This window comes from Rathayibacter caricis DSM 15933 (genome assembly GCF_003044275.1).
Lineage (GTDB): Bacteria > Actinomycetota > Actinomycetes > Actinomycetales > Microbacteriaceae > Rathayibacter > Rathayibacter caricis.
The window spans coordinates 846,644-1,756,148 of the sequence record NZ_PZPL01000001.1 but is presented as its reverse complement, the minus strand read 5'-3'; the positions used below and the strand labels follow the sequence as shown (position 1 = coordinate 1,756,148).

Here is a 909,505-nt window from a genome sequence, read left to right as displayed (position 1 = left end):
ACGCCGATCGGCAGGCGGAAGAGCGAGTGGATCGTCTGGCCGCCCACGTTCAGCGCCGCGACTCCGGTGGGGGCGCAGATGACGATCTGCTTGTCGGTGTTCCAGCTCAGGTGGTTCAGCAGGGTCGACTTGCCGGTGCCGGCCCGCCCGGTGACGAACAGGTGCTCGCGGGTGTTCTCGATGAGGTCGAACACCCGCTGCTGCTCGTCGGAGAGGGTCGGCTGGGTCACCGGTCCACTGTACCCGCGGCCGTGCGGCGTCGATCCGGAACGGGCGGGATGGGGGCCGACGGCCGCCTGGGGAGGAGGGTCAGCGTCGCTTGCCGAGGGCGGCCAGGCGCTCGTTGTACTCGTGGAGCTCCGCCTCGCCCGTGCGGTCGGCCTGCCGATCGCGCCGCTTCGTCTCGCGGGCGTCGGACCTGCTCCACATCATCGCGACGACGATCGCGAGGGCGAGGGTCGGGATCTCGCCGATGCTCCAGGCGATGCCTCCGGCCGCGCGCTGATCGGCGAGCGCATCGCTGCCCCAGCCCATCGCTCCGTACCAGTCGGCGAGCAGGAGGCCCTCCCCCGTCATCAGCGCGAGGCCGAAGAAGGCGTGGAAGGCCATGGTGCCCAGCAGCAGCAGCAGACGCATCGGGTACGGCACCTGGTGCGAGCTGGGGTCGACTCCGATCAGCACGCTCACGAAGAGGTAGCCGGTGATCAGGAAGTGCACGATCATCCACTCGTGGCCGATGTGGTCGGTCGTGGCCCAGCGGAACAGGGGCGAGTAGTAGAACGCCCAGAGCGAGCCGACGAAGAGCACGGCCGCGACGATCGGATGCGACACGATCGTGCCGAAGCGCGAGTGCACGGCCAGCAGCACCCATTCGCGCGGCCCGCGGGATCCGTCGGTGCGTCGGACGACCGCCCGCGCGATCAGCGTGACCGGGGCGGCGGGCACGAGCAGCAGCGGCACCGCCATCGTCAGCACCATGTGCGAGAGCATGTGCGCGCTGAACAGGTACTTCTCGTAGACGTTCACGCCGCCGTTGGTGATGTAGGCCAGCAGGAGCATGCCCGCGATCCAGAGCACCGTGCGGTGCAGGGGCCAGGAGTCGCCCCGACGGCGCAGGCGCAGCACGCCCGCCACGTAGAACGCGATGCCGAAGCCGGTGACGAGCAGCCAGATCAGGTCGACGTTCCAGAGGGTCACGAAGTTCACGGCGCTCGCCACGGGCGGCAGGGGCTCGCCGGTGAGGAGCTGGGCGGGCGTCGGGTCGGTCAGCTGGCTCGCGGCGACCTGGTCGACCGGGGTCGCGGTGCGCGCGAGGGCGGCGGCGACTCCGGAGGCGATGCCCATGAAGGCGACCTCGGCACCGACCAGCCACCAGAAGCTGCGGCCGCCCGCACCGCCGGCGGAGCGCATCCGCTCGATCAGGAACCGGCGCTGCACCAGGCCGAAGAGGCCGAGGGCGATCAGCGCCGCGACCTTCACGATCACGAGGATCCCGTAGCCGGTGAGGAGGTTGCCGAAGCTGGCCAGACGCAGCTCGGCGCTGAGGTAGCCGGACGCCGCGACGACCACGAAGCTGACGAGGGCGAGGCTGGAGTAGCGCTGGATCACGGGCCGCAGGCGCGGACCGTCGAGGAGCGGTCGGAGCACGACGACCGTGACGAGGCCGCCGAGCCAGATCGCGGCGAAGACGAGGTGCAGGCCCAGCGCGGTGACCGCGGCGTCGTGCCCGGCGGAGCCGGCGGCATGGCCCTGCTGCGCCATCGGGAGGAGGGTGAGCAGCGCGATCGCGGTGACGAAGACGAGCGCGGTCTGGTTGCGCACGGCGAAGCAGAGCACGGTGACGACGGCGGCGAGCAGGGTGGTGGTCAGCCAGGCCTGGCCGACCGGGATGCTGCCGATGAAGTAGCTGAGCTTCGTGCCGAAGTCGCGATCGAGGCTCAGCGGAGTCTGCGTGACGTTGAGGAAGGTGAAGAAGCCGGTGACGGCCGCGGCGGCGGCGAAGAACGCGGCGCCGGCGGCGGCGACGTCGAGGGCGACGGAGTACTCGGTGCGCTGCTCGGGCGTCTCGGGCTCCGCCGTCTTCGAGGCCTTCGCGGGCTTCGGGGTCTTCGCCGCTTTCGCCGTCGAGCGCGGGCTCAGCGCGAAGAGGGCGAGCACGAGCGCGCCGATCATGGCGGCCGCGCCGAGGTTGACCGCGAGCTTCGCGATCGGGAGGCCGTAGCGGACGACGGGCCCCGGATCGTTCAGCAGCGGCGCGGCGGCTCCGCGGCCGAAGGCGAGGGCCGCGAGGAGGGCGACGAGCGCGGCTGCGACGAGCAGCAGCGCGGGCCCCGCGATCCGGACGGTTCGATTCACCCGTCAAGCCTACGTTCCCCGGCTGATCGGCAGCCGCGGGGACGACGAAGGCCCCGGCGCGGACGCCGGGGCCTTCGTCGGAGGACCGGTGCTACTTCGCAGCGGCCTTGAGCTTGGTGCCGGCCGAGACCTTGACCGAGTGGCCGGCCGCGATCTGGATGGTCTCACCGGTCTGCGGGTTGCGGCCGGTGCGTGCGGCGCGGGAGGTGCGCTCGACGGCGATCCAGCCGGGGATGGTGACCTTCACGTCGTTGGAGACGGAGTCGGCGAGGGTCGAGAAGAGCGAGTCGAGGACGCCGTTGACGGCGGCCTGGCTCTGGCCGGAGTCCGCGGCGATCTTCGCGACGAGCTCGGTGCGGTTGAGCGACTTGTCAGCCATTGGAGTGTCCTCCCAGGACGTTCGCGCTGTTGAGAACAGCTGGTGGTTGTGGATCGTCCTCGGCCGGGGACGGACTCCCTCTAACCGGTCGGACCGTCGGTAACCTACCAGCACGACCCGCCAAAGCACGTGATTCCGGGGCGCAGAAGCCCGGAATGACGCTGATCCGGGCCGTCCGGAGGCCCCTGGTGCCCCTCCAGCCCTCCCCAGGCGCGGATCGGGGCGCTCCTCCACCGATGCGCGGACGGGCGGTCCACCCGGCCGTCCGGGTGGTCAGGATCGGCGCATGTCGATCACCCTCCTCCCCCTCGTTCCCTCCTCCGCGACCTCCTCGCCGCCCGCCCGGCCGTCCTTCCTCCGCTCCGCGGTGCTCGCCCGGCGCCTCCGGTCACCGCGCGAGCCCGGCCTGACCGCGGTCGCGCTCGGCCTGCTCGCTCTGACCTCGGCCGTCCACCCGGTGTGGGCGCTCCCGTCGGTGGGAGTGGCCGCGGCGGCGCTCGTCGTCGCGGTCGCCGCCCTCCTCCGGCCCGGGGAGCGCCGGCTCGGAGCGGCGGGCGCGGCGGCGGCCGTGCTCGCGCTCGCGGTGGCGACGGTCACCGTGCCCGCGACCCTCCGCGGTGCGGGCGATCTGCTCGGCTGGATCGCGGGGCTGCGCCCCTGACCGCAGTGACGGTCGGCCGCAAGCCCTCGGGCACGACCGGTCCGTCTCACTACACTCGGCCCGACGCGTGCCCGAGCGCGCAGGGAAGGCGGCCGGGATGGCGCACACGACGGACGGCTGGATCACGACGGCGATCTGGTGGCAGGTGTACCCGCTGGGGTTCACCGGCGCCGAGACCTCGGCGGCCGACGCGCCCGGGGAGGTGCAGCACCGGCTGCCCGCGCTCCTCCCCTGGCTGGACGACCTGCTCGCGCTGGGCTGCAACGGCCTCCTGCTGGGCCCGGTGTTCGCCTCGAGCACGCACGGCTACGACACGGTCGACCACTTCCGGGTCGACCCCCGCCTGGGCGACGAGGGCGACCTCGACGCCCTCATCGCCGCCTGCCGCGAGCGCGGGATCCGGGTGCTGTTCGACGGGGTGTTCAACCACGTCGGGCGCGACCACCCGTGGTGGCGCGAGGCGGTGGCGGCGGGCCCCGGATCGGCAGCGGCCGCGCGGTTCTCGTGCAGCGACTCCGCTCGCGAGGTCGACGGGCTGCTCGTCGACGTCTTCGAGGGGCACGAGGCGCTCGTCGAGCTCGACCTCGCGAATCCCGAGGTGTCCGCCTACGTCTCCTCCGTCCTCGCCCACTGGCTCGAGCGCGGGATCGACGGGTGGCGGCTCGACGCCGCCTATGCGGTCGCGCCCGCCTCCTGGCGCGCGGCGATCGATCCGGTGCGCGAGCGGTTCCCCGAGGCGTGGTTCGTCGGCGAGGTCATCCACGGCGACTACGCCGGCTACGTGCGCGACTCGGGCCTCGACTCCGTCACCCAGTACGAGCTGTGGAAGGCGGTGCGCAACTCGCTCGAGGAGCGCAACCTGTTCGAGCTCGCCTGGTCTCTGACGCGGCACGGCGAGTTCCTCGACTCCTTCCTCCCGCTCACCTTCATCGGCAACCACGACGTGACCCGGCTCGCCAGCGCGGTGTCGGACGAGCGGCACCACGGCCACGCCGTGGCGGTCCTCGGCTTCGTGGGCGGCGTGCCCAGCATCTACTCCGGCGACGAGCGGGGCCTGCGAGGAGTGAAGGAGGAGCGCGTCGGCGGCGACGACGCGATCCGTCCGGCGTTCCCGGCGGATCCCTCCGACCTGCCGGGCGGAGAGGCGTACCGCGCGCACCAGGAGGTGATCGCGTTCCGGCGCAGGCACCCGTGGCTCGCGCAGGCGCGGACGAGCGCGGTCGACCTGGCCAACACCTCGGTGCTGCTGATCGCCGAGGGACCGGCCGGCGAATCGGCCCGGCTCGCCCTCAACATCGGCGACGAGCCGGCGACCGTGGGCGGCGTGCGGGTCGAGGGCCACACCTGGCTGCTCCTCGACTGATCGGCGCACCGCGTCCTATCCTCATCGCAGGACGGAGCGCGCCCGGTGATCGGAGCGCCCGAGGCAGGAGCGATCGGTGCAGGACACGACATCGGGGCCCGGTTCATCCGGGCCCGACGCACCGGAGGGCAGGACCACGGGGCTCGACGAAGCTCTCGACGCACCGATCGACCCCCGGGGCGACCCGGGCCCGGGCGAGCGCAGCGGGTTGTCGAGCCGGATCGCCGAGGAGCTGCTCGACGGGATCCCCGAGGATCTCGCGGGCGCCGGAGCCGGACCGGCTGCGGCCGCCCCGGACCTCGCGCGCGCGGTCGAGATCGACGATCCGTCGCGCGCGGTCGGCGACGACCCCGACCGGCCGATCCACGGCTCCTTCGCCGAGGAGTTCGAGCGGAGCTGACCCTCCCCGGGGTCGCGGACCCGTCCGGGCTCAGCTCGCGACGGTCGCGAGCGGTTCTCCCGTCGGCGCCAGCGAGGAGTGCAGGAAGCGCAGGAGCGACAGCAGCAGCAGCTCCTTCGAGTCGGCGCGGCGGTACTCGTGCCCCTCGCCGTCGAGCTGGAGGAACGACACCGGACGGTCCAGCGCCTCCAGGGCGGCGACGATCTGCGTCGCCTCGCCCAGCGGCACGTTCGTGTCGAGCTCGCCGTGCACGACGAGCAGCGGCACGTCGATCGCGAAGGCGCGGCCCAGCGGCGACAGCTCCTCGAGCAGCTCCGCGTCGTGCTCCGGGTGCCCGTACTTCGTCACCGCGGCCGAGGCGATCCACGGCTCGGTGTCGCGGTAGAAGGTGAGCAGGTGCGACATGCCGCAGATGTCGACTCCGGCCGCGAAGACGCCCGGGGAGAACGCGAGCGAGGCCAGCGTCAGGTAGCCGCCGTAGGAGCGGCCGGTGACGGCGATGCGCGAGCGGTCGGCGACTCCGGACTCGACCAGGAACTCGGCGGCGGCGAGCACGTCGTCGAACGCGCCGTACCGGCGCTCGACGTCGTCGGCGTGCACGAAGTCGCGGCCGAAGCCGGAGGAGCCGCGGACGTTCGGCGCGAAGACCGAGACCCCGGAGGCGGCCACGGCCTGGTGCTGCGCCGAGAACGTCGGCCGCTCCTGCGACTCCGGCCCGCCGTGCAGGCTGAGCATCGCCGGCCCGGGGCCCTCCACGCCCGGAGCCCGGTACAGCCAGCCCGAGAGCGCCAGACCGTCGCGGCCCGTGAAGCGCTCGAGCGTGGGCACCACGAGCGGGGCGGCCGGCAGGACAGGCACCTGCGTGATGCGCGACCACTCGTGGGTCGCGGTGTCCATCCGCCACAGCTCGCGCGGCCGCTCCGGGCCCTCGACGCCGAGCACCACCGAGCTGCCGTCTCGGGAGAGGACGGGGGTCGTGGCGACGAGGCCGGGCAGCCCGGTCACGGGGACGCGCTCGCCGGTGAGGGTGTCGAAGAGCTCGATCTCGCTCGAGCCGGCCACGTTCCAGACCAGCATCAGCAGGTGCCCCGCGTCGTCCGCGTCCAGGCCCTCGAGCTCGGCGTCGTCGCGGGCGGCGAGACGGCGGATGCGCCCGCGCCAGCCGTCGGGGCCCAGCGGCATCGCGACCAGCTGGCGCCGGGGCAGGTCGACGTCGGTCGCGAGGTAGGCGACGATCGGGCTCTCGTTGTCGTTCAGCGGTGCAGGGCGCAGGAACGCGACGTCCGTCGATCCGGTGCCCGAATCGGGCAGGAGGGCGTGGTTCTCGTCGGTCAGGCGGTCGACCACCGAGCAGTACTGGTGGCCGCGCTGGCCGTCGCGGACCACGACGAGGCGCTCCTCCGTCGACAGGTCGAGCACCGAGATGAGGTCGCCGTCGACGAGCGGACGCCGCTCGGCGGTGACCGGATCGACGAGGAACGACCGGGTGGGCTGCTCCGGCTCGGCCGACGGCACGGTGACGACGACGTGGTGGCCGCTGCGGGTCCACGGCCCGAGCTCGGCGTGCGCGTCGCGCGAGCCGGCGATGCGCTTGGCGTCGGAGCCGTCGGGCCGGACCACCCAGACCTGCGTGCGCACGCCGCCGTCGGTCGCGACCAGGCAGGCGAGCCACGCGGAGTCGGCCGACCACGAGACCGAGAGCACCGGATCCTCCGTGAAGCGGATGCAGTGCGCCTCGGGCAGCTCGCCGTCGACGACGACGTCCTGCACCCAGACCTCGGGAGCGCCTCCGCGATCGCTGATGAAGGCGGCTCGGGCGGCGTCGGGAGTCATCGACGGGCCCCAGCTGCCCCAGGCGTGCACGAGGTCGAGACCGAGCTGCTCGGCGGCGAGGAGCCCGGAGGTCGCGGTGGAGGTCATGCTCTCCATCCTCCGGCACCGGTCGGGGCCGGTGTTCCGCGGGACGCGAACGCAGGACGAACGTCAGCCGACGCCGTGCTCCTGCAGCCACATCTCGAGCAGCGCGAGCTGCCAGAGCTCGTTCGAGCCCAGGCGCGTGCGGGTCTCGTTGGGCGAGGCGAGCAGGGAGTCGACCAGGGCGGGATCGAAGATCCCGCGCTCCCGGGCCGACGGGTCCGTCAGAGCCGCACGGACGCGCTCGAGGTACGGGCCCTCGAGCTGGCGGATCGCGGGCACCGGGAAGTAGCCCTTCGTGCGGTCGATCACCTCGTCGGGCACGATGCCGCGGACGGCGCGCTTGAGCACTCCCTTGCCGCCGTCGGCGAGCTTGAGCTCGGGAGGGATCCGGCCGACCAGCTCGACGAACTCGTGGTCGAGGAACGGCACGCGGGCCTCGAGCCCCCACGCCATCGTCATGTTGTCGACGCGCTTCACCGGGTCGTCCACGAGCATCACCGTGGTGTCGTTGCGCAGCGCCGCATCCACGGAGGTGTCGGCACCGGGGCGCGCGAACCGCTCGGCGATGAAGGCGGTCGCCGCGTCCTCGCCGCGCCACTCCGGTCGCAGCAGCGCCTGCAGCTCGGCGAAGCCCCGGTCGAAGAACACGGACGCGTACGCCTGGGGCGCCCGCTCGCGCGGCACCCCGGCCAGCGGCGGGTACCAGTCGTAGCCGCCGAGCACCTCGTCGGCGCCCTGGCCGGACTGCACGACCTTCACGTGCTGCGAGACGTCCTGGCTCAGCAGGTAGAACGCGACCGCATCGTGCGAGACCATCGGCTCGCTCATCGCTCCGATCGCGCCGTCGATGCCGGGGAGCAGCCGCGAGGAGTCGATCCGGATGCGGTGGTGGTCGGTGCCGAAGCGCTCGGCGACCAGGGTCGAGTACTCGAACTCGTCGCCCGACTCTCCGCCCGCGGAGTCGAAGCCGATCGAGAAGGTCTGCAGTCCGGTCTGACCGGCCTCGGCCAGGAGCGCCACCACGAGGCTCGAGTCGATGCCGCCGGACAGCAGCACGCCGACCGGCACGTCGGCGACCATCCGTCGCTCGACCGCGGTGCGGAACGAGGCGATGAGCGCCTCCTGCCAGTCCTTCTCGGACCAGTCGGCGCGCGCGGGGTCGCGGGTGAAGACGGGCTCCCAGTAGACGCGCTCGCGGCTCGTGCCGTCGGGCTCGATCACGCGGACGGTCGCCGGGGGCAGCTTCGTCACGCCGGCCAGGATCGTCCGCGGCGCGGGGACGACGGAGTGGAAGCTCAGGTAGAACATCAGGGCGGTGCGGTCGATCGAGGTGTCGGCGACGCCGCCGGCCAGCAGCGCCTGCACGGTCGAGGCGAAGCGGATCCGCTCGCGCGTCTCGTCGAGGTACAGCGGCTTGATGCCGAGCCGGTCGCGGGCCATCACCACGCGCCCCGACTCGTGCTCGACGATCACGAAGGCGAACATGCCGAGGAAGCGGTCGACGCAGTCCTCGCCCCACTGGGCGTACGCCTTGCCGATCACCTCGGTGTCGGAGTGGGAGAAGAAGCGGTGGCCCTTGCCCTCCAGCTCCGTCCGCAGCTGCTCGTAGTTGTAGATGCAGCCGTTGAAGACGATCGAGAGGCCGAGCGCGGAGTCGATCATGGGCTGCGAGCCTGCGACGGACAGGTCGATGATCGAGAGCCGGCGGTGGGCCAGCGCGACCGGGCCGCGCGCCCACAGACCGTCGCCGTCCGGGCCGCGGTGCGTCTGGCAGCCGCTCATCCGATCGACCGCCTCCACGTCGGCCCGGCGGCCGTCGAGCCGGATCTCCCCCGCCACTCCGCACATGTCAGGCCCTCACGATCCAGGTGTCCTTCGCGCCGCCGCCGCGCGACGAGTTGACGATCATGCTGCCCTCGGCGGCGACGCGGGTCAGCGCGAGAGGCGCGAGGCGCACGTCGGCGGCTCCGGTGCCGGTGACGAAGACGAAGGCGCGCAGGTCGACATGCCGCGGCTGCAGTTCGGTGCCCGAGAACGACGGGAGCGACGACAGGCGGACGACCTCCTGAGCGACCCAGCCCTCCGGCTCGGCGGCGATCGCCGCGCGGCGCTCGGCGACGCGGGCGGCGGGAGCGGACGGGCCGATCATGACGCCGCGGCCGCCGTAGCCGTCCACCGGCTTGGTCACCAGCTCGCCGACCCGCTCGAGGACGATGCGGCGCTCGGCCTCGTCCTCGGGCCGGTAGGTGGGGACGGACTCGAGCAGCGGGCGCTCGTCGAGGTAGTAGCCGATCAGCTCGGGGACGGCGCAGTAGAGCGCCTTGTCGTCGGCGATGCCGTTGCCCGGCGCGTTGGCGAGGAACACCCCTCCGGAGGCGGCGACCTCGACGATCTCGCGGCCCAGCGGCCGGTCGCCGACGCCGAGCTCGGCCAGCTCGTCGTCCAGGCGCAGGTAGAGCACGTCGACCTGGGTTCCGGAGGCGAGCACGCGTCCGCCGTCGACCTCGAGATCGGCGAGCTCGAGGAGCAGCAGGCCCGCGCCCTCGGCCAGGCGGCGGTGCTCGAACCAGGCCGAGCTGTCCGCTCCGCTCGAGAGCAGTGCGAGCACGGGCTCGCGGCCGTCGGTGCGCCGGGCGCCCGCCGCGAGGGTGCGGCGCAGCGCGTCGAGGGTGTCGGAGGGATCCAGCAGCCCGGTCGGCCGGGGCAGGTCGGGCAGGACGTCGTCGAGCAGGGAGCGGATGCCCATGGCGTACGCCATGCCGCTGGGGTTCCGGAGGTTGTCCTCCAGCACGCGCCAGCCGCCGAACTCGTTGCGCACGAGGTCGAAGCCCATGACCGGTCCGCGCACGACGCCGCGCGGCAGGCTGGTCGCCTCCTCGCGCCAGCCCGCGGTGCCCGCCGGACGACGGACGACTCCATCGCGGACGGCGCGGCCCTCGCCGTAGACGTCCTGCAGGAAGCACTCGAGGGCGCGGGCGCGCTGCTCGAGCCCGGCGGCGAGTTCGCTCCACTCGTGCGCCTGCAGCACCCGCGGCACGAGGTCGACCGGGAACGGACGGTCCTCTCCGTCGAGTCGGAAGGAGATGCCCGCGTCGAGCACCGTCGCATCGCGCGCGGCGTGCAGCTCGCCCAGCCGCTCGGGGCCGAGGCCGCGGAAGTGCTCGAGGATCGGCTGGTAGGCGGTGCGCGGGCGTCCGCCGGTCGCCACCGCCTCGTCGCCCGCGCGCACGCGGTAGGTGCGCAGGCTCGGCACCGGCAGGATCGGCCCGCTCGCCGGCCCGTGGGTCTCGGCGACGACCGCGTCGACCACGGCGTCGAGGGTGCCGTGCTCGGCGAACACCGCGCGCTGGCGGTCGGCCGAGTTGCCCCGGGCGATCAGCGCCTCGGCCAGCTCGCGCACCTGCTCGAGGTCGCCGAGCTCCTCGAGCGCCGGCTGGAGGCGCGCGATCATGCTGCGCAGCGCCTCGGCCGCCGGGACGGGCCGGGGGTGCTCGGTGTGGTCCAGGAGCGACCCGGCGAGCCCGCCGCGCGCGGCCTGCCAGGTGGCCGCGCGCTGGATCGGCGGCGGGGTCGAGCGGAAGGGACGCCCCGCCTCGATGTCGAGCTCGGCCGAGCGCACGAGCCCGCGGAACAGGCCCGCCACCAGGACGGCGTCGTCGACGATCGGCATCGCGTCGCAGACGCGCAGCTCGAGCGTGGGCGCGTGGGAGGAGGGACGGACGTCGAAGTAGGCCATCTTGGAGTCGGCGATGACCCCGGTGGCGATCAGATCGTCGAGGAGGCGGTCGTACTCGGCCGCGGAGGCGAGCGGACCGGTGGCCCCGGCGCTCGGCCAGCGCTGCCAGATGATCGTGCGGATGCTCGCGTAGCCCGTGTCCTGGCCGTTCCAGTAGGGACTGCTCGCGCTCGCCGAGAGCAGGACGGGGAGGTCGCGCGCGATCCGCTGGGCGATCTGGACCGCGAGCTCGCGATCGGAGACACCGACATGGATCTGCGTGCCGCAGATCAGCTGCTCGTCCACGAGCATCCGGTACTGCTCCTGCATGCGGCCGTAGCGGCCGGTGCTGGTGAGCTCGAAGTCCTTGTGCTCGGATCGCGGGGCCGTGCCGACCGCGGCGATGCCGATGCCGTCGGGCGCCGCGGCGTCGATGACGGCCTTGCGGAGGGTGATGAGCTGCTCCCGCAGACCGTCGAGCGAGTCGACGACCGGCGTGTTCGTCTCGACCGTGGTCCGCTGCAGCTCGGCCGAGAAGTTGTCCTTCGGCAACCGCGCCAGCACCTGGGGTGCGTGCGCGGAGAGCTGCTTCGTCTCGAGATCGATCAGGTGGAGCTCTTCCTCCGCGCCGAGTGTGAGTTCTGCGCGCATGCGCCCACCGTACGGCGCTCATGTTTCGGGGAGGTACGGGTTGCCCGGGCGGATCGTGAGTGCAGGGGCACGGCCACCTCGCCTCAGAGGGACGTCGGCAGCCCGAGACCCTCGACGATCTCGACGCCCGCGAGGCGCTCGAGCGCGGAGCCGGGCAGCACGATCTTGGAGCGGCGCACTCCGCTGCCGATCACGACGAGCGGGCGCAGGAGCACGCGGGCGTCGACGAGCAGGCGCCACTCGGAGGGCAGTCCGATCGGGGTGATGCCGCCGTACTCCATCCCCGACTCGGCGACCGCGCGGTCCATCGGCAGGAACGAGGCCTTCCGCACGTCGAGGAGGCGGCGGACGGCGCCGTTGACGTCGGCGCGGGAGTCGGCGAGCACGACGCACGCGGCGATCCGCTCCTCCCCTCCGCGCGAGCCGGCGACGACGACGCAGTTGGCGAGGTCGGCGTCGTCGAGGCCGTAGTGCTCCTTCGTCGCCGCGGTGTCCGAGAGGGCGGGATCGATGTCGACGACGCCGAGGTCGGCGAGCACGCCGTCGCGCTCGGCGGCGGCGAGGACCGCCTCGGGGAGCAGCTCCGGGTGCTCCGAGGCGGGAACGGGGACGAGCGAGCCGAGCGAGGCGGTCATGGGGGCTCCGGAGGGTCGGGAACGGGTGGGATCCATCGTTCCAGGAGCACGGGAGCGGGAGGGCGGCGCGGCGCCGTCCCGGGCCGGTCAGTGCGAGGCGGACTCCTCGCGAGCGGCGGCGCGCTCGGACTCCTCGCGCGCCAGGACCTCGGGGTCGGGCACGACGCGGCCGCGGTGCACGTCGGTGAAGAACTCCTCGCTCAGCACCCGCTTCTCGATCTCGTACCAGCCGGTGCTCCAGCCCGAGCCCAGCGGGTGCTCGGCCTCGAGGAGGGCGTGGCCGGGCGTCGCGCCGCGACCGAGCAGCGCCGCGACCGAGCGGTCGGGATCGTAGAGGGCGTGCTCGACGAGCGGGGCGAACACCTCGTGCACGGCGAAGTCCTCGGGCCGGCCCAGGAGGACCGGGACGAGGTCCTCGCCCGCGCGCAGGCCGTTCGGCCACCAGCGGAACCGGTCGACGAGCTCGTGGCACGAGATGCACGAGGGCGAGAAGAAGACGAGGTGGGTCGGCGGCTCGGCGAACTCGGCGAGCGCGATGCGGTCACCCGAGGCGGTGAGGAGGACGGGCCCGGAGGAGGGCGCGGGAGCGGACGTCGATGCGGGAGCGGAGGGAGGTGCCGCACGGCCCTGCAGGCGGTCGCGCACGAGCACCAGGACGATCGCGAGCAGCACCGCGGCGAGCGCCGGGACCCCGGGCGCCAGCGCGGCGGGCGGTACGGGACCCGCGAGCCCGGCGACCGCGAGGGCGACGAGGACGCTGTTGCGCAGGACCGTGCGGCCGCTCATCCGCGCCTCGCCGAGACCGCCGAAGCACTCGCAGTCGACGGGCTCCGGCGCCCGGGCCGCGCGGATCGCGACCACCAGGAAGACCACGAGCACGGCGAGCGCCGCCAGCAGGGCGAGCCGGTGCAGCGGAGTCGGAGCGAGGAGCACGGCGAGACCGAGCACGATCTCGACGACGGGGAACGAGCGGGCGAAGAGGGTGCCGCGACCGAGCGCGGCGGGGAGGCCGAGGGTGCCGAGCGACTCGCGGAACCGCTCCGTGCGCCCGAGCTTCAGCGCCCCGCTGACGACGAGGACCGCGCCCGTGCACCAGCCGGCGATCGCGAGCAGAACCTCGAGCATCCGTCCCCCTCGTGCACCGGCGGCGGGTGCTCCGCACCGGACGCTACCCGAGGCGCCGCGCGACGCGGGGTCGCTGGCGCGGAACGACGGGCCCTCAGGAGTCGAAGCCGAGGCCCAGCGCGTCGAGGGTGCGCAGGAGCAGATTGCGCCGCCCGCCGTCGTGGTCGGCGCGGTCGAGCGACCAGCGGGTGGCCTGGATCCCCGCGGTGGCGAAGGGCTCCGGAGGGAAGGGCAGCGGGCGCGAGCGCACCATCTCGAGCTCGGTGCGCTCGGTCCGCTCGCCTGACAGCAGGTCGAGGACGACGTCCGCCGCGAAGGCCGTCGTGCCGACTCCGAGCCCGGTGTAGCCCGCGGCGTAGGCGACGCGGCCCGAGAGCGCGGTGCCGTAGAACGCGGCGAACCGCGTGCTGGTGTCGATCACTCCGGCCCAGCGGTGGCTGAAGCGCACGCCCTCGAGCTGCGGGAACGTGGTGAGGAAGTGCGAGGCGAGCGCGCGGTAGGTCTCGGGCCGCTCCTCGTAGCGCGAGCGGATGCGGCCACCGGGGTGGTAGACCGCGTCGTAGCCACCCCAGAGGATCCGGTCGTCGGCGGTCCGGCGGTAGTAGTGGAACTGGTTCGCCGTGTCGTTGACGCCCTCCCTCCCCCGCCAGCCGATCGACTCGAGCTGCCCGGCGTCGAGCGGCTCGGTCATCAGGACGTAGTCGTAGACGGGCACGGTCATCAGCCGGGTGCGGGCGAGGAGGGAGGGGAAGGCGCTCGTGCCGAGGATCGCGTGCGACGCCTCCACGGCTCCCCTGGCCGTGCGCACGAGCACTCCCGACGCGGTGGTTTCGAGGCCGAGCACCCGGCTGTCCTCGTGGATCTCGACGCCGAGCTCCTCGGCGACGCGGGCGAGCTCGCGCACCAGCTCGCCGGGGTGCACGAGCGCGCACTGCTCGGCGGGCACGACGAGACCGGCGAGGTAGGTGGGCGAATCGACGAGGGCGCGGATGCCGTCGGCGTCGAGGAAGCGCGCGCCCGCTACCCCGTCGCCCTCGGCGAGCTGCGCGATCTGGTGCTCCTCGACGGCCACCGCGAGCGAGCCTGTGCGCTCGAAGCCGCAGTCCATGCCGTAGCGGGCGATCGTCTCCTGGATGCCGTCGAGGTTCTCGACTCCGAGGCGCTCGAGCCGGTCGCTCTCCTCCGGCCAGCGGGCGAGGCCGTTCTCGCGGCCGTGGGTGAGGCTCGACTCGACGAAGCCGCCGTTGCGTCCGGAGGCCGCCCAGCCGATCGAGCGGGCCTCGAGGAGGACCACGCGGCGGCCGGGGTCGCGCTCCTTCGCGCGCAGGGCGCTCCACAGGCCGGTGTAGCCGCCGCCCACGATCACGAGGTCGGCGCGGACGGAGCCGACCAGCGGCGGCCGCGGGGCCGGTGCGTCCTCGAGCCAGAAGACACCGCGCCGGGAGTCGGCGAGGGAGGCGTCGACGGCCGCGGAGGACGGGGCGAGACGTTCGAAAACGGTGGCGTGCGTCGGCATGATGTCTCCATTACGCCAGTGTTCTGACGATTCGGCAACCGGATCCGTCGTCGACGGCGCCCGTGACCGCTCTCGGTGCGCTCCCTGCCCCGGCCGCGCGCCCCGCCGTACACTGCGAGGGAACGGGGAGGGGCCATGCGAGGACGTCGGACGCGGGAGCGCTTACGCGAAGCCGCGGCGACCGCTCCCGCCGTCGTGCTCGAGGAGCCCGAGGCCGACGACGTCTCGCCGGGCATGCGCATCGCGGCCGCATGGTCGTGGCGGGTGCTCGCGGTCGCCGCGATCCTCTGGCTCGTCGTGCAGCTGGTCTCGATGGTGCCGGTCGTGGTCGTGCCGGTGCTCGTCGCGCTGCTGCTGACCGCACTGCTGACTCCGCTGCGCGACCGGCTCGAGGCCTGGCGCCTGCCGCGCGGGCTCGCGGTGCTCGTCTCGATCCTGACCCTGCTGCTCGCGATCAGCGGCCTCGTCGCTCTCGTCGTCGTGCAGACCCGGGCCGGCTTCGGCGGCATCGGGCAGCGCACGCTCGACGCGGTCGACGACGTGGAGGAGTGGATCCAGGGCCTCGGCTTCACCCAGGTGCAGCTCACCGACTGGGCGCAGAGCGCGATCACCTGGGCCGACGCGCAGGCCGCGACGATCGCCTCCGGAGCGCTCGCGGTGGGCTCGCAGGTCGCCGAGGTCGTCGCGGGCACTCTGCTCACCCTCTTCTCGTTGATCTTCCTGCTGCTGGACGGGCGGCGGATCTGGTCGTGGTTCCTCCGCCTGCTGCCGCTGCCGGCCCGGGCGCCGCTGCTCACGGGGGCGGCTGCCGGATTCGAGGCGCTCACGCAGTTCGTGCGGGCGCAGCTCGGAGTGGCGGCGATCAACGCCACAGGCATCGGCATCGGGGCACTCGCGCTGCAGCTCCCGCTGGTCGTGCCGATCATGGTCACCGTGTTCCTGGGCTCCTTCGTGCCGTTCCTCGGCGCGATCGTCACCGGGGCGCTCGCGGCGCTGATCGCCCTGCTGTTCATCGGGCCGGTGGCGGCGCTGATCATGGTGGGCGTGGTGATCGTCGTGCACCTGCTCGAGGGGCACGTGCTGCAGCCGCTGATCCTCGGGTCGGCGGTGAAGGTGCATCCGCTCGCCGTCGTGCTGGGCGTGGCGATCGGCCTCGAGGTCGCGGGCCTGGCCGGAGCGCTGTTCGCGGTGCCCGTGATCGCCACGGTCAACTCCGGAGTCACGGCGATGCGGGACCGCTCGGCCGCCCTGCACGACCGGACCGACGCGTGAGCGCGCACCCCCTCGATCCGTCGGAGGTGCCCGGATCGAGGGTGCTGCCGGCGCTCGCCTGCCCCGTCTGCGGCGCCGCACTCGCTCCGGACGCGCTGCCGCGGCCCTCGCTCCTGCGCTGCCCGAACGGGCACAGCGCCGACGTCGCGAGGCAGGGCTACGTGTCGCTGCTGCGCGGGCGGCACGCGACCTCCGGCGACACCGCGGCGATGGTGCAGGCGCGCGAGGAGCTGCTCGGCTCGGGGCACTACCGCCCGATCCAGGACGCGGTCGCCGCGGCGGTGCCCGCGGACGCCCGGCTCGTCGTCGACCTGGGCTGCGGCACGGGCGCGTACCTCGTGGCGGTGCTCGACGCGCATCCGGAGGCCGCGGGTCTCGGACTCGACCTCTCGGCCCCGGCCGCTCGGCGCGCCGCCCGCGCGCACCCCCGTGCCGCGATCGCGACGGCCGACCTCTGGCAGCCGCTGCCGCTGGCCGACGGCTGCGCCGACGCGCTGCTGACCGTGTTCGCGCCGCGGAACGCCCCCGAAATGCTGCGCGTGCTGCGGTCCGGAGGGACCGCCGTCGTCGTGACGCCGCGCGAGCGGCACCTGCACGAGATCCGCCCGGTCTTCGGCATGCTCGGGATCGACGCGGGCAAGGCGGAGCGCCTCGACGAGCAGCTCGCCGGCTTCGCGCTGACCGAGCGGCGGGAGCTCGACTACGCGGTCGCGATGACGCCCGCGGAGCTGCGCGCGGAGGTGCTGATGGGTCCCAGCGCGCACCACGTCGACGCCGGGGCGCTGGTCGCGGTCCTGGCGGAGCGCGAGGGGACGACCGACGTGACCGTCGCAGTGACGGTGTCGGTGTTCAGCCGCGCCTGACGTGCGGTGCTCAGTACGACTCCCGCGTGCGCGCCCGGATCACGTCGCCCTCGAACTCCGCGATCATCGCGAGCGCAGTGAACAGCAGCCTGCCCCTCGGTCGGTCGGGTCGCGCAGCGACCCGCCGATGTTCACCCCGCACTACCCTGCGCGTCAGCTCGTCCATGATGTCTCGCGTATTCGTGATCTACCGTGCGAGGCGGTCGAGCTTTGTGACGAACAGAGCCGGTGTCGCAGGCATCCAGGGCCTCGCGCAGCGCGGGCCGCTCGCGGTTCGATCCGATGAGTCCGGCATCGACGGAGATCCGTTCCGCCGGCACGCCCGCGGCGAGTAGCGCGACACGCTGCGCCTGCGCGTCCTGCTTGTCGGTAGAGACGCGGGCGTCTCCGATCAGCTCAGGCGTCCAACCACTATCCCGTTAGACGTCCCGCGAGCGAACGATTCATCGGACGGGTCTAACAGGACACGAAGAGCAGCGCAGTTTCGCGTCGCGCGGTGTCGCGTCTGCGTCCCGGTGGGCGATCCCCATGCGGGACAGCGACATTGGCGCGAGCCACGGTCGTGGCAGACTGCGAGAGTGACAGCGACCCCGCCGCCGACGGGTGCGACAGCCGCTCGCTCCTCGGCCACTTCACGCCGACCTTCTCGCCACTGGTGGTGGATCCCTGTGGGGGCGGCAGTGGTTGCGTTCACCATGGCGCGGTTCATTCCGCCCCTGTACGCAGATGGAACGTGGTGGGGAACTTTCTTCACGTCTGCAGGTTTCGGAGGCAGTCTCGCCGTCATCGGCGCCGGCATCGCCTCCTACATCGCGTACCACAACTCAAGCAGCGATCGAGAGCAGAAGCATGAGGCCGACGACCTCGCCCGCTGGTGGGATCGGTTCGCCTGGGCGTGCGAGAAGGCGGTCAGCACGAAGCGCGGCGAGTCTGAGATGGGTCTGTCGGTTCTCGCGACCCTCATAGACGCACCGTGGGCGAGGGACGAAGATAATGAGATGGCGATCAACGTGGTCAACGTGATCACCGAAGCGATGGCACCGAAGAAGAGGTGGTGGCAGCAGTGAGTGGTTACAGCGAGCAGTCGCAGCGACTGGCGCGTCAGCTTGCCGAGAAGGCCGCGAAGAATCTGCGGCGTTCCGGGCGCGCGGTGGAGCAGGACGCGACGACGGGACGGTACATCGTCGGTCCTCGCGGTGGAGGCAGCATCTCGGTCACTGCCCGGAACGGCGGATCCCACAGCGTCATCGCCAAAAACGGATCGTTCAACGCAGAGTCGCGGAACGACCTGGGCTGACGAACGACGTTTTTTCCTGGAGACCTCGAGGGGGTCCGATCTCAGTTGCGTTGAGATCGGGCCCCCTCGGCTTGTCCGAGCTAGTTGCCGCGCTCGGTCAGGCTCGTGTTGGGGTGCCGTGCGGCGGCGGCGTCGGAGATGAACCGGCCCGAGATCGAGCTTCGGTTGTGGCTGCCCGACCCGGAGTTGCCTCCGGTCTCCCGCACCGAGGTGCGGGGGTGGCGGGCGGCGGCGCTGTTGGAGATGTAGCGACCCGAGATCGCACTCCTGTGAGCCATGATGGCGTCCTTTCCGCGACGCACGATCTGTGCGGCGCTGCTTGGTAGACTATGCAAACCACGCCGCAACCGCAAGACCCGATGCGCACTGCTTGATCTACAAAGCGCAGTCGTCGATACTCGAGACATGACGAACCAAGCGTGGACCACCCTTCGAGCGGTCATCTCCCTCGTTCCCGCCGGCATCGCCGTCGCAACGGCTGTGAGCATCGCCGGGGCACCTCGAAGCGCTCCGACTGAGCGGCTGGGGGACTACCTCCGCGCGAGCCGCAAGGCAGCGGGCTTCACCCTCAGGGCGGTGGAGGCCGAGACGAAGATCTCCAACGGCTACCTCTCGCAGATCGAGAGCAACAGGGTGGAGAGCCCGTCGCCGAACATGCTGCACAAGCTCGCCGCCACATACGGGATCGACTACACGGACCTGCTCGTCCGAGCCGGGCATCGGGTACCCACGGCCGGCCCCGAGTACGACCAGGAGCGCAAGTTCGCCGGCATCCCACTGCGAGCACTGGAAGAGCTCGACGACGACGAAGCAGCCGAACTCCGCAACTACCTGGCCTTCTTGCGGCAGAAGCGTCGCGACCGCACGTCCGCGTGACCGAGGCACTCGACCTCGCCGTCGACGACATTCGTCGGCAGGCTCGCATCACCCTCGAGGCGGCTGGCGTGATGGATCAACTGCCGGTGCCTATCGAACTGATCGCAGCAGCGGTCGATCTTCAACGCGGAGATCTCTTCGAGTTTGCCAACGAGGCTCCCGCCGAGATGAAAGCCATCATCGCGAAGCTCAGCGGCAACGTTCTCGGGGCTCTCTCCGTGGACGAGCGCCGCTACTACGTCGATCCGTCACTGCCCCTCGAGCGTCGCCGTTTCACCGAGGCACACGAGATCGGGCACGATGCGCTCCCCTGGCACGAGAACGCCTACTTCGCTGAGGACCACACCACACTCGCACCGAAGACACGAGTGACGCTCGAAGCCGAAGCGAACTTGTTTGCCGCGGAAATCCTCTTCGCCGCCGACCGCTTCAACATTGAAGCCGACGCCTCTGCCGCCTCAATCGACGTTCCCCTGGGCTTAAACACGAAGTATCAGACCTCAGCCGCGGCAGCGCTGCAGCGCTACGTCAGCAACAGCAGGCGAGCACTCGCCCTCATCGGAACAGGCCTGATGCCCAGTCGCAGGGGACACGTGCCTATCTATTCGGCGCTGACCTGCCAATCGCTCAAATTTCGCGAGAAATATGGCGCTGTTGGTCCGATGCTGGGCTCGTGGCTGGGGCCAAAGCATTACCCCGAGGTGGACCGGCTAAACCACTACCACCGCGGAGTTATTGACGGCACAGAAATCACCCTCGACACCGCGCAAGGGCGCAAACGCTTCATCGCGGAGGGATTTGGCAACGGCCACAACGGCTTCGTGCTGATCCGCCCGCGAGCTTTAACCGAGCTCCGGTAATTGACCTTATGTCAGTTTCCGGCGGGACCAGCCGTGTCAGGCACGCTCGGGTTCCCCGATTCGGCACGAGACATCCTTGCGACGGCGGAGGAGGTGGCGGCGCCGTCAAGGACCGCCCCTGAACCTTCGAGCCGTCTCATGAGCGTGGGGGCGGTGTCTCGCGCTGTCGGGAGTGGAGCGTCTCGCTTGGGTACTGCCTGAAGCGGGCGGTGTCGCTCGGTCGCTCGCACCTCGACTCCGGCGAGAAGGTCCCCAAGCTCAACCGATACCCGGCGGAACTGACGCGGCCCCTCATCTGAGTAGGCCACCACGTCGATAACCACACCGGCGATTTCCGCACCACCGCCGGCGAGGCGGCCTCGAGGATCAAGCTCGTGAACATTGCGCTTCGGTGGGTCCCACCGATGGATCGACACTGTGCGACTCGATGAGATCGCGTAGCCACTTCTCTCTGGCGCGCTGCTCATCCCTCCGCTGCTTCCGTTGCGTCTCGCGGTGTTGTGCGGTCGAGATGAGCTGGGCGCCCGAAAGCGTCTCCGACTCGTCAGGCGCATCGAGCGGAGAGAGGGAGCCCGCGAGATACGCGACTAGGTCTCGCGGGTGCCATATGTGCAGGCCGGGCACGCACCAGTGAGGGTCGAGGTCGCTCTTTCCTACAGCCGCCACAGCTGTCGCGGCTTCTCTGGAGTACAGCCACTCAAGATGGGAGGGAAAAAATACAGCCTGACAGTTCGGGCAAAACCATTCAGGTTCATTCCACCCCGCGCCTTGGTCGGCTTCTCGAAAGCTGGCCGCCGGCAAATCGAGTCCGCGCTGCTGCCGATCTCGTTTGGGCTCTGCTGGACCGTTATACGCCTTCCTCTGCTCCGTCCGAGCGCAACCAGGGCAGATGCACGTGACGTCAGGGGAACGGTCCCAGATTATCGAGAGCTTGCGGCAGCGGTAGCACTGATGGACTCCCCAGCTCAGCCGCGCCCGCTCGATCCCAACCGGTTTCGCCGCCCACGTCACACGTTGCTCGAGGATCGCTTGCACGAACGCATCGAGGCCAACAGCCTCCTCCGAGGACTTGTCCCCAGCGATCGATATGGACTCATCCGCGAACCGCAGGTGCACCGCTGGCACTGTGTGAAGGCGATACCAGTGGCGCTGTCGTACCAGCCAAACGCACTCCACTCCGGCCGCCAGATACCGTTTCTGCCGGTACTCGTACTCCTCAGCCGTTTGACCCGCTAACTGCACCTCGAACGCCACCCGCCGGCCGTCGCGTTCTGCCAGCACGTCAGCGATCCAGGAGCGGTCGGGAGCGGGGACCTCAGCTGCCGCGGTCCATCCCAGGCCTCGCGCAGCGACCATCACCGCCGCCTTTACCCGCAGATGGTCGGCTGACTCGCCCTTGTGGTTATCGTTTTCAACGTTTCGGTGGTGCGCGAAGTATTGGGTACCAAGGGGGGATGTCTTCGCGACTGCCACCGCGCCGCAAGCTAGCGTCGGGCGCGGGCTCCGCCCCTTCAGCTCAAGCCACTGCGCGCGCGGAATGAAGGGCGCCTCGAGGCGCACATCCCCTAGCTGAGCACTCAAAGGCATAGTCTCGCCATCGTCGCCCCGTCCCGCCCCTGGTCGCCATCCCCATGACGGGTGCTGATCGTGCCACCGGCACCACTCACACCCCACTGAGGGACGATCACGTCAAAAACGTTGTTGCCCGGCGGCTCAGGGCGCAGTCGACTACCCCCGAGCACCATCCTCTGAAGGGACGCCTCCACCGGCCGGGGGCAGTCCACTGAAGCGTTCCATCGTGAACATCGAAGCGACGCGGATCTTTTCACCCGAGCGGGAGCGGGAACGTCCGGTGATCCATCCCCTTTCGGGACAGTCATCGCCGTCCGCACGAGCGTCGCGTCAGTCGATGATTCTGTCCAGGGTCGCGGCAGGGAGGTCGAGCTGGTTCAGCAGTCGGAGGACGACGAAGACGCTGAGGTTGTCCTGGTCGCCGCGCTCGATTCGCCGCAGGGTCGCGGTTCCGACGTCCGCATCACGCGCGAGGTCTTCTTGGCGAAGGCCTCGTTCCAGGCGGGCTCTGCGGAGGTGCGCTCCGAGGCGGCGTGCGGAATCGGTGGTGGCATGGAGAGGTCGAGGCATCAGCGTTTGGCCCTTCGGTGATCAGTCGGACAGGACCGGGGTGCCGCGGCGGTCGTAGGCCCCGGCGGCGAGGAAGGCGGCAGCCAGCAGGGCGGCGACGAGCCAGAAGGCGTTGAGGAGTCCGAAGGACTCCGAGAGGCCGCCGATGATGGGCGGGCCTGCGAGGTTCGCGAGGTAGCCGACGGAGGCGACGATGCTGACGCGGGCGGCCGGGTTCGGGCCGCTATCGGCGGCGGCCGACATACCGAGGGGGAAGCCCGTCGAGACGACGACCGCCCAGAGCACCGTTCCGATGAGGATCAGCCAGGTGGGGCCGCCGAGGATGAACAGTACGAGCCCCAGCACTCCGACGGCAGCGGTGATGCGGATGGTGGCGACGTGTCCGATGCGATCGACGACCGGGCCGCCCACGACGCGGGCGATCGTCTCCCCGAGAGCGAAGACGGTGAAGAAGAGCGCGGCGATCGTCTCGGTCTGTCCGTGGCCGTCGCGGGCCGAGAGGGACAGCCATCTGTTCGCGGTCCCCTCGCCCAGCTCGGCGCCGAACATGCCCACGCCGATGAGCAGGAGGCGCCAGTCAGCCAGGACGCGCAGCCACTGACGCCAGCCGCCCGAGGTGTGCGCACCCGCGGCGCTCGCCTCGACCGCCTCCGCTGTCGGAAGGTATGGAACCGCGATCAGGCCGGCGATCGCGATCAACACGGCCTCGATGCAGAACTGCCACTCGAAGCGGATCCCTCGCGGACTTGCGGCAGGTGCTCCTCCGCGAGGCGGTCGGCGGAGATGAACGGGAGGGCGGTCGCTAGGCGAACCCTTTGCAGACGGTTCCGCCTCGATCACGTCGGTTGTGCAGAGGACCTCGATCACCTGCGTGTTCGCGGTCGTCTGCACGAGTGCGGTGGCGTCACGAGGAGTTGCCCGGGCCCCGGTCGTCATCACGGACGACCGGAGCGGCTTTCGCCCCGTCAGGATCTACGCGCCACGGACCCCTCGGTGCTCACTGAGCAGCTCGGGCCAGCTGGCCCTCTCCTCGTGCAGGAGGCGGAACTGTCTCCGCTCTCCTGCCTCTCGTTGTCGATCCTGAAGCACTTTCTGTAGCACGTCGATCCGCGGCAGTGCATCGATCGAGGCGGTGTTCGGGAGCGGTCTGGCGGCATCAGGAAGACGCGCCCCCCTGACGATGTGAAGCAGACATACCTACTTCGGTGTGGCTACACCTGGGCGTCAGCGCGCCCACTAACGCCCTCCGGGGCAGCGAGGAAACAAGAGAATGACCAACCCAACGTCACGCGGTAGACACCGCGGCCGCGACCTACAGCCACGCCAACGATCAGTCCCGTGGGGACTTCTCTACGGGATCATGCGGGATCACGTGTGGCCGTACCTGCGGGATCACGTCTGGCCGTACGTCGAGGAACACGTCATGCCCACTCTGCGATGGCTACTCGATCTCCTCCTCAGCGGATGACGGCGACGTGCAGGAGTCCTCGCGGTCGAGCATCCCTAGGCTGAGCGCATGTGTGGTCGGTTCGTCGTCAAGGACTCCACGGCGGCTCTGCTGCCGGATCTCGTCTCGGCTGACCTCGGTGGTCTGCGACCGAACTGCAACGTGGCGCCGACGTCGCCGGTGACCGTCGTGCGGGAGCCCGACGGGGAGCGGTCGGTGCCGATGGTGCACTGGGGATTCGTGCCGATGTGGGCGAAGGACTTCAAGAAGCAGCGGCGGCAGCCGATCAACGCGCGGATCGAAACGGTCGCGAACTCGCCCATGCTCCGGAAGGCGTTCGCGACGTCGCGGGTGTTGATCCCCGCGGCCGGCTACTACGAGTGGACGGTCACCGAGGCGGGGAAGCAGCCGCACTTCATCTACGAGCCCAACGCGGCCCTCGCGATGGCGGGCGTCGTCTCGGCGTGGCCGGATCCGTCGAAGTCGGAGGACGATCCGGAGAACGGGCGCCTGTCGACGGCGATCATCACCCGTGACTCGCATGTGGCGCTGGGTGAGGTCCACGACCGGATGTCGGCGTGCATCACGCCGGACGGGTACGACGACTGGCTCGGCCGGCACCTCGACGTCGACGCTCATGCAGCTCCTGGACCGGGAGTCGTACGCGGTCGCGCACGACCTCGAGCACTACGAGGTGTCCCGCGACGTGAACAACGTCCGCAACAACGGACCGCATCTGCTCGGCCCGCTCCCCGTCTCGTCAGTGGAGGACTGAGGTGGCGACCGAGCGGTGCGGGAGCTGCGGCGCTCCCGTTCGGGTGATGGTGCGGGAGGGGACCCTCTCCGGTTCGAGCGACACAAGGTTCCGTCGCGCCACCTGTCGTGCCCGAACGGAACGCAGCAGGCGCAGCGGCCGAAGAAGGACATCCGCGCGGCGCACGATGTCAGGTCCGCGCGCGCGATCGGCGCTGGCCTCCCGAGCCTCGGTAAGGATCGCTGATCCGCCGGCATCGGGGCGCCGGATGAGGCGCCCCGCGCCCGCTCAGTACGACTCCCGGTTCCGCTCCTGGTCGACCACGGCCGCGCGGTCCGAGAGGCGCCGCAGCCCGGCGAGCGGCTGCGCCATGCGGTGGTTCGTGCGCAGCACCGGCTCCACGCGGTCCAGGAACGCCCAGTACCCGGCCGTCACCGGGCAGGCGTTCTCGCCCAGGCGCACCTTCGGATCGAAGCGGCAGCCGCCGCAGTAGTCCGACATCCGGTTGATGTAGGCGCCGCCGGACGCGTACGGCTTGGTCGCCACGACGCCGCCGTCGGCGTGCTGAGACATGCCGATCACGTTCGCCGGCATCACCCACTCGGTGCCGTCGACGAAGACGTCCACGAACCAGTCGTTGAGCTCGGCCGGATCCCAGCCGCGCTGGAGGCCCCAGTTGCCCAGCACCATCAGGCGCTGGATGTGGTGCGCCCAGCCGTGGCGCCGCACGTCGTCGAGGGTCTCGTGCAGGCAGTTCGCCTCGATGCCCGAGGGGTCGAGCTCGAGCAGCGCCGACGGCAGCGGGGCGGAGGCGCCGAGCGCGCGGCTGCGCGTGCGGTACTCCGGCCCCAGGTGCCAGTAGAGGTGCCAGACGTAGTCGCGCCAGCCCATGATCTGCCGGACGAAGCCCTCGACGCCCGCGAGCGGAGCGCCTCCGGACGCGTGCTCGGCGACGACGGTGTCGATCACCTCGCGCGGGTCGAGCAGACCGAGGTTCATCGGAGCGCTCAGGAGCGAGTGCGCCATGGTCCAGTCGCCCGAGAGCATGGCGTCCTCGTAGGGGCCGAAGTCCTGCAGGCGCGAGGACGCGAAGTCGGCGAGCGCCTCCTGCGCCTCGGCGGGAGTGGCGGCGAAGCGCCGCGGACCGTCCTCGCCGACGAGGTGCACGGCTCCCTCGCGCTCCCAGCGGGCGAGGTCCGCGCGGACCTCCTCGTCGATGTCGTCCTCCACCGGCCACCACGGATCCGGCAGCCCCAGCCGGGACGCACCCTTGGGCGGCGGCTGGCGGTTGTCGTGGTCGTAGTTCCACTTCCCGCCCTCGGGCTGATCGCCGCGCATCAGCACGCCGGTGCGCTCGCGGCTCCAGCGGTAGAAGTCCTCGAGCAGGAGCCGGGAGCCGGCCCGCGCGAGCGCCCACTCGCGGAAGTCCTCCTCCTCGGTCACGAAACCGCGGCTGGGCAGCACGCTCATGCCCAGGCGCCGGGCGAGGCGGCGGCCGCCGCGGGTGGGCGGATCGATCACCTCGAGGTCGTCGCGGCCCTCGAGCGCCTCGGCGAAGGTCTCGGCGCGGACGTACTCGACGCGGTCGCCCAGCTCGCGGGCGCGGTGCCGCAGCGCCGAGAGCCACAGCTGCGCCTTCGCGCGGTGCATCGGCCGCCGTCCGAAGGCCGAGCCGGCCTCGACGAGCAGCATCGGTCCGCCGTCGTCGAACAGCGGGCCGAGCTGGCCGATGACGCTCCAGCGGGTGCGGGTGGGGATGCTCATGCCCGTCACGCTAGGCGGGAGCGGCAGGGGCGGGTAGGAGTTGCGCCGCGCGGGAGGAGGTGCGGGGAGCGGGAGGGACCGGCACGGATGTGCAGCCGCAACGCCTTGCAACGCGGGGCGTGATGCAGTTCTCTCGAGTGGGGGCCGCCGTTCGGCGTGCCCCGGAACCCGACGCGATGAAGCGAGGAACCCGCCATGGCACACGACGACGAGACTTCCCCCGGAACGACCTCCGACGGCGCGAGCGAGGCGCCGCGCCGCGGCCGCCACGCCGCCGAGACGACCACGACCGAGACCCCGGACGGCGAGTACACGTCGACCGACGGCGTCTCGCACACCGCCACCGACGACCAGGGCAGCTACATCGACACCTCGGTCCACGAGGAGACCTCGACCGAGAAGGGGAGCTACGTCGACTCCGACTCCGCAGGACCGGACTCGGACGCCGAGGGCGAGTACACCGACCGCGACGAGTGAGCCGCGTGCGGCCGGGCGCTACGCCCCGGCCGCACGGCCCCGCAGGCGGACGAGCCGGTACACGGCTCCGACCGCGAAGACCGCGATGCCCGTCAGGATCGACGGCAGCGGCAAGGTGAGCACGAGCAGCACGCAGCCGATCACCCCGCCCACCGCGACGAACCGCGGGTACAGGCGGTAGCGCCGCTCCTGCGTGAGCGCCGACACGTTGGCGACCAGATAGTAGAGCAGCACCCCGAACGACGAGAACCCGATCGCCGAGCGCAGATCGGCCACGAGCACCAGCACGATCACGACGGCGCCCAGGGCGATCTCGGCCCGGCGCGGGACCTGCCGCACCGGATCGACGTGGGCGAGCATCCGGGGCAGGTCGCCCTCGCGGGCCATGGCCAGGCTCGTCCGCCCGATGCCGGCGATGAGCGCGAGCAGAGCGCCGAGGGAGGCGGCGGCGGCTCCGACCCGGACGACCGGGCCGGTCCACGGCCACACCGCGGCCGCCTCGGCGAGGGGCTCGGTCGACGCCGCGAGCCGCTCCGGACCGAGCGCCACGAGGAGCGCCGTCCCGACCACGGCGTAGACGACGACCGCGAGCGCGAGGGCGCCGAGGATCGCGCGCGGGATCGTCCGGGACGGATCGCGCACCTCCTCCCCCATCGTGGCCAGGCGGGCGTAGCCGGCGAAGGCGAAGAAGAGCAGCCCCGCCGACTGCAGCACGCCGAGCGGGCCGATGGTGCCGATGCCGCCGCCCTCTGAGGCGACGGCGGGTCCGGAGGAGATCGCGGCGGCGACGACCAGCGCGAGCACCGCCAGGACGATCGTCACGATGACGCGGGTGGCGAGCGCGGTCCGGGTGACGCCGAGCGCGTTGACGCCGACGAGAGCCGCGACGGCGAGGACGGCGACGGGGCGCTCCCACCCGGAGGGGGCGGCGTAGGCCGCGAAGGTCAGCGCCATCGCCGCGCAGCTCGCGGTCTTGCCGACGACGAAGCCCCAGCCCGCGAGGAACCCGGGCCACTCGCCCAGGCGCTCGCGGCCGTACACGTAGGTGCCGCCCGAGCGCGGGTACTGCGCGGCGAGCTGCGCCGAGGAGGAGGCGTTCGCCCACGCGACGAGGGCGGCGACTGCGAGCCCGGCGAGGAGCCAGGGGCCCGCCGCGGCGGCCGCGGGCGCGAAGGCCGCGAAGACGCCGGCGCCGATCATCGAGCCGAGGCCGATCACGACGGCGTCGCCGGTCCCGAGACGGCGGGCGAGGGAAGCGGGCGGAGTCACCCGACTCTTCTACCGCATCGAGGGGAACGGGCGGTGCTGCAGGGCTTCAGGGCGGCTTCAGCCCGATCGCCCTAGCCTGGGGCGAGCCGCGCTCGCCGCGGGAGGAGCCCCGGGAGGACGCCATCCGCATCCTGGTCGTCGACGACGAGATCAACCTGCTGCGCGCCCTCGAGACGGGCCTGGAGGCCGAGGGCTTCGCCGTCGACACGGCCACCACGGGCACGGACGCGCTGTGGCTCGCCCAGGAGGCCGAGTACGCGGCGATCGTGCTCGACCTGATGCTCCCGGACCTCAGCGGCTTCCGCGTCTGCGAGCGCCTGCGCGCGGCCGAGGACTGGACGCCGATCCTGATGCTGACCGCGAAGGACGGCGATCTCGATCAGGTGGAGGCGCTGGACACCGGCGCCGACGACTACCTCACCAAGCCGTTCTCGTTCCCCGTGCTGGTCGCCCGGCTGCGCGCGCTGATCCGCCGCGGGGCGACGGAGCGGCCGGTCGTGCAGGTGGTCGGCGACCTCGTGCTCGACCCCGCGTCGCGCCGGGTGGAGCGGGGCGGGGTGCCGATCCCGCTGACGGCGCGGGAGTTCAGCGTGCTCGAGTACCTCGTGTCGCGGGCCGGCGACGTCGTCCCGAAGCGGGACGTGCTCGGCGCGGTCTGGGACTTCGACTTCGACGGCGACCCGAACATCGTCGAGGTCTACATCCGCACGCTCCGGAACAAGATCGACCGGCCGTTCGGTGTCGACACGATCCGCACGCAGCGCGGGGCGGGCTACTCGCTGGTGGCCGGATGAGCCGCCTGCGCACCCGGATCACGCTCGCGGCCGCCGCCGTGGTCGCCCTCGCCTCGGTGCTCGGCGGAGTCGGGTTCGTGCTGGTGCTCTCCTCCGTGCTCGCGGCGAGCGCCTCGAGCACCGCCGAGGCCGAGGCCGAGCGCCTCGGAGCGCTGGTCGAGTCGGGCGGTGCCGACGTGGTCCGCGCCTCGGAGGGGGTCGTGCAGCTCGTCGTCGACGGCCGTGTGGTCGCGGCGGGCGAGGACGCGGAGGACCTGCCGCCCCTCGCGCAGGAGGAGGGCGACGACCCCGTCACCGTGCAGGTCGAGGACGAGGGGCCCGTGGTCGTCGCCGCTCAGGAGCTCGACGACGGGTCACTCCTCGTCGTCGGGATCCCCGACGAGGGGCGGGCGGAGGCGATCGCGACGACCACGGCGCTCCTCGCCGTCGCGGTTCCGCTGCTCGTGGCCTTCGTCGCGGTGGTCTGCTGGGTGGTGGTCGGCCGGGCGCTGCGCCCCGTCGACCGGATGCGCGCCGAGGCCGACTCCGTCACCGCGGCCGCCCTGGACCGCCGGGTCGCGGAGCCCGGCTCGGGCGACGAGATCGACCGCCTCGCGCGCACGCTGAACCGCATGCTCGACCGGCTGCAGGACGCGCAGGAAAGGCAGCGCCGCTTCGTCTCGGACGCGTCGCACGAGCTGCGCTCCCCCGTCGCGGCCCTGCGGCAGACGGCCGAGGTGGCCCTCGCGCACCCGGACCGCCTCGACTCCGCCCGCCTCGCGAGGACGGTGGCCGAGGAGTCGGTGCGGATGGGCGGGCTGATCGAGGGACTGCTGCTGCTCGCGCGCGCCGACGAGGCGCGACTGGCGATCGCGGCGGCTCCGGTCGACCTCGACGACCTGGCGTTGCGCGAGGTGCGGCGGCTGCGCGACTCCGGGATCGAGGTCGACGCGAGCGGAGTCTCACCCGTGCAGGTCGTCGCCGACGAGGCGCTGCTCGCGCGGGCCGTGCGGAACCTGGTCGACAACGCGGTGCGGCACCGGTCGTCGCGCCTCGCCCTGGCCACCCGGGCCGACGGGGACGGGGCCGTGATCGTCGTCGACGACGACGGGCCGGGCATCGCGGCGGCCGACCGCTCGCGCGTGCTCGGGCGATTCGTGCGGCTCGACGAGGGCCGCGCCCGCGACGCCGGAGGATCGGGGCTGGGCCTCGCGATCGTGGCCGAGATCGCGGCGGCGCACCACGGCGCGGTGTCGATCGAGGACGCTCCCCTGGGCGGCGCGCGCGTGGTGCTGCGGCTCCCGCTCTAGCGCTGGACCGGCGGCCTGAGCGCTTCAGGGTGGCTTCAGCGGCTGGGCGTGAGAGTGGTCACGGCGTCGAGGACCGGCGCCGGAGTAGGAGCGGATCATGCAGAAGAAGACGAAGATCATCACCGCCGTCGCCGGAGTCGTCGTGCTCCTCGGAGCGGGCACCGGGATCGCCTACGCCGCGACCGACGGCTTCGAGGCATCCGACCGCCTGACCGGAGCGGACCTCGAGCGCGCGAGCGACGCGGCCCTCGAGGAGATCGGCGGGGGCACCGTGACCTCGGCCGAGCGCGACGACGACGGAGCCCCCGGCTACGAGCTGGAGCTGCGCGGCGAGGACGGACTCGAGTACGACGTGCGCCTCGACGACGCGTTCGCGGTGCTGTCGGTGGACGCCGACGACGACGGGCGCCCCGCGAGCGGATCCGCGGAGGGCGGAGCATCCCAGGGCGGCGACGACACCTCGACCTCGGGACTCGTCGACCCCGACGACCTGACCGGCGACGACCTGGCGCGCGCCTCGGAGGCGGCCCTCGCGGCGGTCGGCGGCGGCACGGTGACCGAGGCGGAGCGCAGCGACGACGCCGACCACGCGTTCGACGTGGAGGTCACGCGCGAGGACGGGACCGATGTGGACGTCGATCTCGACGCGGACTTCGCGGTGGTCGCGACGAACGACTGACGGCCGGACGCGGGAGCGGCTCAGCCGTTGCCGGAACCGTTGCCGTTGCCGTTGCCGTTGCCGCCGTTCCCGTTGCCGTTGTTCCCGTCGTTCCCGGTGCCGCTGTTCCCGTTGCCGCTGTTCCCGTTGCCGCTGTTCCCGTTCGCGGGAGCCTCCTCGGCCGGTTCCGACTCCTCGGGCTCCGGGGCCTCCTCCTCGACGGGTGCCGTCTCCTCGGGACTCGGAGCGGGCTCCTCCTCCTCGGTCTCGACGGGAGCCGGGGTCTCCTCGACCGGGGCCTCCTCGACCGGAGTCTCCTCGACCGGCTCCTCCTCCACGGGGGTCTCCTCGACGGGCTCCTCGGGATCCGGAGCCTCCTCGGTCTCGACGGGAGCGGGCTCCGGAGCCTCACCGGCCGCGATCGCCGCCTCGAGGTCGCCGCGCACCACGTCCGCCTCGGCCTGGATCGACGCGGCCCGCTCCTGAGTCACGGAGCCGGACGTCAGGGCCGCGGCGAGGGCGGCCTGCAGGGCCTCGAGCTCGGTGAGGGCGCCGGCGAAGTCGTCGGCGGAGGCGCGCTCCGCGACCGCGACGACCGCGTCGTCGAGGGTCTGCGCGGTGGCGTCGTCGATCGACGGGTCGGCGGCGGAGCAGCCCGAGAGCAGGAGGACCGCGGTCACGACGGCGGCCGGCCAGGCGCGGCGCGCGATCACGAGCGGATGCTCTCGCGCAGGCGCTGCAGGTGCTCGCCGAGCTCGCCGTCGACGGCGGGCAGCGGCGTCTGCTGGTCGCCGCCGAGGAGGACGACGGCGAGTCCCACCGCGATCGCGACGAGCGCGAGCACCAGCACGAGCAGCCACGGGTTGGGCCCGCGGCGGCGCTCGGGCTCGCGCCGGAGAGCGGTCGTCGCAGTGGCGGGGGCGGTCGGAGCCACGGGAGCCGCCGCGGTCCCGGCCGGCAGGAGGGTGGTCGCCGCGGTGCCGTGCTCGGGGACGAGGTACACCGCCGTCGCCTCGGCGGTCGCGTCGAGCAGTTGCGTCCGGGCGGCCGTGAGGGGCACATCGGGCACGACGATCGCCGTCGGCGGTCCGTCGCGGCGCGGGTCGATCAGCTTGCGGGCGGACTCGGCGACCTCGAGGGCCGACGGGCGCTCCTCCGGCTCGCGCTGCGTCATCGAGCCCAGGAGCGCGGACCAGCCGCTGCCCAGCGACGCCGACACCTCGGGGTCGCGCAGCAGCCGCGCGAGGGTCACCTCGATCGCCGAGCCCGTGAACGGGCGCTTGCCGGTCAGCGACTCGAGCAGCACCAGGCCGAGGGAGTAGATGTCGCTCGCGGCGGTCAGCGGATCGCCGTGCGCCTGCTCGGGGCTGAGGTACGCGGCCGTGCCGATCAGCGTGCCGGGCGAGGTGATGCGGGTCGCGTCGATGAGGTAGGCGATGCCGAAGTCGGCGAGCTTCGGCCGGAACTCGCGGCTGGTCAGCGGACTCGGCACGAGCAGGACGTTCGACGGCTTCACGTCGCGGTGGACGACTCCGGCCGCGTGCACCGTGTGCAGGGCCTCGCCGAGATCGGCGGCCATCGACGCGACGTCGTTGGGGGCGACGGGCCCCGAGGCGAGGCGCTCCGACAGACTCGGCCCCTCGGCGAGCTCCATCACCATGTACGCCTGGCCGCCGGTGTCGTCGCCGCCGTCGTGCGCGTCGTACAGCGTGACCAGGGCGGGGTGGTTGAGGGCCGCGAGCAGCCGGATCTCGGAGGACTTGCGCTGCAGGTCCTGTGCGTCGTCGATGCCGGCCGCGAACATCTTCAGCGCCACCGAGCGGCCGAGGATCTCGTCGCGGGCCCGGTAGACGGTGGCCATGCCGCCCCGGCCGATGAGCTCCTCGATCGTGTAGCGGTCGCCGACCGTCGAGCCGATGACTCGGGTCTCGCCCGTCCGGTGCGATGCCACGGGGTTCCTCCTCGCGCGGTGGGTGCTGCGGCGTGTGCCGCGCCCCCCGGTGCGACCGTCGCTCCAGGGTAGTACGTCGGGCGACCCCTCCGTAGGGGCCGAGAGGCGCTGTCAAGCGGGTGTCCCACCTCCGGGGCGCACGTAGCGTGGGGGCATTCCAACGGAGGGAACAGACATGACGGACCACGCGGATCAGGGATCGACTCTCGAGGACCAGGGCTCGACCATCGGGAAGCCCGACGGCGCCGCGGCGCCCACGTCGAGCGAGAGCGAGACGATCGAGAAGGACATGACGGAGTCGCCCGGCAGCGAGCGCGAGACCGCGGCGAAGCAGGACAGCGCCCCGGACGCGAGCGCGACCGAGGTCTCGGGCGACGCCGAGGTGAAGACGGTGCCCGGCACGGGCGGACCGGACGACGTCGGAGACGTCGAGGTGCCGCCGGGCGAGGTGCACCTGAACGGCAAGCCGTTCCCGGGGCACGCCGGAACGGCCTGATCCGACATGCCCCGGCAGTGTTCTCAGCGGCTCCGCCGCGCGGACACGCAGGAACGGCCTGACCCGACTCCGATCGGCACGACCCGTCGGGACTAGAGCTCCACACGCTCCAGGACCGACGGGTCGCGCCGATCGACCGTGCGGGAGTTGTTGACGCGCCGGTCGACCGGGTACGCCGTGATCGTCGAGGCCATCGCGGCCGAGGCGCCGTCGAGCGTCGCGAGCATCTCCTCCGCGGAGTCGAGGGGCTCGGGCGACAGCCACACGTCGCGGACCTCGTCGGTGAGGAAGACGGGCATCCGGTCGTGCACCTCGCCCGAGGCGTCGCGCGCCTCGCGGGTGATGATCGTGAACGACACCCGCCAGGCCTCGCCGTCCTTCTTCGCCGTGTAGAGACCGGCGGCCGCGAGGATCGGCTCCTCGCCGTGCAGGAACCACGGCTGCTTGCCGTCGGCGAGCGTCTGCCACTCGTAGTAGCCGCGCATCGGGACGATCGCCCGCTGCTTCGCGAAGGCCCCGCGGAAGAGGCCGTTTGAGGCGACCGTCTCGAGCCGGGCGTTGATCGGCGACGGGCCCTTGCCCTTCGCCCACGAGGGCGTGAAGCCCCACGAGGCCAGTTCGACCTCGCGCTCGACCGCTCCGTCGTGGAGGCGCTCGCGCACGATCGGCGCGGAGTCGGTGGGGGCGACGCTGAAGTCGGGCGCCCAGTCGGCGGCCCTCCCGCCCGCCGCGACGAACTCGCGGATCAGCTCATCGGTCTCGGAGTCCATCGCGAAGCGGCCGCACATGGGAGGAACGCTACGCCCGAGGACCGACAGCGGCCAGCAGGGGGTCGGGGCGCACCCGGCGGATCGTCGCGACGGCGAGCCCCGCGACCATCACCGCTCCTCCGATCAGCTCGCCGACTGAGGGCGCCTCGCCCAGCAGCGCCCAGGCCGACAGGACGCCGACCACCGGCACCAGCAGAGTGAACGGCACGACCGACGCCGCCGGGTACCGGGCGAGCAGCGAGTTCCAGATGCCGTAGCCGACGAGCGAGGCGAACACCGCCGTGTAGAGGGTGCTGAGCACCGCCGCCGGAGTGAGGCCCGACAGCGCGCTCGCGACGGCGGGGCCTCCGTCGACGAGGAGCGAGAGCAGCAGCGCCGGCACCGGGACGACGAGCGCCGACCACACGACGAGCGAGAGTCCGGAGGCGCCCTTCGCGCGGCGGGTGAGCACGTTACCGATCGCCCAGGACAGCGCTCCGCCGAGGCAGACGACGAACGGCAGCCACGGCGCGGTCGTGCCGTGGGCGATGCCGACGATCACCAGGCCCGCCACCCCGACCCCGAGACCCGCGAGCTGGCGCGGCGTGGGCCGCTCGCGCAGGACGACGGCGGCGATCAGCACCGTCAGCACGATCTGCGCCTGGACCACGAGCGAGGCGAGACCCGCGGGCATGCCGAGGGCGAGCGCCAGGTAGAGAAGAGCGAACTGCCCCAGGCTCATGAAGGCGCCGATGACGAGGACGGTGCGCAGCGGAGCCTCGGGGCGCGGCACGAAGAAGACGGCCGGCACCGCCACCACCGCGAAGCGCATCGCCAGGAACAGCAGGGGCGGCACGTCGGCGAGGCCCACGTCGATCACGACGAAGTTCAGCCCCCACAGCAGGACGACGACGAGGGCGAGGAGGCTGTGGCGACGGGACATGCCTCGAGACTGTCCGACGCGAACCGACAGCACCAGCGCAGGTCGCTACCGCCGACCCGGTAGCGTTCGTTCATGATCGAGCCCTCGGCCCTCCGCGCCCTGATCGCCGTGCGCGACTGCGGGACCGTCGCCGCGGCCGCCGAGGCGCTGGGCTTCACTCCGTCCGCCGTCTCGCAGCAGCTCAAGCGGCTCGAGCGCCAGTCCGGCGGGCCGGTGGCGCAGCGCGCGGGCCGCACGGTGTTCCTCACCGAGCACGGGCGCACGCTCGCCGAGCGGGGCGAGCGCCTCCTGGCCGAGCTCGAAGCGCTCGAGCACCTCGGGGCGGCGCCGGCGGAGGAGATCACCGGCACCCTGCGGGTCGCCGCGTTCTCGACGGCGATGCGCGGGCTGCTCGTGCCTGCGCTGGCCGTACTGCGCGAGCGCGCGCCCCGACTCCGGATCACGCTCGACGAGCTCGACCCGTGGGAGGCGGCGCAGCGGCTCGATCGCGGAGCGGCCGATCTGGCCGTGCTGCACGACTGGCCCGGCCTCTCGCTCGATCTGCCGTCGACGATCGAGACCGCGACGCTGCTCGAGGACCGCGCCGACATCCTGATCCACAGCGACCACCCCCTCGCGGGGAGCCTGACGCTCGCGCCGAGCCGGCTCGCCGACGAGACCTGGGTGAGCATCCCGGCCGGGGCGATCTGCCACGCCTGGCTCCTGCGCACCTTCGCCGGCACAGGGCGCCAGCCCGACATCGCCTACTACGACGAGGACTTCAGCACGCACATCGCGCTCGTCGAGGCGGGTGCGGCCGTGGCGCTCGTGCCCCGCCTGGGCCGCGAGCCGCTACCCGAACGGGTCGTCGCGGTGCCCGCGGTCGATCCGGTGTCGACGCGGGTCGTCTCGGCCGCCTGGCGCCGCTCGAGCCGCGGCAGCCCGGCGCGGACGGCGGTGCTGGACGCGCTGCGCGCGGTGGTGTGAGCGGAGTGCGCTACGCGCGGTGGTGCGAGCGGGACCTGTCAGACCGACGCGTGCTCGGGGCTCCGCACCCGGCTCTTCGCCGACCAGAAGCGCATGAGAGCGCCGGCCAGGATCGAGCCGAGGGCGCCCGCCGCCAGGTCGGCGAGGGTGTCCTCGTAGGCGACGAAGATCGCGCCGTCGATGAACGTGTGGCCGGCCCACTCGCCCCACTCCCACAGCATGCCGGCCGTGGTGCCGAAGCACGCGCAGAGCACGATCGCGGGGGCGAGCGGTCCGCGCTCGCCCGCGACCGTCGGCACTACTCCGGCGTGCGCGGCGACCACGTAGGCGACGGCCGCCGCGAGCCCGTTCAGGGTGAAGTGCACGACCAGGTCCCAGGCCGCCCAGGCCTGGTAGAGCTCGAGGACGCTGCTCCAGGAGGCGACCAGCAGCGAGACTCCGAACGCCGCGTCGAGCGCGGGGCGGACGCCGAGGAACCGGGTCAGGACGAGGCCGATCGACGACAGCGCGAACACGGCGACGTCGACGAAGCCCCAGCCGATGCCGGCGGCGACGATGCTGGCGACTCCGAGCACCCTGACTCCATCGGCGAACCACTCGCCCCGGGTGCGGGGCGGCTCGAGGAACGTCTCGACCAGGACGGCGGCGCTCACGGCGCCGTGAACCGCAGCACGGCCTGGACCGGCTCGTGGTCGGACGGGGCCGCTCCGTCGTAGCGGACCGCGTTGATCCCGGCCGAGACCACGTCGAAGGCCCCCGCCGTGACGGTCAGCCAGTCGATCCTGCGGCCGGAGCGCGGCGCGCGGTAGTTGGAGTACGTGCCCCACGCGGGCGTGAGGGTGCGCTGCGCGACGGCCCACGAGTCCGCGAGGCCTCCGCCCTCGAGCAGGGCGCGGTAGGGATCGGATCCGACGTCGGTGTTCGCGTCGCCCATGACGATCGCGGGCAGGCCGAGCTCGGTGACCCGCTCGGCCAGCAGCTGCGCCGAGCGGAGGCGGCTGCTGCGCGAGAGGTGGTCGAAGTGGGTGGCGACCACGGTCAGCTCGCGGTTCACCGCGTGGTCGACGAGCTCGGCGATCACGGCCGTGCGCGGGATCCGGTTGCCCCAGCTGCGCGAGCCCGCGACGTCGGGAGTCTCGGACAGGGCGATCTGCGACCAGTGGCGCACCGCGAAGCGGCTGCGGTCGATGAAGAGCATCACGCGCTCGCCGCTGCGATCGGGGTCGCGGCCGAAGCCCATCCCCTCGAAGGAGGAGCCGAGCACCTCCTGCACGAACTCCGCCTGGTCGGGCATCGCCTCCTGCACCGCGAGGATCGACGGGCGCTCGGCCTCGAGCAGTCGGCGGATCAGGGGCTGCCTCCGGTCCCACAGGTCGACGGCGCGCGAGGTGAGGCGGGGCATGCGGCGACGGATGTTGTAGCTCATCACGTGCAGCTCGGGCGCCTCGGTCGGACCGATCAGGGGCGTCGGGTCGGTCATGCCTCCACCCTACGGCGCTCCCCCTGGACCGACCCGGAGGCGCCGCAGGCTTGCGGAGACGGCCCCGCGCGCACCTACTCTTCGAGGATGACCCTCTCCCCCGCACTCGCGGACCTCGCCGGTGCCTCGTTCGTCTCGCTCACCACCTTCCGTAAGACCGGGGTCGGGGTGTCGACCCCGGTGTGGATCGCCCGCGACGGCGACGACCTGATCGTGACCACGCCCCGGAAGAGCGGGAAGGTCAAGCGCCTGCGCAACGACCCCCGCGTGACGCTCGTGCCGTGCGACCGCCGCGGCCGCGTGCAGGAGGGAGCGGCCGTCGTCGAGGGCACGGCCCGCATCGTCTCCGACGAGGACACCGTCGAGCGGCTCGGGCGCGTGTTCCTCGGGAAGTACCGCCTCGAGTACCGGATCTTCATGGTGATCGAGCGCCTCATCAGCCGCGGGGACCGGACCCGGGTGATGCTGAGGATCTCCTGAGTCCTACACCTCCGGGCTCGACACCGGAAGGCCCTCCGGACAGGACCCGCCGGGGTCTACCGTGGGGCGATCGCACGCCGGTGCCCTCGTGCGCCCCCGCGCCGACCGGCGGCACGCAGAAGGAGCACTCATGAGCATCGGAGCAGGGATCTTCCTCCTCGTCGTCGGAGCGGTACTCGCGTTCGCCGTCGACGTGCAGGTGTCGGGGGTGGATCTGGCGCTGATCGGCTACATCCTGATGGCCGCCGGTGCAGTGGGGCTCGTCCTCGGGCTGGTCCTGATGACCCGCCGCCGCCAGGCGGTCTCGACGACGCGCTCGGCGGTCGACCCGGCCAGCGGCGAGCAGGTCACCCGCCGCACGAGCGAGAGCGACGGACCGCTGGTCTGACGCGGACCCTCGCGGAGACGACGAGAGGGGCGGGCCGGCGATCCGGCTCCGCCCCTCTTCCCGTCGAGGGATCGGTGCGACTACTCGTCGTCCGGCTCGCCGCCCGAGACGGTGTCGGTGTCGCCGCCGCCCTCGGAGGTGTCGGTGCCGGTTCCGTCGGGGAGGTCCTCGGTCTTCTCGGTGTCGTCACCGGTGGTGCGGTCGCTGCTCATGCTGCTCTCCCTTCGTCCGGCGCTCTGCCGGCCGATCCCACTCTGCTCCTGGAGCGCTCGCTCCGGCAGGGGGTAGCGGCGGCCTGCGGGGAGGTGACAGGAGCGGGCGTCAGGCCGGTTCGCTCCAGCCGAGGTTGCCGGCGATGGTCTGCAGCGAACGCACGGTGATCTCGTACTCCTCCTCCGCGACGCCCGCGGTCGCGCTCGCGCGCTGCGAGGCGACGACCTCCTCGAGCCGCGCGGTCGCCACCTCGCCGCGCTCCGTGAGCGCGTAGAGCTCGGACCGCGCCTCGACCCAGCCGCTCTCGAGGAGCTCAGCGAGCTGCTCCGCCGCCGACTCCCCGGCCGGGTCCGCCGCCGCCGACTCCCCGGCCGGGTCCGCCGCGGTGGGCGCCCGGAGGAACGGGGCGAGGGCCCGGTCGAGCTCGGCGAGCGGCGAGGGCCCGCGCTGCAGCTGCTGCAGCAGCTGCCACTGCCGCCGGGTCACTCCGTGCTCCTTGAGGGTGACCGAGAAGCGCTCGTCGACGAGGCGCTCCACGAGGGTCAGCCAGTATCCGATCGGTCGTTGATCAGCCATGGCGTCACGATACGCCCGGGCGCAGCAGGAGGCACCCGGTCCGCGGTCAAGGGCCTGAGATCCGACCCCGTCCTCCGGTTGACTGGGGGTCACCGCTGAGAGACGGCGGGTTCTGGGGAGGTCACATGGCGAACCACCGTTTCGAGCTGCGGTCGGGCCGGGGCATCGGAGTCTCGGCGGCGGGCGATCCCGTCGCCGATCGGCTCGTCGTCTTCTGCCATCCCACGCCCGGAGCGGGCGGCTTCGATCCCGATCCGCTGGTGACCGGGCCCTGGGGCCTGCACCTGCTCATCCTCGACCGACCGGGGTACGGCGCCTCCGACCCCGTCGATCCGCGGCACGCCCGCGTGCAGGACCGGGCCGACGACCTCGCCGAGTACCTGCGGCGCTCCGAGCGGACCGCACGGGTCATCGACGGCGCCGAGTTCGGCAGCGTCGGCGTGGTCGGCTGGGGATCGGGAGGCGCGTTTGCCCTCTCGCTCGCCGCCCGCCACCCCGATCTCGTCGACCGCATCGCGCTCGTCGGCACGCCCGCTCCTCCGCAGGCCGGCGTGCTCGTCCAGCGGACCGGAGCGTGGGAGCGCCGCGAGGTGCTGCCCGGCGAGGACGCGGGGACCCTCGCGGGCACGCTGCCGGAGGGTCCTCCCGGGCTCGACGCGCTCGGCATCGATCCCGAGGACCCCGTTCTCGCGGGCACCCGCGGACTGCGCAACCGGCTCGAGCGGATGCTCGGCGAGGGCTGGCGGCAGGGCCCACTGGGCGCCGCGACCGACCTCGCGGCCCTGCGCGACGGGAGCTGGGCCGACGAGCTCGACGCGGTGACCGCCTCGGTGCTCGTCGTGACCGGCGAGGACGACCCGGTCGCCGGCACGGAGGACGGCCGCTGGTACCGCGGACGTCTCGCCGATGCGCGCACCGCGAGCGTCGCCGGGACGGGACGACTGGCCGTGGTGCGCGAGTGGCGGCGGATCCTCGACCACGTCGCTCCGCTCGAGCGCGGGGCGCAGGGCCGATGAGCCGCCCGGTGCCGCTCGGCGCGGGCCCGCGGATCCTGGTGGGAGCGATGGCGGTCTCGGGAGTCGTGCACCTCGTGCACCCGCGGACCTTCGACGCCGTCGTCCCCCGCGGGATGCCGGGATCGGCGCGCGGGTGGGTCCTCGTCTCCGGAGTGGCGGAGCTGGCGTGCGCCGTGGCCACCGCCTGGCCGCCGACGCGCGCGATCGGCGGGATCGCCTCCGCCGTCCTGATGGCCGCCGTGTTCCCCGGCAACGTGCAGATGGCCCGTGACGCGCGGCGGCCGCGGACGCGCGCGATCACGCTCCTGCGCCTGCCGCTGCAGGTCCCGCTGGTGCTCTGGGGGCTGCAAGCGGCCCGGTCGCGGAGACGGTGACGCCCCTGCGCAAGCCCGCGCGCGCGCAGCTGACGTCCTGCTAGCTTCCGGGGATGAGCGACCAGACGGCGGACGATCGCCGAGACCAGCTGACCAGTGCCCCGCAGGCCACCGAGGCGGACGCGGCGCCGCGCATCGACGTGTCGACGACCGAGGCGGGCGACACGCGCATCGACATCCGCGAGGACGCCGCCGTGCGTCCCGGACGCGTCGAGGACGACGAGAGCGGCTCCGATGTCTGAGCCCCGCCGCGCCGCACTCGTCTACAACCCGGTCAAGGTCGACCTCGACTCGGTGAAGGCCGCGGTGTCGCGCGCCGAGGAGGCCGCCGGCTGGGCCGAGACGCTGTGGCTCGAGACCTCCGTGGAGGATCCCGGAGCCGGGCAGACCCGCGAGGCGATCGAGGCCGGCGTCGACATGGTGATCGCGGCCGGCGGCGACGGAACGGTCCGCGTCGTCGCCGAGGCGCTGCACGGCTCCGGCATCGCGCTCGGGCTCCTGCCCTCCGGCACCGGCAACCTGCTCGCCCGGAACCTGAACCTCACCCTCGACGACATCGACAACGCGCTCACGGTCGCCTTCTCGGGCGCCGATCGCGCGATCGACATCGGGATGATCGACATCGAGACCGACAACGGCCGCGACCGCCGCGCCTACGTGGTGATGGCCGGGCTCGGCATCGACGCGAAGATGCTCGCGAACACCGACGACGACCTGAAGAAGCGGGCCGGCTGGCTCGCCTACGTGGATGCGCTGCGGAAGGCCCTGCTGGACAAGAACCAGCTCGAGTTCCGCTACCGCCTCGACGGCTCGAAGGTCCGCAAGGTGCGCGCGCACACGATCATCGTGGGCAACTGCGGCGCACTGCCGGCGAACATCCTGCTGCTGCCGGATGCGGCCGTCGACGACGGCGAGTTCGACATCGTGCTGCTGCGGCCCGAGGGGTTCTTCGGCTGGGCGCAGATCATCTTCAAGGTGGTGTGGGAGAACGGCGTGCTGCGGCGCAGCGGAGTCGTGGGCCAGAAGCTCATGGGGCTCACCAAGGAGGTCTCGGCCCTGCGCTACGTGAAGGGCCGCGAGCTGGTCGTGCGCCTGGAGAAGGCGCAGGAGATCGAGCTCGACGGCGATCCGTTCGGGTCGACCTCGGCGTTCCGCACCTGGATCGAGCCCGGCGGGCTCACCGTGCGGGTCCCCGCGTAGGCGCCCCGGAGGCCGCCCGTCCCTCCGGGGGCGGGCGGCCTCCGTCGTTCCTACCGGCGGACCGGGTCGGCGTTCGGAGCCGACGCCTCCCCGACGAGTCCCGAGGCGACGACCGGGACGACGTACTCGAGCTGCGGAGTGGAGCGGCCGGGCTCGAGGGCGGGGCCGGACCAGGTGAAGACGTAGTCGACCGACCCGTCGGCCAGCGGGACCGCGGCGACGAAGCGCCAGCCCGATCCCGAGACGGCGGTGGGAGCGGCTCCGGCGTGCGCCGCGGCCGGATAGCAGACCCGAACCGAGAGGACCGGGACGGGCGCTCCGACCGAGGAGGCGTGCCAGTACTGGTTCTGGATCTGCACCTGCGTGACGGTGGCGGTCGGAGTGCTCCCGACCCACTGCGCGGACCAGCTGACGAAGGTGTCGAACGAGAGGGTCGCATCGGAGGTGCGCTGATCCGGGAGCGGCGCGGGCGGCACCTCCGAGGCGGCCGCCGCCGGCGACGCGAGGGCGACGGCGACGACGGGAGCGCTCCAGACGGCGGCGCGGACGAGGGAGCGGCGGGTCGAGTGCGCGGGCGCGCCGGAGTGCTCCGGAGCGCGCGACGGCGCGCCGGAGTCACCCCTCACGGGGGTGCTGGGCATGCGGGATCTCCAGGGAAGAGGGTGTCTCGGGGGGTGAGTGATCGCCGATCCGCGGCCGGGAGTTTCGGGTTCCCGGCCGCGGCACGCGAGAGGTTCGGGTTCTCGCGGTGAGGCGGTGCGCTCCGGCGCGGGCGGGGATTCGGGTTCCCGCCCGCGGGAGGCTGCTCAGCAGGTGCGGATCTGCAGCGCGGCTTCGGGTGCCGCACCCCATGCACCTGCATGGACATGGCGACACTAGTGCGCGATCCGTCGCGGCGGCAAGGGAAAGGCGCGGTCCTGCCCCCGAATCGTCGCGTTTCTGGTAACTTTCCCGCCCTTCCGGCGAGATTTACGACGGAATCAGCAGTTCTGAGTGCACTCGGTGAGTCGGGTCGGGAGGACGACCCCGCGCCGCGCGCCCGCCGTCAAGCCACCGCGGACGGAAGCCCCCTTCCCGTACCTTTCCCCCATGGGCATCTTCGACCGGCGCGCCACCGCGCGCCCCGCCACCGCGCACACCGCACCCTCTCCCGCAGCCACGTCCGCACCCGAGCCGGCGCCCGCGCCGGTGCCGCGCCGGACCGTGTGGTCCGACGGGCTGGGCCGGTTCGCCCTGCGCTGCCTCCAGGTGATCGTGATCCTCGTGCTCGCCTCGATCCTGGTCTTCGCGATGACGCAGCTCACCCTGGTGCTGATCCCGGTGATGATCGCGATCATCCTGGCGTCGGCCATCCACCCGCTGCTGGCGTGGCTGCGGCGCAAGGGCGTGCCGTCGATCCTCGCGACGTGGCTCTCGCTCCTGGGGCTGCTCGCGGTCCTCGGCGCGGTGGGCTGGCTCATCACGGTCGCCGTCCGCAACCAGTGGGACGACCTCGTGAACCGCGCCTCCGACGGCATCGCGTCGCTCCAGGACTACGTGCAGCACCTGCCGTTCGAGATCGACGAGCAGCAGATCGAGGACGCCCGCACGACGGTCGTCGACTTCCTCACCTCGAGCAGCTTCGGCTCCGGCGCTCTCGCGGGGGCCGCGGCCGCCGCCAACTTCGTCACCGGACTCGTGCTGATGATCGTCGTGCTCTTCTTCTTCATGAAGGACGGGCCGAAGATCTGGGAGTTCCTCCTGCGCCCGTTCGTCGGCGAGAGCTACGACCGCGCCAAGCGCGTCGGCACCAAGGTGGTCGACGTGCTCGGCGACTACGTGCGCGGCACCGCGACCGTCGCGGCCGTCGACGCCGTCGGCATCGGGATCGCGCTGGCGATCATCGGCGTCCCGCTGGCGATCCCGCTCGCGGTGATCGTGTTCCTCACCGCCTTCATCCCGATCGTCGGAGCGACCGCCGCCGGCATCCTCGCCGCTCTGGTCGCGCTCGTGGCCAACGGTCCGATCCCGGCGCTGATCGTGATCCTGGTCGTCATCGCCGTCAACCAGCTCGAGGGCAACTTCCTCCAGCCGGTGCTGATGGCCCGCTCCCTCAAGCTGCACCCGCTGATCGTGCTGGTCGCCCTGACCATCGGAACCGTGCTCGCGGGCATCGTGGGCGCCGTGCTGGCGGTGCCGATCGCCGCGGTCGTCTGGGGCGTGATCTCGGTCTGGAACGGCCACGACCGCCCTGCCGAGCCGGCGCGGCAGAAGCGGCGCGAGACGGTCTGAGACTCCGCGTCAGGGCCGGCCGATGATGCCGTCCCGCAGCGCCTGACGCCGCAGGGCGATCCGCGTGCCTGCGTCGACACCCGCCTCGCGGTACTTCGCGCGGGCGCTGCGGAGGCAGCTGCGCGCCGCGTCCTGGGTGATGCGCAGCTGGGTCGCGACCTGCTTCAGCGACACACCCTCGACGAACAGGCCGATGACCTGGCGCTCGCGCGGGGTCAGGGTGCCGGTCCCCTCGCCCTCGAGCAGGGCGCGGGTGCGATCGGTGGCGAACACGCCGCCGGCCGCGGCCGTCCGGATCGCCTCGATGATCACCTCCGTCGGCTCGCTCTTGACGACGTAGCCGCGAGCGCCGGCCTGCAGCGCCCGGCCGATGGTCTCGGCCCCGGCGTGCGTGCTGATGATGACCACCGCCGCTCCGGCCGCACGCAGCGTGCGGATCTTCATCGCGAGATCGAGATCGTCGCCGAGATCGATGTCGAGGAGCACGACGTCGCTCGGGAACGCGGGGTGACCCAGGAGCGCCGTCCAGCTGGCCGCGGTCGCGACCACGTCGATCCGCGCTGAGGACCGGCGGATCCACTCCGACAGCGCGCGGAGCAGGATCGGGTGGTCGTCGAGGATCGCCAGGGTGATCGGCGGGGCGTCCTCGGGGCGGCTCGCGGGAGTGCTCACGGGGTCCTGCTCCTGTCGCGGGGGTTCCGCTCGAGCGAGTGCTCGAGGTGGACGGCGGTGCCGACGGTGTCCTGGTGCACGCGGTAGGCGCCCAGCTCGCCGAGGATGCCCCAGACCGCGGAGTCCAGCTCGCGCGGACGCGTGCCGAGCGCGGTCACTCCGATCGAGAGGATCGTCGGTCGCAGCGGGTCCCCCGCGCTCCGCACCGTGCGGAACACCGCCTCGACGCGCGGGCGCGACGGCGCGCTCGGCTCGGTCAGGAGCCACAGGACGGACAGCAGCCGCGCCCGGTCCGGCGGCAGGAGCGACGCGGCGAGCCGGTCCGGGTCGTCGAGCACGACCGCGCCCGAGAGGTGCGCGGACTCGTCCAGGGCGATGCGGAGCCACGTGCGGTCGTGGCTGCGGGCGAGGGCGCTGCGCAGCTCGTCGCCCAGCAGCCGGCCCTGCTCGCCCGTCCGCTCGTCGAGGTCTCCGGGCGCCGCCCCGCTGATCCGGGCGAGGAGCTCCTCCACCCGGCCGTCGATGCTCGCCAGCTCGGACGCCGCGAGGCTGCCCGGCCCGGTGCCCGGCGCGTCGATCATGCTGTCGGTGAGGGTCCGGTCGAGCTTGCGGTGCACGTGCTCGTCGACGGTCGAGAGGATCATCGCGCAGAACACCGTCGGGGCGACCGCCAGCAGCGTGATGGTCGTGCCGATCCCGGTGCCTCCGGGAGCCGTGACGCTCTGCACGGCGAGGGTCGCGACGCTCAGCCCGAGCAGCAGCCCCAGCGCCCCGTAGGTCCGCGACAGCGGGTGGAAGGCCATCAGCCCGAGCAGCGTCGCCCCGATCCCCACGCAGATCGACGGGTAGTAGACCCCGGAGGAGCCCGGCCGCGCCGAGTCGGCGATCTCGAGCGCGAAGGCGGCCGCGTCGACGATCATCACCGCCGTGAAGGTGCGCAGCCCCAGCTCGCCGCGGCGGAGCAGGGCGCTGACCGCCCCCGCGACGAACGCCGCGATCACGGCGAGCCACGCCGCTCCGGTCAGCACGCCCGCCGAACCGGCGTTCCACGACCAGGAGTAGGAGAAGACGCCGCGCACCATCACGAGGCCGGCGACCGTGAGGAAGCCCAGGCCCAGGTAGCTCGCGGTCAGCTGGTGGGTGCGCTGGATCTGGGTGCGCACCGCGCGCAGTGATCCCGGTCCCGTCTCGGCCGCGCGGACGAGGGCGAGGAGCGTGCCGCCGGGGCGCTCCGGCCCGCTCATCGCGGCACCCGCATCAGGACCGTGGTGCCGGCGCCCGGGGCGGAGAACACGCGGGCGGACCCGCCGACCGCCTGGAGGCGCCCGCGCACCGACTCCGCGAGGCCCAGCCGGTCCGCCGGGACGGCGCGCGGGTCGAAGCCGGCCCCGGCGTCCGAGACGGCGACGCGGACCTCGCGCTCGTCCTGCTCGATCGTGACGTCGACCGTGCGGACCCCGGAGTGCCTCCGCACGTTCTCGAGGCACTCGCCCGTCGCCCGCGCGAGCGGCTCGAGGGCGTGCGCGGGGACGCCGCCGTCGCCCGCGTGCCACGAGATCTCGAGGCCGAGGGCGCGGTACCGGCGGTCGACCGCGGCGAACCGCTCGGGCAGCAGAGTGCAGGGCAGGTCGCCCGGCGCGTCCTGCGGCGGCTCCTCCGAGCGCTCGAGGCGCTGCAGGAGGTCGAGGTCGGCCGCGGCCCGCTCGCGCAGGGTCTGCGGCGGGACGCCCTCGCCCCGGTGCGCGACGAGGCTGAGGGTCGCCAGGATCGTGTCGTGCATCAGCCGGGCGTCGTAGCGGCGGCGGGCCTCGTCCTCGCTCGACCGCCGCTCCGCGTCGTGGGCGGTGCGGAGTCGCCGGGTGCCGATGTCGGCGCGCTCGACGCTCGCGGCGATCCAACGCGCGATGGCCCAGCAGCCGGTCCAGCTCACGACGACGGCGAGGGCGACGAAGAAGGCGCGGCCCGACTCCCAGGTCGCGGCCGTGCTGAGCGCGAGCACCGGCACGAGCCCGGCGAGGGCGAACACGGGGAGCCGGCGGGAGGCGCCGAGCGCGAGCATCGGAGTCGGCAGGGCCATGGACGCCAGCATCGTGATGCAGCCGAGCACGGTCGGCGCGCGGAGGTCGAGGTCGGAGAGCACGAACATCACGAGGGCGGTGAGGCTCAGGGCGCAGGAGAGGGCCACGAGGCGGGCGCTGCTCGTGGAGCGCGCCCGACGGGGCAGGAGGACCACTCCGGCGGCGAGGACCAGCACGAGGAGGATCGGCACCGCGCGGAGGGCCTCGGCGGGCTCGAGCACGAGCAGGTGCACGGCGGAGGCGCCGGTGAAGACGCCCCGGGCCCGGCGTGCGCAGCGCAGGCCCACGTCGGACTGCTCGCGGCGCAGGGCCGCGCGCTCCGGGGGCGCGGGCGCGCCCGGATCCGTCGAGGGGAGCATCGCCGTCGGGCCTCGCCGCTCTGCAGGCACCCGATCGCGCAGGGGCCGCGCGGGACGGGGGCGGTGGATGGGACTCGAGGCCGCCGACGGCCCCGTGGACTGCATCGTCGCATACAGGAGGCGCTCCGTATCGGCCTCAGTTGTCGGGTTCCGCGCCGAGGAACGTCTCCTCCCGTCACGTTTCGGCCGCGGCGGTCGCGCCCGGCGCCTCCGATCCCGTAGGCTGAGGACATCTCCTGGGCGATCGCCCGAATTCCACGGCTGAGAAGTCGCCACCACCAGCACGCACTCGCTGGAGACGACGAAGAGACTCAGCCCCTGATAGAGACCGCGCTCCCCCTCCAGATCGATCTGGTCCGGGAAGCACCGATCGACGGCATCGACCTCGATCCAGCGGTTCGAACGCCCGCCTCGCCGGCGGGTACCGCCCTTCACAGGACGCCGCGGAAGCCGCGACGTTCCTCGTTCGACCCCCGCCCCTCCGACTCCGTCGGAACGCGGGACGTTCTCCCCCGCGGAGGTCCCCTCCGCCCCCAAGACGACCCGAGCTGTTCCCGATCGACGCGTGTTTCATCCGCGCGGAGGAGGAACCGTCCGGGTACCGCACGCTCGTGCGGAATCTGACGACGCCCGCTCCGGCAGGCGTCATTAACACATAAGGAAAAGAAATGCCTACTGGCACCGTTAAGTGGTTCAACTCCGAAAAGGGCTTCGGCTTCATCGCTCCCGACGACGGAGGCGCCGACGTGTTCGCGCACTTCTCCGCCATCGCGAAGCAGGGCTACCGCGAGCTCGTCGAGAACCAGCACGTCGAGTACGACGTCGAGCAGGGCCGCAAGGGCCCGCAGGCCGCGAACATCCGCGGCGTCGGCGAGTAATCACCGACTCCTGACTTCTCCGGAGTCCGGTTCGCCGGTTCCTCAGAACTCGCAGCGCCCCGTCGGCCGTGATCCTCGGATCCGGTCGGCGGGGCGTTTCCGCGTCCCCCGCGTGTCCGGATCCTCCGCGGTCACGCGTCCCCTGAACGGTGGGTAGGCTCTCTCCGGGGCTCCCGTGGCCGAGCCCCGGCCCCCGTGAACGCACCGGGCGCCGCACGAAGGCAAGGTGGAGACCATGGGACGACTGATCTACGGACCGCAATCGCTCGAGATCGACTTCGAGGACCGGATGCTCGCGCACCTCAAGGTGGCGATGTTCACCAAGATGCGCCGCAACGAGTCGTTCAGCCTCTCGTGGGCCGAGCCGGAGTCGAGCGGCTACGGGCGCAGCTCGGTCTGGATCCACCCGGCCACTCCGCTGCACTTCCGGTTCTTCGGCAGCAAGAGGCCCGCGCTGAACCGCGCCTGGATCGAGCAGTTCGTCTCGAGCGCGAACAACACGGGCGAGATGCTCGTGGTGCCGGAGCCGCAGGAGGGCTGAGGGCCCTCCCCCGCTCGCGCGACGCTGCTCCGACGACCGCGGCTCAGAGCACGCGGCTCAGACCACGCGACTCAGACCACGCGACTCACACCACGCGCGGTCGCGCCGTGTGCACCAGCTCGTCGTGCGGCAGACCCGCCAGGCGTGCGGCGACCTCGGCGCAGGCCGCGTCGTCCGCGCTCGCCGAGGCGTACTCCTCCGGCCACAGCGGCGTCAGGGTGACCAGCTCGACGTCGCCCGTGGCGAGCTCCATGCGATCGGGCAGCCGCGGGCTGCGCAGCCCCAGCAGCACTCCGACCGCGCCGTCGGCGTCGGCCCAGGCCGGCGGGGCGGCGGCGCCGTCGAGCCGGGCGACGTCGACGCCGGTCCGGCAGCAGACGCCCTGCAGTGCCGCGCGGCGGGCGGCCTCGTAGAGCAGGCGGAACTGCCAGTGGTTCCACAGAGCGGCGGCCGGCACACCGCGCAGCGCCGAGCTCTCGAGGCAGAGCTCCAGGCCCAGCCCGGTGCCGGGGCGGCTCAGCCGGTCGAACGGGTCGCTCAACCCGTCGGTGGCGAGCACCACGGAGGAACCCCGCTCGACCCGGAGGAAGGCGCGGTGGTCGGTCGGCCAGCGGGCGCCGCCTCTCGTGCCCGGGTCCTCGGTCGAGACGACGACCGTGCGGTCGAGCTCGCCGATCCCGCGCCACACCTCCGCGCGGTCCTCGGCGACGGCCTCCGCCAGCGCCCGCCGCTCGTCCGGGGTCCAGCGGACCTCGCGGGTGCGGTTCAGGAACAACGACATGGGACTCCCCGTCCGCGCAGGAGGTCCCTGCGCTCCCGGCACGCTACGGGGCCAGCCGGGACGCGACCTCCGAGCAACCGGGGGAGAAGCTGGGTGTCGCTCCTGCGGGGGTGAGAGGTCAACCCCCTCCGCGTGTCGTCAGCCCAGCGGGTTCACTCCGTTGGTGCGCCAGCGCTCGTCGGCGAGCTGGCCGGGAGTGCCCTCGCCGTCGTGCTCGCCGAGGGGCTCGGCCTCGCGGGCGGCCTCGGCGGGCACGGCGCCGAGCGAGGTCCCGCTGCCCTCCGCGGTGCTGCCGGGGGGCAGCAGCCCCTCCTCGTCCTCGGAATCGGAGACCTCGTCCTCGGCGGCGTTCTCGGTGCCGCTCTCGGCCATCGAGTCGTAGCCGTGGTCCGGGTCGCGGCTCTCGTCCGCGCTCGTGCTCTCCTCGACCTCGGCGTCCGCGGGGCGGACGTCGTCGGGTCGATCCGCGTCGGTCACCGGACCGGAGGGGTCGGCGCCGCTCTGTCCCTCGCCGGTCCAGCCGGAGAACTCGGGGCTCGTGTCTGCGCTCATGGGCGCCACGGTAGCACCGGGGCCCCCGGCGGCCGGAGGCCTTGCGGATCACCGGGAACCGCTCCCTCCCCGGCGCCCGGGGCGTGTCGGACACGGGATCGCCGTCGCGAGCACGCGAGGTCGTGATCGACACGACCTAGGCTCGAACGACGCGGCGGGCGCCGCACGGACGACGGGAGCACGATGCGACGACTCGGATACGAACGGTTCGCCGGACCGGACGTGCTCTCGTGGCGGGACGCCCCGGTGCCGATGCCCCGGCGAGGCGAGGTGCTCGTGCGCACCCGCGCGGCGAGCATCAACGCCACCGACGAGAAGATCCTCTCGGGCTCGGCCCGCGTGATGGCCGTCGGGCGGCCGCGGCCGCTGGGCTTCGGGCTCGACATCGCCGGGACCGTCGAGGCCGTCGGTCCCGGCCCGAGCAGCGTCTCGATCGGGGATCGCGTGGTCGGGATGACCCGCCACGGCGATGCCTTCGCCGATGCGTCCCTGGTGCGCGGCGGCTCCCTGGTGCCCCTGCCCGCCTCGCTCGACCTCGTGCAGGGCGTCACCCTCGCCATGTCCGGAGGAACGGCCGTCGGGCTCGTCGACGCCCTGCGCGTGCGCGCGGGGCAGAAGGTGCTGGTGGGCGGCGGCTCCGGCGCGATCGGCCAGCTGACCGTGCAGCTGCTCGTCCGCGCGGGCTGCGAGGTCGCGGCGACCGGCTCCGCCGCCTCCGCCGACGTGCTGCGCGGGCTGGGTGCCGAACCGCACGACTACCGGGCCCTCGATCTCGGCGTGCTCTCGGGCCGCTTCGACGTCGTCGTCGACGTGTCGGGGCACCTCGCCGTCCACGACGCGGAGATCCTGCTCGCTCCGGGCGGACGCGTCGTCACCCTCGTCCCGAACGGACCGGCGCTCGGTGCCCAGGCCGTCGGAGCGCTCCGCCGCGACCGGCCGAGCGTGCGCAACCTGATCGTCGTGGCGACCGCCGAGCGGATCGGGCGGGCGCTCTCACTCGCCGCCTCCGGCGAGCTGCGCGCGGAGCCCGGCGCCGTGCATCCGCTCGAGGAGATCGTCGACGTGCTGACCCGGCGCGCGGCGGGCACCGACCGCACGATCGGGAAGGTCGTCTTCACGGCCGACGGGTCGGCTCCGCTGGTCTGACCGGCCGCAGCGGCCGGAAGGCCGCAGAACAGTACCGGGAGCGCGGGCGCTCGACAAGCACCCCGAGGTCTCGGGCGGGCCCCGTCAGGATGGTCGCATGCCCGCAACCACCCGCTCTTTCCCGTACCCGCTCGGCGTCTCCCTCCGCGGCGACGACGGCGCCAACGTCGCCCTGTACTCCGAGACCGCGGACAGCGTCGAGGTCTGCCTCTTCGACGAGTCCGGAGCCGAGACCCGCGTCGCCCTCACCGACCGCACCGGACACGTCTTCCACGGCATCGTCCCCGGCATGGGCGTCGGCACCCGCTACGGCTTCCGGGTCGACGGCCCGTGGGACCCCGCGAACGGCCTGCGCCACAACGCGCACAAGCTGCTGCTCGACCCGCACGCCACCGCGATCGAGGGCTCCTACGCGTGGAGCGAGGACGTCTTCGGCCAGTACTACGAGGACGCGGACCGCCGCAACGACGCCGATTCGGCCGCCTCGGTGCCCAAGTGCGTCGTGACGGACCCCTCCTCCTTCGACTGGTCGGGCGACACCGCCCCGCGCATCCCGCTCGAGGACACGGTCGTGTACGAGGTGCACGTGAAGGGGTTCACGCAGCTGCACCCCGACGTGCCCGAGGACGTCCGCGGCACCTACCGCGGCCTCGCGCACCCCGCCGCGATCAAGCACTTCACCGACCTGGGCGTCACCTCGGTCGAGCTGCTCCCCGTGCACCAGTTCGTGCAGGACTCGCACCTCGAGGAGAAGGGCCTGCGCAACTACTGGGGCTACAACTCCATCGGCTTCTTCGCCCCGCACAACGAGTACTCGCACGCCGGCGACGACGGCTCGCAGGTCGACGAGTTCAAGACCATGGTCAAGGCGTTCCACGAGGCCGGCCTCGAGGTGATCCTCGACGTGGTCTACAACCACACCGCCGAGGGCAACGACAAGGGCCCGACGCTCTCGTTCAAGGGCATCGACAACGGCTCCTACTACCGCCTGGTGGAGGAGGACCGCGCCAACTACTTCGACACCACGGGCACCGGCAACAGCCTCAACGTGAGCCACCCGGCCGCGCTCGGGCTCATCATGGACTCGCTGCGCTACTGGGTGACCGAGATGCACATCGACGGCTTCCGCTTCGACCTCGCCACGACGCTGACGCGTCAGACCGGCGAGGCCGAGGTTCACAGCGCGTTCCTCGACCTCATCGCGCAGGACCCGGTGCTCGCCCCCGTCAAGATGATCGCCGAGCCGTGGGACACCGCGGGCTACCAGGTCGGCGGCTTCCCCGCCGACTGGTCGGAGTGGAACGGGAAGTTCCGCGACGACGTGCGCGACTTCTGGCACGGCGCCGACTCCGTGCTCGGCACGACCGCGCAGCGGATCCTCGGCTCGCCGGACGTGTACGAGGCCGACAAGCGCTCGCCGCTCTCGAGCGTCAACTTCGTCACCGCCCACGACGGCTTCACCCTCGCCGACCTCACCGCCTACTCGCGCAAGCACAACGCGGCCAACGGCGAGGACAACAACGACGGAGAGAGCGACAACCGCTCCTCCAACAACGGCGCCGAAGGGCCGACCGAGAACGAAGCGGTCAACGAGCGCCGCGACCGCATGCGCCGCAACTTCCTGGCGACCCTGCTGCTCTCGGCCGGCGTGCCGATGATCCTGGGCGGCGACGAGATCGCCCGCACCCAGGGCGGCAACAACAACGCCTACTGCCAGGACGACGAGATCTCGTGGTTCGACTGGGAGAACGCGGACCGCGAGCTGCTCGCCTTCACCCGCGAGCTGATCGCGCTCCGCGCCGCCGAGCCGGCGCTGAAGCCCAAGTGGTTCCGCCGCGCCCCGGGGGACGGCGGCCCCGACACCGTCGACATCCTCCGCTCGGACGCCGAGGGCTTCGCCGACGAGGACTGGGACAACCCGGACGCCCGCTCGATCACGTTCGTGTTCACGCACGAGGGCAGCGCCTCCTTCGCCCTGCTGCTGAACGCCGCCGAGAACGGAGTCGAGTTCACGGTCCCCGAGGCGCCCGGCGCCGAGTGGGAGCTCGCCTGCTCGAGCGACCCCGACCAGGTCGTGTCGGGCGAGGTCACGACGCTGATCGTCCGCGACGCGTCGTTCACGCTGCTCCGCTCGGCCTGATGAGCACCGCCCGCCGGGCCTCGCGACGCCTCCGCTTCCGCGGGCGCATCGCGGGGTTCGGCACGGCGTCGGGCACCCGCCTCGTCCTGGGGCTGTGGGAGCGCACGCCGCTCGGCGCGTTCTCGGACGCGATGATCGAGCGGGCCGACGGGCACCGGACGCTCATCGCTCCGACCGGCGACGTCGCGGACCTGATCTCGGCGACGTACACCTTCGACGAGATCGTGGTCGCGCCGGTCGGGACTCGGCGGATCACCGGCGGCCTGGCGGTCACTGCAGGTGGCCTGGAGGTCGCGTTGCAGCTGGGCGGAGTCACTCCGCTGGGCCGGCTGCTGCGGATCGTGCCGCGACCGGTCGCCGAGAGCCCCGTCTGGCTGACCGCGATCTCCCCCGTCGCGTCCCTGCTGGTCCGCGGTGTCCGCACCGCCGGCTCCGCGGGCGGCGGGCGGCGCGAGTACTACGGCGTGCGGACGATCCGGCGGGTGCGGGGAGTCACCGCGTCGCTCGACGGGAGCGATCTGGGGGGCCTGCGGCCGCTCACTCCGCCCGTGCGCTTCGGATTCTCGTCGGCGCCGGCCGAGCCCGCGATCGTCGACGTCACCACCACCATCGTGCTGCCGCGCGGTGGCGAAACCGCGCCCCGGCGCGACGAGGAGAAGGGAGCCGCTTCGTGAAGAAGGGCGACAAGATCAGCTGGAACACCTCGCAGGGCGAGACCCACGGCGAGCTGGTCGAGAAGAAGACGAAAGAGTTCCACTTCGAGGGGCAGAAGTTCAACGCCTCGGACGACGAGCCCTACTGGATCGTGCAGAGCGACAAGACCGACGCGAAGGCCGCGCACAAGGAGTCGTCGCTGACGAAGAAGTGAGCGCGGGCGGGCGGCGGTGCCGACGGGACCGCCGCCCGCGACCGGGCTACTCGGCCCGGCGCACCAGCTCATGCACCCAGGCGAGCTTCTCGGCGATCACCGGAGTGATGACGAACGGGTAGAGGTCGTCCTTCCCCATCGAGCGGTTCACGCTGTTCAGGGCGAGCGAGAAGCCGTGCCAGCGGTGCAGGATCTCGGGCATCTCGAGGCCGGCGACCCGATCGGCGCCCCTCGAGTGCACGCTGTGCGCGAGCGACTCCGGGAGTCGGCCGCGGGGGCCGTCGATGCTCATGCCGACCGCCTCGGTGGTCTCGAGCGCGTCGGCGATGTGCAGGTAGTGGGCGAAGGTCTCGGCGAAGTCCTCCCACGGGTGCGTCGTCGCGTACTGCGAGATGTGGTCGCTCGCCCAGTCCGCTCCCGACGCGCCGCCGTAATGCGCGTCGAGGGCGTCCGCGTAGTCGGCGCGCTCGTCGCCGAACAGCGCGCGGAACGCCGGCAGCAGGTCGGTGCCCTCGACGAGCTGCTGCCAGTAGTAGTGGCCGATCTCGTGGCGGAAGTGGCCGAGGACCGTGCGGTACGGCTCCCCCAGGCGCGCCTTGAGGGCCTCGCGGTGCGCGTCGTTCCCCTCCGAGAGGTCGACGGTGACGACTCCATCGGCGTGCCCGGTGGTCACGGAGCCGAGCTGCGCCGAGGACAGGAGCCAGAAGGAGAGCCCGACGCCGTTCTCGCGGCGGTGCACGGGCAGGTCGAGGTGGCGGAGCTGACGGATCAGGCGCCGCTTCGCGAACTCGGCGACCGTCAGCTGACTGAGCACGGCGGCGTCGTAGACGACCGGCCGCTCGCCGGTGAGGGCGCAGGAGGCGCAGGCGCCGCCGGTCAGCTCCTCCTGCAGCCAGGTGCAGCCGATCGTGTCGCGGTAGCGGCAGAGCAGCCGGCCCGCGGCCTCGACGAGCTCATCGGTCTCGAGCGCGTAGGCGAGAGCGGTGCCGCAGCGCAGGCATGCGGCGTCCTCGAACTCGACACGGGCCTCGCAGTGTGGGCAGCCGAACACGCGCATGACGGGCGGACCTTCCGGGTGGGCGGCGGCGTGTGCCGCCCCTCGACCCTAGTGAGCGCGCCGAGCGCCCGCTCGGGGTTGCCTGCGGGGCGACGGCGTGACGGATCCCGAGACGTCCGCGAGATCTTGCTGGTCGAGTAGCCCCGAAGGGGCGTATCGAGACCCACCATCACGACAGCGGACGGCGGACGGACCACTGACGGTGGCGGATCTCGATACGCCCGCTGCGCGGGCTACTCGATCAGCAGGAGTCCCGCTGCGCGGGCTACTCGATCAGCAGGAGTCCCGCTGCGCGGGCTACTCGATCAGCAAGGGTGTCCCGCTGGTCGAGCAGCGCCGCAGGGGCGTCTCGAGACGGCTACGCGATGCGGATGAGCTTCTTGTTGACGAACTCCTCGAGGGCGCTGCGGCCCATCTCGCGGCCGGTGCCCGAGCGCTTGACGCCGCCGAACGGCAGCTCGGCGGCGTCGCCGAGGACCAGGTTGATCCAGACCATGCCGGCGTCGATCCGGTCGGCGAGACGCAGGGCCTGCTCCTCGTCGGTCGTGTAGAGGTAGGAGCCGAGGCCGTACGGGGTGTCGTTCGCGAGCGCGATCGCCTCGTCCTCGTCGTGCACGCGGTAGAGCGCGGCGACGGGTCCGAAGAACTCCTCGCGGTAGGCGTTCATCTCGGGAGTGACGTCCTCGAGGACCGCGGGCGGGAAGAAGTTGCCGGTCACCTCGCCGCTCGCCCGCACGGTGGCGCCCTGCTCGCGGGCGGTCGCGAGCTGCTGCTCGAGCCGCTGGGTGGCGGCGGAGGAGGAGAGCGGGCCGAGCAGGGTCCCCTCCGCGAACGGATCGGCCGGCTGGGCCTTCGTGAACGCCTCGGTGAACTTCGCCGCGAACTCCTCGTAGAGGTCGTCGATCACGATGAAGCGCTTGGCGGCGTTGCAGGACTGGCCGTTGTTGTCCAGGCGGGCGGCGACCGCGTCCTCGACCGCCTTGTCGAGGTCGTCGGTCGACAGCAGCACGAACGGGTCGGACCCGCCGAGCTCGAGCACGACCTTCTTCAGGTTGCGGCCCGCGATCTCGGCGACGGCCGCTCCCGCGCGCTCGGAGCCGGTGACCGAGACGCCCTGCACCCGCGGGTCGGCGATGACGTCGGCGGCCTGGTCGTTGCTCGCGTAGAGGTTCACGTAGACGCCGGCGGGCGCTCCCAGCTCACCCGCGGCGGTGGCGAAGATGTCCGCGATCGCGGCGGCCGACTCCGGGCACTGCGGCGCGTGCTTCAGCAGGATCGTGTTGCCGGCGACGATGTTCGGGCCGGCGAAGCGGGCCACCTGGTAGTAGGGGAAGTTCCAGGGCATGATGCCCAGAAGCACGCCCAGGCCCGCGCGGCGGACGAACGCCGATCCGGTGCCGTCGGAGAGCTCGATGGGCTCGTCCGCGAGGAACGCCTCGCCGTTGTCGGCGTAGTAGCGGTAGATGTCGGCCGCGAAGCCGACCTCGCCCTGCGCCTGGTCGAGCGGCTTGCCCATCTCGCGCACGATGATCTCGGCGAGCGCGTCGGCGCGCTCGACGTGAAGGTCGGCCACGCGGGCGATCAGAGCGGCGCGGGTCGCGACCGGCACGGTGCGCGACCACGTGGAGTACGCGTCGTGCGCGGCTCCGATCGCCCCGGTCAGCTCGGCGTCGGTGATCGACGGGTACTCGCTCAGGGTCTGCCCGGAGGCCGGGTCGATGACGGCGTAGTGGGTGCTCATGCGGGGAGTGCTCCTTCGCGGTGGGGAACGGTGGTGAGTGCGTGCTCGTCGAGGATCTCCTGCGCCAGGCGGCGCCCGACGCGGATCGCGCCGTCGACGTGCTGGTAGCCCTCGGCGGCCAGGTCGCTCGTGCCGAAGCGGAGGGGCCCCACGGGCTCGAGCTGGAGCGCGCCGTAGCGGGTCAGGCCGCCGAGGTCGAAGCTGGCGGCGTAGGCGCCCTGCGTCCACTCCTGCGCGGCCCAGTCGCTCTCGTAGTAGACGACCGGATCCAGCGCCGCAGGCCCGTAGTAGGCGGCGAGGGAGTCGAGGATCGCGGCCTTGCGCTCGGCCTCGGGCAGGCGGAGCACGCGGTCGGCCTTCTCGTCCGAGACGAAGCCGACGAGGGTGCCGCGCTCCTCCCCCGCGTTGGAGTTGTCGTACGCCTCGTGCACGAGCGCGTGCGGGCTGAACGCGGTGCCCGAGAGACCGTCGGCGCGCCAGAACGGGGTCGCGTAGGTGGCGTGCACCTTGATGACGAGTCCGAGCGACTGGTGCTGGAGGGCCTGCTGGCGCAGGTGCGGCAGGGGCGGGTCGAAGCGAATGCGTCCGACGAGGTTCGGCGGGACGGCCACGATGGCGTGCCGGGCCGCGACCACGGCGTCGTCGGTGCGGACCTCGACTCCGTCCTCGCTCCAGTGCACCGAGCGCACGGCCTGCTCGAGCAGCACGCGCTCGTGTCCGAGCCGCTCGGCGAGCAGCTCCGGCACCCTCTGGAGGCCCCCGAGCACGCGCTTGTCGAGGATGAAGTCGGCGTCGACGAGGTGGCTGAAGGATCCCGCGCTGGCGGCCATCAGCAGGGCCTGCAGCAGCGAGAACGAGTGCGCGGGCTTGGTGAGCATGGCGTCGGCGACGAACAGGGCGACGTTGGCACGCGCCTCCGCCTCGTCGGTCTGCTGCTCGAGCCAGGCGCTGAAGCTGATGCGGTCGTAGTCGGCGGCGAGCGGATGCGCCCACGGCGCGGCCGGGTCGGTCTCGGCCACGAGGCGGTCGAGCAGCTCGATCAGGCGGCCGATCTCGGCCTCGGTGCGCTCGCCGCCCGGGAAGATGTCGCCGATGAAGCGGCGGGCGCGGCCGTCGGAGCCGATGTAGACGCTCTCGCCCTCGCGGTAGCGGGAGTAGGTGGACAGGCCCAGCTCGTCGAGCGTCTCGAGGAGCGCGGTCTGGTCGGGCGAGACCCACTGGCCGCCGAGCTCGAGCATCTGGCCGTCGATCTCGCGGGTCTCGAGGCGGCCGCCGACGCGGTCGCGGGCTTCGAGGACGACGACGTCGCGCCCCGCCTCGTGGAGCCGCAGAGCTGCGGTGAGCCCGGTGGCGCCTGCTCCGATCACGACGACGTCGCGCTCGATTCGGGACATGACTACTCGTTCCGTCGGTGATCCCGGGCATTCGCGAGGGATTGCGGATCATTTTGCCACAGGGACGGGGGAAAAGGGTGGTGAGGTGGGGATCGCTGGGGCGGCGCTCGGGGGGGCTGCTCGATGGGCAGGGGCGGGGCGGGGTTCGGGAGACGTGGATCTCGATACGCCCGCTGCGCGGGCTACTCGATCAGCAAGGGAGGGCGCCCGCTGCGCGGGCTGCTCGATCAGCAAGGGAAGGCGCCCGTTGCGCGGGCTGCTCCATCAGCAAGGGAAGGCGCCCGCTGCGCGGGCTGCTCGATCAGCCGCGCCGCCCTTCGCTGGTCGAGTAGCCCCGCAGGGGCGTATCGAGACCCACCATCACCCGAGCCCTGCTAGGGAATTACATAGGCGTGCTATGTTTATCCCCGTGCCCACCCCCTCCGCCCCCGTGCGCCTCGCCTCCGCCGCCACCGCCCTCGCGCGGTACGCCGGTCGCTCCAGCGGAGCCACCGGGCTCGGCGCGCAGTCCGGCGCCGTCTGGTCGACGCTCGCCGAGCTGCGCACCTCCGCCCCGCTGCGCCTCGGCGAGCTCGCCGAGCGCGTGCGCGTGACGCAGCCCACGATGACCGGGCTGATCGCCCGGCTCGACGAGGCCGGCTGGATCCGCCGGGTGCACGACGAGAGCGACGGTCGCGCCTGGCTCATCGAGGCCACCGACGCGGGCCTCACCGCCCTCGGCGAGCACCGCCTCCGCCTCGACTCCGCCCTGGCGCCCCTGTTCGACGACCTCGACGACGACGACCGGCGCGTGCTCGAGCGCGCGGCCGCCCTCGTCGAGGAGCGCGTGCGGCGCATCTCGTGATCCCCTCCCCGAAAGGACCCTCCGTGTCCACTCCCGCCCACTCCCCCGCCGGCGGCTCGATCCTCCGGCAGCCGCTCGCCGTCTGGGCCGTGGCCTTCGCGGCCGTCATCGCCTTCATGGGCATCGGCCTGGTCGATCCGATCCTCCCGGCCATCGCCGAGAGCCTCGAGGCGACCCCGACCGAGACGTCGCTGCTGTTCACCAGCTACCTCGTGATCACCGGCGTCGTCATGTTCTTCACCAGCTGGCTCTCGAGCCGCATCGGCGCCAAGAAGACGCTGATGATCGGCCTCGTGCTGATCGTCGTGTTCGCCGCGCTGGCGGGCACGGCCGGCAGCGTCGAGGGGGTCATCGGCTTCCGCGCGGGCTGGGGCTTCGGCAACGCGCTCTTCATCTCGACCGCGCTCTCGACCATCGTCGGGGCGGCGAGCGGAGGCAGCTCCGCGGCGATCGTGCTCTACGAGGCCGCGCTGGGCGTCGGCATCGCGATCGGCCCGCTGCTGGGCGGCCTGCTCGGCAGCGTCTCGTGGCGCGGTCCGTTCTTCGGCACCGCCGTGCTGATGGCGGTCGGCTTCATCGCCATCGCGACCCTGCTGCGCGAGGACGGTCCCCGGCCGGCCCCGACTCCGCTCTCGGCGCCGTTCAGAGCCCTGCGGGTCCCCGCGATCCGCACTCTCGCGGGTGCCGCGCTCTTCTACAACATCGGCTTCTTCGTGCTGCTCGCCTACACGCCGTACCCGCTGGGCCTGGACGAGATGGGACTGGGCTTCACGTTCTTCGGCTGGGGCCTGGGAGTCGCGATCACGTCGGTCTTCGCCGCCCCGCTGCTCACTGCCCGTCTGCCGCGCACCGTGGTGCTGCGCTCGGTGCTGGTGCTGCTGGCGCTCGACCTCGTCGCCGGCGGCCTCGCGATCTCGTCGCGCGTGGGCCTGATCGTCTGCATCATCGTCGGCGGCCTGCTGCTGGGCGTCGTCAACACCGTGCTCACGGAGTGCGTGATGGAGGCGACCGACCTGCCCCGCTCGGTCGCCTCCTCCGCCTACTCGGGTGTGCGGTTCCTGGGCGGAGCGATCGCGCCGCCCGCCGCCTCGGCCGTCGCCGCCGCGATCTCGCCCGCGTTCCCGATGTACGCCGCCGCCGGCGCCGTGCTCGTCGCCGCGCTGATCGTGCTGCTCGGCCGCCGGACGCTGGCCCGTGCCGATGCGCACGGCGAGGAGCCGGAGCTGGTGGAGGCCCAGGCGATCACCCTCGGCGAGTAGCCGACCACGACCTCAGCCGGGAGCGGTCCTCAGCCACCATCGTGCGCGAGGACCGCTCCCGGCTGACGTTCTGCAGGCGTCAGGCGCCCGTGAGCTGGGGGTAGACCGCCTCGATCGGCGCGGCCAGACCCGACTTCACCTGACGGCTCGTCTCGTCGGCCAGCACCTCGAAGGCGCCCGACTCGAGTCCGTCGTAGGTCTGACCGACCACGTCGACCGGGCTCGCCTTCGGCCCCTCGGCGCCCGCGGCCATCGGGGTGTCGACGTAGCCGACGTGCAGCCCCAGCACGTGCACGCCCTGCGGAGCGAGCTCCAGGCGGAGCGAGTTGGTCGCCGACCACAGCGCCGCCTTCGAAGCGCTGTAGCCGCCGGCCACCGCGAACCAGCTGAGGGCGGAGTGGACGTCGATGATCGCCGCACCCGAGGCCTCGGACAGCCGCGGCGCGAACGCCTTCGCGAGCAGCACGGGGGCGAAGAAGTTCGTCTCCATCACGTCGCGCAGCTCCTGCGTCGAGAGCTCGAGCAGGCTGTAGCTCGCTCCGGAGACGCCCGCGTTGTTGACCAGCACCGTCACGTCGGGAGCCGCCTCGACGGCTGCGGCCACCGACTCCGCGTCGTTCACGTCGAGCACGAGCGGCACGATGCGCTCGTCGCCCCACTCCTTCGGGCGACGGGCGGCGGCGTAGACCTTGGCCGCGCCGCGCGCGAGGGCCTGCGCGACGAACTCGGAGCCGAGTCCGCCGTTCGCTCCGGTGACGAGGACGACGGCTCCGTGGAGTGATGTCATGGTGGGATCTCCCGATTCTGCGGGTCGCGGCGGTCGCGACCTCTGCATCGGGCAACATCGGAGTAGTGGGTTGGAATTCCCAACTCACAGGACCCGGGCGCTCGGCGCCGGATCGGAGACCCCGTGACCACCGTCGGCATCACGCCCCGCGCCTGCCCCATCGCCGCCGGGCTCGAGGTGCTCGGCGAGCGCTGGAGCCTGCTGGTGCTGCGCGAGATCGCGTTCGGCGAGCACCGCTTCGACCGCATCCGGGCCTTCACGGGCGCCCCGCGCGATGTCCTGACCGCGCGGCTGCGCACCCTGGAGGAGCACGGCGTGATCGAGCGCGTCGCCTACTCCGAGCGGCCGCCCCGCTTCGAGTACCGCTTCACCGAGGCCGGGCGCGACGCCGTACCCGTGCTGATCGCCCTCGCCGCCTGGGGCGAGCGCTGGGCCCGCGAGCCGTCGGCGCGGCAGCCGTACCAGCACCGCTGCGGCGCGCGCCTGGATCCGGTGCTGCACTGCGCCGAGTGCGGCGAGCGGATGGACGCCGACTCGGTGTCGCTCGCGGGCGAGGGCGCCTAGGGCGCCACCTCGAACATCCGGGGCCGCAGCGCCGCCGTCCGCGGATCCGCCGCGCACGCCCGCAGCGCCGCCGCCAGCACCCCGGGAGCGGGATGCGCCTCGCGCACGTACACGTCGACTCCCGCCGGCGTGAACGGCGTGCGCGCGAACCGGGTGAGCGCCCAGCCCGCCTCCTCGTCGGCCGCGACGAACGACCAGCGGCTGCGCGCGAGCAGCGTCAGCGGCTCGACCCCGCGCCAGCGGAAGCCGTCGGGGTCGAGCGGATCGGGGGCGTCCAGACCGACGACGTACCGCGTCGCGCGTCGGCCGCGCCAGCTGACGACATCGGCGACCTCACCGCTCGGCAGCGGCGCGTAGGTGATCGCGACCCCCTCCCTCCCCCGCCACAGCGGCAGGCTCGAGCCGCGCACGAACCAGGTCCCCGACGCCAGTCCCCTCACGGCAGCGCGTGCTTCACGTTGGAGCGGGCGAGGGCGATCGCCTCGCCGGCCCCGCCGTTCATCACGATCTTCGACATCGCCAGCGCGAAGCCCTTCACCTGCGCGCCGGTGACCGTCGGCGGCAGAGACAGGGCGAGCGGATCCGTCACCACGTCGACCAGGACCGGGCCGTCCTCGGCGAGCGCCTCGCGCAGCGCACCCTCGACGTCCTTCGGATCCTCGACGCGGATCCCGCGGATGCCGACGGCCTCCGCCACTTTCGCGTAGTCCACCATCGGCACGTCGACCGCGAAGTCCGGGAAGCCGTCCACCAGCATCTCGACCTTCACCAGCCCGAGCGTGGAGTTGTTGAAGACCACGATCGTGACCGGCAGCCGGTACGCGGCCACCGTCACGAGCTCCCCCATCAGCATCGAGAGCCCGCCGTCGCCGCTGAGCGAGACGACCTGCCGTCCGGGGTGCGAGAGCTGCGCGCCGACCGCCTGCGGCAGGGCGTTCGCCATCGAGCCGTGCAGGTACGAGCCGATCAGGCGGCGGCGGCCGTTGGGAGTGATGTACCGCGCCTGCCAGACGTTGCCCATGCCGGTGTCGGCGGTGACGATCGCGTCCTCCGAGAGCAGTCCGTCGAGTGTCGAGGCGACGAGCTCGGGGTGGATCGGGCGGCGCTTCTCGACCTCGGTGTACTTGCCGACGACCCCGGTGACGAGCTTCTCGTGCTTCTTCAGCGTCTTCTCGAGGAAGCGGTGGCTCTTGCGCTGCACGAGCGGAGTGAGGGCGCGCAGGGTCGCGCCGACGTCCCCGTGCACAGGATGCGCCACGCTCACCCGGCGCCCGAGCTTGGACGCGTCGGTGTCGACCTGCGCGATGACGACCTCGGACGCGTCGGGCAGGAACTGCTCGTAGGGGAAGTCGGTGCCGAGCAGGATCAGCAGATCGGCGTCGTGGATGCCCGCGTGGGCGGCTCCGTAGCCCAGGAGGCCGGTCATGCCGACGTCGTACGGGTTGTCGTACTGGATCCACTCCTTGCCGCGGAGGCTGTGCCCGACGGGCGCTCCGACGAGCTCGGCGAAGGCGACGACCTCGTCGTGCGCGTTCCGCACCCCGGCGCCCGCGAAGATCGCGACGGTCTTCGCCGAGTCGATCGCGGCGGCGAGCGCTCGCACGTCGCCGTCGTCCGGCACGAGCACGGCCGGCGCGGGCAGAACGAACGCCGGGAACTCCCCCACGGCCTCGAACTCGGCCACGTCGCCGGGCAGAGTCACGACGGCCACGCCGCCCAGGGCCACCGCGCTGCGCATCGCGGCGTTCACCACGCGCGGCGCCTGCGCGGCGGTCGACACCAGCTCCCGGTAGTTCGAGCACTCGACGAAGAGGCGGTCCGGATGCGTCTCCTGGAAGTACGAGGAGCCAATCTCGCCGCTGGGGATGTGGCTGGCGATCGCCAGCACGGGGGCGCCCGAGCGGTGCGCGTCGTAGAGGCCGTTGATCAGGTGCAGGTTGCCCGGACCGCAGCTGCCGGCGCAGACGGCCAGCCTCCCGGTCAGCTGGGCCTCGGCGCCGGCCGCGAAGGCCGCGGCCTCCTCGTTGCGCACGTGGATCCAGTCGATCCCTCCCTTCGCCGAGCCGCCGCTTCTGCGCACCGCGTCGACGATCGGATTGAGGGAGTCCCCGACGATGCCGTAGATCCGGGAGACCCCGGCATCGATGAGCTGGGCGATGAGCTGGTCCGCGACCGTCTTCTGAGCCATGCACCCATTCGACTCCTCCTGCCTGGACGTCCCCTCCCGCATCCCCCTGCAGTCGGAGTCGCCGGAGCCCTAGGTTGGGGGAGTCCGTTGTCCCGTGGACGCGATCCGTCCTCGCAGAACCAGGAGTCCTCCATGAACCGCCGTCGTTCCTCCCTCGTCCTGGTCGCGGCAGCGGCCCTCGCGCTCGGCCTGGGCGGCTGCTCCGGCCTGAACAGCCTGGCCGGCGGGGAGACCCGAGACGAGGAGTCGGGCGAGATCACCGAGGGCGGCACCACCGACGTGTTCCAGCTCCGCGTCGGCGACTGCCTGAACGACGAGCTCACCGAGGAGGCCACGGAGGTCACCGACGTGCCGACCGTGCCGTGCACCGAGCCGCACAGCTACGAGGTCTTCCAGAACGTCACGATGGCCGAGGCCGACGAGTACCCCGGCGAGGAGGCGACCACGCAGCAGGCCGAGGACGAGTGCGTCGCCGCGTACGACGCCTTCGTCGGCCTGACCTACCAGGAGTCGAAGTACGACTTCAGCTACTACTACCCCACCGCCGAGAGCTGGGGCGGCGGGGACCGCACGATCAACTGCCTGATCACCGACCCCGAGGGCCTCACCACGGGCAGCCTCGCGGGCGTCGCCGCCTGATCCGCGCGCAGAACCTCGGCTGACGAGGGGGTCTCTCGGCTGTCAGGCGAGAGACCCCCTTCTCAGCCGATGTCCTGCGGCGAGGAGACGGTGCCGGGCCGCGGGAAGGCCCGGAGCAGCGCTCCCGAGACGATCCAGATCGCCGCGATCCCGGTCACGAGCCAGCCCGCGTCGAGTCCCGAGGCCGCGCCCGCGAGCGTCGCGCCCACTGCGGCGGCGGCCGCCCGCAGTCCCGCGCCGATCGTGAACACCTGCGAGCGGACGGCCGCCGGGCTCTCCTGGTCGCGCAGCATCAGCATCGCCGCGTTGGCGGGGGCGGTGAACACCCCGGCCACCGCGAACGCGACGATCACGACGACGATGCCCAGATCCGGAGCGGCGAGCAGGAGCGAGGCGCCGGTCGCGGCGAAGCCCGCGCCCATCACCCACGACGGCGGGCGCTGCGTCCAGCGGCGGGCGGCCACGGCGACCGCGCCCAGCAGTCCGCCGATCGCGAAGGCCGTCAGGATCCACGCCGCTCCGGCCGTGGAGCCCAGCCGCTCGATCGACAGCGCGATCGCCGCGACCCCCGCCGCGCCGCCTCCGATCTGGCTCAGCGTGCCCGAGAGGGTGACGACCGCGATCGGGCGGTGGCGGACGAGGTGGGTCACTCCCGCCGCGATCGTGCGGCGCACGCCGATGGTGGGAGCCGGGCGGGCGTCCATCCGCAGGGCCAGCGAGCCGAGCACGCCGACGAGGGCGAGCCCGGCCATCAGGAGCATCGCGGCCCGCGCGTCGGCGACGGCGATCGCGAGCCCGGCGAGCGCCGGCCCGCCGATCGACGCCACGTTGTACGAGAGCGAGTCCTGGGCGTAGGCGCGGCGCGCATCCGGGATCGCGCTGGTCACGAAGCTCGACATGCCGCCCATCGAGACCGGCGTCGAGAGTCCGGCGAGCACGAGGAGCAGCGCGATCAGGAGGGTCGGCACGTCGCCGAGGAACGCGGCGAGCGCGAACGCCGCCGCCGTCGCGACGGCCGACGCCACCAGCAGCCGGCGCGGGTGCCGCACCCGGTCGAGCACGGTGCCGACGAGCGGCGCCGCGACGACGCTCGGGAACAGCGCGGCGCCGGTCAGCAGACCGCCGAGCGCGACGTCGTCGAGGCGCTCGACGGCGAGGACGGGGAGGGCGACGACCATCCCGGCACTCGCGAGGCGGAGGGGGATCGACGCGGCCTGGTAGGTGAACGCGCTCATGCGACTCGAGGTGACATCGCTACCGATTCTCCCCCGTTCCGGTGACTCCGGAGTGCCGCCGAGGTAGCGTCGCCCTGCCGGGACGCTCCCGGCACGACGGGGGACGAGTCATGACCACTGCACCGACGGCACCTCCTCGACCCGATCAGCGCTCGTCCCGTCACGCCGTCCTCCTCGGCGTCCTGGCCGTGATCGTCGTCCCGCTCGCGATCCTGCTCGCGACGAACTCGTGGTCGTCCCCCGGCCCGGAGGACCACGTGCGGATGGCGCTCGGCTCGGTCATCGCGGCCTGCGTCTCGGTCGTCGGCGCCTGGTGGCTCGCGTTCGACCGCCGCAGCGCCCGGGCTCCCGGTCGCACCTGGTTCTGGGGTGTCGCGTGCCTGGTGACGCTCAGCGCGGTCTCGAGCGTGACCGCGGCCGCCGATCGGCTCACGGCACTGATCGCCGGCTGACCGCTCAGGCCATCGGCGCGCGCCGCGCCTGCGTCGCGGCCGCCGCCACTCCGAGGCGCCACGGCTCGCCGTGCCCCGGCAGCAGGGTCTGCGCCCCCGTCGCCGCGAGCACGTCCAGCGACGCGAGCGAGCGGGCGGTGTCGGCCGTCGCCGCGCGCGCCACCAGATGCGGACCGGTGCGCGCCGAGTAGGGGTCGAGCGTCACGAGGGCGTCGCCGCCGATCACGGCTCCGCGGTCGGCGACGTGCAGCGAGACGTGGCCGTCGGTGTGCCCCGGAGTCGCGAGCACGGTCGGCGATCCCGGCACGTCGAGCGTCTCGCCCGCGCGCAGGGCGACCGTGGTCGTCAGCGGAGGGACGGCCAGCGCGCCGGCGCGCGCCATCGCTCCCAGCACGGGGATCGCCGAGGGGTACCGCAGCGGGTAGACGAACGGGGTGCGCTGCCTCCGGTACGAGTACGGGTGCGCGGCCAGCGGTGCATCGGCCGGGTGCAGGAGCACGGGGACGCCCCGCTCGGCGAGGCGCCGGGCGACGCCGACGTGGTCGAAGTGGGCGTGGGTGAGCACCAGGGCGTCGATGTCCGAGACGTCGCGCCCGAGCACCTCGAGGGCGCGCAGCAGGTGCGGCCAGGTGCGCGGCAGTCCCGCGTCGACGACCGTGATCCGGCCGCCCTCCTCGAGCAGGTACAGGTTCGTGTACGCGTGCTCGATCCGGTGGATGCCGGGTGCCTCGTTCCGGAAGAACGCGGGCCCTCCCCGGGGCGCGCTCCGCTGCCCGCCGTCCGCGCTCCGCCGCCCGCCGTCCGCGACCGCCATGGGGTCCCTCCGCTCCCGGCGCCCGCCCGCCGGACCGCCGTCGTCAGGACGCTAGAGCCGCGCCGCCGACCGCGAGAAGGGCGTTGACGGCGGGGCCCGCCATCGGGCAGGGGCGCACGACGATCAGGCGCGCCGCCGCGCCTTCAGCGCCAGCTGCAGCGCGGCCAGCAGGAGCAGCGCCGCGAAGAGGATCCCCGACAGCCGCGCGGGGAGGAGGAACGACAGAGCCACTCCGGCGAACGAGGACGCGGTCGCGGTCAAGCCGACGACGAGCCCCGCCCGCACGTCGAGCAGTCCGCGGCGGGCGTTGGCGATCGAGCCGCTGATGGCGGTCGGGATCATCGCCGCCAGCGACGTGCCCTTGGCGAGCAGGTCGGCGAGTCCGAAGGCACCCACGAGCACCGGCACCGCGATCGCGCCCCCGCCGATCCCGAAGAGACCGGAGGCGACGCCCATCGCCGCGCCCAGCCCGACGAAGCCGGGCCACACGGCCCAGCCCTCCGCCACGTCGCCGGTCTCGTTCGAGCCGAACAGGGCCATCCGCACCGCCGCCGCGACCAGCAGGGCGACGAAGAGCCAGCGCAGCACGCCCAGCGGGAGCCGCGCGAGCAGCCACGAGCCGAGGACCGCGCCGAGCATCGCCGCCGCGGCGATGACCGCCGCCGGGATCCAGGCGACCTGCCCGGCCAGCGCGTAGCCGAAGGCGCCGGCGACCGACGTGGGCGCGATCGCGAGCAGCGAGGTCGCGGAGGCGCGGCGCTGGTCCATCCCGGCCCACGCGACCAGCATCGGCACCATCACGATGCCGCCGCCGACTCCGAACGCGCCCGAGAGCACCCCGCCGATCACTCCGATGAGGCCGAGCAGCAGGTACTGCCGCCCGCGCCGCTCGGTGGGCAGCACCGGGGCCTTCGCGTCGTCCGTCACCGTCCCATCGCACCACGGCGGCGCTCCGCGGCACGAATCGCGTCGCACGGTCGAAACATCGAGTGCGTAGCCTTCCTCCTGCAGCGACGCGGCGGCACCGAGCGGGGGCTCGGGCGGACGTCGCAGCGGAGGGGGACCAGCATGAGGCGCACAGCCGCGACCACCGGGGCGATCGTCGGCACCGGAGGCGTCCTCGCGGCGGCCGGAGCGGCAGCGGGAGCGGCGCTCGGGGCGACGCCGTGGCCGGCGGCCCTCGCGATCCGCACCGTGTTCGAGCGCGAGGCGCGGCGCACCGCCGACACCATGCGGCCGTTCGTGCCGGAGGGGGTCAGCCGCGTCGCCGAGATCGTCCCCGCGCGCGACGGCGCGCCCGCCACCACCGCCGACGTCTTCCGCTCCGCCGGCGCGGGCGCGCGGCCGACCGTGGTGTGGATCCACGGCGGAGCCTGGATCTCGGGGCACCGGCAGGACGTCGAGCCCTACCTGCGCATGCTCGCCGCCGCCGGCTACACGGCGGTCGGCCTCGACTACGGCCGCGGTCCCGAGTCGACCTACCCGACGGCGCCGCGCCAGCTGCTCGCCGGGCTCGAGCACCTCCGCCGCCACGCCGGCCGCCTGGGCATCGCCCGCGACCGCATCGTGCTGGCGGGCGACTCCGCGGGTGCGCAGCTCGCCAGCCAGCTCGCCACCGCGATCACGAACCCCTCCTACGCCCGCGACGCCGGGCTGGTGACCAGCCTCCCCGTCGACGCGCTGCGCGCCCTGATCCTGCACTGCGGCGTGTTCGACCTGACCGGGGTGTCGAAGGTGACCGGAGTCGCCGGCTGGGCGTTCCGCGCGGCGCTCTGGGCCTACACGGGCCGGCGCAACTGGTCGGAGTCGACCGCGGGGCTGCACATGTCGACCATCGACCACGTCACTCCGCGGTTCCCGCCGGTCTTCCTCAGCGGAGGGAACGCCGACCCGCTCACGGCCCGCCAGTCGCGTCCGTTCGCCGCGCACCTCCGCACGCTCGGCGTGCCGGTGACCGACCTCTTCTGGGGCGAGGGCCACGAGGCGCAGCTGGGGCACGAGTACCAGTTCGACTTCGACCTGCCGGAGGCGCGGGTGACGCTCGAGCGGACCCTGGAGTTCCTGGAGCGCACGACGGCGCGATGAGGCCTCACGGTGCTTCTCTGGCAGTTCCCTGGATGAGCCGCCGAGCACCGTGACGTTCACGGACGTCGTCGCGTCCTATTCGCATACCGCCCCGATCGACCGGATCGGGCACCACGCGAAAGAGGAGATCATGGCCGACAGCAACGCGACCACCACGACGGGCACCGGAGTCGGACGCACCGTCATCGACGACGCCGTCATCGCGAAGGTCGCGGGCATCGCCGCCCGTCAGGTCCCCGGCGTCCACGCCCTCGGCGGAGGAGCGGCCCGCGCGATCGGCGCGCTCCGCAGCGCCATCGGCAACGACGACCGCGGCCAGGGCGTCAAGGTCGAGGTCGGCGAGCGCCAGGTCGCCGCCGACGTCGTGATCGTCGCCGAGTACCCGGCCGCGCTGCAGAGCGTCGCCGAGGGCGTGCGCTCCGCCGTCGCCGAGGCGATCCGCGAGATCGTCGGCATGGACGTCGCCGAGATCAACGTGACCGTCCAGGACGTGCACATCCCCGAGGACGACGCCCCCGAGGCCGAGCCCCGCGTCGCCTAGGCGCCCCAACCCACCGCACCCCCACACGAACACCGACGGAAGGACACCCTCGTGGGACTCGACGACAAGATCAAGAACGCCGCTCAGGACCTCGCCGGCAAGGCGAAGGAGGCTCTCGGCAACGTCCAGGGCGACGAGCGCAAGGCCGAGGAGGGCCGCCGCGACCAGCAGGCCGCCGACCTGAAGAAGACGGGCGAGGACGTCAAGGACGTCTTCAAGAACTGACACTGCCCCCTCCGGACGCCCCGCCCCTCGCGGCGGGGCGTCCGTCTGCACGATCATCGACAGGATCCCCGGACCCGGATCGCGAACAGGAGCATCGAATGCAGAACGCCTGCACCCGGCCGCTCGACGTGGACGACGCCGTCGCCCTCGTCGCGGTCCTCGCGACACTCGAAGGCCTGCTGGCCGCCCGACGGCTGCCCGACGCCGAGATCGAGCTGATCCGCCGCAGCCTCGAGCAGGGCGGCGGCGTGCTCGCGGGAGCCGACCACGAGGAGCTCGCCGCGGCCCTGAGCGCCCTGAACGGGCGCCTCCGGGCCACCATCGGCTGACCCGCGTCGACCCCACGGGATCCGCGAGGGCGCTAGCGTGGCCCCATGCCCGGCGCCCACTTCGTCCTGTCGACGGCCTCTCCCTGGGAGGACCGCACCGAGGTCATCGGCGTCTACGCCTCCGAGGCATGGGCGCGCGAGGCCGCGACGGTGTGGCTCCGCTCACCCGATCGCGAGGCGTTCCCCCGCTGCATCATCGAGTGCTGGAGCGGGGCGCACCTGCTGCAGCGCGAGGTGATCGAGGGCGTGCCCGCGGACGACGACTCCGACGGCGCCGGGATCAGCGGAACACCGACGGACGGCTGAGCGCGTCGGCCCAGGGCTCGCGCTCGGTGACGACGTCGGCGCCCGCCTGGGCCGACTCCCGGATCGCGAGACCCAGCAGGTGGTCCTGCAGCCCGTCCGCGAGCCGATAGGGCGCCGGCCCCTCGCCCCTCGCCCAGGCGCCCGTCGCGCCGACGAGCGCGTCGACGGCGATGTCCTCGTCGGACTGCCGCGCGCCTTGGTGCGGGTTCTGGAACAGCACCTCGCCGTCGAGCGCGATCGTGTCGAGGTGGAAGCCCTCGAGGTTGTGGTCGATCCCCGTCTGCCGGCGGGTGATCCGCGACTCGACGACCGACCGCGGCGCCGCCATCCGCACCACGCTGTCGCCGTCGATCTCGCCGTGCGAGCCGCGCACGGTCAGCCGGCGGTGGCGCAGCGGGGTGAACCACTGGTTGTCGGTGAAGTCGTAGAGCCCCGAGCGGCCGTCGCCGAAGTCGAGGGTCGCCAGGGTGGTCGTCCGCTCCTCGGCCTCGGTCGCGTCGGTCCAGCCGTGCGTCGTCAGCGGATCCAGGAGCGGCGCGCGGAGATCGCGCGCGCTCACGCGGGTCGGCCCGCCCCGGTCGCCGAGCAGCCCGCGCATGATCGAGACCGCGTGGTACAGGTGGTTCGAGCAGACCTGCACCTGGGTCGGCGTGCCGATGAGGCCCGAGCGCACCGCCTTCCAGCGCGCGGAGTGCGCGGGCATGAACAGGCTCTGATCGGCCACCTGCACCAGGTCGGAGCCGCCGACCTCGTCCCACATCCGCCGCATCGCGGGCACGTCGAGGGCCGGAGGCGTCTCCTCGAGCACGCGGATCCCGCGACGGACGAGGTCCGCCGTGATGTCGGACGCCACCTCGACCGGCACGGCGACGAGCACGAACTCGGGGTCGCCGCGAGCGACGAGCTCGTCGACGCTCGCGAACGCGGGCACGCCCCACTCGGCGGCGACCGCGTCGCGGCGCGCGGACCGCGAGTGGATCCCGGTGACCCGGAACGACTCCGGCACGTCGCGGGCGAGGCGGAGGAAGAAGCCGGTGCGCCAGCCGGAGCCGACGATCGCGAAGCGGATCGGGGAGGAGGTCATCGGCGTCGTCCTGTTCTGCGGGGTCCCGTGGGGCGTCGTCCCGACGCGCGCGGGCGGTCGGGGGCGGTCGTGCTCGACCAGTGCGAGGGCCGCTCGAAGTGCGGAGGGAGCACGGTCGCCGCGTCGCCGCGCGTGCTCGAGACCTGCGCCTGGGTGAGGTAGAGCGCGCCCGAGAGGTCGGCGCCGGACACGTCCGCGTCGCGGAGGTCCACTCCGAGCACGTCGCAGCGGTGCAGGTCGGTGCGGCGCAGGTCGGCCGCGATCAGCAGCGCTCCGCGGAGGTCGGTGCCGCGGAGGTCCGCTCCGCGCAGGTCCGCGCCCAGCAGGTCGGCGCCCGGGACGAGGCGGCGGTCGGAGCCGGTGCCCACCCCGGCGCGCGCCGCCGCGCTCGCGGCGATCAGGAGCGGGCGGGACGCGGCGAACTCGGCGTCCACGTCGGCCGCGAGGATCTCCTCCGGCGAGGCGAGCGTGAGCGCGTGCACGGCCTCGAAGCGGCGGCGGACGGCGTCGCCGTCAGCGGCGTCGATCTCGAGCGCGACATCGAGGTACCAGAGCAGCTCGTGGAGGCGGCGGACGAGCGGGAACACGGCGAACATCCGCTCGCGCACCGCCGCGTCGCTCCGCCACGAGACACCGCCGAACGTGTGCGTCGACACCTTCTGCCCCGCGCCGAAGCAGTCGAAGACCGTGCAGCCGACGAAGCCCTCGGGGCGGAGGCGGCGGTGGATCGTGCAGGCGTCCTCGGAGTCGAGGTTCGTGCACGGATCGCCCGCCGGCTTGTCGACGGGGAAATCGCTCGAGCGCGAGAACGCCAGGGCGACGCAGCAGAGCCCGAAGCAGTTCGCGCAGTCGGCGCCCAGATCCTCGCGGCGGCCGAGCTCGACCCGGGTGCGTGACGACATCGCTCCCGAGCCTACGCCCGCCTCGACGCCCGGGTCAGTGCGCGAGGGCGAGCACACCCACGACGAGCGCGCCCAGGCCCAGGAGGATCGCGAGCGAGATCACGCGCTGCCGCCAGGTGAGGCCCGCCCGGCCGACCGCGATCAGCGCGACGGCGGCGAGCACCGCGGCGTACACGCCGACGCCGATCCACAGGGCCGTCGTCGCCTCGATCCAGCCGAGCACCGCCGCGAGCAGGGCGAGCACCGGGAGCGACGCCGACGCGAGCGCGCCCGCCGCGATGCGGAGCATGACGCGCAGCTCCGATCGTGACGGGAGCGCGGCGTGGGTGACCTGGTGCGCGATGACCTCGGCCGTGAATCCGGCCGCCGAGATGCCGATGATCGAGATCACGAGGCTCCGCAGGGCGTGGCCCGCGTCGGGGTGGTCGTCGACGGCGTAGATCATGACGACCGCGAGGCCCGTGAACGTCGCGTAGACCCGCTCCTTGAGGGCGCGGGCGCTCTCCTCGAGCGGACGGCGGGTGTACTCCATCCACCGGGAGACGGGCCCGGCGGCGCGGCGGGCCACGGTCAGTAGGAGGCGGAGTCGACGCGCGCGGCCGAGGCGTCGCCGTCGAGGCGCGCGGCCAGGTCGCCGAGGATCGTCGCCGATCCGCTCGTGCCGAAGCGGGTGACGCCGAGGTCGCGGTACGCAAGCAGCGTGTCGAGGTCGCGGACGCCTCCGGAGGCCTTCACCTGGACGGCGTCGGACACCGCGCCGCGCATCAGGCGCAGGTCGTGCTCGTTGGCGCCGCCGCCCGCGAAGCCGGTGGCGGTCTTGACGAAGTCGGCGCCGGCGCGCTCGGACGCTTCGCTGCCCGCGACGACCTGCTCGTCGTCGAGGAGGCTCGTCTCGAGGATCACCTTGACGACGTGGCCGTCGGCGGCGTCGACCACCGCGCGGACGTCGTCCTCGACGTCCTGCAGCAGGCCGCTGCGCAGGCGGCCGATGTTGACGACCATGTCGAGCTCGCTCGCACCGTCGGCCAGGGCCTGACGCGACTCGGCGACCTTCGCGGCCGTGGAGGTGGTGCCGTGCGGGAAGCCGATGACGGTGCCGACGAGGACTCCGGAGCCCTCGAGGCGGCGCACCGCGTGCGCGATGTCGGAGGGGCGGACGCAGACGCTGAACACGCCCGAGGCGGCGGCCTCGTCGAGCTGCGCGTCGACCTCGGCGCGGGTGAGCTCGGGCTTCAGGATCGCGTGGTCGATGAGCGCCGCGATCTCGGCGACGCTGGGCAGGCTGGGGGTGGTCATGCGCTCGATTTTACCCGGGCGTGCCGGGCGGCGCCGATCCGTCGAGAACGGCCGCGCGGAGTCGCGCGGGGCGGCCTCCCGCGACGGATCGATCGGGTTGCGTCGGGCCGGACGGAAGCACGGCTCCTTGCTGATCGAGTAGCCCGCGCAGCGGGCGTATCGAGATCCCCACCGCGTTGACGAGAGCCGACCGGACCCCGACTCCGGCGACGGCGGGTCTCGATACGCCCCTCCGGGGCTACTCGACCAGCAGCGGGCGGGGGGCCGAGCGGGCGGACCTTCGGCACCCACTGCTGATCGAGTAGCCCGCGCAGCGGGCGTATCGAGATCCCCACCGACCGGACGAGAGCCAACCGGACCCCGACTCCGGCGATGGTGGGTCTCGATACGCCCCTCCGGGGCTACTCGACCAGCAGCGGGCGGGGAGACGCGACCTCAGCGAGCGACGCGGAACGCGAGCTGTGAACCTGCACCGCGTCGCGCAAGGTCGAGCGAACCGGGGAATCGCGTGCCAGCGATTCGCCGTAGCGGTACGCAGGACGCTGTGCGGAACGCGACCACCTCGAGGAGCCGACTGCGGCGAGGAGTGCCGACGGCACTCCGAGCACGGGAACACCGAAGGGGCCCCGCGATCGTCAGATCGCGAGGCCCCTTCGGTGTGAGCGCAGTGGTACGGACTACCAGCTGGACTTCGTGATGCCGGGCAGCTCGCCGCGGTGCGCCATGTCGCGGAAGCGGACACGCGAGATGCCGAACTTCGACAGGTTGCCGCGGGGGCGGCCGTCGACGGCGTCGCGGCCGCGGACGCGGACCGGCGAGGCGTTGCGGGGGAGCTTCTGGAGGCCGACGCGGGCGGCCTCGCGGGACTCGTCGGTGCCGGCCGGGTCGACCAGAGCCTTCTTGAGCTCCAGGCGCTTGGCGGCGTAGCGGTCGACGATCACCTTGCGCTGCTCGTTGCGGGCGATCTTGCTCTTCTTGGCCATTTCTAGCGCTCCTCGCGGAAGTCGACGTGCTTGCGCACTACGGGGTCGTACTTCTTCAGCACGAGACGGTCGGGGTCGTTGCGACGGTTCTTCTTGGTCACGTAGGTGTAACCGGTTCCAGCCGTCGAACGGAGCTTGATGATGGGACGGACGTCCTGCTGCTTTGCCATTAGATCTTCACCCCACGAGCGAGAATGTCCTTGACGACGGACTCGATGCCACGGGCGTCGATGACCTTGATGCCCTTGGCCGACAGCGTCAGGGTGACGTTACGGCGGAGCGAGGGGACGTAGTACGTCTTCTTCTGCACGTTCGGGTCGAAGCGGCGCTTGGTGCGCCGGTGCGAGTGCGAGATGGCGTGTCCGAAGCCGGGAACGGCTCCGGTCACCTGGCAGACTGCTGCCATGGTTTCCTCCATGTGTGGTTACCGTGGGGCGCACGCGGCACTCGGCCCCGCTCGACCCACCCAAGGTCACTTGTCGGCACACCGCCCACCGGTCGCGGGGGCCGGAGCCTCCGCCGCAGGGGCAGCACGCAAGCGCGTGCAGATGCACGCAACCTGAGTAGCTTAGGCGACGTGGGCGGCCCGGGCAAGAGCGGGATCACCCCGACTGCGCCGCGTGCATCCGCGCGTAGTGCCCGCCGACGGCGAGCAGCTCGTCGTGCGAGCCCCACTCCGCGATGCGCCCGCGCTCGAGCACGACGATGCGGTCGGCCGAGCGGATGGTCGAGAAGCGGTGCGCGACGACCAGCGTCGTGCGGCCCGCCGTGAGCCGGCCGAGCGCCTCCTTGATCAGCGCCTCCGACTCCGGGTCGAGGGCGCTCGTCGCCTCGTCCAGCAGCAGCACGCGCGGGTCGCGGATGAGGGCGCGGGCGATCGAGAGCCGCTGGCGCTGGCCGCCCGACAGGCGGGCGCCGCGCTCCCCCACGACGGAGTCCCAGCCGTCGGGCAGCGCTTCGACGATCTCCCACGCGTTCGCGTCGCGCAGTGCCGCCTCCATCCGCTCGTCGGACACGTCGCCGAGGCCGTAGGCGATGTTGTCGCGGATCGTGCCCTCGAAGAGCACCGACTCCTGCGGCACCACCGAGACGGAGCGGCGGAAGGTGCGGAGGTCGAGCGTCTCCATGTCGACGCCGTCGAGCAGGATCCGGCCCTTCGTGGGCCGGAGGAAGCCCAGCACCACGTTCAGCAGGGTCGATTTGCCCGATCCGGAGGCGCCGACGAAGGCGACCGTCTCGCCCGGGCGCAGATCGAGGTCGATGCCGTGCAGGGCCGCTCCGTCGTCGCCGTAGCGGAAGTCGACGCCCTCGAGAGTGATGCGCCCGGCGACCCGGCCGACCGCGCGCTTGCCCTCGTTGTGCTCGAGGTCGGGATCCTCGAGCACCTCGGCGATGGAGCGGACCGACTCGGAGCCGCGCGCCGCGAGCGGGAGCAGCATCAGCAGGTTGGTCATGGAGGAGGTGAGGAGCGCGAAGTAGCTGCTCAGCAGCACGACCTGGCCCGGAGTGACGGGGAGCCATCCCGAGATCGAGACCCACGCGGCGAGCACCAGGCAGCCGACTCCGAGCAGCTGCAGGCTCACCCACGACAGCGAGGCGAAGCGCCCGTTGAGCAGGTCGAGCTCGAAGCCGGCCTCGCGCACACCCTCGGCGCCGGTGGCGACGGTGCGGACCGCGGTCTGCTCGAGGCCGTGCGCGCGGGTGACGGGCATGAGGGTGGCCATCGCTCCGACGGTCGCCGAGAAGCGCTCGACCTCGCGGCGGAACTGCTCGTTGCGCTGCATGCTGCGCCGCTGCAGGATCCGTCGCAGCAGCACCGCGAGCGGGATCGCGAGGGCGTAGACGGGGAGGAAGGCCGGCACGTTGAGCGCCGTCATCGTGACGGCTCCGATCAGCACCATCACCGCCGAGAGCAGCGGATTCGCGGTCTGCTGCAGCATCGTCTCGATGTTCTCGACGTCGCGGACCACCTTGGTCTGCACGATCGCGCTGTTCGCCCGGGCGTGGAACCCGATCGAGAGCAGCTGCAGGCGGTTCGCGATGGCCTTGCGCAGATCCGCGCCCATGTCGCGGACCGTGCCCATGAACAGCCGCACGAACATCACGTGGTTGGGGTAGTTCTGCGCGAGCAGCACCAGGGCGATCACCGACCACAGCAGCAGTCCACTGCTCGGCCCGCCCGCGACGACGATGTCGATCACCTCGGCGGTGACGACGGGCAGGAACCAGAGCGGGGTGTCCTTCACCGCGAAGAAGGCGACGGCGGCGAGGATGCGGCGCGGACGCCTCCGGAGCAGGCCGACGACGCTGCGCAGCGGATGCCGCCCGTCGACGATCTCCTCGACGGAAAGTGCTTTCCCAGACATTGCTCCATCCTCCCGCCGAGCGCGTGGAGGCACCACCCCGCCGCGCCGTGCGCTGCTCGAGCGGCGGCGTGCGGCGGCACGGTACGGTCGCTCGGGCGCTCCGGGGGGATCGGCGCGCCGTCGAGGGGGGACCATGGAATCGCTGAGGCGCCGCGCGCTGCTGCTGGGCATCGCGTCGGCCGCGGTGGGGCTGAGCGGCTGCACCGCCGACCCGAGACCCGCGCCGCTGACGGCGGTGCCGGTGGCGGCCACTCCGACTCCGACTCCCCCGCCGCGCCCGGTTCCGACCGCGACCGCGACGCCCGTGCCGGTGCGCGCCCGGGTGCCGCTGCCCGAGGGGATCATCACCGAGCTGCCGGCCGGCGTCGGGAACGCGATGGCGTGGACGGTCGACGACGGCGCCGACACCGAGGTCGTCGCCGCCTATGCGCAGTTCGCGAAGGACACCGGAACGCGCCTCACCTTCTTCCTCAACGGTCAGTACGACTCGTGGACCGTGTGCGCGCCGGCGCTCGCTCCGCTCGTCGCCTCGGGCCAGGTGCAGCTCGCGAACCACACCTGGTCGCACGTCGACCTCACGAGCCTGGGCTCCGACGGGGTGCAGGAGGAGCTCGGCCGGAACGGCGAGTTCATCCGCTCGACCTACGGGGTCGAGGCCGCACCGTTCTACCGGCCGCCGTTCGGCTACACCGACGCCGCGAGCCGGGCCGCCGCCGCGGGGATCGGCTACACGGCGACCACCCTCTGGTACGGCTCGCTGTCCGACTCCGGCCGCATCACGACGGAGCAGGTGCTGGCCTTCGCCGACGAGTGGTTCCAGCCGCAGCGCATCGTGATCGGGCACGCGAACTTCGATCCCGTCACGCAGGTCTACGCGCAGCTGGTCGACCTCCTCGTCGCCCGGTCGCTCGAGACGGTGACGCTGCGCGACGTGTTCGCGGTCTGACCCGCGCTCAGCGCAGGCTCGCGCGGGCGGCCGCGGCGATCGCCGCGGCGACCGCGTCGAGGCTCGGCGTCCGGAGCGACCACTGCTGCCAGTAGAGGGGGATGTCGACCGGGTCGCCGCCCAGCGCGACGAGGCCGGGATCGCCCACCGGGGCCTGCAGCTCCGGCAGCATGCCCCACCCCAGGCCGAGCCGCACGGCCGCTTCGAAGTCGGTCGAGCCGGGCACGCGGTGCCGGGGCGGAGCGGATCCGGGCGCGTGGGCGGCGAGGAACCGCTCCTGCAGGCGGTCCTTCTCGTCGAAGACGACGACGGGCGCCTCGGCGAGGCCCTCGAGCCCGCCCGAGGGGAACCAGCGGCCGGCGAACGCGGGCGCCGCCATCGCCCGGTAGCGCATGACGCCCAGCGGAGCGACGGAGCAGCCGAGCACCGCCTCCGACTCGGCCGTGACCGCCGCGATCACCGTGCCGTCGCGGAGGAACGCGGTCGTGTGCTCCTGATCCTCGCGGTGCAGCTCGAAGACGGCGCCGGGCACGCCGGCGAGCGCCGGGAGGACCCAGGTGGCCAGCGAGTCGGCGTTGACGGCGAGCGCGAGGGGCACCGGGCCGGCTCCCTCCGCCTCGTCGCCGGCCAGGGCGCGCACGGCGTCCTCGGCGAGCAGCTCGATCTGACGGGCGAGCCGCAGGAGCCCGGCTCCGGCCTCGGTGGCGACGACCGGGCGCGAGCGCACGAGGAGCACGCGTCCGGCCGCGGTCTCGAGCGCCTTGATCCGCTGACTGAGCGCCGACGGGGTGACGTGCAGGGCGCGGGCGGCTGCGTCGAAGGAGCCGTACCGCACGGCGGCGGCCAGCGCGCGCAGGCGGGAGAGATCGAGATCGTCGGTGAGCATCAGTTCTGCTTACGATACTGAAGGAGCATGAGCTGGTCTACATCTTCCGGGCGCCCTAGCGTCGGAGCGTGTCCCCCCTCCTCGCCGCCGTGTCCGGCCTCGGCTTCGGCCTCTCGCTCATCATCGCCATCGGCGCCCAGAACGCCTTCGTGCTCCGGCAGGGCCTCCGCCGCGAGCACGTCCTCGCCGTGGTGGCGATCTGCGCGCTCTGCGACGCGGCGCTGATCGTGCTCGGCATCGCGGGCATCGGCGCGGTGCTCGAGTCGGCGCCGTGGCTGCTGGTCGTGATCCGCTGCGGCGGCATCGCGTTCCTGCTCGGCTACGCGGTCCTCGCCGCGAAGCGCGCGCTCCGCCCCGGCACGCTCGACGGCGACCCGGCGGGCGCGTCCACCTCGCTGCGGACGGCCATCACGACCTGCCTGGCGCTGACGCTCCTGAATCCGCACGTCTACCTCGACACGGTGGTGCTGCTGGGGTCCGTCGCGAACACGCACGGCGACGAGCGCTGGTTCTTCGGGGTCGGGGCGGTGGTGGGCAGCGTGCTGTGGTTCACGGCGCTGGGCTTCGGGGCTCGGGTGCTGCGTCCGCTGTTCCGGAGCCGGACGGCCTGGCGGGTGCTGGATGCGGGAGTCGCGGTCGTGATGGTCGTGCTGGCGGTGTCCCTGGCGCTGTCTCACTGAGCCGGGGCCCTGGCGGCGGCGGTAGTTGTTCTACTAACATTGCGAACATGTTGTTCCGCGTCGACCACTCCTCGCCGCGCTCCCTGGCCGACCAGCTGGAGTCGCAGGTGCGCACGGCCGTCGCCGAGGGCGCGCTCTCGGCGGGCGACCGCCTGCCTCCGGCCCGCGAGCTGGCCGAGTCGCTCGACATCAACATGCACACCGTGCTCCGCGCCTACGCGGCGCTCCGCGACGACGGCCTCCTGCAGATGCGCCGCGGCCGGGGCGCCTGGATCGCGGAGTCCGCCGGCCCCGGCCTCGTGCGCGTGACCGCGCTCGTCGACCAGCTCGTCGCCGAGGCCCGCCGCAGCGGGATCGGCCCCGCCGAGCTCATCCGCCTGATCGAGAGGACCACCCCGTGACCGACCGCACCCGCTCCCTGCTGGCCGCCGCCTCCCTCCTGCTGCCCGCGATCGCCGTGCTCGTCTCGCGGGTCGTGCTCGACGTGCCGCCCGTCCTCGCCTCGCACTGGTCCTCGACGGGCGCCGCCGACGAGGTCGCCCCGGTCGGCGCCCTGCTGGCCCTGGCGCTCGTCCTCTCCGGCGCCCCGGCTGTGGCGGGGATCGTCGCCGCGCTGCTCGGTCGCGGCTCCCGGATGCTGCTCTCGTGCCTCGGACTGGTCGCCGGCCTCGGCGCCTCGGCCTGGGCGACGTCCGTCGGCACGACGCTCGCGGCGGGCTCGGCCGAGGGCGCGCAGCTGGGCGCCTGGCTGCTCGTGCTGCTCGGCGGCCTCGCCTACGCGGTGGTGCCGGGGGCCCTCGCTCCGCGCAGCCGCTCGGAGTCGAGCACGCGCGTCGAGCGGATGGCGCTCGGCGACTCCGAGTCGGGCGCCTGGTCGCACACCGTCACCGGCCGGGTCTTCGCGGTCGTCGGAGTCGTCCTGGCGCTCGCCGCGGCCGTCGCGGTGTCGACGCTGCTGGCCGAGGGCTCGACGGGCCCCGCGATCGCGATGGCCGTGGTCCTCGGCGCGAGCGCGATCGTGGTCCTCGGCTTCACCCGACTGCGCGTCACGGCCGACCGCCGCGGGCTCCGCGTGGTGTCGCGGGTGCTCGGGATCCCGCTGCGGCGCATCCCGCTCGAGACGATCGCCTCTGTCGGCACGGCCGAGCTGCGGCCGGCGGAGTGGGGCGGCTGGGGCTACCGGATGATGCCGGGCCGCTCGGCGCTCATCCTGAACGCGGGCCCGGGGCTGGTAGTGCGGACCACGCGCGAGCGCGAGTTCGCGATCAGTCTGCGCGACCCCGAGACGCCCGCGGCACTGCTCGAGGCGCTGCGCACGCGCTGAGCCCGGCGGAGACGGTCAGGACCCCGGATCCGGCGCGAACGTCAGCGTGCTGAGACGGCCCGACGGCCAGATCCGCCGGGCGTAGGCGAGGACCGCGGCCGCGACCAGGAGCAGCGCGAGCATCCCGACCAGCCCGGCCTCCGGCCCGTACGATCCGCCCGAGAGGACGCCGCCATCGGTCGGTCGGGTGCTGAAACGGCCGGGCACGACGGAGATCCCGCTGATCGGGAGGCCCCAGACGGCCAGGCTCAGGTTCCACGACGCGTGCAGGGCCAGCGGGAGCCAGAGCGATCGGGTGACCACGAAGGCGATGCTCCAGAGCGCCCCGCCGAGGGCCGTTCCGAGGGCGCCGACGATCGTGGCATCGGGGTTGCCGAGGTGCAGGAGTCCGAAGACGATCGAGGTCGCGCCGACTCCGATCCACCGGCCCGCCGGCAGGCTGCGCACGACCTCCAGCACGCCGGTCAGGAGCAGGACTCGGAACATCAGCTCCTCCATCAGCGCCATCGCACCGATGACAGCCGTCCACATCCCCAGCTCCGGCAGGGACGGCTCCACGGCCCGGACGTCGATGACTCCGAGCGCTCGCTCGACGAGGAACACGACGGCGACCGCGGAGAAGGACACTGCGATCCCGACCACGACGTGCATCGGCGTGCGGCGATCGACCGCGAGACCGAAGCTCCTGAGCACTGGGCGGCCGGACCGGCGGAACCGGAGGGCTGCGACGAGCGCGAGACCGACGGCGACGAGCAGGACGAGCAGATCCACATGACTCCTCACGAACATGATGACCACTCGACTTTAGGGATCGACAGTGACCGAGGGAGTCGCCGGGCCGCTCGGTGACGGCGTTTCGCGCCACGCACCCCGCCGCCACCCCTCCTCGGGCAGGCTTCCGTGGTCCGACCGAGGGAGAGCCTGCTCAGCATGACCACCGCACACTCCGCCGATCCCGTCGGCCCGACCTACGCACCCCTGTCGATCCTCGCCGGGGCGAGCTTCTGGATCGGGATCGGCTCGATCCTCCTCGGCTGGACGATCCTGGCGCCCTTCGCCGGAGTCGTCCTCGGCATCCTCTCCCTCCGACGGGAGCCGATCGCGCGCCGGACCGCGGCGATCGGCATCGCCCTCAACTCGCTCTGCCTGCTCGTGTACCTCGGCGCACTGACCTTGATCCTGCTGACCGTCGTCGAGCGTCTCGCTCTGCAGAACATCGGCGGCCCCCTCTCCTGATCCGCGCAGTCTCCGCTCGGGCATCGGGCCGAAGGCCGCGCCGTCCGACGCGGGCTCGCGGACCGACGGCGCTCAGAAGGCGGGTCGGCTTCCGCGCTTCGCACGAGTGTCCGTCGGCCGCAAGGGTCAACACGGGCGGCGGCGCTGTGGTCGCATGGAGGTCCGGCGCCGCTCCGAGCACGTCGGCCCCCTCCCCCTCCGTGCCCTCCGCACGCCCGCTCACCTGGAGCCCCATGCCGTCGAGTGACCTCGCGCGTCCCGCCCTCTTCGTCGTGCGGGAGCAGGGATCGGCGGTCGCCGGCGGCCTCGCTGCGGAGCTCGAGGACGTGCTCGACGTCGTGCCGCTCGAGCCGGGCGATCCGGACTCCGCGGTCCAGGACGTCGTGCGGGCCGTCGCCTTCCACGGCTCGACCCGCTGGCTGATCGCCGGAGAGGGCCGCGGAGGCGAGGTCGCCGCACTCGTCGCCTCGCGCACGCTCGCGGGGCGCTCGGGGCTCTTCGGCCTCGCCGGGCTCGTGCTGATCGGCGGCGCCGCGGGCGAGGTCGCCGGGCGGATCCCGACGCTGCGGCTCGATGACGCGACGGGCGCCGCCACCGCGATCCGCTCGTTCTGGGTCGAGCGGGCGGGCATCGGACCCGCCGTGCCCGTGAACGCCTCGCGCGCCATCGCCTCCGCCCGCACCACCACCCGCGTGCGGGCCCTGCTGGCCGAGCGGCTGCTCGCCGACGACCCGCACTACGCGCCCCGGGTCCTCACTCCGACCCGGCTCGCGACGCTGCGCGCGATCGCCGACCGCGTCGTGCCGCAGGACGGCGGCAGGATCGACCTCGCGGCCCGCGTCGACGCCCAGCTGGCCGACGGGCAGGGCGACGGCTGGCGGAACGCCGCGCTGCCCGCCGACCCGATCGCGTACGGCCTGGGCCTGGACTCCCTCGACGGATTCGCGGCGCTGACGCCTGTGGAGCAGGACGACCGGCTGACCGCGGTGGCCGACGGCTCCGCTCCCGCCGGCGCCCTGACCCCGGAGCAGCTGACCGCCTGGTTCGAGGACTGCCGCGTCGACCTCGTGCGCCAGTGGCTCTCCCACCCGGCGAGCATGGCCCGCGTCGGCTACGACGGCTACGCGTCCGGCGGCGACACCCTCCCCCTCGCCGGATTCCGCTCGCTCGGAGCGGATCAGCGCGAGGACTGGGAGCCCACGGCGAGGAGCCCGCGATGAACACCGCAACTATGCGCCGCTTCGATCTCGACGAGACGGTCGACGCCGTCGTCGTCGGCACCGGCGCGGGAGGAGCGCCGCTGCTGGCCTCGCTCGCGGCCCGCGGCCTGCGGGTCGTCGCACTCGAGGCCGGCCCGCACTTCGACGCCCGGAGCCACACGTCCGACGAGACCGTCGCGACCGAGATCAACTGGATGCAGGAGCGACTGAGCGGCGGCGACGCCCCCACCGCCTTCGGCCCGAACAACAGCGGCCGCGGAGTGGGCGGATCGACGCTGCACTGGGGCGCGTTCACCCCGCGTCCCGATCCGCGCGACCTGCGCCTGAGGAGCGAGTCGGGGCTCGGCCGCGACTGGCCGGTCCCGCACGCGGAGCTGACCTCCTACATCGAGACCGTGGAGGCGTTCATCGGAGTCTCGGGGCCGGCCGAGTACCCGTGGGACCCCTCGCGCCGCTACCTGCAGGGCCCCGTCGACCGCAACGCCTCGGCCGACATGATGCTGCGCGGCTGCGCCGAGCTCGGGATGCGCGCCGTCGACGCCCCCGCCGCGGTGCTCAGCGCGAGCCGCCACCAGCCGGACCACGGCGAGCGGCCCGCCTGCATCAACTGCGGGCAGTGCCACCAGGGCTGCCGCACCGGCGCCAAGGCAAGCATGGACACGACCTATCTCCCCGCGGCCGTCCGCGCGGGAGCCGAGATCCGCGCCGAGTCGTTCGTGCACGGGATCGAGCTGGACGCGGCGGGTCGCGTGAGCGCGGTCCTCTACACGTCCGAGGGCGTCGAGCGGCGGCAGCGCTGCTCCGCCCTGTTCCTCTGCGCGGGCGGCGTCGAGACGCCGCGGCTGCTCCTGCACACCGGAGTCGCGAACAGCAGCGGCCAGGTCGGCCGCAACTTCCTCGCGCACGGCGCGACGCAGGTCTGGGGCACCTTCGAGAGCGAGATGCGCAGCTACCGCGGCTACCCCTCCTCCGTCATCTCGGAGGACACCGTGCGGCCGGCCGACGCCGACTTCGCGGGCGGGTACCTCATCCAGAGCCTCGGCGTGATGCCGCTGACCCTCGCGACGACGCTCGTGCGCGGCGGCGGCCTGTGGGGGCGCGAGCTGATGGACGCGCTCGACGGCTACCGCTTCCTGGCCGGGGTCGGCATCAACGCCGAGTGCCTGCCCTCGGACGGCAACCGCCTCGAGCTGACCGACGAGCTCGACGAGCAGGGCGTGCCCAAGGCTGTGATCTCGTTCTCCCCGGGCTCCAACGAGGACGCGATCGACCGGCACGCGATCCGCACCCTGACCGCGATCGTCGAGGCCGCCGGAGCGACGAGCACGAGGGTGCTCGCCCGCACCGCGCACACCCTCGGCACCTGCCGGATGGGCGAGGACCGCGACGACGCGGTCGTCGACGCCGACGGGCGCAGCTTCGACGTGCCGAACCTCTGGATCTGCGACAACTCGGTGTTCCCGAGCGCACTGATCGCCAACCCGGCGCTGGCGACGATGGCGCTGTCGCTGCGGACGGCGGACCGCTTCCTGGCGGCGTGAGGCGGCGTCGGGCGGCGCCCGGGAGAAGTGGGGCCCGCTCGACCTTGCTGGTCGAGTAGCCCCGCCGGGGCGTATCGAGACCCGCCACGCCGAAAGGATCGGCACGCCGACCCTTTCCTTCAGGAGCCGCGGATCTCGATACGGCCGCTCCCGCGGCCTACTCGATCAGCAAGGGTGCGGCAGCTCCGCGGCCTAGTCGATCTAGCAAGGGTGCGGCAGCTCCGCGGCCTACTCGATCAGCACGCGGGCCGACTGTGCGGGCCGTCCCGCGACCCGCAGACCTCACACCGAGGCCCACCTTCAGGTCGCGCCGCTCAGGCCTGGGTCCAGCGGTACACGTCGACGACACGGACGGCGCCGAGCTCGTGCAGGTCGCCGTCGACGGCGGCGCGCAGCGCCTGGGCGTCGGCGGGCAGGCCGACCTCGGCCGCGCGCGGGAGCGGCAGGATCTCGACCACGACCGCCGAGTCGGCTCCGACGCCCAGGTCGTCGAGATCGAGCACCCAGCCGTCGGCGTTCCAGAAGCGGTCGGCGCGCAGGACGCCGTCGACCAGCACGCGCGCGACGTCCCCCGCCCAGTCGATCTCGAGCTCGCGGCGGACGGCGCGCCCCGACGCGGGCGGCAGCAGCAGCCGGTGCGCCGAGGCGTGGGCGGCGAACTCGGCGTCGCGGGGAGCCGCGGCCCGGCCGTCGAGGCCGCCGAAGGAGTCGGGGGGCGATCCAGCGGCGCGCAGCTCGCGCACCTCGACCGGGCGCACCGAGTCGGCCCCCGCGGGCGCCGCGATCGAGCCGGGCAGCTCCTCGAACGCGCCGTCGCGGTACTCGCGCGGGGCAGGGCGCACCGCGGCGCCGTCCGAGACGAGCCGCCCGTCGGCGTCCGTCCACACCGGCTCGGCGCTGAGCACGAGCCGTACGCCGGAGTCGCCCTCGAGCGCCCACGCGTCCGCCCCGACCGCGGCGGGCAGCACGAGCACGTCGAGCGCTCCGGCGGCGGTGGCGAGCACGGGCTCCGTGCCGTCGAGACGCACGAGCGGGCCGTCGACCGCGGCGCCGTCGACCACGAGCGCCGTGCCGTCCGCGAAGCGGAGTCGCGGAGGGATCCCCTCCTCCGCGATCAGCACCAGGGTCGGCCGCTCGCCGCCCAGCACCGTGAACAGCGACGCGGTCGCCCACTCCACCTCCACGCCCGCGATCACGAGCCCGACCGGCCAGTGCGCGATCGTGCCCACGGGGATCCGCACCGGCTCGTCCGGGAACACGACCGTCCGCTCGTCGAGGACCACCTCGAACCGCACGCCCGGGTGCTCCTCGAGGGGCTCGTACGGCTGGTGCCACGTGAGGAGGACCACTCCGCTCGTGCCGTCGCTGCGCAGCGCCCAGCGGAGCGTCGTGGAGTCGCGCACCCCCTCGGGACGGACCTCGGGGAGGCTCGAGGGCATCTCGGCGAGCGTCGCGCCGAAGGCCGCGAGGAACGCGTGCTGGCGGCGCAGGAGGCCGAAGCTCGCGGCGGTGCGGCCCGTCGCCCCGATCGGCGCGCGGAAGTCGTAGTCGTAGACCGCCAGGTCGTTCGGGTAGCCGGTCGCCTGCGACTCCTGCAGGTCGGGCCCGGGGTTCCGGCCGCCGGCGAACATGTAGTAGCCCTGCCAGGCCGAGCCGTTGCCGATCTTGTCGTGCGCCACCGCGGCGACGTCGAGCGCCTCGACGCGCGGCCGGCGCTGGTAGGCGAGCGCCATGCCGCCGCCGAGCTCGCAGGTCGCGGCCGGGTACAGCTCGGACGGGGTGCGCGGAGCCTCGAGAACGACGCCCTGGCGCAGGTCCGCGCCGATGCCCGGGTCGTCCCAGACGTGGGAGAAGAGGAAGTGCTCGCGGAACGTGTCGTCCCACGGCTGGTCATGATCGAGCCAGAAGCCGTCGGGGTAGCCGCCGAAGACCGGCAGCACCGCGTCGGTGGGCAGGTCGGCTCCGCCCCAGCCGGTCGCGGTCCAGATCGGAGCCGAGAGGCCGGCCGCGCGCGCCATCCGCTTGAGGGTGCGCAGGTGCTCGGGCTGGTCGTAGAGCTCGTTCTCGAGCTGGATCGCGACGACCGGGCTGTCGGGTCCGCAGCGCGACGCGAGCTGCTCGCCGATCGCGGCGAACCAGGGCTCGACGAGCGCCAGGTACTCGGGATCGTCGGTGCGGTGCCGCACGGGCGCCTCCTGCACCCAGTCGGGGAAGCCGCCGTTGCGGACCTCGCCGTGCGCCCACGGGCCGATCCGCAGGATCACGTCGAGCCCGACCTCGGCGCAGAGGTCGACGAACGCGGCGACGTCGCGGTCGCCGTCGAAGCGGCGCTCGCCCCGCGCGGGCTCGTGGTGGATCCAGATGACGTAGAACGAGACGACGCTCACTCCGCCGGCGCGCATCAACCGCAGCCGCTCCTCCCACCGCTCGCGCGGGACGCGGGTGAGGTGGAACTCGCCCGAGACGGGGACGAAGGGCACGCCGTCGCGGAGGACGTACCGGTCGGTCAGGCGGTAGCGCGAGTGGGGGTCCTCGACGGTGCTCATCGGCGGCTCGCGCCGCTCGTGCTCCCAGGGGGTGTGCCGGACGGTGGCGGTCACGGCGCGGTCGGAGGGCGCCGCGGTGGCGGGATCGACGAGGTCGGCGGGTCCGGTCATCGCGGGGGCTCCTTCTGGTCGGGCAGCGGCGGTCCGTGGCGAGCGCCGCGGGGTCAGGCTAGCTGTAATCGCTCCCAGTCGAGAAGTGCCGGAGCCCCGAGTGCCGCATGCAAGGTGGGCCAAGTTTGGCTGTGATCGTTTTCAGTGCGCGGCCTACACTGGGCCCATGTCCTTCCCCGGCGAGCCCCGGCGCCGCCCCACCATCGACGATGTCGCCCGGGCGGCGGGCGTCTCGCGCGGCACCGTCTCACGGGCGCTGAACGGCGGCAGGTGGGTCAGCCCCGAGGCGCAGCACGCCGTGGACGCGGCCGTCCGCCGCACCGGGTACCGCGCCAATGCCCACGCGCGGGGCCTGCGCCTGCAGCGCGGCGGGGCGATCGCGTTCGTGCTCGGCGAGGACGTCGAGCACCTGTTCGCCGACCCCAACGTGGCCGTCCTGCTCACGCACGTCTCGAAGGCGCTGGCGGAGCAGGGCCACGCGATGGTCCTCCTCCTCGCCGCGGACCCCGCCACCCGTCAGCACGCCCTCGACTTCCTCGGCACCGGTCAGGTCGACGGCGTGATGCTCGTGTCGTGGAGCCGCGACCTCACTCTCCTCGACGAGCTGCGCGCGGCGGGCCTGCCCGTCGTCTGCTGCGGCACTCCGGAGCGGCGCGGCGGCGACGCGGGCTGGGTCGCCGCCGACGACCGCGAGGGCGCGCGCCGCATGACCGAGCACCTGCTGAGCCTGGGTCGCCGCTCGATCGCCATGATCGCCGGGCCGGACGACCGGCTGGGGGCCTCGCTCCGGGTCGACGGATTCCGCGACGCGCTCGGCGACGTCGCCGCGCAGCCCGCCCCCGTGGAGTTCGGCGACTGGTCCGAGCGCAGCGGCGCCGAGGCCATGGCCCGACTGCTCGACTCCTCCCCCGGCGTCGACGCCGTGTTCGCCGCGAACGACCGGATGGCCGCCGGCGCGATCTCGACGCTCGTCGCCGCGGGTCGCCGCGTGCCCGAGGACGTCGCCGTGGGCGGCTTCGACGACAGCCCCGCGGCGAGCGCCGCCTCCCCCGCCATCACCACGATGCGCCAGCCGTTCGAGCGGATCGCCCGCGAGATGACCCGGCTGCTGCTCGCCGAGATCGACGGCGAGCAGCCGGCCCACGTGCAGCTCGCCACGGAGTTCGTCCGGCGGGAGTCCGCGTAGACCCGGCCGACCCGGCGTAGGGTCGCGACGGCCACGTCGACGCTGCTGGTAATACCCTTCGCTCAGGCGGCGGGCTGAGGGTCGCCGCGTCAGTCGAAGTCGGTGCTCCGGCCGAGCTCCTCCCACTCGTCCGCGTCCGTCCGCAACGCGTCGAGCGCGGCGCGGAACGCGTCCTGCGCGTCGTTCCCGAGCAGGAGGAGCGACGGGGTCGATCCCGACTCGACGACGCGGATCAGCGCGGCCGCCGCCCGCTCCGGGTCGCCGGACTGCGTGCCGTGCGCCGTGTCGACCTCCTTGCGCCGGCGCCCCGCCGTCTCGGCGTAGTCGGCGATCGGCTCGGCCGACTGCGTGAGCGAGCGCCCCGCGAAGTCGGTGCGGAACCCTCCGGGCTCGACCGAGAACGCGCGGATCCCCAGCGGAGCGACCTCCTTGCGGAGCGACAGCGTCAGCGCCTCGATGGCGGCCTTCACCGCGGCGTAATAGCCGGACCCCTCCGGCGAGATCCGCGCGCCGATCGACGAGAGGTTCACGATGGTGCCGGAGCGGCGCGAGCGCATCCCGGGCAGCACCGCCTTGATCGTGCGGACGGACCCGAAGAGCTGCGTGTCGAACAGACGCTGCACGGCCTCCTCCTCGCCCTCCTCGACGGCGGCGCGGTAGCCGTAGCCCGCGTTGTTGACCAGCACGTCGACCCGGCCGAACCGCTCCTCGGCGGCGCGGACCGCGGCGGTGACCTGCGTCTCGTCGGTGACGTCGAGGGCGAGGGCGAGCGCGGTCTCCTTGTACGGCTCGACGATGTCGCGGACGGAGTCGACGTCGCGCGCGGTCACCACGACGTCGTCGCCATGAGCCAGGACGGCCTGCGCGAGCGCGCGTCCGAGCCCGGTGGAGCAGCCGGTGATGAGCCAGGTGGTCATGCGGTCCTTCTTCCTCGCGGTGCCCGCACGGTGCGCGGGACGTCGTCAGTCCACCGGGTGAGCGCCGGGAGCGACAGGGGTGGACGGCGGCTCCTGGGGAACCGACCAGATCGTTATCCGCGCCCGGGCGTGTGCGGACCGGCTCGGCCCGACACTGAGCGGAGGGGGACGATCAGCGCCTCCGTCGTCCGCTCGTCGTCCGCTCTCCGGGGGTCCTCCACCAAATGCACGTCCGTTCCCGCACGCTCCTCGGAGCCGCCGCTCTCACCGCCCTCGCCGCACTCTCCGGCTGCACTCCCGCCGATCCGGCGGCCGAGCCGACCGCGTCCGCCGGAGCCCCGACCTCGGCGCCCGAGGCGACCATCACGCCCTCGAGCGACCCGGCGACGCCGACCCCCACGGCGACTCCCACCGCCGCTCCCACCGCCGCTCCCACCGCCGCCGACGCCACGAGCCTCCTCGTCGGTCCGACCTCCTTCTCCCTGGTCGACGACTCCGGCACAGAGCTCGGCACGTGGGAGTACCGCGACGGCACGGGCGCGGTGGCCGCCCTCACGGAGGCGTTCGGCAGCGCCCCCACGGAGTCCGACGACGTCCCCTACGAGGGCTACCGCACCCGCAACTCCAGCTGGCCGGGCTTCGACTTCAAGGACACCGAGGTCTACGACGCGGGCGGGCCCGAGTCCCAGTACCCCGAGCCCGACTTCCTGCTCGCGGTGAACGCCCCCGCGGTCGGCGACGTCGCGATCAGCACCCTGAGCGGAGTGGCGGTGGGCGACGCCGCCGTCGAGGTGCGCGACGAGCACCCCGAGGCCGTGCAGGGCGACTCCCTCGCCGTCTTCGACTTCGACCGGACGCCGGTCGGAGTCCTGGACGGCACCGAGCTGACGAACTCTGTCGGGGTGCTCGCCGACGACGAGATCACCGTCTCGGGCCTCCGCGCGCCGTTCGTGAACTGGGGCGTCTGACCCTCGGCGCTCGGCCGGGGCGGACGGTCAGCCGACGCCCGACCCCGAGCCGACGAGCGGATGCGTCGCCGCCACGACCGCGATCAGCGCGACAGCGGCGACGCAGACGCCCAGCCCGGCCCGGGAGAGCGGCCGACGCGTGGCGAGCAGCGCGACGGCGAGGATCCCGAGCAGTCCGGACCACACGAGCAGCGCCCAACCGAGGATCCAGGACAGGGCGAACGCCTCGTCCGACACCGTCTCGAGTGCGTCGCCGAGGCCGAAGGACAGGGCCGCGGCGGACGCGAACGCGAGCGCCGCGACGGGCAGAGCCACCGCCTCGCGCCGTCGCACAGTCTCCATGCGGTGACCGTAGCGCGCCGACGGGCGCACGCAGAAGGGACGGAGGATGACGGGCCGGGGCCGCCCGGGTGAACGGGCGCGGGTTTTACACGTCCGAAATCCCTCAGAAACCCCCCAGCATCTGCGCACGGTTGAGTAGGAGGCGACCCGGCCGCCCCGCCGACAGCACGACGGGCCGCAGCCATCCCCCAGCCTCACGGAGCCCGACCATGCGCCCGACCACCTCCCGCACCCGCACCGCCGTCCGCGCCCTCGCCCTCGGCGGCGCCCTCGCCGCCTCCCTCTCGCTCGTCGCCTGCTCCGGCGCGAGCGACGCCGATGCAGGATCGGACGCCGAGAGCGTCACCGTGACGGTCGGCACGCTGCGCGGGCAGCCGCACTTCTACCAGCCGTTCCTCTACGAGCAGTTCGCCGAGGAGGGCGTGGAGTTCGAGGTGATCACCCTCGACACCACTCCCGCCCTGTCGGACGCGCTCGTCGCCGGGACGATCGACTTCGCGATCTCGGGCGTGACGCCCACCATCTCCTCCGTCGCCCAGGACCGCGACCTGAAGATCGTCGCCTCGGCGGCCGACGGCGGCTCGGGCTTCCTCGGCGGCGAGGGCATCTCCTCCGTCGAGGACCTCGCCGGCAAGAAGGTCGGCTACATCCAGGGCAGCGCCCAGGAGGTGGCCCTCCGCTACTACCTGGAGGAGGCCGGACTCACCGACTCCGACCTCGAGCTGACCACGATCCCCGTGCCCGAGATGGCCTCGGCGTACACGAGCGGCTCGATCGACGCGTTCTTCGGCGTCGAGATCGGCGTCTCGATCGCGGAGGCGGCCGGCGCGACCGAGATCGCCGACCCGTACGCGACTCCGATCGGCCGCGTGAACATCGGCCTCGTCACGACCGGCGCGATGATCGAGGAGCAGCCGGAGGTCGCGCAGAAGGTCGTCGACACGCACGCGGCGACCACCGAGTACATGGCCGACAACGTGGACGAGTGGCTGCCCGAGATGATCGCCGAGTTCGGCGGCGACCAGGACGTGCTCGAGTCGGCGCTCGAGAACTTCTGGCTCCGCTCCGACCTGACCGAGGAGTACCAGGGCCAGCTCGAGGCGCTCGCCGGCCAGATGCAGCAGCTCGGCTTCATCGACGAGGCGCCCGCGATCGAGGACGTCGTCGACACGACGTTCGCGCCCACCTCCTGAGCGGCCGCGCGATGACCACGACCCTCGAGCCCTCGACCGTCACCGAGCGGCTGGCGACCGCGAAACGGCGACGCCGGCCGGGGCGTTCCGGCTGGACGACGTTCCTGCTCGGCCTGCCCGTCCCGATCCTGTTCGTCCTGCTCTGGCAGTTCGGGCGCGCCGGCGAGTGGGAGCTGCCGTTCGGCATCCGGATGGCGTTCCTCCCCTACCCGGGCGACGTCCTGGTCTCGCTGATCGACTACGCGTTCGCGGGCCTGCGGAACGACGCGTTCAGCGGGCTGCTCTGGACCGACCTGGGTGCGAGCGCCGGCCGCGTGTTCGGGGGCTTCGCGCTGGCGACGGTCCTCGCGGTGCCGCTGGGCGTGCTGATGGGCCGCTACTACGTCGTGAACTCGCTGTTCGACCCGTTCATCAACCTGTTCCGCCCGGTCCCCGCGACCGCGTGGGTGCCGCTCGTGGCGCTCCTCATCGGCTACGGCGACCAGGCGTCGATCTTCCTGATCACCCTGTCGGCGTTCTTCCCGATCGTGCTGGGCACCATCAGCGGCGCCCGCCAGGTGCCGCCCCGGCTGATCGAGGCGGCGCGGATGCTGGGCACCGGCACTGCGGGCGTGCTCGCGCGGGTCGTGCTGCCCGCCTCGGCCGCCGCGATCGTCAACGGCATGCGGGTGGGACTCGGGCTCGCCTGGGTCGTGCTCGTGCTGAGCGAGACCACGGGCGTGAGCACCGGGCTGGGCTCGACGATCTTCCTCGCCCGCGACGTGGTCCGGACCGACCTGATCGTGGTCGGGATGATCTGCATCGCGATCGCCGGCTTCGCCTCGGACCGGCTGCTGCTGCTGGTGTTCCGCCTGCTGTTCGGCCGCCGGCCGCTGATCTCATGACCGCGTCACCTCTGAACAGGAGCGTCCGATGACCGTCGCGACCCCCACCGTCCGCACCGCGGACGTCCACGTGCTCGACCTCGTCAAGCGCTACGAGACCGCGGGCGGCGGCGTGCTGGCCATGGCCGACGTGACGCTCGACATCCCCTCCGGCGAGTTCGTGGCCGTGGTCGGAGCGAGCGGCTGCGGCAAGTCCACGCTGCTGCGGATCCTCGCCGGGTTCGAGGAGGCGACGGAGGGCGTGGTCGAGGTCGGCGGCACCCCGGTGTCGGCGCCGGGACCCGACCGCGGCGTCGTGTTCCAGGACTACGGCCTCTTCCCGTGGTTGAGCGTGCGCGAGAACGTGGCCTACGGACCGCGTCGCAAGAAGCTGCCGAAGGCGGCCGTGACGGAGGTGACCGACCGCTTCATCGAGGCGGTTCGGCTCACCCGCTTCGCCGACCGGTATCCGGGCGAGCTCTCCGGAGGCATGCAGCAGCGCGTCGCGATCGCCCGGGTTCTCGCGAACGAGCCGTCGGTGCTGCTGATGGACGAGCCGTTCGGCGCGCTGGACGCGCTGACCCGCTCGGATCTGCAGATCGAGCTCAAGCGCATCCACCGCGAGACGCGCACGACCGTGCTCTTCGTCACGCACTCGATCGAGGAGGCGGTGTACCTCGCCGACCGGGTGGTCGTGATGACGGGCGGCGCCTCGCATGGGGTGCCGGGCCACATCAGCGAGATCGTGCCGATCGACCTGCCGGAGGAGCGCGACGTGACGGCTCCGGAGTTCAACGAGTACAAGCGCCGGATCTCGGAGCTGGTGCACGCGCCGGCGTGACTCGCGTGCACAACCGAGGCCAGGAGTGCTCGTCAGCCGCGATGGTGGATGAGGGGCACTCCTGGCCTCGGTTCTGCACGGCCCTCGTCCGGCACGGAGACCCCGGGGCCCGTCACGCGTACGCGCGCGCCGCCTCCTCCAGGCACTCCCGGAACACCCGGACCGCCGGTGACGCGAGCCCCGCCTCGCGCTGCGCCGTGAAGATCGTGCGCCGGGGCGCTCCCGGCAGCTCGAGGAGGCGGCAGTCCGGCTCCCCGCCCGCCCACACGAGGTCCGGCATCAGCGCGACCGCGTTGCCGGAGGCGGCCAGCCGGATCTGCGCCTGCAGGTCGGCCGTCTCGAAGCGCACGTCGGGCTCGAAGCCGGCGACCCGGCACAGCTGCTCGGCGAAGTGGCGGCTCGCGGTGCCGCGCGGCTCCATCACCCAGGCCTCGTCGCGGGCGTCGGCGAGGCGCAGCACGGCGGAGTCGCGGCGCACCGCGAGCCGGATCGCGTCGCTCGTGAGGTCGGCCCGCACCAGACCCGGCAGCCAGGACGTCGAGTGGCCGGGGTACTGCTCGGCGACCACGAGGTCGAACTCGCGCGCCCACGTCTCGTGCAGGGCCCCCTCAGGTTCTCGCTGCACCATCTCGACCCGCACCTCGGGGAACCGCTCGGCCGCGAAGCGCAGCGCCCGAGGCATCAGCGCCAGGGCGGCCGACTGGAACACCGCGACGCGCACGCGTCCGGTGACCGACTCCCCCGACGCGGCGAGCGCCGCCTCCGCCCGCTCGAGCAGCGCGAGCACCTCCCCCGCCGCCTCGACGAGGATCTCGGCCTGCGGAGTGAGCTGCACCCGCCTCCCGACCTTGCGCAGGAGCTCCACGCCGGTCTCGCGCTCGAGCACGCTCAGCTGCTGCGAGACGGCGGACGGACTGTAGGCGAGGGCCTCGGCGGCGGCCGCGAGAGTGCCGCGGACGGCGACCTCGCGCAGCAGGACCAGGCGGCGGACGTCGAGCACGGGAGGCGCCTCCGATTCATCAGCTCAGCTGACCGGTACCGGTCACGAATCATCGCTTCTGCTCAACGGTACCGCGTCGAATACTGAGGGGAGACGCCGCTCCGACCGCGCGGCGCACGAGCCGAAGGACACGACCGTGACCGACCTCGCCGCACGCCCCGCCACGAGCGGAGCGACCACCTCGACCGCTCCCTCCCCCGACTCCGTCGCCCCGGAGCTCGTCGACGCGACCGTCGCCCTCGTACGCCGCTGGCTGCGCGAGGCCGCGGACATCCCGACCGACGCGTCCGGGGCGCAGCTCGCCGGCGTGCTGAAGGACCCCTCCGGGCTCGACTTCACCGTCGGATTCGTCGACGGCGTCGTCCGCCCCGAGGACACCCGGGTCGCCGGCGCGGCGCTGCGCTCGATCGCGGGCGGCGTGCCCCGGTTCCTCCCCGCCCCGATGCGCGGCGCGGTCGTCCTGGGCGGAGTGATGGCCCCGATCCTGCCCGACGTGGTCGTGCCGATCGCCCGCCGAGTGCTGCGGAGGATGGTCGGCCACCTCATCATCGACGCGACCGACGCGAAGCTCGGCCCAGCGATCGCGAAGATCCGCCGCGAGGGCGTCCGTCTCAACATGAACCTGCTCGGCGAGGCGGTGCTCGGCCGCAAGGAGGCGCAGTGCCGCCTCGAGGGCACGCACCGCCTCCTCGCCCGCGACGACGTGGACTACGTGTCGATCAAGGTCTCCTCCACCGTCGCCCCGCACAACCCGTGGGCCTTCGATGCCGCGGTCGACGACATCGTCGACGAGCTCACTCCGCTGTTCGCCCGCGCCGCCGCCGCGACTCCGGCGAAGTTCGTCAACCTCGACATGGAGGAGTACAAGGACCTCGACCTCACGATCGCGGTCTTCACCCGCCTGCTCGACCGCCCCGAGTTCCACGACCTCGAGGCCGGCATCGTGCTGCAGGCCTACCTGCCCGACGCGCTGTCGGCGATGATCCGCCTGCAGGAGTGGAGCGCCGCGCGTCGAGCCCGCGGCGGGGCCGGCATCAAGGTGCGCGTGGTGAAGGGCGCGAACCTGCCGATGGAGCAGGTGGAGGCCTCGGTGCACGGCTGGCCGCTCGCGACCTGGAGCACGAAGCAGGACTCGGACACGAACTACAAGCGCGTGCTCGACTACGCGCTGCACCCCGAGCGCATCCGCAACGTGCGGGTCGGCGTCGCCGGCCACAACCTCTTCGACGTCGCCTACTCGTGGCTGCTCGCCGGGGAGCGCGGGGTCCGCGACGGCATCGAGTACGAGATGCTGCTGGGCATGGCGCAGGGCCAGGCGGAGGCGGTGCGCCGCACCGTGGGCTCGCTCCTGCTCTACACGCCGGTCGTCGCCCCGGCCGAGTTCGACGTCGCGATCGCGTACCTCATCCGCCGACTCGAGGAGGGCGCGTCGAGCGAGAACTTCATGTCGGCCGTCTTCGAGCTCGAGGCGCAGCCGGAGCTGTTCGCGCGGGAGGAGTCGCGGTTCCGCGCCTCCGTCGCCGCCCTCGACGGAACCGTGCCGCCCGCCCACCGCGTCGCCGACCGCTTCGCCGCGAGCGGCCGACCGGGCTTCGGCGACTTCCGCAGCACGCCCGACACCGATCCCTCCGTCGCGGCGAACCGCGACTGGGCCGACGCGATCCTCGCGCGGGTCCCCTCCTCCCGGCTCGGCGTCGACAGCATCGAGGCCGCGACGCTCACCGCCCTCCGCGAGCTGGAGTCGGCGCTCACCGCGACCCGCGACGCCGGCCTCACCTGGGGCCGCGTCCCCGCCGACGAGCGCGCACGGATCCTGCACCGCGCGGGCGAGGAGCTCGAGGCCCGCCGCGCCGACCTGCTCGAGGTGATGGCCGCCGAGGCCGGCAAGACGATCGACCAGGGCGACCCGGAGGTGTCCGAGGCGATCGACTTCGCGCACTACTACGCCGAGCGCGCCCGCGAGCTCGACTCGGTCGACGGCGCCGAGTTCCACCCCGCGCAGCTGACGCTCGTCGCACCGCCGTGGAACTTCCCGGTGGCGATCCCGGCCGGTGGCGTGCTCGCCGCCCTGGCCGCGGGGTCGGCCGTCGTGCTCAAGCCGGCCGGACCGACGGCGCGCTGCGGCGCGGTCGTCGCCGAGGCGCTCTGGGCCGCGGGGGTCCCCCGCGAGGCGCTGCTCCTGCTGCGGGTCCCGGAGGAGGAGCTCGGCGCGGATCTCGTCGCCTCGCCCGCCGTGGACCGCGTGATCCTCACCGGCGCCTACGAGACGGCCGAGCTGTTCCGCTCGTTCCGCCACGACCTCCCCCTGCTCGCCGAGACGAGCGGCAAGAATGCGATCATCGTCACTCCCTCGGCCGACCTCGACCTGGCGGTCAAGGACGTCGTGTCGAGCGCGTTCGGCCACGCCGGCCAGAAGTGCTCGGCCGCGTCGCTCGTCGTGCTCGTCGGCTCCGTCGCCCGCTCGAAGCGGTTCCGCGCGCAGCTGCTCGACGCCGTCGCCTCGCTGACGGTGGGATATCCGACCGACCCCGCCACGCGGATGGGACCGGTCATCGAGCCCGCCGCCGGCAAGCTGCTGCGCGGGCTCACCGAGCTCGGCGCGGGCGAGAGCTGGCTGCTGCAGCCGCGGACGCTCGACGACTCCGGCCGCCTGTGGAGCCCGGGTGTCCGCGACGGCGTGCGCCGCGGGTCCGAGTACCACCGCACCGAGTACTTCGGACCGGTGCTCGGCATCATGACCGCGCCGACCCTCGAGGACGCGATCGCGATCGTGAACGAGGTCGACTACGGCCTGACCTCGGGGCTGCACGCGCTCGACCCGGTCGAGATCGGAACGTGGCTCGAGAGCATCCAAGCGGGAAACCTGTACGTGAACCGCGGGATTACGGGCGCGATCGTGGAGCGCCAGCCGTTCGGCGGCTGGAAGAAGTCGGCGGTCGGGCCGGGCACGAAGGCGGGCGGGCCGGACTACCTGCTGGGGCTCGGCACGTGGACGCCCCGTGCGTCGACCGCGATGGCGGAGGTGCCCGCCGCGGCGGCCGGGCTCGTCGCGGCGGCGCGGGCGGAGCTGTCGGCCGGTGAAGCGGGAGCCGTCGAGCGGACGGCGCGCAGCGCGGCCGAGGCGCTCGCCGAGCACGCGCCCCGCGACGTGACGGGGCTCGCGGCCGAGCGCAACGTGTTCCGGCGGCTCGCGTACGGCTCCCCCGTTCTGGTGCGCCTGGCCGAGGGCGAGCCGTTGGGCTCGCTCGTGCAGGTCGTCGCCGCGGCGGCGGGCGTCGGAGGAGCGGTGGTCGTGTCGAGCGCGACGTCGCTGCCTCCGCAGGTCGCCGCCGCAACGGCTGCCGTCGCCGACGCGGTCGTGGAGGACGAGGCCGCCTGGTCGCGCCGGGTGCGGGCGCACGGAGCGGGCCGGGTGCGGCTGATCGGCGCACCGGCCTCCGACGTGACCTCGGTCACCGACGGCCGCCCCGACCTGGCGGTCCACGCCGGTGCCGTGACGGAGTCGGGACGCCTCGAGCTCCTGCCGTTCGTCCGCGAGCAGGCCGTCTCGATCACCGCGCACCGCTTCGGCACGCCGGACCACCTGACGGACGCCCTGCTCTGACACGGCGGGTCTCGAGACACCGGTCTGCGGCTACTCGACCAGCGACTCCCTGCTGATCGAGTAGCCCTCGCAGAGGGCGTATCGAGATCCACCACATCCGGACACGTCGGTCTCGATACGCCACTCCGCGGCTACTTGACCAGCAACACCCTGCTGATCGAGTAGCCCTCGCAGAGGGCGTATCGAGATCCACCACATCCGGACACGTCGGTCTCGAGACGCCACTCCGCGGCTACTCGACCAGCAACTCTCCGCTGATCGAGTAGCCCGCCGAGCGGGCGTATCGAGATCCACCACAGCCGGACACGTCAATCTCGGAACGCCGCTGCACGACCGGCTAGAACAGCCCGCGCGGCGACTCCACCGAGGCGAGCACGCCGGGCGCCGCCACGACGGTCAGCTGTCCGACCTCCTCGGGGGTCAGCTCGGGCAGCCGCTGCGCGAGGTCGAGGAAGCGCTCGATCTCGCGCTCCTCGAGCACGTCGGCCGCGAGCGTGCGGAACTTCGACACGTACTGCTCGCGCGAGAACGGGTGGGCGCCGAGCGGATGCGCATCCGCCACCGCGATCTCGTCGACGATCGTGGTGCCGTCGGTGAGCAGGATCTCGACGCGCGCGCCGAACGCCTTCTCGGCCGGGTCCTCGGAGTGGTAGCGGCGGGTCCACTCCGCGTCCTCCTCCGTCGTCGTGCGGTGCCAGAGCGCGATGGTGTCGGCCCGGGCCGCGCGCTCGGGGGCGTAGCTGCGCACGTGGTGCCAGGCTCCGTCCTGCAGCGCCACGGTGAAGATGTAGGGCACCGAGTGGTCGAGCGTCTCGCGCGACGCCTGCGGGTCGTACTTCTGCGGGTCGTTCGCGCCCGATCCGATCACGAAGTGGGTGTGATGCGAGGTGTGGATCACGATGCGCTCGACGCGCTCGGGGTCGGCGGCCTCGGGGTGGGAGTGGTGCAGCCGGCGGGCGAGGTCGATCAGCGCCTGCGCCTGGTACTCGGCCGAGTGCTCCTTCGTGTACGTGTCGAGGATCGCGCGCTTGGCCTCGCCGCGGTCGGGCAGCGGCACGTCGTAGGAGGCGCCGGCGCCGTCGAGCAGCCAGGCGATCACGCCGTCCTCGCCCTCGTAGATCGGCGACGGGCTGGTCTCGCCGCGCATCGCCCGGTCGACGGCCTCGATCGCCATCTTGCCCGCGAAGGCCGGCGCGTACGCCTTCCAGGTCGAGATCTCGCCCTTGCGGGACTGCCGGGTCGCGGTGGTGGTGTGCAGCGCCTGGGCGATCGCCTGCTCCACGGTCGCCACGTCGAGCCCGAGCATCGTGCCCAGGCCCGCGGCGGCCGACGGGCCGAGGTGCGCCACGTGGTCGATCTTGTGCCGGTGCAGGCTGATCGCCTTGACCAGGTCGACCTGCACTTCGTAGGCCGTGACGATGCCGCGCACCAGCTGCGCGCCTCCGATGCCCGCGTGCTGGGCGACGGCGACCAGGGGCGGGATGTTGTCGCCCGGGTGCGAGTACTCGGCCGCGAGGAAGGTGTCGTGGTAGTCGAGCTCGCGCACGGCGACTCCGTTGGCCCACGCCGCCCACTCGGGCGACACGCGACGGGAGAGGTCGGTGCCGACGACGACGGCGCCCTCTCCCCCGATCGAGGCGGGATGCGCCAGCGCCTGCGAGCGGGCGGCGACGACGGGGCGGCGCAGCAGCGAGGCGGTGGCGACGGCCGCGTTGTCGATGACGCGGTTGACGACCATCTCGGCGACCTCGTCGTCGACGGCGACCGGGTCGACGGCGATCTCGGCGAGCGCGTGGGCGAGCTGGCCGGCGCGCTCGAGGTTCTCGTCGCTGCGGTGGACGCGGACGTGGTGATCGTGCACGGGGGCTCCTTCGGCTCGTCCTCCCAGGCTAGGACCTGGTCTCGCGTGCTCGCGACGGCGACCTCCTCGCCACCAGGCCCTAGCGGGGCCGCGATCCCCGCTCCGGCGCCGGGTCCTGGAGGATGGCGGCATGCCTCGCACGCGCGTCGCCGCCTTCGACTGCGGCACCAACTCCCTCCGCCTCCTGATCGCCGATGTGGACGGCGACCGCGTGACCGACGTGGTGCGCCGCACCGAGCTCGTCCGCCTCGGCCACGGCGTCGACCGCACCGGCCGCTTCGACCCCGCGGCGCTCGAGCGCACGCTGGCCGTCACGCGCGAGTACGCCGATCTGGTCCGCGATGCCGGAGCGACGCGGCTGCGCTTCGCCGCGACGTCCGCCACCCGGGATGCGAGCGACCGCGAGGAGTTCCTCGACGCGGTCGAGCGGATCATCGGGGTGCGTCCCGAGACGATCACCGGCGAGGAGGAGGCCGCGCTCTCCTTCCGCGGCGCCACCGGGGTGGTCGAGACGGACCGGCCCGTGCTGGTCGTCGATCTCGGCGGCGGATCGACGGAGCTGGTCCTCGGCGACGAGGCACCCGAGCAGGCGCACTCGATGGACGTCGGCAGCGTCCGCCTGACCGAGCGCCACCGCCGGGCCGCGGCGCCGACCGACGAGGAGCGGGAGGCGATGCGGGCCGACGTCTGCGCGGCGCTGGCCGCCTCCTCCGTCGACCTCTCGCGCGCCCGGAGCGTGGTCGGCGTCGCCGCGACGGTGCTGACCGTCGCCGCGCACGCACTCCGGCTCCGCGCCTACGACCGCGAGGCGCTCGAGGCGGAGCTCCCCCTGGCCACCGTGCTCGCCGCCTGCGACGACCTGGCCCGCCTCTCCCCGGCCGACGCCGCAGCGCTGCCCTACCTGCGCTCCGGCCGCGAGGACGTCATCGCCGCCGGCGCGCTGATCTGGGGCGAGGTCCTGCGCGCCGCGAGCAGCGCCTCGCCCGGACTCGACTCCGTCACCTCGACCGCGCACGACCTCCTCGACGGCATGGCGCTCGGCCTCAGCGGGAGCACCGACCGAGCGGAGTAGCGTGGAGGGTTCCGCCCCGCCCACCGTGAGGAATCCCGCCATGACCGCTCCCGTCGTCGTCCACGTCGTCTTCACCCCCGCCGAGGGCGCCCGCGAGCGGATGGTCGACGCCCTGCGCGCGGGCATCGCGGAGGTGCACGGCGAGCCGGGCTGCGAGCTCTACTCGATCCACGACGCGCCCGACGGCACCGTCGTGATGATCGAGAAGTGGACCAGCGCGGCCGAGCTCGACGCCCACGGCGCGGGCGAGCCCGTCGCGCGCCTCAACGCGTCGCTCGAGGGGCTGCTGCAGGAGCCGCCGCGCATCGTGCGTCTCGCTCCGATCCCCGCCGGCACGCCGGAGCAGGGCGCCCTCTGACCCTCGCCGTCAGCGGCCTTCCTCGTCAGCGGCCCCTCCGTCAGCGGGTCAGCTCGCTGCCGGAGTCGCGGGTCAGGCGCGCCGCAGCGACGAGCGGCACCAGGGTCAGCACCGCGATCACCAGGAACGCGAACCGGTAGGGCACGAGGCCCGGGCCCAGCGCGGTCCCGACCGCGAGGGCGACGCCGCCCACCGCGACTCCGAAGCCCGCCGCGACCTGCTGCGTGGTCGCGCTCAGCGTGTTCGCGCCCGACATCCCCTCGGCCGGCACCTCGGCGAAGGTGACGGTGTTGTAGGCGGTGAAGCCCGCCGATCGGGCGACGCCGCTGAGCACCAGCAGGGCGACGACCGCGGCGATCGGCACCTCCGGGGTGAGGAACGCCATCGCCGCCATGCACGCGACTCCGATCGCGTTCGCGACGACGAGCACGGTCCGGAAGCCCAGGGTCCGCAGCAGCCACGTCGTCGCCGGTTTGATCGCGAGGTTGCCGACGAACAGGGCGAGCACGACCGAGCCCGCCTGCACCGGGCTCCAGCCGAACGCGTCCTGGAACAGCAGCGGCAGGAGGAACGGGACGGCGTTGATCGTCGCCCGGTACAGCGATCCGCTCGCGTTCGCCACCCGGAACGTCGGGAAGCGGAAGGCGTCGAGTCGGACGAGCGGATGCGGCGCACGGCGCAGGTGCCGCACGGCCACCGCCGTCACGGCTACACCGGCGATGGCGAGCGTCAGCGCCCGCGGGTCCGAGACGGACGCGGCGACCAGTCCCGAGGCGCCGACGAGCGCGCCGAGGCCGACGGCGACGAGCACCAGGCCGACGACGTCCAGGGGCGGCGGGGCCTGCTCGCGCCCGCCGGGCACGATGCGCAGCGCCAGGACGAAGGCGACCGCCCCGAGCGGCAGGTTGATCAGGAAGATCCAGTGCCAGGACGCGTAGGTCGTCAGCAGTCCGCCGACGAACGGAGCGACGATCGGCGCCACGAGGCCCGGCCAGACCAGGATCGCGATGGCCTCGATGATGCGCTCGCGCGGCGTGAGCCGCAGCACCGCGAGGCGGCCGACCGGCACCATGAGCGCTCCGCCGACGCCCTGGAGGACCCGCGCGGCGATCAGCACGGGCAGCGTCGGGCTGAGCGCGCAGAGCAGGGACGCGATCGTGAAGACGGCGATCGCCAGGGTGAACACGCGGCGCACGCCGAAGCGCTCGCTCAGCCAGCCCGAGGCCGGGATCAGCACCGCGACGGTGAGCAGGAACGCGGTCACGGTGATCGCGATCGCGGCGGAGTCGACGCCGAGGTCGGCCGCGATGGCGGGCGCCGCGGTGGTCACGATCGTCGCGTCGAGGTTCTCCATGAAGAAGCAGCCGGCGACGAGGAGCGCGAGGGCGCGGTTGCGGCGGGGATCCAGGGGGTGCCTCCTCGGGACGGACGGACGGGCGGACGGGCGGGCGAACGGGCGGGCGGTGAGTGCGTGAGCGGGACGAGCGGGCGGGAGCGGTGTCCGCGACTCCGGTACCGTCGAGCGCATGAGCGACGCTGCCGAGACCAGGACCATCCAACTCCGACGCTACGAGCTGGTGGACGGGGTGATCGACGAGTTCCTCGCCTGGTTCCGGGCGAGGATCGTGCCGGCGCGCGAGGCGCTGGGCTTCCGGATCGAGTTCGCCTACGCCGACCGCGAGGTGAACGAGTTCGTCTGGGCGGTCAGCACGCCGGGCGACGCGGAGTCGTTCCTCGCGATCGAGAAGACCTACATGGACTCTCCGGAGCGGGCGGCCGCGTTCGCGGGCGAGCCGAAGCGGGTCGCCGTGCACCACGTGCGGCTCGTCGAGCGCATCGTCTGACCCTGCCGCGGGCCCGCGGTCAGCTGCGAGCCCGCCGGATCGCGGCCGCCGCGGCGCGCAGCACGAGCGACCCGACGGCCACCGAGGCGAGGGTGCCGATCGTCCGCGACACCAGGTGCTTCGGGGTGTCGACGCCCTCGCGGTCGCGGGGCGAGGGCAGGGCCCGGGGCTCGAGCACCCGTCCGCCCGCGCCCGCCTCGGCCATGTGCGCGAGGCGCTGCAGCGCCTCGATGTTGCGCAGCCAGAGGAACGAGTGCAGCAGCGGCTTCGGGATGAGCGTGCCGGGGCCCTTCACGGCCGTCTCGTGCATCCGCACGCGGCAGCCGCGCTTGTGCGGCTCCACCTCGATCCGGACCCGCGCCTCGCCCATCGGCCAGCCGGCCGCCTGGATGATGAACCGGCGCGGCGGGTCCCACTCGAGGACGGTGGTGCGGTCGTCGATGACGAGCGGCCAGAGCCCGAACGAGTGGTGCAGCTGCGATCCGACGTGCGGGAAGTCCTCGTCCACCTTCCGCATCCGCGAGGCGCCGACCACCCACGAAGGGAACAGCCATCCGGAGGAGAGGGCGGCGAAGACGGACTCGGGCGGGCAGTGGAAGACGCGGGTGTTGCGGGACATCGCGGGCTCCTTCGGAAGGCGGTCGGTGCTCGGGAGCGGGGTCGCCCCTCCCCTCAGGGTGCCAGATCGGGCGCGCGGGTGATCCCGAACTCGTGCCGCAGTGCGCTGCGGGCGGCGTGCCAGCCGGCCATGCCGTGCACTCCGGGGCCGGGCGGAGTCGAGGACGAGCAGAGGTACAGGCCCTTCGCGGGCGTCCGCCACGGGTCGGGAGAGGGCACCGGTCGCGACAGCAGCTGGACGACGCTCGCCGCTCCCGCCGCGATGTCGCCGCCGAGGTAGTTGGGGTTGTACTGCTCCATGTCGCGCGCGGTCATCGACGAGGCCCCGATCACGCGGTCGCGGAAGCCCGGAGCGAAGCGCTCGATCTGCGCGGTGATCGCCTCCTGCTGGTGCAGCGGGGAGTAGCGCGGCACGTGCGTGTAGGCCCACAGCACGTGCTTGCCCTCGGGCGCTCGGCCGGGATCGGCGATCGAGGGCTGCGCGACGAGCACGTAGGGGTTCTCGCTGTGGCGTCCGCGGGCGACGTCGCGCTCGGCTCCGGCGATCTCGGCCCGGGTGCCGCCGACGTGCAGGGTGCCGGCGCGCCGGAGCTCGGGGTGCGACCAGGGCACCGGTCCGTCGAGCGCGAAGTCGACCTTGGCGACGCCGTTGCCGTAGCGGAACGCGCGGAGGGCCTTCGCGTAGGCGCGCGGCAGCCGGTCGCCGGCGAGCGCGAGCAGCGCCTTCGGAGTGAGGTCGACGAGCACGGCCCGGGCGCGGGGCAGCTGCGCCAGCGAGGTGACCTCGACCCCCGTCTCGATGGTGCCGCCGTGGGCGAGGAGGTCGTCGGCGAGGGCGTCGACGATCGACTGGCTGCCGCCGATCGGCACCGGCCAGCCGCGGGCGTGCGCGTAGGTCCCGAGAGCGAGAGCGGCGGCGGCGGTCGACGGGCTCGGCATCGGGCGGATGGAGTGCGCCGCGACTCCGGTGAGCATCGCGGGGGCGACGTCCTCGGCGAAGCGCAGGTTCCAGAACGGCGAGCCCTGCTCGAGGACCCGGAGCCCGAACCGCACGAGCACGCTCGGATCGGTCGGCACGCGCAGCAGCGGGTCGTTCGTGAAGCCCGAGACGCGGTCGGCGCGCTCGGACAGCGGGCCCATCAGCGCGCGCCACGCGGCTCCGTCGCGCCCGAGGGCCTGGGCCGTGCGGTCGAGATCGCGGTAGGCGATGCCCGCCCGGCCGCCGTCGAGCGGATGCGCGTACGAGATGTCGGGCACCCGCAGGTCGATCCGCTCGTCGAGCCGGAAGCGCCGGAAGAACTCGGACGCGAGCGCCATCGGGTGCACGGCCGAGCAGACGTCGTGGTGGAAGCCCGGCAGCGTGAGCTCCGCCGTCCGCGCGCCACCGCCGATCCGCTCGTTGCGCTCGAGCACCGCGACCGACAGCCCCGCCCGCGCGAGGACGACCGCCGCGGCGAGGCCGTTGGGCCCCGCCCCGACGACGACGGCATCGACGTCGGCCACGGTCACTTCCTCCGCAGGGCCGCGACGACGCCGACGACTCCGGCCGCCGCGGCGACCGCCGCTCCGGCGTAGCTCGCCGCGCGGTGCCGGATCATCCAGATCTGCGGAGTCATCGTGTGGGCCTTGTCGCTGAAGAGGCCGCGGGCGCCGTGGTCGCCGGGCACGGGCTCGTAGACGTTGTTCGGGAGCATCGGCTCCTTCTTGTCGGGCGCCTGCTGGCCGTCGAAGGCGCTGCGCGCGAGGTACCAGTCCATGAACGCGCCGGCGAAGCGATCGCCCAGGATCGTGCCCGCCGTCGGCTCGCCGACCCAGGTGCGACGGCGCGGCTTGTCGGCCACGTCGGCGATCGCGATGGCGCCCACCTCGGGCTCGTAGATCGGCGGGACGGGCTGCGGGTGGTGCGGCAGCTGCGACTTCACCCAGTTGAACTGGATGGTGTTCAGCGCCGGCATGTCGACCTCGGAGAGCCGGATGCGGCTCTTGGAGTGCAGGAGCTCGGCGGTGACCGCCTCGGTGAATCCGCGGGCTCCGAACTTCGAGGCGCAGTACGCCGCCTGGAGCGGGATGCCGCGGTGCGCGAGCGCCGAGCCGACCTGGATCACATGACCGCGGCCGCGCGGGGTCATCCGCGAGAGCGCGGCCCGGGTGCCGTTGACGAAGCCGAAGAAGTTGACCGCCACCGCGCGCTCGAAGTCGGCGGGCTCGGTCGAGAGGAACTCGCCGAACACTCCGACCATCGCGTCGTTGACCCACAGCTCGATCGGGCCGAGCTCGGCCTCCACCCGGTCGGCCGCGGCCTCGACGGCCTCGCGGTCGGCGACGTCGGTCGGCACTCCGAGACCGCGTCGGCCCGCCTGCTCGATCTCGGCGACCGTGGCCGCGAGCCCGTCCGCTCCGCGCGCGAGCACGGCGACGTCCCATCCGCGCTTCGCGAGCTCGCGCACCGTGGCGCGGCCGAGCCCGGCGGTGCCTCCGGTGACGACGGCGACTCCGCGGCTCATGCGCGGGCCTCGCGCTCGGGAACGACGGGGAGGGGGATCTGCATCATGGTTCGGGCTCCTTCGTGAGGGCGCGGTCTGCGTGTCCTGCGCGTTCCACGGTAGGCGGGTCAACGCGGCGGCGCGCGGGCTTGCGCGGGCGCCGGGGAGCGTCCGGAGTATCGACGCCTGGGGAGGACGGCAGGCTTCCCAGCCGTCCAGGAGGCATCCAGCGAGCGTCCAGAACAGGAGTCGACACTGTCGCCTGCCGTCTCTCCCGACGGCCGGACGACCGGATCGACGCATGAACGCACTCCTCGGGCTGAGCCTCTCCTCCGGGCCCCTCGTCGTGACCGTCTACGCGGTCGCGGCCCTCGCCTTCGCCGCGCTCGTCGTCGCGTACGCCCGCTCGCGCCCGGAGGGACGCGTCCGGCGCGCGGCGGTCATCGCGGCCGTGCTCCTCGTCGGCGTCGTGGGCGGGGCCTCGCTCGCCGCCCTGCTCGACGGCGCGGACGGCCCCCTCGGCGTCGACCTGACACCCGTCACGCGGCTCTGGACGGGACTCGCGCTCGGCGGCCTCGGCGTCGCGCTCGTCGTCCTGGTGCACGCCCTCCGGCACCGGCGCGTGCGACGCGCCCTCGCGTCCGTCGGGGTCGCCGTGCTCGTCGTCGCCACCGCCGCGATGACCGTCAACCTCGACTTCGGCCAGTACCCGACGCTGCGCAGCGCCCTCGGACTCAGCGCCTACCCCGTGGTCGGGGCGCTCCCCGCCGTCGCCGACGGCAGCCGCACCCCGTTCTCCGACTGGACCGCGCCCGCCGGCATGCCGGCCGTCGGCACGGTGCAGTCGATCCCGATCCCGGCCACCGTCTCGGGCTTCCGCGCCCGTGACGCCGTGGTCTACCTCCCGCCGGCCGCCCTCACGGCGGACCCGCCGCTGCTGCCCGTGATGGTGATGCTGTCCGGTCAGCCGGGCTCCCCCTCCGACCCTCTGTCGACCGAGAAGCTGCAGCAGGCCCTCGACGCCTACGCGGCGGACCACGCGGGTCTGGCGCCCATCGTCGTCTCGCCCGATCAGCTCGGCGACCCGACCGCGAACCCGATGTGCGTCGACTCGCCGCTGGGGAACTCCGCGACCTACCTCACGGTCGACGTCCCGGCCTGGATCCGCGCGCACCTGCCCGTCCTGCCGGATCCGGCCGACTGGGCGATCGGCGGGCTGTCGCAGGGCGGCACCTGCGCGATCCAGCTCGGCGCCGCGCATCCCGAGCTCTTCGGCGGCATCATCGACGCCTCGGGCGAGCTGGCACCGAGCCTGGGCGACGAGGCGACGACGATCCGCGAGGGCTTCGGAGGCAGCGCGAGCGCCTACGAGGCGGCGAAGCCTGCGAGCATCCTCGCCGCGCACGCCCCCTACTCCGACACGGTCGCGGTGTTCGGAGTGGGTGCCGACGACACCGCGTTCCGCGCCGGGGTGCAGACGCTGCACGCCGCCGCCACGGCCGCCGGCATGCGGACCTCGTACCTCGAGGTGCCCGACAGTGCGCACGACGCGACCGCCTGGTCGGCCGTCTTCGACGAGGGCCTGCGGGTCCTCACGGCGCGCTGGGAGCTCGTGCCGGCGTCCTGACTCCGGGGTCGGCTCCGAGTGGTGTCCTCAGGCGTCAGCTCCGAGCGGCCGCCTCGGCGGCCTCGACCGCCGCCGCGACCCCGTCTCGCCACGGAGCCCCGTGCCCGGGCAGCACCCACGCGGCCCCGGTCGGCAGGAGGAGGCGGAGCGACGCGAGCGCCTGCTCCGGATCGTCGGTGAACGGGGCGGGCTGCGGGCCCGAGCGGCCGGTGAGCACGTGCCGCGTCGTCAGGCCGTCGCCCACGAAGACGGCGTCGACCGCCGGCACGTGCACGGCGACGCTGCCCGCGGAGTGGCCGGGCAGGCCGATGATGCGCGGCGACCCGGGCAGCTCGAGCACGTCGCCGTCGGCGACCTCGACCACCTCGGTCAGCGGAGGGACGCGGAGTCCGCCCTTGCGCGCGAAGTAGGCGAGGAACCCCGCCATGGCGCCGAGCCGCATCGACTGCTTCCCGTTCGCGGGCTTCTTCCCGCCCTTCGCCCGCTCGGCGTCGGCGGCGTGCACGAAGACGGGCACCCCGTGCTCGCGGCGCAGGCGCTCGGCGAAGCCGATGTGGTCGGAGTCGCCGTGGGTGAGGACGACGCCCTTCACGTCCTCGATCGGACGGCCGAGCGCCGCGAGCGCGGCGAGCAGATCGGACCAGTGGCCGGGGAGCCCGGCGTCGATCAGGGTGACGCCCTCGGGGGTCGCGACCAGGTAGGAGGCGACGACGTCGGAGCCGAGGCGGTGGAGCGAGGGGGTGAGTTCCATGATGGCTACGCTACTTAGCCATCATGGCTACTGTCAATAGCTATGCTGGAGGGCATGCCCACTCCGGACCGCACCACCCACGACGCGATCGTCGCCGCCGCCGCCGCGCTGCTCGAGGAGGAGGGACTCGCTGGCGTCACCATGCAGGCCGTCGCCCAGCGGGTGGGCGTGCGCGCCCCCTCCCTCTACAAGCGCGTCGAGAGCCGCGAGGCGCTGATCCGCTCGGTGGCCGAGGCGACCCTGCGCGACTACGCCCAGCGGCTCGGCGCCGAGGACGACCCCGCGCGCATCGCGGCCGAGCTCCGCCGCTCCGGCCACGAGCGGCCCGCCGCGTTCCAGCTCGTGATGACCCCGGCGGCCGGGACGCCCGTGGCGGCGCAGGAGTACCGGGTCGCGGCGAGCGCCTCCCTCCTCCGGGCGGCCGAGGAGCTCGCCGGCGCCGAGCACGCGCTCGAGGCCGCCCGGACCCTCACGGCCTGGGCGACGGGCTTCATCAGCATGGAGATCAACGGCGCGTTCACCCTCGGCGGCGATGTGGACGACGCGTGGGAGTTCGGTCTCGAGAACCTGCTGGCCGCGCTCGGGCGCGGCAGGACCTGAGCCGAGTCCCTCCGGCCGACGTCACGGACGCCGCGTCGACCACAGCGCCCAGGCCACCAGCACCGGCTGGAAGAGCAGCCGCACCGCGCGCTTGCGGTCGGTGTCGAGGCCGAACGCGCTGGTCTTCGTGAGGTACTGCGAGACGTTGCCCGGGAAGATCGCAGTGAAGAAGGCGGCGGCCGCGTTCCCCACGAGCGGCGCGGTGCGGCGAGAGAGGACGAGTGCCGCTCCCAGGCCGATCTCGACGACTCCCGACGCCAGCACGACCGTGTCCTTGTCCAGCGGCACCCACTCCGGCACCTGCGCCTGGAACTCCTCGCGCGCGCGGGTGAGGTGGCTCACCCCGGCGAAGACGAGGGCGGAGCCGAGCAGCAGCTTGGCCCCGGTGCGGGCGACGGACAGGGCGGAGACGCGTGACATCCCTCCATCGTGCCGCGCCGGGGCGGCGGGAGGCGCCTCCGGCCGCAGGATCACGTCCGGCTCGCAGGAACCGCCGCCCTCGTCCCCAGCACCAGGACGCCGTCGACGCGGCGCGGGATGTCCGACTCGCCGTCGCGCAGCTCCACCGGCAGCTCGCTGGTCGGGGCGTTCTGCCAGGCGACCGGCCGGAGGAAGCGGCGCACCGAGGTCGCTCCGACGGACGTGTGCGTGGAGTCGGTCGAGGGCCAGGGGCCCCCGTGGTTCTGCGCCCAGGCCACGGCGACCCCGGTCGGGAAGCCGTTGTAGAGGATCCGGCCGGCACTCGCCGAGAGCGCGGCGCGGGCGAGCGGGACGCCGTCGTCGCCGTCCGCGACGAACAGCGACGCCGTCAGCGTTCCGGGCAGGGTGCGCGCGATCGCCGCGGCGTGCGCGTCGTCGCGGTAGCGCGAGACGACGGCCACCGGACCGAAGCACTCCTCGCGCAGCAGGGGCGGGAGGTCGCCGCCCGGGACCTCGAGCAGGGCGGGGCCGGTCGACCCCTCCGGCGCGGGTGTGCGCAGGAGCAGCTCCGCGCCTCGCTCGGACGCTCGCTCGCGAACGCCCTCCGCGTACGACGCCGCCATCCCCGGCGTCAGCGCGGGGTGCGGCTCGACGGCGGCGAGCGAGTCCCGGAGCCGGTCGACGAGCGCATCGCCCGCCGGACCGGCCGGGACCAGCACGACCCCGGGCTTCGTGCAGAACTGGCCCCCACCGAGGGCGACGGAGGCGGCGAGCCCCTCCCCGATCGATTCCGCCCGGGCCTGCGCCGCCGCGGGCGTCACGAGCATCGGATTCACGCTGCCGAGCTCTCCGTAGAACGGGATCGGAGCCGGTCGCGCCGCGGCGAGATCGGCGAGCGCGCGACCGCCGGCGAGAGAGCCCGTGAAGCTCGCGGCGCGGATCTCCGGCGCCCGGACGAGGTCGAGACCCGCCTCGAATCCGTGGACGAGTCCGACGGCGTCCTCCGCCGTCGCCGTGAGGACCGAGTGCACGAGCTCGCTCGTGCGGCGGTGAGCGGGATGCGCCTTCACGACGACCGCGCAGCCCGCCGCGAGCGCCGCGGCGGTGTCCCCTCCGGCGACCGAGAACGCGAGCGGGAAGTTGCTCGCCGCGTAGACCGCCACCGGACCGAGGGGGACGAGCATCCTCCGCAGGTCGGGTCGGGGACCCATCGGGGTGTCGCCCTCGTGGTCGATGATCGCCTCGAGGTGCGCTCCGTCCCGCACGACGTCCGCGAAGAAGCGGAGCTGGTAGACGGTGCGGGTCAGCTCGCCGTTCAGGCGTCCCGCCCCCAGGGCGGTCTCCTCATCGGCGGTGCGCACGATGTCGGGGCGCCGCTCCTCGAGGCCGTCGGCGATCCGCTCCAGGAGCCGCGCCCGGTCCGCGCGCGGCATCCGAGCGAGCCGCTCGCTCGCCGCGACGGCCGTGGCGACCGCCCGGGCGACCGCTGCGCTGTCGTCGTCGCCGGGCCGCAGTCGCGTGCGGTCGTCGATCGTGGTCGGTGCAGTGCTCATGGTTCTCCTCACATCCACGCCGTCGAGCCGTCGGGCTTGACGGGTACTCGGCGGTCCCAGCGGATCCAGTCGTCCGTGCGCAGGGCGTCCTCGTCGATCTCGATCCCCCAGCCGGGCCGGTCCGGCCGGAGCTCGAGGTGGCCGTCGACCGGCTCGTACGGTTCCCGGCACCACGACACGGGGTCGGGCTTGAACTCCAGGATCGAGAAGTTCACGGTCGCCGCCGCGAAGTGGAGGTTCGCGGCGGTGGCGAGCGGGCCGAGCGGGTTGTGCGGCGCGACGGGCACGTAGTGCGCCTCGGCGAGGTGGGCGATCCGGATCATCTGGGTCAGCCCTCCCACCACGCAGATGTCCGGCTGCACGATGTCGGCGCCCTGAGCGGTGAGCAGACCCAGGAACTCGTGCGGCGTGTAGAGCGACTCGCCCGTGGCGAGCGGCACGGCGATCTCGGAGCGCAGCCGGCTCCAGGCCGGCAGGTGCTCGGGACGGATCGGCTCCTCGAGGAAGAGCGGCTCGTTCGGCGCCAGCGCGGCTCCCAGCTCCACCGCCTGCCGCGGCTCCCACAGGCAGGCGTGGGCGTCGAAGGCGAACTCCCAGTGGTCCGGATGGCTCTCCCTGACCTCGCCGAAGTAGCGGCCCAGTTCGGCTGCGACCAGCCCGAACCGCGTCGAGTGCAGGTCGACGCGGTAGGGACTGAGCTTGAAGGCGGTGAAGCCGTTCTCGGCATGGAGGCGCTGCGTGCGGTCGAGGAGCTCGGCGGGGTCCGGGGCGGAGTACAGCCCCGCGTAGACGCGGACCCGGTCGCGCACCGCTCCTCCCAGCAGCTTGTAGACGGGGAGACCGGCAGCCTTCCCCGCGATGTCCCACAGCGCGTGGTCGATGGCGGCGATGGCGGCGAGTCCCATCGCTCCCGGCGGGAAGCGGGAGGACTGGAGGAGGAACTGGTTCACGGCCGAGGTCCGGTTGGCGTCCCAGCCGCGCAACTGGTGCGCGAAGTACTCGATCATCGGCGGGAACGCGAGGTCGGGGCCGTGGTTGTAGACCTCCGACCACCCGTCCAGCCCGTCGTCGGTGGTGATCCTGACGAGGACGCGCGGCCGGTCCCCCACCCGCTGCAGATACGTGCGGATGCGGTCGATGCGGGTCATCGCGGGATCCTTCCGTCGGTGGTGGGGGCGGGGTTCGGGACGAGCGGCCGGATGCGCACCCAGAACCCGTAGATCGCCGCGCTCACGAGGCAGCTCGCCGCCGCGAACACGAGCGGCCCGACGTAGGAGCCGCCCGTCGCCGCCAGGGCGACTCCGATCGCGATCGGGCTGATGAGATTGCCGAGCTGGGATCCGAAGTTCTGGAAGCCGGCGACGGAGCCGACGGTGTCGGGCGATGCGGCCACCTCGGCGGGCAGGCTGAGGATCGCCGCACCCGCGAACGAGTGCGCGGCGCTGGACGCGGTGAGCACCACCATCACGAGCACGTTGCTCTCGAGGAACGGGCTGAATCCGATGCAGGCGCTCAGCACGAGCCCCGCGAGGATCGGTACCTTGCGGGCGACGTTCGTCGACAGTCCGGCGGCGAGCATCCGGTCGGACACGACGCCGCCCGCGATGCCTGCGGCGATGGCGATCAGCGCGGGCAGCGCTCCCACCAGGCCGAACTCCTCCTTCGTCAGACCGCGGTCGTTCAGGAGGTAGCTGGGGTACCAGGTGAGGAAGAACGCACCGGCCAGCGAGCGGAAGACGTAGCCGAGGGTCAGCGCCCAGACCTGGTTGTCGCGCAGCAGCGCCCGCCACGGTCGGCCCGCTCCGTCGCCGGTCGACGCCTCCCCGCGATCGGAGACGATGTGCGCGAGCTCCGCCGCGTTCACGCGCGGGTGCTTCTCGGGGGCCCGGTACACGGTCAGCCAGCCGACGATCCAGAGCAGTCCCGCGACTCCGATGACCACGAAGGCGAGCCGCCAGCCGCCGAGCAGCGCGAGGGCGGTGACCAGGGGCACCGAGAGCGCCGTGCCGATCTGCTGGCCCATGTCGAACAGGCTCGACGCGAAGGCCCGCTCGCGCCGCGGGAACCACTTCGACACGATCGTGATGTTCGCCGGCTGCACGGGCGCCTCGCCGATGCCCAGCCCGAGGCGGAACACGATCACCGACCCGACACCGGTCGCGAAGGCGGTCAGGGTGGTCCAGACCGACCACCAGCCGACCGCGAGCGGGTAGATCACCCGGGGTCCGAAGCGGTCGAGCAGCCACCCCGACGGCAGCTGGAACAGCGCGTACGTCCAGAAGAACGACGAGAGGAGCAGGCCCTGGACCGCCGGGCCGATGGCGAACTCCTCGGCCATGAACGGGAGGGCGACGCTGAGAGCGGCCCGGTCGAGGTAGGCGATGGTGAGTCCGAGCGCCGAGAATCCGACGATGGTCCAGCGGTAGCGGGTCCTGCGCTCGGAGGCGGCGGTGGCCGGCTCCGTCGAGCGGACGGCGAGGTCGTGGGGAAGCAACGCTGCTCCTTCCGGGTCGAGGATCGGGTCAGGTCGTGGCGAGGGCGCGCGCGCCGGGGGCGAGGAGCGAGCGCTCGAGCGCCCACTCGGCGAGGATCCCGCTCACGGCCTCCCGGCCGGCCGGAGTCAGGGGCGAGCTGGGGGCGCGCACCTCGGCCGAGGCGAGGCCGAGCTGCTCGAGCGCCTCCTTGATGACGCTGACGTTGTCGGCGTTGGTGTTCGCGGCGCGCAGCTCCTCGAAGGCGGCGATGCTGTCGACCATCGTGCGAGCGGCCTCCAGGTCGCCGCGTCGCAGGGCGTCGCGCAGGTCGAGCGACAGGTGGGGGTTCACGGTGACGAGCCCCGAGGTGAAGCCGGTCGCCCCGTGCGCAGCGTAGGACAGGGCGTACGGCTCGGCGAGACCGGCGATCCAGGTGAAGCGCTCGGCTCCCGCCTCCCGCCGCACCTTCGCGAAGTGCACCGGATCGGGCACGGCGTACTTCACGCCGATGACGCTGCAGGCCCGCTCGCCGAGCTCGCGGATCATCCCGCCGTCCACGGTCGTGCTCTTCACGTAGAGGACGATCCCGAGACCGGGCACCGCCGCCGCGATCTCGGCGTGGTAGCCGATCCAGCCGGCGCGCGAGACGTAGGGATGGACGGGCTGGTGGATCATCGCCATCGTCGCCCCGTGCTCCGCGGCGAGCCGCGCGTCGGCGACGGCGGTCGCGACATCGAGGCCCACTCCGGCGAGGACCGCCGCGCGGCCTCGGGCGAGCTCGCCGGTGACGGCCAGCAGCTCGCGCCGCTCCTCGGGCCGGAGGGCGTAGAACTCGCTGGTGTTGCCGTTGGGGGTGAGGACGCGCACTCCCGCGTCGAGCAGCCGCTCGAGGAGTGCGGCGTAGACGTCGAGCGCCAGGACCCCGTCGCGGAACGGCGTGACGGGGATCGCGACGACGTCCGAGAGGCTCGCCCGTGCGGCGAGCAGCCCGGCGTCGAGCGCGCTCACGACTGCACCTCCAGCTGGGCGAGGGCACGCGTCGCGAAGCTGTCGACGTGCGACTCGACGAGCCGGCGCGCCTCGTCGGCGTCGCCCCGCTCCGCCGCCTCGAGCATCGCGAGGTGCTCGCCCGCCTCGTGCCGCCACGAGATGGAGTTGCGCCACGCGGTGACGGTGATCAGCGCGGTCTGGTCGCGCAGACCGTCGAGGGTCGCGATGAGCAGCGGATTGCCGCAGGCGCTGTAGAGGAGCCGGTGGAAGTCGCGGTTCTCGAGGCTGCGCTCCCCCGCGCCGTCCGCCTCCTGGGCGCGGGTGAGCGCCGCGCGAGCGGGAGCGGTGTCGAAGCCCGCCTCGACCGCCCGCTCGACCGCCGCGGGCTCGAGGAGCAGGCGCATGTCGAACACCTGGCGCGCGAGCGCGGCGTCGACGACGCGGACGGAGGCGCCGCGGTACTCGTTCATCGTCACGAGCCCGGCCCCGGCGAGGGTCTTCAGGGCCTCTCTGACCGGTGTCTTCGACATGGCGAAGGTCGAGGCCAGATCGGCTTCGACGAGGGCCTGCCCTGCGGACAGCTCCCCGGCGAGGATCGCGCGGCGCAGCTCCTGCGCGACGAAGGCCGTGCGGGAGAGCGGTGCCTGAGGCGACTGCTTCGGTGCGGTGTTCATGGATTTCCCTTCGACGTCTTCCGCCAGAGTAGCGCATTGTGTCTAATATATGATGTTCCAGCGGCGCCGATGTCGCTCGATGAAAGGAATTCGCAATGATGCGTCTGTCTCCCCGGCCCCGACCCTGCGTTCTCGCGGGCCTCGCGCTGCTCCCGATCCTCGCCCTCACCGCCTGCGCGGGAGGAGCCTCCACCGGCGCGACCGGTTCCCCCGACGACCCGATCGTCCTCGAGCTCTGGGACACCGACACCCGCCCCGAGCGGACGGCGAACCTCGAGAAGCTCATCTCGATGTTCGAGGCCGAGAACCCGGGCATCACCGTCGACTACCTCGGCCTGCCGACCGACTCGTACATGCAGAAGATCGGCACCGCCCTCGCGACCGACTCGACGCCGGATCTGCTCACGCCCAAGGCGTCCGACCTGTCCGCCCTGGTCGCACAGGGCGCCCTCGCGCCGCTCGACGACCGCTTCGAGGAGGGCGGATGGGCGGACCGCATCGACGAGACCATGGTCGCGTCGACGAAGGCTGCGTCACCCGACGGCGCCCTGTACCTCGCTCCCGCCACGAGCCTCGCCGACACCGTCTACTTCCGGAAGGACTGGTTCGAGGAGGCGGGGCTGGACACCCCCGAGACCTGGGACGACTTCTTCGAGGCGGCGCAGACCCTGACCGACGCCGGCTCGGGCCGGTTCGGCTACACGCTGCGCGGCGGCACCGGGTTCTTCTCGCAGTTCGTCGAGATGGTCTACCCGCAGGCCGGGGTGTCGACCTTCTTCGACGAGGACGGCGTGTCCACGCTCGACGACCCGGCCGTGGTCGACGCGGCGCAGAAGTACGTCGACCTCTATCGCGCGACGACCGCCGAGAGCGACCTCACCGCCGACTTCAAGACGATGGTGGCCCAGTTCGGCGCGGGGAGCACGGCGATGCTCAGCCACAGCATCGGCTCCTACCCGACCCTCGTCGCCGCCGTCGGAGCCGACGCGATCGGCGCCGCCGTCCCGTTCCCCGCGGAGGACGGCACGCAGGTCCTGACCGGGCGCATGACGACCGGCTTCGCGATGTTCCAGGCCAGCGAGCACCAGGAGGCGGCCTGGAAGTTCCTCGAGTTCACGATGAGCGAGGAGGGCAACGGGTTCTGGGCGCAGGCCTCCGGCTACATCCCGGGCAACACGGCCGTCGCCGAGCAGGACTGGGTCGCCGAGAACCCGGCCATCGCGGCCGCCGCCGCGGCGAGCGCCTCCCCCGACTCGGTGGTCCTCGACCAGCCGTTCTACCTCCCGGAGTTCACCTCCATCACCGCCTCCGACATGCAGCCGGACTGGCAGCTCGTGCTCCAGGGCAAGCTCCCCGTCGAGGACTTCCTCGGCACCTGGGCCGACGCGCTCACCGAGGCCCAGCAGCGCTATGACGCGGCCACCGACTAGTCGCCCCCTCCGGGCGGGCGCGCCGGTCGCGCCCGCCCCCGATCGCAAGGATCCGACGATGACGACCTCCTCCCCGCCCGTCCCCCGACGGTCCGCCGCTCGACCCACCGCCCCCCGACGGCGGCGCTCGACGGCCTGGTACCCCTACGCGCTCATCTCCCCCGCCGTCGCCCTGGTCGTGGTGTTCCTCCTCTACCCGGTGCTCAGCGTCTTCTACTACAGCCTGCAGAACTACAACGTGACGCTGCCGATCTACAACGGCTTCGCGGGGCTCGACAACTTCGTCGCCATCTCGCAGGACCCGCTCTTCTGGCGCAGCATCTGGTTCACCGTGCGCTGGGTGGTCGTCGAGGTGGGCCTCCAGTTCGTGTTCGGCCTCGCCCTCGCCCTGCTCATCAACCAGAGCTTCCGCGGACGCGCGATCGTGCGGGCGCTGGTCTTCTCGCCCTGGGCGGTCGCCGGCATCCTCACCACCACGATCTGGCTGCTGATCTACAACCCGTCCACGGGCGTCGGCCGCTACCTCGCCGACCTCGGCATCGGGAGCTACGGCACGTCCCTCCTCGCGAACGAGGACACCACCTTCTGGGCCGTCGTGCTCGCGGAGCTGTGGAAGGGCGCGCCCTTCTTCGCGATCCTGATCCTGGCCGATCTGCAGTCGGTCAACCTCGATCTCTACGAGTCGGCCGAGGTCGACGGCGCCGGCCGGATCCGCAAGTTCGTCTCGATCACCTGGCCGCACATCCGGCAGGCGGTGATCCTGGCCACCCTGCTGCGCGCCATCTGGGAGTTCAACAACGTCGACCTCCTCTACACCCTGACCGGAGGCGGGCCCGCGAGCTCCACGACCACGCTCCCGCTCTACGTCGCCCAGACCGCGATCCACGACCGCGACTTCGGCTACGGATCCGCGCTCACGGTGGTCGCCTTCGTCATCCTGGCGGTCTTCACCGTCGCCTACCTCAGAGTCAGCAAGTTCGGACGGGACCAGTCATGACCACGACACTCGAACGCCCCCTCGCCCCCGCGATCCCCGTCGAGGAGCGGGCGCACCAGCGGAAGGCGAGCCGCCGCCGGATCGGCGAGCGGCTCCTGCTCGGCGGTCCGCTCGCCGTGGCCCTCGTCTTCACGCTCGTGCCGTTCTACTGGATGCTGCTCTTCGCCTTCCGCCCGGCCGGATCGACGTCGCTGCTCCCGTGGCCGCTGACCGTCGACAACTTCGTGACGGTGTGGAACGGCTCCGGCTTCGGGATCTACTTCGTCAACAGCCTCTCGGTCGGAGTGGCCAGCCTCGTCGTCTCCACCCTCATCGGGCTCCTGGGCGGCTACGGTCTGGCGCGGTTCCAGTTCCGCGGCAAGTCGGCCTTCCTGCTGGTGATGCTCTGCACCCAGTTCATCCCCGGGGCGATGATGCTCATCCCCCTGTTCGAGGTCTTCAACGGCCTCGGGCTGACGGACTCGCTCTGGAGCCTGATCATCTCGGACACGGTGTTCCACCTGCCGCTCTCGCTGGTCCTGATGTCCGGCTTCATCCGGAACGTGCCGATCGACCTGGAGGAGGCGGCCTGGGTCGACGGCTGCGGACGCGTCCGGGCGTTCTGCCTGATCGTCCTGCCGCTGCTGCGGCCGGGCATCGTCGCGGTCGGGTCGTTCGCCTTCATCAGCGCGTGGAACAACTTCCTCTTCGCGATCATGTTCCTCTCGAGCCAGGACCAGTTCACGATCCCCGTGGGTCTGAGCTACCTCTTGGGCGAGTTCGGGACCGACTTCGGCGCTCTCGCCGCCGGCGGGGTGATCGCTGTGGTCCCCGTGGTCGTCCTGTTCGCCTACGTGCAGAAGTTCCTCGTGCAGGGGCTGAGCGCGGGAGCGGTCAAGGGCTGAGGGTCGGGGGGCCGGGTCGGGCAGCCCCCTATGCTCGGCAGATGACCGGCCCGCGTCCCCGTCCCCGGCGCCGTCGATGGCCGGTCCTCCTCGCCGTCCTGGCGGCGGTCCTCGTGTACGCGACGGTCGTGCTGACGTACGCGGGCGGCATCCGGGACTCGAGCGAGGGCTGCGAGACGGTCATCGCGGGCGCCGACCCGGTCACCGTGAAGCTCCAGCCGGCGGAGGTGGACGCGGCCCGCCAGCGGCTCGAGTTCCAGATGACGCTGGTGCCCTCGAAGGGCCTGACCTCCTCCGACGGGTACACGGCCGAGGAGACGATCAGCCTGGTGACCTTCCCGGTCGACGGGCCGAGCGTCCTGACCTTCCCGGCGGGCGAAGTGCTCGACAGCTCCGTGCAGTCGGACTTCGCCGAGGGGACCGTCGAGGAGTGGCCCTTCGACAGCTACCGGGCCGACCTGACGACGTTCGCCTTCCTCGGCGAGGACGATCACGACGACCACGAGCACACCGCGGTGCCCACCCGGGTCTGCATCGACGACTCCGTGCCGGGGTGGCACTTGAACACCGTGACGGCCGCGCAGCCCGGCGACAGCGTGCCCACCGCCGACGGCGATGAAGCGCTGACCTCGGTCATCATCACCGCGACCCGCTCGGCGAGCACGGTCGCGTTCGGGATCGTGCTGCTCGGGATGATGGCGGTCACCCCGGTGCTGGTCCTGTTCGTCGCCATCAGCGCCTACACCGGCCGCCGGAGGGTGGAGGCGACCCTCACCAGCTGGATCGGCGCCATGCTCTTCGCGGTCATCCCGCTGCGGAACTTCCTCCCCGGCTCGCCGCCGGTCGGCTCGTGGATCGACTACCTCGTCGTGCTGTGGGTGATCGCCGGGCTCGTCACCGGACTCGCCATCTACATCGCGGCGTGGAACCGCTGGGGCCATCGCGCGATCCCCCGGCAGCCGGCTCCCGCCCGGCCGGACGAGCTCTAGCCGGATCCGACGACATGCGGCCCGCGCGCCCCGTGTCGGAGGCCCGCCCTACTGTGAGGGAGTGACAGATCGCATCCTCGTCCTCACCACCGGCGGCACGATCGACAAGGAGTACTCGCTCGCGGGCGAGCTCGTGATCGGCGCGCCGACCGTCCCGCGCCTGCTCGAGCCCGTGCTCTCGACGCTCGAGTTCCGCATCGAGGAAGTGCTCGCGAAGGACAGCCTCGACCTCGACGACGACGATCGCGCCCTCATCCGGCAGCGGGTCCTCGAGGCGGAGGAGGACCGCATCGTCCTCACGCACGGCACCGACACCATGACCGCCACGGCCGAGGCGATCGGGACCGTCCGCGACCGCGTGGTGGTGCTGACCGGAGCGATGCAGCCGGCGCGGATGCGCGACAGCGACGCGTCCTTCAACCTCGGCGCCGCGGTGGCCGCTGTGCAGCTGCTGCCGCCGGGCGTCTACGTCGCGATGAGCGGCCGGGTCCTGCCCGCTGGAGCGGTCGTGAAGGACCGCGCGGCCGGCGTCTTCCTGCCGGCGTAGCAGCCGACCGCCGGCCTGGAGCGCGTCAGTCCGCGGTCGCCCGCGTGCACTCGGCGCAGAGGCCGAACACGTCGACGACGTGGTGCGCGTCCGTGAAGCCGTGCTGGCCCGCGACGGAGCGCGCCCAGGTCTCGACCTCGTCGGCCGCGATCTCCACGGTCAGCCCGCAGCGCCGGCAGATCAGGTGGTGGTGGTGCGTGCCCGGAGTGCAGGCCCGGTAGAGGCTCTCGCCGTCGGGCGACTGCAGCGAGTCGGCCTCGCCCTCGACCGCGAGGTCGGCGAGCGCGCGGTACACCGTCGCCAGGCCGATCGGCGATCCGGACGCGTGCAGCGCGCTGTGCAGCCCCTGCGCGCTGACGAAGTCGTCGCGCCCGGTCAGCGCCTCGCGCACCGCTTCCCTCTGCCACGTGTTCCGCTTGACCACCGGACCACCTTCCCGTCTCACGACCCGGGCCACGCTATACCCCCGCCCCGGCGAGCGCCGGTGAGCGGCGACGCCGGACTCCCCGCCGCCCGGCGATCCGGCAGACGACGTAGATCGTGAACGAGATCGTCGTCACGTACGGGCTGATCGGCACCGAGCCGCCCAGCGCCAGCAGGATCCCGCCGACCAGCGACCCGACCGCGAAGAGCGTGCTCAGCAGCGGCACGATCACCGGCGACGCCGAGATCCGCAGGGCGGCGGCGGCCGGCGTCACCAGGATCGCGAGCACCAGGAGCGAGCCGACGACCTGCACCGACACGGCCACGGCCAGCCCGAGCAGCAGCATGAAGACGATCGAGAGCGCTCGGGTCGGCACTCCGCGGGCCGCCGCCACGTCGGCGTCCACGCTGGCGAAGGTCAGCGGGCGCCAGATCAGCGCGAGGCCGATCACGACGACGACCGAGATCGCGATGAGCCAGCCGAGCTGGGGGTCGTCGACCGCGACGATCTGCCCCGTGAGCAGGCCGAACTTGTTCGCGCTGCGCCCCGGGTAGAGCGCGAGGCAGAGGATCCCGATGCCCAGGCCGAACGGCATGAGCACAGCGATGATCGAATTGCGATCGCGGGCCCGGGAGCCGAGCAGGCCGATCAGCAGCGCCGCGACGAGCGAGCCGACGATCGAGCCCTGCACCACTCCGATCCCGAGCAGCAGTCCCGCGGAGGCGCCCGCGAAGGACAGCTCGCTGATGCCGTGCACCGCGAAGGCCATGTCGCGCGACATCACGAAGACGCCGATCAGCCCGCCGACCACGCCGAGGACGGCGCCGGCGATGACCGAGTTCCGCAGCAGCGCCAGCAGGGCTCCGTAGTCCGAGAAGTCGAAGATCTGCGACCAGACGTCGTCCATCAGGCGCGCTCCTCCGGGGTGTCGTGGCGGTGCTCGCGCCGGCGCTCGGGCTCGTGCCGGTGCTCCGATCCGTGCCGGTGCTCCGCCTCGTGCTCGTGCACGTGCGAGTGGTCGGGGGCGCCGACCACGATGATCCGGCCGCGGGCGCGGATCACGTCGACGGGCGCGTCGTACAGATCGCTGAGGACCTCCGATCGCAGCACCTCGTCGGGCGTGCCGATGCGGAACCGACCGCCGGCGAGGTACAGCACGCGGTCGACCATCCGCAGCACCGGATTCACGTCGTGCGTCACGAAGAGGACGCCGAGGTTGCGCTCCCGCCGGTGCCGGTCGATCAGCTCGCTGACCGCGCGCTGGTGCGCGAGGTCGAGGGCGATCAGAGGCTCGTCGCAGAGCAGGAGCGCCGGGTCGCCCGCGAGGGCCTGGCCGACGCGGACGCGCTGCTGCTCGCCTCCGGACAGGCTGCCGAGCGGGGCGTCGGCGTAGTCGGTCGCCCCGACGGCGGCGAGCAGGGCGTCGACCTGCTCGCGGCGGGCGCGAGAAGGCAGCGGCAATCCGAATCGGTGGCCGTCGATCCCGAGCCCGATGAGGTCGCGGGCGCGCAGCGGAGTGCCGTCGTCGGCGAGCTTCTGCTGCGGGACATAACCGATGTGCGCATTGCCGATGCGGCGGTTGCCGCGGTGCACGGGGGCGCCGAGCACCTGCAGCTCGCCCGTGCTCAACGGCTGCTGGCCCAGGACCGCCTTCAGCAGGCTGGTCTTGCCGGATCCGTTCGCGCCGAGCACGGCGACGAACTCGCCCGCCTGCACGTCGAGGTCGACTCCGCCCCACAGCTCGCGGGAGCCGAAGCGGAGGCCCGCGCCGCGCATCCGCAGCACGGCCGGAGACGCCGGAAGGCCCGCCTCCGGGGAGGCGGGCCGATCGATCGGGGACGGAGGCGTCACGACGAGAGCGCCCCCTCGACGGCGTCGAGGTTCGCGGTCATCCAACCGACGTAATCGTCGCCGTCGGGCAGGGTCTCGGTGACGGCGACCTCGGGGATCCCGGCCGACTTCGCCGCCTCGAGCACCGCCTCGGTCTGCGCGTCGGAGGTCTGCGCGTTGTAGACGAGGGCGTCGACGGCGCCGTCCGAGAACAGGGCGAGCGTCTCCTGCAGCAGGGTGGCGGGCACGTCGGTGCCCTCCTCGATCGCCTCGCTGAACTCCTCCGGAGTCGCGTCAACGAGGCCGAGCGCCTCGGTCATGTACAGCGGCACCGGCTCAGTGATCGCGATGGAGCGGCCCTCGAGGGTGCCTTTGAGCTCCTGCTCGCGCTCGATCAGCGCGTCGAGGTCGGCGGCGAGCACCTCGGCGTTGGCGGAGTAGGTCGACGCGTTGTCGGGGTCGATGCTCGAGAGCTCGTCGGCGATCCCGGTCGCGACGTCGCGGGCGACGGCGAGGTCGTACCAGACGTGCTCGTTGTAGGCGGCGTGCTCGTGGCCGTCCTCGTCCGAGTGACCCTCCTCCTCGGCGCCCTCCTCGTCGGAGTACTCCTCCTCGTGCGCGTGCTCGTCCTCGAGACCGGCGACGACGGTCGCCGTGACGACGGGCGCCTCGGAGCCGGACGCGTCGATCATCGTGTCGATGAAGGGGTCGTAGCCGCCGCCGTTCTCGATCACGAGCTGCGCGTCCGAGACGGCGAGCTGGTCGCGCGCGGTGGCCTCGTACTCGTGCGGGTCCTTCTCCGGGCTGTCGATGATGCTCGTCACCTCGACGAGGTCGCCGCCGACGCTCTGCGCGAGGTCGCCGTACACGTTCGTCGAGGCGACGATCGAGACGAGGCCGGAGTCGTCGCTCGCCGAGCCGGAGCCGGAGCAGGCCGAGAGGGCGAGGGCCGCGGCGCCGACGAGGGCGGCAGCGGAGAGGGTGCGGGTGCGGGTCGTCACGGAGAGCCAATCTGAGTCCGGAGTCGGACGGTCGGGGTGACTTCACGGTAGCGACTATTGATAACGATTGTCAAAATCGGCAGCGCATCGATTCATCACGGCCGCTCCACCGCCCGCGACGACACCCGGAGTCACACGCCGTCACTGCCCGACGCACGCGGTGCGTCCGCCGCGCCCGGCTGCGAGAGTCGCCGCACCGTTCGAGAGAGGACCACCGTGAGCACCCCTCCGCTCCCACGCCCACCGGCACCACCACCCCGCCCACCGGCCACGAGCCCGCCGCGCGCGCCACCGCGCTGGGCGACCCGCTCACCGACCGCTGGTCCGGCGCCCCGCGCCCCGCCTCTCCCGCGGAGTGGATCGCCCGTGCCGACGAGGTCGCCTCGGTCCTCGCCGTCAACGCCCTCGAGCGCGACCGCGCCGGAGCCGCGCCCTTCACCGAGGTGGCCCTGCTGAAGAATGCCGGGCTCGTCACCCTGCTCGGCCCGCGCGAGCACGGCGGCGGCGGCCAGGAGTGGACCACCGCGCTGCGCGTGATCCGCACCGTCGCGCGCGCCGACGGCTCGATCGGCCAGCTGCTCGGCTACCACTACCTCTGGGCGTGGGCGGCGCGACTCGTCGGCACCCCTGAGCAGATCGCGGCCGTCGAGCAGCTCGCCACCGAGGGGAACCTGCTCTACGGCGGCGCCGTGAACCCGCGCGACTCCGACCTCTCGATCCGCGAGGAGGGCGACGAGCTCGTGTTCTCTGGCCGCAAGTCGTTCTCGACGGGAGGCGTGGTCAGCGACCTGACGGTGCTCGAGGGGATCCTCGAGGGCACGGACACGCACGTCTTCGCGATCGTGCCGACCGCGCAGGACGGCATCGTCTTCGGCCGCGACTGGGACAGCCTCGGCCAGCGCCTCACGGAGTCGGGCTCGGTCGAGATCCGCGACGTGCGCGTGCCGTGGGCCGCCGCCGCCGGCTTCGTCGACCGCGTGTTCCAGCCGCTCGTCTACAACTCGCTGAACGTGCCGACGATCCAGCAGGTCTTCGCCGAGTTCTACCTCGGCATCGCGCAGGGCGCGCTGGAGCACGCCGCCCGGTACACCCGCGAGCGCACTCGCGCCTGGCCGTACGGCGGCGACGACAAGGAGCGCGCGACCGACGAGTGGTACCTCCTCGAGGGCTACGGCGATCTGCAGGCCAAGCTCTGGGCGGCCGAGGCGCTGATCGACGCGACCGGAGCCGAGCTGTCGGCCGTGCTGCACGCCCCGCGCGAGGAGCTCACTCCCCGCCGCCGCGGCGAGATCGCCGTGCGCGTCGCGGCGGCCAAGGCCCGCATCGTCGAGGACGGACTCGAGACGGCGACCCGCGTCTTCGAGCTGACCGGCGCCCGCGCGAGCGCGAACACGGTCGGACTCGACCTCTACTGGAGGAACCTCCGCACCCACTCGCTGCACGATCCGATCGCGTACAAGCGACGCGAGGTGGGCGTCTTCGCCCTGCTGGGCGACGTGCCCGAGCCCTCCTGGTACACCTGATCCGCGGAGGCGGCCCTGCAGGATCGGGGCCGCCTCAGATCAGGCCGTGACGGAGGAACGCCGTCCGCACGCCGTCCTCGTGCACCGACGTCGTCACGTCGTCGGCGATCGCGAGGACGTCGTCGGTGGCGTTGCCCATCGCGATCCCGAGCCCGGCGGCGGTGATCATCTCGACGTCGTTCGAGCTGTCCCCGATCGCCACGGTGTCCTCGACCGCCCGCCCCAGCCGCTCGGCGAGCGCGACGAGCGCCGCGCCCTTGTCGACGCCGGGCAGGCTCACCTCGCCGCCCGCGTGCCCGAGGTACGGGATGGTGCCGGTGACCACGTGGAAGCGCTCGCCCAGGCCGTCGCGCACCACCGCGAAGGTGTCGTCGTGGTCGCCGAAGAACGTCGCCTTCGCGATCCCCTCGGTCGGCACCGGGCCGCGCGGCGTCTCGACGACCGGCTCCACCGTCTCGCCCCGCCGCGCGTGCAGCTCGGCGACCCGCGCCGCGAGCCCGCCGCTCGTGAACACGGCGTCGTGCGCCTGCAGCGTGTACTCGATCCGGTGCGCCTCGAAGAAGTCGACGATCTCGCGCACCGCGTCCGCCGGCATCGTGCTCCGCGAGACGAGCTCGCCGTCGAGCTCGACGAACCCACCGGCGGCCGAGACCACTCCGTCGAAGCCGAGGGCGAGCACCTTCTGCGGGATCTCGGGACGCGAGCGTCCGGTCGCGAGCAGCACCAGATGCCCGTTGCGGCGGGCGCCCGCCACGGCCTCGGCGGCCGAGGGCGCGACGACGCCGCCGTCCATCAGCGTGCCGTCGATGTCGAGCAGGATCAGGCGGGAGCGGGTCACCCGCGGAGCCTACCGAGCCCGGGAGAACGCCCCCTCCCGAGCACGCGGATCTCGATACGCCCGCTCCGCGGCCTACTCGATCAGCAGGCAGGTCCGCCCCCCTCTGCGGCCTACTCGATCAGCAGGCAGGTCCGCCCCCTCTGCTGGTCGAGTAGCCCCGCAGGGGCGTATCGAGACCCACCACCGCCCGACACCGCGGATCTCGATACGGCCGCTCCGCGGCCTACTCGATCAGCAGGCAGGTCCGCCCCCCTCCGCGGCCTACTCGATCAGCAGGGCTGGTCGCCCTGCACAGCCGGGCAGCTCGCTCCCCCGTCACCCGAGCACCCGCGGCGCGCGGTACTCCCACTCCCGGTCCTCGTCGCCGATGGCCCGCAGCACGCGCGCCGGCACTCCTCCGACGACGACCAGCGGAGGCACGCTCGCCGTCACGACCGCACCCGCGGCCACGACGGAGCCCGCGCCGACCACGACGCCCGGCAGCAGGATCGCGCCCGCCCCGATCCAGACGTCGTCCTCGATCACGACCGGCGCCGAGAACTGCGTGCCGTCGCGGCGCAGCTCCGGGTGGACCGGGTGCCCGGTCGTGCTGATCGTGACGTTCGGAGCGATCATCACCCGGTCGCCGATCACCACCTCGACGTCATCGACGAGCGTCAGACCGAAGTTCACGTAGACGTTCTCGCCCAGCCGCACCCGGTTGCCGTAGGCGACGTGCAGCGGAGGCTCGACCCAGACGCCCTCGCCGACCGACTCGAACAGCTCGTGCAGCAGCCGGCGCCGCTCCCCCGCCTCGCGCGGCCCGGTCGCGTTGTAGGCGTGCGCGAGCTCCTTGCCGCGGATCCGCTCCTCCTCGAGCGCCGCGAGCCCCTCGCCCGCATCGGTGTACAGCTCGTGGGCGTCCATCCGCCGGCGGACCTCGTGCTCGCGCGCGTCCATCGCGCCCCCTCTCGTCGAGTCTCCAGCGTGCAGGACCCGCCCTCCGCTGCCCGGCCGCGACACGACAGCGCGGCCTCCACTCCGCCCGGGCCGCACACTCGCCGCGACACCGTGTCCCGCGAGAACAGGACGCCGCGGGACGCGCGGTGGTACAACGTTGTAGGTTGGGCGCACCCCCGAGCGGAGGAGGACCGATGGCGGTCACGTTGCACGACGTCGCGCGTGCGTCCGGAGTGTCGATCAAGACGGTCTCGAACGTCATCAACGACTATCCGCACATCCGTCCGGCCACGCGCGAGAAGGTCGAGGCCGCGATCGCGGAGCTCGGCTACAGCCCCAACCTCTCGGCGCGGAGCCTGCGCAGGGGCCGTACCGGAGTCATCGGCCTGGCGCTCCCCGAGCTCAGCCTCGCCTACTTCGCCGAGCTCGCCGACAGCGTGATGCGCGCCGCCGACCGCCGCGGGCTCACTGTGCTGATCGAGCAGACCGGAGCCGATCCCGCCCGCGAGCGCAGCGTCCTCAGCTCTCCGCGCCGCCAGCTGACGGACGGCCTCCTCTTCAGCCCGCTCGGCATCGACATGACCGACGAGCCCGCCCTCGCCGTCGACTACCCGCTCGTCCTGCTCGGCGAGCGCATCTTCACCGAGCGCGTCGACCACGTCACGATGCAGAACGTCGAGGCGGCCCGCGCGGCGACGGAGCACCTGCTCGAGAGCGGACGCCGGCGCATCGTCGCGCTCGGCGCGCACGCCGGCGAGGAGGTCGGCTCGGCCGTGCTCCGCACCCGCGGCTACGAGCAGGCGCTGGAGGCGGCGGGCGTGCCCTACGACGAACGGCTGATCGGCTACTCCGGCCCCTGGCACCGGGCCAACGGCGCAGTCGCGATGCGCGGCATCATCGAGTCGGGCGTCGACTTCGACGCCGTCTTCGCGTTCAACGACACCCTCGCGCTCGGCGCGATCCGCACCCTCCAGGACGCGGGCCGGCACGTGCCCGGCGACGTCGTGGTGATCGGCTTCGACGACATCGACGAGTCGCGCTACTCGGTCCCGAGCCTGTCCTCGATCGACCCGGGGCGGGAGGAGATCGCCCAGACGGCGGTCGACGTGCTGAAGGCGCGCATCGACGGCACCGAGACCGGTCCGCACCGGTTGCGCACCGCGGCGTTCTCCGTGGTGGCGCGGGAGTCGAGCGCTCCCGCCTGAGCGCTCAGGCGCAGTCGCAGATCTCGCGGCGGATCCACTCCCCCGCGTCGCCGACCGGCAGAAGGCCGCGCCGCAGCAGCCGGCTCCACTCCACGGCCCGCCGGGTGAGGCGGTCGTCGGCGCTGCCCGCGGCGTCGCCGCCGACCGTGCGCAGGAGCAGGTGCGCGAGCGGACCGCCGAGGTGGAGCGTCGCTCCGGCCACGCCCGCGAAGTGGCGCGCCTGCCCGCGGGTGTCGTCGTCGTACGGCTCGGCGAAGCCGCGGCCGCGGATCCGGTTGCGTCCCCCGCTCAGCAGATCGAGTGGCCCGAGGAGCCCGCCCCGGATGCCGGCGATGTCGCGCGCCACCGCGCGGATCAGGGCCCTGGGCGGCGGATCGGAGGCGGCGAGCGCCTCCACCCGGTCGGCGAGGAGGCGGCACGCGTCGATCGTTCCCACCCGCCCAGTTCAGCACGGCCGGCTGGGCGGACACCGCTCGGGCCGCTCGGCGAGCCGCTCTTGACAGCGCCGCGGCGACTCCGCATCATCGTCTCTACAACGTTGTCTCCATCGTTGTAGAAACGTCGGGGACACGCTGCAGAACCTCCCCGCTCCCGCGTGGAACCCTCCTCAGGCCGACGACGGCCGCATCCGAAAGGAAACGCAATGACGCGTCATTCGAAGAGACTGTTGGCTGCGGGGGTGGCCGTCGCGGCTTCCGCCGCTGCTCTCACGGGCTGCTCCGCCGGGAGCGACGCCGCCAACTGCGAGAACACGATCGTGAACGAGGACGCGAAGGTCGTCACGATGTGGGCCTGGTACCCCGAGTTCGAGGGCGTGGTCGACCTGTTCAACAACAGCCACGACGACGTCCAGATCTGCTGGAGCAACGCCGGCGCCGGCAACGACGAGTACACCAAGCTCACCACCGCCGTGCAGGCGGGCTCGGGCGCCCCCGACGTCGTCATGCTCGAGAGCGAGGTCGTGCAGAGCTACATCCCGCAGGACGCCCTCGTCGACCTGAACGAGTACGGCGCGTCCGACGTGCAGCAGAACTACTCCGAGGGCGCCTGGGCCGACGTCTCCAGCGGCGACGCCACCTACGCGATCCCGGTCGACGGCGGTCCCGTCGGCATGCTCTACCGCCAGGACATCCTCGACGAGTACGGCATCCCCGTCCCCACCACGTGGGAGGAGTACGCGGCCGCCGCGCAGGCGCTCAAGGACGCCGGCTCCAGCACCCTGATGACCGACTACGCGGGCAACGGCCGCGCGTACCAGCAGGCGCTCTTCGCGCAGGCCGGCTCCGTGCCCTACACCGTCGACGGCACCGACGTCACGGTCGACCTCGACGACGAGGCCAGCGCCAAGGTCATGAACTACTGGAACGACCTCGTCACCAAGGGCCTCGTCGGCACCGAGGACAGCTCGACCACCGACTACAACACGCACCTCGTCGACGGCACCTACGCCTCCGTGATCGCCGCCGCCTGGCTGCCCGGCTACCTGCAGGGCTTCGAGGGCGCGGACCCCGACGCCGTGTGGCGCGCCGCTCCGGTCCCCCAGTGGGAGGGCGAGGAGCCGACCCAGATCAACATCGGCGGATCCGCGTTCGCGGTGACCGAGCAGGCCGAGGACAAGGAGGCGGCCGCCCTGGTCGCCAAGGAGATCTTCGGCACCGAGGAGGCCTGGAAGATCGGCATCGAGAAGGGCGCGCTGTTCCCGCTCTGGAAGCCGATCCTCGAGTCCGACTACTTCGCGGACCTCGAGTACGACTTCTTCGGCGGTCAGCAGATCAACAAGGACGTCTTCCTCACCGCCGCGACCGAGTACCAGGGCTTCCAGGTCTCGCCGTTCCAGAACTTCGCCTACGACAAGCTCACCGAGGCCGTGAACGCGGTCAACAGCGGCGAGTCCAGCGTCGAGGACGCCCTCGCGACCTACCAGACCGCGGTCAGCGACTACGCCGCCGGTCAGGGCTACACGGTCGGTTGACGACCGGCGGCCGCCGTCCGCGAGGGCGGCGGCCGCCCCGTCCCGTCTCGAAGGAGCACCATGTCGAACCTCGTCGTCCCCGCGCCCGCCGCCACCGCCGAACGCCGCACGAAGAAGCCCCGCACCGGAGTCGTCGCCTCGCGCCGCGCCCGCTGGGGCTGGGTCTTCGTCGCCCCCTTCGGCGTCTTCCTCGTGGTCTTCCTGATCACGCCCCTGATCTACTCGTTCATCCTGAGCCTGCAGAACAAGACCGTCGCCACCGGCACCGAGTGGGTCTGGTTCGCGAACTACGCCAAGGCGTTCTCGGACCCCCTCTTCCTCGAGGGCGTCTGGCTCGTCGTCCGGTTCGCGTTCATCCTGATCCCGATCCAGATGCTGGTCTCGCTGATCGCCGCGCTGATGCTGGACGCGCTCACCTCGCGGTTCTCGCGCTTCGCCCGGCTGATGATCTTCGTGCCCTACGCGGTCCCGGCCGTCATCGGCGCGCTGATGTGGGGCTTCCTCTACAGCCCCTCGTTCGGCCCCGCCTCGGAGGTGTTCGGCTGGTTCGGCCTCGACGCCCCCAACCTGCTCGGCAAGGAGTCGATCTTCGGCAGCCTCGTCAACGTCGTCACCTGGCAGTGGGCGGGCTACTACATGATCATCATCTACGCGGCACTGCAGGGCATCGACCCCGCCGTGTACGAGGCCGCCCGCCTCGACGGCGCGAGCGCGATCCAGACGGCGCTGCGGATCAAGATCCCGATGATCTCCTCCTCGATGGTGCTGATCCTCGTCTTCGCCCTCATCGGCACGCTCCAGTTCTTCACCGAGCCGCAGATCCTGCGCTCGCTGGCGTCCGGCTCGATCGACGCGTCCTACACGCCGAACATCTACGCCTACACGCTCGCCTTCTCCTACAACCAGTTCAACTACGCCTCCGCGATCTCGTTCGCGCTGGGCCTGGTGGTGTTCGTCGGGTCGTACCTGTTCCTGGCGGCCACGAAGAAGCGGAACGGACTCTCATGAGCACCCTCGAACTCGCCCCCAAGCGCGTCCGCGCGCAGCGCCGCGACGACGCCGTCCGCGCCCGCAGCCGCCGCGGCGGACGCCAGCTGCTCCCCCACGTGATCCTGCTCGCCTTCGTCGTCTACTTCGCCCTGCCGTTCTGGTGGCTCGTGGTGGCGTCGACGAAGGACCAGGTCGGCCTCTTCTCCGGAACCGTCAGCCCTCTCTGGTTCGGCGACTCCTTCGAGTTCTTCACGAACATCGGCTCGCTGTTCACCTACTCGAACGGGCTCTACTGGAAGTGGCTCGGCAACTCGTTCCTCTACGCCTTCGTCGGCGGTCTCGGAGCGACGGTCCTGTCGGTGCTCGCGGGCTACGGCTTCGCGGCGTACGCGTTCAAGGGCCGCAACGCCTTCTTCTCGCTGGTCCTGGGCTCCGTGATGGTGCCGGCGACGGCCCTGGTCATCCCGCTGTTCGTCATGTTCAGCGCCGCGCAGCTCACCAACACCATGTGGGCGGTCATCCTGCCCTCGATGCTCAACCCGTTCGCGGTCTACCTCATGCGCGTCTACACGCAGGACGCGGTGCCGGAGGAGATGCTCGACGCCGCGCGGATGGACGGGGCGGGCGAGATCACGGTCTTCTTCCGCGTCGCCCTGCCGCTGCTGCGCCCCGCGCTCGTGACGGTGCTGCTGCTGTCGGTCGTGGGAACCTGGAACAACTACTTCCTCCCTCTCGTGATGCTCTCGAACTCGCAGCTCTTCCCCGTCACCGTGGGCCTGGGCACCTGGCAGACCCAGGCGTCGGTCAACACCGGCGGGCAGTCGCTGTGGAACCTCGTGATCGTCGGGGCCCTCATCTCGGTGATCCCGCTGATCGTCTCCTTCCTCACCCTGCAGAAGTACTGGCAGGGCGGGCTGTCCATCGGCTCGGTCAAGTGACCGGCCGCACCCGCGCACCACTCCCCTCCGGAACAGGAGGGGCCCGTCACCGCCTCAGAAAGGCCCTGTCATGACCGACGCTCCCCGCGCCGTCCCGTCCACCTCCTCGGCCCGGATCACCCTCGATCCCACCGCGGTCGTCGCCCCCGTGAATCCGCGGATCTTCGGCTCGTTCGTCGAGCACCTCGGACGCTGCGTCTACGACGGCATCTACGAGCCCGGGCACCCCACGGCGAACGAGGACGGCTTCCGCCTCGACGTGGTGGACCTGGTGAAGGAGCTGGGCAGCACGACCATCCGCTATCCCGGCGGCAACTTCGTCTCGGGCTACCGCTGGGAGGACGGGGTCGGCCCGCGCTCCGAGCGCCCCCGCCGCCGCGACCTGGCCTGGCACTCGCTCGAGACCAACGAGGTCGGACTCGACGAGTTCGCCCGCTGGGCCGAGCTCACCGGCAGCGAGATCATGTACGCGGTCAACCTCGGCACCCGCGGCGTCCTCGAGGCGCTCGACGTGCTCGAGTACGCCAACGGACCGGCCGGCACCGCACTCGCCGACCAGCGCATCGCCAACGGCGGCACCGAGCCCTACGACATCCGCATGTGGTGCCTGGGCAACGAGATGGACGGCCCCTGGCAGGTCGGCCACATGAACGCGGAGGACTACGGCAAGCTCGCCTCCCGCACCGCCAAGGCGCTCAAGATCGCCGACCCGTCGCTCGAGCTCGTGGTCTGCGGCTCGTCCGGATCCGGCATGCCGACCTTCGGCGAGTGGGAGCGCGTGGTCCTCGAGCACACCTACGACGACGTCGAGTACGTCTCGTGCCACGCCTACTACCAGGAGTACGGCGGAGACCTGGGCTCGTTCCTGGCCTCCTCCCTCGACATGGAGTACTTCATCGCGACGGTCGTCGCGACCGCCGACCACGTGAAGTACAAGCTCAAGAAGACGAAGGACATCATGCTGTCCTTCGACGAGTGGAACATCTGGTACCTCGAGGAGTGGCAGGCCAAGGAGAAGGCCGACGCCGAGGGCGACCAGAGCACCCGCGAGTGGGCCTACGCCCCCCGCCTGCTCGAGGACGTCTACTCGGTCGCCGACGCGGTCGTGCTGGGCAACCTGATGATCACGCTGCTGAAGCACTCCGATCGCGTCACGTCGGCGTCGCTCGCGCAGCTCGTCAACGTGATCGCGCCGATCATGACCGAGCCGGGCGGAGCGGCGTGGCGCCAGACCACGTTCTTCCCGTTCTCGACGACCGCGCGTCTCGCCTCCGGCACCGTGCTCAAGCCCCGGATCGAGGCGGGCACCTACTCGACCGCCCGTCACGGCGAGGCTCCGCTCGTCGACTCCGTCGCGACGCACGACGGCGACCGCTCGTCGGTCTTCCTCGTGAACCGCTCGCAGACGGAGTCGATCACGGTCACGGTCGACGTGTCGGGCCTGGGCGTCTCGAGCATCGCGGAGGCGGTGGCCCTCTTCGACGAGGACCCCTACGCGAAGAACACGAAGGACGACCAGGAGCGCGTGGGCCTGCGCGACGCCGTCGACGCCTCCCTCTCGGACGGCACCCTCACGGTGACGCTGCCCCCGGTGTCGTGGACGGCGGTCGCGCTGACGGCGTAGCGCCGACTCCGGAGGCGGTGGGTCTCGATACGCCGCCTCCGGCGGCTACTCGACCGGCAGGCACGGGGAAGCCCCCCTGCTGGTCGAGTAGCCCGCGCAGCGGGCGTATCGAGACCCCCGTCCTCCAGAGGCCGCGTCAGCCGCACGCCGGCCACTGCACCGGCACCGGCAGCCGCCGCCGCTCCGGCGCCGCACCCCGGTCGGCCAGCCGCTCGATGAGCAGCTCGGCCGCCGCCCGCCCCAGCTGCTCGCCGTCGACGTCGACCGCGGGCACCCCGACCAGACCCAGCGCGTCGACGATCGAGCGCTCCGAGCTCACCACGAGCCCCTCCGGCACCCCGCCCGACGACAGCAGCGCGTACTGCACGCCGAGCCCGAGCGCGGTCGCGTACGGCACGACGGCCGTCGCTCCCGAGTCGCGCACCGATGCCGCGGCGCCCACTCCCGCCGCGAACGTGGCCGGGAAGGGACCCAGCACGGTCAGCTCCGCTCCCCCGCGCCGAGCCGCCTCGCTTACCGCCGCCGTGCGCTGACCGTCCTGCCACGACCCCTCCGGTCCGCCGATGTAGAGCACGCGCTCGTGCCCGTCGGCCGTGAAGCGCTCGACGAGCGCGCCGAAGGCCGAGGCGGTGTCGGCGACGACGGAGGCCATCCCGTCGACCTCCCGGTCGACCAGCACGGTCGGCTTGTGCGATCCCGCCGAGAGCAGCAGCTCGTCGCCGCCGCGCGGCGCGACCACGATGAAGCCGTCGACCTGGCGCGAGAGCCGGTCGAACGCTCCGAGCTCGCGCACCGCCTCGAGCGGATGCACGGCCACGGTGAGCTGGAGGCCGTCCTCGTCGGCGCGGCGCTGCGCCCCTCCGATGATCGGCGTGAAGAACGCGTTGTCGAGGGTCGGCACGACCAGCGCGACGACGCCGGTGCGGCCCCGGGCCAGCTGGCGGGCCGCCGAGTTGGGGATGAAGCCGAGCTTCGCCGCGGCGCTGAGCACCCGGGCGGCCGTCTCGGGCGAGACGACCTCGGGGCGGGAGAGCGTGCGCGACGCGGTCGCCTTCGAGACGCCTGCGAGGGCGGCGACGTCGGCGAGCGTGGCCATGCGTCCCCCCTCCGGCTCTCCCGTGATCATAGGGCCACATCTGCAACCGCTCGCATCGACGACGTGCCCTGACTCAGGATCACGAAACACAGTGTTTACACGCGCGAATCGAAGCGGGTAGCGTCGCCGGTCTACTGTCGATGCAACCGGTTACATTCACCCTGCGGCCTTTCACGGCGCCGCCCGACGCGTCCGATCGGAGGTACTCGTGAGGTCGAGGACCGCTCCCCTCCTGCTCCTGCCCGGGCTGGGCTTCCTGCTGCTCTTCTTCGTCGTCCCCTCGCTGGTGATGCTGTTCGCCCCTCCCGGAACGGGGCCCGTCGAGGTGATCGCCCGGGTCGGCGAGATGCTCACCGACCCCTACGAGCTGCGCATCATCGGCCGCACGGTCGGCATCGGACTCGTGGTGACGCTGATCTGCGTCGTCCTGGGTTTCCCGATCGCCTACCTGCTGGCGCGCTCCTCGTCCCGCTGGTCCGGCGTCCTGCTGGCCCTCGCGATCTTCCCGCTCCTGCTCAGCAACGTCGTGCGCACCTTCGGCTGGCTCGTCGTGCTCGGCTCGAACGGCGCGATCGGCCAGCTGCTCGTGGGTCTGGGCGTCGTGTCCGAGGCCCCGCAGCTGCTCTACACGGAGCTCGCGATCGTGCTCGGCCTGACCCAGCTCTTCCTGCCGCTCGCGATCATCTCCTGCTACTCCGCCGTCTCGCAGGTCGACGCCGGCCTCGACGACGCCGCCCGCGGACTCGGCGCGAGCCCCACCCGCACCTTCTGGGACGTGGTGGTCCCGCTCTCGCTGCCCGGCGTCGTCGTCGCCGCGACGCTCGTCTTCGCCGGCTCCGTCACCGCGTACACCACGCCCTACCTGCTCGGCGGGTCGAGCCAGCGGATGCTGAGCACCCAGCTGTTCTCCTACTCCAGCGTCACGATCGACTGGGCCGGCGCCTCCGCCACCGCGATCGTCATGACGGTCCTGGTCTTCCTGGTCTCCGGGCTCTCCTCCCTCGTCGCCCGGAAGGGAGCCGTCTCATGAGGACCCGCCGCCCCGTCGCCGCGTCGCTCGCGGTCGCCGGCTACGTGATCATGATCGTGCCGATCCTGTTCGTCGTCGCCACGGCTTTCACCGCCGGATCCACGCTCCGCTTCCCGCCGGAGGGGCTCTCGTTCCGCTGGTTCGGCGAGGCGCTCTCGTACGACCCGTTCCTGGAGTCGCTGGCCACCAGCGCGCAGCTCGCCGTGCTCTCGACGGCGATCGCCCTGCTGATCGGCATCCCGGCGACCCTGGCGATCTACCGGGGCAGGATCGCCGGCCGCTCGCTGATCGAGGGGCTCTTCCTCTCGCCGCTGATCGTGCCCGAGCTCGTCGTCGGCCTGGCGCTGTTCCAGCAGCTCGTCGTCACGCTCGACATCGACAACGCGGCCGTGCTGCTGATCGGCCACACGGCGCTCCTGCTCCCCTACGCCGTCCGCGTGACCGGCGCCTCGCTCGCCACCAGCGACCCGGCGCTCGAGGAGGCCGCCCGCGGCCTCGGAGCCGGACCGCTGCGCACCTTCTTCACCGTCACGCTCCCGATCCTGCGCCCCGGGGTCTTCTCGGCCGCGCTGCTCGGATTCGTGACCTCGTTCAACAACGTCCCGCTGTCGCTGCTCCTGCAGAGCCGCGACGCCAGGACCCTCCCCGTGACGATGCTCGACTACGTCCAGCAGAGCTACGACCCCATGGTCGCGGCCACGTCCACCCTCATCCTCGCGGCGACCGTCGTCATCGCGATCATCGCCGAGCGCAGCGTCGGCTTCGCCCAGATCTTCGGAGGCATCAACCGATGAGCGCAGCAGCGGAATTCGTCGACGTCAGTCAGGTCTTCGGTGACTTCACCGCGGTCGACGGCATCGACCTGGCGATCCCGTCCGGGAAGCTGACCACCCTCCTCGGGCCCAGCGGATGCGGCAAGACCACGTCGCTGCGGATGCTCGCCGGGTACTCGACGCCGACCTCGGGCCGGATCCTGATCGACGGCGTCGACAGCACCCGGCTCGCTCCCGAGAAGCGCGGACTGGGCATGGTGTTCCAGTCGTACGCGCTGTTCCCTCACCTCAGCGTCGCCGACAACGTCGGCTACGGGCTGAAGCTGCGCGGTCTCGGACGCGCCGAGCGGGCTCAGCGGGTGACCGAGAGCCTCGAGATGGTCGGGCTCGCGCACCTCGCAGCGAGCCGGCCGCGGCGCCTCTCGGGCGGACAGCAGCAGCGCGTCGCCCTCGCCCGCGCCATCGCGATCCGCCCCCGGCTGCTGCTGCTCGACGAGCCGCTGTCGAACCTGGATGCGCGGCTCCGCGTGCAGATGCGCTCCGAGATCCGCCGCATCCAGTCCGAGACGGGGCTGACCGTCGTGCTGGTCACGCACGACCAGGACGAGGCGCTCGAGATGAGCGACGAGATGGTGCTCATGCGCGCCGGGCGCATCATGCAGCAGGGCGCACCGGCCGCGGTCTTCGGCGCTCCGGCGAACCGCTTCGTCGCCGACTTCCTCGGCTACGAGAACTTCCTCGGCCTCGCCGACGGCTCGCTCGTGACGGTGCGTCCGGAGCACCTCGCGGTGACGAGCGGGGCCTCATCCGGCGCACTGTCCCTGGACGCGGTCGTCGTCGACGTCGCCTACCGCGGGGTCGACGTGCTGGTGACGGTCGAGGCGACGGATCCCGCCGGCGACCCGGTGCGGCTGGTGTCGGACGTGCGCGCCGACTCCGCCGCGCGCGTCGCGCCCGGGGACGCGGTCGTCGTGTCGGCCGCGGCGTCGCGGATCGTCGCACTGGCCCGCGACTGAACGCGGCGCCTGCTCCCGCGCTCTCCTCGTTCTCTCCGTCCTCCTCTTCCCCAGCAGCTCCCCTCCGCAGCACCTCTCGAAAGGAACCGCCATGTCCCGCACCACACCCCGGCGCGCCGTCGCCCTCACCGCCGGTGCCGTCATCGGCGCCCTCGCCCTCGCCGGCTGCTCCGGCGGCTCCGACTCCTCGGAGTCCGAAGGCGCCTCCGAGACGCTCGTCGTCAGCACCTTCCCCTTCGGCGTCGAGCAGTTCCAGGAGGCGGTCATCGACCCCTTCACCGAGGCGACGGGCATCGAGGTCGAGGTCGAGACCGGCTCCAACTCCGACCGGCTCTCGCAGCTGCAGCTCGCGGGCGGCGACGACCCCGGCGTCGACGTGATGCTCATCAGCGACTACTACGCCGCACTCGGCCAGGAGGACGACCTCTTCGAGCAGGTCGACGCGGACGCCGTGCCCGCGATCGCGGACATCGCCGACTTCGCGAAGGAGGACGTCTACCTCGGCCCGGCCTACAGCTACCAGCTCAACGGCACGCTCTACTCCACCGACGCGTTCTCGGCCGAGCAGGCCGCCGACTGGGAGCTCTACGGCGACTCCGCGAACGCCGGGCGCGTCGCGCTGCCCGACATCTCGGTCACCGCGGGCCAGCTGATGATCAGCGGAGTCGCGGCCACCTACGGCGACGGCCCCTACGACATCGACACGGCGCTCGACACCCTGTCGGGCTGGGCGCCCGGCGTGCTGCAGTTCTACAGCTCCTCCACCGAGGTCACGAACCTGCTGACGCAGGGCGAGATCACCGCCGCCGACGCGCTGAGCGGCTTCGCCACCGACCTCGTCGCCTCGGGCGAGCCCATCGGCTGGACCCCTCCCGCGACCGGCCGCTACATGGCGACCAACCGCGCGATGATCCCCGCGGGCGCCGCGAACACCGACGCCGCCGAGCAGTTCATCGACTACCTGCTCTCGGTCGAGGCGCAGACCTCCTCCGCCGAGATCGTGGGTGACCTGCCCGTCAACCTCGCCGCGCAGGTCCCGGAGTCGATCACCGCCGTCGTCGGCGACATCGCCGCCGACCCCACGGCCGCCGGCTACGAGACCCTCGACCCGACCGAGCTCGTCCCCACCCGCTCGGAGTGGGTCGACCGCTTCGCCCGCGAGGTCACCGCCCAGTAGGCGGCCCGCCCGTGCGCGGCCGCCGCGCCGCGCACGGGCCCTCCACCCCGCACCGCCCGCACCACCCGGAGAGACCGCCATGAGCACCGAGACCGCCGCCCCGACCGCCGCCGCCGGCGCCGTCCCCGACGAGTGGATCCGTCGGATCCCCAAGGTCGACCTGCACTGCCACCTGATCGGGACCGTGCGCGCGAGCACGTTCGCCGAGCTCGCCCGCCGGGAGGGCCTCGCGCTGCCCGCCGACCCCGAGCGGATCTTCGCCGACATCAACTCCCTCCCGCCCGACCCCGCGCTCTACCGCGACACTGTCGTGCCGGTGCCGCAGGGACGCTCGGCCGGCGAGCCCGAGGTCTCGTACTCGCTCTTCCAGGCGTCGGAGTGGGTGGTGCAGGTGCTCCGCTCGCCCGAGGACCTGACGCGGATCGTCTACGAGGCCTTCGAGGACGCGCACCACCGCAGCGGCACCCGTCATCTCGAGCTCTTCTTCGACGGCGTCCCCGAGCACCTGGCGGGCCTGGGGTACCGCGGCAGCGTCGAGGCGTACGCCGACGGCATCCGCGCGGCCGAGCGCGACTTCGGCATGACCGGGCGGATGATCGCCGGAATCGACCGCAGCCGCAGCGGCGAGGAGGCCCTCGCCCTCGTGCAGCAGGTCGTCGACTCCCCGCACGAGTACGTCGCCGGCATCGGCCTCGACAACCTCGAGACCGCCGGCCCGCCCGAGCGCTTCGCAGACGCGTACGCCCTGGCCGGACGAGCGGGTCTGGGCCGCACCGCGCACTCCTCCGAGCACGCCCCCACCGCCGCGAACACGATCACCTGCCTGGATCTGCTGGGCTGCGACCGCATCGACCACGGCTACTTCGTGCTCGAGGACCCGGCCGTCGTCGAGCGGATGCGCGAGGACGGAGTGGTCTTCACCGTCGCGTCGACCACCTCCCGCCGCTCCTGGCGCCCGTGGCGCCGCGCCTCCATCCGCGCCATGCTCGACGCCGGTCTACGCGTCACCCCCTGCTCGGACGACCCGGGGATGTTCCCGACGACGCTCGCCGACGAGTACCGGATCGCCGCGGGGCCGATCGGAGCGACGCACGCGCAGCTGCGCGCGATGGCGCTGACCGGGGTGGACGCGTCGTGGCTGCCCGCGGCCGAGAAGGCGCGGCTGCACGTGGCGGCCGCGGCGGAGCTCGATGCACTGGACGCGGAGTTCGGGCTGGGGCTCTAATCCCGGACGCGCCACCTCTGCGCCGAGAAGCCGAGGGAATGTCAGTGGTCGACGGTTCACTGCTCGCATGACGGAGATCGGTACGACGGAAGCGGTGCTCGCGGAGGTCCGCGGGCGCGGCGACCGCGCCGCCGCGCTCGCCCGCTCGGCTGCACCGCTCCACCTCGCCGCGGCCGAGGAGCTGTACGCGGGCTACCGCGCAGCTCTCGAGCACCCCGAGGCGTTCTCCCGAGGCCGGTCGCGCAGCGAGTCGAGCGATCTCGTGGAGCGCTCGATCCGAGCCGAGTTCGCGGTCGCCCTCAGGGTCTCGGAGGCGTCCGCCTCGCGCTCACTGGAGCAGGCGCAGCTGCTCGTCGAGGATCTGCCGATGACCAGGGCCGCGCTGGCCGGAGCGCGCATCCTCTGGGAGTCGGGCCGCATCGTCTGCGCCGTCGCCGCCACGCTGCCCGTCGCCTCGCGGGCCGCGTTCGACGAGCGCGCAGCCCGTCTCGCCGTCTCCCTGACCCCCACGCAGCTGCGGCGAGCCCTGGCGCGACTCCGGGAGGAGCTGCACGAGCAGCCCCTCGCCGAGCGCCACCGGCGAGCCCGTGAGGACCGGGCCGTGTGGATCACGCCGGAGATCGACGGCATGGCGACCCTGTCCGCGCTCCTCCCCGCTCCCACCGCGATCGGAGCGTTCGCCCGCCTCGACCGGCTCGCGCGGACCCTCCGCGAGGGCCGCGCCGGCGCCGGTGAGCACGGCGACCAGCGCCGCGACGAGCCGTGCGACGACCGCACCCTCGCGCAACTGCGCGCCGACGCCCTCGCCGACCTGCTGTGCGACGGGGACGTGTCGGGCACCTCGCCCGGCGAGCCCGGTGCACCCACGTTCGTCCCCGGGGTGCGCGCCGAGATCCGCCTGACCCTCCCCGCCACGACCGCCGCCGGTCTCGACGACTCCCCCGCAGACCTCGACGGCTACGGCCCCGTGCCGGCCGATGTCGCCCGGGAGCTGGTCGCCGGCGGCGCCTCCTTCACTCGCGTCGCGACCGATCCCGGTGCCGGCACCGTCGTCTCCGTCGGCCGCACGCTGCGCGTCCCACCCCCGGGGATGCGCCTCCACCTGCAGCTGCGCGACCAGACCTGCCGCTTCCCCGGCTGCACCCGTCCCGCGTCGCGCACCGAGGCCGACCACGCCGTCGAGTGGCGCCATGGCGGCGAGACCGCCCTCCGCAACCTCGCCTCCCTCTGCGTCGCCCACCACCACGTCCGCCACGGCGACCGCTGGACCTACGTCCTCCACCCCGACGGCACCGCCGACTGGACCACCCCCACCGGACGCCGTGTCACGACCCGCCCGGGCCCGGTCCCCGGCGCCCCGCCGGGCTCGGGCCCGCGGTTCGCCGACCCGCCGCCACCCTTGTGAGCAGGCAACCGCGGAAACCCGCGTCGCGTCGCGCCCATCGATCGAATGTGAACCAGGGTGCGTGGGCACCCGCGGCTCCCGGCGACGGCGGGTCGCGATACGCCGCTTCCGGCGCCTACTCGACCAGCAGGCCTGCGTATCGCCGCGCGCGAAGCACATCCCTCCCCGGAGAACGGGACCACCTCGCCGAGCCGACCACGCCACGCCACGGGGCGATCCGCGTGCGAGCGGATCGCGTAGCGGAACGCACTCCGCTCTGCCGACCGCGCCCGACTCGAACAGCCGACCGCGCGCCGATCGACGAGGACCTCGTCGGATCGGACTCAGTCCAGCAGCAGCGCCGGCTCCTCCAGCACGCTGGCCACGTCGGCGACGAAGCGGCTGACGACGTCGCCGTCGACGACGCGGTGGTCGAAGGATCCGCCGACCGTGGTCACGTAGCGGGGCCGGACCTCGCCGTCGACGACCCACGGCTTCTGCTTGATCGTGCCCAGCGCGATGATCGCGACCTCGCCCGGGTTCAGGATCGGGGTGCCCGTGTCCATCCCGAAGACGCCGATGTTGGTGATCGTGATGGTGCCGTTCTGCATGTCGGCGGGCGCCGTCTTGCCGTCGCGGGCGTCGAGGGTGAGCTTCTCGAGGGCCTGGGCCAGCTCGAGCAGGCTCATCGACTGGGCGTCCTTCACGTTCGGCACGATCAGTCCGCGGGGGGTGGCCGCGGCGATGCCGAGGTTGACGTAGTGGCGCACGATGATCTCGGAGTCGGTCCACGCCGAGTTGACGGTGGGGTTCCTCCGGACCGCCCAGATGATGGCCTTCGCCATGATCAGCAGCGGCGACACTTTGGTGCCGGCGAAGTCGGGCGAGTTCTTCAGGCGCTTGACGAACTCCATGCTGCGCGTGGCGTCGACGTCGACGAAGACGCTGACGTGCGGCGCGGTGAAGGCGCTCTGCGACATCGCGGCGGCGATGGCCTTGCGCACGCCGCGCACCGGGATCCGCTCCTCGCGGGAGTCGGCCCACGCGGGGGTCTGGATGTTGCGGAAGACGCTGGCCTGCGACGCGTGGCGGATGACGTCGTCGCGCGTGACCTCGCCGGCGAGGCCGGTGGCCTGCACCTCGAGGAGGTCGACGTCGAGGTCCTTCGCGAGCTTGCGGATGGGCGGCTTCGCGATGACGGGGAGCGCGGCCGCGGCGGGGACCGACGTCGGGCGCGGCGGAGCGGCCGGGCGCGCGGGGGCCGCGGCGGCCGGAGCGCCCTGCGGTCGGCGGCGACGGGTGGCGACGTGGCCGCCCGCGGTGCCGTAGCCGACGAGCGCGGCGCCCGATCCCTCTCCGGGCTCGGTCGTCGACGGGGCGGGCGGAGCGGCCTGCGCCGGGTGGGCGGGGATCGCGGGGATCTCGGACCCGAGGGTGCCGGCGCCCGCCTGCACGGTGATGATCGGGGTGCCGACGTCGACCGTCTGGCCCTCGTCGACGAGGACGTCGACGACGGTGCCGCTGAACGGCGACGGCAGCTCGACCAGCGACTTCGCGGTCTCGATCTCGACGAGCACCTGGTTGACGGCGACCTCGTCGCCGACCTTGACCTTCCAGGCCACGATCTCGGCCTCGGTGAGGCCCTCGCCGACATCGGGGAGGAGGAACTGCTCTGTCATCGTCGGGATCTGCTTTCTGACGCTGGAGGGACGCGGACGCGTCGGGTGGGACGCGGACGCGTCAGTACGCGAGGGAGCGGTCGACGGCCTCGAGCACGCGGTCGACGTCGGGGAGGAAGATCTTCTCGACCTTGGCGGGCGGGAACGGGGTGTCGAAGCCGGCGACCCGCAGCACGGGTGCCTCGAGCGAGTAGAAGGCGCGCTCGGTGACAGTCGCCGCGATCTCGGAGCCGAGGCTCACATTCGCGGACGCCTCCTGGGCGACGACGAGGCGGCCGGTCCGGCGCACGGACTCGAGCAGCGGCTCCCAGTCGATCGGCGAGAGCGAGCGGAGGTCGACGACCTCGATGCTCGTCCCCTCCTCGCCCGCGAGCTCGGCGGCCTGGAGCAGCACCGACACCATCGGTCCCCAGCCGACGACGGTCACCTCGGTGCCCGGTCGCACGACGCGGGAGGCGTGCAGCGGGACGGCGGAGGCGCGCAGATCGACGTCGCCCTTGGGCCAGTAGCGGCTCTTGGGCTCGAAGAACATCACCGGGTCGTCCGAGGCGATGGCCTCCTGGATCATCCAGTAGGCGTCGTTGGGCGTGGACGGGCTGACGGCGCGCAGACCGGCGGTGTGCGCGAAGTACGCCTCGTTGCTCTCCTGGTGGTGCTCGACCGCTCCGATGTGCCCGCCGAAGGGCACGCGGATCACGACGGGCATGCTCAGCTGCCCCTCGTGCCGGTTGGTCATCTTGGCCAGCTGCGAGGTGATCTGGTCGAAGGCCGGGTAGATGAAGCCGTCGAACTGGATCTCGCAGACGGGCCGGAAGCCGCGCATGGCGAGTCCGATCGCGGTCCCGACGATGCCGGACTCGGCGAGCGGGGTGTCGAGGACGCGCTGCGGTCCGAACTCGGCGTGCAGTCCCTCCGTGATGCGGAAGACGCCGCCGAGGGGGCCGATGTCCTCGCCCATCAGCAGGACGCGGTCGTTCTCGGTCATCGCGCGGCGGAGGCCGGCGTTGAGCGCCTTGGCCATGGACATGGACTGGAGCTGCTCCTCGGAGAGGTGCGGCTGGGCAGCCGTGGTGCTGGTGTCGATCGTCATCGCGGGTCGCCTCCGAACGAGTCCTCGTAGCGCTGCAGCCACGCCTTCTGCTCGGCCACCTGCGGATGCGGTTCCGAGTACACGTGGTCGAAGATCACGTCGACCGGCGGCGCCTCCAGCTCGAGCAGCCGGCGGCGGATGTCGGACGCGTAGTCCTCCGCCTCCGCGTCGACCTCGTCGAAGAAGGACTGCTCCACTCCCTCGGTGCGCAGGTACGCGGCGAAGCGCGTGAGCGGGTCCTTCGCGATCCACGAGGCGAGCTCGTCGTCGGTGCGGTACTTCGTCGGGTCGTCGCTCGAGGTGTGCGCGCCGATGCGGTAGGTGAGCGCCTCGATGAACTGGGGTCCGCCGCCCGAGCGGGCGTCCTGGAGGTGCTTGGCGGTGACGGCATAGCTCGCGAGCACGTCGTTGCCGTCGATCTGCACGCCGGGGATCCCGAAGCCGGAGGAGCGGAGGTAGAGCGGGCTGCGCGACTGCGTCGCCACGGGCACCGAGATCGCGTAGTGGTTGTTCTGCAGGAAGAAGACCTGGGGTGTCCGGTAGCTCGCGGCGAAGACCATCGCCTCGCTGACGTCGCCCTGGCTCGAGGCGCCGTCGCCGAAGTAGACGACGACCGCCGCGTCCTTCTCGGGGTCGCCGGTGCCGGTCGCCCCGTCGAAGGTCAGCCCCATCGCGTAGCCGGTGGAGTGCAGCGCCTGCGACCCGAGCACGAGCGTGTAGAGGTGGAAGTTGCCGTTCGCCGGATCGGTGGGATCCCAGCCGCCGTGCGTGGTGCCGCGCAGCAGCGCGAGGACGTTCAGCAGGTCGATGCCGCGGATCTTGCCGACGACGTGCTCGCGGTAGGAGGGGAACACGTGGTCCTGCGGGCGCATCGCGAAGGCCGAGCCGACCTGCGCCGCCTCCTGGCCGTGGCTGGGCACCCAGAGCCCGAGCTGACCCTGCCGCTGGAGGTTCGCGGCCTCCTTGTCGAAGCGGCGGACCACCGCCATCTCGCGGTAGAACGAGCGGTGCTGCTCCTCGCCGATCCCGTCGAGGAAGGAGGCGTACTGCTCTGCCGCGGGGGTCGGGGCGAAGCGCCCGTCCGCGGTGAGGAACTGGACCGTCGGCGACTCCGTGCTGGTGACTACCACCCGACTAACCTATCCGCCTCGCGGGATGCCCCTGCGGGAGGGACCCCACAATCTCGGCCGCCGCCGAGAGGAGCTTGTCGACAGACTCCTCCTCGCCGATCGAGACCCGGATGCCCTCCGGCGGGAACGCCCGGACGACGACGCCGGCCCGCTCGTAGACGCCCGCGGCCCACTCCGTCTGCTCGCGCGTGTCGAACCAGAGGAAGTTGGCCTGCGAGTCGGGCAGCGTCCAGCCCGCCTCCCGGAGCGACTGCTGCACGCGGTCGCGGAGGGCGACGATGCGGTGCACGCGCTCGAGCAGCTCCTCGCGGTGCCGGAGGGACGCGACGGCGGCGGTCTCGGCGAAGCGGGTCACCGAGAGCGGGATCGCGGTGGACCGGGCGGCGTCGAGGATCCGGGGGTGGCCGATCGCGTAGCCGACGCGCAGTCCCGCGAGCCCGTAGGCCTTGGAGAAGGTGCGGGCGATCACCAGGTTGGGGTACCGGCCGAGCAGCGCCGTGCCGTCGACGGCGCGCTCGTCGTCGACGAACTCGGCGTACGCCTCGTCGAGGAGGACGAGGACGTCGCTCGGGACCCGCTCGAGGAACGCCTCGACGTCGTCGGCGGCCGCGATCGTGCCGGTGGGGTTGTTGGGGCTGCAGACGATCACCAGGCGGGTGCGCTCGGTGATCGCCAGCGCCATCGCGTCGAGGTCGTGCGTGTCGTCGGCGCGCAGCGGGACGCGCACGCTCGTCGCTCCGGCGGTGGTGACGAGCGAGGGGTACGCCTCGAACGAGCGCCAGGCGTAGACGACCTCGTCGCCCGCTCCGGCCGCCGCGCTGATGAGCTGCGCGATGACGGCGACGGATCCGGCCCCGACGATCACCTCGTCGAGCCCGACGCCGTACTCCTCGGCGAGCGCCGTCCGCAGGGCGGTCGCCGCCGCATCGGGGTAGCGGTTGAAGTCGCTCACCGCGTGCACTTCGTGCAGGACGGAGGGCAGCGGATCGAACGGATTCTCGTTCGAGGACAGCTTGAACGCGTCGGCGGCCGCCGCTCGACCCTGGCGGTAGGCCGGGAGGGCGAGGATCTCGGGGCGGAGGCGGACGGGAGGGGCCGACGGGTCTGTCACCCGCCCATGGTAGGCGGCAGGGGGGACACACACCCCCTGGCCCGCGGCAACCTCCCTTCTTCGGGGGCCGATCGTGGCCCTGTCCCCCGATAAGGTGCCGTCATGCGGAGTCGACGGCGAACCGAGCGGTGCCCTGGTGCGCACCGGGCGCCTCACGGCGTCGTCGCCGCCGTCTCGGCGGGCCTGCTGACCCTCGCGCTCGTCGCATGCACCCCGCAGGAGGACGCGGCCGGTCCCCCTCCGACGCCCCGCGAGACGTCGATCGAGGTGACCGCTCCGGCCGAGTTCACCGCGGCGAAGGAGCGGGCGCTGAGCGTCCGCGACGACGTGCTCGCCCTCCTCGCGGCCACCGACCGCTCGGTCGAGGGCAGCGCCAGGGGCGACCTCCTCGCCTCCGTCCCCGCTCTCACCGCCGCCCTCGCGGGCGTCTCGACCGAGGAGCTGACGGCCGCGGCCGATGCCGCCGTCGACGCCGAACTCGTCGTCGCTGACCGCGTGCTGGGCCTCGGCGCCGGAACCCTCGCCTCCGGCTCCGGGTCCAGCGCCCGCCGAGCCGCACTGCGCACCGCGATGGGGGAGCTCGAGGCGGCCGTCGCCGCCCGCGGCGGTCTGGCCGCTCCGGCCCGCGCCGTGCTGGACGCGCGGGACCCGCTGATCCCGCCTCCCGGCAGCGGAGTCCCGCCGCGCGCCACGCAGGCACCCCAGCCGCCCGCGGCCACTCCCCCACCCGCGCAGCCCACCCCGGAGCCGACTCCGACCGAGCCGCCCGTCGAGCCGCAGCCGACGGCGCCCCCCGCGCAGCCGGAGCCGCCGCCGCCCCCGTGCAACCGGAACCACCGGAGGAGCCCGAGCCCACTCCGACCCGGCAGCCGCCGATCGATCCGATCCCCGACTGCGGCAGCGACCCCTCGCTCTGCCCGCCCGTCCCCTCGCCGTCGATCGACGACCCCCGCTGACCCACCGGCTCTCGCGGACGGCCCCGCGGACCGGGATAGTGGAGGCATGCGCAGACTCCTCCTCGGCCTCCTGACCAACGCCGTCGCGATCTGGCTCACCACGCTCGTGGTGGCGGGGGTGCGCGTCGCTCCGTACGAGGAGGGGGCCACCGCCGCCGTCCTCACGTACCTCCTCGTGGCGGTGATCTTCGGAGTCGTGAACGCCGTCGTCGGCGGCGTGATCCGCGTGGTCGCGTTCCCGCTGTACCTGCTCACGCTCGGACTGATCTCGTTCCTCGTCAACGGGGCGCTCCTGCTCCTGACCGCCTGGGTCAGCGGCCTGTTCGGGTTCGGACTCGAGGTGGACGGCTTCTGGTGGGGCGTGCTCGGCGCCCTCGTGCTCGCGATCGTCAACTGGTTCATCGGGCTCCTCGTGCGCCCGTTCCTGCGGGGCCGCGAGAACTGACCGGCACCGTCGTCAGCCGGACGCCGACCCGGGAGTCGGGAGCCGAGCGCCACAGGGCGAAGAGCCCCGCCCCGGCGACCGCCAGGCGCGGGTCGCTGTCGAGGGTCTGCGCGGTCGCGATGTAGGAGTGGAGTGCGTGCGCGGGCACGGCGCCCTCCTGCAGCGTCGCGACGGGATCGGACCCCCGCTCCACGCGGACGACGCCCGGCTCCAGCGCACTGGTCCGCCCGAATCCGGCGAGGGCCGGCACCAGGTCGTCCGAGTGCTCGACCGACACGGTCCTGGTGCCGTCGGGCAGATCCAGACCCCGGATCGGGCTGCCGAACGCGACGACGTCGTGCACGTCGTACCGCCCCGACTGCGCGACGCGCGCCGCGATCAGCCCGCCCTGCGAGTGCGCGACGATCGTGACGGGCGCTCCCGGAGGCACGCCCGCCGCCTCCATCGCGGCCAGCGTCCCCTGCACCGAGGTCCCGGCGCTCCCGCTCATCGCCTGCAGGTTCGCGGCGGCCCCGAAGGCCTGCGCGGGATCCCCGCTCCAGTCGGTCGTCCCCGAGACGGCGACGAGCCACTCCGATCCGTAGCGCTCGATCACGACCTGCGGCCCGTCCGGGTCGCTCGGCGGGACCCGCCCCGCGAGCTCGCCCCAGCCGCGCGGCGGGGCGGCGGCCGATCCGAAGGGCGGCGCAGGAGGATCCGCCCGCTCGAGACGGAGCCGCCGCTCACCCGGCGGGGGCACCGCGCCCAGCAGCGTCCCGAGCACGACGAGCACCCCCGACGCCGAGCCGACGCCGGTGCCGATCACCCGCTCGTCAGGCGGGGCGCCGAGTGCGGCCGCGATCGGCGGCGGCAGCAGCAGTACTCCGATCTCGGTCCCCAACCCGATCGTCGAGATCAGTGCGCGGATCCCCTCGAGCACCAGCGGATCGCCCAGCAGCGCCCGCACCAGCTCGTCGCGCTCCTGCTCGAGCGCGGCCCGGTCGCCGCCCGCGAGCAGCGCCGCTCCGACATCGTGCACCACCTCCGTCGTCGCCCGCACGAGCGCCGCGGCGTCCGCGAGCGCCGTCGGTGCGCGGTGCCCGAGCGACTCCTCCGCCCGTCGCGCGAAGGCGACCACCGCGACGACGGGAGCGGAGCCGGGTGGCAGCGGCGGCGGCTCCTCCGCCCGCTCGTACGCGGCAGCGGCGCTCGCCAGAGCCGCCCGCAGCACGTCCGCCTCCTGGGCGAGCACGCGCAGCCGCGCGCCGAGGAGGCCGAGCTCGCCCGAGCGCTCCGGCGAGGTGAGCGCGACGGCCGGCGCCGCCGCGTCGACCCCGGCCGCGCACTCGGTGAGACCCGCCCCGAGCACGCTCAGCATCCGCTTCCGCTCGTCGAGCTCGAGCGTCTCGACCCGCGCGGTCACCGCACGCCCTCCGCGAGCATCGCCGCGCTCGCCTCGAGGACCGCGAGATCGCCCAGGATCCGGGCCGCCCGCTCCGCGAAGCCCCTCGCCGCCGCGTCCTCCCAGTCGGCGTCGGGGACGAGCCCGGACGCCTCCGCCCGCAGCTCGCCCACCCTCTCCGCGAGGACGCGGAGCTGCGGCCCCGCCCCGTGCGCCGTGTGCTCGATCACCGTGCTCGCCTCCGTCATCGGGCCCCCGCGGAGCCAGCATCGCCACACGACCGGGCGGTCGGGCACTGCCGGGTCGGTTCGGGGGAGGACGGAGCGGATCGACCGGGTGTGAGGGAGCCCTCGTGCACCAGAATGAGCGGGTGACCCCCCGCCCCCTCGCGCCCTCGGCCTTCGCCGTGTGCTTCGTCTGCACCGGCAACATCTGCCGATCGCCGATGGCCGAGGTCGTCCTGCGCTCGCTGGCCGAGCGGGCAGGCCTCGGCTCGGTCATCGAGATCACGTCGGCCGGCACCGGCGAGTGGCATCTCGGCGAGCAGGCCGACCACCGCGCGCTCGACGCCCTCGAGCGACGGGGCCTGGACGGCGCCCGCCACCGCGCCCAGCTCTTCGATCCCTCGCGGTTCGGGGAGTTCGACCTGGTCGTCGCCCTCGACCATGGTCACGAGCGCGCCCTGCGCTCCTGGGCGCGGACGGACGTCGACCGCCAGAAGGTCCGCCGACTGCTCGCCTTCGAGCCGGGCCTCTCCCCGCAGGGCGACGTGCCCGACCCCTACTATTCCGATGCGGCGGCGTTCGACTCCGTGCTCGCGCTCATCGAGCGGGCCTGCGAGTCGCTCTTCGCCCAGATCGAACCCGGACTGCGCGGCAACCGCGCGTCCCTCACCGACTCCCCCCGAGAACCGGAAGGCACCACCGCATGACGCTCCCCCTCCAGCCGCTCAGCCCGCTCGACGGCCGCTACAGCTCCGCCGTCTCCTCGCTCGGCGAGTACCTCTCGGAGGCGGGCCTGAACCGGGCGCGGGTGCACGTCGAGGTCGAGTGGCTGCTCGCCCTGACCGACCGACGGCTGTTCGGCTCCGAGCCCGTCGACGCCGCCACGGCCGAGGAGCTGCGCCGTCGCGCCCGCGACTTCGGCCAGGCCGAGATCGACGAGCTCGCGACCCTCGAGGCGACCACCCGCCACGACGTGAAGGCCGTGGAGTACCTCGTCCGTCACTGGCTGGCCGACCTGGGCCTGGGCCGCATCGCCGAGCTCACCCACTTCGCCGCCACCAGCGAGGACATCAACAACCTCTCCTACGCGATCGTCGTGCGCCAGGCCGTCGGCGAGATCTGGCAGCCCAAGCTCCGCTCGGTCGTCGACTCCCTCCGCGAGCTGGCGGTGCGCTACCGCGACGAGTCCATGCTCAGCCGCACGCACGGCCAGCCGGCGACGCCGACCACGATGGGCAAGGAGTTCGCGGTCTACGCGTACCGCCTCGAGCGCGTCCTCGCGCAGATCGACGCCACGGAGTACCTGGGCAAGTTCAGCGGAGCGACCGGCACGTTCGCCGCGCACCTCGCCGCCGATCCCGACGTCGACTGGGCCGGTCTCGCCGAGGAGTTCGTCACCTCGCTCGGTCTCGACTTCAACCCGCTGACCACCCAGATCGAGTCGCACGACTGGCAGGCCGAGCTCTACGGCAAGGCCGCGCACGCCAACCGGATCCTGCACAACATCTGCACGGACATCTGGACCTACATCTCGCTCGGCTACTTCCGGCAGATCCCGCAGGCCGGAGCGACGGGCTCGTCGACCATGCCGCACAAGATCAACCCGATCCGGTTCGAGAACGCCGAGGCCAACCTCGAGCTCTCGAGCGCACTGCTCGACTCCCTCGCGCAGACCCTCGTCACCTCCCGGCTGCAGCGCGACCTGACCGACTCGACGACGCAGCGCAACATCGGAGTCGCCTTCGGCCATTCCCTGCTCGCCCTCGACAACATCGCGCGCGGCCTGCTCGAGATCGACCTCGACCCGCGCGCGCTCGCGGCCGACCTCGACACCAACTGGGAGGTGCTCGCCGAGGCGATCCAGACCGTGATCCGCGCGGAGGTGACCGCCGGGCGCTCCTCGATCACCGACCCCTACGCGATGCTCAAGGACCTCACCCGCGGCAAGCGCCTCGGCGCCGAGGACCTCGCGGCCTTCGTCGACGGTCTCGACATCGGCGGGTCCGCGAAGGCGCGTCTGCTGGCGCTGACCCCCGCGGGCTACACGGGCGCCGCCTCGGCCCTGGTCGACCGCCTGAACTGACGGAGGCGCCGGTGTCGGCGGTCGTGCGTAGCGTCGGGGCATGCCCCGCCGCCGCACCGCCGCCGTCACCGCCTGCAGCATCGACGGGTGCGCTCTGCCGACCGAGGCGGGCGCACCCGTCGCGCTGTGCGCGGCGCACCTCGGCCTCGCCCACGACTGGGTCGCCCGCGAGGACGGAGTCGTCGACGCGCTGCCGTCGCCGTGCCCCGTCTGCGGATCCCGGCTCGGCGTCCGCCTGCCGTCGGCCTGGCTCTGCGCCGCGTGCGAGTGGCGGCACGGCGAGGTGCCCGACGGCGAGCTCGGGCCGCCGCGCGTCGAGGTGGTGTACTACATCCGCTTCGGCGACCGGCTGAAGATCGGCACGAGCGCGAACCCTCGCCAGCGGCTGCACCGGCTGCGGCACGAGGAGCTGCTGGCCTTCGAGCGCGGCGGTCGATCGCTCGAGCAGCACCGGCACGCGCAGTTCGCGGCCGAGCGCCTCGAGCGCACGGAGTGGTTCGCGCGGAGCCCCGCACTCGACCGTCACGTCGAGACGGTGCGGGCGGGCGAGCCCGATCCGTGGGCGACTCACCGCCGCTGGGTCAGCGAGGCCCTGGCGCTGCGCACCTGACGAGCACCGGAGTCAGCGGCACCACGCGTCCACGAGCAGCGGGCCGCGGATCTCGCGCAGCCGCTCGAGGACCCGGTCCGCGAGGGCCGGCGAGACGGCCGACGCGGTCAGATCGAACGGACCGAGCGGAGCGAGCCTCCCCGTCCGCACGCGCAGCACTTCCCAGCCGGCCGCTCTCACCGCACGGTCCTTCCGCCGGTCGGCCTCTTCGCGCTTCCCGACGTGCTCGAGCCCGTGCCGACCCGTCGAGTCGTACTCGATCGCGACGCGCAGCTCGGCGAGCACCACGTCGGGCCACGCCTCGAGGTGGTCGAAGAACGGCTGCCTGAGCCGCACCGCCGTGAGCCCCGGCTCGAACTGCAGGCGCTCCGCGAGCAGCGCCCGCAGCCGCGCCTCGACGGCTGAGGCGGGCGGAGGAGCGCAGCGGCTCGCGAACGGCTCGCCGACAGGCAGATCCGGCGTCTTCGAGCAGAGCCGCGGAGGGCGACGGGAGGAGGGGCGCGGGGCGACAGCGCGCACGGGAGCAGCAGCCGCAGAGGCAGCAGGTGACGCAGTGCGCCCCGCCGACGCCGCCCGGGCGAGCGCCACCACCATCGGCTCCCCCACGTCCACCCGCATCGGCGCCGCCCGCGGCGCTCGGGGAGCCGCCGCCTCGGCGCAGTCCGGGCACCACGACGAGCGCCGTCGCTCGCGCCCCGGCCGCATCCGCTGCTCCTCGGGCGTCGCCACGAACAGGTGACCCGTGTCGCAGAGCCAGCAGAGGTAGACGTCGGCGGCCGGCGGGATCTGGCTCAGGACGATGCCCTCGTTGTACTCGGGCCGGTACTGGCGCACGAGCACCGGGTACGACCGCCACGCCTCCCGGTAGGTGCCCACCGCGTACGGCACCTCGACGCCGCGCGAGAAGCGCCGGCGCCGCCACCATCGTCCGATCTGCTCAGCCACGGCGGCACGCTAACGCGCACCTCCGACACCGCCGCGATCACGAGGTGCTCGTGCGGTCACGGGACCGCGACGAGGATCAGGCCCCGTGCCCGCGGTCCTGCTCGTCGATGTCGGCGATCTCGGCGCCGTCGGGCTTGAAGGTGAGCGAGAACATCGCGATCGCGACGAGCACCACGATGAACGTCACTCCGAACGAGATCAGCGCGACCACGATCTCGCGGGTCGACAGCAGCACCACGCCGCCGACGAAGAGCGCCATGACGGCCGAGAAGCCGATCAGCTCGAGCGGCCGCAGCCGGTCCTTGCGGGCGGGCTGGAACGTGCGGGGCGTGAAGTGCTCGTCGTCGGCGCCCGGGGTCGAGCCGGAGTCGGGGGTGGGGCCTTCGGCGGTCATCGGTCTCCTCCGGTGGTCGGGGTGGAGGGCGCGACGGCGTCGGAGGCGCCCGCCCACTTGAGCGAGAACGCGGCGATCCCGAGGTAGACGGCGACCATCACGGCGTAGGCGCCGAGGAGCCCCACCGAGACGACGGGGTGGGGCGGGAGGAGCGCGAAGGCCGCTCCGAGCAGGAGCGTCCCGGCTCCGACGACGACGGAGTCGCGCGCGGCGAGTCCGCTGCGGCGGCGCCCGGAGACCAGCTCGAAGGTGCCCGCGACGAGGCCCCAGCCCGAGACGAGGGCGATGAAGAGCATCAGCGACGGGACCGGCAGCGCGACCAGCGCGAGCACTCCCGCGAGCAGCGTCACTCCGGCCGACACGAGCGCGGGCGCGCGACCCGGGCCGGTGAGGGTGCGCAGGGCCAGGAGGAGCGACAGCGCGCCCGTGAGCAGCGCGAAGCCCGCGAAGACGGCGAGGCCCAGGACGGGGCTGTGGTCGGGCGAGAACGTGACCGTGCATCCGGCGACGGCGGCGACGATCGCGCGGCCCAGCGGGAGGAGCCAGGTGCGGCTCGTCGTCCGGGCGGTGTCGGCGGCTTCGGCCACGATCGAGCCTCTCTGGTGGTGCGGTCGGCGGAGGATGCGGGGCGATCCGCCTCACGGTGCGGCGGGATGCGGTCCGGTGCAGGCGTCGGCCGCGGGCGGACCCGCCGGATCCCGCAGGCACGACGATTTTACGCCCCCGCCCGGCGCACGAGCGCCCGGCGCCTCTTCCCCAGCCTTATCCCCGGCGAGTTCCCGGTCCCCGCGGGTGCGCGGTCGAGCCCGACCGCGCACCCCGCAGGGTCAGCGCGCGACGGTGCCGAGCCAGACGTCCTCGACCCGCGGGAAGACCGCGGTCGCCGAGAAACGCTCGTCGAACCGGCGCGCGGCCCGCTCGACCATCTGCGCCCGCGCCTCGGCGTCGTCGATCAGCTCGCGCAGCGCGGAGGCGAGGGCCTCGGCGTCGCCCGCGGGCACGACCGAGCCGACACCCTCCGACAGCACCTCCGGGATCCCGCCGACGGCGGTCGAGACGACGGCGGCGTCGCGCGCCATCGCCTCGAGGATGAACATGGGCATGGCCTCGTCGCGCGAGGGCAGCACCGCGATCGCCGCCTCGTCGAGCAGGTCGAGCAGGCGGTCGTGCTCGAGCGAGCCGAGGAACTCGATGCCGGGGATGCTCCGGTCGACGATCTCCTCCTCGCGGATCGGACCTGCTACGAGCAGGCGCCACGTGTCGCCCTTCGCGAGATCGGCCCAGGCCTTCTGCAGAACGTCGACGCCCTTGCGCCGGCTGACGACCCCTCCGAAGACGACCGTGTCGGTCTTGGCCGACGGCGTCCCCTTCTCGATCGCGTTCGGCACGAGGTGCACGCGGTCGGCGGGCGCGTAGCGCCGGCAGATCTCGGACGTCTCCGCCGAGAGCGAGATGACCTCGTCCGCGCTCCGCAGCACGTTCTTCACCAGCGACGGGTGCGCCCGGGTGAACGCGGCGAACTCGCTGCCGTGCAGGTGGGCGACGGTGCGCAGGCCCAGGCGGTGCGCGAGGCGCAGGAGCGATCCCTCGCGCAGGAACGAGCCCCGCTCCGAGAGGTGCACGACGACGACGGCCTGCGGCTCGCGCCGGGCCAGCGCCACGATCCGCGCGGCGGCCGATGCCGCCAGGCGGGCCCCCGCCACGTGCTCACCGGGAGCGGTGCGCGACGAGATCACTCCGACCTCGGAGCGCTCGAAGGGCCAGGACAGGTAGCCGTTGACCACCTGGGTCATGCCCCCGGGCACCTCGCCGCTGCGGCCCACGTGGTAGACCGGGCGCTTCGCGGCGGCACCGCGGGTGCGGCTCCCCCGGCTGGGCGTGCGGAGGAGCGACTGGATGTCGTCGCGCACGCCGCGGAGGCGACCGCGCGCCTCCAGCAGCGCCTCGAGCAGCTCGCGACGGCGTCCGGCGACGGCGCCGAGGAACTCGACCGCGTCCTCGGGCCGGGCCTTCGACATGTCGAGGGTGACGCCGTCGACGCCGATCGTCTCGAAGTGGCGGGACGCTTTGGTCGAGGAGTCCATCTGCAGGCTGACGGGGACCGCGCCCTCGGTGAACGCCATGATGATGACGTGCAGGCGGTCGCTCAGGGCGATGCGCGTGCGGCGGTAGAGCTCGCGGAGCTTCACCTCGTGCTGGTCGTGGGTGTCGCTCGGGTCCCAGTCCAGGAGCTCGGCGCCGAGGTCGGCGGCGAGGCGGCGCGACCGGTCGGAGTCGACCGCGACCTGCGTGACCACGTGGATGTCGAGGTCCTCGCGCTGCGCGTACGCGGCGATGGCGTCCAGCCACTCCTTGCGGGGGTAGGGACGCGCGTCGACCTCGTGGTCCTCGCGGAGGGAGAGGACGAGGATGCGGCGCGCATCCTCCGGCTCCTGCAGGAACGAGCGGATCTCGTCGTCCGTCGCGCCCTCGCCGTAGCCGAGGTCCGGCATCGCCGCTCCCACCCGCATGTACGAGGCGGTGCGGTCGTCGCGCCAGCGGGTGTAGCTCGAGAGGGCCATCGAGGGCCACATGATCGCGCGCGGCAGCGGGGCGAAGTTCCTCGTGCCGACTCCGGCTCGGATGACCTTGCCGCCGCCCAGGCGCACGAGGGCGATCCCGGGGAGCATGACCAGGTGCTCCTTCATGCCGATCAGCGTCAGCTGGATCTCGCCCGGCTTGAAGACCGAGTGCGCACGACCGGCGAGCGCCTCGCGGGCGAGGGCCGCGTACCAGCGCACCAGCGAGCGGTAGACCGTGTCGTCCGGGCCCAGGCGCAGACCGTCGTCGTAGCCCCACGGCGAGTGCCCGACGTAGACGTGCATCGGCCCGGCCTCGCGCAGCCAGTCGAGGAGCTGGCGCCGCAGGATGATGTCGCCGATGTTCTCGTACTGTCCTCGTCCGACGGCGAAGATCGAGCGTGCTTGCATCACAGGCGGGCCTTTCGGGTGCGGGTCGGGGTCTGTCGCGTCGCCCGGGCGGGGCGATCCGCCGGCCGGGCGTTCCCCGGAAGTGCTCCGGACGTCCTCGCGAGGCACCTCGGCGCGACGCGCAAGAACACTATCGCAGCGCTCAGCAGGTGTTCGTGACGAAGAACGCCTTCAGGAACCCGCCGGTCTGGTAGAAGTACTGGCCGATCAGGTAGTCGAACCCCATGGGCTCGTTCGAGGGGATCATCGAGATCTCGCCCGAGTAGCAGCGCTCCATGATCATCCGCGCGCGGACGATGTGCGGCTCGTTCGTCATCACGATCACCGAGTCCCAGCCGTACTCCTCGGCCATCCGCTCGAGCTGCCGCGCCTCGCCCTGGGTGGTCAGCGGTTCGGCCGCGTAGCAGAGGACGTCGCCGCCCTCCTCGTTGCACTTCTTGTACGTCTTGTCCTCGTAGTCGGCCTGCATCTCCGTCGGACCGACGGACAGCACCATCACGTCGGTGACACCCGACTCGATGATGCGGCGCGCGTACTCCACGCGCGCCCGGGTGGAGGGGCCGAGGACGAAGACGGCGTCGGCGTGCTCGGGGATCCGCTCGATGGGCGGAGTCACGTAGAGCGGGATCCCCGCGCCGAGCAGGGCGAGTGCCAGCAGGGGCACGAGCAGGGCCCGCCGCAGCAGGAACCACCAGCGCGGGACGGTCCGGACGACGCGCTTGGCCCGACGCCCGGTCGGGACGGGGGCGTCCGTCGATGCGGTTCCGGTCGAGACTCCGTCCATCGCCACCCCTCCTGATCCCCGTCGCGCTCGATCGACCCACCGGCGCCGATGATCCCGGGAATCCGGCGCACGGGTCTCATGACGTTATCTCAGTGCATGTTTCGCCGATGAATCGGGGAGATGAATTCTCCGTCACGTCGGACTGTATCGGCTCGTACCCCCAAGGAGTGGGACAGCGGGCACGGGTAGGGTGGAGGCGTTCCCGCGGCCCCACCCCGAAGCCCGGATCCCCCTCCTCGTCCGTCACCGCATCCTCTCGCCGTCGAGCCCCGGCCGGTCCCCGCCCGCCCGGATCGCAGCGATCCCACGTCTGCCCGTCCCTGCGGACAGCGGCGCCGCGAATCGGCGTCGAGGGCAGCCGGGGAGCCCGCATCAGGGCTCGTCCCGCTTCCACCCCACGTCCCCCGCACGCCCCCTGAGCCCCTTTGAGCCCCCGGAGCCACTCGTGAACCCCTCACCGCACACCCTCCCCCGCGAGCGGAGCCGCCCCGCGCGCCGTCGCCGCGGCGTCGTCGTCGGGGCCCTCGTCGCGGCACTCGCCCTGCTCGCCACCCCCCTGGTCTCCCAGGCCGCCTCGGCGGACACGCTGGACCCCGGCGCCGGGAACACCGTCCGCGTGCAGGAGGGCGACCCCGCCCTCGTGTACGACGGCCCCTGGCGCACCATGTCGGGCGGTGACAGCGCCGGAGGCATCCGCTTCCTCAACCGCGCGGGATCGGTCACGCTGACGTTCCGCGGCACCGGGTTCACCTGGATCAGCCGCACCACCTCCTACGCGGGCATCGCCTCCGTCTCGCTCGACGGCGACGACATCGCCTCGGTCGACCGCTACAGCCCCACCGCGAAGTACAAGGTGCCGGTCTTCTCGCGGAGCGGCCTGCCGGACGCGCAGCACACGGTGACGATCTCGTACACCGGCACGCGGGCCGCGGCCTCGAAGGACAAGAACCTCGTCATCGATGCGTTCGACATCGTCCGCGGCGACGGATCGACTCCCGAGCCGACCCCCTCGGACGCACCGACCGACGAGCCGGAGGTCCCGACGAGCGACCCGTCGACGCCCGCCCGACCGGCGCTGACCCCGTCCGCGACCGCTCCGCTCGTCGCCGAGGAGACCGACCCCGTCCTCGTGTGGAAGGGACGCTGGAAGAACCTGAAGGGCGGCGACAGCGGAGGATCGATGAAGTACCTGACCTCGGCGGGCTCCGTCTCGTTCGACTTCATCGGCACGTCCTTCCGCTGGCTCAGCCGCACGACCTCCTCCTCCGGCATCGCGAACGTCTCGATCGACGGAGGACCGGCGACAGCCGTGGACCGCTACAGCCCGAGTGCCGAGTACCAGGTGCCCGTCTTCGAGAAGAGCGGCCTCGACCAGGGCCGCCACACGGTGACCGTCTCGTTCACCGGGAAGAAGAACCCGAAGTCGTCGGGGAAGAACCTGATCGTGGACGCGTTCGTGCTCTCGGCCGACGGTCTCGCGGTCGGCGGAGTGACGCTCGCTCCCCTGACGGACGGCTACGCGGTCGCGTGGAACGCCCCGCTCTCCTCCGACGCCGAGTCCTACGACGTCTTCCGCTCGAAGGCCGACGGCTCCGACGAGCAGAAGCTCGCCTCCGTGTCCGACCCCGTGCGCCTCTACCGCGACGAGGACGCTTCCGCCGACGAGGACTACCGCTACTGGGTCGAGGGGGTCGACGACTCCGGACGCCGCGCCCGCCTGAACGAGGCCGCCTCGACGACGGACGCGCTGCGCTCGCAGCGCGCCGCCGTGGACGCCGCCTTCGACTGCCCCGCTCCCACGACGACGGTGTCCGACTCCGGCGAACTGGACTCGGCGCTCCGCTCCGCGCGCTCCGGCGACGTGATCCGCCTCGCCGACGGCGAGTACACCGGCGAGTTCGCGCTGCGGAAGAAGAAGGACGTCTGGATCTGCGGCTCCTCCGACGCCGTCGTGACCTCCGGCACGATCTCCTCCGGGACCGCGCTGATGCTCAACGACGTCGAGGACGTCCACCTCACCGGATTCACCGTGCGCGACTCCTTCCAGGGCGTCCAGGTGCTCGAGGGCGCAGGCGTGACCATCGCCGGGCTGACGGTCACGGGCATCGGCTACGAGGCGGTGCACCTGCGCAGCCAGACGACCGACTCCCTGGTCACCGGGACGACCATCCGCCGCACAGGACTGGTGACCGCCAAGTTCGGCGAGGGCGTCTACATCGGCACCTCCGGCCGCAACTGGTGCAAGTACAACGACTGCGACCCCGACAGCTCCGCCCGGATCTCGATCATCGACAACACGATCAGCGACACCGGAGCCGAGGCGATCGAGGCGAAGGAGGGCACCCTCGACGGGTCGATCCTCGGCAACACGGTCTCGGCCGGGTCGCGCCTCGACTCCAACACCGCCTCGCTCGTCCTCGTGTCGGGCAACGAGTGGCGGGTCAGCGGCAACACGGCCACCGGAGGCGCGACGTACGGCTACCAGGTCATCACGCACGCCGACGGCTCGGGCAACGACAACTCGATCGACGGCAACCTCGCCGTCGGCACGACGTCGGCGCCGGTGTACCTGCACCAGCCGTCGAAGTGGACCACCGAGGGCAACACGCTCAGCTGCTCCAACTCCGGCGCAGACCCCGTCGGAACGCAGCCCTGCACCCCGTGACGCACTGACCGGCCCCGCGCCGGCCCGAGCACCCGCGCCGCCCGCGTCGACCTGACGGGGGCGGCGCTGTCGTCGCGGGGCTGGTCGCTCGAGGCCCTTACTCCTGCTGATCGAGCAGGCCACCGCCCGGAGACGGTCGGTCTCGATACGCCCCTCCGGGGCTACTCGACCAGCAGAGGAAACCCCCCACCCCCGCTGATCGAGTAGCCCGAGCAGCGGGCGTATCGAGATCCACCACCACCTGGAGCAGGCGGGGCCACCCGACCAGCAGAAGAGGCCACCCCTGCTGATCGAGCAGCCCGCGCAGCGGGCGTATCGAGATCCACCGCCGCCCGGAGCCTGAGGGGCCACCCGACCGGCGAGAGGGGTGCAGACGACGAAAGCGCGTGCCGCCCGACGGGAGTCGGGCGGCACGCGCTTCAGGAGGGGTCGATCAGACGATCGCGGGCGCCTTCTGCAGGCGGCGGCGGGCCACGACGAGCGCGCCGACGACCGGGGTGCCGGCGGTCTCGATCCAGTGGGTGTCGGCGGCGGCCTGACGGCCCTCGACCTTGCCCTCGACGAGGACGAGCACGGCCGCATCGGCCAGCCCGCGGAACGCGATGGACTCCTCGGTCGAGCCGACCACTCCGGTGATCAGGAGCACGATGTCGTAGACCTGCTCGAGCTCGCGGATGACCGCGCGCAGGGCCTCGGGACGACCTGCGGCGGCGGCGTTGCGGCCACCGGCGGGCAGGAGGTCCATGCCGTCGTCCTGGCGACGGACCACGGCGGCGTCGAGCGAGGCGGTGCCGGACGCGACGTCGCGCAGTCCGGGGCGGCCCGCGGCGGCGTCGGCGAGTGCTGATCCGTCGGAGGTGGCGTCGACCAGGATGACCGAGGAGCCGACGGCGGCGATCGCCTTGGCGAGGAGCACGGCGCTCGTGATGTGCGGCGTGCTCGAGGTGGCGGGAGCCAGCGCGAAGGAGCTGACCGAGCGGGCGCGGCCGATCGAGGACAGCTCGAACGCGACGGCGGAGTACCGGGCCGGGATGCGGTCCGAGGCGAGGAGTTCGCCGAGCTTGGCGACCTTCGACGGCACGACTCCGAGGAGCGGGCGCTCGAGGGCGGTGCGCACGTCGTCCCCGTCGCGGATGCGGCGGTCGAGCGCGGTCAGCACGATCGCGACACCGACGCCGATCACGGCGCCCGCGAGCAGGCCGAGGATCAGCAGGACGATCGGGCCTCCCGTCACCGGGATGACCGGAGGAATCGCCTGGCTGAGCACCTCGAGCTGGATGACCGGAACGGGCTGAGCCGTGACCGCCGGCGTCTCGGTGCCCTGCACAGAGGCGTCGAGCTGCGCCGCGAGGGCGTTCGCGATGACCGCCGCCTGCTCGGCGTTCGGGTCCGTCGCTGCGATGGTGATCACGACCGACTCGAGCTCCGAGGTGACCTCGACGCGCGAGGCGAGGTCCTCGATCGTCTCGTCGAGCCCGAGGCTGTCGATCACGCCCTGCAGCACCGTGTCGGAGGTGCCGAGGGCGACGAAGGTGACCGTCGCCTGCGCTGCGGCGCTGTTCGCGGCCACCCGGTCACTGGTCGAGAGGGCCCCCGTGGTCGAGACCGCCACGTAGACGCGGGCCTCCGCCCGGTACTGAGGGAGCACGACCGAGTTGACGATGAGGGCGCCGATGATTCCGATCAGCGTGAAGACGACGATCACGATCCATCTGCGCCAGATGCCGGCGACAAGTCCGTTCAAGGTCATGATTCTGGTGTCCCTTTCGTGATCGGCACCGTGGGTGCTCGGCAGCCGACTCTAGCGTCGTGATGTTTCAGCCGGGTTCCGCGGCTCATCGGAGAAGGTGCAGCGAGGGGCTGCGGATCAGAGATTCGCCTGCAGGAAGGCGAGGATCGCCTTCTTGTTGTTCGGCGTGTTGTTCTGCAGACCGTGGTGCTGCTCGCCGTCGATGCCGACCTCGGCCGCCACTCCGACGCCCTGCAGCGCCGCCTGCATCGCTTCGGCCTGCTCGACGGGGACGAGCTCGTCCTCGGACGTGAGCCAGATCTGGGGCGCATCGCTCGCGTCGACCGCGGTGATCGGCGACGCGGGGATCGCCTGGGGGCAGGACTCGCTGACGGACTCGCACCCCAGGTACGAGACGATCTGCTGCTCCGCCTCGGGGGCGGGATCGCCGAGGGTGAGGCCCGCTTCGGTCATGTCGGCGACCGCCGAGAAGGCGACGACCGTCTTGACCCGGGAGCCCTCGCTCAGCGGGCCCTCGCCCGCGGTGCCGAGGGACGCGGCGATGATGGCGCCGGCGGAACTGCCCATCGCCCCGATGCGGGCGGGGTCGATGCCGAAGCGCTCGACCTGCTCCGGGTCGCGGAGCCACTCCACGGCCGCCTGCGCGTCCTCGATCTGCCCCGGGTAGAGGCTCTCGGGCAGGAGGCGGTAGTCGATGGTGAAGGACGCGTAGCCGCGCTGCGCGTAGTAGGCGCAGAGCTCGGACATGCCGCCCTCGTTCCGGGCGCCCTCGACGAACCCGCCGCCGTGCATCAGCACCAGGGCCGGGAGCGACCCGGTCTCGCCGGTCGGGAGGCAGGCGTCCGCCTTCAGCGACGCGCCGTCGATCGAGCGGTACTCGATGGCCTTCTCGGTCGTGTAGCCGACCGGGGTGGAGACCGGGCCGGGACTCGCCGTGCAGCCTGCCAGCGTCGCGGCGGCGGCCAGGGCCATCGCCAGGAGTCCGGCTCTGCGGTACGTGGTTGCCTTCGTCACTCTTCGGTGTCCGCCTTCGTGGATCGGGGGGAGGGAGGTGTGCGGGAGCCGATGTCCGGTGTGCTCACGGAATCGGTCGCGCGGGCTTCGGGGCTGACGGCGGGCGTGCCCGGGCGCGGCTTGCGCTTGGCTCCGGGGCCGCCGAGGATCGCGGGCGGCACGTAGATCCAGCGGATCTTCGAGAGGTACCGGGTGACGAAGAGGGAGATCACGACGGCCAGGACCAGGACGACGAGCAGGAGGGGGACTTCGAGCCCGGCGAGGCGCGAGCGGTCCTCGGGGAGGGCGAAGCGGAGGAACGTGATGCTCGCCACGATCACGTAGAGGTGCAGCAGGTAGATGTGCAGGCTCCGTTCGCCGCACGTGGTGACGAAGTGCAGGAACCGCACGCGGGACAGCGAGCGGGCCACCAGGATGCCCATCGCGACGGCCGCCATCTGCGCCGCGAGCACCAGGAACGGCACCCAGCGGACGGGGAAGACGAACAGCACGGCGCTGAGCACGAGAAAGACCGGCGTCACGATGAGGTAGGCCTTCGCGCCCTTCTGCTCGACGAAGTCGATGATCTTCTTCGAGTAGAGGGTTCCCACCAGGAAGAAGACGAACAGGGCGCCGATGCGGTTCCAGCCGACGTTGGTCGTGTTGATCAGACCGGTGGTGAACAGCGTGCCGAGGATCGCCGCGAAGGCGACCTGCACCCGGTGATCGACCCTACGCAGGAGCCAGGCCCCCAGGGTGAACAGGAAGAGGCCGTAGATGAACCAGTAGCTGCTGCTGGGCCAGAAGAAGAGGAGGAGCAGGTTGAGCGGGTCCGTCGCCGGCAGCTCGCCCAGTCCGCCGTTGGCGAGCGGGACGACCAGGTAGAAGACCATGCGCAGCACGGACCAGATGACGTACAGCCAGAGCAGCGGGTAGAGCCTGCGGCGCCAGAGGTCGCGGAAGGACCATGTGGGGATCCGGCTCCCGAAGAGCCCCGAGACGAGGAAGAAGACCGGCATCGGGAAGAGCTCGAAGACGACCTTGATCCGGCCGAGCGTGTTCTCCACGCCGATGTCGCCCAGGTACAGCGAAGTGTGGTAGTACACGACCAACAGGATCGCTGCGCCCTTGGCGAAGTCGACCCATTCGCGCCGAGCATTGGCCGGCGCCTTCATCATCTTGACCATCTCCACCCCCCTTTGCACTTCTCGGACCACCCTCGGATCCAGCCGCTCCACAGGACCGGGCAGGGCCCGGCACGCGTCGCAGCCCGGCCAGCCTACGGGAGGCGCGACACTCACACCTACTTGGAAGGATTCGGGGGGACACGTGGTACCGATCCCGCCGAGCCTCCGGCGGCGTCCCCCTTCGTGAGGGTGCCACCGGACGGTCACCGTCGGGCGCGACCCGCGTCCATCGCCCGCCGGTACAGCGCGGGTGCTCCCCAGGCGAGCGCGAAGAGCACGGCGCGCTTCGCATCGCGGTGTCCGGCGAGCGCGATCAGGTGCCGGAGCGAGGCCTCACCGTGCGTCTCGCGCCAGAGTCGGTCCGCTTCGCCGGCCTCGTGAGCCCCGGACGTGGCGTCCTTGAAGCGGGACAGCAGGTTGAACCGCGCCTGGTAGTACGCGAACTCCGGCGAGCCCGTGAGGCGGGGATCCAGGCCCTCGGCCGTCTTCTCGACGACCCGAGCGAGCGCCGCGAGCGAGTCGGCCCGCTTCGCACCCGACCGGATGATCGACCCCGAGCGGAGGTGGTACTCGTACACCCGGTCCGGGATGACGGCGACCTCGTCGGCCGCCGCGAGGAGCTGGGCCACCTGCGCCTGGTCGGAGTGCTGCCGGATCCTCGTGAAGTCGATGCCGTCGAACAGGGTCCGGCGGAACAGCTTGTTCCAGAGGTGCCCGGTCAGCTCGCCCACGAGGAGCGCGTCGAACGCGCCCCGGCCGCTCAGCGCCACGGGTCCGCGGAGACCTCCGATCGGAGTCGTGCCTCCCGGCTCGACCGTGACGGCGCCTCCCACGACGACGTCGGCCCTCGTCGACAGCGCCGCGGCCAGCAGGATTTCGACGGCGTCGTCCGGCCAGACGTCGTCGGCGTCGACCATCCAGATCCACTCGCCGCGGGCCTCGCCGACGCCGCGCTCGCGAGCGGCGGCGACTCCGGCGTTGACCTCCTGGGTCAGCGGGCGCACGCGCTCGTCGCTCTCCGCTGCACCTCGGGCGATCTCGCCCGTCCGGTCCGTCGAGGCGTCGTCGACGACCAGGATCTCGATCCGGTCGTGGGTCTGCCGGAGCAGCCGCTCCAGCGCCGAGGCGAGGTGCTCCTCCTCCTGGTGGCAGGGCAGCACGATCGAGACGAGCGCCTGGGCGGAGGTCACGGCTGCGCCATCACTCGCGCGAGCACGATCTCGAGCGCGCGACCGCTGGACTCGAGCGAGAAGCGGTCGAGCCAGCGCTCGACTCCGGTGACCTCGAGCTCGCTCGCTCGGAGGAGGGCGTCGGCGAGGTCGGAGGCGGAGGCCGTCAGCGACAGCTCGCCGGTGAGACCCGGGACGATCGCGTCGGCGACGCCGAGGGCGCCCGAGACGGCCACCGACGGCACTCCGGCGGCCGCGGCCTCCACGAGCACGTTGCCGAAGCCCTCGCGCAGCGACGGGAGCAGCACGACCGCGTTCTCGTCGAAGTGGGTGAACCAGTCCTCGACCCAGCCCATGTCCTCGAAGACGACCTGCCGCTGGGTCGCCTCGGAACGCATGCTGTCGAGCAGCGGCCCGCCGCCGAACGAGACGACGCGGACGTCCACGCCGCGGCGGCCGAGCTCCTCGGCCGCGCGGATCGCCAGCTCGGGCCGCTTCTGCACGACGAGGCGGCAGGGCAGCACGATCTGCAGGCCGTTCGCCGCGCCCGGTACGCGGTGCACGCGCTGCGTGAGGTCGACCTTGGCGGTCGCGGGGTTCGGCACCACGGTGCAGCGCTCGCCCGAGACGCCGAAGCCGGCGACGAGCTCGCCCGCCACGGGGTGCGAGATCGCGATCACGTGGTCGGCACGGCGGTACAGGGTCTTCGCGAGACCCAGCTGCACCTTCTGCACCTTTGAGAACCCGGGGATCCCCAGCGAGACGAGGTTGCGCTCGCTGACGATCGTCTTGGGCCGGTAGCGCTTCGGAGTGGTCTCGGCGGCCGCCAGGAGCACGATGTTCGGGTAGCCCTGCAGGCCGATGGCGACGTCGGGGGTGCGGCGCTGGAAGAGCTCCTTGAGCATCTTCGCCTTGCCCACGTGGCCGGTGCCGTTGCCGATGCGGTGCAGGACGGCGCCCTCGGGGAGGTACTCGTCCGTGGCCTTCGAGGAGGTCGTGACGACGTCGACGTGGTAGCCCTGATCGAGCAGCCACTGCATCCAGGTGCGGGCGACGAACTCGGCCCCACCGCCGTGCAGCGAGGTCACGACGAACATGATCCGGTTCGGACGGGTGGACGGTGCTGTCGCGCTCATTTGACGACCTCCGAGTCGAGTCCCTGGGTGTTCAGCGCCGAGAGCCGGGTGACCTCGGGCAGCGCCGCGGCGATGGTCGCGCGCAGTCCGCCTCCGTCCGGTCCGGTGAGGATCCGGTCGAGCACGGGGAGGACCGCGTCCGCGAAGCCCGGGACGGGCTCGACGCAGAGCTCGGGCAGGCCGATGAGGCGCATGATGCCCTCGACCTTGCCCTGGGTGGCCAGCGTGATCGCGGGCACTCCGAGCGAGAGCGACATGATCGCCAGGTGCATGCGGCCGGTGACGACCAGCAGCGCGTCCTCGGCGAGGCCGCGGATCTCGGCGGGGAACAGCACGCGGTCGACGACGGTGACGCCCTCGGTCCCGACGCGCTCGGCCACCGCGCGCACCGCGACCTTGTCGTCGCCGATCGGACGCGAGACGTGCGGCAGGAGGACGACGTGCACGCCCGCGGCGCGCAGCCGGGCCACGATCCGCTCGTACTCGGGGACCTGGTCGACGGACTTGGCGACGAGCGCGCTGGCGTTCACCAGAGCGTAGGGGACGCCGACGGGCAGGTCGAGCGCGTCGCGGGCGCTGCGGTCCCGCGTCCGGGCCGAGAACACGATGTCCGTGACCTCGACGACGCCCTTCGCGCGGTCGCCGCGGGCGCGCTCGGCCGAGACCGGGTCGCGCAGCATCGGGACGGCACCGGCGCGCGACGCGGCGGCGAGGCTCCGCTTGGCGGCCAGGCGGGCGCTGCCGTTCCAGCTGAAGCCGAGGATGCGCGTCGGCACGCCGGCCTCGGCGGCCAGCTGCGCGAGGAGGGAGCGGCGGACGGATCCGCGGAGGCTGTACTTGCCGTCCATCATGTCGGCGCCGATCACTGAGAACGTGCTCGCGCGGCGCACCAGCTCGGCGAAGCGGCGGAGGTCCGCTGCGTGGTCCTCCCCCACTCCGTAGACGAGGTGCGACAGGACGACGACCTCGACGCGGTCGGCCTGATCGGCGGGGACGACGACATCACCGGCGAAGCGCTCGATGATGACGACCGGGCCGGAGGTGTTCTCGAGGAACGCCTCGAGCATGGCCTGATCGCCGATGTTGCCGCTGCCCGGCGCGGCCAGCAGCAGGTGCGCCGAGGGGGCGGCGGGGAGCGACGACACGGCGGCCCGGAAGACCTTCGCGTCGCGCTTCGCGGGAAGGAGCGTGGTCGTGACGAAGTCCTTCTTCCAGGACTTCACGACGCCGAGCTTGAGTTTCATCGGTCTCTTTCACTAGGAGTAGCGGCGGGGTCCGACTCGAGGGTCGGCTCGTCGGTGGGGACCGGAGCGGCGGCGGCCTTCGGCGCGCGCTTGAGGTGACGGCGGGCATCGGCGAGCCCGAGGATCTGGCGGCGGAACGCGGGGAGGACGAGCGTCCACAGGCCGACGCCGACGAGCACGGCGGCCACGCCGACGGCGAGGCGGAGGATCGGCACGTCGGCCGGGAGCGCGATCGTCGCGAAGAACGCGCCGACCGTGATGCTGCCGAACACGACGAGGCTGCGCAGTCCGTTGAGGAACATCTCGCCCACGGGGGCATCCGAGGTTCGGCCGATCCAGAGCAGCGCGATCGGCCAGGTCAGGGCGAGGGACGCGGCGTAGGCGACGGCCACTCCGGTCACTCCCCAGTTCGAGCCGACCAGGATCAGGACGACCATCAGCGGGCGGGTGCAGAGGCTGTACCAGACGCTCTGGCGGACGAGGTTCTTCGCCAGGAACACCCACCAGGAGCAGTAGGCGGTGGCCTGGAAGAAGCCGGCGACGAGCAGGATCTGGAAGATCGGCACCGAGGCGAGCCAGCGCTCGCCGAGCAGGATCCGGATGACCGAGTCCGCCTGGGATCCCAGCACCGCGAGCACGAGGCCCATGACCGTCAGCATCGCCGACTGACCGAACAGGATGAAGGTGCGGAAGCGCTCCTTCTCGTCCTGCAGGCGAGAGAGCACCGGCAGGGCGACCCGCTGCGCGGGCGCGTTCAGCTGCTGCAGCGGCAGCATCATCAGCTGGAAGGCGCGGTTGTAGAGACCGAGGTCGACCGGGCCGAACCGGGCGCCGATGATGACCGAGTCGACGTTCTTGCTGACGTAGGTCAGCGCCTGCGTCGCGAAGACGCCGCCGCCGTAGCGGAGGAACGCCTTCATCGGCTCGCCGCGGCGGTAGCGGCCGGGGAGCCAGCCCGTGATCGCGATCAGGACGATCACGCCGACCAGCGGCTGGACCACCTGGGACGCGGCGAGCGCCCAGTAGCCCGCTCCGGACAGGGCGAGGATCACGCCGAGCGCGAGGCCGATGACCTGACCCGCGATGTCGACCGCGGTCAGCTTCACGAAGCGGAGGTGGCGGGCGAGGTCGGCGCGGAACTGCGTCGCGACTCCGTTGAGGAGGAAGGTCGACGAGAGCGCGACGGTCAGCAGCTGGAGCCGCGGGTCGCCGTACAGCGCCGCCACCGGCCACGACGCCGCGATCACCAGGAGCGTGAGCACGAGGCCGATCGCGGAGTTGATCCAGAAGAGGTTGCTCTTCTGCCCGCGGCTGATCTCCTTCGCCTGGATGGCCGCGGAGGAGAGCCCGAAGTCGCGGAAGATCTCGCCGATGCCGATGATGGCCGTGACCATGGCGATCAGGCCGTAGTCGGCCGGCGCGAGCAGTCGCGCCAAGATGACGATGCTCCCGAGCTGGATGACGATCCGGACCGCCTGGCCGCCGATCGTGACAGCGGCGCCGCGGGTCGCCGAGCGACCGAGACTGCCGGGGGCCTTGGGCGCTGCGCTCATCGCTTGGGCTTCTTCTTCCTGATCACGGCGTCCTGGTACGCCTCCTTGAGCTGGAGTCCGAGCCGGTCCCAGTCGCGTCCGGCGAGGGCAGGGGTCCCGGTGCGGGGGCGGGCGCGGAGGTCGGCGATCGTCGCCGTGATCGTCTCCGGGGTCAGCTCGCCGTCGTACTCGATGACCCAGTCGCTGCCCACCTCCTCGGCCAGGACGGAGTTGGCGGGCGTCCTGGGGACGAGGACGGGCCGGGCGAGCGAGAGGGCGACCAGGATCGACCCGGAGTTGTGCATCTCGCGGTACGGCAGCACGACGAGCTCGGCCAGGGCGATCTCGGCGACCATCTCGTCGTCGTCGACCCGGCGGAGGGTCGCCGAGACCCGGTCGTCGCGCGCGGCGCGCTCCTCCACGAGCTCGCGCTGGCCGGCGCTGGGGCTGCCCACGACGTGCAGGGAGAGCGTCGGGTCCTCGACCCCGCGGAAGACGTCGATGAACTCGACGACGCCCTTGTAGGGGCGGATGATGCCGAAGTACAGCAGGCGGCCCCGCTCGGACGGCGGCTGCGGGTGGCGGGCGAACTGGTCGCGGTAGTGTCCGTGCAGGATCGTGACGGCCGGGACTCCGGCCGGGGTGACCGTGGTGGGGTTCAGCCGGACGAAGAGGTCGGTCGCCTTGTCGATGCGCCGCAGCGAGCGCCGCTCCGCCACGGGCCCCTTCTCGTGCGGCTCGGCGTTGTGCACCGTGCGCACGAGCGGGATCCGCTGCAGGGCGAGGCGGACCAGCAGGACGTCCAGGGCCCGGCGGCGCAGGAACCGGTGGCTCCGGCTGCGGCCGCGGATCATGAGCTCGGGCCAGTGCACGTGCAGCACGTCGTAGCGGGCGGTCAGGGCGCTCCGCCACGAGAAGAAGAGGAGCTCGACCCCGGGCGCGAGCCCGTCGACGATCGAGTCGACGTACTGGGTCGTGTCGTCCGGCGGCGCGAGCGACTGCTGGACGACGAGGTTCGCGGCGCCGTCGCGCCCGCCCGTCATCGCCCGCTCCTGGCGGTGACCGGGGCGTCGAAGATGCGGGCACCGCGCGGCTGGCGCCGCATGCGGATGCCCCTCGAGAACTCGGGCACGTGGACCGGGTTCAGGCAGATGATCACGAGGAAGCCCAGGAGGAGGTGGCTCGAGCGCACCGCGTCCATCGCGTTGTAGCCGGCGAGGCAGATGAGGAAGCCGAGCAGGGCGGTCGCCGGGGCGACGTCCTTCTTGGAGAGTGCACTGACGGCGAGGGCGACGACGAAGACCAGGAAGAAGACCACTCCCGGGATCCCGATGCTGATCAGCAGCTGCAGGAACGAGTTCTCGATGACGACCTCCGAGAAGAGGCGGCCGGTGATGCCGGAGGTCCCCGCACCGGAGCCGAGCCAGTTCGAGAAGTCCGCCGCCTGGAGCGCGACGGTGATGCCCTCGTTGCGGGCATCGGCCGAGATCTCCGCGTCGAGGTTGCTGTTGCGGGCGGTGACGGGCTCGAAGTTGAGCACTCCGACCGCCGCGATGATGCCCGCGACGGCGATGGAGCCCGGCCGCGACAGCGACCGGTTCGGATTCATGAAGGCCACCGCGACGAGGGTCACGGCGATCGCGATGCCGACCGCCGCCATCGGGCCGCGCGAGACGGTGCCGACGACTCCTGCAGCGGCGATGATCGCGCAGATCAGGTCGGAGCGGCGCGAGCCCTGCAGCCAGGCGCCGAACCCGAGGGCGGCGCCGACCGTGAGGAACGTGCCGGCGAGCAGAGGGTGGCCGAAGGTCGCCTCGGCCCGGTACAGCGACCAGTGCTGGGTCGACACGCGGCCGAGGATCTCGTAGACCGTGCCGTACAACGGCGAGCCCTGCAGGACCAGCTCGATGCAGGCGTAGAAGCCGAAGACGGCGGCGAGGATCACCCAGGTCTTGCGCAGCAGCACGGCTTCGCGCTGGGCGTCGAACACGAAGAGCGGGAGCATCACGCAGACGGCGATGCTGAGCATCCACGAGACGCCGGCCGAGGCGTACTCCGAACGGAACGAGACCACGGCCGACCAGGCGAGGAGCGCGAAGCCGCTCAGGATCGCGATCGCGCGCGGCGCGGTCAGCACCAGCTCGCTCGTCCACGACCGGATCGGAGCCCTCCACAGCTCGGGGGAGAGGGCGCGGCGCACGACCCAGACGATCAGCACGACCGCCCACAGTGTCACGCGCGCGGTGAAGCCCGACGGAGTGAGGGGGGTGGGGACGATCGCGAAGAGGGCCAGGGCGAGCGCGGGGAGCCAGTGCGCGGGCACCCGGAGCACGACGAACGCTCCGGCGATCCCGCCGGCCGCGAGCACGACGAGGCTGGCGCTGCCGGTCATGGAGCGCGTGGTCATGACGTAGAGCAGGCCGGCCACCACGACGGTGGCGCCCGAGAAGAGACCGGCGACGACGAGCCGACGGGGCAGGAGATCGATCACGGTCGTGGATCCTTCTGGAGTCGGAGCGGGAGGAGGGGGCGCGGGCGGTGCGGAGGCCGGCGGGGCGATCGGAGGCGCGGTGGAGCGGGGACTCCGGCCGTCACCGGACGGTGGGCCGGATCGGGGAGCCGAGGATGAAGGAGCGCATCTCCTCGACGTAACGACTGTAGGGGCGGGACCGGGCGATCCGACCCACTTCCTCCGCTCGGGCTCGCAGACCGGCCGGATCGCCCAGCAGCCGCGCGGCCGTCTCGGCGAGCTCGTCGGGCCGCCCGGGCGGGACGACCGCCACCGCGAGGTGCTCGTACCCGCGGATCCCCCTGACGTCGGAGGCGATGACGGGGGTGCCGCGCGTGGCCGCCGACGCGAGGCGCACGTGCCCGGTGCTCTTGCGAGTGTCCTTCAGAGCGAGGACGTAGAGCTCGCTCGAGGAGAGGAGACGGTCGTGCTCCTCGCGGGGCACCTCGACGAGCACGGTGCTGCCGGGGGTCGCCGCCCCGCGCGCACGCTCGACGTCGCGCCGGTCGCAGACCGCGGTGAGGGGGACGCCCAGCTCGCCGAGGGCCGCGAAGAACGTCTCCCAGTCGCAGGAGTTGCGCCCGGACGCCATCGCACCGCTGCGCACCGAAGGCTCGGCGGGCGGGAGGCGGTCGTCGAACCAGTAGAACGGCACGTGCGCGATGCGCTCGGGCGGGATGCGGAAGCGCTCGATGTACTCCTCCCGCTCCCACGCGGTCATGACCTGGATGCGCGCCACGGCGCGGCCCAGAAGGAGTCGGTAGAGGCGGACGGCGGCGGCGCCCTTGAGCCCCGGACGGACCGAGCTGGGCATGAACTCGGTCAGAACGAGCTTGCGCCGACCGGTCAGGGCTAGGAAGCCCGCGAGCACGACGACACCGCCGATCCGGCGGGTCCCCTCCGATGTCAGCACGAGGTCGTAGTCGCGGCTGCGGAGGCACATCCGCACGGTGGTCCGCCACCGACGGAGCGCACTCGTGCTCGTGCCTGCGACGTCCGCGCCCACGACCCGTCCGTACCAGGTGTCGCTCAGGATCCGAAGGGGTGCCGGTTCCGCCATCGATCAGGCCGGGCCTTCCCGCAGCCAGCGCGCGAAGGTCGTGAGCATGTCGGCGTTGGTGGAGGAGGGCACCGTGTGGCCGTTCGGCCTGTCCTCGCCGGAGTGGACGACGATGGTCGCCTCCTTCGCCTGGGGCAGCGCCCGGCGGTAGAAGCGCCCGCCGTGCATTTCGAGGGGCACGAGCTCGTCCTCGGAGGAGCCGGTGACGCGCAGGCGCGCGCCGGCCCAGGCGGACTCGGGCAGGCGGAGGGGGTTGGCGGCCCGGACGGCCGCCGGGTCGTTCCCGTAGATCGGCAGGACGCGCGAGGGATCGCGGCGGGACAGGTCCTCCATGTCGAACGAGCCGCTCGCGTGGTACGCGCCGCGGATCGCGGGCACCATGCGCTTGCCGTACGCCCAGGCGAGCAGCGTGCCGCCGCCCGAGTTCGAGCGGAGCAGGCTGGCCGAGACCGTCCACACCGAGGTCACCCACGCCGCCGCCTTCGTCTGAGCGGCGAGCGCGACGGGGTTCGTGTACAGCGAGCCGCCGTAGTTGGGGCAGATCGAGACGAGTCCCTGGTCGACGGCCTGGTCGGCGGAGTACTGGTACGCGCCGGACAGCGCCGCGTAGTTGCTCCCGCTGGCGTGGTAGTACCAGATCATCGAGACCGCGGTGCCCGGCTTCGCCGAGTGCGGCACGAACAGCCGGGCACGATCGCCCGAGATCACGACGTCGATGACCTCGTACTTCTTCCTGCCCACCCGCGAGGTCGCGGTGTCCGTCCGCGAGATCTCGCCGGGCAGTCGGGGGATCACCGAGTAGTTCGGGGCGGCGGAGGCCGGCGACGCGACGACCAGGGTCGCTCCGACTCCGGCGGCGGCCGCCGACGACAGCAGCAGGGCTCGTCGGGAGATCCGGGGGGACGGCGATCGGGTCATGGCGGAGTCCTTCACAGGCGGTCGAGGTGTGTGGCGCGGGGCCGAACGGTCCGAGCCGCCCCGAGGCTCTGCGAGATCACTCGCCCGCCGATCCTACGGGGCGGGCCGTCTCCGTGCACGGTCGCCGGGGCCGTGGGCACCTCAGCCCCGGGCCCGCCGGGGCACGAGGCCGCCGATGAGCGACGTCAGCCGCCGCCACCGCGAGCGGGGGTTCGGCACCGAGGTCTGCAGCACGAAGCGCGGCCGCTCGGCCGCCGCGACCACCCGGCGGCTCGCCGCGTGCTCGAGGATCTCGCGGGACAGATCGCCCGCCTCCGCGTGCACCGCGAGGCCCGACTCCGCGAGTCGTGCCGCGATCTGGACCTGGTGGTCGTCGACGTGCTCGCCGTGCGCGAGGCGGCGCGGGACGAGGATCGGGACGCGGCCCTGCTCGATGGCGCTGAGCGCGGTGCCCACTCCCCCGTGCGCGATCACGACGTCGGCCTCGGCCATCGCCGCCACGAGCTCGCCGTGCGGCACCGAGGGCCGCCCTTCGATGCCGAGGCCGGAGACGTCGGTCATCCCCGTCTGCCAGAGCACCTCGACGCCCTCCAGCAGAGGCACCACGGCCTCGAAGAAGCGGGAGAAGGGGTACCCGTCCTGCGTGCCCACCGAGACGACGGCACGGCGGATCGGCTGCGGCGGCACGTCCTCGACGTGGTAGTTCTCGAAGATCGCCCCGCCGAAGCGCCAGCGCGCATCGGCCCAGGAGCGGTACTGCGTGTAGGTCGCGACGCCGGGGAGCTTGGCGAGGATCCGTCCCGAGAACGAAGGGCCGTCGACCCGCGCGGCGCTCTCGATGTAGTGCGCGGGGATCCCCCGCAGCACCGCGAGGGGCAGGATCGAGAGCGCGGGGCTCGCTCCGGTGCTGAAGACGGCGTCGAACCGGCGGCGGCGCAGCAGGCTCCAGCCGACGAGGACGTTGCGCAGCAGGGGGACGACCGCGCGCGGCGGCGCCTCGTGCAGTGCCGCGACCTCGCGACCCGCCAGGAGGCTGCGGCTCAGTCCGCCCTCGGGAGTCGCCCAGAACTGCTCCTCGACCGGGATCCGCAGCTGCTCGGCCAGCGTGTGCAGTTCCGACAGGTGGCCGCCGCCGGAGCAGACGAACAGATACGACGCCACGGCGTTCCTTTGCTTCCGGTCGGGGGGAGCCGATGGTGAGGGGGCGGTCACCACAGGGTTCACGAGCAACCTGCGTAGTGCGAGACGGATCGGAGCCTAGCAGGACTGCATCCCCACCCGAACTGGGGACTTCGAGCGGCTCCTCCGCCGATGCCGCCGCCGCCCTCCCACGTCCTCACCCGATGGTCAAGGACGGGCGCCCGACGACCCGGAGTCGTAGCGTCGGACTCCCGCGCCCGATCCGTGGACGCGACGAGAGAGGCCACTGATGAGCGAGAACGAGCAGAGCCGGCCGGTCATGGACGGCAGCGACGACGCGACCAACGACGAGAAGCTCAGCGGCCTCGTCGAGCAGGTCGACCACGACCACGGAGCCGAGGGCGCCGGAGCGATGGCCGATGCGCTGCGCGACCGCGCCGACGAGACCGACACCGACATCGTCGACGAGAAGGAGTGACGCGCGGCCGCGCCGATCCGGGGCCCGGCGCTCCGATCGGCGCGGCTCCCCTCAGCTCGGCAGGGCCGCTCGGGCGCCGCGGAGGAAGACGGCGGTCATGATCGCGCGAGTGCGCGCAGGCGAGGCGTCGAGGGGGCCGAGGAGGTCCTCGATCCGCTCGAGGCGGTCGTAGAGGGTCTGCCGCCCGATGCCGAGCGCCGCCGCGGTGGCCGTCTTCCCACCCCAGAGGGAGGCGTAGGTCTCGAGCGTCGGCAGCAGGTCCGGCCGCTGCGCCAGGAGGGGCCCGAGCAGGTCCTCGACGAAGTCGTCGGCCTCGTGCGCCTCGCGCAGGGCGCTGGCGAAGCGCTCGAGCCGGTGCTGGCGGGCGTCGATCACGCCCCCGGGCCGGGCCCACTCGCGCACCCCCCGCACCTCGGCGAGCTCCCGCTGGAGCGAGCGCTGGTCGCCGATACCGCTCCCGACGCACACCTGGCCGGCGTGCATACCGGCCGCCCGATCGAGCAGCTCGGCGCGCGCCCGCTCCATCGCCGCCGCCGTCGAGAAGGCGAGCAGCGCGAGGACCTCCGTGCCGACCACGCTGAGCACCGGCTCCGACTCGCCCACCGCGCGCAGGGCGCCGCGCACCTCCCGCAGCACCCGCTCGTCGTGCTCGACGTCAGCCGAGACCCCGAGGTAGCGCTCGCGCCCGCCCGCACCGAGCCGCTCGAGGAACGCGTCGACCTGCAGATCCAGCGTGCTGGGCGGCTGCGGAGCGCTGAGCACCGCGATCAGCTGCGCCGCGAGCCGCTCGTCGACCGACGGAGGCCGGTTCCGGAGGACCGCGATCGCGAGCACGTCGGGCGCCCGATCCAGGGCCACCGCGACCGAGTGCACGTCGGCGTCGACGTGCGCGCGGAGGTACAGGGTGCCGAGCAGGGAGTCGCCGGCGTGCAGCACTCCCGAGAAGGCGCCCGCTGTCCTGGCCGTGTCGATGCCCCCGCCGGGATCCGCCCGCGCGAGGGGCTCGCCGGTCGCGGAGACGAGAGAGGCGCTCGCGCCCGTCTCGGAGGCGACGACCTGCAGCAGCTCCTCCACGGTCGCCTCCCCGGCCGCCGCCTCGCCGAGGCGACCGGACAGTCTGTCCGCCAGCCGCAGACTCCGGAACTTCTGCTCGGTCAGCCGGGTGTTGATGCTCTCGCACACCTGCACGAACGGCACCCGCTTCGCGAGCGAGAGCACGGGGAGCCCGAGCCGGTCGGCGGCCGCCACGAGCGGCGCGGGCACCTCGGGCAGGCGCGGCGAGAGCTCGACGGCCAGGGCACCGACTCCGGCCGCGACCAGGGATTCCACGTAGCGGCGGCACTCGCCGGGGTCCTGGTCCGACGCCAGGTGCACGCCCTCCATCAGCAGCAGCTCGCCACCCAGGAGGAGCGGTCCGACGTCGAGCTGCTCGCTCGCGTGCGCCCAGCGGATCATCGCGCGCAGCGCCGGGTCGCCTCCGGCCACGACGACGGGGAGGGCGGCGGAGAGCAGGGGGTCGCGGAGGGCGTCCAGGAGCAGGTAGGCCATACAGAACGTCCTCTCGCGTCACGGCGAATTTACACGGGGGCGCGTCGCGCGAAACCGGTCCGGAGCAGAGTGGCCTCACCGCCGGTCGAGGACCTCCCGCACCACGTCCGCCCGGCGCCCCCGCTCCCCCACCGCTCCACCTCACTCCGAGAGGATCCGCCATGAGCACCGACGCCCTGCACGGCACCGCCGATTCCGAGGAGGCGCTCGCGCCCCTCCCCGACTCCCGTCGCACCGCCCGCCTCGACGGCCAGTTCTGGATCTGGGCCGGCGCCAACATCGCCCCGATCAACTGGGTCCTCGGCGCCCTCGGCGTGAACATGGGCCTGGGGCTCTGGGACACGGTCACCGTCCTGGTGCTGGGCAACGTGGTCGGCATGGCCGTCTTCGGCTTCTTCGTGCTGCTGGGGCAGCGCACCGGAGCGACGGGCATGCTGATCGGCCGGGCCGTCTTCGGGCGCCGCGGCAACTACGCCCCCGCGGCGGTGCAGGCGGTCGTGGTGATCGGATGGTGCGCCATCAACACCTGGATCGTGCTCGACCTCGTCATCGCGCTGCTCGGCTCCGTCGGACTCGTCGATCCGGAGGAGTCGAACGTCGGATGGAAGATCGCCGTCGCGGCGGTGATCATGGCGATCCAGGTCGGGATCTCGTTCCTGGGCTACCGCGCGATCGCCGCGTTCGAGCGCTGGACCGTGCCGCCGACCCTGATCGTCCTCGCGCTGATGTCGGTCGTCGCCTGGTTCTTCCTCGACATCGACTGGTCCTACGCCGGCCCGGCCGAGGGCGCCCTCACCGGCGGCGACCGCCTGGCCGCGATGTCGATCGTGATGACCGCGATCGGCATCGGCTGGGGCCTCACCTGGCTCGCCTACGCCGGCGACTACTCCCGCTTCGTCAGCCCGCGCGCCTCGCGGCCGAAGCTGTACTTCGCGAGCGTGCTCGGCCAGTTCATCCCGGTCGTCTGGCTCGGCCTGCTCGGTGCGACCCTCGCGACGAAGAACGGCGGCGTCGACCCCGGCGAGCTCATCGTCGACAACTTCGGCGCCCTCGCGATCCCGGTGCTGCTCCTGGTCGTGCACGGCCCCATCGCGACGAACGTGCTCAACATCTACTCGTTCAGCATGGCCACGCAGGCGCTCGACTTGCGGCTCGGACGCCGCACCCTCAGCCTCATCGTCGGCGTCCTGGCCTTCGCCGCCGCGGTCTTCTTCGTCTTCCAGGACGACCTGGCGACCACGCTCGACGCGTGGCTGGTCGGACTCGTCGGCTGGGTCGCTCCGTGGGGCGCGATCGTGCTCGTGCACTACGCGGTCTTCGAGAAGCGCGTCCGCTCCTTCGGCCACCTCTTCGCCCCGGTGGGATCGCCGCTGCTCCCGGACGTGCGCTGGCGCGCCCTGCTCTCGTTCGCGATCGGCGCGACGCTGACCTGGATGTTCATGAACGGCTCCGTCCCCGCCCTGCAGGGGCCGGCCTCGACCGCCCTCGGCGGCATCGACGTCTCGTGGCTGGCCGGCGCGGTCTCGGCCGGCGTCGCCTACCTCCTGCTCGGACGCCGCGACGCGGTGGCCTGGGTCGAGAGGCGCGAGGCCCTGGAGCCGGCGCCACGGGCGGCCGAGCCGGTCCTCGGGTAGCCGGCCGCGTCACTCCGCTCTCCTCCTCACCCCGCCGTACCGCCCGCACCACTTGCTCCAGACGCTCCACCGCACCTCGAACCACGAACGGAACCGCCATGCCGCTGCTCATCACCGACGCCTCCGTCATCACCATGGACCCGGTCTCGGGCGCCGTGCCGATCACGGCGAGCATCCGGATCGTCGACGACGTGATCGTCGCAATCGGCCCGGGGCTCGTCGCGGAACCGGGCGACGAGGTGATCGACGGCCGCGACCGCCTCGTCACCCCCGGCTTCGTCAACGCGCACACCCACTCGTGGGAGTACCTCTACAAGGGGCGCTACGACAACCTGCCGCTCGAGCTGTGGATGCTGCTCTCGTATCCGATCCTCGGCGACAGCCGCGTCGCGCCGGACCTGGTGCGGCTGCGCTCGTCGCTGTTCGCGCTCGAGTCGCTGAAGGCCGGCGTGACGACGCTGGTCGACGACGTGCTCGAGAACCCGGATCAGGACGCCGCGCAGCTGGCGGCGGTGTTCGACGCGTACGACGAGATCGGGATCCGGGCGAACATCTCGGGGCACGTGATCAGCAAGCCGTTCTTCGAGACGATGCCGTTCCTCGAGGAGCTGCTGCCGGCGGACGTCCTCGAGTCGGCGCGGGCGGCCTCACGGCCGACCACCGAGGGGTACCTCGCGTTCAGCCGCGAGGCGTTCGCGACCCAGCACGGGCGCGGCGGGGGCCGGCTGCGCTACATGGTCGCCCCCTCCGCTCCGCAGCGGGTCGCGCCCGAGCTGCTGGTCGGAGCGACCGAGCTGGCGCTCGAGCACGACGCGGAGTGCCACATCCACGTACTCGAGACGAAGACCCAGCTCGTCACGGGCGAGGAGTCGTACGGGGGTACCCTCGTCGAGTACATGGAGCGGATCGGGGCGCTCTCGCGGAACACCACGTTCGCGCACGGCATCTGGCTCACCGACTCCGACATGGACCGGGTCGCGGCGGCCGGCACGTCGATCTCGCACAACCCGCTGTCGAACCTCAAGCTCGGCTCGGGCATCGCGCCGTGGCGGGCTCTGCACGACGCCGGAGTGAACCTGGGGCTGGGCACCGACGGCTGCTCGAGCAGCGACTCCCCGCGGATGCTCGACGTGATCAAGGCCGCGGCCCTGCTCCACAAGGCGACCGATCCCGACCTCGCGTCGTGGCCGACCGTGGCGGAGGTGCTCACGGCGGGCACGATCGGCGGGGCCCGCAGCGCGGTGCTGGACCACGTCACCGGCAGCATCGAGGTCGGCAAGCAGGCCGACCTCGTGCTGTTCGACCTCGAGACCCTGAACTTCACCCCGCGCCAGCGCCTCGAGAACCAGCTCGTCTACTCCGAGAACGGCTCCTCGATCGACACGGTGATCGTGGCCGGCCGGGTCGTGGTGGCGGGCGGCGAGTCGACGACCGTCGACGAGAAGGCGCTGCGGGCGGATCTGGCGGCGCAGCTGGGCGGGATCGTCGCGTGGCAGGACTCGCTCGACCGCACCAACGGCGTGCTGACCGCGCCGTTCCACCGCATGTACGAGCGGGCGATGGCGCGCGACGCGTCGATCGACCGGTTCAGCGGGCGGCGCCTGGTCTGACGGCTCGCACTCGGGGCAGCCGGGGAGAGGGGCCGGTCGGGCGCGGGTCAGTCGGCGAAGATCTCGCCGACGGGCTCGCGCTTCTCGGCCTGGAAGCGGTCCTCGGCGCGGCCGAGCGCCCAGTAGGCCGACAGCGACAGGGCGCGGCGCTCGAGGCCCCAGTCGTCCTGCAGGAGGGCGCGCAGCTCCTTCATCGCCCCGCGCTCGCCGTGCGCGAAGACGTCGAGCACCCCGGTCGGCCGCGGCTCGGCGCGGACGGCGGCGACCAGCGCGCGGCCGGCGGCGAGCTCGCCGCGGTGCAGCCAGCGGACCTCGACGCCGTCGGGTGCCGGAAGGGGCTGCTCGTCCTCGACGCCGTGCACCTCGATCAGCGCGAGACCGCGCGCGTGCGCGGGCATCGACTCCAGCGCCGCGGCGATCGCCGGCAGAGCGGAGTCGTCGCCGAGGAGCAGGTGGAACGCCCCCGACTCGGTGCTCGGCGACCACGCGCCGCCCGGGCCGTTGAAGGCGATGCGGTCGCCGGGGACGGCCGACGCGGCCCACGGCCCCGCCACTCCGTCGTCGCCGTGCAGGACGAAGTCGATCGCGAGGCTGCGGTTCGCCGGGTCGACGGAGCGGATCGTGTAGGTCCGGCGCACGGGCAGGTCCTCGGGAGCGAGGGTCGCCCGCAGCGCGTCGAGGTCGTAGGGCGGCTCGACGTCGACACCGGCGCGGGGCAGGAGCAGCTTCACGTACTTGTCGGTGGTCGCGAGAGCCGCGGGGTCCGCCTCCGCGGCGAAGGCGTCGAAGCCCGGACCGCCGAGGTGCACGCGTGCGAGGTGGTCGCCGAACCGCTCGGTCCGCAGCACGGTCAGCACGTGCTGCGTGCGCACCGGGCGCTCGCCCCGAGGACGGGCGGCGGCGGGGCTCGCGGACGGGGAGGCGGAGGCGGAGGCGTCGGTCATCCCTCCAGCATGCCCTCCCGCCCGAGGCGTGCTCTAGCGAGCGCCAGGGAGTTCCCCGGCACGGCGCGGTGCCGGTGCTGCGCCGTAGCCTCTCCTCCGTGCCCACGACCTCGGATCACCTCCTTCCACGCAGTCCTGTCCCGGCCGCGCTCCGCGGGCTCGGTGGCGCACTCGTGCTGGTGCTCGCACTCGCGGCGTGCGCTTCCGATGACGCGGATCCGGGCGTCGCTGGAGCGGGCACTCCGGGTGTGACCGCGACCAGCCCTCCCGCGACGACTCCGCCCGGCACCCCGGACGTCGACGCCGCCGCGGTCGAGACCGCCCTCGCCGCCCTCGAGGCCGAGTACGACGCCCGGATCGGGCTCGTCGCGGTCGACACCGAGGACGAGCGCACCGTCGAGCACCGCGCCGACGAGCAGTTCCGCTTCGCCTCCGCGATCAAGGCCCTGGCCGCGGGCGCGCTGCTCGCCCGCACCGAGCCTGCGGATCTCGAGCGGGTCGTCACCTGGAGCGACGTGGTCGATCACTCCCCCGTCACCGGGCCCGCCACGGCGACGGGCCTGCCGCTCGGCGAAGTGGCCGAGGCCGCGGTCCGCCTCAGCGACAACACCGCTCACAACGTCGTGCTGCAGGAGCTCGGCGGGCCGGCCGGACTGCAGGAGGCGCTCCGCGCACTCGGCGACGACGTCACGCGCATCGACCGGATCGAGCCCGAGCTGAACCGGGTCTCACCGGAGGGTCTCGACACCGGCACCGCGCGGTCGCTCGCGGCCGACCTGCGCGCGCTCCTCCTGGGCGACGCCCTCCATCCGGTCGACCGTGCCCAGCTGCGCGACTGGATGAGCGGCAACGCGACGGGCGACGCGCTCGTGCGCGCGGGTGCTCCCGACGGCTGGAGCGTCCTCGACAAGTCCGGCGGCGCGGGCGGTCTCCGGAACGACCTCGCGGTCGTCGAGCGCCCAGATGCGGCTCCGATCGTGATCGCCGTGCTGACCGAGCGCAGCGACCCGTCGCTCCCGTACGACGACGCCCTCGTCGCCCGCGCCGCGTCCGTCGCGCTGGAGGCGCTCCGCTGACGCGGAGTGCGTGAGCCCGCCGTGTCAGCCGTCGACGGAGTGGGAGACGCTGCCGCTCGACTCGACGTCGCTGCTCGCCGCGTCGATCACGACCTCCCACCGGCTGTGATCGGTCCCGGGCTCGACGGTGTCGAGGTAATCGCGCACCTGCTGAGCGACTCTGTCGAGTGAGTCGACCTGGGTCGCGGTCTCGCCGTCGATCCGGAGCTCCCAGCCGTGCATCCAGCGGTGGGCGGTGACGGTCATCGGTCCTCCTCGGAGAGCGATTCAACCGCGCCCGACCGGCAAGCCCGATGCTGGCGCGAGACGCCGCGCGCCTACCCTGAAGCCGTGCCTCCCGCTCTCGCCCCGGCCGCCGGGATCTCCGTCTCGGCCGTCCTCCTCTTCGGACTCCGCCTCCCGCTCGCGGGCTACCTCGTGCTCGGCGCGAGCCTGCTCCTGGCCCTCGCGATCGACCGCGTCCTCGCGGTGGACCTGTCGCTGATCGCCGCCGGGCTCGTGATCGTCAGCACGATCTCGGTCGAGGCGAACCTCGACTACCCGAACATGGCCCTGATGGGCGCCGTGCTGTCCGCGGCCGTCGCCGTGCCCTGGGCGATCGACCGCTACGGCACGAAGCGGTCGATCATTCGCTTCCCGCTGCGCACCGGGCAGAAGTGGACGCCGCTCGAGAAGTCGTACCTGCCCGCCGTGCTCGTGCTCGGCTGGATCCTGCTGCCGTTCTACTTCATCCGCTCGGGCGCCTACCTGAACTGGCCCGCCATCCACGCTCCGGACGAGGTCGCGCGCCTCTTCGTCGGAGTCGGCTTCGTCGGCATCTGGGACGAGCTGTTCTTCATCTGCGTCGTCTTCGCGGTGCTGCGCCGCCACCTGCCGATGTGGTGGGCGAACGTGCTGCAGGCGGTCGTGTTCGTGTCGTTCCTCTGGGAGCTCGGCTACCGCGAGTGGGCTCCGGCGTTCACGATCCCGTTCGCGCTGCTGCAGGGCTGGATCTTCTCGAAGACGAAGTCGCTGACCTACGTGATCTGCGTGCACCTGCTCTTCGACCTCGTGGTCTTCCTGGCCCTCGTGCACGCCCACAACCGCGACTGGCTGCGCTGGTTCGTGTACTGACGCCTCCCTTCCAGGGGCCAGCGCGGGCGGAGTGTTACGGCGGACGTCACGCGGCCGATGCGGGACGGCGGCGATGCTCCATCATCGTCCCCGTGCGCCGACGGCGCCCGCTCCGCCCCGTCCCGGAAGGACAGCAGGCATGATCCGCCTCGAGCAGCTCACGAAGGTCTACGGACACGGCGACGCCGCCGTCACCGTGCTCGACCGCCTCGACTTCTCGGTCGCGACGGGCGAGATCTTCGCCGTCGTCGGCCCGAGTGGCGCCGGGAAGAGCACGCTCGCCGCGTGCGTGAACCTCCTCGAGCGCCCCACCTCCGGCTCGGTCGTCGTGAACGGCGATGCGCTCTCGCAGCTGTCCGAGCAGGAGCTGCGCGTCGCGCGCCGCCGTATCGGCACCGTCTTCCAGTCCGACGGCCTCTTCAGCCGCCGCACCGCGGCCCAGAACGTCGCGCTGCCGCTCGAGTACCTCGGAGTGACCCCCGCCGAGACCAAGCGCCGCGTCGCCGAGCTGCTCGACCGCGTCGGACTCACCGAGCGCGCCCGGCACTACCCGCACCAGCTGTCGGGCGGTCAGCGCCAGCGCGTCGGCATCGCCCGGGCCCTGGCCCTGCGCCCCAGCGTGCTGCTCTCGGACGAGGCCACCTCAGGGCTCGACCCCGCGTCGACGACCGCGATCACGACCCTCCTCAAGGAGCTGCGCGACGACCTCGGCCTGTCGATCCTCTTCATCACGCACGAGATGGAGACGGTGCGGCAGGTCGCCGACTCGGCCGCCCTGCTCGATCACGGCCGCATCGTGGAGTCGGGACGACTCGTCGACCTGCTCCGCGACGCCTCCTCGCCGCTGGGCCTCGCGCTCAATCCGCTGCGCCCGGCCGCGACTCCGGCCCCCGGGCTCACCGAGTGGGTGCTCGGCTACGCGCGCTCCGACGTGCCGGCCGACTGGATCGTCCGCCTGGGCGAGACGGTCGGACCGGTGTCGCTCCTCGGCGCCGCCATCGAGACGGTCGCCGGCCGGGCCGTCGGCCACGCCACGATCGCGCTCGGACCCGTCGACGAGCGCCGCCTCGTCGACGCCGCCGGAGCGCTGGGCCTGTCGGTCCGCCCGGCCCCCGCCCGCCTCGACTCCGCCCCGCTCGAGCTCACCGAGGAGATCGCCGCATGAGCCTGCACCTCGACAACCGCGTCCCGATCGCCGAGATCCCGGCGCTGGTGCTGCCGGCACTCGGCGAGACCCTGATCATGGTCGGCATCGTGATGACGATCGTCGTGCTCGTCGGCATCCCCCTGGGAGCCGCCGTCCACAACCTGGCGCCCGGCGGGCTGTTCGAGAACCGCGCCGCCCACCAGACGCTGAGCTGGGTGATCAGCATCGGCCGCTCGCTGCCGTTCCTGATCCTGATGGCCTCGATCATGCCGTTCACCCGGCTGATCACCGGGACCAACATCGGCATCGCCGCGGCCGTCGTGCCGATGTCGATCGCGGGCATCGCGTTCTTCACCCGCATCGTCGAGAACGCGCTGCGGAGCGTGCCGATCGCGCTGACCCGCGTGGCCCGCGCCTCCGGAGCGTCGCGACTGCAGGTCATCCGCTCGGCGCAGCTCAGCGAGGCCGTGCCGCAGATCATCGGCGGCCTGACCATCAACACGATCGCGATGATCGAGTACTCGGCCATCGCGGGCACGATCGGAGCCGGCGGCATCGGCTACGTGGCCGTCACCTACGGCTACCAGCGCTTCGACAACACGGTGATGCTCGCGACGATCGTGATCCTCGTCGCCACGGTCGCGCTCGTGCAGCTCACCGGCGACGCCCTCGTGCGCGCCACGACGCCGAGCGCCTCGCGCACCCGGCGGTCCGAGCGCGTCGCCGTCGCGGTCTGAGACCGCCCCCCTCTTCTTCTCCCCCACCCCTCGCCCGGCCTCCCCCCGCGGCGTCCCTCTCGCGCGCCCGGAACCCGGCGCGCGCACTCCGGAAGGCCTCTCATGCCCACGCAGAACGACACCCCCGACAGCCTCGGCTTCGAGCTGAAGAAGAAGCGCCGCTGGCCGTGGATCGCCGGAGGCGCGGTCGTCGCACTCGGCGTCGGCGCGGCGATCGTCGTCCCGATCCTCTCCCCCGCCGTCTCGGCGAACGAGACCGAGGGAGCGACGCTCTACGTCGCGACCGCCGAGGGCAACGCGTCGGAGCAGGCGCTCGTGCAGTTCGTCGCCGACGAGGTCGCGCCGAAGTACGGCATCGAGGTGGAGTTCAAGGGCCTCTCGGACAGCAACACCATCAACCGCGCCGTCAGCGAGGGCGAGGTGGCGGCGACCGTCTACCAGCACAAGCTCTGGCTCGGGCAGGTGCTCGAGTCGAACCCCGACTTCGAGGAGGAGGCGGCGACTCCGGTGTTCCGCTGGGGCTTCGGACTCTGGAGCGACAAGTACGGCGACGTGTCCGAGATCCCCGACGGCGGCACGATCTCGCTCTACTCCGACCCGGCGAACGAGGCCCAGGGCCTCTGGCTGCTGCAGAGCGCGGGGCTGATCGAGCTGAAGCCCGGCACCGAGCCCGGCACGGCGACGCAGGACGACATCGCCTCGAACCCCAAGAACCTGAAGTTCACCCTGCTCGACTTCGCGGCCCAGTCGCGCGCGCTGCCGGACCTCGACGCGGCCGTCGGCTACACCGAGTACTACCTCGCCGCCGACATCCCGATCGAGAAGCAGATCTTCGCGCCGACCGCTCCCGACGACTTCGCCGGGCAGCTCACGATCGGCTCCCGCTACGCCGACACCGAGAACATCCAGAAGCTCGTGCAGGCGTTCCAGGACCCGGCGGTGCAGGAGTTCCTGGCGACCGACGAGACGGTGAAGGGCATCCTGCTGCCGCTCGAGGGCTGACGCCGACGGCCGGCGGCCGGGGTCTCCTCCGGCCGCCGGATTCCGTGATGCGTTCGTTGTGTCGGGACGTCGTGTCGCGACCCTCCTCTCCGCCAGGATCAGCACCAGGGGGCGCATCGCCCCCGGATCCATGGGGAAGCCGGGAGAGCGCACTGCGCCCCGGAGGAAGCAGGAATCGTGCGTACAGCGCGAGGGGGCCGCACGGCCTCCGTCATCACGACCGCCGCACTGCTGGGAGCGCTCGCGTTCCCGAGTGCGGCGGGGGCCACCGAGATCCTCGAGGCGCCCGCCTCCGAGGCGACGCCGACCGCGGTCGCGCCGGCGCTCGAGCCCACGCCGACCCCGGTCGACACGAGCGATCCGGAGCCGACGAGCACGCCGGAGGCGACGGCCGAGCCGGTCGCCGCACCGATCGCCACCGAGGCGCCCGTCACCGCACCGCCCGCGCCCAGCGAGGCGCCGGTGGCTGTGGCCCCGGTCCTCACTCTGCCCCGCACCGACTTCGTCGCGGGCGCCGGCATCATCGGCGACCGCTCGACCGGCTGGGGCGACGGCCTCGACGTCGTCGGCTCCGGATTCGCCCCGGGCTCCTCCGTCGTCGTCGCGCTGATGGACGGCCCGACCCCGGAGGCCCGCACGACCGTCGTCTCGTCCGCCAACGGCGAGGTCGTGCTGGACGACTGGTTCCCCGGGGCTCTGGACGGCGGCTTCAGCCTCTACCCGCACCTCCCCCGCCCCGGCGAGCAGATCACCGTCGTGGCCTCGGCCACGGACGCGGCCGGGGTGCAGCTCACCTCGAACGCGGTGGTGCTGACGATCACGCAGCCCGACCCGGCGGTGTCCTTCGTCCTCGCCGAGGACGGCTCGCCGTTCCAGCTCGGCTCAGATGTGAACGTCGCAGCCTTCCGGGTCTTCGGCATCGCCGCCCTGCTGAGAGGCTTCGACCGGGATGAGGACGTCACGACGACCCTGACCGCGCCCGACGGCTCCGTCACGACGATCGCTAACGACGTCCCTGGCTCCGCCCTCTACGGTGAAACGTCCTTCCTGCTGGACGAGAGCACGATGGTCGACCAGTTCGGCACGTTCACGGTGACGGGCGTGGGGGCGTCCAGCGGGCGCACCGTCTCCGCCTCGCTCGTGCAGGTCCCCGACAAGCCGGGCATCAGGATCTGGCCGGTGCGGGCGCCGCTCGAGCCCTCCGCCCCCGACGTCGAGCGAACGAGCGGTGGAGCCGTCTTCGGCTTCACCGCGGGCGAGCGCGTCTCGGTGAGCATCCACTCCCTCGACGGCACTCGCCAGCGCCTCGTCGACGGCGGCACCCGTCTCGATTACACCGTGGACACGGTCGGCTGGAGCCTGATCGCGCTGGGCGAGTACCCGCTCGCCGACCCGGAGCCCGAGATCTACTGCGTCGTCGCGCTGGGCACGACCAGCGGTCGCACCGCCACCGCGGAGTACGACTACGGCCGGTCCGTGTCCGACCCGGTCGACTGCTCGGCGGCCGAGGCGGCGGCTCGCGCGGGCAGCGGCGCGGGCTCCGGAGTCACGGCAGGTCGGCCCGTCCTCGCCGCGACCGGCGTCTCGCCCTCGGCTCCCCTCGCCCTCGCGGCGTTCGGGATCCTCGGCGGACTCGCGCTGATGATCACGCGCCGCCGCCGCGCCTAGCGGTCACGGCAGCACCGGAGGGGCGTCCCGAGAGGGGCGCCCCTCCGTCGTTCCATCGGTGCGCGCCGCTCGAGGCGCAGCGTTCAGAGGTCGCGAGAGAAGCAGAGCGACCACTCGCCGCCGATGTAGGCGCCGAAGAGCGGGACGGACGTGTAGCCCTCGCGCTCGTAGAAGCGGACCGCGTCCGGCTGCCGGGTGCCGGTCTCGAGGACGAGTCGCGTCGCTCCGAGCCCCGCCGCGAGCTGCTCGAGCCGGCGGAGGACGAGGGTCGCGACGCCGGACCCGCGCGCCGACGGGTCCACGAACATCCGCTTGACCTCGATCACTCCGGGGCCGAGGACCGAGTCGGCCAGCGGACGGAGGCCACCGCAGGCCCGTGCCGTGCCGCCGGCGTCGCGGGCCACGACGAACACGGGGACATCGGCGGCCGAGGGAGGCACGCCGGGCTCGTGGTCGGTGCTGCCGTAGCGCTCGTCGAGCTCGATGCGCTGGGCGGCGCGGAGTGCATCCGCGTCGGGATGGTCGTAGGGGATCGTCTCGAGCTGCCAGGTCATGGGCGCCTCCGTTCGGGCTTCACCGTAGCGGGGGGCACGGACGTCAGGCGTGCGGGAAGGCCCGGCGGCGGGTGGTAGCCCTCCGACCCCGTCCCGTGGCAGGGTCGGGAGCGCCGACGAGAGGACGAGGATGTCGAACGACCGAGCACTGCGGGTGGCACTCGTGGGGACCGCTTTCATGGGCAGGACCCACTCGCACGCCTGGCGCACCGCCGCCCGCTTCTTCCCCCTGCCGCTGGAGCCTGAGCTCGCGGTGCTCGTGGGGAGCAACCCCGAGACGACCCGCGAGCGGGCGGAGGTCCTCGGCTGGAGCGAGTCCTCGACCGACTGGCGGGCGGTGATCGAGCGCGACGACATCGACCTGATCGACATCTGCACCCCCGGAGACACGCACGCCGAGATCGCGATCGCGGCTCTCGAGGCGGGCAAGCACGTGCTCTGCGAGAAGCCGCTCGCCAATTCCGTCGAGGAGGCCGAGCGGATGGCGGCCGCCGTGCGCGCCTCCGACCGCGTCGCGATGTGCGGATTCAGCTACCGCCGCACTCCCGCGCTCGCCCTCGCCAAGCGCTTCGTCGACGAGGGGCGGCTCGGGGCGATCCGCCACGTCCGCGCGCAGTACCTGCAGGACTGGCTGCGCGACTCCGAGGCGCCGCTGACCTGGCGCCTGCAGAAGGACCGGGCAGGATCGGGCGCGCTGGGCGACATCGGCGCGCACAGCATCGACACGGCGCAGTGGCTGACCGGCCGGCGGATCTCCTCCGTCTCGGCGGTGCTGCGCACCTTCACGACCGAGCGCCCGGTGCTGGCCGAGCAGTCGGGGCTCGGCGGGCGCGCCGAGGAGGGGGCGGAGCGAGGACCGGTCACGGTCGACGACGCGGTCGCGTTCACGGCGGCGTTCGAGGGAGGCGCCCTCGGCGTCTTCGAGGCGACCCGCGTCGCGACCGGCCGCCGCAACGCCAATCGCATCGAGATCAACGGCGAGACCGGCTCGATCGCGTTCGACTTCGAGCGGATGAACGAGCTCGAGTACTACGACGCGCGCGACGCCGACGAGGCGCAGGGGTTCCGGCGCATCCAGGTGACCGAGCCCGCGCACCCGTACATGGAGGCGTGGTGGCCCACCGGGCACGGCATCGGCTACGAGCACCTCTTCACGCACCAGGTCGTCGACCTGGTCGAGGCGATCGCGGGCGGCACCCCGGTGGCTCCGACGTTCGACGATGCGCTCGACGTGCAGCGTGTGCTCGACGCGGTCTCGACGAGCGCCGGGCACAACTCCGAGTCGACGCCTATCGCGCGGGGATCCGGCCCGGTCTGATCCTCGTAGCGCGGCAGCCGAGCGGCGGTCCTCCCACCGGCCGACCGGCCGGAGTCGCGGAGCCGGTCTCGCCTCGTGAGGCGAGCTTGCGCCATAATGCGCCTATGAGCAAGAAGATTGACGCGGCCCACCAGGCACTGGTAGCAGCCCTCGACAAGCACGCCCGACTCGTCTCCGACAAGGACTCGAGCCCTCGGAAGGTCGAGCGCGCCGGAGCCGAGCTGCGGTCCGCCACGAAGGCGTACGCCGCGCTCGTCACGGCCCGCACCGGATCGGCGAGCCCGTTCGCCGACCTCGCGGATCCGCGCCTGGACCAGCCGACCATCGCGTCGCTCCGGGCCGAGCGCGACGCGATCGCGAAGCGCCTGGCGAAGCACGAGGCCGCGGAGGCCGAAGCCCTCGCGGGCTGACCCTCCTCCCCGGCGGCGCGAGTCGTCGTGTTACGCGCATGTTTCGCGTCCACCGCGCGACATCCGTACCGTGGTCCCCGGGATCCGCGTCGACGCGGCGTCGTGCGACCGGAGGCCGGTCGCAGCGCCGGCGGTGATCAGCACCGCCCGTGGTCGCCGCTCCGTCAGCAAGCAGCACCGAGCGGATCCTCTCCACGGAAGGATCCACACAGCATGTCCCTGCGCACGACGCTCCTCGCGACCACCGCGATCACCGCCTCCGCCCTCCTCCTCGCCGGCTGCTCCGCCTCGGCGGGCGAGAGCGACACCGTCCGCATCGGCGTCGTCGGTGCCAGCGACCCCTACTGGGCCACCTACGAGGAGGCCGCGGCCGACGCCGGCATCGACGTCGAGATCGTCGACTTCAGCGACTACAACCAGCCCAACCCGGCGCTGTCCGAGGGCGAGATCGACCTCAACCAGTTCCAGCACATCGTCTACCTGGCGCAGTACAACACGTCCGCCGACGAGGACCTCGTGCCGATCGGCGCGACCGCGATCTACCCGCTCGGCCTCTACTCCACGCAGTACGACAGCGTCGAGGACATCCCCGAGGGCTCGACCGTGGCCGTCCCGAACGACGAGAGCAACCAGGCCCGCGGCCTGCTCGTGCTCCAGTCGGCCGGTCTGATCGAGCTGAAGGACGGCGGCAGCATCTTCTCGAGCGTCGACGACGTCGACACCGCGAAGTCCAAGGTCGACGTGACCGCCCTCGAGGCGTCGCTGACCCCGACCTCGCTGCCGGACGTCGCCGCCGCCATCATCAACAACGACTTCATCGAGAACGCCGGCCTCGAGGCCACCGACGCGATCGCGACGGACGACCCGAGCGACCCCAACGCGCTCCCCTACGTCAACGTGTTCGCCGCCCGCTCCGAGGACGCCGACAACGAGACCTACCAGGAGCTCGTCGACATCTACCAGAGCACGCAGGCCGTGCTCGACGGAGTGTCGGAGCAGTCCGGCGGCACCGCGATCTTCGTGAAGACCCCCGCCGACGAGCTGGAGGCCTCGCTCGAGACCGTCGAGGCGGACACCGCCGCGCAGGGCTGATCGGCCCGGAGCTGATCCGCCCAGGGCTGATCCGCCCTCTCCTCGCGACGGGATCCCCTGCTCCGGCGGGGGATCCCGTCCGTCCGCCGGGACACCGGCACCCCCGCCCGAACCCCTCGAAGGGAGCGCCGTGCCGCTCATCCGCCTCACCGATGTGAGCAAGGTCTACCCGCCCCTGTCCCGCGGGGCGACGGCCTCGACCGCGGTCGACGGCGTGAGCCTCGACATCGAGGCCGGCGACGTCCAGGGCGTGATCGGCTACTCCGGTGCCGGGAAGAGCACGCTCGCGCGCCTCGTCAACGCGCTCGAGCCCGCGACGTCCGGCAGCATCGAGATCGACGGCCGCGACATCGTCGGCCTGCCCGAGCGGGAGCTGCGCCGCATCCGGCTCGGCATCGGCATGATCTTCCAGCAGTTCAACCTGTTCGGCTCGAAGACGGTGTGGCAGAACGTCGCCTACCCGCTGCAGGTCGCCGGCACTCCGCGCGCCGAGCTGAAGACCCGCGTCGACGAGATGCTGAGCTTCGTCGGCCTCTCGGACAAGGCGCGCAGCCACCCGGAGCAGCTCTCGGGCGGGCAGAAGCAGCGGGTCGGTATCGCCCGCGCCCTCGCTGCCTCGCCCCGCATCCTGCTCGCCGACGAGGCCACCAGCGCTCTCGACCCGGACACGACCGGCGAGGTCCTGGCGCTTCTCCGGCGCATCAACGAGGAGCTCGGTGTCACGATCCTCGTCATCACGCACGAGATGGACGTGATCCAGCAGCTCGCGACGAAGGTCGCCGTGATGGAGTCGGGCCGCATCGTCGAGCGCGGCGACGTGTTCGACGTGTTCTCGGCTCCGCGCGAGCCGGTCACCCGGCGCTTCGTCTCGACCGTCGTCCGCTCCGTGCCCTCCTCCGCCGAGGCGGCCGTGCTGCGGCAGCGCCACCGCGGCCGGCTCGTCACGCTCTCGTTCTCGGACGGCTCCGCCTCGCAGGGCGACGTCTTCGCCGACATCGCCGCCGCGGGCGTGCCGTTCGAGCTGGTCTACGGAGGCATCACCGACGTCCGCGGACGCGCCTTCGGCCACCTCACGGTCGCCCTCGACGCGTCGGACGACGTCGTCGAGCCCCTTCTCGCCCGCCTCGGCGCTCGCGTCGGCCTCACGGAGGTGCCCCGATGAACGCCCTGATCGAGCTGCTCCCCGAACTCGCGAAGGCCACCGGCGAGACGCTCTACATCGTCGCCCTCAGCCTGCTCTTCGGCGGGCTCGGCGGCCTGCTGATCGGCCTCGGCCTCGCCCTCACCCGCGGCGGCGCGCTGTTCGCGAACCGCCTGGTCTACGGACTGCTGAACGTGATCGTCAACGTCTTCCGGCCGATCCCGTTCATCATCTTCATCGCGGCCGCCCAGCCGCTCGCGCGCCTCGTGGTCGGCTCGGGCATCGGCACCGACGCGATCATCTTCTCGCTGTCGCTCGCCGCCGCGTTCGGCATCGGCCGCATCGTCGAGCAGAACCTGCTGACCGTGCAGCCCGGCGTGATCGAGGCCGCGCGCTCGGTCGGAGCGGGCCGGCTGCGCATCGTGCGCACCGTGCTGCTCCCCGAGGCGCTCGGCCCGCTGATCCTCGGCTACACCTTCGTCTTCGTCGCCATCGTCGACATGTCGGCGGTCGCCGGCTACATCGGCGCGGGCGGCCTCGGCAACTTCGCGATCCAGTACGGCTACCGCCAGTTCGAGCCGGTCGTGACCTGGGGTGCGGTGCTCGTGATCATCGTGATCGTGCAGCTGGTGCAGCTGCTGGGCAACGTGCTCGCGCGGCGGGTGCTGCGGCGCTGAGGGCGAGCGGAGTGACGGGGCCGGTCCGAGCGCGCGGGCCCGCGCCTCGTAGGCTCGTCGCACCATGACCTCCTCCACCGTTCCGACGCTCGTCGCGGTGCTGGTGCTCGCGCTGGTGACGACGGCGATCGTCGCCGCGCTGCGACTCGAGCGGCCCGGTGCCCAGGCGGTCGCGATCGCGCGGGCGGCGCTGCAGCTCGGACTCCTCAGCCTCGTGCTGCACGGCATCATCGAGGATGCGCGGCTGGTCGCCGCGTTCCTGGTGCTGATGCTCGTCGCGGCGACGTGGACGGTGCGCACGCGCGCGGGCCTGGACCGTCACGGCCTGCGGACGTTCGTCGTGCTCCTCGCCGCGGCGGGCGTCCCTCTCGCGGTCGTCGCGGCGACCGGGGCCGTGGGATCGGAGCCGCGGTACCTGCTCGCGACCGGCGGCATCGTGATCGGCGGCGCGATGACCGCGGCGTCGTTGATGGGACGCCAGCTTCGCGCCGGTCTCGCCGCGGGGACGGAGGAGGTGGAGGGCTGGCTGGCGCTGGGCGCCACTCCGCGCCGCGCCGCCCTGCGCCTGGTGCGCGCCGCGGCCTCGACGGCGCTCGTGCCGGCGACGGACCAGACGCGGACGACCGGGCTCGTCACCCTGCCGGGAGCCTTCGTCGGCGCGGTGTTCGCGGGAGCGTCGCCGCTGGAGGCCGCGCAGTTCCAGCTCGTCGTGCTCGCCGCGGCCCTCGCGGCGGGCGCCGTCGTCGCGGCGACGACCGCGCTGCTGTTCGGCGCGCCGCAGCGGCACCCGGAGTAGGGCGGGGGCTTCTGGAGACGGGGGTCTCGATACGCGGCGTGCCGCCGCTACTCGACCAGCAGGGAATGCGCGCCGCTGCACCCACGCTCTACGCCGTCCCTGGCTGATCGAGTAGCCCGCGCAGCGGGCGTATCGAGATCCAACCCTCTTGGACACGGGGGTCTCGATACGCGGCGTGCCGCCGCTACTCGACCAGCAGGGATGCGCGCAGCCGCGCCCACGCCCTGCGCCCCGCATCGTCCCTCGCTGATCGGGTAGCCCGCGGGAGCGGGCGTATCGAGAACCGTCCCGCCCGCGAGTCGACGCCAACCGGGCTTCGGCTGTCTCTGGGCGCCCGCTCCGCGACGAGTCCCCCTCCGCCGCCGCGGTGAGTGGACGCGAACAGGGCACCGGCGGGCGGGCAGGGCCCGTTGCGCGTCCACTCGGAGGAGCGGCGGGACGACGGAGGGGCGGTACGACGGAGGGGCCGGGCCGCCGGCGGGGAGCGGTGGCTCCTCGGTCGGCGGACCGGCCCCTCGGGGACGGCGCGTGAGCGCTAGTAGCGCGGCTTGCGGTCCGGGCGCTCGGACGAGCGCGACGGGCCCGAGGGGCGGCCGCCGCGGTCGGCGCCGGCGCGGCTCGGGCGGCGGTCGGGCTTCAACTCGATCAGCTGGCCGCTGATGCGGGTGTCGGCGAGGCGGTCGAGCACGTCCTGGGGCAGGTCGGCCGGCAGCTCGACGATCGAGAAGTCGGGGCGGATGTCGATGTGCCCGAAGTCGCCGCGGTTGAGGCCGCCCTCGTTGGCGAGCGCGCCGACGATCTGGCGGGGCTCGACGCGCTGACGGCGGCCCACCTCGATCCGGTACGACGCGAGGTTGCTGTTCGCCGGACGCTGACGGCGCTCAGGACGCTCGCCCCGGTCGCGGTCGAAGCGGTCGCCGCGCTCGGGGCGGTCGCCCCGGTCGGGACGCGGCTCGCGGTCCTCGCGCTCGCGGCGCGCGAAGCGGGGGTCGTCCGGCGAGAGCAGCAGCGGCTCCTCGCCCTGGGCGACGATCGCCAGCGCCGCGGCGACATCGGACTCGACGACGTCGTGGTGCTCGACGTAGTGGCCGATGATGTCGCGGAAGCGCTGCAGGCGCTCGGAGTCGGCGAGCGCCGCGGTGATCGCGTCGTCGAAGCGCGAGAGGCGCGTGACGTTGACGTCCTCGACGCTGGGCATGCGCATCTCGGTCAGCGGCTGGCGGGTCGCCTTCTCGATCGCGGCGAGCAGGCGGCGCTCGCGCGGCGTGACGAAGCTGATCGCCGCTCCGCTGCGCCCGGCACGGCCAGTGCGGCCGATGCGGTGCACGTACGACTCGGTGTCGATGGGGATGTCGTAGTTGACGACGTGGCTGATGCGCTCGACGTCGAGGCCGCGGGCCGCGACGTCGGTGGCGACGAGGATGTCGAGCTTGCCCGACTTCAGCTGCTCGACGGTCCGCTCGCGCTGGGCCTGGGCGACGTCTCCGCTGATCGCGGCGGCGGTGTAGCCGCGGGCGCGCAGCTTCTCGGCCAGCGTCTCGGTCTCGCTCTTGGTGCGGACGAAGACGATCATGCCCTCGAAGTTCTCGACCTCGAGGATGCGGGTGAGAGCGTCGACCTTCTGCGGGTACGACACCATCAGGTAGCGCTGCGTGGTGTTCACCGAGGTCGTGGTCTTGTTCTTGACCGTGATCTCCTCGGGCTCCTTGAGGTACTTGCCCGAGATGCGGCGGATCTGCGAGGGCATCGTCGCCGAGAACAGCGCGATCTGCTTCTCGACGGGGGTGTCGGCGAGGATCGTCTCGACGTCCTCCGCGAAGCCCATCTTGAGCATCTCGTCGGCCTCGTCGAGCACCAGGTACTTCAGCGCCGAGAGGTCGAGGGTGCCCTTCTCGAGGTGGTCCATGATGCGGCCGGGCGTGCCGACGACGACGTGGACGCCGCGGCGCAGCGCGGAGAGCTGGGTGCCGTAGCCCTGGCCGCCGTAGACGGGGAGCACGTGCACGCCGCGCAGGGCCGACGCGTAGCGCTCGAACGCCTCGCACACCTGGAGCGCGAGCTCGCGGGTGGGCGCGAGCACGAGGGCCTGCGGGGTCTTCTGCGAGACGTCGAGCCGGGAGAGGATCGGCAGCGCGAACGCGGCCGTCTTGCCGGTGCCGGTCTGGGCGACGCCGAGGACGTCGCGGCCCGAGAGGAGGGACGGGATCGTCGCGGCCTGGATCGCCGAGGGCGTCTCGTAGCCGACCTCCTTGAGAGCCTTGAGAACGGGCTCGCTGAGGCCCAGGTCGGAGAAGGTGAGCGAGCGGGGCTCGTCGGAGGCCGCGGCGGCGGGAGCGGCGGGGGCCTCGGTGGTCGGAGCCTCGGAGGCGCTCTGAGCCGCGGTCGCGCTCTGATCCTCGGGGGCGGTATCGGGTGTTTCGGTTGACGCCATGGTGCAACGGTAGGCCGTCGAGGCCCTCCGCGGTGGCCGCATCGCCCTGATCGGCCCGGATCGTAGCCGATCCGGGGGCCTGTGGAGGCGATTCGGAGGTCCGCGGCGCCGATCCCGGTGCGCGAAGGACCTCCCCCGGCCGTCGAGGACGGGGCCCGATCCGTCGCGGACGGCCGCCGTTTCACGATCCGGGCGACCCTCCGCGACGTATCGCCGAGCCGAGCACGGCGGCCCGCCCGACTCAGTAGAACTCGACCGTGTCGACGCGGTTGATCAGCTCCTCGCCGTCGAGGAACCGCGTCGCGTTGCGCGCGAAGAGCTCGGCGATCAGCCGGTCCTCGGCGGAGTTCAGCGCCGCGGTGTGCGGGCTGATCAGCACGGCCGGATGCGTCCACAGCGGGCTGTCCGCGGCGAGCGGCTCCTGCGCGGTCACGTCCAGCACCGCGCAGCCGACGCGGCCGTCGTCGAGTGCCGCGAGCAGCGCGTCCTCGTCGATCACAGTGCCGCGGCCGACGCTGACGAGCGTCGCTCCCGGCCGCAGCGCCTCGAAGAACGCGGCGCCGACCAGCTTCTCGGTGGCGGAGGTGCCGGGCAGCGTCACGACGACCCCGTCGATCCGCTCGGCCACCTCGGCGATCGCGTCGGGCCGCACGATCTCGTCGACGTGCTCGACGGAGTCCTCGTGCCGACTCGTGCCGATCACGCGCGCGCCGAGTCCCTGGAGCTTCTGCGCGGTGGCCCGGCCGATGGTCCCGAGTCCGACGATCAGGATCGTCTGCTCCGAGATCAGGCCCATCGTCCAGCGCGAGCCCCACTCCTTCCGCTGCTGCAGCTCCTGGAGCCTCGGCAGCGACTTGGCGCCGGCGAGCAGTCCGAACACCGAGAACTCGGCGAGCGGCTGGGAGTGGACGCCCGCGCTCGTCGAGAACGCGATCCGCTCGAGCGCGTCGGAGTCGAGCCCAGCCGCCTTCACCTGGCCGCCGCCGCCCGCCGGCATCGTCTGCACCCAGCGCAGCGACGGGTTCGCGGCGACGGTGCGCGCGAGGGCCGACGGCGTCTCGTCCGGGACGCCGTAGAGGACCTCGGCGGAGTCGACGAGCTCGTCGAACGCGGCCTGCTGCTCGGGAGTGCGCTCGAAGGCGGGATCACCGCCGTGGTCGCCGGGGTGGCGCATCGGCGGGAGCAGGCTCTGATCGGCGACGAAGTCGACGCGCGGCTCGAGCTCCACCACGCGGGCGATCAGCTCGTCGCTGATCGGGGTGGCGGCGACGACGCGGAGGCGGTCGGTCATGGGGAGGTCCTTCGGTCGAGGTCGGCGGGGGCTGAGCGGAGCAGCCGGCGTCGGAGGATTCGGGGCGGGGCGGCCGGGTCAGAGCACTCGCATCAGAGCACTCGCGCGGTCCAGAGGATCCCGCGCTCCACGAGCGTGCGCACCGTCGGATGCCGCAGCACCTCGACGCTGTGCCCAGGGGTGCTCACCGCGATGCGCCCGCGCCCCCAGTCCCGGGTCCAGACCGCCGGCGACGTGACGGGGCGGTGCCACTCCTGCCAGGCCTCGGCGGGATGCGTGGTCGTGGCGAGCACGTCGTTGAGATCGTCGTGCAGCACCCAGTACTGCTCGGTCACGAGCTCGAAGTCCTCGAGCCCGGCGGTGATCGGGTGCTCGACGCCGGTGAACTCGATCCGGTGCCGACGGAAGGCGTCCTCGCTCCCCTCCGCCACCGCGGGGTGCGTGGCGAACTGGCCGCCGACGAGCTGCAGGTAGTCGGAGGAGGCGCGGAAGGAGTCGGCGATGCCGCCGTGCCAGCCGGTGAACCCGGTGCCGCCGGCCACCGCGGCGCGCAGGCCCGCGATCGCGGCGGGCGACGCCTCCGACATGGTCACGCACTGCACGACGACGTCGAGGCCCGCCATCGCGTCGGCGTCGGCGTAGACCTCGGGCGAGTCCTCGACGCGGACCGCGAAGCCCTGCTCCTCGAGGAACGGGAGGAACAGGTCGGTCGCCTCGACCGGCTGGTGCCCCTCCCAGCCGCCGCGCACGACGAGTGCGCTCCTGGTCCGCGTGGTCTCCGGCATGCTCGTCCTCTTCCTCGTCGACGTCCCCTCGACGATGCCATGCCGGGCGCCGCGGCCGCGCGCACGGGGCGGATCCTGCGGTTCCGGGACGGGAGGCGCGCACAACATCAGCTGAGAAGGGGGTCTCTCGGCTGTCAGCGGTCAGTGCCCCTTCTCGGCTGAGGTTCTGCCAGGGCTCATCGCCTCACGTGCTCCGGCGGTCCGGCCCGCCGCCGCCCGGTCTCCGCATACGAAGTCGTAAGGTGGACGAACAGCTGCAGATGCGGAAACGCTCCAACCCGAGGATCCCCATGCTCCGCGTCCGCTCCCTCGCCGCCCTCTCCGCGGTGGCTCTGACGGGCTCCCTCGCCGGCTGCTCCCCCTCCACCGACCCCGACGCCGCGCCCGAGCCGCGCGGCATCACCGTCTTCGCCGCCGCCTCCCTCACCGGCGTCTTCACCGAGCTCGCCGACGAGTTCGAGGCCGCGAACCCCGGCACCACGGTCGAGCTCTCGTTCGCCGGCTCCTCCGATCTCGCCACGCAGATCGAGAACGGCGCACCGGCCGATGTCTTCGCCTCGGCCGACACCGCGACGATGCGGACGGTGCAGGAGGCGGGGCTCACCGCCGCCGATCCCGTGCCGTTCGCGACGAACGTGCTCGAGATCGCCGTGCCGCCGGGGAATCCCGCGGGGGTCCGCTCCCTCGCCGACCTCGCCCGCGAGGGCGTGGCGACGGTCGTCTGCGCACCGCAGGTGCCGTGCGGAGCCGCGGCCGACGCCGTCGAGCGCGCGGCGGGCCTCACGATCGAGCCCGTCAGCGAGGAGTCGTCGGTCACCGACGTGCTCGGCAAGGTCCGCTCGGGCGAGGCCGACGCCGGCCTCGTCTACGTCACCGACATCCGGGCCGCGGGCGACGACGTGCTCGGCGTGCCGTTCGCCGAGGCCGAGCAGGCGGTGAACACCTACCCGATCGCCCCGCTCGCCGACTCCGAGGCGGCCGCCGCGTTCACCGCGTTCGTCACCGGGGACGCCGGCCGCGCGGTCCTCGCCGCGGCCGGCTTCGGCGCTCCCTGACGACCGCCCTCAGCGCAGCAGCCGCCGGCCCAGTGCCACCACCGCGAGCCCGCCGAGCACCCAGGGCCCCGCGACCAGCAGCGGATCCAGCACCTGGTGCCGCACGTCCGAGCGGCCGCGCCGCGACGCGATCGGGTGCGCCTTCAGTTCGGAGAGCACGCCCGTCTCGGTGACAGGGTTGTCGGGCCGCAGCGTCGCCAGGGAGCGCAGGTGCGCCCCGGTCGCGTCGACCCGGTCGCCCAGCACCAGCAGCAGCCAGTGGGCCGCGCGCCCCTCGCTGAAGCGGTCGTACGCGTAGCGGCGGATCGCTCCCGAGACCCCGTGCAACGGCTGAGCGGTGCCGAAGACGGGTGGCAGCTCCTCGTGCTCGATGCTCTTCTCGCGGTACTCCCCCGGATCCATCGGCTCGGGCTTGTGCCAGTGCGCCCCGGTCTCGAGATCGAAGCGCTCGCGCGGGAACGAGGGCCGGTCGGCCGGGTCGAGGTCGGCGCCCCAGCCGGGGATGCGGGCGCGCAGCTCCTCCGCGGTCGGCGGCGGGATCGGCTTGTCGGCGGTGTACGGCACGGTGACCTCCTACGGCACCACGACGGTCTTGATGCAGCCGTCGAGCTTGGACGAGAACAGGTGGTACCCCTCGGCGATGTGCTCGAGTGGGATGCGGTGCGTGATCATGTCGCTGGGCTTCAGGTACCCCGCGCGGATGTGCTCGAGCAGGCGCGGCCACTGGCGCTTGACCGGCGCCTGGTTCATCCGGAGCGTGAGGCCCTTGTTCATCGCGTCGCCGAACTTCACGGCGCTGAAGAGCGGACCGTAGGCGCCCATCACCGAGATCGTGCCGCCCTTGCGCACGCCGTCGATCGCCCAGTTGAGCGCGACCGGCGAGCCGCCCTGGAGCTTGAGCTTCGCCGAGGTGACGTGCTGGATGAGATTCCCGTCCGCCTCCGCCCCGACCGCGTCGATGACGACGTCGGCACCGAGGCCGCCCGTCGTCTTCTTCAGGTGCACGACGACGTCGTCGTGCTCGAGGTAGTTCACCGTCTCGGCGAGCGCGAAGTCGCGCGCCTTCGCCAACCGGTACTCGAGCTGGTCGACGACGATCACGCGACCCGCTCCCATCAGCCAGGAGGAGCGGGCGGCGGCGAGGCCGACGGGCCCGGCCCCGAGCACCACGACCGTGTCGCCCTCGACGATGTCGCCGAGCTGCGCGCCGAAGTACCCGGTCGAGAACGCGTCGGTCAGCAGCAGCGCGTCCTCGTCGGGCAGCCACTCCGGGATCACGCTCGGCCCCACATCGGCGAACGGCACGCGCACGTACTCGGCCTGCCCGCCGTCGTAGCCGCCGGTGGAGTGCGAGTAGCCGTAGATGCCGCCGATGGCCGTGGCGTTCGGATTCACGTTGTGGCAGTTGGAGTAGAGGCCGCGCGCGCAGAAGAAGCACGTGCCGCAGTAGATGTTGAACGGCACCATCACGCGGTCGCCGACCTTCAGGTTCCGCACCGACGAGCCGACCTCGTCGACCACTCCGATGAACTCGTGGCCGAAGGTGTGGCCGATCCTCGTGTCGGGCATGAGCCCGTGGTACAGGTGCAGATCGGAGCCGCAGATCGCGGCGAGCATCACCCGCACGATCGCGTCGTTCGGGTGCTCGATGCGGGGCCGGTCCTTCTCCTCGACACGGATCTTGTACGGACCCCGGTAGGTCATGGCGCGCATGCGTCCTCCTCCTCCTCGACGCCGACAGCCTCCGTCGCGCTCCCGCCGGAGCTGTAGGGGGTTGCCATGGGACGGCCTCCCGTGGAAGCGGCCCGGCGTCTCCGCGTCCGCGGTCGTAGACTCCTCCTCATGCCGCAGATTCGGATCCGAGACGCCGCCGCCGCCCTCGGAGTGAGTGACGACACCCTGCGCCGCTGGATCGACAACGGGGTCCTCGAGAGCGGCAAGGACGCCTCCGGCCGCCTCGTCGTCGACGGTCTCGCGGTGGCCGAGCTGGCCCGGGCGAACGCCGTGCTGCCCGAGGATCCGTCGCCCGTCGCGCGCTCGGCCCGCAACCGGTTCGTCGGCATCGTGACGAGCATCGTGATGGACACCGTGATGGCGCAGGTCGAGCTGCAGTGCGGACCGCACCGGGTGGTCTCGCTGATGAGCAGTGAGGCGGTGCGCGAGCTCGGCCTCGAGCCCGGCTCCCCCGCCACCGCGGTGGTGAAGGCGACCACCGTGATCGTCGAGACGCCGCTGCCGCGCACCTGATGCGCACCGGATCCGCGCCGCCGCGCTGGGTCGCGGCCCTCGCCGCGGTCGGCGCGCTGCTGGTCCTGCTGCCGCTCGTCGCGATCCTCGCGCGGGTCGACTGGCCGCGCTTCGTGCCGCTGATCACCTCCGACTCCTCGGTCGCGGCACTCCTGCTGAGCCTGCGCACATCGGCCGCGGCGACCCTCCTGTGCGTGCTGCTCGGGACGCCGATGGCGCTGGTGCTCGCGCGCACCGCGTTCCCGGGGCAGCGGATCCTGCGCGCGCTGGTGCTGCTGCCGCTGGTGCTGCCGCCGGTCGTCGGCGGACTCGCGCTGCTCTACACCTTCGGTCGGCTCGGCCTGCTGGGCGGTGCGCTCGACGCGGTGGGGGTGCGGATCGCGTTCTCGACGACCGCGGTGGTGCTCGCGCAGACGTTCGTGGCGCTGCCGTTCCTGGTGCTGAGCCTGGAGGGCGCGCTGCGCACGGCGGGGGCGCGCTACGAGGCGGTCGCCGCGACCCTCGGCGCGTCGCCGGGCACCGTGCTGCGCCGGGTCACCCTGCCGCTGATCCTGCCGGGGCTGGCGAGCGGAGCGATCCTGTCGTTCGCCCGAGCGCTCGGCGAGTTCGGCGCGACGCTGACCTTCGCGGGCAGCCTCGAGGGAGTGACGCGCACCCTCCCGCTCGAGATCTACCTGCAGCGCGAGAGCGATCCCGATGCGGCCGTCGCGCTGGCCCTGGTGCTCGTGATCGTGGCGGTGCTGGTGATCGGGCTGGCGTACGGCCGGCGAGGGGTGCGCTCGTGACCCTGCGGTTCGAGGCGCGCCTCGCCTCCCGCGGCTTCGACGTGGCGCTCGAGGTCGCCGACGGCGAGACCGTGGCGGTGCTCGGGCCCAACGGCGCCGGCAAGTCGACTCTGATCGAGCTGCTCGCGGGCCTCGTCCGGCCCGATGCGGGCAGCGCTCGCCTGGGCGACTCCGTCCTCTTCGGGCCCGGCGCGTGGACTCCCCCGCACCGTCGCGGCGTCGCCCTGCTCGCGCAGGACCCGCTGCTGTTCCCGCACCTGAGCGTCCGCGAGAATGCCGCGTTCGGTCCGCGCAGCGCGGGGGTGGGCCGGGCGGAGGCGCGCGCGCGCGCCGAGCGCCGCCTCGCCGATGTGGACGCCCTGACCCTCGCCGATCGCCGGCCGGGGACCCTCTCGGGCGGGCAGGCCCAGCGCGTGGCACTCGCGCGTGCCCTCGCGACGGATCCGCGACTCCTGCTGCTCGACGAGCCGATGGCGGCGCTCGACGTGCGGGTCGCGCCGGTGCTGCGGCGGATGCTGCGGACCGTGCTCGCCGACCGCACCACGATCCTCGTCACCCACGACGTGCTCGACGCGTGGACTCTCGCCGACCGCGTCGTCGTGCTGCACGAGGGCCGCGTGGTTGAGGAGGGGCCGACCGCCGACGTGCTCGAGCGGCCGCGCACGGCGTTCACCGCCGAGCTGTCGGGGCTGCGCCTGGTGCGCGGGGTGCGGACGGCCGCGGGGCTGCGGTTGGAGGACGGGCGCGAGATCGCGGGGGTCTCGGATGCTTCGGCGGGGTCGGCCGTCGCCGCCGCGGTGCGCCCCTCCGCGGTGACGCTGGGTGAGAGCGGACTGCGGGAGGAGATCGTCGACCTGGAGCCGCGCGGGGATGCGGTGCGGGTGCACGGGCGGGTGCTCGCGGCCGACGTGACTCCGGCCGAGGCGGCGCGGCGCGAGCTGGCGCCGGGGGTCGAGGTCGGGTTCGTGCTGGAGCCGGTCGAGCTGTACGCGGTGTGAGCTAGGTCGTCGGCGGCCGGCGCGCAAGGGGCGCGGGCACCCGGTGACGGCGGGCGGGGTGGCCCCTACGGTGGGCACATGACCGACTCCGGCTCCCCCGCCCTGCACCACGACGTGCTCGTCATCGGCGGTGGCAACGCCGGGCTCTCGGTGGCGGGGCGGCTGCGGCGCTACGGAGTGTCGGACGTCGCGGTGATCGAGCCGCGCACGACGCACTACTACCAGCCGATGTTCTCGCACGTCGCCGGAGGCACGGCGCCCGCCTCGAAGGCGACCCGTCCGCAGGGCGAGGTGACGCCGAAGGGCGTGACGTGGATCCGGGACCGGGTCGCGACGATCGACCCGGTGGCCAAGACGGTGACGCTCGAGGGCGGTCGCGCGGTCGGCTACGGTCAGCTCGTGGTGTGCCCGGGCATCCGGAAGGACTGGGACGCGGTGCCGGGCCTCGTCGAGGCGATGGAGTCGCCGGTCGGCATCTCGAACTACGAGTTCGAGTACGCGCGGAAGGCGTCGAGCGTGCTGCGCGACGTCCGCTCGGGAACCGTGGTCTTCACGCAGCCGAGCGGGCCGGCCACCTGCTCCGGGGCCTCGCAGAAGCCGATGTACCTGGCCTGCGACTACTGGCGGAAGACCGGCGTGCTCGACGACATCCACGTGGTGCTCGTCGTGCCGACGCCGACGCTGTTCGGCATGCCGCTCATCGACGCCGAGCTCGAGCGGAAGGTCGCCGAGTACGGCATCGAGGTGCACTACGACCGCGAGCTCGTCGAAGTGGACGCCGCGTCGCAGACGATCGAGCTCGCGGGCGACGACAGCCCCACCGCGCTGCTCGGACCCGACCACTCGACGTCGCTCGAGGGCCTGGAGGGCGACCACCGCGAGACGCTGGCCTACGACGTGCTGCACGTCGTGCCCCCGCAGTCGGCGCCCGCTTTCCTCGAGGGTTCCGGTCTGACCGCCGGGGGCTTCGTCGAGGTCGACCCGCTGACGCTGCGGCACGTCCGCTTCCCGGACGTCTGGTCGCTCGGCGACGCGGCCGCGACGACCAACTCGAAGTCGGGCGGGGCGCTGCGCCCGCAGGCGAAGACGCTGGCCGAGAACCTCGTGGCGGCGCGGAAGGGGAAGCCGTTGCCGATGACCTACAACGGCTACTCCGTCTGCCCGTTCGTCGTCTCGCGGAAGACGGTCGTGTTCGCCGAGTTCGACGACCGCTATCGCCCGAAGCCGACGATCCCGTTCTGGAAGGGGCTCGCGAAGGAGCGTCGGGCGACGTTCCTCGCGGACCGGTTCGTGCTGCCGTGGGTGTATTGGAACCTGATCCTGCAGGGGCGGGCGTGAGCACGGGTCGCACGGCCGCCTCGCCGGCGTACACGACGACGGTGGTGCTGGCCGTCACCGGGCTCGTACTCGCGCTGTTCCCGGTGTTCGACGTCGCGGGGCTGGTGCTGAGCATCCTCGCGTTCCGGAGGAGTCGCCATGACGGCGGGCCGCGCGGGCTGGCGCTCGCGGGGATCATCGTCGCGTCGGTGACGATCGTGCTGTTCACGGCCGGAGCGGTCCTGCTGGGGACGCTGTTCGGCGGGCTCTTCGCGACGTGCGCGGAGCTGGGCGAGGGCGTGCACGTGGTGGACGGGGTGACGTACACCTGCTCATAAGTGCCCGAACGAGCCTCCGTCACACCCCCCCCGTGCCCCGGGAGGCCGACCGGCGCCGGACCGTTCGCCACTTTCTGCTGCTTCCAGGAGCTGAGAGCAGCGAGAAACGTCCAACGGCGATGAGGGTCGGCGGCCGGAGAACGGCCGGCTCGACTCACAGCGGTCCGAGGACCTCCTGCACCGGTGCGTCCAGCTGCAGGTCCTCGAGCACCGTGAGCAGCTGCCTCTCCTCGTAGCGGAAGTGGTTCTCCATGATCGCCGCCACCCCCTCCAGGTGCCGATCGAGCTCGCCGGGCGAGGCGGCCCGGTCCAGGGCCTCGCGCAGATCGCCGAGGAGGTGGCCGATCATCGAGTGGTCCCGCTCGAGGTTCCTCAGGACCGGAGCCAGATGCGGGTGCGAGCCCTCGATCGCCGGGAACAGCGCGTGGTCCTCGCCGCGATGGTGGCCGTCGAGAGCCGTGCAGAAGCCGTGGCAGAAGATCAGCAGGTCGCGGCCCGCCCGCTCGGCGCTCGCGCCGTCCTGCACTGCCTCCCGAGAGACGGCCAGCGCCTGCCGCAGGCGCTGATGGACGGTCCGCAGCTCGGTGCTCCAGGCCAGGAGCCTGGTGGTGTCGCGCTCAGTCACAAGACCTCGACGGGAGTGATGCGGGCATCCCGGCCCTTCAGCCCGCCTGGTCCGGCAGCGCCGCCGTCCCCGTCGTCCGCAGGCGCTCCTTCACCAGCTCCGGGAACAGCGGCCGGCCGTAGAAGTAGCCCTGCGCCCGCTCCGCGCGCAGCGACGTCAGCAGCGCGTGGGCCGACGGGGTCTCGACGCCCTCGACGATCGTGTGCATGTCGAGGTCCGACACCAGGTTGATGATCGAGCGGAGGATCGTGGCGTGCTTCGGGTTCTCCTCGTCCGCCAGGAAGACGCGGTCGATCTTCACGATGCTCAGCGGCACGGTGAGCAGGGCGGCGGCGGCCGCGTGCTCCTGGCCGTAGTCGTCGAGGGCGATCGCGATGCCCTCCTCCGTCAGCCGGCGCACCCGCTCGATCACCTCGGCGTCGACGCGGCCGATCGAGCCCTCGGTCAGCTCCAGGCAGAGCTGGATGCCCTTCTCGGCCGTGCGGTGGCCGCGGACGAGGTCGAGGAGGTCGTCGTGCAGGAGCTGGTCGGCCTCGAGGTTGACGCTGAGGAACGTGATCGTGTCGTCGATCCCGCGGAACTCGACCATGCAGGCGACGGCCTGGTCGATGATCTGCATCGTCAGCCGATCGAGCAGGCCCAGTGAGCGGGCGACGTCGACGAGCGTCGGCGGGCTCAGCGGGGTGCCGTCGCGGCGGGTGTAACGGGCGAGGGCCTCGAAGCCGATGATGCGGCGCTCGGCCACGTCGATGACCGGCTGGAACGCGACGCGCACCGCCTCGTCGAGCACGGCCTCGTGGATCTCGGTGAGCAGGTCCTCGCCCGTCGGGTCCTGGGGCGCCCCCTTGCGCTCCTTCTTCGACTCGTACATCCGCTCGTCGGCCTCCTGCATGACCCGGTCGAAGCTGCCGCCGTCGACGGCGACCGGGGCGCCGATGCTGATGCGGGGGTGGAGGGTGAGGCCGCCGACGAGGACGGGGCGCTCGACCGCGCGGCTGATGCGCTGGGCGACGGCTCCCGCCGTGGCCGAGTCGAGCAGCACGGCGAACTCGTCGCCGCCGATGCGCGCGACGACGTCGTCGCTGCGCACGCTCTCGCGGATCCGGCGGCCGACCTCCTCGAGGACCGTGTTGCCCGTCGAGTGGCCGTGGGTGTCGTTGATCGCCTTGAAGGCGTCGAGGTCCATGAACAGCATCGCCCGGCGCGACGGATCGGTGATCGCGTCGAACTCCTCGTAGAGTCCGCGGAGGTTCGTGAGGCCCGTGAGCGAATCCGTCGTGGCCGCATCGCGCAGGGCGCGCGTGTTGCGGCGGTCGTAGAGGGCCTGGGTGGCGATGTGGGCGAGGGCCAGCAGCGTCCTGTGCTCCAGGGGGCTGAAGCCGTCGGAGTCGGGGCGGCGGGTGAGGACCACGTGGCGGACGCCGGTGCCCGGCGCGGTCACGGGCGCGGACAGCTCGAAGGGCCGGCCCGGCTCCTCCGCGATGCGGATGCTCGCCGACGGGATCGACTGCCGCGCGGATTTCTCGAGCGTCTCGAAGATCGCGGCCTGGTCGCCCCACGGCAGCGCGAGCGACGCCTGCACGAGGCCCTCGAGCTTGCGCTCGACGCGGGTGCGGCGCAGCTGCTGGCTGACCACGGCGATCGCCAGCGCGATCAGCAGCAGCGTGTTGGCCGAGCGGATGTCGACGCCGACGCCCAGGTCGATCCGCTCGATCCCGGAGGAGAGCCGGGCCCCGTAGGCGAGCGCCACGAGTCCGATGTTCAGGGCGAGCGCGAGGGCGACGCGGTCCGCGCGCAGGGTGGGGCGCGGCGCGTCCGGCACCTCGTCGAGCGTCAGCCACGCCTGCAGGTACTCGACCCCGATCGAGAGCAGACCGTAGGCGAGCACCGCGGGGACGGCGGCGATCACGGGCCACCAGCCCGTGTGCGGGAAGAGCGAGAGCGTCAGGAGGAACGCGCCGCCCGACAGGCCGGCGAGCCCGGTCAGGTAGACGATCACCATCCACGGCCGCCGGTTGACGATCAGGTACGCGGCGAGCGCCAGCACCCAGAGCACCAGCGCCTGGGGCCGCGGGACGTCCTCGGCGAGGAACGCGAGGACCGACACCCCGACTCCGAAGGTCACGGTGCCGATGCCGGAGGAGAGCTCGAGCCGGAACGACGCGGTGATCCACATCGCGGTGAGCAGCACGAGGAACGGCAGGCCGAGCGCGGGCAGCGCGGTCGCGTTCGGCACGAGCAGGACGGCGGTGAGGAGCAGCCCCGCGGCACCGACGCCGAGGCGGAGAGCACGGATGCGCGCGGAGGCGCGGGCCCGGTCGCCGTTCGGCAGCACGATCGTCTCGTCGGCGCGCGCGCTCACGACTCCGTCACTCACTCGGACCCCCCGCGTCCGCTCTGGTGCGGATGGGCCCACTCTGGCAGATCGGCGGGCGCGAGGGCCCCTCCCCTGCGGGATCGGGATCGGCGCCCCGGCGACGCCGTCACGGCCTCAGTCCCGCACCGGCAGGCGCGCCGCGAGCCGCGCGCCACCCGAGGCGGACGGCAGCAGCTCGAGCCCGCCTCCGTAGACCGCGAACTGGCGGGCCAGGCGGTCGAGACCGCTCCACTCCGGAGCCTCGCCCGGGCCCCGCCCGTCGTCTTCCAGGGACACCAGCACGGCAGGAGCGTCGTCGACCGCGACCGTCAGCCGCACCGCGTCCGCCCCGCCGTGCTTGAGCGCGTTCGTCAGCGCCTCCTCGACCGTGCGCACGAGCAGGACGCGCTGCTCCAGGGGGACGGCGCGCTCCTCCACCTCGGCGTAGCGCTCGTCGATGTCGAGCTCCACCGCGATCTCGAGCGGGAGCCGGGCGAGGAGGTCGCGGACCGCCGCGACCAGGCCGTGGTCGATGTCGACCGGGTAGAGCGCGCCGCTCGCGGCTCTCACCTCCTGCTCGCGGAGCTCGTCGAGGCGGTCGGCGATCGAGACGACGCGGGAGGGATCGGCCGGGGCGCCGGCCGCCGCGCGCAATTCCGCGCTCAGCACGACGAGCGAGTTCTGGAGCCGTCCGTGCAGATTCTGCGCGACCTCGCGGCGCACGCGCAGCTCCTCCTCCTGCAGCGCCTGCACGGCCTGGACCGCCTGGAGCAGCACGCGGGCGTTCTCGCGCTCCTTCTCGCGCACCCGCCGCGCGGTGCGCACGAGCAGGAAGCCGAACGCGGTGATCATGCCGATGACGACGGTGCCGACGGCCAGCTCGATGACGAGAGCGTCGATCGCGTCGAGCGGATAGACGCCCGCGAGCACCTGCAGCGTGCAGCGCACGAGAGCGACGCCCACCGCGAGCGCGACGACCGCGGGCAGCGAGACGCGGCGCGGGAACCGCTCGGGGCGCAGCACCGCGAGCAGCAGGACGGCCAGGGCGATCGCCGAGACGTTGACGCTCACCCGGACCACGACGTCCAGGACGGGCCCGCCCGCCACTCCGCGGACCGTCTGCGACAGCATGCCGAGCGCGAAGACCGCCTGCAGCGCGGCCAGCACCGAGAGCACGCCGCCCAGGAGCGACACGACTCCGATCAGGATGCGGTTGTCCTGGCGGAGGTCCTCGCGCGTGGGCCGGGTGCCGTCGACGAGGGTCATCCGGTGTGCTCGAGGAACTGCAGGGTCGCCTCGACCCGCGGATTGCGGGCGCCGTCGGCGCGCAGGCCCAGGCCCGCGTAGACCGCGTTGACGTGGTTGTCGACCGAGCGGACGGCGATGCCCAGCTTCTCGGCGATCGCGGCGTTGGTCAGGCCCGCCGAGAGCCAGGTCAGCACCTCGTACTGCCGGCGGCTCAGGGCGGCGACGGGCGAGTTGCGGCGGGCGGTGCGGGCGGCGACGAGGGCCGGATCCAGGACGGTCCGCCCGTCGGACGTCGCGCGGATCGCCGTCAGCAGAGCCGGGGTCGAGAGCGAGGACGTCTTCGAGAGGTAGCTCCAGCCGCGCGCCTCGGAGCGGTCGAGCCGGAGGAAGCGGTGCATCGCGTCGACGGCCGAGAGCAGCACGACGGCGAGCTCGGCATTGCGGGCGCGCAGCTCGCGGCCCAGCTCGATGCCGTCGCCGTCGCCCAGCTCGATGTCGAGGATCGCGACGTCGAGCGACTCCGGCTGCAGCCGCTCGCGCGCCTCGGCGACGGAGGAGGCGTCGACGACGCTCCGCACGCCGGGCACCGAGCGCAGCATCGACGCCAGCATCTGCCGGTAGAGGGGCTGGTCGTCGACGACGGCCACCCTCAGATCCCGAACGCCCCCCACGGAAGTCACGGATCCATGATCGCGCATCGACACGGCGGTCGAGGGCCCCCGGGCCCCGGGATATACCCCTAGAAGAGGGCCCCGCTGAGGGCGAGACCGAGGAGCGCCGCGGCGAGCGCCGCCGCCCACGTGCCCACGCCGTAGGCGAGGGCCGCGGCCCGGCGCCCCTCGAGCAGCATCCGCGCGGCCTCGACGCTCGCCGTGCTGAAGGTGGTGAATCCGCCCAGGAGCCCCATGCCCAGCAGGATCCGCCACTCCTCGGCGACGACGCCCGCGAGAGCGAGACCGGCGACGAGCCCCAGCAGCAGCGAACCGGCCACGTTGATCAGGGCCGTGCCGATCGGCCAGCGGACGGGCACGAGCGAGCGCGCGACTCCGTCGACCACGAGGCGGGCGGCCGAGCCGGCACCACCGGCCAACGCCGTGCCCAGGAGGAGGGCGAGCGGAGTCACTCCGCGGCCCGTCCGGCGGGAGTCGGTTCTGCGCGCGCGGTGCGGTGGGCGAGCAGGATGCCGAGCACGGCGGCCGAGGTGCCGAGCACCAGCGTGATCGCGACGGCGAGCGCGGCCTCGGCGACGCGTCCCGCGAGGAGCAGCTCCGCGGTGTCGAGCGAGAACGCGCTGTAGGTGGTGAAGCCGCCGAGCACGCCCGTGCCGAGAAGGAGCCGTGCCGTGCGACGGCCGCCGTCGTCGGGGCCGCTCCGGGCGAGCGACTCGAGGAGCACGCCCAGGAGGAACGCGCCGACGAGGTTCACCGCGATCGTCGGCAGGGGCAGGCCCCCGACCGGAGGCAGTGCGAGCGCGGTCGCGTACCGGGCGGCGGTCCCGACGGAGCCGCCCGCCGCGACGAGGAGGATCGGACCGGCGCGCAGGTGCAGCGGGCGCGTCACTCCGCCAGATCCCACGGCACGCGGTGCGCCGGGTCGCGCTCGGCACGCGGCACCACCACGACGGGCCGGTGCTGGCGGTGGGCCAGGTGCACGGCGACGCTGCCACTGAGGAACTCGGCGATGCTCGCGAGCACCCCGGAGTCGCGGGTGCCGACGACGATCATGCGCGCGTCCGTCTTCTCGGCGGCATCGCTGAGCGCGAGCGCGGGCTCGCCCTCCGCGACCTGGAACGTGTGCTCGGCGCCGTCGAGGATCGACTCGACCTCGGCCACGAGGCTCGGCGGAGCGGTCGGGCGATCGGCCGGACGGCCTCGACCGACGACCGGGATCGCGCCCGTCATCGGATCGACGTACTCGCCGACGAGGTAGGGATCGGGGGCGGCGTAGAGGACGAGGAGCGGAGCGCCGAAGTCCTTCGCGAAGCGCGCGGCGGTGCGCAGGACCTCCGGTCGCTGGCCCTCGGCGACGCCGACGAGCACGGGACCCGTGGGGGTGGACTCGGTCATGGACGGCTCCTTCCCTTGCCCGTCCATCCTGGCACCGGGGACCGCAGGACGGGTCGTGATCCTTTCGTTATCTGCGAGGGTCGGGTTAGACTCGCTCCTCGCCGGTGCCCGACCGGCCCCGCCGGTGGCCCCGAAGCCCCGCGGACGGACGATCCCGAGGAGTACGCGCGCGTGTCGAACCCTGGCGTTCCCGAGGATCCGGAGCGCGTGGAGGGGGCGGCACCGGTGCCGTTGACGCGGCGCGAGGCGCGAGCGGCGGAGGCTGCTGCGGCTCGAGAGAGTGTGGGTGTCGTGCCTGCTGCTGGTGCTCCTGCTGCGATCGTCGCTCCTGCTGCGTCTGTCACTCCTTCTGCGTCGGCTCCGGCCACGGCCCGCGTCGTCGCTCCCGCGCGCGCTGCGACCACCCCGCGCTCCTCCGCCCGCCCCGCCCCGTCGAGCACCCCCTCGCTCAGCCGCCGCGCGCTCGGCTTCGCCACCTTCTCGATCGTCGGCGGACTCGTCGCGACCACCGCGATCCCGGCGTACGGCGCCCGCGGCACCACCGCCGCCTCGGGCGGAGCCGGCACCGCCGCGAACCGAGCGGGCCTGCAGAACCTCACCGTCTCCTCCGAGACCGCCGGGCAGACCGCCGTGCGCGACGCCTTCGCCGCGCCGACGCAGGCGCAGCTCGACGAGGCGAGCCGCCAGGCGGCCGTGCTCTCGGGCTCGAACGGCGGCGAGTTCACGACCGTGCAGACGCGCGCCGTGGGCGACGACTACCCGTGGCCCTACGAGACCATCGACGACGACGGCGGCGGACTCTCGCCGCTCGGCTACTACTACCGCGAGTGCGTCGACTTCGTGGCCTGGCGCCTCAACCGCGATGCCGGCGCGACCGCCGCGCCGTGGACGTACACCTGGGGGAACATCACCCCGATGGGCGGCAGCGCGTGGGAGTGGCCCGACAACTGGGCCGCCAAGGGCTGGGCGACGAGCAGCGTGCCGATCGTGGGCTGCGTCGCGTGGTGGACCTACAACCACGTCTCGTACGTGCAGAAGGTGAACGACGACGGCACCGTGCTCCTCGAGGAGTACAACTACGGCGGCAAGCACAGCTACGTGACGCGGACGTACCCGACGGCGCAGGTGCCCCTCTTCCTGTACCCGCCGGCGCTGTAGCGCGGGCGGGATTCCACGCGGTCGAGCATGGGCAGTGGTGCCCATCGACCCGCGTTCGGGGCGTCCCTACAGTGAGCGGCACGCGGCCCCTTCGAGGCGGCCGCGGCGTCCGGAACCACTCCTCACTGCCGAGAAAGGCGACCGATGTCGTCCCACGCCGCTCCTCGTCCACTCGCCCGCCTGCTGCTCGCCCTTCTCGTGCTGCTGCTCCTGCTCGCGACGCTCCTCGCCGCGCCACCGGCGCGGGCGGCGGAGGTGCTGGAGGTGGAGCCGAACAACAGCACGGCGACTGCGCAGCCACTGGCGCTGGGAACGACGGTGTCGGGCGTGTTCGCGGCTGGCAACTGCCGCAACTGGTCGGACTGCGACATCTACAAGATGACGACGAGCACTGCAGGCCGCCTTCAGATCGATCTGCGCTTCTCCGACGATCTCGGGACGGACGGTCGATTCCTGATCGACGTGCTCGACGCGAGCGGGGCAGGTCTCTACGAGTACTACGGTTCGACCGCGGATTACGACGGCAGCAAGGTCCGAGCTTTGGCGATGTACGTCGACTCGGGCACGTTCTACGTCTCGGTCACCAGCGGCTCCATCCTCACGAACCAGTCCTACACACTGCTCGCGACTGTGACACCAGGCATCGTCGAGACCGAGCCCAACGGGTCGACCGCAACTGCGGACCCCATCGAACTCGGCAGGACCATCGCCGGCTCTCTGCTGAGCGCTGGGTGCAATGATGACTGCGACTTCTTCCGTCTGCAGCTCTCGCAACCCGCTCGTCTCAGCGCCGATCTGCGGTACTCCTGTCTGCTCGGTGCGAACCGGCTGTTCCTCGTCTCGACGTACGACAACTCCGGTGACGAGATCACGGAAACCGTCCTGGATGGTGGCGATTGCGACGGCGCCGCGCTTCGGTCCGTCCCCATCTCAGCTCCGGCCGGAAACGTCTACGTCAGCATCCGGCCGATGTCGGACATCGTCCGCGGCCAGGAATACAAGCTCACCGTCAACCGCACCGACATCCCCACGCCCGACGTCGATGTGAAGCGCCTCTCGGGCAGCGACCGGCAGGGCACCGCCGTCGAGATCTCGAAGGCGACCTTCGCGCCCGGCGTCCCCGTCGCCTACATCGCGACCGGAGCGAAGTTCCCGGATGCGCTGGCCGCCGCGCCCGCCGCAGCGACCCAGGGCGGACCCCTCCTGCTCGTCGACCGCGACAGCATGAGCCCGAGCGTGAAGCAGGAGCTGGCCCGGCTGCAGCCGCAGCGGATCGTGGTCGTCGGCTCCGCACTCAGCGTCGGCGACGCGCTCTACGCGGAGCTCGCCCGCTACGCCGGCTCGATCGAGCGGATCGGCGGCGTCGACCGCTACGACACGGCCGAGAAGATCGTGCGGTCGGCGTTCGGCTCCGGCGCCTCGAAGGCGTGGATCGCGACCGGCGAGAAGTTCCCGGACGCCCTCGGCGCCAGCGCGGCCGCCGGTGCGGTCGACGCTCCCGTGCTGCTCGTCAACGGCGGGGCGACCTCGGCCGACCCGCGCACGAAGGGGCTGCTGACCGACCTCGGCGCAGGCTCCGTCACGATCGCGGGCAGCGCGCTCTCGGTCAGCGAGGGCATCGAGAATTCGCTGCCGGTACCGGCGACGCGCATCGGCGGCTCCGACCGCTACGACACCTCGGAGCAGCTGAACCGCGCGGCGTTCCCCTCGGCGAGCACGGTGTACTTCGCCACCGGAGAGAACTTCCCCGACGCCCTCGCGGGGGCCACGGCGGCCGGGTTCACGAGCAGCCCGCTCTTCGCGGTACGTCCCGACTGCGTGCCGCCGAAGGTGCTCCAGGACGTGACCGCGCTCGGCGCCGACACGGTGATCCTGCTCGGCAGCACCGGAACCCTCTCGGACCGGGTCGCGCGACTCGTGTCCTGCTGAGGTCGGTCCCCGTCCGCGGGAGGCCGTTCCGGTCCGCCGTCGTCGGCGTTCCGGAGCGGCCTCTCGCGGTCACGGCAGCACTGTCAGGAGGGTGTCGAAGGCGGGGGTGCGCGGGTCGACGAGATCGAAATGGTCGGCTCCGGCGAGTTCGAGGAGGCGCGTGGACGGATGCCGGGCCGCGTAGGCACGGCTGAGGGACGGCGGCGCATCGGAGTCGTCCGTGCCGTGCACGAGGGTGACGGGCATCGGAGGTGTCGGCAGCTGCAGCGGGTCGGCGGGGGCGAGCGGATGGTCGCCGAGCAGTTCGAGCACGGCGTCGTCGCTGAGGCCCAGCTCGGCGGCGGCGCGCAGGTCGGCGACTCCGGCGAGCGCCACGACCGCCTCGACGTGGGGCGACGGATGCGCGGCCTGCGACCACAGGGCGAGATGCCCGCCGGCGGAGTGTCCGACGAGCGTCGTCCGCGGAGCCGCGCCGATGAGAGCGGGCAGGGCTGCGAGGAACGCGACGACGTCGGCTCCGGTCCCCGGCCAACCGCCTCCGGGATCGCCGACCCGGCGGTACTCGGGCAGCAGCACGTCGTGACCGCGGTCGGCGAGTGCCGCGGCGAGCGGACGGAGGTGCGTGCGATCCCAGCGGGCGCGCCAGAACCCGCCGTGCACGAGCACGACGCGTCCGCGGCCGGATGATCGCGGGGCGTAGCGGTCCGCGATCTGCTGCGGAGCCGCTCCGTAGCGCAGGACCGCGTCGGGCTCGCGCGCCACGAGGTCGAGGAGGTCGGTCACCCCGGCACTCTAGGCGGCCGGGCTCCGGGTGTCGGGTGGCGGTACGCGCCTACGGCGCTACTCGACCGGCAAGGGAAGGGGGCGCCAACTCCCCCTGCTGATCGAGTAGCCCGCGCAGCGGGCGTATCGAGATCCGCCACCTCCCGGCATCGCGGGTCTCGATACGCGCCTGCGGCGCTACTCGACCAGCAGGAGGGGCGTCAGCTCTCGAACCAGCCGCGGGGGTGGTGGTCGGCGGTGAGCGGGGTGCGCTCGCGGGTCGGGCGAGCCCAGCGCACGGCGTTCGCGAGCACGCGCTGGATGTCGGGGTGGTGGTAGACGGGGTAGTCCTGGTCGCCGGGCGAGAAGTAGAACACCTTCCCGAGGCCCCGCGTGTAGGTGACTCCCGAGCGGAACACCTCGCCGCCGGTGAACGTCGAGAGGAACACCGTCTCCTCCGGCACAGGGATGTCGAAGTACTCGCCGTACATCTCCTGCTGCGGGATCACGATCGGGCTCGGAACACCCTGCGCGATCGGATGCGTCGGAGCGATCGTCCAGACCAGCTCGCGGTCCTGATCGTTGCGCCACTTCAGCGAGCACGTCGTGCCCATCAGCGCCTGGAAGATCTTGGAGTAGTGGCCGGAGTGCAGCACCAGGATTCCCATCCCCTCCTGCACGTGCCGCAGCACCCGCTGCACCACCTCGTCCGACACCTCGCCGTGCGCGATGTGGCCCCACCACAGGAGCACGTCGGTGCGTGCCAACGCCTCCTCGGTGAGACCGTGCTCGGGCTCGGGGAGCGTCGCGGTGCGCACCGCGACGCCGTCGCCGAGCGAATCCGTGAGGCCTTCCGCGATGACCCGGTGGATGCCCTCCGGGTAGTGCTTCATCACCGTCTCGTCGCCACGGGTCTCGTGGCGGAACTCGTTCCAGACGAGGACCTCGACGGGTCCGGCCGGGGTGCTCGCGGGGGTCGTGTCGAGGGCGCTCATGCGACCGCCACCTCCTTCTTCTCGGCGGCGGAGCGGTAGATCGCGTCGATCACGCGGCTGCGGTGCAGCGCGTACTCGCCGTAGTGACCGGAGTAGCGGGGCTCGCCGGCCGGGACGTCGGCTCCCGAAGCGATCGCGTCGAGGAACTCGGCGATGACCGACCGGTGGTGGCCCGACGGCACCGGGATGGTCGGGCGCGAGGTGGTGGGGGCGCCGGCGACCTCGGAGTAGAAGGTCACGGTGCCCTCCGTCGCGTAGTCGGCGACGTGCAGGCGGGCGCCGCCCGCGGAGCCGAGGAGCTCGACCTCGATGTCCTCGTCGACCTTGGAGTAGCTGGCCCAGGAGGCGTCGAGCTGCAGGCTGCGACCGTTGTCCAGGCGCAGGAGCGCGCTCGAGAAGTCCTCCACCTCGAACGCGTGCGTGCCGCTCGCCGCGACTCCGTAGGGGCGGCCGCCGCGTCCGGAGCGCCCGATCTCGCCGTAGGCGACGGCCGAGACGCTGGTGACGCGCGGCTCGTCGAGCAGGTGCAGCGCGATGTCGAGGACGTGCGAGCCGAGATCGATCAGCGGACCGCCTCCGGCCAGTGCCTTGCTGGTGAACCAGGAGCCGATGCCGGGGATGCCGGTGCGCCGCTGCCAGCTCGCGCGGGCGTGGTAGACGTCGCCGAGCGGAGCGTCGTCGAGGTAGCGGCGGAGGTACGCCACGTCGGCGCGGCGGCGGTGGTTGTAGGCGATCTCCAGCACGCGGTCGGCGGCGCGGGCGGCCTCGACCATCTCGGCGGCGAGGTCGGCGGTGGTCGCGAGCGGCTTCTCGCAGAAGACGTGCTTGCCGGTCGCCAGCGCGGCGACGGCGATGGGGTGGTGCAGGTGGTTGGGTACGCCGATCGAGACGACGTCGAGGTCGTCGCGTGCGACGAGGTCCTCCCAGTCGGAGTAGAGGTCGGGAACGTCGCGGGTCGCGCCGAGTTCGCGCAGGCGCGCCTCCTCCTGACCGGCGAGGGCGACGACGCGCGCGCCGGGAAGGGCCTGGAAGGCGTCGAGGTGGGTGGTGCCGGCGAAGCCGAGGCCGACGACGCCGACCCGGAGCTCGGAGGTGTTCTCAGTCATGCTCGAAGCCTAGTCGAATTGATTCGAGTGCTGGATAAACTCTGGGTGTTCAACTTCAACAACGGCGCTCGGCCCGAGGTCGGTCGACTCGACGCGAAGCGGGGCCTGAAGCGCATCGACGACCCGGTTCGCGACGACTCGGCGGGGCCAGTGACGCCGACTGGGCGGGGAACGGGCTCTGGCGCAGGCGCGAAGCCCGGTTCGCGTCCCCTGGAGTGCCGCGACTCCCCTGCCGATCGAGCGGACCGCGCAGCGGGCGCAGCGAGATCCACCAGCGCTGGAGGACGGGGGTCTCGATACGCGGCCTGCGGCCGCTACTCGACCAGCGAAGGAGAGGGCGAGCCACCCCTGCTGATCGAGTAGCGCGCGCAGCGCGCGTATCGAGATCCACCAGCGCTCGAGGAGGGCGACGCGGTCTGCGAAGGGTGGGGCGGGCGCTGGCAGCATGGGGGCATGAGTGCAGTCGAGCAGCAGCCCGGGATCGACGACGACGAGGTACTGCGGAGGCTGCCGAAGACGGAGCTGCACTGCCACTTCGCGTCGACGATGAGCTCCGCGCACCTGGTCGCCTCGGCCGACCGCTACGGGGTGGAGCTGCCGTCCACCGACCCGGCGACGCTCTTCGACTTCGCCGACCTGCAGGAGTTCCTGGTCGCCTTCCGCGCCGCGCACCGGGTGCTGCGGACACCCGCCGACCTCGCCACCGTCGCCTACGACGGGGTCCGTGCGGCGGCGGCGCAGGGACTGCGCTACCGCGAGTACGCGATCAACCCGCAGTACTTCGCCGACTCGGCCTACCTCGGCTGGAGCGGGCTCGGGTACGCCGACGTGCTCGATCCGATCCTCGACGGGCTGCGCGCCGCGGAGGCCGACCTCGGCGTCGGATTCCGGATGGTCGTGGCCGTGAACCGCAGGGAGTCCGCGGGCAGCGCGGTCGAGCTGGTCGAGACGATCCGCCGGCACCCGCGCGAGGAGGTGGTCGCCCTCGGCATGGACGATCTGACGCCCGAGGGCGCGGAGGATCCCGGCCGGTTCCGCGAAGCGTTCGCGCTCGCGCGCCGCTCGGGACTCGCGCTCACCGCCCACGTCGGCGAGACGGACCGGTCCGAGAACGACTCCGTGCGGATCGCGCTGGACGCGCTGCAGGTCGACAGGATCGACCACGGCTACCGGATCCTCGACGACCCGGATCTGGTCGCGAGAGCCCGGGATTCCGGCATCGGATTCACGACCACTCCGGTGTCGACGACGATCTGCTCGGGATGGACGCTCGACCCGCAGCACCGGATCGCGGAGATGGTGCGGGCGGGGCTGCGCGTCACGGTGTCGACGGACGACGCCGTGTTCTTCCGCACGGACATCGGCCGCGAGTACCGGGAGGCGCTGCCCGCGCTGGGGCTCGGGATCGACGACGCCTGCACGATCGTACGGAACGGCGTGGAGGCCGCGTTCTGCCCACCGGAGCAGAAGGCGCGGCTGCGGGAGGAGTTCGATGCGGTGATCGCGGGGCTGCTGGGCGAGCGCTCGCTGATCGAGTAGGCCGCGGAGCACGGTGTATCGAGATCCGCGTCAGTCGGGGGAAGAAGACGGCGGCCGCGTGGTCGGTGGACGTGGGTCTCGATACGCCCCTGCGGGGCTACTCGACCAGCGGAGGTGGCGGGAGGCGGGCGAGCAGGTCGGCGTGGGCGCGCACGCGCACCGCATCCACGCCGGCGTCGTCGTCGAGCGAGATCAGCAGGATCTCGAGGCCCCGCCAGAACGCCACGATCTCGCGGGCCAGCACGGGCACCTCCTCCGCCGGCACTCCCGATTCGGCGAGCGCCCGGCGCAGCTCCGGCTGCAGGAACTCGTCGAAGCGGCCGCGCGTCGCCCGCCACTCCTCGGCCTGCTCGAACGCCGCGAGCCCGAAGACCTGGAAGAACAGCCGCAGGTAGGGCCGGTTGCCCGCCGAGGCGAGCGCCTCCCAGGATCGGTCGAGCCGCTCGCCGAGCGGGCGGCCGGGCACCAGCAGCTCGTCGGCCGCGCGCTGCATGTCGGGGAAGCGCACGGCCGCGGCGATGAGCGCCTCCGACAGCAGCTCGGCGCGGGAGCCGAAGTAGTACAGCAGCATGCGGTTGTTGGAGTCGGCCGCGCGGGCCAGAGCACGCAGCGACACGGTCGCCACGCCGTGCTCGAGGATGTGGTCGACGACGCTCTCGAGCAGCAGCGATCGCCTCGTCCCAGCGGTGGTCATCGCGTCGCTCCCCTCGGCCGGACCCGCGTCAGCGTAGCGGCACCCTGCCGCGTCCCACGAGCCGTGGTGTATCCATGGGCGGGAGCACGGTGCACGGGCACCGCGCCGCACCGGAGGGGGACGCGATGGCACCGCCGCGCAGGAAGGCCACGCTGCTGGCCGTCGCCGAGCACGCCGGGGTGTCGCTGAAGACCGCGTCGAACGTCGTCAACGGCACCGGACGGATGGCCGACGAGACCCGTCAGCGCGTGCGGGCGGCGGTGGACGAGCTCGGCTACACCGTCAACGTCGCCGCGAGGAACCTGACCCGCGGGCGCACCGACTCCGTCACGCTGGCGGTGCCGACCCTGAAGGCCGCCTACCTGGCCGAGCTCGCCGAGGTCGTGGTCGACACCGCGCGCCGGAGAGACCTCGTCGTCTACGTGACGACCTACCCGGACGAGGGCCGCACGGGCTCGCGCCGGCTGCTGCAGCAGTTCAACTCGCAGCTCACCGACGGGCTGCTGCTCTCGCTGTCCGAGCACGAGACGCTCGACCGCGAGGCGCTGGACGTGCCGTATCCGCTCGTCTGCCTCGGCTCGCGGAACACCTACGGCCTGACCGATCGGGTGACCACGGACGACGTCGACGACGCCCGCACCGCCACCGCGCACCTGCTCGAGCGCGGCAGCACGTCGATCGCGGTGGTGGGCGCGCACGTGCCGTTCGACGCTACGGGCATCGGCGCCGCGCGCGAGGGGAACGCCGAGCTGCGCCTGCGCGGGGTGCTCGAGGAGGTGACCGCCTGGGGCGGCGCCCTCGATCCGCGCCTGGTCGGAGTGACCGGCTACGACTGGACGATCGGCTCGGGGTTCCGGGTGGCCCGCGATCTCATCGAGACCGGCCCGCCGTTCGACGGCCTCGTCTGCCTCAACGACGGCCTGGCGATCGGAGCGGTCTCGGCGCTGCGCGAGGGGGGCCTGCGCCTCCCCGAGGACGTCCAGGTCATCGGCTTCGACGACGTCGAGGAGTCCGCGTACCTCAATCCGCCGCTCACGACGATGGACTCGCGGATCGACTGGATCGCGGAGACCGCGCTCGACAAGCTGATCGCCCGGATCGACCGCGCGGCGGGCGCGCCGACGACCGAGTTCGCCCGCTCCAGGGTGATCGAGCGGGCGACGACGAGGACTGTCGGAAAACGCTTCTTGCGGTCGGAGGCGTCCGCGGTCTAGATTCGCCCCCGTGGTACAGCGCTGTACCACGTAGGACCTGCGACGACGGAGGACTCCCTTGACGCGATCGATCCCACGATCGACCACCCGCCCGGCCACCCGGCCCGCGACTCGACGGCTCACCGCCCTCGTCGCGGCGCTTCTCGCCGGACTGCTCGTGCTCACCGGCCAGACCGCCGTGTCGAGCGCCGAGGCCGCCGAGGTGCAGACCTCCACGGTCGCCTTCACCGACACGACGACCGTCCGCGGCACGCCGCTGAAGACCTTCTACGAGGGCGCCTGGTCGAAGAACAGCACCCACACCTGGGCGACCGGCGGAGCCGCGTTCGAGATCGCGTTCACCGGCGAGACCGTCGCCCTCTCGGGCCGGAAGGCGACCACCAACGGCACGGCCGACGTCTTCGTCGACGGAGTGAAGGTCGGCTCGGCCGACTACCGCGGCGCCCGGTCGACCACCACGGTCCCGATCTTCAGCCACACGGGCCTCCAGCCGGGCGAGCACGTCCTGCGCGTGGTCACCGTGGGCTTCATCAACCACGCCTCGGCCGAGTTCACCGCCACGACGCAGGTCGACGAGCGGGCTCGCCTCACGGAGACGATCGACCGGCTGAGCGCCTCGGCCGCCGACGACTTCACCGCGTCCTCCTGGACCGCCTTCTCGGCCGAGCTCGCGGCCGCCACCGCGGTGCGCGACTCCGCCGCCGCCACGGACGCCGAGCTGATCGCCGCCCGCGCCGACCTCGAGCAGGCCGAGACCGCCCTGGTGCGCGTCTCGGGGCTGCGCGAGATCCTCGAGCAGTACCGCACCCGCGTCCCCTCCGCCTACACGGCCGAGTCGTGGGCGCCCTTCGCCGCCGCGACCGTGACGGCCGGCGACGTCCTGGACGACCCGGCCGCGAGCGCCTCCGCCGTGGTCGCCGCGAAGAACAGCCTGCAGACGACGGCCGCGGCGCTCGAGCCGCTGTCGGACGGCGACCTGCAGACCATCCAGAACAACCGCTTCTGGCTCGACACCGCGGGCGACCCGATCTTCTCGCAGGGCGGCGGCATCTTCCGCTTCGGCGACCGCTACTACTGGTACGGCGTCGAGTACACCGGCTCGCAGCAGTACTACGACTCCCCCACCCGCACCTACACGCGGGCCGGCGAGGTCGACTTCGTGGCCGTCACCGCGTACTCCTCCGAGGACCTCGTGAACTGGACGTTCGAGAACGACGTCGCCACGAAGGACACTCCGCTGCACATCCCGACGTCGAAGGACGTCACGGGCTCCTACTTCTCGGACATGGAGACGCTCGCCGACGCCGTCTGGATCGGCCGCCTCGGAGTCGCCTACAACGAGAACACCGGACGCTACGTGCTGCTCACCCAGTTCGAGAGCCCCGACCCCGCCCGGATCACCAACGCCGGTGTGCTGTTCCTCAGCGGCGACTCCCCCGTCGACGACTTCGAGTACGCGAACCTGCAGACCCACATCCCGGGCGTCTACAACAACCCGAACAAGCCCGGCTGGAACCAGGGCACCGGCGACCAGACCGTCTTCACCGACGACGACGGCTCGGACTACCTGGTCTTCTCGTACCGCGACGGCCGCAGCCGCACCTACGTGGGCAAGATCAGCGACGCCGACTCGCTCTCGGTCGAGACCGCCGTCGAGGTGTACCGCGGCGCGGGCCGCGAGGGCAACGCGATGTTCAAGCTCGACGGCCAGTACTACGTCGCGAGCTCGGACCTGCACGGCTGGAACACCTCGCAGACCTACCTCGTGCGCTCGCTCGAGGGACGGATCCAGGGCCCCTACTCGAGCATGTACGTGCTGCCGGGCACCGAGAAGGACTACAGCCACGTCACGCAGAGCGGCTTCTTCCTCACCGTGCAGGGCACCGAGCAGGACACCGTGATCTACGCCGGCGACCGCTGGGCCGACTTCGCCTGGAACGGCCTCGGCTACAACCAGTGGGTGCCTCTCTCCGGCACCGGCGCCGACGTGTCGTTCAACTCGCTCAGCGAGTGGGACCTCAACGCCCGCACCGGCGCGTGGGAGGTGGGCGAGGGCAACAACTGGATCCTCAACCCCGACTTCGCCGCCGACCGCATCGCCGTGACGACCGTGACCGGATGGACGCAGGTCACCGACCCCTCCTCCGCTACCACCGCCTTCGTGCAGAACACCTCGCCGGGCGCCGACGGCTCCCGCTTCGCCCTCCGGCTCGGAGCGGCCGAGGCCTTCTCGGGCGGCGTGCAGCAGGAGGAGGAGGTGCCCGCGGGCGTCTACTCCCTGGCCCTGAAGGCGAGCAACCCGGGCGGCCTCACCGCCGCGCAGGTGTCCGTCACCGGCGCCGACGGCGTGACGCACACGACCGCGATCCCCGTGACCGCCGGATGGGCGGACATCGCGTCCGAGCAGTTCGTGCTGCCGGCCGGCGCCGCCCGCGTCGCGATCACCGCGACCGGAACGGGCGGGCAGTCGGTGAGCGTGGACGCGCTGTCGCTGCGGAGGCAGAGCGTCGACACGGCGCCGCTGCAGGCCCTCGTCGACGCGACGGCCGGCCTCGTGCCCGCCGACTCCACGGCCGGCAGCTGGGCTCCGTTCGCCGAGGCCCGGTCGGCGGCGACCGCCGTGCTCGCCGGTCCGGCGACGCAGGCCGCCGTCGACGCCGCCCGCGCCGCGCTGGAGTCGGCCCGCGCCGCGCTCGTCCCCGCCGTCCGCTCGATCGTCGTCGCTCCGGCGACGGTGCTCGTGCCGATCGGAGCCGCGTTCGACCCCGCCTCGATCACGGTCACCGCGGCGCTCGCCGACGGCGCCACCCGCACCCTCGCCGCGAGCGAGTACCGGGTCACCGGGTTCGTGACGACGACGGCGGGCGTGCGCACCGCGACCGTCGCGGTCCTCCCGGCGCTCCTCGCCGAGGGGGCGACCGTCGAGGCCCCCCTCACCGTGTCGGTGCTGCCGGCCTGGAACGCGAAGGCCGTCTACCAGAAGGGTGCCGCGGTGCTCTACGCCGGATCCGAGTGGCGCGCCTCCTGGTACTCGAGCAACCAGAAGCCGGGCGACGTGAACGGACCGTGGCAGCAGATCCTGACCGCGCCCGACGGCACGGCGATCTGGACCGCCTCGCGCATCTTCGACACCGGCGACGTCGTCGTCCACCAGGGACAGCGCTTCCGCGCGAAGTGGTGGACGCGCAACCAGGCCCCCGGCGACCCGCACGGCCCCTGGCAGCCCCTGCGCTGACCTCCCTCCGCTCGCACTCGGACCCCCGAGTGCGCCCCCGGCCGACCCCGGAGGAGCGGATCGGACCACGATCCGTCCCTCCGGGAACGCCGCGGAAACCCTCCAGCACCCGACACAGCACCTGCCATCACAGACAAGGAACAGACACCGTGCGAACTCTCTCCAAGAAGGTCACGACCGCCGTGGCCGTCGCCCTCCCCCTCGCTCTCGCCCTCACGGCCTGCTCCGGCGGAGGCTCGTCCTCCGGCGGCGACGGCGGAGGCGACGGGGACAACACCCTGACCGTCTGGGCCTGGGACCCGGCGTTCAACATCGCGGCCCTCGAGGAGGCCGAGAAGATCTACCAGAAGGACAACCCGGACTTCTCGCTCGACATCATCGAGACTCCGTGGGAGGACCTGCAGCCCAAGCTCACGACCCTCGCCCAGTCGCGGCAGTACGAGGAGCTGCCCGACATCTTCCTCATGCAGAACAACGCGTTCCAGAAGAACGCGCTCAACTACCCCGAGATCTTCAGCGAGATCTCGACCGACGCCGTCGACTTCTCGGAGTTCCCCGAGGCCGTCACCGCGTACTCCACCGTCGACGGCGTCAACTACGGCGTCCCGTTCGACTCGGGCACCGCGGTCACCGCGCTGCGCACCGACGTCCTCGAGGCGGCCGGCTACACGATCGACGACTTCACCGACATCACCTGGGACGACTTCCTCACCAAGGGCAAGGACGTCCTGGCGAAGACCGGCTCGCCGCTGCTGTCGGGCCAGGCGGGCTCCGCCGACATGATCATGATGATGCTGCAGAGCGCGGGGGCGAGCCTTTTCGACGACGAGGGCATGCCCACGATCAGCGACAACGACGCGCTGCTCAGCGCCATCGACACCTACAAGCAGCTCGTCGAGTCGGGCGTCTTCGTCGAGGTCAACTCGTGGGACGAGTACCTCGGCACCTTCGTGAACGGCTCCGTCGGAGGCACCATCAACGGCATCTGGATCGTCGGCTCCATCCAGGCCGCCGAGGACCAGGCCGGCAAGTGGCAGGTCACCAACGTGCCGTCGCTCGACAGCGTCGACGGTGCGACCAACTACACCGCGAACGGCGGATCGTCGTGGACGATCAGCTCGAACGCCGACGTCGACCTCGCGACCGACTTCCTCGCGTCGACCTTCGCCGGCTCGACCGAGCTGTACGACACGATCCTCCCCGCCACCGGAGCGGTCGCCAACTGGCTCCCCGCCGCCTCGTCGGCCGCCTACGAGCAGCCCAGCGAGTACTTCGGCGGACAGCCGATCTTCTCGGAGGTCGCCCAGTTCGGCGCCGAGGTGCCCAGCAACAACACCGGTGCGTACTACTACGAGGGCCGCGACTCCGTCAGCGCGGCGATCACGCAGATCATCGGAGGCGCCGACCCGGCCAAGGCGCTCGAGGAGGCGCAGGCGAACGTCGAGTTCGCGATGAGCTGACCGCTCCAGACCAGGCCGGGGCGCACGCCCCGGCCCGGTCCCCCCTCCCTCTCCTCCTGCAGATTGCGAGCACCCCGTGACGACCTCCGCGCCACCGCGCACCCGACCCCGCGTTCCGCCGCAGAGGCAGCGCGACTCCCGCCGACCCGTGAGGATGACCGGCGAGCGCCGCCGCAGCCTCACCGGCTGGGCCTTCCTCCTGCCTGCGTCGCTGCTGATCCTGCTGGTCAGCTTCCTGCCGATGGCGCAGGCGTTCCTGCTCTCGCTGCAGACCGGACGCGGCGCGAACCTCTCGTTCGCCGAGCCCTTCTGGCTCAACTACGAGCGGCTGCTGCAGGACGAGATCTTCCGCCTGACGCTGCAGAACACCTTCATCTACCTGCTCATCCAGGTGCCCGTGATGCTGATCATGGCGCTGGTGCTCGCCAACCTGCTCAACGACCGCACGCTGAAGTACAAGACCTTCTGGCGCACCGCGATCTTCCTGCCCTGCGCCGTCTCGCTCGTCGCCTACTCGCTGGTGTTCCGCACGATCTTCGCGAACGACGGCTTCGTCAACGACCTGCTGCTGGGCGTCGGCCTGATCGACAGCCCGGTCAACTGGCTCGGCAACCCCGACACCGCGCGCTTCGTCATCATCCTCGGACTGCTCTGGCGCTGGACCGGCTACAACATGGTCTTCTACCTGGCGGCCCTGCAGAACGTCGACTACTCGAGCATCGAGGCGGCGAAGATGGACGGCGCGAGCTCGCTGCAGACCTTCTTCCACGTCACGATCCCTCAGCTGAAGCCGATCATCCTGCTCACCGCGATCATGTCGACCAACGGCACCCTGCAGCTCTTCGACGAGTCGTGGGCGCTGACCCGCGGCGGACCGGCGTACACGACGATGTCGATGTCGCACTACCTCTACGAGGTCTCGTTCCTCAAGAACCCGAACTTCGGCTACGCGTCGGCGCTGTCGTACGTGATCCTCATCCTCGTCGCGGTCCTCGCGTTCGCCCAGCTGAAAGTCGGTGACAAGCGTGACTGACCCCGCCCGCACCCTCCCCGTGACGGATCCCGTCCTCTCGCTCCCCGAGACGGAGTCCTCCGGGCCCACGACCCCGGCCAAGCGCTCCGTCCCGGTGGCCTCGCGCCTGCGCGCGGTGCCGAAGTACGCGTTCCTGACGGTCTTCGCGATCTTCTCGATCTTCCCGCTGTACTTCATGGCCGTCTCGGCGACCAACACCAGCCAGGACGTGCTCGACTCGCGGATGCTGCCCGGCACGCAGCTGTTCGAGAACTTCAGCAAGCTCTCGGGGCTGCAGGACGTGGGCGGAGCGATGTGGAACTCCGCCACCGTCGCCGTCGGCACCACGATCCTCGCCCTGATCGTCTGCTCGATCGCCGGCTACGGCTTCGAGGTCTTCCACTCGCGGGGCAAGGACCTCGTGATGGCGATCCTCCTGATCGCGATCATGATCCCGTTCGCGGCGACCATGATCCCGCTGTTCCAGGTCTTCGCCGAGGTCGGGATGGTCAACTCGCTCGCCGCGGTGATCATCCCGGCGATCTCGACGCCGTTCCTGATCCTGCTGTTCCGCCAGGCCTCGCGCTCGTTCCCCTACGAGATCATCGAGGCCGCGCGGATCGACGGAGTGAGCGAGCTGGGCATCTTCGCGCGCATCTACCTGCCGTCGATGAAGTCGACCTACGCTGCCGCCGCCGTCATCACCTTCATGACCGCGTGGAACAACTTCCTCTGGCCCAAGGTGATCCTGGTCAACAACGACTTCCAGACGATGCCGATGCTGATCTCGAACCTCGCCGCGGGCTACGTCACCGACTACGGAGTGCTGATGCTGGCCGTGCTGCTGGCCTCGGTGCCGACGATGGTCGTCTTCATGATCCTGCAGCGCTCGTTCGCCGAGGGCATCACGGGAGCGATCAAGTGAGCCTCGCGCACGATCCGCGACCGCCCGCAGCCGCCTCGCCGGGGTTCGACCCGTCGCGGCTGTCGGATCCGGGGTACTTCGCCGAGAACCGGCGCCCGGCCCACTCCGACCACCGCTGGTTCCGCTCGGTGGACGAGGCCGCGACCGGCGTCAGCTCGTTCGAGCAGTCGCTGAACGGGCGCTGGCGGATCCACTACTCGCCCGATCTCGCGGGCACGGTCCCCGGATTCGAGCAGCCGGACTTCGACGCGGACGACTGGGACACGATCCCCGTTCCCGCGCACATCCAGCTGCACGGCTACGACCGCCCGCAGTACGTGAACACGCAGTACCCGTGGGACGGGCACGAGGACCTCAGCCCCGGGCAGGCTCCGCAGCGCTTCAACCCCGTGGCGTCGTACCGGACGGTGTTCACCCTCGACGCGCCACTGGAGCCCGGCGAGCGGATCGCGCTCGACGTGCGCGGCGCCGAGAGCGCCATCGCGCTCTGGCTGAACGGGCGCTGGCTCGGCTTCTCGGCGGACAGCTTCTCGCCCGCCGAGTTCGACCTCACCGACCTTCTGGTCGAGGGCGAGAACGTGCTGGCCGCGCAGGTGGTCAAGTGGAGCGCCGGGTCGTGGCTCGAGGACCAGGACTTCTTCCGCTTCTCCGGGATCTTCCGCGACGTGGTGCTGCTGCGGCGCCCGCGGACGCACCTGGAGGACCTGCGCGTGACGACCGTCGTCGGCGACTCCTGGGCCGAGATCGCGGTGGAGCCGAGCCTCGACGGCGACGGCTCGGTGGTGGTCGAGCTCGAGGGCGTCGGCGTGCTGCGGCAGGACGAGGACGGGCGGCACCGCCTCCGACTCGCCGACCCGCGGCTGTGGAGCCCCGAGGACCCGCACCTGCACCGCCTGATCGTGCGCGTGCGCGACGCCGACGGCGCCGAGACGGAGGTGGTCCCCCAGCCGGTCGGCCTCCGCCGCTTCGCGATCGAGGACGGGGTGCTGCGGTTGAACGGCCGCCGCATCGTGTTCTTCGGAGTGAACCGCCACGAGTTCGGCGTCGACGGCCGCGTCGTCACGCGCGAGCAGACGGAGGAGGACCTGCGGATCCTCAAGCGCGCCGGCGTGAACGCGATCCGCACCAGCCACTACCCCAACAACTCCTTCTTCTACGAGCTCGCCGACGAGTACGGGTTCCTGGTCATCGACGAGATGAACCTCGAGACGCACGGCGTGTGGGATCGCGTGCGCTACCTCGACGCTCCGCTCGAGGAGGCCGTGCCGGGCGACGACTCCCGCTGGGCCGCGGCGCTGGCCGACCGCGCACGGAGTCTCGTCGAGCGCGACAAGAACCACCCGAGCGTGGTGATGTGGTCGCTCGGCAACGAGTCCTTCGGCGGCAGCGTGCTGCGCGACCTCTCGGACTGGTTCCGCGAGGTCGACGACCGGCCCGTGCACTACGAGGGCGTGCACTGGGACTCCCGCTACCCCGACACGACCGACGTGGTCAGCCAGATGTACACGCCGGCGGCCGAGGTCGAGGAGTACCTGCGCGAGCACCGCGACAAGCCGTTCATCCTCTGCGAGTACGCCCACGCGATGGGCAACTCGTTTGGCGCGGTCGACCGCTACCTCGATCTCGCCGCCCGGGAGCCGCTGTTCCAGGGCGGCTTCATCTGGGACTTCGCCGACCAGGCGATCGCGATGGTCGACCGGCACGGCGTGCCCTACTTCGGCTACGGCGGCGACAACGGCGAGGCTCCGCACGACGGCGACTTCAGCGGGAACGGGATCCTCTTCGCCGACCGCACGCCCACGCCGAAGCTGCAGGAGGTCGCGTTCCTCTACCAGCCGTTCCGGATCGACGTGTCGGAGGAGGGGATCGCGATCGAGAACCGGCTGCTGTCGACTCCGTCGTCGGCGTTCGACGCGGTCGTGACGCTGCGCCGCGAGGGCCGCGTTCTGGCGGAGCAGACGCTCGAGACCGCGGTCCAGCCCGGCGGGCGCGCGACCTTCGCGAGCCCGGTGCCGGTGCCCGAGCTGCCGGGCGAGTACACGCTCGACGTCGAGCTTCGGCTGGCGTCGTCGACCCGCTGGGCCGAGGCGGGGCACGTGGTGGCCCGCGGTCAGCGGGTGCTCGAGGTGGTCGGCCGACCGCACGTCGAGAGCCGGCCGCGACCCGAGGTCGTCGAGGGCACCCACAACGTGGGCGTCCGCGGCGAGGGGTTCAGCGTGCTGTTCTCGCGCCTGCACGGCGGACTGCAGTCCTACCGCTGGGGCGGCGGGGCCGAGGGCGGGCGCGAGCTGCTCGACTCGATGCCGATGCCGTCGTTCTGGCACGCGCCCACCTCGAACGAGCGCGGCTGGGGCGGGCCGTTCGAGGACGGCCAGTGGCTGCTCGCGAGCCGGTACGCCCGGGCGGCGGGCGGGGCGCTGCGGACCGCGCGGGTCTCCTCCGACGACACCGCCGTGACCGTGGGGTACACCTACGAGCTGCCGACCACCCCGCGCGCCTTCTGCGACGTCGACTACCGGGTGACCGGCGACGGGCGGATCGAGGTCACGGTGGCGATGGACGTGCCGGACGGCCTGCCCGACCTGCCCGAGTTCGGGATGCAGTGGACGACGAGCGCCGACGCGCACCGCCTCCGCTGGTACGGCGACGGACCCGACGAGTGCTACTCCGATCGCCGCCTCGGCGCGCGGCTGGACGTCTGGTCGAGCGACGTGGCGCGCGAGCTGACCCCCTACCTGAAGCCTCAGGAGGCGGGCAGCCGCACCGGCGTGCGCTGGGCCGAGGTGACCGGCGACGACGGCTGGGGCCTGCGTCTCGACTGCGACGGCGGGATGGAGTTCTCGGCGCTGCACTGGACGCCGTTCGAGATCGAGAACGCGCAGCACCCGAACGAGCTGCCCCCGGTGCAGCGGACCGTGCTGCGACCGGCGCTGCGGCGGCGCGGGGTCGCGGGAGACGACTCCTGGGGGGCGCGGACGCATCCGGAGTACCTCGTGCGGCCGCGCGACGGCCGACTGGTGTTCCGCTTCGGGGTCTCGGGGGTGTCCGGGAGCTGACGCGGGGCACTGCCTCCGCTACGGCGCACCGATTGGTTCAGATCGCCGCCCGTCCTTGATGACGGGCGGCGATCGCCGTACTCGACGAGAGGGAGGCGCGGCTCGTATAGCCGGAACTCCGCCGCCGAGGTCGCCTCGACCCGGAGCCGGTCGGCGCGACCTTCCGCGAGCGCATGCTGGGCGCGGGGCTGCACCTGGCGCCCGAGCACCACGCGGAATCCTTCCGACCGGCGGCCACCGAGTAGCCCCGTCCGCAACCGAGGTCACGAGTGGCCGCGACGGCCGTTTCGGGACGCGCAACCGCTCCCGACCTCGGTTCCGAACGCCCCGAGCCTCACAACGAAGGCTGAGACGAGCGATCCGCGCGACAACCGCCGGATCGGGCCGATGAGCCTTGTTCGTGCAGGCCCGTCGTCGGCCCCCCGCAGTGCGGCCCGCGCAGAACCTCGGCCGGACGCGTCATCGCTCCCAGCTGAAGCGGATGATCCCGCCGCCGTCGATCGCGATCGCGACGAATCGTGCGACAGCGGCGGCGAGCACGACGGCGCCCAGGATCCAACCGATGACTGCGCGCCGGCGCCGGCGCGCAGCGGACCAGCCCGAGAACCCGCAGGCGATCGCGAGGCAGGCGAGGGACGCGACCGACGCCCACCGCGCGGCATCCGTCATCGCCGTGCCCAGCAGAGCCCCTGCCCAGCTCACGAGCACGGCGAGCACGAAGATCGCAGACGACACGAACCACCCGGTGAGCGCGACCGCATCGCGCCAGTCCTCCGCGGGCAGGGCGAGGTGCAGCCGCTCCTCGGCCGAGAGCCGGAAGCGGTCGCGGTACCGCTCGATGTCGGGCAGCAGCCGGACCACCGCCGCGGGCAGGTGACCGGTCGGCAGCGCGAGGAACTCGGGAAGATCGGACGCCGAGACGCGGGAGGCCGCTACAAGACGGGCCGCTCGGTCGCGCTCGAGCGGAGTCGCCTCGCCGTCCAGCGCGAGGGACCAGCGCCCGGCCTGGTCCGGCGCTCCGAGTTCGCGGTAGAACGCGACGAGCACCCGCCGCGCCTCCGACTCGTCAGGCGCACGACGGACGCGGGTCTTGAGCAGCTCCAACGCCTCAACGCGTCGCCCGGACACCCAGAGTCGCGTCGCCCGCGCGATCGCATCCGCCTCGTTCACCGCCCCATCGTGCCAGTGATGTCCCGCTGTGGCGCGGCCTCCAGACCCTCGATCGTCCGCAGTCGGTTCCTGCACATCACGGCGACACTGCCCGCTCTCCCCACAACCCGCATCGACCACGACACCCGCTCGCGAGCTACCGGCACCCTCGCCACCAGGCCACCGGTGACCGGCAGCGTGCTCGGCGTGGCCGCCGGAACGGGCTTCAGCAGGAGACGTGAGAGCAGGAGGCGACATGGCAGCAGTGATGCCGAGCGATTACGGGTCGACTTTGGAGGAGGTCAAACGGCACGTGCACACGGCGCGGTTCCAGGCGCAACGGAAGGCCAACACCGAACTCCTGCTGCTCTGGTGGCGGATCGGCTCGACGATCCTCGAGCGTCAGCAGCACCAGGCGTGGGGCAGCGGCGTGCTCGAACGTCTCGCCGACGATCTGCGCGCCGAGTTCCCCTCGATGAAGGGCTTCTCGCGCACGAATCTGTTCTCTATGAGGCGCTTCGCGGCCGCGTGGCCGGACCGGAGCTCGATCGTCCAACGACCCGTTGGACAATTGCCCTGGGGCCACATCATCGAGCTGCTCGACAAGCTCGAGGATCAGGAGCTGCGGGACTGGTACGCCGCGAAGGACGTCGCGCACGGGTGGAGCCGGCCGGTCCTAGCTCACCAGATCACGACACGATTGCACGAGCGGGAGGCCGCCGCACCGAGCAACTACAGCGGCGTTCTCGCGCGCGCCGACTCCGAACTCGCACAGCAGATCACCCGCGACCCGTACGCCCTCGACTTCCTCGCCATCAACGGTGCTGCCACCGAGCGCGAGCTAGAGGAGCGCTTGGTCGACCGGATCGCGGAGACTCTCCGGGAGCTCGGACCCGGGTTCGCCTTCGTCGGGCGGCAGGTGCACTTCGACGTCGAGGGTGACGACTTCTTCGTCGATCTCCTGTTCTTCCACGTCGAGCAGCTGCGATACATCGTGGTCGAGTTGAAGACGAGGAGGTTCGATCCGAGGGACGCCGGTCAACTCGGCTTCTCCGTCGCTCTCGTCGAGGACCGGCTCCGCATCCGCGGCACGCACGGAGCAACGATCGGCATCCTCGTCGTACCCGGCAAGAACGATGCCGTCGTCCGATACGCCCTCGCCTCCACGACTCAGCCCGTCGCCGTGAGCCGTTACGAACTCGCGGACGACGTCCGAGCCGCTCTTCCCGACGAGGAGTCGATCCTCGACGCTTTCACTCGGACCTTCCGGCGAGACGTTCACGCCGCTCGTCCCGATCCAGGACCGCAGAACGAAGGATGAGAGTGTCCATCCGCACGAGAACTGCCGGATCAAGCCGATGGGCCTCACCTGTGCAGATCGCCCGTCGACTCTGTGCAGCCGGACGGCGCAGAACCTCAGCCAAAAGTGGGGCTCAGCCACCATCGTGGCTGACGGGCACTCCTGGCCGAGGTTCTGAACGCAGTGGCAGGGAGACGGGGTCAGGTGACGCGGACGAGGGTGCGCTGCCAGCCGGACGAGCCGTTGGGGGCGATGGGGGCGCGCTCCTCGATCTGGAGGGTGCCGTTCGCGTCCGTAGCGCGGACGGCGACGTAGTGCGAGCCGGACTCGGCCTGCCAGTCGACGTACCACTGCACCCAGGTGTCGGTGTTGACGGGGGTCGAGAGCGTCGCGGGCTGCCAGTCGCCGTTGTCGATGCTCACCTCGACCTTCTCGATGCCGACGGTCTGCGCCCAGGCCATGCCGGCGATCTTCGTCGGGCCCGCGGGGATCGCGGCGTCGATGCGCGGGGTGTCGATGCGCGCCGACATCTTGATCGGGGCCTCGGCGGAGTAGCCGCGCGGGGTCCAGTAGGCCTCGTCGGCGGCGAAGGTGGTCACCTTCAGCTCGGTCAGCCACTTCGTCGCCGAGACGTAGCCGTACAGGCCGGGCACGATCATCCGCACCGGGAAGCCGTGCTCGAGCGGCAGCGGCTCGCCGTTCATGGCGACCGCGAGGATCGCGTCGCGCCCGTCGTCTGTGAGGGCCTCGAGGGGCGTGCTCGCGGTGTAGCCGTCGACGCTGCGCGAGAGGACCATGTCGGCTCCGGACTGCACGCCCGCGCGGGCGAGCACGTCGCGGATCGGGACTCCGAGCCACTTCGCGTTGCCGACCAGGCCGCCGCCGACCTCGTTCGAGACGCACGTCAGCGTCACTCCGTACTCGTCCAGGCCCATGTCGAGCAGGTCCTGGAACGACATCACGACCTCCTGGTCGACCATGCCGGTGATGGTGAGGGTCCAGGTCGACGGGTCGATGCTCGGAACGGTGAGCGCGGTGTCCACGCGGTAGAAGTCGGCGTTGGGGGTGAAGAGCGGCGTGATCCCGTCGATGTCGAGCTCGGCGCCAGCGGGCACGGTCAGGGCCGTGCGCGGGCTCGGCAGGCGCAGCGCCTCGCGGACCCCGGCGATGGTGGAGGTCGCGGCGCTGACGACCCGGGCTCCGGCGCCGACGACGATCGCTCCGACCGCGGCGATGAGCGACACGCGGAGGAAGCCGCGACGCTCGAGTCCGGCCGAGTGGGCGGGCACGCGCCCCTGCGCCTCCGCGGCCCGGGCCGAGCGCCAGCGGCGCAGGCGCGAGGTGAGCAGGTGCAGCACGACGACCGCGACGACGAGTCCGACGAGGGTCGGCACGGCCGAGAGCGGAGTCGCTCCGGCGCGCGTGACGATCGCGGCGATCGAGAGGACGCCGGCGAGCACGAGCACGAGCTGCCCGAGCGGCGGCCGGATCAGCTGCAGCACTCCGGCGAGCGCGGCGGCGACGAGCACCGCGACCCCGATCCCGGCGAGCAGGAAGACCTTGTCGTTCTCGCCGAACGTCGTGATCGCGAACTCCTTGAGGGGCCGCGGCACGATGTCGACGATGAAGGAGCCGAGGGCGAGGACGGGGCTGGCCGTCCGGGCGACGGCGAGGGCGATCAGCTCGGCGACCGCGAGGAGGACACCGGCGGTGACCACCCCCGCTAGGGCGGCGAGCAGGAGGAATCGCCTCTGGCGCACGGGTCCCGCTGTCTCGTTCATAGGGGCAGTTTTCGCCCCTGACCTGCCCGTTCACCGGGTACCCCTGGTTTGGTCGCGCGGGCTCCGATCCGATAACGGTTCGGTAACGCTTCCCGCCCGGATCCCCTCCGCGAGATGCCACTTCAGTACACGACACGCCGGAGAACGCGTACCGGAGTGGCATCTCGCGGCGATCAGCACCAGTCGAGCGACGCCCCCGCCAGCACGTGGTCCGACCCGCCGGTCTCGACGTCGATCAGCACGGTGCGGTCGACCACGGTCGATCCGGCGGGGGCGGTGTGCACCGCCAGGTACTGGCCGTTCGGCGACAGGCACGTCGAGACGAGGGCCGCTCCCTCCGCGGGCCGGAACAGCTCCCGCTCGGCGTACCCGTCGAAGAGGACTACGGCGCTGGACACGTCGAAGGCGCCTCCCGAGCGGTCCGTGACCGTCCGCAGGTAGGAGGATCCGTTGAGCAGCCGCTCCTCGCTCGACGCCGCGCCGTCCACCCGGGCGGGCATCTCGAGCGGAGCCTCCCGGCCGGTGCGCAGATCCACCACGGCTCCCCCGCCGGGGTCCGACACCACCAGGTCGGACGTCCCGGGCACGAACCCCCGCAACTCGCCGTGCTCGCCGAGGACGGTCGGCGCCTCCGTGCCCGCGTCGACGCGCAGGAGCACGCCGTCCTCGGTGAGCGCGGCGAGCGACGTCGATCCGGGCTCGAAGGCCCACTGCGCGATGGCGAGCTCGGCACCGTCCGCGCGGGCCACGACGACGGGCTCCGCCTCGGGGTCCGAGACGTCGAGCGTCCGCAGCACCGGTCCGTCGACCGTGGCGACGGTGTACCCGATGCGGGGAGCGGACGACGAACCGCGGATCTCGATCACCGCCGAGGGGATCGGGACGGAGCGCCGGGCGCCGGTGACGACGTCGACCGTCTCCAGGAGCGCCGTGCCGCCCTCCTCCACGACCGCGGCCAGCACCGTGCCACTCACGGCGTAGGCCGACACCGAATCGGCTTCGAAGAGCACCCGCTCCTCGCCGCCGGCGAGCGGCCGGCCGGTGATGCGGTCCGGCCCGTCGGCCGAGGCCTCGAGCGCGAGGACCTCGGGCTCGGCCGTCGTGAACCGCGTCACGAGATCCGACGTCGTGCCGGTGCGGGAGCGGACGTCCGCGATCGTCACCGTGTACTCGGTGCCGTAGCGCAGCAGCTCGGTGAAGGAGATCGTGATCTCGGAGCCCACCACCGTCACCTCCGATCCGGCGGCCGGCTCGATCGACACGCGCTCGGCCACCGAGCCGTTCACCGGGCGGTCGAGCCGCAGGCGCAGCCGGGCCCCGTCGCGCTCGACCACGCCCTCGGGGCTCACCTGGACGCTCGTCACCTGCGGTCCCTGGCGTGTGGTCGCCGCCGTGAGCGAGGCCACGAGGAGCAGCAGCACCCCCACCGCCGAGCGCAGCACGAGCCGGTACCGGCGCATCGGCCGGTCCACGGGCTCCGGAGGGGGGCCGACGGCCGGACGGGACTCAGTAGACATAGGGCATCGCCGGTTCCGCGATCGGAGTGAGGACGTCGGGATCCAGCACGATCGACTCGGCGCTGGTCGCGCTCGGGTTCGTCGCGAATCCGCCCGAGACCTCGAGCCAGGAGTCGACCTCGTACTCCTGCTGCCAGCCCGGCCGGTGCACCGGTACGCCCACCGGCTGGGCATCGACCGCACAGCAGGTGACCACGAACCGTGCGACGTAAAACACGTTCTCGGGGTCGTCTTCGTCGGGAGTGACGAAGCCGCTCACCGTCGCGGAGCGGCCCGCGAAGAACTGCTCCGGCTCGCCCTGCGCCAGCAGCGCCGCCCAGTCCTTCACCGTGTAGTCGGCGTACTCGCCGGTCGGCTCCGACGCCTCGATCGCGCCGGTGTTCATCTGGCGGGCGCTCGCCGTGGCGGTGGTGAGCGTCGCAGGCGGCAGCACGAGCAGGGCCACGAGCGCGCCGAGGACGATCGCGGACCCGCCGATCGCGACGAGGGCGGAGCGGCCCGTGCGCTCGTGCGCGCCCTCGTCCCCTCCGTCGTGCGCGTGCGTGTGCGGCTCCGCTCGCACGACCGCCGTGGCCACCACCACCAGCACCGCCGCGATCACCGCGAGCACGGTCGTGAAGACGAAGTACCGCGGATGGATGTAGAGGCCGAGCCGACCGGTCGCGGCCAGCCACAGGGTCGCCGCGAGCGCGATCAGGCTGAGGACCACGCCCTGCCAGCGCCGAACGAGGCCGGCGAGAGCCTCCGCGCGCCGGCGCTCACGCGGCAAGGTTCACCGCCAGGCCGAGTGCCGCGGCGCACAGCGCCACGAGTGCGGTGATCCGCACCAGCGCCCCCGCCGTGAACGTCGTGCGCAGCAGCGCCAGCATCTTGATGTCGATCATCGGCCCGAAGACGAGGAACGCCACGATCGCCCCGGGCAGGAACGTGCCGCCGAAGGAGAGCACGAAGAACGCGTCGACGTTCGAGCAGACCGAGATCACGAAGGCGAGCACCATCAGAGCGAGCACCGACCAGAGCGGATCCGCGCCCAGCGTCGTGAGGAGGTCGCGCGAGACGCCGACCTGGATCAGCCCCGCGATCGCGGCTCCCACGAACAGCGCGGGGAGCATCGCGCTGGTCTCCTCCGCCAGCGTCGAGAGCCCTCGGCGCACCCGGGTCGCTCCCGAGCCGTGCGCGGCGTCGCCCGCCGCGCACACCGCCCGGAACACGGGGGTGAGCAGCTCGGTCGGGCGCGGATGCAGGCTCAGCAGCCAGCCCACGAGGTTCGCGATGACGAAACCGCCGACCACTCGCGAGACGAGGATCCCGTCGGCCCAGCCGAAGGCCTGGTACGTCGTCACGATGGTGATCGGGTTCAGGATCGGCGCGGCGAGCAGGAAGGTCACCGACTCCGACACGCTCAGCCCCTTCGCGACCAGCCCGCGTGCGAGCGGCACGTTGCCGCACTCGCAGACCGGCAGCAGCACGCCCAGGAGCGAGATCACGATCCTCCGCGGCAGCGCGCGCCGGGGCAGGACCCGCAGCAGCACGCGCTCCGGGACCCAGAGCTGCACGGCGATCGACAGCAGGATGCCGAGGAAGACGAACGGCAGCGACTCGATCACGATGCTGATCGACAGCGTCGCGAAGTCCCGCGCCGTGTCGGTCAGAGCCGCGTCCGGCGGAGCAACCACGCGCAGCAGGAGGAACGCGCCGAGCAGCCCCGCTCCGATCAGCATCCGGGGCGGCCGGGGCCGGCTCCTCGCCGGCGGCGGCGGAGCGGGGGTCAGCACGGTCATCGACGACTCCTCCTGAGGTCACGACGGGCGGCACGGACAGCGGCCGCCGGGGATCCCCCCGACGGCCGCCGCCGTTCAGTGCGGTGCGCTCAGCAGGTGCGCGCCGTGTAGGTCGCCGGCGTCGCCGCGGTGACGGGCGAGCCGTTCACCGTCCCGGTCGCCGTGACCGTCACGGAGCCCGCCGCGATCGACGTCGCGCGCGTCGTGAATGCGTGCGTCACCGTCTTGCCCGGAGCGACGCCCGTGAAGGCCTTCGATCCGAACGGCGAGCCGATGGTCAGGCCCGTCGTGACGCTCGAGTCGTTCCGAGCGGTCACCGTCAGCACGACCTTGCCGGTGACGCAGCGCGACGACGTGGTCACGGTGGTCTTCAGCGCCGGGGCGGTCGCCTTCACGATCGCCAGGCGGTAGGTCGCCGTCGTCGTGTGGTCCTGGGCGGCGGAGGTGATCACGACGTTCGTGGTCCCCGTCGCGGCCAGGCGCACGGTGCGCAGCTCGGTGTCGTCGATCAGCACGCCGTCCACGCGGACCAGTCCGCTCGCGACGGCCGGGTCGAGGTCGAGCGAGACGCTCGTCGTCGAGGCCGGCACCGTGAGCGTGTAGTCGCGCACGCCGGTCGCCAGCGCCGGAGCGAGGGTCCCGACGTCCGACGTCATCTTCGCGAGCTCGGCGTTCGTGCCGAACGAGGTCGACTCGGTCGTGTAGACGCCGAAGACGCCGCCGACGTTGCTGGTCGTGTTGATGCCCTGGAAGCGCACGGTCACGACCGGCACCTTCTGGCCCTTCGCGTCGAGCACGTAGTTGCCGGTCTGGTCGCGCTTGTAGCTGTCCTTCGCGACGATCCCGTCGAGGACCGCCTTCGGGATCTCGTCGTACTGGATGTACCAGTTCGTCGATCCGGCCGCACCCGAGACCACCTCGGTCTTGAGCTTCACGCCGTTGAGGAGGACGTCGAAGGTGCGTCCCGCGTCGCCGCCGTAGTAGCGGACGCCGAGGTAGTTCTTCGGCAGCGTCGGGTCGACGATCATGTCGTACTGGAACCACGCCTCGGGCGAGCGCTCACCGTCGCGGTAGCCCTCTCCCCGCCAGGTCCCGACGCTCGACCGGTTGTACTTGTAGTTCTTGTCGGCCTCGCTGTTGTTGTTGTCGAACGAGGTGAGCGAGTCGATCGTCGTCTCCTCGGTGCGCAGCTGCTGCTTCTCCTTGAGGATCAGCGCCTGCGCCTCCGGGGAGTCGGGGGCGATCAGCGTCAGGTAGGTCGCGTACCGGGCGTCGTAGAGGCTGTAGTACGGCTCGAAGACGCGGGCCGCGGAGGCGGCGTCGACGTTCTTCATCCCGAACCGCATGGTCTCCAGGCCGTTGTTGTTCACCGCGTCGGGCAGGCGCACCAGGTTGTCCCGGATGCCGGCCTTCCAGGCGTTCGCGTCGGCGACGGTCACGCTGGAGTTGACGGACTTGTCGGCGACGCCCATCTGCACGAGCACGCCCGCGGGGTAGGACGCCTCGACGTTGTTCCGGTTGAGCTCGGTCGCGAGCAGCACGGGTCCGTACTTGAAGGCCGCGAAGTTCGCGTTCTCGGTCTCGGCCGAGACGGTGACCTTCGCCGGGAGCTTCCAGGTGAGGGTGTCACCGGCCGCGACGGGGACGACGACGTAGCCGCCCTCGGTGATCGAGGCGATGCTGCGCGGCGCCCCGTTCACGGTGAGGGTCGGCGTTCCGTCGACCCAGGCGGGGATGCGGAGGCGGACGGTCGTCCCCTCGGCGACGGCGCCGCCGTCGAGTCCGGCGATCGAGTAGGTCGCGGTGTCGGTGTCGGGGATGTCGGCCGTCTGCGTGAGCTTCAGGTTCGACGCCTGCGAGCTGAGCACCGAGGAGCGGAACAGGTTCACGTAGACCGTGCGCTCGCCCTCGAAGTAGATCGAGTCGCCGAGCTTCGTGAAGCTCTCGATGCCCGATCCGTGGTCGCACCAGAACTCGTCCTGCTCCTTGCCGAAGACCTTGGCGTAGCCGGCGGTCTGGGGCTGGAAGTAGGTGACCATGCCGGTGTCGGGGTTCTGCGAGGCGAGGATGCCGTTGATGTACGCGTCCTCGTAGAAGTCGACGTACTTCACGTCCTTCGTCACCTGGAACAGCGCCCGGGAGAGCTTCAGCATGTTGTAGATGTTGCAGCCCTCGGACGTCGAGTTCTCGCCGTATCCGGTGGTGCGGCCGCTCGTCGCGTACTGGTAGAGCGTGCCGGGAGCGTGGAAGTGCTCGGACTCGCTGTTGCCGCCGTTGGCGTAGGTGTGCGTCTCGTCGACCATGCGGAAGAAGTTCTCGGCCGCTCGGCGGTACATGCCGAGGTCCGCCTTCTCGGCGTCGGTCAGCGTGGCGTACAGAGCCGGGTCGTCCGTGAACACCGTGTAGCGCTTGAGCGCGCCGATCAGCTTGGGGATCGTCGTGTTCGCGTGGAGTCCGTTGAGCACGTCCTCGTTGTTCGCGAGGCGCTCGAACAGGGCCCGCTCGTCGAAGTACTCGGCCGCGCGCTTGTGCTCGGACTTGCCGGTGATCTCGAAGAGCTTGTAGAGCGCCTCGTTCATTCCGCCGTACTCGGTGCGCAGGAGCAGCGTCGGGTCGGCCTGGCGGCCGCCCCAGTTGCGGATCCAGGTGCCGAAGCCGTCGGCGACCGTGAGGGCCTTGGCCGACACGTCGCGGGGGGCGTACTTCTGGGCGTCGAGGAGGCCCGCGAGCACCTTGTGCAGGTTGTAGAACGGCACGAGCAGTCCGTCGGCTCCCGAGGGGAGGTACGAGACGGGGAACGGCGAGACGTAGCCCGCGTCCGTCGGGTTCTTGAGCGCGTAGGCATCCTGGACCCGCTTGAGGCCGTCCACCGAGGCGGTCAGCTTGGCGAGCAGGGTCGCCTTCGTGGTCGGGTCCTCGGCGGTGGAGTAGGCCTGCGAGAGGGCCGAGACGTAGTGGCCGAAGAAGTGGCCCTGGAAGCGGACGTTGGTGTCGCGCTCCCATCCGCCGTACCCGCTGGCCGTCGTGGGCGCGAGGCCCGCCTCGCGGTAGAAGGAGTAGAGGAAGCGCTCGGGGTCGAGGCTGAGCAGGTACTCGACGGTCTGCTTCTCGCCGTTCTCGAGGTACGGGTCCTCGACGTCGACGTCGGAGAGACCGGCCTCGAGCAGGTAGATCGAGCTCTCGAGACCCTCGGGGAGGACCTGGACCGTGAAGGTCTTCGTCACCGGCACGCTGCCACCGTAGCTCGCCGAGCCGGTGAGGGTCACGGAGGAGGGGGTGGAGCCGGTGGGCGGAGTGACGGCCGCGTTGCCGCCGTCGATCGCGATCCGCGCGGGGTCGGAGGAGGTCCACGAGAACGTGGAGCCCTTGGCTCCGGTGGTCGGCACCGGGAAGTCGAGGACGGTGCTCGAGGGCAGAGCGACCGCGTCGAGGTCGCTCTTCGCGACCGCTGCGGCGTCGAAGGAGGGGTTCCCCGCCTTGGTGAGCGTCACGACGTCGGTCGTGGTCGCGACTCCGTTGTAGAGGACGTACTCGTCGAGCAGGCCGCGCAGGTGCGCGCCGTTGTACTGCGGGCCGTTGAAGCCGATGGTCTTGGTCGACGTGCCCTCGGAGCCGAGGACGCCGGACGCGGAGGTGGACGGCGCGGTCTTGACCGCGCTGGGCTGCTTGACGCCGTTGCGGTAGAAGGCGACCTGCTTGGTGGCCTTGTCGTAGGTGGCGACGACGTGGGTCCAGGTGTTCGTCGGGAAGAAGGAGGCGCGCGGGGACTCGACGGCGACCTTGTAGGGCTGACCGGTCGACGGCCCGATCGAGAGCGCCAGCGGAGTGCCGTCGCCCTCGGAGGTGAGGTACCAGCCGTCGGAGTTGTAGGCCGTCTTGTTCCAGGTGAAGACCTGCTCGCCGGTCATGGCGACGCTCGGGTTGTACCAGAACGAGACGGTGAGGTCGGCGGGCTGGAGCGCGGCCGAGGTGCCCAGGCTCACGGCGTTGGAGCCGTCGAAGGCGAAGGCCTGGCCCGAGAGGCCTGCGGCGTAGCCCGCGGTGCCCTTCTGCATGCTCGTGGGGGTGCTGCGGCCGCTGGTGTCGGTCAGGCTGCCGTCGAAGGGCAGTTCGAGCACCTTCTTCGCATCGAGCGAGGTGCTCGGAGCGGCGTTCGCGGGCGCTCCGACCGACAGGAGTCCTGCCGCGAGCGCCATCACCGCCGCGACTGCGATCGGGGTCCGTCGTCTGGTCGTCATTCGTGGTGCCTCTCGTCGTTGAGATCGTCGTCCGGGCGTCGGGGGGGCGCCGTGGACGGGGATGTGCCGAATGTTACCGTTAACAATTACTTTTCGGTGAGGTTTCGGCGGGCGGGCTGAGCGCGCTCGAAGGGGGCGCGGCGGTATGGGTGGATCTCGATACGCCCGCTGCGCGGGCTACTCGATCAGCAGACCTTCGACGCCCCCCCCCCCCCGCTGGTCGAGTAGCCCCGCAGGGGCGTCTCGAGACCCGCCGCGGTCAGGCCCCGCGCTTCTCCAGAGCCGCCCGGAGGTAGGGCGCCGTGCGGCTGCCCTCCACTCGGGCGACCTCCTCCGGGGTACCCGTCGCGACGATCGTCCCGCCGGCTCGCCCCGCGCCCGGACCGAGGTCGATGACGTGGTCGGCATCGGCGACGATCCGCATGTCGTGCTCGACGACGATCACCGTGTTGCCCGCGTCGACGAGGTGCTGCAGGTGCGTCAGCAGCCGGTCGGCGTCGGCCGGATGCAGTCCCGACGTGGGCTCGTCGAGCAGGTAGAGGGTGTCGCCCCGCTGGGCGCGCCGCAGCTCCGAGGCGAGCTTCACCCGCTGCGCCTCGCCGCCCGAGAGCTCGGGGGCGGGCTGACCGAGCGCGACGTACCCGAGGCCGACGTCCACCAGCGCATCGAGGTGCCGCGCCACCTCGGGCTCCGCCGAGAACACCTCGCGCGCCGCCGAGACGCTCAGCGCGAGGACGTCGGCGATCGAGCGCCCGTCGAGCGTCACCTCCAGCGTCTCCGAGTTGTACCGCGTCCCACCGCACTCCGAGCAGGGCGCCTCCACCGTCGGCAGGAACAGCAGCTCCACCTCCATGGTCCCCTCGCCCTTGCAGACCGGGCACCGTCCGCTGGGCAGGTTGAACGAGAAGCGGCTCGCGGAGTAGCGGCGGCGCTTCGCCTCCGGGGTCGCGGCGAAGAGCGCTCGCACGCGGTCGAACAGACCGGTGTAGGTGGCGACGTTCGAGCGCGAGGTGCGCCCGATGGGCGTCTGGCTCACCTGGACCACCCGGCGCAGACGCTCCACCGGTCCCCGCGCCCGGCCGAGCGTGACGTCCTCCGCGGGGCCGAGCAGCGGATCCGCTCCCCCGCGGTCGTCCTCGGGAGAGGTGTCCTCGGCGAGGTCGGCGTGCAGGCTCGCGCGCAGCAGATCCGGGAGCGCCTGGTTCACCAGCGTGGACTTTCCCGATCCGGACACCCCGGTGACCGCCGTCAGGGCACCCACCGGGAACGAGACCGCGAGATCGCGGAGGGTGTTGCGCGTCACTCCGCTCAGCTCGATGCTCTGCGACGAGCGGCGACGCTCTCTGAGCGGAGCGACGGAGTCGGCGTCCGGGAAGAGGTACCGCCGCGTCGCCGAGTCGGGGACGTGCCGCAGCCCGTCGAGCTCCCCCGAGTAGACGACGGAGCCGCCCCCGGTGCCCGCCGCGGGGCCGATGTCGACGATCCAGTCGGCCTCGCGCACGACGTCGAGGGAGTGCTCGACGAAGAAGACCGTGTTGCCTGTGGCGCGGAGCGTGCGGAGGATGCCGAGCAGCGCCTCCGTGTCGGCCGGATGGAGCCCCGCCGACGGCTCGTCGAGGACGAACACGACGCCGAACAGCCGCGAGAGCACCTGGGTGGCCAGCCGCATCCGCTGCAGCTCGCCGGAGGAGAGGGTCGGCGTCGACCGGTCGAGGGAGAGGTAGCCGAGGCCGAGGTCGACGATCGGAGCGAGGCGGGCGATCAGGTCGCCGACCAGGCGCTGCGCGGCCAGCCGCGTCTCGGGGGCGGGGGCGGCGGCACCGGCGGGGATCCAGTCGGGCTCGAGCACGCGCCGGAGGAGCACCTGGAGCTCTTCGAGCGGGAGCGCGGCGAGCTCGGTGATGTCGTGACCCTCGAAGGTGACGGCGAGCGCCTCCGGCTTCAGCTTGCGGCCGTGACAGGTGCCGCAGGCGACGCTGACCAGGAACGTCGCTGCGCGCTCGCGCATCCGGGCGCTCTTGGAGCCGGCGAAGGTGTCGAGGACGTAGCGCCGCACTCCGAGGAACGTGCTCATGTAGCGCGGCTCGAGCCCCGCCGCGACGGCCTTCCGCACATCGGCCGGCGAGCGGTCGGTGAAGATCGGGACCTGCGGCGACTCGTCGGTGTGCAGGATCCAGTCGCGCGCGTCGACGGGCAGCGTCCGCCACGGCACGTCGATGTCGTGCCCGAGCGAGATGAGGCTGTCGCGCAGCTGCTTGCCGTGCCACGCCGTGGGCCACGCGGCGAGGGCGCCGTCGCGGATGCTCAGCGAGTCGTCGGGCACCATCAGCTCGTCGGGCACGTCGTAGACGCGGCCGATGCCGTGGCAGGTCGGGCACGCGCCCTGCACCGTGTTGGCCGAGAAGTCCTCGGCGAGGAGCATCGGGGCGCCCTCGGGGTAGGTGCCGACACGCGAGAAGACCATGCGGACCACGCTCGAGAGGGTGGTCGCGCTGCCGAGGGTGGAGCGGGCCGAGCCGGCGGAGCGGCGCTGCGGCAGCGCGACGGCCGGCGGGAGTCCCTCGATCGAGTCGACATCGGGCACGCCGACCTGGTCGATCAACCGGCGGGCGTAGGGCGCGACCGACTCGAAGTAGCGGCGCTGCGCCTCCGCGTAGAGAGTGCCGAACGCGAGCGAGCTCTTCCCCGAGCCGGAGACGCCGGTGAACGCGACGAGCGCGTCGCGCGGGAGGTCGACGTCCACGCTCTGCAGGTTGTTCTCGCGGGCGCCGCGCACGCGCATCCGGTCGAGGGAGGAGGGGGGCGTCGTTCCAGCGGCGGGCATCCGCTCAGCATCCCACCCCCCGATGGGCGCCCGCCGAGCGCGGCGGCGGGGTGCGGCGGATCCCGAGCCGGCCGTGCACCGGAAGCCCGGCGGACGGGGATCTCGATACGGCCGCTCCGCGGCCTACTAGATCAGCACGACGGCCCGAGGCCGGCCTGCAGCCGGAGTCCGTCGAGCAGCAGGTCGAGCCCGGAGCGGAACACGTCGAGGTCGTCGTGCGTGGCCATCTCGTCCGCGACCTGGTGCGCGAACGGGAACGCCTCGGGGTCGAGTGCGCGCCAGCGGTCGGCGAACTGCGCCAGGAACTCCAGTCGGCCGAGTCTGCTCTCGAGGAACTCCTTCGGCGGCGGCTGCGCGAGGTCGATCGCGACACCCACGACGTAGCTCACGATCGACGACGCCGCGTGGAAGCGCTGCCGGGGCGTCAGGTCCAGCCGCATCAGCTGCTGGCCGATCCGCTCGTGCATCGCCATCGAGTTGGGCTGCAGCCCGTTGTTGCGGAGCATGAACTGGCCGAACCACGGCCGACGGACGAACTCGTCGAAGAGCGCGAGGGCCAGGGCGCGCAGGTTCGCCACGGGATCGGGTCCGTGGGTGAGCGGCTCGCTGTCCTCGAGGACCCGGCCCATCACCTCCTCGGTCGCCAGGTCGAGCAGCTCGTCGCGGCTCGCCACGTACCAGTAGATGCTCGCCACTCCTCCGCCGAGCCGCGCCGCCAGCGCCCGGAAGGTCAGCGCCGGCTCCCCCGATTCGTCGAGGATCGCGATCGCCTCGGCGAGCACCGTGTCGAGCGAGTGCGACGCCCGCTCGCGCCCCCGCGCACGGGTGGGTGCCGCTGTGGTTCGCGCGGTCTTCTCGGTCGGATCTGCAGGCATGTGTTGCATCGTATCGAACATCGTTCTATGTTATCGAACGTCGTCCGATACTCGTACGGCGTTCGATCCGAGAGGTCCATCATGAGCACGCTCGTCGCCACGCCCACCACGCCCCCCGCGTACACCTCGCTGCGCGCCGCAGCGCTCCCGCTTGCGGCGCTCTGCCTGGCCTTCTTCGTCGAGATGGTCGACAACACGCTGCTCTCCATCGCCCTGCCCACGATCGGCCGATCGCTCGACAGCGGCACGGCCGGGCTGCAGTGGGTGACGGGCGCCTACTCCCTCACCTTCGGCGGCCTGCTGCTGATCGCCGGCTCGGCCGCCGACCGGTTCGGCCGCCGCCGAGTGCTGCTGAGCGGCCTCGCGGCCTTCGGCCTGATCAGCCTCGCCGTCGTCCTCGTCGCCGACATCGGCCAGCTCATCGCGCTGCGGGCGCTGCTCGGCGGCGCCGCTGCAGCCATGGCCCCGGTCACGATGTCGCTGATCTTCCGCCTCTTCGACGACGCGAGACTGCGCATGCGCTCGATCACGATCGTGATGATCGTCGGCATGTCCGGATTCGTCCTGGGCCCGATCCTGGGCGGCTCGGTCCTCAGCCACCTCAGCTGGCAGTGGCTCCTGATCGTCAACGCGCCGATCGCCCTCCTCGCCTGGATCGGCGTCCGCGTCGGCGTGCAGGCCGACCGGCGCGCGGATCTCACCTCCGAGCGGCTCGACCTCCCCGGCGCCGCCCTCACCGTCACGGCCATCGGACTCGGCTGCTACACCCTCACCAGCGGCGTGCAGGACGGCTGGCTCTCGCTCGCGACCCTCGCCTGCGCCCTCGGCACGGTCGCCGCGATCGTCGGCTTCGTCCTCCGGGAGCGGCGCGCAGCCTCGCCGATGATCGACCTCGCACTCCTGGGCACCGGACCGGTCCGAGGCGCGGCGCTCACGCAGCTCGCGGCCTCGATCGCCTTCGCCAGCGTCCTGTTCGGCCTGATCCTGCACTTCCAGTACGCGTACGGATGGAGCCCGATGCAGGCCGGCATCGCGAACCTGCCGATCATCGTCACCATGATCGCCGCGACGCCGATCGCCGAGCGGCTCGCGTCGCACCTAGGCCACCGCCTCGCCTGCCTCGTCGGCACGGCCCTGCTCGTCGGCTCGCTTCTGGGCATGGCCTGGGCGGTGGACCACGGCTACCTCGCGATCGCCGCGATGATGGTCCTCCTGACGATCGGCCTGCGGACGATCATGACCATCTGCGCGGTCGCCCTCATCGAGGCGATGGACGAGAACCGCACCTCCATCGGCGCCGCGCTCAACGACACCTCCCAGGAGGTCGGCACCAGCATCGGCACGGCCGTCGTCGGCACCCTCATCGCCGCGCTGGTCACGACGACGCTCCCGTCCGGCGCCTGGAGCTCCGACCTCGTCCAGACCTTCTTCGCCGGCGAGCGGATCGCGTACCTGGCCGTCGCCGTCCTCGTCGGCCTGATCGCGACGATCGGCTCGCTCTCCCTCACCGACTCGCGAGTCACGGAGGAGCCCGCGCCGTCCGAGGCCCCCCGCACCGCTGAATGACTCCGGCGGACGGCACCGCGTCCCGATCGGCCGCTGACTTCCGCTGGTCGATTAGCCGCGCCGCGGCGTATCGAGACCCGCGGACACCAGAAGCACGGCGGACGGGGATCTCGATACGGCCGCTCCGCGACCTACTCGATCAGCAGAAAGCGAGCGGACTGCTCGATCAGCAGGGTCTGCTTGCTGGTCGAGCAGCCGCGCAGCGGCATATCGAGACCCGCATCCACCAGAAGCCCGGCGGACGCGGATCTCGATACGGCCGCTCCGCGGCCTACTCGATCAGCAGAGGAGCAGCGCTCAGCAGCGGCGCGCCGCGTAGGGCGCCTCGAGCACCGTGGAGGCGCCTCCGACGGTCACGGTCGCGCTCAGCGACCCGGCCGCCACCGACACCGCACGGGTGGTGAAGGCGTGGGTCGCGGCCGCTCCGGGCGCCGCGGTCAGCACGGGCGACGTGCCCCAGGCCGAGCGCAGCACGACGCTCGCCGGCGACGTGCCCGTGTTCCGCACCACTCCGGTCGCCACGACCTTGCCGCCGATGCAGCGGGTCGACGCGGTGAGCGTCGCGGACACGACGGGCGCCGTCACCACGACCGTCGCCGTGACGCGTACCGCCGTCGAGCTCGACAGCACCTTGCCCGTCGCGTTCCACGCCGTCGATCCGCCGGCGCCCACCCACTGGTTCTCGTTCGCGCCGATCGTGCGCACCACTCCGGTCACCGCGTAGCGGCCGGGAGTGGAGGCGCGGACCGAGGACGTGTCCCAGGTGATCGGCTGCGAGGCCGTGCCGCGCCCGTAGGCGAGGACGACGTCGGTCCGAGCGGGAAGCGCGGCGACGACCGCGTCGGCGGCAGCCCCGGAGGCGACGCTCACGTCGCCCAGGTCGGCGCGCACGGCGGACGCCGCATCCGCCTTCCGCACCTCGTCGTACTGCCCCGCGGTCAGCGACACGATGCCGCCGTGCTTGGTCGACGGCGCCATCGAGAACCCGGGGTCGGTCAGCTGCGTCCAGCCCGCGTCGAGGTCGGTGGTGACCATCGGGCGGTAGCCGGTCGAGGGGATCACGTCGACGTACAGGTACCAGCGGTCCTCGTCGTGGTCCTTGAAGACCGCGGGTCCTTCGACTCCGCCCGCGTTGCCGCCGGCCCAGACCGCTCCGATCCGGTCCTGGATCGGCGTCCACCGTGCCGCCGGCAGCCACCACTGGGCGGCGGTCGTCGACTCCATGTAGATGCCGCGTCCGGTGCCGTTGTCCTTCGAGATGCGGTAGGTGGTGCCGCCGTCCTGGATCAGCGTCGTGTCGATCACATCCGCTCCGGTGTCGACGAAGGTGCCGCCGTAGGAGTAGGTCTCCTGGGTGAAGTCGGTCGTCGAGCCCCAGAGGATCCGCGACGCTCCCGTGCCGGGAGTGTGCGCGGCGGTCGGGTAGACGGTCGAGGACCAGTAGAGGACGAACGAGCCGTTCCCCTGCCCGTCGAAGTCGTCGACCCAGGTCGCCTCGGGCGCCCACATCATTCCGGCCTCGAGGGCCCGCTGCCCGGCGTCGTCGAGTGACACGTCGAACTGGCGCAGGTCGCTCCACGACACGAGGTCGGTGGACTCCCAGACGTTCATCTTCACGCTGCCCTGGGTGGTCCAGTAGCACCAGGTGGTGCAGGAGCCGGTGCCGCTGTCGCCGCCGAAGACCCGGAGGTCGGTGGCGATGATGTAGTACTTCTCGGTCTCGGGGTTGTACGTGAGGTAGGGGTCGCGGACGCCGGTCGTTCCGAGGTCGGAGGCGAGGATCGGCTTGCCGCCGTTCAGCGGGTCCCACTTCTCGGGGTCGTCGCCGCGCGAGACGTCGAGGTAGATCTTCTCGGCGTAGCCCTGCGCGTCCTCGATGAAGTGGACCATCAGGTAGCCGTAGGGGGTGTCGACGCCGACCTGCGGCTCGACGGTGACGGCGATCTGGCGGGTGGCGGCGACTCCGCGGATGCTCGCCGTGGCGGTCAGGGTGCTCGTGCGCGCCTGCTGGCCGGCCGCCGGGCGGTCGGCGCTCAGGGTGCGGCCGTCGGCGCCGATCCGCAGGGCGGGGTCGCTGGAACTCCAGGTCACCGCTCCCCCGTAGTCGGGGAGGTTCGTGGTCGAGTCGTCGACGGTCAGCGGAGCGACTCCGTCGAGCACCGCGGAGGCGAGCGGCGCGAAGGTGCTCGCGTGCAGCTGCGCGTCGGCGGTCGAGACCGAGGCGACCTCGGTGCCGGTGAGCGCCCGGTCGTAGACGCGGAACGTCGACACCTCGCCCTTGTAGAAGGGGTCGGGGTACGGCGCGCGGCCGATGGTGTTCAGCGACTGGTCCGTCACCGAGGACGGACGCAGCGCGGTCGGTGCCGAGGCCACGCGCACGCCGTCGACGAAGAACGAGATCGTGCCGGCCGCGCCGTCGATCACCGAGGTGAGGCTGTACCAGCGGTCGGCGGCGATGCCCGAGGCGCCGCGCGCGTTGTTCTCGGCCCCGCCTCCGTTCGTCGTGATCGCCGTGCGGACGCGGTCGCGGACCGACGCGAACCAGTACTGGCTCGTGCTGTCGCTGCCGATGTTCCAGAGGAAGTGGAAGGTCGAGAGCATCGACGCGTCGGCGCGGGTCTCGACCGTCACGGTGGCCGACGAGCGGCCGGTCAGCAGGTCGTCGGGCAGCTCGACCCACGGCGCGGCGCTCGTCTTGGCGCCGCCGGGGAGACGGAGCGACGTGCCGGTCCACAGGGAGTCGGTCCCGTTCACGACGCGCGCGGGCCCCACGGCCGAGGCCGCCGTGTTGGGCACGCTCGCGCCGGTCGCCTGGGTGAAGCGGTACTCCGCGAGGAGTCCCGACTGCGGGATCTGCGCGGGCTCCGCGGCGGCGACCGGAGGGGCGACGAGGCCCGAGAGCAGCACCGCCCCCAGCCCGAGCGTCGCGAGGGCGGCGCGCAGCGGTGCGCGCCTGGTGCTGGTGGTCATGGTGTGCTCCTTCGCACGAGGGGGTGTCGGGGGTGGATCTCGAGACGGCCGCCGAGCGGCCTACTCGATCAGCGGGGAACCCTTGCTGGTCGAGTAGCCGCGGAGCGGCGTATCGAGACCCGCGACCCCAGAAGACGCGGATCTCGATACGGCCGCCGAGCGGCCTACTCGATCAGCAAGAGGGAAGGCATGCGGTCGCCATCGATCAGCAGAGGAAAGGCCTCCGGCCGCCACCCTTGCTGGTCGAGTAGCCGCGGAGCGGCGTATCGAGACCCGCGACTCCAGAGGACGCGGATCTCGATACGGCCGCTGCGCGGCCTACTCGATCAGCAAGAAGAAGGCACGCGCCGCCATCGATCAGCAGACGGGAGGCCGCGCAGCGGCCTACTCGATCAGCGAGGGTGCGGGCCTAGCCGCAGGTCAGCGCCGCGTACGCGGACTGCACTGTGGCCTTGCGCCCGGCGTCGTCGATCCCGGCCGCGGTGACCGTCGTCGATCCGGCCGGCAGGGCCACCTGGCGCGTCGTGAAGCTCGCCGTCGCGGTCTTCCCGCCGCCCAGCGCCGGGAAGGTCTTCGTCCCGGACACCGAGGCGACCGTCACGTCGGCCGGCAGGTCGTCGGCGTTGCGGACCGTGGTGGTCAGCACCGCCTTGCCCGAGATGCACCGTGCGGTGGTGGTCGCGGTGACCGTGAGCGGCGTCGTCGACTCCGGGGCACCGACCGACACGCGGTAGCGCTGGCAGTCGTTGTTCAGCACGTCCCACTGGCCGATCAGCGTCCCGTCGAGGGCCGAGCAGTTGAACAGGTCGAGCGCCTTGCCGCTGTGCACGGCGCGCAGCTCGACGGTGCCGTCGTTCGCCGGACGGAGGCGCCAGGCGCTCCCGGTGACGCCGCACGCGCCCTGCGTGACGGTCGCGCCGTTCGCGGTGGAGCCTCCGGTGACCGCGAGGCACTTGCCCGCTGCCGTCACCGGGTGCATCTCGACGTCGCCCGCGCCGGTCGGCGTGAACGTGACGCGCTGGCAGGCGGCGCCGGTCCACTCCCGCTGCTGCAGGGCCGTGCCGTCGGCGGTCGAGCAGCCGGGCAGGTCGAACGTCTTGCCGGTGGCGAACGAGCTCACGGCGACCGCTCCGGAGGGTCGGAGCGACCACTCCTGCGCAGCCGCACCCGACACCGTCGCCTGCCGCACCGCGGTGCCCGACGCCTCGAGCAGTCGGCCGCTCGTGCGCGAGGTCAGCGTCGAGTACCCGCCGGTCCCGGGGGTCACGCTCCATTGCTGGCAGCCGGTCGCGAGCCACGAGGACTGCTGGATCCCCGCGCCCGAGGCCGTCGAGCAGCCGACCGACCCGAGGGACTTGCCACTGCTGGCGTTCACGAGGCGGACGAATCCGTCACCCGTGCTGTCGAGCTTCCAGTTCGCGCGGGGCGTCGAGCAGGAGCCCTGCACGACGGCCGCGCCGTCGCCGCTCGCGGTCGGCGAGACGGTGGCGCACTGGCCGGTGCTGCGGCTGACGAGCTGCCACGGAGCGCCTTCGACGCGGGCCGTGATCGGCGCGTTCTCGCCGCTGGGGACGGGGATCTGCGCGCTCGTGCCGAGCGGGGTCCCGAAGTCGGGCTCGCCCTCGGCGGTCCAGTCGACGATGTGCGCACGCGCCGAGCGCTCGCGCGAGCAGCCGCCGTCGGGGCGGGCGTTCGCGTGGTAGAGGTTCCACGTCTCGGTGCCGTCGGGCGAGTCGAAGAAGTCGTTGTGACCCGTGCCGAACTCGCCGTTCGCCTCCGAGAAGACCGGTCCGTCGCTCTTGGTCCAGGAGGAGGCGAGCACGGGGTCGCCGGTGCCGTCGTACTCGAGGGTGGCGAGCTGGTAGTCCTCGGTGCCGCAGAAGCTCGCCGAGTAGACGATCCAGGTGCGGCCGTCCTTCTGCAGCGGGACAGGGCCCTCGTTCACAGGGGCGCCGATGGTCTCCCACGGCTCGACCGGCTGCGAGAGCACGTTCAGCGGTCCGGTGGCGGTCCAGGGGTCCGACATCCGGGCGATGTAGTTGTTCTGCAGGCGGTTCGGCCCGGGCGAGAACGCCGACCAGGTGATGAAGAGCTCGCCGTTCAGCTCGAGGTACGCGCCGTCGATGTTCCAGTCGTCGGTCGGGATCGGGCGGCCCTTGTAGGTGTAGGGGCCCATCGGGTCGTCGCCCGCGCTCTCGATGACCTGCAGGTGCTGGCGGTCGAAGTTGCCGGCGGTGCCCATCGTGTACATCAGGTACCAGCGGGGCCCGTTCGGCCCGTTCAGGCGCTGCAGCTCCGGAGCCCACATGTTGGCGTTCCGGCCGGGGTTGGTGTCGGTGTACACGGTCACCGGAGTCGTCGTGCCCAGCGCCGCGAGGGTCGGGGCCTTCCGCATCACGACGCGGTTGTCCCAGGTCGTGGCGACCATGTAGTAGTTGCCGTCGTGGAACTCGATCGTCGGGTCGGCGGTGTCCGGGTCGATCGGGTTGGTGAAGGTCGGCTCCCCGAGCGCCGCGGCCGGAGCGGCGGCGAGCATCGGGAGGGCGACGACGCTCGCGAGGAGGATCAGGAGCCCGGCCGTGAGGCGGCGGCGCACGGACGTCAGCACGTCGTCACCACCCGGGGACAGACGCTCGTGGGGCAGGGGGCTGCTGTCATGGGTGACTCCATCGTCGAGGGTGCGTCGCGGGGACGCGGTGCGCTGCGGACAGCCGGGAGGCTTTGGTGCGGAGGGGCGCCTGGTCGTCCTCGACCTGCTCGCCCCCGCGGCCCTCCGGCCTTGTTCACGGTAACATCGCGCCTCGCGAGCGGTCAATCCGTCCGTCCGCGGCCCGCGACCCCGGCCGGGCGCGGCGCTCCTCCGTCAGCCCGCGTTCGGCAGCAGCACCTCGACGCGGCCGTCGGACACCCTGGTCTCGAACCTCGGCTGCGGCGACGTGGCCGGGCCGCGGAGCACCTCGCCCGAGTCGAGCGAGAACACGCTCCCGTGCCACGGGCACGAGACGCACGCCTCGCCGGACCGGTCGCCGACGGCACCCTCGTCGAGGGGTCCGGAGAGGTGGCTGCAGACGTTCGACAGCACGCTCACCCGGTCGCCGCGGCGGAAGGCGAGCAGCGGCACACCACCGACCTCCTTCACGACGGTCTCGCGCTCGGGCAGCTCGTCCAGCGGCCCGAGATCCTGCCAGCCCGAGGGGAAGCGGTGCGGCACGTCCTCGGCGTGGTTCGCGCCCGCCGCCTGCCGGTAGCTGAGGTGGCCGCCGAGATAGCCGCCGCCCGAGACGACGGCGAGCCCGAGCATGCCGAGGACCTTGCCGCTCGTCCGGCGCCCCCGCGCCCGCTGCACGAAGGAGGCGGCGTAGAGCGCCGTCGCGACCACGTTGGCGGAGGCGTGCACGAGGCCGACCCGCGTCTGCTGCTCGTGCAGCTCGGACCAGTCCGTCCACCCGGCCGCCGCTGTCGGCAGCACGCTGACGACACCGAGGCCGACGAGGGTGCGCGCCGCGCGGTCGTTGCCGGGCAGCAGGTCCAGGACCGCGGCCGACACCCACGCGCCGGTCGGCACGAGCACGAGCAGCGGATGCACGGGATGCCCCACCGGGACGCCGTGCATCACGTCGCGCACGGGCTGGGGGCGGATCACGGAATTCACGACCGCGCGGGCCCGCTCGACGAGCGGATCCAGAGCGGCGGCGTTCTCGAGGCGGCTGACGAGTCTCACGAACTTCATTTCGCGCATGCTCCAGGACACCGCGGCGCGACCGCGCGCACCAGGGGGTTGTGGCGGAGCGGTCGGAGCCATGGCGGGATCAGCGCGGACGAGGCAGCAGCTGCGCGGCGCCGAGGGTCGCCGCGATCGCGGGCCCACCGCACCCGCATCCACCGCCCCCCTCCACCGCAGAGTCCCACGCCTGACGGCGCACTCGGCGTGCTTACAGCGTTCCCAGCGCGATCCTCGGCAGCAGGCGCTGGATCGCTGTCGCGGCGGCTCCTCTCGCCCATTCGACGAGCCCTCCGTCATCGACGATCAGCGTCAGCGGATCAGCGTCGGGGTCGCGGGTGCCCGCGATCACCGCGTCCACCACCTGGGGCTGCTCCGTGTAGAGGGCGACCCCCTCGCCGGCGAGGATGACGGTGTCCGCCATCGACAGATTCGCGATGGCGGCGATCATCGTCCCCAGCGCGCGCGCGGAGTCTTCGAGGATCCTCGCCGCTCCCGCGTGGCCGTCGCGAGCGGCCGCGAACCCTTCGGCGAGGGACAGCTCCCGCCCCGTTGCGATGAAGAGCTGCCGGGTGAGCGAGGGCAGGCTGAGCATGGCGGTCGAGCAGCCGCGATGGCCCGCCTCGCAGACGGGCCCGCCCGGGTCGAGCGGGTAGTGCCCGCCGAGCCCCAGACCCGCGGACGGCGGTGCGACGACGCGGTCGTGCACGACCAGACCGTAGCCCACACCCGCTCCGACGGTGAGGACGGCGAAATGGGGGATGCCTCGCCCCCTGCCGAACCAGTGCTCAGCGCCGGTCAGCGCGACGACGTCGTTCTCGAGGGCGACCGGGAGGCCGAGTGCGGAGGAGAGCGGGCCGGCGAGGTCGACATCGCGCCATCCCAGGAACGGCGCGCGGCTGACCCTGCCGTCGGCGCCGATGCTGCCACCCAAGGACACGCCCAGACCTGCGAAGACGGTGGCTCCACCGAGCTCGTCGACGACATGTGTGATCGCCGCGATCACCTCCTCGGGACGCCTGCCGGGTAGAGCGCGCACCAACTCGACCTCGGTCCGGGCGCGCAGATCGGTCCGGACAGCGAGGATCTCGCTGCCGGTGACCTTGACGCCGACGAAGCTCAGGGCGTCGGCCCTGATGTCGAGCGGTCGGGCGGGTCGGCCGACGCCCGCGGTCAGTTCAGGGCCCTCGACGAAGAGGCCGCCGTCGATGAAGGGACGAGCGAGACGGGTGAGGCTGGCGGGTGAGAGCCCGAGACGGCGCCCCAGGTCGGAGCGGGCGATGGGGCCGTGGATGAGGACTTCGCGCGCCAGCAGCTCGGCCGAGCTGCCGGAACCGTCATCGGACCCGATGGTGTCGGTCACGGCACCCCTTCTTTTCGTTTCAACAGGAATGTAGCGGCTCGCGGGCGGTCCGGCACAGAAAGAGCACCGCTCGGATCGCCTTGACACCCCTATTACTTCTGCTATAGAAATAACGCATGCACCGCAGCATCGCGTCCACGAACGAGTCCCACGCCCGGATCGGCCTCGAATCCCGCCTGTTCCACCTGGAGAGCGGCGGCACGAGCGTGGTGGTCGACGCCCGGCTCGAGACCTTCCCGACGATCGTCCACTGGGGTGCCGCGCTCGGGAATCTTTCCTCCACTGAACTAACTTCTCTCGTCGACGCCGCTCTTCCGCAGCGCGTGTCCGGCGGACTCGACGCCTTCGCCCCCCTCGGACTCGTCGCCGTCGAAGCCGACGGCTGGCAGCACGCGCCGACGTTCGAAGGCACGCACGACCGCAGCACGGCGTCGGAGCGTTTCGACGTCATGAGCATCGAGTCGATCGGCTCCTCCTTGCGCATCAGCGCGATCGGAGCAGGCGTGCGCGTGACGATCGACCTGGAGGTCGACACCGCCGGTCTGCTCACCCAGAGGGCCCGGGTCGAGAACCTCGACGCCCGACCCTTCCGCCTCGAGCGACTGGAGCTCGGCTTCCCCCTTCCCGCCACCGCGCGGGAGATCCTGGACACCACCGGTCACCATCTGCGGGAACGCCACCCGCAGCGCCACGAACTGACGATCGGCGAGCACGTCCGCACGACGCGGCGCGGACGCCCCGGAGCGGATGCGACCCTCCTGCTCGCCGTCGGCACTCCCGGCTTCGGATGGGAGCGCGGTCTCGTGCACGGCGTCCACTTCGGCTGGAGCGGGAACTCCGCCGTCCGCGCCGAGCGCACGGTCGAGGGCGTCTCGTTCCTCGCGGCCGGGGAGCTGCTGCGCCCGGCCGAGGTCGAGCTGGCGCAGGGCGAGAGCTACGAGACCCCCGTCGCCTACGGCTCCTGGGGTGACGGCCTCACCGCGCTGCAGTCCCGGTTCCACGCATCGGTCCGTTCGCGACCGCAGCACCCCTCGACTCCGCGACCGGTCACACTCAACACCTGGGAGGCGGTCTACTTCGACCACGACCTCGGGCGTCTCACCGCCCTCGCCGCGCGCGCCGCGCGGATCGGCGTCGAGCGGTTCGTCCTCGACGACGGCTGGTTCCTCGGTCGGCGCGACGACACCGCCGGCCTCGGCGACTGGACCGTCGATCCCGACGTCTGGCCCCAGGGTCTCTCGCCGATCATCGACGCCGTCACCGGGCTCGGGATGCAGTTCGGCCTCTGGGTCGAGCCGGAGATGATCAGCCCCGACTCCGAGCTGGCGCGCGCGCACCCGGAGTGGATCCTCGGACCAGCCGGGCATCTGCCGCCCTCGGGACGGCAGCAGCAGGTCCTCGATCTCTCGCAGCAGGGTGCGTTCGACCACATCCTCGACGCTCTCGATGCGCTGCTGGCCGAGTATCCGATCGCCTACCTCAAGTGGGATCACAACCGCGACCTGATCGAGGCGGTGTCCCCGGCCACGGGCCGAGCGGCTGTGCACGAGAACGTGCTCGCGCTCTACCGACTGCTCGATGAGCTTCGCGCACGGCACCCAGGAGTGGAGATCGAGTCCTGCGCGTCCGGAGGCGCCCGTGTCGACCTCGGGATCCTCGCTCGGACCGACCGGATCTGGACCAGCGACTGCATCGACCCACTCGAGCGGCAGACCATCCAGCCCTCCACGCAGCTCGTCGTCCCGCCGGAGCTGATGGGGCAGCACATCGGCGGCCCCCGGTCGCACTCGACCGGCCGCACCCAGTCGCTCGCGTTCCGTGCGGGCACCGCGCTGACCGGGCATCTCGGCATCGAGTGGGACGTCTCGGATCTCGACCCCGCCGTCGAGGACGAACTGGCAGCCTGGGTCGCCTTCCACCGCGAGCACCGCGCACTGCTGCACACCGGCACCGCCGTGCGCGCCGACCTCGCGGATGATGCGGCCGCGCTCTCGGGCGTGGTCGCCGCCGACCACTCGGCCGCCCTGTTCACCTTCGCCCAGCTGCGCACCGGCGAGAGCTACCCGCCGGGACGCATGACCCTCCCCGGACTCGACCCTGACGCCGCCTACTCCGTGCGGCTGGCGCCGGTCACCACGCCCCTCGGCGGTCCCGGGCAGTCGCCGCTCCCCTGGACCGAACGCGAGACCGTCCTCAGCGGACGAGTGCTGGCGTCCGTCGGCCTGCAGGCGCCCGTCCTCGCTCCCGAGCAGCTCGTCGTCGTCCTCGTCACGGCGATCTGATCCGCCTTCATCGTCCACTCCACCGGCGGACCGTTCGCCGAACCCCGCGCCGGCATCACGTCGTGAGCAAGCGCGTTCGATCTCATCCCCCCGCGCAAGGAGGCGCTGCATGACCCCCCGCCACGATCCCCCCGGGTTCTCCCGGAGACTCTTCCTCTCCGTCCCCCTCGCCGCGGCCTCCGCCGCGGCTCTCGCCTCCTGCGCCTCCCCCGGGGCTGCGGACGGCGTGACCACCCTCGACTTCTTCCAGTTCAAGGCCGAGGCGGTCGAGGATTTCGCCCGTATCATCCGCGACTTCGAGGCGGCGAACCCCGACATCCGCGTGATCGCCAACAACGTGCCCGACCCGGACACGGCGATCCGCACGCTCCTGGTCAAGGACAAGGTCCCCGACGTGCTGACCCTGAACGGCAGCGGCTACTACGCGGACCTCGCGAAGGCCGGCGTCTTCCACGACTTCACGGGCGACGAGCTCGTCGACCGGGTGAATCCCGCGGCGCTCGAGATCCTCGCCGATCTCGGCAGCTTCGAGGGCGACGAGATCAACGCCCTCGCGTTCGCGAACAACGCCGACGGCATCCTCTACAACCGCACGATCTTCGCCGAGAACGGCCTCGAGGTGCCGACGACCTGGAGCGAGCTGATTGCGGTCTGCGACGCCCTGGTCGCCGCGGGCGTCACTCCGTTCTACGGCGCCCTGCTCGACAACTGGACCGGCGCCCCCGCCTTCAACGCCATCGGCGGGCAGCTCCAGCCCGAGGGCTTCTTCGAGGCGCTGAGGGAGGAGGGAGCGGACCTCGGCCCCGACTCGCCCGTCTCGTTCTCGAAGGACTACGCGAGCACGATGGAGCGCCTCGGCACCCTCTTCTCGTACACGCAGGAGGGCGCCTTCGGCCGCGGCTACGACGACGGCAACCAGGCCTTCGCCGCAGGCGAGGCCGCGATGTACGCGCAGGGCATCTGGGCGATCAACCCGGTCCGCACGAACAACCCCGACATCGACCTCGGCGTCTTCCCCTACCCGGTGCTCGACGATCCCGCCGAGACCCGCGTCACCTCCGGGGTCGACGTCGCGATCGCGATCGGTCGGGGCACCCCGAAGCTCGACGCGGCCCGCCGCTTCGTCGACTACCTGCTCACCCCCGGCGTCGTCGAGCCGTACGTCGCCAGTCAGGCCGCGTACTCGCCGCTCGTCGACGCCGCGCCCAACGCCGACCCGACCCTCGCCGAGCTGCAGCCGTACTTCGCCGAGGGGCGCCTGATCGGCTTCGTCGACCACCAGATCCCCGCGAGCATCCCGCTCAACCCCACCCTCCAGGCGTTCCTCGCCGACGGGGACGCCGATGCGGCGCTCCGGACCCTCGACAGTGAGTGGCGCAAAGTCGCGGCACGCACGACCAGGAAGTGACCCGGCCCATGACCACGACCACCACGGCGCCCGCGCAGACGCTCGCGACGACTCCGCCCCGCTCGCCGCGCAAGCGCACGATCGGCCGCACCTCGAAGACCTTCTACTGGATGACGATCCCCGCGGTCCTCCTCTTCTTCGTGCTGCACACCGTGCCGGTGCTCACCGGCATCTTCTTCAGCTTCACGAACTACGCCGGCTACGGCGCGTGGGACCTGATCGGCTTCTCCAACTACGTCGCCCTCCTCCAGGACGACCGGGTCTGGAAGGCCTACGGCTTCACCTTCGGCTTCGCGATCGTGGCGACGATCCTCGTCAACGTCATCTCGCTGGCCATCGCCATCGCGCTGAACGCGAAGATCAAGTTCCAGACCGCGTTCCGGGGCATCTACTTCATCCCGTACGTGCTCTCGACGCTGGTCATCGGGTACGTGTTCCAGTACCTCTTCGCGAACTCGCTGCCGCAGATCCTCGGAGGCATCCCCGTCATCGGGGAGAACATCCTCGCGAACCCGGACTGGGCCTGGGTCGCGATCGTGGTCCTGGCGGTCTGGCAGGCCTCGGCCTTCTCGATCATCATCTACCTCGCCGGTCTGCAGACGATCCCGGGGGAGCTGTACGAGGCGACCTCGCTCGACGGAGCGTCGACCTGGCGCCAGTTCACCTCGATCACGTTCCCCCTGATCGCCTCGTTCTTCACCATCAACATGGTCATCTCGATGAAGAACTTCCTGCAGGTCTTCGACCACATCGTGGCGCTGACGAACGGCGGGCCGGGCACCTCGACGGAGTCGATCACGCTGCTCATCTACCGCGGCGGCTTCCAGGGCGGCGAGTACGCCTACCAGACGGCCAACGCCGTCCTGTATTTCCTCATCATCATCGTGGTCTCGCTGATCCAGTTCCGGGTCCTCAGCCGCAGAGAGGCGTCGTTCTGATGACCGCCACCGTCACTCCCACCACCGCCATCGCCCTCGGACAGGACGGCACCGGTAAGCGCCGCCCCTCCCGAGACACCTACCGGATCAACTGGTGGGCGACCGCGCTGATCGCCGTCTGCTCGCTGACGATCCTCCTGCCCCTCTACTTCGCCGTCGTCACAGCGCTGAAGACGCCGGACCAGCTCGGCGGCACCGGCTTCGAGCTGCCGACCTCGATCTCGTGGGGGAACTTCGCCGAGGCGTGGACCGCGACCCGGTTCCCGCAGGCGTTCGTGAACACGGCGCTGATCACGGTCGGCGCCGTCGTCCTGACGCTCTTCTCGAACTCGATGGTCGCGTACGCCGTCGCCCGCAACCTCGACAAGCCGTTCTTCAAGGGCGTCTACTTCTACCTGCTCGCCGCGGTCTTCGTGCCCTTCCCGATCATCATGCTGCCGGTCGTGAAGGAGACGGCCCTGCTGGGCCTCGACAACCAGGTCGGCCTGATCCTGCTCTACGCGGTCTTCGGCCTGTCGATCAACACGTTCATCTACACGGCCTTCATCCGCTCGATCCCCATCGAGCTCGAGGAGGCGGCGCGCACCGACGGGGCGTCGACCTGGCGCACCTACTGGCAGGTGATCTTCCCGCTGCTCGGACCGATGAACGCCACCGTCGGCATCCTGACCTGCGTCTGGGCGTGGAACGACTTCATCCTGCCGCTCGTCGTGCTCTCGGACCCCGCCGCCCGCACGCTCCCGCTCGCCGAGTACGTCTTCCAGGGGCAGTTCAACACGAACTACACGGTCGCCTTCGCGTCCTACCTCATGGCGATGGCCCCGCTGCTGATCGTCTACCTGTTCGCCCAGCGCTGGGTGGTCAGCGGAGTGATGCGCGGCTCGATCAAGTAGCAGGACGAGACGTCGAGTCGGTCAAGGACGAACGAGGAGTCCGGTCACAGGCTCCTCGTTCGTCTTCGCCTTGCGCCCCGAGCCTCGCGATCTTCTCGAAGAGGCGCGGGAGCATACTCCCCCGCCCGAGGGGACTGTCAACGGGCCTTCGCTCCGCGGCCATTGTGCCTACCGTCGGCATCGAGGACGGCGTCGACTCGGGCCGTCCTTCCTCCGCCCCACCGGAACTCGAGAAGCAAGGAAGTCCCATGATCGACACCACCGCTATCGACAGCATCTACGGCTCGACCGTCTACGGATCGGACGGCGACAAGATCGGCTCGGTCGAGCAGGTCTATCTCGCCGACGACACCGGGAACCCCGTCTGGGCGACCGTGCGCACCGGCCTCTTCGGCACCAAGGAGACCTTCGTCCCCCTCGAGGGCGCCTCCTTCGACGGCGACCGCCTCACCGTCCCGTACGACAAGTCCTTCGTGAAGGACGCCCCGAACGTCGACGCCGACGGCTCCCTCACCGAGGACGAGGAGGCCGAGCTGTACCGCTACTACAACCTCTCCGGCGCCGCCTCCGTCTCGGACGGCGTGGACGGCTCGGCGGGCTACGCCGACACGACGACCGGCACCGGCACGAACGGGCTCGGCACCACCGACGCGACCGGCACCGGCACCACCGGAGTCGACACGAACGTCGGCCGCGACACCTCCGGCCCGACCACCGACGACGCCATGACCCGCTCCGAGGAGCAGCTGCACGTCGGCACCGAGCAGGTCACGACCGGCCGCGCCCGCCTGCGCAAGCACATCGTGACCGAGCAGGAGAGCGTCACCGTCCCCGTCTCGCACGACGAGGTCCGCGTGGTCCGCGAGCCCATCACCGACGCGAACGTCGGCGCCGCCACCTCCGGCCCCGAGCTCAGCGAGGAGGAGCACGAGGTCGTGCTGACCGAGGACCGCGTCGTCGCCGCGAAGGAGACGGTCCCCGTCGAGCGCGTCTCGCTCGGCACGGAGACGGTCACCGAGCAGCAGCAGGTCACCGAGGACGTCCGCCACGAGGAGATCGAGGTCGACGACGACGGAGTCACCCCGCGCCGCGACCGCGACGGACTCTGATCCCCGTCGCCGGCGGCGGGACCCCACCCGCCGCCGGCACCCCTCCCACTCCGCAGCCCGTGAGGAACCCCGTGCCCGACAGCCGACCCCCGGCCGACCACCCGTCCGACGACGCCGTCACGGTGATCCGCTCGGAGGAGCGCCTCTCGGCGACGACCGTGCGCACCGCCACCGAGAGGGTGCGGATCCGCCGCGTCGTCGTGACGGAGGAGCGCACCGTCACCGTGCCGCTGCGCCGCGAGGAGCTGGTCATCGAGCGCGAGCCGATCGACGGCGCCGGGCCCGCGATCGATGCCGAGCCTCCCGCCCCGATCACCTTCGTGCTGCACGCCGAGGAGCTCGTGCCGACGACCCGCGTCGTGCCCGTCGAGCGGGTCAGCGTGCTCGTCGACCGGATCATCGAGATGCGCACCGTCTCGGACTCGGTGCGGAAGGAGCGCGTCGACGTGCAGACCTCGGTCCGCGACCGGCTCGACGGCGACGCGGAGTAGCGCTCGCCCCCATCGGACCCTCTGCGGGTGGGCGCATGCACGATCTGCAGGGGATCCGGCGCCCCTCCGCCCTCGTGCCGCGGCGGGAACCGCATTCCTGTGCGAAGTACCTGCAGATCGCACACTTCCCCTACCGCTTCGGAGCCGCGCTCGCGCCCGTCGGCTCGCTACGGTGACGGAGTGACCCGCCCCGCACCCGTCTCCCGATGACCGCCGACGGCTGGTGGGCGCTCGCCCTCGCCGTGCTCGGCGGCGCCGTGCTCGTCTGGTGCGCGCTCGTCCTCGTGCTCTGGCGCGAGCAGCGGCGGAGGGGCCGCGCCATCGACTGGCGGGAGGCGCTGCGCCTGATCCCGGACGTCGTCCGGCTCCTCCGCGCCCTCCTCGCCGACCGGACGGTGCCGCGCACCGTCCGCTGGTCGCTGGTCGGCCTGCTCGGCTACCTCCTGCTCCCGATCGACCTGATCCCGGACGTGATCCCCGTGCTCGGAGTCGCGGACGACGTCCTCGTCGTCGCCCTCGTCCTGCGCTTCGCGATCCGCCGCGCAGGGCCGGAGGCGATCCGACGGCACTGGCCGGGCAGCCAGGAGGGGCTGAGCAGTCTGCTCGCGCTGACCGGCTCGCGCTAGTCCCGCTCCCCCGCGCCGTGCGCCAGCAGCACCACGATCCGGCGCAGGTGCAGCGCGACGAGCACTCCCGGCCCGAGTGCGCTGCCCGCCGCCACCGCCCGCTCGTCCACCGCCTGCACCAGCAGGCGCACCGAGCGGGTCGCCTCGGCGAGCAGCCGGTGCGCCTCGGCCGTCCCCGCGCCGTGGCGGTCGACAGCGGCGGCCACCGTCCGCAGCGCGTCGCCGAGCGGGCGGCGCAGCTCCTCGTCGAAGCGCAGCGCCCCCGGCCGGTCCCACAGGGTGTCGGCGAGGGCGCTCGTCGCGTCGCGCACGTGGAAGAGGACCGTGTCGAGCACGGCCAGCCGGTCGTGATCGGAGCGGGAGTCGCGGCGGTGGAGCAGCGCCCGCGGGTTGCCCTTGCGGCTCTCGTCGGCCTCGACCAGCGTGCGCCGCACGTCCTCCGAGGTCGCCGCGAGCTCCTCTCCGGTGCTCGCCCACGAGTCGTGCTCGGGCGGCCACGGCTCGTCGAGCGCGGCGGCCGTGTCGCGCAGCACGCCCGCCAGACGCTCCTGGAACTCGTCGACCCGGGCCGCCGCCGCCTCGCTGGTCAGCCCCGGCACCACGATCAGATTCACGAGGAGTCCCACGACCACTCCGACCGCCATCTGCACGAGGTAGCCGAGCGAGTAGTCCTCGGCGTCCGCTCCTCCGATGATCAGCACGAACAGCGCCGCCATCGGCACGTACTCCTTGCCCGCCCCGAACCATCCGGTGCCCGAGACGAGCACGCCGAGCCCGACGATGATCGGGATCGTCCACCACGTCGGCCCGACCGTCACGACGACGAGAGTCGCGAGCGCGATCCCCGCTGCGAGCCCGGCGAGCGTCTGGAGGCCCGTGCGCGCCGAGCCCATCAGGGTCGGGTACATGCTCACCAGCGCGCCGAGCGGCGCGTAGTAGGGGTACTCCTCCGCGACGCCGGGCACGTGCGGCGCGAGGGTCCAGGCGATCCCGACCGCGAGCGCGGTCTTCGCGGCGAGGAGGAGGCGCGGCGCGGCCGTCGCCGCTCGCCAGGCTCGGGCTGCTCGGGTGCTGGTCACCAGGGGACCCTACGCGAGGGCCGCGGCGAGCTGGGGGTGAGCATCCGGATGTCCGCGCGACCGGATCCGGGGCGCGCGGTCAGGCGGACGGCGGAGTGCCGCCGCCCCCGCCGCCCATCCCGGTCGCCGCCTGCTGCTCGACGCTGCCCGCGTAGTCGTCCGTCGGGTCGCGGTAGATCGTGTGCACGTGGCCCCAGCCCGAGGTGCTCACCCCGTCGACGTCCGCGCCGGCGGAGCCGTTCTGCGCCTGGAACCCGACGTAGACGTTCGGGCCGGAGATCGAGAAGCTGATGCCGTCGCCCGTGCTCATGTCGTACGTCGTCTCTCCGGACCAGGCGATCACAGTGGTGTCGAGGGTCGCCTCGATCTCGGCGCGGGTGGCCGCGGCGCTCTGCTCGTCGGCCATGCCCGACCAGTTCGCGATCAGGTCGAGCAGCAGCTCGCGCTGCTCGTCGGTGAGGTCGGCGCCGGTGAGGCCCGATCCGGTCGTGAACTCGCAGGTGTCGCCGGGGGCGCACATGGTGACGTCGCCGGCGGTGAGTGTCGCCTGCTGCTCGGCGGTCAGCGAGTCGACGAACGCGAAGGCGTCGGTGTAGATCCCGTCGAAGGCCTGCACCTCGGTGCCGTCGGCGGCGATCCAGTCGGCGGGCTGCACGCCGAGGTGCGTCGGGGCGAAGGTGATCGCGTCGGCCGCGCCGTCGAGGGTGGCGTTGATGCCGAGGTGGTGGCCGCCGAACTGCACCTCGTAGGCGCTCGTGTCGGAGGCGTCGCCGAAGAGCGCGAGGTAGTACTGCCCGAGCGAGTCCTCCGTGGTGCTGCTGTTCTCGACGAGGTACTGATCGCCCGCGATGATGCTCGCGACCGTCGCGAACGCCTCGTCGCTGAGCAGCGCCTCCATCACCTGGAGGGCGGCGACCTGCTGCTCCGGAGTGAGGTCGGCGAGGTTCAGACCCGCTCGCTCGACGAACGTGACGGGGAAGTTCGACCACGACGTGGTCTTCGTCTCGTCGTCGTAGTCGTACGTGACCGCTTCACGCTGCTCGTCCGAGAGCGTCGCGAGGAACGCCTCGACCGCGGCGGTCGTGTCCGCGATCGTCTCGGCGGTGGTCGTGGCGGTCGAGCTCGTGACCTGCGTCGCCGAGTCGGCCACGGTGGTAGCGGCCGCGGTGGAAGCAGAGGAAGAAGAGGAGGAGGAGGAGGAGGAGTCGCTCGCGCTCTGCGTCGCGCAGCCGGCCAGGAGGAGCCCGCTCACGAGGAGCATGCTCGTCCCCAGCAGGAGTCTCGATCGTCGCGGGCGCGGGGTGGGGTCCGTGGTCATCATGGGACGACCGTAGGCAGCCCGCTTCTCCCGACCCTTTCGGAATCCTCTGAGCCCCCGATGAGCGTCCCGCCCTCGCGAGTTGCCCGAGAAGGCTCGTTCTCGCCCAGAAGAACGGACCTTTGCGGGCAACTCGACGCGCACTCGTCCGGGCGGATCAGCTCTCGACGACGGGCAGCTCCGCGCTGGCCACGACGTCGCCGCCGGCCGCGACGATCTCGACGGCGGCGACCGACTCGCGCGGCACCGCCGCGTTCATCTCGCAGTCGATCTCGACCGCACTGCCCAGGAACGAGCCCGACGGCAGCCGCTCCCCCGACTCCGTGACCAGCACCAGGTCGTAGCTCTCGCCCACCGCGAAGCCGCTCGCGCGCAGCACCGTCTCGGTCCCCCAGGTGTGCGCGATCACGGAGCCCTGGACGTCGACCGCCGTCGACTCCTCGAAGGCGATCGTCTCGACGGCGCCGAGGGTCCCCGGTGGTCCGGCGACGGGCCGCTCGCCCGCGCCCTGGAGCAGCGTCGCGCCGAGCGCGCCGACGGCGACCGACGCCGCGACGGCTCCGACAGCGAGCGCGAGGCGACCGCGCCGGGGCCGCGCGGGGGCCTCCTCCTCCTCGATGCGCAGCACACGCGAGCGGAGCGCGGCCGACCCCTCGCCCTCCTCCCACCCGCCGAGAGCCCCGAGGCGGTCGACGACGACGCCGAACGCCGCCAGCTCGCGGTCGACGGTCGGATCCTCGGAGCGCAGACGGTCGAACTCGACCGCCTCCTCGGCCGAGAGCTCGCCGGCCAGGGCCGCGGCGATCAGCTCCTCGCGGCGTCCGCCGGGGTGCTCGGTGCCTGTCATGGTCGCTCCTGGTCGGTGGGGTCGGCCTCCGCGAGGTGGGTGCGGAGTGCTCGGAGAGCGTAGAAAGCGCGGGTGCGCAGCGTCGCGATCGGCACGCCGGTGGCCTGCGAGAGATCGGAGTAGCTCTCGCCGCGGAGATGGATCGCGACCACGACGGCGCGGTGCTGCTCCGTGAGCCGCGCGAGCGCCTCCGCCATCGCGAGCGGTTCGAGGGGGTCGCGCTCGTCGCCCGGGACCTCCTCGAGGACCTCCGCCTCGACGAGGCGGGGCAGGCGCTGCAGCGATCGGTGCACGTCGATCACGACGTTGCGGGCGATCGCGAACAGCCACGTGCGCAGGCTCGCCCGCTCGGCGGAGTAGCCTGCGCGCGACCGCCACGCGCGGAGGAACGTCTCCTGCACGCAGTCCTCCGCGAGCTGGCGGTCGCGCAGCGCGTTCACCGCGAAGCCGAGCAGGGCACCGCCGTGCTCGTCGTACGCGGCTGCGAGGTCGAAGCCGGCCCCGGGATGCAGCGGAGCGACCGGGGCGGGGTCGCGAGGGAGCCTCGTCACCGCGGGCTCCTCCCGTCGTCGCATCGCCGTCGCCGTCATCGGCACCTCCCCGATCGTGGGCCGATCGGCCCGTCGAGAGGAGTACGTCCGCGCGGGACGCTCCGTTCATCCGGAGGCGGATCCCGAGTCTATGAAGAACTTCTCAGAACCGGATGAACGCGGAGCACGCCGCGTCCGTACACCCCTGCATCGGGCCCACCCGGTCGCCCGCGAACGAAAGGCTCCACCATGACGAAGACGTCCGCCACCCGGAACCGCCTGCTCGCCCTGGGCGGCATCACCGCCGTCACCGCCGCCTCGCTCCTCGCCGCCGCGCCCGCCCACGCCGAGACGGAGGTGGCCGCGCCGTCGAGCTTCACCAGCGCGTTCACCGTCATGGCCACGCCCGACCAGGTCGTCAACGCCGACTCCGTGGCGACCCCCGGCGAGGCGGGAGCCGCCGGCGAGATGACCTTCCGGGTCAACAGCGACCTCGAGATCATCTGCTACGACATCACCCTGACCGGCGTCACCGGCGAATACCAGAGCCCGGCCAAGACCGCGACGCACATCCACCAGGCCGCGCTCGGGAAGTCCGGCCCCCCGCGGATCGCGTTCCCGAACCCCTCGCCGGTGGGCGACGGACCGCGCACCAGCTCGGGCTGCCTGCAGGGCCCGTTCACGACGGGCGTGCAGGCGAACGGCGCCGACACCGGCGCCGGCTTCTCGCTGAAGGCGCTCGAGGCCGACCCCGCCGGCTTCGCCGGTGACGCGCACACCGCGTCCTTCGCCGCAGGCGTCGTGCGCGGCCAGCTCTCGCAGGTGCCGGTCGGCGGTCTGCAGACCGGTGGCGGCGCGACGGCAGCCGCGTCCGGCCCCGACGCCGGGACGATCGGAGTCGCGGGCATCGGCGCGCTCGCCGCGCTCGGCGCTCTCGGAGTCGTCGTCGCCCGCCGCCGCACCGCGTCCTGACCGTGGGCACTCGGCTGAGGAGCGGTGCGGTCCTCTGCGCGGCGCTGCTCCTCAGCGGGTGCGCCGCGTCCGCGCCTCCCGCGTCCGAGGCGGCGGGAGCGGCGCCTCCCGCGGTCGCGTCCCCGCGCGCGACGACAGAGCCGGCGGCGGCCGCTCCGACGGCGACCACCCCGACCCCGTCTTCCCCGGCGACACCGCCCCCGACGGACTCGGCGCCGGTGGCGCCCGCTCCGGTCACGGCCGCGCCGACCCCCGTCCTGGGCGTCGGCGTCGAGCCCGCGCGCCTCTCCGTGCCCGCGATGGGCCTCGACGAGGCGCTCATCCCGCTGGGGATCGCGGCGGACGGGACGATGGAGGTGCCCGTCGACTACGACGACGTCGGCTGGTTCTCGGGCGGTGGCCGTCCGGGCGGCACCGGCCGCACGGTGATCGCCGCGCACGTCGACTCCCGCTCGGGCCCGGCCGTCTTCTTCCGCCTGGGCGAGCTCGGCGTCGACGACGAGATCGAGCTCACCGGAGTCGACGGCTCGCTGCACCGCTACCGGGTGACCGCGACCGAGGCGCACCCGAAGGCCGCCTTCCCCACCACCGCCGTCTTCGGGGGCACCCTCGAGGACGAGGTCGTGCTCGTCACCTGCGCCGGCGACTACGACACGGGCATCGGCCGCTACGAGGACAACCTCGTCGTCTTCGCCTCCCGCCTCTGACGCTTCCCGACGGCCCTCCTCGACGGATCGATGACGAGCGCGACTCATGCGGCGAGAACGGCCGCCCCTCGCGCGGCCGTGCGGCCGTTCGCGGCGGATCGGACACGACCCGCCGCCGAGCCGGTTGGACACCGGAACCGTCGTGCGCCACACTCGTCGGAGTCACGAGACCCGGACCCGTCTCGATCCGGAACCCGGCGACCGCGGAACACCGCGTCGCAGGGAGCGGGACGGCCTCCGGGTCGAGCAGGCGTTTCGGGTACGCCGCTCCTCCCCCGCCGTCCTCACGGGTGGGGTCGTCCAGGGTCGGCCCCACCCCTCTTCCCTCCGAGCAGCGGAGCAACCGAGCAGCGGAGCAGCGAGCCCGCCGAGCACCGCCTCACCCGCGCCGCGCGAACGCCCCGAGGCTGTACCCGAGCAGCAGCGCCGCCATCACGACTCCGGACGCCACCGCCATCGCCTCCGCCGCACCCGTCAGCAGCCCGATCCCGCCGAGCACGACCAGCAGCCCGCCCAGCAGCGCGAACATCCGCTCGTGGAACGCCCACGAGAAGGGCAGGAAGTGCAGACCCACGACCAGCGCGATGAGGGCGGGCCGCAGCGAGCCGGCACCGGCGCCCTCCAGCAGGCGCGTGCCGACCGCGATGAGCGCCAGCTCGCCGACGACGCAGGCGAGGTAGACGGCGATGCCCGTCCGGGTCGGAGGCGCGAAGCGACCGAGGCCGCGCGGCCGGACGAACAGGAACCAGAGCGTCACCGCGATCAGCGCGACGACCCCCGCCCTGACCACCAGCGCCGCGGCGCCGGAGGACGTGTACGAGAAGACGAACACCGCGGCTCCGGCCAGCCCGATCAGCGCACCGGTCCGGCGGGGATCGGCGAACCGGGGCGGGGCGGGAGCATCGGCGGTCATCGGGCGAGCCTCTCAGACGGGCACCGCGAGCGGTAGGCCGCGCTCCGCCGGCGACGCGACTCCCCTCGCCGACGACCGGGTCCCCGCTCCACTCCTGCCTGCGCGAGGATCGACCCCGTGACCGCCTCGATCGAGTGCACGACCCGCTCCTCCCGCTCCCCCGCCGAGATGTTCGACCGCGCGCGGGACATCGGCCTGCACACCGCCTCGCAGTCCGCGGCCGACGAGCGCGCGGTGGCCGGAGTCGTCACCGGCCTGATCGGTCTCGGCGAGGAGGTGACGTGGCGGGCCCGCCACTTCGGCGTGCCGCTCCTCCTCACCAGCCGGATCACCGCGTTCGACGCTCCGCACCGCTTCGTCGACGAGCAGGTCCGCGGCCCGTTCGCCCGATTCCGGCACGAGCACCTCTTCGAGGCCGACGGCACCGGCTCCGTCATGATCGATCGTCTCGAGTACGCGGCTCCGCTCGGCCCGCTCGGCGGCATCGCGGAGCGCCTCGTCGTGACCCGGCACCTCCGCCGGCTGCTGCAGGCGCGCGGCGCCTTCCTCGCCGACCCCTGAAGCCGGGCCCGGTCCCATGAGAGCGCGCCCTGAAAGGGGGTCCGCCCCTCCGGTCCCCTTCACAGCGGCTGACTATGCTTGTGCCACCCACGACCGGCGAGTCCGTGCCGATCCGCGGGTTCGCGACCTCGACGCCCGGGGACCGGAGGGGGTGCACATGGCCGACCGGCCCAATCTGCGGCACGTCGCCGCCGTCGCCGGCGTCTCGCACATGACGGTGTCCCGCGTGCTGAGCGGTCATCCCAACATCAAGGAGTCGACCCGGCAGCGGGTCCTCGAGGCGGTCGACGAGCTCAACTACCGGCCCAACATCGCGGCCCGCTCCCTGGTCACGCAGCGCACCGACCGCATCGGCGTCATGGTCGAGAGCGGTGCCGAGTTCGGGCCCTCGAGCACGCTGCGGGCGATCGAGCGCGCGGCCCGCGAGAAGGGCTACTCGATCACGTCGGTCGCCCTGCGCGACGACCACGACATGACTCCGGTCGACGCGATCAACCACCTCACGGGCCTCGGGATCGACGCGCTCTGCGTCATCGCCCCGCGCTCCTCCTCGGTCGCGACGCTGCGCACCGTCGAGATCGGAGTGCCGACCCTCGTCGTCAAGTCCGACAAGGACCCCACCTTCCTCACCGTCTCAGTCGACCAGCAGGCGGGCATGGCGCAGGCCGTCGACCACCTCGCGGCGCTCGGCCACCGCGACGTGCTCCACATGTCCGGCCCGCTCGACTGGCTCGACGCCCGGGCCCGCGAGCGCGCCTTCCACGCGCGGGCGAAGGCGTGGGGCATGCACGAGCGGCCCATCGTGGTCGGCGACTGGACCCCCGACTCCGGCTACGACTTCGCGACCAGCCTGCGCTCGGTGCCCGACTTCACCGCGATGGTGGTCGCCAACGACGAGATGGCGCTCGGAGTGATCCACGGACTCGTCGAGCGCGGCATCCGCGTGCCCGAGGACGTGAGCATCATCGGCTTCGACGACCTGCCCACCGCGCGGCACTTCCTGCCGCCGCTCACCACGGTGAAGCAGGACTTCGACAAGCTCGGCTCGACCGTCGCCGAGGTGATCCACGCACGGATCCGCGGCCAGGAGATCCCGCAGCGCACGCGGATCCCCACGGAGCTGATCGTGAGGGAGTCGACGGCCGCTCCCCGGTCGTGATCCTTCCGGGACCTTCCCGGCCCCCGCGCTCGCGTATCATCGGCGGCACCCATTTGCGTGAGACATCTGCTCGCGCGCGACACGAACCGAGGGCGGCACGTGGCAGTTCAGTCGAGGACGACGGAGCGCTCCGCCGTCCCCGTCGTCGAGATGACGGGCATCACGGTCTCGTTCGCCTCGGGCCGCGCCCTCGAGGACGTCGGCTTCCGCCTGTTCCCCGGTGAGATCCACGGCCTGATGGGCGAGAACGGCGCGGGCAAGTCGACGCTGATCAAGACGCTCACCGGCATCCACCGCCCCGACGCCGGAGTGATCACCGTGGACGGCGTGGAGCGCAGCTTCTCGGGGCCCGCCGACGCCAAGTCCGCCGGCATCTCGGCCGTGTTCCAGGACGAGCGGCTGACCGACAACCTCAGCATCGGCGAGAACATGATGCTCGGGCAGGAGGTCCGCGGACGCTTCGGCATCTCGTGGTCGCGCACCCATCAGCGCGCCGCTGAGATGCTCGGCGAGCTCGGTCTGGGCGACCTCGATCCGCGCCTGCCGCTGCGCTCGCTGTCCCCGGCGATCCGCCAGCTGGTCGCGATCAGCCGCGCGATGGTCGATCATCCGCGCGTGCTCGTGCTGGACGAGCCGACCTCGAGCCTCGACCTCGGCGACGTCGCCCGGCTCTTCGCCGTGCTGCGGCGCCTGCGCGACTCCGGCGTCGCGATCCTCTTCGTCTCGCACTTCCTCGAGCAGGTCCTGACCCTCAGCGACCGCCTCACGGTGCTGCGCGACGGCGGCACCGTCGGCGAGTACCCCGCCCGGAGCATGGACCGCGCGGAGCTGATCGCGAAGATGATCGGCAAGGACATCGACGCGCTGCGGCAGATCGGCTCCGACCGCCGCGAGCACCGCCGCCAGCCCACCGGGCCCCCGATCTACCGGGCGTTCGGCCTCGGCCGGCGCGGAGCCGTCGCCCCGACCGACCTGGAGCTGCACCGCGGCGAGATCGTGGGCTTCGCGGGTCTGCGCGGCTCCGGGCGCACCGAGCTGGCCTCCCTCCTGAGCGGCGTGGATCGCGCCGACTCGGGCCGCGTGCTGATCGACGGCGAGCCCGCGCAGATCACCGACCCGGGCTCGGGCCTGCGGAACCGGATCGCGCACTCGAGCGAGAACCGCCGCGAGGACGGGATCATCGGCGACCTCTCCCTCCGCGACAACCTCGTGCTGGGCCTCCAGGCGCTGCGCGGCTGGGCGCACCCGCTCTCGGCGGCCGAGGCCGACGACCTGGTCTCCACGTACATCGAGGCGCTGAACATCACTCCGGCCGACCCGGACATGCCCGTGAAGTACCTCTCGGGCGGCAACCAGCAGAAGGTCGTGCTCGCGCGCTGGCTCGCGACCCGCCCCCGGCTGCTCGTGCTGGACGAGCCGGCGCGCGGGATCGACGTGGCCGCGAAGGTCGAGATCCAGGCGCACGTCTCGCAGCTCGCCAAGGAGGGCGTCTCGGTGGTCTACATCTCCTCGGAGCTCGAGGAGGTGGTGCGCCTCAGCGACCGCATCGTCGTGTTCAAGGACCGCGAGAAGATCGGCGAGGTCAGCAACGGCCCGTGGCTGACGGTCGACACGATCGTCGAGATGATCGCCGCGGACGCGGATCCGGACGCCGACGAGGACGACACCGACCCGTTATAAACCGGTCATTGCACCGCCAAGATTGTTCACGGTAACATTCGGAACAGGACGCGCTCCCGTCGTGTCCACGAGCACTGCAATCACCGCATCTCAGGGCCCCTGGGCCCCATTCCCCGGGTCTTCGGACCCACCCCATCCCGGGCGCTCCTCAGCGCGCCCGCGGTCTCAAGGAGGAGACACATGTCCACGAAGAGGCGTATCGGCCAGTTCCTGGGTTTCGCAGCGGTCGGAGCGATGGCCTTCGGCCTCGCAGGCTGCTCCGGAGGCGACTCGGAAGCAGGCGCCGGCGGCGAGGGCGACCTGACCACCATCGGATTCGTGGCCGTCGGCCCCGAGGGCGCGTGGCGCCAGGCGAACGAGACCAACATCGAGGACACGTTCACCGAGGAGGCCGGCTACGAGCTCAAGTACGCCCCCGCCACGAACGGCGACCAGAAGTCGCAGATCGACTCCTTCACCTCGTTCGTCGACGAGGGCGTCGACATCATCCTGCTCTCGGCCACCGAGGGCTCCGGCTGGGAGGACTCGCTCGAGCGCGCCCAGGAGGCCGAGATCCCGGTCATCCTGATCGACCGCGGCATCGAGCCGGACAACACCGACCTCTACGTCACCCGCATCGCGCCCGACAACATCGCGGTCAGCACCTCGGTCGCCGACTGGGCGCTGTCGACCTTCCCCGACGGAGCGAACTACTTCACGCTCGAGGGCCCCGCGGGCGTCTCGGTCGTCAACGAGCGCAACGAGGGCTGGGACGAGGTCATCGGAGCCGACTCCAAGTTCACGAAGCTCGGCGCGCAGACCGCCAACTGGTCGACCGAAGAGGCGAAGAGCGTCTTCGAGACCGTGCTGAAGTCGAACAACAACGACGTCCAGCTCGTCTTCGCCCAGAACGACGAGATGGGCCTCGGAGCCGTCCAGGCCGTTCAGGAGGCCGGCCTCACCCCCGGCACCGACGTCAAGATCGCCACGATCGACGGCACCAAGAACGCTCTGCAGGCCCTCGCCGACGGTGAGCTCAGCTTCGTCGCCGAGTACAACCCGCTGTTCGGCGAGACCGCCCTCGACGCCGTCGAGAAGACGCTCGCCGGCGAGACCGTCGAGTCCTCGATCGTCGTCCCGAGCGAGACCTTCGACTCGCCCGAGGTGGCCGCCGAGGTCCTCCCCGACCGCAAGTTCTAGTCGGAACGGTCCAGTCGGAACCGTCTGATCGGACCCACCGGGAGGCGTCGCAGGTCGGCGCCTCCCGGGAGGCAGCACCACCAGGGCTCACGCCCACCCCTGCGGACGACGCGGGGCCCGGACGATCTCCGGGCCCCGCGTCTCCGTCCCACGGCGTCACCGCTCCGGTCCGCCCCGCTCGAGAACGGAAGGACGCGACATGACAGCTTCGCCTCCGATCGTCGAGATGAAGAACATCTCGATCAGCTTCCCCGGTGTCAAAGCGCTCGACGGCGTCGACTTCCGCCTCTTCCCGGGCGAGGTCCACACGCTCATGGGCGAGAACGGCGCCGGCAAGTCCACGCTCATCAAGGCCCTGACCGGCGTCTACCGCATCGACAGCGGAGAGATCCTCGTCGCGGGCTCACCCAAGCGCCTCTCCGGCACCGCCGATGCACAGGCGGCCGGCATCTCCACCGTGTACCAGGAGGTGAACCTGGTCACGAACCTCTCCATCGGCGAGAACGTGATGCTCGGCTACGAGGTCCGCGGCCCCTTCGGCATCAACTGGAAGGCCACCCACGCGGCGGCCAAGGTCGCCCTGGCCAAGCTCGGGCTCGACCACCTCAACACCCGCCAGTCGCTCTCGTCGCTCTCGATCGCGATGCAGCAGCTGGTCGCGATCAGCCGCTCGACGGTGAGCGACTCGAAGGTCCTGATCCTGGACGAGCCGACCTCGAGCCTGGACGCGAACGAGGTCGAGAACCTCTTCGTCGTCATCCGGCGGCTGCGCGCGGAGGGCGTCGCGATCCTCTTCGTCTCGCACTTCCTCGACCAGGTCTACGCGATCAGCGACCGGCTCACGGTGCTGCGCAACGGCACGTACATCGGCGAGTACCTCACTCCCGACCTGGACCGCACCTCGCTCATCTCGAAGATGATCGGCAAGGACATCGCGGCGCTGCGCTCCCTCGACTCCGAGCGCGAGAACAGCGACCACCTCTACCGCGATGCGCCGCTCTACTCGGCCAAGGGCCTCGGCCGGAAGGGCTCGATCGAGCCCACCGACATCACGCTGCACCGCGGTGAGGTCGTCGGCTTCGCCGGTCTCCTGGGCTCCGGCCGCACGGAGCTGGCCCGCCTGATCTACGGCGTCGACAAGCCCGAGACGGGCGAGATCACGCTGCACGGCAAGAAGGTCGACGTGCCCACGCCCACCGCCGGGCTCGCGCACAAGATCGCCTTCGCGAGCGAGAACCGCCGCGACGAGGGCATCATCCGCGACCTCTCCATCCGCGAGAACCTGATCCTCGCGGTGCAGGCCAAGCGCGGCTGGGCCCGCCCCCTCTCCAAGAAGGAGAAGGACGAGATCGTCGACAAGTACCTCGTCGAGCTCAACGTGCGCCCCGCCGATCCGGACCGCCCGATCAGCAAGCTCTCCGGAGGCAACCAGCAGAAGGTCCTCCTGGGCCGCTGGCTCGCCACGCACCCCGAGATCCTGATCCTCGACGAGCCCACCCGCGGCATCGACGTCGGCGCGAAGGCCGAGATCCAGGAGAAGGTCGTCGCCCTCGCCGGCGAAGGCGTCGCCGTGATCTTCATCTCGTCCGAGCTCGACGAGGTGGTCCGCCTCAGCGATCGCATCATCGTGCTCAAGGACCACCGCGTCATCGCCGAGATCCTCAACGGACCCGCGGTGACAGCGGAGTCCATCGTCACTACCATCGCCGCAGAGGGAGTCGTCGACGAGGACGTCGTCGTCCTCGAAGGCGCCACGCAGGAGGCCGCATCATGAGCAGCGACACCCGAACCGGGAGGACCTCGCTCCTCACCGGCCTGATCCGGCGGCAGTGGTTCTGGGGAGCGGTCGCGATCGTCCTCCTCCTGCTGATCAACGTGGTCAAGGACCCCGGATACCTCTCGGTCTCCATGAGCCCGACGACCGGCTACCTCGTCGGCAACGTGATCGACATCGCGCGCGCCGCGGCTCCGATCCTGATGATCGCCGTCGGCATGTGCCTCGTCGTGGCGACCGGAGGAATCGACCTCTCGGTCGGCTCGATCATGGTCGTCGCCGGCGCCGTCTCGATGGAGTTCCTGAACGCCCAGGGCGCTCCCGACTCCCTCGGCGCCGCCGCGGCCGCCTTCGGCCTCGCCCTGCTGGTCAGCGCGGTGCTCGGAGCGGTCAACGGCGTGCTCGTGTCGGTGGTGGGCCTGCAGCCCTTCATCAGCACCCTCGTCGTCATGCTCGCCGGCCGCGGACTCGCGAAGGTGATCACCGGCGGCCAGAACACGGCCGCCACCAACGAGCCGTTCCGCTGGCTCGCCAACGGCTACGTCTTCGGCCTCCCGGTCGTCTTCCTCCTCGCCATCGCCATCGTCGTCGCGGTCGGCCTCCTGGTCCGCCGCAGCGCGCTGGGTCTGATGATCGAGGCCATCGGCATGGACGCCAAGGCCGCCCGCCTCGCGGGCATCAACCGCCGCGGCCTCCTCCTCACCGCCTACATCAGCAGCGGCGTGCTGGCCGGAGTCGCGGGCGTCTTCGCCACCGCGAGCGTCATGACCGTCGACACCTCCCGCACCGGGTACCAGCTCGAGCTCGACGCGATCCTCGCGGTCGTCATCGGCGGCACCTCGCTCGCGGGCGGCAAGTTCAACATCGCCGGCGCGGCGGTCGGAGCGATCCTGATCGCGACCCTCGACAAGACCGTGGTCTTCCTCGGCGTCTCCTCCTCCGCGACGCCCGCCTTCAAGGCGATCGTGATCGTCGCGCTCTGCCTCCTGCAGTCCGAGCGCGTCCGCTCCGCCTTCTCCCACCGTCGCGAAGCGCGTCGTCGCGCCCCGCAGAAAGAGGCGATCCCCGCATGAGCGCCCTGCTGACCCGCTCCGCCCCTCCAGCGAGCTCCGAGCGCACGAGCGCCCGGTCCTTCTTCAGCCAGCACCTCGACAAGCTGCCCACCGTGGCGGCCCTGGTGATCTTCGTCGGCATGCTCGTCTACGGCGAGGCGGCCTACGGCCGGATCCTTCAGGCCAGCACGCTGTCGAACCTCCTGGTCAACAACGCGCACCTGATCATCCTCGCCGTCGGGCTCACCTTCGTGATCCTGACCGGCGGCATCGACCTCTCGGTCGGCGCGGTGATCGCCTTCAGCAGCGTCAGCGGCGTGCTGCTGATCAACGCGGGCTGGAACCCCTGGCTCGTCATGGTCCTGATGGTCGTCATCGGATCGGCCTTCGGCCTGATCTCGGGCATCCTCATCCAGTACTTCGACGTGCAGCCCTTCATCGCGACGCTGGCCATGATGTTCCTCGCCCGGGGCCTCGCCTCGATGCTGAGCACGGTGCCCGAGCGCCTCCCCGAGGACTCGGCGGTCACCTCGCTCGCGACGCCGATCAAGCTGATCGACGGCCCGAAGGTCAACGACTTCGTGATCAGCCCCGGCGTGATCATCGCCCTGCTCGTGGTCGCCGGAGCGTTCTTCGTCCTCCACCGCACCCGCATCGGCCGCACGGTCTACGCGATGGGCGGCTCCGAGCAGTCGGCGGCCCTGATGGGCCTCCCGGTGCTCCGGACCAAGCTCTTCATCTACGTGATCAGCGGCACGCTCGCCGGTCTGGCCGGCGTGGTCTACACGGCCCGCCTCGGCAGCGCGCAGAACATCACGGGCACCGGATGGGAGCTCGACGCGATCGCGGCGACCGTCATCGGCGGCACGCTCCTCACGGGCGGGGTGGGCTTCGTGCTCGGCTCGGTCGTCGGCGCCCTGGTCCTGGGCCTGATGAACGTGCTGATCACCCGCGACGGCGGTATCCCCCCGGAGGCCACCACGATCATCACCGGCGGCATCCTGCTCGTCTTCGTCCTCCTGCAGCGCGCGGTCATGTCGCGCAGCAGGACCTAGCGGGCGCCCCTCCGACGCTCGCTGCCACGGCACCTCCGCGCCCCTGCCCGGGCGCGGGGGTGCCGTTCGAGCATCCGGTGATCAAGTGCGATCGATACCGCCGGAGCCCTTCACGTTGACGTGAACATCGTGTTACCGTGAACACGCCGAGAGTCTCGGCCCCCCCCTCCCTCAGCAATGGTGCCGATCCAGGAGCAAGCGCGATGAAGCCCTACCTACGACCCCTCGTCCTGGCGACAGCCGCGGCGTTGGCCCTCCCCCTCCTCTCCGCGATGCCGGCCCAGGCCGCCGCGAACCCCGAGAACCTCGTGCTGCGCTACCAGCTGAACGAGACCAGCGGCACTGTCGCTGTCGACAGCTCGGGGAAGAACCGCAACGGCACGCTCGTCGGAGGTGCGAAGACCGGCGGCGACGCGGGCGTCGTCCTCGACGGCACCGACGACGCCGTGAAGCTGCCCGACAACATCCTCGCCGGGCTGAACTCGATCACCGTGAGCACCGAGGTGCTGGTGCGGCCCGAGCAGTCCGGCAACTACTTCGTCTACGGACTCGGCACGGCCGCGACCAGCAACTCCGGCGCCGGCTACCTCGCCACTCTCGCCGACAACCGCTACCGCACGACGATCACGCCGAGCAACTGGCAGGGCGAGCAGAACGCCGAGACCACCTCGCCGCTCCCCCGCGGCGTCTGGAAGACCCTGACCTACACGCTCGACGACGCGTCGAACACCGCCCGCCTCTACCTCGATGGCGCGCAGGTCGCGGTGAACACGAACGTCACCGTGACCCCCGCCTCGATCGGCGGCGGCGTCACCACCTCCAACTTCATCGGCCGCTCCAACTACGCCGCCGACAAGACGCTCGCCGGCAGCGTGCGCGACTTCCGCATCTACGACAACGCGCTCACGGCCGCCGAGGTGACCGCCCTGCAGCCGACCGCGGCGACGAAGGCCACCCGCGACGCGTCCGCGCTGTCGCTCGGCGACCTCTCGGCCGTCCAGGCGAATCTCGCGCTGCCCGCGACCGGCGCCAACGGCTCCGCGATCACGTGGGCCTCGAGCGCTCCGCAGACGATCTCGACCAGCGGAGTCGTCACGCGGCCCGCCGCCTCGGCCGGCAACGCGACCGTCACGCTCACCGCCACGATCACGAGCGGCTCCGAGACCCGCACCAAGGCCTTCACCGCCACAGTCCTCTCGATGGCTAGCGACCAGCAGATCGTCGACGCGGCCGCCGCCGGCCTCTCGATCCCGGACCTCACCGACGTCCGCGGCAACATCACGATCCCCGCGGCTCCCGCCGGCACCTCGATCAGCTGGACCTCCAGCGACCCCGCGGTCGTCTCGACCGCCGGAGTCGTCACGCGCCAGTCCGCCGACCGCACCGTGACGCTCCGTGCCACGGTGACCAAGAACTCCGCCACCGCCACCCGCGAGCTCGTCGCCACGGTGCGCGCCGCGAAGCAGCTCGCTCCGCTCGAGGGCTACGCGTTCGCCTACTTCACCGGCAACAGCATCGAGGGCGAGAACATCTTCCTCGCCGCGAGCAAGGGCAACAACGCCCTCGCCTGGGACGAGCTCAACGGCGGTCAGCCCGTGCTGACCTCGACCTTCGGCGAGAAGGGCCTGCGCGACCCGTTCCTCATCCGCTCCCCCGAGGGCGACACGTTCTACCTGATCGCCACCGACCTCTCCATCGGACGCGACGGGAACTGGGACCGCTCGCAGCGCCAGGGCAGCCGCTACCTCGAGGTCTGGGAGTCGCACGACCTCGTGAACTGGTCCGAGCAGCGCCACGTGCTGGTCTCGCCCGAGACCGCCGGCAACACCTGGGCGCCCGAGGCGCACTGGGACGCCGGCATCGGCGCCTACGTCGTCTACTGGGCCTCGAAGCTCTACGCCGAGAACGACCCGAACCACACCGGCAACGTGAACAACGTGATGATGTACGCCACCACCCGCGACTTCACGACGTTCTCCACTCCGCAGGTCTGGCAGGACACCTCTCGCATCGACTCCACCGTGATCGAGCAGAACGGCACCTTCCACCGCTTCACGAAGGACGAGGGCGCGAGCGGCACCGGCTGCTCCGACATCATCCAGGAGAAGTCGACGCAGCTCCGCGCGCCGCTGACCGGCTGGACCACCGTCGACAGCTGCATCGGCCGCGACGCCGGAACCGGCGCCGTCGAGGGCCCCACCGCCTTCGCCGCGAACCCGGGCGATGTCAACGGCCAGACGAACTACCTCTTCGTCGACGAGTACGGCGGACGCGGCTACATCCCGCTGAAGACCGCCGACCTCAACGCGCCGAACTGGCAGGTCGCCTCGAACTACGACCTCCCCGCGAGCCCGCGCCACGGCACGGTCCTCCCGGTGACCGCCACCGAGCTCGCCGCCCTGCGCGCCGCCGAGCCGGCCGGCCCGACTCCGGTGACCGCGAACGCCGCCGGTGAGATCCTGCGCTACTCCTTCGACAACGGCTCGGGCACGACGCTCGAGGACGTGTCGGGCAACGACCGCGACGCGACGATCGTCGGCGGCGCCACCTGGCAGTCCGGCGCCCTCGCGTTCGACGGCACCGACGACCACGTCGACCTGCCGGACGACGTGCTGACCGGAGTCGAGGACGTCACCGTCGAGGCCGAGGTCAAGATCGACCCGACCCAGGGCACGCCGTACTTCCTCTACGGACTCGGCAACTCGTCGAACAACGCCGGCAACGGCTACCTGTTCACCACTGGCGACTCGTACCGCACGAGCATCGCCTCCGGGAACTGGCAGACCGAGCAGACCGCCGGGACCGGATCGAACCTCCCCCGCGGCCAGTGGGCGAAGCTCACCTACACGCTCTCGGGCGGCACGGCGACGATCTACCTGAACGGCGCGAAAGTCGCCACGAAGACCGGAGTCACCACGACGCCGGCCGACCTGGGCGGCGGACGCACCGCGGCCAACTACCTCGGCCGCTCGCTGTACGGCGGCGACAAGCTGTTCAAGGGCGAGTACCGCGAGTTCGCGCTCTGGAACCGCGCTCTGAGCGAGAGCGAGGTGCTCACCCGCTCCGGGTCGGCCGACCAGATCGCCGGAGTCTCGCTCACCACGCCCGACGTGCTGAAGGTCGCTCCGCTCGTCGACTCGACCGCCCGGACCGTCACCTTCGCGGTGAAGCCCGGCACCGACCGCTCGAAGCTGGCCCCCGTGTTCGCCACGGCGACCGGCACGACCTCCTCCCCCGCCTCCGGCACCGTCCGGGACCTGCGCACGCCGGTCACGTACACGCTCACGGCAGCGGGTGGAGCCACCGCCACCTGGACGATGAAGGCCGTCGAGATGAAGAGCCCGGTGATCCCCGGTCTCTACGCCGACCCGAACATCGTCGCGTTCGGTGACACCTTCTACATCTACGCGACGTCCGACGGGTTCCCGGGCTGGGGCGGCAAGACGTTCTACGTCTGGTCCTCCAAGAACCTCGTCGACTGGACGCGCTCGGCGCAGCCGATCCTCACCCTCGACGGCCAGAACGGGAACGTCCCCTGGGCGACCGGCAACGCGTGGGCGCCGACGATCATCGAGAAGGGCGGGAAGTACTACTTCTACTTCTCGGGCCACAACGCCTCGCTGGACCGCAAGACGATCGGAGTGGCCGTCGCCGACAGCCCCGCCGGTCCGTTCACGGCGCAGCCGACCGCGATGATCACCAACGGCGAGTCCGTCACCTCGGGTCAGGCCATCGACCCGGCCGCGTTCACCGACCCCGCCACCGGCAAGAGCTACCTCTTCTGGGGCAACGGGGCGCCCGTCTACGGCGAGCTGTCCGACGACATGCTCTCGATCAAGGCCGGCACCATCAAGCGGATGAGCGGACTGACCGACTACCGCGAGGGCAGCTTCGTCAACTACCGCCAGGGGCTGTACCACCTGACGTACTCGATCGACGACACCGGCTCCGAGAACTACAAAGTCGGCTACGCCACCTCGACGAGCGTCGACGGCCCGTGGACCTACCGCGGCGTCCTCCTCGAGAAGAACCCGTCGCTGGGGATCCTCGCGACCGGCCACAACTCGATCGTCAACGTCCCCGGCACCGATGACTGGTACATCGCGTACCACCGGTTCGCGATGCCCGGTGGAGACGGCCAGCACCGCGAGACCACGATCGACCGCGTCACCTTCGACCCGGCGACCGGGCTCATGCAGAAGGTCGTTCCGACCCTCGAGAGCGTCGCCGGCCAGACCATCACCGACCCCGCCCCGCTGCGCGCCGCCATCACCGGCACCGCCACGGTCGGGACCCGGCTCACCGCGACCGCCTCCGCCCCCTGGACCGCCACGGCGTACCAGTGGAAGCGCGGCGGAGTGGACATCGCCGGCGCGACCGCGTCGACGTACGTCCTCACCGCGGCCGACCGCGGCACGGTGGTCTCGGTGACGGTGTCGGCGACGAAGCCCGGATGGTCTCCCGCCACGGCGACGGCGCAGACCGCCGCGGTGGCCGGGACGACCGGTATCGTCGGCGCGACCGTCACGACCAGCACCCGCTGCGTCGCGGGCAAGCCGGTGATCACGGTCACCGCGACGAACCCGAACTCCTTCCCGGTCAAGACGACGGTCACCTCGGCCGCCGGGTCGAAGACCTTCGCAGAGGTCGGCGCCGGCAAGACGGTGACCGCGGCCTTCACCGCCCGCACGGCGAGCATCGCCGCCGGCGAGGTCACCACGACCTCGACCGCCTTCGTGGCGAACCGTCCCGCGACGGCGACCACCACCACCCCCACCTCCGCGATCAGCTGCGGCTGACCTCGGTTACCATCCGACACACAGAACCGCGGCGGCGACGGCGCCGCCGCGGAGAACGGAGAACACCCGCAATGAACACCCGAACGATCGTCTCCCGCGGAGTGGCCGGCCTCGCCGGCGGCTTCCTCCTCCTCGGCGTCGCCGGCACCGCGATGGCCGCCGAGCTCGACTCCAACGACGTCGACGTCAACGTCGAGATCACCGAGCTGCCCGGAGGCGGCACGCTGTCGATGACCGTCGCCGGCGACTCCACCGAGCTGACCGAGGAGGGCTCCACGTCCGTCATCCGCCAGTTCACGGGCACCCTGCCCACCGTGACCGTCGCCGACACCCGCGACCCCGAGGACATCCCCGCTGAGGCCGGCTGGTACGTCGTCGGATCCGCGTCCGACTTCACCAACGCCGCCGGAGACGTCATCCCCGCCGGCAACCTCGGCTGGCAGCCTCGCGTGATCGAGGGCGGCGACACCGGTCTGGTGGCCGAGGGCGACCGCGTCGAGACGATCATCGACGAGGGTGACGACGCCGTCGGCCTCGTCGACCAGGAGCTCCTGGCCCTCACCAACCAGTCGGCCGAGGTCGCTCCCACCGGCCCCTTCACCGCGAACGCGGACCTCTTCCTGAGGACCGCCCCCACGGTCGAGGCCGGCGACTACTCGTCGACCCTCACCCTGTCGCTCTTCGAGTGACGCCGGGGGGCTCCGGCCTCCCGCACCCTTCGACGCGGTCGAGCAGCCACTGCTCGGCCGCGTCGCCCTTTCCCCGACCGTGGCATCCTGGACACCTCATGACCGATCAGCGACGATCCTCCCGCCGGCCGAGAGCCGCCGTCCGCACCCTCCTCGCCCTCGCGGTCGCCGCGGTGGCCGCGTCCGCGGCACCTCCCGCGCTCGCCGACGACACGGCCGGGCAGATCTCGTGGGCGATGCGCCCCGCCGCAGACGGCGCTCCCGACAAGCGCTCGTGGATCGAGCTCGATCTCGATCCCGGCGCCGAGGCGCAGGAGGAGGCCGCGGTCAGCAACCTCAGCACGCAGCCCGTGACCTTCCGCATCACCGCGGCCGACGGCTACTTCACCGACACCGGCCGCTTCAACATGCTCTCCTCCTCCGAGGAGTCGGTCGAGGCCGGCACCTGGATCGACGCTCCCGAGAGCGTCACCGTCGACCCCGGTGCCACGGCGATCGTGCCCTTCACGGTGACGGTCCCGGAGGACGCGGAGCCGGGCGACCACGCGGCCGGCATCGCCGCGTCCGTCCTCTCGGTCGGCTCCGAGGCGGGCGGTGCCGCCGTGGGCGTCGAGAGCCGCATCGGCTTCCGCGTGATGACCCGCGTGTCCGGCGACGTCTCTCCGGGGGTCGCGGTCGAGAACGTGCAGAGCGAGTACCGCCTCTCGTGGAACCCGCTGCGTCCCGGCTCCGTGACGGTGGACGCCGAGGTGGTCAACACCGGCAACGTGCGCCTGCTGCTGGACGGCACGGTCAGCGCGCAGGGCGCCTCCGCGGCGCTCATCCCCGAGGACGCCGCCGCGCAGGAGCTGCTGCCCGGCGACCGCCGCGCGGTGTCGGTGGTCCTCGACGACGTCTGGCCCCTGTTCTCGGTGCCGGTGGAGTTCACCGTGTCGCCGACCGTCGTCACCCCGTCGGAGGAGCAGATCGAGGTCGCTCCGGTCTCGGAGTCGTCCTCCGTGACCGCGATCCCGCTGCCGCAGCTGCTGGCCCTGCTCGGCATCGCGCTGATCCTCTTCGCCCTCTTCGCCGGGCGCATCCGCTCGCGCCGCCGCATCGAGCGGCTCGTGCGCGAGGCCAAGGAGGAAGGACTGCGCGAGGGCGCCCGCACGGGCGTCTGATCCGCAGGAGGCACGGCATGAGCACCGAGGACGACGCCCGCCGGATCGCCCTGGCGCTGCCCGAGGTGCACGAGCGGACCTCGTACGGGACGCCCGCCTGGGCCGTCGGGCGGACCGTCTTCGCCCGGCTGCTCGAGCGGCCGGGCGAGCTGCTGTGCTGGTGCGCCGACCTCGCCGAGCGCGAGGCGCTGCTGCACCGCGACCCGGAGGCGTTCACGACGACTCCGCACTACGACGGGCACGCGAGCGTGATCGTGCGGCTGGAGCAGGTGTCGGCGGAGGAGCTCGAGCAGGTGCTGCACGAGGCCTGGCGGGCGCGCGCTCCGAAGCGGTTGCTCGGCGACGACTGACGCGGCGCATCCCTCCCAGTCGCGTGGTTGACCCCCGTGAAAGGGGTCGCCTAGGCTGGCGGGCGTGCCGGGAAAACGCATTCCTGCTTTCCGGACTCCATCGATGCCGAGGGATTCAATGCCGAATTCGTTCCTACGTCCACGCCGTCCGGTTCCGACCGGGCCCGCCTCCTCCCGCCGGGCCCTGCGCTCCGGCCTCTGCCTCGCCCTGGTCGCCGGCGTCTCGTTCGCCGCCGCCGCCCCCTCCTCCGCCGCCCCGCTGACCGCGCCCGCCGCGAATCCGCTGCTCACCCAGCAGCTCGAGGACCTCGACCGCGGAGTCGTCGCCCTCGCCTCGCCGGACGGCGGGGTGTTCGTCAGCTGGCGACTGCTCGCGACCGAGGTCACCGGCTCCTCCGCGACCGGCATGGTCGGCGCCGACTTCGCCGTGCTCCGCGGCGCCGAGCGGATCGGCGTCGTCACCGACAGCACCAACCTGCACGACCCCGACGGCGCCCCGGGCGACGAGTACCGGGTCGTGCCGATCGTCGACGGCGAGCCGGGCGAGCCCAGCGCTCCCGCGACCGCCTCGGCCGACGCGTTCGAGACCCTGCCGCTGCAGAAGCCGGCCGACGGAGTCACTCCGGCCGGCGAGGCGTACACCTACAGCGCCAACGACATGAGCGTCGGCGACATGGACGGCGACGGCGACTACGAGTACGTCGTGAAGTGGTACCCGTCGAACGCGAAGGACGTCTCGCAGAAGGGGTACACCGGGAACACCTACCTCGACACCTACGAGGCCGACGGCACACTGCTGCACCGCATCGACCTGGGCGTCAACATCCGCTCGGGCGCGCACTACACGCAGTTCATGGTCTCGGACTTCGACGGCGACGGCCGCTCCGAGATCATGACCAAGACCGCGCCCGGCACCCGCGTGCTGCCCGGCGGCGACGCCTCCGGGGCGGAGTCGATCACCCTGCTGCCCGAGGACGTCGCGGCCGGCGTCACCGCCGACGACGACTACCGGATGTCCGCGGCCGACTACCGCGAGCACCTCGTCGGGGTCTTCCAGGGCTGGGGCGAGCGCGAGGAGGTGACGAGCGGGCAGTGGCCCGCGACCCTCGGGGAGGCGTTCGGCACCACTCCGACGCACGAGTACCCGCTCGACCGCGCCGGCGCCGAGGAGCTCGTCGACTACTTCATCGACGTCTACGCGCCCAGCCGCAGCGACCGCAACGACCTCACCACCTTCGAGGGCTTCGTCCTCACCGGCCCCGAGTACCTCACCGTGTTCGACGGCGAGACCGGAGCCGAGCTCGAGACCGCCGCCTACGAGCCGGGCCGCGGCGACGACGGACTGCTCTGGGGCGACTACGCGATGTCGCGCATCGAGCCCGGCAACCGCGTCGACCGCTTCCTCGCCGGAGTCGCGTCGTTCGACGGAGAGACCCACTCGGCCGTCTTCGCCCGCGGCTACTACACGCGCGCCGTCGTCGTCGCCTACGACTGGGACGGCTCCGACCTGACGCGTCGGTGGATCGCCGACAGCGGCCACGTGCCGATGACGAACCCGTTCAACGACGGCCCGCACGGCCGCGAGGGCACCAGCGAGGAGTGGGGCCGCCTCACCACGCAGGGCTTCCACTCGCTCAGCGCCGCCGACGTCGACGGCGACGGCCGCCAGGAGATCGTCTACGGCTCCGCGACCCTCGACGACGACGGGAGCCTGCTGTACACGTCGTTCGACACGCTGCCCGAGGGCAGCGCGGCTCCCGGCACCGAAGCGGGACTCGGCCACGGCGACGCGATGCACGTCACCGACATCGATCCCGCCCGCCCCGGGCTCGAGGTCTTCACGGTGCACGAGGGCGGCGCGTACGCCCCGTACGGCTACGCGCTGCGCGACGCGGCCACCGGAGAGGTGCTCTTCGGCGCATACACCGGCAAGGACACCGGTCGCGGCATGATCGGCGACATCGACCCCGCCCTGCCCGGCCAGGAGGTCTGGGCCGTCGGCACGCTCAGCGCGAGCGGCGAGCCGCTCTCGGACACGCAGCCGGGCACCAATCAGAGCATCCGCTGGGCGGCCGACATGACCACCCAGATCGTCGCGAGCACGACGATGCAGGACGCGACTCCCGTCACTCCGACGATCGTCACCGGCGCGGGCGAGGTGCTGCTCTCGGCCGAGGGGACCGTCACGAACAACGGCACGAAAGGCAACCCTTCTCTGGTCGCCGACGTGCTGGGCGACTGGCGCGAGGAGCTGCTGCTGCCGACCGCCGACTCGAGCGCGATCCGGATCTACTCGAGCACCGAGGTCACCGATCGCAAGCTGACGACGCTGATGCACGACCCGCAGTACCGGGTCGAGGTCGCGCGCCAGAACACCGCGTACAACCAGCCGTCGTACACCTCGTACGGCCTGGCGAGCGACATCGACTGGTCGACGGTGCCGGTGCTCGCGCAGGAGGGGACGCCGGGGCCGACGCCTACGCCGGGGCCGACCGTCGAGCCGACTCCGGGGCCGACCGCGGAGCCGACTCCCGAGCCGACCGCGACCGCTCCGGCGCCCGTCGCGCCGGGTCCCGAGCCGACCCGCACCGCGGCGCCCGGCGCCTCGGGCGGCTCGCACGGAGGGCTCGCATCGACCGGAGCCGACCTGTCGCTGCTCCCGGCCGGAGTCCTCGCGCTCCTGCTCGGCGGCGCCGCCCTGCTGATCGGCTCCCGCCGCCGCTCCTCGAGCACGGACTGATCCCGTGCCCCAGGTCGGCATCCGCGACGTCGCCGCCCGCGCCGGCGTCTCGGTGACCACCGCCTCGTACGCGCTGAACCGCCCCGAGCGGGTGTCCAGCGCGGCGATGGCGGCGGTCGCCGACGCGGTCGCCGCCCTGGGGTACATCCCGAACGTGGCCGCCCGGCAGCTGCGCGCGGGCAAGAGCATGGCGGTCGGCATGGCCGTCGTGAACCTGGGCAACCCGTTCTACGCCGAGCTCGCGCTCGGAGCGGAGCACGGCGCCGAGGAGGCGGGCTACTCCCTCGTCCTCGGCGCCACGCAGGACTCCGCGGCCCGCGAGCTGCGCTACCTCGACCTGTTCGCCCGCCAGCGCGTCGACGGAGTGCTGCTGGCGCCGATCGCGTCCTCGCTCGACCACCTCGACGTCTTCGAGCAGCGCGGCGTGCCGGTCGTGCTGGTCGACCAGGTCGATCCGCGCGGCCGACTGCTGTCGGTCGCCCTCGACGACGTCCTCGGCGGTCGGATGGCGGCCGAGCACCTCCTCGCGAACGGGTGCCGCCGCCTCCTGTTCCTCGGCGGCACCCTCGGGATACCGCAGGTGCGCGACCGTTTCGACGGATGCTCGGCGGCCGTCCGCGCGTCGGGCGCCGCCTTCTCCTCGATCGAGACCGTCGGCATGGGTCCGGGCCTCGGCCGGGAGCTGGGCGAGCGGATCCTGGCGATGCCGGCGGACGAGCGGCCCGACGGGATCTTCGCCGCGAACGACGAGCTGGCGCTGGGCGTCATGCAGAGCCTGGTCCGCGGCGGCGTCTCGATCCCCGGCGACATCGCCCTCGTCGGCTACGACGACATCCCCTTCGCCGACGCGGCCGTCGTGCCGCTGACCTCCGTCCGGCAGCCCACCCACCGCATGGGCGAGCGCGCCGCCGAGCTGCTGATCGCGGCGATCCGCGGCGACGCCGACGTCCGCTCCGCCGGCTTCGACCCCGAGCTGATCGTCCGCGCGTCGACCGGCGGCGTGCGCTGACGCTCGTCGCCGACTCGTGAGCACCGCCTGCCATCATGGGCGGGTGAAGGAGTCGATCGAGCGCTGGTCGACTCTGGCCGGCTGCACCGCGGTGATCGCGGGCGCCGCCGTCCTGATGTCCGTCGGACAGTCCCGATGGGCCGCGGCCCTGTGCGGGCTGCTGCTGGCCGCGATGCTCTGGTACCTCTCCCGCCGCGGAGCGCTGCTGACGGAGCGCGTACTCCGGCGCCTCCTCCCCGACGCCGTGCTCTTCCCTGCGCGGGGCCACGACGCGGGCGACGATCTGGGCGTGAAGGACCTGACCGACCGGCTCGCCGAGAGGGCGCATGCGTGGACCGTCTCGATGCATTACGTGCTGAGCATCGACGACGAGCGGATCGCGGTGTGGCGGGCGGATCCCCCGCGAGAGCTCGTCGCGCTCCCGCTCGCGGACGTCCTGTCCGCCGAGGCGGTCCACGTGAACGGGGTGGATCCGGTCCCCGCGCTCCGGATCCTCTGGCGGCACGGTGCCGAGGAGGTCGAGTCGGACTTCCTGCTCGTGTCGAGGTCGCTCCCCTTCGTTCGCGGCTACTCGTACGAGCTGGCGGCCGAGGCTGCGGCGCAGATCAGCGCACGGCTCGGCCGGGTGGCCGACGCCTGACCGTGGCCGAGGTGGCAGGATGCGACGATGCGCATCCTCGTCCCCGTCGACCGGCCCTGGGAGATCGTCGGCAGTGGGCCGGACGACGTGTCCGTCGCGTCGGACGGAGTCGTGCTGCGGACGCTGCTGAGAACGGGCACGCGGATGGTCCGGGACGCGGTGCTCGCCACCCCGACCGACCGCCGGGCCGTGGCGGCGCTGGCGGCCAGGAGCCTGCTGCTCGAGACGACCGTGTTCGCCGGCTCGCGGGCCGAGAACCGTGCAGCCATGGAGGCGGTCTCGGTGCAGGCCGACGTGCTCGCCGCGACCGGAGGGGACTGGGAGCCGCTCGACGTCGACGGTACGACGTTCGCGCTCTGGACCACGCGGTTCGACGCCGGAGTCGCGGCCGCCGCTGATCTCGGACCGTGCGTCCTCGCGGCGTGGAGCGCCGACGCCTCGGTGAGGTTGCCTGCGCTGACGCTGGTCGACGCTCCGGAGTAGCGCGGCGAGTGGTCGCGGAACGGGCCGACGGGCGCCTCCGGAGCCCGACTCGTGCCGACTCGCGGCGATGACGGACTCCGAGTGGGCGCGAATCGGGCTCTCGGAGCGGCGCAGGCCCCGTTTCGGGGCCGCTCGGCCACCGTGCATGCGGTGGGGGATCTCGATACGCCCGCTGCGCGGGCTACTCGATCAGCGGAGTCCCCCGCTGGTCGAGTAGCGCGCAGCGCGTATCGAGACCCGCCACAGCTGCGCTCGGCGGCCGCCCGCCGCCTACTGGTACGTGACCAGGTCCGGCAGCGGCGACACCTCCGCCATCGTCTCTGCGGGGGTGAGCATCGGCAGGTCCTCGTCGTAGAAGTTCTTCCAGCCCCAGGCGAGGTCCTCGGGGGCGTCGCGGTGCAGCGCGTTCCAGGTGGCCTGCTTGTCGGGCTGCGCGCCCTGGCCGTCGACGTGCACCAGGAACTCGAGCTCGGGGCGGTCGCGGCGGATGCTCGAGCGGTCCTGCAGCATCGACGACCGGAACTGGTGCAGCACGAACATCTTCGGCGGCAGTCCGGCGTCGCGCACGAGGTCGGCGAGCCAGCTCGACACGCTGTCGACCTCCGCGGCCGACACCCGGCCGATCTGCGCGAGCGGCACCTCGTCGGGGGCGAGCCGCCACTCCGGGTCCAGGGCGAGGCCCACGTTCGGCAGTCGCAGCAGCTCCTCGTAGGCGCGAGCCTGGGTGAGGAAGTCGGACCGGCCCGGCTGCAGGTCGAGCACGACGTACATGCCGGCGGCCGCCGCCGCGTCGATGTAGGGGCGGATGCCCTCGGCGGGCAGCTCGTTGGAGTAGTCGCCGTCGCCTCCCGCACTGCCGGCCGCGACGGTCGTGATGATCTCGAGGCTGGGCACGACCTGCAGCGGGGTGAGCTCGCGGTACGGCTCGGCGACGGTCGCGGCGCGCTCGATGGTCGCCTCCAGGCCCTGCTCGCCGAGGACCCCGAGCACGGGGGCGCCGGGGGTGCCGTAGATCGCGACGAACAGGTGCCCGCCGAACAGGCGCTGCCCGCCTCCCGGAAGCTGCCAGCCGGTCGCGGCGGCGCGGAGGGACCACTCCGGAGCGGTCTGCGCGGCGAGCTGCGCACCGAGCAGGAGGGTCGCGGTGGGAGCGGAGTCGGCGACCGCGGTGACGGCGGCGCCGGACGCCAGCAGATCGGCGGTGTCGACGAGCGCCACCGGGACCCCGGCGGCGCGGGCCGTCGCGAGCGCGGCAACGTCGGCGTCGACCGGCTGCGCGAGCGCGAGGATCCCGGCGAGCGGCTCCGCCCGGTCGGGCACCGCACCGAACGGCGGCTCGGGCGCGGAGCCGGGCGCGAAGGTCGCGAGCTCGGCGGCGGTGAGCGCCGACACCGTGACTCCGGTGGCCTCGGCGATCGTCTCGGGCGTCGCACCCGCCTGCACGGTCTCGATGCCCGCGAGCTCCTCGACAGCACCGACCACCACGACGCGCGCGGCGCCCAGCCGGGCCAGCTCCGAGACGAGCGGACTCTGCGCGGACTGCGCCTCCGGCGTCCCGGGCGGTGTCGCTCCGGTGGACGGGGCGATCGGCTGCACCAGCAGCGGCACACCCCACGTGATCGCGAGCTGCGCGGCGAGCAGGACGGACGCAGGCGCCTCCTCGACGACGACCACCAGCGGTGCCTGCCTGAACAGCGCCGCGCTGGTCGCGAGGGCGTCGGCCGCGAGCACGACCGGACCGGCGGGCGCCGCGGTCGTGGTGCGCGGACGCTCGGGCGAGTCGGACTGCCGGTCGCCGTCGTCGGTCCCGGGAGTGCAGGCGCTGAGCAACGGGAGGACCGGCAGGGCGGTGAGCCCCAGGACCACCCCGCGCCGCGAGAGCGCGCCTCTCGTGCGGGTACGACGGGCGTCGGACGACATGGCGGTCCCCTCCGGTGCGAGCCGGTCGGCTCGTCTGCACACCCCTCTACTCTTGCAGGCGGCTGCGACACCCGGCCGCAGCACTCGCACCGGGGAGACACGTCCGCCGCGCCCCGTCCGTCACGAACGGCGGCAGCTCGGGCGAACGCGCCGCCGACTGCGACGGGTGAGCCCCGCGGGCCCGTCACGCATGCGCAGGGTCGGCCTCAGCGCGAGAGGAGGGCCAGCGCCCTCCTCCGTCACGAAAGGCCGTCGCCTTGGCGTGCGCGCGGCCGTCTGCGACCGATGAACCGCGCACACTCGTCGCGACTCCATCCGTCATCGACGGCCGACCAGCACTCCGGGAGACGCCGTCTGCGACGGACGACATCCACCGTCCCGTCATCCGTCACGGACGGCCGGCGAGTCGACGGAGGGACGACCATCCGTGACGGATGAGTTCCGCGGTCCCGTCATCCGTCACGAACGGCCGCCGAAACGGCCAATGCGCGACCGTCGGCGACGGGTGGCGCAAGGACGGTCGGTCAGACCGTGCGCGGCGCCTTCGCGAGGTTCGCCTCGAGCTCCGCGCTCGACTGCCGCACGCCGTAGGCGGGGCGGTCGCGCTCCACGCGCCACGACTCCGACAGCGGAGTGACGGTCACGGTGTCGAAGCCGAGCCGGTCGTAGAGGTCGGTCACGAAGTGCAGCGCCTCGGGGTAGTCGCTGGACGCGACGAGAGCGCGGCGCTGCGGGTCACCGGCGGGGAAGCCGTCGGTGGTGATGTCGGCGGCCATGATGTGGTTGAAGGCCTTCACGATCTTCGACTCGGGCAGGTGCGCCTGCGCCATCTCGGCCGTGGTGGTCTCTCCCGCGTCGAGCGCGGAGATGTGCCCGTCGCGCTCGAAGTAGTAGTTGTTCGTGTCGAGCACGATCTTGCCCGCGAGCGGAGCCACCGGCACCTGGTCGAGGTTCTTGAGCGGCACCGTCACCACGGCGACGTCCGCGGCCTCGGCCGCCTCCTGCGCCGTCGCGGCCCGCGCCCGCGGGCCGAGCTCCGCGATCAGGTCCGCGAGCGTCTCGGGTCCGCGGGAGTTCGCGATCACCACGTCGTCGCCCTGGCCGATGACCGCGCGAGCGATCTGGCTGCCGATGTTGCCTGCTCCGATGATTCCGTAAGTCGTCATACGGGCTTCAACGCACTCCGCGCGCGCGTGTTCCCGTTCCCGAGCTTCTCGCACTGCGCGCTCAGGCCCCGGTCAGACCGCGACGTCCGCCTCACAGGAAGCGGAGCGGAGTCAGCGCGCCTCCCCCGACAACCGCACCGCCAGCGCCGCGAAGACCAGGCATCCGAGCGCCGGCACGACGAGCGGCGCCAGCTGCCACGCCGACACCACGGTCAGCAGCAGCCCCCCGGCCAGCAGAGCGGATCCGCGCATGTCGCGCACCGAGCGCCTGGCGGCGGAACGCACGAGCGCCCCCCACCGCGACCCCGGCTCCCAGTCGGTCGCCGCGACGAGCACGACCACCGCGATCGCTGCGAGCAGCGCCGTGCAGACCACCGCCACCGCGACTCCCCCGGGCAGCACCCCCGACGAGATCAGCACGAGGTCGGCGCCCAGCACGAGACCGGCGAGCGCGACGCCGGCCCCCACCGGCAGCACCCGCACGAACCCGGCACGGACGTCACCCCACACCAGCGCGAGCCCCGTCGCCTCGGCCAGCACGAAGCGGCGGAGGTGGCGGATGCCGACGGCCAGCGCGAGCGGGATCGTCACGATCCCGAGCGACACGATCGCGACGATCAGTCCCGTGAACAGGACCTCCGCGAGGAGGGCGAAGCGGTCGGCGGCACCGGGCCAGCGCAGCCCGCTCCCGTCGGCGGCCGCGCGCCGGGCCGAGGCCGTCGCGCGCGAGCGCCGCTTCGACTCCCCTCGCTGGAGCGTCATGTCAGCCCTTCAGACCCTGCGTCGCGACCCCGTCGACGAGGAAGCGCTGGAAGATGATGAAGAAGATCAGCACCGGGAGCAGCGCGAGCACCGAGACGGCGATGGTCGCTCCGTAGTCGGACGCCGAGGTCTGGTCGTTGTAGACGCGCAGCGCCAGCGGCAGCGGCTGCTTGTCGGGGGTGTTCAGGTAGAGCAGCGGGCCGAGGAAGTCGTTCCAGCTCCAGATGAACGCGAAGATCGACGACGTGATCAGCGCGGGGCGGATCAGCGGGATCGTGATCGAGCCGAAGACCCGGATGTGGCCGGCCCCGTCGATCCGCGCGGCCTCGTCGAGCTCGCGGGGCAGGTTGCGGATGAACTGCACCATCAGGAAGACGAAGAACGCCTCGGTCGCGAGGAACTTGCCGATCAGCAGCGGCCAGTAGGTGTCCATCATGCCGAGCGTGCGGAAGATCGTGTACTGCGGGATGAGCAGCACGTGCATCGGCAGCAGCAGCGTGCCGATCATCAGCGCGAAGTAGAGCGGACGGCCGCGGAAGTCGAGCCGCGCGAAGGCGTAGGCCGCCATCGACGACGAGATCACGACTCCGATGACCGACCCGATCGCGAGGACCGTGGAGTTCAGGAAGAACTGCCACAGCGGCACTCCTCCCACCCCCGCGAAGACCTTCACGAAGTTGTCGATCGTGGGGTTCTGCGGCAGGAGCGACGTCTGGCCGCCGAACTCGCTGTTGGGCTTGAACGCCGCGGCGCCCATCCAGATCAGCGGGTAGAGCACGACCGCCGTCAGGGCGATCATCGCGACGATCCAGACGATCGTCGTCGCCTTGGGGCGCTTGCGGGCGGGACGCTTCTTCGGCGCCGGCTCGGTCAGCACCTGGGTGTCGGCCGAGGGAAGAGTGGTGTCGAAGGTGGTCATCGCGTGTCTCCCGAGTAGTGCACCCAGCTCTTCTGGGTCTTGAAGAGGACGAAGGCGAGGATGCCGACGAACAGCAGGAGGACCCAGGCCATCGCGGAGGCGTAGCCCATCTGGTTGTTCGTGAACGCACGGGTGTAGAGGTACACCGTGTAGAAGTTGGTCGCTCCGGCGGGGCCGCCGGTGCCGTTGCCGATGATGTACGCCGAGGCGAAGACCTGGAACGCGTTGATCATCTCGAGCAGCAGGTTGAAGAAGATGACCGGCGAGAGCATCGGCAGCGTGACGCTGCGGAACTTGCGCCAGAATCCGGCGCCGTCCATCATCGCGGCCTCGTAGAGCTCGGCCGGGACCTGCTTGAGGCCGGCCAGGAAGATGACCATCGGGGCGCCGAACTGCCACACCGCGAGGATGATCATCATCGGCAGGATGAGGGCAGGCACGCCGACCCAGCCGCCGAAGTCCATCCCGAAGACCTGCAGACCGGAGTCGACGGGGCCGTCGGTCGAGAACATCGCACGCCAGACGATGGCGATGCTGACGCTCGCTCCGATCAGCGACGGTGCGTAGAAGGCCGAGCGGAAGAATCCGGTGCCCTTGGCGGAGTAGTTGAGCAGCATCGCGACGACCAGCGCCGCGGCGAGCTTGACCGGCGTCCCGATGAACACGTACGCGAGGGTCAGCTGCACCGACTGGAGGAACTTCGGGTCGCCGATCAGGCGCTCGAAGTTCGCCAGACCGACCCACTCGGGTGCCGTGAAGAGGTTGTAGTCCGTGAAGGCGAAGTAGAGGGACATCAGCATCGGGCCGAGCGTGAGCCCGACGAAGCCGATGAGCCAGGGGGACAGGAAGGCGTATCCGGCCAGGGTGTCGCGCTTAGGGCGGCGCCGCGGCCCGTCACCGGCCGGACGAGGAGTGCTCGTCCGGCCGGCGGTGGGCGCGACGCGACCGGTTGCGGCGGTGCCGCTCGGGGTCGACGTCGTCGTCATGGGTGATGCCTTTCCTGGCCGTCGGGATCGATCAGTTGCCGAGGGTGATGGCGGTCTCGTCGAAGAACTGCTGGACCGCCTCGTCGACGCTCACCGCACCCAGGCCCAGGCTCGTGCCCAGGTCGAGGAAGTTCGCCTCGATGGCGCCGTAGCCGGCGACCGGAGCGGCCGGGGCCTCTCCGATGCGGTCCGAGACCGACTCGAGGTAGTCCGAGACCTGCTTGTCCGGGCCCTCGAGGTTCGCGCCCTCGAGCTGGGCCGAGGAGGCGGGGATGCCGAGCGTGGCGCCGAAGATCTCGCCGACCTCGGGGCTGTTGATGAGGAAGTCGAGGAACGTGGCCGCGGCCTCGGGGTGCTCGGTGGCCGAGGAGATCGCCTGCATCAGGCCGACCTTCTGGTAGAGGTCCTGGGTGCCCTCGTCCGCGGTGGGCGGCGCGGTCATGACGATCTCGGAGGCTCCGGAGTCGCCGATGTAGCCGCCGAGGAAGTTGCTCCAGCTCATCTCGCTCGAGGCGATACCGGCGCCGAAGCCGGACTTGGGCAGCAGCTCCTGGAGGCGCGCGGCCGGCACGCCGGTCGTGGTGCGCATCTCGTCGCCCTGCTCCCAGAACGCCGCGAGGTCGTCCTCGGTGAAGCCGAGCTCGCCGTCCTCGGTGAACAGCTCCTTGCCGTCGGCGCGCAGCTGCAGCTCGAAGTTCTGGATGCGGCCGGTGTAGTCGGTGCCGCCGTAGACGGCGCCGCCGGTCTTCTCGGTGACGTCCGCGACGTAGGCCGCGTAGTCCTCCCAGCTGCCGCCGCCCGGGTAGGGCTCGAGGCCGTTCGCGGTGAGGAGGTCCTGGTTCTGGAAGATCGCCCAGGCGCTGTAGCCGGTGGGGATCGCGTAGGTCGCGCCGTCCAGCTCGCCGGTCGCGAGGAGGTCCTCCGAGATGGTGCTCTCGTCGACGACGCCGCCGAAGTACTCGCTGAGGTCGCCCAGCAGGCCGTTGTCGCCGTACTGGCGGAGGTAGGTGTAGTCGAACTGCATCACGTCGGGCAGCCCGCCGCCGGCGGCCTCGGTCTGGCGCTTCTCCCAGTAGCCGGGGTAGTCCGTGAAGGTGGAGTTGATCGTGATGTTCGGGTGCTCCTCCTCGAACAGCGCGATGGCCTGGTCGTATCGGGCGGCCCGGTCGTCGTTGCCCCAGAAGGTGTAGTCGAGCGTGATCTCCTCGTCGGGGTCGACGGTGGCGGAGCCGGAGGCACCCCCTCCGGAGCAGGCCGTCAGGCTGATCGCTGCGACGGCGGCGATCGCCGCGGCGGCGAGTCGTGTGCGCTTGGTGCTGAACATCATCGTCCTCTCGTGAACTTCCTCGTTCCAGTCCCGGAGCATTCGACCCGAACCTACTCGACATCTGTCGGGGGTTCGCGTCGGCATGTGAAACGTTCCGGGAAAGCGTTTGCCCTACGATAGGTTCGATATCGGATGGACGTCAAGTAGCGGATCCGCGGCACCGTCGCCGCACCGCGGAAGGAGACCCCGATGCCCCAGTTCGACCTGCCCCTCGAGCTCCTCGAGGAGTACGCGCCCGAACTCGCCGAGCCCGAGGGCTTCGCCGACTTCTGGCGGAGCACCGTCGCCGAGGCCCGCGCACTGGCCGACGAGCCCGTGTTCGAGCAGGTCGACGCCGGATTCACGCTGCTGGACACCTTCGACGTCACGTTCTCGGGCTGGGGCGGCCACCCGATCCGCGCCTGGCTGATCCTCCCCCGCGGCGTCGAGGGCCCCCTCCCCGCCCTCGTGAGCTACATCGGCTACGGCGGCGGGCGCGGGCACCTCACCGAGTGGACCACCATGAGCGCCGCGGGCTACGCCCACCTCGTGATGGACACCCGAGGCCAGGGCACCGGCCACCGCACCGGCGACACCCCGGACCCCGTCGGCAGCGGCCCGCACGCCAACGGATTCATGACCCAGGGCATCGCCTCGCCCGAGGAGTACTACTACCGCCGCGTCTTCACCGACGCGGTGCGCGCCCTCGACGTGCTGCGCGCGCACCCGGCCGTCGATCCGTCGCGCGTCGCGATCTCGGGCGGCAGCCAGGGCGGCGGGATCTGCCTCGCGGTCGCGGGCATCCTGGGGATGTTGGACGAGTCCTCGTCGGCGCAGGCCGCGATCATCGACGTGCCGTTCCTCAGCCACATGCGCCACGCCACGCGGATCATCGACACGATGCCGTACGGCGAGATCGTGAAGTACCTGCGGATCCACCGCGGCTCCGAGGAGCGCGTCTTCACGACCCTCGCCTACTTCGACGGCACGTCCTTCGCGCCGCACGCGCGGATCCCCGCGATGTTCTCGGTGGGCCTCCTCGACGACATCTGCCCGCCGTCGACCGTGTACGCCTCCTACAACCGCTACACGGGCCCGCGCGAGATGCGGATCTACCCGTACAACGGCCACGAGCAGGGCGAGGCGTTCCAGATCGCCGAGCACCTCGCGTTCCTGGCGCGGCAGCTGGGCTGAGGGGTCAGGGGGACGCCCGGAGCCGCATCGCCGCGCCGATCCGCTCCTCCAGATCGGAGAGCTCGAGGAGGACGTCGGTGGCGACCCACGCCTGATCGCGAGTCCTCTCGGTGAGCGGGAGGAGGACTCCCGCGTCGACGAGCTGCTTCACGGCGGAGCCGACGCTGGACGCCGCCCGACCGGTGATCGCCCGAGCGCGCGCAGTCGTCAGGACGGGATCGTCGAGGAGCGCGTCGAGCAGGAGCGCCGCGGAGCTCCCTGCGCGCGGAGCGACCTCCCGAGCCCAGAGACCGGGGAGCCGCTCGATCTGCTCGGCGGTGCGGCCCGCCTCCTCCGCCGCGACGAGACCCGCGGTCGCGAGCTCCCGGACGAACGGGGCGAGGGACCCCTGGCGGTACTCGTTCACCAGCGAGAAGTACCGCGAGCGCCGAGCCGCGAGCGCGGACGCGATCGGCACGACGACCACGGTCGTCAGACCCCGTCTGCGCAGGATCGCGGTGATCAGCGCCCGACCGATCCTCCCGTTCCCGTCGGTGAAGGGATGCACCGACTCGAACTGCGCGTGGGCGATCGCCGCCTGGACGATCGGGTCGACGTCGTCCCTGTTGGCGAAGGCGAGCAGATCCGTCATGTACTCGGGCACGGTCCCCGGAGGCGGAGGGACGTGGATCGCGTCCCGGGGCGAGTAGTCGCTCCCGCCGATCCAGTTCTGCATCGTCCGATAGGCGCCCGCGTACCGTCCGTCCATCGGGTCGTCCGCGAGGAGCGTCCTGTGCGCCGCGAGCAGGGCCTCCTCCTCGATCGTGCCGGAGAGGCCCGCGCGGTCGACCATGGTCGTGAGCGCCTCCGTCGCGGCCACCATCGACAGCGCGCCCGCGTTCGCACGACTCCCGACCGTCGCCCGCGCGTAGTCCTCCAGGGTCGCATCGACCCGCTCGATCCTCGACGACGAGACGGCCTCCGTGCGCAGCAGGAGCCGGCCGAGTGCTCCGAGCCGGTTCCCGTGCCGGGCGTCGAGACCGATGATCGCCCGACGCGCCGCGTCGAGCTCCTGCTGCAGGTCGACTCCGGCGTCCCAGGTCAGCCCGGCGAGGAGCGGCGGGAGCGAGACGACGACCTCGGACAGCGTCCTGTCCGCGCGCGATCCGGCACGAGCGGCCTGCCGCCACGGCCGCGTCTCGGATCGGTGCGGCGGCCACTCGGTCGTCGATGCCATGGACCTGCCCTCTCGCAACCCGAATCATCGCAGGAGATGATTCGGGTTGACTCTACAACCCGAATCATCTCTGGCGATGATTCGGGTTGCGGACGCGACACCGACGCCCGACACTCGTCGTTGTATGACGCCCCGCGTCGGGCACCCGCCGAGTCCTCCGGAGCGTCGGGCACTATCGTGCCCATGACCCGCCAGATCCGCTTCAACGCCTTCGACATGAACTGCGTCGCCCACCAGTCCTCCGGCATGTGGCGCCACCCCCAGGACCAGTCCTGGCGCTACAAGGACCTCTCGTACTGGACCGAGCTCGCGAAGCTCCTCGAGCGCGGCACCTTCGACGGCATCTTCATCGCCGACGTCCTCGGCACCTACGACGTGTACGGAGGCTCCAACGAGGCCGCCATCCGCCACGGCGCGCAGGTCCCCGTCAACGACCCGATCCTGCTCGTGTCGGCGATGGCCGCCGCGACCGAGCACCTCGGCTTCGGCATCACCGCCGGCACCGCCTACGAGCACCCGTACCCGTTCGCGCGCCGCATGTCGACGCTCGACCACCTGACCAAGGGCCGCGTCGGCTGGAACGTCGTCACCGGCTACCTGCCCAGCGCCGCGCGCAACATGGGCCACGAGGACCAGCTCGAGCACGACGACCGCTACGACGTGGCCGACGAGTACCTCGAGGTCCTCTACAAGCTGTGGGAGGGCTCGTGGGAGGACGACGCCGTCGTCCGCGACCGCGACTCCGGGGTCTTCACCGACCCGTCGAAGGTGCACGAGATCGGGCACCGCGGCAAGAACTTCACCGTGCCCGGCATCCACCTCTCGGAGCCGTCGCTGCAGCGCACCCCGGTGATCTACCAGGCCGGAGCGTCGCCGCGCGGGGTCCGCTTCGCGGCGGGCAACGCGGAGGCGATCTTCGTCGCGTCCTCGACGAAGGCCGGCCTGAAGGCCACCGTCTCGCGGATCCGCGACGCGCTGGAGGCCGCGGGCCGCGACCGCTACTCCGCCAAGATCTACACGCTGCTGACGATCATCACGGCCGAGACCAGCGAGGCCGCGCACGAGAAGCACCGCGACTTCCTCTCGTACACGAGCGAGGAGGGCGCGCTGGTGTTCATGTCGGGCTGGATGGGCATCGACCTCTCGCAGTACGACCTCGACGAGCCAATCGGCAATGTGAAGAGCAACGCGATCCAGTCGGCCGTCGCCAACTTCCAGGAGGCGAACGAGGACGGCAGCGAGTGGAAGGTCCGCGACATCGCCAAGCTCAGCGTCATCGGCGGCCTCGGCCCGTTCGTCGTCGGCTCGCCGACCGAGGTGGCCGACCACCTGCAGGAGTGGGTCGAGGAGACCGACGTCGACGGGTTCAACCTCGCCTACGCGATCACGCCGGGCACCTTCGAGGACGTGGTCGAGTTCATCGTCCCGGAGCTGCGGCGCCGCGGCGCGTACCCCGACGAGTACGTCGAGGGGAGCCTCCGCAACAAACTGCACGGGCGCGGCGACCGCCTGCCGTCCGAGCACCTGGGCGCGGGCTTCCGGTACCGGGCGGCGACCCCGGCCTGACCTCCGGGATCACCTCCGGCTCGCGAGAACCCGTTCGGCTCGCAGGATCACTCGATTCCTGCGAGCCGAACGGGTTCCTGCGAGCCGAACGTCCTCCCGAGCCCGGGACACCTCAGTCCGCGTCGCAGCGCAGCACTCCCGCGTCGACCCGCACAACCGCCGCACGCACGTGGCTGCGCCGCCGCGCCCGGTCGGCCGGCGCGTCGGCCAGCTCCGCGCCGTCCCACCCCGGATGGGTGAAGTACACGATCAGTGCCGACTCCGCGTCGAGCCCCACCACGTCCGCATGGCGCCCCACGACCGGCCGCTCCCCGAGCCGCTCCGGCGCCGTCAGGATCAGCCCCTGCCGCTCCCAGCCGCCGACCCCGTCGGGCGAGGAGTGCACGGCCAGCCCGCGCCACTCGTCGGTGATCATCCAGTACCGCCCGCCGAGCACGAACACTTTCGGCCCCTCGTGCGCCCGTCCGCCGATCGCGAGCCCCTCGACCCGCCACGACGCCGGATCGAACGGGTCGTCCGACACGGCCGCCCACGTCGTCGAATGCTGCTCCTCGTCCTTGTACCAGAGCCGCCAGCGGCCGTCGCCGCACCGGGCGATCGCCGCGTCGATGACCCGGTCCGAGCCGACGTCGATCGTGCCCAGGCGCGTCCACGAGACGAGGTCGTCGCTCGCGAACTGCACGAGGGACGCGCGCCCGGTCCAGTCCGAGCGCACGCCCTCGATCCAGCTGAGCGTCATCAGGTAGCGGCCGTCGATCCGCACGATGTCGGGCGCCCACTGCGTCGACGGGTCCGGGGCGCCGGCGGGATCGAGGCCGTCGACCGTGCCGAGGTACCGCCACGACGCGCCGTCCTTCGACTCCGCGACTCCGATGCGCGTGCCGTGCACCCACTCGACGCCGGGCAGGCCCAGGGCGGCCCGGCGCTGCGTGTAGAAGAGGCGCCACGAGCCGTCGGGCGCCTGCACGACGACGGGGTCGGTCGGGCCGTCGAGCAGCGGATCCTCGTAGGGCGAGCTGAGGGTGTCGCGGCGCAGCGCCGTCACCAGGCGGCCCCGATCGCCTCCGCCTCGAGCTCGCCGTCGGCGACGAGGACCTGCCAGCGCCAGCGCGCCGACTCGGCGGGCGGCAGGGTCCAGACCTCGTGGAAGAACGGCGCCGCGCACAGCATCGGCGTGCCCTCGCTCCGCACGAACCACGGAGTGGGCGCCACCGGGTTCTCGGGATCGGCGCGCATCGCGACGGTGACGCCCGCGCCGACCAGGGCGAGCCACTCCTCCGATCGGCCCATCGCCTCGGCGCTCTCGCCGCGCGGGGCGAGCACGCGGGCGCCCTCGAGGCGCGGCGCCGCGCGGAGGAACAGCCCGCCGTAGCCCGCTCCCGGGCGCCCGGCCGTGGTCGGCGAGCCGAAGCCGAGCGGACGGTCGGTCTGCGACGTCCACTCGCTCACGACCTCGAGCACCGTCGCGGTGGGCCCCTCGTGCACGGTCAGCCGGCGCTCCTCCTCGAGGAACCGGCGGCCCCCGGCGTCGTACCAGCCCACCCGCAGCCGCACGCCGTCGTGCTCCTCCGTCACCGACTCGACGAGCTGGGAGCCGTTGTTGTCGAGCTGGCGGTAGCCGTCGCCGGCGACCCAGGTGACGCCGCCCCAGAGGTTGATCTCGTCGGGCTCGTCGCCGATGCGGATGTTCGACACGGCGAGCGAGAGGCCGTGGTGCCAGTCGTGGTCGGCGGGGCGCAGATCCGAGACGACGACTCCGGAGGGGGTGCGCAGCGGATGGACGAACGGGCGCGGCGACTCGACGTGGCGCGGTGCGTCCTCGGCGAGCACGAGGACGCCGAGGCCCGCCGGCAGCTCCACGGCGCTCATCGGCGCTGGTCCCGCACGTCGGCGCGCATCGGACCGCGCAGTTCGGGATCCGCGAGCTCGTCGATCCGCACGGGGCCGCCGCGGGTGCTCGAGAGGTAGAGGGCGGCGACGATCTCGAGCGAGCGGGCCGGTCCGGAGGCGACGTCGGGCAGCGGGCCGCCCGTCGCGATCGCGTCGTACACGGCGTCGAGGTAGGGCGCGTGGCCGCTGGGCACGTCCTCGTCGTCGGGGAACACCCAGGCCTCCGCCTCCTCCGGCGCGACCTCGCGCGACGGGGTGATGCGCCAGTGGGTGCGACCGTGGCCGTAGAGGTGCTCGACCTCGATCGTGGCGCGCTCGGTATCGAGGCGGATCGCGCTGACCTCGCGCGGCGAGACGGCCGACGTGAGCACCGACGCGACAGCTCCCGAGGCGAAGCGGAGCACGCCGGTCGAGACGTCCTCGGTCTCGATGTCGCGCGCCTCGCGCCAGGCCTGACCGGTCACCTCGACGACGTCGCCGACGAGGTGCGCGAGCAGGTCGATCTGGTGGATGCCGTGGCCGAGGGTGGTGCCGCCGCCCTCCGACTCCCAGGTGCCGCGCCAGGGCACGGCGAAGTAGGCGGGGTCGCGGTACCAGAGGGTGTCGCAGCGGGCGACGAGCACGCGGCCGAGCGCTCCGGAGTCGAGCAGCCGCTTCACGTGCGCGGCGGCGGTGCCCGTGCGCTGCTGGAAGACCACGGCGAGGAGGCGACCGGCGGCGTCGGCCGCGGCGGTCATCCGATCGACCTCGGCGAGCGAGAGGGCCGGCGGCTTCTCGACGACGACGTGCGCGCCCCGGGCGAAGGCGGCCTCGGCCTGGGCGGCGTGCACAGCGGGCGGGGTGCAGAGGTGCACGACGTCGACCTCGGGCAGGTCGTCGATGCTCGTGCCGTGCGCGGGGATGCCGTAGCGCTCGGCGAACTCGGCGGCGCGGACCGGGTCGGTGTCGACGGCGGCGACGAGGCGCACGTCGGCGCGGGTGGCGAGGGCCTGCGCGTGGAGGTGGGCGACCGCGCCCGTCCCGACGAGGGCGGCGCGGAGGAGGGGGGCGGCGGTCATGGCGTCCTTGCGGCGATCGACGGTGATGCGGAGTCCTGATGCTACCCGGGTCGGGTCCCTTCTGGAAAGCGCTTGCCCGTCTCCTGGCGCTGCCTCTGTGTTCCCAATCGAGGGCAGGAGCGGCCGGAACGGCGGTTCGGGCCGCTCCTCGCCGATCCGACCTCGGTTGCTGACGGACTCAGCCTCCGAACGCCTCCGTATACAGCGCCTCGAGCTCGGGCGAGTCCTCGCCGCTCAGCCCGCAGGTCGAGATCACGCCGTCGCGGGTGGCGAGCAGGTAGGTCTCGCCCTCGGCGAACTGCAGAGGCTCGCCATCGATCGCCGTGCCGCCGCCCTGGGGGGCGGTGACCGTATCGCCGACCTCGCCGTGCAGCACGTCGAGAACAGACAGGGTCACGACGTCCCCGTCGATGCCGGTCACCTCGGCGCGGAAGGCGGTGTCGGAGTCGGCGATCGCCTCGGCGGTCACCACCGCGCACATCGCGCTGAGGCCGCTGCCGGCCGGCGGCTGGTCGAGGCGGGTCGGCGCGGAGCCGGGCCCGAGCGCCAGGGTCAGCGCGACGGCTGCAGCGGCGAGTCCGCCGGCGAGGGCGCCGAGTCCGGCGAAGAGGGGCGCCCGGCGGCGGGCGGTCGTGCGGGCGGGATTCTGGGTCATGGCGTCCTCCACGAGTCGGGCGAGCTGGTCGTCGCGCAGGGGCGCGAGCGACGAGGCGGGGTCGGCGGCGCGGATCAGCCGGCGCAGCTCGTGCGCATCAGGATCGGTCATCGTCCGCTCCCCTCCTCTTCTCCTGCATGTCCGGCGGCGCCGCCGGTCTTACTCCAGAGAGCCGCGAATCTCGCGCGGGCCCGGTGCAGCCGCACCGAGACGGCACCCGGAGTCGCCCCGAGCACGTCCGCGATCTCGCGGGGTGCGAGCTCCTCCCAGACTGAGAGCCGCAGCAGCTCGGCGTCGGCGGGCTTCATCTGCGCGAGCACCCGCGAGACGGCGTCGGCGACGTCGTCGTCGATACCGGACCCGGTCTCGCGCGGCGGATCGACGACCAGGATGCGGTGCGCCAGCCTGTCCTGCCGTCGGCGGCCGCGCTCGGCGTTGGCGAGCTGCAGGCGGGCGACTCCGATCGCCCAGGCGATCTCCTCCTCCGGCACGGCGTCGATCCTGCGCCAGAGCACGATCATCGTCTCGGACAGGACGTCGTCGGCCGTGGCGGCGTCGGTCCGCCGCAGGAGGTAGCGGCGCACCGGATCCGCGGTCCGGGCGACCAGCGCCTCGAACCGCTCTCGTCGCTCGTCGGCGGGAGGCATCTGCACAGTCTTCCCTGTCCGGCTCGGCCGCGATCCTTACCGGAGTCGCGAACGCCTCCCCTCTCCGCTGGTCGAGTAGCCCCGCAGGGGCGTATCGAGACCCAGCCGGCCCAGAAGAAGCCCCCGTCGGCGGCGGATCTCGATACGCCCGCTCCGCGCGCTACTCGATCAGCAAGCAGGAGAAGGAAGCGCCCCTCTTCCGCTGGTCGAGTAGCCCCGCAGGGGCGTATCGAGACCCACATCCCCCAGAAGCCCCCGTCGGCGGCGGATCTCGATACGCCCACGGAGCGGGCTGCTCGATCAGCAAGAAAGGGGGGGCGGACGCACGAGCACCCCGCCGCAGTGCGCGACGGGGTGCTCGGAGTGCGTGGAGACGGGGCTCAGCTCTCGAAGGTGGCGTCGAGGGTGATCTCGACTCCGGTCAGCGCCTTCGAGACCGGGCAGGTGGCCTTGGCCTCGTCGGCGGCCTTCAGGAACGCGGCCTCGTCGATACCGGAGACCTCTCCGCTGACGACGAGGTGGATGCCGGTCAGCTTGAAGCCGCCCGCGGAGTCCGGGCCGAGCGAGACGTCGGCGCGGACGTCGAGCGCCTCGACGGTGCCGCCGGCCTGGCCGAGCACGGCCGAGAACTGCATGGCGTAGCAGGCCGAGTGGGCGGCGCCGAGGAGCTCCTCGGGGCTGGTCGCGCCGTTGGCGTCGTCGGCGGCGCGCTTCGGGAACGAGACGTCGTAGGTGCCGAGCTTCGAGCTCGAGAGCTCGACCTGGCCCTCGCCGGTCTCGAGCGAGCCGTTCCAGGCGGTGCGTGCAGAACGAGTGGGCATGGTTCCTCCTCAAGCAGACGGGGAGAGCAGTAGAACGATCGTTCTCCCCTGAGACTCCGAGCCTACGGGGAACGCACGTTCTCCTGCAACCACCCCTCGGGATGCACAGCGAGATGCCGGTTCGGGACGCCCACCCCGGCGTGTGGCGGACCTGAGCGGCGTCTCGCGGATCAGTGCAGGACCTTCAGCCCGATCACGCACGCGACGATGCCGAACACCAGCAGCGTGCGCATGAGCGAGAAGCCCTCGCCGCCGAAGAACATGCCGTACAGCACGGTCAGCGAGGCGCCGATCCCGACCCAGATCGCGTAGGCGGTGCCGGTGGGCAGCTCGCGCATCGCGTACGCGAGCCCGGCCATGCTGGCCACGACCGCGACGCCGAACACGACGGTCGGCCCGACGCGGGTGAATCCCTCCGACTTGCCGAGCGCGGTGGCCCACACGGCTTCGAGGACTCCCGAGACGACGAGGACGATCCAGGACATGACGACTCCTACCGAGTCAGTCCTGTCGCTGTCCGGGTACTGCTCCCTCGTCCGGTCGCCGTCATCGGCTGTCCCCCATTCTGGCAAGCCTCGCTGAGCGGACCGTGTGCAGTCAGCGCGGCTGCGCGGGGTTCGTCGGCACCCCGTGCGACGGCGGATTGATCGGCGGCCCGGACGTCGCGGGCGACACCGGCGACCCGGTGGATCCCTGCGACGTCTCGGGCAGCGACTCCGGAACGCGGCCGGCGGGCTCGGCGCCCTCGCGCAGCTGAGCGAGTCGCGAGCGGAGGATCGTGGTGATCGGCGCGCGGTCCCCGTGCGCCTCCTCGTAGCTCACCAGGGCGACGACGCCCTCCTCGTCCAGGGGGCGGATGCGCTCGGCGATCGTGCCGAGCGGGATGTCGTTCCAGTCGGGCAGCGGCAGGTCCTCGCGGGAGGGTTCGGTCGACATGGTGCTCCTTCCGTTCGCCTCCATCCCAGCGGTTCCGGCCACCGGGCCCCAGGGGCTTGACCGCTGCTCAGGAACCGAGCCGTCCCGTCAGCCGCCGGTGGAAGCCGGTGCTGCGCTCGTCGAGCCCTTCGATCGACACGGTCGCGCCGTGGTCGCGGTACTTCGTCTCGATCGAGTCGAGCGCCGCGACGGTCGAGGCGTCCCAGATCTGCGCGTGCCGGAGGTCGACCACCACGTGCGCGGGGTCGTCGGCGTAGGCGAAGCGGTCGACCAGGTCGTTGCTGCTGCCGAAGAAGAGGGGCCCGGTGACGTCGTACCGCACCGACTCCCCATCCTCGGCGAGGATCCGCTCGACCGCGATCACGTGGGCGACCCGGCGCGCGAACAGGACCATCGCCAGCACCACCCCCACCAGCACGCCGAGCGCGAGGTTGCCGGTCGCGACCACGACGACCACGGTGACGACCATCACCAGCGTCTCGGGCAGCGGCATCCGCCGCAGCGTCGACGGACGGAGGCTGTGCCAGTCGACCGTCGTGATCGCCACGATCATCATCACCGCGGCGAGCGCCACCATCGGGATCCGCCCCATCAGCGAGCTCAGCCCGGTCACGAGCGCCAGGAGGAACACGCCGGCGACGACGGTGGAGAGGCGGGTGCGCGCGCGTCCGGTCTTCACGTTCAGCACGGTCTGCCCGATCATCGCGCAGCCCGCGATGCCGCCGTAGAAGCCCGCGAGGATGTTCGAGACGCCCAGCGCCCACGACTCGCGGCCCTTGTGCGACGGGGTGTCCGTCATCTCGTCGACGAGCTTCGCCGTCAGCAGCGTCTCCATCAGCCCGACGAACGCCACGCTCAGCGCGGTCGGCAGGATCAGCTGCAGCGTCTCGAGCGTCAGCGGCACGAGGAACGGGGTGATCCCGGGCAGCTGCCCGGTCAGCGGACCCTCGTCGGCGACGTCCGGCACGACGAGTCCGGCGACGATCACGGCGGTGGTCACGACGACGATCGCGACGAGCGGAGCCGGCACCGCCTTCGTGAAGCGCGGCAGCACCAGGATGATCGCGAGCGTCACGGCGAAGAGCACGTACGCGACCCACGGCACACCGATCACGTGCGGCACCTGCGCGACGAAGATCAGGATCCCGAGCGCGTTGACGAAGCCGATCATCACCGAGCGCGGGATGAACCGCATCAGCCGGGCCAGGCCTGCGAGGCCGAACACGATCTGGATCACTCCGGCCAGGATCACCGTCGGCAGCACGTACTGCACCCCGTGCTCGCTCACGAGCGGGGCGATGACGAGCGCGACGGATCCGGCGGCCGCCGTGATCACTCCGGGCCGGCCGCCGAGGATCGACATGGTGAGCGCGAGCACGATCGACGAGACCAGGCTGACCATCGGATCCACACCCGCGACGACCGAGAACGAGATCACCTCGGGCACGAGGGCGAGTGTGGTCACCATGCCGGCGAGGACCTCGCGCGACAGCTGCCGCGGCGAGCGCAGCGCGTCGAGCACGGTGATGACCCGGTGCACGGGCTGGGGGCGGGCGGGAACGGCCATGGGGTGGCTCCGGGGCGGGTCGGCTCTGTCGAGCGGCTGTCGAGGGAGGAGCGCCACATTGCGCCGGGACCGCTCCGGCCGTGCCGGAGAATGGGGGCGGGGAGCGGATCGACAGCAAACCTACCGCAACGTGAGGTTTGCGGACACCCCGAGCGAGCGGAGCAGTGCGTGACGGACGAGCGGACGGCCGAGGAGGTCGAGGCGACCCTGCGCATCGGCGAGCTCGCCGACCGCTCCTCGATGTCGCTGCGCACCCTCCGCCACTACGACGAGGTCGGGCTGCTGAAGCCGAGCGGACGCACGGTCGGCGGGTTCCGCCTCTACACCGAGCGCGACGTCGACCGGCTGCTCCTCATCCGCCGGATGAAGCCGCTCGGCTTCTCGCTCGACGCGATGGCCGAGCTGCTGAGCGTCGTCGACAGCCCCGAGAGCGCCGGCACCGCGGAGGAGGCGGCCGCGATCCGCACGCGCCTGGACGCGTTCGTCGCCGATGCCGCCGCGCGCCGCGCGAAGCTCGAGGAGCAGCTCGCGATGGCGGACGAGTTCCTGGCACTGCTGCGCGCGCGGTAGGTCGACGCCATCACCGGGAGGGTGGATCTCGACACGCCCGCTGCGCGGGCTACTCGATCAGCAAGCTCCCCCGCTGGTCGAGTAGCCGCGCAGCGGCGTATCGAGACCCGCCACCGCCCGGAGACCGGGATCTCGATACGCCCTCTCCGAGGGCTACTCGATCAGCAAGCTCCCCCGCTGGTCGAGTAGCCGCGCAGCGGCGTATCGAGACCGACGTCATCAGGAGGGGGTGGATCTCGATACGCCCGCTGCGCGGGCTGCTCGATCAGCAGAGACGGGCCGCCGCGCGGGCTGCTCGATCAGCAGAAGCGCCGACCCGTCAGCGGGACGCGCGCGGGGGCGCCGAGCTCTCGCGGACGATCAGCTCGGGGCGCTCCGACGAGAAGGTGGCGCCCCCGCCGTCCTCCATCGCGCGCAGCAGCAGGCCGAAACCGCGGCGGCCGAGGCCTGCGAAGTCCTGGCGCACCGTCGTCAGCGCGGGGGTCCACATCCGCGCGAGGGGATGGTCGTCGAAGCCGACCACGCTCACGTCCTCCGGGACGCGCAGCCCCGCCTCCGTGAGCCCCTTGATGACCCCCATCGCGATCTCGTCGTTGCCGCAGAACACCGCCGTGACCTCGGGATCCTCCGCGAGCCGGTGCGCCAGTGCGCGCCCCGACTCCGGCTCCCAGGTCGCCTCGAGCGGAGTCGGCGCCACGGCGACGCCCGCCTCCTTCAGCGCCCGGCGCCATCCCGTGGTCCGGCCGTCCTCGCGGCGCGACGGCGGCACGCGCACGTGGTGCACGGTCCGGTGGCCGAGCTCGAGCAGGTGCTCGGTCAGCGCCTGGGCCGCGTGCAGCTCGTCGAGCACGGCCTGCGGGATCCCCCGCCCGCGCACGCCCGACAGCGCGACGACCGGCACTCCGGGCGGCAGCGCCGCGACCATGGCGACGCCGGGCGGGTCGAACTTCAGCACCGCGATGCCGTCGGGGCTCTGGCTCAGCACGAGCGAGAGCGCCTTCTCGATGTCGTCCGGGTCGGCCGACTCGATGACCGTGATGGTGACGGTCCAGCCGCCGGCGCGCGCCTCCTCCTCGATGCCGCGGATCGCCTCGGCGTAGCCGTACTGCGAGGTGTTGCCGGCGACGACCGCGATCGTGCGGGAGCGGCGGGTGACGAGGGTGCGCGCGGCGGCGCTGGGGCGGTAGTTCAGCTCGGCGATCGCGGCGAGCACGCGCTCGCGCTTGTCGGGAGCCACCTTCGCGGCACCCGTGAGCACCCGCGAGACCGTGGGCACCGAGACTCCCGCGAGCGCCGCGACGTCGGCGATGACCGGGGCTTTCGCCGCCCTGTCCCGCTTCATGTCGTCTCGCTTCCGTCCTCGGCCGTCGCGCTGGTGCAGGGCGAGCCACGAGGGGGCGGAGGCGATCGGCGCCGCGTCGGTCTCGGAGGCGCTCACTTCACCGCGCCGCTCGTGATGCCCGAGATGATCTTGCGCTGGGCGAAGACGAACACCAGGAGGAGGGGCAGGCTCATCAGGATGATATAGGAGAAGATCAGGTGCCAGTTCTGGAGGTAGAGCCCCGCGCTGGCCACCTGGTAGAGGTTCAGCGGCAGGGTGTCGAGCCGGCCGCCGACCACGAACAGCGCGTAGAAGACGTCGTTCCAGATGTACAGGCAGATGAGGATCGTCGCCGTCGCGAGCACGGGCATCAGCAGCGGCAGGATGATCGTGAAGAACACCCGGAACGGTCGCGCCCCGTCGACCCGGGCCGCCTCCTCGAGTTCCGCCGGGATCGTCCGGACGAAGCCGGTGACGAAGAAGATCACCGTCGAGAGGTACATCCCCATGTACACGCCGACCATGCCGACGGCGGTGCCGGCGAGTCCGAGCTGGCGCAGCAGGAGCACCACGGTCACGACGGCCGGCGGCAGGACGATGCCGCTGATCGCGAGGGCGTAGACGAGGGCCATCCCCCGCCCTGTGCGGCGGCCCAGGATCCACGCGGCCATCGAACCGAGCACGAGCACTCCCAGCACCGACGGCACCATGACGAGCACGCTGCCGAGGAACGCCTGCACCATCCGCCCGTCGGTGAAGACGGTGGCGAAGTTCTCGAACAGCTGCCACTGCGACGGAGCCGCGAGGTTCGGGTTCAGCGCCTCGGCCTGGGTCTTGCCCGCGGTGCTGACGATGAGCCAGAACGGGACGCCCAGGAGCAGGACGACGGCCGCGAGCGCGGCGGTGGGCTGCGCGAGGCGGGCGAGCGTCCGCGAGGCGGACGGGCGGTTCCGGACGGGGGTGGGAGCAGGTGCGGGGTTCCGCGCCGGAGCGAGCTTCTCGACCATGGTGCTCACAGCACGTCCTCTCGACGGCGCAGGATGCGGATGACGGGGAAGGCCAGGAGGGCGACGGTGACGAAGAGGATGAGGCTCATCGTGGTCGCCTGGGCGAACAGGCCCTGGCCGAAGGTGCGGAAGATGAAGATGTTGAGCAGCTCGGTCGTGCCGCCCGGGCCGCCCTCGGTGGTCGCCTGCACGATGTCGAAGCCGTTCATCGATCCGAGCAGCGACGTCGCCACGTTGAAGGTCAGCGCCGGCGCGATCAGCGGGAAGCGGATGTCGCGGAACGTCTGCCACCACGAGGATCCGTCGAGGCGCGCGGCCTCGAGCACGTCGCCGCTGATCGTCTTGAGGCCCGCCAGGTAGATCAGCATCGAGAGGCCCATCCACTTCCACGAGTGGATGAGGGCGACGACGACGATCGTCCACGTGGTGTCGCCGAGCCACGCGGTCGACACCGTCTGTCCGGTCACGAACGAGAGGATCCCGTTGAGCGCGCCGTCGGGCTTCAGCAGCGCCTGGAACACGTAGCCGACGGCGAGCGCCGACATGATCACCGGGATGAAGAACATCACCCGGGCGAAGCGGTTGACCCGCGTGTCCTTCTCGAAGAGCAGCGCCAGGATCAGCCCGAACAGGTTCTGGAACACCGCGACGAGCACCGCGTAGACCAGTGTCACCCGCAGCGCCTGGATCAGCGTGCCGCTCTGGAACAGGTCGACGAAGTTCGAGATCCCGACGAAGCCGATGGCCGACTTGAAGCTCGACCAGTCGGTGAACGCGTAGACGAAGTTGAAGAGCGTCGGCACGAAGAAGAACACGACCAGCACGACGAGGGCCGGCACGAGGAAGACCAGCGGATGATCGGACCGGCGACCGCGGGGCGACCCGTCGGACTTCAGGGCGCGGGCGAGGACGCGGGGAGGCGCGGCTGCTCGGGTGGTGGACACGCGGTCACTGCCTTTCGATGGGGAGGAGTGCCGGGGCCCGTCGTGCGGACGGGCCCCGGCGTCGAGTGGCTAGAAGCCGGTGGCTCCCTGAGCCTTCGCGAGCTGCGCGAACTGGTCCTGCGTCGCCTGCGCGACCTCCTCCGGGGTCTTGGTGCCCTGGATCATGTCGGCGAGGTAGATGTACAGGTCCGGGTTGGCGATCGCCAGGGCCTGCATCGAGCCGACGGAGGTGCCGACCGACTCGCTGACCGAGACGAGCGCGGTGGGGACGGTGTCGGGCGTGGTGACCGAGGGCTCGAGCGAGATGGTGTTCTGCGCCTCGACGAAGTCGGCGTAGCCGTCGCCGAGCCAGTAGGAGAGGAGCTGGCGCGAGGCCGCCTCCTTCTTCTCGTCACCGGTCTTGAAGGCCACGAGAGCGTTCGACTGGTCGGGGATGAAGGTGCCGACGTTGCCCGAGGGCGAGATCGGGAAGAAGCCGATCGTGTCGTTCAGCGTCTCGGTGTCGGACAGCGACTGCAGCTGGCCGAAGAAGGAGTTGACCTGCACGACCATCGCCGCGTCGCCGGCGAGGAGGGCGGCGCCCTGGTCCTCGAAGGTGGCGGTCTTGATGTCCTCGTTGAAGAGACCCTCGTCGATCAGGCCCTTGTAGGAGTCGATCGCCCCCTGGATGGTCGGGTCGGTGAACTTCTCCTCGCCGGAGTTGACGCGGTCCCAGAGGCCGTCGGCCGCGGCGTCGGCGAGCTGCACCTGCACCCACCACTGGGTGGCCCAGCGGTCGGCGCCCATCTCGAAGAACGGGGTCTCGCCCGCGGTCTTGAGCTGGCGGGCGGTCTCGAGGAACGAGGCCCAATCGGTGGGGAGCTCGGTGATGCCGTTCTCCTCGAAGACCTTCTTGTTGTAGTACACGCCCTCGACCGCGGGGGTCGAGATCAGCGCCGCGTAGCGGGTGTCGTCGAGGGTTCCGGTGATGTCGGCGAGCGCGGGATCGAAGTCCTCGAGCCAGGGGGCGCCGTCGAGGCTCTGCAGGTTGGTGGTCGCGTTGAGGGCGGTGAGCTGCGAGGCGGTGGGCTGCCAGAACGCCAGGTCGGGCTTGTCGCCGGTGGCGACCTTGGTCTGCACGCCCTGCTCGTAGGGGTCCGGGATCGTCTCGATCTCGACGGACGCGCCGGTGAGCTCCTCGAAGCCCTCGACGACCGACTCCGGGACGGTGTTCGAGTTCTGCGCGGCCCAGATGGTGAGCTCGGTGCCCTCGAGGTCGGCGTCCTGGGCGGGCCAGGAGGCGGGAGCGGCCGCGCCGCCGTCGGTGCCGCCGCCGGCCCCCGGGTCGCTGCAGCCGGCGAGGAGCAGGGCGGAGGCGGCCGTGAGGACGGCCGCACTGAGGAGTGACTTCTTCATCGAAATACTCGAGCTTTCTGTGTGTGGAGAGGGTATGCCGGGACGGGTGGACCCGGCAGGGGGGTCAGGTGGTGCGGAGGGACAGTCGGAAGGTTCGGGCGGAGGGACCGGAGCCGGTGGGCCGGACGGTGAGGCGGGCCGTGGACGCGTCCCAGTCGGCACCCCAGGCCGGGAGCGCCACGGGGAAGACGACCGACACGTCGACGTCCTGCCCGAGCAGCTCCGGGAAGTGCAGCGCGACGTCGTCCGTGCCGCTGCGGCGCCAGAGGGAGACGAGGTGCTCGTCCTCGGTGCGCAGCGCCAGGGCGACTGCGTCGTCGGTCCAGCCGGGCAGGCCGAGCGGCCAGCGGGGCGCGGAGGAGGCGATCGCGCCGCGGAGCGACTTGGCCGCGGTGACGGCCTCGTGCACCAGCGCGAGCTGCGGGTCGGACATCCGGTTGAGGTAGCCCGAGAGGTAGAACCGGCCGAGGAGGCCCGTGACCAGGCAGAACGCGATCTCCTCGTCGTCCATGTCGGCCTGCGGGTACGCCCAGCTGGCCGCCTGCTCCGGGAGGAGCATCATCGGCGCCGCGGCCGCGATCGGCGGGTAGAGGCGGAAGTCCTGCTGGTCGGAGGTCGACTGCATCTGCAGCCGCGACATCACGGCCCAGTCCTGCCGCATCGCTCCCGAGGAGCAGCTCTCGATCACCAGGGTCGGGTGCCGGTCGAGCAGGGCGTCGAGCCAGGCCAGGTAGGCGCGGTTGTGGCCGAGCAGTCCGTCGCCGACGGAGTCGGAGGCCGCGTCGGTGCCCGGGCCCGCGTCGATGTTGTAGTCGAACTTGAAGAAGCCGATGCCGAAGTCGGCGACCAGGCGGTCCACCGTCTCGTCGAGGTGGGCGACGGCGGCCGGGTGGCGGAGGTCGAGGTGGAAGCGCTCGTGCTCCTCGATGCGGATGCCGCAGCGCTGCAGGAACGCATCGTCGGGGAGGCGGTCGGCCACCGGGCTGTCGACGCCGATCACCTCCGGCTCGAGCCAGAGGCCCGGGACCAGGCCGTGCCCGTGGATCCGATCGACGACCTCGCCGAGACCGCCGGGGAAGCGCTTCGCGGACGGCTGCCAGGCCCCGACACTGCTCCACCAGCCGCCGGGCACGCCGCTCTCGTCGTACCAGCCGGCGTCGATGCAGAAGATCTCGGCACCCGCGGCGGCCGCGGCGTCGATCAGCGGCAGCAGCTTCTCGGTGGTCGGGTCGCCGTTGAGGGTGTTCATGTAGTCGTTGAAGACGACGGGCAGGGCGGTGTCGTCGGGGTGGGACCGGCGGGTCGCGCGGCGGTGGTGCGTCAGCGCGGAGACCGCGGCGTCGGCCGTGGCTCCGAGCGCCACGGTCACCGGGACCGAGGTGAAGACGTCCCCCGCTTCGAGGGCGCGGATCCAGCCGTGATCGAGGTCGGTCGGACCCGAGAGGGCGAGCGTTCCGCCGTCGATGTCCTCGCCCACCTCCCAGCGCCACGCTCCGTTGTGCTCGATCTGCCAGAGCAGGGCGGCGTCGGGGGCGAGGAGGCCGCCGACCGGGAGGTGCGAGCCGGTGGACCAGCTGCCGGTGGACACGGCGCCGACCGCGCCGCGCGGGTCGTGGCCGGTGATGTCCTCGCGGAGCGTCACGAATCCGGAGTCGCGGACGGGCGCGGTGCGCCAGCGCCCCTCCCCCAGCCAGTCGTTCTCTCCGCGCAGCAGCGACCAGCGGGTGAACGCGTCCTTGCCGTCGGCGCCGGACGGGGCCCCGAGGTCGGCGCTCCAGGACGCGACCGAGCGCAGGACCTGGCGCGACAGCGCTCCGACCGCGACCTCGGACGTGACGGCCGCGACTCCGACGACCTGCCGCAGGACCGCCCGGGCGACGACGCCGAACGACGGAGCCTCGGCCTCGATCTCGAGGACGGCGACTCCGTCGACGAGGCTCTCGCGGTGCGAGACGTAGCGCATCGCCGCACCGATGCGGGTGTGGGTGAGGCGGGAGCTCGCGGGGTCGTGGCCGGCGGCGGCGGTGGTGATCTCGAAGAACGGGGCGACGTGCGTCGCCTCGAGCCGGACGCCGGGAGCGGCGACGGCGGACAGCGCGAGCGGAGCACCGGGCGGGCAGTCGAAGGTCAGTCGGAGCCCGTCGCGGGGCCCCCAGGTCAGCTGCTCGGGCACAGGGGCTCCTCGTCGTCGCGGAGTGGGAAGGGCGTGGTCCCGGATTCGGGACTGGACAGATACTGATACCGATTTCACGAAAGTGCAAGCCTGTGATGAAAGCGTTATCTGCACGCTCGGCCGGCCGGGCGATGGAGTCTGGTAGCGATTTCAGAAATGTCTGGAGATCAGCGCGTGATATCGATATCGTGCTGGCACCGACCCGTCTCGACCTCGCCTCGACAGCGAGTCCAGATCCCTTCTCAGCGTTGAGGAACCGATGCACACTCCCCACCCCTTCTCGAGGCGGATCACCGCCTCGATCGCCGCCCTGGTCGCACTGCCCGTGCTGGCCGCCTCGACACTCGTCGGCGGCGGTCCCGCGGCAGCGGTCGACACTCCTCCCACCCCCGCCGTCCTCTACACGTTCGACCAGAACCCCTCGGCGGCCACCATCGCCAACCAGGGATCCCTCGGCTCCGCCTTCGACGCCCGCGTCCGCAACGCGACGTCGCTGCCGCGCGGAACGGGTCCCGTCGCCGGGTCCGGCGCCTCCGGCCTCTTCCCCGGAGGGGCGCAGGGCTCGTCGACGACCGCCGCGCCCTACCTCGACATCCCCGCGGGACTCTTCGCGGACACGTCGGCGATGACCGTCTCGACCTGGATCAAGTGGGACGGCGCCAACGCCGGCCAGCTCCCGTGGTCGTACATCATCGGCAGCGATGCGCTCCCCCGCGACAACTGGGGGCTCTACCACGTGCCGAACGAGGGCGGGCAGTCGAAGGCCGCGGCCAACACGGGCACCGAGGTCAAGGCGGTGTCCTCCACGCCGCTGCCCACGAACACCTGGGCGCAGATCACCACGGTCGCCACGACCGACTCCGTCTCGTACTACATCAACGGCTCGCTCGTGCGGACGGAGGCGGTCTCGCTCGACTTCGCGAAGCTCGCCTCGCCGTCCAGCACCCGCTCGGGCCTCATCGGCCGCGTGCCGTGGGCGGGGCCCTACGCCGCGTTCTTCGGCGGCCAGTTCGACGACTTCGCGGTCTACCGCACCGCCCTCACGGCCGAGCAGGTCTCGAACGCCTACCTCGAGGACGCGGGCGCGATCGTGTCGGTCGAGCGTCAGAGCTTCAGCGTCTCCACCGCCGCGAAGGTCGCGCCGGCCCTCCCCGCGAGCGTGAACGTCACGCGCGAGTCCGGGCCCGCCACCGCGGCGATCACCTGGGACGCCGTCCCCGCCTCGGCCTACGCCACCGCCGGTGCGACGTTCACCGTGAACGGCACCGTCGCCGGATGGTCGACCCCGTTCACCACGACCGTCACCGTCACGGCGCGGCCGACCGAGCCGATCGCCGTCGACTTCGGTCAGGACACGGGCGAGTTCCGCGGAGGAGCCTCCGGCACCCTCTACGGCCTCGGCGACGAGGGCTCGCCCACGCAGGCGCTCGTCAACGGCGCGGCGATGACCAACGTGTCGCAGAAGCCCCCGTTCGGCACGCAGCACCCGGGCGGCGACGCCTTCACCGTCGAGAAGACCTTCTTCGACAAGTACGGCGAGGGCCTCTACCTCTACACCCAGGATTACTACCCCGACTGGCCCTACAACGGCGGGAAGCGCCCCGGTGACGACCGCAGCTACGTCCGCGACGCGAGCGGACGCCTGACCGACGACTTCACTTCTGCTCCGAACGGCGTCTGGGACTACCTCGAGGTGCTCGAGATCGTCGTCGACGAGGTCGCCCGCGAGGCCGAGAACCCCGAGAAGTACGTCTTCATCCCGTTCAACGAGGTCGACCTGCAGTGGCTGAACTCGGACGACCTCTACAACCGCTACATGCACGTCGGCAACCAGCCCAACAGCTTCACCCCCGGTGGGGCGACCGACTGGAAGGCGGCGTGGGACGTCATCACCGCCACCTACGCGAAGCACGGTCTCGCACGTCCGCAGATCGCGGGCCCCGGAGACGCCGCCTGGCGTGGTGAGGGCAACATCAAGACGTTCCTGAACATGGCCCGCGCGACGAACACGGTGCCCGACATCTACGTCTGGCACGAGCTCCGCGGCTACCAGTGGCTCCCCGACCGCGCGTCGGACTTCCGCCGCTACGCCGCCGAGGTGGGCATCGCCGCCGCCGACATCCCCTCGATCAACATCACCGAGTGGGGCGCCAGCACCGACATGAGCTCGCCCGCCAACCTCCTGCGCTGGTTCGCCGGCTTCGAGGCGGCCAAGATCGACGCCCAGACGGCCTACTGGACCGCCTCCGGCACGCTCTCGGACAACCAGGCGAAGGTCAACGCCGCGAACGGCGGCTGGTGGCTCTTCAAGTGGTACGGCGACATGACCGGATCGCGCACGGCCGCGGTCACCACGAACCGCGAGAAGGCGATCGCCGCGATCGACCGGGACGCCGACCGCGCCCAGGTCATCGTCGCGGGCATCCCCGACGGCCGTGACGGCGCGCTGACGCTGAACGGCCTCGACAGCGCGACGTTCGGCTCCTCCGTGGACGTCGAGGTCCGCGAGGCCGTCGTCAGCGGCACCGACGGCATCGCGGGGACTCCCCGGGTCGTCCTCGCCGACGACGCCGTGTCCGTCGTGAACGGCCGCGTCGAGCTCCGGATCCCCTCCGCGAACTCGTCGAGCGCCTACCAGGTCGTCGTCACTCCCGCCGCGACCCGCGACGTGGAGGCGGCCGCCGCCGCCCAGGGCGAGCGCCACGTGATCGAGGCCGAGGCCACGCGCCTCACCGCCGCGGCCACCCGCACGCCCGACGGCTACCGCGCCTCCGGCGACCGCGACGTCTCCGGCTTCGCCGCCGTGGGCTCGCGCGCCGACTGGACCGTGTCGGTGGCGCAGGCCGGCCTCTACCGCCTGCAGATCCTCGGGGCCACGCCCGGCCGGGCCGCGCAGCACGCGGTCTTCGTCGACGGCGCGTTCTCGACGCTCGCCCAGTACGGAGCGAACGCGATCAAGCCGAGCAACGTCCGCACCGTCGCCCGCGGCAGTGCCGAGGTGTACGTCGCCCTCAGCGCCGGCACCCACACCGTCGGAGTGCGCACCAGCAAGGACGGGGCGACCCTCCTGCCCGGCGCCGGTGCCGACGGCGGAGTGACGCTCGACCGCTTCGAGCTCGTCCGGGTCGGCGACACGGCGAACACCGAGTCCGTCGAGTACCCGGCGACCGGGTTCCGCCTGATCGACGGTGCGACGCTCTCGGGCGGACGCCTCTCGCTCGAGACCGGCGAGCGCGCCGACCTCTACCCGTCGACGTTCGAGTCCGGCTACTACGACCTCGCCGTGGCGTGGGAGGGTGCCGCCGGCACCTCGCTGACCGTCGACGTCAACGGCCGCCGCGCGGGGACCTTCGCGCCGGGCACGACGACGGTCCGCGTCCACCTGCCCGAGGGCATCAGCGAGGTCGAGCTGGCGAGCACCGGCAGCGTCCGCGTCGGGTCGGTCACGACCACGCGCGCGGTCGCGGGTGACGCCTCCATCGTCCGCGTGCAGGCCGAGGACCTCGCCACCGTCGACCTCGGCGGCACGGCCGCGGTCGCCGGCTTCGGCGGAGCCCTCACCAACGGATCCGGGACCGGATACGTGACGGGGCTCGGCATCACCGACGCGAACCCGGCGAACGAGGGCACGCTCACGGTGCCCCGTCTCCCGGGCTTCGACAAGGCCGGCGCCTACGACGCCGTCGTGCACTACTCGAACGACGACATCGAGGGGACGCACGACTACAACCCTCAGGTCGTCGACCTCGGGCTGCAGGCCGAGGAGGCCGGCACCACGGGCCTCGTGGGCCGCACCACCTTCCGCTACACCTACTCCTCGAGCAACTTCTGGGAGGCGGTCCTGCCGCTGGACCTCGCGACCGACTCCGGTCCGGTGACCTTCGGCAACACCCGCTCGACGCTGTTCATCGACGAGGGCCCGACGACCAGCACGAGCGACGACCGGGTCCTGCCCGGCTACGCCGTCGCGCCGGACGTCGACTGGATCGACTTCGCTCCGTTCGTCCTGCCGGCGCAGGAGACGAAGCTGAACGTCGTCAGCACGGCCGCCGTGCGCTGCATCTCGGGCAAGGCGGTCGTGACGGTCACCTCGGTCAACCGCGACGCGGTGCCGGTCGACGTGACGATGACGCGGGGGACGACCGTGAAGTCGTTCGCCTCGGTCGTGCCCGGCAAGGCGGCGACCCACGCCTTCAGCACGCGCCTGGCGGTGCTGCCGGCCGGCGACGTGTCGGTGGCGGTGAGCCGGTCCGGTGGCGGAGCGGGAGCGCACACGCAGACGGTGGCGCACCCCGCGCTGACCTGCCGGTGAGGCGCGGGCGGTGAGCGGCGGACCTGGTCCGACGTGATCCGGCCCTGACGACGAGGACCTCCCGGGTCGAGCAGCAGCTCGGCCCGGGAGGTCCTCGTCCGTCGTGGGGCGTCGAAGGCGGGGATCTCTGGTGGTCGAGGAGCGCGGCAGGGGCGTAGCGAGCGCCGCCGTCGCCAGGAGATCGGTGGCTGACCGGGACTTCTGGCGCTGGTGGATCTCGATACGCCCGCTGCGCGGGCTACTCGATCAGCGAGGGCAGCGGCAGGCGCGTGTCGTGACTTCTCCTCGGAGACCCACCGACTCCGGGCCCGCGGATCTCGATACGCCGCTCTGCGGCTACTCGATCAGCAGAGGGGGACGCGAACGCCGCGAAACGGCCCCTGCGCTCCTGCCGGGGCCCGACTCGCGCCCACTCGCGGCAACCACGCGCACCGACTCGACCCGGAACGGGGCCTGCACGCACACTGTGGCCCGCAGACCGACCACTCGCCCACCCTTGCTGGTCGAGTAGCGCCGCAGGCGCGTATCGAGACCCACCGGCGCCGGACGCGCGGATCTCGATACGCCGCTCCGCGGCTACTCGATCAGCAGAGGGCAGCGAAGCGCCGCGGCGCCGCTCAACCTTCGTTGTGCAGGCCGGCCGCGCGCGAGCGGGGTCAGTCGCGGTCGCGGGCCCGCTCGCCGCGCTCGCTCCGGCGCTTCGTCGCCAGGTGCAGCAGGGCGCCGATGCCCAGCAAGGCGGCGCCGTAGGCCCAGACGATCGGGTCCTGCTGCGTGAGCAGGAGGACGCAGGACGCGACTCCGAGGACCGGGATCGCCGTCCAGACGCGGAAGTGGTCGTGCTCGACGCGGTCACGGCGCAGCACCAGGACCGCGACGTTGGTGCTGATGAAGACGAGCAGGAGGAGGAGCACGACGGTCTCGGCCAGCGTCGCCAGATCCCCGACGAGCGTCAGGAGGCACGCCGCCACGGTGGTGACGACGATCGCGACCCAGGGCGTGCGGCGCTTCGGCAGGACCTTGCTCAGCACGGCGGGCAGCAGCCGCTCCTCGGCCATGCCGTAGGTGACGCGGCTGGCCATGATCATGGTCAGCAGGGCACCGTTGGCGACCGCGATCAGCGCGATGAGGCTGAAGAGCCAGGCCGGGACGCCGACTCCGGAGGCGGTGACGACGTCGAGCAGCGGAGCGGAGGACTCGCCCAGCTCGTCGGCGGGCAGCGCGATCGAGCTGGCGAGGCCGACGAGGACGTAGACGGCACCGGCGGCGAGCAGCGATCCGAAAAGGGCGCGCGGGTAGACGCGACTGGGGTCGCGGACCTCCTCGGCGACGTTCGCCGAGGTCTCGAAGCCGACGAAGGAGTAGTAGGCGATGATCGCGCCGCCGAGCACCGCGAGGGCCGGCCCCTGCTCGCCGCCGATCTCGACCGTGCGCGAGAGGTCGCCGCCCCCGCCTGCGACGAGCAGCGCGACGCAGGCGATCACGATGAGGAGGCCGCTGACCTCGATCACGGTCATCACCGTGTTGCTGAGGAGCGACTCCGCCACGCCTCGCGCGTTCAGGCACGCCACCAGGATCAGGAACACGATCGCGGTGGGCACCGTCGGCACGTCGACAAAGGTGCCGAGGTAGTCGCCGGCGAACGCGAGCGACAGACCGGCCGCGCTCGTCACTCCGGCCGCGAGCATCGCGAACCCGACGAGGAACGAGACGATCGGACGGCGGAACGCGCGCTGGGCGAAGACAGCGGCGCCGCCCGCCTTCGGGTACTTCGTGACCAGCTCGGCGTAGGAGCCGGCCGTCAGCAGCGAGAGGCCGAGCGCGAGCAGCAGCGGCATCCAGACGGCGCCGCCGACCTCGTTCGCGAGCGTGCCCATGAGGGCGTAGATGCCCGCGCCGAGCACGTCGCCGAGGATGAAGAAGAAGAGGAGCGGGCCGGTGATGCGGCGCTTCAGCTTCTGCCCGTCGGTGGTCGTCGCGGTGGGCTCACTCGTGGTCGCCATGTCGTCCTCCCGTTACGTGCGCTCCGGGATCGGGCGGCACGACGGGCCAGGCTAGGCCGGGCGCGGCGGGGGCGGACAGAGACTTGACCCCGCGGGACGCGGCACGATAAGGGACGGATGTCGGGTTCGGCGCGCTCTGGCGTCAGTCGTGCACGACGTGGCCGCCGCCGCGCTGGCGGGCCATCGCGGCGCCCTCGCGCTCGGCCTCGTCCCGGTCGGAGTGGTGGGTCAGCGGGACGCGGGCGTCGGCGATGCGGTTGTGCCAGCCGTCGTCGTCGGCGTAGGTCTCGATGGGGGCGATGCGGGTGGTGCTGGACTGCACGGGGCTCCTGTCGTGTCGGGTCCTCCAGACAATCGCGCGGGCCGGAGGGGCGGGAGGGGCTTGACCGGTGGGGCGGGTGCGGCGACCCTGGCGGCCCGCGAGTCCGCGAAAGTTGTCGTACTCGGCGCTCGAGTACGACAACTTCTGGAGAGTCGAGCGGGCGGTCGCAGGGTGGGGGAGAGCGCGGCCGGCGACTCCGCAGAAGTTGTCGTAGTCGGCGCCCGAGTACGCCAACTCTTGGACACTCGAGCGGGCGCGGGCTTCAGGGTGAGCGAAGCCGGCGACTCCGCAGAAGTTGTCGTACTCGGCGCTCGAGTACGACGACTTCTGGAGAGTCGAGCGCCACTGAGGCGGAGCTCGGCTCGCAGGAACGCATTCGGCTCGCAGGATCGGAGGAGTCCTGCGAGCCGAACGCGATGTGACGAGCCGGAGGTGCGGGAGCCGGCCCCGCCCCGGGCTAGGAGATCTTCGCGCGGAGCGCCGCGGCGGCCTCGCCGACGTCCGGCGCACTGTAGATGGCGCCGCCCGCGACGGCGACCACGGCGCCCGCGGACTGCACCGACTCGATCGTGGCGGTGCTCACTCCGCCCGCCACCGAGAACGGCACGCCCGAGGATTCGCCGTCGCGCAGCAGCGTGTCGAAGGTGAAGCCGTCCTCGGCCTGCTCGTCCAGGCCCGCGTGCATCTCGACGAACTCGGCGCCGAGCGCGACGACCTCGCGGGCGCGGGCGGCCTTGTCCGGCACGCCGATGAGGTCGACGACCACGCCCTTGCCGTGCTTCTTCCCGGCGGCGATCGCGCCCGCGATCGTGCTGTCGCCGGCGACTCCGAGGACCGTCACGAGGTCGGCGCCCGCTGTGAACGCCATGTCGGCCTCGAGCTCGCCGGCGTCCATGGTCTTGAGGTCGGCGAAGACGATCTTGTCGGGGTGGGCGTCCTTGATCGCGGTGATGGCCGAGAGGCCCGCGCTCTTGATGAGCGGGGTGCCGAGCTCGAGGATGTCGACGTGCGGAGCCGCGGCGGCGGCGAGCTCGAGGGCGGCCTCGGTGCTGAGGGTGTCCATGGCGAACTGGAGCTTCATGAGGTTCTGCTTCCTGTAGAGAGTGCGGGGAGTGCGGGGGTCATTCGAGGTTCGCGTGGCGCGGCCAGAGCTCGTCGGCGCTCTCGCCGCGTCGCTTCCACAGCGCGTGGAACAGGGCGTCGCCGGTGAGCACGACCACCTGCTCGAAGAGCCCGCCCGAGTACTGCGCGGAGGCGGCTCCGGAGCGGTCGAGCTTCTCGGCCGCCGGCACGATCACGACCGCGGAGGCGAGCTCGGCCAGCGGCGATCCGGAGGCCGTCGTGATCGCGGCGACTCGAGCACCGGCGTCCACGGCCGACTGCGCCGCGCGGACGATGCCGCCCGTGGTGCCGGAGCCGCTCGCCGTGAGCAGCACGTCGCCCTCGCGGATCGCGGGAGTGGTGACGTCGCCGACCACGTGCACGACGAGACCGAGGTGCATGAGGCGCATGGCGGTCATCCGCAGGGCGAGACCGGAGCGGCCGGCGCCGTGCACGAAGACGCGGTCGGCGTCGGCGAGCAGCGCGGCGACGGGCTCGAGCCGGTCGTCCTCGGTGAGGGACGTGGCCGCCGCGGTCACTTCGGCCACGATCACGGCCAGCGCCGTCGCGGGGTCTGCGGTGGGGTCCTCGATGTCGGGCATGACTCCAGCCTGCGCTCGCCGGTCGCCGGAGTCGGCCCCCTGATGGAGCAGGCTCGCCTACCCGATCAGGTAGGCGGGCATCGGGGGAGGTAGGACGGGTAGGTTCGACGGATGGACTCCTCCCCCGCCTCCCGCGCGCTGCTGCTCGAGCACGCCCGCACCGTCGCCGAGCAGGCCGACCGGCACGCGGTCGCACTGGAGTCGGTGCTCGCCGCCCTGCGCGCCGAGCGCCTGGACGATCGTGCGGCCCGCGCCGTCGCGATCGACATCGCCGCGAACGCCCTGGTCGAGCTGCGCACCGCGACCGACGAGCAGCGCAGCGCCATGCTCGAGCCCGTCGTGGGCGCTTTCGCGCGCCTCCGGAGCGACCTGCGCCCGCTCGTGCGCTTCGGCGACCTGGACGTGCAGTTCGTGGAGCCGCCGGCGACCGGCCGCGCTCTGCCCGGCGAGGTCGCCCACGCGGCCCGCGCGATCGTCCGGAGCGCCGTGCTGGCCTTCGTCGAGTCGGAGCAGACGCGGCGCGTGCGGATCCAGTGGGACTGCGACGGCCTCAACCTGCTGATCGAGATCCGCGACGACGGCCGCGGCGAGCTGACCGCCCGCGACGAGGCCCTGCGCCCGATCGCCGAGCGCGTCCGCGGCCTCGACGGCGACCTCGCGATCACGTCGACCGCCGGCTGGGGATCGACCCTGTCGATCCGCCTGCCCCTGGACCCGCCCGCTCAGCTCGACGGCCTCGACCTCGCCGAGCTGAGCGCCCGCGAGCGCGAGGTGCTGCACCTGATCACGCTCGGCGCCTCGAACCAGCGCATCGCCGACGACCTCGGCATCAGCGGCAACACGGCCAAGTTCCACGTCTCGAACCTGCTGCGCAAGGCGGGGGCGCGGAACCGGGCGGAGCTTGCGGCGCTGGCGCGGTGACTCCGGGCGACTCCGCTCGACTCCGCTCTTCCGCCGGTGGCAGCGTGAACATAGGCTGGGGACCGGTCCTCGTGCGACCTCGCTCCGACGAAGCCGTCGGGCACAGGCGGGTCACAGGAACGACCCAGGGCCCTCATCGACTCCGACCGTAGTCTCGCCCGCACGACGCCTTCGAACCCGGAGTGCGACGGACACCACGACGCCAAGGACGACGCCGATGAACCGCACGAAGATGATCACCGCCCTCGCGGCCGGACTCCTGCTCACCACGGGTGTGGCCGCCCAGCCCGCCGCCGCGTCGGAGTCGTCGAACACCTCCGAGGACCGGGGCGTCGACAACCCCGACACCCTGCTCATCAACGGACGCGCGTACACGCTCGACTGAACTCGAGTCGGCTGCAGAACGTCAGCTGAGCGAGGGGCGTCTCGCCTGTCAGGCGTTAGACCCCCTCCGCAACTGAGGTTGCGTCGGCGCATCCGGCGTCGAACACCTTCACATCTCCAGCCCCGCCCGCCGCGGGCTGCTCGATCAGCGAGGCGGCGGGGCACCCGCCCGTCAGCCCACCCGGCGCCCGTCGACCAGTCGCACCACCGCACTCCCCACCCCGAGATCCGACGCGTCGTGCGTCGCCTCCACCACCGTCGCCCCGCGGGCGAGCTCGAGCGACACCGCCCGGCGGATGAGCCGTTGCGCCCCCGCATCCACCCCTGACGTCGGCTCGTCGAGCAGCAGCAGATCCGCGCGTCGCGCGAGCCCCTGCGCGACCAGCGCACGCTGGCGCTGACCGCCCGAGAGGCGTGACAGCGGCCGTCGAGCGAGATCGCCGATGTCGAGCGCCTCGAGGCACTCGTCCACGATCGCGCGGTCGGCGCGCCTCAGCGGCAGCCCGAGGGGCCGGCCCGCCCAGCGCCCCATCGACACCACGTCGCGCACCGTCACGGGCAGTCGGTCCGGCACGGCACTCCGCTGCACGACGACGCCGATCGACACTCCGGGCGCCCGTTCGACAGTGCCCGCGACGAGCGGATGCACGCCCGCGAGCACCGAGAGCAGCGTCGACTTCCCCGATCCGTTCGGCCCGACCAGCAGGGTGTGCGAGCCCCGGTCGAGCGTCACGTCGACGCCCCGCAGCGCGGGGACTCCGTCGTGCGCGGCGTCGATCGAGCGCAGGCGGACGACGGGGGCGAGGAGCGCGGCGGAGGAGGTCACTGCTTGATCATAACGATAATCGTTTTCATGTAGGGTCGTGCCCCGTGCCCTTCCTCCTCGATCCGTTCGCCTCCGGCTTCCTGCTGCGCGCCCTGCTGGGCGGCGTGCTCGTCGCCGTGCTGTGCGGCGTCGTCGGGACCTGGGTCGTGCTGCGCGGCATGGCGTTCCTCGGCGAGGCGATGGCGCACGGACTGCTCCCCGGGGTCGCCATCGCGGCCCTCCTCGGCCTGCCGCCGGTGCTCGGCGCGGCCGTCAGCGCCGGCGTGATGACCGCGGGAGTCGGCCTCGTCGCCCGCCGCCCCCGCTCCTCCCCCGACGTCACGATCGGCCTCTTCTACGTCGGGATGCTCGCGCTGGGCGTGATCATCGTGTCGCGCTCGCGCTCCTTCGCCACCGACCTCACCGCGATCCTGTTCGGCGACGTCCTCGCGATCGGCGAGGCGGACCTGGTGCTGCTGGCGATCGCGCTGGCCGTCGTCCTGGTGCTCGTCGTCGTGTTCCACCGCCCGTTCGTGGCTCTCGCGTTCGATGAGCGCGTCGCCGCGACGCTGGGCCTGCGCCCCCGACTGGCGCACGTCGTGCTGGTCGGGCTGGTCACCCTCGTGGTCGTCGCGTCGTACCAGGCCGTGGGGAGCCTCCTCGTGGTCGGGCTGCTGCTCGCGCCCGCCGCGGCCGCCGGGCACTGGACCCGCGGGATCCCCGCGACCATGGCGCTGGCCGCCGTCCTCGGCGCGGTCGCCGTCGTGATCGGGCTGCTCGTGTCCTGGTACGGCGCGACGGCAGCCGGAGCGAGCATCGCCGCGGCGTCGGTCGGGCTCGTCGTGGTCTCGGCGGCGCTGCGCGCGGGAGTCGCCCGCCTGGCCGCGCGATCGGGAGCGGCGCTGGCCGCGGTCCCGGCGGCCGCCGCTCCGATCACCGCGGCTGCCGACTTCGACTCCGACTCCGACTCCGACCCCGCCGCCGCCTCCGCCTCCGTTCCGCTCGCCGCCGCTGCCGTCTCCGACTGCCACTCGGACTCCGACTTCGACTCCGCCGCCTCCTCCGCCGCCGACACGAAAGAGCCGTCCCACCCGTGATCCCCCGTTCCACCCCGCTGCTCCTCACCGCCTCGGGCGCGCTGCTCGCCCTCGCCGCCTGCTCGAGCTCCCCCGCCGCCTCCGACGCCACGGGTTCCGACGCCACGAGTTCCGGCGCCGCAGACTCCGACGGCCACGGCTACATCCAGGGCGCGTCCGAGATGCAGGAGCCGCAGCTGCGCCTCGTCACCCTGTCCGGCGCCGTGCTCAGCGCCTTCGACCCCGCCACGGAGGAGTCGGTCGAGCTCGCCGAGTTCGACGGCGACGTCACCCGGCTCGAGACCGACGGCCGTTACGCCTTCGCCTCCTCGGCCGACGGCGTGCTCCGCATCGTCGACGGCGGGGCGTGGACGGTGCCGCACGGCGACCACTCCCACTACTACCTCGCCGAGCCGCGCGTCGTGGGCGAGATCGACGGCGGTGCCGGAGAGGCGCGCGTCGCCTCCTCCGCCACCCTGACTGCGGCCTGGTTCGGCGACTCCGGAACGGGCGTCGTGCTCGACGCCGAGGCGCTCGCCGCGGGCGGGATCGAGGAGCGCGGGCGGATCGAGGGCGTGCCGCACGACGGCGCGCTGCTCCCGCTGGGCGACGTGCTCGTGGGCTCGGTCGCGGAGGAGGGCGACGAGCGCGCCTCCTCCGTCGCGGTCTTCTCGGCCGACGGCGAGGCGATCGGCGACAGCGCCGAATGCCTCGAGCTGAGCGGCTCCGCGATCACCCGGGTCGGCGCGGTCTTCGGCTGCGCCGACGGCGCGGTGCTGGCCGTCGCGGGCGACGACGGAGTCGCGTTCGAGCGCATCCCGTACCCGGAGGGGACCGTCGCCGCCGACGTCGCCGCCGCGTTCTCGTCGCGCCCGGGCCGCCCCTCGGTGGCCGCCGTGGCCGGCGAGCGCGGCGCGTGGCTGCTCGACACCCGCGCCCGCACCTGGACCCTGATCCCCACCGCCGAGCCGCTGCTCGCGGCGAGCGCCGTCTCGGACACCGACGACACGGTGGTCGGCCTCGACCGCAGCGGCCGTGTCGTCGCCCTGACCCCGGAGGGAGGCGCCGCCGCCACGGACCCGCTGCTCGCGGCCGACCTGGTCGACGGACGCCTGCCCGCCGGAGTCTCGCTCGAGGTGGACGTGTCGCGCGCCTACGTCAACTCGCCCGCGACCGGGCTCGTGCACGAGATCGACTACGACGATTCCGCCCGCCTCGCCCGCAGCTTCGAGCTCGACGCCCGCCTGCTCGTGGAGACCGGACGATGAGGCGCCTCGCCCGTGCGGTCGCCGCCTCCGCCGCCCTCTCGCTCGGCGCTCTGACCGCGGGCTGCTCCGGCCCCGCCTCCGCCGACGGGCCCCTCGTGGTCGTCACCACGAACATCCTCGGCGACGTCGTCGAGCGCCTCGTCGGCGGCCAGGCCGAGGTGATGACGCTGATGGCGCCCGACGCCGACCCGCACTCCTTCGAGATCTCGGCCAGGGAGGCGGCGCGACTGCTCGACGCCGACCTGATCGTCTCGAACGGGCTGGGCCTGGAGGAGGGACTGCAGCAGCACGTCGACGCGGCCGCCGCCGAGGGGGTCGAGGTGGTCGCCGCGGGCGACCTGATCGAGACGCTCGCGTACACCGAGGGCGACGCGGAGGGCGAGGTCGACCCGCACTTCTGGACCGACCCGCAGCGGATGATCGACGTCGTCGACGGCCTCGAGCCGCGCCTCGCGATCGACGGAGTGGATCCCTCCGCCCTCGCCTCGAGCGTCGCCGCGTACCGGGGCGAGCTCGAGGCGCTGGACGCCGAGATGACGGCGTCGTTCGCCGCGATCCCTGAGGAGCGCCGCGCGCTCGTCACGAACCACCACGTCTTCGGCTACCTCGCCGACCGCTTCGGCTTCCGCGTGATCGGCGCGGTGCTGCCGAGCGGGACGACCCTCGCAGCGCCCAGCGCCTCCGACCTCGAGGAGCTGACCTCGGCGATCGAGGAGGCCGGCGTGCCGACGATCTTCGCCGACTCGTCGCAGCCCGACCGCCTCGTGCAGGTGCTCGCCGACGAGGCCGACCTCGACGTCGACGTCGTCGCGCTGTTCACCGAATCCCTGACCGCCCCCGACGGAGGCGCTCCCACCTACCTCGAGATGATGCGCAGCAACGAGCGCCTCCTCTCCACCGGACTGTCTCCCTGACACTCCGTCCACGCGCCGGAAACGGCTCGACCACGAAGGAAGCCATGAACACCCCTCACCGCCGCGCGCTCGCCGCCGCCGCACTCGCCGCCACCGCGGCTCTCGCCCTCACCGCCTGCTCGGGCTCCGGGAACGCCGCGTCGCCCACCTCCTCCGCGGCCCCCTCGGGACCTCGCCTCGCCCTCACCTACGACGGCGGACTGCTCGTGCTCGACGGCACGACGCTGGACCTCGAGTCCGACATCGAGCTCGCGGGCTTCAATCGGGTCAACTCCTCGGGCGACGGGCGCACCGTGCTCGTGTCGACGGAGGAGGGCTTCCGGGTCCTCGACACGGGCGCCGGAGCCGGCGAGCCCGAGCTGACCGACCTCGTCTTCGACGCACCGACCCCGGGCCACGTGGTCCGCCACGGCGGGAAGACGATCCTGTTCGCCGACGGCACCGGAGCGACCACCGTCTTCGACACCGCCGACCTCGCCCCGGCCGTGGCCGACGGCGAGCTGCCCGAGTCCGAGACGATCGAGTCCCCCGCCGCGCACCACGGCGTCTCGATCGAGCTCGAGGACGGCACCCTGCTGACCACGATCGGCGACAGCGAGTCGCGCACCGGAGTCCGCGCCCTCGACTCCTCCCGCGAGGAGATCGGCCGCAGCGAGGACTGCCCCGCCGTGCACGGCGAGGGTGCGGCCGCCGACGAGATCGCGGTCTTCGGCTGCAGCAACGGCGTGCTCGTGTACGACGACGGCGCGTTCACGAAGATCGCGGCTCCGGACGCCTACGGCCGCACCGGGAACCAGTACGTGAGCGAGACCTCGGCGATCACGATCGGCGACTACAACAGCGACCCGGACGCGGAGGGCGTCGAGCTCTCCTCCGTGGTGCTGACCGACACCGTCGCCACGACCTCCACCGTGCTCGACCTGCCCGAGGGAGTCGGCTACACCTGGCGCGGTATCGCCCGCACGAGCGACGACAACGGCCTGATCCTGGGCACCGACGGCGCTCTGCACGCCCTCGACGTGACCACCGGAGAGATCACCGCGTCGTACCCGGTCGTCGCCCCGTGGTCCGGCCCGATCGAGTGGCAGGACGCGCACCCCGCGCTGGTCGTGCTCGGCGACGTCGCGTACGTGACCGAGCCCGCCACCTCCGAGATCCACGCGGTCGACACCGCGACGGGCGAGATCCTCGAGACCGCGTCCCTCCCGGGCGCCCCGATCGAGATCGCGGCCGTCGAGGGCTGATCGCCCTCCCTCGCTGATCGAGTAGCCCGCGCAGCGGGCGTCTCGAGATCCGCCAGCCCCAGGACATCGCGGGTCTCGATACGCGCCTCCGGCGCTGCTCGACCAGCAGGGAAGGGATCGCTCGAGCGACGGAGGACGATCCGCCCCGCTACTTCTCCCGCTCGCGACGCCGGTCGATCAGGACCGCGAGCGACACGATCGCCAGTCCGACGCCGAACGGGATGGTCCAGCGCTCCTCCGTGACGGAGCCGACGACGACGAAGACCGCGCCGACCACGACCCCGAAGACGAAACTGCTCACCACCCCGGCGTCGACGTCCACGAGAGCGAGCCTGGCCAGACGTGCGATCCTCCGCCGGATCGACGGTGGGGACGGCTCGCGCATGACGTGAGGCTAGGGTACGTCGCGGCGGCCTCGTTCTCCGGCTCGGAAGCGGGGCGCCATGCGGAAAGCCATGGCGCGATCGCCCGCCTAGAGTGGCGCTCATGGAGCGGCTCCGCACGATCGCGTCCGCGACGGCGGTGGGCGCGGCCGTGCTCCTCCTCTCCGGGTGCGGCCCGACCCGCTATGAGGGCTACGAGAGCGGGATCGACGACGTGCTCGCACGGCAGATCATGGCTTTCGAGGACCCGCTGTCCTCTCAGCTCCACCAGCCGCAGGTCGACGAGCCCGAGCCGTACCTCGCAGCCCTCAGTGGCATGCGCTGGGACGGGAAGGCCTCCACAGCGTCCGACCTCGATCTCAGCGCGGGCGGCGTCGTCCTCTACGACATCTCCTCGACGCCCTTCTCGACGGACGTGTCGGTCTTCATCGCCTCGGGTCCGCGATCACCCGACGTCGACGGCGCGAGTCCGAGCGAGGTCTACACCTGCTATCGCGTCGAGGCCGAGTTCACCAGGGACCCCATGCCGTCCACCGGACGCACTCTCCTCGACGACTGCCCCGAGCCCCTGGTGGCACTGCTCCCCGAGGACGCGGCCTTCGCCAGCGGCGACGTGTTCGACGGATAGCAGCGCTCGACGCGCCCCGCCCCTCAGACCTTCTGGAACCGTGTACGCGCGTCGATAAGCTGCCCGACGTGGAGGCGGAACGACTGCGACTCGTGGGGATCCTCGCCGTCGCGCTCCTCGCGCCGGTGGCGGTGGCGACCGTGGCGATCGGAGGCTCGGACGGCAGTCCCCGCGATCAGCTGTGGGAGCAATGCCAGCAGTATCCCTACCCGCAGGGACTCGCGCCACACCCTGAAGCCATCAACGTCGGCGGCGAGCGCACCCTGTTCCCGCTCGGACTGACCTGCACGTACGACAATCCGAACACGGCGACCGCCCCCGTGTCGATCGCGCATCCTCAGTGGGACGCCACCGTGGTCGCCTCCCTCGCGACACTCGGTGTCCTGGCCGGAGTCGCGATCACCGTCGCAGCACGGCGCCCCCTCGACCGGCGAGCGGGCCCGCTGATCGAGTAGCGCGCAGCGCTTATCGAGGTCCCCCCGGCTCCAGGACATCGCGGGTCTCGATACGCGCCTGCGGCGCTGCTCGACCAGCAGGGGGCGTCAGGCCGGCTCCGCCACGCGCTCGGCGGCGGCGCGCGGCCGGGCCGCTCCGGTGAGCAGCGACACCGCCGCGACCAGCACGAGGACCACGATCATCGCGCCGCGCAGGCCGAAGTGCTCGCCGAGGAATCCGAGCAGCGGGGGCCCGACCAGGAACGCCACGTACCCGGCGGTCGCCACCGCCGCGACGGTCGCGGTCGGGTCGTCGCTGTCGGCGGCCGAGGAGAGCGTGACGGGGAACCCGAGCGCCGCACCCAGCCCCCACAGCGCGACCGCGACTCCGGCCATCGCCGCGCTGTCCGCGAACACCACGACCGCTATCCCGGCGGCCGACACCAGCGCGCTCGCCCGCAGCACGGCCACGTTGCCGAACCGGGCGAGCAGCGGACCGCCGACGAAGCGCCCGACGGTCATCGCCGCCGCGAATCCGGCGAACACGATCGTGCCGACCGTGGCGGTCGCTCCGTAGCCGTCGACCATCAGCAGCGGCAGCCAGTCCATGGCCGAGCCCTCGGCCAGCGCCAGCGCGAGCACGATCGCCCCGAGCGCGAGCACGCGCGGCTGCCGCCAGACCGGTCCGCCCGCGCGCACCGCGGCCGGCTCCCCGGGCGCTCCCGGCACGATCTTGCCCGTGTCGGTCGGCACCGAGCGGATGACCGTGACGAGCAGCGCCGCGCTGAGCGCCGCCACCGCCAGCAGCTGCCAGAGCACGGGGAAGTCGATCGCGGTCAGCCCGATGCCGGCCACCGCGCCGAGGACGGTGCCGAGGCTGAAGCAGCCGTGCAGCGCCGGGAGGACCGAGCGACCCGAGACCGCTTCGAGCGCCGCGCCCTCGAGGTTCAGCGCGATCTCGGACACGCCGATGCCGAGGCCCACGAGCGCGAGGCCGACGAAGACGCCCGGAGCCGACGAGAGGTCCGCCGCGAGACCGACGAGCGCGACTCCGCTCGTGAACGAGACGCCGCCGATCGTCACCGTGAACCGCACTCCCCGGCGCCGCACGATCGCCGCGGAGGAGAGGACGCCGGTCATCGAGCCGACCGAGAGCCCGAGCAGCACGAGCCCCATCTGCGCGGTCGAGGCGCTGAGCAGATCGCGCACGGCGGGCGTGCGGACCACCCACGACGCCATCCCGATGCCGAAGACGAGCATGAAGGCGAAGATCGCGAGGCGACGGCGGGCGACGGAGGGGGGCATGGTTACGACCGTAGGTGCACGACAGCTGTCGGCGGAACCGGCGCGGGCCGCCGGTCGTCGCGTGGACCTCTCCGCGTCCGAGGCGATGGAGGAGGGTCGACGGTGCGGTCATCGCCGATCCGCCTGCAGAACCAAGGCCGGTCACGCCGATCCGAGCGATTCCGCCTCGTTCGAGCCCCTCAGCCTCAGTTCTGAGGGCGATCGGAGCCGCATCCGCCCACATGAACACCCCCTGTCCAGAATCCGTCGCCCGCCGCCTCCGGCCCCGGCGGCGTGCGACGCTGGAGGGTCCCCCTCCGCCCCCTCCCCCGCTTGGACTCCGTTGACCGACGTCAAGACCCCCGTGTTCCCCTGGATCGGCCTGCTCACGCTGGCCGGCGCGATCTTCGTCTCGGTGACGAGCGAGTTCCTGCCGACCGGGCTCATCCCCGACATGTCGCGCGACCTCGGCGTGAGCATCCCGCTGACCGGCCAGCTGGTCACGATCTTCGCGGCGACGGTCGTGGTGGCGACGACTCCGCTGACCCTCGTCACGCAGCGCTTCTCGCGGAAGAGCCTCGTGCTCGTCGCGCTCGGCACGATCGCGGTCGCGAACGTCCTCGCGGCCCTCGCGCCGACCTTCGAGCTGCTGGTCGGCGCCCGGATCCTCGGCGGGCTCGCCCACGGCCTGTTCTGGGCGGTCGTCGCCGCCTACTCCGCGCACCTCGTCGCTCCCGAGCACCTCGGCCGGGCGACCGCGATCACGGCGGGAGGCGGCTCCGCGGCGTTCGTGCTCGGCGTGCCGGTGGGCACGGCGCTCGGTCACGCGTTCGGCTGGCGGCCGACCTTCGCGATCCTCGGCGGCATCGTCCTGATCCTCGCGCTCGTCGTCATCCGCTACCTCCCCGCGGTCGAGCACATCGTCCCGGTGCGCACCGGCGAGATCCGCCTCCCCGCGCGCAAGGACCGGTCGCTGCCCCGGATCCTCGGCGTCTGCCTCGTGATCCTGCTGGTGCTGATCGGCCAGAACACGCTCTCGACCTACATCACGCCGTGGCTGGAGGAGGCGCAGTTCGCGCCCGACACGATCCCGCTCGTGCTGTTCGCCTTCGGCGGTGCGGGAGCCGTGGGCCTCGTGCTCGCGGGCTTCGCGACCGACCGGTTCCCCCGCTCCGGATTCGTGGTGGCCGCCCTCGCGGTCCTCGCGGCTCTCGCGGGGCTGTCGTTCGCGGCGGGCTCCGGAGTGCCGGCGCTCGTGGTCGTCGCGGCGGTCGTCTGGAACATCGCGTTCGGAGGCATCCCTGCGATGCTGCAGACGCGGATGCTGCGGACCGCCTCCTTCCAGCTGCGCAGCCTCGCCGCCGCCCTGCAGACGACGGCGTTCAACATCGGCATCGGCGGCGGAGCGATCGTGGGCGGCCTGGTCATCGACGGCAGCGGCCTCGGCACGCTGCCCTGGTTCGCCCTCGGCATCGTGGCCCTCGGGCTCGTGGTGAGCCTGCTGGTGGAGTGGCGCGCGGGCCGGGCCGCGGCTCCGGTGCAGGGTCGGGCGGAGCGCGTGAGCGCGTGAGCGCGTAAGTCGACGCCTGAACCCGTTCCGCGTCCACTCGCAAGGGGCATGGCGCACGACTGGACGCGGACCGGGCCCTCGCTGGTCAACGCACCCCGTCTTACGTCCTCTCGTCTGTCGCCCGGCGCACGAGTCGACGCGAACCGGGCCCTGGCAGGTCGTCGCACCCCGTCCCGCGTCCACTCGAGCACTCCGCCGAGTACGAGCGGAGTCGATCCGCTGCCGAGCACGTCCGCTCCCCCTCGCGAGGGAGGGCGCGCGGCGTTCCGCGGCGTAGCGTCGGAGGATGGCCCAGACGACTGCCGACGCCGGACTTCCCGCATGAGCCGGACCGCGCCGACTCCTCCGCTGCATCTGCCCTACCCGGGAGCGCCCGCCGGTGAGGCGATCACCCGCTTCTTCCGCAAGTACGCGACGTTCAGCGGGCGCGCGAGCCGAGCGGAGTACTGGTGGATCATCCTCGCCACCCTGATCGTGAACCTCCTGCTGCGGTGGGCCGACGGGTCGCTGTCGCGCTACACGTTCACGACGTCGCCCTTCTCGACGGGGACGGACTTCGCGACGCCGTGGGTCACCGGGCTGTCGATCCTGATCGCCCTGGTGACGCTGATCCCCGGACTCGCGCTGATCTGGCGGCGGCTGCACGACGTCGGTCGCAGCGGCACGTGGTTCCTGATCATCCTGATCCCGATCGCGGGCTGGGTGGTGCTGATGATCTGGTTCCTGATGCCCGGCCGCGCCGAGGGCGAGCGGTTCGACACGCCGCCGGTGGAGTAGGTGCGCGGGCCCGCAGTTCTGGTGACGGGGGATCTCGATACGGCCCCTGCGGGGCCTACTCGATCAGCAAGGAGGCGCGGGCCCCCTCTGCTGGTCGAGTAGGCCCCTGCGGGGCCTACTCGATCAGCAAGGAGGCGCGGGCCCCCTCTGCTGGTCGAGTAGCCGCGCAGCGGCGTATCGAGACCCACGTGAGCCAGCAGTCCCGGGAACAGGGGATCTCCATACGGCCCTCCGGGCCTACTCGATCAGCAAGGAGGCGCGGGCCCCCTCTGCTGGTCGAGTAGCCGCGCAGCGGCGTATCGAGACCCACGTCAGCCAACAGTCCCGGGAAAAGGGGATCTCGATACGGCCCCCGCGGGGCCTACTCGATCAGCAGCAGCCCCTACGCGCACCAGTCGCGCGAGACGCCGTTCACGCTGCGGGAGGTGTCGCCCGAGCCGAGGTCGACGAGCACCGTCGAGGTCGCGCTGAAGCCCGGCACCTCGGGGTAGTCGTCGGGCTCGCCCTCGACCGACACCGCCTCGACGGCCAGGAACTGCCCGTTCGGCGAGAGGCAGATGCTCCGGATGCGACCCGTCGGCGACGTGCGGAAGATCTCGGTCGTGCCGCTCGCGTCGACCCGCACGACCGAGTACTGCGTCGATCCGTCCTCGGGCGAGTACTCGGCCTCGAGCTCGACGTAGCTCGAGGAGTCGAGCAGCAGCAGCTGCACCGGCGACGCGGTCGCGCTCACATCGGCGACCGGCAGCGCGAGCGTCTCGACCGAACCGTCGGCCAGGTCGATCAGCGCGCCGCGGTCGGGGTCCGCGACCACGAGCCGGTTCGCTCCGGGCACGAAGCCGCGCAGCTCGGCGTGCTGGCCGAGCGGGCTGATCGCTCCGGGCACGAGCAGGTCTACCAGCAGCACCGTGTCGTCGACGGAGTGGGTGACCACGGAGGTGGTGCCCGGCACGAACAGCCAGTCGCGGGCGCGCAGAGGGCCGCCGTCGATCCCGGTGACCGCGACCGCCTCGGCCTTCTGATCGGTGAGGTCGTAGGAGTAGAGCGCGCGGTCGAGCGGACCCGTCGGCGCCTCGCCGGTGAAGGTCCAGCCCAGCACGCCCTTCTCGGACGCCGCGTGCAGCTCGCGCACGACGCCCGGTCCGGGCAGCGGGATGACGCCCTCGTCGCCGGTGTCGAGCGCGACGGTCCGGAGGAGGTTCGTGTCGTCGGGCTCGAGGGTCGCCAGCACGAGCAGCGGACCCACCACGACGTAGTCCTGGATGCGGTCGGCGGTGGCGACGACGCGCGCCTCCCCTCCGGACAGCGGGCGCACGCGGATCGCGTCGGGCTCGGCCGGATCAGCGGTGCGGTCGAGGGTGAACAGGTCGGGGTCCTTCGTCGTGAAGGAGGCGGTCACGTCCGCCGTCGCGCCGGTCGCGAGGCCGCGCGCGTCGTCGATCGCGATCGAGTACTCCGTCGCGTAGCGGAGGGTGTCGGCGAAGGTGACGGTGACCACTCCGTCCTCGAGCTCGACGGCGTGCTCGGCCTCGGGAGTCACGGTGACGCGCTCGAGCGCGTCGGGATCGAGGTCCTGATCGAGGTGCACCCGGGCCCGTCCGCCGTCGCGCTCGACCACGCCGTCGGCGCTGACCTCGAGCGAGGTCACGCGGGGCCCCTTGCCGATCGTCGCGGCGGTCAGCCCGCCGACGCCGAGCACCAGGGCCAGGGTCGCGCCCCAGAACACGCGGGAGAAGCCGCGGGCGGAGGCGGCACGCGGCTCCCGGGAGCGGCGCGGCCGGAACTCCCCCGCGTCCTCACCCCAGGGATCAGTAGACATACGGCATCGCCGGCTCGTCGATCTCGGCGACCGCCGACGGCTCGAGCACGACCGCCTCGGCGCTCGTCACGCTCGCGTTCGCCGCGAAGCCGCCGGACATCTCGAGCCACTGGCCCTCGGTGTAGGTGTCGGCCCAGCCCGGCTGGTACACGGGGACGCCGACCGGCTGCGCGTCGACGGCGCAGCACGTGACGACGAAGCGGGCGACGTAGAAGACGTTCTCGGGGTCGTCGGCGTCGGGGGTCACGAATCCGCTGACCGTCGCGGTCGTGCCCGCGAGGAACTGCTCGCTCGCTCCGGAGCGCAGCAGCGTGGCCCAGTCGCGCACCGAGAAGGACGCGTAGTCGCCGGTGGGCGCATCGACGACGGCGCTGGTGTCGACCGCGCTCGTGTTCACCTCGCGCTGCACGGCGGTGCCCGCGGTGAGCGCGGCGGGCGGCACCACGAGCAGCGCGACTCCCGCGGCCACGATGATCGCGACCCCGCCGAGCACCGCCAGCCGCGCCCGCCACGGGTTCCCGGCCGCGTGATCGTGCAGGTGGCCGTGCGCGTCCGACTCCTCGACACTCGCTCCCTCGCTCTCGTCGGCGCCCGGCACGATCGCGAAGGCGAGCAGCAGCAGCACCGCCGCGATCACGGCGAGGATCACCGTGAACTCGAAGTAGCGCGGGTGGATGTAGAGGCCGAGCCGACCGGTCGCCGCGAGCCAGAGCGTCGACACGACGCCGATGACGCTGAGGACCACGCCCTTCCAGCGGGTGAGGAGTCGCTCAGAGCGCATAGTTGACCGCCAATCCGAGGACGGCGGAGCAGAGTCCGACCAGGACCGTCATCCGCACGAGGGTGGGCACCGAGAAGGTGGTGCGCAGCAGCGCCAGCATCTTGATGTCGATCATCGGACCGAAGACGAGGAACGCGATGATGCCGCCGGGCAGGAACGTGGAGCCGAAGGACAGCACGAAGAAGGCGTCGACGTTCGAGCAGATCGAGATGACGAAGGCGAGGACCATCAGCGCGAGCACCGACCAGAGCGGGTTGCCGCCGAGCGTGGTGAGCACGTCGCGCGAGACGCCGACCTGGATCAGCCCCGCGATGGCCGAGCCGACGAACAGCGCCGGCAGCATCGCGCCGGTCTCCTCGGCGAAGAGCAGGACGCTGCGGCGGGAGCGGGCGCGGAGGGTCCCGGGGGCGCGCTCCCCCGCCTCGCAGGCCGCGCGGAAGCGGTCGGTGAGCAGCGACATCGGCTCGGAGTGGCGGCTGAAGATCCAGCCGACGAGGTTCGCGATCACGAAGCCGCCGACGATGCGCCAGACGAGGATCCCGTCCTCCCAGCCGAACGCCTGGTAGGTCGTGATGATCGTGATCGGATTCACGATCGGAGCGGCGAGCAGGAACGTCATCGACTCCGAGACCGACAGCCCCTTCACGATCAGCCCGCGAGCCAGCGGCACGTTGCCGCACTCGCAGACCGGGAGGAGCACGCCGAGCAGCGAGATCACCATGCGCCGCGGCAGGGCGCGCTTGGGCAGGACCCGCAGCAGCACCGCCTCGGGCACCCAGAGCTGCACGGCGATCGAGAGCACGATGCCCAGGAACACGAACGGCAGCGACTCGATGACGACGCTGATCGAGAGGGTGAGGAAGTCGCGCATCGCGTCCGAGAGCACGTCGCCCGCGGCGTCCGGCGAGAGCAGCCGCAGCGCGACGGCGGCGGCGACGAGGGCGAGCCCGATGCCCACTCGGCGACCGGTGCGGGACCGGGGGCGGGGCGGGGCGGCGATCGACATCGCGGTCCATCGTAGGCGGGGGCGGGTGGAGGCGAGGGGGCTGCGGCCGCTGCTGCGGCGGTGGACCACGGTGTCGGGCTTCCGACCTGCAGAGATGAGGCTGAGCGGCGCGATCGCTCCGTCGCTGGCGACGTCGACGCTCTCCTCCTTACTTGTGCGGGTCCCACGGCTCGCAACCGAGGTCGAACGGGGCGGATCGGCGTCGGAAGGGGCTCGCCGACGCTCCCGACCTCGGTTGCACACCTCGACGGCCGCCCTCCGCCTGAAGACCGCCCCTCGTCCGGTGGACATCCAGCACAAGCTGAGGTTCCGTTCAGTCTTTGACCCCCGAGCGACGGGTGAGCGACCCTCGACGCCCGCTCCTAACCTGCGGTGCGAGAACGAGGGGCCGCCTCGGTCCGCCGAGGAAGACAGGGGTCCGCCGTGCGTCTACGAGCCGTTCGAACGAGTGTCCTGGCCGCGATCGCGTCCGTCGCGACCGTGGTCGCACTGAGCGGAGGAGCCTCCGTCCCGACCGCCGAGGCCGCCGAGACGAGCACCCCCGCCGCTGCCGTCGCTCTCGCCGCCCCCGCGCCCGCCGAGGGCTGGACCACCGTCTTCGCCGACGACTTCACCGGCGCGGCCGGCTCCCCCGCGGGCTCCGCGTGGATCCACGAGCTCGGCACCTGGGGCACCGGCGCGATCGACCGCACCACCGCCTCCACCAGCAACGTGTTCCTCGACGGCGCCGGCAACCTCAGCATCCGGGCGCTCCGCGACGCGTCGGGAGCCTGGACCTCCGGCCGCATCATCACCGCCGACAAGTCGTTCTCGGCGCCGGCCGGCGGGCAGCTGCTGATGACCGCGTCGATCCGCCAGCCGAACCCCGTGCAGGCGACCGGCTACTGGCCCGCGTTCTGGGCGCTGGGCCTCGACGAGAACGGAGCGATCGACTGGCCGCGGACCGGGGAGATCGACATCCTCGAGGCGGTCAACGGCACCTCGCAGGTCATCCAGACCTTCCACTGCGACCTCGTCGACGCCGGCGAGTGCGACGAGCCGTACGGGCTGACGAGCGGACTGCAGGACTGCGTCGGCTGCCTGACCGAGTTCCACACCTACTCCGCGCTCATCGATCGGCGCGTCGCCGGCCAGGAGTCGCTGCAGTTCCTCGTCGACGGCGAGGTCCGCCACACCGTCGAGCAGGCCGGCCTCAGCCCGGAGGCCTGGAGCGCCGCGATCGGCAACGACTACTTCCTGATCCTGAACCTCGCGATCGGAGGCGGCCTGCCGAACGGGGTCTGCGGCTGCGACAGCGCGAGCGCGCCGAAGTCCTCGGGCGGCACCATGAGCGTCGACCACGTCGCCGTCTACCGCTCCGACGCCGCGCTGAGCGCCGGCGTCCCCGTGATCACGGGGACCGCGAAGGTCGGCTCGACGCTGACCGTGCAGCCCGGCGTGTGGACTCCCGCTCCGGTCGCCCTCTCGTACCAGTGGGAGGCGAACGGCGTGCCGATCAGCGGGGCGACAGGCGCGACGTACACGGCGACCAGCGCGACCGCGGGGGCGGTCCTCACCGTCGACGTGACCGGCTCGAAGGCCGGCTTCGCGCCCGAGACCCGCACCTCCGCTCCCACGGCGCCGGTCGCCACCGGCACGCTGACCGCGGCGACGCCGACGATCTCGGGGAGCGCCAGGATCGGCTCGACGCTGACGGCCAAGCCGGGCACCTGGGGTCCGTCACCCGTGACGCTGAAGTACCAGTGGCGGGCGAACGGAGTAGCGATCAGCGGAGCGACCGCTGCCTCCTACAAGGTGGGCACTCTGCTGCTCGGCTCGAAGATCACGGTGTCGGTGACCGGCACGAAGACCGGCTACACGAGCACCGTGCGCACCTCGGCGGCGACCGCGTCCGTCACCCGCTGAGGCTCAGACCTCCTCGACCTCGCGGTGACGGCGCGGCACGATGCGCATGATCGCGGTGCCCGTGGCGATGAGGGCGAAGGCCGCCAGGCCGAACCACAGCGAGTTGAAGCCGGTCGACGCGAGGACTCCGGCGCCGGCTCCGGCACCCAGGGCGGGCGAGAGGTTGCTGTACATGATCTGGATCTTCCTTCCGATTCACCACGCGCGCTGACGGCGGGTCAGCGCATCGAAGTAGGCCTTGGTGTGCACGATCTGCAGGAACAGGTCGAGGAACAGCTCGTACATCGACGCGGCGAGCAGCATGTGCTTCCACCCGCGGTCGCGCACCGTGACGATGCGCTCGACGACGAAGATGAGGGTGATGCCGAGCCAGAACGGCTGGATCGAGAGCTGGCCGAGCGCGAGGGCGTAGATCACGGTCGCGAGGTACACGTAGGTGATCACGCAGCCGGCCATGGTGAGCAGCTGGCGGCCCCAGTAGGGCCAGGTCACGCGGGTGAGGCCGTACTGCACGCAGTTCTCGACGGCGCCGCGCTTCCAGCGCAGGCGCTGGTGCCAGAGCTCCTTCCACGTGGGCATGACCTCGGTGACGAGGGTGCAGCCGGCGGGGCTCAGCACGTCGTAGCCGAGGTGCTTGATGGCGAAGGTGAGCTCGTTGTCCTCGGTCAGGACGGTCGTGTCGTAGATGCCGCCGCGGCCGTCGCCCGAGGGGAGGCTGCCGTCCAGGCGGGCCCGGCTGATCTCGCGGAGCATCCCGCCCTTGAGCACGGCGGCCGTGCCGGTGACGACCAGGCACTTGCCGTTCAGGCGCCGCACGTCGCGGGCGTAGCGGGCGTACTCGTTGCGCTGCAGGTGGCCGACGACGCCGCCGCCCGGGGTGCCGCGGAACACGCCGCCGACGGCGCCGATCCGCTTGATGCCCACCTTGAGGCGGGCGATCGCGAGGAAGTCGGGGTCGAGGGCGGAGTCGGCGTCCTGCACGAGGACGAGGTCGTCGTCCTCGAGCTCCAGCAGCAGGACCTCGAGGAACTGGTTCAGCGCCCCGGCCTTCTTGTCGGTGTTGCCGACGGTCGCGAAGACCTCGGCGCCCTCCTCGAGCGCGATGCGCGCGGTGCCGTCGGTGCAGTTATCGGTGACGACGACGATCCGGTCGGGCGGGGAGGTCTGGTTCTGCAGGCCGTGGATCGCCGCGGCGATGCCGGCCTCCTCGTTGTGCGCGGGGAGGACGGCGACCAGGCGGCCGACGACGGGCGAGGCGTGGCGTCCGCCGCGGGTCTGCGACCGGCGGACGGGCTCCTCCGGCGCGGCCTTCGCACCGCGGGCGGGAGCGTCGGCGAAGCGCACGGGGAGCGGCTTCGCGTTGCCGGCGGCGACCGGGGTGAACGGGGCCGCGGCGGTCAGCGGACGGGCGGCGGGGCGCTCGGTGAGCGTCGCGGCGCGCGTCGATGTCGTGTGCGGGAAGGGCGTCCGCACAGCGGGCATCGTGCCCGCGGAGTGCACAGTCAAGGCCAGGGTCCTCGAGTCGGAGGGCGCGATCGGGGGAGGTCGCGCGCTGAGGGGGGTCGCGTGGGGGCCGCGATCGGGGGGAGGCGTTCGGGAGCGCGTTCGGGCGCGCTCACGAAACGTTCGGACGGGGACGACCGGCGATTCGGGAGCGCGTTCGGGCGCGCTCGAGGATCGTTCGGGCGGGGAGAGCGGGCGCACCTGACGCGCTCGGCCGGCGATTCGGGGCGCCGGTCGAGCTGAGGAGGAGTGACCTGCCTGCTCTCGGGTGAGCGCGGTGGCGGGTAGCGGATCCGTCAGCATCGGGTTGCTTGATGGTGAAGCTACATCCTCGATCCATGCGGAATCAAGGAAATTTTCACCCCCGGTTGCGGGGGTGCAGGGGGGTTGCCGCGAGAAAGGCCTTCTGGATCGATGTTCGCCTCCTTTCTGAGACACCGTGACGCGACGAATCAGGGAAAGGGGGAAGAACGTCCGTTCTCCCTCCGATATCGACGGTGTAGCCGATATCGACGGTGCTGTTCGGAGCTGATAGGGCCTTCTCCGATAGCTGGGATCCGGAGGAATGAGACGGGTGCGATCACGGCGGCGGAACGTGGCCGGAGGGGGAGATGATCGGCGTCCACGGCAGGCGCCTCCTGACGGAGCAGAGGCGGCGCGACGAGGATGACGCGGGTGGAAACGTAGCTGTGACCAGGATTTCCGCCCGACCGGAGGCTCGGTGGACGCCTGCTCGCACCGGCGCGGAGAGCGGGGACAGCGGGAGGGACGAGCGCCGCTCGGTCGGAACGGGACAGCGCTCGGCAGAGCAGTCGCCTCGAAGGAAAGGTGCCGAGTCGTCTCCCGAAGACCCTTCTCCGAGCGGAGTCGATCACTTGTCCGAGAAGTCGGCTCCTCACCACTTCCGCGCAGCGCCCACTCCTCCGAAGTCGTCGTACTCGAGCTCGAGTACGACGACTACTGCGGACTCGCGGGACTTATTCAGGGCGAATGTCGCGCGGCGTCGGATGGACGGCGTCCGGTGCACGCTCTTCGGCGTGTCGCGGGTTCGCTCCGGCGTGTCGCGGACGGGTCATCGGCGTGTCGCGCGTTCGGAACGACCCTGCGGCGGGGCCCGGGCCGACCCCGAGTCGCGAGCCTGAGACACCCCCCCGGACTCCCGCGGCGGCGGCCGGACGGGCCGCGGTCGGATCGGAGCCGGGCTCGCTGGAGCGGAAGGACGTCCCGCGGTCGGGAGGAACGCCGCCTCGGCTTTCACCACTGCCGCTCCGAGGTGGTCGGCTTCTGCGCCCCGTGCGACGGGCTCGTTTCGGCCGGTTTCCGCCGTGTGAATGTTCGCGCGCGGAGCCGCCGCGCTGCCTCCTCCGGCGGATAGGGTCCTGCACAGGCGCCCGTCACCCGTCGACGGGGAGCGCCCGACAGCCCGCCGCTTCGCCGAGGAGTCCCGCCGTGTCCGAGTCCACGCCCCTCCACCGCCTGAGCGGTGCCTGGCGGCTGGGCACCTGGCGGCTCTCGAACTCGCGGGCGCCCGCAGCGGCCTGACCGCGGCACCGCACGCGCTCCGCTCCGCGCGTCCCTCCGCTCGGATCGCGTGAAGCTCCCGACGCCTCGACCCGTGTCGCGAGCAGCCGGATCCGCGGCGCGCGCTGCTGCGTGCGCGATCACGGGGGTGCCACTGGCGTCCTCCCGGCGAGGCCGGCTCGCCGGAGGACGTTCGCGCGTCGCAGGCACGTCCGAACCGCCGGGGGTCATCCTTCGGCGTCCCTGCCCGTCATCCGCTCGCCGTCATCGCGGCCGAGACGGTCTTCCTCCGCACCCCCTCCCCTCCTCCTCCTCCCTCCCTCTCTTAGAAAGCGAGACCTCTCATGCCCGTCCACTTCTCCCACGACCCCTGGACCCGCGTCACCTCCGTCCGCGGTTACGCCGCCGACGAGCTCATCTCGACCCTGCAGAAGTCGATCCGCCGCGGAGACACGCGGCTGGCCCTGCTCGTCGGCCGCGAGATGTACGAGTCGAGCGCCGACCTCGAGGAGATGATGTGGGCGCGCCTCAACGTCATCTCGTGCGAGGACGTCGGCGACGGCAGCTACTCCGAGCCGGTCGTCGTCAACAGCCTCTACCTCATGCACGAGCGCCTCGACCGCTCCTTCGGCGACCGCTGGCTGTTCGCGACCCACGCCATCCGCTTCCTGTCCGAGCGGACGAAGGACCGCACCTCGGACGAGCTCGCCAACCTGACCCTGCACCTCATCAACGCCTCCGAGAAGCCGTTCGAGATCCCGGAGTACGCGCTCGACGTGCACACCCGCCGCGGCCAGCTCGCCGGCCGCTCGGTCGACGACTTCTGGGGCGACGGCGGAGGATCGGAGCTCGTCAACGAGATCGCCGGCCGCGACGGCTCGCTCAAGGAGGAGATCCTCCGCCTCCGCGCCGCCGGCGAGTGGAAGGCGTGACCGGCGCGCCGAGGGGGTCGGGCGTCACGCGGGTCGTCGAGTAGTCCGTCCGCCGCTCGACGCGCGCGCTCGACGACATCGACGTCGCGATCGGAGGGCCGGGGCCTCTGCTCTCCTGAGCCCGTCGAGGGAGCGTCGCATCGGCGCTCCCCCGAGGTGAGACGCATCAGACCGAGCGCTCCGAGAAGGCGTCCGCGGCCCGCGGGGCGAGGGATGGGACACAGTGTTCCTCCGCATTGTCGGACGGCGGGCGCGCAGCTAGCTTTCGAGCACACTTCCACCCCGGTACCGGCTCACGGCATCCGGGAGGAATCGTCGCGCCTCCTGGAGCGACAGCGCCCGCCGAGGGGGGCCGATGGCCTGCTCCTCACTCTCGAGAAAGGCGACCCGATGTCGTCACTGCTCCACCTCTCCTTCCCGCTCCTCACCCCGGTGGTCGCGCCGTGAAGGCCCCGCGCCGGTCGCGGCTCGCCCTCATCGCGGTCGCCGTGATCGTCGGCACCGCGGGTCTCACGCCCGCGCTCACCGCCGCCGCCACCGACGGGCCGACTCCGACCGCGACCGCGACCGACACGCCCACTCCGGAACCCACCGGGACCGCCACGTCCACTCCGACTCCGGAACCGACCGCGACCGCCACGTCCACGCCGGAGCCCACGGCGACCGCCACGCCGGAGCCCACCGCGACCGCCACTCCGACGCCGACCGCGACGCCGACCGCGACCGCCACGCCCACCGCCACGCCCACGCCCACACCCACCGCTACCGCCACCGCCACGCCCGTCACCGTCTCGCGCATCGCCGGAGTCGACCGCCAGGCCACCGCCGCCGCGCTCTCGGCCGCGACGTTCGAGGCGAACGTGCCCGTCGTCTTCATCGCCACCGGCGGCAACTTCCCGGATGCGCTCAGCGCGGCACCCGCCGCCGCGAAACTCAACGGACCGCTCCTGCTGGTCGACCGCGACTCGATGTCGCAGCCGGTGCGCGACGAGCTGCGTCGGCTGAAGCCGAACAGGATCGTCGTCGTCGGCTCGGCGCTGAGCATCAGCGACGACCTCCTGTCCGGGCTCGCCGGCTACGCCAAGTCCGGTGAGGCGGAGCGCATCGGAGGCGTCGACCGCTACGACACCGCCGCGAGGCTCGTCGAGGCCGCCTTCCCGAAGGGCTCGTCCCAGGCGTGGCTCGCCACCGGCGAGAAGTTCCCGGATGCGCTCGCTGCAGCCGCCGCCGCGGGCTCGGTCCGAGCACCCGTCCTCCTGGTCAACGGCGGCCTCGGCACCGCCGACGCCACGACGAAGGCCCTCGTGTCAGGGCTCGGAGTCGACGAGCTGACGATCGCCGGCAGCGCCCTCTCGGTCAGCGAGGGCATCGCGACCTCGCTCCCCGTGAAGCCCGTCCGCATCGGAGGCGTCGACCGCTACGACACGTCGGTCGAGCTCAACCGCGCTGCCTTCGACACCGCCTCGACGGTCTACCTCGCCACCGGAGAGAAGTTCCCGGACGCCCTCTCCGGAGCGACCGCCGCCGGCTTCACGAAGAGCCCGCTCTACACCGTGCAGCCCGACTGCGTGCCGCAGCCCGTCCTCGACGACATCGAGCGCCTCGGCGCCTCGAAGATCGTGCTGCTGGGCGGCCCGACGACCCTGTCGGAGGGAGTCGCGACGCTCACGGCCTGCCGCTGATCGCGCTGGGCGACTCGCCCGGGAGCGCCCTGTCGCAGGGTGCTCCCGGGCGATGTCGCGTTCGAGCAGGAGGAGGCGCGCAACGAGGCCAGGAGCAGCAGAGCCCGCCGCGCAGAGCGCCTGTCACCGTCGTCGCCGCTCCTCCACGAGTTGCGGGAAGCGCGAGCCGTTACCGCAACGTGTGGAGGACGGTGGCGCGGGAGTGGGCGACGGGTGGACATCGTGGCCACGGTCCCGCGACTCCTCGAGAGTTGTCGTACTCGGCGCCGAGTACGACAACTTCTGCGGAGTCGAGGTGCGGCGACCGCCGTCGGCAGACGTGACGCGTCAGACCGGCAGACGTGACGCGTCAGGCCGGCACGCGTGACGCGTCAGGCCGGCAGACGCGACGCGTCCAGCGCGTCGAACACCGCCGCGTTCAGCGCGAACGCGTGCCGCGCCTCCGCCACCATCGCGTCCAGCGCGGCCGGTGGCAGCGACAGCGCGTCGAGCTGCGCGCGGTAGGCGCGCTTGAAGTGCACCGCGTTCTCGATCGCCTCGAAGCGGAAGAACGCGAGCTGCTCGGCGCTCGCTCCGTAGTGCCGCGCCATCATCGTGGCGATCGCCTGGCCGCCCGACAGGTCGCCGAGGTAGCGGGTGTAGTGGTGCGCGAGGTGCAGCATCCCGTCGCCGTCGCCGAACGAGGCGATGCGCGCGGCGTAGTGCGCGGTCGCGTCCAGCGGCACGACGGTCGACGGATCGACGCCCAGCGCCACGAGGCTCGCGCGCAGCGCCGGCACGCGGTGCACCGCGGTGTCGTGCAGCAGCGCCGGATCCGCGGCCGACGGCACCCGCGCCTCGAGCGCCTCGTAGACGGGGAGCAGCTGGCCGAGGTAGCGCGCGAACTCCGCGAGCGACAGCTCGCCCTGCATCAGCGCGGTGACGTAACCGCGCGTCTCCGCATACCGGTGCTCGTCACCCGTCGCATCGCGCAGGGCGCCGGCCACGCCGAGCGGAGGGGCCGCGGAGAGAGGCGCAGCGGTCACCGGAGAAGCGTCCGCAGGCACGACGGACGGCGTCACGGGCACGATCGCAGGCAGGGAGGAAGCGGTGGCAGCGGTCACGAACGGCTCGTCTCGTCGGGGTCCAGGTCCCCGCGGCGAGCGGGTGAAGTTAGGTTAGCATTAGCTAACTTTTCGACCCCAGCCCCCGCACGGGGCACCCGCAGCGAAGGCGAGACCGTGCCCCTCCTCCCCCGCCGTTCCGCCGGTCGCGTCCTCGCCGTCCTCGCCGCGATCGCCCTCCTGGCCGGCTGCACCTCCGCGAGCACCGCCTCCGAGGGCGCCCCGTCGCCGCGCCTGGCCGACGTCACTCCGCTCGCCGAGCCGCGCACCGCGACCGGCCCCTCGACCGCGCGGATCGACGCCGCGTCCGTCGATCCGATCACCACCGGAACCCAGGCCCTGCCCGCGAGTGTCGTCGACGCCCAGGGCACCGCCGTCACCGTGACCGACACCTCGCGGATCCTCGCCCTCGACCTCTACGGCTCCACCTCCCGCCTCGTCTTCGAGCTGGGCCTCGGCGACTCCGTCGTCGGCCGCGACGTCTCGAGCGACTTCGCCGAGATCGCCGACCGCCCGCTCGTCACGCAGAACGGCCACGACCTCAACGCCGAGGCGATCCTCGACCTGGCCCCCACCGTGATCCTCACCGACTCGAGCCTGGGCCCGTGGGACACGGTGCTGCAGATGCGCGACGCGGGGATCCCGGTGGTCGTCGTCGGCTCCGACCGCTCGATCGCCACGATCCCGACGCTGGTCGGCGAGGTCGCCGCGGCCCTGGGCGTCCCCGAGCGCGGGGCCGAGCTCACCGCGCGCCTCAGCGCCTCCGTCGACGACACGATCGCCCGGATCGACGCCGTCGCGCCCGCCGACCCCGCCCAGCGCCTGCGCATCGTCTTCCTCTACGTGCGCGGCCAGTCCGGCGTCTACTACCTCTTCGGCGAGGGCTCCGGCGCCGACGACCTCGTGCGCTCGCTCGGCGGGATCGACGTGGCCGCCGAGATCGGCTGGGAGGGCATGCGCCCGCTCACCGACGAGGGCCTCGTGGCCGCCGCCCCCGACGTCGTGCTGATGATGACCGGCGGCCTCGAATCGGTCGACGGAGTCGACGGCCTGCTCGAGGCCGTGCCCGCGCTCGCGCAGACCCCCGCCGGGCAGAACCGCCGCATCGTCGACATGGCCGACACGCAGATCCTGAGCTTCGGACCCGACACCCCGCGCACGCTCGAGGCGCTCGCGGTCGCGATCTACGCGCCGGACAGCACCCGATGACGACGGCGGTCGCTCCCGCTCGACTCGGTCGACCGGCGCTCGTCACCGCCGGGCTCACCGGCGCCCTCGTGGTGGTCGCCGTCGTCTCGGCAGGTCTGGGGCAGCTGTCGGTCCCGCCCGCGCAGATCCTCGGATCGATCGCGCAGCACCTCAACGACGCGCTCGGCGTGCGCCTGCTCCCGGTGCTCGAGCTGCCCGCGCACGTCAACGGCGACGCGACGCTGTGGGCGATCCGGTTCCCGCGGATCACGATGGCCGCGGTCGTCGGCGCCGCGCTGGCGGTCGGCGGAGCGGTCATGCAGGGCGTGTTCCGCAATCCGCTGGCCGAGCCGGGCGTCGTGGGTGTCTCCTCCGGAGCGGCGCTGGCGGCGAGCGCCGTCATCGTCTTCGGGCTGAACGTCTTCGGGCCGCTCACCGCCCCCGTCTTCGCCTTCGTCGGCGGCCTCGCCGCGACGCTCCTCGTCTACCTGACCGCCCGCGCCGGCGGCCGCACCGAGGTCGTCACCCTCGTGCTCACGGGCATCGCGGTGAACGCGGTCGGAGGCGCGGGCATCGCGCTGATGACCTTCCTCGGCACCACGCAGCAGCGCGAGCAGATCGTCTTCTGGCAGCTCGGCTCGCTCAACGGCACGCGCTGGCAGGACGTCGCGATCGTGCTCCCGATCACCGTGGTCGGAGTGGTCGCCGCCTCGCTCCTCTCGCGCCGTCTCGACCTGCTGGCCCTCGGCGAGCGCCAGGCGCAGCACCTCGGCGTGCCGATCGAGCGCACCCGCATCGCCGCGATCGTGGTCGTCGCCGCGCTCACCTCGGCCGCCGTCGCCCTCTGCGGCATCATCGCGTTCGTCGGACTCGTCGTGCCGCACCTCCTGCGCATGCTGCTGGGCCCGGCGCACCGCGCCCTGATCGGCACGAGCGCGATCGGAGGCGCGCTGCTGCTCGTCTGCGCCGACGCGGTCGCGCGCACGGCCGTCCCCTACGCCGACCTGCCGATCGGCATGCTGACCGCGATCGTCGGCGGTCCGTTCTTCTTCTGGCTGCTGCGCCGGGCGCGGGTGCGGTCGGGAGGGTGGGCGTGAGCGGGGGTGCGGGCGTGAGCGGCGCGACCGTCGAGCGGGGCGCGGCTCCGGCCTCCGATCACGGCGAGCGGATGCGCGCCACCGGCGTCGGCCTCTCCTACGGCGCGCGCCCCGTGCTCGACGGCGTCGACCTGCGCCTGCACCGCGGCGAGTTCGTCGCGCTCGTCGGACCCAACGGCGCCGGCAAGTCGACGCTGCTCTCGGTGCTCGCGGGAGACTCCGCTCCGCAGACCGGCGCGCTGGACCTCGACGGCCGCCCCCTCCGCTCCTACCGCGCCCGCGATCTCGCGCGACTGCGCTCGGTGCTGACGCAGTCGAACGAGGTGTCGTTCCCCTTCACCGTGCTCGAGGTCGTCGAGATGGGCCGGGCGCCCCGGAGCGGCGACGGGACCGCGGTGATCGAGCGCGCGCTCGAGGACGCCGAGGTCACCGCCTTCCGCGACCGCCGCATGCCCGAGCTCTCGGGCGGCGAGCGGGCCCGCGTCGCCTACGCCCGCGTCCGCGCGCAGGAGTGCGACCTCGTGCTGCTCGACGAGCCCACCGCCAGCCTCGACATCCGCCATCAGGAGCGGCTGCTCGGCCAGGTCCGCGCGCACACGGAGTCGGGCGGCTCGGCCGTGGTGGTGCTGCACGATCTCGGGCTCGCGGCCGCGTACGCCGACCGCGTCGTCGTGCTCGAGGGCGGACGCGTGCGCGCCGACGGTCCGCCCGCGGTGGCGCTTTCGACCGAGCTGCTGAGCGAGGTGTACCGGCATCCGATCCGGGTGGCCGTCGAGGACGACGGCTCGGTGTCGATCCGGCCGGAGCGGGCGCGGCGGACCGGCGCCGACCTCGCGTCCCCCAGCGCATCCCCCTCCCCCGCTCCCCCGATCGGAGACCCTCGATGACCCGCATCCCGCGCACCCTCCTCCTCGCCGCCGCCCTCGGCATCGCGGTGGCCGCTACTCCGCTCGTCGCCCCCGCCGCGTCGGCCGCCGGCTCGGTGTCGGTGTCCTTCGCCGACGGGGCGAGTGCCGCCGACCCCGACTACGCCACGTCGATCACGGTCTCGGGCCGCGGCTTCCAGTCGATCCAGGGCGGCTTCGGCGGCGTCTACGTGCTGTTCGGCTGGGTGTCGGGCGCAGGCTGGGGACCGAGCAGCGGCGGCGAGGTCGGCACCGACTACCGCTACGTCCCCGACTCCGAGTCGAAGGACAACGCGGGCTTCGAGCGCTTCGTCGCGTTCCCGGGCAGCGAGACGGAGTCGGCCGCGAACGGCGTGCTCACGGCCGACGGCTCCTTCACCGTCGACCTCACGATCCCGTCGGCGCGCTTCGAGGCGCAGGACCGCTCGGGCGAGGTGACGACCGTCGACTGCCTCGAGGTGCAGTGCGGAGTGATCACGATCGGCGCGCACGGGGTGAAGAACGCCAACAACGAGACGTTCACGCCGGTGTCGTTCGCGGCGCCGGCGGCCGGCGCGGCCCCCGGTCCCGCGGCGGGTGCGGCCCCTGTCGCGGGTGCTCCGGAGGCGTCGCCCACCGAGGCGCCCGTGGCCGGCTCCGCGCGCGTCGGCTACACCGCCTCCTCCGCCGTCGCCGGCAATGCGCTGGCGTTCACGGGACAGGGCTTCGCCGTGTCCGAGCAGGTCGTCGCGACCCTCGACGACGGAGTCGTGGCCGTCGGCCCGCTCACGGCCGGCACCCGCGGCGAGGTGGCCGGGGTGCTGCCCCTGCCGGGCGACCTGCGCGGAGGCACGCACCTGCTGACGCTGACCGGCGCCGCATCCGGGGCGGTCGCCGAGAGCGAGCTGACCGTGGCGGGAGCATCGGCCGCGTCGGTTCCGAGCGCCGCGGCGGAGCCGGAGGTGCCGGTGTGGCTGTACGTGGCGCTCGGGATCGCGCTGCTGATCGCGGCGGGGCTCGTGCTGGCGAGTGTCGTGGTGGGGATCGTGCGGGGGGTTCGGAGGCGGCGGGCGCGGAAGCGAGTGGGTGCGGGTGGTTTGTCGGATACAGCCGGTGGGGGCGCGGCGGTGTCGCCGGGTACCCGGATCGCTGCGTCGAGCGCGACTCCCGTGGCGGCGACTCCGGAACCGGATGCCGACGCCGCTCCTCCCTCCCCCGACGCCCCCACCGAGGAGCTCTCCACCGCCCGCCATCTGCCGGCCCGCGAGACGGCGGACGCGCGATGAGGCGGCTCGGATCCCTCCTCCTCGCCGCCGCCCTGACGCTCGGGCTCGCACCCGCCGCCGCGGCAGTCGAGGACGGCGTCGACATCGACGTGTCCGTGCCGACCGGCACCTCCGCCGGCTTCGGCGACATCGAGAACGCCGAGCTGCGCTGGGGACTCAACCGCGAGTCCTCCGGCGGTGCCTTCGCCGGCGGCTGCAACTTCCTCAGCGCCGGCGTCGCCGGGAACAGCGGAGGCGCGCGCGTCTGGTCCGAGTCCGACGGGCTGTACGCCGCCGAGGCCGGGGCCGTCTCGATCGAGAAGGCGACCGCGGCCGGCGGATGGACGCGCGCCTCCTTCGCGACGCGCTGCACGGATCCGTCGGGCGCGCCCGTCACCGCGTCGTCGCTCGCCTCGAGCACCCAGTCGCAGGTCGTCGTCGACGGCGGGCGCGGCTCCGTCTCGGCCGACGGCCTCACACTGCGCTGGAGTGGCGCGTTCACCGTCGCCTTCTACGGCGGCATGACCTACTGGAGCGCGAGCGACCCCGTGCTCTCGCTCGACGCCGCGGGGAACGGGCAGCTGACCGCGACCGCGAGCGGCTACGGCACCTCGATGGAGGACACCTCGCTCTGGCGCCCGCTGCCCGCGACCGAGATCGTGCTCGCGGAGGTGCGCGGCGCTCCGCTCGGCGACGGCGGCTTCAGCGTGGTGCCCGAGTACCTCGGCGTCGCCAGCCAGACCGGCGGCCAGGCTCCGCGGACCGCCGAGAACGCGGCGTACTGGGGCTCGTTCCCGGCGAGCTTCCTGCAGTTCCAGGTGCAGACGGGGCAGGCCGGGTACTGGCTGACGACGGGTGGGACTCGCGACGCGGCCAAGCCGGCGACCGCGCTGCTGGTGAACTTCGACGCCTCGGCTCCGGCGGTGGTGGCGGCTCCGGAATCGGCGGCGGGCGGAGGGGCGGGGCCGATGAACGAGGTGGCGCAGCGGCCGACGGGAGCGGGGGCCGTGGCGGGTGCCGGCGCGGGTGCGGGTGCCGCTGCCGCTCCGGCCGCGCAGGCTGCCGCGGGGCTCGTCGCCGAGACGAGCACCGTCGTCCGCGACGGTGGCGGACTCGTCCCCGAGGCGGTCGCGAGCTCCGGACTCCTGCCCCTCCTGATCGGCGCCCTCGCGCTGGCGGTGCTGATCGCCGTGCTCGCCGTGCTGCACCTCTCGGGCCGCCGCGTGCTGCCCTGGCGCCGCCCCGCGCCTCCGGAGTGACGGCCCGCCCGGCTGCCCGCCCCCACTCTCCAAAAGTTGCGGTAACCGCGAGCCGCTACCGCAACTTCTGCGGAACCGGCGCGAGCCGCCGCCTCCCGGCCCCGCGACTCCCGCCGCGCTCCTCCAGAAGTTGGGGGAAGTGCGAGCGGATCCCGCAACTTGTGCGTAAACGTGCCTGCGCGTCCCTCGTGGCGCTCGTGCACCCCTCCGCGTTCCCCAGTCAGCGAAAGTCGTCGTACTCGACGCCGAGTACGACAACTCTCGAGGACTCGACGCCGTCCTGCCGAGCCCGCGTCACGCGCCTCCGCTCGCCCCGCCCCCGACTATGCAGAAGTCGTCGTACTCGGCACCCGACTACGACGACTACTGAGGACTCGACCCCACCCCCGGCTCGCGCCGCCGACGACCCGCGCCCGTCACGCGGCCCGCGCACCCCGTCGCCGCCGCACCAGCAGCACCGCCACCACCACTCCCGCCGCCAGCACCAGCACGATCAGCAGCGTCGCCACCGGCACCGCGGCCAGCGCGAAGTCCGCCGTCACCGGATCCAGGGTCGCCGCGCCGAAGCCCACGCTCGTCGGCTGCAGACTCACCGCTCCCGACAGCCACACCAGCGCGCCCACTCCGTCGAGCTCCTCGCGCACGTCGATCGTCGACCCGGGCAGCACCTCCGGCAGCTGCCTCTGCGCCGACACCCCCGCGACCCCCAGCGGACCGGCGATCGACGTGTCCGCCAGCGCGGTCACCCGCGTGTTCCCGGTGTTTCCCACCGAGTAGTCGACGGTCACGAATCCTGTCGCGAACGGGTTCCAGACCCCCGAGAACGCGACCACCGGGTCCGACAGCTCGAGCGAGGGCACGAGCTCGCCCGAGACGCGCAGCTGCAGCCGCGTCCCCAGCCGCCGGTCGATCTGCACCTGCGAGTCGGGGTCCTCGACGCGGAGCGACGTGACGATGCCCGCCGGATGATCGCCGGGCTGCGCATCCGCCGGCACCGTCACCGTGAACGGCACCGCCGCCTCCTGCCCCGGCACGAGGGTCACGGAGGAGGAGTCGAGCGCGATCCAGGTGCCCGCGTCCTCGGAGGCGGTGCCCGCGGTCAGCACGTCGATGCCGCCCTCGCGGGTGGTGAACGCGTCGGCCGGGTAGACGTCGAGGACCAGCTCGGTCGCTCCGTCGTTGCGCACCGAGATCGAGTCCTCGACCACGGCGCCGGGGTCGAGGGAGTAGTCGAAGTTCGCGCGGGTGGCGCCGGACGCGTCCGCGGTCGGGCCGACGCTCCAGGCGGGGCCGTCGGCGGCGGAGGCCGGGGAGAGCGGGAGCACGGCGGCCGCGACGCTCAAGGAGGCGGCGGCGAGGAGGGCGGGGAAGCGGCGCATGGGTCGTCTCTGCAGTGTCGATGCCGGAACGGCGGGAGGAAGAGGAGTGGGCGGACTCGGAAGCCCGGTCCCGCGGCGCTCTCGTGGTCGAGGCAGGCGCGGGAACGGGGCGGACCCTCCTCCGTGTCGAGAGGACGGCCCGCCCCGGGCGGGATCAGCGCGGGTCACCCCGCGCCGTCAGCGCAGAGGATCAGCCCAGCGCCGTGATGGTGAGCGTCGCCGAGTAGTCGCCTGCCGGCGTCGTCGTCGGGATCACGAGGCGCAGTGCCGCGTCGACGTCGGCGCTGGCCGCGGCGGTGCTGGAGGCGAGCGTCGCCGCGTCCGACAGGCCCGCGCCGCTCTCGAGGGTCGAGCCGACGGCCGCTCCCGCGACCACTCCGCTGCCCGCGTTGCCGACCGACGGAGTCCAGCCGAGGTAGCCGGCGTCGAAGCCGCCCGAGGCCGACGCGAAGTCGCTGACCGAACCCGAGATGCTCCAGCCGAACGGAGTCGTGCCGCCGGAGCGCGTGTCGGTCACCGCGATCGTGTTGAGCGCGCCTGTCGCGACGAACGTCGATCCGGCCTGGGTGGCCGTGCCGAGGCTGACCGCGTCGGTGCTCTCGAACGCCCAGCCGAAGCTGCCGGTGGCGGGCGGAGCCGTCACCTCGGGCACCTCGACCGTGATGTCCTGCTCACCGGGCTCCGGCTCGGCCGGGGTGGTGGGAGGAGTCGTGGGCGGGGTGGTCGGCGGCGTGGTCGGAGTCGTCGCGGGGGTGAGCGCGTAGTCCACGGTCAGAGGGGCGGCGGGCTTCGCCGCATCGCGCGATCCGCCCGAGCTGTACCAGTAGCTGCTCTGGCCGGTCAGGTTCTGGAAGTCGACGAAGCTCTGCGGGAACGAGCCCCAGGTCGCTCCGGTCGTCGTCTGCGGAGTGGCCTCGGTGGTGACCGCGACGCCCAGGTAGTCGGGAGTGACCGTGAAGCCGTCGTCGTCGGCCGACGCGTTCGAGATGTCGGCGAGCACGATCGTCTGCGGTGCGACCGGCACCCACTTGGTCTGGTCGTTCATGTCGGTGCCGTAGCCGCTCGCCGTGGCGGTCAACTGCCCGTTGCCCGAGCCGTCGATCTCGAGCACGGGGTCGCTGGCGCTCCAGTACGTGAGTCCGCCGTAGAACGCGACCGTGAAGGAGCCGTCCCACTCGATCTCGGTGGAGCCGTCGGCCGCGACGGTGCCGGTGCCGTTCTCGAAGACGACCGCGTTCTTGGTCAGCGAAGTGGCGGAGGCGGCCGTGACGGGCGTGCCCGCCGGCGTCTGGCACTTGGTCGCCCAGCTGGTGGGCACGAGCGCGCCCGACGCGTTCGGCTTCACGACCGAGACGTTCCCCTCGGACTGCTTGTAGAAGCCGTCGGCCTCGGTCCAGACGCGCGAGCTGCCGGTGTCGCCGGCCGTCCCCGCGCTGAGGAAGTTGCAGCCACCGAAGAACGCGCCACCCCCGGCCTCATTGCTGAGTCCCCAGGTGAAGGAGGCGTCGGTGATGGTGCCGGGCGAAGCCGCGGCGGAGGCGCTGGGCGCGAACGCGAGCGCCCCGCCGGCCAGGGCGATCGTGGCGAGCAGCGCGGCGGACGCGCGGGCGGCTCGGGGTCGTAGTGGATCCACGGATGGAGGTCCTCTCTGAGGTCTGACTTAGTGTCGCCTCACCTTACTTAGGGTGTGCTTAGTAAGGCAAACCTTGGTTTGTGGTTGGCGGGCCGAGCGCCGCTAACGCCGTCGCGATGAAAATGCACGCCCGGAGCCTGCCGGGAAAGAAGTCGTGCATTTTCTCGACCGAAAATGTATGCCGCACCTAGATCGCCCTGCTGGATGTGCACTTCTGAGCCATCCACGCCGACCGAGCGCAGGGCGTGTGGCACGATCTGGCTATGCCCGGATCACTCCACGCCCATGTCGTTGAAGGAACCCACCTGCGAGTGGATGTGGTTTCGGACCAGGGAGCGACGCTGACACTCTCCGGCGAGTTTCACGACCTCGAGCCGTCCGCAGACCGCGAGACCGAGCTCGCGAGCAATCCCGCCCTGCGCAGCAACATGTGGGCCTACGCGAAAACCTGGTTCGCGGCCCGCTCGGCCTCCAACGCCGAGGCTCTCGCCCTCTCCGACCCGGCAGAGCAGAAGGCCGCCCTCCGGCAGGTGGAGGAAGACCGCAAGACCGCGCAGAAGCAGGCCGACGTCTACGCGAAGACCGCGCAGTGGATCGCGGACGTCGCCGACGACGTCTCGCTCCTCGACGTCGAGCAGGCCTGGTGCTCCTCCTGCTTCTTCAAGACCGAGCATCGGAAGTCGAACCGGCCCGCCGGACAGCTCCCGGTCTACGTCTGTCAGGGCTGCGGGTCGCCCACGCTCCCGTGCCTGGCTTCCGGATGCAGCAACATGGCCGTGCGCGAACGGGGCGCGGTTCGAGTTCCCCAGTTCTGCGCCGAGCACCGACACGACATTCCCGGCTTCGAGAAGGCGCACGGCACCTTCGGCGAGCTCCACGACTACGAAGACTTCCTGAAGTACGAGAAGCCGGACCTCATGGCCACCTCGAAAATCGTGCTCGGCGGCGCCGCCCTCCTGACGGTCGCTGCCCCTGTCGCCCTTCTCGCAGCTCCCGCGATCGGCGGAGCTATCGGATCGCTCGGTGTGTTCGGCGGATTGTCCGGCGCCGCCGCCAGCTCGCACGGTCTCGCGCTGCTCGGCGGAGGGACTCTCGCCGCGGGCGGGCTCGGCATGGCCGGAGGAACGACCGTCGTCACCGCGGTCGGAGCTGCTGTCGGAGGAGTACTGGGCGCATCCGTCTCGAATGCCTACCTCCGTGAGGACAAGTCCTTCGGCATCGAGTTGCTCCGCCCGGGCAAGGGAGGGGTGCCGGTGATCGTGGCGAACGGCTTCCTCACCGAGGGCGCAGGTGAGAAGTGGGGCGGGTGGAAGGCGATCGTCGACGAGCGGTACCCCGACTCCCCGGTCTATCGGGTGAGGTGGGGATCGAAGGAGATCCGCGACCTCGGAGATCTTGTGACGGGCTCTGCAGGGAAGGCCGGAGGCGTGGCCGTGGCACGAGCCGCTGCAGCCCTCGCCACGAAGGCCGGTGCCAGGCTGCTCGGCAACGTCGTCGGGCCGGGCCTGATCGCAGCAGACCTGGCGAAGAACCCGTGGCACGTCGCTAAAAGCCGTGCAGACAAGACCGGGGTCATCCTCGGAGACCTGCTGGCTCGTACTGAGGCGGAGTCTTACGTACTCATCGGGCACAGCCTCGGAGCGCGCTTGATGGTGGTGGCCGCCGAAGCGATGGGCACGAAGCCCGGCGGACCGAGGATCGAGGCCGCTCACCTGCTCGGTGCCGCCATCGGAGCGAAGGGCGACTGGACCTCGCTGACCGCCGCCGTCGATGAGGGCGTTTACTGCTACCACTCGAGCAACGACAACGTGCTGAAGTTCGTCTACCGAGTCGCGCAGGCAGGAGAGACCGCCGCCGGGCTCACCGGCTTCACCCCGGTCTCGAGCAAGCTGCAGAACATCGACGTCTCAGATCTCGTAAAAAATCACTTTGAGTACGCGGAGAAGGTGCGGTTCGTACAGGGTCCTTGAAGGGACCACGTGCCAGAAGTCGGGCGCCATCAACCGACAGAACAGCTTCTATCTGTCATCAAGTCAACACAGCCACATGTACTTCCACCTGCTGCACTGCGTACCGCTGAACAACAATGCCACTCGCCACCTTTGGATGGAAAAGAGCAAGATTCACGCCATTACTCATGGAACTTCGATAGACCACCCCGTCGTACCCGCAGTGCTTGATGAACTCACAAAGGTGCTGGCTCGGAACGTACTCGAAGGGAGCACTTCTAGGCACGACGGGACGAGTAAGCTCGTCGCCGAGGCGCTCAAGAAAGGGGATATCAGCTAGTAGCTGAACGACTTGATCGTCTTCGAGTCCGAACGGCGAGATCCGCTCTCGCGGACCTCGCAAGTCCACAGCTTTCAACTCAGGAATAGTGAATTCAGCCACCCCTACCGCTTCGACTGCGTGCGGACGGACCTCGGAGACGGCAGTCTTCGGAGACGACCCGAGATATAGATACGGGATCCCTGCCGGGTTAGCTCGACCGTGCCCGGCATACCTCGGCGGTGGCGCGCCCATTTCCTCAAGTGCGTACGAGGTGCCGTCATTCAGGATGCGAGCCCGGTGCCAACGCGTGCTCAGCACGGAGGGGTCTTCGATGAGCAGGCTGAAGAGGTAACGCAACCGGTCGTAATCGATCTCTTTCCTCAGAAACCAGCGATTGCCGTGCATCATTTCGCCGCGCAGATCGTCCCACTTCGTAAGGCTCTGCGTGCCATAACCCGCCGGCGGTCCAAAATTCTTCCGCACAAGGTCACCGCTATCCAAAACATCAGCGAGAAGTTCTTTCGCATGCGCGTCGTCTTGCATCACAGGGTGAGTGAAAAGTGCCCAATCTTGCCGTAGGATCGTCGGCAGCGATTCGCCGTCGTCAACAATCTCATAGACGCCGACCACCACCTCGAAGGCTTCACGTAGATCCATCGGCCTGACGAGTAAGACTCCCGCGGTCCCGCAATATCCGCAGGTTCCAGTGCCTACAGACCGATCAAAAATGAAGTTGTCCCTCAGATTTGCGTCGCCGAAGCAGAAAGCGCAGCAAAATCGGTCAGGCATTTGCCCGGCCGCAGTGGTAGTCGGCAAGAGTTTCAAGATGGTGGCGGATAGAGAGCTTCTTCACGTAGCCGAGGCCAGGAAAGTGACCCGTCTCGTAAAGGTCGCGAAACTCCTGGATGGCGGAGGTGCTTAGCAGTTTTGAAGTTCCCGAATTGTATGCATCCATGAGCTTTCGCAGAGCTTGGAAGAACTTACCGGCCGGGTCCGTGGGGGTGTCATTTGAGTCCGACTTGAAGTGGTAAACAAACATTGCATCATCATTGTCTGGGTCAATAAAGGTTAAGTGGATTGCGACGGCGTAGGCAGGTCCACCACCTTCCGCGTAACGGTCACCCACGGTGAGAAAATCTCCGTATCCCTGCGCCCCAAATTCTCCATACGTTACATGCAAATCAGAGAAGAGATCAACTGCGTCGTAGTCAGCGTTCTTTCGCTGTACGAATCCGTCCTTGATGAGCACCCGCGTGCTGTTTTGGAAGTGACGTCGATAGAGAGTGCTGGCCTGGTCCTCAATAAAAATGTTAGTCGTCGCACGCACTTGCTCGCCCAACAGCAAGGCAAGCGCCTTCGGCTCGGTAAAACCCGCGTGAATGATGGCCTGCGGATGGATGGAATGGTGGTTTATCAGAGATTCGGCCGCGCCGATAGAGGTGTCACTGAGAAGAAGCGCGCCAGCTGCGACCGCGTCGTTGCCTCGATAGCCCTGTTCAAGGAAGGAACTAATGCTAGTTCCGTTAGCCTTCATATCACCGTGCCGAGGGTTTACGATGACGATGGCGCGAGCGCCAGCGTCTGACAGCGCCCGCAGCGCGCGTTCGAGGCCCGTCAGAGTTTCCCTCACCGGTTCGATGATGGGAACAAAGTTGGCGTCCGCAATTAGAGAAGCGCTCTCCCGGAGCGCGATGAGTTCAAATTGCTTACCTCGGAAGTACGGATAATACATCGGGATCAACTCCAAGCGAGTGCGGCGGAAACTGACAATTTCGTGGCGTCGCGGACTTTCCTTTCCGACACTCCGTTCATTTTGATAGTAAGCATGGCAGCGCGCAACGACATCGGGACGGTTCTAATAAAATCCTCCGCTGCGCTTTGGGAACGAGTGACCTTTAGCGTTTTTACCATCTGCGCGTGAACACCTGCCGGATCCAATGAATTGAACATGTCGCGGAGCGCACCACGCATTTGCGTGTTCGGCACCTTTGGGGGCGGGATGTCGAGGGACCGGAGCACACGGTTCGCTTCGTCGACACGCAGGAGATCAAGTACAGCAAGCGGATCGATGCGTGTCGCATCCACGACGGCAGGGCGTTGAACCTGTAGCGTGAATTTCTCCGACAACACCAGGACGCCGACCCATTCTGGAATTTGACGGAAGACCTGCTTCACATGAGAAGGGCTAGTTACTACGTTCACTGCGGCAAACACCTCACCGTAGGCGTTTACTTGTTTCGTCAGTCGCGCCAGCGAGTCTCGTTCGGACTTAATCTCATAGGCGGTGGCCGTTCCGTTGAGAACAACGACGTCGGCTTTACACACGCCGACGCGGGCTTCACTGAGCATAGAAGCCGTTCGGAGGTTGTGCTGCCCAAGCAGAATCTTCTGAGTGATGGCAGAGCGATAGATGTACTCGTCCCGATTCCCTAAACTACGCAGCAAAAGAAAGGCGTAATCAAAGACGTCACCAACGGTGGCATCACTCGGCATCTCCGCAGCCAGGCGTGACTGCGCCAGGAGCCGCCCAAAGAGTGCTGAGCGTCCACTGCGGCCCAATTCGCGCATAACGGTCGCAGAGAACATGCGGGTGAGGGCGCCCAGTTCGGTCTTACCAGGATTCACTGTCACCCACTCCATCCGAGTCGACCTGATCTTCGGTCTAGCCAGGGGCCAACTCTACCCGGACCTCGGCACCTGAGACGTAGCGCCGCTCCCTTTACAAAAGGGCCGTCGCGATCCGTGGTCGACGAGCCACGTGACGCTGTTAGGCGGTAGTCGCCGAGCGATTTGCTTAACCACGCTCCGCCGATAGGGCGCCTGCCCCATCACGCTGCCCTCCTTTCCCGCCGGTCCCGGCTCGCCTCTGGAGATGGCCCGCCCCTCTTGGCCGGTTCGGACCGCTAGCGGATGACCGACAACATCCGCGCGCTCGTCGATGAGGCGATCGCCTAGGCGGTCGCATCGGGCTGCGTCACGCGCACCGAACTCGGCACCTCCACGGCCATCTGATCGCGTCAAATTCCCCGCGAAGGTCCGTTCCCGCCCACGAGAACGGAGCCTTTCGGGCGGCTTGATCTGTTGCGGGCCCAAGCCCTGCCCGCCGACACTCCGACCACGCGCAGGAGCGACCTCGCGACGGTCGCGATTTCGCGTCAGTACCCTGCTTTTCTCCGCCAAACGTCGAAGAGGGTGCCCCCCGTCACAGCGCGCTCGTCCACGCGCCGCGCCGCCCCGATCCGCGCAGCGGCGCGGAAGTAACCGACGCGATCACACACCGCATCGCAGATCCTGGGAACTCTGTGAGCGCCGGATGACCGCCTCCTGACTCCACCCCGAGATGGGGCACACGCACCCCTCCCCCGCGTGCCTTCTTAGGGGGACAAGGCCCCACTTGCCGCGACCGTATCTTCGTATCCGCTCAGCCCGGACAGTCCGGTGAGCGCTCCGGAGGGTCCCGATCATGGCGGCAGTGCGCGCATCTCGACGCCGCCTCATCGACCCCGCCAACCGCGCATCCCGCCGCCCCACCGCCCTCACCCTCGTCCTCGCGCTCCTCGCCGCCGTCCTCGTCATCGGCCCCACCGCAGCAGAACGAGCCGACGCCGCCACCCTCCTCGTGCAGGAGTCCTTCGGCGGCACGAGCGTCCCCGACTCCGCGTGGCAGATGCTCGACAGCGCGTGCCTGACCAAGGCGACCACCGCCCCTCCGGCCGGCGCCTCGAACCTCGGCGTCTGCACAAACCGCACGGCCTCGCCGGCGACCACTGCCGACCTCGGCTTCCTCCAGCTCACCGACAACCGCACCAACAGCAAGGGCGGCGCGGTGCTCAACCGGGCGATCCCGGCGACCGGCGGCATCGACGTGCTGTTCGACCAGTACCAGTACTCCACCGCGCTGGGGCTCAACGGCGCCGACGGCATCGGCTTCTTCCTCACCGACGGGTCGCGCAACCTCACGGCGGCGGGCGCGCCCGGCGGATCGCTCGGCTACGGCCAGTCGACGACGGTCGACGGGGTGAACGGCGGGTACCTGGGCATCGGGCTCGACGCCTACGGCAACTTCTCGAACGCGTCGGGCGGGCTCGGCGCGGGCTGCCCCGCGACTCCGGCGGCTCCCGGCCTGGTCGGCAACCGCATCGTCGCGCGCGGGCCCGGGCAGGCGAAGTTGAACTACTGCTACATCGCCGGAGTCGCGCCTCCCGCCCTCGGATCCGTCCGCACCGCGATCAGCCTCAACGCGACCAACCCGCCCACCTCCTACGGCCGCACCATCCGCGTCACCGTCTCGCCCGCCGCGTTCCCGGTCGTCACGGTCTTCTACGGCGCCTCGGCAGGCATGACCGCCGCGCAGCTCACCCAGGTCATGCAGTTCACGATGGCCACCGCCGCTCCGTCCACCTACAAGCTCGGCTTCACGGCCTCGACCGGCGGCTCCAGCGACACCCACCTCGTCCGCAACGTCACGGTCTCGACGGTGAACGACCTTGGCGCGCTCAACCTGGTCAAGCAGATCGACCGCACCACCGCGCAGCCCGCGAGCTACGCCGAGGGCCAGACGATCCCGTACCAGTTCGTCGTCACCAACACGTCGCTCGCCAGCATCACGAACATCGCGGTCAGCGACCCGAAGATCCCGGTCGTGAGCTGCCCGGTGACCACGCTCGCCTCGCTCGCCTCCGTCACCTGCACCGGCAGCAAGGTCGTCACGGCAGCGGAGGCGGTCGCCGGCTCCCTCGTCAACACCGCGACCGCGACGGGTCGCTCCGGCACCACCACCATCACGAGCAACACCTCCGCCGTCACCGCCCCCATCACCACCCCCGCCCCCGTGATCACGCTCGCCAAGACCGGCGTGCTCGCCGACACCAACGGCAACACCCGGGCCGACGTCGGCGAGACGGTCACCTACTCCTTCGTCGCCCGCAACACCGGCAACGTGACGCTGACCGGAGTCGCGGTCACCGACCCGAAGGTCGCCGGCATCACGCCGACCACCGCGCAGATCGCGCCGGGCGGGCAGGCGACCTTCACCTCGGCCCCGTACACGGTGACGCAGGCCGACATCAACGCGAACACGGCGCTGACCAACACGGCGACGGTCAGCGGGCGGACGCTCGCGGCGACTCCGGCGACCGTGACGGCCACCAGCACCGCCACCACGCCCATCCGCTACGCCCCCGGCCTCACCCTCACCAAGGACGGCACTCTCACCGGCACCGCCGTCGTCGGCGCGCGGATCGACTACTCCTTCACCCTGACCAACTCCGGCAACGTGCCGCTCACGGCCGTCAGCATCGCCGACCCGCGGGCGACGGTGACCTACGGCGCCTGGCCGGGCACCGCGAACACTCTCGGAGTCGCGCAAACGGTCACCGCGACGGCGAGCTACGCGATCACGCAGGCCGACATCGACGCGGGCAGCGTGCTCAACACCGCGACCGCGACGGGCACGCCGACGAGCGGAGCGGCCGTCACCTCGACCGCCTCCAAGACCGTCGTGCTCACCCGCACCAGCGACCTCGCCTTCACCAAGACGGCGAACCCGGCGTTCATCAGCGCGGCCGGCACCGTCATCACCTACACGTTCCGCGCTACGAACACCGGCAACACGACCCTCACGAGCGTCGCGATCAGCGACCCGAAGGCCGGGCTCTCGACGATCACCCCGACCTGGCCGGGCACCGCCGGCCGCCTCACTCCGGGCCAGATCGTCACCGCCACCGCCACCTACACGACCACCGCGGCCGACGTGACGGCCGGCACGATCGCGAACACGGCGACCGTCACCGCGACTCCGCCCACGGGCGCGGCCTTCACCCGTACCGCCACCGTGGCGATCACGGTCGTGCCCGACCCGGTCGCCGACTCCGTGACCGTGGTGCAGGGCGGCTCGGTCGTGATCGACGTGCTGGCGAACGACGGGGCGGTCGCCACCGGCGCCACGTTCTCGCGGGCGCAGCTCTCGACGACTCCCAAGAGCATCGGAGGCGCGGCGTCGCCCGCGCCCGCCACTCCCGTGCAGGGGTCGGTCACCTGCGTCGACACCGGAGCGACGCGTGGCCAGTGCACCTACCGGCCCATCGCCGCGTACGTCGGCACCGACGTCTTCGACTACGCGCTGCAGAGCACCTACGGCACCTGGAACGTGCGCGTCACGGTGACGGTCACCGCGGTGAACCACGCGCCCGTCGCCCGCGCCGACCGGGCGGTCGCGATCACCGGAGGCGCGCCCGTCGCGATCTCGCCGCTCGCCAACGACACCGACGAGGACCCGGGCACGACGCTCGTCTTCACCGCGCAGACCCCCGCCCGCGGCACGCTCTCGTGCACCACGACCTGCACCTACACGCCGCCCGGCGGCGGCTTCACCGGCCCGGTCGTGATCGCGTACACGGCGAGCGACGGCGCACTCACCGCGGCGTCCACGATCACCGTGTCCGTCGATCCGCAGCCCCTCACCCGCCGCGGCTTCACCGACACCGAGGTGACCAGCGGAGCCGTGAGCCTGGGCACGTGGACGCGCTCGGCCGTCGTCGCGACCCCCGTCGCGAGCTGCACGGCGAACCGGCCCACCGTGCTCGTCTCGTGGGCGGCCGTGCCGGGCACGACCGGCTGGACGCTCGAGCGCCGCACGTCCGGCACGACGCCCGGGCCGTGGACCGTCATCGCGACTCCCACCGCCTCCGCCACGTCGTTCACCGACGACCGGGTCGGCGAGGGCCGCGGCTACCAGTGGCGGATCCGCCCCGACCTGCAGCGCTGGCTCGGCGTCGCGTCGCCCGCCTCGACCGCCGTGACCACTCCGGCCGTCGTCTCGGCGAGGGGCTGCTGATGCCCGCTCGCCCCCTGAAGCTTCCCTCTGCGCAGTCCTGCGAAAGGGAGACCACGCCCGCACCGGGCACTGACCAGAGAGGAACGGTCGCCATGACCTCCGCAGCACCCCGACCCACCCGCACGACCCCGTGGAAGAAGATCGCCCTCACCGGAGGTGTCCTGCTCGCCGCGGGAGCGCTCGCCGGCGCCGGCGCCTTCGCCGTGTTCACCGACTCCGACACCGCCGAGACGACCGTCGACGCGGGTCAGCTCGACATCGTCGCCACCGGCGACTGGGTGATCGAGGACATCGCCCCCGGCGACACGGTGCAGCGCCCGCTGCTGATCGAGCTGCCGAACGCGACCAACGACGGAAACCTCGTCGAGTCCGTCCGCTTCTACCAGGAGGTCACGGCCCAGACCCTCGGCACCGACGACCCGGCGCTGGCCGGGCTCGGCGAGTCGCTCGTCACCGGAGCCGACGGCCTCGACTACCGCCTGCTCACCTGCTCGGTCGCGTGGACGACCTCGACCGCGCCGACCGGCCCGTACACCTGCGGCGGCGACACCACCGTGACCTCCCAGGGCAAGCTGTCGACCATCGGCGGCCTCGCGAACGCGATCGACTTCGGCCCGGCCGACTTCGGTCTGACCCCGACCACCGAGGGCACCTTCCCGTCCGACACCGGAACCGGCGCGACCCTGAACTCGCTCGTCGAGCTCGTGCTGCCCACGGCCGCCGACAACGACTACGAGAACGCCGCGGCGACCATCCAGTACACCGCCGCTGCGATCCAGCGCGACGGCATCCAGAAGTAGCACCCCGTCCGCGCCCGGCCCCCGTGGTCGGGCGCGGACCCCTTCCACTTACTCCCGGAGTCACCATGCACCCCGCCCGCGCGCTCGGCGCCGTCCTCGCGACGGTCCTGCTCGCGCCCGCGGCGATCCTCCTCGCGCCCGCGGCGAGCGCCGAGCAGCGCGACGTCCTCGACGTGCGCGAGCGCTCCTCCTCGACGCTCGCCCTCGCCGACCTGGCACCCGGCGACTCGTCGGAGTGGGCCGCCGAGGTGACCAACACCGACTCGGTCGGCCACGCGCTCACCGTCGGCTTCGACTCCGAGGGGCCCCTGCTCACCGCCGCGGACGGGCTCCGCCTCACCGTCGACCTCTGCGACGCCCCCTTCGACTCCACTCCGCTGGACACTCCCGAGGGCCGCACCGTCGAGCGCTTCACCTGCGCCTCGGGCGACGTGCCGCTCGGATCCGGACCCGCCGCCGGGCTCGGCCGGCTCGAGACCGCCCGCCCGATCGCCGAGGGCGCGACCGTCGGCGTCCGGGTGCGCGTGGCGTTCCCGGAGTCGGCGGGGAACGCGCTCGAGAACGCGGACGGGTCGCTCCGGGTCGTGTTCTCGGTGGCGGGGGCGGCGGAGCCGGGCGGGCCTGGGGTCGGGGGTCCTGGTGCCGGGGGTCCCGGCGCAGACGGTCCCGGCGCCGACGGTCCCGGCGCTGACTCCGGAGTCGCCGCCCCCGGCTCCCCCACGCGCCCCGATGGCCTCGCCGTCACCGGACGCGACCTCGGCGCCGCGCTGCTCGGAGCGCTCGTCGCCCTCGCGGCCGGACTCGTGCTCGCCCGCCGCCGCCGGGAGGACCCCGCGTGATCCGCCGTCTCCTCCGCGCCCTCGCCGGTGTGCTCGTCACCCTGCTCGCGGTCGCAGGCGTCGCCGCGTTCGCCCTGTCGGCGCTCGGAGTGGTCCGCGTGGTGCCCGTGCTCTCGAACTCGATGGCGCCCGGCATGCCCGTCGGGTCCCTCGCCGTCACCCTCCCCGCCGCGCAGGCCGAGATCCGCGCCGGCGACGTGATCGTGTTCACCGACCCGACCGCGTCCTCGCGCCGGGTCATCCACCGGGTGACCCTCGTCTACTCCGAGGCGGACGCCGCGCAGCTGCGCGACCGCGAGCCCGGCCAGCTCGCCCTGACCACGAAGGGCGACAACAACGCCTCCGCCGACCCGTGGATCCTGACCATCGGCGACTCCCGCGTCTGGCGCGAGGAGGCCGTCGTGCCGCTGCTGGGCTGGCCGGCCCTCGCGCTGACGACCCCGGAGGCGCGCTTCGCCCTGTTCGCGGGCGGCGGCGCGCTCGTGGTCGCCGCGGTGCTGCTCGTCATCTGGCGTCGACCCGCGGGCGGGACGGGTGCTGCGGAGGAGGGTGCTGCGGAGGCAGATCTCGCGCAGACGGATACCTCGCAGGTGATCGTCGACGACGCCGGAGCCGCAGAGCCGAGCGCCCCGGACGCGGTCGCTGCCCGCGCGAGCGCCGTCCGCACCCGCTCCGGGGCCGCCTCGTGACCCGCGCCGCGCACCGCGCCGCGCGCCTCCGCCCCCCGCGCCGCCACCGCACCCTGCTCGCCGCCGGGCTCGCGACCGCTCTCGTCCTCGCCGGGACCGCCACCGCCACCGCCCTGTTCACCTCGCGCGACTCCGTTCAGGCCCGCACGAGCTCGGGAGTCGTCACCCTCTCGTTCACCGCGACCACCGCCACCGCCGTCCCGGTCGCCGTCACCGGACTCGTGCCCGGAGGCACCGCCCGCCGCCTCGTCGACCTCACGAACGCCGGCTCCGTCGCCGTCTCGGCCCTGCAGCTCGAATCAGCGGCGCCCGTCGTCGGCGCGAGCCCCTCCGACGGCCTGCAGATCGCCCTGGACCGCTGCTCCCAGCCCTGGTCCTCCGACGGCGCGACCTGCGGCGGCACGATCACCGCCGTCTCCCCGGACCGTCCCGCCACCGCCCGGATCGACCTGCCCGCCTCCCCCGCCCTCGCGAACGGAGTGACGGATCACCTCCGCCTGACCCTGCGGCTCCCCGAGTCGGCCCCCTCCGCCGCCCAGGGCACCACCGGCTCGATCACCCTCACCGCCGTCGGCGTCCAGCGCCCCGGCCGCCACGTCTGACCCGCGTCCCGTCCCGCCCTTCCGCAGAAGTTGCGGTAACCGCGCGCCCCTCCCGCAACTACTGGAGAAGCACTGCACAGCCCTAGCCCCAGCACCTCGGCCGCCTCCGCCCTTCCGCAGAAGTTGCGGTGACCGCGCGCGGTTCCCGCAACTACTGAGGAACCACCGCAACGAGACAGCACCCGCCTCCCGCAGCCCCCCCTCACGCCTGCGCCGGCGTCAGCGTCGACACCGCCTCGTGGAACGTGCCCACCCCCGCGGCCACGCCCTCGAGACTCAGCACCGTCCAGGTCGGCCCCGTCCGTACCAGCACGCCCAGCTCCTGCGCCGGCCGCGTGCGGGTGCGCGGCAGCTCCAGCACGAACACCCCGGGTCGCGCCTCGCGGACCTCGGGGCTGCGTCGATCGGGCAGTCTCACGCCGCCCTCCTCCCGTCCTCCGAGAGCAGCGTCAGCGGTAGACGCTCCACTCCTTCTTGACCACGTGCTTCTCCTCGCCGTTCACCGAGACGATCCACTCGCCGTCCCGCTTCGCGATCACGCGCCCGCGCAGGTACTGCGGCTCCCAGCCGTCCGCCCGCGGAACCCACTTCACGAAGCGCGCGAACCGCCCCGGCGCCACATCGTCCCTCGACATCGTCGACTCCCCTCGTCGCACCCGGGGGCCGCCGCGCTCCGAGTCGGTCGCGCGGTTCCTCCGGGATGCTCTGGACACTAAGTCGGGCTTCTCGGCTCTGTGGAGGGCGTTGACTCCGCCGCCCGTCTCTGGCAGTGCGCGCGGCCGAACGGACCACCCCGCCGCACCGTCCCGGTAGCGACCGCGACCGACGGACCGGGAGCGAAGTCGTCGCACTCCCGGCTTCCCCTGCCCGCCGACCCGTCCGTAGATTCGAGGCATGTCCTCCTCCGATCGCGAAGCCCGCCTCGCCGACGTGTTCGTCGCGCTCGCCGACGCTCTGCGCCCCGAGCACGACGTCATCGACACGATGGACACGCTCGTCGACGCCGCGACCCGCTTCACCGCAGCGGTCGACGCCGGCATCGTCCTGGCCGACGGCGAGGGCGCCCTGCACGTCATGGCCTCCACGAGCGAGCGCGCCGCCGAGATCGAGGAGGAGCAGCTCGGCGCCCACGAGGGCCCCTGCCTCGAGGCGTTCCACGGCGGGGCCGTCGTCGAGCTCGCCGACCTGCAGCAGTCCGAGCGCTGGCCCGACTTCACCCGCACCGCGCTCGACCGCGGCTTCCGGGCCGTGCACGCGACTCCGCTGCGCCACCGCGACCGCACCCTCGGCGCGATCAACGTCTTCGCGACCGAGCCCGGCCCCTTCAGCGACAACGACGTGGCCGTCCTGCAGGCCCTCGCCGACGTCGCCACCCTCGGCATCGTCTTCAGCGAGACCCTGCGCGAGCAGAACGACCTCACCGCGCAGCTGCAGCACGCGCTCGACTCCCGCGTCGTCATCGAGCAGGCCAAGGGCGTGCTCGCCGAGCGGCAGAACATCAGCATCGACCACGCGTTCACGCTGCTCCGGAGTCACGCCCGCCGCACCGGCGCGCGGCTGCGCGACGTGGCGAACGGAGTGGTCGCCACCACCGGCACCCTCTGATCCCGCAGCGAGGGAGCCTCCGCCGGACCGAGCCGCGACCGGCACGCTGCGCCTCCCCCTCGCGCGACCCGGCCGGGCGCAACCCCACCGACGCATCCCGGGCGGGGGCGTAACGTGGCTCCCGCATCCCGGACCACGATGCACAGCCGACAGGCCTCAGAGGGTTGGGGAAACGCATGGACACGGCACGCACGGACGGACCACGAGCGCGGCGCGGGGCGGCGCCATGGGCTTCCTGACACTCGACTCCCTGCCGTCCCTGCAGGTGGACGACGCCACTCTCACGCGTCTCGAGTACGCGACGGCGATCCTTCGCCGCGACGGAGGCTCCGGCCTGTTCGTCTGGGTCGCCGAGGGAACCCCGCTCTCGGTCGCCACGATCGCGCTGTCGGAGGCGACTCCGATGGTGATCGAGTACGACTCGGCCGAGCCGGACGAGCCGGACATCGCGTCGGTGACGCGACTGCTCGTGCGGGCGCGCGGGGCCACGGGCGAGTGGATCATCGGCCGGCTGGCCGACCGGGTGCACTGACCCGCGAACCTCCACGATCGCCGAGCGTCGAACGTTCGGTGATCGTCGCGCCTCCGTCGACCTGGGCCGCTCCTCAGACCGTCGGGATCGCCGCCGTGTGCACCGCGTGCTCCGGCTCGGGCGAGATCCGCAGCCCCTGGGCGCTGTACGAGTCCATCAGCAGCCGCCGCACCCACTCCGGGTTGATCGACGGGGCGCGCCCGCCGAAGTACTTGAAGCGCAGCGGGATCGCCGGATGCAGCCACAGCGAGGTGCGACCGTCCCCGGCCGCTCCGGCGTCGCGCCACGAGAAGTAGAACGACTCGCCCTTGCCGAACTTCGTGCCGATCACGATCTGCAGATGCGCGAGCAGGCGATCGTCGAAATCGGCCTCCGTCGTCGAGTCGTAGATCATCCTGCCCATGGTGAACCCCTGTCGCCGTCGCGATCCCCGCCGGACCGCTGCTCGGGCGGTGTCGTGAACCCTCGCATCTTCGACGCTACTCAGGGACCCCCGGGGCGCAACCCCGTGGACAGACCGGACCCGTGCCGTCGCACCCGTCGATCCGCGCCGCTCGTGCTCGACCCCTGGTGCGCCGTCCCGTCAAGCCCCGAGCCCCGCGACCCCGGATGTTCATCCCGCACCTTCAGGATCTTGCGCACTCACCCCGGTCCGCCGGTCGTGGACCGGATCCGCCCGTCGGCGATCCCGCGGGAGGTGCCGACCGGCAGCCGTCCCGCCCGTTCGCGGTCCTGCTTCCCCGGGGCCGCCCTCTGCGGCTGGAGCCCCCGATGGACCACCCCCTCAGCAGCGCGACGATCGGCCTGCTCTCGACCTTCCCGCCCACGCGCTGCGGGCTCGCGACCTTCTCGCAGTCCCTGGCGACCGCCCTCGTCGAGTCGCACGGCGCGTCGATCCGCACCGTCCGGGTGATGGACGAGCTGGCGGTGCCCGGATCCGCTGCTCCCGGCCGCGGGCAGGAGGTGGTCGCCGAGCTCGTCGCCGGCGACCCCTGCAGCATCGCCGCCGCGGCCCGTGCGCTCAGCCGCAGCGAGGTCGTGGTGATCCAGCACGAGTACGGCATCTACGGCGGGCCGGACGGGTCCGAGGTGATCGAGGTCCTGGAGCAGCTGACCGTCCCCGCGATCGTGGTGCTGCACACGGTCCTCGAGACGCCGAGCCCGACGCAGCGGCTCGTGCTCGAGAGGGTCGCGGCGCTCGCCGACGCCGTCGTCGTGATGACCGCGGTCGCCGCCGAGATCCTCGAGCGCTGCTACGACGTCGATCCGCACCGCGTCGGCGTCATCGCCCACGGGGTGCCGGTGTGGAGCGGCGCGACGGCCGCGAGCAGCCGCCCGGAGCGACCGCGGATCATCACGTGGGGTCTGATCGGCCCGGGCAAGGGCATCGAGTGGGGCATCCGCGCCATCGCCGAGCTGCGCGCCGCAGGAGTCCCCGCGAGCTACACCGTCCACGGGCAGACCCATCCGAAGGTGCTGGCCTCGCACGGGGAGGCCTACCGCGAGTCCCTCGCCGAGCTCGTCACCGAGCTCGGGCTCGAGGACGACGTCCTGCTCGACGGCCGCTACCTCGATCCGGGTGAGCTCGCCGCCGCGGTCGCCGAGGCCGACGCGGTCCTGCTCCCCTACGACTCGCGCAACCAGGTCACGTCCGGCGTGCTGGTCGAGGCGCTCTCGGCCGGCAAGCCCGTGGTCGCGACCGCGTTCCCGCACGCCCTCGAGCTTCTCGGTGGCCCCCAGGGCCGGGCCGTCGCGCACCAGGATCCGGAGGCGATGGCACGGGCGCTCGACGAGGTGCTCGCCGCGACAGGCGGCGCCGCTCCGATCGCCCCCACCGCCCTCTCCTGGCCGGACGCCGCCGGCCGCTACCTCGACCTGATCCGCCGCCTCCGCGTGGAGCGCGCCGCGTGACCGGCCCGCGCGCCGCTCCGCTGCCGTACGCGCACCTCGACGCACTGACGGACGAGCGGGGCCTCTTCGAGCACGCGCTCCTCGACGTCCCGCGGAGGGAGCACGGCTACTGCGTCGACGACGTGTCCCGCGCGCTGATCGTCGTGGTGCAGGAGCCGGAGCAGTCCTTCCTCACCCGGCGGCTGACGGAGCAGTACCTGCGCTTCCTCGAGCACGCGGCGGACGAGGACGGAGCAGTCCACAACCGCATGAACGCGGGCGGCGTGCTCGTCGACGACGCCTCCGTCGGCGACTGGTGGGGGCGGAGCGTCTGGGCGGCCGGCATCGCGGCGGCACGCGCCGAGCTGCCCCTGACCCGGCGGCGGGCGATGCGGCTCTTCCTCCGGCTCGCCGAGCAGCGCTCGCCCGACCTGCGCGCGATGACCTTCGCGGTGCTCGGAGCTGCGGAGGTCGTCGAGGTGCGCCCGCACTCCGCCGCCGCCGCTCTGCTCCTCGTCGACGCCGCTCCGATGCTGCTCCGGGGATCCGATCCCGAGTGGCCGTGGCCCGAGCCGCGGCTGCGCTACGCCAACGGCTGCATCCCCGAGGCGCTCCTCGCGGCCGGCGCGGCCCTCGACGACCCGACGCTGCTCGAGCGGGGCTTCGCGTCGCTCGCGTTCCTCCTCGAGACGGAGTCGCGCGACGGTCACCTCTCGGTCGCGGGCACCGAGGGCCGCGGGCCCTTGGATCGCGGCGCCCTCTTCGACCAGCAACCGATCGAGGTCGCCGCGCTGGCCGCAGCGTGCGCCCGCGCGCTGACCCTCGAGGAGGACCCGCTCTGGCGCGTCGGCCTCGCCTCCTGCTGGGCCTGGTTCCTCGGCGACAACGACTCCGCGACCGTCATGCTCGACCCCTCGACCGGCGCCGGTTTCGACGGCCTCGAGCCGACCGGGCGCAACGAGAACCGCGGAGCCGAGTCGACCGTCGCCGCCCTGCACACCTCGCTCGTGGTGCGCCGCGCAGCCCTGCTGCCGACCCGCGCGGGCGGCCCGCTCGCTCCGGTGACGCGGCTCGAGGCGGGCTGAGCGCGCGCACGACCGGACGGCGCGAACCGCCGACGTGCGGACGGCGCACCGGATCGCGCGCGCCGGGCCCCCGGACCGCGGGTCAGCCGGCGGAGCCGATCCGCGCGTCCTCCTCGAAGTCGGCCTCCTGGAACTCGGCGACCTCGCTCAGCCACCGCTCCTGCACGAAGGCCACGTGCTCCGGATGCGCGTCGTACGCCGCGAACGCGGCCCGGTCGGCGAACACCATCGAGAACTGCCACGCGAGGCCGTTCTTCGGGCTGACCTGCCGGTTCACGGTGAAATCCTGCACCCCGGGGATCCCCGTCAGGATCCGGCGAGCGCTGGCGAGGAACTCCTCCTCCTCGGGCGAGCCCGCCGCGTGCACCAGCGAGAACGCGACGGTGTGCTGGATCGAGGCGCCCGGAGCGATCTCCTCCGACACCTGCCGGCGGGCCTCGTCGATGGTCGCCATCACCGAGACGATCTCGTGGTGCGGGTGCACGGGCGATTCGACGAGCCCCTGCGCCACGTACGACGCGAAGGCCGTGGCCTGGTGCGCGAGCCCGTCGTGCAGCTCCGGGTGCGAGTCGTCGATCCACGTGGCGGACTCGTCCGCCCCGAGCCCTCCGAGGGTCAGGGTGAGCCCGCTCGGGCCGAAGAACGGGCTGTGCACGAGGAGCCGCCCCGCCGATCCGACGACGAGGGCCTCGACCGGCAGCGACGCCTCAAGGGACGTCGACAGCAGCGCCCGCGCGCCCGACTCCGCCTCGAGGAGCAGGTCGGCGCTCGCGTCGACTCCGGTCTCCTGGTTGATCGAGCCGGATGCGGTGACGGAGGAGGGGGCGCCGAGCACCGAGGACGCGAACGAGATCGGGTACACCCCGGCGTCCAGCAGCGCGCCGCCGCCGAGCTCGCGGTTCCAGAGCCGGTGCTCCGGGAGGAACGGCATCAGGAACCCGAAGTCGGCGCGCACGAGGCGCAGCTCGCCCAGCACCCCGCTGTCGAGCACCTGGCGGATCACGTCGGCCTGCGGGAGGTAGCGCGTCCACATCGCCTCCATCACGAGCACGCCCGCCGCCCGTCCGGCGTCGGTGATCTGCTCGGCCTCCCGCGCCGACATCGCGATCGGCTTCTCGATCAGCACGTGCTTGCCGGCCGCGATCGCGGCGAGCGCCTGGTCGCGGTGCAGCGGGTGCGGAGTGGCGACGTAGACGACGTCGACCTCCGGATCCGCGAGCAGCGCCTCGACCGAGTCGTGCACCGTCGGGATCCCGTGCTCCTGCGCGAACGCACGCGTCTTCTCGGCGTCGCGCGCGGTCACGGCGACGGCGCGCTGGGTCGTGTGCGCGTGGATCGCGTGCACGAAGCGGGCCGCGATGCCGGTGCCGATCACTCCCCAGCGCAGTTCCGGCACGGAGCCGGGGTCGATCGGTCGCGGAGCGGGGAGCGTCACGGTCATGGGTCGCCTTCTCGTGGGGATCGCCTCGGTGCGATCGGTCGTCCGGGCGACGCTAGCACCCGTTCCCGCAGTTTCGTGAGAGCGCTCTAGCGGGTCCCGAAGACGGATCCACGCGGCTCGGGCACCGCGATCTAGCGGGTCCCGAACACGGATCCGCGGGGCTCGGGCACCGCGATCACGAGCGTCCGCGACTGCGCGCGCCAGCCGCACTCCGGCCCCTCGGGCTCGCCGAGCAGCCGCCACGACAGCGGCTGCTCCCGCTCGATCAGCACCTCGCCCGAGCGGTCCGCGAGCGTGACCGTCGCCTCGTCCGGCGGCTCCGTGCCCACCTCGAACACCCAGCCGCCGTCCTCGTCCCGCGCGAGGGGGTAGGTGGGCGCCCCGTCCGGAGTGATCGCCTCGGGCCGCGAGCACACGTCGCCCGAGCACAGCCGCACGTCCGCGACGGAGCCGCTCCCCGGCCCCTCGACGCTCACGGTCAGCGTTGTACTCCACCCCCGGCACCCCTCGGCCGGCGCGCACCCCGCGAGCACCACGGCCGCGACGAGGACCGCTCCCCCCGCTGCCGCTCGCCGCCTCCGCACGCGCTCATCCTCTCGACCCCGCGGCGCGCCGTCCAGCGGCAGGGGCGGCCCGGCTCGGCGTCTCCGCGCCTCACCTCCGTGCCGGCGCTGCTCCCGCACCCGACGGTGGGCCCGACCACCGTGCAACGGCCGTACGCTACGGGCAGCGCAGCGCCCCCTCACCCCCACTCGATCCGATCGAACACCGCCCGCAGCGCAGCCCCGCGCCCCGGATTCACCGCCGCCACCCACGCGATCCGCCCCAGCAGATGCGCCCGGAAGTCCCCCACCCCCGCGCGGTTCTGCCCCGCCGGCCCGTGCACCGCGCAGTTGTGCAGGATCGCATGCAACCGGTCCACGTCGGCCCGCCGCACGTTCGGCCGCACGTTCACCACCACTCCGGTCACGCTCTGCCGCACCGACGCCCGCCGGATCCGCGTCTTCCGCGGATTCACCGCGTACCCCGCGTCCTCCACCACCCGCTGCGCCCCGCGCGCGAACGCCTCGGCCCGCCGCGCGAAGCTCTCGTCGCCGCTGAACGCGAGGTCGTCGGCGTACCGGGTGTAGCGCGCGCCGGCGGCCTCGGCGTACCCGGTGAGCCGCGCGTCCAGGCGCCGCAGCGCCAGGTTCGCGAGCGCCGGCGACGTCGGCGCGCCCTGCGGCAGGTGCGGCAGCGTCAGCGCCCGCCGCAGCCCCGCGCGCTCCTCCGGGGACCCGCCCTCGGGCAGCCGCCGCAGCACCGCGACCGGCACCGCGTGGGTGCAGAGCCCCGTCAGCGTGTACGCGACCGCCTCCGGAAGCCCCTCCCGGCGGAGCAGCCCGAACACCCGAGGCGCCGTCACCTGCGCGAAGAACCGCTGCAGATCCAGCGTCACCACGACCGCGCTGCCGACGTGCTCCGCCGCCCCGGTGATCGCGCTCCGACCGGGCACGAATCCGTGCGCGGCGGGATGCACCGGCGCCAGGCCCACGATCTCGTCCAGCGCCGAGCGCTGCACCGCGCGCAGCCGACCGCGCGGCACCTCGAGCAGGCGCGCGACGCGTCCCGGCCGCTCCCGCCAGACGTGGTCGTAGTGCTGCAGCCGCCCCTCCGGTGCCCGGCGGTTCCAGGACCCCGAGTCGGCGAGCCCGTCCAGGGCGTCGACGCTCAGCCCGAGCAGCGCGGCGAGATCGGCGATCCCGTCGATCCTCGGCACCGGCGACGAGGATTCGGCCGCACTCGCGGCGACCGGCGCGAGGTGCGCGACGACGGGTTGCGCCTTGTCCGGCAGCAGCGCCGCGATGCAGCGCCCGAGCTCGCGCGGAGCGTCGACCGGCGGATGCGGGAACGCGACGAGCACCCGCGTGACGAGCGGTCCGAGCCAGCGCCGACGGGCGCCGAGGGAGTCGGCCGCCGCGGCGCGCAGGGCGTCGTGCGTCCACTCCGCCCCGAGGAACGCGTGCACGAGCGCCTCGACGAGCGCGTCCCGACCCCGCATGCGAACCCCCCGCACCAGCCTAGGCTGGGCGGCACCGCTCCCTCCGGGCGAGGCGGACGATGCACGAGCTGCACCGTCCTCTCCGGGGTCACCCCGGGGCACGTGGATCGACCAGGCACCGCACCGCAGGCACCCGCCCGCGCTCCGCGCGGCTCAGCGCCCGCACTTCCCGACAGGTCGCCCGGAGGGAGCGGCCCGCTGTTCACCCGGGTGCCGCCTCACGCCCTTGCGCCGCGCGCTCCCGCCCCGCAGGCTGGCGGCATGACGAACGAGCACAGCCCCTCCTCGGGCGCCGGAGCCGGTGAGATCACCGGTCTGGTCGTCATCGCGGTCGCCGCCCTCGCCCTCCTGGCCTCGGCGTTCGCCGTCGGCGCGGGGATCGAGGTCGCCTTCCTCGGCGCGCTCGCCGCCTTCGCCGTCGGGATCGCGGGCTTCGGGATCCACCTCGCGAGCCGCGAGGCCCGGTTCCGCCGCGACAACCGCTGACCGCCGCCTCTCGCGGCAGAACGTCAGCCCGGAGTGACCCCTGACGGTTGACAGCCGACATCCCCCTCCCTCGGCTCAGGTTCTGCGACCCGCCACCACCCCGCCGACGCTGCACTCACCCTCAGGTGGGCCCACCCCCCGGTCGGGTCGCCCCAGCTGTGGGGGGGGAAGAAGCCCTGATCGCGCGCGGGATCGTGACATCGGTGAACCGTTCGGATACATTCGCCCGTATAGAGCACCCGAGACCCCGGTGCCGTCCTCCCCTGGACGTGCGGAGCGGAGAGGACGAGCGATGGACGAGTGGCGGCCCCACCTCCCGACCGACGACGACTGGTCGCCCCGGTTCTCGGGCTCGGTCGAGTCGGTGCCCGCCGAGACCCTCGACGCGGCGGTGCGGATCCTGCACCTGCTCCCCGAGGTCGAGCAGCTGACCCTCGAGACGGCGGAGGGCCCCGTGTCCGTCGAGCGCCGCTCCAGTGCCGCGGCCTGGCGGGCCGCCGACTCCGTCGCCCTCGCCCTGCTCGCCTCCTCCGGCACCGTCACCGGCATCAGCGCCCGCTCGTTCGACCGCCGCGACGGAGTGCGCCGCGCGACTCCCGACGATCCGTTCCTCACCCGCGACGGCGGTCGCGCCGCCGCGGTCCGCGCCTCCGAGGAGCGCGGCGAGATCTCCGCCGCGGAGGCGGAGCGGCGCCACCGGGAGCACCTCGACGGCGTCGACCGCGAGGACCCGCTCGAGACCCTCTGGGACGGTCCGCCCCTCCGCTGACATCAGCGACATGTGCAAGACTGTTCATATGAACAGGCATTCAGGAGCGGCCTGACCGTGGGCGCCGGGCACTCCCACGTCCCCGCGGCGAGCGGATCAGCAGCGAGCGGATCCGCAGCCGCGCGCCACCGCGGCCCCCTCCTCGCGGCCTTCGTCCTCACCGCCGCGTTCATGGTCGTCGAGTTCGTCGTCGGCGTCCGCACCGGCTCCCTCGCCCTGCTCTCGGACGCCGCGCACATGGGCACCGACGTGATCGCCCTGGGCATGTCCCTCGCCGCGATCTCGCTCGCCGCCCGCCCGGCCGCCCGCGGCCGCACCTACGGCTCCTACCGCCTCGAGGTCCTCGCCGCGCTGGCCAACGGGCTCCTCCTCTTCGGCGTCGCGGCCTTCGTGATCGTCGAGGCCGTGCGCCGCTTCGCCGAGCCGCCCGCAGTCCCCGGGCAGCCTCTTCTCCTCACGGCGATCGTCGGACTCCTGGTCAACCTGGTGAGCCTGCGCCTGCTCTCGGCCGGCGCGAAGGAGAGCATCACCCTCCGCGGAGCCTCGCTCGAAGTGCTCGGCGACGCGCTCGGCTCGGTCGGAGTGATCGTGGCCGCGATCGTGCTGCTCACGACCGGCTGGGCCTGGGCGGATCCGGTGGTCGGCGTGCTGATCGGGCTGCTGATCCTGCCGCGCACCTGGTCGCTGACCCGGCAGGCGCTGGGCATCCTGATGGAGTCGGCGCCGGCGCACCTCGACGTCGACGCGATCGAGCGCGACGTCCGCGCCGTGCCCGGAGTGCTCGCGCTACACGACCTGCACGTCTGGACCATCACGTCCGGCATGGAGAGCGCAAGCGGCCACATCGTGGTCGCTCCCGACGCCGACTACCGCGAGGTGCTCAGCGCGGTGCTCGCCGTTCTGCGGGAGGATCACGGAGTCGCCCACGCGACGATCCAGTGCGAGCCGGAGGAGTTCCCGGAGCAGGCGCATGCGATCTGAGCCCGGGGCGACCCGACCCGACCCCGAGGGAGCAGCCGTGACCGGACTCCCCTCCGACGCCGCCGTCGCCGACCTCGCCGACGTGTTCGGCCTGCTCGGCGACCCGGGCCGCATGCGGATCCTGCTCGCCCTGCTCGGCGGCCCCCTGCGCGTCGGCGAGCTCTCGGAGCGCAGCGGGCTGAGCCCGTCCGCGACCTCGCACGCGCTGCGGCTCCTCCGCTCGCACCGCGTGGTCGAGGTGCGCCGCGAGGGCCGCACCGCCTCGTACGCCCTCGCCGACGCCCACGTGCGCGACTTCCTCGAGCTCGGCCTCGCCCACGTCGGCCACACCGTGCTGGTCCACCACGTCGACCCCGCCGCGGAGCCCTGCGACCCGCCCGAGCACCCCTGACCCCGTCCGCCTCCCACGAGATGCCACTCCGGTACGCGACTCGCCGGAGCACCTGTACCGAAGTGGCATCTCGCGCAGCCCGGACCGGAGTCGCGCCCCCGTCGGCGATCCCGGCACCCGCCCGCCTTCCGCATGGTGACGTCAACATGTAGCGTGGGCCGTCCGGACGTGTTCACGCGAACACGCGCCGCTTTTCACTGGCGAAAGAGAGACAGCATCAATGTCGATGTCCGTTAGACGACTCGCCGCGCTCGCCACGAGCGCCGCACTGGCCGCCGGGGCGGTGCTCGCCCTCCCCACGGCGGCCGCTCCCGCCGAGGCCGCGGACGGGGTCCGCATCACCCCGAACCCCGCCTACTCCGGAGAGGCCTACGAGGGATGGGGCACCAGCCTCGTCTGGTTCGCGAACGCCACCGGGAACTACCCCGAGGCCCTCCGCGAGGACCTGTACCAGAAGGTGTTCGGCGAGGAGGGCCTCGACCTCAACATCGCGCGCTACAACATCGGCGGCGGCAACGCCTCCGACGTGAAGGACTACCTCCGCCCCGGCGGCGCGGTCGAGGGCTGGTGGGCGAAGAACCCCACCGGCGACGCGTCCGTCTACGGCGGCACCTCCACGAACCTCGCCGATCGCGACGCCCTGCTCGCGAAGTGGGATCCGGCCGATCCCGCCTCCTACGACTTCACCGCCGACGAGACGCAGCGCTGGTGGGTCGAGAAGCTCGCCGCCGAGCAGCAGATCACGCACTGGGAGTCGTTCGCCAACTCCGCCCCGTACTTCATGACCGAGAGCGGCTACGTCTCGGGCGGCTTCAACGCCACCAGCGAGCAGCTGAAGCCCGCCGCCGAGGCGAAGTTCGCCGAGTACCTCGCCACGGTCACCGAGCGGATGCAGGCCGAGTACGGCATCGAGTTCGACACCCTCGACCCGTTCAACGAGCCGAACACGAACTACTGGGGCACCACCCTCACCAACGGCGTCCCCACCGGCGGTCGCCAGGAGGGCATGCACATGGGCCCCGCGGCCCAGGTGAGCCTGCTCCCCGACGTCGCCGCCGCCCTGGCCGCATCCGACTCCGACGCCGGCATCGCCGCCATGGACGAGACCAACCCGAGCATCTTCAAGACCAACTGGGCCGCCTACCCGCAATCCGCGCGCGACCTCGTCGACCGGATGAACGTCCACACCTACGGCACCGGCGACCGCCTCGCGGTCCGCGACCTCGCCAAGCAGGCCGACAAGGACCTGTGGATGAGCGAGATCGAGGGCAACTGGGTCCAGGGCTGGAACCCCACCAGCATCGAGAACGGCCTCGGCATCGCCGGCCGTATCACCGACGACCTCCGCGAGCTCGAGCCGAAGGCGTGGGTGCTCTGGCAGCCCGTCGAGGACTACTACAACATGGAGAAGGCTCCGCCCAAGGGCGAGAACCTCAACTGGGGCTCGGTGTTCATCGACCTCGACTGCAAGCCCTACCAGGAGGGCGGGGCCGAGGTCTGGAAGTCGGTGCGCCGCGTCGCGGACGCCGGCGGGGACTCGACCAAGGCGCCCGTCTGCGGCGTCGAGACGAACTCGAAGTTCAACACGATCCGCAACTTCACCAAGTTCATCCAGGAGGGCGACCACCTGATCGCCGTCGACGACGCCGCGACGACCGCCGCCACCCGCGCGGACGGCTCCGGAGCGACCGTCGTGCACACCAACACCACCACCGCCGAGCGCACCGTCACCCTCGACCTCTCGCGCTTCGGCACGATCGCCGCGGGCGCGTCGGTCACTCCGTACGTCACGACCCAGGCCGCCTCGGCCGCAGCGCCGACCGGCAACGCACTCGTCGAGAAGGCCCCCGTCGTGATCGACCGCGAGGCGCGTACCGCGACCGTCACTGTGCCCGCCAAGTCGGTCTCCACCTTCTCGATCGACGGAGTCTCGGGCGTCGCCGAGAACGCCCCCGCCCTGCGCGACGGCCACGACTACCAGCTGGTCGGCACGCAGAGCAGCAAGGCGCTCACCGCGACGACCTCGTCGACCGCGATCACGACGGTCGCGACCGACTCCGCCACCGCCGCCAAGCAGACCTGGACCGTGCACGAGGTGCCGGCCGGCGAGCGCGAGGCGACCCGTCGCGTCGTCCTCGAGAACGGCGACGGACGCGTGCTCGGAGCGACCAGCGCCGGCACCGACCTGCGGAGCGTCCCCGTCGCCACCGCCGAGGCCACTGCCGCGACCCGCTGGATCGTGAACACGACCGACGGCGTCCGCTACACCCTCGTCAACGAGGCGCTCGGGCTCTCGCTCGACGTCAACGGCCAGTCGACCGCCGAGAACACCACGGTGGGCGTCTACGGCTCGAACGGCGGAGCGAACCAGTCGTGGCAGCTGCGCGACCTCGCGCCGCTCGCGACCCAGACGGTCCCGGTGCGCACCACGGTGGGCGTCGCGCCGACCCTGCCCGCCTCCGTCACCCCGCAGTACCAGTGGGGCGCGGGCGCACCCGTCGCGGTGACCTGGCAGCAGCCGGCGTCCTCCGCGTGGGGCACCGCCGGCCGCGTCGAGGTGCCCGGCACCGCGACCGACCTCTACGGGCAGTCGATCGCCGTCACGGCGCTCGTCGACGTGGGCGGACTCACCGCCACCGACCCCGTGTCGGTGACGGTCGCCAGCGGAGCCTCCACCAGTGCCGTCCGCGCCGCCGCCCCCACCACGGTCCCGGCCCGCGTCGGAGCCTCGACCAACACCTTCCCGGTGCCGGTCACGTGGGACTGGACCCCGCTGACCACCGCCTCGCTCGCGCAGACCGGATCCGTCCGGATCACGGGCACGGCGACCGCCGACGGCGCGACGCTGCCCGCGACCCTCACGGTGCTCGTCACCGCGGGAACGCCGCGGAACTTCAACCCGGACGCCGGCATCGTCGCGACCGCGTCGTCGTCCGAGTCGGGCTACGGCCCCGAGCGCACCCGCAACGGCGTGCTCGGCGACAAGGGCTGGTCGAACTGGGTCGCGTCGAACAAGGCGACCCAGAGCACGCTGACCTACACCTTCCCGGCCGCGAAGCAGGTCGAGAAGGCGAGCGTGCAGTTCTACCGCGACGGCACCAACAGCTGGGCGCAGACCATCCAGCTGCAGGCGCGCGGAGTCGACGGCGTCTGGACGTCGGTCCCCGGCTGGGAGACGGCGCAGCCCGTCGAGTCCCCCGCCGGCGGAGCCCCGACGTACACCGCGTCGTTCGCCCCGGTCACCGCGACCGCCTTCCGCGTCGTGATGAACGCCTACGCCAACACGCACATGATCGTGTCCGAGGTGCAGCTGTTCGACGCCGCCGACAAGGTGGCCGTGCCCGCCTCGGTGAGCACGCTCGGCGCCCTGCGCGTCGACGGAGTCGGCGTGGCCGGCTTCGACCCGGCGCGCACCGACTACGCGGTCGTCGTCGAGGGCACGAAGATGCCGGTGCTCACCGCCGTCGCGACCGACTCGGCCGCGACGGTCCGCGTGACCCAGCCCAGCACCGCGACCAACGGAGTCGGCACCATCACGGTGACGTCGGCCGACGGCTCGCGGACCAGCACCACCCGGGTCACCGTGGAGCTGCGGCAGCCCGCCGTGCTCGCCCTCACGGTGACGGCGTCCACGCGCTGCATCGCCGGCAAGGTGACGCTGACGGTGACCGCGCGCAACGACTCGGCCGTGCCGGTGTCGCTGACCACGGCCTCGTCGTGGGGCTCGAAGCAGTTCACCGGAGTCGCCCCCGGCAAGAGCGCGGTCGCCGCGTTCTCGACACGGGCCGTCTCGGTCGCCGCGGGCCAGGCGTCCGTCACCGCGACCGCCGTCGTCGACGGGAAGACCGTGACGACGGTCGTCCCCGCGGCCTACACGGCCCGCGACTGCGGCTGACGCACCGGCCGTCGCACCACCCGTGACCGCCTCCGCCCCTCCGGGCGGGGGCGGTCACGTCGTCCCCGCCCGCTGGTCGAGCAGCCCCGAAGGGGCGTATCGAGACCCACCCACCCCCGGACATCGCGGATCTCGATCCGCGCGCCCCGCGCGCTACTCGATCAGCAGGAGGAGGGGGCGCGGCGGCCACAGGATGGCGCCGCCGCAGAACGTCAGCCAGGAGCACCCGTCAGCCACCATCGCGGCTGAGGAGCACTCTCGGCCGAGGTTCCGCACAACACTTGCTGGTCGAGTAGCCCCGCAGGGGCGTATCGAGACCCGCCCACTCCCGGGCATCGCGGATCTCGATCCGCGCGCCGCTCGATCAGCAGAAGGGACGCGACGGCCGCCCCGCGCTCAGTGCGCCGACGGCGCCGGCGCACCCTTGCGACGCAGCGCCGAGACTCCCGTGATGATCGCGACGATGATCGCTCCGAGCACGAGGCCGAAGATCATCGAGACGAAGGTGTCGGCCAGCCACACCACGACCGGGCCGGCCGCCTCGACCGCGTGGGTCACGACGTGCACCAGGTCGTAGGGTCCGTGCCAGAAGGTCTCGGCCAGGTTCGCGATCACGAGGTGCCCGCCGACCCACAGCATCGCGAGAGTGCCGATGATGCTGATCACGCGGAACACGAACGGCATCGACGCGACGATGCGGACGCCGGCGCGACGGACTCCGCGCGAGGGGTTCTTCATCATCCCCAGGCCCACGTCGTCGATCTTCACCAGCAGCGCCACGGCACCGTAGACCAGCGCGGTCATGCCGAGGCCGATGATCGCGAGCGCTCCGAGCGTGGGCCCGAAGCCGAAGTCGGGGTCGAGCCCGTCGAGCGCGATCAGCATGATCTCGGTGCTCAGGATGAGGTCGGTCCGGATCGCGCCGAAGACCAGCTTCTTCTCGTCGCGCGCCTCGGTCTCGGCGGCCGCGTGGTGCAGTCCGAACCACTCCGACACCTTCTCGGCGCCCTCGAAGCAGAGGAACGCGCCTCCGATGATGAGCAGGAACGGCAGCACCCCCGGCGCGAACGCCGACAGCAGCAGCGCCAGCGGGATGATGATGACGAACTTGTTGAACAGGCTGCCCAGCGAGATCTTCCACACCACGGGCAGCTCGCGCGCCGGCGTCAGGCCCTGCACGTACTGCGGAGTGACGGCCGCGTCGTCGATGACGACTCCCGCGGTCTTGGCGCTGGCTTTCAGGGCGGCGGTGAGGATGTCATCGACCACCGCGAGCAGACCGACCGACATGTTCTTCTCCCGTATCGTCTCGCCCGGCCGCTCGACCGGGACGACGTCCACAGTACCGACGCGCGCACCGCGCGCCCGGTCGCGCCGAGGGGGACGCGCTTCCCGACGGGGAGCGCGCGGGTCACTCTCGCGTGGTTCTCTGGACCCGGCGGAGGAGGACCGATGGGACGCTGGTCGACGATGGTGGGCGGTGCGGTCGTGGTGCTGGCCCTGAGCGGCTGCACGGTCCTCCCGTACCTCGCACCTCCGGAGGCGCCGCGCGAGACCCCGACGCCGCTCCCCACGACCGTCGATCCGGCGATCCCGAACAACACAGCGTGCCTGGCCTATTGGGCGGTGAAGGAGCACTGGTACGAGAACGGGACTGTCGAGCAGTACGCGCTCGATCTCCGCGCGATCCTTCCGGACGCGGACGAGTTCATGGCGGGTCAGCTCACGAACTTCGCCGATGCGCTCGACGGCATCGAGAAGGACATCCCCCTCGGGCAGGTGGAGGCGATCTCCGAGTCGCAGCTCTCCCGCGTCTGCGCCGAGGCGGGCGTGCCGGAGCCGGTGCCGGTGCCGGTGCCGGACATCGTCGTCACCTACTGACCCGACGCGACCCGGGCCCGACTCAGGCCGGGGAGCCTCGTCTCCGCGCCTGCCGACCGAGGTGCCCGGGAACGCTCCCGACACGCTGGAGGAGCGCGCATTCTCGGGCACCTCGATCGCCGGGTCCTTGACGTGGAGGGCATGCAGGGGCACGCGGTCGACGAGAGGGACTCCCGGTGGGAGCGGCACGAGGCGCGGTACCGCCTCTTCACCTACGGCGGTCCCACCAGGGCGACCGACATCACAGGGGTGAGCGTGACGGAGGCTCTTGGTGTCGGAGCGATCGCCGGCAAGGAGATGATCTGGTCGCTCGCCCTCGTCGTGGACGATTCAGAGGACGGACGCGGTCTCGTCTGGCTGACCGGGATGGACTACACCGACCGGCCGTCGACCCGCGAGCAGTGGCGGGCCCGCGCCGAGATGCAGGACCGCTGGCTCAGCCGGCGACCGATGTCGCCTCCGACCCTCCCGAACGGCCTGCGGGTCATCCGCCTCTTCTGCGACCACGGCAGGGAGTGGCCGCTGTGGGAGAGCTTCTCAGCGGCATACACCCTCGACGCCGCCGACCTGGGACTCTCGGCCGGGCTCTCCGAGCGTCTGCACGCGTGGAACGACGAGTACCTGCGGAACGCGCTCGACGGGAACCTCGGTCCGCAGTGGATCACCGAAGGGCGCCGTCTGCACGCGCTGCTGCAGGGGGAGCTCGCGGGCATCGCGGAGGTCCGCCCCGACTTCCTCTAGTCGCGAGGAGCCCTCAGGCCGGGGCGGGCCCCGTGCTGGCGCGGACGACGAGGCCGGTCGGGACGAGCGTCGCTCCGGTGCGTTCGCCCGTCTCGAGCTCGCGCAGCAGCATGTCGACGGAGCGGCGGCCGGTGTCGGCGAACGACTGGCGCACCGTGGTGAGCGGCGGCCAGAAGCTCGCCGACTCCTCCATGTCGTCGAAGCCGACGACGCTGACCTCGCCCGGGACAGCGCGTCCCGCCTCGTGCAGGGCGCGCAGCACTCCGAGGGCCATCTGGTCGTTCGCGGCGAAGACGGCCGTCACCGCAGGGTCGGCGGCGAGCTCCACTCCGAGCCGATGGCCCGATGCGCTGGACCAGTCGCCGACGAGGGCCTCGGGCACCTCTGCACCCCGGGTGCGCAGCGTCGCCTCCCACGCCTCGCGGCGGCGCTCGGCCGAGTAGGAGCGCGGGGGGCCCGAGATGTGGTGCACGGTGCGGTGCCCGAGGTCGAGCAGGTGCTCGACGGCCTGGCGGGCGCCCGACATCTGGTCGGTGTCGATCACGGAGTGCTTATCGTCGCCGGCGGAGTCGACGACGACGACCGGCAGCTCGGGCGGCAGCACGATGTCGGCCTCGTCGAGCAGGTGCGCCTCGACGATGATGATGACGCCGTCCACAGCCTCCTCGCTCAGCCGGTGGAACGCGACCGAGACCTCGCCCTGCGTCGGGTGCGGCACCGGGATGAGGGTGATGGAGTAGCCCGCGTCGGCCGCGGCGACGGCGATCGCATCGAGGGTGCGCATGTTGCCGAAGGAGGACAGCGTGAACATGATCACGCCGATGCTGTGGAAGCGGCCGGTGCGCAGGGCCCTGGCGGCGCTGTTGGGGCGGTAGCCGACCTGGCGCATCGCCTGGAGGACCCGTTCGCGGGTCTCGCCGTCGACGTTCGACCGCCCGTTCGACACGCGCGAGACGGTCTGACCCGACACCTTCGCGAGCCGGGCGACGTCGGCCATGGAGGGCCCGCGGCGACGCGGGGCGGTGCTCGTCGTCGGAGTCGCGTCGGATGCCATGGTCCCTCGTTTATAGCGCGTCGCCGAACATAATCGGGGCGGCCAGGGGCCCCCGTGCAGGAAACCACCGTGATCCGATCGATACTGAACGTGTTGACGTGAACATGATACGGTGGCGATCTGCCATGTTGACGTGAACACGCCGCCTCCCCCACCGTGGCCGAAATCGAACGGAAGTCACTGATGACGACGACGTCTCCACCCGTCCCCCTGCGCGAGGTCGACCCTCCTGCGGCGCCACTGAAGCAGGTGCCGCGCTCGCGAGCGAAGAGCGAGTGGAAGGGCCTGGCCTTCGTGGCCCCCTTCCTGGTCGTCTTCCTGCTCGTCTTCATCGCTCCGGTGATCTACTCGATCTACCTCAGCCTGTTCCGCGAGCAGCTCGTCGGCGGCACCGCCTTCGTCGGCCTCGACAACTACCTGACGCTGCTCGGCGACGCGAACTTCTGGGAGGGCTTCGTCCGCGTCGTCCTGTTCCTGGCGGTCCAGGTGCCGGTCATGCTGGTGCTCGCCCTCGTCGCCGCCCTCGCGATCGACAGCGGCCGCCTGCACGGCACCGGCTTCTTCCGCATCGTCGTGTTCCTCCCCTACGCGGTCCCGGCCGTCGTCGCGGTCCTGATGTGGGGCTTCATCTACGGCGACAACTTCGGCCTCGCGGCGAACGTCAACGACCTGCTCGGCTCCGACGTCGTCGCTCCGTTCTCGCGCGACTGGATCCTGGTCTCGATCGGCAACATCGTGACCTGGGAGTTCGTCGGCTACAACATGCTGATCTTCTACTCCGCGCTCAAGACGATCCCCGGCGAGCTCTACGAGGCCGCCGAGATCGACGGAGCCGGCCCGATGCGCGTCATCCGCTCGATCAAGCTGCCCGCCCTGCGCGGAGCCATCGTCATCGCCACGATCTTCTCGATCATCGGCAGCTTCCAGCTGTTCAACGAGCCCAACATCCTCCGGACGCTGGCGCCGAACATCATCACCACCTACTTCACGCCGAACATGTACGCCTACAACCTGTCCTTCGCCGGTCAGCAGTACAACGCGTCGGCCACGGTCGCGATCGTGATGGGCGTGATCACCGCGATCATCGCCTACGTGGTCCAGCTCCGCGGCGCGCGCAAGGAGAACTGATGGCCGTCACGACCGCCTCCCGCCCGACCGCCTCCCGCGTCCGCCGCGCTCCCCGCCGCGGATCCTCCGTCCACCCGAAGAAGTCGATCGCCTTCACCCTGCTGATGTCGGCGTTCATCCTCTACAGCCTCGTGCCGCTGGCCTGGCTGGTCATCAACGCGACCAAGACGCAGGCCGGGCTGCTCTCGAGCTTCGGGCTCTGGTTCGACGGCGACTTCGTCTTCTTCCAGAACATCGCCGAGACACTGACCTACCGCGACGGCATCTTCCTCCGCTGGCTCGGCAACACCCTCCTCTACGTCGTCGTCGGCGCCGGAGGAGCGACGCTGCTCGCCACGCTCGCCGGCTACGGTCTCGCGAAGTTCCGCTTCGCCGGCCGCAAGGCGGTCTTCGCGGTCGTCCTCGGAGCGATCGCCGTGCCCGGCACCGCTCTGGCCGTCCCGACGTTCCTCATGTTCAGCCAGCTGGGCCTGACGAACACCCCGTGGGCGATCATCATCCCCTCGCTGATCAGCCCCTTCGGCCTCTACCTGGTCTGGGTCTACGCGGTGGAGTCGGTGCCCACCGAGCTGCTCGAAGCGGCGCGGATGGACGGCGCGGGCGAGTTCCGCACGTTCTTCACGATCTCGATCCGCCTCCTGGCGCCGGGCATCGTGACGGTGCTGCTGTTCTCGGTCGTCGCGACCTGGAACAACTACTTCCTGCCGCTGATCATGCTGAGCGACCCCTCGTGGTACCCGCTCACCGTGGGCCTGAACCAGTGGAACGCCCAGGCCACCGGCGTCAGCGCGCAGCCGATCTACAACCTGGTGATCACGGGCTCGCTGCTCACGATCATCCCCATCGTCGTCGCCTTCCTCGGACTCCAGCGCTTCTGGCAGTCCGGGCTGAGCGCCGGCAGCGTCAAGGGCTGACGCCCTCCGACCTCCCCCCTGCAGCCGGAGCACCCGCGCCGGCCGCCACCACCCGCAGCACGAAGAAGTGAAGGGATCCCCCCTATGAAGTTCACGAGCTCCGCCCTCCGGCGGACCCTGACCGTGGCCGCCGCGGCCGCCCTGGCCGCCGGCTCGCTGGCCGCCTGCTCCGCCCCCTCCCCCGGCGGGAACGGCGGCACCAGCGCCGAGGGCGGCACCGCGGCCGACCTCGACGCCGCCCTCGAGGCGGGCGGCAAGATCACGTACTGGAGCTGGACCCCCAGCGCCGAGGCGCAGGTCGCCGCGTTCGAGGAGGCCTACCCCGAGGTCGACGTCGAGCTGGTCAACGCCGGCACGAACACCGAGGAGTACACCAAGCTCCAGAACGCGATCAAGGCCGGCTCGGGCGCTCCCGACGTCGTGCAGATCGAGTACTACGCCATGCCGCAGTTCGCCCTGTCGGACTCGCTGCTCGACCTCTCGCAGTACGGCCTCGGCGACCTCGAGGACAAGTTCAGCGCCTCCACGTGGGGCAGCGTGAACATCGACGGCAAGCTCGTCGGCCTCCCCCAGGACTCGGGCCCCATGGCCATGTTCTACAACAAGACCGTCTTCGACCAGTACGGCATCGCCGTGCCGACCACGTGGGACGAGTACGTCGCCGCGGCAGAGAAGCTGCACACCGCCGACCCCACGAAGTACATCACCGCCGACACCGGCGACGCGGGCTTCGCGACCAGCCTCATCTGGCAGGCCGGCGGCCAGCCCTTCCAGTTCGAGGGCGAGGACATCACGGTGAACCTCGCCGACGAGGGCACCAAGAAGTGGACGGGCGTCTGGAACCAGCTCGTCGAGAAGGGCCTGCTCTCGGACACCCCCGGCTGGGGAGACGAGTGGTACAAGGGCCTGGGCGACGGATCGATCGCCTCGCTGATCACCGGCGCCTGGATGCCCGGCGTGCTCGAGTCCAGTGTCACGGACGCCTCGGGCGACTGGGCCGTCGCGCCGATCCCGACCTACGACGGCACCCCCGTCAGCGCCGAGAACGGCGGAGGCGGCCAGTCGGTCACCTCGCAGAGCGAGAACCCGGCCCTCGCGGCCGCGTTCCTGCGCTGGCTGAACAGCGACCCGGCCTCGGTCGACGTGTTCCTCGAGAGCGGCGGATTCCCGTCGACCACCGCCGACCTGACCGACCCCGAATTCGTCTCGGCCGAGTCGGAGTACTTCGGCGGCCAGAAGATCAACGAGGTGCTGACCCAGGCCTCCGAGGACGTCCGCCCCGGCTGGTCGTACCTGCCCTACCAGGTCTACGCGAACAGCGTCTTCGGCGACACTGTCGGACAGGCCTACGCCAACGGCACCAGCCTCGATGACGGCCTCGCCGACTGGCAGAGCAAGCTCGTGCAGTACGGCAACGAGCAGGGCTTCACGGTCTCCGAGTAGTCGTAGACCCCCTGGGAGGCCGGCCGGATCGCTCCGGCCGGCCTCCTGCGTACCACCCGCTTCTCCTGATCCGAGGGATGATCATGACCACCGCACCCGAGAGCCGCTTCGCCATCGGCGCCACCGACTTCGAGCTCGACGGACGGCCGCACCGGATCCTGTCCGGCGCGCTGCACTACTTCCGGGTGCACCCCGACCTCTGGGCCGACCGCATCCGCAAGGCGAGGCTGATGGGCCTGAACACCATCGAGACCTACGTCGCCTGGAACGCGCACGAGCCGGTCCGCGGCTCCTTCCGCGCGGAGGGCGGCCTCGACCTCGGCCGCTTCCTCGACCTCGTCGCCGCCGAGGGCATGCACGCGATCGTGCGACCCGGTCCCTACATCTGCGCGGAGTGGGACAACGGCGGGCTCCCGGCCTGGCTGTTCCGCGACCCCGAGGTGGGCGTCCGCCGGTCCGAGCCGCACTACGTCGCCGCGGTGAGCGAGTACCTCCGCGAGGTCTACGCGATCGTCGCACCGCGGCAGATCGACCGGGGCGGACCGGTCGTCCTGGTGCAGATCGAGAACGAGTACGGAGCGTACGGCTCCGACAAGGAGTACCTCGCCGAGCTCGTCCGCGTCACGCGCGACGCCGGAGTCGCCGTGCCGCTCACGACCATCGACCAGCCGACGCCGCAGATGCTCGCCGACGGCAGCCTCCCCGGCCTGCACCTGACCGGCTCGTTCGGCTCGCGCACGCCCGAGCGCCTCGCGACGCTGCGCGAGTTCCAGCCGACCGGCCCGCTGATGTGCATGGAGTTCTGGTGCGGCTGGTTCGACGACTGGGGCACCCAGCACCACACGACGGACGCCGACGCCTCGGCCCGCGAGCTCGACGCGCTCCTCGCGGTGGGCGGCTCCGTGAACATCTACATGCTCCACGGCGGCACGAACTTCGGCCTGACCAGCGGAGCGAACGACAAGGGCCGCTACGCCGCGATCACCACGAGCTACGACTACGACGCCCCGCTGGACGAGGCGGGGCACCCGACCGAGAAGTTCTGGGCGTTCCGCGAGGTCATCGCGCGCTACGCGCCGGTGCCGGAGGAGGTGCCCGTCCCGCGGACGCCGTCGCCCGCGCTCACCGCGCCGCTGCTCCCCGGCCCCGCTCTGCTCGGGCTCGACGCCTTCGGCGAGGCGACCGCGCTCGAGGCGATGGCGTCGTTCGACGAGCTCGGCCACGCCGACGGGTTCGTGCTCTTCGAGACCGTGCTCGACTCCTCCGACGCCCCCGCCCGCCTGGTCGTCGGCGAGGAGGTGCGCGACCGCGCCTGGGTGCTGCTCGACGGCACCCCCGTGGGCGTGCTCGCGCGCGACAACCACGAGCGCGCGCTGACGCTGCCCCGGGGCCGCGGGGCGCTCGCGATCCTCGTCGAGAACCAGGGGCGCGTGAACTACGGCGTGCGGATCGGCGAGCACAAGGGACTGATCGGCGGGGTCGAGCTCGACGGGGCGGCGCTCACCGGATGGACGGCCCGCGCGCTCGACGTGTCGCTCCTCCCCTCGCTCGCCGGCGCCGCGGAGGGCTTCGCCGCAGGGCCCTCGCTCGCTTCGGGGTCGTTCGAGCTCGACGCTCCGTCCGACCTCTTCGTCGACACGCTGCACTGGGGCAAGGGCCTGGTCTGGGTGAACGGGTTCCTGCTCGGCCGCTACTGGCGGCGCGGGCCCCAGCGCACCCTGATCGTGCCGTCGCCGGTGACGCGGGCGGGGCGGAACGAGGTCGTCGTGCTCGAGCTCGAGGCCTTCGCCGAGGCCGAGATCCGACTGCTGGACGCGGCGGATCTGGGGCACACCGAGATCTGATCGACGCGGGAGGTCGGGGGTGCGCCCCCGGCCTTCTGCATTTCTGGACCCCACCCGGAAAGGGGCCGCCGCGGAGGGACATCCGCCCGTTCCTGCGCGGATGTTCACGGTAACGTCAGCCGACTCCTCAGCGGCGAGGAGGTCGGCGGGAGCTCGTGCCTCCGCCACTGCCGCTCAGGGCACTCAGCGAGGACCGACCCGGAGGACGACCATGCGACGACGACACGCCCTGCTCCCCGGAGCGCTCACCGGACTGCTGCTGGCCTCCGGCCTCGTCGCCGGGGGATCCGCCGCGGCTCCGGCGGCGGCCGCTCCGGTGGCCCCGCTCCCGCTCCCGCTCCTGCCGCTCCCGCGCCCGACCGCCCCGTCGCGGCTCCGGACGCCGAGCCCACCGTGATCGAGCCGGAGGCGGACGCGACGACGCAGCAGGCCGCCCTCGCCCTCGACGCCGACTTCATCGACGTCGACATCCCGGCGCGCGCCCAGGTGCAGACGCACCGGGTGACGATCGCGCTCGTCGCTCCGCAGGGCACCGTCCCGGGCGGGTACACGACCGCCGACGCCGTCCGCTCCCTCGAGCTGGTCGACCGGTTCTACTCCCGCGAGACCGGTGGGGCGATCCGCTTCGAGCTCGACCAGGTCGTCGACTGGCAGGTCGTCGACCAGCCGATCGGCTGCACGAACACGGGCGGGCTGCAGGACTGGATCGCTCAGAGGACCGGCTGGCAGCGCGGACCGGGCAAGCACCTGGTGGCCATGGTGCCCGAGGGCGACCCGTGCCCGAACTGGGCCAACGGCGAGCAGCCCGGCGATCCCGACGACGGCGGACGCGCGTTCCAGCCCGGACCGGACGCGTACTTCCTCGCGCACGAGCTCGGCCACAATCTCTCGCTGCCGCACGCCTACAGCGTGAACTGCGCGACGACCCGCGACTACGCCTCCACCCCGCTGCCCGCGGACTGCCGCCGCGAGGAGTACGGCAACCGGACGGACGTGATGGGCGACTCCTGGTCGTTCCTGCCGCTGTCGTCCCCGTCGCTGGCGCGCCTGGGCACGCTGCCGAACACCCGCCAGCCCGTCTGCGGCGCACCCCGCACCACCACCCTCGACACCCTCGGAGCCGGACCCGCCGGCCGGCGCGCGCTGACCTGGAACGACCCGCAGGACGCGGGCATCCGCTACTGGGCGCAGTACAACGACCGCGCCGACACGACGTCCGACGGCGGCGCGTACACGAGCCCCTTCCAGGTGCGCCGCGACGTCTCGGGCGTGCAGATCCTGCGCTCCAACCCGGGCCAGCCGTACGCCGGCGACCTGCTCGAGCGTCCGGGTGACGCGAGCGAGGCGAACGAGTTCGTGCCGGCCGGCGAGAGCGCAGTGCTCAACTCCGGCATGTCGGTGCGGGTCGACCGGATCGACGCGCTGACCCGGCGCGCGACGGTCACGGTGACGGTTCCGTGCACCGACTACGTCGGCGACATCGCTCCGCTCGCCTCGTCGACGAGCGCCTCGTACACCTCGCCGTGGACCTCGGTCGGAGCGGTCGCCGACGGCGCCGCCTCGACGATCTGGGGCTCGTGGCCGCGGGTCGGAGAGCAGTACGTCGAGCTGCGCTGGCCGAGCGCCGTGACCGTCGACAGCGCCTCGGTGCTCTTCGCGAGCGACGCGGCCGACGCCGACGGACGCGGTCTGATCCCCGCGCGGTCGTGGCGGGTCGAGCACCTGGTCGGCGACGTCTGGACTCCCGTCAGCGGAGCGGCTCCCGGCCGCGAGCGCGACGTGCTGAATCGCGCGGCGTTCGCTCCGGTGACCACGACGGCGCTGCGGCTCGTGTTCACGGCGTGGGGCGCCGGCGAGTACGGCGGATCCACGGGCGTGGCCGAGATCGAGGTCAACGGCATCGCCCTCGCGGCCTCGGCAGAGGCGCGCGGGACGCTGCAGAGCGTGCCGACCGCGACGACGCGCGACCTCGCGCAGTCCGTGCTGGTGCGCGACTCCTCCGGTCGCGCCCTCGCGGGCCGCTCGGTCGGCTTCGCGATCACCGGGCCGGCGGCCTTCGAGAGCGGAGCGACGACCGCCGCGGTGCTCTCCGGCGCCGACGGCGTCGCCGCGCTCCCCCGGATCCGCACCGGCTCCACCGCCGGCACCGTCTCGATCACCGCGCGCGTCGACGGGGTGACGACGGCGCTGGCCGGAGCGAGCGTCGTGCCCGGTGCCTCCGTCACGGCGAAGGCGACCTCGCGGGTGATCCTCGGGAAGGTCGTCGTCACGGTGACGGCGACGAACACCGGCCGCGCGGCCGCCGATCTGACCGTCGCGACGCCCTACGGGACGGCGTCCTCGGCCGCGGTCGCCCCGGGCGCCACGGTGACCAAGGTGTTCCGCACGGGCAAGAGCTCGATCGCCGCGGGTACCGGCACGGTCACGGCCGTCTCGGGCGGCTCGCGCGCGAGCGTCTCGATGGTCATCCCGCGCGCGTGACCGGGACGGGGGCCGACCGCCCGCCCGGACGACTCCGTCCGGGCGGGCGGCTGCTGTTAGCGTCGAGGTGACGCGCCCGGCGACAGGCCGTGGCGGAGTGATCGGGGGACACGATGAGGCGGACGACCGCAGGGATCGCACTGGCAGGAGCACTGCTGCTCGCACTGACCGGATGCGCGGGCGGAGGCGGGACGGTGGGCGAGGTCAGCACGCCGAAGCCCATCCCGACCCTCACGCCGACGGCCGCCGCCCCCGCGGCCCCGGCGGCCACCGCTCAGCTGGGCGAGCCCGAGCTGGCAGCCGTGTTCACCGGCATCCAGTTCGTCCCGGACCAGTACGCGAGCATCCAGGAGATGCTCGACTCGATCTACCCGGGGCTGACCGCGACGGACGCGAGCTGCCTCTCGCCCTTCGGGCTGGGCTGGGACACGGCGTCGCCGGGCTCGACCGTGCAGTACGGCACGAGCAACGACCGCTCGATGACGTCGGTCGTGGCGAGCGCGGCCGACCCGACCGCCGCCTCCGCCCTGGTGGCCGACGCGAAGGGCGCCCTCGAGCGCTGCGCGAGCGGCTCGGCGCTGTTCGCGATGGAGGGTGTGCCGGTGCAGACGACGGTCGCGCAGACGGTGCCGGCGACGACCGGGACCGACGAGTCGGTCGGCTGGACCGTCACCGGCGCGGTGGGTTCGAGCCCGTTCACGCTGGTCGGGATCACGGCGCGGGTCGGCGGGAACGTCGTCGCGCTGGTCGGCTGGGACCCCGCGACGAACGCGTCGTACGTGCCGCAGGCGACGCAGATGTTCGTCGACGCGCTGTAGCGGACCCCTGCTGGTCGAGCAGCCCCGCAGGGGCGTCTCGAGACCCACCGACTCCGAGACACCGCGGATCTCGATACGGCCGCTGCGCGCCCTACTCGATCAGCAGAAGCTCTTGCTGGTCGAGTAGCCCCGAAGGGGCGTATCGAGACCCACCCGCCGGAGAACGACGGTCGGGGGGACGCCGGGGGCGCTCGTGCGGAAGGGTCGCGCCGCGGTCAGGTCAGCCAGGACAGGCGGCCGCCGTGCGGGGTGGCGCACGCGAGCGGGACGCCGTCGGCGGCGAGCAGGAACGGCGTCGGCTCGGGAGCGGTGAGAGCGGCGCGGGGTGCGACGAGGTGCGCGAGCAGCGACTCCGCCTCGAGGGTGACGAGGCTCGCCCCGCGCGCCGCGACCGCGTCGAGCACGCGCTCGCGGGCCGGACGCGGGAGGTAGACCAGCGTGCCGAGCGAGACGACGACGGCCCGCATCCCCCGCGGCACCTCCGCGAGCAGGACGGGCAACGCGTCGGCGGCGTCGCCGGCGACGATCGGCGGAGGATCCTCCCGCAGCACCGCGACGGCCTCGCGCAGGCGCGCGGTCCGCTCCGGCCGGTCCGGCGGCAGCAGCGCCTCGAGCCACGCGCGGTCGTCGGCCGAGCGCACATCGAGGGGCCGCAGGTCGAGTCCGCGGCGCCACGCCACGAGCGGCAGCCGCGCGGGCGCGGATCCGCCGGTCACGGTGCACTCGAGCAGCGGGCCGCCCGAGCCCAGGCGCACGATGCTCTCGCCGGTCGCGAAGGCGTAGGAGTAGCGCTCCGGAGCGAGGCAGAGACCCGCGGAGGCGCCGATCTCGATCAGCGCGATCGGCTCGTCCGGCTCGGTGATCCGCTCGAGGGCGGCGACCAGCGGCGCGCACCGCAGCGCCTCGTTCGTCTGGGTGAGGCGCTCGGCTGCGACCGGTGCGACGCGCGGCCACTCGGCGACGAGCCAGTCGGCGAACGCCTCCGTCGGCGCGCCCAGGTACCGGGCGACCGAGAAGAGGAGCGAGGGCTGGCGGTGCGCGCGCGGCAGCTCGTCGATGAGCGCGAGCAGGTCGTCGCGCGCGGCGACCTCGAGGGCCCAGCCCACCTGCAGCTCGGACGTCTGCGCGAGCTCGCGGGCGGCCCGGCGGTACCAGTCGGCGGTCGAGTCCATGCCCCCATCCTGCGCGACGCGGGCCGAGCTGGCCTCGAGAGTTGCCCGAGACTGCGATAACGCCCCAGGTGCAGCGGCGGGCGGCACACGCAACGAAGGGCTCAAAGTCTCGCCGGACGCTACTACGCAACCCCTGTAGGCAGAAGTACCCCGCAGAGAAGGACGACGTCAAGATCGTCCCGTCCACGGAAGTCGCTTCATCTCATGTCGACAGGCGAGACGCCGCAGTGCACGCGTGCTACACCTTGACCATGGCTCACGATTCCGCGCTTGTGCTGACTGATTCCGAACGTGCGATCGTCGAGGCCGGTCGTGGGGGACACGTGCTGGACCTGCGGAAGCCGCCTTCGCACTCGCGTCGCGTTCGCGCCGAAGTGTTGCGCCTCCTTCTCTGCTCGCCCGAACGACTCGGAGAGTCGTCGCCGGTGGCTCTCCGCGTGAGAGGAGCCCGAATCACCGGCTCACTCAACCTTGGCAGCCTCTCGATACCGTGCCCACTGTCACTCGAAGACTGCTCTTTCGAGAAGCCTCTCATCCTCTCAAAATCCGAAGGTTCCAGCATCAGCCTTCGCAGTTCGGTGGTCCCTGGCCTTCGCGCAAGACATCTCGTGCTCACTGGCACGATGAACTTGGCGGAGGGCTTCACGTGCATCGGGCAAGCGAATCTCTTCGGTGCTCGGCTAGCAAGACTCGAAGCCGGACGCAGCTCATTCGTCAACGGCGACGGCAAAGCCATCAACGCGAACTATTTGAGCGTGGACGGTCTGGTATCCCTCGAGCACGCGAGGATCGACGGGCAGATCCAAGCGATAGGGGCCTCCATCGGAGGGCAACTGGACATGACAGACCTTCGCGCCAAGAGTGCCGATGAGTACACCCTGGAGATCGACTCAGCCGTCGTTCGAGGTGGCATTCAATTGCAGGACGCGATCGTCGACGGGGGGATCTGGTTGGTCGGTCTCACGTCGGAAGGAGAGCTGGCTTTCCACCGCGCGCAGGTGAACGCTCCTAGGGCGCGGGCCATCGATGCCTCTTCGACAACGCTCGGGGCAGTTGATTTCACCGATGCGACCATCAGGGGTGAGGTGAAGATCGCCGGGGCTCAGCTTCGGGTTTTGGACTGCACGAGCGCCACCTTTGTAGACGCAGACAAAAGGAGCCTGGACTTGGATGGCTCGACAGTATCAGGCGCAGTACATGCTCATTTCGCCAGCATCACAGGAACACTCGATCTCACGAACGTCTCTATGGAGACCTATCGCGACACGCGATCCTCTTGGCCTCCCTCCGCGGCGCTCATCGGGGCATCTTTTCGCCGTCTCGAGGGCGACGAAGACAAGATCGGGGCAAGCGCCAAAGACGTGGCAGCGAGACTTGATTGGATCAGACTGGACGACCGCTTTCATCCTCAGAAGTACGCCGCCGTCGCTACCGCTTATCGGAACGTGGGTCGAGAAAGCTTCGCCACAGAGGTCCTGATGGCAGGAAGACGCGACAGCAACGCGGGCAAGAAAGGATTCGATGCGGCGTTCTCGGCGGCACTCAGCGCGATCATGCGGGTTACGGTCGGTTACGGCTTCCGATTACGCCGCGCTGTGATCTGGCTACTGGGAATGATCGCCGTCGGCGCTTTCTGCTTGCAGCGGGCGAGTGACGCCGAACTCCTGAGACCGGACGAGTCGGCAAGCCCGACGCCCCAGCTGAACACCCTGCTTCTCGCAGTCGATCTCCTCTTCCCCGTCGTCTCACTGGGGCAGGCCGACGCATTCACGCCCTTCGGCTGGGCCCAGTACCTGACCGCTTTCATGTCGATACTGGGATGGTTGCTGGCGGCGATCGTCGTCGCAGCCCTGGCCGGAGTCCTGCAACGAAGACAGGATTGAGCGAACCGCGTGACGACAGGTGGGACGCATCCCGAACTCCCGGCGCCGATGTCGGAGGTCGCCGGTAGAACGGACTCATGTCCGCCACCCGGGAACGCACGCTGCTCGACGTGCGGCGCATCTACGCCGAGCCGGCGGCGCTCGAGCAGCCGCGCGGGCAGGAGATCGTCGCGCGCTGGCCCGGCGCCGAGATCGTGCCGGTCGAGTCTCACTGGATGATCCCCGAGGTGCACGGCGACGAGACCAACGTGGCGCGCTGGGTGCGGATCAAGACCGAGGCGCTCGTGCTGGGTGTCAAGAAGTCGCTGGTCACGCGTCCGAACGGACGCTCCGCCGACTTCATCGCGCCGTCGCACGCCAACGGCTGCGCGATGGCGTGCGTCTACTGCTACGTGCCGCGGAGGAAGGGCTACAGCAATCCCGTCACCGTCTTCACCAACATCGAGCAGATCCAGCGACACCTCGCCCGCCACATCGCCAAGCAGGGCCCCAAGACCGAGGGCAACCAGTGCGACCCCGACTCGTGGGTCTACGACATCGGCGAGAACAGCGACTGCTCGGTCGACGCGATGCTCAGCGAGAACGTGCGCGACCTCTGCGAGCTGTTCCGCATGTCCCCGACCGCCAAGGCCTCGTTCGCGACGAAGTACGTCAACCGCGACCTCCTCGAGTGGGATCCGCTCGGCCGCACGCGCATCCGCTTCTCGCTGATGCCCGCCGAGACGGCCAAGGTCACCGACATCCGCACCTCGCCGATCGCCGAGCGGATCGCCGCGATCAACGACTTCGTCGACGCCGGCTACGAGGTGCACGTCAACTTCTCGCCCGTGATCCTCACCCCCACCTGGCAGCGCGACTGGGCCGAGCTCTTCCAGCAGCTCGACGCGGCGCTGCACCCGCGGGCGAAGGCGCAGCTCGCCGCCGAGGTGATCCTGCTCACCCACAACGAGCGGCTGCACGAGGTGAACACGGGCTGGCACCCGAAGGCCGAGGAGCTGCTCTGGACCCCGGGCGTGCAGGAGTCGAAGGTCTCCGAGAACGGGGCGGTGAACATCCGCTACCGCCGCGACCTCAAGCGCGCCGCGCTCGACCGCTTCCTCGCGCTGCTGCATCAGCAGCTGCCCTACTGCCGCGTCCGCTACGCGTTCTGACGCGGTCGCCGGGTCCGAGCGGGCGTCGGCGGTGCACCAGGATGGGCGGATGAACGGACGCGGACGTCGGGACCCGGTACCGGGGGCCTTGCTGATCATCGGCCTCGTCTGCATCGTCGTCGCCTTCTTCAGCGTCTACGCGTCGGGCCGACGCGGCTGGCGGGACGTCTGCGTCGAGGATTTCCCCTACCGCGGGCCGACCGGCGACGTCGTCAGCGGTGGATGGTCGTGGTGGCCGCTCGGCGTCCGCTGCGAGCACCGCGGCGCGAACTCGGGCGACCTGCTCTTCGTCGAGCACACCGGCTGGGACCTCACCGCCCTGGCGCTGCTCGGCCTCGCCGCCGTCGTCACCTGGTTCGCGGTCACGGTCCGACGCCCGAGCTGAGCCGCCGCAGGGCCGCCGCACGCGAGCCCGCACCGAGCCCGGGTGGCGCGTTTCGCAAAGCGGATAGGAACCGGGACCGCCCCCCTGCCCCTCCCCTACTTTGGTGTCACGGCGGGACGAGCGATCCCCGTCGACCTGCCACCGCCCCGCGACTCCGCACTCCGGAACCCGGGAGACGAACGGACGCCGCTCCCTCGAGCCGGCACCGCCCCCCGAACTCCACACCCCCGACGGATCCGTCGGGACGCCCCGCACGAGTCGCGGCCGACACCGCGGCGATCACACAGAACGGACTCCGCACATGGGTTCCCTCCTCTACGGCACTCCCGCCACCGCCCACGACATCGACGACCGCGCCCTCGCGCACCTGCAGATCGTCATGATCAACAAGTTCCGCCGCAACGAGGCGTTCGCGTTCCAGATCGAGGCGTCGAACACCCACGGCACCGGACGGCAGACGCTCTGGCTGCACCCCGCCATCCCGCTGCAGTTCTCGTTCAACGGGAGCCGCATGCCCGCGATCAACCCCACGTGGGTCCGCTCGCTGATGGAGGAGGCCAACAGCGGCCGCGGCCTGCGCGTCATCCCGGAGCCCGCACCGCAGCCCGAGAGCGTCGGCCTGACGAACGCGGCCTGAGCCACGATGACCTCCTCCGGTGACGTCGAGAACGACCCGGGGGACGCCTCGAGAAGGGGGAGCACGATGACCGGCACAGCATTCGATGCGCCCACCGTCGAGATCACCGACTTCCTGGGTCTCGCCGGCCGCGAGGATCCGCACTCGGTCTTCACCTGCTCCTCTCGCGTGCACGGAGTGACCGGCACGCTCCTCGTCCTCCCCGACGCCCTCGTCCTCAGCGAGGACGACGGCACGGTCCGGATCCCGGCGGACGAAGTCGACGCATGGTGGGACTCCGCCTCGGGCGACGCCTTCTCGCTCGCCGTGCAGGGACGCCACCGGCACTCGGTCGTCCTGCTCTCGGAGTTCCGCAGTGCGACGGTGCACGCGATGACCCGGGCGTACGGGCCCCTGAATCGTTTATCCGCTTAACGAACTGCGCCCTCCTCCGCATCGACGCGGGGCCCTCCCGCGTGGGACGCTCCTCGGGATGAACGACTCCTCCCCCGACGTCGTCCGCTCCGACATCAGCGGCCACGACATCGACGAGGCCCGCCTGATGTTCGAGGGGGCCTACAACGGCCACCGCTTCGCCGTCGAACCCGGCGAGGACTTCGCGTACCGCTACACGTCCGTGGGCGACTCCGAGGTGACGCTCCGGGGCAGCTACTTCGGCGGCACCGTGCAGGGCCGCATCCAGACCGAGGGCGAGTACGTCGTCTCGTGGCTGACCGCCGGCACCGGCGTCACCGACATCGACGGTGATCCGGTCGCGCTGCAGCTCGGGCAGCCCGCGATGTTCGTGAACGGCCGGCCGACCGCCTTCGAGTTCCACGACTACCGGCAGAACCTCATCCACTTCGACGGCGCCTACCTCGAGGGCGTCGCCCAGGACGTCGAGGGCGTCGAGGGCGGACCGCTGCTCTTCGACTCCACCGCGCGCCCGACCGGGGAGACGCTGCGGCGCTGGTCGGCGACCGTCGCGGCGATCGCGCGCGTCATCTACTCCGACGAGAGCACGCCGCTCCTGCGCAGCGAAGCGAATCGCGCGGCGGCGATCGCGCTGCTCGAGACGTTCCCCCACGCGGTCCTCACCGCGCAGACCGACCTCCTCGTGCCGCGCAGCGGACGGCTCCGCACCGCCGTCGAGTACATGTACGAGAACGCGCACCTGCCGATCCGCACGGAGGAGATCGCGCAGGCGGCCGACATGAGCCTGCGCACCCTGCAGAGCGAGTTCCGCCGCGAGTTCGACATGACCGCGCTGGACTACCTGCGGCGGATCCGCCTCGACGCGGTGCAGAAGGAGCTGCGCGGGAGCGACTCCGGCACCGTCACGGTCACCGAGGTCGCGCACCGCTGGGGGTTCGCGCACCTGGGCCGCTTCTCGGCGTCGTACGCGCATCGCTTCGGCGAGAGCCCGAGCACGACACTCGAGAAGTAGGCCCTCGAACCGGTGAACACGGTCTCGTGTCCACCAGGCCCTAGAGGAAGTCGTCGTCGTCGATCTCGGCCGGCTGCGCCTGCGGCCGCGCGGGCTGCAGGCGGCGGGTCTTCTCGCGCATCGACTCCACCGCGTCGGGGTCGTCGAGGTCGACGCCGCGGTCGAGCGCGGGGCTCGCGAAGAGCTGGCTCGCCGGGCCCAGCAGCAGCCGGGTCTCGCCGAGCATGCCCTCGTCCGACAGCGACGGCACGACGACGAGGTCGGACTTGCCGACGTTGGCCAGAGCCTGCGCGTACTCCACGACCGCCGTGCAGATGGTGTCGCCGAGGAGCACGTATCCGCTGGCGTAGTAGAGCTTCTGCATGGTGTCCTCCCGGTCGTGCGCCGTGCGGGATCCCCGCACCCGTCTTCTCCGACGGTAGGACGCCGCCACCGGCGGACCCACCCCTTGACGGAGCGCGCTGAAGGCTCCTCTGCGCATCGGTCCGGTCGCGCGACGGGGAGCGCTTCTCCCGCAGAAGCAAGGCTGAGGGGCCGGATGCGGCCGTGGATCGACGGATCCGGGCGCTCAGCCTCACTTCTGCAGGCGGATCGGCGCGCACCGTCACTCCGACGCGCGCGCCACCGCCTCGAGCCGCGCGCGGTGCGCGGCCCACCAGGCCGCGTCGCCCTCCGGCAGGTTGTCGCCCTCGCGGCGGAGTCCGACCCGGCCGTCGATCAGCTCGCGGACGATGTCGGCGTGGCCTGCGTGCCGGTGGGTCTCGACCGCGATGTGCACGAGGATCCGGTGCAGGGTCACGTCGCGGTTCGTCCACCACGGCACGACGCCCGGGGCGTCGAGCGGCAGGGCGGCGACGACCGCGTCGGAGTGGGCGTGCACGCGGCGGTAGAGGCTCACGATCTCCTCGCGCGACTCCTCGGCCGTGGCCCACATGTCGGAGTTCGGCTCGGAGTCGTCCTCCATCCAGGCGAGACGCTCGGGGAACGGCCGGCCGAAGACGAGGCCGAGGTAGCCCGCCTCGGTGCCCGCGACGTGCTTCACCAGCCCGAGCAGATTGGTGCCCGTGGGCACCAGCGGGCGGCGAGCGTCGTACTCCGACACGCCCTCGAGCTTGCTCAGCAGGGCGTCGCGGCCCTCCTGCAGGTACAGGAGCAGGGTCTGCTTCTCGTCGATCATCGCCCCAGGATGGACCCGCCCACTCGATCGCGCGAGAGCCGGCGGCGGCCCCTGCATCCCGGGCCGCGCCGCGCAAGCCTCGCCCCGGAGCGACGCGGCGCGCCAGACTGGCGTGCCCGCACCGCCGCGAGCACCGATCGAGGAGCCCGCCGATGACCACCAGCACCGCCCCGTGCTCCCTGGACCGGACCACGCGATGAGCGGCTCGAAGACGGCCCGGCTCTCGGCCTGGCACGAGAAGTTCGTCGTCGAGGAGCGCACGCTCCCCGCGGCCGCCCGGCGCCGCCTCCTGATCACGGCGGGCCTGCTGACGCTGCTCGGCGGAGTCGCGTTCGTCGCGATCCTGCTCGGCGTGCTCACGCAGACCGGGATCGAGCGGCTCGACGGACCGGTCGAGGACTTCTTCGACGCGCGCGTCGAGCGCGACCGCACCGGGCCCATGATCGTGCTGGCCGTGCTGTTCGGGCCGATCGTGCTGCCGATCGTGGTGCTCGTCGTGCTGATCGGCTGGATCATCCTGGCCAAGCACCTCTGGCGGCCGCTGCTGCTGCTGGTCGGCATGGCGACCGGCGTGATCGCCGCGCAGGTGATCGCTCCGCTCGTGCAGCACCCGCGACCGCCCGTCGCCGAGATGCTCTTCGGGCCCGACCGCACCTTCTCGTTCCCGTCGGGGCACGTGCTCGGCACGGCGGACTTCCTCCTGATCACGACCTATCTGCTGGCGAGCAGACTGCAGCGGCGCTGGTTCACCGTGACCGCGATCGCCGTGGCGGTGACGCTGATCGTCGTGCAGATCGTGAGCCGGCTCTACCTCGGCTACCACTGGCTGAGCGACACGGCGGGCTCGGTCGCGCTGTCGATGGTGATCACGGGCGCGGTGATCGCGGTCGACGTGCGGCGCACGGTGCGGGTGGAGTGACGCGAGGCGGGCTGCGGCCGTGACCTCCGGCTCGTGGAATCGCGTTCGGCTCGCAGGAACGGCCCGATTCCGCGAGCCGAACGTGGTTCTGCGCGCCAGAGATCCCTCCGGGAACCGACGCTCGCGGGGCCGACGGAACTCGGGCTCGTCGAATCGCGTTCGGCTCGCAGGAATCGCCGGATTCCGCGAGCCGAACGTATTCCTGCGAGCCGGAGGTGTCCGCACGAAGGGGCGGCGGCGGGCGCATCGACGTCCCCTTCCGGCGCCGACGCGCGACGGCCTAGCGTGGCAGCACACGACGGAGGGACGGCGATGGGCGACGACACGGGCTTCTCGGCGGAGGAGAAGGCGGCGATGAAGGCGCGGGCGGCCGAGCTGAAGGCCGAGGCGCGCGCGGGCAAGGCGGCCGAGAAGGCCGAGGCCGAGCGTATGGCGCAGGAGGAGAAGATCGCCGAGATGCCGGAGCCGGACCGCGCGCTCGCCGAGCGGCTGCACGCGCTCGTGACGGAGGCGGCGCCGGTGCTGCGTCCGAAGCTGTACTACGGGCAGCCGGGCTGGGCGAAGGAGGGGCGCATCATCGTGTTCTTCCGCAGCGGACTCGTCGACAAGGCGCGGTACTCGACGATCGGCTTCAGCGTCGACGCGGCGCTCGACGAGGACGGCGGGCTGTGGCCGACGTCGTACGCCCTCGACCACCTCGACGACGCCGGGGCGGCGCTGCTGGCCGAGCGGGTGGCGCGGGCCGCGGGCTGACAGGCGGACCGCTCGGCTGCCGCGGGCCCCGGGGTACTCTCGCACGGTGCCGACGACACTCCACTCCCTCTACCGCTACCCGGTGAAGGGGCTGACGCCGGAGCGGCTCGACAGCGTGGTGCTGCGTCCGGGTCGCGGGTTCCCGGCCGACCGGCTGTTCGCGCTCGCGAAGCCCGACGGCGCCTACCGGGCCGACGCGTTCGTGCCGCTGCCCAAGCGCGAGTACTTCGTGCTGCTGAACACCGAGCGGCTCGCGGGGCTGCGCACCCGCTTCGACGACGACGCGCGGCGGGTCGAGGTCACGGTGCAGGGCCATCGGGTGCTCAAGGCGGACCTTGCGACGGCCGACGGGCGCGAGGCGTTCGTCGAGCTGTACGCGCGGGTCGCGGATCTGCCGGGCGGCGCCCGCCCGGTGCTCGCCGAGCAGGACGGCTACAACTTCACCGACAACGCCAAGAACGGGCCGCGGCTGATGAACGCGATCTCGCTCGTGTCGCTCGCGTCGGTGCGCGACCTGTCCGAGCGCATCGGGCGCGACCTCGATCCGCTGCGGTTCCGCTCGAACGTATACCTCGACGGGCTCGAGCCGTGGGCCGAGCGCGACTGGGTGGGGCGCGAGCTGCAGCTGGGCGACGTGCGGGTGCGCGTGCTCGAGGAGACCGGGCGGTGCGCGGCGACCGAGGTCGATCCGACGACGGCGCGGAGGGACGTGCCGGTGGTGCGGCTGCTGCACGAGAACTACGGGCACGAGAACGTCGGGGTGTTCGCCGAGGTGCTGTCGGGCGGAGTGCTGCGGCCGGGCGATGCGGTGGCGGTCGACGCGGTGGTGGCGGCGTGAGGCTCGTCGTCGCGGAGCGGCGGACGCTGACGGCGGACGTCTGCGAGTTCGTCCTGCGGCGGGCGGACGGCGGGGCCCTGCCCGCCGCCGAGCCGGGCGCGCACGTCACGGTCGCGACGCCCTCGGGCGAGAAGCGCAGCTACTCCCTCACCGGTGACCTGCGCGATCGGAGCCGCTTCACGATCGCGGTGCGGCGCTCGGCGGAGGGACGCGGCGGCTCGCGCAGCCTCGTCGACTCCGTCTCGGCGGGCGACTCACTCGAGGTCGAGGAGCCGCGCAACTCCTTCGAGCTGGTCGACGCCCCCGCCTACCTCCTGATCGCGGCGGGGATCGGCGTGACTCCGATCCGGGCGATGCTGATCGAGCTGGGGCACCGCGGCGCGACGGACGTGGAGCTGCTGTACCTGGCCCGCTCGCGCGAGCAGGCCCCGTACCTCGACGAGCTGACCGCCGCGCTGCCCGCGCTGACGGTCCACCACCGCCGTGAGCACGGGCCGGTCGACTGGTGGTCGCTGCTCGCCGACCCGGGCGAGCGGCACCTCTACGTGTGCGGGCCGGAGGCGCTGCAGGACGAGGTCCGCGCGCTGACGATGCACTGGCGGCCGAGCCGCGTGCACGCGGAGGACTTCGCGGGGGTGCCGGCGTTCGGCGGGCTGACTGCGCCGTTCACTGTGGAGTGGCAGCCGACCGGGGCCGAGATCGCGGTACCGGCCGCCCGGACCATGCTGGCAGCGCTCGAGGACGCGGGCATCGACGTGCCGAGCTCGTGCGGCAGCGGGACCTGCGGGACCTGCCGACTGCGCCTCGTCGGCGGGGAGGCGGATCACCGGGATCTGGTGCTGACGGCTGCGGAGCGGGAGTCGGCGGTGATGCCGTGCGTGTCGCGGGGCGTCGGGCGGGTGGTCGTCGCTCCGGAGTGACGCCTCGCGGCCTGCGCCGTCGGGGCGGAGTCCGCGGAGTCCGCGGGTGTCCCCGGGTGTCCGCTAGCGGACGTGTCCTCTAGCGGCTCTATCCCGCGGGCGCGCCCGCTCGGGACACTGAGCGGACCAGCGCCCCGCGCGCACGACGACCGGTGACGGTCGGTCCCCATGCACCGCCGCACACCCCCGCCGTCCTCCTCCGCACCACGAGTCGGCGCGGTGCTCACCGCCCTGACCGCGGCGGCCGCACTCCTGATCACCGGGATCACCCCCGTCGCCGCGGCGCCGGCCGCACCCGCGACCGTGGAGCCCGGAGGGATCGCGGCCTGGGGCTGGGGCTACTACGGCCAGACGCGACTCCCGACCGACCCGGGCGAGATCGTCTCCGTCGCAGCCGGGAGCTTCCACAGCCTCGCTCTGCGGGACGACGGCACCCTCCTCGCCTGGGGCAGCGACCGGTCGGGCCAGACGGCCGTGCCCGCGGACCTGAAGCCGGTCGTGTCGATGGCCGCCGGCTGGATCCACAGCCTCGCCCTCCAGAACGACGGCACCGTCGTCGGCTGGGGGTCGAACGAGCGCGGGGAGACCGATCCGCCCGCCGACCTGGACGACGCCGTCGCGGTCTCCGCCGGGGAGCAGTTCAGCCTCGCTCTGCGCGAGGGGGGCACCGTCACGGCCTGGGGCAAGAACACGACGGGCAGCAACGCCGTCCCGGCCGGCCTCACCGGCGTCACGGCGATCTCCGCCGGCGACGTGCACAGCCTCGCCCTCAAGGACGACGGCACCGTCGTCGCCTGGGGCACGGCCGGCTCTCCTCAGGTCGACGGCCTGCCGAGCGGCCTCGACGACGTCGTCGCGGTCTCGGCCGGCTGGGATCACAGTCTCGCGCTGACGAGCGACGGCATGGTCGTCGCCTGGGGCAGCAACGAGTACGGGCAGATCTCCGTCCCCGCCGATCTGACGGATGTCGTGGCCGTCTCGGGCGGCGCCCGGCACAGCCTGGCGATGAAGCAGGACGGCACCCTCGTCGCCTGGGGCAGCAACGAGGACGGCCAGCTCGTGCAGCCGAGCGGCCTCGGCATCCCCACCGCAATCGACGCGGGCGGCTACCACAACATCGCACTCGGAGCCCGGCCCGCCCTCAGCGCGGATGCGCCTCCCGCGACCGCGACGGTCGGTCAGGACTACTCGTACGCGTTCGGCGCGGACCCGAGCACGTACGCCTACACGGTCGTCTCCGGCGCTCTCCCGGCGGGCCTCGCCCTCTCGCAGCAGGGTGTGCTCGCGGGGACCCCGACCGAGAGCGGTCCGTCGACCTTCACCGTCGCCGCGGTCAACCGCTACGGCCGTACGATCGGCGCCGCGCACACGATCACCGTCGCACAGGCACCCGCAGAGCCGACGCTGTCGGGAGCAGCCCCCGTCGGCCGCATCGGCTCCTCCTACGACTTCGCCTACACCGTCGGCGGATTCCCCGCTCCGACCGTCTCCCTCGCGTCCGGATCGCTCCCCCAGGGGCTGACCCTCAGCAGCGAGGGGCGCCTCACCGGCACCCCGACCGCCGCCGGGACCTCCACGTTCACGGTCCTCGCCGAGAACGCCTCCGGATCGGCCCGGATGTCCACGACGCTGGAGGTCACTCCGGGCTTCGCCGGCCCGACCATCGAGGGAGCAGCGCCGGACGGCACCGTGGGCACCGCCTTCGACTACGGCTACACCGCGACCGGCTACCCGACGCCCGCGTTCGTCGCCCTGACCGAGCTGCCCCCGGGTCTCGCCCTCGACACCGCGACCGGGCGTCTCACCGGCACGCCGACCGCCGCCGGCACCTTCACGTTCACCGTCGCCGCGACGAACGACTTCGGCCGGAACCAGACGGTCGACACGGTGACCATCGCGGCCGCCGCCACCGCGCCGACCCTCTCCGGAATCGCCGCTGCCGGTGTCGTCGGGACGGCCTACGACTCCACGTACACGGTCACCGGATCCCCGGCGCCGACGGTCACCGTGGTCGCGGGCACGCTCCCTCCGGGACTCGCTCTCGCCGCCTCCGGGCGGCTCACCGGCACCCCGACCACCGCCGGGACGTTCGCCTTCACCGTGCAGGCGAGGAACTCCGCCGGCGCCGCGCGGGCCGTCAGCACGGTGACCGTCTCGCCGCAGAAGACCGCCACGAAGGCCGATCTGCGGGTGGACCTGTCGGCTCCGACCTCCGCGGTGAAGGGGGGGACGTTCACGTACTCGCTGATCACCAGGAACGCCGGACCCGCGACCGCGACGTCGGTCTACTCGAAGGTGATCCTGCCCTCGGGCGTGCAGTTCGTGTCCGCGACGGGGACGTACACCCGCGTCGGGAGCATCGTGATCTTCCACCGCCCGAGTCTCGCGGTCGGCAGGACCGTGACGGAGAGGATCACGGTCAGGGCCACGAGCACGGGCACGGGCACCGCGCTGGCGTCGACGCTCTCTGTGAAGACGCCCGACCCGTCGATCCGGAGCAACGCCGACACCGCGGCGACGACGGTGCGCTGAGCACGTCGCCGCTCAGCGTGCCGGGCGGCGCAGGATCAGGTTGGTCATGGTCTGGGTCATGACCGCGAGGCGATCCTGGTTCAGGAGCTCGATGCGGGTGCGGAGCACTCCCCGATCGGGCCGCGAGACGGAGCGGCGCGCGTCGAGCACGGTGAAGCGGGCCCGGAGGAGGTCGTCGGGGCGGACGGGGACGGACCAGCGGAGCTCGTCCACTCCGGGCGAGGCGATGCTCGCCGCCTGGTTGAGGTAGGACTCGACGAGCATCCGCATCATCATCGCGGTGGTGTGCCAGCCGCTGGCGACGAGTCCGCCGAGAGGGGTGCCGGCCGCGAGCCCGGGGTCGGTGTGCATGTCGTGCGGGTCGAAGCGGCGGCCGAAGTCGATGATCTCGGCGACGGTGACCCGGTAGGAGCCGTGCTCCAGCACGGATCCGGGCACGTAGTCGTCGAAGTAGCGGTCGGTGACCGGCTGCGCGAACGGCGCATCGGATGCTGCGGAGGTGCCGGCGTCCGGTTCGTAGGGCATGGCACAACCCTAGGTCGGGTGCGGTGCGCGAGGAGGGCCGGGAGTCGGCAGAGTGGAGCCGTGGATCAGAACAGCACCAGCATCGCCGGCGAGCTCGCGCACGTGACCCGGCACTGGACTCCGAGGGTCGTCGGGCGGGTGAACGACCAGTACGTGAAGGTCGCGAAGCTGCTCGGCGAGCTCGTGTGGCACGCGCACGAGGACGAGGACGAGATGTTCCTCGTCGTCTCCGGAACTCTGCGCATCCAGCTCGAGGACCGCCCGGACGTGCACCTCGCACCGGGCGAGTTCTTCGTCGTCCCGAAGGGGGTCCGCCACAACCCCGTCGCTGACGAGGAGGTGGAGATCGTCCTCATCGAGACCATCACCACGGCGCACACGGGCGATGTCGTCGTGGCCCGCACGGTTCCGATCGACGCCCAGCTCGGCCGCACTCCGTCCTGACGGCGGTGATGCCGTGCGTGTCGCGCGGTGTCGGGCGGGTGGTCGTCGCTCCGGAGTGACGCCTGTTCACAACGAAGGAAGGATCCGTTCCCGCGGCCCCGGATCCGCGGGGATCGGGAGTTCGGGACGGATCCTTCCTCCGTTGTGAACGCGAGTGGCGTCAGCCCTCGGCCTTCGACGGCTTGCCGTCGGCCGGCAGCACCTCGACGGGGGTGTCGCGCGTGTCCTCGCCCTCGGCCTGCGACGGCTTGTCGGACTGGTCGTCCGGGTCCTGGACCGGGGACGTCGTGTCGCTCATCGGAGGCCGTCCGGGTCGTCGGAGGCGGGCGACGGCTGCACGTCGGCCTCGAACTCGGTCCAGGCCCGGTCGAAACCGGCCTGCGCCTCGGCGGGCTCGCTCGCGAAATAGCCCTCGTAGATCGAGTGGCCGCCGTGCTCGGGCAGGTCGTCGCGGGCGGCGAACTCCTGGGCGAGGGTGCCCACCTCGTCGTCGCGCGTGCTCTGGTCCCGCAGCCATGCGGGGAAGGTCTGAGTCATGGGACTCCTTTCTCCTGCGTCCATCCCACGCCCCGCGACCCGGAGCGGCAACCCCTTGCGGGACGTCCGATCGGGCGCGCCATCGCACTTCGGGACGATTGAGCGCACGAGCCCGGTGATCCGTCACGAACGGCCGTCTCTCTGCGCTGCGAGCGGCCGTGCGCGACGGCTCGGGCCGGCCCCTGCTGATCGAGTAGCGCGCGGAGCGCGCGTCTCGAGATCCACGACGTCCCGGGACGCGGCGGGTCTCGATACGCCCCTGCGGGGCTACTCGACCAGCAAGAGAAGGAGCGCCGCGCGCACCCCTTGCTGATCGAGTAGCGCGCGGAGCGCGCGTATCGAGATCCACGATGTCCCGAGTCTCGGCGCGCGGGGCTACTCGACCAGTACGCCCGCCTCCTCGAGCAGCACCGACGTGCGCACCACGCGCTCCGAGGCGGCCGTGACCACCGACACGGGGCCGGACAGCGTCAGCGACGCCGTCGTCTCCTTCGTCGCGCAGTCCGGGCCGACCCACAGCTCCACCTCGCCCGGCTCGACGATCCGCTGGCCGGAGCGGCCGGTGAACGCCAGGCGCGCGGCCGGCACCTCGAAGCGCACCTGCGCCTCCTCCCCCGCCGCCAGCTCGAGGCGGGCGTAGCCCAGCAGCTGGGCGACGGGACGGGTGACGCTCGCGTAGACGTCGCGGGCGTAGAGCTGCACGAGGTCGGAGCCGCTGCGCGAGCCCGTGTTGCGCACGCGCACCGAGACGGTGATCGCTCCGTCGGTCGGCACCGAGTCGTCGAGCACCGACAGGTCGCCGCGCGAGAACGTCGTGTACGAGAGCCCGTGCCCGAAGGGCAGCACCGGAGTGCTGTCGGCGCTCGTCACGTCGGACGGGCCACCCAGGATCGGGTGCAGGTACGAGAACGGCTGCGCTCCGGCCGCGCGCGGCAGCGACACCGGCAGGTGCCCGGACGGCACGACGCGGCCCGAGACGACACCCGCGATCGCGCCGGCACCCTCCTCCCCGGGGAAGAACGCCTGCAGCACGGCCGACGCGCCCGAGAGCGCCCAATCGATCGCGTAGGGGCGGCCGGTGAGCAGCACGAGCACCACGGGGGTGCCGGTCGCGACGACCGCCTCCACCAGCTCGCGCTGGCGGCCGGGCAGCTCGAGGCTCTCGACGTCGTTGCCCTCGCCCACGGTGCCGCGGCCGAAGAGACCCGCGCGGTCGCCGACCACGACGACCGCCACGTCGGCGGTGCGGGCGAGCTCGGCGGCGGGGGCGATCCCGGAGTCGTCGTCGCCCTCGACGTCGCAGCCCTCGGCCACGAGGATCTCGCCCGCGAACTCGTCGGCGAGCGCCTCGCGCACGGTCGGGATCTCGAAGCCCAGCGGCACGCCCTCGTGGTGGGCGAGCACGTGGTTGGCGAAGGAGTAGCAGCCCATCAGGGCCTGCGCGCTGTCGGCGTTCGGGCCGATCAGGGCGAGGCGTCGCGGCGCCGCGAGCGGCAGGACGCCGTCGTTCGAGAGCAGCACGAGCGACTCCTCCGCGAGGCGGCGGGCGACGTCGCGATGCGCCGGGGAGTCGAGGTCGATCGACTCCGGCGCGTCGTCGAAGCGGGCGTCGAGCAGCCCCAGGCGCTCCTTCTGCGCGAGCAGGCGCAGCACGGCGCGGTCGACGAGCTCCTCGCTCATCGCTCCGGAGGCGATGCGGGCGGCGAGCGGAGCGAGGAACGCGTCGCCCGTGGGCAGCTCCACGTCGATCCCGGCCTCGAGCGCGAGCTCGGCGGCCTCGCCGAGGTCGGCGGCGACCGCGTGCATGAGGTGCAGGAACGCGACCGAGAAGTAGTCCGAGACCACCACTCCGTCGAAGCCCCACGCGCCGCGCAGGATGTCGGTGAGGTAGGCGGGCGTCGCGCCGACGGGGTCGCCGTCGATCTCGGCGTAGGAGTTCATCACCGAGCGCGCGCCGCCGTCGCGGATCGCCATCTCGAACGGAGGCAGGAGCACGTCCGCGATCTCGCGCGGACCGGCGTGGACCGGCGCGTGGTTGCGGCCCCCGCGGGAAGCGGAGTAGCCGATGAAGTGCTTCAGAGTCGCGTCGACCCCCTCCGACTGCATGCCGCGGACGTAGGCGGTGCCGAGGGTGCCGAGGACGTAGGGGTCCTCGGCGATGCACTCGTCGACGCGGCCCCAGCGGGGGTCGCGGATCACGTCGAGCACGGGCGCGAGGCCCTGGTGGATCCCGAGCTCGCGCATGGACGCGCCGATCAGGCGGCCCATCTCCTCGACCAGCTCGGCGTCGAACGACGCGCCCCAGGCCAGCGGAGTGGGGAACGTCGCGGCCTTCCACGCCGCCAGCCCCGTCAGGCACTCCTCGTGCACGATCGCCGGGATGCCCAGCCGCGTCTCCTCGACGAGGCGGCGCTGCTCGGCCCACAGCCACTGCGCGCGCTCGATCGGATCGACGGGACGCGTGCCGTACACGCGGGTGAGGTGCCCGAGCCCGTGGGTGGTCGCGTCCTCGTAGCGGGTGGAGGTGGCCATCTCGCCGGCGAGCGGCGCGACGACCTCCCCGCCCTGGTCGACCCAGTAGCCGACGAGCTGGGCGAGCTTCTCCTCGAGCGTCATGCGCTCCAGGAGCTCGGCGACGCGGGCCGAGGAGACGTGCGGTTCGGCCACGGCGTGACCCTCTCTGCTGGAAGCGGACGGCGGGGTGGAGGTCATCCCTTCACCGCCCCGGTGAGGCCGCCCACGATGCGGCGCTCGAAGACGCTGAAGAAGATGAGCGCGGGGATCATCGACAGCGACACGAACGCGAGCACCTTGGCGGTGTCGACGGAGTACTGCGACGAGAAGGCCTGCACCCCGAGCGGGAGCGTGAAGGTCGACTCGTCGTTGAGGATGAACAGCGGCAGGAGGTAGCTGTTCCAGCTCGCGATGAACGCGAGGATCCCGGTCGTGATCACGCCGGGCATCGCCAGGCGCACCACCATGCGGAAGAAGAAGCCGATCCGGCTGCAGCCGTCGATGAACGCCGCCTCCTGGATCTCGTCGGGGATCGCCCGCAGGAACGGGACCAGGATGATGATCGTGGTCGGCAGGCCGAACGCGATCTGCGGCAGCACGACTCCGGCGAGCGAGTTCATCAGGCCGAGGCTCTTGATCACCAGGTAGAGCGGAGTGATCGCCACGGTCATCGGGAACATCAGTCCCGCCGCGAAGAGCGCGTAGAACACTCCGCGGCCCGCGAAGTCGTACCGGGCGAGGACGTAGCTGGCCATGAGGCCCAGCACCACGACACCGAGGGTGGTGGCCAGCGCCGCGATGGCGGAGTTGCCCACCTCGCGCCAGAAGATGCCGCCCGTGATGACGTCGATGTAGTTCTGCACGTTCCACGGCGACGGGAAGCCGGCCGGATCCGTCGTGATCTGCGCATTGGTGCGGAAGCCGCCGATGATGATGTAGGCGACCGGAGCGAGCATCAGCGCGATCACGACGATCGCGACCACGTAGGCGATCATCGTGCCGCGGCCCACCGGCGGGCGGCGGCGCTTCACGGCGAGGGGCCGGCGGGTCTCGGGAGTGATCGGCGGGGCCGTCATCGTGGTGCTCATCGCTTGCCTCCGGTGAGTGCGCCCTCGGTGTCCCGCCGCAGCACGAAGCGCTGGTAGAGCAGGGCGACGACGAGCGAGATCAGGAACAGGATGACCGCGACGGCGTTCCCGTACCCGTAGTTGCCGGCGTTGCGGCCGTTGGTGACGAGGTAGGTCGCCATCGTCGAGGTGCCGGCGGTCGACGAGACGTACTGGCCCCAGATGATGTAGACGAGGTCGAACAGCTGCAGGGCGCCGATGATCGACAGGAACGCCCAGATGCGCAGCGTCGGAGCGAGCAGCGGCAGCGTGATGCGCCGCTGGACCTGCCAGTAGGACGCGCCGTCGATGGCCGCGGCCTCGGACAGCTCCTCGGGGATGCCCTGGAGACCGGCGAGGAAGAGGATCACGGCGAAGCCGATGTACTTCCACGTGATGATCAGCATCAGCGTCCACATGGCGATGGCCGGGTTCGCCAGCCAGTCCTGCTGCAGCGCCCCCAGGCCGATGTTCTCGAGCATGCCGTTGACGGCGCCGCGGGTCTGGAGCATGAGGCTCCAGCCGGTGCCGACCACGACCTCCGAGATGACGTAGGGCACGAAGATCAGCACGCGGATGATCGACTGGCCGCGCAGCTTGCGGTTGAGCAGGAGCGCGATCAGGATCGCGGCCGGACCCTGGAGCACGAGCGAGAGGATCACGATCGTGCCGTTGTGGGACAGCGCCTCGTGGAAGGTCGGGTCCTGGAGGATCGTGAGGTAGTTGCGGAAGCCGACGAAGTCGGTCGGCACTCCGTAGCCCTGCCAGCTGAAGAAGCCGTAGTAGGCCGCCATCACGACCGGGAAGATCACGAAGGCGAGGAACACGATCAGCGCGGGGCCGACCAGGATCGCGACCTCGAGCCGGCCCGCCCAGCCGAGGCTGCGGCGGCGCCGGCGCACCGGGGGTGCTGCGACGACCGCAGCACCCCCGGTGGTCTCGCGATCGCGGGGCGCATCCGCTCCGAGGAGCGGGCTCTCGCGAAGCGCCATGGTTACGCCTTCTTCGCAGCGGCGTTGACGGCCTCGACCAGCTGCTCCGGGTCGCTCTTGCCGGCGAGCAGGTCGACGACTCCGACGTTCAGCGCGTTGCCGACGTTGAGGCCGTAGACGGTGTCGAGCCACTGCGACACGTAGGGCGCCGAGTTGTAGGCGGCCAGGATGTCCTGCAGGTACGGCTCGGTGACGGCCTCCTGGGCGACCTGGTTGACCGGCGGAGCGTTGAAGGCGGCGTAGTACTCCTTCTGCACATCGGCGGTCGCGAGGTAGTTCAGGAAGTCCACGCACTCGGCGGGAGCATCGACCGAGCAGGAGTAGCCGTCGACGCCGCCCATGATCGAGCCGGGCTCGCCCTCTCCGCCGTCCACCTCGGGGAAGGGGAACCAGCCCAGGTCGGGCAGGGGCTCCTCGTCGGGGGTGAGGGAGGCGATGACGCCCGGGTTCCAGGCGCCCATGAGCTCCATGGCGGCCTGGCGGTTGGCCAGCAGGCCCGCCGAGCTGCCGGCGCCCTGCTGGGCGGCGGTGGTGAGGAAGCCCTCGTTGAACGGCTCGGTCTCGGAGAAGGTCTGGAGGTCTTCGGCGGCCTTGACCCAGCACTCGTCCGAGAAGTCCTTCGAGTCGGCCGCCTCGGCCATCGTGTCGGCGCTGCACTCGCGCAGCGCGAAGAAGTAGTACCAGTGCGCGGCGGGCCAGGCGTCCTTGCCGCCGAGCGCGATCGCCTGGGTGCCGCTGCCCTTGAGAGCGGTGACGGCGGAGTCGAGCTCCTCGAGGGTCGACGGCGGGGTGCTGATGCCCGCCGCGGTGAAGAGGTCCTGGCTGTAGAAGACGCCGCCGGGGAGCACCGCGACCGGCATCGCCCAGACCTTGTCGTCGAGGGTGTTGGCTCCGAAGGAGCCCTCGGTGATCTCGCTCTTGGCCTCGTCCGAGATCTTGTCGGTCAGGTCCATCAGCTGGCCGCCGGCGACCATGGCCGCCATCTTGCCGCCGCCGCGCTGGAGGAAGATGTCCGGCGCGTCGCCGGAGTTGAGCGCGGTCTGCAGCTTGCCGTCCAGGTCCTCGTTCTGGATGGCCTGCGGGGTGATGGTGACTCCGGGGTTCGCGGCCTCGAAGTCGGCGACCGTCTTGTCCCAGAACTCCTGGCCGGGGCCCGTGGTGGAGTTCTGCCAGAGGGTCATGGAGACGGTGCCGTCGGAGGAGCCGGACTCCTGGGCGGAGCAGCCGCTCAGGGCCGCTGCCGCGCCGAGCAGGGCGACGGTGGCCACTGCGATCTTTCTGAACTTCATCGTTCGACCTGTTCTCTTCATCGAGTGGGCGCCGCCAGGGAGAGCGGCGCCGAGGTGCACCCGCCGTTCATCCGGTGGGCGAGGTCAGTCTCCGTACTGCTCAGCGGGAGCGTCAAACGTTTTCGAAATCATTTTCCAAACGGCGTCCCGGAGGGTTAAGGTCGGTCCTGTGAGTCACCGTCCGACCATCCACGACGTCGCCGCCGCGGCCGGAGTCTCGGTCGCGACGGTCTCGAAGGCGGTCAACGGCCGGTACGGCATCGCCGCCGCGACGGCCACGCGCGTGCTCGACGTGGTGCGCGAGCTGGGCTACGAGTCGAGCCTCGTCGCGAGCAGCATGCGCTCGCGGCGCACCGGCGTGATCGGCGTGCTCGTCGCCGACTTCGAGCCGTTCCGCGCCGAGATCCTGAAGGGCGTGGGCGCCGAGCTGCGCGGCTCGCGCTTCGACCTGCTCGCCTACAGCGGCTCCCACCAGGGCGAGGGCGAGGGCTGGGAGCGGCGCTCGCTGAGCCGCCTGAGCGGCACCCTGATCGACGGCGCGATCATGGTCACTCCGACGGTCCTCACCGCGGCCTCGGACATCCCGCTCGTCGCCATCGACCCGCACACCGGGCGGGCCGACCTGCCCACGGTCGAGTCCGACAGCTACGGAGGCGCGCTGCAGGCGACGCGGCACCTCGTCGAGCTCGGGCACCGGCGGATCGGCTTCGTGGCCGGCCGTCCGGACCTGCGCTCGGCGCGCCTGCGCGAGGCCGGCTACCGCGCCGCGCTGTCGGAGGCGGGCATCGCGTTCGACGAGCGGCTCGTGCACGTGGGCCTGTACCAGCACGACACCGCGCGCCGGCCCGCCTCGGCGCTGCTGTCGCTCCCGGACCGGCCCACCGCCGTGTTCGCCGCGAACGACGTGTCGGCCATCGCGATCATCGAGATCGCGGCGCGGATCGGGCTCGACGTGCCGCGGGACCTGTCGGTGGTCGGCTTCGACGACGTCCCGGAGGCGTCGCGCCTGGATCCGCCGCTGACGACCGTCCGGCAGCCGATGCAGACGCTCGGCTCGACGGCCGCCGAGATGCTGACGGCGCTGATGGCGGGCGAGACACCGCGCTCGCTGCACGTGCGGCTGCCGACGCAGCTGGTGCAGCGCGCGACGACGGGGCCGCCGCCGGGGCGGTGAGCGGCTCGCGCGGCGGGTCTCGAGACGCCCCTGCGGGGCTGCTCGACCTGCAAGGGGGCCCCTCCGCGCTGGTCGAGAAGGACTGCAGGGCCTCTCCCTGCTGATCGAGTAGGCCGCGCAGCGGCCGTCTCGAGATCCGCTGCCACCCGGAGAGATGCGGGCTGCTCGACCAGCCGCGGTAACCTTATCAGGGCCCGGGGAGTTGGTAAAGTTATCACTATGCGTGACGCCGTCGACAATCCCTTCAGCCCCGGCTCCGACACGGTTCCCGAGATCTGGGCGGGTCGCACGGCCCAGTTGAGCGACTGGCGCGACATCCTCCGTCCGCGCCTGCATCGCGGGCTGCCGGAGCGGGGCCGCACGATCCTCGGCGAGCCGGGACTGGGCAAGTCGTCACTCGTGCGGCGCATCGCGCAGGACGCGGCGGCGGGAGGCGACTGGGTGACCCCGCAGCTGCGCATCCCCTCGGGCGCCGATCCGCTGAAGCTCCTGGCCGCCGCGCTACTGGTGCTCGCCGACGCCGCCGGGCTCGCGACGGCGCGCGAGAAGCGGCTCGCCGGCGTGCTCGAACGGGTGCAGGCCGTCGCCGCGTCCGGGATCTCGCTCACCCTCCGCGGGAGAGAAGGGCCCGAGCCCCACACCGCTCTCACCGAGCTGCTCGTCGAAGTGGGCCGCGCGGCGATCGCGCAGGACGTGGTCGCGCTCATCCACCTCGACGAGGTGCAGAACATCGTCGACGAGAGCGCCCTCTCGCAGCTCCTGATCGCCCTCGGCGACGCGATCACGCACGAGGTGGTCGTCGAGCTGCCCGGAGGCGTCCGGGTGACCCGCTTCCTGCCGCTGGCGGTCTACCTGACCGGCCTCCCCGACTTCGAGGACCGGGCCGGTGCGCAGAAGGGCGCGACGTTCGCGCGACGGTTCAAGACGACCGTGCTCACGGCGATCGACGACGACGACATCGTCGCGGCGCTCCAGGATTTCGTGCTGCCCGGCTGGGACGTTCCGGACGAGCGGGGCGGGACGACCCGCATCCGCATGGAGAGCGACGCGGTCGCGGTGGTCGTGGAGCTGTGCCGCGGCGAGCCGTTCCTGTTCCAGCTCGCGGGCGAGAGCGCCTGGTACGCCGGGACCGGCACGACGATCACCCGGCAGCAGGTGCTCGCGGGGTGGCGCGGAGCGCAGAGGGAGGCTGCGGCGCACGTCGAGCGCATCCTCGGGCGGCTGCCTCCGCGCGAACTCGCGTTCCTCGAGGCGATGGCGTCGATGCCGGCCCGCGACCGCACCCTCACCCGCATCGCCCGGGCGATCGGCCTCTCGAAGCCGACCGAGGCGGGGACCACCGCGCAGCGCCTCGACACCGTGCGCGGGATCATCGACCGCGGGACGCTGTACCGGTTCCGGCACCGGGCCATCGAGGCGTACCTGACGAGCGAGTGGCCGCGGGCGGAGTAGCGGGCGCGCGGCTCCTCGAGCCGTCCGCTTGCAGGAGTTCTTGACGTCTGCCATAGTCGAACCGGTTCGAACACGAGGAGGTGGACATGGCCACGATCGGCGATGTCGCGAAAGCGGCCGGCGTCTCCCGCAGCACCGTCTCCTACGCGCTCTCGGGCAAGCGGAGCATCTCTCTCGAGACCCAGCAGCGCATCAAGGACGCGATCCGCGACCTCGACTTCACGGTCAACGCCGGCGCCCGCGCCCTGGCCACGCGCAGGACGATGGCCCTCGGCCTCCTCGTCCACTTCGATCCGGACGAGTTCGCCCCGGCGATGATGGAGTACATCCTCCCGATCACGACCCGCGCCCGCGAGCTCGGCTACGACATCCTGATGGCCACCGAGCCCGACGGTGCCGCCGCCCTCACCCGCGTCACGAGCTCCGAGATGGTCGACGGAGTGATCCTGCTCAGCGTCTCGACCCAGGACGACCGCCTCCCCGCACTGACGGCGGCCCGTCAGCCCGGCGCCGCCATCGGAGTCCCCCAGGACGCGGCCGGCGTGGACGTCTTCGACCTCGACTTCCGGGACGCGGGTCGCCTGCTCGTCGAGCACCTGGCCGCGCTCGGCCACCGACGGGTCGGTCTGATCACGCCCCCGATCCACGTCTTCGAGCGCGGCGGCACCTACGGCGTCCGCTTCCGCGACGCCGCTGTCGAGACCGCCGCCGCTCGGAACGTGGAGCTGAGCATCCGGGCGTCCGAGACGACGGCCGCGGCGATGGAGCCGATGGTCAACACGTTCCTCGACGAGAACCCCGATCTCACAGCGCTCATCGTGCACAGCGACCGCGCGGTCGCGATGCTCCCCTCGATCCTCGGTCGTCGCGGCATCTCCGTCCCCGGGCAGCTCTCGGTCGTGAGCCTGTACTCGGGCGAGTTCGCCCGGGACTTCTCGCTCCCCTACACGTTCGTCGAGACGGGTCCCACCGAGCTCGGCGCACAGGTCGTCGAGCGCCTCGTCGACCGCATCGAGCATCCGGAACGCGCGGACGCCCCGGCGATCCGCCTCCTCGACGCCCGACTCGTCGATCGCGGGAGCGCCGTCGCCCTCTGACCCGGCACCGCCCGGTCCCCTGTTCTCGTCGATCATTCGTCGAACCGGTTCGAACCCGAGCCACTCCCCCACACAGCACTCACGACATCAAGGAGGATCTTGTGATCACCAGGAAGTCCACCCGCGCCGGCACCGCACTCGCCGTCGCCGCCCTCTCGACGCTCGCTCTCGCGAGCTGCTCGGCCTCCACCGGAGGCGAGTCCACCGACGCCGCCGGCGGCGCCTACACCTGGTGGGACCCGTACCCCCAGTACGACGCGTCCTCGGACTGGGCGAAGGTCATCGACGCCTGTGCCGCCGACGCCGGTGTCACCATCGAGCGGACGGCGTACGACACGTCCGATCTCACCAACAAAGCACTCCTCGCGGGTCAGCAGGACAACTCCCCCGACCTGCTGCTGATCGACAACCCGGTCGTCTCCACGCTCGCCGAGGCCGGCGTCCTGACCACGACGGACGAGAGCGGCCTCAGCACCGACGGCTTCGCCGAGAACATCCTCTCGGCCGGTCAGATCGACGGCGACACCTTCGGCGTCCCGATCGGCGCGAACACCCTCGCGCTCTACTACAACCCCGCCGTGCTCGAGAAGGCGGGCGTCGACATCGCCTCCGTGACCGACTGGGCCTCGCTGACCGCGGCGCTCGAGAAGGTCGCGGCGACCGGGGATACGGGCATCACGTTCTCGGCGGTCGGCACCGAGGAGGGCTCGTTCCAGTTCCTGCCGTGGTTCTGGGGATCGGGCGCCGAGCTGACCGACCTCTCGAGCGACGACGCGGTCTCGGCCCTCGCGCTCTGGACCGACTGGATCGAGAAGGGCTACGCGCCCAACTCCGTCATCAACAACACCCAGACGACGAGCTGGCAGGAGTTCCAGGCCGGCAACGTCGCGTTCGCCGAGAACGGCACCTGGCAGAAGGCGTCCGCGGCCGAGGCCGGCTACGAGGTCCTGCCGATCCCCGCGAAGGACGGCGGGAACGCCGCCGCTCCCACCGGCGGCGAGTTCCTCAGCCTGCCCGTCCAGTCGGACGACTCCCGCTACGAGGTCTCGGCGCAGATCGCGTCGTGCATGACCGACACCGAGAACATCGTCGGCACCGACAACGCCCTGAACTACGTCGCTCCGACGACCGACGCGCAGGAGGCGCAGCTCGCCGAGGACGCGACGCTGCAGCCGTGGATCGACGCCGTCGGCGCCGCCCAGGGCCGCACCGGCGACAACCTGGGCACCGACTACCCGCTCATCTCCGAGCAGCTCTGGACCGCGGTGCAGAGCTCCATCACGGGCAGCTCCAGCCCCGAGGACGCCCTGAAGGCCGCGCAGGACGCCGCGGCCTCCGCCACCGAGTAGAGCGACCGAGCAGCCGGGCCTCCCGCACCTCGCGGGAGGCCCGGCCGACGAGAGGCAGTCATGACGACCACCCCCATCGCGCCGAGTCCCGCACCGGCCACCCGCCCTCCGTCCTCCGCGAGGAGCGAGCGCCGCTCCCCGCGACGCGGACCGTCGCCGGAGCGCTGGGCCGCCCTCGCGTTCCTCGCGCCACTGCTGGTCTACCTGGCCGTCTTCTACGCGTATCCGCTGTTCCGCAATCTCGAGTTGAGCGTCCGCGGCTACACCGTGCGCAGCTTCGTCCAGGGCGGCGCCCCGTTCGTCGGCGTCGACAACTACCTCGACGTCTTCACCTCGGCGACGTTCCTGCCCGCCGTCTCGCACACGGCGGTCTTCGTCCTGGCGTCGATCGTGTTCCAGTACGTCATCGGCTTCGCGCTCGCGGTCTTCTTCTACAGCGGCTTCCGCCTCTCGGGAATTCTCAGAGCGCTCTTCCTCGTGCCGTGGCTGCTGCCGCTGATCGTCTCGGCGTCGACCTGGTCCTGGATGCTGAACAGCGACTCCGGGATCGTGAACGCCTTCCTGCAGGCCATCGGCGGCCCGCAGATCAACTGGCTGACCGACCCCGACGTCGCCCTCACCGCGGTGATCATCGCGAACATCTGGATCGGCATCCCGTTCAACCTGGTGATCCTCTACTCGGGTCTGCAGGGGATCTCGACCGACATCTACGAGGCCGCCGCGCTCGACGGCGCGAACGCGTGGCAGAAGCTGATGCTGATCACCGTGCCGCTGCTGCGGCCCGTCTCGGCGATCACCGTGCTGCTGGGCCTGGTCTACACGCTGAAGGTCTTCGACATCATCTGGATCATGACCAAGGGCGGCCCGGCCGGCTCCTCGACCACGCTCGCCACCTGGACCTACCAGCTCGGCTTCGGGTCGACCCTCCCCGACTTCGGACCGGCCGCGGCGGTGGGCAACCTGCTCATCCTCCTGGCCCTCGTCTTCGGCCTCGTCTACATCCGCGTCCAGAGCCGCCAGGAGAAATCGTGACCACCACCCGCAGCTGGTGGAGGACCGCCCTGGGCGTCCTCTTCACCACGATCATGCTCTTCCCCGTCTACTGGATGATCGTCGTCTCGCTCACCAAGACCGGCGACATGCGCAAGAGCCCGCCGAGCCTGCTCCCGCTGGACCCGACCTTCGTCGGCTACGAGGCGGTGCTGCGCCAGCAGCTGCCGTTCCTCGGCACCAGCCTGATCATCGGGCTCGGCACGGTGGCCCTCACCCTGGCGATCTCGGCTCCGGCCGCCTACGCGCTCGCGAAGCTGCGCCCGCGCGGCACCGGGGTGCTGAACTTCGTGCTGCTGATCGCGCAGATGATCCCGGCGATCATCATGGCGATGGGCTTCTACGCCATCTACCTCAACCTGGGCATCCTCAACAGCCTGCTGGGGCTGATCATCGCGGACTCGACCATCGCCGTGCCGTTCGCGGTCCTGATCTTCTCGGCGTTCATGCAGGGCATCCCCGACGAGCTGCTCAACGCCGCGAAGATCGACGGCGCCTCGCAGTGGCGGACCTTCCGCTCGGTCGTGCTGCCCGTCAGCCGCAACTCCGCCGTCACGGTGTCGCTCTTCGCGTTCCTCTGGGCGTGGTCCGACTTCATCTTCGCGTCGACGCTGAACAGCGGAGGCGACCTGCGGCCGATCACGCTCGGCATCTACGCCTACATCGGCAACAACAACCAGGAGTGGAACGCGATCATGGCGGCCGCCGTCGTCGCCTCCGTCCCCGCGGCGGTGCTGCTCATCGTCGCCCAGCGCTACGTGTCGGCCGGAGTCACCGCCGGCGCCGTCAAGGACTGACTCCTCTCCTCCGCTCTCGAAAGGCACGACATGACCACCCGCATCCCCTTCGACATCCGCGAGATCCCTTTCAGCACCCGCGGCGCCTGGATGGACGTCTCGCCCGTGATCGGCCTGCACCGGATCGTGGACGACCTCCACCTGGTCTCGCACCGGACCCGGATGACAGCCGTCCTCCGCCTGAAGGCGCGGAGCGCCGCGGGCGAGCGGCTGAGCCCCTCGGCCGACAGCTCGGTGCTGACCTGGAGCGGAGACGGCGCACGGGTGCAGGCGCTCTTCGACGGCCCCGACGTCCTCCGGTTCGCCGGAACGGGCTCCGAGCTGACTCTCACCGACGCGGCGAGCGAGCTGACCCCCTTCACCGGGACGTTCCTCTACGAGGACCCGGTGTCCGGTGCGTTCACCTTCACCTCGTACGAGACCGGGCGCCGCTACCGCGTCACCGTTCTCGCCGGGGACGTGCGCGCCACGGGATCCGAGCAACTCGGCGCGGGAGAGCGGTCGCTGACGATCTCCGGCGACCGGTGGGAGATCGCCGTGGAGGAGTTCGCGACGGCCGCTCCTCCGCTCGAGCTCGGCACCGGCTTCGACGAGGCTCTCGAGGAGGCGGACGACCGCTTCGAGGCCTACCTCGACGCGATCGCCGGCTGGCGGGACGACCGCGCACCGGCGGCGGCCCTCGCCGCCTACGTCCTCTGGTCGGCGACCGTCGCTCCGGCCGGGTTCCTCGGGCGCGAGGCGATCCTGATGTCGAAGCACTGGATGGACAAGCTCTGGAGCTGGGACCACTGCTTCAACGCCCTCGCCCTCGCCGAGGGCGCTCCTGAGGAGGCGCTCGGGCAGTTCCTCCTCCCGTTCGACCACCAGACGCCCGAGGGCGCGCTGCCGGACTCGATCGCGCACTCGGAGGTGCTCTACAACTACGTCAAGCCGCCGATCCACGGCTGGGCCTTCGCGAGGATGCGCTCGTCCCTCGAGCCGCTGACCACGGAGAAGCTGCGCGAGGTGCACGACCGGCTCGCGAGCTGGTCGCTCTTCTGGCTCGACCACCGCACCGCTCCCGGTCGCGTCGCTCCCTACTACCAGCACGGCAACGACTCCGGCTGGGACAACTCGACGAGCTTCGATCGCGACCGCGTCGTCGAGTCGCCCGATCTCGCCGCGTTCCTGCTCCTCCAGCTCGAGGTCGTCGCGGGTCTCGCCGACGAGCTGGGGCTGCCGAGCTCCGCATGGCGCGAGAGCCGGTGCGTGCTCGCGGAGGAGTTGCGTGGGATGTGGGACGGCACGGCACTGGCAGGACGCTCGCCGCTCCACGGCCGCACCGCCACGACGACGAGCCTGCTGAACCTCCTCCCCCTCCTCGCCGCCGAGGAGCTCACGGACGAGATGATCGCGACGATGCTCGAGTCGCTCGCCCCGCACCTCACCGAGTGGGGGCCGGCGACCGAGGCGCCGAGCTCACCCCACTACGAGCCGGACGGGTACTGGCGCGGACCGATCTGGGCGCCGTCCACGTTCCTCCTCGTCGACGGGCTGCGCCGGGCGGGCCGGGACGACCTGGCCGACGACGTCTCCGCCCGCTTCCGGCGCCTGTGCGAGCGCAGCGGCTTCGCCGAGAACTTCGACGCCCTCACCGGCGAGGGACTGCGCGACCGCGCCTACACCTGGACCGCGAGCGTCTACCTCCTGCTCGCCCGGGAATCTCCCGCCCCGGCCGGATCCGCGGAGTGAGCGCCTCCGAAGCCCCGGCGCTCAGCGGCTTCCGGCGGGAGGGCGACGGTGTGGCGTGGACCGGGAACGGCGAGACGCTGCTGCTGCAGCCCTGGGGGCCGGACAGCATCCGGGCGAGGAGCGTCCCGCTCGGTCCGGTCCTCGACACCGACTGGGCGCTGCTGCCCCCCGAGGACGCCGAGTCGACCCTCGTCCTCGACGGGCGCACGGCGACTCTGCGCGTCGGCCGGCTCGTCGCGACTCTGACCGAGGAGCACGTGCTCGATCTCCAGCTCGGGCACGACGTCTTCGCGTGCCGGGTCTCCTACAGCGATGCCGACGGTCGCGAGCTCCTCTCGGAGCTCTCGTCGGGAGGGTCGCTGAAGCTCCGCGCCCGCGACCACCGGCCGACCGCGCACGGAGCCGGTCCGGCGACGATGAGCTTCGATCCGCCCGCCGGCGAGCACCTCGTCGGCATGGGCGTCTACCAGCAGGACCTCATCGACCTCAAGGGCGCGACGCTGGAACTCGCGCACCGCAACTCCCAGGCGTCGGTGCCCTTCGTCCTCTCCAGCCGCGGCTACGGATTCCTCTGGCACGACCCCTCCGTCGGCCGCGCCGTGTTCGCGACGAACCGCACGGAATGGCATGCGGCGGCCACTCGGCAGATCGACTACTGGATCACCGCCGGACGCACCCCGGCCGACATCACCCGCTCGTACGCCCGGGCGACCGGAGCCTCCCCCGAGATGCCCGAGTACGGCCTCGGCTTCTGGCAGTGCAAGCTGCGGTACTGGAACCAGGAGCAGCTTCTCTCGGTCGCCCGCGAGCACCGCCGACGCGGGCTGCCCATGGACGTCATCGTGGCCGACTTCTTCCACTGGCCCCGGATGGGCGACTTCCGCTTCGAGGAGGAGTTCTGGCCCGATCCCGCCGCCATGGTCGCCGAGCTGAACGAGCTCGGCATCGAGCTCATGGTGTCGGTCTGGCCCCAGGTGTCGGTCGAGTCCGAGAACTTCGCCGAGTTCCGGCAGAGGAACCTCCTCGCGACCGCGCTCCGGGGGCCGGACGTGCAGATGTCGTTCGAGGGCCCGAGCATGTTCCTCGACGTCACGAACCCGGAGGCGGCGGATCGGCTCTGGGAGCTCTGCAAGCGCAACTACCACGACCTTGGGATCCGGCTGTTCTGGCTCGACGAGGCCGAACCGGAGTACGCGGTCTACGACCACGACAATTACCGCTTCCACTCCGGGCCCGCGCTGGAAACCGGGAACATCTATCCGCAGCGCTTCTCGCGGGCCTTCTTCGAAGGCCAGCGGGCGGCCGGGCAGGAGGAAGTCGTGAACCTCGTCCGCTGCGCCTGGGCGGGGAGCCAGCGCTACGGAGCGCTCGTGTGGTCGGGCGACATCGGCACGACCTTCGCGGATCTCCGTCGGCAGATCACCGCGGCGATCCATGTGGGCGCCGCCGGGATCCCCTGGTTCACGACCGACATCGGCGGCTTCCACGGCGGGGACCCGGACGACCCGGCGTTCCGCGAGCTGCTCATTCGCTGGTTCCAGTTCGCGACCTTCTGCCCCGTGATGCGCCTGCACGGCGATCGACGGCCCACCGAGCAGGTCGCGGCGGCGGACGGCGGTCGACGCAGTCCGTCCGGCGGGGCGAACGAGATCTGGAGCTTCGGGGACGAGGCCACCGAGATCCTCACCGAGCACCTGGCGATCCGCGAGCGGCTCCGCCCGTACGTCCGGGCCGTGTTCGACGAGGCGCACACCGACGGGCAGCCCGTGCTCCGCGGGCTCTTCCACGGGTTCCCCGAGGACCCTCGCGCCTGGACGACGGCGGACGAGTTCCTCTTCGGACCGGACCTGCTCGTGGCTCCGGTCCTGCAGGCGGGGGCGCGGAACCGCACGGTCTACCTGCCCGGCGGAGCGCGCTGGACCGACCTGTGGACGCGCGTCTCCTACGAGGGCGGGCAGACCGTCGAGGTCGAGGCTCCGCTGGAGCGGATCCCGGTCTTCGGACGGGACTCCGTATATCCGATCGTCCACTGAACCCCCGACGGGTACTTGAGGAGATGCACGGGTGCCCTTGTGCGTCGACAGCGTTCGATCGTACGGTCGTCGAACCGGTTCGAGGCAGCGACGCCATCGACCAGTGGTCGTGAGGCTCGCGCCTCCTGATCGGCCGGTTCCGCCCCACAGAAAGAGATCCCTGTGACAACGATGTCCCCCCGGAGGCGCGGAGCACGCACGCTCGCCCTCTCCCTGAGCGCGGCCACGATCGCCGCCCTCGCCGTCGCGCTCCCCAGCGCACCGGCCGCCGTGGCGGCCGAGACCGCCATCCCCGCCGACGCCCTGCTCCTGAAGTACGACTTCGAGCAGGGCCAGGTGAACGGAGCGACCGTCACCGACCTCGGCTCGAAGAAGCTGAACGGCACCGTCGTGAACAGCGCCGGCGCCGCCTACATCGAAGGCCGCACCGCGGGCACCAAGGCGATCGACCTCCCCGGAGGAGCGGCGAACTCGACCACCGCGCCCTACATCACCGTGCCGAACGGGCTGTTCCAGGGCGTCAGCGCCACGACGGTCTCGGCCTGGACCAAGTGGTCCGGCACCGAGGGCTTCCAGTGGCTCTGGTGCCTCGGCATCAGCCCCGACGCCGCCTCGGCCTTCTCTCCCTCGTTCACCGACGGAGACGGGAACGCCCGGGCGATCGTCAAGCAGCTGCGCGGAGGAGGCGAGGCGGGGGTCTCGAGCACCACGCCGCTGCAGAAGGACCAGTGGGTCAACCTCACCGCGACGATGGACGGCACCTCGATCGTCCTCTTCGTCAACGGCCTGCAGGTCGCGACGGCCCCCGCCTCGGTCGATCTCGCCGCGCAGCTCTTCTCGAGCTCCGCGACCAAGAGCGGCAACATCGGCCGCGCGCTCTGGAACGTGCACCCCTACTACGACGGGGCGATCGACGACTTCCGCGTCTACAACCGGGTCCTCACCGCCGATCAGATCCGCGGACTCGCCGGAAGCGCGGCGCCGACCGTGACCGGCCTGATCTCGACGTCAGTCGACGTGACGACCGCGATCGGCGTCGCACCCGCACTGCCCGGAGTGCCGGCCCGCTACTCCGACGGCATCGAGCGGCCGGCGCCCGTGACCTGGGACGCGGTCCCGGCCTCGTCCTACGCGGCGCGCGGCACGTTCACCGTGAAGGGCGTCGTCACCGAGACCGGCGAGGCCGTCACCGCGACCGTCGCCGTCCGCACCGCGGGCGAGATGACGATCGACCTCGGAGCCCCGACCGGCGACTTCATGGGCGGCGCCTCGGGCACCCTCTACGGCGTCTACGGGAAAGGCCTCCCCTCCGACAACCTCCTCGAGGGCATCGACCTGCGCACCGTCTCGACCAAGGCGCAGGACGGCCCGCAGCACCCGGGCGCCGACGCGCTCGACGTCGCGAAGGCCGTCGCCGACACCTCCGACGGCGACACGTACATCTACATGACCGACATCTACCGCGGCTTCCCCTACCAGTGGCCCGGCAGCACGCCCGAGGAGAAGCTCGACGGCTACATGGACAAGATCGCCTCGCAGGTCGATCAGGTGCTGGCCCTCGACGAGAAGTACCAGGACAACATCGTCTTCGTGCCGTTCAACGAGCCCGAGGGCAACATGTTCGGCGACGGGCAGTGGAGCTACAACGGGACGAGCTGGCTGAACGACCCCACGGACTTCTTCGCCGCCTGGGACCGCGCGCACGCGCTCATCAAGGAGAAGATGCCCGACGCCCGGATCTCGGGACCGAACACCAGCCTCCTGTTCAACCAGGTGAAGGGCTTCCTCGCCCACACGATCGAGGCCGGCACCGTCCCCGAGGTCATGACCTGGCACGAGCTCAGCGCACCGGGCGTCATCCGCACGGCCGTCGACCGCTACCGCGGCTGGGAGGACGAGCTCTTCGTCGGCACGGAGTACGAGGGGAAGCACCTCCCCATCAACCTCAACGAGTACGCCTTCAACTACCACACCTCCGTCCCCGGGCAGATGATCCAGTGGATCAGCGCACTCGAGGACAAGAAGGTCGACGGCGACATCGCCTACTGGAACATCGACGGCAACCTCAGCGACTCCGCCGTCCAGGCGAACCGCGCCAACGGCCAGTGGTGGCTCCTCAACGCCTACGCGCAGATGAGCGGCGACACCGTCGCGGTGACTCCGCCGAAGCCCGGCGAGAGCTACACGCTGCAGGGCGTCGCGACCCTCGACACCGACCTCAAGCAGGCCCGCGCGATCTTCGGCGGCTCCGGCGGACCGCAGACCGTCGGCTTCGACCGCATCCCCAGTGCCACCTTCGGCTCGAAGGTGCACGTGAAGGTGAACGAGATCCGCTGGAGTGGCCAGGTCGGCGACTCCGGCGCGCCGCAGACGGTGAAGGAGTTCGACGTCGCGCCCGTCAACGGCAGCGTCTCGCTCGACTTCGGGGGCTCGCTCCCCGCCCTCGACATCGACTCCGCCTACGAGGTCATCCTCACTCCGGGCGCCAATGCGACCGCGTCGTCCGCGTCTCCTGTCGACTTCCGGCAGAAGTACGAGGCCGAGACCGCTCCCTTCACCGGGCAGCGCTTCCTCAACGGGCCCGAGGGCTCGCCCAGCAATGTCGGCGGCTTCTACACGTCCGGCGGTCGCAACATCGGCGGCTTCCGCACGGGCGGCGACCTGAAGGTCGACTTCCAGGTCACGGTCCCGAAGGACGGCGAGTACGACCTGAGCGTGTTCGGCAACTCGCAGAACACCTTCGCCGCCAACGCGGAGCAGGGTCCGATCAACACGTTCCTCACCGTCGACGGCGCGGCCGAGCAGGAGATCTACCTCCCGCTCGCCTACAAGTTCGTCGTGTGGGACCACGTGGACACCAAGGTCAAGCTCACCGCCGGCACCCACACCATCAGCCTCTCGGCGAAGAACCTCGCCGGGACCAAGGGCACCAAGGGTGACGGGATCGTCGACAAGATCGAGCTGTCGCTGCCGAACGCCGCGGCCGCCTCGACGATCTACGAGTCCGAGGTGAGCACGCTCGAGAGCGGAGCGACCACCGACTACTCCCGCACCGGCGTCTCGGGCTCCGGCGCCGCGAAGCTCACCACCGGCGCGAGCAGCGTCGTCTGGGCCTACAGCGCGAAGGACGCCCCCTCCTCGGTCACCGTCGACACCCTCGGCGGCGGCACCGGCGACCTCTGGGTCAACGGTGTCAAGATCGGTGCGGTCAGCACCAGCAGCACGAAGCAGATCTTCCTCTCGGGCGGCGTCAACAAGATCGAGGTCGTCGGCACCGGCGGCACCCTCCTCGTCGACCGCGTCGTGATCGGCAAGGCCGTCGCGCCCCAGGCGACCACGTCGTACGAGGCGGAAGCCGCCACCATCACCGGTCCGGCCGTCGTCCGCGATCTCTCGCTGGCCTCCGGCGGCAAGGCGGTCGGCCAGATCGGCGGCGGTCGTGACGGAGCGTCGAAGATCGTCTTCGGCGACGTGCAGGCCGCAGCCGACGGGTCGTACGCCCTGACGCTGCGCTACTCCAACGAGGAGCAGTCCCCCGCGACGCACTACAACCCCGACCCGATCGCCCGCCATGCGGACATCACGGTCAACGGAGTCACGCAGCGCGTCCTGTTCCCGCACACGTTCCACCAGAACCAGCTGTGGGACCTCAGCGTGCCCGTCACGCTGAAGAAGGGCACGAACGTCATCGAGATCACCTCGAAGGAGCTGCCCGGCTTCGACGGAGTGACCTACCTCTCGGACACCTTCCCCGGCGTCCAGCTCGTGTCCCAGTACGCGCCGAACATCGACAGGATCTCGGTCACGCCGCTCGTGGCCTCCACCGCGAAGCTGTCCGTGGTCGCCTCCTCGAGCACCCGGTGCATCGCGGGGAAGGTCGTGCTGACGACCACGGCCAAGAACACGGGGTCCGCGCCGATCGACGTCGTGATGACGTCGGCCTTCGGCACCAAGACCGTCAAGGCCGTCGCCCCGGGCGCGAACGCCACGGGCTCCTTCACGACGCGTCAGGCGTCCGTGCAGGCCGGGTCCGTGACGGTCGACTCGTCGGGTGTCGTCGGTGGCGCGAAGGTCACGGACAAGCAGACGGCGGCCTACGCGGCGGCCACCTGCCGCTAGCCGCTCCCGGCGGGGTGGGGCGTCTCTCGGAGGCGCCCCACCCCGCCGCTCCCACGACCCTGCTCCCGCCGGCCACGACGTCGGCGCGATGAACGGAGAAACCACCAATGACCCACCGCTCCCTCCTGACCCGCGGAGTCGCCGGACTGGCCGGAGGACTCCTCGTCCTCGGCGTCGCCGGCACCGCGGCCGCCGCTGAGATCGAGATCGACACGAACGACGTCGACGTCAGCGTCGACATCGCCCCGCTCACCTCCAGTGCGCTCTCGATGACCGTCGCCGGCACATCGACCGCTCTGACCGAGAACGGATCGGACGCCGGAACCCGCCGATTCACCGGCACCCTGCCCACCGTGACAGTGACCGACACCCGCGATCCCGCCGACATCCCCGAGGAGGCCGGCTGGTACGTCCTCGGATCGGCGAGCGACTTCACCAGCACCACCGGCGGGACGATCGGAGCCGAGAACCTGGGCTGGGCTCCCGCGCTCCTCGACGGCGGCGAGTCCGGTCTCGTCGCCGAGGGCGACGTCGTCGACCCGGCACTCGACGGGGGCGTGAACGGAGTGGGACTCGTCGACCAGGAGCTCCTGGCCAAGACCGACGAGTCGGCCGCCATCGCCGAGGAGGGCAGCTGGACGGCGAACGCCGAGCTGACCCTGAAGACCCTGCCTACGGTCGGAGCCGGGCAGTACGACTCCGTGCTCACCCTCTCGCTCTTCGAGTGACGGGCGCGGCGGCGGCCGTCTCGGAATCGCCACCGCCCGGGACGCGCGGGTCTCGATACGCCCCTGCGGGGCTACTCGACCAGCAAGGGGGGAGGGAGGCCCGCTCCGTGCTGATCGCCGAGCCCTGCAGGGGCGCGCTCTCTGCTGATCGAGTAGGGCGCGCAGCGGCCGTATCGAGATCCACCACCGCCCCGAGCACACGGGACTGGATAGGGCCGCGACCAGCAGAGGACGACGCCGCCCCCGACCCCCCGTCAGTGGGTGTTTCTGTGACGATTCCCATCTATCCGCGCACCGGCGCCGAACCTCCGTGCAGAGTCGTGGGTGCACCGCTGGGGCGGTGCCGATCGCCCGCGCTCGGGACCGTCGACCGGAGGAGTCACGCCATGCTGGGAGACCGAGTACCGGATCCGAGGCTCGCCGCCCTGAACGAGCTGGACATCATGGGCACGCCCCCCGAGGAGCGCTTCGACCGCATCACCCGGATGGCGAAGGACCTCTTCGGCGTGGCGGTGGCCGAGATCCACTTCCTCGACGAGACCACCCTCTTCACGAAGTCGCCGCAGCTGCCCGGCTGGCCGCTCGAGTACCCGCGGGCCGGCACCTTCTGCGACGCGACGCTCCGCGAGCAGCGGATGCTCGTCATCCCGGATCTCGGGACCGACGGCGAGTTCGCGCAGCACGAGAACGTCGCGGGAGCCCCGCACGTGCGCTTCTACGCGGGCCGCCCGCTGATGGTCGAGGCCGACCTCGCGGTCGGCACCCTCTGCCTCCTCGACTTCGTGCCGCGAGACCTCTCGGCCGATCAGCAGGCACTGCTCGACGAGCTGGGCGACTGGGTCGAGCGGGAGCTCCGCGACCGGGTCGAGCGGGACCGCGCGGCCGACGTGCAGATGCGCCTGAGCCCCGCCGACGAGACGCTCCCGGCGGGCTACGAGCTCGCCGGCCTGTCGATCCCGCTGCACGGGCTCGCGGGCGACTTCTACAGCTGGCGCGGTGACGACGAGAGCATCGACCTCACCCTCGCCGACGTGATGGGCAAGGGAGCGGCCGCAGCGATCGTGGGTGCAGGGGTCCGCTCGGCGTTCCACGCCCGCTCCGGATCCACGCCGAGCGTCGCCGTGGCTGCCGTCAACGAGCAGCTGCTCGACGACTTCGCGGTGACCGGCACGTTCGCCACCCTGTTCCACGCGCGGCTCGAGACCGCGACCGGGCGCCTCGACTTCGTCGACGCCGGCCACGGCCTGTCGGTGCTCCTGCGCCCGGACGGCTCGTTCCAGCGCCTCGCGTCGCTCGGCCTGCCGCTCGGCATCGCCCCGGAGGGCGGCTGGGCCGACCAGACCGTCGAGCTCGCGCCCGGCGACTCCCTCGTCTCGTTCACCGACGGGCTGCTCGACCTCTACGACGGCACCCTCGAGTCGCTCGCCGAGGCGACCGCGCTCGCCCGCTCGTGCGGCAGCACGCAGGAGTTCTTCGACGCGATCCGCGCCCTCGCCGCCACGGAGAAGGCCCTCGACGACATCACGGTCCTGGTGGTGACCCGCACGTGAGGCGCGGAGAACCGCACCGAGCACGCGTCCTCCTCCTGGCGGCGTCGGCCCTCGCGCTCGCGCTCCTCGGCGCGCCCGTCGCGGCCGCCGCCGAGAGCGCGCCGTCCGCGGACGTGCTGGTCCCCGACTCCGGCGCCTACTTCGGCGCGAGCCTCGACTGGAGCATCGACAGCGCCGCGCAGCAGAGCGAGCGGCTCGGCGCCTCGGCCGCCGTGCTCGAGCACTCCGCCACGCTGCCGGTCTCGGACGACGAGACGACGTACCTCGCCCAGTTCCTGCGGCAGGCGGAGGGGGAGGGCGCGCTGGCCGCGATCACGCTGCGCCCCTCAGGTGACCTCGTCGGGTTCGACGAGGCCGACGCCGCCGAGACGGTCGACGCTCTCGCCCGCGCCCGCCAGGACGACGCGCTGCCGCTCTACCTGCGCTTCGCGCCGGACATGAACGCGGACTGGGTGCAGTGGGGTCAGGATCCGGACGCCTACATCGATGCGTTCCGGCTCTTCTCGGAGGCCGTGCGCGCCGAGCTCCCCGGGGCCGTCGTGGTGTGGTCCCCGGTCGCGGGCGGCGCCTACCCCTTCACGGCGGAGCCGGACGGGGCCGACCCGGCGCTCGACACCGACGGCGACGGCCGGCTCGCGGCCGGTGACGACCCGTACGGCCCGTACTACCCGGGCGACGAGTACGTCGACTGGGTGGGGCTCTCGGCCTACCACGACCCCAGCGGAGGCGGGCAGCCGCTGAACGAGGTGCCGCGCGCCGGCGCCCTCGACACGGCGCTCGACGGCGGCGGCGACCTCGACTTCTACGAGCGCTTCGCCGCCGCGACCGGCACCCCGATGATGCTCGAGACGGCCGCGTTCTTCAGCCCCGGCGCGGGCGGGCCCGGTGCTCTCGAGATCAAGCAGGAGTGGTGGCGCCAGGTCCTCGCGGCCGCCTCCGAGCAGGAGCACCCGCTGCTGGACGTCGTGCTGTGGCGCGACTCGTCGTCGGCCCGCGCCGTGGTCGGCGAGGTCGTCATCGACTGGAGCATCTCGACCAGCGAGGAGACGGCCGCGGCGTTCCGCGCCGATGCGGCCGGCAGCGAGCTCGTCTTCGGCCCGCTCTACGCCCCCTACGGCACAGCCGGACCGGTGAGCACGGGCGGCGGCACGATCGACGGCGCCGCCGCGTGGATCGTCGTGGCGACCGTCCTGCTGGCGGCCGTCGCACTGACGGTCTGGGGACTGCTCCGGGGCCGCACGAGCCGGCTCGCCTACGTCGGGCCGCCCTCGCGCGACCTGCGGATCGACCTCCTCCGCGGCGGCGCGATCGTGTTCGTCGTGATCAACCACCTCGCCCTCGTCTCGGTCTTCCAGAACGCGACGCAGGAGGCGATCGGCATGGTCTCGGGAGCGGAGCTGTTCGTGCTGCTCTCGGGCGCGGTCCTCGGGCTCGTGCACCGTCCGAAGATCGTGGGCGGCGGCATCGGCGAGGTGACGCTGCGCACCGGCGCTCGCGCCTGGAAGCTCTACGTCACGGCGATCGCGGTCACCCTGATCGTCGGGTTCGTCAGCCTCGTGCCGTTCCTGAACGCCGTGCCGGCGACGACCTACGTCGACCAGGGCACCGGAGCCGCGGGGAGCGAGGCCACGGGCCGCGTCTACGACCTCTACTCCGGCTTCGACGGGCTCGTCCGCTACCCCGTCGATCCGTCGGTGATCGTGGACCTCGCGCTCCTGCGCATCGGACCGTGGCAGGTCAACGTCCTCGGCCTCTACGTCGTGATGCTCGCGCTCGCGCCGCTGATCCTGTGGGCGCTCTCGCGGCGCCGCTGGATCCTCGTGCTCGCCGTGAGCTGGGGCGTCTACGTGCTGCAGATGCTGCTGGGCCTGCGTCTGCTGCCCTCCCAGTTCGAGGACTCGTTCCCGCTGCTCACCTGGCAGGCGCTGTTCGTCACGGGCATGGTCGCCGGCTTCCACCGGCGCGAGATCCTGGGCTGGTTCGCCACCCGCGCCGGGCGGATCGTGCTCGCCGTCTCGGTGATCGCCACGGTCGGTCTCGCGCTGTTCTCGTGGAACAACCCGTACCTCTCGAGCGCCTACGACCTGCGGCTGGACCTCGTGCCGGCGAACACGTTCTCGTCGATCTACTCCGTCGCCTTCGAGCGGACCACGCTCGACCCGGGCCGCGTGCTGAACGTGCTGCTCGTGACGATCACCGGGTACGCGCTCCTCAGCGTCCTCTGGAAGCCGATCCACCGGGTCCTGGGCTGGTTCCTCATCCCGCTCGGCCAGGCCACCCTCTACGTCTTCGTGATGCACGTGCTCTTCGTGCTGATCGTCGCCAACCTCCCGTTCCTCGATCGAGGGAGCATCGTGATCGACTCGCTCGCCTACGTCGTCGTCCTGGCCCTGCTCTGGGTCATGGTCAAGACGCGCTTCCTGTTCGGGATCGTGCCGCGATGAGCGCCCACCGGGACGACGAGAAGAAGAAGACGAGCGGAGTGACGGGGCCGGGCACCGAGAGCACGCTCGTCTCCCCGGCGCGCATGCTGCTCCTGCGCATCATCGTGCTGCTCACGATCGTGCTCGGCGTCGACTACGTCACCTGGCGCTGGATCGCCTCGCTGAACTGGGACGCCTGGTGGATCGCCGTGCCGCTGGTGGCGGCCGAGACCTACAGCCTGATCGACGTCTGCCTCTACGGCATGACGATGTGGCGCGCCCGTGGCCGGCCGGCTCCCCCCGAGCCCGACCCCGAGGCGACCGTCGACATCTTCATCACCACCTACAACGAACCGATCGAGCTCGTGATGGAGACTGCGCTCGCCGCGCAGGCCGCGCGGATCCCGCACTCGACCTGGGTGCTCGACGACGGCGACCGGCCCGAGATGCGCGCCGCAGCCGAGGGCGCGGGGCTCGGCTACATCACCCGCTCGCAGGCGTGGAAGGACATGCCGCGGCACGCGAAGGCGGGCAACCTCAACAACGCCCTCGAGCAGACGACCGGCGAGTTCCTGCTGATCCTCGACGCCGACCAGATCCCGCGGCCCGAGATCCTCGAGCACACGCTCGGCTACTTCCGCGACCCGGAGGTGGCGCTCGTGCAGACCCCGCAGGTCTTCTCGAACGTGGCCACCGGCGACCCGCTCGGCAGCCAGGCGCCGCTGTTCTACGGCCCGATCCAGCAGGGCAAGGACGGCTGGAACGCCGCCTTCTTCTGCGGCTCGAACGCGATGCTGCGCCGCGAGGCGCTGATGCAGCTCGGCATCACCGGCTACATCCGCGAGCTCGACCGAAGCATCGCGCGGGCCCTGCGCACCGCCTCCCGCGCCGTCGCCAAGGCCCGCTCGCACCCCGCCGCGCGCGACGCCGCGGTCGCCCGCGCCCTCGACGACGTGTCGGCGGCCATCGCGCACGCGCGCACCGCGCTCGCCTCCGGAGCGCCGATCGGCTCGATCACGTACGACCTGCACCGCGCCGTCGACCAGGCGAGCTACTCCCTCGTCGCCTCCGACGTCGCCGGTCTCGAGGAGGACCTCGCCGAGATCCGCGCGCTCGCGCGGGCCGACGGAGGCGACGGCGACACGATCGTCGACATCGAGCAGATCGTCTCGTCGCTCGCCGACCGCGACCTCTCGCCGCTGAACGCGCTCGAGTCGGTGCAGGCGGTGCTGCAGGGCATCGCCGTCGACCGGCCCGACGAGGCGCAGCCGATCATGCCGCTGGCGACCATCTCGGTCACCGAGGACATGGCGACCTGCATGCGCCTGCACGGCCTGGGCTGGAAGACCGTCTACCACCACGAGCTGCTCGCCGACGGCCTCGCCCCCGAGGACGCGGGCACCATGCTCGTGCAGCGGCTGCGCTGGGCGCAGGGCACGATGCAGGTGTTCCTCCGCGAGAACCCGCTGCTGCAGCGGGGCCTCTCGATCCCGCAGCGGCTGATGTACTTCGCCACGATGTGGAGCTACCTCAGCGGCTACGCGGCGGTCGTCTACTTCGCGGCGCCGATCGTGTTCCTGGTGCTCGGGATCCTGCCGGTGTCCTCGCTCGCGGCGGACTTCTTCGTCCGGTTCATCCCGTTCATGATCGCGAACCAGCTGCTGTTCCTCGTCTCAGCGAAGGGCACGCCCACCTGGCGGGGCCAGCAGTACAGCCTCGCCCTGTTCCCGGTCTGGATCGAGGCGTGCCGGACCGCCGTGAACAACGTGATCCTGCGCATCCCGCTCGGCTTCGCCGTGACCCCGAAGACGCGGCAGGAGTCGACCGGCACACCGTGGAGACTGATCAAGGTGCAGCTCGTGGTCATGGTGCTGCTCGTGATCGCGATCGTCGTCGGCACCTTCCACCTCCTGGTGAACGGCGCCGAGCCGATCGGCACGGGCGTCAACATCGCCTGGGCGATCTACGATCTGGTCGTCCTCAGCGTCCTGTTCCAGGCCGTCCACTACCAGGGCTTCTCCCCCGAGGAGTCCCCCGTTCCCGAGAAGGAGTCCGCATGACGTTCACCACCGAGAAGATCGAGCCCGACATCGCCGTCGTCCGCGGCGAGGGCAAGCTCAACATGGTCTCGGCCCCCGAGCTGCGCACTCTCGTGCTGCGCGTGATCGAGGAGGGCGAGAACCGCGTCGTCGTCGACCTCAGCGGCATCGAGTTCATGGACTCCTCCGGACTCGGCGCCCTCGTCGGCTGCCTCAAGAGCGCCCGTCAGGCGGGCGGCGACCTGCGCATCGCCTCCCCGAGCCCGCAGGTCTCGATGGTCCTCCGGCTCTCGAACCTCGACCGCGTCCTGGCGAGCTTCGACAGCGCCGAGGACGCCTACCGTGTCTGAGCGCTCCGTCGTCTTCCGGACTCCTCCGGACGGTGTCGAGACCGTGCACTCGGCCCTCGAGACGCTGTGGCAGGACCGCACCGACGTCGACGAGATGGAGCGGATGATGTTCGAGACCGCGCTCGTCGAGCTCGTCTCGAACGTGGTCCAGCACGCCTCCTCGACGACCACGATCATCTGCGAGCTGAGCCTCGTGGCGGATGAGCACGTCCTGCGGGCCACGCTGGTCGACACCGCCGACCCGCCGCTCGTCGACACCGAGACGGTGGTCGAGATGCCGGACGAGTTCGCCGAGTCCGGCCGCGGGATCCCCTTCATCCAGGCCCTGGTCGACACGTTCGAGCACGAGCGGGAGCACGGACGCAACGTCTGGACGATCGCGAAGCACCGCCCCGCGCCGTGAGACCGGTCCTCACCCGCCGCCGCGTCCGGGAGCTGCCGCCCATCGACTCCCTCGCCCTGACGGCGAACGGGTTCGACGAGCAGACCCCGCTGGTCAAGCAGCTCCCGGTCCTCGGGCTGTTCCTGGTCGCCGTCGCGCTGAGCGTGTCGGTGCCGACCCTCGTGGTCACGAGCGCGACCGCGCTGGTCGCGGCGGTGCTGATGATGGTCGCGGCGACCGCGCTGGCCGCGGTGATGCCGCGGACGGACGCGCTGGGCCGGGTGGCGCTGGTGATCCCCGCGATCGACTTCCTGGCCGTCGGCGTGCTGCGCTTCGCGACCGGCGAGAGCGCGTCGATCTTCGCCTCCCTCGCCGTGCTGCCCACCGTGTGGGTCGCGGCGGGGCCGGGCCGACGGCACATCGCCCTGGCGAGCCTCGGAGTCGTCGCAGGTCTCGTCCTCCCGTTCCTCCTCGGCTCGACGCTCGAGGAGAACCCCAACGAGCTGGCGCGCGGCGTCTTCTCGGCCGGCGCCTTCGGCCTCGCGGCCCTGGTCGTCAACGAGCTGTCCCGGATGGCGCGCGAGCGCGTCGCCGACATCAGCGCGCGCGAGAAGCTCACGCACCTCGAGCTGACCCAGGCGTCGGCCGTGCAGCAGGCGCTGCTGCCCAAGGAGCGCGCCGAGCTGCACGGCTACGCCTTCGCCGGAGTGTGCCTGCCGTCGCGCGCGATCGGCGGCGACTTCTTCGACTGGTACGACATCCGGGGCGGGGCGGCCTTCACCGTCGGCGACGTGATGGGCAAGGGCGTCGGAGCCGGCATCATCGCCGCCACCGTCCGCGCGGTCGTGCGCAGCGCCCGCAACCACGACGACCTCGCGGTGGCCGCGTCGCGCGCCTCCGAGAGCCTCGCCTCGGACCTGGGCGACACCGCCTCCTTCGCCACGATGTTCCACGCGCGCCTGGACGAGACCACCGGCGTCGTCCGCTACCTCGACGCCGGGCACGGGCTGACGCTGCACGTGCGCGCCGACGGGTCGTGGGACCGCCTGGCCTCGCACAACCTGCCGGTCGGCATCGGCGAGGACGCCTGGGCGACCGCCGAGCTCGTGCTGCTGCCGGGCGACTCGCTGGTCAGCTGCAGCGACGGGATCCTCGACCTGTACGACGGGCGGGTGGAGTCGCTCCGGCACGTCGCTGCGCTCGTCTCGCAGTCGACGGATGCGGCCGACGCGGTCGCGCGGATCAGCGCGCGCGCCGAGGGCGGCGCGAACGACGACGACGTGACGGTGCTGGTGCTGCGCCGCGCGGTGTGACGGCGGCTTCTGCCGACCGAGCAGCCCGCTCCGCGGGCGTCTCCGGGAGTCGGTGGGTCTCGATACGCCCCTGCGGGGCTACTCGACCAGCAGCAGGCGGGGGCGTGCCGAAGCTCGGCCGAGAGTGCTGCCCAGCCGCGATGGTGGCTGAGCAGCACTCCTGGCTGAGCTTCTGCCGCTGCACGCAGCACGCACCGCGCGCTCCTCTCTGCTGATCGAGTAGCGCGCGGAGCGCGCGTATCGAGATCCGCGATGTCCGGAGTCGGTGGGTCTCGGTACGCCCCTGCGGGGCTACTCGACCAGCACGGTCATCCGTCACGGGTGGCCGGTTCGGACGCCCCGGGGCAGCCGACCGCGACGGATCAGAGAGGGGCCCGGCGTCAGGGCGTCGGCATCCCGCCGTTCACGTTGAGCGTCTCGCCCGCGACGAAGCTCGACTCGGCCGACGCCAGGAACACGTATGCGGGCGCGAGCTCGGCCGGCTGGGCCGGCCGCCCCATCGGCGACTCGCTCGAGCCGAAGTCGGGCAGACTCTCGGGGTCGACCCCGTCCGTGACCTGCAGCACGGTCCAGGTCGGCCCCGGCGCCACGACGTTGACGCGGATGCCCTTCGGCGCGAGCTGCTGCGCGAGCCCCTTCGACAGGTTGTTGATCGCACCCTTGGTCATCGCGTAGTCGAGCCGGTCGGGCGCGGGAGTGTGCGCCTCGGCCGACGCGGTCGTGATGATCGTGGATCCGGGCGCGAGGTGCGGCACCGCCGCCTTCACGATGCGGAACATCGCGAGCACGTTGACCTGGAACGTCTCGAGGAACTGCTCGTCGCTCAGCTCCTGCAGGTCCTCCTGCCACACCTGCTTGCCCGCGACGTTCACCACCGCATCGAGCCCGCCGAGCCCCTCGACCGCCTGCTCGACCAACTCGGTGCAGTACCGCTGGTCGCGGAGGTCCCCGGGGAGCGCGAGGGCCGTGCGCCCGGCCGCGCGGACCAGCTCGATCACGTGCTGCGCGTCCTCCTCCTCCTCGGGCAGGTAGGCGAGCGCCACGTCGGCCCCCTCGCGGGCGAAGGCGATGGCGACCGCCGCGCCGATCCCGGAGTCCGCCCCCGTGATGAGCGCGCGCCGGCCGGTCAGCCGGCCCGTGCCGCGGTAGGTGTCCTCCCCCAGGTCGGGCCGCGGGTCGAGTCGCGACTGCAGCCCGGGCTCCTCCTGGTGCTGCACGGGAGGCGTGGTGTTGGGGTACTGCGTCGCCGGGTTCGTGAAGGTGTACTGATCGGGCATGGTCTCCTGCTGCTCCCCGGCCGGGTCTCGGGCCGTCGCGTCCAGTCCACCTCACGCGTCCGGCTGCGGGAGGGGGCTGTCCCGCATCCGGAGCCGCTGGTAGGAGGACGGGCGAGCGGAGGCGGTCAGCGGCGCTGGATCGTGGAGCCGCGAATCACGAGACGGGTGGGCAGGTACTCCGTGCCGGCGGCCGGCGAGCCGCCGATCGCCTCGAAGACCCGGTGGGCCGCCGCGCGCCCCAGCTCCTGCAGGTCGGCGTCGATGCTCGTCAGCTGCGGGCGGGCGTTCGTCGCGAGGACGAGCCAGTTGTCGAAGCCGACGACGGCGACGTCCTCGGGCACCTTCCGGCCGAGGTCGCGGGCGCTGTCGAGGGCGCCGCGGGCGATCTGGTCGGAGCCGCAGACGATGCCGTCGAGGTCGGCGTGGCGCTCGAGCAGCACGGCGGTGCCGTCGCGGCCCCACGACTCGGACCACTCCGAGAACATGACGTCGCTCACCAGCTCGAGATCGGCGTCACGCATCGCATCGCGGACGCCCCGTGCGCGGTCCTGGGCGGCCTGGTAGCTCGGATCGCCGGTCAGGTGCGCGATCCTCCGACGGCCCAGCCCGAGGAGGTGCTCGGTCGCGAGCCGGCCGCCCTGGTAGTTGTCGGCGGCGAGGGAGACGTCGGTCGGGTCCTCGGACGGCGCGTAGACGTAGACCACCGGCACCGGCAGGTCGTGCCCGAGCGACGGTCGGGGGTTCGTGCTGCTGCCGACGACGAGGATCCCGTCGACGCGGCGGTTGAGCAGCGCCGCGAGGTGGTGCTGCTCGCGGATCGCGTCGCCCCGCGCGTCGCAGAGGAAGACGTTGACGGCGCCGGCGCCGAACGCGTCCTCGGCGCCCATCAGGATCGGGATGACGAAGCGGCCCTCGAGGTCGTTCGTCAGGATGCCGACGGTGCCGGTACGACCCTCGACGAGACTCCGGGCGAGGGCGTTCGGCGTGAACGAGAGCTCGCGCGCCGCCTCCATGACCTTCACCCGGGTGGCCGGGGCCACGCTGCGGCCGTTGATCGCCTTGGACGCGGTCGCCATCGAGACTCCCGCGAGCTTCGCTACATCGCTCAGGGTCGAGGTCCGGGATCCCGACGATCGTGATTGCGCCATGTTTTCGCCTCCGTTACGCAACGGTAACAGTCGGCACTCTTGACGGTGGCGCATCGGGTCGTCTTTACTGAGCGAAACGCATTTCGGTGTTTTCGTTCGACCTGGCGCCAGCCCCCACCAGGTCGGCTCACAGAAGCTCAATGAGGAGAAAGATGAACGTCACTCATCGTCGGTTCGGCCGTCTGGCCGCCGCAGCACTCGCCGGAGCGATGGCCCTGTCGCTCGCCGCCTGCTCGGCCTCGGCCGGAGGCGGCGCCGCCGACCCGGCCGCCGGCGGCGCAGAGGGAACGGATGACGGCACCACGCTCACCCTGTGGACCCGCGCCCCGCTCGAGAAGCAGGCCAAGGCGCTCGTCGAGGCCTACAACGCCAGCCACGAGAACCAGGTCGACCTGACCGTCGTCCCGAACGACGACTACGTCGCGAAGGTCGGAGCCGCCGCCGGCTCCGACGGGCTTCCCGACCTGTTCGCGGCCGACATCGTCTACATGCCGAACTGGACCGAGCAGGGCCTGTTCCAGGACCTCACCTCGAGCATCGACGGCCTCGATTTCAAGGACTCGATCAACGAGGGCCACCTCGCGGCGGGCACCTACGACGACAAGGAGTACGCGCTCCCCTTCGTCCTGGACCTCTCGATGCTGTTCTGGAACAAGGAGCTCTACGCGGAGGCCGGCCTCGACCCCGAGCAGGGCCCGAAGGACATGGCCGAGTTCGCCGAGCACGCCAAGGCGATCCAGGCCCTGAACAAGCCCGACACCTACGGGACCGCCACCGGCCTCAACTGCGGCGGCTGCCTGGTCTTCACCTGGTTCCCGACCATCTGGGCCGGCGGCGACGAGGTCATGAACGAGGACGGCACCGAGTCCCTCCTCGCCAGCGACACCGCCAAGGAGGTCTACTCCACCTGGAAGGACCTCTGGGATTCCGGAGCGGTCCTCCCCTCCTCGCAGGACGAGGCGGGCCCGACCTGGACCGCCGGCTTCACCGAGGGCAAGGTCGGACTGCAGTTCTACCCGGCCACCCTGCTCTCCTCCACCCCGTTCGACGCGGGCGTCTCGGGCATCCCGGGCCCCGACGGCGGCAGCTCCACCTTCGTGGGCGGCGACGGCATCGGCATCTCGAAGGACTCCGAGAAGTCGCCCCAGGCGTGGAACTTCCTCAACTGGATGATGTCGGAGGACGCCCAGGTCGGCGTCCTCGCCAAGAACAACGACGTCGTCTCGCGCTCGGACCTCGCCAGCAACCAGTACTCGGAGCTCGACCCGCGCCTGGTCACGATCAACGAGGTCGCGTCCGAGGGCGACACCCCGTTCTCGACCAGCTTCCAGCAGGCCTTCAACGCGCCGAGCAGCCCCTGGCTGACCCTCGTGCGCGACGCGGTCCTCGGTGACGGCGAGTCCGTCGACGCCGACAACGACGCCATCACGTCGATCCTCGGTCAGTAGGCCGCTCCACCCACCCGCTCGGGCCGGACGCCGTCCACGGCTCCGGCCCGAGCGCCCCACAGAAAGCGTCAGCACACGATGACAGCCACCGCCAGCGACGTCGGCCGCACCCGGGTCCGCCGCCGCGCCCCCGGACTCCTCGGCTGGGCGTACGCCGCCCCGACAGCGCTGTTCGTCGCGCTGCTCTTCCTCGTCCCGCTCGGACTCGTGCTGCAGATGTCGGTCTCGGACTGGCCCCTGCTCGCGGGCAACCGGGGTGTGAACTTCCCCACCAACTTCGGCGACGCCGTCACGGACCGCTTCTTCTGGGCGTCCATCCGGTTCACGCTGCTCTACACGGTCCTGACGACCGTGATCCTGCTGGCCCTGAGCCTCGCCCTCGCGCTGATCGTGCAGGAGTCGACCCGGTGGAAGAACTTCCTCCGCACGGCGTTCCTCATCCCGACCGCGCTCGGCCTCGCCTCGGCCTCGCTCCTCTTCTACGTCCTCTACTCCCCCCTCGCCGGGCCGTTCGCGGGCCTGATGGAGAGCTGGGGCATCACGTTCCTCGGCACCCCGACCGGCGCGCTCTGGTCGACGATCTTCCTGATCGTCTGGCGCTTCGCCGGCTTCTACATGCTGCTGATGATGGTCGGCCTCCAGGGCATCCCCGAGGAGGTCTACGAGGCCGCGCGCATCGACGGCGCCTCGCGACTGCAGACGTTCACCGGAGTGACGCTGCCGCTGCTCAAGCCCACCCTCGCCCTCACCACCGTGCTCTGCGTCACGGGGTCGCTGCTCGCGTTCGAGCAGTTCTACATCCTCACCAAGGGCGGGCCGGACAACTCCACCATCACGGTCGTGCAGCTGATCTACAGCATGGCCTTCCAGGGCCAGAACGATCTGGGCGTCGCCGGAGCCCTCTCGGTGATCGTGCTCCTGGCGCTCGTCGTGCTGAACATCGCGCAGATCCGCTCCTTCGGAAAGAAAGACGACTGATGACCCTCTCCACCGACCTCGAGCGCTTCGCTGCGGCCGAACCGGCCCCGGAGCCGTCGCCCTCGCACTCCGCCCGCCGACCGCGCGGCTCCCGTCTCGCCGGCATCGCCGTGCAGACCCCGTTCTGGGTCCTCACGGGCGGACTCGCCGTGATCTTCCTCTACCCGCTGATCTGGACCGCGGTCTCCTCCGTCGCCCCGCGCGCCGGCACCGGGCAGACCGAGGGCTGGGGGCTGGGCAACTACGCCACCCTCGTCGACTACCAGGCCGGCATCTGGGTCTACCTCGGCAACTCGCTGCTCGTCTCGGGGCTCACCGTCGTGCTGACGCTCGGCACCTCGCTGCTGGGCGGCTACGCGTTCTCGCGCTTCGAGTTCCCGGGCAAGAACCTGCTGTTCCTCTCGACCCTCGCGATCCTGATGGTGCCGTACGCGACGCTCCTGATCCCGCTCTACGTGCTGCTGAACATCGTCGGCCTCTCGAACTCGCTCGTCGGAGTCGCCCTGGTCCTGACGATGTTCCAGCTGCCGCTGTCGACGTTCCTCATGCGGATCGGCTTCGACGCCGTGCCGCGCGAGCTCGACGAGGCCGCGAAGATGGACGGCTGCACGACCTGGTCGGTGCTCTGGAAGGTGCTGCTGCCCGCCGTGAAGCCGGGACTGATCACCGTCGGGCTCTTCGCGTTCCTCGCCGCCTGGAACGACTTCATGGCGCCGCTGATCCTGATCACCGACTCCGACCGCATGACCATGCCGCTCGCGATCTCGAACCTCCGCGGACAGGTGCAGGGAGTCGTCGACTACGGCGCCACCGAGGCCGGCGTGGTCGTCCTCGCGCTGCCGTGCATCCTCCTGTTCCTGCTCCTGCAACGCCACTACGTCCGCGGCTTCATGTCCGGCGCCTTCAAGGGATGACCATGACCATCGACACGCACCCCCGCACCCCTACGTCCCGCGACCGCGACGCCCTCGCCCGGACCGTCGCCCCGGCCGTCCCCGCCGCCGGCGCCCTCACTCCGCTGGGCCTGGACGAGGTCGTGCTGACCTCGGGCTTCTGGGCCGACCGCCAGCGGGTCAACGGCTCCGCCACCCTCGACCACATCGAGTACTGGCTCGAGCGCGAGGGCTGGCTGCCCAACTTCGACCTCGCCGCCGCCGGCACCCTCGCCGGCCGGCGGAAGGGCCGCGAGTTCGCGGACTCGGAGGTCTACAAGTACCTCGAGGCGCTCGCCTGGGAGATCGGACGGACCGACTCCGCCGCTCTCGACACGCGGTTCCGCGCCCTCGTCGCTCGCGTCGGCGCGGCGCAGGAGCGCGACGGCTACCTCAACACCCGCTTCGGCCGGGAGGGGCAGCAGCCCCGCTGGTCCGATCTGGAGTGGGGCCACGAGCTCTACTGCCTGGGCCACCTCTTCCAGGCCGCTGTGGCGCGCGAGCGCACCCGCCCCGGTGCCGACGACGGACTGCTCGTCATCGCGCGCCGCGCCGCCGACTTGATCTGCCTCGTCTTCGGCGAGGGCGGGATCGAGTCGGTCTGCGGCCACGCCGAGGTCGAGACGGGACTCGTCGAGCTCTCGCGCGTGACCGACGACGACCGCTACCTCGAGCTGGCACGCCTGTTCGTCGAGCGCCGCGGCCACGGCGTGCTCGCCGACATCGAGTGGGGCCGCTCCTACTACCAGGACGACGAGCCGATCCGCTCCTCGACCGTGATGCGCGGCCACGCGGTGCGGGCCAACTACCTCGCCTCGGGCGCCGCCGACCTCGCCGTCGAGACCGGCGACGAGGAACTGCTGGACGCTCTGGACCGCCAGTGGCACGCCACCGCCTCCCGCCGCACCTACATCACCGGCGGGCAGGGCTCGCACCACCAGGACGAGGCCTTCGGCGACGACCACGAGCTGCCGCCGGACCGCGCCTACTCCGAGACCTGCGCCGGCATCGCGTCGGTGCAGTTCAGCTGGCGCCTGCTGCTGGCCCGCGGCGGCGTCGAGTACGCCGACCTGATCGAGCGGACGCTGTTCAACGTGGTCGCGACCTCGCCGTCGCGCGACGGCCGGGCCTTCTACTACGCGAACACCCTGCACCAGCGCCGCCCCGGCGCCCCGGCCGACCCCTACGAGGCGTCCGTGCGCGCCTCCTCGTCGCTGCGCGCCCCGTGGTTCGAGGTGTCGTGCTGCCCGACCAACGTCGCGCGCACCTTCGCGAGTCTCGCCGCCTACCTGGCGACGAAGGACGCGCACGGGATCCAGCTGCACCAGTTCGCGTCGTCGCGGATCACGACGACGCTCGCGAGCGGCCAGGCGATCGACCTCTCGGTCGAGACCGCCTACCCGGACACCGGCCGGATCGCGGTGCGCGTGCTCGAGAGCGGACCCGCGCCGTGGACACTGAGTCTGCGCGTGCCCGGCTGGGCCGCCGAGCCCCCGGTGACCCTCCGTCGCGCCGACGGCTCGGTCAAGACCTTCGAGAAGCGACTCCGTGACGGCTACCTCGAGCTCGGCGCGACCTTCGCCCGCGGCGACGAGATCGTCGTCGAGCTGGCCCTGCCCGCGCGCTTCGTCCGCGCCGACCCGCGGGTCGACGCCGTGCGCGGCTGCGTCGCGGTCGAGCGGGGCCCCCTGGTCTACGCGCTGGAGTCGACCGACGTGCCCGAGCAGCTGCACGCCGCCGACGTCTCGACGCTGCGTCTGGACACGGGCGTCGAGCCGCGCACCGTCGGCAGCGACGTGCAGGTGCGGCTGATCTCGATCGCGCCGGTGGAGGGCACGTGGCCCTACTCCTCCTCGCCCTCGGCGAGCAGCCGGGTGGAGGGGCACTGGCCCGTCTCGCTGACCCCGTACTACGACTGGGCCGAGCGGGGTCCCTCGACGATGCGGGTGTGGATCCCGGTCGCCGACTGACGTCGAGGGGCGGTCGCCGACCGCTCGGACGAGGGCCGTCGTGGAGCAGTGCTCCGCGGCGGCCCTCCGTCGTCGTCGGGATCGTGCACGACCGGATGTTTCGAGCCTTTCGCTCTTGACTCGGGCCGAGAAAGCTTTAACGGCGGCAATCATCTCCTTCGCGAGGCGCGCCGAACGAAACACTTAAAAAGGCTTTCGTTCTTCTGAGGAAATTGTTACCGTGCACGTGGCCCCTCCTGCCCGCCGGCTCGAGCGACCCGTCCCTTCCTCACTGCCGAACAGAACGGGAGCGTCCGCGACGATGCGAACACCCAGAAGAACCCGAGCGGTCACGACCGCACTCGCCACCGCCCTCACGGCGGTCCTCGCCGGTTCGGTCCTCGTCGCGGCTCCCGCCTCGGCGGCCACCGCCTGGGACCCCTACGACGAGGGCCTGCAGAACAGCAACGAGAGCCTCGGCTACCCCACCTTCACCAACGGCGCCACGGCGATCCCGCCGACGACGGCGACCTACGACCCCACCGTCTCCCACCTCGGGAAGATCTACGCCGCCGACCTCGCCGCCGGCGCCGGCTCCGCCCCGGGGAAGGACTTCTGGCTCGATCGGATGCTCTCCCGCGACGGCGTGCAGCCCGACGAGGCGGGCGGTCTCGACTTCGTCTCGGACCAGCCCGCGAACATCGACTACGACAACAACGGCGTCTTCTTCTCGCGCGGCCGCGCGGTCTACATGCAGAACTTCGACGCGGGCCTGGGCTTCCGCGGCCGGATCGCCTACATCGAGGACCTCGGGCAGAGCGGATCGACGCTGACTGCGAGCGTGAACGGCGCCGCCGTCTCCCTCCAGGAGAACCAGGCGAAGCGCCACAACACCCCCAGCTACTGGTACTCCGAGTACACCGGCGGCGGCCTGCTGGTGAAGCAGACCAAGTTCATCTCGCGGCAGAACGTCGCGGTCGAGCGGCTGCAGATCAGCACCACCGACGGATCCACGAAGACGGTCGCCCTGCGCGCCGAGTCGGGCCTGGCCCGCACCGCCACCGGCAGCGAGCTGACCGGCTCGGTCACGACCGCCCACAACGTCACCCAGGTGGCGACCCGCTTCTCGGGCGACGGCTTCGGCGTCGACGGCACCGCGCTCACCCGCACCGTCTCGGCCTCGGCCGCACCTGCCGACGTGAAGCTGCAGCTCGGCTTCACCACCACCGAGATCCCCGAGAGCACCACCGAGTTCCAGTCGATCGCCGCGGCGACGCCGGCGGCGGCGTTCACGACGCAGACCACGAGCTACAACGCGTGGTGGGTCGAGAACATCCCCTACCTCGAGACCCCCTCGGGCGAGATCGACAAGACGCTCTTCTACCGCTGGTGGCTGCTGCGCACGAACTTCCTCGACGCGCAGGTCCCGGGCAACGACTACCAGTTCCCCACCTCGATGGAGGGGGTCTTCGGTCAGGCCTACAACAATGCGATCGTCCTCACCGCGGGCATGTTCATCGAGGACATGAAGTACTTCCGCGACCCCTCCAGCGCCTACGGCACCTGGCTGTCGGCCGGCGAGACGGCCCGCGAGAGCCGCTACATCGACAACCCCGGCAACCCGAACAACTGGAACAGCAGCTACACCAACTACATCTCCGAGGCCGCGTGGAACTCCTACGCGCTGCACGGTGGCGACGCCGCGATCGCCGACAAGCTCGCGACCTACGCCGAGGACGACATCGCCGGTCAGCTGGCCGAGTTCGACACGAACAAGAACAACCTGCTCGAGTACTCGAACCCCGCCCTCACCGGCAACGACGTCGACGCCGTCTCGTTCTCGTGGCGCAACAGAGACGCGTGGAACTCCTACCCGATGGACCGCCCCGAGAGCGCCTACCTCTACTCCGGTGCCGTGGCCGCCGCCGAGGCGTACCGCCTCGCCGGGGACACCGCCGGAGCCGACCGCATGACGGCCAAGGCCGAGGCGATCAAGAAGTCGGTCCTCGACGTCCTCTGGGAGGACAAGCGCAGCACCGCCGACGAGGCGGGCTTCTTCGGCAACATGATCAAGGCCTCCTACTCGGACGGCTCCTCGGGCCTCCCCGCCGGATCGAAGATCCCGTGGAAGGAGGTCAACATGTACTACCCGTACACCGTCGGCCTCATGCCCAAGCCCGGCGACGCCGACTTCGACCAGAAGTACCTCGACGCCTTCCGCCTCTTCGTCGACAGCGAGCAGTACGCCCCGTTCCCCTTCTACACCGCCAACCAGAAGGACGCGAAGGCCCGCGCGCTGCGCGACGCCGGATCGGGCAAGCACTACTCGAACAACTTCTCGACCATCAACTCCACCGTCATGTTCCGCCTGCTGTCCTCGACGCTGCGCGACTACCCGAACTCGTACCTGACCAGCGACTACTACAAGAAGATGCTCTACTGGAACGCCTGGGCCAGCTACGAGAAGGGCGACGTCACCCGCCAGAACGAGAACGAGTTCTGGTCGCACGGCTCGGCCGCCGACGGCGGATCGATCAAGTACCGCTCCTGGATCCACCAGACGCAGCTCGGCACGACGAACTTCACCGTCGTCGAGGACGCGATGGGCCTGCAGGCCCGCACCGATTCGGTCCTCGAGCTCTCGCCCATCGACATCGACTGGGACCACTTCACGGCGAACAACCTGAAGTACCACGACAAGGACCTCACGATCGTGTGGGACGAGCCGGGCGGCACCCGCCACTACGGCGACACCCCCGAGGGCTACTCCGTCTACCTCGACGGCGAGCGCGCCTTCACGATCGACAGCCTCGTGCCGGTCGAGTTCGACACCGTGACCGGTGAGGTCACGACCGACGCGACCGTGCTCTTCTCGGCCGCGAACGCCGTGAAGCCCGCGCAGGACGTGCGCTTCGCCTCGACCGACCGGGTCGTCGACCTGCTCGGCAAGGCCGGCGTCGACATCGACCCGACGACCAGTGCGGCTCCCGACCTCGCCCAGGGCAGGACCGCCACGGCCTCCTACTCGGCGAGCGGAACCACTCCCTCCGGCAAGAGCCTCGTGCCGGCCAACGCGGTCGACGGCTCCACCGTCAACGAGCCCTTCTGGGGCACCGCCGGATCGCCGAACGCCAGTGACTGGCTCGAGATCGACCTCGGCAGCGCGCAGAAGGTGAACCAGGCCGGGATCTACTTCTACCGCACCTCCTCGGGCACGACCGTGCAGGGCTACTCCGCCCCGAAGTCGTACTCGGTGCAGTACTGGGACGGCACGGCCTGGAAGTCGGTGACGGCCCAGGCCCGCACGCCGAAGGTCCCGACCGGCAACGAGAACACCGTCCGGTTCGCCGACGTCACGACCCAGAAGATCCGGGTCCTCGTCTCGCACCAGCAGGGTCAGAAGACCGGCATCAAGGAGGTGCAGCTGAAGAACGTGGCTGCGGCCTACACGCCGGCCGAGAACGCGGCTCCCGTCGTGTCGATCCAGCGCCTCGCCGTCGCCGACCCGAGCATCGCCCGGTTCGTCGGCACCGCGTCCGACGACGGACTGCCGATCGGCGAGCTCACCCAGGCCTGGACCGTGGTGGCGAAGCCCGCGGACTCGACGGCGACCTTCACCGACGCGGCCTCCGCGGCGACGACGGTCCGCTTCTCGAAGCCCGGCTCGTACACGCTCCGCTTCACCGCCTCGGACACCGTGAAGCAGACCACTTCCGAGCAGGTCGTCGAGGTCTCGGACGTCCGCCCGCTGGGCCCGGAGGTCGGGTCGTACGCGACTCCGTCCGCCTCCTACGTCGCCCCGTGGAACCGTCTCGCCGCCATCAACGACGGCGAGACCGTCCCCGGCGTGCAGACCGAGCAGAACAAGCTCTGGGGCACCTACAGCGACAACCGGCCGGCGAGCCAGACACTGACCTACACGTGGGCCACCCCGATGCGGGTAGCCGGCGCCGGGGCCTCCTTCTGGAACGACGCCGCCCAGGGCAGCGGGGGCGGCGTCGCCCTCCCCGCCTCCTGGTCGCTCGAGTACCTCGACGGCACCACCTGGAAGCCGGTCGCTCTGCGCCCCGGCACCCAGTACCCGGTGAACGCGATGGGTACGCCCAGCGAGGTGGCCTTCACCCCGGTGACGACCACGCAGCTGCGCGCGACCTTCCAGGCCAGCCGCTCGACCAGCGGCGCCCACTCCGCGATCGCCGCATCCGAGTTCGACGTGTACGCCGACTACCCGGGCTCCTTCGAGGCCGTGGCCAAGCGCACCACCGTCAACACCCCGGTGACGCTCCCCGCGACCGTCATCGGCGTCTACTCCGACGGATCGCGCGGCGAGCTGCGCGCGACCTGGGACGCGATCCCCGCCTCCCGCTTCGCCACTCCCGGCACGATCACCGCGACCGGTGTGCTGACGGGCTCGACGCAGGCGGTCACCGCGACCATCAGCGTCGGCGACAGCGGCAGCGAGATCGCCTCGATCGAGCAGCAGACCGCCACCACCGCCCTCGGCACGGCACCCGTCCTCCCGCGCACCGCGGTCGCCGTCTTCAGCGGCGGCACCGGGGCGAAGGAGTCGCGCGCCGTCACCTGGGACGCCGTCGCTCCGGCCTCGTACGCGACCGCGGGGACCTTCACCGTGCTCGGCGCGATGGCGGGGACCACGGTCCGGCCCAGCGTGACCGTCACGGTCGAGCCGGGCGCCGCCACCGCTCCGAAGGCACCGGCGGCACCCGCCGTCGCCGTCGCCGGTGACGCGGCCACCATCTCGTGGACGGCTCCGGCCGACGGAGGAGCAGTAATCACGGGATACACCGCGACCGTCACTCCGACCGCAGGCGCCGCGATCACGAGGACCGGCACGACCACGAGCGCGGTGTTCGCCGCCCTGCCTGCAGGGACGTACACGGCGAGCGTCGTCGCGACCAACTCGATCGGCACCTCCGCCGCGTCGCCCACCGCGTCCTTCACCATCGCCGCGGCCCCCGCGCTGAAGGTGACGGCGTCGGCGAGCTCGCGCTGCATCAGCGGCAAGGTCGTGCTCACGGTGACGGCGAAGAACGAGGAAGCGACTCCGATGGGCATCACGCTGCGCACCGCCTACGGCACCAAGGTGTTCACCGGAGTGAAGCCCGGCTCCTCGGCCACGCAGGCGTTCACGACCCGCCTCGGCTCGATCCCGGCGGGCACCGCCACGGTCGACGCCACGGCCACCGTGAACGGCGCGGCGCTGAGCCGCACCGTCGAAGCGCCCTACACCGCTCGCACCTGCTGAGCACCGGAGGGGTGGGAGCGGCCATCCGCTCCCACCCCTCCTCCCGCGCGACACCCTCCCGCGCCCGAAACCCTCCGCACCACCTCTCACTCGTCACCGCGAGTCCGACCCGAAAGAAGACCCGATGACGCTCAGAACCCTGTGGGCCCGCACCGCGATCGCGGCAGCCGGATGCCTCCTCCTCACCACCGTCGCCGGGCAGGCCGTAGCCGCCGAACTCGACGACGACGCCGTCGACGTCAACGTGACGATCACGCCCCTGACGGGTACCGGTGCACTCTCGATGAGTGTCGCCGGCACCAGCGCCGAACTCACCGAGACCGGATCGACGGCCGAGCTGCGCCGATTCACCGGCACACTGCCGACCGTCACCGTCACCGACACCCGCCCCACCGACGAGATCCCGGAGGATGCGGGCTGGTACGTGCTGGGCACCGCCTCCGACTTCGTCGGGTCCGCCGGTCAGTCGCCGATCTCCGCGGGGCAGCTCGGCTGGTCGCCGCGTCTGATCGACGGCGGCGACAGCGGAGTGGTCTCGGCGGGATCGGACGTCGGCACGGTCTTCGACGACGGGCCCAACGACGTCGGTCTCGTCGACCAGGAGTTCCTCGCCGTCACGGAGGATTCCGCCGGCGTCTCGGCCGAGGGCTCCTGGACCTCGACAGCGGACCTGACGCTGGAGACCCTGCCCACGAGCGAAGCGGGCGACTACAGCTCGACGCTCACCCTGACGCTCATGGAGTAGCGCGCGAGCTCCACCCCCTCCTCGACGTCCCCCTCCTCCTCACGAAAGAGAAGCAATGAAGCTCCCTCACACCCCTTCCTCGCCCCTCGCCGGTCGGAACCCGCTCTCGAAAGACCTCAGCCGACGCACGGTGCTCGTCGGCTCCGCCGGAGGTGCTGTTCTCGCGGCGACGGCCGGCCCGCTCGCCGCCGCCGCCGTCGGCCCGTACCGCAGCCTCTCCTCCCCCGTCTTCGACTTCCGCGTCGACCAGGCGACGGGAGGCGTCTTCACCCTCGTCAACCCCACGGATCAGTACGCGACCAACCACGTCTCCAACCCGGATCTGCGCCCGGAGTTCGACCTCGACGACTCCCGATGGACGGGCGACGCGGTCTTCGGGGTCAAGCGGGGCGCCTCGACCGCGATCGCGCCGGCGATCACCGGCCTCTCGGACGACATCCGCACGGTGACCTCCACCGCGTCGTCGATCACCGTCGCGTACTCCGGTCAGGCGGGCAACCAGTACGGCATCCGCGGATTCGACCTCACGCAGAAGTACGAACTGACCGGCGCTGCCCGCGACCGGATCAGTTGGACCATGACCCTGCGGAACACCTCGACCGAGTCGCTGGAGTTCGTCGACGTCGGACTGCCCTTCCTGATGAACTCGTGGTGGGACGGCTCCAATCAGACCGGCATCTACGAGAAGAACGTGGCGCGTCACTCCTTCGTGGCGAAGGACGGCTCGTACCTCTACTGGCAGCGGCCCAACGGCGAGGGCCCGTTCCTCGTGCTCGTGCCCCAGGACGGCACATCCCTGGAGTTCAAGAACAAGGCCCGTCCCGGTGAGGGCCCGTTCGGCGAGCGGGACCCGCAGTGGGAAGGACTCGTCGAGTTCTACATCCACTCGGCCGGCTCCGTGCCGCAGCGTCGCAATCAGGCCGGCACTTACCTGCCCACCACCTCTCTCGTCCTCGCGCCGGGGCAGGAGAAGACCTATGGCTTCACCTTCCGCTGGGCGGCCGACTACGCCGACCTGCGCGATGTGCTCTTCGACGCGGGCGTCGTCGACGTCGTCTCGCTGCCGGGAATGGTGATCCCGCAGGACCAGAAGGCGACGCTGGCCGTCCGCGCCAAGTCCGGTATCACCTCCGTCGTCGGGCAGGCGGGCCGCAACATCACGGTGACACCGCAGGGCGAGCGCAACGGCTACTCGCTCTTCGAGCTCTCCCTCCCGCAGCTGGGAGCGAGCACCGTCACCGTCACGTACGGCGGCACCCGTGAATCCGTCCTGCAGTACTACGCGATCGAACCGGTCGAGAGGCTCATCGGGCTGCACTCCGCGTTCCTCACCTCGAAGCAGCAGGCCAGGACGACCCGCGGCTACGACGGCGCGTTCCTGCAGTGGGACCTCAGCAATCAGAAGCTGATCACCTGGGACGACTATCCCGGTGGCGGGTGGAAGGAGTGGATGGCCGGCGGCTCCGACGACCTGGGTCTGGCTCCCGCCGCCTTCCTCGCCGAGAAGAACCTCGTCGCACCGGTGAAGGCCGAGATCGACGCGATCGACTACTACATCGACAACTTCCTGCTCGGCTACCTCCAGGGCAAGAAGAACGCCGACGGCACTCCGACCTACCAGGTCTTCCGCTGGTACGACGGTCGCGACGACACCCCGAACGACCAGGGCGTCTGGCGCGTGTACAACTACATCCACGTCGCGAACACGTACTTCGCGATGCACCGGATCGCGGCGCAGTACCCGTCGCTCGGGACCGCGCGCAGCTCGGCGGAGTACCTCGAGCTGACGTACCGGACCCTCGAAGCCATGTACACGAAGGTCCCGCTGCCGACTCCGATCGGCGATGCCGCCCGTGAGCACGGACTCATGGGCGAGCAGACCTACCCCTTCATCCTCGAGGCGCTGCGCGGTGCCGGGCGGACCACCGAGGCCGACCGCCTGCGGACGCTGATCGAGGGCAAGCGCGACGTGCTGTTCGCCGAGAAGTACCCGTTCCGCTCCGAGATCAGCATCGACACGACCGGGTTCGAGTCGACGTACACCCTCGGCAAGATGTACGGGAACCGCGAGCTCGTCGACCGCGTGCAGCGCTCGTCCCTCGCCTGCCGCGGGCTCCAGCCGCTCTGGTACTTCTACGGCTCCGACAACCGGCACATGGGCGAGTCCTGGTGGAACCTGAGCTACGAGTGCCAGCTCGGAGCATGGCAGCAGCACGACTACCTGGTGAACTACGCGAGCACCTCCGACCGGGACTTCGCCGACGCGACGCGATCGACCTACGGCGCCTACCTGGCGGGTTGGGCCAACATCAACTCGGGCCAGATCAGCCCGCTCGCCGCGAACATCGGCGCAGCGTCGTGGATCTACCAGAGCGAGAAGGGCGCCAACGAGTACGGCTGGATGCCGATCCTCGACGGCTGGTGGGCGTGGTCCGGCGAGTCGGCGCTCGGCTTCTGGGGAGGGGTCCGCGCCGCGACCGTCACCGTGGTGGAGGATCCGATCGTGGGCACCTACGCGTACGGAGCGGACCTGACGACGGTCGGCACCTCGTCCCGGGTCGTCCCGAAGGACGGGGTCCGCCAGCGCCTGACGATGTTCACACGCGGCGGCTTCCGCTTCGAGATCACAGGGGCCCGCTACTCCCGTGCCGATGTCGCGAACGACCTCGGCACGATCGAGCTGGTCCTCGACCGGCCCGCCGGCGTCGCCGGCACCCCGGCGATCGTCCTGTCGAAGCTCCCCGCCGGTCGCTACACGGTGACCGTCGACGGCGTCTCGACGGGCCAGCCGATCACCAGCGACGGTGCGACCGCGCGACTCGCCCTCCCCGGTCTCGCAGCGGCCACCGCGACGGTGCGTCTCGTCAGGGAGACCACCGCTCCCGTCGGCCCGGTGGTCGCCTTCGAGACGAGCGCCACCAGCCGCTGCCTGACCGCGAAGTCGATCCTCACGGTCAAGGTGACCAACCGCAGCACCGGCCCGATCGACGCCGTCGTCACCAGCGCCTACGGCTCGAAGTCGTTCACGGCGATCGCCGCGGGCAAGAGCGCGAGCGTCGCGTTCACTACACGTCAGAGCAGCATGCCCGCCGGCGAAGTCTCCGTCGTCGGGACCGGGACCGTCTCCGGCCAGCGGGCGTCGACGACGCAGACGACGGCGTACGCCAGCCGCAGCTGCTGACGGAAGTGTCGCAGGAGCTGCGACGCCTCCCGCATGGCACCGGACCGGCGAGCCCCTCGGGGCCCGCCGGTCCGGTGCCTTCGCCGCGCTCGGCGCTGTCCGCGGGAGTCGGCGAGTCGCTCCGACACATCCTCGACGGAGGACTGCGGGCGCCGGCCGGTGGACCATCGACCGGCCATCGCGCAGCTGCCGCGTCTAGCGTGACCGGGTGACGTACCCGGCTGCTCGAGCACGAATCGTCACGGAGGAGACCGCCATGACCCGCCGCACCACGACCTCCCTCGGCCTCACCGTCGCCGTCGCGGCGCTCTTGAGCGGATGCACCGCCGCGGGCGACCCGAGCGCCGCGACCACTCCCGCCACCGCGACGGCCGCCCCCGCCCCGACCGAGATCACGACCGGCCTCACCACCCCCTGGTCGATCGTCTTCGTCGGCACGACGCCGCTCGTCAGCGAGCGCGACACCGGCCGGATCCTCGAGCTCGACGACAGCGGCGAGGCCCGCGAGGTCGCCGAGCTCGACGACGTCGTGCACCAGGGCGAGGGCGGGCTGCTGGGTCTCGCGGTCGACGAACAGAGCCGCCTCTACGCCTACTCGACCGGCCCCGACGGCAACCGCATCCAGCGCTTCGACCTCGCCGGCTCGCCCGGGTCCCTCCGGCTCGACAACGAGCGCACGATCCTCGACGGCCTCCCCTCGGCGACGTTCCACAACGGCGGGCGGATCGCCTTCGGCCCTGACGGCCTGCTCTACGCGGGAGTCGGCGATGCGGGCGACCGCGCGAGCGCGCAGGACCTCGACGCACTCTCGGGCAAGATCCTCCGGATGACCGCCGACGGAGGCGTTCCCGAGGACAACCCGTACCCCGGCTCCCTCGTCTACAGCTCCGGCCACCGCAACGTGCAGGGTCTGGGCTGGGCCGAGGACGGCACGATGTTCGCCAGCGAGTTCGGGCAGGACACCTGGGACGAGCTGAACATCATCACTGCCGGGGCGAACTACGGCTGGCCGGAGGCCGAGGGCGTCGCCGGCGGTGAGGACTTCGTCGACCCGGTGCAGCAGTGGGCGCCGGCCGACGCCAGCCCGAGCGGAGTCGCGGTGCTGGACGGCACCGTCTACGTCGCGAATCTGCGCGGCGAGCGCCTGCGCACGGTGCCGGTCGACGATCCCTCCTCCGCCACCGACCTCTACACCGGCGACTACGGGCGCATCCGGGCCGTCACCCCGGCCCCGGACGGCTCGCTCTGGTTCGTCACAGGTAACACGAACAGCCGTCTGGAGCCGCGCGAGGGCGACGACCGCATCCTCCGCATCGACCCGCTCTGAGCCGGTCGGCCGTGCAGAACCTCAGCTGGGAAGGGGGTCTCTCGCCTGTCAGCCGCTGGACCCCCTCCTCAGCTGATGTTGCGTGTGCGACGCCGCCGAGCGGGCCCTCGAGCACCCGCGGCCTCAGACCCCCTCGGCCCCACCCGGCAGCAGCGGCCGCTGGATCCGCCGCTCGTAGCGCACGATGCAGCGGGAGTCCCGCGCCAGTTCGTACGCGGCGATGCACTCCGGGTCGGTGAGCGAGTCGATCCGGTACCGCTCGTAGTCCGCGAGGGACGGGAACGTGAAGAGCGCGAAGGCCTCGTCGCTGTCCCCCTCCGCCGGGAGGAAGTAGCCGTGGTGCTGCCCGCCGAAGCGGTCGACCAGGGCCATCCACCGGGTGGCGTAGTCGGTGAACACGTCCAGGAGCGACGGGTCGATCTGATAGCGCAGGTGGATCGTGATCACGCGCGTCCCCCTCGGCCCAGATCGGGTGTGGTCGTGCTGCGCATGGCTCCCCCTCGGGAGATCGGCCGTCTCCGGCGTGCGGATCCTCCGCACTGCTCCCACCGTGTCAGCGCGCCGCGTCCCATGAGGCGCGACGACGGCCGATCACCGTCGAGAAGACGCCACGGCACCCGCTCACCAGCCCTCCGGCCCCGCGCTCCCCGCCTCGTACTCCTCGAGCGGCGCCGCCCCGTCGGCCCAGTGCGAGAGCACCGGAGTGACGATGCGCCAGCACTGCTCGGCGACGTCGCCCGGCACCGACAGCAGGGTGTCGCCCTGCAGGATCCCCGCGAGCACCTGCCCGTAGGCGTCGAGGGTGGCGGTTCCCGGATGCGCCTCCAGCGTCGCGCGCTCGAGGTCGGTCAGGTCGTCGGCGCTGTTCACGAACAGGTCGAGCCCGACGTCGCCGCCCTTCAGCGACAGGCGCAGAACGGTCCCGGCGTCCTCCCCGCCCGAGCGGAGGCCCCGGGGCGGAGTCGCGGCGCGGAAGTGCACGGCGACCTCGGTGCGAGGGTCGCCGATCCCCTTGCCGGAGCGCAGCACGAACGGCACGCCCGCCCAGCGCGGGACGTCGACCTGGAGGAGGAGCTGCGCGAGCGTCTCGGTACCGGCCTCGGGGTCGACGTCGGGCTCGTCGACGTAGGAGGGGAGCAGGCGGCCGTCGAGACGCCCCTCGGTGTAGCGGGCGCGGCGGGCCGTGGCGGGGTCGTCGCGCCAGAGGCGGACGGCACCGAGCGCCTCCGCCATCCGGGCGTGGACGTCCTGGGGAGAGACCTCGTCGGGCCGCTCCATCACCGTCAGCGCCAGCACCATCAGCAGGTGGCTCTGCAGCATGTCGCGCAGCGCCCCGGTGCCGTCGTAGAACTTCCCGCGCCCCTCGATCCCGAGCGTCTCGTCGTAGACGATCTCGACCTTCTCGATGTGCTCGGCGCTCCAGCTCGCCTCGAGCAGCCGGTTGCCGAAGCGCAGGCCCAGCATCCCCATCACCGTCGCGTTGCCGAGGAAGTGGTCGATGCGCCAGAGGCGGTCCTCGGGGATCACGGCCGCGAGGGCGGCGTTGAGCGAGACGGCGTCGTCGAGGTCCTCGCCGAACGGCTTCTCGATCGCGACGACGAGGTCCTCCGGCAGCTCGATCCGCCCCAGCGACTCCGCGACCGCGTGTCCCATGGCCGGCGGGAGCGCCACGTAGAGCACGGGCGTCGACGGGCAGGCGTCGAGCAGGGCCGCCAGCTGCTCCGGATCGGAGGCGTCGGTCGCGACGAAGCGCGCCCGCGAGGCGAGGTCGTCGACGGTGTGCGCCGCGATCCCCGCGTCCTCGAGGCTGCGGCGGACGAGCGCCTGCCACTCCTCGTCGCTCTGCGGCGTGCGGGCGGCTCCGACGAGGGTGAGCTCGGAGTCGCGCGCGAGCTCCGCGACCCGTCCCAGCCCCGGGAGCAGCAGCCGCTCGGTGAGGTCGCCTCCGGCCCCGAGGATCGCGACGGTGCGCCGCTGCTGCTCGAGTGCGGTGGCCTCGGGGATCCCGATCTGCTCGGTCATGGTGTCTCCTCCTGTGCGTGGTCCCGGCTCCGGCTGTCCGTCCTGGATCCGGTGCGCGTCCTGGATCCCGTGGGCGGTGCGAGCCGCCACGCTAACCGACCGGTCTGCTCGTGCCCCGAGAGGGGGCTGACCGAGCGGTGACTCCGCCGCAGGAACCCCGGAGCGTCGAGGGAGCCCGCAGGAGCGGGTTCCCCCACCGCCCGCCGACCCGCGCTAGCGTCTCCCCCGACGGCGGACCACCGCCAGGGGGGAAGGTCCGCATGCTCGAGGAATCCGACCGGGAGCTGATGCGGGTCGTCTCCCGCTACCTCAAGCACGTCGAGAAGCTCGCCGCGACCGAGCAGATCGCCGAGCGCACGCCGCTCGGCGACGCCGTGAGCGAGCATCTCGGCGTCGACGCGACGACCCTGTCGGTCACGACCGAGGAGGTCCTCCCGCACCGCCTGGTCGACGCCGACCTCGCGCTCGACGTCCTCTCGGGAGCCGACTCCTCCGTCCTCGGCGTCGGCGGCGGCGAGCAGCGCGCCCACTCCTCGATCGGCGAGATGCTCGCGAACCCCTACAACCGGTTCGCGCCCGGCCCCGTGACGTACGCCACCCGCGCCACCGGGCCCGACTCCGACCGTCGCGTGATCGCGTTCGGCGTGCGCCTGCTCCGCTTCGAGGGCGTGCCGGTCGCCGTGCTGCAACGGGACGCGATGCCCCAGGTGGGTCGCGAGACCGCGACGCTCGAGATCCTCGCGGCCGACGAGGGGGTCGTGCCGGCGTTCGTCCGCCGCCTGCACGCGCTGATGATCGAGCACAGCGTGCTGCGCGGCCAGGTGCTCTCGTTCGCGGGCACCGAGTTCGGCCGTCACGCCGGAGCCGTCTTCCTCCCCCGTCCTGCGGTCGCCGCGAGCGAGGTCGTGCTCGAGGAGGGCGTGCTCGACTCCGTCGTCGACCACGTCGTCGGCATCGGCGAGCACCGCGCCGAGCTGCTCGAGGCGGGTCAGCACCTCAAGCGCGGCCTGCTGCTCTACGGCCCTCCCGGCACCGGCAAGACGCTCACGGTGCGCCACCTGCTCTCCCGCACCCCGGGGACCACTGCGATCGTGCTGACCGGGTCGAGCATCCGCTTCATCGGCGCCGCCGCCGAGATCGCGCGCACCTTCCCGCCCGCGCTGGTCGTGCTCGAGGACATCGACCTGGTGGCGATGGAGCGCTCGCACAGCCCGCAGCCGCTGCTGTTCGAGGTGCTCGACGCGCTCGACGGCCTCGACGGGGACGCCGACGTGGCCTTCGTGATGACCACGAACCGCGTGCAGGTGCTCGAGCGCGCCCTCGCCGCGCGTCCCGGCCGGGTCGACCTCGGCGTCGAGATCCCGCTCCCCGGACTCGACGCGCGCCGCCGCCTGTTCCGCCGGTACGCCGACGCCCTGCCGTTCAGCGAGGCGGCGCTCGATGCCGCGGCGGAGCGGGCGGAGGGGACGACCGGCTCGTTCGCGAAGGAGCTCATGCGCCGCAGCGTCCTCGCCGCCGCCCTCCGCGGCTCCGCACCCGGCGACGGCGACCTGGCGGCCGCGCTCGAGGTGCTGCTGTCGTCGGCGGAGTCGCTCACCCGCCTGCTCCTGGGCAGCCCGGGCGAGCGGCGGGATCCGGAGGGCGACGACGTCGACCCGTATGACGCCGGCCCGCACGACGCAGGTCCGGACGGCGAGGTGACGACCGCGGGGTACTCGTCGTCCGCGATGAGCAGCTCCTACTCGGTCTCGTACGACGACGACCAAGACGTCTGACGGGGGCCTGCTAGCAGCACCGACCCGGCTCAGCCAGTCCCTGCGCGGCGTCGGCGATCGTGATCGACTGCAGGCACACCTCCCGAAAGCCGGTCCCATGCTCTCCCTCGTCTACTCCAGCCGCGCCACCGCCCCGTTCGACGAGGCGCGCCTCGCGTCGCTCCTGCAGCAGAGCCGCGCCGACAACGCGCGGGTCGACCTCACCGGCATGCTCCTGTACCGCGACGGCCGCTTCCTCCAGGTGCTCGAGGGCCCCGACGAGGCGGTGCGCGAGCGGATGGACGCCATCGAGCACGATCCCCGGCACGAGTCGATCCGCATCCTGCTCAAGGAGACGACGACCGAGCGCCTGTTCCCGGAGTGGTCGATGGCGTACGCCGCCGTGCCCGAGACCGCGCAGCCCGAGGGCTTCCGCACCACGTTCGAGGACCTCGCCGGCGACCGCGAGACGAGCCTGACCCTCCCGGCCCTGCGCGAGCTCGTCCGCTGGTTCCAGGAGCGCCCCGCCGCCTGAGCGCGCGGTGGCCCCACGTCACCACCGGTCAGCGCCCCGATCCGTCGCGAACGGCCGCGCTCCGATCTCTGCCGGGCCTCCGCCCGCGTCGATCCGTCACGGACGGCCGTCCTGATCCTTCCGCGGCGACCATCAGCGACGGATCACGCGCGGGCCACTCCGTTCCGCGACTCAGCCCCAGCCGAGCTCGACGAGTGCCTCGCGCGCGTCGCGGCGCGGCGAGTACGGCACCTCGACATCGCGCACCAGGCGGTAGTCCGTGTCGCCCGGCCCCACCCAGAGCACGCTGTCGGAGTCGGTGGCCGAGCCCAGCGCTGAGCGGATCGCCTCCGCGGGCTCCGCGATCTCGCGCACATCGCCGCCGAGCCGGGCGCCCTCGAGCAGGGCGCGGCGGATCCGCGCCGGATCCTCCGACCGCGGGTGGTGGTCGGTCACGACGACCACGTCCGCCCCCTCGGCCGCCGCCCGCCCCATCGGTGCGCGCTTGGAGGGGTCCCGGTCGCCGTCCGCTCCGAGCACCACGATCACGCGTCCCGGAGTCACCTCGCGCAGCGCCGCCACCGTCTTCTCGATCGAGTCGGGCGTGTGCGAGAAGTCGAGGTACACCCGCGGCCCGCGCTCCCCCGAGACCAGGAGCGAGCGGCCCGGCACGCGCGCGTGGATCCCGTCGCGCACCGCCTCGGCGAGCGCCGGGAGCGGATGCCCGGCCGACAGCAGCATCACCAGCGCGAGCCCCGCGTCCGCCGCCATGTGCCGGCCGACGAGGGGGACGGAGGTGGTCAGCGAGCCGCCGGGCCCGCTCAGCCGGAACGCGGTGCGCGTCGTCGTCGACTCGAGCACCTCGACCCGCCAGTCCGCGCCGGTGCCGGCGATCGACGCGACGGTGACCACGGGCACCTCGGCCAGGTCGCGCATCCGCTCGCCCGCCGGCGAATCGAGCAGCACCACCGCCCGACGCGACAGCGACGGATGCAGCAGCCGCGCTTTCGCCCGCAGGTACTCGTCCATGCCGCCGTAGTCGTCGAGGTGGTCGTGGCTGAGGTTGGTGAATCCCGCGACATCGAAGTGCAGCCCATCGACCCGGTGCCGCGTCAGCGCCTGCGCGCTCACCTCGAGGGCGGCGGCGTCCACCCCGTCCTCGACCATGCGCGCCAGCAGCGCGTGCAGCTCCGGCGCCTCGGGCGAGGTGAGCCGACTCGCGATCTCGACGGGGCCGCTGCGTCGCGTCGCCGTCGAGCTGTGCCCGACGCGCCTCCCGAGCTGCTCGAGCACCGCCGTCAGCAGGTGCACGGTCGTCGTCTTGCCGTTCGTGCCCGTCACGCCGAAGAGCGGCGGCCGAGCGGAGTCGGTGCCGTAGACGCGCGCCGCGATCCGTCCCAGGACCCGCCGCGGATCCGGAGCGACGAGCACCGGCAGGCCGGCGATGCGCGCCGCCCCCTCCTCGTCCGTGAGCACGGCGACCGCGCCCGCCGCCCGAGCCCGCTCGACGAAGTCGGCACCGTGCGCGCCCCGCCCCGGCAGCGCGGCGAACAGCCCGCCCGGCTCGACCTCGCGGTCGCTGACGGTCACGCTCGTCACCCGGACGTCGGGGCCCTCGAGCCGCGCGCCCGTCGCGGCGAGCTCCGAGAGCACCGCCCCCGCCGTCGAGCGCGGCCGGAGGAACGAGAAGTCCGGCACTGCGCCCCTCGCTGCTCCCGGGCACCGCGATCCGGCCCGACCAGCCGATCGTAGGAAACCCGCCGACCGGGGTGAAGACGATTGACAAACCGGACCCGGTCCGATCCGCCGGGAGCGCTCTCACCGTTGCCGCGCCCTCCGCGTTCGCCGTGAGCACCCGACGTCATATGATGCTTATTAATAGTCATGGAGGATCGATGTACACCGCACCGGAGCTCACGGACGAGGAACTCGAGGTCCGCCGCGAGATCAGGACCGTGAGCGACTCCCTGCTGCACCAGGTGCGCCAGGCGAACCGCTGGACGGCACCGCTGCGCCGCATGACGATCGCGCGCAACGTGCAGGGGTCGAACAGCATCGAGGGCATCACCGCGAGCGTCGACGAGGTGGGCGCACTCGCCCAGGGCGAGCAGCCCCCAGGAGTGGGCGACGACACGGCGCGCGCCCTCCTCGGCTACCAGCTCGCGATGACCTACGCCCTCCAGCTCGCGCAGGATCCGGTGGTCGTCGACCCGACACTCCTGCGCAGCCTGCACTACATGGTGACGTCGCACGATCTGTCGGTGCGGCCCGGGCGCTACCGGCTCGGGCCGGTGTTCGTCCAGCAGGAGTCGACCGGGGACATCGTGCACGAAGGCGCGCCCGCCGAGGACCTCCCTCCGCTGATGGAGGAGCTGACCACGACCGTGCGCGGCACCGGCGACAGTCTCGTCGACGCGGCGATGGCGCACCTCAACTTCGTGCTCATCCACCCGTTCCGAGACGGCAACGGGCGCATGGCGCGCATCCTGCAGTCCCTCGTCCTGGCGGCCGACGACGACGTCTCGCCCGTCTTCCTCTCGACGGAGGAGTACCTCGGCCGCCACACCCAGGCGTACTACGACGTGCTCGCCGAGGTCGGCTGCGGGGAGTGGGCTCCGGGGCTCGTGCGTCCCGAACGTGCCCGCCCGTGGATCCGGTTCATGCTCACCGCGCACCTCAACCAGGCCCAGGAGCGAGCCTTCCGCATCGCCGCCGCGAGCGAGGCGACGACGGCCCTGAGCAGGATGGTCCTCGCGGCCGGCGTCGACGACCGCGCCCTGGACGCGCTGTTCGACGCCCTCCTCGGCGCGACGCTCACGAGAGGCCGCTACATCTCCTCGCTCGCCGAAGTGGGCGCGACGGTCAGCCCCCAGACCGCGACGCGCGACCTGGCGACGCTCGCGCAGGCTGGGCTCCTCGAGGCGACCGGCGAGAAGCGGGGGCGCGCTTACACCGCCGCAGCACCCCTTCTCGCCCTGCGACGCGAGGTCGGCCTCGGGCGGGCGTGGCGGCACGTGGATCCGTTCGCCGGCTCGTGAGCGCGACGCCGCGCCGCGGCCCTCAGGCCCGCTGCCGGAACCAGTCCAGCAGCAGCTGCGCCCGCGACGGCTCGTCCCAGCTGCTCCGGCGCTTCTGCGGGGAGTCGAAGAACGCGTCGTAGCCCGGCGCCCGCCGGAGCTCCGCGTCCTCGGGCGTCGGGAAGCCCATCGACCACTGCGGGAAGCGCCGGCCCTCGATCGACTCGCTCAGCAGCTGGGTGACGTCGGTGTGCCGCGGGTCGGCCGCGATCACGCGGTAGCGCTCGAGCACGTCCTCCTCCTCGCCCTCGAGGACCTGCATGAAGCGGCCGTTCTTGAACAGGAGCATCCCGGTCAGACCGGAGCGCGCGTTGTTCTCGCGGCTCTGCCGCAGCAGCTCGGCGAGGTCGGCGTCGCCGAAGGTCTCGGAGGCCGTGCTCACGTAGGTGACGGACAGCATCAGCGCTCTCCTCCTTCTTCCTCGTCCCGGCGGAGGACCAGCAGAGTGACGTCGTCGTCGGGCGGGACCGACTCGATGAGGTCGTGGACCGCGGCGAAGAGCTCGCCGTCGTCGGCGCACGAGCGGACGAGGGCCGCCAGCTCGTCGAGCGCCGCCAGGGTGCCGTCGTACAGGTCCAGCGCCCCGTCGGAGCAGGAGAGCAGCGTGTCGCCCGGGAGGAGCGTCGTCGCGCGCGCCTCCCATCCGACGTCCTCGCCGATCCCGATCGGGAAGTCGAACGACGTCAGCCGCTCGGCGGTGCCGTCGGCGCGGACGATCACGGTCAGCCCGTGGCCCGCGTCGGCGTAGTGCAGCTCGCCGGTCCGCGTGTCGAGGCTGGTGTGGACGAGGGTCGCGAACGTGCCCGTCGCGGACAGGTCGGCGAGCAGTTGCTCGTTGACCGCGGTCACGGCCGCGCCGGGCTCCCAGCCGCGTCGGGCCTGGAACGCCGAGCGGACGGCCGAGGCGACGAGAGCCGCGGACACGCCCTTGCCCATGACGTCGGCGAGCGTCGCGTCGACGCGCCCCTCGAGCACGTCGACCGAGAAGTAGTCGCCGGCCACCTCGGAGTGGGGCCGCGTGAATCCCGCGAAGGAGTAGCCGTCGACGCGCACCGGCGCGGGCAGCATCTGCCGCTGCGTCCAGCCCGCGTGGTCGGCCGCGCGCTGCTCCACGAGCTCGCGCTCCACCCACCGGCCGAGCTCGTCGAGGAGCTCCTGGTCCTCGCCGCTGAGGTCGCGCGGCGCCGTGTCGACCAGGCAGATGGTGCCCACCCGCGCGCCGTCGGCCACGCTGAGCGGGCGGCCGGCGTAGAAGCGCACGTGCGGCGGACCGGTGACCGTGCCCCGCTCCGAGAACCGCGGGTCCTCGAGCGCGTCCTGCACGACGACGATGTCGGGCTGCTGCACGACGACGTCGCAGAAGGAGTCGGTCCGCGGAGTGAAGTGGGACCCTCCCGGCCGCTGCGGCGACTTGGTGAACTGGTGCTGCTGGTCGATGAAGTTGATCTCGGCGATCGGCACGCCGAACAGCTCCTTGGCCATCCGCGTGACCCGGTCGAACCGCTCCTCCGGACCGGTGCCCACGATGTGCAGGTCGTCGAGTGCCGCGAGCCGGATCCGCTCCCGCGCCACCGACCGATCGATCGGCGCATTCTGCGTCACCTGGCAGCACCTCTCCTCGAACTGCACCGTCGAGTCGTCCGCGCTCTCCGGCGGAAGCAGTGCTGGATCGAACTCTGGCAGACGACCCGTGTCGGATCGACGAGATCCGGTTCTACGCCCCTCAGACGGGGGTGGACCGCCGAGCTGCAGACGCGGCGGAGGGTCTCCGGTGCCTCAGAGCGACTCGCGCAGGGCGGCGCAGAGCGCTTCGGCCCGGATGTCGTCGTCGCCGCCCGCGCGGGACGTGTGGTAGCCGAATCCGAGGCCCAGTCCCGGGTGCGCGAACGCGAGGTGACCGCCCGCGCCGTCGTGTCCGAAGCTGCCGGGGCCGGCCATGCCGCGCCGGGCGGAGTGGAGCATGAAGCCCGTTCCCCAGACGTCGCCCTTGTCGGGACCGAGGAACGGCTTCCCGTACGAGAGCGGCCGCGTCGCCTCCTCGAGCACGGAGTCGCCGACGAGCCGGACGCCGTCGACCGTGCTCACGACGGCCGAGAACAGCCGGGCGAGGTCGCGCGCGCGGGTGACGACGTTCGCCGCCGGGCTCTCGGGGCCGAGGAAGCGGGCGGTGGTGGCGGCCGAGAAGAGGTCGGGGCCGTAGGCGCCGTCGGCGAGGACCGAGCGCAGCACGAGCTGTTCGTGGTCCTGCAGGGACAGGGGGATCTCGAGGGTCCCCCGCGCGGGGAGGACGACCGGAGCGAGCTCCGGGTGGTCGGCGTCCGCTCCGTAGGTCATCAGCAGGCCGAGCGGCTCCGTGACGTACCGCGCGAGCCACTCGGAGGGGCGGAGCCCCGTCGCCCGGCGGAGGACCTCGCCGGCGAGGAAGCCGACCGAGACGGGGTGGTAGGCGAACGCGGTGTCCGGCTCCCAGAGCGGCGACTGCCCCGCGAGGTCCTCGACGATCGGGTCCCACGCGGCGAGCGACTCCGCGCTCCACGGCTGCGTGAAGCCGATGACGCCGGTGCGGTGGGCGAGCGCGTGCCGGACCGTGATCGCGCCCTTGCCGTGGGTGGCGAACTCGGGCCAGTAGGAGGCGACCGGCGCATCGAGATCGAGGAGGCCGCGGTCGGCGGCCATCAGGAGGCAGATCGCCGTGACGGCCTTGCTGACCGAGAACACCGCCGTGCGCGTGGCCCGCGTCCACGGAGCGCCGTCCCGGCCTGTGCCCGCCCACACGTCCACCACGGAGGTGCCGTCGATCACGACCGAGCAGGCCGCACCGACCTCGTCGCGGTCGGTGATGTTGAGGAGGAACGCGTCGGCGACCCGCTCGAAACCGGGCTCCACGTGGCCGTGCACCGTCGTCATGTCCTGCTCCTTCGAAGTCCCGCGTCACCCGAGGCGGAGTGACCGTCGAGAGCATAAGTGGAAGTAGTCCACTTCGGCAAGAGTTCACTCCGGTGATCCGAGCACGGCGCCCTCGCGACGGTAAGGTGCTGGAGATCTCAGGAGGCGCGGATGACGGAGCCCGGCGACCAGGCGCGCGCACCGGCGACGGGCTCGACCCGCAAGCGCGGCCCGTACGCGAACGGCCAGCAGCGCCGCGAGGAGTTCGTCTCGACGGCTCTCGAGCTCTTCGCCTCCCAGGGTTTCCAGCGCCTCTCGCTCCGCAGGATCGCCGAGGCGCTGGGCGTGAGCCACGCCGCGCTCTCCTACCACTTCTCGTCGAAGGAGGAGCTGCTCGAGGCCGTCTTCGAGGAGCAGGCGCAGCGCGAGCGGCCGGCTCTCGAGCAGGGCCTCGCCGAGCGCGGGATCCTGGATCTCCTGCCGGATCTGCTCGAGGCGAACAAGGAGATCCCGGAGCTGATCCGACTCGACGTGACGATCCTCGCGGAGGCCGTCCGGAGCGACCACTCGGCGCACGCCTGGGCCGACCAGCGGATGGAGGACGGCATCGCGGCCATCGCGGCCGGCCTCGCGGTCGAGAAGTCCCGCGGACGGCTCCGCGCCGACCTCGACCCCGAGGTCACCGCGCACCAGATCGCGGCGATGGTGCGGGGGCTCCAACTGCAGTGGCTCTACCGCCGCGACCTCCCGCTCGGCGAGCACCTGCGGTCCTACCTCGACCTGCTCCGCCCCTGAGCCGGCGCGCGCGGGCTCAGCCCCGCCGCCGGACACCCGCGAACGCGCCGTCGACCGCCGCCCGCATCACGTCCAGAGTCCGCCGGTCCTCGCGGGCGACGGCGCTGAGCCGCTCGAACTGGTAGAGCACCCCCGCGAGCACTCCCAGCACCACCTGGACCGCGACGTCGTCGGAAGTCGTCCCGAGATCGGCGGCGACGGCGTCGGCCGACGCGCGCAGCATCGTCCGCGCCTGGTCCGTTCCTCCCGAGCCCAGCTGGGGATTCCGCTCGAGCATCCGCGAACGGAGGAGCCACTCCTCCTCGCCGACCAGCGCGGGTTCGCGCTCGAGCCAGGCGAGGAACACCTCGGTCACCGGCGCTCCGGACGGAGCTTCCGCGAGAGCCGCCGTCAACCGCGCGGCGGCGGCGTCGGAGGACGCGAGCGCGATGTCGAGCTTGGTGTCGAAGTACATCGAGACCGATCGTGTCGACACCTCCGCCTCCGCCGCGATGTCCGAGACGGTCGTGGCCTCGTAGCCGCGCTCGGCGAACAGGCGCATGCCGGCCACCTGCACCGCGCGGCGGCGGCGCTCCTTACTGCGCTCGCGGAGAGACGGTTCGGTCATGGTCCGATGCTACTCGTCGTAGCAAACATGCCGGACTCTGCTAAATTGCAGTTGCTTGCAAACTTGCTGCCGAATGAAGGAATCCAATGGTCCGAACGATCGTCCCCCCCTCTCCGCCTTCCGGGAGCCCTGGTCCTCCTGGGCGCCGCGACGCTGCTGTCCACCGCGCTCGGATCCTTCGTGGTCCGGTTCGCCCCCGCCTTCAGCGTCGTCAGTGCGCTGCTCGCCGCGACGATCGCGGTCGTCGCCCTTCGGCACGACCGACTCCCGGGCCGGCACCTCCTGGCGGGATGGGCGGCGCTCACGCTCGTCGCGCAGCTCGCCTCCCTCCTCACCGGCCTCCACCCGGTGTGGATCGTCGCCCTCGGTGCATCGGCGGTCCTTGCGGTCGCGACCTGGGTGGGCGCGTGGAGGAGCCGCCGGCCGGCGCGCGGTCGCGCCGGTCGCGTGCTCCGCGGTGGCGGGGTCCTCGTCGCGGCGATCGCCACGGCACTCTCCGTGCTCCTGGTGAGCATCGCCGCCGATCCGCGACCCGTCGCGACCCTGCTCCAGTCCGTCGGCGGATCCGGCAACTCCTTCGAGCCGCGCAGGGCGACCGAGACCCTCGAGCTCAACGGTTCACTCGTCACGAACGACCTCGAGTACGGCTCGACCTACCCCAACAGCTTCCTCGACGTCTACATCGCGGACGGCGACCCCTCGGTCAGCCGTCCGACCTACGTGGTCGTCCACGGCGGCGGGTGGATCGCGGGCAGCAAGAACGACGGAGACCCGAACGCGCCGACGGGGAGCGCGGCCTACTTCGCCCTGGGCGCGGGGCCGATGCTCGAGAACGGCTACAACGTCGTCACCCTCGACTACGCGCTCGCCCCGGAGGTGCCCTACCCGACCCCCGTGATCCAGCTCGGCGAGGCGATGGAGTTCCTCGAGCGGAACGGCGCCTCCTACGGGCTCGACATGTCCCGCGTGATCCTGGCCGGAGGCAGTGCCGGCGGCCAGATCGTCGGCCAGTACGCCGCGATCCAGACCGATCAGGACTACTCCCGCGAGACCGGGATCGCGCAGACGCTGGACGCCGAGCGCCTCGAGGCCGTCGTCTTCGACAGCGCCGGTCTGGTCCCGGCCGATCTCGGGCGGACGGAAGCTCCCGACCTGATGAACGACTGGCTGTTCGACCTCTCCGGCCGCACCTACTTCGGGACGTCCCGCGCGGTGCTGGACGAGGCCGACGTGATCGAGCACGTGACCGCGGGCTTCCCGCCGAGCTTCCTCGCCGACGGCAACACCGGCACGTTCCCGGATCAGGTGACCGAGCTCGCCGACACCCTCACGAAGCTGGGTGTCGAGAACCGGACGGAGCTCCCTCCCCTCGAGGACGCCGTCCTCGGTCACGGGTACATGGCGGCGGAATCGCCGTCGACCGACCGCTACAACGAGCACAAGCTCGCGTTCCTCGCCTCCGTGCTCGGCTGACCCGCCTCCCGACGCCGTCGGACCCGTGCTGGTCGAGCAGCTCCGCAGGGCCGTATCGAGACCCCGCACCGCCCGGTGGATCTCGATACGCCCGCTGCGCGGCCTACTCGATCAGCAGGGACACCGCCGACCACTCCTCGCTGGTCGAGTAGCCCCGCAGGGGCGTATCGAGACCCACCCCCACCCGCGGACCGGACACCGGCGGACCTCGATACGCCCGCGGAGCGGGCTCCTCGATCGGCACGGACACACTCGCCGGAGGCCCCGCTAGCCGGCGACGGGCGTGCTGTGCGCGACCCGGAGCACGTCGAAGGTCTCCTGACGCCAGTCGCGCGCCGACTCCATCACCGCGGTGAAGGCGCTCGACCCGTGGATGTGCCCGAGCTGCAGCGAGAACGTGGCCGGCACTCCCGCCGCGCGGAGCCGCTCGGCGTAGCGCTCGCCGTCGTCCACGATCAGGTCGTACTCCGACGACATGATGTACGCCGGCGGGAGACCCGTGAGGTCGTCGGCCAGCAGCGGGGAGGCGTAGGGGTTCGTCGCGTCGGCCGGATCCGTGAGGTAGAGGCGGCGGCAGAGGTGCAGCGTCTTCTCCGTGAGCCCGTAGCCGGTGGCGAAGCGGCGGATGGACGGGCTGCTGAAGGTGAAGTCGAGGGACGGCACCTCGAGCAGCTGGAAGGCGATGGCCGGGCCGTTCTCGTCCCGCGCCTTCAGGGCGAGCCCGGCGGCGAGGTTCGCGCCGGCCGAGCCTCCGCCGACCGTGATGCCGTCGGCCCGGCCGCCGAGCTCGTCGATGTTCTCGGCGACCCAGAGGAGCGCCGCGTAGCCGTCCTCGAGGGCGGCGGGGAACGGGTGCTCGGGAGCCTTGCGGTAGTCGACGGCGACGACGATGCAGTCGGCGCCCACGGCGCGCTCCCGGCAGAGGATGTCGACCATCCGGGAGTGGATCGTGCCGCCGATCCATCCGCCTCCGTGGAAGTAGAGGTGCACGCCGTGGGGACCGGCCGTGAGCGGGTGGAAGACGTTCAGAGTGATCTCACCGCCCGCGACGGGGAGCGTCACGGTGCGCGCACTGAGGACCTCGGGCGCCGGCTCGAGGAGCTGGGACGCGAGCGCTTCGGCCCCGGCGAGCTCCTGCTCGCGCCAGGCGGGGAAGTCGTCGATCTCGGCGGGAGCAGGGGGCAGGCTCGCAACGAGGGGGGCGAGGAACGGGTCGAGCGGCATGATGTCTTCTCCTTCGAAGAAGTGGTGGGGGGGTGGAGTGGCGACAGCGTCGCTCCGGGCGTCGGGGCGGACCGTCCCGACGCCGTCTTCAAAGTTATCCAGTCCGGCAGAGATTCACCAGTGGTCGCAGACGCCGGGCCGCGGGACCGCCGGCGTGCGGGCGGCTCGCGTGAGGCGGGCGATGACCGCGACGAACTCGGGCCAGAGCGCCTCCGCGATCTCGTGCCCCATGCCGGGGTGAAGGTGGAGCTCCGCCTGCGGCAGCTCCTCGAGCAGGAGCATCGACCCGGCCGGCGGGATCAGAGCGTCGGCCCGTCCGTGCACGAGGGCGACGGGCACCGTCACCTCCCGGAGACGCGGGCGGGTGTCGGGCATCGCCAGGATCGCGGCGCGCTGCCGGGCGTGACCGGAGAAGTCCCGGTCCCTCCGCCACATCGCGGCGGCGAGGGCGCGCTGGCGCACCTCGTCGTACCCCCACGCCGGCGATGCGACCCCGCGGTTGCCCGCGAGGAACACCTCGATCGCCTCCTCCTCGGTGGTCGGCTCGACCAGGTCGCCCTGCAGCGCGTCCGCCGGGATGATGCCGGTCGTGGGAGTCGTGTAGAAGAGGACGAGGCCCGAGACGAGATCCGGGCGGTCCATCGCGAGGTGCTGCGCGATCAACCCGCCCATCGACTGGCCGACCACGGTCGCGCGACCGGCCCCCGCCTCGACGAGGACCTCCGCCGCGTCCCGCGCCATGTCAGCGACGGAGTAGACGGTGCCGGGAGCCTCGTGGCGGGAGAGGCCGATGTCGCGGTTGTCCATGCGGAGGACCCGCAGCCCGCGCTCGACCAGCAGGTCGCAGAACCCGTCGCGCCAGCCGATCAGCTGCCCGGTGAACCCCTCGATGAGCAGCACCGGCGGAGCCTCCTGCGGCCCCCGGCTGTCCCAGTGGATCCCGGAGGGCGTCGCGGGCATCAGCGGTCCCCGGGCGCGAGCTCGACCCGCTCGCCGGTCACCCGGATCGGGAGGGGATCGCAGATCCCGCCGACGAACTCCTCGCCGTCGTCGCTGAGGCGGAAGGCGAGGAGCACCGGTCCTCCGGTCGTCTCGATCACGCGTCCGCTGTAGAGCGCCGGACCGGTGAGGTTCACCGCCCGAGCCAGGTCGATCTCTTCGTCCCACGGAGCGATCCACGTCCCGGTCGCGCCGCCCCGCTCCCGTCGCTCCGCCGTGAGCACGGCGCGGTTCGCCGAGAAGACGAGGAAGCGACGGCCGTCGAGGACGACGCTCTGCAGCACCTCCACGTGGGCGAAGCCCGCCCCGCTCGCCGAGAGGGGGGGCCCGATCGTCCAGTCCCGCAGATCGGGCGAGGTCGCCGAGCCGACGACGCCCCGGTCGTCGACCGCTCCGGTGGCGGAGCGCGCCGTGAGGAGCATGCGCCACCCGGTCTCGTCGCGGTGGACCCACGGGTCGCGCCACGCCTCCTCGGGCCAGGAGGAGTCGCCGAGCCTCTCGTACCACCGCGCGTCCGCGGTCAGCACGACGCTCTCGTCCTTGACCCAGGTGTGCAGGTCGTCGGACGTCGCCAGGGCGACGACTTCGATGTTGGCGTGCGAGTCGGGCGTGAGGAAGGTGGAGCCGGTGTAGAACATGCGCCACCGTCCGTCGTCGCCGCGGACGACGGATCCGGTCCACGTCGCGGTCGCGTCGGGCGAGCCGGGCGGCCCCGGCTCCAGCACGGTGCCGAGTTCCTGCCAGTCCACGAGGTCGCGGGAGGTGGCGTGGCCGACTGTCGCGTTGCGGTGCCGGAGCTCCGGGTCGCCCAGCGAGCGAGGGGCCTGCAGGTAGTAGAGGTGGTGCAGACCGTCGTCGTCCTGGACGTGCCAGAAGTCCCAGATCCAGCGGTCATCGGGAGAGAGCACGGGTGACGTCCTTCGGGAAGGGGTGAGCGGAGCGGCGGTCGCCGACCCGCCGAGGGGAGCCGGTCAGGCCGCGGTGGAGGAGTCGCCGGCGGTCTCCGCGGCGCGACGCTCGCGCTGACGGCGCGGATCCGCGATCGGAGCCGCCAGGAGTAGCGCCCGCGTGTACGGGTCGCGGGGCGAGGAGGTGACCGAGGCGGTCGGCCCGGACTCCTTGATCCGCCCGCGGTACAGCACCGTCACCTCGTGGCAGAGGTGCTTCACCACGGACATGTCGTGCGAGATGAAGAGGTAGCTCAGCCCGCGCTGCTGCTGGAGGTCCGACAGCAGGTTCAGGACCTGCGCCTGCACCGAGAGGTCCAGGGCACTGACGGCCTCGTCGCAGACCACGACCTGCGGATCGGTGATCAGGGCGCGCGCCATCGAGATCCGCTGGCGCTGGCCACCCGAGAACTGCCGCGGTCGGCGTCGGGCGACGTCGGCCTCCATGCCCACCGCGTTCAGCACGTCGGTGATCCGGGAGGCGGCGTCCACCGAGCCGAGCAGGCCCTGCGCGCGCAGCGGCTCGATCAGGCTGCGGCCGATCGTGAACGAGGGGTTCAGCGACGTGTTGGGGTCCTGGAACACGGCCTGCAGGGTCCTGCCGAGCCGGCGGCGGTGGCGCCCGGTGAGCCGGGTGACGTCCTCCCCGAGCAGGGTGACCCGGCCCGAGGCGATCGGAGTGAGACCGAGGATCGCCTTGGCCAGGGTCGACTTCCCGGATCCCGACTCGCCGACGAGGCCGACGGTCGTGGCGCGCGGCACGGTGATGCTCACGCCGTCGAGGGCGAGGAAGTCGGTGCGGCCGCGGCGGTAGCGGACCGTGATGTCCTCGGCAGTGAGGACCGGCGCGTCGGCCGGGGTGGTCGGTGCGGTGCTCATCGGGTCAGGGCTCCCTGCTCGACCAGCTGCTCCACGCGGATGCAGCGGGTGACGGATCCCGGGTCGACCCGCCGCAGCGGGATCGGAGCGCTCGTGCACTCCCGGGTGGCGAAGGCGCAGCGGCCGGCGAACCGGCAGCCCACCGGGCGGTCGCCCGGCGCGGGGACGCGCCCGGCGATCGTGGTCAGCCGCTCTCTCGGAGCCGCCGTGCTCGGGTCGGCGGCGAGGAGGGCCGCGGTGTACGGGAAGCGCGGGGTGTCGAACACGTCGTGGACGGTCCCGCGCTCGACGACCTCGCCCGCGTACATGACGACGGCGCGGTCGGCGATGTCGGCGACGACCCCCCAGTTGTGCGTGATGATCAGGACGCTCATCCCGCTCTCGCGCTGGAGGTCGCGCAGCAGCCGCAGGATCTCGGCCTGGACGGTGACGTCGAGGGCGGTGGTGGGCTCGTCGGCGACGATGAGGCGCGGTCGACCGGCGAGGGCGAGAGCGATGTTGACCCGTTGCGCCATGCCTCCCGAGATCTCGTGCGGGTAGAGGGCGAGGACGCGGTCGGGATCGGGGATGCGGACCTGCGCGAGCAGCTCCTGCGCCCGAGCGCGGGTCGCGGCCGACGCGAGCTTCTCGTGCCGGGTGATCACCTCGCGGAGGTGGCTGCCGATCGAGTGCGTCGGATCGAGGCTGCCGAGGGCGTCCTGCGCGACGTAGCCGATCCCGCTGCCGCGGAGGGCGGAGTAGGCGGAGGGGCCGCCCCGGGTCAGGTCGACTCCGTCGAAGACGACGCTGCCGCTCTCGACCTCCAGCCCGTGCGGGAGCAGGCCCAGGACCGCCAGAGCGGTGACCGACTTGCCGCAGCCCGACTCCCCCACGACCGCGACGACCTCTCCGCGGTCGACGGTGAACGAGGCCCCGTCGACGAGTGCCACTCCGCCGTCGAGGACGACGCGGAGGTCGTGCACCTCGAGCAGGTGGTCGCCGGAGGTGTCGTCGAGCGAGGAGGTCGACGCGGATGTCGCGGTGCCGTCGGAGACCGCCCGCGTCCGCCGCCGGACGCGCGGAGTGCTCTCGTCGGCCGTGGAGTCGCGCACCGCGTCTCCGACGATGCCGAACGCGAGGACCATCAGGATGATCGCGAGGCCGGGCGGGAGCAGCGGCCACGACGTGAACGAGACGACCTGAGACGCCTCGCCGATCATCCCTCCCCAGGTCGGATCGTCTCCGGAGGAGAGCAGGCCGAGGAAGGCGAGCGCGGCCTGGACGACCAGGGCCGAGCCGAGGAACAGCGACGCCTGCACCAGGAGCGGGCCGAGGACCCGCCGCAGCACGTGCGTGCCCATGATCCTCGAGGGACGCACGCCCGAGACCGTCGCCGCGGTGACGAAGGCCTCCTCGCGCACCACCAGGGTCGCTCCGCGGGCGACGCGGACGAGCCCCGGTGCCGCGAGGACGCCGAGCGTCACCATGGCGGCGACCGGGTTGGAGGAGAAGACCGCGAGCACCACGAGCAGGATGATGACGACCGGGATCGACAGCGCGATCTCGCCCACGCGGCTGATGATCCCGTCGATGCGCCCGCCGACGTACCCCGCGACGATCCCGAACGGGACGCCCACGAGCAGGAACACGGCCAGCGCGATCAGGGCGTAGCCCAGCGACGGGATCGTTCCGTGGAGCAGCCGGCTGAGGATGTCCCGGCCGAGGGTGTCGGTGCCGAGCAGGTGCTCGGCGGTGGGGCCGCTGAGCGTCGCGAGGAGGTCCTGCTTCCCGGCGGGGTACGGCGCGATCACGGGAGCGAGCGCCCCCAGGACCGCAACGAGCAGGATGTAGCCGGCGGCGACGACTCCCAGCGGCTGGTCGCGCCAGGTCCTGGCCGCCCAGCTCGATCGGGAGGCCTTCGCGTGGCCGACGGCGATGGCGGTCGTGGACTCGGTCATTTCACTCTCACTCGGGGGTTGAAGTAGCCGTAGGCCAGGTCGACGAGAAGGTTGACGACGATCGTGATGACCGTGAAGTAGACGACGACGCCCTGGATCAGGGGAAGGTCCCGCGACGAGGTCGCCTGGACGGCGGCGCTGCCCAGGCCCGGGATCGCGAAGATCGACTCGACGGCGACGGTCCCGCTCAGCGCTCCGACGAAGACCAGTCCGATGACGGTCAGGATCGGGACGGCGGCGTTGCGGAGGGCGTGGCGGTAGGTGATCGACCACTCCGGGATCGCGGCCGCCCGCAGGGTGCGCACGAAGGTGCCGTCGAGCGCGGTGCCCATCGAGTCGCGGGTCTGCTTGGCGACGCGCGCCAGCGCGGGGAGGGACAGGGTGACCACCGGGAGGACCAGGCTCTGCAGCCAGAGCCCGGGATCGGTGCCGAGCGAGACGTACCCGGTGGGCGGCAGCCAGCCCAGCTGGACGGCGAAGACCACGACCAGGACGAGGCCCAGCCAGAAGTCCGGGATCGCCAGGGCGACGAGGGAGGTGGAGTCGACGACGCGGCCGAGGACGCCGCGCCGGGCGGCGCGCACCCCCATCGCCACGCCCACCACCGCGGCCACAAGAGTGGCCCCGATGATGAGCGACAGCGACGGCTCGAGGCGGGAGTTGAGGATCTCCGTCACCGGCTGACGGCTGATCAGCGAGGTCCCGAGATCACCGCGGACCGCGGCGGTCAGCCAGTTCCAGTACTGCTCCCAGAGGGGCAGGTTCAGGCCCAGCTCCTCGCGGATCGCGGCGAGCTGCTCGGCGGAGGCGGTGGGGCCGGCGAGCGCTCGGGCCGCGTCCCCGGGGAGGAAGGGGATGAGGACGAACGAGATCATCGACGCGACCAGGGCCAGCGGGATCGAGAGCGCGAGTCTGCGCAGGGTCAACCTCAGCACGGTGACGGAGTCCTCACTCGGCCGGGCGCAGGTCGGTGATCAGCGGGACTCCGCCGTTCGCCGACGTGGCGTCGAAGCCCTCGAGACCCTGCACCGTGTAGTAGCTCAGCGGCGCGCCGACGACCGGGATCGTCCACGCCTGCTCGACGAGACGGCGGTTGATCTGCTTCTGCAGCTCGTCGCCGGTCGCCTCGTCGGCGGTGCGGTACTCGGTGTAGAGGGCGTCGAGCTCCGGATCGACCGTCTGGAACCAGTTGAAGGGCCCCGCCGGGTTCACGAATCCGGAGTACAGCGAGTTCATGTCGGCCAGTCCGTAGCCGATGACCGCGGCCGGGAACTCGCCGGAGGTCATCGAGGTGAAGTAGTCGGGCGCGGTGGCCTTCGTCGTCAGCTCGAGCGTCACTCCGACCTCCTCGAGCTGGCCGGCGACGGCCTGCGTCAGCTTGTCGAGCCCCGCGAGGCTCGCGGTGAGCACCGGCAGGGTGAAGCCGTCCGGGTAGCCGGCCTCGGCGAGCAGCTCCTTCGCCCGCTCGGGGTCGTAGGGGTACTCCTCCGCCAGCTCGGGGTCGAAGCCCGCCTGGCCGTCGAGGGCGTACTGCGAGAGGGCGAGGTCCGCTGATCCGTAGAGCGCCTGGGCGATCGTCTCGCGGTCGACCGCCATGTTGAGGGCCTGGCGGACGCGCACGTCGCCGAGCGGTTCCGACAGCTTCCCGCCGCGGTCGGCGAGGTTGATGCCGCTGAGGGCCTGGGGCGGATCGATGACGACGAGCCCCGCCTTCTCGGCGGCGGCCAGGGTGGTCGCGTCGCCGAGCGCCGCCTGGACCTGACCGGACTGCATGGCCTGGATGGTGGAGGAGGAGTTCGCGATCACGCGGAGGGTGACGCTCGTCCAGTGCTGGCGCTCGGCGTCCCAGTACTCGGGGTTCGGCACGAACGTGTAGTGGTCGCCCGCGACGGTCTGCTCCTCGTCGAGCATGTACGGCCCGGCTCCGGCGGTGTCGGCGTCGAGCGAGGTGGGGTCCTCGATCGCCTTCGGGCTGATCACGTAGCCCGCGCCGAACGGCTGCGCGAACGCGAAGGTGAGGCCGGGGTCGGGGCGCGACAGCGTCAGGCGGACCGTGAGCGGATCGACGACCTCGACGGTGTCGACGGCCGCGAGCAGCGTGGTGGGCGTGCCCAGGGCCTGCGAACGCGCGTAGTCGAGGTAGGTCTTCAGCGCCTCGGCGTCCAGGACGGCTCCGTCGCTGAACACGACGCCGTCGCGGAGGGTGATCTCGTAGACGGTGTTGCCCTCGCCGACGTAGCCCCACTTCTCGGCGAGACCCGGCGCGTACGAGCCGTCGCCCGTGAGGACGACCAGCGGGTCGTACGCCCACTGGTAGGCGAGCGAGTAGGCGGGGTCGCCGAGGGCGGGGTTGAGCGACGGCGGGACGGCCGACGTCGCGAAGGTGAGCGTGTCGCCGTCGTAGCCGGCGCCGGCGCTCCCGCCGGCACCCGCGCCCGGGGCGCATCCGGCGAGCGCGAGCAGGAGCGATCCGGCCGCGGCGATCGCGACCGACCGACCGGCCGAGCGGGTGCTCGGGCGGCCGGTGCGAGTGGGAAGGGCACCGCTGAGGGCGCGCGAGTTGTCCATCTGTCCTCCGTTGGATCGTGTAGGCATCAGCGCCTAAATGGATTTAGGTAAGGATGCACGGGCAGCGATCCGATGTCAATCGGCAGGAGGAGAGACCGCCGGAGAGGCCTAGGCGGAGGCCGGACGCGTGGACGCGCGCAGCCGCAGGGTCATCGGTTCGAGGTGCTCGCGCGGCTCCGGCGCACCGCCGAGGGCGAGCTCGATCGCGCGCCGGCCCATGGCCTCGAAGGGCAGCGCGACCGTCGTCAGCCGAGGGCGGAGGAACGACACGATCTCGTCGTCGTCGAAGGAGACGACGGAGACGTCCCGCGGGACGTCCAGGCCCGCTGCGCGGAACCCCTCGTACGCGCCCGCGGAGAGGGAGTCGTTCAGCGCGACGACCGCCGTGACCGGACCGTGGTCGCGCACCGCGCGGGTCGCCGTGTCGAAGCCGGTGTCCGGATCCCACACCGGCTCGTCGAGGTCCACGTCGACCACGTCGACGCCGTGCTCGGCGAACTCGCGGTGGAGGCTCTCGATCCGGCGGCGCACCGGGATCGTCCAGTGCACGGGATCGGAGGTGCCCAGGACGTGCACCCGACGGTGTCCCAGACCGATCAGGTGCTGCGCGGCCTGGCGGGCGCCGCCCTCCTCGTCGGGGAGGACGGCCGCGTACTCGTCGGCTCCCGTCGTCCCGTTCAGCAGGACGAGCGGCACCGGCAGCGGCTGCCGGGGAAGCTCCACCCGCCCGGTGACGGTCGCGAGCACGATGGCGTCGACCTGCCGGTCGAGCAGCGCCTCGATCGCGCGGTCCTGCTCGCCGCGGTCGCCGTCGGTCTCGGTGACGAACATGGTGTGATCGCGCGAGCGGGCCGTCTGCAGGGCGCCGCGGATCATCGATCCGGCGTACCGGGACGACGCGATGCGGTCCGAGACGAAGCCCAGCGTCGCGGACCTCTCGACGCGCAGACCGCGGGCCATCAGGTTGGGCCGGTAGTTGAGCTCGGACGCCGCCTCGACGACGCGCTTGTGCGTGTCGGCACTCAGCCCGGTGTTCTGCTTGCCGTTGAGGATCAGGGACGCCGCGGTGGGCGAGACGCCCGCGCGCGCGGCGACGTGGGCCAGCGTGACTCGCTGCATCCGCTCCCCCTCCGGCCGACCGCGCCAGGACGGACGCTGCACCATTGTGCCAGCGCGCCCCCGTCAGTCGTCCGTCGGACGCCGCCGCTGCCGCTTCGTCGCCGACCGCTGCTGCTTCGCCGCCAGGTGGCGCCGGGCCGATCCGCGGGTCGGCCGGGTCGGGCGCCGCGGAGCCGCCGGGGGCGCCAGCGCCGCGCTCACCAGCCCGCGCAGCGACTCGAGTGCCGCCTCGCGGTTCCGCAGCTGCGACCGCTGCTCCGACACCGTCACGGTCACGGTCCCCGCGACCAGCCGCCGCTCCAGCCGCTCCAGGAGGCGCGCCCGCTGCTCCTCGCCGAGCACCGCCGATCCCGCCACGTCCCAGGTCAGCTGCACGCGGCTGTCGGACGTGTTCACGTGCTGCCCGCCCGGCCCGGACGACCGCGAGAAGCGCCACTGCAGCTCCGACGCCGGGATCGTCAGGCCGCGCCCGATCTCGAGATCCATCGCGGCCTCCCCCTCGTCCGGCGGTCGCTCCCGCACGCGGCGGCCCGGCACGCTCGACGGCGGCGACTCCCTCCGCTCACGCTATACGGCGGTCACGGCGCAGCGGAGTGGGGCCGGGGCGACCCTCCAGACACCCCGGCCCGAGGAGCGGACGCGGACGCCCGCTCCCGTTCAGCCCGGGACAGGACGGTCCCGGTGGTCTGCGCTCACGCCGGAACCGGCGCGAGGTCCCTCCTGGGCGCGACGGCCGGGAACGACGGCGCCTGGCCGCCGGCCAGGGTCTCGAGGACGCGCACGACCTGGCAGCTGTAGCCGAACTCGTTGTCGTACCAGACGTAGAGCACGACGCCGTCCTCGGTGGCGATCGTCGCGAGGCCGTCGACGACGCCCGCATGACGGGAGCCGAGGATGTCGGTGGAGACGATCTCGGGCGACTCGAGGTAGTCGATCTGCCGGCGCAGCGGCGAGTCCAGGGAGGCGCGGCGCAGGTGCGCGTTGATCGCGTCCCTCGTGATCGGCCGCTCCGTGCGCAGGTTCAGGATCGCGAGCGACACGTCGGGCGTGGGAACCCGGATCGAGCTGCCGGTGAGCCGTCCCTCCATCTCGGGCAGGGCCTTCGCGACGGCGGTCGCCGCTCCGGTCTCGGTGATCACCATGTTGAGCGCCGCCGAGCGGCCGCGGCGATCACCGGCGTGGAAGTTGTCGATCAGGTTCTGGTCGTTGGTGAACGAGTGCACCGTCTCGACGTGCCCGCTGCGCACCCCGACCAGGTCGTGCACCGCCTTCAGGATCGGCGTGATCGCGTTCGTCGTGCACGACGCGGCCGACACGATCCGGTCGTCGGCGCTGATCGCGTCGTGATTGATGCCGTGCACGATGTTCTTCAGCGCGCCCTTGCCCGGCGCGGTCAGCAGCACCTGCCGGGCACCGGGCGATTCGAGGTGCCGGGCCAGGCCCGCCTCGTCGCGCCAGCGGCCCGTGTTGTCCACGACGATCGCGTCCTCGATCCCGTGGGCGCGGTAGTCGATGCTCGCGGGGTCGTCGGAGTAGAGGAACTTCAGCAGCGTCCCGTTCGCGAGGATCGTGTCGTTCTCCTCGTCCACCGTGATCGTGCCCGCGAACGGGCCGTGCACCGAGTCGCGCCGGAGCAGGCTCGCGCGCTTGCGCAGATCGTCGGCCGAGCCGCGGCGCACGACCACGGCGCGCAGCCGCAGGGTCGAGCTCTGCCCGCCCCGCTCGATCAGGAGTCGCGCCACGAGGCGCCCGATCCGCCCGAACCCGTACAGGACCACGTCCCGCGGACCCTGCCCGCCCGCGACCCGCGGCACCCCGCCCACGACCTCGGCGAGCTGCTCCCGGAGGAACTCCTCCAGCGACTCGGACCCCTCCCGCGTGCGGAACAGGAACGCGAGCTGCGCGACGTCGATCGACGCCGCGCCCAGCTCGAGCCGCGTCAGGACCCGCAGGATCGGCAGGGTCTCGGCCAGCGACAGCTCCGACTCGTCCAGGTGGCGGGCGAAGCGGTGCGCCTTCAGCAGCTCGATCGTCGACCGGTTGATCAGGCTCGTCCCGTGCAGCGACGTCACCACCCGGCGGCGGCGGTAGAGATCGCCGATCAGCGGGATCATCGTCTCGGCGAGCGCCTGACGGTCCTCCCACGTCGCGGCCTGCAGCTGGTGATCGGTCAGGTTCACTCGGGGCTCCTGGAGGGTCTCGCGGTCGCCGGAGGGTGCGGCGTCCCGGTGGCGTCGATGGGCCGCCGCGGAGTTCTGCTCCACGGCCGGCCGCCGGTTCCCGCTCCGCTCGGCAGGGGCATCAGCGTCGTCGCGAGTCCTCGTCGAGCAGCGGATCGGGTCGCTTCGAGCCTGGCGCAGAGGCGCGGGCAGGTGCCGGCCGGAGCCACCGCAAGAACAGTACTTTTTACGCTCTCGTCAAAGCTCGGACCGCGCCGACCCTCGCGGCGGCCCTCAGCACGCCTGGGAGGGGCAGCACCCTCGGCACGGTCGCGTCCCTCCTGCGAGACCTGCCGGAGGGTCGCTGCACTCGCCCGCAGCCGAGCAGCCCCGCCTCCCCCTGCTGGTCGAGTAGCGCCGCAGGCGCGTACCGAGACCCGCACCTCCAGAAGTCCTCCCCGTCCCGCTCCGGCACCGAAGCCGCCCCCTCCCTCGCTAGGGTGGTCCCGGCGGAGCGCGAGGGGGTTCGGGGTGAGCTTCTGGGTCGTCGTGCCGTTCTTCAACGAGGAGAAGCTGCTCCGCGGCACCCTCGACGCCCTCGCGGCGCAGTCCGATCAGGACTTCACCCTCCTGCTCGTCGACAACGGCAGCGCCGACGGCTCGCGCGCGGTGATCGACGCGTTCACCGCCGAGCGCCCCGAGCGGCCGGTCCTCACGATCGGCGAGGCGCAGAAGGGCACGGGAGCCGCCTCCGACACCGGTTTCCGGTACGCGATCGCGCACGGGGCTTCCGTCGTCGCGCGCACGGACGCCGACTCGCTGCCGGACGCGCGCTGGGTGGAGCTCCTGAAGGCCGACTTCCGCGCCGGATTCCGCTTCGTCGGCGGCCGCGTCGTTCCGCGCACCGACGAGCCCGAGTACCGCTGGTACGACGGAGTGATCGGCACCGTGCTCATCCGGATCCTCGAGCGGGCACCGGGCATCGTCTACCGCCGCCCCGGCCAGCGCTACCGGTTGTTCATGATCGCCGGCCTGAACCTCGCCATCGACGCCGCGCTGTACCTCGAGGTCGGCGGCTTCCCGCGCTCGAGCATCGACGACACCGACGAGGACCTGGAGCTGCACCTCAAGGTCTGCCGGGTGATCCCGGGCACGCAGGCACGGCTGAACCGCCGCGCGATCGTCCGCTGCTCCATCCGCAAGGGCAAGGCGCTGGGCTACCTGGGGATCCTGCTCTGGTACTGGGGCCGCAAGAAGGGGCTGGAGGTCGTCGATGTCCGCTGATCCATCGGTGTCCGCTAGGCCGTCCGTGTACGCCGAGCCGCGGACGCCCCGCCGCGTCCTCGTCACCGGCGCCACGGGCTTCCTCGGCGGCCACGCCGTGCGCGAGTTCCTCGCCGAGGGCGACGAGGTCGTCGCCGCCGGCCGCAGCCTCCCCGCCCTCGAGCGTCTTGCAGCCGAGGGCGCCGAGACGATCGCCGCCGATCTGGCCGACCTCGCCACCCTGCCCGTGCGCGCCGACGTGCTCGTCCACTCCGCCGCCCTGTCGAGCCCGTGGGGCCGGTGGAGCGAGTTCCGCGAGGCGAACGTCGACGGCACGGAGGCCATGATCGGCCTCGCCGAGCGCGTCGGCATCCCGCGCATCGTCTTCGTCTCCTCGCCCAGCATCTACTCGGCCCGCCGCCACCAGCACCTGGTGCGGGAGGACGAGTTCGATCCCGCGAGCCGGATGAGCCTCTACATCCGCAGCAAGATCGAGGCGGAGCGCCTTCTGCAGCGGGCGCTCGCCGAGGGACGGATCCGCGAGCTCGTGATCCTGCGCCCCCGCGGCCTCATCGGAGTCGGCGATCCGAGCCTGATCCCCCGCTTCGTGGCCGCGAACCGGCGCCGCGGCATCCCGCTCTTCGACGGCGGGCGCAACGTCGTCGACGTGACCTGCGTCGAGAACGCCGCCCGCGCACTGGTCCTCGCCGCCGGCACCGAGCACGCGGACGGCAGCGTCTACAACATCACCAACGGCGAGCCGACCCCGTTCGGCGAGCTCCTCCGCGCCTTCTTCGCCGCGATGGGCGAGGAGCCGCGCTTCCTCACCGTCGACCTGCGCCTCCTGACCGCAGTCGCCGAGGTGCTCGAGCGGGTCTACGCGCGGCTGCCCGGCGGGGCCGAGCCGCCCTTCACCCGCTACACCGTCGCGACCCTCGCCTACGCGCAGACCCTCGACATCTCGCGCGCCCGCGCCGAGCTGGGCTACGAGCCCGTCGTCCCGCTCGCCGAGGGCATCCGCCGCGTCGGCGAGCACTACCGGGCCGCGTCCCGTGCCTGAGCGCGAGCCCGCCCTGCGCGTCTTCGCGTGCGGAGACACCACCTTCCCGCTCTCGCGCGTGTTCCGCGGCGAGGGCCTCCCCCGCCGCACCTTCCCCTCGGCGGTCTTCCTCTACACGCACCCCAGCGGCCGCCGCGTGCTCGTCGACACCGGCTACCCGCCGTCCTTCGCGGGCACCGGCCCTGTCGGCGCCCTCTACCGGCGGATCCTGCCGGCGCGCGTCACTCCGGCCGAGACCGTCGACGCCCGGCTGCGCTCCGAGGGCCTCGAGCCCGGCGACATCGAGTTCGTCGTCCTCACGCACCTCCACCCCGATCACGTGGGCGGCCTCCGACACTTCCCCGACGCGACCCTCGTGCTCTCGCGCGGCCAGCTGCAGAGGATCGAGCGGAGCCGCGTCACCGACGGAGTCTTCGCGGGCTTGATCCCGCCGTGGTTCGCCGACTCGGACCGCCTCGTCGTCGACGAGCAGCCGGTGAGCGCGGTCGCCGGGGTGAGCGGCTTCGACCTCTTCGGCGACGGCCGCTGCGTCGTCACCCCGCTGCCCGGGCACGCCCTCGGCCACCTGGGCGTCCTCGTGGAAGGCCGGTTCCTGATCGCCGGCGACGCCGCCTGGGGCCGCGAGTTCCTGGAGTGGTCCGACCGCCTGCGCCCGCTCCCCCGCCTCATCAGCGACGACCCGGCGGCGCACCACCGCACCTCCGAGCAGCTGCTGCGCCTCGAGGCCTCCGGCATCACCCTCTGCTTCAGCCACGACGCCTACCCGTCCCGGGTGCTCCTCGACTGAGCGCCGCGGCGGCATCCGGGACACGTGGATCTCGATACGCACGCTGCGCGCGTTACTCGATCAGCAAGGGGCGGCGCTCTGTCGGGAGACGCGCGCCCACTGCTGCTGGTCGAGCAGCCGCGCAGCGGCGTATCGAGACCCACCCCTCCACGCGGAGCGCTCCCACGCACTCAGCCCGGGAAGTCCTCCGGCCAGCCGCGCTCGGCGAGCGAGCGGCGCACCCGCTCGACGTCCTCGTCCGAGGGCAGCTCCGAGGTGACGCGGGCGATCGCCGCGGCGACGTCGATCCGGCTCGCGGGCAGGGCGCCCTCGGCGGCGAGGCGGGTGCCCACCTCCGTCACCTCGTCGTCGGTGAGTCGGCGGCGCAGCAGCGCGACCAGCGGGATGAAGTCCTGCTCCGGCAGGCCCGCCGGGTAGCCCGCGCGCAGCCAGCGGACGATCCGCGTGACGAGCCCGGCCTGCGGCGCGTCCTCCTCCGGGATCCCGAGCGGCCAGCCCGCGCTCGCGAGGCGGACGGAGACGCGCACGAGATCCTCGGGCAGGGCCGGACCCAGCAGGAGCTCCTCGATGCGGTGCCGCAGCTGCGCGCGGTCGAGGGGCACGCCGTCCGCGTCGGCCCGCGCGGCGTCGAGCACCAGCCGCTCGACCACCTGCTCGACCTCCTCCGCGGTGAGACTGCGCCGGAGGATGCCCAGCAGCGGCACGTAGTCCTGCTCGGGCACTCCCGTCGGGTAGCCGGCGCGCAGCCAGCCGACGACGCGGGCGACCGGCCCCGACACGGTCTGCTCACCCACGCTCAGTCCTTCGGGACGAAAACGGGCACGCCGTGCGAGAAGTCGACCTCCTGGCCGAAGCCGGTCGCGAGGATGACGCTCAGCCCCACGACCACCGCGAGCACCACGATCGCGAAGCAGGCGACTCCGATCGCGCGCAGCAGCGGGACGGGCAGGCGCGGCTGCTCCCCGGCCGCGCCACCGGCGACCGCGAACGAGCGCACGCCGAGGGCGAAGAGCACGGGGAGCCCGGCCCCGAGCAGGACGGCGACCACGGCCACCTGACCGGCGGCCTCGAAGAACAGTGCGAGCACGGTGCGACTCCTCAGGCGTTCGTGGGCTGGGGCGAGCGACGGGCGTCCTGCCACTCGTCGTTGACGTTGTGCGAGCCGATCGCGTCGCGGCGCGAGCGGAGGTAGATGAGGACCGCGACCGCGACGAGGACCGCCGCCATCAGCAGTCCGCCGAGCGCCCCTCCCGCGAGGTGCCCGATCCACCACATGACCGCGCCGACGAGCCCTGCGGCGGGCAGCGTGATCACCCACGCGATCACCATCCGCAGCGCCACGCGCCAGCGCACCTGGGCGCCGGGGCGGCCGACGCCGGAGCCGAGGATCGAGCCGGTCGCGACGTGGGTGGTCGAGAGGGCGAAGCCGAGGTGGCTGGAGGCGAGGATCACCGCGGCCGACGAGCTCTCGGCCGCCATGCCCTGAGGCGTGTCGATCTCGACGAGGCCCTTGCCGACTGTGCGGATGATGCGCCAGCCGCCGAGGTAGGTGCCGAGCGAGATGGCGAGGGCGCAGCTGAGCTTGACCCAGAACGGCACCGACTCGGTGTCGCTCCATCCGCCGGCCGCGATCAGCGCCAGCGTGATCACTCCCATCGTCTTCTGCGCGTCGTTGGTGCCGTGCGCGAGCGAGACGAGGGAGGCGCTGCCGATCTGGCCGATCCGGAAGCCGTGGTCCAGGCCCTTCGAGGCCAGGTTCCCGACGACCTTGAAGACCAGCCAGGTGCCGATCGCCGCGACCGCTCCGGCGAGCACGGGCGACATCAGCGCCGGCAGGATCACCTTGCCGACCACTCCGTCGAGCTTGGAGCCGTCGCCCGCCCAGTTGACGCCGTCGACGCCGAGTCCGGCGAGCGTCGATCCGATCAGCCCGCCGAAGAGGGCGTGCGACGAGCTCGAGGGCAGGCCGAGCAGCCAGGTCAGCAGGTTCCAGATGATCCCGCCGATGAGTCCCGCGAGCACGATCAGCAGCAGAGCGGATCCGCCGCTCTCGAGCAGCGCCGGGTCGGGTGCGCCGGACGAGTCCTGGATCCGGACGACCGCGTTCGTGACGGTCAGCGCCACCTCGATGCTGAGGAAGGCGCCCACGAGGTTGAGCGAGGCGGAGAGGGCGACGGCGACCTTCGGCTTCAGCGCACCGGTCGCGATGGACGTGGCCATCGCGTTCGCGGTGTCGTGGAAGCCGTTGGTGAAGTCGAAGGCGAGGGCGGTGACGACGACCAGGACGAGCAGAACGAGGGGATCCACGCAGGAATCATGCGCTTGCTGACGGGCCCTGTGGCGGGGTCCTCGGATGTATTTACCGGCTATTCACATTCGCCGAACGACTGGTCTGCAGGACCTCGGTCGGGAGTGCTCCTCGCGCACGATCGTGGCTGACGAGCACTCCCAACCGAGGGTGCGCTCTCAGTGACCCGAGGGCAGCGGCGGCGTGAGGTCCGGGGTGTGCTCCGGGTCGGAGTCGACGACGGGCTCGTCCTCGTGCGGCACGCTCGGCAGCGGCGGAGTGAGGTCGGGGGTCGTGTCGGGATCGACGGCCGGCGCCGCGTGCTTCGGCTCGCTCGGCTGCGCTCCCCGCTCGGCGGCGGCCGCCTTCTTCGCGGCCTTCTCCTGCTGGCGGCGCAGCTTCTCGGTCTGCTCCGACAGCTTGCGCGCCTTCTTGCGCAGCTTCTTGCTCGAGTCGCGCACGGCCTCGTGCGCTGCGCGGACCGACTTCTCGGCCTTCTTCAGAGCCTTCTTCGCCCGCTTCTGAGCCGCCTTGTCGTTCCCGGTGGTCTGCGCCATGGTGTCGTCCTCCGCTCGTCGGGCCCGATCGGCCGTGATCCTCCTAAAGTACCGAGCCGGGCCCGTGCGGCGCCTGGGCGATCCGGCGGTGGCGGCCGGGCGCGGGTCGGCGTAGAACTGCCGCATGAGCGATCGGATCTCCCCCCGCACCTTCCGCGCGACGCCCGGCACCGAGGGCTGGCGCGTCGTCGGCGACGGCGCCCGCGCCTGGTTCCCCACCGGGTCCTTCGCCCGCGGAGCCGCGCTGGTCGCCGCCGTCGCCGCTCTCGCCGACGAGGCCGACCACCATCCGGACGTCGATCTGCGATTCGGCGGCGTTGGGGTGCGCCTGATCAGCCACGACGTGGGCGACGTCAGCCGCCGCGACGCGGAGCTGGCCGGCCGGATCTCCTCCGCGGCGCAGGAGCTCGGGCTGGTCGCCGATCCGTCGGCCGTGCAGAGCCTGCAGATCGCGATCGATGCGGTCGACGTCGACGCCGTGCGGGCCTTCTGGGCCGCCGTGCTCGGCTACTCGCCCCGGGAGGACGCGGATGCGGCGGATCCCCGCGGCCTCGCCCCGAACATCTGGGTCCAGCGCATCGACGAGACGCGCTCCGAGCGCAACACCGTGCACCTCGACCTGTACGTCCCGCGCGACGTCGTCGAGTCCAGGATCGCCGCCGCCCTCGCCGCGGGCGGCAGGGTGGCCGACGACGACCACGCCCCTGACTGGTGGACGCTCGCCGACCCGGAGGGCAACGAGGTGGACCTCGCCCCCTGGCGCGACGACAGCCCGTGGGGCGAGTGAGCGCGGTCCGCCTCCTGCGTCTGGGAGTCCCGTTCGAAAGCCTCCCGCCCCGCAGCACCGCCGGGCAGGCTGAGGTCATGGCTTTTCAACCGGACCCCACGGGCTTCTTCGGGAAGGCCGCCCAGCGGCGGCCGATGCGCGGCCCGAGGCGCGACCGCTGGATGTGGTGGCGCCTGGGCACCGGAGTCGCGGTCGTCGCCGGCGGGGTCGTCGCCCTCCTGGCCTTCACGGCGGGCTAGGCGGGACCGTGGAGAGAGTCACGGGGATCGGCGGCCTCTTCTTCGCCGCCCGCGATCCCGCGGCGCTCGGGCGCTGGTACGCCGAGAACCTCGGCGTCGACGAGCCGCCGACCTCGTACGGATCCTCGTCGTGGCGCCAGGAGCCCGGAGCGACCGTCCTCGCGCCGATGCCGGTCGGCTCGGAGCACCTCGGCCCGACCGGCTGGGCCGTGAACTTCCGCGTGCGGAGTCTCGACGCGATGGTCGAGCAGCTGAGGGACTCCGGGACGACGGTCGTGGTCGACCCCGAGCACTACCCGAACGGCCGGTTCGCCGATCTGCACAACCCCGAGGGCAACCGGATCCAGCTCTGGGAGCCGGCGGGCGCCGACGACTGACCGAGCACATGACGGCCGGACATGCGAGCCCGCACGAGGGGGCTTGACTGCTCGCCTCGGACGGTGAGCGGTCTCCCAGGTGCGTTCCGGAGGATCCCGGGTACCCTGGAGGGTCGTACGGTGCGGACAACCCCTCCGCGCCCGACGGTTCCCCGCCCCAGCCGCGCGCATCTCCGCGCGGCGCACGACCCGGAAACTCTGACTGCATGCACCACTCCGATCTCGCCCCGACCCCCTCCCCCCGGGGAGTCGAGCAGACCGACAGCTCCACCGTCCTCCCGACCCGGAGGCAGCTGCGCGCCCAGCAGGAGGCGCAGCGCACCGCGTCGCGTCGCGCGTCGCGCCGTCCGACCAGGCCCCGCGCCTCCGCTCTGGCGGCCATGTCGTTCGTCGTCGGCATCGCGGTCACCACGACGATGCCCGCGTTCGCCACGCCGGGCGCCCCCGACTCCGAGCTCGCTCACGACACGGCGACCGCCGTCGCGGCCGCCCGCCCGCAGAGCTTCGTCGCCGCCGGTGCCGTGCAGCACACCGTCACCCGCGACGCCTTCGCCGCCGAGGCGAAGCCCGAGGTCCTCGTTCCCACCGCGTCCCTCGACGCCATCACGGCCGGAGCGGGCGAGTCGACCGCGGCGGCGAACGGCGCCTCCGGCACCTGGGTCCTCCCCGTCTCGGGCCGCATCAGCAGCAGCTACGGCCCGCGTCCCGACGCGCCCGTGTCGGGCGTCAACCTGTTCCACAAGGGCACCGACCTCGCCGCGGCCTGCGGCACGCCGGTCGTCGCGGCCTCCGGCGGTGTCGTCGAGGAGTCCCGCTACTTCGGCACCTACGGCAACTGGGTCCTGATCGACAACGGCGGCGGGATCGAGACCGGCTACGCCCACAACAGCGAGCTGCTCGTCGGCGTCGGCGACGTGGTCGAGGCGGGCGACGTGGTCGCGCTGCTCGGATCCACCGGCGCCTCCTCCGGCTGCCACCTGCACTTCGAGACGCGCGTCGACGGCGAGGCGGTCGACGCCGTGCCGTTCATGAGCGCGCTGGGCGTGCCGCTGGGCTGACCCGCGCCACTCCCCGGACGCGCGTCAGCCCGGGGCCGGCACCGTCCGCGGTCCGGTCGACACGGTCCCCGACCAGCGGGCGTCCGCCGGCACGGTCGTGACCACGATGCGGGCGTCCTGGTCGACGGAGATCTGCATGCTCGCGCCGTTGCCCTCGTTGGGGTCGCCGCGCGTGATGCCCTCGTTGTAGAGGCACTTCGAGCCGCTGGTCATCAGGCCCTCGATCTCGACCGTCACCTCGGCGTCCGCGGTGTCGCAGGCGACGGCCAGCCGGATCGAGAGCGGCTCACCTACCAGGCGGACCGTCTGCGGCTCCGGTGCCCCGATCTGGTCCGTCCAGGTGACTGCCGCGGCCTGACCCTCCGGCAGATCCAGCGGTCCGATCGGACCCGGAGTCGGAGTCGACGCCGGCGTCGACGTGGCCGTCGCGGTCGGCGTCGCCGCCTCCTCCTCGGCCGGTGCCGTGCAGCCCGCCAGCGCGAGCACCGCGAGCACCGTCGCGGCCCCTGTCGTGGTCGTCCTTCTCATCACCATCGCGGCTCCCCCTGTCCGTCTCGGTCCTTCCGGTCTACCCGAGGTCGGCATCCGGCGGGACGGTCTCTGCGGCCCTTGCCAGGGTCCGCCGGCGCGGCGCTGCGCCCCGGCACGGAGGCGGCACCCAGAAAACCGAGCAACACTTGGGAGCGAGTCGAAGGGCGTCCGTGAACGAGCACGGAGCCGGACTCGCCGGCCCGCCGACCCCTTCGCTCCACGAGCAGGAGGTCACCATGTCCACCACCCAGCGCTTCGCCGACCGCGTCGTCCTCATCACCGGAGGAGGGTCCGGACTCGGCCGCGCTAGCGCCGTCCGCCTCGCCGAGGAGGGAGCGAAGCTCGCCCTCGTCGACATCTCCGAGCAGGGTCTCGCCGCGACCGTCGAGGCCGTGACCGCGGCCGTTCCCGGTGCCGAGACCCTCACTGTGACCGCCGACGTGTCGAAGGAGGAGGACGTCGACGCCTACGTCGCCGCGACCCTCGAGCGCTTCGGCCGGATCGACGGCTTCTTCAACAACGCCGGTATCGAGGGGAAGCAGAACCTCACCGAGGACTTCACCGCGGCCGAGTTCGACAAGGTCGTCGCGATCAACCTGCGCGGCGTGTTCCTCGGCCTCGAGAAGGTCCTCAAGGTGATGCGCGAGCAGGGCTCCGGCATGGTCGTGAACACGGCGTCCGTCGGCGGGATCACCGGCATCGGCAACCAGTCCGGCTATGCGGCCGCCAAGCACGGCGTCGTCGGCCTCACCCGCAACTCCGGCGTCGAGTACGGCCGCTACGGCATCCGGATCAACGCGATCGCGCCCGGTGCGATCTGGACGCCCATGGTCGAGAACTCGATGAAGCAGCTCGACCCCGAGAACCCGCGGAAGGCCGCGGAGGAGTTCATCCAGGTCAACCCGACGAAGCGCTACGGAGAGGCGGCCGAGATCGCCTCCGTCGTCGCGTTCCTGCTCTCGGACGACGCCGCGTACGTCAACGCCGTCGTCCTCCCCATCGACGGCGGCCAGTCCATCCAGTACTGACCCCCGCGTCGGACGGACGGGACGCGCCGCCACGGCGGCCGATCCCGTCCGTCCCTCCGCCTCCGCGGGGGAACCCCGGCCGCCGGCTCGACCGGAGGAGAATGAGCGCATGAATCCCACCGGGAGCTTCCGCGCCGCGCGCGACGTCCTGCTCGAGCACCGCACCGACGTGGCGGCCGCCACCGAGGCCTTCCACTGGCCCGATGTCGGCCCCCGCTTCAACTGGGCCGTCGACTGGTTCGACGCGATCGCGATCGGCAACGAGCGCCCCGCGCTGTGGATCGTCGAGGAGGACGGCTCGGAGCAGAAGGTCTCGTTCGACGAGATGCGCTGGCGGTCGGACGAGGTCGCCACCTGGCTGCACTCGGTGGGCGTGGAGCAGGGCGACCACGTCATGCTCATGCTCGGCAACCGGGTCGAGCTGTGGGAGTCGATGCTCGCGATCATGAAGCTCGGCGCGGTGATCCTGCCGACCACGACGCTCCTCTCGCCCGCCGACCTGGCCGACCGGCTCGAGCGCGGCGAGGTGGCGCACGTCATCGCCGACGCCTCTGAGACCGCCAAGTTCGACGACGTCGAGGGCGACTTCGGCCGCATCGCCGTCGGCGGCGCCGTGGAGGGCTGGCTCGACTACTCCGACTCCGCGGAGCCCTTCGGCATCAGCCCGACGGTCAGCGTCGAGAGCACGGATCCGTGCCTGATCTACTTCACGTCGGGCACGACCTCGAAGCCCAAGATGGTCGTCCACACCCACGAGTCGTACCCGGTGGGCCACCTCAGCACCATGTACTGGCTGGGCGTGCAGCCGGGCGACGTGCACTCGGCGATCAGCTCGCCCGGTTGGGGCAAGCACGCGTGGAGCTGCTTCTTCGCCCCGTGGAACGCCGAGGCCACCGTCTTCGTCTACAACTACAGCCGCTTCTCGCCGTCCGCGATGCTCGAGCAGCTCGATCGGGCGGAGGTCACCACGTTCTGCGCGCCGCCCACCGTCTGGCGGATGCTGATCCAGTCCGAGCTCGGCGCGAAGCCCCGCGCGCTGACGCAGATCCTCTCGGCGGGCGAGCCGCTGAACCCCGAGGTGATCGGCACGGTCGAGCGCGAGTGGGGTCTGGGGATCCGCGACGGCTACGGCCAGACCGAGACCACGGCCATCATCGCGAACCCTCCCGGCTCCGAGATCGTGCCCGGGGCGATGGGCCGCCCGCTGCCAGGAGTGGCGATCGCGCTGATCGACCCGCTCACGGGCGAGCGCTCCTCCACCGGCGAGATCTGCCTCGACCTCTCCACCGAGCCGGTGAACCTGATGTCGGGCTACCACGGCGACGACGAGCGCACCGCCCGCGCCCGCGCCGACGGCCTCTTCCACACCGGCGACGTCGCGGTGCGCGCGGTCGACGGCACCATCACCTTCGTCGGCCGCACCGACGACATCTTCAAGTCCTCCGACTTCAAGATCTCGCCCTTCGAGGTCGAGAGCGTGCTGCTGCAGCACCCGGCGGTCGCCGAGTCGGCGGTGGTGCCCGCACCCGACGCGGTGCGGCAGAGCATCGTGAAGGCGTACGTCGCGCTGGCCGAGGGCTGGGAGCCGACGGCCGAGACCGCGGCGGCGATCTTCGCGCACACCCGGGACGTGCTCTCGTCGTTCGAGCGCGTGCGCCGGATCGAGTTCGCCGAGCTCCCCAAGACGATCTCGGGCAAGATCCGCCGCGTCGAGCTGCGCCAGCGCGAGCAGGAGGCCTTCGACCGGGGCGAGGAGATCACCACGGAGTGGCGGAGCGACCGCGTCCCGTCCGCGGCGACCGAGCCGGAGCGCCGTATCGAGACCCGCTGACTCCGAGCGAGGGGGGATCTCGATACGGCCGCTGCGCGGCCTACTCGATCAGCAGAGTGCGCCCCCCCCTCGCTGGTCGAGTAGTCGCGCAGCGGCGTATCGAGACCGACACGTCCAGCGCTCGCGGATCTCGATACGGCCGCGGAGCGGCCTACTCGATCAGCAGAGTGCGCCCCTCCCTCGATCAGCAGAGTGCGGCCCTCCCTCGCTGGTCGAATAGCCGCGCAGCGGCGTATCGAGACCGACATGTCCAGCGGTCGCGGATCTCGATACGCCCTCCCCGCGGCCTACTCGATCAGCAGCGTCGCCGTGCTGGTCGAGGAGGCGCGCAGCGGCGTCTCGAGTCCCCGGATCGGGACAGCGGGACGGCCCTCCGTGCTCTGCTCGGCGCCGGAGACGGGCGCGGGAGCGGAGGCGCGGCTCGCTCCCGTCCGGAACCATGCGGCGAGAGCAGGGGTGCCGCGCCAGCGGCGGAAGTCGCGGTCGAGGGACGGGACACCGCGGTAGCCGGAGGCGCGGGCGATCTCCTCCAGCGCACCGAGGCGGTGGGGGGTGCTCGCCATGAGGACCGAGGCGAGCTCCATCCGGCACCGGGCCAGGTGCTCGTCGATCGAGAACCCGTAGGAGTGCCGGAACCGCAGGCGCAGCGTCAGCACCGGCACGCGGAGCTCCTCGGCCAGGCGGGCGGGGGTGAAGCGCGGATCGAGGAAGCGCTCGGTGACGAGCGCCGCGGTCGCGACGGCGAGCACGTCGGGTCGGTGGGGTGCGCGGGATCGGAAGGGACGGGAGGCGGGAGTCAGGCGACGAGGGAAGGGCATGGTGAGGAGACTCGCCCGCTGCCGATCTATGACGCGGTGGCGCACGATGATCTCACCATGGCGCGTCGGGAGGGATCGGCCCGCCTCACCGCCGTGCGCTGGCATGGGCACGGGCCCGCGACGAGATGCGATCGAGCTCGGCCGTCGAGCGGAAGCCCGCGGCCTCGACGGCCCGCACCCGAGCCGACTCCCCCGAGCCGGAGTCGGCGAGCAGCACGTCCTCGGCGACGGCGAGGCGGATCCGCTCGACACGGCGACGGATCGAGACCCCGTGATGCAGCCGGTGGACGACCCGCACGCGGATCTCGGAGACGCCGAGGACCCGGGCGACCGCGCCGGCGTCGAGCTCGGGCACCGTGTGGAACTGCCGCAGGGCGTGGTCGACGCGATCGCCGAGTCCGGTCGGACGGCCGGGCTCCTCCGCCCTGGACCGCCGGGCTCGCGGGCTCGCGGCGCGCAGGATCTCCGTCATCATCGTCGATCACCTCTGGTTCGGTTCGGGGCGGCCGCCGACGGATCGGCGGTGCGGGCTCGTCATCGCCGGGGGGCGGCAGGCGGACCTCGCGGGCGGCGCGTCCGAGCGCAGCGCGTCGGAGCATGCGGGATCACCTGATTATGGGTACGCCGCGCCCGGCGCGACCGGCCTGGCACAGGGTCCGTGGCGAATGGCGCGAGCCGTCGCGGATCCCGCCGGTCGCGCCCGGGCCGCCCGGTCTTCGCGACGAATCCGGGCGGGGGGAGGAGCGCACCGTCGATCATCGTCGTGCCGCCGCCACGCCCCGCCCCGAAGGAGAACCGATGCCCCCCTGCCCGCCCGCGGCGCTCTCGAGGAAGCCGCTCGCTCCGCCCGACGGACCGGTTCCCCGCCTGGAGCTCGACGTGACCGTGTCGCACCTCCCGCTCACCGCGGCGGAGGGGCTCCGGAGCGACGCGCTCGTCCTCGTGTTCTGGATCCACGTCCGCAACGGCACGCGGGCGAGCCTCCACGACCTCCACCTGCTGCAGGACCGCTTCTCGGACGGGTCGTCCGACGATCTCGAGTACGACACCGCCCCGTCGACCCTCGTGGGCCGCGTCGAGCGGATCGCTCCCGGCGCGGGATTCGTCACGGCGGCCCGCTACACCGTCCGTCCGCTCACGACACCGCGGACCATCGTGAACTCGCTCGACGTCCGGGGGACGGACGCCGACGGTGCTCCGATCAGCGGCCACGGGCAGGTGCAGGTCGCGGTCCGCCCCGACCGGACTCCGTCCGTGCTGTACCCCTTAGTGAGGTAGCGCGCGACGACGAGGGTGATCCCCAACCCCTCGAAGGGTGAAACTCTCTCAGGAGTCCGTCGCCGCGGGCAGTGTTCTGCCTGTCGGACCGCCCGAACGGCTCGGCAGAAAGGTGCACCGTCATGACCATCAGCGCGTTCGACCGGACCTCCATCGAGCGGGGCGTCACCCGCCGCGACGACGAGGCGAGGTCCTGGTTCCGCCGCATCGGACTCGAGGCGAGACCGTCCGGCCCTCTGCGCGTCGTCGCCGACGTGCTCCGGAGCGGCACGTTCGACGTCGTCCGGCTCTGGCACACGGCGGCCCGGCTGCACCGCAGCGCGCCCGTCGGCTCCGGGATCCGGCTCCTCATCCCGCTCGAGGGCGAGATCGTCGTGCAGCCGGACGACCCCGCGGCGCTGGAGGTGCGCGTGCGCGTCGGATGCATCGCATATCTGCGGCGCAGCCACTCCTACACGCTCGTCACCGACGGGCCCAGCGCGCGGATCGAGATCGCCCTCGAGAGCCCGCTCCTCGGCCTCCTCGACTGGGAGGACGGCGGTGCGCTGGTGACCGAGGCGGACACCGCGGGCCGGGGCATCCTGCTGTCGACCGTCAACTCCACGTTCGGCTCCTCGCTCGACGCCGACTCGCCCGCGTTCCCGCTCGTGCGCGCGGCGATCGAGCAGCTCACGGGCGCGGTGCTGGCCACCTCGCTGCCCCGCGAGCGGACCGAGACCGTGCACACCCGCGCTCTCGCGCTCATCGCGGCGATGTCAGCGGATGCGAACCTCTCGGTTCAGGAGGTCTCGGAGCGTCTCGGGGTACCCAAGCGGACGCTCCAGCGCGTGTTCGCCGCCAACGGCACGACCGTCTTCAACGAGATCCGGCGCGCGCGGCTGGCGACGGCGCGGGCGGTCCTCGGCGACCTGTCGGCCCCTCCCGTTCCGGGCCACGCGATGAGCGGCTACCTCCGCTCGCAGCGGTTGCAGCGGGATCTCCGGCACCTCGAGCCGGAGGCGTCCGAGGGGCTGCGCTGACGCGACGCGCCCGCCGCCCCTCTCCGACGATCGGGAGGGGCGGCGTCGCTGTGCGGGCGGAGCTCGACGCAGTCGTGCGCCTCCTTCCGGCGTGCGGTCGGCGGGCCTACTCTGGCTCGACCGGTCTCCCGTCGCCCCTCCCCACCGTGCCGACGGGAGTCGGCCGCACCCGTCTCCGCCCCCGAGGATCACCCACTCATGATCGACACCGACAGCAGCGCCGCCCTCCTCGACCGCTACCGCACGTCCGCCGCGATCGACCTGCTCGGGAGGCGCAGGCGTCCCCACGACGACGCTTCGGACGGCCCCTCGTGACGCAGGATCCCGTCGCCAGACGCCTGACGTCGGCGGTCGACGACGGCGACTGGACGACGGTCCTCGACCTCCTGCGCTCCTCGTACACGCACCTCGTGCAGGTCGAGCCCGCGATCCTCCTCCGTGCCCTCGAGCGCATGCCGCCGGAGGTCCTGGACCGGTCGCCGCGCCTGCGGATCGCGATGGCCCATCTCGGCCGCACCCTCCGCGGCGACGGCTGGGTCGACCCGGCGCCCGGTCGGCGGCCGCTGCCGGTACCGCTGTCCGCGGCCGATCAGCTGAGCGTCTGGGCGGCGCGGGGCTCGGTGGCGCGCGGGCAGGGGCGGATGGAGGACGCCCTCCGGCTGATGGCGGACGCCCGCGCGCTGCTCGGTCAGCTCTCCCCGCTCGAGGAGGCCTCGCTCTCGGCCGCGCTGCCCGAGCTCCTCCAGGAGTGGGCGCACACCTGCGAGCAGGACTCGCGCCTCGAGGAGGCCCTCGCGCTCCACGCCTCCGCGCACGAGTGGGCGATGGTGATCGGCCATCGCCCGATGGCCGCCTCGACGGCGGGATCGACGGCGCTCCTGCACGCCGTCGCCGGCCGCAACACCGCCGCGGACGACCGGCTCCGGCGAGCGCGCGACCTGGACGGAACCGCGCAGCCGGCGAGGCCCGTCGCCGCCGTCCTCGCCGAGGCCCTCCTCCGCGCTGATCGGCTCGACACCGACGGCGCCGTGCTGCTCCTGGACGGCCTCGACGGCACGGCCCTCGGGGAGCGCGGTCCGGCGGTCGACTTCGTCCGAGGCGTCGTCGCCCGCGGGCGGCCGCTGCTGTCGGACTCGGTCCTGCACGACGTCCGCGCGTCCCTGAGGGTCGCCGGCCCCCGGCCGGGGCGGGGGCATCCCGAGATCCTCGACGCGGTCGAGGCCTTCGCCGACGCGCCGGAGCGGCGGGTCCCGCAGGACGGACCGCTCTCGATGATGGCGCGGATCACCGCGGCGACCCGGGCGCTGTCGGCGCAGCTGCGCGGCGACGAGGCCACCGCGCGCCGACTCGCCGCGCCCCTCCTCGACTCCGCCGAGTGCCCCCGCGTGCTGATCCCTGCACTGCTCGCCGCCTCCGCCGACCCCGCCGGCGAGGTGGAGGAGGTCGCAGCGCTCGCGCACGCTCACGCGAGCTTCGGGGCGTTCGGCCTGCTCCCCGCCGACCGGCGGCAGCGGATCGCCGACGAGCTCGCGGCCTCCGGCGACCACGACGTGGCGGGGCGACTGCGTGCGATCGGCGAGCCGGCGGAGCTCACCCCGGCACGACGCCGGATCGCCTACGCGGCCGCCCGCGGCGCCTCCGCCCCCGACATCGCCGAGGAGAACGGGATCAGCGTCAACACCGTGAAGACCCAGCTGCGGGCGGTCTACCGCCGGCTGGGCGTGCGGTCGCGCGCCGAGCTCGCGGCGGCACTCGACGGGATCCCGGCGACGAGCCGGGGCGACGAGGCGCCGGAAGGCTGAGAGGCGCGCGGGCGGGAGCGCTCAGCGCGGGTAGGGCACCGACGCCGCGGGCCACGACGAGGCGAGCAGCTCGGAGCGGAGGCGGTGGTACTGCTGCACGGCGCTCAGGGAGTCGGTGCGGAACGCGATCGAGACCGCTCCGTCGCGCCAGTAGTCGTCCCAGCTCTCGTAGCGGGTGAAGACCCGGTCGCCGATCGCCTCGAGCAGCTGCCACGCGCGGTCCGCGGGCAGGTAGCCGGCGACGTAGGCGTAGCGGACGGCTCCGATCGCGCGCTCGGCGTCGCCCGCGAGCAGCAGCACCGGAGGCCGGCCGCCGAGCGGCTGGGCGCGCTCGAGCAGATGGAACTCGCTCTCGCCGGTGAGCGCGGCGACGCGGGAGCGCATCCGCTCGGCCTCGTCGGACGCCGACACCTCGGCGAAGCGGGCCGACAGCGGGCCGACGTCGAGCACGTCGGCGACGAAGAGCTCGAGATCCTCGGCCGACGCGATGCGGAAGTCGCGATCGAGCGCCGCGCGCTGCTCGCTCAGCACGGGCATCGGCAGCTCCGTCCAGGGCGATCCCTTGGCGCCGTCGGCGAAGCGGGCGCGGAGCGGCTGCGGCAGCTCGGCCCACGTCGGCTGGAAGGCGAGGGACGAGTTCCACCCGCCGAAGGAGAAGTCGCTCACGGCGTCCAGAGCCAGCAGCTGCTGCTGACGGAGGGTCGGCGACGTAGTGCGCGCCTCGGCGAGGTAGGCGAGCTGCTCCCGTCGCGGAGCGCCCGCATCGCGGACGGTGAAGATCAGCGAGCCGACGGCCAGGCCGATCGCCATGCCCACCGCGAAAGCGAAGAAGGGGAAGGCGGGCTCGCCGCCCTCGTCCCCGGCGAGACCGAGCACGAACCCGACGACTCCGAAGGGGACCGCGAGGGCGGTCAGCAGCAGGGCACGGCGTGCGCCGGCCCGACCGGAGCCGCGTCGGCGCTGATCCGCGGCCCGGGTGAAGCGCAGGCGGGGGCGGACGGGGAACTCGACATCACCCGGGTGATTCTGCAGCGGCACGGTCGCAGCCTAGACGGAGGGCAGCACCGGGCCGAGACGGATGTCGGTGACGTGTGCGAGCCTCGAGGCATGAAACTCGCCGAAGCCCTCCTCGAACGGGCGGACCTGCAGAAGCGGATCGAGGCCCTCCAGACGCGGATCGTCGCGAACGCCTCCTACCAGGAGGGCGAGGCCCCGGCCGAGGACCCGGCCGAGCTGCTCGCCGAGTGCACGCGGGCGCTCGCCGCGCTCGAGCGGATCGTGACCGCGGTGAACCTGACGAACACGGCCGTGCTCACTCCCGACGGGCGCACCCTCACGGCCGCCCTCGCCCGGCGCGAGACGCTGCGTGCCGAGCACTCGATGCTGGTGCGCGCGGCCGACGCGGCTGCCGGCTCGTGGGGTCGGCGTCAGATGCGGAGCGAGCTGCGGCAGCTGTCCGCTCTCCCCGTGAAGGAGCTGCGCTCGCGGGCCGACGAGATCGCCCGCGAGCTGCGCGACCTCGACGCGGCGATCCAGCGCACCAACTGGGAGGCCGATCTGGTGGTCTGACGCGGAGCGCGGTGAGTCGGTAGGCGCACCCGGAGCGAGCACACACCGTCGGGTCGGCGGTTCATCCGGCCCTCTGTCGACGCGGTGGGCAGCGTCACGGCTCCGGCCGTCACCACTCAGCCCCGCACCGAGGACCGGTGACCGCGCAGACAGGACACCTCATCACCACGTGCTGGCCGGACGCCGAGGGCGGGTTCGGGGACCTCACTGCGCTCCGGGGGCGGGCCGCGACGGCTGGGGACGGGGGTCTCGAGACGCCGCCGGCGGCGGCTACTCGACCAGCAAGGGGGCGCGGCGTCCTCACGCCGCGATCGCCCCTCCTGCTGATCGAGTAGCCCGCGCAGCGGGCGTATCGAGATCCACGACCACCGGAGCTGGGGGGGGTCTCGAGACGCCGCCGGCGGCGGCTACTCGACCAGCAAGGGTGGGGCGGAGTCACCGACGCGGGGACGCCGATCAGCGCCGTTCCCAGCCTCGGTCAGCCGCTCGGGACACAAGGTCTCTCAGGGTATCGGAAGCCCCTTGACAGGGGACAAGGAGGCGAAGAGACTCTCGCTCGACGCCACCCGAAGGCGTCCAGCGACGCCACCCGAAGGCGTTCCCGCTCGGTCCTCCGCCTCACCCACGGAGGCACCGCGCGGAGTTTTGTGGATCCTCGAGGAAGAGGGACCAGATGTCAGGAAGAACTCCGCGTGCGAAGCGGACCCCTCACTCCGCGATCAGGCCGGGGCTCGCCGCGGCCCTCACGATCGCGTTGGCGGCGGGCATGGTCGGCGCGACGACCGGTGCGAGCCAGGCCGCATCCCCGGCGCACACGGCAGCGGTAGCACCGCACACGCACGCGACCGAGGAGGCCCCGCACGACCACACGGCCGCCGAGGCCGCACCGCACGACCACTCGAGCACCGAGGCCCTGGCCGTCGTGTCGGCCGCGGCGGTCGCTCCGGCGACCATCACCTGGCTGCAGCGAGCGTCGGCGGCCATCGCGCGCGCCGAAGCGGGCGGAGTCGCCGTCGGCGGGAAGCTGTACGTCTTCGGCGGGCAGTTCTCCGGAGTCACGCAGACGCTGCGCTCCGACCGCTACGACCCGGCGACGAACAGCTGGACGCGCCTGCGCGACCTCCCCGAGCTGATCACGCACGCGCCCGTCGTCGCCGACGGCACCACCCTGTGGATTCTCGGCGGCTACGTCGGACTCGACAAGAAGGACTCGTCGCGGCGGGTGTGGAAGTACGACATCCCGACCGACACGTACACGGCGGGTCCGGCACTGCCGGCCGCGCGCGGCGGCGGCGGCGCGGCGATCGTGGGCCGTCAGCTGCACTACCTGACGGGCGCCGTCCGGCAGGACTCGACGGGCGCCTCGACCGTCGACCACCCCGACCACTGGGTGCTCAACCTCGACGGCGGCACCACGTGGACGGCGTCGACGCCGGTGCCGAACCCCCGCAACCACGTCGGCACGGTCGTCCTGGGCTCGAAGATCTACGTGATCGGCGGGCAGCACCGCGAGAACGAGTCGGGCACTCCGCAGGTGCAGGTGGACGCGTTCGACGTGGTGACGAAGACGTGGACCCGACGCGCCGACCTGCCGGTCGCGCGCGGCCACATCAGCGCCTCCACCTTCGCGTGGAACGGCAAGGTCCTGGTGCTCGGCGGCTCCGAGGCGGGCGCGGTCTCCTCCCGGACCCTGTACGAGTACGACCCGGCGACCAACGCCTGGATCACGCGCACCAGCCTCCCCGAAGCGCTGAAGAGCCCGGTCGCCGACCTGATCGACGGGAAGATCATCGTCAGCGGTGGACGCACCGCGTCGGGTGCGACCACGAAGACGTGGTCAGGATCCACGACCGCGACCACGTCGCCGTCGCCGTCCCCCTCGCCCACATCCGGCACCGCCGGCGGCTGGAGCACCGGCCCGGCCCTGCCGATCGACCTCCTCGACGCGGGCGGTGCCGCGATCGGCACGAAGATCTACGTGGTCGACGGCAAGACCAGCACCGGCCCCAAGTCGTCGCTGCGGATCTTCGACACCGCCACCTCCGCCTGGACCACCGGGGCCGGGCTGCCGGGCAGCGCGGTCGAGAACCCCGCGGTCGTCGCGCACAACGGCAAGCTCTACGCCTTCGGCGGATCGACCGGTCCGTTCTCGGGGGCGTCCAGGAGCCTGTACCGCTACGACCCGGCGACCAACGCCTGGACGGCGCGGGCGAGCATGGCGACCGGCCGCGGAGGAGTCGCGGGCGTCGTCGTCGGCGGCAGGATCTGGGCTATCGGCGGGATGGACTCGACCGGCGCCTCGCTGAAGACGACCGAGAAGTACGACATCGCGACCAACACCTGGTCGGCCGGTCCGTCGCTCCTGACGGCTCGCGACAACCCCGGGGCCGCGGTCGTCAACGATCGGATCCACGTCTTCGGTGGCCGCACCCGACTGGCGAGCGGCACCGAGGTCAACCCGAACCTCGCGAGCGCCGAGATGCTGAACCCGCTCTCGGGGGGCTGGCTGTCGCGCGCTCCGATGCCCACCGGGCGCCGCACCATGGCGGTCGGAGTCGTGAACGGACGCGTGATCGCGGCGGGCGGCGAGAAGCAGCCGAGCGGAGCGACCTGGCCGCAGACGCAGGAGTACGACCCTGCGACGAACACCTGGCGCTCGCTGCCGAACATGATCACTCCCCGCCACGGTGCCGTCGGCGCCGTCGTCTCGGGCAGGCTGCACGTCATCGCGGGCGGCCCCCGAGGCGGATCGTCCTACAGCCGGGTGCACGAGATCCTCACCCCGACGAGCGCGTCGTCACCGTCGCCGGCGACTCCGCCCCCGACGCCCACTCCCTCCGGAGCGACGTCGGTCAAGGTGCGCTTCGCGACCGCGACCGCGACCCCTCCCACCGGCTACCTCGCCGACTGGGGGCAGCCCTACGGAGCTCGCACGAGCGCCGGCCAGGGCAGCGGCCGGAGCTACGGCTGGGTCCGCGACGGCTCGAGCACCGCGGTCGACTTCACGTTGAACAGCCGACTGCGGACCGGGACCCCCACCTCGGACACCCGGCTCACCGGTCTGATGCACATGGACTGGCGCGGAGGCACCTCGGGGACCACCGGAGCGGGGTCGTGGGAGATGGCCGTCCCGAACGGCCTGTACTCGGTGACGATCTCGGTCGGCGACGCGGGGAACTACTTCGACAGCGTCGACCAGGTCAGCATCGAGAACCAGAACGCGGTCGCGAGGTTCGTGCCCAGCGATGAGGACCGGTTCCGGACGGCCGTCCGGACGGTGCAGGTCTCGGACGGACGGCTCACGCTGAGTCCCCGCGGCGGGACCAACACGAAGATCAACTTCGTCGAGGTCGAGCCGGTGCCGGCGAGCCCGGACCGCCCGCAGGTGGCGAGCGTCACCCCGGTCAACCTCACCACCGGCGCGACCCGCGACATCAGCGTCACCGCCGGCCTGGCCGTGACGGCGGGAGGGATCGCCACGTCGACGCTCACCCGCGAGACGGTGCGGCTGAGCGTGGCCGCCGACGGCTCGTCGGTCCCGGCCAACGTGAACACCAGCGGCGGCGGCGACGTCATCGTCCTCACTCCCGACGCCCCGCTCGTCGCGGGCACCACCTACCGCTTCGACGTGACGAGCGCGGTGCGGGACGTGTCCGGCAACGCCTTCCACCCCTGGTCGAGCGTCTTCACGGTGGGCACGGCCAGCGAGGGCACCGGCATCACCGGAGTGGCCTTCGACCAGGTCGCGACGACCGCGACCGGGCAGGGCTTCACCAGCGTGGCGATGGGCCCCGACGGCAAGCTCTACGCGGCGACGCTGGACGGGTACCTGTTCCGCTACCCGGTCGCGGCCGACGGGTCGCTGGGCACCGGCGAGCGGATCGACACGATCCGCACGCTCGCCGGCGGAGCGCGGACGGTGATCGGCCTCGCGTTCGACCCGGCCGCGACGGCTGCGAACCCGATCCTCTGGGTCACCGAGAACCGCAAGTACGTCGGCGTCTCGGACGTGCCGGACTGGACCGGGAAGATCGTCCGCCTGTCGGGCGCCGCGCTGCAGAACGGCCAGGACGTCGTCGTCGGACTGCCGCGGTCGGCCCGCGACCACGAGAGCAACTCGCTCGCCTTCAAGGACGGGATGCTCTACCTCACCCAGGGCAGCAACACGGCGATGGGCGCCCCGGACTCCGCGTGGGAGTACCGACCCGAGAGCAAGCTCAGCGCCGCCGTGCTGCGCCTCGACCCGGCGAAACTGCCCGCGACCCTGCCGCTGAATGTCAAGACCGCGGAGGGCGGCACGTACGACCCGTCCGCGCCCGGCGCGGCCCTGACGCTCTACGCGACCGGGGTGCGCAACGCCTACGACCTGATCTGGCACAGCAACGGGCGCCTCTACGTGCCGACGAACGGATCCGCCCGCGGCGGCGCCTTCCCGGCGACCCCCGCGACGCTCCCCTCGTCGTGCACCTCCCGGATCGACGGCCCCTGGACCGGACCGCGGGCGCCCGGAGTCGGCTCCAACCCGGTCGACGAGACGGACTGGGTGTTCAAGGCGACCCAGGGCGGCTACTACGGCCACCCCAACCCGTCGCGCTGCGAGTGGGTCTTCAACGGAGGCAACCCCACCTCGGCGCAGGACGCGTTCGAGGCGACCGCCTACCCCGTGGGCGTGCTCCCGGACCGCAACTACCGCAAGGCCGACGTCTTCGACGCCGGGCTGCACGCCTCGGCGAACGGAGTGATCGAGTACCTCGGCGGCGGCTTCGGCGGCGCACTGAAAGGCAAGCTCATCGTCGTCCGCTACAGCGCGAGTCAGGACCTGATGGTGCTGGACCCGAGCGGGACCGACGGCAGGATCGTGAGCCGCACGCTCGGGGTGGCCGGGTTCAAAGGCTTCGACCAACCGCTCGACGTGGCGCAGCACGCCGCCTCGGGGAGCATCTACGTCACCGAGCTGGGTGGGCGGAAGATCACCCGCCTCGTTCCGCGCGGCTGACGAGCGCCGGCCGGCGGCTCCTGCGAGCGCCGGCCGGTCCTCCTCCTCCGTGACCGTTGCGCTCGCGTCCCCGCCGCGGGATGCCGTCGTCGGTGCCCGATCCCATGGCCGCAGCCCGACCGGTCCCGCCCTGCCGACCTCCCGGTCGGCTCCGGCCACCGCCGATACGGCCCTCCCTCGCCGTCGGCGCCCTCCTGTACAGCCCCAGACTCCGTGCCCCCAGAGGAGCAGTGATGAAGTTCAGAATCGTCTCCGCAGTGACCGCCGTGGTCCTGCTCGTCGCCCCGACCGCCGCCGGGCTCGAGGCAGGGCTCGGATCGAGCGCCTCCCGATCGGCGGCAGGAGCGCTGTCGATGGCGCAGATCCCGGTGAACCCCGCCGCCACGGCGAAGACGACGGAGCTGCTGCAGTTCCTCTCGGCGCTGCAGTACCGCTCGAGCGACAAGTTCCTGACGGGCCAGTTCGTCGCTCCCAACTACGGCCGCCCCGAGCGGTCGACGCCGGGCATCACCCTGACCACTGTGCAGGACTGCTGGAACTACCACATCGGGCGCGTGCAGACCGCGACGGGCGAGTCCCCCGCGCTCGTCGGCTTCGATCTCACCAATCGAACGTTCGACAAGAGCGGGACGGCGACGACCGCCGCCAACATGCCCAGCGACAGCAACATCCTGGCTCCCTCGATCGCGCACGCGGTGAACGGCGGCGTCGTCACGCTGAGCTGGCACGCCTCGAACCCGTGGACCGCGGAGGACGCCTGGTCGCGCATCCCCGCCGGCCACACCCTGTCCGAGGCGTACACGCCCGGCACCGCCGCCTACGGGGAGTACATGCAGTGGCTCACCCGGGTCGGCGACATCCTGCAGCGCTACTCGGACGCGGGCGTGCCGGTGGTCTGGCGTCCGTTCCACGAGATGAACGGGACCTCGTTCTGGTGGGGCTACCACGCCAGCGGCGCAGCTCCGGCGGCCCAGTACACGGCGCTGTGGAAGCACATGTACGACTACCTGACCGTGCAGCGCGGGCTCACGAACGTGCTCTGGGCGTGGTCGCCGAACAGCGGCACGGCGTTCGGCCGGGCGATCACCGACCGGTACCCGGGCGACGCCTACGTCGACGTGCTGGGCCACGAGCGCTACTGGAGGGAGCTGACCGACACCGCCCGGTACGACTGGATGATCCAGAAGAACAAGGTGATCCTGTTCACCGAGGCTGGGCAGACCACGGGCACGTCCGCACCGTGGGACACCACCCAGATGCTGCGGGAGGTCCGCGGCCGCTTCCCGAAGGTCGTCGGGGCGATGAACTGGATGAAGACGACCGTCGACTACAGCATCATCGGCAACCTCAACGCGTCCGCCTACCTGAACGACCCGCTCAGCCTGACCCTGGACGAGATGCCGGGTCGGATCACCGACAACGCCGCCTCGACGGTCCTCTACAGCGGAGTCTGGACGCACTCCGGCGACGCGGGCTACTACTCCGGAACCAAGTCGGTCTCGAACCGCGCCGGCGCGCGGGCGGCCCTCACGTTCACCGGGACCTCGGTGTCGGTCTGGGGCAGGACGCTCTCGTCGAAGGGCGGGAAGTTCGACCTCTGGATCGACGGGCGACTCCACCAGGCGAACATCGGCACCACCGCTGCCACGACGCAGTTCGGGGCGAAGCTCGCCGAGATCACGGGGCTGACCGCGGGGACGCACACCGTCGAGGTGCGGCTGACGAATCCGGTCGGCTACGTCGGCTTCGACTACTTCGGCGTGAAGTGAGCGCGGCCGGCGCTCAGCCGAGGGCGCGGAGCAGGCCCGCCGGTGCTCAGCCGAGCGCCCGGAGCTGCGCGGCGAAGAAGGCGAGCGAGCGGTCGACCTCGGGCAGCGACGGCGTGCGGTTGAGGTGCCCGTGGGGCATGCCCGCCGCGAGGTACCCCGTCGCGGCGACGCCCGCCTCCGCCAGCTGACGCAGGAGGAGCTCGGCCGAGCCGCGCAGCTCGTCGAACTCGCTCACCATCACCGAGATCGGCGGGAGCCCGGCGAGCGGGGCGGCTCCGGGCAGGGCGTCGGACGGCAGAGCAGAGAGGCGGCCGACGTAGTTCTGCACCATCGCCTCGATGCTCGAGGTGGGGAAGCGCATCGCGGCCGGCAGCGTCAGCAGCTCGCGCACGACGTCGTCGTCGACGGTCGGGTTCGGGAAGTGCGCGAACGGGTAGGCGAGGAGGACGTGCTCGGGTCCGGGCCCCCCGGCGTCGCGCTCACGCAGCGCGGTGGCGAGGGCGAGCGCGGCACCGGCGCTCGCCCCGCCGATCGCGACGGGGTGCTCGCGCGGGGTCTCGGCGCGCAGGTGCCGCCACGCGGCGTGCACGTCGTCGAGCGGAACGGGGTAGCGGATGCTCGCGCTGGCGAGCCGGTAGCCGACCGACACGACGCGGGCGCCCGAGCGGCCGGCGAGCTCGGCCGAGACGACGTGCGACTCCGGCATGTCGAGGTCGCCCGCGGCGAAGCCGCCGCCGTGCACCCAGAGCAGTGCCCGACCGGACGGCTCCGCGGGCTCGTAGGTCCGCAGCGGCACGGGGCCGTGCGGGCCCTCGATCGTGGCGTCCGAGACGCTGACACCCTCCGACAGCGTCCACGGGGCGGGATCCACGGCGAACTCGGCGAGGCGGGCCGCCTGCTCCGGATCGAGCGGATCGGTGACGCCCTCGAGCAGGTGCACGCGGGCGGCGAGGTACGGGTCGAGCGGCACGGGCGCCTCCAGGTCGTGGGTACGCCGACACGCTACCGAGCGCGGCGCTCCAGCAGGACCACTCCGTCGAGCAGCACTCCCTCGTGGCCGTCGGGCCGGGAGGCGGTGCGCTCGCGCGTGCCGACGACGCGCTCGATCCACTCGGTCGGGTCGAAGGCGAGCTCGGCGAGCTCCTCCTCGGGCGAGGGCAGGTGCTGCACGGGGTGCTTGTGGCCCGACCAGGGCGGAGGGGCGGCGTGCGTCACGATCGCGAGGCGGCCACCCGGAGCGACGAGATCGCCCGCGCGCCGCAGGATCGCGGTGCGCGGCAGCTCGACCATCGAGTGCAGGAAGCTCGCGCAGACGAGATCGAACGGCCCGGCGGTCGGCCAGTCGGCGCCGAGGTCGGCCTGCCGGAACTGAACGGCGAGTCCGCGGCGCTCCGCCTCCTGTCGGGCGCGGCCGAGCGCGGTCTCCGAGAGGTCGAGGCCGGTGACGCTCCAGCCCTGCTCGGCGAGCCAGAGGGCGTCGCCGCCCTCGCCGCAGCCCAGATCGAGGGCGCGGCCGGGCGGCAGGTCCTGGACGAGGTCGACGAGCGCGGCGTTGGGCCGGCCCGACCAGATGCGGTCGGAGTCGGCGTAGCGCGCCTCCCAGTGGTCGCGTGCGGTGGTCATCGCGGTTCCTTCCGTCGTGATCGAGGATGCCGGGTGCGGGGCGGCGGGGCGAGCGGTCGTGCTGGAACAGCAGGGGTCGCCTCTCGGGAAGGGGTTCCGCGACGCCGCGAGCGCCGATTAGCGTCGGGGGCATGGCCCTCCGACTCGAAGAGATCATCGTCGACTGCACCGACTTCCGGATGCTCGGGCACTGGTGGCAGGAGGCGCTCGGCTGGGACGTCGTGGACGAGGACGACGAGGGCATCGAGCTGCTCCCTCCGTCGGGCCGCGGGCCGAGCCTGCTGTTCTTGAACGTGCCGGAGCGCAAGAGCGTCAAGAACCGCCTGCATCTGGACTTCGTGCCGGACGACCAGGACGCCGAGGTCGCGCGCCTGCTCGGGGCGGGCGCGTCCCGGGTGGACGTGGGTCAGGGAGAGCAGTCCTGGGTCGTGCTCGCGGATCCGGAAGGGAACGAGTTCTGCATCCTCTCCGCGAGGGAGTGACCGGCAAGCGCTTCCCATACGTCCGCATGGAGAGTTCCTGAGAAGTCAAGGGTAGAACGAGCGTTCTCCTCCCCCTAGCATCGGTGCGAACCACCCCGGACGGGTGGTACCGAGTCGAGGGAGAGACCGTGAACGCGTACGAAGGGCCGGTGGCGGCCGTGGGTGCGTCGCAGGCGCAGCAGCAGCGCGAGATGCTCGTCGGACGCGTGCTCGCCTCGCGCGGCTCCGGGCTCTACGCCTACGCCTACCGACTCACGCTGTCCGAGTCGGCGGCCGGCGCCGCCCTGCAGAACGCGGCCGTCACCCTCCGCAGCGGGTCGCCGCAGGTCGTCGACGAGGCGTCGGCGCTCGAGCTCGCGCGCACCGAGATCGGCCGGGCGAGCCTGGAGCGAGGCGAGCAGGCGGTGACCGTCGTCGCACCGGCCCGCCTGCGCGACGAGGACCTGCTCCGCTCGGGCTTCCACCGCCGCCTCCACGCTCTGCCCACGCTCCAGCGCCAGTGCTGGCTGCTGCGGCACACCGGCCGGCACGACCTCGACGCGATCGCGGGGATCCTCGGCGTCACGCAGGAGCAGGTGCGCTCGTCGCTCGCCGCCGCCGCGTGCGCGCTGGTCGAGGGGGAGCTCGCGGAGGCGGAGGGCGCCGAGTAGGCGCTCCTCCGCACCCTCACGAGGGGCCCGAGAGGCGCCGGGTCGAGCCGGCGGCACCCCTCAGGCGCTCAGGACCCGGGGACTCGCCCCGGGAAGTGCGTCAGTCGAGGTACTCGATGTCGTCCCACGGCTCCTGGACGTCGCCCGTGTCGCGGTCGTCGTCCGGAACCTCGTGGTCCTCGAAGATCACCGGCACGCCCGGCGACACCAGCGCACTGACCTGACGGTTGCCGACCACCACGAACTCGACCATGCCGCCACCGGCCCGGGACGCCTCGGTCGTCGACTGCTTGAGTCCCGCGACATCCGCTCCCTGCGAGAGCCCGTAGGTCTTGCCGTCGATCGTGACGGTGGTTCGGATCATCAGGTGGCGCTCCTCGTATCGGTCGTGTCGAGACTACGAACCGGGCGGAACCCGCTCCAGGCCTTGCGGACGGCGCGAAGGACTGGCACGGGACGCCGGTCGGGCGAGCGGTGGCGGGAGGATGAGCGGATGATCCGGCTCCTGCGCTCGCTCCGGCACCTGCTCGCCGCCCGCCTCGGGGACCTCGGCGCGGGCCTCCTCGCCTCCGCCCTCGACCGCGCGGCCGCGCACGACCCGCGCGTGGCCGCGATGCCCGCGTGGCACTCCTCCGCCCCTCGCGTCAACGGGGGCGCGGCGGGCGAGGAGCGCGACGTAGCGTTGCCCGCGAACCGCACGATCCGACACGACCAGAAGGAGGATCCGATGACCGACAAGACCACACCCGGCGACGTTCCCGACACCGAGACCGTCGATCCGGAGCACGTCGACCCCGACACCGCGACCGACCCCGAGGGCGACCCGGTCGAGAACCCGTCGGGCTGACGCCCGCTCGTCACGGAAGCCCCGAGCCGCTCCGGCGCCTCGGGGCTTCGTCGCGTCCGGGGCCCGGCCCGTCTTCCGCGCCAGTCGTCTCGGCCGCGGAGCCAAGCGGGAGTACAACTTGTACACTGCGTACACGCATACCAAAGGATCCCCCTCGCCCATGCCCCTCACCGTCGACTACCCGACCGCGTCCGACGCCCGCAAGCACCTCAAGGACGTCCTCGACTCCGTGCAGCGCGGGAGGATCGTCACGGTCCGCCGGGACGAGCTGGTCTCGGCCGTCGTGCCCGCAGACCGACTCCGCGACTACTTCTTCCACACCGTCTCCCCCCGGGTCTCGCTCACAAGGGAGGACGACCGCGTCATCGCACTGATGGACGATCGGCCGTTCGTCTCGGAGGGAGCGGACGTCGACGACGCTCTCGACGACCTGGCGCTCTCCCTCCGCGAGTACGCCGAGGACTGGGAGGATCACCTTCAGCACGCCCCGAACCACGCCGGGAACTGGGCGCTCGTGCAGTTGATCAAGCTGTCGACCGAGGAGGAGCTCCTCGCCTGGTTCCGGCACGGCGGTGAGTGAGAAGCGACCCCCCGCCACCCGTGAGCACCACGACCGGTTCTGCGAGACCGAGGAGTGGGTGCTGGTCCGGGGCGCCAGCGGGAAGCCCGTCACCCACCACCGCACCTACGAGCTGACCCTGTGGGACGGCCGGATCCTCCGCACGAGGATCTCGCGACCGGTCGACAGGAGCGAGTACGCCGCCTCGATGTGGTCGCACATCCTCCGCACGCAGCTCGAGGTCGTGCACGACGTCTTCTGGGCCTGCGTGCTCGAGGGTGCGCGGCCCGATCGAGGAGAGCCGCAGCCCCTCCCGCCGAGGCGGTCGGTGCCGCTGTACCTGCGCGATGCGCTGCGCGATCAGGGGGTATCGGACGACGACATCCTGGGGCTCGACGCCGCCGGCGCCGCCGAGCTCCTGGCCCGGATGTACACGAGCCGGGGCGAGTGACTGTGGCGCCGTTCGGCACGTCCTGCTGCTCCGAGCGCCTCGAAGCAGCGACGAGTGCCCAACGGCGGCACGAGGGGTCAGGCCGACTCGACGTAGCGGCCGAAGCGGCGGTCGCGGGCCAGCAGGGCTTCGCGGGCGGAGTCGTGGCGCACGTCCTGGACGCGCAGCACGACGAGCAGGTGGTCGCCCGCGTCGTGCACCTGCTCGACGGAGCACTCGAGGTGCAGTGCCGCACCGTCGATCGTCACGGCTCCGGCCTCCGAGGCGGTCCACGCGACTCCGGCGAACCGGCCCGCCCGATCGCGCGACGCGATCCGCAGCACCGCCGCGTCCTGATCCGAGCCCAGCACCGAGACGCCCAGGCGCGCCGCGCCGGCCAGGTGCGGCCAGGTGCTCGAGGAGCGCTGCACCGCGATCGTGCAGAGCGGCGGATCGAAGCTGACGCCGAGGGCCAGGGTCGCCACCACCATGCCGACCGGGGCGCCGTCGACGAGGGCGGCGACCGCGGCGACCGGAGTCGGGACCGCGCGGTGGGGCTGCACCACCGCGTCCAGGAGGGTCACCGCGCCTCGCCCACCCGGAACGCGGAGCCGGGGTGCCCGGCTGGCAGCGTCGGCACGCCGCGTCCGAGGATCCGCTCGCGCATCGATCCGGAGCGGGGCGTCTCGGGCAGCATGCCGCGCTCACGCAGCAGCGGCATCACCTGCTCCGCGAAGTCGCGGTACGTCTCCCACGAGCCGTAGGTGTACTCGATCAGGAAGCCGTCGACGTCGGTGCGGTCGACGATCTCCTGCAGCTGATCGGCGACCGACTCCGCGGTGCCGGTGACGCGCATGCCCCCGATCGAGGACGTGATCACGTCGAGGATCTCGGCGACGGTCGGGCTGTACTCGGGCTGCTGGAACATCGCGAGCATGGTCTGCCCGACCTCGGTCGTCACCTCGGCGAGGGTCGCGTCGAGCGGGAACGACATCAGGTCGACGCCGCTCCAACCCATGAACAGCGCGGCGGCGGCCTCGCGGGAGGGCGTCGCGTCGAGCTCGGCGCGCAGGCGCACCGCCTCCTCCTCCGTGTCGCCGACGATGATCGAGACGGAGGGGATGACCGTGATGTGCCGCGGGTCGCGGCCGTTCGCCTCGGCCCGCGCCCGCAGGTCGGCGACGGTGGCGGCGGCCTTGCCGAGGTCGCGGTCCTGGATGAAGACGCACTCGCCGTAGCGGCCGGCGAAGGCGCGGCCGGCCGAGGAGGTGCCCGCCTGCAGCAGGAGCGGCGTGCGCTGCACCGACGGGATCGCCGGGAAGTAGCCGTCGTAGCGGAAGTACTCCCCCTCGTGGGTGATGCGGTGCACCTTCGCGGGGTCGGCGTAGGTCCGGGTCGCCTTGTCGTAGACGACGGCGTCGTCCTCCCACGCGCCCTCCCAGAGCTTCAGGCACAGCTCGACGAACTCGGTGGCGCGGCGGTAGCGCTCGTCGTGGGGCGTGACTCCGTCGTGCCCGAGGAGCTTGGTGAGCGCGACCTGGTTGTCGGAGGTGACGATGTTCCAGGCGATGCGGCCCTTCGTCAGGTGATCCAGCGTGGTGAAGGTGCGGGCGTTGAGGTAGGGCTGCTGCGCGGTGGTGGAGGCGGTGACGACGAAGCCGAGGCGGTCGACGGTGGCGGCGAGCCCGCTGACGAGGGCGAGCGGATCGTGCACGGGTACCTGCACGGCCTCGCGGATCACGACCTCGGGCACGTCGTCGCCGCTCATCGGGTAGCCGAGCGCCTCGGCGAGGAAGAGGAAGTCGAAGCCGGCGTCCTCGAGTCTGCGCGCGAGGTCCTGCCAGTACTCGAGGGTGGCGAATCCGCTCGTGTCGCCGCGGGGGTGATGCCAGGCGTTGCTGATGAAGTTCGGCGTGAACTCCTCGAACGCGCCGAGGAAGATCTGCTTGGTCACGGGTGCTGCCCTTCGATGGCGATCGGATGCTCCCGACCGGAGGGCTGATAACCTCGCGTTATCAACACGGCGATGATAACCAGGAGTAATCATTCGCCGCAAGACCGCACCACCGCACCACCCGGAGGACCGATGAGCGACGACGCTGCGGAGGCACCCGCCCTCGCCTCCGAGATCGGCGCGCTCGTCCGCGCCCTGCGGACCTCCCGCGGCCTGTCGATGCGGGCGCTCGCGGCCGAGGCCGGCGTCTCGCAGCCGTTCCTCTCGAAGCTCGAGAACGGCCGGCTGCTGCCCAGCCTCTCGACCCTCTACGCCCTGGCCGCGGCGTTCGACGTGCCGCCGGCCGAGCTGGTACCGGCGATCGCCTCCTCCGACGACACGACACCGGAGGCGCACCTGCGCGCGAGCGACGCCCCACACGCCCCGCGCGCGCGGCTGGTCGCGGGGGGCCCTGGGCGCCGGACGGAGGCGTACCTCTTCACCGCGCAGCCGGGGCAGTCGGACGACGTCGACTTCGCGCATCCGGGTGAGGAGTTCGTCTTCGTGACGGAGGGGGCCGCCGTGCTCACCTACGCCGACGGGGCGTCCCGCACGGTGTCGGCGGGCGAGTCGATCACGATCGAGACGACGCGCCCGCACCGCTGGTCGGTTCCGGCCGACGCGGCCGGTGCGGCGCGCTACCTGCTGGTGACGACGCACTCCGGCTGAGGGCCCGGCGCGCGAGCCCGCGAGATGCCATTCCGGTACGCCGGGGACGGCGTGTCGTGTACCGGAGTGGCATCTCGCGGGAGCTCACCCAGGGGTCAGCGGCAGCGCTTCGCCGCCGACTCGATCGGGATCACGGCGGAGGCGGGCTCGCCGGCGACCGTGCCGCGCACGTCGACCGTGAGCGAGAAGGCCGGCACCGAGCGCAGCGGAGTGGGCACCGTCACCGACGCGGACTTCCCCGCGGACAGCGACGGCAGCTTCGCGCTGCCGTAGGGCGTGCGCACCGAGAGGGCGACGCGGTCGGTGCCGCCGTTCGCGGCCCTCACCGAGATCACGGCCTTGCCGGCCGCGCAGGTGACGGTCGCGCCGAGGTTCACGCGCAGCGCGTTCTCGAGGGCGCCGAGGGAGTCGCGGAGGCCGCGCTCCGCGGCGTCCACGTCGGCCTGCGTCGCAGCGGATCCGGCGAGCACCACGGCGGCGATCGTGCGGCTCTCGTCGAGGCGCGCGAGCGACTCCTCGGTCCACGCGTCGCGGTCGACGGCGTCGGCTTCGGCGAGCGCCGCCTCGAGGGAGGTGGTGTCGGCGGTCGACTCCGCGGTGTCGGCGACGAGGCGCACGTCGTCGAGGACGCCCCACGCTCCTCCGGTGAGCGCGAAGTCGGCCGCGATCTCGACCACGCCGTCCTCGCCGACCACCACGGGGACCGTCGTCGTCGAGAAGGAGCTCCAGGTCGTGAGCACCAGCGGGGCGCTGGTCGTGCCCGCGGAGGTGGTCGCGCTCAGGGTGCGGACGTCGCTCGCGGGGCTGTTGGTGCCCTGCGTGGTCGCGCGCAGCGTGTACGCGCCGGCGGGGACTCCGGTGATCGTCTGGCGCGCCGAGGTCTCGTAGGCGGTGCCGTTCCAGAAGGTGACGGCGAAGTCGCCCTCGGCGGCGTCACCGGTCTCGGTGCGCGCGGCCGGTCCGGTGAAGGTCCACGCCGACGTGTCCGCGTCCTCGAATCCGGGGTTCCGCACGAGGTTCGGAGCGACGACCACGACGGTCGCCGAGACGTCGAGCCCCGAGTCCGTGCGACCGGGGATCGTGTACTCGCCGGGTCCGCGGATCCAGGAGGCGGCTCCGCTCCAGGTCACGGCGGGCGTCTCGACCGTGCCGTCGTTGAAGTTCACCGAGACGGTCGCGGGGAGCTCGACCGGCTCGCCGTCGACGACGGTGAGCTCGACCGCATCCACTCCGGTGACCCCGCGGGGCGCGACCGCCCCGGTGTCGACGTAGCGGAAGGTGCTGAGCGACTCGAGCGGCGTGCCGTCGGCGGCGAAGAGGGCCTGGTTGTCCCAGCCCGATCCTCCGAAGTCGTCGCCCACGTGCACGGGGTCGTAGGGAGCGGCGAAGCTCGTGGCCCAGCCGGAGCCGTCGCGCTCCCAGAGCACGCGGTTCTGCTCGACCCCGCTCGCGGGGCCCACGGGCAGCCAGGCCGGCTCCCAGTAGTAGACGCCGATGCCGGCGTCGCCGACCGCGTGCACCGCCGCGATCACGTCGCGCAGCGCCGTGGCCTGGCCCTGCACGCTGATCGGGTAGTCGTCGGTGACGGTGCTCTCGTCGATGACGTTGGGGTAGCCGTCGCCGTCCTCGAGGGTGTGCGCCCACGAGGTCTCGGCGACCATGACCTTCTTGCCGTAGGTGTCGGCGATCTGCGACAGCGAGGCCGTGAGGTTCTCGGGGCTGCCGTGCCAGAACGGGTAGTAGGAGCTCGCGAAGACGTCGTAGTCGACGTCGAAGCGGTCCAGGCCCGCGGCGATGGCGGAGTAGCGGCCCGGCGTCTCGGGGTTGGTGAAGTGCACCGCGACCTGCGCGTCCGGCAGGACCTCTCGGACCGCGGAGCTGCCGGCCGAGAACAGCCCGGCGAGGGTCGCGTCCATGTCGGTCGCCGCGCGGCTGTAGCCGGCCAAGCCGTTGTTGGTCTCGTTGCCGATCTGGACCATGTCGACATCGACGCCGGCGTCCTCGAAGCGCTGCAGCGACTCCGCGGTGTAATCGTGCAGGGCGGTGGTGAGCTCGGGAGCGGCGAGGCCGGCCCAGGCCTTCGGCGCCAGCTGGCGGGCGGGGTCGGCCCAGAAGTCGGAGTAGTGGAAGTCGACGAGCAGACCCAGGCCGGCGGCCGTGGCGCGCTCGCCGATCTCGATCGCGCGGTCGACGTCGACGTCGCCGGCCCCGTAGCCGTTGCCCTCGGCGTCGAACGGGTCGTTCCAGACCCGGACGCGGACCGAGGTGACGCCCTCGTCGGCGAGGACCTCGAAGACGTCGGCCTCCTGACCCGTCTCGTCGCGGAAGACGACTCCGCTCTCCTCGAGCGACAGGACGCTCGAGATGTCGGCGCCCTTGATGAAGTCGGCCGGGAGGCCGTCGACCTTCTCGACGAAGATCCCGGCATCGACCGGTCCCTCCGCGGCGGAGGCGCTGGTCGCTCCGACGCCGGCGAAGGCACCGAGGAGCGTGGAGACCGCGGCGACGGCAGCGGTGCCGGCGGTCCTCCTGGTGCGTGCAGACATGCGTGTCCTTTCGTGGTGCGTCCGCCGCCGGGCCCTCGTGCCGACCGCCGCGCACACGGAGGCGGAGGGGAGGGAGGGGCCCGGTCGGGCGGGGTGGGGTGGTGGCGCTCGGAGCGCTCACGGGGCCTTCGGGGCCCGCAGGAGCGGGCTCGAGGCGGATCGGTGCGGCGTGGTTCTCCTTTGAACTGTGTGCGCTCCCAGTCTGCGGAGGCACTCAGGAGCCGTCAAGACGGTTCGGCCCAACCGGCCTGCGTCAATTCGGCTGTGCGCGACTGGGAGCGAGCACAGGTCGGCGGTGAGTGCCGGGAGGCGCGGCCCTCCCGGCTCATGGGATGATCACCCGGGGCGGCGAGAGGGATGACGATGGGCCAGCTGATCTACGGAGTCGCTCCGGCGGTCGAGATCGACGACCGCGCACTGCGGCACGTCGAAGCGGTCATCATCTCGAAGCTGCGCCGCAACGAGAGCTTCTCGTTCCACTGGGACGGCGAGCCGGACGTGGGCGAGGACGTCACGCGCGCCGACAGCGGCCGCCACGGCAGCGTCTGGGTCTCGAAGAGCTCGTCGCTCTACTTCAGCTACGACTCCCCCGGCGGCCAGCCGCTGAACCGCGCGTGGATCGACCTGCTGCTGCGCTCGGCGCTGTCGCCGGCCGGGTTGCGCGTGCTGCCCGAGCCGAAGGCCTGAGCGGGAGGCGCTGCCGGTCTCCCGCCGGTCGAGGAGCCGCCGGGTCCGGACATCGCGGATCTCGATACGCGCGCTCCGCGCGCTACTCGATCAGCAAGGGGGGCGCCCGCCGAATCGCTCCCCCGGTCCGCAGGATGCGTGCCTCTCTGCTGGTCGAGTAGCCGCCGCAGGCGGCGTATCGAGACCCACCAGATCCGGGCATCGGGGATCTCGATACGCGCGCTCCGCGCGCTACTCGATCAGCGGGCGGCAGCGGGCGTCAGCCCTGCTGCTCCGGCTCGGCGACGACCTGCAGGCCCGACTGCGAGCTCGCCGACACCATCAGCGCGTCGACCCACGCGCGGTTGATCGCCGGCTGGCGTCCGCCGAAGAACTTGTACGAGAGCGGCACCGACGGGTGCAGCCAGATCTTCATCCGTCCGCCGCCCGTGTCCTGCGTCTGCGTCCAGGAGAAGGCGAAGGACTCGTCGCGCCGCAGCTTCGCCGTGATCACGATCTCGAGGTGCGCGAGCAGCCGGTCCTCGAAGTCGGCCTCGATGCCGCCGGGGTAGATCAGCAGTCCCATGGGGTGCTCCGCTCCGGCCGCGAGGCCGCCGTGCGCGCCGGAGGATCCGGAGCCGCACCCGATCATCCCAGCATCGGGCGCCCGCGCCCAGCGGCGACGGACCTCCGGACGGTCGGGCCGCAGTCCGCACGCCCCGGGCTCCTAGGCTCGACGGATGCACCTCGAACGCCGCGCGCTCGTCGCGCCCGACGGAACCCGGCTCTCGTTCCTCGACTCCGGAGGCACCGGCCGGCTCGTCGTGATCCTGCACGGCCTCGCCGGCAGCGCCGAGGAGTTCGCGCCGACCGCCCGCGCGCTGCCGGATCATCGCGTCGTGCTCCTCGATCAGCGCGGGCACGGACACAGCGAGCCGCGTCCCTCCGACGTCTCACGCGAGGCGTTCGTCGCCGACGTCGCCGCCCTGCTCGAGCGCGAGGGGCCCGCGATCCTCGTGGGCCAGTCGATGGGCGCGCATACCGCGATGCTCGTCGCGGCCGCGCATCCGGAGCTCGTCGACCGGCTCGTGCTGCTCGAGACCGCCGAGGGCGGCGACGGCGAGGTCGTCGCGGGCTGGTTCCGCTCCTGGCCGCTGCCGTTCGCCGACCGGGACGCGGCACGCGCGTTCCTGGGCGACGGGGCGCTCGCGGACGCGTGGATCGCGGACCTCGTCGAGGGTCCGGACGGACTCCGTCCGCGGTTCGACCCGGAGGTGATGGCGCGGGCGATCGAGCCGCTCGCCGTGCCGCGCTGGGCGGAGTGGGAGGCGGTCGCCGCTCCGACTCTGCTGGTCTACGGCGAGCACGGGATGTTCGCGGGCGGCGTGCGCGACGCCTTCGCCGCACGGGGACGCGACGTGCGGCGGGTGGACCTGCCGGGCGGATCGCACGACGCGCACCTCGACGCGGCCGAGGGCTGGATCGCGGCGCTGCGGGAGTTCGTGGGAGGTCCCGCGTGACCTGCGTCTTCTGCGATCTGATGGCCGGGCACGGCGAGACGACGTGGGTCGAGCGGGAGGAGGAGGCGGTCGCGTTCCGCCCGCTCCCCTCCTCCGAGCTCGCCCCCGGGCACACGCTGGTCATGCCGCGCGAGCACAGCGCGGGGCTGCTCGACGCCTCCCCCGCGGCGCTCGCGGCGACGATGTCGCTCGCGCAGCGCGTCGGCCGGGCGATGCGGGCGGCTCTCGGAGCGACGGGAGTGGCCGTCCTGCAGGCGAGCGGCGCCTCCGCGGGGCAGAGCGTGCCGCACCTGCACCTGCACCTGGTGCCGTCGTGGGACGGCGACGAAGTGCAGTGGCCCGCGCACCGCTCGACGCACGTCGTCGACGGGGAGCCGTGGGCACTGCTGGCCGAGATGTTCGAGTAGCGCGCCTCGGTCATACTGGCGGGCGTGCAGGACGAGGACGACGAGCGCAGGGACCTGGAGCGTGCGCTCTTCGCGCGGCCGAGCGGGGACGCCGAGGGCGAGAGCCGGCGGATCGACGCCGAGCGGCGGCTCCGCCTCGAGCAGGAGGCCGTGCGGGCGGAGGCGGCCGTGGTCGCACCGGAGGCTCCGCGGCTCGCTCCCGCGGCGGCGCCCGAGGACCCCGCCGCTTCGGCGCCGCGACGCCGACGTCCCGCTCTGATCGTCGGCGGCGCGCTCGCGGCCGGACTCGCGCTGGGCGCCGTTGCGGCGAGCGTCGCTCCGCAGGTCGTCGGAGCATCCGCCCCCACGGCGAGCCCGACGGCGACCGCGCACCCCGAGGACCGCTTCGCCGCCTACGTCGACGGCTGGACCCTCGTCACCGACCCGCCGCCCGGAATGGACCTCATCGCCGGCCCCGCCGAGGTCTTCACCCCCGGATTCGACACGGTGCAGGAGGACCGGATCCTGCTGACCGCCCCGAACGGGACGTCGCTCTGCCTCGGTCTGGAGCGCGTGGACGGGTCCCTCTCGGCGGGCTGCACGGGGCTCGCCGAGTTCTTCGACTCCGGATCGCTCGACATCGTCGGCACCGACGTCGAGGACGGATCAGGCGTCTACTCGCGCGTGACCCTGCGACCGGACGGATCGATCGAGGGCGGGTACCAACTCCTGACGCGGGAGCCGTCGGAGCCCTGAGCCCGCCGCCGCGTGTCAAGCCTGCGCGGTCCTTCAGAGAACCCCCGGCCGCACGCGCCAGGATGCGGGGACATCCACTCGACCGGGAGGCCGCCGTGCCCGACAGCATCCAGCACTACGACGTCGCCGTGATCGGCGCGGGGCCCGCGGGCACCGCCGCCGCACTGCGCGCCGCCGAACTCGGAGCGCGCGTGGTCGTGCTCGAGGCCGCCCGCGTGGGCGGGACCTGCGTCAACACGGGCTGCGTGCCCACCCGCGTGCTCGCGAAGACCGCGCGGATCATCCGCGAGGCGCGCACCGCCTCCGACTACGGGGTCGACGTGGGCACTCCGCGGATCGACTGGGACGCCACGGTGCGGCACGTGCACGAGCGCGTCGACAAGGTGCGCTCGATCAAGCGCGAGGCGCAGCGGTTCGAGGAGGCGGGCGTCGAGCTGATCCACGAGGGGCGCGCGCGGTTCGCCGACGAGAGCACCCTGGTGCTCGACAGCGGGCGCCGGCTGACGGCCTCCTCGATCCTGATCTGCGTCGGCGGGCACTCGCGCCGCCTCCCGATCCCGGGCGCCGAGCTCGCGACCGTTCCCGAGGACGTGCTCGCGCTGCCGTCGCTGCCGCGCCGGGTCGCGGTGATCGGCGGAGGGAACACGGGTGCGCAGCTCGTGACGGTCTTCAACGCGTTCGGGTCGGAGGTGACGCTGCTCGACGTGGCGCCCCGGATCCTGACGACCTCGGACGCGAGCATCTCGGCGTACGTCGCCGCGGCCTTCGAGCGCCAGGGCGTGCGCGTGAGCACGGGCATCGAGACGGTCGAGGGCATCGAGCGCGCCGACGACGCCCTGACTCTGCGCTGGAAGGACGCGGGCGACTCGCACGCCGAGCAGTTCGACGCGGTCATCATGGCCACCGGCTGGCCGGCCGACGTCGAGGACCTCGGTCTCGAGAACGCGGGCATCGAGGTCGTGCGCTCGGCGATCCCGGCGGATCAGTACTTCCGGACCGTCGTGCCGCACGTCTTCGCGGTCGGAGACGCGAACGGGCGCGACATGCTCGTGCAGGCGGCGCAGTTCGAGGCGGAGGCGGCGGCCGAGAACGCGGTGCTCGGCGCCAATCGGCGGACGCCCCAGCACTTGCTGCCGGCCGGTGGATTCACCGACCCGGACTACGCGGGCGTGGGATTCACCGAGGAGCAGGCCCGCGAGCGCGATCCGCAGTGCGTGGTGGCGTCGGTGCCCTTCTCGGGCGTGGACCGCGCGGTGATCGACGACCGCGAGAGCGGGTTCCTGACGCTGATCGCGGACCGGCGGCGCGAGCTGCTGCTGGGCGCGCACGCGGTGGGCGAGAACGCGATCGAGGTCGTGCAGTCGGTGACGACGGCGATGGCGGCGGGGGTCGACGTGGCGACGCTGGCGAACGTGCGGTTCGCGTATCCGACGTACAGCGCGGTGATCGGGATGGCGGCGCGGGCGCTGCTGAAGGAGCCGGCGCGGCCGACCGAGCTGGACTGACGGGCGGGCGGGGCACGGACGCTGCCGGGGCTGCGCTCACCGGCGATCGGGCTGCAGAAGTCAGGCTCAGGGCTCGGATCCGGCGGAATTCACGCTCTTCCCGGCCCCTGGCCTTCGTTCTGCCGCTCGCGCGGTTCGCAACCGAGGGTGAGAGCGTCCCGCGGGCGCTTCCGGGCCGCTTCCGCCCTCTCCTCCTCGGTTACGAACGGCGCCAGCGGTAGGGCGTCGTGGTCGACACCTTCACCAGGCCCGCGCGCTCGAGGATCGGGCGCGAGTCCTCGGTCGAGTCGCTGTGCACCAGTCGCCTGCCCAGCGCGAGCGCGGACGCGGCGCGGGCCGCGGTGAGCGCCCGGTAGATCCCGCGTCCTCGGAACTCCGGCAGCATCGCGCCGCCCCAGATGCACGCGAACTCGGTGCCGGGCACGGGCTCGAGGCGGCCGCCGCCGACCATCCGGCCCTCGACCTCCGCGACCCACAGCTCCATGCCGTCGCCGCGCGCGAGCCGCGCGACGAGCGCGTCGGCGATCCCGACGTCGACGGGCTCGCCGAACGCCTCGTCGATCACGGCGCTCATCGCGCGCACGTCCGCCTCCTCCACGACCCGGCGGAGGGTCGTGCCGGCCGGGACGGGCACGTCGCTCGCGAGCGCCTCGAGCGGCCCGACCATGATCGACTCGGGCTCGTCGGGCGCGAAGCCGTGCGCGATCAGGGCGTCGTGCAGGCCCGGCGCGGAGTCGTGTCCGCGCGTCTTCCACTCGACGCTCCGGATCGCGGGATCGGCGGCGAAGTGCGCGAGAGCCGCCGGGACGAGTTCGCGGATCGCGGCCTCGTCGGCGCCGCCGAGATCGCGGTAGGTGACGAAGCCGCGACCGCCGGCGAACGTGACGAGGCGGAGCGGACCCCGACGCGCCACCGAGACGGCGCTCGGCGTCTCGGCGTCGGAGCGCAGCTGCTCGTCGTAGGCCTGCAGGTACTCGGCGCTCGTCGTCATCCGCGCCACGGTACCGGACGCCGCGTGTCGGGGGCGGTCGGTACGGTGGCGGCATGAGCTTCGCGAACGTGGGGACGCTGGGCGTCCGGTCCGGGAGGCGCGACGAGCTCGTCGCGATCCTCGTCGAGTCGAACGAGGCGCTCGCGCGGGTCGGATGCCTGGCGTACGAGGTGGGTGTGAGCGACGAGCAGCCCGACACGGTCTTCGTGGTCGAGCTGTGGACGAGCGCCGAGGCGCACCGGGCCTCCCTCGAGCTGCCGGAGGTGCGCGACGCGATCGCGCGGGCGCGCCCGCTGCTCTCGGGGGAGTTCGGCGGGTTCCGGTTCGACGTGGTCGGGTCGCCGCTGCGCTGAGGTCGGGCGGAACGCCTCGCAGCACAGGGGCCGCGGGTAGACGCGGAACGGTCCGCGAGGGGCGGTCGCGGCCCGTTCCGCGGCGACTGGACGGCGCCGGGCGGCGCGGGTGGACGCGGAGCGGGCTCCGGCGGACGAGCGCAGCCCGATCCGCGCCCACTCGGCGACGCCGCGGGGCGACCGTCCGGAGGCCGGCCGCGGCCGGGCGTCAGCCGCCGATCCGGCCGATCAGGTCCTGGATGAAGGGGACGACGTCCTGCGCCTGGTCGACGCTCGCGAGGGCGGTCGCGACGAGCGGCCAGACGGACCCGATCAGGGTCGCGACGACGGCGGCCACCGCGGCGACCCAGGCGACCGCGGGCTTCCGCGCCACGAAGGCGAGGCCGAGGAAGGCCAGTCCGACCAGGAAGCTGATGACGATCGACGCGGTGATCGCGCCGACGGGGACGTCGAGCGCGCCGGCGATCGATCCGTCGGCGGCGGCGATCAACCCGAGGACGGGCAGCAGGACGCCGAGGACGACGAGACCCGAGACGACGACCCCGGTCGCGAAGGCGATCCAGGCGGCGCGGGGGCGGCGACGGCCGCCGTAGCTGCGCATGCGGGCCACGGGACTACTCCTCGGTCTTCGCAGGGGCGGGGACGGAGTGGCTGCGCTCGACGCCGCTCTCCGACTCGGCGGGCTCGGCGGGCTCAGCAGGCTCGACGGGCTCGGCGGGCTCAGCGCGCTCGGCGGAGTCGACGCGCTCGTCGGCCCCGGCCGACTGCTCCGACGGCTGCTCGACCACGACGACCACGACCGGCGCGGTCCCGTCTGTCGGCACCTCGATGATCTGCGCGGGGGCGGATCCGTCGTCGTCGGAACGGGGTGCCTCGGTCTCGGAGACGTCGTCCTGGTCGGCCGCGGCCCGCTCGCGCTCGTCGGCGCGGTCCGCCTGCTCGTCGACCGCGTCGGCGGCGGAGTCGAGGGCATCGGCGGCGGAGTCGGCGGCCGCGCCGGCGGCGTCCGAGATCCGGTCGCCCGCGTCGGAGAGGCGCTCGCGCGCGTCGTCGGCGAGGTCGCCGGCCTTCTCGACCAGCGAGTCGCCTTCCGCAACGGGCTCGGGCTCGATCGGGTCGAACGGACCGTGCACGTCGGTGACCGTGATGTTCACGGCGATCGGCGACGCGTGGACCTGCGACGCGGCCTTCAGGACCTGCGTGCGCGCCTCATCCATCACCTCGGCGACCTTGTGCGGGTACTCGGCGACGAGGTCGAGGTCGATGATCGTACGGCCCTCGTCCTCCGAGATCGTGACTCCGGGGATCGTGCTGGTGCCCAGCACGGCGCGCGAGGCGCGGTCGAGGCTGCGGGCGACCGGTCCGCCCAGGTGGTGCACGCCGGTGACGCCGAGCGCGGTCTCGGCGACGGTCGTCGCGAGCAGGCTGTCGGGCGATCCGTCGTCGGCGCGCACGGCGCCGAGGTCGATCGGATGGGCGTCGTCGAGCGACACGTCGGGGTCGAGACGCAGGTCCTCGAGGCGCGCGTCGTCGAGACGGGCGCCGTCCGAGCGGGCGTCGTCGAGACGGGCGCCGTCGGAACGCGCGTCGTCGAGACGGGCGCCGTCTGAGCGCGCGTCGTCGAGACGGGCGCCGTCTGAGCGGGCGTCGTCGATGCGGGGTTCGTCGGTCATGGGGTGCTCCTAGCGTTGCGTGCGGATGCCGGGGCGCGGGTCACGCGCTCGGGGCGAGGGTTCTGGCGCCGGTCCGGGTCTGCGCGAGGCGGTGCGCGCCTCCGGCGATCGCGGCGCCCAGCAGGGGTGCTGCGACGAACACCCACAGCTGCGCGAGCGCGTCGGGACCGCCGTAGACGGCGGCGGCGAGCGAGCGCGCGGGATTCACGGACGTGTTGCTGATCGGGATCGAGACCAGGTGGATCAAGGCGAGGGCGAGGCCGATCACGACGGGCGCGAGGGCCGCGGCCCGGGCGGTGACCGAGAGGATCACGGTCACGAAGACGGCGGTCAGCAGGGTCTCGGCCAGGAGGACGGCGCCGAGGCCGAAGCCGCCCGGGGAGTGCTCGCCGAATCCGTTGGAGGCGAATCCGCTCTGCTGCGCGGAGGCGAGGAAGCCCTCGGGACCGTCGGCCGCGATCGCGACGAGTGCCGTCGCTCCGAGCAGGCCGCCCACGAGCTGCGCGAGGACGTAGCCGGGCACGTCGCGCCATGGCGTGCGTCCGGCGACGGCGAGGCCCAGGGTGACGGCGGGGTTGAAGTGGCCGCCCGACAGGTGGCCCACCGCGGCGATGCCGACGAGGACGCTCAGCCCGAAGGCGAGCGCGACGCCGAGGAAGCCGATGCCGAGCGTGTTCTGCTCGGTCGGGAACGCGGAGGCGAAGAGGGCCGCGCCCACGCCGCCCCCCACGAGCAGGGCGGTGCCGAAGACCTCCGCGAGCAGGCGGACGGCGGCGGGGACGGGCGCGTCGGCGGTCCGCTCGGCGGCGGGGGCGGTGCTCGTGCGGCTCATGGGAGCGCCTTCCGGAGGGAGAAGAGGGAGGGGGGTCAGTGGCGGGGTCCGCCGACGCGCTCGCGCACCTCGGCGACGGTGTCGACGGGCAGCGGAGGCACGCCGCGGCCGATGCCGCGCAGACCCGTGGCCAGGAGGATCGCGGCGGCGACCGCGAACACGACGAGAGTGATCGCGACGGCCGACCAGAGCGGCAGGGCGAGCGCGAGCAGGGCGACGGCGAGCGCCGCCACGAGCCCCGCGGTCACCAGCGCGAGGACCGCGCCGACCGCCGCGAGGACCACTCCGCTGCGGGCGCCCGAGACGCGATCGCCGATCTCGCGGCGGGCGGAGGCGAGCTCCTCGCGGACGGCGCGGACCACGGGGTCGATCGCCTTCTGGGCGAGGCCGGCGCGGAAGCCGGTGGAGTCGTCGGTCATGGTCGGTCCTTCGGGGTGGAGAGGGGGTCCGGCCCTCCGCGGGGAGGCGGAGGGCCGGAGGGGTCAGCGGCGCGTCACTCCACGCGGGAGGCGGAGCTCATCCGGCTGCGGAGGCCGCTGACGATCTGGACGACGACGGGGGTCTCCTCGCCGAGGACCGCGTCCCAGCGGCGCACGGCGGTGTCGACCGTGCGACGCGTCTGCATGGGCGACACTCCGCGACGGGTGTGCGCGGTGATACGCAGCACCCGGCGGTGCCGGATGTCGAACGCGGTGACGTCGACCGAGACGATGCCCGGATCGCGCGTCAGCGCCTCCTCGAGCACCTGCTCGGCGACCTTCGCGTCGAGGGTCAGCGTGCCGCCGGTCGGAGTGGATCCGCCGGAGCCCGCCGAGACGCGCAGGAGCGTCGACGTGCGTCCGCGTCCCTGCCGCACGATGAAGCGCAGCAGCAGCAGGATCAGCACGAGCGCCACGGCCGCGGTCACCCAGAGGATCCAGGGCTGCGATCCGGACAGCGCGTCGGACGCGGGTCCGCTCGCATCCTCAGCCGCGGTCGACACGGTCTGCTGGACGTCGGGGAGCAGCGCGCCGACGGCGACCGCTCCTCCCACGGCGAGCAGCACGAGGCCGACCAGCAGCAGGAGCAGGCGGTTCAGGAAGCGGTTGGTGGTGGTCATCGGACCGATCCCTTCTCGGAGACGCGGACGCGGGCCTTGAGCGCGGGACTCACGTCGTAGCTCCCGAGCTCGGCGTCGACGGCCTCGCGGATGCTCGCCACGTCGGCCGAGACTCCGCTGGTGCGCTGGACGGTGACGCCGACTCCGCGGCGCCCGACCGAGACCTGGACCTGGTCGGGATCGACACCGCCCGCGTAGGCGGCGGCGCGGGCGACGCTCTGCGCGATCACCCGGTCGTCGACCACGGCGGCCGTGCGGTCGATCCCGGCGCTGCGGCGACCGCGGCGACCCGGAGCGAACGACAGCACGACCAGCACGAAGCCGATCGCCGCGAGCACGGCTCCGGCGGCGGCGGTCAGCGCGATGGGGGCGCCGGCCGCCTGGAGCAGCGAGGACGCGCCGTCCTGCGGAGCGACGAGCAGCGCGGGCTGTCCGAGGACCGCGAGCACCGCCTCCGTCCCGAGCCACGCGAACAGCAGGATCAGGAGGATCGCCAGGGCGATCGCCGACCCGGAGCGGGACGAGTGGGTCTCGCGCCGCACGAGACGCCGGTAGAGGGCGTCGGGCGACGGATGAGCGGGAGTCGTCACGACACCCTCCTTCGTTCTCGGAGGTCGACACCGGTGATCCGGAGGTCGACGCGGCCGATGCTCGAGCCGGTCAGCTCGAGGCAGCGGTCGCGGATGAGGGTCTGCGCCTCGGCGAGCCGGTCGAGCAGCGTCCCGGAGGAGCGCCGATCGGTCTCGCCGAGCGGGGACACGCGGATGGGGGCCTGGGCGACGACGTGCAGCGAGCCGCCGTCGTCGTCGAGGTCCACCGAGACGTCGGACGGGCCGACGTCCAGCGCGTCCGCGGTGACGGCCGACACGATCCGGCGCACAGCGCGCGAGGAGATCGTCGTACGGCCGTGGCGGGCCGGGTCGGCCATCACCGCCGCGGTCACGAGGACCGCCGCCCGCGGAGGGTGTCGCCGAGCGAGCGCAGATCGAGCTTGCCCTCGACGACGCGGCCGACTCCGTACCCGATGCCCATGCCCAGGGCCACGACGACGAACGCGCCGAAGCCGAGGACGACCGCCGTCAGCGCGAGGACCGCGCCGATGACCAGGCCTGTGGTGGACGGACTCACTGAACGCGGCTCTCGGTGTCGTCGTCCTTGTCGTCCGAGGGGATGTGCACGTCGGCGACGGTCACGTTGACCTCGGTGACCTCCATGCCGACGACCGAGGAGATGGCCTCGGAGACGGCGGAGCGGATGCTGTCGGCGAGCTTCTGCAGCGCGACGGGGTACTCGGCGACGACGGTGATGTCGGCGGCGACCTGCTTCTCGCCGACCTCGACCGAGATGCCCTGGCCGCGGTCCTGCGCGTTGATGGCGTTGCGGATGGCGCCGATGGCGCGGGCCGCCCCGCCGCCCAGGTCGTGCACGCCGGGGACCTCGCGGGCCGCGATGCCGGCGACCTTCTCGACGACGCCGTCGGCGATCGTGTTCTTGCCGGTCGAGGTGGTGGTGCCGTGCTTGGCCGAGCCGCTGGTGGCGAGGGTGCCGGGGGTGACGTTGCTCATGATCTTCTCCTGTGACGACGGGGGTCGCGGCCTGGAGACCGCGGTGCCGACGAGGTGTGGCACACGATGAAGACGTGCGCGCCGCGGCGGTCGTCCTGCTGCATCAGGTGGTGCGCAGGGTTCGGGGGTGCGGGGCGCGTTCCGCGGCCAGCGGCGTCCACAGCGGGGCGGCGGCGCTCGCTGGGCGGCCAGGGCTGTCCACAGGGGGGGGTGCGGGCTGCGGTGGGTGTCGGTTCGATTCGCAGGGGATGCGGGCGGGGTCGGTTCGATCTGCAGGGGACATGCGGATCGGACGGCAGTGGCAAGCGGAGGAAGGGGCTTTCCCGGGCGGATCACCTGCAGATCGTGCATCCCCCTGCAGATCGCGCAGGAGGGCGGAGGAGCGGCAGCGGTCGCGGAGCCGGCGGCCCGCGCCCGCGTTACCGGAGGGAGGACACGGAGGGGTGGCCTCCCGGTCCGGCTCTAAGAGGGGGGTTCCCGAGAACCCGCCGGGGGATAGCGTCGGCCGCGACTCCGGTCCACGACACGCGGTTCAGCGTCGGACCCTCGCCCGCGCCCGACGTCGCAGCGTCTCCCCTCCCCTCTCGCGCGCAGCGCGGCACATCCGGAAGCAGCCCCGTGACCCGCAGAAGAACAGTCCTGAGCTGGAGCGCGATCGTCACGGCGCTCGCGCTGATCCCCGGCGGCGCCCCGGCAGCGTCCGCGACGCAGTCCGCGACCGAGTCCGTCTCGCTGGGCCGCTACATCGTCCGCACGACGGGCGTCGCGGCCGCCGGCAGCGCCGCCGCCGCCCTGCCGCTCGACCGGATCCTGCACCGCTACAGCCGGGCGCTGAACGGCTTCGCCGCCGAGCTCACGGGCACCGAGGTCGCGGCCCTCCGCCGACTCCCGTCGGTCGTCGATGTGACGGCCGACGGCGAGACCCGCGCGAGCGCGGAGCAGTCCGACCCGGCCTGGGGCCTCGACCGGCTCGACCAGCGCGCGACGACCGGCGACGGCGTGTACCGCTACTCGACGACGGGCGCCGGAGTGACCGCCTACGTCCTCGACACCGGCGTGCAGGCGAGCCACGACGAGTTCGGCGGGCGGGTGAGCGGCGGCTACGACGTCGTCGAGGACGACGCCGACGCGCTGTCCGACTGCAACGGTCACGGCACCCATGTCGCGGGCACCATCGGCGGAGCGACGTACGGCGTCGCCAAGGACGTCGCGATCGTGCCGGTGCGCGTCTGGAACTGCTCCGGGCAGGGGACGTGGAGTGACATGATCGCCGCGATCGACTTCGTCATCGGCACGCGGACCGGACCGTCCGTGATCAACATCAGCGGAGGCGGCGGCGCGTACGCCCCCGTGGACGAGGCCGTGGAACGGGCCGTCAGCAGCGGGATCCCGGTGATCGTCTCGGCGGGCAACAGCACCGCGGACGCCTGCGCCGCGAGCCCCGCACGCACTCCGAACGCCCTCACGGTCGGCGCGACGGAGCCGGACGACAGCCCCGCCTACTACTCGAACCACGGCCCGTGCCTCGACGTCTGGGCGCCCGGATCGTCCGTGCTCTCGGCGGCTCCCTGGTCCGACTCCGCCACCGCGGTCCTGAGCGGGACGTCCATGGCCGCGCCCCACGTCACGGGCGTCGTCGGCCGCCTCCTCCAGGCCGAGCCCGCCGCGACCCCGGCGCGACTGGCCGCGCTCGTGACCTCGAGCGCCACGTCGGCGGTCCAGGACACGAACGGATCCACGAGTCGCCTCCTCTACGCCGAAGGCGCCTCCACTCCCCCGACCCCGACCGCCGTCCGCGCGATGGCCGGGGCGGCCGACCGCACGGCGACGCTGACCTGGGCGCCCCCGGCATCCGACGGCGGCTCGGCGATCACCGGCTACCGCGTCTCGCGGACCGGGACGGATGCGGCGGGCAACGGCCCCTGGTCCACCGTCGTGCCCGCGACGGCGCGCTCCCAGCGCTTCTCCGATCTGGTGGCCGGGTCGTCCTACGAGCTGAGCGTCCGGGCGATCAACGCCCTCGGGGCCGGAGCGATCGGATCGGCGGCGGTCACCGTTCCGCGGGTCACCGTCCAGGGCGCGCCGACCGGCGTCTCCGCGAGCCCGAACGACACCGCGCGGTCCGCCGTGCTCAGCTGGTCACCGCCCCTCGCCGACGGCGGCTCGCCCGTCACCGGCTACCGGGTCGCGCGGGACGGCACCGACGCGTCGGGCGCCGGAGCGTGGTCCACCGTGCTGCCGGCCACGGCGCGCTCGCAGACGTTCACGAACCTCCGCGCGGAGACGGGCTACACCCTCACCGTGCAGGCCGTCACCGCGATCGGGACGGGGTCCGCCTCCAGCGCGACCGTCCGTCTCGCGCCGACCGCCCGCCTCACCTCCGTCCCTCCCACGATCACGGGAACCGCGCGAGTGGGCTCGACCCTCACCGCGACCCCGGGGGCGTGGGGACCGGCTCCGGTGACCTACGCCTACCAGTGGCGGGCCGACGGCTCCCCGCTGAGCGGAGCGACCGCCGCCACGTACCGGCCCTCGAGCGCGACGCTCGGCACGGTGATCACCGTCACGGTCACCGGGACCAAGACCGGGTACGCGGCGGCGAGCCGCACCTCCGCGGCGACCGCGGCCGTCGCCTCCGGCACGCTCACCACGGCCACGCCGACCGTCACCGGCACCGCGAGGGTCGGCTCCGTCCTCACCGCCGTCCCCGGCGCGTGGGGACCCGCTCCGGTCTCGTTCACCTACCAGTGGAAGGCCGGTGGAACGGTGCTGTCCGGCGCGACGGGCGCCACCTACACGCCCTCGAGCGCCACCGTCGGGAAGACGATCTCGGTCACCGTGACCGGAGCGAAGCCGGGCTTCACCACCGCCGTCCGCAGCTCGAGCGCCACCGCAGCCGTGGTCGCCGGCACCCTCGTCGCGCCCACTCCGACCGTCTCCGGCACCGCGAAGGTCGGCTCGCTCCTCACCGCGAATCCCGGCGCCTGGGGCCCGGCGCCGGTGACCGTCTCGTACCAGTGGCGGACGAACGGGACCGCGATCAGCGGTGCCGTCTCGTCGACCTACCGCCCGACCACCGCCACCGCCGGCACGAGGATCACCGTCGCGGTGACCGGGAGGAAGACCGGCTACACGACGGCGACCCGCACGTCAGCGGCGACGGTCGCCGTCGTCCGGTAGCGCGACTCGCCCGCCACGCCCCGAGGTCCTTGTGCTATTGTAAGGACATAAGCTGTCCCCCTCGAGGAAGTCGTACACCGTCGTATGAGAAGAGCACGCCCGCGCGCCACCGCCCCTCGCCGAGGCACCCGATGAAGGCGTCCGTCGCCGGAGCGCCCGTCAGCTTCGGGGTGTTCGAGCTGACGCCCGAGGGTGCCGAGGTCGTCGGCCCCGACGAGCTGGTCGACGTGCTCGCCGAGACCGGCTACACCGGCGTCGACCTCGGCCCCGTCGGCTACCTCGGCCGCGGCGCGGAGCTCCGCCACCGCCTCGAGCGCGGTGGACTCGACCTGGCGGGCGGCTGGATCCAGCTCCCCTTCTCGGACGACGAGGCCTTCACCGCCGCCCTCCCCCAGCTGCACGAGACGCTCCGGATCTTCTCCGAGGCCTCCGAGGGCGGGCCAGCGCGGCTCCCCCTGCCGACCTTCGCCGACGACGGATCGGATGCGCGGCGCGCCTCCCCCGGTCGCGGCGCCGCCACCGATCCGCTCGGCGAGGAGCGCTGGTCGACCCTCGTCGCCAACGTCGAGCGCGCCGTGGAGCTGACCCGCGCGGCGGGCTTCGAGCCGACCTTCCACCACCACGCCGGCACGTTCATCGAGTCGCCGGAGGAGATCGACCGCTTCCTCGGCGCGGTCGACATCGGCCTCACCCTCGACACCGGCCACCTCTTCATCGCCGGCGGCGACCCCCTGCTCGCCGTCGAGCGCTGGGGCTCGCGGATCAACCACCTGCACCTCAAGGACGTCGACCTCGCCGAGCTGCAGCGCGTGCTCGCCGCGGGCGGAGGGATGCGCGAGGTCTGGTCCTCCGGCTCCTTCGTCGCGTTCGGACGCGGCGACATCGACCTCTCCGCCGTGATGACCGCGGTCGACCTCCTGGGCTACGACGGCTGGATCGTCGTCGAGCAGGACGTCCTGAACGCGCCCGACGCCGTGATCTCCGAGTTCCGCGACGAGCGCGGCGCCGACCAGCGGGTCAACCGCGACGCGCTGCGCGACTGGGCCTGACCCCTCCTCCCGCCCTCTCCGGGCACCCGACGCCCCTCGGGGCAGCAAGGACAAGTGACGTGACCACGACCCCGCTCCGCTTCGGACTCATCGGCACCGGCCGCATCGGCCAGGTGCACGCCGCGAACATCGCCGCGGATCCCGACGCCTCCCTCTCCTGGGTCTGCGACCCGTTCGTCGACGGCGCGAACGCCGTGTCGGCCCGCTACGGCGGCACCGTGACGACCGACGCGGCCGAGATGTTCGCCTCCGGCGGCATCGACGCCGTGCTGATCGCCTCGCCCACCGCGACCCACGTCGACCTCCTCGAGGCCGCGATCGAGGCCGGCATCCCGGCGCTGTGCGAGAAGCCGATCGACCTCGACATCGCGCGCGTCGACGCCCTGCTGCCCCGTGTCGAGTCCTCCGGCGTGCCCATCGCGCTCGGCTTCAACCGCCGCTTCGACCCCGCCTTCGCCGAGGCGCGGGCGCGCGTGGCGGCCGGCGAGATCGGCGAGCTCGAGCAGCTCTCGATCATCAGCCGCGACCCGGCGGCGCCGCCCGCCGCGTACATCGGAGTGTCGGGCGGCATCTTCCGCGACATGACGATCCACGACTTCGACATGGCCCGCTTCTTCCTCCCCGACATCGTCGAGGTCACCGCCACCGGCACCACGACCTTCGACCCGGGCGCCCGCGAGCACGGCGACTTCGACACCGCGATGGTGACCCTCCGCTCCTCCTCCGGAGCCCTCGTCTCGATCACCAACTCGCGCCACAGCGCCGTCGGCTACGACCAGCGGATCGAGGCGTTCGGCGCGAACGGCTCGCTGCAGGTGTCGAACTCGCTCACCAGCCTCGTCAGCCTCTCGACCGCGTCGAGCGTCGAGGCGAAGCCGCCGTACCAGGACTTCTTCCTGGAGCGGTACTCCGCCGCGTACGTCGCGGAGCTGCGCGCGTTCATCCGCCTGGCCCGGGGCGAGGAGTCGACCAGCCCGACGTTCGCCGACGGCCGCGCCGCGCTGATCCTGGCCGACGCCGCGGCCCGCTCGGCCGTCGAGCGCGTCTCCGTCGCCGTCGAGGTCTGAGACCGCGATGACCGTGCGCCTGGCCGCCTCGGCCGAGATGCTCTTCCGCGAACTGCCCGTCGTCGACCGCGTCCGCCGGCTCCACGAGCTCGGCTTCGAGGTCGAGATCTGGGACTGGTCGACGAAGGACCTGCCCGCCCTCGCCGCCACCGGAGCGACGTTCTCGTCGATGACCGGGTACCTCACCGGCGACCTGATCACGACCGACGGCATCGCGGAGCTGCTGCGCACAGCGGAACTGTCGCTCGCCGCCGCCGAGACGATCGACTCCCCGCGGCTCAACCTGCACGGCACGGGGCTCGACCCCGACGGCCTGCCGGTGCGCCCCGGGACCGACGTGACGGCCCAGGAGCGGGAGCGGGCGGTCGACACCCTGGCCCGGCTCGCCGCGCTGGGCGAGCGCCACGGGCGGGTCTTCACGCTCGAGAACCTCAACCTCGCCGTCGACCACCCGGGCGTGCCGTTCGCCCGCGCCGAGGACACCCTCGCACTCGTCAGTGCCGTCGACAGCCCGGGGCTGCGCTTGAACCTCGACCTGTACCACGCGCAGATCGGCGAGGGGAACCTGATCGAGCTCGTGCGCCGCGCCCTGCCGTGGATCGGCGAGATCCAGGTCGCGGACGTGCCCGGGCGCTGCGAGCCCGGCACGGGCGAGATCCGGTACCCCGCGATCGCGCAGGAGCTGCGCGCGCTGGACTACGACGGCGTCGTGGGCCTGGAGGCGTGGCCGTCGGGCGACTCCGACACGGCGCTGGAGCGCTTCCGCGCGGCGTTCGCCTGACGACGGCACGACCGGGGACGTGCCTCTCGGCGCGCTCGGGTCTCGATACGCCCCTGCGGGGCTACTCGACCAGCAAGCTGTGCTGATCGAGTAGCCCGCGCAGCGGGCGTCTCGAGATCCACCGACGACGAGGAGGGGGCGGGGCGCCGAGCGCCCCGCCCCCTTCCGCCGTCTCAGAGGTCGTACGTCGTGTCGCCCTCCACGCGCCCGACCTGCTCCCACGCCCGGGCGCGGTCGCTCCGCACCGCCGCCTCGACGATCTCGGCGGCCGACCAGGCGTCGGCGGCCGACGGCGCGAGCTGGCGCCCCTCCAACACCGAGCGCAGGAAGAGTTGCGCCTCGATCGTCTTGAGGTCGTCGAAGCCCATGCTCGTCCCGGCTCCCGGCTGGAAGCGGGCGAAGTCGCCGAATCCCGGCTGCGCCATGATCGTGCGGTAGCCGCTCGTGTCGTCGGCGAACTGCAGCTCGTTCAGGCGCTGGAAGTCCCAGCGCAGCGAGCCCTTCGTGCCGTAGACCTCGAGCGCGTACTCGGCCCGCGGCCCGATCGCGACGCGGCTCGACTCGAGCACCACCACGGCGCCCGACTCGAAGCGGCCGAGCAGCGCGGCGTAGTCCTCGTTCTCGACGGGACCGGTCGCCCCGCCCTCCTCGCCCTTGCTGAAGTGCCCGGCCGCGCCGGAGCCGGGCAGCGGCCGCTCCCGGATGAACGTCTCGGTCAGCCCCGTGACGGAGTCGATGCGCCCCGCGACGAACTGGGCGAGGTCGGCTCCGTGCGACAGCAGATCGCCCAGCACGCCGGACCCCGCCCGCTCGCGGACGAACCGCCAGGTCAGAGCGCCGAGCGGATCGGCGGAGTAGTCGGCGAGCAGGCTCACCCGGACGTTGGTCACGGTCCCGATCGCGCCCGCGCGCACGAGCTCGCGGGCACGTGCGACGGCGGGCGCGTGGCGGTAGTTGAAGCCCACCGAGGTGACGACGCCGGCCGCAGAGGCGGCGCGCGCGATGTCGGACGACTCCGCGGCGGAGCGTCCCATCGGCTTCTCGATCCAGAACGGCTTGCCCGCGGCGGCGGCGGCGAGCGCCACCTCGCGGTGCAGGAAGTTGGGGGCGCAGATCGACACCACGTCGACCTCGGGATCGGCCAGTACCTCGCGGTAGTCCGAGGTGGTGCGGCGGTAGCCGAGGACCTCCTCGGCGCTGCGGCGGACTCCCGCGTCGGTGTCGGCGGCCGAGACCAGCTCCACGGTGGCGGACAGTTCGGGATAGTGGTCTCGGACGGCGCGGTACGCCCGCGAATGCAGGCGCCCCATCCATCCCAACGAGACCAGGCCTACTCCGATGCGGGGCGATGAGGACACGATGCTCCTGACGTATTCGACTCTGAACACCCCCATCGTAGCTCAATGATAGAATGTATTGACATGAATGATCCCCTCGCTCATACTCGACCCGACACCGACGTCACCCCGGACCGTCCCGCGCGACGCGATCCGAACCGAAGGGACTTTTCAATGAAGAAGCGATTCCTCGCCGGCCTCGGCCTGGCGGCGGCCACCGGAGTGCTCCTCGCCGGCTGCACCGGTACGGGCCAGGAGACCGCGGCCACCACGACGGAGGGCGGCGACCTCACCTACGCCGTCGTCACCCACTCCGGACCCGGCGACGCCTTCTGGGACCGCGTGAAGTCCGGCGCCGAGGCGGCCGGAGCCGACTACTCCGCCACCGTCACCTACAACTCCGACCCCGACCCCGCGAAGCAGTCGCAGCTCATCGACAACGCGGTCGCGCAGGACGTCGACGGGATCGTGGTCTCGATGGCCAACCCCGACGGTGTCCGCGACAGCGTCGAGAAGGCCGTCGCGGCGGGCATCCCCGTCGTCACGATCAACTCCGGCATCGAGCGCTCGGCCGAGTTCGGCGCCCTCACCCACATCGGCCAGAGCGAGACCGTGGCCGGAGAGGCCGTGGGCACGCGACTCGCCGACGCCGGCCTCACCAACGCGCTCTGCGTCATCCAGGAGGCGGGCAACGTCGGCCTCGAGGAGCGCTGCAAGGCCGCCGCGAGCACCTTCGGCGGCACGATGACGAACCTGCAGGTCGACGGCACGAACGACGCCGAGGTCAAGGCGACGATCAAGTCGAAGCTGCAGGCCGACCCGTCCATCGACGGAGTGCTGACCCTCGGCGGCCAGTACGCCATCGACGCGGTCGGTGCCGTCGAGGAGTCGGGCAGCACCGCGCAGATCGGCACCTTCGACCTCTCGGAGGACGTCGTCTCGGCGGTCGAGGCCGGCAGCGTCCTCTTCGCAGTCGACCAGCAGCCCTACGTCCAGGGCTTCCTGGGTGTGACCGCGCTCGAGCTCTACGCGACCAACGGCAACATCATCGGCGGTGGCCAGCCCGTCTACTCCGGACCGGCCTTCGTCACCGAGGACAACGCGGCCGAGGTCGCGGAGTTCGCCGCCAACGGCACCCGCTAGAGCGCGACCCGCTCCAGACCCCCACGGGGGCCGGTGCGCCCCGCGCCCGGCCCCCCGCTCGTCCCACGAATCAGGAGTCACCGTTGACGACCACAGACATCGTGACGATCGCGACGAGGCCCCGCCTCGAGCGGCGTCCCATCCGCAAGATCCTCGCCAGGCCCGAGACCGGCGCCTTCGTCGCGGCCCTCGCCGTGCTGGTGTTCTTCTCCCTCTACACCCCGCAGTTCCTCAGCCTCGCCGGAGCCGGCGTCTGGCTCGAGTCGGCCTCCACCTTCGGCATCATGGCCGTCGCCGTCGCCGTGCTCATGATCGGCGGCGAGTTCGACCTCTCGGCCGGTGTCATGACCGGGTTCTCGGCGCTGATCGTCGGCATCCTGACCACCCACTACGGGCTGAGCATCTGGGTCGCCGTCCTCGTCTCGCTCGTCGTCTGCCTCGGCGTCGGCGCGCTCAACGGCGTCCTCGTGATGAAGACCGGGCTCCCCAGCTTCATCGTGACCCTCGGCACCTTCTTCGCCCTCGCGGGCATCGACCTCGCGGTCACCAAGCTCATCACCGGGCAGGTGGCGATCCAGGGCATGACCCAGGTCCCCGCGTACGACTCGATCCAGCCGCTCTTCGGCGCCTCCCTCCAGATCGGCAACGGCACGTTCTACATCTCGGTGCTCTGGTGGTTCGTCGTGACCGCGGTGGCCACCTGGCTCCTGCTGCGCACCCGCGCCGGCAACTGGGTCTTCGCCGTCGGCGGCGCCCTCAACTCCTCGCGCCAGGTCGGCGTGCCCGTGTTCAAGACCAAGATCGGCCTGTTCATGGGAACGGCCGGAGCCGCGTGGCTGGTCGGCATGATCTCGCTCTTCCGCACCTCGACGGTGCAGGCGAACACCGGCGTCGGCCAGGAGTTCATCTACATCATCTGCGCGGTCGTCGGCGGCTGCCTCATGACCGGCGGCTACGGCTCCGCGATCGGCGCCGCCCTCGGCGCGCTGATCTACGGCATGGTCTTCCAGGGCATCACCTTCGCCCAGTGGGACACCAACTGGCTCCGGACGGTCCTCGGCGGCATGCTGCTCGCCGCGGTCCTCCTGAACAACTTCGTCCGCACACGAGCAGGAGGCGGGCGATGAGCACCGACACCGCAGGACCCTCGACCGGGCGACCGGCCACCCCGAAGACCCCGGTGGGCACGACCATCGTCGAGGTCAGGGACATCGGCAAGAGCTACGGAGCCGTCAACGCGCTCGCGGGGGTCTCGACCACCGTGAACGCGGGGCAGGTCACCTGCGTGCTGGGCGACAACGGCGCGGGCAAGTCGACCTTCATCAAGATGCTGGCCGGCGCCCACACCCCCACCGAGGGCACGCTGCTGCTCGACGGCGAGCCGATCACGTTCGCCTCGCCCCGCGCGGCCCTCTCGGCCGGCATCGCCACGGTCTACCAGGACCTCGCGGTCGTGCCGCTCATGCCCGTCTGGCGGAACTTCTTCCTCGGCTCCGAGCTGACGACGGGCGTCGGTCCGTTCCGCCGCCTGGACGTCAAGTCGATGAAGCAGATCACCTTCGACGAGCTCGCCCGCATGGGCATCGACCTCCGCGACGTCGACCAGCCCATCGGCACCCTCTCGGGCGGCGAGCGCCAGTGCGTCGCGATCGCCCGCGCCGTCCACTTCGGCGCCCGCGTGCTGATCCTGGACGAGCCGACCGCCGCGCTCGGCGTCAAGCAGTCCGGCGTGGTGCTGAAGTACATCGCCCGCTCGCGCGACGAGGGCCTCGGAGTGGTGTTCATCACCCACAACCCGCACCACGCGTACCCGGTCGGCGACCGCTTCCTCCTCCTGAACCGCGGCACGAGCCTCGGCAACTTCGAGAAGAGCGAGATCTCGCTGGCGGAGCTCACCGGCCTGATGGCCGGCGGCGCCGAGCTGGACTCGCTGGCGCACGAGCTGCAGCGCGAGATGCCCGACTCCCCGGTGGCCCGCGAGGTCGCCGCCGAGGCCGGGGTGGCCACGACGCCCGCGGGTCCGCCCCGGGCCTGACGAACCACCCCTCCGCGATCCGTCGCGATCCGCTCCCCTCCCTGCCCGGGAGGAGCGGATCGCGGCGGATCGTTCTCGTGCGGGCGGCGTGCGCTGTCGGCGCAGGGCGTCGGCGCACAACCGCGGGGTGCGCGGTGCGGAACATCTTCTGAGGAGGGGGTCTGACGGCTGACAGCCGAGAGACCTCGTCCTCAGCTGATGATGCGCAGCGGAGTTGCGCGGCAGAGCCGTGCTCGACGGCCCGCGACCGCTCCGACCTCCGCGGGACGGCCACGACGGCTCCGACCTCGACGGCATCGATCCGTCACAGACGGCCGGCTGCGCGGCCGCAGCGGCCACTCACGCCGGATCAGTCGACGGATTCCCGGCGACGACCGTCCGCACCGGATCGACGGCCCCAGCCCACTCGTCCGTCACCGACGGCCGGTCGAACCGCTCCGCGACGACCGATCACCCCGGATCAACGGGCGCACTCACGGAGACGACCCTTCGCGACGGATCGACGGCACCGGCACACCCCTCCGTCACAAGCGGCCCGTCGAATCACCCGGTAGCGACCACCCGTGACGGATCAAGGGGCAGTGCGAGGGGGCGTTCAGGGTCGCGAGGAACAGAGCGAGCGCACGGCGGAGCGAGCGAGCGCGTCTCAGACGCGCCCGAGAGTGACGATGTCCTCCAGGAACTCCGCCGCGACCTGCGGCGACACCGTCGCCCGGGTCGAGGCGATCGCCGCGGCGTAGTCGTCGGTCGACGGGCCGGAGTCGTCGGCGCCCGAGTAGACCGCCGATTCCAGGGCCGTCTGCGACGCCTTCCGCGCCGCGTACTCGATGTCGGCCGGCGAGAAGCCCTCGGTGCGCTCGACGAGCACCTCGACGTCGACGACCGCGGCGGCCGGGATGTAGCGCGCCCAGATGGCGCGGCGGGCCTCGGCGTCGGGCAGGCCGATCGGGATCACGTAGTCGAAGCGGCCGTGGCGCAGGAACGCGGAGTCGATCGCGCGGATGAAGTTCGTGGCGCAGATCAGCAGCCGGTCGGGCTGCTCGCGGAAGGCGGGGATCAGCTTCAGCAGCTCGTTCGTCACGCCCTGCGTCGGCGACGGCGGCTCGCCCTGCCGGTGCGAGGCGATCTCCTCGACCTCGTCGAGGAACACGACCGCGCGCTCGAGTCCGGCGATCGCCTCGAAGGTCTGGCGGAGGCCGCCCGCGAGACCGGCCGGATCGGCGGCGAGACGCGAGGGGAACACCTCGACGAACGACCACTCCAGGCGCGAGGCGATGGCCTTCGCGAAGGTGGTCTTGCCGGTGCCGGGCGGGCCGAACAGGACCACGGAGCGCGGCGGGGCGACTCCGTAGCGCTCGGCGAGACCCGGACGCGCCAGGGGCATCACCAGTCGTCGCTCCAGCAGCTCCTTCTCGGCGGTCATGCCGCCGACCGCGTCCCAGAGGCCGCGCGGCAGCACGCGGCCGCCGAGCTCGGCGAGCAGCCGCAGCTCCTCCCCCTGCACCGGCACGCGCCGCTCGAAGTAGTGCAGGTTCTGCCCCACCTCGAAGCCCTGGCGGAGGAACGCGCCCACGCGGGTCTCGGCCGCGGGCATCAGCGCCGAGAGCTTCGAGATGCCGGCGGGCGCCATGCGCGATTCGAGCGCTGCGAGCAGAGCGGAGCCGATCCCACGGCCCCGGTGCTCGGGTGCGGTCGCGAGGAACACGACCCAGCCCTGGGCGTGCGCAGCACGGCCGACCGCCGCACCCACGACCCGGTCGCCGACCAGGGCGACGACGGCGTGGTCCTTCGCGCACGACGCCAGCACCTCGGCGAGGTTGTAGACGGGCCGGGCCTCGGAGGCGTTCACCTGCTCCCAGAGGCGCAGCACGCCGTCGACGTCGTCGGAGTGGTGATCGCGGATCCGCCAGCCGGTCACGCGGCACCCACGGGCAGCCGGTCGCGGTCGTAGGTGATCGCGCTGTAGCCGTGCGGAGCGGGCCGCCCGTCGTCGCCGAGGCTCACGAACACGAGGCGCTCGATCACGAGGATGCTGCGCCGGGTGATCATGTTGCGCACCTCCGCGCGCATCGTCAGCGAGGTGCGCCCGAAGGACGTCGCCCGCAGGCCCATCTCGATCAGGTCGCCCAGCACGGCGGACGAGACGAAGTCGATCTCGGAGATGTACTTCGTCACCGCGCGCGGATTGCCGAGCTGGAGGATCGCGTAGATCGCGGCCTCCTCGTCGATCCAGCGCAGCAAGCTGCCGCCGAACAGGCTGCCGTGCGCGTTGAGATCCTCGGGCCGCACCCATCGGCGCGAGCGGAAGGTGACTCCCTCGTCCTCCTGATCGGGCACGACGGCTCAGATCACCGGGAGCAGGATGTCCCGCACGAGCGCGTCGAGCTGCGCATCGGCGTCCAGGAACTGGCGGAGGGTGCGACGGGTCGCTCCGAAGGAGTCGAACTCGTCGATGGTCATGCCGTCCTCGAGGTAGGCGCGGCGGAACTCGGGGAGGCGCTCGAGCAGCGTCTCGAGGATCTGCGGCGGGACCGGGACGTCGATGCGGTCGGGTTCGGCCTCGATGCCGTTCTCGTTGATGAGCAGCTGCCACTCGAAGGGCGGCGAGACCACGAGGTCGCCGCCGACGAGCTCCGACCACTGCAGGTGGTTGCGGAACGCGGCCGACAGGATGCGGGAGCGGTAGCCGCGCTCCTGGAAGATCCGGTACGCCTCCTTCAGCGCGGCGACGCCGCCCCACTCCAGGTAGCCGGGGTCGAGCAGCAGGCGGTCGGCGGCGGCCGAGGCCTTCAGCCAGTCGTCCAGGCGCCCGCCCATGATCGTGACGACGCTGCCGAACTCGCGCTCGGGCTCGCCGTCGGCGGCGCGGGCGTCGAGACCCCGCTCGATCGCCTCGGCGACGGCGACCGCCTGCGCGACGGTGAACGAGACGGTGGCGTTGATGCTCACTCCGCGGCGGGTCGCCTTCTCGATGGCCTCGATGCCGACCTTCGTCGCGGGGATCTTCACGATGATGTTCTCGGCGAGGTGCGAGAAGTGCACGGCCTGCTCGACGAGGGCGTCGGCGTCGCGGTGCAGGCGCGGGTCGGTCTGCACCGAGAGCCGGCCGTTGCGGCCGCCGCTCTCGCGGAAGGCGGGGAGGAGCAGCTCGGCGGCCTGGACCGACATCTCCTCGATCGCGAGCCAGCCCAGGGCGCTCTCGCCCAGGGTGGGGTGCTCGGCGGCCAGCTCGGCCAGGCGCGGGCCCCAGACGTCGAGGTTCTTCCGGATGGTCGTGTAGGCGATCACCGGGTTGCAGGTCGCTCCGACGGCGCCGAACCCGATCGACCGGGAGAGTTCCGAGAGGTCCGCCGAGTCGTTCCAGAGACTCGTCGGACTCGCCGCCGCCGCCCGCGCGAGGGGCGTGCTGGTGTCGCTGGTGGTCAGGACGGTGCTCATGGAGGCTCTCTCTCGACGGTGGCAGGAGGACCAGAGCGGGGCGTCTTCGTCCTTATGTCCTAACATACTATCTTTCTCATGCAGTTGCGACCGGACAAACGGCCGATATGTCAGGATGAAGGGCCGACGAGCGAGAGCGGAGACCATGCCTCAGGACGAGCAGATGCTGCCCCCCGACTTCTTCCTCGGGCTCGACCGCTCCGGTCCGGTGCCGCTCTACTACCAGGTGTCGAACCTGCTCGAGAAGGCGATCCTCGACGAGACGCTGCCGGCCGGCGCCCGCCTCGAGAACGAGGTCGCGCTCAGCGCCCGCCTCGGCCTCTCGCGCCCGACCATCCGCCGCGCGATCCAGGAGCTGGTCGACAAGGGCCTGCTCGTGCGCCGCCGTGGCATCGGCACCCAGGTCGTCCACGGCCGGGTCACCCGCAACGTCGAGCTGACCAGCCTCTACGAGGACCTCGAGCGCACGGGGCAGAAGCCCGAGACGACGCTCCTCTCCTCCTCCGTCGAGGGCGCCGACGAGAAGACCGCCGAGGCGCTCGGCGTCGCGGTCGGCAGCCCGACCCTGCACCTCAAGCGCGTGCGCTCCGCCGATGGGGTACCGCTCGCGATCCTCGACAACGTGCTGCCCGAGGCGTTCGTCGACCTCGATGAGGAGTCGCTCGCTCGCCACGGGCTGTACCAGCTGCTGCGCGGCCGCGGAGTCACGATGCGCGTCGCGAAGCAGCGGATCGGCGCGCGCTCGGCCACCGCCTCCGAGAGCCGCCTGCTCGACCTGCCCAAGGGCGCGGCCGTGCTGACCATGGGGCGCACGGCGTTCGACAGCTCGGGCCGCGCGGTCGAGTACGGCCAGCACTGCTACCGCCCGGACCTGTACTCGTTCGAGATCACGCTCGTCGAGCGCTGACCTGGGGTCTGCCGCCGATCCGTCCGGAGGCGGTTCAGAGGAGGCGTCTCCTCAGGGCAGCGGCTCCCTGCCCGCTGATCGAGTAGCCCGCGCAGCGGGCGTATCGAGATCCACCCACTCCAGAAGACCCGACCGAGAGACCGAGCCGCTGGGACCGTCGGGTCTCGATACGCCCCTGCGGGGCTACTCGACCAGCAACAGAGGCGCGACCCCCTGCCCGCTGATCGAGTAGCCCGCGCAGCGGGCGTATCGAGATCCACCAGCTCCAGGACATCGCGGTTCTCGATACGCGCCTGCGGCGCTACTCGACCAGCAGGCGGGGGCGGTCCGAACCCCTTCGGGGCGCGGTCAGCCGAGGAGGGGGCGGCGGGCGGCGGAGTGCTCGACGTACTCCTCGCGGGCGCGCTGGGTGCCGGGCAGGGTCGAGGTCTCGGCGACGGGAACGTCCCACCAGCCCTCGCCGCTCGGCGCGTACTGCAGAGGGTCGCTCTCGATGTGGATGAGCGTGGTCGTCGCGGACGCCTTCGCGGCCGTGATCGCGCGGCCCAGGTCGGCCACCGCCTCGGGTCCGCGGGCGATCTCGATCGTCTCGACACCGTAGCTGCGCGCGTTCGCGGCCAGGTCGACGGGCAGCACCGCGCCGCTCCCGTCGCGGTAGCGCGTGCCGTAGCGCTCGCCTCCGAGGGTCTCGGACAGGTGCCCGATCGACGCGTAGCCGTGGTTCTGCAGCAGGACCACGATGATCTTCAGCCCCTCGGCCACCGCCGTCACGAGCTCGGTGTGCAGCATCAGGTAGGAGCCGTCGCCGACCATCACGATCGCGTCGCGGTCGGGAGCCGCGCGGCGCACGCCCAGTCCGCCCGCGATCTCGTAGCCCATGCACGAGAAGGCGTACTCGACGTGGTACCCGAGGCTGTCGCGCACCCGCCACAGCTTGTGCAGGTCGCCCGGGAGCGAGCCCGCCGCCTGCACCACGACGTCGCGCGGGTCGGAGGCCGACTGCACGGCGTGGATGATCTCGGCCTGACCGGGCAGCTCGCCGCCGGAGGGCTCGAACGCGCGGTCGACCACGGCGTCCCACGCCGACTTCTCCTCGGCGGCCCTCCGCGACCACTCCTCCGGAACACTCCAGCCCTCGAGCGCGGCGAGCAGCGCCTCCAGAGCCTCGCGGGCGTCGGCGATGACGGGCAGCTGCGAGCCGTGCTTGTAGGCGTCGAAGGAGGCGACGTTGATGTTGACGAAGGTCACGTCGGGGTTCTGGAACGCGGTGCGGCTCGCCGTCGTGAAATCGGAGTAGCGGGTGCCGACTCCGATGACCACGTCGGCCTCGGCCGCGAGCCGGTTCGCGGCGGTGGTGCCGGTCGCTCCGATGCCGCCGAGGTACTGCGGGTGGTCCCAGAGCAGGGAGCCGCCGCCGGCCTGCGAGGTGCCGACCGGGATGCCGGTGGCCTCGACGAGCGCGCGGAGGGCGTCCTCGGCGCCGGAGTAGACCACTCCGCCGCCCGCCACGATGATCGGCTTCTTCGCCGAGCGGATCGCCTCGACGGCGCGCGCCAGCGGTCCGCGCTCGGGGACCGGGCGGCGGACGTGCCACTCACGGGGCGCCAGGAACTCCTCGGGCACCTCGAGCGCCTCGGCCTGGACGTCCTCGGGGAGGGCGATGGTCACGGCGCCGGTCTCGGCGGGGTCGGTCAGCACGCGCATCGCCGCGAGGGCGATCGAGAAGAGCTTCTCGGGGCGGTCGACACGGTCGAAGAAGCGCGACAGCGGGCGGAACGCGTCGGTGACCTGCACGCTCGTGTCGTGCGGCAGCTCGATCTGCTGCAGCACCGGATCCGCGACGCGGGTCGCGAAGGTGTCGCTCGGCAGCAGCAGCGCGGGCAGGCGGTTCGTGGTGGCGAGCGCGGCTCCGGTGAGCATGTTCGCCGCGCCCGGACCGACGGAGGCGGTGCTCGCGAACGTCGCGCGACGCCGGCGCATGCGCGCGTAGCCGACCGCCTGGTGCACCATCGCCTGCTCGTTGCGCGCCTGGTGGTACGGCATCAGTCCCGGCTGCTCGGCCTCGAGCTGCTGCAGCGCCTGCCCGATGCCGGCGACGTTGCCGTGCCCGAAGATGCCGAACGTGCCGGCGATGGTGCGCTCGCGGTGGTCGCCGTCGACCGTCCACTGGTTCGCCAGGAACTCGATCAGCGCCTGGCCGACCGTCATCCGCCTGGTGGTGCTCATGTCGTGCCGTCCTTCTTCGTCGAGGGGTGTCGTGTCGGTGCCGGGGGTCAGCGGTCGTAGGGGAGGCGCGGATCGATGTCCTGACCCTCCCACGTCGCGCGGATCCAGCCGTGGGCCGGGTCGTCCGAGATGTTCCAGACGCGCTCGGGATCCGGCCCCGCCATCACGTTGAGGTAGTAGAGGTCGTAGCCCGGCGCCGCGACGCACGGGCCGTGCCAGCCGTACGGCAGCAGGGCGACGTCGCCGGTGCGGACCTCGGCGAGCACGTCGATCTCGCCGGCCGGCGAGGAGTAGGTGCGGAGGAAGCCGAACGGGTCGGCCTGCGCGGGGGCGTCGAGGCCCTTCGCGACGGCGGTCTCGAAGTAGTAGATCTCCTCGAGGCGCGACTCCTGGCCCGGGATCGACTCGTCGTGCTTGTGCGGCGGGTAGCTCGACCAGTTCTCGGCCGGAGTGATCACCTCGCAGACGATGAAGCGCCCGGCCTCGAGGGCCTGCGGCGTGCCGAAGTTGTGCACCTGCCGGCTCGAGCGGCCGGCGCCGCGCAGCTCGATCGGCACCTCGTCGCGGGTGATGTGGCGGCTGGGGTGCACCTCGGCGGTGGGCGCCTCGGCGACGGCGACGCGCCCCTCCCCCTCGAGCGTCGCGGAGGCGAGGCTCGAGAGGTAGAGGACGTCGCTCGGACCGTCGAAGACCGAGACCCGACCCTCCAGCAGGGTGGTCTCCGACGGACCCGAGCTCTGGTGCCGGACCGTGAACGATCCGGACAGCGGGACCACGAGGCGCTCCACGCCGTCGGCGGGGAGCTCGAGCACGGTCCCCGCGGCGAGGTCGGCGACGCGCAGGCCCGTGTGCTGCCAGCCCGCGCGGGAGTCGTCGACGACGGACTCCCACCCGTCGCGCGCGAGGGCGCCGCGGGGGAACACCCAGTCGTTCTGCGTGGTCATGTGCGGGGGCCTTCCGTGGAGGAGGTGGGGGTGGGAGTCGGGAGGTGGTGGGTCTCGATACGCCGCCTTCGCCGGCTACTCGACCAGCAGAGGAGACCGATGCGGCGGGCGTCCCCTTGCTGATCGAGTAGCCCGTGGAGCGGGCGTATCGAGATCCACCCTCCTGATGACGGCGGTCTCGATACGCCGCTGCGCGGCTACTCGACCAGCGAAGGTGAGCGAGCGCAACCGGCGATCCGCGTGTCAGCGGATCGTCGTGCGCGGACGCAGGACGCTCTGCGGAACCCTGCCTCCTGCCCTGCCGACTGCGGCCGATCGACGAGCGCAGCGAGGAGAGAGGCTTACGAATGCTGCGGGAAGCCGAGGTTGATGCCGCCGTGCGACGGGTCGAGCCAGCGCGAGGTGATCGCCTTCTGCTGCGTGAAGAAGCGCACGCCCTCCGCGCCGTGGGCCTTCGTGTCGCCGAACAGCGACGACTTCCAGCCGCCGAACGAGAACGTCGCCACCGGCACCGGGATCGGCACGTTGATGCCGATCATGCCCACCTGGACCTCGCTCTGGAAGCGGCGGGCCGCTCCTCCGTCGTTCGTGAAGATCGCCGTGCCGTTGCCGAACGCGCCGCCGTTGATCAGCTCGACGCCCTCCTCGTAGGTGCCCACGCGGACGATCGAGAGCACCGGTCCGAAGATCTCCTCGGTGTAGGCGCGAGACGTGGTCGGGACCTTGTCGAGCAGCGTCGGGCCCAGCCAGAACCCGTTCGGGTCGCCGTCGACCTCGATGCCGCGACCGTCGATGACGACCTCGGCGCCGTCCTCCTCGGCGATCGCGATGTACGAGGCGACCTTGTCGCGGTGCACCTCGGTGACCAGCGGACCCATGTCGCAGCCGCGACGCCCGTCGCCGATGCGCAACTGCGACGCCCGGTCCTGGATCTTCGAGATCAGCTCGTCCGCCACCGGCTCGACCGCGACGACGACCGAGATCGCCATGCAGCGCTCGCCCGCGGAACCGAAGCCGGCGTTGATGGCGGAGTCGGCCACGAGATCGAGGTCGGCGTCGGGCAGCACCAGCATGTGGTTCTTCGCCCCGCCGAGCGCCTGCACGCGCTTGCCGTGCTTGGTGCCGGTCTCGTAGACGTACTGGGCGATCGGAGTGGATCCCACGAAGGAGATCGAGCGGACGTCCGGGTGCGTGAGCAGCCCGTCCACCGCCTGCTTGTCGCCGTTCAGCACTGTGAAGACGCCGTCGGGGAGACCGGCCTCCTTCCACAGCTTCGCGAGCCAGATCGCGGCGGTCGGGTCCTTCTCGGACGGCTTGAGTATCACGGTGTTGCCCGCGGCGATCGCGATGGGGAAGAACCACATCGGCACCATGGCGGGGAAGTTGAACGGCGAGATGATGCCGACGACTCCGAGCGGCTGCTTGGTCGAGTACACGTCGACGCCGGTCGAGACCTGCTCGGAGTACTCGCCCTTGAGGTGGTGCGCGAGCCCGGTCGCGAACTCCACGACCTCCTGGCCGCGCGTGATCTCGCCGAGAGCGTCCGAGACGACCTTGCCGTGCTCGGACGTGATGATCTCGGCCAGCTCGCCCTTCTTCGCCTCGAGCAGCTCGCGGAAGCGGAACAGGATCTGCTGGCGCTTGGCGAGCGACAGGTCGCGCCACGCGGGGAACGCGGCCTTCGCGGAGGCGATGGCGGCCTCGATCTCGGCGTCGTCGGCCAGCGCGACCTCCTTCGTCGCGACTCCGAGCGCCGGGTCGAAGACCGGAGCGGTGCGGCCGGAGGTCGACGGCGACTCGCGGCCGTCGATCCAGTGCGGCACCACGGCGAGCGCGTGGATCGGTTCGGTTCCCAGGGTTTCGGACATGTTCCTTCTTCTCTTCTCGAAAGGGGAGGTGTCAGCCGTGCACGAGCGCGGCGGCGGTGTCGACCGCGCCCGCGACGTCGCCGTCGGGCGGGTAGAGCAGGGTGCGGCCCACGACGAGCCCGCGGACTCCGGGCAGCGCGAGCGCCGCCTCCCACGAGGCGTAGGTCTCGTCGGGGCTGCCGGAGGGATCGCCGCCGAGCAGGAGGGTGGGCAGCGTCGTCGACGCCATCACCCGCTCCATCTCGGGCACGACGGGCAGCTTGAGCCAGGAGTAGGCGGACGTGTTGCCGAGCCCGGCGGTGATCGCGATCGAGGTGATGACCGCCTCCGCCGAGAGGTCGTTCTGCACCGCGCCGTTCGCCCAGCGGCTGAGGAACGGCTCGAGCATGATCGGCACGCGGGCCGCCGCCGCCGCGTCGACCGCGCGGGCCGACGCCTCGATGGTGGCCGCGGTCGCGAAGTCGCCGAGGTTCACGCGGAGGAGCAGCTTCGCGAAGTCGATCCCTGCCGCCACGATGCCGGGCACGTCGTACCCGGTGAAGCGGTCGTCCATCTCGAAGCGCGCGCCCTTGAGGCCGCCGCGGTTCATCGATCCGACGACGACCTTGCCCTCGAGGGCGCCCAGCAGGGCGAGGTCCTCGATGATGTCGGGCGTGCCGAGCACGCCGTCCACACCCGGGCGCTCGAGGGCGGTGACGAGGCGGGCGAGCAGCCCGTAGCGGTCGGCCATGGCGGTCGGGTCGTCGCGGACGCCGAGGGCGCCGCGCGCCGGGTGGTCGGCGGCGACGATGAAGAGGCGGCCGTCCTCGGCGAGCAGCGGCCGGCGGACGCGGTCGCGCACGCGGGGCAGCACGGTCTCGGGGGCGGTGGTGCGGATCTCGCGCAGCGTCTCGAAATCGAGGGCGGCGAGGGTCTCAGGCAGCGACATCGGCGATGCTCCTCACGATCTCGGCGACCTCGTCGGTCGAGGGCATGGCGGTCGAGCACTCCCGCCGCGAGGCGACGATCGCTCCGGCGACGTTGGCGAAGCGGAGCACCTCCTCGAGCGACCAGTCCTGCAGGAGGCCGTGGCACAGGGCGCCGCCGAAGCCGTCGCCGGCGCCGAGGCCGTTGACCACCTCGACCGCGTAGGGAGCGACCTCGACGGTCTCGTCGCGCGTCTTGGCGAGCACGCCGCGCGGGCCCTGCTTGACGATCGCGAGGTCGAGGCCGCGGTCGAGCAGTGCATCGGCGGCGCGGTGCGGGTCGGTCTCGCCGACCGCGATCTCGCACTCCTCGCGGTTGCCGACGGCGACGCTCACGTGCTCGAGCGCGCGGGACACCTCGCGGCGGGCGATCTCGGGCGACTTCCAGAACATCGGCCGGTAGTCGAGGTCGAGGATCGTGAGCGGGCGGCGGCCGCGCGCCTCCCAGGCCGTGTGGTGCGCGGTGCGGCTGGGATCCTCCGAGAGGCCGGTGACCGTGGACCAGTAGATGCGGGCCCGGGCGATCGAGTCGAGGTCGAGCTCGTTGACGGTGATGACCAGGTCGGGGGCCTTGGGCGCCCGGTAGAAGTAGAGCGGGAAGTCGTCCGGCGGGAAGATCTCGCAGAAGGTGACGGGGGTGTTCAGCCCCGACACGGTGCGGACGAACTCGGCGGAGGCGCCCAGGCGCTCGAGCTCGCGCGAGACGAAGCGGCCGAAGGGGTCGTCGCCGGTGCGGGTGATGATGGCGGACTTCAGGCCGTGCTTCGCGGCGGCCACGGTGACGTTCGCCGCGCTGCCGCCGAGGTACTTGCCGAAGGTCTCGACGTCCTCGAGGCCCACTCCGTCCTGGAGCGGGTAGATGTCGACGCCGGAGCGCCCGATGGTGATCAGGTCGAAGGGAGTGTGCTCGGTCATACGTCGCTGTACAACTTCCTTGTCGAGGGGGTGGGCGCGGTGCTTCTGCGGCCCGCCATGTACTTACATATGAACATACAGGAGAACCCTCGCGCTGTCACCCGCAGCCGCCGCGATCGGAATGAGCCGGTCGCGGCGGCCGCGCGATCAGACCCGCGTCGCCGTGTAGACCACCCCGTGCTCGGGGTGCAGCAGCGGCGCCATCAGCCCCGCGGAGGCGAGCGCCGCTCCCGAGACGACCGTGCCGATCCGCTCGCCCCGCGGCACCCATGACGGCGCAGCGTGAGCGTCCGCCGACGGCTCCGCTCGGAGCCCCCACCACTCGGCGGGAGTCGTGCCGCGCCCCACGCCGCCGATGACCACCGGCTCGACGCGGTAGGACGCGTCGGGATCGAGACCCGGCAGCCGGACGCGGCCGGGCGACACCACCTCGGAGCGGGCGAGCGAGACGAGCGAGTAGACCGCCGCCGAGCGGTCCGCCGCCACGACGCCGTGCACGGCGAGCGTCGCGTCGGGGTGGTCGAGGCGGACGAGGTCGCCGCCGTGCAGGAGCGCGCGCTGCTCCTTGTGGAACGCGATCCACGCGCCGAGCTCGTCGAGCTCCTCCTCGGTGGCCGTGCGCAGATCCCACTCGACGCCCAGGTGCCCGAAGAGGGCCGAGACGGCGCGGAAGGACAGGTCGTGCCGGCGCCCGGTGGTGTGCGAGAGGGCCGAGGCGATGTGCGAGCCCATCAGCTCCGGCGGGATCAGCTGCGTCGTCCAGCGGTTCATCTGCTGACGGTCCAGCGGGTCGATGTTGTCCGAGACCCAGACGCGGTCGGTCCGCTCGAGCACGCCGAGGTCCACGCGCGCGCCGCCGGAGGAGCACGACTCGATCTCGAGGTCGGGGAAGCGCTCGCGGATCTCGTCGACCAGGCGGTAGAAGGCGAGGGTCTGCTCGTGCACTCCCGCCTCCCCGCCGGGCGGGCGCCCCGCGTCGACGAGGTCGCGGTTGTGGTCCCACTTGATGTACGCGATGTCGTACTCGTCGAGGATCGCCGTGATCGCGTCCCGGAGGTGCGCGAAGCAGTCGGGGTTCGCCAGGTCGAGCACCTGCTGCGTCCGGGACTCGACGGGCAGGCGGCCTCCGGTGGACAGGATCCAGTCCGGGTGCGCGCGGGCGAGATCGGAGTCGGGGTTCACCATCTCGGGCTCGAACCAGAGGCCGAACTGCATCCCGAGCGCCCGGACGCGGTCGACGAGCGGGTGCAGCCCGTCGGGCCAGACGTCGCCCGAGACGGTCCAATCGCCCAGGCCCGAGCGGTCGTCGCGACGGCTGCCGAACCAGCCGTCGTCGAGCACGTACCGCTCGATGCCCAGCGCGGCGGCGCGCTCGGCGAGCTCGGTCAGCACGTCGAGGTCGTGGTCGAAGTAGACCGCCTCCCAGACGTTGAGCGTCACGGGGCGGGCGGAGGAGGGGTGACCCGGCCGGGCGCGGAGCATCCGGTGGAACCGGCGCGCGACGGCGTCGAGTCCGACGGCGTACGAGCCGTGCACCCAGGGGCTCCGGTAGCTCTCGCCCGCGGCCAGGCGGACCTCGCCGGGGAGCAGCAGCTCCCCTCCGCCGAGCAGCTGCACGCCCGTCGAGACGCGCTCGACCTGGTGCACGTGGTTGCCCGACCAGCCGGTGTGCAGCCCCCAGACCTCGCCGTCGGCGAAGCCGAAGCCGGGCGCTCCGACCGAGAGGAGGGTCGCGGCGTCGGCACCGGTGCGGCCGTGGCGGCCCTCGCGGCGGTGCGCGCCGATGCCCACGGGGCGCCGCTGCGGCGCGCGCTCCTTGCCCCAGCGCCCGGCGAAGTCGAGGATCTCGCTCGCCGTCGCGGGCACGGGCAGGCACAGCAGCAGCTCGTCGAGCTGGTAGACGTCGTCGCCGAGGTTGGTGACCTCGGCGCGGGTGCGGACGACTCCCGACGCGTCGAGCTCGAGCTCGATCTCGACGGCGAGCCCCGCGACGGCGTCGACGGCCCGGACCCGCAGCGATGCGGCGCCGGTGGCGACGACCAGCGGAGCGTCCTGCGGGAGCGTGGAGGCACTCCCTCCCTCGGTCACCGAGATCGAGGCGACCGTGAAGCGCGGCGACCAGTCGGCGCCGGAGCGCGAGCCGCTGAGCCCCGGGCGTCCCGTCCAGCCCGTCCAGTGCTCGGGGAGGAGCGCGACGCGGACGGGCTCGTCGACGTCGTTCGGGCCGACGGGCGTCCGACCCGCCGCGGCGAAGGCCTCAAAGGCCTCGAGGTCGAGCGGGCCGGTGTCGGCGCCCCAGTGCAGGACGGCGGGGAGCCGGTCGTCGCTGAGGTCGACGACGAGCGAGACGCCGGCGGTGCGCATCACGACGCCGGTCGTGCGGGGAGAGGTCATGTCGGGGGGCCTTTCGTGGAGGTGACGGGGGCGCGGTGGGCGCCGCATCCGCAGGACTCGCGGAGGATCAGCTCGCCGGGGAAGGTCGTGATGCTCTTCGGCGGCGGACCGGTGTGGAGGACGGCATCGATCGCCGCGCGGGCCATGGCGCGCACGGGCTGCTGGAGGGTGGTGAGGCGGGGGACGCTGAAGGCCGACTCCGACGTGCCGTCGTAGGAGATGACCGCCAGGTCCTCGGGGATGCGGAGGCCGTGGTCGGCGGCGCCGCGGAGGAAGCCGATGCCGATGAGGTCGGAGCCCGCGAAGACCGCGTCGGGACGGCCGGGCCCCGAGAGCAGCCTCGCCGCCGCCTCCAGCCCGCCCTCCCGCGACCACCCGGTGATCTCGATCGGGCCGGGCTCGAGCCCGGCGTCGCGGAGCGTCCGCTCCCAGCCGATCTGCCGGGGATCGGTGCGCTGATCGGGGTCGGAGCTCGCACCGAGGACGAGCGCGACCCGCCGGCGGCCGTGCACCTCGACGAGGTGCCGCACCGCCTCCGCCGCGCTCCCGATCGCGTCCACCCCGATGGAGGGGGCTCCCTCGATGGGGTGGAACGCGTCGATCACGACGGTCGGGACCTGCGCGTCCGAGGAGGAGCCGGGCCGCAGGCCCTGCAGGACGCTCGCGATGATCAGCCCGTCCACCCCGCGCGAGCCCATCTCGGTGACGAGCCGCTCCTCGTTCTCGGCGTCGTCGTGGGTGTTGGCGATGAGGAGGGCGTAGCCGCGCTCGGCGGCCGCGGTCTCGATCTGCAGGGCGAACTCGGCGAAGTAGGGGTTGCTGCTGTCGGGGATGAGGAGGGCGAGGACGTGCGTGCGGCCCGTGCGCAGGGCGCGCGCCGCGGTGTTGGGCACGTAGCCCAGCTCCTTGATCGCCTCGTGCACGCGGCGCTCCTTCTCGGGCGAGACGCGCTTGGCGCCGGTGAGCACGTAGCTGACGACCGCCGTGCTCACCTGGGCGTGCTCGGCGACCTGGTTGCGGGTCGGCGCCTTGCGCGGCAGCGAACGATCGAGCACAGCGGTCTCCTCGGACTCGTGGGGGGACCCGCGGCCCGGGTCCCCCTGTCGGACGCTAGTCGAACAGCGCGTCGACCTGCTCGTCCGCGTCGGTGAGCGAGGACGGGTCGGCCTGCCCCTCGAGGACGGCGTCGACGGCCGGCGTCATGATGCCGGCGATCTTCGCCGCGTTGTCGGTGATCGGGAAGAGGAACGTGGTGCCGTCGTCGACCTGCTGCGTGAAGGCGGTGACGTCGATCCCCTTGTCGGCGAAGGCGGCCTTCGCCGCGTCGGTGCCGCTCGGGATCGCCGGGAAGACGACTCCGGCCGCTCCGATGACGTCCTGGCACTCGGCCGAGGCGAGGTACTCGACCCACTTGGCCGAGGCGTCCTTGTTCTCGGAGCCCGCCCAGATCGAGTCGGCGAGGCCGTTGAACATGGTCGAGCGCTCGCCGTCCGGGCCGATCGGGGTCGGCGCGATGCCGACATCGACGCCCGTGAGCGAGGTGAACGAGTTGATGTTCCACGAGCCGTTGGTGGTCATGGCGTACTTGCCGGCGCCGAACGTCTGCGCGGCGTCACTGCCGGTCACCGCGGCGACCGAGGGCATGTAGCCCTTCTCGATCAGGTCGGCCATCCAGCCGATGGTCGACTGGAACTTCTCGTCGTCGTAGTTGTAGGCGCTGCCCCACGGGTTCTCGTCGGTGTAGGTCCAGCCGGTGCTGCCGGCGTACATGCTCCACTGCGTCTGGCCGTTGCCGCCGCCCGAGCCGCCGTCCAGACCCAGTCCGTAGACCGCGACGCGGTCCTTGTCGAAGCCGTCCTCGTCGCCGCGGACGCCGTTCACGTCGACGGTGAGGTGGGCGATCGCCTCGCCGTAGGTGCCGCCGTCCTCCGGGTTCCACTCCAGCTCGGCGAGCTGCTCGGGGGTGTAGCCGCCGTCGGTGATCAGGGCCTCGTTGTAGAACACGGCCACGGTGTCCCAGTCCTTGGGCAGGCCGTAGCGCGCGCCGTCCTGGCCGACCCAGAGGTCGGCGAGGCCGTCCTGGTACTGGTCGACGTCGACGCCGTCCTTCTCGAGCACGTCGTCGAGGGCGACGAGCTGGTCGTTGGCGATGAAGTCGGCGTACTTCGAGAGGTGGTTCGTGAACACGTCGGGGGCGGTGCCGGCGACGAACCCGTTGGTCAGCTTCGTCCAGTAGTCGTCCCACGAGTACTGCGAGATGTTCACGGTGACGTCGGGGTTCGCGGCCGAGAAGTCGTCGGCGCACTGCTGGTACGCGGCCTTCTGGTTGTTGTCCCAGAGCCAGTACTCGACGGTGCCGGTGGCGGCGCTGGTGTCGATCGACGCGCCGTCGTTCGAGGCGGCGCCACCCCCTCCTCCGCCGACGCAGGCGGTGAGGGAGAGGCCGAGCGCGGTGGCGCCGGCGAGGACGGTGGCGGATCTGCGGAGAGTGCGTGACACGGTGGTGGGTCCTATCTGCTTCATTGCACGAGGTGGGGGAAGGGGTCTGCGGGGCGTCACTTGACGCCGGAGTAGCCGATCGAGTCGACGATGCGGCGGCCGAAGGCCAGGAAGAGCACGAGCACGGGCACGGCGGCGACGAGCGTCGCGGCCATGAGGCCGGCCCAGTCGGGGCTGCCGTTGGGGGTCTGCGAGCGGAACACGCCGAGGGCGACGGTGAGGACGCGGGACTCCTCCGTGTTGCCGGCGAGCAGCGGCCAGAAGTAGTCGTTCCAGGTGTTGATGTAGGTGAGGATCCCGAGCGTGGCCAGCGGAGCGACGCTCATCGGCACGATCAGGCGGAAGAAGATGCGCAGCTTGCCCGCGCCGTCCAGCTCGGCCGCCTCCTCGATCTCCTTGCTGATCCCGAGGAAGAACTGGCGGAGGAAGAACACGGCGAACGGGGTCATCAGCAGGCTCGGCAGGGCGAGCCCGGCGAACGAGTTGAGCAGCCCCAGGTCGCGCATGAGGACGAAGTTCGGCAGCGCCGTGAAGATCGGCGGCACCATGAGCGCGGTGAGGAAGAGGAAGAACACCGCGTCGCGCCCCGGCCAGCGCAGGCGGGCGAAGGCGTAGGCAGCGAGCGAGCAGAACAGCAGCTGACCGGCGGTGACGAGGGTCGCGTAGGCGACCGAGTTGCGCAGGTAGAGCCAGAAGTTCACGGAGGCGCCGGAGCCGCCCTCGGCGATCGCCTGCTCCTGCGTCGCGAAGCCGAGCACCCGGGCGAACGCGCCCCAGGTGAACTCGACGGGCAGGAGCGAGGTGGGGTCGCTGGCGAGGGCGTTCTCGGTCGAGAAGGCCGTGCGGATCATCCAGAAGAAGGGGAAGAGGGTCACGAAGAGCGCGGCGATCAGGGCGGCCCAGGCGAGGATCCGGCCGGCGGAGGGACGGCGGCGGACGGGCCGGCGCGGGGCGGGAGGGGCGGCGGCGAGCGTCGGATCGCTCAGCGGCAGGGTGGCGGTCATCGGTCTTCCTTCTTCACGCGAGGTCGGACTGGTCGGCGCGCAGCAGCCGGAGCTGCAGGAGCGCGACGCCGGCGAGGATGACGAGCAGGACGACCGAGATCGCGCTGGCGTAGCCGAAGTCGTTCTCGCCGAAGCCGACCTGGTAGATGTAGAACTGCATGACCCGGGTGGCGTTCACGGGTCCGCCGCGCGTGGTCACGGCGACGGTGTCGAACACCTGGAACGAGCCGGTCACCGTCACGACCAGCACGAGGGCGAGAACGGGTCGCAGCAGCGGCAGCGTGATCCGCCAGAACGAGCGCCACTCGCTGGAGCCGTCGATCTGCGCGGCCTCGTAGACGTACGGCGGGATCATCTGGAGCCCGGCGAACACGAGCAGCGCCGTGTAGCCCATGTGCCGCCAGACGTTGACCAGCGCGATCGTCGGGATCGCCCAGTCCTGATCGGCGAAGAACGGGATGCGGGTGAGGCCGACCGTCTCGATCAGGCTGTTGACGAGCCCGAGCTGGTAGTCGAGCAGGAGGAACCAGATCATCGCGGCGATGACGTTCGAGATGAGGAACGGCAGCAGGATCGCTCCGCGGATCACCACCGACTGGGTCACGCGGTGCATCAGGACGGCCAGCCCGACGGCGACCACGGTCTGCACGACGATGTTGATCGAGACGTACTCGAGCGTCACCCAGACCGAGTTCCAGAAGAGCGGATCGGTGGCGAGCCGCACGTAGTTGTCGAACCCGATGAAGCTCGGGGCGCTCATCAGGTTGTAGTCGGTGAAGCTGAGGTAGATGCCCCGGACGGTCGGCGCGACGTAGAAGGTGCCGAAGCCGATGGCCGCCGGAAGGATGAACGCGATCGCGACGAGGAGCTCGCGGCCACGGGCGCGGCGGCGGTTCGGGGTGAGCCGGGGCCGTGCGGCGACGCCGTGCGCGGCCGTCATCCGCGGTGCCGATGCGCGCCGGGGAAGGTCGTCATGGTGACTCCCTTGTCAGTACATACGAGTAGCTACTCGTGTAGCTTGTGAGGAGAAGCTACACGAGTAGCTCGGCCTTGTACACATGTCGGCAAGATGTCCTGACATGAGGGCCGTCACCCTTCGCGACATCGAGATGGAACCTTCATGACAGCGTCGTCCGTTCCCGAGCCCACCAGCGTCCGAGTGCAGCTCGAGCCGGGCGGGGCGTTCCTGGACGCGGCCCGCTCCCCGGTCGACGTCGCCCTCGGCGCCGACGGCTACGGCCTGCGGATCGAGGTCTCGACGACCCGGCAGGTGGCGCGCGTGGTGCTGCGCTGGCGTCGGCCCGTGCCCGCCGGCGCCCTGGTGCTGGGCGACGCGTGGGAGCGCAGCTACGGGGAGCTGGAGTGGGCGTCCGTCCGGCCCGAACGTGTGCTGCCCTGGAGCGTGCTCCTCCACGACCCCGCCACCGGCGCGACGGAGGGACTCGGCGTCGCGGTGCGGGGCGGAGCGCTCGCCTTCTGGCAGTGCGACCCGCTCGGCGTCACCCTCACCCTCGACCTGCGCAGCGGCGGCGCGGCCGTGCGCCCGGGTGACCGCGCCGTGCACGCGGCGACCGTGCACCGCGTCGAGGGCGGCGACGGGCCCTTCCGGGTGCAGCAGGAGCTGATGCGCGCGCTGTGCGCGGATCCGCTGCGCCGCTCCGGCCCGCTGGTCGGGGCGAACAACTGGTACTACGCCTACGGACGCGACTTCGGGATCGACGCCGTCGTGCGCGACGCGCGGATGGTCGCCGATCTCGTCGGCGACCACTCCGTGCGGCCCTTCGGCGTGATCGACGACGGCTGGAGTTCCGACGGCACCGCCGACCACCTGGCCGCCTCGCCCGGGCCGTGGCTGCAGGGGCGCCCCGACCGGTTCCCGGACATGGCGGACGCGGCCGACGCGCTGCTCGCCGAGGGGGTGCGACCGGGCGTCTGGTACCGGCCGCTGCTCACCCGCGACGCCTCGGTCGCGGGCATCCGGGGTCCGCGCGACGGCGCTCTGGCGCTGGACCCCAGCTCGGGTGCCGTGCTCGACCTCGTCGCCGCCGACGTCGACCGGCTCCGCGGCTGGGGCTACGAGCTGATCAAGCACGACTTCTCGACCTACGACCTCCTCGGCGCCTGGGGGCCCGACTTCGGCGCCTCCCCGGGCGACGGACCGGCGCTGGCCGACCCCTCGTCGACCACGGCGGAGGCGCTCGTCGCCTTCTACCGGACCGTCCACGCCGCCGCGGGAGCGTCCCTCGTGCTCGGCTGCAATGTCGTCGGCCACCTCGCGGCCGGACTCGTCGACGCCCAGCGGATCGGCGACGACACCTCCGGACTCGACTGGGACCGCACCCGCCGCGTCGGGGTCAACACGCTGGCCTTCCGCCTCGCGCAGCACGACGCGTTCTTCACCGCCGACGCCGACTGCGTCGCGAGCACCCCGGGCACCGACTGGGCGCTCAATCGGCAGTTCCTCGACCTCGTCGCCCGCAGCGGAACGGCCCTCTTCGTCTCGGTCGACCCCGCCACCCGGAGCGACGCCGTGGACGCCGACCTGGCGGCCGCCCTGCGCCTGGCCCTGGACGGCGGAACGCCGGGCGGCATCGAGCCGCTCGACTGGATGCACTCGCCGACCCCGTCGCGCTGGCGGGCCGGCGACGAGGTGGTCGACTACTCCTGGCTCGCGGACGAGGGCGCGGACGCGTTCGAGCCGTTCGCGTCGGCGAGCCCGGACCCGGCGGCTTGAGCGGGCGGCGTTCGCGGGAACGTGAGGATGCGCGCGGCCGCGACTCGACGCGGATCGGGGCCTGCGGACGACGGACGCCCCGGTCCGCGTCAAGTCGCTGCGCGGCAGGTGGCCGAGTGGACGCGGACCGGGCGCATCGAGCGGATGAGGGCCCGCTCCGCGCCCACTCGCCGACGCGGCCTCAGGTCCGCAGCGTCTGACTCGGCTTCTCGCCGAAGCGCGCCTGGTAGGTGCTCGCGAAGCGCCCGAGGTTGCCGAAGCCCCATTCGCGCGCCACGGCGGCGACCGTCGTCGAGCACGGGTCGCCCGCGACGAGATCGGTGCGCGCGCGGTCGAGGCGCACGTCGCGCAGGTAGACCGACGGCGAGACTCCGAGGTGCCGCTGGGTCGCCTGCTGCAGGGTGCGCGTGTGCAGTCCGGCCGCGCGGGCGGCGTCGGCCGGAGTGATCGGGTCGCGGGCGTGGTGCTGCAGGAAGTCGAGCGCCACGCGGGTCCGCGAGGCGGACGGGCGGCGGAGGATCTCGGGCACGTCCCACGCGCGCCACGGGAACAGCGCCAGCAGCGCGCGGGCGAGGTTCAGCTCGGCCGTGAAGCGCACGAGCGGAGCGGTCGCCGCGGCGGCCAGCGCCGACGACGCCTCCGACACCGCGGTGCGCCAGCGCACGAGCACGCTCGGATCGGGGTCGGCCTCGTGATCGAACGAGACGGGTCGGCGCGGTCCGGCGTGCGACTCCGTGGCGACGTCCTCGAGGAACGCCGGGGCGAAGTGGATCAGGTTCTGCCGGTGCGGCAGGAAGTCGAGACCGAAGTGGCGCTCGGCGGGGAAGAGGAACGGCGCCGACGCCGCTCCGGTGCGCGTGAAGGGGCGCAGGGTGAGCGCGCCGCCGCCCGCCCGGAACCAGCCGACGACGTACTCGCGCAAGTGCGGCACCTCGCCCGAGAGGGCGCCGGCGCAGTCGGAGGTGCGCAGCGTCACGCGCTCGCTCCCCCGGAACGCGTAGCGGAACGAGAACGCGCCGGCTCCCGGAGCGACGCGGAAGCGCCCTCCGCCGTACGCGTCGGCGTAGACGGCCGACGCCGCCTCGGGATCGACGCCCGTCACCTCGAAGCGCCGCTCGGCGCCTCCCGTCGCATCGGAGGAGGAGCCGAAGGGGCTGCCCGTCGTGAACGTCGACCCGCTCATGACGGCCGCCCGGGCCGGCCGAAGGGGGTGTGTCGCATGGAGGGACCTCGCTGTGTCGTGAGGCCGGCGGCCCGGCCCCGGTCGGGTCCGCGTGCGCGTCGGCTGCTATTCAGACGCGTTCGGGGGGCGTTTCGTCACGATTCCGTCGCCTGAGAAGTCCCTCCACAGTGAGCGGAACGGCCGGTTCGTGCGCCGAGCGGCCATCCCACGGGCTCCCCGGCCCCGAGCCTGGTAGGCATTCCCTCTGGGCCGCGCACCGGCCCGATCCGCGGGCGCCGCCCGTGGGACGACGTCCCGGACCACGACGCCCGGACGCCGGCAGCGACCCGACGGCAGGAGGCGATCATCGACGACGACCCCCTCCTGCACGCCTCGGACGCCACCCTCGCCGCCCGCGCGGTCGACGGCGACATCGCCGCGTTCGAGCAGCTCGCCCGCCGCCACGGCGCCCTGATGCGGGTCTACGCCGCGAAGCTCCTCGGCTCCGACGTCGAATCCGACGACGTGGTGCAGGAGGCGTTCCTCACCGGCTGGCGCCGCCTGGCCGATCTCGACAGCCCCGCGCACATCCGCAACTGGCTGATGCGCATCGTGACCCACAAGGCGATCGACCGGATCCGCGTCCGCCGCCGCCACGACGACATCGACGACTGGGACCCGCCCGCTCCCGCCGAGCACTCCCCCGAGCGCATCGTCGAGGCCCGCCTCCAGCTGGACGCCGTCTGGGAGGCACTGGACCGATTGCCCGCGGATCAGCGACGCTGTTGGTTGCTCCGCGAGACCGCCGGCTACAGCTACCAGGAGATCGCCGACGCTCTCGACCTCCCCGTCTCGACGGTCCGCGGCCTCCTCTCCCGCGCTCGACGATTCCTGCTCCACGAACTGGAGGCATGGCGATGAACCCCGACGACGCCGTGCCCGACGACGACCTCGACGGCCACACGCTGGACGAGCTCGGCGAGTACCTCGACCGCGGACGCACCCCGCTCGACCCCTCGATCGAGAACTCCGCCGCCTGCCGCCTCGCGCTCGCGAACCTCACCCGCCTGACGGAGCTGTCGGCGAGCGCGCTGCGCAGCCGGGCCGACCGCGAGCCCGATCGCGACGACGTCTGGATCGCGGGGCTGCTCGACGCGATCCGCTCCGAGGTGCGCTCCGGCCGCGACGTGCCGATCGGCCACCCGGATCCCACGCTGCGCCTGGCCCTCACCGAGGCCGCCGTCCGCGGCATGATCCGCCGCGCCGGCGACACGATGGGCGGCGTGATCATGGGCCGCTGCACGCTCGACGGCGACGTGGCGACGCCCGGCGCGCCCGTCCGGGTCGACGTGACCTGCGCCCTCGAGTTCGGCCTGTCGGTCGACGAGGCCGCCGATCGGCTGCGCGAGCGCATCCGCTACGCCCTCGAGCGCCACACCGACCTCGTCGTCACCGAGATCGACGTCACCGTCGACGACGTCTACGCCCGCCGGGAGGACCGACCGTGACCGACGACACCGCGCTCTCGCAGCGCCTCACCGCCGCCGTCCGCGACGCGGAGGGCGTGGTCGGCGTGTACCCCGCGCAGCCGCTGCTCGAGGCGGCCGCCGACGCGCTCGCCGTGACGCTCTCGCTCCGCCAGCCCGACGTGCTGGTCGACATCGACCGGTCGGAGGGGTTCACGACGGTCAGCGCGCACATCGCCACCTCCGCGGCGCTGCCCGCTCCGGAGATCCTGCGCGCGGTCGGCGAGCTGCTGCACGGGATGCTCCGGGAGGAGCCGAGCGTGACCGGTCCGCTCGCCGTCAACGTGAAGGTGCGCCTGATCGAGGACTCGGGACGCGCGGAGGAGTAGCGCCGCGCACTCGGTCAGAGCGGGAAGACGACCCCGCTCATCCGCTCGGACGCGGCCCACAGGCGGGACGCGAGCGGTTCGTCGCGGGCCTGCCGCGACCGGCCGATGAGCTGAGCCCCTCCGCGCATGTGCAGGAACCGCTCCGGGCCGGTGAACGCGCCGGGCGGCACGTCCCCACTGGCGGCGAGCAGCACGGGCAGAGCGCCGTCCTCCGGGCTCTGCGCGAGCAGGGCGGTCAGGCGCGCTGCGATCCCCGTCGCGCGCCCGGTCATGCCCGTGGCGACGAAACCCGGATGGGCGGCGACGGCGAGGACGGGCGATCCCACCGCAGTCAGCCTCCGCTGCAGCTCGGCCGTGAAGAGCAGCCCGGCGAGCTTCGACGTCGCGTAGACGCGCGACTCCCGGTACGGGGTCCGCTCGGTGTTCAGATCGTCGAGGTCGAGGCGCCCCATCCGCTCGGCCTGCGATGCGAGCGACACCACGCGCCCCGTGATCCGCGGCAGGAGCAGGTTGGTGAGCGCGAACGGGCCGAGGTGGTTGGTGCCGAACTGCAGCTCGACGCCGTCCGCCGTGCTCTCGCGCTGGGCGGTCGAGACTCCGGCGTTGTTGATCAGCACGTCGATCGGTCCGCTCCACTCCTCGGCGAAGCGGTGGATCGACGCGAGGTCGGCGAGGTCGAGGCGGCGTACGAGGGTGTCACCGGCGATCGCGGCGGCGACGCCCTCGCCCTTCGCCGTGTCGCGGACCGCGAGCACGACCCGCGCACCGGCCGCCGCCAGGGCGCGGGCGGTGGCGAGGCCGATCCCGCTGGTGGCGCCGGTGACGACGACGGTGCGGCCGGACTGGTCGGGAGGAGTGGAGGTCATGGGGCGAGACTAGGCACTGTCTAGAATCTAGTCAATGCCTAGCAGTACGATCGACAGGTGACCCCGCCCTTCCACCACGGCTACCTCCGCGCGGAGCTGCTCGAGCAGGCCGAGACGCTGCTGCGCACCGACGGCGTCGACGCGCTGTCACTCCGCGAGCTCGCCCGGCGGGCCGGCGTCAGCCACGGGGCCCCGCGGAGCCACTTCATCGACCGGCAGACGCTGCTCGACGCGCTCGCCGTGCGCGGGTTCGACCGACTCACGGAGGCGGTGCACGCGGCCGTCGAGTCGCCCGGCGCGTTCCCGGAGCGGTTCCGCCGCGTCGGCCGCGCCCATGTCGCCTTCGCGGTCGAGCACGCCGCACTGATGGAGCTCATGTTCCGGCTCGCCGCCGACGAGGGGCCGGTGCGGGAGGCGTCCGCGCGGCTCCTCCAGGTGCTCGACGGAGCCCTCACCGTCGAGCCGTCGGGCGACCCCGGCGCTCGCGAGCGCTTCCAGCTCCTCTTCGCGGCGTCGGTGCAGGGCACGGCCGCGCTCGTGATCGCGCAGCGCGTCACGCCGGAGCAGGGCCAGGTGCTGATCGACGACGCGACCGACGCCCTGCTCGGCTCGGACCTGTGGGAGCGCGTGCAGCGCTGAACGCGGCCCGCGCCACCCGCGATCCGTCACGGACGGCCGCGTGATCCGCCGATCGGCGGCCGTTCGCGACGTGTCGATCACCCTTGCTGGTCGAGTAGCCGCCGCAGGCGGCGTATCGAGACCCGCGTCCCTCGGAGAAGCGGGTCTCGATACGCCCGCTCCGCGGCCTACCCGACCAGCAGCACAGCGCCCGAAGCCCTCCCCGCCGCGCGAGGCCCCCACCCCTTGCTGGTCGAGTAGCCGCCGCAGGCGGCGTACCGAGACCCACGTCCGCCGGCGCGTCAGGACGACTGCCGGACGACCAGCCGGTGCGAGAGGGCGACGGTGCGCGTGACTCCCGCGGTGTCCCCGTCGAGCCGCTCGAGCAGGAGGCGGGCGCACGCGCGCCCGATCTCGCGGGCGGGGTTCTCGACCGTGGTGAGCGCCGGGTTCACCAGCGAGGCGGCGTCGATGTCGTCGTAGCCGGTCACGGCGAGGTCCTCGGGGACCCGCAGTCCCCTCTCCCGGGCGGCGTCGAGGACTCCGATGGCGATGAGATCGTTGGCGGCGACGATCGCATCGGGGCGATCGGCTCCGTCCAGGAGCGCCGCGGCGCCCGCGCGACCGCCTTCGCGCGTGAACGACTCGAAGCGGATGTCGCTCGCGACGATCGGGCGACCGGCGTCCCCGTGGGCCCGCTCGAAGCCCTGGAGGCGCTCGGTGGTGGTCGTCGCGTTCTCGTCGCCGCCGACGAAGGCGATCCTCCGGTAGCCGCGACCGAGCAGGTGCTCGGTGACGGCGCGCACGCCCTCGGCGTCGTCGGTGTGCACGACGTCCCCGCCGGAGGCGACGGTGCGACCGAGCGTGACGAACGGGATGCCGGCCGAGCTCAGCTCCTGCAGGATCGTCGCGGTGATGCCGTACGGCGCGGCGACCACCCCGTCGACCCGGCGCGAGATCAGCTGGCGGAGTGTCGCCTCCGATCGGCCGATCCCGCTCGAGTCGGTGATGCTGAGGAAGAGCCCCCGGGGCACGAGCACATCCTGCATCCCCCCGGCGACCAGCGGGTAGAAGGGGTTCTCGAGGGTCGGCACGACCAGGGCGATGGTGTTCGTGCGTCCCGAGCGCAGCTGGGCCGCTCCGGGGTGGGCGCTGTAGCCGAGCTCCGCGATCGCCGCCTCGACACGGAGGCGGGTGGCCGGCGCGACCGGCCGGTTCCGCGAGAGGACGTGCGAGACCGTGGACACGCTGACGCCGGCCGCAGCGGCGACGTCCCTGATTCCCGCCATCGCGTGTCCCCCCGACGTCGAAAGCTTGTGCATCAGCGCGGGGTGGCGTACACGCATCCGCACCGAAGTCTTCGCAGAGTAGCGCTTCGCAGTCCTCGCTCACGGGTACGCTCACTCAAAACGTTTTGCACAGGCGGAGGATCATGACGAAGGACCGCGCACGGGGCTCCCTGCTGGGGCTCGCCATCGGCGATGCCATGGGGGCTCCGACCGAGGGCATGACCCTCTTCGCCATCCGGGAGCGATGGGGGCGGGTGACGACCTTCGTCGAGGAGGACGCCGCCGGCACCGACGACACCGAGTACGCCGTGCTGACCGCGCAGAGCGTGCTGGCCGGCGGCGCCGGGATGACGTCCGACGACGTCGCCCGCGCTTGGCTCACCGCGCTGGAGGTGCAGAAGGCCGGCTTCCACGGGGCGGGCTTCAGCGAGATGATCGCGCTGGCGAACCTGCAGGCGGGGCTCCGTCCGCCGGTCAGCGGGCAGCGCAACTCCGAGATGTGGAGCGACGGAGCGGCGATGCGCGCGGCTCCGATCGGGATCTACGCCGCGGGGGATCCGACCCTCGCCCGCCGCCTCGCCGTCGTCGACGCCCGGGTGAGCCACGACCGCGACGGCGTCTTCTGCGCCGAGTCGATCGCGGCGGGCGTCGCCGTCGCCATGGTCGCGGACTCGATCGATCCGGTCCTCGAGGCGATGCTGGACGCCCTCCCCGCCGACTCGTGGTCGCTGCGGCTGGTGCGGCGGGCGCTGGACGTCGCCTCCTCCGCGTCGTCGGTCGAGGCCGCGGAGGAGGAGCTGTTCGAGCGGATCCCGCTCCGGCAGTACATGTGGGCGGACGCCGCTCCCGAGGCCCTGGCGCTCACGATGGGGCTGCTGCAGGCCACCCGGGGGTCGCTCGCGGTCATCGAGTCGGGCGTCAACATCGGCCGCGACTCCGACACGATCGCCGCCATGGGCGGAGCGGTCGCCGGCGCCCTGCACGGAGCCGGCGCCCTCGACCCCGCACTGGTCGCTCAGGTGAGGTCGGTCGCCGGCCGTTGCATCGAGGCGACAGCAGGGACGGACCTCATCGACCTCGCCGACGCCCTCGTCGACCGGTCGACCGCCGACAGGAGGATCGCCGCATGACCACCGATCGAGAGCGGCGCGCCGTCGCCGCCGTGCACGGACTCGCCCTCGGCGACGCCCTCGGAGCCCCCGCCAGCGAGCACCGCACCATCCACGACCCCTTCGTGCGCCAGAGCCTGCGCCGCGGTCGCGCGGAGCTCGACGCAGAGCTGGTGCTCCGGCCCGTCGTCCCGTTCGTCCTCAGCGCCCTCGGCACGCAGTCGCTCGTCGGCACCGACGACACCGAGCTCTTCGCGGTCGCCGCGCTCGCGATCCTCGAGGCGGGGCCGTCGGACGCGAGCGCCCTCTTCGCGAGCTGGCGCCGCCTGATGTCCGTCGACGGCACCTGGACCGGCACCGCGCAGCGCTCGGCCCTGCTCAACGCCGACGAGGGCCTCCTGCCGCCGCAGACCGGGCGCGACAACCCCGCCTTCTACGACGACACGGCCCTCCCGGGCGCACTCGCCGCCGCCGTCGCGAGAGAGGACCCGGCAGAGGCGTCCGCTCTCGCCCGCACGCTCGCCGAGATCACCCACGACGGCGTCGGAGTGGACGCGGCCGGGCTGTTCGCCGCGGTCGTCTCGCGCGCCCTGCGCGGGGAGGCCCTCGCCCGGGCGCTGGACGCCGAGCTGGCGTCGTCCGACCTGGACGACTGGCTGCTCGACGGCATCGCCGATGCCCGCCGCATCCTGGACGAGCACGCGACGATGTTCGCGGCGGTCCCCGCGCTGGTCGCGCGCTTCGCCCCGCGCACCTACAGCCACCCGGGCACGGTGACGGAGACGCTCCCCCTCGCGCTCGCCCTCGCCGAGCGGGCGGACGGCGACCACGAGCGCGCGATGCCTCTCGCCTTCTCGATCACCCGGCACCAGGACAGCCTGCCGGCGCTCGTGGGAGCCCTCTGCGGCGCGGTCGGCAGCGCGGTCGACGCGGGGCCGGTCGACGTCGTGAGCGGAGTGACCATCCCCTCGGTCGCCGGCCGCTCCCTCCGGGACCTCGCGGCCTCCCTCCTCGCCTCGAGCCCGGCGCCCCGAGCCTGACCGGGTGAGGGGTCGGCGGACTCCCGCCGGCGGAGCGCGCTCGGGCACGTCGATCCGTCGCGCGGGGCCGCGTGATCCCGCGATCGGCGGCCGTCCGCGACCTCTCGGTCAGCCCTCTGCGACGGTTCGCGCGCGGGTGGCGGCACCGCCCCGGGCGCGGGTCAGAACAGGCGGACCGCGTCGGAGGGCTCGTCGAGGCCGCGCACCAGCACCGGGATCCGCTTTTGGAACGCGAAGAACCCGCGCGACGCCGAGGGCCACGCGGTGCCGTCCCATCGGCGTCGCACGGTGACGAGCGCGACTCCCTCGCCCGCGAGGGCGGGGCGGAGTGCGTCCAGCCGCTCACGGACGGGACCGACCGGTGCGTACGGGACCACCACGGTGTCGAGCCGCTCGGACGTCGCCCACTCGAGGACCGTCGCGGGACGCGCATCGGCCAGCAGCCGGGCCGGCCGACCACCTGCATCCTGCGCACGGGACGCGGCGTCGACGAGGGCCGCTCCGGTGAAGGCCTGCACCGCCTCCGACACCGCGAGCGGGGAGCGCTCCTGGGCGTCGGCGGCCGCGGCGCTCGCCACGATCCGGTCCGCCAGGCCGGGCTGCTCGGCGAGGAGGCTCTCGGCGTCGAGGTCCTCCTCGTGCAGCAGGAGGCCGGGGCGGGCGCCGACGGTCCCGACCACGTCGTCCGAGCCGATCGCCTCCCGGGGCGGGAAGTGCTCCTCCAGCAGCGCGGGAGCCGTGGTGGCGAGGCCCTGCGGAGAGAAGCGCCCGTCGGTGTACCGCGCGATGTTGGAGGCGGACGCCAGGTAGGTCTTGCCCGGTGTCTGGAGGCCGGCGACCCACCTCCACGACAGCGTGTTCGACGCGGCGTCGCCGTCGAGCAGGTGCCGGTAGAAGAAGTCCGCGCCGAGCTGCCAGGGCAGCTCGAGGGTGAAGATCCAGATGCTCGCGAACCACATGCGCGTGTGGTTGTGCAGGTAGCCGGTCTCGACGAGCTCGCGCACCCACTCGTCCATCGCGTCGATGCCGCTCCGCCCGCCGATCGCGTCGCGGTACCCCGACGGGAGGCCGGCCGCGGCGAGGTCGTCCACCTCGCGGCGGTAGCGGCGCCACACCTCCGGGTTCTGCTCGAGCCAGCCCTTCCAGTAGGTGCGCCAGAACACCTCCTGCACGAACTTCTCGGCAGCGGTCAACCGGTGGCGCGCGAGGACCGCGGCGACGACCTCCCGCTCGGTCACGAGCCGGTGGCGGAGGTACGGGGAGAGCCCGGACACGTTGTCGCGCGACGATCCGAGGTCGTGGTTGCGGTCGCGGGCGTAGGCGCCGCCGGCGCGGGGGACGAAATCGGCGAGCGCGTCGAGCCCGGCGGCTCGGGTCGGGAGGAACATCGCCCCATCATGGGGGGCGTCGCGGTGCGGAGACTGACAGCGCGCGACCGCGTGGCTCGTGTGCCCGCGGGCCTCCCGGGCCTCCCGGGCCTCCCGGGCCTCCCGGGCCTCCCGGTCCTCCCGGTCCTCCTGGTCCTCCTGGTCCTCCTGGTCCTCCAGAAGTTGCGGGAAGCGCGAGCAGTTACCGCAACTTCTGGAGAAGCGCGCAGGCCGCTTCTGAAGGAGGGTGCGCACCGCGATCGGAGGGACCACGAGCCACCCCAGGAATCCCCACCACCCACCCCCTAAGTTGGGGCGTGGGGCCGAGGGAAGGAACTGCCGATGAGCATGGAAGGCGCGGCCTGGAGCTCGCTCTACAAGATCTCGACCGTCAGGGACGGCAAGCACGGCATCTCCCGCGCGTCGGTCAGGCGGATCATGACGTTCGCCGTGCCGTACCGGTCGCAGCTGCTGATCTTCATCACCCTCTCGATCGTCGGAGCGTTCCTCGCGGTCGCGACGCCGGTGCTGGCCGGCCAGGTGGTCGACGTCATCGTCGCGCGGGGCGAGGTCGCCACGATCATCCGGATCGCCGTCGTCATCGCGCTCGTCGCCGTGGCCGACGCCGCCGTGTCCCTCGTGACGCGCTGGTACTCCGCGCGGATCGGCGAGGGCGTGATCCTGGACCTGCGCACCGCCGTCTTCGATCACGTGCAGAAGATGCCGATCGCGTTCTTCACCCGTACCCGCACCGGCGCCCTCGTGAGTCGCCTCAACAACGACGTGATCGGCGCGCAGCAGGCGTTCAGCGGTACCCTGTCGGGCGTCGTCACGAACCTCGTGGCGCTCATCCTCACCCTGATCGTCATGCTCAGCACGTCCTGGCTCGTCACGGTCCTCGCCGTCGTCATGCTCCCGATCTTCCTGGTGCCCGCGCGCCGGATGGGCGGCCGCCTCGCCGCGCTCCGCCGCGAGGCCGCCGATCACAACTCCGCGATGAGCACGCAGATGACCGAGCGCTTCTCGGCCCCCGGCGCCACCCTCGTCAAGCTGTTCGGCCGGCCCGACGAGGAGGCCGAGGAGTTCCGCGTCCGCGCCGCCCGTGTCCGCGACATCGGCGTCCGGACCGCGATGCTGCAGTTCGTCTTCTTCACGGCGCTGATGCTCGTCTCGGCCCTCGCCCTCGCGCTCGTCTACGGCCTCGGCGGTGTCCTCGCCCTCGGCGGCGCCCTGGACACGGGCGAGGTGGTCACCCTGGCGCTCCTCCTCACCCGCCTCTACGCGCCGCTGACCAGCCTCGCGAACGCCCGCGTCGAGATCATGAGCGCGGTGGTGAGCTTCGAGCGCGTCTTCGAAGTGCTGGACCTCGAGCCGCTCATCCAGGAGAAGCCCGACGCCGTCTCCGTCCCCGAGGGCCCCGTCTCCGTCGAGTTCGACGACGTCCGCTTCGCCTACCCGTCCGCGGACAAGGTGTCCCTCGCCTCCCTCGAGGAGGTCTCGACGCTCGACACCCGCGGCGGCGAGGAGGTGCTGCACGGCGTGTCCTTCCGCATCGAGCCCGGTCAGACGGTGGCGCTCGTCGGCACGTCCGGAGCCGGCAAGTCCACGATCGCGCAGCTGCTCTCGCGCCTGTACGACGTCGACAGCGGTGCCGTGCGGCTCGCCGGGACGGACGTCCGCGACGTCACGTTCGACTCGATGCGGCACTCGCTGGGCATGGTGACGCAGGACGGCCACCTGTTCCACGAGACGATCCTGTCGAACCTGCGCCTCGCCCGACCGGAGGCGTCCCTCGACGACGTGTGGGACGCGGTCCGCCGCGCGCGGCTGGAGCCGCTCCTCCGCTCGCTGCCAGACCAGCTCGACACCGTCGTCGGCGAGCGCGGCTACCGGCTCTCGGGCGGCGAGCGCCAGCGCCTGACCATCGCGCGGCTCCTGCTCGCCCAGCCGCGGGTCGTCATCCTCGACGAGGCGACCGCCGCGCTGGACTCGACCTCGGAGGCGGCCGTGCAGGCCGCGCTCAGCGAGGCGCTGGAGGGGCGGACGGCGATGGTCATCGCGCACCGCCTGTCCACCATCCGCAGCGCCGACCTGATCCTCGTGATCGAGGACGGCTCCATCGTCGAGCGCGGCACGCACGACGAGCTGCTGGCCGCCGGCGGCCGGTACGAGGAGCTGCACCGCACCCAGTTCGCGGTGCAGAAGAGCCTCGCGGCCGACGTGGAGGCGCTGACCGGGGCGTGAGCCCCTCGCCGCGGCGGCGCTCTCGGGGCGCAGCGGCGGCGGTCCGCGGCCTCCGCGCCGAGCGTCCCGGCTGCGGGCGCCGCCGTCGAGAGGTGCGGCAGTGTCCCTCCGCGCTCGGGGAAGGGCAAGGGGGCGCGGTGCTCGAGGAGCACGACGGACTCTGAGGGGACACCACGATCCTCTCGGAGGCAATGATGTTCTTCCACGTGCAGCGACTCATCAACGACATCGAGCAGGACGAGCCGGATCCGGCCGCCGCGAACGCACTGCAGGAGGGGCTCGGCGGTCAGTTCGGCGAGATGCGCACGATGATGCAGTACCTCTTCCAGGCGATGAACTTCCGCGGCGCCGACGCGAAGCCGTACCGCGACCTGATCCAGGGCATCGGCACGGAGGAGATCAGCCACGTCGAGCTGATCGGCACCACCATCTCGCGCCTGCTCGACGGCTCCCCGCGCTACAACGGCAAGCCGACGGATCCGCTCGACACCCCGGGGGCCGGTGGAGCGACTCCGCTGAACATCGCCCTCGACACGGGCAACATCCACCACTACCTCGTCGGAGCGCAGGGCGCCCTGCCGGTCGACTCGGTCGGCAACCCGTGGAGCGGAAGCTACGTCTACAACTCGGGCAACCTCGTGCTCGACCTGCTCTACAACCTCATGCTCGAATCGACCGGGCGCCTGCAGAAGTGCCGCATCTACGAGATGACGGACAACAAGACGGCCCGCTCGACGATCGCCTACCTGATCGTCCGCGACCAGGCCCACGAGAACGGCTACGCCAAGGCGCTCGAGACGCTCGGCATCGACTGGAAGAAGACCCTGCCGATCCCGAAGACGAACGCCGAGAGGTTCCCCGAGGTCAAGAAGCTGGTCGACCTGGGGCTGCAGAGCAAGCAGTACACGTTCGACCTCGAGGGCGCGTCGGAGGCGGGGAAGATCTTCCGCGGCGCCTCGCCGTCGAACGACGGCACGACCCTCGAGTCGAAGGAGCAGGCTCCGGAGGGAGTGCCCTCGGTCATCGCGCCCGAGCGCTTCGAGGAGTTCTCGCCGGGCCTGGATCCCGAGCTGCTGAAGCTGATCCAGACGACCGCCGAGATGGAGCTGGACGAGATCAGCTCGTTCTACGGCCCGACCGGGAAGTAGCGCGATCGATCCGTCGCGAGTGGCCGTGCGGATCGCGGCTCCACGGCCGTTCGCGACGGATCGACGTCCTCCGGACGGGTCGGACCCACCCGTCACGGACGGTCGTCCCGACCGCGAACCGACCGCCGTTCCTGACGGATCGAAGTCGTCCCTCGACGGAACGAGGAGCACGCTACGGAACGGCGGGCTCACGCGGCGGATCGGAGTGCCGCCCGGAGCGAACACGTGTTCCGCTCGCCGTCCGCATCGGCTCAGCTGGGGACGTGCAACGGATTCTGGTGCTGGGTGGGACGGGATGGCTGGGCCGCGAAACGGCGTCGGCCTGGGCGCGGCGTGGCGCGGAGGTGGTCTGCCTCGCTCGGGGAGTGACGGGACCCGTGCCCGACGGCGTGAGGCTCGTCGTCGCGGACCGCTCGCAGCCCGGCGCCTACGACGGGCTCGGCGGCGACTGGGACGCGGTCGTCGAGCTGGCCGCTCCGCCCGCGCTCGTCGAGGGAGCGCTCGGCGCCCTGGCGGACAGAGCGGCGCACTGGACCCTGGTCTCCTCCGTCTCGGTCTACGCGCGCACCGACGAGCGCGGTGCCGACGAGTCGGCGGAGCTCGTGACTCCGACCGACCCCTCCGACTACGCGCACGCGAAGGTGCTCGCCGAGCAGGCGTCGACCGCTCGGCTCGGCGACCGGCTCCTGATCGCACGGCCCGGCCTCATCGTGGGCCCCGGCGACCCGAGCGACCGCTTCGGGTACTGGCCCGCCCGCCTGATGCGGGGCGGCACCGTGCTGCTGCCGGAGCCGGCGGGCCGCTGGGTGCAGGCGATCGACGTGGCGGATCTCGCGGAGTGGATCGTGTCGGCGGGAGCAGGAGGCCTCACCGGGACCGTGGACGCGGTCGGACCGAGCACTCCGTTCGAGGAGTTCCTCGCCGCGGTCAGGTCGGCCACCGGATTCGACGGGGAGTTCGCTCCGCGCTCCGACGAGTGGCTCCGGGAGCACGGGATCGACCACTGGGCGGGGCCGCGGTCGCTGCCGCTGTCCCTCCCGCGGCCCGACACGGCGTTCGCGCGACGCAGCGGAGCCGCGTACCGGGCGTCCGGAGGCGTCTTCCGTCCGCTGAGCGACACGGTCGAACGGGTGCTCAGCGACGAGATCGCGCGCGGACTCGGCCGTGCGCGCCGGTCGGGGCTGGCGCGGGAGGTAGAGCGGGAGGCGCTCGGCGCGGTGCATCCCGACCGGGTGCGGCACCCCTCCTCGCTGAACGAGTAGCCGCGCAGTGGGCGTATCGGATCCTGATCGAAGGGCGACCCGCTGGAGGCGGCGGGTCTCAATACGCCCCTCCGGGGCTACTCGACCAGCGAAAGGAGGGAGCACCCCCTTCCTCCGCGGGTCTCGATGCACCCCTCCGGGGCTACTCGACCAGCAGCGGAGGGACGGGTCAGGCGGGCGGGGCCGAGCGGCGCGGGATCGACGCGAGGTCGATGCCGAGCTCGGTGCGCAGGCGCGAGGCGAAGACGCGCTCGAGGTCGGCGCAGGCGGGGTCGCCCTCCGCCCACAGGCGCGCGGCGACGCAGGCGTCGGCCAGTCGGGCGGCGGTCAGGTCCGACCACCACTCACCCGACCCCGCCTCGGCGAGCAGCGCGCGGGCGGCGGCGACCTCCGCGCGGGCGCGCTCCAGAAGCAGCCGGGTCGCCTACGGATCGGACTTCGCCGTCCAGAGGTCCGCGATGCGCGCGCTGAGGAGCGCTTCGGCGCGGCAGCAGGCGTCGTCGACGACTGATCGGGCGTCGGTCCGGGCGAGCGGGGCGCACACGGTCGTCACGACCGCTCCGGGGTACGGGAGCGGTCTGCGGTCGGGACGGGCGGGGAATCCGTCATGGGTGGCCTTTCACGAGGGACGGGCGACGCGGTGGCGGACGGAGTGACGTCGGATCGACGCGAGCGGGGGTCTCGCGCTCCGTCCCGAAGGGGTACATCCACGTTACTGAGGGGTTCCTCAGGCAGGGAGGGCTTGTCAGGGCCTTGCCGGGAGGAGCAGAGGTTCAGCAGAGGCGCCGACCGCCCGGAACGCGGGCCGTCCTCTTGCGGACGTGTCCGCTAGCGGACGTTGCGCGCGCGCGGATCGGTCCCGAGACTGAGGGGCCGCCCGCCCCGATCCTGGAGGATCCTCTGCCCGCCTCGACCGACTCCCCGCCCTCCCCCGCGCCGGTCGGTGACCGTGCCGTGCGCGCCTGGCTCCGCGGCGGATCCCTCGGACCGACCGCGCTGTCGCGCCGCGGCGGGATCCTGGTGCTGCTGTCGATCCTCCTGGTGCTGGTGCCGATCGCCGCGCTGACCCTGCTGCACGTCGACGCCCACGTGTCGCTGAAGGTGACGGTGGTCACGATCACGGTCACCGCGCTCGTCGGGGCGGTGCTGCGGGTGATCGCCGACGCGCGGCCGACTCCGCGGGGCGACCTCGACCGCGCGGGCAAGGCGGTCGGAGCGGTCGCCGCGGTGTTCACGGTGCTGTCCGTGGTCGTCGATTGGAGCATCATCCGGCTCTGAGCGCGACCTCGACGGTGTCCGGAAGCGGACAAGTCCGCAAGCGGCGCTTGTCGGAGCGCTCTCACGGCTGGACACTGAGAGCTCGCGACCCTCTCGCGACGCGGCCCTCGACGGTCGCCACGATCCCCTGGAGGACGCCGTGCGGCATCACCTCGCACCTCGGCCGACCGCGTCGGCTCCCTCCGTCGCCCGGTCGAAGGTCGGTCGCTCCGCGTACGGGTCGGCCCTGTGAGCACGATCGAGAGCGCGGCCGCGGTCTCCACGCCGTCCGCCGAGCCCGACGCGGGTGCGGGCCTGTCCGCCTCCGATCCGCGTCGCTCCGCGTCCGATCCGCATCAGCCCGCCGTCGCTGAGGCACCCGGCACGCCGGCGACCCGCCGGTCCCGCCTGCGCGCGTGGCTCCGCGAGGGCTCGCTCGGCCCCACCGAGCTGACCCGTCGCGGCGTGCTGCTGGTGCTGCTCTCGATCGCGCTCGTGCTCGCACCGGTCCTGACGCTCACGCTGATGGACGTCGACTCGCACGTCGCCCTCAAGGAGTGGCTGCTGGCGATCACGGTCATCGCGATGCTCGGCGCGCTGCTGCGCGTGGTCGCCGACATCCGCCCCACTCCGCGGAGCGACCTCGATCGCGCGGGCAAGGCCGTGGGCGCGGTCGCGGCGATCTACACGGCCGCGGCCGTGATCATCGACTGGAGCATCCTGCACCTGTGACGGGATCCGGAGCAGCCCGACCGCTCCGATCCCGCGACGACCCCCATCCGAGGCACGCCTCGCTCCGAAGACCCTGCGACAGAGAAGGAGATCGAATGGCTTCCAGCAGCAGACGGTGGCACGTCGGAGCGATCGTCGCGCGTGTGCGCGCGTCGTCCGCGATCAGCGCCTCCGGACTCGACACCGCGGCCCGCGCCGCCCGCAAACTCGACGTCCTCCGGATCGCCGACCTCGTCGACGCCGGCCGTCTCACCTCCGAGCAGGCGGTCGAGCAGTTCCTGCGCATCGTCGACGAGGTCTCGGCGGGTCCCTCCACCTCGCCGAACCCGATCCTGAACGGCTGACGCGACCTCAGGACGAGGCGCCGGCCCGCCCGCGGATCGCGCCCACCGCCGCACCGAGCAGCGCGGCCAGGCCCGCCGCCGCGGTGCTGACGGCGGTCACCGCCTCGCTCCACGGCGTCGTGTCGTGCGACTGGAAGCCCATGACCGCCGGAGCGATCAAGAACGTCGCGAGCAGCACGCCCGGCATCGTGCTGCCGAGCAGGCAGGCGAACGCGACGCCCAGCGCCACCGAGCGCCCGAGGGCTCGCACCGCGAGTGCCCCCAGGCCGAGCACCGGGATCAGGCTGAGCGCCATCTGCAGCAGCGGGGCTCCGATCGGAGTCGGGGCGCCGAGGAGCCCCGAGACCAGCGCGTGCGCGCCGTTCAGCGCGAACACCACCGCGATGGCGATCGCGCTCGCCCGGAACACGGCGCTCACCGGCGCGAGAGCGCGCATCAGCGCCAGAATCCCCGCGGCGAGCAGCAGCGTCGCGACTCCGAAGACCTGCGCAGCCGCCCCCACATTCACCCACGGGTCCGCGGGCATGGAGTAGTCGTAGAGGTGGTCCTGGATCGTCCGGTCGTCCGGCGTCCCCGCCTCCCCCACGATCAGCCAGCGCTGCACCGCGGCCTGCAGCTGCAGAGCCGCGGAGGCGAGGAACGCGGCGGCCGCGAGCAGCGCCCACGCCGGCGACGTGCGGGCACGGCGGGTGGGAGTCGCGACGACCGTCATGGCGGCACGCTAGCGCCGCCCCGGGTACGGCGGAGGAACAGCGGGCGTCGAGGCGGCGACGGGCACGCCCCGCTCCTCCCGAACGGTAGGGGATCTCGATACGGCCGCTGCGCGACCTACTCGATCAACGAAGAAGGACGACCCTGCTGGTCGAGTAGCCCCGCAGGGGCGTATCGAGACCCGCGCCTCCCGGGCAGTGGGCCATCTGGATCGACGCGTCGGCGCGCCTCCGGGAACGGCGGGAGCCCGCCGCACCGGAGTGCGACGGGCTCCCGTCAGCAGCGCTGATCCCGACCGGTCAGCCGCAGCTGCGGGCCGTGTACGGCGCCGCGGTCGTCGCGGTGACGGGCGAGCCGCCGACCGTCGCCGTCGCGGTGACCGTCGCCTCGCCCGCGGCGAGCTGCGTCGAGCGCACCGTGTAGGCGGCCGAGGCGTTCGCGCCCGGCTTCACTCCGGCGAACGTCTTCACGCCCTCCGAGGTGCGGATGGACACGTCCATCGGCACGGTGTCGCCGTTGCGGGCGACGACCGTCAGCACGACCTTGCCGGCGAGGCAGCGGCTCGAGGCCGTCGCCGAGACCTTCAGCGACGCCGTCACCGTGACGACGGCCTGCACCGGCATCCGCGACGCGTCCTGCGCGACTCCCGAGACCGTGAAGGTGCCGGCCGTGGCGTAGGCGGAGGGGGCGACCGCGTCCCACGCGACGTCGACAGTGCTCGTGGCACCGGCCGCCGTGGTGATCGTGGCGCGCGGCAGCACGGGCGCGGTGCCCGGGGCGGTCGTCGCCGTCAGCGGAGCGACCGATGCGACCGCGAGGGTCGGGGCGAAGCCCTCGAGCACCTTCTGGTACTCGGCGCGGGTGACCGGGATCACCGTGCCGTGACGGGGCTTCCCTCCGTCGGCGTTCTGCGGCAGGTTCGCGGCGAGCTTCGAGCCCAGCGGCTGCCAGGAGTTCCCGTCCGCGATCTCATCGGTGCCGAACGGCACGTAGTGGTTCGGTCCCTGGTGGTAGTCGGGCTGGTCGATGAAGAGGAACCAGTCGAGTCCGTTCACGTCCCCCTCGTTGGCGGGGAAGACGTTCGGGCCCTCACCGCTGGTGAAGGTGCCGCCGGAGCCGTTGGGCAGGCCCGACGCGACGCGCTCCTTGATCAGGGTCCACTCGTCGGCGGGGCCGGCCGTGCCGGGCAGCGCGCCCGAGACGGTCGCGAGCAGGTCGGTGCTCTTCTCCTCGCGCAACGTCATCGACGCCTCGTCCTTGGTGAAGCGGTAGTAGACGCCGTCCTCCTCGGCGATCGTCGAGTCGATCGTGCCGCGTCCGGCGCCGCGCTGGACGTCGATCCACGGCTTCGCCTCCGAGAAAGTGACGAAGTCGTCGGTCGTCGCGTACATCATCCGGTTGTAGGTGACGGACGTGCGATCGGCGACGTTCGTGGTCGGGTAGATGTTCGAGGCCCAGAACACCACGTAGGTGTCGAGTGCGTCGTCCCAGTACGCCTCGGGCGCCCAGGTGTTGCCGACGAAGTCGGAGGACACCTTGACGTGCCGCTGCGCGGACCAGTTCACGAGGTCGGTCGACTCCCACACCTCGATGTGCTTCGAGCCCGACTTCTGCGACGTGTCGAAGCCGCCCGCGAGGCCGGCGATCTTGAGATCGGTGGCGAGCATGAAGAACTTGTCGCCCTCCTTCGACCGGATGATGAACGGGTCGCGCAGTCCCTGGGTGCCCAGGGTCGACGAGAAGACGGGCTTGCCGCCGTTCAGGGTGTTCCACGAGAGCGCGTCGTTGCCCTTCGAGGCGGCGAGGCTGACCTGCTCGGCGCCGTCGCCCTCTCCGGTGAAGAACGCCCAGACGTAGGCCTCGGTGTCGTCGGTGCCCGTGGGCAGCGGCTGGACGCGGAGGGTGATGTCGCGGGTGCGGCTCACCGTTCCACTGGTCGCCGTGGCGCGGACGACGACGTCGATCGCGGTGCCGCCGGCGGCGGGGCGCTCGACGTCGATGGTGCGGGTGCCGGCGGCGCTGCCGTCGCGGAGGGTCGCGCCGGTGGGGCTGACGACGCTCCAGACGAGGGCGGAGCCGAGCGCGCCCGTCGAGGGCACGGTGACGTTGGTGCGGATGTCGCCGACATTCGGGATGGTGATCGAGGCGAGGTCGCGCTCCACCTTCTCGGTGTCGGAGAGCTGCGCCGCCACGGACACCGGGTAGGCGACGGAGCGGGTGGCGCCGCCGACCGCGTAGGTCGCGGTGAGCACCACGGAGGCGGCGGGCGAGCCGGCGGCGGGACGCGTGACGGTGGCGGTCCCTCCGCTGACCGCGATCGCGGAGCTGCTCGAGGTCCAGGTGATCGCGACGCCGCTGGCGGTGGCGGGCAGCGGGAAGCTCGCGGTGGCCTCGGTCGGGATCGTCACCGAGGCGACGGCGCGGTCGAGGGCCTGCGAGGAGTACAGGGCGCTCACGGCGTCACCGGTGAGGGCGCTGCCGTAGACGGCGAAGTCGTCGATGTCGCCGTTCCAGCCCGCGTCGGGGTAGGTCGAGCGCGCGAGGTAGGCGACGAGGGAGGAGCCGAAGGACGAGACGTCGCGCGCGATCGTCGTCGTGGTGCCGATCTGAGTGCCGTTGACATAGACCTTCAGTGTGCCGTTCGTGCCGTCGATGACGGTCGTGTAGAGCGACAGGCCCGCGGGCGTGCGCGCTCCGAGCGTCTGCGTGTTCGTCGCTCCGGGGCCGACCTCGGTGCCCCAGGGGGCGCCGGCGTTGACGGAGTTGGTGACGACGGACTTGACGTAGCCGGCGGTGTTCGTGGGGTTCAGCAGCCAGTACCCGGAGGAGTGCTGCGCACCGCTCGCGATCGGTGCGCCGACGAACGCCGCGGCGGTGTTGGCCGCGCCGGAGCGGGGCGAGAGCCAGGTCGAGAACGTGAGGTCCTTCCTGCCGGCGAGCGGCGCGGTGGGGATCTCGAGGTAGGGCGCGGCGGCCGCGGAGCCGCCGGGGAAGCTGATCGCGCCGTTGCGGACCTCCGCGCCGGTGCGACGCATCGTCGCGTCGTAGTCGTTGCCGCTCACGTCGTCGATCGTCGTGCCGGTGGGCGCGGTGTCGAACGTGTAGTGCAGGAGCGGAGTCTCCGTGGCTCCGAAAGCGGAGCTCGGTACCGTGGCGCCGAGCAGCGCCGTGGCGGCGACGGTGCCGATCGCCAGTGCGATCCTCACCGCCGAACGTGATCGAGTCATGCAGAAGGCCCTCTGTGGTCGGTGCGGCGTCGACGACCGACCCGCAGGGCTCCGCGGATTCGCGCGTCTTCGCACGGAATGTGAACGTGAACACTCTAAGTGAGACGGTTCACGGAAGGCCACCCCGGATGAGGGACGTGTTCAGGCGCGGCCGACGCGGCCGAGTGGACCCGGATCGGGCTCTGCAGCACTTGTGGACCCCGTCCCCCGCCCACTCGGGCCATCCCGCCTCCACGATCGGACTCGGAACGGGGCGCCGAGCGCCCTCAGGACCCGGTTCGCGTCCGGTCGGCTCGGACGTCGGCCTCCGCGGGACGTCCGTGTCGCGGTCGTTCCGGATCGCGTCCGGATCCACGGCCTCGCACCTCAGCCGTGCGCCCCCGAGCCGACGTCGGGTGCGGTCAGCGGACGCTCGGCCAGCGCGATCGCCTGCTCCCGGCTGAGGCTGCCGGGGAAGTTCAGCTCAGTGAAGCGCCCCGTCGGATCGTCCCTCGACGTGGGCATCACGACTCCGCTCCCGTGGAGGAACTCGAGGATCGCCTCCTGCGTCCGCCCGGTCGTCACGCGACCGAGGGAATCGCGGAGCTCGAGCAGCACGGTGTGGCCGGGCGCGTGCAGCTCGATCACCACCCGCTTCGACCGGCTGCCGAGGAAGAGCCGCTTCGCCGAGGTGAAGTCGGCGAACGGAGTGACCCGCGATCGGACCCGGACCGTGCGCGCGGCGAGGTCGGCGTGGGGGGTGGGGTGCCTGACGGCCATGAGCACCGCCATCACGCCGAACAGGATCACGGAGAGGGCCACGAGGACGCCGAGCCTCAGGGCGAGCGAGATGCCGTCGATGAGCATTCCGGAGAGGTTCCATGCGGGGATCGCGAGCACGAGCATCCCGATCAGGATGCTCTCGCTCGGCGTCTTCGCCCGCGTGAACCAGTTCCACTGCACGAGTGGGACCTCCCGTGACGACCGCGTGCCGCGCATCCGCCCGCCTCTCCCCCGCTCCGACCCACCCTACGGACCCGGATCCCGCTGGACACGTCGGTCTCGATACGCCGCTGCGCGGCTACTCGACCACCGGAAGGGAGCGGCACCCCAGCTGCTGATCGAGTAGCCCTCGCAGAGGGCGTATCGAGATCCACCACCGCCCGGAGCCGAGCGCTTCGAGACGCCGCCCCGCGGCTACTCGATCGGCGAGGCAGCAGGCGCCGCGCGGTAGCGCCGGTTCCGCACCGCGAGGATCGTGCCTCCGATGACCGCCGCGAGGAGCGAGCCCGCGAGCACGCCGACCTTCACGTGGTCGTCGGACTCGCTGCCGGCGCCGAACGAGAGCTCGCCCACGAGCAGCGACACCGTGAATCCGATGCCCGCGACGAACGCCATGCCGAGCATGTCGATCCAGCGGAGTGACGGATCGAGCGAGATCCCGCGGAAGCGGGTCAGCAGGAACGTGCTGCCGACGATGCCGATCGGCTTGCCCAGCACGAGGCCGGCGATGATGCCGAGCGCGATGGTGTCCTGGAACGACTCCGCCAGGCCCGCGAGACCGCCGACCGTCACTCCGGCCGAGAAGAACGCGAACACGGGCACCGCGAACGAGGTCGACAGCACGCTCCAGCGGTCGGCGAAGTGCGCGGCGAGGCCGTCGTAGATCGGCTTCCCGGCCGCGTCGGTCCCGACCTGCACGCGGGCCCGCTTCGTCGCGACGACCGGCACCATGAAGCCCAGCAGCACTCCGGCGACCGTCGCGTGCACTCCCGACGCGTGCACGAGCGCCCACGTCGCGACTCCGAGCGGGATCAGCACCCACCACGCGCGCACGCCGCGCTGCACGCAGACGGCGAAGACGGCGAGCGGGATCAGCGCGAGGCCGAGCATCAGCGCGTCGATCCCCGCCGTGTAGAACACGGCGATGATCGTGATCGCGATGAGGTCGTCGACCACCGCGAGGGTCAGGAGGAACGTCCGCAGCGCCGGCGGGAGGAACCTGCCGACGACCGCGATCACCGCGACCGCGAACGCGATGTCGGTGGCGGCCGGGATCGCCCAGCCGTCGAGTGCCGCTCCCCCGCGCTGCAGGTTCACGGCGACGAAGATCAGGGCCGGAGTGACGACGCCGCCGACCGCCGCGACGATCGGCACGAGCGCGGTGCGGGGGTTCCGCAGCGAGCCGGCGACGAACTCCTCCTTGAGCTCCAGACCGACGACGAAGAAGAAGATCGCGAGCAGGCCGTCGGCCGCCCACGAGCCGACGCTGAGGTTCAGGTGCAGCGCCTCGGGTCCGAACCGGAAGTCGCGCACCGCCTCGTAGAGCGAGGACGCGGGGCTGTTCGCGATGATCAGCGCGAGCAGCGTGGCGGTGAGGAGGAAGGCACCGCCGACGGTGTCCTTCTGCAGGGTCTGGCGGAGCCCCCGCCAGAGGGAGTGCGGCGCCTGGTCAGCGGGCAGGTCGTGGTGAGCCATGGGTCGTCCGTTCGGAGTGGTGGCGAGCGCGGGAGCGCGGCCGCTGTCTCCGGAGGAGGGGCGGTCGCGGTCTAGGCGCGCGGCGGCGGGCAGCCGGCGATCTCGCCGTGTGCGTTCGTGCCCCACGAGCTCAGCCATCCGTTGGTCCCCGAGGCGCGCTTGGTCAGCAGCAGCCGGTTCGGGAACGCGGCCGCCGCGCGGGCGCGGGCGCGGGACGGGGAGGACATCGGATCGACTCTACCGAGCACGACCGAGCGCCCGCCCCCTTCTGCAGGGGACGGGCACTCGGACGGATCGGGGCTACTCCTCGACGACGATGGTGGTGATGACCGGGTTCCGGCGGTGACGGCGGGTCAGCCAGCGGCCGAGCGTCCGGGTGATCAGCTTCTCGAGCGCCTCGCGGTCGGTCGGCGATCCGGCGGCCTGCAGCACGGCGTCGTCGATCGCCTTGCTCGCGTTGGCCTGCCAGCCCGGCTCCTCCACGAAGCCGCGGGTGAAGAACTCGACGGGCTCGCCGAGCGTGCCGCGGTCGAGGTCGGCGATGGCGAGCACGGTGATCGCGCCCTCCTCGGCGAGCACGCGGCGGTCGATCATGGCGTCCTCGGTGGCGACGCCCATCGTGGTGCCGTCGACCAGGATGTGGTCGGCGTCGATGCGTCCGCTCATGCGGGCGCGGCCCTTGACGAGGTCGATCGAGACGCCGTCCTCGATGACGAAGACGTTCTTCTCGTCGATCCCGGTGCGAGTCGCGATCGCGGCGTTCGCCGTGAGGTGGCGCCACTCGCCGTGCACGGGCAGCACGTGCGTCGGGCGGAGGATGTTGTAGCAGTAGGCGAGCTCGCCGGCGCTCGCGTGTCCCGAGACGTGCACCTTGGCGTTGCCCTTGTGCACGACGGTGGCACCCCAGCGCGTGAACGCGTTGATGATGCGGTAGATCGCGTTCTCGTTGCCGGGGATCAGCGAGCTGGCCAGCAGCACGGTGTCGCCGGGTCCGATGTCGATGATGTGGTCCTTGTTGGCCATGCGCGAGAGCGCCGCCATCGGCTCGCCCTGCGAACCGGTGCAGATCATCACGATCTCGGTCGCGGGCAGCTTCTCGAGCACCTTCATGTCGACGACGAGGCCGGCCGGGATCTTGAGGTAGCCGAGCTCGGCGGCGATGCCCATGTTGCGGACCATCGAGCGGCCGACGAACGCGACCTTGCGGCCGTGGCGGTGCGCGGCGTCCAGGACCTGCTGGATGCGGTGCACGTGGCTCGCGAAGCTCGACACGACGATGCGGCGCGGGGCGGTGCGGAACACCTGGTCGATCGCGGGGGCGAGGTCGCCCTCCGAGATCGCGAAGCCGGGGACGTCGGCGTTGGTGGAGTCGACGAGGAAGAGGTCGACGCCCTCGTCGCCCAGGCGCGCGAAGCCGGGGAGGTCGGTGGTGCGGCCGTCGAGCGGGAACTGGTCCATCTTGAAGTCGCCCGTGTGCAGCACGAGGCCGGCCTCGGTGCGGATCGCGACGGCGAGGCCGTCCGGGATCGAGTGGTTCACAGCGAGGAACTCGAGGTCGAACACGCCGGCGTCGACGCGGTCGCCCTCCTTCACCGGGCGGGTGCGCGGGGTGATCCGGTGCTCCTGCAGCTTCGCCGAGATGAGCGCGAGCGTGAAGGTCGACGCGATGATCGGGATGTCGGCCCGCTCCTTGAGCAGGTACGGCACGCCGCCGATGTGGTCCTCGTGGCCGTGGGTGAGCACGATGGCCTCGATGTCCTTCAGGCGCGAGCGGATCGCGGCGAAGTCGGGGAGGATCACGTCGATGCCGGGCTGGTTCTCCTCGGGGAAGAGGACGCCGCAGTCGACGATGAGCAGCTTGCCCTTGTGCTCGAAGACGGTCATGTTGCGGCCGATCTCGCCGAGACCACCCAGAGGGGTGATGCGCAGACCGCCCTTCTCGAGCGGCTTCGGAGCCGCCAGTTCGAGGTGGTGGCGGGCGGGCTTGGCTGTGCGGGCGTTTCGCATGGGTGCTTTCCGGTAGGAGGGGCCGGCGTCGTGCCGGGATGTGCGTGGCATGGGGGCGCACCGGGCCGGCCGGTGCTGCTGCGACCAGCGCTCCGGCTCTGCGGAACGGTGTCGCCTCGGCCGCGTGGGCAGCCGAGGACCTCCGCGACGGCGGAGGAGGAGACGGCGGCGCGGGCGTGGCGCGCGCCGGGGTCCGGATCAGACTACCGCTGCCCTCCGCCGGTCCGCTCGGCGCGTGCCGGCGCGTGGCGGGCGGGGTGCGCGGCCGATCGCCCGCAGAAGCAAGGCTGGGCGCGCCGAACGAGCCTCTTCTCTCGGAATCGGGGCGCTCAGCCTCAGTTCTGAGGGTCTCTCCGTTCGCAACCGAGGAGCGGAGGGGCGCCAGGCCCCCGGACGAGGCCCGCAGCCGCTCCCGACCTCGGTTCCGTACGCTTCAGCCGAGCCGCTTCGCGAAGCAGAGGCTCTCGGGCTCGTCGCCCCAGTAGCCGAAGCCCGGGATCGGCTCGTAGCCCGAGCTCTCGTAGAGGGCCACGGCCTCGGGCTGCTGCGTGCCCGTGACCAGGCGCAGCAGCTCGACGCCGTGACGCGCCGCGAGCTCCTCGACCCCCGCGAGCAGGAGCCGGCTGAAGCCGCGCCCCCGCGCCTGCTCGATCACGTACATCCGCTTGATCTCGCCGACCTCGCCCTCCGCGGCGAGCGCCACGCAGCCCACGACCTCGCCCTCGACGCGGAGGAGGAGCGTCGGGGTCTCGGGTACCGGCCGCGGCCCGGGGTCGTCGCCGCCGTAGCGCCGCATGATCTCGGCCTCCTGCAGGACGAACAGCGTCAGCGCCACGGCGTCGGCGGCCGTGGTCTCGGTCAGGCGGGGCTCCTCGGGCACCCTCCGATGGTACGGGCGGGGCACTCCGTCGAGGCGTCGCGTTCCCGTCGAGACGTCCAGGAGCGACGGGACGCCTCGACGGCAGCAGGACGCCTCGCCCGCACCGCCCGGTGGCACACTTCGGAGGGTGACCGACGAGGACGAGCTCCGCGAGCTGCAGCGCCGCGCCTACGGGCGCCGGCCCGACCTCGAGCCGCGGGAGCTCGCCCGGCTGCGGACCCTCGAGTCGGGCGGCCCGCTCCTCGCCGAGGAGCCGGACTCCGCACCGCGCCCTCGGATCAGCCGCGCGCTCGCCCTGCTCTGGGCGGCGTCGCTGGTCGTCGCCGTGGCGGCCGGCGTCGGCGCGACCCTCTGGGCGACGACCGCCCCCGACCGCGAGGTCGCATCCCTGCCGCTGACCCCCGCCGAGGACCTGCCGCGCTTCGGCGGCGCCGAGAGCACCCTCGCGTCCGCACCGTTCCACGGCCTCCGCCTGGTGAAGCGGCCCAGCGGCGACGACGGCGGCGCGTGCCTCTCGGTGGTGCTCGCCGCGTCGGGCGAGAGCGTGATCGTGTCCAGCGGATGCAGCGCCCGCTCGTTCCCCGCGACCGCGCAGCTCACCGTCTCGTCCTCGCTGCCCGAGGAGCTGCGGGAGGAGTTCGGCGAGGGGAGCGGCCTCCGGTTCGTCCTCGAGGGCGAGACGGTGCACGTGCGCGCCGACCGCTGACGTCAACCCCGGGGCGTCGTCCAGGTCGTCTCTGATCGGATGGACGGGACCGCCACCTGGAAAGGACACCTGATCCATGACCGACGTCTCCTCCCAGCCGCCCGCCGAGGGCGATGACCGGAAGATCCTGACCAACCGTCAGGGCCACCCCGTCTACGACAACCAGAACCAGCGCACGGTCGGGGCCCGCGGCCCGGCCACACTCGAGAACTACCAGTTCCTCGAGAAGATCAGCCACTTCGATCGCGAGCGGATCCCCGAGCGGGTGGTGCACGCCCGTGGCGCCGTCGCCTTCGGCTACTTCGAGGCGACCGGCACCTGGGGCGACGAGCCGATCTCGCGGTACACCCGCGCGAAGCTGTTCCAGGAGGCGGGGAAGCGCACCGATGTCGCGATCCGCTTCTCGACCGTGATCGGCGGCCGCGACTCGTCCGAGGCCGCGCGCGACCCCCGCGGCTTCGCGGTGAAGTTCTACACCGAGGACGGCAACTGGGACCTCGTGGGCAACAACCTCGGCGTCTTCTTCATCCGCGACGCCATCAAGTTCCCCGACGTGATCCACTCGCTCAAGCCCGACCCGGTCACGTTCCGGCAGGAGCCCGGCCGCATCTTCGACTTCATGTCGCAGACGCCGGAGTCGATGCACATGCTGGTCAACCTGTTCAGCCCCCGCGGCATCCCGGCCGACTACCGCCACCAGCAGGGCTTCGGAGTGAACACCTACAAGTGGGTGAACGCCGCCGGCGACACGAAGCTGGTCAAGTACCACTGGATCCCCTCCGTGGGCGTCAGCAGCATGACCGAGGCCGACGCCGCCGTCGTGCAGGGCGGCGACCTCGGCCACGCGTCGAAGGACCTCTACGAGGCCATCGAGCGCGGCGAGTACCCCGAGTGGGAGCTGCGCGTGCAGCTGATGGACGACCACGACCACCCCGAGCTCGACTTCGATCCGCTCGACGACACGAAGGTCTGGCCCGAGAACGAGTTCCCGCCGAAGACGGTCGGGCGCATGGTCCTGAACCGCAACGTCACCAACCACTTCGCCGAGAACGAGCAGCTCTCGTTCGGCACCGGCGTGCTGGTCGACGGCCTCGACTTCTCGGACGACAAGATGCTGGTCGGGCGCACGTTCTCCTACTCCGACACCCAGCGGTACCGGGTGGGCCCGAACTACCTGCAGCTGCCGGTGAACGCGCCGAAGAACGTGCACGTCGCGACCAACCAGCGCGACGGGCAGATGGCGTTCCACCAGGATCACGGCGGCGAGAACCCGCACGTGAACTACGAGCCCTCGATCACCGGCGGGCTGCGCGAGGCGCAGTACCCGACCCACGACGACCAGGGCCCCGAGATCACCGGTCGCCTCACGCGCAAGCGGATCCCGCGCACGAACGACTACATGCAGGCCGGCCAGCGCTACCTGCTGATGGAGGAGTGGGAGCGCGACGACCTGGTCGCGAACTTCGTCGACCTGATCGCGCAGGCCGCGCGCCCCGTGCAGGAGCGGATGCTGTGGCACTTCTACCTCGTGGAGGACGACCTCGGCCGCCGGGTCGGCGAGGGCCTCGGCATCACGCTGGACGAGGTGAAGGACCTGCCTCCGCTGCAGTCTCAGACCCTGTCCGAGGACGAGCTCGCGCGTCTGGCGAACCTCGGCCGCAACGGCTCGCGGGACGTCGAGGGCCTCGTCATGACGCACACCGTCCCGAACGCGCGCGCGAACACGGTCGCGAAGCACGTGCAGGAGGAGCAGGCGTAGCTCCTGCGGGCCGGGGGGAGCGATCCCTCCGGCCCTTCTCTTTGCGAGGATGGGCGGATGTCCTCCCGCCGCCCCGATGCCACCGCCGTCGAGCTGATCGGCGGCGTCGAGCCGCTCGAGGTCGCGCTGCACGAGTACGACGAGAGCTGGCCCGCGCACTTCGAGGAGCATCGACGGCGGATCCTCGAGGCGCTGCCGGGCGTCGGGGTCGAGCACATCGGATCGACGTCCGTCCCCGGACTCGCGGCCAAGCCGATCATCGACATCGTCGTGATCGTCGACGACATCACGGCCGAGGAGGAGTACCTCGACGCGCTCCTGGCCGCCGGGTACCTGCTGCGCGTGCGGGAGCCGGGCCACCGCCTCGTGCGGACCCCCGCGCGGGACGTGCACGTGCACGTCTACGAGCGGGGCGCCGCCGCGATCGACGCGTACCTGCAGCTGCGCGACCGCCTCCGCTCGGACCCCGCCGACCGGGCGCTCTACGAGAGCGTCAAGCGCGACCTGCTGCGCCGCCGCTGGGACGACATGAACGCGTACTCGGACGCGAAGACCGACGTGATCCTCGCGATCCGGGAGCGGGCGGCCCGCTGAGCCGTCGGCCTCGGTCGAGACGTCCTCGGACCGTCGAGACGTCCTGCGGCAGCGGGCGGTCTCGACGGCTCGAGGACGCCTCGTCGAGGACGCCTGCGAGCCGGCCCGTCAGTGCGGCGACCCGAGCGACTCCGCCGGGAGCAGGGCCGTCTCTGCGGTGCAGCCGAGCTCGCCCGGCTGCAGCCGGACCGGCGCGACGACGACGCGGGTGACCACTCCGTCCTCGCGCTTGACGAGCACGCAGTCCTCGGCGCGGCCCATCGCCACTCCGACATCGCTCCCCCGCACGACCGCCGTCGGCGGCGCCGCGACCTCCCGCACCCCCGTCGGGGCGGCCAGTCGCTCGGTGATCGCAGCGACGACCGCGTCCGCCGGTCCCGGATCCTCGGGCAGCCCGGCGAGCACCTCCGTCGCCGCCTCCTCGGCGTTCGGAGCGGGCACGACGATCTCGCGGGTGTCCGGCGGCGGAGCGACGCCCGGGGTCGACGCGTCGCACTCGACGTCCTCCACCCCGGTCGTCGTGCCGAGGACCGTCTCGCCGTCGTCGCTGTGGCGGCCGTAGTAGCCGTACTCGATGCGGAAGCAGTAGGCCTCTCCGTCAGCGCCGGTGATGCGCGTCGTGAGCGCGCCGAACGGGTCGATCAGCTCGGGGGCCTCGAGGGACTCGATCGCGATCAGGTCGGCGCCCGCCGCGACGGCCTCGCGCGCGACCTCGTCGATGTCGTCGGGCCGGTCGGCGCCGATGCCGTCGGCGAGCGCGGCCGCCGACTCCCGAGCGGCCGTCTCGGCGGACTCGGCGGAGGCTTCGGGCGAGCCGTCGAGGTTCACAGCGCAGCCGGCGAGAAGGGCGACGGCAGCGAGGAGCGGGAGGGTGCGGAACCCGCGCGTCACGATCGCCCTTCCCTGGAGGCACTGCACCGGCGAGCCCGGTCGCGGGCTGCCCCGGACGCCGAGGCGATCGACGGCGTCACCGGAGGAGCCGACCGACGACACGCGTCTCGGGTCGGGCGGGCCCGTGCCGGGGCGCCTCGTTGAGCGTGTCCCCTCCCCCGATGCGGTTGCTGCGCTCCGTCAGCGCGACGTGAGCGAGGTGCTCGTCCGCCGTCCAGCAGAACAGCCGTCCTTTGTGGTCCTTGTTCCGAGAGAGGATCCCGGCGGCGGACAGCTGGGCCAGGGCTCCGTGCGCGGCGACGGACGAGACGCCGTGATTCCGGGCGGCGGTCTCCGCCGTCAGAACCGGATCGATCGCGAGTCGGTCCAGTATCCGGAGCACGACAGCGTCCTTCCGCGGGCGGGCGGGCGAAAGACCGGCCTCAGCTCGATAGGCGACCAGGCGCTCGAGGACGGCGGAGTCCAGTCTCTCGATGGCCTCGGAGAGGGCGACCGCGTTCGAGGCGGCCACCTCCGTCGCCCGCGCGAATCCGATCACCCAGTCGTCCACCTCGCCGGCTCGGAACGCGGTCAGGCCGGCGATGTACTCGTCCTTGTCGCCGGCGAACACCGTCGAGATGGGCACGAGGACGTTGCGCAGGGCGTCACTGCGTTTCAGCACCGTGTGGATGAGCGCACGACCGGTGCGTCCGTTGCCGTCGATGAACGGATGGATGGTCTCGAACTGGGCGTGGGCGAGCGCGGCTCGGACGACGGGGTTGCCCTCGGTCGCCGTCACGAAGGCGGCCAGGTCCTCGACGAGCCGTCGCACCTCGGACTCCGGCGGCGGCACGAAATCAGCTCGCAGGGGGGACCACCCGGTGCCGCCCACCCAGTTCTGCTCCTCACGGACGCCGTACGGGAGCGACGGTTCGATGGTGTGCTGCAGCGCCTCGATGTCCGCGAGCGTGATGCGGCGTTCACGATCGGCCAGTCCGGCGATGGCGGTCTCCGTCGCCCGGACGTTCGCGATCACATCGAGTGCGACCTTCTTCCCCTGCTGGAGCACCTCGGCGATCGCGAGCTTCTTCGGAGTGACGCGATTCCCCTCGATCCACGAGGACGAGATGCTCTCGGAGCGGATCAGGAGATGGTTGAGAGAGCTGCCTCTGGCGCCGATGCGCTCGTCGGCCCGAGCCAGCACCGTCAGAGCGTCCTCCGCCGCACCGGCTGCCTCTCGGCCCAGCGGAGGCAGCGCGAGTCCGAGCTCGTCGGGCACGAGAGCGCGGTAGACGCCGGGGCTGCGGTCTCGACGAGTGAGCCCCGCGGTCTCGCGCGGGTTCCACTCACGGTCGACGTGGTGCACGGGGACCTCCCAAGTGCGGGGCTGATGTGTAGCCAAGGTTAGCGCCTCTAACCTTTACGCTCAGCGCCTGCGCTCAACGTTGTCGCGCCTCACCGGACGGGTCAGCAGAGCCTCGGGCGAACCCTTCGCCACGTCACCGGTCCCACATCGGAGGCTCATAGACCCGATCGCCAGAGTCGGGTGCGCAGCCGACGTCCGAGGAGGACCCCATGACCCGCATCCCCGAGCCCGACCTCACCCCGCAGGGGCCCGCCTACCAGGGGCGGCGTCTCGACCGGCCGCACGAGGAGGTCGTCGACCAGGGGCTGCTCTTCGACGTCGGCACGCTGTTCAGTCGTCGGCGGGTGCTGTCGCTGATCGGAGTCGGGGCGGCGACGGTGGGGCTCGCGGCGTGCACGACCGACGCGAGCGGCAGCACGGGCACGTCGTCCGCGAGCGGATCCTCCGGCACCGCCTCCTCCGGAACCGCCTCGACAGCGACCGGCGAGATCCCCAACGAGACCGCCGGACCGTATCCCGGCGACGGATCCAACGGGGTCGACGTGCTCGAGAACGCCGGAGTCGTCCGCAGCGACATCCGCTCGAGCATCGACGGCGGAGCGACCGCCGCGGGCGTGCCGATGACGCTGACCCTCACGATCCTCGACACCGCGAACGGCGACGTGCCGTTCGCCGGTGCGGCCGTCTACGTCTGGCACTGCGACGCGGGCGGGAACTACTCGATGTACTCCTCCGGGGTCGAGGACGTGACCTACCTGCGCGGGGTCCAGGTCGCCGACGCGAACGGAGCGGTGACGTTCACCTCGGTCTTCCCCGCCTGCTACTCCGGCCGCTGGCCGCACATCCACTTCGAGGTCTACCCCGACGCCGCCTCGATCACCGACGCGGCGAACGCGATCGCGACCTCGCAGGTCGCCCTCCCCGAGGACGCCTGCGCCGCCGTCTACGCGCTCGACGAGTACAGCGGATCGACGGAGAACCTCGCGCGGGTCTCGCTCGCCGACGACAACGTCTTCGGCGACGACGGAGGCGTGCTGCAGCTCGGCACGACGTCCGGCGACGTCGCGACGGGCTACTCCGTGGCGCTCACCGCCCGCGTCGACACGACGACGACTCCGACCGCGGGAGCGGCTCCCGGCGGCGGTGCGGGCGCTCCGCCCAGCCGCTGACCGCTGCAGACCGCGATTCACCCCCGGCGCGGATCTCCCACCGGGGGCGGATGCCCGGCACCCGTCGCGCGGCTACCGTCGGAAGCCGGGGGTCCCCATGATCGACGACGCTGTCCCGCGCGACCTGCTGTTCATCGGCGCGCTGTTCGGGCTCGCCGCCTTCGTCTGGGCGGGCTGGGCGCACGAGCGGCCGCCGAAGGGCGCGATTCCGCGGGTGGTGCTCGTCGCTATCCAGGTGGCGGGGCTCGCCCTCCTCGGGACCGCCCTCCCGCCGCTCGTGCGGAACTGGGGGTCGCCGTCGGCCCTCGTCCCGGGCACACCGGCCTTCGTCTGGTACGTCGTCGTCGCCTGGATCGAGGTCGTCGCGATCGTCGTGCTCTCGATCCGGTTCGTGCGCGCGAAGCGGGCGGAGCTCATCGCCGCCGCGGCCATGATCGTCGTCGGCGTCCACTTCCTGCCGCTCGGGTTCGTGCTCGGTCAGCCGATCCTGTTCGTCGCCGCGGCCCTCCTGACCGCGATCGGTGCGGTCTCGGTCCTCCCTCGCCGCACCCTCGCCGCTCCGAGCTTCTGGTGCGGAGCGCTGGGCGGCCCGGTGCTCCTCGCCCTGGGTGCGATCTCGCTCGTCGCGGGCCTCGGCGCGGTCTGACCGCGCGTCGGCGCGGGGGTCCCGGCGACAGGGCCGGCGTGCCCGCCCCCTTCCTCGTGCCGGAGCCGTCGGAGCAGCCGATCGACCGGCACGGCGCGCGCACGCCGAGCACCCCGTAGCGTCGTCCGCATGAGCTACGTCCGCCCCGCCGTCGAGCAGCCGGTCTTCACCGACGAGAACGGGGCGGTGATCCCCTACGGCAGCCGGTGGGAGGGATCGCCTCCGGACGAGGCCTACTCGGTCGTCGCGCACGCGGAGCGCTTCCGTCCGCTGCACGTCGTCGCCGACGCCCTGATCGCCCACCTCGTCGAGGAGTACGCCGCGACCGCGTCGGACGATCCGGCGGCCGCCGCCGGCGACGGGGTCGAGATCGGCCGGGAGGCGCGGGCCGTGCGCGTGGTCCCGGCCTCACCGGAGGCCTCCCCGTTGACGTTCGTCTTCACCGACTTCCCCGGCGTCCTCGTCCACGCCGGGGAGTTCCAGCGCGCCGCCCTCCCCGTCTGCGGGTGCGACGCCTGCGACGACGAGTGGACGCGCGTCGCCGACGAGCTCGAGGGCTATGTGCTCGGCGTGGTCGCCGGCGGCCTGTCCGAGAGCGTCGTGTCGGGCGGACCGTCCGAGAGCGTCGTCGACGGCGAGGAGCTCCGGATCGGCTCCCACCTCGTGCGCGCAGACGACTCCGGCGAGTCGAGCGGGTGGAGCGTCGCCGAGCCGGACCTGCTCGCCGATCTCGAGGAGCGCGGGATCTCGGCACCCTGGTCCCGCGACTGGGTGGCCTGGCCGCGACGCCGGGACGCCTGACGGGACCTGTCGGGCCCGCCTCGCGCGGCGTACCCTGCCGCCATGGCACTGCGACTGCGACAGATCGTGCTCGACACGCAGGACGCGCGAGGTCTCGCGTCCTTCTACGCCGCCCTCCTCGGCGGCCGCTACCGGCCCGGCGACGAGCCGCCGGCCGACGGCTCCGACGACCGCGCGGAGTGGGTCGCGCTGCGCACGCCCGAGGGGGTGCGGCTCGCGTTCCAGCGCGTCGACCGGCTGCAGCGCGCGACGTGGCCCGAGGGCGAGCACCCGCAGCAGCTGCACCTCGACCTGATGGTGGCGGACGCCGCCGAGCTGGAGGAGCAGCGCGAGCGCGCCGTGGCGCTGGGCGCCGAGGTGATCGACGACCAGAGCGACGACACGGAGGGACCGCTGTACGTCTTCGCGGATCCGTCCGGTCATCCGTTCTGCATCTTCGTCGCGGAGGACCTCGACGCGCTCGTCGACTGGTGATCGCCCGTGCGAGGCGCGGGCGCGTCCTGTAAAAGTTATCGTCGCTCTCCGGTGGGCGTGATAAATTTATCGCGTGCGATCCGCCCTCAGTAACCCCTTCCAACCCGGCTCGGACGTCGTACCCGATGTCTGGGCGGGACGGGTCGAGCAGTTGAGCGACTGGCGGGACGTCGTCCGCCCGCGCCGCGCCGCCGGTCTGTACGAGACCGGCCGCACCATCCTCGGCGAGCCCGGAACGGGCAAGTCCAGTCTGGTCCGCCGCATCGCCCGGAGCGCGGCGGACGCCGGCGACTGGGTCACGCCGCAACTGCGGATGCCGTCGGGCGCCGACCCGCTGCGGCTCGTGGCCTCCGCGGTGCTCCGACTGGCCGAGCGGGCGGGGCTGGGCACCTCCACACGGCAGCGGGTCGTCGAGCTCCTGGCGCGCGTGGAGCAGGTCGCCGTCGCCGGGCTCTCCCTCACCGTGCGCGGCGGGACGGGCCAGGAACCCTTCACCGCCCTGTCCGAACTGCTGGTCGAGCTCGGCGAGGCGGCGATCGAGCAGGACGCCGTCGTGATGATCCACATCGACGAGGTGCAGAACATCACCGACGAGGCCGCGCTGTCGCAGCTGCTCATCGCACTGGGCGACGTGCTGGCGCACGAGGTGGAGGCGATCGCTCCCGGTGGGGCGCGGATACCGCGGTTCCTCCCCGTCACCGTCTACCTGACCGGGCTGCCGGACTTCGAGGACATGGCCGGCGCGAGGAAGGGCGCCACCTTCGCCCGGCGATTCCGCACCACGACGCTCACCGCCCTCGACGAGCGGGATCTGCTCGAAGCGCTCCAGCCGTTCGTCCTCGAGGGATGGCGGACCACGACCGCCGAGGGCCGCGCCGAGACCGTCACCATGAGCGCCGACGCGGCGACGGCGATCACCGCGCTCTGCTGCGGCGAGCCGTTCCTCTTCCAGCTCGCCGGGCAGCGCGCCTGGAACGCGGCGACGACGGCGGTGATCTCCCAGGACGACGTCGTGTCCGGCTGGCGCGGCGCCGAGCGCGAGGCCTCGGCCCACGTCGAACGCATCCTGAACCGCCTCCCGACGCGAGAGCGCGAGTTCGTCGAGGCGATGGCAGCACTGCCGCCTGCCGAGCGGACACTGACGAGCATCGCCGAGCGGATGGGCCTGGCATCGGCGACGCAGGTCGGACCGTTCTCGCAACGACTCGACACCGTGCGGGGCATCATCGACCGCGGGAAGCCCTACTCGTTCCGCAACCGCGCCGTGGAGGCCTCTCTCACGAGCGACTGGCCCCGCGTGTAGCGGTGTTCCCGGCCTGCATCCGGGGCCCGGGCCGAACGACGTCGACCACCGGCCACTGCTCGAGAGAGCGTCCTCAGCGTCTCCACCGGGGCGCGCGAGGCCCCGAGCGCCCCGGTGCCCGAAATCCCTACGGAATCCTCACGGGTGATTTCCCGGATCGGTCATCGCCGATCACCCGCGGGGCGTAGAAACGGGAGGTGACCTCCTCTCCGGCGCGCGCCGCCGCCACTCCCACTCCTCCCCCGCCCGTGAAGCGCCGCGCCCTCCGCGCCTGGATGCTCACCGGCCTGTCCGAGGAGTCCGGCGCGCACCAGGGCCCGCACGCGACCACGGTCGAGAAGACGCACTCGTGGTGGCGCGTCATGTGCCTCACGGGCGTCGACTACTTCTCGACGCTCGGCTACCAGCCCGCGATCGCCGCGGTCGCCGCGGGGCTCCTCTCTCCGCTCGCCACGATCGTGCTCGTGCTGCTCACGCTGTTCGGCGCACTGCCCGTCTACCGCCGCGTCGCGCGCGAGAGCTTCCGCGGCGAGGGCTCGATCGCGATGCTCGAGCGGCTGCTGCCCTGGTGGGGCGGCAAACTCTTCGTGCTGGTGCTGCTCGGATTCGCGGCCACCGACTTCATGATCACCATCACCCTCTCGGCGGCCGACGCCACGGCGCACGCCGTCGAGAACCCGTTCGCCCCCGCCTGGTTCGAGGGGGCGGAGGTGCCGCTGACCCTCGGACTCGTGGCGCTGCTCGGGCTCGTGTTCCTCAAGGGGTTCAAGGAGGCGATCGGCATCGCGGTCGTCCTCGTGGCCGTGTTCCTCCTCCTGAACCTGGTGGTGATCGCGGTGTCGTTCGGGCACGTGGTCGAGAACCCGGTCGTGATCACCGACTGGTGGAGCGCGCTGACGACGCAGCACGGGAATCCGCTGGTCATGGTCGGGATCGCGCTCATCGTGTTCCCGAAGCTCGCGCTCGGGCTCTCGGGGTTCGAGACCGGAGTCGCGGTGATGCCGCAGATCACCGGCGCGCCCGGCGACACCCCCGGGGACCCGGCGGGGCGGATCCGCGGGGCGAAGCGCCTGCTGCTGACCGCGGCGATCATCATGTCGAGCTTCCTGATCACGTCGAGCATCGTGACGACGCTGCTGATCCCGCAGGCGCAGTTCCAGCCCGGAGGCGAGGCGAGCGGGCGCGCGCTCGCCTACCTCGCGCACGAGTACCTGGGCGACGGCTTCGGCACCGTCTACGACATCAGCACCATCTGCATCCTCTGGTTCGCGGGCGCGTCGGCCATGGCGGGGCTGCTGAACATCGTGCCGCGGTACCTGCCGCGCTACGGCATGGCTCCGCAGTGGGCCGCCGCCGTGCGGCCGCTGGTGCTCGTGTTCACCGCGATCGCGTTCCTCATCACGATCCTCTTCGAGGCCGACGTCAACGCGCAGGGCGGGGCCTACGCGACGGGCGTGCTCGTGCTGATCACCTCGGCGTCCGTCGCCGTGTTCCTCTCGGCGCGCCGGCAGCGGCAGCGCAAGCGCACCGTCGGCTTCGCGCTGATCGCGCTCGTCTTCGTCTACACGACGGTCGTCAACGTGATCGAGCGGCCCGACGGGGTGAGGATCGCGGCGGTCTTCATCGTCGGCATCGTCGTCGTCTCCTTGATCTCGCGGGTGCAGCGGTCGTTCCAGCTGCGCGCCACCTCCGTCGTGCTCGACGACCAGGCGCTGGCCTTCGTCCGCTCCGACGCCGACGACTACGGAGTGATCCGCATCGTCTCGCACGAACCCGACGAGGACTCGGAGCAGGAGTACCGCACGAAGCTCAGCGAGGAGCGTCGCGACAGCAACATCCCGGCCCGCTCGCCCGTGCTGTTCCTCGAGGTGCACCGCGCCGACTCGTCCAACTTCGAGGAGGACCTGGAGGTGCGCGGAGTCGTGCGGCACGGCTTCCGCGTGCTGCAGGTGAGCAGCGGCAACGTGCCGAACACGCTGGCCGCGGTGCTGCTCGAGATCCGCTCCGAGACGGGGGTGATCCCCGAGATCTACTTCGAGTGGACGGAGGGGAGTCCGCTGTCGAACATGTTCCGCTTCCTGATCACGGGCGCGGGCGAGGTGGCGCCGGTGACGCGCGAGGTGCTGCGTCGCGCGGAGCCGGATCCGGGGCGCCGGCCGGCGGTGCACGTGGGGTGACGCGGGGTGGGCGGCTCCGGGTGTGGCGCCTCCTCGGTTCTCCAGATGTTGCGGGAAGCGCGAGCGGTTACCGCAACTAGTGAGGAACCACCGCGGGGTGCTCGGCTCGCTCCTCCAATAGTTGCGGGAAGCGCGAGCGGTTACCGCAACTGTTGCGGAACCGCGGCGGGTCCGGGCGCAGAGCGTCGCTCCTCCGAAAGTTGCGGGAAGCGCGAGCCGTTACCGCAACTAGTGAGGAAGCGCGGCGGCGCGCGCGTCGCGGTCGAGCAGGTCGCGGAGGAACCGCGCGTCCGCGGTGTACTCCGCCGCCTCTCCGAGGAGGTGCGGCTTCCCGAGCTCCTCGGCCTTGCCGATCGACATCTCGGCGAGGTCGTGGAGGCGGACGACCGCCACGCGGACGACGTCCGCCCATGTCGCGTCCGAGCCGTACCGGCGCAGGAGCAGCTCGACCCGGCGACGAGCGTCGTCCATCCCGGGCGCTCCCTCCGGAGTCACGGCCGTCAGCGGGACGACGCGCGTCGCGAAGTAGGCGATGTCCCAGAGCCGCGGACCCGGCGAGCACATGTCGAAGTCGATCGCGCCGACGAGGGCGCCGTCGATGAACGCCAGGTTGTGCGGGGCGAAGTCGTTGTGGCAGATAACCTCAGCCGGAACCTTGGCCGGCGCCTGCCAGACGGCGCCGTCGATGCCGAAGCCGATGCTCGCGTCGTGCAGTGCGCGCAGCCGGCGCGCTCCCTCCTCGAGGACGGAGTCGCTCCACACCCAGGCGGGCAGCGGGTAGAGCGGCACCTCCCCCTCGACGAACGAGAGCCGCTCGCGCCCGCCCTCAACGCCGAGGGGCCGGGGCGCCCAGTCGATCCCGGCGACGGCCAGGTACCGGAGGTAGCGATGGACGGTCGGCGTCCACGGTCCGGCGTTCCGCAGGACGGTGTCCCCGCTGCGTTCGACGTCGTTCATGTTGCCGCCGGCGAGAGGTCCGTCCATCCGGCCAGCGTAAGCCGCGCGCTGCGGGTCACCGGGTGACCTCGCTCCTCCAGAAGTTGCGGGAAGCGCGAGCGATCGCCGCGACTACTGAGGAACCGCGGCGGGCGCGCGTCGCCGTCGGCTCAGCGGCGCGGTGGGACCGCGGTCACCAGCAGCAGCACGCCGGCCACCGCCTGGCAGACCGCGCCGATCAGCCCGAAGCCCGGAGGGTTGTCGGCCGAGAGGTAGCCGCCGTTGACCGCCGGGGTGAAGACGTAGTCGACGAGGATGCTCGAGCCCAGCACCGCCAGCAGCGCGAAGGCCGGCGGCACGATGCGCCCCTGCGCGCGCATCGAGAGCACGAGCACGGCGATCGAGAGCAGCAGCTCGGCGAACCAGACCCACAGCGGAGCGACCCACTCCGGCGTCGGCGCTTCGTACTGCAGGTACGCGCAGGCCCGGCTCTCGTACCCCTGCGACCAGCACGGCTGCCAGAACACGAGCGCGCCGACTCCCTGCACCGCGGCGTGGCCCAGCAGCAGGACGGCGCTCGCGAAGGCGACGAGCGCGAGGACGACGCTCGCCGTGCCGCGGGGTGCCGTCTCGGTGATCGCCATGCGGCGACGCTACGCGGGCGCGGTGAACGGCGGGGCGCGGGCGCGGGAACAGCGGAGGATCCGCGGCCCGGCCGTGAGCGATCAGCCGTCCGATCGCAGGGCGGCGACCCCGAGGGCGATCAGCGCCTGATCGGTGACGACCGCGACGACCTCGAAGCCGAGCGCGAGGAGTCGCTCCGCCCGCTCCGGATCGCCGGCGAACACACCTGCGCGCACACCGGAGCGACGGGCCGCCGCCACGATCGCGGGCAGCGGGTCGCCGGGTCCGTCGGCGGCGATCAGGTCGGGCAGCGCGACGCCGAGTGCGATCGCGAGATCGAACGGGCCCACGAAGACGCCCGCGACTCCCGGCAGCGCGAGGATCCCGTCGACCGCGTCGAGACCGGCGCGGGTCTCGATCATCACCCACAGCTCGCAGCGCGCCTCGGCGGGCGTCGGGGCGACCGCTCCCCACAGTCCCGCCATCGGACCCCAGCTGCGACGGCCGACCGGCGGGTAGTGCGCGGCCCCGACGGCCGCCTCCGCCTGCGCGACCGTCTCGACCATCGGCACGATCACCACGTCGGCACCGGCGTCGAGCGCCCGGCCGATCAGGGCGTCCGAGAGCTCGGCGACCCGCACGGCGACGGGCGGCCGCTCCTCGAGCACCGCCGCGGCCCGCAGCGTCGCGACGACCGCGGAGTCGTCGAACGCCCCGTGCTGCGCGTCGAGGGCCAGCCAGTCGACTCCGCTGCGCGCGATCTGCACCGCGGTCAGGGGCTCGCCGAGCTGGCACCACACGCCGTCGGCACGTCCGGCGGGGAGACCTCGCTGCGCACTCATGCCTCCGATCCTCGCGCACGAGAGCCGCCTCGGAGGGGCAGGCCGCTCTCGAGTCGGCGCGCGCACGATCCAGGTCCCGCTCGATCCGGCGCGTGCACGATTCGCAGGGGATCCGAGCGGGAACACGCTTCCCACCGCATCGCGACGCGCGGAGCGGCGCACATCCCCTGCACATCGCACAGGTCACTGCGGACCGACGCTCTCGCGAGGGGGCGGTGCCATTCGCAGGGGCTTCGAGCGGGAACGCGCTTCCCGCCGCAGTGCAACGTCCGGGAGGACGCACATCCCCTGCAAACCGGACAGACCCCCACCGGAGAAGCGCGTCCGACGCGCTCAGAGCGGCCGCGGTCGGTACGCCTCGAGCAGGGCGTCGAACAGCGCGTTCATCCGCTCGTCGACGACCCGGCGCGACGGATCGGCGTCGTACCACTCGACGATCTCGCGCGCGCCGTCGCTGAACCGCACCGCCGGCGAGAACGCGGGCACCAGGCTCCGCACCTTCGCGTTGTCGAAGACCATCGAGTGCGCCTTGTCGCCGAGGATCCCGGCGCCGAGCTCCGGATCGGCGCCGGCGATCGCGTCGGAGGCGACGTGCACGATCCGCGCCTCGGTCCCGGCCGCGGCGGCCAGGTCCTGGTGGATGCGGTCCCAGGTGGGCGTCTCGTCGCCGGTGATGTGGAACGCCTCGCCGATCGCCGCCGTGGCGCCGAACAGGCCGACGAGCCCGACGGCCACGTCGCTGCTGTGGGTCAGGGTCCAGAGCGAGGTGCCGTCGCCCGGGACGACCACCTCGAGGCCGCGCCGCATCCGGTCGATCACGGTCCAGCCTCCGTCGACCGGCAGCGCGGTGCGGTCGTAGGTGTGCGAGGGCCGCACGATCGTCACGGGGAAGCCGCTGCGGCGGTACTCGGCGACGAGGAGGTCCTCGCAGGCGATCTTGTCCTGCGAGTACGTCCAGAACGGGTTCCGCAGCGGAGTCGACTCGGTCACCGGCACGCGCGCCGGCGGCTTCTGGTAGGCCGAGGCCGAGCTGATGAAGACGTACTGGCCGGTGCGCCCGGCGAACAGGTCGATGTCCTGCTGCACGTGCTCGGGGGTGAACGCGGCGAACTCGACGACGACGTCGAAGTGCTCGTCGCCCAGGGCGTCGCGCATCGAGGCGGAGTCGCGGACATCGGCGGTCAGGGTCCGAACGCCCTCGGGGAGCGGCCGGATCGACGTCCGCCCCCGGTTGAGCACGGTCACGTCGTGCCCGACGGCGAGGGAGCGGCGGACGCCCTCCGCGCTGATGATGCCGGTTCCACCGATGAACAGCACGCTGAGCGACATGCTCGACCTTTCCGAGAGGGGAGGTGCGAGGTGCACCGGGCTCCATCCCCTCACATCCCGGGCGGAGGCGCCAGGGGGTGTCGGAGAGCGCGGTCACGGACACCCCGCGGTCTGCCTAGGCTCGACGGATGCGCCCTCCACGTCTCCTCCAGCAGGTCGTCGGCACACTCAGCGGACAGAAGCCGGCCGCGCCCGTCAGCCGTCGCGCCCGCCGCGCCTCCCTCGCCGAGCAGACCGTGCGCAGCGTGCTCGAGCTGGCGGTGCGGCTCGGCGAGACGCTGCTCTCGCTCGGAGCGGCGGCGGCCGAGGTGACCGAGACGATCCAGCGCGTCTGCCGGGCGTACGGCATCGAGGTGCAGGTCGACCTCACGTTCACGTCGATCCTCGTGGTGCACGACGGAGGCGACGACTCCGCCGGCGTGAGCGTGCTGCGGGTGGTGCAGACGCGCAGCGCCGACTACGAGCGGCTCGCCCGCGTGACGGCGCTGGTCACCGCGATCACCGACGGCTCCCCCGAGGTGCGGGTCGCCGACACTGTCGACTCGAGCGAGGCGCGCGACGAGGCCCGGCACCAGTTCGAGGCGGCCCACGAACGGCTCGACGCGATCCTCGTGCAGCCGCACCGCTACCGCCGGGCCGTCGTCACCCTCACTCTCGCGGTCATGGCCGCCGGAGTCGCGGTGCTGCTGGGCGGCGGACCGCTCGTGGTCCTCGTCGCGGCCGCCACCGCCGCCCTGATCGACACCGTCACCCGCTTGCTGGGCGGGTGGGGCCTGCCCGCGTTCTTCCAGCAGATCGCGGGCGCGGCGGTCGCGACCGGAGTGGCGGTGCTGCTGCTCGCGGTCGTGCCGCAGCTGCCGGTCGAGCTCGCCGCGCTGCCGCCGGCGCTGGTGGTCGCCTCCGGGGTCGTCGTGCTGCTCGCCGGCCTCTCGTTCGTCGGCGCCGCGGACGACGCGATCAACGGCTTCCCGATCACCGCCGGCGGACGCCTGCTCGAGGTCGGACTGCTCACCCTGGGCATCGTCGTCGGGATCGCCGCCGTGCTCGATGCGGCGCGCTCCCTCGGCGTCGAGCTCGTGCTCGTCGACTCCTACGCCCGCCCCTGGCCGGCCGGCGTGCAGATCCTCGGCGCGGGGATCGCGGCCGGCGCGTGGGCGCTCTCGTCGCACACCCCGCCGCGTCCGGCGCTGATCGCCGCGCTCACGGGTGCGGGCGCGTGGCTCGCCTCCGACTCGCTCCTCGCGCTCGGCGCCGCTCCGCTGATGGCCAGCGCCGCTCCCGCGCTCGTCATCGGCCTGCTCGGCGAGGCCCTGTCCGACCGGATGCGGATCCCCGCCGTCGTGACGACCGCCTGCGGGATCGTGCCGCTGCTGCCCGGGCTGACGCTCTACCGCGGCGTGCTGGACCTGACGTCCGGCGGCGACCCGGCGAGCGGCATCGAGCTGCTGCTGCAGGCCGGGATGATCGCCGTCGGGCTCGCGGGAGGCGTCACGCTCGGGCGCATCGCATACCGCCGACTGCGGACTCCGGTGGTGCGCGCCGTGGCGCCGGTGCGTGCGCGGGCGCGGCGGGACCGCGGGATGGACGCGGCGCTGGCCGCCGACGTGCTGTACCGGGAGGGCGAGCCGTCGCCGACCACGGCGCCGCTGCCGGTCGTGGATCCGGCGCCCTCCCCCTCGGATCCGCACGAGCCGCTCGTGCGGACGGGGACCCTCCCGATCATCAGCACGATCGGGGCACCGGAGGCGAACGGCGTCTCCGACTCCGCGGACCCGGACCGCGGTTGACCCGCGAGTGGGCGCGGAACGGGCCCTACACGAGGCTTGAAGCCCGCATCGCGTCCACTCGCGCGACCACGCACCCGCGAGTGGACCCGGAACGGGCCCCATCCGCCCTGCAGAGCCCGGATCGCGCCCACTCGTGCAGCGACGCATCCGCGAGTGGACTCGGATCGGGCCTGATCCGACCCGCAGAGACCCACGAGCGACCAGTCGCCACCCGCGCGAGCATCACCCGTCACCACTCCCCCTTTCCTCACGCCGCGATCGGTCCTACAGTCGGTCGTGACAAATCGTTTTGTCGCCACAGCACTGCGGAACGACCACCACCCGCAAGCTCCTCGATCCGGAGCACCGCGTTCCCCCCCCCCCCCCCCTCCGCATGCGGCACCCCCAGCACACGAGAGCGAGCACCGATGCCCGGCCCCTTCCAGTACGACGTCACGACCTGGCCCGTCGGCGATCCGACCCGCGACGTCGGCGAGGTGCTGAACAGCATGCTCGACGACGTCCGGAGCCGTCAGACCGCCACCGACGAGCAGCAGGGCGGCAGGCCCGGCGCCGTCATCCACCTCCCGCCGGGCGACTACCCGCTGCGCACGCAGGTCGTCATCGACATCAGCTACCTGCGCATCCAGGGCTCCGGCCACGGCTTCACCTCCTCCAGCATCCGGTTCAACGTGCCCGAGGCGGAGTGGCCCGACCTGCACGAGCTGTGGCCCGGCGGCAGCCGCATCCAGGTGCTGCTGGAGGGAGGCGCCACGCAGGAGGAGGGCGCCGCGTTCCTCGTCCGCCGCGAGGGCAGCCCGCGGATCAGCTCGGTCGAGTTCGTCGACTTCTGCCTCGACGGGATGCACTTCGAGGCCGACGGCACGGACGTCCACCCCGAGAACACCTACGTGAACGGCCGCACCGGGATCCTCGTCACGAGCGCCAACGACTCCTTCCGCGTCACCGGCATGGGCTTCGTCTACCTCGAGCACGCGCTGACGATCCACCACGCCGACGCGCTCTCGATCCACGACAACTTCCTCGCCGAGAGCGGCAGCTGCATCGAGCTGCTCGGCTGGGGCCAGGCGTCGAAGATCACCGACAACCTGCTCGGCGCCGGCCCGCACGGGCACTCCATCCGAGCCGAGAACCACGGCGGGCTGCTGATCACCGCGAACAACGTGTTCCCCCGGGGCGCGAGCAGCGTGCACCTGAGCGGAGTGACGCGCTCGAGCGTCGTCGCCAACCGCCTGCACTCCTTCTACCCCGGCATGGTGCTGCTCGACGAGGGCAGCTCCGAGAACCTCGTCGGCTCGAACCACCTGCTGCGCGATCACGAGCCGTGGACGCCGTTCCTCGGCATCGACAACGGCCGCGACGACGACTTCGGCCTCGTCCGGATCGACGGCAGCGACAACTCCGTGCTCGCGAACCACGTCTCGGAGGTGGTGGACGCCCGGAAGGTGCGCCCGGAGGGATCCGCGCCGGTGATCGTCCGCCTGGTCGGCGGCACCGGCAACCAGGTCTCGGGCAACCACATCGTCGGCAAGGACGTCCGCGCCGCCTCGGGTGGATCCGCCTTCGAGGCACAGGTCGACGCGCTGCTCTCGACCGCGACCTCGGACCGGCTCCCGCTCACGACCGTCCTCGTGGACGCGGCGTCGACGCGCAACACGATCCTCGACTCCGGCACCGAGGACGAGATCGTCGCCGACCGCGCGGTGAACGCGGTGCGGGCGACCCCGTCGATCCCGGGCTGAGCCGGCGGAGGGAGGGGCTCGCCGCGCCCCCGGCGTGGTTCTCGGGGCCGGTTCCGCAGATCGTGCGCACCGCCTCGATGTCGTCGGCGTGCGGGCTCTCGAGGGTGAGCCGCGCGTGCGGGCGGAACCGCAACTCGGCGGTTCCGGGCGCACGGGCGGGGCGGCCGCGCCGTGCCGCTCACCCGAGCAGGGTGATGCCGCCCTCGGTCACCACGGCCCGCAGCTCGGTCAGGTAGCGCCGCGCCTGCTCGGTGAGAGGGATGGCGGAGTGACCGATCCAGCCGATCTCGATCCGCTCGTCGACGTCGAGCGGGACGGCGACGATGGCCGGGTCGAGGTCGTCGCTGATGATGCCGGTCGAGATGGTGTACCCGTCGAGGCCGATCATCAGATTGAAGATCGTCGCCCGGTCGGACACGCGGATCTCCCGGTCGCTCGACAGCGTGGAGAGGATCTCCTCGGCGAAGTAGAAGGAGTTGTCCGCCCCCTGGTCGAAGGTGAGCCGCGGCAGCTCGGCGAGATCCGCGAGGGTCACCCGCTCGCGCGAGGCCAGTGGGTTCCTCCGCGAGACGAAGATGTGCGGCAGGGCGAGGAAGAGGGGATGGAAGGCGAGCCCCGCGTCGCGGAGGATCTTGTCGATGACGTCCCGGTTGAAGTCGTTGCGGTACAGGATCCCCAGCTCGCTGCGCAGAGTGCGGACGTCCTCGATGATGTCCCGGGTGCGGGTCTCGCGCAGGGAGAACTCGTACTTCTCCCCCTCCGTGCTCCTGACCATCCGCACGAAGGCGTCGACGGCGAACGAGTAGTGCTGCGTGGACACCCCGAGCAGGCGACGCGACGGCGGCCGCCCCAGGTAGCGCTGCTCGAGGAGCGCCACCTGCTCGATGACCTGCCTGGCGTAGCCGAGGAACTCGGCACCGTCCGTGGTGAGGGCTACCCCGCGGGCGGAGCGGACGAGGAGGGCGCGTCCCACCCGCGTCTCGAGATCCTTCATCGCCGCGGACATGGTCGGCTGAGCGACGTAGAGCAGGTCGGCCGCAGCGGAGATCGACCCCTCGGAGGCGACCTCGACGAAGTAGTGGAGCTGCTGGAGCGAGATCCCGCCCGTTCGTCGTGCCATAGGGCGGGACTATACCCCGGCATAGTCGCGCCGGATTCTTCGATGCCTCCGTGTGACGGGCACTCTGGGTCCGCACGCTTCCCTCAGGGCCGGTGCGGCCTGCTGATCATCGGATTGGGCGCTCATGGCGAACGACGTCACCTTCAGGATCACCACGACCTGCTTCGACGAGGACTACACCCCGTCGACCAGCTCTCGGAGCACCACGAACTTCGCCAACCTCGCCCGGGGCGAGCACCGCAGGCAGAACCTCCGCAACGCCCTGACGATGATCGACCGCCGGTTCAACGACCTCGCCCACTGGGACAACCCGGGTCGGGACCGCTACACCGTCCAGCTCGAGATCGTCTCGGTCGAGGTGGGGTTCCCCGCCGAGGAGGCGGTCCGCGACTTCCCCCTCCTCGAGGTCCTCGACGTCCGGATCGTCGACAGGCTGACCGGCGTGCGCCACCACGGGATCGTCGGGAACAACTTCTCGTCCTACGTCCGCGACTTCGACTTCAGCGTGCGACTGCCGGCCGCGAACACGGGTGCGGAGGAGTTCACCGTCCCCGAGGACTTCGGCGATCTGCACGGCGCCCTGTTCCAGAGCTTCCTCGAGTCCGACGCGTACCGGGAGCGCTTCTCGGCGCCGCCCGTCATCTGCATCAGCGTGTCGACGAGCAGGACCTACCACCGGACCCCGAACCACCACCCGATCCTCGGCGTGGAGTACCGGCAGGACGAGCGGTCCCTGACCGACGAGTACTTCGGCCGGATGGGGCTGCAGGTCCGGTACTTCCTGGCACCCGGCTCCGTCGCACCGCTCGCGTACTACTTCCGCGGCGACCTGCTCAACGACCACTCGAACCTCCAGCTGATCGGCACGATCAGCACGATGGAGACGTTCCAGAAGATCTACCGCCCGGAGATCTACAACACGAACTCCGCGGCGGCGGACCTTTTCCGGCCGAGCCTCCAGCAGCAGGACTACTCGCGGACGCAGATCGACTACGACCGCGCCGAACGCGATCGACTCGCCGTCGAGCAGGGCGCCTACACGGCGGAGCACTTCATCGAGCCGCACCGGGAGCTGCTGGACGCCTGGGCGGCGGAGCACCGGACCCCCGCCCGCTGATCAGAGAAGGATCGCCACCCGTGAACACTCTCCTGCCCACCTCCATCGCCGGCAGCCTGCCCAAGCCCTCCTGGCTCGCCGAGCCGGAGACGCTGTGGTCCCCCTGGAAGCTCGAGGGCGACGAGCTGGTCGAGGGCAAGCAGGACGCCCTGCGCATCGCCGCCCACGAGCAGCACCGACGCGGCATCGACATCATCAGCGACGGCGAGCAGACCCGGCAGCACTTCGTCACGACCTTCATCGAGCACCTCGCCGGAGTGGACCACGTCAACCGCGAGACGGTGCGGATCCGGGACCGGTACGACGCGAGCGTGCCGACCGTCGTCGGCGCCGTGAGCCGCGAGCGGCCCGTGTTCGTCGACGACGCGGCGTTCCTCCGCCGGCACACGTCCCGGCCGATCAAGTGGGCCCTCCCCGGACCGATGACCATGATCGACACCCTCGCCGACCGCTACTACGGGAGCCGGGAGAAGCTGGCCTGGGAGTTCGCGGCGATCCTCAACGAGGAGGCGAGGGAGCTCGAGGCCGCCGGGGTCGACATCATCCAGTTCGACGAGCCGGCGTTCACCGTCTTCCACGACGACGTGCGGGACTGGGGGGTCGCCGTCCTGGAGAGAGCGGCGGAGGGGCTGCGCGCCCAGACGGCCGTGCACATCTGCTACGGCTACGGGATCAAGGCGAACACCGACTGGAAGCGGACCCTCGGGCCGGAGTGGCGCCAGTACGAGACGTCGTTCCCGCTCCTGCAGCGCTCCACCCTCGACATCGTGTCCCTGGAGTGCCACCACTCCCACGTCCCGATGGAGCTCCTCGAACTCCTCCGCGGCAAGAAGGTCATGCTCGGCGCGATCGACGTGGCGAGCGAGACCGTCGAGACCCCGGAGGAGGTCGCCGGCACCCTCCGCGACGCACTGCGGTTCGTCGACGCGGCGGACCTCCTGCCGAGCTCGAACTGCGGCATGGCTCCCCTGCCTCGCGCGGTCGCCCACGGGAAGCTGAGCGCGCTGACCGCCGGCGCCGAGATCCTCCGCGCGGAACTCACCGCCTCGGCACCCTGACCCGCACGAGGGCGGGCGGGCGGATCAGTCGATCGGGCGCGCCTCGACCCGGCCGCCGAGCACGCGGACGCCGGTGGCCGGCTCGATCGGCCCGCCCAGCACTCCGGCGGTCGTCACGGCCTCCAGCACCGGTCCGTCCACGGCCACCGCGACAGGCCCGCCCGCGTGCGGTGCCGTCCACGGCTCCGAGCCGGCCCGCTCGAGCACGAGCTCGGAGCCGCTCCACATGAGCGCGGACGACGGGGCGATCTCGAGGCGGTCGCCCGGGGCCTCCGGCGTCCAGTCCAGGCGCACGGGGCCGTCGAGCGGCCCCTCCGCCTCGACGGACCGACCTCCCGCCCACGCCGGGTGCGGCAGGAGCACGAGGCGCTCGTCGCGGATCGCGAGCACGTGCGGCAGGCTCAGCGCGCTGCTCCAGCCGGCCTCGGCATCGGCGACACCGCGCATCCAGAACATCAGGCACGGCCGCCCGTCCTCGTCGCGGAAGAACGAGGGGGCGTAGTAGGAGTCGCCGAAGCTGAGCCGCCCCCAGTCGCGCGCCTCGAAGCGTCCGTCGGCGTAGTCGCCGATGCCGTAGGCCGCGTAGTGGAGGACGTCGTCGTCCCAGACGGAGCTGATCAGCACGTGCCGGCCGTCGACCTCGACCACCTGCGGGCACTCCCAGAGCGCGCCCGTCCACACGGGCTCGCGCTCGGCGGAGGAGCGGCGCGCGGCGACTCCGTCGTGCTGCCACGAGTCGAGGTCGCTCGACGTGTAGGTGATCGCCAGCGCCTCGCCCGCCGCGGTGCCCGCGCCGACGAACATGCGCCAGCCGTCGCCCTCGCGGAGCACGAAGGGGTCGCGGAACACCACCACGTCCGGGTCGGCGGGCGGCTCGATGAGCACGTCGCCCTTCTCCCACTCGTCCCAGCTCTCGTCGACCGGCCGGGCGACGCGGACCCGGCCGAGCGCGTAGTCCGCCTCGACGGTCGAGGTGTAGAGGATCCGCGCTCCGTCCTCGGCCACGACGAGGCTGCCCGTCCAGATGCCGCCGTCTCCGTCACCGGGGGCGAGGGCGACAGGGCGGTGCTCCCAGTGCAGGAGGTCGGTCGCGACCGCGTGGCCCCAGTGGCAGTTCGGAGCCCAGACCGTGCTGCCCGGGACGTACTGGTGGAAGAGGTGGTAGCGGCCGTCGTGGAAGGTCAGGCCGTGCGGATCGTTGATCCAGCCGGACTCGGCGGTGAAGTGGATCCGCGGGCGGAGGGCGTCGGCGCGCTCGAGGCCGAGGGGGGAGGTGCTGGTCATATCGTGACAATACGTTTTGGCAAAACGTATTGTCAATCGCGCGCATCCGATGCATGCTGTCGTCGTGCGGTCGCCTCGACAGCGGCCGCTCCCCCTCCCGCAGTGCTTTCGATTGGAGCCGAAGTGATGTCGCTTCGCAGACCTTCCCCCCGACCCGCCCGCCGCCTCCTCGTGGTCGGCGCGGTCGCCCTGACCGCCACCACCGTCCTCGCCGGCTGCGGCGCCGGCGGCGGCACCGGCGCGTCCGGCGACGCCGACACCGTGACCGTCCTCGTCGAGGCCGGCGGCCACGGCGAGCTGCAGCCCATCGCCGACCAGTACACCGAGGAGACCGGCACCTCGATCGAGTTCGTCGAGCTCCCCTACGACGGCCTCTACAACCGTCTCAACAGCGAGTTCTCCTCGGGCAGCGTCTCGTTCGACGTCGCCGCGCTCGACGCGATCTGGCTGCCCGCGTTCGCCGGCGCCGTCACTCCGCTCGACGACCTCTACACCGACGAGGTCACGTCCGACCTGTTCCCCTCGCTCGTCTCCGAGGCGACCGTCGACGGCAGCAAGGTCGGCATGCCGGCCTGGACCAACTCCGAGATCCTCTACTACCGCAAGGACCTCTTCGAGGACGAGGCGCAGAAGACGGCCTTCAAGGCCGAGTACGGCTACGACCTCGTGCCGCCCACCACCTGGGAGCAGTACACCGACGCCGCCGAGTTCTTCACGCAGGACACCGACGGCGACGGCACGCCCGACCTCTACGGCACCGACGTCAAGGGCGCGGTCGAGACGGAGTGGCTCGCCACCCTGTCGCAGACCGGCGAGACCACCATGGTCACCGACACCGACGGCGCCGTCTCGCTGGGCGACGAGAGCAGCAAGGAGGCGCTCGACTTCTACACGAGCCTCCTCCCCTACGCCCCTCCCGGAGCCGCTCAGCTCGACTGGGCCGGCGCGCAGAACCTGTTCAACCAGGGCAAGACCGCGATGATGCGCTTCTGGGCGCACGCCTACCGCCAGATCCCGGCCGACGCGGCCGTCGCCGGCAACGTGGGCGTCGCTCCGATGATCGGCGGCGAGGCCGGCCCCGCGGGCGTCCCCGGCGCCTGGTACCTCTCGGTCGCGAAGGCGAGCGAGAAGCAGGAGAAGGCGCTCGAGTTCGTGCAGTACGCCTTCGACAACAACGAGCTCAGCGCCGACACGAGCCTGGGCCTCGCCTCGCGCATCTCGGTGCTCGAGAAGTACTCCACCGTCGAGGGCTACGAGAACTACGGCCCCCTGCTCGAGACGCTCCAGGCGCCCGCCACGCTCCCCCGCCCCGCGGTCGCCGAGTGGCAGCAGATCGTCGACACCGTGCTCGTGCCGATGCTGCAGAAGGCCGTCGAGCCCGGAGCCGACAACCAGGCCCTGCTCGACGACGCGACGCAGCAGGTCGAGTCGCTGGTGGCCGAGTGACCTCCGCCACCGAGGTGAGCACCGCGCGCGGCGCCCGGTCGGGGACCTCCCCGGCCGGGCGCCGGCCCCCGCGCCGCGCCCTCACCGACCGCCGCTTCGCCGCCCTGCTGATGGTGCCGGCGGCCCTGTTCCTCGCCGCCTTCGTCGGCTGGCCGCTGCTGCAGTTCGTCGGCGACTCCTTCTTCGAGATCGACCCGATCGCCGGCAGCCGCGAGTTCGTCGGCCTCGGCAACTACGCGACCGCCTTCGGCTCGCCCGACTTCCTCAACGCCTCGTGGCGCACCCTCGTCTACACGATCGTGGTCGTGACGCTCGAGTTCGTGCTGGGCCTCGGAGTCGCGCTGCTGTTCACCGCGCTGGGCGACGCCTCGCGGGTCTTCCGCACGATCTTCCTGTACCCGCTGATGATCGCTCCGATCGTCGCCGGACTGCTCTGGCGCTTCCTCCTGATCGACAACTTCGGCATCGTCAACGAGGTCCTGAGCCGCGTCGGCATCCTGTCCTCGCCCGGTCAGATCGCCTGGCTGAGCGACCCGTCGATCGCCCTGTTCTCGGTCGCGATCCCCGACATCTGGCTGACCACCTCGTTCGTCACGCTGGTGCTGTTCGCGGGCCTGCAGAACATCCCCGGCGACGTGATCGAGGCCGCGCGCCTGGACGGCGCCCGCTACCCGGCGATCCTCTTCCGCATCGTCATCCCGCTGCTGCGGCCGGTGATCGCGGTCGCGCTGATCCTGCGCGGGATCGACGCCGCCCGGGCGTTCGACGTCATCCTCATCCAGACCAACGGCGGACCGCAGCAGAGCACCGAGACGATGTCGCTGCTGATCTACCGCACCATGATCCGGTTCGGCGATCCGGGACTCGCGAGCGCGATGGGCACGGTGTACCTCGTCGTCATGCTGACCGTCGCCCTCGTCGCGATCCTCACGATCTGGCGACCCGGAGGAGAGAGCACCTCGTGAACGGACTCGAAGCCACCCGCGTCGGCCCCCGCGCGATCATCTGGATCGCGCTCGCCCTCGCCGTCGTCCTCTACGGATTCCCGTTCGTCTACATGCTGCTGACGTCGCTCAAGACGCCGCTCGAGACGATCGCGGTCCCCCCGCGGATCCTGCCCACGCAGTGGACGCTCGACAACTACGTGGCGGCGCTCAGCCGCGACGGAGTCGTCGCCTCGTTCATCAACAGCATCGTGACCGCGGTCCTCAGCACCGCCGTCTCGCTCGTGCTGGCGATCCCCGCGGCCTACGCGGTGACCCGCTTCCGCACGCGGCTCGGGCGCATCTTCATCGTCGGCGCGCTCGTGATGCGGATGGTGCCGCCGATCGTCGTCGGCGCCCCGATGATCTCGATCTTCCGCACTCTCGGCATCGCCGACACCTCGCTCGCCCTGGCGATCGCGCACACCACGATCTCGCTCCCCCTCTCGATCTGGCTCATGTCGAGCTTCTTCGAGGCGGTCCCCGGCGAGCTCGAGGAGGCGGCGAAGATCGACGGAGCGTCGCGGCTCGGCGCCCTGTGGCGCGTCGTGATCCCCGTGACGGCGGGCGGAGTCGCGGTCACCGCGATCTTCGCGTTCCTCGCCTCGTGGAACGAGTTCCTCTTCGCGCTGCTGCTCACCGCGGTGCGCGCGCAGACGACTCCGATCGTCATCGCGAACTTCCAGACGCAGTTCGGGCTCGACTGGGGCGCGATGACGGCGCTGGCCGTCCTCTACTCCCTCCCCGTGATCCTGCTCACGCTCGTGCTGCAGCGGCACATCGTCGCCGGGCTCACGCTGGGCGCGGTCAAGGGATGAGCGGGCCCGCGGCGATAGTCTCGACGTTCGAGCGATGAGGGATGTGGGAGACGTGACCCCTAAGGCAGTCGGCATCCGCGACGTCGCTCGCGAGGCGGGCGTCTCCGTGACGACCGTCTCCCACATCCTCAACGACGTGGAGTCGGCGCGCGCGAGCGACGAGACGCGCGAGCGGGTCCGCGCCACCGCGGCCAGGCTCGGCTACGGCGCCAACCGCATCGCGCGCAGCCTCCGCCGGCAGCGGACCGAGATGATCGGCCTGATCAGCGAGGAGATCGCGACCACTCCGCACGCCGGTCGCATCATCCTCGGCGCCCAGGAGGCCGCTCAGGCGCACGGGCTCACGCTCGTCGTGATCAACACGATGCGCGACTCCGGCGACCTCGGCGCCCCCATCCGGACCCTGATGGACAACCAGGTCGACGGCATCCTCTTCGCCACGATGTTCCACCGCGAGGTCTCGCTGCCGGAGTCGCTGCACGCGATCCCGTCGGTGCTGATCGACGCGCGCGACACCGAGGGCCGGATCCCGTCGGCGGTGCCCGACGAGCTCGGCGGGGCGCGCGCGGCGGTCACCGAGCTCGTGCGCGCCGGGCACCGCCGGATCGGGTTCCTCACGAACCGCGACGACGTGCCCGCGACCCGGCTCCGCCTCCAGGCGTACCGCGAGGTGCTCGCCGAGGCGGGCCTCGAGGTCGACGAGTCGCTGATCGTCGAGGAGGTCTCGGAGAGCCCCGGCGGCTACCGCGCCGGCACCCGGCTCCTCTCGCGCCCCGACCGGCCCACCGCCCTCTTCTGCTACAACGACCGCATGGCGATGGGCGCCTACCGCGCGGCCGCCGAGCTGCACCTCGAGATCCCGCGCGATCTCTCCGTCGTCGGGTTCGACAACCAGGAGATCATCGCCGAGGGCCTCCACCCGCCGCTCACCACCGTCGCCCTGCCGCACTACGAGATGGGCGCCTGGGCGGTCGACACGCTCGTCCGGCTCATCGGCGGATCGGGCGAGGAGCTCCTCCTCGCCTCCCACCCGGTGCTGCTGCCCTGCCCGCTGGTGCCTCGCGACTCCGTGCAGGCGCCCGCTCTCTGATCCCCTCGCTCCTCCGCCCGTCCGGGGGCGTCCTCCGGCGCGCCCTCACTCCTCCTCGAAAGGCGTCATGTCCTCCTCCCTCTCCGCGCCCGTCCTCGTCCTGGGGGACGTCCTGATCGACGAGATGCGGGATCCCGCCGGCTCGACCGACGTCCCGGGCGGCTCCGCCCTCAACGTCGCGGTCGGCCTCGCCGTCCTCGGCACGCCGTCCCTGCTCGCGGGGATGGTCGGCGACGGCGCCGCCGGGCTGCTCCTCCGCGAGCACCTGCGCGCGCACGGCGTCCCCTTCCTCGCCACGCCGGCTCCGCGGGGCACGGGCCGGGCGGTGTCGGACCGGACCGACGGCGAGCCCCGCTACTCCTTCTCGGAGGCGTCGCGCTCGCGCACCCTCCTGCCGACCGACGCGCTGCGCGCGGCCGCCGCCCGCGCCGAGCGGATCGTCGTCAGCGGCTTCCCGTTCGACGACGCGGCCGAGGTGGCGACCCTCGAGGCCCTGGTGCCCGCGGGCGCTCGGCTCGCGATCGACGCGAACCCGCGGCCCGGCCTGCTGCGCGACCGCGGCGCCTTCGCCGCGGGGCTCCTCGCGCTCTCGGCCCGCGCCGACCTGGTGAAGGTGGGAGCGGAGGACGCCGAGCTGGTCTTCGGCACGGGCCTGGCCGAGGCGACCGAGCGGATCCTCGCGGCGGGCGCCTCCGCAGTGCTCGAGACCGCGGGCCCGCACGGTGCCGCGCTCGTGCGGCTGGCGGGGCGCGTCTCGGTGCCGATCGCCGGCGCCCCGGGATCGGTCGTGGACACGATGGGAGCGGGCGACGCGACGTTCTCGGCGGTCGTCGCCGGGCTGGACGGGCCGGATGCGGACCCGACCGCGGTGCTCGCGCGGGCGATGGCGGTCGCCGCGGCGACCATCCGCTCGGCCGGCGGGCTGCTGCGGCTGCCGGGCTGACCGGCGCCCGGACGCGCCGACGTCCGGGTCGTCCCACGCAGAGGGACACGAGCGGGCTCCCTCACAGGAGTGAGTGCCGAACGGGGCGCGGGCAGTTCCACTCCCGCCCTGGAACGCGCTGAGACCCGCGGGTACGCTGGAACGGCGAGGCGTGGACCCGGCGCTCTCCGCACCCCTCCCACTTCCCGATCCGCTCGCGGTCGGCAAGGCGACTCTCCCGAAGGGACCTCACCATGTCCGATCCTGACCGGATCCCCTCTGCGCTCTCGCGGCGCTCGCTCGTCAGCGGCACCGTCCTGGGCCTCGGCGCGGCACTGACTTTCGCCACGCCCGCCTCCGCGGCGCCGAACTACAGCAAGGTGCCCAAGCTCCCGGGAGAGATCGGGCGGAGCGACACCGTCACGTCCCGCTTCGGCAAGAAGAAGTACGAGGTCATCGACGTCGTGATCTCGGGCGACCGCACGCGCCTCTTCGTCCCGCACGCGACACCGCCCAGCCTGACCCGCGGCGCCGGCTTCCTCTGGTACTACCACGCGAACGGGAGCAGCTACGCGGCCCTGTCCGGCGCGTTCCAGTACACCGCCGACCAGGTCGTGGACCAGGGCATGGTCTGCATCTGCCCGAACTACGGCGGCAGCGTCTGGACCAGCGAGACGGCCCTGCAGGCGCAGCGGAACGCGACCGCCTACGTCCAGAAGCTCTGGAAGGTGTCCGTCTCGTTCCTCCGCTCGAACTCGGGAGGCGGCGCGCTGCTCTGCTACGCGTACGGCAAGCGGATGGTCCCCAACATCCGCGGGGCGTACCACGCCAGCGGCGTCTACGACATGGAGGACGTCCTCCTCCGCCGTCCCGAGAGCGTGCTGCCTGCCTACGGCAACGACCCGGCCGCGGTGAAGGCGACCAACCCGATCTACCTGCCGCAGTCGGTCTGGGCGAAGACGCGCCTGCGCATCAGCGGCTCGCCCGAGGACCAGGTCGTCCCCTACGAGAAGCACTCGGCCCGCCTCTACCGCCGCGCGCTGCCGGTCGCCAAGGAGGTGTCGCTCCTGTCGCACTCGGGCGCGGGCGGCCAGTACGGCCACGTGGTGCCGTCGCAGACCAACAAGGACATGCTCGTGACGTTCCAGCGCTGGATGACCGAGGGCCCGGCCTGACGCTGAGCGGAGTCCGGGCGCCGGACTCCGCGTTCACAACGAAGGAAGGATGCGCCCGGGCGAGCGGCGGGGACGCGTGTCCACGCCACCGTTCGACCATCCTTCCTTCGTTCTGAACACGATTCCGCGGACGAGGCTGCGGCTCGACCTCGGCTCAGACCCCTCCGCGGCGGCAGGGCGGCCGTCTTGCTCCTCTCGTAGCGTCATGTGGTGCGCTGGACCCACGTCCACTCGAGGAAGGCTCCCGCCATGCACCCGTCCCTCATCCCTCCCCGCCAGGTCATGATCGGCGACGCGGCCGCGTTCGTCGGCACCACTCCGCGAGCGATCCGGCACTACCACGGGATCGGGCTGCTCCCGGAGCCCGAGCGGGGCGCCGACGGCCGCCGCCGGTACGGCTACGAGCAGATGATCCGGCTGCTGTGGATCCGGCGGATGGCCGAGGCCGGGATCGCGCTCGACGACATCCGCGACGCCTTCGCCGACGCGGCGCCCGCCGACGGAGCTCGAGCCGTGCTGGAACGGCTCGAGCGGAGCCTCGCCGCGCAGGAGGAGGAGCTGCGACGGCAGCGCGCCGCCGTGCGGAGCATGCGCGGCAGCGGCAGCCGGGCGGGACTGCTCTCGGACCTCGTGATCCGCCGTCTCGAGAGCGTGCCCGAGGGCTCACTGCGGCAGTCAGACCTCGACACCCTGCTGGTCACCGAGCGGATCCTCGGCCCGCTCGGCGCCGCCGTCCAGGCCGGCCGGTTCCTCGCCCTGGCCACCCATCCGGGCCTGCGGGAGGAGTCGGACCGCGTCGACGCCGCCGAGGAGGCGCTCGACGACACGGTCGCCGTCGACGATCCCCGCGTGGCGCAGGTCGCCGCCGAGCGGCACGCCTTCGAGCAGGTGCTGCAGGCCGTGATCGCGGCCTCCGGCCAGGATCAGGACGACGAGGCGCTCTTCGACGAGTGGGACGCCGCGCATCCCGACGGCGTCGAGGGCGGAAGAGAGATGAGCGCGGTCGAGGCCGTCGGGAGGATGCCGTACGACTTCTCCCCCGCCCGCCTCCGCTGCATGGAGCTCGTCGCAGAGATGGAGAGCCGGCTCCACGAGAGCACGCCGCCCGGGTGACGTCGACGGATCGAAGGAGACGGATCCCCTCCGCCTCTCAGTGCGCCTGCGCCCCGGAGATCGGCTCGTCTGCCTGCCGCCCAGGGTCGGCGGGGTCGGCGGCGGCATCGAAGCTGCGTCTGTTCTCGACGATCGTCTGCTGATGGTCCCCGACCCAGTCGCCGACGGCGAAGGCGACGCTCTGCAGGGAGCGTCCGAGGTCGGTGACCTCGTACTCGACACGGGGCGGAACCTGCGCGTACACGGTGCGCGAGAGGAGTCCGTCGCGCTCGAGGGCGCGCAGAGTGACCGTGAGCATCCGGCGGGAGATGCCCGGGATCGTGTCGGCGATCTCGGTGAAGCGCAGGCGATCGTTCCCGAGGACGCCGATGACCAGGAGGGTCCACTTGTCGCCGATGCGCGACATCAGCGATCGGAACAGCTCCGGCGACTCGCCAGAGCAGAGCTGGTGCATCGAGGGCATGGACTCGCTGAGGCGTTCCTGGAGAGCCCGGCCTCGATCATCGCGGGACATCGCTCCTCCTTCGGTCACCGCGGGGTAACAGGGGTGCGATTGCGGTAACGGGATCCGAGCGTACACAGTTACTGCCGGTAACCACAGCGGTTCACCGCCCCGCCATCAGCAGGGCGACAGCCCGGACACGCTCGGATCGCACGAGCGGAGTCCTGAGAAGGAGAAGCATGTCCCTGTTCCGTCTGGACGCCAGCATCCGCGTCGAGGGATCGACGAGCCGCGCTCTCGGCGACATCGTCGAGAACGAATGGCGAGCCGCGCACCCCGATGCCGCGATCATCCGTCGCCACCTCGGCTCCGACCCCCTCCCGTCGACCTCGTGGTCGGACGCGGTGGCGGGATCGATGACACCTCCCGACGCCCGCAGCTCCGCGCAGAACGAGGCTGCAGCCCTGGCAGCCGCGCTGACCGACGAGCTCGAGGGCGCCGATGCGCTCCTCTTCGCAGTGCCGCTCTACAACTTCGGCGTCTCGCAGCACTTCAAGACGTACGTCGACCTCGTGCTCACCGACCCGCGCATGGCTCCCGGGCGGACGCCCTCGATCGCCGGCAAGCCCGCCGTGCTCGTCACCGTGCAGGGCGGCAACTACGCCGCCGGGACTCCCCGCGAGGGCTGGGATCACGCGACCGGGTGGATGCGCCGGATCCTCGAGGACGTCTGGGAGCTCGACCTCGAGGTCGTCACCCGCGAGTTCACCCTCGTCGGAGTCAACCCGAGCCTGGACCGGTTCACGGACATCGCGGACGAGCTCAGAGCCCTCGCCGAGGAGCGCGCCGGGCACCACGGTCGCACTCTCGCGGCACGACGGGCCGCCTGAGTCGGAGCGCGCTGCTCGCGCGCGATGCCGGAGAGATCCGGTGCGCGCTCGGGACGGTCGCGCGAGGCGTCTCCCCTCGTGCTGGGGCGGAGGAGGATGACTCCATGCGGTTGATGACGAGGACGTCCGGCTCGGGCCCGATCACGGTGGGGCTCGTGCACGGGCTCGGCGCGAGCGGAGCGACGTGGCAGCCGCTGATCGACCGGATGCTCGCGGACGGGCGGTGCACGGTGACCACCGTCGACCTGCGCGGGCACGGGAGCAGCGACCGCGCCGCGTCGTACGGGCTCGAGGCGCTGGCCGACGATCTGGTGGAGACCCTCCCCGCCGGCCTCCACAGCATCGTCGGGCACTCCCTTGGCGGACCGGTCCTCGTCCGCGCCGTCGAGCGCCTCGCGCCGTCCCGCGCGATCTACCTCGACCCCGGCTTCCAGCTCGCCCTGCCGACCACGGGGATCGCCGGGCGCCTGTTCTGGCTCGTCCCGCTGCTGAGCCTCGGCGTCGCCCAGGCGCTCCGCGCGCGCCGCAGCGGAGCACCGACTCCGCTCGACCCGGCCGCCCGATCGCTGGTCGAGCACGCCCAGGAGCAGTTCGACCGGAGGATGGCGATCGGAGTGTTCCGCGACGTCGCGTTCCATCCGCTCGCCCCCGCGGCGCCGGCGGTGCCCTCCACCCTCGTCCTGTCGGACGAGTCCCCCTCCGTGATCCCCGACGCACTCGTCGGATCGCTGGAGCACCTCGGCTGGGGCGTCCGCCGGCTCGCCGGCCTGAACCACGACCTGCACCTCGAGGATCCCGACCGCACGTTCGAAGCGCTCCGCGACCTGCTCTGACTCCCCGGTCCACTCAGGGCGCACTCGCTACTCTCGTGATCCGACGACGAGGAGAGGCATCGGATGCTGGAGACGATCCTCGAGGCACTCTCGCTGACCGCGGCTCCGCTCGGCCTCCTGTTCCTCCTCGCGGCGTTCGTCGCGGCGCTGATCGACGGGCGCTGGCTGCCGACGACCGCGTACCTCGAGGACGGGCCCCCGCGCTCTCTGCACTGGGTGACGCGCGCCGGCGAGGTGCGCTCGCATCCGCTGACCTCGGGCGACCCCCTCGCGCCCGTCGGATCCGATCAGCGGGAGGTGCACTACCGCGAGGAGGACCCCGAGCGGATCCGGCTGCACCGCTGGAGCGACGCCGTGCGGGCGCTGCGGCTGACGGGCCTGATCCTCTTCGGGGCCGGAGTCGTGCTCGGGATCCTCTCGACGCTCCTGTCCCTCGTCGCCTCGTGACCTCTCGACGCTCACTCGCCCGGGCGGCCGGCGTTCTGTGGCTGCTCGGCGCCGTCGTCTACGTCGGCGGCGAGGCGATCGCGGCGGCCGCGTTCCCCGGCTACAGCTACGCGGCGAACTACATCAGCGACCTCGGAGTCCCCGACGTCGAGCTCTACCAGGGACGCGCGATCGACTCGCCCCTGAGCGCCGTGATGAACACGGCCTTCGTGCTGCAGGGCCTGCTCTACCTCGCCGCCGCGATCCTCACCGCGCGCGCCGTGCCCGGCGGGCGGTGGCGCGCGCTCCTCGCTCCCGCGGCCGCCTTCGCCGTCGGCAGCGCGCTGATCGGAGTCGTGCACGGGAGCCGGGCGAGCGCCGAGAGCGGGATCGGCTGGCTGCACGTCCTCGGGGCGGCCCTCGCCATCATCGGAGGGAACGCCGCCTCGATCGCCGCCGGCGCGACCGCCCGCCGCCACCAGCTGCCCCGGTCCTACGCGATCGCGGGCATCGCGCTCGGAGCCGTCGGGCTCGCGGCGCTGATCCTGCTCCGGATCGACTCGGAGACGACCGGCTTCGACCTGCTGCCGGACGGGGTCTGGGAGCGCCTGGCCGTGTACTCGATCACGGCGTGGCAGGTGCTGACGGGGGTCGTGCTGCTGCGACGGCGTCCGCCGGGCACGGACGACGACGGACGGCGCGCGCGCACCGGATGAGACCCCCGCCTCTCGCCCGGACGCGGGTCGGGCGACCGCGCGGACCTCCTGCCGATTCGTTCTTGACGGCGGGGGGACGCGTGTGTACCGTCCAGTTATACGAATAACGAGGACCACGAGGAGGTGGACATGGCTCGACGCACCGCGACGATGCGGCAGGTGGCGGAACGCGCCGGCGTCTCGCAGGCGACCGTGTCCCTCGTGCTGAACAACGCTCCGAGCAACCGCGTGACCGAGGCCACCCGCACCCGCGTCATGGAGGCGGTCGCCGCTCTCGACTACCGCACGAACGCGTTCGCGAAGTCCCTCCGCAGCGGGCAGTCCGGCATCGTCGGCTTCGTCTCGGACGAGGTCGCCAGCTCGCCGTTCGCCGGACGCCTGCTCAAGGGCGCGCAGATGCAGGCCTGGGAGAGCGGGCACATCATCCTCAGCGTCGACACCTTCGGCGAGCAGGCCCTCGAGGCGTCGGCGATCGACATGATGCTGTCGTACCGGGTGCTCGGCGTCATCTACGCCTCGATGTACCACCAGGTCCTCGAGGTCCCGGAGGCGCTCGCCGGCGTCCCCACGGTCGTCGCCAACGCCCAGTCGCTGGGCGGCCGCTTCTCGAGCGTCTTCCCGGACGAGGTGGACGGCGGCTACGTCGCCACCCGCCAGCTGATCGAGGCGGGCCACGAGCGGATCGGCTACATCGACATCCAGCCGCCCCAGAGCACGCTCCCCGCCGGCATCGGCCGACGCGAGGGCTACCGCCGCGCGCTCGAGGACGCCGGACTCGCCGCAGACCCCCGGCTCGTCCGCTACGGGACGGGCGTCGTCGAGGACGGGCTCGAGCTCACCGCCGAGCTGCTCGACGAGCACGACGCCCCCACCGCGATCTTCTGCGGCAACGACCGGACCGCGTGGGGCGCCTACCGCGCCCTCGAGGCCCGCGGGCTGCGGGTCCCCCACGACGTCTCGATCGTCGGCTTCGACGACCAGGACACGGTCGCCCCCTACCTCGACCCAGGCCTGACGACCATGGCGCTGCCCTACGAGCGCATGGCCCGAGAGGCCGTCTCCCTCCTCCTCGCCGAGAACCGCGAGGAGCCCCGACTCCATCCCCTCGAATGCTCACCGGTCCTCCGCGGATCGGTGGCGAGTGCAAAGGTGCGCGCATGACGGCAACGCAGTCCCCCGCCCGGGTCGCCCGACCCCGGCGCCTCCTGAGTCCGAGGCAGCGCCTCGGCTCGCATCTCCGACGAGCCCTGCGGTCCTGGCAGTTATACGTACTACTGACTCCCGCGGTCGTCTTCGTCCTGCTCTTCAAGTACTGGCCGATGTACGGCGCGCAGATCGCCTTCCGCGACTACAACCCGTCGCTGGGCTTCTCGGGCAGTCCGTGGGTGGGCCTGGACAACTTCACGCGCTTCGTGACGTCGTTCCAGTTCGGGCGGCTCATCGAGAACACGCTCACGGTGAACGCGCTCGGCCTGCTGATCGCGTTCCCGGTGCCGATCGTGCTGGCGCTGATCGTGAACCAGCTGCAGAGCGAGCGGTTCAAGAAGTTCACCCAGACCGTGCTCTACTCGCCGTCGTTCATCTCGGTCGTGGTCGTGGTCGGGATGATCCACCTGCTGTTCTCGCCGCGCTCCGGCATCGTGAACAGCGCGATCGTGGCGCTCGGCGGCGAACCGGTGTTCTTCATGGGGTCGCCGGAGTGGTTCCGGCCCCTCTACATCGGCTCCGACATCTGGCAGAACGCCGGCTTCTCGATGATCGTCTACCTCGCCGCGCTGACGGCGATCGACCCGGCACTCCACGAGGCCGCCCGCGTCGACGGAGCGAGCAAGTGGCAGCGGATCCGGCACATCGACATCCCCGGGATCATGCCGGTGATCACGATCCTGTTCATTCTCGCCATCGGCAACCTCTTCAACCTCGGCTTCGAGAAGGTGCTGCTCATGCAGACCGACCTCAACCTGCCGACCTCCGAGGTCATCCAGACCTACGTCTACAAGGCGGGCCTGCAGCAAGCGCAGTTCAGCTACTCGGCCGCGATCGGCCTGTTCAACTCCCTGATCAACCTCGTCCTCCTGGCGACCTTCAACCAGGTCGCCCGCCGGGCGGGCCAATCGAGCCTGTGGTGACGACGACATGACCCAGACCCTCCGCCCCGAGCCCGCCGTCCGCCCCCGGACCGCACCGTCCTCGCGCAGGCAGCCCGCCCCTCCGACCCGCGGACGCATCGCGGACCCCGTCTTCAACACGGTGGCCATCACCGTGCTGCTGCTGGCGATCGTCGCGATCGTCTACCCGATGTACTTCATCGTCATCGCCTCGTTCAGCGAGCCGTCCCAGATCCTGAACGGCAACGTCTGGCTCTGGCCCGAGGGCTTCACGCTCGAGGGCTACGCCCGGATCTTCTCGGACGGGGCGATCTGGCAGGGCTTCGGCAACTCGGTCCTCTACACGGTCGTCGGCACCGCGATCAGCGTCGCGACGATCCTCTGCGCCGCGTACGCGCTGTCGCGGAAGGACCTCTACGGGAGGACCTTCTTCCTCCTGCTGTTCATCGTCACGATGTTCATCGACGGAGGCCTCATCGCCCGCTACCTCGTGGTGCGCGATCTCGGGCTGCTCGACAGCATCTGGGCGGTGGTCCTCCCGGGAGCGGTCGGCGTCTGGAACCTGATCATCGCCCGCTCCTTCTTCGAGAACAACGTGCCCGGGGAGCTGCGGGACGCGGCGCAGATGGACGGCGCGAGCGACTTCCGCTTCTTCTTCAGCATCGTCCTGCCGCTGTCGAAGCCGCTGATCTTCCTGATGATCATGATCCACCTCGTGGCCAACTGGAACGCCTTCTTCGACGCCCTCATCTACCTCGACGACGAGAGTAAGTACCCGCTCCAGCTGGTGCTGCGCAACGTGCTCATCCAGTCCGAGGTCACGTCCGCCGGCGGCTCGGGAGCGATGGACTCCTACGCCGCGGCGCAGCGCCTGGGCGAGCTGATCAAGTACGGAATGATCGTCGTCTCGACGATCCCCCTCCTGATCGTGCTGCCGTTCATGCAGAAGCACTTCACCAAGGGCGCCCTCCTCGGCGCCGTGAAGAGCTGACCCTCCCTCCTCACCACCCGCGGCTCCGCCGTTCCCTCCTGCTGCCTCGCAGCACCCTCCCGCGACCCCGTCGCACCCTCACACGAGAGAGATCACACCGATGAGACACCGCAGTTTCCTCACCCTCACCGCCCTCGGCCTGTCCGGGAGCCTCCTGCTCGCCGGCTGCACGGGCGGCGGCGCCTCCGACCCGGTCGAGGACCGCTCCGCCGAGGTCGGCTTCCGCGAGACCGGCCTGCCGATCGTCGACGAGAAGCTCTCGCTGACCTTCGGCGGCACGAAGTCGGCGCTCGCCCCCGAGTACTCGACGATGCAGCTCGTGCAGCAGTGGGAGGCGGACACGAACATCGCCATCGAGTGGAAGAACCTGCCCGAGCAGGTCTACGCCGAGAAGAAGAACCTCCTCCTCGCCAGCGACGACGTGCCCAACGTGCTCTTCAACTCCGGGCTCACCGACGCCGAGATCGTGCAGTACGGCGAGAACGGCACCCTCCTGCCGCTCGAGGACCTGATCGAGGAGCACGCGCCGACCCTCTCGGGGATCCTCGACGAGCGGCCGGACATCCGCGCCGCCCTGACCGCCTCCGACGGGCACATCTACACGCTGCCCTCGGTCGAGGAGCTCGGGATCCTGCAGTACCCGAACTTCCTCTTCATCAACACGGCCTGGCTCCAGAAGCTCGGCATCCCGATGCCGACCACCATCGAGGAGTACCGCGCCGCTCTCGAGGCGTTCGCGACCCAGGACCCGAACGGGAACGGCGAGGCCGACGAACTGCCGCTGTCGTTCCGCACCGACTCCTTCTGCGCGAACCCGCACGACCTGATCGCCGCGCTCGGCGGCCAGCCCGAGAACAACGACCACCGCATCGTCGTCGACGGCGAGGTGCAGTTCACCGCAGACACCGAGGGCTACAAGCAGGGCGTCGAGGCCCTCGCCGGCTGGTACGCCGACGGCCTGATCGACCCGGAGTCGTTCTCGCAGGACGACGTCGCGTACCTCTCGAAGGGCAAAGCCGACACCGAGATCCTCGGCTCGTTCTTCTGGTGGGAGGCGAAGGAGATGATCGGCGAGGACCGCCTCGGCGACTACGCCGTGCTCGGCGTGCTCGAAGGCGTCGACGGGGTCAAGCGCGCCAGCGTCACCAGCAACCAGGAGATCAACCGCGGAGCGATGGCGATCACGCGCTCCAACGAGTACCCCGCCGCCACCATGCGCTGGGCCGACCGCCTCTTCGACCCCGAGATGAGCGCCCAGACCAGCTGGGGCCCGATCGGAACGACGCTCGAGAAGGACGCCTCCGGGATGCTCGTGCAGATCCCCGCCGCGGCGGGCGAGTCCGAGGGCGAGCGCCGCCAGAAGGTCGCCTCCGGCGGCCCGAAGATCACCACGGAGGAGGACTTCGCGACCGTCGTGGCTCCCGAGCCGCGCGCGAAGGAGCGCCAGGACCTCGTGAACGAGTACTACCTCCCGTACAAGGCGAACGACGCCTACCCGCCGGTGCTGCTCTCGAACGACGAGCTCGACCGCGTCTCGTTCGCGCTCACCGACATCAACACGCTGGTGAAGGAGAAGTTCGCGGCCTGGATCGTCAACGGCACCGTCGAGGACGAGTGGGACTCGTACGTCTCGCAGCTCGAGTCGATGGGCGTCGAGGACGTCACCGCCACCTACCAGCAGGCGTACGACCGCTTCCAGAGCGGCGGCGAGTAGTCCCGGTGGCGCGGGCGGACGTCCGTCCGCGCCTCCCCTCTCCCGTTCCCCCGACCGGCCGCACCGACCCCCTCGCATTCAGGAGCCCCTGTGACCCTCACCTCCACGACCGACGCCTGGCGTCCGTCCGCGCACTTCACCGCCCGTGACACCTGGCTGAACGACCCCAACGGGCTGCTCTTCCACAACGGCGTCTACCACCTGTTCTTCCAGAACAACCCGACCGGCAGCACCTGGGGCAACATCTCGTGGGGGCACGCGACGTCGACCGACCTCGTGTCGTGGGAGGAGCAGCCGGTCGCGATCCCCGTCCTCGACGGCGAGATGGCCTTCTCGGGCAGCGCGGTCGCCGACGTCCGCAACACCGCGGGCTTCGCGGAACCGGGCGAGACCGCCCTCGTCGCGGTGTACACCGCCGCCCGCGCGCCGGGTGCCGACGGCACGGGAGCCTCGCAGGCGCAGGCGCTCGCCTTCAGCGTCGACGACGGGCGCACGTGGACGCGGTACGCCGGCAACCCGGTGCTCGACATCGGCTCGGCCGAGTTCCGCGACCCGAAGGTGTTCCGGTTCGGCGGCGACGACGGCCACTGGGTGATGGTGGCCGTCGAGGCGGTCGAGCGCCGCGTCGTCGTCTACACCTCGGACGACCTGAAGGAGTGGACCCGGCGCTCGCACTTCGGCCCCGCGCACGCCACCGGGGGTGTGTGGGAGTGCCCCGACCTGTTCCCCCTGCGCGTGCGCGGCACCGACGAGGTCCGCTGGCTGATGATCGTCAGCCTCAACCCGGGCGGGATCGCCGGCGGATCCGGCAGCCAGTACTTCGTCGGCGATTTCGACGGCGCGGAGTTCACGGCCGACCGGATCAGCGACTCCGCCGATCCCGCCGACTACGACTGGCTCGACTACGGCCGCGACTACTACGCCGCCGTCTCGTTCAACGACGCCCCCGATGACCGCCGCCTCACGATCGCGTGGGCCAGCAACTGGGACTACGCCGGCGACACTCCGACCACGCCCTGGCGCTCGTCGATGTCGCTCGTGCGCGAGATCGACCTCGTCGAGGGGGCCGACGGCCGCCTCGCCCTGGCGCAGCGCCCGATCCTGCCCGCTTCCTCCGCTCTGCGCGTCTTCGACGTCGACGTCTCGTGCCGGCCCGGGGACCGCACGGAGCTCCGCCTCCTCACCAACACCACGGACGAGGCGGTGATCCTCACGGTCGACGCCGACGAGGGCGTGCTCACCTGCGACCGCACCCGGAGCGGAGCGGTGGACTTCGCGCCGTCGTTCCCCTCGGTCGACTGGGCCCCGTTGCCTCCTCGCGGCGGCGCGGACCGCGTGTCGATCCGGATCGTCGTCGATGCGACGGTGCTCGAGGTGTTCGTCGGCGGCGGGCTGAGCACGCTGACGCAGCTGGTGTTCCCGTCGGCGCCGTTCACGACGCTGCAGGTGCGTGCGGCGGAGTGATCCGCGGGGCGGTCCGTGTCGTCCGTCGGGGCGACGCGGCACGCCGGAGCGAGCGGGCGCGGAACGGGCGCTGATCTCTCCCCGGTCCCCGATTCGCGCCCGGTCGCGGCGGCTACGCGTCACGAGTGGGCGCGGAACGGGCGGTCGGTGCGACTCAGGGACCGCTTCGCGTCCACGCGCGCCGCGTCACGCGTCCGAGTTGCCCGCCCAGCGGACGGTGCCCTCCGCCTCCTGCTTCGTGATGCGCGACACCGTCCCGCAGTTGTTGCACTCCAGGAGGTACCGCGACGACACCGTGACCAGCGGCACGAAGAAGAGCGACAGCTTCGTCCGGCTCCGGATCACCCGCTGCTCGTCGCGCACGCCGCAGACGCGGCAGACGAAGACGAGCACGCGCAGAACGTCCTCGATCGAGCGGGTTCCGAAGATCAGCAGCATCCGGCGACTCTACGGATGCACGGGCCGGCCGCCGAGGGGCTTGCGCGCCCTCCCGGGGGCGGTCGCCGCGTAGTGCTGCGCGAAGAGGACCGTGACGAGCGCGAGTTCGAGCAGGTCGCCTCCGTAGTACAGGATCTGCGCCGCCTGCCGCTCGACGTCGCTCGTGGCCTCGGCGTAGAGGGTCGTGCCGAGCAGAGCGTGCGCGGCGATGCTGCCGAGGACGACGCCCACGCGCAGGCCGAACGGCGCGCGGTGCGGCGCGGGGTCGACTCCGATCAGGGCGCCGGTCAGCAGGCAGCCGGAAGCGAGGAAGTGCACGCCGAGCAGAGCGTGGAGCAGCGGATCCGCGTGCGCGGCCTCGAGCAGGCCCGTCGCGTGCACGAGCCAGAGCGAGCCGGTCGAGAGCAGGACGGCGGGGATCGGGTGCGCGAGCACGCGGGCAGGGCGGCTCCGCAGCACGCGGGAGAGACGGCGGGCGGCGGTCACGTCGAGGGCGCGCAGGGCGAGCGTGACGGGCGCCGAGGTCGTGATCAGGAGGGGCGCCAGCAGGCCCAGCGCGAGGTGCGCGAGCATCGCGCCGCGCGGATCCGCGTGGGCCCACTGCGCGAACGGGCCGGTCAGCGAGGCGATCGCGACTCCGAGGCCGGCGAGCAGCAGGAGGAGCCGGCGCAGCGGCCAGGGGCGGCCGCGGCGGGACTCCGCGCGGCTCCCTCCGACGGCGAGCGCCGCCGCGACGACGAGCGGGAGGCTCAGCACGAGCCCGGGATCGAGCAGGGGGTGGACGTGCGGAGTCACGCTGTGCGCCGCCGCGCGCGCGCCGACAGCACGATCCCCGCGACGAGCAGGAGCGCGCCCGACGCGACCCACGCGATGTCGTAGGGCAGCAGGTCGACCTCGTACCGCACCTGGTGCACGCGGAGGAGCTTGTGGTCGACGACGCCGTCCCACAGCTGGAAGAGTCCCGCGCCGGTCAGTCCGCCCGCCACCGCGACGGGCACGCGGAGCGCCGAGCGGCGGCGCGCGTCGAGCAGCAGGAAGAACCCCGCGACCAGCGCGACGACCTCGACCGCGTGCAGCAGCCCGTCCGACAGCAGTCCGATCGCGGGGGTCGAGCGGTCGTAGAAGTGGTGCCAGCCGAGGATCTGATGGAAGACGATCTCGTCGACGGCGGCCATCAGCGCGACGCCGATCAGGAACCCGCCCTGGTAGGCGCGCTCGCGCACGAGCCGTTTCCGCGTCGTCGTCCCCACCCTCAGGAGCCAACGGGATGCGCCGCACCCGCGGGAGGGGCTTGACCGGATCCGCACAACGATCCGTCGCGAACGTCGGACCGCCGCCGGGGCGGCCGCTCGCGACGGATCGGGATGTGCGGGTGGATCGGGACGGGTCAGACGCCCGCGGGCTCGAGGACGCCCGCCTGCTCCTCGTCGAGCTCGCGGCGCACCGTGCGCTCGCCGTCGAGCTCGCGCGAGGAGCGCGGAGCGAGCAGACCGACGACGACGAAGGTCCCGAAGCCGATGGCTCCGGCGACGAGCGTGGCGTAGCCGTCGAAACCGGCTCCGATCAGGTCGTTCGGCACGTAGAGGATGTCGTTCGGCACTCCGTAGAGCGTCGGGGTGAGCGCCAGGAACACGATCCGCACGGCGAAGCCGACGCCCGCCGCGACGAGTGCGGCCGTCACTCCCGGGCGCTTCCAGAAGAGCCCGATGAGGAACGGCGCCGCGAGGCACGCGAGCATGAGGTCGAACGCGAGCGTCAGCAGGATGCCGGTCTGGCTCACCCGGATCGCGAGGAACGAGCCGAGGATCACGATCGGGATCATCGCGACACGGGTCCACTTCAGCAGCGGGTCGACCCCGGATCCGGTGTGGCGTCGGACCGAGAGGACGTTGCGCACGACGATCGCGGACGTGGCCAGGATCGCTCCGGACGCGGTCGAGAACGACGCCGCCACGACGCCCGAGAGCACCAGGATCGCGATCAGCGGCGGCGCGTAGTCGTCGAGGAGCGTGAACAGGACCGGTCCGTCGGCCGCCGAGATGCCGAGGACCGCGCTCGCGGTGAGCGCCACGATCGCGAAGATCGTGCCGATCGCGGCGGTCCCGGCCGCGGCGGCGTAGCACGCGCGGCGGGCGACCTCGGGCGACTTGGCGCCGAAGATGCGCTGCATGAAGTCGATGGCGACGAGGTCGCCGATGCCCAGAGCGACGAGGGTCGCCCAGTTCACCGGTGCCCCCATGGCCGGGTCGGTCAGCTGCTCGAAGTCGAACGGGCCCATCCCCTCGGGGATCACGATGCCGTAGGCGAGTGCGACCCAGACGAGCAGCGAGATCGCGGCGACGACCGTGATGACGGTCTGGATGGCGGCCGTGTAGGCGTCCGAGAAGAGCCCGCCGGCGATCGTGTAGGTCAGCACCAGGGCGACCGACAGGATCACTCCCCACGCGTAGGGGATGGCGGCGAAGCGCTCGAGGAGGAAACCGCAGGCGACCAGGTTGCCCGCGAGCAGGATCGTGAACGAGAGCACCATGATCACCGACGCGACGATCTCGGTGGTGCGGTCGTAGCGCATCCGGAAGAAGTCGGCGAGCGTGAAGAGCTTCATCGCGTTCATGGGCTTGGCGAGGAAGAGCCCCGTGATCAGGAGGCAGATCGCGAGTCCGATGGCGAGCGAGGCGCCGGCCCAGAAGCCGAACTGCGAGGTGAGGTCGGTGTTGCCGACAGTCGCGTTCGAGTCGACCGCAGCGGCGGTGAGGGAGACCGCGACGAGCGGGATGCCCAGACGGCGGCCGGCGACGAGGTAGTTGGCGCTGTCGCCGTCGATCTTGCGGGCGACCGCGATGCCGACGGCGAGGATCACCAGGACGGTGATCCCCACTCCGAGGATGATCATGCGTGCTCCAGGCTGCTCGTGGTGCGGCGGGTGTTTCTATCGGTTGATAGACACGGATCCTGCCGCGCCCGGAGGCGCCGATTTTTTCGAGCGTGCAACGATCGCGTTAACTCCGCCGCGCGGGGCGTCGCTCGACTGCTCAGGAATCGTCGTACTCGGCGCTCGACGACGACGACTTCGGAGGACTCGGCGGGCCGGTGCCTCAGGTCAGGTGCGCGAGCACGGCGGGGCCGGTGGCGAGTGCCTCCGCGACGGCCGCGCGGTCGAGGTCGAGCACGCGCAGCGCGGCGAGCGCCACCGCCTCGCCGTGGCGCTCGAGGTCGATCTCGGGGCGGCGGCGCTGCAGGATCACGTTCTCGACGAGGGCGAGCACGAGAGCGGCTCCGACCTCGACGTCCTCGGCTCCGCACGCCGCCACGAGGGTGCGGTAGGCGGTCTCGAGCTCGGAGCGCCGCTCGCGGAAGGCCGCGAACCGCTCGTCGCCCAGCTCGGGCAGCAGGTAGAGCGCGCCGACGTTGTGCTCGCCCGCCGAGAGCAGCCGCACGTCCGACACGCACAGCGCCCAGAGGCGCGCAGCAGGCGACTCGTCGCGCGCCAGCAGCTGGGCGGCGGCGTCGAGCGAGGGCTGGACGGTGCCGAGCAGCAGCTCGAGCAGCACCGCGTGCTTCCCGGGGAAGTGGTGGTACAGCGAGGCCTGCCGGATCCCGGCGGCGCCCGCGATGGCGTGCGTGCTCGTGCTGCCGAAGCCCTCGGTGCAGAAGAGCGCGGCACCGGCGGCGAGGATGTCGGCCCGGGTGCCGAGGCCGGTGAGCGACGCTCCGGAGGCGCGCGGCCGTCCGGTGGGTGCGCTGGCCATGCGCTCGACGGTAGCAGCGGGGCGGCGCCGGCCCTGCCCGGCTCCTCCGCGCTCCTCCAGAAGTCGCGGTGACCGCTCGCACTTCCCGCAACTTTTGGAGAAGCGGCGTGGCGGCCCTTCGGTGCTCCTCCAGAAGTTGCGGTAATCGCTCACACTTCCCGCAACTTCTGGAGAAGCGGCTCTCGGAGAAGCGGCGCCGGCGCCGCACGCGAAACACGATCGCAACACCGGGGTCACGCCCGCGACACCGGCGCGTGATCGACTTCCTGTCGAACGATAGAAAGCTCGGGACCGCCGGGCCGCGCGGAGCACGATCGAGAAAGGGCGCAGACCGATGAGCGCATCGACCACCTCCACCACCGCGGGGGCCCGCGCGCACGCCCGGGCCCAGGAGGGCACGCCCGCCGAGACCGGCCCGCTGCTGCCCGCGGGCCTGCACCCCGATCCGCCCGCGGGCACGACGCCGGAGGACTTGCGCTGGTCCGAGCGGATCGCCGGCGGCGGGTACGGCCACCGCGCCCTCGCCCGCGGCACCCACCTGTGCCTGACCGACGTCACCGGAGACGCCTGCGTCTCGCTCCTGCTCTACAGCGCGGTCGGCACGCACGAGCGCCTCAACGTCGCCGACACCGTGAAGGTGCAGTGGCAGGTCTACGCCGGAGCCGGTCAGCTGCTGCTGAGCGACCAGGGCCGCGTGCTCGCGAGCACGGTCTCGGACGACTCCGGGCACCACGACACGATCTACGGCACGAGCGCCCTCGCCCGCAACGTCGAGCGCTACGGCGACGGCTCCCCGCAGGGGCCCTCGCCCTCCGGTCGCGAGCTGCTGCTGCTCGGCGCCGCGAAGCAGGGGCTCGGCCGCGGCGATCTCGCGCCCAGCGTCTCCTACTTCCAGGGCGTGCGGATCCGCGCGGACGGCTCCCCCGAGTACCTCGGCAGCGCCGGACCGGGCCGTTCGGTCGTCCTCCGCCTCGAGATGCCGGCGATCGTCCTGCTGGCGAACACCGCGCATCCGCTCGACCCCCGGCCGGCCTACTCGTGCGGCCCGGTCGACGTGCTCGCCTGGCGCGGCGAGCCGGCCGGGCCCGACGATCCACTGCGCTCCGCGACTCCGGAGGGACGCCGCGCGTTCCTGAACACCGACGACTTCCTGCAGGCGAGGGGCATCGCATGAGCATCGACCACGGCACCGAGATCCACCGCGAGACCGTCGCCGCCCGTGCGCCCTGGTCGCGCCTGCTGCGAGCGGGCGAGGTCCTCGTGATCGTCGACGTCGACGGCAACCAGGCCGTCGACTTCCTCGCCTACGACGCCGTCGACCACACGGCCTACTCCGCCCCGGCCACGCTGCAGGCCCAGTCGAGCGTCTACCTGACAGCCGGCTCGGTGCTGCGCGACGCCGAGCACCGCCCGCTGCTCAGCGTGATCGCGACCGATGTCGAGCGCCACGACACTCTCGGCGGCGCCTGCTCGAAGGAGAGCAACACGCTCCGCTACGGCTTCCACACCTACTCGCAGCACGCCTGCGCCGAGAACTTCGTCGCCGAGCTCTCGCGCTACGGGATGGGCAAGCGCGACCAGGTGTCGAACGTCAACTGGTTCATGAACGTGCCCGTCGACCCCGACGGCGCTCTCGGCATCGTCGACGGCATCTCCTCCCCCGGTCTCAGCGTGACGCTGCGCGCCGAGCGCGACACCCTCGTGGTCGTCTCGAACTGCCCGCAGATCAACAACCCCTGCAACGGCTTCGACCCCTCGCGCGCCGAGATGATCGTCTTCGACGGAGTGGCCGCGCGATGACCTTCGACACGCTCCTCGTCGCCAACCGCGGCGAGATCGCGGTCCGGATCCTGCGGACGGCGAAGCGGATGGGCCTGCGCACCGTCGCGGTCCACTCCGACGCCGACCTCGGCGCCGCGCACGTCGCGCTCGCCGACGAGGCCGTGCGGATCGGTCCGGCCGCCGCGAGCGAGAGCTACCTGAGGATCGACCGGATCCTCGAGGCCGCGCGGGCGACCGGCGCCGGTGCGATCCATCCCGGCTACGGGTTCCTGAGCGAGAACGCCGAGTTCGCGCGCGCCTGCGAGGCCGCCGGGATCGTGTTCGTCGGTCCGACCCCCGAGCAGCTCGAGATCTTCGGCGCGAAGCACACCGCCCGCGACGCGGCCGAGCGCGCCGGGGTGCCGATGCTCGCCGGCACCGGGCTGCTCGACGACGCCGACCACGCCGCCGCCGAGGCCGAGCGGATCGGCTACCCCGTGATGCTCAAGGCGACGGCGGGAGGCGGCGGCATCGGCATGCGAGCCTGCCGCGACGAGTCCGAGTTGCGCACCGCGTGGCGCGAGGTGCGGCGTCTCGCCGAGGCCGGCTTCTCCTCGGCCGGTGTGTTCCTCGAGCGGCTCGTCGAGCGGGCCCGCCACGTCGAGGTGCAGGTGTTCGGAGACGGCGACGGCCGCGTGCTCACCCTCGGCGACCGCGACTGCTCGCTCCAGCGCCGCAACCAGAAGGTGATCGAGGAGAGTCCTGCCCCCGATCTTCCCGACTCCGTGCGCACGGGCATCGCGGAGGCGTCGGCGCGGCTCTGCGCCGACGCGGGCTACCGCAGCGCCGGTACCGTCGAGTACATCTACGACCCGGTGCGGCAGGAGGCGGCGTTCCTCGAGGTCAACACGCGCCTGCAGGTCGAGCACCCCGTCACCGAGGCGCGCTACGGGATCGACCTGGTCGAGTGGATGCTGCGACTCGCGCAGGGCGAGACGGCGTTCCTCGACGCGCTTCCCGAACCTTCCGGAGCGGCGGTCGAGGCGCGCGTCTACGCCGAGAACCCCGACCTGGGCAACGCGCCGAGCTCGGGCACGGTCACGGCCCTCGAGTACCCGGCGGGCGCGCGGATCGACGGCTGGATCCGCCCCGGCAGCGAGGTCTCGACGGCGTACGACCCGCTCCTGGCGAAGGTGATCGTGCACGCCGAGGACCGCGCTGCGGCCTGGGCGGCGCTCGGCGAGGCGCTCGAGGGCACCCGGGTCGACGGGATCGCGACGAACACCGGCCTCCTGCGCGCGATCGCCGTCGAGCCCGCCGTCCTCGCAGCGGAGCACTCGACCGCGACGCTCGACGGGATCCGCGACGCGACTCCGCGGCTCGAAGTGCTCAAGGGCGGCATGCTCACCACGGTGCAGGACCTGCCCGGGCGCCTCGGCTACTGGCCGGTCGGCATCCCGCCGTCGGGGCCGATGGACCCGCTGTCGTTCCGGCTCGGCAACGAGGCGCTCGGCAACCCCGCCGCGGCGCCCGGACTCGAGATGACGATGAGCGGGCCGACGCTCCGCTTCCACAGCGCCACGCGGATCGTGCTGACCGGCGCCCCCGCGCCCGCGACGCTCGACGGAGCACCGGTCGCGGCCTGGGAGCCGATCGAGGTGCCCGCGGGCGGCGTGCTCGCCGTCGGCACGGCCGAGCGCGGCATGCGGATGTACCTCCTGGTCGAGGGCGGCCTCGACGTGCCGCTGATCCTCGGATCGGCGAGCACCTTCGACCTCGGCGCGATCGGCGGACACGCCGGACGCGCCCTCGCGCCGGGCGACGTCCTCGGGATCCGGACTCCGGCGGCACCGCAGCCCGTCGCTCCGGTGCCGTCGGCCGAACGCCCGGAGTTCCCGAAGGCGTGGACGATCGCGGCCCTCGAGGGCCCGCACGCCGCTCCGGAGTTCTTCACCGAGGACGACATGGCCGTCTTCTACGCCACCGACTGGGACGTGCACTTCAACTCCGCGCGCACCGGCGTCCGCCTCGTCGGTCCGAAGCCGCGCTGGGCCCGCTCCGACGGCGGAGAGGCGGGACTGCACCCCTCCAACATCCACGACACCCCCTACGCGGTCGGCGCGGTCGACTACACCGGCGACCTGCCGATCCTGCTGGGCCCCGACGGTCCGAGCCTGGGCGGCTTCACCTGCCCCGCGACGGTCTCGACCGGGCACCTCTGGCGGCTCGGTCAGCTCCGTCCGGGCGACACCGTGCGGTTCGTGCCGGTCACCTCGGCGCAGGCCACGGCGCTCCTGGACGCGCCGCTGGACATGCCCTCCGCAGGACGGGCACCGGTCGAGGACCAGGGCGTCCTGCACCGACTGCCGGCCCGCGACGGCGCACCCTCGGTCGTGCTGCGGCGCAGCGGAGACGCGAACCTGCTCGTCGAGGTCGGCGAGATGAGCCTCGAGATCGCCTCCCGCATGCGGGTGCACGCGATCGCCGAGACGCTCGAGGCCGCCGGCCTGCCGGGCGTGATCGAGCTGACCCCGGGCATCCGCTCGCTGCAGGTCCACTTCGATCCGCGCACCACGAGCACCGAGGCCGTCGCGCAGGCGGTCCTCGCGGCCGAGGCGGTGCTGCCGGCGACCGCGGACCTGCGGGTCGCGAGCCGCACCGTGCACCTGCCGCTGGCGTGGGACGACCCGTCGACGCGCGAGGCGATCCGCCGCTACATGGCCGGGGTCCGTGACGACGCTCCGTGGTGCCCGTGGAACATCGAGTTCATCCGCCGCATCAACGGCCTCGACAGCGTCGACGACGTGTACCGGACGGTGTTCGAGGCCGAGTACCTGGTGCTGGGGCTCGGCGACGTCTACCTCGGCGCGCCGGTCGCGACTCCGCTCGACCCCCGGCACCGCCTGGTGACCACGAAGTACAACCCGGCGCGCACCTGGACCCCGCAGAACGCGGTCGGCATCGGCGGCGCCTACCTCTGCATCTACGGGATGGAGGGCCCCGGCGGGTACCAGTTCGTCGGCCGCACGGTGCCGATCTGGTCCACGCACCACCAGGCCGGGGCCTTCGAGGACGGAGTGCCGTGGCTGCTGCGCTTCTTCGACCGCATCCGCTGGTATCCGGTGGAGCCGGAGGAGCTGCTCGAGCTGCGCGCCGAGATGGCCGCGGGACGCCTGCCGCTGCGGATCGAGGACGGCGAGTTCTCGCTTGCCGAGTACGAGGAGTTCCTCGCGGAGAACGCGTCGGAAATCGCGGAGTTCCGCGCGGGCCAGGCCTCGGCGTTCGGTGCCGAGCGCGACGCGTGGCGGGCGTCGGGCGAGTTCGACCGCGAGGACGCGGTGCCGGCTCCGGTCGACGGACCGGCGGTCGTCGTGCCCGAGGGCTGCGAGGCCGTGGAGGCGCCGTTCGTCGCGACGGTGTTCCGGCTCGACGTGGCGGTCGGCGATCTCGTCGAGGCCGGTCAGACGCTCGTCGCACTCGAGGCGATGAAGATGGAGGCGCCCGTCACCGCGCCGACGGCCGGCCGCGTGGTCGAGGTCGTCGCCGAGGTGGGCGTCCAGGTGACGGCGGGCACGGTGCTCGTCGTGCTCGAACCGCTGATCGAGGAGGAGGCGGCATGATCCGGGACACCGCGGCGCACGTCGCCGAGCGCTACGAGCGGCTGCGGTCGCGACCCGAGGCGTTCATCGCGCTGCGACCCGAGGCCGACGTGGTGGCCGAGCTGGCAGCGGTCGATCCGGCGCTGCCGCTCGCCGGGCTGCTCTTCGCGGTGAAGGGCAACATCGACGTGGCGGGACTGCCGACGACCGCGGCGTGCCCGGCCTTCGCCTTCGAGCCCGTCGAGGACGCGACGACGGTGGCGCGGCTGCGCGCGGCCGGAGCGGTCGTCCTCGGCTCCACCAATCTCGACCAGTTCGCGACCGGGCTCGTCGGCAGCCGCTCCCCCTACGGGGCGGTGCGGCACGCGGTCGACGAGACGCGCATCTCCGGAGGCTCGTCCTCGGGCTCCTCCGTCGCGGTCGCGCTGGGTGCGGCCGACTTCGCGCTCGGAACCGACACCGCGGGCTCCGGACGCGTGCCCGCCGCGTTCCACGGGCTCGTGGGGCTGAAGCCGACGAAGGGCTGGGTGAGCACGGCGGGTGTCGTGCCGGCCTGCCGGAGCCTGGACGTCGTGACGGTGATGGCGGCCGACCCCGCCGTCGCACGGCGGGCACTCGACGTGATGGCGGGGCCGGACGCGCGCGACCCGCTCAGCCGCTCCGGATCCACGGCTCCGGTCGCCGGGACCCCGCGGATCGGCGTGCCGCTGCCGGGGCAGGTCGGCGAACTGGCCCCCGGCTGGGCCGAGGCCTTCGACGCGGAGGTCGCGCGCTGGGTCGCGACGGGGGCCGAGGTGGTCCCCCTGGACATCGAGGTGTTCCTCGAGACCGCTCGGATGCTCTACGACGGCGCGTTCGTCGCCGAGCGCTACGCCGCCGTCGGCGCCTTCGTCGACGCGCACCCCGACGAGGTCGACCCGACCGTGGGCCGCATCATCGGCGCGGCGCGAGAGCTGCCGGCGTGGAAGCTCTTCCAGGACCAGGAGCGCCTGGACCGGGCCCGCGTCGTCTCGGACGAGGTCTTCGAGCGGATCGACGCCCTGCTGCTGCCGACGACGGTCGAGCATCCGACGCTCGCAGCCGTGGCCGCAGATCCGATCGGCGTCAACTCGCGCCTCGGCCGCTTCACGAACTTCGCCAACCTGCTCGATCTGGCGGCCGTGGCCTACCCCGCCGGCGTCGTCGACGGGCTCCCGTTCGGCGTCCAGCTCATCGGCCCCGCCTTCTCCGACCACCGACTCGCCGACCTCGTCTGGAACCGCTCATGACCGTCCTCCTCGCCGTCGCCGGCGCCCACCTCGGCGGGCAGCCGCTGAACGCGCAGCTCACCGATCGGGGCGCCGAGCTCGTCTCGACGACCACGACGAGCGCCGACTACCGGCTGGTCGCCCTCGCGACGACACCGCCGAAGCCCGGAGTGGTGCGGGTCGCCGACGGCTCGGCCCTCGAGGTGGAGGTGTGGCGGCTGGACGACGCAGCGTTCGGCTCGTTCGTCGCCGCGCTGCCGCAGCCGATGGCGATCGGGAAGGTGACGCTGGCCGACGGGACGCTCGTGAGCGGGTTCCTGGTCGAGCCGATCGCGGTCGAGGGCGCCGAGGACATCACCCGCTTCGGCGGGTGGCGCTCGTACCTCGCGTCGCTCTGAGCGCCGTCCGGTCGGCGCGGCATCGGCGGTCAGTGGCGACGTCGGGAGGTGTGGCAGGAGCTCCCTCGTGACGGTCGCGACCCCGCGTCCCTGCGAGAATCCGTCGCATGACGGAACGATCGGACTCGCGCGGCGATCCCTTCACCATGGCGACTCTGGCGGCGGGTCTGGGTGTCGCCGGTCTCCTCGTGACCGCGCTGTGGTGCGCTGCGGTCTACCTGATCGGCGACCGCGTCAACGGGGCGCTCCTCCTCCTGGCCTGGTTCGTCGATCTGCTCGCGCTCGTCTTCGGCCTCCTGGTGATCGGGGTGAGCTCTGGCCGAGCCTGGGTAGGCGTGAAGCGGGGAATCGTCGCGCTCCTCCCCACTGTCGCGCTCGTGTTCTCGCCCCTGCTCGTGGCTGCTGCGGCTCTCCTCCTCCAGCCGTCCGCGTGAGTGCGACCGTCGCCCGGTCGGTCGCTGCTCGTCCTGGACCCTTCCGTCCCGCGGCGTGCCTCCGCTGATCGGTCACGAACGGCCGGCGGAGAGCGCGCGAGCCGGCCGTTCTCGACGGATCGGCGCCCGGGGAGGGCCGCGCACCGCGCATCGGCCCTACCGCACCCCGCCCGGGTCGGGCACGGTGGACCGCGTGACCGAGATCCTCCGCCTCGCCGCCTTCCCCGCGACCCCCGACGGCGGCAACCCCGCCGGCGTCGTGCTCGACGCGACCGCCCTCGACGACGCCGCGATGCAGGGCATCGCCGCCGACGTCGGCTACGCCGAGACCGCCTTCGCGATCGAGCGCACCGGGCTGCGGCGGTTCCGGATGCGCTACTTCTCTCCGGTCGCCGAGGTGCCGTTCTGCGGCCACGCCACCATCGCCACGGCGGTCGCCCTGGCCGAGCGCGACGGAGCCGGGGCGTTCGTCTTCGACACCCCCGTCGGCGAGGTCGCGATCGGGACGCGCGTCGAGGGCGGCGCCGTGCTCGCCTCGTTCACGAGCGTCGAGCCGCGCGTCGTCCCGCTGCCGGACGCCGACATCGACGCGATCCTGAGGCTCCTGGGCCTGGATCGGGCGGCGCTGGATGCGCGGTTCGCGCCGGCGGAGGCGTTCGCCGGCAACCGGCATCCGATCCTGGTGCTCGAGGACGCCGCGGTCTTCGACGGGTTCTCGTTCGAGCCGGCGGCGATGCGCGGGCTGATGGACGCACGCGGCTGGAGCGGGACGGTCACGATCGCGCGGGCCCTGCCCGACGGAGGGTTCGAGACGCGCAACCTGTTCCCCGTCGGCACCCTCTCTGAGGACCCCGCCACCGGCTCCGCGGCCGCCGCGCTCGGCGGCTGGCTGCGCGCGATCGGCGCGGTCGCGCCTCCCACCCGCGTCGTCGTGCACCAGGGCCGCCACGTCGGTCGGCCGAGCGTGCTGCTCGTCGACGTCCCCGCCTCGGGAGGGATCACGATGAGCGGGAGCGCGCACGCGATCGAGGCGCCGCCCGCTCGCTGAGGCGCCGCCCGGAGCGGGCGCCCCGGCCCTAGGGTGAGCGGCACGCCGAACCCGCGGCGCCCCTCGAGGAAGGCCCCGCCGTGGTCCCCGACATCAATCCCTGGGCCGTCGCCCTCGCCACCCTCTCGACGATGATCGTCGGCTCGGTCTGGTACACCCCGAAGGTCTTCGGCACGCTCTGGATGCGCCTCACCGGCATCACCGACGAGAGCATGCGCTCGCGCAGTGCGGTCGTGCCGATCCTGGTGACCCTGGTCGTCAGCCTCGTCACCGCGCTGGTGCTGGCCGGCTGCGTCGACATCGCGCACGCCTTCTACGGCGGAAGCTGGTTCGCGAACTCCCTGGTCACCGGCCTGTTCCTCTTCGTCGGCTTCACCGCGGCCCGGATGATCACCCACGACGCCTTCGAGGGCCGCCCCGCGAAGCTCACGATCCTCAACGTCACCCACGAGCTCGTGACGATCCTGGTGATGTCGGTGATCATCGGCTTGCTGCCGGCATGACCGGCCTGCGCTCAGCTGCCCGGAACGGCTGCCGACACGCCGCGAGAGCGCGCCTTCCCGGGCGACTCGGCGCGCAGGCCGGAGTGGCGACCGCGCTGGTGCTCGCGCTGGCAGGCTGTGCGCCCGGCCTCTCGGCGTCCTCGACCGAGGCGTGCAACGCTCATGCGGGCTGGGTGAGCGGAGGGGCGCTCGAGGAACGGCGCGAGCGCATCGTCGAGACCGTCGCCGAGCTGCTGACGGGCGAGGATCCGGCCGAGCTCCGGAGCGCGTCGGCCGCGATGACGGCGGCGCTCGGATCCGGTGACGAGGCCGGCTTCACCGCCGCGTCGGCCGCCTTCGCGGACGCCTGCCGCGAGAACGGGTGGGAGCCCGTCGAGGGCTGACGCCGACGGCCCGACGTCCGGGGACGTGGATCTCGATACGCGCCTGCGGCGCTCCTCGACAGCAAGGGGTGCCGCTGCGCGGCCACTCACCAGCGACGCGGCGGACGCGCGGCTGCTCGACCAGCAGGTATTCGCACCCGAGCCCGTGAGGAGGCGGCGGCCCCCCGCCCCTGCTGATCGAGTAGGCCGCGCAGCGGCCGTATCGAGATCCCCCCACCGATCCCCGCCAGCGCCGGAGGGGGGGGCGGATCGCCGGCAGACGAACTGCCAGGCTCGGGGCATGAGCACCCCCAGCGATCTGCTCGCCGTCCTCGTCGACGCCGACAACGTCCCTCCGTCCCGCATCGGGGCCGTCCTCGCGGAGGTCGCCCGCTTCGGCACGGCCTCGGTGAAGAGGGTCTACGGCGACTGGACGAGCACGCAGCTCACCAGCTGGAAGACCGCGGCGAGCGAGCACGTCATCCAGCCCATGCAGCAGTTCGCGCACACCAAGGGCAAGAACTCGACGGACAGCGCGCTCATCATCGACGCGATGGACCTGCTCTACACGGGGAGGTTCCAGGGCTTCTGCATCGTCTCCTCGGACAGCGACTTCACCCGGCTCGCGTCCCGGATCCGAGAGCAGGGCATCACCGTCTACGGATTCGGCGAGCGCAAGACGCCGACGTCCTTCCGCAACGCGTGCGACCAGTTCACCTACCTCGACGTCCTCGAGGTCATGGTCGGCGAGTCCGCACCCACCGCTCCGGCGCCGGAACGACCGGCGCCGTCCTCGCCCCAGGACGATCCGCGTCTCATCGAGGGGCTTCGGAACAGCGTCAGCACCGCATCGTCCGAAGACGGTTGGGCGAGCCTCGCGGCCGTGGGGCAGCTCCTGCGCAAATGGCGATCGGACTTCGACTCCCGCAACTGGGGCTACGCGAAGCTGTCGGAGCTCGTCCGCGCGACAGGGCAGTTCACGGTCGAGTCGACGGCGACCGGGCACCGCGTCCGCACGGGAGTCTCCTCCCCGGCACGATCCCGTCGCGGGACGTCAGGACGCGGCACCGACGCCTGATCTCCTCTGCCCCATCGAACCCACTGACCACGAGACGTCCCCGTGCCGTGCCTGCCCCCTGCTGATCAGGCAGGCCGCGCACCGGTCCACCCGAGATCAGCCCCTCTGCGTCGGAGGCACTGGATAGCATGGCCGGAGGGCGAGAGGAGGCACGATGACGATCACCGAGACGCGTGCGTCGCACGTCGAAGCAGCCGTTCACAGCGCCGAGATCGAGGGGCTGACCGTTTCCGACGAGACTCTCGCGGATGCCGATCGCTACGTCGCAGGGCAGATCGATTCGACCGAGCTGGTCGATCGGGTCCGAGCCCGCTATGGCCTCTCCCGACTTCGTCGACCCGTACCTGATACCGGGCACGTCGGTTCTCCGGAATTTCATCGGCGCGGGCAGCGACGCCATCCTCGCTCGCGCTGAAGCGGATCTCTCCTTCGCGCGGGCCCTGCAACTCATCGACGCCCCGGTTCCTCCGACGAACGATCTGGCCGAGCTGCGCGCTATCCACCGCCACCTCTTCCAGGATGTGTACGACTGGGCTGGACAGCTCCGCATCGTGGATGTCAGGAAGAACGTGCCCGGGGCCGGGTACTTCCTGCCCTGGGGCCTCATCGAACGGGCCGCGCGGACCTCGTTCGCCGAGCTGGTCGACGACGGCCTCCTCGTAGGACTGAGCCGTCCGGTCTTCGTCGAGAGGCTCGCGTACCACTACGAGAAGATTAATTACCTCCATCCCTTCAGGGAGGGGAACGGTCGCACTCAGCGGATCTTCTCGAACCGAGTGGCTCTGCGCGCGGGCTGGCAGCTCGACTGGCGCCCCGTCCACGGTGAGGAGAACCATGCCGCGGCGCGCGCAGGCTCCGACCAGTCGGACCTCGGTCCTCTCATCCGCATGTTCGACAAGGTCGTGACGGCGCCGGACCCGGACGATGAGCCCGACTGGTCGATCAGCGAGATCCAGCGACTCTCGATCGCACCGCCCGAGACGAGCTGACCGGTCGGCGCGGACGCCGATGGTCGACTCGTCCGAGAGGACGGGCACCCAGGAGTCCTCCGTCACAAACGATCAGCGAGCGGTCGTCCGTGCCACGATGACCGGATGAGCGAGTTCACGGTGCTGGGAATCGTCGCCGCGAACTCGACCCCGCAACCCGATCTGACCCTCGATGGACGTCCAGTGGGTGCCTTCGCGGGCGACGCGGATCCGCCGAACCCACTGGACATCTACTCGGCGCCGTGGGCCGAGTGGCCCGCCTTCCTCCTCTCGCTCCTGGGCGAAGAGCCGTCGGTCGAGGGGTCCATGCTGCCCGGACGCATCGCCGTGGCGTGCTGTGCGTCGTGCGGCGATGCGAGCTGTGGAATTCTCTACGGCGCCCAGCTCGTGCGGAGCGAGCGGACCGTCCAGTGGAGGAACGCGCAGTGGGAGGTGGAGACCGACCGGCCACTGCCTCCTCCCTCCACCTCGCTCGCCCGCCTGGCTCGGCGGGCCGGGTTCGGTGCGACGCACGAGTTCGCGGGCTGGAAGCCCGGCATCGGTCGGGTCCGGACCGTGACCTTCGACCGGGAGCAGTACGACGCCGTCATCCGCGAGGCCCTTCGCGCACTCCCGAACTCCCCTGCACCCTGACGACGAGACGTCCCCGTGCCGTCGAGACGTCCCGCTGCTGCGGGCTGTCTCGACGGTTCGAGGACGTCTCGCGGGGGCACACCTCGAGACGCCGCTCCGCGGCTGCTCGACCAGCTGAGGCTCGACTGTCGAGGGCCCTGCCTGCTGATCGGATTAGGCAGCGTAGCGGCCGTATCGAGATCCCTCCTACTTCTTCCGGCGCGAGTCCTTCGGCACCGTCCGGATGCCGGTGGTGCCCGTCACCTGGTTCACGCCGGTGGTGTCGATGTCGGTCGGGCGCTCGCCCGGGCGGTAGGCGGTGTCGACCGCCGACTGCACCGACTCGTCGACGACCGTCGCCGCGGCGATCGCCCGCTCCATCCGGCTCTGGCGCGAGCGGAGGTAGAGGCCGAGCGCGATGATGACGATCAGCGCGAGGTACGCGAAGGCCGCGAACGGACGGGTGACCAGCGCGGTCAGGTCGCCCTGCGAGAGCTGCAGCGCGCGGCGCAGCTGCGCCTCCGCCATCGGGCCCAGGATCAGCCCGATCACCAGCGGCGCCACCGGGTAGCCGAAGCGGCGGAGGAAGTAGCCCACCACTCCGACGACCAGCAGGATCACGATGTCGACCGTCGAGAAGTTGACGGCGTACGCGCCCAGCACCGCGAAGGTCAGGATGCCCGCGTAGAGGTACGGACGCGGGATCTGCAGCAGCTTCACCCACATGCCCACCAGCGGCAGGTTGAGCACCAGAAGCATCACGTTGCCGATGTAGAGGCTCGCGATCAGCGCCCAGACGAGTCCCGGCTGGTTGGTGAACAGCTGCGGTCCGGGCTGGATGCCGTAGCTCTGGAACGCCGAGAGGATGATCGCGGCGGTCGCGGTCGTCGGCAGCCCCAGGGTCAGCAACGGCACGAGCACGCCCGCCGCCGCCGCGTTGTTCGCCGACTCCGGACCGGCCACGCCCTCGATCGCCCCGCGGCCGAACTCGTGCTTGTGCTTCGAGAGCTTGCGCTCGGTCGCGTACGACAGGAACGTCGCCACATCCGCGCCGCCGGCCGGGATCGTGCCGATCGGGAAGCCGATCGCGGTGCCGCGCAGCCACGGCTTCCACGAGCGCTTCCAGTCGTCGCGGGTCATCCAGCTGCGCCATCCACGGGTCACGGGGATCACCTGGATGCCGCCGTGACGCATCCGGGACGCCACGTAGAGCGTCTCGCCGACCGCGAAGAGGCCGACCGCCACGAGCACCACGTCGATCCCGTCGGCCAGCGGCAGCAGGCCGAACGTGTAGCGCTGCTGGCCCGAGAGGATCTCGGTGCCGACCAGGCCCACGAAGAGGCCGAGGCCCAGCGAGCTGAGGCCGCGCCAGACGGAGGAGCCCAGCAGGGCGCCCACGGTGATGAAGGCGATGACCATCAGGGCCACGTAGTCGGCGGGAGCGAGGTTCACGGCCCAGGCCGCGATGGTCGGGGCGAGGAGGGTCAGCAGCACGGTGGCGACGGTGCCGGCCACGAACGAGCCGAGGGCCGCGGTCGCGAGGGCCGCGGCTCCGCGCCCCATCTTCGCCATCTTGTTGCCCTCGAGCGCGGTGACGATCGAGGCCGACTCCCCCGGCGTGTTCAGCAGGATGCTCGTGGTCGAGCCGCCGTACATGCCGCCGTAGTAGATGCCGGCGAAGGTGATCAGCGCCGCGGTGGGGTCGAGCGTGTAGGTCAGGGGCAGCAGCAGCGCCACCGTCATGGCCGGGCCGATGCCGGGCAGCACGCCGACGGCGGTGCCGACCAGCACGCCCAGGAACGCGAAGACCAGGTACTCGGGCTGCGCGGCGATCGCGAAGCCCTCGAGCAGTGCCGAGATGTTGTCCACGTCAGCCTCCGATCGCGTCGAGGAGGGGCTGCAGCCAGCCCAGGAGCGGACCCAGCGGCAGCGAGAGCCCGAGCAGACCGCCGAAGACGATCTGCACGACCAGGCCCAGTGCCAGGCCGACGAGGATCGCGACCCACCACTTCTTCGCGCCCAGCGACCACGCGACTCCGCCGAAGAGCACGGCCGCGGCGAGCGCCCAGCCGATCAGGTCGACGAGGACGATGTGCGCGATGACGAAGGCGACGAGCTTGCCCAGGGTGACCCAGTCGGTCTTCGCCGAGGAGTCGATGTCCTCGCCCTCCTCCTGCGGGCCGAGGCGGCCGCGGAGGACGTCGATCAGCACCATGACCGCCGAGAAGGTGAGGATGCCGCTGACCAGGAACGGGAAGACCCGCGGGCCGACCTGCGAGCCGGCGCCGGGAGCGCGGATCGAGAACGCGCCGACGAAGACGAAGATCCCGAGGGCGACGGCGAGCACCGCGAAGATCAGCTCGCCGACCAGGCGGCCCCGGTCGGCGCGGGCCGCGTCCGTCCCCGGGGCCACCGGAGGAGCGGAGGTCGACATCAGTCGACCAGCCCGATGTTCTTCAGCGTGGCGCCGACCTCGGTGATGTCGGACTCGAGGAAGTCGCCGAACTCGTCGCCGGTGAGGAACGCGTCGGTCCAGCCGCGGGTCGCGAGCTCCTCGGTCCACGCCTCGGTGCCGTGCAGCTCGGTGACGAGGTCCGTGAGGGCCGCGGTCTCCTCCTCCGTGATGTCGGAGGGGGCGAGCACGCCGCGCCAGTTGGTGAGGGTCACGTCGTAGCCGGCCTCGGTCATGGTCTCGACGTCCGGCAGCGACTCGACGGGCTCGGCCGACGAGACGGCGAGGGCGCGCATGGTGCCCGCCTCGATGTGCTCGAGGAACTCGCCCACGCCCGAGATGCCGGCGCCCACGTTGTTGCCGAGGATCAGCGAGACGGCCTCGCCGCCGCCCGAGTTCGGGATGTAGTTGAGCTTCTCGGCGATCTCGTCGCCCGAGAGGCCGGCCGACTCGAGCAGCAGGCCCGCGAGGATGTGATCGGCGCCGCCCGCGGAGCCGCCGGTGACGGTGACCTCCTGGCCCTTGTCGACGATGTCGTCGGCGAGGTCCTCGAGGGTCTCGTACTCGGAGTCGGCCGGCACGACGATGACGAGCGACTCCTCGGTGAGGCGGGCGATCGGAGTGGTGTCCTCCATCCGCACGTCGGCGGCGTTGGTCTCGACCGCGCCGACCATGACGAGGCCGGTGACCATCAGGGTGTTCGGGTCCTTCTCGTTGGCGAGGGAGGCGAGGCCGACGGTGCCGCCCGCGCCGCCGACGTTGGTGACGGGGGCCGAGCCGACGAGCTCCTCCGCGGTCAGCAGCTGCGACATGGCGCGGCCGGTCTGGTCCCAGCCGCCGCCCGGGTCGGCGGGGACGATGATCTGGAGCGACTCGACGGCGCCGCCGGCGGCGGACTCCGAAGCGGTCTCGGTGCCTCCGGACGAGCAGGCGGTGAGGGCGAGGGTCGAGGCGGCGAGCACGACGAGGAAGGGCTTGGATCGCATGGTTCTTTCTCTCCTTTGAGAACTCCCGAGTGCGAGATCGGGGTGATGCGCCGCTGCGGCGCGCGAGTCAGAACCTAATGAGAGCGGCGCGGCGGCCGCGGCTTCGGAAACTAAGTGCGGGCTTTCGTAACTATTGGTCGGCGGCCGGTCGGTCTCGATCCGGTCCCGGAGCGACGTGGCGGCACCCGTGGCGCGACATGATGGGCGGGTGGTTCGGGCAATGTCGCTTCGAGTACAGCTCCTGCTGCTGCAGGCGCTGATCGTCGCTGTCGCCGTCGTCGCAACCGGCCTCGTCGCCGGATCGCTGCAGGAGCGCTCGCTGCGCTCCTCCTACCTCGACCGCATGACCGGGGTCGCGCGCTCGGTCGCGAACCTGCCCGCGATCACCGAGGCCTTCGACGACGAGGACCCCTCGATCGTGATCCAGCCGATCGCCGAGGTGATCCGGGAGGCGTCCGACGTCACCTACGTGGTCGTCACCGACCGCGCAGGCGTGCGGTTCTCGCACCCCGACACCGAGCGGATCGGCGAGCGCGTCTCGACCGATCCCTCCGTGCCGCTGGCCGGGCAGACCTTCGTCGGCACGCAGACCGGCACGCTCGGCGAGTCGTGGCGGGTGAAGGTGCCGGTGTTCGGCTCCGACGGGGAGGTGATCGGCACGGCCTCGGTCGGGATCCTCGAGTCGGCGCTGCGGAAGGACTTCCTCGGCCACCTGAGCTGGCTGCTCTGGGCGATGGCGGGCGCGGCCGTGCTCGGGATCTTCGGGGCGGCCTGGGTCACCGCGATCATCCGCCGCCGCATCTTCCGCCTCGAGCCGGAGGAGATCGCGTCGCTCGTGACGCAGCAGGAGACGATGCTGCACCGGCTCTCGGAGGGCGTGGTGACGGTCGACGCGGCAGGGCGGATCGTGCTGGTCAACGACGCGGCGACGGCTCTGCTGGGCTGGTCGCCGGATCCGACGCAGCCTCCTCCGCTGGCGAGGGACGTGCTCGAGCCGTCGCTGCTCGAGGTGCTCGAGGCGGGCGAGCGCGAGGGACGGCTGGTCCTCGCGGGCGAGCGGATCCTGATCGCGCGCGGCACCGGCACGCGCCGCGGCGAGCGCACGGTCGGCGCGACCCTCCTGCTCCGCGACCACACCGAGCTGCACCAGCTGATGCAGGACACCGACGGCGCGCAGTCGCTCGCCGCGGGCCTGCGCGCCCAGGCCCACGAGTTCGCGAACACCATGCACGTCGTCTCGGGGCTGCTCGAGCTCGACTGCGTCGACGAGGCGCGCGCGTTCATCGCGCGGCTCGGCAGCGGAGGCCCGCTCGGAGTCGGCGGGGCGATCGCACCCGAGATGCTGATGGAGGATCCGGAGCTCACGGCGCTGCTCATGGTCAAGAGCGCCCACGCGCGCGAGCTGCGGATCGACCTCGCCGTCTCCGCGACTCCCGACGCCGAGGCCCTCGCCGGACGCCTGCCCTCGACCCTGCGTGACGACGTCGTCACCGTGGTCGGCAACCTCGTCGACAACGCGCTCGAGGCCTGCTCGGCCGGGCACCGCGTGCGCGTGCAGTTCTCGATCGACCGCGAGGACCTCGTGATCGAGGTCGACGACGACGGAGCGGGGATTCCGCCGGAGCACCGCGAGCAGGTGTTCGAGGAGGGCGTGTCGTCCAAGGGCGGCCCCGACTCCGGGCAGCGGGTGCACGGGCGCGGCATCGGGCTGGCTCTCGTGCGCCGGGTGGCGCAGCGCAACCGCGGCACGGTCACGGCGGGGGCGTCGGAGTGGGGAGGGGCGCGCCTCACCGCGCGCCTGCACCTGCCGCCGGTCGCGGCCGTGCAGGTGGTGCGGTGACCGGCCCGCTGTCGGTCGTCATCGTCGACGACGACTCCGCCATCGCCGCCCTGCACGAGCGGTTCGTCGCCGCGCACCCCGGGTTCGAGGTGCGGGAGGTGGCGGGCGACGGACCGTCCGCGGTCGCCGCGATCCAGGCGCACCAGCCCGACGTGGTGCTGCTCGACTTCCACCTGCCCGGGTTCTCGGGGCTCGACGTGCTGCGGGCGGTGCGGGCGACCGCCGGGCCGCAGCCGGACTTCATCGCGGTGACGGCGGTGCGCGACGTGGAGAGCGTGCGCGCGGCGCGGGCGGCGGGGGTGCACCACTACCTGGTGAAGCCGTTCAGCGCGACGGCGCTGCGGAACCGGCTGGACGAGGTGGCGCACGACCGCCGGCTGTTCGAGGGGGCGGCGGGGCTGCACCAGGACGAGATCGACGTGCTGTTCACCTCGGGCGCGCGGGCGCAGGCGCTGCCGAAGGGGCTGAGCACCGAGACGCTCGCGTCGGTGCTGGGCGCGCTGCGACCGGATGCGGACGCGTCGGCGACCGAGGTCAGCGTGGCGGTCGGCATCTCGAGGGTCAGCGCGCGGCGGTACCTCGAGCACCTGGTGGCGTCGGGCCGCGCGGCGCGGACGCTCCGCTACTCGACGGGGCGGCCCTCGAGCGTGTACACGCTGGTGGAGTGACGCCCCCCCTGCTGGTCGAGTAGCGCCGAAGGGGCGTATCGAGACCCACGACTCCCGGACACGCGGATCTCGATACGCCGCTGCGCGGCTACTCGATCAGCGAGTGGGCGCGAACCGGGCGCGGTGCCTCAGCCAGGGGCCGGCTCGCGACCACTCGACACGCCGGCTCACGCCGAGTAGACCCGGAACGGGGCCTGCGAGGCCGGCAGGCACCGTTCAGTGGCCACTCGCGGCCTCCGTGCTGGTCGAGTGGCGCCGCAGGCGCGGCCTCAGCTGATCGAGTAGCGCCGCAGGCGCGTATCGAGACCCGCCACTCCCCGGACACGCGGATCTCGATACGCCGCTGCGCGGCTACTCGATCAGCAAAGCCCCCCACCCTGCTGGTCGAGTAGCGCCGCAGGCGCGTATCGAGACCCGCCGACTCCCGCAGACGCGGATCTCGATACGCCCGCTCCGCGGCTACTCGATCGGCGAGGAGGCCCCGGGCACCGTCGAGCCGCGGACCAGCAGCTCCGTCGGCATGATCGTCACGCGCTCGACCGTCTCGCCGGCGAGCAGGCGCACCAGCACCTCCGCCATCGCCGAGCCGAGCTCGGTCGAGGGCTGGCGCATCGTCGTGATGGGCGGATCCGCGGCCTGCGCGAAGTAGTCGCCGTCGAAGCCCGCGAGGGCGACGTCGCCGGGAACCGACAGTCCGCGCTCGCGCAGCGCGGCGAGCGCGCCCGCCGCCATCTGGTCGTTGGAGGCGAACACCGCGTCGATCGGGCGGCCGGAGTCGAGCAGGCGGTGCATCGCCGCGGCTCCGTCGGCCGGCGAGTAGTCGCCGATCTCGACGCGGGAGTCGTCGAGTCCGGCCTCGCGGACCGCGTCGCGCCAGCCGAGCAGCCGGTCGACGGCGGCGGGCATGTCCTGGCGGCTCGCGATCATGGCCGGCTCGCGGCGGCCGAGGCCGAGGAGGTGCTCGGTGATCTCGCGGGCCGACGCGATGTTGTCGACGTCGACGAAGTAGCTGCCCTGCTCCTCGGCGCTGAGCGGCCGACCGCCGAACACCACCGGGAGGCTCGTGCCGAGCCGGGCGTAGGAGTGGTCGCCGCTGTGGTGCGAGACGACGAGCGCCCCGTCGACGTTGCCGCCGAGGAGGTAGCGGCGGGTCTTCTCGGGCGCCGCCTCCGAGGCGATGACGATGTTGAGCGTGTACTCGGTGTCGGCGAGGCGGAGCGCCGCCCCCTGCACCACCGACGCGAAGAACGGATCCGAGAACACCTTCGCGGTCGACTCCGGCACCACGAGCGCGATGACCTCGGTCTTGCGGCTCGCGAGCGAGCGGGCCGCGCGGTTCGGCACGTAGCCGAGCTCCTCGATCGCCTTGCGCACGGCCTGGGCCGCGTCGTCCTTCACCCGGGGCGAGTTGTTGACGACGCGGCTGACCGTGGAGCGCGAGACTCCTGCGAGGGCGGCGACCTCTTCGAGCGTCGGCGCGGCCGAGGCGGTGTCGTGACTCATAACGGGCCTCTCGGATCAGTGATCCGAGGGTAGTGGAGCCGCGACACCGCTCGGCGCCCCTCTATCCCTTGACCGCGCCGCTCATGATGCCCGCGATCAGCTGGCGTCCGGCGAGCACGAAGAGCACGAGCAGCGGCACGATCGACATGACCGCTCCGGTGAGCACGATCGAGTAGTCGATGTAGTAGCCGGACTGCAGCTGCGCGAGCGCCGTCTGCAGTGTGGGGTTCGTGGGGCTGAGCACGATCAGGGGCCAGAGGAAGTCGGTCCACGCCATCATGAAGGTGAAGAGCCCGAGGATCGCCATGGCCGGTCGGGCGGCGGGGACCGCGACCGTGAGGAACGTGCGGAACTGGTTCGCCCCGTCCATCCGGGCCGCCTCGATCAGCTCGTCCGGGATCACGTCGATCAGGTACTGGCGCATGAAGAACACGCCGAACGCGGTGACCAGGGTCGGCACGATGACCGCGCCGAGCTCGCCGGTCCAGCCCAGCTGCCGCATCAGGATGAACAGCGGGATGATGCCCAGCTGTGTCGGGATCGCCATGGTCGCCACGACCGTGATCATCAGCCCGTCGCGGCCGCGGAACCTCAGCTTCGCGAAGGCGTAGCCGGCCAGGGTCGAGAAAGTCACGACCGAGACGGTGATGACTCCCGAGACGATGATGCTGTTCAGCAGCGCCGTCCAGAACGGCAGGGCGTCGAAGACCTTCGCCGCGTTGGCGAGGAAGTTGCCGCCCGGAACGAGCGGCAGCGTCTCGCTGCGCGTGGCGTTGGTGCCGCTCGCGACCACGAACGACCACCACAGCGGGTAGGTCGAGCCGAGGATGAACGCGCTGAGCAGTCCGTAGACGAGGAAGCCGGGGCGGTCGACGCGCCCGGCGCCTCCGCGGCGGCGGCGCGGCTCCTTCGCGGGGGCCTCCCCCTCGACGGGGCGGCGGACCGGGAACGCGGCCGTGGGTGCGGGGGCGGTCATCGCTCGCTCGCTTTCTGGCCGAGGCCGGTGGAGGACAGGAGGGGGTCGGTCGCGGCGATCTCGTCGGCGCGGTCGGCCGAGGAGGCGAGCACGGCCGCGGCCTTCTTCTGCGCGCGCTTGCCGAGCACCTGGTTCTCGACCGAGGCGATCCTCCGCGAGACCGCGAAGTTCACCAGCCCGATCAGCACGATCAGGAGGAACAGCAGCCACGCGATCGCGGCCGCCTCGCCGAAGTTCCCGCGGAAGAACGCCATCTCCCACAGGTAGAGCACGGTGGTCTGGAACTGACGGTCGGAGCCGCCGATGCCGCCGGCGTTCGAGACGTCGAACAGGCGCGGCTCGGCGAAGATCTGCAGGCCGCCGATGGTCGCCGTGATGATCACGAAGATCAGGGTCGGGCGGATGTTCGGGATCGTGATCGAGACGAAGCGGCGGAAGGCGCCGGCGCCGTCGATCGCGGCCGACTCGTGCAGATCGCGCGGCACGGCCTGCATGGCGGCCAGGAGGATCAGAGCGTTGTAGCCGGTCCAGCGCCAGTTCACCATCGAGGCGATGGCGACGTGGCTGGCGAGACGGTCGTTCGTCCAGTCGATCTGCGGGACGCCGATCAGGCCGAGCAGGTTGTTGGCGAGACCCTCCTGCTCGCTGAAGACGCTCGAGAAGATGAGTGCCACCGCGACCGGGGACACGATGTAGGGCAGCAGCACGCTCATCCGCCAGAAGGTGCTGGCGCGCAGCGACTGGTCGAGGGCCGCCGCCAGGAGGAGCGCGACGAGCAGCTGGGGGATCGTGGACAGCAGGAAGATGCTGATGGTGTTGACGATCGAGTTCCAGAAGAACCGGTCGCCGAGCACCGCCGCGAAGTTGCCGAGGCCGACGAAGTCGCCCTGGCCCTGCAGCAGCTCCCAGTCGAAGAGCGACACGACGAGCGTGTAGACGAGGGGGAACGCGCCGGTGATCGCGAAGAGCAGGAAGAACGGCGAGATGTAGAGGTACGGGGAGGCCTTCACGTCGAAGCGGCCGAGCCGCTGGCGGAAGGTCAGGGGGACGCGGGCGGTGGGCCGCTCGCCCCTCGGCGGGGTCGCCGTCGCCGGCGGGGTCAGTGTGCTCGTCATGGCGCGATCGCTTTCCTCGGTGGGAGGGCTCGTGGGAGGGCTCGGAGGGAGGGGCTCCCACCCGGCGGAACGGTGCCGCCGGGTGGGAGCCCGAGGTGGGAGAGGCGCGTCAGTCGACGAGCTCGCCGAGGAGCTTCAGCGCCTCGGCCCAGGCGGCGTCGCCGTCGAGCTCGCCGCGGTCGACCTTCTGCAGCACGGGGCCGAAGACGTTCTCCTGGATGAGCGAGTCGTCCGGTCCCTTGTACTGGGCGACGACCCCCTCGGCGCGCTTCGCGAGGATCGCACCGGTGGGCGAGCCGTTCAGCGCCGGGTCCGGCTCGGCGGCGGAGGCGAGCTCCTCCTGAGCGGCGAGGGTGCTCGGGAACGGACCGGCCGCCTCGAACGCCTTGATCTGCTGCTCGGGCTCGCTCAGCCACGAGGCGAGAGCGGCGGCCTCGGCGGGGTGCTCCGACTGGGTCGGGACCGAGAGGAACGAGCCGCCCCAGTTGGCCGCGCCGCCGGGGAACACGTCGGCGAAGTCCCAGCCGGTGCTGGCGGGGTCGCCGCCTCCGGCCTCCACGCCGCCCTTGAGGGTGCCGAACATCCACGCCGGGCAGACGAAGGTGGCGAAGGTCTGGTCGGTGAACGACTTGCCCTTGTTCCAGTCCCAGGCCTTCTGGCCGGCCGAGAGGCCTGCGGCCGCGGCATCGGTCAGCTGGCCCCAGCGCTCCTCGAGCTCGGGGTTGCCCTCGATGTTGAGCTCGCCGTCGGCGGTGTAGTAGCCCTCGGGCAGCTGGTTGACCATGGCGTTCCAGACGAATCCGGAGTGGTCGAACCAGGCCTTGCCGGTCGCGTCGTTGTACTGCTTGCCGGCGGCGAAGTAGTCGTCCCAAGTCGCGTCCGCGCCGCCGAGCAGCTCGGCCACGGCCTCGCGGTCGGTCGGCAGACCGGCGGCCTCGAAGGCGGCGGTGCTGTAGCAGAGGCCCTCGGGGCCGATGTCGGTGCCGTAGCCGATGACGCGGCCGTCGGGGTCGGTCGCCTGCTCGTACTTCCAGTCGACCCAGTCGGCCTTGCGGTCCTCGATGCCGTGGTCGCGGAGGTCCACGAACTGGTCCGAGACCTCCATGATCTGGCCGAGCCAGCCCTCCTCGATCGCGAGGACGTCGGCGAGGCCGGAGCCCGCCGCGAGCTTGGTGAAGGCGTCGGTGCGGGCGTTGCCACCGGTGTCGATGTTGTTCGGGACGATGGTGATCCCGGGGTTCGCCTCCTCGTACTCGGCGTAGAGGTCCTCGAACCCCATCGCGTTGAACGTGGTGACGGTCAGTTCGATGTTCCCGCCCTCGGCGGCGTCGGAACCGGACGACGAGCATCCGGTGACGACGAGGGCGAGGGTTGCGGCGCCGGAGATCGCTGCGGCGATCCTGGCGCGTCGTGATGCGAGCACGGTCACTCCTTCGTGAGTTGGTGAGGGCATCCCGTAGAGCGCTCTCACGCGTCTGTGCTGCGTCCGTGAGAGCGCTCTCACGAGGTGTAGGGCGAGTGTACGAACACTTCCGCGGAGAGGTCAAGAGTTTCGAGAGAGCGCTCTCAAAATGAACGGAGACGACGTCGCGGCCAGGTACCGGCGCAGGCGCGCGGTCCTGCTCCGACCCCCTCGGTGGACTTAACACGCACCGCATCGGCCCGACACACGGGCGAAACAGAGCCTTCGTAGGGTTTGTACTGATCAGTTCACTCGTCCCTCCCGAACCGGGAGCGACCCCCCGGAGCGGAGTCCCCCATGCGCGAGACCAGCCCGATCGCGGCGCCGCCCCGCGGTGCCGAGAGCACGTCCGCGGTGTCGATCCGCGGCGTCGAGAAGGTGTTCCCGCTCGGCCGGGGACGCAGCGTGCAGGCCCTGACCGGCATCGACATCGAGGTCGCTCACGGCGAGTTCGTCGCGATCATCGGCCCGTCCGGCTGCGGGAAATCGACGATCCTGCGTCTCGCAGCGGGCCTCGACGTCGCGACCTCCGGCACGGTCGAGGTCTTCGGCGACGACCCGCACCGCCTCGCGCGCCAGCACCGCCTCGGAGTCGCGTTCCAGGAGCACGCGCTGCTGCCGTGGGCCAGCGTCCGCGCCAACATCGCGCTCCCGTTCCAGGTCGCCGGGCGCCGGATCGACGACGCTCGCGTCGATGAGCTGATCCGGCTCGTGGGCCTCACCGGATTCGAGGACGCCCGGCCCAAGCAGCTCTCGGGCGGCATGCGTCAGCGCGCCTCCATCGCCCGAGCGCTCGCACTCGGCCCCGACCTCCTCCTCCTCGACGAGCCCTTCGGCGCTCTCGACGCGGTCACCCGCCGCCGCATGAACGCCGAGCTCGCCCGCATCTGGAGCGAGGAACGGATCACCACCGTCCTCATCACCCACGACGTGGACGAGGCGCTCATCCTGGCCGACCGCGTGATCGTGATGAGCGGCCGACCGGGGCAGGTGCGCACCGTGCGCGACGTCTCGTTCGCCCGGCCCCGCGACGCGGTGACGACGCGCACTCCCGAGTTCCACGAGCTGGTCGACGAGCTCACGGCTCTGCTCGACGGCGCCGAGACGGTGCCGAGGTGACGCGCGCACGCTCGGCGGCCCTCTCCGCCGTGGCGGGCGCCGTCCTCGTGCTCGTCGTCGCCGAGCTCGTCGGCCGCTCGGGTCTCGCCGGGCGGGCGTGGCCCCCGCTGACCGAGGTGCTGGCCTACGCGGCGACCTCCGCCGGGTCGAGCCTGCTCTGGCGCAACGGAGTCGTGACGATCACGGCCGCGGGGCAGGGGCTCGTCCTCGGAGCCGTCGTCGCGGTCCTCGGCGCCGGTCTCGCGCTGATCGTCCCGGCGCTGCGCCCCGGCTTCGACCGCTTCGCGGCGATCCTGAACGCGTTCCCCACGATCGCCCTCGCGCCCCTGCTGATCACCACCGTCGGCCGCGAGGACACCCCGCTCGTCATCGCCGCGCTGAGCGTCGGCTTCGTGATGTTCGTGACGATGACCTCCGCCTTCTCGACCGGCTCGTCGGCGCACGCGGACGTGCTGACCGTGCTCGGAGCGAGCCGGACCCAGCGCCTGCGCCGCCTCGAGCTCCCCCGCGCGGTGCCCGCGTTCTTCGACGGGCTCACCATGAGCGCACCCGCCGCCGTGCTCGGAGCGACGATCGGCGAGTGGTTCGGCGCCCCGCGCGGCCTCGGGCTCCTCCTCGTGAGCGCGATGCAGAACTACCAGATGACCCTGCTGTGGTCGGCGGCGCTGGTCGCGACCGTGGTCTCGCTCGCGGCCTACCTCGTCTTCGTGCAGCTGCAGCGCCTGGCCGTCGGGAGGTTCTCGTGATCCGCCCCGCCCTCCGCGGCCTGGTGCACCTCTGGCCGGTCCTGCTCGTCCTCGTCGCCTGGGACCTCTGGGTCGTGCTCAACGGCTACACCGCCACCGTCGCGCCCCGACCGTGGCCTGTGGTGGGCGACGTCGTGCTGGGCGTCGTCGACTACCTCCCGTCGGTCGGCTACACGCTCGGCGTGGCACTGGTCGGCCTCGTCGGCGGAACGGCCATCGGCTTCGCCGCGGCGGTGCTGGTCTGGTCCTCGACCGCGGTGGCGGGCGTCGTCACTCCGGCCGCGCTCATCATCCGCTCGGTGCCGATCACCGCGATGATCCCGATCATCGCCCGGATCGTCGGCTACGGCGACCCGGCGGTGATCACCTCGACGGTGCTGATCTGCTTCTTCCCCGCGTTCGTCTTCACCCTCTCGGGGCTCACCTCGATCCCCTCCGCCGGTCGTGACCTCTTTGCGGTGCTCGGCGCCGGCAAGGTGCAGGTGCTGAGGCGGCTCGGCGTCCTGCACGCCCTGCCCCAGCTCATGGTGTCGGTCCGCATCACCGCCCCCACCGCGGTGCTCGGAGCGATGCTCGCCGAGTTCCTGATGGGCGCGCACGGACTGGGCGCGCTCTTCTCGGAGTCGCGCAGCTACATGGACATGGAGCGCTCGTGGGGCGTCGCGCTGGTCGCGACCGTCCTCTCGGTGCTCGTGTTCCTGGCCGCCCGCGGACTCGAGCGCCGCGTCGTCGCCCGCGTGGGCTGACGTCCTCTGCACCTCTTTCCTCTTCCTCCCCTCCCGCCGTCTTCCGAAGGAGTCCCATGTCCCGATCCATCCCGCCCCGCCTGCTCCGCACCGCCGGCATCGGCCTCGTCGCCGCCACCGCGGCCGCCCTCGCGGGCTGCTCGTCGTCCGACGGCTCCGCGGCCGCGGCCGACGACCTCACCACCGTCCGCGTCTCACTCGGCTGGATCACCAACGTCGAGTGGGCGGGCTTCTGGCTCGCCGACGCCAACGGCTACTACGAGGACGAGGGCCTGGACATCGAGTGGATCGGCGGCGGACCCAACGCGCCGACCACCATGGCCACCGTCGCCGCAGGAGACGCCGACCTCGGCATCCAGCCCGGAGCGCAGGCGTGGCTCGCGAGCTTCGCCGACGGCAACGACTGGACCGCGGTGGGAACCGTCTACCAGGACAGCCCCTCCTCCATCGTCTCGCTGGCCGACGACCCGGTCACCTCGGCCGAGGACCTCGTGGGCAAGACGGTGCTGGGCCAGGAGGGCACGCAGATCGACTACGACGCCGTCTTCCGCGTCGCCGGCCTCGAGCCCGACTACGAGTTCCTCCCGGCGGGCTTCGACATCGCCCCGCTGGTCGAGGGACAGGGCGTCGCCTACACGGCCTACGCCACGAACCAGCCCATCATGCTCGAGGAGCAGTACGACCTCGCTCCCGACGACTACGTCGTGACCCTCTACTCGGACCTCGGTCTGCCCACCTACGGCAACATCATCTACGGCGACTCGGCCTACGTCGAGGACAACGCCGACGTGATGGAGGGCTTCCTCGCGGCGTCGCTGCGCGGCTGGGCGGAGAACGGCGAGGACCCGGCCGTCGGCGCGCAGCTCTCGGTCGACGAGTACGGCGCCGACCTCGGACTCGACCTCGTGCAGCAGACGCGCGAGAACGAGCTGCAGCAGCCGCTGGTGGTCGGCACGACGGGCGACCCGCTGCTCTGGATGAGCGAGGCGCGCCTGCGCGACGAGATGTACCCGGGGCTCGAGGCCGCCGGCTACGAGGACCTCCCCGACCCCGCCGAGTACGTCGACATGTCCTACCTCGAGGCCGCCGCGGCGCGGGTCGAGTGACCGCCGTGACCGACACGATGAGCACCCTCGCGACCGGCTCCGCGCCCCTCCGCGACCTGCGGACCCTGCCCAAGGGGCACCTCCACCTGCACATGGAGGCGTCCGTCCGACCCGCCACCCTGGCGTCGATGGCCGCGGCCATCGGCATCGCGGCACCCGAGACCACGGTCTTCAGCGGATTCACGCAGTTCGACGTCGTCTACCGCACCCTCCTCGCGGTCCTGCAGGAGCCGGAGTACCTGGCGCGGCTGATCGACGAGATCTTCGAGGACCAGGCGGCCGACGGCGTCGTCTACCTCGAGCTCGGCGTCGATCCGTCCTTCTACGTCGAGCGCTACGGCTCGCACGCGGCGGCGCTGGAGGTCATGCTCGAGCACGCGCACCGCTCCTCCGAACGCCACGGAGTCGCCTTCGGCTTCATGGTGACGATCGACCGCACGGGGAGCGTCGAGGACTCCCTCCTGGTCGCACGCGCGGCGGTCGGCGCAGCCGGTCGCGGAGTGGTCTCGCTGGGACTGGCGAGCGACGAGCGCGGACATCCCGGAGCGGCCTTCGCCGACGCCTTCGCGCTGGCGCGGGCGGCAGGGCTGCAGTCGACTCCCCACGCCGGCGAGCTGGTGGGACCGGAGTCGATCCGGGAGGCGCTCGACGTGCTCCACGCCGACCGCATCCTGCACGGCGTCCGCGCCGTCGAGGACCCGGCGCTCGTCGCCGAGCTGGCCGAGCGCGGGATCCCGCTCGACGTCTGCCCGACCTCGAACCTGCTGCTCGACGTGGTCGAGTCGCTCGACGCCCATCCACTGCCCGCTCTGCTCGCGGCGGGAGTGCGCTGCTCGATCAACGCCGACGATCCGATCATCTTCGGACCGCAGATCCTCTCGGAGTACGAGCTGTGCCGCTCGACGCTCGGGCTGAGCGACGAGCAGCTCGCGGAGTGCGCCTGGACGTCGATCGAGACGACCGCGGCCCCGGACGCGCTCAAGCAGGAGGCCCGGCGCCGCATCGACGCCTGGCTGGCCTGACCTCGAGGGCCGGCCGCGGTGCAGTCCCCTCGGAGCGCGGAGGCCGTCCACTCGCCCAGTAGGGTCGGACGAGTGACGGGGCGATCGGAGCGGGACAGACTCCTCGAACTGGTCGTGGACAGGATCCTCGACGAGAGCATGATCCAGATGAGCCTCAGCGGGATCGCCCGCAGCATCGGCTCGAACAACCGCATGCTGCTGTACTACTTCGCCTCCCGCGAGGACCTGCTCGACGAGGCCGCCGTGCGCGCCTTCGACCGGTTCCCCCTGCTGCGCGACCTGTTCGTGCACCTCGCCGGCCCCGGCGGCCTCGAGACCCGGCTGCTGCGCGCGTGGCACGACCTCTCGCTCCCGGAGCACCTGCCCTATCTGCGGCTCTACTTCCAGCAGCTGGGCACAGCCGTGCACGAGGGGCACGCCTGGGCGCCGTTCCTGGCCCGTTCGGCGACGCAGTGGCTCGAGTCGCTCGGCGCGCAGCTGCTGGCCGACGGCTTCGGGCCCGAGCGGAGCCGCACCGCGGCGATCGAGATCCTGTCGCTCTGGCGGGGCCTGCAGATCCTGCTCCTGACGGGTGCTCCCGCGGCCGAGCTCGATGCGAGCTACGCGCTGCGGGTGCGCTCGCTCGTCGCCGAGCTCGACGCGGGACGCTGATCCGCGGCCGTCCCGCGCCCCTGGACGCAGACCGTTCCCCGACTGTGACGTGCCGGAAACATCGCTCGCCTACCGTTGAACTGATCGGTTCACTCGAACCGGCGACGACGACGCGAGGAGACGCGATGACAGAGCGCTGGAAGATCGGGATGTTCCAGTCCGCGATGCTGATGGGCTCGTGGCGCCTACCCGAGAACACGTCCACCCGGTTCCTCGAGCTCGACCACTGGATCCGGATGGCGAAGCGCTGCGAGGAGGCGGGGGTCGACTTCCTGTTCATGGCCGACGACTACGGCTACCCGGTCGTGAACGACTCGGTCCCGGACGCCGCGATCCGCAACGGGATCCAGGTGCCCAAGGCCGATCCGTCGATGATCCTGCCCGCCCTCGCCGCGGTCACCGAACGGCTCGGTCTGGTGACCACGCAGTCGACCTCGGTCGAGAAGCCCCCCATGGTGGCGCGCAAGCTCGCGACCCTCGACCACATGACCCAGGGGCGCATCGGCTGGAACATCGTCACCGGTGCCGGCCAGAACGCCTCGGCCCGGCTCTTCGGCGCTCCGATGATCGAGCACGACCTGCGCTACGAGATCGCGGCCGATCACGTCGAGCTCACCCTCAAGCTCTGGGAGTGCTGCTGGGACGACGACGCGATCGTCGTCGACCGCGAGGGCGGCGTCTACGCCGACCCGTCGAAGGTGCGCGAGATCGAGCACGACGGGCCCCACTTCCGCAGCAAGGGCCTGCTGAACGTGCCGCCGGGGCCGCAGCGGACGCCGATGCTCTTCCAGGCCGGGGCCTCCGGGCCGGGGCGCGATCTCGCGGCGAAGTACGCCGAGGGCGTGTTCCTGGCGGCCGAGATCGCCAAGATGGCCGAGCAGATCACCGACATCCGCCGCCGAGCGGAGTCGTTCGGCCGGGACCCGGCGAGCATCGCGTGCCTGCAGGCCGGCACCTTCATCGTCGCTCCGACCAGCGCGCAGGCGCAGGAGCTGCGCGAGCGGCAGGTCGCGAGCCGGACCCTCGACGAAGCCGCGGCCTCCTACGCCTTCTACACCGGCGTCGACCTCTCGGTCATGGACCCCGACAAGCCGATCGACCCGTCGACCGTGTCGCAGACCGGCCGCACCAACCTCGAGCGCTTCCTGGGCCCCGGTGCGCCCACGGTCCGCAAGGTGCTCGAGGAGTTCCAGGCCAACTCCGTGATGGGCGCCCCCTTCATCGGCGACCCCGCCGAGGTGGTCGACCAGGCCGAGGCGGCGCTGGCGGCGACCGGAGGCGACGGCTTCCTCGTCCAGCCCGGTCCCTTCGGCGACTTCGACAGCTTCCTCGACCTCGTCATGCCCGAGCTGCGCGCCCGCGGCCACGTCGTCGACGTCCCGGCCGGACTGACCCTGCGCGGACGCCTCCGCGCGGACGGCCGGGCCCGACTCGCGCCGGACCACCCCGGAGCCCGCCTGCGGGCCGCCGCGGCCGTCTGACCGCGCGCCGTCGCCTCCGCTCCCGCCCCGTTCCCCGTTCCCCCGGAAGGACCCTCCCGTGCCGCTCACGACCTACTCGCCCGATCCGGCGCTGCTCCGACAGGCCTTCTCGCACTTCCCGTCGGGAGTGGCGGCGTTCGCCGCGCAGGTCGACGGGCGGCTGGAGGGGATGGTCGCCTCGTCCTTCAGCGTCGGAGTCTCGATGGACCCGCCGCTGGTGATGTTCGCCATCCAGAACTCGTCGACCACCTGGCCCGTGCTGCGGGCGGCCGATCGCCTCGGCGTCTCGGTCATGGGCGCGGGGCACGACGCCGCGGTCCGGCAGCTCGCCTCGCGCGACAAGGCCGGGCGCTTCGCGGGCCTCGCGATCGAGAGGAGCGAGTCGGGCGCCGTGTTCGTGCACGACTCGCCGCTCTGGCTGGAGTGCTCGATCTTCGGCGAGATCCCGGCCGGCGACCACCACGTCGTGCTCCTCGAGGTCACCGCGCTGCACAATGACGAGACGATCGAGCCCCTGGTGTTCCACGCGTCGGCCTTCCGGCACCTGCGCTCCGTCGCCTGACGCGCGATCCGTCACGGACGGCCGCCGCTCGTCGATCCGAGCGGCCGTTCGTGACGGGTCGACGGGGCCGCCCGGCCGTTCGTGACGGATCGACGCACTCGCGCTCGCCGATCCGTCACGAACGGTGCGGCGTCAGCCGATCAGCACCGCGAAGCCCTCGGCGGGAACCGGCACCGTGACCGCGCCGGCCGCGGTCTGCTCGCTCACGAGCACGCCGTCGGCCGAGTACACGCGCAGCGTGCCCGAGCCCTCGAGCGTCGCCGAGCGGGTCGTCGTGGTCGAGTTGCGCACCAGCTCGGTGCGCCCGCCGTCGCCCTCGAGCACGAGCCGCGAGACGACCGGGCGCACCAGCAGCGCGTCGAGCTTCGTCTCACCGGTCACTCCGCGCACCTCGACGGTCGTAGCGTCCGCCGGCACCGTGCGCCGCAGCTTCTGCGGCAGCAGCGCGCCCGACGCCTCGGTGATCCCGCGTGCGCCGACCGTGCTCTTCAGCAGGTCCAGCGGGCGCTTCCCGGCGGTCCACACGCTGAGCGGAGTCGTCGCCGTCCCCTTCTCGACGCGCTGGATCACCGGCTCGATCACGCGCTCCTGCGTCGAGGAGCCGATGCCGATCGTCGCCGAGCGGCGCCAGTTCGTCAGCGACAGGTACGAGCCGCTCCACGAGGACTCGCCGGTCCAGCTCGACTCCGGAGTGACGACCGTGCCGCCCTGCGCCGTCTCGGCCTCGACGACCTCGAGGCCCTCGCGGCTCACCTGGGTCGCGACGGACCGCGCGCGGTCGGCCAACTCGGGGCGCTCATCCAGGGCGATCATCGCGAGCAGCCCGTGGATCGTGCTCTCGGCCCCGCTGTTGCGGTTGACGCTGCCGTCGGCCTGCACGCCGTCGAACGTGATTCCCGTCGCCGGGTCGTAGACGGCCGCACCACTGCGGTTGAGGCCGAAGAACCAGGCACCCTGCACACCGGCGAGGTCGGTGAAGGCGCTCGACCCGGTCACGTCGGCGAGGGCGAGCGAGTTCTGCAGCCGTGAATCCGCTCCGTAGGCGATCTGCACCGTCTCGGTCGGGCTCGGGTAGCGGCCGTTGTCGGGGCCGCCCGAGGTCAGCAGCTCGGGCGCGAAGCGGGAGCCGTCGACGACGGCCGGCTCGAGGAGCGAGGCGTCACCGAGCGCGACGGAGGACTCGGCGAGTGCCGCGGGCATCTGCGACGCCCAGGAGTGCCAGAGCGAGCGCGACTTCGCCCACGGCAGGATCGCGCCGTACGGCCACGACGTGGTGTCCCCCTCCGTCGTCGTGCGCGCGAGCGCCGCCACGCCCTCGGCGAGCTTCGCGGTGCTGGCGCGCACCGCGGAGTCGTCGGGCACGGCCTCGACGTACGCCGAGAGGCCCAGCAGAGCCTCCGCGGTCGCGTCGGCCCCGTCGACGATCAGCCACGCAGGCACTCGGACGCCGTCGGCCGTCGCGTACTGGCCGTAGCGCGTCAGCACCTCGCGGTCGACCGCGGAGACACCGAGGCGGAGGCGCTCCTGCAGGAACGCGGCGAAGTCGGGGTCGTCGTCCTCGAACGCCGCATACCCCTCGCCGAGGGCCCACAGCGTGCGGGCGAGCCAGTAGCTGTCCTCGGAGTCGCTCGGGTCCGGCAGCTCGATCGGCTCGGCGCTGGGGTTCAGCTCGCCGTCGGGCTGCATCCAGAGCACCACGTTGCCGGCGTCGTCGCCGTCGGTGGTCTGGAAGTAGGCGAGGGCGCGCAGGGTCTCGTAGGCGTTCTCGCGGCTGGCCGTCGATCCGGTCTGCTGCCAGTGGCGGAGGTAGGCGACCGCGGCGCGCGAGATGTCGTCGGTGTTGTAGGCGCCCTGCCCCCAGTCGCCGGTCGCGGCGTCGAGCGGACCGCCGCCGACGCGCTCGAACGTGCCGCCGTCGCGGGCGTCGGCGTAGGTCCACGGCATCACCAGCTCGGGCTCCTCGGCGAGACGGTAGGTGGTGTGGCCGGGCTCCGGAGTCGGAGTGGCGGTGTCGAGGAGGAAGTCGAGGTGCGCGGTGTTCGCGAGGGGGTCCGCCGCGTGCGCGGGGGCCGCGCCGAGGGTGAGACCCCCGGCGACGAGGGCTGTGGCGGCCAGGGCGGCCGCCGTGCGTGTTCTGGCGTTCGTCATTGAACTCTCCGATGGGTGGGGGTGGGTGGTGCTTCTGGTCGTGGGGGATCTCGATACGCCCGCTCCGCGGGCTACTCGATCAGCAAGGGACGAAGAGGGGCGGATACCGCCGGCGAAGCACCGGCGGTCCCGATTGCTTGCTGGTCGAGTAGCCCCGCAGGGGTGGTCGCGATTGCTTGCTGGTCGAGTAGCCCCGCAGGGGCGCATCGAGACCCACCACCGCCCGGAGACGGGGATCTCGATACGCCTGCTCCGCGGGCTACTCGATCAGCACGAGGGGCGCAGCGGGCTCACCCGTCCGTCCGCACGAGCCGGGCCGCGCCGATCTTCGAGTCGGCCATGCCGTAGAAGACGAAGTGCTGCCCGTCGATCTCCTCGATCGCCGTCGGGAAGACGACGTTCGGCACGATGCCCGAGCGCTCCTCCTCCGTCTCGGGCGCGAGCAGCGGCTCGGCGGTGCGCGCGATCACGCGCGACGGGTCGTCGCCGTCGAGGAGGATCGCTCCGGCCGCGTAGTTGACCTTCTGCTGCTGCGCGAACGCGTTGTCGATCACTCCGGTGACCCCGTGGTGGATCAGGAGCCAGCCCTCGGGCACCCGGAGCGGCGCCGGGCCGCCTCCGATCTTGAGCTCCTCGAACGGGAACTCGGGCCCCGCGAGGAACCGGTGCCGCGTCCACCGCGTGAGGTTCGCCAGGTCGCGGTCCACGTCGGCGACCGGCACGTAGCTGATCCAGATGCTCTGCCGCGGATCCTCGACGCCGGCGGGCAGGCGCACGCCCTCCCCCGGCTTCGTCTCGCCGAGGTCCCACATGGGCCGGTGCAGCACCGCGAACGCGCGGGTGCCGTCGGGCGCCGTCACGATCTCGGGGAAGAACACGGTGTCCTTGTTGTGGAACAGTCCCAGGTCGATGTCGAGCGCGTCGTCGTAGGCGAAGGTCACCGGGCCGAGCCGGCGCCACTCGCGCAGGTCCTCCGACACGGCGAGCGCCGTCCGCGGGCCGAGCGGCCCGTACGCCACGTACGTCATCACGTGCAGCCCGAGGGCCTCGACGAACGTGACGCGCGGATCCTCCACTCCGGAGTTCGACGCGCCCCGCTCGAACCCGCGGTCGGGTGCCAGCACGACGCCCTCGCGCTCGACGCCGACGGGCACGCCGTCCTCGACGAGCACCCGGGCGAGGCCCACCCGCGAGACGTTGCCGGTCGCGACCATCCGCGGCAGCAGGTACAGCTCGCCGTCCGGGCCGCGTCCGCTGCCCGGGTTCAGCACGCCCTCGGCTTCGAGTTCGTCGCCCGGCAGGGGCTCCATCACGATGCCGACGCGCTCGAGTCGGTAGGGGACGGTGGTGAGGGTGGGAGTCATGGTCATCCTTTCACTCCGGATCCGAGATCGGTCGAGACGAAGTAGCGCTGGAACACGATGAACAGCACGACGACGGGGGCGGCGAGCACGACGGCGCCCGCCAGGATCGCCCCGAACGGGTTGTCGGTCGACGACGCGACGTTCGAGATGTAGTTGGCCAGGGACACGGCGAGCGGCTGCAGCGACGCGTCCTTGGTGATGAGGAAGGGCCAGAGGAACTCGTTCCAGGGGCCGATGAAGGTGAGGAGGACCGCCGTGACGAGCGCGGGCCGCACCAGCGGGAGGGCGACGTTCCAGAGCAGCTTGAGCTCGCCGGCGCCGTCGATCCGGGCCGCCTCGAACAGCTCCTTGGGGAGCTGCAGGAAGTACTGCCGGAAGATGATCACCGCCGTGGAGTTGATCGCGAACGGCAGGATCATGCCCACGTGGCTGTCGGCGAGACCGTAGTCGCGGGCGATCAGCACGTAGAGCGGGATCTGCAGCAGCTGGAACGGGATGACCTGCACGAGCAGCGCGAGCGCGAACACGGCGTTGCGTCCGCGCCACTGCAGCATCGCGAGCGCGTACCCGGCCAGCACCCCGAGCACCACGGTGCACAGCAGCACGCCGCCCGTGAAGATCCCGGAGTTGACCAGGCCGGTGAGCAGGCTGATCCGCTCGTTCACGTTGACGTAGTTGTCGAGCGTGAGGTTCGCCGGATCGGGGACCGCTCCGGCGAGGGTCGGGTCGGGGTCGGTCTGCAGCGAGCCGACGACCATGTAGTAGAAGGGGAACAGGAAGACGATCGCGCCGAGCCCCAGGACCACGCCGCGCAGGACGACCGCCGAGCGGCTCATCCCCACGGGGCGTCGGCGCGTTCTGATCGGAGTGACGGCGGGCACGGCCGGGGCCGCTCCTCCCGCGCTGACCTGCGCGCTCATGAATTCCTCTCCCCGGCGAACCGGTTCTGCAGGTAGGCGATGATCAGGACGCCGATGACGAGGACGACTCCGATGGCCGACGCCACATCGGGCTGCCCCTGCTGGAGGCCCAGCTGGTACATCAGCAGCACGGGCGAGGCGGAGGCGCCGTTGGGTCCGCCGCCGCCGGTCAGGAGGTACGGCTCGGTGAAGAGGTTCGCTCCGGTGACCGTCGAGACGAGCAGCACGAGCAGGGTCGCGGGCCGCACGCTCGGCACGGTGACCGAGAAGAACTGGCGGATGCGCCCGGCTCCGTCGGTCGACGCCGACTCGTAGAGCTCCTTCGGCACGTTCTGCAGCGCCGCCAGGTACAGCAGGATGTAGAACCCGAGCTGCTTCCACGTGACGAAGATCGCGATGACCGGCATGGCCAGGTTCTCGTTGATCAGCCACGACGGATCCGGCGCCAGCGGGCCGAGCAGGCTGTTGACCAGCCCGTTCCCGTTGAACAGGAACAGCCACACCGCGACGATCGCGACGCTCGCCGTCACGTAGGGCACGTAGAACGACACCCGGAGGAACGTGCGCAGGTGCACGACCTTGTCCAGCGCCGAGGCGAGCAGCAGCGCCAGGATCACCGTGAGCGGCACGTTGATGATCAGGAAGATCCCGATGTTGCCGAACGAGCGGATGACCTGCGGATTGGAGAACGCGGTGACGAAGTTCTCGAGCCCCACGAACGGCCGGTCGACCTGCACACCGGGAGCGGCGAAGAAGAAGTCGTGGAACGCGATGTAGACCGAGTACCCGACCGGGAACGCGAACACCGCCAGCACGAAGACCAGGTACGGGCCGCCGAACAGGAGCCCGAGCGGCTGGGGTCCGATCACGCGGCGGAGCAGGCTCCGCTTCGCGGCCGGACCCGGGGCCCCGGCGCCCGTGGACGCCGGAGCCTTCGGGGTGAGCGTGGTCACGGCCGGCTCACTGCTGGCCGGCGAGCCCGGTGACGGTCTCGGCCGCTCCGTCGAGCGCCGACTGCACGTCGCCCTCGCCGAAGATCACGGTCTTGCCCCACGCGTCGCGGATCGCCTGCAGCATCTGCACGGTGTTCGGTCCCGACGGCACCTCGATGGTGCGGCTCGCCTGGTCGCCGAAGCGCTGGTAGGCAGGGTTCGCCTCGAAGTAGTCGGCGTACGTGGTCTGCAGGTCGGTCCGCAGCGGCATCTGGCCGGTGGTCTCGAGCAGCGAGCGGTCCTGCTCCTCGCTGGTCGCGAACTTCAGCACCTCCCACGCGGTGCCCTTGTTCTCGCAGGCGGAGTAGAGGCCGACGTTCTTCGCGTCGCTGAACGTCCACGTGTCCTCGGCCGCGGTGCCGTCGGGGGTAGGCACCGAGACGGAGCCCCAGTTCAGGTCCTCGTAGACCGAGACGGCCCACGGGCCCACGATCGACATGGCGGCCTGACCGTCGGCGAACGCGTCGCCCTGGTACTGCTCGCGGCCGGCGAGGCCCTGGTCGTAGAGGCTCTTCCAGAACTCGGCGACCGCGTAGCCGTCCTCGCTCGCGAAGGTGGCCTCGCCGTCCTCGACCAGGCCCGTCCCTCCGGTGGCCGCGGCGTACAGCGGCATGAAGTCGAACTGGGTCTGGAAGAACTCGCTGGTGGGCGCGGGCTGGATCGCGGCGGGCGCGGCTCCGGACTCGACGAGCGTCTTCGACGTCGCAACGAACTCGTCGTAGGTCGCCAGCGACGGGTTCTCGGGGTCGAGTCCGGCCTGCGCGAAGAGGTCCTTGTTGTAAAAGATGACGACCGGGTTGCTCTTCCACGGCATCTGGAAGTAGTCGCCGTCGGCGTTCTGGTACTGCTCGGCGAGGTCGCCGCTGCGGGTCTCGATGTAGTCGTCGCCGTCCTCGAACTCCGACAGGTCGACGAGGCCGCCCTGTCGCTCGAACTGGCCGACCGCGCTGGGGGCCGTGTTGAAGACGAGGCACGGCGCGTTGCCGGCGGTGATCGCGGCTCCGATGACCTCCTCGCTGCTCTTGCCGGCGGGGATCTCCTGGCCGGTGATCTCCTGGTCCGGGTTGTCCGCGTTCCAGGCCTCGACCATCGCCTCGCCCCAGGCGACCTCCTGCTCGTTGTTCGAGTACCAGATCGTGATCGGACCGGTCGCGGTGAGGTCGGTGGAGGCTCCTCCACCTCCTCCACTGCAGGCGGTGAGGCCGATCGTCGCCAGTGAGGCGATGCCGATCCCGGTGAGCCATCGTCTCGTCGTCGAGCTGCTCATGGTGTTCTCCTTGTCCTGTGCTCGGCGCGCGCGGCGGTGCGCGCGCCTCTCAGTGGGTCGGCCGCGGCGGAGCGGTCGAGTGGCGCACGACGAGCCCGGCGGGTTCGAGGTCGACGTCGGGGGCACTCCCGGTCTCGATGAGATCCAGGAGCGTGCGGGCCGCCGCCTCTCCCCAGCGCGCGGGGCGCGTGCGGGCGGAGGTCAGCGACGGGTAGACGTGGGCGGCGATCTCGGAGTCGTCGAATCCGGTGATCGAGAGGTCGTCGGGCAGCCGGAGCCCGCGGGTGTGCGCGACACCGAGGCCGGCGATGGCCATCGGGTCGTTCGCGCAGACGACCGCGGTGGGCGGTTCGGCGAGGTCGAGCAGCTGCTCCATCGCCCGGGCGCCCTGGCCCGCGCTGAAGTCGGTGGCCACGACGGGGCCCGGCTCGAGGCCGGCGGCGGCGCAGGAGCGGAGGAACGCGGTGCGGCGCCGCTGCGAGTGCAGCAGGTGGTCGGGTCCGGCGACGTGGGCGATGCGCTCGTGGCCGAGGGCGGCGAGGTGGGCGACCGCGTCGGCGATGCCGGCCGCGTCGTCCATCACGACGGCCGGGGACGCCGATCCGTCGTAGCGGCCGAGGGTGACGGCGGGCAGGCCGAGCTCGGCGAGCAGCGCGGACCGGGAGTCGCCCTCGCGCAGGTCGGTGAGGAAGACGCCGTCGACGCGGCGGTCGGCCGCGAGGGTGCGGTAGACCGCCTCCTCCGCGGGGCCCGGCTCGACGACGCTCAGCACGAGCACCCGGCCGTTCTCGGCGAGCACGCGCTCGACGCCCGAGATGAAGGAGGGGAAGAACGGATCCGCGGCGATCACCTCGGGGTCGCGCGCGACGACGAGGCCGACGGCGAACGAGACGCTGGTCGAGAGGGAGCGGGCGGTGACGCTGGGCCGGTAGCCCAGATCGGAGGCGACCTGCAGGATCCGCTCGCGCGTCCCGACGGAGACGCCGGGCCGATCGTTCAGGGCGAACGAGACGAGCGCCTTGCTGACCCCGGCCTCGCGGGCGACGTCGAGGATCGTGGGCCTGCTCGCCATCGTGCGCCTCCTCGTCGAGTCTGAACCGGTTTACTGAACCGGTTCAGAGCACCGTAGCAGGAGCGCGGGGCGGGCGGAAGGCCCCGACGAGCGGCGGTGCGCTGCGGAACATCAGCTGAGCGGGGGGTCTGTCGCCTGTCAGCGGTCAGGGGTGCCTCACGGCTGACGTTGCGCAGAGAACTCACCGCTGTCGACGGGAACACCGACCGCCTCCCCCGCGTTGCCCTCTGACATGACCGTTCCCCTCTCGATCCTCGACCTCGCCCCCATCGCCCCCGGAGAGACCGCGCGCGACAGCTTCGCCGCCTCGGTGGCGCTGGCGCAGCAGGCCGAGCGCAGCGGGTACCGCCGGGTCTGGTACGCCGAGCACCACAACATGGCCTCGATCGCGTCGAGCGCCACCTCGGTGCTCATCGCGCACGTCGCGTCGCAGACCTCGACGATCCGCCTCGGCTCCGGCGGCGTCATGCTGCCCAACCACTCCCCGCTGACCATCGCCGAGCAGTTCGGCACCCTCGCGACCCTGCACCCCGACCGCATCGACTTGGGCCTGGGCCGCGCGCCGGGCAGCGACCAGGCGACGTTCCGGGCGCTGCGCCGCGATCCGGAGTCGTCCGAGCGCTTCCCACAGGACGTCCTCGAGCTGCAGGCCTTCCTGGCCGGCGAGTCCCGGATCCCCGGCGTCAGCGCGACGCCCGGAGCCGGCACCCGCGTGCCCCTCTACATCCTCGGCTCCTCGCTCTTCGGCGCCCAGCTCGCCGCGGCTCTGGGCCTCCCCTACGCCTTCGCCTCGCACTTCGCGCCCGACGCGCTGCACCAGGCCGTCGCCGAGTACCGCCGCGGCTTCCGCCCGTCGGAGCAGCTCGACGCGCCCTACGTGATCGCCGGAGTGAACGCCATCGCGGCCGACACCACCGCCGACGCCGAGCGCCAGTTCGCCGAGATGAAGCGGGCCCGCCTGCTGATGCTGCTGCGCCAGAGCGGCCAGATCCCGCTCGACCAGCAGTTCTCGGACGACGAGCTCGACAGCCTCCTGAGCGCCCCGGTCGGCGCGCACGTGGCGAGCATGACCCACTACACCGGAGTCGGCACCGGCGAGGAGGTCGCGGACTACGTGGCCGGATTCGCCCGCTCGGCCGACGCCGACGAGGTCATCGTCGCCCACGCGTCGCTCGCGACGCCGGCGCGCCTGCGCTCGGTGGAGCTGCTCGCCGACGCGCACGCCCGCGTCGCGGCGTGAGCGCCTGAGGGCCGGATCCCGGCGCCGGCGCCTGCAGAAGTAAGGCTGAGAGGCCGGATATCGCGCACTCCACGCGATTCCGGCCTCACAGCCTTCGTTCCGACGGTCCGGCGCGCGGATCCCGTCCGCAACCGAGGGCCAGAGCCGGCGAACGGCCCAGAACGGCCTCGCCACACCCTCCCGACCTCGGTTCCGAACGCGTCCTCAGGCCAGCCCCGCCCCGCCCACCGCGAGGCTCACCACCACCGTCAGCGCCGTCGTCCAGAGCACGATCGCGACGCCCTGCCACAGCAGCACGCGCCCCTTCGCCACTCCGGCCCCCGCGAGCATCACCGCCGTGAAGTGCGTCGGCAGCAGCAGCGGCCCGAGCAGGCTCACTCCGGGCACCCCGTACCGGGTGAACGCGCGCTGGAACTTCTCGCGCCGCGCGGAGGACTTCCGCGTCCGCCCCTTCGTGACGGCCGAGCGCACCCCCGCGCCCAGCAGCACCAGCAGCGCCACGCACACGAAGTTGCCCACCGCACCCGAGATCGCTGCGATCACCGGGTTGATGCCGCCGATGATCCCGATGGTCGCCGCCCCCTCGCCCTCGATGAACGGCACGGCCCCGGCGGCCGCCACCACGAGGGGCTGCACGAGGTCGGGGACCCGGGCGAGGAGGTCCTGGAATCCGAGGATGGCGTCGGCTGCGATGTCCGACATGTCGTCTCTCCGCTCTGCTGACCGCGTCGGCGGCCCTCCCGTCTCTCGGGATGACTCCATCCGACCGCAGTCGCGAGCGCCCCGGCAGTGCCACCGGGTCACCTCCGCAGGGGAGGAACGCACCCCCGAGGGGTGACATCCGTCATGGTCGTACTGTGGGCGGCATGAGCACTGCGCCCGAGACGATCGACGCCCCGCCGTCCGGCCGCGGCGTGTCGGCCACCTGGTGGTACACCCTCGTCTCGGCGGGCTCGTTCGTCCTCGCCGTGCTGTTCGTCTGGTCCGTGCCGATCCTCGTCGGCGATCCGCAGCCGTGGCGCGTCGCCGCGTACTTCGGGAGCGCCGTGGTCTGGTGCGCCGCCTTCGCGATGCTGATCCTGCGCTACCGCCGGGCGCGGGAGGACTCGCCCGTCGGCCCGTCGGCGGTCCTCGTCGTCGGAGTCGCAGCGGCGGCCGGCGTCGGGGTCGCCACGGGCAGCGTGACCTCCGCACTCTCCCTCGCCTTCGCCCTGGTCGGCGTCCTGCCGTGGCCGCAGGGCGTCCGCGGTCGCCTCACCGGGCTCCTCACCGTCGTCCTCGTGGTGTCTGCCGCGCTCGAGCACGAGCGGCTGAGCGCCGGGCCGCTGTCCGCGGCCGACCTCTGGCCGATGATGCTGATCTTCGCCGCCGCCCTGCCGTTCTCGATCGTCAGCATGCTCTGGTGGTGGGACATCGTGCGCGAGCTCGACCGCGCGCGGGCGGCGGAGGGTCGCCTCGCGGCCGCGCAGGAGCGGCTGATCCTCGCGGGCGACGTCCACGACCTGCAGGGGCACCACCTGCAGGTGATCGCCCTGCAGCTCGAGCTCGCCGAGCGCCTCCTCCGCGACGACCCCGACGGAGCCCTCGATCAGCTCCGCGCCGCCCAGCGCAGCGTCGACGGCGCCCGCACCGGCACCCGCGAGCTCGCCACCCGCTTCCGCAGCGTCTTGCTCTCGGACGAGCTCGAGAACGCCGCCGACCTCCTCCGCTCGGCCGGGCTGCGTGTGCAGCTCGACATCGGCCCGGACGCCGACCTCGCGCCCGCCGACGCGCTCGGCCCCGTGGTCCGCGAGAGCACGACCAACATCCTCAAGCACGGCGGAGGCGAGTCCGCCCGCCTGCGGCTCGCCCGCGACGAGGGCGAGTGGCGGTTCCACGCCGAGAACGACCTCCCCGCCGAGCCGGAGGCGCCCGACGAGCAGGGCGCCGGCATCGCCGGCATGACCGAGCGGATCGAGCGCGCCGGCGGCACCCTGCGCACCCGTCCGACGCGGCGCACCTTCGAGCTCGAGGCGCGCCTGCCCGTCGGAGGTGCGCGGTGATCCGCGTGCTCCTCGCCGACGACGAGGACATGATCCGCACCGCCCTCGCCGCGCTGCTCCGCCTCGAGGACGACCTCGAGATCGTCGGCGAGTGCCGCGACGGCGAGGAGGCGGTGGCCGAGGCGCTGCGCCTCGAGCCCGACGTCTGCCTCTTCGACGTCGAGATGCCGGGCATGGACGGCATCGAGGCCGCGGAGCGACTGCGCCACTCCTCCGCCACCCGCGTCGTGGTCGTGACCCGCCACGCCCGCCCCGGCGTGCTGCGCCGTGCGCTGGCCGTCGGAGTCGCAGGCTTCCTCCCCAAGTCGCGCCGCGCCGAGGACGTCGCGCAGGTCATCCGCCTCGTCGCGAGCGGACGCCGCTACGTCGATCCCGAGATCGCCGCCGACGCCCTCGCCACGACGCGCAGCCCGCTCACCGACCGCGAGCTCGACGTGCTGAGCGCCGGCTCCCGCGGCGAGACCATCGGGCAGATCGGAGCCGCGCTGCACCTCTCGAACGGCACCGTGCGCAACCACGTGTCGTCGATCCTCCGCAAGCTGCAGGTCGACACCCGCCAGCGCGCGGTGATCGAGGCCCGCGAGCACGGCTGGATCTGATCGCGGCGCCCGCCCGACGGCCGAGGCCTGCAGAAGTAAGGCTGAGAGGCAGGGATCAGCTCAGATCACGCGCGATCGGCCTCTCAGCCTTGGTTCTGAGGCGATTCGGCCTGTGACCGACCCCGGCACCCCGCCCTCAGTGCCCGCGCGCGATCCACTCCTCGCGGTGCGGCGCCTCCGCCCCGATCGTCGTCGAGTCGCCGTGCCCGGTGCGCACGACCGTCTCCGCCGGCAGCGTCAGCAGCCGGTCGGTGATCGACTCGATGATCGTCGGGAAGTCGCTGTAGGAGCGGCCGGTCGCGCCCGGCCCGCCCTGGAAGAGGGTGTCGCCCGTGAAGACCGTGCCGAGCTCCTCGGCGACGAAGCAGACCGCTCCGGGCGAGTGGCCGGGCGTGTGCCGCACCTCGAGCTCGAGGCCGGCCACGGCGATCCGCTGGCCGTCGACGAGCGCCGCGCTCGGCGCACTGTCGGGGTGCACCACGTCCCAGAGCATGCGGTCGGAGTCGTGCAGCAGCACGGGCGCGCCCGTCGCCTCGCGCACGCCCGCCACCGCGTCGATGTGGTCGTCGTGGGCATGGGTCAGCAGCACGGCCACGAGGGTCCGGTCGCCGACCGCCGCCAGGATCGCGTCGGCGTCGTGCGCGGCGTCGATGACGACGCACTCGGAGTCGTCGCCGACGATCCAGACGTTGTTGTCGACGTCCCAGGTGCCGCCGTCGAGGCTGAACGTGCCGCTGGTGACGAGGTGGTCGATCCGCGCGCCCATCAGAGCACCACCACCGAGCGCAGCACGTCGCCGCCGGCCATCGTCGCGAAGGCCTGCTCGATGTCGCGGATGCCGATCCGCTCGCTCACGAACTCGTCCAGCGGCAGTCGGCCCTGCAGGTAGAGGTCGGTCAGCATCGGGAAGTCGCGCTCGGGCAGGCAGTCGCCGTACCAGCTCGACTTCAGCGATCCGCCGCGGCCGAAGACGTCGAGGAGGGGGATCTCGAGGATCATCTCGGGCGTCGGCACCCCGACGAGCACGACGGTGCCGGCGAGGTCGCGGGCGTAGAAGGCCTGGCGCCAGGTCTCGGGACGGCCGACCGCGTCGATCACGACGTCGGCGCCGAACGTGTCCGTCAACTCCTGCACGGCCGCGACGACTCCCGCCTCGTCGAGTCCACTCGAATCGATGACGTGGGTCGCGCCGAGCTTCTGCGCGGCGACCAGCTTCTTGGGGTCGCGGTCGACCGCGATGATCGTGCTCGCTCCGGCCAGCTTCGCGCCGACGACCGCTGCCGTGCCGACTCCTCCGCAGCCAATGACCGCGACGGAGTCGCCGCGCGTCACGTTCCCGGTGTTCATCGCGGCGCCCAGGCCCGCCATGATGCCGCAGCCCAGCAGCCCGACCGCCGCCGGATCGGCCGACGGATCGACCTTCGTGCACTGCTTGGCGTGCACGAGCGTCTTCTCGGCGAAGGCGCCGATGCCCAGCGCCGGGCTGAGCTCCGTGCCGTCCTCGAGGGTCATCTTCTGGGTGGCGTTGAAGGTGTTGAAGCAGTACCAGGGCTCCGCGCGCACGCACGCCCGGCACTCGCCGCAGACAGCGCGCCAGTTGAGCACGACGAAGTCGCCGACGGCGACGTGCGTCACTCCCTCGCCGATCGCGCTGACCCGGCCCGCGGCCTCGTGGCCGAGCAGGAACGGGAAGTCGTCGCTGATCCCGCCCTCGCGGTAGTGGTAGTCGGTGTGGCAGACGCCGCACGTCTCGATGTCGACGACGGCCTCGCCGGGCCCGGGGTCGGGGATCACGATGTCGACGAGCTCCACGGGAGCGCCCTTCGATCGGGCGATGACGCCGCTCACAGTGGTGGGCATGGGGGCTCCTTCGTCGGTGCGGGGTGGTGCTCGGAACCGTTCCACCGTACCGGGCGTCGGGTCGCCGACTCCCGGCCGCTGGTCGGCCCGGCCTCGGACAGCGGCCGACGCCCGTCGCCGCGCTCGCACCGCCCACTAGGGTCGGGGGCAGCGCCGCTACCGCCGTGCTCAGAGCGGAGGAGGACGGCGTGGAGCGCAGGCAGGCCGAGGATCACGTCCGCGCGGCGCAGAGCCGGACCGAGTCGTTCGGCCGCGGCCGACTGGTCTCGACGTACTCCATCCGGCACCGCCCGGGCCTCGACGTCGCGTTCGTGCTCGACGGTGCCGCGGGCGACTTCCAGATCGGCATGGGCGCCGCCTCCGACGACTACAGCTCCGTGATGTCCCTCGGAGTCGACAGCCGCGAGGGCCGCCTGCACGCGGTCGGCCTGTGGACGGTCGACGGCCGAGCCGAGAAGCTCACCGCCCGCATCCTCCTCCAGGACCGCGGACTGATCGTCGTCGAGGCGACGCCGCTGCCCCTGGCGAAGCGCCCGCGATCCCTCAAGTGCTGGTCGTTCCTCCGCCAGGACGGAGTCGACCACTACTCCGACGTCGTCGGCTTCGTCTCCCCCGAGCTGGCCGCCCTGCCGCCGGTGCCCCTGAGGACCTACCCGCGCTGACCGGCCGGCACGCGTATCGTGGGCGGATGCGCCCCACGACGACCCCGACGGCCGCCTTCGTCATCGCCGCGCTCTGGGCGGGCATTAGCATCTGGGGCTTCGCGATCCCGAACACCGGATTCGCCGTCGGCGGCCTGGTGGTCGCCCTGGCGTTCGCAGGTCTCGGCGTCTACCGAATTCGGCGACGGCCCCGTCGTCACGACTGAGCGTCCGACCCCACCTGCGTCCGCGCGCGGGCCGTCCAGTGGTGCGGCAGCTCCTCGACCGGCGGCTGCCCCGCGACGAGAGCCAGACCCCGGAGGTAATGGTCGTCGACGGTCACGACCGTGATCGTCCCGAACCGGTAGCCGAGTGGTCGCTCGTGCCAGGTCCCGTCCGGCCGGACCTCCGAGAGGTAGAACCAGCGGCCGACGAGCTCGTTCGGCACGCCCACCCAGAGGGAGTCGTGCCTCCGGTCGCGTTCGATGCCCGTGAGCACTCCCGGCCGCAGGAGCGCCGCGAGCATGCCGGCGGTCGTGTCCAGATCCGAGGGCTCCACTCCGCTCGGCGCCCGCGGCGGCCACTCCGGCTGGAGGGAGGCGGAGCGGCCCTCGAACGACCGGTCGCGCCGCACCCGTGAGATCTCGCGCAACCGGACGGCAGTGACTCCGTCGAAGTAGCCGCCCGCCATGATCCGCGTGAGCAGCACCCACTTCGCACCCAGGCCGACGACGAAGCCGTCGATCGACTGCCCGGGCCGTGAGACGCGCTCGAGCCGGACGAGCCGCTGCGACGCCGCAGCCCCCTCGAGTCTGCTGCGGATCTCCGCTGGGGAGGACATCATGCCCGATCCTCGCGTTCGCCCACGGTACGGCCGTCGACGTAGCTCCGCAGGAACGAGCGCACCGCGACCCTCCGGGCCCCCTCGAGCCGCTGATCCGCTATCGCCTCGAAGCGTGTGCGCAGTTCGGCGGGATCGATCAGTCCGGCGGTGATCAGCTCGTGGACGAACTCCTTGTCCTTGATGTCATTGCGTCCGAGCTTGGCCGCGCACAGGTCGTGCGGGTCGAGGCAGAGACCGGTCGAGCCGCTCTCGACCTCGACCCGGACGACGCGTTCCGCCCATCCTTCTGGCAGGTACGCGGTGCGCACGCTGACGCCCTGGATGTAGAAGCCGTGCTCGTCGTCGAACGGGGACCATTCGCCCGCGAGGACATCGATCCGCGTCGCCAGCGACTCCTGCGCATCGTCCTCGAGCGGAGCGATGTCGGCCTCGCGGGACATCGTCGCGCGCTCCGGAAGGACGTCCTCGGAGTAGCTGCCGAGGATCGCCTGCGATCCGATCACGAGGACCCGATCCTGCTGAACGATGGAAGCCGCCGTCGCGATCGCGAGTTCCCGCTCTTCTCTTCTCATCGCGCGGCGCGCGCGATCGCCCGTGCGCGTTCCTCCTCGCTGAGCACCCCGGCGAACGGCGAGATCTGGCGCATCTCGATCGCGCGGAGGGAGGGGGAGAGCATCACGTCGACCAGGCGGCCGATCTCGCGCTGCGCGGCCAGGTCGCTCCAGACCTCGAGGAGCGCGACGGCGCCGCCGCGAACGCGCGACCGCATCCGCCGGACGTTCTCCGGGACGCGATCGAGGACGTCGTCGGGACGGTCGACCAGCTGACGGGCCACCGCCCGATGGAGTTCGAGCGCGACACGATCCTCGCGGCGATCCAGAGGGGTCGACGAGTGGAGCGCGATGTCCTCGGCCTCGATCGACGTCCCCATGGCCCCGAGCGCGCGCTCCAGAGTGGATCGTCGGAGAACTCCTCGCGCCTCCGACTGCTCCCACTGGGTGACCGCGCTCGGCGCGACTCCGGCTCTGCGTGCGAGATCGCGGACGCCCAGGCCCAAGCGCAAACGGGTTCTTCGCAGCATCGGACACCTCCCTGTTCAGTTTAGAACTGAACAGTTGATCTGCAGAGGCTGACGCGGAACACGACGTGGGCTCGGACGCCGACGGTCGAGGCATCGCTGCCTCCCGCCGCGCACCCCCGCCCAGCTTCTCGGCGGCTCCACCGCAGACCCTTCCCAGGTTGGCGCGCCGCGCCCTTCGCTACAGTTGACCCCAGCAAGGGGAGTACTCCCGTCTGCGGTGAGCCCGTCATTACGGATGCGACAGAGCATCCCGGGCCATCGGCTCCGCCCGCGAAGACCTCAGGTCCGCGGCGGAGTGGAGGAGACCTTGGTGTCATCCCGACCACCCACCCCTTGGAGTACGCCGTGCAGGTCACCCCCGCCGTCTGGCTGATCACGATCGCCGTGACGATCGCCTTCTTCGTCTACGAGTTCTTCGTCCACGTGAGGAAGCCCCACGAACCGACCATCGGCGAATCCGCCCGCTGGTCGGCCTTCTACATCGGCCTCGCGCTGCTGTTCGGCGTCGGTATCGGCGTCGTCGCCGACTGGCGCTACGGCGGCGAGTACTTCGCCGGCTACCTGACCGAGAAGGCGCTGTCGCTCGACAACCTCTTCATCTTCCTCATCATCATGAGCGGCTTCGCGGTGCCGAAGAAGTACCAGCAGAAGGTGCTGATGATCGGCATCGTCATCGCGCTGATCATGCGCGGAGCCTTCATCGCCGTCGGTGCGGCGCTGATCGAGAACTTCTCGTGGGTCTTCTACCTGTTCGGCGCCCTGCTCTTCGTCCTCGCCTACCAGCAGATCAAGGGCGACCACGGCGACCCGTCGAACAACGCCTTCATGCGCCTGGTGCGCCGCATCCTCCCCGTCACGGACGAGTACCACGGCGACAAGCTGACCGTGAAGAAGGACGGCAAGCGCTTCGTCACTCCGATGCTGCTGACGATCGTCGCGATCGGCTTCATCGACCTCGTCTTCGCGCTCGACTCGATCCCCGCGATCTACGGCCTGACCAGCGAGGCCTACATCGTGTTCACCGCGAACGCCTTCGCGCTGATGGGTCTGCGCCAGCTGTTCTTCCTCATCGGCGGACTGCTCGAGCGCCTCGTCTACCTCAGCCAGGGCCTCGCCGTGATCCTCGCGTTCATCGCCGTGAAGCTCGTGTTCCACGCCCTGCACGTCAACGAGGTGCCCTTCATCAACGGCGGCGAGCCGCTGCTGTGGGTGCCCGAGATCCCGATCTGGTTCTCGCTCACCTTCATCGGAGCGACGATCGCCGTCGCCACGATCGCGAGCCTGCTCAAGACCCGCGGCGACCGGGGCAAGTCCGACCGCGCGAGCGTCGAGGGCGAGCCGATCGAGACCGCGAAGGACGTCGACTCGCGCACCGACGCGTAGCACTCCGCACCGCACGCAGCGCCGCTCGGGAGGCCGTTCCTCCCGGGCGGCGCTGCGTCGTGAGGGGCGCTGTGCCGTAGGGCGGCGCCGTGCCGTCAGCGCTCCAGCACGAAGTCGACCGGCGTCGACACCACCCCGTTCGCCTGCACGGTGACGGAGTGGGCGCCCGGGTAGTACCGCCGCGTCGTGATCTCGCGGAACGAGTGCGTCCGGGTCACGGTCGTCCTCTCGCCCGCAGCGAGGCGCCGGGTCGCGAGCCGGAAGGTCTTGGGCCGGACGGAGCCGTCGGCCCGTTGAAAGCCGATCGAGTAGTCGATGACGACCGTCGCCTCCGTCCCGCCCTCGTTGACGATCTCGGCGGAGATCTGGACGGAGCCGCCCCAGGGCACCGCGTCGACGGAGAGACTCGGGCGGCCGACCCGCAGCAGTCCGCCGTCGAAGCCGGCGAGGACGAGCGCTTCCGGATGGCCCTTCTTCAGCAGGGTCCTGAGTGCGTGGCGCACCACCCGCGGCGTGTTCGCGTCCGGGTCCGCCGACCAGCCCGCAGCCGTCTCGATCACGATCTCCGGATCGACGCGACTGAGGTCGTTGAGGTGGTTGGCCGTCGAGCGGCGCACGTACTCGGACTCGTCCCGATAGGAGGCGTCGAGGACCCCCCGCGTCGCGCGCGGGTTCGCGAGCAGCCACGGCACGCGCTTCGCCCAGGGCAGGAAGGCGCGCGAGCCCTCGGTGGCGAGCCGCCGCACGTGCTCGTTCTCGTGATCCGTCCAGGTCAGCATCACGGCGAGCGCCCGCTCCGGACGCGCGATCAGCAGGTCGCGGATCGCGAACTCGCCGGTCAGGCCGACGGTGAGCCGGGCGAGCAGTGCGAGCGCCGCGTCGAAGTGCTCGGCGGATCCGCTCTCGAGAGCGCGGACGGTGACGAGCTCGGTGACCGGCCAGATCATCCAGCCCTCGAGGAGCGGCTGCTCGACGAGGTCGAGGACGAGGCTCTCGACGGCCGGGAACCCTGCGGGCAGGTCGCTCAGCAGCGCGTCGCGCACGAGGTCCACGCGCTGCCGGAGCCGGAGGCCGTCCAGCAAGTCGCTCACCGCGGCGAGCGCCGGCAGCTCCTCCGGACCCACCGCCCGGATCGACGCGGCCAGCCGCTCGACGACCTCCGGGCCGATCAGATCGTCCATCGCGCCCACGGTGCGCCCCCTCCGTCGTGTCGGATCAGGGTCCCATGCGCGCTGCGCTCGGCGTCGGCGGATCTCGATACGCCCGCTCCTCGGGCTACGCGATCAGCAGAGGGCGCCGCCCCACCCCGCAAGCACCTCCCGAACCCCTTGCTGGTCGAGCAGCCCCGCCGGGGCGTATCGAGACCCGCGTCCGCCGAGGACCGACCCCTCAGATGTCCGTCCGGTCCACGTCCACCACCTCGCGCCGCAGCTCCGCGGTCACGTCCCGCTCGCCCGCGACCGAGGCCACCCGGAGCGTCACCCGCTCGACCGGCACGACGGTCCTGGTGATCCCGATCCGCTCCTCGTGCAGGATCACGACGACCGGCTCGACAGGCGCGGCGGCTCCGTCACCCGGCAGCGGATCGTCGCCGGGCAGCGGCTCTCGCACGAGCCGGATCTCCTCGCGGCGGACGTCGACGGTGATCGTCCGCTGCTCGGTGACGACGACGCGCTCGAGCCGGACGCGCTCGGTGGCGAACCGCCGCGTCGAGACGACGAGTCGCTCCTCGTGCAGAACGACGGACGGAGGGGTCTCGGGCGACGCGCTCATGCGAGGAGCCGGGAACAGGGATGCATGGTCTCTCCGATGCGATGCGAGGAGCGGGCCGGCGACGGGAGCGCCGGGGAAGAAGGGAACGGCCGGCCCCACTCCGAGGAGCGGGACCGGCCGGAGGAGTGCTGCTCGGGTCAGACCGCGCGGCGCGCGCTGGTCTTCTGACCGGTCTGCTGCTTCGCGGCCTCGGCCGCGCGCGAGGCCTGCTCCGTCACGGACGGAGCGTTCTTCGCCTCCTGCTGGATCTTCGGCGCCTCGGCCTCGGCCTTGGTGAGGATCGCCTCCCAGCGCTGCTGCATCGGCTTGATGAGGCCGCCGCCGGCACCGACGATGATGACGCCGGCGATGATCGCGAGCACGGCGATGAGGATCGGCGTGGTGACGGTCGTGGCGACCTCGATCTGGTTCAGGGCCGCGGTGGCTCCGAGGAACAGGATGAAGATCGCGACGATGTTGCCGAGGAGCTTGCCGTAGGAAAGTCCGCCCAGGGTGTTCTGGATGAGCCCCTTGGCACCCGCGGCGATCGCGGCGGCGATCACGATGATGATGATCGCGACGATGATCTTGGGCAGGAAGCCGATGATGCCCTGGAGCAGATCGCTGACCGGGTTCGGGCCGAAGACACCGAACGCGAACTGGAGCACGAACAGCACGAGCGTGTAGTAGATGATCTTCGACACGATGTCGGAGGCGTCGAGCTTCGAGTTCGCGAGCGCCTTCTTGATGCCGCCGCGCTCGACGGCGCGGTCGAAGCCGACCTTCGTCAGCAAGCGCGAGAGGCCCTTCTCGATGAGCTTGGCGACGATGAGGCCGACGATGAGGATGAGCAGGAAGAGCAGCGCGAGCGGGACGAACGCGATGACCGCGGCCAGGCCGTTCTGCAGTGCGGCGGGGAAGTCCATGGGGAGCCTTTCGGGCGGGGAAGGGACGGGGAAGGGACGGTGCGGCCGATCGGGTCGGCCGCACCGGTGCGCGACTAGCGGGTGCCGGTCTCGTCAGTGGTCGTGGTGCGCGTCGTGGTCGGGTCGACGAGCTCGATCTCCTCGTGCGAGACCTCCTCGTCCACGCGCTGCTGCTCGGTGACGGTCTCGGTGCCGAGGCTGACGCGCTCGACGGGGACGGTCTCCTTGGCGGTGACGACGCGCTCCTCCGTGAGGATCACCTCGTGCTCCTCCTCGCTGAGGTCGGGGCCCGCGAGGGCGTCGCCGGCGTTGGCCTCGGTGATCGGCTCGCGCGTGAGGGTGACCTCGTCGTGGCTGACGGGGACGGTGCGGGTGACCTGCTCGGTGACGATGTGCTTGCGCAGGCGGGCGCGGCCGGCCTCGACCGTCTCGGTGCCCACGCGCAGGCGCTCCTCGGAGCGCGTCATGGCGTCGTCGGTCGTGGGGCCGGAGGTGTCGTGGCCCTCGGTGCCCTGACCCGAGCCGTGGCCCTCGGTCACGAAGTCCGTGGTCGTGCCGCGGTCGGCGTCCTGGTCGTAGAGGGGGCTCTCGGCGCGGGTGCCGCCGACCCCGTAGTACGAGTACAGGGCCTGCTCGTCGTCGGCGGTGAGCGCGCCGTCGTCCTCGATGCGCGGCGCGTCCTTCACGAACGACTTCTCGTAGGCGACGCGGACCACTCCGCCGTCGAACGAGGCGTCGCTCAGCGGCGCGAACGACTCCGAGGAGCCGAAGAGGCCGGTGCGGATGGTGACCCAGGTGGGCTGCTGGCTGTCGTTGTCGACGTAGACCTGGCCGACGGTGCCGATCTTCGCGTCGTCGGTGCCGTGGACATCGGCGCCGATCAGGTCGGTGACGGTGCTGCTGTCGATCATGATGCACTCTCTTTCGCCGGGCACTGGCCCGGATAGCGGTGACGGATGGACGAGCGGACCGGAGGCGCGTCCGTGCCGGAGCGCTCTCCGATTCCTCCGGAGAGACAGGACCGGCCGCAGAGCGAGCCCCTGCAGTCACTCCGCTGGGAACGGACTTACGGTGTAAGCCACTGGTGAACCTTACGGTGTAAGCATCAGTAGGGTGGAGGAGCTTGCGTGTTCACCCCGCACCTGGTAGCCGGGCCGGGACGAGCGCCGCAGAGAGGTGTCTTCCGTGACCGACCGCGAACGAACAGGCAAGTCCGGCTCCTCCGCGCCGCGGCTCAGCCGCGACCTGATCATCGACACCGCCCTCGCCCACATCGACCGATCGGGAGCCGAGGCCCTCTCGATGCGCTCGCTCGCGCAAGAGCTGGGCGTCGAGGCGATGTCGCTCTACCGCTACGTGCACGGCAAGGAGGACCTCCTCGAGGGCGTCATCGCCGTGCTGATGAAGGACCTCACCGCGGCTCTCGCCGAGGCGGACGGCCAGCACTGGCAGGAGTTCCTGCAGACCGCCGCCCACGCGGTGCGCCGCATCGCGACCGACCATCCGAAGGCGTTCCCCCTCGTCGCGACCCGGCACCCGGCCGCGCCCTGGCTGCGCCCGCCGCTGCGCAGCATCGAAGTCGTCAACACGTTCCTCACGACCCTGACGGCCAACGGCTTCACCGACGAGCAGGCCGTCGGCGCCTACCGGTCCTTCAGCAGCTTCCTGCTCGGCCAGCTGCTCCTGCAGTCCGCGGTCCTCGGCGCGGAGACGTCTCCGACGGACCTCCCTCTCGACGAGGGCGACGCCGACATCCCGCAGCGCGACGGCAACCTCTCCCTCGACTCCGCGCCCGAGGTCCGGCGCCTGCGCACCCTGCTCAGCGAGGACCGCAGCACGGAGGAGTTCGAGATCTCCCTCGAGACCCTCCTCGACCGCCTCGACCTGCGGCTCTCGCAGTAGGCGGGCGCCGCCCGGCTCAGCACTGAGTCGCGACCCACCACCGCCCGGACACGCGGATCTCGATACGCCCTCTCCGAGGGCTACTCGATCAGCAGAGCTCGCTGGTCGAGTAGCCCCGGAGGGGCGTATCGAGACCGTCGGGGTTCAGCAGATCGGGACCATGATCACGTCTTCTGGAGAGGGTGGATCTCGACACGCCCGCTGCGCGGGCTACTCGATCAGCAAGCAGGCGGCCATACGCCTGGTGAGACTTCTCCTCAGAGACCCGCCCGCATCGCGAGAACCCGCCGGGGCGCGGATCACCCGAAGATCCGCGCCCCGACGGGCACCACAGTCCTACGCCCTCAGAGCGCGGGAGTCCAGATGCGCATCGTCGACGGCCCGCGGTTCGCCCAGGTGTAGTACGGCCGGAACTCGACGTCGACGCGCCGCTCGACGGAGGCGGCCGCAGTCCCGTACGCCCACTCCTCCTCCTGCGCGCTGACCGCCGCGATCGCCGCGCGCGCGCCGCCTCCGGGCGTCGGCACCGGCTCCACCGAGCGGTCGATCGCGATGTGCTCCGTGTCGAGCCCGTCGGGCAGGTCGATCGACTCGACCGCCAGCACGAAGGGTCCGCGCTCGAGCGCGACCTGCCCGCGAACGGCGTCGATGCGCGGGTGGGGCGTCACGAATCGCGCGGTCATCGGGAGCGACAGCCGCACGACCTCGCCGGCGCGGAAGGCGCGCCGCATGGTCACGGTGTCGCGCGACTCCTCGACCGGAGACCCGTCGAGCAGCGCCGAGCCGCGCGCCCACGGGGGGATGCGCAGGGTGAGCGAGAACTCCGCGTCCTGCTCGATGCGCACCGCGATCTCTCCGTCGGCGGGGTACTCGGTCTCGACCTGCAGGGCGATGCCGTCGGTCTCGATCCGGTACGCGCCGTACTGGTGCAGCTGCACGCCGTCGTCGTCGGCCGTCGCGAAGCCCAGCTCGACGCTCGCGAGCGTCCGCGCCGTGTTCGTCGGGCAGCAGGACACCCAGAACCAGGGCGCCCGCAGGCTCGACTGCGCCCGGTCGGTCTCGACGGACTCGTCGGGCTCCACTCCGTCGACCCGCTGCTGCAGGGTGTTCGTGTAGAAGAAGGCGCGGCCGTCGGCGCGGGTCGCCGGAAGCACCGCGTTCAGCAGGGTCCGCTCGATCAGGTCGGCGTAGGCGGTGTCGCCCGAGCGCAGCAGCAGCCGCCAGCTGAGCATGTCGGAGGCGATGGCCGCGCAGGTCTCGGCGTAGGCGCGGTCCGAGGGCAGCTCGTAGTCGGCTCCGAACGCCTCGTCCTGGTGGTGCGAGCCCATGCCGCCGGTGATGTACGTGCGCCGCGCGACGGTGCTCGACCACTGGCGCCGCACGGCGTCCTCGAGCTCGGCGTCGCCGGTCTCGACCGCCACGTCGAGGGCTCCGGAGGCGAGGTACAGCGCGCGGACCGCGTGGCCGCGCAGCACGTCCGCCTCGCGGACGGGGACGTCGTCCTGGAAGTACTCCGGCCCGAACTGCACGGCGCCGAGGGTGCCCGTGCCGCGGCGCTCGACGAAGAGGCGGGCGAGCTCGAGCCAGCGGCCGTCCCCCGTCGCGCGGGCGAACTCGGCGAGCGCCGGCTCGATCTCGGGGTGCCCGCAGACCGCGACGCGTCCGCCGGATCCGAACTCCCGCCAGACGTGCTCGGCCAGCCGCCGCGCCACCGCGGGCAGAAGGTCGTCGTGCCCCGTGCGCAGCCGCGCGACTGCCGCCTGGATCAGGTGCCCGAACGAGTACAGCTCGTGCCCCCACTCCAGGTTCGAGTACCGGGCGGGCTGGCCCTCGCGGCCGAAGCTCGTGTGGAGGTAGCCGTCCTCCTCCTGCGCCGCGGCGACCCGGGCGACGAGGGCGTCGTAGGAGGAGGCGAGCGCCGCGTCGTCCGAGCGGCCCAGCTCCCAGGCCATCGCCTCGAGCAGCTTGTAGACCTCCGAGTCGACGAACTCGATGCCGGCGTGGCGGTTCCCGGAGGCGTCCGAGAGGGTGCCGTCAGCCGCGCGGTCGAAGTTGCCGGCCCAGCCCACGCGCTCGATCCACGAGAGGCAGTGGCCGATCACGGCCTGCGCGCCGAGATCCTGGTACTGCTTCCAGAAACCGCCGGTCAGGCGGATCTCGTGCTGCCCGAGCGGGCGCAGCCGACCGGAGCCGGGTGCGACCGGCCCGCCGAGGGCGGTGGTGGTCGCAGGGAAGGTCGTGGTCACGGAGTTCTCCTAGGTGGAACGGTCAGTCCTTGACGGCGCCGGCGGTGACTCCTGCGGAGACGTAGCGCTGGGCGACGACGAGGAGCACGGCGGCGGGGAGGGAGGCGACGACGGCGGTCGCCATGATCGAGTTCCACTCCTGGTTGTTGTTGCCGATGTAGCGGTAGATGCCGAGCGTGATCGGCTGCAGGTCCCCTCCGCTGTCGAGCGTCGAGGCGAAGACGAAGTCGGACCACGCCCAGAGGAACGCGAAGAGCGAGACGGTGACGACGGAGTTGCGGCTGATCGGCATGATCACGGACGTGAAGGTGCGCCAGGCGCTCGCGCCGTCCATCCGCGCCGCCTGGGTCAGCTCGTCGGGGATCCCCGACATGAACGCGGTGAAGATCAGCACGCCGAACGGCACCGCGATGGTGGAGTCGGCGACGATCAGCCCGGCCACCGAGTTGAGGAGCCCGAGGTTGAGGTAGATGGCGTAGAAGCCCATCGCCATGATGATCGCCGGGATCATCTGCGCGATCAGCAGCACGAACGAGACCCCGTTGCCTCCGCGCGGCCGCAGCTTCGCCAGCGAGTACGCGGCCGGAGCGGCGATGACGACGGTGAGCAGGACCGTCCCGATCCCCACGATCAGGCTGGTGCCCAGGAACGGCAGCTGCTCGCGCAGCACCGCCTCGTAGCCGGTGAAGGTGGGCGAGAGCGGGAACCAGTCCGGCGGATCCTTGCGCATCGAGCCGGTCGGAGTGAGCGAGACGTTCACCATCCAGTAGACGGGGAACAGCATGATCCCGGTGAGCAGGACGCCGACCGCCGTCAGCCACCAGGGCCTGCGCGCGGTCACGACTGGGCCTGCTTCCGCTGCATCCGGATGTAGACGACGCCGAACGCGAGGGCCAGGAGGATCAGCAGGTTGCCGACCGCCGCCGCGGGTCCGAAGTCGGGCAGCATCGAGCCGAAGCCGAGCTGGTAGGTCCAGGTCGCGAGCGTGGTGGACGAGTCGGCCGGGCCGCCCTTCGTCATGATCCAGATGATGTCGAACACCTTCAGCGTGTAGACGAGGCCGAGCAGGATCGTGATCGCCGAGACCGGTCGCAGCAGCGGCAGCGTGATGCGCCAGAACTGCTGGGCGCCGGTGGCGCCGTCGAGCGAGGCCGCCTCGTAGAGGTCCTGCGAGATGTTCTGCAGACCGGAGTAGAGGATCACGAGGTTGAACGGGATGCCGATCCAGATGTTGGCGATCAGCACCGCGATCAGCGAGGTCGACGGCGACGTGAGCCAGTTGATCTGCCCGATGCCGAACGTCTGCAGGAACGCGTTGACGATCCCGGATTCGCTGTTCAGCATCCACGACCAGGTCGACGCCGACACGATCAGCGGGAGGAGCCACGGCACCAGGAACAGCGCCCGCAGCGTCGAGGAGAGCGGGAAGGTCCGGTAGAAGAAGACCGCCAGCGCGAGCCCGATCGAGAACTGGAACGCGATCGACACGACCGTGAAGACGGCCGTGTGCAGGAGCGCCGGCCCGAAGGTCGCGTCCTGGAACACCTGGATGTAGTTGTCGAACCAGATGAACGCCGCATCCCCCTGCACGAACGAGCGGACCGTGTAGTCCTTCAGGCTCAGCTCGAGATTGCGGTAGAGCGGGAACGCGTAGAAGACGAGCAGGTAGACGACCAGCGGAGCGAGGAACGCCCAGGCGATCAGCTGGCTGCCCTCGAGGCGCGTGCGGCGCCGGGGCGGAGCGACGATCGCCGGGGCGGCGTCCCTCCGCTCGCCTGCGCGCTGCAGCAGCCGGGCGGTCTCGGTGGTGGTGGTCATGGTCTCTTCCCTCTGACGGCCGGGTCGGTGCGCGCGGCACCGACCCGGCTCATCCGGCTACTTCGTGGCGGACTCGGCCGCGGCCTGCGCGGCCTTCAGTGCGTCCTCGGGCGACTGCGAGCCGCTCAGCGCGTTCTGCACGGCCGTCCAGAGCTGCTCCGAGATCTGCGGGTACTTCGTGCCGAGATCGTCCGAGGTGCGGCCCTTGGCGGACTGCACCGCCTCGACCCACGGCTCGAGGTCGGCGTTCCCGGCGACCTGCGCCTCCTGGGCGGCAGCGGTCGGCGCGATGTACGAGAGCGTGGTGTCGGTCGTGACGAGGTTGTCGGTCGACGTCAGGCACTCGGCGATCGCCGCGGTGGTCTCGTAGCGCGACTCGTCGCTCTGCACCGGGAGGGTGAGGAACTCGCCGCCGGTCGGCGCCGGAGCGGATCCGCCGTCGATCGCGGGGATCGTGAGGATCCCGTAGTCGATGCCGGAGGCCTTCGCGTTGGCCAGCTGCCAGGTGCCGTTCTCGCCGAACGCGTACTCGCCGGTCTCGAACTCCTGCCAGCTGGTGGTCTGCGTGTTGCCGATGACGGAGTTGGGCGCGTAGCCCTTCTCGACCCAGTCGGCCCAGAGCGAGACGGCCTGGACGGCCTCGGGCGAGTCGAGCTCGGTGAGCTCGGCGCCCGATCCCCAGAACCACGGGAGGAACTGGAAGCTCCCCTCCTCCGTGCCGATGCCCGAGAACGTGATGCCCTTGCCGCCCGAGGCGGTGACCTTCGCCAGCGCGTCGGTCAGGCTCGCCCAGTCGGTGACGGAGGCGATGTCGACGCCCGCCGCGGCCAGGACGGTCGTGTTGTAGTAGAGCGCGAGGGTGTTGGCCCCGATCGGCACACCGAACGTGTCACCGCCGGTCTGCCCCGCCGCGAGGATGTTCGCGTCGATGTCGCCGGTCTCGAGCCCGTTCTCGGCGGTGGTGGTCAGGATCCCCGACTCGGCCAGCGTCGAGACGACGGGGTTGTCGACGAGCAGGATGTCGGGCGAGTTGCCCTGCTGCCCTGCGAGCAGCGCCTTGTTGGTCAGGTCGGTGGTGTCGTAGCCGGTGCGCTCGACGGTCACCCCCGCCTCCGTCCCGCAGGCGTCGATGAGCTTCGCCCAGTCGCTGCTCTCGTCGAACTGTGGGTACGGGTCCCAGAACGTGTAGGTTCCTCCCGCGGCCGAGCTGGAGCCGTCTCCGGATCCTCCGGCGCAGCCGGTCAGTGCGGCCGCCGCCGCTCCCAGCGCGACGGCGGCGCTGAGGCCCCGTGCGTACTTCCTCGTCCTCACGGATGTTCCCTTCGTCGTTGACGGGTCGGTTCCGGTCCGCCTCCGCGGCGTTACCGAAACTACTTTCTGCGGGATGAACCTACGCACGCCGCTGCCGGGCGTCAAGAGCGCGTTACGTTTCGGCCTTTTCGGTTTTTCGCGCACTCGTGCGAGGATCGGGCGGAGCGCTCATCCGCGCCGTCGATCGGAGGACGCCGTGACCCCGCGCAAACCCACAGGCTCGATCACCCTCACCGACGTCGCCCGCGTCGCCGGCGTCTCGGTCGCCACGGCGTCGAAGGCCCTGAACAACCGCGACCAGGTGCGCGCCGAGACCCGCCAGCGCGTCCTCGACGCCGCCGCCTCGCTGTCGTTCACCCCGAACCCGTTCGCGAAGGCCCTGAACTCGTCGCGCACCGGCACCATCGGCATGCTCACCAGCGACCTCGACAACCGCTTCGTGCTGCCGGTCCTTCTCGGCGCCGAGGACGCCTTCGGCGCCGGCTCCACCTCGGTCCTGCTCTGCGACGCCCGCGGCGACTCCATCCGCGAGCAGCACCACATCAAGAACCTGCTCGCCAAGCGCGTCGACGGCATCGTGATCCTGGGTCGCACCACGAACTCGCGCCCGTCGATCACGAGCACGATCCCCGTGCCGGTGGTCTACGCCTACGCCCCCTCGGAGGATCCCGCCGACTCGTCCTTCACGCCCGACAACGCGCAGGCCGGCGTCCTCGCCGCGGGACACCTGCTCGACCGCGGCCGCCGCCGCATCGCCCTCATCAACGGCGAACCCAGCTACGCGGCCGCCCGCGACCGCGCGGCCGGCGTGCAGCAGGCGCTGACGGCGGCGGGTCTGACGCTCGTCGGCGGCGACGTGCTCTACGGCCAGTGGTCCGAGAGCTGGGGGCGGCAGTGCGCGGAGGAGCTCGTGAACGCGCACCCGGACCTCGACGCGATCATCTGCGCGAGCGACCAGATCGCGCGCGGCGCCCTCGACCACCTGCGCGAGAGCGGGCGACGGGTGCCGCGGGACGTCGCGGTCGTGGGATTCGACAACTGGGACCTGCTCGTCGAGGCCGCGCGGCCGCCGCTGTCGAGCATCGACATGCAGCTCGAGACGCTGGGGCGTGCCGCAGCGGAGGAGCTGTCGCACGCGATCCGCGGCGGAGCGACACCGGGCGTCCGTCGGATGCCGGTGCGGCTGGTGCCGCGCGAATCATCGGCGTGAGGCGGCGCTCGGGTGCAGACGAGGCTCGCCTGGACGATCGCCTCCGAAGACACCGCTCACACTCACCTCACCCAGGGTGTGCAGCCGAGAGTGATGAGCACCCGAGAAGAGTCCCGAACCCCGTCGGACTCGGTATCTCCCTCCGAGCATCCTGCTGAGACGACATGAACTCGCGTCCGACGAGGTTCGCGGAGGCGGCCCCGAGGCGGACGATGTGCCGCGCTCCTCACCCTCCCTGGGTGAGGCCGGTGATCAGGTTGATGGCGACGGCCACCACGAAGGTGCCGAAGAAGTAGGACAGCAGAGCGTGGGCCAGGGCGATGCGGCGTGAGGGGGTGGAGGAGCGGGTGATGCTGTCGGCGCTGTACGCCATGCCGATCGAGAAGGCCGTGTAGGCGAAGTCGCTGTAGGACGGGTCCTCGTCCTGGTCGAAGTCGAAGCGGTGGCGGTCGTCGAGGTAGTACATGCGCGCGTATTTGAAGGCGTAGACGGTGTTGATGAGCGCCCAGGCCGCGACGACCCCGACGACCGCGAGGATCGCGGCCGCGGATCCGACGGGGTCCTTCTGCTGACTGCGGATCAGCGCGATGACCACGAGGACGAGGCTGAGGAAGGTGGCGGCGATGATGAGCGAGTCGACCAGCTTCCGGGACCGGTCCTCGTGGCGGGCGAGGTCGCGGGTGCGGTCCGGGTCGGCCGGCCACGCCGTCGACCAGGACCAGACGAGGAACACCGCGGCGGCGATCGCCCAGCCGAGCAGAGGCGACAGATCGGGGACACCGAGGAGCGCGGCGATCGCCGCGACGGCTGCGCCGACGAGTGCGGCGACACCGGCCTTGACGGACAGGTGGGACATGACGGTTCCTTTCCGATCGGTGGTTCGTCGTCCGGTCGCGCAGTCCAGTGATGCTCCGCGCGGAGCTCATCCGGGCCGGGCACGCGCGAGGGGGACGTAGAGGCCGGCGCGCTCGGCGCGGACGGCCGCGAGCGTGCGCGACGTGGCGTCCAGCTTGACCAGGATGTGCTCGAGATGAGCGGCGACCGTGCGGGGAGCGACTCCCAGCGCCCGGGCGATCTCGAGATTGGAGCACCCCTCGATCACGTGGCCCAGCACCTCGAGCTCCCGCGGTGTCAGGCCCCGCAGGCGCGTCGCGGGAGAGAGCACGACGACTCCGCGGATCACTGCGGCCAGTTCTCTCCCGCAGGCCAGCACCGTCACCCGCACGTAGCCGTCCGGCGACTGCCGGCGTCCGCGGGGCCACAGGAACGAGGCGTAGTTCCGCCCCTCGCCGAGGGCATCCCTCGCGGCGTCGATCAGAGCCGAATCAGCCGTGAGCAGCTCGTCCGCGGAGAGCCCCGGAAGGGAGGCGACGCCGTGGTCGGGGAGGAGGACCACACCTGCGCCGGCTCCGCCGACGAGGACTGCCGACGCTGCAAGGGACCGGACCGGGTCGATGCCCGACGCGAGCTTCGGTAAGAGTCGGGCGAGTCTTCGCCGGAGAGTCTGCGACGGCGGATCCGCGCTCCGGAACAGCACTGTCAGGAAGCCCACGTGCCGACCCCCGCCCTCGAACAGGGCGACGGACAGGGTCTCCCGGAATCCCGCGGGGAGCAGGCACTCCGCCCAGGTCCGCAGGTCCCCCGACGAGAAGGGCACATCCGACACGCTGATGGGAGGCCGTGCGCGATCGGCGCCGGTCCTCTCGATGTCGTGCACCATCTGCGGACCGCTCAGATAGCGGACGCTCGACTCGTCGAGGTCGATGCTTGCGACCGAGCTGTAGCCGACGGGACCCGGTGCGGCCAGCGCCATCCATGCGCCGTCGAAGGGGACGTGTCGGCGCAATTCGTCCAGCAGCGCCTGAGCCCGCTCGTGGACAGGACCTGGGCGCGCTGCGATGTCGGCGAACTCAAGCGCAGCGCTGCGTGTCATAGGAGTCGACCACCTCAGGATGATCGGCAGATGGCGTCGGAGAGGACGTCCGCGATCAGTCGTTCACTGGTCTATCACGATGGTCGGCTCCTGTCTGTCCTTCTCCGGAACACGGGATGGGCAGGTCTGCCTATGGCGATTCCGCGGGGTGCGGCGTGAGATCGACGTGTCGCTGTCCGCCGGTCGGCTGAGGATTCGAGAGCACATCACGCACGGGAGGAATGACCATGAGAGCAGTCGTCTACGAGGGGCCGCGCACGGTCGCGGTGAGAGACGTCCCGGATGCGCGGATCGAGCGCTCCACCGACGTGCTGGTGCGCATCACGACCACGAACATCTGCGGGTCCGACCTGCACATGTACGAGGGGCGCACCAGCTTCGAGACCGGGCGGTGGTTCGGTCACGAGAACATGGGCGAGGTGATCGAGGTCGGCGACGGCGTCGACAAGGTCAGGGTGGGTGATCACGTCGTCCTGCCGTTCAACGTGGCGTGCGGGCACTGCAAGAACTGCGAGCGAGGCCTGACCAACTACTGCCTCACCGCTCAGCCCGTCCCCGAGTGGGCCGGTGCGGCCTACGGGTTCGCCGACATGGGGCCGTGGGCCGGAGGCCAGGCCGAGCTGCTGCGGGTGCCGTGGGGCGACTTCAACTGCCTCCGGCTGGGAGAGGACGCGGAGGAGAAGTCGGCCGACTACGTGATGCTCGCCGACATCTTCCCGACCGGCTATCACGCGACGGAGATGGCGGGGGTGAAGCCCGGGGATCAGACCGTCATCTACGGTGCCGGCCCTGTCGGACTGATGGCCGCGCTGTCGGCCACCATCAAGGGTGCGAGCCGGGTCATGGTCGTGGATCGGCATCCGGATCGTCTTCGACTGGCGGAGTCCATCGGCGCGATCGCGATCGACGACTCGAAGGTCGACCCCGTGCAGGCTGTGCTGGAGCACACGATGGGGCTCGGCGCCGACAACGGCTGCGAGTGCGTCGGCTATCAGGCGCACGACCCCGGCGGCGACGAGCAGCCGAACCTCACACTGAACCGCCTGGTCCAGTCGGTGCGTTTCACCGGGCGGATCGGCACCGTCGGCGTCTTCGTGCCGCAGGACCCCGGTGGTCCCGACGAGCTCGCGAAGGAGGGGCGGATCGCCTTCGACATCGGCCTGCACTGGTTCAAGGGCCAGACCCTGGGAACCGGACAGGCGCCCGTCAAGAAGTACAACCGCCGGCTCCGCGACCTGATCGCCGCAGGGAAGGCGACGCCGTCGTTCCTCGTCAGTCACGAGCTGCCGCTCGAGCAGGCACCGGACGCCTACGAGCATTTCGACAATCGGGACGACGGGTGGACCAAGGTCGTCCTCAAGCCCGGGAAGGCGGCGTGATCATGGACGGAAGAGCGACTGCGGCAGTCGGAGTCGGCATCGCAGGGGTCGCGGTGGGCCTCGTCGCCCGTTCCCTCGTGAAGAAGGAACGGGAGTCCGACGGGGACGGGCCGCACCCGGAAGGGTGGAAGGCGGTCACCGTCCTGGGCGAGGCCCGGGACTTCGAGAGCGGCGGGTATCCCGAGCCGCTGGCGCGTCTGGCGGAGTCGCTCGAGATCCGGATCGATCCGGCCCCCGGGGACAAGGGCTTCGAGGTGCACGCCCGGTTCCGCGAGGGTGCCGATCCCGGCGTGGACGACGATCCGGGCAAGGCGCTGCGCGAGGCTCTGCGCGACGCCAAGCAGGTCTTCGAGACGGGCGAGGTCCTGCGGGCGACCCCGAGACCGCACGGAGAACGACCGCGCACCCTGCTCGGTGGCGCGGTCGACGAAGCAGAGGACGAGGCGAAAGGAAGGGGTGTGCTGTGAAGGCTCTGTGCTGGACCGGAGTGAACGAGCTCTCGGTCGAGACCGTCGAGGATCCCGGGATCCTCAATGCTCAGGACGCGATCGTCAAGGTGACCCTGAGCACGAGCTGCGGGTCCGATCTCCACCTCCTCGGCGGGTACGTCCCGACCATGCGAGCGGGCGACGTGCTCGGGCACGAGTTCATCGGCGAGATCGTCGAGGTCGGCTCGGCCGTCACGAAGCACCGGGTCGGCGACCGTGTGGTGGTCTGCTCGTTCATCAGCTGCGGGAAGTGCTGGTACTGCCGCAACGAGCTCTACTCCCTGTGCGACAACGGCAACCCGAACGCGGGGATCCCCGAGATGCTCTGGGGCCAGGCTCCCGGCGGCTGCTACGGCTACTCCCACGCGCTGGGCGGGTGGGCCGGCAGCCACGCCGAGTACATCCGCGTGCCGTACGCCGACCAGGGCGCCTTCGCCGTTCCCGAGGGGCTCAGCGACGAGCGGGCGCTCTTCGCCTCCGATGCCGCTCCGACCGGATGGATGGGAGCGGACCTCGGCGGGGTCCGGCCCGGAGACACCGTCGCGGTCTGGGGCGCCGGCGGTGTCGGGCAGATGGCGGCGCGCGCGTCGCTGCTGCTCGGCGCCGAGCGCGTCATCGTGATCGACCGCTTCCAGGAGCGGCTGACCCAGGTCGAGCAGGTCATCGGCGCGGAGACCATGAACTACGAGACCAGCGAGGTGACGGCCGAGCTCCGCGAGCTGACCGGCGGACGCGGCCCCGACGTGTGCATCGAGGCGGTCGGCATGGAGGCGCACCGCGACGGACCCGACTTCGCCTACGACCAGGTGAAGCAGCAGCTGCGGCTGCAGACGGACAGGCCCACCGCCGTCCGCGAGGCGATCTTCGCCGCGCGCAAGGGCGGCAGTCTCTTCGTGCTGGGAGTCTTCGGCGGCTTCGTCGACAAGTTCCCCCTGGGGGCGGTGATGAACAAGGGCCTCACGCTCCGGTCCGCTCAGCAGCACGGGCACCGGTACATCCCGATGCTCCTCGAGAGGATGGCGCGAGACGAGATCGTCACCGAGCACCTCGCCACGCACGTCATGCCGCTCGAGGACGGCCCCGCCGGCTACGCCATGTTCAAGGAGAAGACCGACGGGTGCGTGCGTGCGGTCTTCCGACCCTGAACGTCGAGGGAGCCGCCCCCGCCCCACCCGAAGGAGCAGGGGCGGTTCCGTCACCGGGTGGACGTGATCCAGGGCCGGCTGCGCCGATCGAGCAAGGAAGACCGATGATGGCGACCCGAATGAGCAAGGAAGACCGATGATGGCAACCCGAATGAGCAAGGGAGACCGATGATGGCAACCCAGGTGAGCAAGGCACTTCTCGTCCGTCTGGAGGCGCTGCCCGGCAAGGCGGACGACCTGCGGGCGTTCCTGAACCAGGGGCTGACGATCGTGGAAGGGGAGCCGAAGACGGTCCGGTGGTTCGCGCTGCAGTTCGGACCCACATCGTTCGGCATCTTCGACGCGTTCCCCGACGACTCCGGGCGCCAGGCGCACCTGTCGGGCGAGGTCGGCCGAGCGCTCGGCGAGAACACCGGGGTCCTGTTCGGGGAGCCCACCGTCGAAGAGGTCGATGTCGTCGCCGAGAAGCAGCCCGCGTAGGCGCGGCAGGACGACGCTCATGGAGCACCGCCTGTTCGGCCGCCCTCCGTCGGAGGTCTCCGTGATCGGGCAGGGCACCTGGTACATCGACGATGCCCACCGCCCGACCGCCGTGGCCGCGCTGCGTCACGGGATCGACAGCGGCATGACGCACATCGACACCGCCGAGATGTACGGCGACGCCGAGCCGGTGGTCGGTGCGGCGATCGCCGGACGGCGGGACGAGGTCTTCCTCGTCTCGAAGGTGCTCCCGAGCAACGCCTCGCGTGCCGGAGTGGTGGCGGCGTGCGAGCGCACGCTGACGCGGTTGGGCACCGACAGGCTGGACTGCTACCTCCTGCACTGGCGCGGCTCGCACCCTTTGGAGGAGACGTTCGCCGGGTTCGAGCAGCTGCGCGAGCAGGGCAAGATCCGGTCGTGGGGCGTGAGCAACTTCGATGTCGACGATCTGGAGGAGGCCTGGCGGTCGGGCGGGGAAGGGCACCTCGCCTGCAATCAGGTGCTGTACCACCTCGAGGAGCGCGCGATCGAGCACGCCGTGCTCCCGTGGTGCGAGCGGCAGGGGGTCGCCGTCGTCGCGTACAGTCCCTTCGGTCACGACCGCTTCCCCGATCCGCGGATGCCGGGGGGCCGCGTGCTCGAGCAGATCGCGGCGGAGCACGGTGCGAGCGCCCGGCAGGTCGCCCTGCGCTTCCTCGTGCGCCGGCCGGCCGTCTTCGCCATCCCCAAGGCCTCCACCGTCGCGCACGCCGACGACAATGCAGGAGCGGGCGCACTGGAACTCAGCACCGCCGAACTCGACCGGATCGACGCCGCGTTCCCCCGCGGACCGCGACCGCGCCGGCTGCCCATGCTGTGACGTCGACCTCTGCTCGACGCGCGCTACGAGCGGAGGGTGTCGGAGGGGTTCTCGGAGAACGCTGCGCGATAGCTGGCGGCGAATCGGCTGAGGTGGATGAACCCCCATCGAGTGGCCACCTCGGTCACGCTGACAGCTTCCGGCGCGGCGACGAGCAGTTCCTCGCGGACCCGCTCGAGCCGCTGCCGCCGTAGGTAGGCCATCGGTGTCGTGTCGAGAGTGCGGCGGAACGCCTCCTGAAGGCTGCGAGCACTCGTCGATACGGCCGCCGCCAGTTCGGTCACGGTCCACGGATGCTCAGGCCGGCGCCGCAGGAGCTCCACCGCCTGCGAGAGAGGGCGTGGGCCGCCCTTCGGTGCTGGTCCGGTCAGCTCCGACGAGTAGTTGTGCGGCTGCCCGAAGAGCAGGCTGTGCAGCAGGACCTGCTCCAGCCGTTGCAGTGCCAGCGGGTGCGCCAGGGGCCCGGACGCCTGGTCGGACGCGCCGTCGATCAACTGCAGCGCCTGGAGGACGAGCCGACTCGCGGGCGTGCTCAGGTCGATCTCGGAGGCGAAGTGGACAGGCGCGAGATCATCTCGCCCGAGCAGAGCCTCCACTTCGAGCTGCATCAGGTCGCGGGGGATCATCACGGAGAGTTGCGCGAAGTCGTCGCTGCAGTCGAGCTCGACCGGTTCGCCGGGCACGAAGGCGCCCGCCGTCGTCGAGGAGGCGTGAACGGGCGCACCCGCACCTGCCCGCATGACCGAACGCCCGTCCATGGGAATGTCGACGTGATAGTCCTGCGCTTCGACCGTCTCGATCCGCACCGCCCCCCGGAACCTCATGAAGCCGCAGGTGATCCGCCCCACGAGCAGAGCGTTCAGCTGCATCCTGACGTCGTCGTCCGACCGCGCCGCGGGGAAGCCGACCGGGAGGAAGGCCTCGGACAGTGCCTGCCGCGTCTCGTCGAGACCGCGCGTCGACGCCATGCGTCGACTCGCGAACATCTCCGCCGAGCCGGTTCTCATCCCGTGATCCTAAGCCGCGCCCGCTTCCTGCTGCAGTCGGCCGCTCGCGCGGAACGGACACTCCTCCGCGTGCAACGGATAGAGGCGGGCACACACCTCTGCCTACCCTGGGATGCCGCTGAGATTCCCCCGCTCAGCGCTCCGCGGTGGCCGAACTCTTCGGGTGAGGGCGGCCACCGCCCCACCATTCGGTGGATTGCTGACACGGACACGAACCCTCCTGTCACGTCGCCGCTCCCACCGTCCTGTTCGTCTGCGGTCTCGGGCGGCGCGCGCGTCGATGCTGCCGGCGAGCGATGAGTGGTCGCTCACCGATCGTCGAGGCGCGGAGGACGCGCGCCTCGAGGTTCTGTTCCGGCGCTCTGACGCGATCGTCGCCTCCGGCGAACGGTGCTCGTGCTCAGGAGGAGGAAGCCGGCACCCGTGGCGGCGAGGGATGCCGGCGCCGGGACTCGTGACGACGACAACGACGTGAGCCGCTGAGGGGCTGCGTCGCGAGCGCGATCGGACCCTACGTCGCCGGCGCCGCAGTCGTGTCGACGACGACGAACGCGTCGAGGATCACGTTCGACCCCGTGGACGCAGGATTGCGCCCCGTCCCGCGAGACACCGTGACCTCGTGCGGCCCCGCGGCCAAGGGCCCGCTGCTCCACACCGTCTGCTTCGCCCGCGTCGTCGCGCTGTACCGGTCGACGCTCGCCACCTTCACCCCGTCCAGCTCGACCTCGTTGATCCCCGATGAACTCGTGAGGCGACTCACCCAACTCACCCCCGTCCCCGTGAACCGCAGCGTCGCCGACGCGCCCGCCGTGCTCGAGTGCGCGATGCTCCCGCCGCTGTCCGACGCCGACGTCAGGGTGGACCACGTCCCGGTCGTCACGATCCGATCCGACCCGTTCTCGTACGTCCCCGCGCCCGGAAGCGCCGACGGAGGCGGCGGTGCGGCGGTGACGACGAACGCGTCGAGGATGAGGTTCGAGCCCGTGGCCGCAGGGTTGCGCGTGGTTCCACGGGAGACGGTCAGCGTGTGCTTGCCCGCGGGAAGAGGACCGCTGCTCCACACCGTCTGCTTCGCACGGGACGTCGCGCTGTACCGGTCGACCGTCGCGACCTTCACTCCGTCGAGCCGCACCTCGTTGATGCCCGAGGACGAGGTGAGGCGGCTCACCCAGCTGATCCCCGTGCCCGTGAACGCGAGCGTCGCCGACGCCCCCGCCGTGCTCGAGTACGCGATGCTCCCTCCGCTGTCCGACGCCGACGTCAGCGTCGACCACGTCCCGGTCGTCGCGATCTTGTCGGAGCCGTTCTCGTACGTCCCCGCGCCCGGGAGAACCGCCGACGGCTCGCTCACCGGTCCCTCGGCGAGCCACCGGGTGAAGTACTCCAGCATCTCCTTGTTCGTGAAGCTCGGAGCGGCGTGCCCGTTGGTGCCCTCGCCCGGATGGGAGCGGAGGGTCGCCTCCTTCGCGACCGGGAGCGCCTTCGCATGCAGCGCCATGCCGTGCTTCGCGAAGGGCACGACGAGGTCGTCCGGAGAGCCCGTGATCCGGAACCGCGTCCCACGCCAGACCTCCTGCGGAAGCCGTGCAGGATTCGCGGCGGCGATGGCCGCGGCGTCGCGGAAGTAGGGCAGCACCTTCTGCGGCTCGCTGGCCGCGCGCTCCTCCAGGTCGTAGGAGCTGCTGGCGAGATACGCACCGAGGACCCTCGGGACCAGCCGCTTGCCGTAGGCCCAGGCGAGCAGTGGACCGCCACCGGAGTCCGAGCGCAGCAGGCTCGCCTCGATGCGCCAGAGAGATGACGCCCATGCAGCCACCGCGACCTGGATCTCGATCGCCCTGTCACTGGTGTAGGTGCCGCCGCCGTAGGTCGGGCAGATGCTGACGATCCCGCGGTCCACCGCCAGGTCCGCCGAGTAGGCGAAGGCGCTGGAGAGTGCGGTGTGGTTCGCGTTGAGGGAGTGGTAGTACCAGAGCATCGTCGCGCCGACGCTCTGCGAGGGCGGGGCGGCGTGCGGGACGAACAGTCGGGATCGGTCTCCCGCGACGACGACGTCGATGATCTCGTAGCGCTTCCTCCCCGTGCGCGACGTCGCGGTCGCCATCCGGGACACCTCGCCGGGGAGTTTCGGGACCGCACCGAGGTCGCCCGCGGCGACGGCCGGGGTGGCGAAGGCGACGGCTCCCGCGCCGGCCACGGAGGCGGCGAGGATCGTCCGCCTGGACGGAGTCCTTCTCTCAGACATGGTCATCGAGCCTCTCCGCTCGTCTCTCTGCGAAGACGAACGACCGAGCGGAGGGAAGAGATGCAGACGCCGAGCGGCTGCTCGGATCCCTTGTGCGGCCTGTGCTCCGAGGAGTGTATGCAGGGGGCTGAACGGATGTCACGGGCATTGTGCGAAGTCGTCCGGCCCGGATCGAGGACGGCTCCGCCCGCTGATCACGCCGGTGTCCGCGTGATGGTGACACCGTGTCGGAGCCCTCCCAGACAGGAGCCGCTCCGCCGCCCTGCACGGAGCGGCCTCCTCCACGATCGCCTGCCCCTACCCGCGCCCCTCCGCCGACTCCCGAGCCTCCGCCACCCGCATCGTCCCGCCCGCCTGCGCCGCGAACGCCCGAGCGGTCGCCGCGATCGTCCGCTGCATCACCCGCACCGCCGCCGTCGGCGCCAGGTCCGCCGGCCGCGCGAGGCTGATGGTCCGGGTCAGCCGCGTCGGCTCCTCGATCCGCACGGACCGCAGCCCTGGCCGCCCCTGCAGCACCATCGCCGGCACGATCGCGACGCCCAGGCCCCGCTCGGCGAAGCGCAGCACCGCGTCCATCTCCGCCCCCTCCAGCACGACGTCGGGCGTCAGTCCGGCCGCCGAGAACGCCGCGTCGGTCGTGCGGCGCAGGTCGTAGCTCGAGTTGAAGACGATCTGCGGCAGGCGGGCCACGGCCGCCAGATCGAGCGCGCCCGACTCCGCCAGCGCCGGCTCCGCGGCCGACGAGACCACGACGAGTTCCTCGACGAGCAGCGGAGTCACGGTGAACGCGCCGAGGGCCGCCGCGGTCGACGTCGTCACGAGCGCGAGATCGAGCTCACCCCGGGCGAGGCGGTCGAAGAGGCTGCGCGAGCCGTCCTCGGCGAGGTGCAGCTCGATGGCGGGGTGCGCCGCGTGGAACGCGTGCAGCACCTCGGCGACGAGGCTGATGCAGAGCGTCGGAGTCGCGCCGAACCGCACCCGGCCGCGCTCGAGCCCGGCGAGTTCCGCCAGCTCGCGGCGCACCGACTCCGCGTCGGCGAGCATGCGCCGTGCGAGCGGCAGGAGGAGCTCGCCGGCCGAGGTGAGCGTGTTGCCGACGCGGGAGCGGTGGAACAGCTCCGACCCCAGATCCTGCTCCAGCGCGGCGATCTGGCGGCTCAACGAGGGCTGCGCGAGATGCAGCGACTCGGCCGCGCGGGTGAAGCTGCCCGACCGCGCGATCTCGACGAATCCGGTCAGCTGCTCCAAGTTCACGAACATAGCCTAAGCGCATCACCAGCAGGCGGAAGATGCATTGGAGTAATCGAACGCTGAAACCTAGCGTGGAGGCATGACCACTTCAGCGACCACCACCCCGGAGCGCCGGATCTCCACCTCCGTCCTCGTCATCGGCACCGGCGGCTCGGGCCTGCGCGCCGCGATCGAGCTGGCCGAGGCCGGCGTCGACGTCCTCGCGCTGGGCAAGCGCTCGAAGTCCGACGCCCACACCTCGCTCGCGGCCGGCGGCATCAACGCGGCCCTCGCCACGATGGACCCCGACGACAGCTGGCAGCAGCACGCGGCCGACACCATCACCGAGTCGTACCTGCTCGCGAACCCGCACACCGTCGAGATCGTCACGAAGAACGCCGCCCGCGGCATCCAGGACCTCGAGCGCTACGGCATGCCCTTCGCCCGCGAGGACGACGGCCGCATCTCGCAGCGCTTCTTCGGCGCCCACACCTACCGCCGCACCGCCTTCGCGGGCGACTACACCGGCCTCGAGATCCAGCGCACGCTCGTCAACCGCGCCGCTCAGCTCGAGATCCCGATCCTCGACACCGTCTACGTCACGCGCATCCTCACCAACGACGACGGCGCCGTCTTCGGCGCCTACGGCTTCGACCTCGTCGACGGCACCCGCTACCTCATCCACGCCGACGCCGTCATCCTCGCCGCGGGCGGCCACAACCGCATCTGGCGCCGCACCTCCTCGCGCCGTGACGAGAACACGGGCGACTCGTTCCGCCTGGCCGTCGAGGCCGGCGGACGCCTGCGCGACCCCGAGCTGGTGCAGTTCCACCCGTCGGGCATCATCGAGCCCGAGAACGCGGCCGGCACGCTCATCTCGGAGGCGGCGCGCGGCGAGGGCGGCATCCTCCGCAACGGCCTCGGCGAGCGCTTCATGCACAAGTACGACCCCGAGCGGCTCGAGCTCTCGACCCGCGACCGCGTCGCGCTGGCCTGCTACACCGAGATCAAGGAGGGTCGCGGCACGCCGAACGGCGGAGTCTGGCTCGACGTCTCGCACCTGCCGCGCGAGACGATCATGACCCGGCTCCCCCGCGTCTACCAGACGATGCTCGAGCTGCAGATGCTCGACATCACGACGGACCCGATCGAGATCGCGCCGACCGCGCACTACTCGATGGGCGGCGTCTGGGTCCGCTCGGACGACCACAGCACCGACGTCCCCGGCCTCTACGCCATCGGCGAGGCCTCCAGCGGACTGCACGGGGCGAACCGGCTCGGCGGCAACTCGCTGATCGAGCTGCTCGTCTTCGGCCGCATCGTCGGGCAGGCCGCCGCGGAGTACTCCGCTTCGCTGAGCGCGCAGACCCGCTCGGCGGCCTCGCTGCAGGTCGCCCGCGACGAGATCGCCGACCTGCTGGCCGCCGACGGAACCGAGAACGTCCGCGCCCTGCAGCGCGCCATCCGCAACACGATGACCGAGCACGCCGGAGTCGTCCGCGACGAGGTGGGCCTTCTCGCCGGCCTCGCCGAGCTCGACGCGATCGAGGCGCGCATCGCCGACATCGGCGTGCACCCCGACATCGCCGGCTTCCAGGACCTCGCGCACGCCTTCGACCTCAAGTCCGCCGCGATGGCCGCCCGCGCCACCCTCGAGGCCGCCCTCGAGCGCCGCGAGAGCCGTGGCTGCCACAACCGCAGCGACTACCCGGACCTCGACCCGGCCCTCCAGGTGAATCTGGTCTGGTCCCCCGCCACCGGGATCACCCGCGAGCAGATCCCCGCGGTCCCGGAGGAGATCCAGTCCCTCATCCGCGAGGTCGCCACCGCAGGCAAGCTGCTCGAGTAGTCGGGCACCCCCGCCATGACGCCGGCCCGGTGCACATCGGGCCGGCGTCGCGCCGCCTGCGGTGGTCCGGCCCGCGAAAAGCCGCACGTCTCCGATCGCAGTGACCCACAGCAGTGCGAGGTCCGCTCTCGGCGCGGCTCGCGAGGAGCAGGGACTCAGTGCGGGCCGATTTCGTCAGCCGAGTTCGACGGGCTCCATCGGTGCCGGGTCGTCCGGGTCTTCCCCGTCGAGGATCGCGGTCACCATCCGCCACGCATGGTCGGACAGCGAATCGCCCGGGTAGAAGTCCAAGAAGAACGAATCCGCCTCGTCGATCGTGCTGATGTCGCAGAGCACGAGGAGTCGACGGATGTCGTCCGTGTCCCGACGATTCGCGCGCAGCTTCATGGCCAAGAGCGTCTCGGCGCCGGCGACCTCGATCACGATGAGACCGTCGTCGTGGATCGTCTCCCAGGTCGTCGGACGGCCGAGGAGCGGCTCACCTCCGGTCTCGGCCACGGCGAAGTTGAGCCATCCCGCGCTCCACCCTCGTCGCAGTGCCACGCGGTCGGCTGCGGCCACGACAGCGGCATCGTCTCCTGGCCGCACATGAAGCGCGTCGAGGTCGGCGGTACTGCTCCTGTCGTAGTGCCGGAGAGCCAGGGCAGCACCTCCGACGATGCGCAGGCCCACGGGTTCCCCGGCACTGCGCAGCTCGACCACGAGCGCGCGGAGTGCGTCGATGAGATCCTCGCGATCGAACAGGGTCACTCAGACACTCCCGAACGTGTCGCGCCAGACGAGCACTCCGTGCTGCAGGAACTCCTCCGGCACGTCGTCCCTTCCGGGCACCGGATCGGCGACATCCACCCGCAGGACGCGGGACCGGCTCAACGTGCGACTCGGCTCGTCGACCCACTCGGGCGACGGGACGTGCTCCTGCCCGAGTCGCCACGCCACGAGTGCGGCGATGGCGGAGTCCCACACCTTCTCCCCCGTGCTCTCGGGCGTGGTCACCGCCAGCACGCCGCGGACGAGGCCCTTCTCTCCGAGCAGATCGTCGTTCAGCTGGATGAGGTTCCGCAGAGCACCGTGCCGATCACCGCGCCGCAGGCAGGTGCGGATGCGAACCGCTGCGGTCGCCGCGTCGTCACGTCGGGTCGGAGCCGCGTAGAGGCGGTGCCCCGATCCGGAGAGCAGGCGGTCGACCGTGTCGAAGCGCGGGCTCTCCTGGTCGTGCTCGGAGCGCGACACGCGAGCCTGATCGAGTCCCGTCCGCTGAGCGAGTTGCTCCTGCGTCAGTCGGCCGGATCTCCGGGCGGCGCGGAGGAGGACTGCTGCAGATGCCACTGTCGTCCTCCGATCATGTGTGATTCAGCATACTGCGTCCTGTAATCGCAGTAGGAGTGCCTTCGAGGTAGGCGCGAACCGCCCGCTCCTCGGCACGGCTGCGATCACCCGCCGACGGGGCATCGTCCCCCGACAGTGCGGGAGCAGGACGTACCGGCGTCGTGCCGTGTCAGCGCGGCAGTACGCCGTCCGGACTCCGCCACTCCGGATGCCGCTCCTCGATCAGGTCCTCGACGTCGTACTGGGTGCCGGTCCGGAGCCCGAACGGGCTCTTCAGATCGATCTGCACGCAGCCCTGACGATCCCGGACGGAGACGTGCCAGTCGCCCGGCGAGTCCCCGTCCCCGTTCACCGTGCCCTCATCGCCGGCGCGGAGGAACCACCGCTCGCCGTCGCCCCGAGAGAGCTCGTCGTCCTCCGCCCAGCCCTCGGCGAGCAGGGACTCCTCGACGGCCTCCTGGATCGCACGGCTCTCCTCCGGAGCAGCTCCTTCGGGAACCGAGCGCAGGAACAGGTCGACCGAGCGCTCGTCGTCGCGGCTCGTCGGGAGCGTCCCGCCCCGTGCCGACACGGTGAGATCCGCGCCGACCGCGACCGGATGGAGCGCCTCGGCGGCGGCCACCATGCCGTCGCACTTCCTCAGCGACGAGGATCTGGTCGTCGATCCCCGCGGTCGGCTGCCTCACGCATCCGCTCAGCACAGAGACGAGCGCGACCGCCGAGACCGCGCGTGCCCATCTCGGTCTCATCCGTTCGCCGTAACGACGCCCTCGGAGGTCCGACCGACGGCGGGATCTCCGGAGTCGTTGACGCCCAGGACACTCGCTCTCTACTCTTCACTCACCACGGCGGCTCGATCGCCGCCCCCGCGAGTGGCATCGGATCCCCGCAGCCACCCGGAACTCCCGAGTTCCGCCAGGACTCCCCGGTGCTGCCCGGCCCCGTCCTCCGACCCGACTCACGGCCGAGGGAGCGACTCCGCGGCCCGTCGAGCTCAGTTCCGCAAGCAGACGATCCGGACGCACCTCTCGGAGAACACTCGTCTTCCCTGTGCTCCGGACCCCTCCTGGTCGAGGTGGGATCGATCACCGCTGAACCGGTCGTCCGGCACGGACGGACACGGCGACGAGCGGACGCCCCGGCCGCGAGGACGAACACGAGAGCGATGGCGACCATGAGGAACACGCGTGTCACGAGCCGGGCGATCGGCGTGCTCCTACCCGCAGCGGCCGCCCTCGCTCTCTCCTCCTGCCAGTACGCCGATGACGGTGCCCGCCTCCTGAAGGGGGCCTTCACCGAGTCCGCTCCGATCGTCAGATCGCTCCCTGTCGGCGCAGACGACGCAGCGCTCGCGAGGTCGGCCGTCCTCTACCTCGACGACGTCGACCAGGCGGTCCTGAGCCGCGCACGAGCCCTCGCGCAGGACGAGGACGTCCAGACCGCGGTCTTCTACGCCTGCAACCTCAGCGGTGTCGCCCAGGCCGATCCCGCCGACGTCGTCGCGGCGCTCGATTCCGCGGCCGACGCCGCGAGTGGGCGGGACGGGCTCGAGCTGGTCGTCAACGACGCGACGACCACCGCAGCGAACGTGACGTCAGCGACCGAGCAGACGGGAGTCATGACGAACGCCGCTGCCGTCTCCGTCGTCGTGTTCCAGCAGGTCTACTGCTGACCCCGCGCGCGCGAGGAGCGCGGCACTGCGCCGACGCCCCCCAGTCACTCCTCCGGCATCGAGAAGTCCGCGAAGTCGAACCCCGGCGACACCACGCAGCTCACCAGCGCGTCCTCGGTCGACGGCAGCGTCCGCTGCCACACGTCCGCCGGCACGAGCGCCTGCACCACGAGCCCGTCGACCGCCGACCCGAGCAGCACGGTCTCACCGTCCACCGGCTCCTCGCCGCTCCCGCCGAACTGCAGCGCCACCCGCCCCGGTCCGTTCCAGATCCACGTCTCGGCCGACGACACCCGGTGCCACGCCGAGCTCTCGCCGGAGGGCAGCAGGAACACGATCAGCGTCGCCGCCGGCCGCTCGCGCGTCGAGCCGTCGGGCGCCGTGAGCGTGAGCCGTTCCGGAGACGTCCAGGTGCGCCGGTACCAGCCGCCCTCCGGATGCGGTTCCAGCCCCATGGTCACGGCGAGCGCCGGCCGCCGCACCCTCTCGAGCACTCGTCCGTCCACGCTCAGCCGATCCACCAGCTCGCCCGTCGACTCCGCGACCATCAGACCTCCTCCATCCGGGCGACACTCGTGCCCCCACGCGATTCCACTCTCGCAGCGACCACGTCGTCCGCAGCTCCGGCTCGCAGAAACGCCTTCGGCTCGCGAGAACACTCAGTTCCTGCGAGCCGAACGCGTTCCCACGAGCCGGGCGAACCGCCTCTCAGCCCAGCTCCCCCAGCCGCCCGATCACGCCCTCGCCGAGCCGTGCCACGTACCCCTCCGGGTCCGGCCCCTGCGGCGACAGCTCCACGAGCGTGATGCCGATCGCCGCGTACTCCTCCATCGCCCGCACGAAGCCGTCGGGGTCCCCGATCGGGTCCCCGCCGCCGATGATCGTCTTCGTGATCGCGTCGTAGTCGCGTCCGAGCTCGTCGCAGTGCCGCCGCAGCACGTCCAGCTTGTGCGCGACCGCCTCCGCTCCCGTCGCGAACAGGTTGCACGCGTCGCCGTACTGCGCGACGAGCCGCAGCGTCTTCTTCTCGCCGCCGCCCCCGATCAGGATCGGCGGTCCCGGCTTCTGGATCGGCTCCGGGTGGTTCAGCGTCTCGGCCAGCCGGTAGTGCTCGCCCTCGAACGGCCCGTCGTCGTCGCTCCACATCTGCCGGCAGATCCGCAGCGTCTCCTCGAGCCGCTCGAACCGCTCCTTCAGCGGCGGGTACGGCACGCCGAGTCCGAGGTGCTCGCGCTCGTACCAGGCCGCGCCGATGCCGAGCATCGCGCGCCCGCCCGAGAGCACGTCGAGCGTCGTGACGATCTTCGCGAGCAGCCCCGGGTGCCGGTACGTGACCCCGGTCACGAGCAGCCCGAGCCGGAGCCGCTCCGTCCGTCCCGCGAGGAACCCGAGCGAGGTGTACCCCTCGAGCATCGGATCCTCGCTCGTCGCGAACTGCTCCATCTGGAAGTAGTGGTCCATCAGCGTGAACCACTCGCAGCCCACGTCCTCGGCCGTCCTCGCCGTGGCCCCGAGGATCGGAGCGATCCCCGCGCTGCCACCCGGCAGCGTGAAGTTCATGAAATGAATACCTACCTGCATGGGACGCTCTCCTGTCGTTCGCGAGGCGACGTCCGGATCCGCGCGCACCACGCAGAGCACCCGGAGGTCGGTGTCCTCCGAGCCTGTCACCCCTCCCCTCGCGGAGGTCATCGTCCTGACAGCATTCACGGGTGCACCCCGCACGGCCCTCAGGAAGAGCCGGTCACCGCATCGGCGCCGCTCGACCGGCGCTCAGTTCTGGACGACCGGTGTCACGCCGTGACGCGGAACCGCCGCCCGCCGATCTCGACGACGTCGCCGACCGCCAGCTGGCGCCCGCGTCGGCGGTCGACCTCCCCGTTCACCCGCACGAGACCGTCGGCGATCGCCTCCTTCACCTCGCCGCCCGTGTCGAGGATCCCCGCGAACTTCAGGAACTGCCCGAGGCGGATGGACCCGCCCTCCAGCGGCACGTCCTCGACCGGAGCCGACACGGCCCTAGACCGCCGGGATGTCGGCGAAGCGCGAGAAGTGGCCGTGGAAGCCCACGGTCACCGTGCGGGTCGGGCCGTTGCGGTGCTTGGCGACGATGAGGTCGGCCTCGCCCGCACGCGGGTTGTCCTTCTCGTAGGCGCTCTCGCGGTGCAGGAGGATCACCATGTCGGCGTCCTGCTCGATCGAGCCGGACTCGCGGAGGTCCGAGATCGCGGGGAGCTTGTCGGCCCGCTGCTCCGGTCCACGGTTCAGCTGCGACAGCGCGATGACCGGCACCTGCAGCTCCTTCGCGAGGAGCTTGAGGGCACGGGAGAACTCCGAGACCTCCTGCTGGCGGCTCTCGACCTTCTTGCCGGAGGTCATCAGCTGGAGGTAGTCGATGACGACCATCTTGAGGCCGATGCGCTGCTTGAGCCGGCGGCACTTCGCGCGGATCTCGACGAGCGTGAGGTTCGGCGAGTCGTCGATGTAGAGCGGAGCGTCGTTGATGCGACCGCGGGTCGACGCGATGGTCGTCCAGTCGCGCTGGTCGACGGTGCCCTTGCGCATGTGCTGCAGGGGCACGGAGGCCTCGGCCGAGAGCAGGCGCATCGCGATCTCGCTGCGCCCCATCTCGAGCGAGAAGAAGATGGTCGGCATCTGGTGCTTGATCGCGGCGGCCCGCGCGAAGTCGAGCGCGAGGGTCGACTTTCCGAGCGCCGGTCGCGCGGCGACGATGATCATCTGACCGGGGTGGAAGCCGTTGGTGAGGTCGTCGAGGTCGGCGAACCCGGTCGGCACTCCGGTGAAGGCGCCGTCCTTGTGCGCAGCGGCCTCGATCTCGTCGATCGCGACGGTCACCGCATCCGTCAGCGGGACGTAGTCCTCGGCCGCCTCGGATCCCGTGACGTTGTAGATCTCGGCCTGGGCCGTGTTGACCAGGTCGAGGACTTCGCCCTCGCCCTGGTAGCCCATCTGCGCGATGCGGGTGCCGGCCTCGACCAGGCGGCGCAGCAGCGCGCGCTCGGCGACGATCGAGGCGTAGTAGCCGGCGTTCGCCGCCGTCGGCACCATCGCGGTCAGCGAGTGCAGGTAGTCGGCGCCGCCGGCGCGCTGCAGCTCGCCCTGCTTGGTGAGCTCGTCGGTCACCGCGATGACGTCGGTGGGCTCGCCGTGCGAGTAGAGCTGCAGGATCGCGTCGAACACGATCTCGTGCTTGGGGATGTAGAAGTCGGTGGCCTTGACGCTCTCGACGACGTCGGCGACCGCGTCCTTCGAGAGCAGCATGCCTCCGAGTGCCGACTGCTCGGCGAGCAGGTCGTGCGGAGGGGTGCGCTCGTGGCGCGGGGAGTCGCCCCGGCCCTCGCCTCGGCCCTCGCTCCGTCCGTCCGAGCCGGGAACCGCCAGGTGCGCGATCGTCATGCCTTCGCCTCCTCCTGTCGGGTGCCTCGCGGGAACGCGCGGATCGTCGGCCGAGCCGCGATCGCGAGCGTCGGATCCGGTCTACCAGCGACCTCCGACAGGGTCGGCGCCGGTGCTCCGGACGCGTCGTCCCGCTCCCCTCGCGGGGCGCTGCGCCACACTACGTACCGCTCGACACCGGGGTCAAACCGCCCTGTGGAGGAGAGTGTGGACAACTTCGGGGAAACGCCGCACTCCGTGTGAGCAACGTGTGGAGAACCCTGTGGAAACAGAAGCGGTACGGATCTTTTTTCACCGCGCCGACCAGGGGAAATCTTCATTCCACAGGCCTGTGGGGAAAAGAGTCTCCAGACCACATTGAAGGTTGCCCGCGCGTTTGGGTGTATGTGGATGGAGCTGTGGAGAACGGGACGACGAAGGGCGGTGCAGCAGGACCCGGGGATCCCGCCGCACCGCCCTTCGAGGCGTGTCTCGCGGCCTTACTTGGCCGCGACCACCTGGAGCTTCACGGTGGCCTGGATGTCGTCGCGCAGACGCACCACGGCCTCGTGCTCGCCGACCGTCTTGATCGCGTTCACGATCACGATCTTGCGCTTGTCGAGCTCGCCGAAGCCGGCCGACGCCACCGCGTTCGCGATGTCGCTCGTCTTCACCGAGCCGAACAGGCGGCCGTCGCGGCCCGCCTTGACGGTGAGCTTCACCCGGTTGGCCTCGAGGACCTGCTTGGTGTGCTGCGCCTCTTCGATCGTCTTGTGCTCGCGCGCGGCGCGGGCCGACTTGATCTGCTCGACCTGCTTCTCGCCGCCTCGGGTCCACGCGACGCCGAAGCCCTGCGGGATGAGGTAGTTGCGGGCGTAGCCGTTCTTGACGTCGACGACGTCACCGGCGGAGCCGAGACCGTCGACCTCGTGGGTCAGGATGACCTTGGACATACCGTTACCTACCTTCCGCTGCCGGCGTAGGGCAGGAGCGCCATCTCGCGGGCGTTCTTGACGGCACGGGCGATGAGGCGCTGCTCCTGGACGGAGACGCCGGTGATACGACGGGCGCGGATCTTCCCGCGCTCCGAGATGAACTTGCGGAGGGTCGCGACGTCCTTGTAGTCGATGACACCCACGCGGACCGACTTCGCGGGGGCCGCGTTCTTCGCGCCCTTGCCGCGGATCGGCTTGCGGCGGTCGCCGCTGCTCTTTCCAGCCATAGTGGTTTCCTTAGATTCTGGTTCGCCCCCGCCCGCTGCCGCTCGTGCGGTCTGCGGGAAAGGCGTGATTCAGGTGAGGTCGCGTCCGAGCCCGAGGCTCAGAACGGCGTCTCGTCGTTGTAGCTGCCCGGCGTGCTCCAGACGTCGCCACCGGCGGGCGCGCTCGGCGCCCACGGCTCCTCGGCCTGGCCACCGCGGTTGCCTCCCGCGTTGCCGCCGGAGCCCCCCTGGTTGCCGCCGAAGCCGCCCTGACCGCCCTGGCTCCCGCCCTGACCGCCGCCGACCTGGCCGCGTCCACCGCCCGCGCCTCCACCGGAGGCACGCGTGACCTGAGCGGTCGCGTAGCGGAGCGAGGGACCGATCTCGTCGATCTCCAGCTCGATGCTGGTGCGCTTCTCGCCTTCCTTCGTCTCGTACGAGCGCTGCTTCAGGCGGCCGGTCGCGATGACGCGGCTCCCCTTCGTCAGCGATCCCGCGACGTGCTCGGCGAACTCGCGCCAGACGGAGGCCCGGAGGAACAGCGCTTCGCCGTCCTTCCAGTCGTTCGCCTGACGGTCGAAGGTGCGCGGAGTGGAGGCGATGGTGAAGTTCGCGACCGCGAGCCCGTTCTGCGTGTAGCGCAGCTCGGGGTCGGAGGTGAGGTTCCCCACCACGGTGATGATCGTCTCGCCGGCCATGAGCGCTACGCCTTGGGAGCGGCCGAGGCCTTGGCAGCCTTGCGGGCGGCCTTCTCGTCGGCGAGCTTCGCGGCGGCCGCGACCTGGGCGATGCCCTCTTCGGCCCGCAGCACCTTGGTGCGCATGACGGCCTCGGACAGCTTCAGCTGACGGTCGAGCTCGTTCGCAGCGGCGGAGGTCGAAGTGAAGTCCACGACGGCGTAGATGCCCTCGGTCTTCTTGTTGATCTCGTACGCCAGACGACGGCGACCCCAGACGTCCACCTTGTCGATGGATCCACCATCGGTGCGGATGACGTTGAGGAACTTGTCGAGACTCGGAGCGACGGTGCGCTCATCGATCTCGGGGTCCAGGATGACCATGATTTCGTACTGATGCGTCACTAACCCACCTCCTTCGGACTGAACGGCCACGGTATTTCCGTGACAGGAGGGTATGTAGCATCTGCCCACTCCCGCGGACGCGAGTGCGTCTGGTCGTGGACAACCTGGATACCCTACCATCGCGGCCGTTCCCACGGTCAGGAGATCTGCGCCCGTGCGAGCGGTGCAACGCGACTCAGCGCGCCGCCCACCACTCCTTCAGCCGCTGCGTCGCGACCTCCTCGCCCAGCGGCCCCTCCTCGAGCCGCAGCTCGAGCAGGAAGCGGTACGCCGCTCCGACCTCGGGCCCCGGCGGCAGGCCGAGGATCCGCATGATCGCCGTGCCGTCGAGGTCGGGCCGCTTGGACGCGAGCTCCTCCTTCTCGGCGAGCTCCGCGATCCTGTGCTCGAGGTCGTCGTAGGCGTGCGCCAGCCGGTCGGCCTTCCGCTTGTTGCGCGTGGTCACGTCGGCCCGCGTGAGGATGTGCAGTCGCTCGAGCAGGGGCCCGGCGTCCGTCACGTAGCGGCGCACGGCGGAGTCGGTCCACGCTCCGTCGGTGTAGCCGAAGAACCGCAGGTGCAGCTCGATCAGCCGGGCCACCTCGGTGGTCGTCTGCTTGTCGAACTTGAGCGAGCGCATCCGCTTGGTCGCGAGCTTGGACCCGACGAGGTCGTGGTGGTGGAAGCTGACCGCTCCTCCGGGCTCGAGGCGGCGCGTCGCGGGCTTGCCGATGTCGTGCAGCAAGGCGGCGAGTCGCAGCACGACGTCGGGTGCCGCTCCGGGGTTCCGCGACTGCTCGAGTGAGATCGCCTGCTCGAGCACCGTGAGGCTGTGCACGTAGACGTCCTTGTGGTGGTGGTGCTCGTCCTGCTCCAGGCGCAGGGCGGGCAACTCGGGGAGGATGTAACCGGCCAGACCGGTGTCGACGAGGAGCTCGAGGCCCGCACGCGGAGACGCGGTCGACAGCAGCTTCCGCAGCTCCTCCTGCACCCGCTCGGCCGAGACGTCGCGGATGCGCGGCGCGAGCTCGGCCATCGCCCACTCGACCTCCTCCGTGGTGCGGAACCCGAGCTGGGAGGTGAAGCGCGCACCCCGAAGCATGCGGAGCGGATCGTCGCCGAAGGACACCTCGGCGTCGGCGGGCGTCCGCAGGCGCCCGGCCAGCAGGTCCTCCACACCTCCGGACGGATCCACGAGGACGACCTCGGGGATCCGCAACGCCATCGCGTTGACGGTGAAGTCCCGCCGCACGAGGTCGCCCTCGAGAGTGTCGCCGAACTCCACCTCGGGCTTCCTGCTCACCCCGTCATAGCTGTCGCTGCGGTAGGTCGTGATCTCGACCGTCTCGCCGGCGAGACGCGCGCCGATCGTGCCGAAGGCGCGTCCGATGTCCCAGTGCGCCTCGGCGATCGGAGCGACGATGCGCACGATGTCGTCGGGGCGGGCGGAGGTGGTGAAGTCGAGGTCGTGCACGCCGTGTCCGAGGAACGCGTCGCGGACCGGACCGCCGACCAGCGCGAGCTCGTGGCCCTCGGCGGCGAACGCCTCCGCCAGCCGCGCCACCGTGGGAGTGGCCGCCAGTGCGCGGAGGGTCTCGAGTGCCGCCTGGACGCTGTGCATTCGCACGAGTGTAGTCGCGGCGGGCGACGCGCCCAGGGGCGCTGGTGGTGCTAACCGCTCAGACCGGTTACAGCCGTTCCCACGACCCGCCCCGCCGCCCCCGGCGGGCCTGCACGTAGAATCACCCGCATGGAGGCCGAGTGAGTTCGATGCATCGGCGCGGCCCCACCCTCTCGGATCGGTTCCCGGTCCCGCAGCTGCTCCGCGCCGTCGGCGCGGCGGCCCTCGCGGTCGCGCTCGTCGGCGTCGCCCCGTCTGCCTTCGCCACCACTCCGACTCCGGCGCCGAGCACTCTGAGCTCGCCGTCGCCCGACGATCCGGCCGACGGCACCGTCACCGCGACGGTCGGCGCAGCGAACGACGGCGTCCTGCTCGCGGGTCAGGACCTGCAGCTGTCGGTCTCGGTGCGCAACGGCACCACGGAGTCGATCGACGGCGCCCGCGTCGAGGTGACGATCGACTCCGACACGCTCGATTCGCGCGACGAGCTCGCCGAGTGGCTCGGGGGAGAGGACGACGTCGCCGGCCTCCCGATCGGCGACGGAGCGGATGTCCGCCTGCTCCCCTCGAGCTCCGCCCAGGTCTCGCTCACGATCCCCGCGGCCGCCATTCCGTTCTCCTCCGACCCCGCCGCTCGCGGATCGCACGCCGTCGCCGTCACCGTCACCGGTCCGGGCGGCCCCGTCGCCACGGCGCGCACGGCGGTCGAGCTGACCGACGGCGTCCCGTCGACGCAGGAGACGGGCGTCGCCGTCCTCGTCCCGCTCACGATCCCGGGCAGCGGCGAGGGCCTGATCCCGGCCGAGACCCTCGCCGACTACACGGAGTCGACCGGCACGCTCTCGCGGCAGCTCGACTCCGTGCTCGGCCGCGCCGTCGCGATCGGGGTCGACCCGCGGATCCTCGCGTCGATCCGGATCCTCGGCGCCGCCGCTCCCGAGTCGGCGACGGCCTGGCTCGAGCGCCTCGAGTCGGCGCCGAACGAGGTCTTCCCCCTTCCCTACGCGGATGCGGACGTCTCGGCGCAGGCGCAGTCGGGCCTCGCGACGCTGCTGGGGCCGGCGTCGTTCGAGTACGGCGTCGATCCGACCCTGTTCGCCGAGCCGGCCACCACGGCCACTCCCTACGCGACGCCGGAGCCCGTCCCGACCGAGCAGGCCGACGAGGTCCTGCCCGCCCGACCGACGGCGGAGTCGCTGCTCGCGTTCGACTGGTCTCCGACCGTGGGGTCGATCGCCTGGCCCGACGATCTGACCGTGCGGGCCGCGGACCTCGACGTCTATGCCGCGAGCGGCATGAGCCGCACGATCGTCGCCTCCGCCAACCTCACCCTCCCGGACGACACGGCGACCCGGACCGTCGTCGACGGCCACGACCTGGTCGTCAGCGACAGCGTCCTCTCCACCGCGCTCGACGACGCCGTCACGGCCGGCACCGATGCGGAGTGGCGCGCGCGCATGACCGCGCTGACCGCGGCCCTCGCGCAGGTGCAGCGCGAGGGCGAGGTGCCCGACGTCGTCCTCGCCCTCGAGCGCGGCGCAGCTCTCGACGGGGTCCGCCTCGCGCAGACGCTCGACGCGCTCGACGCGCTCCCGTACGCGGAGGGGACCTCGCTCGCCGCCGCTCTGACGGCCCCCGAGACGGCGGACGCCGCCGTGGTCGACGCACCGGAGTCGGAGGAGCGCCTCGAGACCGTCTCGACGCTCCTGGGCACCGCGTCCCGCGTCGAGGAGTTCTCGGCCGTCCTCACCGATCCGCAGCTGCTGAGCGGCAAGCTGCGCAACGACCTGCTCGCCGTCCTGGCCGTGTCGTGGCGCGACGACGACGCCGGCTGGGCGGAGGCGGTCACGACGAGCCTCGACAACGCCGACACCACACTGAGTGGTGTCTCGATCGAGGCCACGAGCACGCTCAACCAGCTGTCCCGCGACTCCAGCATCCCCGTCTACGTGCGCAACGACCTTCCGTGGCCCGTCACTGTCGAGATCAGCGCGTCCACCTCCAACGCCGTCCTCGACATCGACGAGAGCTCGATCGAGCCGACCGCCATCGATGCGCGGTCGCAGGGCCGCGTCCTCATCCCGGTCAAGGCGCGGGTCGGCAGCGGCGAGACGACGCTCCGGATGCAGCTCACCGCACTCGACGGCACGGTCATCGGCCTCCCGGCCCGCGTGAGCACCAACGTGCGCGCCGACTGGGAGACCGTCGGCACTCTCTCGTTCGGCCTCCTGCTCGTCGTCGTCTTCGGCGTCGGGATCCTCCGCAACATCCGCCGCCGTCGCCGCGGCGGAGCGGCGGTGGAGCCGGAGGAGGACCCCAACGCCCCCCTGGCGGTCCAGCCCGGACCGGACGACCGACGAACGGACCCGCGTGGCTAGCTTCTCCCTCGGACGCGCGAGCGCCGTCCTCGCCTCCGGCACGATGGTCTCGCGCATCCTCGGCTTCGTCATGTCGATCGTCATAGCCAACGCGATCGGCGCGGCCGTCGCTCCAGGTGCCGATGCCTTCACGACCGCGAATCTTCTCCCGAACACGATCTACTCGATCATCGCCGGAGGCGCCCTCAACGCCGTCCTGGTGCCGCAGATCGTCAAAGCAGGTCTGCATGCCGACGGCGGCGCGGGCTACATCAATCGACTGATCACCCTGGCCCTCGGACTCCTCCTCGCGACCACCGTCGCAGCGACCCTGCTCGGTCCACTCCTCGTGCGGCTCTACGCGCCCGGATACGGGCCGGCTCAGTACGAGCTCACGGTCGCCTTCGCGTTCTGGTGCCTTCCGCAGATCTTCTTCTACGGTCTGTTCACGATCCTGGGCGAAGTCCTCAATGCCCGTGGATCGTTCGGTCCCTTCACCTGGGCGCCGGTCCTCAACAACGTCGTCGCGATCACGGGCCTCGTCGCTTTCACTCTGCTCTTCGGATCGGATCCGGAGGGCGACCGTCCCGTCGGATCGTGGACACCGGTGATGATCGCGGTCCTCGCAGGCAGCGCCACCCTCGGCATCGTCGTTCAGGCCGGCTTCCTCACCTTCTTCTGGCGGCGAGTGGGACTGCGCTACCGACCGGACTTCCGCTTCCGAGGGGTGGGCCTGGCGACAGCCGGCCGCATGTCTCTCTGGTCGTTCGCGACCGTTCTGCTGACCATCGGAGCGGGGATCGTCGAGAGCCGGGTCGCCTCCAACGCCTCGGGAGAGGGGCCGTCGGCGGCGGCGCTGCAGAAGGCGTGGCTCATCTTCATGCTGCCTCACTCCGTGATCGCCATCTCGATCGCCATGGCCTACTTCACCAAGATGAGCGGTCACACCGCTCGCGGCGAGATGAAGGAGTTCCGGTCGGACGTGTCGACGTCGCTCCGGGTCGTGCAGATGATGATCGTCTTCGCGGCCGCGGCGATCGTGGTCGTCGCCGTACCGTTCGGGTCGGTGTTCTCGAACTCCTTCGCGGACGCGCAGGCGATCGGAGCGATCGCGATCGCGTACGTCGTGTCCCTTCCGCTCTTCTCCTCGATCGCGATCATGCAACGGTCGTTCTACGCACTCAGCGACGGAGCTCGCCCGTTCCTCTTCACGATCGTGCAGGTCGTCGTGGCCGTGACCGGTTATCTCGTCGTCCTGCAGCTCCCCGCCGATCGGGTCGCTGTCGGGATCGCCTCCGCGACCTCGCTCGGCATCGCCGCTCAGGCGATCACGGCCGCCCTGCTGCTGCGTCGCACGCTCGGAGGCCGAGGCGGTCGTCGCATCGTCGTGCGCCTCCTGCAGTACCTCGTGACCGCGATCCCCGCCATGGCCGCGGGTTGGGGGGTGCTGATCCTGCTCGGTGGCACACGGGCGGGCGGCTTCGCGGTGTCGAACTACGTCGAACCGCTGCTCTCGATGGCGGTGATCGGCACGACCATGGCGATCGTCTACTTCGGGATCCTCTGGGTCGCCCGCAACCCCGAGCTGCGCGCGATGGCCGCTCCGTTCCTGCGCCGCCTCGGCCGCTGACCCGCTGTCGGTCGAGGAGTGGGAAAGTCCTGATCAGGGTTCTTTTTCATTTCGATCCACGAGATCGCGGGTCCGGACCCTGACCGCGGGCCGAGCGCCCGGGTCGGCGCGGAATAGCGCCCGCCTAGGATGTGTTGTAGCCCGTGGAGCCGGGGAACGACCGAGCGACCGGATCCGGGCTCCGCACGACCGTTCAGCATCACGACAGCGCCCCTGGGGCGCCGTCTCCCACCAGCACCCGCTCAGCACAGACCTCGAGGAGTTGCCGTGCGCGACATCGTCATCATCGGATCCGGCCCCGCCGGCTGGACTGCCGCCATCTACGCGGCCCGCGCCGACCTGAAGCCGATCGTGGTCGCCTCCTCGGTCGAGATCGGCGGCGACCTGATGAACACCACCGAGGTCGAGAACTTCCCGGGCTTCCCGAACGGTGTCCTCGGGCCCGAGCTCATGGCCTCCATGCAGGCCCAGGCCGAGCGCTTCGGAGCGACGACCTACTACGACGACGTCACCTCCCTCGACCTCGAGGGCGAGACCAAGACCGTCCACCTCGGATCGGGCGAGAGCATCGAGGCGAAGACCGTCGTCGTGGCGACGGGCTCGGCCTACCGCAAGCTCGGCCTGCACGACGAGGAGCGCCTGTCGGGACACGGTGTCTCGTGGTGCGCGACCTGCGACGGCTTCTTCTTCAAGGGCAAGACGATCGCCGTCGTCGGCGGCGGGGACTCCGCGATGGAGGAGGCCACCTTCCTCACCAAGTTCGCCGAGAAGGTCTACGTCATCCACCGCAAGGACACGCTCCGCGCCTCGAAGGTCATGCAGAAGCGTGCGCACGACAACGAGAAGATCGAGTTCGTGTGGAACTCCGAAGTCGTCGGCATCCGCGGTGAGAACCACGTCACCGGAGTGAAGCTGCGCGACACGGTCGACGGCACCGAGAGCGCCCTCGATATCGACGGTCTCTTCATCGCGATCGGCAACGACCCGCGGACGCACGTCGTCCACGGCAAGCTCGACCTGACGACCGACGGCACCATCTCGGTGGTCGGCCGCTCCTCCCAGACCTCCGTTCCCGGCGTCTTCGCCGCGGGCGACGTGATCGACCCGACCTACCGTCAGGCCGTCACCGCCGCCGCATCCGGAACGGTCGCAGCCCTCGACGCGGAGCACTACCTCGCTGCGCTCGCCGATGGCACCGCCCACACCGAGGGGGCACCCCAGGTGGCCGCCTCGGTCGAGGCTGAACTCATCACCCGCTGACCCCCCGGTCAACACCAGTGGAACCGGCTCGACCGGTTCGCGAAGGAGAAACCATGTCCACCGCGAAGAGCGTCACCGACGCCTCGTTCCAGTCCGACGTCCTCGACTCCGAGAAGACCGTCCTCGTCGACTTCTGGGCCGAGTGGTGCGGCCCGTGCCGCATGGTCTCGCCGATCCTCGACCAGATCTCGGCCGAGCACGGCGACAAGATCGAGATCGTCAAGCTGAACGTCGACGAGAACCCGCAGACCGCCGCGAAGTACCAGATCACCTCGATCCCCGCGATGAAGGTCTACCAGAAGGGCGAGGTCGTCAAGACCGTCATCGGCGCCAAGCCGAAGCCGGCCCTGGAGGCCGACCTGGCCGCATTCCTCTGATCCACGCGATCCTCTGATCCGGCCGAGTCGGATCCACGGAGCCCTCGCCCCTTCGGGCGGGGGCTTCGTGCTGTTTCACGTGAAACAGCTCGGGCCACCGACAGCGGAGTGGAGTCGAACGGCCCCGCTTCGGCGGAACAGTCGCCGGATAGTGTGGACGGACCCGGTCGAACGGCCGGGCCTCCATTCGACGACCGGAACGACGACATCGTGATCAACCGCGGCACCAACCTCGACCCCTGGTACGACTCCTATGCGGAGCGGACGGCCGGTCTGGCCGCCAGCGAGGTCCGAGCCCTGTTCGCGGTCGCCTCGCGCCCCGAAGTCGTCTCGCTCGCGGGAGGCATGCCGTTCGTGTCCGCCCTGCCGCAGGATCTCGTCACGGGAGCGATCGACTCGGTGATGCGCGAGCAGGGTCCGGTCGCGCTGCAATACGGCTCGGGACAGGGTGTTCCCGTCCTGCGCGAGCAGATCCTCGAGGTGATGGCTCTCGAAGGCATCTCGGCCAGCGCTGACGACGTGGTCGTCACCACGGGCTCTCAGCACGCCCTGGAGCTCGTCTCGAAGATCTTCCTCGACCCGGGGGACGTCGTCCTCTCCGAGGGGCCCAGCTACGTCACCGCGATGGTCATCTTCCGCTCGTACCAGGCCGACATCGAGCACGTCGCCATGGACGAGCACGGCCTGATCCCGGAGTCCCTCCGCGAGCACATCGCTCGGGTCCGGGGGCAGGGGAGGACCATCAAGTTCCTCTACACCATCCCGACCTTCCACAACCCCGCCGGCGTCACGCTGAGCTGGGAGCGACGAGTCGAGATCCTCGAGATCTGCAAGAGCGAGGGGATCCTCGTGCTCGAGGACAACCCGTACGGACTCCTCTACTTCGAGGACGTCCCGCCGAAGGCGATGCGGTCTCTCGAGGAGGACGGTGTCATCTACCTCGGCACCTTCTCGAAGACCCTCGCTCCCGGCTTCCGTGTCGGCTGGGCGCTGGCGCCGCACGCCATCCGCGAGAAGCTCATCCTCGCCAACGAGGCCGCGGTGCTCAGCCCGTCCTCCTTCAGTCAGCTGGTCATCTCGAAGTACCTCGCCACCGCGGACTGGAATGCGCAGATCGACACCTTCCGCGGTGTCTACCGCGCGCGCAAGGAGGCGATGCTGCGCGGGCTCGAGACTCATCTGCCCTCGCTCACCTGGACGAACCCCAACGGAGGCTTCTATGTCTGGCTCACACTGCCGGACGAGCTCGACTCCAAGGCGATGCTCCCCCGGGCCGTGAAGGAACTGGTGGCCTACACCCCCGGGACCGCCTTCTTCGGAAACGGCGACGGCCGACAGAACATCCGTCTCTCCTTCTGCTATCCGACTCCCGAGCGGATCGGTGACGGGATCCGGCGGCTCGCCACGGTCATCAACGGCGAGCTCGATCTCCTGTCGACTTTCGCCGACACCAAGCCGATCCGCACTTCCGCGGACGAGCAGACGGTCGTCAGCCTGCCCCCGACGGTCTCCTGACCGACCGATCTTCAAACAAAAGGCCTGATCATGACCAGTTTCCGCACGTCCGGCGACTCCCTGGACATCGTCGTCGTGAGCGGCGGTATCAGCCATGAGCGGGACGTGTCCCTCCGGTCAGGGCGTCGTGTCGCCGACCGACTCGCCGCGCTCGGGCACCGCGTGACCACTCGCGAACCGGATGCGGATCTGCTTCCGTTCCTGGCCGATGCTCGCCCGGACCTCGTCTGGCCTGCGGTCCACGGAGCCAGCGGAGAAGACGGAGCGCTGCTGGGGTTGCTCGAGGCCGCCGGTCTGCCCTACGTGGGATCCGACGCCGACGCCGCGCGGCTCGCCTGGTTCAAGCCGACCGCGAAGACCCTGGTAGCGCGCGCAGGCATCCTCACACCGCGCTCCCTCACCCTCCCCCGCGACACTTTCCGCGAGCTCGGCGCCGCAGCCATCCTCGCGCAGTTGCGATCTCATCTGTCCGGCGATCTGGTGGTCAAGCCGGCTCAAGGCGGCTCGGCTCAGGGGGTCAGCATCGTCGACGCCGACGGAGATCTCGCGCGAGCCATGGTCAGCGCCTACACCTACGGTGACGTCGTCCTGATCGAGGAGCGCGTCCATGGGACGGAAGTGGCGGTCGGTGTCCTCGACCTCGGAGACGGCCCGGTCGCTCTTCCCGTGATCGAGATCGAGCCGATCGGAGGCGTGTACACGTTCGACGCGCGCTACACGGCTGGGGAGACCCGCTTCTACGTTCCTGCGCGCGTCGCTCCGGAGGCACTCGCCGAAGTCTCCGCCGCGGCCGTCGCTGTTCACCGGCTCCTCGGACTCCGGGATCTCTCCCGGATCGACTTCGTCATCCACGCCGATGGTCGTCCCTGGTTCTTCGATGCGAATGTCATCCCCGGCCTGACCGAGACGTCCCTGGTCCCCCAGGCCATCGAGGCCTCCGGCCGTTATCTCGGCGACGTCTATTCGACTCTGGCGCACTGCGCGGTACTCGGACATACCGCGCGCATCTGATTCGCGCTTGTCGAGCGTTTCACGTGAAACGCTCACCGCACCAGCGCTCTTCGGCCTCGCCTCTGTCCTGACCACTGCACTCGGCCTGGAACTCCTCGAAAGAAGATCGAGAGTGTCCTGCAGCCGCTGTCCGGGTAGACCCGTAGCAGCCCTTTCGAGATCGGCGCATGAGAAACGACCCGCACCGCGGCAGTCGAATGGCACAGCGGCAGCACCTCGCGAAGAGGATCCCGTGCCAAGGGTTTCACGTGAAACGTGATCGCGTCGCGCACCAGTGAAGACGGGAGTGAACGGCTCCATTCTTGTCGGAGGACATGAGCCGTGCGCTGTGCATATCGCCGAGCCGCAATTCTTCGGTACTTGCTGGTCGAAGAGCTCGCGCACCGGGCGCAGGGGGCGCCTTCGGCGCCGACGCAGGGCAGGGACGAGACGGATCTTCTGGAAGACTTGGGTCTCGATACGCCCCCTCGGGGCTACTCGACCAGCGAGGAGGCGGGAGTCCTTTCTCAGTAGATCCACCCGCGGATCCGGCTCAGCCAGGCAACGCGACAGCAATCGTGATGGAGCGGACTCTGCCGTTTCACGTGAAACACCCGAAATCTCTAAATGAATAACCCGTGCAACGTGGCCTTCGTGGTGAAGACTCGCGACGCGGCCAAGAAGTATTGCGCGACGACGGCACTGACGGAGTTCTTTCCGCCGTTTCACGTGAAACGGTGGACGTGATCAGTAGTCGCTGATCGAGTAGCTCGCGCAGCGCGGCGTATCGATATCAACAGCACGACCCTATCCTCGGCGAGGAAACGGCTTAGATCGCTCTTCTTTCAACGCGAGAACGCCCCGGAGTAGAGATCACTCCGGGGCGTTTCCCGTGAAACATCACAGCGACCTACGGCGCGAGCGACACTTCAGACGGCTCGCCGATCTCGGCAAGAATGCGGTTCAGATCCTGGATGGTCGCGAAGTCGATCACCATCTGGCCCTTGCGAGCACCCAAGGTGACCTTCACGCGAGTGTTCAGTCGGTCTCCGAGGTGATCCGCGATCGAGCTCAGGTGCCCCACATGGCCGCCACGCTCCTCCGGCGCCGGGCGAACCGCATTACGCGGAGCCTTCATCTGTGCGGCGGCGGCCTCTGCCGCGCGCACAGAGAGGTCCTCGTTCACGATCTTGTCCGCGAGACGCCGCATCAGCTCGACGTCATCGAGCGAGAGTACCGCCCGAGCATGGCCGGCAGTGAGGACTCCGGCGGCGACACGAGCCTGCACGTCGGACGGAAGGCGCAGGAGGCGCAGCGTGTTCGAGATCTGCGGGCGGGATCGGCCCAGTCGAGTGGCGAGAGCCTCCTGCGTGATCCCGAAGTCGCTGAGCAGCTGCTGGTACGCCGACGCCTCTTCGAGCGGGTTCAGTTCCGCCCGGTGCAGGTTCTCGAGCAGCGCATCGCGCAGCATGTTCTCGTCCGCGGTGTCCTTGATGACCGCAGGGATCGTCGTCAGCCCGGCCGCCTGGGAGGCCCGGAATCGGCGCTCCCCCATCACCAGCTCGAATTTCGCACCACTACGGCCGGAGACCGGCCGCACCACGATCGGCTGCAGAACCCCGTACTCCCGCACGCTGTGGATCAGTTCGGCGAGGTCGTCCTGATCGAAGACCGTCCGAGGCTGAGCCGCGTTCGGCACGATGTCCTCGAGGGGGAGTCGTGCGAGCCGCGCGCCCGGCACGTCGAGCAGATCGTCCGCCGACTGGACGTCGACGTTCTGGTCGGGGAAGAACACATCGACCGGACGCGAGCGCGTCTCATCGCTGGTCGGGATGAGCGAGCCGATGCCCCGGCCCAGTCCAGTCCGCTTCGTCGCCATCAGCGTGCCTGCCCTTCGTTCTCGGTGTTCTCGACCTTCCGTGCGCCCCGCCGCGCGAGTTCCGCCGCGGCTTCGAGGTACGCCAGCGATCCTGACGACTGCGGGTCGTAGCTGATCACGCTCTGCCCGTAGCTCGGCGCCTCGGAGATGCGGACGTTCCGGGGGATGACCGCCCTCAGGACCTCCTTGGGGAAGTGCTCGCGCACGTCGGCCGCAACCTGGTGGGAGAGGTTCGTGCGCCCGTCGAACATGGTGAGCAGGATCGTCGACACCCCGAGATTCGGGTTCAAGTGCCGCTCGATCAGGTCGATGTTCTTCAGCAGCTGGCTGAGCCCTTCGAGCGCGTAGTACTCGCACTGGATGGGGATCAGCACTTCGCGCGCCGCAACGAAGGCGTTGATCGTCAGCAACCCGAGCGACGGCGGGCAGTCGATGAACACGTAGTCGAAGGGCTCCTCCATCTTCTCGAGCATCTTGTCGAGCGCTCGGCGAAGACGCTGCTCGCGGGCGACGAGGGAGACGAGCTCGATCTCGGCGCCGGCGAGGTGGATCGTCGCCGGCACCCCGTAGAGCGAGGCGAACTCGGGGCTCTTCTGAACGACCTCCGCGAGGGGAGTGTCGTTGACGATGACGTCGTACACGCTGCGGGTGTCCGCCCGGTGCTCGATCCCGAGTGCCGTCGAGGCGTTGCCCTGAGGATCGAGGTCGATGACCAGGACCTTCGCGTCGCCCCGCGCCAACCCGGCCGCCAGGTTCACGGTCGTGGTCGTCTTGCCGACCCCGCCCTTCTGGTTCGAGATGGTGATGACACGCGTCGAATCCGGCTTGGGCAGCGGCTGAGCATTCAGCAACGCGCGCCGGCGGGTCATGTCGGCGATCTCGCGGGCCAGGGGAGTGGAGGCGTCGAATCCCCCGGACTGTCCGGCCACATCGGAATCGGGTCGTTTCACGTGAAACCTTCGCTCGGCAATCGGATCAGGGCGGGTGCCACCGGGGCCGACGATCGAGGATCCGGAACGGATCATCTGCGAGGTCGGCGGATCAACCCACTGTAGCCCGGACCACGCGCGTGACCTCGGAGAGCACGCCGTCGCCCAGCACCACGACCTTGGGAGGAGACACCCGGAAGCGCCGGAGAACCTTCTCGGCGGCCGCGATCTCCTTCTCGGCGTTGATGCCCTTCAGTAGGACGAGCTCGCCGCCCGGGCGGAGCAGCGGCGCGGTGAGAGGGATCAGCTTCGACAGCGCACTGACGGCCCTGGCCGTGACCTGATCCAGCGGTTCCTCGAGTCGTACCTCCTCAGCGCGGGCCCGAAGAACTGAGACATTCTCGAGTCCGAGCTCCGCAACCTGCTCGCGGAGCCACACGATGCGCCGCTCCATGGGCTCGATCAGCACGAACCGCACGTCCGGCCGCACGATGCCCAGCACGAGCCCGGGAAGGCCGGCCCCACTGCCGACATCACCCACCAGCCCCGGACGCAGCAGAGGGGCCACCAGCGCGCTGTTGAGCACGTGCCTGGTCCACAGGCGGGGGAGCTCGAGTGGGCCGATCAGACCGCGCTCCTCACCCTGCGCGGCCAGCGACTCCGTGAACGCGCGGAGGACCGGCAGCCGATCGCCCGCGATCGCCGCAGCGGCGTCCGGCTCGGCCTCGAGGGTCGGCTCCACGGCGATCAGCCGCGGGTGATGACGGTGTGGCGCTCGCGCGCCTCGCCACGCGACTCCGACACGAAACCGCGCTCGCCCACCATGTCGTGCACCAGCTTGCGCTCGTAGGACGACATCGGAGGGAGCGACGCCGACGTCGCGCCCTCCTCGATGCGCTCGATGGCGCGGTCGACGAGCTGAGCGAGCTCGTTCTCGCGGGCGTCCCGCGAGCCGCCGATGTCGAGGATGAGGCGCGAGAAGGCACCCGTCTTCGTCTGCACCGCGAGGCGCGTCAGCTCCTGCAGGGCCTGGACCGCGTCCGGGCGCGACAGGACCCGGAGGTTGGTGTCGCCGGTCGCCGTGACCGACAGGTAGGCGCGGCCGTTGCGCACCTCGATGTCGATGTCGCCGTCGAGGTCGCAGATGTCGAGGAACTCCTCGATGTAGTCCGCGGCGACGTCGCCCTCGTCCTCGAGCTGCGCCAGAGTCGATGCGGGAGCGTCGTCCTCCGGCGTCGGAACGGCGGCAGCGGCCGGCGCCTCGGCGGGCAGGGGGGCCTCGTCGAACGACGGTGCGAGGGCCGGAGTGGTCTGCGTCTGGTCGGTCATGGCGGTCCTACTTCTTTCCGGCTTGCTTCTTGGCGCGGTTCTTGCCGACGGGCTGCTGACGCTGCACGACCTTCTTCTCCACCAGCGTGGTCTCGCCCGCGACGTTGGTCTCCTCGACGAGCTTGCCCTTGCGGCGCAGTCGCTCCTCGCGGGCCTTGGCGGCCTCGCTGCCGGGGGTGGGCATGTTCCGGATGACGATGAACTGCTGGATCATCGTCCAGATGTTCGAGGTCAGCCAGTAGAACATGACGCCGAGGGGGAACGCGAAGCCCGAGAAGGCGAACACGAGGGGGAGGATGTAGAGCAGGATCCGCTGCTGCTTGAAGGTCGGCGAGGCCTTGGCCTCGGGCGACATGTTCTTCGAGACGATCTGCAGCTGGGTGATGAACTGCGACGCGGTCATCAGGACCACCATGATGACGGCGATCACGACGACGAGCTCCTGGCCGCCCTCCTGCAGGGCGCCCTGGATGGACTGGTGCAGCGGCGCGATGCCGAACAGGTTCGCCTCGCCGAACTGGCGGGCGAGCTGCTCGTTCAGGGGGCCGACGCCCTCCTCGCTCCGCTGGGCGTCGTTCAGCACCGAGAACAGGCTGAAGAAGATCGGCATCTGGATCAGCAGGGGCAGGCACGAGGCGAGCGGGTTGGTGCCCGTCTTCTTGTAGAGCTCCATGGTCTCGCGGGACATCGCCTCGCGGGAGAGCTGGTCGCGCTTGCCCTTGTACTTGTCCTGGATCTTCTTCAGTTGCGGCGCCACCTCCATCATGCGGCGCTGGCTCTTGATCTGCTTCACGAAGATCGGGATCAGAGCGGCGCGGATGACGAGGACGAGGCCCACGATCGACAGCACCCAGGTGATGCCGGCCGCCGCCTCCATACCGGTCAGCGTCAGCAGCTGATGGAAGGCGACGAGGATCAGCTCGACAGCCCATTTGAGGGGCCAGAGGATCGTGCCGAGGAGGTCCATGGGAGGGGTCAGTCCTTTCGAGGGCCCGCGACGAATCCGAATCGCGTCACAGCGAAGCGGATGCGGCCCGGAGCCGGCCGGTGCAGAGGGATCGAGGTCGGTACGTCGTCGACCCCGCCGGCCGCCCACGGGTGGCAGCGGAGCAGACGACGAGCAGCGAGGACGGAGCCGAGGACGAGTCCGTGGAGCTGGACCGCCTGCAGCGCGTACGCGGAGCACGAGGGGTAGTAGCGGCAGACGTCCCCGTACAGAGGGGAGACGACCGCCCGGTAGACGAGCAGCAGCAGGATCCCGATGTTCCGGGGGAGCAGGAGCACGCCCCACGCCACCCGTACCGGCCACGAGAGCGGACGGTCGAGGACGGAGGTGGTCACGAGCGGACCTCGGCGGCCCGGGCGGAGCGCGGGTTCCGCGTCATCGCGACCACGACCTCGCGGCGCAACTCCGACCAGGGAGCGGTCGCGCTGCTGGGCAGCGCTCGGATCACGACGTCGGTGCCGTGGTCGGTCTGCCCGACCAGCTCGAACGCGATCGCCTTGAGGCGGCGGCGCACGGTGTTGCGCGTCACGGCCGACCCGACGGACTTGGCCACGATGAATCCGAACCGCGGGGGAGTCGCCGAGGAGGACCTCCGGACATACGTGACGGTGTGCGGTCCTGTGGACCGCACACCGCGACGGACGACTGTCCGGTACTCGTCACCTCGGACGATGCGATTGGCTCTGGCCAGCACCGCTGGTCGGTACCGCTGGGCTCTACGCCGAGAGCTCGGTGCGGCCCTTGGCGCGACGCGCGCTCAGGATGCCGCGGCCGGCGCGGGTGCGCATGCGCAGACGGAAGCCGTGCACCTTGGCGCGACGACGGTTGTTCGGCTGGAAGGTTCGCTTGCTCATAGTTCAATCTCCACGTACGTGTTCCTCGGTACCAGCGGGGCGTCCGCCGGAGCGGTGCCCCGGTTCCCCGGGAAGAAAGGGTGCCCGGCTCCGATCCGGCACCGTCCGTGAGGACCGACCGTGCGACCCCGGGCAGGCGTCAACTGATTAAAACTACGGCCTCTCCCGTCACCGGTCAAATACGGTGCGGCCGAAACCTCGATTCTGCCCGTGCACGAGGCACGTTCCGCGCATTGACACGCGGAGGCCCCTGTGGTGGATTTGTCTCCCGTCGGCTCCTTCGTTACCGTGTTGAGCCGCAGTTATCCACAGGCCGAGACGGCTCGTGCCCGCGTCCGCGCTGGCATCGGCTCCCCCCTGTGGAAGACCCTGTGGAAGACGTCCGTCCCCCCGAAGGGTCCGGACGGCCGACGGAACCGCGGGTTCGCCGTCGTGAACGATGCCGCAGGGCGCACAGGATGTCGACAGCGACCGAGGACCGGAGACAGATGCCAGAGGACACGTCGATCGTCGACGCGTGGAAGGTGATCCTCGGGGCCCTCTCGCAGGACGAGCGCATCACCGCTCCGCTCTACGGATTCGTCTCGCTCGTGGAGCCCAAGGGCATCATGGCGGGCACCTTCTACCTCGAGGTCCCGAACGAGTTCACCCGCGGCATGCTCGAGCAGCGCGTGCGGGTGCCGCTGCTCAGCGCGATCGGCACGCTCGACGACTCCTTCGGGGTCTCGACCTTCGCCTTCGTGGTGAATCCCGACATCGAGCACGAGCCGCTGAGCTCGCCGACCTCGTCCGAGTCGATGAACCCGTTCGAGCCGATCACCGCCTCCTCCCCCTCCCTCGCCCCCGTGCGCTCGGTCGACGAGATGCGGACCGTGCCGGCCACCGACACGAGGCTCAACCCGAAGTACAGCTTCGACAACTTCGTCATCGGAGGCTCCAACCGCTTCGCCCACGCCGCAGCGGTCGCGGTCGCCGAGGCCCCCGCGAAGGCGTACAACCCGCTCTTCGTCTACGGCGACTCCGGCCTCGGCAAGACCCACCTCCTCCACGCCATCGGCCACTACGCGATGAGCCTCTACCCCGGCATCCGGGTGCGGTACGTCTCCTCCGAGGAGTTCACGAACGACTTCATCAACTCGATCGCGAACAACCGGGGCAACGCGTTCCACGGCCGGTACCGCAACGTCGACATCCTCCTGATCGACGACATCCAGTTCCTGCAGGGGAAGGCCGAGACGCAGGAGGCCTTCTTCCACACGTTCAACCAGCTGCACGATCACAACAAGCAGGTCGTGATCACGTCGGATCTGCCGCCCAAGGCGCTCACCGGCTTCGAGGACCGCATGCGCTCGCGCTTCGAGTGGGGCCTCATCACCGACGTGCAGGCGCCCGACCTCGAGACGCGCATCGCGATCCTCCGCAAGAAGGCGGTCAGCGAGAAGCTGCTCGTGCCGGACGACATCCTCGAGTTCATGGCATCGAAGGTGTCGAGCAACATCCGCGAGCTCGAGGGGACGCTGATCCGCGTCACCGCGTTCGCCAGCCTGAACCGCACGCCCGTCGACATGTCGCTCGTGCAGACGGTGCTCAAGGATCTGATCACGCTCGACGAGGACAACGTCATCTCGCCGGTCGACATCATCAATCACACCGCCGACTACTTCAAGCTGACGGTCGACGACCTCTACGGCTCGTCCCGCTCGCAGGCCGTGGCCACCGCGCGTCAGATCGCGATGTACCTGTGCCGGGAGCTGACGAACCTGTCGCTGCCCAAGATCGGCCAGCTGTTCGGCAACCGCGACCACACGACGGTCATGTACGCGAACAAGAAGATCTCGGAGCTCATGAAGGAGCGCCGCAGCATCTACAACCAGGTCACCGAGCTGACCACCCGCATCAAGACGAACCGCTAGCCGGCGCAGCCCCGCGGCGGCGAGGGCGCCCTCCTCCGGTGACGGGGATCTCGATACGCGCCCTGCGGGCGCTACTCGATCAGCGAGCAGGACGCGTGCGCCTCTCTCCGACAGCCGATCCCTTGCTGGTCGAGTAGCCGCGAAGCGGCGTATCGAGACCGCCGTCCGCCGAGTGTCACCGCCTCCGACACGCCGCCGCGCCCACCCGCGTTCGACGGATCGAACGGATTCCGTCGATTTCCACACGTGTGCAGAACCTGTGGATAACTGTGGACAACCGGCCTCGAACTGTGCGGCCGATCGAGCCGCCTGTGGAATCGGGCCGGGGCGTCCGGATCTGTCAACAGGGCGTCCACCGACGCGCTCACACCTCCTCCACAGGGGCACAGGGCGCGCATGCCAGCAACGAGTAGGCGTCCGGAGCGTTTTCCACAGTTTCCACACGTGTTAACACTGTTAACGCAGTTCTCTCTTTAATCAGGGCGCGAACGACAACCTTGTGGAGGAGCGGACGAGCGGGCAGCGGGTCCACCCCCTTCTGAGCACGTCGAGAGTCACGAGTACGATGGGCGTCGGTCTTCTTCAGCGACTCGTCAGGGGTGTTTTCGTGAGGTTCCAAGCCAACCGCGATGTCTTCAGCGAGGCCGTGTCGTTCGCGGTCAAGCTGCTGCCGCAGCGCACGACCCTGCCGATCCTCTCCGGCGTCCTCATCGAAGCGACGAGCGAGGGCCTCACGCTCTCCTCCTTCGACTACGAGGTCTCGGCGCAGACGCAGATCGCCGCCGACGTCGAGGAGACCGGCACCGTCCTCGTCTCGGGCCGCCTTCTCGCCGACATCGCCAACCGTCTGCCGAACGCCCCCGTGCGCATCGCCACGCAGGAGTCGCGCGTCTCGGTCTCGGCCGGGTCCGCCCACTTCACGCTGCTGCAGATGCCGGTCGAGGAGTACCCGTCGATCCCCGAGATCGACGCGTCGACCGGGCTCGTCCCCGCCGACGCCTTCTCGGCCGCGATCTCGCAGGTCGCCGTAGCCGCGTCCCGCGACGACGTCACCCCGGTCATCACGGGCGTGCAGCTCGAGATCACCGAGAACACCATCGGACTCGTCGCGACGGACCGCTACCGCGTCGCCGTCCGCGAGATCGACTGGGACAACGGCGACAACCCCGCTCCGACCCAGCCCCTCACCGCACTCGTCCCGGCCCGCACCCTGCAGGAGGTCGGCAAGACCTTCGGCCACTCCGGCACCGTCTCGGTCGCGATCACGCAGCGCGACGAGCGCGAGCTCATCGCCTTCACCGCCGATCGCAAGACCGTCACGTCGCTCCTGATCAAGGGGAACTTCCCCCCGGTCAAGCGCCTCTTCCCCGCCTCGGTCGAGAACTACGCGGTCATGGCGACGAGCGACCTCATCGAGGCCACCCGCCGCGTCTCCCTCGTCCTCGAGCGCGAGGCCGCACTCCGCTTCAGCTTCAGCAGCGACGGACTCACCCTCGAGGCCATCGGATCGGAGCAGGCGCAGGCGTCCGAGAGCATCGACGCGATCCTGACCGGAGGCAACGTCGTCGTCTCGCTGAAGCCGCAGTTCCTGCTCGACGGGCTCGCCGCGGTGCACTCGGAGTTCGTGCGCATCGCGTTCACGAAGACCGAGAACCCCAACAAGCCCGGTCCGGTGCTCCTCACGGCCCAGACCTCGCGCGACCAGCCCGGCAACGACAGCTACCGCTACCTGCTGCAGCCCAACCTGCTCCTGCGCTGACCCCCGTTCCTCGATCGCACCGTCGCGACCCTCCCCGCTCCCGACGAGCGCCCGCCCGCCGGCTCATGAATCCAGGAAGGTTCACCATGCACATCGGACTCGTCGGACTCGGCAAGATGGGCGACAACATGCGCTCCCGCCTCCGTGAGAAGGGAGTGGAGGTGACCGGATACGACCGCAACCCGGACGTGTCCGACTCCGCCTCCCTCGACGAGATGATCGCCGCGCTCCCCACGCCCCGCGTCGTGTGGGTCATGGTCCCCGCCGGCGCCATCACGGACAGCGTCATCACCGACCTGTCCGAGAAGCTCGATGAGGGCGACCTCGTCATCGACGGCGGCAACTCGCGCTTCACCGAGGACTTCAAGCACGACGCGCTCCTCAAGCCCAAGGGCATCCACTACATCGACGCCGGCGTCTCCGGCGGCGTGTGGGGCCTCGAGAACGGCTACGGCCTCATGGTCGGCGGCCCGAGCGAGCTCGTCGAGTACGCCATGCCCGTCTTCGACGCGCTGCGCCCCGAAGGCCCCCGCGAGGAGGGCTTCGTCCACGTGGGCGAGGTCGGCGCCGGCCACTACGCGAAGATGGTCCACAACGGCATCGAGTACGCGCTCATGCAGGCGTTCGCCGAGGGCTACGAGCTCCTCGACACGCGCAAGGACATCATCAAGGACGTCACGGGCACCTTCAAGGCGTGGCAGCGCGGCACGGTCGTCCGCTCCTGGCTCCTCGAGCTCCTCGTCCGCGCCCTCGAGCAGGACCCGGAGTTCGAGCACATCGAGGGCTACGTCCAGGACTCGGGCGAAGGCCGCTGGACCATCGAGGAGGCCATCAACAACGCCGTCCCGGTGCCCACGATCAGCGCCTCGATCTTCGCCCGCTTCGTCTCCCGCCAGGAGGACTCGCCCGCGATGAAGGCCGTGGCGGCGCTCCGCAACCAGTTCGGCGGGCACTCGGTCAAGGCCGTGGACTGAGTCCACGGGCTCGGACTGCCTTCGGCAGTCCTCGCGGCGGTCGGCTTCCTGAGGCGGTCACGTCTCGCAGAGCCGGCCGCGTCCGACGGCCTTCGGCCCGCCGCCACCGTGAGGCAGAGGATGCTCTCACGGTACCGGCGGGCCTCCGGCCGCCTCCTTCCCTGCTTCCGCGGGGGGCCGCGTCCTTCGGACGGCGGTCTTGGGGGTCGAACGCTTGAAGGACTGCGGGAAGGCCGCGTCCTTCGGACGGCGAGGGAACATCCGCTCCTGTCCGGCCTGCACATCCCCGTCTCTGCTGGTCGAGTAGCCCCGCAGGGGCGTATCGAGACCCACCTGATCCAGGAGTCGGGCGAGTCCGGAGGCGGGGGTCGCGGAGACGTCGCCCCCCCCCGACCTGCTGGTCGAGTAGCCCCGCAGGGGCGTATCGAGACCCGCATGCGCCGGAGGTCGGGCCGATCGGAGGCGTGAGGCGGGTTCCGCGCGGAACCGGAGCAGGGGCGGCCCGCAGCGGCGTCGGGCAGAGTGGAGGAGGAGGTGGTGGCGTGCATGTGACGCAGCTCGCGTTGAGCGACTTCCGGAACTACGCCTCTGTCGACGTCGCGCTCGTGCCGGGGCCGAATCTCTTCGTGGGGCGGAACGGGCAGGGCAAGACGAACCTCGTCGAATCGCTCGGGTACCTCTCCACCCTGGGGTCGCACCGCGTCTCGAGCGATCAGGCGCTCATCCGGGCCGGCCGTGACAGCGCTGTGGTGCGCGCGCGCCTGCGCAACGGCGACCGCGAGCTGCTGGCCGAGGTGCAGATCAACCGCTCCTCCCCCAACCGCGCGCAGATCAACCGCGGCGGCATCAAGCCGCGCGAGCTGCCGCGGTTCTTCTCGAGCGTCCTCTTCGCGCCGGAGGATCTCCTCCTCATCCGGGGCGACCCGTCGGCCCGCCGCCGCTTCCTCGACCAGCTCGTGGTGCTCCTCTCCCCCCGCATGAGCGCGGTGCAGTCCGACTACGAGCGCGTGCTGCGCCAGCGCAACTCGCTGCTGAAATCGGCGAGGGCGAGCGGCATCCGCGACGTCTCGAAGCTCGGCACCCTCGACATCTGGGACGAGCGGCTGATCGCGCTCGGCTCCGAGATCATGCAGTCGCGGCTCGCACTGGTCGACGAGCTCAGCGGTCCGGTGCGCAGCGCCTACGAGGCGGTCGCCGGCGCGGACCAGCGCCCGGTCCTGCGCTCGCGCCTGAGCATCGAGGGTGCCGTCGACGACGACGGGGAGCCGCTCGAGACGTCCGAGCCGGGCTCCCCCGTCGAGCGGGCCGGCCTGAGCGAGGCCTTCGCCTCCGCTCTCGTATCGGTCCGCCGCAAGGAGCTCGACCGCGGGATCTCGCTCGTCGGCCCGCACCGGGACGACGTGCAGTTCGAGCTCAACGACCTCCCCGCCAAGGGCTACGCCAGCCACGGGGAGAGCTGGTCGTTCGCCCTGGCGCTCAAGCTCGGCGCGGCGGAGCTGCTGCGCCGTGACTCCCCCATGGGCGATCCCGTACTCATGCTCGACGACGTCTTCGCCGAGCTGGACTCGCGACGGCGCGAGCGCCTCGCCTCCGTCGTGGCCGACTACGAGCAGGTGCTCATCACCGCCGCGGTCTTCGACGACGTCCCCGAGGCGCTGGCCGCGCACACGGTGCGGATCGACGCGGGCAGCATCGTCGAGCCGGTCGAGAGTGCCGTGCCGCCGACCGCCGCTCGGGACGACGTCGCAGAGGACCGGACCGATGGCTGACGCCCCCCGACGGCCCGCCCCCGCCCCCGACTCCGAGGCGGCCCGCGTCTACAAGCACCTCAAAGAGGTGTTCGGCGGCGACGGTCCGCGCCGCATCCGCAAGACCGTCGAGCGCGCGGAGCCCAAGGGCGACGCGATCCCGTTCGGCAAGGGGCGCGACCCGCACGACCTCGGCGACGTGCTCGACGCGCTCACCCGCAAGCTCGACTGGACCGCTCCGCTGGCGCAGGGCGACCTCATCTCCTCCTGGACCGCGATCGCGGGCGAGGAGACCTCGAAGCACTCCACTCCGCTCGGCGTCGTCGACGGAGTGCTGACCGTCGCGTGCGAGTCGACGGCCTGGGCGACGCAGCTGCGCCTCATGCGGATCGAGATCATGAACCACATCGCGGTGAACCACCCCGACGCGGGCATCGTCTCGATCCGTTTCCAGGGCCCCGACGTACCGAACTGGAAAAGGGGCCCCAGGTCGATTCCAGGGCGTGGTCCGCGCGACACCTACGGCTGAGGACGCATTTTCGGTCGACCCTGTCGATCCAGGCCCTCAGATCGCCGCAGAGAGCCGCGGATCGCCCTCCCGCGCGATAGAATGGAGGGCCGCCGAACCGCAGCGACGCCGCCCCCGAGTCCGTTCGGGAGCAGCGCGATCCACCTCTCGTGGCATCGCGAGCGGAGTGATCTCCAGATCCTCCCCCGCGTCGCGTCGGACCGTCAGAGGAGAACTCCACAGCTATGACACCCGAGCCGAACGACTCCACGTCACCCGCAGCGAACGACCTGGACGCGAACGGCTCCACCGACGCCCCGTCCTCGGGGATGTCCACCAAGTCCTCCGGCGACTACGGCGCCAGTCAGATCCAGGTCCTCGAGGGCCTCGAGGCCGTGCGCAAGCGCCCCGGCATGTACATCGGATCCACGGGGCCGCGCGGTCTGCACCACCTGGTCTACGAGATCGTCGACAACGCCGTCGACGAGGCGCTGGCCGGCTACTGCGACAACATCGAGGTCGTCATGCGCGCCGACGGAGGCGTGACCGTTGCCGACAACGGCCGCGGCATCCCCGTCGACATGCACCCGACCGAGGGCATCTCGACCGTCGAGCTCGTGCTGACCGTGCTGCACGCGGGCGGCAAGTTCGGCGGCGGCGGCTACGCGGTCTCCGGCGGACTCCACGGCGTCGGCTCCTCCGTCGTCAACGCCCTCTCGACGAAGCTCGAGGTCGAGGTGAAGCGCCAGGGCTCGGTCTACCGGATGTCCTTCGCCGACGGCGTGCCCGTGGCCCCGCTCGAGAAGGGCGAGGCGAGCGATGAGACCGGCACCACGATCACCTTCTGGCCCAACGGCGAGATCTTCGAGACGACCGAGTTCGACTACGAGACCCTCCGCGCGCGCTTCCAGCAGATGGCCTTCCTCAACAAGGGCCTCCGGATCGCGCTGACCGACCAGAACGAGGTCGAGTTCGACGGAGAGGGCGAGGACGAGACCGTCGGCGTCCGCGGCGACGTCTTCCACTACGAGAAGGGCCTCGTCGACTACGTCGAGTACATCAACTCGCTCAAGAAGTCCGATCTCGTGCACTCCGAGATCATCGATTTCGAGAGCGAGGACAAGGAGCGCCGCATCTCGCTCGAGGTCGCGATGCAGTGGACGACGGCGTACACCGAGAGCGTCCACACCTACGCGAACACCATCAACACCCACGAGGGCGGCACCCACGAGGAGGGCTTCCGCGCGGCGCTCACCACCCTCGTGAACAAGTACGCCCGGGCCAAGAACCTCCTGAAGGACAAGGACGACAACCTCTCGGGCGAGGACATCCGCGAGGGCCTCACCGCGGTCGTCTCGATCAAGCTCGGCGAGCCGCAGTTCGAGGGCCAGACCAAGACCAAGCTCGGCAACACCGAGGCCAAGGCGTTCGTGCAGCGCGTGACGGGCGAGCAGCTCGCCGACTGGTTCGACCGCAACCCCACCCAGGCCAGGGACATCATCAGCAAGTCGATCCAGGCCGCGTCGGCCCGGATGGCGGCCCGCAAGGCGCGCGAGACCGCCCGCCGCAAGGGCCTGCTCGAAGGTGGCGGCATGCCCGGCAAGCTCAAGGACTGCCAGTCGAAGGACCCGTCGCTCTCCGAGATCTTCATCGTCGAGGGCGACTCGGCCGGCGGATCCGCGGTGCAGGGACGCAATCCCGAGACGCAGGCGATCCTCCCCCTCCGCGGCAAGATCCTCAACGTCGAGAAGGCGCGCCTCGACCGGGCACTCGGCAACAACGAGGTCCAGGCGATGATCACGGCGTTCGGCGCCGGCATCGGGGAGGACTTCAACCCCGACAAGGCGCGGTACCACAAGATCATCCTGATGGCCGATGCCGACGTCGACGGCCAGCACATCACGACGCTGCTGCTGACGCTCCTGTTCCGCTACATGCGCCCGCTGATCGACCTGGGCTACGTCTACCTCGCGCAGCCGCCGCTGTACCGGCTGAAGTGGTCGAACTCGCCCCACGAGTACGTCTACAGCGACCGCGAGCGCGACGCGCTGATCGCGCACGGCGCCGCGTCGAACAAGCGCATGCCGAAGGAGAACGGCATCCAGCGCTACAAGGGTCTCGGCGAGATGGACTACAAGGAGCTGTGGGAGACCACGATGGATCCGGCCACCCGGACGCTCCTCCAGGTCACGCTCGACGACGCGGCCGCCGCCGACGAGATCTTCTCGACCCTGATGGGCGAGGACGTGGAGTCGCGTCGCTCGTTCATCCAGAAGAATGCGAAGGACGTGCGCTTCCTCGACATCTGATCGGTCATCGCGTGCGATGACCGACAGATGTCGAGGTCGAGCAGGCCGCCCGCGGCCGTATCGAGACCTGACCGTCCACCGAGGCGCCGGCCCTCCGACGTCACCGTCCTGAGATCGCCGCCCGCCCGGCACTCCCCGTCCTCGACTTCGGCCTCACCGCCTCGAGCATCCCGGAAGTAAGAGAAAAGACACATGGCAGACGAACCCACCACCCCCACCGGTCCGGACGACAGCGAGGACATCGTCACCGAGACCGGTGTGGTGATCCACGGGCACGACAAGATCGAGCCCGTCGACCTGCAGCTCGAGATGCAGCGCTCGTACCTCGACTACGCGATGAGCGTCATCGTGGGCCGTGCGCTCCCCGAGGTCCGTGACGGCCTGAAGCCCGTGCACCGCCGCGTCATCTACGCCATGTACGACGGTGGCTACCGCCCGGACAAGGCGTTCTCGAAGTGCTCGCGCGTCGTCGGCGACGTGATGGGGCAGTTCCACCCGCACGGCGACTCCGCCATCTACGACGCTCTCGTGCGCCTCGTGCAGCCGTGGAGCCTCCGCTACCCGCTCGCCCTCGGCCAGGGCAACTTCGGCTCCCCCGGCAACGACGGCGCGGCGGCGCCGCGGTACACCGAGACCAAGATGGCCCCGCTGGCCCTCGAGATGGTCCGCGACATCGACAAGAACACCGTCGACTTCCAGGACAACTACGACGGCCGCACGCGCGAGCCCGCGATCCTCCCCGCGCGCTTCCCGAACCTGCTCGTCAACGGCTCGGTCGGCATCGCGGTCGGCATGGCCACGAACATCCCGCCGCACAACCTCCGCGAGGTCGCGGCCGGCGCCAAGTGGGCGCTCGAGCACCCGGAGGCGTCGCGCGAGGAGCTGCTCGAGGCGCTCCTGCAGCGCATCAAGGGTCCCGACTTCCCCACCGGCGCGCAGATCCTCGGTGTCCGCGGCATCCAGGACGCGTACCGCACCGGTCGCGGCTCCATCACGATGCGCGCGGTCGTCTCCATCGAGGAGATCCAGGGCCGCACCTGCCTCGTCGTCACCGAGCTGCCGTACCAGGTGAACCCCGACAACCTCGCGATCAAGATCGCCGAGCTCGTCAAGGACGGCCGCGTCTCCGGCATCGCCGACATCCGCGACGAGACCTCGGGCCGCACCGGTCAGCGCCTCGTCGTCGTGCTCAAGCGGGACGCCGTGGCGAAGGTCGTGCTGAACAACCTCTACAAGCACACCCCGCTGCAGGAGAACTTCGGCGCGAACATGCTCGCGATCGTCGACGGCATCCCGCGCACGCTCTCGCTCGACGGCTTCATCCGCGCGTGGGTCGACCACCAGGTCGAGGTCATCGTCCGCCGCACCCAGTACCTCCTCGACGAGGCCGAGGCGCGCATCCACATCCTGCGCGGCTACCTCAAGGCGCTCGACGCTCTCGATGAGGTCATCGCCCTCATCCGCCGCTCCCCCACCGTCGAGGAGGCGCGCGACGGCCTGATGGAGCTGCTCGACATCGACGAGGTGCAGTCGCGGGCGATCCTCGACATGCAGCTGCGCCGGCTCGCCGCGCTCGAGCGCCAGAAGATCATCGACGAGCACGACCGCATCCAGGCCGAGATCGAGGACTACAAGTCGATCCTCGCGAGTCCGGAGCGCCAGCGCAGCATCATCTCGGACGAGCTCGACGAGATCGTCGACCGCTTCGGCGACGACCGCCGCACCGAGATCCTCTTCGGCTTCGACGGCGACATGAGCGTCGAGGACCTGATCCCCGAGGAGGAGATGGTCGTCACCGTCACCCGCGGCGGGTACCTCAAGCGCACCCGCAGCGACTCCTATCGTGCCCAGCACCGCGGCGGACGCGGAGTGCGCGGCGCTCAGCTGAAGGCCGACGACATCGTCGAGCACTTCTTCGTGACCACTACGCACCACTGGCTCCTCTTCTTCACGAATACCGGACGCGTGTACCGCGCCAAGACGTACGAGCTGCAGGAGGCGAGCCGCGACGCGAAGGGCCAGCACATCGCGAACCTCCTCGCGCTGGAGCCGGGCGAGCAGATCGCGCAGATCCTCGACATCCGCGACTACGAGGCGGCCCGCTACCTCGTGCTCGCGACGCGCGACGGACTGGTGAAGAAGACCGCGCTGTCCGAGTACGACACCAACCGCTCCGGCGGCATCATCGCGATCAAGCTGCGCGAGGGCGACGAGCTCGTCTCGGCGCTGCTGGTCGACGAGGACAGCGACGTGCTGCTGGTCTCCCGCAAGGGCATGTCGATCCGCTTCACCGCGTCCGACGAGGCGCTGCGTCCGATGGGCCGATCGACCTCCGGCGTGCGGGGCATGTCGTTCCGCGGCGAGGACCGCCTGCTCGACGCCAATGTCGTCAGCGACGAGGGCTTCGTGTTCATCGTCACCGAGGGCGGCTACGCGAAGCGCACCGCGGTGGACCAGTACCGCCTGCAGAACCGCGGCGGACTGGGCATCAAGGTGGCGAAGCTCGAGGAGAAGCGCGGCGATCTCGTCGGCGCGATCATCACGGGAGAGGACGACGAGGTGCTCGTCGTGCTCGCCGGAGGCAAGGTGGTACGCTCTGCCGTGGCCGAGGTACCGGCCAAGGGTCGCGACACCATGGGAGTCGTCTTCGCACGATTCGCAGAGGACGACCGCATCATCGCACTCGCCAAGAACACCGAACGCAATCTCGACGCCCCGGACGAGGATCCCGACGCCGCAGCGGCGTCCTCCGACTCCGAACCGGTGTCGGAGGAGGATGGGTCCGTAGATGAGTAGCACCGTCGCCGAGAAGCTCGCCAAGAAGTCAGCGAAGAGCCCGGCGGCGAAGCAGGTCCGCCTGAAGCTCGTCTACGTCGATTTCTGGTCGGCCGTGAAGCTCTCGTTCCTGCTCGGGCTCACGCTCGCGATCATCACGATCGTCGTCGTCTACCTCGTCTACACCGTGCTCGCGCAGACCGGTGTGTTCGACCAGATCAACGGCCTCGTGCAGGAGATCGCCGGCGCCGACGCGTTCGACCTCAACGCCATCATCTCGCTGCCGCAGATCATGGGCTTCGCGGTCGTGGTGGCCGTGCTGAACACCATCGTCACCACCGCGCTCGGCGCGATCGTGGCGCTGCTGTACAACCTCAGCGTCAAGATCACGGGCGGCCTGCTCGTCGGCTTCACCAACCAGTGAGCCGCTCGGGTCCCGCCGCGCGCGGGGCCCGCGGCCCGATTGGGATTCTGACGCCGCGTCGGGTAGAGTCTCATCTGGCCATTTCGGGGGTATAGCTCAGGCGGTTAGAGCGCTTCACTGATAATGAAGAGGTCCCAGGTTCAAGTCCTGGTACCCCCACCCGTGCCGCTCGGCCCGTCACCTCACGGTGGCGGGCCGTTCGGCTCTCGGAGACGGATCGCCCCGTCTCCGGCCCGGGGCCTTAGCTCAGTTGGTAGAGCGCCTGCTTTGCAAGCAGGATGTCAGGAGTTCGAATCTCCTAGGCTCCACATTTCCCCGCCGTCCTTCTCCGCCCGCCGCGTCGAGCAGGATGTCACGGGCTCTCGCAGGCCAGGCCGAGGAAGTTCTCGACCGAGAGGACCTCTCCCGTCTCGTCGCGCACATCGCCGACGATGACCTCGCCGACCGACAGGGTGTCGAACTGCTCGGCGTGGAACACGACCGGGCGAGCCGACATCGACCTGCCCTCGGCGTACGCGCCCAGCGTGTAGTCGATACCGGGGGCGAAGCGCTCGATCACCGTGTCCGCCGGCCAGACCGTCCGCCCGACGAGGTCCGTCGCGCCGAGGTCGACCACCGTGTCCGGGGAGGCCCAGCGGGTGAGGCGACGCAGACCGTCGCCGACCAGCAGTGGCGCGGAGTCGTCGACCGCGAGATCCAGGCCGTCCACGACTCCGGAGCAGACGACGACTATCCCGATCACCTCGCCGCGCTGCCCGCCGCGGCCCAGGCCCACGGTGGCGCTCGACTCCTGAGCACTCGAGCAGCCCGCCAGGGCCAGCGCGGCAGCAGCGCCGAGCACGACGGAGGAGCTCACGAACACGGGACGACGACGCACAGGACCTCCTGCCGCCACCCTACGATGCGGCGGAGGGCTCCGGGACGGCACGGGCGAGGGCGGACAGTGCCTGGGGGAGCGACGGGGCTCCCTCCGCGCGGAACACCGCTCGCCCGTCGGCGGCGCGCACGACGACGGTCGGGGTCGAGCGGATGTGCTCCGCCTCCGCCTCGTCGGGCCGGAACGCGACGTCGTACTCCCGCAGCTCGGCGGCGGGCACCAGCTCGACCGCTCGCTCCAGTACGGCGCGCGCCGCGTGGCAGGCGCCGCAGAAGGCGGAGGTGTACAGCTCGACGATCACACTCGGGACAACGCGTCGCGGGACCCGCGGATTCCCCGACCGCTCAGCGGACGAGCCAGGCCTCGTTCATGCCGAGCGCGACGTCGACGAGCTCGACCCGCTCGAGCGACTCGACGTCGCCGAGGGGGAACCAGGACGCGGCGTCCGTCGATCCGTCGACCTCGTGCGTCAGCTCACCGCCCGTGATGCGCGCGCGGTAGACGACGCGGATCGCGTGCAACGGGCCGGCGGCGGGGTCGCTCCGTCGGTGGGCCGGGATCACGTGCGAGTCGACGCCGATCAGGGCCTCGAGCTCGGCGTGGTAGCCGGTCTCCTCGAAGATCTCGCGGACCGCGGCGTCGGCCGGGGACTCGCCCTCGTCGATGCCGCCGCCCGGCAGGGTCCACGCCTGCCACGGGCCCTGACTCCAGTGCGCGAGGAGCATGCGGTCGCCGTCGATGATCACGCCGTACGCGGCGACCCGGATGTCCACTGCAGCAGCCTATCTCCGGACGATTCCGGACATGCGACAGGCCCGGACCCCGCGAGGCGGGATCCGGGCCGGACGGTGAGGATCAGGACGCGGTCGAGGCCGCGGACTGAGCGGCGCTGGCCGGCTCGTCCTCGGCGACCCACAGCTCGTCGTCGGCGCGGAACGTCTGCCAGACGGCGTAGCCGATGCCGCCGACCGCGACGAGCGCGGCCCCGATGGCGAAGACCGTGCCGACGTTCGACTTCTTCTTGGGCGGAGTGGTGAGCTCCTCCCAGCGCGCCTTCGAGATCTCGGCGAGCTTCGCGCGGTTCTTCGAGTCCTTCGCGGCCTCGAACGCGGCGGCGGCAGTGCCTCCGACCGCGGCGAAGGTCGGGACGACCTTGTGCAGCACGGTGTCGCGCGCGGAGGAGTACGTGCCCTCGACGGCGTGGACGCCGTTGTCGTAGACGGGCTTCACCCGCGACTGGTACGTGTCCTTCGCGAAGGGGACGAGCTCCTTCTTCGCGTACTTGGCGGCGTGAGCGCGGCTCTTCTCGAGAACGGAGGCGGCGTGCGCCAGCACCTCCTGCTGCTCACTCCAGACCGCCTCGGCGTTCTTGCGGAGGCGCTTGAGATCCTTCTTGTGCTTACGTGACAGACCCATGTGGTCCTCCATCGGCTACGAGCAGCGAACTCCTCAATACTGCCACTCATCGATCGGGCTCCGCATCGCGCACCCAGCGCATTGACACCGGGCGCAGGGGACCCCTACATACGCGCTGTGCGAGAATCCACCCATGCCTTTGCACACCGCAGTCGCGACGTTCCACACCAACAAGGGCGACATCGTCGTCAACCTCTACGGGAATCACGCTCCCAAGACGGTCCGCAACTTCGTCGGTCTCGCGACCGGCGACATCGAGTGGACCCACCCGGCCACCGGTGCGAAGACGAAGGAGCCGCTCTACAACGGCACCGTCTTCCACCGCGTCATCCCGGACTTCATGCTCCAGGGCGGCGACCCGCTCGGCCAGGGCATCGGCGGCCCCGGCTTCCAGTTCGACGACGAGATCAACCCCGAGCTCGACTTCACCCAGCCCTACATCCTCGCGATGGCGAACGCCGGCAAGCAGGCGGGCCGCGGCACCAACGGCTCGCAGTTCTTCATCACCGTGGCGCCGACCACCTGGCTCCAGGGCAAGCACACGATCTTCGGTGCCGTCGCCGACGACGCCTCGAAGCAGCTGGTCCAGTCGCTCTCCACCGTCGCCACCGACGGCCGCGACAAGCCCCTCGAGGACGTCGTCATCGAGAGCGTCGAGATCACCGAGGTCTGATCCCCTCTTCCCCCTTCTCCCCGAGGGCCGGATCCGTCTGGATCCGGCCCTCGTTCTCCCCGGAGGCGAATCCGTGACCCAGGTCCCGCCGACCAGCGCGTACGCGTGCTACCGCCACCCCGACCGGCAGAGCTTCGTGCGCTGCCAGCGGTGCGGTCGCACGATCTGCGGCGAGTGCCAGACGCCCGCCCCGGTCGGAGTGATCTGCCCGGACGACATGGCGCAGCAGCGCGCGGAGGCCCCGCGCACGCGCAGCCCTCTGGTCTCGAGGGTCCGCGCCATGACCCGCGCCGATCAGCCGACCGTCACCTACGCGATCATCGCCCTCTGCGTGTTCCTCTGGATCCTCGAGGTCCTCCCCGTCGTGGGCAATCTCGTCATCGGCGGGCTCGCCTACGTCCCCGCCTACACGCTCCCCGGCTTCGGCGCCGGGTTCGAGCCGTGGCGGATGCTCACCTCGGTCTTCCTGCACAGCACGTCGGTCTTCTTCGTCATCCCCTTCCACCTCGCGTTGAACATGTACACGCTGTGGATCTTCGGCATGGCGCTGGAGCGGATGCTCGGGCGCGGGCGGTACCTCGCGCTCTTCCTGTTGAGCGGCTTCGCCGGCTCGGTCGGAGTCCTGCTGCTGGCGGGTCCGCTGACGACGGTGATCGGCGCCTCCGGAGCGATCTTCGGACTGATGGGCGCCTACCTGGTGATCCTGCGGCACCTGGGCGGCCAGGCGTCGCAGCTGCTGGTGCTCGTGGGTCTCAACCTCGTCATCGGCTTCCTGCCCGGGATGAACGTGGCCTGGCAGGCGCACGTCGGCGGCCTCGTGGCGGGTGCGCTGATCGGGCTCGTCTTCACCCGGACGCGGCAGCGGTCGCAGCGGCGGACGCAGAACCTGCTCGTCGGTCTTATCGGCGTGGGCCTGGTCGCGATCACGGCGGGGGCGTACGTCCTGGCGTGAGTCGAGGGTGACCGGCTGAGGGGGTTACCGGAGGGCGCGTCCTCATGCTAGGGGTGTGGGAGGACGTGGGTCTCGATACGCCGCTTCGCGGCTACTCGACCAGCAAGCGGGGCAGAGGCGATGATCCGCGCTCGAGTCTCGATACGCCGCTTCGCGGCTGCTCGACCAGCGGAGGTGAGCGGCACTCGCTCGGAGGGGGGCTGCGCGAGCGGCGGGCATTCATGCTGATCGAGTAGGTCGCGAAGCGGCCGTATCGAGATCCGCCCGATCCCGCGCGCGGGGGTGTAACCGGCTCGAAGGGTTCGTCCACAGGTGCTGTGCACAGGTGGGGAGAAAGTTATCCACAGGGTTGTTAACAATGGGGAGAACTACGCGGATGTCATTCCGCGGGGTGCTGCCGAGGGACGGGACGGTCCTCGATCCTGCCGCGTCAGACCGCGGATCGGGGTGAGCGGCCCCGGGATCCCGCGGATCCGGAGGGCGCTGCGCTCTCTCCACAGGAGTTTGCACAGCTGGGGATAATTACAGGCGTGTAGTTCGAGGAAGACGCGCGACGACGACGGTGGCGTCCCGGTCGTCGTCCTCGAGGATCCGCGTCGAGAAGCCCGACGCGGCGAACGCGGCCGCACTCACCGGGGCCTGCTCGCGACCCGATTCGATGACGACCGCACCGCCCGCCGACAGCCAGTCGAGGGACTCCCGGGCGATGCGGCGATGCAGTTCGAGACCGTCGCTCCCCCCGTCGAGCGAGGCGGCGGGTTCGTGCAGCCGCGCCTCCGGCGGCATCAGGGCGATCGCCTCCGTCGGCACGTAGGGGGCGTTCACGACGGCGACGTCGATGCGCCCGCGCTCCCCGGTGGGCAGCGCGGAGAAGAGGTCGCCCTCGAACACCTCGCCGAACCCGTCGAGGTTGGTCCGCGCGCAGGCGACCGCAGCGGAGGAGACGTCGGCGGCGAGCAGCCGCAGATCGCTGCGCTCGCCCGCCAGCGCGCGCGCGATCACTCCGGAGCCGCAGCACAGGTCGAGCACCGTGGTGCCCGGGGCGCACCCCTCGAGCAGGGACAGGGCCGCGTCGACCACGAAGCCGGTCCGCACACGCGGCACGAAGACTCCGGGAGCCACGCGGACGCGCAATCCGCGGAAGTCGACCCAGCCGAGGATCTGCTCGAGCGGCTCGCCCGCCTCGCGGCGCCGCAGCAGCGCGTCGAGCTGCGCCTCCGACGACGCCTCCTCTTCGATCAGGCGAGCCTCGTCCTCCGCGAACACACAGCCGGCCGCTCGGAGTCGGGCCACGGACGACGAACGCCCCGTCCGGGGATCGGACGGGGCGTCGGTCATGCCGGGGACGCGGTCAGCGCCAGCGGGTGGTCATCAGGAAGCCGATGAAGGCGATCCCGAAGCCGATGAGGATGTTGAGGTTGCCCAGATCGGGGATCGGCAGCACGCCCTGGCTCACGTAGAAGACGATGATCCAGGCGAGTCCGATCAGCATGAAGCCGAACATCACCGGCTTGAACCAGACCGGGTTGGGGGAGTTCTCTCCGGTCCGGGCCTCGTCGCGCTCCGGCTTCGGGCTCTTCGTCGCTCGTGCCATGCCGACCACTGTACCGGGCGGAGCACTCCGACCGGGAGCAGGCCGCCCGCCGACTCCGGTCGAGACGGCTTTCCGGCGTTCTCCACAGGCTGCGCAGAGCTCTCCCCAGGGGCGCAGAGAGCCGAGGATCCGCGGGAGGCCGCCGATTAGACTCGTCGCATGTCAGCCGAGCAGCCCGCCGAAGCACCCCTGCGGCCGCGAACCCGGCGCCGTGCTCCGCGCCCGCGCCGCCGACTGTCCGTCTTCGGGGTGCTCGGCGAGCTGCTGATGACCGCGGGCGTCCTCGTCCTCCTCTTCCTCGGCTGGCAGCTGTGGTGGAACGACGCGGTGATCGCCGGTCAGCAGACGAGCGAGGCGGCGGAGCTGCGGGAGAGCTGGGGGGATCCGGTGCCCGCGCCCGCTCCGACGCAGGCCGAGTCCCTCGCCCCGGCCGACTTCGGGGCTCCCGTCGTGTCGACGGTCGCAGCGATCGACACGTCCTTCGGCAACCTCTACATCCCCCGCTACGGCGAGGGCTGGGTGCGCACGATCGCCGAGGGGGTCGACGCGGCGAACGTCCTCGACGAGGGCAGCATCGGGCACTACCCGGGCACCCAGATGCCCGGAGAGGTCGGCAACTTCGCCCTGGCGGCGCACCGCAGCGCGTACGGCGGCGGCATGCACCTCATCGACCAGCTCCAGCTCGGCGACGCCATCTACATCGAGACGGCGGACGGCTGGTACACCTACCGCTACCGCAATCTCGAGTACGTGCAGCCGTCGGACGTGCAGGTCATCGATCCGGTGCCGTGGTCGACCGACGTGGCGCCGACCGACCGGCTCATCACCCTGACGAGCTGCAACCCGCTGTACTCGACCGCCGAGCGGATCATCGCCTACGGCGTCCTCGAGTCCTGGCAGCCGCGCTCCGCGGGTGCCCCGGCCGAGCTCGCCGCGATGCTCGATCAGGAGGGCTGAGATGTACGCAGCGCTGTGGCGGGTCCTGCCCGGACCCTGGTGGGTCCGGCTCCTCCTCGTCCTCGTCCTCGTGGCGGCCGTGCTGGCCGCTCTCGCCGAGTGGGTGTTCCCGTGGGTGCAGTCGATCGTGCTCGATCAGAACGTCACCGTCGAGGAGTGAGCGGGCGCCGGTCGACGAGGATCCTCGTCGTCGACAACTACGACAGCTTCGTCTTCACCCTGGTCGCCTACCTCCGCGAGCTCGGAGCGGACGTCGAGGTCGTCGAGGGCGCTGAGCTGTCGCCGGCCGAGGCGGTGCTCCGCGCCGAGGCGGCCGACGGTGTCCTCGTGTCGCCGGGCCCGGGCCGACCCGAGGACGTCCCCACGTCGACGGAGCTGGTGCGGCACGCCGTGGCGAGCGCGCATCCGCTGCTCGGCGTCTGCCTCGGGCACCAGGTGATAGCGCACGCCCTCGGTGCCCGCGTGAGCGAGGCGCCGGAGCTCCTGCACGGCCGCACCTCGATCGTCGAGCACGACGGCGACGGGCTGTTCGCGGGGATCCCCTCGGGGTTCGAGGCCATGCGGTACCACTCGCTCGCGGTCGAGCTCGGCTCGCTGCCGCCCGACCTCGCGGTGACGGCGACCACCGCGGAGGGCGTCGTCATGGCGCTGCGGCACGTCTCGGCCCCGATCGTCGGCGTGCAGTTCCATCCGGAGTCGATCCTCACGCCGTCCGGGCGCGTGCTGCTCGCGAACTGGCTCGACGAGGTCGGCACGGCTCCGTCTCTTCGCGACCGCGCATCGAGCGACTCGCTGTCGAAGTGACCCTCGGACAGGGGCCATCAGGACGCGCCACTCCTCGTGCGGGAGCCGCCGCTGATGCGCTTTGACTGTCGGTTAGAGCTGCCCGATCCGCAGAACGGCGGGAGCGGGAGCTCCGATCGCACGGCTATGGACCCCGCCCTGGTGGCGTGTTTTGACGGGTGTGCGGCGGAGGGTGCAGTACCCCTTCCCGGCATAATCGGAGGACATCCGGCAAGGGGATCGACTGCTGGAACGGATCATCCGGGGGCGACGATGGTGGAACAGGTCTCGTGGGAGTACTCCGGGATACGCGAGATCGAGACGCTCGGTCCTCGGGTCGTGGTGAAGCCGGGGACGGTTCCGCGCCTGACGGGTTCGGGCTTCTCAGCGAACGGCGTGCAGGTGGTCCTGATCACGTCGTCGCCGATGCGCGTGCTCCGGGGGACCTGGAGCGCCGACGACACGTCCGTGCTCACCTTCACGTTCCTGCTCGAGGGCTTCGTCCGCATGGTCGGACCGGAGCGGACGACCCTCCTGCGTCCCGGATCGATCTCGTACCAGCCGGGGACGACCACGTTCACGACGGAGTCGACGACCCCGGTCTCGATGCTGCAGGTCTCGATCCGCGCCGACGAGATGCGCCGCTATGGCTTCGACACGAACGCGGGCGTCTACGCGCTCGATCCCGACGCCCGGACGACGCGCGCCGCCTCCGCGTTCACCACGGCGTTCGTCCTCGCGGCCGAATCGGGTCCCGAGATCCCCGGGGAGGCCGAGCTCGCGAACTTCGTCCACGTCGTCAAGCAGCTCCTCGTCAGCGCGTTCCTCGCCTCGCAGGGGGCTCAGGCCGGCGCCACGAGCATCCGTGCGGCGACGCTGGGACGCGCCAGGACCGTGATCGACCGCACCCACCGGACGCCACGCTGCACCCCGGAGGCCGTGGCGGACGCGGTCAACGTGTCGACCCGCTCGCTGCAGCGGCTCTTCGAGGACGCCGGCACCACCGTCGCCAGCGAGATCGAGCTCGCCCGGGTCGCCAGCGCCGTCGAGCTGCTGCGCCGCCGACCGCGCGAGGTGCCGCTCGAGACGATCGCCGCCGCGTCCGGGTTCTCGTCCGCCGACCACCTCCGTCGAGCGCTGAAGCGCCGGGAGGGGCTCACTCCGAGCGACATCCGGGGCGGCCTTCCGTCGTCGGCCGACCGGGTCGTGCGACTCGAGCAGCCGCTGGCGGACGCGCGCCGGGCGTAGACCCTCGGGGGCACGCGTGCTCGCCGTGCTGCGGGCGGCTCAGCCCGCGCAGTAGCCGAGCTCGATGGTGGAGCCCTGGGGGACCTCGCCGGGAGCGGACGACTGGGTGGTGACCGGCGGGTTGGTGCGGCGCACCGACTCGCACGTCTCGTCGGGGGCCTCCTCGCCCACGAGCTGCAGATCCTCGGCCTCGAGGGCTGCGAGAGCGGCGCTCAGCGACAGGCCGACGAGGTCGGGCAGCACGACGGTGCCGGAGGAGACGACGACGTCGACCGGGGTCCCCGGTGCGGCCAGGTCGCCTCCCGACGGAGCGCTGGAGATCACGATGTCGGCCGGGACGGTGGGCGAGTTCGTCCGGGTCTGCGACCCCTCCTCGAACCCCGCTGCGGTGAGGGCGGCGATCGCGTCCGTGAGGGCGCTGCCCGCGGTCGCCGGGACCGCGACCGGTTCGGCGCCCTGCGACACGTAGACGCGGATCACCGTGTCGGGGGCGACGATCGTGCCGGAGCCGGGATCCGTGCGGATCACCTCGCCCTCGGGGACGGAGTCGCTGAACTCGGTGACCTGACTCGGCACGAGGTCGAGGGCCGTCAGCGTCGACTGGGCGCTGTCGTAGCTCGTGCTCGTGAGGGTCGGGACCTCCCGAGACTGCGACGGGAGGGTCGTGGACGGCTGCAGGGTCAGCACCCAGATGACGAGCGCGGCCACGATCACGGCGAGCACGACGATCGACGACCAGATCCACAGCACGGGCGGTCGGCGCTGCGTGCGGACGATCGAGTTGTCCTCGGCGAGCTGGCGCAGGGCCAGCTCGGAGTCGTTCATGCCGCCCTGGCTGCGGGCGGCGAAGAGGGAGGTGGTCAGCTCGTCGATCGGGCGGTGATCGGCCAGCCGGCCGGAGGCGGCGTCGCGCAGGTCGTCGCGGAACTCGGCCGCGCCCTGGAAGCGCTCGTAACGGTCCTTCGAGAGCGCCCGGGCGACGATCGAGTCGAGCGCCGGGCTGACGGCGGGGTTGATCGAGCTCGGCGCCGGAGGCGTCTCGCTCACGTGCTGATAGGCGACGGCGACCGGGGTGTCGCCGCGGAAGGGCGCACGACCGGTGAGGAGCTCGAACAGCACGATGCCGGCGGAGTAGAGATCGCTGCGGGCGTCGACCTGCTCGCCCTTCGCCTGCTCCGGGGAGAAGTAGGCCGCGGTGCCGAGGATCGCGGTGGTCTGGGCGACCGTGGCCGCGGAGTCGGAGACGGCGCGGGCGATGCCGAAGTCCATCACCTTCACCTGGCCCGACGGGGTCAGCATGATGTTGCCGGGCTTGATGTCGCGGTGCACCACTCCCGCTCGGTGCGAGTACTCGAGGGCGGTGAGGATGCCCTCGGTGATGCGCACGGCCTCGTCGACGTCGACCGGGCCCTCGGCGATGACGTCCTTGAGCAGGCGACCCTCGATGTGCTCCATGATGATGAACGGACGCCGCGACTCGGTGCCCTGCTCGTCGACGGTGACCTCTTCGCCGGCGTCGAAGACGCGGACGATGGTGGGGTGCGACATGCGCGACGCGGCCTGCGCCTCCTGGCGGAACCGCAGGCGGAAGGCGGAGTCGGAGGACAGCGAGAGCTTGAGCTCCTTGACCGCGACCGTGCGCCCGAGGCGGGTGTCGGTGCCGAGGTAGACCTCGGACATCCCGCCGCGACCGAGCCGGGGCCCGACCTGATACCGTCCCGCGATCAGGCGACCCTCTTCCGTCACGCGTACGCTCCCGCCCTGATCCCGTCCAGCACCGGCCCCCGCAGGAGCCACGGCAAGTGTACCCGCGGCCCCGCAGCGAACCCGCGGGGCGCGGCGGTGCGGACGACGACGGGCCCGGAGGATCGCTCCTCCGGGCCCGTCGTGGCGACGGCGCGCTACTCCTCGGGGTCCCCGGTCGGAGTACCCGTCGACGTCCCGGTACCGGTCGGCGTCGGCGTCGGAGTCGGGGCGGGGGCGTCGACCGCGACCGTGAGGGTCGGCGAGGCCGCCGACTCCGTCTCTCCGCAGATCACCGTGTAGGTGATGTCGAGGGAGCCCTCCGCCGGGCCGGCCTGGATCGTGGCGGTGGTGGAGTTCGACGGGTTGGTGCTCGTGACGGACGCGCCCTCGCCGGTCGCGGTGACCCGGTAGCCGGTGACCGAGGTGCCGCTCGGGCACTGGTTGTAGTTGGTCCAGGTCACGTTGAAGGTCGCACCGGCGTCGACGCTGGAGGCCGCGGGGGTGACGGTGGGGACCGCGGTGGGGGCGTCGGGGGTCGCGACGTCGAGGTACACCGAGACGCGGATCGTGGTGCCCCGCGCGACGTTGGCCGTGGGGGTCAGCGCCGACACGGTGCCGACCTGCTCGGCCGTCGCGGCGTTCGGGCCGTCGACCCGCTCGACGCCCATGCCGAGCGCACCGAGCTCCGCCTCGACGTCCTCGAAGGGGCGGTCGATGAAGTCGTCCTCGTTGATGGGCACGAGGTTCGAGGTCTGCGTGGGAGTCGGCGTGGGTGTCGTGCTGGGGGTCTGCGACGGGGTCTGGCTCTGCGTCGGAGCGGCGGTCGGCTCCGGGTCGCCCCCGTCGCCGGTGGTCAGCGCGAAGATCGTGCCGCCGATCACGACGGCGAGGATCACGATGAGGGCGAGGAGCGGCCAGGTCCACGGGCTGCGCTTGCGCGGCTCCTGGATCTCGTCCGGCTCGTCCGGAGCGCCCACGAGGGAGCCCGCGGCGAAGGCGGTGGTCGTATTGGAGGGCAGGACGGTCGTGGCCTGCGTGGCTCCAGCCGCCGACGGCAGGACCGTGGTCGCCTGCGTGGTCGGGAGGTCGCCGGCGACCGCCGGGACCGCGAGGGCGGCGCCGCGGACGTCGCCGATGCGCAGCGCCTGCGCCGCTCGGGCGAGGTGCGCGGCGGTGGCCGGACGGTCGGCGGGCTTCTTGGCGATGCAGGAGTAGACGAGGTTGCGCACGGGCTCGGCGACCGTGACGGGCAGCTCCGGGGGAGTGTCGTTGATCTGCGCCATCGCGATGGCGACCTGCGACTCGCCCGTGAACGGACGGCGCCCGGCCAGGCACTCGTACGCGACGATGCCCAGCGAGTAGATGTCGGTCGCGGGCGATGCGGGCTGGCCGCTGGCCTGCTCCGGGGACAGGTACTGGACCGTGCCCATGACCTGGCCGGTCGCGGTGAGCGGGACCTGATCGGCGATGCGGGCGATGCCGAAGTCGGTGATCTTGACGCGGCCGTCGGGCGTGATCAGCAGGTTGCCCGGCTTCACGTCGCGGTGCACCAGGCCGGCCGCGTGGGCCGCGTGCAGCGCCAGGGCGGTCTGCGCGACGATGTCGAGGACCTTGTCGGTCGAGAGCACGCGCTCGCGCTCGAGCACGGTCGACAGCGCCTCGCCGGGGACGAGCTCCATGACGAGGTACGCGGAGCCGTCCTCCTCGCCGTAGTCGTAGACGTTCGCGATGCCCTCGTGGTTGACGAGCGCGGCGTGGCGGGCCTCGGCGCGGAAACGCTCGAGGAACCCGGGATCGCCGAGGTACTCGTCCTTCAGGATCTTGATCGCGATGGTCCGTCCGATGACCAGATCGGTCGCCTGCCACACCTCGCCCATGCCGCCGATGGCGATCCTGGACTGCAGCTCGTAGCGTCCCCCGAAGGTGAGGCCTGATGTGGGTCTCATTTGTTCAGCACCGCCTCTAGTACCTGTTGTGCGATGGGTGCGGCGATCAGGTTGCCGTACCCGGTCTGGCCGAGTCCCCCGCCGTCCTCGACGAGGACGGTGATGGCGTACTGCGGATCGTCCGCAGGAGCGAATCCGGTGAACCAGAGGGTGTAAGAGTCGTCCCTGCCGTTCTCGGCGGTGCCGGTCTTACCGGCCACGGTGACGCCTCCTATTGTTGCATTCGTCGCCGCGCCGTCCTCGACGCTGGCGACCATCATCGCCTTCACGGCGTCCGCCGTCTCCTCGCTCACGGCACGGCCCAGCGGGTCCTCCTGGAACTGCTCGAGGACGCTGAGGTCCTGCGAGCGGATGACGTCGACCAGGCTCGGGCGCATGACCTCGCCGCCGTTCGCGATCGCGGCCGAGACCATCGCGATCTGCAGCGGAGTGGCCCGCACCTCGTACTGGCCGAAGGCGGTCAGCGCGGTCTGCGCGTCGTTCTCGGTCTCGGGGTAGGTGCTCGCCTCGACCGACATCGGGATCTCGAGCTCGGTGTCGAAACCGAACTTCTCGGCGGTCTCGCGGATCGCGTCAGCTCCGAGCTCGACGCCCATCTCGGCCATCGGCACGTTGCACGAGAGCTTCACGGCCGTCGCGAGCGTGACGGTGTCGCCGGGGCCGCAGAGGCCGCCTCCGGAGTTCGTGACCTGCGTGCTGGTGCCGGGCAGCGTGTACGCCTGCTGGTTCGGGAAGCTCGACTCGGGCGTGAAGCGGCCCGACTCGATCGCCGCGGAGGCGACCACGAGCTTGAAGACGGAGCCGGGCGGGTTCAGCGAGCCGCCGATGGCGCGGTTGATCAGCGGGTTCTCCGGGTCGTCGTTGAGTGCCTGGTAGGCCGCGAGCACCTCGTTCGTGTCGTGCGAGGTGAGCGCCGTGGGGTCGAAGGTGGGCTTGGAGACCATCGCGAGGATGCGGCCGGTGGCCGGCTCCGTCACGACGACCGCTCCGGTGTAGTCGCCCAGCGCGTCGAACGCCGCCTGCTGGGCGACCGGGTCGATCGAGAGCTCCACCGACGCGCCCTCGGGATCCTGACCGGAGACCAGGTTGTCGATCTCGTCGAAGAACTGCGAGTTCGAGGTGCCCGAGAGGTAGTCGTTGAGCGAGCGCTCGATGCCGGTGGTGCCCTGGTTCAGGGTGAAGTAGCCCGTGACGCCCGAGTAGAGCGGCCCGTTCGCGTACTGGCGCTGGAACTTGTACAGGTCGTCGCTCGGCACGGAGGAGGCGATCGGCTGGCCGCCGACCAGGATCGCGCCGCGCTCGGTCGAGAAGCTCTCGTAGAGCGTGCGGGTGTTGCGCGAGTCCTCGGACAGCGCATCCGCCTGGATCACCTGGATCGTGGTGGTGGAGAGGAAGAGGGCGACGAACATCGTCAGGACGACGATGCTCACGCGCTTGAGTTCACGGTTCATCGACGGATCACACCACCAGACGAGGCTGGCTGCGGACTGTGTCCGACAGGCGGAGGAGCACGGCGACGATCATCCAGTTGGCCACGAGCGACGAACCTCCGGCCGCGAGGAACGGAGTGGTGAGGCCCGTGAGCGGGATGACGCGGGTGACGCCTCCGATCACGATGAAGCACTGCAGTGCGATGACGAACGAGAGGCCGACGCCCAGGAGGCGGCCGAAGTCGTCCTGGCCGGCGAAGCCGATGCGGAAGCCGCGCGAGACGAGCAGGAGGTAGAGGCCGAAGATCGCGAAGATCCCGGCCAGGCCCAGCTCCTCGCCGAGGCTGGCGATGATGTAGTCGGACTGGGGGACCGGCGTGATGTCGGGCATGCCCTGGCCGAGGCCCGTGCCGAGCAGGCCGCCGTGCGCGAGGCCGAAGAGGCCCTGCACGAGCTGGAAGCTGCCGCCGGGATCGGCGCCGTAGCGGTCGGCGCTGAAGGGATCGAGCCAGTTCGAGAAGCGGTTGCCGACGTAGTCGAGCGTCTGGCTGGCGAAGATCGCGCCGCCGAGGAACAAGCCGACGCCGATCAGGACCCAGCTGGTGCGGCCGGTGGCGACGTAGAGCATCACCAGGAACAGGCCGAAGTAGAGCAGCGCCGTGCCGAGATCGCGCTGGAAGACGATGACCGACATCGACACGGCCCAGACGACCAGGATCGGGCCGAGGTCCCGCAGCCGCGGGAAGCGCATCCGGAGGAACGTCTTGCCGACCATGGAGAGGGAGTCGCGGTTGCGCACCAGGTAGCCGGCGAAGAACACGGCGAGGGCGATCTTCGCGATCTCGCCGGGCTGGAAGCTGAAGAAGTCGCCGATGCCGATCCAGACGCGCGCGCCGCTCACCTCGCGCCCGATGAAGGGCAGCAGGGGCAGCAGGAGCAGCACGATGGCGACGAAGCCGGCGACGTAGGTGTAGCGGAACAGGATGCGGTGGTTGCGGATGACGACGAGGACCACGATCGCCGCGACGATCGCCAGACCGCTCCAGATGATCTGGCGGACGGCGACCGACTCCCAGCCCGTGGCGCCGTCGGCGATGTCGATGCGGTAGATCTCGGCGATGCCCAGCCCGTTCAGCACCGTGGCGATCGGCAGGAGGAACGGATCCGCCTCCGGGGCCGCGAAGCGCAGCACGACGTGGACGACGAGGACGAGGGCGGAGAGCCCGGCGCCCAGGGAGACGAGCGTGGTGTCGACGGCGCCCAGCGCGCCGAGCTGCACGAGCAGGATCGCGGAGGTGTCGATCAGGCAGGCGCCGATCAGCAGCAGGAGCTCGAGGTTGCGCAGCTTCTGCTTCAGGAGGCGGGGGCGCCGGCGCTCGGCGGCCGCGGGAACGGTGGTCGCGGTCACGGGGCTCCGTTCGCGTCGGTCAGGCGCTCGACGATGTCGACCGCTCCGGCGTAGGACTCGGCGTTGATGGTCTGCTCGAGCTGCTCGACGTCGTACTCGCGGAGGGAGTCGAGGGGGATGCCCGTGTCCTCCTTCACGCTCGAGAGCGAGAGCGGGCCCACGGACTGCTGGATGCCCTGGTAGATGATCACGGTGTCGCCGTCGGTGCCGACGTAGAAGCGGGATTGCGTCCAGTCGTAGGCGAGCAGCACGCCGAGGAACCCGGCGATGAGGACGAGCGAGAGGCCGACGAGCCAGGTGATGCGGCGGCGGAGGTGCCGGCGGCGGTCCTCCTCGATGAGCTCGTCGAGGTAGTCCTCGGAGGCGGGCTCGAAGTGGGTGGGTCCCTGCGCGGCGGGTGCGCGGGTGTGCAGGCGCAGGCCCGGGATCCGCAGGCGGTTCTGCGAGTCGTCGGTGCTGATCGGAGTGGGGGCGGCGGCCGAGCCGACGATCACCGGCTCGGGGGTGGGGACGAGGACCTGGGCGGTGTCGTTCTCGCCCGGCACGTCGAGGATCACGACGGTGACGTTGTCGGGGGCGCCGTGCGCGAGGCTGTCGCGGATGAGACGGTCGGCGACCTGCTGCGCCGACTCGCTGCGCGACAGCTCCTTCAGGATCTCGTCGTGCGGGACGACGCCCGAGAGGCCGTCGGAGCAGATGAGCCAGCGGTCGCCCGGCTCCGTCTCGAGAGTCAGCGTGTCGATCTCGGGATTGGTGTGCACGTCGCCGAGCACGCGCATGAGGACGGAGCGGCGCGGGTGCGTCATCGCCTCCTCCTCGGTGATGCGGCCGGAGTCGACGAGGCGCTGTACGAAGGTGTGGTCGGTGGTGACCTGCTCGAGCTTCCCGTCGCGGAGGACGTAGATGCGGGAGTCGCCGATGTGCGCGATGGCGACCGACTCGCCCACCCGGGCGATCGCGCTGACCGTGGTGCCCATGCCGGTCAGCTCGGGGTGGTCGATGACCGCCTCGGCGAGCAGGGCGTTGGCGGCGAGGAGGGTGCGCTTGAGCTCGTCCTCGGCCTCGTACGTCGACGCGTAGGTGCGGTCCGCCTCCGCGATGCGCTTGATCGCGATGGAGGACGCGACGTCGCCGCCCGCGTGCCCGCCCATCCCGTCGGCGACGACGAAGAGCTGCCGGCCCGCGTAGCCGGAGTCCTGGTTGTTGGAGCGGATGCGGCCGACGTGCGACACGGCGGCGCTCTCGCGCGCCGCGCCGACGGCGCTGTCAGGAGTGGAGGTCACGGGCTGCCTACGACCGTCGCAGTTCGAAGGTGGTCGTGCCCACCTTGACCGGGGTGTTCAGCGGCACCTTCGTCGGTGCGCCGACCCGGCGGCCGTCGAGGAACGTGCCGTTCGTGGAGTCGAGGTCCTGGATCATCCACTCGTCGTTCCAGATCAGCAGGCGCGCGTGGTGGGTCGAGGTGTAGTCGTCGCGGATCACCAGCGTCGACTCGGAGGAGCGGCCGATCGTGAGCGGCTCGCCGGAGAGCTCGAGCTCGGTGCCGCGCTTGGGACCCGAGGTGATGACGAGGCGCTGCGCCGTGTGGACCGTGGCGACGCCTCCGAAATCGGTGCGCTCGGCCGCGGCCTCGCGGGAGCGGCGGGCCGACGGGGCCTGCTGCTGCACGGGAGCGGGCTGCTGCTGCGGGGAGGAGGGCTGCGGGGCCGCCTGCTGCGGGGCGGACTGCACGACGGGCTGGGCGGCCGTGACGAACGGCGCGTCGTCCTGCTGCGCGGTCGGCGGCATCTTGCGCACGCGCTGCCCGAACAGGTCGGAGCGCAGCGCGTAGACGATGCCGAACACGAAGAACCACAGCAGCGCGAGGAACGCGATGCGCAGGAGGAAGAGGGTGAGCTCGCTCATAGCCTGTCGTCCCAGAATCCATCGGAGGCGCGTCCGGAGCGACCGGACGGCGAGCGGTCGGCGCGCGCGGGTGCGGCGCCCTGCACGAGGCGGAACACGATCGACGTGCGCCCGATCGTGATGGTCTGCTCGGGCGAGAGGACGGCCTGCGTCACCGGCTTGCCGTCGAGCTTCGAGCCGTTGGTGGAGCCGAGGTCGTGGACCTGGGCCCGCGAGCCGTCCCAGAGGATCTCGACGTGCTTGCGCGAGGTGCCGGAATCGTCGACGGTGATGTCGGCGTCGGCACCGCGGCCGATGACGGTGCGGGATTTGGTGATCGGGTGGCGGCGACCGGCGATGTCGACGACCGGCGTGTAGGCGACGGTGCCCTTGACGCTGCGGGAGTCCACCTCGACCATGCCGTCGCTCAGCGACCCGTCGGCCTCGAGCCGGATGTCGATGGGGCCCGGGAAGCGGTAGCCCTGCTTCTTCGCGTGCTCGGTGGCGACGGTCGTGAGTTCGTCGATCAGGGTGGCGCCCATCCGCTCCATGCGCGAGAGGTCGGCGGCGGACATGCGCAGGGTCAGGCTGTTCGGCACGAGGATGCGGTCGCGCGTGACGACCGCGGCGGTGGTGTCGAGCTCCCTCCGGAGCGCGGACGCGAGCTCGACCGGCTGCAGCCCCGACTTGAAGGTCCTCGCGAACGCGCCGTTGACGACGCGCTCGAGTCCCTTCTCGAAGTTGTCCAGTATGCCCACAGTCTTCCGATCTTCCGTTCCGTCGCCTTCTCGGCGGTCGCGCACGGATCGAGGTGTCTGCGCGCTCACGTGGCTTCCGTTGTCGTCTGCTTGCCGCGCACGGCTACGGGCATGTTACTGGGATGCTCTGGATACGGGCTCCTCGGGGTGTTTTCGCGCGGTGGGCGGGAGTCGTGGACGGGGTCGCGTCGGTGGGCGCGGCTCGATCCGTCGCGGACGTACGGTCGTCGGTGCTCATCCGGCGCGAACGGCCGCTGGGAGCGCCCTTGCGCGGCCGTTCCTGCCGGATCGGCGGGAGCGCTGCCTGCGACGCGCGAGGCGGTCGGTGGGGGCGAGTTCACGAGTGGGCGCGGAGGGTGGTAGTCTTTCTCGTCGGTGCTCAGGCATCGTGGTGAGCGCGAGTGGCGGAATAGGCAGACGCGCACGGTTCAGGTCCGTGTGCCCGAAAGGGCGTGGGGGTTCAACTCCCCCCTCGCGCACCAGCAGAAGACGAAGCCCCCGATCGGATGTCCGGTCGGGGGCTTCGTCGTTCGCGGGGGGAGTCGGACGAGGCACATCCCCCGGGCGGAAGCGTCACCGCGCGCCGAGCTCGGCACCACTGCGCGCCGGGCTTGATCGGCGCCGACAGAGGTGGCAAGGTGACCGTTGCGTCAAGCGTCCGCCGCACTCGGTGCGGCAAGTCCTACAGCCATCTCGTTCGCGAGGTGGCTGTAGTTGTTTCTGCGGAGGGAACCGTGTGCTGCTCTGCTACGTCGATGAGTCGGGGGATGAAGCAGCCCTCCGGATGCCGACGGATCCTCCCGTCCTCGTCATCGGTGGGCTGGTCGTCGAGCATCGGAAGGCGAAGTCGCTGATCTGGAAGTTCCTCCAGATCAAGAAGAAGTACAACACCAGTCTCGGGGCCGACGACGTGCACCTCTCGGACGTCATCCGCTTCGAGATGAAGGGCAGTGAGCTGCGGAAGGACATCCGGTCGGGCTCTCGGCGCCCGCGTCGGCGCGCCTTCGGTGTTCTCGACGACGTCGTCGCCCTGCTGGAGGAGCACGGCGTGATGGTCGTCGGGGACGTGAACGTGAAAGGAAGCGCACCGCTGCGACGGTGGGTGTACTCGGACTCGATCGCCTGGATCGCGGAGCACTTCGAAGCGGCTCTGTCCGCCGCAGAGACACCTGGCCAGATGATTCTCGACGCCCGCACGAAGAGCAAGAACGTCCCGAGCGTCCACAGGATCACGACCAAGCGCTTCAAGTCGGGAGGGGATCCGTTTCCCCACCTGGTCGAGGCCCCTCTCTTCGGTCACAGTGATGCTCACGTCGTACTCCAGCTCGCCGACCTCATCGTCTCTGCGCTGCTCTTCCCGATGGCCTGCGCGGGCTACTGCTCGTCCCTCCTCGACAACGTGCACATCACCCCCGAGTTCGAGGCTGTCCGGCTGCGCTACGGAGCGCGTATGCGCGCGTTGGAGCACCGATACGCAGGATCAGCCGGCTCTCGCGCGGGAGGAGTGCGGGTCACTGATCACATGAACAGGCAGCCCACTCTGGGCCTCTACCGGGAGGTCCCCTTCTCCTACCGGCCAGGTCCGTGGTCCATCTCGGTTGTCGAACCGGCGTCGCGTGCAGAGTGATCGAGATCAGAGGAACTTCAGAGTTCCAGGCGGGTCAGGAGTGGCCGCGGACGTGGTGGACGCGGGCGGTGCGGGGGTACGCGGCGGGGTCGCGCGGGCCCTCCTCCGGGAACTCGAAGAGGTCGATCATGAGTTGCAGGGGGTAGGGGAGCCACTGGGCGACGCGGTGCACGACGGCGCCGTCGATTGAGAGGACGACTCCGTCCTCGGACCAGTCGGCGGAGTAGAGGTGCGGCTCGGCGGCGTCGATCGGAAGCTCGACGTCGACGACGTCGGTGCGCAGGCGCGGGTCGTTCACGGACTTCACGCCGGTGCGGACGGTCGAGCGGCGCTCTCCGCGGAGGGAGCCGAAGAGCTCGGCGACGGTGATCTCGCCGGAGTCGTCGGGGCTCGACTCCTCGGTGCCGACCAGCCAGACCGCGAGCATGCAGGAAGGGTCGGGGTTCGCCGAGAGGAGCGCTTCGACGTGCCCGCCGGTGGGGGTCCAGAGACGGCGGGTCGGCACCTCGGTGCGCACGCGCAGGTCGGGGCGGTGGCGATGGGTGCCGCGGTCGCTGCCGAGCGGACCCGCGAACGACGCGGTCTGCAGGTTCGAGACGCGCATCGCTCCGTCGTCGTCGCGCCACGGCGGCTGGTCGGCGTCGATGCGGAGGAGGAGGCCGTCGTCGTCGAGGGACCAGCGGGCGCGCGAGCGCTCGGGCTCGGTCCACTGCGGCAGGTAGTGATCGATCCAGCGCTCGGGGTCGAGGCGGCGGTGGTCGAAGCCGTCGGTGAAGGAGGTCATGGCGGTCATCCTTCCGCGACTCGTCACGGCGAGGACCCCCGCGTGGCGCGTCGTGCACGGGACCGGCACCTCACGGAGGGACGGCGGACACCGGGGGACGGGCGGGCGTTCACCGGGCGGACGCCGGCGGGCGCGATGCTCGGCGGGTGATCCCGCTGCGTGCCGATGTGACTCCGCTCGACGCCCTCGCCCTGCCCGTGCTGCTGCGCCGGCTGCGCGGGCACCGGCACGTCCAGGTGGACGCGCAGCGGTTCCTCGCGATCGTCCCGGGAGTGGGCTCGACCCTCGTCACGGTGGGGCCGGTGCTCGTGCTCGACGTGATGACGGAGCACCGACGGCTGCTGCCGCTCGTGATCGACGCGCTCGAGGCGGAGCTGCGGCGCGACGGGTTCGGCGAGCGGGTCGCGCTGCGCTGGAGCACGCCGGACATCGTGCCGGTGCCGTTCCGCTGAGGACGCGACTCCGGTCTCGCGGCAGAGGTCAGCGGCGGGTGAGCTCCACGACGGGGATGACGCGGGTCGTCTTCTTCTCGTAGCCGGCGAAGCCCTCGGAGGCGTCGGTGAACAGGGTCCAGCCGGCGTCGCGCTCGGCGCCCTCGAGGACGCGGGCCCGGACGGGGACGGTGCCGTCGTCGGGAGTCTCGATCACGGTGTCGGGCTCGGCGACGAGGTTGTGGAACCAGGCGGGGTGCTTCGGCGCGCCCGCGGCGGAGGCGGCCAGGAGCCAGACGTCGTTCGAGGGGTGCAGCGCCATCAGGGGCGCGATGCGCTCCTCGCCGGAGCGGGCGCCGACGTGGTGCAGCAGCACGAGCGAGCGGCCGAAGCCGGCGGTCGTCACCGTTCCGCCGTTCGAGCGGAACTCCTCGATGATCATCTCGTTGAAGTCGGCCACGACGTTCTCCTTACTTCTGCGGCGGGCGGCGCTCGCCGGTCTCGGGCGCCGCCATCACCAGCGGGCGTCGACGGCCTCGGTCGCGGCGACCGGGTCCGACTCGGGGGAGCCGCCGCCGACGGCTGCCGGATCCGCGAGCGCCCGCCGCCAGGGTAGCTCCGCGGCGCCCACGAGCTCCAGGCGCGATCGGAGCGCCGCGCGCTCGATCCGGACGCCGCGGGCCAGGTCGCTGAGGGCGCGCGCCGACACCCGGGCGGCGAGGCGCTCGCGGTCGACGGTGAGGAGGGAGCCGAGGAAGCCGCCGAGGACGACGGAGGTGGGGTTGAACAGGTTGATGAAGGTGGAGAGGCCCTCGGCCAGGAGGTCGACCTGGCGGGCGACCTCGGCGAGGACGGCGGGGTCGCGAGAGGTGCCGAGCGCGATGTCGAGCTCGTCCTGGTCGAGGACCCGCGCGCCGAGGACGTCGAGGAGGGAGCGCATCCGCACCTCGGCCTCGAGGCAGCCGTGGCGGCCGCAGCCGCAGCGGGTCCCGCCGGCCGCGACGAGGGTGTGGCCGAGCTCGGCGGCGAATCCGGAGGAGCCGCGCAGGGGGAGGCCGTCGATGATCACTCCGCCGCCGATGCCGCTCGCGCCACCGGTGACGTAGACGACGTCGGCGACGCCGCGCGCGGCTCCGAAGAGCGACTCGCCGATCGCACCGAGGCTCGCGTCGTTGCCGACCGAGACCGGCAGGGCGAGGGCGCGGCCGAGGCGCTTCGCGAGGTCGACGTCGCGCCAGCCCAGGTGCGGCGCGATGTGCACGAAGCCGGAGTCGCCGTGCACCAGGCCCGGGACCGCGACCCCTGCGCCGACCAGGATGCGGTGCCCCTCCTTCTCGGAGCGGAAGCCCGCGACGATGCCGGACACGACGCGCACGACGGTGTCGGGGGTGGCGGGAGTGGGGGTGTCGAAGCGGACGCGGCGCAGGAGGTCGCCGTTCATGCCGACGAGGCCGACGATGATCGCGTCGGTGTCGAGGTGCACCCCGACCACGGCGAAGGCGCGACCGGGGACGACGGTGGCGCTCGGGCGGCCGATGCGGCCCGTGGGAGCGGTCGTCTCCTCCTCCACCCAGCCCAGGCCGGACAGTTCGCCGACCAGGTTCGCGACGGCGGAGCGGTTCAGGCCGGTGCGCTGGCCGAGCTCGGCCCGGCTGAGGGGTCCGGAGCGGTGGACGAGCGTGGCGATCGCGGCGAGATTGTGACGGCGGAGCAGGGCGTTGCTCGACGCTCCGACTGCTCCAGCCATGGTGATCCGTCTCTCGTCGGTGGCCCGCGGCGCGGTCGGACGACTCGGGCGGGCCCCGTCATAGTAGAGGGCCCGCCCGAGGCGATCCGGGAGCGGCTAGCGGCCGCCCGCCCGCCGCTTGTTGAAGATGTCGAACGCGACGGCGAGCAGCAGCACGAAGCCCTTGATGGCCATCTGCCACGCGGCGTCGACCGACAGGATCGACAGGCCCATGTTGAGCACGCCCATCACGAGGCCGCCGATGACGGCGCCGACGACGGTGCCGACTCCGCCCTGCACCGCGGCTCCGCCGATGAAGACCGCGGCGATCGCATCGAGCTCGTAGTTCTGCCCGGCGGAGGCGACGGCGCCGCCCGCGCGCGCCGTGCTCACGACGCCCGCGACTCCGGCCAGCACTCCCATGTTCACGAAGATGAAGAAGTTGACCCACTTCGTCTTCACGCCCGACATCATCGCGGCGAAGAGGTTGCCGCCCATCGCGTAGATGTGGCGGCCGAACACGGTGCGGCCGAGGACGAAGCTGTAGGCGAGGATCAGCACGGCGAGCACGATCAGGATGATCGGGGTGCCGCTGTAGCCGGCGAGGAGCCAGGCGAGGGCCATTATCGCGACGACCGCGATGGCGGCCTTGATCCAGAACGACGCGATCGGCTCGCGCGGGAGCTCGAGGCGGCGGAGCGTGGCGCGGGTGCGCAGCTGCTGCACGACGAGGACCGCCGAGACGACGACTCCGAGCAGGAGGGTGAGCGCGTCGCGGCCGAGGATGCCGCCGAGGACGCCCGGGAGCCAGCCGGCACCGATGGCGGTGAAGGCGGTGGGGAGGCCGTTGATCGTGCCGCCGGTGAGCAGCACCAGCGTGAATCCGCGGAAGATCAGCATGCCCGCGAGGGTGACGATGAACGCGGGGATGCCCACGAACGCCACCCAGAAGCCCTGCCAGGCGCCGACCAGCGCTCCGGTGAGGAGCGCCACGACGACGGCGACGCCCCAGGGCAGGCCCCAGTTGTTCATCGCGATCGCCGAGATCGCTCCGACCATCGCCACGACCGAGCCGACCGAGAGGTCGATGTGGCCGGCGATGATCACCATCACCATGCCGATCGCGAGGATCAGCACGTAGGCGTTCTGCTGGATCAGGTTGTTGACGTTGCCGGGCAGGAGCAGGCGCCCGCCGGTGAGGAGCTGGAAGAGCAGGATGATGACGCCGAGCGCGGCGAGGATGCCGTACTGACGCAGGTTGACGTTCATCCGGAGCCCGCGCCGCGGCGGCGTGGACGGCGTGTTCGCGGGCGTGCCGCTCGGCGCTGTGGTGGTCGTGGCGCTCATCGGGCCTGGTCCTTCCCTGCGGTCATGAAGTGCATGAGGTGCTCCTGGGTCGCATCGGCGCGGGCGACCTCGCCCGAGATGCGGCCTTCGGAGATGGTGTAGATGCGGTCGGAGAGCCCGATCAGCTCGGGCAGCTCGGACGAGATCACGACGACGGCCTTGCCCTGGGCCGCGAGCTCGTTGATGATGCCGTAGATCTCGTACTTGGCCCCCACGTCGATGCCGCGGGTGGGCTCGTCGAGGATCAGCACGTCGGGACCCGAGAAGATCCACTTCGAGAGGACGACCTTCTGCTGGTTGCCTCCGGAGAGCTTGCCGGTGACGGCCGAGACGCTCGGGGCCTTGATGTTCATCTTCGAGCGGTACGAGTCGGCGACCTTGTACTCGCGGTGCTTGTCGATCACGCCCAGACGGGCGAGGCGCGAGAGCGCTGCGGCCGAGACGTTGACGGTGATGTCGCCGATGAGGTTGAGGCCGTAGCGCTTGCGGTCCTCCGTCGCGTAGGCGAGGCCGTTGCGGATCGCCTCGTCGACGGTGCGGGTCTGGATCTCCTTGCCGTCCTTGAAGACGCGGCCCGAGATGCCGGTGCCGTAGCTGCGGCCGAAGATGCTCATCGCGAGCTCGGTGCGGCCCGCGCCCATCAGCCCCGCGAATCCCACGATCTCGCCCGCGCGCACGGTGAAGGAGGCGTTCTCGACGACCACGCGGTCGACGTCGACGGGGTGGTGCACGGTCCAGTTCTCGACGCGCAGCTTCTCCTCGCCGATCTGCGGATCGCGCGGCGGGAACATGCTGTTGAGGTCGCGGCCGACCATCGCGCGGATGATGCGGCTCTCGCTCGCCTGCTCCGCCGTCATCGCGAAGCTCTCGATCGTGCGGCCGTCGCGGATGATCGTGACGGTGTCCGCGATCGCGCGGATCTCCTTCAGCTTGTGGCTGATGATGATGCAGGTGATGCCCTGGCGGCGCAGCTGGTCGATCAGGCCCAGCAGGTGGTCGCTGTCCTCGTCGTTCAGCGCCGCGGTGGGCTCGTCGAGGATGAGGAGCTTCACGCGCTTGGCCAGGGCCTTGGCGATCTCGACGAGCTGCTGCTTGCCGACTCCGAGCTCGAGGATCTTGGTCGCGGGGTTCTCGGCGAGGCCGACCCGCGCGAGCAGCGTCGCAGCCTCGGCGTTCGTCGCGTTCCAGTCGATGACTCCGCGCTTGGACTTCTCGTTGCCGAGGAAGATGTTCTCGGCGATGGAGAGGTAGGGGCTGAGGGCGAGCTCCTGGTGGATGATCACGATGCCGTCGGCCTCGCTGTCGTTGATCGAGCGGTACTGCGCCGCCCGGCCCTCGAACTCGATCGTGCCCTCGAAGCTGCCGGTGGGGTACACGCCCGAGAGGACTTTCATCAGCGTCGACTTGCCGGCGCCGTTCTCGCCGCAGATCGCGTGCACCTCGCCGGGCTGCACCGAGAGCGAGACGCCGTCGAGGGCGCGGACGCCGCCGCCGAACTCCTTGACGATGTCGCGCATGATGAGGATGGGACTGGCCAACGGGGCCTCGCTTCGTGGTCGTGGTGGGTGAGGACGGGGTGAGCGGGGGCGGGGAGGATCACTCCTCCCCGCCCCCGCCTCGGGATCAGAGCCCGACGTCACCGGCCTTCAGGAAGCCGGAGTCGACGAGGGTCGACTGCACGTCGTCCTTCACGACGACCTGCGGCTCGAGGAGGTAGGAGGGGACGACCTTCTCGCCGTTGTCGTACGTCTCGGTGTCGTTCACCTCGGGCTCCTCGCCCGCGACGATCGACTGCACCATCTGGAAGACGCGGTCGCCGAGGGTGCGGGTGTCCTTCCACACGGTCATGGACTGCTCGTCGGCGAGGATCGCCTTGACGTTGGCCTTGTCGGCGTCCTGACCGGTGATCACCGGGTAGTCGGCGCCGGGCGCGTAGCCGGCCGACTTCAGCGACGCCTCGATGCCGATCGCGAGGCTGTCGTTGGGGGAGAGGACCACGTCGACCTTCTGGTCACCCGTGTAGAAGGAGGAGAGGCGGTTGTCCATCTCGGACTGCGCCTTGTCGGAGGCCCAGCCCTGGATGCCGATGGAGGCCCAGTCGTCGTTCGAGGCGGGCGACTTGCCCGAGGGGACGACGAGCTTGCCGCTCTCGACGTAGGGCTGCAGGACGTCCCACGCACCCGAGAAGAAGAACTTGGCGTTGTTGTCGTCGGGGCTGCCGGCGAAGGGCTCGAGGGTGAAGGGACCCGCGGCGTTGGCGAGGTCGAGGGTCTCCTCGATGTACTGGCCCTGGAGCTGGCCGACCTTGTAGTTGTCGAACGTCGCGTAGTAGTCGACGTCGGCGGTGCCGTTGATCAGGCGGTCGTAGGCGATGACGGTCGCGTTCTGCTTCTTCGCCTCGGACAGGACCGGCGCGAGCGCCTCTCCGTCGATGGCCGCGATCACGAGGATCTTCGAGCCGCCGGCGATCTGGTTCTGGATCTGCGAGATCTGCTGGTCGGTCTTGTTGTCGGCGTACTGGAGGTCGACGGTGCAGCCCTCGTCCTCGAGCTGGGACTGGAGTCCCTCGCCGTCGTTGATCCAGCGCTCGAGGCTGCGGGTGGGCATCGAGATGCCCACGGTGCAGTCGCCTTCGGCGCCCTCGCCGCTCGCGGCGCCGCCGGAGTTGGCGGGGCTGGCCGAGCAGGCGGCGAGGCCGAGGGTGATGAGGCCGGCGGTGGCCAGCGTCGTGAGTCCACGCGAGAACGTCATGGAGTGCATTCCTCTCTGAAAGCAGTGTCCGAGTGAGAAGGACGGCGCGAGAGCGTGCACGGATGGATGCACGCCGTCGTGTCGTCGCCCGGGGTAGGGCGGGGAGCCCCGATGGGCTTTGTCCACGGAGACAACATATTGCGCGACCCGGCCGCTGTAAAGCGCGCTGACGACCGTTGCCGAACCGTGACCTTCGTGGCACGACCCCCGCTGTTGCAGGGGGAGACCGCTCTCACGACGTCTCCCGTAGGAGAACCGTGAGCATTCCGGGGCGGGCCGTAGGGAAACCGTGAGGAGCGGATCCGGGGGCCGTGCGCGGGTGTTGCATCGGGACTCGTGCGCTCGCTCGAGCGCCGTCCGCCTCCGGATGGAGTCCTCCGTGCTCGACCTCGCCTACCTCCTCGGCGTGCTCGCCCTGTTCCTCGTCATCGGCCTCGCCGCCCGGGGGGTGGAGAAGCTCGGGCCGCCGGTCCGCGCCGCCCACCCCCGTGCGGCCCGCGAGTCGGAGGAGTCGCGGTGATCGTCTTCGACGCGCTCGCCGCGGTCCTCGCGATCGGCGCCGTGGTGTTCCTCCTCGTCGCGCTCGTGCGACCGGAGCGGTTCTGATGGACACGCTCCTCGCCGTCCTCCAGGTCGCCACCGTCGGCCTCGCTCTCGCGCTCGTGCACCGCCCGCTCGGCGACGGCATGGCGCGCCTCTACTCCTCGAGCCGCGACCTCGCCCTCGAGCGCGACCTCTACCGGGTGATCGGAGTGGACTCCTCGTCCGAGCAGAGCTGGCGCGCGTACCTGCGCGCCGTGCTCGCGTTCTCGCTGATCGGGGTGCTGCTGCTCTACGGGATGCAGCGGCTGCAGGCCGTGCTGCCCGGCTCGCTCGGGCTGCCCGCCGTGCCCGAGGGACTCGCGTTCAACACCGCGATCTCGTTCGTCACGAACACGAACTGGCAGTCGTACTCGCCGGAGCTCACCCTCGGCTACGCCGTGCAGCTCGGCGGGCTCGCCGTGCAGAACTTCGTCTCGGCCGCGGTGGGCCTGGCCGTCGCCGTGGCGCTGATCCGCGGATTCGCGCGGCGCTCCTCCGGCACGCTCGGCAACTTCTGGGTCGATCTGACCCGCGGCGTGCTGCGCCTGCTGCTGCCGCTCTCGGTCGTGGCCGCGCTCGTGCTGGTCGCGGGAGGCGTGGTGCAGAACCTCGCGGCTCCGCTCGAGGTGGAGACGCTGATGGGCGGCGCGCAGAGCATCCCGGGCGGCATGGTCGCGTCGCAGGAGGCGATCAAGATGCTGGGGACGAACGGCGGCGGGTACTTCAACGCCAACTCCGCGCATCCGTTCGAGAACCCCTCGGCCTGGACGAATCTGCTGCAGATCGTGCTCATGCTGGCGATCCCGTTCAGCCTGCCGCGGACCTTCGGGCGGATGGTCGGCGACGTGCGGCAGGGCCGCGCGATCCTCGCCGCGATGGCCGTCGTCTTCACCGTGTCGCTCGGCGCGTTCACCGCGCTCGAGCTGGCCGGCGGCGGATCGGCGGCGCAGGCCGCGGGAGCCGCGATGGAGGGCAAGGAGACGCGCTTCGGCATCGCGGGCTCGACGCTCTTCGGCAGCGCGAGCACGCTCACCTCGACCGGCGCGGTGAACTCGATGCACGACTCCGCGACGCCGCTCGGCGGCATGATGCCGATGCTGAACATGATGCTCGGCGAGGTCGCGCCGGGCGGTGTCGGCTCGGGGCTCTACGGGATGCTCGTGCTCGCGATCCTCGCCGTGTTCGTCGGCGGGCTGCTGGTCGGGCGCACCCCGGAGTACCTGGGCAAGAAGCTCGGGCAGCGCGAGATCACGCTCGCGAGCCTGTACATCCTGGTCACCCCGACCCTCGTGCTCGCCGGCACCGCGCTGAGCTTCGCGATCCCCGCGGTGCGCGAGGACGTCGAGAGCACGTCGATCTGGAACCCCGGACTGCACGGTCTGTCGGAGGTGCTCTACGCCTTCACCTCGGCCGCGAACAACAACGGCTCGGCCTTCGCCGGGCTCACCGCGAACACTCCGTGGCTGAACACGGCTCTCGGAGTCGCGATGCTGCTCGGCCGGTTCCTGCCGATCGTGCTGGTGCTCGCGCTCGCCGGATCGCTCGCCGCGCAGAAGGCGGTGCCCGCGAGCGCGGGCACGCTGCCGACCGCGCGACCGCAGTTCGTCGGGCTCCTCGTGGGAGTGACGCTCGTCGTCACCGCACTCACCTACTTCCCCGTACTCGCGCTGGGACCCCTGGCGGAAGGGCTCTGATCATGTCGTCCACTCTCACCGCACCCCCTGTCGAGCAGACTCCGGCTCCTCGAGCGGGGCGGGCCGCCTTCGGGCCGCGCCAGCTCGTCGCCGCCCTGCCGGGCGCCGTCCGGAAGCTCGATCCGCGCCTGATGCGGCACAACCCGGTGATGTTCCTCGTCGAGATCGGCGCGGTGCTGCTGACGGTGCTGGCGATCGCCGAGCCGTTCCTCGGCGGGCCGGAGCCGTCGGGCGGCTCGACCGTGCCGGTCACGTTCACCGCGGGCATCGCCCTGTGGCTCTGGCTGACCGTGGTCTTCGCGAACCTCGCAGAATCGGTGGCCGAGGGGCGCGGCAAGGCGCAGGCCGAGAGCCTGCGCAGGACCCGCACCAGCACTCCGGCCCGCCGCGTCGTCGACTACGACCCGGCGGATCCGTCGGCCGCGGCGTCCGAGCTGCGCGAGGTGCCGTCGTCGGAGCTGCAGCTCGGCGACGTGGTCGTGGCGGAGGCCGGCGACCTCGTCCCCGGCGACGGCGACATCGTCTGGGGCATCGCCTCCCTGGACGAATCCGCGATCACGGGGGAGTCGGCTCCGGTCGTCCGCGAGAGCGGGGGAGATCGCAGCGCGGTCACCGGCGGCACCCGGGTGCTCTCGGACCGCATCGTCGTGCGCATCACCTCGAAGCCCGGCGAGACCTTCGTCGACCGCATGATCGGGCTGGTCGAGGGCGCCTCGCGGCAGAAGACGCCGAACGAGATCGCGCTCGACATCCTGCTCGCGAGCCTGTCGATCGTGTTCGTGGTCGTCGTGCTGACCCTGAACCCGATCGCGTCGTACGCGGCGGCCCCGGTCAGCGTGCCGGTGCTCGTGGCGCTGCTGGTCTGCCTCATCCCGACCACCATCGGAGCGCTGCTCTCGGCGATCGGCATCGCCGGCATGGACCGGCTCGTGCAGCGCAACGTGCTCGCGATGTCGGGCCGCGCGGTCGAAGCGGCGGGCGACGTGACGACGCTGCTGCTCGACAAGACCGGCACGATCACCTACGGCAACCGGCGCGCCACCGAGTTCCTGCCGGTGGCGGGAGTGGCGCAGGCCGCGCTCGCGGACGCCGCGGCGTCGTCCTCGCTCAGCGATCCGACCCCCGAGGGGCGGTCGATCGTGGACCTGGCGATCGCGTCCGGTCGCACGGTCGCGGATCCCGGACCCGCAGTGGTCGTGCCGTTCACGGCGCAGACCCGGATGAGCGGACTCGACCTGTCCGACGGCACGGAGATCCGCAAGGGCGCCGTCTCGGCGGTCCGCGCCTGGGTGGAGGAGGAGGGGCCGCTCGCCGCGCCCCTGTCCGCACAGCTCGCGCAGACGGTCGACGCGGTCTCGGGCAGCGGAGGCACTCCGCTCGTCGTCGCGGTGAAGGACGGCGCCGGTGCCCGCGTGCTGGGTGTCGTGCACCTGAAGGACGTCGTGAAGGACGGCCTCGCCGAGCGCTTCGCGGAGCTCCGCGAGATGGGCATCCGCACCGTGATGATCACGGGCGACAACCCGCTGACGGCGCGCGCGATCGCGGCGGAGGCGGGGGTCGACGACTTCCTCGCCGAGGCGACTCCCGAGGACAAGCTCGCGCTCATCCGGCGCGAGCAGGAGGGCGGCCACCTCGTCGCGATGACCGGGGACGGCACGAACGACGCGCCGGCCCTCGCGCAGGCCGACGTGGGCGTGGCGATGAACACCGGCACGTCGGCGGCGAAGGAGGCCGGCAACATGGTCGACCTCGACTCCGACCCGACGAAGCTCATCGACATCGTGCGGATCGGGAAGCAGCTGCTGATCACCCGCGGGGCGCTGACCACGTTCTCGATCGCGAACGACGTCGCGAAGTACTTCGCGATCATCCCGGCGATGTTCGCCGGCGTCTTCCCGGGGCTCGCGGTGCTCAATGTGATGCAGCTGCACTCGCCGGCCTCGGCGATCCTCTCGGCGATCGTGTTCAACGCCCTGGTGATCGTGGCGCTCATCCCGCTGGCGCTGCGCGGGGTGGCCTACCGGCCACTCTCGGCATCGAAGGTGCTCAGCCGCAACCTGCTCGTCTACGGGCTCGGCGGAGTCGTCGCTCCGTTCATCGGCATCAAGCTCGTCGACCTCGTGGTCGCGACGATCCCCGGGTTCTGACCGACCCGACCGCGGGACGCCACCGGCGCATGCCTCTTCGGGCATGTCCCGGAGTGACGTCCCGCGGGAACCCACCACTGCTCCCGGAAGAAGAGAGACCATGACGCTCCGCACCTACTCCGTCGCCCTGCGCGCGATGATCGCGATGACCGCGGTCCTCGGGCTCGCCTATCCGCTCGTCGTCCTCGGCGTCGGGCAGCTCGCCCTGCCCGCTCAGGCGAACGGCTCGCTCGTGTCCGCCGACGGGCGGGTCGTCGGCTCGTCGCTGATCGGCCAGTCCTTCACCGACGCCGACGGCACCCCGCTGCCGGAGTGGTTCCAGTCGCGGCCGTCCGCGGCCGGCTACGACGCGGGTGCCTCCAGCGGCAGCAACCTCGGCCCCGAGAACGCCGAGCTCGTCGCCTCGATCCAGGAGCGGCGCGCCGCGATCGCCGCGCTCGAGGGCGTCGACCCGGCCGACGTGCCCGCCGACGCGCTGACCGCCTCCGCCTCGGGCCTGGACCCCGACATCAGCCCGGAGTACGCCCTGCTGCAGGCGGACCGCGTCGCCCAGGCCCGCGGACTCGCGGTGGAGGAGGTCCGCGCGCTCGTCGAGAGCTCGGTGCAGCCGCGGGGGCTCGGGTACCTCGGCGAGGAGACCGTGAACGTGCTCGAGCTGAACCTCGCACTGGACCGGCTGTGACGGCCCTGCTCCGACCCCCGGCTCGTAGAATCGCGAGCGGCCCGCCTCCCGCGCGCCGGTCCTGCGAGCCGAGGGTGAGGCCAGGAGCATGACGAAGGGCCGCCTGCGCGTGCTGCTGGGTGCGGCGCCCGGCGTGGGCAAGACCTACACGATGCTCGAGGAGGGCCGCCGGCTCGCCGACGAGGGCCGCGACGTCGTGGTCGCCGTGGTCGAGACGCACGGCCGCTCGGCCACCGCCTCCGTTCTCGAGGGCCTCGAGGTCGTGCCGCGCCGCCGCGTCGAGCACCGCGGAGTCGCGCTCGAGGAGATGGACCTGGACGCGGTCCTCGCCCGCCGCCCCGACATCGCCCTGGTCGACGAGCTCGCGCACACCAACGCCCCCGGGTCGCGGCACGACAAGCGCTGGCAGGACGTGCGGACGCTGCTCGACGCCGGCATCACCGTCTTCTCGACGGTCAACATCCAGCACATCGAGTCGCTCAACGACGTGGTGCACGCGATCACCGGGGCGCCGCAGCGCGAGACGATCCCGGATGCGGTGCTGCGCGCCGCCGACCAGATCGAGGTCGTCGACCTCGCCCCGCAGGCCCTGCGCGACCGCCTCGCCGACGGCCGCGTCTACCCTCCCGAGCGCATCGACGCGGCGCTCTCGAACTACTTCCGCCTCGGCAACCTCACCGCGCTGCGCGAGCTCGCCCTGCTCTGGCTGGCCGACGAGGTCGACAGCGCGCTCCGCGACTACCGCGTCGAGCAGGGCATCGACAGCACGTGGGAGGCGCGCGAGCGCGTCGTCGTGACGCTCACCGGAGGGCCGGAGGGCGAGACCCTGCTGCGGCGCGGGGCGCGGATCGCGGCGCGCTCCTCCGGGGGCGACCTGCTGGCGGTGCACATCGTGTCGCCCGACGGGCTGCGGTCGCCGCGCCCGGACCTGCTCGAGGCGCAGCGCGCGCTGGTCGAATCGCTCGGCGGCAGCTACCACCAGGTCGTCGGCGAGGACGTGCCGCGCGCGCTGGTCGAGTTCGCCCGCTCGGTCAACGCGACCCAGCTCGTGCTGGGGGTCAGCCGCCGCAGCCGGCTCGCCGCGGCCCTGACCCCGGGCATCGGCGCCACCGTCATCCGCGAGTCCGGCAACATCGACGTCCACATCGTCAGCCACTCGGCGGCGGGGCGGAGCGCGCTGCTGCCCCGGCGCGCAGGGGCGCTGACCCTGCGGCGCCGGCTGGCGGGCATGGGCCTCGCCCTCGTCGGCGGGCCGCTGCTGACCTGGCTGCTGTCGATGCTCCGGAACGACGAGTCGATCACGAGCGACGTGCTCTCGTACCAGCTGCTCGTGGTGCTCGTGGCGCTGATCGGAGGGATCTGGCCGGCGCTGTTCGCGGCCGTGCTCTCGGGACTCACCCTCGACTTCTTCTTCGTCGATCCGCTCTACACGATCACCGTCGACGAGCCGCTGCACGCCCTCGCCCTCGCGCTCTACGTGGTGAACGCGGTGCTGGTCAGCTCGGTGGTCGACCGGGCGGCGCGGCGCTCGCGGGCGGCGGAGCGGTCGGGGGCCGAGTCCGAGCTGCTCGCGACGATCGCGGGCGGCGTGATCCGCGGGCAGGGCGCCGTGCAGGCGATCCTCGAGCGCGCGCGCGAGGCGTTCGGACTCACCGGCGTGCGGCTCGTGCGCGACGGAGTCGTCGTGGCCGTCGACGGGGAGCCGCAGGAGGATCCGGTGATGGTGCCGGTCGGGCCCGCCGCCGTGCTCGAGCTGCACGGCCGTGAGCTGGAGGCGGGCGAGCGGCGGCTGCTGCAGGTGATCGCGGCGCAGCTCGACTCCGTCCTCGAGAACGCGGCGCTGACCGAGACGGCGAGCGAGCTCGCTCCGCTGGCCGAGACCGACCGGGTGCGCAGCGCCCTGCTCTCGGCGGTCAGCCACGACCTGCGCCGCCCGCTCGCTGCCGCGACCGCGGCCGTCAGCGGGCTGCGCTCGCCCGACATCGCCTGGAGCGATCGCGACCGGCAGGAGCTGCTCGCCACGGCCGACGAGAGCCTGACCGTGCTGGCCGCGCTCGTGACCGACCTGCTCGACGTCACGCGGCTCGAGGCGGGGGCGCTCGCCGTGGCGCTCGCTCCGCTGGACGCGGCCGACGTGGTGCTGCCGGCGCTAGACGAGCTCGGACTCGGACCCGGCGAGGTCGACCTCGACCTCGATCTCGACGGGCCGTCGATGCTCGCCGACGCGGGGCTCCTGCAGCGGGTCGTCGTGAACCTCCTGGCCAACGCCGCCCGCTACGCGCCTCCCGGCACCCGGGTGCGGATCGCGACGAGCGCGTTCGGCGGCTCGGGGCAGATCCGGATCGTCGACCACGGATCGGGCGTCGCGCCCGAGCGCCGGGAGCAGATCTTCGTGCCGTTCCAGCGCCTGGGCGACGACGACAACCTGACGGGGCTCGGCCTGGGACTCGCCCTGTCGAAGGGGTTCACCGAGGGCATGGGCGGCACACTCGAGACCGAGGACACACCGGGAGGCGGACTGACCATGGTGGTGACGCTGCCGCTGGCGCCGACCGCGACCGAGGGGGACGAGTGAAGATCCTGATCGCCGACGACGACCCGCAGATCCTGCGGGCCCTGCGCATCACGCTCACGGCGCGCGGCTACGAGGTCGTGACCGCGGGCGACGGCACGGAGGCTGTCAACCGGGCCGTGGACGAGCATCCGGACCTCTACATGCTCGATCTGGGCATGCCGCGGCTCGACGGGGTCGAGGTGATCCACGCGCTGCGCGGCTGGACGAGCGCGCCGATCCTCGTGGTGTCGGGGCGGACGGGCGCGGCCGACAAGGTCGACGCGCTCGACGCCGGAGCCGACGACTACGTGACGAAGCCGTTCTCGATGGACGAGGTGCTCGCGCGCATCCGGGCCCTGTCGCGGCGCGTGCAGCCGGCCGACGGCGAGCCGCTCGTGGTCATCGGCGAGGTGACGATCGACCTGGTCGCGAAGAGCGCGACGCGGGCGGGGGCCTCGGTGCGGCTCACCCCGACGGAGTGGCAGGTGCTCGAGATCCTGGTACGGAACGCGGGCAGGCTGGTCACGCGCCGCTCGCTGCTCGACGAGATCTGGGGGCCGACCCACGTCACCGACACCGGCTACCTGCGCCTCTACCTGGCGCAGCTGCGCAAGAAGCTCGAGCCCGACCCGTCGCACCCGCGGTACCTGCTGACGGAGGCGGGGATGGGCTACCGGTTCGTGCCGGGGGCGTGAGGGAATGCGGGGTCTCCGAGGACGTCGCTTCCTGGCTGCGGCCCGGAGCTTGCTGATCGAGTAGCCCGCGCAGCGGGCGTATCGAGATCCACCTTCTCCCGGGGACGGGGGGCGGATGACCGGGCTGCTGGAACCGGCGGGTCTCGATACGCCCCTGCGGGGCTACTCGACCAGCGAGGCCTGCCCGGAGCTCGCTGATCGAGTAGCCCGCGCAGCGGGCGTATCGAGATCCACCTTCTCCCGGGGACGGGGGCGGATAACCGGGCTGCTGGAACCAGTGGGTCTCGATACGCCCCTGCGGGGCTACTCGACCAGCAAGGCCGGCCCGGAGTTCGCTGATCGAGTAGCGCCCGCGGAGCGGGCGTATCGAGATCCGCCCACTCCCGAGGGCGGGGGCGGACGCCAGGGCTGCTGGAACCGGCGGGTCTCGATACGCCCCTGCGGGGCTACTCGACCAGCGAGGTCGGCCCGGAGTTCGCTGATCGAGTAGCGCCCGCGGAGCGGGCGTATCGAGATCCGCCCACTCCCGAGGGCGGGGGCGGACGCCAGGGCTGCTGGAACCGGCGGGTCTCGATACGCCCCTGCGGGGCTACTCGACCAGCAAGGTCGGCCCGGAGTTCGCTGATCGAGTAGCGCCCGCGGAGCGGGCGTATCGAGATCCGCCCACTCCCGAGGGCGGGGGCGGACGCCAGGGCTGCTGGAACCGGCGGGTCTCGATACGCCCCTGCGGGGCTACTCGACCAGCAAGGTCGGCCCGGAATTCGCTGATCGAGTAGCCCGCGCAGCGGGCGTATCGAGATCCACCTTCTCCCGGGGACGGGGGGCGGATGACCGGGCTGCTGGAACCGGCGGGTCTCGATACGCCCTTGCGGGGCTACTCGACCAGCGAGGCCGGCCCGGAGTTCGCGGGCTCGCCCTCTGCGCGGGCTGCTCGATCAGTGAACGGCGAGCGCGGGCGGAGGAGAATGGAGGGACCCCAGCGAAGGAGACCACCGTGGATCAGCCGCGCATGAACGTCGAGTCGTTCAACCTCGACCACCGCACCGTCGCCGCGCCGTACGTGCGCCTCGCCGACGCCAAGACCCTGCCGGGCGGCAGCCGGATCGTGAAGTACGACGTGCGGTTCACCCAGCCCAACCGCGCCCACCTCGAGATGCCGACCGTGCACTCGCTCGAGCACCTGTTCGCCGAGAAGTCGCGCAACCACTCCGACCGCGTGGTCGACTTCTCGCCGATGGGCTGCCAGACCGGCTTCTACCTGATCCTCGCGGGCGAGCCCGAGCTGCCCGAGGTGCTCTCGCTCGTCGAGGACACCCTCCGCGACATCACCGAGGCCGACGAGGTGCCCGCCGCCAACGAGACGCAGTGCGGCTGGGGCGCGAACCACTCGCTCGAGGGCGCGCAGGAGGCGGCGCGCACGTTCCTCGCGCAGCGCGACGAGTGGGAGACGGTGACCGCGTGAGCGACGCGATCGTCCTGGTGGCGATGGACGAGGAGGCGGAGCCGTTCCTCGCGAAGGCCGAGCGCGCCTCCGAGCCGCGGACGGTCGGCAACTCGCTGCAGTGGGACCTCGAGATCGACGGCGGATCGGTGCTGCTGGTGCGCACCGGCGTGGGCCTCGTGAACGCGGCCGGAGGGCTGACGGCGGCGATCCTCCGCGACCCGTCGCCGCTGGTCGTCAGCGCCGGGTCGGCGGGCGGTCTCGGGGCGGACGTGCGGGTCGGCGACGTGGTCGTCGGCGACGAGTACGTGCAGACGGACGCGGACGCGCGGGCCTTCGGCTACGCGCTCGGACAGGTGCCCGGCATGCCGGCGCGCTACTCCGGGCACGCCCCCGCCCTGGCGGCCGAGCTGGTCGCGGAGGTGCCGAACGGCGCGGTGCCGGTTCGCCGCGGGCTGATCGTGTCGGGCGACGTGTTCGTCTCGGGCGACCACGTCGAGCGGGTGCTCGGGGCGTTCCCGGCTGCGCTGGCGACCGACATGGAGTCGGTCTCGCTGGCGCAGACGGCGCACGTGCACGGAGTGCCGTTCGTGTCGGTCCGCGGGATCTCGGACCTGTGCGCGCCGGGGCAGTTCGAGGCGCACGTCGACGACGCGGCGGATCGCTCGGCGGTCGTGGTGCTGGCGCTGCTCCGGGCGCTGCGCGCGAGCTGATCGGGCGCCGTTCACTAGACGGCACGTTCCGGCGTCTGCGCGAGCTGCGGGCCCCGATTCGCGCCCACTCGCGCTCGCCGTCGTGGCCCAGTGGACACGGAACGGGGCCCGCGCCGTGCGCAGGGCCCCGTTCGCGTCGAGTCGTCGGGGCGGCTACTCGTCGCCGATGCGCTGGTCGGCCGCCTTCTCGGCGCCGTCGATCTGCCCGTCGAACTTGCCGCCCGAGGCCTTGCCGGCCGCGTCACCCGCCTTGTCGAGCCCCTGATCGGTCAGCTTCTCGCCCTTGTCGCTGTTCGCGAAGTCCTTGGCCTTGTCGCCGAGTCCACCGAGGTCCATGGTCGTTCCTTCCGTCGAAGAGCGCCCGCCGGTCGGCGGGGCCGGTGCCAGTCTGCGCTCGCCCGGGAGGCGTGCCCCAGGGGTTGCCCCGGCCCCGCCTCCGGGTGCACCCTCAGCGCCGTGGGCGCAGCGCGCGCGGAGCCGCCGTGACCGCCGCGGCGACGACGACCGACACCGCCAGCATCGCCGGGCGCACGCCCAGCGGCACCGCCAGAGCGCCGATCGCGGGCGGCCCCGCGATGTTCGCGACCGAGGACAGCGACGTGACCGCCGCGACGCGCGAGGGCCCGTCGATCGGATCCGCCGCGGCCGCCGCGATGCCGATCGGCACCGCCAGAGCCGATCCGGCTCCCCAGAGCGCGAGCCCCGCCAGCGCCGCCGGGAACCCCGGAGCGAGCACGAACAGCGCGATGCCGGCGACCGCCGCCGCGCACGACAGCGTCAGCACCCGCACCCGCCCGAGCCGGTCGATGAGCGGCCCGCCGGTCAGCCGCAGCACGGTCTGCGCGACCAGGAACACGGTGATGCCGAGGGACGCGTCGGCCTCGGTCACTCCGAACGCGTCGACCACGGCGACCGCCGACCAGTTGGTGGCCGTGCCCTCCGACAGCGCTGCCGCGAACACGATCAGCCCGAGCAACAGCACCTGCGGATGCGTCCAGACGCCGAGGCCGAACCGGCGGCTGCCGCGCGGCACGACCGGCACGGGTCCGCTCTGCACCAGCGCCGCGGCGCGAGCGGCCAGGGCAGAGCGGCGCTCGTGGGCGAGCGAGGCGGCGAGCGGAGCGACGTGGCGGCCGATGCTCCACCGCACGACGACCGCCGCCACGGCCAGGGCGAGGAACTGCGCGGCCGGCGACACTCCGACGGCCGAGGACGCCCCTCCGAGCAGCGCGCCCAGCGCGGATCCGATCGAGTAGCCCGCGTGGAACTGCGGCAGGATCGTGCGCCCCACCCGGCGCTCGCTGCCCGCGGCGAGGATCGACTGCGGCACGTTGGTCAGCGCGAACGCCACTCCGTGCACCGCGTTGCCGACGAGCAGCAGCGGCACCTGCCCGAGCAGCAGCGCGACGGCGAGCAGGAGGTACGCGGCGGCGAAGACGAGCGTCGCCAGGCGGTAGGTGGGCAGCGCGCCGAGGCGGGCGACGAGGCGTCCGGCGATGGGGACGGTGAGCAGGGTGCCGATCGCGCCGGCGGTGAGCAGGACGCCGAGCCCCGCCGCATCGAGGTCGACCGCCGCACGGATGCCCGGCAGCCGCGCGGTCCAGCTCGCGAGCGCGAAACCGTTGAACGCGTAGGCCAGGGCGACTCCGCGGCGGCCGGGTTCGAGGAGCCCGGCCCCTCTCACGGGGCGGGGTGGTGGCGCTCGTCGGGGGCGGCGCCGGCGAGCACGAGCGCTCCGTCGACAGGAGGCGCGTCGAGCACCTCGAGCCGCACGCCGGGAGCGACCTCGGCCAGGGCGAGCCGCAGCTCGTGCTGCAGGCGCGGCTGGTTCGTGATCACTCCGCCGGCCGCCACCACGCAGTCGCCGAGAGCGCCTCGGGCCAGGAGCGACGCGACGTTCGCCGCGAGCCGGCGGGCTGCCTCCGTGATCACGTGCAGAGCCACGGCCGAGCCGCGGTCGGCATGGGCGAAGACGAGCGGAGCGTGCCCGCCCCACTCCGTCAGCCCCGCGCGCTCGGTCACGGCGAGGGCGAGCTCGGTCAGATCCGGGACCCCGTAGGCGCTCTGCAGCGCCGCGACGAGGGAGTCGTCGCCGAGCTCGTCGCGGTCGGCCCGCACCAGCGCCTCGCGCACGCTCTCGCGGAGCAGTGCGGGAGCGCTGCCGAAGTCGCTGAGCAGCCAGCCGTAGCCGTCCGCGGTGATCGTCGCTCCCGTCGCGGTGCGCCCGACGACCACGGCGCCGGTGCCGACGATCATCTGCAGGCACTCGCCGACCCGGGCCGCGTGGCCCAGCAGCTCGGCGTCGTTGACGACGCGGACCGGCACGGCGAGCAGCCGCTCGAGCGTGCGCGCGGCGAGGGCGACCTGCGCGGGGGTGTCGCAGCCGTGCATCCCGGCGGCGAGGGTCGTGCGCTCGTCGAGGCGCACGAGCGAGCGGATCAGGTCGGCCAGGCGGGCCAGATTGCCCGAGTCCGAGAAGAGGGCTCCCGTGCGCCAGCTCGACGAGGGGACGACGTGATCGAGGCGGGCGCCGTCGTCGCCGACCGCGGCGACGTGGGTCTTGGTGCCGCCCACGTCGATCCCGATGCGCAGGGCGAGCGGGGTCGCCGTGCGGACGGCGGCCAGGGGGAGTTCATCGAGCAAGGTAGGTGGAACCTCTCACGTGTCGGGCGATCAGCTCGCCCACGCCGACGAGGGCGGCGTCAGGGCCGAGCGACCCCGCCAGGAGCCTCGGGGGGAACGGGATGCGGCCGACCAGCCGCTTCGAGATCTGCTCGATCGCGAACGCGGGGGCGCGGGTGAGGTGCCCGGCGAGCACGATCACCTCGGGGTCGAGGATCGTCGCGAGGGCGCCGCACGAGAACGCGAGCAGGTCGAAGAGCTCGTCGGCGGCCGCCGAGACGGCCGGGTCGCCGGCCGCGGCGGAGTCGATCAGGCGCGCCACGGCGGCGGGTCCGGAGTCGCGGCGCTCGCCGATCGCGGCGATGCGGGTCTCGAGGTCGCCCTGCTCGGTGAAGTAGCGGCGCAGGGCGGAGGAGTCGGCGAAGAGGAAGCCGATCTCGCCGGCTCCCGAGCGGGCCCCGTGGTAGATCGCGCCGTCGTTCACGACTCCGGCGCCGACTCCGACGCCCAGCACGTACGAGGCCGCGCTCTGCGTGCCGACCGCGGCGCCCTGTGACCACTCGCCGTAGGCGATGGCGTTGGCGTCGTTCTCGACGAGCGTCGGGATGCCCGTGCGGGTCTCGATGATCGCTCCGAGCGGGATCTCGCGCCAGCCGAGCTCGACCGTGTTCATCACGCGGCCCTCGTGCACGATGCCGGGCACCGAGACTCCGATTCCCGTGCAGAGGCGGCCCTGCTGCGCCGCGGCCGCCACGAGCGCCTCGACCAGCGCGAGGGTGCCCTCGAGGCGCACGGTCGCGGCGGAGGAGGCGGGGCCCGTCTCGAACTCGATCCGCTCCTCCGCGACGCTCGCGCCGTCGAAGTCGACGAGCCGGCCGCGGACCGCGGTCTCGGACACCTCGATCGCCGCGACGGCGCGCGACGAGCCGGCGTAGCGCATGAGGTAGGAGGGGCGGCCGCCGGACGAGCGCTCGAGCCCGTCGACCGCGATCAGGTTCTCGGAGAGCAGGGCGGCCGAGAGGCGCTCGACGGTGGCCGAGCTCAGCCCGGTGCGCTGCACGATCTGCTTGCGCGAGAGGGGTCCGTGCTCGAGCAGCGCGTCGAGGATCGCCGTGCGGTTGATCTCGGTGACCACGCGGGTGGTCGCGATGCGGGGCTGGGGCGTCGTCATCGTCGCCTCTCCTCTCGTCGCATCAGCGGAGCTCCGGCTCGGAGTTCTCCATCAGTGCGAGATATAACCACAGCATCGCACGGCTCGGCAATCCCGGAGAGGCTCCCGGCGCGGAGGAAGCGGGCGGTCGTTTCCGGCGTGTTACGGCCTGTTTCCGGGCCGTATCAATACCGCGCGGCACACGTTTTCGCGTTGACTCGTTCTTTATCGCACTGATAAGAAAGTCCCCACCGAGTCGCACCTGGGCTCGCCCCTCCGCACGTGCCCCCTTCTTCCCCTTCACCGAAAGGCGACCTTCGTGAAAGCTCGCTCCGCGATCGCAGTCGGCCTCGCCGCCGCCACGCTCACCGCTCTGGTGGGCTGTGCCGGAACCGGCGGTTCCAGCACCCCCGACAAGCTCCAGTTCATCCTCTCGGGCGACGCCTCCCAGGGCGGCGGCTACCAGGCCATGGCCGACAAGTACGAGGAGGAGACGGGGATCGAGGTCGAGATCGTCGACATCCCCTACGACGACCTCGTGACCAAGCTGCGCAACGGCGCCCAGGCGGGCGACCTGCCGGCCCTCGCCCGCGCCTCCGCTCTCGACCCGATCTGGAGCAGCGAGCTGCTCGACCTCTCGAGCGTCGCCGAGAAGACCGACATCGTGCCCGAGCTGCTCGTGCAGGACGCGAACGACGACGACAAGGTGAAGGCGCTGCCGAGCGACCTGACCGCCGTCGGCATGTACCTCAACACCAGCCTCTTCGAGCAGGCCGGCGTCCCGCTGCCCGGCCCGGACGAGGTCTGGACCTGGGACCAGTACGTGGCCACCATCAAGGACGTGCAGGCCAAGGCGGGCGCGAAGTACGGCATGGTGATGGACTCGTCCGCGCACCGCCTCCGCTCCTTCCTCTACGAGTTCGGCTCGAAGGGCGTCGAGCGCCAGGAGGACGGCTCGTTCGAGATGAACGAGGCCTCGCGCACCGGCCTCGAGTACTTCAAGTCGCTCAACGACGACTCGTTCATGCCGCGCTCGGTCTGGCTCTCGGGCGACGACCCCAGCGCGCTGTTCAAGAGCGGCCAGGTCGTGGCGTACTACTCGGGCGTCTGGCAGATCACCGACTTCTCGCAGAACATCACCGCCTTCGACTGGGCCTCGGTGCGCACCCCCGCGCAGCCGGTCCAGGCGACCAACCTCGGCACCAACTGGATCGTCGCCTTCGACGGCACCGGGGTCGAGGAGCAGACGCAGGACTTCATCGACTGGATGTACCAGCCCGAGAACTACGCGGAGCTGTCGGCGATCTCGGGCTTCCTGCCCGCGACCACCGGCCTCGAGGTCGCGTACCCCGAGAACGCCGAGGCGTTCGACGTCTACAACCAGGAGATCGCGGCGTCCGACCCGATCGCGGCCGTGCAGAGCGCGAGCGCGCTCGAGGACGGCTACAACGACAAGATCCTCGTGAACGAGCCCCTGAAGTCCGAGGTCGTCCGCTACCTCGCCGACGAGCAGGACCTCGACACCACGATCGAGAACATCATCTCGGTCACCGAGGACCAGATCGGCGACTGACGATCGATGGCGGGCGGGGCTGCGGCCCCGCTCGCCCCGATCGTCCGCCGGAAGGAGACGAGAGCGTTGACCAGTCCCATCCTCGACCGCGAGGTCCCCGCGGTCGCCACGGCCGTGCCGTCGGCCGCCGCGACTCCGCCCCGCCCGCGGCGCACCGGCCGGCGCACGCAGGCGAGCTACCGGCTCGCCCCGGTGCTCTACACCGTCGTCGTCGTCGTGCTCTTCGCGCTCTTCTTCCTCTGGCCCGGAGCGCTGGGGGTCTTCTACTCCTTCACGGACTACCGCGGAGTCGGCTCGCCCGATCTCATCGGCATCAGCAACTACCAGGAGCTGCTCGCCGACCCCGACTTCTGGGCGTCGCTGGGCCGCACGGCCCTCTACACGCTGCTCTCGGTGCCGCTGGGCTACGTGCTCTCGCTCGGCCTCGCGAGCCTGCTCGTCAACGCGAACGCCCGCGGCTCCGTGCCGGCGAAGATCATCTTCTTCATCCCGTGGCTCGTCTCTCCGATCGTCACCGGCGTGATCTGGCGCTGGATGTTCGGCGAGAACTTCGGATTCATCAACTTCGTCATCGAGGCGGCCGGCGGCTCCGCGGTGCCGTGGTCCTCGAACGGCGACCTCTCGCTGGCGGTCGTCGTGTTCGCCTCCGCGTGGGGAGGAGCGGCGTTCAACATGCTGCTCTTCATCGCCGCGATCAAGAACGTGCCGAGCAGCTACTACGAGGCCGCCGCGCTCGACGGCGCGAACCCGTGGCAGCGCTTCGTGCACATCACCCTGCCGGGCATCGCGCCCACGAGCTTCCTCGTGATCCTGCTCTCCACCATCAACTCGATGAAGGAGTTCGCGATGATCCAGGCGCTCAACGAGGGAGGACCGGGCACCCAGAACCGCCTGATCGTGCAGTACATCTACGAGACCGGGTTCGAGCGGGCCGAGGTCGGCTACGCCAGCGCCGCCTCGATGGTGCTGATGGTCCTCCTGCTCGCGATCGCCCTCGTGCAGCTCGGCTTCGAACGACGGAAGAAGGACGCCTCATGAGCACCGGTCTGGCGACTCCCGAGACCACCGCGCTCGTGCTGAAGGGAGTGCGGAAGCGGCGCCGCTCCGGCGGATTCGCGCGCAGCGTCCTCCCCACGTCGATCCTGTGGCTGCTCGCCGCGATCTTCCTCTTCCCCGTGCTGTGGCTGCTGCTCTCGTCCTTCAAGCCGGGCGGCGAGCTCTTCACCTACCCGCTGTCCTTCCTCCCCGAGCAGTGGACGCTCGACGGCTACGTCCGCGCCTGGGAGCGCGTCGACTTCGCGCGCTACTTCGGCAACACGCTGATCGTCGCCGTGGTGACGACCGTGCTGACCGTGCTCTTCAGCGCCATGACCGGCTACGCGCTCGCGAAGTACCGGGCGAAGTGGCTCTCGCTGCTGTTCGTCGCGATCCTGGCGACGACGATGCTGCCGACCGAGGTGATCCTGAACCCCACCTTCACGGTCATCCGCGACCTGGGGCTCTACAACTCGCTGCCGGGCATCATCATCCCGTCGGTGATCACGGCGACGGGCATCTTCATGTTCCGCCAGTTCTTCCTCACCGTGCCCGACGAGCTGATCGACGCGGCGCGGATGGACGGCGCGAACGAGTTCTCGATCTTCTTCCGGATCATGCTGCCGATCGCCCGGCCGATCGTGCTGACCCTCGCGATCTTCTCGTTCCAGTGGCGCTGGAACGACTACATCTGGCCGCTGCTCGTGCTCAACGACCCGTCGAAGTACACGCTGCAGGTGGCGCTGCGGAGCCTGGTCGGCGCCGAGAACATCGAGTGGACCGTGCTGCTCCCCGCCTCGGTGATCTCGATGATCCCGCTGGTGCTGATCTTCTTCGTGTTCCAGAAGTACGTGATCGGCGCCGACGTCAACGCCGGCCTGAAGGACTGAGCGTGGAGTACCTGCGTCTGCTGGCCGAGGCGACCGCCGGGCTCGTCGTCGGCGTCGAGGAGCGCGATCCTGCGACGCTGTCGCACCGTCCGTCGATGCGCGGGGTGAAGACCCTGGTCGCGGCGTTCGCGGCCCCGGAGTCGCCCCGGCACCGCGACGCGTCCGTCCTGTCGGCCGCGGGTCCGCTCCTCGACCGCCTCGAGCGGATGCAGCGCCCCGACGGCCTGTTCGACAGCGAGAACCTCGCGTCGCCCCCGGACACCTGCTTCACGGTGAACGACGCCGCGCTCGTGCTCGACGTGATCGCCGCGCACCCCGATCCGCTCCTCGAGGGCGTCGCCGAGCGGATCCGCGCGCTGCTGCTGCGCACCGTCGAGGCGCTGCTCGTGGGCGGCGTGCACACGCCGAACCACCGCTGGGAGCTGACCGCGGGCCTCCTGCGGCTGCACGCGCTGACCGGTGACGCGCGACTGCGCGACCGGGCCGACGAGTGGCTCGCGGAGGGGATCGACCTGCAGGCCGACGGCCTCTACTCCGAACGCAGCCCCAACTACGCCGCCTACGTCTCGAACCCGTCGCTGCTCGTGATCGCCGAGGCGACGGGGGAGGAGCGCTACCGCGACGCCGTGCGCCGGAACCTCGCGGCCACCCTCGACCTCCTCGAGGACGACCTGCAGGTCGAGACGGTGCAGTCGCGCCGCCAGGACCAGACCGAGCGCTTCGACGGCCGCAGCTTCCTCTCGCAGTTCCGCGAGTTCGCGGTGGCCGACGGCGACGGGCGCTTCGCGGCGGTCGTGCGCGCGATCCTCGACCGGGGGGTCACCGAGCCCGAGATCCACCTCGCCGAGGCGCTGGCGCGGCCGCACCTCGCCGGCGCGCTGCCCGCGTCGGTGCCGTGGTCCTCCTCCGGCACCGCGGTCTTCGCTTCCTCGGGCCTCGTGCGCGTGCGCGCCGGAGCCGTGAGCGCGAGCGTCTTCGGGGGGAGCGACGTGCCGCGGCACCGCCGCATCGCCTCCGGGCTCGCGAACTCGGCGGTGCTCGTGCGCGCCCGCCGCGGCGCCCTCGTCGTCGAGGCGGTCCGGGTGTCGCCGCACTTCTTCGGGCTGGGCCCGTTCCGACCGGAGTCGATCGTCGCGGGGCCGCGGATCGCCCTGTCCTCGCGGGTCGAGGCCGGCTACCACCAGCCGCTGCCCGCGTCGGCGCGGCGCCCCGACGGCGACTACGAGCTGGGCAGCGAGGGCCGCTTCTTCGGCTCGATGAGCTTCCCGTCGCGTTCCTCCTCCACGGTCGCGCTCGAGACGCGCGCCGCTGTGTCCGTCGACGAGGACGGGGTCGAGCTGGCCCTCGACTTCGCGGGCACCGACACCTCGTGGGTGGGTGAGATCGTGCTGCGGCCCGGAGGCGTGCTCAGCGGAGTCGAGGAGCCGGCCGACGGCGCGTTCCTCATCCCCGCGGGCGGCACGGCCCGCTACCGCGTCGGCGCCGAGACCCTCGAGATCGGCCCGGGCACCGGCTCCGCCCCCGACCGACCGCCGGTCTTCGACCCGGGCGAGCTCGTCGAGTACGTCGGCGGCCGCGACCGGATCGAGGGACTGCGCCTGCTCGTGACGGGGCGCACCTCCGCTCCCGCCGTCCTCCGATTGAGGTTCTCGTGAGCACCGTCCGCGCCTACATCCACGAGCAGCCGGCCGCGCTGCGGCGTGCGCTCGCGCCGCTGGATCCGGCGGTGCTGGACTCGGTGCAGGCCCTGGCACCCGAGCGCGTGCTGCTCGTCGGCTCCGGCACCTCGTCCTCCGCCGCCCGGGTGATCCGCGGGCGCGCGGCCCGACTGCTCGGCGTCCCGGTCGAGGTCGCGCTGCCCACCGACGTGCTGCACTACCTGCCCGACGCGATCGACGAGCGGACCCTGGTGGTCGCCGTGTCGCAGTCCGGCCGCAGCACTGCGACGCTCCGCAGTCTCGCCCTCGCCCGCGACCGGGGTGCCCGCACGGTCCTCGTCACCGGGGAGCCCGTGCGCCCGGGCCTCTCCGACGTCGTGGTCGATCTGCGCTGCGGCCCCGAGGAGGTCGGCGCGAAGACCAAGGGCTTCACCGCCACGATCGCGACCCTCGCCGCGGTGCTCGGGGGAGCCGAGGACCTCGCCGGGATCCCCGAGCGGGTCGCCGCGGCCCTCGACTCCGAGCCGCTCGTGACCGCGTGGGCCCGCTCGCTCGATCCCTCCGTCTCGGTGTCGATCACCGGCTCCGGCCCGAACCTCGCCACGGCGCAGGAGGCGGCGCTGAAGATCCTCGAGACCGCGCGGATCCCCGTCGAGGCCGTCGAGACGGAGGAGTTCCTGCACGGTCCGCACCGGCGCCTCGGCCCCGGCCTCGCGCTGGTCGTCCTCGCCCTCGACGGACCCCTGCTGCCCCGCGCACTCGCCCTGATCGACTACGCGGCGCCGCTCGTCGCCGGGCTGCTCGTCGTGACCGACACGGACGCGCCCCTGCCCGAGGGCGTCACCGCGGTGCGCCTGGCACCGGGGCTGCCGGAGGAGCTCACTCCGCTCCCTGCGATCGTGCCGCTGCAGCTGCTCGCCGTCGCACTCACCGAGCACCTCGGCCTCTCGCCGGAGGACGCGGTGCTCCCCGACTTCCACGCCCGACTCGCCAGCAAGGAGACCGCATGAACATCGTCGTCGGAGCAGACCCGGAGGAGGTCGGCGAGCTCGCCGCCGGCCTCGTCGCCTCGGTGATCGCGGCGGACCCGGCCGCGGTGCTCGGCGTCGCGACCGGATCCACTCCCCAGCCGCTCTACCGTGCGCTCGCCCGCCTGCGCCTCGACCTCTCCCGAGCCTCGGCCTTCGCCCTCGACGAGTACGTCGGCGTGCCCGCCGGCCACCCCGAGAGCTACCGGTCGGTGCTCGAGCGCGAGGTCGTCGCTCCGCTCGGCCTGGACCCCGCCCGCCTGCACGTGCCTGACGGAGCGGCGGCCGACCCGCACGCGGCGGCCCGCGCGCACGAGGAGGCGCTCGCCGCGGTCGGGGGCGCCGCCGTGCAGATCCTGGGCATCGGGAGCAACGGGCACATCGGCTTCAACGAGCCGGGATCCCCGCGCGACTCGCGCACCCGCGTCGTGGCGCTGGCGGAGCGCACCCGGCTCGACAACCGCCGCTTCTTCGGCGGCGACCTCGACGCCGTGCCCACGCACGCGATCAGCCAGGGCGTCGCGACGATCCTGTCGGCCCGCGAGCTGCTGCTCGTCGCGACCGGCGCGGGCAAGGCCGAGGCCGTCGCGGCCGCCCTGCAGGGTCCGATCGACGAGCGGATGCCCGCGTCGTTCGTGCGCGAGCACCCGCGCGTCACCGTGCTGCTCGACCGCGCGGCTGCCGCGGGCCTCGGCCACGACCTGCTGCTCGCGGGGGCCCGCCGTTAGGCTCCCGACCGTGTCCACCGCCCTCGTCGTCCACCGCGCCCGACTCGTCGACGCGCGGGGGATCGTCGAGGACGGCTGGGTGGCCGCCTCCGACGGCGCGATCACCGCGACCGGCACGGGCGACTCGTGGCGGGGGCTCGCGGCGGCCGAGGTCGTCGACGCCGGCGGGGCGACGCTCGTCCCCGGCTTCGTCGACCTCCACGTGCACGGCGGAGGAGGAGCGGCGGCCGACGACGGAGCCGACGCGATCGCGCGTATGCTCGCCGTGCACCGCGCGCACGGCACGACCCGCTCGGTGCTCAGCCTGGTCGCCGCTCCGCTCGGAGAGCTGGAGTGCTCGCTCGCCGTGATCGCGGACCTCGCGGCGGCCGACCCCCTCGTCCTCGGCTCGCACCTCGAGGGCCCGTTCCTCGCTCCCGGCCGGCGGGGCGCGCATGCGCTCGAGGCGCTGGCGCTGCCGACTCCGGAGGTGGTCGACCGACTCCTCGAGGCGGCCCGCGGCACCCTCGTGCAGGTCACCGTGGCGCCGGAGCTGCCCGGCGCCCTCGACACGATCTCGCGGTTCGCGGCGGCGGGCGTCGTCGTCGCCCTCGGGCACACGGAGGCGGATGCCGATCTCGCGCGGACGGCCGTCGACCGCGGCGTCCGGCTGATGACGCACGCCTTCAACGCGATGCCCGGCATCCACCACCGCGCTCCCGGGCCGGTTCCCACCGCGCTCGCCGATCCGCGCGTCGTACTGGAGCTGATCCTCGACGGCGAGCACGTGCATCCGGACGTGGCGCGGCTGGCCTTCGCGGCGGCTCCCGACCGCGTCGCCCTCGTCACCGACGCGATGGCCGCCGCGGGATCGGCGGACGGGGTCTACCGGCTGGGCGGGCTGGACGTCTCGGTGCAGGAGGGGCGCGCGGTGCTCGGCGGGACGGACACGCTGGCGGGCTCGACCCTGACCCAGGACCGCGCGCTGCGCCTCGCTCTCGACGCGGTCGGCCTGCCCGAGCCGGTCGCGGTCGGCGCGCTCACCGCGACTCCGGCCCGCGTGCTCGGCCGCACCGACCTCGGACTGCTGCAGCCCGGCCACCGCGCCGACCTGGTGCTGCTCGACGCGTCCCACCGCGTCGAGTGGGTGCGCGCGGAGGGCCGTCTGCTCGGCGTCTGAAGGGGGGCGGGTCTCGATACGCCCCTGCGGGGCTACTCGACCAGCAGGGGAGGGGAGGTGCCCTCTGCTCGCGTGCTGAGGGGGGTGGGTCTCGATACGCCCCTGCGGGGCTACTCGACCAGCAGGGGGGGGGAGGTGCCCTCTGCTCGCGTGCTGAAGGGGGTGGGTCTCGATACGCCCCTGCGGGGCTACTCGACTAGCAGGGGCTCCTTGCTGATCGAGTAGCCCGCGCAGCGGGCGTATTGAGATCCCCGTCCTCCAGAGCCTCACGGCATCAGCGCCAGCCGCCCCACGATCCTGTCCACCCGGTTCCGCGGCCCGACCAGGCTCACCGCCAGGTATTCCATCGCATCGGCCCCCGCCTCCGCGACCGCCGCCAGGAACTCGTCGTACACCCGCGTCTCCTGCGCCGCGACCGGCACGTCGGCCACGAACACCTCGTCGTGCGCCTCCGCCTTCGAGCGGATCACCGCCAGCGCTGCCCGGTCGGCCACCAGGATCGAGCACCCCGCCCACGGCAGTCCGACGTGCACCGATCCGTCGGCGTCCACAGCCGCGGGTCCGAGGAGTCCCGTCACCCCGGCCGAGGTGGCCGCCGCCGCGCAGACCGCCGCGTTCACCGCGCGACCCGCCGGCAGGGCGGCGTCCACCACGATCACCCACTTGAGCCGCGCGGAGCGGGTGGATGCGGCGGTGTCGATCTCGTCGGGTGCGAATCCGAGTGGCATGGGTCTCCTCCTGAGCGGTGTGCGGGCTCGATGCTAGGACGAAGAACGGCTTGACCGCTCTAGATCCGTACGACGTACGGGCGGACCCCTACAATCGCTCCCATGGACGGACTCGATGCGGCGATCCTCCGCGAACTCCAGTCGGATGCACGGAAGTCGAACCGCGAGGTCGCGGCGGCCGTCGGGGTCTCGCCGACCACGGCGCTCGACCGCACCAGGGCGCTCCGGGCCCGCGGAGTCATCCGCGGCGCCCTGCTCGACGTCGACCTCGCCGCGATCGGCCGCCCCGTGCAGGCGCTCATCGCCGTGCGCATCCGCCCGCCATCGCGCGTCGCCATCGAGGCGTTCCGCGACTGGGTCTCGGCGCTGCCCGAGACCATCGGCCTGTTCGTCACCGCCGGCACCGACGACTTCGTCATCCACGTCGCCGTGCCCGACAACGACGCGCTCTACGCCTTCGTCATCGACCGCCTCACCCAGCGGCGCGAGGTCGCCGACGTCCGCACCTCGGTCGTCTACGAGCACCTGCGGAGCACCCCGGCGATCCCGTGACGGAATTCCTCCCGGAGATGTCGATATCCGTCTTCGCCGTTCGACGCCACAGTAGGAGGACGCACCGGCGTCCCGGACGAAGGAGAGAACCGTGAAGTACATGCTCATCATGCGCGCGACCGACGAGGCCAAGAAGGCCTACGAGTCGATCCCGTTCGACGAGATCATCACCCGGATGGGCCAGTACAACGAGGCACTGATCACCGCGGGCGTCCTGCTCGCGGGCGACGGCCTCGCCGACGACGTCGACACGACCGGCTTCGTCGTCGACTTCTCGTCCGAGCCGCCCGCCGTCACCGACGGCCCCTACGGCGAGACCCACGAGCTGTTCAACGGCTTCTGGATGATCCAGGTCTCGTCGAAGGAGGAGGCGAAGGAGTGGGCGCTGCGCTGCCCGCTCGTCCCCGGCAACAAGCTCGAGGTGCGCCGGGTGACCGACGAGAGCGACTTCGCGGACTTCGCCGACAACGAGTACATCCAGAAGGAGGAGGGCTGGCGCGACGAGCTCGGGCAGGCCCGCTGACGATGGACGCGACCCGGGCGGCCGTCGACGCGGTCTGGCGCATCGAGAGCGCCCGGATCGTCGCGACGCTCGTGCGCACGACGGGCGACGTCGGGGCGGCGGAGGACCTGGCGCAGGAGGCGCTCGTCGAGGCGCTGAAGCAGTGGCCGGAGTCGGGAGTCCCGCGGAATCCGGGCGCCTGGCTGACCGCGGTCGCGAAGCGCCGGGCGATCGACGGCTGGCGGCGCCGCGAGCGGCTCGACGACCGCTACCGCACTCTGGCGAGGGATCTCGAGGAGGGGGCGGAGGACGCGTGGGAGCCGATCGCCGACGACGTCCTCCGCCTCGTCTTCGTCGCCTGCCATCCGGTGCTGTCGCGGGAGGCGAGCATCGCGCTCACCCTGCGCCTGGTCGGGGGCCTGGGCACGGAGGAGATCGCGCGGCTGTTCCTCGTGCCGGTCGCGACGGTGCAGCAGCGCATCGTGCGGGCGAAGAAGTCGCTCACGGCCGCGGGCGTGCCGTTCGAGACGCCGGAGCCGGCCGAGTGGAAGGAGCGCCTCGCCGCGGTGCTCGGGGTGGTCTACCTGATCTTCACCGAGGGGTACGCCGCCACCTCCGGCGACCGCTGGGTGCGGAGCGAGGTGGCGCAGGAGGCGCTGCGGCTGGGTCGCGTGCTCGCCTCCCTCCTGCCGCGCGAGCCGGAGGTGCTCGGGCTGCTCGCCCTGATGGAGCTGCAGGCGTCGCGGTTCGCCGCACGCACCGCCGCCGACGGCACTCCGGTGCTGCTCGAGGACCAGGACCGCACCCGCTGGGACCGCGCGCAGATCACCCGGGGCCGCGAGGCGCTGCTCCGCGCCGACCGGCTGGGCCGCGGACGCGGCGCGTACGCACTGCAGGCGGCGATCGCCGAGTGCCACGCGGTCGCTCCGAGCGTCGCCGCCACCGACTGGGAGCGGATCGTGCTGCTCTACGAGGTGCTGGGCCGGATCGCGCCGAGCCCGGTCGTCGAACTCAACCGCGCGGTGGCCGTGTCGATGGCGACCGGACCCGCGTCGGCCCTGCTGGTCGTCGACCGCCTGGCGTCTGAGGGGGCGTTGCGGGGCTCGCACCTGCTGCCGAGCGTGCGGGGCGAGCTGCTCGCGCGGCTCGACCGGAGGGAGGAGGCGCGCTCCGAGCTCGCGACGGCCGCCGCCCTGGCCGGCAACGACCGCACGCGCGCGCTGCTGGAGGCACGGGCGGCGTCGCTGTGAGCCTGGATCTCGAGGGTCTCGATACGCCCCTGCGGGGCTACTCGACCAGCAGAGGGGGGTGGGTCTCGATACGCCCCTGCGGGGCTACTCGACCAGCAGCAGGGTGGGGGCGTTCCTGCTGATCGAGTAGCCGGCGCAGCCGGCGTATCGAGATCCACCCCCACCCGCAGTCACGCCTCCGTCACCACGCCGCCCTCGACCCGCCACTGCCGGTTCAGCTGCACCGTCTCGAGCATGCGCCGGTCGTGGGTGACCAGCAGCAGCGTCCCCTCGTACGCCTCGAGCGCCTGCTCGAGCTGCTCGATCGCCGGCAGATCGAGGTGATTGGTCGGCTCGTCGAGCACCAGCAGGTTCGTGCCGCGGGCCTGAAGCAGCGCCAGCGCCGCGCGGGTGCGCTCGCCCGGCGACAGCTCGCCCACCGGGCGCCCCACGTGGTCGGCCTTCAGTCCGAACTTCGCGAGCAGCGTGCGCACCTCGGCGGTCGGCCACTCCGGCACCAGCGCCTCGAAGGCGTCGGCGAGCGGCACGTCGGAGGCGAGCATCGCCCTGGCCTGGTCGATCTCGCCGATCGCGACGCTGGCGCCGAGCGACGCCGAGCCCTCCTCCGGCTCCACGCGCCCGAGGAGCAGCGACAGCAGCGTCGACTTCCCGGCGCCGTTGGGCCCGGTGATGCCGATGCGGTCGCCGGCGTCGACCTGGAGCGACACCGGACCGAGGGTGAACGTGCCGCGGCGCGCGACGGCGCCGTTGAGCGTCGAGACGACCGAGCTCGAGCGCGGGGCGGTGCCGATCGTGAAGGCCAGCTGCCACTCCTTGCGAGGCTCCTCGACCGCCTCGAGGCGCGCGATCCGGCTCTCCATCTGGCGCACCTTCTGCGCCTGCTTCTCACTCGACTCCGCCGACGCCTTGCGCCGGATCTTGTCGTTGTCGGGCGCCTTCTTCATGGCGTTCCGGACGCCCTGGCTCGACCACTCGCGCTGGACGCGGGCACGTGAGACGAGGTCGGACTTCTTCTCCTCGAAGTCCTCGTACTTCTCGCGGCGCTGACGGCGCGCGGTCTCGCGCTCCTCCAGGTAGGCCTCGTACCCGCCTCCGTAGACCGTCGTGGTGCCCTGGGCGAGGTCGAGCTCGAGCACGCGGGTGACGCTGCGGCGCAGGAACTCGCGGTCGTGGCTGACGAGGACGACGCCTCCGCGCAGTCCCCGGACGAACGCCTCGAGCCGTTCGAGGCCGTCGAGGTCGAGGTCGTTGGTCGGCTCGTCGAGCAGCACGACGTCGAAGCGCGACAGCAGCAGCGCGGCGAGGCCGACGCGGGCCGCCTGTCCGCCCGACAGCGACGTCATGAGGGAGTCGGCGGCGACTCCGCCCGACACGCCCTGGGCGAGCGCCAGCCCCAGATCGGCGAGGACGACGGGGGTCCGCTCGTCCAGATCGGCGGCGCCGCTCGCGAGCCAGCGGTCGAGCGCGAGCGCGTAGCGGTCGGCGATGCTCCCGTCCGGGTCGGGCTCGGCGAGGGCGGAGGCGGCCGCGTCCAGTTCGGCCGAGGCCTCCGCGCAGCCGGTGCGCCGGGCGAGGTACGCCGAGACGGTCTCGCCCTCGCGCCGCTCGTGCTCCTGCGGCAGCCAGCCGACGAACGCGTCGCCGGGCGCGAGCACGACGGCGCCGTCCAGCGGAGCGGTCTCGCCGGCGAGGATGCGCAGCAGGGTGGACTTGCCGGCTCCGTTCGCCCCGACGACGCCGACCACGTCCCCGGGGGCGACCGTCAGGTCGAGTCCGTCGAACAGGGTGCGGTGCGCATAGCCTCCGGAGAGGCCCTTGGCGACGAGGGTGGCGGTCACCGGTCCAGCGTAGGCGGCGGCGTGGAGGAGCTCTGCGGCGAACGCTAGACCCTCTCGTAACACGCGCGTCTAGGATGGCCGGATGAGCGAGACGACGGTCAGGAGCGGCGCCGGGTACTGGTACCCGGACGAGTCCTCCACCAGGCGTGCCGTCGAGGTGCTGAGCGCGATGCGCACGTACCGCGTCTCGGAGGTCGCGATGCGCCGCCGCACGCGCGAGAAGATGGCGATGGGCGAGACCGACCTGATCGCCATCCAGTACCTCCTGCGGCGCCAGCGCAGCGGCGAGATCGTGAGCGCCAAGGATCTGGCCGGCCACCTCTCCATCTCCTCCGCCTCCACGACGGTGCTGATCGACCGCCTCGTGCGCAGCGGGCACCTCGTGCGCAAGCCCCATCCGACCGATCGGCGCGGCATCGTCGTCGAGGCGACCGTCGACAGCGACCGCGAGGTGCGCGAGACGCTGGAGCACATGCACCGGCGGATGCTCGAGATCGCCGAGGACCTCGATGCGCGCGAGGCCGAGGTCGTCGTGAACTTCCTCCGCCGGATGAGCTCGGCCGTCGACGAGATCGACGCCGAGGTCGACGCGGATGAGCCGCATTCCGAGAATTAGCTAGATTCTCTAGTAGAAAGTCTGTCTAGAGATAGGCTGAGGCCATGGGTCAATTTCTCTACGGCACACCACCGGCCGTCATCGAGATCGAGGACCGGACCCTGGCCCATCTCCAGATCGTCGTCTACGCGAAGTTCCGTCGCGATGAGCGCTTCCCGCTCACCCTCGACTCCATGCCCGAGGGGGCGCGCGGCCGCCACTCCTTCTGGATGAACCCGAACATCGCCCTGCAGTTCCACTTCGCGGGCAGTCGCCAGCCCACCATCAACCCGGCCTGGGTCGAGGTGCTGATGGACTCGGCGAACGGCGGCGGCGGCCTCCGCGTGCTGCCGGAGCCGCACGCCTGATCCCGACGCGCCGCGACCGCACCGCCCGCCTGTCTCCTAGGGTGGTCGGGAGTGCCCGGGGCGGGGGCTCGACGAGGGGCGGGGACGTGCGCGCAGGACGAGTCGGAGTTGCACTGGCGACGGGCGCGCTGCTCGCGCTCACGGGGTGCGCGGCTCCGAGCCCCACTCCCACCGTCACGGTCACCGTCTTCGCGGAGGCGACCCCGACGCCCGACCCCACCGTCACCGCCGCGCTGCCGCAGGCGACCGCGACCGTCTTCGTGCCGCAGCCCGAGGTCACCGTGACGATCACGCCGAATCCGGTGCCCGTGATCCCCGAGACCGCCTACGCCACCGACTTCGGCGCGGCTCCCGGAGCCACGGGCACGCCGACCACGAACGGCGCGGGCGGGATCGTGAGCTACACGGTCGTCGAGGGGGACACGTTCTTCGACATCGCGCAGCGGTTCGGGATCCCCGTGCAGCAGCTGCTCCGGATGAACGCCGACGTCGCAGGGGCCGGCGAGGCCGTGTACATCGGCCGGGTCATCAACCTCGACGCGAGCACCCTGGGCTGACGCGGCGCCCGCTCAGCGCGGGTCGGCTACTGCGATTTCGGCAGGATGTGGAACGCGACGCCGAGCGACAGCGAGATCGCGAGGATGCCGCCGAAGAAGATGAATCCGCCCAGCGCGGGGAACAGGAAGGCGTTCCCCAGGAGGAGGATCCCGCCGAGGAACAGCGCGAACGAGAGGATGACGCCCAGACCAGTCATGCCTTCATCGTACGGGGCTCAGGGGAGCAGGAGGGTCGCGAGCTCCTCGGCCCCGGACACCACGGCCACGGTCCCGGCCGCCTCGGCGGGCGATCCGTAGCCCCACTCGACCATGATCGTCGGGATCCCGTGGGCCGCGGCTCCGTGCACGTCGTGCTCGCGGTCGCCGACCATGACGGGCGTCGAGAGGTCGACGTCGAGCTCGCGGAGCCGGCGCAGCGCCTCCTCGACGACGTCGGCCTTGGCGCTGCGCACCTCGTCCTCGGAGGCGCCGCAGATCACGGTGAAGTAGTGCGAGAGGCCGTAGTGCTCGAGGATCCGTCGGGCGGCCGACTCGGGCTTCGAGGTCGCGAGCGACAGCGGCACCCCCGCCTCGGCGATCCGCGCGAGGACCTCGGGCACGCCCGGGTAGAGCGACGAGTCGAAGAGCCCGCCGGCGTTGTAGCGGCGGCGGTAGACCTCGAGGGCGGCCTGCGCCTCCTCGACGCTCATGCCGCCCAGGGCGCGGAAGGCGTCGAGCAGCGGCGGGCCGACGTAGGCCAGCAGCTCGACGGGCGTGGGGACGGGGCGGCCCAGCTCGACGAAGGTGTCCACGAGCGTGCCGGTGATGCCGGGCGCCGAGTCGGTGATGGTGCCGTCGAGGTCGAAGAGGATGCAGGTCCAGGTGCCGGCGCGTTCGTCGAGGCCGCTCGGGGCGAGTGTCGTGTCGGACATGGCGGGGCTCCTGACCTCGGGTGACGCGGGGACCGCCGACGCTGCCCCGTCGGGGGAGAACACTCTACGGGCGCTCGACGGCCTCGAGGGCGTTCTCGATGAACGAACGGGTGACGACCTGTGCGAGCGACCCGGGGTCGAGCTGCACGGCGACGAAGTCGGCGGTGCGGATCAGCGCGAAGGCCTCGGGTCCGGGCAGGACCAGCATCTGCACGCGGGGGTGCTGCTGGCGGGGGATCGCCGTGCGCACCTCGTCGGTGGAGGTGAACAGCGGCAGGACCTGCTCGCCGGTCGTCGTGGCGACCGTGCGCACGTGCGGCACGCCTCCTGGCTGCGATCCCGTGACGTCGACGACGAGCGAGCCGTCGAGGCACGCGGTCAGGAGCCGCTCCACGGCCTCCGCGGACGGGGCGGCGATCAGGGCCTCGAGGGCCTCGCGCGCCGGGACGTTGCGGTAGGGGCCGGGCTTCGCCGGGCGCGCGGGGGGACCGACTCTCCGTGCCATGCCTTCACGGTATCCGGGATCGCTCCGGCTCTCGAATCGGGGTCGAACGGCATCGCTGAGGGAATTCGCAGGGAATGCCCCGACGGGTGATGCGCAGAGCGCTGCCCGCCTTTATCCGCGGTCATCCGTGCAGAGAAGAATCGCCTATCCACCACTCGAGAAGCGCCACGCACTGCCGAATGCTCTTCTTCTGAGAAGAAAAGGGGTAATGTCTTCCACCGACATAGGTTCTACAGTGCGGTCGGTACGCGGCGCGGAAAGCATACGCAGTACTTCACGCGTCATCAGTACTACAGGAGGAAAAGTGGCTCAGAAGATCACTCTCGTCGACGACATCGACGGAACGCCCATCGATTCCGGAGAGGGCGGAACCGTCCGCTTCAGCATCGACGGCGCCAATTACGAGATCGATCTCGGGCCCGACAACATCGAGGCGCTGCACTCCGCTCTCGAGAAGTTCGTCTCGAGCGCCCGCCGCGTCGGCTCGCGCCCGGCCGCGGCCGCATCGGTCGCCTCGGCGTCCAAGAGCGACCCCAAGCAGCTGAAGGCGATCCGCGAGTGGGCGAACGCCAACGGGCACCAGGTGTCCGACCGCGGCCGCATCCCGGCCGAGGTCCAGGCGGCCTACGCGGCGGCCAACAAGTAGAGCGCCGCATCCGCTCGGAAAAGGCCCTCGCGGGATTCCGCGGGGGCCTTTCCCGTGTTCCGGAGCGTCACTCGGTAGTCGAGTGCTCCTGCCCGCATCGGCGGGCTAGAAGAGCCGGGTGTGCGAATCGTCCACGCCGCGCATCGTCTCGTAGTCGAGGACGACGCAGCGGATCCCGCGGTCCTGCGCGAGCGTCCGCGCCTGCGGCTTGATCTCCTGCGCGGCGAACACTCCGGTGACCGGTGCCAGATGCGGATCGCGATTCATCAGTTCGAGATATCGGGTCAGCTGCTCGACTCCGTCGATCTCTCCGCGGCGCTTGATCTCGACCGCCACTGCGGCCCCGTGGGAATCCCGCGCGAGGATGTCGACCGGTCCGATCGCCGTCATGTATTCGCGGCGCACGAGAGTGTGGCCGTCGCCGAGAAGATCGATCTGCTCGGCCAGGAGGCGCTGCAGGTGCGCCTCCACGCCGTCCTTCACGAGGCCCGGATCCACGCCGAGCTCGTGCGCGGAGTCGTGCAGCACCTCGTGGATCGAGACGACGAGGGCGTCCCCCGTCTTCTTGTGCGCGACCGTCCACTGCTCGACGACTCCCGACTCCCGCGCCGTCTCGTCGGGCTCGCCCGTGATCAGCGTGCAGGGCGGGCTCATCCAGTTCAGCGGCTTGTAGGAGCCGCCGTCGGAGTGCACGAGGACGCTGCCGTCGGCCTTGACCAGCAGCAGGCGGGTGGCGAGGGGGAGGTGGGCGCTGAGACGGCCGGAGTAGTCGACGGAGCAGCGCGCGATGACGAGACGCACCCGTCGAGGATAGACGCGGTCAGGCGCGGCTGCTCGGTCTCCGCCGACCCGTGGGGGGAGCGGAGGGCGCCTCCGAGACGAAGGCGCGGAGGGCGAGCGCGAACTCGGCGGGCGCCTCGATCCACGGGTAGTGGCCGGATCCCTCGATCACCGCGAGGCTGCACGAGGGGAAGAGAGCGCCGAGCTCGGCGAGCGGCTCGACGCCGACGAGGGCGTCGTCCTCGCCGCCGACGATCATCACGGGGCAGCGGAGGAGGGTCAGCGCCTGCCGCAGCGCCGTCGCGTCGACGGAGGTGAAGAACCCCGCGAAGGCGTCCGGGAACCAGGTCGCCGCCCGCTCGTGCGCCTGCGCCCGCTCGTCCCACGTCGACCAGCCCAGCGGAGCCGCGCGGCGGTAGAGCTCGATCCGCCGCCGCGCGTCCGTCTCCTCCTGCATCAGCACCGCGGCCTCGATCGCGTCGCCCAGCCAGCTCGCGCCGATCCGTCGCGCGGCGATCTCGTGGCGGTCGTCCCGCCCTAAGTCGAGCCACCCCGTCGCGGGCGAGATCAGGAGGAGCCGCGAGACGCGCTCGGGGTGCCGCGCGGCGTGCACGAGCGCGGTGCGGCAGCCGGTGGCGTGCGCGAGGACGTCGACGGACTCCACTCCGAGGTGCTGGCGCAGGTCCTCCACGTCGTCGGCCTGCTCGGCGAAGGACCGCACGGGCGCCGCCGCCGAGCCGCCCACTCCACGCGGATGGAGCACGAGGATCCGCCGGCACCCGGAGATCGGCTCGAGGGTGCCGAGATAGTCGGGGTGGCGGGCCGGCCCGCCGGGGAGGACCACGAGGGGCGGGCTGCCGGCCGTGCCGTGCTCGTCGGCGTGCAGCAGGGCGCCGTCACGCGCTCGGAACTCCGTCATGCGCGACCCCCTCCGCCGTGGTGGCGATCCTAGGGCGTGGGAGTCGTCAGGCCAGACGGACGACGTTCCCGGTCACGCGCCGGCCCGCGGGGGAGACGAGGTACGAGACCAGGTCGCCGACCTCCTCCGGCTCGGCGACGTCGAAGAAGGAGTCGTTCGCGGCGACCGCCTCGCGGACGTCGTCGGTCACCCAGCCCGTGTCGGTGACGGGCGGGTGCACGGCGTTGGCCGTGATGCCGAGCGGGCTGAGCTCGAGGGACGCCGAGATCGTGTAGTTCACGAGCGCGGCCTTCGCGGCGCCGTAGGAGACCTCGCCCGGGAAGCCGCGCTCGCCTCCCGAGGTGAGCGTGACGATGCGTCCGCCGTGGCCGCCGCGGGCCTCGAGGCGGGAGGCGAGCTCGGCGATCAGCAGCGCTCCGGCTCGGGCGTCGACCGAGAGGACGGCGTCGATGCTCGCGGCGTCGACGCGGCGCTGCGGGCGGCCCATCCAGTCGCTCTCGCGGGCGCGGAAGGTGTCGATGACCGAGCCGGTCGCGTTGTGGACGAGCACGTCGACCGGCCCGAGCGACCGCTCGGCGGCGTCGAAGAGGAGGGCGGGCGAGGAGGCGTCGCGGAGGTCGGCCGAGACGGCCAGCGCGCGGCCGCCCGCGGCGCGGATCCGCTCGGCCACCTGCTCGCCGTCGCTCGCGTGGGCGCGTCTCTGCCGTTCGGGCTCGTACTCGGGCAGATCCTCGGCGAGGAACGCGACCAGCACGGCGAGGCCGTCTGCCGCGAGGCGCTCGGCGATCGCGGCTCCGATGCCGTGGTTCGCGCCGGTCACCAGCGCGACCAGGCAGGGCTCGCTGCTCGGGGCCGTCATGCGTCCACCCGGGCGCGGACGGGGCGCGCGGCGGGCGAGGCGAGTCCCGCCACGACCACCAGGGCCAGCACGAGGAACAGTGCGTTCAGGATGCCGACGTGCTCGCCGAGGAACCCGATCGCCGGCGGTCCGACGAGGAACGCGACGTAGCCCAGCGTGGCGACGGCGCTGACCCGCGCGGCCGAGTGGGGTCCCTCCGCCGCCGCCGACATGCCCACCGGGAAGCCGAGCGAGCAGCCCAGCCCCCAGGCGACGGCGCCGGTGATCACCAGCGCGTCGACCGGGGCGAGGATGAAGAGCAGGATGCCGACGACGGCCAGCAGAGCGGATCCGCGCAGCACGGGGACGCGTCCGAAGCGGTCGAGCACGGGACCGCCGAGGACGCGGCCGACGGTCATCGCCGCGACGAAGACGCCGAACACGATCGCAGCGGTGGTCTTGTCGGCTCCGTGGCCGTCGACCATCGCGAGGGTCATCCAGTCGTTGGCGGACCCCTCGGCGAACGCCATGCCGAGCATGATCAGGCCGATGACCACGAGCCGCAGGTCGCGCCAGACGCCGAGCGAGGCGGCGACCCGCTCCCGGATCGGGGGCTTCGCGGTCGCGACGCCCTGGGTGTCGAGATCGGCGCGCACGGGCACGAAGCGGATCGCCACGGCGACGGTGGCCACCACCACGACCGCGACGCCCACGAGGTGCGCCGCCACGGGGATCGAGAGGGCGGAGGCGGCGGCGCCCAGGAGCGCGCCCGCGACGGTGCCGAGGCTGAAGAAGGCGTGGAAGAGGGGGAGCAGCGTCTTGCCGAAGGCCTTCTCGTTGGCGGCCCCCTCGACGTTCATCATCACGTCGACCGCGCCGTTGCCGAAGCCGAGCAGCGCCATGCCCGCGAAGGCGACGGGGAGCGCGCCGAGCGTGTCGGCCGCGACGCCGAGGATCGCGAGGCCGGACGCGCAGACGGAGAGCCCCGCGACCATGCCGCGACGGGCCCCGAGTGCCGACATGATCGCGGTCGAGAGCATCAGGCCGACGATGGCGCCGATCGACATGGCGAGGATCAGCAGGCCGACCCCGGAGGTCGAGAGCTGCAGCTCGTCGCGGATGGCCGGAGTGCGCGATACCCACGTCGCGATCGAGAGGCCGCTCAGCACGAAGATCGTGAAGACGGCGTTGCGCCACGCGACGAGTTCGCGGCGCGAGAGGGCGGAGGTGCTGGTCATGACCGGGTTTCCTGGGGTGGGCGCGCCCGTGCGCTCAGAGCGGCGCCGCCGGGCCCGCGGGGCGGGGTTCCACCCGGTCGAATCGATTCGAGGCGGGTCGGACTAAGCTATCCAGAACCTCCGGGGCGGTCAAGAAGCACCGCACCGGCCGGCTGAGTCGAGGAGGATCGTGGAGTCGCAGAAGTCGCGCGCCGAGCAGCGCCCCGGGCGACCGACCCTGGCCCGCGTGGCACGGCTCGCCGGAGTCTCGGCCTCCACCGCCTCGCTCGTCTTCAGCGGGTCCGGACCCGTCTCGGCCTCGACGCGCGAGCGAGTGCTGAAGGCCGCCGCCGAACTGGACTACGCCGGTCCCGACCCGCGCGCGCAGTCGCTCCGGCGCGGTCGCTCCGGCATCGTCGGCGTCGTGGTCGACGAGCGCGTGCTGCACGCCTTCCGCGACCCGATCAGGATCGCGATGCTCGACGGCATCGCCGACGTGCTGGGCGGCGCCGACGCGGGGATCCTGCTGCTGACCGAGACGGGCGACGGCTCCGGGCTCATGTCGACGGCGCCGGTCGACGCGATGATCCTGATCGGCTGCAGCCCGACCGTGGACGAGTCGGTCGCTCTGCTGCAGCGGCGGCGGGTGCCGGTCGTGGTGGTCGAGGGCGTGTCCGAGTTCGGATCGGCGATCGTCACCCTCGACAACCGCGAGGCGACCAGGACGCTGGCCGAGCATCTGCGGGGCCTCGGGCACTCGCGGGTGGCGGTGGTGGCCCTCCCGTTCTCGAAGGACCGCCGCCGGGGGCCCGTGCCCGCGGACTGGCGCACGAGCTCGAGCATCACGGCCGTGGAGCGGCTGCACGGGGCGCGCGACGTGTTCGGCGAGCTGGACGCCGTCGCGGTGACGGCGAGCACGGTCGAGGAGGGCGTCGCGGCCGGGCGGGCGCTGCTCGACGTGCCTGAACCGCCGACCGCGGTCCTCGCCCAGAGCGATCTGCTGGCCGCGGGCGTGATCCTGGCGGCCGAGCAGCTCGGACTGCGGGTGCCCGAGGACGTCTCGGTGGTCGGCTTCGACGGCGTGCAGGTGCCGGGACTCGCGGCGGGCTACGACTTGACGACGATGGTGCAGCCGGCGGTCGACAAGGGGCGCGCGGCGGGGCGGGCGGCGCTGGCGCTGCTCGCGGGCGAGGAGGCGGCCCCGGTGTGCTTCCACGCGGTGTTTCACCGCGGGAACACGAGCGCGGCGCCGCGCTGACCAGCGGGCCGCTCCGTGGCCTGAGACATGACGTCCCAGTTCGTTGACGGCGCGGGAATCGCGGCGCTATAAAAAGGCACACGGGCGATCCTGGGCCCGGTCGTCCCCCTCCTCTCGACCGTCTGGTGTGCCCGAATGCCGCGCTCGTCCTCTGCTTCGCCCGCCCTCACCCGCCTCCTCGCCGTCGTCCTGGCCGCGCTCGTGCTGGTCGGACTGACCGCCGGCCCTGCCGTCGCGGCACCGGTGGCGGCCTCGACGCCGACCATCTCGGGGACCGCTCAGGTCGGAGCCGTCCTCACGGCGAACCCCGGCACCTGGACCACCGGCACGACGCTGACCTACCGGTGGTACGCGAGCGGCGTCGCCGTCCGAGGGGCGACGGGGAGGACGTTCGTCCCGACCACCTCCCAGCTGGGCGCCACCGTGACGGTCGAGGCGACCGGGGCCAAGGCCGGGTACACGTCCGTGATCCGGAGGAGCGCCGCGACCGCCGCAGTGAAGGCCGGCAAGCCCACCGGTGCGACGGCGGTGGCCGCTGTCACGGACGGAGCGGCGCGCTCCGTCACCGTGTCCTGGCAGCCGCCCGCCTCGTCCGGCGGCTCGGCGATCACCGGATACCTCGTCGGCCGGTCCGGGAGCGATGCATCCGGTGCCGGCCCCTGGTCCCGCCTCGCGCCGGCCTCCGCTCGCTCGCAGACCTTCACGAACCTCGTGGCGGGTCGGACCTACACCTTCACCGTCCAGCCGAGGAACGCGGTCGGGTCGGGACCCACGTCATCGATCGTCGTCACCCTCGCTGCGAAGAGCCTGACCACCGCCGCGCCGGTCGTCTCGGGCACCCCGAGGGTCGGCACGACGCTGACCGCCCAGACCGGCACCTGGACCACCGGCACGGCTCTGACCTACCGGTGGTACGCATCCGGTTCCGCCATCGCGGGCGCGACGGCCAGGACGCTTCTGCTGCGCGATGCTCAGGCGGGGACCACCGTGTCGGTCGAGGTGACGGGCACGAAGGCGGGCTACACGACGGCCGCTCGGACGAGCGCGTCGACGAGCGCCGTCGCCGCGACCGTTCCCGGAGCGCCCGCCCGCGTCGATGTCGTCGGCGACCAGGATCGACTCACGGCGACCGTGACCTGGTCGCCTCCGAAGACCACGGGCGGAGCCGCTGTGACGAGCTACCGGGTCTCCCTCGATTCCTACTCGCTCCTCTTCCCCAAGTTGGCCATCGTGTCCTCGACCACCAGGTCGTACACGTTCACGGGCCTTCGCGAGGAGATGGAGTACTACTTCCACGTGGAGGCGGTGAACCCCGTCGGCCGGAGCGAGAAGCAGAGCGGATACCTGTACTTCTGGCACGACTACCAGTCGCCGGGTGCGCCGGTGGAGGTCTCGGCGAGGAAGGACGACGCCGCGCGCACAGCGACGCTGACCTGGAAGCCGCCTCTGGAGGACGACAGTGCGGAGACCGTCGGGTACAGGGTCGCGCGCGACGGGGTCGACGCGAGCGGACGCGGTCCATGGTCGGCCGTCGTCGGTTCCGGCACGCGCTCGCAGACGTTCACCGACCTCGTCCCCGGAGCGACCTACACGCTGTCCGTCGCATCGGTGTCGGACGAGGGCATCGAGACCACCGAGAGTCGTCGGATCACGATGGGGTCCGGACCGTCCTAGTCCCCGACCGCGCACCGTCCCCGGTCGCGTCACTCCGCTCTCCTGCGACGACACCCACCTGTGAGGTAACCCCATGCCAGCCCGACCCCCCGCACTCGAGCGCGTCGTCGCCTTCGTGCTCTCCCTGCTCGTCGTCTGCGGCATCGTGGCCGCTGCGCCCGCGGCCGCGGCCGCCTCTGTTCCGACGGCGGCGACCTCCGTCTCAGCCGTCGCCGACCCCGCCGCCCGGTCGGTGCTCCTCACCTGGAAGCCGCCCGCCTCGGACGGCGGATCGCCTGTCAGCGGATACACAGTCGGCCGCGACGGCACCGACGCGAGCGGCGCCGGAGCGTGGTCGAGGACGACCGCTGCGACGGCCAGATCCCAGACGTTCACGAACCTGCGGCCGGGGGCGACCTACCTGTTCACCGTGCGCCCGCAGAACGCTGCAGGCGCCGCCCCGGCGAGCTCGGTGACCGTCTCGATGCCGACGGGCACCCTGACCACCGCCGCTCCCGTGATCACCGGAGCCGCCGTCGTCGGGTCGACGCTGACGGCCGCCGTCGGGACCTGGACCGCGGGCACGACCTTCGCTTACCGGTGGAAGGCGTCGGGTGCGGTGATCACGGGCGCCGCGACGTCGACGCTCGTCCTCGGCAGCGCGCAGCTCGGCAGGACGATCACCGTCGAGGTGACCGGGACGAAGGCCGGCTACAGCACCGCGACGCGGGTGAGCGCCGCGACGTCGGCGGTCCGCTCCGCTGCGGCGGCGCCCGGGAGCCCCACGTCGGTCTCTGCGGCGCCTGGAACGGCTGCCCGATCGGCGACGCTGACCTGGGTGGTGCCGTCGAGCACCGGCGGATCGGCGATCACGGGCTACCGCGTCAGTCGCGACGGCGTCGACGCCTCCGGGGCCGGCGCGTGGTCGGCTGTCGTCGGCGCGTCGACCCGTTCCCAGACCTTCACGAACCTGGTCGCAGGGTCCGCCTACACCCTCTCCGTCGCGGCCATCAACGCCGTCGGCACCGGCGCCGCCGTCTCGGCCAGGACGACCGCGTCCGGCGCCGCGCTCACGGTCGGCACCCCGACGGTCTCGGGGAAGGCCGAGGTCCGATCCACTCTGACCGCGCGCACGGGCACCTGGACCAGCGGAACCGGATTCACGTACCAGTGGTTCGCCGACGGCACGGCGCTCCCGGGTCGCACGGCCGCCACCCTGGTGCTGTCGACCGCGCACTTCGGCAAGAGGATCACCGTCCGCGTGACGGGGACGAAGACCGGCTACGCTCCCGCGTCCGCGACGAGCACCGCGACGGCGGCCGTCGCCAGGATCCCGGTACTGCGGATCCCGAACGACCCCTGCGCGAACGGATGGGACTGCTCGAACGGGATCACCCTGTCGGGCAAGGAGGCGGCCGTCTACGTGGTCAAGACGATCAACACGGGCGCGGGGCGTCAGCTGACGCTCACCGACGGCGCGGTCGTGAAGGTCGACGGCCGCCATTCGCTCTACGGCCAGGGAGTGGTCGTCAAGGGCACGGCGACGAGCCCGGTGACCGTGACCAGCTACCGCGACGACAGCGTCGGGGGCGACACCAACGGCGACGGCTCCGCGACGACGCCGAAGGCGAGCGACTGGGGCGCGATCTGGAGCGACGGAGCGGGGCCGACGGACATCCGGTACGCGGACCTCCGCTACGGAGGCAGAGGTCTGATCCTGTCGGCGGACGACCGGCCGTCCGGGATCGCCGTCGCCGACTCGACGATCACGGGCGGCATCATGGTCATCGCTGCCGGGGAGCCGGACGGTCCCCTCATCCCCACCACGATCGCCCGCAACACGGTGAGGGGCGGGATCGTCGAGATCGGAGTGGCCGACGGCTACAGCCAGGTGCTCCTCGATCTGGTCCTGACGGACAACGTGGTCGCGACGCCTCCGACCGGCAGATCGGCCTACCAGGTGCACGCCGCCTCCTTCAACGGATCAGCGGGCATGGCGCGGAACAGGGTCACCGGCACCACGACCTGGACCGTCTCGCTGAACCGGGTCGTCAACCGAGGCTCCTGGGTCATCCCGGCCGGCGAGAGGTACACGCTGACGGGCGACTGGGAATCGCTCCGCATCTTCGTCAACGACGGCCGGATCGAGTTCCAGCCCGGATCGATCGTGAAGTTCGCGCAGGGGACGGAGCTCGGCGGTGTGCTCGTCTTCAAGGGGACGAGCACGGCGCCGGTGACGCTGACGTCCTCGCGTGACGACTCGAAGGGCGGCGCGTGGACCAGCGAGCCGGAGGCGCCCGCGGCGACCGACTGGTTCGGCCTGCGCCCCGCCGCCGGTTCGAGCGGGCGGACGGGCGTCGTCGTCCGCTACTGCACTCCGGAGCGCGGCACGATCTGCAGGTAGGGCCGCTCGTCGCGGCGCCGCCTGCCGCGGCGGTGCAGTCACCTGCGGATCACGGGTGGTGGCACGGTCTGCAGGTGCTCGTGCGGTTCGCAGGGGATCCGCTCAGCGCGAGGGACCACGGTGCGGCGGTAAGGGCGTTCCGACCCGGATCCCCTGCAGACCGCGCGAGGACGTCGCCGGGACGGCCCGCCGGACGGGTGAGTTCTCCACAGGGTTGTCCACAGCCTGTTCGAAACTCTGTTCGAGGGGTCAGCGGAGCCACGCCTCGCCGCGGACGCGCAGTCCGAGCGTCAGCGCGCGGGCCCCCAGGTAGCCCCCGGCGAACGCGATCCACAGCGCCGTCAGCCGCCCGTCAGCCGGCGCGAGGGTCGCCAGAAGCGCCAGCGGTGTGAACAGCGCGAGGTTCACGAGTCCGCTCAGCGCGAGGTAGCGGCCGTCGCCGGCTCCGATCAGCACCCCGTCGAGCACGAACACGTAGCCCCCGAGCGGAGCCGTGATGCCGACGATCGCGATCAGCGCGGGCAGCAGGCGCAGCACCTCCGCATCGCTCGAGAACGCGAACGGCAGCACGCCGCTGAGCCCCGCGACGAGTGCGCCCAGGACGATCCCCGCCCCGATTCCCCAGGTCACGCACCGTTTCGTGACGGCGCGGGCCTGCGCGCGGTCCCCCGCGCCGAGCAGCCGGCCGAGCAGCGCCTGCGCGGCGATGGCCAGGGCGTCGAGGGCGAAGGCGACCGCACCGAAGAGCGTCATCGCCACCTGGAACGCGCCGAGCTCCTCCGCCCCGAGCGAGCCCGCGATCGCGACGGCGAGCAGGATCGCCGCGCGCAGACTCGCGGTGCGCAGCAGCATCCAGCCGCCCGACCCGGCGGAGCCGAGGACGCCGCCGAGGTGCGGGCGCAGCGGCGCGCCGACGCGTCGCGCCAGCCGCACGGCGATGAGTGCGTAGGCGCCGAACATCGCCCACTGGGCGATCACCGTTCCCAGTGCCGACCCGGTTATCCCCAGGCCGGCCGGATAGATCAGCACCGCGTTCAGGCCCGCGTTGAGCGCGAATCCGGCCACCGCGATCACGAGGGGAGTGCGGGTGTCCTGGAAGCCGCGCAGCAGCCCGGTCAGGGCGAAGATCCCGAGCATGGCGGGGATCCCGGCCATGCTGACGGCGAGATAGCGCACGCCCGCCTCGGTGACCGCCGCCTCCGCTCCGAAGAGCCCGATGACGAGCGGCGCGGTGACGGCGCCGGCGACCGCGAGCACCGCGCCCAGCGCCAACGCGAGCCAGCCGCCGTCGATGCCGGCCGCGACGGCCCTCCGCTCGTCGCCCTCGCCGAGCGCGCGGCCGACCAGCGGAGTGGTGCTGTAGGCCAGGAACACCATCAGCCCGACGATCGTCTGCAGCACCGCGGCCCCGAGCGCGAGGCCGGCGAGGGGCACCGCGCCCAGGTGCCCGACGAGGGCCGAGTCGGTGAGGAGGAACAGCGGCTCGGCGACCAGGGAGCCCAGCGCGGGCACCGCGAGGCGCAGGATCCTGCGGTCGAGGCTGCGGCGGTCGGGCGAGGTCACCGTCCGACGCTACGCGAGCGGGACGGGTGGCGCGGGCGGGGCGTCGCCGCCCCCGCCCGCTCGGCGGCTCCGCTCAGTCGCGGTCGGCGGTCTCGCGACCCGCGGTCTCGCGCAGCTTCCGGCCGTCCGCGACGTCCTCGGCGTGCTTCTCGGCCTGCTTCTCGCTCTTGCGGGTGTCGCGCGGAGGGAGCTGGATGTGCTCCTCCGCCTCGATGCCCGCCTGGAGCTGGCGGCCGCGCTCGAGCTCGGCGTCGAACTCCGCGCCGAAGAGCAGTGCCAGGTTGGTGATCCAGATCCAGAGGAGGAAGACGATCACGCCACCGAGCGCGCCGTACGTCTTGTTGTAGTTGCCGAAGTTGGCGACGTAGAACGCGAATCCGGCCGAGCCCAGCGCCCAGATGACGAGGGCGAGGATCGAGCCGAGGCTCGTCCAGCGGAACTTCGGCTGCTTCACGTTCGGCGACCAGTGGTAGAGCACGGCGATGATCACGATCATGATCGCGATCAGCACCGGCCACTTCGCGATGCTCCACACGGTCAGAGCGGCGTCGCCGAGGCCGATGGCCCCGCCGATCGCCTCGGCGACCGGGCCGCTGAGCACGAGGAGGAGCCCGGCGATCACGAGCAGCACGACCGAGAAGAGGGTGACGCCGAGCATCGTCGGGCGCAGCTTCCAGATCGGGCGGCCCTCGTCGATCTCGTAGACCCGGTTCATGGCGCGGCCGAACGCGCCGACGTAGCCCGAGGCGGACCAGAGCGCTCCGACGAGACCGGTGACGAAGGCGAGACCGGCGGCGGGGGAGGAGGTCAGCTCCTGCACCGGGCCGCGGATCGTGTCGAGCACGTCCTGCGAGGCGAAGCCGCCGAGGATCTCGAGCACGGTGTCGGTGGTCTGCTCGGCCTGGCCGAACAGGCCCAGGATCGACACCACGGCCAGCAGGCCGGGGAACAGGGCGAGGACGGCGTAGTAGGTCAGCGCCGCCGCGAGGTCGGTGCACTGGTCGGCGCCGAACTCGCGCAGCGTCTTCTTCAGGACGTAGCCCCAGGAGCGCTTGGTGACGTCGGTGGGGTCGTCGGGCTTGCGGGAGTCGTCGGGATCGGGCGCGGTCTGCGCGCGCCGGGTGCTGGTCTGGGCCACGGGGATACTCCGATGCTGGCTGCTCGCGCCGGAGCATGCGGGAACCGGCGCGAGGACGTGGGGGGCGTCCTCGCCTCCGACGCTAGGACGGGTGCTCGCAGAAGGGACGGAGGTTGACAGTCGGCCGCACGGCGCGGGATCCTCCCGCGCGCGCCGGTGCGTCACTCCTCCGGGTGCCGCGCCGGGATCAGCCGGGGGACGCCGGGATCAGCCGGGGGACGAGCCGCACCAGCAGCACCATCGCCACGAGCTCGACCAGCGTCTGCGTGACCACGACCACGGGGGCGAGATCCAGCGGCGCGGGCAGCGCCAGCGCGAGCGGCAGCACCACGAGCGAGTTGCGGGTGACGCCGCTGAACAGCAGCGCGCGTCGGGCGGGTACGTCCAGCCGCGCGAGACGGCCGGCTCCGGCGCCGATCAGCGTCATCACGACCGCGAACGCCGCGTAGAGCACGACGAGCCGCCCCAGCTGCGGCAGTGCCCCGCCGACCACACCGGCCTGCGAGGCGACCACCACGGCCAGCGTCGCGACCATCAGCGGCACCATCGAGGCGAGCACGACGCCCTCGATCCGCCGACCGATCGCCGTGCGCGCGGCGAGGGCCTGAAGCCCGGCGGCCGCGGCGAGCGGCAGCACGATCAGCACCGCGAACGCCTCGGCGAACGGACCGATCTCGACCGCCTCCCCCGCGCCGGGCCCGAGGAACAGGAGGAGGGAGAGGGGCAGCAGGAGGATCTGCGCGAGCATCAGGAGCGGCGCGGCGGCGAGCAGGCGTGCCGACGCCCCTCCGGCCAGCCCGCTGAACACGATCACGTAGTCGATGCAGGGTGTGAGCAGCACCAGCAGCACCCCGATCAGCAGCGCCGGCTCGCCCGCCACCGGCCGCGTCAGCACGAAGACGACCGCGGGCACGGCGACGAAATTCACCACCAGCACCGCCGCGAGGAACCGGCCGTCGCGGAACGCCCCGAGCACCGAGGCGAACGGCACGCCGAGGAACGTCGCGAACAGCAGCAGCGCGAGCACCGGAGTGATCGCCGCGTCGAGCCTCGCGGCCCCGGGGAGCAGCAGACCCGCGCCGAGGGCCACGCCGACGGTCAGCAGGTACACCGCCACCTGATGCCGCTCGAGCGCATTGATCAGTGCGGGTCGGGCGCTCATCCCCCGATTCTCGCGCGTCCGCCCTCCTACTCTGGGCGGATGAACGCCCGGGACGAGCAAAGGACGGAGCGGCTCCTGCTGCGTCCGCTCCGGCGGGACGACGAGGAGGCGGTCACGGCGTACCGGAGCGACGCCCGCGCCTCGCGCTTCCTGCGCCACCCGCCGCTCGCGCCGGGAGGATACGCGGCGTGGTTCGCGGAGCGCGCTCCGGAGTGGAACCTCGCCGCGACCGGGCACCGGCGCTTCTACGGCCTGGAGGAGCTCGCGACGGGACGGCTCATCGGGGACGCGGTGATCGTGCGCCGGGAGGACGGGTGCGAGCTCGGCGTGTTCCTGCATCCGGAGACCGCCGGCCTCGGCTACTCGCTCGAGGCCGGACGGGCGCTGCTGCAGGTGGTCTTCGAGTCGCTGCAGGCCGACCGGGTCCTCGGGCGGGCGGATCCGCGCAACCGCGCCTCGCTGAAGGCGATGGAGCTGCTGGGGCTGCGACGCTGCTCGGAGTCGGACGACTCCGTCTCGTACGCGCTCACGGCGACGGAGTGGCGCGGAGGGAGCTGAGGGCCATCGATCCCGCGTCTACGGTGGAGGCACCCCCTCCCCGGACGGAACGGTCACCATGGCATCCACCACCGCGCGCGTCGGACTCGGCCTCGCCGCCGTCGGCCGGCCGGCGTACATCACCGCGGGTCGCGACGGCGACCTCGGGCCGCCCGAGGACCGCAGCGTCGACGCCCTCCGCGCCCGCACCCACGAGCTGCTCGACGCGGCCTGGGCCGGAGGGATCCGCTTCGTCGACGTCGCCCGCTCCTACGGGCGGGCCGAGGAGTTCCTCGGGAGCTGGCTCGCGGAGCATCCGGAGCGCCGTGCCGAGCTGACGGTCGAGTCGAAGTGGGGGTACGAGTACCTCGGGGCCTGGGCGATGGACGCGCCGGTGCACGAGCGCAAGGAGCACTCGGTCGGCATGTTCGAGCGGCAGTGGTCGGCGACCCTCGAGGCGCTGGGCTCCGCTCCCGACCGCTACCTCGTGCACTCCATCACTCCCGACAGCCCGGCGCTGACCGACCGGGTGCTGCTCGACCGGCTGCGGGGCCTCGCCGCCTCGGGCGTGCGGGTGGGGCTGTCGACGAGCGGGCCGGAGCAGGCGCGCACGATCGCGCTCGCCCGGGCGATCCCGGAGTCGCCGTTCACGGCGGTGCAGACGACGTGGAACCTGCTCGAGCGCTCGGCCGGGGCGGCGCTCGCCGAGGCGCACGACGCCGGGGTGCTCGTCGTGGTGAAGGAGGCGCTCGCGAACGGGCGGCTGGTCGGGGACCGCGCTCCGGAGGCGGTGCGGCGGCTCGCGGGGACACCCGAGGAGCTGGCGCTCGGAGCCGCACTGGCGCAGCCGTGGGCCGACGTCGTGCTCAGCGGGGCGGTGACCTCGACGCAGCTGCGCGAGAACCTGCGCACCCGTCCCGCGCCGCTCCCCGAGGGGCTGCCGGCGCAGGATCCGGTGGACTACTGGGCCGACCGGTCGGCCCTCGCCTGGCGGTGACCTGCAGAACCTCAGCTGAGAGGAGGGGATGACCGCTGTCAGCCGTCATCCCCCACCCTCAGCCGAGGTTCTGCAGCGCGCTCACGTCGTCTTCACCGCGTTGTCGCCGTGGTTCCCGATCACCTCGTACGCCGTGCTGCCCACGGCTCGCACCGGCTTGGCGTTCATGTGCCCCGTCGCCCACTGGTTGCCGAGCACCGACACGGCGCGGGCGTTCAGCGCCTCGACGCAGTGCGTCCAGCCGGCGCCCGCGTCCTCGCAGGCGAAGATGTTGCCGGTGATCGAGAAGCCCGCGGTGCGGGCGGTCGGCGAGACTCCGAGGATCGAGATGGCGGCGTAGGTGTTCGCCGCGGCCTTGCCGCCGTTGCTGATCGCGTTGCCCACGATCTGGATCTGCGCCAGATCCTCCGTCAGCCACGGCGGCATCGTGTAGACGAGCGACTGCTTGCGCGCGCCCTCCATGATGTTGTTCGCGATGGTGATGCGGCGGTTGCCGCGCAGCTCGATGTTGATCTGCGGTGAGCCGTCGAGGTGGTTGCCGAGGATCCGGAGCGGGCCGCCCTCGACCGAGATGTCGGCGTAGCTGGCGCCGATGTTGTTCTCGACGATCCAGGAGTCGATCATCCGGTAGCTCGCCCAGATGCCGATGCCCGTGCACTGGTCGATGCTGCAGCGCTGGATGCGGTTCAGCAGCCCCAGGTCGCCGAACGTGCCGTCGTTCAGGCGCATGCCGTAGCCGGTCCAGCCGTAGAGCTGCAGCGAGTCGAGCACCGTCTTGTCGAGGTGCGCCGAGATGCACGGCGAGCCCAGGCCGTTCGCGTCGAGGATGAGGTTCTCGAAGCGGCAGGCCGAGAACGCGCCGGTGACCACGGGCGCGTCCGTGAGCGAGCGGATGCGGGTCGACAGCTCTCCGGCGCCGCGGAACGCGATGCTCGCGAGGCCGCTCGCGCGTCCGATCGATCCGGCGATGCGGTAGATGCCGCGGGGGAAGTAGACGACCCCGCCGTAGGTGGCGACGGCCGCGTCGATCGCGGCGTCGATGGCGGGGAGGTCGTCGGTCGTGCCGTCGCCGGTCGCTCCGTAGTCCTGCACGTTGTAGACCAGCTCGCCCTTGGCGACCGGGCGCTCGCCGGAGGACGTTCGCACCGACTCCGGCAGCTGCGCGAGGGGGACGAGGGCGTCGGCGTCGAGTCCGGCGACGCCGTAGGGCGCGGCGATCTCGGAGTGGAGGACGGGGTCGGAGGGGGAGGAGGCGGCGAGGGTCGTGCCGAGGGGCGCGGCGAAGAGACCGCGGCGGGTGATCTCGGCGGTCACAGCGGTGAGAAGGGGCATGGCTCACGGTCGTGCCGCGCGGCACGACGCCGCAACCTCCCCATGGGGGCCGATGTGCGCGAGGCTTCGTCGGCATACGATCCGCGCCCGCGCGCGCGACACCGTGCGCTCAGCATGCACCCTGCGCGAAGGCCCTGTCGTGCCACTCCAACGGGGGGCGGCAGCGCATCGTGACCACCTCGGATCGGCTTCGGTCAACTCCCTAGACTGACCCCAGAACGGGCCGTTAGACAGCCGTCTCCACGGCACTCGCCGAGGCCTGAGCACGACCGTTCGACTCTCCATCCTCGAACCCGGGACGCTCCGGGCTCCCGAATGCCGATCGGACCGTCGACCCCAGATGCTCTCCTCCTCCCTGCGCCGTCGCGCGCTCGTCTCCACCGTCGCTCCGGCGCTCGCCGTGGCCCTCGCCTTCGGAACCGCGTCGACGGCCGCGGCCGCCGACTTCGTCGATCCGGTGACCGGGGCCGTCGTGCAGGCCGCCGCGACCGACGCGGCCCTCACGGTGACCGCGGGTGCGCCGCTGCAGTACCTGACCCTCCCGATCGCCGACGGCGTCACTCCCACCCGCGTCCTCGGCGCCCTCGAGGCGCAGGAGCCGCTCACCGGCTCGCTCGCGGTCGTCGTCTCCGGGCGCACCGTGCTGACCCTCGACGCGGCCACCGCGTCGACCCTCGACATCCCGGTGGGGCCGGCCGACGTCGTCGACGGCGTTCTGGCGATCGGCTTCCAGCTGACCGGGGCGACCGGGTCCACCGGCGCGCTCTGCGAGGTGCAGGGCCGCTCGCTGATCGTCTCGGGCCTCGGAGTCGTCACCGAGGGCGCTCCCGCCGCCCCCACGACCGTCGGCGACTTCTTCGCCGACGCCGTCACCGCCGTCTCGATCGTGGTGCCGGACGACGCGAGCGACGACCTGCGCGCCGCCGGTCTCTCGGCAGCCGCCTCGCTCGCCGCGCGCTACCCCTCCGGCACCGCGATCACGGTCTCGGAGGAGAGCGCGACCGACGGCCGCCCCGACCTCGACGCAGCCCAGGGCCGCGTCGTGCGCTTCGAGGCGGGCGACGGCGACGTCGTCACCGCTCTCGGCGACGAGGCGGGCGTCCCGGCGCTCGTGCTCACCGGAGCGGAGGCGGACCTCGCCGCCGCCGGAGCGGCCCTCGGCAGCGAGTACGCGGGCCTCGCCTCGAGCGCGACCACCACGGGCCTCGCCCAGAAGGTGATCCCGTCGAGCTCGCTCGAGCGCACCCTCGCCGACTTCGGCGCCGACCGCGTGGCACTGGGCAGCGGCGGCACCGCCGCGAGCTACACGACCATCACCCAGTCGGCGTTCGGCGGCCCGGTCTCCTCGATCGACCTCGACCTCGTCGGCACCCACTCCGCGATCCCCGAGGGCGTCACCGCCACCGCGAACGTCTACTGGAACGACTTCCTGATCGGCTCGAGCGTGCTCGGCGCCGAGACCGCCGTCGACATGGAGCTCTCGGTCCCGACCGGCCAGCTCGCGTCCTCGAACGGCCTGTCGGTGCGGCTCTCGGCCGTGCGCGGGAGCGACGGCCTCTGCATCGGCTCGGCCGACTCCGTGCCGATCGAGCTCTTCCTCGACGGCGCCGGCTCGACCGTGACCGGCGTCCGCGGCGAGTCCGCGGCTCCCGGCTTCGGCCGCTTTCCGCAGGCGTTCGGCGGCGAGCTCGCCGTGGCGTTCGGCGAGTCCGCGACCGGAGCGGATGCGCTGCGCAGCGCGGGCGACCTGGTCGCGGCCCTGCAGCGCGTGCAGCCCGACCCGCTCGCGGTGTCGGTCGTCGGGATCGACGACTTCGTCGGCTCCGACCGCTCCGGCCTGGTCGTCGGCGCGGGCACCGACGAGGCGGAGGAGCTGCGCACGCCGCTGCGCCTCGCCCCCTTCACCGCGATCGAGAGCTCGCGCCTGACCTACGGCGTCGGCACCGACGCTCCCTACGCGGCGCTCGAGGCCTTCACCACCGACGGCCGCGACGTGGTGCTGCTCGGCGGCTGGAGCCCCGACGGCGACCCGACCGCCTCCTCCGTCTTGCAGGCCTCGGTCGCCGGCTGGGCGGCCGAGGAGGGCTGGCTCGCGCTGCCCGGCAACCTGGCGGTCTCGGGATCGACGGCCGCCGACCCCGTCGCGATCGACAGCAACGAGATCACGCCGCAGGAGGAGGTCAAGGACGACTACTCGTCGTACGCGATCTGGTTCCTGGTCGCGGCGGTCGTCATCGGACTGCTGATCCTGCTCGGCTGGCTCGCCCGCCGTCGCCGCAGCCGCAAGGTCGCCGCCTACGTCGACGCGCAGGAGCGCGCGGCGGAGGAGCCGACGCACGGCCAGCACGCCGCCGAGGTCCCGCGCACCCCCTCCGCCGACTGATCCGCCCATGACGAGCACGCTGACGGAGCAGGCGGCGCAGCCCGCCGCGCCCGCCGCCCGCAGGTGGTGGCGGGAGGCGTGGGACCGCCTCGGGCAGCCCGTCACGGGCCGCCAGGTCCCCGGCACCGTCGTCGTGCTCGTCGCGGCGCTGATCGTCGGGTTCGCGGCGTGCCTGGTGACGACCTCCTCCGGGATCAACCTCGCCTACGCCGACACGCAGAGCCACCTCTCGATCTCGCGGCGCATCTTCGACTCGAAGGCGCCCGGGTTCTCGCAGCTGGGCACCGTGTGGCTGCCGGTGCCGAGCCTGATCCTCATCCCGTTCGTGCAGTCGCTCTGGCTCTGGCACACCGGTTGGGCGGCGGGGCTGCTGGGCATGATCTGCCTGGCCGGAACCGCCTGCGGCGTCTACCGGATCTCGGCGCGCGTGGGGCACCTCCGCGCCGGCCGCCTCACCGCCGTGCTGCTCGTGCTCGCGAACCCGGGCGTGCTCTACGCGTTCTCGACCGCGATGACGGAGCCGGTGCTCATCGTCACGATGGTCGGCTGCTTCTCGGGTCTCGCGCACTGGGTGACCAGCCGCCGCAACCTCAGCGCCGGCGAGATGATGGTGTTCTCGGGCCTGCCCGCCGCGGCGGCCACGCTCTCGCGCTACGAGGGCTGGGTGCTCGTGTTCGGCGGCACGCTCGTCGTGCTGATCGTCGCGTGGCGCAAGAAGAAGTCCCTGTTCTACGCCGTCAAGATGGCCTGCGCCTTCGGGATCCTGCCGCTGATCGCGATCCTCTGGTGGCTGGTCTACAACTACGCCGTCTACAGCAACCCACTCGAGTTCATGAACGGGCAGTACTCGGCCGCGAACCTGCAGAAGGCGGTCGCGGACGCGGGGCTGCTGGCCTACCAGGGCAACGCAGGGCTCACGCTCTGGTCGTACAACTGGGCCGTGCTCGAGACCTCCGGCCTGCTGACGGTGGCCCTGGGCATCGCGGGCGCGCTCGTGCTGGCCTGGCGCCGCGGCATCTCGGACGACGCCCTCGTGATCTGGCTGATGATCGTCTCGTACGCGTTCTCGCTCCTGAGCCTCTACCTCGGCCAGACGCACATGAACAACGACCAGACCTTCCCCACCAACTGGTGGAACAACCGCTACGCCCTGTCGGTGCTGCCGTTCCTGGCGGTGCTCGCGGCCGTGCTCGTCGACGCGCTGCGCCGCGTCCCGCGCGTCGGAGCCGGTGCCCTGGGCCTCGTGCTCGTGCTGCTCGGCGCGCAGACCGCCTGGTGGGCGCAGGACCTCGACCGCAACGCCGTCATCGCCGAGGCGACCGGCTACGTCGAGATCAAGGCGGGCACCGGAGCGACCGCCGCGGCCCGGTTCCTCGGCGAGAACTACGACGGCGGCGGGATCCTGATGGACGAGAGCGCCGCCGGCAACGCGCTGCTGCCCGAGATCGGGGTGCCGATCTCGGAGTACTTCAACCGCTCGGCGGGCGAGCTGTTCGACGAGGCCCTCGCGGCCCCGTACACGCACGCGAAGTGGGTCTTCGTCACCACCGCCGACGCCCCCGAGCTGTCCGAGACCGGCGTCGCCGACCTCGTCTACGACGCGATCACGAGCGATCCGTCCTTCGACACCCGCTACCGCCCGGTGTTCCAGCAGGGCATCTACGTCGTCTACGAACGGCTGGGAGGCTGACCATGGCCGCTGTCACGGCGCGCATCGGGGAGATCCTCGTCGAGCGCGGACTCATCACTCCGGAGCAGCTCGACGCCGCTCTCGCCCGTCAGGCCCGCGAGGGCGGGCTGATCGGGCGGCACCTCGTCATCGACGGGGCCGTCACCCGGCGCGAGATGTACGGCGCCCTCGCCCAGCAGTGGGACGCGCCGCTGATCGACCTGGTCGAGGAGCCGCCGGAGGGGGTCGTGCTCGCCGGCATCGGCGCGCCGAACCTCGTCGAGGCGGGCTGGGTGCCCTGGCGGGTGCTGCCCGACGGCACCGGAGTGATCGCCACGTCCGTCCCGCCGACCGACGAGGTCCTCGCGACCGCCCGCGCGCTGATGGGCGTCGAGCGGATCGAGGTGCGCACCACCACCGACTGGGACATCTTCATGGCGGTCGAGAACGCGTGCCGTGCCGCGCTGCTGTTCGGCGCGGCCGACGCGCTCGCGGTGCACAGCGGCGACGAATCGGCCAAGTCGGGGCTGCGCCGCTGGCAGGTCGTCACTCCGCTCGTCGTGGCCGCCCTGGTCGTCGCGGGCGCGGTGCTGGCGCCCAGCATCACCTTCGTGATCGTGCTCGCCGGAGCGAACCTGTTGTTCCTGATGAACATCGCCTTCAAGGCGCTGGCCGGCCTGCGCGCACCGCTCAACCAGAGCTCGGTGAAGGCGTGGGAGGAGGAGGTCGCGATCGAGCGCGGCCGCCGCGGTCTCGTGGTCGACCCTCCGCGCATGACCGACGACGAGCTGCCGATCTACACGATCCTCATCCCCGCCTACAAGGAGGCGAACATCATCAGCAAGCTGCTGGTGAACATCGGCGCCCTCGACTACCCCAAGGCCAAGCTCGAGGTGCTCGTGCTGCTCGAGGCCGACGACGACGAGACCATCTCGGCCGTGCGCCGGATGAGCCCGCCGGAGTACGTCCGCATGGTGATCGTGCCGCCGGGCGGCCCGCAGACCAAGCCCCGCGCCTGCAACTACGGGCTCAGCTTCGCCCGCGGCGAGTTCGTCGTGATCTACGACGCCGAGGACCGTCCCGACCCCGACCAGCTGCGCAAGTGCGTGCGGCTGTTCCGCGAGGACGCCTTCGAGCGCGAGCACGTCGATCCGTCGCAGAAGCAGCTCGTCTGCCTCCAGGGCGCGCTGAGCTACTTCAACGCCGACTACAACGTGCTCACCCGCATGTTCGCGGTCGAGTACGCGCACTGGTTCGGCGCGATGCTGCCGGGCCTGGACCAGTCGCACCTGCCGATCCCGCTGGGCGGCACCTCGAACCACTTCGACACCCGCGTGCTGCGCGAGCTCGGCGCGTGGGACCCCTACAACGTGACCGAGGACGCGGATCTCGGGCTCCGTGTGGCCGCGCACGGCTACCGCGTGGGAGTCGTCGACTCCAACACGTGGGAGGAGGCGTGCGCCGAGGTCCCCGCGTGGATCAAGCAGCGCACTCGCTGGATCAAGGGCTACATGATGACCGCCGGCGTGAACACGCGGCACCCGATCCGCTGGTTCCGCGTGAACGGGATCCTCGGCTCGCTGAGCCTGGTGGCGCTGATCATGGGCACGCCCGTCGCGTTCCTGCTCTACCCGCTCGTGCTGGGCTTCACGGTCATCACCTACATCGGGGTGCAGTTCATCGGGCTCGACATCCCGGAGTGGCTGATCATCGCCGGCACGACGAACATGCTGTTCTCGAACGCGCTGATGATCGTGGTTTCGGGTCTCGCGGCCTGGAAGCGCTACAACTGGCGGGTCGCGGCGTTCGCGCTGCTGAACCCCGTCTACTGGGTGCTGCACTCGATCTCGGCCTGGCGCGCGGCTTGGCAGATCGTGTTCAGCCCGCACAAGTGGGAGAAGACGCCGCACGGCCTCACCGAGGACTACGAGGACTCGACGATCGGCGCGCCGGCCTAGGTCTGCGGGCGTCGTGCCTCCGCGTCGGCGAGGCGTCCCGCTGCCGGCGAGGCGTCCTGCTGCCGTTGAGACGACCCGCTGCATCTGGACGTCTCGACGGCTCGAGGACGCCTCGACGGACTTCACGGAGCGGAGCCGTGGCGACTCTCCAAGAGTTGTCGTACTCGAGCGCCGAGTACGACAACTCTTGAGGACTCGCCGCGATCCCAGGGTGCCGAGGAGCCGAGCGGCTCAGACCGGAGGGGCCACCAGCAGCAGGGCGCCGCCGGCCGCGCTGAGCGCCGCGACGATGCACCAGCGGTCGGGGTGGGAGCCGCAGCCGGCCGCCTTCGCGAGCGCGGCCAGCGCGGTGGCGAGCACGCCGACTCCGATCTGCAGCGTCGCCGACGTGCGCATCAGCGACCAGGCCTCGAAGGCGGGTACCGGAGTGGGCGCGGGCAGCAGCCCGGCGAAGCTCGCCGACACCGCTAGCAGCAGCACCGACGCGAACGCCAGCGCGACGACGAGGTGCGCCAGGATCTCCGCCACGGCACGCTGTCGAGCGCGGGAGACGACGGTGCGGAGGTGCGGGACGGAGGCGATCGCGGCGCTGCGATGAGGCATGCGCCGAGCGTAGATCGCAGCGATCCCCCTGCAGGTCCCCCATCAGGAGGGGATCCGAGAGTACGTCCGTTCCGGTCCGCCGAGCGCATCCCGAGTGGTCGCTGAGCGCTCGAGAGGGGGATCGACCCCTCCGCGGAGCCCGACCTAGCCTGGAGGGACGGAGGTGACCCGATGTCCGACGCCAAGAACCACGCCGCGCGCTACCTGGCGAAGCGCTCCGCCGGCGACCCCTCGCCCGACACCTCCGACGCGACCGAGGCGACGATCCCGGAGGATCCCGCCGAGCGGGCCGCGTTCATCGAGACGACGATCCAGCAGGCGATCCGCCGCGGCGACTTCGACGACCTCCCCGGCGCCGGCAAGCCCCTGGAGGGGCTGAACGGCAGCCACGACCCCGACTGGTGGATCCGCCGCAAGATCGAGCGCGAGAACCTCACGGGCATCGGCCCGGTCGCGTTCCTCCTCCGTGCCGAGGACCGGCAGCTCGACGAGCGGCTCGACCGCCTGCACCGCGAATCGGAGGTGCGCACGCACCTCGAGGAGTTCAACGCCCGCGTCGTCGAGGCGCGGCGGCAGCTCCTCGGCGGCCCGCCCGTGGTGACGCCGCTCCGCGACGTCGACGTCGAGCTCGTGCGCTGGCGCGAGCGCCGCGCCGAGCGCGCCCGTCCTGCGATCCAGACCGAGACGGAGCGCCCGCGCCGGTGGTGGCGGCGCCGGAGGGCCGATCAGGCCTGAGGGGGCTCCGCGTCCGGGTGGCCGGCGGCCTCCGCGATCGCGGCCATCACCAGCGACGTGTGCTCGTCGTCGAGCTCGGGCAGCACGTGGCGCAGGTGCACGGTGAGTCCGTCGGCCAGCGAGGCCGCCATCTCGAGCACGCTCAGGAGGGAGGGGGTCAGCCCCCACTTCTCGTGCTCGACGGTCAGGGCGTCGACGGCCTCGGTCGCCCGGTCGAAGTCGATCCACCAGGTTCCGGAGTCGTGCAGCACCCACGGGTGCTCCTCCCGCACCAGACCGGTGGCGATGAGCAGCTCGACGGCCGCTCGTCGGGCGTCGTCCGTGGACGCTCCCCGGCGCAGCTGATCGAGGCGGTCCTCCTCCGCGGTCGCGCCTCGCGAGGTCGCGCCTCGCGCGGTCGCGCTCACGCGGCGGCCCGGTGCGTCACGACACCGTTCCCGGGGGAGGAGTCCGGACCGCGGTTCGAGGAGGGGCGCATGGGTGTCCTTCGTGAGCCGAGGGGAGGAATCGGCCGATGTTACCGTGAACAATTTCACGGGTGCAAGCGCACGAACGGCGCACCCCGCCGGAGCGAGGTGCGCCGCATCGACGACAGGCCCTAGATGTTCAGCTTGTTGAACACCGGCGCCGGCAGCGCCTTGATCACCGTCATGATCACGCGCCACTTCACCGGCGCGTACGCGACCGCGCGGCCCGAGGCCATCGCGGCGGCGACATCCTTCGCCACCGACTCCACCGACGCGAGCGAGCCGCCGGACTGCTTGATGTGCGCGGTCATCGGGGTGTCGGTCGGGCCGGGCTTGATCAGCACGACCGAGAGGCGCGAGCCGGCCAGACGGTGCTGGAGACCCTGGGCGAAGCGCTCGACGAGACCCTTGGCCGAGCCGTAGACGTAGTTGGTCTTGCGCCCGCGGTCGCCGGCGACCGACCCGATCACGCCGATGGTGCCGGACGTCAGCGCGTTCGCGTACGCCTCCATCCACAGCGCCACCGAGACGCCGGTGACCACGAGCACGTCGCGGGCGACGGCGAGGTCGGCCGAGGCCTCCTCCTGCGACGTCATCGCGCCGTGGGCGATGAGCACCGTGTCGGGCGCCCCGCCCTCGAGCGAGGTCGCGACGACGGAGGAGATCGCGGCCGGGTCGGTCAGGTCGACCGCCGACACCGACAGCGTCGCGGTGGGGAAGCGCACGCGGAGGTCGGTCGCGAGGGCCTCGAGCCGGGCCTGGTCGCGGCCGACGAGCAGCGCCTGGCGCGCGCCCGTGCCCAGCCAGAGACGGAGGGTGTGCTCGGCGATGGCCGAGGTCGCTCCGACGACGACGATCTTCGAAGGGTGGTTGGTCACGTCAGCTCCCGAGGACTCGGCGCGAGAAGCCGGAGGAGATCCCCGGGTCGCGCTGAAGGGTGAATTCGGCGAGGCGCGGGTATCCGGCCTCGAACATCTCGCGCGGCATGCGCGCGTCCTTGGCGGGGTACAGGCGCCCGCCCGCGGCCAGGACCAGGGCGTCCAGCCGCTCGAACAGCGGCAGGGCCGCCGCGTCGTTGGGGAAGTCGAGCGCGAAGCAGACGCCGGGCGCGGGGAAGCTCAGCAGCCCCGGCGACTCCAGCGAGCCGAAGGTCTTCAGCACGCCGAGGAACGAGCCGGTGCCGGACGCGGCGATCAGCGCCAGCATCTCGCGGGTGACCTCGAGCGCTCCCTCCCACGGCACGACGCTCTGGTACTGGTAGAAGCCGCGGGGGCCGTACATGCTGTTCCAGCCCTCGATCGCGTCGAGCGGGTAGTAGAACTGCTCGTAGTGCTGCACGGAGCGGCCTGCCCCGGTCGCCTTCAGGCGGTAGTAGGCGCGGTTCAGCAGGGGCAGGGTGGCGCGGTTCACGACCGACGCGGGGAACGCGAACGGCACGCGCAGGCCGCGTCCGCGCGCCTCCGGCAGCTCGGGAGCGGCGGTCGCGTCGCCGCGCGTGTAGACGCCGCGGCGGCCGCCCTGGGTGGTCACGTCGATCCAGGCCACGGTCTGCTCGAAGACGTCGACCGACTCGTGCACGAGGCCGAGGTACTCGTCGAGGGTCTGGAACGGCACGTCCTCCGCAACGATCCACGGGCCCGGGACCCGCTTCAGCGCGATCTCGACCTCGACGATCAGACCGGTGAGCCCGAGCCCGCCGATGGTGGCCGCGAAGAGCTCGACGTTCTCCTCCGGGGAGCAGCGGGTCGTCGATCCGTCGCTGCGCAGCACCGTGAACGAGACGACGTGGCGGCCGATCGTGCCCGCGGAGGCGTGGTTCTTGCCGTGCACGTCGTTCGCGATCGCGCCGCCGAGGGTCACGTTCTTGGTGCCGGGAGTGACGGCGAGCATCCAGCCGCGCGGCGCGAAGACGGACTGCACGTCCTTCAGCAGGACGCCGGGCTCGGCCCGGAGCACCCCGGTCTCGTCGTCGAAGGCGAGGAAGCGGTCGAAGCCGCTGAAGTCCCAGACGACCCCGCCGCCGTTGAGCGCGACGTCGCCGTAGCTGCGGCCGAGGCCGTAGGCGATGCCGCCGTCGCCGCGGGCGAGAGCGGCCTGCGCCTGCTCGACGCTGGTGATCGCGACGACGCGGTGCTCGTCGCGCGAGAGCAGGCCCCAGGAGGAGACGGTGCTGGTCATGCTGGCTCCTCACGCGGGCCCTGGAAGGTGACGTTCTTGTCGAGGAAGTACTTGGCGGCGTAGCCGATGGCGAGGCCGATCACGGCCCCGGTGTAGCGGGCGGCGTCGGTGCCGAACAGGGCGTCGAAGCCGAACTCGAAGCCCCAGAAGATCAGGGTCGTGACCCCGCTCATCACGCCGTAGAGGAAGAAGGTCTTCACGCCGTGCGCCGCGTTCACGGTCTCGTGGCGGAAGATCCAGCGCTTGTCGAGGACGTACTTGGCGACCACCCCCGTCAGGGTGCCCGCGAGGACGGCGATCACGGTCGCCCACTCGCCGGTGAGGAGGTGCTCGAGGAGGATCTGGGTGCCCAGGTTGACCGCGGTGGCGACGATGGCGAACACGACGTACAGCACGGCCGTGCGCATGAGCGTCCCTCCGTGCCGATCGTCGATGTCCCCCGCCGCCGCCCGGGCCGGAACGACGAGGACGACACCCGAGATTGTAGGTTGAGCACCGCCCCTTGCGAAAATCCCGCGGCGGTCCGCGCCGTGCGGCCGCCCCACCCACCCCGGAGGAACGACGCCGTGAGTACCGCTCGAGCACTCGTCGCCGCCATGCGCCCCAGGCAGTGGCTCAAGAACGTCCTCGTGCTCGCCGCCCCGATCGCCTCGGCGCGCATCCTCGAACCCGAGGTCCTGCTGGCGAGCGTGATCGGCATCGTGGCCTTCAGCCTCGCCTCCTCCGGCGGGTACATGCTCAACGACCTCCTCGACATCGAGTCCGACCGGCTGCACCCCAAGAAGCGGTTCCGCGCCATCGCGTCGGGAGCCCTGCCCGTGCGCGTCGCGTGGATCGCCGCGTTCGTGCTGATGATCGCTCCGCCGCTGCTCACGTTCCTCGCCGGGTACACCTGGTTCGCCGCGACGCTCGCCGCCTACCTGGTGATGCAGATCTCGTACTGCATCTGGCTCAAGCACGAGCCGGTGATCGACATCCTGATCGTGGCGGGCGGATTCGTGCTGCGCGCCATCTCGGGCGCCGCGATCGCGGACATCCCGCTCACGCAGTGGTTCCTCCTGGCCATCTCCTCCGGCTCGCTGTTCATGATCGCGGGCAAGCGCTACTCCGAGAAGCTGCAGAGCGAGGGCAAGGAGGCGAGCCACACGCGGGCGACGCTGAAGATCTACACGGCGGGGTACCTGCGCTTCGTGTGGTCGGTGGCCGCGTCGCTGACGATGATCACCTACGCGCTCTGGTCGCTGTTCCTCAACGGCGACGACTCGCTGTGGTCGATGGCGTCCATGGTCCCGTTCGGCGCCGCGCTGTTCCTCTACGCGCTCGACATCGAGAAGGGCCGCGCGTCGGCTCCCGAGGACATCGTGCTGGGCAACATCCGGCTGCTGATCTGCGCGGCGCTGTGGGCGGCGCTGTTCGTCACGGCGATCCTGACGCGCGCGGGAGCCTGACGCGCGGTCGTCATGACGTCGTGCCGCGCCGCAGCCGCAGTCGCGTCTCCTCGAGGTCGAGCATCGACTGCGCCTGCGTGAGGATCCGCTGCGGGTAGGCCCGCCGCGAGCGCGCGTCGAGCAGAGCCTCGCGCTCGGCCGTCACCACGGCCAGCCGCAGCGCGCGGTAGAGGCGGTGCGGAGTGCCGGCCGCGTCGCGCTCGCCGCCGCGGGCCCGCTCCCACGCCGCCTCCGAGCGGAGGAACGACGTCTGCCGGACGCGCTCCAGGACGTCCGGGTCCACCTCCGTCACGCCCTCGACGACGTCGCCCGGGCGCTCGAGGACGGACAGCCCCTTTTCGGTGATCTCGTCGAGCAGGCCCGCGAGAGAGCGCTGGTCCTCCGGCTCGTCCACTCCGCGGATCCCGGTCGCCCGGATCACGAGGGGCAGCGTGCTGCCCTGGACGAGGAGCGTCGTCACCGCGACCGTGAAGGCGATCAGCACGAGCTGCGGGCGGTACGGGATGTCCTCGGGCAGCGACTGCGCGGCCGCGAGAGTGACGACTCCGCGCATCCCGGACCAGCCGAGCACCAGGCCGCCCCGCCAGCCGAGGCCGCTGGTGCTGAAGTGGCGGTAGTCGGAGCGGCGCAGCTGGTAGCGGCGGCGCGCCTTCGTCCGCTCCTCGCGGGGGAGCTCGGCGGCCTGCTCGAGCACCGCCTTCTGCTCGCGGGCGCGCCGTTCCGCCCGCCGGGTCTGCCAGCGCTCGCCGAGGAGCACCGGGCCGACCCAGAGGAAGCGGACGACGAGGAGCCCGACGGTGGCGATCAGGCCGATGCCGACAGCGGCGGGGACCGTGAGCGCGGCGTCGTCCGCATCCTGGATCAGACTGCGGATCTCGAGCCCGATCAGCAGGAACACGCCGTTCTCGAGCAGGAACTGCACCGTGCGCCAGTTGATGCGGTCGTTGACCCGCGACTGCGCGGTGAAGGCGCGGGAGGAGGCGTGCCCGGTGTGCAGGCCCGCCACCACCACCGCGAGCACCCCCGAGGCGCCCAGGCCCTCGGCCGGGATGAAGGCGACGAACGGCACGGTGAACGAGACGACGGTGTTGAGCACCGGGTCCTCGAGGCGCGAGCGCACGAAGACGGTGAGGATGCTCGCCACGAGGCCGACGACGACCGCGACGGCCACCGCGTAGAGGAAGTCGCCCACCGCGGCCCACGGAGTCGCGAGCGTGCCGGCCGCGGCGGCGAGGGCCGAGCGCAGCAGGACGAGGGCGGTCGCGTCGTTGATCAGGCCCTCGCCCTCGAGCAGCGTGAGCAGCCGCGGGGGCAGGCCGAGGCGCCGGCCGACCGAGGTGGCCGCGACGGCGTCGGGCGGGCTGATGATCGCTCCCACCGCGATGGCGAGCGCGAGGCCCAGCTCGGGCAGCAGGACGAAGAGGAGCGCCCCGACCCCGGCCGCCGAGATCGCGACCAGCACGACGGAGAGGCCGGTGATCGTCGTCAGGTTCCGCCGGAAGTCGATGAACGGGACGCTGATGGCGGCGGCGTAGAGCAGCGGTGGCAGGACTCCGTCGAGCACCCACTCGTGCGGCACGACGACCTCCGGCACCCCGGGCAGGTACGAGAGGCCGACTCCGGCGAGCACCAGGACGATCGGAGCGGCGACGCCGAGGCGGCGCGCGAACACGGCCACCGCGACGAGGACCGCCACGGCCACGATCACCGCGATCCCGAGCATCATCGGGGGTCGCTCCTGCTGGCACGGGGCGGGCGGCGGTCGGGCATCGGTCTCGTCTCCGGTCGTCCCGGACACCGCCCCGGACGGGCGGCGCTGCGGGAGCCGTGGTCGAGTCTGCGCCTGGCGCAGGGGCCCGGGCAGGGGGTTGCCGCTCGAGCGGGATCCGGGCACGGGCCCGGGGCTCAGCGCCGGTCGAGCACCCGCTCGAGGCCGATCAGCAGGGCGAGCCCGCCGAGGGCGGCGACGACGACCGCCGCGATCGCGCCGGGGGACAGGGTGAGGGCGGCGTCGACCAGCTCGGCGCGCAGACCCTGGTCGCCCGAGACGATCAGCAGGCCGACGGCCACGGCGGCGGCGAAGAGGCTCCAGACGATCGCGCCGAGGCGGATCCGCGGGTGGCGGGGCGTCAGGGCGCCGGGGAGGGGAGTGGTCTCGGTGCTGCTCATGGTGCGTCCTCACTCGTGGTCTGCGGGGTGGTGATGGTGGCGGGGTCGGTCGGTGCGCTCTCGGCAGGGATGGTGGACTCCGTGCCCGCGCTGTCCTCAGCGGAGGAGGAGGTCGTCTGGTCGTGCACGGTGATCGATCCGGCCGCCTGCTCGATCCGGACGACGACCGGCACGGCGTCCGGATCTCCGAAGGTCTGCGTCCACACGGTGCGGCCGTCGACGACCGAGACGCCCTCAGGGGTGCTCCGCACCTGGTCCGTCACCGAGACGACGCCCAGCACCCCGCTGTCCGAGACGGCCTCGACCCGGACCGCTGACCCCTCCATCGGCCAGATCGAGATCTCGCCCGCGCCCTGCCAGACGTCGATGACGGCGCCGTCCTCTCCGGCGTCGGCCACCACGGTGATGTCGAGGAGGCCGGTGAGCATCGCGTAGTCGCCGGACCGGTAGTTGGAGACGCCGTACGATCCGATCGGCAGCAGCTCGCGGTCCGGCGGCAGCATCGCGGCGACCAGCGCCGTCGGCAGCACGAGCACCGACGCGATGACCAGGAGGGCGGCCCTGCGGCGCAGCAGGCCGGCCAGCACGATCGCCGCGGCGAGCACGAGGGCGGCCGCGGCGAAGCCGACCACGACCGCGGTGGTGCCGGAGGCGGTGAGCGAGGCGAGCGCGCCGGTCACGGCTGCGGCGCCGAGCACGACGAGGGTGACGCTCGCCCGCAGCCGCGGGTTGCCCGCCCTGCGCACTCGGCGGCGCTCCTCGCGGACCGCGGCGGCCGCGCGCGACCGCGCTCGCGCCTCCTCCGCCCGCTGCCGTGCCGTCTCGCGGGCCGAGGCGGCCTGCTGGGCGCGGAACGCCTCGCGCTCGGTCCGCCACGCCTCCTGACGGGCCCGCCACTCGGCGAGGTCCTCGGGCGAGTCGGGTCGGACGTCGGTGGGACGCGGGGGCGGGAAGAGGGGGGCGGAGTCGGGACGGGCCTCGGTCGCGCCGGGCGTCTCCTCCGGTGCCTCCGAGCGGGGCGACCGGACGGCCTGACGCGCCACCCAGACGGTGAGGGCGAGGAGGAGGCCGATGACCACGAGGGTCCAGATCGTGCGGCCGACGGCGGGGGCCCAGGCCTCCGCGCCGGTGTAGGCGCCGCCGAGCGACCAGAAGCCCTGCGCGAGCGGCAGCATCGAGGCGAGGATCAGGGCGCCGATGCCGGCATGCACCCGCTCGATCCGACCGGCGACGAGCTGCTCGACGGGCAGCGCGCCGTCCTCGTCGGGGAGCAGGAGCCAGGCGGCCGCGTAGACGAGGAGCGCGGGGCCGCCGAGGACCGCCACGACCAGGACGATGCCGCGGACGATCAGAGGGTCGATCCCGACGCGCTCGGCGATGCCGGAGCAGACGCCGCCCACCCAGCCGGGGCGACGGGTGATGCCGAGGCCGCGGAGCCACAGGAAGAAGCGGTTGTCGGAGGGGGGAGCGGTGTCCGGGCCCTGCTTATCGGGTGCGGGCTGCTCGGCTCCGCTCTCGGCCGTTCCCGGCGCCCCGGGCCCGTCCGCTCCGCCGCTCGGCGGGGGAGTGCTCTGTGCTGTCATGGTGAGAGTGTCCCGCTCCTCCACAGGCGCCGACCATCGGGGGATCCCCTGACTCGACCCTCGTTTCCTCCCCCGGGTCCCCGACGACCTGTTTGGATGCTCGTGTGAGCATCTCGAGCACCGCGGTCCGGCCGCCGCTGCGACGCCCCCGGCGGGTCGTCCTCGGCGGCGTCTGCGCCGCGCTCGCCGATCACCTCGGCTGGACGCTCGCCTCCACCCGCTTCTTCGTGGTCGTCGGATCCCTGCTGGGCGGGGGCGGGGTGCTCCTCTATCTGTGGCTGTGGGCGCTCGTGCCGCTCGCCGAGCCCTCCGGCGACGACGATCGAGCCGTCCGGCGCTCCGTGCCGGTCGCCGGCCTGCTGGCGGTGGCCGCCCTGGTGGCGTCCTGCGCCGTGCTCGTCGCCCTCGGGGCGTACGACGACGTCGCCGTGACGCGGGCGCTCGTCGCGGTCGCGGCGCTGGCCGGAGGCGCGGTGGCGTGGGCGCTCGGGCCCGGTCGCGACGACCCCTCGGCGGCCCTGCGCGCGCAGATCCGCGTGCGGCTCGCCTCGTGCGCCGCCCTGCTGCTGGCCGGTGCGGCGGTGCTGGCGAACAGGCCGAGCGCCCTCAACGCGGTCCTCGCGGTCGGCGTGCTGATCGTCGTGGCGGGGGTGCTGGCCGCTCCGCGGATCGTGCGCCTGTGGACGGAGCTGATGGGCGAGCGGGCGGCGCGCGTGCGCGAGGAGCAGCGCGCCGAGATCGCCGCGCATCTTCACGACTCCGTCCTGCAGACGCTCGCCCTCATCCAGAACCGCGCCGGCGCCTCGAGCGAGGTCGCCCGCATCGCCCGGGCCCAGGAGCGCGAGCTGCGCGACTGGCTGTTCGAGCGCGACGTGCCGGTCGCCAACGACCTGGCGGCAGAGATCCGCGCCATCGCCGGCGCCATCGAGCTCGACTACCCGGCGACCCTCGAGGTCGTCGCCGTCGGCGTCTCGGTGCCGGGCGCCGCTCCGCTGCTCGCCGCGACCCGCGAGGCGATGCTCAACGCGGCGCGCCATGCGGGCGGCGAGATCTCGGTCTACCTCGAGTCGGCGCCCGACGGCGTCGACGTCTTCGTCCGCGATCGCGGTCCGGGCGTCGATCTCGGGGCGCTGCCCGGCGATCGGCTGGGCATCCGCGAGTCGATCATCGGCCGGATGAGCCGCGCGGGCGGCAGCGCCGTCGTGCGGCCCGGAGCGGGCGGCTCGGGCACCGAGGTCCACCTCCACCTGGGGAGCAGGCCGTGACGCGCGTCGTGCTGGTCGACGACCACTCCATCTTCCGGTCGGGTCTGCGGGCCGATCTCGTCCCGACGCTCGAGGTGGTGGGCGAGGCCGCCGACGTCGACTCCGCCGTGCGCCTCGTCGCCGAGACGCGCCCCGAGGTGGTGCTGCTCGACGTGCACCTGCCGGGCGGGGCGGGCGGAGGCGGCGCCGAGGTGCTGCGGCGGAGCGCGGGGCTCCTCGAGTCGGTGCGGTTCCTGGCGCTCAGCGTCTCGGACGCCGCGGAGGACGTCGTCGGCGTGATCCGCGCCGGGGCCCGCGGCTACATCACCAAGACGAGCTCCGGAGCCGAGGTGAGCCGCGCGGTCGAGGCGGTGGCGGGCGGCGACGCCGTGTTCTCGCCGCGCCTCGCCGGCTTCGTCCTCGACGCGTTCGGCGCCCTCGCCGGCGAGCAGGCCGAGTCGGTCGACGAGCTCGACCGGCTCTCGGCCCGCGAGCGCGAGGTGATGCGCCTGATCGCCCGCGGCTACGCCTACAAGGAGGCGGCGGCCGAGCTCTTCATCTCGGTCAAGACCGTCGAGTCCCACGTCTCGGCCGTGCTCCGCAAGCTCCAGCTCTCGTCGCGCTACGAGCTCACCGCCTGGGCCTCCGCGCGCCGCCTGCTCTGAGGCGCCGTTCGTCCCTGCTGATCGAGTAGCCCGTTCGCGAGCGGATCGAGCGGAGGGGGGCCTTCGGCGCCAGCGCAGGGCGCGGGGAGAAGACGGATCTTCTGGGAGACGTGGGTCTCGATACGCCCCTTCGGGGCTACTCGACCAGCAAGGGGGCGGCGGTCTCGTCCAAGTAGACCCACCTGCCCTCTCTGCTGATCGAGTAGCCCGCTCGCGGGCGTATCGAGATCCACCCGCCCTCTTGCTGATCGAGTAGCCCGCTCGCGGGCGTATCGAGATCCACCCGTGCCGGACGCCTGGTCATCGAACGGATCCGCTCGGTCCGGCGGGTCTCGATACGCCCCTGCGGGGCTACTCGACCAGCAGGGTGGTCGGTCATCCGTCCTCGCCGGAGCCGTCAGTCGCGCGAGACGAGCACCCGCACGTCCCACGGTCCGAGCTCCAGCACGTCGCCCGCCGCCGACGCCTCGCCCGAGAGCACGTCCTCGACCGCCTCCGGCAGCGCGAAGGTGGAGGGCTCCCACGACCAGTTGTGCACGAACCGCACGCGCTCCCCGTGGCGGTTGGTGGCGCTCGTGACCGTCTGCGACGGCGAGGCCGCACGCCACGGAGTCGAGACGGCGGACGACTCCGACACCGCCCACTCCATCAGCGCCCGGGCCAGCTCGAGGTCCGGCACCGTGCCCACGTAGGTCACCCGACCGGCTCCGTGCGCGCGGGTCGTGACCGCCGCGAAGCGCCCGTAGTGCGGGTGCCGGTAGCGCACGAGCACCGTCGCGTCGTCGACCTGCACCCCGTCGGCCCAGACCGTCGCGCGGGCACCCTCGGGCAGGGCGAAGCCCGACTCCGCGTCGACGGGCACCGGCACCGCGAGATTCGCGAACTCGTCGTAGTGCACACCGGCCGCCTCCGCGAGGAACGCGGGCTTGCGCTGCAGGCGCGCGCGTCCCTCCTCGTCCTCGTAGCCGGTGCGCACACCGACGAACAGGTGCCCGCCCGCCGCCGCGTACGCCTCCAGCCACTGCAGCTCCGAGTCGTCGGCGATCGTGAACGCCGCCGCGACGAGCACCGGATGCGCGGCCGCGTACTCCGCGGCCGGCACGGCGGTCAGCTGCGAGGGGTGCACGGTCGAGGCCTGCAGGCCCGCGTCGAACGCCCCCCGCGCGAACGCGTCGCGCGCCGTCTGGAAGCTGCGGCGGTCCGGCTGGGGCACACCACGGGCCGCGTCGCCGCCGCGAGCGGAGTCGCTGAACGCGGGGTGCTCCTCCAGCGCCCACTTGCTCTCGTTCGAGAACAGGATCGCCACGTCCGAGTCGGGCACCAGCTCCGTCACCCGGTCGCCCGCGGCGGCGAAGTCGGCTCCGAGCGCGGCGATCTGCTCGTAGGTGCGGCCCGGCTCCTGCGAGTGCGGCAGCACCCCGCCCCAGTAGGTCTCGACCCCGTGGTGGAGCGTGTGCCAGTGCCAGTACTCGATCATCGTGGCGCCGCGCGAGACCAGCGCCCAGGCGGCCTGGCGCCACTGGCCGTCGAACGCGGGCTCGTTCGACCACGACATGCCGATCGCCTGCGCATCCGTCTCGGTGACGAGGAACGGCGCCTGCTTCGAGCCGTACATCCGGTCGGCGGTCGCGTAGAGCGCCCAGGTGCCGGAGGTGGTCCAGTGCTGGTCGAACGGCCGCGCGTCCGGCAGCTCGAGACCGTCCTGCATCCGGTAGTACGGGTTGCCGGCGGTCACGTCGAGCCGGCGCACCAGCTCCTCGTCCTGCACGGTCGCGCGCTCGTACGAGATGCAGGTGGTGACGAACTGGTCGTCGCGGCCGATCCGCTCGGTGATGCCGCGGACCAGGTCGGCCTGCCAGCCGATGAAGTCGGTGGTGATCGAGGCCTGGAAGCGGCGCCAGGCGAGGTCGTACTGCGGCTGCGCGTTGCCGTCCGGAGTCCACAGGTCGGCCCAGGTCGAGAGCCGGTGCGACCAGTAGGTGAGTCCCCACTCGTCGTTCAGCGCCTCGACCGTGCCGTACGTCGCGCGCAGACGGTCGACGAAGCGCTCGAAGACCTGGCGGTTGTGGAGGATCTCGTTGCCCGGCTCGTTGTCGACCTGGAATCCGATGACCGCGGGGTGCGCGGCGTAGCGCTCGACGATGCGGCGGATCACACGCTCGGCGTGGAAGAGGAACGCGGGGTGGCTGTAGTCGATCTCCTGGCGCGCTCCCCAGCCGACGGGCTGCCCGGTCGCGCGGTCCGCGTTGATCTCGGGATACTGCCGCGCCAGCCACATCGGCACCGCATAGGTAGGAGTGCCGAGCACGACCGAGATGCCGTGCTCGTGCGCCCCGTCGAGCACCGGCTGCAGCCAGTCCAGGTCGAAGACCCCGTTCTCGGGCTCCCAGGTCGACCAGACCGACTCGCCGACGCGGATCACGGTGAACCCGGCGGCCTTCATCAGCCGCAGGTCCTCCGCCAGGTCGCGACTGCCCAGCCGCGAGGTCGGCTGGTACTCGTGGTAGTAGGCCGCGCCGAAGAGGATGCGATCGGTGAGGTGCTGCATGGTCGCCTTTCAGGAGGGGTGGCCGCTCCACCGTATCCGGGCCTGGTGCCCGCCGGGGGTCCGTACGATCTGCAGGCGATTGCAGGCGGAAGGCGCTTCCCGCCACGCGCGACCGTCGGATCGCGGGAACTTCCCCTGCAGATCGCACATTCCCCTGCAGATCGTGCGCACCCGCTCCGGATCCTGCGCACTCGGTATCGCGGCGCCCTCCGCCTCGCCCGCCCCGCAGTCAACCCCGTGGAGTCCGCCGTGCACCCCGACCGAGACTGTCCGGACCCGATGGGAAAGGACGACACGGATGCCGACCATTCACGCGCTGCGGACCCTCGCCGACGTCTACCGCGACCTCCGACCGGTCTCGCAGATCTACCTCGACGTCTCGCTCGACTCGGGCGATCCGCCCGACATCGCCTTCGAGCGCGGCACCGCCGTCGCCGATGAGCTGCGGAGGCAGGGGGCGCCCCAGGGCGACATCGACGCGCTGACCGCGCTGCTCACCGGGGCGGGACGGCCGCACGGCCGCTCCTGCCTCTTCGCCGTCGCCGTCGACGGCTCGATCGTGCTGTCGGAGGTGCTGCCGGGCCGCCCGGTCGCGCCCGAGCACACCTCCTACGGCACGCTCCCCGATGTCGTCCCGCTGCTCCAGCACCGCCCCGACGTCCGCTACCTCGTCGTCGAGACCTCCCGCGACGGCGGCGAGGTGCGCCTGCACCGCCTGGGCGCCGAGCGTCCGGAGGAGGAGGAATCGGTCCAGGGACGGACCGACACCCTGCACAAGGCGCAGGCCGGCGGATGGCGGCACGACCGCTTCCACAGCCATGCCGAGGAGATCTGGCGGCAGACGCAGGCCGAGCTGGCCTCCTCCGTCGACGAGATCGTGCGCACCCGCCGGCCGCAGCTGCTCGTCGTCGCCGGGGACATCCGCGCGCGCCAGCTGCTGGCCGAGCAGCTCTCGCCCTCGAGCGCGGCGATCCTGGCGGTCCTCCCCGCGAACACCCGCGCCGACGGCAGCGACGACGGCGCCCTCGACGAGTTCGTGCAGGAGCAGGTCGACCGGCTGCTGCGCCGCGAGAAGGAGGACGTGCTCGACGCGCTCCGCACGCACGACGGGCGGCACGACAACACGGTCGAGTTCTCGCTCGGAGCGATCGTGCAGGCGCTCTCGGCGGCCCAGGTCGACACGCTGGTCATCGATCCGCAGCGGCTCCGCGAGCGCGAGCTGCTGGCGCTCGCGGGCGAGCCGTGGGTCGCCGCGGCTCCGGAGGAGGCGCTCGGCGCCGAGGTCATCGGCCCGGTCGACGCGGCTCTCGCGCTCGTGCGGGCGGCGCTGCTGACCGACGCCCGCGTGCTCTGCACCGACTCCCGCACTGCTCCGGACGGCGAGGACGTCGTCGCCCTGCCGCACGAGGCGGACGCGGCCGCGCTGCTGCGCTGGCGCACGGGTCCGCCGGTGCCGGGCGCCTGAGCGGCTGCCCGGCCGCAGAACGTCGGCTGAGAAGGGGGACTGGCCGCTGTCAGGCGACAGCCCCCACGCTCAGCCGATGTTCTGCGCGCCCTACGAGACGAGCGGCAGCAGCGGCAGGACGGCCAGCGCCGTGAGGGCGCCGAGGGCCGCCCCGGCGAGCACATCGGTCGGGAAGTGCATGCCGAGCGCGAGGCGCGAGAGCATCATCGCGACCACGACGAGGACCGCGAGCGGCCAGAGCGCCGGCAGCATCACGGCGAACACGATCATGGCCGCGGTGGTCGAGGTGGCGTGCGAGCTCGGAAAGCTCAGCTTGCTGGGCGCCTTGCCGCGCACCTCCACGCCCTCGCCGAGCGGGCGCGGACGCCGCACGACGCGCTTCACGCCGATCGAGAGCGCGTGCGCGACGACGATCGCGACGTCGCAGAGCGCCCAGGCCCAGAACCGCGACGGATCGAGGAACGCGGCGAGCACCCCGAGCAGCAGCCAGCCCGCGGCGTGCTCCCCGAAGAAGCTGAGCCCCCGCGCGATCGGCAGCAGGGGGCGGATGAGCGGGGACCGCTGCACGGCGGCGATGATCGCCGACTCGCGGCTCCTGAGGGTCGGCATCGGGTCATCCTAGCGAAGAGGGGAGGAGGGGCGGGGGAGCAGCGCCCCCGCCCCCTCCCGGGGATCAGGCCTCCGAGTCGCCCTCGGACCGGGACCTGCGACGGGCGCTCAGGCCCAGCGCCGCGGCTCCGGCCGCGAGCAGCGCCGTCGCGCCGCCGATCAGGCCGACCGACTCGACACCGGTCGAGGCGAGGCCTCCGCCGGAGCCGCCGCCGGGCAGCGGAGCGGCGGTGCCGGTCGGCACGGGTCCGGCCGTGGGCGCCGCCGTGGGTCCCGCGGTGGGCGCCGTGGTCGGGCCCGTGGTCGGAGCCGTCGTGGGAGCGGCCGTCGGCGTCGAGGTCGGCGCCGTGGTCGGCCCGGCCGTCGGAGTCGGCGTCGGCGTCACGACCTGCGAGGCGGGCAGGATCTGCACGATCGCCGGACGCGGCGCGGCGAACGCCCCGGCGGGGACCGCTCCGCTCGCCGCGAAGTCCGGGAAGTACGAGGTCGGCGCCTCGAAGGTGCCGTCCTCGCCCGGGTGCTGCACGGCGACGAAGACGTGCTGGTCCTGGTCGTGCACGATCGGGCCGCAGGTCTCGGCGTCGACCGGCACCGACAGGAACTGCTCGACCTTGCCGCGGTCCGCGCCCTCCAGCGACACCTTGAACAGGCCGTCGTTGTAGCCGATGCCGCTGGGCGCGCCGTCGGTCGAGATCCAGAGGTTCCCGACGGAGTCGAACGCCAGGTTGTCGGGGCACGAGATCGGCGAGACCTGCTCGGCCGGGAAGCCGGAGAAGTAGACGACGTCGCCCTGCGCCGCGTCGCCGCAGAGCATCAGCAGGTTCCAGGTGAAGGTGCGGCCGGTCTGGTCGCCGCCGTCCTCGATGATCTCGACGATGTGGCCGTCGCGGTTCTCGGTGCGCGGGTTGATCTCGGTCGCGCCCTCCGTGCCCTCCTTGCCGCGCTCGGAGTTGTTGGTGCAGGCCACGTAGATCCGGCCGCTGACCAGGCTCGGCTGCACGTCCTCGCAGCGGTCCATCTTGGTCGCGCCGGCCGCGTCGGCCGCCTGGCGGGTGTGCACCAGGACCTGCTCGACGCTCATGCCGGGGATCTTCGAGGCGCCGTCGAGCACGAGCGGGAGCCACTCGCCGATGCCGTCGAAGCCGCCGTCCGAGGGGACCGCGCCGGTGCCGGTGATCTCGGCGACGGGGGAGTCTCCGGTGAAGCGGGCGACGTACAGGTCGCCCTCCTCGAGCAGCGTCTTGTTGTGCGCGCGGTCGCCCTCGATGTAGCGCTTCGTCGAGACGAACTTGTAGAGGTAGTCGAAGCGCTCGTCGTCGCCCTGGTAGGCGACCACGCGGCCGTCCGGAGCGATGATGACGTTCGCGCCCTCGTGCTTCAGGCGCCCGAGCGCGGTGTGCTTCTTCGGTGTCGACTCCGGGTCGAAGGGGTCGAACTCGACGATCCAGCCGAAGCGGTTCGGCTCGTTCTCGTAGCCGGGGGTGCGGGCGTCGAAGCGAGGGTCGTCGAGCTCCCAGAGGCGCGAGGTCTCCTCGTCGGTCAGCCCGTACCGCTGCTCCTCGGCGCTCGTGCCGGTCGCGCGGAAGTAGCCGTTGAAGTTCTCCTCGCCCGAGAGGATCGTGCCCCACGGCGTGGTGCCGCCGGAGCAGTTGCCGAGCGTGCCGAGCACCGTGCGCCCGGTGGGGTCGGCGACGGTCGTCAGGAGCGACGATCCGGCGGCCGCGCCGGTCACCTCGTAGGGGGTGTCGATCAGGTAGCGGCGGTTGTGCTCGCCGCCGCGGACGTACGCCCACGGACGGTCGACGGCCGTGCGGACGAGCTCGACGACGCTGAGGCCGTGGGCGGCGCGTCCGACCTCGCGCACGCGCTCCTGCTCGGACTCGAGCTGGGCGGCCGGGAACATGATGGTCTCGTTGGTGTACTCGTGGTTGACGACGAGCAGGGCGCGCAGGCGCTTCGAGCCGGGGATCTCGACGATGTCGGTGTAGTCGTTGTTGTAGCCGAACTGGCCGGACTGCGCCGCGCCGGTCTGGTCGGCGAGGTCGAACTCGGCGCTGTCGGCGAAGAGCGGGTCGCCCCAGCGGATGATCGGCTGCCAGGCGAAGCCCTCGGGCACCGTGAACTCGTCCACCGTCGCCGGCACGGGGGCGATCGGAGTGAAGACGAGCGGGGACGCGTCGCCGGCGGCCACGGCGGTGGCGGCCTCGGCGGTCGGGGCGCCCGGGGACGCGACGGCGATGGTGACCGCTCCCGCCAGGCCCAGGCCCAGCGCGCCGCGGCGCGTGATCTGCGCTCCGACGATGTCGCGGAAGTAGCTGTTGTGCGACGTGTTGCAGGTCGCGGCGGAGCAGGCGTTGGCGCACTTCAGCGCACAGGTGACGGGGCTGCGCTTCCCCCGGGTGTGCCCGGCCATGGGTAGCAGCAGTCGGCGGGAGGTGTCGGTCATCGTCGTCTCGTCCTTCGATTCGCAGGCGTGGGCAGACCTCGAGGGAACCAGCGGCAGCGGGCGGGCCGGTCACCCGGCGGCGGATCGCCTCTGAACGCGAGGTGAACGTCGATCGACGTAGGAGAGGCTCACCTCACTCGAGCGAGCCGCCCTCCCAGCTGCTGGTCGAGCCCCCCGCAGGTGGGTCTGGAGACCCCGTCTTCCTCCCCTCCGCTCTGTCGCGAACGACGTTCTGCGCAGATCCGAGCCGACGGGCTCAGCCCGAGTAGCCTTCCGCGGTGCGCGCCCGCCGAACCGTCATCGTCTACTTCGACGGATTCGCGCTCTACAAAGCGCTCCTGCAGCAGCGCTACCCGCAGTACAAGTGGCTCGACCTGGCGGCCCTGGCGAAGCGCCTGTTCCCTCATCGAGAGGTCGTCGGAGTGAAGTACTTCACGGCCCCGCTCAAGCCGCTCACGAACGACCCGGGAATAGGGCAGCGGCAGCAGGTCTACTGGCGGGCGCTGCGGACGACCGAGGTCGAGATCATCGAGGGGATCTTCACCTTCACCAAGCAATACCTCCCGGAGTCGCCGGAGCGGCTCGATCAGAGCGGGCGGGTGGTGACCGTCCGCGTGAAGAGGCCTGAGGAGAAGGGGACGGATGTCGCGCTCGCGTCGCACCTGCTCGTCGACGCGTTCGAGCAGAGGGCCGACTCGTTCGCGATCGTCACGAACGACTCCGATCTCGTGCCGCCGTCGAGGATGCTGAGCGAGCGCGGGTACTCCGTCGCCCTGGTCTCGGTGGTGGGACCGCGATACAACAAGGCCTTCGAGGGGATCGGACTGAACGGAGTCCGGCAGATCCGTCGCGGCACCCTTGCCGCCTCTCAACTCCCCCTGCTCGTCGTCGACTCGGAAGGCCGGCGGATCAGAAGACCGCTCCGGTGGAGCTGACTACCAACGAAGCAGGCCCCCGCCGAAGCGGGGGCCGCGCCCGGTAGTCGAGACATCCGGGTGGTTACGCATCCACGCTACTCCGAGCCGCCTGTGCAACGGCGACGTCGCGCCACTAGCCCTTCCGCGCGTCGCGGGCCTCGATCAGCGGCACGGCGTGCTCCTCGATCCAGTCGACGACCGGGAGGAGGCGCTCGGCGAGCTCCGCGCCCAGCGGGGTCAGGCTGTAGTCGACCCTCGGTGGGATCACCGGGTGCGCCTCGCGGTGCACGAACCCGTCCTCCTCGAGGGTGCGGAGCGTCTGGGCGAGCATCTTCTCGCTGATGCCGCCGATGCGACGGCGCAGCTCGGCCCAGCGCTGCGTGCCGGGAGCGAGTGCTGCGAGCACGAGCACGCCCCACTTGCTCGTCACGTGGCCGAAGATCTCGCGACTCCCGCAGTCGGCCGAGTAGACGTCGGCGGCGAACGGGGTGCTGGCGGTGGCGATCACGGTTCCTCCTGGAAGGGTCTCCCCAGTACTAACGAAATAGTGCGTACTGCATTCCGGGAAGTACTCGGACGGATCCGCGGTTGCAGGGTGGGTCGGCGGAAACCTCGCCGCACCGCCAACGGAAGGACCACCTCATGACCCTCGTCGTCACCGGAGCCACCGGCCACCTCGGCCGCCTCGCTGTCGAGCACCTGCTCGCCCGCGGCACCGCCGCCTCCGACATCGTCGCCACCGGCCGCGACGCCGCGAAGCTCGAGGCGCTCGCCGCCGACCTCGGCGTGCGCACCGCCGTCGCCGACTTCGAGGACCCCGCCTCGCTCGACACCGCCTTCGCCGGCGCCGAGGCCGTCCTGCTCGTCTCGGGCTCCGAGGTCGGCAAGCGCGTCGCCCAGCACACCGCTGCGATCGACGCCGCGGTCCGCGCCGGCGCGCGCCTGGTCTACACCAGCGCCCCGAAGGCCACGACGAGCACCCTGATCCTCGCTCCCGAGCACAAGGCGACGGAGGAGGCGATCGCCGCGTCCGGCGTCCCCGCCGTGATCCTCCGCAACGGCTGGTACAACGAGAACTACGCGCAGACCGTCGCCGAGCTCGCCTCCACCGGCACCACGCTCTCCAGCGCGGGGGAGGGCCGCGTCTCCAGCGCCGCCCGCTCCGACTACGCCGAGGCGGCGGCCGTCGCCCTCGTCGACGCGTCGCTCGTCGGCACCGTGCACGAGCTGTCCGGCGACGTCGCGTGGAGCTTCGACGAGCTCGCCGCGATCGTCGGCGAGGTCGCGGGCCGCGACGCCTCGATCACCCACGTCGACTCCGCCGAGCACGCCCGGATCCTCACCGGGGCCGGTCTGCCCGAGGGCGCCGTCGGCTTCCTCGTCGGACTCGACGCGAACATCGCCGAGGGCCTGCTCGGCGCGACCGACGGATCGCTCGCGCGCCTGATCGGCCACCCGACCACTCCGATCCGCGCCTACGTCGAGTCGCAGGTCTGACCCTCGGCTCGCGTCATCCCGTTCGGCTCGCAGGAACTCCCGTTCCCCGCGGGCCGAACGCGTTCCTGCGAGCCGGAGATGCATCCGGACCGGCGCGGACATGCCCGGATCGCCCGCGCACGGGCGGGTGTCGGCGGCCCGTCGTAGGGTGGTCGGCATGACCTCGACGACGCCTCGCTCCGGTATCGACCTCCCCGAACTCGACCCCGCGACGCGCCCGCAGGACGACCTCTACCGGCACGTCAACGGCCTCTGGATCGACCGCACCGAGATCCCGAGCGACAAGGCGCGCTACGGCTCCTTCCACGCGCTGCAGGAGGAGGCCGAGAAGGCGGTGCGCGACATCATCGTCGAGGCGGCGACCGCCGAGCAGGGCTCCGAGGAGCGCATGTTCGGCGACCTCTACGCCTCCTTCATGGATGAGGCCCGCGCCGAGGAGCTCGGCGCCACCCCGATCGCCGACGACCTCGCCGCCGTGCAGCGCGTCGACTCGATCGCGGGCCTGCTCGCCGCGATCGGCGACTTCGAGCGCACCGGCGTCCCGGGGCTCTTCGGCCTGTTCGTCGACAACGACCCGGGCGACCCCGAGCGCTACCTCGTCTTCGTGAACCAGGGCGGCCTCGGGCTGCCGGACGAGAGCTACTACCGCGAGGAGGAGTTCACCTCCGTCCGCGAGAAGTACACGCCGTTCGTCGCGCGCATGCTCGAGCTGGCCGGCATCGGCGCGGCCGAGCAGCGCGCCGAGCGCATCGTCGCCCTCGAGACCGAGATCGCCGCCGCGCACTGGGACAAGGTGCGCAGCCGCGACAGCCAGGCGACCTACAACCTCCGCTCCTGGTCCGAGGTCGAGGAGCTCGCCGCGGGCATCGACCTCGGCGTCTGGCTGACCGCGATGGGCGCTCCGGAGGGGGCGCTCGCCGAGGTCGTCGTCCGCCAGCCGAGCTTCCTCCAGGGCCTCGCCGGTCTCCTGAGCGACGACAACCTGCCCGCGTGGCGCGACTGGCTGTCGTGGCAGGTCGTCCGGGGCGCCGCCGCGTACCTCTCGAGCGACTTCGTCGACGCCAACTTCGACTTCTACGGCCGCACGCTCACCGGCACCCCGCAGAAGCGGGAGCGCTGGAAGCGCGCCGTCTCGCTCGTCGAGGGCTCGCTCGGCGAGGCCGTCGGCCGCACCTACGTCGCGCGCCACTTCCCCGAGAGCGCCAAGACCGAGATGGACGTGCTGGTCGCGAACCTCATCGAGGCGTACCGCCGCTCCATCGTCGACCTCGACTGGATGGGCGCCGAGACCCGCGAGCGCGCGCTCGAGAAGCTCGCCAAGTTCACTCCGAAGATCGGCTACCCGGTCCGCTGGCGCGACTACTCCGCTCTCACGATCGACCCGGCCGACCTCGTGGGCAACGCCCGCCGCGTGGCCGCGTTCGAGTTCGACCGCGAGCTCGGCAAGATCGGGAAGCCGCTGGACCGCGACGAGTGGTTCATGACTCCGCAGACCATCAACGCGTACTACAACCCCGGCTTCAACGAGATCGTGTTCCCGGCGGCGATCCTCCAGTTCCCCTTCTTCGACGAGACCCGCGACCCGGCGGCCAACTACGGCGCGATCGGCGCGGTCATCGGCCACGAGATCGGCCACGGCTTCGACGACCAGGGCTCGCGCTTCGACGGCGACGGCCGCCTGACCGACTGGTGGACCGCCGAGGACCGCGCGGCGTTCGAGGAGCGGACGAAGGCGCTGATCGCGCAGTACGACGCCCTCGCGCCCGCGACGACCCCCGGGCACCACGTGAACGGCGCCCTGACCATCGGCGAGAACATCGGCGACCTGGGCGGCCTGAGCATCGCGTGGAAGGCGTACGTGCTCTCGCTCGAGGGTCAGGAGCCGCCCGTGATCGACGGTCTGACCGGTGCCGAGCGCTTCTTCCTGTCGTGGGCGCAGGCCTGGCAGCAGAAGTCGCGCGACGAGGAGACGATCCGGCTCCTCGCCATCGATCCGCACGCCCCGGCCGAGTTCCGCTGCAACCAGATCGTCCGCAACATCGACGAGTTCTACGCTACTTTTGACGTCACCGAAGGCGACGCCCTGTGGCTCTCCCCGAGCGAGCGCGTCACCATCTGGTAGTCAGGATCCGGTGGTCGCCGAGCGGCCGCCGACCCCTCCCGCGGACGACACCCCGGGCATCGAGAGCCGACCGATGCCGCCGGGTCCGTCCGTGCATCGCGCGCCCTCCCGGCGCGGCGACGGACCCGTGGTCCGCCCCTCCGCACGACCCGCTCACTCGACCCCGGAGAGGGGCCCGATCCGTGGTGATCCCCCACGACACCCGCCGCGACACCCGACGAGCCCGCCGCGGCCGGCACAAGGGCTCCGAGGATCGCGACAACTTCCAGCGCGGCTTCGACGCGCTCGGCCGGCTCGCGCTCGACGGAGTGGTCGTCTCGGCCTGCGCCGTCGACCTCGCGACCGGGCGCACGCTGTTCGCCGTCGACGACTCCGTCTCGATGCCGACGGCCGGCATCGGCACGATCCTGCTGCTCGTCGAGGTCGCGGCCCGTCTGGCGAGCGATCCGCAGGAGAACCTCCGCCTCCTCGACCGCACCGCCGCTGACGCGGTCGCCGGTTCCGGCGTCTGGCAGCACCTGCAGGTCCCGTCCCTCCCGATCGCCGATCTCGCGGCCCTGGTCGGAGCGACGAGCGACACCCTCGCGACGAACGTGCTCCTCCGCCGGGTCGGCCTCGACGCCGTGCGCGAGCGCGCCGAGGGTCTGGGCCTCTCGCGCACCGCACTCCTCGACGTCGTGCGCGACGAGCGCGGCCCCGACGACGCTCCGCAGCTCTCGATCGGCTCGGCCCGAGAGCTGACCTGGCTCCTCGCCACCCTCGCGAACGGCGAGATCGTCGACTCGACGGTCAGCTCGCGCGTCATCGGCTGGCTCTCGCTGAACCCCGACCTGTCGATGGTCTCCTCGGCGTTCGGCCTCGACCCGCTCGCGCACCGCCGCCCCGACCACGGCGTGCTGCTCGTCAACACCACCGGCACCGACGACGGCGTGCGCGCCGAGACGGGCGTGCTGCGCGGGCCGCGCGCCTCCGCCGCCTACGCGGTGACGACGCAGTTCGACGACACGTCGCTCCACTACCGCCTCGCGGTCCTCGAGGGCATGCGCACCCTCGGCGTCGACCTGCTGGAGTACGTGCACTGATCCGCGGCTCGATGGACGGCCGGTGAGGCGACCGCCGTCCGTCAAGGCCCTGACCGGCTCGCGCGCCCGACCTAGGCTGCCGACAGCGGCACCGCCTCCGGTGCGGGCCGCGGAGGAGGAACCATGAGCAGCTTCGGCTTCGACGCCCCCGAGGACGTCACCGACACCAGCCGCCCCGACCCCGACTCGATCCCGGCGCCCCCGGAGGACCCGGCGCAGGTCGACGACCCGGAGGCGCTCGACGAGGCCCTGGACGAGGGCGCCGACGCGCGCCTCGGCGACGAGCAGGACCCGCCGGAGCACCCGGTCGTCCCCTCGCCGAGCTGACCGGCGCGGCGAGGCGCTCCTCCGGACGCCGGGTCGACGACGCGCGACGTCGGGAGGAGCACGACCGCCGCCGTCAGTCGCGGAACGCGCCGCGGTAGCGCGCCGCCGGATGCCGCGGGTTCACCTGCGCCGACCCCGTCAGCCGCTCGCGCAGTCCACCGCGCGAGTACTCCGTCCGCGCCAGCCCGCGCGAGCGCAGCACCGGCATCACCTCGTCCACGAACTCGACGTAGCTGTCCGGCAGCGTCCAGTGCGCCAGGTTGATCCCGTCCACGCCCGCGTCGCGCAGCTCTCCGAGCCGGTCCGCGATCTGCTCGGGCGTGCCCACCACGCGCGGGTGCCGCCGCACTGCGAGGCGGGCGAGGTCCGCGACCGTCGCGTCGCGCTCGGGCAGCAGCCGGATCATCGACTCGAGCGTGCTGCGGTTGCCGTTCGTCGTGATGTCGCGCAGTCGCGTGTCCGGCGGGAACGGGGTGCCGTCGGCCTGGTCGACGCTCAGGCCCGCGTGCAGCAGGTGGGCGTCGACGCTGGTCCGGGCGTCCAGCTCGGCCTCGCGCTCCCGGGCCTCGCGCTCGGTGCTGCCGACGACGACCGACAGGGGCGAGAAGAACAGGACGTCGTCGCCGCGGCGCCCGGTCGCCTCCGTGAGCGCGCGGGTCGACGCGATCAGCTCCCGCGTCTGCTCGAGGGTCGATCCGCCGACGAACTGCGCCTCGGCGTGCCGGGCGGCGAAGGCGCGGCCGGCCGGTGAGGACCCGGCCTGGAAGAGGAACGGGGTGCGCTGCGGCGACGGCGCCGACAGGTGCGGTCCCTCGACCCGGTAGTGCTCGCCGACGTGGTCGATGCGGTGCACCGCCTCCGGGCGCGAGAAGGCGCCGGCCTTGTCGCGGACCGAGGCGTCGTCGTCCCAGGACCCCTCCCAGAGCTTGTAGACGACGTCGAGGTACTCCTCGGCCTGCGCGTAGCGGGCGTCGTGCTCGGTGAGCCGGTCGAGACCGAAGTTGCGGGCCGCGTTCTCCTGGTAGCTGGTGACGATGTTCCAGGCGACCCGCCCCTTCGAGAGGTGGTCGAGGGTCGACATGCGCCGGGCGAACTCGAACGGGTGCGCCTGCAGGATCGAGCTCGTCATCGCGAGCCCGAGGTGCTCGGTCGAGCCGATCAGGGCGGCGAGGAGGATCGACGGATCGTTGGTGGGCAGCTGCAGCCCCTCGCGGGCGTTGACCTCGAGCGAGGCGCCGACCGCGCCGTAGGTGCCGACCACGTCGGCGAAGAAGATCGCGTCGAACACGCCGCGCTCGAGGGTGCGGGCCGTCTCGACCCAGAAGGCGAGGTCCTCGAACGACCCGTGGCGCGCCTCCGGTCGCCGCCACTGCCCGTGGTGGAGGTGCGACGGCGTGTTCATGACGAAGGCGTTGAACAGCAGCGGGCGGGGCGGGCGGGTCATGCGGGCTGCTCCTGCGCGGTGACGGTGCTGCGGAAGTCGGTCTCGGGCTCGGTGCCGTTGAGCAGGTAGGCGCCGATCGCCGCCTGACGGAACACCGCCGGGTTGTGCGAGGCGATGGTGCGGGCGTTGCGCCAGTGCCGGTCGAGGCCCGACTCCGTCAGCACCGCGGAGGCGCCGCCCACCTCGAACAGGCGGGAGGTCACCGCGACGATGTCGGCCACGGCGATCTGCTGCGCCTCGAACTGCCGGATCTGCACGCGGACGTAGTCGCGGGTGCGCTCGGCCTCGTCGGCGTGCTCGCGGGCGCGCACGGCGGCGTAGTCGCGGGCGACGTCGTGCACGAGCGCTTCCACCGCGGCGACGCGGCTGGCCAGCTCGCCGACGACCGACTGCACCCGCGGGTCCTCGCGCGGCAGGCTCTCGCCGGCGACTCCGAACGAGCGCGAGCGCGCCCGGACGAAGCGCAGCGTGTCGTCGAGGGCCGCCCGGCCGATGCCCGCCATGGTCGCCTGGAGCAGCAGGTGCAGCAGGAGCCGGAAGTCGAGCGTGTACCAGTCGGGCTCCTGCAGCACGCGGTACACGTGCTCGTCGTCGAGCGGCACGTCGGTGAACACGGTCGTGCCGCTCGCGGTGAGGCGCTGGCCGAAGCCGGTCCAGTCGTCGATCACCTCGACGCCCGGGGCCCGGGTCGGCACGACGGCGCCGTAGCGCTCGCCGGTCGGGTCCAGGGCGCCGGTCCACGTGTAGTCGGCGTAGAGCGTGCCCGTCGTGTAGAACTTGCGGCCGGTGAGTCGCCAGCCGCCGTCGATTGGGACCAGCCGCGCCTCCGTCGTCGTCGCGGAGCCCTTCTCGGCCTGCGAGTTGGCGAACAGCGCCCCCTCCGCCGCGCGCCGGAGCCACGCCTCGTCGCGCTCGGTGCCGCCGACCAGGAACCGCTCGACGAGTCCGAAGTGGCCGCGCAGCGCCTGCGGGAGGTTGGGGTCGGCCGCGCCGAGCTCGACCAGCAGCTCGAAGAGCTCGGGCAGCGTCGCTCCGGCGCCGCCCCACTCGACGGGCACGCGCATCGCGGTGAACCCGGAGGACACCAGCGCCGCGATCTCGGGGTGCAGCAGGCGCCGCTCCCGCTCGCGGACGAGAGCGTCCCGTCCGACCTCCTCGATGACGGAGCGGAACCGCTCGAGATCGGTGGCCGAGAGACTCATCGCGCGACCTCCCCGAACGCGCCGCGGTAGGACCGGGCGGGATGCTCCTCCGGCAGCTGATCGCGGCCGAAGAGCTTCTGCCGCAGGGTTCCGGGCGCGTACTCGCGCTGAGCGAGCCCGCGCTCCTGCAGGACCGGGGTCACGTGGTCGACGAACTCCTCGAAGCTGCCGGGCAGCGTCCAGTTGATGACGTTGATCCCGTCGATGCCCGCGTCGCGCCACTCGGCGAGGCGGTCGGCGATCTGCTCGGGCGTGCCGACGATCCGTCCGCGCAGCTTCGCCGCGAGGGTGGCGAGGTCGCGCACCTTCGGGTCGGGGTCGGGCGAGAGCTCGCGCATCCACTGCAGGTGGCTCACGTTGGTGCCGGTGGAGAGCTCCGAGAGCGGAGTGTCGGGGTCGAGCGGTTCGCCGGTCGCCGGGTCGAAGGCGAGGTTGCTGTGCAGCAGGAAGCCGTCGCTCGAGAGGTACTCGTCGAGCTCGGCCGCCTTCCGCTGCGCCGCCTCCTCGGTGTCGCCGGTGACGAAGGCGAGGCCGAGGAAGAAGGCGAGGTCCTCGGGAGCGCGGCCCGTCGCCGCGACCTTCGCGCGGGTCTGCTCGATCAGCGCCCGGGTCTTGTCGAGTCCGGAGGTGAGCACGAACTGGCCCTCCGCGTGGCGGGCGGCGAAGGCGCTGCCCGCGGGCGAGGAGCCGGCCTGGAAGATCACCGGGGTGCGCTGCGGCGACGGCGGGCTCTGGTGCGGGCCGGCCACGCGGTAGCGCTGCCCGACGTGGTCGATGCGGTGGATCCCGCTCGCGTCGGCGAACACCGCGTCGTCCGGGTGGCCGAGCGCCTTGTCGCGCCGGAGCGCGTCGTCGTCCCACGACCCCTCCCAGAGCTTGTAGACGACCTCGAGGTACTCCTCGGCCCAGCGGTAGCGCTCGTCGTGCTCCTCGAGTCCGTCGGCGCCGAAGTTGCGCGCGGCGCTCTCCTGGGCGCTGGTCACCACGTTCCAGCCGACGCGGCCGCCCGAGAGGTGGTCGAGCGTCGACACGCGCCGGGCGAACTCGAACGGGTGCGCCTGCAGCACGGAGGAGGTGAACACGAGTCCGAGGTGCTCGGTGACGGCCGCCAGCGCCCCCAGCAGCACCGACGGGTCGTTGCTCGGGAACTGCAGCCCCTCGCGCGCGTTCACGGTGTAGTCGCCGCGGGCGGGACCGTAGAGGCCGAGGACATCGGCGAAGAAGATCGCGTCGAACCGGCCGCGCTCGAGGGTGCGGGCCAGGTCGGTCCAGAGCCGGAGCGACGTGAACTCGTGCTGGCGCGCCTCCGGGTGCCGCCACAGGCCGTGCTGGATGTGGGAGGCGGTGTTCATCACGAAGGCGGAGAAGCGCAGCGGCTTCGGGGCGTCGGTCATCGGGGGTCCTCGGCGGTCGGGGTGGTCGCGGGGTCGGCGAGCAGGCGCCGGCCGGGCACGGCGTCGAGCAGCTCGCGCACGTAGTCGGTGCGGGGCGCGGCGAAGATCTCGTGGGAGGGGCCCTGCTCGACGACCCGGCCGGCCCGCAGCACCACGACGTCGTGCGCCAGGCGGCGCACCGTCGACAGGTCGTGCGAGATGAAGAGGTACGAGACCCCCTGCTCGCGCTGCAGGCGCTCGAGCAGCTGCAGCACCCGCTCCTGCGTGATCACGTCGAGCGCGCTGAGCGCCTCGTCGAGCACGACGAGCGAGCTGTGCGGAGCGAGGGCCCGCGCGATGGCGACGCGCTGGCGCTGACCGCCCGAGAGCTCGCCGGCGCGCTTGTCGATCACTCCGTCGGGCAGCGAGACGGCGTCGAGCAGCTCCTCGACGCGGGCCCGGCGCTCGCGCGGCGACGCGGAGCCGAGCAGCGGCTCCGAGACGATGCGTCCGACGCTCCAGCGTGGATCGAGAGCGGAGTCGGGGTTCTGGTAGACGAGCTGCACCGTGCGCCAGAGCGCGAGCCGGTCGCGACCCGAGACCGCGGTGACGTCGCGGCCGTCGAGCGCGATCGAGCCGGCGCTGGGGTCGAGCAGGCGCAGGATCATGCGCGCCGTCGTCGACTTCCCCGAGCCGGATTCGCCGACGAGCGCCAGCGTGCGGCCCGCGGGCAGCGCGAACGAGACGTCGTCGACGGCGGCGACGGAGGCTCCTCCGCGCCGCCCCGGGAACGACTTCGAGAGCCCGCTCACCTCGAGCACCGTCGACGGGACGGAGGAGGAGGGCGTGGGCGACGGCGCGATCTGCGTCGCCCGCGCATGGGCGATGAGGTCGCGGGTGTAGTCGGTGGCGGGCGTCCGCACGATCCGCTCCACCGGAGCGTCCTCGACCAGTCGGCCGCGCTGCAGCACCAGGGCGCGCGATGCGTGGTCGGTCGCGAGCGCCAGGTCGTGGGTGACGAAGAGCACGCTGGTGCCGTGCTCGGCGGCCAGGCGGTCGAGCACGCGGAGGATCTGCTTCTGCACCGTCACGTCCAGCGCCGACGTCGGCTCGTCGGCCACGAGCAGGGCGGGGTCGAGGCCGAAGGCGATGGCGATCAGGATCCGCTGCTTCAACCCGCCCGAGAGTTCGTGCGGGTACTGGGTGAGCCGGTCGGCCGCGCGCGACACCTCGGCGATCTCGAGCAGCTCGATCGACCGGGCCCGCCGCTCGGCGCGCGAGAGGCGCTCGCCGCGGATCGCGAAGATCTCGGCGACCTGCGCCCCGATGGTGAGGACCGGAGTGAGGCTGGCGCCCGGGTCCTGGGGGACGAGGCCCACGCGGCGGCCGCGGATCCGGCTCCACCGCGACTCCGGCGCGCGGGTGACGTCGGCGCCGTCGACGAGCAGCCGGCCGGAGGCGACGCGTGCCCCCGAGGGGAGAAGGCCGGTCGCGGCGTTCGCGATGGTCGACTTGCCCGATCCGGACTCGCCGACGAGGGCGACGATCTCGCCCCGGCCGACCGTGAACGAGACGTCGTCGAGGGCGCGCACCGAGCGCCGGCCGAGGCGGTAGTCGAGGGAGAGGCCCTGGAGCTCGAGGGCGGGGGCGTCAGGCACGGGTCGCCTTTCCGAGGTAGCGGCTGAGCACGCCGAGGGCGACGACGACGACGAGGACGAAGGTGCCGGGCAGGGCGGTCATCCACCACGCGTTGGCGAGGTAGTTGCGCCCCTCGGCGATGATGAGCCCCCACTCGGGCGTGGGCGGGGGAGTGCCGAAGCCGAGGAAGCCCAGGGCCGAGACGGCCAGCACCGCCGCTCCGAAGTCGACGACGGCGAGGGCCACGAGCGCCCCGGTGATCGCGGGCAGCACGTGCCCGACGAGCTGGCGCAGGTAGCCGGCGCCGGCGAGGAGGCTCGCCTCGAGGTAGTCGAGGGAGCGCACCCGCAGGATCTCGGCGCGCGTCACCCGGGCGAACAGCACGACCGAGCCGATGCCGACCCCGATGCCCAGCGACACCGGTCCGGCGCCGTAGGCCGAGACGACGAACAGCGCGATCATGAACGCCGGCAGGGCGATGAGGGCGTCGATGACGCGCATCCCGATCGCCTCCGCCCACGGACCGAGAGTTGAGGACGCGATGCCGACGAGTGTGCCGAGGACGAGACCGACGACCACGGCGAGCCCCGCGGTGAGCGCCGTCTGGGTGGTGCCGTGGATCACCCGGGCGAGCACGTCGCGGCCGAGGTGGTCGGTGCCGAACGGGTGCGCGGCGCTGGGCGGCCGGAAGACCTGGGCGGAGTCGCCGGTCAGCGGGTCGGCCGACGTGAACCAGCCGGGAGCGACGAGCCAGAGCAGGACGACGACGATCAGCACCGCCGAGAGGATCGTGGCCGGGCCCGGCGCGGGCAGGCTCCTGAGCAGGCCGGCCCTGCGGTCGTCGGCCGTGCGGGTCAGCTCAAGCGCCAAGGCGCACCAGTCCCTTCTGCCCGCGGCTGCGCAGCACGCGGGGGTCGAGCGCGGGCGCGATCAGGTCGAGCACGAGCGTGGTGACGACGACGACGAGCGTCGTCAGCAGGACCAGGCCCTGCACCAGCGGCACGTCCTGCGCGATCACGGCCTTCAGCAGCACCGAGCCCAGGCCCGGGCGGGCGAAGACGGTCTCGGTGATGACGGAGCCGGCGAGCAGGATCCCGAGGGTCGTGCCGATGACGGCGGTGGTCGCGCCCAGCGACGAGCGGAGCACGTGCCGGAGGAACACCCGCAGCGGGCGGGCGCCCTTCGCCCGCGCGGTCTTCACGAACGCCTGCTCCGACGCCTGCTCCACTCCGCTCAGCAGCACCTGCGCGATCGGAGCCGACACCGGGATCGCCAGGACCAGCGCCGGGATGAGCAGCGACAGCAGCGATCCGTCGGGGAACAGCGACAGGATCCGGAGCTGGAACGAGAAGACCTGCAGCACGATGATGCCCAGCCAGAACACGGGGACCGAGCTGAAGAGCGACGGCACCGCGACGATCACGGCCTTCAGGCGCGGCGAGTCGATCAGGAACGCCGCGGCGCTGACCGCCACCGCGATCACGATGCTCAGGAGCAGTCCCGTCGACGCCAGCGCCACCGTGCTCCCGACCACGTCGCCGATGCGGGTGAGCACGGGCTGCCCGGAGGAGAGCGAGAAGCCGAAGTCGCCGCGCACCAGGTTCGCGAGCTGCAGCAGGTACTGCTGGTACCAGGGCTGGTCGTAGCCGTAGAGCGCGCTGACCTGCGCGATCAGGGCGGGGTCGGCTCCGGCGTCGCTCGCCAGGAAGATCGTGACGGGGTCGGACGGCAGCAGCTGCACGACGACGAACACGATCGTGTAGGTCAGCCAGAGCACGAGCACCGCCTGCCCCGCACGGCCCGCGAGATACCGGAGCACGACGACTACTCCTGGATCCAGGCTTCCTGGAGCAGCGGCGCGGTGCCGCCGTCGAAGGTCACGCTCACTCCGGGGCCGACGGCGTGCACCTGCACCTCGTCCCACAGCGGGACGAGCAGGTTGGTGCCGAGCACGAGGCGCTCCTGGATGTCGGCGAGCACCGCGTCGCGGGCGGCCGGGTCGGTCGAGGCCCGCTCGGTGGCGAACAGGGCGTTCAGCTCGTCGTCCGAGACGTAGGTGTTGGTGTTGCCGGCGGCGCTGAACAGCGGGCCGAGGCCGCCGAGGTAGAACTGGCGCGAGCCGATGGCGGGGTAGGACGGGTCGCCCAGGGCGGTCGCGAGGATCGCGCTGTCGCCCGCGTTGTTCGTGAGCTCGACGCCGAGCTTGCGCCACTCCGACTCGATGAACTCGAATGCGGGCTTGATCACGACGCTGCGGGGGCTGGCGGCCACCGAGAGGGCGAGGCGCTGCCCGTCCTTCTCGCGGATGCCGTCGGAGCCGACCGTCCAGCCGGCGTCGTCGAGCAGGCGCTCGGCCTCGTCGGCGTCGTAGGCGAGGTCGTCGCCGAGGTCGACGAAACCGGGGGCGGAGCGGTTGAGCACCGATCCCGAGAGCGGGTAGCTGTCGCTGAGCACGGTCGCCTTGAGGGCCTCGCGGTCGAAGCCGATCTGCAGCGCGCGGCGCACGTCCTGGTCCGAGACGACGGGCGCGTTCCCGCGGAAGGCGGCCCAGTTGGCGGTCAGCTCCGGCGCCTGCGCGACGGCGAGCTCGATGCCGGAGGCGGTGGCCGCGGCCTCGTCGGTCGGCTGGATGCCGCGGGCGATGTCGGCCTGTCCGGAGGAGACGGCTCCGACCCGCAGACCCACCTCGGGGATCGCGCGGAACACGACCTCGTCGAGGTGCGCGGCGCCCTGGTTGGTCGAGATCGACGACGGCCAGGCGTAGTCCTCGCGCTTGGCGAAGCGGATCTCCTGGTCGGGCACCTGCGACTCGAAGACGAACGGGCCGGAGGCGACGATCTTCGAGATGTCGGCCTGGCCGGCGTAGTCGAGCGCCAGCGTCGAGGTCGAGACGAGGCTCGCGGTCGAGGCGGCGGTGGCCTTGAGGAAGTCGGCGTTGGGCTCCGAGAGGCGCACCACGACGGTGTCCTCGCCGGTCACCTCGGAGCTCGCGTAGCCGATGAAGTCGCGGTTCTTGACGATCTTCTTCGCCTCGTCGCCCAGTCCGAGCTGATCGAGGTTCGCCTTGACGGCGGCGGCGTCCAGAGGGGTGCCGTCCGAGAAGGTGACTCCGGGGCGGATCGTGAAGGTGAACTCGGTGTTGTCGCCGTTGATGCTCCAGTCGGAGGCGATCCACGGCACGACCTCGCCCGACTCCGGGTCGAAGGCGGTCAGACGGTCGGCGATGTTCCGGAAGACGTTCGACTGCGTGTAGTTGAAGCCCTTCTGCACCTGGAAGTCGGTCTGCAGCTCGATGTCGGCGAAGACGAGCGAGCCTCCCTCGACGGGGGTGCCGGAGGCGGCGCCGGGCTCGGTCGCGGCCTGGGCGGTGCAGCCTGCGAGCAGACCGGCCACGAGGACGGCGCCGACGGCCACGGCGAGGCGCGAGCGGGACGGGGACGAGAACATGCGGGCTCCTGAACGACGGGGCGGGACGGCTCCGGCCAACCTAGGAGTTCGCTCAGCCACCCGCCATCCGTCGTGTAACACGGCGCCACGGAGCGCACCGGTCAGTCGTGCGGAGGGTCCCGCGGGAGGTCGGCGCCCGCGGTGACGGCGACCGCCGCGACCAGCACCGCGGCGTTCGCCCAGAACACGCCGGCCGAGCCCAGCGAGCCCGCCGTCGTGCCGATGGCGACGGGCAGGGCGATCTGCGCGAGTCGGTTCGCGGTCATCCGCAGGCCCAGCGCGGCGCCGTGCACCGACTCCGGAGTGAGGCGCACCACCCACGCCATCGTCAGCGGCTGGGGGACCCCGAGCGCGAGGCCGAGACCGATCATCACCACGATCGCTCCGCCCGCGTCGACCAGCGGCAGCGCGACCAGCGCGGCGACTCCGCTCGTGATCGACACGATCAGCAGCGTCTTGCGGCCCAGGGCCGAGACGAGCCGACCGAGTCCGATCCGGCTGAGCACCGAGACGACCGCTCGGACGGCGAGCAGCAGTCCGACGGCGACCGCCGGGACGCCCTGCTCGGTGGCCCACAGCGGCATGTAGGTGTAGAGCAGGTCGACCGTCACGAGCACGGCCGCGCTGACCGAGAGCGATCGGAGGAGCCCGGGGTGCGCGCGACGTCGCGCATCAGGAGCGGGCCGGCCGACGACTCCGCCGCGGGGGCGTGCTCCTGTCGACGCGCTGGAGCCGCCGGCTCCCGACCAGGCCCGCGAGCACCAGGACGCCGCAGGCCGCGGCGCCGAGCAGCGCGTTCGGAGCAGCGCCGGCGCCGGCACCGAGGGCCGCGACGAGCGTCACGATCGGAGGGCCGAGCAGCTGCCCGACCGAGGCGGCGGTGGTGAGGGTGGCGAAGCCGCTGTCGCTCGAGCCTCCGCGCGCGCGGTGGGCCACGAACGTCTGCTGGCCGATCATCACGAAGAGGTTGCCGAGTCCGATGACCGCCGCAGCCACCAGGAGGCCCGGCACGCCGGCCGGCAGCGCCAGGAGGCCCAGGCCGAGGACGAAGACCGCGATCCCGAGGAGCGAGACCCGCGCGCCGCCGACCCTGTCCGAGAGCCGGCCGGTGGGCAGCGCGCCGATCAGCGCGGGGACGGCGGTCGACGCGGCGACGAGACCGAGCACGAGCGCGTCCGCGCCGAGCTCGACGGCCCGGTACCCGATCATCAGCCGGATGCCGACCCAGCCCGACTGCACGAGAGCGGCCTGCACCCGGAGGGCCGGCCGCCAGCCCTCGCTCACCGCCGGCCGGTCACGGACGCAGCGGGATCTCGTCGGCTCCGCCCACCAGGCGCGTGAGGTCGTCGATGTCGCTGCGGACGGCTCCGTAGCGGGTCGGATCGAGGTGGAAGACGGCCAGCTGCAGCGCGTAGGCGATGACGATCGGCACGACGAGCGTGTTGTACTCCGAGTCGAACCCGCGCGGCGACGCGAGCAGGTGGTCGGGAGCGGGGCGGAAGTGGTAGCCGGGCGTGTCCGTGACCAGGATCGCCGCGCCTCCTCGGCGCTGCGCCTCGCTGACCAGGGTCGGCAGCGAGGTCGGGGCCTCGCGCAGGGCGAGGGCGACGAGGACGCTGGTGGCGTCGAAGCTCACGAAGTGCTCGGCGAGGTCCTTGCCGCCGTAGCCGAGGGTGACCACGACGAGACCGAGCCGGCGCAGGCGGCCGGCGAGCAGATCGAGCGCCGCGCGCTCGTCGGCGCTGGAGTAGAGGTAGACGGTCCGCGCGGCGTGGATCGCCCCGGCGGCGGAGTCGAGCGACTCCTGCGGGATGTAGCGCGCCAGGCGCTCGAGCGAGGCGGCCTCGTCGGTCGCGAACGCGAGCAGGTCGTGCCCGGTGGACGCGCGCATGACCGGCACGGACTCGACGTGCGAGCCCTCGTCGCGCTGCAGGTCGGCCCGCAGATCCGGGTAGCCGCGGTAGCCCAGCTTCTGGGCGAGGCGGACCACCGTCGACTCGTGCGTCTGCGATCGGCTGGCGATCTCGGCCGCCGTGATCTCGGACGCGTTCGTCGCCGAGAGCAGGACGTTCATGACCCGCCGCTCGGACGGACTGATCTGCCGCGTGTTGCTCGCGACGACCGATTTGAAGCTCACGCGCACTCCCCTTCGAGTCGATGAGGACCTTACCGGTCCCGCCTTGACAGTCTGACAGCTGCATGCAATTCTGTGCAATGTCGCAAGTCGGGGCGCTGCAGCCCTGCATCCGCGACTCGAGGAACCCGCAGAGAGGCGGAGGACGACGATGTCCACGATCGAACCCAGAAGCACCGCGTCCGGCGGATCCCGGTCGCGCGACCCCCGCACCGTCACGGAGTGGGCGCTCGCCGGAGCCTCCGCGCTCGGTGGTGCCGCGCTGGTCGTCTCCGGTGCCGGCTACGGCCTCACCGCCCCGACCGGCGTCGGCGCGGGCATGATGCCCCTCGTCGCGGGCCTCTTCGTCGGCGTCGCCGGCCTGCTCTGGTCGCTGCGGCTGCTCCGCGCGCACCGGGCCCACGCCGCTCTCCCGATCGCGGAGGTGTCGGACTCGACGCTCGGAGTGTTCCTCCAGGGCGAGGACGACGAGCTCGACGACGCGCACTTCCCCGACCGGAGGGGATGGACGCGGGTGGGAGTCGTCGTCGGCTCCGTCGCGATCGCGGCGCTCCTGCTGCCGGTGCTCGGCTACTCCGTCACCATGGTCGCCCTGCTGACCGCCGTGCTCGTGCTCGTCGGCGGCCGCAAGCTCTGGATCGCGGCCGTCGTCGCGATCGCGACGACGGGCGCCTCGCGCCTCGTCTTCGAGGTCTGGCTGAACACGGCCCTGCCGCACTCGACCCTCGTCCCCCTCGCCTGGCTGGGGCTGTGACCATGGGATTCGGCGAGCTCTGGGGCGGCCTCCTCACCGTCCTCACCCCCGATCACCTGCTCTTCGCGCTGATCGGCTGCATCATCGGGATGCTCGTGGGCGTCCTGCCCGGCTTCGGCCCGGCCGCGGCGGTCTCGCTGCTCATCCCGGTCACGTTCGGGCTCGACGCCACGACCGCGATCATCATGCTCGCGGCGATCCTCTACGGGGCGGCCTACGGCGGCACGACCACGGCCGTGCTGCTGCGGATACCCGGGGAGGCGTCCTCGATCGCCACCACCCTCGACGGGTACCAGATGGCGAAGCAGGGCCGGGGCGGCCCCGCCCTGGTCACCGCCGCGATCGCCTCCTTCGTCGGCGGCCTGATCGGAGTCGTCGGGTTCGTCCTCGTCGCCCCCTTCAGCCGGCTCGCGCTCGAGTTCGGGGCTCCGGAGCTGTTCCTCGTGTCGGTGCTCGGCATGGCGCTCGTCGCGAGCTTCGCCGGGAAGGACCCGGTCAAGGCGCTGCTGAGCGTGGGGTTGGGGCTCGCGATCGCCAGCGTCGGGATCGACCAGGGCCAGGGCGTGCAGCGCTTCACCTTCGACCTCCCCGAGCTCTTCGACGGCCTGGGCCTGGTGGCCGTGGTCATGGGCGTCTTCGGGATGAGCGAGATCCTCGCCCAGGCCCGCGGTGGATCCTCCGGCTCGCGCCGCCCGATGAAGGTGGGGCGCCTGCTGCCGACGCGCAGCGACCTGCGCCGCTCCTTCCTCCCGTACCTCCGCGGCTCCGTCATCGGCTTCGCCATGGGCCTGCTGCCCGGATCGCCGGGCGCCGCGACGTCGCTCGCCTCATACGCCCTCGAGAAGAAGGTGTCGAAGCGGCCCGAGGAGTTCGGCCGCGGAGCCGTCGAGGGCGTCGCCGGACCGGAGGCGGCGAACAACGCACTCGCGGTCTCGTCGATGATCCCGCTGTTCACCCTCGGGATCCCGACCAGCGCGACCGTCGCGATCATGGCCGGCGCCTTCACGATCAACGGGCTCATCCCGGGCCCGCTGCTGTTCCGCGACAACCCCGAGGTGGCCTGGGCGATCATCGCCAGCCTCATCGTCGGCAACGTGATCCTGCTGATCCTCAACGTCCCGCTCGCCCGGGTCTGGGTCGCGGTGCTGAAGGTGCCGTTCCACTACCTGATGGCCGTGATCATCGCGTTCATGTTCCTCGGCACCTACAGCATCAACGGATCGACGTTCGACATCCTCGTGATGCTCGGCGCCGGGGTGGTCGGCTACCTCTTCTCGCTCTTCGCGGTGCCGCTCACGCCGCTGGTGCTCGCGATCATCCTCGGCCCGCTGCTGGAGGAGAACTTCCAGCGCTCGCTCGCCCTCTCGCGCGGCGACTACTCGGTGTTCGTCAGCGGTCCGCTGAGCATCGGGCTCGTCACCGTCATCGCGCTGGCCGTGCTCTTCGGAGCCGTCCGGCCCGCCCTCTCCGCCGCCCTCGCGCGGCGCGCCTCCCGCACGATCCCCTCCGACCAGACGAAGGAGTCTGTCTCATGACCCGAACCCCCCACCGCACCGCAGCGGCCCTGATCGCCCTCGCCGCCGGCTCCGCCCTGCTCGCCGGCTGCACCTCCTCGGCCGCCGCTCCGGGCGGCGCCTCGGACGCGACCTTCCCCGAGTCCGGGCAGACGATCGAGTGGATCGTCCCGTCCGCGGCGGGCGCCGGCAACGACATCCTCGCCCGCATCCTGGCGCCGGTGCTGTCGGAGGAGCTCGACGCGAACGTGAAGGTCGTGAACAAGGAGGGCGGCAGCCAGGTCATCGGCCTGAACTACCTCGCCTCGGCCGCGAAGGACGGCGGCACGATCGGCTTCACGAACATCCCGTCGATCTTCGGACGGTACCTCGACCCCAGCAAGCAGGCCGGCTTCGACCGCGAGAGCTTCGCTCCGATCGGATCGTTCGCGCTGAACGACGTGGTCATCGGAGTGAACGCCTCGAGCCCGTACACGTCGCTCGAGGAGCTGTTCGACGCCGTCGAGGCGGCGCCGGGCGAGATCACCGTGGGCACCGACTCCCGCGCGGGGGACGATCACGTCAACCTGCGCACGATCGAGAAGGAGCTCGGGCTCGACTTCAACATCGTCCACTACAACAGCGGGGCCGACAAGATCGCCGCCCTGGTCTCGGGCGAGGTCGACTTCGCCCTGGGAGGCGTCTCGAGCTTCATCGGGCAGTACAAGTCGGGCGAGATCTCGATCCTCGCGGTCGTCAACGACCAGCAGAGCCCGTTCCTGCCGGACGTGCCGACCATCGCCGACGCCGGGTTCGAGCTCGAGCCGATGACGAACAACTTCGCCATCTCGGCCCCGGCCGGCACCCCCGAGGAGACGATCGCCGCTCTCGAGGGCGCGCTCGAGGCGGCCACGCAGGACCCCGAGGTCGCCGAGAAGCTCGAGGCCGCGGGCACGGTGCCCACCTGGGAGGACGCGGCCGAGGTCGCCGCCCTCTGGGAGGAGCGCGAGAAGACCGCGAAGCCCGTCATCGAAGAACTCATCGCCGAATAGCTCCGCCCACCGGAAGGACACCCCTCATGTCACGGATCCCCCTCATCACCGATGAGCTGATCGACCGGGCGCGACTGCTGCCGACCGCCAACATCGGCGACGCGCAGGAGCGGTTCGGCATCGCCTCCGGCCTGCACCCCGTCTGGGCGGGCGCGCGCCTGGCCGGTCGGGCGTTCACCGTCTGGACCCGCCCGGGCGACAACCTCCTGATCCACCGGGCGCTCGACGCCGCGCAGCCCGGCGACGTGATCGTCGTGAACGGCGGCGGCGACGTCACCCGGGCGCTGATCGGCGACCTGATCGGGCTGCGCGCCGACACGCTCGGCATCGCGGGTTTCGTCGTCGACGGAGCGGTGCGCGACGCCGGCACGCTGGGCGACGTCGGGATGCCGGTGTTCGCGCGGGCGGTCAGCCCGGCGGGGCCGTACAAGCACGGACCGGGGCGCCTCGACGAGCCGGTCGCGATCTCGGGCGTGGTCGTCGCTCCTGGGGACCTGGTCGTCGGCGACGCGGACGGGGTCGTGGTGGTGAAGGCATCGGAGGCGGAGTCGGTCGTCGCGGCCGCGGAGGCGATCGAGCGGGGCGAGGCCGAGAAGCGCCGCTCGATCCTCAGCGGGGCGCCGCGCGCACTGGCCTGAGGGTGGCCTTGCGGCTCCCTTCTCGCTGATCGAGTGGCCGGCGCCCCTGCGCGGCTGCTCGACCAGCGAGAACGCCCTCGCTACCGGATCCCGCTCCGCGCGAAGCCCTGGACGAAGTAGCGCTGGAAGGCCAGGAAAAGCACCACCATCGGCAGCACCGAGACCAGGGCCAGCGCCATGCTCGCGCTGTAGTCCGGCGTCGACTGCCCCTTGAGGTACAGCAGTCCGATCGGCAGCGTGAACAGGTCGTTGTCCTTCAGTGCGATCAGCGGCCAGGCGAAGTCGTTCCACGAGCCGAGCAGCGTCAGCAGCACGAGCACCGCGATCAGCGGGCGGCTGAGCGGCAGCACCACCTGGAGGAACACGCGCAGCTGACCGGCTCCGTCGATCCGCGCGGCCTCGAGCAGCTCCTCCGGGATCGAGAGGAAGAACTGCCGGGCGAGGAAGATGCCGAACGCCGCGGCGGCCCCCGGCAGGATCACCGACCAGTAGGTGCCGTAGATCTCGAGCCCGGCGACCAGCCGGAACTGGGCGACCATGATCGCCTGCACCGGGATCATCATCGTCGCGAGCGCCAGGAGGAACAGGGCGTTGCGCCCCGGGAAGCGCAGTCGCGCGAACGCCCAGCCCGCGGTGAGGTTCACCGCGACGGTGAGCGCCGTCACGAAGGCGCCGATGACGACGGAGTTGACGAACCAGTCGCCGACCGGGAAGCGCTCGAACACGGTGGCGAAGTTCTCGAGGCTGAGGGTGCTCGGCCAGAACCGGGGCGGGCCGGGCGCGAAGACCTCGCCGCGGGGCGAGAACGCGATGACGAGCATCCAGTAGAGCGGGAAGAAGACGATCGCCGAGGCGATCACGGCGACGACGATGCGCAGGGCGACGCCGGCGCGGGAGCCGTCCCGACCGCTGCGACGACGGCGGGTCCCGGAGGCAGCGCGGGTCGCGTCGACGGCCGGCGCGATCTGGGTGAGGGTCGAGGAAGTCACGGGAGGGGTCCTATTCGACGAGGTCGCGGGTGCGGCTGGTGCGCCACTGGACGTAGGTGAAGAGGAGCGTGATGAGCAGGATCACGACGCCCAGCGCCGCTCCGTAGCCCTGCTCGCGCACCTGGAAGCCGTTGCGGTAGGCGTAGGTGCCGAGCACGGAGGTCGAGAAGCCCGGTCCGCCGCCGGTCATCACGAAGACGATGTCGAAGACCTGGAACGAGGCGATCACGTTCATGATCAGCAGGAAGAACGTCGACGGGCCGACCAGCGGCACCGTCAGCGCGCGGAACTGCTGCCAGCGCGTCGCTCCGTCGATCCGCGCGGCCTCGTGGAGCTCGGGCGAGACGCTCTGCAGGCCGGCGATGTAGATCACCATGTTGAAGCCGATCCGCAGCCAGATCGCGGTGATCATCACCGAGATCATCGCGGGCGCGCCCTCGGACTGCCACGAGACGGGCGAGGCGCCGAGCGAGGTCAGCACCTTGTTCACGATGCCGGAGGACTCGCTGAAGATCGTGACCGCGATCATGCCGGAGGCGACTCCGGAGATGACCAGCGGCAGCACGATGATCGTGCGGTAGACGCCGCGCGCGGGCAGCACCGAGTTGAGCAGCACGGCCAGGCCCAGCCCGCCGATCAGCTCGATCGGCACCGTCACGGCGGTGAACAGCAGCGTGTTGGCGAGGCTCTGCCAGAAGACCGGATCCGCGCCCATCCGCAGGTAGTTCGCGAACCCGACCCACTCCGGCGTGCCGAAGCCGCGCGAGTCCTGGAACGACAGCTGGACCGCCCACAGGATCGGCACGAAGAGGAACAGCGCCATCAGCAGCATGTTCGGCGCCACGAAGCCGTAGCCCGTGAGCGCCTCCCGGGTGCGGGCGGCCGACCGCCGCCGGGCGGGCGCGGGGGCGCCTTCCCGGCCGCGGAGTGCGGCGGTGGTCATCAGCTGGTCGCCTGCCCGATGGCGTCGGAGAGGTCGGCCAGCGTCTCCTCGGTGCTGCGGCCGTTCACGAAGGCCTGCTCGAGCTGGTCCTGCATCGCGACCGAGATCTGCGCGAGGAACGGCGAGGTGAGCTGCTGCACGTCGCGCGGCGTGATCGTCGAGGCCTGCTCGACGAAGACGGGCATGACGTCCGGGCGCACCGCGAACTCGATCGAGGCGGGGTCGATGTCGGAGCGGGTGGGCAGCTCGTTCGTCGCCGCGCAGAACTCGGCCATGGTCTCGGCCTCGGTCATGAAGGTCAGGAACTCGGCGGCCAGCTCGGGGTTCGCGGTGTCGGCGGTGGCGACGAGGGCGTTGCCGCCGAGGTCGGTCGCTCCGCGCTGGTCGACGGGCATCGGAGTCGCGACCCACTCGAAGTCGGCGAGGTCGTCGATGTCGGGCACGAGGAACGAGCCGGCGAAGGCCATCGCGGCGGTCTCCTCCGTGAAGAAGGAGTCGGCGTAGGTGGCCGACTTGACCGAGCTGGTCGGGGGCACCCAGTCGTTCTCGAAGAAGCTCTTCGTGAAGTCGAGCGCCTTCGCGCCCTCGGGGGAGTCGATGGCGGGCGTGGTGCCGTCCTCCTCGAGCAGGGCGCCGTCGGCCTCGAACAGCCAGCTCAGCCAGCGCGGGGTGCCGCCGAGCTGCCAGTTGTAGACGAACGGGTACTGCTCGGCGGGGAGGGAGGCGCGCAGCGTCGTGGCGACGTCGGCGAACTCCTCCCAGGTCCAGGCCTCGTCGAGCGTGGTCGGCACCTCGGTGATGCCCGCGGCGGCGAGCAGCTCGGTGTTGACGAGCAGCGCCGAGACGTCGGTCTGGTGCGGGACGCCGTAGGGCACGCCCTCGTAGGAGACGGCCTCCCAGAAGGCGGGCGTGAACGCGTCGATCTGCTCCTGGGTGAAGTACTCGCTCACGTCGAGCAGCTGCTCCTGGCTCGAGTAGACGCCGAGGTTGCCGTAGTCGACGCGGAACACGTCGGGCGCCTCGCCCGAGCTCAGCTGCGCGTCGATGTTGCTGAACATCTGGTCGTAGGGGACGACGTTGAGCTGCACGTCGACGCCCTCGTTCGCCGCCTCGAAGTCGGTGATCAGCGACTCGAAGGCCGCCTGCTCGGACTCGCTGGCCCAGGTGGTGAAGGTGAGGGAGTCGGCGTCGGATCCGCCGCCGCCCCCTCCTCCGAAGCCGCTGCAGCCGGTGAGGGCGGCGGTGACGGCCAGGACGGTGGCGGTGGGTATCAGGCGTCGTGTCTTCATGGTGTCCTCTGCTGTGGTGTGCGGTGCGGTGTCTGCGGTGTGCGGGTGCGTGCGGGTGTGCGGTGTCGGTCTGCGGGTCAGGGGTCGAGGCGGTCGAGCGCGATCTCGACGAGCGAGACGAGGCCGTGGGGGCCGAGCTGGCCCTCGAGCGACTCGAGCGACTCGCCGGGGTCCTCGGAGTCGAGCGCCGCGTGAGCCGTGGCGGCCGCGTCCTCGATCGCGCGCACGCAGCCGAAGCGGGCGATGCGCGAGTCGTCGATCGCGGTCGCTCCGTAGCCCGAGCGGAACGCCCGGCGCTGCTCGTCGCTGATCGGCTGCGAGAAGATCACGCCGAGCTCGATCAGCAGCAGGTCGACCTCGCGCGGGGCCACGGTCGCCTCGTCGAAGTCGATGAGCCAGGGGCGGCCGTCGACGCCGATCACGACGTTGCCCGGATGCGGATCGCCGTGCAGGGGCACGCGCGCGGTCGGCGTGCGCTCGCGCTTGAGGCGCCGCTCCGCCCGGGCGAGCGCCTCGAGGCGCGGTCGGTGATCGCGCCAGAGCCGGGCGACGGCGTGGTCCTGCACGGCGTGCATCCGCTCGTCGAGATCGGCCAGGCGGGCGAGCGGAGGGGCGTCCGCGCGGCGGATCCCGCGGCGGACGGGAGCGCCGGCGGGCGGTTCGGAGTCGTGCACGGCGCGCAGCACGACGCCGAGCTCCTCCCACGAGAGGGCGTCGGGGCCGGAGTCGACCGCGTCCTCGCCGAGGATCCACGGGGCGACCGAGACGAGCACGCCGTCGTCCTCCGTCCACGGGCGGCCGTCGTCGGCGCGCAGCGGAGCGATCACACCCGGTACTCCTGCGTCGGCGAGCGAGGCGGCCAGCGACAGCCCGAAGCGGCCGTCGCGGCGGCTCGCCTTGACGCTCCACAGGGCTCCGGAGTCGTCGGTCGCGCACCAGACGCGGGCCCGGTCGTCGAGTCCGCCGGTCACCGGTTCGAGCCGCGCGATCGGCACGCCGAACCGCTGTCGGACCCGGTCGTCCACAGCGGCGTCGAGAATGCTCATCCGTGTCATCGTGACGCCCGAACGGGGCGGAAACACGGACTTGCGGATCGGGCGCGGAGGTGCGCGGGGTGCGGCGGTGCTCGGGGGGTCAGTCCGGAGCGACCGCCGCCAGCCACTGGCGCACGAGGGGCGCGACCAGCGCGGGGTCCTCGTCGGCGTCGAGCGCGCGGACCGCGCGGTCGGGCGCCCGCCACTGCACGCGGGTGTCGTCGAGGACCGGCGCGACCTCGTCGGCGCGCGCCGCGACTCCGCGGTGCAGCACGACCTCGACCCGGTCGCCCGGCCGCAGGCGCAGCGTGACCAGGTGCTCGCCGATCGCGTAGCTCGGCGCGTTCCACTTCACCGACTCGACGAGCCTCGGATCCGCGGACAGCACCGCCTCGCGCACCCGCGTGATCTGCTCCAGGCGCGGGTGCCCCATCGCTGCGACGTGGGCGGAGGCGGCGGCGTCGAGTCGGGACATGGAGCCACCGTGGCACGGGACCGGGCGCCGCGGGTGTTCGCAACCGAGGTCAGGATCCGGGGAAGGGCGCCAGGAGGGCCGCCGCGGCCCTCCGGACCTCGGTTGCGCACTGCGTCGAGCCGCGACTCGGAACGCGGACGCCCCACTCGGCCGCGGACGTGCGCAAGGCTGGAGCAATGCAGTTCAGAGTCTTCACCGAACCCCAGGAGGGCGCGAGCTACGAGGATCTCCTCGCCGTCGCCCAGGCGACCGAGGCCCTCGGCTTCGACGGCTTCTTCCGCTCCGACCACTACCTCCGCATGGGCGAGGGCGATCCCGGCCCCGGTCCCTCCGACGCGTGGACCTCGCTCGCCGGCCTCGCCCGCGAGACCGAGCGGATCGCGCTCGGCACGCTCGTCTCCTCCGTCACCTACCGCCCGCCGGGGATCCTCGCGATCCAGGTCGCGCAGGTGGACGCGATGTCGGGCGGCCGCGTCGAGCTCGGGCTCGGCACGGGCTGGTTCGAGAAGGAGCACGCCGCGTACGGCATCCCGTTCCCGCCCCGCCGCTTCGACCTGCTCGAGGAGCAGCTCGAGATCGTCACCGGCCTCTGGTCGACCCCGGTCGGCGAGCGCTACTCCTTCGCGGGCGAGCACTACACGCTCACCGACTCGCCCGCGCTCCCGAAGCCGGCGCGACTGCCGGTCCCCGTGATCGTCGGCGGAGGGGGCCCCAAGCGCACTCCGCGCCTCGCGGCCCGCTTCGCGAGCGAGTTCAACCTGCCCTTCCCGGAGGTCGACTCGATCCGCGGCTCCTTCGACCGCGTCGACGAGGCGTGCCGTGCGATCGGGCGCGAGCCGTCGTCGCTGGTGCACTCGGTCGCGCTGATCGCCGTGGCCGGAGCGTCCGAGGCGGAGTTCGCGCGCCGGGCCGCGGCCGTCGGGCGCGAGCCGGCCGAGCTGCGCGAGCACGGCATCGCCGGCGGCGTGCAGGAGGCGGTCGACCGCCTGGAGTCGCTGCGCGCGTCGGGCGTCGAGCGGGTCTACCTGCAGATGATGGACCTGCACGACCTCGAGCACCTCGACCTGTTCGCCCGCGAGATCCTGCCGCGCCTGTCCGCCTGACGCCGCGCTCGGTTCTCCACAAGTTGCGGTAACCGCTCGCGTTTCCCGCAACTTCCGGCGAAGTCGCGGCCCCGCAGGCTCCACTCCGCAGAAGTCGTCGTACTCGGGCTCGACTACGACGACTTCTGCGGACTCGAACACGCCGAGTCGGCTCCGCGCGGGTTCTCACTGCCCTCGCGTCTCCAAGAGTTGCGGTGACCGGTCACACTTCCCGCAACTTCTGGAGACTCGCGCGCCCGGCCGCCCCCACTCCTCGGAAGTCGTCGTACTCGAGCCCGACTACGACGACTTCTGCGGACTCGATGCGCCGACGCCGGAGTTGCGCGGACCTGTCCATCCCGGCCCCTCGCTTCTCCAGAAGTTGCGGTAACCGCTCGCGCTTCCCGCAACTTCTGGAGACCCGCGCGCTCGGCCGCCCCGACTCCGCAGAAGTCGTCGTACTCGAGCCCCGAGTACGACAACTCTCGAGGAGTCGCCGCGCGCCGCTCCCTCCGCCCGCCCGCGACCTAGGCTGGACGGGTGCCTGAGACCATCGAGCGCCCCGATGAGCGGCTGCGCACCCGCTCCGCCGCGGACGTCCCGTGGATCGTGCTCGTCTGGGACGACCCCGTGAACCTCATGTCGTACGTGTCGTACGTCTTCCGCAGCTACTTCGGCTTCGGCCGCGCCGAGGCCGAGCGCCTCATGCTGCAGGTCCACACCGAGGGTCGCGCGGTCGTCGCGCAGGGCAATCGCGAGGAGATGGAGCGGCACGTGGAGGCGATGCACGGCTACGGCCTGTGGGCGACGCTGCAGAAGGCCGACGCATGAGCACGGCCTCCGCCGCCGGCCACCGGAGCGTCGACGCGTCCCCCTCGAGAGCCCCCCGCTGATGCGCGCCTTCCGCCGCGACTCCTCCGGCGCCGCCGTCGCCCGCTTCGACCGGGAGGAGGCGGGGATCCTCCGCCACCTCGCCGGCGAGATGCTCGAGCTGCTCGATCGCAGCGTCGACGACGACCTCGCCCGCACCGATCCTGCACTCGCGCGCCTGCTCCCCGACGCCTACCGCGACGACGCCGAGGCCGCCGCCGAGTTCCGGCGATTCACCGCCCCCGATCTCGCCGGACGCAAGATGGACGACGCACGGTCCGTGACCGCCGCGCTCGATGCGGGGGACGACTCCGGGCACGGACGCGTCTTCGCGGGCCTCGGCGAGATCTCGGTGCGCCTCGAGGATCCGCAGGCGCTCTCGTGGATGCGCGCGCTCACCGACATGCGCCTGGCGCTCGCCGCCCGCCTCGGCATCCTCGACTCCGACGACGGGCTCGAGCCCGAGGACGAGAACGCGGCCGCGATCCGCAGCGTCTACGACTGGCTCGGCGCCGTCCAGGACGGCCTGGTCCGCGCCGTCGACGTCTAGCCGTTCTAGCGAATCCACAGGTGTGGACAACCCTGTGGAGAACTGTGGACAACCGTGGGGACAACTCCTCCACAGGGCCACCGGACCGCGGGAACACAGCGCAAGGGGATGTGGGGGCCTGTGGAAACGCGTAGCGTCCCGCCTGTGAACACTCCGAGTGGTACCCAGGCCAAGCAGGCGGCCGACGACGCGCAGGACTCGACGGCGGTGCGCACCCTCGCCCGGTTCGGCTACGCCGCGAACGGTCTCGTGCACATCCTCATCGGCGTCATCGCCCTCCAAGTCGCGCGGGGCGGCGGAGGATCGGCCGACCAGTCCGGCGCGCTCGGCGCCCTCTCCTCCACCCCCGGCGGCACCGTGGTGCTCTGGGTGTGCACGGTCGGCCTCTTCGGCCTCGCACTGTGGGGGATCCTCGAGGCGTTCCTCGTCGTCAAGGGCGACACCGAGCTGAAGAAGTGGGGCAGCAGGCTGAAGGAGGCGGCGAAGGCCGTCGTCTACGCCGCACTCGGCGTGACCGCGCTGCGCTTCGCGATGGGCGACGGATCGAGCTCGTCCGAGTCGTCCGAGAGCGCGAGCGCTCAGCTGCTGTCGGCTCCGGGCGGAGTCGTCCTGCTGGTGCTCGTGGGCGTGATCGTCCTCGCGGTCGGCGGCGTCTTCGTCTACCGGGGCGTCAGCAAGAAGTTCCTCGAGAACGTCGCGGAGCCCGGTGGCACCGCGGGCACCGTCGTCACCTGGCTCGGCATCGTCGGCTACACCGCCAAGGGCATCGTCCTCGGCGCGCTCGGCGTGCTGCTGATCGTCGCCGCGGTGAAGCACGATCCGGAGCAGGCAGGCGGCCTCGACGAGGCGCTGAAGTCGCTGACGGAGCTGCCGTTCGGCGTGTTCCTGCTCGGCTTCGTCGCGATCGGCCTCATCGCGTACGGCGTCTTCTGCTTCGCCCGCGCGCGCTGGCCGCGTCTCTGACCCGCGCCCTCCTGCCCCGGAGCGATCGCTCCTACTCCGCAGCGCCCGCGGGCGCAACTGCTCACGCCGTTGACGCCGCGGTGACACGCTGAGCCTGTGAGTGCAGGGACCGACGACGAGGTCGCGAGCGAGGTCTACTCGGTCGGGATCGCTGCCGCGCGCCTGCTCCGCTCCGCCGCCACCGGCGACCGTGCCGCGTTCGCCGCGCTCTTCGATCGCTTCGGCACCCTCTTCTCCGCGTCCGTCGCGGCCGTCCACTCCGACGCCGCGACCCGCGACCGCCTCTGCACCGAGGCGTTCGCCGAGGTCTGGCGCCGCTGTCCCGAGGGCGCCCGCTCCGAGACCCCGGTGCTCTGGCTGCTCGAGGTGCTCTGCGAGACCCTCGGCACCTCGAGGGCGGTCGCCCGGCGTCCGATGGGCACCGGCCTCCTCGCCCTGCCGTGCCCCGATCGGGAGCTGCTGCTCCTGGCGGTCGCCGGTCGCTACACGCAGCCCGAGATCGCGGCGCTCACCGGAGTGGGGGAGCCGGCGCTGCGGCGGATCCTGCGCGACGCGCTCACCTCGCTCCGCGGCGGCGCGGGCGACGGCCGGCTGACCGCGTGAACCCCTTAGACCTTCGGGAATACCCCGCAGCGCGGTAAAGTTGAGTCAGTAGAACTCAACTTTCGATCTTCACGGAGGACACCACAGATGCAGGCCGGTCGTACGCCCCAGCAGGACGAGCAGCAGTCCGCTCTCGAGCAGTACGGCGTCGACCTCACCGCGATCGCAGCGAGCGGCAAGCTCGATCCGGTGATCGGTCGCGACGCCGAGATCCGCCGCGTCAGCCAGGTGCTGACCCGGCGCACCAAGAACAACCCCGTGCTCATCGGCGAGCCCGGCGTCGGCAAGACGGCGGTCGTCGAGGGCCTCGCCCAGCGGATCGTCGCGGGCGACGTCGCCGACAGCCTCAAGGGCAAGCGGCTCGTCAGCCTCGACCTGTCCGCCCTCATCGCCGGCGCGAAGTACCGCGGCGAGTTCGAGGAGCGGTTGAAGGCGGTGCTGAAGGAGATCAACGACTCCGAGGGCCGCATCATCACGTTCATCGACGAGCTGCACACGCTCATGGGCGCCGGGGGCGGCGACGGCTCCGTCGCGGCCGCCAACATGCTCAAGCCCATGCTCGCCCGCGGCGAGCTGCGGATGATCGGCGCCACCACGCTCGACGAGTACCGCGAGTACATCGAGAAGGACGCCGCTCTCGAGCGCCGGTTCCAGCAGGTGTTCGTCGGCGAGCCGTCGGTCGAGGACACCGTCGCGATCCTCCGCGGCCTGAAGGAGCGCTACGAGGCGCACCACAAGGTCGCGATCGCCGACTCCGCCCTGGTCGCCGCCGCCTCGCTGTCGAACCGCTACATCACCGCGCGTCAGCTGCCCGACAAGGCCATCGACCTGATCGATGAGGCCGCGTCGCGGCTGCGGATGGAGATCGACTCCGCTCCCGTCGAGATCGACGAGCTCCGCCGCTCCGTCGACCGGCTGAAGCTCGAGGAGCTGGCGCTGAAGAAGGAGAAGGACGAGGCCTCCAAGGCCCGCCTCGAGAAGCTGCGCGAGGACCTCGCGCGACGCGGCGCCCAGCTCGACGAGCTGCAGCAGCGCTGGGAGCGCGAGCGCGCCTCCCTCAACCGCGTCGGCGACCTGAAGAACAAGCTCGACGCCCTGCGGATCGAGGCCGAGCGCGCCCAGCGCGAGGGCCGCCTCGAGCGCGCGTCGCGCCTCCTCTACGGCGACATCCCCGTGATCGAGCGCGATCTCGCGGCCGCCGAGAAGGAGGAGGAGCCCGCCGAGGGCCGCATGGTCAACGAGCAGGTCACCGCCGACGACATCGCCGCCGTGATCGCGGCGTGGACCGGCATCCCCGTCGGCCGGCTGATGCAGGGCGAGACCGAGAAGCTGCTCCACCTCGAACGCGAGCTGCACCGGCGCCTGATCGGGCAGGAGCAGGCCGTGTCGGCCGTCGCGGACGCGGTCCGCCGCACGCGCGCCGGCATCTCGGACCCCGACCGTCCGACGGGCTCGTTCCTGTTCCTCGGCCCGACCGGCGTCGGCAAGACCGAGCTGGCGAAGGCGCTCGCCGACCACCTGTTCGACGACGAGAAGGCGCTGGTGCGCATCGACATGTCCGAGTACGGCGAGAAGTTCGCCGTCTCGCGGCTGGTCGGCGCCCCTCCCGGCTACATCGGCTACGAGCAGGGCGGCCAGCTGACGGAGGCCGTGCGTCGGCGCCCCTACTCGGTGGTGCTGCTCGACGAGATCGAGAAGGCGCACCCCGAGGTGTTCGACGTGCTGCTGCAGGTGCTCGACGACGGCCGGCTGACCGACGGTCAGGGCCGCACGGTCGACTTCCGCAACACGATCCTGATCCTGACCTCGAACCTCGGCTCGCAGTTCCTCGTCGACCCGACGCTCTCGAACGAGCAGAAGGACGAGGCGGTGCAGCAGATGGTGCGCCAGGCCTTCAAGCCCGAGTTCGTGAACCGCCTCGACGACATCGTGATCTTCCGCACGCTCGACGAGACCGAGCTGGGCGAGATCGTGTCGCTGTACGTCGATCGGCTGTCGCGTCGCCTGACGGAGCGACGGCTCGATCTGGCCGTGACGCCCCGCGCCCGCGGATGGCTCGCCGAGCGAGGCTACGACCCTCTGTACGGCGCGCGGCCGCTGCGCCGCCTGATGCAGCACGAGATCGACGACCAGCTGGCGACCGCGCTGCTCGACGGATCGATCCGCGACGGCGACGTGGTGCTGGTCGACGTGTCGGACGACGGCGACGGTCTCGTGGTCAGCGCCGGACTGCCGACGGCGGCGTAGGGCGGCTCCACTCCTCAGAAGTCGTCGTACTCGAGCTCGAGTACGACGACTTCCGCGGATTCGAGCGCGCGGCTGCGGGCGGAGGCTCCTCCACAGAGGGGAGGGGCCGCGAAGTCGTCCACAGCGTCGGGGGAGCGGCCCTCGCGGCACCCGGCCGCGCCGGTACCGTCGCCGCCATGTCCCTCCCTCCGCCGGCTCCGCGCATGGCCGACCTCGCCCCCGAGCAGCGCCCGCGCGAGCGGCTGCGCGCGCACGGTCCGGCGGCGCTGACCGACGCCGAGACCCTGGCCGTCCTGATCGGCAACGGCGTCCGCGGCGCCAACGCGACCGTCGTCGCCCAGCAGCTGCTCGCCCGGTTCGGCGGCATCGACGCGGTCGCGCGGGCCGGAGTCGTCGACCTCGCCCGCCAGCGCGGCATCGGCGAGGTCGCGGCGTGCCGCATCGTCGCGTCCTTCGAGCTGCGCCGGCGGATGAACCGCGCGCACCGGGCGCCCCGCGTCACCACTCCCGCCGAGCTCGCCGCTCTCGTGGGCCCCCTGTTGAGCGCCCGGCCCGACGAGACCGTGCTCGCCGTCGCGCTCGACGCCTCCGGGGCGGTGCGCGACGTCCTCGCCCTGTCCGACGGAGGCGCCTCCCACGCCGATCTCCCCGTGCCCGCGGTCCTGGCCGAGGTCCTCTCCCGCGGAGCCGCCGGCGTCGCACTCGCGCACAGTCACTCCGGCGACGCGACCGTGCTCCCCTCCGACCGCGCCGCCACCCGCGCGCTCGCCGACGGGGCTCGGGCGTGCGGCCTCGGGTTCCTGGCGCACGTGATCGTCGGGCGCGACGGCTGGGCGGAGGCGCCGCCGTGACGAGCGGGGCGGCCGCGGTCTCCGCGCCTCTCCTCCGCGCCCGTCGACTCCGTGCCCCGTTCCGCACGCCCGTGCAAGCCCCCGCCCCGCGCCGCCTCCCGCGCGCACCCCGGCGTACCGTGGAAACGACCCCACCCCCCTCTCGAGCAGGAGATCCCTCATGCGAGCAACACTCATCCACGGCGAGCGCGACGTCCGACTCGAGGAGGTCCCCGAGCCGACCCTCTCGACCGGGCGCGACGCGATCGTGCGCGTCACCGCGGCCTGCGTGTGCGGCTCCGACCTCTGGCCCTACCGCGGTGTCACGCCGACGAAGGAGGCGCACCGCATCGGGCACGAGTTCGTCGGAGTCGTCGAGTCGGTCGGCGACGACGTGCGCGACATCTCCGTCGGCGACTTCGTGATCGCTCCGTTCTACGTCTGCGACGGCACGTGCGCGAACTGCGCCAACGGCGTCTCGACGTCGTGCCTCACCGGCGGCTGGTGGGGAGCCGAGGTGGGTGACGAGGGCTTCGCCGACGGCGCCCAGGGCGAGAAGGTGCGCGTGCCGCTGGCCGACGGCACCCTCTTCCGCGTCGGCACCGATCCCGACCCGAAGCTCATCCCCAGCCTCCTGACGCTCGCCGATGTCATGGGCACCGGTCACCACGCCGCCGTCTCGGCCGGCGTCACCGCGGGCTCGACCGTGGCGGTCGTCGGCGACGGCGCGGTCGGCCTGTGCGCCGTGCTCGCCGCGAAGCGCCTGGGCGCCACGACGATCATCGCGATGTCGCGCCACGAGTCCCGTCAGGCGCTCGCCACCCGCTTCGGCGCCACGCACATCGTCGAGACGCGCGGAGACGAGGGCGTCGCCCGTGTGAAGGAGCTCACCGGCGGCATCGGCGCCGACTGCGTCCTCGAGTGCGTCGGCACCAAGGAGTCGATGCAGCAGGCGCTCGACTCGGCTCGCCCCGGCGGCATGGTCGGCTACGTCGGCGTGCCCAACGGCGGTCCGGAGCTGCCCGTGCGCCAAATGTTCGGGTCGAACGTCGGCGTGAACGGCGGAGTCGCGCCCGTCCGCGGCTACATGGAGGAGCTCCTCCCCGACGTGCTCAGCGGAGCGATCGAGCCCGGCCTGGTCTTCGACCTCGAGCTCCCGCTCGATGAGATCGCGGAGGCGTACGCCGCGATGGACGAGCGCCGCGCGATCAAGACGCTGGTCCGCCCGTAATGGGGGAGAGGGGCGTCCGCCGAGGCGCGGGGAGTAGCCTCCCGCGCATGACCGCGTCAGCCCGCACCGCCGCGACGGCGTCCCTCTTCCACCCGGATCTCGCGCTCGGCCGCTGGATCCCGCCCGTCTCCCTCGGGCCGCGCCTGCTCCGACTCGCCACCCGGCGCGAGGCCGTGGGCGGGGAGGCACCGGCCGACCTGCTCGTCGAGGACGTCGAGATCCCGGGCTCCGACGGCGCACCGCCGATCCGGGCGCGCAGCTATCGCCCCCGCGTCCTCCGCGGGACCGCCCCTGCCCTCCTGTGGGTGCACGGCGGAGGGATGGTGCTCGGCAGCCGTTTCCAGGACGAGGCGTCGAACATCGCCTTCGCCCGCACCCTCGGCATCACCGTCCTCTCGGTCGAGTACCGCCTCTCGCCCGCGCATCCCGCTCCCGCCGCCCTCGAGGACGTGCTGGCCGCCTTCCACTGGCTCGTCGAGCACGCCGACGAGCGCGGGGTCGATCCCCACCGCATCGCGATCGGAGGAGCGAGCGCCGGCGGAGGCCTCGCCGCGGGCGCGACCCTGCTCGCCCACGACCGCGGCGGGCCCCAGCCCGCGTTCCAGCTGCTCGTCTACCCGATGCTCGACGACCGCACCGTGACCCGCCCCGGCCCCACTCCTCCGGGCGTCCGTGTCTGGACTCCCGGCAGCAACCGCTTCGGCTGGACCTCCTACCTCGGCACCGAGCCCGGCGGCGCGGACGTCTCGCCCTACGCCGCACCCGCCCGCCGCGACGACCTCACGGGCCTCCCGCCCGCCTGGATCGGCGTCGGCACCCTCGACCTCTTCCACGACGAGGACGTCCGCCACGCCGAGCGCCTGCGTGCGGCCGGCGTGCCCTGCGAGCTCGAGATCGTGCAGGGCGCGTTCCACGGCTTCGACGCCCTGTTCCGCCGCACCGGAGTCGCGAAGCGCTTCTGGGCCGCCCAGGCCGCGGCCCTCGCCGCCGCCCTCACTCCGTAACGAGAGCGTGCCGCGCGGGTAATCCGCCCGAAACAGCAGGGGCCTAGGTTCGTTCACGACCCGGCTTCGGCCGGGTCTTTCTTCCCGCACTTCTGCTACAAGGTCGCATAATCCGGACCGAACCGGACCCGGCGGCCCGCCCCTCCTCCGCACGACCTTCGCCCTGCGCCGACTTCCGCTACAAAGTAGCGAAAAGCGCCCGGACCCCAGGAGCCTCCATGAAGCGCACCGCCCCGTCCTCCCGACTCGCCCTGCTCGGCGGAGTCGTCGCCGTCACCGCACTCGCCCTCACCGGATGCGGCCGCTCGGCCGACACCGGCGCCGCCGCCGCCGCCACCACGGTCGACGACTCCGCCGCCACCGGCACCGTCACCCTCTGGGCCCCCGACGGCGACGCCACCCAGCTCGACGCGGTCCTCGCCGACTACACGGCCGAGAACCCCGACCTCGACCTCGAGATCACGCTCGTCCCCTCCGACGAGTACAACACCAAGCTGCAGACCGCCGTCGCCGCGGGCACCGCCCCCGACATCGCGTTCCTCTACACGGAGGCGCAGGCGCAGTTCCTCGCGTCCGACGCCTTCGCACCGGTGCCCGACGGCCTCGTCGACTCCGACAGCTTCTTCCAGGGCTCGTGGGAGGCGGGCGAGCGCGACGGCACGACCTACTCCGTGCCCTGGTATGCGTACACCCGCGTGCTCATCTACCGCTCCGACTTCGCCGAGGCCGGGGGCGTGAGCGCTCCGACGACCTGGGACGAGACCATCCCGTTCTTCGAGGGCCTCGAGGCCGGCGGCGCCGAGAGCGGATTCGGCGCCGACGTCGGCTGGGACACCTACAACGGGCAGACCCTCGCCACCTTCGCGCACCAGGCCGGCGCCGAGCTCCTCAGCGACGACGGCTCGGAGTGGACGCTCGACACCCCCGAGATGCTCGCCGCGGCCGAGTACAACACCTCGGTCTTCGCCGACGGCATCTCCTCGCCCGACACCCCGCAGTTCCTCGACGCGCAGCCGTACCTCGTGTCGGGGAAGACGGGATCGATGATCAGCGGCCCCTGGGTCGTCGCGACCCTCGACACCACGGCCGAGGAGGAGGGCTGGACCGACGCGCACATCGGCACCGCCGTGCTCCCCGCCGGTCCCGACAACGACTCCGGTCAGCTCGCCGGCGGCAGCTGGGGCGTGACCGCCTCCTCCGACAACGCCGCCTCGGCCTGGAAGGTCGTGCGCGCCACGGCCGAGCAGGACACCCAGATCGCGCAGTACGAGGCCGCGGGCAGCATGCCCGCCGTGGTCGACGCCTGGCAGGACCCGGTGATCGCCGACCAGCCGCTGCTGGACGCGTTCTTCGAGCAGCTGCAGAACGTGCAGCCGCTGCCCGCCGTCACCACCTGGACCCAGGTGTCGACCCTGCTCGGCCAGGAGATGGAGAAGGTCGCGCGCGGCAGCGAGTCGGCCGCGGACGCGCTCGCGGCCGTCCAGCGCCAGGCCGACTCGATCGGCACGGAGTGACCGCGTGGCTCTGACCGCCCTCGCCGGCCGGTCCGCGGTGGGAGCGGTGCGCGAGCGCCGCTCCCACCACGGCCGCCACTCCGGCATCGCCTGGCTCTTCCTCGCGCCGTTCGCCGTGATCTTCGTGGTGTTCACGGCGATCCCGGTGCTCGCCTCCGTCGGCATGAGCCTCACCGACATCCGCGGCGCCGATCTGCAGCAGCCGTTCGGCGTCGACTTCACCGGCCTCGAGAACTACGCGGTCCTGCTGGGCGACGCGGCGTTCCTCCGCTCGGTGCTCAACACCCTCTACTTCGTCGTGATCGGGGTGCCGCTGACGATGATGGTGGGCTTCGTGCTCGCTCTGGCACTCAACTCCGGTATCCGGCGGCTCCGCGGAGTGTTCCGGGCGCTCTTCTACGCCCCCGTCGTCACCAACATCGTCTCGGTGGCGCTGATCTGGCAGTACGCGTTCAACCAGAACGGCACGGTCAACGAGGTCCTCGGAGCGATCGGGTTCGCCGGCCCGAACTGGCTCGGCGACGAGCAGCTCGCCATGCCTGTCGTGATCCTGCTGGGCGTCTGGCGCAACTTCGGCACCGCGATGCTCCTGTTCCTCGCGGGCCTCCAGTCGGTGCCCGAGGACGTGCACGAGGCGGCCTCGCTCGACGGGGCGTCCCCGTGGCGCCGCCTGATCTCGATCACCGTGCCGCTGCTGATGCCCACGACGCTGCTCATCTCGGTGCTGCTGTCGGTCTTCTTCCTCCAGGTCTTCGACGAGCCGTACCTGCTCACGGGCGGCGGCCCGGTCGGCTCCACCGAGTCGATGGCGCTGTACACCTACCGCCAGTTCGGCTTCGGGAACATCGGAGTCTCGTCGGCCGCGTCCTTCCTCCTCCTGCTCATCGTCGCGCTCGTCAGCGCGCTGCAGTTCCGTCTGCTGAGGTCCCGCTCATGACCACCACCGCCACCCGTCCGCCCGTCGCCCCGCCGCCCGCCGCATCGCGTCCGCCGGCCCGCGAGACCACCACGCGCGCGATCGCCGAGCGCCGGCGGCACCTCGTGCTCTACCCGGTGCTCGCCGTCCTCGCGGCGATCACCCTGCTGCCCTTCGTCTGGGTCTTCTCGGGGTCGCTCCGCACGACCGCCGACATCAGCGCGAACCCCGGCGCGTGGCTCCCGTCGGCGGTGACCCTCGAGAACTTCGGCCGCCTCTTCGCGCAGGCGGGCTTCACCGGCTACCTCGCCAACAGCCTGATCGTCGCCGGAGTCGTGGTGGCCGGCAACGTGGTCGCCGCGGCCGCCGCCGGCTACGCGCTCGCCAAGCTCGACTTCGCGGGCAAGCGGTTCGCGATGGTCGCGGTGCTGATCTCGCTGATGATGCCGTTCTCGGCGGTCTTCGTGCCGCAGTTCGTCGTCACGGTGCGCCTGGGGCTGGTGAACACCCTCGCGGGCATCGCGCTGCCCTCGCTCGTGCTGCCCATCTCGATCTTCATCGTGCGGCAGTTCGCCGAGAGCATCCCGGAGGAGCTCCTCGAGGCCGCGCGGATCGACGGCGCGAGCGAGCTGCGGATCTTCGCGCAGGTGTTCCTGCCGCTGGCGGGCCCCGCGCTCGCGACGGTCGTGATCATGTCGTTCCTGGCCGCGTGGAACAACTTCATCTGGCCGCTGCTCGTGGCGCAGGACACCTCGACCTACACGCTCCCGGTCGGCCTCGCCGCGACGCGGCAGGCGGCGCAGAACGTCACCGACTACGGACTCGTCCTGGCCGGGGCGGTCGTCGTGATGCTGCCCGTGCTGGTGCTCTTCCTGCTCCTGCAGCGCTACTTCGTGCAGGGTATCGTCGCGACGGGGATGAAGTGAGGGGAGCCGCGGGCGTGGAGATCGTGGTCGAGGCCGCCTGCGGAGCCGTGCCGCTCCTCCCCGGGGAGCTCGTCGCATGAGGGCCGGCGCCGACCCGAGCACCCTCCGCCGCCTCAACTCCGGAGTCGTGCTGCGCGCGCTCGCCGAGCACGACGAGCCGGTGACGATGGCGATGCTCGTGCGCGAGGTCGCCCTCTCGCGCCGCACCGTCGAGCTGATCCTCTCGAGCCTCTGCGACGAGGGCTGGGTCGACGAGACCGCGCCCGATCCGGCGCGCTCCGACGTGGGGCGTCCGCCGCGGACGTTCCGCTTCCGGGCCGACCGGGCGCTGGTCGCCGCGGTCCGCATCGACACGGATTTCGCCTCGGCGGTCGTCTCCGACATCCGCGGCCGGATCCTCGGCCGGGCGATGCTGGCCCTGCGCGACTACCACGACCCCGTGACCGCGGTCGAGGACGCCGCCCTCGCGGTCGAAGCGGCCGTGACGGAGTCGGGGCTGCCGCGCGAGCGGATCCGCGCCGGGGCCATCGCCGCCGGTGGCGCGATCGACGAGGCCGGCGTCGTCAGCCGGCTCGTCAACTCCGAGCGGTGGAACGGCTTCGGACTGGCCGACGCCGTGTCGGCCCGGCTCGGCGTGCCGGTCTTCGCCGACAACGACGCGAACCTGGCGGCGCTCGCCGAGCGCTGGCGCGGAGTCTCGGCCGACGCCGCCACCTCGGCCTGGTGCATCTTCGGCAACCGCACCGGCATCGGCCTGGTGATCAACGGCTCCGTGCACCGCGGCTTCCGCGGAGCGGCGGGCGAGGTGGTCGAGGCCGGCGCCATGGGGGCGAGCCGCATGGAGGACACGCCGTTCGGCCGCCTGACGTCGCCCCGGCACGACGAGCGGGAGGACGCACTCGCGGCCGTCGCCGCCGCGCGCGCGGGCGATCCCGATGCGCTGCGCGAGCTCGACGCCTTCGCCGCGCACCTCGCCGAGCTGCTGTCGACCCTCGCCTGGACGGTGTCGCCCGACCTGTTCGTCCTGGGCGGCGGGCTGGAGGACGCGGAGGACCTGCTCCTCCCGCGCGTCTCCGAGGCGATGCGGCGGCTGCGCACCCTCGACGTCACCGTCCGTTCGACCGCCCTGGGCGCCGACGCACCGCTGATCGGCGCCGTGAAGTCCGTGCTCGACCGCTTAGACCTCGCCTTCTTCGGTCCGACCCTCGCCGCGGTGGCCGACCGGCCGCACGCCGTCTGAGAACCCTTCCCCCTCATCCGCGCCCGCCGGCGCGGCACGACAGGAGCACCATGCCCGAGACCACCACCCCCGTCGACGTCCTCATCGTCGGCAGCGGCATCATGGGGGCCGCCCTCGCCCGGGGGCTGCGCGACGCCGACCCCTCCGTCCGCCTCCTGATGATCGACGGCGGCCCGGCCGTCGGCTCCGTGCCCGGACTCCACCTGCACGACAGCGAGGAGCCCGAGATCTGGAGCCGCTACAACCAGCGCGTCGCGACCGGGGTGCAGGGCATGTACACCGGCGCGGACGTCACTCCGGACATCACGGACGAGCTGCGCTCGGTCGCGCCGGGCATGTACAACCTCTCGGCGATGGGCGAGGACGCCGCCGCGATGCCCGCCTCCGCCGTGTCGTGGAACGTCGGCGGCATGGGCGTGCACTGGACGGCGGCGACGCCGTGGCCGGCCGGCGAGGAGGTCTTCGACGGCGGGGACCCGGTGCAGTGGGAGCAGGACCTCGCCCGTGCGCGGGAGCTGCTCGACGTGCAGGAGTCGCCGCTCGGCCCGACCGTGCCCGGCCGCGTGGTCCTGGACGTGCTCGAGGACGCCTTCGGCGCAGTCAGTGCTGAGGGACGCCATCCGCAGCCGATGCCGATGGCCGTCGCGGGGAATCCGACCGGCACCCTGCTCCGCACCGGCCCGAGCCGGATCTTCCCACCGATCGCGCACGGCGGCGACGAGGCGTTCGAGCTGCGCGCGGGCACCCTCGCGATCGCGATCCGCCGCGACGGCGACCGCGTGATCGGAGTGCGGGTGCGCGAGACGGCGACCGGCCGCGAGGACGACATCGACGCACGCACCGTGATCGTCTGCGCCGACGTGGTCCGCACTCCGCAGCTCCTGTTCGCCTCCGGCATCCGGCCCGCTGCGCTCGGCCGGTTCCTCAACGAGCACGCCTTCGTCACCGGCCGGGTCGTGATGGACCTCGAGCGCTTCGGGCTGACTCCGGAGGATCTGCCGCGCCTGCGCGAGGGGGAGTTCGCGACCGACTCGCTCTGGCTGCCGCAGAACGGCGACGCGCAGCCGTTCCACGGCCAGATCATGAACACCGTCTTCGTCGACGAGGAGCACCGGCCGTTCGCGTACTCCGTCGGGCTGTCGTTCTACACGCCCGTCGAGTCGCGGCCCGAGAACCGGCTCGTGTTCTCGGAGGAGGAGACCGACGTGACCGGCCTGCCCCGCCTCCGGGTCGAGTTCGAGTACAGCGATCGCGACCGCGAGCTGATCGCCGCGGCCCGGGAGCGGATCCGCGAGATCGCCGAGCGCTTCGGGTCGTTCGATCCGGAGACGGAGTGCGCCGTCCTCGCTCCGGGATCCTCGCTGCACCTCACCGGCACCGTCCGTTCGGGATCCGTCGACGACGGCACCAGCGTCTGCGACGAGTCCGGCCGCGTCCGGGGCGTCGAGGGCCTCTACCTCGCCGGGAACGGCGTGATCCCCACTCCCGTGGTCTGCAATGCGACGCTGACGGGGACGGTCACCGCCGTCCGCGCCACGCGCGCGGTGCTCGCCGAGCTCGCGGCCGCCCGCGTCTGACCCCCCTACCCACCCCCGTCCCCAGGAGGACCCGTGAAGATCGACCAGCTCGCCACCCGCTACGAGATCGCCCTGCCCGCATGGATCGAGGACGCCGTCCGCGACGTCCCCGACGTGCTCCCCGAGCGCGAGGACCGCATGGCGCTCGTGCACGCCCTCGCCGACCGCAACTTCCGCGAGGGCAACGGCGGCCCGTTCGCCGCGATCGTCGTCGAGCGCGACTCCGGCCGCCTCGTCTCGGTCGGCGTGAACGTCGTCCTCGCGAGCGGAGTCTCCTCCGGGCACGCCGAGGTCACCGCCCTCGGCCTCGCGCAGACCGCGATCGGCGGCTGGGACCTCGGCGGCGAGGGGCAGCCGGCGCACGAGCTGGTCGTCAACTGGCGCCCGTGCGTGCAGTGCTACGGAGCGACGCTGTGGTCGGGCGTGCGCCGTCTCGTGGTCGCCGGGTCGGGCCCGGAGCTCGAGGAGATCACCACCTTCGACGAGGGCCCCATGCGCGAGGACTGGGCCGCCGCCTTCGAGGCGCGCGGCATCGAGGTCGTCGACGGAGTGCTCCGCGACGAGGCCCTCGCCGTGTTCCACGCCTACCGCGCCCACGTCGACGAGGGCTCCGTCCTCGTCTACAACGCCCGCGCCGCCGACTGACCCCGCCTCGCGCTCGTCGCGAGACCGCACCACCCCGACCAGGAAAGAGGACCGCCGTGCTCCGCCGCTCCCAGTTCGCGCTCAACGCCATCCAGTGGATCAACGTGAAGGCGGATCCGTCCGACCCGTCGAGCGAATCGCTCTGGCGCTTCGCCGATCCGCACTTCCGCTCCGAGTACCCCGACGTCCTCCGCGAGATCCGCGAGGCGGGCTTCGAGGCGACCATGCTCGAGGTCCTCTCGACGCAGACCCTGCAGGACTACGCCCGGATGATCGAGGACTCGGGCCTCGCGCTCGCCCCCGGCTACGCCTCCGTCGCCCTGCCGAAGGACACCGGCCGGGCGTTCGCCCGCGGCTCGGCCGAGTGGATCCACTGGTTCGACGGGGTGCGACGCAAGGCCGAGGAGTCCAACTACGTCGGACTCGACACCGTCTTCCTCGCGCCCGAGGTCAGCTTCGAGCCCGGCGTCGTCCGCACCCGCGAGGCGGTGGCCGTGGGAGCCGTCTTCGACGAGGGCCGTCTGGATCGCGTCATCGAGATCCTGGGCGAGGCGGCGGAGGTGCTGCGCGCGGAGGGCGTGCGCGCGGGCCTGCACAACCACGTCGGCACGTGGGTCGAGACCGAGTACGAGATCGACCGCGTCCTCGGCGCGATCGACGCCGATCTGCTCGGCGCCTCCTTCGACATCGGCCACCTCGTCTGGGCGGGCATCGACCCGGTCGCGACCGTGCAGCGCTACTCCGACCGCCTGGTCGATCTGCACGTGAAGGACCTGGACCTGGGGATCGCGGAGTCGAGCCGGGCGGTGCCGACCGCCTACGACCGCGCGACCGACGCCGGGCTGTTCCTCGAGCCGGGACTCGGCGGCATCGACCTCGACGGGGTGCTCGCCGCGCTGCCCGAGGACTTCGGCGGCTGGATCATCGTCGAGGTCGACCGGGCGAGCATGCCGCCGGCCGAGAGCGCGAAGGTCAGCGGCGCCTGGCTCGATCGGGTCACCGCGGCCTGAACGGGCGAGCCGCCCCCGATCTGTCGGGGGCGGCTCGGGTGTCAGCCGTTGCCGGGTGTGTAGGTGCCGGAGGCGCGCCACCAGTCGTCGAACATCGAGAGCGGCACCTGCCGCTTGTGCTCGGTGGCGGCGTACCGCGCCTCGATCGCCTCGGCGACGGCGGGGTCGACGTCCCCGCCCTCGAGGTACTCGTCCAGGTCGGCGTAGACGAGTCCGAGGTTCGACTCGTCGGTCTGCCCGGGGTTCTCGTCGAGGAGGTCGGCCGTCGGCGCCTTCTCGTACAGGCGCGCGGGGGCGTCGAGGTGCTCGAGGAGGGAGCGGCCCTGGCGCTTGGTGAGTCCGGTGAGCGGCAGGACGTCGGCTCCGCCGTCGCCGAACTTCGTGAAGAATCCGGTGACCGCCTCGGCCGCGTGGTCGGTGCCGACGACGAGCATGCCCGCCTGGCCGGCGATCGCGTACTGGGCGACCATCCGGGCACGTGCCTTGACGTTGCCCTTCACGAAGTCCGAGATCGGCTCGCCGACCGCGTCGCCGAACGCCGCGGCGATGCCGTCGACGCCCTGGTGGATGTCGAAGGTCACCTGCCGGTCCGGTCGGATGAACGACAGCGCGAGCTGCGCGTCCTCCTCGTCGGCCTGGACGCGGTACGGCAGGCGCACCGCGATGAAGGAGGCGTCGCCTCCGCCCGCGCGCACCTGCTCGACCGCGAGCTGGCAGAGCCGGCCGGCCAGGCTCGAGTCCTGGCCGCCGCTGATGCCGAGCACGAGGCCCTTGGCGCCCGTGTGGCGGAGGTAGTCGGCGAGGAAGCCGGCACGTCGTTCGACCTCGGCGGCCGGATCGACGGTGGGGGAGACGTGGAGCTCGGAGATGATTCGCTGCTGGAGGTCACGCACGGCTTCACGCTACTCCCGATGCCGCCGCCCGTCCGGAGTTCGGAGCCGACCGTGAGCGTTCGCCCCCCTGCTCGCTGGTCGATCACTCGATCAGCAGGGAGTGCGCGCCGACCGGGAGCGCACCCTTGCTGGTCGAGTAGCCGCCGGAGGCGGCGTATCGAGACCCGCCTGCTCCAGCGGGCGGGGATCTCGGTACGTCCGCTGCGCGGACCACTCGATCAGCAGAAGGGAGGGAGCCGCTCCCCCCTCAGCCCCGCGCCGCGACGATCCGCGCGATCCGCTCCGGCACCGTGTCGTCCTGCAGGCTCGTCACATCGCCCAGCGCCCGCCCGTCGCGGATGTCGCCGAGCAGTCGCCGCATGATCTTGCCCGAGCGGGTCTTCGGCAGGTCCGGCACGACCACCACGTCGCGCGGTTTCGCGATGGGCCCGATCGCCGTTGCGACGTGGTCGCGCAGCACGCCCGACAGCGTCGCGGCCAGCTCGTTCCAGTACGCGGGGTCGTCCTGCGCACGGTCGACCGCCTCGTCCGAGGGGATCACGAAGGCCGCGATGGCCTGCCCGGTCGTCGCGTCCTCGACTCCGACCACGCCCGCCTCGCCGACGGCCGGATGCGCGACGAGCGCCGACTCGATCTCGATCGTCGACAGCCGGTGGCCCGACACGTTGATGACGTCGTCGACGCGCCCCAGCACCCAGATGTCGCCGTCCGCGTCGTACTTCGCGCCGTCGCCCGAGAAGAAGTAGCCCTGCTCGGCGAAGCGCGCCCAGTAGGAGTCGCGGTACCGCTCCGGGTTCCCCCAGACCGTGCGCGCGAGGGCCGGCCCGGTGCGGTCGACGACGAGGTAGCCGCCCGAGCCGTTCGGCACCCGCTGCCCCGCGTCGTCGACGACGAGCGTCGTGAGACCCGGCAGCGCGCCGAGCGAGGATCCGGGCTTGAGCGTCGAGACGCCCGGCAGCGGGCACATCACGGCCGCACCGGTCTCGGACTGCCACCACGTGTCGACGATCGGGCAGCGTCCGCCGCCGATCCGCTCGTGGAACCACACCCACGCCTCGGGGTTGATCGACTCGCCGACCGTGCCGAGCAGCCGAAGGCTCGACAGGTCGTACTGCGCGGGCACTCCGTCGGGGAACCAGGTCATCAGCGTGCGGATCAGCGTGGGAGCCGTGTAGTAGACCGTCACTCCGTAGCGCTCGATGATCTCGAAGTGCCGGGCGGTGTGCGGGGTGTTCGGCGTGCCCTCGTAGATCACCTGGGTGAGCCCGTTCGAGAGCGGTCCGTAGATCTCGTAGGTGTGCGCGGTCACCCATGCCAGGTCGGCGGTGCACCAGTGCACGTCGTCGGGCTTCGCGTCGAAGAGGGCCCAGTGCGTCCAGGACGCCTGCGTCAGGTAGCCGCCGCTGGTGTGCACGAGCCCCTTGGGCTTCCCGGTGGTGCCCGAGGTGTAGATGATGAACAGCGGGGTCTCGGAGTCGAAGGCCTCGGCCTCGTGCACGTCGCTCGCCGTGTCGACGACGTCGTGCCACCAGACGTCGCGGCCGGGGGTCCAGGGCAGGTCGGGGGTCTCGTCGCCGGTGCGGCGGACGACCAGCACGTGCTCGATCGACTCGACGCCCGCGACCGCGTGATCGGCGTTCGCCTTGACCGCGACGGCCTTCCCTCGCCGGAACTGGCCGTCGGTGGTGACGAGCAGCTTCGCTCCGGTGTCCTCCACGCGGAACCGGACAGCCTCGGCGGAGAAGCCGCCGAAGACGAGGGAGTGGATCGCTCCGATGCGCGCGATCGCGAGCGTGATCACGACGGTCTCGGGGATCACCGGCAGGTAGACGACGACGCGGTCGCCCTTCCCGATGCCCAGGGCCGTCAGAGCGTTGGCGGCCTTCGAGACCTCGCGCTGCAGATCGGAGTAGGTCAGCGTGCGGCGGTCGCCGCGCTCGCCCTCGAAGTGCAGGGCGGCCTTGTCGCCGCGCCCGGCGTGGACGTGCCGGTCGACGCAGTTCACCGCGACGTTCAGTCGCCCTCCCTCGAACCAGGTCGCACGGGGCACGGAGAGAGTGCCGTCGGCCTGCGGCAGCGCGGGCTCCCAGGTGTGCGCGGTCGTCCACGGCTCGGCCCAGTCGAGGCGCCGGGCCGCCTCCTCCCAGAAGGCGACGGGATCGGCGGCCGCCCGCTCGTACTCGTCGGCGCCCACGTTGGCCTGCGCGGCGAAGGCCTCGGGGGCGGGGAAGCGGCGGTGCTCCTCGAGGAGGTTCGCGATCGTGTCCGTCATGGCGACGTCCTTTCAGGAGGGGGAGGGGGCGTCCCGGGAGGGAGGGCGCGTCACGCCCACTTGGCCACGGCGTAGCGCTGGAACACGCCCACCACGGCGTCGGTGAGCTTGCCGAGCACCGCGAGCAGGATGATCGCGAGGAACACGCGGTCGATCCGCCCGTTGTTCTGGCTGTCGATGAGGCGGAAGCCCAGGCCCATCGACGAGGCGATCAGCTCGGAGGCGACCAGGAACAGCCAGGACTGGGCGAGCGCGAGCCGGAGCCCCGCGATGACTGCCGGGACCACGGCCGGCAGCTGCACCGTCGTGAAGAGGCGCACGCCCGACAGTCCGAACGCCCGGCCGGCCTCCACGAGGTGGCGGTCGACGTGGCCGAGCGCCGTGGCGACCGTGGTGAACACGGGGAAGAACGCGCCGATCGTGATCAGCGTGATCTTCGACTCCTCGCCGATGCCCAGCCACAGCAGCAGCAGCGGCACCCAGGCGAGCGAGGGGACCGCGCGGATCGCGCCGAGCGTCGGGCCGAGCACGACCTCCCAGACGCGCGAGAGGCCGAAGAGCGCGCCGATGACGAGTCCGAGCGCCGATCCGATCGCGAAGCCGATCAGCACGCGCTGGGTCGAGATCGCCATGTCCTGGCCGAGGTCGCCGCGCTGGGCGAGATCGATCCCGGCCGCCCAGACCATCGCGGGGGAGGGGAACACGGCCAGCGAGACCAGACCCGTCGTGGTGACGATCTGCCACGCGATCAGGAGCACGACCGGGACGAGCGCCCCGCCGACCACGACGAACCAGCGCTTCGACGTCAGCGGGCGGGCGTGCGCGGCGGAGTCGTCGCGGAGCCGCTTCTGCGACGCCCCGACGCTCGGCCCCGCGATCGCGGCGCCGACGGCGCCCGGCGCCTGCACCATCCCGGTGCTGCGCCGGATCAGGTCGGCGTCGGTCGTCTCGTCGTCTCGGGTCGCCATGTCGTCTCCTCGGGAGCGGTCGCGGGTCGGCGTGCGGGAAGCGGTCAGTCGCCGATCGCGTCGGGGTCGGCAGCCTTCGCGTAGGTGTCGTCGAGCAGCGTGTCGAGCGCCTCGTCGACCTGGTCCTGCGAGGCGACGTCGCCGTTCTCGACGAAGATCGGGCCGATCACCGCGAGCACGTCGGTCTGCGCCGATCCGGGCACGTTGTCGACGTCGAGGTTGCTGCGCTCGGTGATCACCGTGGTCGCGACCGCGACGTCGAGACCGGCGACGGAGGCGAGGATGCTCGCGGTCTCCTCCTGGTTCTCGAGCGCCCAGGCACGGGCGTGCTCGTAGGCGTTCACGACCGTCTGCGCGAGGTCGGGCTTCTCGGCGAGGAAGCTCTCGGTCGCGTTCAGGAGGCCGTAGGAGTTGAAGTCGACGTTGCGGTAGAGCAGCGTCGCCCCGGCGGCCTCGGCGCCGGCCATGATCGGGTCGAGACCGGCCCACGCGTCGACCGAGCCGTTCTGCAGGGCGGCCCAGCCGTCGGCGTGCTGCAGGTTCTGCACGGTGACGTCGTCGATCCCGAGCCCGGCGGCCTCGAGGGCCTGCACGAGGAAGAAGTAGGGGTCGGTGCCCTTGGTCGCGGCGATCTGCTTGCCCGCGAGCTGCTCGACGCTCGTGATGCTCGAGCCGGCGGGGACGACGAGGGCCGACCACTCCGGCTGCGAGAAGATGTCGATCGTCTTGATGGGCGAGCCGTTGGACCGGGCGAGCAGGGCGGCGGAGCCGGCGGTCGAGCCGACGTCGATCGCTCCGGCGCGCAGCGCCTCGTTCGCCTTGTTGGACCCGGCGGACTGCACCCAGGCGACGGTGACCTGCTGCTCGGCGAGGGCGGCCTCGAGCCAGCCCTTCTCCTTGATGACCAGGCTCAGCGGGTTGTAGGTCGCGAAGTCGAGCGTGAGGGTGCCGCCCTGCGTGACGGCGCCCTCGGCGGCGTCGGCGGTGGCGGCCGCGGCGCCGCCGGAGCCCTCGCCCTGGACGCAGCCCGCGAGCAGCGGCACGGCGGCGGCGGTCAGCAGGCCTGCGAGGGCGGTGCGGCGCGTGAGCGCGGTGGTGGTGAACGACATGGTGGCCTCTGCTTCGGTGCGGTTCCGGGGGTGGAACGAGTGTGGGGGAGGGGAGTCGGGGTGCGTGCGGGGAGGGGAGGAGCGGGGGAGGAGCGGACGGATCCGAGCCTGGGGAGGACTCAGTGCCGCTCGATGCCGAGCCCGGCGAGCAGCTCGGCGCGTCGCTCCGCCAGCTCTGCCGACCCGCGATCGCGCGGACGAGCGCCCGGAACCCGCATGATCTGCTGGATCCGCGAGACGCCTCCCGGCTCGTCGCGGCCGAGGAGCACGATGCGGTCGGCCAGCTGCAGGGCCTCGTCGACGTCGTGCGTGACCAGCAGGATCGTCGCCGGGGCGGCCGCGTGCACGTCGAGCAGGAGGTCCTGCATCCGGATGCGGGTGAGCGCGTCGAGCGCGCCGAACGGCTCGTCGAGCAGCAGAACGCCGGGGTTCCGGGCGAGCGCCCGGGCGAGCGAGGCGCGCTGGGCCATGCCGCCCGAGACCTCGCGCGGGCGGGAGGAGGCGTGCGCGGTCAGCCCGACCAGCGCCAGCAGCTCCTCCACGGCGTGCCGCGCGGCCGTGCGCGCGGTGCCCCGCGGCAGCCCGAGCGCCACGTTCGCCGCGATCGTGCGCCACGGCAGCAGGCGCGGCTCCTGGAACGCGACGGCGCAGCGCGTGTCGATGCCCGACACGGGGCGCCCGTCGATCAGCACGGAACCCGCGGAGGCCGTGTCGAGCCCCGCCGCGATGCGCAGCAGCGTCGACTTGCCGCAGCCGCTCGGGCCGAGGATCGCGATGACCTCGCCGGCGGCGACCTCGAGATCGACGTCCTCGAGCACGGGCGATCCGGGCGAGAACGTGCGGCCCACTCCTTCGAAGCGCACCGGGAACGCCGACTGACCGAGGTCGGCGTCGAAGGCCAGGCTCGTGCGGGTGGGCGTGTCGGTCATGGGGCTCCGGAGCGGCGGGGCGGGCGGGCGGACCGTCCCGATCGTACGGACGGCGGCCCATTCATCCGATTCCGTGATGAAACGCGGAGTAACAGAGCGATCGGAGTGACGCCCCGCGTCGGCAGCGCCCGCCGCCCACTCCTCCTCCCGCCCCCGCAGACCGCTCCGAGCCGCTGCCGGCCCGGAGACGCAGAACGGCCCGGCCCGCGGAGATCCGCGGACCGGGCCGAGCAGTGCAGCGACTACGCGCTGACGAGCACGAGCTCCTCGAGGGGCAGGCGGGTGCGCGGGGCGACCTCGCGCTCGCGCAGCACGTCGTTCGCGAGCGACTCCGGGTCGCCGACGACGCCGATGGCGGCGACGGTCACGGGGTCGAAGCGCTCGTCGATCGCGAACTCCTCGCGCAGCCCGTCCTTCTCGAAGCCGGCCATCTGGTGCACGTGCAGTCCGTCGTGGTGGGCCTGGATGCTGAGGTGCGCGACGGCCTGGCCGAGGTCGTAGACGGCCCAGGGGCGCGGCTTGCCGTCGGCGTCGACGGTCTCGGCGAGGGCGACGACGAGCGCCGCGGCCGAGCCGGCCCAGGCGGCGTTGAAGCCGACGAGGTGCTTCGCCACGCGGTCGAACTCCGGCGTGCCGCGGCGGGCCACGATGAAGCGCCAGGGCTGCGAGTTGCTGGCGGAGGGGGACCAGCGCGCGGCCTCGAGCAGCGAGGCGAGGGTCTCGTCCGAGATCGCGGCCGTCGTGTCGAACGAGCGCGGGCTCCAGCGCTCGGCGAGCACGTCGAGGATCGGCGCGCTGGTGGTGGCGGTGCGGGACGCGGTGGCGAGGGGCATGGTGGAGCTTCTTTCCGGGAGTGTGCGGATCGGGGAGGGCTCCGTTGCCCGCGTGGTGCAACCGTTCCGCACCCGCCCGCATTCCCGACGGTCCGCCGCCGCGGACCGTCCCTCCACAGCCCTACCAGGTCCGTTCGCCCAGGGAGGACCCCCGGGCTCCGCGCCCGGGGAACGGTACGCTCGGAGACGGCGTGGTTCCCCGCGCGCACCACTCACGACTCTGATGGAGGATCATCCATGGCCCAGCACTTCGACGTCGTCGTCCTGGGGGCCGGCCCCGGCGGGTACGTGGCCGCGATCCGAGCGGCGCAGCTCGGCAAGTCCGTCGCCATCGTCGAGAAGCAGTACTGGGGCGGTGTCTGCCTCAACGTCGGCTGCATCCCGTCGAAGGCGCTGCTGCGCAACGCCGAGCTCGCCCACATCTTCCATTCGCAGGCCAAGCAGTTCGGCATCTCGGGCGACGTCTCGTTCGACTTCGGCGCGGCGTTCGACCGCAGCCGCACGGTCGCCGACGGACGCACCAAGGGCGTCCACTTCCTGATGAAGAAGAACAAGATCACCGAGTTCGACGGCACCGGCTCCTTCACCGGCCCGCAGGGCCTCGACGTCCAGCTGACCAAGGGTGGCTCGGAGTCGCTGACGTTCGACGACGCGATCATCGCGACCGGTGCGAGCGTCCGCCTGCTCCCCGGCGTCGAGCTCTCCGAGAACGTCGTCACCTACGAGACGCAGATCATGACGCGCGACCTGCCCGACACGATGGCCATCGTGGGCGCCGGCGCGATCGGCATGGAGTTCGCGTACGTCCTGAAGAACTACGGCGTCGACGTCACGATCATCGAGTTCATGGACCGCGCCCTCCCCAACGAGGACCCGGACGTCTCCAAGGAGATCCAGAAGCAGTACAAGAAGCTCGGCGTCGAGATCCTCACCTCGACCAAGGTCGAGTCGGTCGTCGACAAGGACGGCTACGTCACCGTGACCTACACCGCGAAGGACGGCACGCAGTCGACCCTCGAGGTCGACAAGGTCCTGATGTCGATCGGCTGGGTCCCCCGCGTCGAGGGCTTCGGCCTCGAGAACACGGGCGTCGAGCTGACCGAGCGCGGAGCGATCGCGATCGACGACCACATGCGCACGAACGTTCCGCACATCTACGCCATCGGCGACGTGACCGCGAAGCTGCAGCTCGCCCACGTGGCCGAGGCGCAGGGCGTCGTCGCCGCCGAGACCCTCGCCGGTGCCGAGACCCAGACGCTGGGCGACTACCGCATGATGCCGCGCGCGACGTTCTGCCAGCCGCAGATCGCCTCCTTCGGCCTCACCGAGAAGCAGGCGACCGACGAGGGCCACGAGATCACCGTCTCGACCTTCCCCTTCATGGCGAACGGCAAGGCGCACGGCCTCGGCGAGCCCACCGGCTTCGTCAAGCTCATCGCGAGCAAGCAGTACGGCGAGCTCCTCGGCGCGCACATGATCGGCCCGGACGTCTCCGAGCTGCTCCCCGAGCTCACGCTCGCGCAGAAGTGGGACCTCACCGCGACCGAGTTGGCGCGCAACGTGCACACCCACCCGACGCTGTCGGAGGCGCTCCAGGAGGGCTTCCACGGCCTCAAGGGCCACATGATCAACATGTGAGTCGCCGCGGGCCGCACAGGCCCGCAGCACCCACCTCCGGCTCGCAGGAACCGGTCCGGCTCGTCCGGATCGCCGGTTCCTGCGAGCCGGTCGTGTTCCTGCGAGCCGAGGACCCGCCTGAGCGCCAGGTACCGTCGAGCGCATGGACCCGCGCGTGCTCGATCGCCTCGCCGCCGCCGCCTGGCCGGCGCTCGAGACCCGTGAGCTCGACGGCTGGCTGCTGCGCGCCGCGTCCGGAGTCACGAAGCGCGCCAACTCGGTCCTCACGTCCGGCGCCGTCACCGACCCCGAGCGCGCGATCGACGCCGCGGAGGCGTTCGCGCGCGAGCACGCGATCCCTCCGCTCCTGCAGCTCGGACCGGCGACCCTGCCCGCCGATCTCCCCGAGCGCCTGGCCGCCCGCGGCTACGCGCCGCACGAGCGCACGCTCGTCCTCACGGGCACGGTCCAGGAGGCGCTCGCCGCGCTGAGCGGGCCGCCCGCGGTCGTGGAGCCCGCCCCGTCCGAGGGCTGGCTGTCGCTCTGGTGGTCCGTCGACGGCCGCGGAGGCGCCGCCGAGCGCGACGTCGCGCAGCGGATCCTCGCGGGCTGCGACTCCTCCTACGCCCTCGTCCGCGACGAGCGGGGCGCAGCCGCCTGCGGTCGGCTCGCGTACGCGACCGGCGGGGACACGCCCTGGTGCGGGCTCTTCTCCCTCGCCACCCGCCCGGACGCGCGGCGCCGCGGCCACGCCGCGTCCGTCCTCCGCTCGCTCCTCGGGCAGGCCGAGTCGCGAGGCGTCGCGCACTACTGGATCCAGGTCCTCGAGGCCAACGCCCCGGCCCGCCGCCTCTACTCCGCCCTCGGCGCGACGGAGTCGTCCTGGTACGAGTACTGGCGCCGCCCCTGAACCACCCCGCGAGATGCCACTTCAGTACGCGACACGCCGGACGAGGCGTACCGGAGTGGCATCTCGCGCAGGCCGGCCCGGCGGATCAGCCCGCGAGCACCGCCCGCGCGACCGCGTCGGCCCGCGCCTCGTCGCCCGTCACGACCACGCGCCACCAGACATCCTCCGCGAGCACGTCAACCTCGCACGTCCCCGCCGAGCAGCCCGAGATCGCGCGCTCCCCGAGTCCGTCGACGGGCGCCAGCGGGATCGACAGCCCGGTGGTCAGCGACAGCGTGCGCCAGCCCTCCTCGCCCGAGGGCAGCGCGTCGATGCTCAGACCGGAGTAGGCGGCGCTGGCCGCGTCCGTCCAGGTGCAGGAGGCGAGACCCGCGCGTGCGGAGGCCGCGGCCCCCGCTGTCGCCGGAGTCGCCGCCTCCGTGCCGGCGCCGGCGACGGGCTGCGCCAGCCCGGCGAGCGAGGTCAGCTGCTCGGCGGTCAGCAGATCGGCGCAGACGGGTGCGGTGCCTGCGATGACGTCGTCGAGGCGTCCGTTCGCGGAGTCGGCCGTGGAGGAGGCGAGGGCCGCGAGGTCGAGGGTCGCGGGCGCCCCGATCAGCGCGAGCGAGACCCACGTCGATCCGGCGAGCACCTGGGCGGTGCAGCTCCCCTCGAGGCAGGCGCCGGAGGCCGCGTCGCCCGCCGCGAGTGCGGGGCCGGCGGGCAGCGCGGCGAAGGCGTCGCCCGCGTCCGTCGCCGCCGAGGCGACGATCGAGGCCGGCCCGTCCTGCTCGAACCAGGAGCAGGTGAGGAGCCCGCCGTTCTCCTCCGCGGCGGCGCGGATCAGCTCGGACGACGTGCGGACGGCCCCGTCGCGGCTGCCCTCGAGGCGGTCGGCCGGCAGCCCGAGGGCCTCCGACGCCCGCTCCACGGGTAGCAGTGAGTCGCAGTCGAGGCGCGTGAGCGGAGCGACGGACGCGGACGCGGACGCCGAAGCCGACGTCCCCGCGCCCGTCTCCGCCCCTGACGACGGACCGCCCGTGCATCCCGCGAGCATCCCCGCGACGACCGCTCCGAGCACGACGATCCGCGCCTTCACGCCGTCAGCTCGCGCTCGATCGCCGCCGTGAACACGTCGATGTCGTCCTCCGTCGTGTCGAACGAGCAGACCCAGCGCACCTCGCCCGTCGCCGGGTTCCAGTCGTAGAAGCGGGACACCTCGCGCAGGCGGTCGGCGACTCCCGAGGGCAGCGTCGCGAACACCGCGTTCGCCTGCGTGGGCTGCGTGAACGCGAGCCCCTGGATCCGTCCGGCGGCGACCGACTCCTCCAGCTGCGCGCGCAGTCGGGCGGCCATGGCGTTGGCGCGCCGGGCCGAGCGCAGCCACAGCGGCTCCGCCTCGCCGTCCTCGCCGAGCATCGCGAGCAGCTGCGCCGAGAGGAAGCGCATCTTCGATGCGAGCTGCATGTTGGTCTTGCGGAGGTAACGCAGGCCGCTGGAGGCCTCGGGGTCGAGCACGACGATCGCCTCGCCCAGCAGCATCCCGTTCTTGGTGCCGCCGAACGACAGCACGTCGACGCCGGCGTCGGTGGTGAAGGCGCGCAGCGGCACGTCCAGCGCCGCCGCCGCGTTCGCGATCCGCGCCCCGTCGAGGTGCAGGCGCATGCCGTGCGCGTGCGCGTGATCGGCCAGAGCGCGCACCTCCTCGGGGGTGTAGACGGTGCCGAGCTCGGTCGACTGCGTGATCGAGACGACGAGCGGCTGCGAGCGGTGCTCGTCGCCGTAGCCCCAGGCCTGCTCGTCGACGAGGTCCGGGGTGAGCTTGCCGTCGGGCGAGACGACGGTGAGGATCTTGATCCCGCCGACCTTCTCGGGAGCCCCGCCCTCGTCGGAGTTGATGTGCGCCGTGCCGGCCGAGATCACGGCGCCCCAGCGCGGGAGCATCGACTGCAGTCCGGTGACGTTCGCGCCCGTGCCGTTGAACACCGGGAACGCCTGCGCCTGCTCGCCGAACTCGCGCCGGAACGCGTGCTGGAGCCGCTCGGTGTAGACGTCCTCGCCGTACGCGACCTGGTGCGCGCCGTTGGCGGCGGCGATCGCCGCGAGCACCTCGTCGTGCACTCCGGAGTAGTTGTCGGAGGCGAAACCGCGGACGGTCGGATCGTGCAGAGCGCTCATGCCTCCATCTTCGCAGCCCCCGTCCGGGAGCCGTTCAGGAGCCCGACGCCCGCCGCCGTCGTGTTTCCGGCATGTGAACAGCCCGGGAGCGTCGAGCCGATCTCCGTCAAGAAGTTGGTATCGGCTGAGCGAACGGCCACTCTTGTCCTATGCGCATGGACACATCGGGGGCGGTCCGCGATATGCCGGCCCCTCCCGGGGTGGACGAGATCGCGGCCCGCTTCGGCGACCCGGTCCTCGCGTTCGCCCCGCAGCCGAGACTCGAGGAGTTCGCGGCGGCCCAGACCATGGCGCTCGGGCGGTTCGTCGAGATCTCGCTGTCGTACTCGTTCTTCAAGAATCCGCGCAATCGCGCCGATCCCGTCAACCACGTCCCGCTCACTCCCGAGCAGAAGCGGGCCATCGAACGGGCCGAGAACGACCACCTCCCGCCGTGGATGGTCGACCAGGTCACGCGGATGCGGTACCCGGTCCTCTGGGAGGCGGTGCGCACCTCCGTGCCGATCCCCGCCGAGCGCAGCCGCCCGCTCGAATCGCGTCTCGCCGCCCACATGGGCGACGTGCTGCGCAACACCTTCCCCGGTCGCGTGCGCAGCCGGCGCGGAGGGATGCCCGTGGTCGCCGCGGCGCTGCGCGACGAGGACGTCGTGCGCGGCGTCCCGGTCGTGGTCGACGGAGAGGCGCTGCGCGGCTACCGGGTCGACACGGATCCCGACGTCGTCGCCATCGGCGCGCGGGTCGACGGCCGGTACATGACCGTCGTGCTCGACCGGAAGATCGTGCCGGACATCCGCATGGAGTTCGTCCGCCGCTCGCCCCCGCGCGCGGCGGCCCCGCAGCCCCGCCGCTGACGGCGGCCGGCCGCTGCCGAGGAGGGGGTCTCTCGGCCGACACGCCTCGGCCGTCGTCCCGTCGGCGTCAGGACCGCCCCGGCACCGCGATCCCGTGCTCGTAGGCGAACACGACCGCCTGGATCCGGTCGCGCACGCGCAGCTTCATCAGGATCTTCGACACGTGCGTCTTCACGGTCGCCTCGCCCACGAACAGCTGCGAGGCGATCTCGGCGTTCGACCAGCCCCGCGCCAGGTACACGAGCACTTCGCGCTCGCGGTCGGTCAGCTCCGCCACGGCCGGGTGCTCCTCCGGGTTGCGCGCGGGCTCCGCGGCGAAGCGCTCGATCACGCGGCGGGTCACGTCGGGCGCGAGCATGGCGTCGCCGCGCGCGACCACCTGCACGGCGTCGACCAGATCCTCCGGAGAGGCGTTCTTGAGCAGGAAGCCGCTCGCTCCGGCCGAGAGCGCGTCGAAGAGGTAGTCGTCGCGGTCGAACGTCGTGAGGATCAGGACGCTCGAGCACAGCCGCGGATCCTTCACGATCTCGCGGGTCGCGGCGAGACCGTCCATCCCGGGCATCTGCACGTCCATGCAGATGACGTCGGGGCAGAGCTCGGAGGCGCGCTCGATCGCCTCGGACCCCGTGCGGGCCTCGCCCACGATGACGATGCCCGGCTCCGACTCCAGGATGATGCGGAACCCCGCCCGGACCAGCTCCTGGTCGTCCACCAGCAGGACGCGGATGTCCTCGGTCATGCGCGGCCCCCGCTCGCTGCGTCGGTGCGCCCCCGCGACGCCCCGGTCGACGCTACCGGTTCGAGGGGTCGCTCCGGAGCGCGCACCCGCGACAGCGGCACGTGCACGTGCACGAGGTACCCGTCGCCGCGCGGACCCATCTCGATGCGCCCGCCGACGGCCGCGGCCCGCTCGCGCATGCCCGTCTGACCCAGCCCGCACGACGCGGGGACGGTCGGGTGCGGGCCGGTGCCTCCGTCGTCGGCGACCTCGAGCTCGACGGCGTCATCGAGGTAGCGGAGCCGCAGCTCGGCCTGCGCGGAGGGTCCCGCGTGCTTGCGGACGTTCGTGAGCGACTCCTGCGCGATGCGGTAGAGGCTGAGCCCGACCGTGGCCGGGATCTCCCGCGGAACACCGAGGGTGCGGAACGAGGTGGGGAGTCCGGAGCCCGCGGATGCCTGGACGAGCTCCTCGAGCTGCGCGACTCCGCGGGTCGAGGCGGAGTCGGTGGGAGCAGAGTCGGTGACGCCCGCGGGGGTCGTCTCCTCGGCGCGGAGGGCGACCAGGATGCGGTGCAGCTCGTCGATCGCCGAGCGCGCGTCGTTCTCGATCGCGCTGAGCGACCGCGCCGCCTTCTCGGGGTCCCGTGCGAGGACGCGGCGGGCCGCTCCCGCCTGCACGCCCATCACGCTGACGTGGTGCGCCACGACGTCGTGCAGCTCGCGGGCGATCCGCAGCCGCTCCGACGTGACGGCGCGGCGGGAGGAGCGCTCGCGCTCGTCGTCGAGCTCGGCCGTGCGCGCCTCCAGCGCCTCGAGCCGGCGCGCCGACTGCCAGGACGCCTCGCCGAAGACGTACGCGCTGCCGAAGTAGAGCAGGTTCACCAGGACCACGAGCGCCGACTCCGCCAGGTAGGGCGAGAGCGGCCCGACGGCCTCGGTCGAGGGCACGGTGCGGTTCAACCAGTCGCCGCTCACGAGCGTGGTCACGAGCCAGCCCAGCATCGCGATCGCGATCAGGAGGCGCACCACGAGGGCGCGGCGCCGGTCCGCCCCCCACGCGCCCACCGTGTAGATCGCGAGGAACAGGCAGATCTGGTTGAACAGCGACTCCGGCACCTGCAGCACGAGGCCGAGCGCGTAGACCACCGCGAGGACGATCGCGACGGTGGCCGGGAACCGGCGGCGGAACGCCAGCGGCAGCGTGAGAGCCACGGCCCAGTGCGCGCTGACGATCGGATGCGCCGCATCCGGGAAGCCGGCGGAGGTGTAGAGCAGGACCGAGAGCACGGTCGCCAGCAGCAGGACTCCCGCGCCCACCGCGTCGCGCACGTAGTTCGAGCGCGTGGGCGGTCTCCTCGACCAGCCGGCGTCGAAGGGATCGGCGGCGGCGACGGTGTCGGCACCTCGGGACATGGCGTCCAGAGTACGCGACGGGTCCCCGGCGGGGTCGGGAGACCGCCGCCGGGACCCGCGAGCGTTCTCAGTCGCGTCCGGTGATGCCCCGGGTCGACGTGATCACGTCGCCCATCTTCTTGGCCAGGGCTTCGTAGAACATCGACAGCGGGAACTCGTCGTCCAGCACCGCGTCCGTGAAGCCGCGCGGCGCTCCGAGGAGCACCTCGTCCGGCAGCCCGCGCGCCCAGGCCGAGGCGGGGTGCGGAGTGAGGACCGACGCGATCAGGGCGTGCGCGGCCAGCCAGTGCGCGGTCTTCGGGCGGTCGATCGAGCGCCAGTAGAGCTCGTCGATCGCGTCCGAGAGGGCGACGACCACGTCGGCGACGCCGTCCCACTCGAAGGCGAGCCGGGTGTCGGTCCAGTGCAGCACCCCGTTGCGGTGCAGCCAGGCGAACAGCAGCTGCCCGCCCAGTCCGTCGTAGTTGCGCACCCGCGAGCCCGTCAACGGGAAGCGGAACAGGCGGTCGAACAGGATCGCGTACTGCACCGAGCGGGCGCGCTCGGCCAGGCGCTCCTCCTCGTCGTCGAGGCGCTCGGCCGCGGCGAGACGGCGCTCGATCGCGACCGATTCGCGGAACGCCGTCAGGTCGCAGCGCAGCTCCTCGAGCGAGTACAGGAAGAACGGCATGCGCTGCTTGATCATGAACGGGTCGAACGGCAGGTCTCCGCGCATGTGGGTGCGGTCGTGGATGAGGTCCCACATCACGAACGCCTCCTCGGACAGGCGCTGGTCGGCGATCAGCCGGCGCGCGTCCTCGGGGAGCTCGAGGCGGGTGATCTCGGCGGCACGGCCGACGACGCGGCGGAACCGGGCCGCTTCGCGATCCGCGAAGATCGCTCCCCAGGTGAAGGCGGGGACCGCGCGCATGGCGACGGTCTCGGGGAAGAGCACGGCGCTGTCCGTGTCGTATCCGGACGTGAAGTCGACGAAGCGCACCGGCACGAACAGCGCGTTGGAGTAGTCGCCGGCCTCGAGCTCGGCGACGAAGCGCGGCCAGACGACCTCGACGAGCACCGCCTCGACGTGGCGCTCGCGGCTGCCGTTCTGCGTCAGCATCGGGAAGACGACGAGGTGGCGCAGCCCGTCGATCCGGTCGAGCTGGGGCTGGAAGGCCTGGAGGGAGTCCAGGAAGTCCGGCACTCCGAGGCCCTCGTCGCTCCACCGGCGGAAGTCGACCACGAGCGCCTCCAGGTAGGCGGCGTCGTGCGGGAACGCGGGGGCGAGCGTGCGGATCGCGGTGACGATCCGAGCGAGAGCCGCCCGCGCGTCCTCGAGGCGGTCGGGGTCGGCGAGGGAGCCGTCGGCGGCCTGCAGGGGCTGCACGGCGGCGACCGCCGCCGTGAGGTCGAGCCACGCGGAGGAGGACTCGACGCGGTCCTCGAGGACCTCCGGCTCTCCGACGACTGTGCTCTGCACGAACTGCGACATGGTGATCCTCCTCACGCTTCGAATCCCTGGTGGAACGGGTCGGATGCGACCCGACTCCGAGCGTAGGGGCCGTCGCGCGCGCTTTTCTTGCGTGGACCCGGAGCTGCACGGCGAGGTCGGCGCTCGCCGCGCACGCTTGCGCCGCTCGGCGCTCGTTCCCAGCTCTGATCAGCGTTCGACCAGGGGTTTCGGAGGTACGACCCCCCGTTCGGGGCTAGATTCCTCCACGGCCCACATCAGCTCCGACAAGGGGTCGAAGATGGGGCGGACATCGCGGCCGCATCCCGAGTGCGGCCATCCGATCGATCGGCCACTCCGAACACCTGGCGGAGGGGCGCGACCGACGGGCCATCCTGAGAGAGAGGATCGGAGCGCGTGACGGGACCCGAACCCGGAAGCGACCGCAGAACAGTCAGCATCGATCAGCAGTCCGAGAACATCCGCCTCCTGCCCTGGCCGCAGGCGGACGTCGCCGCACTCAGCGTCACCCGCGCGGAGTCGGACACCGGACACGAGGACGACGGCACCCTGCACGACCGCTACCTGCGCGGTTGGGCCGAGGGCACCGCCTTCTTCTACGCGATCGAGCTCGACGGCGACTGCGTCGGCTCCATCGGCTATTGGTACGGCCACTCGCGCGGCATCGTCGCGTACGAGACGGCCTGGGATCTCGCCCCTGAGGCGAGAGGACGCGGCGTCGCCGCGCGCTCGGTCCGGCTGCTGCTCGAGGAGGCCGCGGCGTTCCCGCTGCCCCGCTTCGTGCACGCCTACGTGCGCACGGACGACGCCGAGGACAGCGCGACGTGCGTCGAGGTCGGCTTCGACCGCGTCGACGTCGTCGAGAAGGGCGAGCCCCCGAGCCTCTACGCGGACTGGGCCTTCGACCTGGCGGCGGTCGCCTAGGGCGCCACTGATTGCGCGGGCATCCCCTGGATCGGGGTGCCCGTGCGCCGGAGCGACCCCGCAGGCGTCGTCAGACCTCGTGCCTCGCCAGCCACGGCCGGAGGACCGCGAGGAACTCCTCGGGCCGCTCGACGCTCGGCAGATGAGCGGCCGACTCGAACACGTGCCCCTCGGCACCGGCGATCGTCGCGACGAGGTACTCGAACACGGGGAACGACTCCGACACGTCGTGCGCACCCACGAGCAGGAGCGCCGGCACGTCCAGGTCGACCACCCGGTCGTACGCGGGCGGCTCGAGCGGGATCGGCCGCGGCTTCTCGTGCTCGTGGCCCGCACGCCCCTCGGCGAGCGAGCGCACGGTCCGGACGAAGGAGGGGTCGAGTCCGTCCGGGGAGCGGCCCGGCCCGAAGGCCCACAGCTCCGCCTCCTTCCGCGCGACCTGCGCGTGATCGCCGGTGGTGAGCAGGGCGTCGATCTCGTCGAAGAGGGCGTCCTCCTCCTCCGTCAGCTCCGGATACGGGAACCCGCCGACGCCCGGGCAGACCGCCACGAGTCCGCTCACCCGGTCGGGGTGCGCGATCGCGAGGTCGAGCGCCGCGGAGCCGCCGCGCGAGCAGCCGACGACGACGGCCCGCTCGACCCCGAGGTGATCCAGCACGGCGAGCAGGTCGGCGCGCTCGTCGAAGTCGACGTCGCCGGTGGTCGTGCCGCCGAAGCCGCGGGAGTCCAGGCGCACGACGAGGTGGTCGCGGGCGAGCTCCGGAACCACCGGGTCCCACATCCTGAGGTCCGCGATGCCGGCGTGCACCAGCAGCAGGGCGGGGGAGGAGGCGTGGCCGTCCGCCTCCCAGTGGAGGCTCGCGCCGGGGACGTCGAGATGCGGCATGCCGACACGGTAGGCCGGGCCCCCTCCGGACGCAACGGCGCCGGACCCTAGGCTGGGAGGCGATCCCCGCGAGCACTGCGCTCGCCCGAGCGACGGAGGACACCACGGAGGGCGTGCTCACCGGTTTCGCGATCATCGGCGTGGTGATCGCCGTCGGCTACCTCATCGCCCGCTTCGGGCTCGTGCCTCCGGAGGGACGAGCGGTCCTCTCGCGCATCGCCTTCTTCGTGACGACGCCGGCCCTGCTGTTCACGGTACTCTCGCGGGCCGATGTGACGGTGCTCTTCTCGTCGTTCCTCCTGGTGTCGCTGAGCACGGTCCTGATCGTCGCCGCGGTCTACGTGCTCGCGTCGCGGCTGTTCTTCCGCCGCCCGCTGCCCGAGACCGTGATCGGCACCGCCTCCTCCGCCTACGTCAACGCGAACAACATCGGGCTGCCCGTGGCGATCTACGTGCTCGGCGACCCGCAGTGGGTGGCCCCGACCCTCCTCCTGCAGCTGCTCCTGCTCGCGCCGACGATCCTGACGGTGCTCGACATCTCCACGAGCGGGCGCACATCGGTCGGCGCGATCCTGACGCAGCCGCTCCGGAACCCCATGATCATCGCCTCGGCGCTCGGGCTGCTCGTGGCCGTCACGGGGCTGGAGGTGCCGGCGCCGGTGCTGGAGCCGTTCTCGATCATCGGCAACGCCTCCATCCCGCTCGTGCTGATGGCCTTCGGCATGTCGCTGCGCGGGCAGCGGCCGCTGGAGGCGGGCCCCGCGCGGGTCGAGGTCGTCGTCGCCTCGACGCTGAAGTCGCTCGTCATGCCCGCGATCGCGTGGACGCTCGGCCGCTTCGTGTTCCAGCTGGACGCCGAGCACCTGTTCGCGGTGACGGTCACGGCCGCCCTGCCGACCGCGCAGAACATCTTCAACTTCGCCTCGCGCTACGACCGCGGAGTGGCCGTCGCCCGCGACACGGCGCTCGTGAGCACGGTGACCGCGGTGCCGGTGCTCATCGCCGTGTCCCTCCTCCTGGGCTGACGCGGCCCGGGCCGAGTCCCGGGCGATCACGGTCGGCCGCAGCCGTGTCGCAGGACGGATGGGGGGCAGTCGCGCGACGACTCCCGCGCCGAGGGTCGCTTAGGCTCTTCCGAATGACCACCACGACGACCTCTCCTCGCGGCGCCTCCGGCGCCCCGCGCCGCCGTCGCCGCGGACTGTGGATCACGCTGAGCATCCTCCTGGTGCTCGTGATCGGCGCGATCGTCGCGGTCCTGCTGGCCGTCCGGACGTACGACAAGGCGATGACGGTGCGCGACAAGCTCACGTCGGCGATCCCGCTCGTCTCGCAGGCCGCCGACCAGCTCACCGGCTTCGACACGGCCGGTGCGCAGGCCACCTCCGGGCAGATCGCGACCCTCACCGGCGAGGCGCGGGACGAGACCGACGACCCGGTGTGGCGCGTGATGGAGGTCGTCCCGATCCTCGGTCCGAACCTCTCGGCCGTGCGCGCGGCGACCGAGATCGCCGACGACGTGTCGGCGAAGATCGTCACTCCGCTCTCGGGAACCTCGCTCGACGTCCTCAAGCCCGTCGACGGCCGGGTCGACCTCGCCGCGATCACCGAGCTCTCGGCCAGGATCGACGTCGCGAAGCAGGTCGTCGACGAGTCGAGCGAGCGGGTGGCCGGGATCGACCGCGGCGCGCTCGTGCCGCAGGTCGCCGAGGCGCTCGACGCCTTCGCCCCCCAGCTCGAGACCGCGACGGAGGCGATGGACCAGGTCCAGCCGATCACCGCGATCCTCCCCGACGCGCTCGGTGCGAGCGGTCCGCGCAACTACCTCGTCATGTTCCAGAACCTCGCCGAGGCGCAGGCGCTGGGAGGCGGCGCCTCCTCGGTCATGCTGCTCCAGGCCGACGCCGGCGCCATCTCGATCACCGAGCAGCAGTCGAGCCAGGACTTCCGCGGGCTCGAATCGGTGGACGTCGATCAGAGCGCGCTGAACACGTTCGGCGGCAACCTGGCCACAACCTTCAACGTCTCGACCAGCCGCCCCGACTTCCCCACCGCCTCCTCCATCGCGACGCAGTTCTGGGCGCAGAAGTTCCCCGACCAGAAGATCGACGGCGTGCTCGCGATCGATCCCGTCGCACTGTCGTACCTGCTCGACTCCACCGGTCCCGTCGCGATGAGCGACGGCACCGAGCTGACGAGCGAGAACACCGTGTCGACTCTGCTGAACGAGGTCTACTTCCGCTACCCGGCGTCGACGGTCGCCGATGAGACCGACGCGTTCTTCTCGGAGGCGAGCGCGACGGTGCTCGGCAAGATCCTCAGCGGGGACATGGAGCCGACCCGCATGCTCCCGGCGATCGTCAAGTCGGTCGAGGAGAGCCGGATCCTGGCCTACAGCACGGATCCCGACGAGCAGGCGCTCCTCGCCCCGACCCCGATCGCAGGCATCCTGCCCACCGTCAACGACGCCACGACCACGACGGGCGTCTTCTTCCAGGACGCCTCCATCGGCTCGAAGATGGACTACTACCTCGACACCGCGGTGACGCAGTCGAGCGCGAACCGCTGCGCCGCCTCCGGGGCGACGTTCACCACGCAGGTCACGCTGACCAACACGATCACCAAGCAGGTGGCGCGCACCCTTCCGTCCTATGTGGCAGCGAACGGAGGCGACGGCAGGTTCCCGCGCGGCGACTTCGTCACGAACGTCTACGTCTACGGCCCTCCCGGCACGACGGTGTCGGGAGCGAGCTGGGGTTCCGAGCTCGGCGACGTCGTGCAGACGAGCGACGACCTCGGTCGACCGGTCTCGAAGGTCGCCGTGCAGCTGTCGCCCGGCGAGTCCGCCACCGCCACGATCACGTTCACGGCGGGCGCCGCCTCGGGCTTCGGTGAGCAGGCCGTGCGCGTCACCCCCATGATCAACGCGACCGACGTCACCCTCGTCCCCGACCCCAGCTGCGCCGGCTGACCCGTCGGTCGCCCGCCGGTCGAGTCGCCCCGCGTCGTGCGAGCGCCCCTCCCTGCTGGTCGAGTAGCCCCGGAGGGGCGTCTCGAGACCCACGTTCCCGCTCCCTGCTGGTCGAGTAGCCCCGGAGGGGCGTATCGAGACCCACGTTCCCGCTCCCTGCTGGTCGAGTAGCCCCGGAGGGGCGTATCGAGACCCACGTTCCCCGAGGTTCGGCCCGACCCGCCCGCTCAGGCCAGAGCAGACCCCGGGATCGCACTCGTGACCAGCCAGGACGCCAGGAACGCGGTGCCGACGCACAGCGCGAAGCCGACCAGTGGCACCCAGAACGCCCGGCGGCCCACCAGGTAGCGCACGACCGCCACGGCCACCGCGATCAGCGTCAGCACCGGCGGGCCGAGCAGGGCGAGCGAGACGCCCCAGTCGATCCGGTCGAAGTCGCACGCGATGTTCCGCCCCTCGCACTGCGCGGGGAACACCGAGAGGACGGCGGCGAGGTAGCCGAGCACGATCGCCACGAGTCCGAGCCCCAGGCAGCCGAGGATCGAGAGCACGAGGTCCCAGCGCCGGCGGCGCGGGCGCCCCGCCTCGAGCACCTCGCGGACGGTGCGGTAGGCGTCGGTCCGCAGCTCGTCGTGCGCGCGACCGGCGGGGCCGGGCCGGGCGGCCGGGCGCGGTGCCGCGGGCCGGGCGGAGGAGGAGCCGTCCGCGGCCGCGCGCGCCCGCTTCTTCTTCGAGGAGGCCATCGTCAGAAGATCATGGGCCGGTCGTCGTCGAGGGTCGTCTCGAGATCGAGGTCGACCACCACGGGGACGTGGTCGCTCGGTGCGTCGCCTTTGCGCTCGTCGCGGTGGATCGACGCGGCCGTGACCAGCTCGCCGAACGCGTGCGAGCCGAGGACGAAGTCGATCCGGAGGCCCTCGTTGCGCGGGAAGCGCAGCTGCTTGTAGTCCCAGTAGGTGTACCCCTCCGGCACGAGCGGGCGCACGACGTCGCTCAGTCCGGCCGACTCGAACGCGGCGAACGCCTCGCGCTCGGGGATCGAGACGTGCGTGGATCCGGGACCCAGCGACGGGTCGCCCACGTCGCTGTCGAGCGGAGCGACGTTCCAGTCGCCCACGAGCGCGAGCGGCAGATCGGGCTGCGCGGTCAGCCACTCGCGGGTGCTCGCCTCGAGGGCGGCGAGCCACTCGAGCTTGTAGAAGTAGTGCGGGTCGCCGACGGCGCGGCCGTTGGGCACGTAGAGGCTCCAGACGCGGACGCCGTCCACGGTGGCGCCGATCGCGCGGGCCTCGAGGGGGAGCGAGCCGTCCTCGGCGGGGGCCTTGGCGAAGCCGGGCATGCCGGGGAAGCCGATCTGCACGTCCTCCATCGGGAGGCGGGAGGCGATGCCCACGCCGTTCCACTGGCTGATCCCCGCCATCTCGACGTGATATCCCGCCTCGGCGAAGGTCTCGTGCGGGAACTGCTCGGGCTTGCACTTCAGCTCCTGCATGGCGAGCACGTCGACGTCCTCGCGGACCAGCCAGTCGACGACGCGGCCCGTGCGGGCCCGGATGGAGTTCACGTTCCACGTGGCGATGCGCATCCTCGAAGTGTAGGAGCCGCCGCCGACAGGACGGTGCGGGCGGTGGTGGGCGACCGGATGCGGCCCGCTCGTCGGTCATCCGCCCGACGGATTGCGCAACCGGTGTCGGTGGTCGATGGTTGTCTGTGCGCCGTCCCGATCGGCGCCACCCGCGTCGTCCTCGGCGCCGCCGCCCGCGGTCGCCGCTCCTCCTTCCGTCGCCCTCCGCCGTCACCCGATCCGCAGCCCCTCGCCGTCGCCCGATCCGCCCGGTCGCCGTCTGCACGGGATCCTCCGGTCACGACAGCCGTCCCTCCGGATCGGCCCGTCGCCCCTCCCCGCACTCCCCACCCCGTCTCGAGGAACCCCGTGATCCTGCTCCGACTCGCGTCGTCCTACGCGAAGCCCTACTCCCGCTGGATCGCGGCGGTCGTCGTGCTGCAGCTGATCTCGACGCTCGCGGCGCTGTACCTGCCGAGCCTCAACGCGGAGATCATCGACCAGGGCATCGGCACCGGCGACACCGACTTCATCTGGTCGACCGGCGTGACCATGCTGGGCGTCTGCCTCGTCCAGGTCGTCACCGCGATCGGGGGCGTCTACTTCGGCGCTCGCACCGCCATGGCGGTCGGGCGCGACCTGCGCCGCGACGTGTACCGCCGCGTCGACTCCCTCAGCGGGCTCGAGGTCGGCCGATTCGGCACGGCCACCCTCATCACCCGCGGCACGAACGACGTGCAGCAGGTGCAGATGCTCGTGCTGATGACCCTCAACTTCATGGTCTCGACCCCGATCATGTGCATCGGAGGCATCGTCTTCGCGCTGCGCGAGGACGTCGGCCTCTCGTGGCTGGTCTGGGTCTCGGTGCCGGTGCTGTTCGTCGTCGTCGGCGTGCTGGTCTTCCTCCTCCTGCCGCTGTTCCGCCTCATGCAGGACCGCATCGACGGCATCAACGGGGTGCTGCGCGAGCAGATCACGGGCATCCGCGTCGTGCGCGCCTTCGTGCGGGAGCCGTTCGAGTCCGAGCGCTACCGCCGCGCGAACGCCGCGATCACCGAGGTGTCGATCAAGGTCGGCAACATCTTCGTGCTGATGTTCCCGGCGATCATGATGATCCTGCACCTGGCTACCGCCGCCGTGCTCTGGTTCGGCGGGCAGCGCGTCGACGCGGGTCAGATGCAGATCGGCTCGCTGACCGCCTTCCTGCAGTACCTCCTGCAGATCCTCACCGCGGTGATGATGGGCGTCTTCATGGTCATGATGATCCCGCGCGCGGTGGTCTGCGCCGAGCGGATCGACGAGGTGCTGACCACGCGCACCAGCCTGACCACGCCCGAGGGCGGCGCCGACGCGCCCACCTCCGGCCGGGTCGAGTTCGACGGCGTCGTCTTCGGCTACCCCGGCGCCGAGCGGCCGGTGCTGTCGGGCGTCGATCTCGTCGCGGAGCCGGGTCGCACGACCGCCATCGTCGGCTCGACCGGTGCCGGCAAGACCACGCTGCTGGGCCTCGTGCCGCGCCTGTTCGACCCGCAGGAGGGGTCGGTCACGATCGACGGAGTGCCGGTCTCCTCCCTCGACCGCGCCCAGCTCGCCCGGGTCATCGGCCTCGTGCCCCAGCGCCCGTACCTCTTCTCGGGCACGATCGCCTCGAACCTCCGCTTCGGGCGGCCCGAGGCCACCGACGCCGAGCTCTGGGAGGCCCTGCGCATCGCCCAGGGCGAGGACTTCGTCCGCAGCAAGGAGCACGGTCTCGACGAGCCGGTCTCGCAGGGCGGCACGAACGTCTCGGGCGGTCAGCGGCAGCGGCTCTGCATCGCGCGGGCTCTCGTCGCCCGGCCCCGCGTCTACCTCTTCGACGACTCGTTCTCGGCGCTCGACGTCGCGACCGATGCGCGACTGCGCGAGTCCCTCGCCGCGGCGACCACCGACGCGACCGTGATCATCGTCGCGCAGCGCGTGTCGACCATCCGGCACGCCGACCAGATCGTCGTGCTCGACGCCGGTCGCGTGGTCGGCCGCGGCACCCACGACGACCTCTTCGAGACGAACGCGACCTACCGCGAGATCGTCGAATCGCAGCTGAGCACCGAAGGGGTGGCCTGAGATGGCGCGCGTCCGCGACGCAGTGGAGGAGCAGCCGGCCGAGCCGGAGTCGCTCGCACCCGAGTACGAGCCCGGCGAGGCCGACGGCGGCATGTTCGGCGACGGGCCGCCCGCCCGCAAGGCCCAGCACTTCTGGCCCTCCGCGAAGCGGCTCTTCAGCCTGCTCGGCCCCGAGAAGGCCCGGATGATCGTGGTCGTCGCGCTGGTCTCGGCGTCGGTCGTCCTCACCGTGATCGCGCCCAAGATCCTCGGCCAGGCGATGGACACGATCTTCAACGGCGTGATCGGGTCGCAGCTGCCCGCCGGAGTGCCGCTCGAGCAGATCATCGAGCAGCAGCGGGCCTCGGGCAACGGCACCTTCGCCGACATGCTCTCCAAGACCGACATCGTGCCCGGGCAGGGCATCGACTTCGTCGTGCTCGGCCGGCTCATCATCATCGTGCTGCTGATGTACGTGGTCGCCTCCGTCCTCATGTGGGCGCAGGGCTTCCTCCTCAACGGGCTCGTGATGCGCGTCGTCTATGGCCTGCGCCAGGACATCGAGGCCAAGCTCAACCGCCTGCCGCTGCGCTACTTCGACACCCGGCAGCGCGGCGACGTGATGTCGCGCGTCACGAACGACGTCGACAACATCCAGACGGCGCTCCAGCAGGCCTTCTCGCAGCTCGTGCAGTCGGTGCTGACGATCATCGGCATCGCGGCGATGATGTTCATCGTCTCGTGGCAGCTCGCGCTGATCGCCCTGATCTCGCTCCCGCTGTCCGGCGTCATCGCGGGAGTCATCGGCGCGCGCTCGCAGAAGCTGTTCGCCGCGCAGTGGAAGAACACCGGCGCACTGAACGGCCACATCGAGGAGTCGTTCTCGGGCCTCGAGATCGTCCGCGCCTTCGGCCGCGACCGCGAGATGCTCGAGGAGTTCGACCGGCGCAACGACGACCTCTACACGGCCTCGTTCGGCGCCCAGTTCGTGTCGGGCATGATCATGCCCGCGATGACCTTCGTGTCCTACCTGTCCTACGTCCTCATCGCGGTCGTCGGCGGGCTCCGGGTGGCGTCGGGGCAGCTGACCCTCGGAGACGCGACCGCGTTCATCCAGTACTCGCGCGAGTTCACCCAGCCGGTGACCCAGCTGGCGAGCATGGCCAACATGCTGCAGTCGGGCGTCGCCTCGGCCGAGCGCACCTTCGAGCTGCTCGACGCCGACGAGCAGGACGCCGAGACCGTCACCGATTCGCTCCCCGAGCGCACCGACGGCCACGTCGAGTTCCAGGACGTCTCGTTCTCGTACGACCCGGAGCAGCCGCTGATCGAGGGGCTCTCGTTCTCGGCGCAGCCCGGTCAGACCGTCGCCATCGTCGGTCCGACCGGCGCGGGCAAGACCACCCTCGTGAACCTCGTGATGCGCTTCTACGAGCTCACCGGCGGGCGGATCCTGCTCGACGGCGTCGACATCACCCGCCTCGCCCGCGGCGACCTGCGTTCGCGGGTCGGCATGGTCCTCCAGGACGCGTGGCTCTTCGAGGGCACCATCCGCGAGAACATCCGCTACGGCCGGCTCGACGCCACCGACGACGAGATCGCCGACGCGGCCCGCGCGACGATGGTCGACCGCTTCGTGCAGCAGCTGCCCGACGGCTACGACACCGTGCTCGACGCCGACGGCGGCAGCGTCTCGGCCGGAGAGCGCCAGCTGATCACGATCGCGCGCGCGTTCCTCGCGAACCCGTCGCTCCTGATCCTCGACGAGGCGACCTCCTCGGTCGACACCCGCACCGAGCTGCTGGTGCAGCACGCGATGGCGGCGCTGCGCACCGACCGCACGTCGTTCGTCATCGCGCACCGGCTGTCGACCATCCGCGACGCCGACACGATCCTCGTGATGGAGGCGGGGCGCATCGTCGAGCAGGGCGCTCACGACGAGCTCCTGCGCCGCCGCGGCGCCTACTACGAGCTCTACATGACCCAGTTCCGCGGAGGGAGCGACGAGCAGACGGGGGCGACCTCGCCCGCGGGCCTCCCCGGAGGCGTCGAGACCGCCCCGTAGAGTGGCCCTGTGAACGACGCACGCCAGCAGCTCATCGAGTACATCGGCTCCGACGCCGTCTTCCACGGGGACTTCACCCTGACGAGCGGCAAGAAGGCGAGCTACTACGTCGACCTCCGCCGGGTCAGCCTCGACCACCGGGTCGCCCCGCTGATCGGGCAGGTCATGCTCGACCTCATCGCGCCGATCGAGCGCGTCGACGCCGTCGGCGGACTGACCATGGGCGCCGATCCCATCGCGTCGGCGATCCTGCACCAGGGCGCCGCCCGCGGGCTCGCCTACGACGCGTTCGTCGTGCGCAAGGAGCCGAAGGACCACGGCCGCGGCCGGCAGGTCGAGGGCCCCGACCTCGAGGGCAAGCGCGTCGTCGTCGTCGAGGACACCTCCACCACCGGCGGCTCGCCGCTGAAGGCCATCGAGGCGCTGCTGAAGGTGGGCGCCGAGATCGCCGGAGTCGCCGTCGTCGTCGATCGCGCGACGGGTGCGCGCGAGATCATCGAGGACGCCGGCTACCCGTACTTCGCCGCGATCGGGCTGGCCGACCTCGGGCTGAGCTGATGGTCGACGACGGCAACCGCGGACGCGGCGACCACTCCGAGGGCGAGGACCGCCCGAAGGAGCCGGAGCGCCAGGTCGGCGGCAGCGAGTGGCTCCTGCAGCAGCTCAGCGGCGGACGCCTGAAGAGCATCTTCGACGCGCCGCGCGCGACACCGACCGGGTCCGAGTGGAAGCCCGTCGATCCGCAGTCCGCACCCGCCGCACCCGCCGCGCCGTCGGAGTCCGAGGAGGCCGAGTCGGCGCCGGAGGAGTCGTCCGACGCGTCGGAGCAGACCGACGGTGCTCCTGACGAGTCCGCACTCGAGGAAGCCGCGCCGGAGGCAGCCGCACCGGAGCGTCCTTCGCAGGCGGCCGGCCGTGACGAGCCCCAGGCGACGACCGTGCACGTGCCGCCGCTCGTCGCGGCCGAGGCCTCTGCTCCGCCGGAGCCGACCATGGTCCTCGAACCGACGCCGCCGCTGCAGACCTCAGGGGCTGCGGAGGAGCGCGAGGAGGAATCCCGCCCGGAGCGCGAGCCCGCCTCGGCCGACGAGCCCGACGCGAACCGCCGTCCCGCTCCGGCGCCTGAGCCCGAGCGCCCCGCGGAACCCGAGGCGGAGGCCGTCGTCGACCGCGGACCGGCTCCTGAGCCGGAGCAGACCGCGCCCCCTGTGCGCCCGCAGCCACGCTTCGACGCCGCGCGCCGCGACCCGGCCGAGCGCGCCTCGACCCCGCGCTCGGCGCCCCCCGTCGCCGGGCCTCTCGCGCCCAGCGCACCTCCCGCCGCTCGTGACGCCCAGCAGCCCGAGGAGCCGCGCGACGACCGTCCCGCCGGGGCCACCGCGCCCTCGCAGCGCGACACCGCGCCGAACGGCACCGTCTACCAGTGGCCGGACCCTCGCGGCGGCTGGGACGCGCCTCCCGTCTGGGAGGACGTCGTCACTCCGCCCGCCGGAGCGGACGACGACGACGCGGGCGACGAGGAGCTCTGGCGGGGCACCGCGTTCGCGTGGAATCTCGAGCCGACGGACTCCGGTGATCCCGCCGATCCGTCCGGGTCGCGCGACGCCGCCTCCGCCGAGGGTGCCGACGCTCCGTTCAGCACGACGCCGGCGACGGCGCACGCGAACGCCGCCGGCGAGAAGACGCCCCGGTCCAGGCCCGCCCGCGAGAAGGCTCCGCGCGAGAAGGCTCCGCGCGCCGCACGGCAGAGGACCCCTCGCGCGGACGCCCCGGCGCCGAGCGGCCCCACCACGGCCGGCATCGCCACCGAGCCCCCCAGCATCGCCCCGCTCTCGCCGCCGTCCCCCGGGCGGACGGCGGGACGTCGACGACTCCTGATCGCCCTGATCGCGGTCGGGGTCGTCGTGATCCTCGCCGTCCTCGCGGCCATCGGGTACGCCGTCGCGTCGGCGAACCGTCCCGAGGCCGCGGTGCCGGTCGCGACCCAGGCGCCGAGCGAGGAGGCGAGCGCGACTCCGGAGCCCACCGCGGTGCTGCCGACGGTCGGACCCCTGCCCGCCGGCACCTACGCGTGGAGCGCCCTCCTCGGCGGGGAGTGCCTGCAGCCGTTCGACTCCGTCTGGGCCGAGGAGTTCACTGTGGTCGACTGCGCCGCGCCGCACGCCGGCCAGCTGGTCGCTGCCGAGCCGCTGACCGAGACGGTGTTCCCCGGATCCGATGCGCTCGCGCTCTCGGTCGCCTCGCTCTGCCAGGCCGCCGGAGTCGTGGACGTCGCGGCGGCCGAGACCTACGGCGACGTCCAGGTCTCGGCCTCGTTCCCGGTCACGCAGGAGCAGTGGGACGCGGGCGAGCGCCGCTCGTTCTGCTTCGTGGACCGCGCGGGCGGCGGCGAGCTGGTCGGCTCGCTCGCCGGCACGCCCGCGGGCTGAGTCAGACCAGGCTGCAGCCGTACGGCCCGGCGTCCGTCCCCCACAGCCTGAGGGGCACGTCGAGCAGAGGCCCGACGTGGGCGAGCTCGACGACGTCGGTGCCGTTGCCCACCTCGAAGGTGAGGCTCGCGTTCGCGCCGCGCACGGTGTACACGTCCACGCCCGCCGGGTCGTCGGTGTCGGTCACCTGCGCCGCGCCCCCGAGCGCCGCCTCGAGCTCGGCGCGCGTGGAGCCGATGCCGGCACCGCCCGCGCTCCGGAGCGCCGGGCTACTCACGAGGATCAGCCGCAGCGGAGCGGCCTCCTCGTCGGCGAGGAGTCCGAACGGGAACCGCCCCAGCACTCCCGCCTGCGTCTCGTCGGGGTAGTTCGGCACCCAGCGGCCGGGCGCTCCGTCGACCTCGACGCCCGCCTCCACCCAGGCCGGGGTGCAGAAGTCCGCGTCGAACACGGCGAGGGCCGCCGCGCCGACACCCGCGGGGATCGGCTGCCCGACGATCAGCGAGGCGGATCCGTCGGGCGCGATCAGCCCGTCCGGAGTGAGCACGAGGTCGCTGAGCGCGGGAGGCGAGGCCTGCGCGCCCGG

Annotated in this window: 833 protein-coding genes, 3 tRNA genes, 2 pseudogenes and 1 riboswitch (2 of these 839 cut by a window edge); of the genes and pseudogenes, 433 read left to right on the top strand and 405 right to left on the bottom strand. The window is 71.9% G+C overall.

What is annotated here, in order from left to right; all coding sequences use genetic code 11:
* The 3 genes from C1I63_RS08065 to C1I63_RS08055 form a co-directional block, all read right to left on the bottom strand.
* Positions 1–230 carry the beginning of an ATP-dependent DNA helicase gene (locus C1I63_RS08065; RefSeq protein WP_055786350.1) on the bottom strand. 1,084 nt of this gene lie to the left of the window's left edge, so the window shows 230 of its 1,314 coding nt (coding positions 1–230); its start codon is at positions 228–230; the stop codon falls past the left edge of the window.
* Positions 231–309: 79 nt separating this feature from the next.
* The gene (locus C1I63_RS08060; RefSeq protein ID WP_211315596.1) at positions 310–2,355 is read right to left on the bottom strand and encodes a bifunctional copper resistance protein CopD/cytochrome c oxidase assembly protein; all 2,046 of its coding nucleotides are present in this window, start codon (positions 2,353–2,355) and stop codon (positions 310–312) included.
* A 91-nt stretch (positions 2,356–2,446) separates the two neighbouring features.
* Positions 2,447–2,734, bottom strand: a complete 288-nt coding sequence (locus tag C1I63_RS08055; RefSeq protein ID WP_055786347.1) for an HU family DNA-binding protein — start codon at positions 2,732–2,734, stop codon at positions 2,447–2,449.
* 286 nt (positions 2,735–3,020) lie between these two features.
* Here C1I63_RS08055 and C1I63_RS08050 point away from each other — a divergent pair, with 286 nt between their 5' ends.
* From C1I63_RS08050 to C1I63_RS08040, 3 genes are all read left to right on the top strand, one after another.
* Positions 3,021–3,395, top strand: a complete 375-nt coding sequence (locus tag C1I63_RS08050; RefSeq protein ID WP_107574451.1) for a hypothetical protein — start codon at positions 3,021–3,023, stop codon at positions 3,393–3,395.
* Between the two features lie 97 nt (positions 3,396–3,492).
* Positions 3,493–4,758, top strand: coding sequence for an alpha-amylase family glycosyl hydrolase (locus tag C1I63_RS08045; protein WP_107574450.1), 1,266 nt, complete (start codon positions 3,493–3,495; stop codon positions 4,756–4,758).
* Between the two features lie 76 nt (positions 4,759–4,834).
* On the top strand, positions 4,835–5,158 hold the full coding sequence (locus C1I63_RS08040) for a hypothetical protein (protein ID WP_107574449.1): 324 nt from the start codon (positions 4,835–4,837) through the stop codon (positions 5,156–5,158).
* A 30-nt stretch (positions 5,159–5,188) separates the two neighbouring features.
* On the opposite strand, the gene C1I63_RS08035 is transcribed toward C1I63_RS08040, so the two are convergent.
* From C1I63_RS08035 to C1I63_RS08010, 6 genes are all read right to left on the bottom strand, one after another.
* Positions 5,189–7,078 carry a S9 family peptidase gene (locus C1I63_RS08035; protein WP_107574448.1) on the bottom strand — a complete coding sequence of 630 codons (1,890 nt, stop codon included), beginning with the start codon at positions 7,076–7,078 and terminating at the stop codon, positions 5,189–5,191.
* Positions 7,079–7,141: 63 nt separating this feature from the next.
* On the bottom strand, positions 7,142–8,923 hold the full coding sequence (locus C1I63_RS08030; RefSeq protein WP_107574447.1) for an N-acetylglutaminylglutamine amidotransferase: 1,782 nt from the start codon (positions 8,921–8,923) through the stop codon (positions 7,142–7,144).
* 1 nt (position 8,924) lies between these two features.
* Positions 8,925–11,441 (bottom strand): carboxylate--amine ligase/circularly permuted type 2 ATP-grasp protein, encoded by a 2,517-nt coding sequence (locus C1I63_RS08025; protein WP_107574446.1) that lies wholly within the window; start codon positions 11,439–11,441, stop codon positions 8,925–8,927.
* Positions 11,442–11,524: 83 nt separating this feature from the next.
* Positions 11,525–12,076 (bottom strand): YbaK/EbsC family protein, encoded by a 552-nt coding sequence (locus tag C1I63_RS08020; protein WP_107574445.1) that lies wholly within the window; start codon positions 12,074–12,076, stop codon positions 11,525–11,527.
* 87 nt (positions 12,077–12,163) lie between these two features.
* Positions 12,164–13,201: a MauE/DoxX family redox-associated membrane protein gene (locus C1I63_RS08015; RefSeq protein ID WP_107574444.1), complete on the bottom strand. Its 1,038-nt coding sequence runs from the start codon at positions 13,199–13,201 to the stop codon at positions 12,164–12,166.
* A 94-nt stretch (positions 13,202–13,295) separates the two neighbouring features.
* Entirely contained in the window at positions 13,296–14,717 is a 1,422-nt protein-coding gene (locus C1I63_RS08010; RefSeq protein WP_107574443.1) for an NAD(P)/FAD-dependent oxidoreductase, read from the bottom strand.
* A 135-nt stretch (positions 14,718–14,852) separates the two neighbouring features.
* On the opposite strand from C1I63_RS08010, the gene C1I63_RS08005 reads away from it, so the two are divergent.
* Both C1I63_RS08005 and C1I63_RS08000 read left to right on the top strand, forming a co-directional pair.
* Complete coding sequence (locus C1I63_RS08005; protein ID WP_107574442.1) at positions 14,853–15,989, top strand: AI-2E family transporter; 1,137 nt, start codon at positions 14,853–14,855, stop codon at positions 15,987–15,989.
* A complete protein-coding gene (locus C1I63_RS08000) occupies positions 15,986–16,852 on the top strand; it encodes a methyltransferase domain-containing protein (protein WP_107574441.1) in 867 nt (288 codons plus the stop codon). The genes C1I63_RS08005 and C1I63_RS08000 overlap by 4 nt, the downstream gene beginning before the upstream one ends.
* Before the next feature lie 10 nt (positions 16,853–16,862).
* Here the strand turns inward: C1I63_RS08000 and C1I63_RS20440 are convergent, their stop codons facing one another.
* Positions 16,863–17,018, bottom strand: a complete 156-nt coding sequence (locus tag C1I63_RS20440; RefSeq protein ID WP_211315594.1) for a recombinase family protein — start codon at positions 17,016–17,018, stop codon at positions 16,863–16,865.
* Positions 16,984–17,244, bottom strand: a complete 261-nt coding sequence (locus C1I63_RS20435; protein WP_425326989.1) for a recombinase family protein — start codon at positions 17,242–17,244, stop codon at positions 16,984–16,986. The genes C1I63_RS20440 and C1I63_RS20435 overlap by 35 nt, the downstream gene beginning before the upstream one ends.
* 288 nt (positions 17,245–17,532) lie before the next feature.
* Here C1I63_RS20435 and C1I63_RS07990 point away from each other — a divergent pair, with 288 nt between their 5' ends.
* Both C1I63_RS07990 and C1I63_RS19395 read left to right on the top strand, forming a co-directional pair.
* On the top strand, positions 17,533–17,919 hold the full coding sequence (locus C1I63_RS07990; RefSeq protein WP_146168404.1) for a hypothetical protein: 387 nt from the start codon (positions 17,533–17,535) through the stop codon (positions 17,917–17,919).
* On the top strand, positions 17,907–18,149 hold the full coding sequence (locus tag C1I63_RS19395) for a hypothetical protein (RefSeq protein WP_146168403.1): 243 nt from the start codon (positions 17,907–17,909) through the stop codon (positions 18,147–18,149). The genes C1I63_RS07990 and C1I63_RS19395 overlap by 13 nt, the downstream gene beginning before the upstream one ends.
* Before the next feature lie 80 nt (positions 18,150–18,229).
* Here C1I63_RS19395 and C1I63_RS07985 read toward each other — a convergent pair whose 3' ends face one another.
* Positions 18,230–18,427, bottom strand: coding sequence for a hypothetical protein (locus C1I63_RS07985; protein ID WP_107574439.1), 198 nt, complete (start codon positions 18,425–18,427; stop codon positions 18,230–18,232).
* A 127-nt stretch (positions 18,428–18,554) separates the two neighbouring features.
* Here C1I63_RS07985 and C1I63_RS07980 point away from each other — a divergent pair, with 127 nt between their 5' ends.
* On the top strand, positions 18,555–19,025 hold the full coding sequence (locus C1I63_RS07980) for a helix-turn-helix domain-containing protein (protein ID WP_170116350.1): 471 nt from the start codon (positions 18,555–18,557) through the stop codon (positions 19,023–19,025).
* A complete protein-coding gene (locus C1I63_RS07975; RefSeq protein ID WP_107574437.1) occupies positions 19,022–19,885 on the top strand; it encodes an ImmA/IrrE family metallo-endopeptidase in 864 nt (287 codons plus the stop codon). The genes C1I63_RS07980 and C1I63_RS07975 overlap by 4 nt, the downstream gene beginning before the upstream one ends.
* A gap of 366 nt (positions 19,886–20,251) precedes the next feature.
* Here the strand turns inward: C1I63_RS07975 and C1I63_RS19390 are convergent, their stop codons facing one another.
* The 3 genes from C1I63_RS19390 to C1I63_RS07965 form a co-directional block, all read right to left on the bottom strand.
* Positions 20,252–21,358, bottom strand: coding sequence for a competence protein CoiA family protein (locus tag C1I63_RS19390; RefSeq protein ID WP_146168402.1), 1,107 nt, complete (start codon positions 21,356–21,358; stop codon positions 20,252–20,254).
* A 429-nt stretch (positions 21,359–21,787) separates the two neighbouring features.
* Positions 21,788–22,027, bottom strand: a complete 240-nt coding sequence (locus C1I63_RS20430; protein ID WP_107574436.1) for a helix-turn-helix domain-containing protein — start codon at positions 22,025–22,027, stop codon at positions 21,788–21,790.
* Between the two features lie 21 nt (positions 22,028–22,048).
* The gene (locus tag C1I63_RS07965) at positions 22,049–22,729 is read right to left on the bottom strand and encodes an MFS transporter (RefSeq protein ID WP_170116349.1); all 681 of its coding nucleotides are present in this window, start codon (positions 22,727–22,729) and stop codon (positions 22,049–22,051) included.
* Positions 22,730–23,543: 814 nt separating this feature from the next.
* Between C1I63_RS07965 and C1I63_RS07960 the strand changes: the two genes are divergently transcribed.
* A complete protein-coding gene (locus tag C1I63_RS07960) occupies positions 23,544–24,296 on the top strand; it encodes an SOS response-associated peptidase (protein ID WP_244907006.1) in 753 nt (250 codons plus the stop codon).
* A 220-nt stretch (positions 24,297–24,516) separates the two neighbouring features.
* Here the strand turns inward: C1I63_RS07960 and C1I63_RS07955 are convergent, their stop codons facing one another.
* Positions 24,517–25,992, bottom strand: coding sequence for a cryptochrome/photolyase family protein (locus tag C1I63_RS07955; RefSeq protein ID WP_107574434.1), 1,476 nt, complete (start codon positions 25,990–25,992; stop codon positions 24,517–24,519).
* A gap of 195 nt (positions 25,993–26,187) precedes the next feature.
* On the opposite strand from C1I63_RS07955, the gene C1I63_RS07950 reads away from it, so the two are divergent.
* Positions 26,188–26,469, top strand: coding sequence for a hypothetical protein (locus tag C1I63_RS07950; protein ID WP_056866300.1), 282 nt, complete (start codon positions 26,188–26,190; stop codon positions 26,467–26,469).
* Positions 26,470–26,487: 18 nt separating this feature from the next.
* On the opposite strand, the gene C1I63_RS07945 is transcribed toward C1I63_RS07950, so the two are convergent.
* Entirely contained in the window at positions 26,488–27,738 is a 1,251-nt protein-coding gene (locus C1I63_RS07945) for an APC family permease (RefSeq protein ID WP_107574433.1), read from the bottom strand.
* Between the two features lie 122 nt (positions 27,739–27,860).
* Here C1I63_RS07945 and C1I63_RS07940 point away from each other — a divergent pair, with 122 nt between their 5' ends.
* The 3 genes from C1I63_RS07940 (at position 27,861) to C1I63_RS07930 (ending at position 30,500) form a co-directional block, all read left to right on the top strand.
* Positions 27,861–28,532: a response regulator transcription factor gene (locus tag C1I63_RS07940; protein WP_107574432.1), complete on the top strand. Its 672-nt coding sequence runs from the start codon at positions 27,861–27,863 to the stop codon at positions 28,530–28,532.
* The gene (locus C1I63_RS07935; RefSeq protein ID WP_107574431.1) at positions 28,529–29,821 is read left to right on the top strand and encodes a sensor histidine kinase; all 1,293 of its coding nucleotides are present in this window, start codon (positions 28,529–28,531) and stop codon (positions 29,819–29,821) included. The genes C1I63_RS07940 and C1I63_RS07935 overlap by 4 nt, the downstream gene beginning before the upstream one ends.
* A 97-nt stretch (positions 29,822–29,918) precedes the next feature.
* Positions 29,919–30,500, top strand: coding sequence for a PepSY domain-containing protein (locus tag C1I63_RS07930; RefSeq protein WP_107574430.1), 582 nt, complete (start codon positions 29,919–29,921; stop codon positions 30,498–30,500).
* 20 nt (positions 30,501–30,520) lie between these two features.
* Here the strand turns inward: C1I63_RS07930 and C1I63_RS07925 are convergent, their stop codons facing one another.
* A complete protein-coding gene (locus C1I63_RS07925; RefSeq protein ID WP_107574429.1) occupies positions 30,521–31,192 on the bottom strand; it encodes a hypothetical protein in 672 nt (223 codons plus the stop codon).
* Positions 31,189–32,430, bottom strand: a complete 1,242-nt coding sequence (locus tag C1I63_RS07920) for a serine/threonine-protein kinase (RefSeq protein ID WP_107574428.1) — start codon at positions 32,428–32,430, stop codon at positions 31,189–31,191. Before C1I63_RS07920 ends, C1I63_RS07925 begins: the two co-directional genes overlap by 4 nt.
* 175 nt (positions 32,431–32,605) lie before the next feature.
* Between C1I63_RS07920 and C1I63_RS07915 the strand changes: the two genes are divergently transcribed.
* Complete coding sequence (locus C1I63_RS07915; protein ID WP_055786294.1) at positions 32,606–32,926, top strand: hypothetical protein; 321 nt, start codon at positions 32,606–32,608, stop codon at positions 32,924–32,926.
* Between the two features lie 92 nt (positions 32,927–33,018).
* Here C1I63_RS07915 and C1I63_RS07910 read toward each other — a convergent pair whose 3' ends face one another.
* Both C1I63_RS07910 and C1I63_RS07905 read right to left on the bottom strand, forming a co-directional pair.
* A complete protein-coding gene (locus tag C1I63_RS07910; RefSeq protein WP_107574427.1) occupies positions 33,019–33,714 on the bottom strand; it encodes an SOS response-associated peptidase in 696 nt (231 codons plus the stop codon).
* A gap of 10 nt (positions 33,715–33,724) precedes the next feature.
* On the bottom strand, positions 33,725–34,618 hold the full coding sequence (locus tag C1I63_RS07905) for an EamA family transporter (RefSeq protein WP_107574426.1): 894 nt from the start codon (positions 34,616–34,618) through the stop codon (positions 33,725–33,727).
* A 72-nt stretch (positions 34,619–34,690) separates the two neighbouring features.
* Here C1I63_RS07905 and C1I63_RS07900 point away from each other — a divergent pair, with 72 nt between their 5' ends.
* Positions 34,691–35,584 (top strand): LysR family transcriptional regulator, encoded by an 894-nt coding sequence (locus C1I63_RS07900; RefSeq protein WP_107574425.1) that lies wholly within the window; start codon positions 34,691–34,693, stop codon positions 35,582–35,584.
* Between the two features lie 38 nt (positions 35,585–35,622).
* On the opposite strand, the gene C1I63_RS07895 is transcribed toward C1I63_RS07900, so the two are convergent.
* Both C1I63_RS07895 and C1I63_RS07890 read right to left on the bottom strand, forming a co-directional pair.
* The gene (locus tag C1I63_RS07895) at positions 35,623–36,237 is read right to left on the bottom strand and encodes a DUF2238 domain-containing protein (RefSeq protein ID WP_107574424.1); all 615 of its coding nucleotides are present in this window, start codon (positions 36,235–36,237) and stop codon (positions 35,623–35,625) included.
* Positions 36,234–37,064, bottom strand: a complete 831-nt coding sequence (locus tag C1I63_RS07890) for an endonuclease/exonuclease/phosphatase family protein (RefSeq protein WP_107574423.1) — start codon at positions 37,062–37,064, stop codon at positions 36,234–36,236. Before C1I63_RS07890 ends, C1I63_RS07895 begins: the two co-directional genes overlap by 4 nt.
* Positions 37,065–37,151: 87 nt before the next feature.
* Between C1I63_RS07890 and C1I63_RS07885 the strand changes: the two genes are divergently transcribed.
* Positions 37,152–37,544 carry a PPOX class F420-dependent oxidoreductase gene (locus C1I63_RS07885; RefSeq protein WP_107574422.1) on the top strand — a complete coding sequence of 131 codons (393 nt, stop codon included), beginning with the start codon at positions 37,152–37,154 and terminating at the stop codon, positions 37,542–37,544.
* Between the two features lie 130 nt (positions 37,545–37,674).
* On the top strand, positions 37,675–37,932 hold the full coding sequence (locus C1I63_RS07880; protein ID WP_107574421.1) for a DUF6458 family protein: 258 nt from the start codon (positions 37,675–37,677) through the stop codon (positions 37,930–37,932).
* A gap of 80 nt (positions 37,933–38,012) precedes the next feature.
* Here C1I63_RS07880 and C1I63_RS20280 read toward each other — a convergent pair whose 3' ends face one another.
* A complete protein-coding gene (locus C1I63_RS20280; protein WP_268788495.1) occupies positions 38,013–38,144 on the bottom strand; it encodes a hypothetical protein in 132 nt (43 codons plus the stop codon).
* Between the two features lie 109 nt (positions 38,145–38,253).
* Positions 38,254–38,721, bottom strand: a complete 468-nt coding sequence (locus tag C1I63_RS07875) for a transcriptional regulator (protein ID WP_107574420.1) — start codon at positions 38,719–38,721, stop codon at positions 38,254–38,256.
* Between the two features lie 125 nt (positions 38,722–38,846).
* On the opposite strand from C1I63_RS07875, the gene C1I63_RS07870 reads away from it, so the two are divergent.
* Genes C1I63_RS07870 through C1I63_RS07855 form a run of 4 tightly spaced genes read left to right on the top strand, consistent with a single transcriptional unit; the run spans position 38,847 to position 41,311 of the window.
* Complete coding sequence (locus C1I63_RS07870) at positions 38,847–39,737, top strand: alpha/beta fold hydrolase (RefSeq protein WP_107574419.1); 891 nt, start codon at positions 38,847–38,849, stop codon at positions 39,735–39,737.
* Positions 39,734–40,111 carry a DoxX family protein gene (locus tag C1I63_RS07865; RefSeq protein ID WP_211315593.1) on the top strand — a complete coding sequence of 126 codons (378 nt, stop codon included), beginning with the start codon at positions 39,734–39,736 and terminating at the stop codon, positions 40,109–40,111. The genes C1I63_RS07870 and C1I63_RS07865 overlap by 4 nt, the downstream gene beginning before the upstream one ends.
* A 53-nt stretch (positions 40,112–40,164) precedes the next feature.
* Positions 40,165–40,353, top strand: a complete 189-nt coding sequence (locus C1I63_RS07860; RefSeq protein WP_055786268.1) for a hypothetical protein — start codon at positions 40,165–40,167, stop codon at positions 40,351–40,353.
* Positions 40,346–41,311, top strand: coding sequence for a diacylglycerol/lipid kinase family protein (locus C1I63_RS07855; protein WP_107574418.1), 966 nt, complete (start codon positions 40,346–40,348; stop codon positions 41,309–41,311). Before C1I63_RS07860 ends, C1I63_RS07855 begins: the two co-directional genes overlap by 8 nt.
* Positions 41,312–41,361: 50 nt before the next feature.
* Here the strand turns inward: C1I63_RS07855 and C1I63_RS07850 are convergent, their stop codons facing one another.
* Positions 41,362–41,952: a hypothetical protein gene (locus tag C1I63_RS07850; protein WP_107574417.1), complete on the bottom strand. Its 591-nt coding sequence runs from the start codon at positions 41,950–41,952 to the stop codon at positions 41,362–41,364.
* A 448-nt stretch (positions 41,953–42,400) separates the two neighbouring features.
* On the opposite strand from C1I63_RS07850, the gene C1I63_RS07845 reads away from it, so the two are divergent.
* Positions 42,401–43,582, top strand: coding sequence for an AI-2E family transporter (locus tag C1I63_RS07845; RefSeq protein ID WP_107574416.1), 1,182 nt, complete (start codon positions 42,401–42,403; stop codon positions 43,580–43,582).
* Between the two features lie 9 nt (positions 43,583–43,591).
* On the opposite strand, the gene C1I63_RS19725 is transcribed toward C1I63_RS07845, so the two are convergent.
* Genes C1I63_RS19725 through C1I63_RS07835 form a run of 3 tightly spaced genes read right to left on the bottom strand, consistent with a single transcriptional unit; the run spans position 43,592 to position 46,691 of the window.
* Positions 43,592–44,254, bottom strand: coding sequence for a response regulator transcription factor (locus tag C1I63_RS19725; RefSeq protein ID WP_170116348.1), 663 nt, complete (start codon positions 44,252–44,254; stop codon positions 43,592–43,594).
* Positions 44,251–45,498 (bottom strand): hypothetical protein, encoded by a 1,248-nt coding sequence (locus tag C1I63_RS19720; protein ID WP_170116347.1) that lies wholly within the window; start codon positions 45,496–45,498, stop codon positions 44,251–44,253. Before C1I63_RS19720 ends, C1I63_RS19725 begins: the two co-directional genes overlap by 4 nt.
* Complete coding sequence (locus tag C1I63_RS07835) at positions 45,495–46,691, bottom strand: sensor histidine kinase (protein WP_107574414.1); 1,197 nt, start codon at positions 46,689–46,691, stop codon at positions 45,495–45,497. The genes C1I63_RS19720 and C1I63_RS07835 overlap by 4 nt, the downstream gene beginning before the upstream one ends.
* A gap of 668 nt (positions 46,692–47,359) precedes the next feature.
* Between C1I63_RS07835 and C1I63_RS07830 the strand changes: the two genes are divergently transcribed.
* Entirely contained in the window at positions 47,360–47,569 is a 210-nt protein-coding gene (locus C1I63_RS07830) for a cold-shock protein (RefSeq protein ID WP_055786246.1), read from the top strand.
* Positions 47,570–47,804: 235 nt separating this feature from the next.
* Positions 47,805–48,110: a DUF7882 family protein gene (locus tag C1I63_RS07825; RefSeq protein ID WP_055788845.1), complete on the top strand. Its 306-nt coding sequence runs from the start codon at positions 47,805–47,807 to the stop codon at positions 48,108–48,110.
* 85 nt (positions 48,111–48,195) lie between these two features.
* On the opposite strand, the gene C1I63_RS07820 is transcribed toward C1I63_RS07825, so the two are convergent.
* Both C1I63_RS07820 and C1I63_RS07815 read right to left on the bottom strand, forming a co-directional pair.
* Positions 48,196–48,891 carry a hypothetical protein gene (locus C1I63_RS07820; protein ID WP_107574413.1) on the bottom strand — a complete coding sequence of 232 codons (696 nt, stop codon included), beginning with the start codon at positions 48,889–48,891 and terminating at the stop codon, positions 48,196–48,198.
* Between the two features lie 138 nt (positions 48,892–49,029).
* Positions 49,030–49,443, bottom strand: a complete 414-nt coding sequence (locus C1I63_RS07815; RefSeq protein ID WP_107574412.1) for a hypothetical protein — start codon at positions 49,441–49,443, stop codon at positions 49,030–49,032.
* Between the two features lie 183 nt (positions 49,444–49,626).
* Here C1I63_RS07815 and C1I63_RS07810 point away from each other — a divergent pair, with 183 nt between their 5' ends.
* From C1I63_RS07810 to C1I63_RS07795, 4 genes are all read left to right on the top strand, one after another.
* Positions 49,627–50,589, top strand: coding sequence for a quinone oxidoreductase family protein (locus C1I63_RS07810; RefSeq protein ID WP_107574411.1), 963 nt, complete (start codon positions 49,627–49,629; stop codon positions 50,587–50,589).
* 97 nt (positions 50,590–50,686) lie between these two features.
* A complete protein-coding gene (gene glgX / locus C1I63_RS07805) occupies positions 50,687–52,729 on the top strand; it encodes a glycogen debranching protein GlgX (protein ID WP_107574410.1) in 2,043 nt (680 codons plus the stop codon).
* On the top strand, positions 52,729–53,403 hold the full coding sequence (locus tag C1I63_RS07800; protein WP_107574409.1) for a hypothetical protein: 675 nt from the start codon (positions 52,729–52,731) through the stop codon (positions 53,401–53,403). Before glgX ends, C1I63_RS07800 begins: the two co-directional genes overlap by 1 nt.
* Positions 53,400–53,597 (top strand): hypervirulence associated TUDOR domain-containing protein, encoded by a 198-nt coding sequence (locus C1I63_RS07795; protein ID WP_055786225.1) that lies wholly within the window; start codon positions 53,400–53,402, stop codon positions 53,595–53,597. The genes C1I63_RS07800 and C1I63_RS07795 overlap by 4 nt, the downstream gene beginning before the upstream one ends.
* A 46-nt stretch (positions 53,598–53,643) precedes the next feature.
* On the opposite strand, the gene C1I63_RS07790 is transcribed toward C1I63_RS07795, so the two are convergent.
* From C1I63_RS07790 to C1I63_RS07780, 3 genes are all read right to left on the bottom strand, one after another.
* The gene (locus C1I63_RS07790; RefSeq protein ID WP_107574408.1) at positions 53,644–54,654 is read right to left on the bottom strand and encodes a zinc-binding metallopeptidase family protein; all 1,011 of its coding nucleotides are present in this window, start codon (positions 54,652–54,654) and stop codon (positions 53,644–53,646) included.
* Positions 54,655–55,012: 358 nt separating this feature from the next.
* Entirely contained in the window at positions 55,013–56,395 is a 1,383-nt protein-coding gene (locus C1I63_RS07785; protein WP_107574407.1) for an NAD-dependent succinate-semialdehyde dehydrogenase, read from the bottom strand.
* On the bottom strand, positions 56,392–57,789 hold the full coding sequence (locus tag C1I63_RS07780; protein ID WP_107574406.1) for a flavin monoamine oxidase family protein: 1,398 nt from the start codon (positions 57,787–57,789) through the stop codon (positions 56,392–56,394). Before C1I63_RS07780 ends, C1I63_RS07785 begins: the two co-directional genes overlap by 4 nt.
* Before the next feature lie 409 nt (positions 57,790–58,198).
* Here C1I63_RS07780 and C1I63_RS19715 point away from each other — a divergent pair, with 409 nt between their 5' ends.
* On the top strand, positions 58,199–58,633 hold the full coding sequence (locus C1I63_RS19715) for a MarR family winged helix-turn-helix transcriptional regulator (RefSeq protein WP_170116346.1): 435 nt from the start codon (positions 58,199–58,201) through the stop codon (positions 58,631–58,633).
* Between the two features lie 23 nt (positions 58,634–58,656).
* Positions 58,657–59,892: an MFS transporter gene (locus C1I63_RS07770; protein WP_107574404.1), complete on the top strand. Its 1,236-nt coding sequence runs from the start codon at positions 58,657–58,659 to the stop codon at positions 59,890–59,892.
* Positions 59,893–59,971: 79 nt separating this feature from the next.
* Here C1I63_RS07770 and C1I63_RS07765 read toward each other — a convergent pair whose 3' ends face one another.
* Positions 59,972–60,679, bottom strand: a complete 708-nt coding sequence (locus C1I63_RS07765) for an SDR family oxidoreductase (protein WP_107574403.1) — start codon at positions 60,677–60,679, stop codon at positions 59,972–59,974.
* A gap of 123 nt (positions 60,680–60,802) precedes the next feature.
* On the opposite strand from C1I63_RS07765, the gene C1I63_RS07760 reads away from it, so the two are divergent.
* On the top strand, positions 60,803–61,243 hold the full coding sequence (locus tag C1I63_RS07760; protein ID WP_244907005.1) for a winged helix-turn-helix transcriptional regulator: 441 nt from the start codon (positions 60,803–60,805) through the stop codon (positions 61,241–61,243).
* Here C1I63_RS07760 and C1I63_RS07755 read toward each other — a convergent pair.
* Together C1I63_RS07755 and C1I63_RS07750 are read right to left on the bottom strand one after the other, a co-directional pair.
* Entirely contained in the window at positions 61,240–61,683 is a 444-nt protein-coding gene (locus C1I63_RS07755; RefSeq protein WP_107574401.1) for a hypothetical protein, read from the bottom strand. The two genes, C1I63_RS07760 and C1I63_RS07755, sit on opposite strands and share 4 nt — an antisense overlap.
* Positions 61,680–63,431, bottom strand: a complete 1,752-nt coding sequence (locus C1I63_RS07750) for a pyruvate dehydrogenase (RefSeq protein WP_107574400.1) — start codon at positions 63,429–63,431, stop codon at positions 61,680–61,682. The genes C1I63_RS07755 and C1I63_RS07750 overlap by 4 nt, the downstream gene beginning before the upstream one ends.
* A gap of 132 nt (positions 63,432–63,563) precedes the next feature.
* Between C1I63_RS07750 and C1I63_RS07745 the strand changes: the two genes are divergently transcribed.
* Entirely contained in the window at positions 63,564–64,070 is a 507-nt protein-coding gene (locus C1I63_RS07745) for a septum formation family protein (RefSeq protein ID WP_082480949.1), read from the top strand.
* Positions 64,071–64,132: 62 nt separating this feature from the next.
* Here C1I63_RS07745 and C1I63_RS07740 read toward each other — a convergent pair whose 3' ends face one another.
* Positions 64,133–65,305: an MFS transporter gene (locus tag C1I63_RS07740; RefSeq protein ID WP_107574399.1), complete on the bottom strand. Its 1,173-nt coding sequence runs from the start codon at positions 65,303–65,305 to the stop codon at positions 64,133–64,135.
* Between the two features lie 110 nt (positions 65,306–65,415).
* On the opposite strand from C1I63_RS07740, the gene C1I63_RS07735 reads away from it, so the two are divergent.
* Complete coding sequence (locus C1I63_RS07735; RefSeq protein ID WP_107574398.1) at positions 65,416–65,757, top strand: hypothetical protein; 342 nt, start codon at positions 65,416–65,418, stop codon at positions 65,755–65,757.
* A 4-nt stretch (positions 65,758–65,761) separates the two neighbouring features.
* Here the strand turns inward: C1I63_RS07735 and C1I63_RS07730 are convergent, their stop codons facing one another.
* Both C1I63_RS07730 and C1I63_RS19710 read right to left on the bottom strand, forming a co-directional pair.
* Positions 65,762–66,571 (bottom strand): MBL fold metallo-hydrolase, encoded by an 810-nt coding sequence (locus tag C1I63_RS07730; RefSeq protein WP_107574397.1) that lies wholly within the window; start codon positions 66,569–66,571, stop codon positions 65,762–65,764.
* A gap of 123 nt (positions 66,572–66,694) precedes the next feature.
* Positions 66,695–67,498, bottom strand: a complete 804-nt coding sequence (locus C1I63_RS19710; protein ID WP_170116345.1) for a sulfite exporter TauE/SafE family protein — start codon at positions 67,496–67,498, stop codon at positions 66,695–66,697.
* Between the two features lie 141 nt (positions 67,499–67,639).
* Here C1I63_RS19710 and C1I63_RS07715 point away from each other — a divergent pair, with 141 nt between their 5' ends.
* From C1I63_RS07715 to C1I63_RS07695, 5 genes are all read left to right on the top strand, one after another.
* Entirely contained in the window at positions 67,640–68,656 is a 1,017-nt protein-coding gene (locus C1I63_RS07715) for an alpha/beta hydrolase (protein ID WP_107574395.1), read from the top strand.
* A 130-nt stretch (positions 68,657–68,786) separates the two neighbouring features.
* Positions 68,787–69,197 (top strand): Asp23/Gls24 family envelope stress response protein, encoded by a 411-nt coding sequence (locus C1I63_RS07710; protein WP_055788833.1) that lies wholly within the window; start codon positions 68,787–68,789, stop codon positions 69,195–69,197.
* A 51-nt stretch (positions 69,198–69,248) separates the two neighbouring features.
* Positions 69,249–69,422 carry a CsbD family protein gene (locus C1I63_RS07705; RefSeq protein WP_055786180.1) on the top strand — a complete coding sequence of 58 codons (174 nt, stop codon included), beginning with the start codon at positions 69,249–69,251 and terminating at the stop codon, positions 69,420–69,422.
* A gap of 98 nt (positions 69,423–69,520) precedes the next feature.
* Positions 69,521–69,751, top strand: a complete 231-nt coding sequence (locus C1I63_RS07700; protein ID WP_055786176.1) for a hypothetical protein — start codon at positions 69,521–69,523, stop codon at positions 69,749–69,751.
* 45 nt (positions 69,752–69,796) lie between these two features.
* A complete protein-coding gene (locus tag C1I63_RS07695) occupies positions 69,797–70,057 on the top strand; it encodes a hypothetical protein (RefSeq protein ID WP_107574394.1) in 261 nt (86 codons plus the stop codon).
* Here C1I63_RS07695 and C1I63_RS07690 read toward each other — a convergent pair.
* From C1I63_RS07690 to C1I63_RS07655, 8 genes are all read right to left on the bottom strand, one after another.
* Positions 70,032–71,141 carry a Gfo/Idh/MocA family protein gene (locus tag C1I63_RS07690; RefSeq protein WP_107574393.1) on the bottom strand — a complete coding sequence of 370 codons (1,110 nt, stop codon included), beginning with the start codon at positions 71,139–71,141 and terminating at the stop codon, positions 70,032–70,034. The genes C1I63_RS07695 and C1I63_RS07690 overlap by 26 nt on opposite strands.
* Positions 71,138–72,043 carry a pentapeptide repeat-containing protein gene (locus tag C1I63_RS07685; protein ID WP_107574392.1) on the bottom strand — a complete coding sequence of 302 codons (906 nt, stop codon included), beginning with the start codon at positions 72,041–72,043 and terminating at the stop codon, positions 71,138–71,140. The genes C1I63_RS07690 and C1I63_RS07685 overlap by 4 nt, the downstream gene beginning before the upstream one ends.
* Positions 72,044–72,077: 34 nt before the next feature.
* On the bottom strand, positions 72,078–72,611 hold the full coding sequence (locus C1I63_RS07680; protein WP_107574391.1) for a hypothetical protein: 534 nt from the start codon (positions 72,609–72,611) through the stop codon (positions 72,078–72,080).
* Between the two features lie 2 nt (positions 72,612–72,613).
* The gene (gene deoC / locus C1I63_RS07675) at positions 72,614–73,339 is read right to left on the bottom strand and encodes a deoxyribose-phosphate aldolase (protein WP_244907004.1); all 726 of its coding nucleotides are present in this window, start codon (positions 73,337–73,339) and stop codon (positions 72,614–72,616) included.
* A 677-nt stretch (positions 73,340–74,016) separates the two neighbouring features.
* Entirely contained in the window at positions 74,017–74,322 is a 306-nt protein-coding gene (gene rpsN, locus C1I63_RS07670) for a 30S ribosomal protein S14 (protein ID WP_055786161.1), read from the bottom strand.
* 2 nt (positions 74,323–74,324) lie between these two features.
* On the bottom strand, positions 74,325–74,492 hold the full coding sequence (gene rpmG, locus C1I63_RS07665) for a 50S ribosomal protein L33 (RefSeq protein WP_027692168.1): 168 nt from the start codon (positions 74,490–74,492) through the stop codon (positions 74,325–74,327).
* Entirely contained in the window at positions 74,492–74,728 is a 237-nt protein-coding gene (gene rpmB, locus C1I63_RS07660) for a 50S ribosomal protein L28 (protein ID WP_055786157.1), read from the bottom strand. Before rpmB ends, rpmG begins: the two co-directional genes overlap by 1 nt.
* 196 nt (positions 74,729–74,924) lie before the next feature.
* Complete coding sequence (locus C1I63_RS07655; protein WP_107574390.1) at positions 74,925–76,688, bottom strand: ABC transporter ATP-binding protein; 1,764 nt, start codon at positions 76,686–76,688, stop codon at positions 74,925–74,927.
* A 133-nt stretch (positions 76,689–76,821) separates the two neighbouring features.
* Here C1I63_RS07655 and C1I63_RS07650 point away from each other — a divergent pair, with 133 nt between their 5' ends.
* A complete protein-coding gene (locus tag C1I63_RS07650) occupies positions 76,822–77,634 on the top strand; it encodes a polysaccharide deacetylase family protein (protein ID WP_107574389.1) in 813 nt (270 codons plus the stop codon).
* Positions 77,635–77,641: 7 nt separating this feature from the next.
* On the opposite strand, the gene C1I63_RS07645 is transcribed toward C1I63_RS07650, so the two are convergent.
* Positions 77,642–78,520, bottom strand: a complete 879-nt coding sequence (locus C1I63_RS07645; RefSeq protein ID WP_107574388.1) for a LysR family transcriptional regulator ArgP — start codon at positions 78,518–78,520, stop codon at positions 77,642–77,644.
* A gap of 68 nt (positions 78,521–78,588) precedes the next feature.
* Here C1I63_RS07645 and C1I63_RS07640 point away from each other — a divergent pair, with 68 nt between their 5' ends.
* Genes C1I63_RS07640 through C1I63_RS07630 form a run of 3 tightly spaced genes read left to right on the top strand, consistent with a single transcriptional unit; the run spans position 78,589 to position 80,524 of the window.
* The gene (locus tag C1I63_RS07640; protein ID WP_107574387.1) at positions 78,589–79,200 is read left to right on the top strand and encodes a LysE/ArgO family amino acid transporter; all 612 of its coding nucleotides are present in this window, start codon (positions 78,589–78,591) and stop codon (positions 79,198–79,200) included.
* Between the two features lie 47 nt (positions 79,201–79,247).
* Positions 79,248–79,601, top strand: a complete 354-nt coding sequence (locus C1I63_RS07635; protein ID WP_055786142.1) for a GntR family transcriptional regulator — start codon at positions 79,248–79,250, stop codon at positions 79,599–79,601.
* Positions 79,598–80,524 (top strand): hypothetical protein, encoded by a 927-nt coding sequence (locus C1I63_RS07630; RefSeq protein WP_107574386.1) that lies wholly within the window; start codon positions 79,598–79,600, stop codon positions 80,522–80,524. Before C1I63_RS07635 ends, C1I63_RS07630 begins: the two co-directional genes overlap by 4 nt.
* A 15-nt stretch (positions 80,525–80,539) precedes the next feature.
* Here C1I63_RS07630 and C1I63_RS07625 read toward each other — a convergent pair whose 3' ends face one another.
* On the bottom strand, positions 80,540–81,295 hold the full coding sequence (locus tag C1I63_RS07625) for a CPBP family intramembrane glutamic endopeptidase (protein WP_055786135.1): 756 nt from the start codon (positions 81,293–81,295) through the stop codon (positions 80,540–80,542).
* Positions 81,296–81,454: 159 nt separating this feature from the next.
* Between C1I63_RS07625 and C1I63_RS07620 the strand changes: the two genes are divergently transcribed.
* The 3 genes from C1I63_RS07620 to C1I63_RS07610 all read left to right on the top strand — a co-directional run bounded on the left by C1I63_RS07620 (position 81,455) and on the right by C1I63_RS07610 (position 84,521).
* Positions 81,455–81,760 carry a hypothetical protein gene (locus tag C1I63_RS07620; protein WP_107574384.1) on the top strand — a complete coding sequence of 102 codons (306 nt, stop codon included), beginning with the start codon at positions 81,455–81,457 and terminating at the stop codon, positions 81,758–81,760.
* A gap of 233 nt (positions 81,761–81,993) precedes the next feature.
* Positions 81,994–82,980, top strand: a complete 987-nt coding sequence (locus C1I63_RS07615; RefSeq protein WP_107574383.1) for a gluconate 2-dehydrogenase subunit 3 family protein — start codon at positions 81,994–81,996, stop codon at positions 82,978–82,980.
* Positions 82,977–84,521 (top strand): GMC oxidoreductase, encoded by a 1,545-nt coding sequence (locus C1I63_RS07610; RefSeq protein WP_107574382.1) that lies wholly within the window; start codon positions 82,977–82,979, stop codon positions 84,519–84,521. Before C1I63_RS07615 ends, C1I63_RS07610 begins: the two co-directional genes overlap by 4 nt.
* 314 nt (positions 84,522–84,835) lie before the next feature.
* Here the strand turns inward: C1I63_RS07610 and C1I63_RS07605 are convergent, their stop codons facing one another.
* Positions 84,836–87,178: a beta-galactosidase gene (locus tag C1I63_RS07605; RefSeq protein ID WP_211315592.1), complete on the bottom strand. Its 2,343-nt coding sequence runs from the start codon at positions 87,176–87,178 to the stop codon at positions 84,836–84,838.
* A gap of 166 nt (positions 87,179–87,344) precedes the next feature.
* Here C1I63_RS07605 and C1I63_RS07600 point away from each other — a divergent pair, with 166 nt between their 5' ends.
* Positions 87,345–88,364, top strand: a complete 1,020-nt coding sequence (locus C1I63_RS07600) for a LacI family DNA-binding transcriptional regulator (protein WP_107574381.1) — start codon at positions 87,345–87,347, stop codon at positions 88,362–88,364.
* Positions 88,365–88,453: 89 nt separating this feature from the next.
* Here C1I63_RS07600 and C1I63_RS07595 read toward each other — a convergent pair whose 3' ends face one another.
* Complete coding sequence (locus C1I63_RS07595) at positions 88,454–89,281, bottom strand: oxidoreductase (protein ID WP_107574380.1); 828 nt, start codon at positions 89,279–89,281, stop codon at positions 88,454–88,456.
* 224 nt (positions 89,282–89,505) lie between these two features.
* Between C1I63_RS07595 and C1I63_RS07590 the strand changes: the two genes are divergently transcribed.
* A complete protein-coding gene (locus C1I63_RS07590) occupies positions 89,506–90,249 on the top strand; it encodes a hypothetical protein (RefSeq protein ID WP_107574379.1) in 744 nt (247 codons plus the stop codon).
* Positions 90,250–90,276: 27 nt separating this feature from the next.
* Here C1I63_RS07590 and C1I63_RS07585 read toward each other — a convergent pair whose 3' ends face one another.
* The gene (locus C1I63_RS07585) at positions 90,277–90,591 is read right to left on the bottom strand and encodes a hypothetical protein (RefSeq protein WP_146168397.1); all 315 of its coding nucleotides are present in this window, start codon (positions 90,589–90,591) and stop codon (positions 90,277–90,279) included.
* 209 nt (positions 90,592–90,800) lie between these two features.
* On the opposite strand from C1I63_RS07585, the gene C1I63_RS07580 reads away from it, so the two are divergent.
* The 3 genes from C1I63_RS07580 to C1I63_RS07570 are packed head-to-tail and all read left to right on the top strand — an operon-like array spanning position 90,801 to position 93,488.
* Positions 90,801–91,784 carry an ABC transporter substrate-binding protein gene (locus C1I63_RS07580; RefSeq protein WP_107574377.1) on the top strand — a complete coding sequence of 328 codons (984 nt, stop codon included), beginning with the start codon at positions 90,801–90,803 and terminating at the stop codon, positions 91,782–91,784.
* Between the two features lie 11 nt (positions 91,785–91,795).
* On the top strand, positions 91,796–92,668 hold the full coding sequence (locus C1I63_RS07575) for an ABC transporter permease (RefSeq protein WP_107574376.1): 873 nt from the start codon (positions 91,796–91,798) through the stop codon (positions 92,666–92,668).
* A 28-nt stretch (positions 92,669–92,696) separates the two neighbouring features.
* Positions 92,697–93,488, top strand: coding sequence for an ABC transporter ATP-binding protein (locus C1I63_RS07570; RefSeq protein WP_055786104.1), 792 nt, complete (start codon positions 92,697–92,699; stop codon positions 93,486–93,488).
* 112 nt (positions 93,489–93,600) lie between these two features.
* Here C1I63_RS07570 and C1I63_RS07565 read toward each other — a convergent pair whose 3' ends face one another.
* Positions 93,601–94,488 carry a LysR substrate-binding domain-containing protein gene (locus C1I63_RS07565; protein WP_055786098.1) on the bottom strand — a complete coding sequence of 296 codons (888 nt, stop codon included), beginning with the start codon at positions 94,486–94,488 and terminating at the stop codon, positions 93,601–93,603.
* A gap of 136 nt (positions 94,489–94,624) precedes the next feature.
* Between C1I63_RS07565 and C1I63_RS07560 the strand changes: the two genes are divergently transcribed.
* The gene (locus C1I63_RS07560) at positions 94,625–98,092 is read left to right on the top strand and encodes a bifunctional proline dehydrogenase/L-glutamate gamma-semialdehyde dehydrogenase (protein WP_107574375.1); all 3,468 of its coding nucleotides are present in this window, start codon (positions 94,625–94,627) and stop codon (positions 98,090–98,092) included.
* Between the two features lie 337 nt (positions 98,093–98,429).
* Here C1I63_RS07560 and C1I63_RS07555 read toward each other — a convergent pair whose 3' ends face one another.
* On the bottom strand, positions 98,430–99,953 hold the full coding sequence (locus C1I63_RS07555; RefSeq protein WP_243591321.1) for an MmgE/PrpD family protein: 1,524 nt from the start codon (positions 99,951–99,953) through the stop codon (positions 98,430–98,432).
* A 130-nt stretch (positions 99,954–100,083) separates the two neighbouring features.
* Here C1I63_RS07555 and C1I63_RS07550 point away from each other — a divergent pair, with 130 nt between their 5' ends.
* Together C1I63_RS07550 and C1I63_RS07545 are read left to right on the top strand one after the other, a co-directional pair.
* Positions 100,084–101,025 carry a Ppx/GppA phosphatase family protein gene (locus C1I63_RS07550; protein WP_107574373.1) on the top strand — a complete coding sequence of 314 codons (942 nt, stop codon included), beginning with the start codon at positions 100,084–100,086 and terminating at the stop codon, positions 101,023–101,025.
* A gap of 40 nt (positions 101,026–101,065) precedes the next feature.
* Complete coding sequence (locus C1I63_RS07545; RefSeq protein ID WP_055786085.1) at positions 101,066–101,383, top strand: putative quinol monooxygenase; 318 nt, start codon at positions 101,066–101,068, stop codon at positions 101,381–101,383.
* 40 nt (positions 101,384–101,423) lie between these two features.
* Here C1I63_RS07545 and C1I63_RS07540 read toward each other — a convergent pair whose 3' ends face one another.
* A complete protein-coding gene (locus C1I63_RS07540; protein WP_107575779.1) occupies positions 101,424–102,911 on the bottom strand; it encodes an MDR family MFS transporter in 1,488 nt (495 codons plus the stop codon).
* On the opposite strand from C1I63_RS07540, the gene C1I63_RS07535 reads away from it, so the two are divergent.
* Entirely contained in the window at positions 102,910–103,227 is a 318-nt protein-coding gene (locus tag C1I63_RS07535; RefSeq protein WP_055786080.1) for a hypothetical protein, read from the top strand. The two genes, C1I63_RS07540 and C1I63_RS07535, sit on opposite strands and share 2 nt — an antisense overlap.
* Positions 103,228–103,246: 19 nt before the next feature.
* Here C1I63_RS07535 and C1I63_RS07530 read toward each other — a convergent pair whose 3' ends face one another.
* From C1I63_RS07530 to C1I63_RS07520, 3 genes are read right to left on the bottom strand one after another with little or no spacing between them, the layout of a single operon-like run.
* A complete protein-coding gene (locus C1I63_RS07530) occupies positions 103,247–103,846 on the bottom strand; it encodes an SRPBCC family protein (RefSeq protein ID WP_211315591.1) in 600 nt (199 codons plus the stop codon).
* 53 nt (positions 103,847–103,899) lie between these two features.
* Positions 103,900–105,348, bottom strand: coding sequence for a phytoene desaturase family protein (locus C1I63_RS07525; RefSeq protein WP_107574372.1), 1,449 nt, complete (start codon positions 105,346–105,348; stop codon positions 103,900–103,902).
* A 2-nt stretch (positions 105,349–105,350) separates the two neighbouring features.
* Positions 105,351–106,349: an SDR family oxidoreductase gene (locus C1I63_RS07520; protein ID WP_055786074.1), complete on the bottom strand. Its 999-nt coding sequence runs from the start codon at positions 106,347–106,349 to the stop codon at positions 105,351–105,353.
* A 280-nt stretch (positions 106,350–106,629) separates the two neighbouring features.
* On the opposite strand from C1I63_RS07520, the gene C1I63_RS07515 reads away from it, so the two are divergent.
* Positions 106,630–107,955 (top strand): alpha/beta hydrolase, encoded by a 1,326-nt coding sequence (locus C1I63_RS07515; protein WP_107574371.1) that lies wholly within the window; start codon positions 106,630–106,632, stop codon positions 107,953–107,955.
* Between the two features lie 34 nt (positions 107,956–107,989).
* Here the strand turns inward: C1I63_RS07515 and C1I63_RS07510 are convergent, their stop codons facing one another.
* A complete protein-coding gene (locus C1I63_RS07510) occupies positions 107,990–108,706 on the bottom strand; it encodes an MBL fold metallo-hydrolase (protein WP_107574370.1) in 717 nt (238 codons plus the stop codon).
* Between the two features lie 54 nt (positions 108,707–108,760).
* On the opposite strand from C1I63_RS07510, the gene C1I63_RS07505 reads away from it, so the two are divergent.
* Positions 108,761–109,306, top strand: a complete 546-nt coding sequence (locus C1I63_RS07505) for a TetR-like C-terminal domain-containing protein (protein WP_107574369.1) — start codon at positions 108,761–108,763, stop codon at positions 109,304–109,306.
* 21 nt (positions 109,307–109,327) lie between these two features.
* Here C1I63_RS07505 and C1I63_RS07500 read toward each other — a convergent pair whose 3' ends face one another.
* The 6 genes from C1I63_RS07500 to C1I63_RS07475 are packed head-to-tail and all read right to left on the bottom strand — an operon-like array spanning position 109,328 to position 115,417.
* Entirely contained in the window at positions 109,328–109,726 is a 399-nt protein-coding gene (locus tag C1I63_RS07500) for a DoxX family protein (protein ID WP_055786051.1), read from the bottom strand.
* A gap of 50 nt (positions 109,727–109,776) precedes the next feature.
* Positions 109,777–111,279 (bottom strand): aldehyde dehydrogenase family protein, encoded by a 1,503-nt coding sequence (locus tag C1I63_RS07495; RefSeq protein WP_107574368.1) that lies wholly within the window; start codon positions 111,277–111,279, stop codon positions 109,777–109,779.
* 8 nt (positions 111,280–111,287) lie between these two features.
* The gene (locus C1I63_RS07490) at positions 111,288–112,427 is read right to left on the bottom strand and encodes a mandelate racemase/muconate lactonizing enzyme family protein (RefSeq protein WP_107574367.1); all 1,140 of its coding nucleotides are present in this window, start codon (positions 112,425–112,427) and stop codon (positions 111,288–111,290) included.
* Positions 112,424–113,773: an MFS transporter gene (locus C1I63_RS07485; protein WP_170116344.1), complete on the bottom strand. Its 1,350-nt coding sequence runs from the start codon at positions 113,771–113,773 to the stop codon at positions 112,424–112,426. Before C1I63_RS07485 ends, C1I63_RS07490 begins: the two co-directional genes overlap by 4 nt.
* 28 nt (positions 113,774–113,801) lie before the next feature.
* Complete coding sequence (locus C1I63_RS07480; RefSeq protein WP_211315590.1) at positions 113,802–114,761, bottom strand: dihydrodipicolinate synthase family protein; 960 nt, start codon at positions 114,759–114,761, stop codon at positions 113,802–113,804.
* The gene (locus C1I63_RS07475) at positions 114,758–115,417 is read right to left on the bottom strand and encodes a GntR family transcriptional regulator (RefSeq protein WP_055786039.1); all 660 of its coding nucleotides are present in this window, start codon (positions 115,415–115,417) and stop codon (positions 114,758–114,760) included. Before C1I63_RS07475 ends, C1I63_RS07480 begins: the two co-directional genes overlap by 4 nt.
* Positions 115,418–115,512: 95 nt before the next feature.
* Between C1I63_RS07475 and C1I63_RS07470 the strand changes: the two genes are divergently transcribed.
* The 5 genes from C1I63_RS07470 to C1I63_RS07450 all read left to right on the top strand — a co-directional run bounded on the left by C1I63_RS07470 (position 115,513) and on the right by C1I63_RS07450 (position 120,264).
* A complete protein-coding gene (locus tag C1I63_RS07470) occupies positions 115,513–116,847 on the top strand; it encodes an ABC transporter substrate-binding protein (protein WP_107574365.1) in 1,335 nt (444 codons plus the stop codon).
* Positions 116,848–116,905: 58 nt separating this feature from the next.
* Positions 116,906–117,844, top strand: a complete 939-nt coding sequence (locus C1I63_RS07465) for a carbohydrate ABC transporter permease (RefSeq protein WP_107574364.1) — start codon at positions 116,906–116,908, stop codon at positions 117,842–117,844.
* Positions 117,841–118,728 carry a carbohydrate ABC transporter permease gene (locus C1I63_RS07460; protein WP_107574363.1) on the top strand — a complete coding sequence of 296 codons (888 nt, stop codon included), beginning with the start codon at positions 117,841–117,843 and terminating at the stop codon, positions 118,726–118,728. Before C1I63_RS07465 ends, C1I63_RS07460 begins: the two co-directional genes overlap by 4 nt.
* A 41-nt stretch (positions 118,729–118,769) precedes the next feature.
* On the top strand, positions 118,770–119,717 hold the full coding sequence (locus tag C1I63_RS07455) for a DUF4436 family protein (protein WP_107574362.1): 948 nt from the start codon (positions 118,770–118,772) through the stop codon (positions 119,715–119,717).
* Positions 119,718–119,778: 61 nt separating this feature from the next.
* Positions 119,779–120,264 (top strand): asparaginase domain-containing protein, encoded by a 486-nt coding sequence (locus C1I63_RS07450; RefSeq protein WP_107574361.1) that lies wholly within the window; start codon positions 119,779–119,781, stop codon positions 120,262–120,264.
* A gap of 25 nt (positions 120,265–120,289) precedes the next feature.
* Here C1I63_RS07450 and C1I63_RS07445 read toward each other — a convergent pair whose 3' ends face one another.
* The 4 genes from C1I63_RS07445 to C1I63_RS07430 form a co-directional block, all read right to left on the bottom strand.
* Positions 120,290–120,688, bottom strand: a complete 399-nt coding sequence (locus C1I63_RS07445; protein WP_055786018.1) for a Fur family transcriptional regulator — start codon at positions 120,686–120,688, stop codon at positions 120,290–120,292.
* A gap of 34 nt (positions 120,689–120,722) precedes the next feature.
* Positions 120,723–121,595 carry a metal ABC transporter permease gene (locus C1I63_RS07440; RefSeq protein ID WP_055786014.1) on the bottom strand — a complete coding sequence of 291 codons (873 nt, stop codon included), beginning with the start codon at positions 121,593–121,595 and terminating at the stop codon, positions 120,723–120,725.
* Positions 121,595–122,464: a metal ABC transporter ATP-binding protein gene (locus C1I63_RS07435; protein ID WP_107575777.1), complete on the bottom strand. Its 870-nt coding sequence runs from the start codon at positions 122,462–122,464 to the stop codon at positions 121,595–121,597. The genes C1I63_RS07440 and C1I63_RS07435 overlap by 1 nt, the downstream gene beginning before the upstream one ends.
* Positions 122,465–122,535: 71 nt before the next feature.
* A complete protein-coding gene (locus C1I63_RS07430) occupies positions 122,536–123,519 on the bottom strand; it encodes a metal ABC transporter solute-binding protein, Zn/Mn family (RefSeq protein WP_107574360.1) in 984 nt (327 codons plus the stop codon).
* Positions 123,520–123,815: 296 nt separating this feature from the next.
* On the opposite strand from C1I63_RS07430, the gene C1I63_RS07425 reads away from it, so the two are divergent.
* Positions 123,816–125,042 (top strand): acyl-CoA dehydrogenase family protein, encoded by a 1,227-nt coding sequence (locus C1I63_RS07425; RefSeq protein ID WP_107574359.1) that lies wholly within the window; start codon positions 123,816–123,818, stop codon positions 125,040–125,042.
* Between the two features lie 34 nt (positions 125,043–125,076).
* Here C1I63_RS07425 and C1I63_RS07420 read toward each other — a convergent pair whose 3' ends face one another.
* Both C1I63_RS07420 and C1I63_RS07415 read right to left on the bottom strand, forming a co-directional pair.
* The gene (locus tag C1I63_RS07420; RefSeq protein ID WP_107574358.1) at positions 125,077–125,880 is read right to left on the bottom strand and encodes an HAD family hydrolase; all 804 of its coding nucleotides are present in this window, start codon (positions 125,878–125,880) and stop codon (positions 125,077–125,079) included.
* A gap of 315 nt (positions 125,881–126,195) precedes the next feature.
* Positions 126,196–126,819 carry a sugar O-acetyltransferase gene (locus C1I63_RS07415; RefSeq protein ID WP_107574357.1) on the bottom strand — a complete coding sequence of 208 codons (624 nt, stop codon included), beginning with the start codon at positions 126,817–126,819 and terminating at the stop codon, positions 126,196–126,198.
* A gap of 194 nt (positions 126,820–127,013) precedes the next feature.
* Between C1I63_RS07415 and C1I63_RS07410 the strand changes: the two genes are divergently transcribed.
* On the top strand, positions 127,014–128,024 hold the full coding sequence (locus C1I63_RS07410; RefSeq protein ID WP_107574356.1) for a LacI family DNA-binding transcriptional regulator: 1,011 nt from the start codon (positions 127,014–127,016) through the stop codon (positions 128,022–128,024).
* Positions 128,025–128,028: 4 nt separating this feature from the next.
* On the opposite strand, the gene C1I63_RS07405 is transcribed toward C1I63_RS07410, so the two are convergent.
* Positions 128,029–128,460 (bottom strand): hypothetical protein, encoded by a 432-nt coding sequence (locus C1I63_RS07405; protein WP_107574355.1) that lies wholly within the window; start codon positions 128,458–128,460, stop codon positions 128,029–128,031.
* 243 nt (positions 128,461–128,703) lie between these two features.
* Here C1I63_RS07405 and C1I63_RS07400 point away from each other — a divergent pair, with 243 nt between their 5' ends.
* The 4 genes from C1I63_RS07400 to arfA all read left to right on the top strand — a co-directional run bounded on the left by C1I63_RS07400 (position 128,704) and on the right by arfA (position 133,548).
* Positions 128,704–129,996 (top strand): ABC transporter substrate-binding protein, encoded by a 1,293-nt coding sequence (locus C1I63_RS07400; RefSeq protein WP_055785991.1) that lies wholly within the window; start codon positions 128,704–128,706, stop codon positions 129,994–129,996.
* Between the two features lie 60 nt (positions 129,997–130,056).
* Positions 130,057–131,004: a carbohydrate ABC transporter permease gene (locus C1I63_RS07395; protein ID WP_055785988.1), complete on the top strand. Its 948-nt coding sequence runs from the start codon at positions 130,057–130,059 to the stop codon at positions 131,002–131,004.
* Positions 131,001–131,924 (top strand): carbohydrate ABC transporter permease, encoded by a 924-nt coding sequence (locus C1I63_RS07390; RefSeq protein ID WP_107574354.1) that lies wholly within the window; start codon positions 131,001–131,003, stop codon positions 131,922–131,924. Before C1I63_RS07395 ends, C1I63_RS07390 begins: the two co-directional genes overlap by 4 nt.
* A 70-nt stretch (positions 131,925–131,994) precedes the next feature.
* On the top strand, positions 131,995–133,548 hold the full coding sequence (gene arfA / locus C1I63_RS07385) for an arabinosylfuranosidase ArfA (protein WP_107574353.1): 1,554 nt from the start codon (positions 131,995–131,997) through the stop codon (positions 133,546–133,548).
* A 136-nt stretch (positions 133,549–133,684) separates the two neighbouring features.
* Here the strand turns inward: arfA and C1I63_RS07380 are convergent, their stop codons facing one another.
* On the bottom strand, positions 133,685–134,644 hold the full coding sequence (locus C1I63_RS07380; RefSeq protein ID WP_055785981.1) for a LacI family DNA-binding transcriptional regulator: 960 nt from the start codon (positions 134,642–134,644) through the stop codon (positions 133,685–133,687).
* A 208-nt stretch (positions 134,645–134,852) separates the two neighbouring features.
* Between C1I63_RS07380 and C1I63_RS07375 the strand changes: the two genes are divergently transcribed.
* From C1I63_RS07375 to C1I63_RS07350, 6 genes are all read left to right on the top strand, one after another.
* Positions 134,853–135,674 carry an ABC transporter permease gene (locus C1I63_RS07375; protein WP_082480939.1) on the top strand — a complete coding sequence of 274 codons (822 nt, stop codon included), beginning with the start codon at positions 134,853–134,855 and terminating at the stop codon, positions 135,672–135,674.
* Entirely contained in the window at positions 135,671–136,468 is a 798-nt protein-coding gene (locus C1I63_RS07370) for an ABC transporter permease (RefSeq protein ID WP_107574352.1), read from the top strand. Before C1I63_RS07375 ends, C1I63_RS07370 begins: the two co-directional genes overlap by 4 nt.
* Positions 136,465–137,463, top strand: coding sequence for an ABC transporter ATP-binding protein (locus C1I63_RS07365; RefSeq protein WP_055785974.1), 999 nt, complete (start codon positions 136,465–136,467; stop codon positions 137,461–137,463). The genes C1I63_RS07370 and C1I63_RS07365 overlap by 4 nt, the downstream gene beginning before the upstream one ends.
* A 91-nt stretch (positions 137,464–137,554) precedes the next feature.
* Complete coding sequence (locus tag C1I63_RS07360) at positions 137,555–138,640, top strand: extracellular solute-binding protein (RefSeq protein WP_055785971.1); 1,086 nt, start codon at positions 137,555–137,557, stop codon at positions 138,638–138,640.
* 79 nt (positions 138,641–138,719) lie between these two features.
* Positions 138,720–139,865 (top strand): adenosine deaminase family protein, encoded by a 1,146-nt coding sequence (locus C1I63_RS07355; protein ID WP_243591345.1) that lies wholly within the window; start codon positions 138,720–138,722, stop codon positions 139,863–139,865.
* A 67-nt stretch (positions 139,866–139,932) separates the two neighbouring features.
* Positions 139,933–141,270, top strand: coding sequence for an HNH endonuclease signature motif containing protein (locus C1I63_RS07350; protein ID WP_170116342.1), 1,338 nt, complete (start codon positions 139,933–139,935; stop codon positions 141,268–141,270).
* Between the two features lie 323 nt (positions 141,271–141,593).
* Here C1I63_RS07350 and C1I63_RS07345 read toward each other — a convergent pair whose 3' ends face one another.
* The 4 genes from C1I63_RS07345 to hisC all read right to left on the bottom strand — a co-directional run bounded on the left by C1I63_RS07345 (position 141,594) and on the right by hisC (position 146,259).
* Positions 141,594–142,928: a dihydrolipoamide acetyltransferase family protein gene (locus C1I63_RS07345; protein ID WP_055785965.1), complete on the bottom strand. Its 1,335-nt coding sequence runs from the start codon at positions 142,926–142,928 to the stop codon at positions 141,594–141,596.
* A gap of 61 nt (positions 142,929–142,989) precedes the next feature.
* Positions 142,990–143,955 carry an alpha-ketoacid dehydrogenase subunit beta gene (locus tag C1I63_RS07340; protein ID WP_425326988.1) on the bottom strand — a complete coding sequence of 322 codons (966 nt, stop codon included), beginning with the start codon at positions 143,953–143,955 and terminating at the stop codon, positions 142,990–142,992.
* Between the two features lie 59 nt (positions 143,956–144,014).
* Positions 144,015–145,148 (bottom strand): thiamine pyrophosphate-dependent dehydrogenase E1 component subunit alpha, encoded by a 1,134-nt coding sequence (locus tag C1I63_RS07335; RefSeq protein ID WP_107574349.1) that lies wholly within the window; start codon positions 145,146–145,148, stop codon positions 144,015–144,017.
* 4 nt (positions 145,149–145,152) lie between these two features.
* Positions 145,153–146,259 carry a histidinol-phosphate transaminase gene (gene hisC, locus C1I63_RS07330; RefSeq protein ID WP_107574348.1) on the bottom strand — a complete coding sequence of 369 codons (1,107 nt, stop codon included), beginning with the start codon at positions 146,257–146,259 and terminating at the stop codon, positions 145,153–145,155.
* A gap of 102 nt (positions 146,260–146,361) precedes the next feature.
* Between hisC and C1I63_RS20320 the strand changes: the two genes are divergently transcribed.
* A complete protein-coding gene (locus C1I63_RS20320; protein ID WP_342353103.1) occupies positions 146,362–147,660 on the top strand; it encodes a phage holin family protein in 1,299 nt (432 codons plus the stop codon).
* On the opposite strand, the gene C1I63_RS07320 is transcribed toward C1I63_RS20320, so the two are convergent.
* Both C1I63_RS07320 and C1I63_RS19380 read right to left on the bottom strand, forming a co-directional pair.
* A complete protein-coding gene (locus tag C1I63_RS07320; RefSeq protein WP_146168396.1) occupies positions 147,614–149,062 on the bottom strand; it encodes an alpha/beta hydrolase in 1,449 nt (482 codons plus the stop codon). The genes C1I63_RS20320 and C1I63_RS07320 overlap by 47 nt on opposite strands.
* A complete protein-coding gene (locus C1I63_RS19380) occupies positions 149,059–149,289 on the bottom strand; it encodes a hypothetical protein (RefSeq protein ID WP_211315589.1) in 231 nt (76 codons plus the stop codon). The genes C1I63_RS07320 and C1I63_RS19380 overlap by 4 nt, the downstream gene beginning before the upstream one ends.
* A gap of 122 nt (positions 149,290–149,411) precedes the next feature.
* Here C1I63_RS19380 and C1I63_RS07315 point away from each other — a divergent pair, with 122 nt between their 5' ends.
* The 3 genes from C1I63_RS07315 to C1I63_RS07305 are packed head-to-tail and all read left to right on the top strand — an operon-like array spanning position 149,412 to position 151,958.
* Positions 149,412–149,972 (top strand): low molecular weight protein-tyrosine-phosphatase, encoded by a 561-nt coding sequence (locus tag C1I63_RS07315; RefSeq protein ID WP_200930954.1) that lies wholly within the window; start codon positions 149,412–149,414, stop codon positions 149,970–149,972.
* On the top strand, positions 149,969–151,348 hold the full coding sequence (gene purB / locus C1I63_RS07310) for an adenylosuccinate lyase (RefSeq protein ID WP_107574346.1): 1,380 nt from the start codon (positions 149,969–149,971) through the stop codon (positions 151,346–151,348). Before C1I63_RS07315 ends, purB begins: the two co-directional genes overlap by 4 nt.
* Before the next feature lie 40 nt (positions 151,349–151,388).
* Positions 151,389–151,958: a GIY-YIG nuclease family protein gene (locus C1I63_RS07305; RefSeq protein WP_107574345.1), complete on the top strand. Its 570-nt coding sequence runs from the start codon at positions 151,389–151,391 to the stop codon at positions 151,956–151,958.
* Positions 151,959–151,970: 12 nt separating this feature from the next.
* Here C1I63_RS07305 and C1I63_RS07300 read toward each other — a convergent pair whose 3' ends face one another.
* The 5 genes from C1I63_RS07300 to C1I63_RS07280 all read right to left on the bottom strand — a co-directional run bounded on the left by C1I63_RS07300 (position 151,971) and on the right by C1I63_RS07280 (position 157,050).
* Positions 151,971–152,903 (bottom strand): PDDEXK family nuclease, encoded by a 933-nt coding sequence (locus tag C1I63_RS07300; protein WP_170116341.1) that lies wholly within the window; start codon positions 152,901–152,903, stop codon positions 151,971–151,973.
* Between the two features lie 76 nt (positions 152,904–152,979).
* On the bottom strand, positions 152,980–153,297 hold the full coding sequence (locus C1I63_RS07295; RefSeq protein WP_244907003.1) for a hypothetical protein: 318 nt from the start codon (positions 153,295–153,297) through the stop codon (positions 152,980–152,982).
* Positions 153,294–153,884 (bottom strand): DUF308 domain-containing protein, encoded by a 591-nt coding sequence (locus C1I63_RS07290; protein ID WP_055785928.1) that lies wholly within the window; start codon positions 153,882–153,884, stop codon positions 153,294–153,296. Before C1I63_RS07290 ends, C1I63_RS07295 begins: the two co-directional genes overlap by 4 nt.
* Positions 153,885–154,124: 240 nt before the next feature.
* Positions 154,125–156,266 (bottom strand): glycosyltransferase family 4 protein, encoded by a 2,142-nt coding sequence (locus tag C1I63_RS07285; RefSeq protein WP_146168394.1) that lies wholly within the window; start codon positions 156,264–156,266, stop codon positions 154,125–154,127.
* 142 nt (positions 156,267–156,408) lie between these two features.
* Entirely contained in the window at positions 156,409–157,050 is a 642-nt protein-coding gene (locus C1I63_RS07280; RefSeq protein WP_107574343.1) for a YdcF family protein, read from the bottom strand.
* Positions 157,051–157,495: 445 nt separating this feature from the next.
* Between C1I63_RS07280 and C1I63_RS07275 the strand changes: the two genes are divergently transcribed.
* Positions 157,496–159,715, top strand: coding sequence for a right-handed parallel beta-helix repeat-containing protein (locus C1I63_RS07275; RefSeq protein WP_107574342.1), 2,220 nt, complete (start codon positions 157,496–157,498; stop codon positions 159,713–159,715).
* 433 nt (positions 159,716–160,148) lie between these two features.
* Here the strand turns inward: C1I63_RS07275 and C1I63_RS07270 are convergent, their stop codons facing one another.
* From C1I63_RS07270 to C1I63_RS07215, 12 genes are all read right to left on the bottom strand, one after another.
* The gene (locus C1I63_RS07270; RefSeq protein ID WP_107574341.1) at positions 160,149–161,465 is read right to left on the bottom strand and encodes a Wzz/FepE/Etk N-terminal domain-containing protein; all 1,317 of its coding nucleotides are present in this window, start codon (positions 161,463–161,465) and stop codon (positions 160,149–160,151) included.
* A gap of 117 nt (positions 161,466–161,582) precedes the next feature.
* Positions 161,583–162,479, bottom strand: a complete 897-nt coding sequence (locus C1I63_RS07265; protein ID WP_107574340.1) for an alpha/beta hydrolase — start codon at positions 162,477–162,479, stop codon at positions 161,583–161,585.
* Positions 162,476–163,645 carry an acyltransferase family protein gene (locus C1I63_RS07260; protein WP_146168393.1) on the bottom strand — a complete coding sequence of 390 codons (1,170 nt, stop codon included), beginning with the start codon at positions 163,643–163,645 and terminating at the stop codon, positions 162,476–162,478. The genes C1I63_RS07265 and C1I63_RS07260 overlap by 4 nt, the downstream gene beginning before the upstream one ends.
* Positions 163,646–163,848: 203 nt before the next feature.
* Positions 163,849–164,835 (bottom strand): glycosyltransferase family 2 protein, encoded by a 987-nt coding sequence (locus tag C1I63_RS07255; protein ID WP_170116340.1) that lies wholly within the window; start codon positions 164,833–164,835, stop codon positions 163,849–163,851.
* Positions 164,832–165,950, bottom strand: coding sequence for a glycosyltransferase (locus tag C1I63_RS07250; RefSeq protein WP_107574338.1), 1,119 nt, complete (start codon positions 165,948–165,950; stop codon positions 164,832–164,834). Before C1I63_RS07250 ends, C1I63_RS07255 begins: the two co-directional genes overlap by 4 nt.
* On the bottom strand, positions 165,947–167,194 hold the full coding sequence (locus C1I63_RS07245; RefSeq protein ID WP_107574337.1) for a polysaccharide pyruvyl transferase family protein: 1,248 nt from the start codon (positions 167,192–167,194) through the stop codon (positions 165,947–165,949). Before C1I63_RS07245 ends, C1I63_RS07250 begins: the two co-directional genes overlap by 4 nt.
* On the bottom strand, positions 167,191–168,747 hold the full coding sequence (locus C1I63_RS07240; protein WP_107574336.1) for a lipopolysaccharide biosynthesis protein: 1,557 nt from the start codon (positions 168,745–168,747) through the stop codon (positions 167,191–167,193). Before C1I63_RS07240 ends, C1I63_RS07245 begins: the two co-directional genes overlap by 4 nt.
* Positions 168,744–169,769 carry a glycosyltransferase gene (locus tag C1I63_RS07235; protein ID WP_107574335.1) on the bottom strand — a complete coding sequence of 342 codons (1,026 nt, stop codon included), beginning with the start codon at positions 169,767–169,769 and terminating at the stop codon, positions 168,744–168,746. Before C1I63_RS07235 ends, C1I63_RS07240 begins: the two co-directional genes overlap by 4 nt.
* The gene (locus C1I63_RS07230) at positions 169,766–171,217 is read right to left on the bottom strand and encodes an O-antigen ligase family protein (protein ID WP_107574334.1); all 1,452 of its coding nucleotides are present in this window, start codon (positions 171,215–171,217) and stop codon (positions 169,766–169,768) included. Before C1I63_RS07230 ends, C1I63_RS07235 begins: the two co-directional genes overlap by 4 nt.
* A gap of 100 nt (positions 171,218–171,317) precedes the next feature.
* Positions 171,318–172,241 carry a glycosyltransferase gene (locus tag C1I63_RS07225; RefSeq protein WP_170116339.1) on the bottom strand — a complete coding sequence of 308 codons (924 nt, stop codon included), beginning with the start codon at positions 172,239–172,241 and terminating at the stop codon, positions 171,318–171,320.
* Positions 172,242–172,298: 57 nt separating this feature from the next.
* Entirely contained in the window at positions 172,299–173,213 is a 915-nt protein-coding gene (locus C1I63_RS07220; protein ID WP_107574332.1) for a hypothetical protein, read from the bottom strand.
* A gap of 141 nt (positions 173,214–173,354) precedes the next feature.
* The gene (locus tag C1I63_RS07215) at positions 173,355–174,374 is read right to left on the bottom strand and encodes a glycosyltransferase (RefSeq protein WP_170116338.1); all 1,020 of its coding nucleotides are present in this window, start codon (positions 174,372–174,374) and stop codon (positions 173,355–173,357) included.
* 268 nt (positions 174,375–174,642) lie between these two features.
* On the opposite strand from C1I63_RS07215, the gene C1I63_RS07210 reads away from it, so the two are divergent.
* Positions 174,643–174,831 carry a hypothetical protein gene (locus tag C1I63_RS07210; RefSeq protein ID WP_055785881.1) on the top strand — a complete coding sequence of 63 codons (189 nt, stop codon included), beginning with the start codon at positions 174,643–174,645 and terminating at the stop codon, positions 174,829–174,831.
* 51 nt (positions 174,832–174,882) lie between these two features.
* Here C1I63_RS07210 and C1I63_RS07205 read toward each other — a convergent pair whose 3' ends face one another.
* Positions 174,883–176,379, bottom strand: a complete 1,497-nt coding sequence (locus tag C1I63_RS07205) for a PucR family transcriptional regulator (RefSeq protein WP_107574330.1) — start codon at positions 176,377–176,379, stop codon at positions 174,883–174,885.
* Between the two features lie 161 nt (positions 176,380–176,540).
* Here C1I63_RS07205 and C1I63_RS07200 point away from each other — a divergent pair, with 161 nt between their 5' ends.
* Positions 176,541–178,013 carry a purine-cytosine permease family protein gene (locus C1I63_RS07200; RefSeq protein ID WP_107574329.1) on the top strand — a complete coding sequence of 491 codons (1,473 nt, stop codon included), beginning with the start codon at positions 176,541–176,543 and terminating at the stop codon, positions 178,011–178,013.
* A 98-nt stretch (positions 178,014–178,111) separates the two neighbouring features.
* Complete coding sequence (locus C1I63_RS07195; protein ID WP_107574328.1) at positions 178,112–179,623, top strand: amidohydrolase family protein; 1,512 nt, start codon at positions 178,112–178,114, stop codon at positions 179,621–179,623.
* Positions 179,624–179,670: 47 nt separating this feature from the next.
* On the opposite strand, the gene C1I63_RS07190 is transcribed toward C1I63_RS07195, so the two are convergent.
* Positions 179,671–180,567 carry a siderophore-interacting protein gene (locus C1I63_RS07190; RefSeq protein ID WP_107574327.1) on the bottom strand — a complete coding sequence of 299 codons (897 nt, stop codon included), beginning with the start codon at positions 180,565–180,567 and terminating at the stop codon, positions 179,671–179,673.
* Between the two features lie 98 nt (positions 180,568–180,665).
* On the opposite strand from C1I63_RS07190, the gene bla reads away from it, so the two are divergent.
* Positions 180,666–181,643 carry a class A beta-lactamase gene (gene bla, locus C1I63_RS07185; RefSeq protein ID WP_107575772.1) on the top strand — a complete coding sequence of 326 codons (978 nt, stop codon included), beginning with the start codon at positions 180,666–180,668 and terminating at the stop codon, positions 181,641–181,643.
* Positions 181,644–181,667: 24 nt separating this feature from the next.
* Here bla and C1I63_RS07180 read toward each other — a convergent pair whose 3' ends face one another.
* A complete protein-coding gene (locus C1I63_RS07180) occupies positions 181,668–181,889 on the bottom strand; it encodes a hypothetical protein (protein WP_107574326.1) in 222 nt (73 codons plus the stop codon).
* A gap of 84 nt (positions 181,890–181,973) precedes the next feature.
* On the opposite strand from C1I63_RS07180, the gene C1I63_RS07175 reads away from it, so the two are divergent.
* The 5 genes from C1I63_RS07175 (at position 181,974) to C1I63_RS07155 (ending at position 187,310) form a co-directional block, all read left to right on the top strand.
* Positions 181,974–182,756, top strand: coding sequence for a CPBP family intramembrane glutamic endopeptidase (locus C1I63_RS07175; RefSeq protein ID WP_107574325.1), 783 nt, complete (start codon positions 181,974–181,976; stop codon positions 182,754–182,756).
* 139 nt (positions 182,757–182,895) lie between these two features.
* Positions 182,896–183,921, top strand: coding sequence for a methionine ABC transporter ATP-binding protein (locus C1I63_RS07170; RefSeq protein WP_107574324.1), 1,026 nt, complete (start codon positions 182,896–182,898; stop codon positions 183,919–183,921).
* Positions 183,918–184,640, top strand: a complete 723-nt coding sequence (locus C1I63_RS07165) for a methionine ABC transporter permease (protein WP_055785857.1) — start codon at positions 183,918–183,920, stop codon at positions 184,638–184,640. Before C1I63_RS07170 ends, C1I63_RS07165 begins: the two co-directional genes overlap by 4 nt.
* Positions 184,641–184,742: 102 nt before the next feature.
* Entirely contained in the window at positions 184,743–185,642 is a 900-nt protein-coding gene (locus tag C1I63_RS07160) for a MetQ/NlpA family ABC transporter substrate-binding protein (protein WP_107574323.1), read from the top strand.
* A 177-nt stretch (positions 185,643–185,819) separates the two neighbouring features.
* On the top strand, positions 185,820–187,310 hold the full coding sequence (locus C1I63_RS07155) for an LPXTG cell wall anchor domain-containing protein (protein ID WP_107574322.1): 1,491 nt from the start codon (positions 185,820–185,822) through the stop codon (positions 187,308–187,310).
* A gap of 83 nt (positions 187,311–187,393) precedes the next feature.
* Here the strand turns inward: C1I63_RS07155 and C1I63_RS07150 are convergent, their stop codons facing one another.
* Complete coding sequence (locus C1I63_RS07150; RefSeq protein WP_107574321.1) at positions 187,394–187,864, bottom strand: GNAT family N-acetyltransferase; 471 nt, start codon at positions 187,862–187,864, stop codon at positions 187,394–187,396.
* A 130-nt stretch (positions 187,865–187,994) separates the two neighbouring features.
* Here C1I63_RS07150 and C1I63_RS07145 point away from each other — a divergent pair, with 130 nt between their 5' ends.
* The 6 genes from C1I63_RS07145 (at position 187,995) to C1I63_RS07120 (ending at position 193,298) form a co-directional block, all read left to right on the top strand.
* Positions 187,995–189,182, top strand: coding sequence for a Gfo/Idh/MocA family protein (locus C1I63_RS07145; protein WP_107574320.1), 1,188 nt, complete (start codon positions 187,995–187,997; stop codon positions 189,180–189,182).
* Positions 189,183–189,286: 104 nt separating this feature from the next.
* Positions 189,287–189,592: a hypothetical protein gene (locus C1I63_RS07140; RefSeq protein WP_055785842.1), complete on the top strand. Its 306-nt coding sequence runs from the start codon at positions 189,287–189,289 to the stop codon at positions 189,590–189,592.
* A 213-nt stretch (positions 189,593–189,805) separates the two neighbouring features.
* Positions 189,806–190,684: a MetQ/NlpA family ABC transporter substrate-binding protein gene (locus C1I63_RS07135; protein WP_107574319.1), complete on the top strand. Its 879-nt coding sequence runs from the start codon at positions 189,806–189,808 to the stop codon at positions 190,682–190,684.
* A 130-nt stretch (positions 190,685–190,814) separates the two neighbouring features.
* On the top strand, positions 190,815–191,846 hold the full coding sequence (locus C1I63_RS07130; RefSeq protein WP_107574318.1) for a methionine ABC transporter ATP-binding protein: 1,032 nt from the start codon (positions 190,815–190,817) through the stop codon (positions 191,844–191,846).
* Positions 191,843–192,502: a methionine ABC transporter permease gene (locus C1I63_RS07125; protein ID WP_107574317.1), complete on the top strand. Its 660-nt coding sequence runs from the start codon at positions 191,843–191,845 to the stop codon at positions 192,500–192,502. Before C1I63_RS07130 ends, C1I63_RS07125 begins: the two co-directional genes overlap by 4 nt.
* Positions 192,503–192,566: 64 nt before the next feature.
* A complete protein-coding gene (locus C1I63_RS07120; protein ID WP_107574316.1) occupies positions 192,567–193,298 on the top strand; it encodes an ABC transporter permease in 732 nt (243 codons plus the stop codon).
* A 535-nt stretch (positions 193,299–193,833) separates the two neighbouring features.
* Here the strand turns inward: C1I63_RS07120 and C1I63_RS07115 are convergent.
* The 3 genes from C1I63_RS07115 to C1I63_RS07105 form a co-directional block, all read right to left on the bottom strand.
* Positions 193,834–195,729, bottom strand: coding sequence for a DEAD/DEAH box helicase (locus C1I63_RS07115; RefSeq protein ID WP_107574315.1), 1,896 nt, complete (start codon positions 195,727–195,729; stop codon positions 193,834–193,836).
* 241 nt (positions 195,730–195,970) lie between these two features.
* Entirely contained in the window at positions 195,971–197,020 is a 1,050-nt protein-coding gene (locus C1I63_RS07110) for a D-2-hydroxyacid dehydrogenase (protein ID WP_107574314.1), read from the bottom strand.
* 92 nt (positions 197,021–197,112) lie between these two features.
* Positions 197,113–197,805, bottom strand: a complete 693-nt coding sequence (locus C1I63_RS07105) for a ThuA domain-containing protein (protein WP_107574313.1) — start codon at positions 197,803–197,805, stop codon at positions 197,113–197,115.
* A 290-nt stretch (positions 197,806–198,095) separates the two neighbouring features.
* Between C1I63_RS07105 and modA the strand changes: the two genes are divergently transcribed.
* Positions 198,096–198,860 carry a molybdate ABC transporter substrate-binding protein gene (gene modA / locus C1I63_RS07100; protein ID WP_107574312.1) on the top strand — a complete coding sequence of 255 codons (765 nt, stop codon included), beginning with the start codon at positions 198,096–198,098 and terminating at the stop codon, positions 198,858–198,860.
* A gap of 9 nt (positions 198,861–198,869) precedes the next feature.
* Here modA and C1I63_RS07095 read toward each other — a convergent pair whose 3' ends face one another.
* Positions 198,870–199,424, bottom strand: coding sequence for a hypothetical protein (locus C1I63_RS07095; RefSeq protein ID WP_107574311.1), 555 nt, complete (start codon positions 199,422–199,424; stop codon positions 198,870–198,872).
* A gap of 9 nt (positions 199,425–199,433) precedes the next feature.
* Entirely contained in the window at positions 199,434–200,573 is a 1,140-nt protein-coding gene (locus tag C1I63_RS07090) for a zinc-dependent alcohol dehydrogenase (RefSeq protein ID WP_107574310.1), read from the bottom strand.
* 129 nt (positions 200,574–200,702) lie between these two features.
* On the opposite strand from C1I63_RS07090, the gene C1I63_RS07085 reads away from it, so the two are divergent.
* The 5 genes from C1I63_RS07085 (at position 200,703) to C1I63_RS07065 (ending at position 204,545) form a co-directional block, all read left to right on the top strand.
* Positions 200,703–201,107, top strand: coding sequence for a TOBE domain-containing protein (locus C1I63_RS07085; RefSeq protein WP_055785804.1), 405 nt, complete (start codon positions 200,703–200,705; stop codon positions 201,105–201,107).
* Entirely contained in the window at positions 201,107–201,892 is a 786-nt protein-coding gene (locus tag C1I63_RS07080) for an ABC transporter permease (protein ID WP_107574309.1), read from the top strand. Before C1I63_RS07085 ends, C1I63_RS07080 begins: the two co-directional genes overlap by 1 nt.
* Entirely contained in the window at positions 201,889–202,890 is a 1,002-nt protein-coding gene (locus C1I63_RS07075; protein ID WP_107574308.1) for a sulfate/molybdate ABC transporter ATP-binding protein, read from the top strand. Before C1I63_RS07080 ends, C1I63_RS07075 begins: the two co-directional genes overlap by 4 nt.
* 78 nt (positions 202,891–202,968) lie before the next feature.
* Positions 202,969–204,228, top strand: coding sequence for an NAD(P)/FAD-dependent oxidoreductase (locus tag C1I63_RS07070; RefSeq protein ID WP_107574307.1), 1,260 nt, complete (start codon positions 202,969–202,971; stop codon positions 204,226–204,228).
* Positions 204,225–204,545, top strand: a complete 321-nt coding sequence (locus C1I63_RS07065) for a hypothetical protein (protein ID WP_107574306.1) — start codon at positions 204,225–204,227, stop codon at positions 204,543–204,545. Before C1I63_RS07070 ends, C1I63_RS07065 begins: the two co-directional genes overlap by 4 nt.
* Before the next feature lie 154 nt (positions 204,546–204,699).
* Here the strand turns inward: C1I63_RS07065 and C1I63_RS07060 are convergent, their stop codons facing one another.
* The 7 genes from C1I63_RS07060 to C1I63_RS07030 form a co-directional block, all read right to left on the bottom strand.
* Positions 204,700–205,170: a hemerythrin domain-containing protein gene (locus tag C1I63_RS07060; protein WP_107574305.1), complete on the bottom strand. Its 471-nt coding sequence runs from the start codon at positions 205,168–205,170 to the stop codon at positions 204,700–204,702.
* A gap of 37 nt (positions 205,171–205,207) precedes the next feature.
* On the bottom strand, positions 205,208–207,532 hold the full coding sequence (locus C1I63_RS07055; protein ID WP_146168392.1) for an EAL domain-containing protein: 2,325 nt from the start codon (positions 207,530–207,532) through the stop codon (positions 205,208–205,210).
* Between the two features lie 129 nt (positions 207,533–207,661).
* Entirely contained in the window at positions 207,662–208,792 is a 1,131-nt protein-coding gene (locus C1I63_RS07050; protein WP_107574303.1) for a sensor histidine kinase, read from the bottom strand.
* Positions 208,789–209,454 (bottom strand): response regulator transcription factor, encoded by a 666-nt coding sequence (locus tag C1I63_RS07045; RefSeq protein ID WP_244907002.1) that lies wholly within the window; start codon positions 209,452–209,454, stop codon positions 208,789–208,791. The genes C1I63_RS07050 and C1I63_RS07045 overlap by 4 nt, the downstream gene beginning before the upstream one ends.
* Before the next feature lie 59 nt (positions 209,455–209,513).
* Positions 209,514–209,897, bottom strand: a complete 384-nt coding sequence (locus C1I63_RS07040) for a FluC/FEX family fluoride channel (RefSeq protein WP_107574302.1) — start codon at positions 209,895–209,897, stop codon at positions 209,514–209,516.
* Positions 209,894–210,334, bottom strand: a complete 441-nt coding sequence (locus tag C1I63_RS07035; RefSeq protein ID WP_107574301.1) for a fluoride efflux transporter FluC — start codon at positions 210,332–210,334, stop codon at positions 209,894–209,896. Before C1I63_RS07035 ends, C1I63_RS07040 begins: the two co-directional genes overlap by 4 nt.
* A complete protein-coding gene (locus tag C1I63_RS07030; RefSeq protein ID WP_055785770.1) occupies positions 210,331–210,840 on the bottom strand; it encodes a universal stress protein in 510 nt (169 codons plus the stop codon). Before C1I63_RS07030 ends, C1I63_RS07035 begins: the two co-directional genes overlap by 4 nt.
* A gap of 291 nt (positions 210,841–211,131) precedes the next feature.
* Here C1I63_RS07030 and C1I63_RS07025 point away from each other — a divergent pair, with 291 nt between their 5' ends.
* Positions 211,132–211,998, top strand: coding sequence for a CHAP domain-containing protein (locus C1I63_RS07025; protein ID WP_146168391.1), 867 nt, complete (start codon positions 211,132–211,134; stop codon positions 211,996–211,998).
* A 144-nt stretch (positions 211,999–212,142) separates the two neighbouring features.
* Positions 212,143–213,927 (top strand): cell wall-binding repeat-containing protein, encoded by a 1,785-nt coding sequence (locus C1I63_RS07020; protein WP_107574299.1) that lies wholly within the window; start codon positions 212,143–212,145, stop codon positions 213,925–213,927.
* Between the two features lie 69 nt (positions 213,928–213,996).
* Here C1I63_RS07020 and C1I63_RS07015 read toward each other — a convergent pair whose 3' ends face one another.
* The 3 genes from C1I63_RS07015 to C1I63_RS07005 form a co-directional block, all read right to left on the bottom strand.
* The gene (locus C1I63_RS07015) at positions 213,997–214,710 is read right to left on the bottom strand and encodes an alpha/beta hydrolase family protein (RefSeq protein ID WP_107574298.1); all 714 of its coding nucleotides are present in this window, start codon (positions 214,708–214,710) and stop codon (positions 213,997–213,999) included.
* 200 nt (positions 214,711–214,910) lie between these two features.
* Positions 214,911–215,684, bottom strand: a complete 774-nt coding sequence (locus tag C1I63_RS07010; protein WP_107574297.1) for a ThuA domain-containing protein — start codon at positions 215,682–215,684, stop codon at positions 214,911–214,913.
* Positions 215,681–216,790 carry a Gfo/Idh/MocA family protein gene (locus tag C1I63_RS07005; RefSeq protein ID WP_107574296.1) on the bottom strand — a complete coding sequence of 370 codons (1,110 nt, stop codon included), beginning with the start codon at positions 216,788–216,790 and terminating at the stop codon, positions 215,681–215,683. Before C1I63_RS07005 ends, C1I63_RS07010 begins: the two co-directional genes overlap by 4 nt.
* A gap of 453 nt (positions 216,791–217,243) precedes the next feature.
* Between C1I63_RS07005 and add (C1I63_RS07000) the strand changes: the two genes are divergently transcribed.
* Positions 217,244–218,329: an adenosine deaminase gene (gene add / locus C1I63_RS07000; RefSeq protein WP_107574295.1), complete on the top strand. Its 1,086-nt coding sequence runs from the start codon at positions 217,244–217,246 to the stop codon at positions 218,327–218,329.
* Positions 218,330–218,426: 97 nt separating this feature from the next.
* Here add (C1I63_RS07000) and C1I63_RS06995 read toward each other — a convergent pair whose 3' ends face one another.
* Positions 218,427–219,023, bottom strand: a complete 597-nt coding sequence (locus tag C1I63_RS06995; RefSeq protein WP_107574294.1) for a TetR family transcriptional regulator — start codon at positions 219,021–219,023, stop codon at positions 218,427–218,429.
* A 74-nt stretch (positions 219,024–219,097) separates the two neighbouring features.
* Between C1I63_RS06995 and C1I63_RS06990 the strand changes: the two genes are divergently transcribed.
* The 6 genes from C1I63_RS06990 to lacZ all read left to right on the top strand — a co-directional run bounded on the left by C1I63_RS06990 (position 219,098) and on the right by lacZ (position 229,925).
* A complete protein-coding gene (locus tag C1I63_RS06990) occupies positions 219,098–220,237 on the top strand; it encodes a LacI family DNA-binding transcriptional regulator (protein ID WP_211315588.1) in 1,140 nt (379 codons plus the stop codon).
* Positions 220,238–220,295: 58 nt separating this feature from the next.
* The gene (locus C1I63_RS06985) at positions 220,296–223,472 is read left to right on the top strand and encodes a carbohydrate-binding protein (protein ID WP_107574293.1); all 3,177 of its coding nucleotides are present in this window, start codon (positions 220,296–220,298) and stop codon (positions 223,470–223,472) included.
* A 149-nt stretch (positions 223,473–223,621) separates the two neighbouring features.
* A complete protein-coding gene (locus tag C1I63_RS06980; protein WP_107574292.1) occupies positions 223,622–224,932 on the top strand; it encodes an extracellular solute-binding protein in 1,311 nt (436 codons plus the stop codon).
* 154 nt (positions 224,933–225,086) lie between these two features.
* Positions 225,087–225,965: a carbohydrate ABC transporter permease gene (locus tag C1I63_RS06975; RefSeq protein WP_107574291.1), complete on the top strand. Its 879-nt coding sequence runs from the start codon at positions 225,087–225,089 to the stop codon at positions 225,963–225,965.
* Positions 225,958–226,869 (top strand): carbohydrate ABC transporter permease, encoded by a 912-nt coding sequence (locus C1I63_RS06970; RefSeq protein ID WP_244907001.1) that lies wholly within the window; start codon positions 225,958–225,960, stop codon positions 226,867–226,869. Before C1I63_RS06975 ends, C1I63_RS06970 begins: the two co-directional genes overlap by 8 nt.
* Entirely contained in the window at positions 226,866–229,925 is a 3,060-nt protein-coding gene (gene lacZ / locus C1I63_RS06965; protein ID WP_107574290.1) for a beta-galactosidase, LacZ type, read from the top strand. The genes C1I63_RS06970 and lacZ overlap by 4 nt, the downstream gene beginning before the upstream one ends.
* Positions 229,926–230,384: 459 nt before the next feature.
* On the opposite strand, the gene C1I63_RS06960 is transcribed toward lacZ, so the two are convergent.
* Positions 230,385–231,095: a DUF6584 family protein gene (locus tag C1I63_RS06960; protein WP_107574289.1), complete on the bottom strand. Its 711-nt coding sequence runs from the start codon at positions 231,093–231,095 to the stop codon at positions 230,385–230,387.
* A 235-nt stretch (positions 231,096–231,330) separates the two neighbouring features.
* Between C1I63_RS06960 and C1I63_RS06955 the strand changes: the two genes are divergently transcribed.
* Complete coding sequence (locus C1I63_RS06955) at positions 231,331–232,395, top strand: PDDEXK nuclease domain-containing protein (RefSeq protein WP_107574288.1); 1,065 nt, start codon at positions 231,331–231,333, stop codon at positions 232,393–232,395.
* Positions 232,396–232,574: 179 nt separating this feature from the next.
* Here the strand turns inward: C1I63_RS06955 and C1I63_RS06950 are convergent, their stop codons facing one another.
* The 7 genes from C1I63_RS06950 to C1I63_RS06920 all read right to left on the bottom strand — a co-directional run bounded on the left by C1I63_RS06950 (position 232,575) and on the right by C1I63_RS06920 (position 245,390).
* Positions 232,575–234,155, bottom strand: coding sequence for a molybdopterin-dependent oxidoreductase (locus C1I63_RS06950; RefSeq protein WP_107574287.1), 1,581 nt, complete (start codon positions 234,153–234,155; stop codon positions 232,575–232,577).
* Between the two features lie 173 nt (positions 234,156–234,328).
* The gene (locus C1I63_RS06945) at positions 234,329–235,615 is read right to left on the bottom strand and encodes an Ig-like domain-containing domain (protein ID WP_146168390.1); all 1,287 of its coding nucleotides are present in this window, start codon (positions 235,613–235,615) and stop codon (positions 234,329–234,331) included.
* A gap of 46 nt (positions 235,616–235,661) precedes the next feature.
* Positions 235,662–236,381 (bottom strand): TIGR03943 family putative permease subunit, encoded by a 720-nt coding sequence (locus tag C1I63_RS06940; protein ID WP_211315587.1) that lies wholly within the window; start codon positions 236,379–236,381, stop codon positions 235,662–235,664.
* 49 nt (positions 236,382–236,430) lie between these two features.
* Positions 236,431–237,453: a permease gene (locus C1I63_RS06935; protein WP_244907000.1), complete on the bottom strand. Its 1,023-nt coding sequence runs from the start codon at positions 237,451–237,453 to the stop codon at positions 236,431–236,433.
* Between the two features lie 89 nt (positions 237,454–237,542).
* Entirely contained in the window at positions 237,543–241,691 is a 4,149-nt protein-coding gene (locus C1I63_RS06930) for a beta-L-arabinofuranosidase domain-containing protein (protein WP_107574283.1), read from the bottom strand.
* A gap of 259 nt (positions 241,692–241,950) precedes the next feature.
* Positions 241,951–244,515, bottom strand: coding sequence for an excinuclease ABC subunit UvrA (locus tag C1I63_RS06925; protein ID WP_244906999.1), 2,565 nt, complete (start codon positions 244,513–244,515; stop codon positions 241,951–241,953).
* A 131-nt stretch (positions 244,516–244,646) separates the two neighbouring features.
* Positions 244,647–245,390 carry a TetR/AcrR family transcriptional regulator gene (locus C1I63_RS06920; RefSeq protein ID WP_107574281.1) on the bottom strand — a complete coding sequence of 248 codons (744 nt, stop codon included), beginning with the start codon at positions 245,388–245,390 and terminating at the stop codon, positions 244,647–244,649.
* A gap of 81 nt (positions 245,391–245,471) precedes the next feature.
* On the opposite strand from C1I63_RS06920, the gene C1I63_RS06915 reads away from it, so the two are divergent.
* A complete protein-coding gene (locus C1I63_RS06915) occupies positions 245,472–246,956 on the top strand; it encodes an MFS transporter (protein ID WP_107574280.1) in 1,485 nt (494 codons plus the stop codon).
* 297 nt (positions 246,957–247,253) lie between these two features.
* Here C1I63_RS06915 and C1I63_RS06910 read toward each other — a convergent pair whose 3' ends face one another.
* From C1I63_RS06910 to C1I63_RS06895, 4 genes are all read right to left on the bottom strand, one after another.
* A complete protein-coding gene (locus C1I63_RS06910) occupies positions 247,254–249,926 on the bottom strand; it encodes a LamG-like jellyroll fold domain-containing protein (protein ID WP_107574279.1) in 2,673 nt (890 codons plus the stop codon).
* 409 nt (positions 249,927–250,335) lie between these two features.
* Positions 250,336–252,534 (bottom strand): RICIN domain-containing protein, encoded by a 2,199-nt coding sequence (locus tag C1I63_RS06905; RefSeq protein ID WP_211315586.1) that lies wholly within the window; start codon positions 252,532–252,534, stop codon positions 250,336–250,338.
* Positions 252,535–252,789: 255 nt separating this feature from the next.
* Positions 252,790–253,665 carry a Rieske (2Fe-2S) protein gene (locus tag C1I63_RS06900; RefSeq protein ID WP_107574278.1) on the bottom strand — a complete coding sequence of 292 codons (876 nt, stop codon included), beginning with the start codon at positions 253,663–253,665 and terminating at the stop codon, positions 252,790–252,792.
* Positions 253,666–253,858: 193 nt separating this feature from the next.
* A complete protein-coding gene (locus C1I63_RS06895; protein WP_107574277.1) occupies positions 253,859–255,010 on the bottom strand; it encodes an ROK family protein in 1,152 nt (383 codons plus the stop codon).
* Positions 255,011–255,126: 116 nt separating this feature from the next.
* Between C1I63_RS06895 and C1I63_RS06890 the strand changes: the two genes are divergently transcribed.
* The 7 genes from C1I63_RS06890 (at position 255,127) to C1I63_RS06860 (ending at position 262,757) form a co-directional block, all read left to right on the top strand.
* The gene (locus C1I63_RS06890) at positions 255,127–257,292 is read left to right on the top strand and encodes an alpha-galactosidase (RefSeq protein ID WP_107574276.1); all 2,166 of its coding nucleotides are present in this window, start codon (positions 255,127–255,129) and stop codon (positions 257,290–257,292) included.
* A gap of 109 nt (positions 257,293–257,401) precedes the next feature.
* Positions 257,402–258,700, top strand: a complete 1,299-nt coding sequence (locus C1I63_RS06885) for an ABC transporter substrate-binding protein (protein ID WP_107574275.1) — start codon at positions 257,402–257,404, stop codon at positions 258,698–258,700.
* 8 nt (positions 258,701–258,708) lie between these two features.
* Positions 258,709–259,638: a carbohydrate ABC transporter permease gene (locus C1I63_RS06880; protein ID WP_107574274.1), complete on the top strand. Its 930-nt coding sequence runs from the start codon at positions 258,709–258,711 to the stop codon at positions 259,636–259,638.
* The gene (locus C1I63_RS06875) at positions 259,638–260,531 is read left to right on the top strand and encodes a carbohydrate ABC transporter permease (RefSeq protein ID WP_082480923.1); all 894 of its coding nucleotides are present in this window, start codon (positions 259,638–259,640) and stop codon (positions 260,529–260,531) included. The genes C1I63_RS06880 and C1I63_RS06875 overlap by 1 nt, the downstream gene beginning before the upstream one ends.
* A 248-nt stretch (positions 260,532–260,779) precedes the next feature.
* Positions 260,780–261,640, top strand: a complete 861-nt coding sequence (locus C1I63_RS06870; RefSeq protein ID WP_107574273.1) for a DUF2382 domain-containing protein — start codon at positions 260,780–260,782, stop codon at positions 261,638–261,640.
* Between the two features lie 71 nt (positions 261,641–261,711).
* On the top strand, positions 261,712–262,131 hold the full coding sequence (locus tag C1I63_RS06865) for a YsnF/AvaK domain-containing protein (protein ID WP_170116337.1): 420 nt from the start codon (positions 261,712–261,714) through the stop codon (positions 262,129–262,131).
* 206 nt (positions 262,132–262,337) lie between these two features.
* Positions 262,338–262,757, top strand: coding sequence for a YkvA family protein (locus C1I63_RS06860; RefSeq protein WP_107574272.1), 420 nt, complete (start codon positions 262,338–262,340; stop codon positions 262,755–262,757).
* Here C1I63_RS06860 and C1I63_RS06855 read toward each other — a convergent pair.
* From C1I63_RS06855 to C1I63_RS06840, 4 genes are all read right to left on the bottom strand, one after another.
* Positions 262,754–263,836 (bottom strand): aromatic acid exporter family protein, encoded by a 1,083-nt coding sequence (locus C1I63_RS06855; RefSeq protein WP_243591412.1) that lies wholly within the window; start codon positions 263,834–263,836, stop codon positions 262,754–262,756. The two genes, C1I63_RS06860 and C1I63_RS06855, sit on opposite strands and share 4 nt — an antisense overlap.
* 79 nt (positions 263,837–263,915) lie before the next feature.
* The gene (locus C1I63_RS06850) at positions 263,916–265,157 is read right to left on the bottom strand and encodes a DUF3500 domain-containing protein (RefSeq protein WP_211315585.1); all 1,242 of its coding nucleotides are present in this window, start codon (positions 265,155–265,157) and stop codon (positions 263,916–263,918) included.
* A gap of 154 nt (positions 265,158–265,311) precedes the next feature.
* Complete coding sequence (locus tag C1I63_RS06845) at positions 265,312–266,001, bottom strand: hypothetical protein (protein ID WP_107574270.1); 690 nt, start codon at positions 265,999–266,001, stop codon at positions 265,312–265,314.
* The gene (locus C1I63_RS06840; protein WP_243591414.1) at positions 265,998–266,552 is read right to left on the bottom strand and encodes a sigma-70 family RNA polymerase sigma factor; all 555 of its coding nucleotides are present in this window, start codon (positions 266,550–266,552) and stop codon (positions 265,998–266,000) included. Before C1I63_RS06840 ends, C1I63_RS06845 begins: the two co-directional genes overlap by 4 nt.
* 228 nt (positions 266,553–266,780) lie before the next feature.
* On the opposite strand from C1I63_RS06840, the gene C1I63_RS06835 reads away from it, so the two are divergent.
* On the top strand, positions 266,781–267,503 hold the full coding sequence (locus C1I63_RS06835) for a CHRD domain-containing protein (protein ID WP_107574269.1): 723 nt from the start codon (positions 266,781–266,783) through the stop codon (positions 267,501–267,503).
* Positions 267,504–267,721: 218 nt separating this feature from the next.
* A complete protein-coding gene (locus tag C1I63_RS06830; protein WP_243591415.1) occupies positions 267,722–268,210 on the top strand; it encodes a class F sortase in 489 nt (162 codons plus the stop codon).
* Between the two features lie 379 nt (positions 268,211–268,589).
* On the opposite strand, the gene C1I63_RS06825 is transcribed toward C1I63_RS06830, so the two are convergent.
* The gene (locus C1I63_RS06825) at positions 268,590–269,123 is read right to left on the bottom strand and encodes a DUF7010 family protein (RefSeq protein ID WP_107574268.1); all 534 of its coding nucleotides are present in this window, start codon (positions 269,121–269,123) and stop codon (positions 268,590–268,592) included.
* 117 nt (positions 269,124–269,240) lie between these two features.
* On the opposite strand from C1I63_RS06825, the gene C1I63_RS06820 reads away from it, so the two are divergent.
* The 15 genes from C1I63_RS06820 (at position 269,241) to C1I63_RS06750 (ending at position 289,453) form a co-directional block, all read left to right on the top strand.
* Positions 269,241–269,684 (top strand): SRPBCC family protein, encoded by a 444-nt coding sequence (locus C1I63_RS06820; protein WP_244906998.1) that lies wholly within the window; start codon positions 269,241–269,243, stop codon positions 269,682–269,684.
* 157 nt (positions 269,685–269,841) lie between these two features.
* Complete coding sequence (locus C1I63_RS06815) at positions 269,842–270,843, top strand: LacI family DNA-binding transcriptional regulator (RefSeq protein ID WP_055785626.1); 1,002 nt, start codon at positions 269,842–269,844, stop codon at positions 270,841–270,843.
* 150 nt (positions 270,844–270,993) lie between these two features.
* A complete protein-coding gene (locus C1I63_RS06810; RefSeq protein WP_107575762.1) occupies positions 270,994–272,523 on the top strand; it encodes a sugar ABC transporter ATP-binding protein in 1,530 nt (509 codons plus the stop codon).
* Between the two features lie 180 nt (positions 272,524–272,703).
* Complete coding sequence (locus C1I63_RS06805) at positions 272,704–273,702, top strand: ABC transporter substrate-binding protein (protein WP_170116336.1); 999 nt, start codon at positions 272,704–272,706, stop codon at positions 273,700–273,702.
* Positions 273,703–273,901: 199 nt separating this feature from the next.
* Entirely contained in the window at positions 273,902–275,476 is a 1,575-nt protein-coding gene (locus tag C1I63_RS06800) for a sugar ABC transporter ATP-binding protein (protein ID WP_055785620.1), read from the top strand.
* A complete protein-coding gene (locus tag C1I63_RS06795; protein ID WP_055785615.1) occupies positions 275,473–276,549 on the top strand; it encodes an ABC transporter permease in 1,077 nt (358 codons plus the stop codon). Before C1I63_RS06800 ends, C1I63_RS06795 begins: the two co-directional genes overlap by 4 nt.
* A complete protein-coding gene (locus C1I63_RS06790) occupies positions 276,546–277,583 on the top strand; it encodes an ABC transporter permease subunit (protein WP_055785612.1) in 1,038 nt (345 codons plus the stop codon). Before C1I63_RS06795 ends, C1I63_RS06790 begins: the two co-directional genes overlap by 4 nt.
* A 203-nt stretch (positions 277,584–277,786) precedes the next feature.
* Positions 277,787–282,382: a family 43 glycosylhydrolase gene (locus C1I63_RS06785; protein WP_107574267.1), complete on the top strand. Its 4,596-nt coding sequence runs from the start codon at positions 277,787–277,789 to the stop codon at positions 282,380–282,382.
* A gap of 71 nt (positions 282,383–282,453) precedes the next feature.
* Complete coding sequence (locus C1I63_RS06780) at positions 282,454–283,071, top strand: hypothetical protein (protein WP_107574266.1); 618 nt, start codon at positions 282,454–282,456, stop codon at positions 283,069–283,071.
* 98 nt (positions 283,072–283,169) lie between these two features.
* On the top strand, positions 283,170–284,231 hold the full coding sequence (locus C1I63_RS06775; RefSeq protein ID WP_107574265.1) for a WxL protein peptidoglycan domain-containing protein: 1,062 nt from the start codon (positions 283,170–283,172) through the stop codon (positions 284,229–284,231).
* Positions 284,232–284,248: 17 nt separating this feature from the next.
* Positions 284,249–284,581: an MmcQ/YjbR family DNA-binding protein gene (locus C1I63_RS06770; RefSeq protein WP_055785599.1), complete on the top strand. Its 333-nt coding sequence runs from the start codon at positions 284,249–284,251 to the stop codon at positions 284,579–284,581.
* A gap of 118 nt (positions 284,582–284,699) precedes the next feature.
* Positions 284,700–287,321: a rhamnogalacturonan lyase gene (locus C1I63_RS06765; protein ID WP_211315584.1), complete on the top strand. Its 2,622-nt coding sequence runs from the start codon at positions 284,700–284,702 to the stop codon at positions 287,319–287,321.
* A 4-nt stretch (positions 287,322–287,325) separates the two neighbouring features.
* Positions 287,326–288,330, top strand: a complete 1,005-nt coding sequence (locus tag C1I63_RS06760; RefSeq protein ID WP_055785595.1) for a LacI family DNA-binding transcriptional regulator — start codon at positions 287,326–287,328, stop codon at positions 288,328–288,330.
* Between the two features lie 43 nt (positions 288,331–288,373).
* Complete coding sequence (locus tag C1I63_RS06755) at positions 288,374–288,970, top strand: hypothetical protein (RefSeq protein ID WP_107574264.1); 597 nt, start codon at positions 288,374–288,376, stop codon at positions 288,968–288,970.
* A gap of 27 nt (positions 288,971–288,997) precedes the next feature.
* Positions 288,998–289,453 carry a hypothetical protein gene (locus C1I63_RS06750; RefSeq protein ID WP_107574263.1) on the top strand — a complete coding sequence of 152 codons (456 nt, stop codon included), beginning with the start codon at positions 288,998–289,000 and terminating at the stop codon, positions 289,451–289,453.
* A 270-nt stretch (positions 289,454–289,723) separates the two neighbouring features.
* Here the strand turns inward: C1I63_RS06750 and C1I63_RS06745 are convergent, their stop codons facing one another.
* The 6 genes from C1I63_RS06745 to C1I63_RS06720 all read right to left on the bottom strand — a co-directional run bounded on the left by C1I63_RS06745 (position 289,724) and on the right by C1I63_RS06720 (position 296,533).
* Entirely contained in the window at positions 289,724–291,373 is a 1,650-nt protein-coding gene (locus C1I63_RS06745) for a hypothetical protein (RefSeq protein ID WP_244906997.1), read from the bottom strand.
* Positions 291,374–291,897: 524 nt separating this feature from the next.
* Positions 291,898–292,593, bottom strand: coding sequence for an NADPH-dependent F420 reductase (locus C1I63_RS06740; protein ID WP_107574261.1), 696 nt, complete (start codon positions 292,591–292,593; stop codon positions 291,898–291,900).
* A 57-nt stretch (positions 292,594–292,650) separates the two neighbouring features.
* Positions 292,651–293,301 carry a hypothetical protein gene (locus tag C1I63_RS06735; protein ID WP_107574260.1) on the bottom strand — a complete coding sequence of 217 codons (651 nt, stop codon included), beginning with the start codon at positions 293,299–293,301 and terminating at the stop codon, positions 292,651–292,653.
* Position 293,302: 1 nt separating this feature from the next.
* Positions 293,303–294,220 (bottom strand): carbohydrate ABC transporter permease, encoded by a 918-nt coding sequence (locus C1I63_RS06730; protein WP_055785571.1) that lies wholly within the window; start codon positions 294,218–294,220, stop codon positions 293,303–293,305.
* The gene (locus C1I63_RS06725; protein WP_055785568.1) at positions 294,217–295,206 is read right to left on the bottom strand and encodes a carbohydrate ABC transporter permease; all 990 of its coding nucleotides are present in this window, start codon (positions 295,204–295,206) and stop codon (positions 294,217–294,219) included. The genes C1I63_RS06730 and C1I63_RS06725 overlap by 4 nt, the downstream gene beginning before the upstream one ends.
* A 31-nt stretch (positions 295,207–295,237) precedes the next feature.
* Positions 295,238–296,533, bottom strand: coding sequence for an ABC transporter substrate-binding protein (locus tag C1I63_RS06720; RefSeq protein WP_244906996.1), 1,296 nt, complete (start codon positions 296,531–296,533; stop codon positions 295,238–295,240).
* Between the two features lie 189 nt (positions 296,534–296,722).
* Here C1I63_RS06720 and C1I63_RS06715 point away from each other — a divergent pair, with 189 nt between their 5' ends.
* Positions 296,723–297,706 carry an acetylxylan esterase gene (locus C1I63_RS06715; RefSeq protein WP_107574259.1) on the top strand — a complete coding sequence of 328 codons (984 nt, stop codon included), beginning with the start codon at positions 296,723–296,725 and terminating at the stop codon, positions 297,704–297,706.
* 4 nt (positions 297,707–297,710) lie between these two features.
* Here the strand turns inward: C1I63_RS06715 and C1I63_RS06710 are convergent, their stop codons facing one another.
* Positions 297,711–298,922, bottom strand: coding sequence for a Fic family protein (locus tag C1I63_RS06710; RefSeq protein WP_107574258.1), 1,212 nt, complete (start codon positions 298,920–298,922; stop codon positions 297,711–297,713).
* A gap of 183 nt (positions 298,923–299,105) precedes the next feature.
* Here C1I63_RS06710 and C1I63_RS06705 point away from each other — a divergent pair, with 183 nt between their 5' ends.
* Positions 299,106–300,488, top strand: coding sequence for an LLM class flavin-dependent oxidoreductase (locus C1I63_RS06705; protein WP_107574257.1), 1,383 nt, complete (start codon positions 299,106–299,108; stop codon positions 300,486–300,488).
* Between the two features lie 112 nt (positions 300,489–300,600).
* Here the strand turns inward: C1I63_RS06705 and C1I63_RS06700 are convergent, their stop codons facing one another.
* The 9 genes from C1I63_RS06700 to C1I63_RS06660 all read right to left on the bottom strand — a co-directional run bounded on the left by C1I63_RS06700 (position 300,601) and on the right by C1I63_RS06660 (position 308,062).
* The gene (locus C1I63_RS06700; RefSeq protein ID WP_107574256.1) at positions 300,601–301,533 is read right to left on the bottom strand and encodes a family 43 glycosylhydrolase; all 933 of its coding nucleotides are present in this window, start codon (positions 301,531–301,533) and stop codon (positions 300,601–300,603) included.
* Positions 301,530–302,357, bottom strand: coding sequence for a DUF6807 domain-containing protein (locus tag C1I63_RS06695; protein ID WP_107574255.1), 828 nt, complete (start codon positions 302,355–302,357; stop codon positions 301,530–301,532). Before C1I63_RS06695 ends, C1I63_RS06700 begins: the two co-directional genes overlap by 4 nt.
* A complete protein-coding gene (locus C1I63_RS06690) occupies positions 302,354–303,436 on the bottom strand; it encodes a Gfo/Idh/MocA family protein (protein WP_107574254.1) in 1,083 nt (360 codons plus the stop codon). The genes C1I63_RS06695 and C1I63_RS06690 overlap by 4 nt, the downstream gene beginning before the upstream one ends.
* 178 nt (positions 303,437–303,614) lie before the next feature.
* Positions 303,615–304,202: a hypothetical protein gene (locus C1I63_RS06685; protein ID WP_107574253.1), complete on the bottom strand. Its 588-nt coding sequence runs from the start codon at positions 304,200–304,202 to the stop codon at positions 303,615–303,617.
* The gene (locus C1I63_RS06680; protein ID WP_107574252.1) at positions 304,199–304,738 is read right to left on the bottom strand and encodes an RNA polymerase sigma factor; all 540 of its coding nucleotides are present in this window, start codon (positions 304,736–304,738) and stop codon (positions 304,199–304,201) included. The genes C1I63_RS06685 and C1I63_RS06680 overlap by 4 nt, the downstream gene beginning before the upstream one ends.
* Positions 304,739–305,118: 380 nt before the next feature.
* Complete coding sequence (locus C1I63_RS06675; RefSeq protein WP_077222948.1) at positions 305,119–305,559, bottom strand: OsmC family peroxiredoxin; 441 nt, start codon at positions 305,557–305,559, stop codon at positions 305,119–305,121.
* 170 nt (positions 305,560–305,729) lie between these two features.
* Complete coding sequence (locus C1I63_RS06670) at positions 305,730–306,044, bottom strand: DMT family transporter (protein WP_107574251.1); 315 nt, start codon at positions 306,042–306,044, stop codon at positions 305,730–305,732.
* Between the two features lie 10 nt (positions 306,045–306,054).
* Positions 306,055–306,118: riboswitch (guanidine-III (ykkC-III) riboswitch) on the bottom strand.
* Positions 306,119–306,156: 38 nt separating this feature from the next.
* Positions 306,157–306,495 carry a DUF8129 domain-containing protein gene (locus C1I63_RS06665; protein ID WP_107574250.1) on the bottom strand — a complete coding sequence of 113 codons (339 nt, stop codon included), beginning with the start codon at positions 306,493–306,495 and terminating at the stop codon, positions 306,157–306,159.
* Between the two features lie 67 nt (positions 306,496–306,562).
* Complete coding sequence (locus C1I63_RS06660) at positions 306,563–308,062, bottom strand: SulP family inorganic anion transporter (protein WP_107574249.1); 1,500 nt, start codon at positions 308,060–308,062, stop codon at positions 306,563–306,565.
* 168 nt (positions 308,063–308,230) lie between these two features.
* On the opposite strand from C1I63_RS06660, the gene C1I63_RS06655 reads away from it, so the two are divergent.
* The gene (locus C1I63_RS06655; RefSeq protein WP_244906995.1) at positions 308,231–308,632 is read left to right on the top strand and encodes a MerR family transcriptional regulator; all 402 of its coding nucleotides are present in this window, start codon (positions 308,231–308,233) and stop codon (positions 308,630–308,632) included.
* 319 nt (positions 308,633–308,951) lie between these two features.
* Here C1I63_RS06655 and C1I63_RS06650 read toward each other — a convergent pair whose 3' ends face one another.
* The 5 genes from C1I63_RS06650 to C1I63_RS06630 all read right to left on the bottom strand — a co-directional run bounded on the left by C1I63_RS06650 (position 308,952) and on the right by C1I63_RS06630 (position 315,472).
* The gene (locus C1I63_RS06650) at positions 308,952–310,070 is read right to left on the bottom strand and encodes a LacI family DNA-binding transcriptional regulator (RefSeq protein ID WP_244906994.1); all 1,119 of its coding nucleotides are present in this window, start codon (positions 310,068–310,070) and stop codon (positions 308,952–308,954) included.
* A complete protein-coding gene (locus tag C1I63_RS06645; protein ID WP_107575758.1) occupies positions 310,067–310,960 on the bottom strand; it encodes a carbohydrate ABC transporter permease in 894 nt (297 codons plus the stop codon). Before C1I63_RS06645 ends, C1I63_RS06650 begins: the two co-directional genes overlap by 4 nt.
* 5 nt (positions 310,961–310,965) lie before the next feature.
* Complete coding sequence (locus tag C1I63_RS06640; RefSeq protein ID WP_243591437.1) at positions 310,966–311,904, bottom strand: carbohydrate ABC transporter permease; 939 nt, start codon at positions 311,902–311,904, stop codon at positions 310,966–310,968.
* 69 nt (positions 311,905–311,973) lie between these two features.
* Complete coding sequence (locus C1I63_RS06635) at positions 311,974–313,299, bottom strand: ABC transporter substrate-binding protein (RefSeq protein ID WP_107574247.1); 1,326 nt, start codon at positions 313,297–313,299, stop codon at positions 311,974–311,976.
* Between the two features lie 64 nt (positions 313,300–313,363).
* Positions 313,364–315,472: a glycoside hydrolase family 36 protein gene (locus tag C1I63_RS06630; RefSeq protein WP_107574246.1), complete on the bottom strand. Its 2,109-nt coding sequence runs from the start codon at positions 315,470–315,472 to the stop codon at positions 313,364–313,366.
* A 259-nt stretch (positions 315,473–315,731) separates the two neighbouring features.
* Between C1I63_RS06630 and C1I63_RS06625 the strand changes: the two genes are divergently transcribed.
* Positions 315,732–319,784 carry a LamG-like jellyroll fold domain-containing protein gene (locus C1I63_RS06625; protein WP_107574245.1) on the top strand — a complete coding sequence of 1,351 codons (4,053 nt, stop codon included), beginning with the start codon at positions 315,732–315,734 and terminating at the stop codon, positions 319,782–319,784.
* A gap of 656 nt (positions 319,785–320,440) precedes the next feature.
* Here C1I63_RS06625 and C1I63_RS06620 read toward each other — a convergent pair.
* From C1I63_RS06620 to hxlB, 4 genes are all read right to left on the bottom strand, one after another.
* On the bottom strand, positions 320,441–321,787 hold the full coding sequence (locus C1I63_RS06620; protein WP_107574244.1) for an APC family permease: 1,347 nt from the start codon (positions 321,785–321,787) through the stop codon (positions 320,441–320,443).
* 142 nt (positions 321,788–321,929) lie between these two features.
* Positions 321,930–322,109, bottom strand: a complete 180-nt coding sequence (locus C1I63_RS06615; RefSeq protein WP_055785518.1) for a DUF2188 domain-containing protein — start codon at positions 322,107–322,109, stop codon at positions 321,930–321,932.
* Positions 322,110–322,566: 457 nt separating this feature from the next.
* Positions 322,567–323,190 (bottom strand): 3-hexulose-6-phosphate synthase, encoded by a 624-nt coding sequence (gene hxlA, locus C1I63_RS06610; protein ID WP_107574243.1) that lies wholly within the window; start codon positions 323,188–323,190, stop codon positions 322,567–322,569.
* A gap of 40 nt (positions 323,191–323,230) precedes the next feature.
* Positions 323,231–323,812, bottom strand: a complete 582-nt coding sequence (gene hxlB / locus C1I63_RS06605) for a 6-phospho-3-hexuloisomerase (RefSeq protein ID WP_107574242.1) — start codon at positions 323,810–323,812, stop codon at positions 323,231–323,233.
* Positions 323,813–323,923: 111 nt separating this feature from the next.
* Between hxlB and C1I63_RS06600 the strand changes: the two genes are divergently transcribed.
* The gene (locus C1I63_RS06600) at positions 323,924–324,733 is read left to right on the top strand and encodes a LuxR C-terminal-related transcriptional regulator (protein WP_107574241.1); all 810 of its coding nucleotides are present in this window, start codon (positions 323,924–323,926) and stop codon (positions 324,731–324,733) included.
* A 217-nt stretch (positions 324,734–324,950) separates the two neighbouring features.
* Positions 324,951–325,118: a hypothetical protein gene (locus C1I63_RS19705; RefSeq protein ID WP_157602134.1), complete on the top strand. Its 168-nt coding sequence runs from the start codon at positions 324,951–324,953 to the stop codon at positions 325,116–325,118.
* Positions 325,119–325,289: 171 nt separating this feature from the next.
* On the opposite strand, the gene aztA is transcribed toward C1I63_RS19705, so the two are convergent.
* Positions 325,290–325,943: a zinc ABC transporter ATP-binding protein AztA gene (gene aztA, locus C1I63_RS06595; RefSeq protein ID WP_244906993.1), complete on the bottom strand. Its 654-nt coding sequence runs from the start codon at positions 325,941–325,943 to the stop codon at positions 325,290–325,292.
* A 44-nt stretch (positions 325,944–325,987) separates the two neighbouring features.
* On the opposite strand from aztA, the gene aztB reads away from it, so the two are divergent.
* Genes aztB through aztD form a run of 4 tightly spaced genes read left to right on the top strand, consistent with a single transcriptional unit; the run spans position 325,988 to position 330,424 of the window.
* The gene (gene aztB, locus C1I63_RS06590; RefSeq protein ID WP_107574240.1) at positions 325,988–327,019 is read left to right on the top strand and encodes a zinc ABC transporter permease AztB; all 1,032 of its coding nucleotides are present in this window, start codon (positions 325,988–325,990) and stop codon (positions 327,017–327,019) included.
* Positions 327,016–328,266 carry an ABC transporter gene (locus C1I63_RS06585; protein WP_107574239.1) on the top strand — a complete coding sequence of 417 codons (1,251 nt, stop codon included), beginning with the start codon at positions 327,016–327,018 and terminating at the stop codon, positions 328,264–328,266. The genes aztB and C1I63_RS06585 overlap by 4 nt, the downstream gene beginning before the upstream one ends.
* Positions 328,263–329,180 carry a zinc ABC transporter substrate-binding protein AztC gene (gene aztC / locus C1I63_RS06580; protein WP_107574238.1) on the top strand — a complete coding sequence of 306 codons (918 nt, stop codon included), beginning with the start codon at positions 328,263–328,265 and terminating at the stop codon, positions 329,178–329,180. Before C1I63_RS06585 ends, aztC begins: the two co-directional genes overlap by 4 nt.
* Before the next feature lie 44 nt (positions 329,181–329,224).
* A complete protein-coding gene (gene aztD, locus C1I63_RS06575) occupies positions 329,225–330,424 on the top strand; it encodes a zinc metallochaperone AztD (RefSeq protein ID WP_107574237.1) in 1,200 nt (399 codons plus the stop codon).
* A gap of 148 nt (positions 330,425–330,572) precedes the next feature.
* On the opposite strand, the gene C1I63_RS19375 is transcribed toward aztD, so the two are convergent.
* Positions 330,573–330,809: a hypothetical protein gene (locus C1I63_RS19375; RefSeq protein ID WP_146168389.1), complete on the bottom strand. Its 237-nt coding sequence runs from the start codon at positions 330,807–330,809 to the stop codon at positions 330,573–330,575.
* Positions 330,810–330,910: 101 nt separating this feature from the next.
* On the opposite strand from C1I63_RS19375, the gene C1I63_RS06570 reads away from it, so the two are divergent.
* Positions 330,911–331,435: a hypothetical protein gene (locus C1I63_RS06570; RefSeq protein ID WP_107574236.1), complete on the top strand. Its 525-nt coding sequence runs from the start codon at positions 330,911–330,913 to the stop codon at positions 331,433–331,435.
* Positions 331,436–331,503: 68 nt separating this feature from the next.
* Positions 331,504–331,890, top strand: coding sequence for a hypothetical protein (locus C1I63_RS06565; RefSeq protein WP_146168388.1), 387 nt, complete (start codon positions 331,504–331,506; stop codon positions 331,888–331,890).
* An 87-nt stretch (positions 331,891–331,977) separates the two neighbouring features.
* Here the strand turns inward: C1I63_RS06565 and C1I63_RS06560 are convergent, their stop codons facing one another.
* On the bottom strand, positions 331,978–333,174 hold the full coding sequence (locus C1I63_RS06560; RefSeq protein ID WP_107574234.1) for an MFS transporter: 1,197 nt from the start codon (positions 333,172–333,174) through the stop codon (positions 331,978–331,980).
* A gap of 322 nt (positions 333,175–333,496) precedes the next feature.
* Here C1I63_RS06560 and C1I63_RS06555 point away from each other — a divergent pair, with 322 nt between their 5' ends.
* Both C1I63_RS06555 and C1I63_RS19700 read left to right on the top strand, forming a co-directional pair.
* Positions 333,497–334,723: an MFS transporter gene (locus C1I63_RS06555; protein ID WP_170116335.1), complete on the top strand. Its 1,227-nt coding sequence runs from the start codon at positions 333,497–333,499 to the stop codon at positions 334,721–334,723.
* 321 nt (positions 334,724–335,044) lie between these two features.
* Positions 335,045–335,500, top strand: coding sequence for a DUF805 domain-containing protein (locus tag C1I63_RS19700; protein ID WP_170116334.1), 456 nt, complete (start codon positions 335,045–335,047; stop codon positions 335,498–335,500).
* A 382-nt stretch (positions 335,501–335,882) separates the two neighbouring features.
* On the opposite strand, the gene C1I63_RS06545 is transcribed toward C1I63_RS19700, so the two are convergent.
* The 3 genes from C1I63_RS06545 to C1I63_RS06535 are packed head-to-tail and all read right to left on the bottom strand — an operon-like array spanning position 335,883 to position 339,106.
* Positions 335,883–337,319 (bottom strand): hypothetical protein, encoded by a 1,437-nt coding sequence (locus C1I63_RS06545; protein ID WP_146168387.1) that lies wholly within the window; start codon positions 337,317–337,319, stop codon positions 335,883–335,885.
* On the bottom strand, positions 337,309–338,100 hold the full coding sequence (locus C1I63_RS06540) for a TIGR03943 family putative permease subunit (protein ID WP_107574230.1): 792 nt from the start codon (positions 338,098–338,100) through the stop codon (positions 337,309–337,311). The genes C1I63_RS06545 and C1I63_RS06540 overlap by 11 nt, the downstream gene beginning before the upstream one ends.
* Positions 338,090–339,106 carry a permease gene (locus tag C1I63_RS06535; protein ID WP_107574229.1) on the bottom strand — a complete coding sequence of 339 codons (1,017 nt, stop codon included), beginning with the start codon at positions 339,104–339,106 and terminating at the stop codon, positions 338,090–338,092. Before C1I63_RS06535 ends, C1I63_RS06540 begins: the two co-directional genes overlap by 11 nt.
* 480 nt (positions 339,107–339,586) lie before the next feature.
* On the opposite strand from C1I63_RS06535, the gene C1I63_RS06530 reads away from it, so the two are divergent.
* Positions 339,587–341,011, top strand: a complete 1,425-nt coding sequence (locus C1I63_RS06530) for a family 16 glycosylhydrolase (protein WP_170116333.1) — start codon at positions 339,587–339,589, stop codon at positions 341,009–341,011.
* Between the two features lie 3 nt (positions 341,012–341,014).
* Here the strand turns inward: C1I63_RS06530 and C1I63_RS19695 are convergent, their stop codons facing one another.
* Together C1I63_RS19695 and C1I63_RS06525 are read right to left on the bottom strand one after the other, a co-directional pair.
* Positions 341,015–341,185 (bottom strand): hypothetical protein, encoded by a 171-nt coding sequence (locus tag C1I63_RS19695; protein ID WP_170116332.1) that lies wholly within the window; start codon positions 341,183–341,185, stop codon positions 341,015–341,017.
* A 21-nt stretch (positions 341,186–341,206) separates the two neighbouring features.
* Positions 341,207–342,511 (bottom strand): glycosyltransferase family 2 protein, encoded by a 1,305-nt coding sequence (locus C1I63_RS06525; protein ID WP_235576900.1) that lies wholly within the window; start codon positions 342,509–342,511, stop codon positions 341,207–341,209.
* A 1,868-nt stretch (positions 342,512–344,379) separates the two neighbouring features.
* On the opposite strand from C1I63_RS06525, the gene C1I63_RS06520 reads away from it, so the two are divergent.
* Together C1I63_RS06520 and C1I63_RS06515 are read left to right on the top strand one after the other, a co-directional pair.
* Positions 344,380–344,967 carry an AAA family ATPase gene (locus C1I63_RS06520; RefSeq protein ID WP_107574227.1) on the top strand — a complete coding sequence of 196 codons (588 nt, stop codon included), beginning with the start codon at positions 344,380–344,382 and terminating at the stop codon, positions 344,965–344,967.
* Positions 344,968–345,410: 443 nt separating this feature from the next.
* A complete protein-coding gene (locus tag C1I63_RS06515) occupies positions 345,411–346,649 on the top strand; it encodes a cell wall-binding repeat-containing protein (protein ID WP_211315583.1) in 1,239 nt (412 codons plus the stop codon).
* 371 nt (positions 346,650–347,020) lie between these two features.
* On the opposite strand, the gene C1I63_RS06510 is transcribed toward C1I63_RS06515, so the two are convergent.
* A complete protein-coding gene (locus C1I63_RS06510; protein WP_170116331.1) occupies positions 347,021–347,674 on the bottom strand; it encodes a biliverdin-producing heme oxygenase in 654 nt (217 codons plus the stop codon).
* A gap of 195 nt (positions 347,675–347,869) precedes the next feature.
* Between C1I63_RS06510 and C1I63_RS06505 the strand changes: the two genes are divergently transcribed.
* From C1I63_RS06505 to C1I63_RS06480, 5 genes are read left to right on the top strand one after another with little or no spacing between them, the layout of a single operon-like run.
* Positions 347,870–348,961 carry a heme/hemin ABC transporter substrate-binding protein gene (locus C1I63_RS06505; protein ID WP_107574224.1) on the top strand — a complete coding sequence of 364 codons (1,092 nt, stop codon included), beginning with the start codon at positions 347,870–347,872 and terminating at the stop codon, positions 348,959–348,961.
* The gene (locus C1I63_RS06500; protein ID WP_107574223.1) at positions 348,958–350,037 is read left to right on the top strand and encodes a FecCD family ABC transporter permease; all 1,080 of its coding nucleotides are present in this window, start codon (positions 348,958–348,960) and stop codon (positions 350,035–350,037) included. Before C1I63_RS06505 ends, C1I63_RS06500 begins: the two co-directional genes overlap by 4 nt.
* A gap of 14 nt (positions 350,038–350,051) precedes the next feature.
* Positions 350,052–350,924 (top strand): heme ABC transporter ATP-binding protein, encoded by an 873-nt coding sequence (locus C1I63_RS06495; RefSeq protein WP_244906992.1) that lies wholly within the window; start codon positions 350,052–350,054, stop codon positions 350,922–350,924.
* The gene (locus C1I63_RS19690; protein WP_170116330.1) at positions 350,921–352,207 is read left to right on the top strand and encodes a hypothetical protein; all 1,287 of its coding nucleotides are present in this window, start codon (positions 350,921–350,923) and stop codon (positions 352,205–352,207) included. The genes C1I63_RS06495 and C1I63_RS19690 overlap by 4 nt, the downstream gene beginning before the upstream one ends.
* Positions 352,204–353,445 (top strand): hypothetical protein, encoded by a 1,242-nt coding sequence (locus tag C1I63_RS06480; RefSeq protein WP_107574221.1) that lies wholly within the window; start codon positions 352,204–352,206, stop codon positions 353,443–353,445. Before C1I63_RS19690 ends, C1I63_RS06480 begins: the two co-directional genes overlap by 4 nt.
* 416 nt (positions 353,446–353,861) lie before the next feature.
* On the opposite strand, the gene C1I63_RS06475 is transcribed toward C1I63_RS06480, so the two are convergent.
* Positions 353,862–354,824 carry a WxL protein peptidoglycan domain-containing protein gene (locus C1I63_RS06475; protein WP_107574220.1) on the bottom strand — a complete coding sequence of 321 codons (963 nt, stop codon included), beginning with the start codon at positions 354,822–354,824 and terminating at the stop codon, positions 353,862–353,864.
* A gap of 190 nt (positions 354,825–355,014) precedes the next feature.
* Positions 355,015–356,457, bottom strand: a complete 1,443-nt coding sequence (locus C1I63_RS06465) for a hypothetical protein (RefSeq protein WP_107574218.1) — start codon at positions 356,455–356,457, stop codon at positions 355,015–355,017.
* Positions 356,458–356,720: 263 nt separating this feature from the next.
* Here C1I63_RS06465 and C1I63_RS06460 point away from each other — a divergent pair, with 263 nt between their 5' ends.
* On the top strand, positions 356,721–358,427 hold the full coding sequence (locus C1I63_RS06460; RefSeq protein WP_107574217.1) for a DUF726 domain-containing protein: 1,707 nt from the start codon (positions 356,721–356,723) through the stop codon (positions 358,425–358,427).
* 58 nt (positions 358,428–358,485) lie between these two features.
* Here C1I63_RS06460 and C1I63_RS06455 read toward each other — a convergent pair whose 3' ends face one another.
* The 3 genes from C1I63_RS06455 to C1I63_RS06445 all read right to left on the bottom strand — a co-directional run bounded on the left by C1I63_RS06455 (position 358,486) and on the right by C1I63_RS06445 (position 361,359).
* Entirely contained in the window at positions 358,486–359,385 is a 900-nt protein-coding gene (locus C1I63_RS06455; RefSeq protein ID WP_244906991.1) for an RES family NAD+ phosphorylase, read from the bottom strand.
* A gap of 124 nt (positions 359,386–359,509) precedes the next feature.
* Complete coding sequence (locus tag C1I63_RS06450; RefSeq protein ID WP_107574215.1) at positions 359,510–360,460, bottom strand: sce7725 family protein; 951 nt, start codon at positions 360,458–360,460, stop codon at positions 359,510–359,512.
* A 5-nt stretch (positions 360,461–360,465) separates the two neighbouring features.
* Entirely contained in the window at positions 360,466–361,359 is an 894-nt protein-coding gene (locus C1I63_RS06445) for a sce7726 family protein (RefSeq protein ID WP_170116329.1), read from the bottom strand.
* A gap of 832 nt (positions 361,360–362,191) precedes the next feature.
* Here C1I63_RS06445 and C1I63_RS06440 point away from each other — a divergent pair.
* From C1I63_RS06440 to C1I63_RS06420, 5 genes are all read left to right on the top strand, one after another.
* Positions 362,192–365,563, top strand: a complete 3,372-nt coding sequence (locus C1I63_RS06440) for a DUF7507 domain-containing protein (RefSeq protein WP_107574214.1) — start codon at positions 362,192–362,194, stop codon at positions 365,561–365,563.
* A 92-nt stretch (positions 365,564–365,655) separates the two neighbouring features.
* On the top strand, positions 365,656–366,363 hold the full coding sequence (locus tag C1I63_RS06435) for a TasA family protein (RefSeq protein ID WP_107574213.1): 708 nt from the start codon (positions 365,656–365,658) through the stop codon (positions 366,361–366,363).
* Positions 366,364–366,428: 65 nt separating this feature from the next.
* The gene (locus tag C1I63_RS06430) at positions 366,429–367,202 is read left to right on the top strand and encodes a hypothetical protein (RefSeq protein ID WP_107574212.1); all 774 of its coding nucleotides are present in this window, start codon (positions 366,429–366,431) and stop codon (positions 367,200–367,202) included.
* A complete protein-coding gene (locus C1I63_RS06425; RefSeq protein WP_107574211.1) occupies positions 367,199–367,891 on the top strand; it encodes a signal peptidase I in 693 nt (230 codons plus the stop codon). Before C1I63_RS06430 ends, C1I63_RS06425 begins: the two co-directional genes overlap by 4 nt.
* Positions 367,888–368,493 (top strand): peptidase, encoded by a 606-nt coding sequence (locus C1I63_RS06420; RefSeq protein WP_107574210.1) that lies wholly within the window; start codon positions 367,888–367,890, stop codon positions 368,491–368,493. Before C1I63_RS06425 ends, C1I63_RS06420 begins: the two co-directional genes overlap by 4 nt.
* Before the next feature lie 202 nt (positions 368,494–368,695).
* Here C1I63_RS06420 and C1I63_RS06415 read toward each other — a convergent pair whose 3' ends face one another.
* Entirely contained in the window at positions 368,696–368,911 is a 216-nt protein-coding gene (locus C1I63_RS06415) for a hypothetical protein (RefSeq protein WP_107574209.1), read from the bottom strand.
* A gap of 31 nt (positions 368,912–368,942) precedes the next feature.
* Positions 368,943–369,128 (bottom strand): hypothetical protein, encoded by a 186-nt coding sequence (locus C1I63_RS19370; RefSeq protein WP_146168385.1) that lies wholly within the window; start codon positions 369,126–369,128, stop codon positions 368,943–368,945.
* A gap of 259 nt (positions 369,129–369,387) precedes the next feature.
* Between C1I63_RS19370 and C1I63_RS06410 the strand changes: the two genes are divergently transcribed.
* Complete coding sequence (locus C1I63_RS06410; protein WP_107574208.1) at positions 369,388–370,098, top strand: GAF and ANTAR domain-containing protein; 711 nt, start codon at positions 369,388–369,390, stop codon at positions 370,096–370,098.
* Between the two features lie 226 nt (positions 370,099–370,324).
* Complete coding sequence (locus C1I63_RS06405) at positions 370,325–370,630, top strand: hypothetical protein (protein ID WP_107574207.1); 306 nt, start codon at positions 370,325–370,327, stop codon at positions 370,628–370,630.
* A 73-nt stretch (positions 370,631–370,703) separates the two neighbouring features.
* On the opposite strand, the gene C1I63_RS06400 is transcribed toward C1I63_RS06405, so the two are convergent.
* Positions 370,704–371,033 (bottom strand): DUF7882 family protein, encoded by a 330-nt coding sequence (locus C1I63_RS06400; protein ID WP_107574206.1) that lies wholly within the window; start codon positions 371,031–371,033, stop codon positions 370,704–370,706.
* 368 nt (positions 371,034–371,401) lie between these two features.
* Here C1I63_RS06400 and C1I63_RS06395 point away from each other — a divergent pair, with 368 nt between their 5' ends.
* Positions 371,402–372,541, top strand: a complete 1,140-nt coding sequence (locus tag C1I63_RS06395; protein ID WP_107574205.1) for a glycosyltransferase — start codon at positions 371,402–371,404, stop codon at positions 372,539–372,541.
* Positions 372,538–373,605 carry a glycosyltransferase gene (locus C1I63_RS06390; protein WP_107574204.1) on the top strand — a complete coding sequence of 356 codons (1,068 nt, stop codon included), beginning with the start codon at positions 372,538–372,540 and terminating at the stop codon, positions 373,603–373,605. Before C1I63_RS06395 ends, C1I63_RS06390 begins: the two co-directional genes overlap by 4 nt.
* An 82-nt stretch (positions 373,606–373,687) precedes the next feature.
* Here the strand turns inward: C1I63_RS06390 and C1I63_RS06385 are convergent, their stop codons facing one another.
* The 3 genes from C1I63_RS06385 to C1I63_RS06375 form a co-directional block, all read right to left on the bottom strand.
* Positions 373,688–375,046, bottom strand: coding sequence for a Gfo/Idh/MocA family oxidoreductase (locus tag C1I63_RS06385; protein WP_211315582.1), 1,359 nt, complete (start codon positions 375,044–375,046; stop codon positions 373,688–373,690).
* Between the two features lie 131 nt (positions 375,047–375,177).
* On the bottom strand, positions 375,178–375,522 hold the full coding sequence (locus C1I63_RS06380; RefSeq protein WP_107574203.1) for a hypothetical protein: 345 nt from the start codon (positions 375,520–375,522) through the stop codon (positions 375,178–375,180).
* A 266-nt stretch (positions 375,523–375,788) separates the two neighbouring features.
* Complete coding sequence (locus C1I63_RS06375; RefSeq protein WP_107574202.1) at positions 375,789–377,087, bottom strand: reverse transcriptase family protein; 1,299 nt, start codon at positions 377,085–377,087, stop codon at positions 375,789–375,791.
* 261 nt (positions 377,088–377,348) lie between these two features.
* On the opposite strand from C1I63_RS06375, the gene C1I63_RS06370 reads away from it, so the two are divergent.
* The 5 genes from C1I63_RS06370 to C1I63_RS06350 all read left to right on the top strand — a co-directional run bounded on the left by C1I63_RS06370 (position 377,349) and on the right by C1I63_RS06350 (position 383,609).
* A complete protein-coding gene (locus C1I63_RS06370; protein ID WP_107574201.1) occupies positions 377,349–377,573 on the top strand; it encodes a hypothetical protein in 225 nt (74 codons plus the stop codon).
* A 292-nt stretch (positions 377,574–377,865) separates the two neighbouring features.
* Positions 377,866–378,342 (top strand): hypothetical protein, encoded by a 477-nt coding sequence (locus C1I63_RS06365; RefSeq protein WP_107574200.1) that lies wholly within the window; start codon positions 377,866–377,868, stop codon positions 378,340–378,342.
* A gap of 57 nt (positions 378,343–378,399) precedes the next feature.
* Positions 378,400–379,323, top strand: coding sequence for a cation diffusion facilitator family transporter (locus C1I63_RS06360; protein WP_107574199.1), 924 nt, complete (start codon positions 378,400–378,402; stop codon positions 379,321–379,323).
* 37 nt (positions 379,324–379,360) lie between these two features.
* Complete coding sequence (locus tag C1I63_RS06355) at positions 379,361–379,714, top strand: ArsR/SmtB family transcription factor (RefSeq protein ID WP_056867379.1); 354 nt, start codon at positions 379,361–379,363, stop codon at positions 379,712–379,714.
* A 226-nt stretch (positions 379,715–379,940) separates the two neighbouring features.
* Positions 379,941–383,609 carry an RICIN domain-containing protein gene (locus C1I63_RS06350; protein ID WP_146168384.1) on the top strand — a complete coding sequence of 1,223 codons (3,669 nt, stop codon included), beginning with the start codon at positions 379,941–379,943 and terminating at the stop codon, positions 383,607–383,609.
* 396 nt (positions 383,610–384,005) lie between these two features.
* Here C1I63_RS06350 and C1I63_RS06345 read toward each other — a convergent pair whose 3' ends face one another.
* Positions 384,006–384,899, bottom strand: a complete 894-nt coding sequence (locus C1I63_RS06345) for a DUF808 domain-containing protein (protein ID WP_055785402.1) — start codon at positions 384,897–384,899, stop codon at positions 384,006–384,008.
* Between the two features lie 162 nt (positions 384,900–385,061).
* Here C1I63_RS06345 and C1I63_RS06340 point away from each other — a divergent pair, with 162 nt between their 5' ends.
* Together C1I63_RS06340 and C1I63_RS06335 are read left to right on the top strand one after the other, a co-directional pair.
* Positions 385,062–385,490, top strand: a complete 429-nt coding sequence (locus C1I63_RS06340; protein ID WP_107574196.1) for a hypothetical protein — start codon at positions 385,062–385,064, stop codon at positions 385,488–385,490.
* 141 nt (positions 385,491–385,631) lie between these two features.
* Positions 385,632–386,231, top strand: a complete 600-nt coding sequence (locus tag C1I63_RS06335; RefSeq protein ID WP_107574195.1) for a hypothetical protein — start codon at positions 385,632–385,634, stop codon at positions 386,229–386,231.
* A 13-nt stretch (positions 386,232–386,244) separates the two neighbouring features.
* Here the strand turns inward: C1I63_RS06335 and C1I63_RS06330 are convergent, their stop codons facing one another.
* On the bottom strand, positions 386,245–387,285 hold the full coding sequence (locus C1I63_RS06330; RefSeq protein ID WP_243592381.1) for a LacI family DNA-binding transcriptional regulator: 1,041 nt from the start codon (positions 387,283–387,285) through the stop codon (positions 386,245–386,247).
* A gap of 183 nt (positions 387,286–387,468) precedes the next feature.
* On the opposite strand from C1I63_RS06330, the gene C1I63_RS06325 reads away from it, so the two are divergent.
* The 7 genes from C1I63_RS06325 to C1I63_RS06295 all read left to right on the top strand — a co-directional run bounded on the left by C1I63_RS06325 (position 387,469) and on the right by C1I63_RS06295 (position 395,913).
* Complete coding sequence (locus tag C1I63_RS06325; protein WP_055785395.1) at positions 387,469–388,413, top strand: carbohydrate ABC transporter permease; 945 nt, start codon at positions 387,469–387,471, stop codon at positions 388,411–388,413.
* Positions 388,413–389,327, top strand: a complete 915-nt coding sequence (locus tag C1I63_RS06320; protein ID WP_055785392.1) for a carbohydrate ABC transporter permease — start codon at positions 388,413–388,415, stop codon at positions 389,325–389,327. The genes C1I63_RS06325 and C1I63_RS06320 overlap by 1 nt, the downstream gene beginning before the upstream one ends.
* Positions 389,328–389,411: 84 nt before the next feature.
* Positions 389,412–390,770 carry an ABC transporter substrate-binding protein gene (locus C1I63_RS06315; RefSeq protein ID WP_107574194.1) on the top strand — a complete coding sequence of 453 codons (1,359 nt, stop codon included), beginning with the start codon at positions 389,412–389,414 and terminating at the stop codon, positions 390,768–390,770.
* Between the two features lie 77 nt (positions 390,771–390,847).
* Positions 390,848–392,614, top strand: coding sequence for a glycoside hydrolase family 35 protein (locus C1I63_RS06310; protein ID WP_425326974.1), 1,767 nt, complete (start codon positions 390,848–390,850; stop codon positions 392,612–392,614).
* Between the two features lie 211 nt (positions 392,615–392,825).
* Positions 392,826–393,011: a hypothetical protein gene (locus C1I63_RS06305; RefSeq protein ID WP_107574193.1), complete on the top strand. Its 186-nt coding sequence runs from the start codon at positions 392,826–392,828 to the stop codon at positions 393,009–393,011.
* Positions 393,008–395,095 carry an Ig-like domain-containing protein gene (locus C1I63_RS06300; protein ID WP_107574192.1) on the top strand — a complete coding sequence of 696 codons (2,088 nt, stop codon included), beginning with the start codon at positions 393,008–393,010 and terminating at the stop codon, positions 395,093–395,095. The genes C1I63_RS06305 and C1I63_RS06300 overlap by 4 nt, the downstream gene beginning before the upstream one ends.
* A 113-nt stretch (positions 395,096–395,208) precedes the next feature.
* The gene (locus tag C1I63_RS06295; RefSeq protein ID WP_146168383.1) at positions 395,209–395,913 is read left to right on the top strand and encodes a hypothetical protein; all 705 of its coding nucleotides are present in this window, start codon (positions 395,209–395,211) and stop codon (positions 395,911–395,913) included.
* Positions 395,914–396,128: 215 nt separating this feature from the next.
* Here the strand turns inward: C1I63_RS06295 and C1I63_RS06290 are convergent, their stop codons facing one another.
* On the bottom strand, positions 396,129–397,085 hold the full coding sequence (locus C1I63_RS06290; protein ID WP_107574190.1) for a DUF2332 domain-containing protein: 957 nt from the start codon (positions 397,083–397,085) through the stop codon (positions 396,129–396,131).
* A gap of 251 nt (positions 397,086–397,336) precedes the next feature.
* Here C1I63_RS06290 and C1I63_RS06285 point away from each other — a divergent pair, with 251 nt between their 5' ends.
* The 6 genes from C1I63_RS06285 (at position 397,337) to C1I63_RS06260 (ending at position 402,567) form a co-directional block, all read left to right on the top strand.
* Positions 397,337–398,968, top strand: a complete 1,632-nt coding sequence (locus tag C1I63_RS06285; protein ID WP_146168382.1) for a translocation/assembly module TamB domain-containing protein — start codon at positions 397,337–397,339, stop codon at positions 398,966–398,968.
* A 77-nt stretch (positions 398,969–399,045) separates the two neighbouring features.
* Entirely contained in the window at positions 399,046–400,119 is a 1,074-nt protein-coding gene (locus C1I63_RS06280) for a spore photoproduct lyase family protein (protein WP_055785370.1), read from the top strand.
* A gap of 49 nt (positions 400,120–400,168) precedes the next feature.
* Complete coding sequence (locus C1I63_RS06275) at positions 400,169–400,504, top strand: hypothetical protein (RefSeq protein ID WP_107574188.1); 336 nt, start codon at positions 400,169–400,171, stop codon at positions 400,502–400,504.
* A gap of 301 nt (positions 400,505–400,805) precedes the next feature.
* Positions 400,806–401,141, top strand: a complete 336-nt coding sequence (locus C1I63_RS06270; RefSeq protein WP_055785367.1) for a DUF7882 family protein — start codon at positions 400,806–400,808, stop codon at positions 401,139–401,141.
* Between the two features lie 66 nt (positions 401,142–401,207).
* A complete protein-coding gene (locus C1I63_RS06265; protein ID WP_146168381.1) occupies positions 401,208–401,555 on the top strand; it encodes a hypothetical protein in 348 nt (115 codons plus the stop codon).
* 58 nt (positions 401,556–401,613) lie between these two features.
* On the top strand, positions 401,614–402,567 hold the full coding sequence (locus C1I63_RS06260; protein WP_107574186.1) for a helix-turn-helix transcriptional regulator: 954 nt from the start codon (positions 401,614–401,616) through the stop codon (positions 402,565–402,567).
* Positions 402,568–402,607: 40 nt separating this feature from the next.
* Here the strand turns inward: C1I63_RS06260 and C1I63_RS06255 are convergent, their stop codons facing one another.
* Both C1I63_RS06255 and C1I63_RS06250 read right to left on the bottom strand, forming a co-directional pair.
* Positions 402,608–402,970 (bottom strand): hypothetical protein, encoded by a 363-nt coding sequence (locus C1I63_RS06255; protein ID WP_107574185.1) that lies wholly within the window; start codon positions 402,968–402,970, stop codon positions 402,608–402,610.
* A gap of 201 nt (positions 402,971–403,171) precedes the next feature.
* Positions 403,172–403,744, bottom strand: coding sequence for a DinB family protein (locus tag C1I63_RS06250; protein ID WP_107574184.1), 573 nt, complete (start codon positions 403,742–403,744; stop codon positions 403,172–403,174).
* A 196-nt stretch (positions 403,745–403,940) separates the two neighbouring features.
* Between C1I63_RS06250 and C1I63_RS06245 the strand changes: the two genes are divergently transcribed.
* From C1I63_RS06245 to C1I63_RS06225, 5 genes are all read left to right on the top strand, one after another.
* Positions 403,941–404,663: a phosphatase PAP2 family protein gene (locus C1I63_RS06245; protein ID WP_107574183.1), complete on the top strand. Its 723-nt coding sequence runs from the start codon at positions 403,941–403,943 to the stop codon at positions 404,661–404,663.
* Between the two features lie 312 nt (positions 404,664–404,975).
* Positions 404,976–405,416, top strand: coding sequence for a DUF1801 domain-containing protein (locus C1I63_RS06240; protein WP_107574182.1), 441 nt, complete (start codon positions 404,976–404,978; stop codon positions 405,414–405,416).
* A gap of 46 nt (positions 405,417–405,462) precedes the next feature.
* Complete coding sequence (locus C1I63_RS06235; protein WP_107574181.1) at positions 405,463–406,254, top strand: MOSC domain-containing protein; 792 nt, start codon at positions 405,463–405,465, stop codon at positions 406,252–406,254.
* Positions 406,251–407,174, top strand: coding sequence for a PDR/VanB family oxidoreductase (locus C1I63_RS06230; RefSeq protein ID WP_107574180.1), 924 nt, complete (start codon positions 406,251–406,253; stop codon positions 407,172–407,174). The genes C1I63_RS06235 and C1I63_RS06230 overlap by 4 nt, the downstream gene beginning before the upstream one ends.
* A gap of 168 nt (positions 407,175–407,342) precedes the next feature.
* Positions 407,343–409,706 carry a putative Ig domain-containing protein gene (locus C1I63_RS06225; RefSeq protein ID WP_107574179.1) on the top strand — a complete coding sequence of 788 codons (2,364 nt, stop codon included), beginning with the start codon at positions 407,343–407,345 and terminating at the stop codon, positions 409,704–409,706.
* Positions 409,707–409,718: 12 nt separating this feature from the next.
* Here the strand turns inward: C1I63_RS06225 and C1I63_RS06220 are convergent, their stop codons facing one another.
* Positions 409,719–410,231 (bottom strand): MaoC family dehydratase, encoded by a 513-nt coding sequence (locus C1I63_RS06220; RefSeq protein WP_107574178.1) that lies wholly within the window; start codon positions 410,229–410,231, stop codon positions 409,719–409,721.
* 60 nt (positions 410,232–410,291) lie between these two features.
* Here C1I63_RS06220 and C1I63_RS06215 point away from each other — a divergent pair, with 60 nt between their 5' ends.
* Positions 410,292–410,675, top strand: coding sequence for a cupin domain-containing protein (locus tag C1I63_RS06215; protein WP_170116328.1), 384 nt, complete (start codon positions 410,292–410,294; stop codon positions 410,673–410,675).
* Between the two features lie 160 nt (positions 410,676–410,835).
* Here C1I63_RS06215 and C1I63_RS19685 read toward each other — a convergent pair whose 3' ends face one another.
* From C1I63_RS19685 to C1I63_RS06190, 6 genes are all read right to left on the bottom strand, one after another.
* Positions 410,836–410,973 carry a hypothetical protein gene (locus C1I63_RS19685; protein WP_157602116.1) on the bottom strand — a complete coding sequence of 46 codons (138 nt, stop codon included), beginning with the start codon at positions 410,971–410,973 and terminating at the stop codon, positions 410,836–410,838.
* Positions 410,970–411,212: a hypothetical protein gene (locus tag C1I63_RS06210; protein WP_056866022.1), complete on the bottom strand. Its 243-nt coding sequence runs from the start codon at positions 411,210–411,212 to the stop codon at positions 410,970–410,972. The genes C1I63_RS19685 and C1I63_RS06210 overlap by 4 nt, the downstream gene beginning before the upstream one ends.
* A gap of 375 nt (positions 411,213–411,587) precedes the next feature.
* Positions 411,588–413,924: a beta-xylosidase/alpha-l-arabinosidase gene (locus C1I63_RS06205; RefSeq protein ID WP_107574177.1), complete on the bottom strand. Its 2,337-nt coding sequence runs from the start codon at positions 413,922–413,924 to the stop codon at positions 411,588–411,590.
* On the bottom strand, positions 413,921–414,814 hold the full coding sequence (locus C1I63_RS06200) for a carbohydrate ABC transporter permease (RefSeq protein ID WP_372488187.1): 894 nt from the start codon (positions 414,812–414,814) through the stop codon (positions 413,921–413,923). The genes C1I63_RS06205 and C1I63_RS06200 overlap by 4 nt, the downstream gene beginning before the upstream one ends.
* Positions 414,811–415,824: a carbohydrate ABC transporter permease gene (locus C1I63_RS06195; RefSeq protein ID WP_056866020.1), complete on the bottom strand. Its 1,014-nt coding sequence runs from the start codon at positions 415,822–415,824 to the stop codon at positions 414,811–414,813. Before C1I63_RS06195 ends, C1I63_RS06200 begins: the two co-directional genes overlap by 4 nt.
* Positions 415,825–415,826: 2 nt before the next feature.
* Positions 415,827–417,113 carry an extracellular solute-binding protein gene (locus C1I63_RS06190; protein WP_107574176.1) on the bottom strand — a complete coding sequence of 429 codons (1,287 nt, stop codon included), beginning with the start codon at positions 417,111–417,113 and terminating at the stop codon, positions 415,827–415,829.
* A gap of 169 nt (positions 417,114–417,282) precedes the next feature.
* On the opposite strand from C1I63_RS06190, the gene C1I63_RS06185 reads away from it, so the two are divergent.
* The 16 genes from C1I63_RS06185 (at position 417,283) to C1I63_RS06110 (ending at position 440,700) form a co-directional block, all read left to right on the top strand.
* Positions 417,283–418,287 carry a LacI family DNA-binding transcriptional regulator gene (locus C1I63_RS06185; RefSeq protein ID WP_107574175.1) on the top strand — a complete coding sequence of 335 codons (1,005 nt, stop codon included), beginning with the start codon at positions 417,283–417,285 and terminating at the stop codon, positions 418,285–418,287.
* 219 nt (positions 418,288–418,506) lie between these two features.
* Positions 418,507–419,739: an AAA family ATPase gene (locus tag C1I63_RS06180; protein WP_107574174.1), complete on the top strand. Its 1,233-nt coding sequence runs from the start codon at positions 418,507–418,509 to the stop codon at positions 419,737–419,739.
* An 86-nt stretch (positions 419,740–419,825) separates the two neighbouring features.
* Positions 419,826–420,836: a LacI family DNA-binding transcriptional regulator gene (locus C1I63_RS06175; RefSeq protein ID WP_107574173.1), complete on the top strand. Its 1,011-nt coding sequence runs from the start codon at positions 419,826–419,828 to the stop codon at positions 420,834–420,836.
* Positions 420,837–420,937: 101 nt separating this feature from the next.
* Positions 420,938–422,185, top strand: coding sequence for a sugar ABC transporter substrate-binding protein (locus C1I63_RS06170; protein WP_107574172.1), 1,248 nt, complete (start codon positions 420,938–420,940; stop codon positions 422,183–422,185).
* Positions 422,186–422,245: 60 nt separating this feature from the next.
* A complete protein-coding gene (locus C1I63_RS06165) occupies positions 422,246–423,217 on the top strand; it encodes a carbohydrate ABC transporter permease (RefSeq protein WP_107574171.1) in 972 nt (323 codons plus the stop codon).
* Between the two features lie 53 nt (positions 423,218–423,270).
* Positions 423,271–424,032: a carbohydrate ABC transporter permease gene (locus C1I63_RS06160; protein WP_425326987.1), complete on the top strand. Its 762-nt coding sequence runs from the start codon at positions 423,271–423,273 to the stop codon at positions 424,030–424,032.
* Between the two features lie 30 nt (positions 424,033–424,062).
* Entirely contained in the window at positions 424,063–425,763 is a 1,701-nt protein-coding gene (locus C1I63_RS06155; protein ID WP_107574169.1) for an amylo-alpha-1,6-glucosidase, read from the top strand.
* The gene (locus tag C1I63_RS06150; protein WP_211315581.1) at positions 425,760–427,796 is read left to right on the top strand and encodes a glycoside hydrolase family 31 protein; all 2,037 of its coding nucleotides are present in this window, start codon (positions 425,760–425,762) and stop codon (positions 427,794–427,796) included. The genes C1I63_RS06155 and C1I63_RS06150 overlap by 4 nt, the downstream gene beginning before the upstream one ends.
* A gap of 171 nt (positions 427,797–427,967) precedes the next feature.
* The gene (locus C1I63_RS06145) at positions 427,968–431,915 is read left to right on the top strand and encodes a LamG-like jellyroll fold domain-containing protein (RefSeq protein WP_107574168.1); all 3,948 of its coding nucleotides are present in this window, start codon (positions 427,968–427,970) and stop codon (positions 431,913–431,915) included.
* 107 nt (positions 431,916–432,022) lie between these two features.
* Positions 432,023–432,643, top strand: coding sequence for a hypothetical protein (locus tag C1I63_RS06140; RefSeq protein WP_055785291.1), 621 nt, complete (start codon positions 432,023–432,025; stop codon positions 432,641–432,643).
* A gap of 386 nt (positions 432,644–433,029) precedes the next feature.
* Positions 433,030–434,193 (top strand): PP2C family protein-serine/threonine phosphatase, encoded by a 1,164-nt coding sequence (locus C1I63_RS06135; RefSeq protein WP_107574167.1) that lies wholly within the window; start codon positions 433,030–433,032, stop codon positions 434,191–434,193.
* Positions 434,190–436,637 (top strand): OpgC domain-containing protein, encoded by a 2,448-nt coding sequence (gene opgC / locus C1I63_RS06130; protein ID WP_107574166.1) that lies wholly within the window; start codon positions 434,190–434,192, stop codon positions 436,635–436,637. Before C1I63_RS06135 ends, opgC begins: the two co-directional genes overlap by 4 nt.
* Positions 436,638–436,720: 83 nt before the next feature.
* Complete coding sequence (locus C1I63_RS06125; protein WP_107575749.1) at positions 436,721–438,676, top strand: glycosyltransferase family 2 protein; 1,956 nt, start codon at positions 436,721–436,723, stop codon at positions 438,674–438,676.
* Positions 438,673–439,005 carry an STAS domain-containing protein gene (locus C1I63_RS06120; protein WP_055785281.1) on the top strand — a complete coding sequence of 111 codons (333 nt, stop codon included), beginning with the start codon at positions 438,673–438,675 and terminating at the stop codon, positions 439,003–439,005. Before C1I63_RS06125 ends, C1I63_RS06120 begins: the two co-directional genes overlap by 4 nt.
* Positions 438,998–439,408, top strand: a complete 411-nt coding sequence (locus C1I63_RS06115; RefSeq protein WP_055785278.1) for an ATP-binding protein — start codon at positions 438,998–439,000, stop codon at positions 439,406–439,408. Before C1I63_RS06120 ends, C1I63_RS06115 begins: the two co-directional genes overlap by 8 nt.
* Positions 439,405–440,700, top strand: coding sequence for a PP2C family protein-serine/threonine phosphatase (locus C1I63_RS06110; RefSeq protein ID WP_107574165.1), 1,296 nt, complete (start codon positions 439,405–439,407; stop codon positions 440,698–440,700). Before C1I63_RS06115 ends, C1I63_RS06110 begins: the two co-directional genes overlap by 4 nt.
* A gap of 380 nt (positions 440,701–441,080) precedes the next feature.
* Here C1I63_RS06110 and C1I63_RS06105 read toward each other — a convergent pair whose 3' ends face one another.
* Both C1I63_RS06105 and C1I63_RS06100 read right to left on the bottom strand, forming a co-directional pair.
* Entirely contained in the window at positions 441,081–441,977 is an 897-nt protein-coding gene (locus tag C1I63_RS06105) for an SDR family oxidoreductase (RefSeq protein ID WP_107574164.1), read from the bottom strand.
* Positions 441,978–442,102: 125 nt separating this feature from the next.
* The gene (locus C1I63_RS06100; RefSeq protein ID WP_056866011.1) at positions 442,103–443,125 is read right to left on the bottom strand and encodes a LacI family DNA-binding transcriptional regulator; all 1,023 of its coding nucleotides are present in this window, start codon (positions 443,123–443,125) and stop codon (positions 442,103–442,105) included.
* A 152-nt stretch (positions 443,126–443,277) separates the two neighbouring features.
* Here C1I63_RS06100 and C1I63_RS06095 point away from each other — a divergent pair, with 152 nt between their 5' ends.
* The 8 genes from C1I63_RS06095 (at position 443,278) to C1I63_RS06060 (ending at position 458,951) form a co-directional block, all read left to right on the top strand.
* A complete protein-coding gene (locus C1I63_RS06095; protein ID WP_107574163.1) occupies positions 443,278–444,573 on the top strand; it encodes an ABC transporter substrate-binding protein in 1,296 nt (431 codons plus the stop codon).
* Positions 444,574–444,651: 78 nt separating this feature from the next.
* Positions 444,652–445,551, top strand: a complete 900-nt coding sequence (locus tag C1I63_RS06090) for a carbohydrate ABC transporter permease (protein ID WP_055785263.1) — start codon at positions 444,652–444,654, stop codon at positions 445,549–445,551.
* Positions 445,551–446,465: a carbohydrate ABC transporter permease gene (locus C1I63_RS06085; protein WP_082480905.1), complete on the top strand. Its 915-nt coding sequence runs from the start codon at positions 445,551–445,553 to the stop codon at positions 446,463–446,465. Before C1I63_RS06090 ends, C1I63_RS06085 begins: the two co-directional genes overlap by 1 nt.
* Positions 446,466–446,467: 2 nt before the next feature.
* A complete protein-coding gene (locus C1I63_RS06080; RefSeq protein ID WP_055785258.1) occupies positions 446,468–448,453 on the top strand; it encodes a glycoside hydrolase family 127 protein in 1,986 nt (661 codons plus the stop codon).
* Between the two features lie 301 nt (positions 448,454–448,754).
* Complete coding sequence (locus tag C1I63_RS06075) at positions 448,755–453,698, top strand: Ig-like domain-containing protein (RefSeq protein ID WP_107574162.1); 4,944 nt, start codon at positions 448,755–448,757, stop codon at positions 453,696–453,698.
* A gap of 124 nt (positions 453,699–453,822) precedes the next feature.
* Positions 453,823–454,443, top strand: a complete 621-nt coding sequence (locus tag C1I63_RS06070) for a hypothetical protein (protein ID WP_107574161.1) — start codon at positions 453,823–453,825, stop codon at positions 454,441–454,443.
* A gap of 55 nt (positions 454,444–454,498) precedes the next feature.
* On the top strand, positions 454,499–457,624 hold the full coding sequence (locus tag C1I63_RS06065) for a DUF5695 domain-containing protein (protein ID WP_107574160.1): 3,126 nt from the start codon (positions 454,499–454,501) through the stop codon (positions 457,622–457,624).
* 256 nt (positions 457,625–457,880) lie between these two features.
* On the top strand, positions 457,881–458,951 hold the full coding sequence (locus C1I63_RS06060; protein ID WP_107574159.1) for a PQQ-dependent sugar dehydrogenase: 1,071 nt from the start codon (positions 457,881–457,883) through the stop codon (positions 458,949–458,951).
* A gap of 123 nt (positions 458,952–459,074) precedes the next feature.
* Here the strand turns inward: C1I63_RS06060 and C1I63_RS06055 are convergent, their stop codons facing one another.
* Positions 459,075–459,398 (bottom strand): NIPSNAP family protein, encoded by a 324-nt coding sequence (locus C1I63_RS06055; protein ID WP_107574158.1) that lies wholly within the window; start codon positions 459,396–459,398, stop codon positions 459,075–459,077.
* Between the two features lie 174 nt (positions 459,399–459,572).
* The gene (locus C1I63_RS06050) at positions 459,573–460,973 is read right to left on the bottom strand and encodes a glucose-6-phosphate dehydrogenase (RefSeq protein ID WP_211315579.1); all 1,401 of its coding nucleotides are present in this window, start codon (positions 460,971–460,973) and stop codon (positions 459,573–459,575) included.
* Between the two features lie 260 nt (positions 460,974–461,233).
* On the opposite strand from C1I63_RS06050, the gene C1I63_RS06045 reads away from it, so the two are divergent.
* Together C1I63_RS06045 and C1I63_RS06040 are read left to right on the top strand one after the other, a co-directional pair.
* Positions 461,234–462,748 carry an AAA family ATPase gene (locus C1I63_RS06045; protein WP_107574157.1) on the top strand — a complete coding sequence of 505 codons (1,515 nt, stop codon included), beginning with the start codon at positions 461,234–461,236 and terminating at the stop codon, positions 462,746–462,748.
* A 97-nt stretch (positions 462,749–462,845) separates the two neighbouring features.
* Entirely contained in the window at positions 462,846–463,262 is a 417-nt protein-coding gene (locus C1I63_RS06040) for a BLUF domain-containing protein (RefSeq protein ID WP_107574156.1), read from the top strand.
* A 171-nt stretch (positions 463,263–463,433) separates the two neighbouring features.
* On the opposite strand, the gene C1I63_RS06035 is transcribed toward C1I63_RS06040, so the two are convergent.
* The gene (locus tag C1I63_RS06035; protein ID WP_107574155.1) at positions 463,434–464,939 is read right to left on the bottom strand and encodes a Mur ligase family protein; all 1,506 of its coding nucleotides are present in this window, start codon (positions 464,937–464,939) and stop codon (positions 463,434–463,436) included.
* Between the two features lie 197 nt (positions 464,940–465,136).
* Between C1I63_RS06035 and C1I63_RS06030 the strand changes: the two genes are divergently transcribed.
* Complete coding sequence (locus C1I63_RS06030; protein ID WP_170116327.1) at positions 465,137–466,279, top strand: Fic family protein; 1,143 nt, start codon at positions 465,137–465,139, stop codon at positions 466,277–466,279.
* 22 nt (positions 466,280–466,301) lie between these two features.
* On the opposite strand, the gene C1I63_RS06025 is transcribed toward C1I63_RS06030, so the two are convergent.
* The 3 genes from C1I63_RS06025 to C1I63_RS06015 form a co-directional block, all read right to left on the bottom strand.
* Entirely contained in the window at positions 466,302–466,718 is a 417-nt protein-coding gene (locus tag C1I63_RS06025) for a BLUF domain-containing protein (protein ID WP_055785181.1), read from the bottom strand.
* Positions 466,718–467,920, bottom strand: coding sequence for a PP2C family protein-serine/threonine phosphatase (locus tag C1I63_RS06020; protein ID WP_107574153.1), 1,203 nt, complete (start codon positions 467,918–467,920; stop codon positions 466,718–466,720). Before C1I63_RS06020 ends, C1I63_RS06025 begins: the two co-directional genes overlap by 1 nt.
* A 174-nt stretch (positions 467,921–468,094) precedes the next feature.
* On the bottom strand, positions 468,095–469,225 hold the full coding sequence (locus tag C1I63_RS06015; protein ID WP_107574152.1) for a serine hydrolase domain-containing protein: 1,131 nt from the start codon (positions 469,223–469,225) through the stop codon (positions 468,095–468,097).
* A 150-nt stretch (positions 469,226–469,375) separates the two neighbouring features.
* On the opposite strand from C1I63_RS06015, the gene C1I63_RS06010 reads away from it, so the two are divergent.
* Complete coding sequence (locus C1I63_RS06010) at positions 469,376–469,999, top strand: TetR/AcrR family transcriptional regulator (RefSeq protein ID WP_107574151.1); 624 nt, start codon at positions 469,376–469,378, stop codon at positions 469,997–469,999.
* Positions 470,000–470,015: 16 nt separating this feature from the next.
* Here the strand turns inward: C1I63_RS06010 and C1I63_RS06005 are convergent, their stop codons facing one another.
* Positions 470,016–470,606: a TetR/AcrR family transcriptional regulator gene (locus C1I63_RS06005; RefSeq protein WP_107574150.1), complete on the bottom strand. Its 591-nt coding sequence runs from the start codon at positions 470,604–470,606 to the stop codon at positions 470,016–470,018.
* 180 nt (positions 470,607–470,786) lie between these two features.
* On the opposite strand from C1I63_RS06005, the gene C1I63_RS06000 reads away from it, so the two are divergent.
* Positions 470,787–472,079, top strand: a complete 1,293-nt coding sequence (locus C1I63_RS06000; protein ID WP_107574149.1) for an alpha/beta hydrolase — start codon at positions 470,787–470,789, stop codon at positions 472,077–472,079.
* 267 nt (positions 472,080–472,346) lie between these two features.
* Here the strand turns inward: C1I63_RS06000 and C1I63_RS05995 are convergent, their stop codons facing one another.
* The 10 genes from C1I63_RS05995 to C1I63_RS05950 form a co-directional block, all read right to left on the bottom strand.
* Complete coding sequence (locus C1I63_RS05995; protein ID WP_107574148.1) at positions 472,347–473,303, bottom strand: alpha/beta hydrolase; 957 nt, start codon at positions 473,301–473,303, stop codon at positions 472,347–472,349.
* Between the two features lie 114 nt (positions 473,304–473,417).
* Positions 473,418–474,263, bottom strand: a complete 846-nt coding sequence (locus tag C1I63_RS05990) for an alpha/beta fold hydrolase (protein ID WP_107574147.1) — start codon at positions 474,261–474,263, stop codon at positions 473,418–473,420.
* Positions 474,263–475,210: a glycoside hydrolase family 68 protein gene (locus tag C1I63_RS05985; protein ID WP_107574146.1), complete on the bottom strand. Its 948-nt coding sequence runs from the start codon at positions 475,208–475,210 to the stop codon at positions 474,263–474,265. The genes C1I63_RS05990 and C1I63_RS05985 overlap by 1 nt, the downstream gene beginning before the upstream one ends.
* Positions 475,211–475,273: 63 nt before the next feature.
* The gene (locus C1I63_RS05980) at positions 475,274–476,128 is read right to left on the bottom strand and encodes an ABC transporter ATP-binding protein (RefSeq protein WP_107574145.1); all 855 of its coding nucleotides are present in this window, start codon (positions 476,126–476,128) and stop codon (positions 475,274–475,276) included.
* Positions 476,125–478,065: a dipeptide/oligopeptide/nickel ABC transporter permease/ATP-binding protein gene (locus C1I63_RS05975; protein ID WP_107574144.1), complete on the bottom strand. Its 1,941-nt coding sequence runs from the start codon at positions 478,063–478,065 to the stop codon at positions 476,125–476,127. The genes C1I63_RS05980 and C1I63_RS05975 overlap by 4 nt, the downstream gene beginning before the upstream one ends.
* The gene (locus tag C1I63_RS05970; protein WP_211315578.1) at positions 478,062–478,991 is read right to left on the bottom strand and encodes an ABC transporter permease; all 930 of its coding nucleotides are present in this window, start codon (positions 478,989–478,991) and stop codon (positions 478,062–478,064) included. Before C1I63_RS05970 ends, C1I63_RS05975 begins: the two co-directional genes overlap by 4 nt.
* A gap of 22 nt (positions 478,992–479,013) precedes the next feature.
* Positions 479,014–480,633, bottom strand: a complete 1,620-nt coding sequence (locus C1I63_RS05965; protein ID WP_170116326.1) for an ABC transporter substrate-binding protein — start codon at positions 480,631–480,633, stop codon at positions 479,014–479,016.
* Positions 480,634–480,741: 108 nt separating this feature from the next.
* Positions 480,742–481,752 (bottom strand): LacI family DNA-binding transcriptional regulator, encoded by a 1,011-nt coding sequence (locus C1I63_RS05960; RefSeq protein WP_107574141.1) that lies wholly within the window; start codon positions 481,750–481,752, stop codon positions 480,742–480,744.
* Between the two features lie 63 nt (positions 481,753–481,815).
* Positions 481,816–482,238, bottom strand: a complete 423-nt coding sequence (arfB, locus tag C1I63_RS05955) for an alternative ribosome rescue aminoacyl-tRNA hydrolase ArfB (RefSeq protein ID WP_056865981.1) — start codon at positions 482,236–482,238, stop codon at positions 481,816–481,818.
* A 206-nt stretch (positions 482,239–482,444) separates the two neighbouring features.
* On the bottom strand, positions 482,445–483,932 hold the full coding sequence (locus C1I63_RS05950; RefSeq protein WP_280523114.1) for a glyceraldehyde-3-phosphate dehydrogenase: 1,488 nt from the start codon (positions 483,930–483,932) through the stop codon (positions 482,445–482,447).
* 510 nt (positions 483,933–484,442) lie between these two features.
* Between C1I63_RS05950 and C1I63_RS19680 the strand changes: the two genes are divergently transcribed.
* From C1I63_RS19680 to C1I63_RS05935, 3 genes are read left to right on the top strand one after another with little or no spacing between them, the layout of a single operon-like run.
* A complete protein-coding gene (locus tag C1I63_RS19680; protein ID WP_170116325.1) occupies positions 484,443–485,195 on the top strand; it encodes a glycosyltransferase family A protein in 753 nt (250 codons plus the stop codon).
* Between the two features lie 25 nt (positions 485,196–485,220).
* Positions 485,221–486,234, top strand: a complete 1,014-nt coding sequence (locus C1I63_RS05940; protein ID WP_211315577.1) for an NAD-dependent epimerase/dehydratase family protein — start codon at positions 485,221–485,223, stop codon at positions 486,232–486,234.
* Positions 486,227–487,021 carry an MBL fold metallo-hydrolase gene (locus C1I63_RS05935; protein WP_107574138.1) on the top strand — a complete coding sequence of 265 codons (795 nt, stop codon included), beginning with the start codon at positions 486,227–486,229 and terminating at the stop codon, positions 487,019–487,021. Before C1I63_RS05940 ends, C1I63_RS05935 begins: the two co-directional genes overlap by 8 nt.
* Positions 487,022–487,191: 170 nt before the next feature.
* Here the strand turns inward: C1I63_RS05935 and C1I63_RS05930 are convergent, their stop codons facing one another.
* From C1I63_RS05930 to C1I63_RS05915, 4 genes are all read right to left on the bottom strand, one after another.
* Positions 487,192–487,815, bottom strand: a complete 624-nt coding sequence (locus C1I63_RS05930; RefSeq protein WP_244906990.1) for a DUF3349 domain-containing protein — start codon at positions 487,813–487,815, stop codon at positions 487,192–487,194.
* Between the two features lie 2 nt (positions 487,816–487,817).
* Positions 487,818–488,108 carry a hypothetical protein gene (locus C1I63_RS05925; RefSeq protein ID WP_056865976.1) on the bottom strand — a complete coding sequence of 97 codons (291 nt, stop codon included), beginning with the start codon at positions 488,106–488,108 and terminating at the stop codon, positions 487,818–487,820.
* Between the two features lie 11 nt (positions 488,109–488,119).
* The gene (locus C1I63_RS05920) at positions 488,120–489,328 is read right to left on the bottom strand and encodes an inorganic phosphate transporter (protein WP_055785155.1); all 1,209 of its coding nucleotides are present in this window, start codon (positions 489,326–489,328) and stop codon (positions 488,120–488,122) included.
* Positions 489,329–489,487: 159 nt separating this feature from the next.
* Positions 489,488–489,865 carry a hypothetical protein gene (locus C1I63_RS05915; protein ID WP_107574137.1) on the bottom strand — a complete coding sequence of 126 codons (378 nt, stop codon included), beginning with the start codon at positions 489,863–489,865 and terminating at the stop codon, positions 489,488–489,490.
* Positions 489,866–489,989: 124 nt separating this feature from the next.
* On the opposite strand from C1I63_RS05915, the gene C1I63_RS05910 reads away from it, so the two are divergent.
* The 4 genes from C1I63_RS05910 to C1I63_RS05895 all read left to right on the top strand — a co-directional run bounded on the left by C1I63_RS05910 (position 489,990) and on the right by C1I63_RS05895 (position 492,326).
* Complete coding sequence (locus tag C1I63_RS05910; protein ID WP_107574136.1) at positions 489,990–490,652, top strand: VOC family protein; 663 nt, start codon at positions 489,990–489,992, stop codon at positions 490,650–490,652.
* A 77-nt stretch (positions 490,653–490,729) separates the two neighbouring features.
* Positions 490,730–490,891 (top strand): hypothetical protein, encoded by a 162-nt coding sequence (locus C1I63_RS19675; RefSeq protein WP_170116324.1) that lies wholly within the window; start codon positions 490,730–490,732, stop codon positions 490,889–490,891.
* An 8-nt stretch (positions 490,892–490,899) separates the two neighbouring features.
* Complete coding sequence (locus C1I63_RS05900) at positions 490,900–491,268, top strand: VOC family protein (protein WP_107574134.1); 369 nt, start codon at positions 490,900–490,902, stop codon at positions 491,266–491,268.
* Between the two features lie 206 nt (positions 491,269–491,474).
* Positions 491,475–492,326: a M23 family metallopeptidase gene (locus C1I63_RS05895; protein WP_107574133.1), complete on the top strand. Its 852-nt coding sequence runs from the start codon at positions 491,475–491,477 to the stop codon at positions 492,324–492,326.
* Between the two features lie 24 nt (positions 492,327–492,350).
* Here C1I63_RS05895 and C1I63_RS05890 read toward each other — a convergent pair whose 3' ends face one another.
* Positions 492,351–492,860 (bottom strand): hypothetical protein, encoded by a 510-nt coding sequence (locus tag C1I63_RS05890; protein WP_146168377.1) that lies wholly within the window; start codon positions 492,858–492,860, stop codon positions 492,351–492,353.
* Positions 492,861–493,093: 233 nt separating this feature from the next.
* Here C1I63_RS05890 and C1I63_RS05885 point away from each other — a divergent pair, with 233 nt between their 5' ends.
* Together C1I63_RS05885 and C1I63_RS05880 are read left to right on the top strand one after the other, a co-directional pair.
* Complete coding sequence (locus C1I63_RS05885) at positions 493,094–493,885, top strand: glucose 1-dehydrogenase (protein ID WP_107575745.1); 792 nt, start codon at positions 493,094–493,096, stop codon at positions 493,883–493,885.
* Positions 493,886–493,994: 109 nt separating this feature from the next.
* Positions 493,995–495,716, top strand: a complete 1,722-nt coding sequence (locus C1I63_RS05880; RefSeq protein ID WP_107574131.1) for an AMP-binding protein — start codon at positions 493,995–493,997, stop codon at positions 495,714–495,716.
* Positions 495,717–496,003: 287 nt separating this feature from the next.
* Here C1I63_RS05880 and C1I63_RS05875 read toward each other — a convergent pair whose 3' ends face one another.
* Together C1I63_RS05875 and C1I63_RS05870 are read right to left on the bottom strand one after the other, a co-directional pair.
* Positions 496,004–496,534, bottom strand: a complete 531-nt coding sequence (locus C1I63_RS05875) for a helix-turn-helix domain-containing protein (RefSeq protein WP_146168376.1) — start codon at positions 496,532–496,534, stop codon at positions 496,004–496,006.
* An 85-nt stretch (positions 496,535–496,619) separates the two neighbouring features.
* The gene (locus C1I63_RS05870) at positions 496,620–497,009 is read right to left on the bottom strand and encodes a hypothetical protein (RefSeq protein WP_146168375.1); all 390 of its coding nucleotides are present in this window, start codon (positions 497,007–497,009) and stop codon (positions 496,620–496,622) included.
* A 323-nt stretch (positions 497,010–497,332) separates the two neighbouring features.
* On the opposite strand from C1I63_RS05870, the gene C1I63_RS05865 reads away from it, so the two are divergent.
* From C1I63_RS05865 to C1I63_RS05855, 3 genes are all read left to right on the top strand, one after another.
* Positions 497,333–497,812: a hypothetical protein gene (locus tag C1I63_RS05865; RefSeq protein WP_107574128.1), complete on the top strand. Its 480-nt coding sequence runs from the start codon at positions 497,333–497,335 to the stop codon at positions 497,810–497,812.
* A 122-nt stretch (positions 497,813–497,934) separates the two neighbouring features.
* Positions 497,935–498,831, top strand: a complete 897-nt coding sequence (locus C1I63_RS05860) for a hypothetical protein (protein ID WP_107574127.1) — start codon at positions 497,935–497,937, stop codon at positions 498,829–498,831.
* A gap of 311 nt (positions 498,832–499,142) precedes the next feature.
* On the top strand, positions 499,143–500,633 hold the full coding sequence (locus tag C1I63_RS05855) for a LuxR C-terminal-related transcriptional regulator (protein ID WP_107574126.1): 1,491 nt from the start codon (positions 499,143–499,145) through the stop codon (positions 500,631–500,633).
* Between the two features lie 21 nt (positions 500,634–500,654).
* Here C1I63_RS05855 and C1I63_RS05850 read toward each other — a convergent pair whose 3' ends face one another.
* Positions 500,655–501,671, bottom strand: coding sequence for a DUF1266 domain-containing protein (locus C1I63_RS05850; protein ID WP_107574125.1), 1,017 nt, complete (start codon positions 501,669–501,671; stop codon positions 500,655–500,657).
* 69 nt (positions 501,672–501,740) lie between these two features.
* Between C1I63_RS05850 and C1I63_RS05845 the strand changes: the two genes are divergently transcribed.
* The 3 genes from C1I63_RS05845 to C1I63_RS05830 all read left to right on the top strand — a co-directional run bounded on the left by C1I63_RS05845 (position 501,741) and on the right by C1I63_RS05830 (position 508,967).
* Positions 501,741–502,202: a DIP1984 family protein gene (locus C1I63_RS05845; protein ID WP_107574124.1), complete on the top strand. Its 462-nt coding sequence runs from the start codon at positions 501,741–501,743 to the stop codon at positions 502,200–502,202.
* A 673-nt stretch (positions 502,203–502,875) separates the two neighbouring features.
* Positions 502,876–507,198, top strand: a complete 4,323-nt coding sequence (locus C1I63_RS05835) for a Kelch repeat-containing protein (protein ID WP_107574122.1) — start codon at positions 502,876–502,878, stop codon at positions 507,196–507,198.
* 233 nt (positions 507,199–507,431) lie between these two features.
* Complete coding sequence (locus C1I63_RS05830) at positions 507,432–508,967, top strand: glycosyl hydrolase (protein ID WP_170116323.1); 1,536 nt, start codon at positions 507,432–507,434, stop codon at positions 508,965–508,967.
* Between the two features lie 46 nt (positions 508,968–509,013).
* Here the strand turns inward: C1I63_RS05830 and C1I63_RS05825 are convergent, their stop codons facing one another.
* Complete coding sequence (locus C1I63_RS05825; protein ID WP_107574120.1) at positions 509,014–509,937, bottom strand: alpha/beta hydrolase fold domain-containing protein; 924 nt, start codon at positions 509,935–509,937, stop codon at positions 509,014–509,016.
* Between the two features lie 32 nt (positions 509,938–509,969).
* Positions 509,970–510,590 (bottom strand): class I SAM-dependent methyltransferase, encoded by a 621-nt coding sequence (locus C1I63_RS05820; protein WP_107574119.1) that lies wholly within the window; start codon positions 510,588–510,590, stop codon positions 509,970–509,972.
* Positions 510,591–510,721: 131 nt separating this feature from the next.
* On the opposite strand from C1I63_RS05820, the gene C1I63_RS05815 reads away from it, so the two are divergent.
* Both C1I63_RS05815 and C1I63_RS05810 read left to right on the top strand, forming a co-directional pair.
* Entirely contained in the window at positions 510,722–511,072 is a 351-nt protein-coding gene (locus tag C1I63_RS05815) for a VOC family protein (RefSeq protein ID WP_055785101.1), read from the top strand.
* Between the two features lie 128 nt (positions 511,073–511,200).
* Entirely contained in the window at positions 511,201–511,722 is a 522-nt protein-coding gene (locus C1I63_RS05810) for a hypothetical protein (RefSeq protein ID WP_146168374.1), read from the top strand.
* Positions 511,723–511,822: 100 nt separating this feature from the next.
* Here C1I63_RS05810 and C1I63_RS05805 read toward each other — a convergent pair whose 3' ends face one another.
* Positions 511,823–512,086 (bottom strand): hypothetical protein, encoded by a 264-nt coding sequence (locus tag C1I63_RS05805; protein ID WP_056865957.1) that lies wholly within the window; start codon positions 512,084–512,086, stop codon positions 511,823–511,825.
* Between the two features lie 129 nt (positions 512,087–512,215).
* Here C1I63_RS05805 and C1I63_RS05800 point away from each other — a divergent pair, with 129 nt between their 5' ends.
* The 3 genes from C1I63_RS05800 (at position 512,216) to C1I63_RS05790 (ending at position 513,579) form a co-directional block, all read left to right on the top strand.
* Positions 512,216–512,569, top strand: a complete 354-nt coding sequence (locus C1I63_RS05800) for a hypothetical protein (protein ID WP_107574117.1) — start codon at positions 512,216–512,218, stop codon at positions 512,567–512,569.
* A 160-nt stretch (positions 512,570–512,729) separates the two neighbouring features.
* On the top strand, positions 512,730–513,149 hold the full coding sequence (locus tag C1I63_RS05795; protein ID WP_107574116.1) for a prevent-host-death protein: 420 nt from the start codon (positions 512,730–512,732) through the stop codon (positions 513,147–513,149).
* Positions 513,142–513,579 (top strand): cytotoxic translational repressor of toxin-antitoxin stability system, encoded by a 438-nt coding sequence (locus C1I63_RS05790; protein ID WP_107574115.1) that lies wholly within the window; start codon positions 513,142–513,144, stop codon positions 513,577–513,579. Before C1I63_RS05795 ends, C1I63_RS05790 begins: the two co-directional genes overlap by 8 nt.
* A gap of 77 nt (positions 513,580–513,656) precedes the next feature.
* On the opposite strand, the gene C1I63_RS05785 is transcribed toward C1I63_RS05790, so the two are convergent.
* A complete protein-coding gene (locus C1I63_RS05785; RefSeq protein WP_170116322.1) occupies positions 513,657–514,142 on the bottom strand; it encodes a flavin reductase family protein in 486 nt (161 codons plus the stop codon).
* On the bottom strand, positions 514,139–515,512 hold the full coding sequence (locus C1I63_RS05780) for an NtaA/DmoA family FMN-dependent monooxygenase (protein WP_170116321.1): 1,374 nt from the start codon (positions 515,510–515,512) through the stop codon (positions 514,139–514,141). The genes C1I63_RS05785 and C1I63_RS05780 overlap by 4 nt, the downstream gene beginning before the upstream one ends.
* 132 nt (positions 515,513–515,644) lie before the next feature.
* Between C1I63_RS05780 and C1I63_RS05775 the strand changes: the two genes are divergently transcribed.
* Positions 515,645–516,220: a helix-turn-helix domain-containing protein gene (locus C1I63_RS05775; protein WP_055785077.1), complete on the top strand. Its 576-nt coding sequence runs from the start codon at positions 515,645–515,647 to the stop codon at positions 516,218–516,220.
* A gap of 95 nt (positions 516,221–516,315) precedes the next feature.
* Here C1I63_RS05775 and C1I63_RS05770 read toward each other — a convergent pair whose 3' ends face one another.
* Complete coding sequence (locus tag C1I63_RS05770) at positions 516,316–518,766, bottom strand: glycosyl hydrolase 53 family protein (RefSeq protein ID WP_211315576.1); 2,451 nt, start codon at positions 518,764–518,766, stop codon at positions 516,316–516,318.
* 363 nt (positions 518,767–519,129) lie between these two features.
* Between C1I63_RS05770 and C1I63_RS05765 the strand changes: the two genes are divergently transcribed.
* Positions 519,130–519,453 (top strand): DUF7882 family protein, encoded by a 324-nt coding sequence (locus C1I63_RS05765; protein ID WP_107575744.1) that lies wholly within the window; start codon positions 519,130–519,132, stop codon positions 519,451–519,453.
* A gap of 259 nt (positions 519,454–519,712) precedes the next feature.
* Here the strand turns inward: C1I63_RS05765 and C1I63_RS05760 are convergent, their stop codons facing one another.
* Positions 519,713–520,018, bottom strand: coding sequence for a DUF7882 family protein (locus C1I63_RS05760; RefSeq protein WP_056865952.1), 306 nt, complete (start codon positions 520,016–520,018; stop codon positions 519,713–519,715).
* Between the two features lie 154 nt (positions 520,019–520,172).
* Between C1I63_RS05760 and C1I63_RS05755 the strand changes: the two genes are divergently transcribed.
* The 4 genes from C1I63_RS05755 (at position 520,173) to C1I63_RS05740 (ending at position 523,599) form a co-directional block, all read left to right on the top strand.
* Positions 520,173–520,952 carry an alpha/beta fold hydrolase gene (locus C1I63_RS05755; RefSeq protein WP_107574111.1) on the top strand — a complete coding sequence of 260 codons (780 nt, stop codon included), beginning with the start codon at positions 520,173–520,175 and terminating at the stop codon, positions 520,950–520,952.
* Positions 520,949–521,359: an HIT family protein gene (locus C1I63_RS05750; protein WP_211315575.1), complete on the top strand. Its 411-nt coding sequence runs from the start codon at positions 520,949–520,951 to the stop codon at positions 521,357–521,359. The genes C1I63_RS05755 and C1I63_RS05750 overlap by 4 nt, the downstream gene beginning before the upstream one ends.
* A 24-nt stretch (positions 521,360–521,383) precedes the next feature.
* Positions 521,384–522,094: a hypothetical protein gene (locus tag C1I63_RS05745; protein ID WP_107574110.1), complete on the top strand. Its 711-nt coding sequence runs from the start codon at positions 521,384–521,386 to the stop codon at positions 522,092–522,094.
* 95 nt (positions 522,095–522,189) lie between these two features.
* Positions 522,190–523,599, top strand: coding sequence for a dihydrolipoyl dehydrogenase family protein (locus C1I63_RS05740; RefSeq protein WP_280523113.1), 1,410 nt, complete (start codon positions 522,190–522,192; stop codon positions 523,597–523,599).
* Between the two features lie 199 nt (positions 523,600–523,798).
* Here C1I63_RS05740 and C1I63_RS05735 read toward each other — a convergent pair whose 3' ends face one another.
* A complete protein-coding gene (locus C1I63_RS05735) occupies positions 523,799–524,590 on the bottom strand; it encodes a GNAT family N-acetyltransferase (RefSeq protein WP_107574108.1) in 792 nt (263 codons plus the stop codon).
* Positions 524,591–524,643: 53 nt separating this feature from the next.
* On the opposite strand from C1I63_RS05735, the gene C1I63_RS05730 reads away from it, so the two are divergent.
* The gene (locus C1I63_RS05730; RefSeq protein ID WP_055785052.1) at positions 524,644–524,943 is read left to right on the top strand and encodes a putative quinol monooxygenase; all 300 of its coding nucleotides are present in this window, start codon (positions 524,644–524,646) and stop codon (positions 524,941–524,943) included.
* Between the two features lie 208 nt (positions 524,944–525,151).
* Here C1I63_RS05730 and C1I63_RS05725 read toward each other — a convergent pair whose 3' ends face one another.
* The 9 genes from C1I63_RS05725 to C1I63_RS05685 all read right to left on the bottom strand — a co-directional run bounded on the left by C1I63_RS05725 (position 525,152) and on the right by C1I63_RS05685 (position 530,112).
* Positions 525,152–525,544, bottom strand: coding sequence for a hypothetical protein (locus C1I63_RS05725; protein ID WP_107575742.1), 393 nt, complete (start codon positions 525,542–525,544; stop codon positions 525,152–525,154).
* Between the two features lie 13 nt (positions 525,545–525,557).
* Positions 525,558–526,616 carry an Asp23/Gls24 family envelope stress response protein gene (locus C1I63_RS20275; protein ID WP_280523112.1) on the bottom strand — a complete coding sequence of 353 codons (1,059 nt, stop codon included), beginning with the start codon at positions 526,614–526,616 and terminating at the stop codon, positions 525,558–525,560.
* A 40-nt stretch (positions 526,617–526,656) separates the two neighbouring features.
* A complete protein-coding gene (locus C1I63_RS05715; protein WP_107574107.1) occupies positions 526,657–527,448 on the bottom strand; it encodes an aquaporin in 792 nt (263 codons plus the stop codon).
* Positions 527,449–527,483: 35 nt separating this feature from the next.
* Positions 527,484–527,867, bottom strand: a complete 384-nt coding sequence (locus C1I63_RS05710; RefSeq protein ID WP_107574106.1) for a phage holin family protein — start codon at positions 527,865–527,867, stop codon at positions 527,484–527,486.
* Positions 527,868–527,941: 74 nt separating this feature from the next.
* Complete coding sequence (locus tag C1I63_RS05705; protein ID WP_107574105.1) at positions 527,942–528,547, bottom strand: hypothetical protein; 606 nt, start codon at positions 528,545–528,547, stop codon at positions 527,942–527,944.
* Positions 528,544–529,137, bottom strand: a complete 594-nt coding sequence (locus C1I63_RS05700) for a DUF6286 domain-containing protein (RefSeq protein WP_107574104.1) — start codon at positions 529,135–529,137, stop codon at positions 528,544–528,546. Before C1I63_RS05700 ends, C1I63_RS05705 begins: the two co-directional genes overlap by 4 nt.
* On the bottom strand, positions 529,134–529,490 hold the full coding sequence (locus C1I63_RS05695) for a hypothetical protein (protein WP_230672742.1): 357 nt from the start codon (positions 529,488–529,490) through the stop codon (positions 529,134–529,136). The genes C1I63_RS05700 and C1I63_RS05695 overlap by 4 nt, the downstream gene beginning before the upstream one ends.
* Positions 529,487–529,675, bottom strand: a complete 189-nt coding sequence (locus tag C1I63_RS05690) for a DUF2273 domain-containing protein (RefSeq protein ID WP_055785037.1) — start codon at positions 529,673–529,675, stop codon at positions 529,487–529,489. The genes C1I63_RS05695 and C1I63_RS05690 overlap by 4 nt, the downstream gene beginning before the upstream one ends.
* Positions 529,672–530,112 carry an Asp23/Gls24 family envelope stress response protein gene (locus tag C1I63_RS05685; RefSeq protein WP_055785034.1) on the bottom strand — a complete coding sequence of 147 codons (441 nt, stop codon included), beginning with the start codon at positions 530,110–530,112 and terminating at the stop codon, positions 529,672–529,674. Before C1I63_RS05685 ends, C1I63_RS05690 begins: the two co-directional genes overlap by 4 nt.
* Before the next feature lie 618 nt (positions 530,113–530,730).
* On the opposite strand from C1I63_RS05685, the gene C1I63_RS05680 reads away from it, so the two are divergent.
* From C1I63_RS05680 to C1I63_RS05665, 4 genes are all read left to right on the top strand, one after another.
* A complete protein-coding gene (locus tag C1I63_RS05680) occupies positions 530,731–533,292 on the top strand; it encodes a S8 family serine peptidase (protein ID WP_107574103.1) in 2,562 nt (853 codons plus the stop codon).
* A gap of 131 nt (positions 533,293–533,423) precedes the next feature.
* Positions 533,424–534,341, top strand: coding sequence for a sugar phosphate isomerase/epimerase family protein (locus C1I63_RS05675; protein WP_107574102.1), 918 nt, complete (start codon positions 533,424–533,426; stop codon positions 534,339–534,341).
* 59 nt (positions 534,342–534,400) lie between these two features.
* Positions 534,401–535,408: an inositol 2-dehydrogenase gene (gene iolG / locus C1I63_RS05670; protein ID WP_107574101.1), complete on the top strand. Its 1,008-nt coding sequence runs from the start codon at positions 534,401–534,403 to the stop codon at positions 535,406–535,408.
* Positions 535,409–535,415: 7 nt separating this feature from the next.
* A complete protein-coding gene (locus tag C1I63_RS05665; protein WP_107574100.1) occupies positions 535,416–536,189 on the top strand; it encodes a TIM barrel protein in 774 nt (257 codons plus the stop codon).
* 173 nt (positions 536,190–536,362) lie between these two features.
* Here the strand turns inward: C1I63_RS05665 and C1I63_RS05660 are convergent, their stop codons facing one another.
* Positions 536,363–537,547 (bottom strand): Gfo/Idh/MocA family protein, encoded by a 1,185-nt coding sequence (locus C1I63_RS05660; protein ID WP_244906989.1) that lies wholly within the window; start codon positions 537,545–537,547, stop codon positions 536,363–536,365.
* A gap of 153 nt (positions 537,548–537,700) precedes the next feature.
* On the opposite strand from C1I63_RS05660, the gene C1I63_RS05655 reads away from it, so the two are divergent.
* From C1I63_RS05655 to C1I63_RS05645, 3 genes are all read left to right on the top strand, one after another.
* Positions 537,701–538,669 carry a sugar ABC transporter substrate-binding protein gene (locus C1I63_RS05655; protein WP_056865910.1) on the top strand — a complete coding sequence of 323 codons (969 nt, stop codon included), beginning with the start codon at positions 537,701–537,703 and terminating at the stop codon, positions 538,667–538,669.
* Positions 538,670–538,752: 83 nt separating this feature from the next.
* Positions 538,753–539,796: an ABC transporter permease gene (locus C1I63_RS05650; RefSeq protein WP_056865909.1), complete on the top strand. Its 1,044-nt coding sequence runs from the start codon at positions 538,753–538,755 to the stop codon at positions 539,794–539,796.
* Positions 539,793–540,704, top strand: coding sequence for an ATP-binding cassette domain-containing protein (locus C1I63_RS05645; RefSeq protein WP_107574098.1), 912 nt, complete (start codon positions 539,793–539,795; stop codon positions 540,702–540,704). The genes C1I63_RS05650 and C1I63_RS05645 overlap by 4 nt, the downstream gene beginning before the upstream one ends.
* A gap of 646 nt (positions 540,705–541,350) precedes the next feature.
* Here C1I63_RS05645 and C1I63_RS05640 read toward each other — a convergent pair.
* Genes C1I63_RS05640 through C1I63_RS05630 form a run of 3 tightly spaced genes read right to left on the bottom strand, consistent with a single transcriptional unit; the run spans position 541,351 to position 544,142 of the window.
* Positions 541,351–542,622, bottom strand: coding sequence for an ATP-binding protein (locus tag C1I63_RS05640; RefSeq protein ID WP_107574097.1), 1,272 nt, complete (start codon positions 542,620–542,622; stop codon positions 541,351–541,353).
* A complete protein-coding gene (locus C1I63_RS05635) occupies positions 542,619–543,041 on the bottom strand; it encodes an acyl-CoA thioesterase (protein WP_107574096.1) in 423 nt (140 codons plus the stop codon). The genes C1I63_RS05640 and C1I63_RS05635 overlap by 4 nt, the downstream gene beginning before the upstream one ends.
* 6 nt (positions 543,042–543,047) lie before the next feature.
* Positions 543,048–544,142 carry a transaldolase family protein gene (locus C1I63_RS05630; RefSeq protein WP_107574095.1) on the bottom strand — a complete coding sequence of 365 codons (1,095 nt, stop codon included), beginning with the start codon at positions 544,140–544,142 and terminating at the stop codon, positions 543,048–543,050.
* Positions 544,143–544,287: 145 nt separating this feature from the next.
* On the opposite strand from C1I63_RS05630, the gene C1I63_RS05625 reads away from it, so the two are divergent.
* Entirely contained in the window at positions 544,288–545,049 is a 762-nt protein-coding gene (locus tag C1I63_RS05625) for a GntR family transcriptional regulator (RefSeq protein ID WP_107574094.1), read from the top strand.
* Between the two features lie 348 nt (positions 545,050–545,397).
* On the opposite strand, the gene iolD is transcribed toward C1I63_RS05625, so the two are convergent.
* From iolD to C1I63_RS05575, 10 genes are all read right to left on the bottom strand, one after another.
* Positions 545,398–547,275: a 3D-(3,5/4)-trihydroxycyclohexane-1,2-dione acylhydrolase (decyclizing) gene (gene iolD, locus C1I63_RS05620; RefSeq protein WP_107574093.1), complete on the bottom strand. Its 1,878-nt coding sequence runs from the start codon at positions 547,273–547,275 to the stop codon at positions 545,398–545,400.
* A gap of 47 nt (positions 547,276–547,322) precedes the next feature.
* Entirely contained in the window at positions 547,323–548,219 is an 897-nt protein-coding gene (iolB, locus tag C1I63_RS05615) for a 5-deoxy-glucuronate isomerase (RefSeq protein WP_107574092.1), read from the bottom strand.
* Between the two features lie 341 nt (positions 548,220–548,560).
* Positions 548,561–550,087 (bottom strand): CoA-acylating methylmalonate-semialdehyde dehydrogenase, encoded by a 1,527-nt coding sequence (locus C1I63_RS05610; RefSeq protein ID WP_107574091.1) that lies wholly within the window; start codon positions 550,085–550,087, stop codon positions 548,561–548,563.
* 31 nt (positions 550,088–550,118) lie between these two features.
* Positions 550,119–551,015, bottom strand: coding sequence for a Cgl0159 family (beta/alpha)8-fold protein (locus C1I63_RS05605; RefSeq protein ID WP_056868996.1), 897 nt, complete (start codon positions 551,013–551,015; stop codon positions 550,119–550,121).
* Entirely contained in the window at positions 551,002–551,967 is a 966-nt protein-coding gene (iolC, locus tag C1I63_RS05600; RefSeq protein ID WP_107574090.1) for a 5-dehydro-2-deoxygluconokinase, read from the bottom strand. The genes C1I63_RS05605 and iolC overlap by 14 nt, the downstream gene beginning before the upstream one ends.
* Positions 551,968–552,114: 147 nt before the next feature.
* Complete coding sequence (locus C1I63_RS05595; RefSeq protein ID WP_107574089.1) at positions 552,115–554,361, bottom strand: alpha-galactosidase; 2,247 nt, start codon at positions 554,359–554,361, stop codon at positions 552,115–552,117.
* Positions 554,358–555,416, bottom strand: a complete 1,059-nt coding sequence (locus C1I63_RS05590; protein WP_107574088.1) for a LacI family DNA-binding transcriptional regulator — start codon at positions 555,414–555,416, stop codon at positions 554,358–554,360. The genes C1I63_RS05595 and C1I63_RS05590 overlap by 4 nt, the downstream gene beginning before the upstream one ends.
* Positions 555,417–555,471: 55 nt before the next feature.
* Complete coding sequence (locus C1I63_RS05585; protein WP_244906988.1) at positions 555,472–556,860, bottom strand: ABC transporter substrate-binding protein; 1,389 nt, start codon at positions 556,858–556,860, stop codon at positions 555,472–555,474.
* A 56-nt stretch (positions 556,861–556,916) separates the two neighbouring features.
* On the bottom strand, positions 556,917–557,864 hold the full coding sequence (locus C1I63_RS05580) for a carbohydrate ABC transporter permease (RefSeq protein WP_056868991.1): 948 nt from the start codon (positions 557,862–557,864) through the stop codon (positions 556,917–556,919).
* 13 nt (positions 557,865–557,877) lie between these two features.
* Positions 557,878–558,804 carry a carbohydrate ABC transporter permease gene (locus C1I63_RS05575; RefSeq protein ID WP_107574086.1) on the bottom strand — a complete coding sequence of 309 codons (927 nt, stop codon included), beginning with the start codon at positions 558,802–558,804 and terminating at the stop codon, positions 557,878–557,880.
* Positions 558,805–558,984: 180 nt separating this feature from the next.
* Between C1I63_RS05575 and C1I63_RS05570 the strand changes: the two genes are divergently transcribed.
* On the top strand, positions 558,985–560,598 hold the full coding sequence (locus C1I63_RS05570; RefSeq protein ID WP_211315574.1) for an alpha-amylase family protein: 1,614 nt from the start codon (positions 558,985–558,987) through the stop codon (positions 560,596–560,598).
* Between the two features lie 181 nt (positions 560,599–560,779).
* On the opposite strand, the gene C1I63_RS05565 is transcribed toward C1I63_RS05570, so the two are convergent.
* Complete coding sequence (locus tag C1I63_RS05565) at positions 560,780–561,781, bottom strand: helix-turn-helix transcriptional regulator (RefSeq protein WP_107574085.1); 1,002 nt, start codon at positions 561,779–561,781, stop codon at positions 560,780–560,782.
* 342 nt (positions 561,782–562,123) lie between these two features.
* Between C1I63_RS05565 and C1I63_RS05560 the strand changes: the two genes are divergently transcribed.
* Genes C1I63_RS05560 through C1I63_RS05550 form a run of 3 tightly spaced genes read left to right on the top strand, consistent with a single transcriptional unit; the run spans position 562,124 to position 563,615 of the window.
* A complete protein-coding gene (locus tag C1I63_RS05560) occupies positions 562,124–562,681 on the top strand; it encodes an RNA polymerase sigma factor (RefSeq protein ID WP_077224174.1) in 558 nt (185 codons plus the stop codon).
* Positions 562,678–563,268: an Asp23/Gls24 family envelope stress response protein gene (locus C1I63_RS05555; RefSeq protein ID WP_162238011.1), complete on the top strand. Its 591-nt coding sequence runs from the start codon at positions 562,678–562,680 to the stop codon at positions 563,266–563,268. Before C1I63_RS05560 ends, C1I63_RS05555 begins: the two co-directional genes overlap by 4 nt.
* Positions 563,265–563,615, top strand: coding sequence for a hypothetical protein (locus C1I63_RS05550; protein WP_056868986.1), 351 nt, complete (start codon positions 563,265–563,267; stop codon positions 563,613–563,615). The genes C1I63_RS05555 and C1I63_RS05550 overlap by 4 nt, the downstream gene beginning before the upstream one ends.
* Positions 563,616–563,629: 14 nt before the next feature.
* On the opposite strand, the gene C1I63_RS05545 is transcribed toward C1I63_RS05550, so the two are convergent.
* Positions 563,630–564,481 carry an oxidoreductase gene (locus C1I63_RS05545; protein WP_107574084.1) on the bottom strand — a complete coding sequence of 284 codons (852 nt, stop codon included), beginning with the start codon at positions 564,479–564,481 and terminating at the stop codon, positions 563,630–563,632.
* A gap of 57 nt (positions 564,482–564,538) precedes the next feature.
* Here C1I63_RS05545 and C1I63_RS05540 point away from each other — a divergent pair, with 57 nt between their 5' ends.
* A complete protein-coding gene (locus C1I63_RS05540) occupies positions 564,539–565,120 on the top strand; it encodes a TetR/AcrR family transcriptional regulator (RefSeq protein WP_107574083.1) in 582 nt (193 codons plus the stop codon).
* 281 nt (positions 565,121–565,401) lie between these two features.
* On the opposite strand, the gene C1I63_RS05535 is transcribed toward C1I63_RS05540, so the two are convergent.
* Positions 565,402–566,388 carry a LacI family DNA-binding transcriptional regulator gene (locus C1I63_RS05535; RefSeq protein ID WP_170116320.1) on the bottom strand — a complete coding sequence of 329 codons (987 nt, stop codon included), beginning with the start codon at positions 566,386–566,388 and terminating at the stop codon, positions 565,402–565,404.
* Positions 566,389–566,531: 143 nt separating this feature from the next.
* On the opposite strand from C1I63_RS05535, the gene C1I63_RS05530 reads away from it, so the two are divergent.
* Both C1I63_RS05530 and C1I63_RS05525 read left to right on the top strand, forming a co-directional pair.
* Complete coding sequence (locus C1I63_RS05530) at positions 566,532–567,518, top strand: ADP-ribosylglycohydrolase family protein (RefSeq protein ID WP_107574081.1); 987 nt, start codon at positions 566,532–566,534, stop codon at positions 567,516–567,518.
* Positions 567,515–568,537 carry an ADP-ribosylglycohydrolase family protein gene (locus tag C1I63_RS05525; protein WP_107574080.1) on the top strand — a complete coding sequence of 341 codons (1,023 nt, stop codon included), beginning with the start codon at positions 567,515–567,517 and terminating at the stop codon, positions 568,535–568,537. Before C1I63_RS05530 ends, C1I63_RS05525 begins: the two co-directional genes overlap by 4 nt.
* A 161-nt stretch (positions 568,538–568,698) precedes the next feature.
* Here C1I63_RS05525 and C1I63_RS05520 read toward each other — a convergent pair whose 3' ends face one another.
* Positions 568,699–569,925, bottom strand: a complete 1,227-nt coding sequence (locus tag C1I63_RS05520) for an FAD-binding domain-containing protein (protein WP_107574079.1) — start codon at positions 569,923–569,925, stop codon at positions 568,699–568,701.
* A gap of 321 nt (positions 569,926–570,246) precedes the next feature.
* On the opposite strand from C1I63_RS05520, the gene C1I63_RS05515 reads away from it, so the two are divergent.
* The 3 genes from C1I63_RS05515 to C1I63_RS05505 all read left to right on the top strand — a co-directional run bounded on the left by C1I63_RS05515 (position 570,247) and on the right by C1I63_RS05505 (position 574,558).
* Entirely contained in the window at positions 570,247–572,148 is a 1,902-nt protein-coding gene (locus tag C1I63_RS05515) for an ABC transporter ATP-binding protein (protein ID WP_107574078.1), read from the top strand.
* Positions 572,149–572,342: 194 nt separating this feature from the next.
* Positions 572,343–573,296, top strand: a complete 954-nt coding sequence (locus C1I63_RS05510; protein WP_055784925.1) for a manganese catalase family protein — start codon at positions 572,343–572,345, stop codon at positions 573,294–573,296.
* A 263-nt stretch (positions 573,297–573,559) separates the two neighbouring features.
* Positions 573,560–574,558 carry an NAD-dependent epimerase/dehydratase family protein gene (locus tag C1I63_RS05505; RefSeq protein WP_107574077.1) on the top strand — a complete coding sequence of 333 codons (999 nt, stop codon included), beginning with the start codon at positions 573,560–573,562 and terminating at the stop codon, positions 574,556–574,558.
* Between the two features lie 424 nt (positions 574,559–574,982).
* Here C1I63_RS05505 and C1I63_RS20270 read toward each other — a convergent pair whose 3' ends face one another.
* Entirely contained in the window at positions 574,983–575,111 is a 129-nt protein-coding gene (locus C1I63_RS20270; RefSeq protein ID WP_280523111.1) for a hypothetical protein, read from the bottom strand.
* A 401-nt stretch (positions 575,112–575,512) separates the two neighbouring features.
* Here C1I63_RS20270 and C1I63_RS05495 point away from each other — a divergent pair, with 401 nt between their 5' ends.
* From C1I63_RS05495 to C1I63_RS05485, 3 genes are all read left to right on the top strand, one after another.
* The gene (locus C1I63_RS05495; RefSeq protein WP_107574075.1) at positions 575,513–575,836 is read left to right on the top strand and encodes a hypothetical protein; all 324 of its coding nucleotides are present in this window, start codon (positions 575,513–575,515) and stop codon (positions 575,834–575,836) included.
* A gap of 228 nt (positions 575,837–576,064) precedes the next feature.
* Entirely contained in the window at positions 576,065–576,547 is a 483-nt protein-coding gene (locus C1I63_RS05490) for a hypothetical protein (protein WP_107574074.1), read from the top strand.
* Positions 576,548–576,642: 95 nt separating this feature from the next.
* The gene (locus tag C1I63_RS05485; protein WP_055784904.1) at positions 576,643–576,891 is read left to right on the top strand and encodes a hypothetical protein; all 249 of its coding nucleotides are present in this window, start codon (positions 576,643–576,645) and stop codon (positions 576,889–576,891) included.
* 7 nt (positions 576,892–576,898) lie between these two features.
* Here the strand turns inward: C1I63_RS05485 and C1I63_RS05480 are convergent, their stop codons facing one another.
* The 7 genes from C1I63_RS05480 to C1I63_RS05455 all read right to left on the bottom strand — a co-directional run bounded on the left by C1I63_RS05480 (position 576,899) and on the right by C1I63_RS05455 (position 586,173).
* The gene (locus tag C1I63_RS05480; RefSeq protein ID WP_107574073.1) at positions 576,899–577,603 is read right to left on the bottom strand and encodes a hypothetical protein; all 705 of its coding nucleotides are present in this window, start codon (positions 577,601–577,603) and stop codon (positions 576,899–576,901) included.
* 298 nt (positions 577,604–577,901) lie between these two features.
* The gene (locus tag C1I63_RS20265) at positions 577,902–580,808 is read right to left on the bottom strand and encodes an immunoglobulin-like domain-containing protein (RefSeq protein WP_107574072.1); all 2,907 of its coding nucleotides are present in this window, start codon (positions 580,806–580,808) and stop codon (positions 577,902–577,904) included.
* A gap of 387 nt (positions 580,809–581,195) precedes the next feature.
* Positions 581,196–581,771, bottom strand: coding sequence for a hypothetical protein (locus C1I63_RS05470; protein ID WP_107574071.1), 576 nt, complete (start codon positions 581,769–581,771; stop codon positions 581,196–581,198).
* 234 nt (positions 581,772–582,005) lie between these two features.
* Positions 582,006–583,286: a Na+/H+ antiporter NhaA gene (gene nhaA, locus C1I63_RS05465; RefSeq protein WP_107574070.1), complete on the bottom strand. Its 1,281-nt coding sequence runs from the start codon at positions 583,284–583,286 to the stop codon at positions 582,006–582,008.
* 71 nt (positions 583,287–583,357) lie between these two features.
* Entirely contained in the window at positions 583,358–583,513 is a 156-nt protein-coding gene (locus C1I63_RS19670; RefSeq protein ID WP_170116319.1) for a hypothetical protein, read from the bottom strand.
* A 73-nt stretch (positions 583,514–583,586) separates the two neighbouring features.
* A complete protein-coding gene (locus tag C1I63_RS05460) occupies positions 583,587–585,293 on the bottom strand; it encodes a ribonuclease J (protein ID WP_082480882.1) in 1,707 nt (568 codons plus the stop codon).
* 433 nt (positions 585,294–585,726) lie between these two features.
* Positions 585,727–586,173, bottom strand: coding sequence for a GNAT family N-acetyltransferase (locus tag C1I63_RS05455; protein ID WP_055784888.1), 447 nt, complete (start codon positions 586,171–586,173; stop codon positions 585,727–585,729).
* A 127-nt stretch (positions 586,174–586,300) separates the two neighbouring features.
* On the opposite strand from C1I63_RS05455, the gene C1I63_RS05450 reads away from it, so the two are divergent.
* From C1I63_RS05450 to C1I63_RS05440, 3 genes are all read left to right on the top strand, one after another.
* Positions 586,301–586,879, top strand: coding sequence for a hypothetical protein (locus C1I63_RS05450; protein WP_107574069.1), 579 nt, complete (start codon positions 586,301–586,303; stop codon positions 586,877–586,879).
* A 76-nt stretch (positions 586,880–586,955) separates the two neighbouring features.
* A complete protein-coding gene (locus C1I63_RS05445) occupies positions 586,956–588,638 on the top strand; it encodes a catalase (protein ID WP_107574068.1) in 1,683 nt (560 codons plus the stop codon).
* Positions 588,639–588,695: 57 nt separating this feature from the next.
* Entirely contained in the window at positions 588,696–589,232 is a 537-nt protein-coding gene (locus tag C1I63_RS05440) for a GrpB family protein (RefSeq protein WP_107574067.1), read from the top strand.
* A gap of 108 nt (positions 589,233–589,340) precedes the next feature.
* Here C1I63_RS05440 and C1I63_RS05435 read toward each other — a convergent pair whose 3' ends face one another.
* Positions 589,341–590,123, bottom strand: a complete 783-nt coding sequence (locus C1I63_RS05435) for a hypothetical protein (RefSeq protein WP_146168372.1) — start codon at positions 590,121–590,123, stop codon at positions 589,341–589,343.
* A gap of 76 nt (positions 590,124–590,199) precedes the next feature.
* The gene (locus C1I63_RS05430) at positions 590,200–591,468 is read right to left on the bottom strand and encodes a Fic family protein (protein ID WP_107574065.1); all 1,269 of its coding nucleotides are present in this window, start codon (positions 591,466–591,468) and stop codon (positions 590,200–590,202) included.
* 209 nt (positions 591,469–591,677) lie between these two features.
* Between C1I63_RS05430 and C1I63_RS05425 the strand changes: the two genes are divergently transcribed.
* The 6 genes from C1I63_RS05425 to C1I63_RS05400 all read left to right on the top strand — a co-directional run bounded on the left by C1I63_RS05425 (position 591,678) and on the right by C1I63_RS05400 (position 598,038).
* A complete protein-coding gene (locus C1I63_RS05425) occupies positions 591,678–592,637 on the top strand; it encodes an intradiol ring-cleavage dioxygenase (RefSeq protein ID WP_107574064.1) in 960 nt (319 codons plus the stop codon).
* 97 nt (positions 592,638–592,734) lie between these two features.
* Positions 592,735–593,283, top strand: a complete 549-nt coding sequence (locus C1I63_RS05420) for a hypothetical protein (RefSeq protein ID WP_107574063.1) — start codon at positions 592,735–592,737, stop codon at positions 593,281–593,283.
* Between the two features lie 129 nt (positions 593,284–593,412).
* Positions 593,413–594,084 carry a DUF6226 family protein gene (locus tag C1I63_RS05415; protein ID WP_107574062.1) on the top strand — a complete coding sequence of 224 codons (672 nt, stop codon included), beginning with the start codon at positions 593,413–593,415 and terminating at the stop codon, positions 594,082–594,084.
* Between the two features lie 42 nt (positions 594,085–594,126).
* Complete coding sequence (locus C1I63_RS05410; protein WP_107574061.1) at positions 594,127–594,558, top strand: VOC family protein; 432 nt, start codon at positions 594,127–594,129, stop codon at positions 594,556–594,558.
* Between the two features lie 73 nt (positions 594,559–594,631).
* Complete coding sequence (locus C1I63_RS05405; RefSeq protein ID WP_107574060.1) at positions 594,632–595,861, top strand: AAA family ATPase; 1,230 nt, start codon at positions 594,632–594,634, stop codon at positions 595,859–595,861.
* 275 nt (positions 595,862–596,136) lie between these two features.
* Positions 596,137–598,038 carry an APC family permease gene (locus C1I63_RS05400; RefSeq protein ID WP_107575739.1) on the top strand — a complete coding sequence of 634 codons (1,902 nt, stop codon included), beginning with the start codon at positions 596,137–596,139 and terminating at the stop codon, positions 598,036–598,038.
* Positions 598,039–598,266: 228 nt separating this feature from the next.
* Here C1I63_RS05400 and C1I63_RS05395 read toward each other — a convergent pair whose 3' ends face one another.
* From C1I63_RS05395 to C1I63_RS05380, 4 genes are all read right to left on the bottom strand, one after another.
* Positions 598,267–599,022 (bottom strand): phosphotransferase, encoded by a 756-nt coding sequence (locus C1I63_RS05395; RefSeq protein WP_107574059.1) that lies wholly within the window; start codon positions 599,020–599,022, stop codon positions 598,267–598,269.
* Positions 599,023–599,144: 122 nt separating this feature from the next.
* On the bottom strand, positions 599,145–599,618 hold the full coding sequence (locus C1I63_RS05390) for a hypothetical protein (RefSeq protein ID WP_107574058.1): 474 nt from the start codon (positions 599,616–599,618) through the stop codon (positions 599,145–599,147).
* 81 nt (positions 599,619–599,699) lie between these two features.
* A complete protein-coding gene (locus C1I63_RS05385; RefSeq protein ID WP_107574057.1) occupies positions 599,700–600,440 on the bottom strand; it encodes an HpcH/HpaI aldolase family protein in 741 nt (246 codons plus the stop codon).
* Positions 600,441–600,773: 333 nt separating this feature from the next.
* The gene (locus C1I63_RS05380) at positions 600,774–601,769 is read right to left on the bottom strand and encodes an SDR family oxidoreductase (protein WP_107574056.1); all 996 of its coding nucleotides are present in this window, start codon (positions 601,767–601,769) and stop codon (positions 600,774–600,776) included.
* 128 nt (positions 601,770–601,897) lie between these two features.
* On the opposite strand from C1I63_RS05380, the gene C1I63_RS05375 reads away from it, so the two are divergent.
* Both C1I63_RS05375 and C1I63_RS05370 read left to right on the top strand, forming a co-directional pair.
* Positions 601,898–603,556, top strand: coding sequence for a threonine/serine exporter family protein (locus tag C1I63_RS05375; RefSeq protein WP_107574055.1), 1,659 nt, complete (start codon positions 601,898–601,900; stop codon positions 603,554–603,556).
* A 407-nt stretch (positions 603,557–603,963) separates the two neighbouring features.
* Positions 603,964–605,298 carry a NosD domain-containing protein gene (locus tag C1I63_RS05370; protein ID WP_107574054.1) on the top strand — a complete coding sequence of 445 codons (1,335 nt, stop codon included), beginning with the start codon at positions 603,964–603,966 and terminating at the stop codon, positions 605,296–605,298.
* 178 nt (positions 605,299–605,476) lie between these two features.
* Here the strand turns inward: C1I63_RS05370 and C1I63_RS05365 are convergent, their stop codons facing one another.
* The gene (locus tag C1I63_RS05365) at positions 605,477–606,418 is read right to left on the bottom strand and encodes a LysR family transcriptional regulator (protein ID WP_107574053.1); all 942 of its coding nucleotides are present in this window, start codon (positions 606,416–606,418) and stop codon (positions 605,477–605,479) included.
* A 124-nt stretch (positions 606,419–606,542) separates the two neighbouring features.
* Here C1I63_RS05365 and C1I63_RS05360 point away from each other — a divergent pair, with 124 nt between their 5' ends.
* Positions 606,543–607,535, top strand: coding sequence for a putative oxygenase MesX (locus C1I63_RS05360; protein ID WP_107574052.1), 993 nt, complete (start codon positions 606,543–606,545; stop codon positions 607,533–607,535).
* A 20-nt stretch (positions 607,536–607,555) separates the two neighbouring features.
* Positions 607,556–608,593: a methionine synthase gene (locus C1I63_RS05355; RefSeq protein WP_107574051.1), complete on the top strand. Its 1,038-nt coding sequence runs from the start codon at positions 607,556–607,558 to the stop codon at positions 608,591–608,593.
* Positions 608,594–608,617: 24 nt separating this feature from the next.
* Here C1I63_RS05355 and C1I63_RS05350 read toward each other — a convergent pair whose 3' ends face one another.
* Positions 608,618–609,877: a glycoside hydrolase family 32 protein gene (locus C1I63_RS05350; protein WP_107574050.1), complete on the bottom strand. Its 1,260-nt coding sequence runs from the start codon at positions 609,875–609,877 to the stop codon at positions 608,618–608,620.
* Positions 609,878–610,003: 126 nt separating this feature from the next.
* On the opposite strand from C1I63_RS05350, the gene C1I63_RS05345 reads away from it, so the two are divergent.
* The 7 genes from C1I63_RS05345 (at position 610,004) to C1I63_RS05315 (ending at position 617,424) form a co-directional block, all read left to right on the top strand.
* Positions 610,004–611,323 (top strand): ABC transporter substrate-binding protein, encoded by a 1,320-nt coding sequence (locus C1I63_RS05345; protein ID WP_107574049.1) that lies wholly within the window; start codon positions 610,004–610,006, stop codon positions 611,321–611,323.
* 110 nt (positions 611,324–611,433) lie between these two features.
* Positions 611,434–612,288, top strand: a complete 855-nt coding sequence (locus tag C1I63_RS05340) for a carbohydrate ABC transporter permease (protein WP_077222346.1) — start codon at positions 611,434–611,436, stop codon at positions 612,286–612,288.
* Positions 612,285–613,124: a carbohydrate ABC transporter permease gene (locus tag C1I63_RS05335; RefSeq protein ID WP_056868938.1), complete on the top strand. Its 840-nt coding sequence runs from the start codon at positions 612,285–612,287 to the stop codon at positions 613,122–613,124. The genes C1I63_RS05340 and C1I63_RS05335 overlap by 4 nt, the downstream gene beginning before the upstream one ends.
* A gap of 52 nt (positions 613,125–613,176) precedes the next feature.
* The gene (locus tag C1I63_RS05330) at positions 613,177–614,214 is read left to right on the top strand and encodes a LacI family DNA-binding transcriptional regulator (protein WP_211315573.1); all 1,038 of its coding nucleotides are present in this window, start codon (positions 613,177–613,179) and stop codon (positions 614,212–614,214) included.
* A gap of 67 nt (positions 614,215–614,281) precedes the next feature.
* Positions 614,282–615,157, top strand: coding sequence for a PfkB family carbohydrate kinase (locus tag C1I63_RS05325; protein ID WP_107574047.1), 876 nt, complete (start codon positions 614,282–614,284; stop codon positions 615,155–615,157).
* A 233-nt stretch (positions 615,158–615,390) separates the two neighbouring features.
* Positions 615,391–616,311, top strand: a complete 921-nt coding sequence (locus C1I63_RS05320) for an alpha/beta hydrolase family protein (RefSeq protein ID WP_055784804.1) — start codon at positions 615,391–615,393, stop codon at positions 616,309–616,311.
* A 249-nt stretch (positions 616,312–616,560) separates the two neighbouring features.
* Entirely contained in the window at positions 616,561–617,424 is an 864-nt protein-coding gene (locus tag C1I63_RS05315; protein WP_107574046.1) for a MerR family transcriptional regulator, read from the top strand.
* Between the two features lie 37 nt (positions 617,425–617,461).
* Here the strand turns inward: C1I63_RS05315 and C1I63_RS05310 are convergent, their stop codons facing one another.
* Complete coding sequence (locus tag C1I63_RS05310; RefSeq protein ID WP_244906987.1) at positions 617,462–617,938, bottom strand: winged helix-turn-helix transcriptional regulator; 477 nt, start codon at positions 617,936–617,938, stop codon at positions 617,462–617,464.
* Positions 617,939–618,105: 167 nt separating this feature from the next.
* On the opposite strand from C1I63_RS05310, the gene C1I63_RS05305 reads away from it, so the two are divergent.
* The 9 genes from C1I63_RS05305 (at position 618,106) to C1I63_RS05265 (ending at position 627,008) form a co-directional block, all read left to right on the top strand.
* A complete protein-coding gene (locus C1I63_RS05305) occupies positions 618,106–618,756 on the top strand; it encodes an FMN-dependent NADH-azoreductase (protein WP_107574044.1) in 651 nt (216 codons plus the stop codon).
* Positions 618,757–618,860: 104 nt separating this feature from the next.
* Entirely contained in the window at positions 618,861–619,589 is a 729-nt protein-coding gene (locus tag C1I63_RS05300) for an alpha/beta fold hydrolase (RefSeq protein ID WP_107574043.1), read from the top strand.
* 63 nt (positions 619,590–619,652) lie between these two features.
* Positions 619,653–620,036 (top strand): hypothetical protein, encoded by a 384-nt coding sequence (locus C1I63_RS05295; RefSeq protein WP_107574042.1) that lies wholly within the window; start codon positions 619,653–619,655, stop codon positions 620,034–620,036.
* Positions 620,033–620,731, top strand: coding sequence for a DUF998 domain-containing protein (locus tag C1I63_RS05290; RefSeq protein WP_107574041.1), 699 nt, complete (start codon positions 620,033–620,035; stop codon positions 620,729–620,731). The genes C1I63_RS05295 and C1I63_RS05290 overlap by 4 nt, the downstream gene beginning before the upstream one ends.
* Before the next feature lie 129 nt (positions 620,732–620,860).
* Complete coding sequence (locus C1I63_RS05285; RefSeq protein ID WP_107574040.1) at positions 620,861–621,892, top strand: LacI family DNA-binding transcriptional regulator; 1,032 nt, start codon at positions 620,861–620,863, stop codon at positions 621,890–621,892.
* Complete coding sequence (locus tag C1I63_RS05280) at positions 621,889–622,860, top strand: ABC transporter permease (RefSeq protein WP_107574039.1); 972 nt, start codon at positions 621,889–621,891, stop codon at positions 622,858–622,860. The genes C1I63_RS05285 and C1I63_RS05280 overlap by 4 nt, the downstream gene beginning before the upstream one ends.
* Before the next feature lie 7 nt (positions 622,861–622,867).
* Positions 622,868–623,830: a carbohydrate ABC transporter permease gene (locus tag C1I63_RS05275; protein ID WP_107574038.1), complete on the top strand. Its 963-nt coding sequence runs from the start codon at positions 622,868–622,870 to the stop codon at positions 623,828–623,830.
* Between the two features lie 100 nt (positions 623,831–623,930).
* On the top strand, positions 623,931–625,544 hold the full coding sequence (locus C1I63_RS05270) for an ABC transporter substrate-binding protein (RefSeq protein ID WP_107574037.1): 1,614 nt from the start codon (positions 623,931–623,933) through the stop codon (positions 625,542–625,544).
* A 90-nt stretch (positions 625,545–625,634) separates the two neighbouring features.
* On the top strand, positions 625,635–627,008 hold the full coding sequence (locus C1I63_RS05265; protein ID WP_107574036.1) for a glycoside hydrolase family 32 protein: 1,374 nt from the start codon (positions 625,635–625,637) through the stop codon (positions 627,006–627,008).
* 186 nt (positions 627,009–627,194) lie between these two features.
* On the opposite strand, the gene C1I63_RS05260 is transcribed toward C1I63_RS05265, so the two are convergent.
* The 5 genes from C1I63_RS05260 to C1I63_RS05240 form a co-directional block, all read right to left on the bottom strand.
* Entirely contained in the window at positions 627,195–627,446 is a 252-nt protein-coding gene (locus tag C1I63_RS05260; RefSeq protein ID WP_107574035.1) for a zinc-ribbon domain-containing protein, read from the bottom strand.
* Between the two features lie 9 nt (positions 627,447–627,455).
* Positions 627,456–628,241 (bottom strand): cytochrome c oxidase assembly protein, encoded by a 786-nt coding sequence (locus C1I63_RS05255; RefSeq protein WP_170116318.1) that lies wholly within the window; start codon positions 628,239–628,241, stop codon positions 627,456–627,458.
* Positions 628,238–628,696, bottom strand: a complete 459-nt coding sequence (locus tag C1I63_RS05250; protein WP_107574033.1) for a DUF2243 domain-containing protein — start codon at positions 628,694–628,696, stop codon at positions 628,238–628,240. The genes C1I63_RS05255 and C1I63_RS05250 overlap by 4 nt, the downstream gene beginning before the upstream one ends.
* 137 nt (positions 628,697–628,833) lie before the next feature.
* Positions 628,834–630,339, bottom strand: coding sequence for a high affinity choline transporter 1 (locus tag C1I63_RS05245; RefSeq protein ID WP_107574032.1), 1,506 nt, complete (start codon positions 630,337–630,339; stop codon positions 628,834–628,836).
* Positions 630,340–630,541: 202 nt separating this feature from the next.
* A complete protein-coding gene (locus tag C1I63_RS05240) occupies positions 630,542–631,195 on the bottom strand; it encodes a TetR/AcrR family transcriptional regulator (RefSeq protein WP_107574031.1) in 654 nt (217 codons plus the stop codon).
* Between the two features lie 334 nt (positions 631,196–631,529).
* Between C1I63_RS05240 and C1I63_RS05235 the strand changes: the two genes are divergently transcribed.
* The 13 genes from C1I63_RS05235 to C1I63_RS05180 all read left to right on the top strand — a co-directional run bounded on the left by C1I63_RS05235 (position 631,530) and on the right by C1I63_RS05180 (position 643,247).
* Positions 631,530–632,369, top strand: coding sequence for an urea amidolyase associated protein UAAP1 (locus C1I63_RS05235; protein ID WP_107574030.1), 840 nt, complete (start codon positions 631,530–631,532; stop codon positions 632,367–632,369).
* Complete coding sequence (locus tag C1I63_RS05230) at positions 632,366–632,995, top strand: urea amidolyase associated protein UAAP2 (protein WP_107574029.1); 630 nt, start codon at positions 632,366–632,368, stop codon at positions 632,993–632,995. Before C1I63_RS05235 ends, C1I63_RS05230 begins: the two co-directional genes overlap by 4 nt.
* The gene (gene uca / locus C1I63_RS05225; protein ID WP_107574028.1) at positions 632,992–636,576 is read left to right on the top strand and encodes an urea carboxylase; all 3,585 of its coding nucleotides are present in this window, start codon (positions 632,992–632,994) and stop codon (positions 636,574–636,576) included. The genes C1I63_RS05230 and uca overlap by 4 nt, the downstream gene beginning before the upstream one ends.
* The gene (gene atzF, locus C1I63_RS05220) at positions 636,573–637,823 is read left to right on the top strand and encodes an allophanate hydrolase (RefSeq protein WP_211315572.1); all 1,251 of its coding nucleotides are present in this window, start codon (positions 636,573–636,575) and stop codon (positions 637,821–637,823) included. Before uca ends, atzF begins: the two co-directional genes overlap by 4 nt.
* A complete protein-coding gene (locus C1I63_RS19925; protein WP_211315571.1) occupies positions 637,820–638,200 on the top strand; it encodes an allophanate hydrolase-related protein in 381 nt (126 codons plus the stop codon). Before atzF ends, C1I63_RS19925 begins: the two co-directional genes overlap by 4 nt.
* A gap of 107 nt (positions 638,201–638,307) precedes the next feature.
* Positions 638,308–638,634 carry a hypothetical protein gene (locus C1I63_RS05215; protein WP_107574027.1) on the top strand — a complete coding sequence of 109 codons (327 nt, stop codon included), beginning with the start codon at positions 638,308–638,310 and terminating at the stop codon, positions 638,632–638,634.
* Positions 638,635–638,827: 193 nt separating this feature from the next.
* Positions 638,828–639,682, top strand: coding sequence for a PhzF family phenazine biosynthesis protein (locus C1I63_RS05210; RefSeq protein WP_107574026.1), 855 nt, complete (start codon positions 638,828–638,830; stop codon positions 639,680–639,682).
* Between the two features lie 80 nt (positions 639,683–639,762).
* Complete coding sequence (locus C1I63_RS05205) at positions 639,763–640,185, top strand: DUF1761 domain-containing protein (RefSeq protein WP_107574025.1); 423 nt, start codon at positions 639,763–639,765, stop codon at positions 640,183–640,185.
* 83 nt (positions 640,186–640,268) lie between these two features.
* Positions 640,269–640,568: a hypothetical protein gene (locus C1I63_RS05200; RefSeq protein WP_107574024.1), complete on the top strand. Its 300-nt coding sequence runs from the start codon at positions 640,269–640,271 to the stop codon at positions 640,566–640,568.
* Positions 640,569–640,848: 280 nt separating this feature from the next.
* Positions 640,849–641,625 carry an NYN domain-containing protein gene (locus C1I63_RS05195; protein WP_107574023.1) on the top strand — a complete coding sequence of 259 codons (777 nt, stop codon included), beginning with the start codon at positions 640,849–640,851 and terminating at the stop codon, positions 641,623–641,625.
* A 154-nt stretch (positions 641,626–641,779) separates the two neighbouring features.
* Positions 641,780–642,040: an antitoxin VbhA family protein gene (locus C1I63_RS05190; protein WP_107574022.1), complete on the top strand. Its 261-nt coding sequence runs from the start codon at positions 641,780–641,782 to the stop codon at positions 642,038–642,040.
* Positions 641,940–642,614 (top strand): Fic/DOC family protein, encoded by a 675-nt coding sequence (locus C1I63_RS05185; RefSeq protein ID WP_107574021.1) that lies wholly within the window; start codon positions 641,940–641,942, stop codon positions 642,612–642,614. Before C1I63_RS05190 ends, C1I63_RS05185 begins: the two co-directional genes overlap by 101 nt.
* Positions 642,615–642,719: 105 nt before the next feature.
* On the top strand, positions 642,720–643,247 hold the full coding sequence (locus tag C1I63_RS05180; protein ID WP_107574020.1) for a hypothetical protein: 528 nt from the start codon (positions 642,720–642,722) through the stop codon (positions 643,245–643,247).
* A gap of 186 nt (positions 643,248–643,433) precedes the next feature.
* On the opposite strand, the gene C1I63_RS05175 is transcribed toward C1I63_RS05180, so the two are convergent.
* Genes C1I63_RS05175 through C1I63_RS05165 form a run of 3 tightly spaced genes read right to left on the bottom strand, consistent with a single transcriptional unit; the run spans position 643,434 to position 646,664 of the window.
* Positions 643,434–645,095: a tripartite tricarboxylate transporter permease gene (locus C1I63_RS05175; RefSeq protein ID WP_107574019.1), complete on the bottom strand. Its 1,662-nt coding sequence runs from the start codon at positions 645,093–645,095 to the stop codon at positions 643,434–643,436.
* 1 nt (position 645,096) lies between these two features.
* A complete protein-coding gene (locus C1I63_RS05170; protein ID WP_244906986.1) occupies positions 645,097–645,639 on the bottom strand; it encodes a tripartite tricarboxylate transporter TctB family protein in 543 nt (180 codons plus the stop codon).
* Between the two features lie 20 nt (positions 645,640–645,659).
* Positions 645,660–646,664: a Bug family tripartite tricarboxylate transporter substrate binding protein gene (locus C1I63_RS05165; RefSeq protein WP_107574017.1), complete on the bottom strand. Its 1,005-nt coding sequence runs from the start codon at positions 646,662–646,664 to the stop codon at positions 645,660–645,662.
* A 220-nt stretch (positions 646,665–646,884) separates the two neighbouring features.
* On the opposite strand from C1I63_RS05165, the gene C1I63_RS05160 reads away from it, so the two are divergent.
* Positions 646,885–648,504: an ATP-binding protein gene (locus C1I63_RS05160; RefSeq protein ID WP_107574016.1), complete on the top strand. Its 1,620-nt coding sequence runs from the start codon at positions 646,885–646,887 to the stop codon at positions 648,502–648,504.
* The gene (locus C1I63_RS05155; protein WP_200919763.1) at positions 648,501–649,172 is read left to right on the top strand and encodes a response regulator; all 672 of its coding nucleotides are present in this window, start codon (positions 648,501–648,503) and stop codon (positions 649,170–649,172) included. Before C1I63_RS05160 ends, C1I63_RS05155 begins: the two co-directional genes overlap by 4 nt.
* Positions 649,173–649,631: 459 nt before the next feature.
* On the opposite strand, the gene C1I63_RS05150 is transcribed toward C1I63_RS05155, so the two are convergent.
* From C1I63_RS05150 to C1I63_RS05135, 4 genes are all read right to left on the bottom strand, one after another.
* Positions 649,632–650,675, bottom strand: coding sequence for a LacI family DNA-binding transcriptional regulator (locus C1I63_RS05150; protein ID WP_055784729.1), 1,044 nt, complete (start codon positions 650,673–650,675; stop codon positions 649,632–649,634).
* A gap of 61 nt (positions 650,676–650,736) precedes the next feature.
* Positions 650,737–651,651, bottom strand: coding sequence for a carbohydrate ABC transporter permease (locus C1I63_RS05145; RefSeq protein WP_107574015.1), 915 nt, complete (start codon positions 651,649–651,651; stop codon positions 650,737–650,739).
* Positions 651,648–652,766, bottom strand: a complete 1,119-nt coding sequence (locus C1I63_RS05140; protein ID WP_055784723.1) for a carbohydrate ABC transporter permease — start codon at positions 652,764–652,766, stop codon at positions 651,648–651,650. The genes C1I63_RS05145 and C1I63_RS05140 overlap by 4 nt, the downstream gene beginning before the upstream one ends.
* 109 nt (positions 652,767–652,875) lie before the next feature.
* Positions 652,876–654,189 (bottom strand): ABC transporter substrate-binding protein, encoded by a 1,314-nt coding sequence (locus C1I63_RS05135; protein ID WP_244906985.1) that lies wholly within the window; start codon positions 654,187–654,189, stop codon positions 652,876–652,878.
* A 336-nt stretch (positions 654,190–654,525) separates the two neighbouring features.
* On the opposite strand from C1I63_RS05135, the gene C1I63_RS05130 reads away from it, so the two are divergent.
* From C1I63_RS05130 to C1I63_RS05095, 8 genes are all read left to right on the top strand, one after another.
* The gene (locus C1I63_RS05130) at positions 654,526–655,347 is read left to right on the top strand and encodes an ABC transporter ATP-binding protein (RefSeq protein WP_055784715.1); all 822 of its coding nucleotides are present in this window, start codon (positions 654,526–654,528) and stop codon (positions 655,345–655,347) included.
* Positions 655,344–656,093: an ABC transporter permease gene (locus C1I63_RS05125; protein ID WP_107574013.1), complete on the top strand. Its 750-nt coding sequence runs from the start codon at positions 655,344–655,346 to the stop codon at positions 656,091–656,093. Before C1I63_RS05130 ends, C1I63_RS05125 begins: the two co-directional genes overlap by 4 nt.
* Positions 656,090–656,839: an ABC transporter permease gene (locus tag C1I63_RS05120; protein WP_170116317.1), complete on the top strand. Its 750-nt coding sequence runs from the start codon at positions 656,090–656,092 to the stop codon at positions 656,837–656,839. Before C1I63_RS05125 ends, C1I63_RS05120 begins: the two co-directional genes overlap by 4 nt.
* Before the next feature lie 56 nt (positions 656,840–656,895).
* Positions 656,896–657,945, top strand: coding sequence for an ABC transporter substrate-binding protein (locus C1I63_RS05115; protein ID WP_107574011.1), 1,050 nt, complete (start codon positions 656,896–656,898; stop codon positions 657,943–657,945).
* A gap of 5 nt (positions 657,946–657,950) precedes the next feature.
* The gene (add, locus tag C1I63_RS05110; protein WP_211315569.1) at positions 657,951–658,967 is read left to right on the top strand and encodes an adenosine deaminase; all 1,017 of its coding nucleotides are present in this window, start codon (positions 657,951–657,953) and stop codon (positions 658,965–658,967) included.
* 72 nt (positions 658,968–659,039) lie between these two features.
* Entirely contained in the window at positions 659,040–659,618 is a 579-nt protein-coding gene (locus C1I63_RS05105; RefSeq protein WP_211315568.1) for a TetR/AcrR family transcriptional regulator, read from the top strand.
* A 125-nt stretch (positions 659,619–659,743) separates the two neighbouring features.
* Positions 659,744–661,099 carry an NtaA/DmoA family FMN-dependent monooxygenase gene (locus C1I63_RS05100; RefSeq protein WP_107574009.1) on the top strand — a complete coding sequence of 452 codons (1,356 nt, stop codon included), beginning with the start codon at positions 659,744–659,746 and terminating at the stop codon, positions 661,097–661,099.
* 58 nt (positions 661,100–661,157) lie between these two features.
* Positions 661,158–661,661 (top strand): flavin reductase family protein, encoded by a 504-nt coding sequence (locus C1I63_RS05095; protein WP_055784695.1) that lies wholly within the window; start codon positions 661,158–661,160, stop codon positions 661,659–661,661.
* 132 nt (positions 661,662–661,793) lie between these two features.
* On the opposite strand, the gene C1I63_RS05090 is transcribed toward C1I63_RS05095, so the two are convergent.
* From C1I63_RS05090 to C1I63_RS05065, 6 genes are all read right to left on the bottom strand, one after another.
* Complete coding sequence (locus C1I63_RS05090) at positions 661,794–663,809, bottom strand: hypothetical protein (protein ID WP_107574008.1); 2,016 nt, start codon at positions 663,807–663,809, stop codon at positions 661,794–661,796.
* 290 nt (positions 663,810–664,099) lie between these two features.
* The gene (locus C1I63_RS05085) at positions 664,100–665,173 is read right to left on the bottom strand and encodes a glycoside hydrolase family 130 protein (RefSeq protein WP_107574007.1); all 1,074 of its coding nucleotides are present in this window, start codon (positions 665,171–665,173) and stop codon (positions 664,100–664,102) included.
* 2 nt (positions 665,174–665,175) lie between these two features.
* A complete protein-coding gene (locus C1I63_RS05080; protein WP_055788634.1) occupies positions 665,176–666,009 on the bottom strand; it encodes a carbohydrate ABC transporter permease in 834 nt (277 codons plus the stop codon).
* Between the two features lie 80 nt (positions 666,010–666,089).
* Positions 666,090–667,046 (bottom strand): carbohydrate ABC transporter permease, encoded by a 957-nt coding sequence (locus C1I63_RS05075; protein ID WP_107574006.1) that lies wholly within the window; start codon positions 667,044–667,046, stop codon positions 666,090–666,092.
* 7 nt (positions 667,047–667,053) lie between these two features.
* Positions 667,054–668,352, bottom strand: a complete 1,299-nt coding sequence (locus tag C1I63_RS05070) for an extracellular solute-binding protein (RefSeq protein WP_107574005.1) — start codon at positions 668,350–668,352, stop codon at positions 667,054–667,056.
* 49 nt (positions 668,353–668,401) lie between these two features.
* On the bottom strand, positions 668,402–669,424 hold the full coding sequence (locus C1I63_RS05065; protein WP_107574004.1) for a LacI family DNA-binding transcriptional regulator: 1,023 nt from the start codon (positions 669,422–669,424) through the stop codon (positions 668,402–668,404).
* 232 nt (positions 669,425–669,656) lie between these two features.
* Here C1I63_RS05065 and C1I63_RS05060 point away from each other — a divergent pair, with 232 nt between their 5' ends.
* A complete protein-coding gene (locus C1I63_RS05060) occupies positions 669,657–670,664 on the top strand; it encodes an LLM class flavin-dependent oxidoreductase (RefSeq protein ID WP_055784674.1) in 1,008 nt (335 codons plus the stop codon).
* Positions 670,665–670,868: 204 nt separating this feature from the next.
* Here the strand turns inward: C1I63_RS05060 and C1I63_RS05055 are convergent, their stop codons facing one another.
* Positions 670,869–671,366, bottom strand: a complete 498-nt coding sequence (locus C1I63_RS05055) for a small multidrug efflux protein (protein WP_107574003.1) — start codon at positions 671,364–671,366, stop codon at positions 670,869–670,871.
* A gap of 164 nt (positions 671,367–671,530) precedes the next feature.
* On the opposite strand from C1I63_RS05055, the gene C1I63_RS05050 reads away from it, so the two are divergent.
* Together C1I63_RS05050 and C1I63_RS05045 are read left to right on the top strand one after the other, a co-directional pair.
* Positions 671,531–672,706, top strand: a complete 1,176-nt coding sequence (locus C1I63_RS05050) for a sensor histidine kinase (RefSeq protein WP_170116316.1) — start codon at positions 671,531–671,533, stop codon at positions 672,704–672,706.
* Positions 672,703–673,305 (top strand): response regulator transcription factor, encoded by a 603-nt coding sequence (locus tag C1I63_RS05045; protein WP_107574001.1) that lies wholly within the window; start codon positions 672,703–672,705, stop codon positions 673,303–673,305. The genes C1I63_RS05050 and C1I63_RS05045 overlap by 4 nt, the downstream gene beginning before the upstream one ends.
* A 136-nt stretch (positions 673,306–673,441) precedes the next feature.
* Here C1I63_RS05045 and C1I63_RS05040 read toward each other — a convergent pair whose 3' ends face one another.
* A complete protein-coding gene (locus C1I63_RS05040; protein WP_055784658.1) occupies positions 673,442–674,071 on the bottom strand; it encodes an MBL fold metallo-hydrolase in 630 nt (209 codons plus the stop codon).
* Complete coding sequence (locus C1I63_RS05035) at positions 674,071–675,165, bottom strand: S-(hydroxymethyl)mycothiol dehydrogenase (protein ID WP_107574000.1); 1,095 nt, start codon at positions 675,163–675,165, stop codon at positions 674,071–674,073. Before C1I63_RS05035 ends, C1I63_RS05040 begins: the two co-directional genes overlap by 1 nt.
* 188 nt (positions 675,166–675,353) lie before the next feature.
* On the opposite strand from C1I63_RS05035, the gene C1I63_RS05030 reads away from it, so the two are divergent.
* Together C1I63_RS05030 and C1I63_RS05025 are read left to right on the top strand one after the other, a co-directional pair.
* Positions 675,354–675,827, top strand: coding sequence for a hypothetical protein (locus C1I63_RS05030; protein ID WP_107573999.1), 474 nt, complete (start codon positions 675,354–675,356; stop codon positions 675,825–675,827).
* 26 nt (positions 675,828–675,853) lie between these two features.
* A complete protein-coding gene (locus C1I63_RS05025) occupies positions 675,854–676,033 on the top strand; it encodes a hypothetical protein (protein ID WP_107573998.1) in 180 nt (59 codons plus the stop codon).
* Here C1I63_RS05025 and C1I63_RS05020 read toward each other — a convergent pair.
* The 3 genes from C1I63_RS05020 to C1I63_RS05010 form a co-directional block, all read right to left on the bottom strand.
* Positions 676,024–676,650: a hypothetical protein gene (locus C1I63_RS05020; protein WP_146168371.1), complete on the bottom strand. Its 627-nt coding sequence runs from the start codon at positions 676,648–676,650 to the stop codon at positions 676,024–676,026. The two genes, C1I63_RS05025 and C1I63_RS05020, sit on opposite strands and share 10 nt — an antisense overlap.
* Positions 676,647–677,153, bottom strand: a complete 507-nt coding sequence (locus C1I63_RS05015; protein ID WP_107573996.1) for a DUF6036 family nucleotidyltransferase — start codon at positions 677,151–677,153, stop codon at positions 676,647–676,649. Before C1I63_RS05015 ends, C1I63_RS05020 begins: the two co-directional genes overlap by 4 nt.
* 65 nt (positions 677,154–677,218) lie before the next feature.
* Positions 677,219–677,731 (bottom strand): helix-turn-helix domain-containing protein, encoded by a 513-nt coding sequence (locus C1I63_RS05010; protein WP_107573995.1) that lies wholly within the window; start codon positions 677,729–677,731, stop codon positions 677,219–677,221.
* A gap of 345 nt (positions 677,732–678,076) precedes the next feature.
* Here C1I63_RS05010 and C1I63_RS05005 point away from each other — a divergent pair, with 345 nt between their 5' ends.
* A complete protein-coding gene (locus C1I63_RS05005) occupies positions 678,077–679,114 on the top strand; it encodes a TerC family protein (protein WP_055788630.1) in 1,038 nt (345 codons plus the stop codon).
* A gap of 95 nt (positions 679,115–679,209) precedes the next feature.
* Here C1I63_RS05005 and C1I63_RS05000 read toward each other — a convergent pair whose 3' ends face one another.
* The 4 genes from C1I63_RS05000 to C1I63_RS04985 all read right to left on the bottom strand — a co-directional run bounded on the left by C1I63_RS05000 (position 679,210) and on the right by C1I63_RS04985 (position 682,703).
* Entirely contained in the window at positions 679,210–680,295 is a 1,086-nt protein-coding gene (locus C1I63_RS05000) for a DNA alkylation repair protein (protein ID WP_107573994.1), read from the bottom strand.
* Between the two features lie 208 nt (positions 680,296–680,503).
* A complete protein-coding gene (locus C1I63_RS04995; protein ID WP_107573993.1) occupies positions 680,504–680,887 on the bottom strand; it encodes a YsnF/AvaK domain-containing protein in 384 nt (127 codons plus the stop codon).
* Positions 680,888–681,024: 137 nt separating this feature from the next.
* On the bottom strand, positions 681,025–681,792 hold the full coding sequence (locus C1I63_RS04990; RefSeq protein ID WP_107573992.1) for a mechanosensitive ion channel family protein: 768 nt from the start codon (positions 681,790–681,792) through the stop codon (positions 681,025–681,027).
* Between the two features lie 74 nt (positions 681,793–681,866).
* Positions 681,867–682,703 (bottom strand): PRC and DUF2382 domain-containing protein, encoded by an 837-nt coding sequence (locus C1I63_RS04985; RefSeq protein WP_107573991.1) that lies wholly within the window; start codon positions 682,701–682,703, stop codon positions 681,867–681,869.
* A gap of 274 nt (positions 682,704–682,977) precedes the next feature.
* Between C1I63_RS04985 and C1I63_RS04980 the strand changes: the two genes are divergently transcribed.
* Positions 682,978–683,694 (top strand): TetR/AcrR family transcriptional regulator C-terminal domain-containing protein, encoded by a 717-nt coding sequence (locus tag C1I63_RS04980; protein ID WP_107573990.1) that lies wholly within the window; start codon positions 682,978–682,980, stop codon positions 683,692–683,694.
* A 344-nt stretch (positions 683,695–684,038) separates the two neighbouring features.
* Here the strand turns inward: C1I63_RS04980 and C1I63_RS04975 are convergent, their stop codons facing one another.
* The 4 genes from C1I63_RS04975 to C1I63_RS04960 are packed head-to-tail and all read right to left on the bottom strand — an operon-like array spanning position 684,039 to position 689,069.
* A complete protein-coding gene (locus C1I63_RS04975) occupies positions 684,039–685,940 on the bottom strand; it encodes a glycoside hydrolase family 127 protein (protein ID WP_107573989.1) in 1,902 nt (633 codons plus the stop codon).
* A 22-nt stretch (positions 685,941–685,962) separates the two neighbouring features.
* On the bottom strand, positions 685,963–686,781 hold the full coding sequence (locus C1I63_RS04970) for a carbohydrate ABC transporter permease (RefSeq protein WP_107573988.1): 819 nt from the start codon (positions 686,779–686,781) through the stop codon (positions 685,963–685,965).
* Entirely contained in the window at positions 686,778–687,758 is a 981-nt protein-coding gene (locus C1I63_RS04965; RefSeq protein WP_107573987.1) for a carbohydrate ABC transporter permease, read from the bottom strand. Before C1I63_RS04965 ends, C1I63_RS04970 begins: the two co-directional genes overlap by 4 nt.
* A gap of 57 nt (positions 687,759–687,815) precedes the next feature.
* The gene (locus C1I63_RS04960; protein WP_107573986.1) at positions 687,816–689,069 is read right to left on the bottom strand and encodes a sugar ABC transporter substrate-binding protein; all 1,254 of its coding nucleotides are present in this window, start codon (positions 689,067–689,069) and stop codon (positions 687,816–687,818) included.
* 196 nt (positions 689,070–689,265) lie between these two features.
* Between C1I63_RS04960 and C1I63_RS04955 the strand changes: the two genes are divergently transcribed.
* Complete coding sequence (locus C1I63_RS04955) at positions 689,266–690,279, top strand: LacI family DNA-binding transcriptional regulator (protein ID WP_243592210.1); 1,014 nt, start codon at positions 689,266–689,268, stop codon at positions 690,277–690,279.
* 226 nt (positions 690,280–690,505) lie between these two features.
* On the opposite strand, the gene C1I63_RS04950 is transcribed toward C1I63_RS04955, so the two are convergent.
* Complete coding sequence (locus tag C1I63_RS04950; RefSeq protein WP_107573984.1) at positions 690,506–691,135, bottom strand: DUF1345 domain-containing protein; 630 nt, start codon at positions 691,133–691,135, stop codon at positions 690,506–690,508.
* Between the two features lie 66 nt (positions 691,136–691,201).
* Positions 691,202–692,212 carry a helix-turn-helix transcriptional regulator gene (locus C1I63_RS04945; RefSeq protein WP_107573983.1) on the bottom strand — a complete coding sequence of 337 codons (1,011 nt, stop codon included), beginning with the start codon at positions 692,210–692,212 and terminating at the stop codon, positions 691,202–691,204.
* 227 nt (positions 692,213–692,439) lie between these two features.
* On the opposite strand from C1I63_RS04945, the gene C1I63_RS04940 reads away from it, so the two are divergent.
* The 5 genes from C1I63_RS04940 (at position 692,440) to C1I63_RS04920 (ending at position 696,563) form a co-directional block, all read left to right on the top strand.
* A complete protein-coding gene (locus C1I63_RS04940; protein ID WP_107573982.1) occupies positions 692,440–693,591 on the top strand; it encodes a glutathione-independent formaldehyde dehydrogenase in 1,152 nt (383 codons plus the stop codon).
* A 2-nt stretch (positions 693,592–693,593) separates the two neighbouring features.
* On the top strand, positions 693,594–694,058 hold the full coding sequence (locus tag C1I63_RS04935) for a hypothetical protein (protein ID WP_107573981.1): 465 nt from the start codon (positions 693,594–693,596) through the stop codon (positions 694,056–694,058).
* Positions 694,055–695,224, top strand: coding sequence for a zinc-dependent alcohol dehydrogenase (locus tag C1I63_RS04930; protein ID WP_107573980.1), 1,170 nt, complete (start codon positions 694,055–694,057; stop codon positions 695,222–695,224). Before C1I63_RS04935 ends, C1I63_RS04930 begins: the two co-directional genes overlap by 4 nt.
* 168 nt (positions 695,225–695,392) lie before the next feature.
* Entirely contained in the window at positions 695,393–695,704 is a 312-nt protein-coding gene (locus tag C1I63_RS04925; RefSeq protein WP_230672849.1) for a putative quinol monooxygenase, read from the top strand.
* A 19-nt stretch (positions 695,705–695,723) separates the two neighbouring features.
* Positions 695,724–696,563: an aldo/keto reductase gene (locus C1I63_RS04920; RefSeq protein WP_107573979.1), complete on the top strand. Its 840-nt coding sequence runs from the start codon at positions 695,724–695,726 to the stop codon at positions 696,561–696,563.
* A gap of 23 nt (positions 696,564–696,586) precedes the next feature.
* Here C1I63_RS04920 and C1I63_RS04915 read toward each other — a convergent pair whose 3' ends face one another.
* From C1I63_RS04915 to C1I63_RS04905, 3 genes are all read right to left on the bottom strand, one after another.
* Positions 696,587–697,570, bottom strand: coding sequence for an AraC family transcriptional regulator (locus C1I63_RS04915; RefSeq protein WP_107573978.1), 984 nt, complete (start codon positions 697,568–697,570; stop codon positions 696,587–696,589).
* A 511-nt stretch (positions 697,571–698,081) separates the two neighbouring features.
* On the bottom strand, positions 698,082–699,815 hold the full coding sequence (locus C1I63_RS04910; RefSeq protein ID WP_146168370.1) for a hypothetical protein: 1,734 nt from the start codon (positions 699,813–699,815) through the stop codon (positions 698,082–698,084).
* A gap of 297 nt (positions 699,816–700,112) precedes the next feature.
* Positions 700,113–701,075 (bottom strand): LysR family transcriptional regulator, encoded by a 963-nt coding sequence (locus C1I63_RS04905; RefSeq protein ID WP_107573976.1) that lies wholly within the window; start codon positions 701,073–701,075, stop codon positions 700,113–700,115.
* Positions 701,076–701,145: 70 nt separating this feature from the next.
* Here C1I63_RS04905 and C1I63_RS04900 point away from each other — a divergent pair, with 70 nt between their 5' ends.
* Positions 701,146–702,894, top strand: a complete 1,749-nt coding sequence (locus C1I63_RS04900) for an L-aspartate oxidase (protein ID WP_107573975.1) — start codon at positions 701,146–701,148, stop codon at positions 702,892–702,894.
* Between the two features lie 174 nt (positions 702,895–703,068).
* Here C1I63_RS04900 and C1I63_RS04895 read toward each other — a convergent pair whose 3' ends face one another.
* The 3 genes from C1I63_RS04895 to C1I63_RS04885 form a co-directional block, all read right to left on the bottom strand.
* The gene (locus C1I63_RS04895) at positions 703,069–703,566 is read right to left on the bottom strand and encodes a hypothetical protein (RefSeq protein ID WP_211315567.1); all 498 of its coding nucleotides are present in this window, start codon (positions 703,564–703,566) and stop codon (positions 703,069–703,071) included.
* Positions 703,567–703,644: 78 nt separating this feature from the next.
* Positions 703,645–704,223: a helix-turn-helix domain-containing protein gene (locus tag C1I63_RS04890; protein WP_107573973.1), complete on the bottom strand. Its 579-nt coding sequence runs from the start codon at positions 704,221–704,223 to the stop codon at positions 703,645–703,647.
* A gap of 169 nt (positions 704,224–704,392) precedes the next feature.
* Entirely contained in the window at positions 704,393–704,848 is a 456-nt protein-coding gene (locus C1I63_RS04885; protein ID WP_107573972.1) for a hypothetical protein, read from the bottom strand.
* A 549-nt stretch (positions 704,849–705,397) separates the two neighbouring features.
* Here C1I63_RS04885 and C1I63_RS04880 point away from each other — a divergent pair.
* Positions 705,398–705,895 carry a hypothetical protein gene (locus tag C1I63_RS04880; protein WP_146168367.1) on the top strand — a complete coding sequence of 166 codons (498 nt, stop codon included), beginning with the start codon at positions 705,398–705,400 and terminating at the stop codon, positions 705,893–705,895.
* Positions 705,896–705,939: 44 nt separating this feature from the next.
* Here the strand turns inward: C1I63_RS04880 and C1I63_RS04875 are convergent, their stop codons facing one another.
* The 9 genes from C1I63_RS04875 to C1I63_RS04835 form a co-directional block, all read right to left on the bottom strand.
* The gene (locus C1I63_RS04875) at positions 705,940–706,443 is read right to left on the bottom strand and encodes a cupin domain-containing protein (protein ID WP_107573970.1); all 504 of its coding nucleotides are present in this window, start codon (positions 706,441–706,443) and stop codon (positions 705,940–705,942) included.
* Between the two features lie 160 nt (positions 706,444–706,603).
* On the bottom strand, positions 706,604–707,476 hold the full coding sequence (locus C1I63_RS04870; RefSeq protein WP_107575737.1) for an LLM class F420-dependent oxidoreductase: 873 nt from the start codon (positions 707,474–707,476) through the stop codon (positions 706,604–706,606).
* 212 nt (positions 707,477–707,688) lie between these two features.
* Positions 707,689–707,910 carry an RNA-binding S4 domain-containing protein gene (locus C1I63_RS04865; RefSeq protein ID WP_107573969.1) on the bottom strand — a complete coding sequence of 74 codons (222 nt, stop codon included), beginning with the start codon at positions 707,908–707,910 and terminating at the stop codon, positions 707,689–707,691.
* A 4-nt stretch (positions 707,911–707,914) separates the two neighbouring features.
* The gene (gene dnaB, locus C1I63_RS04860) at positions 707,915–709,312 is read right to left on the bottom strand and encodes a replicative DNA helicase (RefSeq protein WP_055784557.1); all 1,398 of its coding nucleotides are present in this window, start codon (positions 709,310–709,312) and stop codon (positions 707,915–707,917) included.
* 479 nt (positions 709,313–709,791) lie between these two features.
* The gene (rplI, locus tag C1I63_RS04855; RefSeq protein WP_055784554.1) at positions 709,792–710,244 is read right to left on the bottom strand and encodes a 50S ribosomal protein L9; all 453 of its coding nucleotides are present in this window, start codon (positions 710,242–710,244) and stop codon (positions 709,792–709,794) included.
* A gap of 8 nt (positions 710,245–710,252) precedes the next feature.
* Entirely contained in the window at positions 710,253–710,513 is a 261-nt protein-coding gene (gene rpsR, locus C1I63_RS04850) for a 30S ribosomal protein S18 (protein ID WP_055784551.1), read from the bottom strand.
* A gap of 98 nt (positions 710,514–710,611) precedes the next feature.
* On the bottom strand, positions 710,612–711,190 hold the full coding sequence (locus C1I63_RS04845) for a single-stranded DNA-binding protein (RefSeq protein ID WP_056868853.1): 579 nt from the start codon (positions 711,188–711,190) through the stop codon (positions 710,612–710,614).
* 5 nt (positions 711,191–711,195) lie between these two features.
* Complete coding sequence (gene rpsF, locus C1I63_RS04840) at positions 711,196–711,573, bottom strand: 30S ribosomal protein S6 (RefSeq protein WP_055784548.1); 378 nt, start codon at positions 711,571–711,573, stop codon at positions 711,196–711,198.
* 175 nt (positions 711,574–711,748) lie between these two features.
* The gene (locus tag C1I63_RS04835) at positions 711,749–713,173 is read right to left on the bottom strand and encodes a CCA tRNA nucleotidyltransferase (RefSeq protein WP_107573968.1); all 1,425 of its coding nucleotides are present in this window, start codon (positions 713,171–713,173) and stop codon (positions 711,749–711,751) included.
* Between the two features lie 149 nt (positions 713,174–713,322).
* Here C1I63_RS04835 and C1I63_RS04830 point away from each other — a divergent pair, with 149 nt between their 5' ends.
* From C1I63_RS04830 to C1I63_RS04805, 6 genes are all read left to right on the top strand, one after another.
* Positions 713,323–715,551: a DUF6049 family protein gene (locus tag C1I63_RS04830; RefSeq protein ID WP_107573967.1), complete on the top strand. Its 2,229-nt coding sequence runs from the start codon at positions 713,323–713,325 to the stop codon at positions 715,549–715,551.
* Complete coding sequence (gene murJ, locus C1I63_RS04825) at positions 715,544–717,160, top strand: murein biosynthesis integral membrane protein MurJ (protein ID WP_244906983.1); 1,617 nt, start codon at positions 715,544–715,546, stop codon at positions 717,158–717,160. The genes C1I63_RS04830 and murJ overlap by 8 nt, the downstream gene beginning before the upstream one ends.
* Positions 717,161–717,427: 267 nt before the next feature.
* Positions 717,428–718,420 (top strand): thioredoxin-disulfide reductase, encoded by a 993-nt coding sequence (trxB, locus tag C1I63_RS04820; protein ID WP_055784537.1) that lies wholly within the window; start codon positions 717,428–717,430, stop codon positions 718,418–718,420.
* A gap of 53 nt (positions 718,421–718,473) precedes the next feature.
* Positions 718,474–718,797, top strand: coding sequence for a thioredoxin (gene trxA / locus C1I63_RS04815; protein WP_055784535.1), 324 nt, complete (start codon positions 718,474–718,476; stop codon positions 718,795–718,797).
* A 213-nt stretch (positions 718,798–719,010) separates the two neighbouring features.
* Positions 719,011–720,312, top strand: coding sequence for an aminotransferase-like domain-containing protein (locus tag C1I63_RS04810; RefSeq protein WP_211315652.1), 1,302 nt, complete (start codon positions 719,011–719,013; stop codon positions 720,310–720,312).
* A 30-nt stretch (positions 720,313–720,342) separates the two neighbouring features.
* Positions 720,343–721,323 (top strand): D-alanine--D-alanine ligase family protein, encoded by a 981-nt coding sequence (locus C1I63_RS04805; RefSeq protein WP_107573966.1) that lies wholly within the window; start codon positions 720,343–720,345, stop codon positions 721,321–721,323.
* A gap of 889 nt (positions 721,324–722,212) precedes the next feature.
* Here the strand turns inward: C1I63_RS04805 and C1I63_RS04800 are convergent.
* The 8 genes from C1I63_RS04800 to rpmH all read right to left on the bottom strand — a co-directional run bounded on the left by C1I63_RS04800 (position 722,213) and on the right by rpmH (position 727,299).
* A complete protein-coding gene (locus C1I63_RS04800; protein ID WP_107573965.1) occupies positions 722,213–723,181 on the bottom strand; it encodes a ParB/RepB/Spo0J family partition protein in 969 nt (322 codons plus the stop codon).
* On the bottom strand, positions 723,181–724,131 hold the full coding sequence (locus tag C1I63_RS04795) for a ParA family protein (protein WP_107573964.1): 951 nt from the start codon (positions 724,129–724,131) through the stop codon (positions 723,181–723,183). Before C1I63_RS04795 ends, C1I63_RS04800 begins: the two co-directional genes overlap by 1 nt.
* A 91-nt stretch (positions 724,132–724,222) precedes the next feature.
* Positions 724,223–724,858: a 16S rRNA (guanine(527)-N(7))-methyltransferase RsmG gene (gene rsmG / locus C1I63_RS04790; protein ID WP_425326986.1), complete on the bottom strand. Its 636-nt coding sequence runs from the start codon at positions 724,856–724,858 to the stop codon at positions 724,223–724,225.
* Positions 724,858–725,439, bottom strand: a complete 582-nt coding sequence (locus C1I63_RS04785) for a Jag family protein (RefSeq protein WP_107573962.1) — start codon at positions 725,437–725,439, stop codon at positions 724,858–724,860. Before C1I63_RS04785 ends, rsmG begins: the two co-directional genes overlap by 1 nt.
* Positions 725,440–725,446: 7 nt before the next feature.
* On the bottom strand, positions 725,447–726,406 hold the full coding sequence (gene yidC, locus C1I63_RS04780; RefSeq protein ID WP_056868845.1) for a membrane protein insertase YidC: 960 nt from the start codon (positions 726,404–726,406) through the stop codon (positions 725,447–725,449).
* A gap of 8 nt (positions 726,407–726,414) precedes the next feature.
* Positions 726,415–726,780, bottom strand: a complete 366-nt coding sequence (gene yidD / locus C1I63_RS04775; RefSeq protein WP_055784517.1) for a membrane protein insertion efficiency factor YidD — start codon at positions 726,778–726,780, stop codon at positions 726,415–726,417.
* On the bottom strand, positions 726,777–727,139 hold the full coding sequence (gene rnpA, locus C1I63_RS04770) for a ribonuclease P protein component (RefSeq protein WP_107573961.1): 363 nt from the start codon (positions 727,137–727,139) through the stop codon (positions 726,777–726,779). Before rnpA ends, yidD begins: the two co-directional genes overlap by 4 nt.
* 22 nt (positions 727,140–727,161) lie before the next feature.
* Entirely contained in the window at positions 727,162–727,299 is a 138-nt protein-coding gene (gene rpmH / locus C1I63_RS04765) for a 50S ribosomal protein L34 (RefSeq protein ID WP_055784512.1), read from the bottom strand.
* Positions 727,300–727,757: 458 nt separating this feature from the next.
* On the opposite strand from rpmH, the gene dnaA reads away from it, so the two are divergent.
* From dnaA to C1I63_RS04715, 10 genes are all read left to right on the top strand, one after another.
* On the top strand, positions 727,758–729,212 hold the full coding sequence (gene dnaA, locus C1I63_RS04760) for a chromosomal replication initiator protein DnaA (protein WP_372488182.1): 1,455 nt from the start codon (positions 727,758–727,760) through the stop codon (positions 729,210–729,212).
* A gap of 607 nt (positions 729,213–729,819) precedes the next feature.
* Entirely contained in the window at positions 729,820–730,971 is a 1,152-nt protein-coding gene (gene dnaN / locus C1I63_RS04755) for a DNA polymerase III subunit beta (protein ID WP_107573960.1), read from the top strand.
* A gap of 86 nt (positions 730,972–731,057) precedes the next feature.
* Positions 731,058–731,945 carry a phosphogluconate dehydrogenase (NAD(+)-dependent, decarboxylating) gene (gnd, locus tag C1I63_RS04750; RefSeq protein WP_055784501.1) on the top strand — a complete coding sequence of 296 codons (888 nt, stop codon included), beginning with the start codon at positions 731,058–731,060 and terminating at the stop codon, positions 731,943–731,945.
* A gap of 542 nt (positions 731,946–732,487) precedes the next feature.
* Entirely contained in the window at positions 732,488–733,714 is a 1,227-nt protein-coding gene (gene recF, locus C1I63_RS04745) for a DNA replication/repair protein RecF (protein WP_107573959.1), read from the top strand.
* Positions 733,707–734,222, top strand: a complete 516-nt coding sequence (locus tag C1I63_RS04740) for a DciA family protein (protein WP_107573958.1) — start codon at positions 733,707–733,709, stop codon at positions 734,220–734,222. Before recF ends, C1I63_RS04740 begins: the two co-directional genes overlap by 8 nt.
* Before the next feature lie 308 nt (positions 734,223–734,530).
* Positions 734,531–736,510, top strand: coding sequence for a DNA topoisomerase (ATP-hydrolyzing) subunit B (gene gyrB, locus C1I63_RS04735; RefSeq protein ID WP_055788603.1), 1,980 nt, complete (start codon positions 734,531–734,533; stop codon positions 736,508–736,510).
* A gap of 192 nt (positions 736,511–736,702) precedes the next feature.
* On the top strand, positions 736,703–739,306 hold the full coding sequence (gene gyrA, locus C1I63_RS04730) for a DNA gyrase subunit A (protein ID WP_107573957.1): 2,604 nt from the start codon (positions 736,703–736,705) through the stop codon (positions 739,304–739,306).
* A complete protein-coding gene (locus C1I63_RS04725) occupies positions 739,299–739,709 on the top strand; it encodes a DUF3566 domain-containing protein (RefSeq protein ID WP_055784492.1) in 411 nt (136 codons plus the stop codon). The genes gyrA and C1I63_RS04725 overlap by 8 nt, the downstream gene beginning before the upstream one ends.
* Before the next feature lie 85 nt (positions 739,710–739,794).
* A tRNA-Ile gene (locus C1I63_RS04720) sits at positions 739,795–739,868 on the top strand.
* A gap of 76 nt (positions 739,869–739,944) precedes the next feature.
* Positions 739,945–740,017 (top strand) — tRNA-Ala (locus tag C1I63_RS04715).
* Positions 740,018–740,061: 44 nt separating this feature from the next.
* Here the strand turns inward: C1I63_RS04715 and C1I63_RS04710 are convergent.
* The 4 genes from C1I63_RS04710 to C1I63_RS04695 all read right to left on the bottom strand — a co-directional run bounded on the left by C1I63_RS04710 (position 740,062) and on the right by C1I63_RS04695 (position 742,002).
* Entirely contained in the window at positions 740,062–740,586 is a 525-nt protein-coding gene (locus C1I63_RS04710; protein ID WP_157602746.1) for a hypothetical protein, read from the bottom strand.
* A 19-nt stretch (positions 740,587–740,605) separates the two neighbouring features.
* Positions 740,606–740,887, bottom strand: coding sequence for a glutaredoxin family protein (locus tag C1I63_RS04705; protein ID WP_055784485.1), 282 nt, complete (start codon positions 740,885–740,887; stop codon positions 740,606–740,608).
* Between the two features lie 43 nt (positions 740,888–740,930).
* Positions 740,931–741,359: an NUDIX hydrolase gene (locus C1I63_RS04700; RefSeq protein ID WP_055784482.1), complete on the bottom strand. Its 429-nt coding sequence runs from the start codon at positions 741,357–741,359 to the stop codon at positions 740,931–740,933.
* 82 nt (positions 741,360–741,441) lie between these two features.
* The gene (locus tag C1I63_RS04695; protein ID WP_107573956.1) at positions 741,442–742,002 is read right to left on the bottom strand and encodes a hypothetical protein; all 561 of its coding nucleotides are present in this window, start codon (positions 742,000–742,002) and stop codon (positions 741,442–741,444) included.
* A 133-nt stretch (positions 742,003–742,135) separates the two neighbouring features.
* Here C1I63_RS04695 and C1I63_RS04690 point away from each other — a divergent pair, with 133 nt between their 5' ends.
* Both C1I63_RS04690 and C1I63_RS04685 read left to right on the top strand, forming a co-directional pair.
* Complete coding sequence (locus tag C1I63_RS04690) at positions 742,136–742,675, top strand: peptidylprolyl isomerase (protein WP_056868835.1); 540 nt, start codon at positions 742,136–742,138, stop codon at positions 742,673–742,675.
* 73 nt (positions 742,676–742,748) lie between these two features.
* On the top strand, positions 742,749–743,627 hold the full coding sequence (locus C1I63_RS04685) for a rhomboid family intramembrane serine protease (protein ID WP_056868834.1): 879 nt from the start codon (positions 742,749–742,751) through the stop codon (positions 743,625–743,627).
* Between the two features lie 522 nt (positions 743,628–744,149).
* Here the strand turns inward: C1I63_RS04685 and C1I63_RS04680 are convergent.
* Together C1I63_RS04680 and C1I63_RS04675 are read right to left on the bottom strand one after the other, a co-directional pair.
* On the bottom strand, positions 744,150–744,965 hold the full coding sequence (locus C1I63_RS04680) for a putative protein N(5)-glutamine methyltransferase (protein WP_107573955.1): 816 nt from the start codon (positions 744,963–744,965) through the stop codon (positions 744,150–744,152).
* A gap of 13 nt (positions 744,966–744,978) precedes the next feature.
* Entirely contained in the window at positions 744,979–745,221 is a 243-nt protein-coding gene (locus tag C1I63_RS04675) for a cell division protein CrgA (RefSeq protein ID WP_055794313.1), read from the bottom strand.
* Between the two features lie 159 nt (positions 745,222–745,380).
* Here C1I63_RS04675 and C1I63_RS04670 point away from each other — a divergent pair, with 159 nt between their 5' ends.
* From C1I63_RS04670 to C1I63_RS04660, 4 genes are all read left to right on the top strand, one after another.
* The gene (locus C1I63_RS04670; protein WP_107573954.1) at positions 745,381–746,178 is read left to right on the top strand and encodes a class E sortase; all 798 of its coding nucleotides are present in this window, start codon (positions 745,381–745,383) and stop codon (positions 746,176–746,178) included.
* 1 nt (position 746,179) lies between these two features.
* A complete protein-coding gene (locus C1I63_RS19665; RefSeq protein WP_170116314.1) occupies positions 746,180–746,338 on the top strand; it encodes a hypothetical protein in 159 nt (52 codons plus the stop codon).
* On the top strand, positions 746,335–746,982 hold the full coding sequence (locus C1I63_RS04665; RefSeq protein WP_107573953.1) for an anthranilate synthase component II: 648 nt from the start codon (positions 746,335–746,337) through the stop codon (positions 746,980–746,982). Before C1I63_RS19665 ends, C1I63_RS04665 begins: the two co-directional genes overlap by 4 nt.
* Positions 746,983–747,234: 252 nt before the next feature.
* Positions 747,235–748,209 (top strand): helix-turn-helix domain-containing protein, encoded by a 975-nt coding sequence (locus C1I63_RS04660; RefSeq protein WP_170116313.1) that lies wholly within the window; start codon positions 747,235–747,237, stop codon positions 748,207–748,209.
* Positions 748,210–748,248: 39 nt separating this feature from the next.
* Here C1I63_RS04660 and pknB read toward each other — a convergent pair whose 3' ends face one another.
* From pknB to C1I63_RS04625, 7 genes are all read right to left on the bottom strand, one after another.
* Positions 748,249–749,955 carry a Stk1 family PASTA domain-containing Ser/Thr kinase gene (gene pknB / locus C1I63_RS04655; RefSeq protein ID WP_107573951.1) on the bottom strand — a complete coding sequence of 569 codons (1,707 nt, stop codon included), beginning with the start codon at positions 749,953–749,955 and terminating at the stop codon, positions 748,249–748,251.
* A gap of 155 nt (positions 749,956–750,110) precedes the next feature.
* Positions 750,111–751,901 (bottom strand): protein kinase domain-containing protein, encoded by a 1,791-nt coding sequence (locus C1I63_RS04650; RefSeq protein WP_107573950.1) that lies wholly within the window; start codon positions 751,899–751,901, stop codon positions 750,111–750,113.
* Positions 751,898–753,352 carry a peptidoglycan D,D-transpeptidase FtsI family protein gene (locus tag C1I63_RS04645; protein WP_107573949.1) on the bottom strand — a complete coding sequence of 485 codons (1,455 nt, stop codon included), beginning with the start codon at positions 753,350–753,352 and terminating at the stop codon, positions 751,898–751,900. The genes C1I63_RS04650 and C1I63_RS04645 overlap by 4 nt, the downstream gene beginning before the upstream one ends.
* Positions 753,353–753,359: 7 nt before the next feature.
* A complete protein-coding gene (locus C1I63_RS04640; RefSeq protein ID WP_244906981.1) occupies positions 753,360–754,739 on the bottom strand; it encodes an FtsW/RodA/SpoVE family cell cycle protein in 1,380 nt (459 codons plus the stop codon).
* Positions 754,736–756,022 carry a Stp1/IreP family PP2C-type Ser/Thr phosphatase gene (locus C1I63_RS04635; RefSeq protein ID WP_107573948.1) on the bottom strand — a complete coding sequence of 429 codons (1,287 nt, stop codon included), beginning with the start codon at positions 756,020–756,022 and terminating at the stop codon, positions 754,736–754,738. Before C1I63_RS04635 ends, C1I63_RS04640 begins: the two co-directional genes overlap by 4 nt.
* A 7-nt stretch (positions 756,023–756,029) precedes the next feature.
* Positions 756,030–756,644: an FHA domain-containing protein FhaB/FipA gene (locus C1I63_RS04630; RefSeq protein ID WP_107573947.1), complete on the bottom strand. Its 615-nt coding sequence runs from the start codon at positions 756,642–756,644 to the stop codon at positions 756,030–756,032.
* A complete protein-coding gene (locus tag C1I63_RS04625; protein ID WP_055793985.1) occupies positions 756,641–757,381 on the bottom strand; it encodes an FHA domain-containing protein in 741 nt (246 codons plus the stop codon). Before C1I63_RS04625 ends, C1I63_RS04630 begins: the two co-directional genes overlap by 4 nt.
* Before the next feature lie 395 nt (positions 757,382–757,776).
* Between C1I63_RS04625 and C1I63_RS04620 the strand changes: the two genes are divergently transcribed.
* Together C1I63_RS04620 and C1I63_RS04615 are read left to right on the top strand one after the other, a co-directional pair.
* Positions 757,777–757,863 (top strand) — tRNA-Leu (locus C1I63_RS04620).
* A gap of 254 nt (positions 757,864–758,117) precedes the next feature.
* Entirely contained in the window at positions 758,118–759,008 is an 891-nt protein-coding gene (locus C1I63_RS04615; protein ID WP_107573946.1) for a DUF3800 domain-containing protein, read from the top strand.
* A gap of 34 nt (positions 759,009–759,042) precedes the next feature.
* Here the strand turns inward: C1I63_RS04615 and C1I63_RS04610 are convergent, their stop codons facing one another.
* Positions 759,043–759,792 (bottom strand): glycoside hydrolase family 16 protein, encoded by a 750-nt coding sequence (locus tag C1I63_RS04610; protein ID WP_211315566.1) that lies wholly within the window; start codon positions 759,790–759,792, stop codon positions 759,043–759,045.
* A gap of 146 nt (positions 759,793–759,938) precedes the next feature.
* Between C1I63_RS04610 and C1I63_RS04605 the strand changes: the two genes are divergently transcribed.
* The gene (locus C1I63_RS04605) at positions 759,939–760,244 is read left to right on the top strand and encodes a hypothetical protein (protein ID WP_055793987.1); all 306 of its coding nucleotides are present in this window, start codon (positions 759,939–759,941) and stop codon (positions 760,242–760,244) included.
* A gap of 28 nt (positions 760,245–760,272) precedes the next feature.
* Here the strand turns inward: C1I63_RS04605 and C1I63_RS04600 are convergent, their stop codons facing one another.
* The 5 genes from C1I63_RS04600 to chvE form a co-directional block, all read right to left on the bottom strand.
* The gene (locus tag C1I63_RS04600) at positions 760,273–760,683 is read right to left on the bottom strand and encodes a nitroreductase/quinone reductase family protein (RefSeq protein ID WP_107573944.1); all 411 of its coding nucleotides are present in this window, start codon (positions 760,681–760,683) and stop codon (positions 760,273–760,275) included.
* A gap of 54 nt (positions 760,684–760,737) precedes the next feature.
* The gene (locus C1I63_RS04595) at positions 760,738–761,970 is read right to left on the bottom strand and encodes an ROK family transcriptional regulator (RefSeq protein WP_107573943.1); all 1,233 of its coding nucleotides are present in this window, start codon (positions 761,968–761,970) and stop codon (positions 760,738–760,740) included.
* Between the two features lie 96 nt (positions 761,971–762,066).
* Positions 762,067–763,296, bottom strand: coding sequence for a multiple monosaccharide ABC transporter permease (mmsB, locus tag C1I63_RS04590; RefSeq protein ID WP_055793997.1), 1,230 nt, complete (start codon positions 763,294–763,296; stop codon positions 762,067–762,069).
* Entirely contained in the window at positions 763,293–764,813 is a 1,521-nt protein-coding gene (gene mmsA, locus C1I63_RS04585) for a multiple monosaccharide ABC transporter ATP-binding protein (RefSeq protein WP_055793998.1), read from the bottom strand. The genes mmsB and mmsA overlap by 4 nt, the downstream gene beginning before the upstream one ends.
* Before the next feature lie 106 nt (positions 764,814–764,919).
* Complete coding sequence (gene chvE / locus C1I63_RS04580; RefSeq protein WP_372488181.1) at positions 764,920–766,047, bottom strand: multiple monosaccharide ABC transporter substrate-binding protein; 1,128 nt, start codon at positions 766,045–766,047, stop codon at positions 764,920–764,922.
* Positions 766,048–766,426: 379 nt separating this feature from the next.
* On the opposite strand from chvE, the gene C1I63_RS19660 reads away from it, so the two are divergent.
* The 9 genes from C1I63_RS19660 (at position 766,427) to mtnN (ending at position 776,555) form a co-directional block, all read left to right on the top strand.
* Positions 766,427–766,567 carry a hypothetical protein gene (locus C1I63_RS19660; protein ID WP_170116270.1) on the top strand — a complete coding sequence of 47 codons (141 nt, stop codon included), beginning with the start codon at positions 766,427–766,429 and terminating at the stop codon, positions 766,565–766,567.
* Positions 766,564–766,653, top strand: a complete 90-nt coding sequence (locus C1I63_RS04575; protein ID WP_055794001.1) for a potassium-transporting ATPase subunit F — start codon at positions 766,564–766,566, stop codon at positions 766,651–766,653. The genes C1I63_RS19660 and C1I63_RS04575 overlap by 4 nt, the downstream gene beginning before the upstream one ends.
* Positions 766,653–768,323 (top strand): potassium-transporting ATPase subunit KdpA, encoded by a 1,671-nt coding sequence (gene kdpA / locus C1I63_RS04570; protein ID WP_107573942.1) that lies wholly within the window; start codon positions 766,653–766,655, stop codon positions 768,321–768,323. The genes C1I63_RS04575 and kdpA overlap by 1 nt, the downstream gene beginning before the upstream one ends.
* 2 nt (positions 768,324–768,325) lie before the next feature.
* A complete protein-coding gene (kdpB, locus tag C1I63_RS04565) occupies positions 768,326–770,470 on the top strand; it encodes a potassium-transporting ATPase subunit KdpB (protein ID WP_107573941.1) in 2,145 nt (714 codons plus the stop codon).
* Between the two features lie 100 nt (positions 770,471–770,570).
* Entirely contained in the window at positions 770,571–771,152 is a 582-nt protein-coding gene (gene kdpC, locus C1I63_RS04560) for a potassium-transporting ATPase subunit KdpC (protein ID WP_107573940.1), read from the top strand.
* Positions 771,153–771,240: 88 nt separating this feature from the next.
* Entirely contained in the window at positions 771,241–773,727 is a 2,487-nt protein-coding gene (locus C1I63_RS04555) for a DUF4118 domain-containing protein (RefSeq protein WP_107573939.1), read from the top strand.
* The gene (locus C1I63_RS04550; protein ID WP_055794006.1) at positions 773,724–774,401 is read left to right on the top strand and encodes a response regulator; all 678 of its coding nucleotides are present in this window, start codon (positions 773,724–773,726) and stop codon (positions 774,399–774,401) included. Before C1I63_RS04555 ends, C1I63_RS04550 begins: the two co-directional genes overlap by 4 nt.
* 1,009 nt (positions 774,402–775,410) lie before the next feature.
* A complete protein-coding gene (locus C1I63_RS04545) occupies positions 775,411–775,863 on the top strand; it encodes an S-ribosylhomocysteine lyase (protein WP_056869014.1) in 453 nt (150 codons plus the stop codon).
* A complete protein-coding gene (gene mtnN / locus C1I63_RS04540) occupies positions 775,860–776,555 on the top strand; it encodes a 5'-methylthioadenosine/S-adenosylhomocysteine nucleosidase (protein ID WP_244906980.1) in 696 nt (231 codons plus the stop codon). Before C1I63_RS04545 ends, mtnN begins: the two co-directional genes overlap by 4 nt.
* 153 nt (positions 776,556–776,708) lie before the next feature.
* Here mtnN and C1I63_RS04535 read toward each other — a convergent pair whose 3' ends face one another.
* The 4 genes from C1I63_RS04535 to C1I63_RS04520 form a co-directional block, all read right to left on the bottom strand.
* On the bottom strand, positions 776,709–776,891 hold the full coding sequence (locus C1I63_RS04535; RefSeq protein WP_055794007.1) for an antitoxin: 183 nt from the start codon (positions 776,889–776,891) through the stop codon (positions 776,709–776,711).
* A 112-nt stretch (positions 776,892–777,003) separates the two neighbouring features.
* Entirely contained in the window at positions 777,004–778,239 is a 1,236-nt protein-coding gene (locus tag C1I63_RS04530; RefSeq protein ID WP_107573938.1) for an MFS transporter, read from the bottom strand.
* Positions 778,236–779,198: an ATPase gene (locus tag C1I63_RS04525; protein WP_107573937.1), complete on the bottom strand. Its 963-nt coding sequence runs from the start codon at positions 779,196–779,198 to the stop codon at positions 778,236–778,238. Before C1I63_RS04525 ends, C1I63_RS04530 begins: the two co-directional genes overlap by 4 nt.
* Positions 779,188–780,348: an ROK family transcriptional regulator gene (locus C1I63_RS04520; RefSeq protein ID WP_107573936.1), complete on the bottom strand. Its 1,161-nt coding sequence runs from the start codon at positions 780,346–780,348 to the stop codon at positions 779,188–779,190. The genes C1I63_RS04525 and C1I63_RS04520 overlap by 11 nt, the downstream gene beginning before the upstream one ends.
* A 298-nt stretch (positions 780,349–780,646) precedes the next feature.
* On the opposite strand from C1I63_RS04520, the gene C1I63_RS04515 reads away from it, so the two are divergent.
* The 7 genes from C1I63_RS04515 (at position 780,647) to nagA (ending at position 788,398) form a co-directional block, all read left to right on the top strand.
* Complete coding sequence (locus C1I63_RS04515) at positions 780,647–781,900, top strand: ABC transporter substrate-binding protein (protein WP_055794011.1); 1,254 nt, start codon at positions 780,647–780,649, stop codon at positions 781,898–781,900.
* A gap of 66 nt (positions 781,901–781,966) precedes the next feature.
* Positions 781,967–782,938, top strand: coding sequence for a carbohydrate ABC transporter permease (locus tag C1I63_RS04510; RefSeq protein WP_244906979.1), 972 nt, complete (start codon positions 781,967–781,969; stop codon positions 782,936–782,938).
* Positions 782,935–783,825 (top strand): carbohydrate ABC transporter permease, encoded by an 891-nt coding sequence (locus tag C1I63_RS04505; protein ID WP_056868810.1) that lies wholly within the window; start codon positions 782,935–782,937, stop codon positions 783,823–783,825. Before C1I63_RS04510 ends, C1I63_RS04505 begins: the two co-directional genes overlap by 4 nt.
* Before the next feature lie 2 nt (positions 783,826–783,827).
* Complete coding sequence (locus C1I63_RS04500; protein ID WP_107573934.1) at positions 783,828–785,480, top strand: glycoside hydrolase family 88 protein; 1,653 nt, start codon at positions 783,828–783,830, stop codon at positions 785,478–785,480.
* The gene (locus C1I63_RS04495) at positions 785,477–786,493 is read left to right on the top strand and encodes an SIS domain-containing protein (protein WP_107573933.1); all 1,017 of its coding nucleotides are present in this window, start codon (positions 785,477–785,479) and stop codon (positions 786,491–786,493) included. The genes C1I63_RS04500 and C1I63_RS04495 overlap by 4 nt, the downstream gene beginning before the upstream one ends.
* A complete protein-coding gene (locus C1I63_RS04490; protein ID WP_107573932.1) occupies positions 786,490–787,239 on the top strand; it encodes a glucosamine-6-phosphate deaminase in 750 nt (249 codons plus the stop codon). The genes C1I63_RS04495 and C1I63_RS04490 overlap by 4 nt, the downstream gene beginning before the upstream one ends.
* Positions 787,240–787,249: 10 nt before the next feature.
* A complete protein-coding gene (gene nagA, locus C1I63_RS04485; protein WP_107573931.1) occupies positions 787,250–788,398 on the top strand; it encodes an N-acetylglucosamine-6-phosphate deacetylase in 1,149 nt (382 codons plus the stop codon).
* Between the two features lie 266 nt (positions 788,399–788,664).
* Here the strand turns inward: nagA and C1I63_RS04480 are convergent, their stop codons facing one another.
* The gene (locus tag C1I63_RS04480; protein ID WP_107573930.1) at positions 788,665–789,126 is read right to left on the bottom strand and encodes a DUF2000 domain-containing protein; all 462 of its coding nucleotides are present in this window, start codon (positions 789,124–789,126) and stop codon (positions 788,665–788,667) included.
* 102 nt (positions 789,127–789,228) lie between these two features.
* Between C1I63_RS04480 and C1I63_RS04475 the strand changes: the two genes are divergently transcribed.
* The 3 genes from C1I63_RS04475 (at position 789,229) to C1I63_RS04465 (ending at position 791,430) form a co-directional block, all read left to right on the top strand.
* Complete coding sequence (locus C1I63_RS04475; RefSeq protein ID WP_056868804.1) at positions 789,229–789,678, top strand: Lrp/AsnC family transcriptional regulator; 450 nt, start codon at positions 789,229–789,231, stop codon at positions 789,676–789,678.
* A gap of 91 nt (positions 789,679–789,769) precedes the next feature.
* Positions 789,770–790,201, top strand: a complete 432-nt coding sequence (locus tag C1I63_RS04470) for a YciI family protein (protein ID WP_055794019.1) — start codon at positions 789,770–789,772, stop codon at positions 790,199–790,201.
* A gap of 2 nt (positions 790,202–790,203) precedes the next feature.
* The gene (locus C1I63_RS04465) at positions 790,204–791,430 is read left to right on the top strand and encodes an RNA polymerase sigma factor (RefSeq protein ID WP_107573929.1); all 1,227 of its coding nucleotides are present in this window, start codon (positions 790,204–790,206) and stop codon (positions 791,428–791,430) included.
* Positions 791,431–791,600: 170 nt separating this feature from the next.
* Here the strand turns inward: C1I63_RS04465 and C1I63_RS04460 are convergent, their stop codons facing one another.
* Positions 791,601–793,268 carry an ABC-F family ATP-binding cassette domain-containing protein gene (locus C1I63_RS04460; protein WP_107573928.1) on the bottom strand — a complete coding sequence of 556 codons (1,668 nt, stop codon included), beginning with the start codon at positions 793,266–793,268 and terminating at the stop codon, positions 791,601–791,603.
* Positions 793,269–793,350: 82 nt separating this feature from the next.
* Between C1I63_RS04460 and C1I63_RS04455 the strand changes: the two genes are divergently transcribed.
* From C1I63_RS04455 to C1I63_RS04445, 3 genes are all read left to right on the top strand, one after another.
* Positions 793,351–793,884, top strand: coding sequence for a MarR family winged helix-turn-helix transcriptional regulator (locus C1I63_RS04455; RefSeq protein WP_107573927.1), 534 nt, complete (start codon positions 793,351–793,353; stop codon positions 793,882–793,884).
* Between the two features lie 44 nt (positions 793,885–793,928).
* Positions 793,929–794,231, top strand: coding sequence for a DUF7882 family protein (locus C1I63_RS04450; RefSeq protein ID WP_055794023.1), 303 nt, complete (start codon positions 793,929–793,931; stop codon positions 794,229–794,231).
* A gap of 86 nt (positions 794,232–794,317) precedes the next feature.
* Complete coding sequence (locus C1I63_RS04445; RefSeq protein WP_170116312.1) at positions 794,318–794,788, top strand: LysM peptidoglycan-binding domain-containing protein; 471 nt, start codon at positions 794,318–794,320, stop codon at positions 794,786–794,788.
* 26 nt (positions 794,789–794,814) lie between these two features.
* Here C1I63_RS04445 and C1I63_RS19655 read toward each other — a convergent pair whose 3' ends face one another.
* From C1I63_RS19655 to C1I63_RS04435, 3 genes are all read right to left on the bottom strand, one after another.
* The gene (locus C1I63_RS19655) at positions 794,815–794,985 is read right to left on the bottom strand and encodes a hypothetical protein (protein WP_157602737.1); all 171 of its coding nucleotides are present in this window, start codon (positions 794,983–794,985) and stop codon (positions 794,815–794,817) included.
* Positions 794,986–795,003: 18 nt separating this feature from the next.
* Positions 795,004–795,699 (bottom strand): HAD hydrolase-like protein, encoded by a 696-nt coding sequence (locus tag C1I63_RS04440; protein ID WP_107573925.1) that lies wholly within the window; start codon positions 795,697–795,699, stop codon positions 795,004–795,006.
* 64 nt (positions 795,700–795,763) lie between these two features.
* Entirely contained in the window at positions 795,764–796,204 is a 441-nt protein-coding gene (locus tag C1I63_RS04435) for an SseB family protein (protein WP_055794026.1), read from the bottom strand.
* A 304-nt stretch (positions 796,205–796,508) separates the two neighbouring features.
* Between C1I63_RS04435 and C1I63_RS04430 the strand changes: the two genes are divergently transcribed.
* Entirely contained in the window at positions 796,509–796,850 is a 342-nt protein-coding gene (locus C1I63_RS04430) for a histone-like nucleoid-structuring protein Lsr2 (RefSeq protein ID WP_055794027.1), read from the top strand.
* Positions 796,851–796,955: 105 nt separating this feature from the next.
* On the opposite strand, the gene nucS is transcribed toward C1I63_RS04430, so the two are convergent.
* The 4 genes from nucS to C1I63_RS04410 are packed head-to-tail and all read right to left on the bottom strand — an operon-like array spanning position 796,956 to position 800,625.
* Positions 796,956–797,651: an endonuclease NucS gene (gene nucS, locus C1I63_RS04425; protein WP_056868799.1), complete on the bottom strand. Its 696-nt coding sequence runs from the start codon at positions 797,649–797,651 to the stop codon at positions 796,956–796,958.
* Positions 797,652–797,670: 19 nt separating this feature from the next.
* Positions 797,671–798,549 carry an alpha/beta fold hydrolase gene (locus C1I63_RS04420; protein ID WP_107573924.1) on the bottom strand — a complete coding sequence of 293 codons (879 nt, stop codon included), beginning with the start codon at positions 798,547–798,549 and terminating at the stop codon, positions 797,671–797,673.
* A gap of 46 nt (positions 798,550–798,595) precedes the next feature.
* Entirely contained in the window at positions 798,596–799,408 is an 813-nt protein-coding gene (locus tag C1I63_RS04415; RefSeq protein WP_107573923.1) for an SDR family NAD(P)-dependent oxidoreductase, read from the bottom strand.
* Entirely contained in the window at positions 799,405–800,625 is a 1,221-nt protein-coding gene (locus C1I63_RS04410) for an MFS transporter (RefSeq protein ID WP_107573922.1), read from the bottom strand. The genes C1I63_RS04415 and C1I63_RS04410 overlap by 4 nt, the downstream gene beginning before the upstream one ends.
* A 169-nt stretch (positions 800,626–800,794) precedes the next feature.
* Between C1I63_RS04410 and C1I63_RS04405 the strand changes: the two genes are divergently transcribed.
* The 3 genes from C1I63_RS04405 (at position 800,795) to C1I63_RS04390 (ending at position 805,919) form a co-directional block, all read left to right on the top strand.
* Positions 800,795–801,862, top strand: coding sequence for a LacI family DNA-binding transcriptional regulator (locus tag C1I63_RS04405; protein ID WP_056868795.1), 1,068 nt, complete (start codon positions 800,795–800,797; stop codon positions 801,860–801,862).
* Positions 801,863–801,997: 135 nt separating this feature from the next.
* Positions 801,998–803,536, top strand: a complete 1,539-nt coding sequence (locus C1I63_RS04395; protein WP_107573920.1) for a fibronectin type III domain-containing protein — start codon at positions 801,998–802,000, stop codon at positions 803,534–803,536.
* 73 nt (positions 803,537–803,609) lie between these two features.
* Positions 803,610–805,919 carry a fibronectin type III domain-containing protein gene (locus C1I63_RS04390; protein WP_107573919.1) on the top strand — a complete coding sequence of 770 codons (2,310 nt, stop codon included), beginning with the start codon at positions 803,610–803,612 and terminating at the stop codon, positions 805,917–805,919.
* A 249-nt stretch (positions 805,920–806,168) separates the two neighbouring features.
* Here C1I63_RS04390 and C1I63_RS04385 read toward each other — a convergent pair whose 3' ends face one another.
* The 3 genes from C1I63_RS04385 to C1I63_RS04375 all read right to left on the bottom strand — a co-directional run bounded on the left by C1I63_RS04385 (position 806,169) and on the right by C1I63_RS04375 (position 809,782).
* A complete protein-coding gene (locus C1I63_RS04385; protein ID WP_055794035.1) occupies positions 806,169–807,482 on the bottom strand; it encodes an MATE family efflux transporter in 1,314 nt (437 codons plus the stop codon).
* Positions 807,483–807,555: 73 nt separating this feature from the next.
* Positions 807,556–808,620 (bottom strand): YihY/virulence factor BrkB family protein, encoded by a 1,065-nt coding sequence (locus C1I63_RS04380; protein ID WP_107573918.1) that lies wholly within the window; start codon positions 808,618–808,620, stop codon positions 807,556–807,558.
* Positions 808,621–808,807: 187 nt separating this feature from the next.
* Positions 808,808–809,782 (bottom strand): arsenic resistance protein, encoded by a 975-nt coding sequence (locus C1I63_RS04375; protein WP_211315565.1) that lies wholly within the window; start codon positions 809,780–809,782, stop codon positions 808,808–808,810.
* Positions 809,783–809,821: 39 nt separating this feature from the next.
* On the opposite strand from C1I63_RS04375, the gene C1I63_RS04370 reads away from it, so the two are divergent.
* Complete coding sequence (locus tag C1I63_RS04370; RefSeq protein WP_170116311.1) at positions 809,822–810,340, top strand: GNAT family N-acetyltransferase; 519 nt, start codon at positions 809,822–809,824, stop codon at positions 810,338–810,340.
* Positions 810,341–810,398: 58 nt separating this feature from the next.
* The gene (locus C1I63_RS04365; protein WP_107573917.1) at positions 810,399–811,316 is read left to right on the top strand and encodes an aldo/keto reductase; all 918 of its coding nucleotides are present in this window, start codon (positions 810,399–810,401) and stop codon (positions 811,314–811,316) included.
* Positions 811,317–811,397: 81 nt separating this feature from the next.
* Here C1I63_RS04365 and C1I63_RS04360 read toward each other — a convergent pair whose 3' ends face one another.
* Positions 811,398–812,648: a glycosyl hydrolase family 28-related protein gene (locus C1I63_RS04360; RefSeq protein WP_107573916.1), complete on the bottom strand. Its 1,251-nt coding sequence runs from the start codon at positions 812,646–812,648 to the stop codon at positions 811,398–811,400.
* A 340-nt stretch (positions 812,649–812,988) separates the two neighbouring features.
* Here C1I63_RS04360 and C1I63_RS04355 point away from each other — a divergent pair, with 340 nt between their 5' ends.
* From C1I63_RS04355 to C1I63_RS04345, 3 genes are read left to right on the top strand one after another with little or no spacing between them, the layout of a single operon-like run.
* Positions 812,989–815,031, top strand: coding sequence for a hypothetical protein (locus tag C1I63_RS04355; protein WP_107573915.1), 2,043 nt, complete (start codon positions 812,989–812,991; stop codon positions 815,029–815,031).
* Positions 815,032–815,038: 7 nt separating this feature from the next.
* The gene (locus tag C1I63_RS19365) at positions 815,039–816,721 is read left to right on the top strand and encodes an ArnT family glycosyltransferase (RefSeq protein ID WP_146168363.1); all 1,683 of its coding nucleotides are present in this window, start codon (positions 815,039–815,041) and stop codon (positions 816,719–816,721) included.
* A gap of 2 nt (positions 816,722–816,723) precedes the next feature.
* Positions 816,724–818,658, top strand: coding sequence for a glycosyltransferase (locus C1I63_RS04345; RefSeq protein ID WP_107573914.1), 1,935 nt, complete (start codon positions 816,724–816,726; stop codon positions 818,656–818,658).
* Positions 818,659–818,889: 231 nt separating this feature from the next.
* Here C1I63_RS04345 and C1I63_RS04340 read toward each other — a convergent pair whose 3' ends face one another.
* Complete coding sequence (locus C1I63_RS04340; protein WP_055794043.1) at positions 818,890–819,261, bottom strand: hypothetical protein; 372 nt, start codon at positions 819,259–819,261, stop codon at positions 818,890–818,892.
* Between the two features lie 171 nt (positions 819,262–819,432).
* On the opposite strand from C1I63_RS04340, the gene C1I63_RS04335 reads away from it, so the two are divergent.
* Positions 819,433–819,996: a DnaJ family domain-containing protein gene (locus C1I63_RS04335; RefSeq protein WP_107573913.1), complete on the top strand. Its 564-nt coding sequence runs from the start codon at positions 819,433–819,435 to the stop codon at positions 819,994–819,996.
* Here the strand turns inward: C1I63_RS04335 and C1I63_RS04330 are convergent.
* The 4 genes from C1I63_RS04330 to C1I63_RS04315 form a co-directional block, all read right to left on the bottom strand.
* Positions 819,987–820,403, bottom strand: coding sequence for a hypothetical protein (locus C1I63_RS04330; RefSeq protein WP_107573912.1), 417 nt, complete (start codon positions 820,401–820,403; stop codon positions 819,987–819,989). The genes C1I63_RS04335 and C1I63_RS04330 overlap by 10 nt on opposite strands.
* A gap of 191 nt (positions 820,404–820,594) precedes the next feature.
* Positions 820,595–821,341, bottom strand: coding sequence for an SDR family NAD(P)-dependent oxidoreductase (locus C1I63_RS04325; protein ID WP_107573911.1), 747 nt, complete (start codon positions 821,339–821,341; stop codon positions 820,595–820,597).
* 1 nt (position 821,342) lies between these two features.
* The gene (locus C1I63_RS04320) at positions 821,343–822,641 is read right to left on the bottom strand and encodes an FAD-binding oxidoreductase (RefSeq protein WP_107573910.1); all 1,299 of its coding nucleotides are present in this window, start codon (positions 822,639–822,641) and stop codon (positions 821,343–821,345) included.
* The gene (locus tag C1I63_RS04315; protein ID WP_055794048.1) at positions 822,638–823,048 is read right to left on the bottom strand and encodes a GtrA family protein; all 411 of its coding nucleotides are present in this window, start codon (positions 823,046–823,048) and stop codon (positions 822,638–822,640) included. Before C1I63_RS04315 ends, C1I63_RS04320 begins: the two co-directional genes overlap by 4 nt.
* Here C1I63_RS04315 and C1I63_RS04310 point away from each other — a divergent pair.
* Entirely contained in the window at positions 822,968–824,089 is a 1,122-nt protein-coding gene (locus tag C1I63_RS04310) for a decaprenyl-phosphate phosphoribosyltransferase (protein ID WP_107573909.1), read from the top strand. The two genes, C1I63_RS04315 and C1I63_RS04310, sit on opposite strands and share 81 nt — an antisense overlap.
* Before the next feature lie 10 nt (positions 824,090–824,099).
* Here C1I63_RS04310 and C1I63_RS04305 read toward each other — a convergent pair whose 3' ends face one another.
* The 3 genes from C1I63_RS04305 to C1I63_RS04295 form a co-directional block, all read right to left on the bottom strand.
* A complete protein-coding gene (locus tag C1I63_RS04305) occupies positions 824,100–825,815 on the bottom strand; it encodes a cation:proton antiporter (protein WP_107573908.1) in 1,716 nt (571 codons plus the stop codon).
* A 179-nt stretch (positions 825,816–825,994) separates the two neighbouring features.
* Positions 825,995–826,258, bottom strand: a complete 264-nt coding sequence (locus C1I63_RS04300; protein ID WP_107573907.1) for a hypothetical protein — start codon at positions 826,256–826,258, stop codon at positions 825,995–825,997.
* The gene (locus tag C1I63_RS04295) at positions 826,255–827,841 is read right to left on the bottom strand and encodes a PspC domain-containing protein (RefSeq protein ID WP_146168362.1); all 1,587 of its coding nucleotides are present in this window, start codon (positions 827,839–827,841) and stop codon (positions 826,255–826,257) included. Before C1I63_RS04295 ends, C1I63_RS04300 begins: the two co-directional genes overlap by 4 nt.
* A 104-nt stretch (positions 827,842–827,945) precedes the next feature.
* On the opposite strand from C1I63_RS04295, the gene C1I63_RS04290 reads away from it, so the two are divergent.
* Positions 827,946–829,106, top strand: a complete 1,161-nt coding sequence (locus tag C1I63_RS04290) for a sensor histidine kinase (RefSeq protein WP_244906978.1) — start codon at positions 827,946–827,948, stop codon at positions 829,104–829,106.
* Positions 829,103–829,750 (top strand): LuxR C-terminal-related transcriptional regulator, encoded by a 648-nt coding sequence (locus C1I63_RS04285; RefSeq protein WP_107573904.1) that lies wholly within the window; start codon positions 829,103–829,105, stop codon positions 829,748–829,750. The genes C1I63_RS04290 and C1I63_RS04285 overlap by 4 nt, the downstream gene beginning before the upstream one ends.
* A 397-nt stretch (positions 829,751–830,147) precedes the next feature.
* Here the strand turns inward: C1I63_RS04285 and C1I63_RS04280 are convergent, their stop codons facing one another.
* Positions 830,148–832,298 (bottom strand): beta-galactosidase, encoded by a 2,151-nt coding sequence (locus tag C1I63_RS04280; protein ID WP_107573903.1) that lies wholly within the window; start codon positions 832,296–832,298, stop codon positions 830,148–830,150.
* Positions 832,299–832,596: 298 nt separating this feature from the next.
* Here C1I63_RS04280 and C1I63_RS04275 point away from each other — a divergent pair, with 298 nt between their 5' ends.
* Positions 832,597–833,763, top strand: coding sequence for a baeRF2 domain-containing protein (locus C1I63_RS04275; protein WP_107573902.1), 1,167 nt, complete (start codon positions 832,597–832,599; stop codon positions 833,761–833,763).
* 90 nt (positions 833,764–833,853) lie between these two features.
* On the opposite strand, the gene C1I63_RS04270 is transcribed toward C1I63_RS04275, so the two are convergent.
* Positions 833,854–834,372: a phosphatase PAP2 family protein gene (locus C1I63_RS04270; RefSeq protein WP_107573901.1), complete on the bottom strand. Its 519-nt coding sequence runs from the start codon at positions 834,370–834,372 to the stop codon at positions 833,854–833,856.
* Positions 834,373–834,769: 397 nt separating this feature from the next.
* Positions 834,770–836,818, bottom strand: a pseudogene (locus C1I63_RS04265) (PhoX family protein); the annotation flags it as partial.
* A gap of 278 nt (positions 836,819–837,096) precedes the next feature.
* Between C1I63_RS04265 and C1I63_RS04260 the strand changes: the two are divergent.
* Positions 837,097–837,753, top strand: coding sequence for an NYN domain-containing protein (locus C1I63_RS04260; protein WP_107573899.1), 657 nt, complete (start codon positions 837,097–837,099; stop codon positions 837,751–837,753).
* 115 nt (positions 837,754–837,868) lie between these two features.
* Here C1I63_RS04260 and C1I63_RS04255 read toward each other — a convergent pair whose 3' ends face one another.
* A complete protein-coding gene (locus C1I63_RS04255; protein ID WP_107573898.1) occupies positions 837,869–838,243 on the bottom strand; it encodes a winged helix-turn-helix transcriptional regulator in 375 nt (124 codons plus the stop codon).
* Positions 838,244–838,377: 134 nt separating this feature from the next.
* Here C1I63_RS04255 and C1I63_RS04250 point away from each other — a divergent pair, with 134 nt between their 5' ends.
* The 4 genes from C1I63_RS04250 to C1I63_RS04235 all read left to right on the top strand — a co-directional run bounded on the left by C1I63_RS04250 (position 838,378) and on the right by C1I63_RS04235 (position 842,763).
* Positions 838,378–839,232 carry an NmrA family NAD(P)-binding protein gene (locus C1I63_RS04250; protein ID WP_107573897.1) on the top strand — a complete coding sequence of 285 codons (855 nt, stop codon included), beginning with the start codon at positions 838,378–838,380 and terminating at the stop codon, positions 839,230–839,232.
* 157 nt (positions 839,233–839,389) lie between these two features.
* The gene (locus C1I63_RS04245; RefSeq protein WP_107575730.1) at positions 839,390–841,354 is read left to right on the top strand and encodes a M13 family metallopeptidase; all 1,965 of its coding nucleotides are present in this window, start codon (positions 839,390–839,392) and stop codon (positions 841,352–841,354) included.
* A 182-nt stretch (positions 841,355–841,536) separates the two neighbouring features.
* Positions 841,537–842,436 (top strand): serine hydrolase, encoded by a 900-nt coding sequence (locus tag C1I63_RS04240; RefSeq protein WP_107573896.1) that lies wholly within the window; start codon positions 841,537–841,539, stop codon positions 842,434–842,436.
* A 123-nt stretch (positions 842,437–842,559) separates the two neighbouring features.
* Positions 842,560–842,763: a hypothetical protein gene (locus tag C1I63_RS04235; RefSeq protein WP_055794084.1), complete on the top strand. Its 204-nt coding sequence runs from the start codon at positions 842,560–842,562 to the stop codon at positions 842,761–842,763.
* A 73-nt stretch (positions 842,764–842,836) separates the two neighbouring features.
* On the opposite strand, the gene C1I63_RS04230 is transcribed toward C1I63_RS04235, so the two are convergent.
* The 10 genes and pseudogenes from C1I63_RS04230 to C1I63_RS04185 form a co-directional block, all read right to left on the bottom strand.
* Positions 842,837–844,207 (bottom strand): NtaA/DmoA family FMN-dependent monooxygenase, encoded by a 1,371-nt coding sequence (locus C1I63_RS04230; protein WP_107573895.1) that lies wholly within the window; start codon positions 844,205–844,207, stop codon positions 842,837–842,839.
* Complete coding sequence (locus C1I63_RS04225) at positions 844,204–845,409, bottom strand: acyl-CoA dehydrogenase family protein (RefSeq protein WP_107573894.1); 1,206 nt, start codon at positions 845,407–845,409, stop codon at positions 844,204–844,206. The genes C1I63_RS04230 and C1I63_RS04225 overlap by 4 nt, the downstream gene beginning before the upstream one ends.
* Entirely contained in the window at positions 845,406–846,803 is a 1,398-nt protein-coding gene (locus C1I63_RS04220) for an LLM class flavin-dependent oxidoreductase (RefSeq protein WP_107573893.1), read from the bottom strand. The genes C1I63_RS04225 and C1I63_RS04220 overlap by 4 nt, the downstream gene beginning before the upstream one ends.
* On the bottom strand, positions 846,800–848,440 hold the full coding sequence (locus tag C1I63_RS04215) for a dipeptide ABC transporter ATP-binding protein (protein WP_107573892.1): 1,641 nt from the start codon (positions 848,438–848,440) through the stop codon (positions 846,800–846,802). The genes C1I63_RS04220 and C1I63_RS04215 overlap by 4 nt, the downstream gene beginning before the upstream one ends.
* Positions 848,433–849,290 carry an ABC transporter permease gene (locus tag C1I63_RS04210; RefSeq protein WP_107573891.1) on the bottom strand — a complete coding sequence of 286 codons (858 nt, stop codon included), beginning with the start codon at positions 849,288–849,290 and terminating at the stop codon, positions 848,433–848,435. Before C1I63_RS04210 ends, C1I63_RS04215 begins: the two co-directional genes overlap by 8 nt.
* Positions 849,280–850,239, bottom strand: coding sequence for an ABC transporter permease (locus tag C1I63_RS04205; protein WP_055794094.1), 960 nt, complete (start codon positions 850,237–850,239; stop codon positions 849,280–849,282). Before C1I63_RS04205 ends, C1I63_RS04210 begins: the two co-directional genes overlap by 11 nt.
* Before the next feature lie 5 nt (positions 850,240–850,244).
* Positions 850,245–851,867: an ABC transporter substrate-binding protein gene (locus C1I63_RS04200; protein ID WP_107573890.1), complete on the bottom strand. Its 1,623-nt coding sequence runs from the start codon at positions 851,865–851,867 to the stop codon at positions 850,245–850,247.
* A 101-nt stretch (positions 851,868–851,968) separates the two neighbouring features.
* Positions 851,969–852,493 (bottom strand): annotated as a pseudogene (locus C1I63_RS04195) (MFS transporter); the annotation flags it as partial.
* Positions 852,494–852,539: 46 nt separating this feature from the next.
* Positions 852,540–853,151: an MFS transporter gene (locus C1I63_RS04190; protein WP_107573888.1), complete on the bottom strand. Its 612-nt coding sequence runs from the start codon at positions 853,149–853,151 to the stop codon at positions 852,540–852,542.
* A gap of 10 nt (positions 853,152–853,161) precedes the next feature.
* The gene (locus C1I63_RS04185) at positions 853,162–854,004 is read right to left on the bottom strand and encodes a MurR/RpiR family transcriptional regulator (RefSeq protein WP_146168360.1); all 843 of its coding nucleotides are present in this window, start codon (positions 854,002–854,004) and stop codon (positions 853,162–853,164) included.
* A gap of 148 nt (positions 854,005–854,152) precedes the next feature.
* Between C1I63_RS04185 and C1I63_RS04180 the strand changes: the two genes are divergently transcribed.
* The 4 genes from C1I63_RS04180 to C1I63_RS04165 are packed head-to-tail and all read left to right on the top strand — an operon-like array spanning position 854,153 to position 857,938.
* Positions 854,153–854,755: a tripartite tricarboxylate transporter TctB family protein gene (locus C1I63_RS04180; protein ID WP_107573887.1), complete on the top strand. Its 603-nt coding sequence runs from the start codon at positions 854,153–854,155 to the stop codon at positions 854,753–854,755.
* Between the two features lie 2 nt (positions 854,756–854,757).
* Positions 854,758–856,290, top strand: a complete 1,533-nt coding sequence (locus C1I63_RS04175) for a tripartite tricarboxylate transporter permease (protein WP_055794102.1) — start codon at positions 854,758–854,760, stop codon at positions 856,288–856,290.
* The gene (locus C1I63_RS04170) at positions 856,287–857,300 is read left to right on the top strand and encodes a Bug family tripartite tricarboxylate transporter substrate binding protein (RefSeq protein WP_055794104.1); all 1,014 of its coding nucleotides are present in this window, start codon (positions 856,287–856,289) and stop codon (positions 857,298–857,300) included. Before C1I63_RS04175 ends, C1I63_RS04170 begins: the two co-directional genes overlap by 4 nt.
* 26 nt (positions 857,301–857,326) lie before the next feature.
* Positions 857,327–857,938 carry an RraA family protein gene (locus tag C1I63_RS04165; protein ID WP_107573886.1) on the top strand — a complete coding sequence of 204 codons (612 nt, stop codon included), beginning with the start codon at positions 857,327–857,329 and terminating at the stop codon, positions 857,936–857,938.
* Positions 857,939–858,018: 80 nt separating this feature from the next.
* Here the strand turns inward: C1I63_RS04165 and C1I63_RS04160 are convergent, their stop codons facing one another.
* The 5 genes from C1I63_RS04160 to C1I63_RS04140 all read right to left on the bottom strand — a co-directional run bounded on the left by C1I63_RS04160 (position 858,019) and on the right by C1I63_RS04140 (position 862,668).
* Complete coding sequence (locus C1I63_RS04160) at positions 858,019–858,927, bottom strand: carbohydrate ABC transporter permease (RefSeq protein ID WP_082485639.1); 909 nt, start codon at positions 858,925–858,927, stop codon at positions 858,019–858,021.
* A gap of 10 nt (positions 858,928–858,937) precedes the next feature.
* Positions 858,938–859,870 (bottom strand): carbohydrate ABC transporter permease, encoded by a 933-nt coding sequence (locus tag C1I63_RS04155; protein WP_107573885.1) that lies wholly within the window; start codon positions 859,868–859,870, stop codon positions 858,938–858,940.
* Positions 859,870–861,159: an ABC transporter substrate-binding protein gene (locus tag C1I63_RS04150; RefSeq protein WP_107573884.1), complete on the bottom strand. Its 1,290-nt coding sequence runs from the start codon at positions 861,157–861,159 to the stop codon at positions 859,870–859,872. The genes C1I63_RS04155 and C1I63_RS04150 overlap by 1 nt, the downstream gene beginning before the upstream one ends.
* A 77-nt stretch (positions 861,160–861,236) precedes the next feature.
* Complete coding sequence (locus C1I63_RS04145; protein ID WP_170116309.1) at positions 861,237–862,205, bottom strand: aminoglycoside phosphotransferase family protein; 969 nt, start codon at positions 862,203–862,205, stop codon at positions 861,237–861,239.
* Positions 862,206–862,293: 88 nt separating this feature from the next.
* Positions 862,294–862,668 (bottom strand): DUF1801 domain-containing protein, encoded by a 375-nt coding sequence (locus C1I63_RS04140; protein ID WP_107573882.1) that lies wholly within the window; start codon positions 862,666–862,668, stop codon positions 862,294–862,296.
* A 176-nt stretch (positions 862,669–862,844) separates the two neighbouring features.
* Between C1I63_RS04140 and C1I63_RS04135 the strand changes: the two genes are divergently transcribed.
* From C1I63_RS04135 to C1I63_RS04060, 16 genes are all read left to right on the top strand, one after another.
* Positions 862,845–863,771, top strand: coding sequence for an LLM class F420-dependent oxidoreductase (locus tag C1I63_RS04135; protein ID WP_107573881.1), 927 nt, complete (start codon positions 862,845–862,847; stop codon positions 863,769–863,771).
* Between the two features lie 519 nt (positions 863,772–864,290).
* Positions 864,291–864,581 carry an ATP-dependent Clp protease adapter ClpS gene (gene clpS, locus C1I63_RS04130; protein WP_056868751.1) on the top strand — a complete coding sequence of 97 codons (291 nt, stop codon included), beginning with the start codon at positions 864,291–864,293 and terminating at the stop codon, positions 864,579–864,581.
* Positions 864,582–864,642: 61 nt separating this feature from the next.
* Complete coding sequence (locus C1I63_RS04125) at positions 864,643–865,170, top strand: DUF2017 domain-containing protein (RefSeq protein WP_107573880.1); 528 nt, start codon at positions 864,643–864,645, stop codon at positions 865,168–865,170.
* 144 nt (positions 865,171–865,314) lie between these two features.
* Entirely contained in the window at positions 865,315–866,133 is an 819-nt protein-coding gene (locus C1I63_RS04120; RefSeq protein ID WP_244906977.1) for a DUF1206 domain-containing protein, read from the top strand.
* A gap of 96 nt (positions 866,134–866,229) precedes the next feature.
* Complete coding sequence (locus C1I63_RS04115) at positions 866,230–866,736, top strand: RNA polymerase sigma factor (RefSeq protein ID WP_107573878.1); 507 nt, start codon at positions 866,230–866,232, stop codon at positions 866,734–866,736.
* Between the two features lie 87 nt (positions 866,737–866,823).
* Positions 866,824–868,983, top strand: coding sequence for an ATP-dependent Clp protease ATP-binding subunit (locus C1I63_RS04110; protein WP_107573877.1), 2,160 nt, complete (start codon positions 866,824–866,826; stop codon positions 868,981–868,983).
* Positions 868,984–869,159: 176 nt separating this feature from the next.
* On the top strand, positions 869,160–869,834 hold the full coding sequence (locus tag C1I63_RS04105) for a JAB domain-containing protein (protein WP_107573876.1): 675 nt from the start codon (positions 869,160–869,162) through the stop codon (positions 869,832–869,834).
* A 160-nt stretch (positions 869,835–869,994) separates the two neighbouring features.
* Positions 869,995–871,044 (top strand): zinc-dependent alcohol dehydrogenase family protein, encoded by a 1,050-nt coding sequence (locus C1I63_RS04100; RefSeq protein ID WP_107573875.1) that lies wholly within the window; start codon positions 869,995–869,997, stop codon positions 871,042–871,044.
* Between the two features lie 47 nt (positions 871,045–871,091).
* Complete coding sequence (locus tag C1I63_RS04095) at positions 871,092–872,048, top strand: alpha/beta hydrolase (protein WP_107573874.1); 957 nt, start codon at positions 871,092–871,094, stop codon at positions 872,046–872,048.
* A 218-nt stretch (positions 872,049–872,266) separates the two neighbouring features.
* Positions 872,267–873,562, top strand: coding sequence for an extracellular solute-binding protein (locus C1I63_RS04090; protein WP_107573873.1), 1,296 nt, complete (start codon positions 872,267–872,269; stop codon positions 873,560–873,562).
* A gap of 4 nt (positions 873,563–873,566) precedes the next feature.
* Entirely contained in the window at positions 873,567–874,499 is a 933-nt protein-coding gene (locus C1I63_RS04085; protein ID WP_244906976.1) for a carbohydrate ABC transporter permease, read from the top strand.
* Positions 874,496–875,404 carry a carbohydrate ABC transporter permease gene (locus C1I63_RS04080; protein WP_107573872.1) on the top strand — a complete coding sequence of 303 codons (909 nt, stop codon included), beginning with the start codon at positions 874,496–874,498 and terminating at the stop codon, positions 875,402–875,404. Before C1I63_RS04085 ends, C1I63_RS04080 begins: the two co-directional genes overlap by 4 nt.
* 76 nt (positions 875,405–875,480) lie before the next feature.
* Positions 875,481–876,644 carry an ROK family protein gene (locus C1I63_RS04075; RefSeq protein WP_107573871.1) on the top strand — a complete coding sequence of 388 codons (1,164 nt, stop codon included), beginning with the start codon at positions 875,481–875,483 and terminating at the stop codon, positions 876,642–876,644.
* A gap of 50 nt (positions 876,645–876,694) precedes the next feature.
* Positions 876,695–878,221, top strand: coding sequence for a GMC oxidoreductase (locus C1I63_RS04070; RefSeq protein WP_107573870.1), 1,527 nt, complete (start codon positions 876,695–876,697; stop codon positions 878,219–878,221).
* Between the two features lie 33 nt (positions 878,222–878,254).
* Positions 878,255–878,866, top strand: a complete 612-nt coding sequence (locus C1I63_RS04065) for a nucleoside deaminase (protein WP_211315564.1) — start codon at positions 878,255–878,257, stop codon at positions 878,864–878,866.
* A gap of 56 nt (positions 878,867–878,922) precedes the next feature.
* Positions 878,923–879,876, top strand: coding sequence for a sugar phosphate isomerase/epimerase family protein (locus C1I63_RS04060; RefSeq protein ID WP_107573869.1), 954 nt, complete (start codon positions 878,923–878,925; stop codon positions 879,874–879,876).
* Positions 879,877–879,917: 41 nt separating this feature from the next.
* Here C1I63_RS04060 and nadE read toward each other — a convergent pair whose 3' ends face one another.
* From nadE to C1I63_RS04030, 6 genes are all read right to left on the bottom strand, one after another.
* Entirely contained in the window at positions 879,918–880,769 is an 852-nt protein-coding gene (gene nadE / locus C1I63_RS04055; RefSeq protein ID WP_107573868.1) for an ammonia-dependent NAD(+) synthetase, read from the bottom strand.
* Positions 880,770–881,016: 247 nt separating this feature from the next.
* A complete protein-coding gene (gene acs / locus C1I63_RS04050; RefSeq protein ID WP_107573867.1) occupies positions 881,017–883,041 on the bottom strand; it encodes an acetate--CoA ligase in 2,025 nt (674 codons plus the stop codon).
* Positions 883,042–883,091: 50 nt separating this feature from the next.
* Complete coding sequence (locus tag C1I63_RS04045) at positions 883,092–884,009, bottom strand: ABC transporter permease (protein ID WP_244906975.1); 918 nt, start codon at positions 884,007–884,009, stop codon at positions 883,092–883,094.
* 44 nt (positions 884,010–884,053) lie between these two features.
* Entirely contained in the window at positions 884,054–885,118 is a 1,065-nt protein-coding gene (locus C1I63_RS04040) for an aliphatic sulfonate ABC transporter substrate-binding protein (protein ID WP_055794140.1), read from the bottom strand.
* A gap of 119 nt (positions 885,119–885,237) precedes the next feature.
* Complete coding sequence (locus C1I63_RS04035) at positions 885,238–886,047, bottom strand: ABC transporter ATP-binding protein (protein ID WP_107573866.1); 810 nt, start codon at positions 886,045–886,047, stop codon at positions 885,238–885,240.
* 242 nt (positions 886,048–886,289) lie between these two features.
* Entirely contained in the window at positions 886,290–886,880 is a 591-nt protein-coding gene (locus C1I63_RS04030) for a nitroreductase family protein (protein WP_107573865.1), read from the bottom strand.
* Positions 886,881–887,117: 237 nt separating this feature from the next.
* Here C1I63_RS04030 and lpdA point away from each other — a divergent pair, with 237 nt between their 5' ends.
* A complete protein-coding gene (lpdA, locus tag C1I63_RS04025) occupies positions 887,118–888,518 on the top strand; it encodes a dihydrolipoyl dehydrogenase (protein ID WP_107573864.1) in 1,401 nt (466 codons plus the stop codon).
* A 142-nt stretch (positions 888,519–888,660) separates the two neighbouring features.
* The gene (locus tag C1I63_RS04020) at positions 888,661–889,407 is read left to right on the top strand and encodes a GNAT family N-acetyltransferase (RefSeq protein ID WP_107573863.1); all 747 of its coding nucleotides are present in this window, start codon (positions 888,661–888,663) and stop codon (positions 889,405–889,407) included.
* Between the two features lie 85 nt (positions 889,408–889,492).
* Here C1I63_RS04020 and C1I63_RS04015 read toward each other — a convergent pair whose 3' ends face one another.
* Together C1I63_RS04015 and C1I63_RS04010 are read right to left on the bottom strand one after the other, a co-directional pair.
* Positions 889,493–890,485, bottom strand: a complete 993-nt coding sequence (locus C1I63_RS04015) for a hypothetical protein (protein ID WP_107573862.1) — start codon at positions 890,483–890,485, stop codon at positions 889,493–889,495.
* Complete coding sequence (locus tag C1I63_RS04010) at positions 890,482–891,564, bottom strand: threonine aldolase family protein (protein WP_107573861.1); 1,083 nt, start codon at positions 891,562–891,564, stop codon at positions 890,482–890,484. Before C1I63_RS04010 ends, C1I63_RS04015 begins: the two co-directional genes overlap by 4 nt.
* Before the next feature lie 200 nt (positions 891,565–891,764).
* Between C1I63_RS04010 and C1I63_RS04005 the strand changes: the two genes are divergently transcribed.
* The gene (locus C1I63_RS04005; protein ID WP_055794151.1) at positions 891,765–892,415 is read left to right on the top strand and encodes a hypothetical protein; all 651 of its coding nucleotides are present in this window, start codon (positions 891,765–891,767) and stop codon (positions 892,413–892,415) included.
* Between the two features lie 67 nt (positions 892,416–892,482).
* Here the strand turns inward: C1I63_RS04005 and C1I63_RS04000 are convergent, their stop codons facing one another.
* The 3 genes from C1I63_RS04000 to C1I63_RS03990 form a co-directional block, all read right to left on the bottom strand.
* Positions 892,483–893,154 carry a response regulator gene (locus tag C1I63_RS04000; RefSeq protein ID WP_055794153.1) on the bottom strand — a complete coding sequence of 224 codons (672 nt, stop codon included), beginning with the start codon at positions 893,152–893,154 and terminating at the stop codon, positions 892,483–892,485.
* Positions 893,151–894,548: a sensor histidine kinase gene (locus C1I63_RS03995; protein ID WP_107573860.1), complete on the bottom strand. Its 1,398-nt coding sequence runs from the start codon at positions 894,546–894,548 to the stop codon at positions 893,151–893,153. Before C1I63_RS03995 ends, C1I63_RS04000 begins: the two co-directional genes overlap by 4 nt.
* A 67-nt stretch (positions 894,549–894,615) precedes the next feature.
* On the bottom strand, positions 894,616–896,019 hold the full coding sequence (locus C1I63_RS03990; RefSeq protein ID WP_055794158.1) for a DUF6421 family protein: 1,404 nt from the start codon (positions 896,017–896,019) through the stop codon (positions 894,616–894,618).
* Between the two features lie 375 nt (positions 896,020–896,394).
* On the opposite strand from C1I63_RS03990, the gene C1I63_RS03985 reads away from it, so the two are divergent.
* Positions 896,395–896,922, top strand: coding sequence for a GNAT family N-acetyltransferase (locus C1I63_RS03985; protein WP_107573859.1), 528 nt, complete (start codon positions 896,395–896,397; stop codon positions 896,920–896,922).
* Positions 896,923–896,992: 70 nt separating this feature from the next.
* On the opposite strand, the gene C1I63_RS03980 is transcribed toward C1I63_RS03985, so the two are convergent.
* A complete protein-coding gene (locus C1I63_RS03980) occupies positions 896,993–897,808 on the bottom strand; it encodes an alpha/beta fold hydrolase (protein ID WP_107573858.1) in 816 nt (271 codons plus the stop codon).
* A gap of 113 nt (positions 897,809–897,921) precedes the next feature.
* Here C1I63_RS03980 and C1I63_RS03975 point away from each other — a divergent pair, with 113 nt between their 5' ends.
* Together C1I63_RS03975 and C1I63_RS03970 are read left to right on the top strand one after the other, a co-directional pair.
* On the top strand, positions 897,922–898,833 hold the full coding sequence (locus tag C1I63_RS03975; protein ID WP_230672999.1) for an AEC family transporter: 912 nt from the start codon (positions 897,922–897,924) through the stop codon (positions 898,831–898,833).
* A 113-nt stretch (positions 898,834–898,946) separates the two neighbouring features.
* Positions 898,947–900,779 (top strand): DUF4012 domain-containing protein, encoded by a 1,833-nt coding sequence (locus C1I63_RS03970; protein WP_107573856.1) that lies wholly within the window; start codon positions 898,947–898,949, stop codon positions 900,777–900,779.
* A 227-nt stretch (positions 900,780–901,006) separates the two neighbouring features.
* Here the strand turns inward: C1I63_RS03970 and C1I63_RS03965 are convergent, their stop codons facing one another.
* Both C1I63_RS03965 and C1I63_RS03960 read right to left on the bottom strand, forming a co-directional pair.
* Positions 901,007–901,522 (bottom strand): DUF6264 family protein, encoded by a 516-nt coding sequence (locus C1I63_RS03965; protein WP_107573855.1) that lies wholly within the window; start codon positions 901,520–901,522, stop codon positions 901,007–901,009.
* Between the two features lie 2 nt (positions 901,523–901,524).
* Complete coding sequence (locus C1I63_RS03960; protein ID WP_107573854.1) at positions 901,525–902,364, bottom strand: exodeoxyribonuclease III; 840 nt, start codon at positions 902,362–902,364, stop codon at positions 901,525–901,527.
* A gap of 348 nt (positions 902,365–902,712) precedes the next feature.
* Here C1I63_RS03960 and C1I63_RS03955 point away from each other — a divergent pair, with 348 nt between their 5' ends.
* Genes C1I63_RS03955 through C1I63_RS03940 form a run of 4 tightly spaced genes read left to right on the top strand, consistent with a single transcriptional unit; the run spans position 902,713 to position 908,919 of the window.
* Positions 902,713–904,446 carry an ABC transporter ATP-binding protein gene (locus C1I63_RS03955; protein ID WP_055794173.1) on the top strand — a complete coding sequence of 578 codons (1,734 nt, stop codon included), beginning with the start codon at positions 902,713–902,715 and terminating at the stop codon, positions 904,444–904,446.
* Position 904,447: 1 nt separating this feature from the next.
* The gene (locus C1I63_RS03950; RefSeq protein WP_107573853.1) at positions 904,448–906,490 is read left to right on the top strand and encodes an ABC transporter ATP-binding protein; all 2,043 of its coding nucleotides are present in this window, start codon (positions 904,448–904,450) and stop codon (positions 906,488–906,490) included.
* Positions 906,491–906,499: 9 nt separating this feature from the next.
* Entirely contained in the window at positions 906,500–907,048 is a 549-nt protein-coding gene (gene pyrE / locus C1I63_RS03945; RefSeq protein ID WP_055794176.1) for an orotate phosphoribosyltransferase, read from the top strand.
* Entirely contained in the window at positions 907,048–908,919 is a 1,872-nt protein-coding gene (locus tag C1I63_RS03940) for a hypothetical protein (RefSeq protein WP_107573852.1), read from the top strand. The genes pyrE and C1I63_RS03940 overlap by 1 nt, the downstream gene beginning before the upstream one ends.
* Position 908,920: 1 nt before the next feature.
* Here C1I63_RS03940 and C1I63_RS03935 read toward each other — a convergent pair whose 3' ends face one another.
* Positions 908,921–909,505, bottom strand: the 3' portion of a protein-coding gene (locus C1I63_RS03935; protein WP_107573851.1) for a hypothetical protein. 240 nt of this gene lie beyond the right edge of the window; only the last 585 of its 825 coding nucleotides appear in the window; the start codon falls outside the window, past its right edge; its stop codon occupies positions 908,921–908,923.

Excerpts from the sequence above, each read along its gene's own strand:
- C1I63_RS08055 (WP_055786347.1), bottom strand. The coding sequence starts at position 2,734 with ATGGCTGACAAGTCGCTCAACCGCACCGAGCTCGTCGCGAAGATCGCC.
- C1I63_RS08050 (WP_107574451.1), top strand. The coding sequence starts at position 3,021 with ATGTCGATCACCCTCCTCCCCCTCGTTCCCTCCTCCGCGACCTCCTCG.
- C1I63_RS08045 (WP_107574450.1), top strand. The coding sequence starts at position 3,493 with ATGGCGCACACGACGGACGGCTGGATCACGACGGCGATCTGGTGGCAG.
- C1I63_RS08035 (WP_107574448.1), bottom strand. The coding sequence starts at position 7,078 with ATGACCTCCACCGCGACCTCCGGGCTCCTCGCCGCCGAGCAGCTCGGT.
- C1I63_RS08030 (WP_107574447.1), bottom strand. The coding sequence starts at position 8,923 with ATGTGCGGAGTGGCGGGGGAGATCCGGCTCGACGGCCGCCGGGCCGAC.
- C1I63_RS08025 (WP_107574446.1), bottom strand. The coding sequence starts at position 11,441 with ATGCGCGCAGAACTCACACTCGGCGCGGAGGAAGAGCTCCACCTGATC.
- C1I63_RS08020 (WP_107574445.1), bottom strand. The coding sequence starts at position 12,076 with ATGACCGCCTCGCTCGGCTCGCTCGTCCCCGTTCCCGCCTCGGAGCAC.
- C1I63_RS08015 (WP_107574444.1), bottom strand. The coding sequence starts at position 13,201 with ATGCTCGAGGTTCTGCTCGCGATCGCCGGCTGGTGCACGGGCGCGGTC.
- C1I63_RS08010 (WP_107574443.1), bottom strand. The coding sequence starts at position 14,717 with ATGCCGACGCACGCCACCGTTTTCGAACGTCTCGCCCCGTCCTCCGCG.
- C1I63_RS08005 (WP_107574442.1), top strand. The coding sequence starts at position 14,853 with ATGCGAGGACGTCGGACGCGGGAGCGCTTACGCGAAGCCGCGGCGACC.
- C1I63_RS20440 (WP_211315594.1), bottom strand. The coding sequence starts at position 17,018 with ATGGACGAGCTGACGCGCAGGGTAGTGCGGGGTGAACATCGGCGGGTC.
- C1I63_RS07985 (WP_107574439.1), bottom strand. The coding sequence starts at position 18,427 with ATGGCTCACAGGAGTGCGATCTCGGGTCGCTACATCTCCAACAGCGCC.
- C1I63_RS07980 (WP_170116350.1), top strand. The coding sequence starts at position 18,555 with ATGACGAACCAAGCGTGGACCACCCTTCGAGCGGTCATCTCCCTCGTT.
- C1I63_RS20430 (WP_107574436.1), bottom strand. The coding sequence starts at position 22,027 with ATGCCTCGACCTCTCCATGCCACCACCGATTCCGCACGCCGCCTCGGA.
- C1I63_RS07960 (WP_244907006.1), top strand. The coding sequence starts at position 23,544 with ATGTGTGGTCGGTTCGTCGTCAAGGACTCCACGGCGGCTCTGCTGCCG.
- C1I63_RS07955 (WP_107574434.1), bottom strand. The coding sequence starts at position 25,992 with ATGAGCATCCCCACCCGCACCCGCTGGAGCGTCATCGGCCAGCTCGGC.
- C1I63_RS07950 (WP_056866300.1), top strand. The coding sequence starts at position 26,188 with ATGGCACACGACGACGAGACTTCCCCCGGAACGACCTCCGACGGCGCG.
- C1I63_RS07935 (WP_107574431.1), top strand. The coding sequence starts at position 28,529 with ATGAGCCGCCTGCGCACCCGGATCACGCTCGCGGCCGCCGCCGTGGTC.
- C1I63_RS07930 (WP_107574430.1), top strand. The coding sequence starts at position 29,919 with ATGCAGAAGAAGACGAAGATCATCACCGCCGTCGCCGGAGTCGTCGTG.
- C1I63_RS07915 (WP_055786294.1), top strand. The coding sequence starts at position 32,606 with ATGACGGACCACGCGGATCAGGGATCGACTCTCGAGGACCAGGGCTCG.
- C1I63_RS07910 (WP_107574427.1), bottom strand. The coding sequence starts at position 33,714 with ATGTGCGGCCGCTTCGCGATGGACTCCGAGACCGATGAGCTGATCCGC.
- C1I63_RS07905 (WP_107574426.1), bottom strand. The coding sequence starts at position 34,618 with ATGTCCCGTCGCCACAGCCTCCTCGCCCTCGTCGTCGTCCTGCTGTGG.
- C1I63_RS07900 (WP_107574425.1), top strand. The coding sequence starts at position 34,691 with ATGATCGAGCCCTCGGCCCTCCGCGCCCTGATCGCCGTGCGCGACTGC.
- C1I63_RS07890 (WP_107574423.1), bottom strand. The coding sequence starts at position 37,064 with ATGACCGACCCGACGCCCCTGATCGGTCCGACCGAGGCGCCCGAGCTG.
- C1I63_RS07885 (WP_107574422.1), top strand. The coding sequence starts at position 37,152 with ATGACCCTCTCCCCCGCACTCGCGGACCTCGCCGGTGCCTCGTTCGTC.
- C1I63_RS07880 (WP_107574421.1), top strand. The coding sequence starts at position 37,675 with ATGAGCATCGGAGCAGGGATCTTCCTCCTCGTCGTCGGAGCGGTACTC.
- C1I63_RS20280 (WP_268788495.1), bottom strand. The coding sequence starts at position 38,144 with ATGAGCAGCGACCGCACCACCGGTGACGACACCGAGAAGACCGAGGAC.
- C1I63_RS07875 (WP_107574420.1), bottom strand. The coding sequence starts at position 38,721 with ATGGCTGATCAACGACCGATCGGATACTGGCTGACCCTCGTGGAGCGC.
- C1I63_RS07870 (WP_107574419.1), top strand. The coding sequence starts at position 38,847 with ATGGCGAACCACCGTTTCGAGCTGCGGTCGGGCCGGGGCATCGGAGTC.
- C1I63_RS07865 (WP_211315593.1), top strand. The coding sequence starts at position 39,734 with ATGAGCCGCCCGGTGCCGCTCGGCGCGGGCCCGCGGATCCTGGTGGGA.
- C1I63_RS07860 (WP_055786268.1), top strand. The coding sequence starts at position 40,165 with ATGAGCGACCAGACGGCGGACGATCGCCGAGACCAGCTGACCAGTGCC.
- C1I63_RS07855 (WP_107574418.1), top strand. The coding sequence starts at position 40,346 with ATGTCTGAGCCCCGCCGCGCCGCACTCGTCTACAACCCGGTCAAGGTC.
- C1I63_RS07850 (WP_107574417.1), bottom strand. The coding sequence starts at position 41,952 with ATGCCCAGCACCCCCGTGAGGGGTGACTCCGGCGCGCCGTCGCGCGCT.
- C1I63_RS07845 (WP_107574416.1), top strand. The coding sequence starts at position 42,401 with ATGGGCATCTTCGACCGGCGCGCCACCGCGCGCCCCGCCACCGCGCAC.
- C1I63_RS19720 (WP_170116347.1), bottom strand. The coding sequence starts at position 45,498 with ATGAGCGGGCCGGAGCGCCCCGGCGGCACGCTCCTCGCCCTCGTCCGC.
- C1I63_RS07835 (WP_107574414.1), bottom strand. The coding sequence starts at position 46,691 with ATGCTCCCCTCGACGGATCCGGGCGCGCCCGCGCCCCCGGAGCGCGCG.
- C1I63_RS07830 (WP_055786246.1), top strand. The coding sequence starts at position 47,360 with ATGCCTACTGGCACCGTTAAGTGGTTCAACTCCGAAAAGGGCTTCGGC.
- C1I63_RS07825 (WP_055788845.1), top strand. The coding sequence starts at position 47,805 with ATGGGACGACTGATCTACGGACCGCAATCGCTCGAGATCGACTTCGAG.
- C1I63_RS07820 (WP_107574413.1), bottom strand. The coding sequence starts at position 48,891 with ATGTCGTTGTTCCTGAACCGCACCCGCGAGGTCCGCTGGACCCCGGAC.
- C1I63_RS07815 (WP_107574412.1), bottom strand. The coding sequence starts at position 49,443 with ATGAGCGCAGACACGAGCCCCGAGTTCTCCGGCTGGACCGGCGAGGGA.
- C1I63_RS07810 (WP_107574411.1), top strand. The coding sequence starts at position 49,627 with ATGCGACGACTCGGATACGAACGGTTCGCCGGACCGGACGTGCTCTCG.
- glgX (WP_107574410.1), top strand. The coding sequence starts at position 50,687 with ATGCCCGCAACCACCCGCTCTTTCCCGTACCCGCTCGGCGTCTCCCTC.
- C1I63_RS07800 (WP_107574409.1), top strand. The coding sequence starts at position 52,729 with ATGAGCACCGCCCGCCGGGCCTCGCGACGCCTCCGCTTCCGCGGGCGC.
- C1I63_RS07790 (WP_107574408.1), bottom strand. The coding sequence starts at position 54,654 with ATGCGCGTGTTCGGCTGCCCACACTGCGAGGCCCGTGTCGAGTTCGAG.
- C1I63_RS07785 (WP_107574407.1), bottom strand. The coding sequence starts at position 56,395 with ATGAGCACCCACTACGCCGTCATCGACCCGGCCTCCGGGCAGACCCTG.
- C1I63_RS07780 (WP_107574406.1), bottom strand. The coding sequence starts at position 57,789 with ATGTCCCGAATCGAGCGCGACGTCGTCGTGATCGGAGCAGGCGCCACC.
- C1I63_RS07765 (WP_107574403.1), bottom strand. The coding sequence starts at position 60,679 with ATGACATCACTCCACGGAGCCGTCGTCCTCGTCACCGGAGCGAACGGC.
- C1I63_RS07750 (WP_107574400.1), bottom strand. The coding sequence starts at position 63,431 with ATGGCTCAGAAGACGGTCGCGGACCAGCTCATCGCCCAGCTCATCGAT.
- C1I63_RS07745 (WP_082480949.1), top strand. The coding sequence starts at position 63,564 with ATGAACCGCCGTCGTTCCTCCCTCGTCCTGGTCGCGGCAGCGGCCCTC.
- C1I63_RS07740 (WP_107574399.1), bottom strand. The coding sequence starts at position 65,305 with ATGAGCGCGTTCACCTACCAGGCCGCGTCGATCCCCCTCCGCCTCGCG.
- C1I63_RS07735 (WP_107574398.1), top strand. The coding sequence starts at position 65,416 with ATGACCACTGCACCGACGGCACCTCCTCGACCCGATCAGCGCTCGTCC.
- C1I63_RS07730 (WP_107574397.1), bottom strand. The coding sequence starts at position 66,571 with ATGGCGGTCGCGGACGGCGGGCGGCGGAGCGCGGACGGCGGGCAGCGG.
- C1I63_RS07715 (WP_107574395.1), top strand. The coding sequence starts at position 67,640 with ATGAGGCGCACAGCCGCGACCACCGGGGCGATCGTCGGCACCGGAGGC.
- C1I63_RS07710 (WP_055788833.1), top strand. The coding sequence starts at position 68,787 with ATGGCCGACAGCAACGCGACCACCACGACGGGCACCGGAGTCGGACGC.
- C1I63_RS07700 (WP_055786176.1), top strand. The coding sequence starts at position 69,521 with ATGCAGAACGCCTGCACCCGGCCGCTCGACGTGGACGACGCCGTCGCC.
- C1I63_RS07695 (WP_107574394.1), top strand. The coding sequence starts at position 69,797 with ATGCCCGGCGCCCACTTCGTCCTGTCGACGGCCTCTCCCTGGGAGGAC.
- C1I63_RS07690 (WP_107574393.1), bottom strand. The coding sequence starts at position 71,141 with ATGACCTCCTCCCCGATCCGCTTCGCGATCGTCGGCTCCGGCTGGCGC.
- C1I63_RS07685 (WP_107574392.1), bottom strand. The coding sequence starts at position 72,043 with ATGTCGTCACGCACCCGGGTCGAGCTCGGCCGCCGCGAGGATCTGGGC.
- deoC (WP_244907004.1), bottom strand. The coding sequence starts at position 73,339 with ATGACCACCCCCAGCCTGCCCAGCGTCGCCGAGATCGCGGCGCTCATC.
- rpsN (WP_055786161.1), bottom strand. The coding sequence starts at position 74,322 with ATGGCCAAGAAGAGCAAGATCGCCCGCAACGAGCAGCGCAAGGTGATC.
- rpmG (WP_027692168.1), bottom strand. The coding sequence starts at position 74,492 with ATGGCAAAGCAGCAGGACGTCCGTCCCATCATCAAGCTCCGTTCGACG.
- rpmB (WP_055786157.1), bottom strand. The coding sequence starts at position 74,728 with ATGGCAGCAGTCTGCCAGGTGACCGGAGCCGTTCCCGGCTTCGGACAC.
- C1I63_RS07655 (WP_107574390.1), bottom strand. The coding sequence starts at position 76,688 with ATGTCTGGGAAAGCACTTTCCGTCGAGGAGATCGTCGACGGGCGGCAT.
- C1I63_RS07650 (WP_107574389.1), top strand. The coding sequence starts at position 76,822 with ATGGAATCGCTGAGGCGCCGCGCGCTGCTGCTGGGCATCGCGTCGGCC.
- C1I63_RS07645 (WP_107574388.1), bottom strand. The coding sequence starts at position 78,520 with ATGCTCACCGACGATCTCGATCTCTCCCGCCTGCGCGCGCTGGCCGCC.
- C1I63_RS07635 (WP_055786142.1), top strand. The coding sequence starts at position 79,248 with ATGTTGTTCCGCGTCGACCACTCCTCGCCGCGCTCCCTGGCCGACCAG.
- C1I63_RS07620 (WP_107574384.1), top strand. The coding sequence starts at position 81,455 with ATGACCACCGCACACTCCGCCGATCCCGTCGGCCCGACCTACGCACCC.
- C1I63_RS07615 (WP_107574383.1), top strand. The coding sequence starts at position 81,994 with ATGCCGTCGAGTGACCTCGCGCGTCCCGCCCTCTTCGTCGTGCGGGAG.
- C1I63_RS07610 (WP_107574382.1), top strand. The coding sequence starts at position 82,977 with ATGAACACCGCAACTATGCGCCGCTTCGATCTCGACGAGACGGTCGAC.
- C1I63_RS07605 (WP_211315592.1), bottom strand. The coding sequence starts at position 87,178 with ATGACCGGACCCGCCGACCTCGTCGATCCCGCCACCGCGGCGCCCTCC.
- C1I63_RS07600 (WP_107574381.1), top strand. The coding sequence starts at position 87,345 with ATGTCCTTCCCCGGCGAGCCCCGGCGCCGCCCCACCATCGACGATGTC.
- C1I63_RS07595 (WP_107574380.1), bottom strand. The coding sequence starts at position 89,281 with ATGACCACCTGGCTCATCACCGGCTGCTCCACCGGGCTCGGACGCGCG.
- C1I63_RS07590 (WP_107574379.1), top strand. The coding sequence starts at position 89,506 with ATGCACGTCCGTTCCCGCACGCTCCTCGGAGCCGCCGCTCTCACCGCC.
- C1I63_RS07585 (WP_146168397.1), bottom strand. The coding sequence starts at position 90,591 with ATGGAGACTGTGCGACGGCGCGAGGCGGTGGCTCTGCCCGTCGCGGCG.
- C1I63_RS07580 (WP_107574377.1), top strand. The coding sequence starts at position 90,801 with ATGCGCCCGACCACCTCCCGCACCCGCACCGCCGTCCGCGCCCTCGCC.
- C1I63_RS07575 (WP_107574376.1), top strand. The coding sequence starts at position 91,796 with ATGACCACGACCCTCGAGCCCTCGACCGTCACCGAGCGGCTGGCGACC.
- C1I63_RS07570 (WP_055786104.1), top strand. The coding sequence starts at position 92,697 with ATGACCGTCGCGACCCCCACCGTCCGCACCGCGGACGTCCACGTGCTC.
- C1I63_RS07550 (WP_107574373.1), top strand. The coding sequence starts at position 100,084 with ATGCCTCGCACGCGCGTCGCCGCCTTCGACTGCGGCACCAACTCCCTC.
- C1I63_RS07545 (WP_055786085.1), top strand. The coding sequence starts at position 101,066 with ATGACCGCTCCCGTCGTCGTCCACGTCGTCTTCACCCCCGCCGAGGGC.
- C1I63_RS07535 (WP_055786080.1), top strand. The coding sequence starts at position 102,910 with ATGAGCGACGCTGCCGAGACCAGGACCATCCAACTCCGACGCTACGAG.
- C1I63_RS07540 (WP_107575779.1), bottom strand. The coding sequence starts at position 102,911 with ATGCGCTCGACGGTACCGGAGTCGCGGACACCGCTCCCGCCCGCTCGT.
- C1I63_RS07530 (WP_211315591.1), bottom strand. The coding sequence starts at position 103,846 with ATGTCCCGCAACACCCGCGTCTTCCACTGCCCGCCCGAGTCCGTCTTC.
- C1I63_RS07520 (WP_055786074.1), bottom strand. The coding sequence starts at position 106,349 with ATGAGCCGCGGAGTCGCCGTCGTCACCGGAGGCACCGCCGGGCTCGGC.
- C1I63_RS07515 (WP_107574371.1), top strand. The coding sequence starts at position 106,630 with ATGAACGCACTCCTCGGGCTGAGCCTCTCCTCCGGGCCCCTCGTCGTG.
- C1I63_RS07510 (WP_107574370.1), bottom strand. The coding sequence starts at position 108,706 with ATGGAACTCACCCCCTCGCTCCACCGCCTCGGCTCCGACGTCGTCGCC.
- C1I63_RS07505 (WP_107574369.1), top strand. The coding sequence starts at position 108,761 with ATGCCCACTCCGGACCGCACCACCCACGACGCGATCGTCGCCGCCGCC.
- C1I63_RS07500 (WP_055786051.1), bottom strand. The coding sequence starts at position 109,726 with ATGTCACGCGTCTCCGCCCTGTCCGTCGCCCGCACCGGGGCCAAGCTG.
- C1I63_RS07495 (WP_107574368.1), bottom strand. The coding sequence starts at position 111,279 with ATGAGCACTGCACCGACCACGATCGACGACCGCACGCGACTGCGGCCC.
- C1I63_RS07490 (WP_107574367.1), bottom strand. The coding sequence starts at position 112,427 with ATGACCCGCATCGACCGCATCCGCACGTATCTGCAGCGGGTGGGGGAC.
- C1I63_RS07475 (WP_055786039.1), bottom strand. The coding sequence starts at position 115,417 with ATGAACACCGCACCGAAGCAGTCGCCTCAGGCACCGCTCTCCCGCACG.
- C1I63_RS07470 (WP_107574365.1), top strand. The coding sequence starts at position 115,513 with ATGATGCGTCTGTCTCCCCGGCCCCGACCCTGCGTTCTCGCGGGCCTC.
- C1I63_RS07465 (WP_107574364.1), top strand. The coding sequence starts at position 116,906 with ATGACGACCTCCTCCCCGCCCGTCCCCCGACGGTCCGCCGCTCGACCC.
- C1I63_RS07460 (WP_107574363.1), top strand. The coding sequence starts at position 117,841 with ATGACCACGACACTCGAACGCCCCCTCGCCCCCGCGATCCCCGTCGAG.
- C1I63_RS07455 (WP_107574362.1), top strand. The coding sequence starts at position 118,770 with ATGACCGGCCCGCGTCCCCGTCCCCGGCGCCGTCGATGGCCGGTCCTC.
- C1I63_RS07440 (WP_055786014.1), bottom strand. The coding sequence starts at position 121,595 with ATGGACGACGTCTGGTCGCAGATCTTCGACTTCTCGGACTACGGAGCC.
- C1I63_RS07435 (WP_107575777.1), bottom strand. The coding sequence starts at position 122,464 with ATGCGCGGCGCGGGCCTCCGCTTCGGCTCCCGCGAGCTGTGGGGCGGA.
- C1I63_RS07415 (WP_107574357.1), bottom strand. The coding sequence starts at position 126,819 with ATGGACGCGCGCGAGCACGAGGTCCGCCGGCGGATGGACGCCCACGAG.
- C1I63_RS07410 (WP_107574356.1), top strand. The coding sequence starts at position 127,014 with ATGGCGGTCACGTTGCACGACGTCGCGCGTGCGTCCGGAGTGTCGATC.
- C1I63_RS07395 (WP_055785988.1), top strand. The coding sequence starts at position 130,057 with ATGTCGAACCTCGTCGTCCCCGCGCCCGCCGCCACCGCCGAACGCCGC.
- C1I63_RS07390 (WP_107574354.1), top strand. The coding sequence starts at position 131,001 with ATGAGCACCCTCGAACTCGCCCCCAAGCGCGTCCGCGCGCAGCGCCGC.
- arfA (WP_107574353.1), top strand. The coding sequence starts at position 131,995 with ATGACCGACGCTCCCCGCGCCGTCCCGTCCACCTCCTCGGCCCGGATC.
- C1I63_RS07380 (WP_055785981.1), bottom strand. The coding sequence starts at position 134,644 with ATGGCCACGCTCGCCGACGTCGCCGCCCTCGCAGGCGTCTCGAAGGCG.
- C1I63_RS07370 (WP_107574352.1), top strand. The coding sequence starts at position 135,671 with ATGAGGACCCGCCGCCCCGTCGCCGCGTCGCTCGCGGTCGCCGGCTAC.
- C1I63_RS07365 (WP_055785974.1), top strand. The coding sequence starts at position 136,465 with ATGAGCGCAGCAGCGGAATTCGTCGACGTCAGTCAGGTCTTCGGTGAC.
- C1I63_RS07360 (WP_055785971.1), top strand. The coding sequence starts at position 137,555 with ATGTCCCGCACCACACCCCGGCGCGCCGTCGCCCTCACCGCCGGTGCC.
- C1I63_RS07355 (WP_243591345.1), top strand. The coding sequence starts at position 138,720 with ATGAGCACCGAGACCGCCGCCCCGACCGCCGCCGCCGGCGCCGTCCCC.
- C1I63_RS07350 (WP_170116342.1), top strand. The coding sequence starts at position 139,933 with ATGACGGAGATCGGTACGACGGAAGCGGTGCTCGCGGAGGTCCGCGGG.
- C1I63_RS07345 (WP_055785965.1), bottom strand. The coding sequence starts at position 142,928 with ATGACAGAGCAGTTCCTCCTCCCCGATGTCGGCGAGGGCCTCACCGAG.
- C1I63_RS07340 (WP_425326988.1), bottom strand. The coding sequence starts at position 143,955 with ATGTCCATGGCCAAGGCGCTCAACGCCGGCCTCCGCCGCGCGATGACC.
- C1I63_RS20320 (WP_342353103.1), top strand. The coding sequence starts at position 146,362 with ATGCGGAGTCGACGGCGAACCGAGCGGTGCCCTGGTGCGCACCGGGCG.
- C1I63_RS19380 (WP_211315589.1), bottom strand. The coding sequence starts at position 149,289 with ATGACGGAGGCGAGCACGGTGATCGAGCACACGGCGCACGGGGCGGGG.
- purB (WP_107574346.1), top strand. The coding sequence starts at position 149,969 with ATGACGCTCCCCCTCCAGCCGCTCAGCCCGCTCGACGGCCGCTACAGC.
- C1I63_RS07305 (WP_107574345.1), top strand. The coding sequence starts at position 151,389 with ATGCCCCGCCGCCGCACCGCCGCCGTCACCGCCTGCAGCATCGACGGG.
- C1I63_RS07295 (WP_244907003.1), bottom strand. The coding sequence starts at position 153,297 with ATGACCGCCGAAGGCCCCACCCCCGACTCCGGCTCGACCCCGGGCGCC.
- C1I63_RS07285 (WP_146168394.1), bottom strand. The coding sequence starts at position 156,266 with ATGCAAGCACGCTCGATCTTCGCCGTCGGACGAGGACAGTACGAGAAC.
- C1I63_RS07280 (WP_107574343.1), bottom strand. The coding sequence starts at position 157,050 with ATGGACGGAGTCTCGACCGGAACCGCATCGACGGACGCCCCCGTCCCG.
- C1I63_RS07270 (WP_107574341.1), bottom strand. The coding sequence starts at position 161,465 with ATGACCTTGAACGGACTTGTCGCCGGCATCTGGCGCAGATGGATCGTG.
- C1I63_RS07260 (WP_146168393.1), bottom strand. The coding sequence starts at position 163,645 with ATGGTCAAGATGATGAAGGCGCCGGCCAATGCTCGGCGCGAATGGGTC.
- C1I63_RS07250 (WP_107574338.1), bottom strand. The coding sequence starts at position 165,950 with ATGAGCGCGACAGCACCGTCCACCCGTCCGAACCGGATCATGTTCGTC.
- C1I63_RS07245 (WP_107574337.1), bottom strand. The coding sequence starts at position 167,194 with ATGAAACTCAAGCTCGGCGTCGTGAAGTCCTGGAAGAAGGACTTCGTC.
- C1I63_RS07240 (WP_107574336.1), bottom strand. The coding sequence starts at position 168,747 with ATGAGCGCAGCGCCCAAGGCCCCCGGCAGTCTCGGTCGCTCGGCGACC.
- C1I63_RS07235 (WP_107574335.1), bottom strand. The coding sequence starts at position 169,769 with ATGACGGGCGGGCGCGACGGCGCCGCGAACCTCGTCGTCCAGCAGTCG.
- C1I63_RS07220 (WP_107574332.1), bottom strand. The coding sequence starts at position 173,213 with ATGACCCGATCGCCGTCCCCCCGGATCTCCCGACGAGCCCTGCTGCTG.
- C1I63_RS07210 (WP_055785881.1), top strand. The coding sequence starts at position 174,643 with ATGAGCGAGAACGAGCAGAGCCGGCCGGTCATGGACGGCAGCGACGAC.
- C1I63_RS07205 (WP_107574330.1), bottom strand. The coding sequence starts at position 176,379 with ATGGCCTACCTGCTCCTGGACGCCCTCCGCGACCCCCTGCTCTCCGCC.
- C1I63_RS07200 (WP_107574329.1), top strand. The coding sequence starts at position 176,541 with ATGAGCACCGACGCCCTGCACGGCACCGCCGATTCCGAGGAGGCGCTC.
- C1I63_RS07195 (WP_107574328.1), top strand. The coding sequence starts at position 178,112 with ATGCCGCTGCTCATCACCGACGCCTCCGTCATCACCATGGACCCGGTC.
- C1I63_RS07190 (WP_107574327.1), bottom strand. The coding sequence starts at position 180,567 with ATGACCGACGCCTCCGCCTCCGCCTCCCCGTCCGCGAGCCCCGCCGCC.
- C1I63_RS07180 (WP_107574326.1), bottom strand. The coding sequence starts at position 181,889 with ATGACCGTCACCGCCCACCGCTGGATGCACGGCTGGGAGCTCCGGATC.
- C1I63_RS07170 (WP_107574324.1), top strand. The coding sequence starts at position 182,896 with ATGATCCGCCTCGAGCAGCTCACGAAGGTCTACGGACACGGCGACGCC.
- C1I63_RS07165 (WP_055785857.1), top strand. The coding sequence starts at position 183,918 with ATGAGCCTGCACCTCGACAACCGCGTCCCGATCGCCGAGATCCCGGCG.
- C1I63_RS07160 (WP_107574323.1), top strand. The coding sequence starts at position 184,743 with ATGCCCACGCAGAACGACACCCCCGACAGCCTCGGCTTCGAGCTGAAG.
- C1I63_RS07150 (WP_107574321.1), bottom strand. The coding sequence starts at position 187,864 with ATGACCTGGCAGCTCGAGACGATCCCCTACGACCATCCCGACGCGGAT.
- C1I63_RS07145 (WP_107574320.1), top strand. The coding sequence starts at position 187,995 with ATGTCGAACGACCGAGCACTGCGGGTGGCACTCGTGGGGACCGCTTTC.
- C1I63_RS07140 (WP_055785842.1), top strand. The coding sequence starts at position 189,287 with ATGAGCAAGAAGATTGACGCGGCCCACCAGGCACTGGTAGCAGCCCTC.
- C1I63_RS07135 (WP_107574319.1), top strand. The coding sequence starts at position 189,806 with ATGTCCCTGCGCACGACGCTCCTCGCGACCACCGCGATCACCGCCTCC.
- C1I63_RS07125 (WP_107574317.1), top strand. The coding sequence starts at position 191,843 with ATGAACGCCCTGATCGAGCTGCTCCCCGAACTCGCGAAGGCCACCGGC.
- C1I63_RS07120 (WP_107574316.1), top strand. The coding sequence starts at position 192,567 with ATGACCTCCTCCACCGTTCCGACGCTCGTCGCGGTGCTGGTGCTCGCG.
- C1I63_RS07115 (WP_107574315.1), bottom strand. The coding sequence starts at position 195,729 with ATGGCGTCAACCGAAACACCCGATACCGCCCCCGAGGATCAGAGCGCG.
- C1I63_RS07110 (WP_107574314.1), bottom strand. The coding sequence starts at position 197,020 with ATGACCGACCGCCTCCGCGTCGTCGCCGCCACCCCGATCAGCGACGAG.
- C1I63_RS07105 (WP_107574313.1), bottom strand. The coding sequence starts at position 197,805 with ATGCCGGAGACCACGCGGACCAGGAGCGCACTCGTCGTGCGCGGCGGC.
- modA (WP_107574312.1), top strand. The coding sequence starts at position 198,096 with ATGCTCCGCGTCCGCTCCCTCGCCGCCCTCTCCGCGGTGGCTCTGACG.
- C1I63_RS07090 (WP_107574310.1), bottom strand. The coding sequence starts at position 200,573 with ATGCGCGCCATGACCTACCGGGGTCCGTACAAGATCCGTGTCGAGGAG.
- C1I63_RS07085 (WP_055785804.1), top strand. The coding sequence starts at position 200,703 with ATGCCGCAGATTCGGATCCGAGACGCCGCCGCCGCCCTCGGAGTGAGT.
- C1I63_RS07080 (WP_107574309.1), top strand. The coding sequence starts at position 201,107 with ATGCGCACCGGATCCGCGCCGCCGCGCTGGGTCGCGGCCCTCGCCGCG.
- C1I63_RS07070 (WP_107574307.1), top strand. The coding sequence starts at position 202,969 with ATGACCGACTCCGGCTCCCCCGCCCTGCACCACGACGTGCTCGTCATC.
- C1I63_RS07050 (WP_107574303.1), bottom strand. The coding sequence starts at position 208,792 with ATGACCCTCGTCGACGGCACCCGGCCCACGCGCGAGGACCTCCGCCAG.
- C1I63_RS07030 (WP_055785770.1), bottom strand. The coding sequence starts at position 210,840 with ATGACCGAGTCCACCCCCACGGGTCCCGTGCTCGTCGGCGTCGCCGAG.
- C1I63_RS07020 (WP_107574299.1), top strand. The coding sequence starts at position 212,143 with ATGTCGTCCCACGCCGCTCCTCGTCCACTCGCCCGCCTGCTGCTCGCC.
- C1I63_RS07010 (WP_107574297.1), bottom strand. The coding sequence starts at position 215,684 with ATGAGCGCCCTCGACACGACCCCCGCGAGCACCCCGGCCGGACCCGTC.
- C1I63_RS07005 (WP_107574296.1), bottom strand. The coding sequence starts at position 216,790 with ATGACTGAGAACACCTCCGAGCTCCGGGTCGGCGTCGTCGGCCTCGGC.
- add (WP_107574295.1), top strand. The coding sequence starts at position 217,244 with ATGAGTGCAGTCGAGCAGCAGCCCGGGATCGACGACGACGAGGTACTG.
- C1I63_RS06995 (WP_107574294.1), bottom strand. The coding sequence starts at position 219,023 with ATGACCACCGCTGGGACGAGGCGATCGCTGCTGCTCGAGAGCGTCGTC.
- C1I63_RS06990 (WP_211315588.1), top strand. The coding sequence starts at position 219,098 with ATGGGCGGGAGCACGGTGCACGGGCACCGCGCCGCACCGGAGGGGGAC.
- C1I63_RS06975 (WP_107574291.1), top strand. The coding sequence starts at position 225,087 with ATGACCGGCGAGCGCCGCCGCAGCCTCACCGGCTGGGCCTTCCTCCTG.
- C1I63_RS06955 (WP_107574288.1), top strand. The coding sequence starts at position 231,331 with ATGGCAGCAGTGATGCCGAGCGATTACGGGTCGACTTTGGAGGAGGTC.
- C1I63_RS06950 (WP_107574287.1), bottom strand. The coding sequence starts at position 234,155 with ATGAACGAGACAGCGGGACCCGTGCGCCAGAGGCGATTCCTCCTGCTC.
- C1I63_RS06945 (WP_146168390.1), bottom strand. The coding sequence starts at position 235,615 with ATGCGCCGGTACCGGCTCGTGCTGCGCTCGGCGGTGGGGGTGCTGCTG.
- C1I63_RS06935 (WP_244907000.1), bottom strand. The coding sequence starts at position 237,453 with ATGACCGTGCTGACCCCCGCTCCGCCGCCGCCGGCGAGGAGCCGGCCC.
- C1I63_RS06930 (WP_107574283.1), bottom strand. The coding sequence starts at position 241,691 with ATGACGACCAGACGACGGACCCCGATCGCAGTCGCGGCGGTGATGGCG.
- C1I63_RS06925 (WP_244906999.1), bottom strand. The coding sequence starts at position 244,515 with ATGCCCGCCGCTGGAACGACGCCCCCCTCCTCCCTCGACCGGATGCGC.
- C1I63_RS06920 (WP_107574281.1), bottom strand. The coding sequence starts at position 245,390 with ATGCCTGCAGATCCGACCGAGAAGACCGCGCGAACCACAGCGGCACCC.
- C1I63_RS06915 (WP_107574280.1), top strand. The coding sequence starts at position 245,472 with ATGAGCACGCTCGTCGCCACGCCCACCACGCCCCCCGCGTACACCTCG.
- C1I63_RS06910 (WP_107574279.1), bottom strand. The coding sequence starts at position 249,926 with ATGACCACCAGCACCAGGCGCGCACCGCTGCGCGCCGCCCTCGCGACG.
- C1I63_RS06900 (WP_107574278.1), bottom strand. The coding sequence starts at position 253,665 with ATGCGCGAAATGAAGTTCGTGAGACTCGTCAGCCGCCTCGAGAACGCC.
- C1I63_RS06890 (WP_107574276.1), top strand. The coding sequence starts at position 255,127 with ATGCACCGCAGCATCGCGTCCACGAACGAGTCCCACGCCCGGATCGGC.
- C1I63_RS06885 (WP_107574275.1), top strand. The coding sequence starts at position 257,402 with ATGACCCCCCGCCACGATCCCCCCGGGTTCTCCCGGAGACTCTTCCTC.
- C1I63_RS06880 (WP_107574274.1), top strand. The coding sequence starts at position 258,709 with ATGACCACGACCACCACGGCGCCCGCGCAGACGCTCGCGACGACTCCG.
- C1I63_RS06875 (WP_082480923.1), top strand. The coding sequence starts at position 259,638 with ATGACCGCCACCGTCACTCCCACCACCGCCATCGCCCTCGGACAGGAC.
- C1I63_RS06870 (WP_107574273.1), top strand. The coding sequence starts at position 260,780 with ATGATCGACACCACCGCTATCGACAGCATCTACGGCTCGACCGTCTAC.
- C1I63_RS06860 (WP_107574272.1), top strand. The coding sequence starts at position 262,338 with ATGACCGCCGACGGCTGGTGGGCGCTCGCCCTCGCCGTGCTCGGCGGC.
- C1I63_RS06850 (WP_211315585.1), bottom strand. The coding sequence starts at position 265,157 with ATGATGACCACGGACCCCACCCCGCGCCCGCGACGATCGAGACTCCTG.
- C1I63_RS06845 (WP_107574270.1), bottom strand. The coding sequence starts at position 266,001 with ATGACAGGCACCGAGCACCCCGGCGGACGCCGCGAGGAGCTGATCGCC.
- C1I63_RS06835 (WP_107574269.1), top strand. The coding sequence starts at position 266,781 with ATGACGAAGACGTCCGCCACCCGGAACCGCCTGCTCGCCCTGGGCGGC.
- C1I63_RS06825 (WP_107574268.1), bottom strand. The coding sequence starts at position 269,123 with ATGACCGCCGATGCTCCCGCCCCGCCCCGGTTCGCCGATCCCCGCCGG.
- C1I63_RS06815 (WP_055785626.1), top strand. The coding sequence starts at position 269,842 with ATGGCCGACCGGCCCAATCTGCGGCACGTCGCCGCCGTCGCCGGCGTC.
- C1I63_RS06810 (WP_107575762.1), top strand. The coding sequence starts at position 270,994 with ATGACGGGCATCACGGTCTCGTTCGCCTCGGGCCGCGCCCTCGAGGAC.
- C1I63_RS06805 (WP_170116336.1), top strand. The coding sequence starts at position 272,704 with ATGTCCACGAAGAGGCGTATCGGCCAGTTCCTGGGTTTCGCAGCGGTC.
- C1I63_RS06800 (WP_055785620.1), top strand. The coding sequence starts at position 273,902 with ATGACAGCTTCGCCTCCGATCGTCGAGATGAAGAACATCTCGATCAGC.
- C1I63_RS06795 (WP_055785615.1), top strand. The coding sequence starts at position 275,473 with ATGAGCAGCGACACCCGAACCGGGAGGACCTCGCTCCTCACCGGCCTG.
- C1I63_RS06790 (WP_055785612.1), top strand. The coding sequence starts at position 276,546 with ATGAGCGCCCTGCTGACCCGCTCCGCCCCTCCAGCGAGCTCCGAGCGC.
- C1I63_RS06785 (WP_107574267.1), top strand. The coding sequence starts at position 277,787 with ATGAAGCCCTACCTACGACCCCTCGTCCTGGCGACAGCCGCGGCGTTG.
- C1I63_RS06780 (WP_107574266.1), top strand. The coding sequence starts at position 282,454 with ATGAACACCCGAACGATCGTCTCCCGCGGAGTGGCCGGCCTCGCCGGC.
- C1I63_RS06775 (WP_107574265.1), top strand. The coding sequence starts at position 283,170 with ATGACCGATCAGCGACGATCCTCCCGCCGGCCGAGAGCCGCCGTCCGC.
- C1I63_RS06770 (WP_055785599.1), top strand. The coding sequence starts at position 284,249 with ATGAGCACCGAGGACGACGCCCGCCGGATCGCCCTGGCGCTGCCCGAG.
- C1I63_RS06765 (WP_211315584.1), top strand. The coding sequence starts at position 284,700 with ATGCCGAATTCGTTCCTACGTCCACGCCGTCCGGTTCCGACCGGGCCC.
- C1I63_RS06750 (WP_107574263.1), top strand. The coding sequence starts at position 288,998 with ATGCGCATCCTCGTCCCCGTCGACCGGCCCTGGGAGATCGTCGGCAGT.
- C1I63_RS06745 (WP_244906997.1), bottom strand. The coding sequence starts at position 291,373 with ATGTCGTCCGACGCCCGTCGTACCCGCACGAGAGGCGCGCTCTCGCGG.
- C1I63_RS06735 (WP_107574260.1), bottom strand. The coding sequence starts at position 293,301 with ATGACGCTCCAGCGAGGGGAGTCGAAGCGGCGCTCGCGCGCGACGGCC.
- C1I63_RS06730 (WP_055785571.1), bottom strand. The coding sequence starts at position 294,220 with ATGACCACCTTCGACACCACTCTTCCCTCGGCCGACACCCAGGTGCTG.
- C1I63_RS06725 (WP_055785568.1), bottom strand. The coding sequence starts at position 295,206 with ATGACGACGACGTCGACCCCGAGCGGCACCGCCGCAACCGGTCGCGTC.
- C1I63_RS06720 (WP_244906996.1), bottom strand. The coding sequence starts at position 296,533 with ATGATGTTCAGCACCAAGCGCACACGACTCGCCGCCGCGGCGATCGCC.
- C1I63_RS06715 (WP_107574259.1), top strand. The coding sequence starts at position 296,723 with ATGCCCCAGTTCGACCTGCCCCTCGAGCTCCTCGAGGAGTACGCGCCC.
- C1I63_RS06710 (WP_107574258.1), bottom strand. The coding sequence starts at position 298,922 with ATGGCATCGACGACCGAGTGGCCGCCGCACCGATCCGAGACGCGGCCG.
- C1I63_RS06705 (WP_107574257.1), top strand. The coding sequence starts at position 299,106 with ATGACCCGCCAGATCCGCTTCAACGCCTTCGACATGAACTGCGTCGCC.
- C1I63_RS06695 (WP_107574255.1), bottom strand. The coding sequence starts at position 302,357 with ATGAGCGCCGTGGAGCTGCCGGCGGGCCTCGGCGTCCTCGTGCTCGCC.
- C1I63_RS06690 (WP_107574254.1), bottom strand. The coding sequence starts at position 303,436 with ATGACCGCCGCCCCCCTCCTCCGCGCCGCCCTCGTCGGGACGGGCGCG.
- C1I63_RS06685 (WP_107574253.1), bottom strand. The coding sequence starts at position 304,202 with ATGACCGATCCTGATGCGCACGAGCTGCGCCGGCTGATCCGCGCCGCC.
- C1I63_RS06680 (WP_107574252.1), bottom strand. The coding sequence starts at position 304,738 with ATGCCTCCCGCCGACGAGCGACGAGAGCGGTTCGAGGCGCTGGTCGCC.
- C1I63_RS06675 (WP_077222948.1), bottom strand. The coding sequence starts at position 305,559 with ATGCCCACTCGTTCTGCACGCACCGCCTGGAACGGCTCGCTCGAGACC.
- C1I63_RS06670 (WP_107574251.1), bottom strand. The coding sequence starts at position 306,044 with ATGTCCTGGATCGTCCTCGTCGTCTCGGGAGTCCTCGAAGCCGTGTGG.
- C1I63_RS06665 (WP_107574250.1), bottom strand. The coding sequence starts at position 306,495 with ATGTCGACCGAACCCTCCCGCGAGGACCTGCCGCTGCCCGACTGGAAC.
- C1I63_RS06660 (WP_107574249.1), bottom strand. The coding sequence starts at position 308,062 with ATGGCCGTTCCCGCCCGCCCCCAGCCCGTGCACCGGGTCATCACCGTG.
- C1I63_RS06645 (WP_107575758.1), bottom strand. The coding sequence starts at position 310,960 with ATGGTCGAGAAGCTCGCTCCGGCGCGGAACCCCGCACCTGCTCCCACC.
- C1I63_RS06635 (WP_107574247.1), bottom strand. The coding sequence starts at position 313,299 with ATGAAGAAGTCACTCCTCAGTGCGGCCGTCCTCACGGCCGCCTCCGCC.
- C1I63_RS06625 (WP_107574245.1), top strand. The coding sequence starts at position 315,732 with ATGCACACTCCCCACCCCTTCTCGAGGCGGATCACCGCCTCGATCGCC.
- C1I63_RS06620 (WP_107574244.1), bottom strand. The coding sequence starts at position 321,787 with ATGGCGACCACGAGTGAGCCCACCGCGACGACCACCGACGGGCAGAAG.
- hxlA (WP_107574243.1), bottom strand. The coding sequence starts at position 323,190 with ATGAAGCTCCAGTTCGCCATGGACACCCTCAGCACCGAGGCCGCCCTC.
- hxlB (WP_107574242.1), bottom strand. The coding sequence starts at position 323,812 with ATGCCCGACATCGAGGACCCCACCGCAGACCCCGCGACGGCGCTGGCC.
- C1I63_RS06600 (WP_107574241.1), top strand. The coding sequence starts at position 323,924 with ATGGACTCCTCCCCCGCCTCCCGCGCGCTGCTGCTCGAGCACGCCCGC.
- C1I63_RS19705 (WP_157602134.1), top strand. The coding sequence starts at position 324,951 with ATGAACCGCACGAAGATGATCACCGCCCTCGCGGCCGGACTCCTGCTC.
- aztC (WP_107574238.1), top strand. The coding sequence starts at position 328,263 with ATGAGGCGCCTCGCCCGTGCGGTCGCCGCCTCCGCCGCCCTCTCGCTC.
- aztD (WP_107574237.1), top strand. The coding sequence starts at position 329,225 with ATGAACACCCCTCACCGCCGCGCGCTCGCCGCCGCCGCACTCGCCGCC.
- C1I63_RS19375 (WP_146168389.1), bottom strand. The coding sequence starts at position 330,809 with ATGCGCGAGCCGTCCCCACCGTCGATCCGGCGGAGGATCGCACGTCTG.
- C1I63_RS06570 (WP_107574236.1), top strand. The coding sequence starts at position 330,911 with ATGGAGCGGCTCCGCACGATCGCGTCCGCGACGGCGGTGGGCGCGGCC.
- C1I63_RS06560 (WP_107574234.1), bottom strand. The coding sequence starts at position 333,174 with ATGCCCCCCTCCGTCGCCCGCCGTCGCCTCGCGATCTTCGCCTTCATG.
- C1I63_RS19700 (WP_170116334.1), top strand. The coding sequence starts at position 335,045 with ATGAGCCGGACCGCGCCGACTCCTCCGCTGCATCTGCCCTACCCGGGA.
- C1I63_RS06545 (WP_146168387.1), bottom strand. The coding sequence starts at position 337,319 with ATGTCTACTGATCCCTGGGGTGAGGACGCGGGGGAGTTCCGGCCGCGC.
- C1I63_RS06540 (WP_107574230.1), bottom strand. The coding sequence starts at position 338,100 with ATGCGCTCTGAGCGACTCCTCACCCGCTGGAAGGGCGTGGTCCTCAGC.
- C1I63_RS06535 (WP_107574229.1), bottom strand. The coding sequence starts at position 339,106 with ATGTCGATCGCCGCCCCGCCCCGCCCCCGGTCCCGCACCGGTCGCCGA.
- C1I63_RS19695 (WP_170116332.1), bottom strand. The coding sequence starts at position 341,185 with ATGTACAGCAACCTCTCGCCCGCCCTGGGTGCCGGAGCCGGCGCCGGA.
- C1I63_RS06520 (WP_107574227.1), top strand. The coding sequence starts at position 344,380 with ATGCCCGTCCACTTCTCCCACGACCCCTGGACCCGCGTCACCTCCGTC.
- C1I63_RS06500 (WP_107574223.1), top strand. The coding sequence starts at position 348,958 with ATGACGACGGCGGTCGCTCCCGCTCGACTCGGTCGACCGGCGCTCGTC.
- C1I63_RS19690 (WP_170116330.1), top strand. The coding sequence starts at position 350,921 with ATGACCCGCATCCCGCGCACCCTCCTCCTCGCCGCCGCCCTCGGCATC.
- C1I63_RS06480 (WP_107574221.1), top strand. The coding sequence starts at position 352,204 with ATGAGGCGGCTCGGATCCCTCCTCCTCGCCGCCGCCCTGACGCTCGGG.
- C1I63_RS06475 (WP_107574220.1), bottom strand. The coding sequence starts at position 354,824 with ATGCGCCGCTTCCCCGCCCTCCTCGCCGCCGCCTCCTTGAGCGTCGCG.
- C1I63_RS06460 (WP_107574217.1), top strand. The coding sequence starts at position 356,721 with ATGCCCGGATCACTCCACGCCCATGTCGTTGAAGGAACCCACCTGCGA.
- C1I63_RS06455 (WP_244906991.1), bottom strand. The coding sequence starts at position 359,385 with ATGGATCTACGTGAAGCCTTCGAGGTGGTGGTCGGCGTCTATGAGATT.
- C1I63_RS06450 (WP_107574215.1), bottom strand. The coding sequence starts at position 360,460 with ATGTATTATCCGTACTTCCGAGGTAAGCAATTTGAACTCATCGCGCTC.
- C1I63_RS06440 (WP_107574214.1), top strand. The coding sequence starts at position 362,192 with ATGGCGGCAGTGCGCGCATCTCGACGCCGCCTCATCGACCCCGCCAAC.
- C1I63_RS06435 (WP_107574213.1), top strand. The coding sequence starts at position 365,656 with ATGACCTCCGCAGCACCCCGACCCACCCGCACGACCCCGTGGAAGAAG.
- C1I63_RS06430 (WP_107574212.1), top strand. The coding sequence starts at position 366,429 with ATGCACCCCGCCCGCGCGCTCGGCGCCGTCCTCGCGACGGTCCTGCTC.
- C1I63_RS19370 (WP_146168385.1), bottom strand. The coding sequence starts at position 369,128 with ATGTCGAGGGACGATGTGGCGCCGGGGCGGTTCGCGCGCTTCGTGAAG.
- C1I63_RS06410 (WP_107574208.1), top strand. The coding sequence starts at position 369,388 with ATGTCCTCCTCCGATCGCGAAGCCCGCCTCGCCGACGTGTTCGTCGCG.
- C1I63_RS06405 (WP_107574207.1), top strand. The coding sequence starts at position 370,325 with ATGGGCTTCCTGACACTCGACTCCCTGCCGTCCCTGCAGGTGGACGAC.
- C1I63_RS06400 (WP_107574206.1), bottom strand. The coding sequence starts at position 371,033 with ATGGGCAGGATGATCTACGACTCGACGACGGAGGCCGATTTCGACGAT.
- C1I63_RS06395 (WP_107574205.1), top strand. The coding sequence starts at position 371,402 with ATGGACCACCCCCTCAGCAGCGCGACGATCGGCCTGCTCTCGACCTTC.
- C1I63_RS06385 (WP_211315582.1), bottom strand. The coding sequence starts at position 375,046 with ATGACCGTGACGCTCCCCGCTCCGCGACCGATCGACCCCGGCTCCGTG.
- C1I63_RS06375 (WP_107574202.1), bottom strand. The coding sequence starts at position 377,087 with ATGCGGGGTCGGGACGCGCTCGTCGAGGCGCTCGTGCACGCGTTCCTC.
- C1I63_RS06370 (WP_107574201.1), top strand. The coding sequence starts at position 377,349 with ATGACGAACGAGCACAGCCCCTCCTCGGGCGCCGGAGCCGGTGAGATC.
- C1I63_RS06365 (WP_107574200.1), top strand. The coding sequence starts at position 377,866 with ATGGACGAGTGGCGGCCCCACCTCCCGACCGACGACGACTGGTCGCCC.
- C1I63_RS06350 (WP_146168384.1), top strand. The coding sequence starts at position 379,941 with ATGTCCGTTAGACGACTCGCCGCGCTCGCCACGAGCGCCGCACTGGCC.
- C1I63_RS06345 (WP_055785402.1), bottom strand. The coding sequence starts at position 384,899 with ATGTCGGTCGGTCTGCTCGCGGTGGTCGATGACATCCTCACCGCCGCC.
- C1I63_RS06340 (WP_107574196.1), top strand. The coding sequence starts at position 385,062 with ATGGGACGCTGGTCGACGATGGTGGGCGGTGCGGTCGTGGTGCTGGCC.
- C1I63_RS06335 (WP_107574195.1), top strand. The coding sequence starts at position 385,632 with ATGCAGGGGCACGCGGTCGACGAGAGGGACTCCCGGTGGGAGCGGCAC.
- C1I63_RS06330 (WP_243592381.1), bottom strand. The coding sequence starts at position 387,285 with ATGGCATCCGACGCGACTCCGACGACGAGCACCGCCCCGCGTCGCCGC.
- C1I63_RS06325 (WP_055785395.1), top strand. The coding sequence starts at position 387,469 with ATGACGACGACGTCTCCACCCGTCCCCCTGCGCGAGGTCGACCCTCCT.
- C1I63_RS06320 (WP_055785392.1), top strand. The coding sequence starts at position 388,413 with ATGGCCGTCACGACCGCCTCCCGCCCGACCGCCTCCCGCGTCCGCCGC.
- C1I63_RS06315 (WP_107574194.1), top strand. The coding sequence starts at position 389,412 with ATGAAGTTCACGAGCTCCGCCCTCCGGCGGACCCTGACCGTGGCCGCC.
- C1I63_RS06310 (WP_425326974.1), top strand. The coding sequence starts at position 390,848 with ATGATCATGACCACCGCACCCGAGAGCCGCTTCGCCATCGGCGCCACC.
- C1I63_RS06305 (WP_107574193.1), top strand. The coding sequence starts at position 392,826 with ATGCGACGACGACACGCCCTGCTCCCCGGAGCGCTCACCGGACTGCTG.
- C1I63_RS06295 (WP_146168383.1), top strand. The coding sequence starts at position 395,209 with ATGAGGCGGACGACCGCAGGGATCGCACTGGCAGGAGCACTGCTGCTC.
- C1I63_RS06290 (WP_107574190.1), bottom strand. The coding sequence starts at position 397,085 with ATGGACTCGACCGCCGACTGGTACCGCCGGGCCGCCCGCGAGCTCGCG.
- C1I63_RS06285 (WP_146168382.1), top strand. The coding sequence starts at position 397,337 with ATGGCTCACGATTCCGCGCTTGTGCTGACTGATTCCGAACGTGCGATC.
- C1I63_RS06280 (WP_055785370.1), top strand. The coding sequence starts at position 399,046 with ATGTCCGCCACCCGGGAACGCACGCTGCTCGACGTGCGGCGCATCTAC.
- C1I63_RS06275 (WP_107574188.1), top strand. The coding sequence starts at position 400,169 with ATGAACGGACGCGGACGTCGGGACCCGGTACCGGGGGCCTTGCTGATC.
- C1I63_RS06270 (WP_055785367.1), top strand. The coding sequence starts at position 400,806 with ATGGGTTCCCTCCTCTACGGCACTCCCGCCACCGCCCACGACATCGAC.
- C1I63_RS06265 (WP_146168381.1), top strand. The coding sequence starts at position 401,208 with ATGACCGGCACAGCATTCGATGCGCCCACCGTCGAGATCACCGACTTC.
- C1I63_RS06260 (WP_107574186.1), top strand. The coding sequence starts at position 401,614 with ATGAACGACTCCTCCCCCGACGTCGTCCGCTCCGACATCAGCGGCCAC.
- C1I63_RS06250 (WP_107574184.1), bottom strand. The coding sequence starts at position 403,744 with ATGATCGACGAGAAGCAGACCCTGCTCCTGTACCTGCAGGAGGGCCGC.
- C1I63_RS06245 (WP_107574183.1), top strand. The coding sequence starts at position 403,941 with ATGAGCGGCTCGAAGACGGCCCGGCTCTCGGCCTGGCACGAGAAGTTC.
- C1I63_RS06240 (WP_107574182.1), top strand. The coding sequence starts at position 404,976 with ATGGGCGACGACACGGGCTTCTCGGCGGAGGAGAAGGCGGCGATGAAG.
- C1I63_RS06225 (WP_107574179.1), top strand. The coding sequence starts at position 407,343 with ATGCACCGCCGCACACCCCCGCCGTCCTCCTCCGCACCACGAGTCGGC.
- C1I63_RS06220 (WP_107574178.1), bottom strand. The coding sequence starts at position 410,231 with ATGCCCTACGAACCGGACGCCGGCACCTCCGCAGCATCCGATGCGCCG.
- C1I63_RS19685 (WP_157602116.1), bottom strand. The coding sequence starts at position 410,973 with ATGAGCGACACGACGTCCCCGGTCCAGGACCCGGACGACCAGTCCGAC.
- C1I63_RS06210 (WP_056866022.1), bottom strand. The coding sequence starts at position 411,212 with ATGACTCAGACCTTCCCCGCATGGCTGCGGGACCAGAGCACGCGCGAC.
- C1I63_RS06205 (WP_107574177.1), bottom strand. The coding sequence starts at position 413,924 with ATGACCTCCACCCCGCCGTCCGCTTCCAGCAGAGAGGGTCACGCCGTG.
- C1I63_RS06200 (WP_372488187.1), bottom strand. The coding sequence starts at position 414,814 with ATGAGCACCACGATGACGGCCCCGCCGATCACTCCCGAGACCCGCCGG.
- C1I63_RS06195 (WP_056866020.1), bottom strand. The coding sequence starts at position 415,824 with ATGGCGCTTCGCGAGAGCCCGCTCCTCGGAGCGGATGCGCCCCGCGAT.
- C1I63_RS06190 (WP_107574176.1), bottom strand. The coding sequence starts at position 417,113 with ATGAAGTTCAGAAAGATCGCAGTGGCCACCGTCGCCCTGCTCGGCGCG.
- C1I63_RS06180 (WP_107574174.1), top strand. The coding sequence starts at position 418,507 with ATGCGTGACGCCGTCGACAATCCCTTCAGCCCCGGCTCCGACACGGTT.
- C1I63_RS06175 (WP_107574173.1), top strand. The coding sequence starts at position 419,826 with ATGGCCACGATCGGCGATGTCGCGAAAGCGGCCGGCGTCTCCCGCAGC.
- C1I63_RS06165 (WP_107574171.1), top strand. The coding sequence starts at position 422,246 with ATGACGACCACCCCCATCGCGCCGAGTCCCGCACCGGCCACCCGCCCT.
- C1I63_RS06160 (WP_425326987.1), top strand. The coding sequence starts at position 423,271 with ATGCTCTTCCCCGTCTACTGGATGATCGTCGTCTCGCTCACCAAGACC.
- C1I63_RS06155 (WP_107574169.1), top strand. The coding sequence starts at position 424,063 with ATGACCACCCGCATCCCCTTCGACATCCGCGAGATCCCTTTCAGCACC.
- C1I63_RS06145 (WP_107574168.1), top strand. The coding sequence starts at position 427,968 with ATGTCCCCCCGGAGGCGCGGAGCACGCACGCTCGCCCTCTCCCTGAGC.
- C1I63_RS06140 (WP_055785291.1), top strand. The coding sequence starts at position 432,023 with ATGACCCACCGCTCCCTCCTGACCCGCGGAGTCGCCGGACTGGCCGGA.
- C1I63_RS06135 (WP_107574167.1), top strand. The coding sequence starts at position 433,030 with ATGCTGGGAGACCGAGTACCGGATCCGAGGCTCGCCGCCCTGAACGAG.
- C1I63_RS06125 (WP_107575749.1), top strand. The coding sequence starts at position 436,721 with ATGCTGCTCCTGCGCATCATCGTGCTGCTCACGATCGTGCTCGGCGTC.
- C1I63_RS06120 (WP_055785281.1), top strand. The coding sequence starts at position 438,673 with ATGACGTTCACCACCGAGAAGATCGAGCCCGACATCGCCGTCGTCCGC.
- C1I63_RS06105 (WP_107574164.1), bottom strand. The coding sequence starts at position 441,977 with ATGCCCGATCAGTACACCTTCACGAACCCGGCGACGCAGTACCCCAAC.
- C1I63_RS06100 (WP_056866011.1), bottom strand. The coding sequence starts at position 443,125 with ATGGCGCAATCACGATCGTCGGGATCCCGGACCTCGACCCTGAGCGAT.
- C1I63_RS06095 (WP_107574163.1), top strand. The coding sequence starts at position 443,278 with ATGAACGTCACTCATCGTCGGTTCGGCCGTCTGGCCGCCGCAGCACTC.
- C1I63_RS06090 (WP_055785263.1), top strand. The coding sequence starts at position 444,652 with ATGACAGCCACCGCCAGCGACGTCGGCCGCACCCGGGTCCGCCGCCGC.
- C1I63_RS06085 (WP_082480905.1), top strand. The coding sequence starts at position 445,551 with ATGACCCTCTCCACCGACCTCGAGCGCTTCGCTGCGGCCGAACCGGCC.
- C1I63_RS06080 (WP_055785258.1), top strand. The coding sequence starts at position 446,468 with ATGACCATCGACACGCACCCCCGCACCCCTACGTCCCGCGACCGCGAC.
- C1I63_RS06075 (WP_107574162.1), top strand. The coding sequence starts at position 448,755 with ATGCGAACACCCAGAAGAACCCGAGCGGTCACGACCGCACTCGCCACC.
- C1I63_RS06070 (WP_107574161.1), top strand. The coding sequence starts at position 453,823 with ATGACGCTCAGAACCCTGTGGGCCCGCACCGCGATCGCGGCAGCCGGA.
- C1I63_RS06065 (WP_107574160.1), top strand. The coding sequence starts at position 454,499 with ATGAAGCTCCCTCACACCCCTTCCTCGCCCCTCGCCGGTCGGAACCCG.
- C1I63_RS06060 (WP_107574159.1), top strand. The coding sequence starts at position 457,881 with ATGACCCGCCGCACCACGACCTCCCTCGGCCTCACCGTCGCCGTCGCG.
- C1I63_RS06050 (WP_211315579.1), bottom strand. The coding sequence starts at position 460,973 with ATGACCGAGCAGATCGGGATCCCCGAGGCCACCGCACTCGAGCAGCAG.
- C1I63_RS06045 (WP_107574157.1), top strand. The coding sequence starts at position 461,234 with ATGCTCGAGGAATCCGACCGGGAGCTGATGCGGGTCGTCTCCCGCTAC.
- C1I63_RS06040 (WP_107574156.1), top strand. The coding sequence starts at position 462,846 with ATGCTCTCCCTCGTCTACTCCAGCCGCGCCACCGCCCCGTTCGACGAG.
- C1I63_RS06030 (WP_170116327.1), top strand. The coding sequence starts at position 465,137 with ATGTACACCGCACCGGAGCTCACGGACGAGGAACTCGAGGTCCGCCGC.
- C1I63_RS06025 (WP_055785181.1), bottom strand. The coding sequence starts at position 466,718 with ATGCTGTCCGTCACCTACGTGAGCACGGCCTCCGAGACCTTCGGCGAC.
- C1I63_RS06015 (WP_107574152.1), bottom strand. The coding sequence starts at position 469,225 with ATGACGACGGTGCACGGCCACGTGGAGCCCGGTTTCGAGCGGGTCGCC.
- C1I63_RS06010 (WP_107574151.1), top strand. The coding sequence starts at position 469,376 with ATGACGGAGCCCGGCGACCAGGCGCGCGCACCGGCGACGGGCTCGACC.
- C1I63_RS06005 (WP_107574150.1), bottom strand. The coding sequence starts at position 470,606 with ATGACCGAACCGTCTCTCCGCGAGCGCAGTAAGGAGCGCCGCCGCCGC.
- C1I63_RS05995 (WP_107574148.1), bottom strand. The coding sequence starts at position 473,303 with ATGCCGCTCGACCCGTTCCTCGCCCCCCTCGTTGCGAGCCTGCCCCCT.
- C1I63_RS05990 (WP_107574147.1), bottom strand. The coding sequence starts at position 474,263 with ATGCCCGCGACGCCCTCCGGGATCCACTGGGACAGCCGGGGGCCGCAG.
- C1I63_RS05980 (WP_107574145.1), bottom strand. The coding sequence starts at position 476,128 with ATGAGCACCGCACCGACCACCCCGGCCGACGCGCCGGTCCTCACTGCC.
- C1I63_RS05975 (WP_107574144.1), bottom strand. The coding sequence starts at position 478,065 with ATGACCGAGTCCACGACCGCCATCGCCGTCGGCCACGCGAAGGCCTCC.
- C1I63_RS05965 (WP_170116326.1), bottom strand. The coding sequence starts at position 480,633 with ATGGACAACTCGCGCGCCCTCAGCGGTGCCCTTCCCACTCGCACCGGC.
- C1I63_RS05960 (WP_107574141.1), bottom strand. The coding sequence starts at position 481,752 with ATGCAGCGAGTCACGCTGGCCCACGTCGCCGCGCGCGCGGGCGTCTCG.
- arfB (WP_056865981.1), bottom strand. The coding sequence starts at position 482,238 with ATGGATCTCGAGATCGGGCGCGGCCTGACGATCCCGGCGTCGGAGCTG.
- C1I63_RS05915 (WP_107574137.1), bottom strand. The coding sequence starts at position 489,865 with ATGGCGCAGACCACCGGGAACGACAAGGCGGCTCAGAAGCGGGCGAAG.
- C1I63_RS05910 (WP_107574136.1), top strand. The coding sequence starts at position 489,990 with ATGAGCGATCGGATCTCCCCCCGCACCTTCCGCGCGACGCCCGGCACC.
- C1I63_RS19675 (WP_170116324.1), top strand. The coding sequence starts at position 490,730 with ATGGCTTTTCAACCGGACCCCACGGGCTTCTTCGGGAAGGCCGCCCAG.
- C1I63_RS05895 (WP_107574133.1), top strand. The coding sequence starts at position 491,475 with ATGCACCACTCCGATCTCGCCCCGACCCCCTCCCCCCGGGGAGTCGAG.
- C1I63_RS05890 (WP_146168377.1), bottom strand. The coding sequence starts at position 492,860 with ATGGTGATGAGAAGGACGACCACGACAGGGGCCGCGACGGTGCTCGCG.
- C1I63_RS05885 (WP_107575745.1), top strand. The coding sequence starts at position 493,094 with ATGTCCACCACCCAGCGCTTCGCCGACCGCGTCGTCCTCATCACCGGA.
- C1I63_RS05880 (WP_107574131.1), top strand. The coding sequence starts at position 493,995 with ATGAATCCCACCGGGAGCTTCCGCGCCGCGCGCGACGTCCTGCTCGAG.
- C1I63_RS05875 (WP_146168376.1), bottom strand. The coding sequence starts at position 496,534 with ATGCCCTTCCCTCGTCGCCTGACTCCCGCCTCCCGTCCCTTCCGATCC.
- C1I63_RS05870 (WP_146168375.1), bottom strand. The coding sequence starts at position 497,009 with ATGATGACGGAGATCCTGCGCGCCGCGAGCCCGCGAGCCCGGCGGTCC.
- C1I63_RS05865 (WP_107574128.1), top strand. The coding sequence starts at position 497,333 with ATGCCCCCCTGCCCGCCCGCGGCGCTCTCGAGGAAGCCGCTCGCTCCG.
- C1I63_RS05860 (WP_107574127.1), top strand. The coding sequence starts at position 497,935 with ATGACCATCAGCGCGTTCGACCGGACCTCCATCGAGCGGGGCGTCACC.
- C1I63_RS05845 (WP_107574124.1), top strand. The coding sequence starts at position 501,741 with ATGAAACTCGCCGAAGCCCTCCTCGAACGGGCGGACCTGCAGAAGCGG.
- C1I63_RS05835 (WP_107574122.1), top strand. The coding sequence starts at position 502,876 with ATGTCAGGAAGAACTCCGCGTGCGAAGCGGACCCCTCACTCCGCGATC.
- C1I63_RS05830 (WP_170116323.1), top strand. The coding sequence starts at position 507,432 with ATGAAGTTCAGAATCGTCTCCGCAGTGACCGCCGTGGTCCTGCTCGTC.
- C1I63_RS05820 (WP_107574119.1), bottom strand. The coding sequence starts at position 510,590 with ATGACCACCGCACGCGACCACTGGGAGGCGCGCTACGCCGACTCCGAC.
- C1I63_RS05815 (WP_055785101.1), top strand. The coding sequence starts at position 510,722 with ATGGCCCTCCGACTCGAAGAGATCATCGTCGACTGCACCGACTTCCGG.
- C1I63_RS05805 (WP_056865957.1), bottom strand. The coding sequence starts at position 512,086 with ATGATCCGAACCACCGTCACGATCGACGGCAAGACCTACGGGCTCTCG.
- C1I63_RS05800 (WP_107574117.1), top strand. The coding sequence starts at position 512,216 with ATGATCCGGCTCCTGCGCTCGCTCCGGCACCTGCTCGCCGCCCGCCTC.
- C1I63_RS05795 (WP_107574116.1), top strand. The coding sequence starts at position 512,730 with ATGCCCCTCACCGTCGACTACCCGACCGCGTCCGACGCCCGCAAGCAC.
- C1I63_RS05775 (WP_055785077.1), top strand. The coding sequence starts at position 515,645 with ATGAGCGACGACGCTGCGGAGGCACCCGCCCTCGCCTCCGAGATCGGC.
- C1I63_RS05770 (WP_211315576.1), bottom strand. The coding sequence starts at position 518,766 with ATGTCTGCACGCACCAGGAGGACCGCCGGCACCGCTGCCGTCGCCGCG.
- C1I63_RS05765 (WP_107575744.1), top strand. The coding sequence starts at position 519,130 with ATGGGCCAGCTGATCTACGGAGTCGCTCCGGCGGTCGAGATCGACGAC.
- C1I63_RS05760 (WP_056865952.1), bottom strand. The coding sequence starts at position 520,018 with ATGGGACTGCTGATCTACCCCGGCGGCATCGAGGCCGACTTCGAGGAC.
- C1I63_RS05755 (WP_107574111.1), top strand. The coding sequence starts at position 520,173 with ATGCACCTCGAACGCCGCGCGCTCGTCGCGCCCGACGGAACCCGGCTC.
- C1I63_RS05735 (WP_107574108.1), bottom strand. The coding sequence starts at position 524,590 with ATGACGACGAGCGCCGAGTACCTGCAGGCCTACGACGAGCAGCTGCGC.
- C1I63_RS05730 (WP_055785052.1), top strand. The coding sequence starts at position 524,644 with ATGAGCTTCGCGAACGTGGGGACGCTGGGCGTCCGGTCCGGGAGGCGC.
- C1I63_RS05725 (WP_107575742.1), bottom strand. The coding sequence starts at position 525,544 with ATGCGCAGCTACGGCGGCCGTCGCCGCCCCCGCGCCGCCTGGATCGCC.
- C1I63_RS20275 (WP_280523112.1), bottom strand. The coding sequence starts at position 526,616 with ATGACCGACGAACCCCGCATCGACGACGCCCGCTCAGACGGCGCCCGT.
- C1I63_RS05715 (WP_107574107.1), bottom strand. The coding sequence starts at position 527,448 with ATGAGCCGCACGAGCACCGCCCCCGCCGCCGAGCGGACCGCCGACGCG.
- C1I63_RS05710 (WP_107574106.1), bottom strand. The coding sequence starts at position 527,867 with ATGACCGACGACTCCACCGGCTTCCGCGCCGGCCTCGCCCAGAAGGCG.
- C1I63_RS05705 (WP_107574105.1), bottom strand. The coding sequence starts at position 528,547 with ATGACCACCACCAACCGCTTCCTGAACCGCCTGCTCCTGCTGCTGGTC.
- C1I63_RS05685 (WP_055785034.1), bottom strand. The coding sequence starts at position 530,112 with ATGAGCAACGTCACCCCCGGCACCCTCGCCACCAGCGGCTCGGCCAAG.
- C1I63_RS05675 (WP_107574102.1), top strand. The coding sequence starts at position 533,424 with ATGAAGGCGTCCGTCGCCGGAGCGCCCGTCAGCTTCGGGGTGTTCGAG.
- C1I63_RS05665 (WP_107574100.1), top strand. The coding sequence starts at position 535,416 with ATGACCGTGCGCCTGGCCGCCTCGGCCGAGATGCTCTTCCGCGAACTG.
- C1I63_RS05655 (WP_056865910.1), top strand. The coding sequence starts at position 537,701 with ATGAAGAAGCGATTCCTCGCCGGCCTCGGCCTGGCGGCGGCCACCGGA.
- C1I63_RS05645 (WP_107574098.1), top strand. The coding sequence starts at position 539,793 with ATGAGCACCGACACCGCAGGACCCTCGACCGGGCGACCGGCCACCCCG.
- C1I63_RS05630 (WP_107574095.1), bottom strand. The coding sequence starts at position 544,142 with ATGAGCACCGTCCTGACCACCAGCGACACCAGCACGCCCCTCGCGCGG.
- C1I63_RS05625 (WP_107574094.1), top strand. The coding sequence starts at position 544,288 with ATGCCTCAGGACGAGCAGATGCTGCCCCCCGACTTCTTCCTCGGGCTC.
- iolD (WP_107574093.1), bottom strand. The coding sequence starts at position 547,275 with ATGAGCACCACCAGGCGGATGACGGTCGGCCAGGCGCTGATCGAGTTC.
- iolB (WP_107574092.1), bottom strand. The coding sequence starts at position 548,219 with ATGACCACGCAGAACGACTGGGTGTTCCCCCGCGGCGCCCTCGCGCGC.
- C1I63_RS05610 (WP_107574091.1), bottom strand. The coding sequence starts at position 550,087 with ATGTCCGAAACCCTGGGAACCGAACCGATCCACGCGCTCGCCGTGGTG.
- C1I63_RS05605 (WP_056868996.1), bottom strand. The coding sequence starts at position 551,015 with ATGTCGCTGCCTGAGACCCTCGCCGCCCTCGATTTCGAGACGCTGCGC.
- iolC (WP_107574090.1), bottom strand. The coding sequence starts at position 551,967 with ATGACCGAGCACACTCCCTTCGACCTGATCACCATCGGGCGCTCCGGC.
- C1I63_RS05595 (WP_107574089.1), bottom strand. The coding sequence starts at position 554,361 with ATGACCTCTCCCCGCACGACCGGCGTCGTGATGCGCACCGCCGGCGTC.
- C1I63_RS05580 (WP_056868991.1), bottom strand. The coding sequence starts at position 557,864 with ATGACCGCCACCCTGCCGCTGAGCGATCCGACGCTCGCCGCCGCCCCT.
- C1I63_RS05575 (WP_107574086.1), bottom strand. The coding sequence starts at position 558,804 with ATGACGGCCGCGCACGGCGTCGCCGCACGGCCCCGGCTCACCCCGAAC.
- C1I63_RS05570 (WP_211315574.1), top strand. The coding sequence starts at position 558,985 with ATGACAGCGTCGTCCGTTCCCGAGCCCACCAGCGTCCGAGTGCAGCTC.
- C1I63_RS05565 (WP_107574085.1), bottom strand. The coding sequence starts at position 561,781 with ATGAGCGGGTCGACGTTCACGACGGGCAGCCCCTTCGGCTCCTCCTCC.
- C1I63_RS05555 (WP_162238011.1), top strand. The coding sequence starts at position 562,678 with ATGAACCCCGACGACGCCGTGCCCGACGACGACCTCGACGGCCACACG.
- C1I63_RS05545 (WP_107574084.1), bottom strand. The coding sequence starts at position 564,481 with ATGACCTCCACTCCTCCCGACCAGTCCGGCCGCACCGTCGTCGTCACC.
- C1I63_RS05535 (WP_170116320.1), bottom strand. The coding sequence starts at position 566,388 with ATGGCGGGAATCAGGGACGTCGCCGCTGCGGCCGGCGTCAGCGTGTCC.
- C1I63_RS05530 (WP_107574081.1), top strand. The coding sequence starts at position 566,532 with ATGACGAAGGACCGCGCACGGGGCTCCCTGCTGGGGCTCGCCATCGGC.
- C1I63_RS05525 (WP_107574080.1), top strand. The coding sequence starts at position 567,515 with ATGACCACCGATCGAGAGCGGCGCGCCGTCGCCGCCGTGCACGGACTC.
- C1I63_RS05520 (WP_107574079.1), bottom strand. The coding sequence starts at position 569,925 with ATGTTCCTCCCGACCCGAGCCGCCGGGCTCGACGCGCTCGCCGATTTC.
- C1I63_RS05515 (WP_107574078.1), top strand. The coding sequence starts at position 570,247 with ATGAGCATGGAAGGCGCGGCCTGGAGCTCGCTCTACAAGATCTCGACC.
- C1I63_RS05510 (WP_055784925.1), top strand. The coding sequence starts at position 572,343 with ATGTTCTTCCACGTGCAGCGACTCATCAACGACATCGAGCAGGACGAG.
- C1I63_RS05485 (WP_055784904.1), top strand. The coding sequence starts at position 576,643 with ATGGCTTCCAGCAGCAGACGGTGGCACGTCGGAGCGATCGTCGCGCGT.
- C1I63_RS05480 (WP_107574073.1), bottom strand. The coding sequence starts at position 577,603 with ATGACGGTCGTCGCGACTCCCACCCGCCGTGCCCGCACGTCGCCGGCG.
- nhaA (WP_107574070.1), bottom strand. The coding sequence starts at position 583,286 with ATGGCTCACCACGACCTGCCCGCTGACCAGGCGCCGCACTCCCTCTGG.
- C1I63_RS19670 (WP_170116319.1), bottom strand. The coding sequence starts at position 583,513 with ATGTCCTCCCCGTCCCGCGCCCGCGCCCGCGCGGCGGCCGCGTTCCCG.
- C1I63_RS05460 (WP_082480882.1), bottom strand. The coding sequence starts at position 585,293 with ATGCGAAACGCCCGCACAGCCAAGCCCGCCCGCCACCACCTCGAACTG.
- C1I63_RS05445 (WP_107574068.1), top strand. The coding sequence starts at position 586,956 with ATGACCGACGTCTCCTCCCAGCCGCCCGCCGAGGGCGATGACCGGAAG.
- C1I63_RS05440 (WP_107574067.1), top strand. The coding sequence starts at position 588,696 with ATGTCCTCCCGCCGCCCCGATGCCACCGCCGTCGAGCTGATCGGCGGC.
- C1I63_RS05425 (WP_107574064.1), top strand. The coding sequence starts at position 591,678 with ATGACCCGCATCCCCGAGCCCGACCTCACCCCGCAGGGGCCCGCCTAC.
- C1I63_RS05420 (WP_107574063.1), top strand. The coding sequence starts at position 592,735 with ATGATCGACGACGCTGTCCCGCGCGACCTGCTGTTCATCGGCGCGCTG.
- C1I63_RS05415 (WP_107574062.1), top strand. The coding sequence starts at position 593,413 with ATGAGCTACGTCCGCCCCGCCGTCGAGCAGCCGGTCTTCACCGACGAG.
- C1I63_RS05410 (WP_107574061.1), top strand. The coding sequence starts at position 594,127 with ATGGCACTGCGACTGCGACAGATCGTGCTCGACACGCAGGACGCGCGA.
- C1I63_RS05400 (WP_107575739.1), top strand. The coding sequence starts at position 596,137 with ATGCTCACCGGCCTGTCCGAGGAGTCCGGCGCGCACCAGGGCCCGCAC.
- C1I63_RS05395 (WP_107574059.1), bottom strand. The coding sequence starts at position 599,022 with ATGGACGGACCTCTCGCCGGCGGCAACATGAACGACGTCGAACGCAGC.
- C1I63_RS05390 (WP_107574058.1), bottom strand. The coding sequence starts at position 599,618 with ATGGCGATCACCGAGACGGCACCCCGCGGCACGGCGAGCGTCGTCCTC.
- C1I63_RS05385 (WP_107574057.1), bottom strand. The coding sequence starts at position 600,440 with ATGAGTGCGCAGCGAGGTCTCCCCGCCGGACGTGCCGACGGCGTGTGG.
- C1I63_RS05380 (WP_107574056.1), bottom strand. The coding sequence starts at position 601,769 with ATGTCGCTCAGCGTGCTGTTCATCGGTGGAACCGGCATCATCAGCGCG.
- C1I63_RS05375 (WP_107574055.1), top strand. The coding sequence starts at position 601,898 with ATGCGCCCTCCACGTCTCCTCCAGCAGGTCGTCGGCACACTCAGCGGA.
- C1I63_RS05370 (WP_107574054.1), top strand. The coding sequence starts at position 603,964 with ATGCCCGGCCCCTTCCAGTACGACGTCACGACCTGGCCCGTCGGCGAT.
- C1I63_RS05365 (WP_107574053.1), bottom strand. The coding sequence starts at position 606,418 with ATGGCACGACGAACGGGCGGGATCTCGCTCCAGCAGCTCCACTACTTC.
- C1I63_RS05360 (WP_107574052.1), top strand. The coding sequence starts at position 606,543 with ATGGCGAACGACGTCACCTTCAGGATCACCACGACCTGCTTCGACGAG.
- C1I63_RS05350 (WP_107574050.1), bottom strand. The coding sequence starts at position 609,877 with ATGACCAGCACCTCCCCCCTCGGCCTCGAGCGCGCCGACGCCCTCCGC.
- C1I63_RS05345 (WP_107574049.1), top strand. The coding sequence starts at position 610,004 with ATGTCGCTTCGCAGACCTTCCCCCCGACCCGCCCGCCGCCTCCTCGTG.
- C1I63_RS05340 (WP_077222346.1), top strand. The coding sequence starts at position 611,434 with ATGGTGCCGGCGGCCCTGTTCCTCGCCGCCTTCGTCGGCTGGCCGCTG.
- C1I63_RS05325 (WP_107574047.1), top strand. The coding sequence starts at position 614,282 with ATGTCCTCCTCCCTCTCCGCGCCCGTCCTCGTCCTGGGGGACGTCCTG.
- C1I63_RS05320 (WP_055784804.1), top strand. The coding sequence starts at position 615,391 with ATGTCCGATCCTGACCGGATCCCCTCTGCGCTCTCGCGGCGCTCGCTC.
- C1I63_RS05315 (WP_107574046.1), top strand. The coding sequence starts at position 616,561 with ATGCACCCGTCCCTCATCCCTCCCCGCCAGGTCATGATCGGCGACGCG.
- C1I63_RS05310 (WP_244906987.1), bottom strand. The coding sequence starts at position 617,938 with ATGTCCCGCGATGATCGAGGCCGGGCTCTCCAGGAACGCCTCAGCGAG.
- C1I63_RS05305 (WP_107574044.1), top strand. The coding sequence starts at position 618,106 with ATGTCCCTGTTCCGTCTGGACGCCAGCATCCGCGTCGAGGGATCGACG.
- C1I63_RS05300 (WP_107574043.1), top strand. The coding sequence starts at position 618,861 with ATGCGGTTGATGACGAGGACGTCCGGCTCGGGCCCGATCACGGTGGGG.
- C1I63_RS05295 (WP_107574042.1), top strand. The coding sequence starts at position 619,653 with ATGCTGGAGACGATCCTCGAGGCACTCTCGCTGACCGCGGCTCCGCTC.
- C1I63_RS05285 (WP_107574040.1), top strand. The coding sequence starts at position 620,861 with ATGGCTCGACGCACCGCGACGATGCGGCAGGTGGCGGAACGCGCCGGC.
- C1I63_RS05280 (WP_107574039.1), top strand. The coding sequence starts at position 621,889 with ATGACGGCAACGCAGTCCCCCGCCCGGGTCGCCCGACCCCGGCGCCTC.
- C1I63_RS05275 (WP_107574038.1), top strand. The coding sequence starts at position 622,868 with ATGACCCAGACCCTCCGCCCCGAGCCCGCCGTCCGCCCCCGGACCGCA.
- C1I63_RS05270 (WP_107574037.1), top strand. The coding sequence starts at position 623,931 with ATGAGACACCGCAGTTTCCTCACCCTCACCGCCCTCGGCCTGTCCGGG.
- C1I63_RS05260 (WP_107574035.1), bottom strand. The coding sequence starts at position 627,446 with ATGCTGCTGATCTTCGGAACCCGCTCGATCGAGGACGTTCTGCGCGTG.
- C1I63_RS05245 (WP_107574032.1), bottom strand. The coding sequence starts at position 630,339 with ATGATCATCCTCGGAGTGGGGATCACCGTCCTGGTGATCCTCGCCGTC.
- C1I63_RS05240 (WP_107574031.1), bottom strand. The coding sequence starts at position 631,195 with ATGGCCAGCGCACCCACCGGACGGCCGCGCGCCTCCGGAGCGTCGCTC.
- C1I63_RS05235 (WP_107574030.1), top strand. The coding sequence starts at position 631,530 with ATGAGCGCATCGACCACCTCCACCACCGCGGGGGCCCGCGCGCACGCC.
- C1I63_RS05230 (WP_107574029.1), top strand. The coding sequence starts at position 632,366 with ATGAGCATCGACCACGGCACCGAGATCCACCGCGAGACCGTCGCCGCC.
- uca (WP_107574028.1), top strand. The coding sequence starts at position 632,992 with ATGACCTTCGACACGCTCCTCGTCGCCAACCGCGGCGAGATCGCGGTC.
- atzF (WP_211315572.1), top strand. The coding sequence starts at position 636,573 with ATGATCCGGGACACCGCGGCGCACGTCGCCGAGCGCTACGAGCGGCTG.
- C1I63_RS19925 (WP_211315571.1), top strand. The coding sequence starts at position 637,820 with ATGACCGTCCTCCTCGCCGTCGCCGGCGCCCACCTCGGCGGGCAGCCG.
- C1I63_RS05215 (WP_107574027.1), top strand. The coding sequence starts at position 638,308 with ATGACGGAACGATCGGACTCGCGCGGCGATCCCTTCACCATGGCGACT.
- C1I63_RS05195 (WP_107574023.1), top strand. The coding sequence starts at position 640,849 with ATGAGCACCCCCAGCGATCTGCTCGCCGTCCTCGTCGACGCCGACAAC.
- C1I63_RS05190 (WP_107574022.1), top strand. The coding sequence starts at position 641,780 with ATGACGATCACCGAGACGCGTGCGTCGCACGTCGAAGCAGCCGTTCAC.
- C1I63_RS05185 (WP_107574021.1), top strand. The coding sequence starts at position 641,940 with ATGGCCTCTCCCGACTTCGTCGACCCGTACCTGATACCGGGCACGTCG.
- C1I63_RS05180 (WP_107574020.1), top strand. The coding sequence starts at position 642,720 with ATGAGCGAGTTCACGGTGCTGGGAATCGTCGCCGCGAACTCGACCCCG.
- C1I63_RS05165 (WP_107574017.1), bottom strand. The coding sequence starts at position 646,664 with ATGCGATCCAAGCCCTTCCTCGTCGTGCTCGCCGCCTCGACCCTCGCC.
- C1I63_RS05160 (WP_107574016.1), top strand. The coding sequence starts at position 646,885 with ATGTCGCTTCGAGTACAGCTCCTGCTGCTGCAGGCGCTGATCGTCGCT.
- C1I63_RS05150 (WP_055784729.1), bottom strand. The coding sequence starts at position 650,675 with ATGAGTCACGACACCGCCTCGGCCGCGCCGACGCTCGAAGAGGTCGCC.
- C1I63_RS05145 (WP_107574015.1), bottom strand. The coding sequence starts at position 651,651 with ATGACCGCCCCCGCACCCACGGCCGCGTTCCCGGTCCGCCGCCCCGTC.
- C1I63_RS05140 (WP_055784723.1), bottom strand. The coding sequence starts at position 652,766 with ATGACGAGCACACTGACCCCGCCGGCGACGGCGACCCCGCCGAGGGGC.
- C1I63_RS05130 (WP_055784715.1), top strand. The coding sequence starts at position 654,526 with ATGCGCGAGACCAGCCCGATCGCGGCGCCGCCCCGCGGTGCCGAGAGC.
- C1I63_RS05115 (WP_107574011.1), top strand. The coding sequence starts at position 656,896 with ATGTCCCGATCCATCCCGCCCCGCCTGCTCCGCACCGCCGGCATCGGC.
- C1I63_RS05100 (WP_107574009.1), top strand. The coding sequence starts at position 659,744 with ATGACAGAGCGCTGGAAGATCGGGATGTTCCAGTCCGCGATGCTGATG.
- C1I63_RS05090 (WP_107574008.1), bottom strand. The coding sequence starts at position 663,809 with ATGACGAACGCCAGAACACGCACGGCGGCCGCCCTGGCCGCCACAGCC.
- C1I63_RS05085 (WP_107574007.1), bottom strand. The coding sequence starts at position 665,173 with ATGACTCCCACCCTCACCACCGTCCCCTACCGACTCGAGCGCGTCGGC.
- C1I63_RS05080 (WP_055788634.1), bottom strand. The coding sequence starts at position 666,009 with ATGAGCCGCTCGGCGGTCGTCCTGCGCGGCGTGGTCCTGGGGCTCGGC.
- C1I63_RS05070 (WP_107574005.1), bottom strand. The coding sequence starts at position 668,352 with ATGAGCAGCTCGACGACGAGACGATGGCTCACCGGGATCGGCATCGCC.
- C1I63_RS05065 (WP_107574004.1), bottom strand. The coding sequence starts at position 669,424 with ATGGCGAGCAGGCCCACGATCCTCGACGTCGCCCGCGAGGCCGGGGTC.
- C1I63_RS05060 (WP_055784674.1), top strand. The coding sequence starts at position 669,657 with ATGACCGTTCCCCTCTCGATCCTCGACCTCGCCCCCATCGCCCCCGGA.
- C1I63_RS05055 (WP_107574003.1), bottom strand. The coding sequence starts at position 671,366 with ATGTCGGACATCGCAGCCGACGCCATCCTCGGATTCCAGGACCTCCTC.
- C1I63_RS05050 (WP_170116316.1), top strand. The coding sequence starts at position 671,531 with ATGAGCACTGCGCCCGAGACGATCGACGCCCCGCCGTCCGGCCGCGGC.
- C1I63_RS05040 (WP_055784658.1), bottom strand. The coding sequence starts at position 674,071 with ATGGGCGCGCGGATCGACCACCTCGTCACCAGCGGCACGTTCAGCCTC.
- C1I63_RS05035 (WP_107574000.1), bottom strand. The coding sequence starts at position 675,165 with ATGCCCACCACTGTGAGCGGCGTCATCGCCCGATCGAAGGGCGCTCCC.
- C1I63_RS05025 (WP_107573998.1), top strand. The coding sequence starts at position 675,854 with ATGCGCCCCACGACGACCCCGACGGCCGCCTTCGTCATCGCCGCGCTC.
- C1I63_RS05020 (WP_146168371.1), bottom strand. The coding sequence starts at position 676,650 with ATGATGTCCTCCCCAGCGGAGATCCGCAGCAGACTCGAGGGGGCTGCG.
- C1I63_RS05010 (WP_107573995.1), bottom strand. The coding sequence starts at position 677,731 with ATGCTGCGAAGAACCCGTTTGCGCTTGGGCCTGGGCGTCCGCGATCTC.
- C1I63_RS05000 (WP_107573994.1), bottom strand. The coding sequence starts at position 680,295 with ATGGACGATCTGATCGGCCCGGAGGTCGTCGAGCGGCTGGCCGCGTCG.
- C1I63_RS04995 (WP_107573993.1), bottom strand. The coding sequence starts at position 680,887 with ATGAGCGCGTCGCCCGAGACCCCTCCGTCCGTCGTTCTGCACGAGGAG.
- C1I63_RS04990 (WP_107573992.1), bottom strand. The coding sequence starts at position 681,792 with ATGGACTTCCCCGCCGCACTGCAGAACGGCCTGGCCGCGGTCATCGCG.
- C1I63_RS04985 (WP_107573991.1), bottom strand. The coding sequence starts at position 682,703 with ATGATCGACAGCAGCACCGTCACCGACCTGATCGGCGCCGATGTCCAC.
- C1I63_RS04965 (WP_107573987.1), bottom strand. The coding sequence starts at position 687,758 with ATGACCACCACCACCGAGACCGCCCGGCTGCTGCAGCGCGCAGGCGAG.
- C1I63_RS04950 (WP_107573984.1), bottom strand. The coding sequence starts at position 691,135 with ATGTCCCACCTGTCCGTCAAGGCCGGTGTCGCCGCACTCGTCGGCGCA.
- C1I63_RS04945 (WP_107573983.1), bottom strand. The coding sequence starts at position 692,212 with ATGACACGCAGCGCTGCGCTTGAGTTCGCCGACATCGCAGCGCGCCCA.
- C1I63_RS04940 (WP_107573982.1), top strand. The coding sequence starts at position 692,440 with ATGAGAGCAGTCGTCTACGAGGGGCCGCGCACGGTCGCGGTGAGAGAC.
- C1I63_RS04935 (WP_107573981.1), top strand. The coding sequence starts at position 693,594 with ATGGACGGAAGAGCGACTGCGGCAGTCGGAGTCGGCATCGCAGGGGTC.
- C1I63_RS04925 (WP_230672849.1), top strand. The coding sequence starts at position 695,393 with ATGATGGCAACCCAGGTGAGCAAGGCACTTCTCGTCCGTCTGGAGGCG.
- C1I63_RS04920 (WP_107573979.1), top strand. The coding sequence starts at position 695,724 with ATGGAGCACCGCCTGTTCGGCCGCCCTCCGTCGGAGGTCTCCGTGATC.
- C1I63_RS04915 (WP_107573978.1), bottom strand. The coding sequence starts at position 697,570 with ATGAGAACCGGCTCGGCGGAGATGTTCGCGAGTCGACGCATGGCGTCG.
- C1I63_RS04910 (WP_146168370.1), bottom strand. The coding sequence starts at position 699,815 with ATGTCTGAGAGAAGGACTCCGTCCAGGCGGACGATCCTCGCCGCCTCC.
- C1I63_RS04905 (WP_107573976.1), bottom strand. The coding sequence starts at position 701,075 with ATGTTCGTGAACTTGGAGCAGCTGACCGGATTCGTCGAGATCGCGCGG.
- C1I63_RS04900 (WP_107573975.1), top strand. The coding sequence starts at position 701,146 with ATGACCACTTCAGCGACCACCACCCCGGAGCGCCGGATCTCCACCTCC.
- C1I63_RS04885 (WP_107573972.1), bottom strand. The coding sequence starts at position 704,848 with ATGGTGGCCGCCGCCGAGGCGCTCCATCCGGTCGCGGTCGGCGCGGAT.
- C1I63_RS04880 (WP_146168367.1), top strand. The coding sequence starts at position 705,398 with ATGAGGAACACGCGTGTCACGAGCCGGGCGATCGGCGTGCTCCTACCC.
- C1I63_RS04875 (WP_107573970.1), bottom strand. The coding sequence starts at position 706,443 with ATGGTCGCGGAGTCGACGGGCGAGCTGGTGGATCGGCTGAGCGTGGAC.
- C1I63_RS04870 (WP_107575737.1), bottom strand. The coding sequence starts at position 707,476 with ATGCAGGTAGGTATTCATTTCATGAACTTCACGCTGCCGGGTGGCAGC.
- dnaB (WP_055784557.1), bottom strand. The coding sequence starts at position 709,312 with ATGACGATCGCGCACCTGGCGGTTCCCGGCTCGGACGGACGGAGCGAG.
- rplI (WP_055784554.1), bottom strand. The coding sequence starts at position 710,244 with ATGTCCAAGGTCATCCTGACCCACGAGGTCGACGGTCTCGGCTCCGCC.
- rpsR (WP_055784551.1), bottom strand. The coding sequence starts at position 710,513 with ATGGCTGGAAAGAGCAGCGGCGACCGCCGCAAGCCGATCCGCGGCAAG.
- C1I63_RS04845 (WP_056868853.1), bottom strand. The coding sequence starts at position 711,190 with ATGGCCGGCGAGACGATCATCACCGTGGTGGGGAACCTCACCTCCGAC.
- C1I63_RS04835 (WP_107573968.1), bottom strand. The coding sequence starts at position 713,173 with ATGCACAGCGTCCAGGCGGCACTCGAGACCCTCCGCGCACTGGCGGCC.
- C1I63_RS04830 (WP_107573967.1), top strand. The coding sequence starts at position 713,323 with ATGCATCGGCGCGGCCCCACCCTCTCGGATCGGTTCCCGGTCCCGCAG.
- trxA (WP_055784535.1), top strand. The coding sequence starts at position 718,474 with ATGTCCACCGCGAAGAGCGTCACCGACGCCTCGTTCCAGTCCGACGTC.
- C1I63_RS04805 (WP_107573966.1), top strand. The coding sequence starts at position 720,343 with ATGACCAGTTTCCGCACGTCCGGCGACTCCCTGGACATCGTCGTCGTG.
- C1I63_RS04800 (WP_107573965.1), bottom strand. The coding sequence starts at position 723,181 with ATGGCGACGAAGCGGACTGGACTGGGCCGGGGCATCGGCTCGCTCATC.
- C1I63_RS04785 (WP_107573962.1), bottom strand. The coding sequence starts at position 725,439 with ATGACCGACCAGACGCAGACCACTCCGGCCCTCGCACCGTCGTTCGAC.
- yidC (WP_056868845.1), bottom strand. The coding sequence starts at position 726,406 with ATGGACCTCCTCGGCACGATCCTCTGGCCCCTCAAATGGGCTGTCGAG.
- rpmH (WP_055784512.1), bottom strand. The coding sequence starts at position 727,299 with ATGAGCAAGCGAACCTTCCAGCCGAACAACCGTCGTCGCGCCAAGGTG.
- dnaA (WP_372488182.1), top strand. The coding sequence starts at position 727,758 with ATGTCGACAGCGACCGAGGACCGGAGACAGATGCCAGAGGACACGTCG.
- gnd (WP_055784501.1), top strand. The coding sequence starts at position 731,058 with ATGCACATCGGACTCGTCGGACTCGGCAAGATGGGCGACAACATGCGC.
- C1I63_RS04740 (WP_107573958.1), top strand. The coding sequence starts at position 733,707 with ATGGCTGACGCCCCCCGACGGCCCGCCCCCGCCCCCGACTCCGAGGCG.
- gyrB (WP_055788603.1), top strand. The coding sequence starts at position 734,531 with ATGTCCACCAAGTCCTCCGGCGACTACGGCGCCAGTCAGATCCAGGTC.
- gyrA (WP_107573957.1), top strand. The coding sequence starts at position 736,703 with ATGGCAGACGAACCCACCACCCCCACCGGTCCGGACGACAGCGAGGAC.
- C1I63_RS04725 (WP_055784492.1), top strand. The coding sequence starts at position 739,299 with ATGAGTAGCACCGTCGCCGAGAAGCTCGCCAAGAAGTCAGCGAAGAGC.
- C1I63_RS04695 (WP_107573956.1), bottom strand. The coding sequence starts at position 742,002 with ATGGGTCTGTCACGTAAGCACAAGAAGGATCTCAAGCGCCTCCGCAAG.
- C1I63_RS04690 (WP_056868835.1), top strand. The coding sequence starts at position 742,136 with ATGCCTTTGCACACCGCAGTCGCGACGTTCCACACCAACAAGGGCGAC.
- C1I63_RS04680 (WP_107573955.1), bottom strand. The coding sequence starts at position 744,965 with ATGACCGACGCCCCGTCCGATCCCCGGACGGGGCGTTCGTCGTCCGTG.
- C1I63_RS04675 (WP_055794313.1), bottom strand. The coding sequence starts at position 745,221 with ATGGCACGAGCGACGAAGAGCCCGAAGCCGGAGCGCGACGAGGCCCGG.
- C1I63_RS04670 (WP_107573954.1), top strand. The coding sequence starts at position 745,381 with ATGTCAGCCGAGCAGCCCGCCGAAGCACCCCTGCGGCCGCGAACCCGG.
- C1I63_RS19665 (WP_170116314.1), top strand. The coding sequence starts at position 746,180 with ATGTACGCAGCGCTGTGGCGGGTCCTGCCCGGACCCTGGTGGGTCCGG.
- C1I63_RS04660 (WP_170116313.1), top strand. The coding sequence starts at position 747,235 with ATGGTGGAACAGGTCTCGTGGGAGTACTCCGGGATACGCGAGATCGAG.
- C1I63_RS04650 (WP_107573950.1), bottom strand. The coding sequence starts at position 751,901 with ATGAGACCCACATCAGGCCTCACCTTCGGGGGACGCTACGAGCTGCAG.
- C1I63_RS04645 (WP_107573949.1), bottom strand. The coding sequence starts at position 753,352 with ATGAACCGTGAACTCAAGCGCGTGAGCATCGTCGTCCTGACGATGTTC.
- C1I63_RS04630 (WP_107573947.1), bottom strand. The coding sequence starts at position 756,644 with ATGAGCGAGCTCACCCTCTTCCTCCTGCGCATCGCGTTCCTCGCGCTG.
- C1I63_RS04610 (WP_211315566.1), bottom strand. The coding sequence starts at position 759,792 with ATGACCTCCTTCACCGACGGCTTCGACCACCGCCGCCTCGACCCCGAG.
- C1I63_RS04595 (WP_107573943.1), bottom strand. The coding sequence starts at position 761,970 with ATGGCTGGAGCAGTCGGAGCGTCGAGCAACGCCCTGCTCCGCCGTCAC.
- mmsB (WP_055793997.1), bottom strand. The coding sequence starts at position 763,296 with ATGAGCGCCACGACCACCACAGCGCCGAGCGGCACGCCCGCGAACACG.
- mmsA (WP_055793998.1), bottom strand. The coding sequence starts at position 764,813 with ATGCGCGACATCGTCAAGGAGTTCGGCGGCGGCGTCCGCGCCCTCGAC.
- chvE (WP_372488181.1), bottom strand. The coding sequence starts at position 766,047 with ATGACGTTCTCGCGTGGACTCACGACGCTGGCCACCGCCGGCCTCATC.
- kdpA (WP_107573942.1), top strand. The coding sequence starts at position 766,653 with ATGGACACGCTCCTCGCCGTCCTCCAGGTCGCCACCGTCGGCCTCGCT.
- kdpB (WP_107573941.1), top strand. The coding sequence starts at position 768,326 with ATGTCGTCCACTCTCACCGCACCCCCTGTCGAGCAGACTCCGGCTCCT.
- kdpC (WP_107573940.1), top strand. The coding sequence starts at position 770,571 with ATGACGCTCCGCACCTACTCCGTCGCCCTGCGCGCGATGATCGCGATG.
- C1I63_RS04555 (WP_107573939.1), top strand. The coding sequence starts at position 771,241 with ATGACGAAGGGCCGCCTGCGCGTGCTGCTGGGTGCGGCGCCCGGCGTG.
- C1I63_RS04545 (WP_056869014.1), top strand. The coding sequence starts at position 775,411 with ATGAACGTCGAGTCGTTCAACCTCGACCACCGCACCGTCGCCGCGCCG.
- C1I63_RS04535 (WP_055794007.1), bottom strand. The coding sequence starts at position 776,891 with ATGGACCTCGGTGGACTCGGCGACAAGGCCAAGGACTTCGCGAACAGC.
- C1I63_RS04520 (WP_107573936.1), bottom strand. The coding sequence starts at position 780,348 with ATGACGACGCCCCAGCCCCGCATCGCGACCACCCGCGTGGTCACCGAG.
- C1I63_RS04505 (WP_056868810.1), top strand. The coding sequence starts at position 782,935 with ATGAGCACCGGTCTGGCGACTCCCGAGACCACCGCGCTCGTGCTGAAG.
- C1I63_RS04490 (WP_107573932.1), top strand. The coding sequence starts at position 786,490 with ATGAACATCGTCGTCGGAGCAGACCCGGAGGAGGTCGGCGAGCTCGCC.
- C1I63_RS04480 (WP_107573930.1), bottom strand. The coding sequence starts at position 789,126 with ATGCCACTCGGATTCGCACCCGACGAGATCGACACCGCCGCATCCACC.
- C1I63_RS04475 (WP_056868804.1), top strand. The coding sequence starts at position 789,229 with ATGGACGGACTCGATGCGGCGATCCTCCGCGAACTCCAGTCGGATGCA.
- C1I63_RS04465 (WP_107573929.1), top strand. The coding sequence starts at position 790,204 with ATGGACGCGACCCGGGCGGCCGTCGACGCGGTCTGGCGCATCGAGAGC.
- C1I63_RS04455 (WP_107573927.1), top strand. The coding sequence starts at position 793,351 with ATGAGCGAGACGACGGTCAGGAGCGGCGCCGGGTACTGGTACCCGGAC.
- C1I63_RS04450 (WP_055794023.1), top strand. The coding sequence starts at position 793,929 with ATGGGTCAATTTCTCTACGGCACACCACCGGCCGTCATCGAGATCGAG.
- C1I63_RS19655 (WP_157602737.1), bottom strand. The coding sequence starts at position 794,985 with ATGACTGGTCTGGGCGTCATCCTCTCGTTCGCGCTGTTCCTCGGCGGG.
- C1I63_RS04440 (WP_107573925.1), bottom strand. The coding sequence starts at position 795,699 with ATGTCCGACACGACACTCGCCCCGAGCGGCCTCGACGAACGCGCCGGC.
- C1I63_RS04435 (WP_055794026.1), bottom strand. The coding sequence starts at position 796,204 with ATGGCACGGAGAGTCGGTCCCCCCGCGCGCCCGGCGAAGCCCGGCCCC.
- C1I63_RS04420 (WP_107573924.1), bottom strand. The coding sequence starts at position 798,549 with ATGACGGAGTTCCGAGCGCGTGACGGCGCCCTGCTGCACGCCGACGAG.
- C1I63_RS04415 (WP_107573923.1), bottom strand. The coding sequence starts at position 799,408 with ATGACGGCCCCGAGCAGCGAGCCCTGCCTGGTCGCGCTGGTGACCGGC.
- C1I63_RS04410 (WP_107573922.1), bottom strand. The coding sequence starts at position 800,625 with ATGACCAGCACCTCCGCCCTCTCGCGCCGCGAACTCGTCGCGTGGCGC.
- C1I63_RS04395 (WP_107573920.1), top strand. The coding sequence starts at position 801,998 with ATGCCGCGCTCGTCCTCTGCTTCGCCCGCCCTCACCCGCCTCCTCGCC.
- C1I63_RS04390 (WP_107573919.1), top strand. The coding sequence starts at position 803,610 with ATGCCAGCCCGACCCCCCGCACTCGAGCGCGTCGTCGCCTTCGTGCTC.
- C1I63_RS04375 (WP_211315565.1), bottom strand. The coding sequence starts at position 809,782 with ATGAGCGCCCGACCCGCACTGATCAATGCGCTCGAGCGGCATCAGGTG.
- C1I63_RS04370 (WP_170116311.1), top strand. The coding sequence starts at position 809,822 with ATGAACGCCCGGGACGAGCAAAGGACGGAGCGGCTCCTGCTGCGTCCG.
- C1I63_RS04365 (WP_107573917.1), top strand. The coding sequence starts at position 810,399 with ATGGCATCCACCACCGCGCGCGTCGGACTCGGCCTCGCCGCCGTCGGC.
- C1I63_RS04360 (WP_107573916.1), bottom strand. The coding sequence starts at position 812,648 with ATGCCCCTTCTCACCGCTGTGACCGCCGAGATCACCCGCCGCGGTCTC.
- C1I63_RS04355 (WP_107573915.1), top strand. The coding sequence starts at position 812,989 with ATGCTCTCCTCCTCCCTGCGCCGTCGCGCGCTCGTCTCCACCGTCGCT.
- C1I63_RS19365 (WP_146168363.1), top strand. The coding sequence starts at position 815,039 with ATGACGAGCACGCTGACGGAGCAGGCGGCGCAGCCCGCCGCGCCCGCC.
- C1I63_RS04345 (WP_107573914.1), top strand. The coding sequence starts at position 816,724 with ATGGCCGCTGTCACGGCGCGCATCGGGGAGATCCTCGTCGAGCGCGGA.
- C1I63_RS04340 (WP_055794043.1), bottom strand. The coding sequence starts at position 819,261 with ATGCCTCATCGCAGCGCCGCGATCGCCTCCGTCCCGCACCTCCGCACC.
- C1I63_RS04335 (WP_107573913.1), top strand. The coding sequence starts at position 819,433 with ATGTCCGACGCCAAGAACCACGCCGCGCGCTACCTGGCGAAGCGCTCC.
- C1I63_RS04320 (WP_107573910.1), bottom strand. The coding sequence starts at position 822,641 with ATGACCAGCACCGTCTCCTCCTGGGGCCTGCTCTCGCGCGACGAGCAC.
- C1I63_RS04315 (WP_055794048.1), bottom strand. The coding sequence starts at position 823,048 with ATGCGCACGGCCGTGCTGTACGTCGTGTTCGCCATCGTCGCCACCGCG.
- C1I63_RS04305 (WP_107573908.1), bottom strand. The coding sequence starts at position 825,815 with ATGATGCTCGGGATCGCGGTGATCGTGGCCGTGGCGGTCCTCGTCGCG.
- C1I63_RS04300 (WP_107573907.1), bottom strand. The coding sequence starts at position 826,258 with ATGAGCAGCACCGAGACCACTCCCCTCCCCGGCGCCCTGACGCCCCGC.
- C1I63_RS04295 (WP_146168362.1), bottom strand. The coding sequence starts at position 827,841 with ATGACAGCACAGAGCACTCCCCCGCCGAGCGGCGGAGCGGACGGGCCC.
- C1I63_RS04280 (WP_107573903.1), bottom strand. The coding sequence starts at position 832,298 with ATGCAGCACCTCACCGATCGCATCCTCTTCGGCGCGGCCTACTACCAC.
- C1I63_RS04275 (WP_107573902.1), top strand. The coding sequence starts at position 832,597 with ATGCCGACCATTCACGCGCTGCGGACCCTCGCCGACGTCTACCGCGAC.
- C1I63_RS04270 (WP_107573901.1), bottom strand. The coding sequence starts at position 834,372 with ATGCCGACCCTCAGGAGCCGCGAGTCGGCGATCATCGCCGCCGTGCAG.
- C1I63_RS04250 (WP_107573897.1), top strand. The coding sequence starts at position 838,378 with ATGACCCTCGTCGTCACCGGAGCCACCGGCCACCTCGGCCGCCTCGCT.
- C1I63_RS04245 (WP_107575730.1), top strand. The coding sequence starts at position 839,390 with ATGACCTCGACGACGCCTCGCTCCGGTATCGACCTCCCCGAACTCGAC.
- C1I63_RS04235 (WP_055794084.1), top strand. The coding sequence starts at position 842,560 with ATGAGCAGCTTCGGCTTCGACGCCCCCGAGGACGTCACCGACACCAGC.
- C1I63_RS04230 (WP_107573895.1), bottom strand. The coding sequence starts at position 844,207 with ATGACCCGCCCGCCCCGCCCGCTGCTGTTCAACGCCTTCGTCATGAAC.
- C1I63_RS04225 (WP_107573894.1), bottom strand. The coding sequence starts at position 845,409 with ATGAGTCTCTCGGCCACCGATCTCGAGCGGTTCCGCTCCGTCATCGAG.
- C1I63_RS04220 (WP_107573893.1), bottom strand. The coding sequence starts at position 846,803 with ATGACCGACGCCCCGAAGCCGCTGCGCTTCTCCGCCTTCGTGATGAAC.
- C1I63_RS04200 (WP_107573890.1), bottom strand. The coding sequence starts at position 851,867 with ATGTTCTCGTCCCCGTCCCGCTCGCGCCTCGCCGTGGCCGTCGGCGCC.
- C1I63_RS04180 (WP_107573887.1), top strand. The coding sequence starts at position 854,153 with ATGTCCACGATCGAACCCAGAAGCACCGCGTCCGGCGGATCCCGGTCG.
- C1I63_RS04175 (WP_055794102.1), top strand. The coding sequence starts at position 854,758 with ATGGGATTCGGCGAGCTCTGGGGCGGCCTCCTCACCGTCCTCACCCCC.
- C1I63_RS04170 (WP_055794104.1), top strand. The coding sequence starts at position 856,287 with ATGACCCGAACCCCCCACCGCACCGCAGCGGCCCTGATCGCCCTCGCC.
- C1I63_RS04165 (WP_107573886.1), top strand. The coding sequence starts at position 857,327 with ATGTCACGGATCCCCCTCATCACCGATGAGCTGATCGACCGGGCGCGA.
- C1I63_RS04155 (WP_107573885.1), bottom strand. The coding sequence starts at position 859,870 with ATGACCACCGCCGCACTCCGCGGCCGGGAAGGCGCCCCCGCGCCCGCC.
- C1I63_RS04150 (WP_107573884.1), bottom strand. The coding sequence starts at position 861,159 with ATGAAGACACGACGCCTGATACCCACCGCCACCGTCCTGGCCGTCACC.
- C1I63_RS04145 (WP_170116309.1), bottom strand. The coding sequence starts at position 862,205 with ATGAGCATTCTCGACGCCGCTGTGGACGACCGGGTCCGACAGCGGTTC.
- C1I63_RS04140 (WP_107573882.1), bottom strand. The coding sequence starts at position 862,668 with ATGTCCCGACTCGACGCCGCCGCCTCCGCCCACGTCGCAGCGATGGGG.
- C1I63_RS04135 (WP_107573881.1), top strand. The coding sequence starts at position 862,845 with ATGCAGTTCAGAGTCTTCACCGAACCCCAGGAGGGCGCGAGCTACGAG.
- C1I63_RS04125 (WP_107573880.1), top strand. The coding sequence starts at position 864,643 with ATGCGCGCCTTCCGCCGCGACTCCTCCGGCGCCGCCGTCGCCCGCTTC.
- C1I63_RS04110 (WP_107573877.1), top strand. The coding sequence starts at position 866,824 with ATGCAGGCCGGTCGTACGCCCCAGCAGGACGAGCAGCAGTCCGCTCTC.
- C1I63_RS04105 (WP_107573876.1), top strand. The coding sequence starts at position 869,160 with ATGTCCCTCCCTCCGCCGGCTCCGCGCATGGCCGACCTCGCCCCCGAG.
- C1I63_RS04100 (WP_107573875.1), top strand. The coding sequence starts at position 869,995 with ATGCGAGCAACACTCATCCACGGCGAGCGCGACGTCCGACTCGAGGAG.
- C1I63_RS04095 (WP_107573874.1), top strand. The coding sequence starts at position 871,092 with ATGACCGCGTCAGCCCGCACCGCCGCGACGGCGTCCCTCTTCCACCCG.
- C1I63_RS04090 (WP_107573873.1), top strand. The coding sequence starts at position 872,267 with ATGAAGCGCACCGCCCCGTCCTCCCGACTCGCCCTGCTCGGCGGAGTC.
- C1I63_RS04080 (WP_107573872.1), top strand. The coding sequence starts at position 874,496 with ATGACCACCACCGCCACCCGTCCGCCCGTCGCCCCGCCGCCCGCCGCA.
- C1I63_RS04075 (WP_107573871.1), top strand. The coding sequence starts at position 875,481 with ATGAGGGCCGGCGCCGACCCGAGCACCCTCCGCCGCCTCAACTCCGGA.
- C1I63_RS04070 (WP_107573870.1), top strand. The coding sequence starts at position 876,695 with ATGCCCGAGACCACCACCCCCGTCGACGTCCTCATCGTCGGCAGCGGC.
- acs (WP_107573867.1), bottom strand. The coding sequence starts at position 883,041 with ATGACGGACACGATCGCGAACCTCCTCGAGGAGCACCGCCGCTTCCCC.
- C1I63_RS04045 (WP_244906975.1), bottom strand. The coding sequence starts at position 884,009 with ATGGCGACCCGAGACGACGAGACGACCGACGCCGACCTGATCCGGCGC.
- C1I63_RS04040 (WP_055794140.1), bottom strand. The coding sequence starts at position 885,118 with ATGTCGTTCACCACCACCGCGCTCACGCGCCGCACCGCCCTCGCAGGC.
- C1I63_RS04035 (WP_107573866.1), bottom strand. The coding sequence starts at position 886,047 with ATGACCGACACGCCCACCCGCACGAGCCTGGCCTTCGACGCCGACCTC.
- C1I63_RS04030 (WP_107573865.1), bottom strand. The coding sequence starts at position 886,880 with ATGCCCCTCGCCACCGCGTCCCGCACCGCCACCACCAGCGCGCCGATC.
- lpdA (WP_107573864.1), top strand. The coding sequence starts at position 887,118 with ATGGCCCAGCACTTCGACGTCGTCGTCCTGGGGGCCGGCCCCGGCGGG.
- C1I63_RS04020 (WP_107573863.1), top strand. The coding sequence starts at position 888,661 with ATGGACCCGCGCGTGCTCGATCGCCTCGCCGCCGCCGCCTGGCCGGCG.
- C1I63_RS04010 (WP_107573861.1), bottom strand. The coding sequence starts at position 891,564 with ATGAGCGCTCTGCACGATCCGACCGTCCGCGGTTTCGCCTCCGACAAC.
- C1I63_RS04000 (WP_055794153.1), bottom strand. The coding sequence starts at position 893,154 with ATGACCGAGGACATCCGCGTCCTGCTGGTGGACGACCAGGAGCTGGTC.
- C1I63_RS03995 (WP_107573860.1), bottom strand. The coding sequence starts at position 894,548 with ATGTCCCGAGGTGCCGACACCGTCGCCGCCGCCGATCCCTTCGACGCC.
- C1I63_RS03990 (WP_055794158.1), bottom strand. The coding sequence starts at position 896,019 with ATGTCGCAGTTCGTGCAGAGCACAGTCGTCGGAGAGCCGGAGGTCCTC.
- C1I63_RS03980 (WP_107573858.1), bottom strand. The coding sequence starts at position 897,808 with ATGCCGCATCTCGACGTCCCCGGCGCGAGCCTCCACTGGGAGGCGGAC.
- C1I63_RS03970 (WP_107573856.1), top strand. The coding sequence starts at position 898,947 with ATGACCACCACGACGACCTCTCCTCGCGGCGCCTCCGGCGCCCCGCGC.
- C1I63_RS03965 (WP_107573855.1), bottom strand. The coding sequence starts at position 901,522 with ATGGCCTCCTCGAAGAAGAAGCGGGCGCGCGCGGCCGCGGACGGCTCC.
- C1I63_RS03960 (WP_107573854.1), bottom strand. The coding sequence starts at position 902,364 with ATGCGCATCGCCACGTGGAACGTGAACTCCATCCGGGCCCGCACGGGC.
- C1I63_RS03950 (WP_107573853.1), top strand. The coding sequence starts at position 904,448 with ATGGCGCGCGTCCGCGACGCAGTGGAGGAGCAGCCGGCCGAGCCGGAG.
- C1I63_RS03940 (WP_107573852.1), top strand. The coding sequence starts at position 907,048 with ATGGTCGACGACGGCAACCGCGGACGCGGCGACCACTCCGAGGGCGAG.